Here is a 922746-nt window from a genome sequence, read left to right on the forward strand (position 1 = left end):
ATCGATGATCAAAGAGGGAGGCATCTTGAAAATAGATAGATTATTAGGGCTATTGACTATTCTTGCAAATACAGACAAAATAACGGTTCAAGAACTTGCAGCTCGATTTGAAGTATCAAGAAGAACTATATTCCGTGATTTAGATACATTAAACCGGGCAGGTATACCGATTATTTCTTATCCGGGAATAGGTGGCGGTGTAGCGGTTATAGAGGGTTACAAGTTAAAAAACCAAATCCTTTCAACCGACGACATCAAAGAAATATTTACTGCTCTTAACGGGCTGAAAAGCATTGATAACAGTAGCTCTATTTCAAACTTAATTGCAAAACTGGTACCAGAAAATGAAACTGTTATTTTTTCTCAGAGTGATTATGTAATAGATTTACGGTTCTTAATCTTTCCCTGCACTAAATCAAAGGTTTCCTGCCTATGATAGGCTCGTAGTAGTTCTCCACGGTTATCCAAACAAAATTATTACATACTTATAGTTTAGTTTAAAGCATAGGATTTTCTGGTAAAAAGCAGCCTAAAACGATATACGCTACCATTCCAATTCCAGAAAAAAGGAAAAGTAGCCTAACAATTAGAGGGCTAATATCTAAATATTCAGCAATTCCCCCGCAAATTCCTAACAAGATTCGGTTATGCTTCGACCTATATAATTTTTTAGCCATTAGAATTTCACCTCATCAATTAATTTTTTATTGGTTTAAAAAGTGTGCCAAATTAAAAACATGGCACACTTTTGCTAAAACGGATTGACGCATTTTAGTAAATAGTATTGGTTACTACCAGATTTGAACCACTAATTTGGGCAATTAAAGATCCTGAAGCTCCCAGAATTTCCGGTAGAGGATCGGGAATTTTATATGTCAATTTATATGTGGCTTGCGACGACGTATAACTAAGGGAATCGCCAGTTACGCTAACACCAATGGCGGTATAGCTCTCATCATAAGCATTAGTAATTTTGCCAGTAGAGCTAATGTCAATTTTGTAAAACGCACTTAATGGCCCGTATACATAAATATCCCACGCACCGGCTGACCAAGGTTCTGATGAACGTGTAGACGTATTTGACGGTTTAATTCCAATGGTGATCTCATTGCCTTCTGTGTCATAATATGTATAAACCTGTTCCGACTTATCATTTAAGTCAAACACAACTGTTTTCTCTTCTGGTGACGCCTCCCTGTCGGCAGCCAAAGCCGAAAATGAAAAACAAAACATTAAGATTGTTGATATAACTAACGTTGATATTCTTTTCATAATAATCTTCCTCCTAGTATTGTTGTATTATTTATTCTAATCCATTTTAGCCTTAATAAAATTTATCAGACGAACCAATAGAAAAATCGCTAATAGGATAAAATTAAAATCCAATACCCAAAAAAGCATATGTGTACTCATGCAAACCAACACAAAACAAATTAAAAAATCAATTATTACAAATAATAACCATATCCTTGGACAGATATTTCCACTCTGCTTCTTTCTAACATCAGATATTTTTTCATTTTGCAAGTTATAGTTATTATCCATTAATTCATCTATAGATACTTTATATATTTCACTTATTTTTTTAATAAATATGGCGTCTGGACAACTTTTACCGGTTTCCCATTTTGATAAAGTTTGCCTGCTAATACCTAATTCCCTTGATACCTCAACTTGTGAGAGCGAAGCCTTTTTTCGCAGGCACAATAATTTCTCACTAATTTCTTTTTCTTCCATAAACTTAACCATCCTCCTTGAATTGAACTTGAATATATCATCACTTTACTATAAGTGACAAGAGTATTATCGTTGCATTAGGTTCATATTCGTTGCTAGTTGTTCTCCCTTGCCCATGTTTGCGATAATGATGGCCATAAGACTGCCTAACTCCCGTAAATCCTGCTTTTTCATGTCCCTTTCAAATAAAGTTCTCTATAGTGGTTTATAGCTGATTGTCACTCATTATATCATTATTATTGCCGTACAGGCATGGTACAAGGAAAATAAGGAAGGTCTATTTCCACTATAAACATAGAAAAAGGCGAAAACAGATTAAAATGTGGGTAGACTGACATACCCTCCAGCCTGCCCACTGCCATAATGATTACGCATCTAATATAATTTCATAAACACAGGATAATCCGTCCCTCAAGAAAGAGCGCTGTACGTTTGCCTGTACGTCTCTCCCCAAAACTTTTGAAAACATTTTTCTGGCATAATGTGCTGAGCAGTCGCAAAGCGCTGGTGATACATTCCCCTGGAGAGCCGCTGTTATAGGGCAAACGCAATAGTCTTTATTTTCGTCCACCAACAACTGGCTATTCTCTTTATCAATACTAACAATCCACCCATACTCGTTATGTAAAAACTCAATGAAGCCTTCCAGATCTCCGACGTATTTTTCAAGCTGCTGCTCCATATTATTCACTCTGTAATGCAAGCCGGCGCAATGTTCCAGGCACGCGCGTTTTACTTCCGGCGAGCAATTATCTTCTATCCCTTCTAGCAGGCAAGCCGCCCATTGCGCATGAAAATTTTCCATGTCATCTCCTCCATTCGTTATATTTCTTTTAACAGATGAATTTACTATATCACAACAGGCTATTATTTTTAATGCATATATTGGAACACCGCATGGATATATTGTTATTCTTCATTCATCCTGTTATTTTTTCAAACAATTTATTTAGTACCTCATTTTCTTTATTAAGTGCATCTGCAATGGCAAAAATACCTTTGACAACATCAAAGTTACCTAACTGGGCTTTCGCACCATCCCCAAATGTTTCTATCAGGCCGTGCAGGTTCTGATATCCAGCCAAGGATTCTTCCAATTCGGTTGCCAGATCAGCCAGGCTAACCCGGTTATCCATAATATTCATCATTGACACCGCATCGGAGACTCCCCGCACGTAACTGATATGCTCCTGGCGCTCCATGGCCTGGCTGTTGATTTGCCTATAAAGTGTTAGTTCATCCTTTAAGGGACCCTCCTCGGCCATTTCCTGCAGTGTGTCCAATGCTTCTTCTGATTTACGCAAAAGTTCCTGCAAAATACTGTCACTTTCCAGCTGTTTTCCTCGACGTTCTTCCATATTATTTCTTGCCATCATCGCCCACTCTCCAAATTTTAAATCCGGTTTATCCGCCCAAATATGGCTATATCCATTTGCGATTATATAAATCTGGTAAAAGGCTGCATTTTCCAATGGCGCCCACTCCGGAATATTATCGATGTCATCTGAATAAAATATCAGCATTCCTTCCTTACCCTGTAATTCAAAGTTTACATTAATACAGTTCGAGTCCTTTAACCGTTCTATATTTTTTACCCGGCTTTCCGGAAGCAAGGCTTTCATTAAAGCTTCTACCTCTTCCTGCGTCATATACTCTGAGTGCTTACGGTACATCATAGATTTTTCCTCCTTATGATTGATTTTTTGTTACTACATTATATCGTTAAAATTATACGATATACAAAATTATAATACAACGAATAAATGAAGTAAAATAAACGAAGAACGAAAGTATGGAGGTTGCCCATGTTTAATATCAATGAAAGAATTATCGAATTGAGGACGCAGCGGAACTGGTCAGAATATCATCTGGCTGAAAAATCGGGTATCGTCCAGTCTACCATATCCTCCTGGTCCCGTACAAATGCCATGCCAACCATTCAAAACCTGGAGAAAATCTGTAATGCTTTTGGCATTACCCTATCACAGTTCTTTTCAGAAAAAGAAGATATGTCGGTCTCTCTTACACCGCTCCAGATGGAAATGCTTTGCGGTTTTGACCGCCTTGCGCCAGAGCAGCAAGCAAACCTAATCCGCTTTTTGATGTCCCTATGATACGCAATTTCACAGTTATTCTTTCCCGCCAGATATTTTCCATTCTTATTTATCAGTTGAATTTATATACGAATCGGCATTTTATCTGCCAACAAAAAGGCACGGATATGGCGCAAAAACCAGAAAAAGTGGCACGCTTTTGCAATTTACACCGTAAATTCCACATGTTATGATTAGTACCGTGATACTATATATTTCAGTAAGACGAGCAGAGAAAGTTCTCCTTTCCCTGCTTTTTTACTGCCTGGAGGGAGGTGAGTGTTTGGAGAAAAAATTCCGTGATTTTCGGATGCATTGCAGAAGGCTGCTGCAGAGCGAGAAAGGGGAAATATCTTATATCAGCACCTTTATTTACATTCTGGTCGCTGTGATTATGATAGCGTTCATTATTAATGTTTTCCAAATCATCAGTGCGAAACAGCAGATGGATCATGCTGTGGATCAGATTGTAAAGCAGATACAGCTAAATGGCGGGGTAAATTCTGAAACAGATTCTCTGTTTCTTTTTTTATCTGGGGAAATATCAGGTGCTGAAGGCCTGGAGTATACTGTAGAATGCTCTGATTCGGAAGACCGGATTCAGATTGGAAGCCCTTTCTATGTTACGGTAACGGGCCGGTGCAGTCTGGGCGGTTTTTGGAATTTCCGGCTGGTGAATCTCACAATCAGATCTGTTGGCGCCGGCGTCAGTGAACATTATTGGAAATAGGAGGTAGGCTATGCTTGAGAAGATATGGAAGGAGGAACGCGGCGATCTTTCCTTCTATACTGTTTTTGTAATCCTTGCCGTAAACATGCTGATGGCCTTCCTGCTGTTATTTGCCAGTATCCGGATTGAATGCATCAATATCCGCAATGCAGCCAAAATGGAACTTAACAATGTCAGCGCGCGGATTTATGCGGATACTTTCCATTCCCAACGTGAGGCGAACCTGGGTTCCTATATGGAGGATCTGTATTTCAGCTCCGACTATCAGGAAGCACTCCGCTATGATTTTATTCAGGGACTGACAGATCGGATTCCGATGGAAAGTGAGGACTATTCTTTGTCCAATATTAGCCTGGACTTCAGGCAGCATGGGGATAATGATGGAAAAATCGAATACATTTTTTCCTGCAATGCTGAATTCCGGATCCAAATGTTCGGGGAAATATTTCCCCCGCTCTCGTTTCCCATCACCCTGACAGGATCGCATAATACAAAATATTGAAAAAATTGTTGGCTTTTGCGCGAAAAAAACGTATATTTAAGTAAAAGACAGAAGGGAGACTTATGATGAAGAACAAAAAAGTAATTGCTTCGCTGCTTGGAATCGCCTGTGTGGCCATACTGATCGGTGTAGTAGCCATGACACCTAAAACCAAACACACCTTCACACCGGAAGTGACAGAAACCGCCTCCAATGACTCCTGGGAGGAAAAATATACATCGGCCTCCTCCGAGCAGGCCACACCGCTGGAGACAGAAACCGCTCCTGTTACCACAGACGGTTCTGCAGATGATAAAACACAGACGATTGTGACAGAGGATGATAAAACGGTGGTGACGGAACTGACGCCGGCTGCCGAGAAAGAAAAAGTCCAGACAGATACAAAACCGACATCCCCTCCAGAGGATTCAGAGAAACATGGGCGTCTTCCCTCCTGTGACATTCCTGACAGCGAACCGGCGCCAACCTCCGCTCCGCAACCCCCTGCACCGGATCCGGAACCTGTAACTGAAGCTCCCCAGAGCGACGGCCACGAAGGCCAGGTATATGATCCTGTATTCGGCTGGATGACTCCTGGAGCTGCTGAAGGCCAGGTAATTGATAATGACGGCGATGTTAATAAGCAGGTCGGTACAATGAATTAAATAAACAGTTTACCAATTGTCGGAGACATGGATTATGCCATGTCTCTTTTTCTATCCCCAAAAGAAAGGAAATCCTCATGAAAGCAATTTTTCGCAGGACAATCTGCCTGCTTTTGCTCATGCTGTCTGTCTTCCCGCTCAATGTCCTTGCTGCGGGCAGCGGCAACATGGACGGAGGCGGATCAGGGATGGGGCAGGGAAGCTCAACAAATTACTGGTCGCCGGGGAACGATGGTGTACGCATTACTGTCGTAAATGCTTCCTCTGGTTCAGCAGCCAGCTCGCCTGTAGATTTTTCCAATAAAACTTTTTCGCAGACGATTATCCATTTTGCAAAAAAAAGCAAGATGGAGTACCTGGCCGGCGCTGCCCTGGAACCGGAGGGCGGTACCTATATTTACCAGATTCCAGCCACCACCATGCCCTATATTATGACGAGCAATTCCAAACCGGCCAATATGGAAGCCACCAAACGCTATTTCTGTTCTGAGTATGCCGCCCAGATGGTTGCCGATGCAACCGGCATATCTTACGACAGCTTAATAAGCGGTGAATACAAACTGGTAATCGAGCCGATTGGCTATTTTACCTTCAATGGCACTTTTTATGCTATGACTGCAACGGAAGCCGCCCTATATAACCAGGCTTCTGGAGGTGCCTTGGCTGCAAGACTTCCCAGCACGGTGCATCGCAATCTTCCCCTGGCACTCTTTTTAGAGACAGCAGACCTCGGGTTTCCTGCCTGGACAGGCAGCTCCACCGCTTCCGTCAATGACAACCAGATTATTTCTTCTCTCGGTATTGGAATTGTCAGTTATGAGGCTGCACCGGAGATTGATATCGAAGCGCCGGATGTCACCTACCGCGTGGATACGGATGTCATTACCAGTATCACACTGACCACCAGTTCGGAGATTAATCCGGACCATCCGGCCAGTGTCACGTTCCACATTGACGGACGCTCTTATACCGTCAACAATATCGTGATACCGGAAGGCGGCTCCCAGGTGGTGTGGGCCAAATGGCACACCCCGTCTTCACCAACCAGGCTGACGATAACCGCTTCCGTTCGCAAAGCGGCTGCAGCAAAGACCAGTTTTGTTGCAGACATCGTGGATCTGAGTGAAAATCCACCGCCTGATCCACAGGCAACAGACACAAATCCCCGTTTCACTGTACCCGGTATCCCATCCAACCCGCAAAACAAATCCGCTTCCTGGAGTGTATGGTATGCTTACTGGGTTCCGGACTGGGATTGGTGCGATCATGGCGATGAAGGGGGACACTGGGTAGATAATGGATGGTGGGAATTTGATACAGATGATTATACAGCCTCCCTGACCGGTACCATGGAAATCCTGCCGGATGATAAGGTTCCCACTGCCGATGGCAGAAGCATGAAAAGCGGCTATGGAATCAAGGAAACAGCCCATGCAAAACTGACTGTCAATGCTCCCTCCAGTCATTATGCCCCAGCCCAGACTGCTGTTTCCTATTTTCCGGAATTCAAATATAAGGAATACTGGCGCCTTTTAAGCTGTAGCGGAGGCTTAAACGCCACATTTCAGTTCCAGCCAAACGAATACTCTACCTATGACAGGAAAGTCCATTTTACTCCCCTGTGGTTCCCGGATCAAACCAGTTATACCGTTTATACCTACGTGCTAGATGCCTGGACGCCTTCCGGAATGTTGTCCGTCAACCTGAATGATTCTGTAGAAATAGATGGGAGTTTATATGATGATTGGTTTAGCAAGAGGGAATAGCCTGGTCTTATATTACCAGGTGTCCACATTTTGCATACTTGCATTGTTTGCTCTTTACGATATCCGGTACCACAAGATACGGGATGTAGCCCTATTATGTTTCCTGCCATGGTGCTTATTATCCCTGACGGTACAGGGTCTTTCCACCGGTCTGCCCGCTTTGTTCCTGCTCATGAAAGCCTGTTTTGGCTTTTTGAATGGAGGATTGATTCTTTTCCTTATTACACTGGCAACCCACGGCGGCATCGGTGGAGGGGATATCAAGTTGACGGCTCTGCTTGGATTAATCTGTGGTACCATCGGGATCTGCATCCTGTTAACTGCAGCCGCCCTCACTGCCCTCATCTTTCTCTTTCTACAATCCGCCAGATCCGGAAAACAAAAAATGAGGCTTCCCTTTGCTCCATTTCTGCTTATCGGGTTCTTGATTGTTTGGCTTATATAGGAGGACTTGATATATGTTAATTTGCATCACCGTCGCCGGCTTTTTATTGCTGGCGTTTCTTTTTATCCTGTTCCTGGGATATGCCCTGATGTACCACGCATTTGCATTTTTAGACCAAAACCGCTAAAGGAGAGACGCAGAAATGAAAATGAATAACCGATTTATCTATGGCATCCTCAGCATCGTGCTGGCTGCCATCATTGCCTTTGTTGCCATCCCGGCTGTCACCAGAAGGACAAGCAGCACCACGCAGATTGTACGGGTGGTGAAGGAATTAGAGCGTGGACAGCAAATCAAGGCAGAAGACCTGGAGCTTACTGAGGTAGGCGGCTTTAACCTGCCGGAAAATGTGGCAGTACATATTGAAGATGTGGCAGGCGCCTATGCGGCGGCAGCCTTTATGCCCGGCGATTATATCCTTTCAAGTAAAGTAAGCGCTGCCCCCTTATCCTCTGACCCGGCCTTATATTCCATCCCTGACGGCATGGTTGCCATATCGGTCACCACACAGACACTTGCAACGGGATTATCCGATAAGCTCCAGTCCGGGGATATCATCCGGTTCTACCACTATGACAATCAGAGTGAACTGATGAATCCTGTAGCGGATATCCCGGAACTGAACTATGTAAAAGTTCTTTCTGTTACAGATTCCAAGGGATTGGATATTGATTATTCCCGGCCGCCGGACGAGGAGGAGGAAAAACTGCAGACTGCAACGATTACCGTCCTTGCCACACCGGAGCAGGCCATGCTGCTGACCCGATATGAGAATGAAGGAGTCCTGCATGTGGCTTTAATCAGCCGGGGAAATGACGCATTGGCTAAAGAATTGCTGGAGCGCCAAAGCCAGGCCCTGGATGAATTATATGGCGCCCTGGGTGATGAGACGCCGCCGGAGGCTTCCTTGGAAGAGGGTGAAAAGCCAGAGGTTGACCCCGATTCCACCGAAAACCAGGAAACAGAAAGCAGCACCGAACCGGCCACGGAAAAACAGCCAGTCGAAGAACAGGAGGAATAATGCCATGTCGAAGATTATTACTGTCTGGGGGAACCCCGGGTGCGGAAAGTCCATGTTCTGCTGTATTCTTGCTAAGGTCTTAACCGCTGGGAAACAGAAAGCCATCATCATCAATGCCGATTCTGCCACACCTATGCTGCCTGTATGGATGCCGGACCGGCTGTTAGAAAAATCAGCCTCCATCGGCGGCGTTCTTTCTTCTTTAGAAATAAATTCCGCATTGGTGGCGGAGCGGGTTGCTATCTTGAAAGATTATCCTTTCATCGGTGTTATGGGATACGCGGCCGGGGAAACTCCGTTTTCTTACCCGGAGCTTAAATACGACCGAATAAAACTGTTGATTTCTGAAACGGCCAGATTAGTTGACTATGTGATTTTAGACTGCAGCTCCAATGTCGTGAATTTCTTTACCCCTACGGCCATTGAATCCGCTGATTTATGTATCCGGATCCTGACTCCTGACCTGCGGGGAATCAACTATTTAAAAGCACATAGGCCCCTGCTTACGGATGCCAAATTCCGTTATGAGGAACATTTAACCTTTGCCGGCCTGGCCCGCCCCTTCCATGCAATTGACGAGATGGGCCATCTGATTGGAGGTTTTGACGGCATTCTCCCCTACGCAAAAGAGATTGAGCGCTGTGGAACCTCCGGGGAGATGTTCCGCGCCCTGGCTTACTGCAACCAACGCTACATCAATACCACAAAAACAGTTCTGCAGCGTTTAAAGGCACTGGATCCGGCCGAGTTGGACGAAGAGGCTGCAGACGGTACTGCCGATGAAGATGCAGATACAAATGCTGATGAGGAAACAAAAGCCAGTTTTGACAGTAACTTCAGAGAGGAGGATTTCCCAAATGGACAGTCTGAATGAGATGTTTTTTAACCATAAAGCGGCAGAAGGCCTGACATATGAAGACATCCTGGAGGATGTCCAGAAATACTGCACTGCCAACCATGCAGACACCCTGTCCGGGGAATCTGATCCGGACAATGCGAAACGGCTTTTAAAGGAATTTATCCTCCAGTACCTCATGAAGTGCAGCTATTCCATGGAAGGGATGTCCATGGAGGGGCTTTGCGAAAACCTTTATGAGGATATGGCCGGATTTTCCTTTTTGAAAAAGTGGATCTATAAAAAGGGGATTGAGGAGGTGAACATTAACGCCTACAACGATATTGAAGTGATTATGAGCGGCGGCCGTTCCATGAAGATTCCGGACAAATTCAAGTCCCCACAGCACGCCATTGATGTCATCCGTCGGCTTTTGAGTACCTGTGGCATGGTAATTGATGATACCATGCCCTCTGTCATTGGCTATCTGGATAAAAACATCCGGATTTCTGTGGATAAAACGCCCATCGTAGATGCAGACGTGGGCATTAATGCCTCCATCCGTATCGTAAACCAGCAGTCCATCTCGCGGGAAAAGTTGATTACTGCCGGTTCCGCCACAGAAGAAATGCTGGATTTCCTGGTCTGCTGTATCCGCTACGGTGTATCGGTCTGTATTGCCGGTTCCACTGGTTCCGGAAAAACGACTGTTATGAGCTGGCTTTTATCCATGGTGCCAAATAACCGGCGCCTTATCACCATCGAGGAAGGCAGCCGGGAATTTGACCTGGTAAAACGGGATGAGCAGGGACATATCACGAACTCTGTTGTACATCTTCTGACCCGTCCCCATGAGACTCCGGCATTGAATATCGACCAGGACATACTCCTGGAGAGGGTTTTGAGGAAACATCCGGATGTAATTGGAGTCGGGGAGATGCGTTCCGCCAAGGAGGCATTATCCGTAGCAGAAAGCTCCCGGACCGGCCATACCGTAGTCACTACCATCCATTCTAACTCCGCCGAGGCAACTTACCGCCGGATGATGACCCTTGCAAAACGTAAATATGATATGGCGGATGATATCCTGATGCAGATCATGGTGGAAGCCTATCCGGTGGTGGTTTTTACAAAACAACTGGAGGATGGCTCCCGAAAGATTATGCAGATTATTGAAGGGGAGGATTATTTAAACAACACGCTTGCCTACCGGACTTTATACCAATACAACGTCGTCGATAACCGCACGGTGGATGGGAAAACCAAGGTGATTGGCAAGCACCAGAAGCTGGGGAATATTTCTGACAACCTGAAAAAGCGGCTTCTGGACAACGGTATCTCTATGATAGAGCTGAACGGAATCCTCACAAAAGAAAGGAAAGGTGAGAGCTAATGCACTGGATTCAGCTTGTTATTTTTGTGCTGCTGATAAGTGGATTTTTTACTTTATTTGATATCCGCTTCACGGATTTGTTCCGCCTCCTTGCCACCGGGCAGAAAAGCACGTTGCGCGATGACATGGATGTGATACTGGGAAAGCCGGCTAAAGGCTTTTTTAACCGTGAAAATGTGGAAATTGAGCAGCTTTTAAAATCAACCGGACGGGAAGGACGTTTTACTATGGTGAAACGTATTTCTGTCCTTTTATTTGCTTTGGGCGCGGTCTTATCCCTGTTTTTAAATAACCCGTTCCTGATACCGGTACTCGGTGCAGGCTTTGCCTTTGCGCCGGTATGGTACCTGCGCTCCACTGCTGCAGTTTATAGAAAGCATCTGAATGAGGAACTGGAGACAGCTATTTCCGTTATAACCACATCTTATCTGCGGAGCGGGGATCTCCTAAAGGCTGTAAAGGAGAATATCCCGTATTTGAACCCGCCGATAAAAGTTAGTTTTGAAACCTTTATCATAGAGGCGGAAATGCTGAATGCAAACATGATCTCCACCATCAACTCCCTGAAGATGAAAATACCAAACCGGATATTCCACGAATGGTGTAATACTCTGATTCAATGCCAGTCTGACCGGAACATGAAGAATACCCTGACTTTTACCGTCCAGAAGTTCTCGGATATGCGTATTGTCCAGTCCGAACTGGAGGCAATCATAAACGAGCCAAAACGGGAAGCTTTTGCCATGATGTTTCTTGTGTTATGCAATATTCCCCTTTTGTATGTGCTAAATAAAAGCTGGTTTGAAACACTGATTTTTACCTTTCCCGGCAAAATCACCCTGGCAATCTGTGCTGCAGTCATCCTGTATTCCTTTACCCGGATCATGCAGCTGAGTAAACCCATCGAATACAAAGGTTAGGAGGCCCTATGATTGGATTACTTATTTTATCCGCAGCCATACTCACCGGTTTTGGCTGTTACCATCTTTCCTGTGCATTTGTGGATGTTCCTACTTCACGGACTTCCAGGACCATGATGATTGCAAAAAAACAGACCGGTTCCAAAAGTGAGAAACTTTATGATGTTTATCTTACCAGAATGGCACAATTTTTCTCCCCGCTTATAAGGCTGGATCCAGTAAAGCGCGGAAGGCTTCTGACCACACTGGAAATCGCGGGCATCCCTCTGACACCGGAGGCTTATACTGCGAAAGCCTTCTTAACAGCTCTGGCGGTTGCCGCCGTGTCAGTACCACTGTTTTTAATCATGCCGTTATTCGGATTTTTAGTGCTGGGCTTGTCCGTATTGATGTGGTTTTCCACATACTATGCTGCCTTTGACTATGTGAAAAAGCGGAAGAAGCTGATTGAAGCGGAATTACCCCGTTTTGCAGTCAGCATACAGCAAAGTCTGGCGAATGACAGGGATGTATTGAAGCTATTGGTGTCTTACCGCAGGATCGCCGGATCCGACCTCGGTAAGGAACTGGATACCACAATTGCAGATATGAAAACTGCCAATTATGAGAATGCCCTTCTCCACTTCCAAAACCGGATTGGCAGCACTCAGCTGTCCGACATTGTGCGAGGACTTATTGGAACGCTGCGGGGTGATGACCAGCAGATGTACTTCAAGATGCTGGTCTTTGATATGCGCCAGATTGAGCAGAGTAACTTAAAGAAAGAAGCCGCCAAACGCCCAAAGCAGATGCAGAAGTATTCCATGATGATGCTGTTTTGCATCCTGCTGATTTATGTAGTCGTCTTGTCGGTGGAGGTTATCAGTTCCCTGGGGGCTTTCTTCTGAGGAATGCCTGGGAATCGCTGCCTGCAAACACACAAGGAGGAATGAAAGATGCACCGCCGTTATCCCTGCTGCTTCCCATAGCGGCAGAAAAAGAAAAAGGAGGAAAACCCTATGAAGAAATGTATCCTGGTTCCGGCAGTTTTAGTCCTGGCCGGTATCATCACTACCATTATTTTGAAAAGGAGACAGACCATATGAAAAAGAAAATCCGCAGTTTACCCATCCAAATCAAATCCGCCTGCTTTCGGGCAATGAACTTCCTCACCAATGAAAGGGGCGATTTTTACATCTCTGATGGCGTCAAGATCATCATTGCTGTTGTGCTTGGCGCCTTGCTCCTGGCAGCACTCACGTCCATCTTTAACGATACCGTGATTCCGAGAATCACGAGTGAGATTGAGGGGCTGTTTAACTAAACGTCTGTTCCGGATAGGCTCTTTTCCACAAATCAAACCTATCCGGGATGGCTTTTCCACAATCCTGGGAGAAAGGAGGTGAATTCCTTGGATCAGACAAAATCGCTGAGCGTCAGCTACGAAACCCTGGTCCGCTTTTTCGAGGCCACAGAGGGGAATTATCGGAATGCTTTTTATATCTGCTGCTCTGTCTGCAGGTATTGTCGGGAGGAGGGCTGCGGCGACTTTCTGTTCATACCAGGGCATGACTGCCTGCCAATCCTGATTCCCCTGGCCGACGCAAAAAGTTTCCTCGGTTCCGTAGACCGTTCAGACTGTGCCGGAACCCTATCTAATTCTGCATTCCTCCAGATGTACCATCAATGGCTTATGCTCCAGACCGCATCGGAAGAATCCTGCCCATTTCATCAAATTCTTCATCTGACCAACCCATAATTTACATATATTGGTATTTTGTTCCTAATAGGAACGGCATTACGGCCCTGGTTACTATAAAAACCGGGGCCGGTTTTCTAAAATAAGATTAGGAAATACGCAAACATGAGTAAACATACTCAGAAAGGAGGGGTCATCAAAATGAAAAAGAAAATAAAGCCGATCCGTTGTCCATATTGCGGACGCACCGCCGTGCTGAGAAAAGCGTCAGCTGTATATAAAAACCATGCCATTGAGGAATATCTGTATGTCTGCAGCAACTATCCTGCCTGTGATTCCTATGTGGGCGTCCATAAAGGGACCATGATTCCCAAAGGCAGCCTGGCAAACGGCGGCCTGCGGCATAGACGGATTGTGGCACACCGATACTTTGATTCTATCTGGAAAAACGGAATTATGACAAAAAAGAATGCCTATTGCTGGCTCCAGGACATCTTTTCCCTGAGTAGCGAGCAGGCCCATATTGGCCAGTTCTCTGATTATATGTGTGAACAGGTGATTAAAGAAAGCAAACGGGTACTAGGAAATCACAAAATAGCCTGCTAAGGCAGAAAGGAGCGTGGATGGATATGACGCAGCGCGCAAATGAACAAATTCGTGTGGAAGATTACCTCTATCTGGTAGCCACCGTGATTTCTGTTTATATAACACCCCATACTGACATTACTGGCATGGAATATGATGATCTCTACCAAACCGGGTGCCTGGCTCTTTGTAAAGCTGCCTCGTCCTACTGTGCAAAAAAGGAGGCCAGCTTTGCTACTTATGCGGCCGTTGTCATCCGCAATCAGCTCTATGATTACTGCCGGCGCATGAATCATATCCATTCCAGACTTTTATATCTGGACGCCAGCTTGTCTGAGGACGGAGAGGACACCTTCCTTCAGAGCCAGGTTCTTAATCAGGCTGGTGCCTCCTCCGAGCTGTTTCCTCTGCTGATGGAAATTCATGAAGAGTACAGTGGGATTGCCGCCAAGGGTGTAGAGGCTCTGCTCCTTCAGGCAGACGGCTACACAGGCAAAGAAATTGCCAAAATGTACCGCGTAGAACCCAACCATATATACGCCTGGATATCCAGGGCATGCAGCCGGCTAAGAAAAGATCCGCGCATTCTGGCTGCCGCAAAATAAAAGGAGAGTGAAAACCATGTTGACATTATATACCGCTGTTGGAAGCTATCAGATAAAGCAGAAACCAAATGGAGATTCTTATCCGGTTGTTATCCTTGGGGACAGAGAACTGCATCTGGACCCGCATGAGATGCTGCTGTGGTCCTCCCTGTCCTGGAGCATTCTTACTCACCAGGAAGCCGGAGCACTATTTTACGAAAAGGAGGCCGAACTCCATATCCTGAGTGATCTGGACTTTGAACATTACTTAAAGCGGCTGGTGTTCAGGGGACTGATTGCCTCCGGAACCGATTATACTGGTATCAATGCATTATACAACCTGCTGGATCCTTTATATATCCGTTCTGCAGCTACAACTCCGATAGCAAAGCTGGGGGCGCTGGCAGATTTGGTTTTCCTAAAGCGATTTCCATTCAAAGCGGCTCTGTCTATCTTTCGGAAAGACAGATTGACTCCCGACGAAAAGCGGCTGCTGCGTCGGCGCAACTTAGAAACCCTGCCAATCGGAAGACTTCTGGATTCAGATGGGCTTGGAACTGCCGATCCGCCTACAATCACAACACTGGCAAATCTGTATTTTAAGAAACAGATTGTATTTGACACTTTATAGGAGATTCCTGATGAACATTCCCTCAATTATTTTAAAACGGCTGGCCCTGACCTTTCTGGTTGGGGCCTCCTGCTTTTTGGTCAGTCTGGCCGCCTTTTTCTTTGCCAGCGACATACCCCTTCTCTGGCTTGGCATCTTTCTTTTCCTCATGTGCCTTATGAAGTGCTTCTTACTATTTTTCAAAGGCCTGACCGGCGCCTACTTTCTCCTGGAAGGAGAGTGCTGTTATGCCCGCCGTCCACCCTTTTCAAAATACCAACAGGTTACCATTCTGGATCCAGACGGGGAATCCCACTTCCTGCTGCTGGAAAGCGGCATAAAAATCACACCTGGATGCCATTACCGGCTATATTTTGCAGTAAATCCTCAAGGCGCCTTCTCCGGAAAATACAGATTGCTTCATAAAGCGGAAGCTTCCGGAAACTTCTGGGGAATAGAACTGCTGCCGGATGAAAACGCTCTCGATATATAAGAACAGGAGGCTTGTGATGGATTCCCCACTTGCCTCCTTCTGGATGGTGTTTTATTCTGCTTGAGCTTCCGTCTGTGTTATCATTTGTGTATCACTATGCTCATCAAAACTCCGATATGCGGAAGCACTCAAAATCATCAGCGCTATAGTGACTACTGCAAAGAAAACCGCTATTCCTGCAACTATTTTCCAGAGAAGCCTGCTTCGCCGGTTTCTTTCAGCAAGGCTAAAATTTATCTGCTCCAGTTTTTGGGCAATCACATCAACATTCTCCGGGGTTTCTATTGGGCTGCCTAACAGCTCCCCTACAGAAACTTCCAAAATTTCAGCGACCCGTATCAGTATGCCTGCGTCCGGAACAGACAGACCTTTCTCCCATTTTGAAATCGTTTGTCGCACGACATGCAGCTGCTCCGCCATGGCCTCTTGAGAAATGCCCTTTGCTTTACGAAGATTTCTTAAATTCTCGCTAAACATCAAAATTCCTCCCTTCTGATGCTTACAGAATAACGGATATCTGCTGTTGCATCAAGCAATGCAAAGTAACATGAAGGGTTATAGAATGGAATTCTCAGAATGCGGTCCCCGCCTTTACAGTTTTTTGCTATAGATTTCCAACTCATACTTATTCCCGTTTCGCAAGTCAATTTTATGTTCTGAATACTGGTAAGAAAATCCGCAGGAGATTGCAAGGGCTTTAGATGCAGTATTCCCAGCCCGTGTCGAGTAAAAAAATTCTTTCCCGCCTAAATTGCTGCAATACCCTAACAATAATTGCAAAATCTGTTTTCCATAACCCTTGCCTGTATACTCTGGGCCAAGAGCAATACTTGCATCCTGATAAATATTAGGCGTAATTTGCTCAACTCCGGCAAAACCAATAGCCTGGCCCGTTCTTTTTTCATAGACTATATAAGTATCGTGATTTTTCTGATACTCAATGGTCTTGCGAATCCGTTCCCTGGCCGCCGCTTCACTCTCTGTCACTTGCCATTGCATATACCGTGCTGCTTCCGTCCGCGACCATACATTTTTGTACATTGTTTCCCAGTCTTCAAATTTAGCTTTCCCAAGTATGAGATCTTTTGTTTCCATAAACATATCCACTTCCACTAATTTTATTTATTCTACAGATTCCGTAGAAAATATCACCGTTACCGCTAAACCGGAATCACAATCCGACTCTCTAAAGTCTCCAGCTGTTCCGGTGCTTACTGCCTTCGCCGTGTCGAATCCTAATTTCACCCATAACGATATCTCTTTCCCAAGCTCTATTTCTGTTGGCTGGGAAAGGCTGCTCGATGTTTTCGTCTTGGATTTATTAAAATCTATGATACTTTCAAAGCTTGACTTCACATATCCAGTCTCATCAATGTCAAAGATATCATAGGACGCATCATTTATCCTGACTGCAATACGGCCATCACTCTCTTTTAGATTTCCAAAGGTGTTTCCTACCCCTATCCATTTCCCATCTTTATATGCCCATATATCAATACGCATAGATTTTATTGTCTCGTCAACGGAATAGTCAAAAAAGGAAATTTCGTCATCCAGAATTTTTAACACCTCTTTTGTTTCTTCTGAAAATTCACTTGGCTTTATAACCATTGTTTCGCTCTGTGCCGCTTCTTTCTGCTTGCTACCGCAGGCAGTCAGCAGCATCGCCAATAACATAATTATGAGAAAAGCACTTTTTATTACTCGTCTTTCCGTTTGAATGCCAGCCCTTCGATCAGGACTTTCATATCCCTGTTTCATGACTATACCTCCATCAAAAGCTGGTTTAATAAATATGATATTCATTCATTACATTTCAGGCCAGAGATTCCCAGTCCTATTCCGATAGCAAAGCATACTAGCTCTCCCCAACCGCCCAGACTGCTGTCTGGCGATATAATAAAAAAGCCGCCAATCAAAATTATCGCAATACCAAATAAAATCCGTTTAAGTCCCTGCATTATGTATCCTCCCAGCCACCTTTTTAGTTTCAACTATCTGTTTATTTCGTTCAATCATCTGTATATCTTCTGCAGTAGGAATATGTTTAAAATCAGCTTCTGCTTCTATATATACAGGAAAAAAATACGAACCAGGATTTCTGGCTGGATATCTAAAGCAGGCTGCGTGCAACGCCGTTCAGAAGATAGCTATAGGTTTCTTCCCAGTGTCGGTATTCGCTGATAATGTAAGTATCTGAATCAATTTCATCAATTGAAAAGCATGGTCTCATCTGGCCCTCCTACAAAGATAGATGTCTATTTTATAAAATTTTTTCCATGCAAACAGATTCCGACATATCTTTATATTGTCCATAGTTGGCTATAGTCTTAAAACCAATGGAACGATATAAGTGCATTGCCGCAGCTAAAGGTTCTCCCGATTCCAAAACAAAGCGTGTGTATCCCTGCAGCCTTGCCAGTTTCTCAAGCTGTTCCATAAGCTTATAAGATATCCCTTTTCCCCGATATTCGGCACGGATAAAAACACGCTTTACTTCCGCACATGCCGTATCATACGATTTGAAACTTGCACAGCCAATGGGGATATCCTGATCATATACCACAATTACATCATGTATATCATCCAGCGCATTATAGGGAATATACTGCGCACGTTTTTCTTCACCACCGACCAGTTCATTCAAAAACTCATCCAGCGAATGGCATAACTGGATAAAATCTTTATCACCGCCATTTGTATATTCATAACGCAGCCCATTATTATCTAATGTCAAAATTTATCTCCTCCATTTATGATTTTACTTATCCCTAATCCGCAATTAGTAAGCCTTTGTTTTGCATAAATAGCAGCGCCAAGCATACCAGCGGCATCCCCCAGCTGTGCTGTTGTAATGGAACAATTGCTGCGTGATATCCTCAAAGCATGGTTGTCCACAACTTTCCGGGCTGGCTGTAAAAGCCGTTCTCCAGCGGCAGACATTCCACCACCAAGGATGATAATTTCCGGATTAAACAGATTAATTATATTAACCAGGCCAAACCCCAATATTTCACCTGTTTCTGTCATAGTTTCCACAGCAATCCGATCATCTGAATCATAGGCATCCGATATCATTTTTGCAGTCACCCTTTCAAGGTCGCCGTTAACCCATTCTCGAATGATGCATGGTGTTCCATCTTCCAATTTTTCTTTTAATGTGCGCACTAACCCCAGAGCAGAAACATATCGGCCAAGACAGCCGGAACTGCCGCATTTGCATGGCCGGCCCTGTCGAAACATATTCATGTGACCGACTTCACCGGCACTTGCAGTTGCCCCATAAAGGACATGGCCATCCACGACTATACCGGAGCCAAGCCCTGTACCGAGCGTAAGTAAAACCACATTCTTTTTTCCACGGCCTGCGCCACAATACCATTCACCATAAAGATTGACGCGCACATCGTTATCTATGTATACAGGCAGTTTCAGCCGCTCCTGCAGCCAGGCCACAACGGGAACATTCTCCCACGATGGGAAGTTAGGTGAAAACTGAGATATCCCCTTTTCTATATCTAACAGTCCCGGAATGCCAAGGCCCACACAAGAAAATTGATTTTGGGGAAATACCTGAAACAGATCTGTAAGCCCATTATAAATCCGATTCATTACATGTTCCCAGCCGTTGTGCGTCTCTGTGGGAATTCGTCTTTCATAAACAGATGCAAGATTTTCAATTGAATAGGCTGTTATTTTTATATTTGTTCCGCCTAAATCAACACCAATTACATATTGATCCATCATTACCACCACTTTCTTATAGTAAATATCCACTATTCATAACGAATAGTGGGATAATACAGAATGCTGTTACTCTATTATTTTTCGCGCTTGGAATTAAACGCCTAATCCTTCCGTTTTTGTTTTAAGTCTTCAATATTTTCTATATAGATAGACACCTCACCACAGTGGGGGCATATTGCAACCTTGGGCTTTCCAATTCGATTTGCAAACAGGCGTCTGCTGTCTGTTGACATTCCAATTCCATATCCGACACCCTGCACCTTTATAGCACAATTTTCAATCATTTCACTTTGACACCGTAAACATGTTCTCATGAGCAATCTCCCTTATTCTGTACTAATAATTTACTAATCCCCTTCTACATCATAAGTCCTGATCCATAACATTCATCCTCATAAATCGCGATTTCTCGCTCTTTTTAACCGTCCGATAAACAGAAATTTGCAATCATTACATATCTCTCCGCATTTCAGAAAAGAATTCCGCTTTTTTCTCAGAATACTCCAACAATGTATCAATTCCATTGATTATAATTTGTTCTTTTAAAGAAGAATACGCTTGTGCCTTTTCTGGATGTTTTATCATATAGTCACGAAACAATATATCTTTCTCCCATACATCTCCTTTATATGCGATGAGGTGTAAATTAAAATTCTTCAAACCTCTTTTTATAAAATATAATCTATCGGATACACTCATTTCTTTCATATATGTATAGCCGCATTCTTCAATTTCCTTTATAATCATTCTCTCTGGCGGAAAGCTATCTGCACCAATTATAATATCTATAATCGGTTTTGCCTTTATGTTTGGAATTGAAGTGCTGCCAATATGTTCAAAAGCCAATGTTGTTAAATGAGGCTTATTCTTTAACATTTTTATTTCATCAACAAAATCACGCTGCCAATTTGGATTATGATTTTCTATATGTACTTTTTCATTTAATATCAACTATGTCTACCTCCGCAATTCCGATTCCTCTCTCTGTTTAACCGTCCGAAAACAGGAATTTAAGATTTTTCACGCCGATATATGTATATCACCCTAAAAACTGGCCTCAAATACGAACCAATTTCCCTCTATGTGACTTGTTGTACCTTGGTTATCTCCCTGCGCCCTCCAAGACCAGCCATTTTTTGTTTCCTTCAGGGATATGTCTAGGTTCTGAAATGCCTCCGGTGTTCCGTTTACCGAATAATAAAAGCCTTTATAAGTAGATGCCGGCGCAATCCCAATCGATGAAATTGTAAATTCAATAATTGGATTTTCTCCTGGACAATAAGCAATATTCTGTACTCCACGGATTTGAATTTCCCCAGTATTACCTGATTTTAAAATTTTTTTAACTGCTACCTCTAATTCAGCCTTATTTAAAAGATAAATTTGCTTAGGAGAATTTTTCCAATTAACAAAAGCTGATATTGAAATAATTATCGTCATAACCATTAATGCTGACAAAATGAAAAGATTCCTTTTTTTATATTTCCCTACTTTGATTTCCATAAGACTATACCTCTTTCATCGTAAATTCAGATCTGGTACTACATATACTCTTGTTCTTATAAAATACAAAGATCAAAATGCTTTTAAGCCAATAAATATATATCTGTATAGAAAGTTATGCCCATGATTACCGCCAGGATTACTATCAATAGACATTTGTACAATCTGCTCCTATGAGATTATAATATGGCTGTAAATATTTAATGTAAAGTAGGAACATGTCTGTTATATAGTTTCTAAAAGAAACTATAGGAAAGGAAAATTGGACACTCATAGATGATCGCTCAATGGAGAATAATGGATTACTAACCCGGTAATCCAGCCATCTTAGTTAAAACAGTTCTGATACACTTCTGCTCCCAAATCATTCCAATCAGCGGGTATTGATATAGCATTTTCCGACAATTCCGTATATGGAACCTCATTATCCTTCAATGCTGTTTCAAATAACTGCATATCCTCACTATCGGTAAATAAGTAATTATCATTTTTCATCTTCTTAGAGATATAAGGTGACATTACTAATCCTATCATACAAATAACGATAAACGTACTAGATAGCCAAAACATAATATTGGTAATATTGAGGTGAAACTTTTCTTTCAATCTATTCATATAATCCCCTTAATCAGTCGGCCAGTTTTCTATCGCAGTAATGCTATAATCCGGAAATAACATACCTGCTTCCTGCTGAAAATCATATGCCGGCAATCTTTTAATATTCGCTTGAAATCCTGCCTTTTGAATACATGCTTGTTGAGGAAACACCTCCGTCTACCGGAAATGCCCCTCCTGTTATGTAACTGGCCTCATCGCTTACCAGAAATGCTACCATATGGGCAATGTCCTCCGGCCGGCCGATGCGCTTCATCGGAATCCGCGCTGCACAGAGCTTCTCAGATTCTTTATCCGGAAAGCTTCTTTGCAACAGTGGTGTGTCGATTGGTCCCGGCAGCACACAGTTCACTCTTACCCCGACATCCGCGTACTGCTGTGCAAGACACTTCGTCAGCATAATCAGCCCAGCTTTCGTGGTACAGTATAAAGGAGAAGTCAGTTCCGGCACCAGGCCAAGGCAAGATGCAATTATGACAATATTTCCTTTTGCCTCCATGATTTTGGGAAGTGCATTCCTTGTCATCCGATAAGTTCCTTTGATATTGACATCTACCATCTGATCCAGCTCATCATTTGAGGTATCCTCCAGATATTTTTCAAAATATATGCCCGCATTATTTATCAGAATGTCTACCTGGGGAATCTGGGATAATGCATTTAAAATCTGATCATCTTTTCGGATATCCACTTGATAATATTGAAAGCCCTCCGGTGGCGCCTGGATGTCAAAAACAATAACATCCATGTCCATCTGAGATAATCGCTTTGCAATGGCAAGCCCCATGCCTGAGCTGCCTCCTGTCACAATTGCAACCTTTTTCCTGCCCATTCTATCGCTCCTTCTATAAAGTATAACAGTATTTGCTTATCAACTTGCTAAAAAGCTTCTCGCTTTCACTCTACCCATTTGTTCTTTGCACAGCTGCCCTTTTCCAGGTATATAGAAACAAAAGTAAGATTCCACCCGATAGTGCATATACAATAGACCACATTCTTTCCGCAGCAAAAAGGCTGTATCCGAATAGCATAAGAAAACAGGTTATTATAATAAAGCCTACTCTGGATATCTTTACCCTCTTAGAAAGTCCAGATAGGTGAAATACATCCAAAAGGTGAATTATTTGTTCCTTTTTTATATTAATTCCTCGAATAAGCGTATATATGTTGAGCACGACGAGGACAAATACCGCTATAATCCAAAGGAAGGGAATAAATAATAATGCCGCTTGATTGTCAACCCCGTTTAAGCCGCGATTCAATGCACTTATAGAAGCTCCAAAAAAGGCAGCTCCATTTAAAATTGAAACAAGACACATTGTAAACCAAAAAAACCATTTTTTCATTTCACTTCTCCTTCCAAATGTCGAATCAGCTCAATCAAAACCACTATTTTACTCATAAAATAACCTCCAAATTCTAAATGGTGTCTATCGTTTCCTTAATTAAATCCAACTTTGCAGTTCTACAATATTTCCCCCACAGTCCGTAGCGTAGACAAAGATTGCTTTTTTGCCGTCCTTATATTCAACTCTGACAATCTCACCTATCTGACCGCCGCCTTCCTGAAGCAGCAGTTCCAATGTTTTCTCAACATCATCTACCTCAAAAGCCAGATGGGCGATGCCGCAGCGGTTTATCTGAGGACTATCCGCCATAGCCATATCATCATAAGAGAATATCTCCAGAGTAGGATGATCCTCTCCATATCCCGGCAGACAGAGGTGTTCTCCGGTAATGTGTGCGTTCGGAATTCCTGTCATTTTATCAAGCCAGGCTCCACGCAGATCTCTGACTTCCCCTATACTTTTACAATGGAACACTTTTTTATAGAAGTCTATTAGCCTTTTGCTGTCTTTCGCAATAATATTGGTGTGAGCATATCGAAACATCTATTAATTCCTCCTGCTTTCATATTGAAAGGTCTGCATTTTATTTATCATTATAATGATATTGTCTGAAAATGGCACAAACACCTTCTAAATATTATCTTACAATTTCATGAAGAAACAGCAATGCATACTGTTTCTCTATCTCCTCCATAAATTTTTATTTTAATACCCGATTAAATACAAATCCACATAAAAGCGAAAATCGTAAGTTAGAAGCACCAATTTTTTGACAGGTCTGCCGGCGCCATAAAACCGTCAAATAATGATTGAAATTTTCAAGTGATAATGGTATTGTTATAAACAATTATTTTACCTGCCGGTGTTTGGCATGGAGAAATCAGGTTTCATTGAGGCACAGGACTGGAAATTACCGGAAGCAACTGACAATCATTTTATATAAAGGCAGATGATAAACATGTTCCCAATAGCAATTTGTGACGATGAAGCTACAGTATGCGCTGAGTTAAGAAGGCTTCTTGGACTTCACGAAAAAACTGCAGAATTTCTGATATATGAATTTCATTCCGGCGAGGAATTATATGGGAGTATCTGCGCCGGCCTGACATTTAACCTTATTATCTTGGATATTGGATTAAAAGCGATGGATGGGGTCACAGTAGGAACCTTATTACGCAATCAACTAAAAGACCGGGCAACAGAAATTTTATATATATCCGGTAAGCAGGAATATGCAATGCAGCTCTTTGATCTGCGTCCATTAAACTTCCTAACCAAGCCGCTTAACGAAGAAAAGTTTTTACGTTGCATTGATACCGCTATAGAACTAACGGAAAGAAACCTTCCCTGTCTTGCTTTCACCGTACAGAAGGCTATTTACCGGGTTCCGTACCGTGATATCCGCTATATTGAAAGCAAAAATAAGAACGTCATCGTCCATGCCATAAATGGTGAATATATCTTCGCTGCAAAGCTGACAGATATTGAAAAAGAACTCCCTGTCCAGGAATTTATCCGGATTCATCATTCTTTTTTAATTCACAAGCTATACATACGGCAAATGAAGTATGAACAATTAATCCTGGATGATGAAACAGCCTTGTCCATCAGCCAGCCATACCGACAGATTGTCAGGGAACAACTGTTTCAGATGTTTTTGCGAAAGGAGTGAGTTCCGTAAATGTTGTATGTCTGTTTTTATCTACTGGCAAATGCTTTTATGGTCTATGGTTACTTTTGTTTTTTTCATGTATATTTCGACTGTTCAAGAATAGACAGGAAACAGGAGCTTCTTTTTTATTCCATCTTCTTTTTATTGACCAGTACCGCCTATTTACTGTTTCAGAGGCCACAGTTTGTAATCCCCTCAAACCTGCTCTCCCTTTTTCTTATTGTGAGTATATATCCAGGGCGAGTCCGCAGCAAGTTACTGGCATGTATCAGTTCCTATGCATTTGCCATGATGCTCGATTCACTTAGTTACGCACTGTTTATCCGGCTTCATTTGGAAGAGAATCTGGAAGCGGCCATGGGTACCTTATTTCCCGCTATGGGGCTTTTCACCTTATCTATCATCCTAAAAAGAGTCCAGATTCCCAGACCGTCGGATCAGCTCAACCTGCTTAACTGGCTGGCCATATTTCTGCTGTCTGCCGGCAGCATTCTTATTATGACATTTACCTTATTCATCAATGACCGTATTTGGTCGATTTTTGTCACGGCCGCCGTTTTAGTCGTCACCAATATCATTGTTTTTCACCTGCTGGACGTGTTTGAACGGTATTATCAATCCCTGAGCGCTAAGCAGCTACTGGAGCAGCAAAGCCAGGCCTATGCCAATGAGCTGATGCTGATACGGCAAAGCAATCAGAAAATTTCCATTATACGGCATGATTTAGCACATCACCTGATGGCTATCCGGCATTTCACGGAAACGGGAGAAACTGAAAAATTGGTACAATATCTGGATACCTTTTCCGGAAAACTCAAGGAATCAAATGAATATATCCATTCCGGCAATCTGGAATTAGATGCCATCCTGAACTATAAATTAGGGATAGCTGCCGATGCAGGCGCAGACATTAATGCCTCCGTACAGCTGCCGGAGCAGTTGGGGATAGATTTCTTTGATATAAACATTATGCTTGGGAATTTACTGGATAATGCCATTAGCGGACTTGGCACCAGTGAAGAAAAGAACCTGCTGGTTGAAATCGGCGTTCAAATGGGTGTCCTATATATAAAGGTTGAAAATTCTTATGACGGGACTGTCAGAAGGGGAGAGGCGCATTACCTTACCCGCAAAAAGGATGAGAATTCCCATGGCCTTGGGCTTTCCTCTGTCGAACATATTGTAGAAAAGTATCAGGGACAGATGCATGTGGATCCTTCCAATCACATTTTTAAGGTGGGCATTATTCTGTATCTGCCCTCATAGCTGTTATGGCATCCTGTGTTATTGATTTTATAGAATTCCGTCATCTATCTTATGGTTTTCGCATTTCTATAGACAGCTGCCTGTTCCTTCATTAAAATTGCTTCATGAAAAAACAGGATGTGGGGGCATGGAAAAACATGAGCTATAAAAAAATTATTTACTACAAAATATGGCTGCTTTTATTACTTTTCATTTTAATTATTTACTATTTTGCCATGCAGTATACGGCAGGACTCATTCGCCTGATTTTTCATCTGATATGTTTTAATACTGGCATGATTTGTATTATCCTGATTGGGTTGTCCGTATTCATCACCGTAAAAAATAAAAAGTAGTATAATTTTCCTGATGACATTTGAGTGAAAGGATGGTTAATCTATGGCAAAAGTTATGATTATCGAATTCAGTACAATGGAAGAAACGATACTTCAGGAACTATCAGCTTTTTTCTCTAAGCATAAGCATTGTCAGCTTACGGAGCTTCCATTGCAATGTGCTGATGATGATTCGATGAGCATGTCTTTCCCCGGTTTGTCAATCCACCTGAAAGAACAAAATGTCTATCAAAGTGGAATCCCTGTCTCTCTAAGCCGTTTTGAATTTTTAACGCTCTGCTACCTGGCAAAGCATCCAGGGTGGGTATTTTCAAAAGAACAGATTTATGAAGCTGTGTGGAATGAGGCCGGTGAGCACTGTGGAACGGCAGTAACCAATGTCATCAGCCAGATCAGGCGGAAGTTAAAGCAGGAAAATCCTAACGGCGGTTATATCCAAACGGTTATTGGAAGGGGATACAAGTTTGATCCACAATAGAGGAATTCACTCCCTTCTTCAGGACAAGGGGCCGGCTAAATTACGATTCATAACAGACTGATATAGGAGGCTGTAAATGAAGACTGCGTTAATAACAGGAACAACCAGTGGAATTGGAGAGGCGTTTTGTAATTTACTGGCAAGTAAAAATTACAATTTAGTTTTGGTCGCCCGGAACAAAGTGAAGCTGGAACAACAGGTTCTATACTTTGAGAAGAAAAACATTAAGGTAATCTCTCTCCCATGTGATTTAACAGAGCAGAATGCGGCCAGATACATCTATGATACATTAGCTGCCGACAACGTGGTTATTGATATTCTCATCAATAATGCTGGTTTTAATGAAGCTGGATATTTTACTGATACAAACCTCTCCAGAGAACTTGATATGATACAGGTACATATTAGGACACTGACCGAACTGACGAAGCTGTTCCTTCCCGGAATGATAGTACGGGGACATGGCCGTATCCTAAATTTAGGTTCCACTGGTTCTTATATGCCCTGTCCATGTGATGCAGTATATGCGGCAACAAAAGCCTATGTGCTTTCATTTTCCAATGGCCTTTATCAGGAGCTGAAGGGAACCGGAGTCACCGTAACCTGCCTTTGCCCAGGTGCAACCCAAACAGGCTTTGCTACCAAAGCGAATATCGATCATACATTACTTTTTAAAATCGGAGTAATGACCTCTTCGAATGTAGCAAAAATAGGTTATAGAAGTATGATAAAAGGAAAACGTACTGTTACAGCCGGTTTATATAATAAGCTCCTTGTCCTTTTTGCAAAATTATTCCCGGTATCACTTATTAATCCAATCGCCCAGTGGATGATTAAACGATAAAGTTTCATGTTTTTATTACCCTTATTCACCAAAGGAGTCATTTTAATGAATAATTACGATAGTATTGAAAAAATGTTGGAAATGCCTTGCTATTTAATCGACATTCTCCCAGAAAAAGTTGCAGTTGATTATGGCAGCCGGTATTTTCCTATCGACAAGTATTGGAGAAAGCATAAAAACCTTAAAATATTTGCCGCAAAAATCACGAATATATTGTTGAAACTGAATTGTTATTATGATTTTGATATTGGCCGTAAAGATAAGTGGAAAAAGAATCCTATCCCGGCAAAATTGGCAAAGTCCATTAATAAATATATATTGGATTATAAAGGTTGTATTTATATATTTGTTGGAACCCAAAAGACTATGATACTGATTAATGGTGGTGACTCGTATATCAGTGTCTACAATCCAGACGAGAAAATGAAGGATATCATTATACAGCTCGCAAAATCAGAGGGACTTTTTTTCCATATCGCTAACACATGCGATTAACAAAATTAAAGATTATCCGTCTCTCTCTGTACTTACTATATGAATCTTCCATCTTTCTGTTTCCGTTCACTTATATAGTTGTTTTATATTTGACAACCACTATATATTGTGGTAATATGCTAATGTAATTGATTTTTGTGACTGGCATATTGCCACACACGTTGTTTAAGTTGGAATGAAGTGTCAAGAAATACCATCTTTAAGGATGGCATTTTTTTGGCACTTTTTTTATTCCCAAAAAAGAAAGGAGAAATGAACTATGAACACACCAGTAATCGTCACCACTCTTGGAAGGGTCACTGCAGACCTGGAGCTGAAAACCAGCCAGAACGGAAAAAACACAAAATTCGTTCAGTTTGGTTTTGCCGTCAGCAGGGGATTCGGAGAAAACTCCCATCCAAACTTCTACAACTGCCTTCTCTTTGGAGATGCGGCACAGCGTATGATTGATGCCGGAGTCAAAAAAGGAAGCCTGTTGTTCATTACCGGAGAACAGGAGCTTGAAGAATTTGCAAGGCGTGACGGCACCCCCGGCTGGAATGCAAAGATTACACTGCTTTCCTGGTCCTATGTGCCTATCAACCGGCCAAAGGATGAAGAATCATCTGAAAGCGGAGATCACGGCGAATCCGGCGATGGTTTCGTACCAACCCAGAACTGTGGTGAGAATGGACTGCCGTTTAACTAAATGTTAGCGGCCAAAAGAGGAATTGCAACGGGAGTAAAGTCCCAGGCAATTCCTCTTTTTTATTTTATTAGGAAAGGAAGGAAACGCAAATGAAATCATCCATATTTAACAAAAGTCTGAAAGTATTAATCATTGTCCTGTTGCTGCTCACCGTGGTTTTCAACCGAAAGCTTTCCCAGCAGCTTATGCTGGCAGCTATCCTGATCTGGATAATCCTGGCCGTCGGCGTATTTTTCGGCCCCAGGATATACTCCCTTATCAAAAAGGCAGCTACACAGTGGCAGGAAGCGAAGCAGGAAGTATCTACTGCCGCCCCCGGTCCGACAGTGACAGCGGAGGAGACACTTTCCCCATTGCCCAAGGCCGTACCGGAACCTGACAGCAAACGAATGCTTCAGCATATAAGCCTGAGAATTACCGAAAAAATAAAATCCGCATACCCGGATGCCACCTGGCGTTGGGACGGAAGCCCTAACCTGACAGATATCCTGGATGGTAAAACCTTCCGCATCATGACGGACGATATGGCTCAATTTACTCATGCTGATGTCCATTTTGACCGGTATGCCCGGATCCGGATCGTTCCTCTTATTATTGGGGAATTTGCGGAAGCAGCAAATACGGAGACAGAACCGGATGCAGAAGTGGCGCCGGAACCGCCTGTGGTGGATGTTATCTCCTGGTACGACTTAATCGGCCGTAAAATCCTTGAGGACATCATCACGGACTTAAATGCCAACGGCCACAGCAGGCTTTCCATTAAGGAAAACGGTGACATCGTTATCACCCGTAACAAAAAAGAAGTGTTGAAAGGTACTTTAGATCAGTTCCCGCCAAAGAATTACTGGAATGAATTCTTGCAGCTTCTAACGGAATATGAACTGAACGGTAAAGTAGAAAAGGACCGTATTATCGTGTCCTGGACATAAAGAAAGGATGATGAAAAACCATGGCAAAGACACCATTATACCAGACTTGGAGCTGGAAGCGTTCCCTGCCGGAACCCTTTGATACTGAAGAACCGGTCAGCACGACTATTTACAGCAGATACTGTATGACACCCACAAAGAAATCCACCCTACATTCCGCTTCTCTGAGTGCAATCCTGGCTTATATGGAGATGGATACGTCCGTCACTCCAGGAAGTACCTCTGAAAGCGCCTTTGGAACCCAGGGCGAAAAACTGATTTCTGAATATCAGAGCCGCACCGGTGAAATCCATGCCGTTGTCTTCAATAAGACAAACCGTAAATTCACTGCCGGGCGCTTCGATATTGCAGATCCGTCTTCTAATGCAAAGGTATACAGTATAAAAGACAGCGGGAATACCGGGACGGCACTTTTCTTTACCCTGATTCCCCTGGCAATGGAGGATGATGAGTTTAAAGAGCAGTATGATGCGTTAGCCACCTGCAAAGATGCAGGTTATCCGGATATGGAAAAGGCGGATGAAGCGGCCTATGTTCTCTGCGACAATTTGTATCGCCGCATAGAAAATGCAGACAGCCTCGGAAACGATGGTATCAAGATTTCCATTCCCAATACTGGGAACGTACAGCAGCTGACGCCTTTGAACTTAAACAAAGGGACTTATTCCCCCACCAGCGTCCTGTTCGGAAACTTCCGCATCTTTAAGCCTGGTGCAAAGGCAGCCGCGTCTGTTTCCATCGACAAAAACCATTTCTGCGGGCAATATTCTTTTTCCAACCGCGTTTTTTCCCAGAAAGAACAATTATTGATTCCAAAACTGGAGGACTGGTATATTATCCCTCCGGAAGCGGACAGCATTTGTAAACATGCAAAAATGACTACCAGCGGCACACAGCCCATGCGGAATTTTCTGCTGCGCGGGCCTGCCGGAACCGGAAAGACCGAGGCAGCCAAGGCCATAGCAGCCGGCTTGGGGCTTCCTTACCTGTTCTACACCTGTTCCGCCAATACGGAAATCTTTGACTTGCTCGGCCAGATGCTTCCGGATACGGAAGGCACGGCTTTAGCTGAGTCCGGTGAGTTACCTTCCCTTATGGATATTCAGATGGATCCCCCCAGCGCTTACTATAAGCTGACAGGACAATATGAGGATTCCATCACAGAGGAAGAGGTCTATGACAAGCTCATTGAGATTATCGGACTGCAGGCGAAGCAGAGTGAGGACGGGAAGCCGCAGGGAGGGCAGCATTTCCGGTATGTGGAAACGCCGCTCATCCAGGCAATCCGCAATGGATACGTCCTGGAGATACAGGAGCCGACCGTCATTGCTAACCCAGGCGTTTTAGTTGGCTTAAATGGCTTGTTGGATCGTTGTGCCAGCGTGGTTCTTCCGACAGGAGAAACTGTAAAGCGTCACCCGGATACGGTGATCATTGTCACCACGAACATCAATTATGCTGGATGCCGTGACTTAAACCAGTCCATTATTTCCAGAATGAATCTGGTAATTGATATGGATGCGCCGGACACGGACACTCTGGTCAGCCGCGTCGTAAACATTACCGGCTGTACAGACACCAGCACCGTTGTGGAGATGGCAAAGACCGTCCAGGAGATTAACGAACACTGCAGGGAAACTATGATTAATGATGGCAGCTGCGGCGTCCGGGAACTGATTTCCTGGGTACAGTCCTACATGGTCTGCGGCAGCGTCTTAGAATCAGCAGACTATACAGTCCTGTCTTCAGCCTCTAGTGATCCGGAAAACAGAGCGGAGATTTACTCCACATGCCTGGAAGGAAAATTTGCAGCATAGGAGGTGAAAATAAATGAATCTTATTACAGAAGTAGAAATGACACAACACTTTTCCCAGAATCTGAAGCTGCTGCGGAACGGACGGACACCGCCGATTTCCCAGCAGCAGCTTGCCAACAGGCTCCATGTGGACAGGGGACTAATCGCAAAGTATGAAAGCGGGCTGCTACTGCCGTCCGCCTGCCTTGCGTTTAATATAGCCCGTTATTTTAAAATTCCCATGGAGAGTCTTCTGGCAGAAAGTATCAGGGGAGCCAAAAAGGAGGGATCATATTGAGAACATCACACCGTGCAATCAGAAAACTGATTCAGGAAGAAAAATCAAAGATAACGGATGAGCAGCTCTTTAGCTCTAATCAGTTTGCAGCCTACATGACCGATATTGTGGAAGCGGCAACGAAACGCTATCGGAGAAAAAGCAAAGTAAGGCTGCACTGGGATAGTTCAGAACAGGCCGATGTGGCCTGGACCGATAACCGCATCATCCAGATTAACGCCGGGAACTCTCTTACCCGCAGTTTTCCTACCAGAACGCTGCGGGCAGACAGTATCCTCGGCTTAGCGGGCCATGAGGCAGGCCATATCCTGTTTACGGACTTTACCATGCTTCAGGTTTATACGCAGGCACTTTCTGCAGGTAAATTTTATCCCAAGGAACCGGAAGGATTACCCCCGCTTCAGGATGCAAGTCTGCAGAAAATGAAAGAGTGCTTTGAGGACAAGGACGCCGGCGCAATTAAGGCAGTAAGCCTGGTCGCACACAGCCTGGTAAATATCATGGAAGATTTATATATAGAAGCGTGCATGATGGAAGCATTCCCCGGTTCCTTTAAGACAGGAATTCTGTTAAACAATCTGCGGTTTGCGGAGGACATTCCCCCCGTAACAGAACAGATAGCCAAGGGGAACCATGATGTCTTTATCATCGTAAACCTGCTGATCCAATATGCCAAAACCGGGGACGTGAATAATACTGACGGATACAAAGGAAAATATCTGGATGCGCTGTATGAATGTGTCCCGCTTTTAGATGAGGCGGCTTATGAAGATGACGCCAAGGCCCGTTATGGGGCTGCCAACCGGATGCTGATTCTGCTTTGGCCTTATATGCAGTCCTTGATTGAGCAGGCCAGAGAGGATGAGGAAAACGGAACGGACAACATGGGGACCGCCGCACAGGAACAGCTTGCTGATTCTGATGGTCTTCCGAATGGAAGCGGCACTCCGGCTCCGTCAAAAAAGAAATTCAAGCACACATCCGCCCCAGATGATGAAGACCGGGAAGCGGTTCAAAAAGTGCTGGACTATGAAACCGGACGTATGGAGCTTGAAAAAACAGAGGAGATTAATGAAGGCGACAGCGGCGGTATTTCCTATGACCGTGATTTTGCCGGTTCCGGATATGTCTCTCAGGCTGCCGAAGACATCCAGCGGATGCTGACACAGCTTGCTGAGGATTCCGCTTATGTCCGGTATGAAGAGGAGCTGTCAGAAGAACTGCAGAATGAGGCGTCCAGGATTATCTACGGAAATATACACAGGGGATTTCATGTCCATGTGAACCGTATGAGCTATGTCCCGGATAGTTATCGTATAGAATATCAAAAGGTTTTTCCTGCCCTGCAGCCCATTTCCAAGCGGCTTCAAAAGCAAGTGGCACAGATTTTAAAAGATGCCAAAGCCGGTGGAAAGCTGGACGGTTTGCCTTTTGGCAGACGAATCAATGCCCGGAACGTTGTCCGGAATGACGGAAAGATCTTTTACAAGATGAAACTGCCCAATGACCAGGGTGATATAGCGGTTTGCCTTCTCATTGACGAGAGCGGCTCTATGGGCTGCGACGACCGCATTACAAAGGCCAGGGCAGCCGCAATCATCATTCATGATTTCTGTAAAAACTTAGAAATTCCTATTGCCATATATGGTCATACGGAAGATGAGGATGTCGAGGTCTATTCCTATGCTGAATATGATTCCATTGATGGCAAGGATGCATACCGCATAATGGATATGAGTTCCAGATGCTGTAACCGTGACGGCGCCGCCCTGCGCTTTTCAGCAGAGCGCCTCATGGAACGGCCGGAGGAGATTAAACTGTTAATCCTGATTTCAGATGGGCAGCCCTCCGGGGATGGATATCATGGTACCGCGGCGGAAGCGGATCTTCGCGGTATCAAACAGGAATATTCCCGGAAAGGAATCCGGCTGTTTTCTGCCGCTATTGGAGAAGACAAGCCAAATATTAGACGGATTTATGGGGACGGATTCCTGGATATCTCAAACATCAACAAACTGCCTGTGAATCTTGGGAACCTGATTATCCAGTACATTAAGCAGAAGCATGCCGCTTGAGAAGGCGCAGAATGGAGGAATACATGAGTGAATACATATCAAACCAGATTGCAGTCTATAAAAACAATAAAGTCTTAGTGGAATTCCGGGACAAGCTGAAAGTGGCGTCCATTGCGAATTATGCTCATCTCCATGCAGACGGGGAGCCAACCGACGGTGACTATAAACGGACCTCCTTAATCGGGATTTTATTAAAGGATTACTCAAAAGGTACCGGTGACAAAGCTGTAACGGTCACGGTTAACATTTCGCCAGATGAAGCGCGTTTCCTGTTCAGCCGGCTCAAGGCAGGATTTTCTGTAATTGAATTTAAGCAGGATAAAATTTTCGGTCAGCCGGGTGCTGATGGTTACTCCCAGGCCACAAAATTGACTATTTCACGGGCCTTGAAGGAGCCGAATGGCACAGACAGAAAAATCCCCTGGCGAATTGAGGCCAATAATGGTAAAGGGATTGCTGTAAAAAACGCAAATGGCGGAACATACATGAAACCCAATTCCTATGTAAGCGCTGCAAAAGCAAGCGCTTCTTTAGGGGATCTGGACATGTTCAAACTTTTAGGAAGAACCGATGCCTATATTGATGCGTGGGAAAAAGCCGTTGGCCCATCCCTCATTACGCAGGCGAAAAAGGCCATTCAGAAAAATCAGGAAGAACAGCAGAATGCTGCATAGTAACTTTAGAAGGGAATACCAGCGGGTGTTCCCTTTTTATGCTCAAAAACGGTGTCTTGAATACAGACACAGAAATGGAGGCGTTATGAGTTCAGGAATCATCCGCCGGATTGACCCTCTCGGACGGATTGTCCTCCCAAAGGAAATCCGCCGGACTCTCCACATTGAAGATGGAGATCCGCTAGAGATTAGCTTGTCCGGCAAGAGAATTATATTGGACCGTTATTTTCCCCTTACTGGGTTAAAAGAACAGTCAGAAGCATTTTTAAAGGTTTTCTCAAAGGAACTGAGTGTAGCAGCTGCTGTCTGCAGCCTGGATACCGTCATCTTCTATCGTGGCTTCAGTCTCTCCGGGGACAATGAACTGTCAGTGGAGATGCGTTCCTTAATCAGGAGCCAGTCGGTTTATCAGTATAATGCTCAAAACCCAGTTTATCTGACCGTTTCAACGGCCTGTCCTGTAAATGCATCATTCTCTATTGGAACTCCGGCGAAACCGGTCGGTGCCTTGGTCCTGATTCGGGATAAGAACAATGATGCTACGGATAACCAGTTGGATACTGCTAAATTTATAGCAAAAGCATTGACAGAATTAACAAGAGAATGACTGGAAAGAAAGGAGCACATCAATGAAAAAACTACACGAACTTACCCCCTGTCAGAAGGAATTTGCTGCAGAGCATATCAACCTTGTATATAGCTTTCTGCACAAAAAGGAGCTTTCTATGGATGAGTATTATGACGTCGTGATCTTCGGCTACCTGACCGCTGTGCAGGAATACGATGAAAATCCACAGCTCTCCAGATACAAATTTTCTACCATCGCCTGGAGGCAGATGACATACAGCCTTTATAATCACTACACGTATTTGAATCGTCCGAAGCGTAAAGCCATTACGGTAAGCTTTCATTCACAGGAGGAGCTTTCTCTGGATGAATTATTACCAAACCGGAAGAAAAATCTGCAGGATACAGTTTCTGACCGGTATCGTGCGTTGGAACTGATGTCCTATCTGACCAGCAAAGAACAGGAAGTGGTGCTGCTGAAAGCAAGCGGCTATACCTACACGGAAATTGCGGAAAAATGCGGTCTGACACCCGATGCGGTGGGAAGCCGTTTTACCCGTTTAAGACACCGGTTAAACCAGCTTTTATCAGCATAACAATACAAGAAAAAAGGAGCGTACTATCATGACATATGAAGATTTCAAAAACAAATTGGCCGAAACTCTGAGCAAAAAAATGGGCGATCAGTGTATTATTCTGATTGCTCCGGAAGGGAATGATCCCCAGGGTGAGGACATCCTGCACATTATTCACAAAGCGAGCGGAGTTTCCCAGTGTTGCAGGATTTCTTTTGCTTACAAGCAGGCCAATGTTATTCCAATGGATATCCTTACAGAAGCAATGAGACACAGCTTTTTAATCATACTGCAGACAGAACTTCCTCTTGATGAGAGTCAGATTATCTACCGTCCGGTAAACAGAAATACGTTTGGCGGGCCATTGGAGACCCTGCCTCATCTGCCATTTTATGATATGGAAATTCTTTTTTACACGGCTATAGAGCTGAGCGATCATGTTTCCTGTCATTTGATTATTGATAATGACCTAATGAAAAAAAATCATCTCACACTGGAAAAACTTACTGACTTGGCGAAACAAAATACCTTTCGGTTATACCCATCCGAACTCAGGGAACTGGGAGATTATTACCTGCAATCACTGTTGAAGGATCCAAATACAGACAAGCAGGAATTGCTTTCCGTCCTTTTTACAAAGATTATGATGGATGAGACAGCGCCCAGGGACTATCAGAAACAGTATGTTCTTACCTGTGATACCGCAGACTATGGTGGTGCCGCAATATTAAATTCTACTTTGCTCCAGGAGTTCGCGGACAAGCTTAATCGGGATCTCTTAATCCTTCCCGTTTCGTCCAGCGGATTTGTCATCTGGCCAAAGGATGAACATATCAGCATTCCTGCTTTAAAGGTATTTGTACGCAATTTTCTGAAAGATAGTGAATCAGATTTCTTGACGGAACAAATTTTCTACTATGATCGCAAATTGCAGGAATTAGAAGCATTGTAATAAAAAGGAGGTTCCATGAAAGAGACATTAATTCAATTTTCTAATCGTATCTACGGATACCATATTTCAGAGGAACTCGACAGGCTTCGGAACGATTTCTGCCCATCCTCCGGACACTTTTACTGTGCAGTTTCCTGCCCTATTTATCAAAATTATGTATTGAAGGGGGAATCCTGCAACAGTGCATTAGACAAATACCCGGAAGAATGCAAAGTCATAATAAACAACGCAAGGAGGGGTAAACATGTTACAGAAAATGAAAAAGAAATGGCATTCTGCCCCTAAAAATCCGCTTCCTACTAAAGGTCATTATTACCTGACAGGATATTTATCTGCCCCTGTTTTGGTGGGAAGGCCGGCGCAGTATTACTATAACGGAAAAACAATCCGGACATCTTTAGTACAGCAGATTCTGGAAGCTTCAGAGGATTTTGTCACTTTTGAAACCCTGAACTCCATCTACACAATCAGCTATGTCCGGGTACCAGCAGAAGGCTATGCCCTTTCTGCATAACATCCTCTACATATACAACAGATGCAGGGCCGTGTGTAAAAAACGCGGCCCTTTAGGGAGGACTGTCAATGAATAAAACTACTGTAGGTGAAAATACCAGTACGGAAAAATTGCTCACAGATAAACTGCTTACTTTAAAAAGGAACCGGGATCAGGTTCCTCTTAAAGTATTAAAGACCAAATACAAAAAAGGGTACCTGCAGCTTTGCTCGGAGCTGAAGACATTGACTGAGGATTATTTAAACTCTGTTGTCTGCAAAAATCTCCGTTTTCGTAAAGATCTGTTTCCGGAGGCAGAAAAACTTATCCGGATTGCCATTACAGATTCCGGATTATTAAAGGAGTGCTCCAGAGCCGTCTTTCAAAAACAGGATTTTAAGGAACTCCATCGTTTAGCGGAACAATTGAGGGAAACTGCGTTAAATGCGCTGCAGCCCTTCTATGAGCAGCACACCTGCCTTTATATACGGCCGGACTGCCTAAAGGAGCCTTATCCGCCACCAGATATCTATAATGAAGCAACCGGATATTTTTATATTGACGGCAAATGGACGGAAATGCCTGAAACGCCCGGGGATATTTTATTATCTATACACGATAAAGAAAAGCCACAGCAAACTGGCAATGCAAAGGAACGGAAGGAGATAACCTATGGCGAATGTCTGCTTTGATTCAGTAGTTTTCTACACGGGCAAAAATAATAATCTTGATTCTATAAGACAGATGGCAGAAGCTCTGAGACACTGTTACCCTGTCATTAATTCACACACCAAAACCGGGATGGAAATACTCCTAAACTACCTTGGACTTTCTGTTCAGAATTATAACCTGCGTGGAAGTATAATCAGAATTGATATCATGGAGGATCATATCCGCTTGGATATAGAAGCAGCATGGTCTCCCTTGTATGGCGCCTATCAGGCACTTTCTCATCATTATAATCTGCCATTTGTACTTTTGGCAGAAGAACCATCATTCGACATCTTTATTAACACCGATGTATGCGGAATCTATTTTGATACCCGCTACCGGGTTCTGCTTGATCTGGAGGAAGACGCCGCCGGCACACCTTATGAAACTTTATTCAAAGGACAGGAGGATTCAGACATATACTTTTCTTCTGAAAAAGAACTGCTATCCTGGTTTGCCGAATACGGCTTTCAAGCAGCCAATCTGGAGGCCCTGGAATGTCTGCTGGATGATAATTATGTGCGAATTAGTACCTTTGATATCTCTTACGACTGAGAGATTTCAACCAAATATGAAAGGAGATTTTTAATGAAAGCAATCTACCAGAATAAAATTTTTGACATTTCTTCCGTTTCTGAACCTGATGAACATAATAATTTCATCCTGCTTCTGTCATCGGAGACTGAGGAGGTGAAAGTAACAGCCATTGCGTATCAATATTATGAATATGAATTTCAACCATTGCTGTTCAGCCCCCAGCCGATGTCAGAATATACCAAACTGTCATTAATACAGAAATTTGACGAATGGTATGGAGACACCGATCAGGATACCACAGACTGGGCTTTAGAGTTCCAGATTGTTGTCCGCATGATTCTGCGCGGCTATCTGGTTATCAATCCCGCTTATCTGGAAATTGAAGAGGTATACTCCGATCTGGTGAATACCCTTAGTACACAGCACTGTTTTAAAGTGCTATCAGCATAGGAGGAGATACAGATGGATTGGATTATTCATTATATTATTGATCAGCCGGGACCATTCCCTTATCTTTGTAATGCCCATACTCACGGAATGGAAAATTATGAGCATCTGGATTTCCAGATGGTTCTCAATCTTCCGCCGGAACATATTGCATATCTTCTGAATACCTTGGGAAAACGTGTACAGAATGGCGAAGTGTTCCATGATGGCGATATGGTCTCCGGTATATATGAGGACTGTGAAATCTGCCTAAAGAAATTTCGTGAGACAGGACGGGATGTACTTCGATTAATCATCCCGGATAAATACAACCGTTTCCCAGAGGATGAGAGATGTATGGCTCCATATAAATATCAGGAATTATCAATGTTCGAGTAATGAATGAAAAAGCTGTCTGTCACAGGCAGCTTTTTTTAAGTATTTCAGTTCTCCCCGGTACTTTTTATAGGGAAGTGAAAAACCGAAACTACGGTTTTAAAGCTGACTAACCGAAAACACCATGTTATAATAGAGAGGAGACCTGTATCAACTTATGCAGAACACACAGAAGACAATCAAAGAACTGAATCTGGAGGATGATTTTTTATTCGCCAAGGTGATGAGCGACAGGGAAATTTGTCGTCAGGTACTGGAAAAGATACTGAATGTTCCAATTACAGAAATCGTATTACCCACTACCCAGCGAACAATCGACATTCTATTTGAGGGTAAAGGGATAAAACTCGATGTATATGTAAATGATGGTAACGGAACGGTTTATAATGTGGAAATGCAGCGTGGTAAAAAAAGAGAGCTTCCCAAACGTTCAAGATATTACCAGGGCAGCCTTGATTTAGACTTGATTTCTGCAGGTGAACCTTATCACTCATTGCGGAAAACCTTTATCATCTTTATCTGTACCTTTGATCCATTTAAAGATAAACGGCATCTATATACCTTTGAAAATATTTGCAGGGAAAATACCGCCATTCTTTTAGGTGATGAAACCTCTAAAATTTTCTTAAATACCAAAGGTGCCAGGGACGACATTGATAATGACATGAAGGAATTTCTTACTTATATAGAAAATACTACCGATGCATATGCTGCGCAGGCCAGCAGCTCGTTAGTGAAGAAAATCCACCACAAGGTAACTGAAGTAAAGCAGAGCAAAGAAATGGAGGTCGAGTATATGACGCTGTTACAAAGGGATAGAGAAAATATCGAAATGGGCCGCGAGGAGGGGGCTATGCAGGCTGCAAAGATTATCAGACTCCACAGCAAGGGATATAACCTTGAGGATATTGCTGCCTCTCTTAATTTAGATTTTTCTTATGTGAAAGACATTATTGACAATTATGAAAAGGACGAATAAATACAGACTATTAAGGAAGGGACACAATGGATAAAATTCTGACATTCGATTGTTATGGAACGTTATTCGATACAAAGCCATTATATGATTACATAGGAAGCATCGCTTCAGCAAATAACATTTCCCCGGAAAAAGCCAAAGCGGTATTCATTAATTATGAAGACCGGCTCATGTACGGGGAAAATTATATCCCATATGACATGCTGCTGGAAGGAATATTGGAATATTGTGACATGCAGTTTTCGACGGATTCATTTTGTAGAGAGTTGGAAAATGTAATACAAATACACGCGGATTTCTCCCCATTTTTTGATGTTTTAGAAACTTTTAGTTTTCTAAAGGCAAAAGGTTATTCTATCTATATTATGTCAAACACAAATCATATGATTATGGATAATCATATAAAAAAACTGGAGGGCCTGCCAGACGGAGTAATCCTGTCGGAAGAAACACACTGTTACAAACCTCAACTTGATTTCTTCAAAAAAACTTATGATATATTGGATCTGGGGAATAAGGCTCACTGCCACATTGCAAAAGGCTTTTGGTGGGATATTGTTCCATGTTCAAAGCTAAAGTGGAATAAAATATGGGTAAATAGAGACGGGATCAGGGGAAACGAACGCTATATGCCGTACCAAGAGATATTGTCTTTAAATGAACTGACTAAGATATTATAAATTATTTCAAAAACGCCGGCAGAATACTTCCACATAAGTGAATGTATCCTGTCGGCGTATTGTATCATTTTCATTCAACCAGATATCCTGCCGGATATCATATAGCCTGGTTTAAGCAGCGTTATTCTCTTTCCATTTTTATTTCCACGATTTTTACATTTCGATCAAACCTTCCCATCAGCTTATGCGTCTCTATGACTTGATAGGCATATTCAATACAATTAAACACCGCCTCACAATTTCTTTCCTGCATAAGATAATTGGCATCAAGATTTTCGATCAGTTCTATATATAGTTTCTGATTCCCATAGTCTATTTGTGCAGATATTCCATATAAGGGAGGTTTGACAAATAAATAATAGCCTGCTAATTCAAAACGTTTTCCATTATCAATTTCATATTGTACCCACTCGGCATCCACTTGATTACTTGACAGCATCTGTAAGAATGACTGCTCCTCCAGAACCGTTGCCTTACACAATTCATCACCTATTTTAAGTTTCATATATTCGACCATTATCCATCCTCCATTACAGAATTATAAAATATCTATAGCTGTCAGGCAACCTGTTTTTCCAGTTCAAATCTCAAGATGCCGATTCTCCACTACTTCTGCCTTACTTCCAACCCATCCAGCTTCAGTCCAGGCAAGCCCACCAGATACCATTCATCGCTCATCTCTACCCTTGCCGGGATCCAGCCTCCGTTCAGATGAAATTCAAACACCTCGCCGCAGTGGATTCCATCATAATCTTTTCTAATTCCGTCTTCTTCATAAAAAAAGTTATACCGGCCGCTCTCGGGATCGTAAAATAGTGTTCCCTGTTTCATAGATAAGTACCTCCATTTTTATTTTTTAAGTACCTCCAAACAGCTATTTACTTGAATTATTTTCAGCCTTTTTTACCAACCGATAAAAAGAGTCTTTTTTTAATCCCAGATGCTTCATTGCTTTTACCGCAGTCACTTCGCCGGATTTCCATTTAGGGTACCATTCATCCCAGTTCTTAGGGAACTGAACTTTCGGCCGCCCCATATGAACCCCTCGTCCATGTGCCGCTACAATCCCATCCCTCTGAAGCCTTTTTTTCTCCACTCGTTCATTATGGGCAACATAAGCCAAAACAGCCAGAACAATGTCCGCAATCAATGTCCCCAGTAAATCCTTGGCCTGGGATGTATCAAGGATTGGCATGTCCATTACTTTGATATCCATTTTCCGCTCTTTTGTGATGTACCTCCATTCTTCATGGATTTCCTCATAATTCCTTCCAAATCGATGCAGCTCATCAACAAGCAGCTTATCTCCCGGCCGCATGATAATATCAACCAGATTGCGATACACCTTACGCTGGAAACTGCCTCCGCTTTCCTTTTCTACATAAATATTGCGCTCATCAATTCCTTCCCTTTTAAAATCCTCCAACTGCCGGTCCAAATGCTGATCCTTGGAGGATACCCTGGCATATCCGAAAAGCATGAACCCACTTCCTTTCATTTTGTCGCTAAAGGTAGGCCTCTTTTTTGCGATATCGCAAAACTTAAATCCCCACCTTTAGCGACGTATATTTACATCAAATTCATCTGGTTTTTCTATATCGCTAAAGGTATACCTTTAGCGATATATATCTATACGGTTAGCTCGGGTAAATGCCAACAACTTTACAGCCGAAACTTATTAATGCAGATAATCAGAGTCTGGCACAGCTCCTGATACAGGTCTTCATCGAACACACCAAAATCCAGTGCGTTCTTAACTAACAGCGGCCGGAACATCTGATAAATCTCCTCTATCGCTTCCTTATCCCCCATCTTGGCCCGGCTCAAAACAATTTCAAATTCATTCATATTTTCTTCCCTCCAGTTCCTTTCGTATTTTGCGGATAATATAGTAGTAGGCCATTTCTGCCTGCTTTTCCGTAATCCCCAACTCCCGGCCAATGGCTGCGAATTCCTTCTCCTGGAAAACACGGGCAATCAGGATATCCTGATCCCGCTTTTTCAGTCCCAGAATTGATTTGATTAACTTTGTTTCATCCAGCGCCTTCACCAGTTCATCCACATCCGATACAGCATCGTAACTCCATGGGGAACGTTCAATCAGATACCGGTGATATTCCTCCTGAAAATCCGTGCAGCTTTTCAGCAGCATATCGGGACTTCCATTTTCATATTCTTTAATCCTCCTCTTCTTATCCATATAATTTATCCGTTTGTGCTTTACTGCAGACATCAGGTAAGCCGTAAAACGGTTCTGTACACTGCTTTCATTTCCTGTATTTTCTCTCATGTCATCCTCCTGATCTGGTTTTTTGTTTTCAAGTGTCCAAATCAAGAGGGGAGGTCCCCGGCACCAGTGTTCACCAGGCAGCACAGGGAGTACAAAAAAAGCACCAACAGCCAGAAACAAGCTATTGATGCTTTCATATTTATATATGGAATATTTTTTCTTGTTATACGGGAACGATAGTTCCTTACGGAATACGGGGATTACTTTTACTTTTGCATGAATTTTTTTGACCGCTTTTTGATTTTATGTATACTCAAAAACTGTTCTTTAATCAGAAAAAGTATAATATCCTCGGCTTCCTTACGGACAGCCTGGGAATCAGCATGGAAAAAGACCTGAATCGGCTGCCGTTTTTTTTGAGCCGCTCAGGTTCTATTTGTATAAGAATAATCGTTCTAGTTTTATACGAACAACTATGACATATCTATATTTTGACTAGAACGATAGAATGATATTGAGGTGAATGATTATGCAGGCAATCGATTTATGCACTATACTGGGTCAACGGTTACGGGCGGCACGCACAGCATGCCATTTAACACAGGAGCAGCTGGCAACAAAATCTCACGTATCTTCCCGTGAAATCAGTAAAATAGAAAACGGAAAGATGAACCCATCGTTTGAAATACTGTATGCTTTAATTAGTGCTATGAATATTTCTTCCGAGGCTCTGTTTTCTCCAAAACCATCAGAGAGTGATCCTTTGTTTCAGCAGCTGACTGTTTACTATCAGAACTGTCCCGAGGAAAAACGGGAGCTTTTGATAAAAACCTTGCAATTCGTAGTAGAAAATCTGCTATATGACTGAAAATCTTGGATACATAAAAATCCATCTGGAATCATACAAATCTTGTGGTAAACCAGCAGATTAATCATATCTGCTGGTCTTTATCCAATATATAGCTGATAATTTTATATTCACTCTATATATAGTATAGATTGAACAATAAAGGAATTATAACGAATAATCCTATGAAATACTTATGATATGTCTATGAGTCTTCTATGAAAAACATTATATTCCTGGTGATTTTCACACTTTAACCTACATCTTCATACTTGTATGTCTGGAATATATGCCCCGTATAGTTGGCCCCTCATACAGTGAAATCATGGTCTCTGTTTTAAATTCATACTGTTTTTCCTCCCTCTTCTCCCTTGTCGCTCAGGTTGTTTCCTTAGGCGTTCAGAATTTCCTATATTCTATCCAATTCATCCTGTTTTTCCTATGTGATTTTCCGAGAATATAGTTGGAAAATTCCGACCTTATTAAATTTCATATTCAAAACCACATAAAAACTATTATAGGCAAGCAGAAAATTACAGATAATCTTTAGCAAAAATAAAAGAACAGCATTGAATATTTCTGTGATATTCAATACTGTTCCATATCATTAACTATGGCCTATCTTGGCAAGTTGACAGAAGACATCTGTTATTACAATGTCAAAAACTATTTTAACTTATAGAATACATCATGTCCGAAGCATATCCCGACATATTGGTTGGCGCTGGGCCAGTCGGGAAATTGGATACCGATTTTCCCGGAGCGCAGAACGGTCGTAACTGCAAACTTCAGTTACGGCTATTCTTGTACCCTCTTTTGTATAGACTAAAATGCCAATTTCATCATGGATATTCACCTGTTCGAAACAAGCGGGCTATCTATATTTGTCACTTACAATTATTTTTGATTGATTGCATCCAGAGCTGCCTGCGCGGTTTCTGCGGCCTCCTTGAGGGCATCGGCTGCCGGAACATTTTCAATTTCCACTTTATCTGCTGCAATGGCCAGAGCATCAAATATTTTTCCGCCGGTAGGATCAATGGGATCCGGGGACGCATGCATGGCCTGAGATAAAGGAACAAGAGCATGGGGATTTTCAGCGGTATAGGACTGATATTCCGGGATATCCAATGTGGTTTCACGGACTGGTATATAACCGGTTGCCATGGACCATCTTGCCTGCTGGGATGCATCTGCAAAATATTTCATAAACTGGTATGCGCCGTCCTTTGTTTTATCTTTTTCTGTTTCCACCATCACCATCTGTAACACTCTGGCAACCGGCGCTGAGGGATTATCCCCGAACCCAGGCTGTTCCATCGCACCCACCTTAGTAAAATTCAAATCGGCCTGATCGCCGGAGGAACCGGTATACCCTCCCGCTTTGTCCTGAAGTACGTCATCCATGGTATCATACCAATATTCCCAGCCCTGGCCCCCATAGTGTATTGCCATGGTCTTATCCTCATGAATCCATCTGCGGGCTGCTTCCCATGTTTCAACCCATGGTTCCGTATTGATGAGCACAGTGCGGCCGTCATCACTGATCATGGCACCGCCGTTGCTGAGGGCCATATCAATCAGATTGTCTTCTCCCCACATAGGTTCCCATCCATTAGCGCCCGTATTTTGTTGGATAAGGGCTGAGACTTTTGCTAAATCTTCCCAGGTCTTAATCGTATCAGGCTGGATACCTGCCTTTTCAAACAAATCCCTGTTATAGTACATAACCTGAGTGGTTCCATAAGCCGGCATGGCATACAGGATGCCATCGTCACCAAGGCATTGGCGATAGAATACAGGAATCAAATCTTCTTTATTAAAGGAGGAGTCCTGTTCTATATATTGGTCCAAAGGCGCTAACAGCTCCTTCTTTGCAAGGTTTCTGGTTTTATCAGAATCCAGAAGTGCAATATCAGCAGCATTTTTCCCTGCGATTCCAGCCTGCAGCTTGGTGTATGTCTCATCATAATCAGCTTGCTGAACCCCGACTACCGTATACTCGGATTGGGACTGATTGAAATCCGCTATGATGTCCTCCATGACTCCTGCTGCGGTCTTACCGCCGGAATACCAGAATGTAACCTGGACTTTGCCATCGGCTGTAACGGTATCATCAGGCGCTTTCCCTCCACAGCCTGTCAAAAGAGAAAGGCTGACTGCCAGTAAAACGGCAACGCTTGTTCCTGTCCGGAAAGCTTTTTTGAATATTGATGTCTGGCAATGATTGATTAAAGGGCGTTTTAGCTTCATTTTATGTTCCTCCTGTTTTGTGATTTATGATTGAATTGTTTTCATTAACCTTTACAGCCAAAGTCAGTAATGCCCTGAACAATCAGGCGCCAAGTACCGGCAAATAAAATCAGTAACGGCACGACAGTTACCGTGCCTGCTGCCATTACCAGGGACCACTGGGTCCCATAGGCACCTCCCTCATAGAGAAAACGCCGTAGTCCCTGTGATACCAGGCTCAGCTCCGGAGAATCGGTTATCAGAGACGGCCACATATAACTATTATAGGTATTAATAAAAGAAAGAAGAATAAATGTGACAAAGGAGGGCCGGGTCATAGGAACAATGATTCTTGTAAGAATCATGAGATGGCCGGCTCCGTCCATCCGGGCCGCCTCCATGGTCTCCGAAGGAACTCCTGCGAATGCCTGGTGAAGCAGGAAGATACCGAACACACTGACACCATTGGAAAGAATAAGCCCCCCATAGCTGTCTAAAAGTCCTAACCTGGACAGTATCATATAGCATGGAATATAAGTTACAGCGGTAGGCACCATATAAGTGAACAGTACCAGCCGAAATAGAATATTCTTTCCTTTCGCCTTCATAAAAGTCACGGCATATGTAAAAAGAGCGCAGCATATGACCTGGATTATCACAACACTGACTGCTACCAGCAGGCTGTTAGCCAGATAGCGCGGAATTGGAGAGTGAAATAAAATCTCGCTGTAATTTTGGTATTGTGGATCTGATGGAAGGAAGGTATCCACCGCCATAACCTCTTCTTTTGTTTTAAGGGAGCTGACAGCCATCCATAAGAAGGGAAAAGCAGTAAAGCAGCATGCACCTCCTAATATAAGATGGACAACACTGGACCGGACGATATGAAGGGTACGAGGGGTATGCTTCATAATAGTACCTCCTTGCTTTTTAATTTAATCTGGAGCAAAGCCAGGCTTAAACCAATGACCATAAGGATGACTACCGCTGCTGCCGCCCGTCCCATGTCAAATTGTTCAAATCCCATCTGATAATATAGATATAGCAGTGTCCGGGTGCTTCCTGCGGGACCGCCCTGAGTCAGGATTTGTATCTGGTCATAGGCGCGCAGGGAATCTGCTGTCATAATAATTCCTGTCACTAAAATAGCCGGCCGTAAAAGAGGCAAAGTAATATGTAGGAAGCGCTGCATACTTCCTGCACCATCAGCAGACGCAGCTTCATGAAGTTCTGATGGTATCCGGGACAACGCTCCTGTAAAAAGAAGCATGACATATCCCAGATTCTTCCAGACAGTCACCAAAGCTACGCTGGCTAACGCTGTATTAGAACTGTGGAGCCAGGCAGATCCCGGAAGTCCAAGCAGTTGCAAAAGCTGATTTGCCAATCCAGAGTCCGGTTCAAATATCCAGGTCCACACAATCGATACAGCCACGGCTGGTGTTATCCATGGAGAAAAAATAATAAGAGAGTAAATCGTGTGCTTTCCCGCAGACCATATAAGGACTGCCAGAAGAAGCCCCAGAACTAAGACAGGAATCACAGTCTCCAGTGCAAACAAAAGTGTGTGTGTAAGTGCATCCCAAAAAGCCTTATCTTTTATAAGGGAAGTATAATTAGCCAATCCTGTTACATGAAATCCTGCAGTCATGTAATCCCAGTCCGTAAAGCTAATCCCAATGGATTCCACGATAGGAAGCAGCCAGAACAGAATTAAAAACATAAAAGCAGGTGTTACAAATGCTATGAATGTGAATTCAGACTTCCACTTCTTACTGCAATGAGAATCCTTCATAATCTACCACTCCCATATCTGCACATTTTTGTTCAATAATATTCTTTTTATCGTATATTTGAACACGAAAAATAGTAGCACAGATACCAGGATATGTCAATAGGATTGTTCAAAATAATTATAATATTTACAAAAGTGAACATTGGATTGCTTAGATCTTGTGAAAGGAAAAAGAAAATAGAAATGGAATGAAAAATGATAACTGGGGTCTTGCCGGAATTTGTACAGTTACACTTTTATTTTACAAATTCCGGACGATATTAAAACATATACATTCCTTGCCCACGGAGATACACAGAGTCTTATATGCACAAAACAGTATCATAAGGCATGGAAGTCTCGCTAAAAATTAGCTACTCGCTGTTTACCGAAAAGCTGATTTAACAATCTTATTAAATTCAGCCGTACACTATTTTTATAGTAAATCAGCCAGCATTTTTCCATAAAAATAGTCATGCACCATTTTATCAAACTCTGCCCATAAGGGAAGGGTCTTACATATGGAGGCCCTGCTGCAAGGCTCGGCATCCTTAGAAAGACATGCAACGGTAGCAAGCGAGCCTTCCATTAAATCCAATATCTCGCCTACTGGATATTCTTCCGGCTTACGGCAAAGCTTATACCCGCCGCCGCGACCTCCAAGACCGAGCAGCATCTTTCCTTTGACAAGTTCTTTCACAATGATCTCCAGGTATTTTTTAGAGATTCCCTGCCGGTCCGCCACTTCTTTCAAAGGAATATATCCTTCGCCACCATGTTCCGCCAGATCTATCATGACACGAAGAGCATAGCGTCCTTTTGTTGAAATCATACCATGCACCGTCCTTTCTGTGATTTATGCCTATTATACCGCAGGGTGAATAGGTAAATCAATGATATTCAAAAAATTTCCAAATTGCCTATTGACATAGTAGGTGATTGGTGATACTATAAGCGCATCAGTTTTGAGCTGATCATCAGGAAAGGAGGCGAAAGCAATGACCGGATTATATACCCTCAAAGTTAATACTGTCATGTGTTGTCGAATGCAAAACTCCCGGGCATTTTATATGGCTGGGGTGCGGTTATGCGCAGATTGCAGCATAGCTGGCTGCCTCGATACAATGCTTGATTGATCTGTCAGCATATCGTATGCCATTTGCCCGGGAGCTTGTGATGAGCTTCCGGTTTTTTATTTGCCGAAACCGGAACAGGAACAGTAGCCGATTGAACCAAGAAATATGAATTCAGAGGAGATTACAAAAATGAGTGAATATAAAAACGAATATAAATTTGAAACCCTGCAGCTTCACGTTGGACAGGAGCAGGCCGATCCAGCCACCGGTTCCAGAGCAGTTCCCATTTACCAGACTACCTCTTATGTGTTCCGTGATTCTGCACATGCCGCAGCGCGCTTTGGGCTTACAGATGCCGGCAATATTTATGGACGCCTGACAAACTCGACGCAGGACGTACTGGAAAAGCGGCTTGCCGCGCTTGAAGGCGGCGCTGCTGCACTGGCAACCGCATCTGGTGCTGCCGCAATCACCTATACCATTCAGGCTCTGGCACAAGCCGGGGATCATATTGTAGCACAGAAAACAATCTATGGCGGCAGCTATAACCTGCTGGCACACACGCTCCCCCAGTTCGGAGTTACCGCAACTTTTGTGGATGCCCATAACCTTGAAGAACTGGCCGCCGCCATACAGTCAAATACCAAAGCTGTCTACCTGGAAACGCTGGGCAACCCAAACAGCGATATTCCGGACATTGATGCAATTGCAGAGATTGCCCATGCACACGGTCTGCCGCTTGTGATTGATAACACCTTTGGCACTCCATACCTCATCCGCCCGATTGAACACGGCGCGGATATCGTAGTCCACTCCGCCACCAAGTTCATCGGCGGCCATGGCACTACCCTGGGCGGTATCATCGTGGATTCCGGCAAATTTGACTGGAAAGCCAGCGGTAAATATGCTCCTATCGCAGAACCCAATCCCAGCTATCACGGTGTCTCTTTTGTGGACGCGGCAGGCCCGGCGGCCTTCGTCACCTATATCCGTGCCATTCTTCTCCGCGATACAGGTGCAACTCTTTCCCCCTTTAACGCATTTCTGCTTCTCCAGGGCGTGGAAACCCTTTCCCTGCGCCTGGAACGTCATGCAGAAAACACGAAGAAAGTGGTGGGATATCTGTCTGATCATCCACAGGTGGAAAAGGTGAATCATCCCAGCCTGCCGGATCATCCCGACCACGCATTGTATGAGAAGTATTTTCCGAACGGAGGAGCCAGCATCTTCACCTTTGAGATTAAGGGCGGACAGGAAGAAGCCTGGAGGTTTATCGACAATCTGAAAATCTTCTCCCTGCTTGCCAATGTAGCCGACGTAAAGAGCCTCGTAATCCACCCGGCCAGTACCACCCATTCCCAACTATCCGGGGAAGAATTGCTGGATCAGGGCATTAAGCCGAATACCATCCGCCTGTCCATCGGCACAGAGCATATTGATGACATTATCGCTGACCTGGAGAATGGTTTTGCTTCATTATAATAGGTAATAGGAATGAAATTGAGATAGAAGGAGGCGGCTGGCTTGAACTGGGAAATTATCGGGAACTATTTGCCGTTGTACCAAAAAGCAGCGGTACTGACAGTAAAAATCGGGTTTATGGGGATAGCGGCCGCCATCATGATTGGGTTACTATGTACCATCATTCAGTATTATAAGATTCCGGTCATCCGCAGGATCGTATCTGTGTACATTGAAATCAGCCGGAACACACCTCTTATGGTGCAGCTGTTCTTCATCTATTATGGCCTGCCCAAAATAGGTATTCAGACAGATGCCGCTGCGTGCGGTGTTGCAGGGCTGGCTTTCCTCGGCGGGAGTTATATGTCAGAAGCATTTCGCAGTGGGATTGAGGCGGTTGCGCCAGTTCAGGAGGAAAGCGCATATAGTCTCGGGCTCAGTAAACTGCAGACTTTCTCTTATGTAATTTTGCCGCAGGCATTTTCCATCAGCGTTCCGGCATTTATGGCGAATGTGATTTTTCTGCTGAAAGAAACCAGCGTATTCTCTGCCATAAGCCTTATGGATTTAATGTTTACCGCAAAGGATCTGATTGGACTGTATTACAAAACTGCGGAAAGCCTTTTCCTGCTGGTGGTATTCTATCTTATTATTTTGCTTCCGGTTTCCGTTTTGGGAAGCTTCCTGGAAAGGAGGTCACGCTATGCCGGATTTGGGTCTTGAGGTGTTGCTGAAAGGGAAAAATCTTGCCCGTATCCTTGGCGGATTAGAGGCAGCACTCAAAATCAGCATGATTTCTGTCGCCATCAGTATCCCGTTGGGAATTATTCTGGGCATCCTCATGACATGGAAAAATCCAATCTGCCGGGCGATCCTGCGATGTTATCTGGAATTTGTCCGGATTATGCCGCAGATGGTGTTACTGTTCCTCGTCTATTTCGGCACCACGAGAGCCTTTGGCTGGGATTTATCCGGGGAGCTTTCATCTGTGATTGTATTCACAGTCTGGGGAACAGCGGAAATGAGTGATCTGGTCCGGGGTTCCCTGATCAGCATTCCCATGCACCAATACGAAAGTGCTGAAGCGCTGGGACTGTCGAGAATACAGAGCTATCAGTACATTGTTCTGCCGCAGGCCGTGCGGAGGTTAATTCCGCTGTCAATCAACCTCATCACAAGAATGATTAAAACCACAAGCCTGATCCTGATGATCGGCGTTGTCGAGGTACTGAAGGTTGCCCAGCAGATTATAGAGGCAAACCGGATGGGCAGTCCCAATGCTGCATTCGGAATTTACTTAACGGTATTCTTCCTGTATTTCATTGCCTGCTGGCCAATCAGCCTTCTGGCGAAATATCTTGAGAAACGATGGAGGTGAGGAGATGTCAGAATCGGTATTAACCATAGAGCATCTGACAAAGCAGTTTGACAATTCTACTGTTCTGAATGATATAAGCCTGCAGATTCGCGAGGGCGAAGTTGTTGTGATTGTCGGCTCCAGCGGCTGCGGAAAGAGTACACTGCTGCGGTGTATCAACGCCCTGGAGGATACCCAGAGCGGTGAGATCCGGCTCCATGGGGAACTTGTCACGAAACGAAGCAGAAACTTAGCCGGGATTCGCCAGAAGATCGGTATGGTGTTCCAGAGCTATGAGCTGTTCCCCCACCTGACCGTGCTGGATAATATCCTGCTGGCACCGACCAAAGTGCAGAAAAGGACAAAGGACGAGGTAAAAAAAGAAGCCCTTGCTCTTCTGTCCCGTGTTGGCCTTGCAGAAAAAGCGAAAAGTTTTCCACGGCAGTTATCTGGCGGACAGAAACAACGGGTTGCGATTGTCCGGGCATTATGTATGCACCCTGAAATTCTGCTGTTTGATGAGGTGACTGCGGCGCTTGACCCGGAGATGGTCAGGGAGGTATTGGAGGTTATCCTAAATCTTGCAGACCAGGGACGGACGATGATAATCGTCACTCATGAAATGCAGTTTGCAAAGGCCGTGGCTGACAGGATCATCTTTCTGGATGATGGAGATATCAAAGAGGAAGGGACACCGGAGCAGTTTTTCGACGCACCGAAAACTGACCGGGCGAAAAAATTTTTACAGACATTTACCTTTGAGCGGAAAGGTTCAAAATAAAATTGATATAGGGCTATGCCCGGAATGGAGATTATTATGAAAAAAATTCGTAAGCTTGTAACCGTTGTACTTACTCTGTCGCTGACGCTTTCTCTGGCTGCCTGCGGTTCAGGAAATTCTTCAAAAAGCAGCGTGACAGCCAACAGTGAGAAAACCCAGAATGTTGTTTACCGTACTTTGGATGAGATTAAGGAGAGCGGCACCATTAACATCGGCGTTTTCTCTGACAAGAACCCATTTGGCTATGTAGATGAAAATGGAGAGTATCAGGGCTATGATGTGTACTTCGCCAACCGCATCGGTGAAGATCTCGGTGTGAAAATCAACTATGTATCCACCGAGGCGGCAAACCGCATCGAATATCTGAAGACTGGTAAGGTAGATATCATTTTGGCAAACTTCACAGTAACACCTCAGCGTGCAGAAGAAGTTGATTTCGCGCTTCCATATATGAATGTTGCACTGGGAGTCGTTTCTCCAGACAGCCATGTAATTGAAAGCCTGGATAACTGGAATGCGGAGGATCCGATCATTGTCATTTCCGGCACAACTGCAGAAATCTATCTGATTGAAAACTACCCTGACATCCCGCTTCAGAAGTATGATTCTTACGCAACCGCAAAGAATGCCCTGGAAAATGGGAACGGTGTCGCATGGGCCAATGACAACACCGAGGTTATTGCCTTTTCATTACAGAACGCCGGATACACTGTGGGAATTCCATCTCTGGGCAGTCAGGACAGTATTGCACCTGCGGTTTCCAAAGGGAACAGCACGCTTCTGGACTGGCTGAATGAGGAAATCAAAGCCCTTGGCGAGGAACAGTTCTTCCACAAAGATTACGAAGCAACACTGGTTGATACCTATGGTTTAGACTACGAAGGCAGCCTGGTTGTTGAAAGCGGAAAGACAAAATAAAAGATGAAAAATATACTGGCTTTTGGCGATTCCAATACCTGGGGTCTGATTCCCGGCACTCATGAACGGTATCCATGGGGAGTACGCTGGACAAGTATCCTGCAGGAAAAAGAACGATGTAATAACACCCGCATAATAGAAGAAGGTCTATGCGGAAGAACAACAATATTCGAGGACGAACTGCGCCCCGGAAGAAAAGGGATTGATATGCTTCCTGTCCTGCTGGAATCCCATAATCCCCTGGATGCTGCAATCATCATGCTCGGAACAAATGACTGCAAAATATTGTATCGCGCTCCTGCCCATGTGATTGGAAAAGGGATTGCGCTTTGCCTGGACGAATTGCTAAAAGTAATTCCAGCAGACAGGATTTTATTAGTGTCCCCTCTTCTCCTTGGAGAGAATGTCTGGAAGCCGGAGAAAGATCCGGAGTTTGATCAGACTTCCGTGCTGGTTTGCAAACGACTGAAAGAAGAATACAGAAAAATCGCCTCTGCAAAAGGAACGGCCTTCATTGCAGTATCAGACTATGCAGCTGCAAGCAGCATTGATGATGAACATTTGACGGAGGAAGGACACTCGGCACTTGCGGATATTTTGTACAGCAAGCTGATAGAAATGAAAGTAATTTAGGAGGCATTCAAAATGGCAAAGAAGGAAAATAAATTCAGGGAATATGATATCTCAACCCAGGCCGTCCATACCGGCACGGACTACGATGAGGGAACCGGCGCGGTCCGCCGCCCGCTCCATATGGCAAACAGCTATAAGCTGCCGGATGATCTCTCACAGGTAAACTACTCTTCCACCGACTTATTGATGTATGCCAGAAACGGCAATCCGAATCAGCATTGGCTGGAGGAAAAGATTGCGGCCTTGTATGGCGCAGATGACGCCATTGTTCTGGCAAGCGGCGTAGGCGCGCTTCATGCCCTGTTCTGGACACTGCTAAAATCCGGGGACCACGTAGTCTACCCGAATGTGAGCTATATGGCCGTCTATCGAATGTTTCATGAACTGTTCAACAAAAAGTTCAATGTGGATACGGTTATGGCAGATATGACTGATCTTGAAGCAGTAAAAAAGGCAATCACTCCCGAAACAAGGCTTGTCCATATTGAAACACCGGATAATCCTACTGTCGGCATAACAGATATAGAAGCCATTGCAAAAATCGCGCATGAAAATGGTGCGCTGCTGTCAGTTGATAACACCTTTGCTTCCCCGCTGAACCAACACCCCCTGGAACTGGGAGCCGATTTTGTGGTGGACGCTCTCACAAAATTTATCAACGGTCATGGTGATGCCCAGGGGGGAGCAATCCTTTCCAACAATCTGGAGACGATGGACCGCATCCGCTATGAAGCGCAGGTTAATGTAGGCTCCGTCATCAGCCCATTTAATGCATGGCAGATTTTCCGTGGCTCCGTCACTTTCCCGCTGCGTATGCAAAGAATCAACGATTCTTCTCAGAAAATTGCAGAGTGGCTTGAACAGAGAGAAAATATCACATTTGTATCGTATCCGGGTCTGCCCAGTAATCCTGGTCACGAATTGGCAAAAAGACAGATGAAAAACGGTTACGGCGGTGTGATTTCATTCGGTATCAATACGGATGATAAGACAGTGGAACGGTTCTGTGCAAAACTGAAAGTTGTCACTTTTGCAGTATCCCTCGGTCACGATGAAAGTCTGATTTTTCCGCAGCCAAGCTATGATGAGCGTATTGATCTATACCCGGAAAAATTCCGAAATGGATTTATCCGCTTCAGCGTTGGGCTTGAAGAACCGGGTGACATTATAAGCGACTTAGACCAGGCTCTTCGGGCTGTCGGATTGTAAATATTTTTTCTTGAAGCAAAGTTTTTTACTCTTTTGACTGGGGAGACAGTATTGAATATGAAGCACTGTTAACTTTAATGTCTCCCCGTATAATACATGCTCTTTAAGTTTTATCAACCTGTCATGTAGCTTAGGAAGCAGTCTGAATATGGTTGCTGCTTTTTATAATTACTCTCCCCGACACATACCAAGGATAATCCGGCAGATTTATTCGTTTTCATCATACGAATTTAATGCGGCTTCTAAAGCATCCGCCAAAGTTATTCCAGCGACAGGCAAGCCAACTAATACAGCACTTTTCACTTCATCCCGCGTAGCACCAAAATCTTTTGCAGATTTGACATGAAAATTCAAACCGCTTCTCATTCTAATAGCAGAGAGCACTGAAATATATGCAAGTTCGTGGGTTTTCCTATCCAATGCACTGGCCTGCGATTGCTTCATAACCATATCCATGTATGCCTTTCCTGTTTCCTCTGTTTCAGTCATAAATAATTTAAAACTGCTTGTTACGTTCTTCATGTCACATATCTCCTTTTGGGGTTATTCTTTGGGGTAAGTCCAAACCTAACTTTAAAAAATTTTCATACCCCTTTTGTGTTAAAGCATATGTGGTTGATGTTCCTGATTTCAGCTCAATCCACTGCTGCTGAACCAGGAACTCAAGAAGTGTATTTCCTAATTTTCCACCTAAATGGTCATAACACTTCCTGCCAACAATTTCACAGTATCGCATCAAAATTCACCTCCTCATAAGATAAGATGACAATACTGTACTCAAAGTCCCGCAAAAGAAGGAAATTTTTAATTATTTTTCAAGCAGTTCCATTACTCGTTGATACCACTCTAAGCACGGTGTCTGATCAGGGATTTGCTGATAATAGTAAGCCACTTTATTCTGAACATCAATATCAAACGAATATCCTTTTTCTTTATAATCAAGGCTCTTGTTATGTATTGAGTTCCGCAGTTCATCCCTCTGTTGGAAAAACTCTATCCAGGCAGCACAGTTGCAAGGATTCTTCGTATCTAAAAACATACAGTGTTCCTGGAAAAAGGAATCCAAATTCATTCTAGCCCGATATAGTAATCCTTTTGCAGCTTTTGGAGTAATGTCGATTATGTCAGCAATTTCATTGATAGATAATCCAAACATATCGCTCAAAGAAAAAACAATCCTTTGATTTACCGAAAGCTTTCTTGCCATCGCCAAAAAGCAGCCGTTTCTCAAAGAAATAACTTCCTCTGTTGCCTGTATTTCATCTGTTACACTTTCAGAAGTGCTGATAAGAAGCTCTCCATCATTTATCAATTCTTCGATATTTTCTACATAAATGGCTTTTTCACGTCCCTCTTTTTTCATTAGCATCTTAAATTCGTTAACACAAATTGTATGCAGCCATTTCTTGATTGCATTTTGATCTTTCAGTTGATCGATATGCTTCCAAACTTTTATAAATGTTTCCTGCGCAATATCCTCGGCCATCTCAGGCTTTCCTGATAATTTCAACGCAATATTATAGATATATGTTCCATATAAAGAAACAACTTCTTCTGCTGATATTGTTTGAGAAGCATTCTTAACTCTTTTATCTGCAACTTCTGGCGCAGGTATATATTCCATTTGGCATTCAACCTTTCTTTCATTTTACACTTCGCATTATATACAGCTAAGCAAGTAACGTCAACAAAAAGTATAATCTGCACGATGGATGTTAATATGCTTCCTAGACAAAATCATTACCAAGAATCACTTTTTACAAATGCCGCAGATTCGTCCGATACCTCCTACCGTTCCCTCTCTTTCATAACTGGTTGGAACCTAACTTCAATTTCCCGTCCATCCTCCTTGGCAGAAATCGTTCCCTCATGGGCCATGATAATCTGCCGCACAATCCGCAGTCCCATCAGGTGTACATCTCCATCAGGCATCTGTCCCTCATTTAAAAAACGGTAGATAGCTGGTGGAATGCCCCGGCCGTTGTCATAAAATACCACATGAGGACAGCCATCTTCCAGCCAGGCACGCACTCCAAGGCTGCATCCATCTTCATTATGGCGGACTGAATTACCAAGGATGTTTTGGAATGCCCGGAACAGGAGCTGTTCATCCGCTTCAAACGAGAATGCCTCAAATTCAGGCTCAATACAGATGGACAGCGGATAATGCTCTGCATCTTTCAGGGAATTCAGTACATCCGCAGCGACCCTGCGCAGGATTGCTGCCAGGAAGACCTTTCTCTTTCGCAGCGGCTGCACATTATATTCCAGCTTGGAGGCAAGGTTCAAATCCTCAATCAGATTCCGGATGCGGACGCTCTGCGCACGGATTAAGCCGGCCTTTTCCCGGATTTTGGGATCTGTATCTGATTGGTGCTCTATCATATCCGCATATCCCATAACCAGGGACAGGGGGGTCCGTATATCATGGGATACCCCGCTGATCCATTCCGTGCGCACTTCATCCCGTTTTTCAAGCTGTTCCCGCTGCGCGGTCAGACGGTCGGAGGTCCGGTTGATGGTATAGGCAATCTCCTTCATGTTCCCGGTTTCCGCCAGATGGACGCTCCCTCCTGACGCCAGCTTTCCAATCGAATCCGCAATCATCCGCATCCGTCTATAATACCGGAATCCGGATACCAATAGGATCAGGACAGCCGCTGCCAACGTACTGATAAAGCTCAACGACAGGAATGTAAATATCCCCTTTAACTTATCCATATCTTGATGGACCGCATAATTCCATATGCTTCCTTTCGGATAGCCGACCACCAAAAGCCCCTTCTCCCCGCCCCATACATAAACCGGATAATCCTCCAGATACCAGCGTGTGAAAGAGGCAACCTGGGAGGTCGTGTATGCATGGTTTAACTGCTCCGGCAGCTGATAGCTCCAGACCGGAGTCCCTGCATCATCCAAAAGCATAGCAAAGGAAGCCCCCATCTCCTGAAGACAGGCGGCCGCCTCCTGTCCGTCTTCATCTACCACCTCATATACCCGGGCGATGGAATACCTCTTTCCGCCGCTGTCATTATCATATACCTTTGAGGTAATGACGGCCAGCAATACAAACTGCAGTAAAACAAACATAAAAATGATTACCAGTGCCGTAACAATATAATTAAAATAGATCCTCATCAGGCTTTTCATCTGTTCAACCGATACCCTAATCCTTTCACCGTAATTAAAAATGCCGGTTCCGATGGCTTCTCCTCTATCTTTTCCCGCAACTTGCGGATATGTACCATCAATGTATTCTCATAATCAATATAATTCTCTCCCCAGACCGACTCCGACAGGACATCAAATGTCAGTATCCTTCCCCGGTTTTCCATAAACAGTTTCAGAAGCTGGTATTCTTTATTCGTCAGGGAAATGGTCCTCCCCGATCCGTCCAGAACCCTCACCACCCCTGCAGACAAATCCACCTCCCGGTTACCCAGCCGGTAACACTCTGGCTGCTCCTCCAGCCGATAGGTCCGTTTTAAGATTGCTGAGATACGCAGTACAAGCTCCCTTGGAAGAAATGGTTTCGTCATATAGTCATCCGCCCCCAGATCGAGTCCCTGGAGCCGGTCCTCATCCTGATCCCGTGCGGACAGGAACAGAACCGGAATACGCTGATTTTCCAGCACGGCCTTGAGCCGCTGGAAGAAAGAAAACCCGTCCTCAAACGGCAGGTTGACATCCAGAATCAGGAAGTCCACATCGCCGTTTTTTATCCTATCCTCTGCTTCCCTGCAGGAAAATGCTGTCCCCACATAGGAAAAGCCTTCCTGCCTACAAATATTTTCCACCAGGCTGCACAGCTCCTGGTTATCATCCACCACTAAAACGCGCGCTTCCGTAAGCTTCATTCCAATCACCTGCCTTTTGGTTTATTATAGCCGATTTACCGTGACAGGGAATCACTTTTTAAATCATTTAAGGTAAATTTAAGGTTGTGGAAAGGAAGGCATAAGGATATTACGCTATTCTGAATTCGATAGAAAGCGGCAGCGGAAAAAACAGAAGATGTTCTGCATTTTATGCCGCCTGACTGACAAGGAGGATATCAAAATGGCACAATATATCATTGAAACCAACCAGCTTACAAAAACCTACCGGGGTACTCCGGCCGTGGACCATCTGGATCTTCGCATTCCGGAGGGCGCCATCTATGGATTTCTAGGCCCCAACGGCGCAGGCAAAAGCACCACCATGAAAATGCTCCTGGGATTAATCAGCCGGGACGGCGGGAGTATCCGCATTGGCGGGACAGAGCTGAATGACCACAGCCGCATCTCCATCCTGAAACAGATAGGTTCCCTGATTGAGAACCCTTCTTATTATGGCAATCTCACCGCATATGAGAACCTTCAGATCAGCTGCATGCTGAGGGGACTTCCCTACACGGAGATCGACCGGGTCCTGTCCATCGTGCGCCTGGATGGGCAGAAAAAGAAGCGTACCGCCCATTACTCTCTGGGTATGAAGCAGCGCCTTGGCCTGGCAAATGCCCTCTTAGGTACTCCCAAACTGGTGCTTTTAGATGAGCCCACCAATGGACTGGACCCGGCCGGTATCCATGAAATGCGGGAACTGATTAAAAACCTCCCGAAACAGTTCGGAATGACGGTGATGGTGTCCAGCCACCTTTTGTCGGAAATGGAACAGACCGCCAATCACATCGGCATCATATCCGGCGGACAGCTGATATTCCAGGATGCCATTTCCATGCTCCAGGCACGCAGCACCAGCCAGATTTACCTGCGCACCTCGGATGACACAGGCGCCGCCTCCCTGCTGCGGGAAAATGAAGATCTCTCCAACCTGTTTTGTGAAAGAAAGGATACCATTCCCTCCGACAGCTTCTGTTATTTCTCCGCCGACGGCATCCGCCTTCCCTTCCTTCCGGACCGGATACTGGCACAGGTGATCCGCAGCCTGCTGGACCACGGAATTGAACTGTACCGGGCGGAGGAAAAGCGGCAGAACCTGGAGGATATTTATCTTGGCATGGTAAAGGAGGCGGGACTATGAGTAAAAAGACAGAATTTGCCCTGGAAATGCGCAAACTGCGCCGCCGCCACATCCCGCTTCTGTTCCTGATGGTATTTGTCCTCATCACGGCCTGGACATACTGGTGCATCGATGACCTGGACGTCTCCAGTCTGAATGATGTGAGCGCCATGGTATTCACCAACCTACTTCTGATGAACACGATCCTGTGTCCCATCGTCATGGCGGCCCTGGCCAGCCGGATGTGCGATATGGAACAGATGGGGAATACCTACAAATGGCTCTGTACCATGCAGAAACCGGAACATATCTACCGTGGAAAAGTAATGGCAGGCAGTTTTTATATCCTCCTGTTCACCCTGATGCAGACGGTTCTCTTCTGGATCATTTCACAGCCATATGGCGCGGGCGTCGTGTCCCGTCTGCCGGGATATTTTACAACGATATTACTGACCTCTCTCTGCATATTTATCCTTCAGCTGAACCTTTCCCTCAAGTTTACCAACCAGCTGACGCCTATCTTTATAAGCATAGGAGGCACGTTTACCGGACTGTTTTCCTGGTTCTTGAATCGGTGGCCGCTGCGCTATCTGATTCCATGGGGCTACTATGCATCACTGTGTAATGCAGGGTATAACTATGATGAAACTACACGGTACACCACCTATTACTGGGATATGTATCCGTTTCTTTGGATGGCCGTCCTGACTGCCGCAATTATCATCCTGTACCGCCATGGACAGAAACATTTTTTAGAAACGGTACGCGAAACCATATAAGGAGGAAAATCTGATGATCGTAAAAGCAATAATCTGCGAACGCATGAAATGCAAGGGGACCCTGATATGGCCGGCCTTTCTATTGATTCCCGTCATACCAATCTTACTCGGAGCGGGGAATTACCTGTCCAACCTGGAGATTTTGAAATCCGGCTGGTATTCCTACTGGACCCAGGTGACCTTATTCTATGCCACCTTCTTCTTTGCTCCTTTAATCGGAGCATACTGCGCATTTTTGTGGAGATATGAGAATTTCAACAGCTGCCGGAATACCCTGTTCGCCCGCCCGATTCCGTATCACACCATCTACTTATCCAAGTTCATCCTGGTATGCGCCATCTCTGCTATGACCCAGATATGGTTCGCCCTGCTCTTTATTGCCTCCGGGAAGCTCATCGGCCTGCCGGGCCTGCCACCCGCCGACCTCTGTTTCTGGATGATCCGCGGACTGGCCGGCGCCTTTGTGATCGCAGCTCTGCAGTTTCTGGCTGCCACTGAAATACGGAATTTTGCCACTCCCATTGCCATCGGATTGGTAGGCGGCGTTACGGGCATGATTGCTGCCAATAGTAAGGCAGGCCTCCTCTGGCCCTATTCCCAGATGCTTTTAGGTATGAATTCCAACAAATCGGAGGACGTGCTGGGACAGAATGCCGCAATCTTCTTTGTGATATGCGTGGTTTATCTGCTGGGGGTATCTTTGATAGGGATTAAAAGAATAAAGCGGAATAATTGAGTGCAATAAAGTGAATATATATTAAAAAGGCAGGCTGAAAGTGAAAATCAGCCTGCTTTTTCATTTAACGCCTATTACTCTCTTTAATCCACCTTCTAGGGCCTGCCTGCGCATTTTCTTCACTGACAACGTTATATTCTCTGATTCAAACTCTCAGTGGGTGGAATTGCCCTGTTTAGTGTCATATTCTTTTTACCGCTGTCAGTTCTCTATATCCATCATGGTACCGATAAATATGGGGGTATTTGTATTGCAGTCGATTAGCATATAAAGGAAGGGGCGGTCGAGATATACGGTTTTATAATCCTTCGGCTCGATGGCGCTGCCTTCTGATTTCATTTCCACAGCCGTCGAAGCCCCGGCTTTCGTTCCTTGTTCATCCACAGCAATATAAGTCTTGTGAAGCACGCGGGAAATATAAATATTCCCATCCACTGAATCACCGATACCGGAAAAATCTGCTGCGGTGGGGTCAAATGCATCCGTCATTCCCATCCCCACAAGGATACCGCTCATTTCCGCGTCATATTCGCTCTCAAATTTAGGAATAGCCGCATTAACCTGAACATCTTCCGGAATACTGAGGAGAGCCGATAGACCATCTCCCGTAAGGGTGGAAATATAGTCCGCTACTGAAACTCCCTCATTGGGCAGCAATGCAGCAAAAGCATACTTCCGATCCATGTAGTATTTAATGAACCCAGTGGCATTTTCATCTTCCAGATAATTGGATTCTTTTGAATACATCAGCTCTACATTTCTTGTAGTTCCGTCTTCCAGCGTAAACACACCGTCCCGAACCTGATCTTTTTCATAAATGTTCTGCCACTCCGCATCAAAGGCAATCGCATTAACAAGGTACATGACCGAATCAGCAGAAATCTTATCCACCATTTTCTCAATCATGCCATCTGTATGATTATTAACCCAGCCGTTCATATCTTTTAATGTACCTTCATCAAAAGCTGCCTTAAAGATACCTGCTCCATAATAATCAGCATTGGTCTGTAAAAATTGTGGCTCCACAGTAAAACCTTCGCTGTCTTTAAACCAAATGGAATTGGCCATATGCAGTTTATATTTTTCGCTGGACGGCAGAGTGTTTTTATACGCAAAAAGGGTTGTATTGACATTTTTAGTGGGCATGCCAAATGTATTTTCCATCTGCATAAGCGTATTACCACCAGCTCCATTTGCAGTCATACCAAGAGCATTAAGGACAGACAGCGGGGAAAGCAAAATACTTTCTCCTTCTACAGCACTTTGTTTGAAAAGCCTCACCGTAAAATCAGTAATAGCCCTAGAATCTTCCACGGTGCTGTCTGTTTGCGTGCTGACAGAATCGGTCGATATATTCTCCATCAAGTCTTTCGTCCCGGCTTGTGTACTACAACCGGAGAGGACTGGCAGTAAAGATAACGCTACCACAAGGTATAGAATTGTTACCGCTGTTTTTCGCTTCATTGTGTTGTCTCCCTTCCTCATTTCTAACATTTTCACTATATCTTAGCTGCTTTACTCAGTCCTCTTGGACATAGAGTTTTATGTTCTATTACTATTTGAAAATTCCTGTAACTCCATATTTATAAAGCCTGATATCATTTCCCGATATAATGCTTCTACCATGCCTGCATCTGCGCCATACTCCTCTGCTTTTTTCCGGACTTTGGCAATTACTGCTTCTACACGATCCGGGGCTTTGACGCCGGCCTCATTCTTCTTAAATTTAGACGCCTGAATAACGAAATCTCTTCTTTCTGCTATCAATTTTATGATCTTGTTATCGATTCGGTCAATATTAGAACGTACCTCTTCTAAACTACTACACTGCATGATTGATTCTCCTTCCAAATTATATGGATGCTACTCTTGCTTTTCTCATAAACCTCCAACAATTTCTAATGCAAGGTTTACAATGTTCTCACGTATACTGTATTGTTGCTTCCAATTGCGGCAATCCCATTTCTCACAGTCTAAATTATCACCTGCATAGAGGATCTGGACCAGCGGAAGATTGTAGAATTTTGCTACCGCATAAAAAGCAGCACATTCCATCTCTACGGTGATGCAACCCTCGCTCACACGCCTTTTAATTTTTTCTGCAGTCTCCCGATAGAATGCATCGGTTGTCCAGGTCTTACCTTCTACATATGGTACTGACATATCCTTCAGAAGCTGCTTTACCGTTTGCAAAGCAAATGGATCGCAGGTGACTTCCCTGGACGGTTCAAGATAATGATATGAAGTTCCTTCGTCCCTTACTGCTGAAACCGGCAGGATAAGGTTCCCTACTTCAAGTTCGGAACACAAGCAGCCAGCCGCCCCACAGACGATAAACTTTTCAACGCCCATTGCATGCAGTTCTTCAATCGTTCCGGCTGCTCCAGGCGCTGTAGCAAATGGCATAGTGATGCATATCCTTTTTCCATGAATGTCCAACTCATAAATCGGTATATCAACTATTTCAGAATGTAAATACCCGATAATTCTGCTATTTTTCCGCTTCACAATCTTATTTATTGCCTCTTTAAAAAAAGAGATCACACAATATTCTGGTAAAATCTTATTTAGAAATGAAGCAGCGGTTATTTTTGCTTCTCTATCTGAATCAAATTCCAAAATAGGGATTTTATTATATCTTATCATAGCAGTAATCTACCCATTCCTTTACTCTTTCTCCAACCTCATTTGGGTTCATGTTCTCTACATTAAGAATATCCACATCTGGTCTGTTAAAAAACCAGTCTCTTTTCAATGGAAACAGATGTGTTAAATAATACTCAAAAAATTCTCTGGAGCGTGTCATATCCATTTCTTTATGTCTCCGCAGTGCATCTTCCGATGCATTCAAAAACAGAATACGATCCGGCATACATCTGCGCACTGCTTTTAACTCTGGCTCAAGCGCCTTTTCTATCTCCCATTCCAATCCCAATGATTTCGGATAGTTAAATGTATAGAATTCAATTTCTTCTGCTCCGAAATCCATAACAGTACATGGATACTTTTGAGCCTGTTCCCAACGCCAGACTTCATTCATCAGCCATAGCTTCTGAATTTCCACATAGTCTTCATATCTGTTTTTATTTAGCTTCCTCCGTTTGATTTCTTCTATTACATCAGAATTTGATTCATAACTTATGTTTATATAGGGTGCATACTGCTGCAGATATTTTATTGCAGTTGTTTTTCCTACGGCCATACATCCTTGTAGCGATAATATTAAAGCCATTTTTACCTCCAGATTTTTTGTTATCTAAAAATTTAACTGATTGAGACAGGACAATCCATAATTCCTTATTTCCGTATCACCAACATCGTGTCCGCACCTTTTTGAAATTCATAACCGACCGGCTCTACCTGCACCTCATACTGATTCTGATTCTGATTCTGGAAATAGCAGGCTACCTGCTGCGCAAGCTGTGTCTTCTCCGCATCCAGATTCACCAATGGGAATATCCGTATCTCTTTGCATATCCGCAGCATTTCCTCTATTGAACGGATATGGAATTTAAACCCCAATGACGGATACAACAACAGGAAGTGGGAACTAAGCCCCAAATCGAAACGATTGTCTTCAAATCCGGTCCTCCCCGGCAGTTCGTGATACTGATACCGCCACTCCGCAAAACCCTTTTCAAAGTCGGCCAGAAACATCTGGATTGCGGAAAGCCTGACCTGCTCCAGCGCCTCCAGGCTCTTTATCTTATCCCATCTATAATGCTCCTGGTTCTGCCGCATCTGCTCCATGACAATTCCCCGTGTTTTCTCCAGTCTGCCTGCAAGCTCCTGCTTGGAAAACTGGTAGATGGGGTCAAGCGAAAGGATATGCCCTCCCTTCAATGTTCCTTCTGCATTAAAACTGGCCGGCCCATCTCCAAAGCTTACAATTGATTTTGTACTGATTTCCTCATCTGTTAAATGAAACATATCCTGATATTCACTAAGCCTTCTTCCCCATGGGACTACATTCTTCAATAAAATTGCCATAATTTTTCCTCCTGAATTCTACCCGTTATCTGCACCACCACCAATCCACATCCATAGAACCAGCTCCTTTCAAAAAAACAAAAAGCTCCCGTCCCCAAAGGAACAGAAGCCGTAAACTCTGCAATGCCACCTACTCGGTTTTTCACATACAAACATATGCTCTCATCATAACGGTTAGAGTTTCCGTCAGCGCCTACTTGAAATTCGGGCTGCCCTCATAAGCCCATTCACCACCGCTTGAAATGCCTTCTTCCACCAATAAAGGCTCTCTGTGATTTCTCCGCCATGGTTACTCCGCTTACTCAACGGTTTTTCATGTAAAATTGAACTTATTGTACTCCAATGCAGAAACGCTGTCAATAAGGCATTTGTAAAAACTAAAATTCATAACTATGCCTGAGATTTCACCGCTTTCTGATTATGCCTGGAATTTCCCGCATAGTCAAATCTTGGACCGCACAGTCTAAACGCAAAGGTTTCCCGGTCAACTGCGCCAACCACCTGGTCACTGTCATACAGTTCCAGCAGGAACTCTGCCATCTGCCGGCTGGTGTGATAGGTTCCAAAGAGCCTGTCATAATCATACTCATCAACATCGTTTGCCACTTTTCCAAATTCTGTTTTTGTGGCTGCCGGCGCCAGAACCTTCGCCCGCATCTTTGCCCCAGCTTCCTCTAATTCCCTTGCCAGACCTTCCGTGAATGTACTGACATAGAATTTTGCTGCACAATAAGTAACAGCAGTAGGTACGATTGTGTACCCGCCAGCAGAGGATATATTAATAAGCTGCGTCCCTTCTGTTTCCTTATAATCCCGTACAAACAAGGAAGATAAAATCGTGAGCGCCTCCACGTTTAAGTGGAGCATGGTTTCAATCTTTCTCAAATCCTGATGCGCCACGCTGTCATAATTCCCAAAGCCTGCATTATTAATCCATGTATCCAGCGGATAATCCTTCAGACTTTCATAGAACTGATACACGTTTTCCATAACGGATAGATCCGTGGCTCTGACCACCACATCCAACGCAGGATCGTTTGCTAAAATGTCTTTCTTCAGGGCTTCAAGGTTATCCTGGCGGCGGGCTGCCACAATCAGGTTCCTTCCACGGGCGGCAAATGCCTTAGCAGTCTCATACCCGATACCGGAACTGGCGCCGGTGATTACCGTATATGCTTCTTTTTTCTGTACCATTTGAAAATCCTCCTTTATCTTGATATAATCAACTATACAATGTAGAGTAAACTCTATGTCAAGAATTTGGAGGTGATTTTACCTTGAAATATTCAATCGGTGAATTTTCCAGGCTCACGGGCCTGGGAATCCATACCCTGCGCTACTATGAACAGGAAGGCCTTCTTGCCCCGGAACGTAATACCGGCAAACGCCGCCGGTATTCAGAACGGGACATTGCATGGATCAGCTTTATTAAACGCCTCAAGGATACCGGAATGCCCATTAAAGAGATTAAAAGATACGCACAGCTGCGGGCCGAGGGGAATCCGACGCTTCAGGCACGGCTGGAAATGCTGGTCCGGCACCGGCAGGCATTAAATGAACAGATTATGCAGCTCCAGGAGCACCGGGATCGGCTGGATGAAAAAATTGATTTTTACAGGAACGAAATGGGGAAGTAAACGCACCCTTCAACCATCAAAAAAGCAGGCCAAACGAGACGCTTCCTCTCAGGATTTTCGATAAATATCCCGTTATCACAATATTTTTATAAACCTATAAACCTTGCGTCCTTTTGAATTTATTTCCTCCCTGTCGATAAAATATCCCAACTTTTTGTGAAGTTCAATACTAGCCGTATTATCCTGTCTTACCTGATTAACAATTTTTCTATAACCTTTCAGTTGGGCATAATTTAATATTAATTCCATACTTTCCAGAGCATAACCACATTTTCGATAAGGCATAAATATTTCAATACCAGTGCTAATTACATCAATACCCTGTTGATAAAGCGATATCGAACCAATCGCTGTTCCGTTTAATTCAATGGCAAACCTTTCAAAATATTGATTATGGTAACAGAATGTGTTCCAGTCGCTAATCATTTTTAATATATCTGCTTTATCCAGTTCAGGATATTGATATTTTTGGATAACGGAATAGTCTTCTGGTATAAAATGTCTTAGAAGTATCAATACAAAGCCTCCTAACAATTTTAATAACCTAATTATAGCATAAGCATATAAAAAACACAGAACTGTTCAGAAGAAAGACTTCGCAACGAGTAAATTAAGAAAACGAAAGACCTATAACACTATCCGTTTTCCTGATTGATCATTTTAACTGGAAAGAACGCACTTTTTTGATAGTCCATTCCATTTTTAACAGTACATATATAAGAAAATAAGTGTGGCAGCCATGGAGCCAGGATATTCAGAATACATTACTAGAATCATCAAGAGCTGGCATAAATTTATAGCCACTACCGACCACTGTTCTTATATATCCGCCATTGGGATTTTCCTGCTTTAACTTTCGCCGGATCTGGCTGATGACGTTGGTTACTGCTGTTCCACAATTTTCACCGTCTTCTTTCCAGACCGACTCATATATCTGTTCTTTTGAGAATACCCAACCTGGATGTCCGGCCAGGAAGCAAAGAGTAAAAAATTCATATCTGCTTAGTGAAATCTGTACACCGTCCAGATACACGGTCTGTTCTCTCATCCGGATTTGCAGGCCAGGAAAAGATAATTCATTCTGGTTCTTCCAGGAGACAGGTACATCTGTTTGTTCCAGGTATCTTCCGGCTTTTTGTGTAATAAAAGCAATCAACTCCTGAACCGACATTTCATCCATATTTTCCGAATCAAAAATTAGTATCTTTGCCATTTTAATCAGACCACCTTTCTCAGCAGATTCTTCTAAAAGAAGCGGAGAATACCACGATACGATATTCTTCCGCTTCCTCGCAGACACTCTTATAATCCAGTTTTCCTTATATAAGCATAGGTCATGATCAGAAAACGTAATCCAGGAACTGCCTGGTTTCATCCTCATGAAGCCATTCCCTCATCGGAGCTTTCGTAAACGGCGGCCTTCCACCAAAAGACTTTATGCATACTGCATGCTCAATCAGTTCGCAATACAGCAGAAACACCTTTTTGTCAATCCGTTTTAGAAAGCCTAACATAATTTTTTAATTAACCACGCCATATTCTGGCCTAGATTTTTCATATTCTCAATTCCTTCCATATCGCTTTGCACATCACCAACGTCTTTTCCATAGACCATATTCCAATAGGTAGAGCCGGCTAAGACTACTTCTTTATTCAAAAAAAAGTGATTCATTGTGTCAACAGCAGCTAAACCACCGCCCCTGCGGACAGCTGAAACCGCCGCGCCGACTTTATATTTTAGAAGGCCAGGATTTGTGGCAACAATCACACCCGCCCTTTCTAAATATGCCTTCATATTGGCACTTACATCAGCAGAATAGACTGGAGATCCCAATAGAATCCCATCCGCTTCTACCATTTTCTCAAAGTATCCACAGAACTTATCCTTCTGAAAAATGCAATTCTTTTTCCCTTTACAGGAGAAGCAGCCACGGCAAGGGGCAATGATGTCATTTCCTAACTGGATCAATTCCGTTTCAATCCCTGCCTGTTTCACCTCTGATAAAACAATGTTCATGATTATCGCGGTATTACCATTCTTCCTTGCACTTCCGCTGATACCTAATACCTTCATCGTCATATCCTCCTACACTCTGCATGATTCATGGTTTGTATATTGTGCTTTAACCAGGTAAACTCCGGCCATAACAACTATAATTCCCAGCACCTCTTTTGTCGAGAGCGTTTCGGCAAAAATGAAGTAGGAATAGAGTGAAGCAATTACTGGCTGGCACAGACATACAATTGCGGATAGATTCACGCTGATCTTCCCCTGGCAATGCGCCAGAAGATTGTGTCCTATCACCTGCAGACAAAGGGTCAACCCTATCAATGGCCAGAGTTCCCCTGCTCCATGGGGAATCTGGATACCTTCTGCCAGCAGAGCTGTAACGCCCAATACCAATACACTTCCGAACCCACTTACAAACATAATTACACTGCTTTCATATCTATCTCTTAACCGGTATGAAATCAGGATAAAACTGGCATAGAAGAAAGAAGCGCAAAACGCCAGGAAATCTCCTAAATAATTTGATTTACCAGGATTGATTTTGCCTCCTAATAAAATAAACACTCCTATAACTGTAATTACCGCTCCCATCAAAAAAAACTTAGGCATTTTCTCCCGGAATAAGAAATAGGAAACAGGAATCACAGTAAATGGCGTCAGGTTTGTCAGCAAATTCGCATTAGCCACCGACGTATAACTGAAGGAAAGATTCCATAGGGCAACATCGCCAGCCAAAAAGCAACCGGCCAGAATCAGAATCAACACATCCCTTTTTGTCAGATCCTTTAAACCCCTAAATGCCAATGGGAACAATAGAGGTAAGGAAAACAGCACTCTGTAAAATCCGGTGCTTATGGGGGGCAGTGTGCTAAGCTTGACGAATATCCCGCCCGTTGCAAGAAAGGCAACCGCCACAAGTTCTAACAACACATCCTTCGTTTCATTATCTCGTTCATTTACTCTCAATATCATATCCTCCTCGTCTCTGGGTTCTCTTTGTTTTCAAAATATGATATACTCTTATTGGAACCATTAAAAGAGCCACTAAGCGACAAAATCATGGTGCCACCAAGGAGATTTTTTTATGATTAACCTTAACAGGCAGAGCAATGAACCTCTATATATGCAGATTTACATACAGATAAAAAATGAGATATTAAATGGCACGATAAAAGAAGGACAGGTATTAGCCGGCAGCCGGGGACTGGCCGGTATCCTTGGTGTCAGCCGGAACACCGTGGACGGCGCATACAGCCAGCTAACCGCCGAGGGGTATGTAACACCCAAAAAGGGGGTCGGATATATTGTCATGAAAGTGCCGGAACTTCCGACACATCAGGAAAGGCCAATACAAAATAGGATACTGACGCCTGCCGTTCATGAAAAGACCGTTCCCTCGATTTTATATGACTTGACCAACACCAGCCAGACAAACGATCTCTTTCCTAAACGGCTCTGGAAACGCTGCACCTTAGAATGTCTGGATATGCTGGAGAATGAAGCTAAAATCTCAGCCTATCAGGATAAACAGGGAGAGTCCTATCTTAGAAAAAATCTGCTTTCCTATCTGGAGCGGATCCGGGGCGTCCATTGTGATAAAAGTCAAATCATCATTACGAGTGGAATCCAGCAGTCGCTGGACTATATCTGTAAACTGCTTTCTTCCAACCGGCAAACAGTTTTGATGGAAGACCCCGGATATAATAAGGCAGCAGCGGTATTTCACAATAATGATATGGACATTCAGACCGTTTCTGTTGATGATAATGGAATCATTGTTTCCAGGCTCCCGCCCAGAACCAATGCCTGTGCAGTTTACACCACTCCCTCGCACCAGTTTCCAACAGGGGCAACCTTATCCGTCAGCCGCCGCTATGAACTGCTCGAATGGGCGCATCAAAATAATACCTTTATCATTGAAGACGATTTTGACAGCGAACTGCGGTACTATTCAAAACCCATCCCGTCGCTGCAATCCATCGACAGAAATGACTGCGTCATTTATATCGGTACATTTTCAAAGGCGCTTTCCCCCTCAATCCGTATGGGATATATGATACTGCCACCGCTTTTGCTGCAGGCTTATCTTGAAAAATTTGAACTGTATAACAGCACGGTGCCGCTTCTCAACCAATATGTGGTTGCCCGTCTCATTGAAACAGGTCAATATGACCGCCATGTCAGGCGCCTGAATCATATATTCCGCAAACGGCTTGAGCGGTTCTTGGCGGAACTGGATGATACAAAGAGCCAGATTGAAATAGCAAGCAACGGTACCGGGCAATATTTCCTGCTCAAATTTTCTCAAAGGGTGGATCAGCATACGCTGATTGAAAAAGCCCTTGAACACGGAGTAAAAGTATATCCAACCATGGAATTCTGGCGGGACAAAGCCGCATGTCCACCGAATACTTTATTCCTCGGCTTCAGTAAAATACGGATGGAGGATATCCCTGATTGTGTAAAACGGTTAAAGGCCGCCTGGACGGAATGGATATAGATACAACTACCAGTATGAACTGTCACGCTGCTTTAAATATGCAGAAGCTCCTTAATGTTCCCACCCAAAGCCATATCAGCAATTTCCTTTGATGGGCTGACAAATTCGACCAGTTCCCGGTAAAGATATGGTTCTCCATATGGCGCATCGGAACTAAACAGACATCTTTGAGACAGCTCAATCAATGCCATTCTGAACCAGCGTACTGTTTATCCGGAAACGCCTCCAAAGGTTGAATATTCGTTGACAGCAGTAGGAAAAACGATCCAGCCAATCTTAAAGGAGCTATGCGAATGGGGAACCAATTATCAAAAAGCGATTTCATCTATATCATGATCATCTCATAATTTAATGCTTGCAAAATGAAGCTGGAAGCTCCTGCTTTAAATTTTCAGAGCCTACAATATTTAAAAGAGAACTTTTCATAAACACAGGGATTCCCTTTCTTTTAGCCTGTTCTGCAATATTGAGAATCCATGTTTTATCAGAAGTAATTTTCCCTTTTCGATTTCCCGTTTCTGTTCCAATCACTACCCAGCCGATTCCGTTAAGATCAACCGGCCCCATATCCTCGAACAAAGGTTCAAAGGTTATAAAGTAATTGGGAGCTTTTATATGTTTCCTCATACATAAAATTCTGTCCTTATCGGCCTGGTTTGTTACGGTCACTCCAATCCACACCTGCTCCATCATTGTTTCAAAATTGATTAGCTGCGGGCGTTTAGTTAAAAACAGATATACATGCTGCGGGTTCTCACCCATTATCTGAAATACTTTTTCACGCCACCCTGGTTTCCAGCAGGAAAAGTCACTCATGCTTGTCATTAAATACGTGTGGGGGGATTTTACTGCAATTCTTTTCAGGCGTGTTTCCATAAATACCGGCATCGAAAAATCCGGCGTAATTTTAAATCGGTTATTGATTCTCCGTGCATAGCAATAATCACAGCCAATCGGACAGCCGTTTACCGGATTCAGATTTTTGATTAACGTTCCAATATCTTGTGCTTCCATAAAATCACCTCACAGTTTGATAGCGCAATTATAACTTTTCGATTGCGGCATAAGGACATGTCTTGTAACAGGTGCCACAATGAATGCAATTCTCTTCCCTAATCTGGAATGGGATTCCCTGTTCTATACAGCTTGATGGACAGACAGAAAGGCATTTTCCACACTGATTACATACATCCAGTATTTTATATCCCACAGGAGTAAGTTTCCGGCCGCCAAAAGCAAAACTCTGATGAAACGGCGGTTGCTGCCGCAGGTCAAAAAATTCTCCCTCCCCTTCATAAAGCTGGAACACAGTAAGCATTTCCCGTGACGCTGATGTTGGATAAATTTTTTTCATATAGGGGTTCCGATTGAATACTTCTTCCACAAGGCGGCTCCCCAGTTCCCGGACTTTCCCACGGACTGATACCACCACGGTTGAGAGCGTATCGTTTCCTTTCATACCACTAATTGAAACAAAATGCTGATTGTTCAGCCGGTTATAAAAATCTTTTCCCTTAGAGGTTAAGAAGAAAATACTTCTGTCGTCACACAGCATAATATCTATCACACAGGTATGCGGGAATCCATCCCTGTCATTTGTTGCAAATACAGTTGAATGGATGTCATTCGTAAGGAAAGAGAAAATATCTTTTATATTCATTTTGATGCCCCCTGCATTAAGATAACCGCTCTGCAAATCGAGTCATCTGCAGAGCGATATTCAAACTATAAGCTCAAAGGTCAAACTGCTTTGGCGGATTACCGGAAAAATCTGCAATCGTGGCTTTTCCGTCCGTGAGATAGAAAACCTCAAAGATTGGATTGTCTGCGGTCTGGTACTGCTGTTTTACAATCGGAATATTAAGGCAGGCCTGTTTCACCGCCATATTGTTCTCGAAAACGGCTTTCCCGTTCAGACGAATCCATGCGAAATCTGCATTGGAAACACAAACTTCTATGTACGGATTATTCTGCATATCTGCATAGACCTCTTTCTGGTTGTTGGTGCAGAACCACAGCTTGCCGCCCTGTTCAAAGCAGAACATAAAAGGACGGCATTTTGCTTTTCCGTCACGCCCTACAGTGGCAAGATACTGAATAGGATTCTCAGACAAAAATTTTATGACTTCGTTCATTTTGACTACCTCCTGAATAATATTTTTGATAGGCTTGCTAATTTCCAACCATGAGCTTATAATATGGCTGTAAGCGCTTAATGTAAAGTAGAAACATATTTGTAATATAGTTTCTAAAAGAAACTATAGAAAGGAATTTTAGTTTGGGGAATCGGGTTACATAAAACCTTTTTTTAAAGTAGAGTGAATGCATCAAAGACGTGCAAGAAGGATTATATTTTAGAATATTATGCTTGAATTTTTAAACATGATGTCAGGTAAGGAGAAACATGAATAAAATAGCTATATTAGGTAATAGGGGAACGTTCTGCGAGGTTGCGGCAGAGATATACGCAAAAAAAGGTGGAAGTGAAAGTGAAATAATATACTGTAAAACATTGAATAGTGTGTTTGACCGGTTAGACAGTGAGTGCCAGCTTGGTGTGTTGCCTATTGAAAATACTTTAGATGGATTTGTCCAACGAACGATCGACCTGTTAATAAAGAATAATGCATCTATTATTGGAGAAGTAATTCTGCCTGTGCATTTTTCATTTGTGGCCAATAGTATGGATACAACAAAGGTTAATAAAGTATACTGTCAGTTCAAAGCCCAGGGGCAGTGTCTGAAATTTTTAGACGGTTTGGATTCTGTTAAGATTATTACAACTGAAAGTAATAGCGATTCATTTGAACAAGTTAAAATGGGTGCGGAGACAGAAGCGGCCATTATACCGCAGCATTTATTAGTGAAGAAGGATTTTCCTTTTTCTGTTAAGGAAATTACAGATTCACCGAATAATGAAACAAGATTTATTATTATATCTAAGGGGAAACAAGAATTTGATACTGAAAAAAAATATAAAACATCTCTTGTGATTTTAGATAGTGTAACAAAACAACCGGGGATGTTACTGAACATATTAATGCCTTTTAAGAAAAATGGAATTAATTTACTCGCTATCATATCAAGACCTACGAAGCAGGAGCTGGGGGAATATTACTTTTATATAGAATTAGAAGGACATTATCTTGAACACAGAATAAAAAAATCTCTTGAGGAAATTTCAATAGACAATAATGTTAAAGTATTTGGAGCGTATGAAGCTGATTTAGGAGGGAATTATGGAACTATTATTTGAAAATGAAGCGATAGCCAGAGCTGCTATTGATGCTGGAGCAGAATTTTGTTCCGCATATCCAATTACACCTGTAACTACGATCGTTGGATCAAGGGAAAAAGTCTTTCACAGCTACATTAGGGCCAGGTTTTTCTCTGATGCAGAAAGGAGAATTCAGTTTTGACAACTAAAAAAGTTTTACCACGTTGTCCGGTGGACGTGACATTGACTCTCATAAATGACCGTTGGAAAGTGCAGATACTGCGAGAACTTCTTTATGGGACAAGACGGTTTGGGGAGATTCGGAAAGCATTGGGGAATGTGTCAACCAAAGTATTAACGGCCAACCTGCGGTCAATGGAAGATAACGGATTGCTTACCCGGCGTGTCTATCCTGAAGTGCCGCCAAAGGTCGAATATACTCTGACCGATCTTGGGTATAGTCTGAAACCAATCCTGTTTGCAATGGTAGAATGGGGGTGCAATTATAAATGTATGGTTGATGGGCAAATGCCAATGAGAACAACGGCTGGAAAAATTATGATGATTATGAAAGCTGAACCATCGGACTTTCAGGAAATTTCTGAGTTACTGAATTTAACTTCCGTCTATGTTGATTCAGAATTAATTACGCCCCAAAGGATAAATCAATTTTTCTTAAAGGCAATAAATGAGTCAGATGAAATAGTGGGGGTGATTGGCGGATGCTCTGAAAATGATACGCTGCACATAACATTGATAGCCGTCCACCCCGATTACAAGAAACAGGGGATTGGAACGAAGCTGCTTGAAGAGGCAGAAAGAGAATACCCACATCAGCATTTTAAATTGACCGTGAATCATTCAGATCAGAATATCAACGGCTTTTTAGAACGCTCCGGATATGAAAAATCCAGTCATCAAGAGAATTGTACTGTCTATCAAAAAAATATGTAAGATGGAGGAATCATACATGCAGGGATTTATTACACCACCTAATCACAAGGGATTTTCAGCCAAAAGATTATTTGACGAAAACGGTAAAATCAAATGGGGAGCAATCGCCTATATTGATGTAAACGGCGGCGGGCCAGAGGGAAACCACACACACAAGGAAGATCATATATTCATTGTCGTAGATGGGGAAGCCAGGATCATGCTTGATGATAAAGCAGTTATTGTCAAGAAAAATGAATCAGTCTTTGTAAATGGAATGACGCCACATTCCATATGGAACAATGCGAATCAAACCACTGTAGTGATAAAGATTTCTACGGAAAGTGAAGCGGAGTGAACACGATTTGGAGAACATGTGAATTGTAAAAGGAGGAGTCATGGAGCTTGACGCTATCAGAAAACAGTTAGACCGATTAGACCAGTCTTTAGATTATATAATCCTGCTTAGATTGTCCCTGGCTATCCTTGTGGGAAAAGTCAAGGAGGAGCAGCACCTGCCAATTTATCAATCGGCGCGGGAAGAAAAGATTTATTCTTCCCAAAAATTATTTTCCGAACAGACCGGTGCCGATCCGGAGGCATTAACCCGTGTGTTTAAGGAGTTAATAGCGGCGGCAATCCGGATAGAAACAAACTTAGGAGAATATCAGTTTGAAATAAAAGAAGCTGATTTGAGCGCAGTTGGACAGGCATTGGGTATGTCAAATCAAGTATTGGACAATTTTATTTCACATATGGATTCGGTAAAAGAAACCTTACATAAAAGCGGTATAGAGGGGAATAAGCTTCTTGCCTCTTTATCAAAGTACTATGAAAATGTTTTATCGGACTCAAACGGGATTGAATTATAAATTCCGAACCGCGTTGACCAGCTATCGACGGAATCCTTGACGGGTTACTCAGACTAATCTGCATAATTTTCCAGTCCCTTATAAGGAGAAAATCAAATGAAAAAATCATCGAAGTATATTGGTTTCAGCGTTATTATAGTATTTCTTGTAATTCTAACTTTGTATTTTATTGCAATACAGGTATATCCAAAATGAATATTGAAAAGGATGCCCGAAAGTCTCAGTATATTGATGTTAACTGGCAAGTATCAAAAGATACTACAAATACCATTTCTGCCATGATTTTTTATGACGGTGATTTTATCAACCATACGATATCCATATACGTTAAACGTCACGGTTTATCATCTGGCTACTTTTTCAGAGCTGGCGGTAACATCGGCAGTGATATCAATCAGGGGGTAGGAGAAATTATTATCGAGGGCTATGAAGAACGAATATTTATGTCAATGAACAGGCTGCAAATCAGTAAGATAGAGATTGACAACGGTAATGATATCAGCAGCATAGACATAGACAGCACAAAACCATTTGTTGTCATTCTCCCAGCAAACAGCGGCGCCATTACAATATATGATACGAATGGCAATTTGGTTAAAAGCACACAGTATAATTTGTAGACCATCACTAAAGAGGTGCCACTATGTTCTATTCATATAAAAATATGAAACTGCATTATGAAATGATTGGTGATGGAAAGCCCATTATTATATTGCATGGTTTAGGTTGCAACTGGACTTTAATGAAAAGCTGTTTGGAGCCTATATTTGATACTCAATCCAATTACAGACGCATATATGTAGACTTGCCCGGGATGGGCCAATCAACGGCTTCCTTAGAGTTTGCAGCCTCCGATTATATATTGGAATTATTGATTTCATTCATCAGAAATTTAGATATACTAAATTTTCTGTTAATAGGTGAATCCTATGGCGGATATTTGGCACGCGGAATTCTGGCAAGACAGTTTAAAAATGTGGATGGGATGATGCTATTATGCCCTGTTATAGAACCAGATCATAGCAAGCGCACTCTGCCATTAAATGATATATTTTTTTCAGATGAAAAATACTTAAATACACTGACCGATACAGAAAGAACGGATTTTTGTGAGTATTCTGTTCTCGCTAATCAATATACACATCAGAGATATAAAAATGAAGTTCTGGCCGGCTTGGTACTGGCTGATAATAATTTTATAAATACCCTGGAAAATAACTATGAATTCAGCTTCAATGTAGACGAGATCATTCGGGGTATTACTTATCAAAAGCCAGTTCTATTTATATGCGGTAAACAGGATAAGTGTGTCGGCTATCAAGACGCATGGCGGCTTGCAGAGAGCTATTCAAGAGCAACATTTTCTGTATTGGATATGGCTGGACATAATTTGCAGATTGAACAGCCCCATTTATTTAATGAACTGGTTATTGACTGGCTTTTAAGAATTGAACAGGCGTAAAATGCTTTTCGCAAATTCAGTGTCGGTCATGACCTCCAATTTGGTAGTCGTACTGTGAATCTGTTCCCATATTAGATAATGCAATCCGTCTGGCTACCTGTTTCCCCAAACGATGGCAGAACTGGAAAGCGGACTACAGATCATTCAAACACTTATAAAGGAAAACCAGACGGTTATTCAACGGGAGGAATTTATCATTTAACCAGTAAACCGTATTTATCTTATAAAAAATAAAGACAGGGAGTATACAATGAAACAAGCAGAAAATTCATGGTTTTCTATTACTGAACATATAGATAACAATTGTCTCGATTTCTCAGTAAATACAAATGCCTTGGGCATACCAGACACCATCCGCCAAAATATATCAAGTGTAATTAATGCTGTTGGTTTCTACCCGGATTCCGATTGCAGTACCCTGTCTGCCGCTTTAGCAGAAAAATATAAAATATCCTCAAACTGCATTCTTTGTGGAAATGGAGCGGATGACTTACTTTATCGCCTGGTCTTTGCCTTGAACCCCCATAAGGCACTTATTATAGAACCGACTTTTGAGGAATACAGCCACGCACTGGAGTTAATCGGCTGCAGCGTATACCATTACCAATTAAGTCCTACCAATCAATTTAAACTTGACCAAAATGTATTGTCAGTAATAACAAACGATTTGGATATCCTGTTCCTTTGCAATCCGAATAATCCTACTGGTAATCTTGTCTGTGAACCGCTTATGGGGGAAATTATCAAAAAATGCCGGAAAGAAAATATACTTCTGGTTATAGATGAATGCTTTTTAGAATTCGTGCAGGAATGGGAGCAATATACCCTAAAACAAAAGGCAGCACTGTCCTCAAATATTATTGTGATTGATGCTTTTACTAAAACTTATTCTTTAGCAGGATTCCGGCTTGGATTTTGTATTTCCGGTAATCATGTATTACTTAAAAAAATGAAAACACAGGGACAGAGTTACAGTGTTTCCGTTCCGGCTCAATTCGCAGGGTTATGTGCGCTTATGGATAAATGCTATATGCAAAAGACTTATAACTTTTTGTCCGATGAACGAAATTGGCTGTTTTCGCAATTGCTAGCACTGAACATTACTGTATGGCCATCCTATGGAAATTACCTGCTCTTTCGGTCAACCTGTAAAAACCTACGAAAAAGACTTTTAGAGAAAGGAATTAAAACGCGGGACTGCTCATACTTCTATGGCTTAGGGTCAGAATATTGCCGTATAGCCATTAGGATACATGAGGAAAATGAAAAATTTGTTGAAACATTGCATGCAGTCCTAAATCAATAAAACTACTTTTACCAGTAAAATCCTGTCCCCTATATGCCAAAAGCCAGGGCATGAGACCAGTCTATTGGCTCCCATGCCCCTGCTTATATTTAGATTTTGTCGTATATGCCCTTCCATCTTGTGATGCAGCTCATTTAAGTAAAATACCATTTGCAAAACCTATAATTATAAGTCTATATTTTCATTTCCGGTCTTATACATTTTATATAACTTTCCAGTTATCTCAAGCATTTTCGCCCTCATAGATAATGGTTCAACGCACTCTACTTTGTCGCCATAACTCAATAAATAATTGACTGAAAGATTGTTAACAGGCATGTAAACCTGTGCAATATAATAATCTGTATTTTCTTGTGACAGGCATTCTTCTCCAAAACGGGAAATAATTTTGTCCACGACATTTTCATGCACACGAAGTTTCACTTTTGTTAATGTCTCATCATTAAATTTTGTCGGTTTACTATACTCAGCGGGGAAAGGACGCGGCTCAAACACTTGTTCATCCACACGCAAATTCTTCATTCGCAAAATTTTGAATGTACGAAAATCCTGCCGCATGAGACAGAAGCCTTGAATATACCAATCTTCCTCTCGTAACAACAGACAGTATGGCTCAATTTTCCGTACACTGTCCCGGCTTTTATTATCTTTGTATTCAAATTCTAAAAGGAATTTTTGCTCAATCGCTCTTTGAACAAATTTTATTCTTTTAAGAACACTATCCGAATATAACCAGGGTGAAAAATCCAGGCGGATTTGATTCGTCCTAAAATTTAGTTCTTCCTGTTTCTCTGGTGGTATCATTCCTTTCACCTTTGCCAGCGCAGTTGTTATATCCTGACTTGGCAAATTACTCTGTATACTGCCTAATGCCATAAGCAGGGCCGTAATCTCATTAGTCGAAAACAAGTGCTTTTCAACTTTATATGATTTTAATATACTGATGCCATTGCCGGGGCCAGATACAGCCACAACAGGAATACCGGCCTGATTTATGGAGTCTAAATCCCTATATATTGTGCGGGTTGAAACTTCAAACATATTTGCCAATTCTTCTGCATTCACTTTATCCCGCTCTAACAATATCATAATGATTGCAATCAGCCTATCTATTTTCACATAATCAACCCCATCTATTTTTTGATACGATTATAAATTCCTGACATATAGATGTCAAGAATATTGTGGTACTATACAATAAAAATCAAAGGAGAAATCATATGAAAAAATTTGAAGCACAGGTTAGCTTAATGACAGCAAAAAGTGATACGGCTATTTGGACGATTTGGACAGATGTTCCAAGCTGGCCAAAATGGGACGATTCTTCTAAAGCTGAAATAAACGGCGCTTTCGAGGCGGGCAATATAATTCGTTGCTTTGCGGAGGGTGAACCGGAACCCCGGAGCATGATGATTATTTCGGTAAAGAAAAATGAGGAATTTATCGATCAGACGGACCTGCCCTTTGGAAAAATCGTGACATATCACTTAATCAGGCCACTTGATGGAAACATTCAGGTAACACATAGAATGGTTGCTGAAATAGATGACAATATGGCGGATATGTTTGGAAATGAAATCTGGCCCCATATTCAATCTGGTATTTTCGAGGCACTAAACGGTTTAATCAATTTATAGAAAAGAGTGCCGGGAAGGGTTACAGCCCCCGGCGTTCTTCCATTCAGGAGGATAGCGGAGATGGATATATTTGATACAATTATAAAAAGAGGATCAAATCGCCGGTTTTGTCCAGAACAAATAAAGACTGATGAGTTGAATAAAATATTGGAAGCAGGTGAAATGGCTCCGATTGCTTCAAAAAATTATGACAGCATGATGATTACAGTAATTCAGGATACAATGCTGCTTAGAAAAATTGGTAAGACAGTAGGCATTTATCTGGGAAAATCTTTCATAGATCCTTTATATAAAGCCCCTGCCTGCGTAATAATCTCAGGAAAAGAGTATCAACCTTTTCAATTAGGTGAAGGCAATAAAATACCGCAGCCAAATTTAGAGTACATTAATGCTGGCTGTATAATCGAGAATATGACTTTGGCTGCTACTGATATGGGGATTGGCAGTGTTTGTATCACGGGGGCTTTATACGCATTCACGTTAGATAACAATTTATTAGAGCAGCTAAACTTGCCAGATAACTTTCGGCCATTAGCCGGCATGGTACTTGGTTATCCACAGAAGCCTCTGCCTAACAGGAGAAAGCGGAAATGGAAAATACCTGTTCAATATCATTAGATAGTGCAACTTATGAAATATTGCTCATGTGCTAAACTGCAGCGCCTCCGAAAAAGTACCTGCTGTCTATGCATTTAGGACATTAACAGTATCCGAAAATTAAGGACTTTTAGAGACAGTCAGCGGACGGAAGAATGATGAACTATCCCAGGAAAACGGAAGTCTAAATGCGTGGAAAAAAAATAAAACAATCGGGGCAGGGAAGCTTTGTTTATCGGCTTCCATGTCCCGATTATTGTTTACATCCTGTCGTATATACCCTTTAATGTATACTGGGTTAAAATATGCCCTTCCATCATGTGATACAGCTCATTTAAGTAAAATCCCGTCTGCAGATCCAACAGGCCATCCAGTGCAAAAACATGCAGCTCATAAGTATGTGCCTGATCGGGTGGTGTCATGCCTCCATAGAAGCTGGACAGATTCCTGCTTTGCTGGCCGCCTTGGATACTCGTCCAGCTATTGCAGCCCTGGATAAAGTCACAGGCCGTCTGGCTCTCATTATCCTTCAGCTCATTGCGCGTGATGTTCGCGGCCAGCCAGTGAACCCATACAAATCCACCTGTAACCGGATAGGAGTCTTTGTCTTCCAGGATGACCGCAAAAGAAACGGTCCCCTCCGGAGCCTCCTCAATTTTAAATGGCAGGGAATACGTTGGAATCCCGTTTTCATTAAACTGGGTCCCGCGCCCTCCATATTGGTCCTGGATCTTTCCGCCGATGATTCCTGTACTCGTCACAATCATAATTCCACCTCCATGCGATTTATTCAATACCATCATACCCACATGGATTCCCGACGTAAATTACCCACTTTTTCGTAGGTATTATTCCGGGACAACTCCCTTTTCAATCAGCAGGGCCTCTTTTCCCTGTGCTTTCAGGTATTCAATCCCGATATGCTGCATGATTTTCAGCGCCTGCAAAAGCTCCCTGCCCTGTCCTTCCGTTAAGGAATACTCTACATGCAACGGATAGCCCTCGAAGGATTTCTTCTCTACAAAACCATAGTCTATCAACTCCTTTAGCTGCTCCAGCAGCATCTTCTGTGTAATCCCATCAATATCCTTTTCCAGCTTGGCAAGAGAGGTCGGTCCCAGGCGCAGCCGCCATATAATGATTGGCTTCCATTTGCCTTTTATCATATCATGTACCAGTTCGAGGGGGCATGTAAATTCTTCCCGCATTTTCATATTGCCATCACATCCTTTGCCCCCTATCTTACCTCAAATTCTATTTTTTCTCAATGCCATTAACAGCTTTGTAAATCAGATCAGCATCCCATTATTAGGGCTTATGATCTGCCCTGTCATGGAATCCTGGGCCAAAACCGCACAGATTAATTCCGCAATGTCTTCCGCTGTTGAAATTCGCTGTAGCGGGAGATTGCCGCTGAGCCGGTACATTTTTTCTTCCTCACCGGACCACCATCTTGTAGAAATAGCTGCCGGCGCTATGCAGTTTACCCGGATATCAGGTGCCAGGGCGCGGGCCAACGATTTCGTCAGGCAATGGACAGCAGCTTTGGAAGCGGCATATGGCAGCGAGGATCCGGATCCTGTTATGCCGGCAATACTCCCCATATTAAGAATCGAACACCCTGTCTTTGTTTTCATGAATGGTACCACAGCACGGGTGCAATAAAATGCGCCCTTTACATTGACAGAAAATAGCTTCTCCCACATCGCATCCATAACACCCTCCAAATCATCCAAATCCAGCTGCTCTGTTATACCTGCATTGTTAACCAGGTAGTGAATTCCTCCAAATTGATTCTGCACCTCCAAAACCATTTTATGAACCTCTGAATCTTTAGAAATATCCGCTCTGATTGCAGCCGCATTACCTCCGTTCTTTACTATCATCTGAACCGTTTCCTGCGCCTCCTCATGGGAGTGAGCGTAACTAACAATGACAGAAGCCCCATATTCCGCCAACTTTATGCATGCGGCCCGTCCAACTCCCGTTCCGCCTCCGGTGACAAGGGCCACTTTATTTTTGAATGTTATCATAGAATGCCTCCTTTTCTTTTGGATTTATTATACTTTCTGATTCAGATATTGTATAATAACCGGTAATGATACATGCAATCACACAGAATGATAGGTGGGTAAATTGGAAAGTCTTGAATTAAGGATTTTTAAAGAAGTCGCATATACAGGCTCTATAACCGGGGCAGCCGCAAATTTAAACTATGTGCAATCGAACGTGACTGCCCATATAAAAAGGCTGGAAGAGGAACTGGGAACCACGCTATTTGCGCGTCATGGAAAAGGGGTAACTCTGACAGAAGATGGGGAAAAATTATTGTACTATGCAGATGCAGTCCTGGAACTGCTGGAGCGCGCAGTTTCCGAGTTAAGGAAGGCTTCCACAAAACTGAAAATTGGGACCACCCAGACGCTGGCCGCCACTCGATTACCCCGGTGGCTTGCTGATTATCAAAAACAACACCCTGATGTGGCCTGTTCATGCGTTACGGATCGGCAGGACCGCCTTATTTCTTTACTAGAAAAGGGGGAAGCTGATTGTGTCTTTGTGGAACCTCAGTATTTAAAACCACACTTAAAATCCATCTTTTCTTTTAAAGAAATGTTAAGCATCCTTGCACCGGCCGGCAGCACGTTGGAGGACATATGCAGGTATCCTCTCATCGTAAACACGATAGAAACCTGCCCCTATCGAAGAATGCTCCAAAACTGGGTGCTTTCCCAAATACATTCCATTCCTGCTTTGATAGAACTCGATACCGTAGAGGCAATATCCCATGCAGTCGCTCTGGGAACCGGTATCTCCCTCCTTCCCACAGCTGTAACTGCCGGGAATCGTAAATTAAGCACATTTCAGGTGTCTGGGATTGATGAACTGACAATCTATATGGTGACATCCTGCAATTCACAGAAAAAAGAAGTCTATCAGTTCAGGGATGTGATTATACCTTCCCAAATGAGGAATGATGGGATGAAGACTGGAATATATGAGGTGCTATAAATGAAAATGCGTCAGGAATATACCTGCCCCCTGGAAATTATACATGACATTGTAAAAGGGAAATGGAAAACCATCATCATTTTTCAATTAAGAAAAGGGAATCGGACATTTTCAGAATTACAACATACGATAGAAGGTATATCGGAAAAAATGTTATTACAGCAACTGAAAGAACTGCGCGAATTTGATTTGATTGATAAGATAAGCACAGAAGGCTATCCACTACATGTGGAATACTTTCTGACGGGACGAGGACGAAAGTTGCTGCAGGCCGTAGAAATCATGCAGGAACTCGGCATCGAATACATGCTAGAACATGGAGGCGCCGATATTCTTGAGCAAAAAGGAATTCCGTATAGCCAGAGCTTACCTACCAAAAAGTAAGTAATTTACTATATCCTCATTTCAATTATAATAGATCTAAAAACATATGGAGGTAATTGAAATGAGTATAGGACTGCTTTTGATTGATATACAGAATGACTATTTCCCAAATGGGAAATATGAATTGTATCGGCCGGAATCAGCAGCAAATCAGGCAAAGAACGTATTACAGATATTCCGGGAACATGGGCTTCCTGTTTTCCATGTCCAGCATATTAATCCATCTCCAGACGCAGCATTTTTTGTACCAAATACAGAGGGAGTGCGCATCCATAAAAGTGTTTACCCTCAAACTGGGGAATTAGTAATTGAGAAGCATACACCGGACAGCTTTTATCAGACCATTTTAAAATCGGAACTTGATAAAAAAGATATCCGTCATTTAGTGGTCTGCGGCATGATGACACATATGTGCGTCGATACTACGGTAAGGGCTGCTAAGAACCTGGGCTATGAGATCACTCTTTTGGAAGACGCATGTGCAACGAAGGAACTGGAATGGAATCATATATCCGTACCCGCACCTGTTGTCCAAGCCGTATTTATGGCTTCCCTAAGCAATAAATTTGCGGAAATTGTAACTGTAGATCAATGGAATATATTCAGGTAATAAACAAGCTGGGTAACTCCTTTTAGAAGGTATCTGGCAAAATTAATAAAAGTAAACTGTGTAAACATACCCAAGGATTACGCAAACGGCACAATTTTTTGTTTCCATCTCCTTCCAGATTGAGACATACAGGCAGTCTACAAAGACGAACGTATAGAATTTTTAATGGCCGGTTCTGCAATTCATCGGCTGTTTCAACCACCCTGTCCGTGACGGTTGGGATTGTTTCATGGGATACCTTAAAGCCATAGATATCTTCGGTAGTAACCGGGATATCCCGTTGGCTCATGCCCCGTGCATACATGGCCAGTACTTTATCCTCAACGCCGCTGACACCATGGGTGTGTTTGGGGATTGCTTGGGGCTTAAAGGTGGGCTCACAGTCCCTTGGCACCTCTTTGGGATACCTGTTGGTGGAGGGATATGTCCTGGCCTTTTTCGGTGCTTTTATATGGCTTTTTATTTTCTTCAAATCATCTGCATCCCCCCGTTTACCTGCAGCACCTCGCCTGTGATATAATCAGCCATATCCGAGGCGAGGAACAGGGCTGCATCTGCAATATCCTTATCTGTCCCAATCCGCTTAAGCAGCGTCCTTGCAATATAATTATCCCTGTCTGCCTTAATCCGCGCCTGTGTCATTGGTGTCTTTGTGATTCCTGGCGCAATGGCATTGACCCTGACCCCATACACCCCCAAATCCACTGCCAGGCCCCGGGTAAGACTGACCACCGCCCCTTTTGCAGCAGAATAGCCTGCATATCCTTTACAGCCACTGAACGCGTCTATGGAAGACAGATTGATAACCGAACTCTTTTCATGCCGGATAAGGTAAGGTATGGCTTCATGGATGACCCGGATTATACCCATGACATTTACATCCAGCATCTTCATCCATGAATCCTCCAGATGCGGCTTCAATATATCGGTTTCCAGGAACAGGGCCGCATTATTCACCACTGTATCAATGGTACCAAATATATGTACCGCCTCTGCCACAGCCGCCTTTACATCTTCCTCCCTGGATATGTCACAGGGCATATATGCAGCCTCTCCCTTGCCGCTCCCGCATAAGCGGACCGTTTCTTCCAGCGCTTCTTTCCTCCTCCCCACCAGGAATACCCTGGCATTCTGTCCCGCCATACAGATGGCAATCCGTCTTCCTATGCCGCTCCCGGCCCCTGTAATCAGCGCAGTCTTTCCTGTGAGCATGTTTCCTCATCCCCTTTTCCTTGTGTTTTTCATAATCCAGGACCCAGATCAGGGCCTCTTCTAACTCCCCTACGCCCCCAGATAAGCCCTCTGTACCTCCCTGTCCGACAGCAGGTCCCTGCCTGATCCGGTTAAAGTGACTGTACCGTTTTCCAGCACATATCCCCGGTTGGCGATACTCAGCGCCATGGATGCATTCTGCTCAATCAGAAGGATGGTTTTCCCGTAATCCCTGATTTTCTGGATTAACTCAAATATCTCTTCCACAACTATGGGCGCCAGGCCAAGGGACGGCTCATCCAGCATGATGATTTTGGGATCCATCATCAGCCCCCTGGCAATGGCAAGCATCTGCTGTTCCCCTCCGGACAGGGTGCCTCCTGCCTGATTCCTTCTCTCCCTTAGCCTTGGGAACATCGTAAACTGTTCCTCCACCAGTTCATCCATCCGTTCCCGGCCCAGATTGGGATTGCCAAAGGAACCGGATATCATATTCTCATACACGGTCAGTTCCGGGAAGATCTTCCTGCCCTCCGGCACGTGGCATATACCCATCTTCACAATCTTATGGGGAGGCATCGCAGTAATATCCCGGTCCATGAAAGAAATCCGGCCCGACTCCTTCCCCGCAAGGTTTGAAACCGCCATCAGGGCCGTGGTCTTGCCTGCACCGTTGGCCCCGATAAGGGAAATGATTTCCCCCTGGTTTACTTCAAAGCTTATACCCCGCAGGGCATTGATATGTCCGTAGCTGACTACCAGATTTTCAACCTTAAGCATACGCAACCCCTCTTTCCGCAATGAGTCCCTTGCCAAAATAAGCTTCCTGTACCCCCTTGTCATCCTTCACATGCTCCGGGGTACCCTCACAGATTTTACGTCCGAAATTCAGGACCAGGATATGGTTACACGAATTCATCACGAATTTCATATCATGTTCAATGACCGCTATGGTGTATCCCTTTTCCTTCAGCATGACCATGAATTCCATAAGGGAATCCGTTTCCCGGGGATTCATGCCCGCCGCAGGTTCATCCAGAAGCACGATTCTAGGTTCCAGGGCCAGGGCACGGGCTATTTCCACCTTCCGCTGTACACCGTAGGGAAGATTTCCCGCCATGGTATATGCATATCCGCTAAGTCCTACCTCCTTCAGTATCTGCGCCCCTTTCTCCTCTATCATCGCCTCATCCTCCCTATACCTCCTGGAGTGAAGGATGGCATCAAACAGGTTTGTCCTTGTATTGATGTGGAAACCTATTTTAATGTTTTCCAGGACCGTCATATACCGGAACAGCTGTATGTTCTGAAAGGTCCGGGCAATGCCCATCCGGGCAATCCTGTCACAGGGAAGCCCGGATATCCTGGATTCCTCCAGGTAAATGGAGCCGGAAGTCGGGGTGTAAAAACCGGAACAGATATTAAAAAATGTTGTCTTTCCGGCGCCGTTCGGTCCGATGATCCCATAAATATCCCCCTTCTCAATGGTCATATCCACATCGTCCACCGCCACCAGGCCGCCGAATATCTTTGAAACATGTTTTGCCTCAAGCAAAGCTCCCATCACTACGCCTCCTTTGGTATTTTTACTGCAGCATGCTGTGTATGTTTCTTTTTCTTTGTCCTGGTTCCCGCGAGCATGCTGCCTGATGCGCCTGCAAGCCCCTGGGGACGTACCCACATCATCAGTATGATAAGGGAGGCGTATACCACATAACGCCATTCCTCAATGCCGCGAAGCGCCTCTGTCAGTCCCTGGGCCACAACCGAACCAACCACAGGACCTGCCAGGGTTCCCTGTCCTCCGATAATCAGCATGGCCAGGATGTTGAACCCCTCGTCCAGGGTAAAATAGGTGGAATCCACATAGGAGGCATAGGCGGAATACACAGCCCCTCCGATTCCTGCCCAGAAAGCGCCGTACATGAAGTTAAGCACCTTGTACCGTCTGGCGTCCACGCCCAGGGACCTGGCTGCCAGTTCATCCTCCCGGATGGACATCCACGCCCTCCCTACCCTCGATTTGATGACACGGCTGGTACAGAACATATAAAGCAGCACGGCGGCCAGGAAAATATAATAGTATTTAGAAGCGCCGCCCATCTTGATGCCAAGGAAACGCGGCGCCATGATCCCCTTGAATCCCATGGCGCCGCCCGTTACAGGCGTCCAGTTAAGCGCAATAAGACGCATGAGTTCTGAAAACCCAATGGTAATCATGGCCAGGAAGATTCCCTTCATGCGCAGGGCCGGAAGTGCCACCACCGCCCCGATTAAAGCTGCCATGATGCCGGCCGGAAGAAGGGCCGCCCAGAAACTGACTCCAAAGGTCTTCATAAGAATGGCCTGCACATAAGCCCCCACACAGTAAAATCCCGCTATCCCGAAACACAGCTGCCCGCAGTATCCATTGATTATATTCAGGCCGCCTGCCAGGATGATATAAAGCATGATCCTGCACACAATCCTCATATTGCCCGTTTTCACAAACAGGGGCAGAGCCAGCATCACAGCCAGGCAGGCAATCCATACAGCTGTCCTGTACCTATTGTATAAGTGGCTTATTTTCTCTGTCATGGCCTTACTCCTTTCCTTTTAACAAAACCAGTCGGTCTGAATACCAGCATGATGATAAGAAAGCCAAAGGAAAACACATCCCTGAAGCTTGCCGAGGATATGGCTATTCCCATGTTTTCAATCATTCCCAGGATTACACCGCCAAAGGAAGACAGCGGTACGCTGGTAAGTCCGCCAAGGGTGGCTGCCGCAAATGCTTTCATGCTCAGCGTAGTGCCCATGGTAGGGCTGATGGACTGGTAGTAAATCCCAATCAGCGTACCTGCAACACCTGCCATGGCGCATCCGATACAGTTTCCTATCATGGCCGTCCGCCTTACATTGATTCCCACCAGGGCTGCCGCTTCCCGGTTCTGGCTCACGCATCTGAGGGCAATCCCCCACCTGCTCCTGTTAAAAATCATCATCATGGCCGTGCTGAGTATGATGACCGTGGCAATGATGATGAGCTGCACGCTGCTGATGTCCACTGGTCCCAGATGGAAAATCCGGTTCTGCACAATGTTCAGCATAGGTTTCCTCTCTGTGCCGAACAGAATCTGGGCCAGGTTCTTTAATAACATACTGAATCCGATGGTACATATCAGTGAGATATGTTCCGGGGCATTGACAAAATGCTCATAACAGAGCTTGTAGATGATGATACCCACTACCCAGGCAGCGGCAAAGCTGGCGAAAAGTCCCAGTATTATATTATTTCCGCAGAACAGGAACAGGTAGAAGGACGCATATGCGCCAATCATAAGGACCTCTCCATGGGTAAATGTAGCCAGCCCCACCACTCCGACAATAACAGCAAAGCCCAGGGCAATCAAGGCATAGATAAATCCCTGGCACAGTCCGTTTACCAACTGACTGATAATGTATTGTGATACCATATGCGTTCCTCCCTGATGATTATTTTTAAAATCAGTTTACTCAAACCCATAATCCTCTTCAATCACATACTTGCCGCCCTCTACCCCCAGGAGCAGGAACTGACGGACACCTCCACCATTTTCATCAAAGGTAAGCCTGCCTGCCATCCCGTCATAGGCTGCGTCCTTCAGGTTATCCTTGATGGCCTCCCTTGTAATCTCACCATCGCCGGTTTTCTCTATGGCGATTGCCAGCATCTGCACAGCATTGTAGGCACAAAGCGCATGGTCTGTCGGGGCGGTCTTATTCATGGCAAAAAACTTCTCATAAAAATCCTTCGTAACCGGGTTGTCCGGGGTAATATAGGAAGAATCGGAAACAATCAGCCCCTCTGCATTAGCGCCGCACAGGTCCAACAGCTGTTGGGAAGCGCCTGGTCCCTCCGTTACCATCTTAGGATTCCAGCCTGATGCCTTAATCTGGTTGATGATGGAGGGCACATTGCCCTGGTCCAGGATGCATACCGCCTCTGCACCGGAGGCCTTCAGCTTGGCAATCACAGAACTGAAGTCAGTCTCCATTTCCTCGTAGGACTCATCTGCCATGACCTCAATCCCTGCTTCCTTCAACGCATCCACCAGATGCTGGTTCGTACTGATGCCCCAGTCCGTATTCAGGTACATGACAGCTATCTTATCCAGTCCCATGAACTTTCCAATCACTGATTTGGCAACCCACGGCGCCTTGTCAGCCTGGTTGTACATGGTCGAGAAGCAATATTCACTCATGGGGGCATAATCAGGATTGGAGGCGGTTGGGGATATCAGGACACAGCCATACTCATCCACGATTGGGGCATCCGCCATACAGGCGCCGCTGGTGAAATCCCCAATCACAGCCTTGATATCATCATCCTCACAGAACTGTGTCACCATATCCGCGCTGGTCTTGGGGTCCGCAGCAGAATCCTTTACCTCGATTACCAGCTGGTAACCGTTCACACCCCCGGCGCCGTTCAGTTCATCAACCGCGATTTGGGTGGCAGCCTGAAAACCTTGTCCGTATTCCGCGTGAACCCCTGTAACAGGGGCAACCAGGCCCAGCTTTATGGTACCCTTGGATTTCCCGCTTCCTTCTGGCGCCGCGCTTCCTGCCTGTGTGTTTCCTGAACCTTCGGATGTACCTGCCGCTGCCGCGCCACATCCGGCAAGGCCAAATGCCACGGCTGCGGCCAGCAGGACTGCCGTTGCCTTTTTCTTCATATGTTTTCTCATGATCATTTCCTCCTCATACGACTGGAATAATAAAAAAGCGCAGACACTGTTTTTCGTTCAGCATCTTCGCTTTCCTTGTATAACCGGCTCTATGTGATTATCCTTACTTCCTTTTACAAAAACAGACCTCACAGATATCATCACCGCCTGCAATGGTTTTTCCCAGATGGAACTCATATCCCATGACCGCCGCGATATTCCTGTCCCCGTCCATTGCCATATCGCATAACGCGGGGATATCCTTTGCAGGTACTCCTGCCTTCAGCCATCCGGCCACCAGCGGGCAGTAATGGAAGTCAATCTCCAGACAATCCTCATCTGCTGTTTTAACCTCCATCTCAAATGTCTTTTCCACCACATCTGAGAGGAATGCAGCCCTGAAAGTTGCAACATCATCCGGATTGCAGCCCGCCTTAATGGATGCCCCCTGAAGCTGCCCTGTTTTTGCAATGGCTTTCCTGGCAAATGCCTCACCGTCCGCGCCTTCCTCTTTCGCCGCCTCGTAGGTAAGGGCCATCCAGGTTGCCCTGTGGCTGATGGCTGCACGGTTTATATCCACCTTTTCATCTGATATTACCGGTATGTTCTTTATCTCGCCCATATATGTTCCTCCTGTGTCATCATTTTAATCAAACCTGCGCGCCGTGATTTTGATGTATTGAGTTATAGCATCTTCATTCTATATTTGTCAAATCATTTCTTCATTTTAATGAATTATTTTTATTATATTAACTTTAATAACAAAAAAATTATGGAAATATCTTGACAAACTTGTTTTTCAGAATGTATAGTGACACATATTTATGTTGCTTAACAGGACCGGCCATGGAATGTAGCGGGCAGGTCAAAGATACAATAAACAGGCCAGAGGTGGGATAATGATAGAAAACATAGGCAGAAAAATCAAGACATTCCGAAACCGGTATGGCATGACCATCCAGGAAATGGCAGAACAATCCGGTGTCAGCAGTTCCCTGCTCAGCCAGATGGAGCGGGGCATCGGCAACCCCACCATAAGTGTGCTGGAGGCAGTCTCACATGTCATGGACTGCAGCGTTGCCGACCTTTTAGCCGAGGATGTAAAGAACAGCGACCTTGTGGTACGTCATAGGGAACGCAAGAGAATATATGAAGGGCAGAAAGAGACCGCCATGTATGGTCTCTTATCAGACAAGGTTGTACGGGGTAATTTTGATATGATCCTAATTGTCCTGCCTCCCCACAGCGAGGTTGACAGCCGTCTAAGCCGCCATCCCGAGGAGGAAGCTTCCTTCATCTTAAAAGGGAACGCAGTTTTTGAATTTGATGGCGAGGTAATCCCGCTGGAGGAAGGGGATACCATCCGGGTGCTCTCTAACCGGAACCACAGGGTACTTAATATCCAGGATGAGGAATGTGTAATCATATGTACACGAAACCGGATATTGAGCTGAAGCGGGGAACGAATAAAAACGTCCTCTTCTTTCTTCAAAATCTATATTTTCATGCTTATACATTTTATTTTGCGTAGAAAAAGAATAAAACAATCAGGGCAGGGTAACTTTGTTTAGCGGCTTTATTAGGGCTTAGGATCTGCCCTATTATGGAATTCTGGGCCGGAACTGCATTACCCAATTTTATATTATGATCTGGTTATACAATTTGCGGACCATATCGGCAATCAGTCCGGCCGTTCCTTCCACCCCCAAAAGGGAAGAATCAATCATCAAGTGTTTATGCCTGGGGTCATTAGGCATATAGCCGGCATATTTTTTGTGATACGCATTTCGCGCCTTGTCCACGGATACAATCATATGCTCCGCCTCATCCCTGTCCATATCCAGAATGTGTATACAGTTTTCCAGACGCCTGGCATAGGGTGCGTAGATGAAAATGTTAATGTTGTTCTTCCTGTTTTCCAATAGGTAATCAGAACACCTGCCCACCATGATGCAGTTCGATCTGGCCGCCAGGTCCAGTATGATATCCTTCTGCACATCAAATATTATATCCTGTATATATTCCTCATCTGTCCCCAGCGGGAACATCCGGGGCAGAAAACTGTGCTTTGCCTGTTCCTCCTGATTGCTTATATCGGATACAGGCATATCCAGCCTTTTGGCAACCTCCTCCACAATATCCCTGTCGTAAAATTCCACGCCCAGCTCCCGGGACAATTCCTTTGCTATGGATCGGCCCAGGCTTCCAAATTGCCTCGTAATCGTCACTGTGAATGTTTCCATAAATCCTCCCTCCTATGCCGCAGCGATGGTCTTCTGATATGTCCTCACAACACAGCTCAGCGCAAAACAGATGGAAAAATAACATGCAGCTTCAAAGCAAAAAAGCATCAGCATCCCGCGTACATCGTATATGCTCCCCAGGACCACGCCACAGTTTCTCATGAATTCAGCTACATCCACCATTTTGAGGAAAGATGTATCCTTAATCACGGTAATAACCTGGCTCAGCAGGGCCGGGATTACCTTCCTGAACATCTGAGGAAGCACAATATACCACAAGGTACCGCAGAAACTGAATCCCTGGGACCGTGCTGCCTCAAACTGACCCTTGGGAACCGCGTTCAGGCCGCCCCTGAATATTTCCGCCATTACGGCCGAGGTAAAGAGGCTGATGGCAAATACACACACGCCGATTTTGTTTCCCCTTACCGTAAAATATATCCATAATATCCACAGCAGGTTTGGGGTACACCGGAAGAATTCGGTGTACACGGCCACCAGGGTTCCGGCCCATTTCCATCCACCACGGCCATAGGTCCTTATCAGTGCCAGAAGGATACCAAATACAATGCTGATGGCTGTTGACAATACAGCAATGATAACCGTCATTTTCAGGCCGTTCATCATAAACACCACATTAGCCGGAGTAAAAATCTGGTTGAATAATCCTAACATACGCCCTCCTCTATGTTATTATGCTTTGCAGTGGGAAGCCTGAGAGCACGTATTTCCAGATACCGCGCCAGACGGGCCAGCGGAAAGCAGATGATAAAGTATAACAGAGCGCTTGTAAGATACGCCTGGGCAAAATATCCTCTCTCCGCTCCCCAGGAATCCGTAAAATACATCAGGTCCATACCCGCCACCATGGCCAGGATGGAAGTATTCTTCACCAGGTTAAGGGCCTGGTTGGCAAGAGGCGGCATGATGATCTTAATGGTCTGCGGAAGTATGATATGATACATGGTCTGGATATAGGAGAATCCCTGGGAAGCCGCTGCCTCCGATTGTCCCCTGGGGATTGCCTCTATTCCTGTCCTTATTACCTCCGATATGTACGCACCATGATAGATACCCACCCCGATAACCCCAAGTGCGAACTTAGGAATCCTGAACCCTGAGCCTGAGAACACCATGGGCAGCACTGAATAATAAAACATGACCTGCAGCGCCAGAGGCGTATTCTGGATGAACTCCACATATATCCTGGAAATAAACCGGAATGGTTTAAACCTGGATGTTGAAAGGGTCCCGAATATTACGCCAAGGGCCAGCGCTACGGCCAGCCCTACAAGTGCTATTTTTAAGGTCATCAAAAATCCTGGTACATAATATTCAGGAAATGCCTTTAACAGCGCACTCCACCTTTTCCCATCTAAAAGACCTTTTATCATACAAATCTACCCCTACTCTGTTTCATAACTACTGCAGTCCCCACTGGTCCTGAAGTGCCTTCATGGAACCGTCTGACAACATGGATGTAACCTTGGACTCCACCAGTTCCGCCAATCCTGTATTCTCCTTTGCGGAAGCAACTCCATAATCCTGCTCTGCAAAACGGTCATCCAGAATCATATTGGTGTCATTGACATATCCGGCCAGGATAGCACGATCCACGCTGAAGCAGTCAATCTGCTTGGTAGCCAGAGCCTGGGCCAGGGCGGGATAACCGTCAAACTCCTGGAATTCAGGCTTCACGGACAGGCCCTTTTCCTCCACATATGCCATGAATCCGTCCTTACTGGTGGAAGCCTGAGCCACTCCGATAACCTTACCATCCAAATCCTCAATGGATGTAATACCGGAATCCTTATTTACCAGAAGTCCCACTGCGTCCGTATAATATGGGGTGGAGAAATTATAGGTTTCCTTTCTATCATCTGTAATGGTAAATGTGGCAATGACCAGGTCAATCTCACCATTTTCCAGAAGCGGACCCCTGGTCTTGGCTGTAACACCCTGGAATTCCACCAGCTTCTTCTCCTTTGCCTCATCCATGGTGCATCCGAAGATTTCACCGGCAATTTCAAAGGCCAGGTCATCCTCAAATCCTTCATATTCACCTGTAGCCGTGTTCTGAAGGCTGAACTTGGGGATATCAGACTTACAGCCCACCTTTAGAACTCCCCTGTCGATAATCTTCTGTACATCCGCCGTCATCTTGTCTGCTGTTAAACTTCCGGTATCCACAGTGCTGCCGTCATCTGCCGCGCTTCCGGCGTCTGTCGTACTGCCTGCATCTGCCGTTGCCGTATCCATGCTGACCGTAGTATCTGTCTTCGCCTGTGTATCCGCTGCCTCAGTAGTACCGGCTGAGGATGACCCACAGGCCGTCAGGGAAGCTGCCATTACCATTGCCATTACAGTTGCAAATAATTTCTTTTTCATAAATTGTTTCCTCCTCTTTATCATTATTCCAAACAAGCATCATCCTAATGAAGTATCTTGCTTAAAAACGCTTTGGTTCTCTCTTGTTCCGGGTTGTCAAAGAAATGTTCCGGCGTCCCCTCTTCCAGGATATAGCCGCCATCCATGAATATGACCCTGTCGGCCACCTGGCGTGCAAATCCCATCTCATGTGTCACACAAATCATGGTGATATTCTCATGGGCCAGTTCCACCATGACATTCAATACCTCCTGCACCATTTCCGGATCCAGGGCTGATGTAGGCTCGTCAAATAGAATTAATGGCTGTTTGGTGCACAATGCCCTGGCGATAGCCACCCTCTGCTGCTGGCCTCCTGAGAGCTGGGATGGATAGTTACCCGCCTTTTCCTTTAGCCCCACCCGTTCGAGACACTTCATGGCACTTTCCCGAGCCTCTGCCTTTGGAACATGCTGAAGCTTAACTGGGGCCAGAGTCAGGTTATCCAGCACAGTCAGGTGCGGATACAGGTTAAACTGCTGGAATACCATGGAGGAATACTTTTTCGCCATGTCCAGATGATTCTTCCTGGTCACCTCTGTCCCTTCAATGATTACCTTTCCGCTGGTAGGCTCCTCCAGGAAATTGATACAGCGAATAAATGTCGATTTGCCGGAGCCCGAAGGACCGATAATAACCAGCTTCTCCCCTTCTTTTACGGTCAGGCTGATATCTTTAAGTACCTCCAGGTCCCCGAAATTTTTTTTAAGTTTTTCTACTTTCAACATATCCGGCATCTGTCCTACCACCTCTCTGATTAAAGCATAAAAGGCGCTTAAGAATTAAAATTCTTAAGCGCCTTCGCTTTTCTGTTTACCAACTATTTGTTAATGGTGCATATTATAAAAGCATTCTTTTAAAATGTCAAGTCTTTTCTGGCTTTTCGTATTGTGTCTCTTGGCCTTACCTCCTGTGTATCCATATTGGTTCTCATCCTGTTCCCAATAGCATAGCATCGGCTTTCTCCGCCATACATGGAAAATCCCACGGAAAAACTGTAAAATATTATGGACGGTGCAGCTTGGCTTCCAAGAATCCCTCCATCTCATCCCCGGGAAGCGGCTTTGAATAGTGATACCCCTGAATCTGTTCTACACCAGGTCAATGACCATCTGCTTCTGCGCTTCTGTCTCTGCGCCCTCTGCCACCACGTACATGCCCAGATTATTAAAGGCATGGATTAGAATAACTTGGTATTTGTATGGAATCCACTGATAAATTCTAGATTATACATCATTCTATATTCTTATATTTCTGTAACCAATCTCTGTGTAGTGCTACTTTTAATGAATACGCTTTGATGGGTATTTCCGCTAACTGCGATTATTCCCCAAAGGGACGCACGTCAATTTCACCGCTTTCCAATCCCTTGCGCAGTTCTCTTACAAATTCCAAAGCCTGCTCCCCATCTCCATGGACACATACAGAGTCCGCCCGGATGGGGATATCCACCCCCTCCGCACTCTCCACCATGCCTTCCCTGACCATGCGGATAACCCGCCTAACCGCCAGCTTCTTGTCCTCTATCATTGCTCCCGGTCGGTTCCTGGGCACCAGGGTACCGTCTGCCTGATATGCCCTGTCGGCAAACACCTCGCCTGCGTATCTGATTCCGGCCTCCTCTGCGGCCCGTATCATCTGACTGCCGCAAAGGGCAAGAAGTATTACGGAAGGCTCTGCGTCAGCCAAGGCACGGCATACCGCGCTGGCTAGTCCATAGTCCCTTGCCGCCATGTTATAGAGGGCGCCATGGAGTTTTACATGATGAAGGGGAATACCCTGGGCTTTACAGAATTCCTTCAGGGCCCCGACCTGATAGAGTACATACGCCTTTGCCTCCTCTGGTGTGATACTCATATCCCGTCTGCCAAATCCCATCCTGTCCGTAAATCCCGGATGGGCTCCTGCGCGGACCCCATACATCCTGCACAAAGACACGGTTTTCTCCATTACAAGAGGATCCCCTGCATGATAACCGCAGGCGATATTAGCGGAGGTTATATAGGGTATGACCTCCTGGTCCATCCCGATTTTATATATACCGAAGCTTTCTCCCAAATCACAGTTTAAATCAATTGCTGCCATATATCCTCCACCTTTCTCTCAAAGGCCCGGGCACCTCCCCACAGATCCAGACATCCGTTCAAATCCTCAGTCACCTGCCCGCAGTCCCATCCCCCGTTCACAGCTTTAAGCAGACATTCTTCACATCTGTAATGAACATATGTCCCGGCGCATGTGTAATCGCAAATTCAGGCTTGGAGTTCATCACCACTGCCTGTGGGGTCACACCGCAGGGCCAGAACACCGGAACCTCACCCTCCATAATGGTTACTGCATCCCCGTAGTCCGGCCTGCTTATATCCTTAATCCCTATTGCCTCAGGATATCCAATCTGCACAGGGGCGCCGTGCACCCTTGGCATGGATGCTGTGATGGCCGCTGCCGCCGGAACCAGCTCATGGGGTATCGGTCTCATGCTGACTACCATATTGCCTGTAAATCTGCCGGCAGGAATACAGGGTATGCCTGTGTCATACATAGGTACGTTCCTCCCTTCCTCAATATGACGCACCGGTATTCCGGCACCCATAAGCTCTGCTTCAAAAGAGAAACTGCATCCTATAAGAAAGCTGACAAGCTCCCTGCCTTGGGATTCAAACATGGATACAACCTCTGCGTATTCCCCTGTACATATTCCATTTTCGTATACACGGTACTTTGGGATATCCGTGGCTATGTCGCTGTCCGGGGCAAATATGGGAAAAGTCCGGCTTCCGGCATCAGCCACCTCTAAAAGCGGACATGATTTTGGATTCCTCTGGCAAAACAGCAAAAAATCCCAGGCCAGTTCCCTCTCAAGAACTACCAGGTTACCCTGGGCATAGCCGGCGCACATACCGGCAGTAGGGGAGGCGATTGCCCCCGACCGGATCTGTTCCCGTACACGCCGCGGCTCCCAGTCCTCGTATCTGCTTCTCATTCCATGCACATCCTTTCCTTCAGCCATTGTATTTTTCTGTATTCCTTCCTGCATGCCTCTATCCCTTCCTCCACTGAAATAAAGCGGAATACCACTCCGTCTCCCGGCCTCAGTTGGGCCAGGGCCGGAATATCCGTGGAAACAACCGTTCCTATCTTTGCATATCCGCCGGTCGTCTGGTGATCCGCCATCATGATCATGGGCATGCCATCCGAAGATATCTGGACAGAACCCTCCACAATCCCATCTGAAATCATATCAGAACCGCCCTTTGTTTCAACAGCTGGTCCTGTCAGTCTGCATGCCATCCTGTCGCATTGATGGGACAGGCAATAGTTGCTATGGGTAAATGTTTCAATGCCATACGGCGTGAACGCTTCCTCCTGAGGTCCCGGCACGGTGCGCAGCACCAGGCGCCGCTCCATTCCCCTGTAGCTATAATGGCTGGAAGGTATCCTGAACCATGGCTCATCCTCTCCGGCCAGGAATCTTAACCCATTTTCACCGGATAAAAAATCCCATCCCACCGCATCGCCCTGTTCCGGGCCTGCCTCCAGTACATCTCCCTTCTTCAAGGCACGGCCGCCATATCCACCCAGATGACATTTTAAATCGGTAGAGCGGCTTCCCATAATCAAAGGTACACCGATGCCTCCCCGGACAGCCAGATAGCAGCGCATTCCCGACAAGGCCATTCCCAGGATGAGTATGTCCCCGGCCTTTACAGGAACCGGCGCATACATAGGAACCGGGTTCCCATTCATAACCGGCGCCATATCAGCTCCTGCCAGCGCCAGGACATAAGATGAAGTAAATCGTATGACTCCTCCCTTCATGGTAAACTCCAGTACGGCAGCCTGTTCCATCCTGTCTGTATTTCCTGCCAGAAGGTTGGCCAGCTTCATGGAATATTTATCGCAGGCGCCATTTGTGGAATATCCCAATGCGCCGCAGCCAGTCCTTCCCATATCCTGCACCGTGGTCAGCAGACCCGGCTCAATGATTTCCATAGCCATATGGTGTCACCTCGTTTCCTGCTGCAGCTGCACAGCTTTGAATTCCTCCTCCCCAATGGGAATAAAATGGATGGAATCCCCGGCCGCATATGGAAGTTCTCCGCCCTTTCGTGGGTCAAAAAGCCTGAGTGGGGTTCTCCCGATGAGCCTCCACCCCCCAGGGGAATCCAAGGGATAAATCCCTGTCTGTTCTCCTCCGATTCCCACGGAACCGGCCGGGATACATACCCTGGGGGTTGGAAGCCGGGGTGTAAAGAGCCGTTCATCCAGTCCCCCCAGATATGGGAATCCTGGAAGGAATCCCAGCATATATATCCGGTAATCCCTGCCACAGTGGATGTCCACCACTTCCTGCTCCAAAAGTCCGGCATGATTGGCTACAAAAGCCAGGTCCCCACCATATTCCCCGCCATAACAGACCGGAATCTCCACCAGTCTGCCATCGGTCCCCGTATCCTGTCCTTCCTGCTTCATAAATGACCGGATCAGGTGACACAGGCTGCTGTATCCTATGACAAGGGGGTTATAGCGGATTAGAAGTGAATTAAATGCAGGCACGGTTTCCAGGATTCCGTTTTCTTCCCACACGGTCATGCGGACCTTGGCATTCAGGGACATGACCCGTCTGCTTGTGTCCTCACTGATGGAATCCCCCAACCCTACCAGGATTGCCTGGTCCCCCACCGCTTTCAGCACAAAGCCCTCTGCCATGCCCTCACCCCGCCTTCTGCCCGTCACATCCTTCTGAAAAGAATCCTTTTTCAAGCACGGGTCCGAACCAATGGTCGGAGTTATGGGAATAGCGCACCGCATAGGCCGTACACTGCCTCATGAGACTGACAATGCCCGTGTTCATCCTTGTATTGAATCCATCAATGCCAGGCATCAGGGAACCGGTCATATCAATCATTCCATTGCGGGACGCCACCCGCATCAGCTCTGCTTCCAGATCCTCCCTGTGTAATATTTCCATATCTCTCTTCAGGTAGGACAAGGCCGCTATCATCCCATAACAGCCCCAGTCAGAGCAGGTGGCTGTAATAATATGGTCAGCGCTGCTGGCTGCCAGGGTTCCTCCCTTGCACCCGCACCTGCATTCACCCGGCCCGGTAAAAGGGACAAAACGCCTTATATGGTCTGCAATCGTACCCATCCCTATTTCATTTCCCAGGTCTCCGATTGCAATATTCAGGATTCCCCTTTCCCTCAGCAGGTCCCACAGCACATCCGTCTTAGCCTCCAGTTCCGATACATCGTCCCCTACAGCATTGTGATATACACCATTTAAGTTGGCTCCCGGCGCTTCCACTGATATCACTGCTGACGGGGTTACCTTTTTAAGGATTCCCTCTGCCTGTGCCCTGGCCGAAGCGGTATCTTTGGTAAAGGTGATGATTCCCATACTGAGCGGCAGGCCCAATACGGATTCCATATCTTCATAAATATGCAGGCCAACCACACTGGCACACCGCCTGACTGCTTTTTTACTGTCCTCCGGGCATATGATGATGGGTTTTGCCCCAAACGCCAGGACCATGGCCCGGGCCAGCAGCATGGAACTTACCATGCCGTCCATCTCCGGTACCTTGTGGGGCAGAAGTACAAAACCGGTTATGATAAACACCGGGGCATTTGCCCGGACCGTCCCGCACAGGGCCTGGGCCGCATTCATGGTCAGGGGCCCGCCAGTCTTTTTCCTGCTTCCCTCATAGAGGATACGGCACACGCCGTATCCCCTGGGATCCAGGTTCATCAATGCATCCAGGTTTTCGCCCACATTCCTCTGTTCCAGTTCTTCCCTATCCATCTTCCCACCTCCCTGATCATTCAGTCCATGATACCGGCCTTACCCGTATAATCCAGATATTCCTCAATCACCGCATCCTGAATCATCTGCAGGGTATCCCGGTCCTTTCCTCCCACCCTGACACCATCCACACATTCTGCATGCAGACAGAAATTAGATGAGGATGTAACAATCACTTCATCTGCTTCCATCAGTTCGCCCAGGGTAAACGCACGTTCCATTACCTGGATTCCCAGACGGTAACAGGCCTTTATCATATGGGTCTTGGAGATTCCCCTCAGTATGAGATTATCATTGGGGTGTGATATGAATACCCCGTCCTTCAGGATGGACACATTGCTGTGGGCACATTCCGTTACTGTCCCGTCCCGGTGGAATACGGTCTCGTCTGCTCCCTTTTCGCTGGCCTCCTGTGAAGCCACCACGGAGGGCAGAAGGTTCAGTGTCTTGATATTACAGTGATAAAACCTGGTATCTTCTTTCGTAATCAGCTGTATAGGGGAATCCGGGTCCCGGAGTGTGTTCGGCCGGATCATGACCCACAGTTTCCCTTTCATATCCGGGTCATACACATGATTCCTGGAAGCAGCTCCCCTTGTAACCTGCCAGTATACAAAATGTGTATCCCCCTCCACCCTGGAAAGCAATTCCGTCAGCAGGGTACCCAGCTCCTTTTTATCCATGGGTATCCTGATACCCAGCGCCTTTGCGCTGGAGTAGAAACGGTCCAGATGGTCGTCCAAAAGGTAAACCTTGTGGTTTCCCCCCACTGTTGCATCATAAACACCGTCCCCGAAAAAGTGGACCCTGTCATTAAACGGCACCATCACCTCTTCCGGCGTCCCTACTGTTCCATCATAGTATGCAAGTTCTTTCATGGCATGACCTCCGCACTGAATTTCAGTCTGATATACTCCTTGATAAGTTCCACACAGTTGTCCAGACCCAGACTGGACGTATCCAGGCAAAGATCGTAGTTAGCAGGGTTTTTCCACTGCCGGCCCGTGTGATATACATAATACGCATTTCTATATTTATCCAGATGATTGATATATTGGACCGCGGCCGTCCTTCTGATACCCTGACGTTCCATTTCCCTGGCCACACGGCATTCATAGGGCGCATCCAGATATACGGAAACCACATTGGGCTTATCCCTTAGGACAAAATCAGCCGCCCTGCCGATGCAGATATAGGATTCCCGTTCCAGCAGCTCCCTGAGCACCTTGGCCTGATAGTTGAACAGATTCTGATCCGACACAAAATTCCCACTTTCCGGAGGAATTACCTCACCGTTGTAGATATGCTGGGATACACGATACAAAAGGGTTTTTTTCGTAGTTTCATCCGCGCCTGCAAACACGGATTCGTTAATACCGCTGTCCTCTGAAGCCAGGCGCAGGAGCTTGCGGTCATATACATCAATCCCATAATCCTGCGCCAGCTTTTTTCCAATATAGCTGCCGCCTCCGCTACCACAGGTCCGGGTAATCGCAATTGCAAAATGTATTACTTGATTTGCCATGATATTCTCCTCCTATTGTCCCAGATAAGCCTTTTTCACCCTGGCATCATTTAACAGTTCCCTGGCATCCCCCTGGATGATTACCTTCCCTGTCTCCAGCACATACGCCCGGTCGGCTATGGAAAGGGCCATTTTGGCGTTCTGCTCTACTAAGAGTATGGTAATTCCCTGCCTATTTACCTCTTTAATAATGGAAAATATCTCTTTTACCAGGAGAGGCGACAGGCCCATGGACGGCTCATCCATCAGGATCATCTTTGGTTTTGCCATCAGCGCCCGGCCCACTGCCAGCATCTGCTGTTCCCCTCCTGACAGGGTACCTGCCAGCTGCCTGCGGCGTTCCTTAAGACGTGGAAAGCGCCCATACACATCGGCCATATTTTCCTCTTTTCCTTTTCCGTCCGCGTAAGCCCCCATTTCCAGGTTCTCCTCCACAGTCATCTGGGGGAAAATATGCCTGCCCTCCGGTACATGGGCCAGCTTCAGGTTAATGATCCTGCTGGGTTCCGTTTTCCTTAAGTCACAATCATCAAACCGTATCTCGCCGGAGTCCGCCCTCTTAAGCCCTGATATGGTTCTCAGGACAGTGGTCTTGCCAGCTCCATTGGCCCCGATCAGGGACACTATCTCCCCATCATGGATCTCCAGGGAAATGCCGTGTATGGCGTGGACCGCCCCATAGGAAACATTCAAATCCTTTATCTCAAGCATCTTTCCCCACCTCCCTGTATTCCTGGTTCCCGTCTCTGCCGTGCTCCTGTCCTTCCCCGCCATCATCCTCATCCCTGCCCAGATATGCCTCTATTACCTTAGGATGATTGGCAATTTCCTCCGGGGTGCCCGAAGCAATGGTGGTGCCGAAATCCAGCACCTGTATCCGTCCGCATATCCTCATGACCAGGCTCATATCATGCTCGATTAACAGGACCGAAATCTTAAACCGGTTTCTGATGAAATGGATGATATCCAGCAGCTCCTCTGTTTCCGTAGGATTCATGCCTGCCGCCGGTTCATCTAACAGCAGGAGTTTCATATCCGTGGCCAGGGCCCTGGCAATCTCCAGGCGGCGCTGTTCCCCGTAAGGGAGATTATCCGCCTCATACTCCTCTTTACCCTCCAGATGCACAATCCTTAACAGCTCCCTGGCCCGTTCCGTAATCCGTGCTTCCTCACGCCAGTAGGATGGGGTGCGCAGTATCGCCTGGGGAAGCTGATACATCAGTTCCCGGTTCATGGCCGCCTTGACATTGTCAATGACCGTCATCTTCTTAAACAGCCGGATATTTTGGAAGGTACGGGCAATGCCTGCCTCCACGATCTGGTGGGTACGCCTGCCGTTCATCCTCTGCCCGTTCAGATAGAAGGAGCCCTCCGTAGGTTTATATACGCCTGTAAGCAGATTAAAGACCGTTGTCTTGCCTGCTCCATTGGGGCCAATGAGACCCACCAGCTCAGATTCCCCTATCTCCAGGTTAAAATTATCCACCGCCTTAAGGCCGCCAAACTGGATGCCCAGATTCTTAGCCCTTAAAACCGGATATTGTTCCATTCCCGCCATGTCATGCACCTCCTTTCACTGTCCTGCGAAGAAACCTTCTGCAGCCTGCCAGTTTATCCAAGACCCGGCACAACGAAAATTCCCACTGCCCGAAAATCCCTCCCGGTTTAAATACCATCACCAAGACCAGGATGACAGAATATGCCAGCATACGGTATTGGGAAAACTGGCGCATCATTTCCGGAAGGGAGGACAGGAAGGCTGCGCCGATGATGGATCCGGTAAAGGAGCCTGTGCCCCCAATGATGACTTCTGAGAGCAATTCCGCAGAGTACATGAAATTAAAATTTGTCGGTATCATGGCTGTCATATAGTGAGCATAGATACCCCCTCCAATTCCCGCGAAAAAAGCTGCTACCGTAAATGTAAGCACCTTGTAATAAGTTACATTAATACCGGAAGCCGCTGCAGCTATGTAGTCCTCCCGGATGGCCTTTACAGTCCGGCCGTACCGGCTGCGTACATACATATACATAATGGCAACGCAGACCACCATGATCCAGAAACACCAGTAAAACCCCGAAAGCTTCAAGATACCGCTCATGGTCTTTCCACCGCCTGTAATAGGAAAATTACAGAAACAGACCCGGATGATTTCCGCAAATGCAACCGTCACAATAGCCAGATAATCCCCCCGCAGCCTCAAGGCCGGAATACCCACCAGCACTCCGGTAAACCCAGCCGCCATTCCGCCTGCCAAAAGGGCTACAATAAACAGCACAATATCCGGCAGTCCCCTGCCAGCAAGTGCATGGGAGACAATTGCCGACGCATAAGCCCCCACCGATACAAATCCGGCATGGCCCAGGGAAAACTCCCCCATGCAGCCCACTACCAGGTTCAATGAAGCTACCATAATGATGGTATAGCAGGCCGTGGTACAGATTCCCTTAATATATTGGGTAGATGTACCAAATGCCTTCCCCTCAAAAAGCAGTGCAAATATTCCAAATACCGCCAGGATCCCAAGAAAATTGATAAAGTATGATACCTTGTGATTTTTCTGCATTTCCCTACCTCCATCAAACTTTCTCGCCCACATTCTTACCCAGAATGCCGGCAGGCTTCACCAACAGGATCACAATCAAAATCGCGTATGTAATGGCCTCATACCATCCAGGCGCAAAGAGCTTCACAAAAATTTCCACCAGCCCCACCAGCACACCGCCCAACATGGCGCCAGGAATCACCCCGATTCCTCCCAGCACAGCCGCAATAAACGCCTTAAGCCCCATCATAGACCCCATGTCATTGGTGACTCGTGGATATTTGGCACAATACATAAGGGCGGCAACTGCCGCCAGGGCGGAACCGATGGCAAACGTAACCGTGATGACCCTGTCCACGTTAATGCCAGCCAGGATGGAAGCATCCCTGTCCTGTGGGACTGCACGCATGGCCTTTCCCATCCTGGTTTTCTTAATGAATATCTGAAGCCCGGTCATCATGACAATGCCGATGAGTATGGTCAATATCACATTGAGGGGCAGCGGTACTCCCATAAAATTCACGGACGGAAGTGAAAATATCTTCTGCACATTATGGGGTTTGGCGCCAAAAAGCAGCATCGCCAGATTCTCCAGCAGCAGGCTCATGGCCATGGCCGTAATCAGCGCCGACATGGCGCCGGCTCTGCGGACTGGTTTGTAGGCAGCCACCTCCACAATCACCCCAACCGCCGCACAGACCACAACCGCCAGGAACACGGACATCCATGCTGGCATGCCGGTGTGAATCATCAGTGGGATGGTATAAAACAATGTATAGGAACCAATCATGATAAAATCACCATGTGCGAAATTAATCATGCGTATGATTCCATAAACCATGGTATAGCCCAGAGCTATCAGCGCATAGATGGCTCCCTGGTTCAGACCATTTATGAGACTTTGAATAAACAGCGAAAATGTCATAAGCGTTTTCCTCTTTCTCCATTCTTTTCCCATATCAGATATTTCAGCTTCTAATGGAAAATGTGCAATCCGGCAAGTTTCATCATGCCTTCATGCACATTTATCTATATTTATTCCTTAGAACCCTCTGGTGAAAGCGTCATCAGCCACTTCACCTTGCCGCCTTCATATGTATTGATTGCAACTGATTTTTGCGGGTCACCATTCCCGTCCAATGTAAAGGTCCCGCCCACGCCTGTAAATGTCATGCCTGTCATTCCCTTGACAAGGGAAGCTGTGTCACATCCTCCGCCGTTCTTTGCAGCCTCTGCAAGCATGTAAATGGCATCATAATAGAGGGCGGCACATGCATTCAGGCTTTCTGTACCATATTTTTCCGTGTATTTGGTGACAAAGTTGGCAACTGCAGGCGCCGTGTCCTCAGAAGAATAGTGATTGGTGAAGTAGCAGTTTTCAAATTTGTCTTCAATTCCCGTTGTGTCAGAACCATCCCAGCCATCGCCGCCCATGATTGCGCCCTCAAATCCGGCATCCCTTGCAGCCCCCACTAATAGGGGAACCGTGTCCAGGAAGCAGGGATAGAACAGGAAATCAGCACCATTAGCAACTACCTGGGAAGCCTGGGAGGAAAAATCCGCGTCCTTGGTCGTGCACTCTCCTGTATAAACCACCTCAATACCATTTGCTTTTGCATTTTCAATAAAAGCATCCTTTAGACCATTGGAATAGTCATCATCCTTGGCATAGATGACTGCGGCCTTGGCCCATCCTTTTTCTTTTGCAAACTGGGCAGCCATCTTGCCCTGGTATGGATCGATAAAGCAGTCCCGGAAGATACTGGGGCCTTTTAAGGTTACATCCTTATTGGTAGCCCCTGTGGCAAGGAGAAGCATGTTGTCCTTGGATGCCTGCTCTGCAATAGGTAATGTGACTGAGGAGAAAAAGCACCCCACAACAGCGTCGGGGCTTTCCTTCATCAGGCTGTTGTACGCATTGATAGCCTGTTTTGCATCGCTGGCATCATCCACGCCCTTTCCTCCGTTTATAATTTCCACCTTATATTCTGAATCACTGGAATTAATTTCTTCCACAGCCATGTCAACCGCATTCTGTGCGCCTTCCCCATATATGGCGGAACCGCCTGTCAGGGAGCAGATGACGCCAATCCTTACGGTCTTTCCATCATTGTCGCCTACTTCACCGCTGCTGCCCGTCATCTCACCGCTGCTTCCATCCGCCGCCGTATCCTGATCAGCCGCCTGCGCCCCGTCATCGGCGGCAGCCGTGTCGCCGGAAGAAGCTGCTTCTGTCCCGGCAGTGTTGCCGGCCGCCGCTCCCTGCTGGGCGGATGACCCACATCCTGCAAGCAGACTGGCAGCCATGGCCGTGGTCAGTACAAAGGATAACAATCTCTTTTTCATAATTTGGTTCCTCCTCTTTCTTTGTTTCCATACAGGATGCAATAAAGGAGGCTTCCCGTCCATTGACAGGGAAAACCTCCTCGTTTTCCTCAATAACAGAAAAGAGGCCGCAACTGCTATCCAGCAATTGAGACCTCTTTGTTCTCTCAGGATTATTCTGTTCTGATGCCCTGCATCACTTTTTGTATGTTGGGCAAAGTATAACACCGGGTTTTTAGAAAAGCAAGTTTTTTCTTACAAATACTTTATTTTTGTGAAATTTTCCAAAAATTTTTCACATACTTTCATTAAAGAGTCAGCAGATTTTATAGCTTCATTTCTATATTGGACAATGGAATATGTTCAGGTAATAAACAAGCCGGGTATCTCCTTTTTAGAAGGTATCCGGCAAAAATAATATTATCGAAAGAGCGCCAGTAAATATATTTTAATGGAACAAATTGGCCCTATCTGTCAGGGATATTTATCTATTTTGCAGCTTTACTCCATTCTCCTCTGGATAACATACCAGACGAATCAGTTCAGCACTTCCCGTTTCTTCTTCATGCAGTTGTATCGATAGTTCTGTACATAACCGGTTTTCCTGGTTATAAACACAGTAATTCAAAATAGGTGATGATAACACATTTGTTATCATAAGCTCATTGCCATCTGTATCGTAGAGTTTCCCGCTGCTATCCTTCCAGTAATCAGGAATCCAATATACATCATTATCTCTGATGAAAATTGTTTCAAGACCAGTTCCCATATCCTCAATATTCAGTTCATAATGGTAGCCTTCTTTCGCAACCATCTGCAAAGTATAGCCTTCCCCCAATGGTGTCTCCGTTCTGGTCAACGAGAATACTCTCCCTGAACCTATGTCCAATACCTCTTTTCCAGAAACATCTTTCGCATACACCGTCAAAGGAAGCAGCCCCCTCTCATTGGATATGTAGGAATCGTTGCTTAATGGGAAGACAATACTGGCGATGACAACAGCACCCACAAGAATTCCTTTCCTCAGTCGCGCCTGTTTTCTTCTCTTTTGTGCAATCGTCTTGCCGTTTCTAAGAATTCTTTGTTTCACTTGGTCATTTAAAACCATTTCCTCTGGTAAATCAGATAGTTTCCTCATTGTCTCACCCCTAACTGCCTGCTTAATTCCTCGCGGCCTCTCTGAAGTCTCTTTTTGATTGCTGACTCCGATATTTTTAGCATTGCTGATATCTCTTTTATGTAATATCCCTCGACAGCAGATAATATCAAAGCTTCCTTTGATTTGTCTCGCAGCCGGGAAATCTCATGTAACAGTTCCCATTCTTTGAATGAATCAATCTTAATAGGAATCTCCACAAGCTCATACTGCGGATGTCGCTTCCAAAAACGTATCTGATTCTTACAAATATTGATACATACCCTCTACAGCCATGCCTTTCCATGTTCTTTATCAGCAAACTTTGGCTTTTTTACAAGCATACGCACATAAGTTTCCTGTACCGCATCCTCGGCATCATGAGTATTCAACAGCATAAAAAAGGCCATCCGGTATATCTGATCCATATATTTCAAAAATAATTCTTCTCTGTCCATCAGCACCTGCACCTCTATAATAGTACACACCTCTTAGGCCTCTTTCGTGACATTATATTTTTATTTTCGCATACTGCTGGACCTGTTCCGTTTACTCCTCCACATAATTCACCAAAATATAATACTCATCATTTTTATAATTAATCTCCAATTTGTAATCTCCAATTTGCAGTGCTCCTTCTTCTATCGGGTAAAATGTCTTATTTTTTCCATCCATGATCACAAATTCCGGCATAAGCCCATAATCTACAACATCTAAAATACTCTCAATGCAATCATTGCAAAACAGCCCCTTCATTCGCTGTATGCTGATAATTCCCCGTTTCCGTTCTAAACGGGCCTCTCCGCTTTTATCGGCAAATGATTTTGTAATGATAAGACTGCCTTCACTCACCTCATCATAACCAAAGCTTACAGAAGTCCCTCTGTTTTCATTACAGTCCTGTCTATTTCCGTCTTCAAAGATATCCAGGGAATACAACATACCTGTATTATTACAAAGCAGATACACCTGGGAAGGAAATGTATTCAGATAAAGCCTGCAGGGATCAGCGGTGTTGGGAATGCATTGAATATACTCTTTTTTATTTTTGCTGAAATCACCAAATACTAAATCCCGCCGCAAGGTACGCGCCACTTCTTCATATTCGTCTTCCGTAGCAGAAGCAATGTAAGCGGCTATCATTTTCTCGACTGCTTCCACATTTTCCTCATTCTCTTTTGCAGCCTTTGCATAGGTCAGGTTTAAAACCAGAGCAGAAGCAGCTATAGTAAGGGTCGTTATAATAAAAATCCCATACCAGATTGAGCGTTTATCGGCTTTACTAAGGTGTTTCTTTGATACATCGTATTCATCCTCCTCCCAAAAAAGCAACCATACGTTTTTTAGTCTCTTCCAAATCGTATTCATATATATATTTCCCTCCTTTATTAGCTACTAGCTAATATTATATATTCTGTAGGCGGCTATTTCAAGTACACAAACTATTGTAGTCTTAAAGTGAATAAAACTAAAGCTACAAGCTAATACTAGGAAGGTGCATATGGAAAAGAAAACTTTAGGAAAACGTATCAATATAACCAGAAAAGACCATGGTATTACTGCAGAACAGCTAGCTGAGCGGTGCAGTATCAATGCAACATACCTTCGGCAGATAGAAGGCGGCTCAAAGATACCAAGCCTTCCGTTGTTTATTCAACTTTGCAATACACTGGAGGCTTCTCCGGATTATCTTTTACAAGATGAGGTAGACACAAAGCAGAGCCGTAAAATTAGGGAACTGGAACTATTGTGGGAGAAAGCAACTCCAAGTACACAACAACTTGTAATTGCCATGCTGGAAGCAGCGTTGCAAAATATTGAAGATTAAAAGCGGCTAACCAGACAGGAATTTTTCTGGTTAGCCGTTTATATTGAACATATATGTTTTTTTAATTTGTGAGCCTCATTATCGCTTCCGCTGGTAGCCTGTTGCCGGCTAATCCATACTATTTTCTAAAACCGTTCAGAGCCTGCAGAATGCCTGCCATATCATCATCTCCAATTTCCGGTACCGGTGACTCTTTTTCTTTCACTCTTTTATCGTTATCTGGCTGCGACTGCGGCATGCTGTTTCTCTTGCCTTCGTTCCGCTGCTCTGCCAATATCTGCCTTACCATCTGCTTCAACTGTTCATAATCAATGGTGGCCGCACCACCAAATGCAGCTTCTCCATGCTCCTCATAAAATAGCACCGCCTTTGCGAGATAGCTCGCTTTCGTATGCCCAAGCCTGTTTAATATGCCAGCCACTTTGACATGCTCCGGTAAATCCGGATTAAAACCAATGTTGAACACAAACTCATTTTTCTTTCCCATATAGGCTACCTGCCTTTCTGCAGCTGGTAGAGTATCCGGTATCCTTTCGCATTGGCCTGCAGATCCGGAATGAAAATGCAGTTTCCTACTTTTCCGGATTCCCGGATATGTTTCTCTAAAAGAATCGCCCCACCACCTACAAAGACTACGCCGCCGGATCTCAAATCGATTCCACGCTCTCTGAGGCTTCCCAGGAAATCTTCTGTGAACAGTCTGGCCATTTCCTGAACGGTCAGGATAACCTCTTGCGGGTAATCCGTCGGCTTGTCCTGAATCAGCTGGTCCATATCTGTTTCGTCCAGGAGGATATCATATTCCGAACTGATTCTGGAGGAAATGCTGTTATATAACTTAATGACGCCATTATCCAGGGAATCACATACGCCCAAATCAGGCTGTCCGCTTCGCATCAGCAGATAATCCAGCGTGAACCCGCCTAAATCAATCACAACGACCTTTACGAACTCCTTCAGCTTTCCGTAAATTGTCATGGCGGCAGCATAGTCCTGGGGAAATGCCATGACATCGCTTATGCAGATGGAGTAGCTCTGTCCATGGTAAATGACCTCCTGAATCTCGTCCCGGAACAAATACTGCTCAAACTTCTGGTACAGGCTGCCGTAATGCTTGGGAGGAAGTCCCACCGGCAGATTGACACGCACAATCTGGTTCTGCAGAATCCCTTTCTCCCGATCCAACTCCTTAACAATGGAAAACAGGGTAAGATGAAAGAAGCGTTCATCCAACGTCTTATCCTTCTGATAAGGAATCCGCTGTTCCGTTAGCGCATAGTAATGATCCCGGTATATCATGTAATCACCAAATGGCGGCTGCTTCTCACTGACCTGCAGGCCAGAAGTAAAAATAAGGTTCTCTGTCTTCATATTTCGGTTCCCATGATCAATTCCAATGGTTCTTTCCTCATACATAATCATACATCTCCTTTGCTTTTCTTATCTATACGTTTGCAATGCGCAAAAGACAACAATTTTGAGTAATTACCTGTTTTCATATGAAAAAAGCATCCGCCATATTGACAGATGCCTGTATTCCCTCAAAGCAATATATCTGGATGTTGTCCTCAACCTCGATTGAGACTTACCAGATAATCATCTACACCTTTAATATTTCCCCTCCATTCTCCTTCTTCATCCTGATCCCAGGTAAGCGACTTGCAATCGGCTTTTATTTCCCGGCAGATGCGGTAAAGATTCTTGCAGCCATTCTGAATGTTCCTCCTCTTGATGCTCTTTTTCGGGCATAATGCGGTCTTGTATCCACTTTCCTTTAGTTCACACACCTCACATTTCTCCTGGCAGTCCCTGAGACAGGTTAATTTTATGAGTTTGTCCATATCATAAGCCTCATAAAACAAGTTAGTTTCGCTTTTTTTCAGCCGTCCGATAACAGGCGGCAGATTATTATACAGATTCACACCGGCCACAGCGACAAATGTTCTCCCAGACAAAGCATGGGAAAGATCTGCTTTTAATGGTCCTTCCGTTACAAAGACTGTCTCCTCGCCCTCGTTTCCAACAAAATGGACCGGACTTCCTGAAGTCACCCCCATGTAATAATTGGAACTGGAAAGCCAGATATACTTTCTGTCCTTATATGGCCGGTCGGCGCGAATCTGCATACCGGTAATCAACCCATCAATATTGCGGACCGGTACCAGAAATCCAGAATTTTTTGTATGGAAGTTTATCGTCCACTTTCCATCTTCATCCAGGTAGAAACCTGGTACTCCCTGCACGGTGCATCCGGCTTTTATTAATTTTTCCGCCATTTTTTTCAGGCCAAAAGCAGGTGTACTTTTATAACCGTTCTTTATAATCTGCTCTTTCGTAAAACCTCTTTCCAGCAGCTTCTGCTCATGTGTTGCCGTTAATGGCAGCATTTGAAGCAGCATAGTGAATGTTTGATCGATATTCTCTGTGGAAGTCCTTTCCGATTGCTCCACCGGAGGCGGTGTTGGCAGTTCAGGCTCTTTTTTAGGAGGCGCATATTTCTTATCCGTCTTACCCTTTCCAAGCGCGGCCTTGATTTCTTTGCAGGCTGTTCCACGGTCCACATGGAATAAATGTCCATAAAAGTCAAGTATGCCTCCGCCTTCCCCACAGACAAAACATCCAAATACGTTTTTATCAAAATTGATGTTCATCTTCTCTTTTGCGCCGCAAAAGAGGCAGTCACAATCCCATGTTCCATCCTTTTTTTTACAGGCTGGTTTTACGTGAAGCAGTTCAACCACATCTCGCATTGTAAAGGGCAGGTCGTCATACATCTCTGCTGCCTCCTCTCCTTAATACTGGCTATCCGGATAAGACCGGACAGCCATCAAAAATATGATATCAACTTACCTCTTCAAAGAAAAAATCGCCAAGGCACTGCAGATTTCCGTTGTCATCTATAAATGTGACATCCTCCCCATCACCAAAACCTTCGACAGAGACTACCTCATAAATCTTGCCTCTGGTTACTCCCGTTATCGGGATCACGTTGGGGTTTCCACCAAAGAATACATCCAGTGATGGCTTCTCTGAGAGCCTGAGCCGGCCTTTTACCGTTCTCTTCCCTGTATATGGCTGGCTATCAATATTTTCTGTTAATACACTCATCTGTTTCCCTCCATAATGGCATTGTTATGCTGCACGTTTTGCCGCATCCAGCAGGAAGCGCGCAGCCGCTCTAAGCAGGTTATCCGGACCTTTATAGTCATTGACATACCAGTTTAAAGACTGCGGCTTTTCAATCGCAAGCTGTCCCAACGTCAGCTTATCTTTATAATAGCCAGCGCTGATTACCAGGGCTGCCGCCATATCCCGGTTTAACATCTTATAAATCTGCTCCACCGGAAGATTTCTCTGAATTCGGGATAAAGTATCCTGGATAGAAGGCTGATTACCCTGGGTAGGCGCCTGAGTCGGCGGCATTGTCTGCCGGTTCTGCACCGGCCTGGATTCTGTTCCTGTCTGCGACGGCTGCATGGCCGGCGGCATATTGTTCTGCGTAGTCGGTGGCACACTGTTCTGCATCGCCTGCGGTACATTGTTCTGTATCGCCTGTGGTACATTGTTCTGCATCGCCTGTGGCATTTGATTCATTTCAGCACCTGCCATATTTCCAGCAGGCGCCTGCTGGGGTGCCTGACTGTCGATGTAGGTATTTATGTCGTACTGACCGGGAATCTGCTCCTCGGTTGCAGTATACGTCTCTCCGGCCACTTCCATATAGGTACCATCCGGAAGGCTTTCCCCTGTTGCCGCTCCTGACATGTGTTCCAGGCCAGCGTCTACAATATTCGGATCTGCCTCCCCTTCCAGGTCGGCAAACTGCAGGCCAAAGCCGGCATCTGCCAAAGCCCGTCCAACAGCGGCCGTTTCCGCCAGCTCCACATATTTATTGCCAAACTGGTCGTCCGCAGTCATATACTTCTGAGCCAGCGCATTAGAAATAAAGCTTTCTTCCGGATCATTCCGGTCAAGGTATACTTTTGCTTCCACAATGGCTACCTGGTCGGTTAATTTCTTTAAGGTCTTAACAATCTTTCCATTGGGATACTTCAGCCGGAACCAGAGTTTGCGGTAAACCACATCCAGGTAATACTTTGCAGCCTGGCCGTCTCCGGTCAGCTGGCGCATATATTTTCTGGGGTCAAATCCTTCCACCCGGTTCAGTTCCTGGATTTCCTTCACATTCTGATACATACAGTCCTGGTTCATTGTCATTTCACTCATTTTTCATTTCTCCTTTCTTTTTACGGAAAGCAGTCCTAATCATTAAGTACCGCTGTGATTCCGTTTGCTTGAAAATTTTTATGCAGTCTTGGGCAGCACTTCCGGGAAATCCGCAAAAGTCATCTGCCCCTGTGCTTCCCAGGTTGTCCAGGGGATACCCACATAATCCAGCACTTGAGCCATTCCAAGGCCGCGTATCACCTGATATTCCTGGTAAAACTCTACAGCTCCACACTCTTTTATCTTTTTTTGGATATCCCGTTCAATCTCCCAGTTCCAGATCTTCGACACGGCAGGCTGGTATAATTCCTCCCCGTCCGCCCTCCGAATTACCTTTGTGTTACGCATACAGAAATCATAACACCTGGGATGCGTCCAGGACATCCTCTGGAACCGGTTAGGCTCCTCCTCCAAATGCGCCCCCATGGCACAGTACATACAGCCGGTACGCTGCTCGCCTGTAGTATAATAAGTCCCATCGGAACATTGAAGGATATCGCCATATACCGAACATATCTCCAGGTCATTCTCAACCACATACCGGAGAATATCCTGTCTTGTCCAGAAACCAATTGGCTGGCTCTTAATCGTCCTGCCGTCATACACATTGCAGCCGGTATGGGCATATTGATTTGCCCTCCGGAATCCTTCATCCTGTGTTGTGGCAATATACGGGACCCTTCCCGTCTCCTTAACAAAACGGTGGAAAGGCCGCTTTTTCATAATCTCACAGCATTTACTTGAAGTTTCAAAAGGTGCTGACACCAGGAACTTCCATTTGTCTGCAAGCTTTCCGAACTTACCCCTTTCATCACCGTTCAAGAGGTACCTCTTGTAACGTTCTGACAGATTCCCATGACGCAGTTTATAAACTTTTTCCCCTGTTTCCTTGCTAATCAGCGGATAACCATAGGTCGAGATAACCTGTTGATAGGTAACTCTGTTGCCGCTCCGGTCCCGGGGGGCAATCTCTACGAACTCTCCCCTGGCGCCTCTGGCAAACCTTACAATCTCTGGGAATTCTAAGCCTGTATTGCAAAACACGGCCGGCACTGAGTCGCCTAATTCTTTGCGTATAAAATCCAATAGGACCGTGCTGTCTAAGCCACCGGAGTAGCTTAAATAAACCTGTCCTCCCCAGTTGTCATACCATTCCCGGATTCTGACTGCCGTAAGCCTCATTTTCATGTCCCAAGGCAGATATTTTCTCTGGCTGAACTGCCAGCTATTGAGCTTTAAATCATCCTCCTGAATAAACATATTGATTCCTTTCCACACCACACAGACTTTTCAAGGCAACAGGCCCAGAGAATATCTGTAGCCTGCGCCCTGACTGTTGTGGCAGTTTAGAAGTTAATTGCCAGCTGCTCGTAATCTTCATTTTGATTTGCTTTTATCGGATTGTTTTCATTCCTATCCTCCAAAAGCATGTTGTATTCCTGGATAATCCGTTCACCCAGCATGGTATTACGCTTATCACTTTCCGTGTTATGGATTGCCCTGTAAATGGCCCGTTTATCCCCAACAAGGAAAACCTGAGCTTTTGCCCGGGTGATTGCCGTGTATAGAATGTTCCTCCGCAGCATCTTATAGAACATTGGGATCCACGGAAGGATGATAACCGGATATTCACTTCCCTGGCTTTTATGTACGGTTATGGCATAAGCGTGTTCAACCATATCCAGTTCATCACTGGTATACTCCACTGAGCGCCCATCCGAAAAATCAAGTCTGGCAAGCTCTACACCATCTTCATCCAGATAGATGTCCGAGATGAACCCGGTATCTCCATTGCTGATTCCATTTTTATTCTTGTTATGGATGATCTTGTCACCAACCCGAAATACTTGGCTGCCTGACTTTATTTCCCGTTTATCAACAGCTGGTGGATTAACAAGGTTCCACAGCCGTTCATTCAGGGCATTTACACTGGCATCGCCCTTTTTACGGTATGGAGTCAGTACCTGTACCTGGTCTGTATCCAGCCGTGTTACAGCATCAAGATAAAGTTTTTCAATCGTATCTGCTGCTTCCGCTGCGCTTTTTACCGGAATAAACACAAAATCTGCACCATATTCCAGCGCCACATCATTTTTCAGCATCCGGTATGCATTTAACGCAATCCGACTGTTTTCTTTCTGCCTGAATACCATGTCGAGAACCGTGACGGGAATGACACCGCACTGGATAAGTTCCCGGAATACATTTCCAGGACCGACACTCGGAAGCTGGTTTATATCGCCAATTAGAATCAGACGGGTTCCTTTTTTGATATGGTTGAAAAATTCATAGCCCAGCCGCATATCCACCATCGAGAACTCATCTGATAGAATCAGCTGTGCCTCCAGCATTTCTTCCCGTTCTTCATCCAATTCCTCATTAGTCAGGCCCAAGGCACTGTGCATCGTGCTGGCACCCGTAAATCCGGTACATTCAGCCATGCGTCTGCTTGCCCGCCCCGTAGGGGCTACTAACAGCACCATATCCACGCCCAGTTTCTCCCGGATGTACAGAATGATCTGCTCTACCGTAGTCTTGCCTGTTCCCGGGCCTCCGGTGATGATGCTGACCATAGAGGCAAAGGCTTTCTTTACCCCTTCCATCTGTTTCCCAGAGAGCTTGATTCCTAATTCTCTTTGGGCTTCTGCTATCAGGAAATCAATATTTACCAGGGTTGTTTCCTCCTGAACCAGTAAACCGGCCAGAGCTTTTGCAGCGCCACACTCATATTCATAAAAACGGGCCGAATAAAATGCGCCCTTTTCATAATAGAATTCCGCTTCCTGCACCAAACGGTACAGCTCCTGATAAATCATGGCTGGTGTCACCACTTCCCTGGTATAACCTTGGTTCAGCTGATCATACACTTTTTTCTGGAATACCTCTTTCTCACAGTACAGATTGCCTTCCTGATTTTCCTGTTCCATACAGTAGCGGATACAGCCTTCAATCCTCATGGAATCATCGGGCCTGCACTTGATTGCTTTTGCAATCGTATCTACGGTCAGGAATCCAAAACCATGAATCTGACAAAGAGTAAACGGCTGACTTTTTACAGTCTCCAGCGCTTCATTTCCAAATTCTTCATATATTTTCTGTATTTTTTTGGGGGTAACATTGAATGGGGATAGAAAGGCTGCCAGATCCCGCATGGCATGGCTGCCGTGATAGGAGACAAGAATCGTATCCAGCTTTTTTTGACTGATGCCTTTGATTTCCAACAGGCTGTCAGGGTAGTTCTCAAACACCTCAAAGGTTCTGGTTCCGAAGCGTCCCACAATTCGTTCCGCCATCTGTGGGCCAATTCCTTTTATCATGCCGGAAGCGAGATATCCTTTGATTCCCTCTTCAGTCTGCGGGAGAAGCTCCGTATAAGCCTCCACGGAAAGCTGAAAGCCATATTTGGGGTTCTTTACCCATTTTCCAGTGAGGTCCACTTCTATATTCTCATCCGAAGGCAGGTTAGTGCCTACAGCCGAGAATTCAATCCCATCCCCTTTAAAATATCTGTTCCTGGCTGCCTGCGGTACTCCTTCATCATCTGTCAGATAGGTGTATACGCAATAGCCTGAACTCTCTTTTTCATATATTCTCCTGTTATATCTGCATTTCATAGAATGAATCCTGCTCCTTTCCATATGCGGTAAGGTAAACTGCTCCCGGTGTTTCTTTCAAATGATAGAGGGGAAGGTTTAGTTTTTCAGCTTCCTTAATTTCTGCCGCCATACCGCTGCTGATAATATCTCCACATATAATCACCCCATCGCACCAGCCTAAAAGCACCATACCGAAAGCGATTCCAAGCTCACGTTCCCGCTGAATTGTATCATCCAGGAGTTCCGGGAGATAGGCATGTGGCGCCACAGCCCTGCAGCCGTATTCGCCACTGATACGCTTCATATAGTACCTTGCCATAAGCATATTTTTCCGGATGCCATCATGGGTAGGCGCATACAGCGGAGAACAAATGTAATATGTCTTGTTTTTCAGCATTTACGCTGCTCCTTTCTTTACAGAAAACCGTCTGCTTTCCGTAACCGAAACATAATCTTCATAGATATCCGAATGCTGCAGTTTCAGCCGCTCCAGGTTTTTCTTATCGATTCCGGTCCGGTAAACAGGATTATAGGTCACAATATAATTTTCTGTCCCTGTTTTTAATGTAGCCTTGCAGCTGATTCCCATTTCTTCCACAATCCCGGCATACACTGTTTTCATTTCTGACTCCAGTCTTTTCGACTCCGCATCCACAGAGCTTTTCTTTTCCTTCAATTCCAGATATTTTTCTATGGATTTCGCATGGGTACTTCCAAGTTTCACCTCGTCCGCATCTACTTCGGCAGGGCCGCAGAACCGCCGGATACTTTCCAGTACCAGGTCAGGTTTTTCTGTATAAGGAGGCTCCACTTTTTTCTGTACATTTTCTAACCAGAAGTTTTCCTCCTCCTCAATCAGGATTAGCTCTGTCTCCAGATCCCGATCCATCTTTCGGATAATGAACTCATTCTCGTTATTTCCATACAGGCAGGCAAAATAGACCACATTCAGGTTCATGACAGCCATATAATGCCGTCCCTGGTACTCATAGTTTATCGGTACCGTATCGTTGGCCCATTTATCCTGGCAATTATAGTTTGTGGTTTTGCATTCCAAGATTCCGGTGCTCCCATCTGGTAACTCTATAAAGAAGTCCACATCTGCCAACATGAATGGGTAGAGTGGATGTTTAAACATCTTACGGATGGGATATACCTTCAGTCCTGTTTTACGGGAAAATATCTCCGCCACCAAATCTTCCAAGCGGTGTCCTACTTCCTTTGCCACCCAGTTAGACTCTTCTTCATCTAAGACCGGTTTCATGCCACATTTGTCATAATAAAGGTCCCTCTTGGTACAGAACGGGGACTGGCCCATGATTGCGGCCGCATCTGAACCGCCAATTCCAAGTCTGCGGTAACTTAACCATTCTTCCTCTGTAAGCCCTTCTGTATCTGTCAGCACAGAGGGGGAGTAATCTAAATTTGTTCCTAAACTCATATTCATACCTCTCTTTCTGATAAGAAAAAGACGGATATGAAACCCGTCTTTTTCGTTTTATATGCTTATTTAGCTTAATGCCTTTCCCTGAAAAACAATCCTGATTTCCTTTTTTCTCCGGTCATAAAGATAAACACTGTTTGATAACCGGTCCTCGGGAAAGACTTCTTGTAAGTTAATCAATCGGACCAACTGGCTCAACTGGGCATATTCTAACCCTTCTTCCTCACCTACCAGAATCATCTCATGGATGCTGGACGGGAAAATGATGATATTACAGTTAAACGCATCGGCTAATTTTTCCAATGCAGAGGAATACAGGATAGTTGCTGCACCCGATATACCACGCTCACTGGTTAAAACATACATGTCCATTTTGGCTTCCGGAAAATCCGCCACTACATCATCGAGTGCGTCTATCCGGGAATCCTTCACAAGTTTCTTCATGATGTTTTCTAAAGGCTCCAAACGGGGCCGCTGTTTCTCCCTCATATTGCTGAGGGCAATTTTATACAGTTCTTCCACATTGGTTTCCCAGGCTTCCACATGCCCGTTATGTACTAAGGCCGTCAATTGGCCTTCGTCATTCTCCTCAATAAGCAAATAAAATACAATTGCCAGGTCGAGGTATTTTACATGTGGAATCTCCTCAAGAAGTGGCTGATTGGCTTCGTAGTTAATCAGTTTTAAACGAAGCCGTTCTTTTATAGCATTAAAATCCAGCAGTATGTTTGCACTGATTGGTGGGACACAGTGATGGTGGACTAAGCTCACTATCTCATCAACCGCCTGGTTTAAATCATAATCCGGACGGCTGAGAAGGCTGTCCACATAAATCACCGGCGCAACCTGTTCTTCTCCTTTCCGTATCACAAAACCAGTAAGTTCCTTATTGTTATTTTTTACAACTGACTGAACCTGGACATCATATTCCTGGCCCAGTTCTTTTTTGACATTATAATAAAGCTCCATTAGCATCAACTCATCCATCTTGATTCCTCCTCATATTCTGCTTTTTACCACTTTACATCTCCTGGAAAATCATAATCGCTCCATTCTACACCTAATGCACGTCCGATTTTCTCTTCCATCGCAGAGATCCGGCTTCCCTCCTCGCCATTGACCTCCAGCATGAAAAGGACCTCTGATATCCCATAGTACAGATTATGGGCGCTGCATGGATCTTCTCCATATTGGGCTTTAAAAAGCTCAACCGCCTCCATCCCGTATTTCTGAGGGATATTGATCTTTTTCATAACCCCGATCATGCAGTTGACAGGATTCTTAATCTCTACCGACAGAAGTTTTGTCAGATTGCCAATGGCAAACTGATATTTCCCATAGATCATTCCCAGCTGTTCTTCAAATTTCTGGATGGTTGCTCCGCCCTTATGCTTTAACCGCAACGGATTCCCCAGCGGTATTGTTTTACTACCTGCTCCTGTAAACAGCATAGGATAGATATTGGCACCGCTGTCTCCTGTGTTTGAAGTCGCAACGCGGATCACCGGCTTTAAATCCATGTCCTGCGGGTTTACCCCATTCATAAGGAGTTCGTCTTTATAAGCCTTTAAAAATCCGTCCTCTCCGTCCAGTTCCCAGACAGCAGATGCCATAGAATGTTCATAAAAACCGCCAATGTATCTGCAACCCTTAAACGTCTTCTGCAGATACTCAACAGAACACATAAAAATCTGCTCCATATCCAATATCGCATAGTCATGGCTATCACCGCCCAACACGGCCGAAACTTTCCCCTGGGAAAAACGCAGTAAGGCGTCTCCCCGCGCCACTCTTAGGCAGTCGTTCAAAATCCTGGCATACACTGTTCTGTCCAGTTTCCTAAGCGTCGGGCCTGAGATTCCCGCGCGGTCAAGGATTGTCTTAACTGCACAGTCCCTTACCGGGTAATACTGCTTTTTAACTTTTAAAAGCAACCCGGTATTTTCCAGGGTATCATCCAGGATTCCCGGATCCAGCCCGTCCTCAGCATATTGCTGCCGCAGGTTGTCTGCTACCTGGCTGTCTTTATCAAATGCCACCAGGCGCAGTTCCTTTGACTTTTTCCTGTCCCAGAAAGAATTCCTTCCCATCCTTTTCAGGAAGTCCAGAAATTCTTCCTGCTTCGCAAACATCATCTGAAAACTGTCTGCATACACTCTTGTTTCATCCATTATTCATTCCACCTTTCTTTTTATCCGGAATAACCGGTGCTTCTATCCAGCCGCACTCTGCGGGAACCCTAACGGGTTTTCTGGCAACAAAAAAGGAAAGATGTCCATTTCGACTCATCTTTCCTAACAACGTGTGGGTGAATCCACAAAATTTTTTCAGAGGAAGCAGTTTATCCACTTCCAGCAACTAAAAAAAGTGCCAAAAAAATGCCATCTGAACTGATGGTATTTCCTGACACTTCATTCCAACTTAAACAACGTGTGCCGTGTGGAATTCCATTTCACACATCATATGCCCCTGCATATTTCCCTATAGGGAATGCACAAAAATCAATTACGGTTTTATCCTATCACAATATATTGTGGATTGTCAACGCAAATATCTAAATATAGTTTTTACAAATTTTTTTCAAGTTTATCGCAGCTTCCCTTTACTTGATTTTCAGATTGCTTCTTCAGCAGGGTCTGAAACGGCAATGTAATTGTTCCTTGGCAATTTAATAGCATACACCCACATGAATATGGGTTCTCTGGATACCTGTGGATATCCTGGCCTTTTAGGATAGGATACGAACTTGGTACCCTGGGATTGAATGTACACTGTACAGCCTTTACGCGGCCGGAAAGGGCGTAGGAAGCGGTGTGGGAAGGTATGCGAATATTCTATCAATATGTTTTTAGGAATGAGGTGATTCCCATAGCAAAAAACAAGACTGTCCCCTTTGAATATGATGATTTTAAGAAATACAGTATAGCAGAAATCTCCGAAATGCTCGGAATCGGAAAAACAAAAACCAGAGAAATGTTACAGAGCAAACTGCTTCCTGTTACTAAAGTAGGAAGGGACTATTTTACCTCTCCCAAAGCCATACAGGAATTTTTGAAGAAAAATGTTGGAAAGGAACTTTATTTTTGAAGTTGTCAACCATATACCTCTATACTATAATGGAGTCACAATGGTTGGCAGCTTTCCTATAAGGTGATTTCTTATTCCGAAAGGAGAGCAGGAAATGCCAAATGAACAAAAGACCAAAACAAGGCGCAGCAAAGGCGATGGAACTATCTTTAAAAATAGCAAAGGGAAATGGGTTGCCAGATATCAAGGCAAAGAATTTACTGGTGATGTCAAAAGTGAGGTCAAAGCCAGAATGGATAAATATAAGCTTCTTGTCCAAACTGGTGAAGCCTGTACCAGAAAGCTTACTGTTAAACAGTATGGCGAAAAATTCCTTTACTATAAAGAACAGCAAAACAAACGTGGTAAATTTAAAAATACAAGCCTAGATCGTCTTGAAAGAACATTTCAAAATCAGATAGAAGGGAGTGAACTTGCCAAAATTTTAATGTGTAATCTGGATGGTCTGCAGATTCAGGCTTTTATTGACAGCCTTGCATGCAAATACAGTTTATCTACGATACGGAAAGCATATCTTTTTTTACAGGCAATGATTGGTTTTGGTCTGGAGATGAAGGACTTGCCGAAAAATTTTGATCCGTTATCAATTGTTGAACTGCCGGATGAATCTGTTTTGGAAGTGAAGACAAAAGAAATTGAGATTATTCCAGATGAGTATCTGCCTATTTTCACCAAAACTGCGTTGGAGAGAAAGCCTGATGGTTCCTTGGCTTATCGTTACGGCCCATTATTAGTTTTTGGACTCAATACAGGTTTTCGGGAAGGAGAATTGCTTGCAATATCTACCGCCGGTATAAGAGATTTGGGAGACAGGCACGCTTATCACATTTCAGAAACAGTCAGCACCGTGAAAAATCGTGATAAAAATGCCTCAACAAAAACAAAGCGTATTCTGACTGCCCCAAAGTATCCACGGAGCATAAGAACGGTTCCCTTAAATAAAGAAGCTGATGACTGCCTTCAGTTAATGCTTAGCCATTATGCTTCCAATAAGGTTCGTAAGGATCTAATAATCACAACAAAAAACGGGCTTCTGCCTACTGCCCGTAATATTCAGACCACCCTTGACCGAATCCTTACAAAAGCGGGGCTACCGCATTATGGGACACATGCGCTTCGGCATACATTTGCCACCCGTCTACTTCGCCAGACAAAGAGCCATCAGGAAATAAAAGCTGTAGCAGAATTGTTGGGTGATGATTATAATGTTGTGGTGAAAACTTATCTTCATACAGATGAGGATGGAAAACTTAATCTGGTAGACTTATTGGCAAGCTAAATAGTGTCCACCTTATCTCCACCTTATGAAACACTTTTATCCGTTTTTAAACGGTTTTAAACGATACATCAAAAAATCATATTATCAGCAAAATGAATAAGAAAAAGGACAGGAGGCAAGGGTCTAAATGTTTCAACGCCGACTCAATGCAAATTTAAAAACCTCGAAAAATTAATGTTTCTCGAGGTTTTCAGAGAGGCGACGACCGGATTCGGACCGGTGATGGAGGTGTTGCAGACCTGTGCCTTACCACTTGGCTACGTCGCCGTATTTAGTTTTTATATTGGCTAGAAGCCAGTGAGCAGGGTGTTGCAGACCCGTGCCTTACCACTTGGCTACGTCGCCATATTATATTAAATGACCCCAAGGGGATTCGGACCCCTGTTACCGCCGTGAAAGGGCGATGTCTTAACCGCTTGACCATGGGGCCTTGCAAATAAATATATATAGAAAAACTCCCCGAGTAGGACTTGAACCTACGACAGCGCGGTTAACAGCCGCGTGCTCTACCGACTGAGCTATCGAGGAATATTAAAAGTGCTCTCCGAGTCTTTATTATACTTTATAATCAAAGATTCATCAAGTACCTTCTGAAGATATTGTATGAAACTTTTGCTGATTTTATGCAAAAATACATACCTTCAAAACCACATATTGAAAACCGAACTGACAAACTTCCTGCTTCTCCCTGAACCTTCTGGTTAAGCCCTCGACCGATTAGTATTAGTCAGCTCCGTACATTGCTGCACTTCCACCTCTAACCTATCCACCTCGTCGTCTTCAAGGGGTCTTACTGCTTACGCATGGGAGATCTCATCTTGAGGGGGGCTTCACGCTTAGATGCCTTCAGCGTTTATCCCGTCCAGACTTGGCTACCCTGCCATGGCCCTGGTAGGCCAACAGGTACACCAGCGGTCTGTCCATCCCGGTCCTCTCGTACTAAGGACAGCTCCTCTCAGATCTCCTACGCCCGCGCCGGATAGGGACCGAACTGTCTCACGACGTTCTGAACCCAGCTCGCGTACCGCTTTAATGGGCGAACAGCCCAACCCTTGGGACCTGCTACAGCCCCAGGATGCGATGAGCCGACATCGAGGTGCCAAACCACTCCGTCGATGTGAACTCTTGGGAGTGATAAGCCTGTTATCCCCAGGGTAGCTTTTATCCGTTGAGCGATGGCAATCCCACTTTCATACCACCGGATCACTAAGTCCTACTTTCGTACCTGCTCGACCCGTCAGTCTCGCAGTCAAGCCCCCTTATGCCTTTGCACTCTTTGGATGGTTTCCAACCATCCTGAGGGAACCTTTGAGCGCCTCCGATACCCTTTCGGAGGCGACCGCCCCAGTCAAACTCCCCACCTGACATTGTCCCCCGCCCAGGTCATGGGCGCAGGTTAGAAACCCAGTACCGCAAGGGTGGTATCCCAACAATGGCTCCATACAGACTGGCGTCCATATCTCTTAGCCTCCCACCTATCCTGTACATGCAGCACCGGATCCCAGTATCAAGCTGGAGTAAAGCTCCATGGGGTCTTTCCGTCCTGGCGCAGGTAACCAGCATCTTCACTGGTATTTCAATTTCACCGGGTGCATTGTTGAGACAGCGCTCAAATCATTACGCCTTTCGTGCGGGTCGGAACTTACCCGACAAGGAATTTCGCTACCTTAGGACCGTTATAGTTACGGCCGCCGTTTACTGGGGCTTAAATTCAAAGCTTCGGTTTCCCTAACCTCTCCTCTTAACCTTCCAGCACCGGGCAGGCGTCAGCCCATATACCTCACCTTACGGTTTTGCATAGACCTGTGTTTTTGCTAAACAGTTGCTTGAGCCTATTCTCTGCGGCCACATCTCTGTGGCACCCCTTCTCCCGAAGTTACGGGGTCATTTTGCCGAGTTCCTTAACAATGCTTCTCCCGCCGGCCTTAGGATTCTCTCCTCATCCACCTGTGTCGGTTTACGGTACGGGCATGCATCACACGATAGCGGCTTTTCTTGACAGCCGGAATCACACACTTCGCTACTTCAGTTCGCTCCGCGTCACGTCTTCGGGTTGCACGGCGGATTTGCCAGCCGTACCCCTACCCCGCTTGCCCCGGTATTCCCATTCCCGGGATGTGTTGTCCTTCTGTGTCCCCACAGTTCTGATGATGCATGGTACAGGAATCTCAACCTGTTGTCCATCGGCTACGCCTCCCAGCCTCGCCTTAGGCCCCGACTTACCCAGAGCAGATCAGCTTTACTCTGGAAACCTTGGATATTCGGCCTGGAGGATTCCCACCTCCATCTCGCTACTCATTCCGGCATTCTCTCTTCTTAAAGGTCCACAGCTCCTCATCGGTACTGCTTCACCCCTTTAAGAATGCTCCTCTACCAATGTACTCACGTACATTCCTAAGCTTCGGTGTTGTGTTTCAGCCCCGGACATTTTCGGCGCAGGACCTCTCGACTAGTGAGCTATTACGCACTCTTTGAATGTGTGGCTGCTTCTGAGCCAACATCCTAGTTGTCTTTGAAATCCCACATCCTTTTCCACTTAACACACACTTTGGGACCTTAGCTGTAGGTCTGGGCTCTTTCCCTTTTGACTACCCAACTTATCTCGTGCAGTCTGACTCCCGTACATCATTTATGCGGCATTCGGAGTTTGATATCCCTTGGTAAGCTTTGACGCCCCCTTAGGAATTCAGTGCTCTACCTCCGCTAAACTTGATACGAGGCTAGCCCTAAAGCTATTTCGAGGAGAACCAGCTATCTCCGGGTTCGATTGGAATTTCTCCCCTATCCACACCTCATTCCCACCCTTTTCAACGGATGTGGATCCGGTCCTCCACGGAATTTTACTTCCGCTTCAACCTGGACATGGATAGGTCACCCGGTTTCGGGTCTGCCTGTACTGACTTGACGCCCATTTAAGACTCGGTCTCCCTTCGGCTCCGCACCTTAAGTGCTTAACCTTGCCAGTACCGGCAACTCGCCGGACCGTTCTACAAAAAGTACGCGGTCGCACCTTAACGTGCTCCCACAGCTTGTAAACACAGGGTTTCAGGTTCTCTTTCACTCCCCTCCCGGGGTCCTTTTCACCTTTCCTTCACAGTACTATGCGCTATCGGTCACTAAGTAGTATTTAGCCTTGGAGGGTGGTCCCTCCGACTTCCCACAAGGTTTCTCGTGTCTCGTGGTACTCTGGATACCGCCGCTGCCTACTGTTTTCATGTACGGGGCTCTCACCCTCTGTGGCCTGCCTTCCCAGGCAGTTCCATTAACAGATCGGCTCACTTATGCGGTCCATAACCCCAGCATGCACGCACGCTGGTTTGGGCTCTTCCCATTTCGCTCGCCGCTACTCTGGGAATCGATATTTCTTTCTCTTCCTCCGGTTACTTAGATGTTTCAGTTCACCGGGTTCCCGACGTATGGCTATGTATTCACCATACGACGACTGAGGGTTGCTCAGCCAGGTTTCCCCATTCAGATACCTCCGGATCAAAGGATATTTGCTCCTCCCCGAAGCTTTTCGCAGCTTATCACGTCTTTCATCGGCTCTTAGTGCCAAGGCATCCACCCTGCGCTCTTATTAGCTTAACCAAAACGACTTCCACCTGCGGGTGCGGGTTTCCGTCAAGGCCCATAGCGTTGGGCCCTTTGGTTCTAGGTTCTTCTTAAACGCTTTCGCGTTTACAAGTTTGTTTCTTTCCATACAATCGCTTGTATGGCCTCGGATGTCTTGTTTATCCTAATTTCTTAGGATACTCAATTCATTTTTTCAATATGCGGTTTTCAAGGTACGTATGGGGACCGTCCTGTTAGGACAATCCCGAATGGAGATGGAGAGATTCGAACTCTTGACCCCCTGCTTGCAAGGCAGGTGCTCTCCCAACTGAGCTACACCCCCATATCATGGATGCTGGTCTTCCCTCTTACGAGGCAATTCCTATCTTCTTAAACGTTATTTTATTATGTCTGAAGGAACTTCAGAACCAGCGGGCTAAAGCGATGCTTCCTCTTGCGAGTTCCGGTCGCAGTTACCCTAGTGGGCTTAAGTGGACTCGAACCACCGACCTCACGCTTATCAGGCGTGCGCTCTAACCGGCTGAGCTATAAGCCCGGTTTGAAAATCCGGCAGCCACCTGCTCTCCCATGCCGTCTCCAGCATAGTACCATCGGCCGCTTAGGTCTTAACCATCGTGTTCGGGATGGGAACGGGTGTGTCCCCTAAGCGCATCGCCACCGGAAATCTTTTTGTTTCCTTGACTTTTGATAATCAGAAAACTGGACAGTATATAAAACCCCTACTTCTTCTTCCTTAGAAAGGAGGTGATCCAGCCGCACCTTCCGATACGGCTACCTTGTTACGACTTCACCCCAGTTACCTGCCCCGCCTTCGGCAGCTCCCTCCTTTCGGTTGGGTCACTGACTTCGGGCGTTGCTGACTCCCATGGTGTGACGGGCGGTGTGTACAAGACCCGGGAACGTATTCACCGCGGCATTCTGATCCGCGATTACTAGCGATTCCAGCTTCGTGTAGTCGGGTTGCAGACTACAGTCCGAACTGGGACGTTATTTTTGGGATTTGCTCACCTTCGCAGGGCTGCCTCCCTTTGTTTACGCCATTGTAGCACGTGTGTAGCCCAAATCATAAGGGGCATGATGATTTGACGTCATCCCCACCTTCCTCCAGGTTATCCCTGGCAGTCTCCCTAGAGTGCCCACCCGAAATGCTGGCTACTAAGGATAAGGGTTGCGCTCGTTGCGGGACTTAACCCAACATCTCACGACACGAGCTGACGACAACCATGCACCACCTGTCTCCCCTGTCCCGAAGGAAGGGACACGTTACTGTCCGGTCAGGGGGATGTCAAGACTTGGTAAGGTTCTTCGCGTTGCTTCGAATTAAACCACATGCTCCACCGCTTGTGCGGGTCCCCGTCAATTCCTTTGAGTTTCATTCTTGCGAACGTACTCCCCAGGTGGAATGCTTATTGCGTTAGCGGCGGCACCGAGGGGCTTTGCCCCCCGACACCTAGCATTCATCGTTTACGGCGTGGACTACCAGGGTATCTAATCCTGTTTGCTCCCCACGCTTTCGAGCCTCAACGTCAGTTACAGTCCAGTAAGCCGCCTTCGCCACTGGTGTTCCTCCTAATATCTACGCATTTCACCGCTACACTAGGAATTCCACTTACCTCTCCTGCACTCCAGCCACACAGTTTCCAAAGCAGTCCCGGGGTTGAGCCCCGGGCTTTCACTTCAGACTTGCATCGCCGTCTACGCTCCCTTTACACCCAGTAAATCCGGATAACGCTTGCCCCCTACGTATTACCGCGGCTGCTGGCACGTAGTTAGCCGGGGCTTCTTAGTCAGGTACCGTCATTTTCTTCCCTGCTGATAGAGCTTTACATACCGAGATACTTCTTCACTCACGCGGCGTCGCTGCATCAGGCTTTCGCCCATTGTGCAATATTCCCCACTGCTGCCTCCCGTAGGAGTTTGGGCCGTGTCTCAGTCCCAATGTGGCCGGTCACCCTCTCAGGTCGGCTACTGATCGTCGCTTTGGTGGGCCGTTACCCCGCCAACTGGCTAATCAGACGCGGATCCATCTCACACCACCTGGGTTTTTCACACCGTACCATGCGGTACTGTGCGCTTATGGGGTATTAGCAGCCATTTCTAACTGTTATCCCCCAGTGTGAGGCAGGTTATCCACGCGTTACTCACCCGTCCGCCACTCAGTCATCCCATATTCCATCCGAAAACTTCCTATAAGATGCTTCGTTCGACTTGCATGTGTTAGGCACGCCGCCAGCGTTCATCCTGAGCCAGGATCAAACTCTCAAATTAAAAGCTGATTCCAGGTTTCAGACTACTTAGCTTGGCTAGTTATCTTTAACCTTCATTACTTGGTTTTGTTCTGAATTTTCTCAAATCCAAAGGCCCAAACCAGGCCTTCTGTTTTTAGAATTTTCAGGGTTTTACATACTGTTCAATCTTCAATTATCAAGGTTCTTGGTCTGTTGTCTGTCTCAGCAGCAACTTTGATAGTATATCATAAGCATTTGCTTTTGTCAACAACTTTTTCAACTTTTTTGTTTTGCTGTTGTCATGTTTCTCGACTGCAACTTTTATATCATATCACAGTTTCCATATTCTGTCAACAACTTTTTTGCTTTCTTTTGAAAACTCCCCCGCCGTTTTTTCGCGGTGGAACTATAATATAACACTACTTAATCAATATGTCAAGGGAATTTGTACCATTTTTTTAAACAATTTTACATGATATTTCACAACTACTAAATATGCCTATTTTCTTTGATTTTTTCTATATTTTGTGGTTATTAAAAAAATAGCCGGAATCTGTTGTCCCCAACTTTTTCCAGCTATTTGTCTTAATTAAACATAATATATGGACAACTTAGTCATTTCTCATCAGAAGATTCCTTTCACAATGCCTCCTAATATAAGGTTTATCAGATTGTATCGGTATAGGAATGTCAGCCATGTACTGGCATACACCTGTTCCTCCAGCATTTTTCCCATAGGGGTTGCTGAAAACAGGTTCAGGATAAATCCGGCCACCCACAGAAAGAGCAGTCCCTGGGCCAGTCCCAGGAGGGCCCCCGCTATATGGTTCAGCCCATACAAAATAGGAAGGCGGGCAATCAGGTCCAGCCATCTGACAACCAGATGTATCAATATATAGACCGCCAGGAACAGTACAATGGACGCAATGGCATTGATGAGCATGTCGGCCAGATACATACTGATGTATTCTGCAAACTGGTCCACGCCCAGCATTTTGTAAATCTCACTGTTGTTGTTCTCCAGTAATGCGTCTTTTACTGACTGGGGCAGGTTCAGTCCCTCAATCAAAAGCCGTTGGGATGAGGGAAGCTGGGTTTCCTCCTGAGATGGTTCCTCCCATCCTGATATGTTCAATATGACATTGGCCGCGCTTTGACGTATGGATGGATTATCTTTTATGAATCCAGTCATATAGGGCGTTGCCATTTTTACTATAACTATAGTAAGGATCAGGGCTCCCAGGGATACGCACTGCTTCAGGAACCCCCGGTAATGTCCGTAGAGCACCATGCCCACCAGAAATACACCTGCCCCAACGGACAGCCAATTATCTATCATCATGTGTTAAGCTTCTTTCAGTCTCATTTTCAGTTTAATATCAGGCGCTCAATTGCTGCTGCAACACCATCCTCATCATTGGTCAGGGTTACCTGGTCAGCTGCATTTTTGGCTATCTCCAAGCCATTCCCCATAGCGATTCCGATTCCGGCGGCTTTGAGCATGGTTACATCGTTCTCCCCATCGCCAAATGCCATGGTGTCCTCCCTGCTGATTCCAAGGTGTTTGGCCAGCCACATAAGTGCATTGCCCTTCGTGGCGCCTTCGGCATTGATTTCCAGGTTATTATAGAGGGAAGAGCTGATGATTATCCCTTCCACTGAGGATAATTCTTCCCTGAGTATCTCCCTGTCCTTTAAATCAGCCAGGTATATATTTACCTTCTCAACATCCCTTTTGCATTGCTCCACATGGCGTATTACATCCGGCACCAGATCCCTGGTTGCCCGCACCATGTCCTGCATGACACCGGAAAGGCCAAAATCAGCCATATGGTCAATGAACTCCGGCTGTGAGATACCTCTTCCATCGATATAGGGATCGTACATGGCATTGTACTTTTTTACGATATTCAGTATTTCCAATGCTTTTTCATTGGAGAGCGTGCATCTGGTCAGGCACTTGGCTCCTGCAAGGTCGGCAACCGTCCCTCCGTTGGTCGTGATGGCATAATGGACACCGGGCAGGTTGCGGATTTCAGGCATGATGCCGTCTACCGCCCTTCCAGTGGTAGGGACGATTTCGATTCCCAGGCCGGAACATCTGAGCAGGGCTTCCTTATTACGCTCTGACAGGCGCTTCTGGCTGTCCAGCAAAGTACCGTCCAGATCAAGTGCGATTATTCCTACGGATTTCATATAAAATGCTCCTCTTTCAATATAAGAAGTCCATCCTTATCATACTTGGATGAGAATATCCCTGTTAAGCGTTTGAAGAAGGAGGGGTTTTCTGCTTTGTCAGCCGCTTCCTCGATAAGGTCTTCTGCATTGACCCTTGTAAGAGGGATTCCGTCCTCTTCCATGATTTCAATCCGCTCATAAAGGGCAAGCATGCTCTTTCCGGAAATGCTGCAGTCAATGTCGCCAGCATATTCGCATGCATACTTGGCGAATTCATCGATATCCATCTCCTCATCATCAGGAATTTCCTCTTCCTCAGGAATAACAGGGTCCGGTACTTTCTTGACCGGGACAGGAATTGCCGCATCCCTCTTAACAGATGCAGGGACTGTCTGATTCATCTTCTTACCTGTTTCAGCTGCCTTTTCCTTCTGTACCAAATCAGCCTGGGGCTGCGGCATTCTGGTAACCGGTTTCTGCTGTTCAGGTCTTCTTTCAGGCTTAATCATTTCCTGGACCGGCTGCTGGCGGGGCTGCTGTTCCTGTTCAGCAGGTTTCATCTCCTCCTGCGCCGGATGCGGCCGCTCCGTGGTACGTACGGCCGGCTGCGGCTTGTCCTGCCGCTTCACCTGCACCTGCCTTACCGGGCGCGTGTCCTCTTTCGGTGCCTCATATTCATTTTCCTTAGGCGGCATGGATGTCCCGATATACTCAAACCGTTTTGCCAGCCCGGGATATATCCTGTGCAGGCCTGCCAGACGCTCTGCCGTGTCAATCAGGACCACATTCATTCCGGTTTCATCCCTTGCCATAAGCTGGTTAAGTTCCTGAAGGATGGATTCCGTCATATCGCCTGCGCCCTCAATTATCAGGTCCTTGCCTGTGAGCTTATCGGAGATATTGAAGACGCCCTTGCTGTTGATTTTCTCTCCTGTGATTTTAGCAGCCTGGTTTTTTGCCCCTGTTTCCTTGTGTATCTTCTTCAAGGATTCTATAGCCTGGTCAAGTCCCTGCTGCGGCGTGTCCGCCTCTATCATAAGATGATGGGCCTGCCTGACCGGACTTTTGTTGATGTCGCGGATGTCAGAGAGGACACGGGTCTGGGCCATTTCCACTTCCCTTTTAAATCCCTGTCCGGAAATCCTGGACATCTCCATGGCAAGGTTGGCCTGTACTTCAGCTTCATGTATACGCGCTTTCAGAGCCTTGTCCGTCATTGCGTCCGGGTTCTCCTGCGGCATCCACTCCTGGTGCCCTGTCACGGCTTCCTCCGGCTCAATGGTTACCTGGGCATGGACAGGGGGCTCCTCATTGTATTCCTGCACATTATCATCATATGCGCCGTCTTCTTCAGGCAGATATGACTCTTCCCCGCCATCATCTCCGGCATACCCGGCGCCTTCGCCATCCCCTTCATGTGGGGCATATCCGGCCTCTGCTCCATGGCCTTCATGTACTCCATATCCTGCCTTTGCGCCGTAACCTTCATGTGCTCCGTATCCTGCCTCTGCGCCGTAATCTCCATGTGCTTCATATCCGGCCTCTGCATCGTAACCTTCATGTGCTTCATATCCGGCCTCTGCACCGTAACCTTCATGTGCTTCATATCCGGCCTCTGCATCGTAACCTTCATGTGCTTCATATCCGGACTCGGCGTCGTAACCTCCATGTGCTCCATATCCGGCCTCTGAGGTATCCCCCTCGTGAGGGGCATATCCGGTTCCTCCGGTATATTCCTGGTCCTCAGCGTACACTGCTTCCCCGGCGTACCCTTCATATTCCGGATCTTCCGCGTAACCGGCTTCTCCAGCGTACCCTTGGTTACCGGCATGCCCTTCTACTGCGCCATAACTGTTTTCCCCGGCATATCCGTCTTCCTCGTCATAGCCTGCCTCCGGGTCATACTCCGGCTCCTCCCCGTATCCAGGTTCCCTGGTATATACGACTTCCCTGCTATAGGAAGGTTCCTCTTCATATCCTTCTTCATATCCAGGCTCTCTGGTAAACGCGGCTTCCCTGCGGCCTGTGTCATTGGATGGATAGCCATCCTCCGCTTCATGCCTATGCCGGCCGTCCTGAGGAATATCGTCATGGCTTCCAACCGGCTTACCCATGCGGTATTCTTTTTCAACTGCCCGGAGTTTTGCTTCATATTTATCCCGGTTTTCCACTAAATCCATCTGGTATGTGGTAAGCGGGGCAAACTGTATCTTCAGCTCCATGGCCTTTTCCACATATTTACCCAGACCGAACATGAGCATGATTTTATCACAGGCCATGATACACAAATCGCCCATGCCGGCTTCCGCGTACAGCTCTGCCAGCTCATAAAGCCACTTCTCATCCAGCTCAATGCCGCAGTACTGTTCCAGGGTATGGATTAACTGCTCCACCGGCGCACCTTTGGCCCCCAGGATCATATACCGGAGTATATACTGCCTGGGATCATCCGGGGCCAGGTCGCAGAACTCCCTGTAATAATCTTCTGCCTCCCTGGTGCTGCCCTCCTTTATGGCCAGCTCCGCCAGTTTAAACAGCAGGCGTTTGCCGATAGGGGCACGTTCAAATGCAAGCAGCAGGATATCCTTGGCCTCCTGGTACTCTCCATTTTTCTCGTATATGGTGGCTACCATGGACAGGATATTGACATTGCGCACCCTGCGCCAGTCAATGGTGTCCGCAATCTTCATGGCTGTCTCATAGTCGCCTTTGTTTACCATCTTCTTTATCTGCTCAACTTTAATGTTAAACTCGTATTTATCCATCTTTTGCATCTCCCTATAGCTAGTTCCCGGTATGGAAATCCCTGTCTCAAGTACTGGCGCCATCTTGGCCTGTCTGCGCCGTCCAGCACTAGATTTCGGTCCTGCCTTCCAATGCCCGAAGAAGCGTTACTTCATCTATGTATTCCAAATCCCCCCCAACGGGAACCCCGCTGGCAATCCTGGTAACCTTGATCCCGGTGGGCTTAATCAGCTTGCTGATATACATTGCTGTTGTCTCACCTTCCAGGCTGGAATTGGTTGCAATGATGACTTCTTCAACATCGGACTGAAGCCGCTGCATCAATTCCTTGAGTTTAATATCATTTGGGCCAATTCCCAGCATTGGGGAGATGGCTCCGTGAAGTACATGGTAGACACCATCATACTTGCCGGTCTTCTCATAAGCAGCCAGATCCCTGGTATTCTCAACCACCATGATGGTCTTGTGGTTTCTCCTGTCGCTGCTGCAGATTGGGCACAGTTCCTTATCCGTAAGGGTAAAGCACTCCTTGCAGTAGCGCACATTATTCCTGGCCCCGGTCATGGCTCCGGCCAGTTCCTCCACCTGCTCCTTGGGCATGTTGATGATATGAAATGCCAGGCGCTGGGCCGATTTGGCGCCAACTCCCGGAAGCTTGGACAGCTCTTCTATTAATTTGGTAATCTGACTGCTGTAATAATCCATTAGAAAGGAAGACCTCCGCCTAATGCCCCGCCCAGTCCGCCTGTCAGCTTGGACATGGCCTCGCTGCTCTCTGCTTCCATCTGGCGGAATGCCTCGTTGGTAGCTGCCATGATCAGATCCTCCAGCATCTCAATATCATCCGGGTCCACTACTTCCTCGGATAACTTCACAGATACAACTTCTTTCTTGCCGGAAACGGTCACGCTTACAGCGCCTCCGCCGGATGTGGCTGTGTATTCCTTTGCCTCCAGTTCCTTGGTCGCCTCTTCCATCTGGCGCTGCATGCGCTGCGCCTGCTTCATAAGGTTATTCATATTGCCAGGCATTCCGCCTGGAAATCCGCCACGTTTTGCCATGGTGTATTCCTCCTATACAATCTGTTATTTATTATTATTAATCTTCATATGTAATATCCATATGAATCTTATCTTCCAGCTCTTCTTCTGTTATATATATGGTGTTCAGCCTCTCACCCTTGCCGGCCAGCCTTGTCTTAAAGTAAATGGACCTGCCATAATTGGCTTCCACATACCGCTCCAGTTCCCCAATCACAGTGGGCCGCTTGCCCATATCGTAATTCATGGAATCCATGAACACGATGGTAAGGCATCCCTCGCCTCCGGGTTCCACCACCGTATCCCTGAGATAGGATTTGGCTCCCCCTCCTATGCTGCGGACAATCTTGGCCCACTCGTTGCGGACCAGTTTTAAATCCTCCAGCTGGGCCTTGGGCAGGCTTACTTTTTCCGCCGGAATCTCAGGCTCTGCCAGAGCCTGCGCGGACTGGGCCTGGGGAACCGGCCCCGGAGGGCTTCCCGCTGCCGTGGTTCCTGTGCCGGCAGCCATATAAGCCGGCGCTGTCATGGGGATTGCCATGCGCCCGGCTTCCAGGTCTTCCATCTGTTCTTCCAGTTCAGCCAGGCGCTGAAGGATGGAATCCAGATTGGGTTCCATGGACGGGCGGGTCAGTTTAATCAGGGCCACCTCCACCAGCACCCGCTTCTGGGATGCGTAGCGCAGCTGGTTGGACAGTTCGGAAAACACCCGGATGTAACGCATCAGCGTGGGGCCGTCTGCCTTTTTCCCATCTTCCCTCAGCTGCTTTAAGTTCTCCTCTGACATATCCAGAAGTCCTTCCGCGTCATCCGCGCTCTGAATCAGGAGAAGGTTCCTCATGTACCAGATGAAATCATTTACAAACTGTCCCAGTTCCCGTCCCTGGATTACGATTTCCTCCAGGGTACAGATACAGTCCTTGGTCCTGCCTTCCACAACCGCGCCGAACATCTGGCTGAACACGCTGGAATCCACTGCGCCCAGCACCTCCAGGGCATTGTCATAGGTCAGGACCTTCCCAAAATGAAAGGCCACGCACTGGTCCAGAAGGCTGAGTCCGTCACGCAGGGAGCCGTCGGCTGCCTTTGCAATATACATCAGCGCCCGGTCCTCCACCTCAATGTGCTCTGCCTGGGTCAGTTCCCGTAACCGGTCCCCTATGGTTTCCAGGGAAATCCGTTTAAAGTCATAGCGCTGGCAGCGGGACAGGATGGTTATGGGTATCTTATGCACCTCTGTTGTGGCAAGTATGAAAATCACATAGGAAGGCGGTTCTTCCAGTGTCTTAAGCAGTGCGTTAAATGCTCCGATTGAAAGCATATGCACCTCATCGATAATATAGACCCTGTACCTTCCTTCCGTGGGCGGATACTGGACCTGGTCACGGATATCGCGGATATTCTCCACGCCGTTATTGGATGCAGCATCAATCTCCACCACGTTCATGGATGAACCTGACTGGATTGCCTTACATGTAGGACATTCATTGCATGGGCTTGCGTCCACCGGATGCTCACAGTTGACCGCCCTGGCAAATATCTTCGCAATACTGGTCTTACCTGTGCCCCTTGTTCCGCAGAACAGGTAAGCATGGCCGATTCGTTCCGACGTTATCTGGTTTTTAAGGGTCTGCACGATTGGATCCTGTCCCTTTACATCCTCAAATGAGACAGGACGCCATTTGCGGTATAACGCCGTGTATGACATTCTGATTACTCCTTGTTACATGGTTTATTCGTCACCAAAGCTGATTCCCACCATCTTGGCTTCCCGGATCATGGAGCTGTCCGGATCAACTGTCTTTAACTTCCCTGCCACTTCTGCAAGCGGCACTTTTGTAATATCATTATTTTTAACAGCTACCATATAGCCGTATTCCTTGTCCGCTATGAGCCTGGCTGCTGCCGCCCCAAGCCTTGTGGCAAGGACCCGGTCATATGCGCAGGGCTCCCCGCCCCTCTGCATGTGTCCCGGCACCGTTACACGCACTTCGCTGCCAGTGACCTCCTGGATCCTGGCCCCGATTTCATAGGCAACAGAGGGATATACCATGCTGTTTTTCTTTTTTTCCTTCAATTCCTTCTTGCTCATGCCGGCTTCTTCCCTGGATATGGCCCCCTCTGCCACTGCCAGGATGGAGAAACGTTTTCCAGCCTTGGAACGTTTGGTCAGCGCGTCACATACGATGTTGATGTCATATGGAATCTCCGGCAGAAGTATGATATCAGCGCCTCCGGCCAGTCCTGCATACAGGGTAAGCCAGCCCACCTTGTGTCCCATGACTTCCACGATGAAGACCCGTCCATGGGATGCTGCCGTGGTGTGGATGCAGTCAATGGCATTGGTAGCCACATCCACCGCGCTCTGAAAACCGAACGTCATATCGGTTCCCCAAAGGTCATTATCAATTGTCTTTGGAAGGGAAACCACGTTGAGTCCCTCTTCGCTGAGCATATTGGCTGTCTTCTGGCTTCCGTTGCCGCCTAATACCACCAGACAGTCCAGCTTCAGCTTTTTATAGGTATGTTTCATGGATTCTACTTTATCCAAACCATTTTCATCGGGAATGCGCATTTGCTTGAATGGCTGACGTGATGTGCCGAGGATTGTACCGCCCTGGGTCAAAATGCCTGAAAAGTCAGATGATTTCATAATCTGGTAATCCGCATACATAAGTCCCTTGTAACCGTCTTCAAAACCAATGATTTCCACATCGTCGAACATGTTGTATAAGGATTTGGCCACACCTCTCATGGTTGCATTCAGAGCCTGGCAGTCCCCGCCGCTGGTCAGCATTCCGATTCTTCTCATATTGCACTTCCTCCATATCAAACTATTGCTTACTTGTCAATGGTTCTATTATACCCATTTTGTAATTATAACGCAAAGGATGTCCATGGGCAAGCATAAATTAAGGGACGAATCTGTCAGAAATATTAAGAAATGGGACATAAATCTGCCGGCAACAATTGTCATCTCCAGATTTATATCCCATTTTAAATTCCACGCACCTTGCTTTGTGCAATCGCCACGGACGTTACTCATGCAGTTAACTCGGTCCAGGCTGCCTCACGGCACACGGAAGGTTCCGCTTAGTGCTGCTGCATTCCTGCCCTGACACGGTTCACAGATTCCCGTTGCGTAAGACCCAAACGTCAACGCCACTTACATAAGGCAGCTCCGCAACGTGTTGCCCGAGGCAAGGTATCACCCCTGCTGGAGCGGATTGCAGGTTCAGGGCACCGCTATCTCCCCGGCTGCGTGGAAACTTTATGACTTGGTTGGGTGTTCCACACAAAACATGCGTATGATATGCATTGTGTGTAACCGCCTGTTAAGTATAACTTGTGGGCGGGGTTTTGTCAAGGGGCGGGAATTGCCCGGCTTCCTATCACACAGGATTCCCTGGCCCCCTATCACATTTCACAGGGATACCGGTATCCCCACTGGCCTCTGATTGTGTCCATCATCTCCATGACACGGACGGTAGAGGCATGAGGCATCTGGGGACACTCCGTGCTTCCGCTCCCAATCGCCCTGCGGCATGCATCCACCTCATACTCAAATCCGGTAATCTGTTCCGGGGTCTTATGGCTTTCCACCAGTTTCCGGTCCATATCGTATATGTCAATCTGCGCACAGTTATTCACATCATGTATTACCAGAAAACCCTTGTCCCCGAAGACCGTGCCCTGGCGGTCCGTATTAGCCAGGACCGTGGCATGCAGTACTGCAAGCCTGCCGTCGCTCCATGTAATGGTGATTCCCTCCGACACATCTGCGCCCTGGCTGTTAAATACTGCCCCGGAGGTGATGGAATCATAATCCTCCCCAAAAACCATCAGGGCAAAATTAATTGCATAAACACCCACATCCAAAAGGGCGCCGCCTCCCAGGGACGGATTCATCAGCCGTTCCACCCCGGTCAGCTCATACCCCAGATTGGCTGTCAGCGAAACGGGCGTTCCAATGGCCCCGCTGCTTATGATATCAGAAATCATCTTCCTGGACGGCAGGTATCTGGTCCAGATTCCCTCCGTACACAGCACGCCCGCCTGCCGGGCCATGGCCAGCGCTTCCCGGGCCTGAGGGGCGTTGAGGGTAAATGCCTTTTCGCACAGGACATTTTTCCTGTGTCCAATGCACAGCTTCATGTCTTCATAATGGCGGGAATGGGGTGTTGCCACATATATCAGGTCAACCTCGCTGTCCGCGGCCAGTTCCTCGTATGAGCCGTATGCCCTGCCGATTCCATGCTCTCCGGCAAACCTCCCTGCCCGCTCCAGGGAGCGCGAACCAACGGCATGTATGCATACATCTTCCATCCCCTGTGCGGTACGCACCATCTTACCTGCAATCTTACCAAGACCCATGATTCCTATCTTCAGCATCTGATTCCCTCCCGGCCTTTATCTGCCTTCCCTGATTTTCCTGAAAAACTCCTTCATCATCCCGGAACATTCCTCCCCCAGGACACCTGCGCGCGTGTCCACCTGATGGTTAAACCCAGGTTCATGCAGGAGGTCCAGCACCGACCCAGCGCATCCTGCCTTGGCATTCATGCAGCCTATCACCACCCGCGGGATCCTGGCCTGGACAATGGCGCCGGAGCACATGGGACATGGTTCCAGGGTAACATACATGGTGCAGTCTTCCAGCCGCCAGTCACCCAGCTTTTTACATGCCCTTTTTATGGAAATGATTTCTGCGTGGGACAATACGCTCTTATCTGCATTCCTGCGGTTATATCCCCTGGCGATGATCTGTCCCTGGCGGACAATCACGCATCCTATGGGCACATCCCCAAGCGCTGCGGCCTTATGGGCCTGACGGATTGCCTCACCCATGAACCCTTCGTCCGCCCTCTGCTGTTCCCGCTCCTCCTCCTCTGCCTTAATGGCTGCAAGACGCTTCTGCTCCATCCTCTTTTCCCAGTTCCTGCGTCTGGTCAGCTCCCCTTTCTGCTGCTGTGTGCATGCCTGGTCCTGTTGGGCCTGATTTATTTTATCTGTTTCCATAGACAGTGCTTCCTCTTTTTTTTCAACTCTGATTGTGTTATACTTTTTCATTATATAAGACAAGTCTTAAAATGAAAAGGGATGGGTTTATTATATCATGAAAATATGTGGACTGCAAAAGACCACACTGCTGGATTTCCCGGAGCGTGTGGCCTGTACAATATTTACAGGGGGATGCAATTTCCGATGTCCGTTCTGTCATAACAGCGAACTGCTGGACAGCGGGGCCGGGGAAGATTATACAGAGGAAGAGATATTTGATTTCTTACATAAGCGCAGGGGAATACTGGAGGGAGTCTGTATTACGGGCGGGGAGCCGACCCTGCAGCCTGATTTGGAGGATTTCATCCGGCGCATCCGGTCCATGGGGCTGGCAGTAAAGCTGGATACCAATGGATACAGACCCGGACTGCTGAAGGATCTGTGCCAGAAAGGACTGCTGGATTTTGTGGCCATGGACATTAAGGCTTCCAGGGATAATTATGGGAAGGTCTGCGGCGTCCAGGGGCTGCATATGGAATACATAGATGAGAGCATTGATTTCCTTTTGTCCGGCAGCGTACCTTATGAATTCCGGACAACCGTTGTCCGCGGCCTTCATACTGCTGATGATTTCAGCAATATCGGGCCGTGGATCAAAGGCTGCCGCAGGTATTACCTGCAGTGTTTCACGGAATCCGGACAGGTACTGGTTCCGGGTGTGTATTCTGATTTTACCAAAGATGAAATGCTGGTTTTCGCGGACCTGGTCCGTCCTTATGTGGGTCAGGTGTCCCTGCGCGGGATTGATTATTAGGACGTGTTTTAATCCTGATTATCCATCCTTACATCTGCATACCAATATCCGAAGCGGCCGTCCTGTGACGGCTGTTTTTTCGACAGTACAAAATGAGGGAAACCGAACATGGACGCCATGTATTTTTCATTGCTGTAATAATGGCCCGGAACTCCTAAAATATAGCGGACCCTGCCCTGTTCTTCCTTCCCGATACGTGCAAGTATCAGATAACGGTAATTATAATAACCGTGAAGCAGGAAGCTGTTATTTCCATAATTCCAGTTTTCCCTTGGCAAAAGGCCGATATCCTGGGGTTTGATGGTAAGTATCTCACATCCGCTGGTGCTGTCGAATGCCTGTATCTTGGGATAACGCTTACGGAATCCTTCCCAAAGCTTATGTGGACCTATGTCTTCCTGCTCCTCCTGTTCCAGCCGCTGAAGATCCTGGGGATTTCCCAGAAGTATGTCTTCCTGGAGGGCATTGTCCTGGGGAGCATTGCCCTGGGGGGAGTTATATCCTGAAGCATTACCTTCTGAGGCATTGCCTTCTGAAACATTGCTTTCTGAGACATTGTTCTCTGAGACATTACTTTCTGGAACATTGCTCCCAGTGGTATTAGTCAACGGGGCGTTAACCGCCGGGGCATTCTGTGTCTCCGGCTGGCCATCCATTGCATTTGGGGCAGATTCTCTATACTGCCGGGGAGCGGATTCCGCTTCCGGCTGTGCAATACCTCTTTGCGGCATTCCCCGATGGAATCTCATATTCTGTCTGGGCTGCATTCCCCTTCGGTTCTGCATGTTGGGGCAGTTTGGAACGGCAGGGCGGACCGGGACATCGGTATCTGCCGCAACAGGACTCCCTGCTGATATATTGGTATCGGGGCGCATGGCGGACTGGTTTGGAATATTTGAATCAGACGGCATCCCGGTCTGGCTTGGAGCATTCATATCTGACGGCATCGCTGCCCGGTCTGGAACATTCCTGTCTGACGGCACCGATGCCCGGTTTGGAACATTCCTGTCTGACGGCACCGCTGCCCGGTCTGGAACATTCCTGTCTGACGGCACCGCTGCCTGATTGGGAGCATTCATATCAGAGGGCGCCGGAGTCCATGTTGGTGTCTGCGCAGCTCCCTGTCCATTCTGCCTTACAGTGATATTGGCCCGTGGATAACGGCCTGCTCTCCGAAGCGCCTCACGCTGTCCCGGAGTACCGGAATCCGGCCAATCATCCATATTCATCCGCTCTCCTGCCCTAGGCCATGTCCGTGTCTGTCCATTAGACATCTGAGTCCTATCCACATCTGGCTGCATTCCCATTTCAGGCTGTGCAGCATCATATTTTCCCATATTGTTTTCTGATTGTGTATCCCCATCCGGGTACCATTGATTATCCGGGTTCTCCGTGCATCCGGCTCCCGCTTCTGTCCCCATGGCAGACTCACCCCATACAGGCAGTCCATCATCCTGAACCGTATTTTCCCCAGACCAATCCGGCTGTGGATTACCTTCCTGGATATATGGATTACCATATTGCCGTCCGGGTCCTTGACTATCCATACGGCTATTCTGCTGACCCGGAATAGGGCTATATGCGCGGTCATCCTGCCGACCCGGAATACGGCTATATACGCAGCCATTCTGCTGACCCCGAGTCCCACCATATGGCTGATTATTCTGCCACCTCGCCGTCTGGCCATATGTACGGCTGTTTTGCTGGCCCGTGGTCTGACCGTACAGCTGGTTATCCTGCTGGTCATACTGCTGTCCGTCTGACTGACTATCACAATCCCCGGTACCAGACATTGGCACTGCCTCTCCCAATATGGCCCCGGTCCCTGCGGATAATGCGGTACCGCTCGGAATTTCACCCGACAGTTCCTGGCTAACCTGCTTGTTATCTCCAAAGTTTATGTCTGCACGTCCGCCGCTTATCTGCGTTCCATCTGCCTCTGCGCCGCAAAATCCTGTATCAGTTCCTTCCATATCTGCAATGTCCGTTCCAGTCAGTTCCACATCCGCGGATTCCGTATCTGTGGATTCCCCAGTCATCATCACATCTTCAGGTTTTGTACCCGACATCGCCACGTCCGCAGACCCCACACCAGCCGTCGCCACGTCTGCAGGCTCCTCACCTGCCGATTCTGTATCACGCAGTTCCTGCCCCGCAAATCCCTCATCCGCCAGTCCTACGCCTGAGGATTCCGCACCAGGCCTCTTCCCATACAGAGATTCCGCATCCGCCAGCCCTGCTCCCATAGCTTTTACACCAGGCCTCTCCCCATACAAAGGTACCTCTCCTGCGGTTCCGGCACCAGCCAACTCCTCTCCTGCGAATCCGGCACCAGACACCGCTCCATCCAGGGATTCCATCCCGTCCGTCCCCTCAGCCAGTTCCATGTCCACAGATTCAGCGCCAGCCATCTGCGCATCATCAGCCCCAGCCATCTGCAATTCATCCGTCCCAGTCCCAGCCTTCTCCTTACCGCCTGGGCCCGGAACATCCGTTTTTCCGCTGACAACCGTTTCCATGTTTCTGGATGACTCCAGAAGGGGAATCTTCTTATCGCCAATCTCCCTGGCCAGTTCCTCCACCTTTTTATGTATCTGCTGCTCGGCATCCCCCAGCCTGCCTGAGGTCACGTCCGCCAATTCCACCTCTGCCGCATGGGCAACGGCGTCCTCCCAGATAGTTGTATATGCGCGCCATGAATCGTCTGCTTCATGGATGGTCAGGCCGTAGCAGTGGTCCATGCTGTATCCGGAGTCGGCAGCATTTTCCACGGAAACCACTGCCCTGAATTCCCCGGAACCACCCCTGATGAATATATTGCCCAGCAGTATCTCCTTGCCCGGAGCCAGCAGATAAACCCCAAGGTCGCTGCTTCCCACGTAGACTTTCTTCACATTTACGCTGAGCTTGCACTGCCCGTTCCTGGACTCCAGCTTGGCAAACCCGATATTTTTGCCCTTGACTTCCCCTTCGTAGGCATAGATATAAGATATCAATCTCCGATAATTGGTCATATTTTCACTCCTCGCACCCATAGTCTGCAGCTGCCCCGAAAACGGCCTATCTGCTTTTATAAATATTTTATGCAATTACCCCTTGAAAGTATGTTAGGAAAATGTTATCCTATATTTAAACAGAAATAAAAATTTTTTCCAAGTTGATGTCCGGACGTTTTCTTAGGCATGTTTTGTCCTGAGACGTGTTTGAAAACTGCTTTCCGTCAGCTGTCAGCTGTACGTCCCACTTTTGTCCTATGGGGATACCTTTAGCAGATCCTTAGGGCAGATGGAGGGAATGGATTTTCAGACACGGATTTTCAGACACATCCTGCGGCAGGCGGACATCCGCAACTATTATTAATGTATGGAAAGGTGGCAATTATTATGAGAATCATCAAAGCAAAAGATTATGACGACTTGAGCCGCAAGGCAGCCAACATCATCTCCGCACAGGTCCTTTTAAAACCTGACTGCGTACTTGGACTGGCAACCGGCTCCACCCCGATCGGCACCTACAAGCAGCTGATTGAATGGTACAACAAGGGCGACCTGGATTTTTCTGAGACAAGGAGCGTGAACCTGGATGAATACAGGGGCCTGACAAGGGATAATGACCAGAGTTACTACTATTTCATGTATAACAACCTTTTCAAGCACATTAATATTAACATGGAGAATACCAATGTCCCGGACGGAACAGAGCCTGACAGCGATAAAGAGTGCTCCCGGTATGAGAAAGTGATTGAAGCTTACGGCGGCGTTGACCTTCAGCTGCTGGGCCTTGGACACAACGGCCACATTGGTTTTAATGAACCGGATAAGGATTTCGCCCAGACCACACACTGCGTAGACCTGACCCAGAGCACCATCGAAGCCAACAAGCGCTTCTTTGCTTCCATTGACGACGTGCCGAAGCAGGCTTATACCATGGGTATCGGAACCATCATGAAGGCCCGTAAGATCCTTCTTGTGGTAAGCGGTGCAGACAAGGCACAGATCCTTCATGACGTACTCTGCGGACCTGTTACACCAGAGGTTCCTGCTTCCATCCTGCAGTTACATAGCGATGTGATTGTGGTTGCGGACGAAGCTGCTATGGCTAAATTATAATTGCTGAAAGGGGATTGCCGCCAGGCAGTCCCCTTTTATATACAGTATCCCCTTTTTATATGCAGTATGGTTAACTTTCCTTTAATCCTAACAGCCTTTCTGCATTTTCATGCAGAAGCAGTTCAAGTACCTCCGGTTCAAAGGGCAGCGCCCTGAACTGTTCCAGACTCTGCTTTAAGGGCCTGACCGGGTAACTGGTGGCAAACATCATCCGGTAGCGCATGAATGAATTGGCCGCCCGCACGAACTGGTCCGCAAAGGGCATGTTGGGCAGGTTACAGAAAAAATCCGGATAGCAGTATACGTTCATGCACTGCAGGGCGGTTCCGAGGAATTCCTCCACAAAGGGCCAGCAGCCATGGGATACCGTGAACGAAACCCTGGGAAAACGAAGGGCCGCGTGCTGCACCGCAATGGGATTGCAGTATGACAGATCCTCCCCTGCCAGGACACTTAATGTAAATGCGCATATCAGGCCGTGTTCCTCACAGGCAGCGTAAACCGGATCCAGTTTCCGGTCATCCACGTAGACCGGGGGCATGGACCATCCCGGCTCCATGGCAATCCCCTTAATCCCATATGTCTTAACATAATATTCAATCTCAGCCACAGCCCCCTCCACATCCGCGGGGTCCACTGCGGGAAATGATATGAACTGTTTTGGATACTGCATCTGAAGGCGGCACACATCCTCATTGTCCACGGTCGCCATGCCCGGGCGCACCTTCCTCCCCTGCACCACCTGCATGTCAATCCCGGATCCTGACAGTTCCTCCATGTATAACTGGAAATCCCCATGCCGGGCTGATTCGATTCCTATGCTATCCCTGTAAATCCCCGGCACATCTTCCGGCCTTTCAAAATCATCTTCCATGGGCCTGGGAAAGAAGTTTCCCTTTGTGACAAAACTCTTATACGGAGGCCTTGTCCTAAAATCAATTACCATCCTAAACTCCCCCTTGTTTTAGCATTGATATAATTAATAAAAAAGATTATTATATTGATATAGATAATATGCCATTACTTATCAATTACCGGAAAGGAGCAGACCATGACCCTCCGCCATCTCCGTATCTTTGTTGCCGTGGCCGAATCCCTTAACATGCACGCCGCGGCAAAGCAGCTTTATATTGCGCAGCCAGCCATAAGCCAGGCCATCTCTGAACTTGAGAATCATTATAATGTGCGGCTTTTTGAGCGGCTGTCCAAAAAAATCTATATCACACCGGCCGGAAGCCAGTTTCTTTTTTATGCAAAGCATATCCTCTCACTGTTCAGCGAACTGGAACAGCAGATGAATGATACGACCGCGTATACGGAAGTCAAGATTGGGGCCACCATTACCATCGGCACCTGTCTGATGAACCATATACTTCATGAATTCCAATCCTATTACCCTCAGGCCGAGGTGCGGGTATCCATCAACACGCCGGACTATCTGGGGCCTTCCCTGGCCAGGAATGAACTTGATATCGCGCTGGTCGAAAGTCTCCCCACCAGCCCGGACCTGATATTTGAACCGTTTCTTGACGATGAGATGGTCCTCGTGGTAAGCCCTGACCATAAATTCGCAAAAACCGGATATGCCACCCTGGATGAAATCAGCGCGGAAAATTACATTGCCCGTGAGCCCAGCAGCACGCCGGAACTGTTTACTAATTTCATGGAAATCCATAACCATATTTTAAAAAGCACATGGTTCTGCAATAATTCAGAGACAACCAAACTGGCTGTGATTAATAATTACGGCATAACCGTCATCTCCAGAAGGATTGTGGAACAGGAACTAAAGGATGGCTCCCTGGTGGAGGTAGCCCTTGAAGGCGGTCCGCTGTCAAGGAAGTTTTATATGGTGTACCACAAGAATAAGTTCTTCACCAATGCCCTTTTAGACCTGAAGGAAATATGCCGGGACCTGGAAGTGACACTTCCCGGCTGAATCCGGGAATGTCTTTACCTGCACAGGGAAATCATTCCTGCAGATAGGATCAGTATATTAATTATATATGCAAATGACCGCTGGCTCAGGCGCCTGCAAAGCCTTCCTCCCACAAAAATCCCGGACAGCACAGGAATCACGCCCGCTGCGAACAGCCGGAGGGATTCCCGGTTCAGGGTTCCCATCAGCATATACTGGAATACCGTAATCAGGCTGACAACCGTCCATAGGAGGGCCATGGTGGCCCGGAATCCATTTTTCTCCTCCAATTCCTGCTGCGCATATAAAAGTACCAGGCTTCCTCCTGAGGATATGGCCCCCTGGACGATTCCCCCTGCAATCAGGCATCCCCTTAAGGCCCAGGCCGGAAGATGTTTCCCGGCAGCCCGGGGTATCCTCAGCTTCAGGATCCCATATCCGCCTATGACCAGCATGAAGCCGCCTAAAAGGCGTTTTAACGCATCCACATCTATCATCTTCAGGCCGTATACGCCTATGGGAAGTCCTATGCACATGTACAACAGGATCCGGGTAAGCCGCTTAAGGTCCACGTATCTCCAATTTTTCACTGCAATGAAGAGGTTTAAGATACAGGTCATGGTGGAGGCCATGATGACTGCCTTTGCGTCAAACAGCTGGGTCAGGAAGGGAATGCTTATCATTCCGGCCCCAAATCCCCCCACTGCCCCCAGCACATTGGATGCAAATAATATGGACACATAACAGAGGAAAAGAAACGGGTCACTCATGCCAGCGCCCCTGCCGAGTCCAGTATCATCCGGAAGAATTTTTCATTGTCCATTTCAAATACCACTTCCACATTCTCCGGTTTTCCGGAACGGTGGGCGTAGTCGCAGATGGTTGCGCCGGATAAGGGACCTGGTTCCGTGGGAATCTCCACATACATCCTCTCGCTTTTGGTTACGACGGAAGGGTCGATGATACCCGCCACCGCGCATGCATCGTGGACAGGGCACCCTCCCAGGTCAATCCACACCCGGTTGTGCATGTTCCAGAACTCCTGAAGCAGGCTGGACATCATGAGGCCGGTCCTGTTGCCAAGGGCCTTCAGGGAATCCAGGAAATCCTGCCCGAACAGCGTCCTGTATGTAACGTCATAGCCGTACATGGTAATGGGCAGGCCGCTCTCAAATACTATCTTCGTTGCCTCGGCGTCCAGATATGTATTGAATTCCATGAAGGGCCTGGTCAGGATGAAATGGCAGGTGCCGCCCATAAGGGAGATTCCCCGCACCTTTTCCTCGCACAACTCAGGGAATGTGCGGATCAACAGCCCCAGGTTGGTAAGGGGTCCGGTGCCGATCAACACCACCTTTTCCTTGCTGCTCCTGAGTATTTCCGCCATCACCTCCACCGCCTTACGGTCCGATGGCTTTAACGGGTTATCCCGGGGAAAGTCAAAACCGTCCAGGCCGCTGACCCCATGGCAGCCTTCTGAGTCCGTTCTTGTATAAGCCCGAACAATAGGGCGGCTGGCCCCCGGGGCCACGATACATTCTGCCCCGCAGTAATTAAGGATATTAAGGGTGTTTTTCACCACCTTTTCCATCACCTTATTGCCCGCCACATTGGTGATTGCTTTTACGTCCAGCCGCTGGCTTCCAAGCGCCAGGACCAATGCCACCATATCATCGTGGCCCGGATCACAGTCTATGATTACCGGAACTTTTTCCATAGGTCTTTTCCTCTCTTTCCGCTTCCATGATTTCCTTCCTGATCCGTTTCTCTTTTACCTGCTGTTCATGGGCTGAGTAGATGATGATACCGGCAATGGATACAACATACGGTATGGCCATCACAACATCTGAAGAAAATGAATTAATCTGCAGCACATTGGCGACTGCGTTGGCGCTTCCGAATAACAGGGAAGCAATCATGGCCCCTATGGGGTTGCCGCGCCCCATTGCATCCGCGGCCACACCGATGAAGCCACGTCCGGCCGTCATATTTACGATAAAAACCTGCATGTTGCCCATGGACAGGTACATTCCTCCAAGGGATGCAAAGAGGCCGCTGAGTCCCAGGGCAATCAGCTTTACTTTTGTAGGGTTCTCCCCCACGGACCTGGCGGCGCTGCTGTTTTCCCCCACCGCCCGGATCCTGAGTCCCAAGGGCATCCGGTACATCAGGAACCAGACCACGATGACCAGGACGAATGCAACATATGTAAATACATTATGCCCCGACAGGATATCCCCCAGTACGGGTATGCTGCGGATGATGGGTATGTCTATACTGGGAATCCCCATGCTCTTGACCATGGACGAGGAACCCTTATCCCCGGTAAAGGCATACAGGATCATCACGGCGGCGCCTGAGGTAAAGGTGTTGATGGCCACGCCTGTCAGTATCATGTTGGTATTCATCATGATATGGAAATATCCCATGAAGATTCCCATGACCACGCCTACCGCCATCCCGCAGATAAGGGCCAGCCATATGTTTTTTGTATACGCGCTGACCAGCACTCCTGTTAAGGCGGACATGATCATGGTGCTGTCTATGGTAATGTTGGTCACGCCGCCCTTTCTGGCAATCAGGGAGGACAGGCTGGCAAAGATAAGGGGCGTGGAAACACGGATAATGGTATAGAAAAAACCGGTTGTCAGGAAATTCTGCAATATACCCATTGATTATGCCTCCTTTGCCTTTTGCGTATTGTATTTAACCCTGAGTTTCTGCTGGGTCCTGGCCAGAAATGCATTGGCGCCGATAAACAGGATCATGACTGCCTGTATGATCATTACGATCTCACTTGCCACATCCGAAGAGCGGTTCATGATGTCCGCACCCGTCCTTACATATCCGAGGAACAGGGCGGAAAACAGGATGTACTGTGGCTTATACCTGGCAAGGGTGGCCACCATGATTCCGTCCCATCCCAGGTTGGTCAGGGAAAACCAGGCAAACCTGGGATTGCGCCCGAACATTTCCATGCCCCCGCCAAATCCGCTGAGCGCTCCCCCGATGAACTGGGCCAGCACGCACATGGCGAATACATTGATTCCAATGTACCTGGCATAGTTGGGGTTGGCCCCAATAAGACGGATGCTGCAGCCCCACTTGGTCTTGTACAGGAAGAACCAGGTCAGCACAATGGCGATGAGTGCGACAATCAGATTGGCATTGACCTTTGTCCCGTCAATCAGGGTGGGGAGGAAGCTGTCCTTGGGCAATGGATAGGACCCTGAGGAGGTGGAGGTGATATCCATGAGATAATTGCTGAATATGTAATTTCCGATATAAAAGATTACATAGTTAAAAAGCAGGGAAACCACAAAGGCATCCGTACCGTACTTCAGGTTCACGATCATGGGCAGCAACGCCATCAGCCCGCAGACAACCAGCACAACCAGCATGGAAACCAAGGTAAGGCTGTGGCCATGTACCACGGTAAGCTTCAGGGATACGGCTGCCGCCGTAAGGCCGCCGAAGTAATAGCATCCTTCGCCGGACAGGGTGCGCTTTCCCGTGGCCCAAAGCACGCATACCCCCAGGCCCACATAGATTAACGGCACGGTGTTCTCTATCAGGTTCCCCATCCTTCTTGTGGAAGTAAATGGCCCCAGCAAAAAGGCGTGGAGCGCCTTCATCGGCTCGTCACTGACAATCAGGATGATTACGAACGCGGTCAGCATTGCAATGAGGATTGCAAGCAGGACCTTTACAAAGGAAAATGTCTGGTTCAGTTTGTTATTGTTCATAAAATGCCTCCTTTATTTCCTCCGGAGTCTGCTTTTTTATCCCCAGCATGTATTCTCCCAGGGTTTCCTCGGTAATTCCCTGTAAGCTTTTAAAATACGCTGCAATCTCGCCTTCATACATCACAATCAGGGAATCGCTGAGTTCCATGATTTCTGCCAGGTCCGCGGAGCTTATGAGGATGGCCGCATCCCTGTCCCTTAGCTCGAATATCTTTTCATGTATGAATTTGGTGGCACCTATGTCAATGCCCCTGGAAGGCTGGTCAATGACAATCAGGTCCCTGGGCATGGAAAGTTCCCTTGCAACCACCACCTTCTGGATGTTGCCGCCGGACAGCATGTCCACGGTCTGCTTCTCGCTGTCACATTTCACGGTAAATTCCTGAATCAGCTCCCTGGATTTCTGGGCCAGCTTCTTATCTTTAACAATGCCTGCTTTGGAGATTTCCGGATCCGAGAGACGGTTGGCCAGGAGGTTTTCCTTGATTGTGGCTTCGCTGGCAACGCCGAAGAGCAGTCTGTCCTGGGGTATATATGCGGTCTTGGCAATATCCCGGATTTTCCGGATGGACATCCTGGACACATCATTGTGTTTTATCCGGATCTTCCCTCTCTGGATAGGCTGCAGGCCTGTGATACATTCCAGCAGTTCCCTCTGCCCGTTTCCCTCCACCCCTGCTATGCCAAGGATTTCCCCGCTCCTTACGGTGAAGCTCACATCATTCACCTTAAGCCTGCCTTCTCCATAGCCATGGTACAGGTGTTCCACGCTTAACACCACGTCCCGGGGCCGGGCCTGCTTCTTTTCCAGGTTCATCTTGATTTCACGGCCCACCATCAGCCGCGAGATATCGGATTCCGTGATATCCTTTACATCATATACCCCCATGGACCGCCCGTTCTTCATGATGGTAATCCTGTCGCATATCTGTTTGACCTCACGGATTTTATGGGAAATGAATATGACCGTATGTCCATGCTCTTTTAAGAGGATAAGCTGCCGGAACAGTTCCTCTGTTTCCTGGGGCGTCAAAACGGCCGTTGGTTCGTCCAGTATGAGTATGCGGGCGCCGCGGTACAGGGCCTTCAGGATTTCCACCCTCTGCTTCATTCCAACAGGCAGGTCCTCCACCCGTGTATCCGGGTCAATGGGAAGCTGGTACATCTGGGAGATCCGCCTGGTTTCTTCCACTGCCTTTGCCCGGTTGATGAAAATACCTTTTTTCGGTTCTTCCCTCAGCATCATATTCTCGGACACGGTAAGGGAAGGCACCAGCATGAATTCCTGATGCACCATACCGATTTTCAGTTTAATCGCTTCCGCAGGGCTGTTGATACGGATCGGTTTCCCTTCAAACAGCACCTCACCCTTATCTATTTTTTCTAATCCGAACAGCATTTTCATGAGTGTGGATTTGCCCGCTCCGTTTTCCCCCATAACGGCATGGATTTCACCGTAATCCACACTGAAATCCACATCCTTGTTGGCAACCACCCCATTGGGATAAATCTTAGTGATTCCTTTCATTTCGATTGCAGGCGTCTGCATACCATGTCCACCTCTCTGATTTTTCAGGTAAAAATGGGAAGGCAGGCTTTTTTCAAAACTTGCCCTCCCATGTCAGCATGTGCATTGTTATTGCGCGGAGCTGATAATCCCATCAATCTCTTCTGCATCCATACCGATGGCAGTTGGTACCGTCACTTCCCCGCTTCCAATCTTACCCTCATACTCTGTCACAACCGCCTTCACCTCATCCGGCAGCTGTGCCTCATAATATTCGTTCTTAACCACGCCGGCTCCGTCTTCCTTCACACCCACTGTCTCCTGGGTCCCAAACGGAAGCTCTCCCTTTGTGTATCTTTCATAGGCAGTGCTTACGGCGTTGTCCACCTTTTTCATGACGGATGCAAGGATTACCTTTTCCAGGCTTTCGTCACTGTTGGCGTATTTGGCAGCCACATCCTGGTCGTTACCGATGGCTGATACGGATTTATCCCTGGCAGCTTCATATACGCCCACCGCCGCATTGCCGCAGGCCGGGAAAAGTACGTCTGCCCCATCCGTGATCTGGGCCAGGGCCAGTTCCTTTGCAAGGGTTGCGTCATTAAAATCATTGGTGAAGGCAACCGCTACCTTTATATCGGGGTTGACTGCCTGGGCGCCGGATATGAAGCCTACCATGAAGTCATAGATGACAGGTATTTTCGTGGCGCCCACAAAGCCCACATAATCTGACTTTGTCATGCTTGCCGCAATGACCCCTGCCATATAGGCAGCTTCATTCTGGTGGAAGTCCATGGCATATACATTGGGCATGTCCACTGAATCAAAATCCAGGTTCACATCGTAACAGATGAACGGGATTTCCGGATACATGGGCGCAACGGTCTGGATGGTATCCTTCATCAGGGAACCGCCGGTGATGATAAGGTCATAATCCTCTTCACAGAGGTCGCTCATGGCCGCTTCCCATTTGGCGGAATCCGTCACTGCAGTGCCCAGCTCTATGATATCCAGCTCGGCCCCGATATTGCCTGCAATTGCTTCCGACGCCCGGCATGCCAGGTCGTGGGTTCCCCCGTCCCCACGGACATTGGGCAGGACGGTAACAATCTTCTTTACCTCTTTTGCCATTTCTTCTGATGGTGCTTCTGATGCATCCGCACTGCCTCCGGCGTTATCTGCTGCCGCAGCCGTTGTATCCGCCGCCTTTTTCTCCTCTGCCGGCTTGGCGCCCCCGCACCCTGCCATGGACAGTACAAGCGTCACCGCCGTAAACATTGCAACCAACCTTCTCTTCATTGTGCTACCTCCCTGAATCATTTTTAAAAAATACGTTTATACTGCTATGTTGTATAATCAGTATAGCATTGTATATTGATATCGTAAAATATATATTCTTTATTAGCTTGATAAGTATTTACTTATTATAGTTATATTCTTTTGTTGCTTTTTACCAATATATCCGTATATGGTCACTTTATGGTATTCCAACAAAACAAAAGAACCGCTTCACGGCTGATTGTGCCGTCAAACGGTTCCTTCTATATCAAACGTTTCCTTCTATATTAGAATGTTCTGTTATATTTATTCAACCATATCGTAATCCGTACGGTATGTCAGATAATCGCTGTCGCCCTGCTGAATGTCATTGCCCGCATAATTAGCTCCATTGACTTTCAGTTTAAGCTTACCTAACTCGAAGTTCTCGGTAAAGGTATTGCCAATCTCCGTCAGGAACATCTCGTCGGAAGCCCCCTCAGCGCTTTCCGCCTGGTTAAGGTCCAGTGTTCCAACGGAATCATCTTCCTTGCCCTCAATATCAAAGCTTAGGACCTTGGTACCATCTGTCAGCACGCCGTATTCAATCAGTTTATCTACCAGAAGCTGGGCATCCAGACCTTCGGTGTCCAGGGAATCCATATCCTGCACCAGACTGTCAGAATCACCGCCATGATAGATGGAAACAACCGCCACCGGCATCACATTGGGATCCGGAACCTTATCAGCCGCCCCGCCTGTGCTCTGGGGAATCATATTCTCAGCTGACTTTGCCGTTGCTGCCGTGGTTTCTTTTTTCTGTTTCTCAGTAGTAGGCGTACATGCCGCCAGTGATACGGCCACCATGACTGCCATTGCGCCTATTAACCATCTTTTCATAATTGTATATGCCTCCTTTAGTCCTCTTCAAAGCTTCTGAACCAGGAGTTTAGTTTTGTCAGCGCCTTTACAAGGGCTTCCAGTTCTTCTTCCGTCAGTTCTTTCACAACACTCTCTATCATCTGTTCATGGAACTTCTTATGATGATGATAAGCCTTAACTCCTTTTTCTGACAGGGAGATATAAACAACCCTTCGGTCCTCACTGCTGCGCTGCCGGTCTACATAGCCCTTTTTCACAAGGCTGTTCATGGAAATGGTCAAGGTTCCCACTGTAACGGATAATGCCCTGGCAATGGTTGACATGTTCTTAGGCTCATCTATGCCAATGGCCTCTATCACATGCATATCGTTATTGGTAAGGTCCCCAAATTCCGAGGTGATGATTGCCTTCTGCTCTATATCATTGACATCGCGGAACAGGCTCACCAAAACTTCATTCAGCGTCTCGTAAGTTCCCACGGTTCTCCCTTTCACTTTCTACTTCAAAAGCTTCTTACTGATTGTACAGTATTTTACTTGTTAACACAAGCCCCTAAATCCTTATAAAATTCTTAAAAGCCTGTGACTTTTTTGTGTTTTTTACAGTTTTACCCAAAATCAGGAATGAAATACAAGCCTGGCAAATACTTCGCCCCGTTCCTCAAAGTTTTTAAAGATACCATAGCTTGCAGCTGCCGGAGAAAGCACGCAGCTGTGTCCCGGCCTTGTAATCTGCATGGCCCGCCTCACACCGTCCTCCAGATGTTCGGCCAGGATCAGCCTGGGCCTGTCTTTAAATTCAGGATAAAACTTATATATCTCCTGGTAAATCCGCTTGCCCGTGGCCTCCATGAGGATGATATGGCTTACCTGGCATTCTGACAGATACTCAATCAGCTCCCTGTAATCAATCCCCCGGTCCATGCCCCCGATCAGCACGGTATCCGTGTCCTTCAGCGTCTTAAGGGCCTGTATGGTGGTGTCGCAGATGGTTGATATGGAATCATCATAGTATCTGACCCCATCCCGTTCTCCCAGATACTGAAGCCGGTGGGGCAGCGGCTCATAGGTCTTAAGTCCTGCCGTGAACGCCCCGTCATCCATGCCAAGGATGGCGCACACCCCATAGACCACCCCGATATCAAAGTAATTGTGCTGTCCCAGCAGCCGGATTTCATCCACCGGGATCCGGTATGCCCTGCCGCGGAAGCGGATCCATGTGCCGTCCGGTTCCTCTGCCACGCTCAGATCCGTGCCCGGCTCATTTACCCCGGCCTTTATAAGCATGGATGGGCAGGCCCCGGATTCAGGCAGGCACTGTACGTTGCATATCAGTATGTCGTCCGTCTTCTGGTTCTTGAAGATATTCTGTTTGGCCGCCACATATTTTTCCATGGTTCCGTAATGGTCCAGATGTTCCTCATGTATATTGACCAGGATTCCGATATGGGGGGATACGGTCATGTATTCCAGTTGGTGGCAGGACAGCTCAAACACGATTTTGGTGTCCGGCCTTACCTCCTCCATGTGGTCCAGGGCCGGTATGCCGATATTGCCCAGGATCATGGTGTCCATGCCCGCGTTCTTCAGGATATGGTATAAAAGGGACGTAACCGTACTTTTTCCCTTTGTGCCCGTGATACCGATGATCTGGTCGCGGAAACACTGGAAAAATACTTCTGTCTGTGACAGGATCTGGCACCTGTACTCTTCTATGGGTTTTTCCAGCACGATTCCCGGACTTTTAAAGACCACATCATAGTCATCCATGCAGTTCTGATAGCCCGGCCCTGTTATCCACCGCGCCTCCTCATCCGGCCGCTGCGCCGGGGAAGCCAGGTCCGCTATATCGAGGCTGGCATATCCGCCTGCCTGCTTTATGACATGATAGGTTGACTGGCCTTCCCTTCCAAAACCCAGGAGCAGGACCCGCTTTCCTTTAATCCAGGGAATTATTTTCTCAATCACGTTCATTCTCCTTTTTTAGGGTGTGTCTGAAAATTGCTTTCCGTCATCTGTGGGTATCTGTGTGCACACAGTTCTCCCTGACCACCCTGGCCCAGGCCGGGGGCACCAGGTTCTCACTGTCATAATAGGACGAATACCGGTCCCCGGCAGCCTGGTACTGCTTATAAAGGCCGGTTCCCTTATAATAGGAAAGAAGGGCTGGAAGCTCTTCCCCTTCCTCTTCCATACGATTAATGGTAAGTACCATTGCCGTGTTGATTTCAGCCCTACTGCCAACGCATTCAAAAGGCTTCTCTTCCCGTATGCCGATCAGCTGTTCCAGGGTTTCCTTCATGGTCCAGTCCTGAAGCATATCCCGTCCGAATATGTCCCGCACTTCCTGTGAGGAAAGGAATGGGGAGAGTATCAGGTATACAAACAGGCACTTGGGGCAGTGTCCGCACCAGCTGTCCGTCCTGCTGCCCGCATTGCAGCTGCGGAAAATGGGATGATACTGTTTCTGCCTTGCAAAGTATCCAGCTATCTGGAACTCGCTTAATGGGCGCAGAAGGCTAAAATAGCCGGCGCTTCCCGGAAGGTAACGGTTCTCATATTCATGGAAATCCTTCTCGAATTTAAAGCTCTTGGAATACTGGTGGTTGACCGTACTTCCCTGGACCGTGCTCTCATTGGCGCTGGATTCATTGGAAAGGGCCACCCAGGATAATCCATGCATTCTGGCTGCGATGATGCTGGAAAATGCCACCAGGGCCGAGAACGGCGTGTGCCCGTTCAGGTATCCCTGCCTGTTCAGTTCCAGCATGTTGGGGTCCAGGGTCCGCCTGGCATTTATGACCTGGCTTTCCTTCAGTCCGGCGGCTTCTGTGGTATGGATGGTCGCGCCTCTGGGGTTGATGATGTAGGCATGGATTGTCTCCCCCGCGCTGCGCAGCAGCTCCAGGGTGACTGCGGAATCCTTGCCGCCGCCAATGGGGACCAGGACTCCTTTTTCCTGGGGGGCCGGGGAATCAGGAGTTTGCAAGGGCTGGGAGGGAGGCATCTTCTGCGACCCCTGCATCTCCCGCGGATCATACCCGGATGACTGTCCCTGAACATTGCATACAATATCCATAAAATCATCCTGCCTGGCTTCCCAAATCTGATTCACATAAAAGAACTCGCCCAGACCGTTATAATACAGGTCCTTCCACCATTCCATCTGCTCCTGGCCAAGGAAGCCCGCCTCCACGATTACCCGGGGAGGACATGCAATCTTCCAGTAGCTGACCAGTTCCACCATGCCCAGGGAAAATACCATGTCCTGCATCAGCCGTTCCTCAGCCCACAGGCGTGTATCGCCTGCCGCCTTCGGGAACCGCCAGACAGGGGCAAAGGAAGATAGCCCGGGAATCTCAAACCTGTATGTGATCCTGCACTCACGGCCGTCTTCTTCCATCTCATAGCTTTTATATATGAACTGAGGATACTGCCTTCGCAGGGTCTGATATTGTTCCATAATATGTCCCTTTCCTTACAACACAAACCCGCTGTACACTTTGCCCATCTGCGATACAGGGCGCATATACAACGGATTCCCTTTTTATCTATGGCTATTATAGTCAATAACCCTTTATTTTGCAATGTTTTTTTGTCTGTCAGGGCCTTACCTCAGGGCGCCTGCCAGGATTACGCTGGCAGCCACTCCCACGGCTGTTGCGAACAGTCCGCCTGCCAGGGTATATCTGCCTTTTCTTATTCCCACGGAACTGAAGTAGATACTCATACAATAAAGCACGGTCTCGGTACTGCTCATGAGCACGGAGGCAATGAGTCCTATGCTGGAATCGGTTCCGTATTCCTTGAAAATGTCCAGCACCAGCCCGGTAGCCGCTGAATTGGAAACCAGCCGTACCAGCACCACGGGCACGATCTGAGGCGGCAGGTGGATCAGGGCAGCCGGGGCCTTGAGCATTTCCCCAAAAAATTCCAGGAAGCCTGACGCCCTGAGCACCCCCACGGAAACCATCAGCCCCACCAGGGTGGGAAGGATTCCCGCCACTGTCTTCATGCCATCCTTGGCCCCGTCTATAAAATCATCCAGCACAGGACGCCCTGACAGAAGCCCGAAGCCCACAATATAAAAAATCATCAGAGGAACCATGGCCTCTGACAGAAAAAGTATGAACCGCATATGGATATCCCCTGGTTAAGCCGCTTTATATATGGTATTCCGGTGAGGATGGTTTCATTCCCCCTGGATTATATTAGCTGGATCCACACCGGCTCCCAGTCTTTAGCGGGCCTTCCCGCACTGCATACCGCCATCCTGCTGTTTTCAAGGGAAAACTCCTTAAAATAGTACTTCATGTCATCCACGTCCTGGGCCACCTCTATCTCCTGCCCCTGAAAACGGATTTCAAATGCATTTAACGCCAGTCCCATCCCCAGCCCGGTTACCTTCATGAAGCTTTCCTTAAGGACCCACAGCCGGAAAAATGCTTCCTGCTTCTGCTGTCCGTCCTCTATCTGTTCCAGATACCTGTATTCTCCCTCATGGAAAAAACGGCGGGCCACCTTCTCCTTCATGACGCCGATTCCTTCTATATCGATTCCCACCGGGCTGACGCCGCAGACCCCGGCCGCATAATCCCCGGAATGCGTCAGGTTAAAATGGATATCCGGCCGCCCCGCCACGGATGCCTTTCCGTTGGTCCCATATTCCAGACGGGTTTCCCGGGGATTAAGGCCGTATTGTTTTAAGATGGCATTGAGCGCAATTCCGGCGCCCAGGGAACGGCGGCGGTCAGACTCCATTTTGTGCTGTGTTATCTTGTCCTGACGTTCCCGGGACATTTCATTGAAGTAATATCTGAATGTACCCTCATCTTTCAGCTGATTGATATTAAGGATAAATATATGTTCCATTGGCAGCTCCTTACCTTTATGAATCCCTGCTGATTTATATCTGCATTTATTTTTGCATTTATATTGGCATGTGATTGATAACCTGCCGCCCCACCGGTTACCCATCAGGCGTAAAAATAACGGCGGCAGAATAAATTATAGCATACCGCAGCCTGTGGCTGCAAATAAACTACAGATAAAAATCAGTTGAAACCAGTCCCGGGAGTCATCCTGAACCCAGTACAGCCTTGCGCGGCAATAAAACCGGGAAATCCCTGCCCGGCCCAAAACAGAAGGCCCTGCAGGGATTCCACATCCTAGAGCGTGTTTACAGATTATGATTCCTTTAATTCCAAAACCAGTTCAATCTCAACCGGTATATTCCAGGGAAGTGCCGCCACTCCGATTGCCGACCTGGCGGGCAGACCGATTTCATCGCCGAATACGTCTTTTAAAAGCTGTGACGCCCCGTTAATGACCTGCGGATGTTCATAGAAATCAGGCGCCGATGCCACAAATCCCAGAAGCTTCACAAACTGCTTGATCCTGTTTAAATCCCCCAGTTCATGATGCAGGTTTGATATAATATTAATCATGCAGCGGCGGGCCGCTTCCTGTCCTTCCTCTATTGTATATTCACTGCCCAGCTTTCCTGCCATGTTCTCATCCACCGCATTATGGGGCGCTGTGCCCGATACATAGAGAAGATGGTCCCCATAGGGCCTTACAAGACTGTAAATCCCGCCCTTTGGGGTAGGGTCCGACAACTTGATTCCCAATTCCTCTAGTCTGTCATATACGTTCATTTTATTTTCCTCTTTCCATTATTATTTTTACAACCTGCTCCCTGTCATACCCGCATCCTTCCAGTTCCCTTATCCAGGCAATGTCCCCGCAGGAAAGGCTGTCGCTGGAACACTCTATATGGAATACGGTTCCTTCCCTTACCTGGAACCTCAGCTTCAATATCCCTCCGTTCCATTGCAGTTCCTGGCTGACCGTGTATTCCGGGCAGTTATCCACAATCCAGTCCCGGGACTCATATATATCCTGCCCCAGGGGCCTTCCCTGGCTTTCATCCCTGTAAACCACTGGAAGGGACGGCCCAAAGACCTGTCTGAACTGCCCGGCCAGAAGTCCGGCTGCCTGTTTTACCGTAATGTCCGGTATGTATTCTGACAGGTTGGCCACACGTCCCACAATGGAACGCACGCCTTTGGACTCCAGCTTCATGGGGGAGGGGCGCAGGCTTTTTTCAAGATGGTCCTTACGGACCCGGACCATCAATGTGCCATGGAGGTATTCATTTCCCCCTTCGCAGTATCCGGCCTGACCGGAAATCTTCCTGCCTGCCGCCAGGATATCGTTCCTCCCGGAAAATACAGCATCCGTCCCCAGCGAACGCAGCATGCCAAGGAGTACTTCCTGCTGCATTGCCTGACTGCCTTCCCCTTCCCGGTTAATAAAGGTGTAGTTCAGGTTACCCAGGTCCTGGTATACTGCCCCGCCCCCGGATTTACGCCTTACAAGGCGTATGTCTTCTGATTTGAGGTAATCCATATCGCATTCCAGATATGGGTTCTGGTTCCTTCCCAGCACCACGCAGGGACGGTTCACCCAGAGATACAGCAGGGTACTTCCGCTTTCTGCCTGCTTCAGCAGTTCTTCCTCCAATGCCAGGTTATGGCACGGATTGGTTTCTTTTGATACGACAATCCTATTCATGATAATGTATGCAGCCTGTGGAAAGGCCCATTGCAGCCTCCCATACCGCCTCCGATGTGGTGGGATGGGCGAAAACAGTTCCCGATAAACCGTCATCCGTAAGGTTATTGGTTATGGCAACCGCAATGCAGCCAATCAGAGCCGATGCGTCCGGCCCTACAACCACGCCTCCTATGATCCTGCGGCTTTGTTCTTCCATAATCAGCTTGACAAAGCCTTCTGATTCACCCTGGATCTTTGCCTTGCCGTTTGCAGTAAAAGGAAATACGCTGACCTTCACCTTAATGTCTTCTTCCCTGCACTGCTCCTCACTCTTTCCGGCACTCCCAATCTCCGGGGAGGTGAAGATGACGGATGGTATCACGGATTCCCTGCCTTTGGGCCTTTTTAATATCCTGTCAATTACCTGTATTCCCTGGGCGGATGCAGCATGGGCAAGCTGTATCCTGCCATTCACATCCCCAATGGCATAAACTTCTTCCATGTTTGTCTCAAGGTTCTCATCTGTCTTGATTCCCTTTTTATCAAACCGGATTCCTGCCAGTTCCATGGCTTCCCTGTCAATCTCCGGCGCCCGGCCTACTGCAACCAGTACCTTTTCCGCGTTAGCCGCATGTTCCATCCCGTCTTTTTCATAGAATACAACCGCTTCCTTGCTGTCAGTCTCCAGCACCCTGGTGACCCTGGATGACAGGTCTATACGGATTCCCTTTTCTTTGGCTGTCCTTGCGATTACAGCCGCTGCCTGGGCATCCGTAGTCCCCAGCATATGGTCCATATATTCAATCACATGGACCTGGCATCCAAACGCGGCGTATAAAAAGGCAAATTCCATGCCAATCACGCCTGCGCCTATGATGATTAAGGAATGCGGGATGGACCGGCTGTCCAGGGCTTCCCGGCTGTCCATACAGACCGGTGTCCTGGCCCAGTCCGGCATCACCGGCCTGGAGCCGGCAGCCAGCACCACATGTCCGGCCTTTATTTCATAAGCGGAGTCCCCGCCTTTTACCATGACAGCCCTGTCCGGCATCACCTGCGCCGTACCAGTTATCACGGTCACACGGCTGCTGTCTAACAGGAAACCTATGCCGCGGCGGTTTTCCCCGCAGATCCTGTCCTTCCGGTCAAATACCTTGTCCATATCAACCGTGACATTGCCGGAACTGATACCGAATTCCCCTGCCCGCCTGAATGTATCATACAGGTGCGCGCTCTGTAATAATGTCTTGGTAGGGATGCAGCCCCTGTTGAGACAGGTTCCCCCAAGCTGGTCCTTTTCAATCAGGACCACCCTGAGTCCCTGGCCCGCGGCGTATAATGCAGTTACGTATCCCCCTGGACCTGCGCCGATGACAGCCACATCTGTCTCCATGCGCTTTATGTCCTGGCAGGGTGCTGCATTTTTATCCATGGCGGGTTCTCTGCCATCCGCTCCGCTGCCGTCAGCCGCTTCTTCATATTCAAACAGCACATCCCCGGTCCGTACCTGGCTTCCCTCCTCCACGCAGATCCTTGTAATCCTTCCGGCCACCATGGACTTGAATGGCCGGTTTCCTTTTCCGGTCTCTGTATTTAACAGCGTCTGCCCCGGTTCCACCCGGTCGCCCACCCTGACCTCTATGGTTCCGGCAACCGCTGACTTTCCGCCCATGATCAGGCCCATCCTTATTTCCACGCTGCTGACCTCCCTTCATATCCGTCCCCAGGGCATGATTGAAAATTCATTCCCGTGGTCTGCATGTCCCTGGCTGTTTCCGGTCCATCATTCAGACAGTATAAGCTCCGGCGCTTCCAGTTCCACGCCGTGCCTGAAGGAATCCCCTACCGGGCACATCCTCTCCACTGCCTTTACCAGCTCCTCAACCTGCACCTTGGGCGCCTTGCTCTTAATGATGAACCTGAAATGGATTTTCTGAAGGCCCGGCCTTACGTCCGGATCCATTCCGCTGAAACCATCCGAATCCATCCTGCCTTCTGCTTCCACCTTAATGTCATCCACGGGAATCCCATAGAAATCCGCAAATATGGCTGCTGTTATTGTCTGGCAGGCGCACACGCTGCACAGGGCCAGCTCAATTGGGTTCATACCCGCGTTGGTCCCTCCCTGTTCCTGGGGTTCATCCAGGATAATGGAAAAATCCCTGGCTGATGCCCTTACCTTTAATCCCTCAATTAATTCTGATTTTGCCGTGTATGTCTTTAATGCCATGACTGCCTCCTCTTTTTCAGCATCCCCTGGTTAAGGCCAAGGGATCCGTATCCCCTTCTTTTGTCACGGTACAGAGGGAAATCAGGTCCTCTGTCTCCGATGTGTTCCAGAACGAATGGGGAACCTCCTCAGGCACGTAAACCCAGTATCCGGCCCCGATATCATAAATTTCATCCCCAATCTGGAATTTTCCTTCCCCGGCAATGCACACAAACCAGTGCACCCACGGATGGTGGTTTGACGCTGCCTTGCCGCCTGGTTTCAGGGTAAAACACCTCATGACGTGGGTGGGCCAGAACCGCTCCGGCCCAAATACAATCCTCTTTTCACCGCCAAGCATGTGCATCCCTGCGTCCACCATCGGCAAATCAATGATCTTTCCACATAATTGTTCTTTTCCTGTATCGCCCATTTCCCTGTCCTCCTCTTTACTTTTTAATGCATGATTTCAGATATTCCATAAGACGGTCTATGTCCCGGGTATTATTGTAGTAGTGCAGGGCTACCCTCATCCTGTCCTGCCCCTGAAGCTTTGCCCTTATACCGGCTTCCCTGATCAGTCCTTCGGTCAGCCCCAGCCCGGCGGGCAGTTTAAGGGATACCAGACCCGACCTGTATGCCCTTTGGTGGGGACAGAAAATAGAAAAACCATCCAATTTCTGAACCTCACTGTATAGATAATCGGTCAGGTCCAGGATATAATCCTCAATATCCCTGCCCCCCAGCCTCATATAGGTCTTAACCGTTTCATGAAGCCCATACAGTCCAATGGCTGGCAGGCCCCCATTCTCAAAGCGGCTGGCCTTCTCACTGATTACCAGGTCAAATGGCCCGCCGTTAATACGGTCCTGGACATTGGCCCATCCCATCTCGGACTGTTTCAGTTTCTTCATGAAGTCTTTATCAATGTAGGCGAAGCCTATGCCCTGGATCCCCTGCAGCCATTTATAGGCCGATGTGGTAAGGAAATCAATCTTCATATCCTTCACATCCAGCTGCATTGCACCGCAGGCCTGGGTGGCGTCCACCCCAAAGGGAATATGGTGTTCCCTGCACCATGTTCCAATGGTCTTTAAATCGTGCCTGTAACCATTCCCGCTGTCCACATGGCACACAGTGACTGCCTTCGTATGCTCATCGGCCAGTGAGAACAGGCTTTCCGGTGCAGTCTCCCCGTTGACCGCCCCGGCCACCCGCACCTCCAGTCCAAGCTGTTCCCTGAGGTTCAGCCATACATAGGTCATGGCAGGGAATGCATTTTCATATATGACAACATTATCCCCCTTCTCAAAGACCAGCCCATTACAGAAGATGTTGAACAGCGAGGACGAGTTCTGTCCAAATGCAATTTCATCCCCGCTTTCTGCACCAATCATTTCCGCAATCCCGTCCCTGACATCATCCGCATACTCCCACTGCCAATGATAGTCGTCAATATCCATCGCGAGATCTGTCCTGTTCTGCAGATAAGTGTTCATTGCGTCGCAGGCATACTGCGGAATCAGTCCGGTGGTTGCCGTATCCAGGTACGTATACCGGTCCAGTACCGGATAGTGCCATCTTTCACGATTAAATTTGTTATCCATGTTATCTCCTTTTAATTAAGGTTACTCCTCATCCTTTGTAAGATTCATCTTAAGCCAGTCCTTACCTTCAACCAGTTTGGATACCATCATGGCTGCAATCGTATCCCCGGTTGCATTGATGCATGTCCCCGGAGGGTCAACCAGGAAACCGATTGTTGCGATGATTGGAAATGCCTCTGCTGGAAATCCATACAGGCTTACAATCAGCATCTCCCCAATCAGCCCGCCTCCCGGCACGCCTGACATGACAACGCCCGACATGATGGCAATGAGCATGGCCGATGCAAATGTCCCGAATCCTGTGAAGGGCTTTCCGAAAATACCAAATAAAAACGCTATTTTCAGCAACGTGGAAAAAATGGTCCCGTCCATGTGCATGGTGGCTCCCAGAGGAAGTACGATTTCCCTTATATCCTTGGGCACGCCTATGTTCCTGGCAGCATCCAGGTTTACAGGCAGTGTTGCAACCGAACTCTGGGTGGCGATGGAGGTTGCCGCAGGAGGAAGGATGAATTTCCACATCCTCCTAAAGCCGTCCTTTCCGGCTGCCCAGTATGAATACAGTGAAAAGAATACGACAAAGTAAGCAGCACATACCGGATAATATACCAGCATTGCCCTTCCGTAAGCCCCCAGCAGGTTAGGGCCGAATTCCCCAACCAGGTTTGCAAAGTAGGCGCCAAGTCCAATGGGGGCATACATCATGATGATGTTGACAATCTTCATCATGATATCAGCCAGGTTATTCACGACCTGCCCGACCGCGCTTTCCTTACCGCCGCAGGCGCTGATACAAAAACCGAACATAATGGAAAATATAATCAGCGGCAGCATGTTCTGGCGTGAAAGCAGGGCTGAGAAATCGCTGACCGTCAGCGCTTTGACAATGGCGTCCGACAGCTTTACCGCCTCCATCTCACCAGCCGCTTCCATGGTAATATGTACGCCTGCCGCGGGCGGGTATATTGTGACGATGAAAATGATGATGACACCTGCTATCAGGCCGGTGACCACAAATACTGCCAGTAAGCTGCCCAGGATTTTTCCCAGGCGCTTCATGTTCAGCATATTGCCAATGGCGCTGGCAATGGTTGCAAACACAAGCGGTACAATGGCCGTGAACATCAGATTCAGGAAGATATCACCAAATGGCTTTAAAACCGTGGCCTTTTCCCCCATAACCAGACCGATAATTGAACCAATGATAATCGAAGAAATCAGCAAAATAGGAAATCTGTAACTCTTCCAGACGCTTTGCGTCTTTTTCTGTTCAGTCATGTAGAACCTCCTTTGTATATACCTCTCATTTTCGCTGCTTATACATTCTCCGGATAACGTATGAAACGCTTTGTACCATATTATCACGCAATTATCGTGCCAATTATCTGATATTTTATTGGGATTTTGTGAATCTGTTGATTTTATCAGGCTATATCAATAAAAAACTTTTTTTACAGGCTGGCTGAATACTCCCCCTTCCCTCTATCTCTGAAAAAGGGGGAAATAAAACGGCAGTAAAACGGTTTCTTTTAAGCCGTTTTACTGCCGTTAATTATGCCGTTTTTATGCCGTTAATTATGCTGCTAATACTGCCGTTAATACTGCTATTAATACTGCCGCTTATACTACTAATACTGCCATTAACCCTGCCGTCCATCCATCATTTCCCCTGAGGATCCAAAGCGCTATAGTGCAGGACATACTTCCCCTTATCCGTAATCCTGCTCCCGCCCCGTCCTTTACGGACCATGATATATCCCATGGAATCAAGTTCACATAAAATCTCCCTCACCTCATAGACGGATAGATTGAGCCCTTCCTCGCGGCTGCATCCGGAAAGTCTTTCCCGGCTGATGGAAACCCTGCCCTGATTGCTTTCCAGAATCTTATTCAGGACAAAGAGATACGCCTCCTGCCTCATGGACGCCATCTGCCTGAATTCCAGGATTGTATTGTCCTGGCATTCCAGGGACGGCTCCTTCTCCGGCTTCGCCCTGCCATGAAAGAACCCGGGAGGCAGGTCCTCATACTCAATGACCTTCTTGTCCAGAAAAGAAAAATAATCCGCACAATTCTTCAGTTCCCTGACATTTCCCCTCCAGCAGTGGCTCTTAAGCGCCTCGCAAACCGGCCCGGAAAGCTGGAACCTGGAACCATTTTCCTCTGCAAACATCTGGATTAACGGTATGATGTCCTCCGTGCGCTCCCTGAGGGGCGGAAGGTTGATGGGAAGCGTGTTAAGCCTGTAATACAGGTCTTCCCTGAATTCCCCCTTTTGTACCAGCTGTTCCAGGTTACGGTTGGTGGCTGCTATAATCCTTACATCTATGGATATCAGCCTGGTATCCCCCAGGCGCATCACCTCATGTTCCTGAATCACCCTCAGAAGCTTCACCTGGAGCATGGGACTCATGCCCTCCACCTCGTCCAAAAACAGGGTGCCATTATGTGCAAACTCAAACAATCCCAGCCTGCCGCCCTTCTTTGCTCCTGTAAACGCGCCGTCCACATAGCCGAACAGTTCACTTTCCAGAAGGTTCTCAGGCAGCGCCGCACAGTTTAGGGCGATGAACGGCTCAACCCTGCGGTCCGATGCATTGTGGATGGCCTGGGCGAACAGTTCCTTTCCCGTACCGCTTTCCCCTGTAATCAGGATGGAGGCCCTGGTACCCGCCATCTTTTTTGCGATTTCCCTGACCCGGTCAATGGACGGGCTGATCCCAATGATATTATCAAATGTGTATTTTGCCGTATGGCCCTTATTCAACAGCTGATTACGTATCTTATGCTGCTTCTCCTCCTCCTCGCCAAAATGCTGGAGCATGACAAGAAACCCCATATTCTTCTGGTTATGGCTGATGGGATATATGCCCACTGTCACCGGGTTCTGGTTGATTTTAACCAGTTTTGCATCTATTTTCCTGTGTGTCCTCCTGCACTCCTCAAAGGGAAGGTAGGGAAACAGCTCTTCTGCCTGCTGTCCGATGGCATCTGCAAGATTCCTTCCCACAATTGTCTCAGCCTTTTTATTACAGATGAATACGGCGCCCTGCTCATTGATGCCGAGGATACCGATCTCCATGATGTCAATCAGGCTCTGGAAACTGGATTCCAAACGCAAGGCCCTCCCGAACAGCTCATCGAAATTATAATTATTGGATGCAATGGAAGCAAGATGGGCCTTCCACTTACGGTTCTCCCATAAGTCATACATCTTAAGCTTCAATGCGATTTCCACCAGGGTCCCGCTGTCCATCTGCCGCTGCCCCACGTCTATGATATGGGGAATCCCTTCCGGCACGTACCTCGCCTCATCCGGTGTGATTGCATACTGTATACCTTCTGCCAGCTTAAGGGACGCCCCCGGATAAAAAGGTATGTAATTAATGTGGCTGGCCCCCAGCTGGATCAGCTTTGTAACCGCCTCCTGGGCCATAGGCTCATTCAGGTTGACCAGAAGCGCCTCTGTCCCTGAGGGAATCAGGCTGAGGCGCTGCAGTATATCATGGGAAAATGTGACACATAGCATGACAATGGGAATGCCGCCCTCCACCTGGGTATGGAAATCAGGGAGATTTTCAAGGGCATCCGTGGTAATACAGTACAGGTCTGCTTTTTCCAATCCATTTTTCCTGATGGACGGCACATCCATTGAAAATGCCTCTATCCGGTTGTCAAACAGGAACTCCATCTGTTCCGCATGGAATGCCCCGGCCCTTTCATCATAAGAAATCACTGCTACACGTTTCAAAAATTACCTTCCCCCCTACTCCACAAACAAAGGCGTGGAATAATACCGGTCCCCGCTGTCCGGCAGCAGGGCCACGATGGTCTTCCCCTCATTTTCAGGACGTTTTGCCACCTGGATGGCCGCATACAGGGCTGCGCCTGAAGATATTCCCACCAGTATGCCTTCTTTCCTTGCCAGCAGTTTCGCAGTGGTAAAGGGCACATCATTGTCCACCGCAATGATTTCATCATATATGCCCGTGTCCAGCACTTCAGGGATAAAACCAGCGCCGATTCCCTGGATCTTGTGGGGGCCGGCGGCCTTTCCCGACAGCACGGCCGAGGTGGCGGGTTCCACTGCGATTACCTGGATGTCCGGGTTCTGCTGTTTTAAGTAGGTACCGGTTCCGGTAATGGTTCCCCCGGTTCCCACGCTTGCCACGAAAATGTCCACTTTCCCATCTGTGTCGTTCCAGATTTCCGGCCCGGTTGTGCCTATATGGGCCTTGGGGTTCACTGGATTCACAAACTGTCCCGGAATAAAGCTGTCCGGAATCTCCTTTGACAGTTCCTCTGCCTTCTCAATGGCACCTGTCATGCCCAGCTCCCCGGGAGTCAGCACGATCTCCGCCCCGTAAGCCTTCAGTATGTTGCGCCGCTCTATGCTCATGGTGTCGGGCATGGTCAGTATCATCCTGTATCCTTTTGCGGCCGCAATGGACGCCAGGCCGATACCGGTATTGCCTGAGGTGGGTTCAATGATGACGGAACCTGGTTTCAGCCTGCCTGTCTGCTCCGCATCCTCAATCATGGCCTTCCCCACCCGGTCCTTCACGCTGCCCGCGGGATTCAGATATTCCAGCTTAACCAATATCCGTGCTTTCAGATTCTCCTGCCGCTCAATGTTGGCCACCTCTACCAGAGGGGTGTTTCCTACCAGCTCCATCACGCCTTTGTAAATCTTTTCCATAGACTCCACCTTTCCCTTTCCATAATTCATAGTTAAATACTAGGTTTAGTAGGATTATAGGGCGGGGACACACATTTGTCAAGTATGTATTATGTGCGTCCCCTGTATTTACAGAGATTTTTAATTGATTTTACCTGATCTAGCGCAAACTGTCCGCTACTGGACCATGGCCCCGTTGCTTCCAAAGGTATAGGATACACCGTCTATATCCATGGTGGTATTGCTTATCATACAGCCATTGGGATCCAGATAATACCATGATCCGTCCACCTGGACCCAGCCTGTCTGTTTCCTGTAATCCTTCATGTAATACCAGCTGCCGTCCACATGCTTCCAGCCGTCCGCCGGTATCAGGGATGCGTAATCCGCAAATGCAAGCTCAATGGTCACATTTCCATTGATGCCGTCCACGGTTCCGGTGTCCGTGCCCTGCCATATGGTACGGTTGGGGTAGCTGTTTATGGTTCCATACCTGGCATACCAGATGTCATAGGGGATCTGGCTGGTGTCCATATTCTTAGTCAGCCACTCATTATTGGCATAGACCACGGGGCGGTAGCCTGCATCTGCTATGGTCTTGCAGAACGCATTTACATTATCCGTAATCTGCTGTCTGGTCAGGCCGTTGTCCAGAAGGTGCTGGGACTCCACATCATAGGCAATGGGGTAGGAGATGGGGAAATCCTTTATCACCTTGAGCACATACCCCGCTTCGTCAATGGCTGTCTGTACATCCAGGGCCTGGGTATAGAAAAATACCCCTGCCTTGATTCCATTGGCATCGGCTTCCATTACATTCCGGTCAAAATAGGGGTCCTTATCCCTGTAATAGCCAACACGTATCATTGCAAAAGATACCCCGTCTGCAGCCGCCTTTGCCCAGTCAATGCCATTTTCCGCATTGGCCCTGTTCTGGTACTTGGTTACCGTGATTCCTTTTGCCAGGGCGCCTGCTATGGGGGCGCCTGACGCATCCACATACTGTCCGTTTTCCATGGTCCATGGCTGGGCTCCCATGGATGTGAATGTCATTGCCGCCCCCAGGATGCCTGCCAGCACGGCTGTCCTGAATACCGGACGGATGGGGGTTTTGGCGGAGGACCGGAGGGCTGCTCTGCCTGACATTTTCTTATCTCTCATTTTCATATTTTTGTCACCTCATATAATTATTATTGCCGTTTCCCCAATCTTACCATGTATCCGGCTTCCAGACTTTATCATTCTATTAATAATTCCTTTCAAGTTGGGATATGGCAAAATGCGGATTATCTTGGAACGGCTCCATCTTGTTATATAAAAGTGCTTTTTAAGTTAAGTCCCACGTTTTAGGTCTGTGCAGGTATGGGGGAAGGATGGTCTTATTATTCCCTTTTGCGCTATTGATCTGTATTTGCGTCAAAAATAAGCATTGGCTTAAATCGGTATTGCATATATTCGTGTCACGTGTATCAGCGCCTAAAAAATTGGCCCCGTATAGGTTGGATTGTGCTAAATTAGCCGCAATCAGTAAGGACATGCTGAAATCCTTGCCTTTAAGGTTTTTTTGTTTCAAATTTTTTCCAATATAATTCTTAGAAGATACTTTACCTGAATCAGGAAAATAGGACTGGAATATTGTGCAGATATGCCTGAGGTAGTTATTCGACTTCCCACAAAATGGCTGGACATCTAAAACAGCCAGCCTTTCCAACGGTATATCTATTAATTTATTTCCCTCGTCAATTAACAATCCGGCCTGTTTCTTTTCGGACTGCGGCAACTGTAATATGAAACATTGTGATAAATACCAAAGCGTCTGATATACCCTCATGACAGCTAAAAACGAGTTGAATATCTGTTCCGCTTCTTTTTGGGGAATCGTACGCCAATTCGGCAAGTCCTTAATATAACGGGTAACATACTGCCCCGCACCAAAACAATCATAAGCCATACAGCCTTTCAGCCCCTGTTCCGATAATTGTGGATATACCTTGCATTGATAATCAGACTGAAGATTCTTACAGGCTATCCCGGCTTTTTTATCTTTAGGAAACCCATCCGATTTTGAAAAATATAAGGCAACACAGCATAATCCGCTGCAGCTTCTGCAGTTGATCTTATATGGTTCGAATATGGATAAATCAATGTCTTTTTCATATATCATATGGATACCTCCTTCAAAAGGCGTAACATCTGTGACACCACTACGATATAGTATAAATAGTTAGGAGAATGAAGTCAACAAAGGCCAAGGAAGCGCTGCATAAATCAAAAAAGACAGACCGTCCTTTCCCGTGCTCCCACAGGTCCCATCGGTCTGTCTTCACTGTTAATAGAACACCTTAAAGTATTCCTGATACGTATCACGTATAAATACCAGGTGTTCCTTCATGTAAAAATAAGCAAACTCCCCGTTCCTTGCCATCAATGCATCGCTGATGTTCTGATGCTGCTGGGCAATCTTGGCAGCCACGCTTTTCTGGCGCACCGGAGGCACAAGGCTGCGGATGGCAGGGGATGTCTCCATACTGTTCATCTGGTCAAACCATTGGAGCAGCACAGGGTTGTGGGTGGCCGCTATGATGGAACGGTGGAATTCCCCGTCCTCATAGCCCTTTGAGCCGATGCATCCTGCAATGGCCTTAAGCTCCTCATCCGTGGCAGTAACAGCGATTTCCCTTACCACAGACGGCTCCAGAAGGATACGTGCATTGGTGGAGTTAATGAACTGCTCATTATATGCCTCCGTCTCCTCTTCCCCGCTTTCAAGTTCGCTGCCGTCAACCACCACGAAGCTCCCCTTGCCCTTGTGGGTTTCGATGACTCCGGCTTCATTGAGAAGGCGCAGGGCTTCACGCACCGTAATCCTGCTGACCCCGGTCATCTCAATCAGTTCCTTTTCACTTGGCAGCAGGTCGCCTTTTTTATATATCCCCTGCACAATCATGTTCTTTATCTGCTCAACTACCTGCTCGTACAGTTTGGGCCTGTCCACTACCTGAAACATGCTGTTACCTCCACCCCTATAAAATAATGTGAAAGTATTATAACACAGGGGGTTCCCAAGGTGCAAGCCCTGGAGGGATCCAGATAAAAGCCCCATTGCAGGATTCAGATACAAACCGCAGCTAAAATGCCCAGCCCCTGTCTCACGGGTGTCCTGCCGCCTGCGCCCTGCTCTTTAAGAACCCGTCAAACGTAATGAACAGTATGCTGGTAACCACAAGACAGCCGCCCGCCACAATCCCCAGTGTCACCGGGTCATCAAACCAGATGGTGCCGAATACCACGCTGACAATCGGTTCCAGCATGGACACAAAGGCTGCCGTGGATGCACCCAGCCTGCTGATTCCATACATCATGAGGAAGTAACCGCTCACCGTGAACAGTCCGGACCCGCCAATCAGAAGGGCCCAGCCGCTTAATCCCCCGGCCGGGGCCTGAAGGGTTCCTGTGGCTGCTGACAGCACTGCAAATATCACGGTTCCTGGAAGGGATACATAAAACAGCTTTGCCTCGATTGGCAGGTCATTGGCAGGCCCCTTTTCATTGGCAATCAGATATCCCCCATAGGTAAGGGAGGATGCAATGGCTGTCACGATCCCGATAACCGGCATCTTCCCGCCCGCCCCGGTTAAGAAGGCCATGCCTGTTATGGACACGATGATTGCAGCTACCTGAAGTTTGGAAAATCCCTCCCTGAACACGGTCCCCATGATAATGCACACCACGGTGGGATACAGGAAATTCAGCATGATGGCCGTCCCCACCGGAAGATACAGGTAACTGGTGTTTAACAGCAGCGCCGTGAACATCATCCCGCTGGCTCCCATGATAAGCGCCTGGATAAGCTGTATCCTGGACGCCTTTAAGCTGCGTCCCTTTATGCGGGCCATTAACAGGCACACAAGGCTGATTGTAAGGTTCGTAAAAAACATCAGGCTGTTCATGGGTAGTCCGTCCACCAGCAGCGTCTTCTGCATACTTGGCATGATTCCTAATAAAGTGGCTGCTCCTGCCACAGCAATTATTCCGATTAACATACGTTTGTTTCTCACCTCTTAAGCTGTTTCTTCATCATTTCCACAGCCTTTTTCTTCTGCTCCGCCAGCTGTCTGGCTTTAAATCCATCCTCCGTCAGAAGGGTCAGGGCGCCTGTGGGGCAGACCTTGACACAGGCCGGGACCATCCCGGCTTTCTGGCGCTCGATACACGCGTCACACTTGCGCATTTTCCCGTCAGGGCCAAAGGCCGGAACACCGTAAGGGCATGCCATTGCACAGGAATGGCAGCCAATGCAGTTGGTGGTATCGTAAAGTGTGAACCCTGATTCTGCATCCTTGGTAAGGCAGCCGCAGGGACAGCCCATGACGCAGGGCGCATCCGCGCAATGCATGCAGCTTACCGAATAAAAATGCAGGTCCCCGGTCCTGCCTTCCAGGGTGAAGGTATGGCGGAAGGGCTGCTCCCCTGCCGGGATATCAATGTCATTCTGGTCCATGCAGGCCAGTGCACAGGCGCCGCAGGCAGAACATTTTTCTGAATCAAAATATAAATACCGTTTCATTTTCTTAATTACCTCCTGCTTTCCTGACCGCACACCTGGTGGAGCGGTAAGCCGGGAATCCTGAATACGGGTCCAGATGGTCCCCATCCATGATACTCTCGGCATCGGCCTCCGAATACCCATGGAACAGGTTGACCAGTTTTTCAGGTACGGACAAGGTGGGATGGACCTTTACCCTGATGGCGCCCCGGGCCGTGGATATCTCAATCCAATCCCCTTCTTTGACTCCCAGGCGGTCACAGTCCGCCTGATTCATATCTGCGGTCGGCTCGGGCTGCAGGGAGCGGTTTCTGGGAACCTTGTGCAGACGGCTGTGGATGGCTCCTGGTATACGTGAACCGGATGTGAATACAAATGGGTATGCTTCCGGATCCGCATCGTCTAATGGCTCCTTATAGGTAGGCAGCGGCTCCAGCCCCCACTCAGGATGCTGTTCAATAATAGCGCTCTTAAGCTCAAACTTCCCGGTTGGCGTGTTAAGTCCCTTTTCCAGCAGTTCCAGATCACCATGCGTGCTTACCTCTGCAATCCTGACGGGGAGGTCTGCCTTCTTAAGTTCCTCCACTGTCACACCGAAATCATCCAGTATATAGTGCTGGATAAAATATTCATATCCGTTCTTAAGCACCTCGTCCGGCAGGTCCATGACCCTTGCAAGTTCGGTACAGATCTCCACATCGCTCCTTGCTTCCCCGATGCGCTCAATTACCGGGCTGGTATACCAGGCAACGCCGCCCGGATACGGCTTGAACTCCCCTCTCTCAAAGGAAGAACAGGCCGGAAGCACGATATCCGCCCACATGGCTGTGTCTGTCATGAAAAGGTCTGTGTCAACAAAGAAATCCAGGCTTTCCAGCGCCTTAAACATGCGGCCTGAATCCGGGAACATACGCCCATTCAGCCCCAGTGCGAACACGGCCCTTAAGGGGTATGGTTTACCTTCCAGGATCTGACGCGGCATATCCATGGCCTGCATCTCCCCCTCCAGGTAGTTCCACAGCGGGAAGCGCTCAGCCCCCACCGGCTCCTTCACATCCCCGGGCCTTGTCTCATACAGGTATTGGTTCTCCCTTGTCTCAAATCCGCAGGGCACATGCATGTAGCTGTGCACGGACAGTTTCTGTCCTCCCGTCCTGTCAAAGTTGCCCGTGATGGCCAACAGGGCCATGACCGAGCGGTAATTCTGAAGCCCGTTGCGGTGATGGCATAAGGGGGCGGAGGACTCATTGCAGCTCATCCGGGGATTTTCGTGAATCAGCCGGGCCGCCGCCACTACCTGGGGGTAAGGCACGCCTGTGATGGACTCGATGTTTCCTTCATTAAACTGCCTTACATACTCCGCGTACTCTTCAAACCCGTACACATAGCGGTCTATATAGGGTCTGTCAATCCAGTCATTTTCTATGAGCACATTGGCGATTGCATGGGCCAGGGCGCCGTCGGTCCCGGTTTTCGGCTGGAGGAATAAATCCGCCAGTTTTTCAGTGGCCGGCGTGCGCCGGGTGTCCACGATCAGGAACTTAAGTCCTTTTTCCTTCAGTTCCATGGCGTTGTGGGCGCCCATATAGCTGGAATAGAACGGGTTAAATGCCCAGCCCAGGAACAGGTCTGAATTACCCATGTCAGGATTCCCCTGCTCTCCTGCGGCCACCTTCCATGCCATGAATGCCGCCGTGTAACAGGCGCTGGACTCACAGCCGTAGTTGGGGCTTCCAAAGGCGTAGGCCAGACGCCTTAACATCTGGCGGTACCACTTGGAATAACCGGAATAAAAGGCAACGCTCTCAGCCCCGTATGTCTCCTTACAGCGGTTTAAGCCCTTTGCGATTTCCGCATACGCCTCATCCCATGAGATTGGTTCAAACCTGCCCTCACCGCGTTTCCCAACCCGTTTTAAAGGCGTCTTGATCCTGTCTTCCCTGTAAATGTATTCACGGTTGGCCATCCCCTTGGTACAAAGGCGCCCGTCATTGGATGGATGGCCGTCAATGCCTTCGATTTTAATTACTTTACCGTCCTTTATGTAGGCATTGATACCGCAGTGCATACCCGGCGAACAGATGTCGCACATGGTGTGGCGGACCTCAATCCCTGTGTCAGGTCCGGGTATCTTTGCTTTTATCCTACGTTCCAATTCTGTCATATCGCTGCCTCCAAATAATCCATAAAACTTTCTTCCAGCCCATAACGCACCAGCTGCCCCCTCTGCTCCGGGGTAAAACGGCATGGCTCGCCCCTGAGGAGTTTAATCAGATGTGCTTTCAGGATACCGGATATACCGTGGTTATCCAGTATGTTGAATCCCACCGGCTTCCCGTCCTGAATGACGGCCTGAAGGTAAAAACCTTTATTATTGTTGGTGTATGTATAGGTGTCCCCGGTCAGGCGGTTATCTCCCAGGCCGATGAAATCCATATCCAGGAAATGGGTGATATTGTGCAGTATATTGCCGTCCGTCCCATCCGCCACACCGGCCATGTTGCGTCCGGCCACGCGGCCCTGGACCCCTGCGTTGGCCCACAGCCCGATGATCTGGGTCTGGCCGGACTGCATGTTGTTGCCCTGACAGCAGTCGCCTGCGGCGAAAATGTCCCTGGCGCTGGTATGCATGCGTTCATCCACCACGATTCCCCTGTCAATGGCAATCTCATCCGGGTCCAGTATTCCGGTGCATGCCCTGGTTCCTATGTTTAATATGAGCATTTCCGTCTCAAGGCAGCTGCCGTCCCCCAGATGGACCGTGTAGCCTGTGACATTTCCCTGTCCGTCCACATGTTCCTCTGCTGATGTGATGGCCTGCCCGAAGGCCATATCCATGCCCATGGCCCGGATGCGTTCCTCTATGATTTCCGATACCTGGGGATATGCCGCCAGCGCAAATATGTGGGGCGCCATGTCGGCCAGGGTCACGTGGATGCCCTTCTTATGCAGGAGTTCCGCCACCTTGATTCCCACCATGGAAGCGCCTACCACCACTGCGTCTTTATAATCCCTGGCCGCAAGGGCATCATGGAGACGGACCGCATCCTCTACCGTCCTCATGCAGAATGCCCCTTTAAGGCCTGCAAATGAGCCGGGCACAAACGCCGAGGCCCCGGTTGCAACCAGTATCCTGTCGTAATGCCTTGTTTGTCCGTCCTCAGTTATAACAGCCTTTTCCCGTGCATTCACAGCCTTAACCTTTGTATGGGTGATGAAGCTGGCCTTATAGCGGCCCGCGATTTCTTCCAGGGTGCCAAAGGGGAACATCCCCTCAAAGGGCAGGCGCCCGGCTGTATAATAAGTGGTAAGCATGGGGTTGTAGGGCGGCAGAGCCGTATCACTGTATATATCAATGGCGGCATCACAGCCAGCTTCCCGGATGGCGGCCAGCCCATGATAGCCCGCGCACCCGAATCCTATAATTGCAAAACGTTCCATGACTGCGTATCAGCCCCTTTCCGTATTGTCTTTCTTCTATGACTTTCTTCTGTTATATTTCTTCTGTTATCTTTCTTCCCTAATCCATAAAGCGGCAAAAAAGGATGCGTACGGCATCCCTTTTTTGCCCAGAGCGTGTCTGGAAATTACATCCTGCCATGCGTGCGTCCCGCTTTGCAGGGCGTACGCATGGCGGGATTGAAATCCCAAACACGCTCCAGGGTCCTGTGCCACAGCAACCCTTTTATATGCATATCAGTTAAATCAGTTTCATTATTTCTCTTTTGATGCGGCTGCTTCCATGCGGACCGCGCCCCGGGCGCCCTCTGCCTTCTTGGATGCCACGTATTTGTAACGTACCTGTGTATATACAAACAGGATCACGATATAGATGACACAGCAGATGGCTGCCGGTACCGTCAGGTCTGACAGGTTCACGTAAGAGGTTCCCAGCATCAGGAATCCGATGAAAAGAAGGATTGTATGTAAGGTGCTGTCCTTCATATAAAATGCGGACTTCTTATATTCCTCAGGCAGATGCTTCGGCAGGTTCCAGCATGCCAGCAGGACCATGAATTCTGTAATCATATCGGTTCCCACGCCCATGTTGGAAATCAGTGTCAGGTCCATTCCCGTTACGAGCGGAAGAGCACCCATGATAAAGAACACACCCAGGATGATGACCGGAACGCCGTTTTTATTTTCCTCCGCGCATTTCTCAGGAAGCCAGCCCTCTTTGGCCGCTGCCTGGAGTCCGCGGGTCACCCAGCTCAGTGTTCCGTTCAGGGTGGTCAGCAGTGCGAACATGGCGCCGCCGAACACAAAGAAAAGATACAGCCAGGTTGGGAAAATCTCCTGCGCAACCAGGGTAAGGTTCTGGAACGCCACATCCTCAATGGGCAGCACCCCGGCTGCCACGATGCCGATCAGCGCATAGAATACGGCTACGATGGAAGTGGACAGGATGATTACCTTGGGTATGGTCTTCGACGGTTCGATGATATCGTCGCCGTTCTCAGCAACGAACTTCGCGCCGCCGCAGGCAAAGCTTAAAAGCGCAACACCTGTAAAGAAGTTCTTAGGTCCGTTGGGCATGATGTTCTTAGTTGCCAGGTTCAAGGTTCCCCAGTTAACCTTTGGAAGACCGAATATGATGAATGTAAACAGGCTGACCATCAGGAAGGCAACCATGCATTTCTGGACCTTGGCACTGGACTGGAGTCCGATCATATTAACGCCGGTACAGACAACCAGTGCAAACATGGCTATGAGTGATTCGTTAAAGCCAGTGAAAATGGAGCAGAAGTAACTTGCAAAACCTTTTGCAAATGTTGCAATCAGCACCTGGCTCAGCACGAACATGCCGATGTACATGAAACCTGCCTTGTCTCCCATCAGACGCTTCACATATGTATAGCCTGCGCCGGATGCCGGTATGGTGGATGTCAGGATGATGAACGGGACACATGTCACGATTGCTAAAAGCGCGCCCAGGATGAATGCCAGCGGTGTGCCGTGGCCCGTAAGGCCGATTACAACGCCGGTCAGCACCATGATCCCTGAACCGATAATCTGTCCGACAGCCAGTCCCATACAGTCGCTGAAGCCTATCTTTTTATGGGTGTTTTCTTTGGTATTACTCATTCTAAAATTTCCCCCTTATTAGTAGAGTTTTACATTGATAGCATTTCTTACTTTACATACTTGTCATACATCATTGCCATCTGTTCCAGTCCCTTTATAAGCGTGTCCCTGGTACATCCGATATTGAGCCTCATGAATCCCTCTGCCTGGGTTCCGTAATGACTTCCATCCCCCAGGGCCAGTCCGTACTCTTTTGCAAGGATTGATGTCAGCTCCCCGCTGCTTTTTCCAAAGCAGGTCATATCCAGCCACATAAGGAAGGTGCCCTCATGTTTTGTGACCTGTACCTTGGGCATGTGTTCCGCCGCAAACGAATTGACGGTTTCAACATTGCCTTTAAGGTAGGCCAGCTGTTCGTCCACCCACGCATCCCCGTGTGTGTAGGCTGCCTCCATGGCTGTGAACGCAAGGTCGCATGGACCGAACATCCAGCACGCATCATAGCTGTCTGATATCCTCTGCTTTAATTCCGGGTTAGGAATGATCATGCAGGAGGAACCCAGGCCAGCCATGTTAAAGGTCTTGCTGATGGCAGTGTAAACCACCAGCCTGTCATAAATCGTTTCGAACTTTCCTGCTGTGGTGTAGGGACGTGCCATTCCGAAATCAGCATGGATCTCATCGCTTAACAGGTATACGCCGTACTGCACGCACAGCTCCACAATGCGCTCCATCTCTTCCCTTGTCCATACGCGGCCGATGGGGTTGTGGGGGTTACAGATGACGGCTGCCTGAACGCCATTCTTCAGTTCTTCCTCAAATGCCTGAAAGTTAATGCTGTAATAATTATCCTTATGGTCCAGAGGACAGTCCACCAATGTGTGGCCGCTGTTCTTAACAGCTGCAAAGAACGGGTCGTATACCGGTGTAAACACCAGGACCTTCCCTCCCTTTGGCACTACTGCGTTCAGGGTGAAATAAATACCTGTCACCACGCCGTAGCTCAGCAGCATCCAGTCCGTATCCGGCCTCCACTGATGGCGGCGCTCCCACCATCCCTGGATTGCCGTATACACGCTGTCCAACGGCTCGCTGTATCCGATGACCGGATGGTCACAGCGTTCCTTGATGGCATCCAGGATTTCCGGCACGGACGCAAAATCCGTATCTGCTATCCAGAACGGCAGCAGCCCGTCCTTCTGCCCAAATGCATACTGCTTGTTCCACTTAATGCTGGTTGTTCCTCTGCGGTCAATCGCTTTGTCAAAATCGTACATAACCACATATCCTTTCTTTACTGGTATTGGCGGCAGCCATTCCTGTTATGTTTATGACAAGTTTACATGGCGCTATCGTCTACTCATGTCATGTATTATAACAAGTTACATGTGGCTTTGCAACTGTTTACCGTTATTCTTTTGTAAGATATCGCCTAATTTTCGCTTTTGCACAAATATTATATGGCTATTTTGTGCACTATTACGGATTTATCTTGTTATTATACATTACATGTGTAGTTGTTAAGTTCTTGACAATATAAAAGCACCTATCTTGATACATGACAAGATTAGGTGCTTTTATGGCTGATTTCTATTATTTTCCAATAACTGCTGCTGTTTTCCTTATTTCAATCCACGCTCGGTATATTGTCTAAGTGCGACTGCACCCTACGTAGATGCGTGGTTGACCTCATGGAAGTGGGGGATATCGATTACTCTCCGCCACCACTGCCGTTAAGTTTGTTTTTGGCAATTCATCCCACCACCTTAGAGAATGGGAGAATCCTTGCTAATATTTGTTAAATCCTTTTACATCGCTTCCATAATACTGGCGGCGCTCCTGGCATCCGGCATCGATATCCAGCATCCGATATCCGCATCCGATATCCGACAATATCCGCGTCCAGCATCGGCATCCGGCATCCGTCAGCCGATTCCAAGAGCCGTCAGGATTGTAACTGCCACGGGCGGCACCAGAAGGGCCGGAAGCAGGTTCAAGGTCTTAATCTGCTTGATATTCAGGATACCCAGTCCGCTGCTGAGGATCAGTATCCCGCCCACCAGGCTGATTTCCGTCATGAGCGGGTCCGTGATGAATGGCTCGATTACCCTGGCAAGCATATAGATGCTTCCCTGCCAGCAGAACAGGACGCCCGCAGAGATGGCAACCCCAAACCCAAAGGTTGAACTAAGCACAATGGAGGTAATCCCGTCCAGGATGGCATTGGTAAACAGGAAGGTATTATCTCCCTGCAAAGCGCTCTGCATAGGCCCAAGGATGGAAAGTGTGCCCGCGCAGAACAAAAGGATGGCGGTTGACAGCCCCTGCGCAAGGTTGGAGCCCTTTGATATCTTAGAAACCACCCGGTCAAATGCAGACGCCAGGTCCAGCCTTGTCCCAATCAGGCCGCCCAGCGCCAGGCTCACAATAAATAATACATGATACCTGGATTCCGGCATGGCCTGGACAATGGAGTTGATTCCCAGTCCGGTTGCCGCCAGCCCCATGGCATCCATCATGACTGTTTTATACTTTTCCCCGATTCCTTTTTTTAATGTGCTTCCCACTATGCTTCCTATGAGTATGGTACTTGTATTGGCAATTGTTCCAATCATGGTCCTGTTATCCCCTTTATCCGTATTTTAATCCATTTTAATTCTTAGCTGTAATTCTTAGCTGTAATTCATACGATTTTGACTTATTATGTATTATATCATGTTTGGCGGCGAAGTAAAGAGGAATTGTAAATAATTTTTCCGGCCGCCGGAAGGCGGAGGACTTCATGTTCCCCGCCTTCCGTCCATAATCCTGCAGAATATCACCGCAGCCACCGTGGATATGAAGGTGGCCACCAGCGACGGTCCCACAATGGCCGTGGGGTTCACGCTGCCGTACTGGCTGCGGTATGCAATCATGTTCATGGGAATCAGCTGCAGGGATGAGATATTGATAATCAGGAAGGTGCACATTTCATTGCTGGCCGTTCCCTCGGGAACAGGTCCATGCCTTTTTCCCGGCGCGCGCCCTGTATCCCGTGCGCCTCCTGTATCCTGCGCAGTCCCTGTATCCTGCGCACACCTGCGCTCCTCCTCCACTGCCTTAAGCTCTTCCATGGCCCTGATGCCTGCCGGGGTCGCGGCCCAGCCAAGTCCCAGTATGTTGGCAATCATGTTTACCGCAATCTGTTTCCTGGCCTCGCCTTCCGGCGCAAGACGCGGAAAGAGGAAGGTCAGGAGAGGGGACATCCTTCTGGCCAGCTGATCCACCAGACCTGACCGGTGGCCGATTTCCAACACCCCGGTCCACAAGGACATGACGCCCAGCATGGTGATACACAGGGTTACCGCCTCCTTTGACGACTGAAGGGCGCCCTCAGTCACAGCTGACAGCTGGCCGTGCAAAGCCCCCCACAAAATACCTGTTATCATCATTCCGGCCCAAAGGTAATTAAGCATATGTAAACCATCCTGTCTGCATTATTTCATTCTATCCTATATGTATTCCGTGACGCCAGGCCGTATACCATATGGTCCCGGGCTTCTGCCATCCTGTGTATCCCGGATTTATATCCCGGATTTTTCAAAAACAGGATTATTTGCAAAAACATTACTAAAAAGCAAATGATACATGACAAAATCATTACCGCTGCCCCCGGAATCCATTTTCCCCTTCTGTCCCCTTAAACCATTTTCCGTAATATATCCCCGCTCCGCATAATGGATCCAGACGCCTTGTTACAGTGCGTCCGCGAAATCAATGAATCCGTAAGAAAGCTTACGCTGAACGCACCAAATATTACGGTTCTTTACGGTTCCCTGACTTCGGTTGACCTTGGAGCGGCTCCATAGTATATTCTCAACCATGTCAGATATGACGCCGGTGCAGCAGGGCCGTACGCCCCATGAGGCAGGCCCTGTGCACCACCCCCCGATAATTGAAAGGAGAGAATGGATCATGAAAAAACAGACAAAATGGTTTATAATACCCTGCGCGGCATTAGGACTTACCCTTGGAAGCGCCCTTGTATCATTTGCAGCAACCGGATGGGCAGAGGAAAATGGGGAATGGGTATATTATCAGAAGGACGGCAGCAAGGCAACGGATGTGTTCGCCAAATCCGGCAACAACTGGTTCTACCTTGATTCAGACGGGACCATGGCAAAAAGCCAGCTGATTGAGAAGGACGACAATTACTATTATGTAAACTCAGCCGGAGCCATGGTAACCAGCGAATGGAGGGAGGTTGAGAATGAGGATGCGGGCGGCGATGAGCCGGACACCTACTGGTATTACCTCCAGTCCAACGGCAAGGCCGTGAAGAAATCCGGCAGCAGCGACAATGTCAAGTTCGTAACCCTTCCCAACGCCTCAGGACAGGGCAGATATACCTTTGACGAGGAAGGCCGCATGCTCTTTGGCTGGATTGACGAGAGCGGGGAAATGCTCACGGATGACGACGCCTGGAAAAGCGGGATGTACTACTGCGGCGAGAACGGCGATGGCCGTGTAGCCACCGGCTGGAAATACATTACCGCTGAAAACGATGAGGACACGGAGCGTGAGGGCGACGGCTACTGGTTCTACTTTGCCACCAACGGCAAAAAGACCAAGGACAATGACAATAAGAAAATCAACGGGCGCAAATACCGTTTTGACGAAAACGGCGCCGCACATTTTGAATGGTACAATAATCCAGGCACTGCTTCCGGTTCCAATGCAGTAAACAAATTCTACAGCTCAGAGGAACAGTGCTGGATGTCCACGGGCTGGTTCAAGGCCATCCCCAACGAGGACATTGACCCCGAGGGCCATGATGACGGCGACGAGCAGTGGTACTATGCTGATTCCAGCGGCGACCTGGCAATGGCTGAAATCAAGAAAATCAACGGCCAGTCCTATGGTTTCGACCAGTACGGCAAAATGCTCCACGGCCTTTACAAAATTGAATTTGAGGAAAACGGCAAGACCATCCGCACGGCTGAGGAAATCGAATCCTTTGACGACCTGCCGGATGAGGACGAAGACGGCGTATTCGTATACTACTTCGCAGATTCACCAAAGGAAGGCGCCATGAAGACAGGTACGGTTACCATCGAACTGGACGGCGACAAATACGCCTACAGCTTCCAGAAATCCGGTAGCAAAAAGGGCGCGGGCATCGACGGTATCGACAGCGACTCCATCTACATCAAGGGCAGAAGGATTGAGGCCGAGGAAGGCACCAAATACCAGCCATTCACCTACAAGGATGAGACCTATCTGATCAGCACCGCAGGCAAGCTGATGAAGAACAAGAAAAACATCAAGGATTCCGACGATACCTACTATAAGACAGACAGCAAGGGAATTATTGTCGATTCTGGAAGTGAAAAACTGGACTGACAGGAATGATATACACCGATTTAACTTGACTTTCCCCCGGGTACATGGGGTATAATGTAGCAGACAGGGCGGCAGCGGAACCAATACGGTTTCCATTGCCGCCCATACCTGTTTTTATCAATATTTTTTTCAGAAAGGAAGTTTTATTATGAAGCAGCTGAAGAAGCTGGCTTGCCGGGCTGTCCTGGATTTAAGGATGACATTTCCCCCAAAGACCGTGTTATCCATCATCCTTGGCACAGCCATCACCACCTTCGGGATCTACAATGTACACCGACAGGCAGATATCACGGAGGGAGGTATCCTGGGATTGATCCTTTTGTTCAATTTCTGGATAGGCATGTCATCTTCCATACTGTCACCCGTACTGGATACCTTAAGCTATGCCCTGGGGTTCAAATACCTGGGCAGGGAGTTCCTTAAGACATCCATCTTTGCAACCATATGTATGGCCGGATTCTTCCGTTTATGGGAAATGTTCCCGCCGCTCCTCCCCAGCCTGGCAGACGCGCCGTTTACAGCCTCCCTGGTGGGCGGGTGCTTTATCGGAACAGGCTGCGGGCTTGTGGTGCGTCAGGGCGCCTCCTGCGCGGGCGATGATGCCCTGGCCCTGGTCATCTCCAAGATCACGGGCTGCCGTATCTCCAGGGCCTACCTGCTCACGGATGTCACGGTACTGGTCTTATCCCTGTCCTACATCCCTGCAAGGCGCATCGTATATTCGCTCATCACGGTCACGGTTTCATCATTCCTCATTGATTTCATACAGAACTATGGACTTGATAAGGACGGACTTGATAAGGATGACGATGAAGATGGAGGGGAATGCAGTACGGTAACCTGATGATAAATCATATGTCATGAAAGCGCCCCCTGGCCTGCCTCATTGATGAGGGAAGCCAGGGGGCGCTTTTTCCTGCTGATCCTGTTTCCATATTTTTAACTTATATCAAACTCTCCCAACCAGTCATGTTGTATCACATTTCGATTCAGGAACACCCATACTATTTGGATATTTATTCTGCTTTTAATTATAGAATCATGACATCGGAATTAACTTTTAAAAAGTACATGTCATATATTGAATTTTTAAAAAGCAATATATATTAACTTTTTTTGAATAAATAAGAAGTAAAATGAATATAATTATATATAAAACGATAAATTATATTGCTTTTAAATTTTTCAAGTGATATCATTGTGGTAAATAAAAGTAAAGGACGGGTAATTATGAAAATACAAAGGATTCACCTGGATGGATTTAAAAACTTAAATAGGGTAGATATCTCTTTCAACAAAATCACAGCATTAGTAGCAGTAAATAACTTTGGTAAATCCAATGTATTAGCAGGCATTCAATTCGGCCTTGATTTTATAAGGGCAAAAGAAGATGAACGTAATGGCTTTATGCAGGGAGACGACCTTATTCCAATAAATAAGTCATCTGTAGATAAAGATTTTCGATTCGAGGTGGAAACGGTAACATCAATTAATGAAATAAAATATCGGATTATTTATGGATTTTCCTTTAGATGGGTAAAATCGGATGGTGAAAAGGCTGAAATTTCCGATGAATATCTAAAAATAAAAGTTGATGTGAAAGGGACAAAATATACTCAATTAATTAACAGGCAGGGAAAACAGGCATTTTATAAAAGTTCCGAAACAGGAAGATGTACAACAGTAACTGCCATTGAAGATTTGGAATTAGTTGCAAATAAATTAAAAGCATTTGATCAGTTGTATTATATAGAAATCATTAAGAAATTAAACGATTTAAGATTATATATGGAAAATAATTTTGATGTCAAGAAATTTTATGTGCCGAGTCCCATTATCAGAAAGGGAATGCTGGATGATTTCATAAATGCAGAAAATCTGCCCAGGGTCATTGCAAAACTGAGACAAATAAATCCTGGAAAGTTTGACCTGCTTCTTGACGCTTATAAACGTCTTTTTCCTGATATAGAGGATATTATTGTTAAAGAACTTCAAATCAATAAAAATGGTGAGGTTGTTGTACCAGATGATATACCTTTTATTGTATCCAACAGCATTTACCTGCTTTTCGTAAGAGATAGGAATTTAAGTAAGCTGATAGATTTCGGGGCTATGTCAGATGGTGCCAAAAGGGTTTTTATGATTTTGACCAAGATAATCATGGCGGGGTTGGAGGAAAAAAATATTTCCCTGATTGCAATTGAGGAGCCTGAAAATTCCATACATCCATCCCTATTTAAAACTTATCTTCAAATTATTGCAGATTTACTGGATGACTGTAAAGTCATTATTACAAGTCATTCTCCATATATTATCAGTTTCATGGATATAGACAGCATTTACGTCGGTATTCATAAAAGCGGAGGCTTAGCGGAGTTTTATGGCATTAAAAAGAGCAAGGAAAAGGCTCTTTTAGATGATGCCGACTCTGTGGATATGAAGCTAGGCGATTATATTTTTTCACTGTTAACAGATGATGAAAGTGAAATTGAAACATACTTGGAGAGTGGATCAGTTGAATAAATGTTTAGTATTATTTGTAGAAGGAAAAACAGAGGTTGAATTTTATAAAGAGTTAATAAGGTATATAAGAGAATGTACTGCATCCGGTAAGCTTAACCACAAAATAATTTGCAGAAGTGTGAATGGCATTGGTGGTTTTAAGAAAGAAGTCAATCGAATATTTTTGAAGGAAATACTTCCAAAGCTGGACGGATATTCCGTAGTAGTCGCGCTATGTTACGATACCGATGTCTTTGGATATGTCCAGAAACCAAAGATTAACTGGGATAATATCGAAAAAATGCTTTTGCAGGATGGTGCAGAAAGGGTTATTCATATCAAGGCAGAAAAATCCATCGAAGATTGGTTTTTGCTCGATATGGAAGGAGTGAAGAAGTTTCTGAAACTAAAACCAGATGTGCAGCCCAGCGGAGTAAATGGCTATGAAAAGCTGAAATCCCTGTTTAAAAAGGCAAATAAAATTTATACAAAAGGTCAGGAAGTCAGTGGATTTGTCCAGGTACTTGACATAGGGTTAATCAGCAAAAAAGTATCAAAGGGCTTGGGATTACTTTATAGGGAATTAGAAGCACAGGAGACGATGGAAAAGAAAGGGAAATAAAGACTTTCCTAATCCCCCACAATCCACTCAAAGTATGACTTCGGATGGAGTACCGGATATGAGACTGATTTACATAATTATCCATAATATTAAAAGACGCCGCATATCATCATGATATACGGCGCATCCTTCACATCTGTCCCAGTCTTTTAGAATAAATCCTTATATATAACAGTCTATTATTATATCTGCGACACAATCCTCCTGACCGGCATATATAATTCCAGACAGAACGTGGCCCCCTCTTCCTCAAAAAAAGAGGTCATGTCATTGGCATACACCCGTCCCTCAGTCTCAATCCCGTGGCTCCGGCCCCACTGGACCATACGGTTGATCATATCCGGGCTGGGAAGGGTCTCCCTGGATGTAAGGACCGTATAGATACACATCTTTTCCTCTGTCAGCGCATAACAGGACGGATCAAAGGCTTCCCCCAGCTGGTCTTCCAGTTCTTTATAAAACAGGAGCAGGGTGCCATGCTGGGTCAGTTCCCTTCCATTGTACGTAAGCTCATTATAAAAATACGTCATATCCAGACCTGATATGGTGGAGGCCAGACGGAACCACTCCCTCAGGCCATGGTGAAGGTCCCGGCACTGTCCCATGATATAAGCTTTGGGGAACTTCCTGAGGGAATACCGGTTCAGGCACTCCTCAATGTGGTCCATATCCCTCTGGACCAGCTTCAGCCTGGCAATGGCCTGCTGGTGCATGCGTATGGTCTCTTCCTCCTCAGCCATCCGCTGCCTGATCCGTTTCCTCCTGGATTCCATGGACCGCCCGCCGCTCATAAGGCCTTCTATCTCCTCCAGGCTGGTATTCATCTTTCTCTGGTACAGGATATACATCAGCTTATATATATCGTCTTCCGAATAATATCTGTATCCGTTATCTTTTTTCCTGGCATTGATAATGCCCTTTTTCTCATAAAAACGCAGGGCGTCCCTGCTAAGCCCCACCATCCGGGCCACATCCCCTATGAGATACTCAGCTTTTTCCTGGACATCTGTTTTCTGCATATTCTTCACCCTCTGCTTTTTTCATATTCCCTCCCAATAGATTAAAATATTCCGGCTGATTGGTCAATGGGTTCCGGGAAAGTGCAAGAGAACCGTAATAAAAATGACAGATTCTTAATATCCGCTCCATTATCCACACTGCGGGACAGTCCGATAGTGGATAATGTGGATAACTTGTGGATATCTCTGTTAAAATGTTGGGGATAAGGGGCTTTCATATGTGGATTTTCCTTTGGACATATGATAATATTTACCATATAGCCTTGTAAACCGGGGCTTTAAGCGTATACTGCATCCAATGCAGGGAAAGGGCATGTATGTTGTGGAAAAGTGAGGCGGCAAAGTATAAATCCTGGAAAGAGGGCGTGATACACACCACCCTGAACCCCAAAGGCCCCGGGGCCGTGCGCATCCATCTGATACCGCCCAGATGGCGTCCTTTTAGCAAAAGTCCCTATGTGATGATACTGAACGGGTACTATATCCTTCCCCTTGGCTACTCCTGGTCCATTCTTCTGGGGAATTTCATACGGGAGGTAAACCGGTATGAGGGCCGTCCTGTGGATGATACGGATATGGGACACATTGTTGATGCGGCGGTAAAAAAGACCAGGGACGCCTGGCATGTACCTGAAAAACAGCTGCGCCTTGACCTCCAGGACATGCTTTCCATGCTGTACGGGGTTGCCCGCGGCGGGGAACCCGACGGTGACATCGGGCCATTATCCCTGCGCCGGTACGCCGCCCACATGACGGCCCCCCACCGGATGGACCTGATGGTCAGCTCCATGACAAAGCAGGACGGGGCCTGGAACTGTAATCTTAAATGCCTTCACTGCTATGCCGCCGGACAGCCCCAGGCAGTGGTCAGGGAACTGGATACCGCCCAATGGAAAAAAATCATTGACCGCCTGCGCAGCGCCGGGGTTCCCCAGCTTACATTTACAGGCGGGGAGCCGACCATGAGGCCGGATCTGGTGGAGCTGGTAGATTACTCCAAGTGGTTTGTGACGCGCCTGAACACCAACGGCATCCGCCTGACGCCCCAGCTGTGCCGGGAACTGTACGAAGCCAGCCTGGACAGCGTACAGATTACCCTCTATTCCTGGAATGGGTCAATACACAACCGCCTGGTGGGGAACATGACCGCAGATAGCCATGATACCGTGGATAACGATGGAGATAACGAAGGTAATGGGGATAACGGAGGTAATGACGGATTCAGTAAAACCACAAAAGGCATCCGGCATGCCCTGGCCGCCGGGTTGAATGTCAGTATCAATACGCCGCTATGCCGCGAAAACCAGGATTATATAAAAACCCTGGAGTATTTACACAGTCTGGGGATATGTTATGTCACCTGTTCCGGGCTGATAGAGACAGGTAATGCCGCCCTGGGCGCTTCTGTATCCAGCCAGCTCTCCATTCAGGAGATGGGGGCAATCCTGGAGGATGCGGCTGCATTCTGTCAAAATCACGGGATGGAGTTGAGTTTCACCTCCCCTGGACGGGCAGATCCGGAATTGTTAAGGCGGCTGGGGCTGTCTGTGCCCATGTGCGGGGCATGCCTGTCCAACATGGCCATTGCGCCGGACGGTTCCGTGGTGCCCTGCCAGAGCTGGCTGGGCAATGGGGCTGTACTGGGCAACCTCACCAGGGACGCCTGGAAGACCATCTGGAACAGCAGGACCTGTGCCGGGATCCGGTCCATGGGGGAAGAAGAGGGTTTGCGCTGTCCGCTTAGGAAAAGTGACATGCCGGGGTGTCCTCCCACAAACCAAAACAACCAGGAGGACCAGGATCCATGCTTGAAATAGAAGAAAAGAAACACCATCTGCGCAACTTTTCCATCATCTGCGCCATTGGCCTTCTAATCCTTATCATTTACGTACTCTATACCAGCAGGCCGCTGGATGAGATAACGGATTACCAGGTCTACGTGGAAACGCAAAATGACGGAAGTATGGATATTACATACCGGTATGAATGGAAGGTATTAAACGATACCAGGGAAGGCCCTCTTACCTGGGTGCGCCTGGGGCTTCCCAACAACCACTGTGAGGTCACTGATTTCGGAGGCGCCATCGACCACGTGTCCAACTCCTATCTTTTCTCCGAACCCGTGTTGAAAGCATATCTGGACCGCAGCTATTATAAGGACCAGACAGCCGTATTCTGGTTTACCATCCATCAGGAGGACATGCTCTGTATGAACCGGGATGACAGCCAGAAACCATTTTATGATTTTACCCCGGGATGGTTTAATGATATCCCCATCAGACATTACACATTCACCTGGAAACAGGGGAATTACATTGTGAGCCATAATGCGGACCGCGAGGAGGATGGTTATCTGGTCTGGGAAGGTTCCCTGAAGAAAGGGGGCACCAGGCAGATGAAGGTTTACTGCCGCCTATACGGATTTATCAATCCTGATTTAGTACAGCATCAGGACTACAGCACCGGCATATCCGGGGACAGCGGCCCTGACATATCCAATGTCCTGATAATCATACTGCTAACCGGATACCTGGGCTATAAATTCACCTGGGGCTCCGATGAAGAAAACTACAGCCGTGGGCGGGGATATTATGGCCATGGCTCCCACCGCGGAGGCGGCGGCAGCTGTGCATGCGCCTGCGCGGGGTGTGCATGTGCATGCGCATGTGCGGGCGGCGGACGGGCCGGATGCAGTCAAAAGGATTTTTACCACCGGGAATTGCATAAAGAATAAAGGTTCTATACTGAATGTTGGGGTGTGCTGAAAAGCACACTTCCAACATTCTTTTGATTGTAATAAAATACATCTATAAGAAGCCTCCCAAACCCATTATTCCGACCAAAGTTTAATGTTATGGAGGTGACCCCTTATAGATGTACCCTAATTATACCAAGGCTTTCCTTAACTTGGAAGGTGTTTTTATTAAAAAAGTGGTTCAGGCAGACTCTTTCATTAAAATTTTCATCCAGTCCCAACCGGTAGAACAGATTTGCCCCTGCTGTGGGGCTAATACAAAACGGATTCATGATTACCGTTTACAAGAGGTCCAGGACATTCCCTTACTGGGAAAACAAGTTATCCTGCTCCTTCGCAAACGCCGCTACCTCTGCCCATACTGCCGCAAACGGTTCACGGAACCCTATTCGTTCCTCCCCAGATACCACCGCAGGACCCGCAGGCTGGCATTTTACATTGTCTCCCTGCTCCGGCAGACCTTTTCCTTAAAACAGATTGCAGAGCTTACCGGTGTTTCCGTCCAGACGGTCTGCCGCCTTCTGGACACGATTTGCTATTCTCCGCCTGACCAGCTTCCGCAAGCGCTTTCCATTGACGAATTCAAAGGCAATGCTTCTACCGGTAAATATCAGTGCATTCTGGTTGATCCGAAAAAGCGCAGGATCCTCGACATTCTCCCGGATCGGACCCAGAGCCATCTGGCTGATTATTGGCGGAACATTCCCAGGAAAGAACGCCTGAAGGTAAAGTTCTTCGTCTGCGATATGTGGCGCCCCTACACCGAACTTGCACAGACCTTCTTTCCAAACGCTACAATCATCGTGGATAAATATCATTTCATCCGGCAGGTGACATGGGCGATTGAAAATGTACGCAAACGACTGCAGCGGTCCATGCCGGTTTCTCTGCGTAAGTATTATAAACGCAGCCGGAAACTCATTCTGACCCGCTATAAAAAGCTGAAGGATGAGAACAAACAGGCCTGTGATTTAATGCTTCACTATAGCGAGGATCTACGTCTGGCACACCGGATGAAAGAGTGGTTCTATGATATCTGCCAGATGGAAGCGTATCGTCAGCAGCAGAAGGAATTTGATGACTGGATTACGAATGCACAGAGCTGTGGGATCAAGGAATTTGAAGCCTGTGCTAAGACCTACAGGGCCTGGCGAAAAGAAATCCTGAATGCCTTTAAATACGGGTTGACAAATGGTCCCACAGAAGGATTTAACAACAAGATAAAGGTATTAAAACGGAGTAGCTACGGAATCCGGAATTTCAAACGGTTCCGAACCCGGATACTTCACTGTACATCATAGGATAAAAAGGTCGGTAATGCGGAGGCTTATTTGGCATGCCCAAAATCAGTAAAACCTGGAACTAAACATAAAAAGGGCCCTTTTCATAGAATTGGGGCGGGATTTTACAAATCCCACCCCAACTATTGACAAAGAGCCAGAATAAAAAACGGGCAGACAGGCGCACATCGTTCTATAAAAACAATGCCGTTCCTGTCTGCCCGATCATTCTATTCCGTTTCAAAACCAATAATAGCAAAAGTCCGATGATACCTGAAAGATATTACTCCTGTGCCTCGCCCATCAGATCATCCATCACATGCTTTACCGTGTCAATCTTCCCGGCCCGGTAAGCATTGCTTCCGCAGAACAGAAGCGCATGCTCCGTATCCCCCTCAGCCGCCTTTACAAGGGCCATGGTGATACAGTATGGAATGGTCCTTATATCGCAGTGCTCCAGACACTGGAAGCAGGATTTGATGACAGGGCGGTCCCCTGACTTAATCTGCCTGAGGAAGGGGTTCATGATGGCCCTGCCCGGCATTCCCACCGGACTCTTGGTAATCACGATGTCCTCTTTCCCTGCCTTGATATATTCCTGCTTATAAGCCTCGGAGGCATCACACTCCTCGGTGGTGACGAACCTGGTGCCCACCTGGACACCGTCCGCCCCCAGCTCCAGCTGGTGCAGCACGTCCTCGTGGGTGTAAATCCCTCCGGCCGTGACCACCGGGATATGGCGGCCATACTTGGCGCCGTATTCCCCTACTACCTTTATGATTGCCTTCACCTCTTCGTCATAAGCAGCCTGGTCATAGGTTGCCGGAACATCCTCTGTGTCGGCGCCGTAGGAGGTGAGCTGGTCCAGTGAGAACCCAAGGTGTCCGCCGGCCAGCGGTCCTTCTATCACCACCAGGTCCGGCGCCACATGACATTTCCTGTCCCACATCTTGCAGATGACCATGGCGGACTTGGCGGAAGATACAATGGGGGCCAGCTTAATCCGGCGGGCGGGCAGCTCCTGTCCGCTCTCTTTCATTTCCGCGTAAGCGGCTTCCACATGTTCCGGAAGGGCAACCGGAAGCCCTGCGCCGGAGATGATGATGTCAGCCCCTGCCTTGACCGCTTCCTTAACCCACATATCATAGTGCTTGGTGGCAACCATGATATTAAAACCAATGGCGCCGTCCGGGGAAATCTCCCTGGCGGCCTGCATCTCCCGGCGGATAGCCCTTAGGTTGGCCTCCACAAAATTCGTAGTAAAATCAGGTTCCCTGAAACCAATCTGGGCCGACGATATAATCCCCACCCCGCCGGCAGCCGCAACCGCGCCCGCAAGCTTATGAAGGCTTATTCCAACACCCATGCCTCCCTGAATAATAGGTTTTTTAACTACTAAATCCCCAATTACCAATGGTTTTAATTCGTTCATTACATTCTCCTAAATCTAAGATACCTTTGTTCTGCCAGTTCTTCCTTTGTCATGGAAAGGCAGCGTTCAAAAAACCCTGCCATGGCGCTGTCCATGTATTCAGCAACACGGTAAAGGTTATCCGTACATACGGGTTCTTCTTCCGGTACAATCCGTTCCACCAGTCCCAGCTTCTTAAGATCCTGGGCCGTTACTTTCATGACCTTGGCTGCATCCGGCGCTTTCTTGCTGTCCTTATACAGGATGGATGCAAATCCTTCCGGCGACAGGATGGAGTAGATTGCATTTTCCAGCATCCACACCTCATCGGCCACGGCCATGGCAAGGGCGCCGCCGCTTCCGCCTTCTCCTATCACCACGGAAAGCACAGGAACCTTCAGGTCTGACATCTCAAACAGGTTCCGCGCAATGGCTTCCCCCTGTCCCCGTTCTTCTGCCTCCAGTCCGCAGAATGCTCCTGGCGTATCCACAAAACACACCACGGGACGTCCAAAGCTTTCCGCCTGCTTCATGAGACGCAGGGCCTTGCGGTATCCGTCCGGCGAGGGCATGCCGAAGTTGCGCTTCAGGTTATCCTTGGTGTTCTTGCCCTTCTGCTGTCCGATTACAGTCACGGGCATGCCGTGGAACATGGCAATCCCGCCTACAATGGCGCCGTCGTCGCCAAAATACCGGTCCCCGTGGAACTCGATGAACTCATCAAATATGGCGTTGATATAATCCGTTGCAACGGGACGGTCTGATTTCCTTGAGAGAAGGACCGTGTCCCAGGCTGTCTTTGCCGCGCCGCCCAATGTTTTCCCATCGGATGTCTTTCCACCAGATGTCTTTCCGCCGGATGTTTTCCCACCGGACCGCGCCATTTTCCCAAGTTCATCCACAGCGGCCGCTGCCTTACCCACCGGCAGGTCCACATTCATCCTGTGGCTGCGGTGCATGTAAAGAATCTGCCCGATAACCTTTTTCTGGTCCTTACGCTCCACAATCTTATCAACAAAACCGTGTTCCAACAGGAACTCGGCACGCTGGAAGCCTTCCGGCAGCTTCTGTCCGATGGTCTGTTCAATGACCCTGGGTCCTGCAAACCCGATAAGGGCATGGGGCTCGGCAATGATGATATCCCCCAGCATGGCAAAGCTTGCGGTCACGCCGCCCGTGGTTGGATCCGTGAGCACGCTGATAAACAGCTGCCCGGCCTCATGGTGACGCTTTAAGGCAGCGGAGGTCTTGGCCATCTGCATCAGGGATACGATTCCCTCCTGCATCCTGGCGCCGCCGGAGCAGGCGAAGATGATCACAGGAAGCTTTTCCTTTGTGGCCCGCTCCACTGCGTCTGTTATCTTCTCACCTACCACATGGCCCATGCTGCTCATGATAAAACGCGCGTCACAGACACCTACCACCGCGGGATTTCCGTCAATCATGCCTTTTCCCGTGACAATGGCTTCATTCAGGCGGCTCTTTTCCCTGGCAGCCAGGACCTTCTTCTCATAGCCCGGGAAATCCAGGGGATTGGAGAAAGGCATTTCCTTATTCCACTCCTCAAAGGTTCCCTCATCTACAAGCATCTCAATCCTGCGGTATGCGTGGACACGGAAATAGCCGCTGCATTTTGGACATACGTAGTAATTGTTCTTCACGTCCTCCACGTAGATGGGCTGGCCGCATTTGTTACATTTGCGCCACAGCCCTTCCGGGATGCCCGGCTCCTCTGCATCACCTTTTGGCGGTTTGTATTTCGTATCTATCTTTGTATACGTTTTTTTAAACATATTCCGCAACATAGGCATTTCCTTTCACTATTTCACATAATCCGGGAAGTACTTCTCAATAAAGCTTGTATCCGTATCACCTTCCTGGAATGCATCATTTTCCAGAATCTCGTACTGGAAGTTAATATTGGTTTCAATTCCCTCAATAACAACCTCGCCCAGGGCGCTGCGCATCTTGGCAATGGCCGACTCCCTGTCTTTATCATACACAATCAGCTTCATCAGCATGGAATCGTAATTGGCCGGAACCTTGTAATCGCTGTAGATATGGGTGTCCACCCTGACCCCGTTGCCCCCGGGTATGTGGACATTGGTGATAAGGCCCGGACACGGCATGAAGTTCTTTGAGGGGTTCTCGGCGTTGATACGGCACTCAATGGCATGGCCCTTAATGGTCACGTCTTCCTGGGTCACGCTTAAGGGTTCCCCTGCAGCCACACGGATCTGCTCCTTAATCAGGTCCATACCGGTAACCATCTCGGTCACGGGATGCTCCACCTGGATCCTGGTGTTCATTTCCATGAAATAGAAGTTCTTATCCTTGTCTAAAAGGAATTCAATGGTGCCCGCATTCTCGTATCCAACGGCCTTGGCCGCCCGCACCGCGGTATCGCCCATCCTGCGCCTGAGTTCAGGGGAAATGACGTCGCAGGGAGCTTCCTCCAGCACCTTCTGGTGGCGTCTCTGGATGGAACAGTCACGTTCCCCCAGGTGGACCACGTTGCCGTGCTTATCCGCCATGATCTGGAACTCCACGTGCCTTGGCTTTTCAATGTATTTCTCAATATACATGGTGTCATCGGAGAAGCCCTTCACGGACTCCATCTGGGCCGCATTGAAAAGCTCCGTAAAATCCTTGGCGCTCCTGGATATACGCATGCCTTTTCCGCCGCCGCCCGAAGACGCCTTAATCATCACCGGGAAGCCGATTGTCTTTGCCATCTCAAGGCCGTCCTGCGGGGTGTGCACCGGTTCCTTGCTGCCCGGCACCACGGGCACTTCTGCCTCCATCATGGTTTTGCGGGCTTCTGACTTGTTGCCCATCTTGCTTATGATTTCAGCGGACGGTCCGATAAAGGTAATGTTACATTCCGCACACAGCTTGGCAAACTTGGCGTTCTCTGAAAGGAAGCCAAATCCCGGATGGATGGCGTCGGCCTTCATGGCAACGGTTGCAGCCAGGATGCGCTCCATATTCAGATAGCTCTGGCCAGAGACAGCAGGCCCGATACAGATGGCTTCATCAGCCAGCAATGTATGAAGGCAGTCCTTATCCGCCTCAGAATACACGGCCACGGTCTGTATGCCCATCTCACGGCATGCACGGATGATGCGGACCGCAATCTCACCTCTATTGGCAATCAAAATCTTGTTAAACATCGGTATTCTCCCTCGATTCCCAAACTATTTAGTCTGTACTATCCAACCATGAAGGTCAGCTCTGCGCTTACCGCCAGCTTGCCGTCCACCGTGGCAGTGGCCTTGCCAACGCCCACAGGGCCTTTCTGCTTGATGATCTCGCACTCCAGCTTCACTTTATCCCCCGGCACGACCTTGCGCTTGAATTTGGCCTTGTCGATTCCGCCAAAGTAGGCAACCTTTCCCTTAAAACCTTCCTGGGACAGGATGGCTACCGCGCCTGTCTGGGCCAGTGCTTCCACCAGAAGGACGCCCGGCATGACCGGTTCCTGAGGGAAATGTCCCTTGAAAAATGACTCGTCATAAGTCACGCATTTATATCCAACCGCCCGCAGGCCCGGTTCCAGCTCTTCGATACAGTCAATCAAGAGGAAGGGATGTCTGTGAGGTATGATTTCCTGGATTTCTTTTACTCCCATTAACATGGTGTTTTCCTCCTGTTTATTTAATCCTGAACAGCGGCTGTCCGTATTCCACCACTTCCTCGTTGTTCACAAGGATGGCTTCCACCACGCCGTCATATTCGCTTTCTATCTCGTTCATCAGCTTCATGGCCTCGATGATGCCCAGTACCTGGCCCTTTTTCACGGTGTCACCCACCTTTACGAATGCATCCGCATCCGGTGAGGAGGACTCATAGAAGGTCCCTACCAGGGGGGAGGTCACTACTTTATCCGAACCGATATCCACGCCCGCTGTCTGGACCGCCGTCTCCTGTACCTGGGACACGGTGATGCCTGCGCCGGCTGCCGTGTTAAGCATCTGGACAGCCGCCTGGTCCATGGACGGAGCTGCAACCGTGACAATCTGCGGCTGCTCCTTCTTGCACTTTAAGGAGAGCTTCATGTTGCCTTCTTCCAATTCAAAGCTGGTCAGCTTGTTCTCAGATACCGCCTGGATCAACTGAATGATTTCATCTATATTCATCACATTCTCCTCCTGTTATTCGCTGAATTTCCTGACAATCAGGCTGGCATTGTGCCCGCCGAAGCCAAGGGAGTTACTGATGGCAACATTGACATCCATGGCAACGCCGTCCCCCTGGGTGTAGTCCAGGTCACAGCCCTCGCCCGGTTTCTCAAGGCCGACGGTTGCATGTACGTACCCGTCTTCAATGGACTTGACGCAGGTTATGAATTCCACACCGCCTGCAGCGCCTAAAAGATGGCCGATCATGGACTTGGTGGAGTTAATCTTCACCTTCTTTGCATGTTCCCCCAGGGCCAGCTTAATGGCCTTTGTCTCAAACAGGTCATTGTGATGGGTGCTGGTTCCGTGTGCATTTACATAGTCAATGTCCTCCGGCTTTAGGCCTGCATCCTTAATGGCATTCTCCATGGCGCGGGCAGCACCGCTTCCGTCCTCTGCCGGGGATGTGATGTGGAAAGCGTCGCAGGTTGCGCCGTAGCCCACTATCTCAGCCAGGATATTGGCACCGCGGGCCTTTGCATGCTCTAAGGATTCAAGGACAACCACGCCTGCGCCCTCGCCCATGACAAAGCCGTTGCGGTCCTCGTCAAATGGGATGGATGCACGTGCAGGGTCATCCGTGGTGTTCAGGGCGGTCAGTGAGGTGAATCCTGCAATACCGATGGGGGTAATGCTGGCCTCTGCCCCGCCTGCCACCATCACATCCGCTTCTCCGTACTGGATGGAACGGAATGCCTCGCCGATGGAGTGGGTGCCTGTGGCACAGGCCGTGACCACGTTAAAGCATTTGCCCTTCAGCCCGAACTGGATGGCAACATTGCCTGCCGCCATGTTGCTGATCATAAGAGGCACCAGCAGCGGGTTCACACGGCTGGGTCCCTTTTCCAGAAGCTTCTGGATATCTTTTTCCATGGCCTGGAGGGAACCGATTCCAGATCCCACGCACACGCCTACGCGGTAGGGGTCTTCCTTCTCCATGTCAATACCTGAATGCTCCAGGGCTTCCTTGGACGCAGCGACCGCGAACTGGGAAAATGCCTCCATGCGGCGCGCTGCCTTGGGGTCCATGTAATCCTTGGCATTAAAGCCCTTTACCTCGGCTGCCAGCTTACACTTATAATCGGTTGTATCAAAATATGTGATGGGGGCGATTCCCACCTTCTTGTCCTTCAGTCCCTGCCAGAAACTTTCCACGTCATTGCCAATGGGGGTAATGGCGCCCATACCGGTAATCACAACTCTTGTTTTCATACGCTCACACTCCTGTCCTTCTCTACATTGCCATGCCGCCGTCTACACAGAGAACCTGGCCTGTTATATACTTTGCATCTTCGGAAGCCAGGAATGCCACTGCATTGGCAATATCCTGGGTTTCCCCGAACTTCTTCATGGGAATCTGCTCCGTGACAGAGGATTTGATGCTGTCACTGAGCACATCTGTCATTTCCGTTGTAATGAAACCAGGGGCCACTGCATTGACCGTGATTCCCCTGCTTGCAAGCTCCCTTGCAGCGGATTTGGTGATTCCGATCACGCCTGCCTTGGCCGCGCAGTAGTTGGCCTGGCCCGCATTGCCCAGCACGCCGGACACGGAAGAGATATTGATGATCCTTCCCGCCTTCTGCTTTAGCATCTGGCGTGAGATATGTTTGATACAGTTAAATACACCCTTTAAATTGGTGTTTATGACCGCGTCAAAATCCTCCTCGGACATCTTCATCAGCAGGTTATCCCTGGTGATTCCTGCGTTGTTAACCAGGATATCCAGGCGTCCATATCTGGAAACGATATCTGCCAGCATCTGTCCGCAGGCCTCGAAGTCGGAAACATTGCACTGCAGCGCCTCTGCCCTGCCTCCTGCGGCCTCTATCTCTTTTACCACTTCCTCCGCCTTTTGGGCAGAGCCATTATAGTTTACAATCACCGCAGCCCCCTTTGCTCCCAGGGTCAGGGCTATCTGACGGCCAATCCCACGGCTGGCGCCTGTTACCAGTGCAATCTTTCCTTCCAGCATACTAAAATCTCCTTTCGCTGCATTGAACGCGTGACGTCATTCCCGGACGCCTACTTCAATGCCTCCACTACCTTGTCTATATCTTCCAGTTTTTCCACGTTCATGGTCCTTACTTCTTTGTTGATTTTCTTCATGAATCCTGCCAGTGTCCTGCCAGGCCCAATCTCGATGAAGGTGTCCACCCCTTCATTTATCATGGTTTCCACGCTCTGCTGCCAGCGCACGGATGAGGATACCTGCCTGGTCAGCAGGTCCTTTACAGGCTCTGCCGTTGTGACAGGCTGCGCATTGACATTTGCCACATAAGGAATCCGGGGGGTGTGGATATCCACATCCGCCAGCACCTGGGCCAGCTTCTCCCCTGCTCCGGTAAGCATGCCTGAATGGAAGGGACCGCTTACGTTCAGCATCAGGGCACGCTTTGCCCCTGCAGCCTTTAGCTTTTCACAGGCCTCTTCCACTGCCGCCTTTTTGCCGGAAATCACAATCTGTCCCGGGCAGTTGTAATTGGCAATCCACACGCCTTCCATGGATCCGGTGACAGCTTCGATGGCAGCTGCGTCCAGTGCCAGGATGGCTGCCATGGCGCCTTCCCCCACAGGAACCGCTTCCTGCATCAGGATTCCTCTCTGGCGCACCGTGCGGATGGCGTCCTCGTCACTCATGACGCCGGCTGCCGCCAGCGCACAGTATTCTCCCAGGCTCAGTCCGGCCGCCATATCCGGCTTAATCCCCTGTTCCTCCAGCACCCTCATCATGGCGATGCCTGCAGTGACCATGGCTGCCTGGGTGTATTCCGTTATATCCAGTCTGTCGTTTTTCTCAAAACACAGCTCCGGCATGGAAAATCCCAGAAGCTCACTGGCCTTGTCAAAGATTTTTTTCCCTGTCTCCGTCTGCTCATAGAAATCCTGGCCCATGCCGCAGACCTGTGCTCCCTGTCCCGGGAAAATAAATGCAATCCTGCTCATCCTCTTACCCCTCTTAATTCCAGTGCATAAGGCTGGATGCCTCTGCCATCATCTCTTCAATCATTTCCTTACAGGACTGCTTCTTGGATATCATGCCTGCAATCTGGCCCGCCATGACGGTTCCGTTCATCACATCGCCATCCTGGACAGCCTCACGCAGCTTGCCCAGTGTCAGGTATTCCAGCTCCTCAAAGGACTTGCCTTCCTGCTCCAGCTTAATGTACTCCCTTGTCATCTGGTTCCTGAGGCCTCTGACAGGATGTCCGTGGCTGCGGCCTGTAACCGTTGAATCAATATCCTTTGCCTTGATGATGCGCTGTTTGTAGTTCTCATGTACCGTACATTCATCCGCCACCACAAACCTGGTCCCCATCTGCACGGCCTCTGCGCCCAGCATGAAGGCTGCTGCGATTCCCCTTCCATCGCCGATACCGCCTGCCGCGATGACCGGGATGGACACAGCGTCCACGACCTGTGGCACCAGGGTCATGGTTGTCTCCTCGCCGATATGGCCGCCGGATTCCATTCCCTCTGCCACAACCGCGTCAGCGCCGTACTTTTCCATGCGGCGCGCCTGTGCCACGGATGCAACCACCGGAATCACCTTGATACCGGCTGACTTCCACATTTCCATATATTTTTCAGGATTGCCGGCTCCGGTAATCACAACCTTGATGCCTTCCTCCACCACTACCTTTGCAACATCATCCGCATGGGGGCTTAAAAGCATGACATTGATACCGAATGGTTTCTTTGTCAGTTCCCTTGCCTTGCGGATTTCATCGCGTACCACCTCTCCAGGTGCATTGGCTCCGCCAATCACGCCGAAACCGCCTGCTTCGGACACGGCCGCCGCCAGATTATGTTCTGCTACCCAGGCCATGCCGCCCTGAATAATAGGATATTCAATTCCTAACATTTCTGTAATTCTTGTTTTCATTGTTCTACCTCCAAGTTGTACATTCCTGAGCGAAATTTCCTTAATCAAACAGCGTGTTTCAGTAGTATCCACACGCCGTCGTTGTTTGTATCTCTCTAGTTTTTACGCTTCCACGCCTTTGTTCTTTAAGTAGTTCATAACATCGCCTACAGTGGTTAACTGCTCCAGGTCTTCAGCAGGAATCTCTACAGAGTACTCATCCTCCAGGGCCATGACCAGTTCAAACAGGTCCAGGGAATCAGCTCCCAGGTCTTCCTTGAAGGAAGATGCCTCTGTTACAGTGTCAGCCTCCACACTTAACTGCTCTGCAATGATTTCTTTCATTTTCTCTAACATGATTGTTGTTCTCCTTTTACATTTTCATAGTTTTTATATTTTAATTTTATTTTTACCATTCTAACAGGGTTGCGCCCCATGTAAGGCCTGCGCCAAAACCTGAGAACACGATTTTGTCCCCGGATTTAAGCATTCCCTTCCTGTTTATCTCATCCAGGAGAAGGGGAACGGACGCACCGCTGGTGTTGCCATAGTGCTCCATGTTGACCGGGAAGCAATCCACACTTACCTTTAAACGCTTTGCAATGGACTCTATGATCCTGTAATTGGCCTGGTGGATGACAAAGTATCTGACTTCTTCCGCCGCAACGCCTGCATCGTCCAACACCTGCTTGATACATTCAGGTACCTTCCTCACTGCAAACTTAAATACTTCCTGTCCATCCATGGTCATATATCCCAGCTCCGGCTTCTTGCCCAGAAGGAAATTCCCGTTGGTCCTGGAACCGCAGGTCAGCACATTGCCCTTGGTGCCGTCGGAATGCATGTTGATCCCAAGGATTCCTGTCTCATCCGCCTTTACCACCACGGCGCCTGCACCGTCCCCAAAGAGCACGCAGGTCCCTCTGTCCGTCCAGTCAATCAGTTTACTTAATACATCGGAGCCAATTACCAAAGCCGTCTTATATATGCCGCTGCTTATGAATGCATGGGCTGTATTCAGCGCATATACAAATCCTGTACATGCCGCGCTGATGTCATAGCAGGCCGCATTGACCGCACCGATCATGCCCTGCACCTCGCACGCCCCATTGGGGAAACAATAGTCCGGTGAGGAAGTCCCAAGAAGGATAAGGTCAATCTCCTCCGGCTTTACGCCTGACTGTTCCAGTGCCCGCATTGCAGCATTGGCCGCCATGTAGGAGGTGCTTTCAGTTGTGGCAATCCTTCTTTCACCTATTCCCGTCCGGCTGCGGATCCATTCGTCGTTGGTCTCCACAATCTGAGCAAGGTCATTGTTGGTCACTATCTGCTCCGGCACATATGAACCGGTTCCTATGATTCTTGTTGTCATTCTTCTTACCCGTCCCGAATCCGTTCTGCAAGAGGACTCATGCCTTCCATTTTTGTATCCTTTAGGGAAATACTTTGAACATCAAAGTAATACTACAGGAAAGATAAGTATTTGTCAAGAAATATTTTTAGCGTGTTTTTGTGCTTTTTTGTCAAGTTTACTGCTTTTTGACATTTCTTACCATTTCTATCATTTACATATATTGACTTAGCACCCTAAATTTGGTAAGTTTAATTTGTAAAAGGGGATAAAATTATAATAAGGGGGTTGAAAACCATGAAGACAACAGGTGTTATTCGTAAACTGGATGAGCTTGGAAGGATCACGCTTCCTATTGAACTGAGAAGGAGTCTTGACCTGGACGTTAAGGACGGTCTGGAGATTACGGTTCAGGACGACTGCATCATCCTCAAGAAAGCAGAGTGTGCGGATATCTTCACCGGCAGCACGGATGAACTGCTGGAATTTGAAGGTAAGAAAGTTTCTAAACAGTCTGTCATTGCCCTGGCCAAACTGGCCGGATTGAATGTAACTGAGTAAAAGCACATGTACATAGAAAGAACCCGGGTTGCTGCCTTTGATATGGCGGCTGGATGCCTGGGTTCTTTCTATGATTGGGTTAGTCTGCCTATGATGAGGTTACGTGGTCTGCAATTCCCTTACTTACCCTCACTGCCATGTATGGTTGTACACGGCTGTGTATGGTTTGGATCTGTACCTTCATTTTCCTTGTATCATATTTGCTTGTTGTTTTCGCGGCATTGTCATACATAGACAATAAACACAATAAAAAATAGCATCCTCCCCGCCTAAAGTGGATGCTATCTGGATAAAAAACCACTGAGGGCATCAGATTTTGTGTCTGATATCCTTCCTGATTTGATTATACACCAGGCGCTTGTTTTTTTCAAGCGCCTTTTCAAACCTACACTTTCAAAACCAACCTATCCCTTCCTATATTTATAGAAGCTGCTGGTACACATCCCTCTTGCTGATGCCCCGGTCCTTTGCAACGGACTTCATGGCTTCCTTCTTGTCCTGTCCCATGGACATATAGTGTTCCAGGTGCTCCTCAAGGCCCATCTCCTCCCATGTGCGGATCTGTTCTTCCCGAAGCTCCCGGGGGGACCTGCCTTCAATCACGATCACACATTCTCCCTTTGGCTCCTCCTGTCCATAGGCGGCCAGCGCGTCTTCAAAGGTGGTCCTGAAGGCTGTCTCAAACTTCTTGGTCAGCTCCCTTAATATGGTAATCCTGCGGTTCCCCAGCACCTCATATAAATCCTCCAGGGTCCTTACCAGGTGATGGGGCGCTTCATATATTATGATGGTCCTTGTCTCATCCTTAAGCTCCCCCAGTATCCTGGCCCGCTCCTTCTTATCGCCTTTCTCAGAAGGCAGGAACGCCTCAAAGCAAAACCTCCGCGTGGACAGCCCGGACATGGTAAGGGCTGTGACACAGGCCGCGGGACCGGGAAGGGATGTCACCTCAAGTCCGGCTTCATAGCACTGGCGCACCAGCTCCTCACCCGGGTCTGAGATGCCCGGGGTTCCTGCATCCGTTATGAGGGCGATGTTAACCCCGTCCTTTAACTGCTCCACCAGGTATCTGGCCTTATCCACCTTATTATATTCATGATAGCTGGTCATGGGCGTCTTAATCTCAAAATGGTTCAGGAGCTTGATACTGTGGCGGGTATCCTCTGCCGCTATCAGATCCACTTCCTTTAATGTCCTGAGGACCCTGAAGGTGATATCCTCCAGGTTGCCGATTGGCGTTGCACAAAGATATAATCTGCCTGCCATGGGTCCCTCCCTTCCGGTACTGCGTTTCGCAGCCCTAATATCCATACGTAACCCTTATCTGCCGGGTATACTCACCCTGTTCATTAAACACGATTACAGGCGCCTCCATCTTAAGCAGGGCCCCGCCGCCGCGCACAGCCTCAATCAGTACCATGTTGGCTTCCCTGTCCACATAGGGGTGGACCATCTTCATACGCTTTGGCTCCAGTCCATGCTTTTTCATGGTCTGGATGATCTCGATGAGCCGCCTTGGCCTGTGGACCATATAGAAACGTCCTCCCGGCCTTAAGACCCTGGTTCCTTCCCGCACAACGTCCTCCAGTGTGCACTTGACCTCATGGCGGGCAATGGCCTTTGCATCCCCCGGGTTCTTAAGTCCGTGGGCATCATTCATATAGGGCGGGTTGGACGTGACCACATCAAAAGAGGCCAGGGCAAACAGCTGGCTGGCCTCCACGATATCACCTGTGACAATATCCACCTTTTCTTCCAGATGGTTATATCGGACGCTGCGTCTTGCCATATCCGCGGACTCTTCCTGAATCTCAAGTCCGGTAAAATGCTCCCCCTCTGTCTTTGCCGTGAGAAGGATTGGGATGATGCCTGTGCCTGTGCCCAGGTCCAGCATCCTCTCCCCCTTTTTCACCACTGCAAATCCCGAAAGAAGGACCGCGTCCATACCAAAGCAGAAAGCACCCTTTCTCTGGATGATACCATATTGATTCCGCTGCAGGTCGTCAATGCGCTCGTCGTCCCGCAGCATCACAGGGCCTGCCTGGCTCCAGGTATGTTCCATAGGATAACCTCCGTTTTAATTATCATCCAGCTTTGACTTGCCTTCTCTTTTCTCCAGGGCCTCCAGATGCTTTAACTCTGCATCCGGCACATCCTGGGCCTGCTTGTCCCCGCCCTTTCCCTTCTTCTTCCTGGGCTTGAACTTGAGGTTCTCCACCTTGTATTCCCGGATTTCCTTTTCATCCTTATCCACGGTCACAATCACCTTCACCAGCTGGCGCAGGACATTGACGCTCTGGACCTCTCCCTTTAACCCGTCATTGGTGGTCACATAATCCCCTGTATTAGGAAGCCTGCTGTTAAGGACCTCGTATGTCTCTTCCTCATTCTTAAGGCAGCACATCAGCCTTCCGCAGACACCGGATATCTTGGTGGGATTCAGGGACAGGTTCTGTTCCTTTGCCATCTTAATGGAAACAGGTATGAACTCGGACAGATAGGAGTGGCAGCACAGGGCCCTGCCGCATATGCCGATTCCCCCCATTATCTTTGTCTCATCCCTGACGCCTACCTGGCGCAGTTCAATCCTGGTCTTAAACACGCTTGCCAGGTCCTTTACCAGCTCACGGAAATCAATCCGTCCGTCCGCGGTAAAGTAGAACAGTACTTTATTATTGTCAAATGTATATTCAGCATCAATCAGCTTCATCTCCAGGTTATGCTTCTTAATCTTATCCTGGCAGATTTTGAATGCCTCTTTTTCCTTATTCTTATTCTTTGTCTCCACTGCCTCATCCTCAGCAGTGGCCATACGGATGACCGGCTTTAACGGCGGCACCACTTTGGACTCATCCACTTCACGGTTGCCAAGCACCACATATCCGTATTCGATTCCCCTGGCCGTCTCCACAATCACGTGGTCCCCGGTCTTTACCTTACGGCCCGCCGGGTCAAAATAGTAAATCTTGCCTGCTGTGCGGAAACGCACTCCAATCACTGTAATCATTCTGTTCTCCTTTAACTGCCGGCCCGCGCATGGCATTGCCGTATGCCCTGGCCATCTATCCATCTCAATTTACAACTTAACCCCTTAAGCCTCCGGCTTTCCGGGTCATTCAGTTCTCCTTCATGGTCAGGAACATCAGCTCCATGACCAGTTCCATATTCACATTGGCATCCAGGCGCACCCTTGCCTTTTCAATGGCCTGCAGTATCCGCTCAAGTCCGTCATAACCGCTGACCGTGCTCATGGCCTTGATGGTGGAAAACTCATCTTTGAAAATCAGCAGGTTGATATCCTTGGTGGTCTTATACATCAGCACATCCCTGTACCACATCTGCATGAAATCCAGGCATCCGCGGATATCCAGGTTCTCATCCTTCAGCTTACGGATGTACTCCAGAAGTTCAGATATATCCGCATCCTTCAAATGCTTCAGCATGAGGATAAGGGCATCATACATGACCCTGAACTCCTCAGACTCAGCCAGGTGGATGGCCTTGCCCAGGTTTCCCCTTGCAAATGCCGCATAGATATCAGCCTGGCTTTCCTCAACTCCCAGGGACTGCACCAGGTATTCCCTTACCACCTCGTCCCTTAACGGCTTAAGCTTAAGCTGCACACAGCGCGACAGGATGGTCGGAAGGAATGCGTCCTGGTTGGTTGTCAGCAGAAGGATGACCGCATAGGACGGCGGTTCCTCAATGGTCTTTAAGAGGGCATTCTGTGCCTGGACCGTCATCTTCTCAGCCTCGTCCACAATATATATCTTGTAATAGCTGCTGTAAGGCCGCACCATGATGGTATCGTTAATCTGTTCCCTTATATCGTCCACGCCTATGCTGGCCGGTTTTTCATGGGTCACATAAATCAGGTCCGGATGGTTGCCCGAGAGCACCTGCTTGCATGCATGGCAGGCCATGCACGGATCCGGCAGCCCCTTTTCACAGAGCAGTTCCAGAGCAAATGCATTGGCAAGGGACTTGCGTCCCATTCCAGCTTCCCCGCTTAAAATATAAGCGTGGGATATCTTCCCTGTCTGTACCGCGTTGCGGAAATGCTCCTTTATCTGTTCATGACCTAATATATCGTTAAAACCCAGCATTGTGATGGTCCCCCTTGGCGCAAATGTACTAAAATAGTATATCATAAGAAATTTTCAATGTATACCCTTAAGTTTTTCCAGCGCCATGGCTCTTGCCGGAGGATGTGAAGGTCGCATCCCCCGCATTTTCCTACTCCTGTTTCCTCTTCATATTGCGGAATTCATAGGGGGTCATCTGGAACTTCTGTTTAAAGAGCCTTGAAAAATAGGCCTGATTCGAGTATCCCACCTGCTCCGCAATTTCGTATGATTTCAGCTGGGTATTATTCAGAAGCCATATAGCCCGGTTCATGCGCGTACTGTTCAAAAATTCGCTGAACGTCACCCCTGTCTCATTCTTAAACAGATGGAACAGATAATCCTGGTTCAGTCCCACCTCACCGGCAACCTCAGACACCGAGCCTATCTGCCTGTAATTTTTCTCAATATAGCGTACTGCCTTGGCAACATAAGAGGTATAATGGGCCTGGTTTCCCGACCGGCTGTCCTCCGCCTCCCCAAGCGCCGCATATACGCATTCCTTCATCCTGTCAAAATCCGTGCACTGTTCTATCCCCCTGTATATCTCCCCCATCTTTTCCGCAAACCCAAACCTGTCACTGGTATACACCTGGTATATATTCGCCAGTATACGGAAAATGAACCGTTTCACCGCATTCACATCCCCGGGCGCCTGCTCCTCCAGATAGCCGAATATTTCCTCAAAGATTCCCGGAACCGACTCAATATTCCCATTCTTCACTTCCCCTGCAATTCTTTGTTCCCACAAATCCAGCTGTTCCCTCACACCCTCAAACCCACAGATATCCTGCGCAAAATATATCCGTTTTGCATTCCGGCGGTAAAAGGACTGCTCCAATGCCATGATGCTCTTCATGATCATAGTGACCAGATGCCCGTACTTATAATATGGCCCGCTGACCCCCACCGCCGAATCAAAGCACATGCTGATTTTATCCGCAAACTGGTAAATCACCTGGTTCTGGTATGCAAGCTGGTCAATACACGCCGTGTTGCCTATGGCAATCAGGACATTTTTCCTGTAGGGATAGTACAGTACGTTCTCTATGCCGGAATTCACGAATATCTCCATCATTTTTTCAGGCACAAAACTGTTGGTGCAGAAAGCCGCCGCAAACATCCCATGCTCGCTGAGATAAATTCCATGGCTTGCCATCTGCTCCCCTGTACAATCCGGGTTCTCCTCCTTCAACAGGCCATTCAAATAGATTTCCTGTTCAAACCTAAGCGCCAGCTGGTCTTTATGAATGGTATTCTTCCTGTCCGCCTGGATTTTCTGCAACAGGTCGCTTAACATCCTGGGATTGGCTTCGGTCTTTAAGATATAGTCATATGCGTCCTGGGCGATTGCCTCCTTGGCATATGCGAATTCATCATAACTGGTAATGATGATGACATCCGTTTCCGGGCGTTCCTTTTTAATCTGTCTCAGAAGGGACAGTCCGTCCATAATCGGCATCTTGATGTCGGTAAAGACCACATCCGGCTTTTTCTCGCGGAAAAGCCGCAGGGCCTCCTCTCCGTTTGATGCAGCCCCGGAAAAATCCACCTTCATGTCAGGAAGGTTCTTCATGGCACGGCTGAACCATTTACGTATAGGAAATTCATCATCCACAATCATCACTTTTAAAGTGTTAATATGCTCCATCCCCCTTTGCTGCCGGACCTTCCGTCTTTATACTTGGCAGAATCAGTACCACTTTCGTTCCCACATCTTTTTCGCTGCTGATTTCCACCCCATACTGTACCCCGAAATGCAGTTTAATGCGCTTTACCGTGTTATTGATACCCACCATCTTACTGTTGTCCGACCCAATGGTTCCCTGTACCTCCTTAAGCCTGTCACAGTCCATTCCCGCCCCGTCATCTTCCACCGATAAGTAAAGGCAGCCGTCCCGCTCCCAGGCCTTCACCACAACATGTCCCTTGCTGCCAGCCGGTTCCAGTCCATGGAAAATGCTGTTCTCCACAATCGGCTGCAGGACAAACTTCAGGACGCGCTGTTTCAGCAGTTCCTCAGGGATATCCACATCCAACAGTATCTCATCCCCATACTTGCACTGGAGGACGACAAAATATTGGTGAAGGATTACTAATTCCTCCTGCAGGGAAATCATCTCATCCTTCTGTCCAAGGATTGTGCGCAGCATGGCGGTGAAATTCTCCAGCATGCGCTCCGCCGTATCATTCTCCCCAAGATTCACCAGACATTTTACGGAAAATAAAGTATTGTATATAAAATGCGGATTAATCTGGGCCTGGAGAAATTCCAGTTCCGCCAGCCGCTTCTGTTTTTCTTCTTCCTTTAAGTCCTCAAACAGGCTGGATATCTTCCTGACCATTTCCCCGGATACATCGTTGATAAGGGATATCTCCGACCAGCTTTGGATATCAAACTTTGTATTAAAATCCCCGTCGCTCACCCGTTTGAGTTTCTGGCATAACCGGAGTATAGGCAGAGTGAAGGTACGGACCACCATCAGTATGGCGATACTGGATAAGAAAATGATGAAAAGCGTCGCCAGTATGGTATCCCGCTGCATTTTCCTGAGCGGCACCAGAAGGTTCTCTAACGGTATTTCCTCCAGATACACCAAATCATATTTGGGGTTATCATATCTGGAAAGCAGATATTTCACCCCTGATTTTTCCACAATCGAATAACCACCTGAAACTACCAGCTGGTCCAGGCGGTGCATGTTAAAATAATTCAGGCTTACCATGCGCTCCGTGTTGGAGGAAATAATCCTTCCGCTTCTGTCCACTATATAAATCGTGTTGTCGCTCATGATATTCTGATAGGTCTGATATAGTACGCGTTCTGACACATTGATCAGGATTGTTATCTCCTTCCCCTCATGGTTCTTAGTCCTTCTCACAGCGGAAAAGAAAAAGCCATCCCCGATGGACGGGTCCCTATGGGATTGGGTCCAGTATACCTCCCCTTTATCCAGGCTATGCGGAATATAGATATACCACAGTTCATTCTGGAATCCGGTAAGGTCATGGTCCTGCTCCGCTTTTGTGGAGGTATAGGATAATCCCTCATTATCCAGCATGGTCACCGAATACTCCACATCCATGGAGTTCATCACATCCTGGTATGCGTCCATCAGCTGTCCCGCGGTAATGCTGCCTTCCGGATTATCCCCATGAAACAGGGCCTGTATGTCATTCTGGGCAAAATCGCTTACCAGATTAAAATACAGCTTCGACAAAGATGTCATATTCGCCTGAAGCAAATCCACCTTTGCCGAAACCTGCATCAGCACATCATTCCTGGAAGCCGCGACCCGGTCAATAAGTCCTTGTTTATAGGTGCGGTAAGAAAAAAATGCCGTCGTGGAAACAGATATTACCACCACAAGGGTAATCAATAAAAACAGGATGGTCTGCAGTCTGATATGGATTTTCTTGTTATCTTTATTATCTTTCAATCTCTTACCACCACTTAATCAGCTCCGTCACTTCATTGCGCAGTTCAATGAACTCCCTGTCAGTTACCTTTCTTGGCCTGGGCAGGCGATTCTCAATCACGGTTTTAATCTTTGTGGGCTTGTTGCTCAACACCATGATCTTATCACTCAGATAAACGGCCTCTTCAATATTATGGGTGATAAATATTACCGTTGTATGAATTTTCTTCCACAATTTAAGCAATTCATCTTCCAGTTTATATTTTAACATCAAATCCAGCTGTCCATAAGGCTCATCCATTAAAAGCAGCTCCGGTTTCGTGGCAAAGGCCCTGGCAATCACCACACGCTGAAGCATACTGGCCGACAACTGCCTTGGATAATAATGCCGGAATTCCTCCAGCCCTACCATGCGGATTACCTCATCCACCCTGGACCGCATCTCTTCCTGGGGTAACCCCTTAATCTTAAGACCATATGCAATATTTTCCTCTATATCCAGCCAGGGCATGGTGGAATACTCCTGGAAAATATATGCCACGTTATGCTTCTGAAGATTGATGGGTTCATTATCAATCAGCATCTCCCCATCCGTCACATCATATAATTTAGTCAGGCTGTTTAAAAATGTTGTTTTCCCGCATCCCGTGGGGCCTACAATACAAAGAAATTCCCCATCGTCCACCTGGAAGGATATATCATCCAGGACCAGAAGGCTGCCAAACTTTTTTGTCAGATGGCTTACCCGGACTTTTGGTGCTTTTTGTTCCATCCCAGTTTCCTCCTTACAAGGTTTCTTCCATTTCCTGCATGATTTTCTCTCTCAAGGCAAGGAATTCTTCCGACACATAATCCCGGGGCCTTGGCAGATCCACGCTGTATTCCTTCACCACATGGGTGGGACAGTTGCTAAGAAGCAGGATCCGGTCCGCCAGGTAGACGGCTTCCTCTATGTTATTGGTGACAAATACCACCGTACGCTTCTCCGCCGATACAATCTTCTCCAGCTCCTCCTCCATCATATAACGGGTCTGGGCATCCAGATGCCCAAAGGGCTCATCCATCAGGATTACCACCGGATCATTACTGTAGGCCCTTGCAATGCCCACCCGCTGCTGCATACCTCCGGACAGTTTCACGGGATAGCTTTTTTCAAATCCCTCAAGGCCCACCATTTCAATGTATTTCCGGGCAATCTTCCTGCGCTCCTCCTTCCTGACTCCCCGTGCCTTGGGACCGAATTCCACATTTTCCATCACGGTGAGCCATGGGAACAGCGCGGTGGTCTGATATACCATCCCCCTGGAAGGATCTGGTCCCGTCACCTTTTTGCCGTCCACCACCACCTCTCCATCGGAAGCAGCCACCAAACCCGCAATCAAGTTGAGCACCGTGGTCTTTCCGCACTGCCCTGGTCCGAACAACACCACGAATTCATTTTCCCTGATACTCAGATTCAGGTTTTTCACCACCTCATATATACCGTTTCCACTGATGAATGTCTTATTCACATTCTCACACCGGATGATTTCATCTATCTTCCCCGAACCGACCATGCACATAATTTTGTTTCCACCCCTCTCATTGTATTGGCCAGCACCAAACCGATAATCGAAATAATGATAACCCCTACAAGGACCTGTTCAATGTCCCCGTTATCCTGTCCGGAGACTATCATCCAGCCGATTCCCTCGGTGGCGCTCATCATTTCCGCCGCCAGCACAGCCATCCAGCAGGAGGACAGCGCAACCTGAAGCCCTGAGAAAATATAGGGTACGGAGGATGGCAGGATTACCTTATAAAACACCTGGGTATTGTTCGCTCCCAGCATCCGCGCCGCGCCCACCAGTTTTGGGTCCACCCGTGTCGCCCCTGCGTAAGTGTTTAAAACCATGTGTGAAAAACCTGCCACAAAGATAATCCCAATCTGTGTGACCCAGCCAGTGCCGAACCAGAGAATGAACAACGGCATCCATGTGATACCCGGAATGGGCCGTATCATGGCGAACAGAGGCCGGATGATGGCATTTCCCATCCTGGACCCCGCCATGATCAGTCCTACCAGGATTCCCATTGCAGCCGCAATCAGATATCCTATGGTTACCCGCAGGAGGCTATATCCCAGATGGGAATAAAGCATGCACTTCCCTATCTTCCGGCCGGAGGCATCCACAAACCGCCTTAACACAGCAAACGGGGAGGGGAATATCTGTCCAACTCCGGTAAAGGATACCAGCAGCTGCCAGCACAGGATGAACACGGCCAGACCCGCGGCACTGTAGAGAAAAACCGAAGCTTTCTGATCCTTCATGTTTTAGATTCCCCCCTTCACGAATGCTTTTTCCAAAAGACTCAGCACCAGGTTGAAAAGCATGCTCAGGACACCGATTGCAAACATTCCGGCTATAATGATATCCGGACGGCCAAATGTCCTGGAAATCTGTATCATATATCCCAGTCCCTGGGTGGACGCCAGAAGTTCAGCAGCCACAAGCGCCATCCAGGCCGCATTAAGGGCCACCCTTACCCCTGTAAATATCATGGGCATGGCCGTAGGTATACCGATGGTGCGCAGCATCTGCAGATTCGTTGCCCCAAAGATCTGGGCTACCCAGATATGGACCGGATTGACCTGCTTAATACCGGCATACGTGTTAATCACACATGGCACCACTGAAGCCAGAAAAATAACAGCGGCCTTTGCCTTCACGCCGATTCCCAGAAGCACTACCATGATGGGAATCCAGGCAATGGGCGGGATTGGACGGATGACATCAAAAATCCCCTTGAAAAACAAATCAAACCTGGTATACCAGCCCATCAGGATTCCCAGGGGTATTCCAACTGCCACCCCCAGTCCTCCTCCAATGAGTACCACCTTCAGGCTGGCCAGGGCATGCTGCCAGATATAGGCCCTGTCCGGTGAACGGTCATAAAATTTCCTGAAAAATGCCTCTGCCGATGCCACCGGGCTGGGAAGCGAGTATACAGGAAGCAGCCGCAGCCCATCTGAACACACTTCCCATATGATGAGGAAAAGCAGCATGGAGGTAACACTGACAGCCAGATACTTTCTCTGCTGTTCCTTTTCCCTCTTCTTAAATTGTTCAGTTAACGAACGATTTTCCATATGGACACTCCTTAAAAGAATCACTGCTTCAGGGCTTCCTGCATCAGCTCCGCCGTGATATTGGTATCAAGCTTTGAAATGGAATCCGCACTGATATTCCCGGATTCAATATTCATCTCCCATACCATCCTCTCGTAAGCCCCGAAATCCGTCTGGATCAGGCTGCCAATCTGTTCTTTTGTCATGACCGGCTTCTGGATGCACTCCATGCTGGCTTCTTCCTTGTCAACCTCTTTTCCATTTTCAATCATCCAGTTCATATAAGTATCCACCAGAAGGCCTTCATCTTTTGCCAGGATATCATTGGCATCAGCTACCATACGGATGAAGGATACCAGTAAATCACGTTTTTCCTTCATTGCATTCTCTGAACAGACAATGTTCTCATACTGCAGTAAATCCAGTGATATGAATCCTCCGGCAATGGCCCAGTCGCCCTCGTGGGCAATACGTGCACGGGTGCTGTAAGGCCCTATGGTTGCCAGGATGTCGCCTTCTCCTGATTCAAATGCCTGATACCCGGAGGCATAATCCATCTGTACGATTTCAATATCGTCCTCGGTCAGTCCCAGGGCTTCCAGCCATTTCTGCACCTGTACATGGCCTGTGGTCCCAAGGTTTGTAATCAATGTCTTACCCTTTACCGTTTCAGCACTTCCCAGAATGTCAGGGTAGGTCGGGTTGGATCCGGTTGCTTTCGCAATGTCGGAATCCATTCTCACAAAAATTGCATTTCCATCACGTCCATCAATGAAATCCCCGATTACATATGCGCCGTATGTATTTACGCTGTTCACGAATGCGCCCCCGATGACTCCCACATCCCACAGCCCGGAACCCAATGCTTCATTCTGGGGTGCCCCGCTGGCATATACCTGCACTTCCATCTGGAATCCATAATCCTTTGCCATATCATTGGCAATCGCATATGCAACCGGTGTTGAGATGTAAGCAGGATGGAGGGATACCCGGAGGACCGGAAGTTCCTCATTTCCCTTTGCCTGTGTTGATTGCGCCGGCGCCTTTTCCTCTGTCTTCTGAGTTTCCGTGGATGCTGCCTTCTGCTCCTGTCTTCCTGAACAGGCGGTAAGGGAACCCGCAAGGGCTGCTGCCATCAGTAAAGAAACTGCTTTCTTCCAATTCATGTTTTTCATAAATAATCTCCTTATCCCCAAATAATCATGTTTCCTGTTTTTGATACCGTATCCCATCCCCATTTTTACAAAGCTGCTTTGATAGATAAATTATACTATCACATTTATGGCACTTTCTATGTAAAAAAGCTAGACTTTTTGTTATATTCCTATATTTTATCCCACAATAATCCATTATTTTATCTGTTTTGTTCAAATGTTTTTCCATTTTTATCTATTTTGTATATATTTTCTCTGTTTTCTTCATTTTGCTTAGATATGTTTTTCCATATAATGAATATAAATACCGAAACCACCCTGTTTTACACATTTACACACATTTTGGCTTTATAACAAAAAAACTATCATTAGAATACGGAGGGTTACCATGAATGAAAAAATCAATATAGGTATCGTAGGCCTTGGATTTGGAAAGGAATTCATCCAAATATATCAGAACCATCCCAATGTGGGTAAAGTGGCAATCTGTACGCGGACCCCCGAAACCCTGGCCCGGATAGGAAACGAGTTCCATATTGAAGAAGCGCTGCGCTTCACCAGCATTGACGCCATGATTGCCTGCGATGAACTGGATGCAATCCACATAGTCACTCCCATCCATGACCATGCGCCCCAGACCCTGAAGGCGTTAAATGCAGGAAAACACGTTGCCTGTACCGTACCTATGGCAACCACCATTGAAGAGTGCCAGGCAATTGTCGAGGCCTCCCGGAACAATAAAACCTTTTATATGATGATGGAAACCGCCATCTATACACGGGAATACCTCTACGTACAGGAACTGGTCAAAAGCGGAAAACTGGGCCGTATCCAGTTCGTCCGCGGTTCACATATGCAGAACATGGGTCTGGAAGGCTGGCCCCAGTACTGGCTTGGACTGCCTCCCTTCCACTATGGGACCCACGCCATCGCCCCCTTAAGCTACATACTTGACAAAGATATTGACACGGTTGTCTGCCACGGCTCCGGAAGGGTGCAGGAATCCCTTGCCGGCAGATATGGTTCTCCCTTTGCCGTTGAGACATGTACCATGACCTTCACGGACAGCGATGTGCGGGCCGAGACAACCCGTTCCCTCTACGACACGGTCCGCCAGTACCGGGAAAGCTTTGATATCTACGGTGATAAGCTGGCCTGCGAATGGGCCCAGATAGAGGACGAAGGCAGCTGCCTGTTTGAGGGCGGCGAACTGGCGCGCAGGATTCAGGCTCCGGACGTACTGGCAGGTCTTCCGGAATCAATCCAGTGCTTTACAAAGAGGGAACAGATCATAGACGCCAATCACGTCTCCTTCATCCAGGGCGCTGGGCACGGCGGTTCCCACCCCCATCTGGTCCACGAATTCGTCAGCGCCATAACCGAAGGAAGAGAGCCGGCAGTCGGTGCGGTCAGGGCTGCCAATATCACCTGCGCCGGTATCTGCGCCCATGAATCTGCCATGAAGGACGGACAGAGGATATCCCTTCCTGATTTTACAAGAAGGAAATAACCACAAGGAGGATTGACTATGCCCTTATTAACCGACCCCCTGCATTCAGGCTGCCTGAACCTGAAAAACCGCCTGGTGTTCCCTTCCGTCTCCACTTCAACAGCGGATGAGAACGGAAAAGTAACTGAGGACACCCTGAACTTCTTCCGGGAACGGACCAAGGGATTTGGCCTGGCCATTCTGGAACACTCCTATGTAAGCAGTCTGGGCAAGGCCGGACCGCACATGTTATCCATCAGCAGTGATTCTGACATAGAGGGACTGGCAAAGCTGGTAAGGCTGGTCCATGACAATGACTGCCAGATGCACATACAACTGGACCATGGAGGCGGATGGACGATACCGGACCTTCAAAACTGCCTGAATCCCGAAAAAAATCCTCAGGGAAAACAGATAACCGATTATCTGACTGACGAAGAACTGGATTATATTGTACAGGCCTTTGCTTCGGCCGCCGCGCGCGCAAGGGAAGCAGGCTTTGACGGGGTACAGATCAAGGCATGCCATGTGTATCTGCTGAGTCAGTTCTACTCCCCCTTGACCAACCACCGGACACGGGGTAAATATACCGGCAACTCCTTCGAAGGCCGCATCCGGCTTACCCTGGACGTACTCCGTTCTGTCCGGGATGCCGTCGGCAGGGATTACCCTGTCTCTGTCCGTTTTCCTGTGCAGGATTATGACCCGGCGGGAAGCTCCCTGGAGGAAGGAGTCCGCGCCGCCCGTCTGATACAGGAATGGGGCGCTTCCTTCCTGGACCTGTCCGGTGGACCAAAATACCGGTATTTCCATCCGTTCATCCAATCCCCTGGCTGGTTCGGGGATGACGCCGCAGTCATACGGCAGGCTGTCCGGATTCCAGTCATGGTTACCGGCGGCATAACAGAATATTCCCACGCTGAGCAGCTTTTGAACAATCATAAAGCCGATCTGACAGGCGTATGCCGCGCCGTGCTGAAAAACCCGCAGTGGGCCCATGGGTTATATAACAAATAGCGAAAGGACGCAATTATGATTAAATTTTCTGTACTGTATCCATACAAAAAAGGAGCATGGTTTGATTCCAAATACTACAGTGAACACCATATTGCCCCATACCGCAATGACCCGCTTGTAAAGGGAATCATTGTAGAATCCGGGGACTATTCCCGGGATTTCCAGAATCCGCCCCAATACCTGTGCATCGCCCATTTCTTCTACGATTCCATGGAGGACCTGAACCTGAGCAGATCACCGGAACGGGTGGCCAGCCAGATAAAAGACAATGTTAATTTCACCAATATAGCCGCCGTTAATCTGGTCAGCCAGATTCCCTACTATAATATAGCAAAATTAACATCCGTGAGACAGGAGTAAAAAAATGGTAAAATTAACCGTAATGTATCCATACCAAGAGGATTTCACCTTTGATTTCGACTACTATGTCAATCATCATATTGCCATCCATAAAGCCGACCCCAACGTCCTTGGCATTATCATTGAAAAGGGGTGTAACGCATTCCGTGGAGGCGATATCCCCGGACTGGTCTGTGCCGCCCATTTTTTCTATGAGTCAATCGGAACATTGAACGAAAGCAGGACCCCTGAAAAGGGAGCGCGTCAACTGGCCGATATCCCTAATTTTACTAATATCACGCCAATCGACCAGATCAGCGAAATAGAGTTCCTGGATATGCAGGAATCATGACGGATTATAGAAATACGGCAGCGCCGCGGCTGTGTAAAGTCTTACACACCGGGCGCTGCCGTTTCCATTTCATGTCTTAAAATTACCCTTTAACCGCTAGACCAGCCAACACATCCCCTCAATCCCCGCACCTCTCCTGATATTCCGACGGCGACACCCCCAGAAGCGTCTTAAACTGCACACTGAAATACGCGGTATCCGAATACCCCACCTGGTCCGGTATCTCTGTCTCGCACAGGAACCGCCCGGTAAACCGGATTTTCTGAATCTGGATATAGCTATCAATGGTTTCCAGTTCTTCCCTCAGCGTTATGAACGGACGGCTGGAAATGCTTTTCCTCAGGATGACCGCCAGGTTCTCAGCCAGGATTGCAATCTCCGGTATCTGGTTAATCCTGGCATTCCACTTGATGGTATCCTATACATTTCCTTACTTCACAATATCAACTAAGCAGCTGACCGATTCCATCACGGCAGCCCACAATACATCGGCGGCATAATCAAATTTGCGCTGATAATTTTTCCAACGGTCAATCAGTACGGTGCTTTCAGCTACTTCCTTCAAAATCAAATGTACGTCAGACAACAACCCAATTGAGCCGCGCTTCGCACTGGTGTTGACAAACGCCTCCTTGAGTGTGGCGTTATCAATGTTGTGCTCCTGAGTGTTGGTAAGTACATAAATATCGTAATAATCTCTCATTCTGGTATTGGCTGTGCCGCGGGCAAGAAGGGTTTCTAACTTTTCCGCCAGAACCGTTTCCAGATTATACGCAAGAATGGAGATAGTACGTTCCTCAAACAGCAGCCGGAATGAATAAGACACTTCACGCGGTGTTATTACGTCACCTGTAGAAAAGTCGATTTTTAGCGGGGTATGCATCGTTTCAATAGCTGTATCAAGCATAATACGAATGCCGGGATAATCGGCCTCGTCCATAATCGGCGTCACGCTTTTGATTTCAAAAATCATCCCGTCCTCAATGTGTATTGCGGTAATTTCCTCGACAATCTTTCTTGCGTTATCTTCGTTCAGCGGCAGATTTTTTAGCGTGGCGTCTACATCCATAGTTGAACGATTGTCCAACCCAACCATAGCGGCTACCAGAGTACCGCCCTTTAAAATCATAATGTTTCTGTATTGTGAAAGGGAAAGTCGTTCCAGAAAACGCTCCATTACATAATTGCGGATGATAACCTGTGCCTTTCCACTGTCTCCTTTAGAGATGTTGCGAACAAGAGCTTTCAATTGGCGCGATGTGTGTATCATTATAAAAGCACCTCCAAATACTGACGAACGGTTTTCTCCACTGAAAAGGCTTTAGCGTACCGCAGAAGCAATGGGATATTCTTCTCCTTCAAACGGATATATGTTTTAACTCCCTCTTGCAGATCTTGAATTTCAATATGCCGGCGGCTGCGAAACAAATCGCAGATTGTGCGTTCGGCATTATAAGCCCTTACTGTGTGACCCGATGGTGAGCGCACTTCCACAATACCTTCCCCGAAAAGCTCCTCTTTTACTTTATAAACCTTGATACCCTGCTTCGATAATCCTGCCGAGTTTTTGCCTGTTTTAAAAGTAACAGAAAATGGCGAGGGTTCACGGTTGGCAAGATTCAGAAGGTAAAGAGCTGTTTCGTGAGAGAATACCGCTTCTGGATAACGCACCTGAATTACATATAGTCCATCTTCCCAAACGTCTTGGGACATATATAAACCGTGGGCAACACGTTCAAGCCCATATTTACATACAAAATCTCCGAGAACAGTTCTCGAGACTCCGGCGGCCACCGCATCCGACGTTTTTAAATATCCATTATTTTCTTGTAGCAGCTTATTTAATGTTTCTGCGCTGGTCATAGTATCACCTTACTTTCGTGCCCTTATTATAATTCGTTTGGGCGTAAAAGTAAAGAAGGTTTTTGCAGCGGAGGCGGTATAGCACGTTTTGTCGGGCATCCTTCCCAGTGCCCTGGGTGACGCAATCGGTGATTACGCAGCAGTATCCGTTGGCTATATGGGCCTTATGGATGAACTATAAAAAGCAGATTGTGGCCTCTATCCCAAACAATCAATGGCCACAATCTGCTTTCCCTGTTTAATTACTTCCACGTTTAATTACTTCCACTAACAGCCTTTGATTACCCTCATGATTTCCTCCAGGCAATCCTCCAGCACCACATTCCCATACCACTTCACAATCCCGCACCGGTCCAGGTTCTCCTGCTTAAAGTCCTCTTCATCCGCCAGGAATCTCCTGCACATTTCCTTATACTTGGGAACCTTCTGCTGTTCTTCCCGCTCCAGGGCGCGTCTTAACCGCAGTCCGTCCTCCACATGGATATAGAGGGGAACCAGGGCATCCGTACCGTAAAACAGGCGCATTTTCTCATAGGACTCAAGGGTGCCCATGACCAGGTAGCATCCATGTCCCAAATCAATCTGCCCATCATCCACTGTAAAATAATTCCATGGACCGTATACGGTATCATAGGTCCGGCACTCTATCAGGGTGCCGTTTTCCCTGCACTTGTGCAGATATGCCTCATCCACAAAAAAATACTCCACCCCGTCCGTCTCCCCGTCCCGGATTGGACGGGTTGTATACATGCGCACGGTCTTAAGTTCCGGCATCCTGCTGTGCAGCTGTTTATAAATCGTGTCCTTCCCAGACGCACTTTTACCCATTACATAAAATATCTTTCCCATCACGCACTCCGCTATCCCTTTCATCCTGTCAGTCTTTCTGCACTATCTCTATATAAGCCAGGGACTGGTCAGCCGGCCCCTGGACCGGAAGTCCCTTTTTCATGTATTCCATTATCACATCAAGGGAACGCCTGCTGATCCACTCCCCCGGGGCCACAATGGGAATCCCCGGCGGATAGATATATACGAATTCCCCGGAAATGCTCCCGGCACAGTCTTCAAGCCTTACTTTCCTGTGTTTTCCGTCCATGGCATCTGCAATGGTCATGGCCGTATCGCTCCGCATACTGTATACACTGCTTATCCCGGACTTTGCTGGACCCGTCCTGTTGTCTATCTCCATCAGAGCATCCCCCAGACGCCTTAACCCCTCCGAACGGTCCATAGGGGTTGTTATGGCGGTTACATAGTCCGCCCCGCACATCTCCATCTCCAGGTGGTATTCCCGTCTGAGGATGCTGTCCAGGTCCGCCCCGGTAAGGCTGCTATCTCTGGTTGAAATCACAATCTTGGATACATCCAGATCATGGATTCCATACTGCCCTATGATATCCGTATCCACAAGGCGCAGGCACCCCATCCCCCGCAGCCGTTCCCTCAGCTTCATGATTTCCCTGCGGTACGGCTCCATATCCATATGTTCCATCTGGTATATGCTGTTCTCAATGCTGGCCATGAACACATAGGAGGGACTGCTGCTCTGCACCATGTGTACATACCGGTCAATCCGCTCCCTGTCCCCATAGCATCCCTGGTCCGGGCGGTTGTTCCTGATGTGCAGAAGGGCTGTCTGGGTCAGGCTTGGCATGGTCTTATGCACACTTTGAATGACCACATCCGCGCCCAGGTCCAGGGCGGACACAGGGAACATTTCCCCAAAACGGAAATGCGCGCCATGGGCCTCGTCCACAATCAGCGGAAGCCCCGCCCCGTGGACCACCTCTGCAATCCCCTTAATGTCCGACACCACGCCGTCATACGTGGGAGACACGATAAGCACTGCCTGGGTATCCATGTACCGTTTCAGCATCATATCCACATCCGACGGCAGGACTCCGCCCTGTATCCCCAATCCGTCTATCTCCTGTGGATAAACATAGGAAGCCTTAAGCTGGTTCAGGCAGATTCCATGATACACGGATTTGTGGCAGTTCCTGCTGACCAGGATACGCCCTCCCCGGGGCACGGCCCCGCACACGGCGGAGAGGATCCCGCTGCTGCTTCCATTGACAAGGTAGTATGTCTGGTCGGCTCCGTATACCTGTGCTGCCCAGTCCATGGAGGATTGAAGGATGCCTTCCGGGTGATGGAGATTGTCAAAGCCGTCTATCTCCGTTATGTCCACCGTGAACGGGTCCGGGAATCCCATGTCCCCTGTCCGCTTATGTCCGGGCATGTGGAATGGATACATATCCGACCTTGCATATTCTTTAAGCTTGTGAATCAGTAAATCCTGCTGTCTCATTTTTATATGGCTCCTGTTCCATGGCAGGTAAATGGCGGATTTTATGCATTTCCCTGAAGAATCGTTGTTGTTTTGTTTTTCATAGTACTACAGAAACCTTGCCGAATCAAGCATCATACACGGTTAAGGGCCTGTTTGGACATTCCTCCCTGTCCTTCGGACCTATGGGAACTCCAACAGGATCTTGGGATACCGGTTCTCTTGTGCCAGACGGAACGCATCTTCCGCCTCATCTAACCTGCATACATGGACCAGCGGCTCCAATATCAGATTGTCCATGATATTCTTAATCCTGGGCAGCATGTAGGCGGAACGGTAAAACGGGATGATGGCGGCCTCCTTCAGGTAAAGTTCAGCAATCGTCACCGGAAGCAGCTTGGTCAGTCCATAGGTACCTGAGAAAAGCAGCGTTCCCTGGCGGGCCAGCATCTTTGGGGCCAATGCCAGAAGACGGTAGTCAGAAGATACCTCTATGACAATATCATAACCAAGCATATCCGGTATGATGGAAACAGCCGACGGAATGATGTCATTTAATGGATCCACCGCCAGCTCCGCTCCCAGTTTCAATGCCAGCTCCCGGTTCTTTTCACTGTAGTCAAATAAGGTAATATGGGTTGCCCCCCGCATTTTTGCCAGCTGCAATATGATCAGGCCCAGGGCGGACGCTCCCTGTATCAAGGTTTTATTACCCACCCTGAGGTTAGAGCGGTCTATTGCGTGCAGCGCATTGCCGATTGTATCAGAAAGACAGCCGCACTGCAAGGAAATCCGGTCAGGCAGCTTGATAAGCTGGCTTGCGCTCCAGACAATGTACTCCGACATGGTTCCCGACGCCATTTTTATATTATAGCAGTGGTTTTCCTTTGCATCCATACAGTAAAAACATGTGCCGCAGAATTTGTAGATGGTCCCGGTCACCCTGGTGCCTTGGGAAAAACCGTTTTCCACGGCAGCCGGGCCGGCATCCACCACCACACCCGAGAACTCATGTCCAATCGTGCCAACAGGGGACGACCACAAAAGCCGGTTTAAATCCTGCTTAAAAAAGGAGATGTCCTCCATGTTGATGGCGCTGTAGGCCACTTTGATTTTAACATCGTCGGGTTTTGATATCTGCGGTTCCTTTACATCTGCAATTATAAGTTTCCCTGGTTCGGTTAATTTAATCTGCTTCAATCTTTTATCCCCCACTGCCTGATTTCCGTGGCTTTATATTCGGATACGGTCTTTCCTGTACTCTTCTTAAACAGCTGGCTGAAGTAGTGGTAATCCGTAAAGCCCGAGTCCAAGGCAATGGATGATATCTTACCCGCAGGTTTCAGGTTTAATAGCAGCACAGCTGTTTTGATACGGATATGGTTAATATAATCCGAAAACTGATATATGAATTTGTTCTTAAACAGGTAACTGATATATGTCTCCGATGTGCTGCAGTACTCAGCTGCCTTTTTAAGCGATATGTTTTCATGATAGTGGGCAGCAATATATATCAGTGATTTTAATAAGATGGGGTTGGCATCCTTAAGGGCCGGACCGCATTTCTTTCTCAGGTATACAAACTGCATGGAAATACAGCGGGCCTCCTCCTCCAGGGATTCATATACCGTAAAAAGGCTGTCATCCGGTATACCGGATATGGCAGAAAGGGACAGGTACAAGGATGCCAGGGATGCGTGTACTTTCCCGCAGGAAATAGTATCGAAACTGGCTTTTAAAGTTAATTTATAATAATTCCCTATGGTGCTATACAGGATGTCCGGATGATTCACAAAAAGAGAATACGTATTTTCCACCAGATGGGGTAAATCCGGCCGGGCCGGCTGGACCTTAGGTGTAAACGTGCGGATATCAATCTTCTTCTGCTCAGCACAAAAGTAGCTGAGTTCATAAGCGCCCGTAATCAGGGCAGCCTGCCTTGTGGCATCGGATGCCTGGCCGCAGACGGCATCTAAGATTAAAAAGGTTACATGGGCATTGGCATTCTGTATGTACAAATTCTGGATTTCCTGAAGCATATTGTCAAATGATGCGTCCGGGGCATATCCGCTTAGTGATTTTATAAGCACGTGATTCCCCTTGGGATATATTTCATTTGTACAGTATTGGTTCAAAATCGTCTTCAATTCATCCATGAACTGCCGGCTGTCAATGAATTGGACCGTTATATCCGGCTTTGGTATGATGATCCGGTATTGCCCGGAGGTATCGACGGACGCGTGGACGGCAGCCGGCTTTTCTATCACAAACCGCGCTTTCCTTAAAAGAGCTGGGAATGTATCCGTGTACAGCTGGTGGAAGGTCATGTAATCCAGTATGGCAGGGGAATATGTTTTATTATGTATCTCATTTTCAGGGAGGATGATAAGAAATTTTGCGCCGGCATAATAAGAATAACAAAGGTCGATATATTCAGGAAAGGGGATGCTGGTCAGGGCGGCGTTTAAGATAACCAGATCCGGCTTAAAGGTCCTGTAAAGCTCTAACCCCAGGGCAGGATTATATTCGGTCCCAACGCTGTCAAAGACAAACCCCATATCGCATATCCGTTTCCATATCTTATCATGATGGTCATAAGTTGTTGTGAGAATTAACAATTTCATCTCTTCATACCCTCCATTTCTATTCATTATATAATAGATAATTAAATATAGTCAACATAGTTTAATATTTTATGTCATAAAAAAGAAACATGACAAGAAATTAAATATGGCAGGAAGCAAACCTTTATGCACCGTCATGTTTCCCCCTGATTTTCAATGCTATAATCAGTACACAAACAAAGCAAAGGAGTGGAATCATGAAACTACAATTAGCATTGGATGCAATTACGTTAGAGGATGCTGTCCGCATCGTAAAGCAGGTAAGCAGTGAATTGGATATCGTAGAATTAGGAACCCCGTTTACATGGACACATCCCATTGAGACAATCGGAATGTTTAAAAGGGAGTTTCCCCATAATCTGATTTTGGCGGATTACAAGATCATGGATGGCGGGGAATATTGCGCGGGCCTGGCATATGATGCGGGAGCCGATATCACCACCGTATCAGCGCGTACCCTTGACATCACAATCCAGGGCGCAGTAAAGGCAGCCCGTGACAGGGGCAGATTAATCCTTGCTGACATGATGGGCGTGCCCTCAGAAGAGATGGCTTCAAGGGCCAGGGAGGTTGAGGCCCTGGGGGTTGATTACATCTGTATCCACAGGGGCCTGGGGGTTAAGGACAGTCCGCTGGAAAATTTAAAGATATTAAAGGAAACCGTCACACAGTCCCAGATAGCCATAGCCGGCGGAATCGACCTGGATACCTTGAGGGAGATTGTCCCCCTTAAACCGGACCTTGTGATTGTGGGCAGTGCAATCATCCGCGCTGAAAATCCTCTTTTGATGGCAAGGACCATGCGGAACATAATGAAGGAGGCAGAATAACATGGATGCTGTTTTATATGCACAGTCGGCCTGTGATGAAATCAAGTCATTGATAGCCACTGTCAACCAGGAAGATACCGGGAATCTTGAGAAAATGATTAACAGGGCCGGCAGGATTTTCATAGCGGGCGCGGGAAGAAGCCTGCTGTCCATGAAATTCTTTGCCATGAGGCTGATGCACACCAACCACCAGACCTATCTGGTGGGGGAGGTCTGTACGCCAAGTATCCATGAAGGCGACCTGCTGATCATCGGTTCCGGATCCGGTTCTACCAAAGGCATGATGGCAATTGCCCAAAAGGCAAAAAGCATGGGAGCCAATGTTGCCCTTATCACCATGAACCGCAGCGGAAGCATAGCCGGATTGTCTGACTGCATTGTTGAATTCAAAGGCAGCCTGCCTGAAGGGGCTGAAACTGCGGAAGAACGCCCGGATGACGCATATATCCATGTCCGTCCGTCCGGCAATGTCTTTGAACCGGCAATGTTGATTTTATTGGACAGCATTGTATGCAGCCTGATGGTCAAGGGACATATGGGAATGAAGATTGTGCGGTATAACCACGCGAATTTAGAATAGAGGAGGAAATCACAGATATGTTAAAACACGGTATTATCAATGCAGATATTAAGTACCTTCTGGCAAGCCTTGGGCACAGGGACCGGATTGCCATAACGGATGCCGGCTATAACGTCCCTTCCGGCATCCCCAAAATAGATATTGCGTTCCTCCCCGGCATGCCTGAACTGCTGCCCATACTGGACGGGGTCCTGGATGAGATTGCGGTTGAACAGGTTGTTCTGGCCGAGGAGATAAAGTCAATGTCCCCAAAGCTTCATGAGGAATACAGGAAGCGTTTCCCTGAGAAAAAAATATGCTACATACCTCATTCTGAGTTTGACGAAGTAATCAAGGACGTGAAAGGAGTCATACGGACCGGACAATATGGACTCCACGCACCAAATATCATCCTTCAGGCAGGATGCACATACGACAGTGAGGAGTGATCATATGCTGGATGTTCTGACAATCGGTGACCTGATGATTGATTTTACGTCTTTAGGGACCAATGAAGCCGGGAAGCTGGTTTTTGAACGGAATCCAGGGGGTGCTCCGGCCAATGTGGCTTCCCAGGTGGCAAGACTGGGCGGAAGCAGCGGTTTTATCGGTTCCGTGGGACAGGACGAGCATGGCCTTTATCTGATTGAAACCATGAAGAAGCTGGGCATTGATGTTTCCTGCCTCAGGATAAGCGATAAGGAAGCCACAAGGATTACGTTCGTCTATCTGAACCAGGGAAATGACCGTTACTTTTCAAATTATCAGTCCCCGCGTGCGGACCGTGACCTTCCGGAGGACGAACGGTATTACAGGCAGGCGGACAACTGCCGGATCCTGCACTTTGCATCAACCTCCCAATTCGGGGAACCCATTGCGGCAACGTCATCCAAACTCATGGCATATGCCAGGAAACAGAATAAGCTGATATCCTATGATCCCAACTGGAATGAAGTCTGCGGATATGATGAGGGGCAGAAAAAAATCATGACGGACACCTTTAAAAAGGTTGATATCCTGAAGATATCCAGGGAAGAGTATTCCTACTTCATCGGAGACATGGATATAAGGGAAGGCGCCGCACAGATCATCAGCCAGGGGGTCAGGCTTCTGGCCATCACCATGGGGGCCGGGGGATGTTATTACCGGACAAGGGAGTTTGAAGGTTATCAGCCGTCCTACCAGGTAGCCGTAAGGGATACCACTGGATCCGGTGATTCCTTCATGGGGGCATTGCTTTATCAGATTGCAGGAAAAGAAAAGGCAATTGAGGATTTAAAACAGCAGGAACTGGATGATATCATACGTTTTTCCAATGCATGCGGCTCCACCTGCGCAACAAAGACCGGTTCCCTGACAGTCATGCCCGGGCTGCCGGAGGTAACATGGACCATGGGACATACAGGGCTGTATCAGATGGATATACAATGTATTTAATTACAGGAGAGGGTGAATCTATGAAAAGACTGGCAGTATTAATATTATCAGGAATCATGGCGGCGGGGGCTTTGACAGGGTGTACCATGAATTCTTCATTGGTAAAGACTGAAACAACGCAGGTTAAGGATGACAGTGAAAAAAAGATTGCATTTATCATTCCAACAAACAATTTCGACTATTTTGTATATATTGGGGCAATGGCCAGGAAGACCGCGGAAGAAAACAAGGTACAGATAGACTGTTGGGATGCTGCCTTTGATTTTACAAAGGTTGCTGATTTTGTGGACCTGGCGGCCGTACAGGGTTACGATGCCATCGTTGTGGCCAATGGCGATAATTCTGCCGAACCAGCCATCAAGGAAGCGGCCGCCAAGGGAATCCCGCTCATCAACTATGACTCGGCGCTGGCCGGGGATTTTTATGCACAGATCATGAGCAGCAATAAGCAGATGGGAAAAATGATTGGGGATTATGCCGTCCAGCTGATTACAGAGGCTGATAAGGCGGAAACCGTCCGGGTAATCATATCCGGAATGCCGTCTTCCCCGTCGGATGTGGACCGGGAGGCGGGAATCCGGGAGGCACTATCTGTTTTAGGGGATAAGGTTGAAATTGAGACGGTATTCCCATCCGGCACAAACAACTCTGAAAATGTACAGTCCCTGTGGGACGACCTGTTGATTTCAAAAACAGCCGGAACCGTGGATTATATTTTCTGCACCAACTCCGGCTCTTCCCTGGGCGTCCTGTCCTCTGTACTGTCAGCAGGAAGGAATGAAATCGGGATTTTCGGTATTGATGACGAGGACGGGCAGATAAGCGCGCTGCAGGATCCATCGAATCCATACCTGGCAACCGTGGGCCAGGACCCGTTCAGCATTGGCAAAAAAAGTGTTGAATGTGCAATCAAAGCCATGAATGGCGAAAGGTCAGGATTGATTACCGTTGATGCGTCCCTTTATACAAAGGAGAATGTATCAGAGGTCCTGAAGGAAAAACAGGCGCTGAAAGAAGAACTCAATGCTTATAAATAATGAATCGGTTGAACGGGATGGTGATGATATGAACGAACCGATCATACAGGTGGAAGGCATCTGCAAGTCATTTTCCACTGTAAAAGTACTGGAAAACATAAGTTTTTCCATCAGGCCCGGGCAGGTGCTGGCGCTGATTGGGGAAAATGGCGCCGGCAAGAGCACATTATGTAAAATCATTGCCGGAAGCTATACCCCGGACCAGGGCAGGATTCGGATTGGGGATAAATGGTATCCTAACCTTACGATTGAAGAGGCAAAAAAACTGGGGATAAAAATGGTCCACCAGGAGCTGCTGATCCTTCCCAAACTAAGCATTATGGAAAATATCTTTGTGGGCAACGAACTGGTTAAAAATGGTCTGATAGACAAAAAGCAGATGTATATACGGGCAAAAGAACTTTTGGGGCAGGTGGGCCTGGATGCGGATCCGCATACCCTGGTTAAGGATATTGACATTGCCGCCAGGCAGCTGGTTGAAATCGCCAGGGCAATCAGTACAAAGGCCAGCCTGATCATATTGGATGAGCCTACCTCCTCCCTGTCAGAAACAGAGATTGCCAAATTATTTACCATTGTGGACAAGATAAAGAAAACAGGAGTATCCTTTATCTTCATCTCCCACCGTCTGCAGGAAATCCTGGAACTATCCGACGTCATACAGGTCATGAAAGACGGCGGACTGGTAGCAGAGTTGGATCCGCAAAAAACCACGGAAGAAGAAATCGTCCGCAACATGGTCGGGAGAAGCTATAACAATTACTATAACAGGAACAGACAATGCTTCGGAGAAGAGATATTGCGGCTTGAAAATGTCACCGGATATCACAGGGAAGGCCAGATCATCAGCGCGTATACGCCCCAAAATATAAGTTTCTCCCTGAATAAAGGCGAGGTCCTGGGCCTGTCCGGCCTGGTAGGGGCCGGAAGGACAGAAGTCATCAAGCTTCTGTTCGGCGTAGACAGGCTTAAAACAGGCAAAGTATATTTTGAACATAAAGAAGTAAAAATCCACGAACCGGGAACCGCCATAAAGATGGGCATGGCCTGGCTTACGGAGGACAGGAAGGGTTCCGGGCTGATACTGAAGTTTTCAGTGAAAAGCAACACGGCAATCACTTTACTGGACCGTTTAAAAAAGGGAATGTTCATCGACACAAAAAAAGAAAACAGTATAACAGATGACTACATCAGCAGGCTGAACATCAAGACCACGGGCAGGAATCAGAAGGTTGTATATCTTTCAGGTGGAAACCAGCAAAAGGTGGTGCTGGCCAAATGGCTGGCCAGGGAACCCAAGGTCCTTATTTTAGATGAACCTACCAGAGGCATTGACGTGGGGGCTAAAGTAGAGATATATAAGATGATAAACGACCTGACTGCCCAGGGTATGGCAATCATACTTATATCATCTGAACTTCCTGAACTGATGGGAATGAGCGACCGGGTCCTTGTGATGTATGAAGGACATATAACCGGGGAATTTTCCAGGGACGAATTATCAGAAGAGGCCATTATGAGATGTGGAACAGGAGGCAGGAAACAGATATGAAGAATCAATTGAACAAAATGGATCCCAAGGCTTTTTTTAGCAAATTCGGCATTATCCTTGTAATGATTGTCCTCACCGTCATCTTTACATCCATGGAACCTGGTTTTATCTCCACTGCAAATATCATCAATATCATAAGACAGGCCTCCATCATGATCATTGTGGCATGCGGTGCAACCTTCGTGATGGTGGCAGGCGGGATTGACGTGTCTGTGGGCGGCGTTGCCTGTCTGACCGGAATCATTGTTGCCAAGCTGCTGAGCATCGGCATGCCCGTAGCCCTGGCCCTTTTACTGGGCGCCGGTGTTGGAGGGGTTCTGGGATTATGCAGCGGTATGATGGTATCCCATTTCCATATAGCGCCGATGATAGCCACCCTGGCCATCATGAACCTGGCCAACGGTGCAGCCAACCTGACGACAGGCGGTACGGCTGTCTATAACCTTCCGGAAAGCTTCATCATGCTGGGACGGGGATATATTGCCGGAATCATTCCCCTTCAGGTAATCATCATGCTGGGAATAGCGGCAGTCAGTTACATCGTATTGTCTAAAACCGCATTCGGAAGGCGGGTTTATGCAATCGGCGGCAATGAAATGGTGGCAGAACTCTCAGGCATCAATGTCCGTAAAAACAAAATCATCTACTATATCCTTTCGGGAATCTGTGCCAGTATCGCAGGCATGATTATGACCAGCCGCATGGGAAGCGGACAGCCTTCCATGGGAGCCACATGGAATATGGACAGTATTACTGCAATTGTGATTGGCGGTACTTCCCTCAATGGCGGTTCCGGCTCCATCACGGGCAGTGTGCTGGGTACGATCATGATGGTCATGATTACCAACGGCCTTAATATCGTTGGGGTGAACTCCTTCTGGCAGATGGTCATATCAGCCATGATATTGATCATTACAATCATTGTATACAGGAACGATTGATGGATCCTGAAGTTAAAAAGCAATATTGAATCCTTTATATGCCCATGATATACTGAAACAAAGTATGCGGTGACACACGACACATCAGTCAGCAAGGAGGTATACGTGCGCTTAGAGGAACTTTGGAAGAAATACAGCCCCTATAATCAGTTCAACCTCTCCATACTTCCGGAGGAAATAAAGTCCCAGGGTGTCAGGCTGACCTATGAGCCTCATTCAGTCATCATCAGCCGGGGTGAATTTCCCAAATACATCTACTTCATTGAATCCGGAACAGCGCTTGGCACCAGGGATTATAAGGACGGCAATAACTATTATTATTTCCGGATTACCAGCAAGACAGGTTCCGTGGGGCTTTTGGAAGTGCTGGCCCACGAACCTCAGACCATCGCAACCGTGGTTGCCAGCACCCGGGTCACTGTCCTTCGGATCAGCTCCGCCATTATCTACGAATACCTGATGACCCATCTGGACATGCTCTACAACTGCACCTATATCGTTGCCCATGACCTGTACCAGCGCTCGGGGAATGATGGTATCCTCTACTATCAAAGGGGCATTGACCGGGTACGCTTCTATCTGGTCCAATACTACATGCTTCACGCCCCCGAAGGACAGAAAATCCTTGTGGAGCCTGATTACCAGACCATTGCAAGCAATATCGGGGTCAGCGTGCGCACGGTTGTGAGGAGTATCCAGAAATTAAAGGAATTAGGGGAGATAACCTCTGTCAGGAAGAAGATTTATATATCTGAAAAACAGCAGTTGGTCATGTTAGAGGAAATAGAACAGTTGGTTCAGAGGTAAGGGCATATCTGTATAACGGGACAGAAACGGCTTCTTAGATTCCCGCCTTTGAATAAACCAAAAGCAGCTCTTGTGATTACCGCCTTTCAATGAAACAGAATCAGCTCTTGCGATACCCGCCTTTCAAAAAACCAAAAGCAGCTTGCCAGTCCCCCGCCTCCAATATCGGCAGGACCTGGCAAGCTGCTTCTTGTTTACGTAACCACGATTTCTTTTATTCCCAGCTCCTTCACCCTCTCCTTCAACTTTTCCATCATCTCGTCAGACGGTTCCTTTGTGCTGGAGAAAGAAGGCCTTACCCCATAATGGCGGAATTTAATCAGTTTATACCTGACCTCGGGATATGGGGCTATCAGGCTGCTTCCCAATTCTATGGTCCGCAGGTTATCCATAACATCCGGGACCACTACGGTACGGATTTCATAAAGCTTACCCATGGCAGCCATCCGGCGGATGTTTTCCACCGGTATCCCCAGCTCCCTGCCGGTAAGTTTCATATGGTCTTCCTCACTTCCGGCCTTCAGGTCAATCATGGTTTTATCTGTAACTTCCAGTAAATCCGTCCTGTCCCAAAGAGGTACCTGCCCATTGGTATCCATATAGGTAGTCTTTCCTGCCGCTTTGACCAGGGTATAGAATCCTTTCAGGAAATCCAGGTACAGGGAACATTCCCCGCCGGAAGTGGTGATACCGCTGATGAAAGGGAAATATGCCTTCACTTCATCATAAAGCTGCCCTGGCGTCATGTTCCTGATTTTAGGGGAAGCGTCAAAAGCACAGGTTTTAAGACAGGTATCGCAATTGCAGCATGCCCTATAATCATAAGACACCAAGCCGTCCTCCATGGAAAGCGCGCCCGCAGGACATGTTTTTACACATGCCCCACAGTTCCTGCAAAGGTTGATTGTCTCCGGATTATGGCAGTACAGGCAATTCTGGTTGCAGCCCTGCAGGAACACGGCTGTGCGGTTGCCCGGCCCATCCACGCAGCTGAAGGGGATGATTTTATTAACCGGGGCAGTCATGGACGTACTGGTTATGGATGCATTAGTTTTAGATGCACGAATCACTGCCAGCCCATTATCCGCTGAATCCTTTTCCGTCATTTATCCCCACGCACCTTTCTATCCAGCAGATGGAGGTTCTTATCCACGCCGGAACCATTGATTGTCGCCTCGTTCAGTGTCATTTCATCCCGGTCGAACTTCTCAATATCAGACTTCTTGACCAGGTATCCTGTTACCCTTACAAGGTCGGAATCGCCGGAGTAAAAGGACAGGTATCTTGCGCCTGAATGAAAGGCGCCTTTTAAGATGTCCAGGAGATACTGAGGATTGTTCTTAACCGTGTCATCAAAGGGGAACAGCTCCCCGCAGCCGGCATCACAGCCCTTGTGCATACGGATAAAGTTCATGATCTGGTCCGGCAGTTCAGGCTCTTCGCCAATGGGAATCCTTCCGCCTGGTGTGGAAACCGTATCCTCCATCACGCCTACCTGTGCGTGAAGACCGTACTTCCCATACTTTGCAGGCCTCCTGTCTATCTCCTGGCGGATCCGTTCCATGATTGCCTCGCCTAAGGCATCGGCTTTTTCACCATGTCCAAACCGCTCTTTTTCATCTGTCAGGCCCAGTATCCCGTTGACACACTCGGCCAGCCCTACAAAACCGAACATCCCTACCATGTGGTCCCGGTCCTTTTTAATCAGGCCCTCCCTGTACAGGAATGTATTTTCATAATAATGGCAGTAATCCACAATGAATTCACAACGGCTGTCAATGGCGTCACATACGGCAGTGACTGCTTCCGGTATCACACGGTTTAATAAGTCTTCCGGGTCCGTGGCAAGCCTGGGCAGCTGATCCATGTTCAGGCGCACCAGGGTCAGCCCGCATCCGCCGATTGGCAGTGTGTTGTAGCAGCTGACAACTGCATAATCCCCCATGTCCCTTCTGTAAAGCGCGTCATTGGCAAAGCTTGGCTTGGATGATACCATGGCTGTCTCAAGAGCCGCCTTCATATAATCATCCGGCGTATCTTCCCGGTACATCAGGGTCATATTGGGGCAGGGGCGCTGCATTTCCTTTGTAAGCTCAAGGATGATACGGCCCGCCCTGGTATCCTCCGGCCCCAGGTCGGCATGGCAGAATGCGTTGGATATGGTGCGGTCCACATGGGTCAGGAGGAACCGGATGGCCTTCCTGGCTTCGTCCTCATCCTTCACGAAGGGTTCCAGCAGGCGGTCCAGGCACCCGATGTAAACCGCCAGCCCGCCGTCCGCCGGAATATTGTGATACAGGCAGAGCAGGTTGCCCACCGCGTCCCAGATATCCTTTGGCGGTTCCAGCATCAGGAACCCGCTTCCCTGCTTCAGGAACCGTTCATAATCCGGCAGGCAATACCTTGTGCGGTAAGGGGTCTTACCCTCAAACATATCCATCATGGCGCCGTTTTCGAAATACTTCCTGGATAATTCCGTATAGTTGACCAGCTCAATGGAATTCTCTGCAATCTTCGCCATATCCTTGAGACGCTGGTTAAATGTTACTTTTGGGTTTGTGATTGTATGGATAATATCCTGTGTCATGTCATTTGTTGGCATACGCGTACCTCCCTGTACTTACTATATCATATTTCTAGTCTGAATTTCCATCTATCATACATCTCCAACCGCCGCACATTTCCCCCAATCATGCGTTCCTCGCCCTTCTATAGGCCCTGATGGAGAAAATGGCGAGTCCGGCCAGGGTCGCGCAGTAGGGAATTGTCTTTACAAGGTCCGAGGGCCAGCCCAGGGTTGCAACTGCGTTGGACAGGGCGTCTGTCACACCGAACAGCAGGGATGTGGCGGCGGTCCCGATGGCGCCCCTCTGCCCCATTGCCTCTGCCGCAAGTGCAATCCAGCCGCGGCCGCTTACCATGTCCCTGGAGAACCAGGACACATATCCCATGGACATGAAGGCCCCGCCCAGTCCGCTCATGACGCCGCTGATAATCAGGGCAATGGCCTGGGTCCTGGCCACACTGATTCCCACGGAATCAGCCGCTTCCTTTTTCTCACCAACCGCCCTGATGTGATATCCCAGGGCTGTCCTCTTTAACAGATAGAAGGTAAATACAACTGCCAGGATGGACAGGTAGGTCAGGATGTTATGCCCGGAGACGGCAGGCCCCAGCACCGGGATATCCTCGATGAACGGGATATTGATGTTTGGAAGCACCTTGCTGTCCAGGGAAACGCTGGTCCCCTTGTCATGGGCCGCCAGATACAAAAAGAAAATGGTCCCTCCGCTGGCAAGGCTGTTGATGGCAATTCCGCCCAGGATGATGTTGGTCTTATAATACAGGGTGAAGAAGGCCAGCACGCTGGCTGCCAGCACTGCTGTCAGGATGGCAAATGCCAGCCCGGCCCATGCGCTCCCAAAGAGGTAACTGAAAAACATGCCTGCAAAGGCCGCCATCAGCATCATTCCTTCCAGGGCAATATTGGGCACCCCGGCCACATCGGAGACAACCGCCCCCATGGATGCAAACAGAAGAGGCGTGGTCACCCGGAGGATGGAGTAGAAAAAGTCACTGGTAAATATCAAATCTGTCAATGCCTTCATGCCTTGGCCTCCTTCTCTATCCAGTTCTGCCTGTACTTATGCAGGAAACGCTCCGCAGAAATCAGCAGGATGATGATACTCTGTAATATGGCAATCATTTCCGTGGGAATGTCCGATGAACGGTTCACCAGGTCTGCGCCAATCCTCAGGTAGCTTACAAAAAAGGCTGCCCCGATTACGCCTATGGGATGGTTACCCGCCAGCATGGCTATCATGGCGCCGTCAAAACCGTATCCGGGCAGCGCGGTCCACTCAAATCTCTTATGCATGCCGATACACTCAATCAGGCCTCCGGCGCCTGCCACAGCCCCCGCCACCACATGCACGATGATGATGACCCTTGTCACGTTGATGCCGGAATAGCTGGCAAACCTGGCATTGTTGCCCGTCATCCTGATTTCATATCCCCATTTGCTTTTGAACATGAATATGTATACAAGCACCGCACATGCCAGCGCAATCAGGAATCCCACATGGATCCTGGTGCCGGGTACCAGGTTGGCAAGGAGTGCATTTTTCCTGTATTTATATGATACCAGGGACGCGACCTTGGGGTCCCGCATCATATTGTTCAGCAGATAAAGGCCGACCCCCAGCAGGATGTTGTTCATCATCAGGGACGTTACCATCTCATTGGCCCCGTACTTTGCCTTCAGGACGCCGGGTACCAGCATGATGACCATTCCGGTCACGGCTCCCACCGCGATACAGACAGCCGGGAATATGACGGGAGGCATCTTAAGCCATATGGCCAGGATGGAACCGGTGATGCCTGAGATGAAGAAAATGCCTTCGCCGCCAAGGTTGAACAAGCTGGCCCTGAACATCAGGGCCATGGAAAGCCCGGAAAAAATCAGGGGCACTGCGGTTTCCACAATATTGCCCAGATAACGTTTGGAGGACAGCGGGGCCAGAAGGAATATGCGGATGGACTCCACTGGCTGGTCGCTGACCAGAAGGATGATGATAAATGCCACAGCTATGGCAACCCCCATGGAAACCACGGTTCTTATGATGTTAAATGACTGCTCCCTGCTCATCCCCTGGCCCTCCTTATCTGTTCCTCACTGTGCCGTTCAAGCCCCAGCATATAAAGCCCCAGCTTTTCCTCATTCAGTCCCTCGGTATCATCAAAATAAGCCACGATTTCCCCTTCATACATGACCGCAATCACGTCAGACAGTTTCAGGGCCTCACTTAAATCAGCGGATATGAGAAGGACCGCACACCCATTGTCCCTTAATTCCATGATTTTCTTGTGGATGATATGGGCTGCCCCGATGTCCACGCCTCTGGTGGGCTGTTCCGCAATCAGGACTTCAGGCTCATGGCTGCATTCCCTGGCAACCACCACCTTCTGCATGTTTCCGCCGGAAAGCATCCCTACATTCTGGCTGTTGCCAAAACAGCGTATCTCATAGGAACGGATATTATCATCTGCAAATGTATCTATTTTCTTGTAATCCAGCAGTCCGCCCCTGCAGAATTCCCTGCTGGCGTACCGGTTGGACACCATGTTCTCAGCAATGGATTCCTGGCCTGCGATTCCCTGGTCCATGCGGTCCTCGGGCACATAGCCGAACTGCATACGGCGGATTTCCTGAAGGCTCAGTCCGGCAACGGATTTCCCGTTTAACCGGATATCCCCCTGTTTCAGCGCCCTCTTTTTTGTCATCAGGTCCACCAGCTCCACCTGTCCGTTGCCCTGGACACCGGCTATGCCGAAAATCATGCCGCCCCTGACCCCGAAGTTTAAATCTTTAAGGATCTGTATCTTATTCCTGTCCGTGTAGGAGACATGTTCCGCTTCAATCTTAATATCCCCTGCCTTCGGCCGGCTCTTGGCAATGGATGTGTCCATCTCGCATCCCATGATCATGCTGGAGATTTCCTTTTCCGTCACATCCTTTGTCTCACAGCAGCCCACGAAGCAGCCCGCCCTCATGACGGTGATACGGTCCGATATCCTCTTGATTTCCGGGATTTTGTGGGAAATGAACACAATGGTATGGCCCTGCTCCTTCAGATGGATCAGCTCCTCAAAAAGCTGGTCTGTCTCCTGGGGCGCCAGCACGGCCGTGGGTTCGTCCAGAATCAGGATTTCCGCCCCTCTTGCCAGCGCCTTTAATATCTCAATCTTCTGTTTCACACCTACCGGAAGGGTCCTGGTTACTGCCTCCGCCTCCACTTCCAGGTTATATCTGCTGCTGAGTTCCTTTGTAAAACGGACCGCCTCTTCCTCGCTTACAAACAGCCCTTTCTTTGGCTCCATGCCAAGAATGATGTTCTGTGCCGCTGTAAAAGATTCCACCAGCATGAAATGCTGGTGGACCATCCCGATTCCATGGGCAATGGCATCTTTGGAGGATGAGAATCTGACACTCTCCCCCCGCAGGATGATTTCTCCTGAGGACGGCGGTTCCATACCGAACAGAACTTTCATTAAGGTGGATTTTCCTGCGCCGTTTTCTCCAACCAGCGCATGGATTTCCCCCTTTTTCAGATTGAAGTTTACATCTTTATTGGCAGCAATACCGTTGCCATAGATTTTTGAAATATCCTTCATCTCCAAAATATAGTCTTGCATCCGTATACCTCCGGCCTGTTATGGGCGTACTGCCTCTCGGATTTCATTTACCTTGTCTGTGGTGATGCCTGTGGTGGGGGTCATCTCCACTTCCCCTGCCACTACCTTCATCTTCAGCTCCTCAACCTGTTTCCTGTCCTTTTCGTCAAGAAGCTTTTCATAGAATTCATTTTCCGCAATCCCCACTGCGTCCTCTGCAATACCAAATACTTCCCTGGTGCCGTAAGGTATCTCACCCTTCATGGCCCGGTCCACTGCCTTGACGGCATTTTCAGGAATGTTCTTGATGGCTGAGGTGATTACCACATTCGCCATCTCCGGTTTGGAATCCTTTAAGGCTTCTGCCTGGTCAGAGTCAACTCCGATAACAAACTTGCCCTGGGACACTGCCGCATCAATCACGCCAAGACCGGACTGGCCGGCTGCCGCAAAGATAACGGATAAACCGGAGTTATAGAGGAGGAGGGCATTTTCCTTCCCCTTGGCAGTGTCGGTAAAGCTGCCCACATAGGAGGTTGCCACCTTGATATCAGGATTCACTGCCTGGGCGCCTTCAATATATCCAACCAGGAACTCATTGATTCCCGGAATATCCATTCCGCCCACGAATCCAATCTTGTCCTCGCCCAGTTCAGCGGCCTTCAGTGCTCCGGCTGCCCCGGCCAGGAAACTCATCTCATTGTTCTTTGTTCCCATGATATAAACATTGGCAGGCGGCTCCGCCATCTCGTCATCCAGGTTGATGAACTTCTGGTCCGGATATTCCTCCGCCACCTGTACCAGCGCATCGTCGTTATTGCTGGAGATGGTAAGGATCAGGTCGTATCCTTTTTCACACATATCCACAAGAGCCGGATAATATTTGGAAGTATCCACACCCGCCTCAACGTAATCCACATCCACACCCAGCTGCTCCTTGATTGGTTCGATGGAACGGAAGGACGCATCAAAGAAGGATTTATCGCCCAGGTTGCCAGGAATCATCAACCCCACTTTAAAGTCCTGGGGGGATACGGTTTCATCCATGCTGCTGTTATCCGTTTCCTGGTCCGCGGCTTTCCCGTCCCCAGCCTTAGCGGTGTCCCCGGATCCCGCCTCCATGCTCTCTGTCTTTACGGTTGTCTCTTCATCCTCAGGTTCCGGCGCCCCACACCCGGTTAACAGACTGGCCGCCATACACACTGCAAGGAATCCTGATGTCAGTTTCTTCATAAATAAAATCCTCCATTCGTTCATTCATTTTTTATCACAAGCCATATCGGCTGTAAATATCCCATAAAACCATACTAAAAATATGTATCCACAATCCGGTAGAACCGTTCCAGGTCCACGGACTGTGCAAATTGGAAACCTGTGTCCACCTGCGGATTGATTTCGTAGTAATTCGTCATATCCACCATGGTTCCCCTGGTCAGCTTCCCTGACAGCTCCACTGCAAAATGCCCCTTTTTCAGGGATACCACCTGTTTGTCAATCAGGTATGCCACCAACAGTACATCGTGAAATGTGACCGGGTATCCGGTGGCTTCCTGAAACAACCTGACCCCTTCCAGGAAATAATCCATCCTCCTGTCGTTCCTGCCCTTCCAGTCACTCAGGCGCTTATCATCGATTCTCAGGAATTTGGTCACATCCAGCCCCATCATGATTAACCGGCCTGACCGTTCCATAACAATGGACGCTGCCTCCGGGTCACAGAGGATGTTCCACTCCGGGCTGGAATTCATAAAGGTGCCGCCCATTCCGATAATCTGCACCCCCTTCATCAATTCCGGCTCCTTTAAGAATGCCATGGCCAGATTCGTCATGGCTCCCATGGCCAGGATAATCAGGTTTTTGTCCTCTTTTACTTTTTGGATGATGAAATCATCCGCGTGTGCGGCTGCCGGACTATCCTCTGCAGTCTTACCATCCGTCCTGTAATCCTTTACCAATCCATATTGTATCGGCGCTTCAAAATCACCTCCTCCATTTCCCAGAATCGGTCCCCCATATCCTGGGCAAACCGGAATACTGCCTCTTCCATACAGCGCCAGCAGGTCCCTTACCATCAAAGCCCGCTTTTCCGTATCCTTAAATACGGTTGTCACCCCAGCTATTTCTATGGAGTCACAGGAGAGCGCCAGCATAAATGCCGCTGCGTCATCCACATCATCCCCCAGGTCCGTGTCAATCAGAACCCTGACCTTATCCATCTGCTTCTCTCCCTCTTAGTAAGTTTCACAAGTTTTTTATCACCATTTACAAATAAATAAGCAATTTGTATATACACTTATAAGTAATTCTTATACTTATCTTCTTACTTGTAATTTGAATTATAAACGTACCTGGGTGCAGAGTAAAGGACACATGTCCTTTACTTAGAAAAAAAGAAAGAAAAGATTGCTAAAAGTCCATGAAATCCGTATCCGCATGTCCGGCACCACAAAAAAAAATCCCCTGAACAAACAAGGGGATTTTCAACCAATCCATCAGCTATGCAGAAATAAAGCGTAAGATGCCCGTCCGCACAAACAGTATATCATTCCACAGGGCGCCCTTACGGTTACACCTCATACAATTGCCGCATCCAGAAATGCTGCCTCTGCCGCATATCCTTCCATTCTTTTTATATCTTCATCCGTAAAACCAAAGGCATTTTTCACCAAGTCTATTTCCTTTAACAGTGTTGTGCCTGACACTGTCCTGTTATCCGTGTTCAGGGTCACATGGACGCCCGCATCATAAAGCTTCTTAATTGGATGCTCTTTCAGCGACCGCACGCCTTTGGTCTGCACATTGCTGGTCACGCAGACCTCCAGGGCCGTCCTGCGTGTCACCAGTTCCTTAATAAGGGATTGGTCCTGAATTGCCGCAATCCCATGGCCAATCCTGAGCGCCCCCGTTTCCAGGGCCTTCCACATACTGTCCGGGCCGGCGGCCTCGCCTGCATGGATGGTCCGCTTTAACCCATAACGGTCTGCTTCTTCAAAAAGACTCCTGAAAAGTCCGGTATCATATACTTCCTCAGCGCCTGCCAGATCCACTCCGCAGACAATCCTGCCCTTTTCCCCGTCCTTTATGCAGTCAGCCGCTGTTTTCAGGGTTTCCATATTGTTCCTTGCCGTGCCTTCATCACTGCCTCTCATACAGCAGAGCAGAAGCCCGGCCTTTATTCCCGGATATGCAGCCATCCCGCGCTTCACGCCTGCGGCTACTGCCTCTGTCACCTCCATCTGACTTAATCCCAATTCAGTGGAAAGCTGCGGCGCAAAGCGGATTTCCGCATATTCCACGCCCTCACGCGCCAAATCCTCCGTCAGTTCAAACGCCACCCGTTCCAATGCCACGTCCGTCTGAAGATAGTTCAGAGGAAGTGCAAAACGCGACAGATACTCCGACAGGCTGCTGCATGGCACAGGCGCCTGCATCAAGGTCACCAGCCCTTCCAAATCAGCTGCCGGAGCCTTCCCATCCCGTATCATCGCCAATTCCCATATTGTTTCCGGCCTTAACGAGCCGTCCAGATGCACATGCAGTTCAATCATATCCGCCTTCTCCTTTTCTGTCATTCATCATTCAATAGGCTCCTGGCCTTCAGCGCCGAAAAATTACAGGTGCGGATGCTCATGGAACCACCGTCCACCCTATTATACTGCCTGGCATAAAGCTTGAGAAGATAGTTTCTCGCTTCTGCATCCTCTATCCCCAAAACCGCCGGAGCCGCGTCCGCTGAAAGCCCGGAAAAATCATCCAATGCAAACATATCAATATTGGCGATGTGTTCCACATTATATTTTGCAATCACATAATCCGGCCTCATCCAGGCAAATCCCAGATAGAAGACAGATACCGTCACCAGACAATACCGGAACAGAGGAAACCCATGATTAAATATGAGGACTATCACACCAGCCATCAGTATTACCAGCATAGCCAGGAACCAGAGCACCAGCACCCTTAAAAATGTAAGATGATACTGCCCCACATACAGAAGCATCCTGTATATGGCTGATGCAATCATCACATAGGTGCACATGCTGATGACCAGCAGGACTCCATTTAACAGGACATTTTCCTGACAATACTTCAGGCACAGAAGCACCATGACAAGGTTAAGAAACGCCACGGACAGCAGCTGGAAGAACCCCTGTCTTGCATAATCCGAATACGTCATCCCCCATGGCAGGCTTCCCTTCCCCATAAACAGATACACAACCTGAATGGCGCAGAATACCACATAGATGATGGCAATCATGGACATGAAACTGATTGCGGCAAACGGGGAACATACCCGCCGGTCAGCTGTTTCATCGCTGATATTCCCTGCGCAGGCGCTGCAGATAAGGCAATACATAATCAGTGTCCAGGCCGCGGTCTGAAGCAATACCAGGAAAATGGTAACAGGATTCAGTATCTCCCTTAACACCACATCCAGCATGTTCTGAAATACCATATCCGCGCTGCCCAATAAAAGACAGAGTATGACCATGGCCGGAACCGCCGCACACATACCTGCAATAAGCCTTAAAACATTCCTGTACTTCCTGCTCTTAATGGACTTTATATATTCCTTTCCATGGACAAACGGACAGTATATCATTCCAATGGCCTGGGCCAGGTATATGGCTATGGATGCCACGTATTTCCCGATATTCCATCTGCTGTCCTGGTGGAACTGGTGCAGGATGAAAATACAGAACAGAAGCACCAGCGCAAGCCTGTTCATATTATAACCAACCGTCATATTGGCTGTAAAACAGGTGGAAAGCCCTATGAAAAATGACAGTACCGCCAGGTATATGGATCCCTTCTTAACCTCCACCCCCACACGTCTGAACAAAAGGAACATGGCACCATATGTCACGGCCACCAAAAGGGGAACCGTTATTCCCAGCGGGTTATGATACAGGCAGAAGCAGGCAGCCGCTCCGTACGCTATGCTTAATGTTCCCAGGAAACCGAAATCCTGGCTTATGGCTTCCAGTTTCTGGTTCCTTTTGGAAATGCTTCCGGAAACATTATCTGCACTGTTTTTTTCAATATCTGCATCCATCCGTATCCCCTCCTTCCTCATCCGGTTCATAAATCAATATATCGCCTGGCTGGCAGTCCAGGGCTTCACAGATTGCCTCCAGGGTAGAGAACCTGATTGCCTTTGCCTTATTATTCTTAAGGATGGACAGATTCGCCATGGTGATATCCACCTCTGCGGCAAGTTCCTTCAGGCCCTTTTTCCGTCTGGCCATCATCACATCCAGATTAACCACAATTCCCATGCTATACCTTCCTTCCTAAATGGTCAGGTCATTTTCCTCTTTGTACCGTACGGCCTGTTCAAACACCTGGCACAATACAAAGCAGAACAGACCTGCAATGGAAAACACAATAATGACAACCACGGTTGCCGGCGTGGGTGCAAGCGGGAGACGGATAAGGGAGATAAACGCCAGGAAAAAGCTGCATTTCCCTATACGTTTTAAGGAATCTGCATTTTCCATCACAAACGCATCATCTGCCAGAACGGTTCCAAACATCCGTCTAAGTTCCCGCACAATCATAAGGGCCAGGATTCCGGAACCGATATAAAGCACGCACTGGGGTATATAATGCACCCTGAAAGATTGTATATATCTTCCCACATAACGGAATATCACGGGAATCCCCAGCGTAATCACCATTCCCCCATAAAACATGGCATCCAGCAGCCATTTCGTAAACCGTACAAGCCGTTTATTCATTCCACATCCACCTTTCTCTTATCACATTCCTTAAAATCCCTTTATCCGGAGCATACCACATTGTTTTCCATTTTTCAATATATTTTTATTGATATTCGATAATTTAATATTGATAATAGATAAATATTAAGATTTTTGTAATGATATGGGGTAATGATATGGGGTTGTAGTGATACGGGACCCAAATTGAAGATAAGATCAGAAGCAGCAACTAATTACAATTACGTTGTCATAACAACATACAATACCATCCGCCTGCGGTATACTTATCACAGAAACATCAATACAGCATCAATAAGACCCACCCTCAGGAGGATATATAAATGATAAGAAGGATTATTAAAATAAATGAAGGGCTCTGCAATGGATGCGGCGCATGTGCAGCTGCCTGCCACGAAGGCGCCATCGGCATGGTGGACGGTAAGGCAGTGCTGTTAAAGGATGACTATTGCGATGGGCTGGGGGACTGCCTTCCAACCTGTCCCACTGGCGCCATTACCTTTGAAGAAAGAGAAGCAGCGGCCTATGACGAAGCCGCTGTCAAGGCCCGCATGGCCGGGACAACAAAAAAAGAGGGCAGCAAGCCCTCTCCCTGCGGATGTCCGGGTTCCCAGTCCAGGTCCATCACCAGGCCCCAGCCCAGCCCCCAATCCACGCCTTATCACCCGGCAGCCCCCATCCCATCCATGGAAAGCCAGCTGTCCCAATGGCCGGTCCAGATCAAGCTGGTTCCCGTACAGGCGCCTTACTTTCAGGATGCCCGGCTGCTCATAGCAGCCGACTGTACTGCATTTGCTTATGGCAATTTCCACAACGACTTCATCGCGGGCCGGATCACCCTAATCGGATGCCCCAAGCTGGATATGGTGGACTATTCCGAAAAGCTGACAGAAATCATCCGTCTCAACGATATTAAAGATGTCACCGTTGTCCGCATGGAAGTGCCATGCTGCGGCGGCATTGAAAATGCCGTAAAAAACGCGCTTAAGGCCAGCGGCAGATCCATCCCGTGGCAGGTTGTGACTGTCAGGACGGATGGCAGCCTGATTTAAGGCAGGCGGGAAGGGGTATCCGCCCCTTCCTTAATCCACGAACACCGTATTATACCTGTCAATACAATCACTCAGCGTATTGGAAAAATGCGCAATGGAACCCAGCGGCTCCAGCCCCGGGTCCTCAATGGGCTTTCCGCTTTCCACCTGTCCCATCATCCACTCCAGGGCCTGGAGCATCCTCTCATACAGCTGGTCAAATGGTTTTGAATTGCTCATGGATTCCATCATCATCTGGTTATTGTCAGCGGTGGCGGCATTTAAATCTTCCACGACCGAAGTCAGTTCATCGTATAATGGCCTAATCTTAGTCAGGTCCAGGTCCGTGATATTATCATCCGTCACACCCTGGAGCGTGCATTCGTCCATTATCTGCCCTGCAATGCTGATGCCGCGGCTGGCATTATACGCAATCAGCCTGCCTTCCGCCTTCATCTCCTCTTCTTCCGCTGCAATCCTCTCATCAGCCACCTCGCTCACGGCATGTATGAATTCGTATCCCAAAGGCTCAAATTCATCGGCAGCAGGATAGATGACAGCATGAAGGTCCTTTGCCTTCTGATACTGGTTTGCCGCATAATCATTGCTTCGGCTTACCTCTGAAAATGCTTCCATAAGCTCCTTTAAGGGTTCAGCCATCTCCTTCACCAGCGGATCCAATGTCTCATATGCAGGCTCCATGTCTGCAAGCTGTATGCAGTCATCTGCAAGATCCTTGCCAAATCCCCTGATACGGTAACCGTATGTATATCCACTGTCAGGAATCAGTGCAAACTCCTCACCATATTCCACCACCTCATAATAATAATCAATGTCGTCTAACAGCTTCACTATCTCATTATTCAGTTCAACATAATAATTATACTTTATCAGATCCATCTGCTCCGGGGAAATGCTTTCCTCCGCCCCTGTTTCCTCTTCGTCTGTTTCTTCCTCCACAGTCTTTGCAGGCTCACTCAGTGCCTTTGCCTTGGCATTCTCCTTCAGTTCATTAATGTTTTCACCGCATCCCGATACTGCCAGCACCGCAATACATACCGCTGCCAGTGCAGCGCCCATGAATCTCTTTCTCATACCGTACCTCCAGATATTGTTATCCCTTTATCTTACCAGATATAACCATTTTCGTACAGGGATTAAACAAAAAAGACAGGATAACTGCTTCCCTCAAAGCAGGACATCCAAAAACAGCTTTGTTATCTCTCTGGGCCTGGCAATGGCTGTCCCGGCCACCGCTGCCAGGACGCCCGTATCAAGGGCTGCCTTAAGCTGCTCCGGCGTCCACATCCCGCCCTCGGCAATGACCGGACGGCCGCATGCATCCACCTTTTCCATGGTTGGGGTGATATAAATCCCGCAATCCTCAGAATCCATCTTGACGATTCCAATCACAGGAAGACCCACCGGAATGCGCAGGGAAAGCGGACCCCGAAGAGCCCGCTTTCCAAAATCCTTTTATTCAGCCAATGCCTCAAATATCAGCCTTCCCACAACAGAACCCCCGTCCAGAAGCCCGATGGATTGCTCGCCATAGTAGGCCGCCCGCCCATGGACCGACTTCATGGCTTTGGTTGACTCTGAACCTTCTGCAGCTATCCTGGCCGCATTCTTCAATGCTTCCTTAAAGTCCCCGTCCTTGTCTGCCAGCAGGCTTTCTGCCGCCGGATAGATGGAGTCCAGGATTGTCTTTTCACCAGGCTTTGAACCGGCCTTATCCATGATTTTCTGCACTCCGGCCATCACTGCCTCCGCAAATTCAGGAAGGCCTGCCTCGGTCCTGCCTTTTAAGGACTTTGCCATTCCCATAAATGCGAATGAGATAATGGTTCCGAGGCTTGAAGGGGCTGCCTCGTTGAACACGCCGCCTGTCTGCATCAGTATCTTGCCCAGGTCCGTCTCCTGCGTTCCCTCAACGAACACGGCCGCGGCCTCAAAGCCCTCGCTCATGGAAACACCCAGGTCACCGTCCCCGTTCTGCTGGTCCAGTTTAATCAGATAATCTTTATTCTCAGCCATGATCCGGCTTATCTTCCTAATACCCGTTTTAACAGATGCTGCATTCATTGTCGTATCCTCCTATTCGTCAAAGGGTCTTATTTGTTCAGGTTGGTATAGAATGGTGTCTTTGCCGGGGAAAGCAGCAGTTCCTTTAACTGCCCATCCAGCTTGAAGATGGTAACGGAAAGTCCTGCCATCTCCATGGAGGTTGCATATTCACCCACATGAGGCATCACAACCTTGACGCCCATGTCACTTAACAGCTCGTGGACACGGCGGTACACAATCAGCTGCTCTTCCATGGGGGTTGCACCCAGACCGTTGACCATGACAGACACTTCGTCACCCTCTGCCAGAGGCATATCCTCTGTAATCCTGCCAACCAGGGTTTCCGCAACCTCATCGGCCGTCATCATTTTCCTGACCTCGATTCCCTTCTCCCCATGGATGCCCATTCCGATTTCAATCTCATCGTCTTCTATCTGGAAGGTGGGTTCCCCTACCTGTGGAACAATACATGGTGACAGGGCCACGCCCATGGTGCGGATATTGTCAAGGGCCTTCTGCGCCACTCCGGCCACTTCCTCCAGGGACATCATGCGCTCCGCGGCAGCGCCTGCGGCCTTAAAGGCATATACCATTCCGGCAACACCGCGGCGTTTTTCCATTGCCTCCTTTGGACTGCTGGCAACATCGTCCTTTACACGCACTGTTTTGGTTTCCACATCATCCATTTCCACCATTTCACAGGCCATGTCAAAGTTCATATTATCGCCGCCGTAGTTCCCGTACAGGCAGAGCACGCCGCTGCCGTAATCACAGGCCTTAATCATATCGGCCATCTTCTTGGCGGACGGGGACGCGAATACATTGCCCACCGCGCATCCGTCCAGCATGCCCTGGCCCACATAGCCAAGGAATACGGGAAGATGTCCGCTTCCTCCGGCTGTCACGATTCCAACCTTGCCCTTTTCAACCGGGTAATTGGTGAGAAGTATCCTCTCATCCCCGTCTAACAATTTAACCTTATCCCCATAGGCATAGATAATGCCTTCCATTGTCTCTTTTACAAAATTCTCCGGTTTGTTGATTAATTTCTTCATGCCTGTTCCCCTTCCTTTTTTACATATGAATATTCCGGATTCAATACAATACTGCGTCCCCCTGAAACCTCCAGGCTGGTGCCTGTTATGTAGGAAGCCCGGCTGCTGCAGAGAAATACCACCGGGGCAGCTATCTCCTCCGGCACGGCCACACGCCGTAAAAGGGTGTCGTCCGTATTCCGTTTCAGATAATCCGGTTTGATATTAGCCGCCACTGCCGGGGTTGCCGTAAATCCCGGTAGCACGGAATTAACCCGGACCCCATAAGCCGCATATTCCCCTGCAAAGGAAACCGCCAGCTTAATCACTGCCGACTTTAAAGGCCCATACAGGGTGCTGGCGCCCACGGTGCCGCATCTGGCCGCCAGGGAGCTGATATTGAGAATGCTTCCGCCGGTTTTTTTCATGTAGCGGAAAGCTGCCTGGGTGCCGTATATGGTGCTGAAGAAGCATACCTTTGTAATCTTCTCAATATCATGCTCCCTGTACTCTTCCCCCTCTTTTGGGAAACTGGCCCCTACATTGTTAATCCAGCAGTCCAGGGAACCGAACCGCCCATAAGCTTCCTTCGCAACCCTGTAGACATCTTCCTCCACCGTCATGTCTGCGGCGGTTCCATATACTGTTCCATATACCGCTCCATGTACCGTATGGCCTGAGGCGCCAGAGGGCTCCGCCATTCCATCCGATGCCGCTGCGCCATCCGATGCCCCTGTTCCGCCCAAGGCCCTCACCGCGGCATCCACTTCATCCGCATTCCTGGCACAGATAAAAACATTGGCCCCCTCTTCCAGGAAGGTCTTTGCAACCGCGTATCCGATGCCCTTGCTGCCGCCTGTGACAACGGCGGTCTTTCCTTTCAGTCCTAAGTCCATATCCTGCCTGCTTTCCCCGATTTTTCCTACGCACCCAGATAAGCTGCCTTCACCCTTGGGTCCACAAGGAGTTCCTTGCCCTTGCCTTCCATGATGATCTTACCTGTCTCCAGCACATAACCCCTGTCCGCAATGGACAATGCCATGGATGCATTCTGCTCAATCAGAAGGATGGTCTTGCCCATGTCCCTGATTTTTAATATCAGTTCAAATATGTCTTCAACAATAATCGGCGCCAGTCCCAGGGACGGCTCATCCAACATCACGATATCCGGGTCCATCATAAGGCCCCTTGATATGGCAAGCATCTGCTGCTCGCCGCCTGACAGGCTTCCTCCTGCCTGGCCGATACGTTCCTTCAGACGCGGGAACAGGGTGTACTGTTCCTCCACCAGTTCATTAATCCTGGCCTTGGTAAGCTTGGGGTTGCCCAGGGAACCTGCAATCAGGTTCTCGTACACGGTCAGGGCAGGGAATATCTTCCTTCCCTCAGGCACATGGCACATACCCATTTTTACCACTTTATCCGGCGGCATCTTTGTGATGTCATGCCCCTTAAATGTAATCTTGCCGCTTACCTTGGGAACCAGCCCCGATATGGCGCCCAGGGTAGTTGTCTTACCCGCGCCGTTGGAACCGATCAGTGTGATGATCTCGCCTTCCTCCACGTGGAAGCTGATGTCCGTAAGCGCTGTGATATATCCGTAATTGACTGAAAGATGTTCCACATTAAGCATGAACCTTCACCGCCTCTCCTGCAATGATACCCTTGCCGAAATATGCCTCCTGCACTTCCTTGTTGGCCTTCACCTCATCCGGCGTGCCCTCGCATATCTTCTGTCCGAAGTTCAGGACCAGGATGCGGTTACAGGAATTCATTACAAACTTCATGTCATGCTCAATAACCGCAATGGTATATCCGCCTTCGTTGAGCATTTTGATAAACTCCATAAGCTCCTGTGTCTCCAGGGGGTTCATGCCCGCCGCAGGCTCATCCAGCAAAAGGATGTACGGCTCCAGGGCCAGGGCCCTGGCAATCTCAACCTTACGCTGCATGCCGTATGCCAGGTTGCCCGCCATGGTATCCCTGTATTCGAACAGGCCGATGGCCTTTAATATCTCCTCGCTCTTGCTGATTGCGTACTCCTCATCCTGCCTGTAGGTCTTGGTGTGGACGATTGCATCCAGCATATTGCTCTTTGTCCTGATATGGCATCCGATCTTAACATTGTCCAGGACGCTCATGAACTTAAACAGCTGCAGGTTCTGGAAGGTCCTTGCCATACGTTTCCTTGCTACCCTTTCAGATGAGAATCCGGTCACATCCTCTCCCATCAGGTATACCTTGCCCTTGGTGGGGGTGTACATTCCGGTACACATATTAAAGAAGGTGGTCTTCCCGGCCCCGTTAGGCCCGATGATGCCGAAAATGTCGCCTGCCATTACCTTCATATCCACGTTTTCAACTGCCTTCAGACCGCCAAAGTATTTACATAAGCCTTTTGATTCAAGAATCGGTACGCTTCTGTCAATCTTATCGAACTCAATCATGCCTTCTTCACCTCCGGAGTCTTTTTCTTATCCCCATCCTTTTTCTGGATTTCGCCGCCGGCAAGGATGGAATCAGATGCACCCATAAGTCCCTGAGGACGCACCCACATCATCAGGATGATGATGATTGCATAGATTACATATCTCCAGTTCTCCAGGAAACGCAGGGCCTCAGTCAGGATTGTAACAATTGTGGAACCAAGGATCGGTCCAAGCAGGGTTCCCTGGCCTCCGATGACGACCATAGCCAGCACGTTAAAACCTGTATCCGTGGTAAACTGTGAAGACTCAATATAGTTGACAAAGGGAGCATAGGCAGCCCCGATGATTCCTGCCCAGAATGCCCCGTACATGAAGTTCATGCACTTGCACTTACTGGTCTCAACGCCCAGTGACTTGGCAGCCACCTGGTCCTCACGGATTGCCATCCATGCGCGGCCCACCCTGGATTTTAAGACCCTGTCCGTAATGAACAGGAACACCACGCCGATGATAAGGAATATGAAGTAATAATATTTAGGCTTGAACATTTCCAGGCCAAAGAAATTAGGATAAGGAATCTGCTTGATACCCAGGGCGCCGCCGGTCACAGGCGTCCAGGTCTGGGCAATGATCCTTATGATCTCAGATGCGCCCAGCGTGACAATGGACAGATAGATTCCCGACAGCTTAAGCGTTGGAAGGCTTACAATCAGCCCCACAAGGGCTGCAAGGATACCTGCAACCGGAAGGGCAATCCAGAAGTCAACGCCCACATTCTTGGACAGGGCCGCGCAGGTATAAGCGCCGATTGCAAAGAATCCGGCCTGGCCCAGACAGGTCTGGCCGCTGTAGCCGTTGATTACGTTCAGGGAGCCGGCCAATGTGGCATACATCATGATGGTACAGATATATCTCAGTATCAGGGCCTGTTTAATCACAAACGGAAGCACGATGGATATAACAAGAAGAGCTAACAGTACAGGCAGCTTATGTTTTTCATAAAATGCTTTTGCCTTATTCATCATACCCTCACTCCTTTCTTGCTGACAAATCCCTGAGGCCTGATTAACAGTACAAGAATCAGGAAGCCGAATGCAAATACGTCGCGGAAGGTTGCCGCCGATACCGCAATGCCCAGGTTCTCAATGACACCGATACACAGGCCGCCCAGGGCAGAGAACCGGATATCCACCAGACCGCCCAGCACGCTGGCCGCAAATGCCTTCATACTGTAGATACCGCCCATGGTAGCTGATACGGAATAATAATAGATACAGAGCAGGATGCCCGCAATGCCGCCAAAGCCGGAACCAATACAGTTACCGATCATGGCTGTACGTTTTACGTTAATGCCCACCAGATAAGCAGCATCCTTGTTCTGGCTTACGGCCCTGAGGGCAATGCCCCACTTGGTCTTGTTAAAGAACAGGGTCAGCGCGGAGGCCAGCACCACCACAAGAACAATCACCACAATCTGGAGAAGCTTAATATCCAGTCGAACACTACCTAACATTAAGGTAAATGTTTTATTTTCAACAATATCAAGAACCGGTTTTGTCTCAGGTCCGAATACGATCTGAGCCAGGTTTTTAATCAGCATACTGATGCCGATGGTACACAGCAGTGAAATATGCCTTGGTGCATTAAAGAATTTCTCATAACAAAGCTTATAAACAACAATACCGATCAGGAATGAACCTGTAAATGCCGCAAGGATTGCCAGGGGCAGGTTATTTCCAAATAAAAGGAAAATATAATAAGACGAGAACGCCCCGATCATCATGATCTCGCCATATGTGAATGTAACCATTCCTACTACACCGACTATAACAGAATAGCCGATTGCCATCAGTGCGTAAATCGCGCCCTGGCACAAGCCGTTAACCAGCTGATTTAATACATATTCCATCTCCATACCTCCGCGAAGTTTTTTTAAGGGGCGGCAGTGCCCGGGCGGAATAAATCATCAAACACGCCCTGACATGCCGCCCCCTTGCTGCCTTTCTATACGCTATGGCGAATTAAAGGCCTTCTGCGCCGTATTCAAATCCTTCAAGAACAACCCACTTGGCATCCTTAACACCGCAGATCATGTACTGACGCTCGATATCGCCGTCCGGTGTAAAGTTAAGTGCGCCTGTAACGCCTGTATTCTGGCTTTCAGCCAGCGCCTGCTGGATTGCATCACGTGTGATCTCCCCATCGCCAATCTTCTCTACCGCATTGGCAATCAGATATACACAGTCATAAGCACATGCAGGGTGGATGGTTGGTGCAAATCCTGCCTCGCCCTCAAACCACTTTGCCCAGCTGGAAAGTTCCTCATTGTTCTCATCAAAGAAGAAAGGAGAGGTAACAATCAGGTTATCCGGTGTGGTCAGCTGCTTAATCAGCTGCTCGGAGGTGCCAGGCCCTAAAGCAACGTGCTGGATATCCCATCCCGCCGCATCTGCCTGGTTGAAGATAGCTGCCACGGAATCGCCCTGGTCCATGACTACCAGGCAGTCCGGGTCAATGGATCTCATCTTTGTAATCAGGGAGCTGAAATCCTTCTCGCCTGTGGCGTATTTCTCAACCGTCACATCCAGGCCTTCCTTCTCAGCCTGAATCATGAAGTTGTCATAACAGGAAAGACCCCAGTCACTGTCCACACGGATAACGGCAATCTTCTGTGCGCCCAGGTATTTTTTAAGTATGTACTTTGCAAGGTAAGGAGCTTCCACGTCCTGGCGGCCCATGATACTGAAGCAGTATTTGCTCATGTTGGCATAGTCAGGTGCGGATGCGGTGGGGCTTAACTGTACGATTCCATAGCGGTCCACAATCTCGGCATTGGCCTTGCATGCGCCGGAGGTAAAGTCGCCCAGGATAGCCATGACACTTTCATCTTCAGCGAAGTTGGTTGCCATGTTGGAGGACACCACTGCGTCGCCCTGCGTATCCTTAATCTCGATTTCAAACTTATGTCCGTTAATGCCGCCCTTTTCATTAATCTCATCAATTGCCTTCTGGAATCCAATCTGGAATCCCTTTCCATACTCAGCATAGTTGCCGGTAAGAGGCGCCAGACCTCCCAGCTTGATGACTGATTTATCCCCCGGGGCTGCTTCTGTCTTGGTTCCGCCTGAACATCCTGTCAGTAATCCTGCCGCCATTGCAGCTGAAAGTGCCAGAGCTGCCATTGTCTTAAACCTTTTCATAAGAAAACTCCTCCTTGTATCTCTCCTGATTATTTGTGGAAGCAAAGCTTACATGTAGCGCATCCCTTAGCCAGTGTATCGGTCAGATCCAGTGTCAGTCCCATAGCCTCTGCAATACCGCGGTCCCCGTCCATGGCGATGTCACAGAGCTTAGCGCAGGTCTCATCATCAAAGCCCAGCTTCTTCCATGCATTCAACAGTGCGCAGTAGTGGAAATCAACAGGAACCTCTGTCTCTGTCACTTCATGTACTTCCTGCTCAAATGTCTTTCTTCCCAGTTCATTTAAGAATACCTCAGCGAAATCCCTGCAGTCATCCGGATTGGAACAGGCAGCCTTGAAGTTGGCGCCGTGGATGTTACCGCATCTCTTGATGGCCCTTCTGAATGCAGGCTCCGGATCAATGCCGTCCTTTTTCAGTTCATCATAGATAAGGCCCATCCAGGTTGCCCTGTGCTCAATTGCCGCCCTGTTAATATTTGCCTGCTCGTCGTTTGTAAGTGTTGCTACATTCTTGATTTCTCCCATGATATCTCTTATCTCCTTTCATTATATACAGCTTTATCTTCTGTGATTTGCTGTATCTCACAAAACTAATCATATCAGTTTTTATCTAAATGTCAAGCATTTTTAGTTAATATTTATATTATTTTTCCATCATTCCTTATAAAAACATATATATTGCCCACCATTACGCAAAACAGCCCAAAAATCTAATATGACTATTTACATTTTTTACGAGGGGGATTATAATGGTTTTTAATGCTTTTTTATTTATTTTGTTTGGTATTGATTTTGCTTCCAATATATTCTATACTGATTGCATAAACATGATAGCATGACATTCCCCAAGAAAGGATACATCTAATATGATTAGCCAGGAAATGAACCTGAAAGAGCAGATACATCACCATCTGTTTTCGGATATAGTCAACGGCGTTTACACGCCAGGAAGCATTCTTCACGAAAAGAACCTGATGGAAAAATACGGAGTCAGCCGCGCCCCCATCCGCGAAGCCCTGATACAGCTATGCAGCGAGGGCGTACTTCGCAACCTTCCCAAACGCGGTTACGAGGTAACGGAAATCAGCGCCGAAGAGATACAGAACATCATACGCTACCGCATCTCCCTGGAGTGCGGCTTCATGCAGCAATACGGCTCCTATATAGACGATGCCCTCATAGAAAAGCTGGAACAGCACAACCTGAACCACCAGCAGCGCCAGGGCGAGGGCCTGACCGCCCTGGAACATTGGCAGGACAACATTTACTTCCACCTGCTTTTATTCTCCAATTACCGGAATGACTACGCTTACAAAAGACTCCAGGAATCCATGGCCACCCAGACACGTTTCTACGCCCAAAAACGCTCCCGCCAATGGCACTCCCCCATCTTCTACGATGCGGACGGACTCCATGTGGCAATCGTGGATTACCTGAAGCAGAAAAACTATAGTATGGCGTCTAATATCCTGAAGGCGGATATTGAAGATAGTACGACGATGTGAGGTTTTAAAAGGAAATTTAAAAAAGAACAACCGATATGCCTCCCTCCCAGGTAAAAATAAAAACTTATTACTTGGGAGGGATTATACTTTATGTCTAAAAAGAATATACCAAAAATCAGAACGGGTATCAAATAAAGCTTCCATTTATCATAGTTACCGGCATATCTCAGGATTATTATTCCGGAAGCCGCGCAACAGATAATTTTCATTCAGTATCTTTTCTTAAAATGTCAAGATATGCAGAGTAGGTATAAATTCTTGTTTTTCCTTTCTTGTCCGTCTGTTCCAGGATGTTTTTTTCCATTAGGACGGTCACAGCTCTTGCTACCGCATTATAAGACAGGGAGAGGGCACCAGCTGTTTTTCGGATTTCAATGATGGGATTGGCCTCCAAATAACGGAATAGTTTTTTCAATGTGGCCTCCTGCCTGCCGGGAACATCCAGTAGGGCAATATTCTCCTCATGCAGCTTTGACAGTTTGTCAATCGTCTGCACAGCATCCTCTGCGGACTCAGCCACGGCCTGTAAAAAGAATCGGATCCACTGCTCATAATTTCCTTTGCTACGGACTTCTGTCATCCGGTCATAGTATTCCACCCGGTTCCGCTTTAGAAAATAGGAAATATACAGGGTAGGTGTTGTCAGTATTCCCTTTTCCATGAGAAAAAGTGTAATTAAAAGCCGCCCCACACGACCGTTTCCATCGAGGAAAGGGTGTATGGTTTCAAATTGGTAATGAATCAATCCGGCACGAATCAGTGGATCAAGGTCATCTTCTGCATTCATATATTTTTCCAGGTCAATCATAGCTTGGTTCATGTCTTCCGGGTTGGGCGGAATATACCGGGCATTCTTCAAGGTACTGCCCTGCCCGCCAATCCAGTTTTGCGAATAGCGGAACTCTCCTGGGCTTTTTTCCTGGCCCCGAACCCCTGCCATAAGCACTGCATGGGTTTCCTTTATCAGACGACAGCAAAGAGGAAGGCTCCTCAGACGGTTAATGGCGAATTCCGTCGCCCGGATATAGTTGATGACATCCGCTACATTTTGATTAACATTTACGTCCAGCATAGGGTCCAGTACGTCATCAAGAGTCGCCTGGGTTCCTTCGATTTGAGAAGACAGCAACGCTTCCTTTCGGACATACATAGATATAAACAGGTTTACACTGGGTATCCTGGAGGCCAGCCCTTCCAAAAGGGCAATCTGGCGATTTGCCTGTACCAGCAGATTCACGCTGTCCCTGTCCATCAAAATAGGTGGGGCAGGAGGCAGCGGAGACGGTGCAAACGATTGATATGCCATTTTTCCTGACAGGTTGTTTTTGAATTCCCCAGCTCTATTTTTCACTTAGTTCAATCCTTCCTTTTCCGGCCTTCGGCCAAGTGGAAATTTCATAATTAATTATAGCCCATAAATTTCCGTTTATCAACATAAACAGAAATTAATAGGCTATAATCAATAAACATATTTCCTTAAAAATCAACTTGCGGAGTTTTTTAGTGATAAAAACCAAAGAAATTTTCTTTTGAGAATATACCCCCATCCGTCACGCCGGCATTTACATAATCTCAGTCCTGTAACGTATATTCCCTCCCAAGAAACAGGTTTTTATTTTTTACTTGTCTAACTAGAAGGGAGCATGTCAGTCAGGAAAAACTAACGCTCAGAATATTAATATGAATAATAATATTTTCTCTCCTGTCATGCCCGGAATCCCCAGTCCGCGGAGCGGGCCAGGGCGGGCATTTCCTTGAGGGGGGAGTGCGCAGCCGGGGAATCCATTTGGGCGACGGGCGGTAGGACGCATTGTGGAGGAGGGCGCAGCTTCTTAGGTTCTGGCAATATAAAAGACGGAGGTGGATTCTGGCCTCAAAGCCAGAATCCAAGGTGCTCTGAACGTAGAAAGTCCTTCAGGATTTCTACGTGAATAGCACCGATCCTCCGTCTTTTATATTGTCAGGGCCTTAGAAGCTGCCCCTCCGGAACTTAGCGTCCTACCGCCCGTCGTCCAAATGGATTCCCCGGCTGCGCACTCCTCACCTCAAGGAAATGCCCGCCCTGGCCCGCTCCGCGGACGTACCCACCTCACAACCCCAGCCTCACATACTGCTCCGCCGGCGCATCATTCTCCTCCATAAGGCGCACCATATTCATCTTCATCCGCGCCTCCACTGCGTCATCCCGGATGGGATGCTCCTGTTTGGGATCCTGTTCCAAATCAAAGAGCATTGTGCCATACTCCATCAGCTTCCTGGGCGGGAAGCCAAGGGTGCTGATTCCGTATCCGCCTTTAATCTGCAGGACAGGCATGCCTTTTGTAAATGCAAATCCCTCACATAACTTGGCTGTGCGCATTTCCTCCACGCCGATGGCGCCGGGATAGCTGGAGGGTTCCAGGATATAGTTAAACAGTTCATTTTCCTTATCCGGCACCGGGCATCTCATGTACACATACCGGCCGTCCGTGATGTTTACATGGACACCGTGCTGGCCGAACAGGGCATACTCCCTGATCCGGGTATCATCCACCATGGTCTGATACAGTGATTTTCCCTGCATGTCCTCCGGGATATCCTGATGGAAGAAGTCCAGCAGCGTAGGCGCAAGGTCTATGGTCTGCACCAGTGCCTGGCGCCGTTCCCCTCTGACCCCTGCCCTTGGGTCCCAGATAAACAGCGGCGTATGGGCAATCTCGTTGAAATACGGCATCATGACCTTTCCCCACCAGTTATGTTCACTGAGGATGAACCCATGGTCCGTATTCACAATCAGCATGGTATCCTTCCACATGTCATACTTATCCATCATATCCAGCACCTTGCCAAGGTACGTATCACACATGGTCACAAGGGCCTTGTACTCATTGATGCAGTGCTGCACCTGCTCCGGCGTCTCAGCCACCTCATGGTAGCCCGGCCAGTCAAACATGATGCCGTCATACCCATCCTTATAAAAATCCTTATATTTCTGCGGGGTGAAAAATGGTTCGTGGGGATCGAAGTTCTCCAGCTGGAGATACCAGTCATCCTCCTCATGATTATCCTCTATGAAATCCAGGCCATTGGAAAAATTCACTGCAATGGACTGGTTTTCCTCCTCCCTCATATAATGGCGGTTAATATATTCCTGTCTCCCGCATGCATCCTTGCGGCCGTCAATATGAGGCGGAACCTCCCATTTAATCCTTCCCTTCCAGCAGTCCCCCTCCTGTCCCCGCACAAACTCAAAGGTATTATATTTTGTCTGGTAATTACATCCCCCTTCTTCCCAGTAATGCCAGTGGTCCGTGGTCAGATGGGTGTAAATGCCGTTGTTCTTAAGGATTTCCGGCATGGAATCATCGTATGGTTCCAGGGGGCCCCAGCTCCGGTGAAGGAAGTTATACCTCCCCGTATGTATTTCCCTTCTGGCAGGCATACAGGGAAGGCTTCCCGCATAACAGTTGTCAAAGGTCACTGTACGGGACGCCAGACGCTCAAAATTCGGTGCCACGATATCCTTATAGCCATAGGGCGGAAGCATGTGCCTGTTCAGGGAATCAAACATTACCATAATTGCTCTCATCTGCTTATTTTCTCCTTATCATTCTATTTGTTACATCTGTTTCACCTTCATGTGATACATTCTTAGATTCCGGACTACATCTGTATATTACATCTTCACATTACATCTTTACATTATATCTTTACATTATATCTTTACATTATATCTTCACCCTGCAGTCTTACGCCGCATCCCTACTCGTCATCATGTGCCCCAACCCCTGCAGGCGGTGTAATCTGCCTTACGCCAAATGCCAGCACCAGAAGGGTCACGATATATGGGATCATTGCCATGATCTGGGACGGCACCCCATATCCCTGAAGACTTATCTGCACTGCGTCAGAGAAGCCGAATATCAGGGCGCAGAGTACAACCATGATTGGATTGTATCTTGCCAGTATCATGATTGCCACGGCAATGTATCCCCTGCCAGCCGACATATCCCTTACATACATATCCAGATGGTCGATGGACAGGTAGGCGCCGCCCAGACCGGCCAGCATGCCGCAGCATACCACTGCAATGTATTTAATCCTGTGTACCGGAAGTCCCACCGTGGCCGCGGCCTTGGGATTCTCCCCCACCATTCTCAGGCGCAGGCCAAACCGCGTCCTAAACAATACAAAATACTCCGCCGCAACCGCTGCCAGCATGATAAATGTAATGGGCGATGTAAGCACTCCCTGCTTAATGGAAGCAACCTGGGGGGACGATCCTTTGTTGTTCCAGATCAGCTGCATGAGAAGGGTGGTGGCAGCCACTGCCAGAAGATTCAGCCCGATTCCGCTGATGACCTGGTTTACTTTATAGCGTACGCTTAAAATCCCATGGCACAGGCCGAACAGCGCGCCCCCGGCAACGCCGCAGAGAATGGCCGCAGCCACATTTCCCGTATAATAGGAGCCAAGAACGCCGCAGAAGGCCCCCATGGTCATCATGCTCTCAAGTCCCAGGGCCATGATGCCGCTTCTTACCGATATGACGCCTCCCAGGGCCGCCAGGATCAGCGGCACCGACATGCTGAAGGTGGATGTGAATATGGATAGTATCTGGTTCATGCCGTCCTGCCTCCTTTCACGGATATGGCTGTATGTTTCCGGTTCATCCTCAGGATTTCCTTTACAAGAAGGGGCGCCGCGACCAGAAGGATGATCAGTGCCTGAATCACATCAATGAATTCCGTGGGCACTCCCGTGGTCCTGTTAAGCACCATGCACCCTGCCCTCAGGGCACCAAAAATAATGCCGGAGAGTATGACGGCCACCGGCCTGTCAGCCGCCAGTGCTGCTACCGCAATGCCGTCAAAACCATAACCGGAGGAAAATCCTGCAATCAGCCGCCTGTCCACGCCCATTACATGGGTGCCTCCCAGGAGTCCCGCAATGGCACCGCTGATCAGCATGGCGATAATCATTACTTTTCCAATGCGGATTCCGGCTGTTTCCGATGCCTTCAGGTTCTGCCCCACACATTTAATCTCGTAACCGATCACGGTCCGGTCAAAGAGCAGCTTAATGACGATACAGGCCGCTGCCGCAATGATGATGGCAATTGTGAGCTGTGTCTTATCCACGATTTTAGGAAGCCATATGGCTTCAGCAAACTTGGCTGTCTGGGCAATGCTCTTCCCCTCCTCTTTCAGGGGATAGTTCACCGCGTACTCCACAAAGTTCACCGCAATGGTGTTAAGCATCATGGTTGCGATTACCTCATTGGAGCCGAAACGTACCTTCATGAATCCCACCAGTCCCGCATACAGCCCGCCAAAAACCATTCCGCATAACAGGGCAAGTATGATCCAGGGAACCGGAGGAAGGTTAAGGGGGAGCAGGGCAAACATGGATGTCCCCAATGCCCCGATATAAAGCTGCCCTTCGATTCCAAGGTTAATCAGGTTCGCCCTTTTAGCCACCGTATAGGCCAGCCCTGCAAATATCAGCGGCGTTGCCTGCACCAGTGTCTGGCATATGGCCTTCTTGCCCCCGAAAGCGCCCTTCATGATTGCCCCATATGCCTCAAATGGGTTGTACCCGCAGATGAACATGATTACCCCGCCCAGGATCAGGGCCAGGATTAGGGCTGTAAAAGACATATTCTTAGCCAGGACGGCCTTTACACCGTATGATTGCTTTGCAGCGCCTGTGGCGGGCGCCTTACTTCCTGTGCCGCTCATATGGAAGCCCTCCTTTCTCCTTTGGCCCCGGTCATCAGAAGTCCCAGTTCCATATCGTCAAACTCTTCCGGCCGCCCTTCTGCCACCAGCTCCCCATCATAAATCACGGTGAGACGGTCACTGAGGCTCTTCACCTCATCCAGGTCAGCCGAGATAAGCAGCACTGCCTTTCCTTCGTCCCGCAGGTCCAGGAGGCGTTCATGTATATACTCCATGGCTCCGATGTCCACACCCCTTGTGGGCTGGGCCACAATGATGATGTCCGGGTCCTCGCTGAAAACCCTTGCGATTACGATTTTCTGCTGGTTTCCACCGGAAAGGGAACTTGCCTTCACCAGCGGGTTAGGCGCCTTAATCCTGAATTCCTGTAAAAGACTGTCGGCAAAATGTTTCATTTTCTTCCTGTCCAGGATTCCGTTTTTCTGGAAACGGCCCTGGTAGCCCAGAATCATATTATCCAGAATGGACAGATCAAGCACCAGTCCCCTGGTCATGCGGTCCTCCGGGATATGGCCGATGCCTTTCCTTATGAACTCATCCGGCCCGCCCTTTATGGACTGCCCATCCTTCTCCATATCCAGTCTGTCAGGATGGCAGATTCCTGTAAGGCATTCAATCAGTTCTGTCTGTCCATTTCCCTCAATGCCCGCGATTCCCAGGATTTCCCCCTTCTTAAGCTCCAGGGAAATGTGGTTGAGTATGTATCTGTCCTTTTTCTTAAGGGTGATATCCCTGACCCGCAGCGCTGGCCCGCCCACAGACCTGGCCTTTCTTGAAACGCCCAGGGTCACTTCACGGCCCACCATCATCTGGGCCAGGCTGTCCGCGGTGGCCCCTTTGATGGATACGTGGCCGGTAATCATTTTCCCATCGCGCAGCACGCTGATGCTGTCCGCAATGGCCAGCGTCTCCTTCAGCTTGTGGGTGATGATTACAATGCTCTTATTCTGGGCCTTTAGCTCCCTTAAAATATGAAACAGCTCTTCAACCTCCTGAGGTGTAAGAACTGCTGTCGGCTCATCCAATATTAAGATATCAGCATTGCGGTAAATCGCTTTCAGGATTTCCACCTTCTGCTGTTCCCCCACAGACAGACCGCTTACCTTCTGGGAAGCCCGGATTCCAAACCCGTACCTGTCAATCATCTCCTGCACCTTGCGTTCCGCTGTTTCCCGGTCAAACACAATCCCCTTTACAGGTTCACACCCCACAACGATATTTTCCGTCACTGTCAGTACCGGCGTCAGCATGAAATGCTGATGCACCATCCCAATCCCCAGGTCTATGGCCTGTTTCGGGGATTTGATGGCCGTAGGCGTACCTTTCACGAAAATCTCCCCTTCATCCGGCTTACAGATGCCGTAGAGGATTTTCATCAATGTGGATTTGCCTGCCCCATTCTCCCCCAGGAGGGAGAGGATTTCCCCCTCCTCAAGAAGGAAATCCACATTGTCAAGGGCGCGGACCAAGGGGTACTGCTTTGTAATGTTCCTCATTTCAACTGCATACATTGCCTTTCCTCCTGTAACCCTTTAAACCCCTTTTATTTTGTGTACTGGTTTGCCTGTACCCATGCATCTAATTCATCCGCATTCTTACAGGGCACCAGTTCTCCTGACGCAATCCTGCCTCTGATATCCTCGACCGCTGCCTTGATATCATCGGGAACCGCCACATTGGAGCCTTCCATATCACAGCCCACTGCATTTTCCTTCATGCCGCTCATGTGAAGCCCCGGCTCCCATGTGCCTTCCACTATACTCTTGACCTCATTGTAGACCATCTCATCCACGCTTCTCACAGAGGATGCCACAATGTGGTCAGGATCCTCCCCATTCTGGTTCGGTCCCACGCCAAAGGCGTAGCGGTCAGCTTCCTTTGCAGCGCCGAACACACCAAGGCCGGACGCGCCTGCTATACACTGGATGAAATCAGCGCCCTTGCTGTACATGGAAAGTCCCATTTCCTTGCCCTTACCCGGGTCGTTAAACGCGCCGACCACGCCTTCCAGCACTTCCACATCCGGATTCACATACTTGGCCCCGGCCGTGAATCCCACAACGCCTTCCCTCAGGTTTGGCAGGTCCATTCCCATAATCACGCCAATCACATTATCCTCATTGGCCAGTTCCATGTCGCTTAATGTCCCCATGCCCGCAATCACGCCTGCCAGGAAGGTCTGTTCACTCCACTCGGTCTGCACCGTGCTCACGCCATCGATTTCAGCCGCGCTGTCCAGAAGGGAAATCTTCTGGTCCGGGAACTCCTCGCTTATCTCGGTAATGGGTTCCTCCTGGTCACTTGCAATGGCAATGATCAGGTCATATTCCTCAGTCTCAGCAAACTGCCTGTCAAGCGGAAGCAGGTCACTGACCGAACTGGGCTCCACATAGTCAAATTCAATCCCAAAATCCTCCTGGGCCTTTGTAATCCCGGCATAGGCCATATCGTTGAAATTCTTATCCCCCAGACCGCCTGTGCTCAGCACAAGCCCTACCTTCATTTTGGAACCGTCCTTTGCCCCCTCTGCCGTATTGCCTGAACCGGACCCACCGTCTGTATTGCCCCCGGCATTTTCCTTCTTATCCGTCCCAGCCTCAGCCGTGGTGCCTCCTGCGCCGCTTCCTCCGTTGCCAGATCCCTGGCTTCCTCCGCAGCCAACAAGTGAAACTCCCATAACCATTGCCAAACATAATGCTGTCAATCTGACCTTCCTCATAGTGCCCTCCTTTTATCACGCTGTGAATATGTCTTTATCTATTAGGAATTTTAATACAAAATAGTTTATATATAAAGAAAGGCTGCCAACCATTTTAAAAAGTATTTTAACTTTTTCTGGTCAGCAGCCGCTGGTCTATGCAACTTTTTTAACTTTATGCAACTATTTTGACATATGTCCTGCCACGTCCCTCATCTGTCCGCCTTCGTTCCCCGGGCGCCGCCGGTATTCCTCTGGCTCCGGGTGACCTCCGGTCCCACTCCCATGAAATCCCTGTACATTTTAGAAAAATAACTGGGCGTGGTATAACCAACCGCATAGGCAATCTCATATATCTTCATATCCGTGTTAATCAGCATGTCCCTTGCCTTGTTAAGCCGGTAGGACATCAGGTAACTGCTGAACTTCTCCCCTGTTTCCGACTTAAAAAGCCGGCTCAGGTATTCCGGGGAACGGTATATATACTGCGCCACCTCATTCAGGGAAATGTCCCTGTTGTAATTATTATGGATATACCGTATGGCATCCCGCACGCTCTGGGAGTATCTGAAATTATCCTCAGAGTAAATCCTGTTTACCAGATTCCTGCACAACCCGCCGCATACCTTCAGCGTCCAGTCCATATCCTGATGATGCTCCTCTGAGAAATCCGGTATGTGGGCCGCACATATCTCCTCAATACGTATCACCAGCTGGATGCACATCTCCTTCACCCACTGGATATCCGCAAACGGCGCGCCGTGAAGGCTTTGGAACCACTGCACCAACGCTTCCTGGATGACCTCCTCCCCTTCATACAGGATACCCGCCAGGATTTTCTGGCAATTCTTCTTAATGGACGCCCGGTCCAGAGGCAAAAGCTCCATTGCATCCTCTATCCTCAGATATCCAGTATCCAGAAGGAATGTGTAGCGCAGCATCTTCTCCGCCTCCTCAATGGCTTCCATGATGGATGCAAGTCCCTTCCCCATATGACCGGACACCATAAGTCCCAGGTCCTCCCTCCGGCAGCCTTCTGAAAACCACTCTGCTGCTTCCGTCAGTTCTTCCCCGCTCCCAGCCTGGAATATCAGGTAAATGCTCCTGTTTTTCAGGGCCGGGCCAATGGCATGGATTTTCCTCTCCCCCACAAGCCGGTCCATTACCTCCTTCTGCCTCACGCCGTCCCTCTGTTCAAACGCCGTAACCAGGAACAGCTCCCCGGGCCTGAAGCCATGCCTTTTCCAGAAATCCTCCAGGAACTCCTTATTATCCAGATTATAATAACAGTCAAAAATATCCAGATAACCGTTGGAATAACAGTCCTTTTCCTTATTCCCGGCCTTCTCCTGTATTTCCCCGTATATTTCCTCCAATGTGCTGAGGATGTCCCGTCCACGCAACTCCGACTTAAGCAGATACTTCTTGGCGCCATAGGTCACAGCCTCCCTGGCATAGGAAAACTCGGCGTAATTGGTCAGGATGACAAAATTCGTATAAGGGCTGACCTCCAGGACCTTCTTCATCAATTCAATCCCGTCCATGCCCGGCATTTTAATATCCGTAATCACCACATCCGGCTGATGCTTAAGAGCCATATCAAATGCCTCATTCCCGCTTTCAGCCACCGCCGCAATCTCAAACTCAGGGTTCCCGCCCCGCTCAATACTGAACTGAATCCACTCCCGGATAGGGGTTTCATCATCCACAATCAATATCTTCATCTCAGCCGCTTCCTTTCAGTGGTGGAAGGCATCACCAGGATAACCTCCGTTCCCCGGCCTTCCTCGCTTATGATTTTCAGCCCATAAACATCCCCAAAATTCAGTTTCAGACGCTCATTCACATTCTTAATCCCTACCTTGTTGATGTTCATATCCTTATTCAGGACCGTGCTGATTTTCTCAGCATCCATCCCAACCCCGTCATCCTTCACGCTGACACAAAGGTTTCCTTGGTCCATATAACTTTTTATCCTTATATGGCATACCTTATCCTCCTTCAGGCTGTAGAAAATTGCATTCTCCACAATGGGCTGGAGGATGAAATCCGGTACAAGGGCTGGAAGCGTGCTTTCCTCAACATCAAACACCACCTCGACCCGTTCCCTGTACCTCGCCTTCTGAAGGTTAACATAATGTCTCAGCGTCTCCATTTCCTCCCGCAGTGTAATGAACTGTTCGGTCCGGGACAGCGTCTTCCTGAGGATTTTGGAGAAATCAATCAGCATGTCCTCTGCCTCTTCATTTTTCCCCATCTCCACATAAAACCGGATGGAGCTTAAGGTATTATATATAAAATGCGGGTTAATCTGGGCCTGAAGGAAATCCAGTTCCAGCAGGTGCTTCTTGCGGTCCATGGCCCGTATCTCCTCCACCTGCTTCTCCAGCCGGTCCACCATGTAATTAAAAGAATCCGCAATCTCCGCAAACTCACCCTTCCCCCGTTCCTGGCTGCTGATCCGCACATCAAACCGTCCCTCTGCCACCTGGCTCATCTTATCCTTAATCTTATCCACCGGTTTGATGATCCGCTTCCTGGAAAATATAGTCAGGGGATACAGGCACAGCACAAAGGCTGCAATCAAAAGGAGGCTGAAATACCCGGTCCTATCAAGTGTCGCCCATATCTCATGTACATTAATCCGCTCCATCAGATACCAGTCCGTTCCCAGGATATTTTCATAAAAATACATATAATCCTGTCCCTGGTCCGCCACGGTCCGGTATCCGGCCACGGGGATGAAGCCGGATGTGCCCGAATCCAGAGCCAGGCCTCCTGCCGGCAGCTTTCCCGGTTCCAGATCTGGCCCCTGTCCTGTTGTCTGGTACAGCCCATGATCCATCTGGTACAGCCCATGGTCCAGCGCCTGCTTTGATTCCTGTCCAGGACCCATCATCGGTTCCCCAACAGCCGGCCATCCGCCAATCTCGCTCTTATTCTCCCCTGAAACAAGGGTTCCGCTGTTGCTGACAATACAGAACTTCCTGTCCTTCCCCCTCATATCCGAGTATGAATCATACAGGACCTTCTCGCTGAAATGCATCAGCACATACCCCTCCACCTGTTCACTGAGCAGGTCCTTGACTGGTTCTATCAGATAAAAACCATGCCTGTACAGACCTCCCTCATCGCTGCGGACAGGTCCGTCTAACAGCACATAATCCGGCATATCCTCCCCCACCGGCGCTGCCTTTTTAATATAATCCACGGCAGTTTCCCAGGTAACCACCGGCCGGTCACTGCTGTATCGCAGTCCCTGCAGGTCATAGATATAAATCCTGAAAATATTCCCCCGCTTATAATTCTTATAAATCTCATCCTGCACAAGCCCGTCCACATATCCGTCCATGGAATCACCGGTATCCTGTGTCCAGCCAGCTTCTGCATACGCTGTTTTTTCCTCCTGTGCCAGCCACTGTGTCACCCTGGCATTCTGGGCAATATTAGAAAGGCTCTCCTTCAGGGAGCCCAGCGTATCCGCCGTACCGTTAGCAGACTGTTTCAATATAGCCTGGTGTAATTTAATAATCTCATTCCCCACCACACCTTTAGAAAAACGTATGATTGCGGTCCCCATGATTCCCACCAATATAACCACCAACAGGAACAATATGAGGAAATGTCTTTTAATATAACTTACCTTATTCTTCGAAGTCATGACAGTCTCCTTATATGAGACAGGATTACCGGCCTATGCTATCGATTATACCATACTTGCAGACGATTCCCCATTAATTTATAACCGGGATTACAAGTTCCAGAACCACTCATCCATTAACCAATAGAAATCCTTTCATATCATTCCCGGAATCCCCCAGTCCGCGAAGGGGGCCAGGGCGGGTCTTATCTTGAGGAGGGCGGGCGCAGCCGGGGGATTCATTCGGGCGGCGGGCCATAGGACGCATAGTGGAGGAGGCCGCAGCTTCTTAGGTTCTGGCAACAAAAAAGGCGGAGGTGGATTCTGGCATCAAAGCCAGAATCCAAGGTGCTCTGAACGTAGAAAGTCCTTCAGGATTTCTACGTGAATAGCACCGATCCTCCGTCTTTTTTGTTGTCAGGGCCTTAGAGCGTGTTTGAAAATTCATTCCCGCCGTCTGCCCTAAGGAATCCACCAGAGGTACCCCCTTAGGACAAAGCACGCCCTGGCCCCCTTCGCGGACGTCTCCCCGCCAAACCTCCATCCATCAAACCAACTTCCCCAATATACTCTCCCCAATGGTCCCCTCCGGCATTTCCACGCCAAAGTTCTCCGCAATGGTAGCTCCAACGGCTGCGAATGTATCTGTTTCCTCCAGCCTTCCTGCTCCCTCAAACTTCTTCGAATACATCAGAAGGGGCACCTGCTCCCTGGTGTGGTCCGTGCCTGAGTAGGTTGGGTCGTTGCCGTGGTCGGCCGTAATCATCAGAAGGTCGTCCTCCCTAAGACCAGCCAGCGCCTCCCCCAGCTTCACATCGAACATCTCCACTTCTTTTGCATACCCTTCCGGATTCCTGCGGTGTCCCCACAACGCGTCAAAATCCACCAGGTTCACGAAGCAAAGTCCCTCAAACTCCTCATCCCTTATGATATCCACGGTCTGCTCCATGCCATGGACAGAGCTTTTGGACTTATATGCCTTGGTGATGCCTTCCCCGTCAAAGATATCCCTTATCTTACCAACGGAAATAACCTCATATCCATTGTCCTTCAGCGCATCCAATGCAGTCCTTCCGGTTGGCTTAAGCGCATAGTCATGGCGGTTGCTGGTCCGTTTAAATTCACCCTTTTTCTTCCCCACATAGGGCCTGGCGATGATACGTCCCACCCTCCACTCATCCCTCATGGTCAGTTCCCTTGCAATCTCACAGCAGCGGTACAGCTCATCCAGGCCAAAGGTCTCCTCATTGCCGCATATCTGCAGTACGGAGTCCGCGGATGTATAAACAATCATATGCCCGGTGGCAATCTCTTCCTCTGCCAGCTCATCCAGTATCTCGGTTCCGCTGGAACTCTTATTGCCGATTACCTTATGTCCGGTGCGTTTCTCTAACTCCTCAATCAGCTCCTGCGGGAATCCTGTCTCCGTAAATGTCACGAATGGCTTCACGGTCTTAATCCCCATCAGCTCCCAATGCCCTGTCATGGTATCCTTGCCGCAGCTTTCCTCATTCATGACAGTATAATATCCGGCGGGCTTTGAAACAGGCTCCACCCCTTTTAACGGGTGCAGGTTGGCAAGCCCCAGGCGCTGTAAGTTAGGAATCTCCCAATGGTCCACGCTGTCAGCGATATGCCCCATGGTATCCGCGCCCTGATCCCCGTAATCCTTTGCATCCTTTCCATTGCCGGCTCCGAAAGAATCAACTACAATCACAAATACACGTTTGAATTTTCCCATCCCGTCTTAATCCTCCATCATGGCAGCTGCCTTAAGCGCAACTTCCATCATATTGCCAAATGCCTCCTGACGCTCCTTTGCGCTTGTCTTCTCCCCGGTCACCATGGAATCAGAGATGGTAAGCAGGCAGGCCGCCTTCTTTCCCAGTACCCTGGCATTGTGGAACAGTGCAAAGCTCTCCATCTCCACACATTCACAGCCATGCTTTTCATGGATTTCCTTAAAACCATCCATTCCAGGCTCACTGTAGAAAACATCGCTGGAGTGTATCTTTGCAGGCTTCACCTCAATCCCGCATTCCTTCCCGGCTTCCATTATCACCTTGTTAAGGTCTGCATCCGGATATTTAACATCTGCCTCATCACCGTTCTGGGTCCTTCCGAAGCTGGACTCGCTCCAGCATTCCTCTGCCAGGACAACATCATACAGTTTAAGCCTTTCCGTATATGAGCCTGCGGAACCGATACGGATAATCCGCTCCACCCCATACTGAGTGAACAGCTCATAAGAATAGATACCGATACTCGGCATCCCCATGCCGCTGGCCATGACAGTAACCTCTTTGCCCTGGTATCTGCCTGTAAATGCATAGATGTTGCGGACCTGATTCACTAACTTCACATCGGTCAGCCAGTTCTTGGCAATGAATTCCGCCCTCAGCGGATCTCCCGGCATCAATACTGTTTTTGCGATTTCCCCTGGTGCAGCGCTATTGTGTGGTGTTCCCATAATATAAACCTCCTCTTTCTCTTGCATTTCATCTGGTTTTATTTTAAACTCAATGTAAGTAATTAAAAATGCCAAATGTCACCTTTTTTCCAATTATATCACTTTTTTACCGAGGAATCCATCATGACCTGGGAACGCATACTAAAAAACTGCAGGAAGTATGACTGCTATCCGACCATCGAGTCATTCTTTTCAACCTGCCCGCCCCTAATCCGCAACTATCTGACCCTCCAGACCTTCCCGGCGGGCCAGCTTCTCATCCAGGCCGGAGCGCCCTGCAACACGGTCTATATCCTTGTGTCCGGCAGGCTTCAGGCCATTGAGGAAAAGGCTGGGGACATTCCCTACAGTTTCTTTGATCTGTCCCCCTTTGATATTGTAGGCGACTATGAGCTTTTTTCAGAAGACACGGAAAGCTATGTGACGGTGAGGGCCTGGGAACCATCCGTCTGCCTTACCATTCCCCCCAGGTTCTATCTTAAGTGGCTCAGCGCGGACAGCACCGCCCTCTTCTTCCGCACCAGGCTTCTGATGAAAAAGCTGTCCCTGCAGCTCAATTCCAGCCGCCGTTACCTGTTAATGTCCTACGGACAGCGGTGCATGTACATCATCTGCCAGGAAGCCGGCAAGGTTTCCCCTGTAAACGGAATCTTTTGCCTGAAACTCAACCGCGAGTTCCTGGCAACAAAAACCGGCTGTTCCCTTCGTACAATCCACCGTATCCTGAAGGAAATGGCACAAAAGGACATGCTGGCCCTGTCCGGCGGAAAACTCCTTCTGACCCCAGGGCAGCTGGAGGATATGATGCATGGAGTGGAGCCTTATTCATAATCCAATGCCTATCTGGATATTCACTCCCTCCATCCACACCCCCGGAAACCTATTTAAACATATATAGTTTCATCCTAAAGCCTATCTCCTATTCCCCCACCGCAGCCCCAATGAAATCCAGCACCGTATTAATATTCTCCTCCGTCTCAAAAAGCACGGAAGAGTGGATGGCCCCGGGAAGGATCTGAAGCCTCACCCGCTCCTCCCCGCAGACCTTATTTGCCTTCATGGCAAAGCGGACAGACTGCTGCATGGGCAGTATCTGGTCCCCGCTTCCATGCTGGATGAAGAGCGGCGGCATATTCCTATGGATATGATGGATAGGGCTGGCCGTCCTTACCACCTCCTCCCCGCTTCCCGGATTCGCCCCCAGGAACAGGGTGCACACCCCATCCTCCTGATTATGGAATGGGAAAATGCTTTCCTCCGTCAGCGGAAACGCAGGTTCATACTCACTCTCATCCCGGTCCGTGCGATCAGATACAAGGAAACGTCCTATGATACAATTGGTTTCCAGCTCCTCGTCAGCCGTCAAAAAGTCGGTCTGGGGATACCAGGCCACCCCGGCTGCCAGGCCCGCGTCCATTTCCCTGTACGGGTCTGTTTCACTGTCAAAATACCTGTCCTGTGCGCACAGGCATCCCATCAGGGTCATATATCCTCCTGCGCTCCCGCCCCATGCAGCCAGCCGGTCCGGACAGATGTCCCATTCCTCTGCATTGGTCTTTATGAAGCGTATGGCCCGTTTAATATCCCTGACCGGTTCCGGAAACCCAACCTCCCCTGCAAGCCTGTAATTCAGCCCAATCACTGCAAACCCCCGCTCAAGTCCTGCAAGCATCGGTTCTATCATCTCCTTCTGGCGCTTGTCGCAGGCCACATACCCGCCGCCATGGATGCTGATGATGGCCGGGAAAGGCCCCTGTCCCTCAGGCAGGAACACATCCAGCTTCTGGGACGGTGAATCCTGCCCGTACGCCACATCAAAATACCCCCTTCTTCCTTCCACTGAAATCATCGGTCCATTCTTTCTCCACATCCTTACGCTCATTTCTGATCCTCCCTTAAATAATCATTCTTTTTCACTCTCAAAATAATAAATACAACCAACAGCACAGCCATGAACACCAGAAGGATATTGCTGTAAAGCCCCGCATTTCCTTTTGCCAGTGAAGGACCCTCCGCCAGCCCCCTGGCAGACATCATCCTGCCCGTAAGCGTAATCAGAAGCGAGGGACCAATACTGGTCATCAGGTTAAAGAACCCGATTCCCACCCCCACCTGCTCCGGCGCCAGCGTGCAAATCACGATTTCCATAAATGGCGCATACACCAATGCAAAGCCGCCTGCAAACAGACAAGCGCAGATTCCTAACGCCAACACGCCCCTGTCCGTGCCCAACGCCCCAAAGGCAAGGGCCGCTGCCACCAGGATCAATGCCCCGCATAAGGTACGGAAGCTTTTAAACCGGGTAACAATCCTGCCGCTGTTCATTGCTATGACTGCCGCAAAAACGTAGCTTGGCAGCAGTATCAGGGAAACCTTATCCAGGGTAACCTGATATATCCCCTGGGCCATGAAGGGGAACAGGAATGAAAATGAATTCTGGATTCCAAATGTCAGCGCCACCAGCAGTATGGCTGTCACATAATTCCTGTTCCTGAAAAAATCCATATTGATGAATGCCCGCCCGCTCTTGGATATATAGATAAAAAATACCGCCAGCACCACCATTGACAGCAGCAGATACCCCATGCTCCCCATATTAAAATACATGGATATGAGGAATGTGAACCCCACCAACAGCACCAGCCCCGCAATATCCAGCCTGCCCTCCTGATTCAGCCTTTCGTCCGGCACATACCTGCATATGGACGGAAGGGCTGCCAGCGAGACCAGTGGAATCAGGAACGCATACTTCCATCCGATATAAGTTGCAAAAAAACCTCCCAGCAGGATACCGGACGCCTGTGAGATGGACACGCAGGCCGTATTAAATCCATAATATCTGGCATGCTCCCGTTCCCCTATGTACCTGCTCACCAGGATGATCATCAGCCCGGAACCGCAGGTCCCTCCCGTAATCATCAGGGCAGACGCCCCCAGCAGCATGTAAAAACTCCTTCCCGCTGCCAGAAATCCCATAACCGCCCCCACATCCAGCAGACAAACCCCAAATATCATCAATCTGCGGATACTCAGATAATCCGACAGCGTGGAATAGGCAACCGACGCGACCCCCATTATCAGCATGACCGTCATGCTAAGAAGACTTACCGTGGTAGGGCTGATTCCAAAATCCACTGTAAGCTGCGGGGAAATAATGTTGATGACGCTGATCATGGTAGCGCTTGAAATAAACACCAGCATAATCATGGGAATCACCCGTTTGACATTGTTTTCATCATTCATTTTCTATACCTCCTACTATATTTTTACCTATATAGTATATTTAGTTGTATAGAATATACTTCTATCGTCAATGTTTGTCAACCATATATCTGTTCCCCATGTCTTTTTCGTCAGAACAAACAAAAAAAGCCCATGTCTTTTGGGCTTTTTTCCTATAATCCTAATGATACCAATTCAGAAGTATATCCACTTCCTCATATGGGATGAAATGCTTTGTGAATACCAGCATTTCACCCTTCTGGTTATATATTTCCTCAAAAATCATCAGAAACAGGCGTTCCGGGCGGTAAAACTCCTCTTCCTCAATGCTCTGGCCTTCTGCCGTCACCTTCATCTCCATCCTCACCCGGTGGAAATGCTCATAGATATCACATTCCAGAAATCTCTGAACCTGTTCCTCCTTGTTTAAATCCAGTTCATAGCCATCCAGCACATCCGCCAGGATTGCGGAATAGGAATAGCCGATCATCACTCCCTGGAACCTGAACCTGCGCCTGGCCTCCAGTGAAACCGACCCTTTCCGCTTAAAGATATGCTGTATATATTCATTGGCCGGCCTTAATTCCATGGAGAACTCCATCTGATCCGGCTGTCGTCTTAATACCTTCCTGACCGGACTGCCCGGCTTCTCCATCCCCACCTCAGCCTTCACGGTCTGCTTCCTGACGTAATTGCCCATACCATGCCTGGCTTCAATGATACCATCCTCCTTTAACAGGTTCAGGGATTTCCGAAGGGTCATCCTGCTCACATTCATCTGCAGCGCCAGTTCTTCCTCCGGCGGCAGTTTGCTTTCCTCAGGATAAAGCCCCTGCTGTATCAGTCCTAATATCTCATTATATATGATTACAAATTTGGGAAATGCTTTCTTATCACCTGGCACCTGTCCGCCTCCTTTTATCTCCAGCCGCTGCTATCGTTGCTGCTATCATCATAATCAGGATTCAAAAGGGTACTTGAAAAAACCAAGCACCCTGTGTATAATTAACCTAGAGGGAATCAAAAGACAGTCGTATGTCTGATGATTGCGCTTCGGATAACTGCATAATTTTTAGTTATGGGCTATCCTCTAGTTGCGGTAGAGGATAGCTATTTTCTATTCTGATGATTATCTATGTAAGTCAATGCTGCTAATATAACCAGCACCAATGTCAATACCTCATGTGTATCCATATTACATTCCCTCCCGGATTTATTTCCGAAGGAAACCACCAGACTATCCTCTGTCCCCTATTTAATTATACAATCCTATCATAACACTCATAGAAACAATTTAATAGGGCTGAATTTGAACAGGGTACTTGAAAAATCCAAGCACCCTGTGTATAATTAACCTAGGAGTAATCAAGAGACGGTTGCATGTCTGATGATTGCGCTTCGGATATGGTGTAATTTTAAGTTACAGGCTATCCTCTACTGCGAATAGAGGATAGCTATTTTCTATTCTGATGATTATCTATGTAAGTCAATGCTGCTAATATAACCAGCACCAATGTCAACACCTCATGTGTATCCATACTACATTCCCTCCCGGATTTATTTCCGAAGGAAACCACCAGACTATCCTCTGTCCCCTATTTAATTATACACCCCTATTTTAACACTTATATCATAGTATTAATAGGGCTGGGCTAAAAACATAAGCCCAGCCTTTTTAACATGAAACTTTACCGCTGCCTGTCAGCCGTCTGCTGTAAAACCTTATTTTTCCTTTGCCTCGACCATCTTCTTGATATCAGCAATGAAATCCTCCAATACAGCAGCGCCTAAATCACCTTTATCCCTGCTTCTTACCGTGATAGCGCCCTCTGCCGCTTCCTTCTCACCCAGCACCAGCATATAAGGAACCTTTTCAAGCTGGGCCTGACGGATCTTATATCCAACCTTTTCATCCTTATGGTCTAACTCCGTGCGGATACCGGCTGCCTTCAGCTTCTCATAAACGCCCGTTGCATATTCCATGGACTTCTCAGAAACAGGAATGACCTTAACCTGTACAGGAGCCAGCCATACCGGGAACTTACCAGCAAAATGCTCAATCAGGATACCGATAAAACGCTCAATGGAGCCAAAGCATACGCGGTGGATCATAATCGGACGCTTCTTGGAACCGTCCTCCGCCGTGTACTCCAGGTCAAACCTCTGAGGCATCTGGAAATCCAGCTGGATGGTGCCGCACTGCCATGTCCTGCCCAGGGAATCCCTCAGGTGGAAGTCAATCTTAGGCCCGTAGAATGCGCCGTCGCCCTCATTGACAATGTATTCCAGCCCCATATCATCCAGCGCCTTTTTAAGGCCGTTTGTAGCCATCTCCCAATCCTCGTCAGATCCCATGGAATCCTCCGGCCTTGTGGACAGTTCCACAAAATACTCAAATCCAAACTGGGTATATACTTCATTGATCAGCCTGGTAACACCCTTGATTTCATCCTCTATCTGGTCATCCCTCATAAAGATATGGGCATCGTCCTGTGTAAAGCAGCGCACACGCATCAGACCATGAAGCTGGCCGCTCTTCTCATGGCGGTGGACCAGACCCAGCTCGCCCACACGAAGGGGCAGGTCGCGGTAGGAATGAGGCTGGTTCTTATACACCAGCATGCCGCCCGGACAGTTCATGGGCTTAACCGCATAATCCTCCTCATCAATGACGGTTGTGTACATATTATCCTTATAGTGATCCCAGTGACCGGAATTCTCCCACAGCTTACGGCTCAGTATAATGGGGGTGGAAACCTCCTGGTATCCTTCCCTCTGATGGATTTCACGCCAGTAGTCAATCAGCGTATTCTTAAGGGTCATACCCTTTGGCAGGAAGAACGGGAAACCAGGACCTTCCTCAGCAAACATGAACAGGCCCAGTTCCTTGCCCAGCTTCCTGTGGTCGCGCTTCTTAGCCTCCTCCATCATGGTAAGGTAATTCTCTAAATCCGTCTTATTGGCAAATGCAGTACCGTAAATCCTGGTAAGCATCTTATTCTTCTCGCTTCCTCTCCAGTAAGCGCCTGCAATACTGGTAAGTTTAAACGCCTTCACACCCTTTGTATACATGATATGGGGTCCTGCGCACAGGTCCACGAACTCGCCCTGCTGATAGAAGCTGATGGTTTCCTCGTCAGGCAGGTCCTGGATCAGCTCCACCTTGTACGGCTCTGCCTTTTCCTCCATGAACCTGACTGCCTCATCCCTGGGAAGCACAAATGGCTTAACCGGAAGATTTTCCTTTACAATCTTTGTCATCTCAGCTTCCAGTTTCTCCAGGTCCTCAGGTGTGAATCCGCCCTCCCTGTCAAAATCATAGTAAAACCCGTCATCAATGGCCGGTCCGATTGCCAGCTTTGTCTCCGGGTACAGCCTCTTCACTGCCTGTGCCAGCACGTGGGATGCTGTGTGGCGGATGGCCCTTAACTCATCCTCTGCTTCCTGTACGCTTCCGTCCGGTAAAATAATCTTCATGCTATTACTCCTTTCATTCTCTCTAGGGCGTGTTTGAAAATTCATTCCCCAGGAAATAATTCCGGCATCCTTTGTGGTTATCATGTTTTCTCTCAGTATATGTCCATCCGCCGGAATGGGTAAAGAAAAACCCCTGGACATATCCCTATGTCCAAGGGTGCATATACACGGTTCCACCTTGATTTTCACTCATTGGTCCCTTAACGCGGGATACGGTGTCATTTCCTCCCGGGAATCCGATTAATGCTTTGGGTTCCTGTTACCGTCATCCAACAGATGACCGGCATGGTATCCTTGACACGGCTCAGGACCGGTCTTCATCAATCTTCGGTATACAGCCCTTCCACCAAAGGGGCCGCTCTCTGGATACTTCCCATTGACTACTGATTCCTTCAACGCCATTAACTGCATTTCTGCTAGTTTTGATTATAGCATTTGGCCATGATTTGTCAAGGCTTAAATGATGATGCTCCGTCCTAAAATAAAACTCCCCCATCATTGCAACCATTGTATCCGCCGGATATGGTAAGATTGCCGGCGTATTGACCAGAGGAAAAGGGATTATCCCCCAATGCTGACAAAAAACTTCCACGATGTCCATAAAAGTTATCCACCCATGCCGCATAATCAGCCTTCAAATTGTGGATAACATTTACTTTCCGCCTTATTTCTGTTAAAATATATCCTCAGGACCATATACAGATAGTGCCGGGCGGCACTAGATAAGACAAAAGAAGGTGAATACATGAAAATCGTTATTATTGACGGCCAGGGCGGCAAGATGGGAAGATCTGTAATTGAACAGCTGAAGAAACGTTTTCCTGAACTGGAGACATATGCAATCGGAACCAACAGTATTGCCACCTCCGCCATGTTGAAGGCAGGGGCAACCTATGGGGCAACCGGCGAGAATCCCGCCATTGTCAATGCCCAGGATGCGGATATCATCATAGGTCCCATCGGTATCGTCATGGCCAATTCCCTGCTGGGAGAAATCACTCCAGCCATGGCAGCCTCCATCGGTTCCAGCAAGGCATATAAGATACTTATCCCGGTGAACCGCTGTAACCATTACATCGTGGGATGCCAGAACAATACCTTATCCGATTATATAAGCATGGTATGCGATGAAGTAGGGAAGGAAGTGAAATCCATTTGAGGACCATAGAATTTAAAATGGAACGCCAGGGCCTTGTACAGGAAGGCGACAAGGTCAAAATCATTGAACGGGAGGGAACCAGCAGCTACAGTTATATCATTGACCCCGCTGTAGCCATGTCCGGCTGCTTTCCTTCCAGGTACCGCATCAGATCCGAATATGGCATCATAAAGGAAATCCGTGAAAATTCCAGAGGATTTTATGTGATTGTGGATTTTGATGAGGATGAACCAACCTGATAGGATCTGCCAGCCAAAAGACAGTAAGGAGTAAGGAGGCATGTCAAATGAAGTCATATCTGATAGGAATCCCAGCTGCTGTAAGTGCCGCGTGTCTTTTAACCGGCGGATATCTGTATCACATTGCCCTGGATGCCAAAACAGACAAATCATCCCTGCTGAAACCTACACCAGACACCATACAGCCTGACAATCAGGTGCCCCAGCAGCACAGACAGATTCCCCTGCGGCACAATCAGATTCCCCAACGGCACAATCAGGTTCCTCAGCGGCACAGACAGATTCCCCAGCAGCACAATCAGGTTCCTCAGCGGCACAGACAGATTCCCCTGCGGCACAATCAGATTCCTCAGCGGCACAGGCAAGCCCCTGAAGCAGGCAGCCATCTAATCCGACAATACCAGGACAGATATCTGTATTCCTTTGATAATCTAAAACTCCATGCTTATTTGTGCATGAACACTAAAACAGGCAATCAAAGTCAGGCATCCCTCCAGGCCCGTACAGGCAGCCATTGGGTAATCCTGGTTCACGGATATGCAGATTCCGGCCTGTGGTTCCATGAAGAGGCCCTGGCCTTTTACCGTCAGGGCTTCCATCTGCTGCTGCCTGATGCCAGGGGCCATGGTCAAAGCCAAGGCGCCTACGTTGGCATGGGCTGGCATGACCGTCTGGATATCATAAGCTGGATCCACTGGATTATGGAAAAAGATTCCCAGGCAGAAATTATCCTATACGGTGTATCCATGGGTGCTGCCACCGTCATGATGGCTGCAGGAGAAAACCTGCCCTCCAATGTAAAAGCAGTCGTGGAAGACTGTGGATACACATCTGCATGGGATGTACTGAAATACCAGCTGAACGTACAGTTCCGCCTGCCGGCATTTCCGGCCCTTACCAGTGCAGGTCTGGTCAACTTCATAAAAAACAGATATAGGTTAAAAGACGCTGATGCCGTCAAATGTGTCTCCAGGGCAAAAGTCCCGATTCTCTTCATCCATGGCACAGAAGACAGGTTCGTCCCCTTTGAGATGTCCAGGACACTCTATGATGCCTGTAACAGCAAAAAGGAATACCTTGCAGTAGAAGGCGCCGCCCACGTAAAATCTGCCATGGTGGGCGGCCCAGCCTACTGGGATAAGGTATTCCAGTTCATCAATCAATATATCTCCTAACCAATCGGTACAATCCTGACCTCATCAGTGGATTCTGTTGCCGGCGGAATCGTAGGCACCGGAACCGTGACCTCCTGACCCGGTTTAACGGTTCCTGCCACAGTGCCACCCGGCATGGCCGGATTTCCAGCCTGGCTACCTGAATTTGTCCCCTGACTGCCCGGATTCCCCGCCTGGCTGCCTGGATTCGTCCCCTGGCTGCCTGGATTCGCACCCTGACTGCCCGGATTCCCAACCTGATTACCTGGATTCGCAGCTTGGCTGCCTGGCGCCATGGTCTGTGCAGGTATCTCTCCTGGCAATGTCTCTATGGGTACGATTACCTCATCCCCTCCCTGGCTGCTCTCTTCTTCCTTTGACACATCTATAGCAGCCATATCAATCAGACTTCTGTCAGCCCCATTTAATTCAACCGCCTTACTCCAAAGCACACTTGTTATTCCGCTGCTTTTACTCCAATCACAATCATGCCACAGGCAGATGACCTTGCCGTCTTTAGCCATTACAATCTCCAGCATATCATTCCCATCCACATGCTTACCGGTCCTGGCCGATGCATCATTTATCTTATAAATAGTCCCGTCCCGTGATATAACCGCCGCAACTCCATAAGATCCGCTCCAGATAGAGGGATGGTATTCCCCAAATATCTCGCCCTCATCTTCATAATAATACATATTCTGGATAACACCGGGAAAGGGTTCTGACAAAGCCTGTTTATTCTGTCCATCTAAATCCGTCCTAAATATCCTACTGTACCATTCGCCTCCACTCCCCTTATCCACATAACTGCTGTAATAAATCTGATTATCCACAATACAGTAACTTTGTACACCATAAGTTTCCCTGATAAGGACGGTATCATTGCTATCCTGTTTTGAATTAACAGTTGCCTTTGACCCGCTGCCGCTGAGATAATATGTCCTTCCATCAATGGTAAGCTGTCCATGCTTCACATATTTAATCTCACCGTCTTCCTCTATCCTATAAATCCGGTCACCCACAGCAACACTATTTCCACTGTCGGCCACAGCCGGATTCCCCAGTTCATCCACCAGATAGCAGCTGTCATCCTTAATTACAACTGAATACTTCCCTTCCCCGGCAGCTATCTCCACCCCGGATACAGCAGAATGGATCTGTCCTGCCTGAGCATAATAAATGGTATCATTGAACACCATATAACCGTCTACCTGCTCAGCAATCAATTCCTTTACATTACTTCCCGGCCTCATGCGGAACAGCTTATCACAAAGCCCTTTCTCGGCCTCTGAAAGGCGCGTCAGCTGACTTTCCTTCACCTTAGGCAGATAATATACATAATCACCATAAGCCCGCATGGAATACCTTGTAGTCTTCTCAGGGGATGTTTCCCCTCCAAGGACCATGATTTTATTCTCCACGGTCTTCCTGTATAGGATTGTCCTAAACAGGCCTGTCCCTTCCTCATCTTTAAGAAAACACCAAAACGCATTGGTCCTTACCAGGCTGTCCAGGTTCTCCCCCGTACTCTCAGGAACATAATCCAAATCAGTCTCAATATTTTTCAGATACCCCTTGGTATCGTGGAGTGTATATATCTGCCCATCCTGTTTTAACTGCCCGGTAACCATGAACCCGTCCTCATTAAAATAATACAGGAATCCATCTATATCCTTCCACTGATCCTTAACAAAACTTTTTGCATCCAGATAATACATCCATCCCTGGTCTGTCTCATTCCATCCCACAGAAGGTTCCTCATCTGTATCGATGGTTATATCCATGGTTTCTTCCTCCCTGGAAAAATCCAGCTGCTTATAATCCGAACTGATTTTCCCAAACACGGAAATAACCACATAAATAGCTGCAACCATCACAAGTACAGCAATCAGGATAAGAAATACCATCTTTACGGGCGATTCTTTCTTTTTACGACGTCTGTTCATTTGCTTTTCCTTTGAACCTCTTTTTCTATAATAACTTATAGTATCAGACTTCCCTGGTTTTTACAATGGCGGAAATCTTACAATAAATAAAAAAAGCACCTATCCATAACAGATAATTAAAAATTAAAAGGCAGTATATTTAAGTCATTTAACGCCACTTGACATATTTGTAGGATTGGTATAATATAATAATACCAGGAAGTTTAGTACATATGTTGCACTAAACAAAGCCCCAAAGAGTACCAGTCTTTGGGGCTTCTTTTTGGCTAGCTGTCTTTACGGTTCCGGTCTAACCATTTGTATATGTAGTAACCAGCTACACTTGCCATGACCGAAACCAGGAAGTTTAATACATTAGACATGTTGCACACACCCTTTCCGCTGCACGGTATAGGGTAGACAGCAAATCTATTATACTATATTTGATCATATACTTACAGCATTAATTATGACATGATTAAAAGTAAATATTAATTACTCTTACCATATGATTTTACATCAGAAAGCACCAGCAGACCCGGAGACTTTAGGTTCCTGTCTCTGGTGCTTATTTATCAAAATAATATTTGTACTATTGACATTTAGAACAAATTATCCTAAATCTTTCCAAGGCAACTATTTTTACATCTGTCAGAAATACCCGAATATTCCTTAGATGGGTACATGCTGATATGGTCTTAGCTTTGACCCGGTAAAGATAAAGGTTCCTAAAACTCCCAAAAGAATGTCCATGTGCTTTCTTCTGCTGAGATACAATATTTATTGGATTCCGCAAAATTCTCCGTCCTGTGGCTGACTACCAGAAATAAGGCTATAATCGCTTTAATGCTGGACTCTGGTATTAGGCAGAACGAGGTATGCACATTAGTAAAAAAGGAGCTGGATTTTGACCGTGGTGCGTTACAAGTCACCGGGAAGGTTTCCAAAGACCGTTTAGTCCCCTTGGGGTATATTTCCAAAATGTTGCTGGAAGATTATCTATCCCAATTTCTGCATTGATAACTACAGGTTTCTGCATTGATAACTACAGGAGAACGGGAAATACTGGTGTCTACGATTTGAGCACTTTAATGGGTCATGAAAGCATTGAAACCACGAAAAGATATGAGCACTTTGCACATGAAATAATCGCCGTTCAAAACTGCAATTCCCACCTTGATAACATCTACCTGAAATAAATTTTTTGTGGATAAATCCCCCTAAAACAACGTATTTACGTACTTTTTGGCAATAAAAAAGCACCTATCCATAACAGATAAGTGCCTTAGTGCCCAGAGCCGGAATCGAACCAGCGACACGAGGATTTTCAGTCCTCTGCTCTACCAACTGAGCTATCTGGGCATCTGATGAGCGTGCCGGGGTTCGAACCCGGGACAACTTGATTAAAAGTCAAGTGCTCTACCAACTGAGCTACACACCCAAGATTTAAGTTTTTACATTAAAAATTGCGGGGGCAGGATTTGAACCTACGACCTTCGGGTTATGAGCCCGACGAGCTTCCAGACTGCTCCACCCCGCGCTAATATATAATTATAAATGTTTTAAAATGCTTTGTCAATAAACATTTTAATGGGCGAAGGTGGATTCGAACCACCGAAGGCATTGCCAGCAGATTTACAGTCTGTCCCCTTTGGCCACTCGGGAATTCGCCCTTATTAAATTAGTATATACACTTTTTTAAGAAAAATACTTGAGTGGGGCCTACAGGGCTCGAACCTGTGACCCTCTGCTTGTAAGGCAGATGCTCTCCCAGCTGAGCTAAGACCCCAATAGGTATTTTCTTCAGCGTGTATATGAAAGAAAAACGACCCGGAACGGGTTCGAACCGTCGACCTCCGCCGTGACAGGGCGGCGCTCTAACCAGCTGAGCCACCGGGCCATTAAAGGCATATACATACCTTCAAAACCACATATTGAAAACCGAACTGACAAACTTCCTGCTTCTCCCTGAACCTTCTGGTTAAGCCCTCGACCGATTAGTATTAGTCAGCTCCGTACATTGCTGCACTTCCACCTCTAACCTATCCACCTCGTCGTCTTCAAGGGGTCTTACTGCTTACGCATGGGAGATCTCATCTTGAGGGGGGCTTCACGCTTAGATGCCTTCAGCGTTTATCCCGTCCAGACTTGGCTACCCTGCCATGGCCCTGGTAGGCCAACAGGTACACCAGCGGTCTGTCCATCCCGGTCCTCTCGTACTAAGGACAGCTCCTCTCAGATCTCCTACGCCCGCGCCGGATAGGGACCGAACTGTCTCACGACGTTCTGAACCCAGCTCGCGTACCGCTTTAATGGGCGAACAGCCCAACCCTTGGGACCTGCTACAGCCCCAGGATGCGATGAGCCGACATCGAGGTGCCAAACCACTCCGTCGATGTGAACTCTTGGGAGTGATAAGCCTGTTATCCCCAGGGTAGCTTTTATCCGTTGAGCGATGGCAATCCCACTTTCATACCACCGGATCACTAAGTCCTACTTTCGTACCTGCTCGACCCGTCAGTCTCGCAGTCAAGCCCCCTTATGCCTTTGCACTCTTTGGATGGTTTCCAACCATCCTGAGGGAACCTTTGAGCGCCTCCGATACCCTTTCGGAGGCGACCGCCCCAGTCAAACTCCCCACCTGACATTGTCCCCCGCCCAGGTCATGGGCGCAGGTTAGAAACCCAGTACCGCAAGGGTGGTATCCCAACAATGGCTCCATACAGACTGGCGTCCATATCTCTTAGCCTCCCACCTATCCTGTACATGCAGCACCGGATCCCAGTATCAAGCTGGAGTAAAGCTCCATGGGGTCTTTCCGTCCTGGCGCAGGTAACCAGCATCTTCACTGGTATTTCAATTTCACCGGGTGCATTGTTGAGACAGCGCTCAAATCATTACGCCTTTCGTGCGGGTCGGAACTTACCCGACAAGGAATTTCGCTACCTTAGGACCGTTATAGTTACGGCCGCCGTTTACTGGGGCTTAAATTCAAAGCTTCGGTTTCCCTAACCTCTCCTCTTAACCTTCCAGCACCGGGCAGGCGTCAGCCCATATACCTCACCTTACGGTTTTGCATAGACCTGTGTTTTTGCTAAACAGTTGCTTGAGCCTATTCTCTGCGGCCACATCTCTGTGGCACCCCTTCTCCCGAAGTTACGGGGTCATTTTGCCGAGTTCCTTAACAATGCTTCTCCCGCCGGCCTTAGGATTCTCTCCTCATCCACCTGTGTCGGTTTACGGTACGGGCATGCATCACACGATAGCGGCTTTTCTTGACAGCCGGAATCACACACTTCGCTACTTCAGTTCGCTCCGCGTCACGTCTTCGGGTTGCACGGCGGATTTGCCAGCCGTACCCCTACCCCGCTTGCCCCGGTATTCCCATTCCCGGGATGTGTTGTCCTTCTGTGTCCCCACAGTTCTGATGATGCATGGTACAGGAATCTCAACCTGTTGTCCATCGGCTACGCCTCCCAGCCTCGCCTTAGGCCCCGACTTACCCAGAGCAGATCAGCTTTACTCTGGAAACCTTGGATATTCGGCCTGGAGGATTCCCACCTCCATCTCGCTACTCATTCCGGCATTCTCTCTTCTTAGCACTCCACGGCTCCTCATCGGTACCGCTTCGCCGTCCTAAGAATGCTCCTCTACCAATGTACTCACATACATTCCTAAGCTTCGGTGTTGTGTTTCAGCCCCGGACATTTTCGGCGCAGGACCTCTCGACTAGTGAGCTATTACGCACTCTTTGAATGTGTGGCTGCTTCTGAGCCAACATCCTAGTTGTCTTTGAAATCCCACATCCTTTTCCACTTAACACACACTTTGGGACCTTAGCTGTAGGTCTGGGCTCTTTCCCTTTTGACTACCCAACTTATCTCGTGCAGTCTGACTCCCGTACATCATTTATGCGGCATTCGGAGTTTGATATCCCTTGGTAAGCTTTGACGCCCCCTTAGGAATTCAGTGCTCTACCTCCGCTAAACTTGATACGAGGCTAGCCCTAAAGCTATTTCGAGGAGAACCAGCTATCTCCGGGTTCGATTGGAATTTCTCCCCTATCCACACCTCATTCCCACCCTTTTCAACGGATGTGGATCCGGTCCTCCACGGAATTTTACTTCCGCTTCAACCTGGACATGGATAGGTCACCCGGTTTCGGGTCTGCCTGTACTGACTTGACGCCCATTTAAGACTCGGTCTCCCTTCGGCTCCGCACCTTAAGTGCTTAACCTTGCCAGTACCGGCAACTCGCCGGACCGTTCTACAAAAAGTACGCGGTCGCACCTTAACGTGCTCCCACAGCTTGTAAACACAGGGTTTCAGGTTCTCTTTCACTCCCCTCCCGGGGTCCTTTTCACCTTTCCTTCACAGTACTATGCGCTATCGGTCACTAAGTAGTATTTAGCCTTGGAGGGTGGTCCCTCCGACTTCCCACAAGGTTTCTCGTGTCTCGTGGTACTCTGGATACCGCCGCTGCCTATTGTTTTCATGTACGGGGCTCTCACCCTCTATGGCCTGCCTTCCCAGGCAGTTCCATTAACAAGTCGGCTCACTTACGCGGTCCATAACCCCAGCATGCACGCACGCTGGTTTGGGCTCATCCCATTTCGCTCGCCGCTACTCTGGGAATCGATGTTTCTTTCTCTTCCTCCGGTTACTTAGATGTTTCAGTTCACCGGGTTCCCGACGTATGGCTATGTATTCACCATACGACACTTGAGGGTTGCTCAAGTAGGTTTCCCCATTCAGATACCTCCGGATCAAAGGATATTTGCTCCTCCCCGAAGCTTTTCGCAGCTTATCACGTCTTTCATCGGCTCTTAGTGCCAAGGCATCCACCCTGCGCTCTTATTAGCTTAACCAAAACGACCTCCACCTGCGGGTGCGGGTGTCAGTCAAAGTCCATAGCGTTGGACTCTTTGGTTCTAGGTTCTTCTTAAACGCTTTCGCGTTTACAAGTTTGTTTCTTTCCATACAATCTCTTGTATGGCCTCGGATGTCTTGTTTATCCTAATTTCTTAGGATACTCAATTCATTTTTTTCAATATGCGGTTTTCAAGGTACGTATGTGACTGATGTTTTATCAGTCATTAGTGAACTCGATTCTTCGAATCCACTAATCACTGGTAAAAACCAGTTATATGGAACAGCACTTCCCTGCTGACGTAGGTTAACACATTCTTTATAACACAGGTTTCGCTTTTACCTCCACCCATTGGAATATGTCTGTTCTATATAAAACACTCTTTCGAGTGGTTTTTTTAAGGGAATCCGGCAGCCACCTGCTCTCCCATGCCGTCTCCAGCATAGTACCATCGGCCGCTTAGGTCTTAACCATCGTGTTCGGGATGGGAACGGGTGTGTCCCCTAAGCGCATCGCCACCGGAAATCTTTTTGTTTCCTTGACTTTTGATAATCAGAAAACTGAACAGTATATAAAACCCTTACTTCTTCTTCCTTAGAAAGGAGGTGATCCAGCCGCACCTTCCGATACGGCTACCTTGTTACGACTTCACCCCAGTTACCTGCCCCGCCTTCGGCAGCTCCCTCCTTTCGGTTGGGTCACTGACTTCGGGCGTTGCTGACTCCCATGGTGTGACGGGCGGTGTGTACAAGACCCGGGAACGTATTCACCGCGGCATTCTGATCCGCGATTACTAGCGATTCCAGCTTCGTGTAGTCGGGTTGCAGACTACAGTCCGAACTGGGACGTTATTTTTGGGATTTGCTCACCTTCGCAGGGCCGCTTCCCTTTGTTTACGCCATTGTAGCACGTGTGTAGCCCAAATCATAAGGGGCATGATGATTTGACGTCATCCCCACCTTCCTCCAGGTTATCCCTGGCAGTCTCCCTAGAGTGCCCACCCGAGGTGCTGGCTACTAAGGATAAGGGTTGCGCTCGTTGCGGGACTTAACCCAACATCTCACGACACGAGCTGACGACAACCATGCACCACCTGTCTCCCCTGTCCCGAAGGAAGGGACACGTTACTGTCCGGTCAGGGGGATGTCAAGACTTGGTAAGGTTCTTCGCGTTGCTTCGAATTAAACCACATGCTCCACCGCTTGTGCGGGTCCCCGTCAATTCCTTTGAGTTTCATTCTTGCGAACGTACTCCCCAGGTGGAATGCTTATTGCGTTAGCGGCGGCACCGAGGGGCTTTGCCCCCCGACACCTAGCATTCATCGTTTACGGCGTGGACTACCAGGGTATCTAATCCTGTTTGCTCCCCACGCTTTCGAGCCTCAACGTCAGTTACAGTCCAGTAAGCCGCCTTCGCCACTGGTGTTCCTCCTAATATCTACGCATTTCACCGCTACACTAGGAATTCCACTTACCTCTCCTGCACTCCAGCCACACAGTTTCCAAAGCAGTCCCGGGGTTGAGCCCCGGGCTTTCACTTCAGACTTGCATCGCCGTCTACGCTCCCTTTACACCCAGTAAATCCGGATAACGCTTGCCCCCTACGTATTACCGCGGCTGCTGGCACGTAGTTAGCCGGGGCTTCTTAGTCAGGTACCGTCATTTTCTTCCCTGCTGATAGAGCTTTACATACCGAGATACTTCTTCACTCACGCGGCGTCGCTGCATCAGGCTTTCGCCCATTGTGCAATATTCCCCACTGCTGCCTCCCGTAGGAGTTTGGGCCGTGTCTCAGTCCCAATGTGGCCGGTCACCCTCTCAGGTCGGCTACTGATCGTCGCTTTGGTGGGCCGTTACCCCGCCAACTGGCTAATCAGACGCGGATCCATCTCACACCACCTGGGTTTTTCACACCGTACCATGCGGTACTGTGCGCTTATGCGGTATTAGCAGCCATTTCTAACTGTTATCCCCCAGTGTGAGGCAGGTTATCCACGCGTTACTCACCCGTCCGCCACTCAGTCATCCCATATTCCATCCGAAAACTTCCTATAAGATGCTTCGTTCGACTTGCATGTGTTAGGCACGCCGCCAGCGTTCATCCTGAGCCAGGATCAAACTCTCAAATTAAAAGCTGATTCCAGGTTTCAGACTACTTAGCTTGGCTAGTTATCTTTAACCTTCATTACTTGGTTTTGTTCTGAATTTTCTCAAATCCAAAGGTCCAAACCAGACCTTTTGTTTTTAGAATTTTCAGGGTTTTACATACTGTTCAATCTTCAATTATCAAGGTTCTCTGTGTTGTCGGCTTGTTCAGCAGCAACTTTTATATCTTATCACAGCTGCTTGTGTTTGTCAACAACTTTTTTAACTTTTTTTGATTTTTGTTTTTGACTTGATTTTGTCTTTTCAAAAATCATCCGCTGCATTTTCTCCAGCGGGTATTAATCATATCACAGTTGTCATTTTTTGTCAACAACTTTTTTTGATTAATTTTGTGCCCCCGGGGCAAAACAGTAAAAAAATAATCATTTGGAAAATGGAGCGGAGAAAGAGGGATTTGAACCCTCGCGCCGGTTTCCCAGCCTACACCCTTAGCAGGGGCGCCTCTTCGGCCTCTTGAGTATTTCTCCGAATTGATATTTTCCATATGATTGCTTCTTATGACATGTTTGTCCTCAGACGCATTGACCATTATACTAGATAGGATTTACATTGTCAAGGGCTTTTCAGCGACATTTTTATTTATTTCTTCCTGAATCCTGTCGTGTACAAGATGTGCTATTTCTGAGGTCTTCATTCCCATATATTGATCCGGCATAATGGGTTCCATATAGTGGACTTCCACATATTCCTGATTCAGTGAGCTCATATCAAAGGGCCTGAAGGAATTAATCAGGGCAACCGGCACAATAGGGCAGCCGGCTTTTACCGCACTTTTGAATGTACCGCTTTTGAAATCCAATATCTCGTTTCCTTTTCGGCTTCGGTGCCCTTCTGCAAATATCACAAAGTTCCGGCCTTCCTTTACCAGCCTTGTCACTTCTCCTATAATACGCACCTGGTCCTTCATGTCCTTCCTGTCCATGGCCAGGCTTCCCGTGGCCCCCAGTACCTGTTTCACCAATATCCAGCCAGATGCTTCTTTTTTTATGACAACCGAAAGGGCCTTGGGACATGTTGAAAAAAGCGCCAGCACGTCAAACAGCCCCTGATGGTTCGGAAACAGCATGAATCCATCCTTCTCAGGAATATGTTCCACCCCGGTTACTTTTATGGTAACCCTCCCCCTTTTTATGATCCTTCTGGTCATCTCTGCAATATAGTCATACCGCTGCTGCATGGTATGATTATCCCCGGGTCTGGCCATACAGGCGATTTTAAGCAGCCATACCGGCGCATGGAACAGATTCATGAATACCATATATATAATCCGTTTCATATGCTCCCCTCTTCTTCCCCCTGATTTTAATGATGGTTTCCTGCATTATGGTCTGCAGTACTCTTTTACCGCTGTCTCATACAGGTTGTTTCCCTGGGAATCCACTACCACGATTACAGGGAAATCCTTAATCTTAAGTTTCCTTATTGCCTCCGGACCCAAATCCTCGTATGCAACGATTTCCGAAGATAGGATGCATTTTGATAAAATGGCTCCTGCTCCTCCCACAGCCGCAAAATACACGGACTGGTTGCGTATGATGCCATCCATGACTGCCTGGGACCTTTTACCTTTTCCTATCATGGCCCCCATACCCATGTCTAAGAGCCTGGGCGTGTATTTGTCCATACGGCTGGCAGTGGTGGGACCTGCCGATCCAATGGGACGCCCTTCCCTGGCAGGTGACGGACCCATATAGTATATTATATTGTTTTTTATATCAAACGGCAGCATCTCCCCTTTATCCAGGGCTTCATCCATACGCTTGTGGGCTGCATCCCTGGCAGTATAGATGGTTCCGGTTAGATATACGTAATCTCCTGCCTTTAATGAAACCGCATCTTCCTTTGTCATCGGTACATTCATATGTCTGTCCATAACCATTACTCCCTCTCACGGTAATCCCTTATTCTGTTTATGAATCCTGTTTATAATATCCTGTTTGCATGGCGGTTTACATGACAGCATATATTGACGGCCACAGGAAGTCCTGCTATATGGGTTGCGAACGTCTCAATATTGACTGCAAGGGCTGTTATCCTTCCCCCCAGCCCTCCCGGCCCAATGCCAAGCTGGTTGACTCTTGTGAGCATTTCCTGCTCCAGTTCCTTTACCCACGGTACCGTTGGCTTTTCCTCTATATTCCTTGTGAGGGCATGTTTTGCCATCTGGGCACATTTTTCAAAGGTTCCGCCGATGCCCACACCGATTACCATGGGAGGACAGGCATTTGGGCCGGCATCCCTGACAGCTGTGATGATGGCGTTCTTCACGCCTTCCAGTCCGTCGGCTGGTTTTAACATGAATACGCGGCTCATGTTCTCACTGCCAAATCCCTTGGGTGCTACCGTGATATAGAGGGTATCACCTTCCACGATTTCATAATGGATTACGGCAGGCGTGTTATCCTTTGTGTTGACCCGCTCAATTGGGTCTCCAACCACGGACTTACGGAGATATCCTTCTTCATACCCCTTTCTCACACCTTCATTGACAGCATGGGCCAGACTGCCTCCTGTTATATGCACGTCCTGTCCCACCTTAAGGAATACTACTGCCATCCCTGTATCCTGACAGATGGGTATCATATCCTCAGCAGCGATTTTCAGGTTTTCTTTCAGCTGTCCAAGGACCTGGCGTCCCAAAGGAGACTCCTCCTCCTTAACTGCCAGGTTGAATACCTGCTTCATATCCGGCGCAAGCATATGGTTTGCCTCAATGCACATTTCCTTAACTGCTTCTGTAATCAGCCCTGTGTGTATCTCCCTCATGGCCTATACTCCTCCTTTAATTGGTAATATGTATTCCAGGAATTCCTCCTCGGGCATCGGCTTCCCATAGTAATAACCCTGTATGCTGCTGACCCCGAATTCCTTAAGCATTTCCGCCTGTTCCTTTTCTTCCACCCCTTCAGCTACAATCTTAAGTCCCATGGAGCGGAAGGTCTTAACCATGCTCTTTACTAAAAGTTCTGCCTTTCTATCCCCCGGAATGCCTTTTAACAGGCTTTTATCCAGCTTAATATACTCAAAAGGCAGCGAGAGTACACATGAAATATTAGAATAACCTGTCCCGAAATCATCCAGATAAAAACAGATTCCGCTTTTAGTCAGTTCTTCCATCATCATTTTCATATAGTCCATGTCCTGGAGAAGTACCCTTTCCGTAATCTCAATCTTCAGCCGCTCCGGCGTCAGGTGGTACTTATCCAGGCACTGCTTCATCCGTTCCAGAAGTGTCCTGTCTTCAAACTGCTGCATGGAAAGATTGATGGATATGGATTTGATCTGGCCAGGCGTCCGTTGCAATAATAAGCACACCTCCTCCAGCACAATCCAGAACAGATCGTCAATCATTCCCTTTTCTTCTGCTATGGGAATAAATTCCCCGGGTGAAACAGGATTACCGTCATAATCCTTCAGGCGCAGCAGGGCCTCGGCTGACGAAAAACAGTTATCCTCCAGACTGTATACAGGCTGGTACCATACCTTAAAACGCTTGTGCTCAATGGAATACTGCATGATTTCAATCAGTTGTTTCCGCCTCATCAGATGATGGAGCATGGACGAATCAAATCTTTTAAGGCCTTCCGGTGACTCCCCGGCTGACTCTATACCATATTCCAGGAATTCAATGACCTGGGCCGGGTTCCACTCCTGTCCCGTGTATACAAAATCAGTAAAAAGCGCATTGATGTTGCATGAAACCTTTCCCTGATTCCACGGATGATTGAACCGGTCCCTGATTTTCCCTATATTATCATATGCATTTTCCTCTGAATCATAGGGAAGGAGGATGGCAAATTCAACATTGGCAAACCGGAATGCCCTTGACTGGGGAAGGATATGGTCCAGTCTGTCCGCAATGACATAGAGGAATTCATCCCCCTGCTTATAGCTGAACTTCTGGTTGATGGAGGAAAAATTCTTCAGGGCCACAAGTATTACCTGGAACTGCTGGTGCCCTGCTATGCGCAGCGCGATTTCCTGGAAAAAGCTGTTCCTGTTGCCGATTCCGGTAAGGCTGTCCCTTTCATTCCAGCTGCTTTGGAAGCTTATATATATGATCATGTCGGTTATGGCTGCGAACATGCCGTTTATCAGAAGATACGGATATTCATGCTGAAAGTAAATCAGGGCCGCGGCAAGGATCGGCATGGTGCGTATCAGCCTTACCACGGATTTCCCCACACTGGGACGGTTGCGCAGATAACACGTGGACAGCATCAGTACTTCTATGCCCATCACCACATAGCCCGCGCTGTTAAGAGGACCTCTCTGGTATGACATGTGCCCGTCAAAGTAAAAGAGAACACCGCTTTTTAAATTCCACAGCACAAGGAGAAGGTACAGCACATTAAGGGCTGCTGCCATCATGAGGAAACGCCTGATACATATCCGGCTGTATACATGTTCCAGTATCAGGGTTGCCAGATACACGGACACCACCGTGCATAGGAATACGGCCAGCATGAAGTAGGCGCTGTTGAGGGCCATATTAATCCACAGGGGTATCCTGGACGCAATCGAAATGGTATGTACACATAAAATATTAAGGAGGATGGTCAGTACGGACATCCATAGACAGAGCCTGTACATCTTTCTCCTGTAATTAGCTGCCAATTTCCTTTCATAGTAGTGCAGCATTAAAAATATGATGATAATTAATGCCAGCAACTCAGCTGCCAATGACCATCTGATCATCTATTTCTCCTTTGTAAGTGAAATTATACATGAAAAGGCTGTCTTTCAGGACAGCCTTTTCAGTATATTCAACCTTATTTGCCTACACATCAGCTGTGCTGCTCTTTATTCTTTCTCTTCCGCTTCCACGTCTTCTGAATCGGCATTCCCTGCTTCCACATCTTCTGCCTCAGCAGTTTCCTCATCATAGAATTCTTCATCAAAAACATTGCTTTCCTTCGTAACGCTCTCGCGCACCTTGGCAATGCTTGCAACCTTTATGTCAGATTCCTGGTCAATGTTCATCAGCTTGACTCCGGATGTGTTGCGCCCGATGATGGATATATCGTCCACGCTCATACGGATAACGATGCCTTCTGTTGTGATCAGCATGATTTCGCGGCCGTCATTTACCAGCTTTGCCCCTACGATATTGCCGGTCTTTTCCGTGCACTTGTAACAGATGACACCCTTTCCGCCTCTGTTCTGGGCGCTGAATTCTGATATGACGGTACGTTTGCCCATACCATTTTCAGAAACAATGAGAAGGCTTTCTCCCTGGCTTTCCATCTGCATGCCAATGACTTCGTCATCTTCTTCAAACCGCATACCGATGACACCCATGGATACACGTCCGGTCACCCTTACATCTGTCTCATTGAACCGGATACACATTCCCTTGCGCGTTACAAGGAAAATATCCTGGTTATTATCCGTTGCCTTTACCTCTATGAGTTCATCATCCTCACGCAGTACAATGGCCTGAAGCCCGTTCTTGCGCACATGTTCATATTCCACCATAGGCGTCTTCTTGACCATACCGTTCCTGGTTGCCATGAACAGATATTTGTCCTCGTTATATTCGCGCATTGGGATGATGGCTGTAATCTTCTCATCTGGCTGCAGCTGAAGGAGGTTGATGATGGCCGTGCCTCTTGCAGTACGTCCTGCCTCGGGAATCTCATATGCCTTAAGCCTGTATACGCGTCCCTTATTGGTAAAGAACATCATGAAGTGATGGTTGGTGGTCATGAGCAGATCCTCGATATAGTCTTCCTCAATGGTCTGCATTCCCTTGATGCCCTTGCCGCCGCGGTTCTGGCTTCTGAAATTGTCCACATCCATCCTCTTGATGTATCCAAGATGGGTCATGGCAATCACCGTATCCTCATCCGGAATCAGATCTTCCATGGATACATCGTCATCGTATCCAATGGCAGTACGCCTGTCATCCCCGTATTTATCCGCGATGATCTGGATTTCCTCCTTGATTACGGTCAGGAGCTTTTTCACATCTGCCAGGATTGCCTGTAATTCCTCAATCTTGGCCAGAAGTTCCTTGTATTCGTTCTCAAGCTTCTCGCGCTCCAAACCGGTCAGCGCGCGCAGTCTCATGTCCACAATGGCCTGGGACTGTGCATCGGATAAACCGAAGCGCTCCATCAACTGGTTCTTGGCATCCGCCACATTGGATGAACCGCGGATGATACGAATGACCTCGTCAATATGATCCAGGGCAATGAGCAGGCCTTTTAAGATGTGGGCGCGCTCCTCAGCCTTATTCAGGTCATACTGTGTCCTTCTTCTTACGACTTCTTCCTGATGCTTCAGATATTCATCCAACATCTGGTGAAGGTTTAAGACCTTTGGCTGGTTATCAATCAGGGCCAGCATGATGACGCCGAAGGTGTCCTGGAGCTGTGTGTGCTTTAACAGCTGGTTCAGGATGACGTTGGCATTCACATCCCTGCGCAGCTCTATGTTGATGCGCATGCCCTCACGGTTGGATTCATCCCCGATGTATGTGATTCCGTCAATCTTCTTTTCCTTAACCAGGTCCGCGATTTTCTCAATCAGACGGGCCTTGTTGACCATGTACGGAAGTTCGGTCACTATGATTCTTGACTTTCCGTTGGCCATGGTCTCTATGTTGGTGACCGCGCGCACCTTTATCTTGGCGCGTCCGGTGCGGTATGCCTCTTCTATGCTTCTTCTTCCCAGTATGGTTGCCCCTGTGGGGAAATCAGGACCTTTGACAATCTCCATGATTTCTTCCAGGGAAGTCTCCCTGTCCTCTTCCACCTGGTTGTCAATCATCTTTACCACGGCACTGATGATTTCCCGCAGGTTGTGGGGAGGTATGTTGGTGGCCATGCCGACGGCGATACCGGATGTGCCGTTGACCAGAAGGTTGGGATACCTGGAGGGGAGCACCACCGGCTCCTTCTCTGTTTCATCAAAGTTGGGTACGAAGTCAACCGTATCCTTGCCGATATCAGCCAGCATTTCCATGGAAATCTTACTTAAACGGGCTTCCGTATAACGCATGGCCGCAGCGCCGTCACCGTCCACGGAACCGAAGTTGCCATGACCGTCTACCAGCGGATATCTGGTGGACCACTCCTGGGCCATGTTAACCAGGGCGCCGTAGATGGAGCTGTCTCCGTGGGGATGGTATTTACCCATGGTATCACCTACGATACGGGCGCACTTACGATGTGGTTTATCAGGACCATTGTTCAGCTCTATCATGGAGTAAAGCACACGTCTTTGGACCGGCTTTAAACCATCCCTTACATCGGGGAGCGCCCTGGCGCTGATTACACTCATGGCATAGTCAATATAGGACTGTTCCATGGTCTTTTTCAGGTCTACATCATGAACCTTGTCAAATACATTTGGTTCCATATTCAATCTCCTTTATGTTTGAAATCCTCTTAGTTCAGCCATAAGCGCAATCAGATATCAAGGTTCTGTACACGCTTTGCATTGGCCTCAATGAATTCCCTTCTTGGTTCTACCTGGTCGCCCATCAGTGTGGTAAAGGTCAGGTCAATCTCGGATGTGGTCTCCTCGTCCAGGGTTACGCGCAGCAGCACCCTGCGCTCAGGATCCATGGTTGTCTCCCACAGCTGTTCCGCATCCATCTCACCCAGTCCTTTATAACGCTGGATTTTATTGTTGGTGTCACGGCCAATGTCCGTGAGGATGGAATTAAGCTCGTCGTCGCTGTATGCGTACCATACCTTTTTGCTCTTTTCCACCTTGTATAAAGGCGGCTGGGCCAGATATACGTAGCCCTGTTTGATTAGCTCCGGCATGAACCTGTAAAGGAAGGTCAGAAGCAGGGTGCTGATATGGGCGCCGTCCACATCAGCATCCGTCATGATGATGATCTTGTGGTAACGCAGCTTGGATATGTCAAAGTCTTCGTGGATTCCTGTTCCAAATGCCGTAATCATGGCCTTGATTTCCGCATTGCCGTAAATCCGGTCCATCCTGGCTTTTTCCACGTTCAGTATCTTGCCTCTGAGGGGCAGGATGGCCTGGGTTGCACGGGAACGGGCTGTCTTGGCCGAACCGCCTGCGGAATCTCCCTCAACAATATAGATTTCACAGTTTTCAGGATTCTTATCTGAACAGTCAGCCAGCTTGCCGGGAAGCGCCATTCCGTCCAGTGCGGACTTACGGCGTGTCAGGTCCCTGGCCTTCCTGGCCGCGGCCCTGGCCCTCTGTGCCATGATGGACTTCTCACACATGGCCTTGGCGATTGCAGGGTTCTGCTCAAGGAAATAGGTCAGCTGTTCGCTGACAATATTATCCACTGCGCTGCGGGCCTCACTGTTGCCCAGCTTCTGCTTGGTCTGGCCCTCGAACTGTGGTTCTTCCACCTTGATGCTGATGATGGCGGTCAGGCCCTCCCGGATATCCTCGCCGGATAGGCTGTCCTCGTTATCCTTAAGCAGCTTATTCTTCCTGGCATAGTCATTAAACGTCTTGGTGAGCGCGTTCTTAAAGCCGGTCAGGTGGGTTCCGCCTTCCGGGGTATTGATATTGTTGACAAATGTATATATATTCTCGGTATAGGAATCATTGTGCTGCATGGATACTTCCACGTACACGCCTTCCTTGGATCCTTCACAGTAAATGACCTGGTCGTATAAAGGCGTCTTGCCCTTGTTCAGATAGGTGACAAATTCCTTGATACCGCCCTCATAGTGGAAGGTCTTTTCCTTCTTCTCATCCCTGTCATCCTTCAGGGTAATCCTAAGGTTCTTTGTAAGGAACGCAGTCTCGCGAAGCCTTATCTTCAAGGTATCATAATCGTAGATTGTTTCTTCAAATATCTCTTTGTCGGGCAGGAAGGTAACCTTGGTCCCATGCTGGTCAGGACTGCATTTGCCTACGATTTTCAAAGGATACGTTACTTTTCCGCGTTCATAGCGCTGCTGGTAAATGTCGCCATCCTTATATACCTGTACCTCCAGCCACTCGGAAAGTGCGTTAACAACCGATGCGCCAACGCCGTGAAGGCCGCCGGATACCTTGTATCCCCCGTTGCCGAATTTACCGCCTGCATGGAGGATGGTGAATACGACTTCCACGGCCGGAAGGCCTGCCTTCTTCTGGATGCCAACCGGAATGCCGCGGCCATCGTCCACAACGGTTATGGAATTGTCCTCATTGATCGTAACCTCAATGGAATCACAATATCCTGCCAATGCCTCATCAACCGCATTATCTACAATCTCATAAACCAGATGGTGGAGACCTCTGGCCGATGTGCTGCCAATATACATGCCAGGCCTTTTCCTGACTGCCTCAAGTCCTTCCAAAATCTGAATCTGATCTGCTCCGTATTGCTCTCCCATGTTCTATATCTTCCTTTCTTTTCGGGTAACCAGCGCCTGGCGGTACTAGTTCTCATTTTCAACGGTTCCGTCGATAACTTTGAATATCTTGTCTATATGGAACCTATTATTGACAAAATCATCCAGCCCGGTACAGGTAATCATGGTCTGGATGTCCTGTATGGCTGATAAAAGATGGTTCTGCCTGCTGCTGTCCAGCTCTGATAAGACATCATCCAGCAGAAGGATGGGATTATCCCTGCTGACTGCCTTGACCAGTTCCAGTTCTGACAGCTTCAGGGACAGGGCGGCGGTTCGCTGCTGGCCCTGTGAGCCAAACCTGCGGATATCAATGCCGTTCACAATAAAGCTGATATCATCCCGGTGGGGACCTGACAGCGTGGTCTTCTGTTTCATATCCTGAGGGCGGTTCTTCTTCAGTGTCTGTTCAAACTGGTCCTCAAGGGTATATGGTTCATAGGAAATCCTTATTGCCTCCTTGTTACCTGAAAGGCTCAGATGAATGTCCTGTATGATTTCATTTAACCGGTCAATGAACTCCCTGCGGAACCGGATTACTTCTTTTCCATAATTTACCAGCTGCATATCCCATACATCCAGGGTTTCCTCATATTCAGGCTTGAAAAACAGCTCCTTTAGCAGTTTGTTACGCTGAAGCAGCACTTTGTTGTACTGTACGAGTGAATGGACATACAGCTTATTTAACTGGCACAGTTCCATATCTATGAATCTTCTTCTCTCGGAAGGCCCATTCTTGATGATGTTCAGGTCCTCGGGGGAAAAGAAAACCACGTTGGCGATTCCAAACAGCTCGCTGGCCTTTCTTATGGGCACACCGTTTATGGCAATTCCCTTGGGTTTGTTTTTTTTCAGGTGCATGTCAATGCGGTAAGGCACATTGTTCTTCCTGATCTGTAATTTAATATGGGATTCATCCTGGTCAAAACGGATGATATCCCTGTCCTTAGCGCTTTTATGTGATTTAGATGTGCAGCAGACGTAGACGGCTTCCAGAATATTCGTCTTTCCCTGGGCATTATCACCGTAGAGTATATTGGTTCCCTGATTAAATTCCATATGTAATTCTTGGTAGTTCCGGTAATTTTTCAGTTCTATGGATTCTATAATCATGGATATTCTCTTTCTGCGGCCCCTTTATTTGGTGATTTTGATGGTCTGTCCGTCATAGGATACCACATCTCCATCCACCAGTTTCTTTCCGCGCTGGAACGCAGTTTCCCCGTTCACAGTCACCAGGCCGTCCTCTATGGCATATTTAGCGTCTACACCGGACTGGACCAGGCCGGCGGCTTTTAACGCCTGGCCCAGTTTGATGTAATCTTCCCTTAATTTGATTATTTCCATTGTTTTCCTTTCTTAGTACAGTAATTTACGAAAGATGTACTAAACAGTGGCTGCATTGAAATTAACCGGAAGGATCAGGTATATATAATTCTCCTCATCGTCCTTGATGAAGCATGGGGACTTGGGATTCATCATATAGATATTGATTTCCTCATCGTCAATCACCCTCAGCGCGTCAATCAGGAACTTGGGATTAAAGCCAATCATGATATCCTTACCTGTCTTGTGGATCATCAGGTCCGCGTTCATGGAGCCAAAACTGGAATTCAGCTTCATTTCCATGGAATTATCGCCAATATTGATGATCAGGGGCTTTTTGTCATTTTCCCTGATAAGGATGGTTGCACGTTCAATACAGTTTAAGAATTCCTTTTTATTCACGGATACCTTTGTCTCGTAATCACTGGAAAGCATCTGGTTGATCCTGAAGTATTCGCCTTCAATCAGCCGTGAGACAACAACCGTACTGTCAAATTCGAACAGGATATGGTTGGCGCTGAAGTATATAAGGACTTCCTTCTCATTGTCACCTCCCAGGATCTTGCTGATTTCACTGAGTGTCTTACCTGGAACGATTACCTTGGTGTCATCATAATGGTCTTTCAGACGTACCTTGCGGATGGAGATACGGTGTCCGTCAAGGGACACTACCTTTAACTGGTTCTCATTTACCTCGAACAGTTCACCGGCCATCATCTTGTTGCTGTCATTAGGTGAGATGGAAAATATGGTCTGCTGGATTACTTCCTTCAGGGTGAACTGGGAAAGACAGATATATTTATCCTTCTCAATATAGGGAAGGTATGCAAATTCCTCCCCGTCACGTCCCTGGATATTGAATACAGAATTCTCACAGCTGATGGTGGTGTTGAATTTATCATCAGATTCAATGGTAACAGAGGCATTTTCACTGGAAAGACGGCGGGTGATTTCGGAGAATAACTTGGCATCCAGGGCTATCTTTCCATGTTCCAGTATCTCCCCTTCTACTTTTGTCTCAATTCCCAGTTCCATGTCATTGCCGGTCAGTTTAATCTCACCTGTACTGGCGTCAATCAGGATACATTCAAGGATGGACATGGTGGTTTTGGAGGGGACTGCTTTCATTACAATATTAATGCCGTTTACAATGGCGTCTTTTTGAAATATCAGCTTCATAATGTTGATAACTTCCTTTCAGTTTATTTAGGTCGGAAAAAACCATCTGTAGTTGAAGATATAAATACTTTTCGTAGAAACCGTAGTAGGGGCTGTGGGTTTGTGTAAAACCCTTAAAAGTCCTTGAGAATAAAGGCCAGGTCCATGTGGAATGATCTGTGGAAATCATCCACCGATCCATGGTAAAACTTAATGTTTATCCACAGGTACTTAAAAACCGTTCACAAGTCCTTCAGGATGGATCGGTTATCAACAGCCTGTCCACAAGGATCCCACTGCCTATTGTGGATTGATCTTCTTCTTCAGTATCTCAATGGTATTCTTAAGCGTATCGTCCTTCTTAATGTCTCCTGCAATCTTCTCGGAACCGTGTATGATGGTAGTATGGTCCCTTCCTCCAAGGTAGCGTCCGATGGTCTGGAGAGGGGTATCCGTCATATTCCTGCAAAGGTACATGACAATCTGCCTCGGATATACAATCTCCTTGTTCCTCTTCTGGGAAGAGATATCAAGGGGGGTCAGGCCATAATGGTCTGATACGATCTGGATGATCAGGTCCGGGGTGACCTCCCGCTGGGCATTGGGCGATATGATGTCCTTAAGGGCTTCCTCCGCCAGTTCCAGGGTTATGTCACACTTGTTAAGGCGGGAGAGGGCAACGATTTTGGTCAGCGCGCCTTCCAGTTCACGGATATTGGATTTGATGTTGGTGGCAATGTACTTGATTACCTCGTTATCAATATTATATCCTTCCATCTCTTCTTTTTTGCGCAGGATTGCCATTCTTGTCTCATAATCAGGAGACTGGATGTCCACGGTAAGTCCCCACTCAAAACGGGAGCGCAGGCGTTCCTCCAGTGTTTCAATTTCTTTTGGAGGTTTATCGGAGGAGATTATAATCTGCTTCTTGGATTCATATAATGTGTTGAAGGTGTGGAAAAATTCTTCCTGGGTGCTTTCCTTGCCGATGATGAACTGGATATCATCAATGAGGAGTACGTCGTTGTTGCGGTACTTTTCACGGAATTCCGTTGTTGTTATGTTGTTTTTGTTACGGATGGCGTCAATCAGCTCGTTGGTAAAGGTTTCTGATGTGACGTAAAGTATCTTGGAGCTTGGATTGTTCTTTAATATGAAGTGAGCAATCGCATGCATCAGGTGGGTTTTGCCAAGTCCCACGCCTCCGTAGATGAAAAGAGGGTTGTAAATCTCACCCGGCGATTCCGCCACGGCCAGGGCGGCTGCATGGGCCAGGTTATTGTTGGAGCCTACCACAAAGGTATCAAAGGTGTACTTTGAGTTTAAGTTGGCGCTCTGAATAACGTCCGGGCTTATGGTTACAGTGTTCTTCTGAATCAGCTGCGGCCCCGACGGTTCCTCTTTTTCTATGATTTGTTCCTTGACTTTGAAATCCACCTCGCATTCCTTTTCAAGGAATTCCGAGATGGTCACCTTTAATAAAAATCCGTATTTTTTATTTACATATTGTAAAAAGGTCTGTTCGGGAACAATGATTATTACTGTGTTATCCTTAAAAGAATATGGCTTAAGCGGTTCCAGCCAGGTACTGTAGGAGATATTGGATATTTCATGTTCTTCTTTTAGGGTAAGCAGGATCTGCTCCCAATTTTCTTTGATTTTATCGATCATTTCTTGTCTCCTGAAACTGTATTGCAGAATTGCCCAATCTAAATACATTGTATACTAAAGTAAATTTTTTTTCAATGACAAGTGTGAATAAATGTGGATAACTTTGTTTACAGGCTGTGGAAGCAGTGTGAAAGCAGTGTGGATAGACGGCTTTTCCACAAAACCGCCGGAAAAGCCATCTTGAGTTGTGCACAACCCGAAAATAATTGGAAATTATGGAATTCTCGGATCGCATTGGGGAAAAAATTGACAATTACACATACTTATCCACAACTTATCAACACTTTGTGGATAAGTTTATGTAAATCCACAAAGGAGAGTAATCCATACTCAATTGAATATGTTATAATAACGTTAGAAATGCATGAGTTTGATTGCTCAATATCAGATAATTGTTTATAATAGGTTAAGATACATAACAAATTTTTAATATTTTAATGCAACTAATAAAAGTTATCAACAAAAAGGGGGATTTATATGGAATTTGTAATTGGTATTCTGCTGATCCTGACGTTTTTCGCACTGGCCTATTATTGTGTCAAGGGCTATAACCTGATGATCGGCTTTTTGGTCATCTCTGTTTTATGGACCATCCTTTCCCTTTTTGGGGCGGGGATTTCCTCCCCGCAGTTCATTGCGGATAATCCTGTGCTTCAGTTTGGCGGGGATGGAGGCAAGGGACTGGTGGCCATCCTGAATAAGATTTATCAGGCTGCCCCGGAAGGATGGGGAACCACCCTGGTGAATGTCTGCTGGGGCGCATGGTTCGGAAGGGTCCTTATGGAAACAGGCATTGCCTCCACGCTGATCCGCAAGACAGTGGAGCTGGGCGGTGACCGCCCGATCATTACCATTGTCCTTCTTAATGTTGTGACTGCTTTTATTTTTACGGCCATGATGGGAGCGGGCCCTGTCATTGCCATCGGCGTCATCGTGCTGCCGATCCTGATGAGCCTTGGTATCCCTAAAGCAATCGCCATGTTCACGTTCATGGGATCTGTTTCCGCGGGCATGTATCTGAATCCCGTGCTTCAGTTCTCCCAGATCCGCGCATTCATCCTGCCGGCAGACCAGATGCCGGAGTTCTCATTTTCATGGTATGCAGGCCATTGGGGATATTATGCGCTTGCTATTTCAGTGGTTACGGTTTCGCTCCTGACAGCGGTATACCTGAAATTTGGGAAGAAAAGACATGCCTGGGCGTCCCGTACGCCCGGATCCCAGCCCGTAAAGGATGCCCCCATGATAGCGCTTTTACTTCCGGTTGTCCCGGTGGTGCTTAAAATCGCCCTTGACTTTTCGGTCATTGGCGGGTTCATCATTGCGGGATTCGCGGCCCTGTTCCTGTGCGGCAGGATGAAGGGGTCCTTTAAGGAGAACTGCCAGCTGGTTAATAAGCTTTATTATGACGGTGTGGTGGACACGGCTCCCCTGATCGGTTTCCTGCTCACACTTCCCATGTTCAACACGTGTGCTACATATGCTTCCCCGTTTTTCAAGGAAGTAATCGGCGGCATCATGCCGACCAGCGAGTATGTTGTGTGTATCCTGTTCGCGGCGCTGGCAATCCTGGGCTTTTTCAGGGGACCGTTCACACTGTTTGGCTGCGGCGCGGCTACCCTGGGGGTTTTATCCAATGTGGGACATTTCTCTGTTCCCTTCCTGTACTGTGTTTTCACCATACCGGCAACAACGGTTAACGTGGGTTCCTGTATCACACAGTCCTGGATTGCATGGGGCCTTGCCTATACAAAGGTGGAATCAAGGGAGTATTTAAAACTTTCCATCCCATTTGCATACCTGACGTCCATCTGCCTGTATATCCTTACGGCCCTTACCATTACAGGACTGGGCGCCCAGTGGTTCTTAAATTAATACAATTATTTTCGTTGACTCCTCCTGCCTGTGCGGATTATAATGAGACAGTAGCATTGCATTGTATCTTTTAATAAGAACAGTAGCAGGAGGATGAAAAATTGAATAACAAGAAGAGAGACACCCGTTGGCTTGCAAGTGTTGCACTTATGATGGCGGTGGTCATCCTGTTGGCGAATACGCCGTTTGGGATGATACAGCTTCCGGTCATCAAGGCGACAACTGTGCATATTCCCGTCATATTGGGAGCAATTTTACTGGGGCCCCTGGCAGGGGCGGTTCTGGGAGCCACCTTTGGTATCTGTTCCATGATAAGCAATACCATGGTGCCCACACTGCTGTCCTTTGCATTTTCGCCGTTCATGAGCATGACCGGGATTCCCGGTATGTTTAAGGCTTTATGGGTTTCCGTCGGCTGCAGGATACTGATTGGCGTGGCTGCAGGATGGCTCTGGATCCTGTTTAAGAAGGTGAAGCTTAATGTCCTGGCAGCGCTTCCCATGGTTGGTTTTATCGGATCCATGGTGAATACGGTCTTTGTCATGGGGAGTATTTACCTGCTGTTTGCATCCCAGTACGCAGAGGCTAAGAACGTTGCAATTGATGCGGTTTGGGGACTGATCATGGTGACAGTTACCGCTTCCGGCATACCTGAGGCAATCGTCGCGGCGGTTTTAGTGGCAGTTATTGGAAAAGTAATGCTCCGTTTCACAAGCCACAGCTGATTACGGCACTAAATATAGTAATATAAAATGGCAATGCATACATTTTATTGGGACGGCTTTCAAGCTGTCCTTTTTTGTGGTTTTTTTGCGAAAATCCGCTTGACGAAGGCCGATTTCTTCTATATAATTGAGAAGATGTTTAATTATACTAGTCTAAATGTGTGTTTTCACATTACCAGATAATTTTGATAGGAGGTGCCCGATTATGAAGATGACATTTCAGCCGAAGAAGAAGCATAGAGCGAGAGTTCATGGCTTCAGAGCCAGAATGAAAACTGTAGGCGGTAGAAAAGTTATTGCTGCCAGAAGAGCAAAAGGTAGAGCTAGATTATCTGCTTAATTGTTTGAAGCAAAAGAACTGCGGGCCACAGGAACATGTGGCCTTTTCTTAATTATTCAGACAATGATTGTCAGTATGAAGATTGAAATGGAGAATCGTATGAAACGATTTCCTTCCGTAAGGAAAAACAGGGAGTTCCAGGATATATATAAGCATGGGACTTCGTATGCAAACAGACTGCTTGTGATGTATGTGATGGAAAGCGGGGAAGATGGGAACCGGATTGGCATTTCTGTCAGCAGGAAAGTGGGCAACAGCATTGTCCGCCATCATATCACAAGACTTTTGAGAGAAATATTCCGTTTAAATAATAGTAGGATCAGGACTGGATTAAACATCATTGTTGTGGCCAGGGTGGCTGCAAAAAAATCAGACTACAAAGATTTGGAAGGTGCGTATCTGCACCTATGCGGACTGCATCACATTTTAAAAGAATCGAAGTGAAGTGATTATGACAAGGTTTTTGATTTTGTTGGTAAGAGGATACCAGAGGTTCCTGTCTCCTCTTAAATTAAGAACTCACTGTATTTACACACCTACGTGTTCTCAATACGCCATTGAAGCACTTAAAAAGTATGGTGCGTTAAAGGGTACATGGTTGGCCTGCAAAAGGATACTCAGGTGTCACCCCTTTGCAGAAGGCGGTTATGATCCAGTTCCGTAGAGATTAGGAGGTATAATGTATTGAATGGTTTAGCTGGCGCAGTACTATTGACAAAAACAGGCGGTATTCTGGGGCCGATTGCTGATATCCTTGGTTGGATCATGGATTGGCTGTTTAAGTTTACAAGTTTCTTCGGTATTGAGAATATTGGTCTGTGTATTATCCTGTTTACCCTGGTAACAAAGGTTCTCATGATACCTCTTACCATTAAGCAGCAGCAGTCCTCCAAGCTGATGGCAGTAATGCAGCCGGAGATTTCTGCTATCCAGAAAAAGTATAAGGGCAAGGAAAATGACCAGAAGTATGCAATGATGATGCAGACAGAGATTAAGGCTGTTTATGAGAAGTACGGGACTTCCATGACAGGCGGCTGCCTCCCGTTGTTGATACAGATGCCTATCATCTTTGCTTTGTACCGTGTCATCTATAATATTCCTGCTTATGTACAGTCGGTAAGGGGATATTATGAGACAATCATAAGCAAGCTTCCAAGCGGCTACCAGACAGCACAGGCTTTTACAGATCTGGCGGCGGCGCAGAAAATGCCTATTGATAAGTTTGATTATACCAATGTTAATACTGTAATTGATTTATTATATAAGTTCACCGGACAGCAGTGGGATACCCTGGTGACTTCCTTTGCTTCCGTGGGACAGGCCGTGACAGATACAGGTGTCAGGGTGGTGGATGCCATTGAGAACATGCAGACCTTTTTCGGCCTGAACATTGCATATACACCATTCCAGGTCATCATGAACTATTTTAACAAGGTGGAAGGGACAACCCTGCTGACTGCAATTGCAGCTCTTTGTATCCCTCTGTTCGCTGGTCTGAGCCAGTGGTACAGCACCAAGCTTATGACTGCAAACCAGCCCCAGACCAACAGCGATGAGAATCCGGCAGCCGGAATGATGAAGAGCATGAACGTGACCATGCCCCTCATGTCTGTCTTCTTCTGTTTCTCATTTGCATCCGGTATCGGACTTTACTGGGTTGCGCAGAGTGTGTTTACAATCATCCAGCAGGTTGGTATTAACTCTTATCTGAATAAGGTTAATATTGACGACCTGGTTCAGAAGAATATTGACAAGACCAATAAGAAACGTGCTAAAAAGGGACTTCCTCCAACGAAGGTTGGCAATGTGGACGAGATGCTTAAGAAGATTGAGGAAAAGGAAGTAAAGGCTGAGACTGCGCAGATGGCCAAGATTGCAAAGACCAAGGCAATCGTGGAGGAGTCTAACAAGTATTATAATGACAATGCCAAACCGGGCAGCCTGGCATCCAAAGCAAACATGGTTGCTAAGTACAATGAAAAGCACGATAAGGGAAGTAAAAAATAGGAGGGGTTTTGTATGGATATGATTACAGTTACTGCCAAGACAGTGGACGAAGCAGTTACAAAAGCGTTAATCGAACTTCAGACAACCAGCGATAAGCTGGAATATGAAGTGGTTGACAAGGGAAGCACCGGATTCCTGGGAATCGGTTCAAAACCTGCTATTATTCGTGCAAAGAAAAAGGAATCCATTGAGGATAAGGCCATGGATTTCTTATCCCAGATTTTTGGGGCCATGAATATGGAGGTATCCATCATAGCTGCATACAATGAGGAAGAGCAGGAGCTTTCCCTGAACCTGGAAGGCGATGACATGGGTATCCTGATTGGGAAGAGGGGGCAGACCCTGGATTCCCTCCAGTACCTTGTTAGCCTGATCGTGAATAAGGGTACCGAAGGGTATCTGAGGGTTAAGCTGGATACTGAGAATTACCGTGAGAGAAGGAAGGAAACCCTTGAGACCCTGGCAAAGAACATTGCCTATAAGGTTAAGCGGACCAAGAGGCCTGTCTCATTGGAACCCATGAATCCTTATGAGAGAAGGATCATCCACGCGGCCCTTCAGAATGACAAGTATGTTACCACCAGAAGTGAGGGCGAGGAGCCTTTCCGCCATGTGGTGATTGCACTTAAGAAGGAAGCGTCCGGCGGTGAACGCAAAGGACGTTACGACAGGAGTAAGGGCGGGCGCTATGACAGGTCTTCCGGCGGATATAAGGGTAATAACCGCCGCAGCCATTATTCTTCAACAGCTTCATCAGGCGCGTCCGAAGAGACAGCTGCTGGAGATGAGGAATAACTGACAGATTTTAAGCTTAAGAGGCTGTTGCAGAGTGCGACGGCCTTTTGCGCTATTTGGCTGGCATGGGATGGTCCGTGTCAGGCGGGAATTGAAAGGATATAAGATGAGGACAGATACAATTGCAGCCATTGCCACGGGAATGGGAAATTCAGGAATCGGGATTGTAAGGATCAGTGGCGATGAGGCATTTACTGTGATTGATAAGTTATACAGGAATAAGGACGGCAGGCAGGTTCCTATAAGCCAGGCCAGATCCCACACGGTCCACTATGGGTTTATCTATGATGGGGATGAGAAGGTGGATGAGGCCCTTGTACTGATCATGAAGGGGCCGCACAGTTATACGGCTGAGGATACGGTGGAGATTGACTGCCATGGCGGGATTCTTATGGTGAGGAAGATACTGGAGGCAGTCATCCACGCAGGGGCCAGGACAGCGGAGCCGGGGGAGTTTACTAAGAGGGCATTCCTCAATGGCAGGATTGACCTGTCACAGGCCGAGGCCGTGGCGGATGTGATTAATGCCACCAATGAGTATGCGCTTAAAAGCTCGGTGAGCCAGTTAAGCGGTTCTGTGTCAAAGCGCATAAAGGAACTGAGAAGCCAGATCCTTTATCAGATTGCATTTATAGAATCCGCACTGGACGACCCGGAACATATTTCCCTGGATGGGTATGATGAAGAACTTTTGGCGCGCCTTGATCCCATGGTGGAGGAGGTGAAGAGGCTGCTGGCTTCAGCGGATGACGGGAGGGTCATGACGGAAGGGGTCAAGACAGTCATACTTGGTAAGCCCAATGCAGGTAAATCTTCCTTAATGAATGTGCTTCTGGGGGAGGAGAGGGCCATTGTAACCGAAATAGCCGGAACCACCAGGGACACGCTGGAGGAACATATCTATCTTCAGGGAATCAGCCTTAACGTGGTGGACACGGCCGGAATCAGGGACACTGAGGATGTGGTGGAGAAGATTGGAGTGGACAGGGCCAGGCGCGCCGCCGGGGACGCGGACCTTATCATATTCGTGGTGGACGGTTCGAGGCCACTGGATGAAAGCGACAGGGAAATCATGGAGTTCATCCGGGGCAGGAAGTCCATCATCCTTCTCAATAAGTCGGATCTTGAGCTTGTGGTCGGCAAGGAGGAGCTGGAAGGGATGTCAGGACAGAAGGTGATTCCAGTGTCCGCCAAGGAGGAACAGGGGATTGAAGAGCTGGAGCAGGAGATTAAACGGCTCTTTTATCACGGGGAGCTAAAGTTTAACGACCAGGTTTATATAACAAATGTAAGGCATAAAGAGGCATTGGAACAGGCCCTCAGGAGTCTTTTGATGGTAAAGGGCAGTATTGAGGACCGCATGCCGGAGGATTTTTATTCCATTGACCTTATGAACGCATATGAGCAGCTGGGGCTGATTACAGGGGAAGCAGTGGACGATGATTTGGTGAATGAGATATTTGCCAGGTTCTGTATGGGAAAATGATTGAAATGAAAGAGGAATGAAAACGTATGCCGTATTTGGAAGAAACATATGATATGATTGTTGTTGGCGCCGGACATGCAGGATGCGAGGCAGCCCTTGCCGGCGCAAGGCTGGGTCTTGAAACCATCATGTTTACGGTCAGTGTGGACAGCATTGCCCTGATGCCCTGTAATCCCAATGTGGGCGGCAGCTCAAAAGGCCACCTTGTAAGGGAGCTGGATGCCCTTGGCGGGGAAATGGGGAAGAATATTGATAAGACATTTATCCAGTCCAAGATGCTCAATGAATCCAAGGGACCTGCCGTGCACTCCCTGAGGGCCCAGGCAGATAAGCAGGATTACAGCAGGCAGATGAGAAGGACGCTGGAGAACACGGATCATCTTACCATACGACAGGCCGAGGTGTCGGAGCTTGTTGTCCAGGAAGGGGAAATCAGGGGCGTTAAGACATTTTCAGGGGCCGTTTATAGGGGGAAATGTGTCATACTCTGCACAGGTACTTATCTGAAGGCAAGGTGTATCTACGGGGATGTCAGCAATCCCACAGGGCCGAACGGACTGCAGGCAGCCAACCATCTGACGGATTCCCTTAAGGCGAACGGGATTGAGATGTTCCGGTTTAAGACAGGCACCCCGGCCAGGGTAGATAAGAGAAGCATTGATTTTACTAAGATGGAAGAGCAGCTGGGTGATGAGCGCGTGGTTCCCTTTTCTTTTTCAACGGACCCGGAAAGCGTTCAGAAGGACCAGGTGTCCTGCTGGCTGACTTATACCAATGAGGGTACCCATGACATCATACGACGTAACCTGGACCGTTCCCCGCTGTTCTCAGGGGCCATCGAGGGTACGGGTCCAAGGTACTGCCCATCCATTGAGGATAAGGTGGTGAAGTTCCCGGACAAGGAGCGCCACCAGGTATTCGTGGAACCCGAGGGACTTTATACCAATGAAATGTATCTGGGCGGTATGAGCAGTTCCCTTCCTGAAGATGTACAGTATGCAATGTACCGTACCGTGCCGGGACTTGAGAAGGTTAAGATTGTGAGGAATGCATATGCAATTGAATATGACTGCATCAATTCACTGCAGTTAAAGCCGACCCTGGAATTTAAGAAGATATCAGGTCTGTTTGCAGGAGGACAGTTTAACGGCAGTTCCGGATATGAGGAAGCGGCGGTGCAGGGCTTTATGGCTGGTGTGAATGCTGCAATGAAAATCATGGGAAGGGACCAGGTGGTCCTGGACCGGTCCCAGGCGTACATCGGCGTGCTGATTGACGATCTGGTGACCAAAGAGAATCATGAGCCGTACAGGATGATGACTTCCAGGGCAGAGTACAGGCTGCTTTTAAGGCAGGATAATGCGGATATCCGCCTGAGGAAGATTGGGCATGAGATTGGACTTGTCAGCGATGGGGAGTATGAGAAGCTTCTTATTAAAATGGATGAGATTGAACATGAGATAAAACGGCTTCAGGGAACGGCAATTGGGGTGAATTCCATGGTGCAGAAGTTTTTGGAAAAATATGGAAGTACCCCGCTGAAATCAGGCGTAACCCTGGCGGAACTGGTTAAACGGCCGGAGCTGGATTATGAGAAGTTATGGGAGTTGGATGAGAGGCGGCCGGAACTGTCACCTGAGGTTAGGGAACAGGTTAATATTGAAATTAAGTATGAAGGGTACATCAAGCGCCAATACCAGCAGGTTGAGCAGTATAAGAAGCTGGAAGGGAAGCTGCTTCCTGAGGATTTTGATTATACCCAGGTAAAAAGCCTGCGCAGGGAGGCTGTACAGAAGCTGAATAAGGTTCAGCCCGCAACCATTGGACAGGCTTCCCGCATATCAGGCGTTTCCCCGGCAGATATATCCGTGCTGCTGGTACACTTTGCGAGAAAACAGCAGTGAGAGGATTATATGATATGACAGAGACATTTCGCATCCAGATGAATCAGGAATCGGCGCAATTGGGTATCACGCTCAGCGATGTCCAGATGGAACAGTTTTATTCTTATTATGAAATGCTGGTGGAAAAAAATAAGGTGATGAATCTTACAGCCATCACGGAAGAAAATGAGGTTGTGACAAAACACTTTAGTGACAGCTTGTCACTATTTGGGCTGTTGAAGGAAATGCAGGTTGGCGGTGACGCATGGTATAAGACATGTAATGTGATTGATGTCGGCACAGGAGCTGGATTTCCCGGGATTCCTTTGAAAATTGTGTTTCCTGAGCTGAAGGTAACATTGTTGGATTCTTTAAATAAAAGGGTTAAGTGGCTGGAGGAAGTGTGTACGGAACTGCACCTGGAAGGTGTGTGTTGTGTCCATGGACGGGCGGAGGATATAGGACGCCAGGCAGGACACAGGGAAGTGTATGATCTGTGTGTATCCAGGGCAGTGGCTAACCTGGCCAGTCTGTCAGAATATTGTATGCCTTTTGTTAAGGTGGGAGGATATTTTATTCCTTATAAATCAGGGGAGATTGATGAGGAATTGAATCAGGCAAAGAAGGCGATTGGGCTTTTGGGCGGTAAGTTAAAGTCAGTGGAGAAGTTTGTGCTGCCTGGCACGGATGCAGCCAGATCCCTTGTGATGATTGAGAAGGTTAAGCCTGTATCGAAGAAGTTTCCTAGAAAGGCGGGACTGCCTACTAAGGAGCCGTTGAAGTAGTGGGGGAGGTTGGTTGGTAGGGTTTGATTTTAGTAGAAGATTTTAGTAGAAGATGGGCCGGAATGTTTCACGTGAAACATTCCGGCCCATCTTCTTACTTTTTTAAGGTTATACATATTTTGATAAGTATATGCGTTATCTTTTTTTACTATATTTTTGTAATAGCTATAAATATATTTGTTATAGATAGATATCTGTTATAAATAGATATTTGTTATAGATATCTGTTATAAAAATCTGTTATAAATATCTCTTCTCAAATGTATCTATCTTTTCTTAACATATATTTGTATTCTTTAATACATTTAACTTGAAAAATAATCATTTCTATTATCAGATAATATCAGCCAGCAGCCTCCCTCATCATGTGGATTTCTCTCGCATATCCGTCTAAATCATTAGGGGTTTCCATATAGAAGGGGAGTTTGCCTAATATTGGGTGTGTGACGATTCTTTTAAATGTATCAAGACCTATATATCCTTCTCCGAGTTTTGCATGTCTATCTTTATGAGCACCCAGAGGATTCTGACTGTCATTAAGATGAATTGCTTTTAAACGGTTTAATCCGATAATCTGGTCAAATTCATTCAGCACCTCGTCTAAATGATTGACAATATCATACCCTCCATCCCACACATGACATGTATCAAGGCACACACCCATATGGTCGGATAAATCAACTAAATCCAATATCTGTTTTAACTCCTCGAAACGTCCTCCGATTTCGCTGCCTTTTCCTGCCATGGTTTCCAAAAGGACAGTAGTGGTCTGGTCTGGAGAAAGTATTTCGTTAAGCATTTGGGCGATGTATGTAATACCTGTTTCCACGCCCTGTTTTACATGGCATCCAGGGTGAAAGTTATACATATTACCTGGGGTATATTCCATTCGGACCAAATCATCAGCCATGGTTCTTTTTGCAAAATCCCGGAGTTTTGGGTCTGCGGAACATGCATTTAATGTGTAAGGGGCATGGGCCAGGAGAGGAGTGATATCCTTATCTTTTGCTGTTGCTAAGAAGCGTTCTACATCTTTCTCGTTAATTGCTTTTGCATTGCCGCCTCTTGGATTGCGTGTGAAAAATTGAAATGTATTAGCGTCAATTGAAATGGCGTCCTTTGCCATGGATTCATATCCTTTTGATGAGGATAAATGGCATCCTATTCGTATCATAAGTTATTCCTTTCATATTAAATAATGGTTAGTAAATAGATTGTTATATATAATAAAAAAGGTTCGGACAGTAATTATCCGAACCGGAATGTTTCACGTGAAACATTAACTGCTTTTAAGATAAGAAAGTTTGAATCAGTTCGTAAATCTCAGCAGGCTTTTCCATATGAGGAAGATGCTTTGTATTTGGAACAGTTGCTGTCTCCACTGCTGGATTATACTCTTTATATTCATTCATACGTTCATCAATATCTTCCAGAGCACCTCCGCCAATCAGATAAATACTGTTATCTATTTTCTTTAATGCGTTAACAATATTACACTTTATATAGTTACACTCAATGCTTGCATAGACAGACTTAGGCGATTCACCCAGATGGGCCGCTTCGTGATATGCATCAATCAATCCTGATTTAACTGAATATGGATTATAGTAGTAGTTAGTCATAAAATCCTTAGTAATGGCCTGTTTACTGCATGATATATGGTAAATCAGGGTTCCTACAATTGGAAGGTCTAACATGAACTTATATAACTTGGCATTCTTGCCCGGAACCTGACAGCAGGAAAGAATACTCTCAGGATTAACAAACATAAGTTGATTAAATAGTTCAGGTGAGTTGCAGCAGGCCATAATCCCTAAAGCAGAAGATGAACCGGTTGCAACCATATCTGTCCTATGACCGATTTCTGATTTGATAAAATCACATAATAACTGTACATATAGGTAATTTGTATAGGTGAGGTTTGGTTTCTCCGAACGTCCAAATCCTAATAAATCAATTGTGTATACAGTATATGACTCAGACAGCTTTCCTGCCAGGTTCTTCCATTCATAGCCGCTGGAAGCAGGAGTTAAATCATGTATAAGTAAAATTGGTTTGCCGGAACCTGATTTTGTGTAATGGATATTGCCAAGGCGCCACTTATAGCACAAGGCTTCTGGTTCTCCTAAAACATTCTTTGAGGTTGTGGACAATTTAATTGCTTTATTAATAAGAGCAGTAGTAGTAGCTGCTCCTGCTGATAGTATAAGTAAGGTGAGTAATTTATTCCTTGTTTTCATTCAATTATAATCTCCTGAACTTGGTCATCTCATACCATTTGAATAAAAGTAGTTTTGCTTTATCTATTATAATACAAGCTGGGGGCTATTACAACGTTTAGAGAATTAAATTATTCTTAAGAGTTTTCAGACAGAAAAATGTTTCACGTGAAACATTTTTTGTATAAAATGAGAAAAATACGGGTTTATTCTATTTTGTCATAGGAAAAGAATTGGAGTTGTGATATAATCGTAAAAGTAATCGAAGAAAGATTTGTTTTTTCGAGAAAGGAATCAATACAAATGGGACGAATTATAACAATAACCAACCAGAAAGGCGGGGTTGGTAAAACTACAACAGCCATCAATCTTTCTGCCTGTTTGGCTGAAGCAGGTCAAAAGGTTTTGTTGGTGGACTTTGATCCCCAGGGTAATGCCAGCAGCGGATTGGGACTGGAACGGGAAGATTTTGATAAGACAGTGTATGATATGCTGATTGAGGAAGCGCCTGCTGATGAATGTATTGTAAAGGAAATACAGCCTAACCTGGATGTCCTTCCTTCTGATATGAACCTGGCTGGAGCTGAAATCGAGTTTCAGGAAGTGGAAGAAAAGGAAAAACTGCTCAGCATCTATCTAAATCAAGTTCGTGATACATACGATTTTATTCTGATTGACTGTCCCCCATCTTTGAATATATTGACAATCAATGCATTAACAGCAGCAGATACAGTGTTGGTCCCAATACAGTGTGAATATTATGCCCTGGAAGGATTAAGCCAGGTTTTAAAGACAGTAGATCTTGTAAAGAGAAAGTTAAATCCGGATTTAGAGTTGGAAGGTGTTGTATTTACCATGTATGATGCCAGGACAAACCTTTCCCTGGAAGTGGTGGAAAGTGTTAAAAGCAGCCTGAACCGTACCATATACAAAACCATTATTCCAAGAAATGTCCGTCTGGCAGAGGCACCAAGCCATGGAATGTCCATTAACCTTTATGATTCCAGATCAACAGGTGCTGAAAGCTACCGGTTGCTTGCAGCAGAAGTAATGAGCAGAGGAGAAGAGTTGTAATGGCTAAAAAGGGATTGGGAAAAGGCCTTGGCGCTATATTTGGCGAAGATGTGATTAAGGAAAGCGAAGAGGATATTGCGAAGGCAAAAGCAGCGGCAGCTGATAAAGGGGAAGAGAATACCAGTGAACGAATGGTTAAGCTGGCATTGATTGAGCCTAACAAGGAACAGCCAAGAAAGGACTTTAATGAGGAACAGCTTGGGGAATTGGCTGAGTCCATTAAACGGTATGGTGTTCTTCAGCCGCTTCTGGTTCAGAAAAAGGGAACTTTCTATGAGATTATAGCCGGTGAGCGCAGATGGCGTGCGGCAAAGATGGCTGGTTTAAAGGAAATTCCTGTTGTACTGAGGGAATATACGAAACAGGAAAGCATGGAAATTGCCCTGATTGAGAATGTACAGAGAGAGGATTTAAACCCTATTGAGGAAGCTTTGGCATACCAGCAGCTTGTAAAAGAGTTTCATCTGACCCAGGAAGAGATAGCTGAAAGGGTTGCTAAGAACAGGGCAACCATAACAAACTCCATGCGGCTTTTAAAGCTGGATGAACAGATTCAGGAAATGCTGATTCAGAATATGATTTCCAGCGGACATGCAAGGGCGTTACTTTCCCTGGATGATAAAGGGCTTCAGCTTAAGGCAGCTAAAATGATTCTGGACGGAGGTATGAGTGTAAGGGAGACAGAACGTCTGGTAAAGAAGCTGGCCAGGGAAGCCAATGATGATGGCAGTGAGAAGAAAGATAAGAAGAAAGACGAAGCGTTAGCTATCATATACCAAAATTTGGAAGATAGAATGAAGAGCATTATGGGTACCAAGGTCAGTATCCATAACAAGGATAAAAACAAAGGCCGGATAGAAATTGAATATTATTCAGAAGCAGAACTAGAGCGGATTGTGGAGATGATTGAATCTATTCGTTAGACACAAAGGAGTGAAGATATACAATGGAGAACAGCATTTTAAATCTATGTCCATTTGACCCCGCATACATTATTATGGGACTTGTGATATTAGTGGTTTTGCTGCTGATATTGGTAATTGTAACAATGACTAAGCTTAGAAGGCTGGACCGCAAATATGATTATTTCATGCGGGGAAAAGATGCGGAAACCCTGGAAGATATAATCATGGATGAGATTGATGAGCTTCGGGACCTGAGGGCTGAAGACAGGAGTAATAAGGATTCAATCCGTACCCTGAACCGTAATTTCAGGGCGTCCTTTCAGAAATATGGTGTTGTGAAATATAATGCGTTCAAAGGCATGGGAGGAAACCTGAGTTTTGCCCTGGCGGTCCTGGATTATACCAACAGCGGATTTGTCATGAACTGCGTACACAGCAGGGAGGGATGCTATCTGTATATCAAAGAAGTGGATATGGGACAGACGGATATTGTCCTTGGCAACGAGGAACAGGAGGCGTTGGAACAGGCCTTGGGATATGTGAAGAAAAGTTAGTACTGATGAATGAATATAAAGGACACATGGAATGCGATGGATCTGTTCTGCATTCCGTGATGTCCTTTTTTTGTGGGATAGAAGCAGGGATGGACTTGGCGGTGGTACATGTTGTCCAATGGGCGCATAAAATAATATATCAATAAAAAAGCAGGTGAAAACATATGGCACAGGTATCAAGTCAGGCGCAGCTGGCAGCAGCATTGCGTAATCAGGAACCTTTCATACAGATAACTGACGATTTCCCGCTTACTTCCCAGATTAATATTCTGTATGATGTTACAATAGAAAGCCTTATGGATGAAACCCATACGATTTACAAGGCCCCGGAATACAACAGCTATTTATTCAGGATTCAGAACGGAGGCATTCTGAGGCTGGCTCATACTATCATTGATGGGCAGTCCCAATACCATGATCAAACCAGCGCTGCGGCACGTTCCCTTATCTATGTAACGGGCGGCGCCCTTTATCTGGATGAGGGAGTGGTCCTTAAAAATAACATTTCATATGGGGCAGGGGGAGGGGTCTTGCTATATAATGGCGGGAGCTACACGAACCAGTTCCATATGACGGGCAATGCACGGATCACAGGCTGTTCCTCCCGGACCAATGGCGGAGGCGTGTCCATTTCCTTAAGCAGTCAGGATGATATAGTTTCCATTTCTGATAAGGCCATGATTGACCATAATTCGGCCAATCATGGGGGCGGTGTCTACTTTTATCCTGCAATCGTGGGACTTGGAGGTACGCTTTCTGTTTCGGGAAATGTACAGGTTACGGATAATACCGCATCTTCCACTGGCGGCGGTATCTACTTTTCCGGTTACCAGGACGGCAATAGCGCCCCTTCCTTTCTCTCATTGGATGGGACACTTATCATTTCAGGCAATACGGCGGTCCATGGGGCGGCAGTTTATTTCTATGGGGTAAATGATGGGGACCGCATGAGTGTGAAGGGGGGAGTCTCCATTACTGAAAATACTGCGGTTAACAATGGTGGCGGAATCTGTTACAGGGCGCCCTCCGGCAGTGCGGATCTTGTGATTGATAATTCATCCATAACACATAATACAGGTGGAACGGGCGGAGGCATCTATCTGCTCAGTGATTCCGGGGGAAGCATGGCTTTACTTGAGACCGTCATATCAGATAATACGGCGCAGAATGGGGCCTCCGGGTCTGGTGGCGGTATATGGTTCCAGAACGATAGTATGGACCGTCCTGTCATCATTTCCCTAAATGAGACCAGGATCATACGGAATACTGCCACGGAAGAGGGAGGAGGAATCCGTTTGTTCGGCGGTCCCGGCTCTTTTTCTTTCCGCATGAGTAAATGTTCGGTCTCAGACAACAGCGCAGTGAAAAACGGGGGCGGTCTGCTGATGAGCAGCGCTGGCGGTATTACCGATATACTGGAAACTACGATTACAGGAAATACTGCAGGGGGATCCGGCGGAGGTTTTTATTATGCTAACAGCCTTAAGGGGACTTCTTCGCAGATCTTTATAACAAATGATACAATTACTGGAAATATGGCCGGCAGGGAAGGCGGAGGACTCCGGTTTTCTTCGTCTTTGGGAGCGGTCATTACGGATATTACGGACAGCGTGGTGTCCGGCAATATCGCAGACAGCAACAGCGGAGGAGGCATCTGGCATGGCGGAACCAGTGATAAGCTGACACTTCATGGTACTACGTCTGTTAGTGGAAATTCATCCTATGAAGGCAATGGAGGAGGGATTTATTTTAACAGTGATGTGGGAACGCTTATTCTTATGGATCAGGTAAAGATTACCGGTAATCATGCAGATGGGCGCGCTAGCAGCTTTGGTAACCATGGCGGCGGCATCTGTGTGGTCCCGGGCAATGTGACTATCTCCGGTCAGGCAGAGATTGCTGATAACAGCGCTCTTTTATATGGAGGGGGAATCAGTGCGGCTGAACAGTCGCGGATTGACTTTATAAGCGGTTCCATTCATGATAACCGCTCTTTACGTTATGGTGGTGCGGTCTATAATCATGGCGGCAGCATTTTTACCATGGGCGGCGGCAGTATCCTTGAGAATCAGGCTGTTTACGGCGGCGGTTTTTATAACAATACGGACGGGCAATTGCTGATTAACGGGGGTACGGTCAGCCGGAACAGCGCCGATGTGGGAGGCGGTATCTATAACGCAGTCCAATCTTCGGCAACGCTTTCCGCTTCGGTGTCTTTTGGCGGTGAAGGAGCAAATACCGCTGCTTTGTATGCACCTGGGATTTACAACCAGGGAGACTTTTACACGGAAGGATTGCGGGATGTCACAAACGGGGTTTATATATCTTCGCGAAGCGCTGTAGTCCGGATTGAGGGACCTCTTATATCCGGATTCAAAATTCAAATTGATAATTCAGGATACGTGAGTCCAAATGAAGCAGGAACTGCTATTGTAATCGGGGAGGCGTCACCGCCTTATGCAGAACTGACTGATGATGACCGGGACGCTTTTTTAAAGCCGCCTTCTGACTTTGAGGGCTGGGAAATACGTCTCAGCGATGATTCTTCCCAGATACTGCTTGCTCCAATACAGTATACAATCCGGTATGGGAATCTTATGGGCGCTTCTAACTCAAACCCGGATACCTACCAGGTGACGGATCCGGATATCATATTGTCGACTCCTGGCCCTGTTAGCGGATACCGTTTCACTGGCTGGTTTGATGCTATGGAAGGTGGGAACCAGGTTACACGCATTGTACAGGGAACCATGGGGGATATAACCCTGTATGCCAGATGGGAAAAGGTTTATCTTATCATCACGTATGATGCCAATGATGATAACGGTCCTGCTGCCTGTGGGATTCCCCTTCCTGAATCATTCCAGGAAGGACAGGAAATCATCATCAATGATTCCCTGCCTGTACGTCCATGCTATGTATTTGCCGGTTGGAATACCCGTCCGGATGGGAGCGGAATTGGCTATAGTCCAGGAGAAATCATTGATTCATTATCTGGCGATATCATACTTTATGCGGTTTGGGAAATTTCATGTTGTCCGGGATTGCCACCCTGTTGTCCGCTATTGCCGCCGTGTTATCCGGGATTGCCGCCCTGTTGTCCGCCATTGCCTCCGTGTTGTCCGGGATTGACATCGTGCTGTACGCCTGCCATGCCATGCCGTTAGTCTTTATACGGTTATGGAGTGATTGTAATCTGTAAGAAGGTTATGATTTGACAACTGCCATACAGTATGGAAGACGGAAAATTTTTACTATTTTTTCCATTTTTATCAGGCTGGTATTCTGGGGAGCCAGATATCATCTTTCTTTCCGGTATTGGCTGAATGATTGAGGTTTTTGTTTTTTTAAAAAAGAAAGGGGCAGTCTGGGAAATTCCTGCATATGATATTGGTAAGAGTAAATTGGAAAAGGGAGATCAGATGCAGGATATTGAATATCTGAAGAGTATGTATCCGTCTGGGATAAAGATACTTCAGGGATATGTATCAGAGGCGTGCGACAGGCTGGACTATAAGAACAGCCCCATGTATGACGAATATCCGGACCAACTGATGGTTAACAGACTGTGTGATACTATCTGTGATACAGTCATGTCATCAGAAGGCGCGGAGCGGGTCAGCGGTATGTGGAACATAACAGAGGCTGACAGAAGTTCTCTGGAGATGGAGGAACTGCATAATGATATGAAACGTCTGGATATAGATTCCTCGGATGATGATCCGGATGTGGTTCAAGATGAAACGCTGCCTGAAGAATGTTATAGGATAGAGACAGAGTCAGTCAGGGAGAATCAGGGATTGCGGAATGTGAATCAAGAGGAACCTGATGCAGATGCTTCGAATCATGTACATGGATGTGGCAAATCCGATATCCGTTCTATGGAAGAGCGGATGGAGACTCAGGAAATGAGAGGAAGAAATCCGATGGGACCGGGACCAGGCAGGCCACCGATGGGACCGGGGCCGGAGAGACCGCCGATGGGGCCAGGACCAGGCAGGCCGCCGATGGGACCGGGGCCGGAGAGACCGCCGATGGGACCAGGGCCAGGCAGACCGCCGATGGGACCAGGGCCGGAGAGACCGCCGATGGGGCCAGGACCGGAGAGACCACCGATCGGACCAGGACCAGGCAGGCCACCGATGGGACCGGGGGCAGGCAGGCCGCCGATGGGACCAGGACCAGAGAGACCGCCGATGGGACCAGGACCAGGCAGGCCACCGATGGGACCGGGGGCAGGCAGGCCGCCGATGGGGCCAGGACCAGAGAGACCGCCGATGGGACCAGGACCAGGCAGACCGCCGATGGGACCAGGACCAGGCAGGCCACCGATGGGACCGGGGGCAGGCAGGCCGCCGATGGGGCCAGGACCAGAGAGACCGCCGATGGGACCAGGACCAGGCAGACCGCCGATGGGGCCGGGACCGGAGAGACCGCCGATGGGGCCAGGGCCAGGCAGACCGCCGATGGGGCCGGGGCCAGGCAGGCCACCCCAGGGACCAGGGCCGGTAAGGCCGCCTAGACCAGTACCACCGCCACCCAGGCCACCCCAGGGGCCAGGGCCGGTAAGGCCGCCCAGACCAGTGCCGCCACCACCCAGGCCACCCCAGGGGCCGGGACCGGTAAGACCGCCCAGACCGGTGCCGCCACCACCCAGGCCAGTGCCACCGCCACCCAGACCGCCCAGGCCAGTGCCGCCACCACCCAGACCACCGAGACCGGTGCCACCGCCACCCAGGCCAGTGCCGCCGCCCAGACCACCGAGACCAGTGCCGCCGCCAAAACCGGTTTATAGGCCTTCATGGCTTAGGGATCTGATTAAAGTCCTGTTGCTGAATGAGATGCATAACAGACGGTGTGCCAGGGGGATTTGTTTTATATAGGAACCGATAAACCATTGTTTTGATGTTCCGTTTTCAATCTGGCAAAGGGTTTACACAAAATTTCGAAAAGATTAAGTTGTAGTTTTACTGGTTATTATATAAAATAAGAGATAACCAAAATAACCTGTCTATGAGGAACAGATACACATATGAAAAGAACATTACAGAAAGCAGGAATCTTATTCCTGATATTTATAGCGGCCCTTGTAATATATTTTGTCAGTGCCAGGAACACAATGGAAAAGGAAAACACGGTCTACACTTCCATGGAGGAACCTTCCCTTCCTGTTGTGTATACCAAGTTAAATGGAAAAGAAATCAACTGCCTGCACGGTTATATGCAGGACATGGGCAATCAGGCGGCCAGGGACAGTATCTCTGTGCTGCCTGAAAACCGTGAACTGGGGATTAAGATAACGGAATATGGCAATACCATAACAGGAATCAGCTATGAGGTGAGAAACCTGTCATTGGACAGGCTGATTGAGCGCACGGATATAACGGAGTGGGACAGTTCCGAAGGGATTACTACGGCGGTCCTCCCCATCCAGAACCTTTTGATGAGGAATGAGCCGTATTATCTTACTCTTAATGTAAGCACCAGCGAAAGCCAGATTCGCTATTATACCAGGATTGTGTGGCCGGATAACAACTATGCTTACGACATGGTTAGCCTGGCAGAGGAATTTTCCAGAAAGAGCCTGGATTATGAGCAGGCAAGGGAGCTGGTGTCTTATCTGGAGACAAATGATACAGAAGACAACAGCAGTCTTGGACATGTGACAATCAGGGCCAGCTTCAGCCATCTGACCTGGGACGGACTTGACGTGGAAATGGCGGGGGAGCCGCAGGTGACACTGCAGGAATTTGACGGTATCATGGGCCAGGTAAAGGTCAGGTATACGGTGGCAATCACTGAGAGTGATAATACCAGGACATTGGTTGATACGGAAGATAATTTCACCATGAAGTGGAATGAGAAGCGGATTTACCTGATGAATTATGAGCGCAATGCCAATGAGATGTTTACAGGGGAAAGGGAGGCATTTTCCGGTAAACGGATTCTTCTGGGCATTACCAATGACAATATGATTAAGTCTGTTAAAAGCCCCAAATCCCGCTATCTTGCATTTAAGACGGGAGGGGACCTGTGGTGCTATGACCAGACTGATAATGAGCTGGTGCGCATCTTTACATTTGACAGCAGCAAGGATGACGGGGTACGGAGCAGGTATGACAGACATGATGTGAAAATACTGTCCGTCCAGGAGGATGGCACCGTGGATTTCCTTGTATACGGCTATATGAACCGTGGGAAATACGAGGGCCGCATGGGCGTCATATATTACAGCTACGACGCGGAGAAGGACACGGTCAATGAAAAGTTCTATCTGGCTTCATCGGAATCTTTTGAGAAGGTCAGGGAGGATGTCAACAACCTGTCCTATCTCAGCCAGAACAGCATGATGTACCTGATGCTGGAGGGCAGCGTATACGGTATTGATTTAAAGAGTAATGAATCCCTTGTGGTTGCGCAGGGGCTTACCAAAGGCAGTTTTGCGGTAAGCGGGGACGGAAGCAGGATTGCATGGCAGGACGGAGCCAGCCTCTACGAGTCGGAGAAGGTCCATGTCATGGATTTTAATACGGCCCAGAAACAGGAGATAGCGGGAGCTGAGGGGGATTTTGTCAGGGTATTGGGATTTGTGGGCAATGACCTGATTTATGGTTTCAGCAGTTCTGGTGATAAATGGATTGTTAATGGACGGACGAAGGGCATGCCCATGTACGCCATGTATATTGTGGACAATGAGATGCAGGTGGAAAGTGAGTACAGGAAGGACGGCATCTATATCTCGGACGTGGTGGCGGAGGATGGGCGTATCCATCTGAAACGCCTGGTGCGTCTCAGTGAAAACCAGTATATGTATCAGGACCAGGACACCATTGTCTGTAACCAGAAGGTGGATGACGGGGAATTAAAGGGCATTGGGTACTTTGCCTCCCAGGACCGGGGCCGGGTCTATTATGTACAGGCTGACTCGGATTTAAACGGGGACAAGGTAGATATATCAGCGCCAAAGGCATTTTCCTATGAATTCTCAAGTACCCTTGATATCAGTTATGCATCAACGGCCCAGGCAGATACAGGCATGGTGTTCCATGCTTACGGCGGGGGTCATTATCTGGGGTCCTCCAGAAGCTTCAGTACGGCCGTGGACATGGCTTATGGGCAGATGGGATTCGTGACGGACGGGAACCAGCATATTGTATGGGACAGGATTAACAGAGGCCCCATCCGCAATATCAAGTCGCCGGTGGAAGAGGCGAGGAAGATGACCAAGTACCTGGAATCCTTTGATGGAAGCAGGATGTACGAGGAGGGGCTGATCCTCATTGATGCGGGCGGATGCAGCCTGAACCAGATCCTGTATTATATTGATAAGGGAATCCCGGTCATTGCCTATGTGGATGCAGGGAGATATGTGCTGTTGTCCGGATATGACCAGTATAATGTAACCCTTTATGATCCACAGACCCAGGAAACCACCAAGATGGGACTGAATGATGCCACGGAATATTTTAAGGTACTTCAGAATGATTTTCTGTGTGCGCTTACTGTAAATTAATAATAAGTCAATTCCTTCCGGATTTTGTGTGATGGTCTGGAAGGAGTTGACTTTTTTATTAAATTTTGATATGCTGTCTGCGATGGTTAGAATAACCTAACTTGCAAATAAGGAGAAAGAGGATTGAAATATATTTGGATAAATCCAGTGACGGAAAGCATGTATGGGAAGCCGGTCCTGGATGGGTTCTTACAGAAACATGGGTTTACCCGTGTCTGGTGCAGGACGGACTGGGGACGGGAAGTGAAGGAGAAGTACAGGAAAATGCTGGACGGATGCAGGGATACGGTGGCGGATGCACGGTGCCCCATGGCCTGTGAATTAGTGAAATCCATGGCAGAGGACGGCGTGAGGGAGGCTGGGATTGAACCAATCCTGATTCACTGTGCAAGGGAAATCAGCAGCAGGGAAGATTTAAGGAATGGGGAGAAGATCATAACCACGCCATGTGTTTCCCTGGCAGATATGGGAAATTCCCTAAGGCTTCCCAATACACGGTTCATCACGTGGAACGCCCTGTTAAAGGAGCTGGGGCAGAGACCGGAGGGAAAGCAGCTTCATGCAAGCCCCATCCCGCCCGGGTTCTTTGCAGGGATGGAGGAGCGGGTACAGAGCCTGACCGGGAAAGAGGAGATTGAAGCGTATATGAAAAGCGGCAGATGGAAGGAAGTGCGGCTTATGGAAATGCTGTACTGCCATAAGGGCTGCCATAACGGGGACGGGGTGGTAATGGATGAAACATAGATGGAAGGATGCGGCGGCGCCGGTCATCGGCATAGGCGCTGTCCTTCTCGTGTGGTACATGGTGTGCAGATGGGGGATATTCAGCGCCTATGTGCTTCCTCCTCCGTCCAAGGTACTGCAGGGCTTTTTAAGGATGCTGGTATCCGGCGAGCTCTGGAAGGATATCTATATCAGCTTCATCCGGGTCATGAAGGGATTTGCCATTGCATTCGTGCTGGCGTTCTGTCTGGGGATGCTGCGGGCGCTGCTGCCTGCTTCGGGCAGGTACTATGAATATGTGGTCCAGTTCTTCCGCAACGTGCCGCCATTGAGCATGATTCCTTTATTGATCCTGTGGTGCGGGATTGGGGAGACGACGAAGACAGTCATTATCGTGCTGGCGTCCTTTTTCCCGATGTATCTGAATATTGTGAAGGGATTTACCGGGTGTGACAAAAAGCTTCTGGAGGTGGGGGACATGTTCGGATACTCCAGAGGAAGGAAATTCCTGCGGATCGTGCTGCCGTATGCATCGGCGGACATCCTGGTGGGCATGCGCATCGGCCTGGGATACAGCTGGAGGGCAATCATCGGTGCGGAAATGGTTGCGGCGTCCACCGGACTGGGGCATATGATATTATTTGCCCAGCAGATGTCCAGGACGGATAAGGTTATCGTGGGTATCCTGGTCATCGGGGCAGTGGGATATGCAACGGACCGCATCTTTGGACTGGTAATCAGCAAATTATTGAAAGGATCCTGTGACAATGGCTGGAATTGAGCTTATTAACGTACACAAACAATATGTGGTGGATGAACGGCCTGTCAAGGTCCTGAATGGAATCAGCCTTCAGATACCGGAGAAGCACATCACGGTAATCCTGGGACGCAGCGGATGCGGCAAGACCACGCTCCTGCGCCTGACAGGCGGTCTGGAACAGGTGGATGAAGGGGAAATACGGTATGGACTGTCCCATAAGACCGCATTCGTGTTCCAGGAGCCGCGGCTTATGCCATGGCTGAATGTGTGGAACAATGTCACCTTCGGTCTGGAAAAAAAGGACCAGGATCAGGAGAAGATTGAATCTATCATCGCTGCCGTGGGGCTTTGCGGTTTTGAGAAGGCATATCCGTCCCAGCTTTCCGGTGGAATGCAGCAAAGGGCCGCCATTGCCAGGGCGCTGGCCTATGAGCCGTCCTTCATCATGATGGACGAGCCATTTGCTGCCCTGGATTATTTTACAAGGGAACAGATGCAGAAGGAGCTTTTGCGGGTTCAGGGGGGACAGGGCAGCAGTATCCTGTTCGTGACCCACAGCATTGACGAGGCCCTGCTTCTGGGACACCGTATCGTGGTGATTGAGAACGGGCTGGTCAAGGCCCAGTATCAGGTCCCTGAGACAGCGGGGGAACGGAACCTGCTGGATGATCTGTTTATTTCCCTGAAAAGGGATATTATAAATAACTTAAATACAACTGAATGAGGAGGATATGTATTATGAAACGATTCATGGCATTTGGACTGGCACTGTGCATGGGGGTTACGGCCCTTACGGGATGCGCGGACGGCACCGCGGCAACCACCGCGGCAGTAACTGAGGCACAGACAGGACAGGCAGGGAATAAGGCAGAGGATAAGGCGCAGGAAGAGGGCACCGGGGCAGATATGCCTGAAACCGCCGGGGAAGCCGGGAAAGAGGGTCAGAAGGTCGCAAGCGGCATTGACAAGCTGGTGCTGACCTATGTGGTATCGCCGTTAAATGTCCCCAGTATCATTGAGAAGAACCAGAAGATTTTTGAGAAGGACTTTGAGGCTATGGGCATTTCCGTGGAATATGCGGAAATCAATTCCGGCGCGGACCAGACCCAGGCCCTGGCATCCGGCGATGTGCAGATCCTTTACGCGGTTGGGGCAACCTCGGTCATCCTGTCGGCCGCCAATGGGGCGGACATCAAGGTTCTGAACATGTACAGCAGGTCGCCTAAGGCATTCTGTATGTATTCAAAGGATGACAGCCTGACCACGCCTGAGAGCCTGAAGGGCAAGACCATTGCCGGGCCTGCGGGAACCAATCTCCATGAGCTTCTGGTGGCCTATCTGGCCACGGGAGGGCTGACCATTGAGGATGTGAATTATGTGAATATGGGGATTCCTGATGCAAAGGCGGGCCTGGACGGAGGCAGCGTGGATGTGGCCCTGATTGCAGGAGCAACTGCTTACCAGGCCAGGCAGCAGGGGTATCATATGGTTGCCGACGGTGAGGGACTTATCAAGGCCATCATTGCGGTAGCTGTAAGGGAGGACTTCTATGAGAAGAACCAGGATGTGATAGGGCGGTTCATGGAAGCCCAGGATGAGATTGCTGCCTTCATGAAGGATAACCAGGAGGAAACCCTGAAAATCGTGGCAGAGGAACTGGACCTGGATGAGGAAGCGGTACAGGAAATGTATGGATATTATGACTTCTCCATGGATATCAGTGAGGAGGATAAGGAAGGGTTCCAGAAGACAGCTGATTTCATGCTGGAGTCAGATATGATTGAGGCGCCATTGGACGTAAATACGTTGTTTATCCAGTAATATACGGCAAAGGAACCAGTGCCCGGGATTCCCATCCGAGGATTTTGAAATCGGATGGGAATCCCGGGTTTTCTTTTGGAACGGCAGATGGAAAAAAGGGATTTACAGACCATGGTCTGTACGCCGGATTTGCGTTTTACTTTACAAATCTGATTCTTATGGTATAATCTAAGAAAGATGTAAATAAAATATGAACAAATTTTTACGTAATTGTTTAGGAATGTTGTCCTTGGATATGGGATTTGTTTAAATAAATATCAGAGGTGTGGAATGGAACAATATATAATCAAAGGCGGCAACCCGCTGGTGGGCGATGTGACCATAAGCGGTGCCAAGAATGCCGCACTGGGTATTCTGGCCGCTTCTATCATGACAGATGATGACGTTTTGATTGATAATCTGCCGGATGTACGGGATATTAATGTACTGTTAGAGGCCATAGAGGAAATCGGTGCAAGGGTTGAACGCATTGACCGACACACTGTAAAGATTAACGGAAGCAACATAAAGGAAGTATCTGTGGATGATGAATACATCCGCAAAATCCGTGCATCCTATTATTTCATCGGTGCACTGTTAGGCAAGTATAAGAGCGCCCAGGTGCCCCTTCCGGGCGGCTGTAATATCGGCAGCAGGCCCATTGACCAGCATATCAAGGGATTCAGGGCTTTGGGAGCCGAGGTTATCATCGAGAGGGGCGCTGTGATTGCACATGCCATTGATTTGGTGGCAAGCCACATTTATCTGGATGTGGTTTCTGTTGGCGCAACCATTAATATCATGATGGCGGCAGCCCTTGCAGAGGGGCAGACCATATTGGAGAACGCTGCCAAGGAACCGCATATTGTTGACGTTGCCAACTTCCTCAACAGTATGGGCGCCAATATCAAGGGAGCCGGAACCGATACCATCCGCATCAAGGGTGTGGACAGGCTTCACGGGACAGAGTATTCCATCATTCCTGACCAGATTGAGGCAGGTACGTTCATGTGTGCGGCTGCGGCAACCAGAGGGGATATCATGATTAAGAATGTGATACCAAAGCATCTGGAAGCCATTTCCGCAAAGCTTATGGAGATTGGCTGCGAGGTGGCTGAGTTTGACGACGCGGTGCGCGTTGTGGGCAAGCCTTCCCAGAGGCATACGGACATCAAGACCCTTCCGTATCCCGGTTTTCCAACAGACATGCAGCCCCAGATGGCAGTTGCCCTTGTGCTTGCCAACGGAACAAGCATGGTGACGGAGAGCATTTTCGAGAACCGCTTTAAGTATGTGGATGAACTGGCCCGTATGGGCAGCAACATCAAGGTTGAGGGCAATGTGGCTGTCATAGACGGCGTGAAACGCCTGACAGGAGCACAGGTCAATGCGCCTGACCTGAGGGCGGGAGCAGCGCTGGTGATTGCAGGACTGGCAGCGGACGGATATACGGTTGTGGATGAGATCGGTTATATCCAGAGGGGCTATGAATGTTTTGAGGAAAAGCTCCAGGGACTGGGCGCCATGATTGAAAAGGTGGATTCGGACAGGGACCTTCAGAAGTTTAAACTGAGGGTTGGCTGAGACGGTTGGATAGAAGGATAGGTGAAGGACGCAGGCTTTGCACATAGGGATTTCTATGTGTGGAGCCTGCGTTTTTGTGTTGGATGGATGCGTTGGATTGGGATTACCGGAGCGGCTGGCGGGAGTGGATGTTCCAACATTAATCTTCTGGTTCGGCCTCCCATTCGGTCAGGGCGCCGCTGTATGCGTCCAGTTTGAATTTATATTCCATGCCGTCATATTTAATCCTGCCCTTATATTCCATCCTGCCGTCGTCTTCCTCCAGCTTGATTGAGATATCGCTGTTACTGGCGCCGGGCACCCTGGCTAGGACAGCAGCCATTGCCTGGGACTGGTCTATCCTGGCCGCGCCTTCCGGCGGGGCCTGGAGGTTGTGGTCATCCAGGTCGTGGTCAAAGCTGATGATCCGGCCGCTGGAACGGTCGATTTTGTACTCATATTCGTTGTTGCTGTTGGTTTTAAATTTTACCTTGTACAGTGTAACCCCGTCATCGTCATCTTGCTTTACCTCAATTTTTGAGATGTCCTGGCTGGAAATGCCGGAGTGGGTTATGGCAATATCGCGGGCCTGCTGTTCGTCTATTGTGCCGGTGCCGGTATTGGCGGGGGGCTGCGCAAAACCGGGATTGGGGGCGGGGGATTGGGGCTGGCTGGAACCGGAATTGCTGCCGGGAGTTTGCGTCTGGGCGGAGCCGGACGGACTGCCAGGTACTTGTGCGTGATTGGATTCGGACGGATTCCCAGTTGTCTGTGACTGGTTGGAGCCGGGCGGACTGCCAGGAACCTGTGACTGGTTGGAGCCATATGCCTGGGAGGTGCCATATGCCTCATCGGGATCGGAGCCGGGACTGGAACCGGAACCTGATTCAAGATTGAGGTTGTCCAAATTGGCCCCTGAAATCATGGATGAATCAGATGGATTCCCTCCCCCATCAGCCAAAACAGGAATCCCGGAATCCAAAGGCCCCTGTATCACAACTCCGGTAAGGGCGTCAATGGCGTATTCGTACTCGTTGCCATCGGAGGAAAAGCAAATCTGGTAATAAAAGATATCATCCTTTTTATCCAATCCGGCAGTGGTGAATTCAGCCTGGTCCGATGACAGGCCCGCGGACCTGAGGGCAATCCCTTTTGCGGATTCAATTCCTATATAATCAGCCGACTCCCGGTCATCTGAGCCGCAGGCGGATATGGCCAAAGTAATGGAGAGAATCAGGCAGGCCAGTAAATGTTCATGCTTCATATGATCTCCTTTCGGTTATACAACAGGTTTTTCGCCTTTTGGAAGGACTACGGTAAAACAGCTTCCCACCCCGGGCCTGCTGTTTACGCTGATATCCCCGTCATGGAGCCGTACAATCTGCCTGACCATGGACAGGCCCAGGCCAAGACCGGAACCAGCCTGTCTGGAGCTGTTTACCTGGTAAAAACGCTGCCAGATTTTCTCCTGGTGTTCCGGGGCAATCCCGATGCCGTCGTCCTCCACTTCCAGTATGAGATTATCCCCGCTGTCATGGAGTTTTACTCGGATGCGGCCATTATCCTTACCGTATTTGCGGGCATTCTCCAGCAGGTTCATGATGGCCCTGGAGAGGAGATGGGCATCTGCCTGGGCGTGAAGATGTTCCTTTATGTCCCGTTCCAGGGAAATGCCTCTGGCGCCGGTATCCAGCTCCTCACACAGGGTTTCCACCATCAGGCTGACGTCCGTATCTTCCTTTGCCAGCTTTCTGGTGCCGAATTCCAGCCGTGTCATGTCCAGGAGCCGGTTTATGAGCAGGGACATTTTCTGCGCCTGCCGTTCAATGACAGCAACACCTTCCAGGTACTCTTCCTCGCTTCCTGCGTATTTCCTGATATAACTGCACTGGGCCAGGATGACGGCGGTTGGGGTCCTCAGCTCATGGGATGCATCAGAGGCAAATTGTTTTTCTGTTTCAAAGGAGTGTTCCAGGCGTTCAAACATATGGTCAAAGCTGTTGGCCAGGCGCAGGGCCTCGTCTGAGCCTCTGGTAAGACCGATACGGCGCGTCAGGTCCCGCCCCTCGGTAATACTGCCTGCTGCCTTTGTAATCTGTTCTATTGGCTCTAAGGCCCTTCTGACGATAAGATATCCCCCAAGGGAGGCTGAGAGGATGATAAAGGGAAGTATGAGGAAAAACATGGACAGTATGCTTCCGGCTTCCTGGCTGCTGTTATGGCGCTGGATCGTGCCGCGGATCCACACCCCGTCCTCCCAACCGGAGGGAACCCACAGGTCAAACACATAGAAGCCGTCCTCTGAGCCGGAAACCGCCTTAGTGACGCCATTTTCCAGTTCTGCGTCCACGGGGAAATAGGGCGGGGTCTGGCCGGACAGAAGGGCCTTGTTCTTATTGTACAGTAAAATGTAGACGCCATTTTTATAAAAACTGAAATCTTGATCCAGGTCAAGCTGGCGGTTGCCGGTCAGACGCACCTTGCCAACATTTTCCCTGACCGTGTCAGAGAGGAGGCTGTATGCCTGGTTCCTGGCAACCTGGCTGTCAATGGTCAGTATAAGAATCAGGCAGATACCGGAGATGATGGTCATGAAGGCGGTAAACCATAGGGTTATCTTAAGCTTGACCGACATGCCTGGCCTGACCTTCCTCCGCCTTCCGGATATCCTGTTCATGCGTCCTCCTTCAGCATCCAGCCTGTGCCCCATACCGTGCGGATCAGCTTCTTTCCTTCCCCGCTGTCAATCTTTTTGCGCAGGTAGCTGATATAGACATCCACCACGTTGGTGCCGCCGCTGTAGTCAAAGTTCCACACATGGTTCTCAATCTGTTCCCTGGACAGCACCTTGCCCTGGTTCAGGGCCAGATATTCAAGGATTGCATATTCCCTGGAGGACAGTTCGATGGCGCGCGCGCCCCTGACAACGGAGTGGCTGCCCGTGTCGATTCTCAGGTCACCGATTGCAATGACACTGGTCCTGTGTGTGCTGCGCTTTCTTGTCAGCACCCGGATCCGCGCAAGCAGTTCATCAAAATCAAAGGGCTTGATAAGATAATCATCCGCCCCCAGATCCAGTCCGGCGACCCGGTCCGCAATGCTGTCGCGGGCAGTGAGGAACAGGACCGGGGTTTCTTTGCCCAGGCTGCGCAGGCGTTTTAAAACCTCGTATCCGTTCCGCCGGGGCATCATGATATCAAGGATTGCGGCGTCGTAATCCGCGCTTTCAAGATAAGTAAGGGCCTCGTCCCCATCATGGCAGGAATCCACCCCGTAACCTTCTTTTTCCAGGGTCCTGGTTATCAGACGGTTCATATCGCGTTCGTCCTCAGCAACTAATATCCTCATACGTCCCTCCTTTAGTCCATTGCCTTTAGCCGTATCATGTCTGTTGCTGACATTATACATAAAAAAATGTATGATTCATATCTTCTAATGATATTTTAATATTTAAATTTTAAAATATCATTAACAGAACAAAATCCATATCAAAATATGAACAGGAGGATATGATATGAAGAAGATAGCAGCAGTAATGGGAACCGCGTTTGCAATCGGGGTATTATTCATACCCACAACCATGGATGTACTGGCAGCGGATATCACGGAGGCCAGGGCCAGGGAGATTGCCATGGAACATGCAGGGGTATCTGAAAAGAAAATCCCATTTATCAAGGCAGAGCTGGATGATGAGGATGGGAAAACGATTTATGAGGTGAAATTCCACACCAGGGACAGGGAAGAGTATGAATATGAGATTGATGTGTCATCCGGAAGGATCATAAAGGCGGAGTATGATGCAAACGTCAGTTCCAATGGCAGGGATGGACAGAAGGATTCTTACATTAAGCCGGAGCGGGCGAAGAAAATTGCAGCGGAACACGCCGGATTCTCTGTATCAGAGGTAACATTTGTCAAAACCAAACTGGATTATGAGGATGGGCGTCAGGTTTACGAGGTGGAGTTTGTCACGGATGATAACAGGGAATTCGATTATGAAATTAATCCTGTTTCAGGAAAAATATTAAGTTATGAACAAGATGCCAGGCACTATGACAAGGATGCCGGGTCAGGCGGGGATACTAAGAAAATAACGTTGGGGAAGGCAAAGGAAATAGCATTGAAGCGGGCCGGGGTCAAGGCTTCCCAGGCAACCTTCACCAAAGCAAAACAGGACTGGGATGACGGCAGGCTGATATATAAGGGCGAGTTCGTATCAGGCGGCCTGGAGTATGAGTTTAAGATTGATGCCGGGACAGGGGAGATTGTGGACTGGGATGTGGAGGATGATTAACAGGACGGTTAAAAGACAGGCAAGTCAGGTACTGGATGGGGAATCGGTTTTGGGTATAATTACGGAAACAGGGCGCAGGTCATGTGGATTGCCTCCATTGCCCACAATGAAACCGTGGGAATCGGCAGGATTCAGGACTGGGCCACCCATGAAATCGGCAATGAGTTAAGCGCGCTTTATGATACGCCCCATGGCGTGACTCTGAGCGCGGTCATGGGTTCCTGGATGAGGTATGTATACAAAAACCATATGAATCGGTTTGCCAGATATGCATATGAAGTATTTGGAGTATCAAGGGAAATGGAACCGGAGCAGGCAGCCCTTACGGGGATTGCCGCCACCGAGGATTTCTTCCGCTCCTTGGGGCTTCCTGTCAGCATAAAGGAAGCAGGTATCAATGACTGTGATTTTGAGACAATGCTGGACCACATTAACTTCCGCAATGGGAACCAGACCATTGGAGGAATCACTGCGCTGGACCGTGAAGATGTGAGGAATATATTAATTATGTCAGCAGGCTGAACACATAGCCGGCCCGGGAAGATTTCCCGGGCCGTTTTTTAAATGAAAGATAAAAAAAGAGGGAGTGTGCCCGTTAACATCTGTAAGTACATGAAAATATGGCAGGAAAATATTTCCTGTAACCAGTGGCATGTACCAAAGGTTTATGTTATAGTAAAATTAACTGTTAAAGGTTCAAGTATGAGAGGAGGAAACCCATGAAAGAAAGAATGAAACAAAGGCTGCTGTCACTTCTGCTTGCCATGGCAATGATATGTTCGCTGACCGCAGGTATGCCGGTCACTGCCTTTGGCGCGGACCAGGACATTGTGGTGCTTTATACCAATGATGTCCACTGCGGGGTGGATGACAACATCGGCTATGCCGGACTTGCCCTGTACAAGAAGCAGATGCAGCAGCAGACACCGTATGTCACCCTTGTGGATGCCGGGGATGCCATACAGGGCGCGCCCATCGGTACGCTGTCAGAGGGTGGGTATCTGATTGATATCATGAACTACGTGGGATACGATGTGGCTGTTCCGGGCAACCATGAATTTGACTATGGAATGGCCCGGTTCTTAGACCTGGCAGGCAGGCTTAACTGCGGCTACTATGCATGTAACTTCATGGACAAGGTAACAGGCACAACCGTATTTGCACCTTATAAGATGATGACATACGGCGATACGAAGATTGCCTATGTAGGCGTTTCCACTCCGGAGAGCTTTACCAAGTCCACACCTGCGTATTTCCAGGACAGTGCGGGTAATTATATCTATTCCTTCTGCGAAGATGAAAGCGGACAGGGGCTTTACAACCAGATTCAGGCAAGCGTGGATGCGGCCAGGAATGAGGGGGCCGGGTATGTGATACTGGTGGGCCATCTGGGGGAGACAGGCGTTACGGACAGATGGAGTTCCGTCAATATCATTAAGAACACAACCGGGATTGATGTGTGCATTGACGGCCACTCCCATGAGACAACCCCATCCATGACAGTTAAGAGCAGGGACGGAAGGGATGTAATCATTACCCAGACAGGTACAAAGCTAAATAATATCGGCAAGCTGACCATCAGGACCGATGGGACCATCGTATCAGAGCTGGTATCAGAGGTTCCGGCCATGGGCACCGCAAGGGAATATGTGGTACAGAAAAATGACAGCCTCAGCCGGATTGCCAAGCGGGAGCTGGGCTCTTATGACAGATGGATTGATATCTACAACAATAATCTGGATAAGATAAGGGATGCCAATGTGCTTAAGCCAGGCATGCGTCTTCTGATTCCGGGAAGCAGTCTGATAAATGAGGACGGCAGGGCAATGGATTACAATACGGACCGGTTCATCAAGGGAATCCAGGACCAGTACAACGAGACACTTAAGGTGGTTCTTGGCACTACCCCGTATCTCTTGACAGTGAATGATCCGGCTGACGGAAAGCGCAGGATTAGAAGCGGGGAGACAAACCTGGGGGATTTGACGGCGGATGCTTACCGGGTACAGCTTGGGGCTGACATCGGCCTGAGTAACGGAGGCGGTATCAGGACCGACATAAAGCCTGGCAATATCACCTATAACGATACCCTGGCAGTATTCCCGTTCGGCAACATGGGCTGTGTCATTGAGGCAACAGGCCAGAAGATAAAGGATGCGCTGGAGATGGCCTCCAGGGATTATCCGGAGGAGTGCGGCGGATTCCTTCAGGTGTCCGGGCTTACCTACACCATTGATACTTCGGTTAAGTCCAGTGTAAGGCTGGATGACAAGGGGAATTTCATAAGTGTGGACGGACCTTACAGGGTAAAGGATATCATGGTAAACGGCGGACCCATTGATTTGAACCGGACCTATACGGTTGCTTCCCACAACTATATGTTAAAGTCTGGCGGCGACGGCATGACCATGTTCAGCGGATGCAATGTGATTAAGGATGATGTAATGGTGGACGTGGATGTCCTTTCCTCCTACATAAGGAGCCTGGGCGGTGCAGTGACCGCGGATTATGCGGATCCGCTGGGGCAGGGGAGGATTCAGATTCAGTAGTATGGGGACTATTGACGGGTCAGGCGTTTGTCAACGGCAATTCCCATACATACGACAGCAATTCCGGCAAGCTTGCCCGGGGGCAGGCTGCCTATCAGGAACAGGTCGGTAAGGATTCCTGTTCCTATCTGTCCGATGATGATAAGGATGGTTGCCTTAAATATCTTCAGCTTATCATATACAACCGTGTTGAGTACACAGGCAAGCGCGCCCAGGGGTCCGGTCAGGTATCCGGCCGGATTGGACATGGTAAATGCAGCCAAATCCAGACGGAAGCCGGATATGGCAAGGTAAAGGATGAAGGAAGCGGCTCCGCCCACAGCAACATTGGCAAGAGAGCCATTCAGAAGGCCTGCATACTGGCAGGCCAGAAAACTGAGCATGCGTGTGATTACGGTAAAACATCCCAGGATAACGGCCAGCAGAAGTAATACGGTCAGGGCCAGATAGCTGCCTGTCAGCCGTATATCTGCCAGCCCCGCGCTGTTGATGATGAATATGCCTGCAATGATAAGTGCAAACCCCAAAAGCCGAAGACGGTTAAATGGCACCTTTTTTGCGCCAAGCCATCCGTAATGGTCAGTGACCGCAGACATGATAAGCTGGCCTGCGACTGAAAGGCAGACAGTGACCGCAGTACCCAGTATGTTGACGCATAATCCGGTAAATCCGATGACAAAGACACCGGTGATGCCGCCTAAGGTGGCATAGGGCGGGATTCCCTTAAAGGAGGGGAATCTGCCTTTTGCCATAAGCTGATACAGAAAGATGGTAAGGGCATTAAGTGACTGGCTTATGAAGCCCACGCCGATGATTCCCAAGGCAGGGAATAACAGGCCGTTGCAGCTGCTTTGGGAAGCGATGAAGGCACCTGACAGGATAGCGGTTAAAGTATATAGCACGTTTATTCCTCAATTCGTTAGATTATAATTTTACCATAGGAATGGAGCATAAACTCATCTGAGTCATGCTCCATTTGTCTTATATGTCTTTGGAGGGTTACTGGGCTTCGTAACTTACTTCCATATCTACTTTTCCGCTCTTCTCACGGAAATATCCAAACAGGAGGGCAGCCACGCATACACAGAGATTCACAGCCATCTTGGGCCATGTCATGGTACGAAGGCTCATGTATGCCCCGAAGATACTTGCCAGGGTACCCGCAATGGTCCAGAACCAAAGCACACTGGTGGAAGTGTGCCAGCGTGAACGGTTCCACTCCGTGGGAATGACCTGAGGAAGGCGGAACACGAAAATTGCCAGCAGTACGTCCATGATATTGGATGCAAAGACAGCGGTACCTGAGATGGTGTTCATGTTAAAACCGAAAATCAATGGCAGCAGTCCAACCAGGTAGAAGAACAGGATAAGGTTGTGGGGGGTCTTGAAACGGGAGTTGATTGCGCCGAATTTTTTCGGCAGCCATCCGTCCACACAGCCCTGAAGCAATGGCTTTGTGCACCAGCCCATCTGGGCGTTTAAGGTGGTCATAAGGGCAAACATGGCGCCGCCAATCAGGAAGAACACATAGAGAGGCCCTGGAAGTATCTCGGCAGCTACCAATGAAAGGGGCTGTCCCTGTACTACATCAATGGGAAGCACACCGGTGGCAACCACTGCCATGAATGCATAGAAGATAGCCACAACAACAGTTGAGAGTATGATTACAAATGGCATGTCCTTAGTGGGATCCTTTGCCTCGGCAGAGAAATTGATGATATTCTGTGCGCCGCCGCAGGCAAAGGTCAGGATGGCTGCCGCGCTGCAGAAGCCTAAGGGGCCGTCCGTGAGAAATCCCTGTGGCTGTACATAGGCCGTAAAGTCAACGCGGAATATACCAAATGCAGTAAATACGGCCAGGGCAATCATGAGGCATACAACAAGTACCTGCTGGACAATGGATGCGTTTTTAACACCGATTATGTTGACCATCATCACAAGGGTAAGGATGATGACTGCTACCACGCGGACATTGATTCCCTGCACGGCCTGGCCAAAATATTCACCGATGGACAGTGCATACATGGAGAGGGATATATTACTTAAGATGTGTATGATGAGGTAAGCCCCGGCCAGCATCTTGGTGGAGAGAAGGGCAATGTATGTGTAGCTGCCGCCTCTCATGCGGACGGTTCCCAGGACAAATAATCTGGGGGCCAGTTTCAGCAGTGTGATGATGGCGGCAATTGCAAATGCAATACTTGCAGAACGTCCTGTCAGTCCGATGGCCTGCGGAAGAAGAGAGAAGATACCTGCGCCTATGATCTGTCCGACAGCAATGGCAAAGAAATCCTTCTTTCCCAGAACGCGGTCAAGATCTTTGGTACTTGTTAATGTTTTTGATTCACTCATAATGACCCTCCTATGTATTATTGTTATGACTGGGAAGCTTTTACCAGCCCATCAATTGCTTTTTCCACCCACTCAGGCGAGGTGGCCAGGTTCAGGCGGATGAAACCGTTCCCTCCGGCTCCGAACCACTGGCCATAATCCACTGCCAGACGTGCCTTTTCCTGGACAAAGTCTTTCATACCGCTTTCTTCTGCTTTTCCCAGATACCCGCTTAAATCAAGCCATGCAAGATAGGTGCCTTCCAAAGGGGAGAGGATGGCTTTTGGCAGTTCCGCCTGAATGCGGTTTAATGCGTATTCATAGTTGTCCCGGATGATGGATATTACAGTATCCAGCCATTCACGTCCATATGTATAGGCTGCTTCAATTGCATAGTACCCCAGCATATTGCCGGTATCCTCATGCAGGCTTACAGCCAGTCTGTCGAATTGGTTCCTAAGGTCCTCCCCTGGTATGATGACAAATGAATTCTTCATTCCGGCCAGGTTAAATGTTTTGGATGCAGCGGTCAGTGTAATGATGATATCTGAATACTTACCTCCATCAATGGAAGCAGTGGGGATATGAGGATGTTTTCCAATGATTAAATCGTGGTGTATCTCATCGCTGATAACAGTCACATGATGTTTTTTGCATATCTCAAGAAGTCTTCGCAGTTCATCCTCAGTCCAGACACGGCCCACCGGGTTGTGGGGGCTGCACAGGATAAAGACTTTCACATCGTTGTCAACAACCTTCTTCTCAAAGTCCTCAAAATCTATTGTATAGATTCCACCTGTGTTAACCAGTTCACTGTAAATAAGCCTGCGGTCAATATCCTCAATTGCATGATGGAAGGGATAGTATACGGGCATATTGATGATGGCCGCGTCGCCTGGCTTTGTAAGCATATGCATGCACCAGAAGATACCTGTGACAACCCCAGGTGCAAAACGGATCCAGTCGCGCTGAATCTCCCATCCATGCTGCTCTTTTTCCCACTGAATGAAAGACTGGTAGTAACTGTCTGGTGTAAGGGAGTATCCATAGATGCCGAAATCAACTTTTTTGCGTAAGGCTTCAGTTACTTCCCTGGGTGCTTTGAAATCCATGTCGGCGACCCACATGGATATCAGGTCGGGATCCCCATACTTGGTTGGAAGGATATCCCATTTGGAACAGTTCGTGCCGTGCCTGTCCGGGCAGTTTTCCCTAATAAATTCTTCTTTGTTCATGTTTATTCCTCCTATATAGTTTAAACATTAAACTATTTATCTTATGGGTGGATTATATAACTATTTAGATAAAAGTTCAATATATAATATTAAAAAATAATAAATTTGTGTATTTAGTATAAAATATTAATAATATTTTGTATAGAATTATAGTTTAAACAATTAATTATATAGGAAAAATAATGTCATAGACAAAAGACTTATCTTTTAGTTATAATAATACTAATGACAGAAAGGTTTAGGTAATGTAATGAAGAATGACAATCAATCCGGCAATATTAATCCAGCATTGTCGGAAGAACTTTTTCATAAAATGACAGAGCATACCAATCAGGTATACAAGTTTGTCAAGATATATAATGACTATGCCAATGCGCCCAGGGATTACGGTACAGGTGAAAAGGTCAATATGCTGAGCGTACATATCATGTCGGACATAGAGGAGCATCCTGGAATCACGGTTACGGAACTGGCAGAAGAGTGGGTCAGGACCAAGGGATCCATATCCCAGGTGATTAAGAACCTGGATGAGAATGGTTATATCATTAAGAAAAAAGAAGGCAATAATAATAAGAATGTCCATCTGTATCCTACCAGCAAGGGGGTAGAACTCAGCCTGGCCCATAAGATGTATGATGCCAGGAACTTAAAGAATACACTGGACTTCTTCACGCAGTATTGCACGGAGGAGGAACTGACAGCCTTTTATAAAGTCCTGGGCTATTATACCATGCTGTTGAAAGGGTGAATATGAATAGCCTGATTGGGTTATGCTTCCAATCAGGCTTAATATATAGCACAGTCTTTGTTGGGGGTCCAAGTCCCGGACAGTATCGTAAACCCTTCACGTTCCTCCGTATTCCCGGTAAAAATCCATGGTAAAATGCTTCCTTTGTATCCATATAATGGATGCTCATCTGAAGCAGTTGGATAATTCATGCTGAAACACAATCAAATCCCCGGTCTGCATGGCCTGATACATAGCCGTTAAATTTATTTCTTTGATTTTCTTCCGGAACCATGATATTTATATCTTTTTCCAGTTTAAATTACAAGGAAAGTATATGGAAGACGTGAATTTTTCAATCATAGGAAAACGGCCTTGACAAAAACTGGCGGCAGAAATATCATAAGAGTAGCAGAAAAAGGAAATTATGTGCAATGCGCCACATAAGAGGAATCCCCGGAGAGCCGCTATTCACCGGGGATTCCCTTTACCTGTTTTGGTGGATTGACCTTGACAAAACCTGATGGTTGATTTATCATGAAAGTGAAAAGAAGATAGTATGTGCATTATGTCACATAAGGAACCCCCGGAGAGCGGCAACTCTCCGGGGGTTCTTTTTCTTTTTGGGGTAGAATACCCAGGCTGACTGTTGATGTTTATTTTCTGTCCAGCCATTTACTGATGTAATAGCATATCACACCAGCCGCGACAGAGATGATGAAAGCTAGTCCGCCTATAGTCTACAACTTCCCCGCACAATACTCCCGTATGATTTCCATATAATCCCGTGCATGCTGCGGCAGATACCGCCCCTTCGGATAGGCCGCAATGGTGGTTGTGACAATGGGGCTTTTTCCGATGGACAGGCAGAGGGAGGGATGGCGGCCATGGGACGCGGCCATGTGATAATAGCTTTCCGGTGCAAATGCAATCCCAAGCCCTTCCATGGCCAGTTTGATGGACATCTCGCTGTTGCGTGTGTGCAGGAGCACGGGCGGGTTCATATTGTAATCCTCAAACAGTTTAAGGGCAATGCCTCCCGTGTTCTGGTCCGGATAAAGGAGGATGAAGTTCTCCCTGGAAAACAGGCTTAAGTCAATCCAGGGATGCCTGAAGCCCGGTTTATCCACTGCCCTGGACGCAAGCGGATGTCCTGCAGATAAGATTAATACAATTTCTTCCCGTTGCATGACCTCATAGTCCAATAATTTGGGGAATACATGGACATTATAAAAGGTGAGGTCAATGGAATGGTCTTTTAAGCTTGTCTCGGCTATGAAGTTAACGGCTTCCATCACATTGATGGTCACATGGGGGTACCGGCTGTGGAATTCCATCAGGGTGGGCTGGATGATGGTGCTTCCCATCATGATGGGTATGGCGATATTCAGGCGGCCGTATTTCCTGTGGCTGATATCCTCGTACTCCCGGTCCCACTGCTCCCCGTAAGCAGCAATCTGCTCCGCGTAGTGGAGATAGCGTTCCCCCATATAGGTCGGGGTGTAGCAGTTGTCCCTGCGGTAAAAGAGCGGCCCTCCCAGCTGGTTTTCCAGGTTCTTAAGATATTTGCTTAAGGATGGCTGGGAAATGAACAGGGATTCGGCTGCCTTGCCGATGCTCCCATATCTGGCAATGGCCAGGATGTAGCGTGCTTCTTTTAATTCCATAAAATTCCTCCTGACAGGTCATTTCTGTAAATATACGGAAATGATTTGTAAAAAAACAGGTGAATATAGCTTTACTGCATAAAGAATATAGAATTTATATATTTGACGTATATTATATTACTTTTTATAATAAACGTAAAGCCTAAAATAAGCAACCTTAATAAATCTTTTGATTCAGCATGGAGCGTGAAAATCATGAAAAAGAGCAGTGCATTAATCATGCTGGTACCCGGCCTTGTCATCCTGCTGGTGTGCCTTGCCATCCCATTACTGCGGGTACTGGCGCCAAGTATTTTCTCGGGAGATTATCCGTTCAGTTTCTACGCGGAGTTTTTCCGGGACGGGTATTATCTGAAAATATTCCTGCGCACGGTTAAGATTGCCGTGATTACCACTGCTTTCTGCATGGCGGGCGGAATCCCCACAGCGTACTTCATCAGCCGCTGTCCTAAGAAGTACAGGGGACTGCTGCTGGCGTTGTCCATCTTTCCCATGATGACCAACTCTGTAATCAGGAGTTTTGCGTGGATAAACATACTGGGAAGCAATGGAATTGTGAATAAGTTTCTTCTGGCAGCTGGTTTTGTGGATAAACCTGCCAAGCTTCTGTACACGGATTTCGCAATCATCATTGGCTCCATCTATCTGTTCCTGCCGCTGATGATCGTGACGGTTACAGGCGTCATGGAAAATATTGACGATGATATGATGGAAGCCGCGCAGAGCCTGGGCGCGGCCCGGATGGAAGCGTTCATGAAGGTGGTTTTCCCCATGAGCCTTCCGGGAATCATTGTGGGCGGCATCCTGGTATTCACAGGGACGCTGACAGCCTACACCACGCCCCAGCTTCTGGGAGGCAACAGCAACATGGTAATGGCTACCCTGATATACCAGAGGGCCATGTCCGTGGGAGACTGGACCGGGGCATCCGTGATTGCATTCATAATGATCATACTGACACTGGGCGTCATCAAGGGCTTTAATGCCCTGGCGTCACGGCTAGACCGGAGGGGAGAGAACTATGCGTAAGAATAAACTGCTCACTGCATATGCAGTCCTGGTATTTGCATTCCTGGTGATTCCGCTTGTAATCATTACCATTACGGCTTTTGGCGGCGGCAGCGCCATTACCTTTCCCATTGAATCATTTTCCTTTAAATGGTTTGCCAATGTGTTCGCGCTGAAATCCTTCCGCCGTTCCTTCCTGACAAGCCTGGAGGTGGCGCTTTTGGCAACCCTCATTGCACTGCTGGTGGGAATCCCGGCAGCCTATGCGCTGGCCCGTTCCAATGTAAGGGGGAAACAGATGCTTAAGTCCATTTTCCTGTCCCCGACCATTGTGCCGGGAATCGTCATTGGTTTCATCCTGTACCAGTTTTTGATCCTTACACTGAGGATTCCGGTGTTTGTAAGCCTTCTGGCTGGACATTTCATGGTGACGCTTCCCTATGTCATCCGCGTGGTGGGGTCTTCCATGGAACAGTTTGATTTCTCCATTGAGGAGGCGGCCTGGAGCCTGGGATGCCCCAAGAAGGCGGCATTTTTCAAGGTAGTGCTTCCCAATGTGACTTCGGGAATCTCATCCGCCTTCATGCTTGCATTCATCAATTCCTTCAATAACATACCTGTATCCATGTTCCTGTCAGGGCCGGGGGTCAGCACCTTCCCTTCCACCCTCATGAACTATATCGAATATAATTATGACCCTACTGTTTCTGCCGTATCCGTGCTTCTCATGGCAGCAACCGTAATCATCATGGTAATTATTGACAGGACACTGGGCATTGCAGCCCTGGCTAAATAGGAGGATGACGAAAATGGCATTTATGACCCTTAATCAGATTGATGTCAGCTACGATAAAAAGAAGCAGATTTTAAAAGGCCTTGACCTTAAAGTGGAAAAGGGGGAGCTGGTATCCCTCCTGGGGCCAAGCGGCTGCGGCAAGTCCACGACCCTCAGGGTGGTGGCCGGATTCATTGACCCTCAGGGCGGGACCTTTACCCTGGACGGGGAAGATATGACCAGGGTGGCTGTGCACAAGAGGAATTTTGGCCTGGTATTCCAGAGCTATGCCCTGTTTCCCCATCTGAGCGTGTACGATAATGTGGCCTTCGGGCTGCGCACCAGGAAAATGGACAGGGAGACCATTGATAAAAAGGTAAAGGACATTCTGGAGGTCTGCGGGCTGACTGAGTTTGCACAGAGATTTCCAAAGCAGATGTCAGGCGGACAGAGGCAGAGGGTGGCCCTGGCCAGGGCGCTTGTGATTGAGCCGAAGCTCCTGCTGCTGGATGAGCCTTTAAGCAACCTGGATGCTAAGCTGAGGCTCAGCATGAGGGTGGAGATTAAACGCCTTCAGAAAAAGCTTGGTATCACAACCCTGTTCGTCACCCATGACCAGGAGGAATGTTTCTCCATATCCGATAAGGTGGCGGTCATGAACAACGGCGTCATAGAGCAGTTTGACACGCCTGAGAATATTTACAGAAGGCCTGCAACCGAGTTCGTGGCAAGGTTCATCGGGTTTGAGAATTTCCTTGAGATGGAACGGGACGGCGTACACATCTACCGGGTGCCGGACGGCAGCCAGTTCGAGGTGGACATGGACTGCGGGGAGGAAGCATTTGCAGGCACCATCCGGCCCGACGATATACGTCTGGCAGGGCAGGGACAGCAGGAAAATGTCCTCACAGGGACAGTGGGCGTGCGCACCTTCCTGGGGAAGAGTTACCAGTATGAGGTGAACACGGCAGCCGGGGTGCTGAAGGTCAATATGGATACTTCCAACCTGTTTAAGGAAGGTCAGGAAATCAGGCTGTATCTGCCAAAGGATAAGCTGGTGCTGGTACGCAGATAGGGAATGCCGTGGCGAACGGAATAAGGAAGAAAAGGAGATTATTATGAAAAAGACAATTGCAATGGTACTTTGTGCAGCAATGACACTGACTGCCTGCGGAGGCGGCGCAGCCACAGGGGATACGAAGGCGGCTTCGGACGGAAAGCAGAAGCTGGTACTTTCCACCTATGGACTGAGCGAGGATATTTCCGCGGAAGAGGTCTATGCTCCCTTTGAGCAGGAATTTAACTGTGAAATCGTGACAGAGACAGGCGGCACCAATGACCGTTATACCAAGCTGGCTGCTGACAGTGAATCCAGCATTGATGTGATTGAACTGTCACAGGCCATGACCGCAAAGGGAATTGAGGAAGGGCTGTTCGAGGATATTGATTTAAGTAAGATTGAGAACGCATCTGACATGATTGCAGCTGCGAAAACCATGGCGGATGCAGGCCAGGGCGTGGCATACACCATTAACAGCATCGGCATCATGTACAATCCTGAGGCGGTTGATTTTGAGATAAAGGGTTTTGATGACCTGTGGGATTCCAGATTGGAAGGTATGGTATCCATCCCGGAAATCACCACCACCTTTGGGCCGGCCATGGTATATATGGCAAGCGACCATGCAGGTGTGGATATTAAGAGCGACAACGCAGAGGCTGCGTTTAAGGCGTTGGAAGAGTTAAAGCCGAATCTGGTTAAGACATACGCCAAGTCCGCAGACCTGATTAACATGTTTACTTCCGGTGAAGTGGCGGTTGCCATTGTGGGCGATTTTGGTGTTCCTACCATCCAGGCAGCCAACCCTGACCTTGTTTATGTGACACCGGACATTACGTATGCCAACTTTAATACCATCAGCATTACCAAGAACTGTAAGAATAAGGATCTGGCTTACGAATATCTCAACTACCGTTTAAGTCCTGAGCTTCAGACCAAGACAGGCAAGGCCCTGAACGAGGCGCCCACCAACAGCAAGGTTGAATTCACGGATGAAGAGTCTAAGAACATGACATACGGCGACAAGGCTGCCAATGCAAAGGTGCTGGATTACTCCTTTGTGAACCCGCAGTTAAACAGCTGGATTGACCAGTGGAACCGTATCATTAATAATTAATTTTGCTAAAAGAATAAAAATCCCTGGAGAGTGGCTATGAAGGTTGATTTCGTGGTAAAGGGCGCCTGGGTCTTCATGACATACAGGCAGTGCTTTGAGAAAAGGGATGTTGCGGTTGCAGGGGAAAAGATTTACGCGGTTTCCCCTGCAATCTGCTATCCGGACGTGACAACGATTGACGGTAGCGGAATGTATATGATTCCGGGGCTGGTTGATATCCATATGCATATTGAGAGTTCCATGACTTACCCGGCAGAATTTTCCCGTATCACCCTGCCTTACGGCGTTACAACCGTGGTGGCGGATGCCCATGAGATTGCCAATGTGTTCGGGATGGACGGCATCCGGTGGTTCATGGGGCAGGAGACAAAGCTGGATATATTCTATGCCATCCCTTCCAGCGTGCCGGCCACCAATGACAGCCTGGAGACATCGGGCGCAGGGATTGGGGAGGCGCAGGTCAGGGAACTGGCGCGTGACAGCAGGGTGCTGTGCCTTGGGGAAGTCATGAATTTTAAGGACCTGACATCGGATGGGGATGCGTTAATCAAAAGGCTGGTGGGTATCTGCAAGGGGAAAGACATCCGGGGCAGCATGCGGATTGAGGGCCATTGTCCCAAAATCAGCGGGGAGGATCTTTGCCGTTTCATCTATGAAGGGGTGGACGCGGATCATACCCAGCAGACGCCGGGGTCCGTGCTGGAAAAAACAGATATGGGCATGTTCCTGGAACTGCAGCACAAGTCCCTGACGCCGGAGGTGGTGGATACGGTATGCCGCTATGGCCTTTATGAAAATGTGGCCCTCATCACGGATGATACCATGCCGGACCAGCTTTTAAAGGGACAGTTAAACCGGATAGTGGCTCATGCGGTCAAGAATGGAATGCCTGTGGAAAAGGCAATCTACTGCGCAACATTTACACCGGCAAGGCGGATGCACCTGGATGACCGGGGGATGATCGGGCCTGGAAAGCTGGCGGACTTTGTGCTGCTTCGGGATTTGGAACACTTTCAGCCGGCGGCGGTGTTTAAGCGGGGGGAATTGGTGTATGGGGAGCGTTTGGGAACGGACTATGCATCCATACCTGAAGCATTTTACCATTCCGTAAACTGTAACAGGGCCATGGAAGAAGACTTCCGCTTGAAAACGGATAAGCCATGTTCCAGGGTCAAAGTAAATGTGATGAAAATCCAGGCCCACGGCACCTTCACCTCCAGGGTTATCAGGGAGCTGGATGTGAAGGGTGGCGCCATATGCTGGAAGGAGGCAGGCCTTTCCCTGGCAGTGATGTTTGAGCGGTATGGGAAGAACGGGAATATTTCCTTTGGACTGGTGGAGGGCGCGTTAAGGAAGCCGGGAGCCATTGCAACCACCTGGTCCCATGACAGCCACAACCTGCTGGTACTGGGAACCTGTGAGCAGGATATGGCGGCGGCCCAGAACCGGGTCATAGAACTGCAGGGCGGTTATGTGGCGGCTGAACATGGGCGCGTGATGGCTGAGGCCCGGCTTCCGGTGGGCGGCATCCTGTATGACGGCCCGGTGGAAGAGCTGGCGTCCGATCTGGGCAGGGTCAGGCAGGCCATGAGGGAACTGGGATATGAAAACAATAATGAAATCATGTCCATGTCCACCCTTGGGCTTCCGGTATCACCGGAACTGAAGCTGACTGATTATGGGCTTCTGGATGTAAGGAGCCAGGAACCGCGTCCTCTTATTGAGGAGTATATTGAATAAGGGAGTTGTTATCAGATGAAGACAGTCATCACGAATGGCATCATAGTTACCATGAACCGGGATATGGATATGTATCCGGAGGGATATGTAATCGTGGAGGATAACAGGATATCGGAGGTCGGCCCCATGGAGGCGCTGGCGCACCGGATCACAGAGTGGGAAAGCAGCAGGCAGGAGGGCATTTCCATCATGGACGCAGGACATGGCATTGTCATGCCTGGCATGGTGAATACACACTGTCACATGGGCATGGTTCCCTTCCGGGGATTGGGGGATGACTGTAAGGACAGGCTTCGGGTTTTCCTTCTGCCCATGGAGTCCAGGGCAATGGACAGGGAACTGGCCGGCCTTTCCAGCAGATATGCCATATGCGAACTGCTTTTAAGCGGCGTCACCACGGTCATGGATATGTATTACTTTGAGGATGTGGTGGCAGAGGTCATGGATCAGATGGGAATCAGAGGGATTGCCGGAGAGACCGTGATGGAGGAAGCCTCCTGTGACGCGGGGACGCCCCGGGAGGCCATTGCGCTGGGGGAGGAACTGATTAAGCGTTACAGGAACCACCCGCGGATTCAGGGCTGTATTGCGCCTCACGGAACAACAACGTGCAGCAGCAGTACGCTTCAGGCAATCCATCAGGTGAATGACAGATATGGCGTGCCGTTTACCCTTCATGTGGCTGAGATGGATTATGAAATGTCGTACCTGAAGGAACAGTATGGATGTACACCCATAGAATATCTGGACAGGCTGGGGATTCTTGACAGTCATACCTTGTCCGCCCACAGCATACGCCTTACGGAACAGGATATAAGCCTGATGGCAAAGTCCGGCGTCAGCGTGGCCCACTGCATCGGCTCCAATACCAAGGCGGCCAAGGGAGTGGCGCCTGTAAGCTCCATGCTGGAACAGGGGCTGGCAGTGGGGCTTGGCACGGATGGGCCGGCCAGCGGCAACACGCTGGACATATTTACACAGATGAGGTTCTGCGCTAATTTCCACAAAAATGAGACTGGGAACAGGAGTGTATTTCCTGCTAAGGACATAGTCTCAATGGCAACCATATGGGGAGCCGGGGCTTTGGGCCTGGATCATGTAACCGGATCCCTGGAACCGGGAAAAGAGGCCGACCTGGTGGTGGTGGAAACGGATTCACCCAACATGTTTCCCGTGTACGACCCCTATTCGGCCCTTGTGTACAGTGCGCGCGCAGATAATGTAAGGGATGTGTTCGTGGCAGGCCGGTGTCTGGTAAAGGACAGGCAATTGGTGTCCCAGGATTTCCGGCAGATCAGGGAAGACCTGCGGCAGAAAATGAATCAGACTGCTTTTGGCAAAATGGGCAATCTGGCATGACCCACAGCAAATAGCCATATGGTTTAGGTATCCTTAATTTCATACCGGGACAGCACCCAGTCCAGGCCGTTGATATGATTGAATATCTGGTCCAGTGCTTCCTGGCTGGTCAGTCCGGGATGGAATCCTTCATTGGTTCCATCCTTTTCCATGTGCATCCGCACCACCCAGCGCGCGGAACTGTCATAAAGGGAAAGGTCATGGGAAATGCTGCCGTCCCCTGTCATGGGAACCGGACCCGCCCCGCACCGGGTAAGCTGTTCTTCTTCTGTGATTGTTACAGAGGTAAGCCCTTCCTCTAAAGGCGCTGTGACTGCCTGCAGCTGTCCTACGGCTGTGTCCGCGTCTGGTCCGATGATGATGGTAAGGTCCATGTCCGGGGAATGTCCGCCTACGTATCCATAGAAACTGTCACATGTCTTCAGAAGGCGTTCCGCAAGTTCGGGAAGGGTATCTATAGAGTCCCATTTGAGGACCAGGTGGGACGCGTAGTCCTGGTCGTACCAGGTGCGCCCTGAAATTCCCTGCCCTGATGCGGCGTATAAAAGGGCTTCCGCCCAATATCCGCACCCTCCGACGGTATAGCGGGTGGCATCATCAGAGGATGATTGGACGGGAACTACCCATACCGGAAATGGTATCTCAGCCTCTCCTAAGGACTTCATATTGTAGAAATATACCCCGTCAGTCTCATCCTCCTGATCGAAGTAAGAGCTGTCCACATGAATGTCCACCATCCCGGTCATGACTGCAGTCAGTGGGGATGCGGGTGGGAAGATATGGATACTGGCCGAGGTTCCCTTATAAAGCGTCGTGAGGGTGTTCTTACCGTAAAATTCGTATTCCTCAGGACTTACAGGGAGATTTTCCGGGCGCGTAATGGGACCGAAGCCATCGTATATCCATTTTTGGGGAGATGAGGACTGGGACATGCTTTGGGAAGTTTCACCGCTGTCCGAAAGGATATTAATGGAAGGGCGCATGTCGGAGGCTTTTGTTTCCATCAGCATCTTGTCAATCTCCCTGACCAGTTCTGATGAATCATGGGCTGGCAGGGTCTGGGGTGGATTTTTCTTCATTTCATTTATGATTTTCTGCACATCAGAAGGATTGCTGGTGCGGCTGGGGGCCATGGAAATACCCCTTATCATGACGGCCACGAACAGAAGTATCAGGCTGGACAGTATCCGCTGGGAACGGGTCCAGGGCTTCCTGCGGGACCTGGTTCCCTTCTCCCCGGATTTGGGAAGAGGAGGCATGTCTGCCATGGCAACCATATCCTTCTCATAGCGGTATGCATGCTGCATGATTTCCCAATGGATATTATCCATATAGGGGATGACTGGATAGGAGGGGGATTTGTATTGCCTGAACCGGTAAGCCCTGTACAGGGCAACCGCCTCCGCCCGGTTAATCCCTCCCCTGTTGGCACTCAGCCACTGGTCCAGCTGTTTTAGGAAATCAGGTTCCCATCCAGCCAGTTTGAACCGTGGGGATTCATACCATTCTTCCAGACGCTGGAGCGCCCTTGTGAAATCCTCCCCATTGGTGTCAACAGATTTGGGAAAGGAGTCATGGAGTTTCTTAAGGCTCTCTAAAAGCTTGCTGCACGAGGCGTTTAACTCCTGCTCCATGCCCTGTTCCACCAGATGGGAGATATCTGGGATGGCAGGAGCCGCAGGGTGATTGCTGGGGAGGATTGTTGCCTGCTTGCTGGCGGGAGCCGCCCCCTGTTCATCCGCAGGAACCGCCGCTTCCGCGCCCGCAGTAATCCGTGCCGCTATCTTAACCGCCGCCGTATAAGCCTTGTGAAGCTGGTCAAATTCTTCCGGATGTTCCTCTGGGTGGCAGGCGGAGCATTTGGCAGCGTACGCTTTTTTAATTGCCCGTTTATCGGATGTGGGGGGAATACCGAGTATGTCCCATATGGTTTCTGCCATCATACGCCTCCGTATAGTTTGCTTTCCAGGTAGTTGAATGTGTCGTCTGTCTTTTTGCGGGCGGCGGCTATGGCTGCGGGACTGCCTGCCTCCAGGACGCCTGAGAACCAGTTCAACAGGTTCAGGATTACCTGGCGGTCATCACCCAGCAGCTCCATGTAGAGCCGTTCTCCCCTGGAGAATACAAGCTGGTTGGCGGCCTGTTCCCTGGCGGGGCGTTTCAGCTGTTCCAGCTCCTGCATTTTCTGTTCCAGTTCCTGGCTGTCCATCCGGATATGTTCATTCATGATCAGTTTTTTCACCACATCCCCGTGCCTGTTTTCAGCCTCCACATCCAGGATACCGTTGATGTCATACGTGAAACGGACAACCACGCCTTCCTGCCCATTGGGGGCAGGCGGGACCGTCAGGTTCAATTCGCCTAAAAACAGGTTTTCACTGCAATGCATGGATTCGCCCTGGAACACAAGGATGCCGATGTCTGTCTGCAGGTCCCTTGTGGTGACATAAAAACCGCTTTTACTGGTGGGCAGGGGTGAGTTCCGCTCAATGATGGGTGACATGATATGGTCCCTGGTGTTATTCCTGTCAATGATTCCGATTCCCAGGGTAAAGGGGCAGATATCCGTGAGGATGATATCTTTTATATCGGACTGGCGCTCCTTAATGCCACCATAGATTCCGGCGCCCAGGGCAATGATTTCATCCGGCTGTCCGGCAAGGAATGGTTCCCTGTGAAGGAAATGTCCGATATACTGCTGGACCGCGGGCATTTTACAGGTCCCGCCCACAAGGACAATCTGGTCAATATCCTCCATGGTCTTCCCCGCATCGGACAGGGCGTGGAAGACCACCTGTTCCAGACGTTTAAAGAGGGGCGCGCAGATCCGCACCAGGTCCGCTGTTGTCAGGAACAGCCCAAGCTCATCCTCCCTGTAGAGGTAATTCATCATGGCTGCCTGGCTGGCCGTAAGTTCCCGTTTGCATTGCTCCGCCTTTTTAAGCAGCAGGTTCTGTTCAGACATGGTCATGGATTCAAAATCCAGCGCGTGCTGTCCGCAGAAATATTCTGCAATCAACCTATCAAAATCATTGCCGCCCAGATGGTTGTCGCCAGCCACGGCCTGTATCTCGATAATCTGCTCAAAGCACTCCACCACGGATACATCCAGGGTGCCGCCGCCAAAATCAATCACCAGAAACTGGGAGTCATCTTCCCCGGTCTGGTTCCGGCAGGCCAAGGCTGCTGCGGATGGTTCATTGACCAGCCGTTCCACCTTAAGTCCGGCCAGCTGCCCGGCCTGTTTGGTTGCAAAGCGCTGCTCATCATTAAAATAAGCAGGCACACTGATGACAGCTTCCTCCACCGGTTCACCCAGATACGCTTCTGCATCCAGTTTAAGCTGTTTCAATATGAGGGAAGAGAGTTCTGCCGCCTTAAATATATGGTTCCCAAGCCGGAAATCATGGGCAGTGCCCATCTGCCTCTTGAAGGAGGCAGCGCTGCGTTCCGGCTGGGTATGCATTTTTTCCCTGGCAACCGTGCCTGTCCACAGGGTGCCGTCCTTGTCCATGCTGACCACGCTGGGGGTCAGGAATGTTCCCAGGGAATTGGGAATCAGCTCCGCCCGTCCGTGTCTCCAGATTGATACCAGGCTGTTGGTGGTTCCAAGGTCAATACCGATAATTGCCATATGATTTCTCCTGCTTGGATTATTTTTGATATATGTATATTTTAGTGCAGTTTCCTATATTTTTCCACCTTATTTAAATTGATTTATTTTATCACAAATAGGTGTTGACATGCATGTATAAATGGATTAATATATGGAAGGTAACATTATTTACAATTATATAGTTCGTATATATCCCTTATTCAGAGTGATGGAGGTACAAAGGACCTGTGAAGTCACGGCAACCCCGGTTGAGTATGTCAGAATTGACGTGCAAAAGGGCCGGAAGGTGCCAGCCTGAGCGAGGAGTGTGCACTGTTTCATGCATGCTTGATCGAGCAATAAGAGGATTTGAAGATCTTTCGTTATTTTCAAGTCCGCAATTGCTGCGGACTTTATTTTTTGTAAAGGATATATGTTGCAGGAACCAGGTAACAGAATGATTTATTTCAGAGAAAAGGAGAACGTGAACTAAATGGAGAGAAGACTTTTTACATCTGAATCCGTAACCGAGGGACATCCGGATAAAATGTGCGATGCCATTTCCGATGCCATCCTGGACGCGCTTATGGCCCAGGACCCCATGAGCCGCGTGGCTTGTGAGACAGCTGCCACAACAGGCTTGGTACTTGTAATGGGTGAGATTACAACCAATGCATATGTGGATATCCAGAAGATTGTGCGGGAGACAATACGCGAGATTGGATATGACCGTGCAAAATACGGATTTGACTGCGACACCTGCGGCGTGATAACCGCCATTGACGAGCAGTCCCAGGATATTGCCTTGGGCGTGAACAAGGCCCTGGAAGCAAAAGAAAACAGGATGTCCGACCAGGAACTGGACGCCATCGGCGCCGGCGACCAGGGAATGATGTTCGGTTTTGCCACCAATGAGACAGAAGAGTACATGCCATACGCTATTTCCCTGGCCCACAAGCTGGTCAGGCGCCTGACAGAGGTGCGCAAGGACGGCACATTAAAATATCTCCGCCCGGACGGCAAGTCCCAGGTTACGGTGGAGTACGATGAGGATGACAGGCCGGTGCGCCTGGATGCAGTGGTGCTTTCCACCCAGCATGATGAGAGCGTGTCCCAGGAGCAGATCCATGCGGACGTTAAGAAATACATCTTTGACGAAATCCTTCCTCAGGATATGGTGGATGGGAACACCAAGTTCTTCATTAATCCCACCGGACGTTTTGTAATCGGCGGACCGCAAGGAGACAGCGGCCTGACCGGACGTAAGATCATCGTAGATACCTACGGCGGCTATGCACGTCACGGCGGCGGCGCATTTTCCGGCAAGGACTGCACCAAGGTGGACCGTTCCGCTGCCTATGCAGCCCGTTATGTGGCTAAGAATATCGTGGCAGCCGGACTGGCCGACAAGTGTGAAATCCAGCTGTCCTATGCAATCGGCGTGGCCCACCCGACCTCTATCATGGTAGATACCTATGGTACAGGAAAGCTGAGCAATGAAAAGCTGGTGGAAATCATCCGCTCCAATTTTGACCTCCGCCCGGCCGGCATCATCAAGATGCTGGGACTCCGCCGTCCGATTTATAAGCAGACAGCTGCTTATGGACATTTTGGCCGCAATGATCTGGACCTTCCATGGGAGAAGCTGGATAAGGTGGAGCTGCTGAAGTCATTGGCAGGGATATAGGAAGACGCTGGGGAGGCATTTTTATTACACAGCAGATACAATTTCAGATATGATTCCAGATGAAAGCCCAGTGCCCACGCACTGGGCTTTTAACATTATCCATGGTCTGCCAATGACCCCAATTTTCATAAATCCTCCCCACACTCTTTTATCTTATGCGTATAAATGTTATTCTGGGGATATATCAGGACGTGAATCATTCAGCAAGGCACACGTCATATACAGTTGGGAAAAGGTGGGGGACATATGAAAGGAATACGGAAATACTGGAGCAGACAATCCTTTACAAAACAGATATCCGTTGTGTTTATATTGCTGTTTACGGCCCAGATCGTGCTTCTGGCAGGTATAAGCAATACATATTTAACGGACATCATTGAAAAGAAGATCATCGGGTTTTTCCGGATAGCGGTGGAACAGGCAGCATCCAATATTGCAGCAACCCTGAATGGGTATGAGGAAGCCGTTAATCAGATGACCATAGATGAAAAATTCCTTGACTACATGCAGCAATTTGAAGAAGCCCGGGGACAGGAGGAACTGGGTGTGAAGCAGGAGCTGAGGAAGCAGATGCGGACCTTCATGTCCTACCGTCCCCAGGTGTGGTGTATGGCCGTGGAGACTGAAAACGGGAAGGTATTTAGCTCGGACAGGCTTCAGATTGATTCTTTATACCAGAAAAGCCCGGAGTTATATGACCTGTATTTTTCACAGGTGGAAAAACAGGAAATCCTTAAGGGGGAATGGATACCGGCTGAGTATTACGACAGGCAGGGAACCTCGGATTATTATCTTTTCACGTACCGGAAGCGGCTGATGGATTTCTATACAGCCAGGTATGTGGGGACCTTCCTCATGGGCGTGAATGAGCTGGTACTTTCCGATATCTGTCAGGAGGCACAGATTACACCGGACAGGAACACGAATTATAACTTCATTGTGGACCAGGACAACCGGATTGTTTCGCATTATGACAAATCCAGGATAGGCATGGACATTTCTGACATGGACGGATGGGAACAGCTGACTATGGGCGGCAGCCAGGATGTGCATCTGGTGAAGGAGAACCATGAGGACAAGACAGTTGTGCTGGTGGATATCCCAAAGACATCCTGGCGTCTGGCCGGTGTTCTGGATAATGATTATATACTGAAGGAGATACGGAATTTCCAAAGGATAATATGGATGATAACCATCTGCCTGATGGTGCTGGGCGGTTTCTTCATATGGATCCTGTCCCGCAGGCTGTCCGCGTCCGTTAAGCAGGTGGTAAACACCATGAAGGAAGTAAGGGCCGGGGAAATGTCCGCCCACATGGAGATGGAAGGCAAGAATGAGATATCCATCATAGCCAGCCAGTTTAATAAGATGATGAAACAGATCAACAACCAGATGGATGAGATCAAGCAGGTCAGCGAAATGAAGAAGGATGCGGAAATCAGGGCGCTTGAAGCCCAGATCAACCCTCATTTCATCTACAACACCCTGGATTCCATCCATTGGCTTGCCATCGAAAACGGGGAAGATGAAATCAGTGAAATGCTCAGTGAATTTGCCCAGATCCTCAGGTATCAGATCAGCGGAAGCAATGACGTCGTTAAGATAAAGGAGGAGATGGAGTACCTGAAAAAGTATCTGTTTCTTCAGAAAATCCGTTTCATGGATAACTTTGAATATGCCATTGACTGTGAGGAGGGAATCCTGGACTGCCATATCCATAAGATGATATTCCAGCCGTTGATTGAAAATGCAATCATCCATGGATATGCGAATATCCGCCACGGAGGATTCCTGCGAATCAAGATTTATCATATAAATGAAAGCGGAATCTGTTTTTCCATAACGGATAACGGACGGGGGATGTCACCGGAGAAAGTGGGGGAAGTTTTTGGTGAAGGCGGGAGTACGCCGTCTATCGGCGTGTCGAATGTATTAGCCAGGCTGAAGCTTTATTATGGGGACAGCTACAGGATGGAGGTACATTCGGAGGAAAACAGGGGAACCTCCATTAAGATTACCATACCGAAGATGTGATGTAAAAGAGGGCGAGAAGATGAAAATCATAATTGTGGAGGATGAAAGAAAGTCATTAATGGGACTGACTGCCCTGATTGGCCAGCTGGAAGAGAGATGGGACATCGTGGGGACGGCTGGGAATGGAGAAGAGGGTGTGCGGCTCATTGCCAGGGAACAGCCGGATGTGGTCATAACAGATGTGATGATGGAGCAGATGGACGGCCTGGAAATGATGGAGGCAGTACTAAACCAAGGGAACGAGTGCAAATTCATTGTTTTAAGCGGGTTTGCCGACTTTAAATTTGCCCAGAAAGCAATTCAGCTGGGGAGCGTGGATTATCTTTTGAAACCCGTGACAAAAAAGACATTAAGGGAAGTCCTGGAACGGGTGGAACAGAAAATCAGGGAAGAAAAGCATCAGATAAGGCCATCCACCTTTTCGGAACAGGAATTATGGGAACGGCTGTATTCGGTGCCTGAGGATGCGGCTGAAAGCTACCTGAAGGAGCTGGAATCCAGGATGGCGGGCAGAGGGGTATATCTGCTGATGCTTAAAGGGGATGCGGGTTTTACGGTTTCAGAAGAAACGAAGTGGAAGGAAATCATGAAATACTATCTGTCAGGCATGACATTCCACTTTTTTTCCGGCGGCAGGCATAAACTGTTTTTTGCAGTTGAATCAGAGGAGCTGACACGCCTGGAAGGACAGATAAGGGAAGGGCTGAAACGTGGGAAAAGCCTGTTCCACAAACCTGTTGTGGCGGTATCCTATTTCCTTGAAGGGTTAAAAGAATTTTACAGGGCGCTTAAGGTGATGGAGGATAACAGCAATTGGGGGCTGTCTGTCATACAGATGGATATAATAAACGAGGAAAAACTTAAGGCAGTAGAATGTAATAAATTCATCTATCCCATGGAGACTGAAAGAAATATGATCCGCCATATCGGGGAACTGGATATGGCGGCGGTCCGGGAGGATCTGCGGGAATTTGAGGCATATCTGAAAAAACAGGTTTACCATTATGCGGATATCCGTGAGGCAATGCTGTGTATGACGGTTGCCATCCTGTATGAAATCCGTAAGACAAGTTATGGGATATATGAGGAAATCAGCCATCTGAACGTCCTGGAGTGGGTAAAGACAAGAATTTCCACGGATGCCTATGCAACCATGATGCTGAATATCCTGGGTGAATTCAAACGTTATAAAGATAATGTACACCACTGTAATAATCCGGTCATTAATGAGATATTGAATATCATTGAGAAGGAATATAAAGAAAATATCCTTGTGGAGGAAATGGCGCGCCGATTTAACATTACCCCTGAGTATTTAAGTACGCTGTTTGTGCGGGAGTTAGGGATTAAGTACACTGCATACTGTACCCAGGTCAAAATCGAGCATGCAAAAAAGCTTCTCAGAAACAGTAACATGAAGATTTATGAAGTAGCTGAACAGAGCGGGTACATGGATGTAAAATATTTTTGTAAGGTGTTTAAGAAGTATACGGGAAAAAGCCCTAAGGAATATATCCAGATGTAACGTTTGTTTTGGACACCTTTCTTAGAAATGTGGAATGGGAAAAGAGATAAGGAGGTGGTATCCTTTAAGCAGAAAACAAACAGGGAGGGATTTCAATGAGAAAGGAACACAAGTGGTTATGGTCAGCAGCAGCAATCGCAATGGCGGCGGGAATCTGCATGGGGTGCGGCGCAGGGTCTGGCGGGGGGACAGCACAGACCACTGCAGAGCAGGCGGATGCCAAGGAGGAAAGCACAGGACAGACAGCTGCATCCCAGGCCGAAGGAGACCAGAAGATTACGTTACTTTTAACTTATCCCAAGGAAAAAGCAGTGCTCTATCAATGCATTGAGGATTTTACGGCTGAAACCGGAATACAGGTGGAGATTCAGTACATGCCCCTGGCGGATTCCAGAAAACAGATTAATATCATGGTGGCTAGCGACAGCCTTCCGGATGTGATGGATGTGGACAATACGGACACAGCCACTTATGCAAAGATGGGAATCCTGGCGGATATCACGGACCGCGTTAATTCAGAGCTGGAACTGGACCGGTATTATGGCAGTATCCTTGGACAGAACCAGTATGAGGGAAAATATTATGGACTCCCGTTCACATCGAATAACCTGTGCCTTTACTACAATAAGGAGTTACTTGATAAAGCAGGTGTGACAGAGGTTCCGGCAACCTGGGACGGGCTTCTTGAGGCATGTGGCAAACTGAAGTCAATCGGGGTCAATGGCTTCGGGGTGGCGGGAAGCCAGACAACCGATACCACGTTTCAGATGTGGCCATTTATATGGGGAGCAGGTTCTGATGTAGACCGTATTGATTCGCCTGAGACAGTGGAGATGCTTAAATTCTATCAGGAAATGGTGGAAAACCAGTATATGAGTACGGAGGTGGTAAACTACAATTCCGGCGACAATGCCAACCAGTTTATTGCCGGCAAGACAGCAATGATCATAGACGGTCCATGGCGTCTTAGTTCCATCCAGGCTGATGCGGGCTTTGAATTCGGCGTGGCCAAGGTTCCTGAGGGAAGCGCTGGATTTAAGACAGTGCTGGGAGGCCATAATTTTGCGATTTCCAATACGGGCAATGTGGATTTAAGCTGGGAATTTGTAAAATATATGAACAGGCCTGAAGTCATGGTCAGGTACAGCGAGGCAGAAAACTATATTCCATCCAGAAAAGACGTGGCTGCAGGATCTGAGTATTTCGGCCAGGAGCCCATAAGCACATTTGTGGAAATGCAGGAGTATGCAGTGGCGATGCCGGTGGAGAATTATAATAAAATCAGTGATATCCTGATTGAAATGTGGCAGTCGGTTATTCTTGGAGCCAAGGATCCGGAACAGGCGGCCAGGGATACAGGAGCATCCATAGCAGGATTATAACCAGACAGGATATAGGACAAAGCGCTGCAAACACATGGCAATTGTGCTTTGCAGCACTTTTTATGCCCAAAATCAGGTGAAATGAGTTGGAAAGCGGTGATTGTTGATGAAAATTAAGAAGAAAAGTCCCATGCACAACCGGTATACAAAGCGGGAAATCATAGCCGGATATTGTTTTATCCTTCCTGCGGCAGTGTTTCTGGCGCTGATTGTAATATATCCGTTGATATACAACCTGAGTATGAGTTTCCATGAAGTGACGCTGGAAACCTTCCGGGGGGAGCAGCCCTTTATCGGGCTGGGTAATTACAGGGAGGTCCTGGCCATGCCCATGGTCAGGAAAGCCATATGGAATACGGTTTATTTTACGGTAATGTCCATCCTGTTCCAGTTCATCATAGGGTTTGCCCTGGCCCTCCTGTTTTCCAAGGCATTCAGGCTCAGCAAGATATCCAGGGGACTGCTGATGGTGTGCTGGCTGGTCCCTGTTATTGTATTTGCCTCTGTATGGAAATGGATTTTTGCAGGGGATGGTTCCGGCATACTGAATTATTTCCTGACCCAGCTGCATCTTGTCAAGGCTCCGGTTTCCTGGCTGACCACGGAGCGGGGGGCCATGACCGCCCTTATCATTACGAATATCTGGAGAGGCGTTCCCTTTAACATGCTGTTACTGGCCACGGGGCTGACCACGCTGCCTGAGGAGCTGTTTGAGGCGGCCGCCATTGACGGGGCCAGCCGTATTCAGCGGTTCCGCCACATTACGCTCCCGCTGCTTAAACCAACCATCCTCAGTGTGGTGACACTTGGGTTCATCTATACGTTTAAGGCATTTGACCTGATATATATAATGACAAACGGAGGTCCCTTGGATTCCACGCAGATACTGGCAACCACCTCATATAAACTGACGTTCTCCAATTTTGAATTTGGACAGGGGGCTGCGGTGGCTAATATCATGCTGGTGCTTTTGCTGGTAGTTGCCATATTTAATCTTAAATTAATGGAGAAAGAGGAGGTGATGTGAGATGGATAAACGGAAAAAAAGGGAACAGATACTGTTTAACCTGATTGCTGTTGCTGTTCTCATACTGTTCTTATTTCCCATCTACTGGATGGTGATTACCTCCCTTAAATCCTCAAAAGAAATATTTGCTGAGGTCCCCACCTTTTTTCCTGAGAAGATTGAACTGGAGGGGTATATATCACAGCTGTTTGTCAGGGGAAGCGTGCCCATCTGGGTCAGCTTCAGGAACAGTTTCATCATAGCGGCAGCCACCACAATCATATCCACCCTGCTGGCCACCCTGTCCGCATATGGACTGGCCCGGTTTAAATTGAGCATCAACCGGGCAGTACTATTGGCAATCCTGATAACACAGATGCTGCCCACCGTACTGTTCCTCTCACCGCTGTTCATGACATTTAAGAAAATTGCGATTTTAGATACCCTGGCAGCTCCTGTTATTTTCACCTGCCTGCACAGCATTCCTTTTTGTATCATTACACTCCGGCCATATTTCCTGGATATCCCCAAAGAGCTGGAGGATGCTGCCATTATTGACGGGTGCGGGCGGTTCCAGGTGTTCTGGCGGGTAATGGTACCCATCACCTACCCCGGCATCGTGGTTTCTGCTGCATTTACCTTTCTCTGGGGATGGGGGGACCTGATGGGAGCCCTGACCTTCATTAAGACGGACCGTCTGTATCCCCTGACGGTTAATATGTATAAGGCAATCGGGGAATATGGGATTGAATGGAACAGCCTGATGGCATTTGCCGTTATCCTGACCATACCCGTGCTTTTGATATTCATATGTCTTCAGAAGTATCTGATTACCGGTATCACGGCCGGCGCAGTAAAAGGCTGATGTCAGGAATGGCGTTTGAAAGGATGGAACTATGGATGAGAGATGGCAGAAATCCCTTCCTGTAAGCTGGAAAAATGTAAGGTTTACAGGCGGGTTCTGGAAGAAGAGACAGGAAATCAACGAACAGGTAACCCTTCCCGCCGAGTATGAGCAGTGCAGAAGCTCCGGCAGGGTGGATTCAGTAAAATGTATTTATAAGCCGCGGGAAAACAGCGGACCCGAAAAGGGTGTGTTTACCATAGACGGTGTGCTGGAGGAGAATATGGCGGATGGGGAGACCATCCCCAGACCCCATCATTACTGGGATTCCGACCTGGCAAAGTGGATTGAAGGGGCATCCTACGCCCTCTGGTATGAAAGGAATCCGGAAACAGAAGCAGTGATTGACGGGATCATAGATGATTTCGGGAAACTGCAGATGCCGGATGGGTATGTGAATACCTACTATACGGTGGTTGAACCCGGAAAACGATGGACCAATGTCCACCGTATGCATGAACTGTACTGCGCAGGACACCTGATTGAGGCCGCGGCAGCATATTATGAAGCCACGGGAAAGGCAAAATTACTGGATATCGTGGAGCGCTATGCCGACCATATTGACCGTGTATTCGGTCCGGCGGATCATCAGATCCATGGATATCCGGGCCATCAGGAGATAGAGCTGGCCCTGGTGAAGCTGTACCGTCTCACAGGTAAAAAGAAGTATCTGGAGCTGGCAGCTTATTTCCTCAATGAGAGGGGGAAACAGCCGTATTTCTTTGAAGAAGAAGCGAGACAGCAGGGAAGGGACCCGGAAGACGGCGGCCCGAAGGGGATTTTAGGAAAAAGCTTTTTAGCCCAGGGCCCATATGCCCTGTTCCAGGCCCATCTGCCTGTCAGGGAACAGATGACGGCAGAAGGCCATGCGGTCCGGCTGGCCTACATGGGGGCAGGCATGGCTGATGTGGCCTCAGAGACCGGGGATAAGAGCCTTTGGCAGGCATGTGTCCGGCTTTGGGACAATGTTACATCAAAGAGGATGTATATCACTGGAGGTATCGGCTCCCAGGATGGGTGTGAGAGGTTCAACTTTGATTATCAGCTTCCCAACGAGGAGTCCTATCATGAGACCTGCGCATCGGTTGCCATGGTAATGTGGGGATTCAGGATGCTTCAGGTGGCGCCGGACCGAAGATACGGGGATGTGATGGAGCGGGCGCTGTACAACGGGGTGCTCAGCGGGGTATCCCTTAGCGGGGACCGTTTCTTTTATGCGAATCATCTGGCTGCCCATCCGGAAATGTTCCGGGACAGGATCATACGCAATCCACGCATGTTCCCGGAGCGCCAGCGCTGGTTTGCAGTGTCCTGCTGCCCCATGAATCTGGCCAGGCTGCTGGAATCCCTTGGCGGGTATCAATACACCCAGGGAAAACTGGAGGATGGGGGCCAGGCGGTATACGTGCATCTCTATCAGGAGGGTACGGCGGATATCAGGGTCAGGGATAAAAAGGTTGTCATCCGGCAGGAGACAGACTATCCATGGCAGGGGGATATCCTGGTTACGGTAGGCACGGACCTGGACGGGGCGTGGACCCTGGCCCTGCGGATACCGGAATGGAGCGGACAGCCCGTACTGGAGACAGAGGATGCAGAAGTCTGGGAAGACCGGGGATACCTCTATGTGAGGAAGGACTGGAGTAAGAATGGGCATCTGCATTTAAGCCTGCCCATGCAGCCAGTGTTAATGGAGGCACACCCCGGGGTCAGGATGGATTGCGGAAAAGCAGCCATTCAATATGGCCCATTGGTTTACTGTGTGGAGGAAGCAGACAATGATGCGGATTTATTTGACTGTATCCTGACTGGAGACAGCCGGTTGGAGGCAGGGTTTGAAGAAAGTCTCCTGGGAGGAATCTGTACCATCCAGGCACAGGGCATAAGAAGGAACCGCGAACAGTGGAAGGGCAGATTATACCAGCCCGCGTCCAGGAGTTATTTTGAACCGGTAAAGCTGAAGGCTGTCCCATACTATACCTGGGCCAACCGGGGAACCGGGGCGATGACCGTATGGATGAACCATATTCCCGGTATGGACCACGGGAAAGTGGATGGTAAGTATGAGGACAAGGCGGACAGGGGGAATGTAAATTGAAGGGAATTGTTTATGAGGGACCGGGTACCCTTATTTACCGGGAGGTCCCGGATGTGCGGCCCCAGAGGGGAGAAGTGAAGATCAGGGTAAGGGCCTGCGGGATATGCGGCAGCGATGTCCACGGCTATCTGGGAATAACTGGAAGAAGGACGGCACCCATGGTAATGGGCCATGAATTTGCAGGGGAAATCGCAGAGCTGGGGGAGGATGTAGAAGGATGGAAGCCTGGGGACAGGGTTTCTGTTTACCCGGTGGACTTCTGTGGGGACTGTGAGATGTGTAAAAAGGGACAGGTCCACCTGTGCCTGAATAAGCGTGCATTCGGTGTGCTGGATGTGGATGGGGCATTTGCAGAATATATCTGTGTTCCGGCAAAGTGCTGTTTTTCCATATCAGATACGGTTTCCTTTTCCGTGGGTTCCCTGTTTGAACCGTTGGCGGTTGCGTACAGGAGCGTGCAGCATGCAGGGGAACTGGAAGGAAAAACCGTATTGATCGTGGGTGCTGGGACCATCGGGCTGCTGGCGCTGGCATGTGTGAAAAGGAAGAAGGCCGGCAGGATCATTCTCTCTGATTTAAGCAGCCACCGCCTAACGGTTGCCGGGGAAATGGGCGCGGATGCAGTCATAAATCCGGGCTGCGAAGATTTTAAAGCTAGAATCCTGGAAGAGACAGGCGGAAAGGGTGTGGATGCTGCCATTGAGGCAGTGGGGGCAGGTCCAACGGTACAGCAGGCCATGACCGCACTGCGATTTGGAGGCAGGGCTGTGTGGATAGGCAATAACAGACCGACGATAGAGGTTAACATGCAGGAAATCGTCACAAGGGAGCTGTCCGTGCAGGGGTCATTCCTATATGGTTATGATGAGTTTAAGGTTGTGTCAGGAATGGTCAACAGGGGAGAAATCCACCCAGAGCCATTAATCAGTAAAACAATCAGCCTTAAAGAGGCGCCCGCCTATTTTGAAAAACTGGCAAAGGCGCCCGGCGATATGATAAAGGTCGTTGTTGTCAATTGAGCAGAAGGAGGGGATAGGAAGATGGAATATGATGATAAATTAATAGAAGGGTTAAAATGCCAGGCCCAAAGGCTGAGAAGGGATGTGGTCATCAGCATGGGCGTTGGGGTGGCCGGGCATATAGGGGGATCCAATTCATCGGCAGATATTGTGGCGGCCCTCTATTTTTACAAAATGAAGCATAAGCCGGAAAATCCCGGATGGAGGGAAAGGGACAGGTTCCTATTGAGCAAGGGGCATGTGGGAATCCTCCAGTATGCGGCGTTGGCGGAATGCGGATATTTCCCGGTAGGGGATCTGAAGCACACAAAGGAAATCGGCTCATATCTCCAGGGACATCCGGATGTGCTGAAGACACCGGGGATTGAGGCCGGGACAGGTTCACTGGGGCAGGGGCTTTCCATCGGATTGGGTATGGCCCTGGGGCAGAGGCTGGATAAAATCAACAGTAAGACATATGTGCTGGTAGGTGACGGGGAGATTGCGGAAGGGCAGATATGGGAGGCAGCAATGGCGGCCCGGGCGTTCCGGGCAGATAATCTGGTGGCTATCGTGGACAGGAACGGACTCCAGGCCAATGGAAGGACAAAGGACCGTTTTGATACAGGGGATATCATCGCAAAGTTTTTAAGCTTTGGCTGGCATGTGATAGAAATAGACGGACATGATATGAAACAGATCCTTGACGCCCTTAACCAGGCCGACCATGTCAAAGGCGTGCCCACGGTGATTGTTGCCAATACGGTTAAGGGAAAAGGGGTCAGCTTTGCAGAGAATGTGGTGGGCTACCACAATGGTATGCTGACAGAAGAAACCTACAGACAGGCCCTGGAGGAGTTGACGGTGCAGGATGAGGCCGCGGCACAGGACGGGGCAGGGGAAGAGAGGCAGGAGGCGCACAGATGAGCGATACGAATCAGAGGATGGTTTACGGCAAAACATTGGTGGAACTGGGAAGACAGGATGAGCGGATTGTGGTTCTGGACGCAGACCTGGGCGGATCTACCATGGGCAAACTGTTTGAGGCAGAGTTTCCGGAGCGCCACTTTGAAATGGGAATTGCAGAAGCCAATATGACAAGCGTTGCCGCGGGACTGGCCCAGACCGGTAAGATCCCGTTTACGAATTCATTTGCCGTATTTGCAGGCGGCCGTGCCTATGACCAGATACGCCAGACCATTGCAATTGGAAAACTGAATGTGAAGATATGCGGCTCATCGTCAGGACTGTCTGATTTTGGGGACGGAGCCACTCACCAGTGCGTGGAGGACATGGCTATTTTCCGGGCCGTGCCCAACATGACGGTCATCTGCCCGGCTGATGCGAATGAAACAAGGGAAGCAGTGAAAGCAATCGCGGGAATGGATGGCCCCTGCTATCTGCGCCTGAACCGGAATGATTATCCCAATGTGACTGAAGAAGGAGCGCCGTTTGAGATTGGGGTGCCGAAGCTGCTGAAGGATGGAACCGACATTGCACTGTTTGCAGTGGGATATATGACGGGGGTGGCCCTTGAGGCAGCCAGGGAGCTGGAAGGCAGTATCTCTGTAAGGGTGATTAATGTATCCACAATCAAGCCCATGGATAAAGAGATGATAAGGAAAATGGCAGAGGGGTGCAGGGCCGTTGTCACGGCAGAGGAACACAATGTGGCAGGAGGGCTGGGAAGCGCTGTGGCAGAGGCCTTATGTGAAAACCCAATACCCATGAAGATGGTGGGGATTAAAGATACATTTGGCTGCAGCGGCCATAATTACCAGGAAGTCCTGGCTTACCACGGACTGACAAGGGAAGCTGTTGCAGAAGCCGTCAGGGAGATGGCTGGTTAGGATGTGCTTAAAACTTCAGACTATCCTTATGGAATACGGATCAGTGACTGGTATAGGATAACAGCAATATACGCGTATAACCGCAGAAGGCCGCTTGCATTGGCAGGCGGTCTTTTGTATAATTGTGTCAATATACAATTTGAAAATATGTTTGCCAGTGGTAATGACGGAATGTTTCATCCACTGATTAAATTCTATTTACAGGAGGCGCCATGAACTCATACATCGACATATTCAACCTGGAGGGGAAGGTTGCTGTCATCACAGGCGGGGCAACCGGCCTTGGTTTTTCCATGGCCCAGTGCCTGGCCGGGGCCAATGCCACGGTGGTCCTGATTGGGAGGCGGGAGGAGGAGCTGGAACATGCGTGCCGGGAAATCGGGGAGCGCGCCCATTATATCCGCTGTGATATTACTGATTTTGAGGGGATTCCCGCACTGGTGGAGTCCATTATGCACAGGTTTGGACGGATGGATGTCCTTATTAACAATGCAGGAATACAGATAAAAAAGCCTGCGCTTTCCTTTGAGGCTCAAGACCTTGACAGGCTGTTCGACGTGCACTTAAAGGCAGGCTACCTTCTGACAAAGGAATCCGTACCCCACATGAAGGGGGGCAGCGTCATATTCCTTTCCTCAGAGACAGGATTCATCGGCGTAACCGGCGTACTGGGATACTCCATGGCCAAGTCCGGTACGCTGGGCATGATGCGTTCCTTTGCCTCAGAACTGTCAGGCACAGGCATCAGGTTCAATGCGATTGTCCCGGGATGGACCGATACGCCCATGCTCAGGTATTCCAATGCAGACGACCCCGGACGGGCGGAACGGATCATCAGCAGGACCCCCATGGGAACGTTCGGGCAGCCCGAGGATATTGGATGGGCCGCCTTATACCTTGCTTCAGATGCATCCAGGTTTGTTACGGGGACAAGCCTGGTGGTGGATGGCGGGGCCATGATTGGGTTTTAGGGAGGATATAAAGGTGATAGTATGAGGATACGTGTATATGATAAACATCTGGGAAGCTACTTCCAGTCAGAAGTGTATGCCATAATCAACACAGGATACTATGAAAAATATCTGGTATCGGTCCCCTCTGAAAATGGCGGGTATATGAAGCTATACGACTATCTGGACAAATCGGATAAGAAGCTTCCGGTCCTTGTGAACATGGTTACTCCCCAAGGGCCGGAAGGATGGATTTATAAGAAGACAGAAGATGCAGGACGGCAGTTTAAGGAATACAGGCATGTGCTGGAACATGGTATCCTGTTCTTTGAATACAGAGGATTCCCCTGGCTGTGGGAGGATACAGATACCCTGGGCGCGCTTCTGCGCGGGGAATCTGTCTTGATAAAGGACAGCATGTTCGAAGATCGATTGTATTCGGATACAGCCCTTAAAGGGTGGAACTATGTTAAGACCCAGGAGGACGCAGATGCATTTCAAAGAAGTGTGTGCGGTTTCCATGATGCGGTCATCCGTGGACTGGGTTATGTCAGCGGGGCTTATGTAACTGCGGATAAATGCATGAAACCCCTTGCTGACGTAAGGTGTGTATCCATCCAGATCCAGAGCCAGCAGTGTCAGGATTTTGAGATGATATTTGAGGGGGTGACTGCCCTTAACCTGCGTCCGCCTGGCGACAATTACATGGCGGATATATACGATGCATCGCTTTTTGTACGTGACGCATCCGTGTTCTTCAGTGACAGTTATCTGGAAAAACCGGATATGTCCTATGCAGGAACATGGATTACAGCATACGGATTACGATGGAGATTTACATAAAAGGAAAAAAACACGGATTCAGGCAGATATCACAGGCCGGAACGATTGTTAATAGATTCACGTATAACTGGTTTTTATGAATTTTATGATATTTTTATTGACGGTATCACAAAATAACAAAAGGGTTTTTTTGAAATCAAGCGATAGGATTTTGTATTATTGTTAAATAATATACAAAATCCTGCCGCTCTTTCAATGCTTCATGAGTGAATAATGAATAAGTTATCACAAAAATTGTTAAAAATATATCATTTATTAAATTGAATTTTATTGTCAGTTATGCAATTTTTCTAATGTCTGTTTGTATATTTATTTAGGTATTTATTTAGGTATCTGTTTAGATATCCAACGTGTTATCTTCAAAACCAATCTGGTGTTAGCCATATTTTGCTATATTCTTATAATTTCTCCAGTTCTTTAACTATCACCCTCTATTTCCCCATATTATACCAAATAATACACAAGTAAATTTCATCCATCTAATGTAGCTGCTATTTTTCAGGCTCCATAATCACAGAAAAATAGCCAAAAAAACTTAACAAGCAGAACTATAAAGATAATGTTAATAAAAAATCGATACTAATCAAAATATTATCAAATAAATGTTAAAATATTATTTTAATTGACAGATTAAAATGCCCGGATATAATCAGGTTTAGGCACCGGTCCTGGCCTGGACGGCTGGGGCGGGATGCAAGAATATAAGGGGGTAGCAGTATGTCTACATATTATTTTTTACCTACACGCAATGTTTTTGGTGAAGGCGCGGTTCAGGAGGCCGGGGACCTGGTTAAGAGTTTAGGCGCAAAGAGATGCCTGATTGTAACGGACCGGTATCTGGGACAGATTGGCATGGCGGACAGGGTACGGGAAATCCTGGAAAAGGCAGGGATTGAGGCATGTATTTTTGCGGGGGCAGAGCCGAACCCAACGGATAGGAACGTGGAAGCCGGAGCCAGGTTTTATCAGGAAAATGAATGCAATTCCATCATTTCACTGGGCGGCGGTTCCTCCCATGACTGTGCAAAGGGGATTGGGCTGGTTGCTGCCAACGGCGGAAGGATTGCTGATTTTGAGGGGGTCGATAAGTCTTCAAAACCAATGGTTCCGCTTATGGCCATCAACACCACTGCCGGAACCGCGTCAGAGATAACCAGGTTCTGTATCATCACGGACACTTCCCGCAAGGTAAAGATGGCCATCGTGGACTGGCGGGTCACGCCCCAGATTGCCATCAATGATCCGGAGCTTATGAAGGGTATGCCGCCGTCACTGACCGCATCCACGGGGATGGATGCGCTGACCCATGCCATCGAGGCTTACGTATCCACGGATGCCAATCCGCTGACAGACGCAGCGGCCATCATGGCAATCAAGATGATTGCCCATTACCTACCAAAGGCAGTTGCCAACGGCAATTACATGAAGGCCAGGGATAAGATGGCCTATGCCCAGTACCTGGCGGGAATTGCATTTAACAACGCGTCCCTGGGGTATGTCCATGCCATGGCGCACCAGCTGGGCGGTTTTTATAATCTGCCCCACGGTGTGTGCAATGCAATCCTTCTGCCCTATGTTGAGAGTTATAACCTGATCGGCAATATGAACCGGTTCAGGGATGTGGCCCAGGCAATGGGTGTCCAGGTGGAAGGCATTTCCGTAACCTGTGCGGCTGAAAAGGCAATCGAGGCCATTAAGAAGCTGAGCAGGCAGCTGGAAATCCCATCGGATTTAAAGCAGCTGGGAGTAAAGGAGGAGGACTTCGCAGTCATGGCTGATAATGCCAAGAAGGATGTCTGCCAGCTGACAAACCCAAGGACCGCAACCAGGGAACAGGTCATTGAGATTTACCGCCAGGCGTATGTTGGGGAGTAGAGGGGACAAATGTTAATGCAATATTAACAAAAAGAGTTTGTTAAATAAAAGATTTTTGTTGACTATTGCCTGTCTTATGATATATCATAGTGGCCAGAGGGGTAACACAACCGTATTAATCTTCCGCCAAGGAGGGTTTTTCTGGAAACATGGTGTTTTAGGACAGTGATGGGCTGGCTTTAAAATACATGTTTTTTTTGTGCCCTAAAGTGTGTTTTATAAGCCTGTCCCGATGCTGTACCAAGTGTTGAGAGGAGAGTTTACAATGCATAATGTAGAGCTTAAGGCCAGATACCAGTTGTTCATCGGAGGACAGTGGAAGGATGCTTCTGACGGCAGGACCTTTAAGACATACTGCCCGGCAGACGGGAGCGTGCTGGCAGAGTGTGCGGAGGCAGCAAAGGAGGATGTGGATGAGGCTGTGAAGGCGGCCTGGAAGGCATTTGAGTCCTGGAAGCACGTGACGGTCAATGAAAGAGCTGTTATTTTAAACAGGATTGCAGATATCATTGACGCCAACCGGGAACACCTGGCAATGGTGGAATCCCTGGATAACGGCAAACCGATCAGGGAGACCATGGCCGTGGATATACCTATGTCCGCACAGCATTTCCGTTATTTCGCAGGCTGCATCATGGCGGATGAGGGAAGCGCCAATATGCTTGGGGAAAGCACTTTAAGCCTGATTCTCAGGGAACCAATCGGCGTGGTTGGGCAGATCGTGCCCTGGAACTTCCCGTTCCTCATGGCTGCCTGGAAGCTGGCCCCGGTGCTGGCAAGCGGCTGCTGTACTGTATTTAAGTCCTCCAGCGCCACCCCGTTAAGCGTGCTGGAACTTGCAAGGCTGATCCAGGATGTGCTTCCGGCGGGCGTGTTTAACGTACTGACCGGTTCCGGCTCCAGGTCCGGACAATATATGCTGGAGCATAAGGGCTTCAGGAAACTGGCATTTACCGGATCCACGGAAGTGGGCAGGAATGTTGCCCTGGCGGCTGCGCAGAAGCTGATACCGTCCACCCTGGAACTGGGGGGAAAATCAGCCAATATCTTCTTTGAGGACTGTGACTGGGAGATGGCCATGGACGGCCTGCAGATGGGCATCCTCTTTAACCAGGGCCAGGTGTGCTGCGCAGGCTCCAGGGTATTTGTCCAGGAAAGCATCTATGACAGATTCGTCAAAGAGGCAGTGGAGCGGTTTAACCAGGTCAAGGTGGGCCTTCCGTGGGAAGCAGACACCCAGATGGGAAGCCAGATCAACAAGGCCCAGATGGAAAAAATCCTTCAGTACATAGAAGTCGGAAAGGCGGAAGGCGCAACGGTTCTCTGCGGAGGTGAACAGCTCAAATCCGAGGGACTGGAAAATGGCTGCTTCCTTAAGCCCACCCTCCTTGGAAATGTCACAAACCACATGAGGGTTGCCCAGGAGGAAATCTTCGGGCCGGTTGCCTGCATCCTCAAGTTCAGGACCGAGGATGAGGTGGTTGACATGGCCAATGACAGCGAATACGGCCTGGGAGGAGCCGTATGGACCAGGGACATCAACAGGGCCCTGCGGGTGTCGCGGGCCATTGAGACAGGACGCATGTGGGTGAATACCTATAATGCCATCCCGGAGGGAGCGCCCTTCGGCGGATACAAGGCATCCGGTATTGGACGTGAAACCCATAAGGTCATGCTGGACCATTATACACAGATGAAGAATATCATGATTAATCTTAGTGAAGCCCCAACAGGATTTTATCCTGTGAAATAAAGCAGGGTATTATTATATAGAAGGAAGCGGTTTTGGAACGGGAAGTTCCGGGGCCGTTTCTTTTTGCTTGCAGACCTGTCTCTGTCTTATCTTTAACAATCAAATATTAAAAAAGAAAAAAATTTAAAATATATATTGACATATTTTTAACGAAGGGTTATAATGCAAACAGTGAGATTGTTAATTAATTATCAATAAGAAAAAATACCCCAACCCAAACAGGCTGATGCAGCCCCAATGCATCACAAACACAAGGAAAAATGAAGGAAAAATGGAGGAAAAGGAAATGGCAAAGAAAATCGAGCAGGTTGTTCCGGAAATCATCGACAGCGTGGACGGACTGAATGCAAAAATGAATGCAATGCGCGAAGCACAGAAAATTTTTGCTACTTACACACAGGAGCAGGTAGACAAAATATTCTTCGCAGCTGCCAGCGCGGCTGATAAGATGCGTCTTCCTCTTGCAAAGATGGCAGTGGAAGAGACCGGCATGGGTATTGTGGAAGACAAGGTCATCAAGAACAACTACGCGGCTGAGTACATTTACAATGCATATAAAGATACAAAGACTGTTGGCGTGATTGAGGAAGATAAGGAATACGGAATCAAGAAGATTGCAGAGCCAATCGGCCTGATTGCAGCTGTCATCCCCACCACCAACCCGACTTCAACCGCTATCTTCAAGACACTGATTGCATTGAAGACACGTAACGCAATCATCATTTCCCCACATCCGCGTGCAAAGGGATGCACCATTGCGGCTGCTAAGATTGTCCTGGACGCAGCAGTAAAGGCCGGGGCGCCGGAAGGAATCATCGGCTGGATTGACGTACCTTCACTGGAACTGACCAACGAGGTCATGAGGGATGCCGACTTAATCCTGGCAACAGGCGGACCTGGAATGGTTAAGGCTGCTTACTCTTCAGGAAAACCGGCACTGGGCGTTGGCGCCGGCAACACACCGGTCATCATTGACGAGACAGCCGAAATCAAGATGGCAGTTAACTCCATCATCCATTCCAAGACATTTGACAATGGTATGATCTGTGCTTCCGAGCAGTCCGTGACTGTCCTGGAATCCATTTACAATGAAGTCAGGAAAGAATTTGAATACAGAGGCTGCTATTTCTTAAAGCCAGGCGAGATTGAGAAGGTCCGCAAGACCATCCTGGTGAACGGCGCGCTGAATGCCAAGATTGTTGGACAGAAGGCTGTTACCATTGCCAAGCTTGCCGGTGTGGAAGTTCCGGAAGACACCAAGATCCTGATTGGCGAGGTTGAGTCCGTGGATATCAGCGAAGAGTTCGCACATGAGAAGCTGTCTCCCGTACTGGCCATGTACAAGGCCAAGACATTCGACGAGGCCCTGGATAAGGCAGAGCGTCTGGTGGCAGACGGCGGCTACGGCCACACTGCTTCCCTGTATGTGAATGTCAACGAAGAAGAGAAAATCATGAAGCATGCTTTAAGGATGAAGACCTGCCGTATTGTCATCAATACACCTTCCTCCCACGGCGGCATCGGCGACCTGTACAACTTCAAGCTGGCTCCATCCTTAACACTGGGCTGCGGTTCCTGGGGCGGAAACTCCGTATCTGAGAACGTTGGAGTGAAGCATTTACTGAATATCAAGACCGTTGCTGAAAGGAGAGAGAACATGCTGTGGTTCCGTGCACCTGAGAAAGTATACTTTAAGAAGGGCTGTCTGCCTGTAGCATTAAATGAGTTAAAGGATGTAATGGGCAAGAAGAGGGCATTCATCGTAACCGACTCCTTCCTGTATAAGAATGGATACACCCATGTTATCACAGACCGTCTCAATGATATGGGACTTACCTATACCGTATTCTCCGATGTACAGCCAGACCCAACCCTGGCCAATGCACAGGCTGGTGCAAAGCTTATGAGGGACTTTGAGCCGGACGTAATCATTGCAATGGGCGGCGGTTCCGCAATGGATGCTGCTAAGATCATGTGGGTTCTGTATGAGCATCCGGAAGTGGACTTCATGGACATGGCAATGCGTTTCATCGATATCAGGAAACGTGTATACACATTCCCGAAGATGGGCGAGAAGGCATACTTCATCGCTGTTCCGACTTCCTCCGGTACTGGCTCCGAGGTTACACCTTTCGCAGTTATCACAGACCAGGAGACCGGCATCAAATATCCGCTGGCTGACTATGCCCTCCTGCCCAACATGGCAATTGTGGACACAGACAATATGATGAGCCAGCCAAGAGGACTGACAAGCGCATCCGGCGTTGACGTCCTGACCCATGCACTTGAGGCATACGCTTCCGTCATGGCTACCGATTACACGGACGGCCTTGCACTTAAGGCCATGAAGAATGTATTTGACTACCTGCCGACTGCTTACAATGAGCCGACTAACGTAGAGGCACGTCAGAAGATGGCTGATGCTTCCTGCATGGCTGGTATGGCATTTGCCAACGCATTCCTGGGAGTGTGCCACTCCATGGCACATAAGCTGGGCGCTTTCCACCACCTGCCACACGGTGTTGCAAACGCACTGTTAATCTCCCTGGTCATCGACTTCAACGCTGCTGAGAACCCACGCAAGATGGGCACCTTCTCACAGTACCAGTATCCACATACACAGGCAAGGTATGCAGAGTGCGCAAGATTCTGCGGAATCCAGGCCAAGGATGATGCTGAGGCAGTTAAGAAGCTGATTGAGAAGACTGAGGAACTTAAGAAAGCCGTTGGAATCAAGTCCTGCATTAAGGATTACGGCATTGATGAGAAAGACTTCTTAGACAGGCTGGATGACATGGTTGAGCAGGCATTCGATGACCAGTGTACTGGTGCCAACCCAAGATATCCTCTTATGAGCGAGATTAAAGAAATGTACTTAAAAGCTTACTACGGTAAATAATTCGTACCCATCATGGGTAAATACCTTTATCCTTTGTGTTTGGAACAGGCCGTCTGTCATATGACAGGCGGCCTGTTCATGCTTTTATTCAAGTCTCTATAATTCCTTTGTATTCACGGAAATTCCTTCGAAAAAAGATTCATAATTGATGTTAAATATTTCCTTCATGGCGGCCAGCTCGGAAACTCGGATATTATAAGTACCGCCCTCAATCTGCGAGTATATGCTGCGTGAAATATTGATGCCCATGAGCTGCATCTTGGCTGTTACCTGCTCCTGGGTCATGTGGGACTGCAGGCGGTATTTGCGGATGTTTGGTCCGATCCTGAAATCCTGCTTTATTTTTTGTTCCATGGCACCCTCCATAATATGCAAGAAATAGGTTGCACTTCCTTGATTTTACGATAAATGTCGTATATAATTGCAATGTATAGGTTGCACAGGAGAAATTGAAAATATAGATGCTGAAATGCGGAATAGGAGTTATGAATGAAGCCGGAGAAAAACCAGGGGGGTTTGTTAATCAGACTGCAGGAATTAGCGGGCTGCCAGTATTTATCGGACCTCCATAATAGTTTTTACATAGAAGATGTGCTGTATGCACTCCGTAGGATTAATATAGCTTCTTATTCCCTGGATGAGTGGAGGGAAGCCATCCGGTATATCCTGGGGGAGGATTTGGAATGCAGGTCTGGGGGGGAGGCAGTGGAGGTGTTGATTAAGAAGTTGAGGGATGTTTAGATTGTTTTTTGGTGAGGGGGACGTCCGGGGAGCGGGGCAGGACGGGCGGCGGCGGATAGGACGCTGAGTTCCGGAGGATGCAGCTTCTAAGGGGCTGACAGGCAAAAAGACGGGGGATCGGTGCTATTCGCTGAGAAACTCTGAAGAGCTTTCTCAGCTCAGACCACCTTGAGTTCTGGCTTTGATGCTAGTGCTGCCTGGCTCAAAAGGTCCTACAGCCAGTACCTGCTATCTACACCAGGAGCACGTCTGTAAAGCTAGCCGTAGAACCACTACGCCGTCACATTACAGACGCACTCCTGATGCAGATATCAGACACTGGCTGCAGGACCTTTTGAGCCAGACAACACTAACTCACCCCCGCCTTTTTGCCTGCCACCCCCTAAGAAGCTACATCCTCCGGAACTCAGCGTCCTATCCGCCGCCGCCCGCCCTGCCCCGCTCCCCGCCCTGCGTATCCCAACCGCTAGATGAGCGGAATAACCCTGTGGATAAATAAAATGTCTGTTTCAATGGCTCCGATTACAGGAAAAAGTCCGGCGGATTTCTGAGTGAGAATTCCGCTGGCTTCTGGAAGGGCTATCCATCGACCAGCCAAAAGCAGTAAAGAAACTAAGACCATAAAGTGTCCTGTAAGTGTCAGAATCTCCCATATTCACTGGAGGCTCTGGCACTTGTGTATTATACTGGGAACAGGAAAAAGCAAAGGTTATGACAGGTCATGTATACAGAAAAGCAGACATCCCCAATGCCTTATCCTGTCATCCAGCATTCCTATGCATCCCCATCTATAATAGCCTGGGACTGGCTGTTTTCATAACCACTATCTTATTTGACGGTTACAAAATATCTCATAACATGGTATTTATTCTTTAGAGGAAGCAGTTGCTATTGTTAGCTTCTTTAAGCTATACGGTGGCTATATCTAGGAGATGGACTAAATATATGTAAGAATATATAGGAACTGGAGGGGAATTGAAGAAGATATACATTGTTTTATTGCTGGCTTTTTTCCATGACCTGCTGTAACTGCGCCCGGCAGAGTAATAAGATTAAACCGGAAATAGGAAATTTTGATTTACCTGAACCGGATTTACTTGGAGGATGGCTTGGTTCTTATGAGCAAAATGGGATTCTGCGGGATAAGATAAGTGGCAGTTTGATATTGATAGCTGGCAACCGGGGGTATGGGAAGATAATAATCAGGGGCAGATAACTAGTGTACTGACACGATGACTTCTGGTAAAACTCCGCAGGATATTTTTCTGAGAGTGCAGGTCAAAAAACGGAGGCGTAGCGGGCTACGCTGAGTATTTTTGACCTGTGCTATCAGGAAAATAGACAAGGAGGTTTGCCTGAATGTCATCGTGTCAGTACACTAGCTTCTATTCAGAAGGAATAATAACCGGATGGGGCAATCCGCAGAAGGAGAAGTTGGTACAGATAGAATCTTCCTATCTGGATGATGGGATTCCTGAACTGCTAATCAGAGGATCTTCTATTGATTCAGGTAAATATGCCAATTATGATAGTGATGGAATTGTACAGAAGGGTTCAGGGGAGCTGATGGAAGCAAGGTGATTGTTAACGAGGCGGCCAAGTCCGAATATGAAGAAATATGGAACAGTAAGACTGAACCTGAACGATACACAATCACCGAGGATGAGGTTTCGACGGTGATTTATGGTAAATCATGAAGGAACCAAAAAAACAACTATTTTATCATGATTATTATTTTCTAAGCTATTTCCAGTCCATAGCTGCACACGCGTATACCGCAGTATCGATTGGTAAAACTTGTTCATTGAAACATACTTTAGGATTATGATGTGCATAGATATTGTCCGAATCGACTTTAGCTCCTATCATAAAATAAGAAGATGGTACTTTATTTGCAAACACTGCAAAATCATCAGAACCAGTTGTGTGTAACCCAGATACCATGTTAAATTCGGTATTCATAGAACTTAACGCCGTAGCAATTTTCATATTTCTTTTTTCATCACAGCAGAGTACGGGTATATCTGTTAAGACATCTACCTTACTTTCTGCATGAAAAGCATTGGAAATATTATTTACAATTTCCTCAATTCTCGTAATTAAATGTTGTTTTATTTCACTGTCAAATGTGCGGAGTGTTCCTTGTAAAACCGCTGTTTCCGGAATAATATTATTTACTGTTCCAGAGCTAAATTGTCCTATTGTCAAAGTTACTTCTTTACTAGGGGGACATTCGCGTGCAATGAGCTCCTGCAAGGCCTGATAAATATGAACCCCAACATTGATAGGGTCTATTCCATTCTGGGGCATAGCACCATGTGTACCTTTTCCTGTTATTGTTATCTTGAAGCCAAAGACAGATGTTCCTGTCATAGTTCCATAAGCGATTGTTCCTACGGGAATAACGGACGCTACATGAGTTGCAAAAGCTGCGTCTACTTTAGGATTTTCCAATGCCCCTTCAGCAATAACCGCATTGGCTCCCTCGAACGTTTCTTCTCCAGGCTGAAATAATAGTTTTATTCTTCCTTTTAAATCTTTTTCGTGCTTTTTTAATATTTTGGCAGCTCCTAACAATGCGGTCGTATGTATATCATGTCCGCAAGCGTGCATATTACCATTTTGCGAAGCAAAAGACAGTTGGCTTTCTTCACGCATAGGAAGTCCGTCCATATCTGCTCTAAGAAGTAAACATTTATCCCCAGTACCTAGATGACCAATAACACAATTTCCGTTGACTTTTGTTTCAAATGGAATATCCCATTCTGTCAATTTTTTTTTCACAAGAGAAACTGTTTTAGGAAGTTCAAGTCCCAATTCAGGTACTTTGTGAAGTTCTCTGCGCCATTCTATAAGTTCATCACACATTTCTTTGCTTTCAGCATAAATTGAAGAATACATATTTTCACTCTCTTTCTTGAAATTCTTACGATAATTATTTTATCCCATTTTCATATGTTTGTCTTGTAGTATAGTTTTATATCTGTTATAACATATACATTATAACTGAAAGGGAATCAAAATATGGAAATACATCATTTTAAACAACTTATTACTATTTCTCAATGCGGTTCAATTAACAGTGCTTCACAAAGACTGTACATTTCTCAACCCTCACTAAACAATATCGTAAAACGATGTGAGCAAGAATTAGGATTTATCGTTTTCATTAGGACACCAAAAGGAGTTAAATTAACAGAAAAGGGGGAGAAGTTTATTGAAATAGCTCAAAATATTATTGAAGAATATAAAAAAATAGAAGCATTGTCCTCCACTAATAAAGCGGTTTCTATTTCATTTATTTTTTTATCATATATTCTTGAAGCACTTCTTAAATTTCAAGACCAGGGATTTTTACTTTCTGATATGCTTCGCAGGACAGTGCCATTTGAAACAATAAATGATGTCATATATCAAAAAGTCCGTATAGGGATGATGCCAGTATATCAAGCAGATTTAAACGGATTTGCAGAGGAAATAAAGCAGTATAATTTGCAGTATCTTATGCTTTTTGAAGCCATACAAATATACGCTATTGTTAGTAAGACTCATCCCCTTGCTGACAAAAAAAGTATTTCTATCAGTGAAACCCTTGAATATCCTTTAACTTATTATACAGCAGTACCTGAAAAATCCGTACTTAGAACTATATATGACTCTAAGCGTTCTCTAAAAGTACAGAATAGAGATGAATTATTTTTAGTACTGAAAAATAACAAACATTTTTCTCTTTTAACCCTTACACCTAATTCAAAAAATCCAGAATTTTATTATATTCCGATAATAGATAATGAGTTCAAAATGAATATATGTGCGATTTTTCTTTCTGATACTACACTTACTAAACAAGAAATTGAGCTGATTGAATTTTTAAAAAATACAGTACATTTCATATAATTTCGGTTTTATTATAAGTCCTTGGTTTATGTGCAAAAAGGAAGATTCTTTATTAAAAGCGCATGCAGATAAGTCTAAAAAACAATTCCAAAAAATCAAGTACACCAGTAAAAGATCCAGACACACCCAAGCCCGCGACCCATCCCCATTCCACTCACGGACGGATGCACCTCACTCTCCGCAACCTTCAATCCCAATCACCCCATAAAACAACTCATGCTGTCTCCCCACCCTCTCCCGCACCTGTCTCACAAAGGATTCCGGTCCCATCACCTGTACCACCGGGCCGAAGGAGAGGATATCGATAAGAAGCTCTGTTTCATCCGCCAGGTCATAGTAAATGGAGCAGAGCCAGCATTTGCAGTCCTCATCGTATTCTGTGTGCTTTTCATAGTTGGCAAAGTGGAGCATGCACCGCTCCAGGGAGTTGCGCTCGCCGCTGATTTTAAGAAGGACTGGTTCCGGGGCTTTCTGCACGGGCTTAAAACGGAATGATTCAAGCGCATGTACGCCGTCAGGGACAGTGACAGGCGGTTCGGGGGACAGGCGGCACTGTTTGATGCGGCTCAGATTCAACAGGGTGTTGCGGCAGAAACGGCCGTGGCTGTGCTGGAGACAGCATAGGCGGAACTTGTCATCCTTGGAAGAATACTGAAGCTGGTAAGGGAGTACCTCGAAGGTGTGGGTGCGCCCTTTTTTGCCCTCATAGGCAGTTAACAGGATCCGGTGTTCCCTCAGTGCGGTCAGGATTATGCGGAAATGTTCCCTGTATTCCGGTGAACCGTAAGGGTCCCCGTCCTTATACCTGTCAAAGTAATAGAAATCCCCTTCATTATATAGGGGCTGGGTGTCTGCGAGGAGCTGTTCCAGGACGGCTGATTCCGCGTCGCTTAAAAACAGATGGATCCTGGGGTCTGACAGAAGGGAACGCAGCCAGGCTTTCTGGAGACTGGTCAGGGGCAGGGGGCAGGGCGGGGTGTGGAGCCGGGACGTGTAGGTGCGGAGGTCATTTTCCTGGAATAAGGGCCATGTGCCGTCCTTTATCTTGGGGAGGATGGCAAGGGCGCTTTCCTGAAATCCCAGGGTCCTGCATATGTCCTCCATATCCTGCCTGGTAAGGGGATGGTCCGCGGCCTGGCTCAGCATTTGGCGGATGATATGGTAATAACAGCCGTATATTTTATCAAATAGTTCCAAGTCTTTCACCTTCCTTCTGATGGAGTGGGGCCTGCTAGGATATCGTTACTGCTGGACATCCTCATTCCTGGACATTTTCACTGCTGGACATCCTCATTCCTGGACATTTTTACTTTTGGACATCCTCACTCCCGGACATCCTCACTCCCGGACATCTTCCCCACAGTACATCTGGTACATCTTTTCCCAGTCATGGGTTATCTTAGCGATGGAGAACTCATCCGTTCCCTGTATGTCCAGGATCCTTCCTGTAAATGTCTTGATCCAGGACAGCATTTCATTGGTATCAAAGAACATACCGCTGTACATGTATTCATTCTCCCGTATTTTCATGACCTGGCCGCCCCGGCCCTCGCGGTAGAGGCGGTTCAGGATATAAGGTTCCTTTTCCTCGTCAATGGAGAGTTTGATGCAGACTTCCTGCAGGCGGCTGCGGCCGCTGCCAAAGGATACGCCCCAGCATTTTTCCTGATTCTGCTCCAGGTCCCTCAGTACCTTGCTGTAAGCTTCATATGGTTCCCCTGGGACCACCTTCTGTATGGAATCCAGGCGGGCGTTGCTGAACCTGCGCAGTTCAGGGTGGTAGAGGCACAGGTACCTGCGGCCGGTCTGGGTGCTGACAAGGATTTTAAGGGGGACGCAGGTGTGGATGCTTACTGCGTTGCTGCGGCTGCTTTTATTTTCATATGTAATCATGCGCTGGCTGTGGATGGCGGCAAGGATATCGGCCAGGACGCCGTCTTCCAGGGTGTGGACGATGAAGTGGTGCTTGAACTGGAACAGGCTGTTGCGGCGGTCTTCCCGGTCCAGGATGGTGCTCCCGATAAAGCCAAAGGGCGCGGCTTCCTGGAAGAATTCCATGGCGTCCATGAGATGGGACCATGCCGTATCATCCATGGGAAGCTGGGGGAACAGGGTGTAAACCAGGTTCCTGCCTGATTTCACGGAGCGCAGGATTCCCAGGTTTTCATATTCCTTTAATTTAAGACGGACGGTCTGGCTGTCAAACACCACGCCGTAGGATCTGGATATCTCATCACAGAGCGCGGCTGCCGTCATGCCCTCAGGGACATCGTGCAGCAGGTCCAGGATGAAGGAATGCAGCATCAGGTCATTGTCCGTAAAGCTTTTGGACTTCCACGCAGCGTAAAGGGGATTCTGGGAAATGGTCTTGCTGTCCACATTGATATACACATGCTTGCCTTTTGAGGTGTAGTCCGACCGGGTGTAATCTGCCAGCCAGCTTTCAATCCTGCGCCGTTCATTGTCATATGTCCTGGGGCTTTTGTCCTGGAAATCATTCCTGACCTTAAAGCCATATACATAGAACTGGCGCATATAATCACGTATCCTGTCAAAATTCTTGATTAATTCCTGAAATTCAGCCATAGCGCCCCTTCTGCCCGGTATGCGCGGGGAAATGCCCCCTGCGCCGAGGGCCTGAAACATTTTACCAGGGCGTGTTTGAAAATTCATTACCGCCATCTGCACGCCCCACTTCGCGGTATATTTGGTCCCAATTCGGTCAACGTAGCCCGCTACGCCTCCCTCATCGGGACCAAATCTCCCACAAAGTGGGACGCACAGCTGACGGAAAGCAATTTTCAAACACACCCTAATATGATTATAAATGGTAAAACTGGAAGTTCGCAACTTTTTTTAAATGATTTCCGGGCCTGGATTGGATATCATATGGGTGTAAGCAGAATACATACGCAAATATATGAGGATTACAAATATAAATTGGAAGGAAGTGAGATATATGTTTGTGATGTATGAGAAAGAAAATATGAGGTTTCCGGTAAGGGTGTGGTTAAAGGAACGCGATTCGCTGGAAAAGAGCTGCATGGAACAGGCATATCATCTGTCAAGGCTTCCGTTCCTTCATAAGTGGGTCAGCCTGATGCCGGACACCCACGCGGGCATGGGAATGCCCATAGGAGGCGTCATTGCCACCGAGGGCGTGGTGATACCCAATGCGGTGGGCGTGGATATCGGCTGCGGCATGGCCTATACGCAGACCAACATAAGGGTGGCTGATATAAAGGAGATCATGACCGGAAACGGTTCCTTAATCCAGGCCATGATAGGGGATATCATGAGAAATGTTCCGGTGGGATTTGCCCACCATAAGACGGAGATGCCCTGTTATACCATGGAAAATGCATACAATGAGCTGGAACGCTATGAGGAGGACGAGGAGTTACTTGGACAGCTGGAAGCAGGATTTTACCAGATTGGGACGTTAGGAGGCGGAAACCACTTCATTGAGCTTCAGGAGGACAACGAGGGATACCTCTGTGTGATGATCCATTCGGGAAGCCGCCATATAGGAAAGTCCGTATGCGATTATTTCCATAATAAGGCAAGGGAACTGAACCGGAGATGGTACAGCGATGTGCCGGATGAATACCGCCTGGCCTTCCTGCCCACGGACAGCCATGAGGGAAAGCAGTACCTGAACTGGATGCAGCTGTCCATGGATTTTGCAAGGGAGAACCGGGAAAAGATGATGCTGGCCGTAAAGGCGGTGCTGGAGAAATACATTGGCAAGTATACGGATTTCAATCTGGAGTTTTCCGGGGATATCAACTGCCATCACAACTATGCCGCCCTTGAACACCATTACGATAAGGACGTATGGGTGCACAGGAAAGGGGCTGTCCGGGCAGGGAACGGGGAAATGGCTGTGATTCCGGGCGCCATGGGTTCCTACAGCTATGTGGTCATGGGAAAAGGGAATCCTGAGAGCTTCTGCTCTTCCTCCCATGGAGCCGGACGCCGCTATTCCAGAAAGGGCGCCATGGCGGCATTTTCCTGTGAGGAGGTCATACTGGATCTGCAGAAACAGGGCGTCATCCTGGGGAAGAAAGGTAAGGCGGACGTGGCGGAAGAGAGCCGCTTTGCCTACAAGGATATAGAAGAGGTCATGGACTGCCAGCAGGATCTGGTGGTTCCGGTCAAACGGCTTAAGACCATTGGAGTTGTTAAAGGGTAGGCAGGCTGATATCAGGCAGGGCATTCCGTTGGGCAGCGAACCTGCCCTGGCGTCCGCCGGTGCCCGCGCCCCTGGCGCAGGGTATGCCGTCAATCTGCTTTTGTTCATTATAAAATGATGTGACGCGGGTTCAAATCCCGCTGCACCGGGGCAGGACTGTTCCGCTGCATAGCTAAGTGGTATAGCAATCATTAGGAAAACACAAAAAACGTGTTTCTCACCCAAAGGGAAAAGGAATGCCTGGGCCTTGCCGCACCCGGGGGCTGCATGTGGATGCACATGTAAGCGCCGGGCAAGGCAGTCCATGTCCGGCCAGTGTCTGTCCGGATACCGGAGGCAGCCCCTTAAGGACCAGGACAGGGAGGTAAGTCCCATCCCTGCCTGCCCTTATCCGGCTGCCTGCTCAAGGACGGACCCGCTGCACATGGATATGGGACCAGGCACGGCCTTTTCTTTTACTAATTCAATAACTGTCATGTTAAATCACATGTCATCCGTGATAATCAGCGTCTGAAGGGAGGATAAAGTAAGATGGGTATTATCAGACAATATATAATTAAGGACCAGGAATGCGGTTACCTTACAAAAAACGGTAAGTTCATAAAGCTTCTGACCGCAGGTAAATATTCCTTTGTAAAAGCCCTGGGGTATGAGGTGGATATCGTCCCCATGACCGGAGAGGTCAGGACCTGTGGTATTCCCGAGGAAATACTGATGGGCGATAGGGAGTTTGCGGACCGGGTGGTGAAGAACGTGCTGCCGGATGAGTGCATTGCCCTGCGGTTCGTGAATAAGGCGTACAGGGAGGTCCTGACAAAGCCTGAATCCTTGTTCTGGAATGTATTTGAGGAAAATGAATTCCGGAACATAGACATCACCAGGCCGTGCATGGAGGAAAGCCTGCCCAGGTTCTATATGGACCTGATGCCTGCCAGATACTATAAGAAAATCACCATCAAGGATGGTGAGACCGGACTGCTCTATTATGATAACAGGTATGAGAAACGTCTGGAGACGGGAACTTATTATTTCTGGAATTATGGGAAAGAGGTGACCTGTAAGATATTCAATATGAAGATCCAGCAGCTGGATATATCCGGCCAGGAAATCCTTACGGCGGATAAGGTGGCGGTGCGCCTGAATGTCATCTGCAATTACAGGATTGTGAACCCGGAAAAGCTGGTGCGCCAGGTGGAGGGAGCGGCGTCCCAGATTTATACCTGCGTACAGCTGAAGCTGCGGGAGTATGTGGGAAGATACCGTCTGGATGAGCTTCTGGCCCAGAAAGAGGAAATCGGCGCCTATGTGCTGGAGCGTCTGAAGGAGTATCAGGAGGAGTACTGTGTGGAGATTACAGGCGCAGGTATCAAGGATATCATCCTTCCCGGGGAAATACGGGAAATCATGAACACGGTGCTGATTGCTGAGAAAAAGGCCCAGGCCAATGTCATCATGAGAAGGGAGGAGGTGGCTTCCACCAGAAGCCTTTTGAACACGGCAAAACTCATGGATGAGAACAGGACATTGTTCAAACTCAAGGAGATGGAATATCTGGAGCGCATCTGCGATAAGGTTGGGAATATTTCCCTGAATGGAGGGAAAGGGGTGCTGGAACAGCTTGCAGAGCTGGCTGGAACAGAAAAACATTGACTTTAACAAGTTAACTTGTTATACTTTTTGTTAAAGTGTTTGTCTGGAAAATAAAGGCATCCCCAACACTTCATACATAAACCTAGGAGGGCGAATTAATGTCATATGTTGATGAGATTTACGAGAGAGTAGTATCGCAGAACCCGGGCGAGCCCGAGTTCCATCAGGCAGTCAAAGAAGTTCTGGATTCCCTGAGGCTGGTTATTGACGCCAACGAGGAAAAGTACCGCAAGGCCGGTATCCTGGAGCGCTTCGTTGAACCGGAGAGAATCATTTCCTTCAGGGTACCGTGGGTGGACGATAACGGCAAGGTACAGGTGAACAAGGGCTACAGGGTACAGTTCAACAGCGCCATCGGTTCCTACAAGGGCGGATTACGTTTCCATCCATCTGTAAACCAGAGCATCCTTAAGTTCCTGGGATTTGAGCAGACCCTTAAGAACTCCCTGACCGGCCTTCCCATGGGCGGCGGCAAGGGCGGTTCCAATTTTGACCCCAAGGGTAAATCTGAACGTGAGGTAATGGCATTCTGCCAGAGCTTCATGACAGAGCTGTACCGCCATATCGGCAAGGATACCGACATCCCTGCAGGCGATATCGGCGTAGGCGGAAGAGAAGTGGGATACCTGTTCGGACAGTATAAGAGGATTACCGGATTATACGAAGGCGTGCTGACCGGAAAGGGCCTGACCTTTGGCGGTTCCCTGGCCAGGACACAGGCAACGGGTTACGGCCTGGTATATATCCTGGATGAGATGTTAAAGCACAACGGCAAGGAACTGGCAGGCAAGACCGTGCTTGTATCCGGTTCCGGCAACGTGGCAATCTACGCAACGGAGAAGGCACAGCAGTTAGGCGCCAAGGTAGTTGCTTTAAGTGATTCCAACGGTTATATCTATGATAAGGACGGCATTCAGCTGGATGTTGTTAAGGAGATTAAGGAAGTGCGCAGAGGACGTATCAAGGATTATGTGGATGCTGTCCCGACTGCTGTCTATACAGAGGGCAAGGGTATCTGGACCATTCCATGTGACATCGCCCTTCCATGTGCAACCCAGAACGAGCTGAACCTGGAGGATGCCAAGACACTTCTGGCTAACGGATGTTTTGCAGTGGCAGAGGGCGCCAACATGCCTTCCACCCTGGAAGCAACCGAACTGTTCGTGGAGAAGAAAATCCTGTTCATGCCAGGCAAGGCGGCCAACGCAGGCGGCGTAGCCACCTCAGGCCTTGAGCAGAGCCAGAACGCCCTCAGGATGTCCTGGTCCTTTGAGGAAGTGGATGAAAAGCTTCACACCATCATGGTCAACATCTTTGCAAAGGCAGCGGATGCCGCTGAAAGATACGGGGTTGCAGGCAATTATGTTGCAGGCGCCAACATCGCCGGATTTGAGAAGGTGGTTGAGGCCATGCTTGGACAGGGGATTGTGTAAACAAAGTGCAGTATCAGCTTTTTGATGGACAGATGATATAGAAAAAGGACGTGTGCAGTCCCATGGCCGGGAATGGCCTGGTGGGGGCTGCACACGTCCTTTCTTTTTTATGCTGCTGGTTATCCTGGTGATGACCGGCACATTTAATTACAGGTAAATGTCATCCTTCCTTCTGCTGCAGCAGCTTCATCTGGGACAGTTCCCTGACCACGAATAGGAGAGCCAGGGCAGCGGCCATCAGGTCAGCCACCGGCGCAGAGTACATGACGCCCTCAATACCGAAAATCAGGGGCAGGATTATGATCAGGGGCAGAAGGAAGATGATCTGCCGGGTAAGGGAGATGAAGATACCCTTGGCTGCCTTACCGATGGAGGTAAAGAAATTGGCTGTAATGGGCTGAAGCCCGTTTAAAAATGTGAAGAACAGGAAAATACGGAAGTACTGCTCCGCAAAGTGGAAGTATTCCTCGCTTCCTGAACCGAAAATACCGATGATCTGGCGCGGTATCAGCTGGAAACATAAAAATGAAAAAGTTGATATGACCGTGGCAATGCACACCGCCTTCAGGTAAGCCTCGCGCACACGCCCATAGTTCCTGGCCCCGTAGTTATAGCTGACAATGGGCTGAAGTCCCTGGGAAAGGCCGATGACCAGGGAAAAGAATATCATGTTTACCTTGGTAATGATACCTGCACAGGCCAGGGGGATCTCGCTGCCATAATGGGACTGTGCCCCGTAATAGCGAAGGGTATTGTTCATCACGATCTGTATCACCATCATGGCCATCTGGTTAAAGAAGGGAGCCATGCCCAGTGCGGCAATGGCCTTTATATGGGACGGCAGGGGCCTGAGGGAGCCAAGGGACAGGTGCACGGTCTTAAAACGGGTCAGATACCCGATGACCATAAGGCCGGATACAATCTGCCCGATGATGGTTGCCAGCGCGGCCCCGGCCATTCCCATATGGAAACCGAATATGAACAGGGGGTCCAGAACCGTATTGATGACAGCGCCTGCAAGGGTGCATATCATGGAGTACCTGGGGCTTCCGTCCGCGCGCACCAGGTTGGAGCCTCCGGTGGCAAGGATCAGGAAGGGGAATCCAAGGCTTGTGATACCCGTATAGGTAAGGGAGTAGTCAAGCACCTCCGGGGTGGCGCCGAAGAGGACCATCATGGGTTTTAAGAAGAGCCGTACCACCAGGCAGAGGATCAGGCCGATGGCAAACAGCATGAAGATGGAATTGCCCGCGTACCGCCGGGCCTCCTCCTTTTCACCGCGTCCCATGGCGAGGTTGAAGTTGGCGGAACCGCCGATTCCGCACATAAGGGAAACCGCGGTGCAGGTGATGGTCAGGGGAAATGCCACATTGGTGGCCGCATTGCCCAGCATGCCCACGCTTCTTCCGATAAAGAACTGGTCCACGATGTTGTACAGCGCGCTGACCAGCATGGCGATGATGCTGGGAATGGCGAAGCGGGCCAGAAGGGTGTTGATGGGCACGGAACCCAGGGGATTATTGTTTGTTTTTTCTGTTGGTGCAGATGTCATTCTTGTTACCTCATCTTTCGTCGGGGATATTGGCAGGAAAATGAATCGGCATCATGCCGGTATCCCCATAGGAATAAAAGACCCCCTGTCAGAAAGCAGGTGACAGGGAGTCACATGTATAATAAGAAGTATACTACTTTTTTTGAGATAGAGTCAAGATGTTATGGAAGGAAAAGATACGGATTGGAGGAGGCTCTAAAAACCTCATCCAATCCCGCCAAATACAATACCAAGAATGAATACAAGTACGGTTAATCCGCAGAACACATATCTGGCCATGAAGGAAAACCATTTCCCCGGCTCCTTTTTCCGCCCTTTTTTCACCTCATCCCGGACATGATCCCATCCGCATACCCAGAAAAACATGATGCCGGCCAGACCCGCGCCAAGGGGACAGATATAGATGGACACAAAATCCATCCATCCAGCCACCATGCCCTGGATGCAGATCCCTATGACGAACGCAGTTGCTGTCATGACTGTTACGGCGGTCCTCCGGCTCATGCCAAACTGCTGTTCCATGGTTGCGATAGGCGCTTCAAACAGGTTAATCAGGGATGAAATCCCTGCAAAAAGCACAGCCACGAAAAATACGGTAATCAGGATATTGCTTCCTGGCATGGACTGGAACAGGTTGGGCAGGAAGATGAATATCAGACCGGGACCGCCCTGGTCCAGCTGGGAGCCTGCGGTTGCCATGGCCGGGATGATGACAAAGGCCGCCAGGAGCGCCGCCAGGGTATCAAATAATGCCACTTTCCAGGCAGCGCCCATAACATCCTCGGTATCTTCCAGATAAGAGCCGTATATCAGCGTGCCGTTGCCTGCAAGGGAAAGGGAAAAGAAAGCCTGTCCAAGGGCAAACACCCAGGTCATGGGGTCCAAAAGCCCGTTCATGTCAATCCGGAAGATATACCGGTACCCCTCCGCTGCATGGGGCTGGAAGGCCATGTACACGGCCAGCCCGAAAAACATGAAGAAGAACAGCGGCATGATGATTTTATTAATCCGTTCAATTCCATTAGAGATGCCCAGGACCATGATGATGAACGTTATGGCAAGCCCTGCTGTCTGCCACATATTATTGCTGAAGGCAGAGGCCATTGTCCCGAATGCAAGACTGAAGCCATCTACGCTGCCGGGCGCCAGGGTGGCCCCGGTAAATGCGCCGGCGCAGTATCTGAGTATCCAGCCCACAATCACAGAATAGCCGATGGCCAGCGCCAGGGAGCCGATCACAGGGATGTAACCAATGGCTTCCCCTAACCGCCTGTTATTCCAGCGTCTGGCCGTTGCATCCCCAAACGCGCCTATAGGCCCGGAACGGGCCGCCCTTCCAAAGGCCATTTCCCCGATTACCCCTGATAGTCCGATGATGATGACAAAAAAGAAATAGGGGAGAAGGAACGTCCCGCCTCCATATCTGGAAACCCTGGTGGGAAACATCCATATATTGCCCATGCCCACGGCTGAGCCGATACAGGCCAGGATGAAGCCCCATCTGGATTTCCAGGAATCCCGTCCAGGGTCTGAGTTTCTTTGTATGCTGTTCACCTGTTACCTCCCTTAAATATAGTCGGATATTTATTGTAGAACAAAATAGATGCCTTGTCCATGTTATAATAACCCATTTTCATGTAAATGTACGTTGGATGCATGGAAGAGAAAAAAGACATGGGCTTCAGACTATGAATTTTGGTAATTATAACGATAAAATAATTGAATTGTTATATTCATTTATCTATATTGACAATACTATTCTATATAGCTATAATTTTAATTAAATAATAACTAAACCATAGAAAAAAGTTATTAATTGTAAAAAAGGAGGGGGATATGAAACTAACAATCATACAACTTCTGGCAGATGATATCAACCGTTTTCATAACACATCTGACAGGATTCAGCAGAAAATCAGGGAGGCATGCCAGAGCGGCACGGATTTGATCCTCTTGCCGGAATGTGCATATCCGGCTTACATGATAGGCATGGAGGAAGAGCCGGAGTCCCTGAGGAATATACCCGGGTTTTTAACAAGGATGTCGGAACTTGCAGCAAAGAACCGGGTGTACCTTGCGGTTGGGACGGCCATGTCTGAAGGCGGTTCTCTTTATAACGGGGTTGCCGTATTTAACAGAAGCGGGGAAATGATTGCAAAAGCTTATAAATCCAACCTCTGGCATTTTGATGGAAAGTGGTTTTCCCAAGGGGAACCAGGCTGTGTATTTGAGACGGAGTTTGGGAAAATCGGAGTCATGGTCTGCGCGGACGGACGCATCCCGGAGATTGCCCGGATACTGAGGTTAAAAGGCGCCGGGCTGATCCTTGACGCGGTGAACCTGGTTGCATCTGCCAGTACCCCGGACCAGCTCACGAACCAGCAGTACCAGTTCATGCTGCAGGCCAGGGCAAAGGAAAACGGGGTATACATAGCGGTCTGTGATAAAGCAGGAATCGAAAGCAGCACCGTCACCTGCCTGGGCCGCAGCATGATTGTCACCCCAGACGGTGATATCGCGGCTGAGTGTTCACCGGATAAGGAAGAAATGCTGACGTATGAACTGGAGCTGGAGGAAGTGCCGCCCCTTAGAGGACGCAGGCCGGAGCTTTACCCTATATTGGCGGAACCGGTCCGCACACTGCCGGTCACGGCTGTGATTGAGCGTCCTTACAGGCTTTCGGACCTGGAGTGTTTTACGGCCGTCATCCGGTTTGACTGTACGGATGAAGCCGATTACGCGGAGAGGGCCGTGGATGGGATCAGGCGCGCCGCCATCCTGGATTCCAGACTGGCGGTATTGCCGGAACTGAAGGAAGGCATGAGGTTTAACGCCGGGTTGCTGAAGTATCTTTGCAGCCACATGCCGGATGATATCTGCGCCGTAACAGCGTATGGCACGGATGAAGGGGGACGGAAGGCAGTGGTGTTTGGCGCGGATGGCATCAAGGGGGAGCTTCCTGCTTCCCATATAAATGGAAGTGAGGATGTGGATGAAATCCGTGTGCTGGAATTATTCCCGGGCTGCTGTGTGGCCGCCGTATTCGGGGAGGAAATGGAAATCCCGGAGATTGCCCGCGTTGCCATGTTAAAAGGAGCAGATATACTGATTTGGTTTGACAGGAAGAACACTGCGGATACCATGAAGATGATGCAGACAAGGGCAGCTGAGAATAAGGTCTTTGTCCTGCGGACCACCCCGGCTGGAAGCATGGACGTAAGCCTTGGTGTGAACCCGGACGGAGGTAAGCTGTTTACCACCTTCTGCACCGTGGAACAGACTGCTTCCGGCATGCTCCATACGTCCCTCAGTAAATCCAAGGAAGTGGTACCCGGCACCAATATTGTTTATGGAAGAAATCCAAACTATTATAAGGAGTTAACAATATGAACAGAGAATTATTAATTGCAAATGCACTGGTGGTTTCATCAAAAAGCTGCACTCCGGCAGACATCCTGGTTTCAGATGGGAAAATAGCGGCCCTGCTGGCGCCTGGCAGCGGCTGTGAGGCGGAAAAGGTAATTGATGTAAAAGGGCACCATGTGATGCCTGGCTGTGTGGACGGACATACGCACATGATGGATCCCGGCTATACGGACCGTGAAGAATTTGAGACAGGCACCATGGCTGCCGCGGTAGGGGGCATCACGACCATCGTGGACCATCACCGGACGCTTCCAGCCGTGTATTCCGTGGGTCCCCTGCTTGAGAAGATTGATTATCTGAACGAAAGGGCATGTGTGGATTTTGGCCTGAAGGGCGGCATTTCCCCGGACAATGTGGAAGAGCTGCAGGCCATGTGGGATGCGGGAATCACAGGATTTAAGACATTTACCTGCAATCTCCATGGGGTAAAGGCCATGCACACGGCGTTCCTCATGCGCAGCTTTACCGAGGTTGCACGCATGGGCGGCACGGTATTGATCCACTGTGAGGATGACGGCATTTGCCAGTATAATGAGGAGGTCTTAAAGGCGGCAGGCCGGACAGACTATCATTCCCAATGGGAATGGCGTTCCAAACTGGCGGAATATGTAGCGGTCCAGACCGTTATTTCCATTGCAAAGGAGACCCGCTGCAGGGTCATCATCGCCCATGTAAGCCAGCCGGACCTTCTGACCCAGCTTCGGGAGGCCCGTGAGCAGGGATATGAGATTTATGCGGAAAGCTGCCCCCATTATTTCAACCTTACGGTTGAGGATCTGGAGAAAAAGGGGCCGTGGGCAAAGTTTACCCCGCCTATGAATACGGCAGAGAATCAGGCGCTTCTATGGAAGAAGTTTGACCAGGGCTTTGTGACCACCATCGGTTCTGACCACTGTCCTTATCCCAAGGAACAGAAGGTGCCGGGAGAAACGGATATATGGGATGCGCCCAATGGGATTCCCGGGATTGAGACATCCCTGCGCCTGATGCTTAACGGAGTCAGTGAGGGCAGGACGAGCATTAACCGGGTCGTGGAATGCATGTGTGAGAACCCTGCAAAAGTCTATGGACTCTTTCCGCAGAAAGGACAGATTGCAGTGGGGGCTGATGCCGATATGGTGGTCCTCGACATGGACAGGGCGGAAATGGTCAGCAATGATAAGATTGTCTCAAAGTGCGGATGGTCACCATTTGACGGGAAGGTACTTAAGGGGTTCCCGGAGCTGGTATTTGTGCGCGGCAGACTGGTTGGGGATAACGGGACCTTTGTAGGACAGAAGGGTTATGGAAGGTTTGTAAGGCGCATTCAATCCTGTATGAAGTAGTCACATATAAATATTAATATAACATGAGGAGGGTTACAATGAAAAAAAGGGTTTTGGCAGTTTTATCAGTTTCTTTAGCAATGACATTCTTCCTGGGCGCATGCGGCGGCAGCGCCAAACCGCAGACAGAAGCACCGGCATCCCAGGGAACGGCTGCTGAGGGCGGCGCTGAGACAAAGGCTCCGTCCGGAGATAAGATTGTCATGAAAATCAGCCACGTATCCTCACCAGGCAGCGCCCGCGACCTGGGATGCCAGAAGCTGGCAGAGGTGGTGGAAGAGAAGACAGGCGGCAGGGTGGAGGCGCAGATTTACCCATCCTCCCAGCTGGGAGGACAGAGGGACCAGGTAGAGGGCGCGCAGTTCGGCACAATTGAGTGTGTGGTTGTTCCCACCGCTTATCTGGGCGGTACCTGCCCCATGATGACCTTATTGGATACGCCGTATCTTCTGCCGGATGACCCGGAACAGCTCTATGAGCTTTATCAGTCCGATGCAATCAAATCCCTTAGGGACACCACCACGGAAAAGGGCATCCTGACCATGGCAATCTGGCAGACCGGTTATAAGGTGTGGTCCGCCAACAAGCCATTGCTCGACCCGGCTGAGATGAAGGGGCTTAAGGTCCGCGTGATGAACTCGCCGATTCTTTTTAAACAGGCGGAAGTGCTGGGCGCTACCGGCATCACAATGGATTTCGGGGAGACTTACGGTGCCCTTCAGAATAAGGCGCTGGATGGACAGGAGAATCCTATCGATACCATTTATGATATGAAGTTCCATGAAGTGCAGACGGATATTACAAAGACCAACCATTCAGGTCTGGACCAGGTTGTGCTGATTAATAAGGCATGGTTTGATGGACTGGATGCGGATATACAGGAAGCAATCACGGAAGGCGTCAGGGAGGGCGGACGCGTCTGTCTTGAGGAAACCCTTGCACTGGCTGAAAAGGATGAAAAGCTGATTGCGGATACCGGGAAAACAGCAATCCATGAGCTGAACGATGAGCAGAAAGCAGCATGGCGCACAGCCATGGTTCCGGTACAGGAATATGCCCGCACCAGCCAGGGCGCGGAAGGCGAGAAGATTTATGACGCCATAGTGGCTGCCAGAAAAGAAATTACCGGGGAACAGTAAACATGATATGACCGGGCATCTGAAAATGCTGCCCGGTTTTTTAAAATAAGGGAGAATTAGGAATGGACACTCTGGAGAAAAAAAGTGTTCTGGAGCGTATTGACTGTGCTACAGAACAAATAGAAAATGTAGTTATGAGTCTGGGTCTGCTTACTATTTCCGGGATTGTGTTTGCTAATGTGATTGCGCGTTATTTTTTTCAGACCGCATTCGCATGGTCTGAGGAGCTGGCCCGGTATGTGGTGGTCTGGGTAACCTTCTTTGGAATCAGTTCCTGCGCCAGGTATCATACACATGTGGGCGTGGACCTGTTGTCTAATTTTTTGAAGGGCAGGGCAAAGCTGGCTTATCAGGCCCTTATCTGCCTGATCAGTGTGGGCCTGTCTGTTTATATGACGTATATCAGCATTGGGTTTACCATCATGCAGTATAAAGGCGGCAATACCAGTATTGCCATTGCGATTCCAATCTGGCTGATCTATCTGTCCACGAATATTGGATTTGGCCTGATGTCGTATGTATACCTGCGTAATTTCATGAAATTATGCAGCGGCTTCAGGGCAGGAAAGGAGGAAACGGAATGTTAGCGGTCTGCGGTGTGCTTTTTTTGGGGCTTCTGATTCTTGGGGTACCTATATTCATGTCCATGATAATCCCATGTCTGGCGGCCCTGCATATGAATTTCCCGGGTATGGACATGGGCCTTACCATACAGCGTATGGTGGGCGGGATTGATACATTTTCCCTGCTGTCCATCCCGTTCTTCATGTATGCGGCTGATATCATGTCCAAGGGGGATATCGGACATAAGCTGGTCAACTTTGCAAATAAGCTGGTTGGACATCTGCCAGGTGGGCTTGCGATTACCACGGTTGTCACATGTACGATTTTCGGCGCTATTTCAGGCGCAGGACCGGCAGCTATCGTGGCAATCGGCTTAATCCTTTATCCGGCGCTCTGCAAGGACGGATATGACCCTGATTCCGCCATTGGATGCATTACTGCAAGCAGTACGCTGGCAATGCTGGTCCCTCCCGGGATTGCAATGATCCTTTATGGTGTCTCGGCAGGCGCTTCGGTAGGAAAGCTGTTCATGTCAGGGCTTTCGGTGGGCGTCTTGATTGCCATTGTTTTCAGCGTCTATGTCTGTATCGATGCAATCCGTAACAAAATACCACGTCAAAAGCCGGCTACCTTCAAGGAAGTCTTACAGGCAACCGGGAAAGCGTTCTGGGCATTGGGGCTTCCGGTCATCATCCTGGTAGGAATCTATGCAGGGGTCATGACGCCTACGGAAGCGGCCGCGGTGGCGGTTGCATATGTGCTGGTAGTGGAACTATTCATTTACCGCTCCATCACACTTAAGGATGTATTTGAAATCGGCATCACATCCGGGCGGATGGTTGCCATGATATTCATCCTGATTGGAGCAGGTTCCCTCTTATCCTGGATCTTGACCGCGGCCCAGGTGCCTCAGAAGATTGTGGCATTGACCTCAGGGACATCCAGTTACGTTATCCTCCTTATCATCAACCTGCTGTTCCTGGTAGCCGGCATGTTCATGGATCCCAATTCCATTGTCATCGTGCTGACGCCCCTGGTGCTTCCCATGGCACAGGTCATTGGGCTTGATACGCTTCACCTGGGCATGATCATTGTATTAAACTGCGCAATCGGCATGCTGACGCCGCCGTTCGGACTGAATATTTTCGTGTCGGTGGGAACCTTTAACCGTCCATTTGAACGTGTGGTAAGACCTCTGTGGCCGTATATATTCATGATGCTTTTCATATTGGTACTGGTTAATCTGGTTCCGGCAATCAGCTTATGGCTGCCCAGCCGGATGGCCTGACTGGCGGGAGGGGGATTTTCTGAAGCCATTCATTGACAAATGAAAGGTCAGATGTTAGGATGGATGCAAGATAAGGATGGTGGGCCATTTGGATATCAAACAACTCCGGTATTTTGTTGGTATTGTAGAGGCGAACGGGTTTTCCGAAGCAGCGAAAAAACTGTATGTTTCCCAGCCTACTCTCAGTAAGGCCATGAAGCACTTAGAAGAAAACCTGGGAGTGCAGTTGATTTACATGTCAGGAAAAAAAGTGCAGATTACTGACTGCGGCAGACAGCTTTATGCCATGGCGAAGGGCGTGATAGAACAGCATGATTCTATTTTCCGTGCCATGCATGACCTGACAAGCCTGCAGAAGGGCGTGATCCGTGTGGGTATCCCGCCTATTATAGGAACCTGCGTATTCCCAAGCCTGATTGCAGGATTCATAGGACTGTATCCGGGCATTGATTTCCAGATTGACCAGCACGGTGCAAAGCATATCCAGTTACTGGTGGATAAGGGCGAACTGGATGTGGGTTTTACCATCTGTCCGGTCATCACCGGCGCATTTGACGTGGTGCCGGTTGTGGAGGATAAGAATGTCCTGGTGGTGAGCACACAGCACCAGCTGGCCGGATGTGACAGTGTCAGATACGAGCAGCTGCGCAACGAAAAATTTGTGCTGCTGGGTGAGGAGTATATGCTGAACAGTAACATCATCAACGGATGCAGGGAGGCGGGATTCGAGCCACGCGTCCTGGTAGAGGCATCCCAGTGGGACTTTATCGTCCAGCTGGTTAAGATTAACATGGGCATCTCCATCATCCCGCGGCGTATTTTAGATATGTACCCGGAGCCAAGTATAGCGCAGGTGGATATCGAACACTCCTCCTCCCTTTGGAGGGTCGTGATGATTACCAAGAAGAACCAGTACCTGTCCTTTGCGGTGCAGACCTTCGTCACTTATATGAAGGAGCAGGCCACCTCCATATTCCATCCGGAATTTGACTGTGAAATCATCCTGAACCCCTGATAAACCGGGAAGTCCGGCAGGTAATTATATTATCTGCCGGCCAGCCTGGTTTTCTTTTATCTGAAACGGTATCTTTTATTCTTTTACAAACTGCTTGTCAAACTCAGCGTTAAAATAATAGAAGTTCTTTTCGTCCAGTTTGGACTTGATTTTTTCCAGCGCCTCCCCGAAACGCTGGAAATGAACCACTTCCCTGGCGCGCAGGAATTTAAGGGGTTCGCGTACTTCCGGGTTTTCGATGACACGGATCAGGTTATCATAGGTGGTCCTTGCCTTCTGTTCCGCGGCCAGGTCCTCGTGGAGGTCCGTGATAGCGTCGCCCTTGGACTGGAATTCGCAGGCATTGAACGGCACGCCGGCTGCGGCGGTTGGCCACAGGGCCGTGGTATGGTCAATATAGTAGGCGTCAAAACCAGCGGTTTTTGCCTGTTCAGCGGTCAGGTTCTTGGTCAGCTGATAGATAATGGCGCAGATCATTTCCAGATGGGCAAGCTCCTCTGTACCAATATCTGTCAGCAGTCCGCCTACCTCCTTGCATGGCATGGTGTAGCGCTGGGAAAGATAACGCATGGATGCGGCAAGCTCTCCGTCAGGGCCGCCGAACTGGCTGATGATTAAAGACGCTGTCTTAGGGCAGGTCTGGGTGATTTTTACGGGAAACTGTAACCGTTTTTCATAAGTCCACATGGCATGGCACCTCCTTAATTGTTTTGGATGTCCCAGGGCAGAGGTCCGTCAGACCAGGTGAAATGTTTCTGTCCGGGGTATTTTGTGTGGGATTCGGATTTGTTGTTGGTATCAGGGCAGACACAGTTTAAGGTCAGGGGTTCATATTCCTTTGCAAATGTGTCCAAAAGCTGCCTTCTCTTTGCCATTGCCTGGCTGAATTCCTCCAGGGCGCTGGCGTCTGTCGGATGGGTATCCAGATAAAGGTTTAAGTCATTGACAACAAAACTGATTTCATTAATCTGCTGAAGCAGGGTACAGCGGTCAGACATGTTTTTCACCTCCTACTAAGAAGAATGGCAGGTCCAGACATGGGAAGATGGTTCCCTGTTTCAAGGCTTTTGCCGGCTCATACGGTGTTTCCCAGGGCTGCATGGGAACGGTGGCGATTGCTAACTGGACACCAGGGCCGGGAGCAGGAAGTTCCTTGCCGCATCCGCATTCGGATGCAGGTACGTTTGATCCACAGCTGCATAAATTCATGAATAACACTCCTTTCTGTTAAAAAAAATGAGGACATGGTTCAGCCACTTTCTGGCTTCATGATTAGTATGGGCATGAAACGGATTTTTAGAGCCATTAAAATATGACAGTATAACCATAAATAAGCGGTATGGAAATTTGAATACCTTATTAAATTAAGGAAACGAGACAAATATATTATTAAAATTAATTTTTAACTTAATATAGTTAACAAAACAAATAGTTTCCCAAAGTATTTTCTTTTGAACCGGAACGTGCTATGATCCAGGTATACAGATGGGCGTCAAGGGGAGGCATGGGCCGGGCGCCTGTCAATACAAGATTGCGGAAGGAAGGTATCAAATGGTTACCAGGAAGGAATCTGATTCCATCGGCACGATGGAGGTGCCGGTAAAGGCGTATTACGGGGTGCAGACGCTGCGGGCAAAGAATAATTTCCATATTACGGGAAGACCGCTCCACGGGGAGTTTATCAGGAACCTGGCCAGGATCAAGAAGGCGGCTGCATTTACCAATATGACAGCCCATGTGCTGGATGAGCGTGTGGGGAATGCCATCGTGGCGGCATGTGATGAAATCATAGGCGGGAAGCTTCACGGGCAGTTCATCGTGGACGCCATCCAGGGCGGGGCCGGGACCTCTGCCAATATGAATGCCAACGAGGTGATTGCCAACCGGGCAATTGAGATCCTGGGCGGGACAAAGGGGGACTATTCCATTGTCCATCCCAATGACCATGTGAACATGGCCCAGTCCACCAATGACGTGATACCCTGCGCCGGCAAGCTGACCATCCTGGGCCTGCTGCCCGGCCTTCTGGATGAACTGGAACGGCTGCAGAAAGCCCTTCACCAGAAATCCATTGAATTTGATGATGTGGTGAAGATGGGGAGGACACAGCTTCAGGATGCGGTCCCCATCCGCCTGGGGCAGTCCTTTGAGGCATATGCGGCAGTGATTGGAAGGGACATCAGAAGGATCAGGGAACAGATGGATGAGCTTAAATACCTGAACATCGGCGCCACCGCAGTGGGCACGGCCATTAATGTGAACCCTGTCTACCTGTTCCATATCATCCGCAACATCAATCTGGTGTGCCAGACCGAGTGTGTCCAGGCAGACGACCTGTTTGACGCCACCCAGAACCTGGACTGCTTCGTACATACTTCGTCCACCCTGCGCATCTGCGCCGTGAACCTTAGCAAGATATGCAACGACCTGCGCCTTCTGTCCAGCGGGCCAAAGGCAGGGCTGGGGGAGATTAACCTTCCGCCCAGGCAGAATGGCTCGTCCATCATGCCGGGAAAGATTAATCCTGTGATTCCCGAAGTTGTATCCCAGGTGGCATTTAACATCATTGGCAATGATGTTACCGTGACCATGGCGGCCGAGGCAGGACAGATGGAATTAAATGCATTTGAGCCTGTGATATTCTATAAGATATTTGAGTCCATCGACACCCTCAAGGGGGCGGTGGAGACACTGATTGACAACTGTATCCTGGGGATTACCGCCAACAGGGAGCACTGCCGCAGGTTGGTGGAGTCCAGCGCCGCCCTTGCAACCGCCCTGTGCCCGGCCCTGGGATACAGAAAGTCGGCGGATATCGCCAAGCGCTCCATGGAAACGGGAGTCCCTGTAAGGCGGATTGTGCTGGATGAGAAGCTGATGACCGAAGCCCAGCTGGACCAGTGCCTTAATCTTAAGGATATGACACAGCCGGGACATCTGGTGGAGTATCATAAGATGGGGGGAAATGCCGGCGGCGGGAAGGACCGTGCGGAGGAATTGGATTAGATGGGCAAAAGAGCTAAAGATTGCTGGAACTGATAAAGAAAAGGCCCATACAGCACAAAAATGCCAGACACTGGGGATGTCTGGCATTTTTGTAATTGTATTGTATTGTGTATAAAGGGGGATAAAATGTGTGAAAGGGGGAGGGCCCTTTCGGTTTTCGCAACAATTCATTTGCTGTATGTCCTCTTGCTTACAGGACATATTATAGGATATTTATATTGCAAAAACCATTGTCATACGCCAAAAAAATATTGCAATCCGCACATTATCTGGTACAATGGACCTAACAGTGAAGGAGCCGTGTGTAAACGGCGGAAAGGACGCGCATTGTACCAGGAGGAAAGCTTTAGGACCAGCGGGGTGATGTATGCCCATACACGCAGTGATGAGGCGGATATGGAGTATAAGATGCACTGCCATGACAGCTATGAGATCTACTATATGATAACGGGTAATGTGGAGTATCTTCTGGAAGGGAGGTCCTATATTCCAAGGCCCGGAAGCCTTATCGTCATCCCTCCCGGATGTTTCCACGGCTTAAAGGTGCTGGACGGGGAAGAGTACCACCGCATACGCGTGCATTTTGTAAGGGAGCTTCTGGGGGAACGGGAGCAGGAGATGCTGCTGAAGCCGTTTGCCCCGGGCTGGTGCTGCTATGAGGAACAGTTCCAGATGGAGTGGTATTTCCATGCCCTTGAGGAGTGCGGTTCCTATGGGAAAGATTTACAGGATATTGCAATTAGCGCACGGTTGCTGTCCATTTTGACTAAGATTTTTGCAATCTGCCAGGACGCATCCGGGACATTAAGGGGAAAGGAAGGCCAGGCCAGGGAGATAATCCGCTATATCAATGAACACCTGAAGGAGCCGCTGACCCTGGAAGGGCTTGCCGGGACATTTTACATGAGTAAGAACCATCTGACCTCCATCTTCAAGCGGGCAACCGGAACAACGGTGGCGCGTTATATACTATACAAGCGCATGGCGGTGGTGCGGGGGGAACTTTCGGCAGGGATACCGGCGGCGGAAGCGGCCTCCAATGCGGGTTTCGGGGATTACTCCAGCTTTTTCCGCGCATATAAGAAGATGTTCGGATGCGCGCCCACGGACAAAGGAGGAGCCGGACTGCCTGAGATGGATAAAAGCAGGGATTTCTGATTACAGACGGAAAAAACATAAAAAACGGATGGTAAGCTTTTAAAGTGATGGTATAATAAAAGACAGTAAACAGTTGCCGGAATATTGCAGACAGACGAGGAAAAAAGAATGGAACATAGGGATTTCACCAAATGCTTTGTATTTCACGATATGGATTGGGTACAGGATATCCTGCATATGTCGGATCTGGGGCTGTGGAACATGGTGACAGACAGGGATATGCGGAATATAAAATTTTATATTGATGGAACCATGGCCAGGCTTCTGGGACTGAAGGAGGACCTGTCCCCTGAGGCGTGCTTTGAGTTTTGGTACAAGCGGATCAACAGGGGGAATCATGCCTATGTAAATGATGTCATGAACCGGATTGTCCATACGGGCAAGCTGTGTGAGGTCCAGTATACATGGAACCACCCTGAGTGGGGGGATATTCCCGTGCGGTGCGCAGGCAGGTCCCGCCAGCTTCGGGACGGGAGAATCCTGATAACCGGATATCACCAGAATATGGCTAACCTGGAGCAGATGAAGCGATGGTCCATGAATGTAAGCTGGGAAGAAGTTTTTGAGTATAATATGACCAGCGGGACGGCCCTTATCTATACGGACCGCAAGGTCACATACGGTACGGAGAAGCAGATACAAGGATTTCCCGAGGTATGGGCGGACTCCGATATGGTCCATCCCGGGTTCAAGGAGACATTCCTGCAGGCATTCCGCGTCCTGCGCACAGGAGGGGACCACGCGCGTTGTGAGGTAAAGCTTAAGAACCGGAATGGGGAATACAGCTGGTTTGCCATGGAGCTGGAGGTCCTGTCATATGAGGAGGGCTGCCCGGAGATTGTACTGGGGCGGTTTGAGGACATCACCAGGCTCAAGGAACTGGAGAACGCCTATATCAGACAGGCCCGGGTCAACCAGCTGCTTTTAGAAGATTCCCTGGCCCATGCCGAGGTGGACCTGACTGGGGACCGGGTGATGCGGCTTTACGGGACCTGGAAGCGCTACCTGGGGCATCTGGAGGAGCACAGTTACAGCAAGCTGCTGAACCTGCTGGAGAATAAAAGCGTCAAGCCTGAGGACAGGAAGGACTTTAAACTGTACTTTGACAGGGAAAGCCTTCTGGCAAGGTTTGAGGCAGGCAGACACAGGGTCTCCATGAATTACAGGCGGCTCTTTGAAGGAGACAGGCTGCGCCGTGTCCAGCTGGCTGTATATATGTATCAGGAACCTGCAAGTAATCACATATTCGGCGTATTCTGCCTGTTGGATAAAGAGGGAAGGAAAGACAGTGATAAAGCGCGGGACAGGGAGGGACAGGAACCCCAGGAGGATGAATTTGCCCAGCTTTTATCAGCAGTAGGCGATGCAGCCTGTCTTATTGACCCTGATACATATGAACTGATAGAAGCCAACCAGGCATATTACAGGATGATCGGCAGGGCAGAGGAAGACTGCCGCGGCCATAAATGTTATGAACTGTTTTATGGAAACAACAGGCCATGTATGTTCTGCAATGGCTTTAACTGGGAATGGGACCGTTTCTCGCTGTGGGAAAACACAGATGCCAGGCAGGGCATAAAGCGTCTGATGAAGACACGCATGGTGGAGTGGAAAGGAATGCCTGCTGTCCTCACCATTGGGGTTGAGGCTGCCTATGATGGCGGGGAGGCAGAACCCTTAAAGAGCGGGCCGGATGCCAGGGCAGAGGTGGCTAATAAGGTGATAAGCTGTATCTATGCCATGATAGAGGCCAGGACCCTGGAGGAGTCCATGAGGCGCCTGATGGATGTGCTGGCGGACCATTATAAGGCCGGACATATCCTTATATACCTTCAGAAGGAAAATGAATTCGGTTATGAGTGCGCCTGCTGCAGGGACGAAAGTAACTGTCCTCCTGTCAGCGGGGACATGGAAAGCCATATACAGGCGTGGCTGGACCAGAACCATCAGGGCGGTGTCAGGGATATTGAGGAACCACAGGATATCCTGCCCGAGTCCTTTGAGCTTTATCAGGATATGGAGCGGGAACAGGTTTCCAATATGGCTGTATTCCCCATAGTCTGTAAAAAGGGGGAACTGGGCTATATAGTGATGCTGGAGCGCAAGGTTCAGGATTCCCTGGATCTGGTTGATATGCTTCTGTATTTTATAGCACAGGAAATCAGTAAACGGCAGGATGCAAAGAAGCTGGAATACAGCATTTATAATGATTCCCTGACCGGGCTTCTCAACAGGAGCAGCTATGACCGGTTCCGCAGGTCCTTTAAGGCGGACAATGTTGTTTCCATCGGCGTCATCATAATTGATATCAATGACCTGAAGTCGGTTAACGATACAAGGGGGACCGAGGCAGGGGATGCGCTGATCCGCCAGGCAGCCGGCATCATAGAGAAGCAGTTTGGCGACTGTGCGGTGTTCCGCCTGAACAGCAATGAGTTTGATATCATAATGGAAAATATATCCTACTCTGAGTTCGAGCACAGGTTTGGCGCCCTTATCCGGGAAATGAACAGCAGGCAGAATCTGTCTGTTTCCGCGGGAAGGGTGTGGGATGACAGGCAGAAGAATCTGGACTGGGCCATGAAGCAGGCAGGGGAACTGATGCGGATTGACAAGCAGCGGTATTATGAGACAAAACCCAGCCTTACCGGTTCCGGGCGCCTGGATTTAATCAAACGCCTGCTTCACAGCATTGAAAGCAGGGAGTTCAGGGTGGTGCTGCAGCCAAAGCTGTATCTGAAGACCGGCACCTGTGCGGGGGCGGAGGCGTTGATACGGTATTACCATCCAGAGAAGGGAATCATCATGCCCTCCAGGTTCATCGGCTTACTGGAGAGGGAGAACCTGATAAGCTATGTGGACCTGTTCGTGTTTGAGGAGTGCTGCCGTCTGTTGGAGCAGTGGGACCAGATAGGGTACAGGGAGCAGGTCCTGTCATTTAATTTCTCCAGGATGACCCTGCTCAATGCAGATATTGTATCCAGCGTGGCATCCATTGCGAAAAAATATGACGTGCATCCCAATAAATTGGAGATAGAGGTGACAGAGAGCATAGGGGAGCTGGGACGGGACATGGTATATAAGGCCCTGGCGGAGTTTAAGAAGCTTGGCTACCGGATATCCCTGGATGATTTCGGCACCAAATACAGCAACATGGATATCCTCTCCGATGTGGAATTTGACGTGCTGAAGCTGGATAAGAGCCTGGTGGATAAGATTGACCGGGATAAGGTCAGCGGCCAGATTGTCAAGCATATCATATCCATGTGCCATGATATGAAGATACAGACCATTGCTGAGGGCATAGAAGAGGAACTGCAGGAAGCGTATCTGAAGAAATGCAGATGCATGATCGGACAGGGATACCTGTATGGGAAACCCATGGAGGTAGAGGAGTATGAGAGGAATTTCCTGATGGGAAAGAATGAGGATTCCCGGCAGTGACCGATACCTGTCCCGCTGATGCGGTCATATCCCATTATCCAAGAGCAGGCATGTCCCGTCATTCAGGCAGCTTGACAGCGCTCCGGGGAGTGGCTATAATATGATGTAATATGTAAGGAAAGGGTGAGTGCAATGTTATTCGGAAAGTTCTGCATTGATTATAGCTCCGCACAATTTAACAGTATGAAACATTGTACGGAGCCTGAAAATACGAAAATGATGTTTGGCAGGGATATTGTTCCAAAACAATAGTTTTGGGATTTCATTTTCGTGTTTTCCAATAGAGATTCATCACTATCTATTTGGTTATTTGGGCGGCAGACAATGTTTGGTCTGCCGCCTTCTGTTATGGATAAGATTATTTAGCCGGAAAGCAGAGGGCGCACTGGATTGGTGCAGTCCCTCTGTTTTTTTGTTTTGAGAGGAAGGATTAATAATGAAAGATAAACAGGATTTAACAACAGGAAGCGTGCCCCGCAAGCTGATTGCCTTTGCGCTTCCCTTACTGCTGGCTAACTTACTGCAATCATTTTACAGCATTGTTGATATGCTGGTGGTGGGCAGGGTAGTGGGCAAAAACGGACTTGCCGCGGTAAGCAATGCATCCATGATTGGCTTTATCATCAACTCTGTGTGTATCGGTATTACCATGGGAGGCACGGTGGTGGCTGCCCAATATAAAGGTGCGGGTGATGAAAAGGGACAGAGGGAGACCGTGGGGACATTGTTCTCAATTGCTTTTATTGCCTCGATTCTTGTTACTGTCATGGGGCTTCATGTATATGAACCGCTATTCCGGGTGCTGAATGTTCCTTTGGAGGCAATGGAGGACGCCTGCGGATATATGAGGATCATCTGCTGGGGAACTGTATTTGTGTTTGGTTATAATGCTGTGTGTTCCATCATGAAAGGGTTAGGGGATTCTAAAAGCCCTCTTTATTTTGTTGCGGCTGCCGCCGTGGTTAATATTGTGCTGGACATCATCCTGGTGGGGCCGCTGGGGTTAGGGACAAAAGGCGCTGCCTATGCCACTGTTTTTTCGCAAGGCATTTCCCTTGTGATATCTGTCGTACATTTAAAGGGAAAAGACTTTATTTTTGATTTCAGGCCCAATCATTTTACCATTAAGGGAGATAAGGCGGCTGCTATCTTGAAGGTTGGACTGCCCGCCGCCATTCAGATGGCTGTTGTCAATATTTCCTATCTGTTGATTACGGGCATGCTTAACAATTTTGGTGTCTCGGTTGCCGCGGCCTCCGGCGTTGGGTTAAAGGTCAATACACTGGCCGGCATGCCCTGCTGGGCAGTCGGGCAGGCTGTGACAGCCATGGCGGGCCAGAATATGGGAGCCAAAAAGATAGGAAGGGTAAAGGAAACAACGAGGGCAGGACTGGGGCTGAACCTGTCAATTACCCTCATTGCAGCCATCCTGGTACAGATTTTTGCAAAGCCAATCATCATGTTATTTGACCCGGTCAGTACGGATGTGATTGAAGACGGAATCCTTTATTTGAGGATATGCTGTGGGGTAAACAGCTTGATATACGCAGTCATGTATACATTTGATTCCTTTGCCATCGGCATCGGTTCAGCCAATATTGCCATGATCAATGCCCTGTTGGACGCGGTCATTGTCAGGCTTCCTGTAAGCTGGCTGCTGGCATTTACTGCCGGGATTGGATTTCCCGGTGTGTATATCGGACAGGCGCTTTCGCCTTTGATACCTGCTGTGGTTGGATGGGTTTATTTTAAGAGCAGGGGATGGGAGGGCAGAGGACTGATTTATGGACAGGTGGAGCTGGAGATGGAGCAGGAAAATGGGCAGGGAATAGGGCAGGAAATAGGGCAGGATATAGAACGGGAAATAGGGCAAAAAATGGGGCAGAAAATGGAACAGGTAATGGGGCAGGAAGTGGAACAGGCAATAGGGCGGAAAATGAGGAAGAAAATGGAACAGGCAATAGGGCGGGTAATGGAAGAGGAAATAGGGCAGAAGAAGGATGCGGCGTATGGCGCAGAGGACGGGCCGGATATAGATTGAGGAGGTTAAAGGATAGAATGATGAAAGGCAGTAAAATGATGAAAGGCAGTAAAATGAACCTGGCCTTTGGAAATAAAATAATATACGATGATGCGGATTTTAGCATTAATCAATACGATAAAGCAGGCATCGTTGGCATCAACGGAGCAGGAAAGACAACCCTGTTCCGTATCCTGCTGGGTGAGCAGGAATTAGACAGCGGCAGTATCATGGCAGGAAATTTACGGATGGGCTACCTGCCCCAGGAAATCGTAATTGAGGAGGAAACACGTACGGTCCTGGATTATCTGCAGGAAGGGCGTCCGGTAGGCAGGCTGGAAGATGAATTGAACTTGGTTTACCAGAAACTGGAGACCGCGGAGGCTTCAGAGCAGACCAGCCTGTTAAAACGGATGGAACGGCTGCAGTCGCGCTTAGAGTATTATGATTGTTATGAGGCGGAAAGTATCCTGCTTACGATTATTGAACGTATGGAGATTGATATTGATTTACTGGATATGCCGCTTAACCGGCTGTCCGGGGGCCAGAAATCCAAGATAGCCTTTGCCCGCCTCCTGTACTCGAAGCCGGAAATCCTGCTTCTGGACGAACCCACCAATCATTTGGACGCTGGGACAAGGGGATTTGTGACCGATTTTTTAAGGAATTACAAAGGCATGGTCCTGGTTATCAGCCATGACATAGCTTTTCTGAACCAAATTATAAATAAAGTCCTGTTCATTAATAAATCCACGCACAAGATATCCGTATATGATGGAAATTATGATACTTACAAAAAGAAATACGAACAGGAAAAGCGTCTGAGGGAACTTGTGATTGCCAGGGAGGAAAAGGAGATAAAGGAACTGGCAGGGTTTGTACAGCGGGCAAGACAGGCAAGCCGCACCAATCATGCCATAAAGCGCATGGGCCAGGAGCGGGCGCTGCGCCTGGAGAAGAAACAGGATGCGCTGCACAGACGCGAAGGGGCCTGCAGGCGTGTGAAAATGGATATCCACCCCCTGCGGGAGGGCGCCGGTATCCCTCTGGAGGTGGACAGCCTGTGGTTTCATTATCCAAACCAGCCCTATCTGTATAAAGACCTGAGTTTTCATATCAATGGAAAGGAACGTTTCCTGGTGGTTGGCGAAAACGGGGTTGGAAAGTCCACGCTGCTTAAGCTGATGATGGGTATCCATACCCCGGACAGAGGAAAAATCCGGTTCCATCCCAAAACAGATGTGGCCTATTATGCCCAGGAACTTGAACAGCTGGATCTGCAAAAAACGGTCCTGGAAAATGTCAGCACCCAGGGATGTCCGGTGAAACAGCTGCGTTCCGTATTGAGCAATTTTCTGTTTTTTGAGGACGATATCTATAAAAAAGCTGAGGTCCTGTCACCAGGCGAAAAGGCCCGTATTGCACTATGTAAGATTTTGCTGCAAAAGGCGAATTTCCTTATTCTCGATGAACCCACCAATCATCTTGACCCTGAAACACAGGAGGTTATCGGAAGGAACTTCAGGCTGTTTGAAGGGACTATCCTGGTAGTCAGCCACAATATGAGGTTTGTTGAGCAGATTGGGATTAACCGGGTGCTGATGCTGCCGTCGGGGCGGGTTGAGGATTATGAGGGTGGGGAGGAGGGGATGCGTTAAGGGATTGATAGCTGGTTGGCGGTTTTCCTTTCTTTTGCTGTCAGGCATACTTCTTTATAGAAAACATCTTGTAATTTGTTGCGGAATAGGTTATTCTATATATGACAAATGCAAACAGAGTTTGCAATTTTTTGTAATAATTTGCAAGTATTAAACTGTGAGGGGTGCATAATATGATTGCAACAGAACGCGCCAGCTATATTTTAAATAAGCTGCGGGATAAAAATACTGTTTCACTTAAGGAAATAGCATCCGAACTGGATGTTTCAGAAGCAACGGTCCGCCGTGATTTCGAACGGCTTGATAAAGAGGGATTTGTTGTACGTGTCCGCTCTGGTGCCAAGCGCGTGGAACCGATTGTGCCAGATCATGTTACGCCGCTTGTGACCAGTGAAAAGCTTGCTGAATACACAGAGGAAAAGAACGCCATTGCAAAATTTGCAGCCAGTTTTGTCCATGATGGGGACTGCGTGTTTCTTGACGGAGGTACTACAATTGCTCCCATGATTGATTTTATCCAGGATAAGAAGATTAAGATTGTCACGCATAATCTTCTTATACCGCGAAGGCTAAAGAAGATGAATGTAGATATTTTCCTCCTTGGCGGTCATTATACACAATTTCATGAGAGTACAATGGGGGTATACACTGAGAAGATGGTGTCGCAATTTCATTTCGACCATGCCTTTTTTGGGTGTTCGGGAATTGAACTTGTACACCAGATGGTTTACAATGATGATATTGACACTGTCCCTGTTAAGGAAGTTGCAATGAAGTATTCGAATAAGAACTACCTTCTGGCTGATTCGAGCAAACTTGGGAAAACAAGCTTCTGCCGTTTTTCGAACCTGAGTGCATTTGACAGCATAATAGTCAGTCCTCCTCAGGAGCAGGATATACTGCTTCCACCCAATTTTATCGTGGTTCAGAATGATTAGTATGGAATTTTTATGAGGCTTAAAACAGGAAACCGTCAGGACCAAGAATCTCAATACCTTGTCCTGACGGTTTTTACTGTAGTACAATCATGTATCTTTAGTTGGATAGCGCGGTTAAGATGGCGTTTACCGCATCATTGCTTGTGAGTTTGAATTCTATTTTCAGTAAATCCACTATGCCGACCTGTCCGAATACATCATTTATGCCAAGCTTTAACAGTGGTACGCCTGCACCATGCTTTGCCAGCACGTCAGCCACAGCGCTGCCGATTCCGTTTATTATACTGTGGTTTTCATAAGTTACTACCAGCTTTTTGCCCTGGGCTTCCCTAAGGATAAGATCTTCATCAAAGGGCTTTACGGTAACCGGGTCCACGACTTCCACGCTGATGCCTTTTTCCTTCAGGGATTCGGCTGCATCCAGGGCATCGCTCATCAGATATCCGCTGCCTATTAACAATACATCAGAACCAGGTACCAGTATCTGGCCTTTTCCTACCTCGAATCTTGTATCAGGCCCGTATACCTCGCGCACGTTTTTGCGGTATGCGCGGATGTAGTGTATGGCGCCGTCCCGGCGGGATGCGCATTCACGGACCATCCAGTCCAGCTGTACCTGGTCGCAGGGGTCGCATACAATGGCATTGGGGATGGTACGCATGACGGCAAGATCTTCGAAGCAGGAGTGGCTTCCCCCGTCAAATCCGGAACAGAAACCGGGATCAGACCCGAAGATATTTATGGTGTTCTTCTGATAGGCGCATGAGATATAAAGCTGGTCAAGGGCGCGCCGCGTTACAAATGCGGCCATTGTATGTACAAACGGTGTGAATCCCCGCAATGAAAGTCCGGCAGCCACACCAAACATATTCGCCTCACAGATGCCTGTATCTACAAAGCGGTCGGGATGGCTTTCCTTAAATCTGAGGAAAAATGATGCGCCGCCAAGGTCTGCATCCAGTATCATGATCCGGTCATCCTTTTCGACCAGTTCTTTCAGGGTGGCCCCAAACTGGTTGCGCAGTTCGCCGCCCAGTTCTTTTGTTCTATTTTGTTTCAGCATAGCCCTTACTCCTCCTCTGTGATTTTTTTTAGTTCTGCAATGGCTGCGTCAATCATGGCGCGTCCTTCTTCAAATACCTTAGGGGAATGGTTGTCCGGCATGTCTTCATAGTATTTTACGCCCTGGCCTTTGATTGTATCCAGAACGATGCAGATAGCTTTGCCGTTTATCTGTTTAGCTTCTTCGATTGCATTGTCTATGGCTTCCTCACTGGCTCCGTCTACTGTTTTGCACCAAAATCCGAATGCCTTCATTTTTTCTTCATAGCTGAAAGGCTTAAGTACATCGTTACAGTATCCGTCATGCTGGCGTTTGTTATTGTCAATAAATACGATACAGTTATTTAAACCATTGTGGGCCATGAACTGGAAGGCCTCCCAGTTCTGCCCTTCATTAAGCTCGCCGTCACCAATGCATACATACACATACTGGTCATTAATACCATCATGTTTCAGTCCGTAGGCAATTCCTGCGGCAATACTGGCGCCCTGCCCCAGGGAACCTCCGGTAACATCAATGCCGGGTGTTAACAGACGGTCGACATGGCTTGGGATATGGGTGCCGATATTATCCATTGTGAGTAAAAGCTGTTTATCAAAAAATCCTTTTTCAGCCAATGTAGCCTCCACCGCGGGAGCTGCGTGGGCTTTGCTCATGACCAGGTAATCGCGGCCCTCCCAATCAGGATTGTCTGGATCATATTTCATTTGCTTCCCATATAGTACACTGATAAGTTCCGTAACGGACAGGCATCCGCCAATATGTCCCATACCCCGCTGTTTAAACATTTCCAATTGATCAATCCTGAGCTGTGCCGAGAATTTTTTTAGTATCTTACGCTCTGTTGCTTCCATGAATCATACCTCCTTAAAGTGGATTTTTTGAATGCAGTGCGGCCAAGGCCGTGGGATAAGGATTATTAAGTGCAGTCATAGGCCTTATATGTGTCGGACTTGCCTGACAGCATCGTTTTAAAATCCTGCATTAACGGATGCTGATGCCAGGTGTAGTTTGTCTCGGCAACATAATAGGCGGTCAGCTGTACGAATGCAAGGCTGTACAGCGGGCTGAACAACTCGTCTTCCACTGCAGGTACACGCATTACTCCTGCCCCTTTGAGGGCGGGATTGTTGGAAAGGGCAAATACGCGGTCTGTTATTTTTTGCGCGGCCTGCCATTCCTGCCGGATGCGTGCGCTTGTTTCGTCGCCCGGGTCTAAAAAGAAAAGATTATAATTGGGCGTCAACTGGATCTGGGGGCCGTGGATGGATTCATCTATCTCGTATCCCACAGCCAGGATATGTACGGTTTCACCAATTTTTACTGCACCTTCCAAAGCGGTGCCATAATTTGCTCCGGCGCCGATGAGATATACACGTTCCATGGAAAGGAGCTTTTGTTTGTTTGCCTCAAAATAGGCGGGATATGCTGCAATCAGAGCATCGTAGCTGTCCATGCAGGCCATCATTTGATTTTTGTCCGCCATTACGTCCTCATCGCTGAGTATGTTTTGTGCGTGGGCCGCATGAAGGGCAAACAGCATTAAAAAGGCTGTCAGGGTTACGACTCCTTTTGTGACAAAATCCAGTTTTTCACCGCCCAGGCCGAAATCAATGACTTCATCCGCCTCATTCTTGAAATCAGAGTGGATATTGCCTGTAAGCCCTATGGCCGGAACGCCCAGTTTCCGGCACAGGCGCAGTGATTCGATTGTGTTTGTGCTGCATCCGCTTTGGGAAATGCATACCACGAAATCCTCTGGTGTCATGTCATGTTCATAGTGGTTGAATGTGAAGGGAGTGACAATTTTTACTTCTGCGCCAAGCCGGCTCTTCATATAGTAGCGTGCACAATGACAGGCATTACAGCTTGAACCGCAGGCGACTAACCATATGGTCCGGTACGGGCGGCTTAGGTAGAGGTCCACCATGCGTCCGGTCAGATGCCTGCTGTCCTCAATATTGGCACGTACCTGGGCGGGGGTTTCCTGGATATAGCGCAGCATGGAAATCTCTGTTGTGCTCATGATTTTCAATCCTTTCTGTTTTCTGCGGAGGGAAACTAAATGGTAACGGTCTTCTTGCTTACTCCCTTGGGAGCGTCCGGGTCAAAGCCGCGGCTTAGGCTGCACAGGCAGGAGAACATCTGTGCGAATACGGCGGCCGTAAATACAGCCTTTATGCCATCGTATTCCGGCGGAAGCAGCACGCTTGTATCGCCAAGGACGGTAAGTTCTGGCTTATTTGTTATCACCGTACACCAGATACCTGTTTCTTCCTTCAGGCGTTTAAGTAATGCCTCGCCGCAGTAATTTGTTTTTTCGTCTGCCAGGAAAAACATATATGGGGTGAACCGCTGGGCAGTGGCAATGGGGCCGTGCCGGTAATCGGCCGAACCATAACAGCGTGCATCCAGGTAACTTGTTTCCTGTATCTTTAATTCGGCTTCATTGGCCACGGCATCCATTAACCCGCGTCCCACCAGCAGGAGATGTTCGGTTTCCCTGTAAAAACGTACAACATCGCGTACCTGTGCTTCCAATCCCGTAAGGGCGGCGGTTACGATTTCCGGGGCTTTGTCCAAGGTGTCCAGCAATTCTTCATCGCCGGATATGTATGCGGCAATCATGGTGAGTATGGTCACCTGCGTCATATATGACTTTCCCGCAGTGATGCTTTGTTCCGGGCCGCAATGGTTATTGAGTCTGTAGCTGCCGGCCTGTGTCATCAGGGAATCCTCCACATTTGTAATGCTCACACAGACACCGCCCTGGCTGTCGCATGCTTTCATTACTTCAAAGATATCCTGAGCCGCGCCGGATTGGGATACGGCTATCATCAAGACGTTGGAGTAATCCGGGGATGCCTTATAAGCTGTGACAACGCTGGGGGCACTGATGCTTGCTATCATGCCGCATTTTGTTTCCAGCAGATAGCGCCCGACCAGGTTTGCATGGTCGCTGGAACCGCGTCCTACCAATACCGCTGTTTTAATACCGCGGGTTTTCACCTCCTCGCCAATCTGCCGGCAAAAATCACGGTTTGCCGCAATACAGTCAGCGACAGCCTCTGGCTGCTGGAAGATTTCCCTCCAGAAAATGGAACCGCTTGTGTCAATCATAAATAATCCTCCTTTTAAATTAATTTTTGCGTTATTATACGAACGGCATCTGGCTAAGGGCTTTATCTAATTCCAGCAGGTCGTCTTCGCTTTTTACATGTGATAGCTGTTCCAGTATCTGATCGTTTGAAAGGATGGTAAACAACTGACGCATATTTTCCAGATGTTTTTCATCATCCACAGCTGCGAGCGTGAAGAAAAGCGTGGCATCTTTTTCCCTGTCTGCCGGGTCGAAGGATACCGGCTGTTCAAATTTTGTAAAAGCAATGGCAGTCCGGGTGACACCCGGAGAGCCTTTTGTTGAGTGCGGAATAGCCAATCCGGGTACGATTACAATATAGGGACCAAATTCCTCTACGCATTGGATGATGCGCTCTTCATAATCCGTTGTTGCACAGCCTGTCTTTACAAGAGGGCGGCAGCTTTTGTGAATGGCATCACGCCAGTCATCGGCACTGTTAAAAAAAGCGTAGCGTTTAGCATCTACAATATCTTTAAAAAGCATGGTACTTTTCTCCTTTCACTCAAGTTTTAACATTTGATGAGGCCATTATAAACTTTTTTGTGAATAATTGCAAGATATTGCAAGAAATATTTTTTGTAATTTGCTTTTTTGCTGGCAGCCAGGGGGATTTTTGTGAAGTTTTGTTCATAGTGTTGAAAAAAATGCTCTTTTGTTCTAAAAATATATTGACATTTTCGAATAAAGGTTTATGATAAAAGAAAGGAAATGATTGGTTTTGAAATAAAAAATCGTATATTTGTTAAAAGAAACAAATATTTTGCAATTTCAAGCAAGATATGCAATTTGATTTTATATGGAAAGGGGGTGTGAAGATACAATGATTAATATACTGATGGTTTGTGGCAATGGCTGCGGCAGCAGCTTAGTGTGCCAGATGGCGGTAGAGGCAGTTTTAAAAGAGTTGGGGGTGCAGGCACATGTGGATCATAGTGACATGCTGTCCGCTGCTTCTAAGCAGGCGGATATCCTGATAGCTGGAATCAACTTTAAAACCCAATTCGATACATTTAAATTGTTCCCCAATAAAATCTATCTAAAAAGTCTGGTTAACAGACAGGAGATTCGGGAAAAGCTGCAGATGGTTTTGCAAGAGAATGACTGGTTATAAATATGCAGTAGTTTAGAAGGTATCCTGTATGGACAAAAGGAGGTAAGTATGGGTATATTAACATTTATCATTGATAACATCCTGATAAATGCAGCAATGGTATTGGGGCTTGTTGCCCTGCTGGGGCTGATTTTACAAAAAAAATCCGCTGGCGCCTGCTTTAGCGGCACATTTAAGACAATGATGGGATTTATGATCCTGTCTGCTGGTTCAGGCGTTATCGTGGGGGCGCTGGAACCTTTTGGCACATGGTTTGCGGCGGGACTTGGAATCCAGGGTTCGGTGGCATCCATTGAAGCGGTGCTGGCCGTTGCAATGCAGAATGATATGATAGGCCGTGATATTGCCTTGGCATATGCAGGCATATTTGTTGTTAATCTGGTTATTGCGCGCGTGACCAGATGGAAGTATGTATTCCTTAATGGAGAGGCCCCAATCTATATGGCTATGGCCAGTATATTGTTTGGTGTTGGTCTGTGTGGATTTAGCCATATGAGTGCCGTTCTTATTGGCGCTGTACTTGGCGGGATATGCTGTATTCTATTTCCGGCGCTTGCACAGCCCATTGTCCGTAAGATTACAGGCAGCGATGATATTGCCCTTGGGCATTTTTGTACATTAGGCTATCTGCTAAGTGCAGGTGTTTCAAAGCTGACAGGTGATGTTTCAAAATCGACTGAGGATATAAAATTCCCAGCCAGACTTTCTTTTTTACAGGATACATATCTTGCAGTGGGATCCGTGATGATTCCATTATATGTCATCATGGCGGCTTTGGCCGGACCAGAAGTGGTTGCTGAAGCAGCTGGAGATAAAAATTACATTGTATTTGCCATCATACAAGGTATTACGTTCTGTGCAGGTCTCTTTGTCCTCCTTACTGGAGTCCGCCTGCTTATTGCGGAGCTGGTTCCCGCATTCGCAGGAATTGCTGAGAAGGTGGTACCTGGTGCACGTCCCGCATTGGATTGCCCGGTACTTTTTACCTTTGCACCTAATGCCATTGTGTACGGCTTTGTATTCACGACAATAGGCACCGTAGTGGGGATGTTCCTATGGCCTGTATTTGGATTACCCATGGTTATTCCGGGAATTATGTCCAATTTCTTTGCCGGAGGCACGGCCGGTATTTTTGCCAATGCAACAGGCGGCCGGCGCGGCACGATTATTGCGTGTATTGTACACGGTTTATTTATATCTTTATTGCCTGCACTGGTTGCACCGTATCTGGGCCAGATTTTTATTGAGGGATTGCCGTCCCTGGCGGCCTATACAATGACGGATGTGGACTGCGTTTCCATGAGCCTGTTCTATTCCTGGGTGCTGAAATTCATAGCTGGCCTGTTTGGGATTGGCTGAATCCGTTCTGCAGTGATTTGGATGACTGATTGGCAAGAAGGGTTCTGGATAACACAGTAAAGCCGGGGACACTGATATTTCAAGGTTCCCGGCTTTTTATGTGCTGTTTTATTTTGCATACACCTGTGATAAGACCGTCATAATATCCTAGAGCGTGTTTGAAAATTCATTCCCGCCAGATGCCCTAAGGAATCCACCCAAAGTCCCCCCTTAGGGCAAAGCACACCCTAGAATCTGATGCCGGGGATTTTCAAGGTTTTATGCATGCAGACAACATAAGAATTGCAGAAAGTCCATGATACCGATTTGTAAACCGCTTTCTCTTTGCTCATGAATTGGGAAACTATCTTTGTATAAAGCAATCGCCTTATGATACATATCATGCTTACTGGTGGTTAATCTTCTAAACTCCATATTATTTTTACCTCACATCAATCCATAGGATAAATGAATGACTGTATCATTCCCCGCCATAAGTTTTAATTGGGACAATGTTGTCCGAAGATTGCGGGAAATTCGTAGATTGCGAAAAAACTACAAAACAAAAATACCGGAAACCTGATAAAAACAAGGTTTCCGGCTTTTTTCCTGTTCCTGAGCGGATTCGAACCGCTGGCCTTCCGCTTAGGAGGCGGACGCTCTATCCTGCTGAGCTACAGAAACATATGCATCACATGCATTTTACTGCGGGCCGTAATTCATACGGTCCGCAATATATAATAACCTATATTTGAAAAAAAATCAAGCCTCAAATTTCACAGTTCCCTGCATCCACACCTGTCCTTTGAAACGGCGGCCTGTTTTAGGCTCTCCTAAAAGGTCCTGTTTGTTGATTATCACGTGGAAAACCATGTCGTTGCAGTCCAGGGTCAGGTTGTAAATCTCCTCACCTGTAATCCTGTTTTTGTTCAGGGCAACCGCTGTAATCTCCCCAATGACCGAATACTGGTCGCACTCAACGCCGCAGGGCATGAAGCAGGTTTCTATGATGGAATACACATCCTCGTGCGCAATGCGCCTGGACACCATGGAATAAAGGTCAATGTCTTCAATGGTCAGCGTCTCGATGGCGTCCTCGTCCCCGCGCTTGGCTGCTTCCAGGAGATTGCTGCGCTTGCGGGCAGCCTGTCTGGAATCCTCGGCCTGCTGTTCGGTTTTCTGGATGGGAAGCAGGACCCTGCCCTGGACACACAGACCTGTGAGGGCTGCGCCGTGGGGAAGGACTGCCTGGCGCCCAGCATGCCGCATACGGTACTCCATGGAATTTTCTATATAGAAAATCAGGGAAATCCCCACCCTGTATTCATCCAGCAGCCCGGCGTATGTCTCCCGTTCCGTATGGCGCTGGATGGAACATTCCGCATCAGAGCTTATATCTGTTCCGGTAACGTAAGGATAGTAGTATTCCCGGCTGAAGGTTCCCTTGGGGCTCATCTCACCGGCCATGGCAACACCCATGCCAGGGGCTGTCTCTGCCCGCAGTTCGCAGAACGTACTGCCTTCCCGTTCGGATAACTGTCCTATGCGCTCAGCCTCTTTTGCCAGGCGCCGCAGCAGCTTTTCCATATCCTGTTTCTTCTGGTACATACTGAATCCAATGGTCCGCATAAACTTATGCATGTTGTCACCTTCTTTCCTGAATCTATTATCATAAGCAAAATTGTTTATCAGACAACAAAGAGGCAAAAGGAACACCTTCGCCTCATCATCTTTGCCCATTATATACTACTTTATAGCAGATTACCAGTATTTTTTCTTTGGACAGGCCAAATTATCCGCGGAATTAAAAGAATGGAGGATTTTTTGATGGATTGCACCGTTGCATAAAAAGCAGAATCTTTTATGCTGGAAATAAACCGGGGGATTACGGGCCAAAACAGAGGTCCCCATATGCCCTGGCGGCAAAATAATCAATGTAAGAGGAAGGGGAAGCAGAAAATGTCAAATTCATATGAGCCATTGAAACTCAGGGGCGAGCGGGTGTGGAGGACCTATACCGGGGGCAGGGAAATCGGGCGCCTTCACGGCGGGGAAGGCGCGGAGGATGACCATTTCCCGGAGGAATGGATGTTTTCCACAACAAGGGCGCTGAATGTGGGGAGGGAGGACATTGAGGAAGGAATCTGCTGTCTGGATGAAGACAGGGAAATTTCCTTGAAACAGCTCATCCTGTCCAATCCGGAGGAAATGCTGGGAAAGGACCACGTGGACAGATGGGGCGCGTCAACGGGAGTCCTGATTAAGATGATAGACAGTGAGGAGCGGCTGACCATACAGGTCCATCCGGACAACGTGACGGCCGGACGTCTTTTCAACAGCCGGTTTGGCAAGACGGAATGCTGGTACATACTGGGGGCCAGAAGTGACGGGCGGGAACCGGCCTGTATCTATCTGGGGTTTAAGGAAGGAATCACCAGGGAGGAATGGGTCAGGTGCTTTGAGCGGCAGGACTATGATAAAATGTTAAGCCTGCTGAACAGAATCCAGGTAAAGCCCGGGGAAACGTATCTTGTAAAGGGAGGGGTTCCCCATGCAATCGGAAGCGGCTGTATGATAATTGAAATCCAGGAACCCACGGATTACACCATAAGGGTTGAGAAGGTAACGCCGTCCGGGTTCCGGATAGATGACAGGATGTGCCATCAGGGTCTGGGCTTTGAGACGATGTTTGACTGCTTTTCCTATTGCGGCATGAGTGAGGAGGAGGTAAGGGAACAGTTCTGCATCCGTGCGGAGGACGTGGAATGGAGCCAGGGGATTAAACGCAGCATCATCGGATATAAGGATACGCCATGTTTCCGGATAGAGAGGATGGAGGCGGATGGCACATGCAGCTTTAAAGGGGACGGGGTATATGGGTGCCTTTATGTACTTTCGGGTAAAGGCATATTAAAGAGCAGCACCCATGAATATACAGTTGGGAGGAACGACCAGTTCTTCATACCGGCTGCCTCCGGGGAATACACCATAACCAGTATTGGCAATGAGCCGGTTTCCCTGTTGATGATGCGAGGCCCAGAATAGGTAGATATCCACGATGCGAGGCCCGGAATAGGAGGATATCCACGATGCGTGGCCCCAAATGGAGGATAATCACGATGATGACCTGCAATTGTATAAATTGCACAATAATTAAACAAAATAAAAACAAATATATAAACTTTGTAGAAATAGAAGAGAAAGTGAGGTTTTGTACCGTTGTGATACTGCCATAAAAAAACTAAAATAACAGCAAGAGAATTGACAAGGGGGTAAAGCGACTGATGAGTCAGAAAAAAATTCAGACCAGGGCCAACCTGATAGGTTATATCCTGATTTTACCATGGATCATAGGGATTATCTGTTTCCAGCTCTGGCCCATTGTACATAGTTTCCTAATGTCATTTACGAATTATAACCTGCTGAACGAGCCGTCCTTCATAGCCCTGGACAATTATGGGAAAATGTTTAAGGATGACGTGTTTTACCAGTCGGTCAAGGTTACCTTCAAGTATGTGTTCATAGCGGTGCCGGCCAAGATAATCTTTGCCCTCTGTATTGCCCTGATACTGAACATGAAGATTAAGGGGATTGGAATCTTCCGGACGGTTTACTATATCCCGTCCATCCTTGGATCCAGTATTGCGGTTGCAATCCTGTGGAAGGCCCTGTTTGTAAAGGACGGCGTAATCAATGCATTGCTGGCACAGATTGGGATTGAGGGGGTATCGTGGCTGGGGAATCCCAAATACACGCTGTTTACCATTTCCCTGTTAACGGTATGGCAGTTCGGTTCGTCCATGGTGGTTTTCCTGGCCGGACTGAAACAGATTCCATCTTCGCTGTATGAGGCGGCAAGTGTGGACGGCGCGGGCAGGATGGCCAAATTCATTCATATAACGCTGCCGGGCATCATGCCGATGATGTCATTTAACATCCTGATGCAGACCATCAACGCGTTCCAGATGTTCGCGGCACCGTATACCATCTTCAACGGAAGAGGCGGTCCTTTAAATTCCACCATGCTTTACGTGATTTACCTGTATCAGCATGCATTCAAATATTTCAATGTGGGCTATGCATCTGCCTTATCCTGGGCATTGCTGGTCATGATTGCAGGCACCGCGCTTATCCTGCACCTGCTGGAGAAGAAGTTCCTGAATTATGATGATTAGGGGAGGAGGGGGAATCGCAATGAAACGGAGTACGTTTACAAAAATTATTATATATGTCCTGATCAGCCTTCTGGGCCTGATCATGCTGTATCCACTGATATGGATGATATTTGCGGCGCTCAAGCCCTCCCCGGAGGTGCTGTCAAGCCCGGACCTGCTTCCAAGCCAGTTCCGGTTTGACAACTTTGCAGCAGGATGGAAATTAGTCAGGCCATATACCTTTGGGAAATTTTTTATGAATACGTTCTTTGTGGTCATCAGCTGTGTGGTGTGCAGCCTTGTGATCAGCCTGTTTGTGGGCTATGCCTTTGCAAGGGTGAACTTTAGGTTTAAGTCATTCTGGTTCAGCGTCTTATTCCTGACAATCATGCTTCCGGCCACCACCACCCTTGTGTCCCGGTACGTGGTGTTCAGTAAGATAGGCTGGCTTAATACATATCTTCCCTTTATCATACCGGCGGCCCTGGGGGTTGGGAACGGAGGCGGTTTCTTCATCTATCTGGTGGCCCAGTTCATCAAAGGGATACCAAAGGAACTGGATGAGGCTGCCAAGATAGACGGATGCTCCACCTTCAGTATCATTGTAAGAATCATATTCCCGCTGTGCAAACCATCGCTGTTCTCAGTTGCCATCTTTGCATTCATGTGGAATTGGGATGATTTCCAGAACCAGCTGATATACCTGACAAAGGTTGACCTGTATACGGTTGCCCTGGCAATGCGCACCACCATTGACGCAACCGGGGCCGATAACTGGGGGGCGGTCATGGCCATGGCACTGTGTTCCGTGCTTCCGGCAATCGTGATGTTCTTCTGCCTTCAGAAGTACTTTGTGGACGGGGTCAGTACATCAGGACTAAAAGGATAAAAGAGGAGGCATATATGTTAAAGGTTGAAAAGAAAATCCAGTCAGAGCTTAACCGTCTGGAACAGATGCTGTACAGGCACAAAACGCCTGTGAAAGGATGGATGGCAAAGGAAGGTTATTACCGCCATCCCGAAGAATATGAGATGATGGATGGGGAATGGGAGGAACTGCCGGAGGGAATCCATGTGGGTAAGCCGGACCTGACCGTATTCCTCAGGAACCGGATCGTACTGGATGACGGCTATAAAGGCGAAACAGCTGTCCTGCTGCTTAAGGTCGGGGGCGAGGGCTGTGTTTCCGTCAACGGGAACCATTATAACGGACTGGATTTTAACCGGAATATGATCCTGCTGTCCGATTGCGCCCAGGGCGGGGAGGAATATGAGGTTGAGATTGAGACATACTGTAAGGACCTGATCTTAGACAGCGATAATGCGTTTAAGACAGATGTTGTGATAACCCAGTCAGAGGTTGCCGCCATTAACAGGCCGGCATGGGATTTTTACTTTGAGGTTAAGACTGGATTTGACTTTATCGTGGGCTGCGGCGAGGAGTATACAAAACAGCGTGTCCTGCATGTGATTTACCAATCCCTGCTGAAACTGGATTATTCAGAACAGGATACCTTTGATGAGAGCGTGAAACAGGCCCTTAGTGAATATGTGGAGTCCATTGCCAGGTATGGGCAGATTAAGATACCGGTAAGGATGTATTTTGCAGGGCATTCCCACATTGACGTGGCATGGCACTGGCCCTTAAAGGAGACAGTCCGAAAGGTGAGCAGGACATTTTCCAGCATGCTGCGCCTGATGGAGCAATATGAAAGCTTCAAGTTCTGCCAGAGCATGCCGGTCCTCTATGAGATGGCCCAGAAATACTACCCGGAGCTGTTTGAACAGATAAAGGAGCGGGTAAAGGAGGGGCGCTGGGAAACGCTGGGAAGCATGTATCTGGAGCCGGACTGCAATCTTATAAGCGGCGAATCATTTGTCCGGCAGATCATGTATGGAAAGCGGTTCTACCAGAAGGAACTGGGGAGCGATTCCAATATCTGCTTCCTGCCCGATGTATTCGGATATTCATCTGCAATGCCCCAGATCCTCAAGAAGGCTGGCACGGATTATTTCTTTACCACGAAGCTGACCTGGAACGAGACCAATGAATTCCCATACAGCGTCTTCAAATGGAGGGGGCTGGACGGCACGGAGGTCTTATCCGGGATGATGTCCATGTGCACGCAGAGGGGACTGGGACTGTACAACGGTGACTTATCCGCGGACGGCGTAAGGCAGTCCATGGATTATTTTAAGAACAAGGAAAATGGAGACCCCCTTCTCTACCTTTATGGACATGGGGACGGAGGCGGAGGCGTCACAAAGGAAATGCTGGAGTCCGTGACAAGGCTTAACAGGGTTCCCATGATGCCTGAAGTTACGGTTGGGACCGTAAAACAGTATTTTGACGGGCTGGACAAGGAAAAGGATTATCCTGTATGGGCAGGGGAACTATACTTTGAAAAACACAGGGGTACCTATACCACTGCCGCCAACAATAAAAAGAACAACCGTAAGAGCGAGCTTTTATTCCGCGATGCGGAAATCGTGTCTGTATTCCAGTATCTGGAAAATGGTGCCTATCAGGGCGCGGACCTGGAGGCAGGATGGAAAAAGATACTGTTGAATCAGTTCCATGATATCCTGCCGGGAACCTGTATACGCGAAGTCTATGAGGAGTGCGACCGGGAGTATGGGGAGATTGCAGGAATCGGGCAGGAGAGCATCCGGCAGAACCTCAGATGTATGGCCCAGCCGGATGAAGCGGCGGTAACCGTATATAATACCCTGTCCTGGAACCGCAGGCAGGTGGTATCCATTGACGGCAGGGGATATGAGGCTGTGGTGGATGGAAAGGGCGCATACCCGGTACAGACCCTGAAAGAGGACGGTACCATTGACTTCCTGGCGGAGGATGTGCCGGCCCTGGGGTACAAGGTATATTACCTCACCCACAGGACAGACGGCCTGGCCGCACAGTCAAAGGCCGCGTTAACACAGGAAAATGGAATCACGCAGATAAGCAATGACTGGCTTCAGGTAGGGATTGACGGGGACGGTGAACTTGTCTCTGTATTTGATAAGACAACGGGACGCCAGATACTAAAGGATGGAAGGAAGGGCAACCGTCTTAAACTTCAGGAAGACATCCCGGTGGAGTGGGGATCTGCATGGGAGGTAACCACAAAGAGGGAGGACAAGGCCCCGTTCCCATTTACCGGAACCAGCCAGTGCATAAAAGAACACAATGACTTATATACGGTCCTTTCCGTCAGGAAGTCGGTCCATCATTCTTCGGTGGAGCAGGATATCATCATGTACCATCATGCCCCGCTTATGGAATTCAGGACCAGGGTGGACTGGGATGAAAGGCAGAAGATGCTCAGGGTGGAATTCCCTGCGGATATACATACGCTGACAGCCAGATATGATATTGCCTTCGGCAATGTGGAACATCCAAACCATTCCACCACCAGCTATGATGAGGCGCGGTTCGAGGTGTGCGGACATAAATGGGGCGATATCTCGGATGGAAGCCACGGCGCGGCCCTGATGAATGACTGTAAATACGGTTATACCATCCAGGATTCCGATATGGTGCTGAGCCTTTTAAGGAGTGCGGATTTCCCATCGGATTCATGTGATAAGGGAGTCCATACATTCTCCTACTGGTTCTATCCCCATGACGGCGGGATAAAAGAAGGCAGGGTGGCCCAGGCCGGATATGAGGCCAATGTCCCTCTTCTAGTCCAGGCCGGAAAAGCCGCCAGGGATGAATATTCCTATATCCGCACCAACTGTGATAATATTGTCATTGATACCGTTAAGAAATCAGAGGACGGGGAGGAAATCGTGCTCAGGATATTCGAGACATACAATACGGTCAATGACGTGGTTCTCACGATGGGATTCCCTGTGGCGTCATGTGAGGAGACGGACCTGCTGGAGCGGCATCTGGAGGATGTTCCCGTAACGGACGGGCAGATACGGTTTACCATTCATCCGTATGAAATAAAAACCTATAAAGTAACATGCAAACATAAATAAAATGGAGGTTGGGGTTATGAAGAAATGGTCGAAACTGCAGGCAGCAGCAATGGCAGCCGGAGCGGCAATGGTATTATCAGCGTGTGGTCCATCCACACAGGCCACCACCGCGGACACGGCGGCAACAGAAGGAAAAGCAGCCGCGGACACGAAGGAAGCTTCAGGGGAACAGGTGGAACTGAGGATATCCTGGTGGGGTAGCGATGCAAGACATGAGGCCACGTTAAAGGCGCTGGACCTGTTCATGGAAAAATATCCGAACATCAAGGTGACTGCGGAATACCAGGGATTTGACGGTTATCACGACAAACTGATGACCCAGATTTCTTCCAGCACGGAGCCGGATGTGTACCAGCTGGACAACAACGTATATTTTGCGAGCCTGGCAGCCAATGATAAGCTGGGTGACCTGACGCCCTATATCGGGAACCAGCTGAAGCTGGACGACTACCCGGAAAGCGCATTGACATGGGCCCAGTACAACGGCGTGCAGTACGGTGTGCCAAGCGGGTTGAACGGACCGCTCTTTATCTGGAATAAGCAGATATTTGATGAGGCAGGGGTAGAATATCCCACCAATGACTGGTCATGGGAAGACTTTGAGAAGGCATGCCAGGAGATTTACGATAAGACAGGCAAGTATGGCATGAAAGAGCCGTCCTACTTCCTTACGATGACAATGGTGCGCCAGGCCGGGCAGTGGTTTGCAACCGAGGAAGGTGACCTGGAGGATTTCTCAGCCGCACTTGGGGGCGTGTATGAGCAGTACAACAAGTGGAGGGAAACAGGCGTATTCCCGCCCCTGGACATGACGGTGGGGCAGGAGTCCCAGCAGGATAACCTGTTCTTAAGCTGTGACGCTGCATGCGAGGTAAACCATATTGCAACAATGCCACAGGACCATGCGGCAATGGCTGAACAGTCGGAACTGGGAATATCACTGGTTCCCGGAACTAAACAGAATGGAGGGGCCTATATGCTGGCATCCATGCCATGGACCCTTGGCAAAAGCTCCAAGCATCCCGAAGAAGCAGCCACATTAATTAATTTCCTTATCAACGACAAGGATGCGGCCAAGATACTTATGACGGTACGCGGCGTTCCGGCACCGGATTCTGTCCGTGAGACAATCGCGCCATTACTGGAAGGGGATGCGCTCCTTGTGGTGGATGGTGTGAACCTCCTGATTGAAAATACGCAGAGGATTGATTATGAATGGCTTGTCCCGGGAAGCGCGGTGATTGAGAATACCATAATGGACGAACAGTATGCAACCGGATATGGGCAGAAAACGCCTCAGGAAGCAGGGGCTGCCGCCTATAAGACAATACTGGAATCCGTCAATAACGCGAAATAAAATCCGGCAGGTAGTTGGGAATTCTATAATATGATATACTTTTGGAAGGTGTTGCAGGTCCGTGCTGCAGCACCTTCTAATACAAAGAGACAGCGCGCCGCGGGCAGATACGCCGCGCTGCCTAAAGGGGAGTATGCCATGAAGGGACACGCCGTGAAGGGACAGCCATTTAAAATTTCTATCAACAGGTTATGGGTGATAAGCAACTGTCTGATCATGGCTGCTTTTTTTTCTTTGAATTCCTTTTTCAGCCAGAGCAGTTATAAAAAGGTGCTGGAACAGCAGTTTGAGGTAAAACAGTACCAGATGCTGGTCTATATCAGCGATACGCTGGAGCAGTCCATGCAGTCCATTGAACTTTTGTCCAGGTCAACGGTGAACAATTACAGCATCATCAATAATATCCTTAACTACAAAAAGAATAGGAATTCCTACGAGCAGATGGTGTTCCAGAATAATATGAACCAGAACCTGTCTTCCGTTGCGTATTCCCTGGGTGACATCATATCCGTTAACATCCTGCTGGAGGATGAGGGGCTTAAGACAACCAAGATAAACGGGGTCTACGATTATGGGCACTATGTGACCGGAAGCGGGCTGGAAGGCATACGCAATCTGTCCGAGGGATGGATCCCCACCAGGAAGAACGATCTGCCAATCCAGCCGTATATCCCATACATCACGTCCTATGTACAGCGCATTTATTCCGGCATGTATTATGGGGACGCAATCGGACATCTGGTCATTAACCTGAACGAGGATATGTTTTACAAACAGATGGAGAAGTATCGCCAGGAGGAAGGTTCCGATATCCTTCTTGTGGATGGGAACGGCACGGTACTCAGCGGGACCGTGAGGGATATCCTTGGGATGGACCTAAGTGGGACAGAATACGGTGCTTATGGGGAACTGTCATCCGGCCATACAGAGCTTACGGTTAAAGACGGACACAAGATTGTAAGTAAACGTAAACTGCAGGGAAGGGACCTTTACGTGCTTGCAATTACGGATTATGACAGGGTTGTGGCCCCCATCAGGCAGACCCAGAACGTGGTCCTTATCTGCTCCCTTCTGTTCATGGCGTTGTTTAGCGTCATCAGCGGACTGCTGGCTTATAAGATATCAAAGCCCATACTGAGCCTGTCCCGTGAGGTGATGAATTGTAAAGGAGGGCAATTCCGCAGGATTCATATTACCAGCCGGATATATGAGATTGATGTGCTCTGTACCCAGTTCAACCATATGACTGAGGAGATAGACAAGCTCATCGGAAGCGTCCTGAAGCAGGAGAAGCTGAAACAGAAAAAGGAACTGGAAATCCTTCAGGCTCAGATCAACCCGCATTTCCTGTATAACACGCTGGAAGCAATCAACTGGATGGCACTGAGCATGAAACAGAAGGAAATCAGCAACATGGTGGTCCTTCTTGGAAGCTTCCTCAGGCTCAGCCTGAACAAAGGAAAGAACGTATACATGGTCAGGGATGAACTGAACCACCTGAAATGCTATCTGGATATCCAGAACATACGCTGCAAAGGAAAAATCCTGTTCTCGTCCGATATCGACGAGGCGGCGTTGGATTACCGCATGATAAAACTCCTGCTCCAGCCATTGGTGGAAAATTCCATTCTGCATGGCTTTGATTTCAGGGGCGGGGCGGGACAGATATGGCTCAAGGTCTATATGGAGGAGGAATACATTTATTTTACGGTCACGGATGACGGGTGTGGTATGCCGGAGGAATTAGTGGGCCGCATATGTGACATGCAGTCCGATGTGGGGCATGGCATAAAAAATGTGATGAAACGGATTTCCCTGTATTACGGCGACGGGTGTGGGCTTACCATACAGTCGAAGGAGAAGGTGGGCACCACCATAGAGGTGAAGATACTGAACAATGTACCTGGACAGCAGATATAGAAAAAAAGAAGGAGGATGGACATGCTTTATAAGCTTGCATTGGTGGATGATGAAGATTGGATTCTGGATGGCCTGCAGAATGCCATTGAATGGGATAAAATCGGTTTTCAGGTAACCGGAGCGTTTATGAATGGACGAGATGCGCAAAAAGCATTGCTTGAAAATCCTCCGGATGCCATCCTTACCGATATTAAGATGCCGATACAGGATGGGATATCCCTTGTAAGGGAGCTGAGGGAAGCGGGACTTAAGGAACTGGAGGTTGTATTTTTAAGCGGATACGATGATTTTGAACTGGCCCAGTCGTCCCTGAGGCTGGGGGCAGTGGATTATGTGCTAAAGCCTTCTGCGCCGGAACAGATCATAGAGGTATTTACCAGGATAAAGAACCGGCTGGACGAGCGCCGGGAGAGGGAAAAGGAAAAACAGGCGGCTACCGGGCTGGTACAGGCCGGGGTGCAGGTGTTTAAGGACGCGGTATATAACCATATAATGAGCGGGAATGAAGCCGGGTATGAAAGGCTGATGACCCTGTATTCTGAATTTGTGGAGCGGGAAAATGGGAATCCGTTCATGGTTGTCTCGGTTGCCCTGGAATCCACCATATCCGAGCAGATGCCCACAGAGGAGGACGTACGGACCATTGAATATCTGAGGCAGATGGCGGTGGAATTCCGGGAACACCATAATAAGGGGATATATCTGATTAAGAACCTTTTCTCCTACTCCTTTGTATTTTCCGGGTACGACGAGGAGGTGGCGGACAACCTGACGGAAAGTATGAAGCGCAAACTGAGGCGGGACACAGGGGAGCATCTGATCAGCGCGAAAAGTAATGTTTACAGGGATTTCCAGATGATTAAAAAGGCGTATGATTCCTCCCTTGACCGGCTGTTCCGGCTGGATATGCCGGATTCCGTGCAGATGCTTTACTTTAAGCTGGGCAATGACGCCGTGCTGAAGGCGGCCATAGAGGACAGGGACCAGCAGATTGTGCTGTGGAGCCTGAAAAACTGGATGGTAAAGGTGGATGACACGGAGCCGGAACACAGGTGGCGTATGATGAAGCGTCTTCTCTATAACCTCAGCCTTGTTTTCCTGCAAAACAGCATCCCTTCCCAGGAAATCCGCAACCTGTACCAGTCTGTCAGGGAAGGGGACTGTGAATCCGTAAAGGAAGCAGTCATCTCCTTTGTCAAGTCTGAACTTCTGGCATCGAACAACGCAAACAGCAGGAATGCCCATCTATGTAAGGCGGCGGCCAAATATATCAGCCGGAATTATACGGAAGAAATCACGCTCAATGAACTAGCGGAGCAGTTCTATATATCGCCGAACTACCTGGGCACGTTATTCAAGAAAAATATGGGCATGGGGATTAAGGAATATCAGACAGCCATACGCCTGGAACAGGCGGAGGCGCTGATTGCCAGCGGCAAATTCAAATTATACCAGGTGGCGCAGATGGTGGGATATTCAAACTATGAGTATTTCCGTAAAATATACTTTAAGCATAAAAGCAGGAATCCATCAGAATAAGGAGAAGCGTATGATTTTTATTAAGGAGAGGATTGGCAGGCTCATAAAGGATGTGGAAGCACTGGTCTATCCGGACGAAATCAAAATAGATTCCTATAAAATAAAAAAGACCCGGGAGCGGTTTCGTGATATCAGCAGGATAGATACATCGGACTGGGAGGAACTGCACAGGGAAGAAATATGGGGAGGGAACCAGGAATATTTCTGGTTTGAGACCTTTATCACGGTGCCGGATGGGTGGGACGGCAGATGTGTTGTCTATGAGGTGATGACAGGCAGGGAAGGCCAATGGGACGCGGTGAATCCCCAGTTTTCCGTCTTTGTGGATGGACGCTTAAAACAGGGGTTTGATGTGAACCACAGGGAGACCGTCCTTTCAGAGCATGCAAGGGGCGGGGCGCGGTACCACATTGTGCTGTCTGCATTTACCGGGGACCGGAACTTTTACCTGAAGCTGGATTCAAGGCTGAAGGTCCTGGACCGGGAAGTGGAAGCATATTATTATGACCTGAAGGTGCCCTATGACACGGCCCTGATGCTGGATGGGTCAGACCCTGAATACATGGCGGTGATAAAGAGCCTGAATGACTCCCTTAACCTGCTGGATCTGAGGAAGGAAGGCTCGGATGCATTTTATGCCAGCCTTGCCAAAGCCCACGACTTCCTGAGGAAGGATTTATATGAAAAACAGTGTGGTGAAACAGAGGTGCATACGTACTGCGTGGGGCATACGCATATTGACTGCGCCTGGCAGTGGACCCTTAAGGTGACCAGGGATAAGGCGGTGCGCAGTTTTTCCACGGCACTGGAACTGATGCGCAGGTACCCGGAATTCATATTCATGTCCAGCCAGCCCCAGTTATATCAGTATGTAAAAGAGGAAGCCCCGGTCATCTATGAGGAGATAAAAGAACGGGTGCGGGAAGGACGGTGGGAGACAGAAGGCGGGATGTTTGTGGAAGCGGACTGCAACCTGGCGTCCGGCGAGTCCCTGATCCGCCAGTTCCTGTACGGAACCCGTTTCTTTAAGAGGGAATTCGGAACAGATAATGTGATTTTGTGGCTGCCCGATGTGTTCGGATACTCCGCCGCCCTTCCCCAGATCATGAAGAAATGCGGGATCCGCTACTTCATGACAACGAAGCTTAGCTGGAATGAATTTAACAAGATGCCCTATGACACGTTCATGTGGGAGGGAATTGACGGTACGGCCATACTCACCCATTTTTCCCCAACCAGGGATTATCATACAGGGGGGAAGGAAGACGGGAATGAGAACAGCCACTATACCACCTATAACGGGTTCCTGTCCCCTTCCCAGGTAAAAGGGGGATGGGAGCGGTATAATCCCAAATACCTGAACAAGGAAGTACTGATGTGTTTTGGGTACGGGGATGGCGGCGGCGGGGCAACCAGCCAGATGCTGGAGAACCAGAGGCGGCTTTCAGAGGGAATACCAGGCTGTCACGCCACGGTCATGAGCACGGCCAGGAACTTCTTTGAGACATTGGAGGAACGTGTGTCAGGCAGTCCCTATCTTCCCAAATGGACAGGGGAACTGTATTTGGAATACCATAGGGGTACCTATACTTCCATGGCAAGGAATAAGCGGTATAACAGGAAAGCTGAATTTGCCACCCAGAACACGGAATTCCTGGCTGTGTGTGATGGACTTACGTCCGGAGCCGCCTATCCCGGGGCAGAACTTGATTCTGTCTGGGAAGCTGTGTTAAGGAACCAGTTCCATGACATCCTTCCAGGCTCCTCCATCAAGGAAGTATATGATGACTCAAAGGAGGAATACGATAAACTCCTTGCAGTGGACAGACAGCTTACGGACGCCTCCCTAAAGCGTCTGACATCGGTCATAGACGCGCCGGAGGGCGCGCTGGCCGTATTTAACTTTGGGCCGGAAATCAAGGCTGAGACAGTGGAATTTTACTATGACGGGGGCTGTCCCCAGGTCCGTGACGGGGAAAGGCAGGTCCGTGTCCAGAAGACAGGGGAACATACCTATATATTCACGGCATCCGGCCTCCCGGAGCGCGGGTATAAGACGTATGGCGTCAGGGAAGCAGAGGAAGGGGCCGGGAACGGAGGGGAGCCTGTGTCCTCCGTATCGGAACACCATATGGAAAACAGATATTTTTCCATCAGGCTTAACGCCAAGGGGCAGTTTGCAGGCATCTATGATAAGACGGCCGGGCGGGAACTTCTTATGCCGGGAAAAGCAGGCAATGTAATCATGAGCTATGAAGACCGGCCCCATAAGTATGATGCGTGGGATATTAACAATTACTATGAAGAGAAATCCTGGGAAGTGGATCAGGTCGAATGCATTGAGGTAACTGAAAATGGGCCTGTGCGGGCCTGTGTCACCGTAGAACGCAGGTATCTCGATTCCACAATCAGGCAGTCCATATACCTGTATCATGATATACCCAGGATAGACATCAGGAACCAGATAGAGTGGAGGGAACACCAGATTTTCCTTAAGACCTTATTCCCCCTGGATATCCATACCAGTGAAGCCGTATTCGACATCCAGTACGGAAATGTCAAAAGGCCCACCCATGCCAACACTTCCTGGGATTTTGCCAGGTTTGAGGTATGTGTCCACAAGTGGCTGGACCTGGGAGAAGATGATTACGGGGTCAGTTTCATCAATGACTGCAAGTACGGGTGCGGCGTCAGGGATTCGGTGGTGGGGCTGTCCATGTTGAAGTCAGGGACCTTCCCCAATCCTCAGGCTGACCAGGAATACCATGAATTTACGTATTCCATCTACCCGCATAAGGGGAGCTGGAAGGAAGCGGGCAGCGTTGATATGGCGTATCAGGTTAACAACCCTCCGGCTGTTGTGGTGAAGGAGCGGGGCGGCGGGTTCCTGGACCCGGTCTTTTCCTTCTTTTCAACCGACTGCCCCAATGTCGTGATTGAGGCGGTTAAGAAGCAGGAGGAGGGGGAGGGAGTCATCCTCAGGCTGTATGAATGCTTTAACCGGAGGTCTGAGGTAACCCTGAGGTCCGGCATGGAGATTGCAAACGCGTATGAGTGCAGCATGCTGGAGCAGACAGAACATCCGCTGGCGGTAGGAAAGGGACAGGTGAGGTTCACGATTAAACCTTATGAGATAAAGACCATTCTCCTGACACGTGTCCGATGATTGTTCTTTCGCCGGATGTGCGTCCTATGGAAGGGGCGTGCACATGGCGTAGATGGCGGGTGCTCTATTCACAGGAATTTATGTAATGCAGTAATAGGTGCCGCAGCGGTGGTCATTGTGTATAAATGCCGGACCGGGACCGGAAAAGCATGGGTATGGCCAGGAATTATCGTTAAATTTTAAACATCTTTTATCTATTGACTGACAATGCCACCTGTGTTAGTATGAACTTAGCAAGGGCGCCGCGGCAGCGCAGCATCAGCTTTTGCAGACAACTGCATACCATCGGTTGATGGATTCGGGAGAGACTGTCCGGGGCTGGGAATGAATTTCCTATAGTTTTTGGACAGCGCCGAAGGGGAAGCGGAGAACTCTCAGGCAAAAGGACCGGATACCGGACGATACTCTGGAAAGCGATGAAGCACCGACGAAGCCCAATCTTTCAGGTCCAAAGACAGAGCGCATGAACAAGGTTTTTGTTTGTGCGCTTTTTTTGTTAAGCCAAGGGCCTGTTTTTATTTAATGGGAGAAGGGCAATGAGGGAGTGGATTAAAATCGATTTTCGGCAAAGGATGGGGGAGTCCGGGGAATGATGCTGGGAAATGTTGCAGGAGAAATTATTTCGGAAAAATGTGCCGGGGAATGTTGTTGGGAAGTTATTCCGAAAAATTGTGCCGGGGAATGTTGTTAGGAAGTTATTCCGAAAAAATGTGCCGGGAAATGATGCTGGGAAGTTATTTCAGAAAATTGTGCCGGGGAATGATGCTGGGAAGTTATACCAGAACAATGTACCGGGTAATGATACCGGGAAGTCATTCTGGAAAATGTGCCAGGAAATTACGCCAGGGAATCAGAAAAAGGAGGGGAATCATTTATGGACACAGAAGTGACGGAGGTTGTTGAACGCAAGACGCCGCTCTATGACACACATGTGAAATACAAGGGAAAGATAGTTCCGTTTGCAGGTTATCTGCTGCCGGTGCAGTATGATACCGGGGTAATCGGGGAACATATGGCAGTACGTACCAGGTGCGGCCTGTTCGATGTCTCACACATGGGGGAAATCATCTGTAAGGGCAAGGATGCGCTCAAGAACCTGAATATGCTGCTGACCAATGATTATACGGTCATGGCAGAGGGGCAGGCGCGCTACAGTCCCATGTGCAACGAAGAAGGGGGCGTGGTGGACGACCTGATTGTCTATAAGGTAAGGGATGACTGCTACTTCATTGTTGTGAACGCTTCCAATAAGGATAAGGACTATGCCTGGATGAAGGCCCACCAGTCCGGGGATGTGGTATTCGAGGACATCTCCGACAGAGTGGCCCAGCTGGCGCTCCAGGGGCCGAAGGCCATGGATGTCCTTAAAAAGGTGGCGAAAGAGGAAGAAATCCCGGATAAGTATTATACCTGCCGGTTCGACTGCATGATTGGGGATGTGCGGTGTATTATCTCCAAGACGGGATATACAGGAGAAGACGGGGTGGAGATTTACATGGCTCCTGAGGACGCCCCGGGGATGTGGGAGCTGCTCATGGACAACGGACGTGAGGAAGGACTGATTCCATGCGGACTGGGTGCCAGGGATACCCTGAGGCTGGAGGCATCCATGCCGCTGTACGGACACGAGATGGACGACAGCATTTCGCCAAAGGAAGCAGGACTGGGAATATTTGTAAAGATGGATAAAGAAGATTTCATCGGGAAAAAGGCCCTGGAGGAAAAGGGGCCCCTGACCAGGAAGCGTGTGGGCCTTAAGGTGACTGGCAGAGGCATTATCAGGGAGCACCAGCCGGTTTATATCGGGGACCGGCAGATTGGGATGACCACCTCCGGCACACACTGTCCTTATCTTGGGTATCCGGCGGCCATGGCCCTTGTGGATATCGGGTATAAGGAGCCGGGGACTGCCGTGGAGGTGGAAGTGCGCGGACGGCGGGTGGCCGCGGAGGTAGTGAAGCTGCCATTTTATAAGCGCTGACAGGAACTATAATTTGAATCATGCAAATCAGGTAATTGAGGATGTCATACCAGGCATTTGAGAATGTCAAACCAGAAAATAAAAAGTAGGACCATATAAGATGAGGAGGTATTAAAGATGAATATTCCGGAAGATTTAAAGTATGCAAAGTCACATGAGTGGGTAAAGATGCTGGATGAGGAGACTGCCCTGATCGGCCTGACCGATTATGCCCAGGACGCCCTGGGGGACCTGGTGTTTGTGAACCTGCCGGAGGCAGGGGACGAGGTGGCTGCCGGGGAAACATTTGCGGATGTGGAATCCGTCAAGGCTGTGTCGGATGTATTTTCACCTGTAACAGGCACCGTGGCAGAGGTCAATGAAGGACTGCTGGATGCGCCTGAGTCCATCAATGAGGCGCCTTATGAGGCATGGTTCGTCAAGGTGGAGCATATTACGGACACGGAAGAGCTGATGGATGCCCAGGGCTATGAGGCATATGTTAAGACGCTTGAATAAAACAATCCATTCCGCCAGAAATGAGGTGTAGCTTATGGGGACTTATGTGCCTGATACGAAGCAGGAGCAGCAGGAAATGCTTCGTGAGATAGGATTCAACAGTTTTGATGAAATGTTTTCCCATATCCCGGAGGAGGTAAAGCTGAAGGACGGCCTGAACCTCATGCCGGGGCTCAGTGAGCAGGCTGTAATCGGGAAGATGGAGGACATAGCCGGGAAGAATGTGGTGTTCCGCCACATTTTCCGGGGAGCAGGGGCTTATAACCATTATATACCCGCTATTGTGTCCAGTGTGATATCCAAGGAGGAATTTGTCACGGCCTATACGCCTTACCAGGCGGAAATCAGCCAGGGCATCCTCCAGTCCATATTTGAGTACCAGACCATGATATGCGAGCTGACGGGCATGGACGCATCCAATGCATCCATCTATGACGGCGCAACGGCAGCGGCCGAGGCAGCCGCCATGTGCAGGGACAGGAAGCGGAGCACGGTCTATGTTTCCGGGGCAGCCAATCCCGGAGTCATTGAGGTGATTAAGACATACTGCTTCGGCAGCAATGCCAAGATGGTCATTGTGCCGGAGAAATGCGGGGTCACGGATACAGAGGCCCTGGCCGGTATGATGAAGGCGGATGCCCATGCAGCCTGCTTCTATGTGCAGCAGCCCAACTACTTCGGCAATATGGAGGATGGGGATGGACTGGGCCGTATCGTACATGATGCAGGGGCCAAATATATCATGGGATGCAATCCCATGGCATTGGCGGTCATGAAAACACCTGCTGGGTACGGCGCCGACATCGCGGTGGGCGACGGACAGCCGCTGGGGATGCCCCTGGCATTTGGCGGTCCCTACCTGGGATTCATGGCAGCTACCGCGGCCATGGCAAGAAAGCTGCCGGGACGTATTGTGGGAGAGACAAAGGATGACAAGGGAGAGAGGGCATTTGTACTGACCCTTCAGGCCCGTGAACAGCATATACGCAGGGAGAAGGCCAGTTCCAATGTCTGCTCCAACCAGGCATGGTGCGCCCTGACTGCTTCGGTGTATATGACAGCCATGGGCGCGGACGGCATGGCGGAGGCAGCCGCACAGTGTATGTCCAAGGCACATTATCTCAGGGACGTGTTAAAGGAAGCCGGACTTGAACCGAAGTATGCCGGGGAATTTTTCCATGAGTTCGTGACAGTCAGCCCCGAGGGTAAATGCACGGACAGCGGGCATATCCTCCGTGCGCTTGAAAAACACGGAATCCTTGGGGGCCTTAAGCTGTCTGACAGGGAGATACTCTGGTGCGCAACGGAAGTCAATACCAGGGAAGAAATGGATGAAACCGCATCCATTGTCCGAAATGTGCTCCACGGTGAATGCAGGCATAAGGAGGTGTGCGGCGCATGAAACTTGTATTTGAAAAAGGCTCGGCCGGAAGAGGCTTAAACCTCATCCGTGAATGTGACGTCCCCAGGGTATCCCTGGATGGGTCACATAAAAGGGCGGCGGCTCCCCGTCTGCCCCAAATGTCGGAAAATGAAATCAGCCGCCATTACACACAGCTGGCAAAGCGTTCCCACGGCGTCAACGACGGGTTCTATCCCCTGGGTTCCTGTACCATGAAGTACAACCCCAAGGTCAATGAGGAAGCGGCTGCCCTGAAAGGATTCAGAAGCGTCCATCCCCTGCAGCCGGAGCATACACTTCAGGGTTCCATGGAAGTCCTTTACCTGGCGGAGAAGTATCTCTGCGAAATCACGGGCATGGACGCCATGACCTTCCAGCCCGCGGCAGGCGCCCATGGGGAGTTTACCGGGCTGCTGTTAATCAAGGCATACCATGTACATAGGAAAGATGATAAACGGACCAAGATCATTGTCCCGGATTCAGCCCACGGCACCAATCCGGCCAGCGCTTCCATGTGCGGCTATGAAGTAATCAGCATACCGTCCAGGGAGGACGGATGTGTGGACCTGGAACAGCTGAGGGCAGCGGTGGGGGAGGACACGGCGGGACTTATGCTGACCAACCCCAATACAGTGGGATTGTTTGATAAGAATATCCTGGAGATAACAAGGATTGTCCATGAGGCAGGCGGATTGTGCTACTATGACGGCGCAAACCTGAATGCGGTCATGGGAATCGTGCGCCCGGGAGATATGGGCTTTGACGTGGTGCACCTGAACCTGCACAAGACATTTTCCACGCCTCATGGCGGCGGCGGACCGGGCAGCGGGCCGGTTGGATGTAAGGGATTCCTGATGCCGTATCTGCCGGGGGTCAGGGTAGTAATGAATCCGGCAGGGGATACGGATATAGATGTGGCAGGAGAAGGTTCAGGAGATATGACAGGGGATATGGCCCCGGCCCGTTATGTTTTTGAGCGGGCGCCTGAATCCATCGGGGATGTGAAGCAGTTCTACGGCAATTTCCTGGTGGTGGTAAAGGCCCTGACCTATATCATGAGCCTTGGCAGGGAGGGGATACCGGAGGCGTCCTCCAATGCGGTATTAAATGCAAATTACATGAAGGTAAAGCTTTCTGATGTATATGACATGGCCTACAATGAGACCTGTATGCATGAGTTTGTCATGAGCCTGGAGGATATGAAGCATAAAAATGGTGTCACGGCCATGGATATAGCCAAGGCTTTGCTGGATTACGGCATCCATCCGCCTACCATGTACTTCCCGCTGATTGTCCACGAGGCCCTGATGGTGGAACCCACGGAGACAGAGTCTAAGGAAACACTGGACGAGGCAATCGAAGTGTTCCACAAGATATATGAGACAGCCATGGCATCGCCGGAAGAGCTTCACAGCGCCCCCCACACCACGCCCATCGGAAGACCAGATGAGGTAACGGCTGCACGTAAGCCGGTATTGCGGTATACATGGGAAAGCTAAAGGCATGATATAGAGAACCTGCCTGGATAGCCGGAAAAGCTAAAGGCACGATATAGAGGATCTGCCTGGATAGCCGGGAAGGCTAAAGGCACGATATAAAGGATCTGCCTGGATAGCCGGGAAAGCTAAAGGCACGATATAGAGAACCTGCCTGGGCAGCCGGGAAAGCTGTCCGGGCAGGTTTTCTGGAATCTGGGGTAACGCTTGTCACCGGAAGAAGCATCACCGGAAGAAGCATCACTGGAAGAAGCGTCATCGGAAGAAGCATCACCGGAAGAAGCGTCACCGGCAGAAGAAGGTCATGGGGGAATACGGCGTACGAAGTATTTCCGCAGAAGGAGGCAGAATGATTAACAGGCTGATCTGGCTGGAAACAGATAATACATACCCTTACAGGAACCTGGCCATGGAGGAATACATGACAGCCCATGTGCCCGATGGGACCTGTATCCTTTTCCTGTGGCAGAACCGTCATACGGTGGTGATTGGCAAGAACCAGAACTGCTGGAAGGAATGCAGGGTGAATTTCCTGGAGGAAGAAGGAGGATACCTGGTGCGCAGGCTTTCTGGCGGCGGGGCAGTGTTCCATGATCTGGGCAACCTGAATTTTACATTTATTATAAGAAAGCCGGATTATGACGTGGACCGGCAGCTGCAGGTCATACTGGAGGCAGTCAGGATGCTGGGAATCCAGGCTGAGAAAACAGGGCGCAATGATATTACGGTTGAAGGAAGAAAATTTTCCGGCAATGCATTTTACCAGTCAGGAGACTGCTGTTACCATCACGGGACCCTGCTGATACATGCCGACAAGGATAATATGTCAAGATATCTGAATGTGCCGCGGGAAAAGCTGGCGTCCAAAGGCGTTTCCTCTGTGAAATCACGGGTGGCAAACCTGGATGAGTTCTGTCCGGGACTGACGGTGGGCAGGATGAAGGCCGCCCTGGTGGAGGCATTTTCCCAAGTATATGGTCAGAGGGCTGGGAAGATGGAGGAGAAGGAGCTTCCAGAGGAAGCCATAGGCCCGCTGACGGAAAAGTTTGAATCCTGGCAGTGGAAATACGGCAGGAAGATCCCCTTTGAACATGAGATGGAGCATCGGTATGCCTGGGGCGGGATCCAGATGCAGTTTCATGTGGATGAGGGCAGGATAAAGGATGTTAATGTGTTTTCCGATGCCATGGACCAGGAGCTGATTGGGAATCTGGCGGAGAAATTAAGGGACTGCCTGTATGAAGAAAATGCCATGTGCGCGGCGGTTGAAAAGGTGGGAACCAAAGAGAGCATGAGGCAGGACATCCTGTCCCTTATAAAGGAATCCATGTAACAGGAAGTAACAGGAAGTAAATAGTTGGAAGCGGGGGTAATTATATGGCAGACAGATGGAATCTGGTGGTTATAGGCGCAGGGCCGGGCGGATATGAGGCCGCGGTTGAAGGGGCCAAAAAGGGGATGAAGGTGGCGCTGGTGGAGAACCGTGAACTTGGCGGGACCTGCCTGAACCGGGGATGCATCCCCACGAAGACCATCCTTCATACGGCGGAACTGTATCATGAACTTCAGGCAGGCCCGTCCATCGGCCTCAGGACAGAACAGGCGGCCGTTGATATGGACCTGGTGCAGAAGCGCAAGGAGGAGGTCCTTAAGCAGCTGCGTGCCGGAATCGCCGCCCTGATGAAGACGAATAAAATTACGGTGTATGATGGAACAGGAACCATAGTGGACCGCTGTCACGTATCAGTCCGGCCGGAAAGCGGCGGACCGGTCCTTTTGGAGACAGACCACATACTGATTGCCACCGGCTCGGTGCCGGCCTGCCCTCCGATTCCCGGGGCAGACCTGCCGGGGGTGGTGACCAGCGACGGACTGCTGGATAAGAAAGACATGTTCGGGCATTTAATCATCATAGGGGGCGGTGTGATTGGAATGGAATTTGCCTCGATTTACAGTTCCCTTGGGCATCCGGTTACCATAATCGAGGCCCTGGACCGCATCCTGCCCGGCATGGATAAGGAAATAGCCCAGAACCTTAAGATGATTCTGAAAAAGCGGGACACGGACATCCACACAGGCGCCAGGGTGGAGGAAATCTTAAGGGATGAGGACGGCAAAGGCCTGATCTGCCGGTTCGTGGAAAAGGACAAGGTATGTGAAGCCAGGGCCGACGGCATCCTGATTGCCACGGGCCGCAGGGCCTATACGGGCGGGCTTATATCAGAGGAGAGCAGCCAGGAGATAAGGGATATGGCAATGGAACGCGGCCGTATCGTGACGGATGGAAATCAGGAAACCAGCGTTCCCGGCATATATGCCATAGGGGATGTTACCGGAGGCGTCCAGCTGGCCCACGCGGCCACGGCCCAGGGGCGCAGCGCTGTGGCCCATATGGCGGGGGAGGAGGTGTCCATCCGTCTGGATATCGTCCCTTCCTGCGTGTACACCAGCCCGGAAATCGGCTGTGTGGGGATTACCGCGGATGAGGCAAAGGAAAAGGGCATATCTGTCATCACCAGGAAATACCTGATGTCAGCCAATGGAAAGTCCCTTCTCTCCCAACAGGAGCGCGGCTTCATTAAGGTGGTTGCGGACAGTGAAACCCAGTGCATCCTGGGCGCCCAGATGATGTGCGCCAGGGCCACGGATATGATCAGCCAGTTTGCGGCCGCCATTGTCAATGGACTGACGCTGGAGGATATGGCAAAGGTCATATTCCCGCATCCCACATTTAGTGAAGGGATACTGGAGGCTGTGAGATTGTAATAAGCAGGATGGAAGATGGTTTTTGCAGCCATTCTTTTGAATGTAAACATAAATGTCCCGGTATAAGATGAGATGTTTCATCCTGTGCCGGGACATTTTCATATGCAATTCAATTGGCCTGGAACGTTTCCATGTTCCGGACAGAACACTGTGTGCACGATTGGGTCAATGGTAAGGCAAGAACATCATTCTCCTTTGTTCTCATCAATCAGATGCACACCATACCGGTAATGCTCTTCCGTCAGCTTCTCCGCCAGCTTATAATCCCCATCCTCATATGCTTCCGTAATCAGCCTGTGCTGCTGGATAGCGGAAGTCCTGTGCTCCAGGGTGCGGACTGCGTGCCGCATCAGCAGGAACCGTATCAGGTTGTACCTCTTGTAGGTTTCTTTTAAGAAACGGTTGCCGCAGTAATCGAAGAACGCCTTGTGGAAGCGGTAGTCCGCGTCAAAATATGCCTCGTCATCCTGGGCCTTAGTCATGGCCTCTAAGTTGCGGTAAAGCTCTTCCGTTACCTGGCGGGTGTGGTTGCTGCGCGATGAAAGGGCCACGGCCTCGCAGGACAGGGCGAGGATGAATTCATTCAGTTCACCGGAGTATTCAAAATCAAAACTAATCAGCTGGGCGCCGGTTTTGGTCACTTCGCCAATGAGGCCATCCTGGTTCAGCTTATTGATGGCATCCCTTATGGGGGTGGAGGAAACCTGAAAACGTTCCTGCAGCTCCCGGTTCGTGAGTTTGGCGCCAAGCGGTATGGTCCCTGCAAGGATATCCTCTTTTAAGATGTTGTAAATCTGTTCACTTAATGTGAGTTTTATAATGTTCTCAGCCATAGATTTTCAGTATCCACCAACTTCCCTTCATAATTATGCTTATTCTACTACACATTTGGGTCAAATGCAATAAAACTATGGGAATGTGCATAATTTCAAAATTATTTTAAAATCCCCCTTGACTATTGTTTAAAATGCTGTATAATAAGAATCACAAGTGATGCATCACACATCGCATCATACATCAAAGAAGGACCGGGGACCAGATGCAGGATGCAGCAGCAAAAACTAATATAAAAGAGGGTAGGGGGGATGGTTATAGTTGACCGGATCACACAGGTGTTTGTAAAGGTAGTGACATCGTTAAATGAACTGTTGTGGGGTGACTTATTCATATTACAGTTTTCAAACGGTGAAACCCAGTTTGGTATTTCACTTCTGGTACTTCTGCTGATACCGGCAGGCCTTTACTTCACATTTAAAACAAGATTTTTACCATTCCGGCTGTTTCCCGAGATGATACGGGCCACGCTGGAGAAGGACAGCAGTAAGGATAAGGACACTATTTCCGGAGTACAGGCGCTGATTATAGCCACTGCCACACGGGTAGGTATGGGGAACCTGGCAGGCGTGGTGGCAGCGATTTCCTTCGGGGGCTCGGGAGCCGTGTTCTGGATGTGGATTACAGCTTTGATTGGTTCATCCAGCGCTTTCATTGAATCGACGCTGGCGCAGATTTACAAGGAAAAGGATCCCCTCTATGGTGGATACCGGGGCGGCCCCGCATACTTCATGGACCGTATCCGGATCATCACAAAAATAAAACGGGAAGACGCCTTTGTACAGGATGTGCACAGGGAAGCGGAATACATTGCCAGTGATGAACAGACCTATTATACAAAAGGATGCAGGCTGTCTTTTCTGGGTATTGCATTTGCCCTGTCAGGCCTTTTGTGCTGGGCCGGGATCAGCCAGGTGGTTGCTAATTCCGTAACCTCTGCGTTTAAGAACGCATTTAACATCCCACAGGTTACCACCACTGTGGTACTGGTGGCCATATCAGCCCTGATTGTCCTTAGGAGAAATGCAACGGTGAAGGTTTTAGACAGGATTGTCCCCGTTGTGGCATGCAGTTATTTTATCATTGCAATGTTCATCATCCTTAAGAACATTACATATATGCCGACCGTGTTTGGCGGCATTTTCTCACAGGCTTTTGGTCTTAAGCCCATTATGGGCGGCGGACTTGGGGCAGTGGTCATGAACGGGGTGAAGCGGGGATTGTTTTCCAATGAAGCTGGAAGCGGATCAGCGCCATGTGCGGCCGCGGCGGCAGAGGTAAACCATCCGGCGAAACAGGGATTGATTCAGTCATTGGGCGTATTTATTGACACGCTGGTCATCTGCAGCTGCTCTGCATTCATCATGCTGCTGGCGCCAGGTGAGGTGACACAGGGACTGGTGGGCATGGATCTGCTTCAGGCGGCCATGAACTACCACCTGGGGAAAGTCGGGGTTATCTTCATAGCGGTCATCCTGTTTATGTTCAGCCTTTCCAACTTCGTGGGTATCCTGTTCTATGCCAGGTCCAATGTGGCATATCTGTTTGGGGATACCTGGGCGGTCCAGACCTGCTATAAGATATTTGCACTGCTTATGCTTTTTGCAGGCGGGGTTGCAGCCTATTCCTTTGTATGGGACCTGGGAGACCTGGGGGTAGGCCTGATGACCATATTCAACATGATTGCCATTATCCCGCTGTCAGGGCAGGCAATCGCGGCTTTAAAGGATTATGAAGAAAATTACATTAAAAAACGTGCTGGGGAAGCCTCTGGCTGTCCGGCAGTTAAATAAACCAATATTATAATATTATTAGGAGGATTTAAATATGGATATGATGAATTTTGCACCGGAGCCTTTTAAAATCAAAATGGTAGAGCACATGGGCAACCTGAACAAGGAAGAGAGGAAGGCAGCCATAAAGGAAGCAGGATATAACACCTTTTTACTCAGGTCAGAGGAATGCTTCATCGACCTTCTGACTGATTCCGGAACCAATGCAATGAGCGACAGACAGTGGGCAGGGCTGATGTTAGGTGATGAAGCCTACGGCGGATCCAAGAACTTCTATCACCTTGAGGCAACGGTACAGGAGCTGTTCGGATTTAAGTATGTGGTGCCTACCCACCAAGGACGCGGCGCAGAGAATATCCTTTCCACGCTTACCATCAAGCCGGGGGATTATGTACCAGGCAACATGTATTTCACCACCACACGTTTCCATCAGGAGCGTAACGGCGCAACCTTCCGCGATGTGATTATCGACGAGGCCCATGACCCCAGCGCAATCCTTGATTTCAAGGGCAATATTGACCTGAATAAGTTCCAGGCCCTGATTGACGAAGTGGGCGCTGATAAGATTCCATATATCTGTCTCGCAGTGACCGTTAACCTGGCGGGCGGACAGCCGGTTGCCATGGCTAATATCAAAGCTGTTTCCGAGCTGGCCCACAAGTATGGCATCAAGGTGATGTTCGATGCCACAAGGTGTGTTGAGAACGCGTATTTCATCAAGACAAGGGAAAAGGGCTACGAGAACAAGACCATTAAGGAAATCGTCCATGAGATGTTCTCCTACGGCGACGGCTGCACCATGTCCGGTAAGAAGGACTGCTTAACCAACATCGGCGGCTTCCTGTGCATGAATGACAAGGATTTATATGTCAAAGCCTGCGGCACAGTTGTACAGTTTGAAGGTATGCCTACCTACGGCGGAATGGCCGGAAGGGATATGGAGGCCATGGCAATCGGCCTCAGGGAATCCATGGAATTCAATTATATCAGCCACCGTGTCAACCAGATCCGCTATCTGGGAGAGAAACTGGATGCAGCGGGCGTGCCAATGGTTAAGCCTTACGGCGGTCATGCAATCTTCGTGGATGCACGCGCATTCCTTGACCATCTGAACCAGGAAGAGGACTTCCCGGCCCAGGCCCTGGCAGCAGCTGTTTATGAGTATTCCGGCGTAAGGACCATGGAACGCGGAATCATTTCCGCAGGCCGTGACCCAAAGACCGGGGAGAACCATGTCCCGAAGCTGGAAACCATCCGCCTGACCATTCCGAGAAGGGTTTATACATATGCACATTTGGACTATGTGGCTGACGCAATCATCCAGCTGTATCAGAACAGACATGATATCAGCGGACTTAAATGGGTGTATGAGCCGGAAGTACTCCGCTTCTTTACCGGAAGGTTTGAGCCGAAGAATAGCGAATTGATTAAAGGGTTCTGATTTAAGGATTTTGGTTAAGGGAATTGTATTAAGAAAGCCGCACTAAGGGAATTGTATTTAGGAAATTGTATTAAGGAAATCGTATCAGGGAATTTGTAGTAGAAAAGAGAAGGCTGCCACGGATATGCGTGACGGCCTTCCTTTTTTGTACTGCTTATGTTTCGTTGTATTGGGTATGGTATGTTCCGGTGTGTAACCGCAGGGGACCGTAACAGTTGGGGCAGGGTTGGGGCAGGGGGTTTATGGAAGTGCATTGATTTTGACGGATTTGGATATATAATACTACAGAGAAGCATCATATATCGGTATCCGATTCAGGACAGGAGGCGGCAGGATGTGCGGAAGATATTATTTCAGCGTTGATTTACTCGATGAAATCAGGGAATTGGTAGAACCTGGGGATTGGAAGCTGGAACTGGGGCTTTTGGAGAAGGACATGCATCCGGGGGATGTGGCGCCTGTCATCACAATACGGGATCATACGGCGCAGGGATATGCGGAACGGGGAAGTGTGGAATGGGGAAGTGCGGAACGGGGAAATGTTGAACGGGGAAATGTCTCCCCGGCCCCGGTATTTCTTGGAATCCAAAAAATGCGCTGGGGTTTTAAGGCGCCGGGCGGCAAGGGGCTGGTGTTCAATGCCAGGTCGGAGTCCGTGCTTGAAAAGCGTATGTTCCGGGACAGCGTGAGCCACAGGCGTGTGGCTGTGCCTGTTTCCTGGTTCTATGAGTGGAATCAGAGTAAGGAAAAGTACACCTTTACCAGGGAAGACGGACAGGTGCTGTTTTTAGCCGGGTTTTACAGTAAATACGAGGATGGGGACCATTTTGTGATTCTGACCACACAGGCTAACCAGTCCATGGCCCCGGTCCATAGCCGTATGCCTCTGGTGTTGGAGCGGGACCAGGTGCGGGACTGGATAATGGATGAGGACGGTTTCCAGGGAATGCTGGAGCAGGTGCCAGCCAGGCTTTCAAAGTCCTGTGAGTATGAGCAGCAGACGTTGTTTTGAAGGGGGCGGCGTGAGGGGCGGTTTAGGGATGATTCTTTATGCGGATACCAAAGCCGTCCTCCACGGTCCGTAGCCACCATTCACCGCCCCTCAGTTATACCGCCCCAGTATACGGATTAACTTAGGTATCCCGGCCCGTATTTCATCTTCATTGGCCTTGCTGACGCTGACCCGGTAATAGTGGTTGTTGCGGAATTCCTTCAGGAAGAATTTGCTGGTGTCCATGAGGCGTATATTATTTTTGAACAGCATGGGCTGTATTTTGTCAAAGGGCGTGTCCTTTTTTAGTTTGACACATGCAAAGAAGCCGGAATCCGGTATGTTCCATTCCAGGCCAGGTGCCGGGTTCTCACGGACGGTTTCCTTCAGTATGCCCATGCGGTTCATGTAAAGGCGGCGGATGCTGTCCTGATACTTATCAAACATGCCGCTTCCCAGATACACGGCCAGGGAGCCTTGGGACAGGATGGAGGTATAGGTGTCGGTCCACTCCTTATATTCCAGGAACGTGTTCTTAATCAGGTCAGGAAGGATGAGGGCGCATACGCGCAGGCCCGGCATCAGGACCTTGGAAAAGCTTTTGATGTAGATTACCTTGTCTGAGGAATCATAGTAAAACAGGGGGTCATTCCTGGAATTGGTGTCAAAATCAGCAGCGATGTCATCCTCCACGATGTAGACATTATATTTGCCGGCCAGGCGCAGCAGCTCCTGCTTTTCCCCTTTGGTGTAGGAATGGCCCGTGGGATTATGGTATCTTGGTATGGTGTAGAAAAACTTGATGTCACCATAATAGAACAGGCGCTCCAGTTCCTCAAAATCCACCCCGTTAAAACCACGGCTGATTCCAATGGCAGGCGTATTGCACAGGTAAATGCTCTTAATCATGCCATAGTAAATAGGCTGTTCAATCAGGACCGTCTTTTTGCCGTTAGGGAAAGGCATACGGCACAGGATATCAAGCGCCTGCTGTGAACCTGAGGTGACCACGATATTGGAAGCCCTGGTGTAAATCTGGTATTGCTTGAACTGTTTTTCCAGGGTGTCAAGGAGCAGGGGGAGGCCCTGCACATCGGCATAGGTAAAGATGACTTCCCTGCACAGGTCCAGGGACTTATCAATACAGTGCTGGAAGTCATGGAATGGGATATACCGGCTGTCCGGCGCGCCGGAATAAAAGTCAATCATGGAGTTTTTCTTGTAACCGCGGCTGTCCGTGATTCCCACGATATAGTAGCCGCTTTTGGGTATGGAATAGATTTTGTGCCGCTGCTCCAGGTACTTGTAGGCTGACAGGACGGTGCCCACGCTGGTGGAGAAATGTTCCGCCATTTCCCGGAGGGAAGGAAGCTTCATGTTAGGTTTGAATGTCTGGTCTTCAATATGTTCTTCAATGTAGGAGACAATCTCTTCGTATTTCAGCATGGACACGGTCCTCTTATTCATTTCTTCTGTCTGTACTATAACAGATTGGCAAATTATCAATTGTATTGGTGTCTGTTATAGTATAACATTGAACCATAAGAAACTCAATCAGGTGGTTATTGCAAAGGTGCATAATTCAGTTTTGGCGGCTGGAATATGCCCTTTTTTGGAATAAGGACCTGGATGGGAAAATAGAAAAGGAGCCAAGAGTATGAAGAAGAGAGAACAAAGGAAACCTACATTTGCAGAAGCCCTGCTTCCGTTGATTGCCATGCTGCTCATCCTTACCGTGGGATACGGGATCTTCGGCTTTCCCAAGGAGGCCATGCTTGTCATGTCGGCGGCTTTCACGGCAATGGTCGCATTCCATCTGGGTGTGACCTGGGACGATATGATTGAAGGTGTCTCTGAAAAGATTGCCAAGGCCATGCCCACCATACTGATTCTGCTGGCAGTGGGTATCATCGTATCATCATGGATGCTTTCGGGAACCATTCCCATGATGATTTATTATGGGATCCAGATTGTGAATCCCAAGTTTTTCTATGTCACATCCTTTATTATCTGCGCAGTCATATCAACCTGTACAGGAACATCCTGGGGATCCATGGGAACCATTGGCGTGGTCCTTGTCATCATTGCCCAGGGGCTGGGGCTTTCCCTTCCCATCACAGCAGGCGCAGTGGTTGGCGGTTCGTACTTTGGCGACAAGATGTCCCCTCTGTCAGACACCACCAACCTGGCGCCCCTGGCAGCTGGTTCCACCCTGTATGAGCATATCCAGCACATGTTCTACACAACGGTCCCGGCCGCCATCGGAGCCATCATACTGTATACGGTGCTGGGGCTTAACACCAGCGCGGCCGGGCTTGCCAACTCTGAAAAGGTGGATATGATGATGGCTAATTTAAGCTCCATCTATCACTGGAATATCCTGCTGTTGGTTCCCATCATCATCATTCTTTACGGGTCCATTACCAAGAAACCGACCATCCCGGTCATGCTCATATCCAGCGCGGTTGCCTGTCTTATAGGCGTGTTCTATCAGGGATTTACATTTACGGATGTATTTGCCTCGTCCGTAAGCGGGTTCAGCATGGAAATGGTGAAAAGCACGGATACATCCCTTATCCTGCCGGAGATTGAGAAGCTTCTGTGCCGAGGAGGCATGAACTCCATGCAGGAGACCATCCTTTTAATCCTGTGCGCATTTTCCTTTGCAGGGATCATTGCCAGGGCGGGCTGTCTGGATGTGATACTGGAACACCTGATGCATGTTGTAAAGACACGGTTCACGCTGATTGCGGCCACGGTCGTGTCCACCATCACCATGGCCCTTGCAACGGGAAGTGATTTCCTTACCATACTGATCCCGGGCGAGCTGTACGCGCCGGTTTATAAGAAAATGGGCCTGGCCGCCAGGAACCTGTCCCGTACCCTGGAGGATTCAGGCACATGTGTGGTGGCACTGATTCCATGGTCAGCGGCAGGCGCATATGCGTCCGGCGCACTGGGGATTGCCACCATTGATTACCTGCCATATGCATTTTTCTGCTTCTTCAGCGTAATCATGGCCCTGGTATGCGCGGGCACTGGGTTTGGAATCATGACGCTGGAGCAGGAAGAAAAGAAAAAGAAAGGGGCAGACTAGGTCATGCTGAGTAAGGATATTAAATCATATCTGGATACAAACTATGATGAAATGCTTAAACTGCTGGAACGCCTGGTGAACATAGACAGCGGTTCCGCCTGTAAGGAAGGGATTGACAGGGTTGCATCCATCATGGCCCAGGAATACATAAAAGAAGGATTCCAGGTGGAAATCCTGGAACACGAAAACTGCGGAAACGCCGTAATCGCCAGGAAATCCGGCACAGGCCTGAAAAATGGCGGTAGCCAAAGCCCCCAGACCGGAGACAGCAGGAATCACGGCAAAGTACTTATGATCTGCCATCTGGATACCGCGTTTCCGGAAGGGTCCGCCAAGGCCAATCCATTTACAATAAAAGGAAACATAGCCACAGGCCCGGGAGTCGTGGACATGAAGGCCTGTCTGGTTGGCTGTCTGTATGCGTTTAAGGCGCTCTATGCCCTGGGCGTGGACCATGTGCCGGAGGTGACAGTGCTCATGAGCGGGGACGAGGAAGCAGGAAGCCATGCGGTTCAGGAGCGGATCATCGAAGAGGGCAGGAAGGCGGACTGGTGCATTGTAACAGAGGGAGCCCGGGAAAATGGAGCCATTGTGATTGAGCGCAAAGGCAACTGTTATTTCCACGTCCATGCATCGGGCCGCGCGGCCCATGCAGGCATCGAACCGGAGAAGGGCCGCAATGCCATAGAGGAACTGGCCCTGAAAATAGTAAAGCTGAGGGCGCTCAATGATTTTGACAAAGGAAGCACCGTGACCATCGGTACCATAAAAGGCGGGGAGAACCGCATCGTGGTGGCTGAATCAGCAGAGATGGACATCGACCTGCGCTACAGGACCAAGGAGGACGGGGAAATGCTTATCCGCCGTGTCAGGGATATCCTGGAACAGGTGGAAATCGATGGGGTACATACAGAGTACACATTTACCAGGAACCGTCCGCCCCTTGTGCAGGTGGAGGGAAGCGCGATGCTTCAGGGACTGGTGAAGGAAGCCAGCCAGGAGCTTGGAATCCCATATCTCACCGCTGTCACCGGAGGGGTCAGCGACGGAAACTTCGTGGCCGACATCGGCACGCCCACCATCGACGGCCTTGGCCCGGTGGGCGGCATGATGTGTTCCCCGGAGGAATATCTGTGCCTGGACAGCATGACGGAGCGGATTGCACGGATGGGGACGGTTGTGGGATGGTTGGGGTGTTTGGCGGATGTGGGTAGGTCGTGAGGGCTACGTCCGCGAAGGGGGACAGACCGGGCTTTGCCTTTAGGAGGACCAGACGGTGACGGGGGGATTCCTTAGGGCGGCAGGGGCGCGGACGCTGAGTTCCGGAGGGGCAGCTTCTAAGGCCCTGACAATATAGAAGACGGGGGACCGGTGCTATTCGCTGAGAAATCCTGAAGGACTTTCTCAGCTCAGAGCACCTTGGACTTATGCTTTGATGCATTCGTCCACCCCCGTCTTCTATATTGCCAGAACCTAAGAAGCTGCACCCTCCTCCACTAAGCGTCCGCACCCCTGCCGCCCTAAGGAATCCCCCCGCCACCGTCCGCTCCCCCTAAAGCCCAACCCCGCCCTGTCCCCCTCCCCGGACTGCATACTCCAACCATTACATGCGCCAAATACCCGGCACTTGAGGATTGGGCGCTGGCGTAAGGGGAGATGCAGGAGGGGGGAGAGGCGTGGCTATTTGATTTAACCAGTCAAGAGCTAGGTGCGGCTATTATACGGAACCTACAAGTACGGAAACCATAAGTACGGAAGCCATAAGTACGGAAACCGTAAGTACGGAAGCCAATAAGTACGGAAACCATAAATACGGAAACCATAAGCATGGAATCTATAAGTACGGACTCATAAGTATGGAATAGACTGTGCAGGAGATTATTTTTTTACTTTTGGTTTAGGTGGAGTGGAGGCGATAAAAACGTAGCGGGTGAGTAGAATGGGGCTGGGGGGAGGGAGGCATCTACAGGGGCGTGCAGGTCTTGAGCTGTGGGAACCGGCGTTAAGAGGCTGGCGCCCTTTGTCTGAACCCGATAACTGACGGCAGGAAGTATCTAAGCGTGAGTTTGGGCAGAAGCCTCTTGTATTTAGCCGGTTCCCAGAGCTCTAGAGCTGCTAGCCCCGCAGCCGCCTCCCTCCCCCCAGCCCCATTCTACTCACGAACGGATGCACCCCTCCCATCCCCGCCCCTAAATCCCGCCCTTAAATCCCACCCATTTGCACCATCCCTAGTGAAAAAATATCAATTCAAACACTGTACAAACTGCTGTATAATTTCTTGTGTAAACAGGATTTGTTATGCAATTTATCGAAAGGAAGGTAGGTTTATGGACAATGTAAAGCTGTTCCGCATTGACTATCGTCTGCTCCACTGGCAGACAGGGGTGTTGTGGGTACAGAAGCTGAAGGCGAACATGATTCTGGTGGCCGGGGATAAGGTGGCGGCGGATGATATGCGCAAGAACCTGATTAAGCTGGCGGCGCCTAAGTCTGTGAAGACACGGATTGTGCCGATTGCTGAGGCGGCTGCATTTTTAAACAGTGAGAATGTTAAAAAGTACAGCATTGAACTGCTGGTGGAGACAACGGACGATGCCCTTGCGCTGGCGGAACAGGTCCCGTATCTGCGCAGCCTCAACGCAGCGCTTATGAAGACTGAGCCGGGTAAGAAGCTTCTGACCAAATATCTGGCTGTCAGCGACCAGGATATTGAGAACTTTAAGAAAATGCTGGACATGGGGGTTGAGATTGGCTGTTATACGGTGCCGACTGAGAAATCTGTTAATATTACAAAGTATCTGTAGGGGATGGTTCAGATAGATGAAGGAGGGGGAAATATATGGTATTTCAAGCTTTTTTGGTAGCATTGGTAGCATTTTTTGCATACTCCAGCAATAAGTTCCTGGGTGATGCAATGGTAAACAGGCCTTTGGTTACTGCCACACTGACGGGCCTTGTGCTTGGGGATTTGCAGACAGGCCTTATTATGGCGGGTACGCTGGAACTGACATGGATGGGGATCATGTATCTGGGGCTTAGCATGCCGTCGGATGTTGCGGCAGGCGCAATCATAGGCACCGCCTATGCCGTGCTCAGCAGCGCGGATGTGTCGGTGGCCCTGACCGTGTCCATTCCTACCGGTATCCTCTGTGCATATGTGGCTACGGCCTGCGAGGTTGCCATCAGTTTTGCAATGCATAAGGTGGACGAGTTTGCGGCAGAGGGTAATATTGAGGGCATTAATGCAATCCATATAGGGGCAGGTATTATTAAGGCGGTCATCACCAGCGGGATCGTGTTCCTGGCAGTGGCCCTTGGGACAGATACAATCGGGGCAGTGGTCGATGCATTGCCTCAGGCTGTGCTCAGCGGCCTGGATGTAGTGGCGGCAGCGCTTCCCGCACTTGGTTTTGCAATGCTGCTTAATATCATGTGGGACAGGAGGTTCCTTCCGTTTTATTTCATAGGTTTTGCGCTGGCAGTGTATTTCGGTGTCGATATCATGGCAGTTACCGTGCTGGCAGTGGCATTTGCGGCATTCCGTTTCATGACAACCAAAGATGAAGTAAGTGAGGAGGATGATTTTTGATGGCAGAGCAGAAGATGAACCAGGCAGTAGAAGAGATATCTGTAACGAAAAGTGACCTTAGAACCATATTCTGGCGTTCCTTCTGCCATGAGGCATCCTATAACGCGGAGCGCCAACAGGCCCTTGGATTTGCATTTACCTTGACCAAATTGCTAAAGAAACTGTATAAGGACGATAAAGAGGCGTATGTGGAAGCCTGTAAACGGCACACCGAGTTTTTTAACCTGACCGTGCAGATTACCAACTTTGTGGTAGGCATCGTGACCGCCCTTGAGGAGAAGAATGCCAGAAGCCAGGATAAGAACATGGGACCGACCATCAGCGCGGTTAAGTCGGCCCTGATGGGACCGCTGGCGCCAATCGGGGATACCTTTTTCTGGGGCTGTTTCCGTATCGTGGCAGCGTCCGTGGGCGCCACCCTGGCCCTGAAAGGGAATCTGCTGGGTCCTGTGCTGTTTGTGCTGATGTTTAATATCCCGCATCTTCTGGTGCGCTGGTATGGCCTGACACTGGGGTATAAGCTGGGCGAGAATTTCATCAGCTTCATGCAGGAAGGAGGGCTGCTGCAGAAACTGACAGAGGCGGCCTATATTGTGGGACTGACGGTAATCGGAGCCATGACCGCTTCCTATGTGGGGGTTACCTGCGGTGTGGAATTCAGTATCGGTGAATCGGTCATCAATATACAGGAAATCCTGGATGGCATCTTCCCAAGGCTGCTTCCCCTGGGCGTTACCCTGTTCATGGCCTGGCTCATGAGAAGCAGGAACGTAAAACCCGCCATTGTCATCCTGGTGACGGTTGTTGTGGGGCTGGTCCTTGGCGCGGCAGGATTCCTGATTGTGTGATAAGAAAGGTAATATGGATATGAATGAAAACGCGATGATGGATTGTATTAAGGCAGAGCCGGATGTGATAAAGGAAATCCTGGACAACAGGGAGTATTACTGCGGGGATTTTGTGAAGCATTTCATGACCCACCCGGTGAAGCGGGTGTATTTAAGCGGCCACGGTTCCCCATATAATGCAGGTGTTGTTGTGGGCTTCATGATGGAAAAGCTTCTTAAGGTGGAGGCAGCCACAAGCTACCCCACCCTGTTCATGAACCACAGCGGATTTAATGTTAACGGCATGTATAAGCCGGAAGAAATGCTGGTCATATGCCCGGCCCAGTCAGGCCGCACCAGAGGTCCGGTGTATGTTGCAAGGAAGGCCAGGGAAATGGGAATACCGGTTATATGTACAACGCTTTTAAGGGATGGCGTACTGGCCAGGGAGTGTGATATAGTAATAGAGAAACGGAGCGGGGATGAGGAGAGCTTTCCGGAGACAAAGGGACATGTGGCTTCCATGGCTATCCTGATGCTCTGTGTGGTGGAAGCGGCATATGCCCTTGGACGGATCGTGAAGAGTGAGTACGACGGGTATTTGGAAGCATTTGCAGCCCTGCCCCAAAGTGTGGCGCTGGCAGCAGAGCGCACGCTTTCATGGTATGAAGCCCATAAACAGGTCTTACTGGAAGCTGACAGCTTCACCTTCCTGGGATATGGGGCCAACTATGCCACTGCGGTGGAAGGCGGGCTTAAACTTTTGGAAACCACATTAAAGCCTTGTATGAGTTATGAGTGCGAGGAGTTCATGCATGGTCAGAACCAGCCTGTAAAAGAAGGGACCGTGCTGTTCTTCCTGTGTCCCAGGGAACCGGAGAGGAATCGGATGGATGAGCTTGTCCTGTGGTGCAGGAGGCATACCCGTAACTGCTTCATGGTGGCGTCCCCGGATGACCCGGTGACGGACGGGCATTCCATTGTCAGTGATTTTGTGGAATGTGAATTCCTGACAGCCATTGAGTATCTGATCCCGTTCCAGGTCTTAAGCCATGTTGCTGCCAGGGATATGGGGTTAAGTTCCGTGGTAGCCAATCATGACGATGCGGGCAAAGAGCTGAATGTGCGGTTTGAATCTTAACATGGGGGACGGAATATGCAGTATATAATAGCAACCCATGGCAGGCTGGCGCTGGGATATGTGGACACCATACGCCTGGTAACCCAGGTGGAGGGACTTCATGCAGTGTGCGCCTACATGGAAGATTCAGAATTTCCAGAGGACATGGAGCGGCTTTTAAACTCCTTTGCGCCTGGGGAACCGGTCATCGTATTTACGGATCTTCTGGGAGGGAGCGTGACCCAGAAGATTATGGAGCTATGGGCCGGAAGGGAACAGTTCCAGGTATTTGCAGGAGTTAACCTTCCTTTTGTGATAGAGACAATCCTAAGCGGTTCCATGCCATCCAGGGAGGGCATGGAGGATATGCTGGAACGTTCAAGGGAACAGATGGTGTGGGTGAACGGGTTACTTGGATGCGGATGAAGGTTCAAACAGACCCTGAGGTATGTATGACGGATGATAAGACTTCTTCGTGTGGATGACAGCTTCCTTTATGGAAAAAAAGCGTTACTGTGGATAAATGCAACACGTGCTAAGGTCATTGTCTTAATTGACAATGGCCTTAGATTCGATTATTTTGCCCAGAGCCTACTTAACATGGCCTGCCCTTCCCAGGCAGAGCTGGTGTTCCTGGATGTGGAGGAGGCCAGGGCTGCGGCTGTGCAGTACAGGAACTCCCGGGAACCGGTCATCATGGTGGCTGGGACATTTTCCCAGCTTCTTAAGCTGGCGCCCAGTCTGGAGGGGCTGGTCCGTGTGAACGTGGGGAGCGTGAGGGAGAGTTCCTCGGATGAACTGCAGGCGTTAAAAAAACTGAGGGAACAGGACATGGAATTTGAGATACGCGATCTGCCGGAGGATGTCCCGGTCCGGCTGGAATAGCGGAAAGGTAACAGGCTATGTATTTGATGAAGCGTCAGAAGCAGTATCTGCACCTGCTGATGGACAGGGAAGGACCTGTTACCAGCAGGGAAATGGCCCTGGAGACAGGTGTCAGCCTGAGGACCGTTAAAACGGATATGGCCAAGCTGAATGAACTTTTAAAAGATTATGATATGCGCATTATGTCAAAGCCGGGCGCGGGCTACCGCCTTGCCTTCAATGACGGGGAAGGGTTAAAGCCCCTCAGCCTGCTGATGGAACAGATGCAGTATGAGCGGTCTGACCGTATACCGGACACCGGGCCGGAACGGGTGGAGTATATTGCGGGGAAGCTGCTGGCGCTGGATTATTATATCACCATGGAAGAACTGAGGCAGATACTCTATGTAAGCCGTTCCACCTTAAACCAGGACATGAGGCAGGTCCGCAGGCTGCTGGAGCTTTATGGGCTGAAGGTGGTCCACGCATCCCATAAGGGGATACGCCTGCAGGGGACTGAGACAGCGCTCAGGCGCTGTATGGCAGAGCTGTTTTTCCGGAATGAGGGGAAATGGGAGAAGACCCCGGGTACAGGCCCCGGTGAAGAGCGGATCAGCCAGATACAGCACATCCTTAAGTCCAGGGCGGACGCATTGTGCGTCAGTTATCCCGAAGCCGTGGTAAGGGAGCTGGCCCTCCAGATTTACATAGCGGCCCAGAGGTGCCGGTTCAGGAAGGAGGTGGAATTTGACAGCTCCCTTCAGGTATCCCGCCAGTTCATGGACATGGCGGTCAGTATAGGCGACGGTCTGCGGGAGACAATGGGCATTTCCATGCCTGATATAGAAATCCATAACATGGCCTGCATGCTCCAGTTCCGAAGCCTTAAGGAAGAGACAGGGCCGGAGGATGACCGGTTTGACGGCGTGATCCGCAGGATGTTTCAGAGGATAGAGGAGAAGTTCGGACTGCGTTTCTCAGGGCAGGAGCAGCTGGCCCATTACTTAAAGCTTCACCTGCCGCGTATGGCGCAGCGATGCAGGAACCGTATCCTGATTGAGAATCCGGTGCTCAATGATACCTTCTGCAACTACCCGCTGGCAGTGGATGTGGCAAATGTGGCTGTCCAGGTGCTGGAACAGGAACTTGACATTAAGGTGAATTCCAATGAGTTCGGATATCTGGCTGTTTATTTTAACATGTGTATCGTCACGTACGGGGAACGGCAGAACAAGACGCTGATACTGGTATGTCCCGGCAGCAGGGCGGAGTCGGTGATGTATTTTACAGAACTGCAGGCATTGTTTGGAAACTATGTGAACACGCTCCTGACATGCAGGGTGGATGAACTGAAGTCCATGAAGTTTACCGGCAATGAGGTGATTGTCTCAACCGTACCCCTGCATTTCCTTCCCGGCTATGTCAGATGGATCCATACGGGCTGCAACATCGTGGAAAGCTTTTCCGATATCATGGAGGCCCTTACATCCCTGCCCCTGGAGTCCTTTAATATTGACGAGTTCATGGACCGCAGCCTGTGGGTGACAGGGGCAGAGGCGGACACGCCGGATACGTACTTTGAATATCTGTTTGACACCCTTTGCGAGATGCAGATGATGGACTTTGGGGAGGCAAGGATATTATATGAAAATGTGGAGCGGTTCGGTCAGGAACTGGGGAACCAGGTTGCGCTTATAAGGGCGGAGAACCCCTTCCTCACCCCGTTCGTGCACGTGACCTTCACAAAGGAACCGTTTTTGTGGGAACGGCAGTATGTGAAGGTCATCATATTCATGAATGTGTCGGACGGCAGCTATGAGTTCAGGAATGGGATATACAGTTTTCTGGGGAAATGGTACCGCCATAAGGAGAAGATTGAGGAGAGTATACGGTGCCCGGATTTCGGGCGGTTCATGGAGGGGATAAAGGGGAGAGGATGAGTTACGGTGATTACGAGGTGGGCCACGGTTACCATGACAGGTTGCATTCACGTAATATATGAATTATACTATCCTACAAAGAATGATATGGAACCGTAATACCAGTGGAGGAACCTATGCCGGACATGAAAAATACAGCTCCCGCTTCCGGGAAACAGATAAAAGGGAATACCATCAACATGCAGTTTGCCGTCCTGTCCGCCCTGGGCATGTTTTTCGTGGTGGACGGGCATTTAAATAACAGCTACCTGGATATCGGAGGCCTGTTCCCCTACTATTCCTTCCACATGCCGTTGTTCGCCTTCATATCAGGCTACTTTTTCCGGCCGGGCAGTGAGGCCGGTCTTAGGGCGTATGCGAAGAGGAAGGCGGTCCGCCTTCTGGGGCCTTACATGGTCTATAACCTGGTATATGGAATCATCACCCAGTTCCTTCACGGGGCCGGGTTTGCTTTTGGGGGAAGCCTGAACCTGCATAACCTGTTCATAGAACCGTTCATGACAGGACACCAGTTTGAATATAACCTGGCTGCCTGGTTTGTTCCGGCCCTGTTCCTGGTGGAGATGGCCAATGTGTTCCTGCGGCGTATCCTTGGGAAGGCGGCGGGGAATGAATATGCGGTTACGGCTGTGTATATGGGGATTGGAATAGGAGGCATCAGCCTGGCCTTAAGCGGCAGGTATGGGCAGGGCTGGCTGACCCTGGTACGGATGATGTTCCTGCTTCCCTGTTACCAGTGGGGCACACTGTACAGGCAGAAGCTGGAGGAAAAGGACCGGGTGCCCGGCATATGGTACTTCGGGGTCCTCATGATCATCCAGCTGGGGCTGGCCGTATGGGGGCGTCCCCTGATTTACTCCGTTGCTTTCTGTAACGGTTTTACAGGATATATCCTCCCTTACATAACAGCTGCCACCGGAACCGCATTCTGGCTCAGGGTATCCCGCACAGCGGCTGCTGCACTGAAGGACAGCCCGGCAGTCCGCTATTTCGGAAGCCATACATACGCGGTGATGATGCACCACATCATGGCGCTGATGGCCCTGAAGACCGTGTTTGCGGCATTTGCCAAATATACGCCGCTGTTTTCCGGGTTCAGCTTCGAACAATATAAGGCAGACCTTTGGTATTGTTATTTCCCAAAAGACCTGCCTCAGTTCAGGGTATTTTATTTGCTGTGGGCAATCACCCTGCCCCTTGTGTTCCAGTATATACTGGACTGGATAAGGCAGCGTCTTAACCCTCGTCCAAGGGTATGATAAGGGCCGCGATGAAATAGGCCAGGATACCGGGGCCGGAGCAGATGAAGATGGCCCATATCAGGCGCACGATGGTGGGGTCAATGTTAAAATACTCCCCGATTCCGCCGCATACCCCGCACAGCATTTTGTTCGTATTGGAACGGTATAATTTTTTCTCCATGGTAATTCTCCTTTATCTATACGCTATCGCTAAAGTTAACGGTTATTGAGCCAACGCCGCACTCCAGTTCCATGTTGTAGGGTGCGTTGTTGTTGATATGGGTTTCGTGGGACAGCATGGTATAGCTGGAACCGCCCACCCGAATGGTGCCAACGCCGCATTCAATCCTGTAATTATAATCCTGTTCAGGATTGGCCAGGTTCAGGGTCACATCCCCGACCCCGGTTTCCAGTTCCACATCCCCGGCCACTGTTCCGGTAAAGGTAACAGCGCCCACACCTGTGTCAATATCCAGCTTGTTGGTGTGTATCTGGCTGAACTGGCATTCGGCAGCGCCTATGTCCACGGAAATCTTATCAAACTCATAGTCCGTGGGAACCAGGACCTCTATGCGGATATCCTCGCCCCGGCGGTGTTTCTGTTCCCGCTTGATTTTCAGGGTGTCCTTATCCATGTAGCACTGGGTGGCGTTGTACTTATCATTTACATTGACTTCTATCTGGGAAATGTCTTCCTTTTCATATACGCGCAGGATGCATTTATCCACGTCTATATCCAGTTTCCTTGTGGAGGAAAATGCACCGGGATCCTGGTCATGATTCCCGTCCGGCCGCAGGGTGTCCTCGGTCCAGCTGACCCAGCCTTTACCGGAATTCCAGGTATCGGAAAAATCATCATTCCATCCATGATCCATATAATCGTCATCATCCCATACCATGGACCAGATGCGCCGGGGCAGATAGCTTGAGTACCTGCCTCCCAGGGCCGCGGATACAGAGGTGATGCCGATTCCTGCCAGCAGGAGTATAAGTCCGGTCAGCGCGCAGATCTTGATAAATCTTTTCATGGTTTCCTCCTTCCGTGAAGCAGACGGTTCAGGCTATTGACAATGCTGCGTATGAGGAAAGGGATGAACCTTCCGTAAAACAACACCGCAAGGGCCAGTAAAAGCACTCCCACGCCCAGGAACATAAGGCCGGTTCCTGATATGAGGAATCCGTTTAACGGGTGCATGAATATATGCACGATTCCATAGGGCACCATGGCAACACCGCTTATGAGCATGGCGATGGTCAGGACCCCGATGAGTACCAGCGCACCCACCAGGATGCCAATCAGTCCGGCCACAATCCCCAGTGCGCCTCCGCCGATGCCCAGCAGTGCGGGTACGGCTACGATGATAAGGATGATCCACAGGATTACCTTAAGGGGACCGCTGGTCCTGGGACGGGAGCTGCCGTGGCTTCCCTGTGCGCCGTGGGGATTATCCTGCCAGCTGCCGTGGCTGTCCTGTGTGCCGTGGGGATTATCCTGCCAGCTGCTGCCCTGTGAGCCGTGGACGTTATCCCGCCAGCTGTTGCCCTGTGCGCCGTGGACACTATCCTGCCAGCCATCCTGGCGTTCCCTGCCATCCCGGCGTGATTCCTGCCACTCCGGTTCCCTGCCCTCAGGCAGGTCATACCGCTTGACAACCTGATAATTGGGATCCCTGAAGCGCTCATCCTTATAGCCGCTTTCCGTAAATTCACCTCCGTCCTCCAGATTTCCTGCGATATCGGAGCGGATGATGGAGGCAATCCGTTCAGGACTTCCAAGCTCCCGTACCACATCGGCTTCACGGTCCGTCCCGGCTTCATCAAAGTAATCCATGTAATACTGAAGCGCGTCTTCCTTGTCTTCGTCCTGAATATCCTGTAAGAGATACGCAAGCTCCTTCATAAACTCATCCCTGGTCATAGGTTAGCCTCCTTAAATATCTGGGATATCTTCTGTGAATAAGTTACCCATTCACCCCGGTACAAATTCAGCTGTACCCTCCCTTTTTCCGTAATCTTATAATATCTGCGGTTCCTGCCGTCAATGGCCATGTCGTAAACCTCCAGGCAGTCCTCCTTCTGAAGGCGCCGGAGCACGGGATATAGGGTGGATTCGGATATGTCAATGGCGCACCTCACATCCTGGGTAATCTTGTATCCGTATGTTCCATCCGCATCCTTTGAGACCACAGCAAGTACGATTGCGTCCAAAAGTGCAGATCCTGTGTTGAATATCATAAGCACCCCTCTGTTCTGTTGGTTGAATATTATTTGTCTCGTCATATTATATGTCGTATAATATATTTATACTATACAGCATATAATATTATATGTCAATAAAAGAAAATAAAAGATATTCAAAAGATAATGTCATATTTTCTTAAGTCTCTTTATAAACTATTTAGTAACTGGTCAAACTTAGGTCACAAATCCCAGGTATACTTTAACCATAAACAAGCAGTCAGAGCTTTTCATATAGATGCACATATATATAAGCCGGTGGGATTGGCAGGAGGCCTTTTCTACCGGCTCAACCTATTTTCAGGGGGTTTTTGGGCGAACCGTTGAAAATGCATTGAAAATACGTAAGGAATCAGATACAATGGATGAATCAATGTAAATGAAGAAGGTATAAGAATGAATGCAGGAATTATTGCAAAGCAGATGCTGATCCTGTTCCTTATGATGCTGACCGGCTATGCCGCATATAAGAGAGGGATTGTATCCAGGGAAGGCGCCAAGAGCCTTTCATCTGCAATTATCAACATTTTTAATCCATGCCTGATCATCTCAGGGGTCCTGAACAAGACAATTACATACAGTACGGCCATGGTTACGGAGAATCTGGTTCTGGTGGCTGTCTTTTTTGTTGTGCTGATACTGCTCAGCAAAGTATTTGCCAGGATTATGGGGCTTTCCGCAGCTGAGGTCAACTGCTACCGCCTGATGATGATATTCCCCAACCTGGGATTCATGGGGATTCCGCTGGTACGCAGCCTTTACGGTGAGGAGGCAGTCATCTTTGTGGCATTCTATATTGTGGGATATAACCTGCTGGTCTATTCCTACGGCATCCTCCTGGCCATGGGGAATGCCCCGGCAGCTGACGGTCAGAAGCGGGAGCTGCCATGGAAAAAGGTGTTTAACATAGGGACAGGTGCCTGTGCCATCGCCATCCTTATCTTTGCATTCCATATCCGTGTGCCGGAGGTGATGGGAACATTCGTGGACAGCGTGGGCAATGCCGCAGTACCGCTGTCCATGATGACCGTGGGAATCATGGTGGCCCAGTCCGATCTTCGGGAACTGGTGACGGATAAAAAGCAGCTGGTGCTTTCCGCCATCCGCCTGCTGGTCATTCCTGCCCTCTGTATCCCCCTGATGAAGATGATTCCCGTGGACCCGGTGTCCTACGGCATATTCATCCTTCTCATGGCCATGCCCGTGGGCAGCGTGGTGATGATGGTGGAAAAGGAGTATGGGACAACGGACGGGAGCATTTCCGCGAAGAGCATTGCGCTTACCTCGGTGCTGTCGGTGGTGACGATTCCGTTGGTGACGTATCTGGCGTAGGCGGGACCTTGTTCAGGTTCCTGTATTCCAGGGGCGACATCCCCGTGTTCTTCCTGAACAGCTGGCAGAAGTAGGTGGAATTCAGGTATCCGGACTGTTCTGCTATCTGGGCGATCTTCAGGTTCGTACCAACCAGGTTCACCTTGGCAAGTTCCATCCGTTTCCGGATGATATGGTTGATGACGGTTGTCTTGCAGTTATTGGAAAAAAGGGTAGAGAAATAAGCTGCGTTTAAGTGTACATGCTTTGCAATATCCGCCACGGACAGGTTGGGGTTGGACAGGTTGGCTTCTATATATTCCATGGCAGCGTGCAGGATGACGGAGGTGTTGGACTGGGATTCCTTATTCAGATGCTTAATACAGTTTTCAAGGAAGCCGCACAGCAAGTCCTTAATCTCGGGAATCTCATGGCTCATATAAATCTTCACCGCATAGGAGGCGGCCTGGACCTTGAATTCATCGGTGTGTATGTGGTTTGACAGTTTGTAAATCAGATGATTGGCAAAATCCTTGATACTGTACATATTCATCTGTCCTTTTGCCAGGAAGGCGTCCAAAAGCGCGGTGGAGCCATGGATGTCTTTGTAAAGGACTGCGGAAGTCATTTCCTTAATCTGGTCGTCAAACAGCGCATAATTGGCATTATATTCCTGACCGGCATAATATATCCTGTTGTCAGAAACAATATAGCGCAGGTTCATGGTGTCAGATGCCTCGTTCAGGCCTTCCAGGATTCCCATCAGTCCATGGTGTGGTGTGCTTACCGCCACGCAGTATCCGGTGTACCCGGACAGGTAGTGTTCAAGGTCTTTATGCAGGCGTTCCGTATAATTGGATAGTTTTTCAATGTCCTCATGACATAAAAGGAAGACATGCTGGAAGTTCACATTAGGGAAAAAGAACTCTCCGGGATGTTTTTTGATTGCCTGGAAATAAATTTCCGCATCCAGCATGTATTGGGAACCGTTCAGGGACATAAGCGCGGCGGTATAGTATTGATTCTCCAAACTGTCAATCAGGTCCGTATGACCGAGAAAACGGTCCGACGGATATTCACCCCTGAGGACACTGTTGAGGATGGATTTTTCCGTGATGATCAGTTCCTTCAGCTTCCGTTTATCCGTAATGCTGGCAGCCGCCTTTTTTACCACGGTCAGAAGTTCATCCGGGTTCAGGGGTTTCAGCACATAGCCATAGGCTCCATAATCCATGGCTGTCTTCACATAGTCAAATTCTTCGAATCCGCTAATGACAATCACGCATATATGGGGATAGGATTCCTGGATTTTCTTTAATAAATCCAGGCCGTCCATAATGGGCATCCGCACATCCGTGATGACAATATCCGGCAGGTATTGTTCCAGGGCCTCGAATGCCTCCTTTCCGTTTTTGCAGCTGGCTACCACGGAAAAGCCGTTTTCTTCCCATGGAAGTGCATTTATGATACAGCGCCGTGTAAATGGCTCGTCGTCAGCAATGAGTATTTTAAACAATGACAGTTCCCTCCTTGTCAAGCAGTGGTATTTTTATTGTAACCAGGGTGTATTGGCGGCAGCAGCTTTCTATGGTGATTCCGTATTCATTTCCGTTGGAGAGCTTTATCCTTCTGTTTATGTTGAAGATGCCGTATCCCAGGCCCTGGTCCTTTTCCGGATGCTTATTAATATCACACAGGAAAGCATTCAGTTCATCTACTTTTTCTTTTGGGATCCCAATCCCGTCATCCTTTATGCGTATAGTGACATGATTCCCGTCCCTGACCGCAGTTACAAAGATATTCCCGCTCTGTGAAGGCGTCTGCAGGATACCGTGCTGGATGGAATTCTCCACAACCGGCTGAAGTATCAGTTTAGAGCAGTAATAAGACAATATCCCGGGGTCATCGATTTCTATGGAATAGTTAATACCCTGGTCATAGCGCACCCTCATGATTTCCAGATAAATCCTCATATGTTCAAATTCATCCTTAAGGCTGATAAGCGTCTTACCTCGGTTTAGGGACAGACGGAAAAATGTGGAGAAATCCATTAAAGTATTAAGGGCGGATTCAGAATCCTTCATCCGTATCTGCCATGCAATGATATCCAGGGTATTGTATAAAAAATGGGGATTGATCTGGGCCTGGAGGGCGGCGTACTGCGCCTTGCGTATCTCCTTTTCCTCCTGCTTGGAATTCTCTATGAGCATATTGATACGCTGGAGCATGGTGTTATAACCGGAGTAAAGGGTAAGGATATCGGATATCTCGGTGTTGGTCTCCATGGGTTTATCAAGGGTATTCATTTTAATGTGGGCCATATTGGTGGCAAGTATTGATATGGGGTAGGAAATTTTGTTATAGATTCCCCGGGAAGTCAATACGAATGTGACAATGATGATGAGAAGCATCGCAATGAATATACATACCAGCTCAGGCGGGAATGACAGGTTCAGGTTGGATGGCCGTGTGTAAACCTCCAGCTGCCATCCGTTGCTTAAGGGCTGGCTGTAACTGCCTGTCCCTGCCAGTGCCTCGTCTCCCAGGCGCCAGATGGGGGTTCCGTCCTGGGTGATCCTGAAATAGGCGGGCTGTGAGGATACGTAATTCAGGGCATTGTTAAGGGCGGTCTGGTTCAGTTCAATTGCAATGATCCCGTTTACCTGGTTGGTGCTGATGTTGACCAGGGGCATGGTTACCACATAGAGGTCTGTTTCCAGCCGCCGGAATATGTTTGATTTAGGAAGGTGCCACCATGTGACGGGGCCTTTGCGTGCTGTCTGGTAAAATGGATTATCTACGATATCATGTTCCAATAATGTAAAATTACCGGACTTAAACTTCCTGCCGTCATCTAACAGGATGGCCAGGGGAAGCTCCTCCTCGGCATAAGACTGTACTAAAAAAGATGTTTTACAGTTGATATCCACTTTCTCTTTGTAGAATTCCGTAGTCTCCCGTTCAATATCAGTCCTCAGCATGGTCTGGATGTCATAATTTTTCGCAATGGAAGTGCAAAGGGATTCACAGGACAGCAGCAGGTTATCCAGTGATTCGCGGTAGTACAGGGACATCCGGGTTACTTCCATGTCATTGAGGTAGTCTATCTGGGTCTTGTATATGTAGCTTAAAAATGTTGTGATGAACAGGACATACACCATGAATATGATTATCAGATAGCGGAACAGGGTTTGGTTGATGGAATGCGCATTTTTTATTTTCATGTAGATATTTCCTCTTTTAAATGTAGAAATATATAATACGAGTTCAGGGCTATTATACCAAATGTCAATAAAATTTCCATATAATCTAAAAAATAATACATAATTGCCAAAAAAACTTTATTTATTATAATCAAAAACTCCTGTAATATATGGTTATCAAGCAAAACAAGCAACACAGTAAAAAACAACAGGAGGTAAGGTAAGTTATGTTAAAAAAGTTATGGGGTACAATGCTTGCAGTGACACTGGTGTCCACATCCCTGATGGGATGCTCCACTGAAACCGCAAAACCTGCGGCAACAGAAGCAGCAGCCCAGGCGTCTGAGGAGAAGACGGCTGCACCGGCAGCTGAAACACCGGCTGGGGAGACCGGGGCAAAGGCATCGGAGGACGGAGGGGAAAAGAAGCTGAAAATCGGTTTTTCTGAATCCACCTACTCGGGGGCATGGAGGGTTGCAGAGGTTGAGGATGTTACAAAATATGCGGAAATGAACGGATATGAGTTAATCATGACCAATGCGGATTCCAACATTGAGAAGCAGATTGGGGACGTGGAGGACCTGATTGCACAAAAATGTGACCTGATTGTAATCGTTCCCGTGGATGCCAATGCGGTGGCGCCTGCCTTTGAGGCATGTAAGAGCGCCGGCATCCCGGTAATTGATATGGATACCCAGTATCTGGACGGAAAGTGGAAAGAGGACTTCATCACAACCATCCGTTCCGACCAGTACCAGCAGGGACAGGGCTGCGCCGAGTGGACGGTGGACCATGTGGGGGACAAGGACACCACGGTATTGGAAATCACAGGTAATCCGGGACAGTCCGATGCACAGAACCGTTCCAGGGGCTTTAATGAATATGTGGCTGACCACAGCAACATTAAGGTAATCCAGCAGAACGGGGAGTGGTCCAGGGCAACAGCCCAGGAGGTTGTACAGAATGTTGCCCAGTCAGGACAGAAATTCGATGTGATTTATTGTCATTCAGATGAGATGGCGCTGGGAGCGCTTCTGGGATTAAAGCAGGCAGGACTTAAACCCAACGAGGATGTATGGATTGTGGCGGTTGACGGACAGAAAGAGGCTCTGGACGCCATTAAGGCAGATGAAATCGGCGCCATCATCACATGTACCCCTAAGGGCGGGGACGTCCTCTTTGACTGTATCAACAAGTACTTTGCAGGCGATGAGCTGGAGGAAGAATACTTTGTCCATCAGTCTACAATCACCACCGAAAATGTGGACGAGTTGTATGAAGTAGAAGGATTCTAAAAACAGTATGGTCTGATTCATATGGGAACTGCCGGAAACAGTTTTGACAACAGGGATTGTGAAGGTAGTTCCCTTATTCTGTCTAAAAGGAAGAGGTGGATTTGTGGAAAAGGAATTTCTTTTGGAAATGAAGAATATAAAAAAGTCCTTTGCAGGCGTGAATGCGCTGAAGGGGGTTAACTTTAACGTAAGGAAGGGCGAAATCCATGCGCTGATGGGAGAAAACGGGGCAGGGAAGTCCACGCTGATTAAGATACTGACCGGTGTCTATCAGGCGGACGAAGGCGAAATCCGTATGGATGGACAGCAGGTACATATAACGGATGTGCAGAAGGCGCAGAAGGCCGGTATCAGCCCGGTCTATCAGGAGCTAAACATGATTCCGTACCTGAGCGTGGCTGAGAATATTTTCTTAGGGCAGTATCCGAGGAATAAATCCGGAAATATTGAATGGGATAAGATGTATGCCGCGGCTGAAAAGATACTGGGGGATCTGGACCTGGATATTGATGTAAGGGAACAGTTAAATGGATTCGGCACAGCGACCCAGCAGATGATTTCCATTGCCAGGGCGGCAAGCAGGGAATGCAGGCTTCTGGTGCTGGACGAGCCGACTTCTTCCCTGGATGGCAATGAGGTGTCCCAGCTGTTTAAGATTGTGAACAAGCTGAAGGAGAAGGGGGTATCCGTTATTTTCATTACCCACCGGCTGGACGAGGTCTTTGAACTGACTGAGAGCATTACCATCTTAAAGGACGGGGAATATGTGGGCACATTTCCTACCGCAGACATGACAAAGGAAGAGCTTGTCACCAGGATGGTGGGCAGGAAGGTTGTGGAAGGAAGCAGGACCAGGGCGGTCCGGGAGATGAAAGGGGACTATTTTATTGAGGCTTCACATCTTGCCAAATTCCCCAAGGTCAGGGACGTATCCTTTGGCATCAAACCTGGGGAAATCCTGGGGATAGCAGGTTTATTAGGTTCGGGAAGGACCGAGACAGCCCAGCTTCTGTTCGGCTTTAGCCGGATGGATGCAGGAACCATCAAGATAAATGGAAAAGACACAGTAATCGCATCGCCCAAGGATGCCATAAGTAAGGGGATGGCATTCTGTACGGAAAACAGAAGGGAAGAGGGAATCATTCCCTACATGTCTGTGAAGAACAATATCGTAGTATCATCCATGAAAAAAATATCCCGAGGGATTGTGATAAATAGGAAGCTGCAGAACAAGGTGGTGGGCAGTTATATCAGTGCATTGAAGATTAAGACGCCCAATGACAGGCAGAGGATACGCTTCCTGTCAGGAGGGAACCAGCAGAAGGTAATACTTGCCAGGTGGATGGCCACGGATCCGAAACTGATCATACTGGACGAACCGACAAGGGGAATTGATGTGGGGGCCAAGCAGGAGGTTGAGAAGCTGGTGCTGGACTTTGCGGCACAGGGAATCAGCGTGATTTATATTTCCTCCGAACTGTCCGAGCTGGTGCGCAACTGCGACCGGATCATCGTCCTCAGGGACGGACGGAATGTGGGTGAGCTTTCGGGGGATGAGATTAAGGAGCAGAGCATCATGGCAATGATAGCGGCTGAAAGTGAGGAGGGTTAAACATGGCGGTAAAAAACAACAAGCTTTCCCTGGGGGAGGTACTCCAGAAGTATGGGGCGGTCATATTCTTCTTCCTGCTGTTTGGCTTCAACTGCTTTTATACCAATAACTTTTTTAGTATACAGACAGTCTGGAACCTGTTTATCCAGTCCATGCCGGTCATACTGATTGCCATGGGACTTACCCTTGTCATTGCCACGGGTAATATTGATATTTCCGTTGGTTCCGGCATGGCCCTTGGTTCTGTTATCTTTTCCTTTATCGTGAAGTCAGGAGGAAATCCGGTGGCTGCCCTGGCCGGGGCTGCTGTGGTGGGAATGGCTGCAGGGGCCTTCTGCGGCGTCATGGTTGCCAGGTTTGGGGTGGAGTCCATGATAACAACCATGGCCATGATGTATATTTTAAGGGGGATTGCCAAGGTGGCATCCGGCGGCACTCCTATCAGCTATAACAATTCATCGGTCTCAGCCCTATCTTATTACCGGGTAGGCGGTGTGGTGCCAATCCATGTGGTTTGCGTGGCCGTGCTCCTAGCTGTCATCCTGTTCGTCATAGAGAAGACTTCCTTTGGCGTGTATCTGGAGGCCACGGGGGATAACCGGACAGCTGCCAGGATATCGGGAATCAATGTGGTTGCGGTTATTTTGATTACATATGTGGTCAGCGGCATGCTGGCGACCCTTGCGGGTATTGAACAGTGCATCATGGTTTCCAGCGCGGACGGTTCCAGCCTGGGGCTGAGCTATGAGTTTGACGCAATCGCATCCACGGTCGTGGGGGGAACGCCCATGAGGGGAGGAAAGCCCAATATCATAGGAACCCTGTGCGGCGCCTTGCTGCTGCAGCTGATAGTGATCATGGTCAACATGAATAACATATATTATGCAATTTCCCTTGTTATCAAAGCGCTGCTGATTTTCGGGGCGGTTTATCTGCAGCGTGTTGCAACAAAGAAATAGAGGTGGCGGCTATGAACGGTATTCTAAAAAAGATAAGACAGAGATTCAATGGTTATGGAGTCATCGTGGGCGTTGTCATTGTCATGATGGTAGGAACACTGCTGAACGGGGAATCCTTTCTGACCATCAACAATATCAGCAACGTGGGGAGGCAGGCAACCATACGGGGCCTTCTGGCATGCGGCATGGCGCTGGTCATCATGTCAGGCTCCATTGACTTAAGCGTCAGCACTTTGTTTGCATTCAGCGGATTCCTGTCCCTGTATTTCAGCAATTATTCGGCAGCGCTGGCATTCGTGATACCCATGGCAGCGGCGGCAGGCGTTGGGTTCATCAATGCCACCCTGATTGTAAAGGCCGGCTTTCATCCTTGGATTGTGACCATTGCCTCCCAGCTTGGCATACAGGGAATCCTTCTGATGATGACGCGGGGGGATACCTACAAGGCAGTCCATATAAGTCCAGGGTTTGCCACATTCGGCAAAATTATTTTTTTCCGCTATATCAGCATCTATCTGGTGATTTTCATCCTGACCTTTGTTGTTTTTGCGGTCCTGTTAAAGAAAAGGTCTGCCTTCAGGAATATCTATGCAGTTGGGGGGAACGAGGAGGCTGCGACCATGATGGGTATTAATGTATATAAGACAAGGCTTCTGGCACATATGCTGTGCAGCATGCTGGCCTGTCTGGCCGGAATCCTTCTGGTATCCAGGACAGAGGCGGCGTACCCCCTGGCGGGCACCAGTTATGAGATGTATGCCATAGCGGCCTGCGCCCTGGGAGGTATCTACCTTACGGGAGGCAGGGGGAAGATCATGGGAGCATTTGCCGGGGCATGGATCCTGGGCTTCCTGAACAACATTTTCAACATGCAGTCCTATGTGAATCCGTTGTGGGAACAGGTTGTAACAGGGCTGCTGCTGATTATCGTGGTTTTCTCCCAGTCAGCGAATGCAAAACAGATTTTCAAAAATATAAAGAAAAGCACATCCCGTGTATCTGTGTGAGATAGGGAGGGACAAGGATGGGAAGATATGTAATCGGAGTGGATAACGGAGGAACCTTTATAAAGGCTGCCATGTATGATGAACATGGCAGCATGGTATCCCTGGCAAGGGAAGCCAGCCGGACCATGATTCCGGAGCCTGGGCGTGTGGAGATTGACCTCAATGAACTATGGGCCATTAACTGCAGATGTATTGCCCGGGTGCTGGCAGAAAGCGGGGTTCCTGCCGGGGAAGTGGAATGTGTGGGTTTTGCAGGACAGGGTAAAGGCGTATATGCAGTGGATTCCAGCGGTAATGCATTCAGGAATGCCATTACATCCTCAGACAACCGGAGCTGGGAGTATACAAAACAGTGGGCGGAGGATGGGACAGTGGATAAGGTACGGCCCATGACCTGCCAGGGGCTTTATACGTCCCATCCTGTTTCCATCCTGGCCTGGATGAAGGACCATGAGCCTTGGAATTACCAAAAAATCCGGTGGGTATTCTCCATGAAGGATTTCCTGGTATACCGCATGACCGGGCAGGCTGTGTCGGACTGCTGCAACCAGTCCGGAGGCAGTTTCATGAACCTGTTTACCGGACAGTATGAAAAAAGCATCCTGGAGTATCTGGGAATATCCGAGGTTTATGAAAAACTGCCGCCCCTGTACCAGCCGGCCGATGTCTGCGGCACTGTCACAAAGGAGGCGGCCGTACAGACAGGCCTTAAAGCAGGAACACGGGTGGTGGCAGGCATGTTTGACGTTGACGCGTGTTCTGCGGCCATGGGCATGGTGTCCGGTGACCAGCTGTGTATGATGGCAGGGACATGCAGTGTTAACGCATATCTTGGCAGGAAGCCGGTTACAGACAAAAACATAGGCCTTAATTCCTTATACTGTATACCGGGATATTACTTTATTGAGGAGGGATCCAACACTTCCGCAGGGAATCTGGAGTGGGTCATAAAGGCGCTGTACCAGGATGAAGCAGAGGAATGCAGCCGGAATGGGAAACGTGTATATGATCTGTTAAACCAGGCCGTGGAGGGCATAGGGCCGGAGGATGGTAAAGTGGTGTTCCTGCCATTCTTAAACGGTTCCATGGACAGCAGCAGAAGCCGCGGGGTATGGCTTGGTATGTCGCCTCTGGATACCAGGGAGCACATGGTGAGGGCAGCTTATGAGGGAGTTGTATTCTCTCACCGGTATCATGTGGAACGGCTTTTAAGGACACGGGAAACACCAAGGGCCATCCGGCTGTCAGGCGGTGTCACCAAATCCGATGTATGGCTCCAGATGTTCGCGGACATCCTGCAGCTGCCCATAGAGATTGTGGACGGGGCTGAACTGGGGGCAAAGGGAGCGGCCATTGCGGCTGCCATCGGAGCTGGTTTTTACCGCGATTTCATGGAGGCATCCGGGGGGACCGTGAAGATAAAGAAGGCGGTCATGCCCAACCAGGGCAGGAAGGCTGTATATGATGGGAAATATGGCAATTTTATAAAGACCATGAACGCGCTTCATGGTCTGTGGGAAGACATATTCTAAAATGAAAAGGAGAAAAGGGACATGGAATTACAGGTTGCACTTGATTGCAGGGATTTATCAGAGGCACTGGCGGTAATGGAGGAAATCTATCCATACGTGGATATCGCCGAATTGGGAACGCCGCTTATGTATAACGAGGGAACCAGGGCTGTCAGGGAGATGAAGAAAGCATTTCCGGACGTGAAAGTGCTGGCTGATATGAAACTTCTGGACGGAGGATATGACATTGCCAAGATTGCATATGAGGAGGGAGCGGATATTGTCACGGTAGCCGGGGTCACCAATGATTCTGTGATTGCCAGGGCAGTGGAGGCCGCCAGGGAATTTGGAAAAGAGTGTTTTGTGGACCTGATTTCCGTGGACGATATTGTGCAGCGTGCAGCAGAGGTGGACGCCCTGGGGGCAGACTGTATCGGCGTACATACCTCACATGATACCATTGCTGGCGGGAACCAGGCGCCCACCAAGGATTTAAGCCGGATTAAGGCAGTGATAAAGCGGGCCAGGACGTCCATATCAGGAGGGATTAAGGCGGAGTTCATTGACGATATCGTATCCTTTGGACCGGATGTGGTGATTGTGGGAAGCGGTATCATGCTGGCTGAGGATAAACGGGGGACGGCTAAGATGATATATGAGGCAATCCATGGATAGATGGCGGGATACTGTGCAAAAATCCGGGGCAGGATGTGATGTTGCAGGGAACAGTGGCGTGACAGAGGTGTAAGGCAGATGTGCAGATTAGGACATTATTCATTGGGGCTTTATGAAAAGGCCATACCTATGGGGCTTCCCTTCCGGGATAAGCTGAAAGCCGCCAGGATGGCAGGATATGATTTTGTGGAATTGAGTATCGATGAGACGCCCCAGAAGCTGGCCAGGCTGGAACTGGGAAACAGTGAGCGTATGGGTGTGATACGGGATATGCATGACACGGGAATTGCATTTCGCAGCATGTGTCTCAGCGGGCACAGGAAGTATCCGTTGGGAAGCAGCAACAAGGAGACAGAGGCCAGGGGAATGCAGATCATGAAAGAGGCAATCGGGCTGGCCGATGATTTGGGAATAAGGATTATCCAGCTTGCGGGATATGATGTGTATTATGAAGCCGGGAATGAAGATACCAGACAGAGGTTTGCAGAAAATATATGTAAATCCGTGGAGATGGCTGCTGCGTATGGAATCGTCCTGGGATTTGAGACAATGGAAACCGAATTCATGAACACAGTGGAGAAGGCCATGAAATATGTCAGGATGGCTGACAGCAGTTTCCTTACGGTTTACCCTGATTTGGGTAACATCACCAATGCCGCGAAAACACATGGAACGGGCGTGGAGGAAGATATACGCAGCGGCAAAGGCCATCTGTGCGCCATGCATTTAAAGGAGACAAAACCTGGGGTATTCAGGGAAGTTCCTTTTGGAAGGGGCCATGTGGATTTTGAAAATGGAATCAGGACCGCTTGGGAATGCGGGATACGCAGGTATGTGACTGAATTCTGGGATGTGGGCAGAGGAGAGTGGGAGGAGGACTTAAAGCAGGCAGCGGGTATGATGAGGGGGATACTTGACAGGCAGGTTGTGATGGAAAGGTGAAAGGGGAGTGGTAAGGCTGCAGATGGAGAGGGGGATATAAGCGGGTTATTTGAATTGGAAGCTTGAATACCTGGATACCGTTGACCGTTTTTTGGTTAACGGTATTTTGGACTTTTTTACTTTAAAACTTTGACTAATTGGTGTAAATGGGGTAGTATAATAAAGTGTCTGTCATCCCTGGGACCAAAGCGGATATGGACCATGAAAATTTACATCTAAAGGAGAAGTTATGAGTAAGCAGAGGAGTAAGGAACCTGCAACGGGAAACGTGCACCAGAACGGCGGCTTTGGCAGCAGTTTTGGATTTGTGCTGGCCTGCGTGGGTTCTGCTGTTGGAATGGGTAACATCTGGATGTTTCCGTACCGCGTGGGACAGTACGGCGGCGGGGCATTCCTGGTACCCTATATTTTATTTATTGTGTTGTTCGGACTGGTGGGACTGTCTGCGGAATTTGCTATTGGAAGGCGGGCTAAGACCGGGACACTGGGCGCCTATGAATATTGCTGGAACAGGATAGGAAAAGGCAGGCTCGGTTATATCCTGGGCTGGATACCGCTGCTGGGATCCTTGGGAATCGCCATTGGATATGCAATCATCGTTGGCTGGGTAGTCCGTGCACTGGCTGGTTCGGTTACCGGGGCAATCCTGACCGAGGATGCGGCCGCCTATTTCAGCCAGGCCACGGGGAATTTCGGAAGCGTGCCCTGGCATGTGCTGGTTATTATCATTGCCGCATCCATCCTGATGTTTGGCGCCACAAAGGGGATTGAGAAGATTAATAAGGTTCTTATGCCTTCCTTTTTTGTCCTGTTTGCCGTTCTGGCTATCCGCGTGGCATTCCTTCCGGGCGCGGTGGAGGGATATAAGTTCCTGTTCACACCGGACTGGAGTGATTTACTTAAGGTGGATACCTGGGTCATGGCCATGGGACAGGCATTTTTCTCACTGTCCATTACCGGGTCAGGCATGATTGTCTATGGAACATATCTGTCTAAGTCGGAGGACATACCGAAGGCGTCCATCCGCACAGCCTTTTTTGATACGGTTGCGGCCATGATGGCGGCGCTGGCCATCATGCCGGCTGTATTTGCCTTTGGGATCAAGCCCAATGCAGGTCCGCCCCTTATGTTCATCACCCTGCCCAATGTGTTCCGGCAGATGCCCATGGGCCGTCTGTTTGCAGGCCTGTTCTTCCTGTCCGTGGCCTTTGCTGGTATCACAAGCCTGATTAACATGTTTGAGGCGGTCAGCGAATCCTGGCAGACCAGGTTCCGCCTGTCCAGGAAGACGGCGGTTGCCCTTTGCAGCGGGATTGCGCTGCTGGTGGGCATTTTCCTGGAAGCTGAGCCTAACGTAGGTTCCTGGATGGATTTCATCACAATCATAGTGGTGCCATTTGGCGCCGTGCTGGGCGCGGTATCCATCTATTATGTGCTGGGATTTGGGGAAATAGCCAAGGAACTGAAGGAAGGCCGGGAAAAGCCGCTTGGAAGCTACTTTGGCCCGCTGTCTAAATATGTGTACGTGCCGCTGGCCGTGATTGTGTTTATTCTTGGGATTGTGTATGGCGGAATTGGGTGATTGATGTTACTGTATGGATATTGCGGGAATGCCGTGGCCTGGGTGGGAAGTATCCGGGCCGCGGTATTTTTGTATCTATTACGCTGCCTTCATTCAGTGGCAGCTTATCTGCATGAATAAGTATTCATTCATTAAAATGCCGTACAACCAGCATGCGAATCAAAAAGTAAACCGTTAATGCTACCAGAAATCCACACAGAACCCACCGCAATTTGCATATCCGCGTCATTGACAGATATTGGGGATAAGCCGTATAATTTTCATAGAAAATGTATAAACGAAAAGAGGAAATGGAATGGCAAGACCAAGAAGGAATACAGCTGCGGCTGCAGCAAAAGTGGATACAGCGGAGACGGTGCAGGCAGTTAAGGAAGAAAGCGGCGTGTGTGCTGCTGGGGAAAAGGGCACTGTCAGCGCAGCTGGACAGAAAAATACCGCTTGTGTGGCTGAGGAGAAGAACGATGCCAGCGTGGCTGAAGAGAAGAACACCACCCATGAGGCAGGCAGAACCGTGGTTGTAGAGTTTGCAGGAAAGCAGATAATGGCTAAGGATGTCCTTCAGAAAGCCGAGGAGGCCTATCTGGCGGCCCACAAGGATGTTGAAATCAAGACTCTGGAGCTTTATATTTCACCAGAGCAGAATGCGGCCTACTATGTGGTGAACGGCGAGGCATCTGAGGATTTTGTGGTTCAGTTATAATAAAAAAGAATGATATGTATAACGCCGCCTGTCCGGGAAAAATTCCTGGCAGGCGGCGTTTGTGGATTGTAGCTCATGGCCTGTATACAATGATTTCATCAAAACACCCAGCACTCCTTTGGATTGCCCGTTCATTGCCCACTGTCACGATTGGCCCCTGTTCCAGTAAGTCATGGATGATCCGCGATGCCTCGGCCTGGTGCTCCAGCCGGGCATTTTTAATGTCCGCAATCATAAGGTTAATCTGATCCGTGTCAATTCCGGCCATGGCCCGGCGCATGTACCGCATGCGGTTATTCAGGGTTCCGGCAGGCGGCAGGGCCTGGGCGTAGGCGCTCAGGATATAGCCGTCCAGGTCCTGCTGTGTCAGGGAAATGTCCATGAGTGCCTTCCCGGTATTGGAGAACAGCTCCAGGGTGGACCTGACTTCGGGGTCAGCGGTGCTCCACAAGGTAAAATATCCAGCCGGAATGTAGAAATCGATTCCGCTGTCATATGCCCCGCCCTGATAGCGTATGGCAGGCTTCAGGTATTTGTCCGCACATGCCATGAGGAAGGGGAGATACCTGCCTTTAAAGCCTGTATTTCCACGGAAATCTCCCATCATGCGGGTTTCCTGGGCAGGGGCGTCCACACATATGGCCAGCTTCTGCTTCTGGGGCGGTAGGATGAAGGGCGTGTATCGGGACTGGGCGGCAAGACAGGAATCCTTGTTTGCCGTGGGCCTGGCGGTATCTGACTGTTTGGTATCATGTTCTCTTTCAAGTCTGGTATCATAATCTCTTCCAAGCATACCCAGCTGTCTTATGGCTTCCTGTTCCACTTCCCCTAAGGCATCCGGGTTTGCGGAGGCCATGAATGTGAAACGGCTTCCGGATAATATGGCAGTGGAAATATGCCGCAGTGTGTCTGTTACCTTTCCGGCGTATTCCGGTTCCTCCCTCAGTTTGCTGGCCACATCTTTCAGGAAATAATAAACGTGCTGACTGTTGAGCAGGTTCCTGAACCTGCACTCCTGCCTGATATAGCCTTCCGCCAGGCTGAAGGACAGGGAGGATGCCATATCAGCCCGGGACAGGTCGTAATCAGGGAGATATTTTTCAAGGATACGCAGTATGGTGGGAATGTCATCGTATTCCCCTCCGCCTATAATATCCAGGAGGAAATCCAGGCTTTCGGCAAAGTCCGCGGTGAGTCCGTACCAGAACACGGTCATCATGGGACGGCTGTCGGCTCCGGCCGCAGAATCCAGATAGAGTTCGTCAAAGGTGCAGTCGTGGAGGTATTCCTGTTCCAGGGTCTTTTGCTGCTCCACTGTATACCGGCTTGTATCCAGCTCCGTCAGCAGCATCTGATACAGGGACAGGAATTTAAGCTCATCCCGGGGGATAAGGCTTAAATCAAAGTATATCTGGTAGCTTCCGACCGCATCCACGCTGGAGGGAGCAGTGTAGCTGGTTATGGTCCCAAATTCCCTTTTTTGAAAAGGAGCACCCGGCCCAGGGGCCGGAAGGTCTTTTGGATGTATGAGGAAATCCATATTGCCCCAGTCCAGGGAATTCCACTGACGGAAGGACTCCGTGTCCTTACACAGGCGGCGCCGTTCATCCATGGACATGGAATCCAGTGTTTCCTTCAGGTATTGTTCTTTTTCTTCCTCCAGTGCTTCTGCCATTCCGGGGCAGGGAACCGTTACGACAACGGCGCTGGTTTCAGGGGTAAGCGCCCGGGAAGCCAGCATTTTAAGGATGTCCTGGCTGTTGTCACCGGCGAATCTGCGGGAGGCCGTTTCGTAGAGCTGGAAATAGTCTGTTTTGCCTGTCTGGCTCCAATACCTTCCGATTTCCTCGGAAATGTTAAAGCCCAGATGTGAACCTTCCCTGGTTAATGCATCACTTAGCCTGTTTTCCTTCATGGCTGCCTGGTACAGTTCATGGGCAACGCCATGGGCGCTGATTTCCTGCAGTGCGGACTGGATGGTACGGCAGAACGCCTCCTTCTGTTCCTCATCCCCATTCCTCAGACGGAACCGCAGGGACGGGCCGGGCAGGAGAAGGTCCAGATATACCTCCATCACGTTGTTGATTCCGGCTTCCCTTGCGCACCGGTGCCAAGGAGAGGTGTCGCTGTCCAGAATGTCTGTAAATAAATCCCAATATATCAATTCCTCCTGGCTGCTGCCTGTAAGGTCGATGGCATAGTCAATGATGGAGGCCTGTTCCCTGGGACTGTCCGAGTAGGCAGGACTTTCAGCGGTAAGGGAACGTTTGCCTGGGACGGGCATCTGGTCCATGGCAGATAACAGGGAGCGGTGCGTACCTGTATAATGGGACAGGTGTTCCCGGTCAAGGAATTCAAGCACTGCCCGGTAATCCATCTTCCCGTAAAGCACCATCAGGCAGTTAGAGTAGTCATAGCATCGGTTAAATGCCTCTTTCACAAGTTCAAATGTAAGTTCCCTGTAATGGAGATGAAGTCTTCCAAGGAGATTGGAAGAGGGAAGTCCCGGATAGAGGGCTTTTGCCGTGAAGCTGTCGGCATTTTCCTGGATATCCGTGAGATGGCCCCAGTCCTCGCTGAGCACAGTGCCCTGTATGGACAGGGGGCCCTCCGGGTCCTCCAGCTCCAGACGCAGCGCCTCCCGCAGATAGAAATTCCTCTCCTTCAGCGCATCCGGTTCCTCCATGCAGCACAGATACACATCCATCAGTTTTATGAGCTGTTCCTGGCTCAGCGTACATATGGGGTAACAGGTATATGTATTATCCGTAAGCCCGTTCATGAAGGTGGAATAGCTCTTGCTGTCCATGTCAAAGAAAATATCCCGGCTGGGATACTTGCGGCAGGAGGATAAAAGGAGGTGTTCCAGTATGTGGTTGGTGTCGGTCTCGTCAAACTGGGGCGTCCTATAAATCAGGTTAAACCCCAGTTCCGGGTCATCGTTCTGTATAAATAAAAGCCGGGCGCCGCTGCGGGCGTGGTAAAACTCCACGGTCCGGGCACCCAGCATGTGTATGAATCCAAGTTCAGTCACGGTGAATCCTGATACGGTTTCCCCGGTTCCTGGCAAAGATACCATGATATGTCTCCTTTCACATGCAAACCTCACTATACTATAGCATTTTGCCCGGGGGTTTTGCAAGGAGTACCTATCCACAAAAACAAGAACCGAAGTGAAGGACGCTATTTTATGCATGTAAACAAGAGTTATTACTGCACATAGCATGATTACAAAGGTAAATAAATCGCCATATGTAACATACATGAGCACCAGCCCCTTTATTTGTATGAGTAGGCGGCTGGACATATCGCCCCATCGGTTCCCCTGGTAAATATATTATATTGTCATGATGCTGACCGAATTAAGTTCCGGGGCCTGTCTCATTCAATCTTTGTGGAATCATTTCCTCTATATACTCCAATAAATCCCAATGCCGATAATTGTTCCAGTAATAAAAGCAGTTTAATATAAGAAATATCCATATATAAAAGTATGGATTGGTGTAATCAGTTTGCCAATGAAAAAGTACCAAAAATATCGTAAGGCTGATTCAACAAAGGACCTTTTCAGGAACAGGTTTGAATCTGATAAAGGTTTATGTGACATGTGTCATAGCAAACCAGCCACGGGAAGCAGGCACGTAAAGTGCAATATGCACAAAGAATACCAGATAAATTCAATAATTTGCATAAAAATCATTTACTATGACACGTGTCATAGCAAAATGGCATAAAGTCCGCTATGCTTAAGACAACGTAATGATTTGAACTTAAGAACTTGAATATATGGCCATATGGAAGTCTAAGGAGAGAATACGATGCGTGAAAAGACAGATAGTACTTTATTAAACGTGATACAGCTGGTAAACCAGGAGAGCAGCAGGGGAACCCTGGACCTGGAAATGATAAAGCCGTATCTGAATGAGTTCATCCGCGCAAGGTTTGTGCCAAAGGGAGGATATATAACCACGGAGGATGTCATCATTAAGCGGGTTTATTACATCATCACAGGTTCCTTTTATGAACTTCGTTCCTCTGAACAGGGCAAGACAAATCTCCTGTCCAGGAAGAAGGCGCCGGAGTTCCTGGGCGTTGACCGGGCAGTGAATCCAAGGAAGGCAAGCCTTTCCACCAACCTGGCCCTTGAACCCTGTATCGTATTGGAGATAGACACCAATTATTTTGTTAAAAGCCTGAAGGAAAACGGAGAGCTGGGGCTGGAAATCATTAAAAATATCTGTGCAAAGCTGTCCAGGGCCTCCTACCGCTCAGACCATATCCTGTTCCACACCACCGGGGAAAAGCTGATGCTGTATATCATCCGGTACTGGGAGGAATATCACACTGGGGGAAATGAGTGCACGGTGGACGTAAAGAACATGTATATTGCAGATGACATTGGCGTCAGCACCAGGACATTGTACCGGGCGCTGAATGAGATGAAGGACCAGGGGCTTTTAAATGTGGTCAGGGGAAATATTGTGGTGACTTCTGCACAGATCCAGATGATACGCAGAAGATGCGAAAGTTTTATGGAAGGTGGTGACCTGGAGTGAAGATAATGGAAATATCGCTGGCCGTGGCCGAAGAAAAACAGGATAAATGGTATGATGAGGGGCATTTTAAATCCCTGCTCACCTCACTACTGGAAGAAGGCAGGTATCTTCAGTGCAGGTATGAGGGCAACATCCTGATTCTTTCCGGGGATGCCAAGGCAGTGTTTGACGAAAGCGGGAACATGCTGGAGCTTTACGACCTGAAACAGGATGCTCAGGAGAACCTGGCGGGCAGGAAGGAAGCGGCGGAACTGGAGTTTGAAATGATTTTATTGCTGTCGAAGTTTAATATGGAGTAATCCTGGCGCGGGGAATTGGAAACCGGATAAACAGAGAATATGTAATTTGCAGATGATGGGATTGAAGAAGATACAGCTAAAGAAAAATTCAGTATGAAGAAGTAGCTATAGCACACAGAGAAGGAGAAGCCATATGATGAAGGGACATTTACATAGAAACGTAATAGGTTTACTTACAATGGGGTTACTTACAGCCGCCGCCATGGTCATGATGACCGCCTGTTCCGGCAGCGGGAACGGCGAGGTAAAGGCGCAGGAAACATCCGGCGCAGGCGGAACGGACATCCAGGCCGCGTTCATCGTGGACCGGCTGGGGGACAATGCCGCCAATGATGAGAGCTACCGGGGTATCCAGGAGTTCGAGGCAAAGACCGGCATAAAGGTTACCACCGTGGAAGCGCCGGAGCTGCAGGACCACGAGATCAACGCCCGTACCTTTGCACAGGAGGGGTATGACCTGATCATAGATGCGACCTCCTTTACGTCGGAGATTTACGAGGCACTGGCGCCTGAGTTCCCGGACAGCCACTTTGTAATCGTGGACGGCACTGTGGACGGCCAGGACAATGTCACCAGCCTCCGCTGCCGTCCTGAGGAAGCCGCATTCCTGACAGGCGCATTTAATGTCCTGATGAACCAGGAGCTGGGCGGCGGTAACAAGGCGGCCTTCATCGGGGGCATGAGGAACCCGGACCTGGAGCGTTCCCAATACGGTTTTACGGCAGGGGCTGAATATGTTGGGGGAGAAGCAACCGTTGTATATGTGGGCAATTTTACCGATGTTGCAAAGGGCAAGGAAATCGCGCTCCAGCTTTACAACAATGGGATGAAGCTGGTGCAGGCATTTGCTGGCGGGGCCGGGATGGGCGTTTACCAGGCAGCGGAGTCGGTTGGGGAAGGCGTCTACGCAATCGGGGGTGCGGCAGGCCAGTTTAACCTGTCAGATTCCATCATTGCATCCCAGGTAAAGCTTACCGGCAACCCAATCTACGATGTATGCATGGAATTTTACGAGGGCGGCCTTGAGGGCGGTATCCGGCAGTTTGGGCTGAAGGAAGGCGCTGTGGGTATCAAGTATAACCCGCTCCATGAAGAGGAAGTGCCAGGGGACATCAAAACACAGCTGGAAGAGATACAGGGAAAGATTGTAAGCGGGGAAATCGTTCCTCCATCCAACGAGGACAGCTTTCATGCATTTGGGAAGTAAGGACATTTAACGCTCATAGCAAGGGGGAACATACATGGATCCTGCAGTTGATATGAAGGGAATCACCATGCGCTTTGGCAAGGTGGTTGCCAATGACAAGGTGGATTTTTCAGTGGAAAAAGGAGAAATCCTTGCCCTGGTAGGGGAAAATGGGGCAGGAAAATCCACATTAATGAATATTCTTTACGGTCTTTACATCCCCACGGAGGGTACCATCCACATCAATGGGGAGAAGAAGGTATTCCACTCAGCCATCGACGCAATGGCGGCCGGGGTGGGGATGGTACACCAGCATTTTATGCTGATCCCAAGGCTTACGGTTACGGACAATATTGTACTGGGCCAGGAGCCTCACAAAGGAATCCGTTACAGCCATGGAAAGGCCAGGGAGGAGGTCCTGGAACTGTGCAGGCAGTACGACATGAAGCTGGATGTGGACAGCCGGGTGGCGGACATTTCCCTGGGAATGCAGCAGCGGGTGGAAATCATAAAGGCCCTGTACCGAAGGGCGGACATATTGATCCTGGATGAGCCGACGGCAGTCCTCACGCCCCAGGAGATTGACGAGCTGGGACGGATGCTTCAGAAGCTGAAGGCCATGGGGAAGACAATCATCATCATTACCCACAAGCTTCAGGAAGTCATTGATTTCAGCGACCGGGTAACCGTGTTAAGACAGGGAAAATGGATTGGCACCGTGAAAACACAGGAGACCACCGCGGAAGAGATTACGGAAATGATGGTGGGCAGAAGCGTCAGTCTGGGCGGCGGTAAGAAAGAGGTTGTGTCCAGGGAGGATATCCTGGAACTGAGAGGCGTTTCTTACCACAATGGACAGAAGGAAAAGCTGAAGGATATTAACCTGAATGTCTGTAAAGGGGAAATCCTTGGAATCGCAGGCATTGACAACAGCGGCCAGAAGGAACTGACCGAGGTCATAACAGGCGTCCTGAAACCGTCGGCGGGACAGGTCCTGCTGAAAGGGCAGGAGATTACGGGACATGCTGTCTCCGATATCAGGAAACAGGGCGTGGGCTTCATTCCCCAGGACCGCCACAGGCATGGGCTTGCCCTAAGCCAGAACATAAGGGATAACCTGATCCTGGGCTATCAGAGGGAGAAGGAATATAACCAGAAGGGATGTTTCTTCAATGAAAAGGCGGTCAGCCGCGATGTGGAAGAGAAGATAAAGGAATTTGATATCCGGCCCGCGGACATGCAGCTTCTGGCCCAGGGACTGTCCGGGGGCAACCAGCAGAAGATCATCGTGGCAAGGGAGGTCAGCCATGCAGGCAGCCTGATTATTGCGGACCAGCCCACCAGAGGCGTGGACATCGGCGCCATTGAACTGATCCACAAAACCCTGGTGGATGCCAGGAATGCAGGCAAGGCCGTGCTGCTGGTTTCCCTGGAACTGGACGAGGTCATGATGCTTTCTGACCGGATTGCAGTCATGCATGATGGGGAAATCATGAAAATCCTTCCGGGAAACCAGGCCACCAGGGAGGAAATCGGCCTCTTAATGGCAGGAGGAAGGATGGCAGAAGATGAATAAAGGAAAAAAGGAAATGATGGCAAATGTACTGACGCCATTGGTCATTATATGCATGGCCTTTCTGTTTGCCTCGGTGCTGATATTGTCGGCGGGCTTTAACCCCGTGGCGGCGTTCTACCACCTTTTTGCAGGCGCCTTTGGGACGAAAGCCAGCTTAATCAACACAATTAATAAAGCGGTTCCCATTGCATTTGCAGGATTTGCAGTGGCCCTTTCCAAGAAAGCAGGCATTTTCAATATCGGTATCGAGGGGCAGCTGATATTCGGGGCATTTGGCAGCGTGCTGCCGGGCATTTTCTTAAAGGGACTTCCGGCGGTCATCCATATACCGGTCTGTCTTTTATCGGGGATGCTGTTCGGGGCCGCCTACGCCCTGCTCCCCACCCTGCTTTTCGTAAAGCGCGGCACCAACCTGATGGTGATGGGAATCATGATGAACAACATAGCCAGCCTTGTGATTACATATCTGATCGTGGGACCATTTGCAGGAAAGAATGCAACGGTCAGTTCCACCGAGATGGTGGAAGAAAGCGCATTCCTGCCCTATATCATCACAAAACCCAACAAGCTTTCCATTGGAATCCTGATTGTGTTCGCAGTGGCGTTCCTTATGTGGCTGTTCATCAACAAGACCAGCATTGGCTACGAGCTTAAGATGTGCGGCGCCAACCGTCAGGCCGCGCGTTATTCCGGGATTAAGGTGACATTCTATATGACGGCGGCCCTTTTACTGAGCGGCGCCCTGGGCGGCCTGGCAGGGGGAGTGGAAATCCTGGGGAATTATCACAGGATGTATGACAGCTTTTCGCCCGGCTATGGCTTTGACGGCATCCCCATCGCCCTTTTGACGGGCGGAAACCCCATTGGGGTGATTGCGGGAGCGCTGCTCTTTGGCGCACTGCGTGTGGGGGCCATGAAAATGCAGACCCAGGTAGGCGTTTCCACTGAAATCATAACCGTTATCCAGGGAACCTTGGTGGTCCTGATTGCATGTGAGTCCCTGATCCGTTTCCGACTGTCCAGGGCCGGCAGGAGAAAGGAGGAAAAAGCATGAACTCCATAGTAACCGTAATGCTGATATCCCTTCTGCGCCTGGCAATCCCCATTGTCATCTGCGGAATCGGAAACATGTACTGTGAAAAATCCGGCGTCATGAACCTGGGCGCGGAAGGAATGATGATATCCGGCGCCTTTGGCGCGGTAGCAGGGACCTATCTCACCGGAAGTCCCTGGCTGGGGGTCCTGTGCGGCCTGCTTGGCGGCCTGGCGGTGGGATTTGCCCATGGGCTTATCTGCGTGGAGTTTGGCGGATACCAGAACATCAGCGGCCTGGGGCTTAACATGCTGGCGGCAGGGCTTACCTCCTTTTGCTGCAGGAGCCTTTTTGGGACCGGCCTGTCCCCCGCCGTGGCATCCATCCAGACAACGCCTGTTTTAAAGGGAATACCGGGAATCGGCGGTTTCTTACAGCAGTTTTCCCCAATCGCATATATCACCATTGCCCTGGTGGCTGTTTCCTGGTATGTGGTGAAATATACAACGGCCGGACTCCGCATGACCGCCATTGGGGATGACCCCCAGACAGCGGTGACGGCCGGCATCGATATATGGAAGATACGCATGGGCTGCGTGATGCTCTGCGGCGCCCTGGCAGGACTGGCAGGAGCCTATATGTCAATCGGACAGCTGAACATTTTCATGGAGGATATGACTAATGGAAAAGGTATGCTGGCTGTCATTGCCGTGAAGATGGGAAGGTGGGAGCCAAAGCGCATCGTGCTCATCGCCCTGCTGTTCGGGTTCTTTGACGCGCTGCAGCTCCAGCTTCAGATGAACAATGCCTTCCATTTCCCGCCGGAGTTAATCCAGACCATCCCCTTTGTGGTGGGCATCCTGATACTGGCCATGGACTCTGTAACGGCTACCAATCCCCAGGCGCTGGCCAAACCATTTTTAAAGAATAAATATAAATTCTAAGGAGCAGATAATTGTGAGCAGAAGACCTAATATTGTATATATTTTAAATGACCATCAGGCTTTTTACGGCCATGGCCAAAATGGAAGCCAAGGACCAAAACGTCCCTGTTTTGAGAAGTTTGCGGCCGAAGGCGCTGAGTTCACCAACACCTACTGTGTATCGCCCATGTGCGGACCGGCCAGGCGCAGCATGCTGACCGGGCTATATCCCCATACCCATGGCCAGGTGCATAATGAAAATGACCCGGAGTACAAACATGAGGTATACCTGGATAACCTGGCGGCCGGGGGCTATAAGAACTACTATTTTGGAAAATGGCACGCAGGCCCGGGCTGTGCTTATGACCATCACTGCGAGGGCTTATCCGAAACCGGATACGGCAACCCCTACAACACCCAGGAATATGATGATTACCTGAAACGCCGCGGACTTCCAAGGGCCCAGCACAGGATAGAGCGGGTGTTTACCCAGGACGACTATGATAAGAAGCATTATTTCCCCAAGCTCGAGGAGGGAAAGCTTTATCAGTGCGAGGATTTCTGGTGCGGCGAACATGCCGTGGGCGTGACGGTGACGCCTAAGGAGACACATGAGGCGTTTTTCCTGGCCAATCTGGCCTGTGAACAGCTAGAGAAGCTGGCAGGGCAGAAGGGCGGGGAGGATGACCGGCCATTTACCCTGAGGGTGGATTTCTGGGGGCCGCACCAGCCCTTCTTCCCCACCCAGGAATTTTTAGACTGGTATAAGCCGGAGGATATAAAGGAATATCCCAGCTTCAGGAACGACCTTCACGACAAGCCATATACGCTGAAAATGGAAGCCAACCGTCCCCTGGGCGATGGTGAGAACATCATTTATCCCAACCCCCTGCCATGGGAGGACTGGCAGCAGATCCTTGCACACTGCTATGCCCACGGATCCCTTCTGGACGCGGCAGGCGGCCTGGTGGTGGATAAGATTAAGGAGCTGGGGCTGGATGAGGACACCCTGATAATCTGGAGCACGGACCACGGCGACGCCATTGCCTGCCAGGGCGGGCATTTTGATAAGGACTCCCATATGGCGCAGGAGGTGATGCGGATTCCGCTGGCCATGCAGTGGAAGGATGTGATAGAACCGGGAATCCGGTGCAGCGAGCTGGTATTTACCTGTGACATCCCGGCCACCATGGCGGACGTGTCCATGTGCGCCTTCACAAATCCCATTGACGGAAAAAGTCTGATTCCCCTGACCCGCACGGGACAGGAGGGAGAGGATGCAAGGAAGTCCTGGCGCAAGGAACTGATGTGTGAAACCTACGGTCACGGCTACGGTGTGACCATCATGGCGCGTATGGTAACGGATGGAAGGTGGAAATACGTGTGCACGGACCATGGGCTGGATGAGCTGTATGACCTTGAAAATGACCCTTATGAACTTAAGAATCTTGCGCTTTTAAAAGAATATGGGGCTAAGAGGGAAGAGATGCGGGATATGCTCCGCAGACAGCAGGAGCTGACAGGCGACCCGGTGGCCATGGATCAGCTGATTGTGTGTGCGTAGGGTGTGACGGCTGGAATGGATATACGGACATGCATTGACCGGGGAGGTTTCTATATAAAAGGAGAGATATTATGGCCGATACAAAAAAGATGAACATTATCATGATCCTCAGCGATGACCAGGGCAGCTGGAGCCTGGGAAGCTACGGGAATCCGGAAATACATACGCCTGTGCTGGACCGGATGGCCGGGGAGGGCCTGCGGTTTGAGAACTTTTTCTGCACCAGTCCGGTGTGTTCTCCGGCCCGGGCATCCATCCTCACCGGGAAAATGCCCTCCCAGCACGGTGTCCTGGACTGGCTGGGCGGCGGAGCCATCAACAAAGAAGACTACCGTGGATTTAAGATTGACTACAGCCATGCGGTTCCATACCTGGCAGATCCCGAGGCCAGCAAAGGCAGGCAGGTGGATGGAAAAGTGGGATTTGAGGAAACCCTGTCCTACCAAAAGTACATGAATTTTGAACGGGGGCCAGTATCCTACATGAGGGACCATCTGTGTTACACGGAAATCCTGGAACAGGGCGGGTATACCTGCGGCCTTGCAGGCAAATGGCATCTGGGCAATTCCTATGAATCCCAAAAAGGCTTTTCCTTCTGGGAGGTCATTGCCAGGGGCGGCACCAATTACATGCTTCCGGAATACATGAGGAACGGAAAGCCGGTCATAGAAGAGCGGTACGTGACGGACATCATTACGGACGATGCCCTGCGGTTTTTGGAGGACAACAAGGAAAAGCCCTTCTATCTCAGCGTCCATTACACGGCGCCCCATGACCCCTGGCTCAAGGAGGACCAGCCAAGGGAGATATGGGACCTTTACAATGACTGTGGGTTTTCTTATATCCCCAACCCGCCCCGCCATCCGTGGCAGGAAGCCAGGAGGACCCAGCCTGACGATGAGAAGCAGCGCAGGGAGTACATCCAGGGTTATTATACCTGCGTGACGGCCATGGACAGGAATATCGGCCGGATCATGGATTATCTGAAAGCCAGCCATCTGGATGAGAATACCATGGTGATTTTCCTGGCTGACAATGGCTTTAATATAGGCCACCACGGCGTGTGGGGAAAGGGAAATGCAACCTTCCCGCTGAATATGTATGAGAGTTCCGTAAAAGTCCCCTGCATTATCTGGGGCGCCGGGGTCAGGGGAGGTAAGGTGAATGAGGCCCTGGTAAGCCAGTACGATTTATTCCCCACCATTCTTGACGTGACGGATACCGTGAACCCGCAGGTGGAACAGTATATGGATTCCCTTCCCGGGACCAGCATGAAACCAATCCTAAGGGGAGAAAAGGAACAGATACGGGATGAAGTGGTGGTATATGAGGAATACGGCCCCGTGCGGATGATCCGCGACGACCGCTATAAACTGGTATACAGGACACCCTATGGACCGCATGAGCTGTTTGACTTAGAAAAAGACCCGGATGAGGAGCACAACTGCTTCGATGCCCCGGAGTACAGAGGCATTAAGGCGGACCTGTTCCAACGGCTTGAGAAATGGTTTGAGGCTTACACACTGGAAAAGTATGACGGCCGCAAATTCCCCGTGAAAGGGGACGGACAGATGGAGCGGCTGGAGAAGTATGGTACTGAGACAACGGTGTTTAAATCGTTTTGAGTTTCATATGCGCCGACTGGGCTCAGCCGGCGCATTTACGCTTGGTGGCACTGAGTCTAGCCGACGCATTTACGCCGGGCGTCACTGAGCCCAGTCAACGCATTTACGCCGGGCGTCACTGAACCCGGTCGGCGCATTTACGCCAGGCGCCACTGAGTCCAGTCGGCGCATTTACGCCGGGCATCACTGAGTCCAGTCGGCGCATTTACGCCGGGCGTCACTGAGCCCAGTCAACGCATTTACGCCCGGTGTCACTGAGTCCGGTCGGCGCATTTACGCCAGGCGCCACTGAGTCCGGTCGGCGCATTTACGCTGGGCGTCACTGAGTCCGGTCGGCGCATTCACGCCGGGCGTCACTGAGCCCAGTCAACGCATTCACATCTGCCGTCACTGATACCTGTCGGCAAAACACAGCCGCGGCAGCCCAAGGAGGGCGGCGGCTCCGGCCAGGGTCGTCCCATAGAATAATATCTTATCCTTCAGGTAAAGGAAGTCCACGATGCTTCCGTTACAGACCGTACTTCCCGTGCAAAGCACCAAATCCGCCCAGCTGCAGATGGACCGGCTTACACAGGGAATCCCTCCGTCCTCTACCAGGACGCCGTAGCGCGTCTGACCGATGTTCACAGGACTTAAATCAGCCGCCCGCACAGGAAATTGTCCGGACAGGCGCTCCAACAGGGACGGTTGGTAGCCAATCAGTCCAATCCTGGGTTGTCCGTATACGCTGGAAATATACTCCGCCGCATCCGCCGCGCACTGCTCCGGGCCGTCGCACCGGCAGTGGACCGTACATTCCACCTTCCCCAGGTGTTTCATCACGGCGTTGAGGGCGGCAATGAACAATCCGCGGTCATGGGAATCCTTCTCTATATCCAGGGCGCATATATCCTGAAGCGTCCCCTTAAAAACAGAAGGCGCATCTGTAAATGCCTGCCCAAGGGCGCCCATGCATTCGGCCTGGACCATCACGTCCTTGCCTGTTATGATTGGAAAATCCCTTCGCTCAGTAATCCCGATGGCTTCCTCCGGGGTCAGGGAACGTGTATTGATTTCCACCCTTTCCTTAAGGATTCCCTCCTTTTCCAACAGTCCTGAGAATCTGGATTTTAATTCCCTGTAAAATGTATCCGCTGTAATTGCATCTTCTATCATATCCTTTGATTCCTCCCAAGAAATTGTTCAACTTCATCGCTATAATGTCCATCCATGAGCCTGTCTGCCAAGACCACGGCCTTCAGCTGTCCGTCCAGCAGGATACCTACCCTGTGGGCCAGCATCCGGGCCTCGGTGAAATCATGGGTGACAAAGATAATGGTACACTGGAAACGTTCATGTATCTTCTTAAGTTCCAGGTAAAGCTGCTGTCTGGTAGCAGGGTCCAGGGCTGAGAACGGTTCGTCCAGAAGAAGGATTTCCGGTTTAAGGGCCAGCGCCCTGGCCAGCGCGGTGCGCTGGCTTTCCCCTCCGCTTAAGGTACCGGGATACTGGTTCCTGATATGGGTTATGGACAGCATTTCCATAAGGGTGCCTGCCCTCCTGCCCTGCTCGTCCTTGGAGAAGCCGTGCATTTTCAGGCCGTATACGATGTTGTCATAAACCTTCATATGCGGAAATAGTCCGTGGTCCTGGTACACAAAGCCGAGCCTGCGGTTAAAGGGCGGGATATCCATGACGTCAACGCCGTCATAAAGGACAGAACCGCCGTTTCCCGGGAACATGCCCCCTATGGCCTCCAGCAGAACGGTCTTACCGGACCCTGTACGTCCCAGTATAGCAAAGATTTCCCCTTTTTCAATGGTAAGGGACAGGGGATTTAGTGTAAAACTTCCCCTCTTCACGGTAAAATTGTGGATAAGGATTTCTTTCACTTAATGTCCCACCTGCCTTTCACGTCCATAGGGGGATTTCCCAAGAACCTGGGCCAGCGCCAGGGTACAGCCGGAAATCATCAGCATGAGCATGGCTGTTGCCATGGCCGTTGAATTATTCCCGGTTGAGATGCTCAGATAGATGCTGCCTGGCAATGTCTCGGTTTTAAAACGGGTCACGCCCACCAGCATAAGGGTTGCCCCAAATTCCCCTAAAGCCCTGGACCAGGTCAGGATGAAGGCGCTGGTCAGGCTGCCCCGGCACAGGGGAAGGAGGATGGTAAGAAAGCATTTCCAAGGGGAAGCGCCCAGGGTCTGTGCGATGAATTCAAGCCTTTGGTCCGACGCCTCAAAGGCAGTCCGTATTAAACGGACCGCATAAGGAAGGTTTACCAGGATATGGGCCATCACGATTCCCGCAGGGGAGAAAACCACTTTGAATCCCTGCTCCTTCAGCCATTTACCGGCAGGTGAAGAAAAGATGATGAGAAGGCTGAGTCCCAGAAGGATATAGGGAAGGGAGAGGGTAAGCTCAATCATCAGGCCGGACAGACGTTTAAATGGCATGTCTGTCCGTGTAAGGGCGTAGGCAGTGGGGAGCGCCAGGGCCATTACGATGACAGTGGATATACTGGCAGTGACAACGCTGAGACGGAAAGCGGATAAGATTTCCTCTGAACGTATGGTTTCGGCAAAGCAGGGAAGCCCGCTGACCATGACAGCGCTGATTGCGCTGCCGATGAAGAGTATCACCAGCAGCGCGGTCCCGATGGTTATGGCTGAGAATAAATCAAACCGTTTACGGCGTTTCCTATTCCACGATCTCATATCCGTATTTCATCCATATTTCTTTGGCGGCGTCAGTGTTTAAGTACTGGTTGAATGCATTAAGGGCGTCCTTATCCGAAGCGCAGCTTAAGGAAGCGGCAGGGATGGTCTTGATGTATGGTTCCAGGTCTTTTGTGTCCACGATTTCCACGCCCTGCGCGTCGCAGTTCTCCTTCCAGACAATGGCTGCATCGGCCTCGCCCGCTGCCAGGGCAGTGGACATCTGGGGCGCGGTGGCCGTGGTTGCCTCAATCTGCACCTGGTCAAAGATGCCGGCATCGGTCATGGCCTTTTTGGCAATCTTGCCGATGGGAGTGGAGTCCACATCCCCCATGATAAGACTTACGCCATCCCCGGCCAGGTCTGATAATCCCATGATATTCTTGGGATTGCCGCTCTGCACTGCCAGGACGGGGATATGTTTAACCAAATCTTTTTTGTTCTCCACATAGGATTCCACCGGCTTCAGTTCATCCCCGGAGCCGGCAACAAACATGTCTCCTTCCTCGGAAGTGGTTATCTGTGACTGAATCTGGCCCGCGTTGGCATAGGTGGCATTTACCTCGCACCCCGTGGCGTTTTTGAATGCATCGGCGATTTCCTGGAACGGCTTTGTCATCCCGGCGCCGCAGTATATCATCAGGGTGTGGCCTGTGAGGTCGGGCAGGTTGGGGAGTTTTGCGGGCTTGGAAGTGTCTTTGGATATATCCGCCCCAGACTGGCTGGTGCCGGATGCGCTGCTTTCTCCGGGAGCAGTGGTTTGTGCCGGTTCAGAAGTCTCCTGATCCTGGACCTGGGGCGTGGCGGCTGCCGGGGAACCGGCCTCATTGCCTTTTGCGCATCCACCTAATACGGATGCAATCAGTGATGCAGCTAAAAAAAATGCGACTGTTCTTTTTTTCATTGTAATACCCTCCAATTAGCAAATATAGTAATATTTACCATATTATAATGGAAAAGCGTTATTGTCAAGAAAGAATAACGGAATGTGGGACCAATATGGCATTACCCTTAGTTAATGCAGGATTCCATTTTACTAAATATCCCCGGACTTGTAAAAATCCAGGAAATACCGTATAGTAAGATTTAATATCGGGGTCTGCACATACAGCATTTAAGGCGGGGGAAAGCGTATGAAGGGATTGATTAAACAGCTAAAGTACAGGTTTTACCGTCAAAGCATTACGAAGAGGATCATCATTGTGATTACCATGCTCAGCATCCTGTCCAATGCGGTGTTTGTTGGAAGCGTATTCGTAATCATGAAGAACCAGCTGTTCAACAAGACAAAGCTGGATCATGAAAAGGACATTACCATGCTTGAAAAGGAACTGGAGATGTTCTTTAATGGAATCCGCAATGATGCGGTGTCCGTTCTGGTCAGTGACAGCTGCCAGACCCTCCTGTCCGATTCCGAAGAATTCCTGTCATCAGACACCGCGGTCCAATACCGCAAATACAAACTGATGCAGGGCACCATCATGAGCACCATAGGGCAGAGGCCGGAATACAATACCATTGCATTTTACGACCTGAATGGAAACTGCTATGCGGATGACCGTCTGATAGAATCCCAGGGATACCTTCTGCAGCAGCAGGAACGGGTCAGGGATTTCCTGGATTCAGATAAGAATGAATCTGTTGCGTTTATCCATAAAAGCCCATGGAGGAAGAAAAAGGAAAACGATTTTAAAGACTGTATCAGCTACCTGCGCAAGGTTTACAATAAGAACAAGGGACAGCTGATTGGCGTGGCGGAACTGGAGATACCCAACGAAGCCATTAAGGAGCTTTACAGGCCCATCATGGAAAACGGAAGCAGTATTTATCTTGTAAGCGGGGACTGCGTCCTGTCCGCAGGGGAGCCTCACATGCTTTACAGGAACCTGGCCACAGAGAACTGGTATGCACGTCTGAATCAGGAACAGCCGGAGGATGGGATGCAGATATTAAAGACCAGGAAGAATATTTTCTTTCAGAAACAGTATGCTGAATTTGGCTGGAGGATAGTGGACGAGGTGCCGACATACACATACATGCGCGATGTACAGCTGTACGCATTCATCGATATAATGATAGGCATACTGCTGCTGTTTGGCAATCTGTACATATCCAGGATATTGATTGCATCCATCACAAAGCCCCTTAGTAAAATCACCAACACAATCGTCGATATCGGAAAAGGCGATTATAACCAGCGTGTCCATGTTAAGGATGGCGGGGAGATTGGCACGCTGGCCAACGAGTTCAACCGGATGGTTGACAAAACCGAATTGCTCATGGAAAAAATCATTGAAAAGGAGGAGGAAAAGAGGGAATCAGAGCTATCATTGATCCAGATGCAGATGACCCCCCACTTTTTCTATAATATCCTGGAAAGTATCTGCGGCCTTATCGTGATGGATGATAAACGGACTGCAATCCATACCATCAGCCTTCTGTCCGGTTTTTACAGAGGGGTGCTGAATAAAGGCAAGGAGATTATTTCCATCGAAAAGGAATTGGATATTGCGGTCAATTACCTGGAAATCATGAAAATCTGCCATCCGGATAAATTTAAGTATGTGATTGACTGTCCTAAACCAGTTAAAAAGCAGAGCATCAATAAGCTGACGCTGCAGCCGATTTTGGAAAATGCCATCCATCATGGCTTTGACCAGATGCCGTCAGGAGGAATGATCTGTATTGCAGGAAGGCTGGAGGATCATAAGGTGATACTGGAAATCAGCGATAACGGAAAAGGGATTGGGATGGATTGTTTAAATGACAGGGACAGGGAGAAGGGGTTCCATATGGAGAGCTTCGGACTGGCCAATACGGATGAACGGATTAAACTTTATTTTGGCAGGGAATATGGGATATCCATCGTGGGGCAGCAGCGGGGAACCAGAATCAGGATTGAACTTCCCGCAATGGAATGAATTTACAAACACGCTTTTAGGTAAATAGTAAAATCAGGGGGAATGGGAATGCTCAAGGTAATGGTTGTGGATGATGAAATGCTGATCCGGAAGCGAATTATTCTGGGATTTGACTGGGAAGCCATGGGGTATGAAATTGAAGACGAGGCAGGGGACGGGGCAGGTGCCCTGGAGCTTTTTGCACAGAAGCAATATGACCTGGCCATTGTGGATATTGCCATGCCTGGCATGAATGGGATTGACCTGGTTAAAAAAATCCGGGAACTGCAGTATCAGACCCATATTATCTTTCTTACAGGACACAGCGATTTTAAATACGCGCAGCAGGCAATCCAATACGGGGTTTATGATTATATCCTGAAGCCCATCCATGAAGAAGAGTTCATAGCGGTCCTGAAGAAACTTCACATAAAAATCGAAAAGGAAAACAGCCGGGCAGTCCTGTTTAACGAACTGGAGAAAAAGAAGGATTATATGGATGCGGTACTGCAGGCCAAGATCTTCAGCGATTATCTCCATGACGCCTCCAGACAGGATTTGGAGGAACTTATAAGGGAGTCCTTGGGGGAGGCGGGCATATGTGATGAAGATGCATACAGGATCATACTGCTGCGCATGGATCTGTTCCTGAAGGAACATGTGGAACCTTCAAAACAGGTAGAAATCGTGCAGGAAGGCTGCAGGGGTGTGATTGGGAATCAGCCCTGCCTGGCTGTCTGCGATATATATGAGGATTATATGATTTTAATCCTTTCCTCAAACCATGACGGGAGGACACCCATATGGAAACAGGAAATCGAAAAGCTGACAGATGTTTTATGTAAAAATACCGGAGGCAATGTACAGTGCGGCATCAGCCTCCTGCATAGTGGCACCGCACAGATGGGGAATGCGTATGCAGAAGCTTTTTCAGCTTTAAACAACGCGAAGATCCTGAAGGAAAACACCCTTTCCTACCAGGCGGTAAAGGATAGGAAGAATATATATTATAAAATCCCCAATCAGGAGCTGAAGGACCTTCAGTATCACATAACGAAAAACAATTTTAAGGGCTGTCAGGAAATCATACGGAGAATCTTTAAGGAAATGACGGACCGCTGTGTGAACTTTGAATGTGTGGTCATGAACGTGAACCGGCTTTTCATGGAGATGGTGGATGCGGGTGTGGTTTCTGAACTGGATATCAGGCGCCTTCTCAATGGACGTCATGGGGCGGAACAGGTGCTTGATAATATGGCGGATATGGAAGAGATGGAGGAATGGTGCGGGAATGTGATCTATACTCTTCTGGAAGGGGAGATAAGGCTTTCCCTGGAAAGCAGGAGCCTGCCGGTTGTGGAGAAAACCTGCGGATATATCAGGGACAATTACAGGGACCCCGGGATGACCCAGACCCAGATTGCGGAGTCCATGTGTGTTTCGCCTTCCTACCTGAGCGGAATATTTAAAAAGACCATGGGCGTGACCATGGTCCAGTATCTTACCATGGTCAGGATGGAGGGCGCCAGGGAACTGCTGCTGGAATCTGAATATGATGTAAAGGATATTGCCGAGATGGTTGGGTATCATGACGAATATTATTTCAGCCGGTGCTTTAAACGCCAGTATGGGCTGTCCCCTATGCAGATCAGGAAGTTTTCGGATTCCAGGAGGATACGGACTTAGGGAATCAGCCATTATCCGCCGGATTGGAAAGCTTGTTATATATCTGTTCTGCACTGATTCCAGGATTATGGAGTATCAGATTATATATCCCCTCAATCACGGGCAGCGGTTCCATAAGGTCCTCTGCGATTTTGACTGCTGCCTGTCCTTTTTCTACTTTCCGCATTACCTGCGTTATCAGCTTTGTATACTCCCCCTTCATGACACCTTGGCGCAGCCCGTTCTGGATGCCTTTTTCAATTCCAAGTATTTCCCGTTCCTCCAGTTTATCTGCAAACAATTCCATTAAAGCGTCACACATTTCCCGCACCTCCTGATATGTTTCCCAATTTGCCCGGATGATTAAATCCATGGCTGTTTCATATAACGGATTACGTTCCATTCCTTTGTATTCACTTGCCAGTATCTCGATATCCTCATGCAGCGAAAGTCCGCTTCTCAGCCGGCTCAGCCACATATTATCTTCCTTTGACAGTTCCCTTATGACCAGGACCTGCACTGGGAACAAAAGGCCACGGATATAGTAGATTCCCGGATACTCCATCTCCATATCCACACCATAGGCATTCCTCAGATACATTGATAGCTTTCGGGGAAAATGCTCACCAGCCAGCGTTACCGTCACGTCTGACGGCAGGATTTCCATAACCCGTTCCGTGTTGGATTGGAAGATACATGCATACCCCATTACTTTGTAGAAGTCATTAACATTGACGTAATCCTTCATGGCTTTATATTCAACCACGTTATACCGGCGGAATATACGGCCGATGTTCTTTTGTATTTCCCTGCAGGATTCTTCCTTAACCACCAGGACATCAATCTGCAGCGGTTTGCGGGTCAGATTATACTCCGCATAGAACCTCAGGTAGTTCCTGTCCTTTCCAAGTTCAATCTGCAGCACGGCAAAGAACGCCGGATGCCATTGAAGCTTCCTTTTATCCATTCTCTTCTCCTTCCATTATAATAAAAACGCCCCTCATCTTCAATAGGTATTCTGAGGCATTCCCTGACACGCTGGATTTGTAACACACTGATATTCTGGCCGAAGAGGCCCAAACAGTACCGGATGCGGTACCAAAGACTGTCCTGTTAAAACCTCCGGGACAGCTGGAAGATTATGAACATCGGCAGAAGCCGTAAAGAATTCATGGATATAGTATAACCAATCAGATAACTGTACGCAAGGGCTGCTATAAAAAATTTACCAAAATGTACAAAAATACTCCATGGAAGTTTGATGTATAATTGTATATCATTAATTTATCACAAAAAGCCATGGCGATTTAGAAGGGTTAAATACAATGTATACAATGATGAAGGAGAAGGGGATATGAAAAGAAAAATTACAGGAATGCTCATTGCATCAGCGCTTGCATGCTCACTTTTAGCAGGATGCCAAAAGGCGGATCCATCAGGCAATACCGGCACACAGGCGGGCGGGACCACTGCTGCGGGGACAGAGGCCCAGACGTCAGCCACGGATAAGGACGCGGTTAAGGTAAGGATCCTGACACGGTTCAGCAATCCTGACAGTGTACGTGAAAAATATTTTATGGATATGGTCGCAAAATTCCAGGAAGAGAATCCTGACATTCTTTTAGAGGATGTTTCTATTTCAGATGAGGAATCCCATGATACATTATTTAAGACATCTGTTGCAGCGGGCGACCCCATCGAGGTATTTAACTTCCTTGGATACGCGGCAAACCTGGACTATGTGAAGAACGGGGTGCTGGCGGACCTTTCCGGATTAATGGATGAGGATCCGGCATGGACTGAGGACTATATCGATGCCCTGTTTGCACCGGTGGACTACAGTGATTATGGTGTGGAAGGTATTTATGGAATCCCCAATGCACCTTATGGGGTCTGCTGTTTCTACAACAAGGCGGTGTTTGACAAGCTGAATATGGAGCTTCCGGAAAACTGGGAGGCAATTGAGAAGGCTGCGCCAATCCTGATTGATAATGGATATATCCCGATGGCGTTTGGCGCAAAGGATAACTACAGGGCAGGACATTTCCTGACAGCGCTTTCCATGAAGTATTATGGGGACCAGCTGAAGACAGATTTAATCAACGGGGATACGGCATGGAACAGCCCGGAAACGGTTGTATTAATTGATATGATGAAAAAATGGTACGATGAAGGGATTTTTGGAAGCAACAACCTAGCATATGATGCCAATGGGGAACTGGCGAAACTGGAGAGCGGGGAGGCTGCCATCATTTTCTCAGGTTCATGGAACATTGCCACTGTAAATGAGTTTGAGAATGCATCTGACATCGTATGCAAAGGATTCCCGTACTTTGAGTCCAAGCCGGAATTTAAGGATGAGTGGATGGGCGGACCGGATGATTTCATGTCCATGACAGCCAAACCAGGGGATGACAATTATGAGGCTTCCGTGAGGGTGCTTAAGTTCTTTACTTCCCAGGAGTACTGGCAGGGACTGTACGAGGTACAGCAGGGCGGCGGAACATTCCCTGTGAAATTTGACGAGACAATAGAAGCAGATCCATTGACAACGGAATTTAATGAGTATTATTCCAGGGCGGCCAATATGATAGGTGAAATTGAGCAGTTCTCGCCCATGACCTCCCTTTTGGATACGGTCAGGACGGAGGTCACGACCATATTTGCAGGTGATTCCGCAGGCGATATTGCGGACCGTATCCAGGCCGAGGTTGAGGCCTACGATGCAATGCAGTAGCCGGAGTACTAAAATCTGCGCAAAGCTATATCAGGCATACAGTATGACGGGAGGTTTTCCTCCCGTCAAAATTACAAAAGGGGGTGTCCGCATTTGAATGGCGTGACAAACAGGCGGCGCAGGATGGAGTGTGTGCTTCTCAGCCTGCCGGCGTTCCTGCTTTATTCTTGTGTATTCATATATCCGATGATTTCCGTGTTCCGCCTGTCGTTTTTTAAATGGAACGGAATACCGAATTCACCGCTTCAGTATATCGGGCTGCGGAATTATACGGCTTTGTTTAAGGACCCGAAGTTCTTTACGGCCCTGACCAATGTTGGGATTTTTGTACTGTCCGGTTTTATCCTGATCCTTCCTGTTTCACTGTTCCTGGCATCGGTAATCCAGTCAGAAGGCAGGGGAAAGCGTTTTTTAAAGACAAGTTATTTCATGCCCCAGGTCATCAGCCGTACAGCCATAGCGCTTATGTGGTATTTCCTGCTGTATCCTGAGGGCGGCCCCGTGGCAACCCTTATGGAATCCCTGGGATTTCATGACATCAATGTAAACCTGCTGGGCAGTAAGACATACGCCATCTACGCCATTACATTTATTAACGCATGGACCTATGCCGGTTTTAATATGCTGATATTTTCAGCGGGCCTGACCGGTATCCCGAAGGATATTTATGAAGTAGCCGTGGTGGACGGGGTTACGCCCTGGCAGAAGTTCCGGTATATAACATTCCCCATGCTGAAGAACAGTTTCCAGATATTTACCTTAAACTGCATCATCGGTTCCATCACCACTTTTGAAATGGTCTATGTCACCACGGGAGGCGGCCCTGGAAATGCTTCTGAGGTATTCGGGACCCTGCTGTACAAGAATGCTTTTACATACAATAACTACGGTTATTCCAATGCCATGGGTTCATTCCTGATTGTGGCGTCATTCCTTGCCAGCGTGCTGCTGACCGGATTGTTTGCAAAAGCCAATCAGGATGATTAGGAGGTAAGGCCATGAAGAAATGTTCCATTGGTAAGGTTATCTACTGGATATTGGCGGTATTGTTCAGCGCTGTTTTTATTTATCCTGTTTATTTTACGGTGATATCTTCATTTAAGAATAATAATGAGATATGGAACACCATGTTTGCCATGCCGTCTGCCGTGGAATGGGGGAACTATATCTCGGCTGTCTTTGATGTGCAGATCATCAGGGCGGTAGCCAACTCATTTTTGTTTTCCATCGGCGCCTGTGTGGTAGTCATACTGTTGGTGACCATGGCGGCTTATGTGGTGGCAAGGAAGCTTTTAAAATGTACAGGGTTCCTGCGGCTGTATTATCTGCTGGGCCTGATGATCCCGCCCTATGCCATGCTGATCCCCATTGTGACCATGTTTACCACGTTTCACTTAAGGGACAGATACCTGCCCATGATTTTCCTGTATGCGGCAATTAATTTCCCCATGAGTTTTTATCTGATAACTGGTTTTATCACCAGTATCAGCAGGGAGCTGGATGAGGCGGCCATCATGGATGGATGCAGCACGTTCGGCATTGTGTTCAGGATCATATTCCCCATAGCCAAGCCGGGTATATTCACAGGCGCGATCATGGCGTTTCTGGCAGTATACAATGAGCTGGTGTTTGCCAACACGCTGCTGACCAGCAAGGCCATGAAGACAATCTCCGTCCGCCTTCTGGGCCTTCAGGGGGAGCGCTTTACCAGCTACGGTCCCATGTTCGCAGCTATCGTCATGTCCATCGTGCCCATACTCATCATTTACCTGCTGTTCCAGGAAAAGATTGAGGGCGGCGCCGTGGCCGGAGCAGTCAAAGGATAAGAAGGTTAAACAAGGAGGATTTTATGGTTAAGATAAAGGGTTTGCAGCATATAGGAATCCTGGTGCCGGATGTAGATGCGGCAGCCGGATGGTACACAGGGAAATCCGGTTTCCGTAAAAAGGCTGAGTTCATGGCGTCGGGAAGCCGTGTGATTTTTGTATATTCCCCGGAAAGCGGGGTACTCTGTGAGCTGATAGAGCGTCCCAAGGGAAGCGGTGAAGCAGAAGAGATAGAACAAAACGGAGGCAGGATTGACCACATTGCCTATGAGGTGGAGGACCTGGAAACGGAATTTGAAGAGGCAAAGGCATGCGGTATGGAAATCATAGAAGGAATCGAACAGGTGCCGGAATTTTGGGAAAATGGATTTGCATATTTCATGGTGTACTCCCCTGGCGGGGAAAAAGTTGAGTATTGCAAGGTTCTATAAGTAATCATCATAGCAAGGAGGAAACCGTAATGAGGAAGATGAAGGCGAATATCGTGCCGCTGCGTTTCCAGGATGCGGACGAAAAGGAATTTTACAGGATATTGGATGCTTTAAAAGAAATATATCAGGAGGAAGTGAGCTTTCTGGAGCCGCGGACGGCTGGCGATGAACTGCCTGAGGATGCGGATGCTGTGCTGTTCCCGGTTATGTGGACCAATGTATATACGGAAATGGACAAGCTGTTAAGGACCATCCATGTGCCGTCCATCGTGCTTACCACCACGGTGGGGGTATCGCTGATGTTTGACTGGGAAGCAGTGGCGTATATGAAGCAGAAGGGCCTTCAGGTATTCAACCCCCACAGTGTGGAGCTGGCGAAAACCGTATTTAAGGCCCTGGCCCTTAAGCGTGATATGAAACACCAGAAGTTCCTGGTATTCCACGATTCAAAGGGAGAGGGACTGATCCCGGAACAGTTTAAGATATTTTATTGGTGGAACGATGAGTGTATCCGCGACATGAAAGAGAAATTCGGTATCACCATTGTACATAAATCATATAAGGCCCTTGGGGAAAAGGCCAGGCTTATTCCTGACGATGCGGCCAGGGAGGAGATGGAACGCTGGGATTTCCATGAGGAGGTCCCCTATGAGCGCCCGGTCCTGTCCGCAATCAAGCTGTTCATGGCAATCCGCGACGAGGTGGATGCGGAGGGGGACGTGGTGGGCTGCGGCGCCAACTGCCTGAATGAGGGATTCTTCAGCGAGACAACACCCTGCCTTGCCTGGAGCCTCCTGTATCAGGACCGGGGGATTTTCTGGGTATGCGAAAGCGATACATCCTCCCTTATGACGGAATATCTCATAGGAAGCACCATTGACTGTTCCCTGTTCACCACAAACATCTATCCCTTCCTGTCAGGCATGCCCGCCCTTTCCCATGAAAAAATCCAGGAGTTCCCTGATGTGGCGGATCCGGATGACCATGCCCTTCTGGTACACTGCGGTTATCTTGGCTGTGTGGCCCAGGCAATGGCAAAGAAATGGACCCTGCGCCCGCCGGTTTTGGGGTGGCATTCCTGGAACATAGTGGGGGAAAACTCCATTGTGGTTGATGCTGAGGTGGAAACAGGGGACATTACCCTGTGCAAACTCCGTTCTGATTTTAACGGCCTGTTTGTGGAAAAAGCAGTGCTGGAGGAGTATGTTCAGTATCCTGGCTCTGATTGCCGCAACGGCGGCCTGATACGCGTACCGGACGGATATAAACTGATGGAGGATATCTGTTCCCATCACATGGTTGTGACAACGGGTAAGAGAACCTGCCAGATGAAGGCGGTTGCTGAGATATTTGGTCTGGAAGTTTTTTGATATTTGATGTTTATGGAATATGATTAATGACCACATGGAGGAGTGTATACATGATTGGGAGTGGAGAAGTCAAGGTATGGGAGGAATCCGTGGTGATTCCCACTTACAAGGTGGGGAAACCCAATAAGAATCCCATGTTTCTGGAAAAAAGGGTTTACCAGGGAAGCTGCGGCAAGGTATACCCTTATCCTGTAATAGAAAAAATATATGATGAGAAAGAAGACGTGACATACAGGGCAGTCTATTTGGAAAATAAATACCTGAAGGTCATGATACTGCCGGAACTTGGGGGCCGTATCCAGCGGGCCTATGATAAAACCAATGGGTATGATTTTGTTTACTACAATCACGTGATTAAGCCCGCTTTGGTGGGACTTTTGGGACCGTGGATCAGCGGAGGCATTGAATTCAACTGGCCCCAGCATCACAGGCCCACCACCTTCATGGAGGTGGACCGTATGCTTTCAGACAACCCGGACGGTTCCAAATCCGTGCTCTGCAATGACGTGGACCAGATGTATGGGACAAAAGGGATTGTCAGGTTCACCCTGTACCCGGATAAGGCGTATATAGAGATAACGGGCCAGTTATACAACCGCACCAATATGCCCCAGACATTTCTCTGGTGGGCCAATCCCGCTGTTCCGGTAAATGACAACACCCAGTCCATTTTTCCGCCGGATGTCCATGCGGTCATGGACCATGGAAAAAGGGATGTGTCCAGGTTCCCCATAGCTACCGGGGTCTATTACAAGCATGACTACAGTGAGGGCGTTGACATTTCCAGGTATAAGAACATCCCTGTTCCCACCTCCTATATGGCTGAGAAGTCAGGATTTGACTTTGTGGGAGGGTATGACTACGGCGTGGGGGCTGGCGTCCTTCATGTGGCGGACCATCATGTATCGCCGGGAAAGAAGCAGTGGACCTGGGGATGCGGGGATTTCGGAAAGGCATGGGACCGGAACCTGACAGATGAGGACGGACCGTACATTGAACTGATGACAGGCGTGTTCACGGACAACCAGCCGGATTTCACATGGCTGAAGCCTTTTGAGGAAAAGGTATTCAGACAGTATTTCATGCCCTATAAGGGAGTCGGGGCGGTTAAGAACGCTACCATACATGGGGCGGTTAATTTTGAGGTTTCGGATGGCCGGGGCAGGATCACGGTTTATACAACCTCAGAACATCCGGCGGCCGGACTGGAGGTGCTTTTTAAGGGGGAGAGGATATTTAAGGAGACTATTGCGGTCAGCCCGGAAAAGGCATATACAACCTCAGCAGCCTTAAAGGGCGGGAAGGATACGGATTACACGGTACGGCTGCTGGATGAACAGGGAAACATACTTGTGGCATACACGCCTCTTGAAGAAAAAATACCGGAACTTCCATCGCCCGCAGAAGCAGCCAAGGACCCAGAGGAAATCATGACCAATGAGGAACTCTACCTCACAGGCCTGCATATTGAACAGTACCGCCATGCCACGTATCTGCCGGATGATTATTATCTGGAAGGGTTAAAACGCGACCCGGGCGACATAAGGATTAACACGGCGTACGGCAGCCTGCTGTTATCCAGGGGCCTTTTTGCAGAAAGCTGCGGATACTTCAGGAAGGCGGTCAAACGGCTCACATGGAAAAATCCCAATCCTTATGACAGTGAAGCCTATTATAAGCTGGGGCTGGGACTTTTCTGCCAGAAGCAGTATGACCAGGCATATGATGCCTTTTATAAGGCTGCCTGGTCCAATGAACAGCAGGAGATGAGCTATTATTATCTTGGGGTTATCGGGTGTATCAGAAAGCAGTATGCGCAGGCGCTGGAGCTGGTTGATAAGGGTCTGGTGAAGAACTGGCACAATATAAAGGCAAGGGGGCTTAAGGCGGTCATCCTCAGGAAGCTTGGCAGGACCCGGGAGGCAGGGGAGTGGATCAGGGATAACCTGGCCATTGACCCGTTTGACTATGTCTCATTGTCAGAGATGGTTTACGGTTTGAGGGAAGAGGGACGGGAAGAGGCGGCAGCTGTCCTGAATGGCCGGATGCGCGGATTTCCCGGCAATTACCTCCAGCTTGCCAGGGATTACGCTGAGGCAGGATTTTATGAGGAAGCAGCCCATGTGCTGAGGAACTGCGATGCCTGCAGGGAGGATGCTCTGTCCGGCTATTATCTTGCCTGTTATGAGAAAAAGGGCGGTATGCCCATAGAGGATGTCAGGGCGCTGTATCAAAAGGCGGAAGCGCGCGATTCCTATTGCTGTTTTCCGAACAAACTGGAGGATATCGAAGTCCTCAGGGATTGTATGGAGGTCCTGCCGGATGCGTCCTATGCCCCATATTATCTGGGAAACCTGTATTATGATAAAAGGCAGTATGAGGAAGCAGCAGGATTATGGGAACGGAGCGCAGGGAAGAATCCGGATTTCCCCACGGTCTGGCGGAACCTTTCACTGGTTTATTATAATCATATGGATGAGCCTGACAAGGCCCTGGCTGCGATTGAGAAAGCATTTACCCTTGACCCCTCAGACAGCCGTGTGTTCCTGGAAATGGACCAGCTGCATAAAAAGCTTCAATATACGCCTGGACAGCGCCTGGAATATTTCGAAAAATATAAGGAAACAGCCCTGGAGCGGGACGATGCATGTATTGAATACATAACCCTTAAGAATTTTGTGGGACACCATGAGGAAGCATATAAGATTTTAACGGAGCGGAAGTTCCACCCTTGGGAAGGCGGGGAAGGAAAGGCAGCGGCACAGTATGTCAGCGCATTGGTGGAAATGGCAAAACGGGAGATTTCCAGGGATAACTATGCCAAAGCCCATGAACTGCTTAAGAAGGCGCTGGTATATCCGGAAAACCTGGGCGAAGGGAAGCTGGAAGGGAGTAAGGATAATAATATCAATTACTACCTGGGTGTGACGGCAGAGGTCATGGGGGATAAAAAGGCTGCCATTGAGTACTACGAGGCAGCGTCCGTCGGCTCTGACGAGGTGGCTGGTATGATGTACTACTACGACCAGCCGGCCGATATGATACTGTACCAGGGGCTGGCAAAGTACAGGCTTGAAAAAAAGGCAGAGGGAAATGCCAGGTTCTATAAGCTGATTGATTTTGGCGAGCAGCATGTGAGGGACGAGGTAAGGATTGATTATTTTGCAGTGTCCTACCCTGAGCTTATGATTTATAATGAGGACTTCACCAGGAAGAACATGGCCCACTGCCATTATGTAATCGGACTTGGCAATCTTGGCCTTGGCAACATGGAAAAGGCCAGGGAATCCTTTGAAAGGACATTGGCCCTGGATAAGTCCCACAACAACTGCAGGCTGCTTCTGAATGGAATGGACAGACAGGATGACCATGTATAAATACGCCGGATAAAAGGGTGTTGCAGGACCGCGATATGCTGGTTCTGCAACACCCGTCCGCATTTATCCGCTATCTGGCACAGGAACAGGTATTACCGCTGTTTTTCCTCCCGTCCACATACCCGGCCGCCATAATCACCAGACCAACACCCATCCCCAAAAACAGAGGGTCAAAGGGAAGGCGGATGAACACCGACCCGGCCAGCACACACAGGGGACCTGCGATGATGGACAGGACCGCGTATCTGGCGGGAATCCGTCCGGGCAGGAACAGGGCGCCGGACATGGGCAGGAACAGGACCGCGCCCCGCAGTCCCATGGACATGAAGCTCCACTGGAGGATGACAGACTGCAGGTCCCCCATGGTGAAGACCACGGCCGCAAGCAGCACGGCCACAATGGAAATCCGGGTACAGGCCAGTTTTTTCCTCTCGTTCCGGTCAAGGCCCAGAGGGGATTCCAGGTTGCTGGTAATGATGCTGCTGATTCCCAGGGTCAGGCCTGCCCCGCATCCGATGATGGCGATGAGAAGCACTGCCAGGAAAATACCTGCCAGGAAGCCAGGCATGTAGAGCATGATGAACTGGGGAAATGTCCTGGCGGCGTCCATGGCCGGGAAGAGCATTTTCATGTAAATCCCAATATATACCCCGCCCAGCCCGATGGGAGGGATTAACAGTGCGCTGGCCAGGGCACCCTCAACAGCCGCCCGGCTGCTCTTGGCTGACAAAACGCTTTGGGCATAGGTCTGTGTGGACAGGACCCCGATCATCAGGGACAGGGCTGCACCGCCGTCCACCCCGGCGCCGCGTGCAAACAGGCTGAAGTAACGTGCCGCCGGAAGGCTTTCATACAGGTCGTTAAAGCCGCTGGTTTTCCTGAATACAATGGCCACGCACAGGATGGCGCAGGCATAGAGCAGGACGGTCTTGATAAGGCCGATGGTTCCCGCGCCCCGCATCCCGCCGAACACCACATAGCATACCATGAGGCCCGCCACCAGCAGCGCGCACAGGAAGGGAGGCAGGGGCAGAAGCGCTCCTAACAGCGCCATGGCTGACAGAAGCTGTGCGATGATGTTCAAAAATATGCCCAGCGCGCCCAGGACAGAGGTGAGAAGCCCGGCCTTATGGCCGTATTCATGCTGTATCATCTGCTGTAAGGTCAGGTATCCGCTTTTGCGCATGGGCCTGGCAAAAAACAGGGCCAGGAACAGGCAGCCGATACCGCCGCCAAGACAGAACCATAAGGAGGAGAAACCATATTCGAAGGCCAGCTGCGAGGTGGCCACGGTGGAGGAACCTCCTACCAGGGTACCGATAATGGCGCCTGCAACCATGACAGAGGAGGACCTGCCGCCTCCGATTGCAAAATCGCTGGCATTCTTCACCTGGCGGCCGGAGTGGATTCCCACCCCGGCCATGATGAATAAGGTCAGCAGCGCGCCTGATAAATGGGGTAGTCCTAAAGTAATCATTTATATCCGCTCCCTGGTATTATTTTTCTTTCTTATCTTTCTTATTGGCCTGGTCCAGATTGCGCTTTAAGTCTTCTTCTGCTTCCTTTTTGTCCGCTGTCATGGACAGGGCCTGTTCCTTTCCAAAGTACATGCCAATCAGTCCAAGGGCCACGGATATGCTGGTCAGCTTAATGATCATCGGGAAGAAGGTGCCTTTAATCATAACAGCCAGGGCAGCGCCGGTCCCGCCGCCAATGATAAGGGCAATGACGAAACCGAAAAAGCAGGCGGCTCCGGCAAAGATGGATATGTAAGCGCCCCAGCCAAAGAGCTGGTAAAGTATTTGGGAACCTTTTTTCATACCGATACCTCCTATACAACCCACAGCGTGGGGATGATTCCGATGAGGAAAAGAACACTGAGCAGATAATGCAGGACACACCAGATAATGCAGTTCTGGGTGGTTTCCTTCATGGCCGAGCCTGAGATCCCCATGGCGGTATACATACACAGGGCCAGGGGAGGGGTCATGCCTTCCATTGCGCCGCAGATAACGGGAAGCAGGCCTGCAATCAGGAACGGGTTGGCGCCTGCGCCTGCCATGACAGAGACAATGGCAGTACCGAAGATGGCTACCTGGGAGGAGCCCGGAAGTATCATGCCCAGGACTGCGGTAAACAGCGGGATAATCAGGGCCAGGGGCACCAGTCCCAGTCCCCATCCGGATATCATGGCGCCGATGTTGGCCCCCACGTTAAGGGATTCAAACAGGTTGCTGATACAGTAGGCGAAAAAGATGGTGGCTGCAACCGGAACAATGGACTTGGTTCCCTTCTGGAGAAGGGCTGCAATCTGTTTTGGCCCCACCTTCATGTTCCTTCGGATGATGAACAGGGCATACACTGCCGCGATGCCGGGGGTAAAGAGCAGTACGCAGCCGGACAGGGCGGATGCCCCGGCAGAGGTGAGACGGCTGGTAAAGAAATTATCTTTTAACAGGGCATCCAGAAGGAAGGGGAGGAGGATGACCACGGGTATCATCATGGAGCGCCATCCTCTTCGCATGGCGTCACCGAATTTTGGCACCTGGCTGGCAGGCAGGGCCTGGATCTTGTGGTATTTACAGAAGAAAAAGATGGTCAGCGCGCGCTGGATGATGAACCAGAGGGATATGCCCCACATAAGCAGCCAGAACTGGGACATTGCGTACTTCTCATCCCCGTACAGGGTTGTCAGGATGCCAAAGGAAGCCACGATGATGCCGGAAGGCGGAATCATGTTTCCCATGGTGCTGGACGCCATACAGATATTGGAGGCCAGGTAATCGGGAAAGCCGCTTTGTTTCATGGAAGGGATGGTGAAGACCCCGGTGGCAGCTACATTGCCCGCAGCGCTGCCGGACAGGGCGCCCATGAAACTGGACACAAGAAGCGCCACATAACCGGTGCCGCCTTTAATGCGTCCAAAGATGGACAGGACTACTTCCACACAGGCATCGATTACTTTGGTCCCTGTAAATATCTGTGCCACGACCATGAAGGCTACAATGGCGTAAAACAGGGTGTTGGTGGATGTCTTGTATACAAATTCCCATGCATGGCTCCACTGGTTGGTCATGGCCAGCATGACAATGAAGCCGGCCAGCATCCCTTCATAAATCGGACGTTTCAGGACGATAAAGAAGATGCAGATGGTGATTAGCAGCGCGGCCAGGTAGACAAGCTCGATTGGCATTGCTTTCCTCCTCTCTTATTTTAAAAATTGCCGGTTGTCACCAGTTATTTATACAATACAGAACCTGGTACAGCCGGCAACTACTCAGAATTTATGCAGCCTTTACTCCACGGGGATTTCTACGTCCAGCAGAGGCGGATACTGTTGGCAGCCAAATATGTCACCCTCCCCAAAGGAACCGGAGGGACGCAGACGGTTGATGGTGAATTTGATTGCGTAACCCGGGTCAAATTCCACGAAATCAGCAATACGGCTGTCCGGTATACCGAACAGTTCCGCCACGAATGCACGGTTGAGCACACCGCTTTTTTTAACCAGTTCATAGTTTTCCGGGTCGCGGAAAATAATATCAAAGGTGATTCGGTCCGTACCGGCATTCTTGCTGCGGATTGTTTTTGCCAAATCAACAAGTTTCATTGTCTTCATAGTTTCGTCCTCCTTTTATTCACCGATTTCAATCATGGAAACAGGGAACAGCTCCAACGGGTCATCCACTTCCACGGTATGGTCCATGGTCCAGGTATAGGCATCGGAAATCTTGGTAACTTCATCCAGGATAAATGCAGCAGTTCCCGCGGTTCCCTTAACCTCAGGCAGCCTTGCGTAGAAAATCTGGCGCATGCCGATCAGGGTGACTTCCTGTGCCAGGGCATCGTCATCCGCAACGCCTTCCACTACGATTAACAGTTCATGGGACTTGGTTTCCTTAATTGGTTCCATGTCGCCCATGACGCCGTTCTTACCGAAAATCCGGTAGCTGAGCTCATATTTATCATCGGGATGGCGCTCTGCAACCTGGGATTTGGCCCAGTCGATTACCTTGTCAATGTTCTTGATTGTATATGGGTCGCGCACGCCTGCAAGTCCCATGTAGCGCTTTCCTATGTAGCCGGAACCTTCCAGTTTTACCTTAACCCTTCCTTCAATTGGTATGAACTTCGGATTGGTGATACGGCAGGTCTTTTCGTCAAACTGTTCATATGCGCATTCGCTCATATCCAGGCAGCCTCCGGCCACATATTCATAATACGGGTTGGTCCGCTCATACATCGCATGTCCTGCCACGGAAGCAACGGTACAGCGCTGGAACGGTGCCATGGCGGTAACCTTCACATCATCCTTCGTGATGGTTCCGATAACGGATTCCTTGGCGCCGTAAGGCTCGCAGCAGAAGGATGCGCACTCCAGGACCTTGCCTGTGTAATATGCGATGTTCTCCGGGAAGCCTTCATAGATAGCGGCTGATGCAAAGACGCAGGCATCACTGGTACGTCCGCCGATGATGACATCCGCCCCCATCTCCAGGGCTTTGATGAATGGATGCACCCCGGATACGGCCACAATCCTGGTGGTGGCGTCCAGCTCCTCCATGGTCAGGTCGGTACGGCTGTTCAGGCCTTCGATTGTCTCACCGGCCAGCATCTTCCTGCGGAGATATTCCTTATCCACTTCAGAATAAAAATAAGCCAGTTTGAACTTCTTTAAATTATGCTTCTTCGCCATGTCGCGGATCATCTCAACATACATATCCACACGGCTGTTGGTTCCGGTATCGCCTGCGGAGCCGATGATCATGGGCACACCCTGTTCGCGTGAAGCCAGCAGCATTAATTCCAGGTCATGATACTGCCAGTCCGGATGGCTGGCGCATTTGTCCATGCCCAGAGGCACCGGGCCGATATCGTCACTGCCGGAATCACAGCAGTAATAGTCTGGTTTTGTTTCTGCACCGATGTAAAAACTTCCTTCCTTTGTGGGGGCAAAGCCCAAATGTCCATTTGGGGAAATAATTCTCAGAGTGTCCTTTCCCATGGTAATCCTCCTTTAAGATGTGTTGTTGATATAACTTGTTATTACAAGATATACCAAGAATAGCACACAAAAATGGTGATGTCAAGATGGATATTTGTATTTAAATACTTGGGAGTGCCAATTTTTCAAGTATAAAATTGTGATATATGCACAAATGATATGACAAGTCTGGTGTTTTATATCCAACTTGTAATATCGAAAACAGGGCTTGAAGGGTTGCGCAAGGTTATGGGGAAATTAAAAAGGGGCATTATTGCAGGTAGTTGTATATGATTATGCTATATTCATAGAAAAAGGGCCGTATCCACGATTTTGGATACGGCTGATTGTTTCATACAGGATATGTAATTTTCAATTATGACCCCGTCCTATAGCTGCCGCTGCAGATGGAAGGAATATATATCGGACCGGTAATATCCCAGTTTATACTCCATGGCAGAGCCGTCCGCGGCATAATAAACGGATTCCAATACAATCAGTGCCTTATCCTTGGGCAGCTCCAGCACTTGTGCCAGCCCGGAATCAGCATTAACAGCGCCGATGCTCTGTTCCACCCGGAACATATCCACGCCAATCCTGGCATACAGGTCATAGGTTGAAAATGCGTTGCCGGATTGTTCTGCATCCTTGGCGGCCTGCCACATACGCTGCCCTATGTCCGGGGGGAAGAAGGAACGGTAATATACAACCGGCGTGTGGGTGGCGTATCCAATCAGGTTCAGGTTGGATACAGTCCCGCCCAGACGGCTTTGGGCTGCTTCATCCTGGAACTCAGGGGAAAATGACTGGATGCACGTATGGCCCTTCAGTCCTTTCTGCTGCAGTACCCGGCTGAAGCTGATGATTTTGTTCAGTTCGTGGTTAATGGCAGGCGGCTTTACAAAGGTGCCTTTCCCGTGGACGGAAAATGCCATGTCCTGCTGTATCAGCAGGTTCAGGGCCTGGCGTACCGTGATACGGCTTACATCATACTGCTGGCACAAGGTACTCTCGGAAGGCAGCTTGTCTCCAGGATTGTATTCGCCCTGCTGAATGGCCTCTGACAGCTGCCTTGATATCTGGAGGTACATTGGAACACTTGAATTATGGTTAATCATGATTGTGACCTTCTTTTTCAAAAATCTCAGATTATCATAACATGTCATGATCTTTTGTACAAGCTGATTTTTTAAACCACAGCTCCCATGACGCCAGGAGTACGCCGCAGACAATGATGACATACTGAATCCATGCCCGGTCACCCGGCGGGCCGGATGAGGGCGGCCCTATCTGTGGACAGGCGCCACTGTCCCATCCTCCACCCGGAATACCGCATCGGCCAGGTGTTCCACCAGGGTCCTGTCATGGCTGACAGCCAGAAGCGTGCCGTCATAGCTTTCCAGCAGACGCTCCAGTCCCTCCATGGTATACACGTCCATATGGTTGGTGGGTTCATCCAGGATTATGAAATTACAGCCCGACACCAGTACCTTGGCCAGGGCTGTCTTCACCCGCTCCCCGCCCGAAAGCACGCTGACGGCTTTAAACATGTCATCCCTGCTCATGTAAAGGTTGGATAACACGGCCCTGCATATATGCTGGGGATAGACCGCGTCCGCGGTTATATTTTCCAGTACGGTCTTTCGTGGGTCCAGGGTGTCCTGGTCCTGGGAAAAGTAGCTGACCCGGGCTTCTGAGGTGATGAATGTGCCCGGGGCATGTTCAAGGAGGGCCTTGATCAGGGTGGACTTGCCTGCCCCGTTGGTTCCTGTAAGGAAGGTCCGCTTCCCGGATTCCACGTAGAGGGTGGCATGATCCAGGACATAGTTGTCACCGTAGTTCACAGTCAGTTCCCTGACCGTGGCCGCATATCTGGCGCGGATGCGTCCTGCATCCGGCAGCTTCATGGATACATGGGGAAGCTCGGCCGGTTTTTCCTTTTTCTCCAGATGTTCCAGCCTGCTGATGACGGCTGCCTTGTTGCTTTGGACGTGACCCTGCTGTACGGAAGCAATGCCTTTGTAGAGCATCCATTCGCTGCTGCCCATGCGCTTTGGCGGCTTTGCCATTGTCTGGCCTTTCCGCTGTAGGGCATCCGCGGCTTTTTCCAGGTGCCGTTTTTCTTTCTGGTACTGTTCATACTCAAACTGCTGGAAATTCCGTTCCCTGTTTTTCTGCTGGCTCCAGTCTGAATAATTGCCGTCAAATACCCGTATTTTTCCGTCCTCCAGTTCCCAGATCTTGTTGCATACCCGGTCCAGCAGTGTACGGTCATGGGATATCATAAGAATGGCGCCCCGGTAACCGGCCATCATCTTTTCCAGCATTTCCACACCGTCCACGTCCAGGTTCGTAGTGGGTTCATCTGCAAAGAGCAGGGGAGCATGTCTGGAAAATGCAGATGCAATGGCAAGGCGCGTCCGCTCGCCCCCGCTCTTAACCGCGCTTTCCCGAAGCTTCATCTGGCTGATGAAGCGTCCGTCCGGCTCACCGTCCGGATCCCCTGACTGCAGGATTTCCGCAATTTCACAGTTTCGCCTGATAGTCCCTTCATCGCAGGCAATCCTGCCTGTCAATACCCCGAACAGGGTGGATTTGCCTGCGCCGTTGCGGCCGATAAGGCCAATCCTTTCCCCGTCCTCAATTTCCAGTTTTTCAATATCCAGTACGGTCTGGATGCCGTACTCCTTCTTAATGTCCTGTGCATTTAATAACAAAAAAATCCCTCCTAAACGCACTTCGTTCAGAAGGAATCCAGATTCTGGGCAATACCGTGGGTGAAACCCGGGACAACGCCGCGACATACCGGTACCGCAGTATGGAAACGCTGCAAAAAGTAAATGTACCAGGTTAAATATATATAGGGTGTCCGGATTACGGTCCTGTATAAAATATGGCCCTCTGAAACAATGATTCCCAATGACTGAACGAAATGATGAAAATGCATAAGAATAAATGCCTGTCTTACCACGGCCTGTCTTGCCATGGAAGCACAGAATCATATCCATGCTGTCATTTGCTGCTGTTCAATCATTTAATAATCATATTTCAGTTAGCCACCTTTCTGCTGTTGGAATCGCCGCATGCACACAGCACCGCGGCAATTCCGATTATAGGGGAAGTAAGGATGGATGTCAAGAGGGGAATTTTAAATGCTGCGCCGCGGGAAGTTCAAATGCTGCGCCGTGATGCGCAGATATTTTACAGTCCTTTTACAGGGCAGTGGTGACATGGATTCCTGATATCCGTTACAATTGGTCCATAAGACGTCATATCCTGCGGATGCAGGCCCATGTGCCTTATAAATAACGGGAAGGAGTCCTGTCAATGATTAAAACCTATGTAATAGACACCAATGTGCTGATACAGGCCCCCTATGCGGTCAACTGCTTTGAGGATAACCAGATTGTACTGCCTGTGGCAGTGCTGGAGGAACTGGATAATCTGAAAAAAGCCGATGGGGAAAGAGGCGCCAATGCGCGCAAGGCCATAAGGATCCTGGAGGAACTTCGCCGGAACGGGAATCTGCTGGCCGGGGTAGGACTGGAAAGCGGCGGGAGCCTGCGGGTGGAGAAGAACTTTGTGGATGTGACGCTCCCGCCGGATCTGCCGGATGACAAGATGGATAACCGGATACTGAAGGTGTGCAGGGGGCTTGCGGGGCAGCTGGGGGCGGATAATCGGGCTGATGACATACATCAGGCCCGGCAGGTGATTCTTGTGACCAAGGATATCCTGCTTCGGATTAAGGCACAGATAATCGGGATACGGGCAGAAGATTTTATTACGGAACAGGTATCGGACAGGGACGGGCAATACACAGGGCGGACAGAGGTGTATGCGCCCGAGGAAAGTTTTAAGGATTTCAAGAAAAGGGGAATCCCGGTCAGCGCCGTTTATATGGCGGACCAGGACGGCCACTGCAGCACGCCCAGTCTATGGGAAAACCAGTTCATCATGATAAAGGCAGACCAGTCCTCCAGGAAAACGGTTCTGGGACGTGTGCAGGGGGAGCGGATTGTGGCCCTGGATTATAAGAAAAGCAAGCCTTATGGCGTTGCTCCCAGGAATTCCGGCCAGTATTTCCTCCAGGAAGCCCTGATGCAGCCTGCGGAACAGGCGCCGCTTGTCATTGTAAAGGGGATGGCTGGCACGGCCAAGACATTTTATACCTTGGCGGTGGGCCTTGAAAAACTTCTTAACAACCCAACGGGCGAATACCGGAGAATCATCATCAGCCGTCCCAATGCCCAGTTCGATACGGATATCGGTTTCCTGCCGGGGGATGAGCAGGAGAAGATATCACCGCTGATGCGGCCCGTCATTGACAATTTGGAGCAGCTGATTGATTCCTGCGAGGAAAAAAGGTATGAGAATGAAACCGAGCTAAAGGGCAAGGTGGATGAAATCTTTGACAGGGGATTAATCCAGGCAGAGGCCCTTAACTTCATAAGGGGGCGTTCCATTGTCCGGACCTATCTGATCATCGATGAGGCCCAGAACATGACCCCTGCCCAGGTCAAAGGCATCATTACCCGCGCAGGCAAAGGCACTAAGATCATCCTGTTAGGCGACCCCAACCAGATTGACCGGAATTTCCTGGATGAGCGCACCAACGGGCTTAGTTATGCGGCTGAACATATGAAGGGCAGCACGCTGTGCTGGCAGATTACCCTGACCGCAGATGAATGCGAGCGTTCCCTGCTGGCCATGGATGCGGTCAAGCGGATGTAGGGGACAGCTGTCTTAAAAGCCGGTGCCTGTTTTCTAAAATTACCATTAAGAATCACGTCCTTACATTGATTTATGTACTGATTTGGGTTATAGTTACAGTCATGTAGAACTGTCCATGGTATACACAAGAAGGCATGGAACAGGAAGACGTGAAAGGAAATGGATGAGGATGAACCGTTTTAGGGAAAGATTTCAGCGCTTTATGATTGGCAGGTATGGAATGGATCAGTTGGGGCAGTTCATGGTGACAGCGGCGCTGGTGCTGATAGTCATCAATCTATTGATTAGGGCAGCTCTGCCGTCCATGATACTTGATGCTTTGGAATTGGCTCTTCTTATTGGGATGTACTTGCGTATGTTTTCAAAGAACATCGGAAAACGTTATCAGGAAAACCAGGCGTATATGGGGATGCGTTTTTATATTACGGAATATTGGCGCAAACTGAAGTTCCGGTTCAGTAAGGGACGCAGGTACCGTATATTCAAGTGCCCTAAGTGCAGTCAGAAAATCCGTATTCCAAGAGGGCATGGGAAGGTGAGCATACATTGTCCTAAGTGCGGGACGGATTTTGTTAAGAAGACATGAAATGACATCGGAATCTTATGGGCAGGGAAGCGTACCGCCGCAGGTACGCGGTCCCTGCCTTATTTCTTTCCCATACCGCAGCAGGATATAGCCTCCCCGCCCGGATTCCACCCATAATCACCTTATCATCCGCATCCCTTAGATCCCTACAATTTCCCTATAATGGTTTTCTTTCAAAGCAGCCATCAGTATTGCTTCATCGCTGGCAGACAATGCCTCCATCGGGGCACGCATCTTAGAAGTCCGTATGATTCCTTCCTCGCGCAGTACAACTTTATAAGCAGATATATTGTTTTTTGCGCACAGGATGCCGTTCAGTATATTGGTCCTTCGTTGGAGACGGATGCAAAGGTCTTTGTCATTGGCCTGTATTGCCTTCCAAAGGGCGGCGTAATGCTCGGGGATTACCATGGAATTGCCGGAAACGGTTCCGTCACCCCCTACGGCACATACGGCATGGAAGAGGTGGTCGGGACCTACCAGGACGGAGAACGTCCCTTTGTTAACCAGCATGAACTTTTGGATTAAGGTCATATCAGGAAAACTATATTTAATGCCGATTACATTCTTACAGCGGGATGCAATTTCCTGCGCCACATTTTCATTGATGTCATTCACGGAATTCTGAGGTATCCCGTACAGATATACTGGAAAATCATCAGGGACGCTGTGGGCGACTGTAGTGTAGAAATCCACCAATCCCTGGTCTGACAGCTTAAAGTAGGAGGGGGTCACTACACCGATGCCGTCTGCGCCCGCCTTGACGGCGTGTCCGGCCAGATTCAAAGTATCCTTCAACGTCATGGCCCCGGCATGGGCGAATACAGGAATACGCCCTGCTGTTTTGCGGATGACTGTTTCCAGGATGGCCTTACGTTCATCTACGGAAAGAAGAAGCATTTCGCCTGTGGTACCGCAAGGGTAGATACATTGAAGTCCGCCCTGTATTACATGTTCTGTAAGGTTTTCCAGGGATTCCAGGTCCACATGGTCCTGATTATCAAACGGTGTGATGATGGGAACAACAGTACCAAATAATTTATTCATGATTAATTCCCTTTCTTAATGTGTGGACTGTGACGGTTCCGCATCAGGAACCGCAGTCTTTTAAAAATCTAAGGCTTTTTGCTGCCTCTGTCAAATAATCATCATAATCGGTTGCTTCGACGGCCATGATGCCCTGATAGCCCGCTTTATGCAGCGCCCTAAAATATGGCTTATAGTTAAAACCATCGCCATTCAGGGGAAACTTCCTCCGTTTTCCCAAGGGATAGTCAATATGGGCATGCCGTATGGAGGAGGCATATCTTCCGATGGCATCCAAATCATCACCGGAAGCCAGCATATGGCGCAGGTCACACATAACGTGGCAATTTTCCACACCTGTCTTTTGGGCAAATGTCACGGCTTCTTCTATCGTGTTCATGTAGTTGGAATTGGCAGGCCCCAAGGGTTCCACGGCAAGGACGATATCATATTTATCCAGAATCAGACATATCTCCCGCACCAGGCTGATTACCGTCCCGCAGGCACCTTCCCTGTCATTACAATGCTCCGGGATACTTCTGCACCTGCCCGCGCCAAACGGTACCAGCTGGGCCCCTAAAAGAGAGATACGGCTGGCCGCCTTTTCCACATGTTCAAGCCAGTATGACCTGGAAAAATCTTCTGAATGGAAACGTTCTGTCAGAGGTATCAGGCCGGAAAATACTTCAAAGCTTAATGTGGATGCGTCGGCCTTCTCCAGAAGGCGCTTGAATGCGTCATCAGGCAAGGCATTTATTTCACATATATCCAGTTCTGCGGTATCAAAACCAGCCTGTTCAATTAGTGGTATATGGCGTATGAAGCCGAAACACCCGAATCTCATGGTCATCCCCCTTACAGGTAAGCTGGCCACCTTAGTATGATGCCCAGTGAATCCTTATCCCAGCTGAGAAGGCGTTCATACATCTTCTCGGCATCCGTCCAGGGAACCATGTCCGTAATCAGGGGTTCAACCGTTACGGTTCCCCGTTTAATCAGGTTCAGGAAACAGGTGGTATCATCCTCATAGGTCCAGAAGTGGGGATAGGACTGCTTTTCAGGTACAGAGAAAACAGCATGGGCGCCAATCAAGGTAATGGACTTTTTCTGGATATGGGTATAAAAATTAAAATCAGTTATTCCACGGGGACAGCCGATGATGGAAACACGGGCATAATCAGCGGCGGATGCACATGCCTCGCTCATGACTTCCGGAAATCCTGTACTTTCCAGTACCACATCAGGTCCTTTTGAACCGAGTACAGGGGCTAAAAGTCCGTTCAGGGAGGTGCCGGAATTATTAAATGCATAATCTGCGCCGCAGGCTTTGGCGATGTCCAGCCTTTTCTCAATCCGGTCAACGCCAATGGCCGGAAGGGCGCCGGAGGCTTTGGCAAATTGGAGGGCAAGCTGTCCCACAATCCCCAGTCCGATGACCAGTACGCTCTCACCCAATTCAATCCGGGCTTTTCTCACACCCTGCATGGAAGTCTGGCCAAGGCCTGAGAACGCAGCATATTCAAAGGGGACGCCATCGGGAATCCGGGCAACCCTGCTGGCCGTTACATTTCCGATTTCCCTGTGTCCGACATCCACTGCAAAACATGCAACCCGGTCCCCAACTGAGAATCCGGTCACATTACTTCCGGTCTTTTCAATGATACCGGCACAGCAATAGCCGGGCACATAAGGAAATTCCTGGTTTGAGTTAGGAAGCGCAAGAATATGGGCGCGCTCTGTCCCTGGACTGATCATGGTAGCAGCCATGCGGACCTGTACCTCATCACTTTTCGGGTCTGTTATATCTACATCCATCATGCGGACTTCGCCCTTTGATACGGCAACAATACCTTTACATTTCATGGAAAATACCTCCTGGATGATACCGGATGTGCCTGTATGGCAGTACATCGGCACCATATGCATAAGTAAGATTATTTGTGGCGGTTTACGCCGCTGCTTTCACGGATTACCAGCTCATAGTCCAAAATATCCTTAAGGGAATCTAAGGGAGCCCCATTCATGAGCTTAAATAACTTTTCAAAGGCTGTCTGTCCTATAAGGAATTTAGGCTGGCGGATCGTGGTAAGAGCGGGTTCAAATATTGAGGAGAATTCTATATCGTCAAATCCGACCACTGAAAAATCGTCCGGTACCTTTAATCCTGCATTCTTTAAGGCTTTCAGGGCTCCAATGGCCATGGTATCGCCCGCGGCAAATACAGCTGAGATTGGTTTCCCTAATTCCAGGAGATTATTCATCTGCCTGTATCCGCCTTCTATACTTGGCTCATCATAACAGACCAGCTCCAAATCAATGGGCAGGCCATGTTCTGCCAGAGCGGATATATAACCATTAAACCGGTCCCTGTACAGCAGTGCTGTGGGGTGGCTTGTCAAATGGGCGATATGGGTATGGCCCTGTTCAATCAGGTATTCAACAATCTTCTTAGCCGCGCTGATATTGTCAATGGTGACATTGGGCATGTCGGAATTGTCCAGGTATTGGCACGCGACGACAATGGGGTATGCATTGGCAACTTTGTCCATCAGGCTTTTCGCAATATTGGCTGACAGTGAAATGACGCCATCCACCTGCTTCTGTAAAAGGGCATTAAAGTAATAGGTTTCCACGTCGGGCCTGTTATTCATGTTGGCAATCAGTATCTGATAACCGTACTTCGTGGCAGTGTCCTGAATCCCAAAGAGGATTTCGTGGAAAAAGGAGTTGCCGATGTCAGGTACGATAACGATTACAGTCTTTGTGGACTGCTGGCGCATCTGACGTGCAAGGGCGTTTGGCTGATAGTTTAACTCCCTGATTACCTTTAAAACCAAATCCTTCGTGTCTTTTTTTACATTAGCCTCGTCCCTTACCACTCTTGATACGGTGGCAATGGAGACTCCTGCAGCCTTAGCAACATCTTTTACAGTAACCAAAATGTATCCCCCCTTAGTATATTGGAGTATGGTCAGTAATGAACGAATTGAAATGTAAACGTTATCAATATCCATAAACCCTTTAAGGAGAGCATAGCAGACCCAAAGGAAAATGTCAATATGTAAAGAAAAAGAGTGGGGGCATAATAAATACATGGCATTAAATTAAGGTATGTATTTTGAAAAAGAAATGAAAATTGTCAATAATACACAAAAACAAATAACAAAATATAGATAAAAGTGACATAATACTTACTATTGATTTTGCAATAGCGGTATGATATAGTAAAATATGAAATGTAAACGTATTCATAAAAATATCAATACTCTTGTGGGAAAATGAACCGGAAGGGGGTGGATAAAGCATAATAATGAGAAAATAACAATAAATATGTGGAAATCCATCAAAAATAACAGCTTGGATATTTGGTTTTGGATGTAAAATGTAAACGTATTTATGAGCTTGTGAGGAGAAGAACAATGAATGAAAACAAAAGAGGAGTTTTCTCAGCAATAGACAAGGTGATAGGGGGATTTGAAAAGTATGTAAGTGTGTCCTGCCTTGGCATCATAGCCGTCATTGTACCTGTCCAGGTGTTTTTCCGATATGTCCTTCAGAGAGGGATTTTGTGGGCCAATGAACTGGTTACAATACTTTTGGTATTGGTGGTCATGCTGGGTTCGGCCCTGGCGTTCAGGGAGAAGTGCCATACGGATATCCAGGGATTTGTAAACAGGGCGCCAAAACCTCTGAGGATTACGGTAAGGATCATGACGAATCTGATAACCCTTGCATTCCTGGCAGTCATCCTCTTCAGTTCCATCGTACATGTAAAGGGGCTTGGGGCGGCCAAAACGGCAGTTCTCAAAATTCCATGGAGTATCTGCTATCTGGCCATAACCCTGGGAGCCGTATTGATGATTTATGAGTTTTTGAAAGTCATGAAGGAACGCATTTTAGAAGAACCTGCAGAGGAATAGTACGGTCATATGGTTGGGAGGTAAAGGTTACATGATTGGTGTTACTTTAATAGTTATGATATTTGCGCTTATTTTATTGGGGGTTCCTATATTTGCGGCCCTTGGGGCAACCGGGACAATGGGACTCATATTCCTCCAAAGCCGTTCTGCCCTCGGGGGGATATCCTGGATTACCATTCCCCAGTCCATATACAGTGGGATTGCTTCCTTTCCCCTTCTTGCAATCCCGTTTTTCATATTTGCCGGGGAAATCATGAACAGGGGAAAAATTACGGAAAAGCTGATTAAATTCGCGCTGATGCTGATTGGAAGGATGCCCGCCAGCCTGGCCCAGGCCAATATCGTGGCGAGTATGTTTTTTGGAGGGGTAACAGGATCTGCCCAGGCGGATACATCTGCAATAGGCGGAATGCTGATACCTGCCATGATTAAAGAGGGCTATTCAAAAGAGACAGCCGTGGCAGTCACAGCCAGTTCATCAACAGTCGGCCCTATCATTCCGCCGAGTATCATGATGGTCATCTATGGCGTATGCGTGGGAACTTCCGTTGGAGCCATGTTCCTGGGCGGATTCATACCTGGACTTATGGTGGGACTTGGGCTTATGACAGTGGTGGCGCTCCAGGACAGGACCATGCATTTTCCGAGACGCACTGAGAAGATGACATGGGAAGAAAAGAGGCAGACATTTGCAGATGCCATTTGGCCGTTAGGAATGCCAATCATAATTGTGGGCGGTATCCTGGGCGGGGTATGTACACCCACGGAAGCCGGTGCTGTGGCGGTGGTGTACTCCATGCTTGTGAGCATGTTTGTGCTGAAAACAGTTACGGTGAAGGATATTGTACCTATGCTTTACAAAACCATCCTTCAGACTTCTACTACCCTGATGATTATATCTGCGGCAAAAATCGTGAGCTATGTCCTGACTGCGTTGCAGATTCCCGCCATGATGGGGGCATTCATGGCTTCAGTTACATCCTCTCCGTATGTATTCATGCTGATGGTCAACGTGCTGATCCTAATCCTTGGGATGTTCATGGACGGAGGCGCCAGCGTAATCGTGCTTGCCCCGATTCTCGCCCCTATCGCAGCACAGTTCGGTATCAACGATGTGCATTTCGGCGTTGTGATGGTATTGAACCTGATAATAGGCTGCGGGACCCCGCCGCTAGGCGTGTGTCTGTTCCTGGCCTGCAATATTGCAAAGTGTCCGGTAGAGAAAGGCGGGAAGGCAATATTACCCTATGTCCTGGCAGAAGTAATCGTGCTATTCCTCATTACATATTTCCCGTTTTTTGTGACGGCGCTTCCGGGAATGTTCGGCTATATATAAATAATTGAGAAGGAGAAATCAAATGGAAGAAAAGATTAAGGTTGCAGTGATAGGGGTGGGCGCAATCGCGCAGATTGCCCATCTTCCGGTGCTGGCATCCAGGGATGATGTGGAGATTACTGCAGTATTGGCTAAGCATCCCGAACATGCCCTGGATGCGAAACGCCAGTATGGGGCAGTCCATGCAGTGGAAACCATGGAAGCGTTAATGGAATTGAGGCCGGACTGTGCATTTGTGCTTTCGCCTAAAGCAAACCATCCTGAGCAGGTTGTTAAGTTATTGGAAAACGGTATTTCCGTGCTGTGTGAAAAGCCGCTTGCCATGACTTTAAAAGAGGCGGAATGGATGGCTGATACCGCACGCAGGACAGGCAATATGCTGATGGCTGGATTTAACCGGCGGTTTGCCCCGGTATACAGAAAAGCCAAGGAAGCATATGGGGACACCGCGCCGGATGTGGTAATAGCCCAGAAGAACAGGCCTGCCTCCGAGTATAGGGCCACGCTGGAAAATGCCATCCACATGGTGGACCTGATGCGGTATCTCTGCGGGGAGTGTACGGATGTTCAGGCCCTTGCCAAATATACAGACCCTTATTATGAAACGCTTGCCACGGCGCAGCTCAAGTTTGAAAATGGTTCAGTGGGAATACTGGTAGCCGACCGGGCATCCGGGCAATGGGTTGAAACAATGGAGATACATGGTGGTAATAAGAGTGTCTATGTGAACTCACCGGATGATATTACTGTAGTGGACGGGGAACAGGCCCATAAGACAACCATGACACCATTGGCCATGGGCTGGGCAAGGGTAGAGGATAAACTAGGGTTCAGAGGGGAGATTGATCATTTCTTTGAATGCCTGAAGACTGGACAATCACCCCTTACCAATGGAGAAGATGCATACAGGACACATGAACTGATGGACCGCATATTAAAGAGTGCGGGTCTGCCGGATCTGTCATAGGGGGAAGCATATGGAATTAATTGCAGGACATACAATGGGGACTCCGGAATACACGGTGGAGGAGGCTATGGAGCTGTTTGCCGGAATCGGTCTGGATGGAATCGAGATAGTGGTTCAGGATGATTACAGATGCGGAATCCCCAATCACGTTGATGAAGTGTATTTACAGAAAATTAAAGATGCGGCAAAACACAGTAATATAAGGATCATATGCCTTACACCGTATTATTGCAGGTTTAATGACCTGGATGATGCTGTACGCGAATCCGATATTGAGGGTGTGAAGAAGGTTATTGATTATGCCGTTTTTTTGGGAGCTGAGTATGTCAGGATATATGGAGGCAGCTTTGCGCAGGAAGAACAGGATGGGGACGGAGGGAAGGAACGCCGTTTGGTGGAGGCCATGAGGATTTTGGGGGATGTGGCTGCCGCAAAGAATATCACACTTGTATTGGAGGACCATTTCAATACCATGACTGTGACGGCCAGGCGCGCGGCAGAGATTGTTGGCAGGATAAACCACCCGAATGTAGGCATATTGTATGACCAGGTTAACCTTGCCTTCGTGGGTGGGGAGGAATATGAGGAGGCCATTGAGCTTCAGAAGGATTACATACGGTATGTCCATGTGAAGGACCTGATCTTTAAGGGGGATGCAAGGGAATTTAAAGCATCCAGCGTTTCCCATGTCAATGAGGACGAAAGAATTGTAAGCTCCAGGGTTGTGGGTGAAGGAATCATGGATTGGAAGGCAATCGTAGAAAAGCTGAGGAAATCGGGGTATGAGGGATGGTATTCCCTGGAATATGAGCGGAGATGGCATCCTCAGGACCTTCCGATAGCTGATGTAGGAATGAAAAACAGTGCCGAACATTTGAGGAAATGTTTACAATAAAAATGAAAAGGAGAAGGTACTTATGAAAAAAACAGCAGCAATATTAATGGCAGCAGGTATGGCAGCAATATCACTGACGGGATGTCTTGGCTCTTCCGCTAAACCGGAAAAAGCCACGGCTGCCCAGACAACAGCGAAGGCTGAAGAGACGGATGCAAAAGCGGAAACATCCGGGGGAGAATCCGAGGCGGCGTCAAAACCAGCTAAAGATGCGGTAATATTAAAATATTCAGCAACCTGCCCGCCGGTTGGCACACAGGCCGATGGGGCGCTGAAATTGGGGGAACTGATAAAAGAGTATTCCGGCGGTGAACTGGTGGTGGAATTTTATCCAAGTTCCCAGCTGGGAGATAAAGTGGAGACCCTGGCAGGGCTTCAGAACGGCACCATAGAATTTACGGAGCTGGCAGCTACGGATTTATCTTCCTATGATGATATATGGTCTGTGTTCTCACTCCCATATATGTTTGACAGTGGCGAGCAGGCGGTTAAGGTCCTGAGCGACCCGGAGGTAGCAGCCATACTTGAAAAGTCCGCAGAGGATTCAGGGTTTAAGATTATTTCATGGTGGAACTTTGGTGAGAGAAGCATCCTTAACGCAAAAAAACCGGTGACCAATCCGTCTGACCTTAAAGGGCTGAATATCCGGTGCATGGAGAATGCCGTTCTGGCCGGTACCATTAACGCCATGGGAGCAACCGGTGTTCCTATGGCATGGAGTGAGGTATACACGGCTGTACAGCAGAAGACCATTGATGGTCTGGAGAATTCCATTCCGGTCATTACATCCAATAAGCTGTATGAAGTCGCAAAATATTTTTCCAAAACAGAACAGTTTATCATTCCTGACCCCATCCTGATGAGCAAGGCCGTATACGACAGCCTGACGCCGGAACAGCAGCAGGCTATTGATGAAGCCGGTAAACAGATGGATATTGAATGGAACGAAAAAATCTGGCCGGCAGCCATGGAAACAGAGGTTACGGTACTGATGGACGCAGGAGTGGAGATCAATGAGGTTGACAAAGAATCATTTAAGGCTGCGGTACAGCCGGTTGTTGATGAATTCCTTAAAACGGCGGATGAGGCTTCTGTAGCATTATATGAAACCGTTAATACTGTTAAGGCAAAATATTGACAGATGGATGGGCGGTGTATTTCCGCCCTTTCCTCCGGGAGGATATGAATGATAAGCAGTGTTGTGATTGCGGAACGTGGAGAAAAGGACAGTCCATTCCCATTGACAGGAAATATAATGGAAAACATCCAAAAAGCATCAGGATATGGCTTTCAGGGAGTAGAGCTCCAGATAGAAAATCCAGGTGATTACAAGGGTATCCTGAAAGATGCCCTGGACCATGCCCATATGATGGTGACATCCATAGCAACAGGCCTGTCCTGCAGGAAAGGCCTGTCCATGTCTTCTGCCGATATTGCAATCAGGCGGAAAACAATGGACAGACTGAAGGGATATGTGGATCTGGCAGCGGAGCTGGGCATTGGTATCATCATACATATTGGGCTTATAAGAGGAAAAAGGGAAGATGGGCAGAATATAGGGCAGTATATGGGATATTTTGAAGAAGGCCTGTCTGAACTTGCGGAATATGCGCAGAAATACCGGGAAGTGATTGCCGTGGAACCTCTCAGCCATCGTGACGGAAACATGCTCAATACATGGGAGGAAACCGTGAAGGTATTGGAACGGATTCCCTTTTCAAATCTGGGGATGTCCCTGGATTTATATCATATGCGTATGGAAGAGACTGACATGATGGAAACCTTGAGACAGTATGGGAAATGGACCCGGATTGTACAGCTGATGGATGAAAACAGGTGTTTCCCGGGAGCGGGGATGTTCCGGTTTGAACCATTCTTGGATTGGATCCGGGAATACAGGTATGATGGTCCTGTTGTTATGGAATGTATTCCAAGACCGGATTGTAAGACTGCCGTGGGACGATGGCTGGATTTCTACCATCAATATTTGGGAGGATGAAGAAAATGAAGGATATACATGACATAAGGACAGCGTTTCTTGGGGTCAGCCACTGGCATGTGCCCTTATACATGAGGGCTGTGGAACAGGACGGGCTCCAGGTAGTGGCTGTTTCGGATGAGAACCAGGACATGGCAGCCGGTTATGGGGAAAAGCTGGGATGCAGGGTCTATAGGGATTACAGGGAACTGCTGGACAGGGAAAAACCAGACTTTGTCTTTGCCTTTGAGAAACACTGCAATATGCCGGAACTGGCTGGAGAGATAATTTCCAGGGGCATTCCGTTTACCATCGAAAAACCCTTGGGCCTATGTGCCGGGGATGTAGGACGGGTAATGGGACTGGCCAGGGAAAAGGATGTGTTCTGCGCCATTCCGCTTACATGGCGGTACAGTGATATAGCAAAGCAGTTAAAGGCGGAAATACAGCCGGAAGATATACTGCACATATCATTCAGGTTCATAGCAGGTCCGACCGGCAGATATCTGGCAACATCCCCCTGGATGCTTGACCGGAAAGAAACCGGTTCAGGCTGTATGACCAATCTGGGAGTGCATTTTATCGACCTTGCATTAATGCTGACCGAGAGTACATCGGCACAGGTGTTGGGGAGCATTTTCCAATATGGTTCAGAGTACGATATAGAAACGTATGCAGCAGCACTTTTGAAAATGCCTGGCGGCAGCTCGCTGGAGATAGAAACCGGCTATGCATACCCAATGGATGAAAAGAGTAAGCGTGATAACCGGTGGAATATTGTAACCAGGAAAGGCTATTATACCATGGGGGACGGATACTTTGAATTCAGGCGTCATGGGGAAGCCCCGGTGATGGTGCGCATGGATACGGATTCAGATTCATATTACCGGATTTTTGCGGTAGAATCCATACGGGAATGGCTGGAGGGGAAGGAACCTTCAGTCGGCCTGGGACATCTCCTCAATGTGAGAAGGATATTAGATGATATTATAGATAAAGCATGATGTGTGGGCGGCATCCATATTAGCCGCTGGAAAAAATCATGCCATTTTAGGAAGCCGCAGGTATCATACCTACGGCTTTTCCGACAACAGACGGATAGAAGTGGCATACTCCGACGGTGTCATGGCAGTCAGCTTTTTAAACTGTCTGGAAAAATAATGGATGGAGGTATACCCCAGCTTATCCGAAATCTGCGTAAAGTTCAGCTGCTGGTCCCGTATCATCTGCTTGGCGGTGTCAATCTTCATGGTGGAGAAGAACTCAATCACCCCGCAGCCCTGGGCATCCCGGAACAGCTTCTGGAGCTGGGAACGTCCCACCAGGTTATCCTTGCAGATCTTATCAATGGTAAGCTGCTCGTTGATATGCTCTTCCATGTACTGGACAATCCGGTTGTAGGTGTCATTGCCCGTGCCGGGCTTGGCCGGAAGCAGATGGTTTGTGCGCACCGGCAGGGGATAGGAGAAGTACCTCCGGTACAGGTGGATCATCAGCTGTTCCAGATAATGGCTGATGAGCTGGGGCGCTCCAAAGGAGGCCGGCTTTTCCAGGAAAACCAGCTTTTCCTGATACGGGTCATCCAGCCGTCCGTCAAAGGTGTTGCGGGCTTCCACAATGACCTTTGCCAGCAGTTCCTTCTCCGTATCCTGTACGGTCATCAGCTGGTTTTCAAATGCTTTCATGCAGGGCGAATGGCAGTCAAAGCCAATGACCACAAGGCTGGGGGAAATACGCCCATTGGTTAGCACGTTGTGAAACTCGTTGGGCTTGTGGAACAGGATATTCCCCTTTTTAAGCGCCAGCTGCCGGTCCCCGGCAACCGCCATGATCTCGCCCCGGTCCACACACACCAGTTCCCAGAAGTCATGGCTTTCCCCCGGAAAGGAAAAGTCGCTCATATACTGGAAGTAATGGACCGAGATGATATTTTCAATGGTGATGCTGTTCTCCAGATGTACGCTTTCATAGGCCATGGCACACTCCTCTTTTCATTCATGATTTAATCTGAGTATATCACACATTTCTCCTGGATAAAATACGATTATACAAATAAAACAATAGAATGTACAAATATAATTGGCCTGCCCGTCTTGCCTGCAAAGGGCAATTTGTTTATACTGAGGATACAGGAAAATGCAGGGATATGCAGGGATATGCAGGGATATACAGGAAGATGCAGGAAGATGCAGGAGGAAGAGGCCATATGTCTAAGACAAAGGGAAGGGTGACACTGCCCAGTGAATCTGATTTTCTGGATGAGACAAAAGAACTTCTGGAGCGGTGGGGGGCGGATGCCATCCGCGACAGTGACGGGACAAAGCTGGACCGGGATATCAAATCACTGGATGCAAAGATTTATACGACGTATTTTGTGGCAAGAGGCCATAATGAATTTGCCAGGGAACACATGGATGAATGCCAGCAGCTCTATCTTATGTCTAAACGGCATACGGCTGCAGGGACGCGGTTGAGGATTGACTTCATGGACGGATATTTCAACCAGCAGGTGGTGCCGGATCTGGACCATGACCCTAAGAAGTGGTGGGAAGTCATGGACAGGACTGCCGGGCAGGCGCTGCCTCCTGAGGAATGGGACCTGTCCATGGAGGAGGACCTGTCCATGGAGGAGGACCTGTCCATGGAGGAGGACCTGTCCATGGAGGAGGACCTGTCCATGGAGGAGGACCTGTCCATGGAGGAGGACCTGTCCATGGGGGGGAATCTGTCCGTGGAGGGGAACCCGTCTGCGTCCGGCGGACAGCCCGGGGAAGGCGGAAAACTGACAGTGGTGATTCCCCATGCAGAACCGTTCCATGAGTATACGGTGTCGTTTCTCGTATACGCCATCTGGGATCCCACCCAGATGTATAACCATATTACCAATAACTGGGGCGATAAGCCCCATGAGATACCTTTTGATGTGAGACAGGATGCGTCCGGCGCATTTGCCAGGGAATATCTGGTACAGTGGCTGAAGGATAACCCGGACACGGATGTGGTGCGGTTTACCACATTTTTCTATCATTTCACCCTGGTATTCGGAAGTGACGCAAAGGAAAAGTTCGTGGACTGGTTTGGCTATGGGGCGACCGTATCCGTGAAGGCGCTGGAGGAGTTTGAGAAGGAATACGGCTACTCCCTCAGACCGGAGGACATTGTTGACAATGGATATTATAATTCCACATTCCGCGTGCCCACCAGGCAGTACAGGGACTATATGGACTTCATCCAGCGTTTTGTGGCGGGAAAGGCCAGGGAACTGGTGGGACTGGTACATGAGGCCGGGCGTGAGGCAATGATGTTTTTGGGGGACAACTGGATCGGCACCGAGCCGTACGGCAGGTATTTCCCTGAAATCGGTCTGGACGCAGTGGTGGGAAGCGTGGGCGGCGGAGCCACCCTGCGCCTGATATCCGATATCCCGGGGGTGAAGTATACGGAAGGCCGTTTCCTGCCCTACTTTTTCCCTGACACCTTTTACCAGGGAAATGACCCCGTGCCGGAGGCGGTGGAAAACTGGCTCTGCGCCCGCCGCGCGCTGATGCGCAGGCCCGTTGACCGCATTGGATACGGAGGATATTTAAGCCTGGCTTATAAGTTCCCCGGGTTTGTGGATTACATAGAAAAAGTGACCGATGAATTCCGGGAACTGTATGATAACATTGCAGGCAGCAGGCCGTACTGCGGCCTTAAGGTGGCTGTGCTCAACTGCTGGGGACGGCTGCGCTCCTGGCAGCCTTATATGGTGGCGCATGCATTGTGGTACAAGCAGACCTACACGTATTTCGGCATACTGGAGGCCCTCAGCGGTGCAGGAGTGGATGTGTCCTTCATAAGCTTTGAGGATATCAGGCAGGGCGGTATCCCGGAAGATTTGGATGTCATCATCAATGCGGGTGACGCGGGCACGGCCTGGTCCGGCGGGGATGAGTGGCTGGATGGAACACTGGTGACCGCCATCCGCAGATGGGTGTACAACGGCGGGGGCTTTGTGGGCGTAGGCGAACCCTGCGCCGTGCATCACAATGGACGGTTCTTCCAGCTGGCCGATGTGCTGGGGGTGGATAAGGAACTGGGGTATACTTTGTCCACGGACAAGTATTATACAAAACAGGCCCAGGGCCACTTCATAACAGAGGATATGAAAAACAGTAAGGTGGATGGGGATGACGGCGTACCACCCATTGATTTTGGGGAGAGCATGAAAAATGTCTATGCCCTTGACGGGGATACCGAGATTGTGGAATATTCAGACCATGAGGTCCACCTCAGCGCCCATGGATACGGAAAAGGCCGCGGCGTATACATTGCGGGCCTTCCATACAGTTATGGGAATACGCGTATCCTGCTGCGCAGCATGTATTATGCCGCTGGCAGGGAAGGGGATATGAAGAAATGGTATGCGGATAATATCTACTGTGAAGTCCATGCCTATCCGGAAACCGGGAAGTATGCGGTGGTGAATAACTCCAGCAGACCCCAGGTAACCACGGTCTATGACGGCCGGGGAAATGCAGCCGGAATGGAAATGAAGCCCTGTGAGATACACTGGTTTTCCATGTAAATGACAAAAGAAAAAAGGGGACGCGGCTGCTGATAGTGGGCCGCGTCCCTTTAGGTATCCCTCTTCTTTGGATATCCAGGGTTTGTTTTAAAATCCAAACAGGACAGATGCCTACAGATATGATTTTGTCCTGTCCATATCCGTTATCAGATCCGGATTCTCCTCTTTCATACGCTGAAGCAGAAGCCGGATTTTATCCGTGCGTCCATGAATGGCCTGGAACTCCTGTTCCGTTATGCCGACCAGCTGTATGAACCCTGTTTTCCCATAAACCGTATCCTGTGTCAATGCCTCGGTATCAGATACGGTCACCAGCGCGGTAATGGCGGATTCTGTCCCGATATGGAGGGATTCGCCGTTGCCGGCAATGTACTGGTATGGTTCAAAGAATTTCTTTTGTGTATAGGTATACCGTGCCAGGTTTGACAGCATGCTGATGGCCCAGAGGCAGTCTTCCGGCGTCTGCGCCTTCAGCTTGATTGTCATTTCGTAGCCCCATCTGTTCCATTCGCCCCCAAATGCCTTTTCATCCGCATAGAGTTCCGTCATGCCATAGGTGACAATATGTTTATACCCCTTTGGCGAATCATAAATGGAATACCCGTCCAGATACTCCCTGCCGCCAAGCATTGCCCGGGCGGCCATGTTTGTTGCATAATGCCTGGGATCCTGTCCCGGATAAAGCCGTTCAAATTCCTGGTCAATGGCTTCCCAGCCCGGCGCCCATTCAGAATCATCTTTTAATTTTTCCATAAATTCTTCTCTCGTCATATGGCCCTCCGCGTTAGCTTTCCTTACTGTTATTTTACCATACGGTCAGTCTGCCTGCAATCTACAGATGACTGTGAGAAATGATACATGTGATGGCAGGGGGAGTCATATATTTGTATAATATATATAAAAATAGTCTTATCGTACAAATTTAATAATCAATAGTCCAAAGAATATAATGTGCAATTTTACTATACTAAGGGTATCAGAAATGTATTTGAAGGGACAAAAACACAAATATATTCAAGGAGGAAGTATTATATGAAAAGAAGGAAATTATGGGCACTGGCACTGACAGCAGCAATGGTCGGCTCACTGACAGCCTGTGGAGGCGGGTCCAAACCAGCGGAGACAACCGCGGCACCGGCAGCCGCAACCACGGCAGCAGATAATTCTGCAGCAGCCGATACCCAGGCGCCGTCCGGCGACGGAGGAAGCCTTGTATACTGGTCCATGTGGGAAGCCACCGAGCCTCAGGGCAAGGTCATCAAGGAAGCAGTTGACCAGTTCTCAGCAGATACGGGAATCGCGGTTGACCTGCAGTTTAAGGGACGTACCGGTATCCGTGAAGGCCTTCAGCCCGCACTGGACGCAGGAACCAATATTGATCTGTTTGACGAGGACATTGACCGCGTGAACAAGACATGGGGCGCCTACATCATGGACCTGGAAGAACTGGCCAAGGCCAATGATTATGAAGCCACGGCAAGCGCAAGCCTGATGGGGGCCTGCCGGGAAGTAGGAGATGGAACCTTAAAGTCCATTCCTTACCAGCCTAATGTATTTGCATTTTTCTACAACCAGTCCATCTTTGATGAGGCCGGTGTGACCGCAGTACCCACCACATGGGCAGAACTGGACGCCGCATGCCAGAAGATTAAGGATGCAGGCTATACACCGATTACATGTGACGATGCTTATATCCTCTGCATGTTCGGATATCATATGTCCAGGATTAACGGATATGATAAAACCTCCGATATTGTAAAGAACAACAAGTGGGATGATCCATCCGTCCTTGAGATGGCTAAGGCATATGAGGATTTTGCCAACAAGGGATATTTCTCAGAGGGCATTGCCTCCAACGTATGGCCGGCAGGACAGAACCAGGAACTGGCCATGGGTACCGCGGCCATGTACCTGAACGGCTCCTGGCTTCCCAACGAGGTTAAGGATATGGCCGGGGATGATTTCCAGTGGGGTTGCTTCAGCTACCCGGCGGTTGAGGGCGGCACGGACGGCACGGAAGCAGCTAACTTCGGCGCACAGGTACTGGCAATCAACAAGGATTCCAAGAACGCAGAGGCTGCATTCCAGCTGATTACATACTTAACCAAGGGCGAATTTGACAAGAAGCTTTCCGTTGAGTCAGTAGGTATCCCTTCCGATTCAACCAATACCGAGTGGCCTGCACAGATTGCATGCGTGCAGCCGGTCATGGAAAGCCTGAGCACACGTTATCCATGGGCAGCAGGCGCAGAGGACAACGTGGATATGACCCCAATCATCAAAGAGAACATGATGAAGCTCTGCGGCGGTTCCATTACAGCGGATGAGTTCGTAGCCAATCTCCAGGCAGCAGGCAAATAACAGAATATCACGGTAACAGCATCATTGAGGTGGCATCGTCTAACGCTGCCACCTCTTTTACACGTTTCATCAAGTAAAATAAGGAGGCACTGGTGTGAAAAGAAACAAAGGAATGATATTCGCGTTTATGACACCGGCGGTGGTGATGTTTATCCTGGTGTTCCTTTATCCTATCATCAGGACGGTTCTGATGAGCTTTTTCAAGATAGAGGGAATCACGGATTCCATGTCAAAATGGACCTTCACCGGAATTGACAACTACGTTAAATTGGCCAACACCACATTGTTCCGCATGTCCATGTGGAACCTGGTCCGCATATGGTTTATCGGAGGCATTATCGTCATGTCGCTGGCGCTTCTGTTTGCAGTCATCATCACCAGCGGCATCCGGTTCAAGAGCTTTTTCAGGGCCATGATTTACCTGCCCAATATTGTCAGTGCGGTTGCCCTGGCAACCATGTGGCTGCAGTATGTATACAGCCCCAAGTTCGGACTTTTAAAGTCATTTTTCACAGCCATCGGGCTGGATTCCATTGCCAAGATACAATGGCTGGACAACGACCATAAGTTCATGGCGCTGCTGCTTGCGTACTGCTTTGGCATGGTAGGTTACCATATGCTGATATTCTCCAGCGGTATCGAGCGGATCAGCGACGAGTATTTTGAAGCGGCAACCCTGGACGGCGCCAATAAGTTCAACCAGTTCCGCTACATCACACTGCCCTTGCTCAAGGGCGTGTTCAGGACGAATATTACCATGTGGAGCGTTACAAGCGTTGGATTCTTCGTGTGGTCACAGCTGTTTTCAACGGTTACGGCTGATACGCAGACCATCACGCCCATGGTTTATCTCTATATGCAGATTTTCGGCGCGGGAAACAGTGTGACAGAGAGGAACTCGGGTATCGGTGCGGCGGTGGGCGTCATGCTGAGCGTGTGCGTGGTTGCCGTGTTCTGGCTGTGTAATCATCTTCTGAAAGATGATGATCTGGAATTCTAAGGGAGGGGGAAATGTATATGTCAGGAATGTTCGGTAAGAAAGAAAAGAGATACAGTGAACCCATCCGTTGGAAGAAGGAGCTGAAACTGGCGCCTGGTTATCTGCTTCTGACTCTGTGGATTTTCTTTACCCTGGTGCTTTTGGGCTGGGTGCTCTGCGCCAGCTTTTCCACCACCAAGGAGATCTTCTCCAACAAACTGCTGGAGAGCGGGCTTCATTTTGAGAATTATGTGAAGGCATGGGTGAACTCCGATGTGTCCACCATATTCTTTAATTCGCTGTTTTACTCCATTGTGTCCTGCACCATGCTGATTGTCATATGCGCGCCTGCCGCTTATGCACTGTCACGTTTTGACTTTGTGTGCAATAAGCTGATACAGACGGGGCTGGTGGCATCCATGGGTGTTCCTGTGGTAATGATCGTGCTTCCGCTGTTTGCAATGGTGGCAGGTCTTAACATCCTTAATAATGTGGCTGCCAACAGGGGTACGCTGATTTTCCTGTATATCGGCATCAATGTGCCATATACCACCATATTCCTTACCACCTTTTTTGCCAACCTTTCCAGGGCATTTGAGGAGGCGGCTGCCATAGACGGCTGCCCGCCGGTAAAGACCTTCTGGCTGATCATGCTTCCTATGGCCCAGCCGGGTATTGTGACCGTGACCATTTTCAACTTTATCAATATCTGGAATGAATACTTCATTTCCCTGATATTTGGTAACTCGGATAAGGTGCGTCCTGTTGCGGTGGGATTGTACTCCATGATTAACTCCATGAAATACACAGGAGACTGGGCCGGTATGTTCTCGGCCGTGGTCATCGTATTCCTGCCTACCTTCATCCTGTATATTTTCCTGTCTGAGAAAATCATTGCAGGTGTCACGGGCGGCGGTGTTAAGGGTTAACCACAAAATGAATCGAGTGAAAGAAGGACGAAGACATGGGAAAAAAACCGGTACTGGTGATTATGGCGGCTGGTATGGGAAGCCGTTACGGCGGGTTAAAGCAGATTGACCCGGTGGATGAATATGGCAATATCATCATTGATTTCTCCATTTTTGATGCAAAACAGGCTGGATTTGAGAAGGTTATCTTCATTATCAAGAAGGCCATTGAAACGGAATTTAAGATTCATATCGGCAACCGTATCAGCAGGTATATGGACGTGGCCTATGTGTACCAGGAGGTGGATAAGATCCCGGAAGGGTTTGAGGTGCCGGAGGGCCGCGTGAAACCATGGGGCACCGCCCATGCAGTGCTGTGCTGTAAGGATCTGATTGACGGCCCGTTTGCAGTCATCAATGCGGATGACTACTATGGGAAGGAAGCATTTCACATGATTTATGACCAGCTGGCATCGGTGGAGGATGATGACAGGTACCAGTATACCATGGTCGGCTACCAGCTCTACAACACCCTGACAGAAAATGGACATGTGGCAAGGGGCGTGTGCTCGGTGGACGGGGAGAACCACCTGGCGGATATCCATGAGCGCACAAGGATTGAGAAGCATGGCAGCCTGGCGGAATATACGGAGGATGACGGGGCCACATGGGTTGGACTGCCGGAATCCACCATTGTATCCATGAACATGTGGGGATTTACGAAAAGTATCCTGGGCGAACTGGATGGACGGTTTGGGGCGTTCCTGGAACAGAACCTGCCTGTTAATCCGCTGAAATGTGAGTATTTCCTTCCATTTGTGGTGGATGAACTGCTTAAATCAGGCCGGGCAGAGGTCACTGTGTTAAAAAGCGTGGACCGCTGGTACGGCGTTACTTACAAGGAAGACAAGGAAATGGTGGTAAAGGCCATAAAAGGACTGAAGGACAGCGGGCTGTATCCACAAAAACTGTGGGAGGATTAGGTGATGAGTGCAGAACTGGAGACATGTATACTGGAGGAAGCAGCAGGGGCGTTTGCCACGGACGGTGGAATAGTAAGCTGTGAGCGCTATGGAAGCGGGCATATCAATGATACATTTAAACTGGTGTGCGGCCGTCCCTATATCCTTCAGAGGATGAACGATGACATTTTTAAGGACCCGGTGTCCCTGATGAAGAACATCGAAGGGGTTACCACCTTCTTAAGGCAGGAGGTCATTAAACATGGCGGGGACCCTGACCGGGAGACCCTGAACCTGGTAAAGACCAGGGACGGCGGTACATTCTATATCGACAGTGCGGGGAATTACTGGAGGATGTACCTGTTTATCGGAGGCGCAACCTGCTATAACCTGGTGGAGAAACCGGAAGACTTTTATCAGAGCGGCAAGGCATTTGGCCATTTCCAGCGCCTGCTGTCTAAGTATCCGGCCAGGGAACTGACCGAAACCATACCTGGCTTCCATGACACGCCAAAACGGTTTGAACGGTTTAAGGAAGTGGTGGGGCAGGATATCTGCCACAGGGCTGCCGGGGTGCAGGAAGAAATCCGGTTTGTCATGGACAGGGGAGCCGACATGGGGCTGGCCATGGATATGCTGGAGAAGGGGGAGCTGCCCTTAAGGGTAACCCACAATGACACGAAGCTTAACAATATCATGATTGACAATCAGTCAGGCGAGGCAATCTGCATCATTGACCTGGATACGGTGATGCCCGGTCTTTCCATCTTTGATTTTGGCGATTCCATCCGGTTCGGCGCCAATACGGCAGAGGAGGACGAGACGGATTTAAGCAAGGTATCCCTGTCCCTGCCGCTGTTTGAAATTTATACAAAGGGATTCCTTGAGGGATGCGCCGGAAGCCTTACCGGGAAGGAAATCAGGATGCTCCCACAGGGCGCGCGGCTCATGACGCTGGAATGCGGGATGCGTTTCCTGACGGATTACCTGGAAGGCGACACCTACTTTAAGATTGCCAGGGAGCAGCACAACCTGGACCGCTGCCGTACCCAGTTCGGTCTGGTGGAGGATATGGAGAAGAAGTGGATGGAAATGGAGCGGATTGTGGATTCCTTCTGCGGATGAAGCGGATTTTGTGGATAAAGCGGGTTTTGTAGATAAAGTGGAATGTGCGGATGAAGCATGATCCTGCGGTTAAAGTAGACTCTGCGGATTAGCAGGATATGAAGGATAAGGACGGCTGCCTGGGGATGTGTAGTATCATCCCGGCGGGGCCGTCCTTTTTAATGTGGCAGTGTCATAATAAGAAAGTGATGCTTTGTGCAAGGTTTGATATCCGTATTAATATCCCCCCTGTTGTGTGGTTCATGAAATTGTGATATATTTTTTTTACTATGTACAATCAACCGGATACCTGATATGCGGAGGATAATCATGCTACTAAATACAACTACCACCACCAGCATTCTCAAAAAATTAGAACCACTGATTCCATATCCTATCAATATCATGAATTGTGAAGGGATGATTGTCAATTCTTCTGTTGCGGAGCATATAGGAAAAGTGAATACTGCTGCGTGTAAGTATATGGAGCAGACACGTGTCCCTAATCCGTTACAGCCTTTAGGAGATACGGACATGGTGACATCCATGTGCCATATGATTGTTCGGGGCCACATGATAGGTGCAATTGAACTGGAAAAGCTGCCCGCCGCTGATAATACCTATTTAGTCCTGGCCAAAACTGTTGCAGAATTAATGCTGGAACAGGAGTATTTGATGGATGAACAGAAAGGGAACACCTCGTCTCTTAATGATATTCTGGCAATACTGGTTGGGGTCCATCCGTTAGATAGTTCTCAACTCATTGCTGATTTACAGCAGCATGGAGTTGAACTGTCAATTCCCCGTACCAGTTTATTTATCCAGCTTTCTAAATTCGATATACTGGAACAGCCCCTTGAGAGCCGGAAGCTGGTTCTTGACCAAAAGCAGTATCAATATTCTGTAAAACAATTTTTGAATCAGCTGCCAAGTTATTTCTATCTCAAGCAGGATTTGGTGTTATCAGATTTACAGGAACAAAATGCGGTTATCTTATCTGTAAACAGGAAAGAGAATCCAGAAGTTAATGCCCTATATCTTTTTGAATTATGTACCAGGCTGACGGAAATCGCAAAAAGGGAATATTGCCTGGCGCTGCATGCAGTCATTGGAATTCAATGTAACAAGTTTTCTGATTATGAGAGGCAATATGAACAGTTGATATTACGGCTTTCTTCAGGCCGGCTGCTTTTTCCGGAAAGAAGTGTGTTTTTGGGTAATTCTATTGTACTTGGTAATTTTATTGCACACAGCTCTAAGAAGGTGCTTCAGAATATAGTTACCTATGTGTATGGGCGGTTACTTGTCTCTAAAATGAGCAGGATACTGATGGATACTCTTGGAATGTTCTTTGAATGTGAGCTTAACTTAACATTGACAGCACAGAAACTCTATACGCATAGGAATACATTACAGAAACGGTTTGATAAAATTGAGAAACTTACAGGATTCTCGATTCACAATGCGGATGGACTTCTTACCCTCCGTCTGGCATTTCTTTGCCACAACTATCTGGAGGCCGGTGGAATACATTTTCCGTACTCTGAGAACGAATGAACTGAAAATTATATAAAAAGTATATTTTTCTTAAAAAGTCCGCAAAGGTATTGTTCAAATGGATAATGCTTTTGTGGCTTTTTTGCTGTATATGGTATCCTATTGCACAATGATTTTGCAGATATAAACTGATATTATGAATATAATGATTAAGCCGGCGGACAATTTAAAATCATGAGGAGGTATAGTATGACAGAGTACACAAAGGGATTATGTGATTTTATTACAAATCTGAAATTTGAACATTTAGCTCCGGAATTAACGGACAAGGCCAAGAAACTCACTTTGCATGTTGTAGGTGCCGCGCTGTCTGGAAGAACCCTTCCCACGGCAGTCAGTGCAAGGACTGCGGCAAGAGCTGTTGTCGGAACGCAAGCGGATCTGATGTCTACTATGTGGGGGGAATCAGGAAAAGTCCCTATGCACGGAGCAGTCATGGCCAATGCTACTGCCGCCGATACACTGGACTGGGAAGACTGTAGTTTCACGGGCCATCCCAGCGCCCATCTGATTTCTGTCTCAATGGCAATGACGGAGGCAATGCATCTTACGGGGAAGGATTATATCACTGCGGTAATTGGTGGTTTTGAGATTTATCAGCGGGTAGCCTGTTATATTCAGCCTACGTTGGATTATGATACGACTAAGTATGGATGGGGGCTTGGATCCTGGCAGATTTTTGCCAGCGCAGCTCCGGCAGGAAAGCTGTTAAATTGTAATGCGGACCAGTTTAACCTGCTTCTTGGCGCAACTGGATGTTCTACCCCCGTGGTCAATGCAATACTCGCCCTTCAAGGCTCTGACTTTTATCATCTCCAGTATGCGATTACCGGCCTGACTGGAACCATGCTGGCAGGAATGGCAAAGCGGAATGAGTTAGATAATATTTATAATATCATGGATGGGGAATCCGGATATCCCATGATGATGCGTGGATTTGCCAACGAGGGATGGATAGACCGCAATCTTGGGACAGAGTATCTGTTTGGACAGCTCCTGCTTAAGCATTGGCCTGCCAATATGTGGATTCAGACTCCCCTGGACTGTCTTGACCACTTGAAGACAGAACATGGTTTTAATGCAGAGGATATTGAGGAAATTTTCATGACTCCTACCTACGAGGAGCGTGATAAGTTTAGTTGGGATGGTTATGCCAGCTGCCGTGATGCGCAGTTCAGCGTCCCTTACTGCCTGGCGGCTTATCTGCTGCGCGGTGAACCAGGGGCGAATTGGTACAGGGCGGATGGTCTGGCTGACAAGGAACTGCTGGAGATGGCTTCCCGGGTGAAGCTGGACCCGGATCGGCTGCAGACGCTGCCTGAAGCATTTAAAATGTTCACGGAAGGCTTATTCCCCACTACCGGCATGCGTGTTACATTGAAGGACGGACAGCAGTTCGAAGTGACGCTGCCATTCCCTAAAGGACATCCTCAGAATCCATTTGATTGGGAAGATGTTGAACAGACATTCCGGTCAGGAGCGCGGGCAGTTAATCTGCCGGAGGATAAGATTCAACGCTTCATCGATTTATGCAAGAAGATAGACCAGCTGGATGATATGTCCCAATTGGCAGAATGTCTGTCTCTGTAACCGTTAAAAAATAATACATTGGGGGAATATGAAGTGAAGAAAATTGCAGTTATAGGCACAGGCGGCACAGGATATACGGTAGCTGCAGATCTTTCCATGCGAGGCCATAAGGTCTGGCTGTGCAGCACAGGGATGGAGGAAAATCCAATAAAGTCCACGGAATATTCAAAGACAATGGAACTTACCGGTGCAGTGCAGGGGAGTGCTGTAATCCATGCGGTTACCAATGATATACAGACAGCGCTGGCTGATGTTGAATTAGTCATCTGCTGTACGGTTTCCAACTGGGATGAGGACGTGGCGCGTATTATTGCTCCATACATCATGCCGGGCAGTAAGGTGCTTTTAAGCGCCGGAAACCTGGGTTCGCTTATTTATTACAGGGTTTTTAAGGAATGTGCCGCAGAAAATATCATTGTTGGAGAGACATCGGGTAATCTGTTTTCCTGCAGGCGACCGGATGAAAATACAGTTTTAATCGGCAATGCCTATGGCCCTAAAGATGCTGCTGCATTCCCGGCCCGGAATACGCCGTGTCTGATTGAGGCATTTAAGGATGTGTATGAGTTAACTCCATCCAGCTGTATATTAGAGGCTGCATTTAGTGCGCCCAATCTATTAAGCCATATTTCGCTAACCCTGGTAAATGCAGGTGCGATTGAAAATAGCAGGGAACCTTATTACATTTTTAAGCAGGGGATATGCCGGAGTACCATCAATCTGGCAGACGGACTTTGGAAGGAGAAAAAGGCGGTTATGGATGCCCTGGGTTTCCACTGTGCTCCATCTCCATCCAATTCATTCCGGAAGTATGCCAATCAGGATATTCATGAGTTTGACCATTTTAAGGATCTTGAGGGGCCGGATAGCCTGACTGTAAGGCATATTACGGAGGATATCCCTATTTTGGGCTGCCTGTTTTTGTCTGTCGCAAGGGCAGTGGGAGTGGAGACCCCGCTATATGCATCGATGGTGAAGGTGGCAGAAGCCATCAATCAGACAAATTACTATGAACAGGGACGGACAACGGAAAATCTGGGAATTGGACATCTTCGCGGAATCCAGATTCCACAGTATTTCCAGCAGGCGGACTGATTCTGGCAGGACCGTGCCGATGCACGGAAAAATGAAAGGGGAAAAGTGGAGTGGCGGAAAAAATAGCTGTGAAAAAGAACATTTCATATATACAGTATTTTCATATTATAGTCTCTATCTTATTAATGTTTGGTTTTGGTTATCTTCCTACATTCTCAACAGTAACAAGGGTCGGGATGAAGCTTTTAGGAGTGTTTCTGGGGGCGGTCTACGCTTATTCTACATGCGAAATCATCTGGCCCTCCTTGATGGCAATCATTGCGTTCGGACTGACCGGTTATCCTGAGAGCATGGCGGCTGGTATCACATCCATGATGGGCAGCTCCCTTGTGTTTCAAATCATCACACAGTACTTTACAATCGGAGCCATAGTCATATATGGCGTAGGCAGATGGTTTGTCCGAAAAACCCTGTCAAGAAAGGTTTTTATCGGAAGACCTCTTTTTTACACATGGTGCTTCATGTTTGTGTTCATGTGGTCCTGTATTGTTTTGGATACGATTCCAATGTTTCTGCTGCTTTACAGCGTTTGGAATGACATTGCTGATTCCTGCGGTTATGATAAGGACAGCACGTTCCGGTACTATGGGTTTGGCGGGATCCTGGTGTCGCTGCTTTTGGGGGTTTCCATGATGCCATACCAGGGCTGGCAGCTGGGTCTGGCTACAAGCTGGGCTAATATGACAGGTTCAAAAATTAATTTGGGACAGATGTTTCTCTGTACATCAGTCATTGGTACAACTGTAATTTCGGGGTATGTCATCTTGGGCGCAAAACTTTTCAAGGTGGATTTTTCCAGAATGGGAACCTTTGATGTAGATAAGCTGGGGGAGGAAAGCAGGTATCTGCGCCCCAGGGCTAAACGTATTATGGCAGTTTACCTTGTTACGGTTCTTTTGTCACTTTATACAGGTACATTTCCGGGTACTGTTATTACAAACTTTATAGAGAACATACTGACGGTCCCCGGCCTGTTCTGTCTTTGTACGGTGCTGTTGATGATTATACCCGGAGGCGAAAATGATGGAAAGCCTGCTATCATATTCAATGATATAAAGAATAGTGATGCGGCGGTCAGCTGGCCTGTCATATTCATGTGTGCGGTTACAATCCCATTGGCCGGTTCATTGACATCGGAGGCTACCGGGATTGTTCCCTGGCTGACCAGTGTTTTTACACCGGTATTTGCAGGACGCAGCCCTGTATTCATCATGATTTTTACGATTATTTTCATGATATTCCTGACAAATGTTGGCTCAAATATTGCTCTTGGAAATGCCATGATTCCAGTAATCAGTCCATTTATACTTGCTTCAGGAGTAAATCCCATGTTTTTTGGCTGTGCGCTGGTTTACGCTGCCAACATAGGCATATTCCTGCCGGGTTCCTCTGCTCCGGCCTCCATATTCCATGGCCGCAGTGAAATCCCAAATGCAAGGCTTCGCAGTAAAGCTACCATGCTGGGCATTGTACTGCACATGATTGTCTCCTGTATCGTGTTTACTACGGCTTTTCTCATAACTAATTAAGTCTGATTGGAGGAATTGAAAAATATATGGACAAAGTAGCCATTATTGGCTTTGGTTCTGCCGGATACAACGGAGCGAAGGAAGTGAGGAAACGGTCTCCGGAGGCAGTGATTGATATTTATTCCGACACTGGCCTTGGGCCGTATAATCCGATGCTGACCACCTACTATGTAAAAAATGCCATTCCTTATGATGCGCTTTTTCCGTTCGGTACCCTGGAAGGAATCTGCAGGGATCTGAATTTGAATTATCATATGAATCAGCCGGTTACAGGAATGATACCGGAAGAGAAAATCCTGTGTTTTGCTGATGACAGCCATGTGCGGTATGACCGGATTTTAATCAGTACGGGGGCATCTGCCGTCATGCCTCCTATCCCAGGATTAAATCTGTTCGGAGTATTCAAAATGCGTACTGTCCAGGATGCCGTCTGTTTGAAGGAGAAGTTAGAAAGCGGAACAGTCAAACGTGGTATTGTGATAGGTGCCTCCTGGGTCGGTATCAAGATTGTGGAAAATATGGTGGAACGCAATATTCACTGTACATTGGTGGACGGCGCAGACTGGATGTTCTATACGGCGGCGTTTGAGGAAACTGCAAAGCGCACCCAAAGGGATTTGGAGGCTAAAGGGGTAGGGGTGCATTGTGGGCAGATGCTTTCACACATTGAGGAAGGAGAAGACGGACAGCTTACCGCCGTTATGCAGAGTGGCCGGCGTTTCACCGCGGACATCGTGGCTGTATGCATTGGTGTGCGTATGAATGTCGGTTTTCTGCGGGAAAGCGGTCTGGCTTTGAACCGGGGGGTTCTGGTAGACCGGCGGATGGAAACCAACTATGAAGGAATCTATGCAGCGGGTGACTGCTGCGAAGCATATGATATCCAAAGCAACACACAGCGAAGTATTGGCCTTTGGTTTAATGCGGTTGAACAGGGCAAGGTGGCTGGTGCAAATATGGCGGGTGGACATATGGAGTTTGGCGCCAATGTCCTGGTTAATCTGGCCCACTATCTGGATTATGATTTCATCAGTATTGGGGACGTCAGCTCCTGCTGCAGGCAGGATGAGGTTTATGAATATGAGGACTGCCGCTATTATATCCGTGCCATCCGTAATGGGAAGTCCATTAAGTGTATGAATATAATCGGTTCATCAGATAGTAACGGTATTGTAAAGAACGCGTTTATAAAATCCATCGAAAATCCAGAAGCAGGGTTAAGTATACAGACCATCTGTTATCTGAAAGATAAAGGATTTCCCAATGACTTTATTAACTTCTTAGGAGGAAGATGCCTTGACTGAATTGGAAAAGAAACTGAAAGCAAAAATACCCGGTGATGACACTGGCATAGAAATCCGGCATTCCCTCTGCGCAATCTGCAGCCCCAGCCATCACTGTGGCCTGGACTGCTATGTAAAGGACGGAAAGATAATCCGGGTGGAAGGAACGCCGGAACATCCTTACAGCCATGGTAAACTCTGCACCAAGGGTTCTTCCCAGCGTAATTATATTTACCGGGAGGACCGTATCAGAACGCCGCTGCGCCGTGTAGGAGAGCGTGGAGAGGGTAAGTTTGAACCAATCAGCTGGGATGAAGCATACCATCTCATTGCAGAGGGGCTGAATAAGGTGAAGGAAGAATACTCGCCTCATTCCGTGGCCTTTTACAGCGGATACTCTAAGTGGTACCGTCCAATTTTCCATCGGTTCGCCCATGTGTTCGGCAGTGTGAATTTCGGCACGGATGACAGTGTCTGTGCTGTCTCTAAAAAGATTGCTGACAAGGTGACGGCAGGATGCGAGGGTTCGGCAGATTTAGCGCATGCTAATACATTCCTGGGCTGGAATTATGACGGCTACTATTCCCACCATCTGTCGGTGGAAGGGGTGCGCAGGTTTAAAGAACGTGGAGGAAAGGTCATTATCATTGATATCCGTGATACACCTGCAGCAAAAAATCTGGCTGATATATTCTTACATATTAATCCGGGTACGGATGGCGCCTTGGCCTTAGGTATGGCCAGGCTGATTATAGAAAATGGCTGGGCCGATATGGATTATGTAGAAAAATATACATATGGCTTTGAAGCGTACAAGACATTGGTCCAGGAGTACCCATTGGACAAGGTCAGCGGGATTACGGGTATTAAACCAGAGGACATCTACGAAGCGACAAAACTTTTTGCCACCAATGGTCCGGCCAGTACTAATTATTCAGCTTCTGCACTTGTTCACCATATCAATGGCTTTAACGCACACAGGGCAGTCCTGTGTCTGGCTGCCTTGACAGGGAACTTTGACAGAGCTGGCGGCAATTACCCGGAACCGGCCTCTTTCCTTCGCCAATCCGCGGGATTTAAAACCAGGGATGAAGAATTCAGGACCTGCCGCGAACCAGATGGGCCTGCACGTATCGGTGCCGGGCGTTTTCCGCTGTGGGATACTAAGTTTAATGAATTCCAGGCCATGGACCTGATCAGACAGATGGAGGAGGAAACACCTTATCCTGTTAAGGCCATATTTGCCCTGGGCCTGAATGCCAAAATGTTTCCGGAGACAGACAGGCTTTTGGAGGTCATGAAGCGAAAACTGGATTTTATCGTGGATGTGGACCTTTTTATGACTACATCGGCAAATTATGCTGATATCGTACTGCCGGCCTGTACCTCTGTAGAGCGCAGTGAACTGAAATGCTATGCAGGCGGATATCTTTTTTATACTAAACCGGCGATACAGCCATTGTATGAATCCAAGTCTGATGTGGACATTCTCTGTGAACTTGCCAGTGTCATGAAGCTGGACGATGAACTGTTAAAAAAAGGCTATGAGGCCTGTCTGGACTGGATGATTGACGGCTGTGGCCTGACGATTGGGGATTTGAAGAAAAGTGATTTACCTGTTAAAGTGCCGACAGCCGTATGGCCGGTACAGCCAGGTGGATGTTTAAAAAATGGTTTTAATACCCCGACAGGAAAATTCGAATTTTATTCCATGACAATAGCAGCAGTAGATTCCCGATTTGGCCTGGACCCGCTGCCCAGCTACCGGGATCCCCTGGATGATCAGAACAGTCCTGAAATGAAGGAAAAGTATCCCTTCTATCTTTGCACGGGCGCCCGCATGCCTTATGCAATCCACTCACGTGTCCATGAGACCCCATGGCTTCGCAGCCTGCGGCCACATCCTACCTGTGAAATCAACTGTCAGGATGCCGACAGATTGGGGCTTATGGATGGGGATGATGTGACATTGTCCAGTCCATATGGTGAAATACACATGATGGTCAAAGTCACAGGTAAAATTAAACCAGGTGTAATCCTTGCCCTGCATGGCTATACAGAGGCCAATGTAAACAACCTCATCGGACGTAACCATCTGGATCCATATACCGGTTTTCCTGGATATAAAGGAATGCGTTGCAATATCAGTAAAAGTGAGGAGACGGAAGAATGAAACATGTTTTTGTATTTGACGAGAATCGCTGCTGTGCCTGCTCTGCCTGTATGATGGGGTGTATGGATCAGAATGATATTGATTTGGCGGCAGGAGAATCCTGCTTTAGGAAAACATACGATAATGAGGTAGAAATGGCGGATGGCAGCACCTACTGCGCTTATCTTTCTGCTGCCTGCATGCATTGTGTGGATGCACCATGTATTGCTGCCTGTCCGGTTGGATGCCTGATTAAGGATCAGGAAACCGGATTTACAATTTATGACAACACCAACTGCATCGGCTGCAAAAGCTGCGCCCTGGCCTGTCCTTTCGGAGCTCCCCGTTACCGTCCATCAGATGGGAAGATGATTAAATGTGACGGATGCAATACGAGGGTAAAGTATGGCCTACAGCCTGCATGTGTCCGTGCCTGCTCTTTTGGCGCTTTAACCTGTGTGCCTGAGGATGAGTATATGGAAAATAATGAAAAAAAGGCATGTAATATGCTGCTGTCGCAGTTAAATCTGAAAAAAGTAAAACGATAAAACAAAAGCAGTTAATGGGCGGTGGGTTCTCTTTCTGTCCATTGACTGCTTTCTCATTTCATACCCCTTCACCCCGCCCGGTACGTTGCCGGGGTAATCCCCGTAAGCTTCTTAAACAGCACATAAAAGTACTTAATATTCGAGAACCCCACGCTCTGGGCAATCTCCTCCACTGACAGGTCGGTCTGGCGCAGCAGGCGCATGCTTTCCTCCAGCCGGCAGGTATTGATATAGTCGTTGATGGAACGGCCGTAGGAATTCTTGAACAGCCGACCCAGATAGGCATTGTTCATCTGGATCATATCCGCAATGCGCTGGGAATTGAGGCTGCTGTCGTGGTAGTGCTCTTGGACGATGCCCTTGATCTGTTTTGCCAGTTCGGAGTATTTTTCCGCCTTTTTCTCGCTGTAATTCTCACAGATGGCCACAAATGCGCGGTCAAATGCCTGGTCTATCTCGTCCAGGTCCTTAATCTGCTCCAGGGATTCCGGCAGCAGTTTCTGGCTGTCCTTTAGCAGTTCAGATGAAAATTCATTCAATATATTGCAGATGGTATCCTCGGCCCGGTTAAGGATGTACTGGAAGTCATCATACCTGTAGTTGGCAATGGTGTCGCGGATTTCCTGCCATTTGGCCCTGCTCAGGTCCAGACTGCCGGACTTGAGGCGCACAATCAGGTCCGTAAAATCCCGGGTGGTCACGGTGTTAGCGGAAGCCTTTGTGAAAAGCGCTTCCTCCGGAACCAGCCGGTCCTCCTGCTTCAGCACCAGGCTTAACCTGCGCAGCTCATGGAGATTGGAGGAATGCACCAGCAGACTGTCAAAGTCCGTGAACAGGACGCTTTGGAACAGGCGGCAGTCCAGTGTTCCTGACAGGTACAGGGCCAGGCTGTGATAGTCTTCCTCCGATTGGTAGACGCCGATGCAGGCATAAATATGGGAGGATTTGGTGACCACCAGCTCGGGATGCTGCTTCTCCACCAGCCCATAGATGTCCTTTCTGTGAAGGGCATGTATCAGCATAAGCCCAAAGGGACCTTCCATATTCTTAAACAGCCGTGCAGATGAGAGGGAAAGCTTACCTGCCAGCATATCGTAAAAAATCTGTTCCAGGCTGGTGCGCTCGGACCTGGACACCACGGCATCAATCTGCTCCTTCAGCGGAAGGGGCGGGGTATCCTGGACATCTGCCTCATCCCCTTCCAGGAACTTGTTGATGGTGGTGATGGCGTCCTTCATTTTCAGCATGGGCATCAGGGCGTAAATCAGCAGGATAAGCAGGGCGCAGCCAAAGACAGAGATTAATGTGACCATAAAATACACGACAATCTGCCGGAAGTATAAAAGGCGGGGCAGGGCTTTGGACAGGGAGGAAATCTTCATATAGGTGTGCCCGGTGGTCAGGGATTCATAATACATGCAGATCTCCTTTTTCTTTTTGTTGATAAAATACCCGCTGTTTTTTTCAATTGTAATAAGCGGATAGTAGTCCGCATACTTTTCAAGGAGCGAATCGCTGGCCGATACCAGCACGTCTCCTTTTTTATTGATGACAATCAGGTCCGAGGACGGATTGGAAGCCAGCAGGGCCCGCTTGTACCATTCGCTTTTGACGGTGATGATCAGGGTGCTGGGTTTGGGGGAACCATTGGGATTAATCTCATAAAACATGAAGGTATAAAATTCCCGGCCCTCAGGTCCCTCCTCATGGCTGTAAATGGGCTTAAACCGGTTTTCGTTGGTGCGGTTCATCAGCAGTTCCCGGATCTGCGTGTTCCTGTAGGTATCGATGGACTGGTCCGGGAAGGACGGGTCTGTGGAGTATACCCGGTTGGTATATCCGTTATGGATGATGATGGACTCGGCAAATTCCGTGGAACTTAAGGACGTGTTCAAATCCCTGGTCATGTATACGCGGTCCGTATTGGAAAACGAAGCAGCGCCCATCATGGTTTTAACTGCATTGGAATAGAAAAGCTGCATCCCATAGTTCACAATGGATGAATTGATGGTTTCGGTCAGGGTATCAATCTGGATGGCAAAATCCCGGTTCAGGTCTGAGATGGAGTCGTAGGTGATGCGCTCAAATATGCGGAACAAGGTGAAAAAGACAGCGGAAAGCATCACGATAAATCCTGTGCCAAAGGCCAGGATGCGGATTGCCTGTCTGATTTTTTTCGATTCATATACCGGTTTATTCATATTTTTACCTTCCACAGTATCGTTTAATTTTTGTAAGGTTTAAAAATTGTACATCGGTTTACTTCCGCATTTTTCATACTTTACATAGTTTAGCATAAAATTTACAATCAAATCAACTGCAAAACAAACAAATTGCACAAGGGAATGTGAAAATTATCCCAGATGCAAAAATTAAACGTATTGAGGGAGGTATTATCTATGAAGAAAACATTAGCAGTTATCCTGGCATCAGCAATGGCAGTGTCACTGACAGCCTGCGGCGGTTCCAAGGCGCCGGAGACAACGGCGGCAAAGACCGAGGCCCCTGCAGCAGATTCCAAAGCAGAAGACTCCAAAATGGAAGATAAGGCAGAGGACACCCAGGCAGCCGGCGGCGATGCCCAGGCGGCTTCTGACGCATCCGGCAATGTCATGCTCTACTCCTCCATGCAGGAAGACCAGCTTATGGCCATCAAGGAAGGGTTTGAAAAGAAGTATCCTAACATTAAGATGGATTATTACTTTGCAGGAACCGGCAAGGTCATCACAAAAATCGCAACCGAGCACCAGTCCGGGCAGGTGGCGGCAGACGTTATATGGGTAGGAGACCCGTCTGACTACATAGGATTTAAGAAGGAAGGCATTCTTGCAAAATACTCCTCTCCGGAAGCAGGCGCCATTGCGGATAAGTTCATTGATTCAGAAGGATATTACACCGGGGCGCGTATGATGAACATGTCCATCGGATATAACTCATCCCTGGTCACGGAGGAAGAGGCCCCCAAGTCATGGAATGACCTGCTGGATGCCAAGTGGAACAACCAGATTGTCATGACAGACCCGTCTTCCGCCGGAACAACCAAGTACTTTGTAGGGGCGCTGCTTTCCAGCCCTGACTACGGCGAGGAGTATTTCCAGAAATTAAAAGATAACGGATGCGAGCTGGAGTCCGGCACGACCGCAACCCATAACCAGGTAGCGGCCGGGGCTTATAAGGTCGGCATCATGCTGGATTATGTGACACAGAACCTGATGGATGAAGGCTCACCTTTGGGCTTTACGTATATTGATTCCGACCTGGTATCCATCTTCTCCCCAATCGGTCTGGTGGAAGGATGTGCCAACGAGACAAACGGAAAGCTGCTGTATGATTTCATCCTTTCCAAGGAAGGCCAGGAAATCCTGGTTGAGAACAACCTGCTCTCCGTAAGGGATGACGTTGACCAGAAGGGCGCAAGCGTGGAAGATATTGCCAAGGCAGCCATGACAGTTGACCTCCAGTCCCTGTCTGATAATTCAGACCAGATCATCGACACATTTGACAAGATTTTTAAGTAAGGATATGGGTATGGATTCCAGACAGGAATCCGGGTAAGGAACGTAAGTGTATGGATGCGGGGCCGGAAGAAGTTCCGGCCCTGTTAAATGTAATGGATTAGATTAGATGGATTGGATTAAATGGATTGGAATATAAGGGACAGGAGGAACTAGAATGGCCAGTATCAAGTTTGACAACGTATCCTTTGCCTATGGGGACAATCAGATTTTAAAGAACTTTTCCCTGGACGTGGATGACAGCCAGATCATGTGCCTGGTAGGCCCGTCGGGATGCGGAAAAACCACATTAATCCGCTGCCTGCTGGGATTCAACAAGCCAAGTTCAGGGGAGATATGGATTGGGGACCGGTGTGTGTTCTCCCAGGCAAAGCGCATTAACATCCCGCCGGAGCGCCGCGGCGTGGGCGTGGTGTTCCAGGATTACGCCGTGTGGCCCCATATGACGGTCCTGGAAAATGTCTGCTACCCCATGAAGAAACGCAGGATGTCCAAGGCAGAGATTAAGCAGAAGGCGGAAAATGCCTTAAAGCAGGTCCGCATGACGGAATATGCCAATTATCTGCCCAGCCAGCTTTCTGGAGGGCAGCAGCAGCGTGTAGCCATTGCCAGGGCATTGGTCAGCTCGGATGCGGTCATTGTCATGGATGAACCGATTACCAATCTGGACGCCAAGCTCCGTGAGGAAATGCTCATCGAGATACGGCAGATCCAGAAGAACATAGGCACCACGATTTTTTATATTACCCATGACCAGGAGGCGTCCCTGCAGCTGTGTGACAAGATGGCAATCATGAACCAGGATGGGGAGCTGTGCCAGCTTGGAGCGGACGAGGACATCATCCTCAGGCCGGCCAACCGGTTTGTGTTTGAGTTCATCGGCGTGTCCAATTTCTTTACACTGAGCAAACTGGGAAGTGACTGGTGCTTTGCAGGAAACAGGAAGCTGGTATTTGACGGGGAGGTTCCTGCGGGATTTGACAGGCAGGGGGTTGTGGATATGGGGGTCAGGCCCAACAATATCACCTTCGACCCGGCTTCGCCTGTAAAGGCAAAGGTAAAGCGCTCCGTATTCCTGGGGAGTGAATACGATTATTTTGTGGAGTTTGACGGCAGGGAGGTCCGTGTCCAGAAAAATGCTTTTGACGCCATGCATACAGGCGCAGTGGAACAGGAAGGGGATACGGTTGGACTTAGGTTCGTAAGCCCGGAGTTTTATCCCGCTGCCGGAAAGGAGGAAGCCGTATGACATTCAGGAGAAAACGCGCCATGACCAGCGGCTCGGAGCTGGCCGCCATGGAGGGCAGGAGGTTCGGCCTGGACCAGGCCATGACAGGTTTAAGCTTTGTACTGCTGCTCATCATTGTGGCAATTCCTATTTTCATGATTGTGTACAATGCATTTTTCTATGAGAATAAGTTTGATATCAGCCTTTTCATATCAGTCATAGGAAATGTAGATAACCTGAAGGCAATGTGGAATACAATCGTGATTGCCCTGGCAGTTACTTTATTCGGCACCATAATGGGCCTGTTCTATGCATGGCTTCTGGGACGGAGCGATATTCCGGCCAAAGGCTTCATGCGGGCCATGTTCACCATCCCTTATATGTTCCCTCCGTTCTTCGGGGCCATGGCGTGGGATCTGCTCTTTTCCGGCAGGGCCGGTTACGTGAACAAATGGCTGATGGCCACCTTCCATCTGGCCAATGCGCCCATCAACATCAACAGCATCGGCGGCATCATATTCGTGGAGTGTTCTTATTACTTCCCATTTGTATTCATGCAGGTGGTAAGCGCGCTGGAGCGCATGGACCCCACGCTGGAGGAATCGGCCAGGATTGCAGGCGCGAAGCAGGGCCAGGTCATTGCAAAAATCACGATTCCGCTTGTAAAGCCCGCCATATCCGCAGGCGCGCTGCTGATACTGATTTCCTCGCTGGCACATTTCGGCGTGCCTTCCATCCTTGGTTTTTCCAAGAATATTTATACACTGCCAACCATGATATATGCACTGATTTATAAATCCTCGGGAAGCTTTGAGGGAATCCGGCAGGGCGCGGCCCTTTCCATCCTTTTGGTGGCGGTGGTGTCGGTGGCCCTGGTAATCCAGAAGCGGGTGTTAAGTTCAGGCAGCTATGATATCATCAAGGGCAAATCCATGCGGCCCACGCTGATTAAGCTTAGAGGGGCAAAGTACCCCCTGCTGGCATTTGCCTGCCTGACACTGGTTGTCATTGTCGTGGTCCCGCTGGTGATGATATTCCTGGTAGCCCTTGTAAATGCATACGGACTGCCGCTTACGCCGGAGAACTTCTCACTGAAGAATTATCAGAAGGTGCTGACCTCCCCGGCCACCCTGGATTCCATCAAGAACTCGCTGTTCCTGTCCGTCACGGCCGGAATCGTGTGTATGTTCTTAGGCGTCATGGTCGCATACGTTATCAACCGGATTAAGCCAAAGGGGAAAGGCGTCCTGGAAATCCTTTCCGTGCTTCCGTATTCAATACCGGGCACGGTGCTGGCAATCGGCGTCATCCTTTCCTGGTCCGGTTCCATTTTCGGAATTAAGCTTTATAATACCATCTGGATCATCCTGGTGGCATACATGGCAAGGTATCTGTCCTTCTCCATGAAGAGCGCGTCCGCATCCCTGCAGCAGGTGAACTCGTCCCTGGAGGAAGCGTCCAGGGCCTGCGGCGCATCCCATACAGAATCCTTAAAGGATATCACCCTGCCCTTAATCCGGCCGGCCATGGTATCGGGCTTCTTCCTGATATTCCTTCCGGCCATGAGGGAGCTGACCACATCCATCCTTCTGTATGGGCCGTATACAAGGACATTGGGCGTGCAGATCTACTCCCTGCGCGATGCGGGCATGATACCCCAGGCGTCCGCCCTGGCATCACTGGCAATCCTGATCATTATTATATGTAATACAATTGTTACGCAAATCACCAAGGACAGGAAGGGAGCGTAAGATTATGGCACAGGAACAGGTAATATTACAGCATGTTACAAAGCGCTTCACAACCAGAACCATGGGCACGGTTACGGCGGTGGATGATTTTAACCTCAGCATAAAGGAAGGGGAGTGCTTCTCCTTCCTGGGGCCTTCGGGCTGCGGCAAGACCACCACGCTGCGTATGATAGCCGGGTTTGAGGATTTGTCAGAGGGGGAAATCCATCTCTGCGGGAAACCGGTGTCGGTCAAGTCAAAGAATCTGTATGTGCCGCCGGAGGAGAGAGGGCTTGGGATGGTGTTCCAGGCATTTGCGGTATGGCCCCATATGAATATATTTGACAATGTGGCATTTCCCTTAAAAATCCAGAAGGTCAATAAAACGGATATGACAAAGCGGGTAAAGGAAGCCCTGCACCACTGCAGCCTGGATGGGCTGGAGGAAGTTTACCCATCCGACCTTTCCGGCGGCCAGCAGCAGCGGATTGCCCTGGCCAGGGCAATTGTCACCAATCCCAGGGTCATGCTTCTGGATGAACCCCTTTCCAATCTGGATCCTAAGCTTCGGGAATCCATGCGGTTTGAGATTAAGGAGCTTCAGAGGAAGTTTAATTTTACCATTATCTTCGTCACCCATGACCAGTCCGAGGCCATGGCCATATCGGACCGGATGATGGTCTGCGACATGGGCAGGATCATGCAGATTGACACACCGGAGAACCTCTACAGGAAACCTAACTCCAGGTTCGTCCACAGTTTCCTGGGCGAATCCACCTTCATGGATGTGGTCATCAAGGACAATAAGGCATATCCCAAGGGGGATATGGGCCAGTCCTTAAACCTGGCGGTTCCGGCTGATGCGGCCAGCGAGATGGTGGTGGCCACAAGACCTAACGCCATCCGGCTCACATCGGACCGTGGATTCAGGACCCATGTGGAGAAGAGGATATTCCTGACAGACAGGACCGAGTATCTGGTGCCGGTGGGGGAACAGCTGGTGAAGGTGGAGACGCCCCACCGGGTGGTATTCTCCCCGGGCGAGGCCTGCTGCATCGATATCGCCGACCCCATGTGGTATCCGCTGGAAGATAAGAAGGCGGAGGAAGAGAGGATTAAGAGACAGCTGGTATGATTGGATGATTTGATACTGAAGGATTAGCTGCCGCCCGGCCTATTTATGCCGGGCGGTATTCGTGCATGCCGTCATGGGCCGCACCCTGTTCTGTATGGACAGGGTGCGGCTTATTTTGGTAGCCAAATGATTTGTTAGGGGGTATAATGGGGAAAGACAGTATATTTGCAGGAGGGGACAGATGACGGAGGATAATATGGTGGATTCCGTGCCCAGAAGGGTCAGGAAAACCGATTTAAAATCACAGGTGGAAGAAGAACTTGTCCGCTTTATAAAACACATGGACCTGGCTGTCAACAGGAAGCTGCCAAGGGAGGAAGAACTGGCCAGGATGTTAGGCGTCAGCCGCATTACCCTGCGCAGCGTTCTGGATGATCTGTCTGCCAAGGGCATGATATTCCGCAAGCACGGGAAGGGCACGTTTGTCAACAGCAGCTTCTTTGAGATGAAGGCCAGCTTTAACCCGGTCATGCATTTTGCGGATATGATAAGGAACAGCGGCTATGAGCCAAGGGTGGAGATGATTGACCATCAGATTGTGAAGGCGGACCGGGATGTGGCCGGACGTCTGGAGATAGAAGAGGGCAGCGACGCGCTGGTGTGCGATAAGATATTCTATGCGGACAAGCAGATATGCGCTGTTACCAGGGACTATATCCCCCTTTCATACCTGAACGGGGTGGATATGGCGGAGCTGGACCGCTATGTTAATTCTGTATTCTATTTTATGTATAAGGCCAGCGGCAAGAAGCTGGAGTGGGATAAGGTGGAACTGAACGCGGTGTACAGCCGGGACGACGCGCTGCTTGACCGGCTCTTAAAGGCGGCCGGAATCGGGCCTAAGGCGTTCCTGCTGCTTAAAGGGGTAAACTTTGACGAGGAAGGCACCCCGGCTGTGTATACATGGGAGTATGTGGATACGGAGATACTTAAATATAGCCAGATCCGTAAGAGGATTCTGCATTATGAGGATGTGTAGCGGGGGCATTTGAGCTTTGATATGCTTATCCGTTATTGCTGTGGCGTTTTCGCGTGTAGACAATAGGTATAATAGAAAATAGCATCTATCATTGATGCCATTTTACGGAGGTCATCAGATTTTGTATCTGATGACCCTTCTATTTCCTTTTAAATCAGGCACCTGTTTTGTCAAGTGCCTGATGCCGATTTTCCTAATTATCGGCGCCGGATATTTTGGATGAAAAACACAGTATAAATAATTAAGTTAGCCTTTCAAGTCATAATTACCACTCGGATTTTCTTTATATATTCCCCAGGCATTTAATGCGGCTCCCAGCTCTTCGTATTGCTTTCCGGCTTTTTCAAGGCTCTGTCCTGCCAGGACTGCATCGATGCCCTGTCGGAATGCCCGGGCACCTGCGGCTGGTCCCATTGGATGACCGTGGATGGCGCCACCGGCCGCAATTATTACATCATTTCCGAATTTATTCATAATATCTTCTATATGACCCTGGGTGGTTCCGCCGCCAGGCATTGCAAAGATTGGTTTGATATTACCCATAGGAATTGTCATGGCATACCCACAGTCTATGAAGGTATCCATAAGCATTGGGAATTTTCCATATGGGCTTAAGGCAATTATCATATCCAGCCCGGCAAGTCTTGGAAGCTTAGCGTTCATCAGTTTGGTGGATGTACCGCACCATTCACATGCAGTACTGGCCCCTACATAATCAGAGTGCCCCAGAATCGGAACATTGATTTCAGGGTCTTCCGTAATCATTCTGGCAACATCCAGCCCAACTGTAGCATAATTCAGCATAAGGCAGTTAGCACCTGCTTCAAGTGCTTTAAGTGCATTTTCCTTAATACGGTCAGCGCGGTCTGTGATATTAAATGCAAATAAGGTTTTTTCTCCCTTTATCTTGTCTGCATCCTGGATTGCTGGCATGACAGTTTTTACACGTTCTATTAATGGGCAATGGGGAGGATTCGCAACTAATTCGTCATCCTTGATGATATCTACACCACCAACAGCGGCCTGATAGGCAAGTTCGGCTGTTTTTTCCGGACTGAGGCCCGTACATGGTTTAATCATGTTATTAAGGAGTGGTCTGTCATGAACACCAAGAATATCACGGATTCCCTGGATTCCGAATTTAGGTCCGGGGAAGAAGTTCAGGAACTCCTGTGGGAATTCCAGATCCAGCAGTTTAACCTTGCCTGAACTGGAAATATTTCCAATAACAGTGCTCAGCATCATAGAAAACTGAGGCCCGAAATTTTTCCATGGATAAGCAATGCGGATGATGAAGTGACGTTCATGTATATCATCTGGCATGGTTCCCTGATAGGATGGTGCCTCATATACCCCGACTACGCGTCCCATGGTGAGTTCTCTGACTTCCGGAGTTTCTCCAGGAACCTTAATCCAGGTACCGCAGGTCTGCTCCACTGCTAGGGCGGCAGCAAACTTCAACATATTGGTGTTGCGTTTTGCAGCACAATAATAGGTTGCAATAATGAACCTCTCTTTTTCCAGTCCTTCTGGTGCCTGCACTAAAATCGGATCAATATACATACTTTTAAGCTCCTTTCAACGTTTATGAAGATAAATGAGTGAGTGATTTTGACATCATCATATACTTGATGCGGTTAGAGTACAATAAAGAAAGGTTTTTCAATATGGTATTTTACTGGAAAACCATATTGAAAAAAATACCTATAACATATTTAGAACAATTCGGTCAGACGTAATGCAAGGTCTTCGCTGATTACCAGGACATTGACAAGCCCGCCCTTTAAGGCGGCGTTTAGGGTATAGGCTTTGTATTCACCGCTTGCAACAATGATTTTACAGGGGATTTTTTTGTAATCCTCAAAGGATATGGATAGAGTCCTGTTTTTTAAACTAGTATCGCATTCTTCGCCTTTTTCATTAAAGAAACGCAGAAGAAGGTCACCGTAAACATTTTCATCCTTTAGTTCCTGAAGTTCGTAGCCTGAAAGATAAGATGAATTGGCTAATGGGGATGTTGCCTCTGGATAAAAGGAACCTATCCCACTTACGGTTATCGTGGTACGGTCAAGAAGCTGGGATATTTTAACGATATCCGGTTTTTTATGAATGATATTTAATATTTCTTCTGAGGCCTGGAGGCCGTCATAATATAGTCCGGCTGTCTGAGCTCCGCCAAATGCCATTGAAGCGCGGTGGACCAGGTTTTGGGCTTCGAGTTCTTCTAAATAATTTCCAAGGTTTCCATGCAAAGTAACAAAAGACGTACCAGCTTTTTGGCATGGGTTTAAGTAATGGATTAAATAATACATGGTCCGTCCCCATGCCAATCCAAGGATATCATTATCTTTTATGATTCGTTGCAGATAACGGGCTCCTTCCAATGCGGTAAGCTGCTTTATGGACATGCTTTTATTGATTATATTCCTGAAATCAAGAGATACCACAATGACATCACTAAGGGAATATTGGTTCTTGATTTTATTCCCAAGAGATAAAGCGGATTGGTATGCATCTGCAATGGAAAACTGGATGATTCCCAGGTCCTTTGCACGCTGAAGCATACGTGAAACTGTTACGTTTGAGATGTTAAGTATAGATGCGATTTCTTTCTGTGACATGTTCTCCAAATAATATAGTTCGGCTGTTTTTAGTGCCAGCCAGGTGGATGGCATATATGTTTCTCCTATCATAATAACTCCTCCGTAGATATAAGGACAAATTGAAATTGTCTAATGCTATGTTATCCATGTTGATATTTTATATAAGCTGCATATCAGGACCTACTGAAAAGTATAAAAAACCCGCGCCTAAAAAGAATTAGTGAAAATAATTTCTATACATATTATCAATAAAACGACTATTGAAATAAATTTCTTTATGGAAAAATAACAACTAATAATCTATGCTTTTTATAGACACTTGTGCAGATGTACAAAAATATTAGAAGAGGGGGGATTGAAAAACTTAAGGACCTTTGTGAATATTGTAACGTGGCATAACGAATCCAGTAATTTGATTTGAAAGGATGATAGGTGAGGGTATGAAAAAAATGTTATTAGTGTTGGTAAGCGCAGCAATGGCAGCAGCAATGACAGCATGTTCTTCTGGCAGTAAGACAACGGGCCAGCCGCCACAGACAGAAAAACAGGTTCAGACAGATACGGAAAATCAGGAGAAGGATGGGGATGTATCTGTGGATAATACGGGTAATATAAGAGGAAGCGGTACAAAGATAGATATAGCATTCTGTAATGTGGCCCCATCCAGCCATCCGCAGAATATAGCATATAGGGCATTTGCAGATAAAGTTAAAACAGAGACAGATGGTAATATTACCATAACTGTTTATGATAATGCCCAGATGGGAAATATACTGGAACTGTTCCAGCAGACAATTGACGGTACAATCCAGATGTGCATTGTGCCAACATCTACCTTAGGTTCATTTGATGAGGGGCTGCTTGTCAGTGATCTGCCTTTTTTATGGCCATCTGCCCAAATAGCCATTGATGTGCTGCTGGATGAATCAAATGGTATAGCAAAGGACCTGGTAGCAAATCTTTCTGCAAAAGGAACGATATGTCTGGGATGGCAGGATAATGGTTACAACTCATTCGCAAACAGCACCAGGCCGATTACATGTCCGGATGATATGAAAGGGCTGACAATGAGGGTACCGGAGAACCAGTGTGACCTGGCGCTCGTTGAAGCCTGCGGTGCATCACCTACTACAATGGCATCCAATGAGGTTTATACGGCTCTGCAGACCGGCGTGGTGGATGGTCATGATTTTGGTGCAATTATTACAATGACAGGAGGATATGATGAGGTAACTAAATATTATACGGATGATAATCATTTGTTAAAATTAAATGCTGTTTTTGCAAACCAGGCCTGGTGGGATGGCCTTGATACAGCTGATAAGGATTATCTTGCAGAAGAGATATATACTATGTGCCGTGAAGCGGATAAAGGCTGCTGGGATTTGGAAGCCAGTATTTTAGATGAAATGGAAGCATCGGATAGTATGGAACTGCATCGTCTGACAGATGAAGAAAGGCAGCAATTTGTTGATATCGGAGAATCCCTATGGGTAAAATTTAACGATAGGATTGATACGGACCTGCTAAAACGGATTCAGGGTGAAATTGCTAAACGTAAATAGCATTGTAATGAAAGGGGGGATTACATGCAGCTATTACGAATGATGTGCAGGATTTTGGAAAGATTCATGAAATTCTGCATAGGTTGGATGCTGTTACTCATGTCAATTCTGGCTTTTACTGGTGTTCTCACAAGATATTTCCTCTTTTATTCTATCACTTGGCTGGAAGAAGTGACACGTTATCTGATGGTGTGGATGACGTTTATTGTAGGGGCACTGGCTGTCAATGATGAGTCCCATATTAATATTGATTTTGTTCCAAACTATTTAAATAAGAGGTTTAAAAATTTTGATGCAAATATCATCTTGAATGTTTTTATTTTGGCAGGAATGGCATGTTTTGCATATTATAACTTTTTTCAGATAAAGGCATCTATTAAGAGTGGAATGGTATCACCGGTATTGCAGATACCGATGTGGATGATGTATTGTTCTACTATTGTCTGCGCAATCAGTTCAGTACTGTTCTGTTTAAAAAATATAGCGGTTAAGGTTCAGCTTTGCAGGAGAGGGGGAGATGAGTAATGGTACTATTTGGTATATTCCTGGCCTTGGTGTTACTGGGGCTTCCTGTAGCATTTTCCTTTGTTGTGGGAGGATTATTCTATCAGAGTTTTTTTACAGGGGTTAACCCCAACCTGATTGCTTCCACAACTTATGGAGGTATTGATTCGTTTTCGCTTTTAGCAATCCCCTTTTTTATCTTTGCCGGAGATATCATGCTTAAAGGTGGTGTATCCAAACGCCTGGTGGACTTTGCAAAGCTGTTTTTTAAAGATTCAGTCAGCGCATTTGGTACAATCTGTATTGTTGCCTGCGCATTCTTTGGGGCGATATCCGGGTCAGCGGCAGCAGCAGTTGCTGCAATAGGAGGCCTGATGGTTCCTGAGATGATTAGAAACGGATATAAACGGGAATATGCCACAGCATTATCATCTGCAGCAGGATATCTGGGTATTTTGATACCACCCAGTGTACCGATTGTACTGTACTGTGTCACGGCTAATGCATCTATAGGTAAAATGTTTATATCTGGTGTTGTTCCAGGATTGCTGGCAACGGTAGCATTTGTCATATTAAATAAAATGCAGGTGAAGAAATGGTTGAATACAGCAGAAGAAATTGAAAAGGAAGGAATAAAACCTGCCCAGGAAAATACAAAATCTCCGGTCCAGACTGTAATTAGTGTGATTCCTGGTCTCATTATGCCATTTATCATCCTGGGGGGAACCTATTCGGGTGTATTTACTCCTACGGAGGCAGCGGCAGTTGCTATTATCTATGGGGCATTTGTAAGCATATTTATTTACCATGAGATAAAGTTTTCTGATCTTCCAAGGATTGCGGTAGGGTCTGCCATGACGGCAGGAAAAATACTGGTAATTGTCGCTTTTGCAAGTTACTTTGGAAAACTGCTCACATTACTGCAGATACCAGGACAGATATCAGCGGCTATCTTGGGGGTTTCAGATAATAAGTGGATAGTCCTGATGTTAATAGTAGTACTGCTTCTTATAATGGGAATGCTGATGGATATGTCCGTATCTATTATACTGATGGTTCCAATCATGCTTCCTATTGCAACTGCGCTTGGATTCGGGGAAACCCATTTTGGAATGATTGTTATCTTTTGTCTGGCGATTGGTCTTATTACCCCGCCTATGGCATTAAATCTGTTTGTGGGATGTCAGATAGCAAATTGCCCAATGTCAAGGGTCATAAAACCAATAATCCCCTTTGTGATTACAAGCATGGTTGTTTTGTTGATGATTATATTCATCCCGGGTCTGTCTACGTGGCTGCCATCAATGCTGGGGTATAAATAATATTGAGAGAAGGTAGATTATGGGTGAATGGGCAAAAGTAGTATCAGAGAAGAATGTTCCAATGAGGCATACACCATGGGGAGGGGAGATACATTGGCTGACTTTTCCTGCTGTGACAGATAGTCCGTATCTTACCAGTGGTATTTTAAAAATATATCCTGGACAGGGGCATGAACCTCACATCCATCGGGATTCAGAAGAAATCATCTTGATATTGGAGGGGAGTGGGATTCATAGATATATACTGGAAGATGGGACGGAAAAAAGCTTTGAAGTGAAACCAGGGGATGTGTTGTGGATGAACCGGGGACAGTTACATTCCACAGGCAATTATTCCAATGAACTGCTTAAAGTATTTGTTATCTATACGCATCGTGATATTGAACCATTGTAGAAAGTCAGGGGTGGCTTATGCGCATATCAGAAAAGGTAGCCGGATTTATCTGCCGTGACAGGCATTATGGAGAAGATATAAACAATGTTGCAATACGGTGTTTCCTGGATTCTTTTGGCTGTATGCTTCTGGGATGTACGCAGCGTACACCCCTCTCTGCAATAAATTATGTAAGAAAGCTATCAGGCAAAAGCCAGTCTACGGTATATTGCCGGAAACCATTTAAGACAGACATGGAAAATGCTGCATTTGTGAATGCTATATCAGCTCATGACTGTGATTATGATGATATGACGATAGCGGGTTGCGGACATCCCAGTATACCGGTATTCCCGGTTATATTATCAATGGGAGAAGCTATGCACAAATCAGGTGTTGAGATGCTTGACGCATATATTACAGGCATGGAGGTTTCTATGAGGATGGGATACGGACTAGGTGTGGAAAATCTGAATCCTGCCTGGAATCCGACTACTGTGTTTGGTATATTCGGAGCCACGGCTGCCGCTGCAAGACTATTAGACCTGGACATGGAGCATACATGTTCGGCACTTGGTATTGCAAGCTGTGAAGCTGGCGGGACAAAGGGAAATTATGGGACAGGCGCAAAAAACATTACAGTCGGACACTTGTGTATGAAAGGAATAAGATGCGCAGGTCTGGCCAAAGAAGGAATTTTGTCCTCTTATGATGTTTTTGAATCCATTAATGGATTTGTCAGCTGTTTTACGAAGAAATTTGATATGGATATGGTTTTAGGTGCATTTGACTGTAAAGAAAGTTTTCTCTTTACCCCGGGCATTATTCAAAAACCATATCCTACATGCAGAAGCAATCATAATGCGATTGATGGCGCTATATGGATGCATGACACTCCGGGATTTTCCTTTGACAAAGTGGACTATGTGGAATGCTATATGGATTCGGCAGCATTGAGATTAGACACTTACAGGATTCCTGAAAATACCGAACAGGCCAAATTCAGTACAGCTTACTGCATTGCGCTGTCATTGATATATGGAGATATGAAAACGGAGTATTTCCTGGATGAGGCAGGGATAGATGAAACAGCCAAGAATTTTATAAACAGAATTTATATATATGAGAAAAATGATTTTTGTTCCAGTTCAAATTTTGCAAGCTATCTGAAAGTATACTTCAAGGATGGTACATATCTGGATTACATGGGGGAGAATGCAAAAGGTGAGAGGACAAAGACGCTTATGCAATCAGAACAATATGAAAAATTTTCAGACTGTCTGTCCCATCTGTTTAATAAAAAGGAAACACAGGAAATTTATAATTGTCTGAGCCGATTTTGGGATTGTACTGATTTTAATTCTGTTAATGATATGATTTTGGAGTATTTGGCTGATATTAGCCGAAAGGAGAAAAGATGAAACCAGTTGTGGTCGTTTCAGGTATTTTAGACACAAAAGGAAAAGAAATCCAATATATGGCTGAAAAAATCCGTCTATATGGCTGTGATACATTGGTCATGGAATTTAGCTTGGGGAAACAGATAGACGAACCATGGGTGGATATAAGTCTTTCACGGCTTCTTGGGGAAATTGGAAAGAAACCGGAAGATATTTTTTCTTTAAGCAGAGGGGAAGCGGCTCTTGTTGTGACGAATGCAGCTGTAAAACTGGTTAGTAATCTGTATAAAGAGGGAAGAATACAAGGATTCATATCATATTGTGGAGGGATGGGAAGTTCTATTTCATCAAAGGTGATGCAAATACTGCCATTGGGGTTCCCCAAAATACTTTTATCCACAATGCTACATAATTCTGCTGAATACATAGGAGAAAAAGATATTGCCATGATGTATCCGGTGACGGAATCTGGCTTGAACCGTGTATCCCGTCAGATATTAAATACTGCTGCAGGGATTGTTGCAGGCGGTGCAAAAGCATATTTTTCATATACGGATGAACAATCTAAACCATTGGTGGCTGTATCCATGCAGGGGGTTACGACTCCCTGTGCCCAATATATAATGAAACGCCTGGATGAAGATGGGGAAGTGGACGGTATGATTTTTCATGCAAATGGTGAGGGTGGAAAAACCATGGAAGCAATGATAAGTGAGGGATATTTTTCTGCTGTGGCAGATACAACACTGGGTGAATGCAGCGCCCATCTTCTCGGTGGTATTAATAATGCTGGTCCGGGAAGGATGAGTTCAGCTGCCTCTAATGGAATTCCTCAAATCATGTCTCCAGGAAGCGTTGATTTCTCCAGTTTCCGGAACCGGGGTGAGATGGGGGACAGATTGAATGGAGAAATAGATGGCGGAGTAAAAGGGAGAAAGGCCCATTTTCATAATACATATTGCACAATATGTACAGTCACACCAGATGAGGCATATGGACTTGGTATGAGCTTTGCAAAGAAATTAAATTGCGCAACGGCTCCGGTGTCTTTTTTTATCCCTATGAGAGGCTGGAGTGCTTATGATATTGAAAAGCCGGATATCAATAAAGGATGGGCAGGACCAGGCACCGGGCCATCGTGGATTGCATCAGAAAAAAATCCCAGATGGTCATTCAGGGCGGAACGCTTTATTGATGGATTTCTTAATAATTTGAAAAAGGACAATCAGAATATACAGGTATATCAGGCAGACTTTCATATTAATGATCCGGACTTTAATGAACTTATGTACTGTGACTTAAGGGATATGCTTAAGGGAAACTGGCTTAAGGGTAAATATGAAACTGGAAATAAGATTAAAAGAATATTTTAGGGGGAGAAATAATGGCTGAGGTTTATACAAGAGATGAAGTACTTAGCAGGTACTATAAAAAAATCTCCAAAAGACAGTCTCTGTTATTCTGTGGAGTTGGAACCGGGTTAATTGCCAGAATATGTGACAGCAGTGGTGTGGATTTGATTGGCGTATATAATTCCGGACGGTTGAGGATGAATGGTATTGCCGCAATAGCAGGAAACCTTCCGGTGACAGATGCTAATGGAGTTGTTTTAGAAATGGGAGAAAAAGATATCCTTCCTCAGGTGAAGAATACTCCAGTCATAGCAGGAATATTCGGTGTTGACCCTACAAGAGATATGAAACGATTTTTACATAAACTGCAGGAGCTGGGCTTTTCTGGTGTTCAGGGATTTCCCACAATTGGGAAGATTGGCGGTCAGCTTAGGGCGGAGCTGGAACAGGTGGGACTGGGATTTAAAAAAGAACTTTCTACATTACAGATGGCTCACGATATGGGGATGGTTACCATGTCATATTGTTACAATGTTGAAGAAGCAAAAATGATTGCAGATGCAGGAATTGATATTATTGTTTCACATATGGGACTTACAAAAGGCGGGGATGTTGGTACTATAGAACAAAGTCCTTTGGATGTAGCAGCAGAAAGGTCTGACCAGATTCTGCGCGCAGCCAAGGATATCAATCCACGCATTATTACTATGTGTCATGGAGGTTCCATTACAAGTCCGGAAGATGCTGAGTATGTGATGAACCATTCAGCTGCAGTGGGCTTTGTAGGTGCATCATCTATAGAACGCATACCAACAGAGATTGCTGTAAAACAGGTATGTAAGGATTATCTGTCAATTAAATTAAAGTAAACTGGGTTGCTTAGCAGATATGGGTTTCAACATATAAATCTGCTAAGCAAATTTTATAGAATGCAATACTGGGTGAGGAGGGAAGATGAGTGAAGGGAAAAAGAAATGGGATAAGAAACCTCAGAAGCAGATATATTTCGTTTCTGGCTGCAATTGCGGTATATCTTTTTATATCATATATGCCTTTGGGCGATAGTGTTTTAAAAATAGACGGAGCGGTACTGGATATGACCGGGAGAAGGTCATTGGGGATTCTTGCATTTTGTCTGGTTTTATGGATAAGAGAACCGGTTCCTTTCCATGTAACGGGATTCATTGGGATTCTCTTTATGTGTTTTGCTAAGATTGACACCTTTGCCAATCTAATTAAACAGGGGTTTGGAAATGATACTGTTGTGTTTTTTATTGGAGTATTAACACTATCTTCCGTGGTGACAAGAACGGGAATTGGAAAAAGAATTTCTGTTTACATTTTATCAAAAACAGGAAATAGTACTTCCAGAATCCTGTTGGGATTTCTGATTGTGGGCCCATTACTCTCCATGTGGATGACAGCAATGGCAGCAGCAGCTATTTTAATGCCATTGGCAGTTACCGTTCTTCAGGAAGAGAAAATGAAACCAATGGAGAGTAATTTTGGCAAGGCTCTTATGATTGCGTGTGCATGGGGACCTCTCATTGGCGGAATAGGTACACCGGCAGGAGCTGGCCCTAATCCCCTGGCCATAGGATTTATCAGTGACATAGCTGGTATAGATATTTCTTTTACACAATGGATGATTTATGGAATTCCATCAGTTGCCCTTCTTATAATTCCTTCTTGGATTATATTGCTTTTGTTTTTCAGGCCTGAAAAGAAGTATTTAAATAAGTCTAAGGAGGATATGGAGCATGATTTTAAGCAGCTGCCACCAATCAGCAGAGATGAACGGCATGCAATCATCATTTTTCTGATAACGGCATTTCTTTGGATTACTTCTGGGTGGCTGAGCAGAATCCTGGGAATCAAAATAGGTACCTCAGTTCCAGCGGTTCTTTGCCTTTGTCTGTTTAATTTTCCAGGCGTGATTTCTATTTCCTGGAAAGAAATACAAAAGGAGATTTCCTGGGATGGAATACTTTTGATTGCTTGTGGAATATCCTTGGGGCTGGCCGTATATAATGCTGGAGCAGCTGAGTGGCTGGCCCTTCTTTTGTTAAAGGGAATCGTCCATATGCCTGTACTGGTGAGGATATTCATGATAATCTTTATTATCAGTATCTTGAAAGTTGGATTGTCCAGCAATACAGTAACGGCGTCCATCATTATCCCAATCATGATTGTTCTGGCGTTTACTTACAAACTTCCGGTTTTGGGAATTGTGATTCCTGCCTGTCTCACTTTATCCCTTGCTTTTATTCTGGTGACCTCGACTCCGACTAGCGTCATATCGTATTCTGCAGGTTATTTTAGTATAGGGGATATGGCTAGGGCAGGTGTGGTTATGACCATGATTTCCTGTGTGATTTTATCGTTTTCAATATATTTTATTGGACTATTAACAGGAATATATTAATAAATTGATTTTTTCCTAAATTACCTGAGTTTTATAGCAGGAAACAAGTGATTGTGAAAGCTCAACCAACAGACAACGCCGCCCAACATGACATCATGGGCGGCGTTGCTGCATGATAGCTGGCATAGGGGCGGATGGCGGAAGTATTATCAAAGATTTCGAAAGCATTTTCAAAAATTTCGGAAGTATTATCAAAAATCTCAGAATCATTTTCATAAATACCTTGACATCGATTTAAGACAGGCGTAGTATAAAAGAAAGACAATTGTCTTAAAGGAGCTGATTCTATGGAAAAGTTAAAAAAACTGCCGGACGCAGAGTTTGACGTGATGAAGGTAATATGGGACAATGAGCCGCCCGTGACCACCACATCTGTCAGGGAGCAGTTGGGAAAAGAAAAAGAGTGGAAGATACAGACCGTTGTTACCCTTATGCTCCGTCTGGTTGAGCGGGGGTTCCTGCGTTCTGAAAAACATGGAAAAGAGCGTACCTATTTCCCGCTTGTAAGTAAAGAAGATTACCTGAAGTTTGAAACTGGCAACTTCATGAAGCAGTATCACAACAGCTCTCTTTTTAACCTGATTAACACCTTGTATGATGATGAGGCCCTTACGGACAAGGATATTGACGAGCTGTTGACATGGGCCAAAGAACGGAGGAATTAATATGCAGGGCTTTCTGATTACGCTGGCGGTATGCTCCGTTACCATGTCGGCGCTTGCACTTTTTTACATGGCTGTAACACCGCTTCTGGCAAAGCACTATTCTGTAACAGGCCGTTATTATACATGGCTTGTGATTGTGCTTGGGCTGATTATCCCGTTCCGCCCCCAGACTGGCAACGCAGTGGTCAGGGTCCATGTGCCGGTCCATCCGGCGGCGCCTGTTATCCGTACCGGGACAGGGATACCGGAGGCCATGCCTGTTGATTATCTGCCCTCCACCCTGCCGCACATGACTGGGTGGCAGATTACGGCGGTAATATGGATGGTGGGAGTGATTGCATTTCTTATGTATCATATGATTCGGCATTACCGTTTTTTGAAATTAGCGGCCAGGTGGAGTGAAGACGTCACGGACAACCGGACCCTGACGATATTTCAAAACCTGAAAGCGGGGATGGGATTATCAAGGCCCATGGGACTGAAGGTTTGCGGCAGTATTGGGACCCCTATGATGGTAGGCTTTATAAGCCCGCGTATACTGCTGCCCAAAGCGGATTTTTCAGAAGATGAACTCTGTTTCATCCTGAAGCATGAACTGATACACTACAGGCGCGGGGACTTATGGTATAAGTGTCTGGTACTGGCTGCAACCGCCGTCCATTGGTTCAATCCCATTGTTTACATGATGGCAAAGGCCATTGATATCCAATGTGAATTATCCTGCGACAAGGAAGTCATACGCAGTGCGGATCCGGATGTACGGCAGTATTACAGTGAAACAATTATCGGTGTGGTCAGGTACCAATCGGGACAGAGGACCGCGCTGTCAACTAATTTTTATGGATCCAGGCAAAGCCTGAAGGAAAGGATTGTTTCAATTATGGATATGAGTAAAAAGAAATCAGGGATTGCGGTTCTCTGTGCCGCTTTGGTACTCACCCTGGGTACGGGTTCTGCTTTTACGGCAAAGGCGGAGACAAAGGGAACGCCCGGACCTATAAAAGAAGATATCGTGGTTTCCCCAGAGTTTTCTTATGGTTACAAGTTCCACCCCAACCCTGAAACCTATGCCGTATATTCATCCTATGGGATTACTGTTTCAGATGATGGGGAAATGCTGCTGTATAACGGGGAGAGGGTACGGCTTTTTATGGATGGACATTCGGATGCGGAAGCCTTCTTTTTGGACGAAGCAGGTACAGTTAATCTGTCTGTCAGCAGGAATGCATCCGGCAATATTACCGGGATTGAACGTATCTCAAGGGAAAAAGCGCAGGAATACTGTTCTGCTTTCTTTGCCGATGACCGTAATACTCAAGCCCGTAACAACCAAGCCCCCAACTCTCAGGACCATTCTGAAAAAGCAGCGCAGGATATGGAAGGCAGAGCAGCCCAAGATATAAAAGAGAATGAAACAAAAAATTTAGCAAAGGATATAGCAAAGGATACAGCAGCAGAAACAACGGTGGATATGGCAGGCCAAAATAAATTTAATCAATATTCATCCTATGGAATCACTGTTTCATCAGACGGTCAGATACTATATTATAATGACCAGCGTGTAAAACTTCTTGCAGATGAACTGCCTGATGGTTCTTTTGAATCATTCTGGTATGACGAAGCAGGAACCGTCAGTTTATCAGCCATAAGGAATTCAGATGGCCGGCTTACTGATATCAAAGGCATCTCGGAAGAAAAGGCGCAGGAATACCTTAAGAGGGCAGATGGGAATAATCAGGATGTTTTGAAGGGGCTGGATGAAAAAGTAGAAAACAGGATGAAGGAGTTATTTCCGGGGGAATGAATAGTCAGGCGGCTATATCAGGATAGGATTTATCATACAGGTCAGGTTGAAATGTTATATTTTGGGAGGAAGTGATTGCAATGATAATGGTAACAACCGAAAGAATGTCCATATTCCCAATTTCTGACGATGAAATGATAATAAAAATTAATCAGGAAACCAACGGGGAATTGAAAAGGGCATACATGGAAATGCTTGCCGGCTGTAAAAAATCACCTGAACAGCGTATTTGGCACACCATATGGTTCATGCAGCTTAACGATGGCAGCGGACAAATCGTTGGGGACCTGTGCTTTAAGGGATTAAATGATAATGGGAGCGTAGAAATCGGTTACGGAATGAAAGAAGGTTATGAAGGCAGGGGGTTGATGACAGAGGCTGTTACCGCCATGGCTAAATGGGCAATCACTCAAGAGGGCGTATCCTGTATTGAATCAGAAACCGATTCCAACAACATTGCTTCACAAAGGGTCCTTCTGAAGGCAGGGTTCGTACCAACTGAGGTGATGGGGGAGGAAGGGCCAAGATTTGCATGGAAGAAATGCTGAATACAGGTTTATAGGCGGGATGATGCGCCTTCGTTTTAGCTATGTAATATGTGGCTGAAACGGCAGACATCAACCAAAGCATGGTTTTAATATTTATCCTACGAAAACAATAATGCAAAAAAAGATTCGTAATGTTTCAGGGGGCACCCTCCCGGACCAGAAACCGTCCGGGAGGATGCCCCCATAAGTGTCTATCTGTCAAGGCAACCGGATTCCCCATCTGGCTGCCTTCATGTTCCCATTCAGTCCATACTTATGGCTGCCACCTGGAATACCCATATATCATAATCAGGATGCTTACAACCAAAAGAGCATTTCCCGTATGGATGAATACAGGATTCTCAGCCAGGCATCCCATAAAGGAGCCAATGCCCATAATCACGGTGCCGATCAACGCGCTGAATTTATATCTGTCCATCTGATATACCCCTCTTTCTATGCTTCTTCTGCCAGGTTGGTGGTTACCCGCTGCTTGCTTACAGCCATGAGTGCGGTATAGAGGACTGCCCCAAGTATGATTCCGTTTAAGGATGGAAGTCCGAAGGGAATCATGTACACCAGCGCAATGGAGATGGCCCAGGTAATCCATGGAACAGGATTCCATTTGCAGAAGCTGGCTTTATCATAGGCAGCATAGCGGCCTTTATGTACCAGGAAGTAATCGGAAAGGATGATTCCTGATAAGGGCGGGACAACGGTTCCCAGTATGTTCAGGAATGTGAACAGGAAGCCGATTTCGTATGGTCTGGTCAGGGTTGCCAGCGCGGACAGCACCAGCAGGATTGCCAGCATTTTCTTGCGCTCCATCTTGAATGCATTGGAAAGGTTCAGGGATGTGGAGTACAGGTTTGCCGCGTTGGTGGTGAAGATATTGGTTGTCATCAGGATCAGGCTTGGGATGACCAGGCCGAATCCCAGAAGGATGACCGTCAGGTCGCTGTTCTGCATGGCAATGGCTGCAATGGCGCCGCAGACAATCATCAGGATGTTGCCGCCCAGAAGCCCGGTAAGGGTGGCGGAGACAGCTGCCTTTGTGTCCTTGGCATACCGCATGATATCCGCAATACAGGTGGCTGTGGACAGGACCCATGTGCCGATGACAGCCGTGATGCCTGTGAACAGAGGCATGTCAGAGGATGGAACGTAGGCAAACAGGGCATCCATGCCGCCGATGACGCCTAAGGAGCGGATGGCTGTTGCAATGGACAGGAATACAATGGCCGGGATTGCAATATAGCCAAGAATGGTAATTGCGCCTATGCCGCACATGGCAAAGATTCCCATGACAATGGCGCTGACAGCCATACAGATACCTTCTCCTACCTGCCCCATATGGAACACCTGGGCCACGAAATGTCCGTAGGTGGCGGCCTGGATGGTGTACCAGCCCAAGTTCACCACAGGCACGAAGATGGAAGCTGCCTTGGAGCCGGTGGATCCAAAGCTGTACCTGGTCAGCAGTGCAAAGGTAAGCCCTGTCTTACAGGCGATGATACTGATTAATACCGCAATGATGCTTAGGAAAACGTTGCCTCCCAGTGTGGCCAGTATGATATGTTTAAAATCCATGCCGGCTGCAAGACCGCCGCCAGCCATCATGCTGGTTATTACAAATACAAAGCCAGTCCATACAATGGTAAGGCTGAAATAGGTTTTTCTCTGATCCGCAGGTACGGCGCAGCGGGAAAATTCCGTGTCCGCGGCCTGGTTCTGGTTCTGCTGTTCCATCTCATATCCTCCATTCCAATACATGATTCAGTTCCTGAACACGTCTTAGTTATTCCAATATCCCTCATGCACACCGGCAATCTCTTCCACCAGCTCCGGGAACGGACCCACAACCTCAATCTCCTTCTGTCCCCTTGCAAATACCTCACGGCAGGGCAGGTCAAAGGTTGGGTTCTGGGGGTCGGCCCCTGTGTGCGCCAGCAGGTCCTTCTCAGACATGCCGTACACCACCCGGCCGATGCCGGCCCAGTAAATGGCCCCGGCGCACATGGCGCAAGGTTCTGCCGTGGTGTAAAGGGTACAGTCTTTTAAGAATTCCTTGGAATACTGCTGGGACGCCTTTTCTGCCACCTGTGTCTCTGCGTGTCCCGTGCATTTATTCTCCGTAATCTCCACATTGGGCTGTTCCAGCAGGATATTGCCTTCCTTATCAGCAAGAAGCGCGCCAAAAGGAGTGTTTCCTCCTGCCCGTGACTCCCTGGAAATCTCAGCGCAGCGTTTTAAGTTCCTGATATCAATTGATTTGTCCATCGTATCCTCCATATTATTCTTTTAAAGATAAGAGGTATTACCTCATATCTATTTTCTGATATAAATTTATCATAATCTCATAGGGATGTAAATGTCTAATGTGTATAAGGAAAATAAAAAAAATTGTGCACTTTAGCTAAATACACATGGGTATTGCGGCTTTACGCAGATTTTACAAAATCTATACCATACCTTGCTTTCAGCAAATGTAAAACTTTTGTATACTCCAAAATGTAATCGGAAGTACAAAAAGAAAAGACGAAGATGAAAACGTATTTGAATTTCGCAGAAAAATCGGAGGCAGAGTATTATGAAAATGAACAGCAAAAAGATAATGGCACTTATGGGTTCTGCAATGCTTGCAATGGGAATGCTGGCAGGATGCGGGAGTTCTGCAGGAGAGACAACCACGGCGGCTCCGACCACCACGGCAGGGTCAGTAACAACAACCGGGGCACAGGCCGATACCAGTGAAGCGGCAGGGACATCCGAAGCAGCCGGTTCTGAAGCAGCAGCAGACTTAAGCGGTTCCATCAGTATGGTAGGTTCCACCTCCATGGAGAAATTCGCCAATGCGCTGAGCGAGTCCTTTATGGAGAAATATCCCAATGTAACGGTTACAGCAGAGTTTGTTGGTTCCGGCGCAGGTGTTGAGGCGGTTTCCAACGGCACGGCGGATATCGGTAATTCCTCCAGAAACTTAAAGGACGAGGAAAAGGCCAACGGCGTTGCTGAAAATATCGTTGCAATCGACGGAATCGCAGTTGTGATTGACCCGGCCAATACGGTAGAGGACCTGACCAAACAGCAGTTATCCGATATATATGAAGGAAAAGTGACAAACTGGAAGGATGTTGGCGGCAGCGATGCACCAATCGTAGTGGTTGGACGTGAATCAGGTTCCGGCACAAGAAGCGCATTTGAAGAACTGTTAAAGCTGGAAGACATCTGCAGATACAGCAATGAACTGGACAGCACAGGCGCTGTCATGGCAAAGGTTGCCTCCACACCAGGCGCCATTGGATACGTGTCCCTGGATGTCCTGGATGATTCCGTAAAAGCCCTTAAACTGGAAGGCGCAGAACCGACAGAAGAAAACATCAAGGCAGGCAGCTATTTCTTAAGCCGTCCCTTCGTAATGGCAACCAAGGGTGAGATCAGTGAGCAGAGCGACCTTGTAAAGGCATTGTTTGACTACATCTACTCAGACGAAGGAGCGGAAATCGTAAAGTCCGTCGGACTGATTGCAGTTGACAAATAATCCGGATATGAAAGGAGACTTACCTGCATGAGAGCGGACACATTTTCCATACGTTCCCATCATGGCAGCAAGTCCGCAGTCGAGAAAGCTGCACAGGCAATCTTCACCGCCTGCGGCTTTTTCGCTGTGCTGGCTGTTGCTTCCATAACATTATATATGGTCATCAGCGGTACGCCTGCGCTGTTTAAGGTGGGTATACTGGAAATCCTGTTCGGGACATTATGGCAGCCCGCGGCGGCTTCCCCCAGCTTCGGTATCCTGTATGTCATACTGACCTCTATTGCAGGAACATTCCTGGCCATCCTGATTGGCGTTCCCATCGGCGTCATGACAGCCATCTTCCTGGCGGAGGTGGCGCCAAGGAAGGTGGCGGATGTTGTCCGTCCCGCCGTGGAACTGTTAGCAGGCATCCCGTCGGTCATCTACGGACTGCTGGGCATACTGATACTGAATCCACTTATGTATAAACTGGAACTGATTATCTTCAAAGGTTCCGAAAGCCACCAGTTTACCGGGGGCGCCAACCTGATATCCGCGGTGCTGGTGCTGGCCCTGATGATCCTTCCCACTGTAATCAATATAAGCGAATCCTCCCTGCGGGCTGTGCCGGGCCATCTGAGGAGCGCGTCCCTGGCCCTTGGGGCAACGAAGATACAGACCATATTCCAGGTCATTGTCCCGGCGGCAAAATCCGGTATCATCACAGCAATTGTACTGGGGACCGGAAGGGCCATCGGCGAGGCCATGGCCATCAGCCTGGTGTCGGGAAGCTCGGTAAACCTTCCTCTTCCATTTAACTCCGTGCGTTTCCTTACAACCGCCATTGTGTCGGAGATGGGATACGCGGCCGGACTTCACAGGCAGGTGCTGTTCACCATCGGCCTGGTCCTGTTCGGGTTCATCATGTTCATCAATGTAAGCCTGACCAGGATCTTAAAGAAAGGAGACAGGAAAAATGACAGGTGATATGACCGGAAACATGACAGGAAATGCGGCATCTGATATGGCGGTCCGGGCCAACCGCAGATCCACGCTTCACGAAAGCATATACGGCAGGCGTGTGAGAAGCTCGGATGTAATCCTCACCGGCGTCATCTACGGATGCGCGGCCTTTTCCATCCTGCTGCTGGCAGGAATCATGGGATATGTATTTGTGCGCGGGATACCCCATGTGACCTGGTCGTTTTTAAGCACTGCCTCCAGCGCCACCAAAGGGACCTTCGGTATCCTGGGCAATATCATCAATACCCTCTATATCGTGGCCATAACCCTGCTGATTGCAACACCCATCGGAATCGGTTCAGCCGTATACTTAAACGAATACGCCAGACCTGGAAAAGTGGTGCGCCTGATTGAATTTACAACAGAGACATTGTCAGGCATCCCCTCCATTATCTTCGGCCTTTTTGGAATGGTGTTCTTTGGAAATACCTTAGGCCTGGGATATTCCATCCTTACCGGCGCCCTCACCCTTACCCTGATGATCCTTCCGCTGATTACCAGGACCACCCAGGAGGCCCTTAAGACCGTGCCGGACAGCTACCGCCACGGCGCCCTTGGAATCGGGGCCACCAAATGGTACATGATACGCACCATCCTCCTGCCAAGCGCCATGCCCGGGATCCTTACCGGGGTCATCCTGGCAATCGGGCGCATCGTGGGGGAATCCGCAGCCCTTCTGTTTACCGCGGGAAGCGGCTACTACCTTCCAAAGAACCTGCTTGGGAAGATACTGGAATCAGGAGGAACCCTGACCATCCAGCTGTACCTGTTCATGCAGAAGGCGAAATACAATGAAGCATTCGGAGTGGCCGTGGTCCTGCTGGTGATCGTGCTGGGAATCAACGGGCTGGCCAAATACCTGTCCCATAAGTTTAATGCGGAAAACCGTATCTGATATGGAATGTCACAAGAGACATGCAGGGCCGGACGCCTGAAGTCAGACAAGGAGAGAGAAGATGGAAACAAAGACCAAGATATCAACCCAGGACCTGAACCTGTATTATGGCGAGAACCACGCCTTGAAGGATGTCAGCCTGGATTTATATGAAAATAAGATAACTGCCTTTATAGGCCCTTCAGGATGCGGCAAGTCAACCTACCTGAAGACCCTGAACCGCATGAATGACCTGGTGCCCGGTGTGAAGATAGAGGGAAGCGTGCGTCTGGATGACGAGGATATCTATGATCCCCAGGTGGACACCACATTGCTCAGGAAGAAGATCGGCATGGTATTCCAGCAACCCAATCCATTCCCCATGAGCATATACGACAATGTGGCATACGGTCCACGGATCCACGGCATTAAGAACAAGGCCCAGCTGGATGCCATTGTGGAACAGAGCCTTAAGGGCGCCGCGCTGTGGGATGAGGTGTCGGACCGATTGAAGAAGTCGGCCCTGGGCCTGTCCGGCGGGCAGCAGCAGCGTCTGTGCATCGCAAGGGCGCTGGCAGTGGAGCCGGAGGTACTTTTGATGGATGAGCCGACCTCGGCCCTGGATCCCATTTCCACCCTGAAGATAGAAGACCTGATGGATGACCTTAAGAGCAAATATACGGTTGCCATTGTTACCCATAACATGCAGCAGGCCACCAGGATTGCGGATTACACGGCATTCTTCCTGGTTGGGGAAGTGGTGGAATACGCTGCAACCGACGAACTGTTCACCATGCCAAAGGATAAGAGGACAGAGGATTATATCACAGGACGTTTTGGATGATGGGGCAGGACAGCCATTGCATGGATATGTGCAGTGCAGGGTTGTAAGCGTGCATAGAAAGAAAGGAATCACAGATGAGTGTAAGGGTAACTTATGAGCATGAGCTGGGAGAGCTTAAGCAGGATTTAAAGGAAATGGCCCACATGGTGGAAAGCGCCATTGAACAGACATTTACGGCATTTGAGGACCAGGATTATATGATGGCAGAGGATGTGATTAAGGGCGACCGCACGGTGAATGACATGGAGCGGGCCATTGAGTCCAGATGCCTGTCCCTGATCCTCAGGCAGCAGCCGGTTGCCAGCGACCTGCGCCAGGTATCCACCGCCCTTAAGGTGGTAACGGACTTAGAGCGCATCGGCGACCACGCGTCGGATATCGCGGAACTTATCCTGCGCATAAAAAGCGAACACGCATACCACATTGTAAAGCATCTGCCGGTGATGGCGGCCTCGGCCCAGAAAATGGTCCACGACGCAATCGAGGCATTCATCGCCCAGGACCTTACGTCAGCCCTGGAAATCATTGACCGGGATGACGAGGTGGATATGCTTTTCAATCAGGTAAAGACAGATGTCATCGAGCTGCTTAAATCAGCTCCCGGCCAGGCGGACCAGGGAATTGACCTTCTGATGGTTGCAAAATACCTGGAGCGGATTGGCGACCATGCGGTGAATGTGTGCGAATGGACGCAGTTTTCCAAGACCGGGACGCTTAAGAATGTCAGGATCATGTAACAGATAAAAACACCCTCAGCCCTCCTTATACACGATATAAGGAAAGGACTGAGGGTGTCCGTGTATACGCAATCCCCTGTAAGTTCATAAAGACTGCAATCTGTCAAATCCCACGATTCCGGCGCCTATAATCCCATTCTTCGGCGAAGGCGCTGAAAAGTAGATTTCCAGATTGTCTGCGGGGTAAGGTTTCCGTGCATGCTCCAATATATACTGAACCAGCTTTTCCTTGGGGAAATCCTTCATCTGGACAATCCCGCCTCCGATGACAACTGCCTCCGGGTCCAGGATATTTATTTCCGCAACCACCGGCACGGACATGTACCGGACGAATTCGTCTAATTCCCGGGTATCCCCCCACTTTGTAAACAGCTCAGAAATATCCGTATCTGCAAAGCATGTTCCCTGCAGCTGTTCCAGGGCCTTTCCGCAGCAATACATCTCAATACACCCCTTATTGCCGCAGCTGCAGGGACGGCTGCTTAAGCCTGTCTGGATGTGGCCCACCTCTGCGGCAGCCCCGTTTTTACCTGTAAAAGGCATTCCGTTTATGTAGATTGCATTGCCCATCCCTGTGCCGAAATAAAACCCGGTCACGGCCCCGCTGGAAGGAAGGTGGAACTGGCGGATGTCGTAGGCCAGGAGGTAGTAGGCATCGTGGTCAATGATGGCTGGGATGCCCAGGCTGTCTTCCAGCGTGCCTACGATGTCCACGCCGTCCAGACCGGGGAAATTGGTAGATGAATACAGCCGCCTTCTGCTTTTGTCAACAACGGACGGGAAACCGGCAGCTATCATGAGGGGACGTCCGCCGTCCTGATGGCGGTTGATGTAGTCCTTTATCACTGCGCTTAAGGCTTCCGGTGTGTTATCCGACTGGTATACCTGTCTGGCGGGAATCACCTCCAGACAGGACACGGACAGGGTTTCATCCACAAGGCCCATGCGCAGGTTGGTCCCGCCGATGTCCATACCAAGTATCTTCTTATTTACCATAATCGCTCCTAATCCTTAGCGAGAATGTAATTGGCATGCTCTTTTAACAGTTCTGTCTCCTGTTCGGTTATGATCGTGCATTCAGACAGTTCCATGGCCTTGCACATGGTGCGTTTGCCTGATTTGGAGCTGTCAGCCAGTACGTATACTTCAGAGGAGTTTCCCTTGACAATCCTTTTCTTATTGGCTTCCCTGCTGTCAGGGGTGTTGATGCCGGACTGTAAATCATATCCGGTTGCGCCGATAAAAGCCTTGTCAAAGAACATATCCTTTAAACTGTTATCCGTTATGCTGCCAACAATGGATGCTGTGGATTTTAATACATCCCCGCCAATCATTATCACATTAATATCTGTTTCTAAGATGCTGGGGACAACCATGGCATTGGTCGTAACAACGGTGATCCTTTTATTCTTAAGGTAAGAAATCATTTTCAGGCAGGTAGTCCCGGAATCAATGTATATGACCTCGCCGTCATGTACCAGTTGGGCGGCTGTCCTTGCGATTGCTTCCTTTTCCTTAATCTTATATAAGCCTCTGGAATGAATCGGGGTGTCGTAGGAACCGGTTTTGATTTTGGCCGCGCCGCCCCTCAGAAGGACAATCTGGCCTTCGCCCTCCAGAATTTTCAAATCCCTTCTTATTGTAGACTCAGATACACCATGTAGTGCCTTGGCAAAGTCACTAAGGGTTACCATATCCTGTTTTTCTAATTCAGTCAGCAATATCTGCCGTCTTTCGTATGGAATCATCAGACCCCTCCCCTGTATCATTCACATAAATCTTCACTATAAAGTATACATGAAATGCCAAGATTGTCAAATTTACCATTGTTTCACTTTTTGTATCTCATTTTGAGTATCTGCTGCAAAATTCCAGGACGGCGCGGATATCAGGCATGGAGCCCTGGGCGCCTGTATTCTGGACGGTCAGGGCGCTGCAGCAGGTGGCAAAGTCCAGCATACTGCCTAAGTCCATATGATTCAGTATCCCGTATGCAAGCCCGCCCACAAAGGAGTCACCGGCGCCCGTGGTTTCAACTGCTTTTACGGAAAATGATTCCTTATAATGGAATTCATGGTCCCGGCATGCCATGGCGCCCTGCTTTCCCAGGGTGAAAATGCATGTATTTCCCATTTCCCGGGCAAATGCAATCAGTTCGGATTTTGCCACGGGGACAGAGGTTAATTCTTTTCCGGTATAAAACTGTGCTTCCACCTCATTCATGATCAGATAGTGGCACATTTTCATGTATGTTTCATCAAACTCCATGGCCGGAGCCATGTTAAACAGTATGGTGCACCGCGCTTTGGCGGCGGTTTTAATCGCATATTCAAGGACCTGCTTCGGGATTTCCATCTGCAGGACCAGAACCGTCTGTCCATCCAGAAGATGGGCTATTTCATCGACATCTTTCGTTTCGATTGTATGGTTGGCGCCCCTGGTTATGGTGGCAAAGACGCTTCCGTCCTGTAAGGTATGTACGATTCCCATGCCGCTGGCCGCTGATGCGCGTTTGACATAGGTGGTGTCCACCCCGTATGCCTTAAGGCCCTGTATCAAGATATCCCCGTTGCAGTCATTTCCCACATGGCCGGACATATAAGTGGGGATGCCTAATTTGGCGCATTGAACTGCCTGGTTCCCGCCTTTTCCGCCGCAGCAGCAATCCGCGCTTTCAGCGCTGTGTGTCTCCCCTTTAAGGGGCATCCTGTCTGTTTTCAGGATTATATCATAGTTCAGGCTTCCTATAACAACAACCTTTCCATCCATTTATCCCATCTCCATTATTATGCTTGTGCCTTGGAAAATCTTGAGGACAGCTTGCTCTGGATTTCCTCAAAATAAGCAGCGATGACGATGATGATGCCTGTCACGATATACTGCCAGAACGTACTTACACCAGTGATGATTAATCCGATTTTCAGTGCGGCAAGTAACAGCGCCCCTAAAAAGGTTCCCAGGATACTGCCTTTTCCTCCGGCCATCCTGGTTCCTCCGATGGCGGAAGCGGCAATGGCGTCCAGCTCATAGCCCTGCCCGGTTGCCGGTTCGCCGGTTCCCAGGTTTGCCAGCATGATCATTCCTGCAAAGGCAACGCAGAACCCGCACATGGAGTAGGCCAGGATTTTTGTCCGGTCCACGTTGACGCCGGATAATTTCGCAGCCTCCTCATTGCCGCCCACTGCAAATAAGTAGTTTCCAAACCTGGTTTTCTTTAAGAGGATATGGGCGATGACGGCAATTGCAAACAGTACGAATATGGAGATGGGGACATCGCCGATTACCTTTGCGCCAAGTGATTTCCTGTAGGCATCCGGTATGTTAAGGACCGGCCACCCGCCTGTGACCACATAGGCAATCCCACGGAAAACGCTCATGGTGCCAAGTGTTGCTATGAATGGCTGAAGCCTCATCTTGGTTACCAGCAGGCCGTTGATGGAACCCATGAAGGTACCGAGCACGGCGCCTGCGGCAATGGCCGCCAGGGGCGGGACTCCCATGACCGTAAGCTGGCCCACCGCCACGATGACGATTGCAAAGGTGCTGCCCAGGGACAGGTCAATACCGCCGGATATGATTGCGAATGTAATCCCAATGGCCAGGATGCCGTTGATGGTTGCCTGTTTGACTATGTCCACAAAGTTCCCGACCGTCACATAGGAGGAATCAATCAAGGCAAATATGATAACCATGATGATCAATGCAACGAAAACCCCTATTTCGCGGACAGCACCGCCAAGATTTATATGCGGCAGTGTTCTTTGCTGATTATTATTTCCTTTCCCCATTGTCTTTTCCTCCCATCGCATAGTTTAAGATTACCTGTTCTGCAAATTCTTCTTTCAGCAGTTCGCCGGTTTTTCTGCCTTCGCACATTATGACCATGCGGTCACTGATTCCCATGACCTCAGGAAGCTCAGATGAGACAACGATGATGGATTTGCCGCTGTGGACAATGTCTTCCATCAGTCTGTATATCTCTGCCTTTGCAGCCACATCCACGCCTTTGGTGGGTTCGTCGAATATAAGGATATCCACATCGGTGGACATCCAGCGGGCCAGTATGATTTTCTGCTGGTTACCGCCGGACATGTTCTGGGTCAGGTAGTCCGGCTTCTTAGGGTTGATGTTCAGTTCATTTTCATACTTAAGATAATTCCTGCGCTTTTTCCTGTCGTCCACAAACCGGTTGGTAAGGTATTTTTCAATGGAAGACAGGGCAGTGTTGTCGATGTTGGTCATCATGTTCACGAAGCCCTGGGTCTTGCGTTCCTCGGGCAGAAGCCCGATTCCCAGGCGCAGGGCATCCTGGGTGTTGCGTATGTTTACTTCCTTGCCCTTCAGGTAAATGTTCCCGGCATGTTTGGCATCGGCCCCAAAGATGGCCCTCATGACCTCGGTCCTGCCCGCACCTACCAGTCCGGCAAAACCTAATATCTCGCCTTTTTTCAGCTCAAAGCTGATATCTTCAAATACTCCTTTACGGCTCAGGCCTTCTACCTTGAGCACCACCTCATCCTGTACACAGCTTTCCCTCATCCTGGATGCGACTGCATTCACATCACGGCCGACCATGTGCCGGATAAGGGTTTCCCTGTTGATCTTCCCGACTTCCAGCGTGGTGATATAGGCTCCGTCCCTTAGGATGGTGGCCCTGTCACATATCTGGAATATTTCTTCCAGCCGGTGGCTTACATAGATGATTGTGATGCCGGAATCCTTAAGCTCCCGGATGATTTTAAACAGGGATGCGGTTTCACCTGTTGTCAGGGAAGCCGTCGGCTCGTCCAGGGAGATGACCTGGGCGTTGTGGAAGAGCGCCTTGGCGATTGCCAGCATCTGCATTTCCCCTGCCGTAAGGCGGCTGGCCATGTCCTCGGCCCTGAAGCCGCATTTCAGCCTGTCCAGGATTTGATTCACGGACTGATTGAGGGTGCGGTAGTCAACCATGATGCCATGATGGGGTTCATATCCCAGGGTGATATTCTGCCCCACTGTCAGGTCACGCACCACATTCACTTCCTGGTGGACTTTTACGATATGGCCTTTCCGGATGGCCTCGTTGGGATTCTTAAAGGATATCTTATTCCCCTCCAGCCATATTCCGCCTTCATATTCCTGATAGACACCGTGAAGGATATTCAGCAGGGTGGATTTACCGGCCCCGTTTTCCCCCAGGAGCGCATGTACCTCACCTTTTGCCACACAGAAACTGATATCTTTTAAAACCCGCACACCGGAAAATTGTTTGCCTATCTGTTTGAATTCTATGGAATTTTCCATTTGCATTCCTCCTTCGGCCATGGGGCCTTTGCAAAACCGTAGTAAGCGTTTTGCATCGGCCCCATGTTTGAATCCCTTATATTACTGTGCCTTATATTCTGTTGGAACCCAGTTGATGATTTCTTTTGCATCCATATCCACGTTGGTGGAATCAATCAATGCCTGCGGTGTCCAGATGACTCTTGGAAGTTCCTGGCCAGCCAGTTCACGCAGTGCGCATTCCAGCGCTATCTGTGCTTTATAGAATGGGAAGGAATCAATGGTGGCGCTTAATTCACCCTTACGGATGGAGTCATATGCTTCGCCGATTCCGTCCACGCCTACAATCAGGATATCCTTTCCTGATTCCTTTACTGCCTCCACAACGCCCAGCGCCATGCCATCGTTGTTACAGAAGATGGCTTTTAAGTCAGGATAATTCTTAATCCATGTTTCTGTCAGCTCTTTTGCCTTGTTCCTGTCCCAGTCCGCATTCTGTTTGGCAACAATTTCAATATCAGGTGAGTTGGCCGCCATCCAGTTTTCAAAGCCTTCGGTTCTCTGCCTTGCCGCAAATGCCTTTGGCATCCCGATTACGATTGCTACCTGTCCCTTGCCGTCCAGCTGCTTTGAAATCCACTCTGCGGCCAGTTCGCCGTTCTGGTCTGCCTTTGGTCCTACAAAGTTAGGTGCATTGGCAATCAGGCCGTCGTTTACATTAAGCACAGGAATGTTTTTCTCCACCGCGCTCTCCACACCGGGAACCAGGTTGCCGTCGGAGATAGGGGATAAAAGTAAGACGGAATATTTCTTGTTAATCATGTTGTTAAGGATTGCAAGCTGTCCCTGTTCGTCATTTTCATCCAGCGCTGCCTGGACATCGATTTTGATGTTGATTCCGGCTTCTGACGCCAGCCTGGCGCCCTCTTCATAACCTTCCTTTAAGGTACGCCAGTATTCATTCTGGAACTGCTTTGCAACCGCGCCTGCAACGATTTCCTGGCTTCCATAGGGAACCGCGCTGCCGAACTGTTCACGTACATCCTCAATGCTGACCCCGGCTTCCTTGTCCGGGTTAAAGCCTTCGCTGCTGACTGCTTCGGTTTCAGCGGCAGGGGTTTCCTGGGCGCTTTCCTCAGGTTTGGAATCCTGGGCCTTCGTATCATTTTCAACAGCAGCTGCGGGAGCGGCTGTTGTGGTCCCGCCGCTGCCGGAACCGCATCCCATTAACATGGTACCTACAATTGCTGATGTGACCAAAATCCCCAATACCTTTTTTTTCATGTGTAACTCCTCCTTTTTAGTTGATGTTTATTATTTTGAGAACATGTCCAGTACCAGCTTTTGGGCCTTGATACCGTCCTGTCCTTTCATGACATCCTCAATCCTGTCCATGCCGTATTTGTCAATGGCATCGGATAAAGCCATGAATGCTTCAATGTTAGCGCTTACTTCCTGATCCGCTGCCTCGCGGACAGGGAATGAATCAAAGAATACGACCCCATCGTATCTGTACTTTTTAAGGTAATATACGAATTCCAGGGCCTGGGGCAGGCTGACGGACGCGAAGATCAGTCCATTGTCCAGTTCCCCGTAACCATCGTTCATGTGCAGGCCATACAGCTTGTTCTTGCGCGCGGCCAGCGCCAGTGAATAAGCAGGATTCTCACGCTTCATGAGCATATGGCAGAAGTCCAGGGTCACCCCGATATTGGGACGGTCAACCTCATCAATCATCTGGAGCGTAAGTCCGATGCCGTCAATCATGGAAAATGCCCTGGGTTCACATGGTTTATATTCAATGCTTACCTTTAACCCCTTTTCCCCGGCATAATCTGCTATTTCCTGAAAAGACCTGACTATTATATTCCAGTTTTTTTCATAATCAACCTGGAACGGATAGTCGAATCCGTCAAAACCCAGCCATATGGTTATGACCTGTCCCCCCAGTGCCTGGCATGCATCTGCGGCTTCCTTGCACAGCTCTACGGACTGCCGGCTTACCTCACGGTCTGTTCCGGTAAATTCCCCTTCCATGAACTCATTTCCACGGAATCTCAGCGCAACGCCGTTCACCCCCAGGCTGCCCATATGCTGTCTGATTTCTTCAAGGTCATACCCCTGCAGATGCTCAGGATAGTTGAATTCCAGGTGGGTGATGCCCGGCAGGTCACGGTAAGCATCAATGGTCTGGAACAAATCATAGTTCCCTTTAAACATAAAGGAATTCATTCTTCCAGCAAATTTCAATTTCTGTCACCTTCTTTCATATTGTTAGTATAAATATATAATTATTTTTAAAATTTGTCAACTATTTTAAAGTTTTTTCTTATTTTTTCATTTGTTTTCAAATGCAATGGGGAAAACAGGTGTATAGCCGTGTCCATAATAATGTGGACATAATTACAAAAGGCCCCCGCCTTAATTTTTCTCAGGTGCATTGCTATAATTCTAGCTAGGAGGATGATGAATGAATAAAAGGCAGATATCATTTATGAATATGCTTTTAAGCCATGACCAGGAGTTCCAGCCCATTGACTTTTACGCTGGTGAGCTGGATACCTCGTCGAAGACACTGCGAAGGGATCTGGAACAGGTGCAGAAGTTCCTGGATGAGTTCGGGGCAGTGATAGATAAGAAAAGCGGTGTGGGAATCCGTCTCAGGATAGGAGGGGAGCAGAAGGGAAAGCTGAATAACCACCTGTCTTACCTGGCCTATGCAGGACAGAGCGCAGGCGGGCAGACCTGGGAAAAGGATTCCAGAAGGATGGATATTGCCCTGAACCTGCTTCTGTATTCAGATGAATATACATCGCTGGCATCCCTGGCCTATAAGTATTATGTCAGCAAGAGTACAATCCACAGTGATTTCATGCATTTGGAAAAACTGTTCGGACGTTTCTCACTGCATATAAGGAAGACAATGGACGGGACCATCATTGCCGGTGAAGAGCGGGACATACGCCAGGCAGTGGTGTATATCCTTTCCCGGATATTAAATCCCAATGCGGCCCTGGTAAGGAACGGGGAAATGGCAGATGACGCAAGCCTGCCCCACCCGGATACGCTGAGCACGGTCCTGGACATATTCAGGGAGGACGACATCTGTTTTGTGAACCAGCTTCTTGGACGGATGGAGGAGACGCATGATTACAGGTTTGATGACAGTGAGTTTGTGAATGTATCCCTAAATCTTCTGGTGATGGTATACCGCCTGAAAAACAGCTGCGTCATGGAACCGGAGGCAGGGACCTCAGGATTCCAGGGAGGATTGGCTGGGCCGCTGGAGAATGAAGTGGAAGAGGTCTGTAACAGGATATGGGGGCATTATCACATGGAGCTTCCTCTGCCGGAGCGTGTCTGGCTGAAGAATATATTCCTGCTGACACATATGTTTGAGACAACCGGGGAAAACGGAAACGGGGATGAGGTGTTCCGGCTGTTCTGTGAAGATTTCATCGACGCATTTACCACCATCACCAATATAAACTTAAGGGAAAACCCTAGCTTTTGCGAAAATGTGATTTCCCACATCAACCTTATGCTGAAGCGTCTGCTGGGCCGCACGCCTGCCAGCAATCCGCTTATGGAGCTTCTGATTAAGGATTATCAGAGCACGCTTAATGTGTGCAGGATCATCTGCTGCATACTGGCCAGGAAGTTCGGCCTGCCTGAACTGAGCGTGGACGAAATCAGCTTTTTAATGCTCTATATCCTGGGGGAAACCGTGAGGCAGTCCGAGCATGCCAGGGTGCTGTTTGTGACGGATATGACCAAAAGCATTGCCAACCTGACCAAACTGAGGCTGCAGCAGAGGTTCCCGCAGTGGAATTTTGATACCTGCGCCAGCGACGGGTACCGTACGGCCAAAAGGGAGTCCTATGACTTCTGCATATCCACGGCCATGCTGGATACGGATGAGCATTCCATACCGTATGTGTTTGTCTCCCCCATACTGGAAAACAGGGACTTTAAGAACATCCAGGAACTGTTCTGGAAGACCAGCGAGAGTACATCCGTGTATCACCTGGAACTCATAAGGATCATCAATGACCTGCATGATATCGGGTGTGATATCAGGGCTTCGGACAGCCCCGATGACAGGGCGGGCAGTGAGTTAATCCGGATATCCGCTTTAAAAGGAATCCAATATATATATTCAGTTAATGGCCTGAAAAAGAATCATTGCATATTTGTCCTGGACAGCCCGGGGACACGCATAAGGGAGGTACACATAGATATGTGCAATCTGGATTTCATGCTGTTTTCTTCAAAAATCGTATATCTGCTGGACAATTGTCCGGATGATGTCATACCAGGTTTTATCAATTATTTAACGGGAGGAGAGGCAAATGTTTAAAATCATACTTTTCATGCATGGAAGACTTGCAGAAGAATTCATAAGGGCATCTGCGCTGGTATTTGGTGAACAGAAGGAGATGGAGGCTTACAGCCTGGAACTTGGCTGCGATGTGGACGGGTTAAGGTACCGTATTAAAGAGTCCATCCTGCAGTCGGAAAGCCGGGGACAGGAAGTCCTTGTGCTGACCGACCTGATGAACGGAACCCCCTTTAACACTATGATGCAGCTGCAGGGGGAGTGCGGGTTCAGCCACTTTACAGGCGTGAACTTCCCGCTTCTGCTGGAGGTCCTTAACCGGAGGATGTCCCAGGATATGGCAGGCGCGGTAAAGGGACTGGAGGATGTGGCAAAGGGCAGTATCTATGACTGTGATGCATTTTTGCAGCAGATTGCGCTTTGATGACCAAAGGTATATATGTGAAAGGAGAAGGTTTTTATGAAGAATATTTTAGTAACCAGGATTGACGACCGTTTAATCCACGGGCAGGTGGTGACTGCATGGATTAAACAATATCCCATCAATAAAATCCTTATTATTGATGACGAGCTGTCCAGGAACAAACTGATGGAGCGGATTTACAAGGCAGCTGCACCCGTGGGCGTGGAGGTCATGATCATGGATCAGGAGCATGCAAAAGGCTTTCTGAAGGAGGCGCCCCTGGCCAAGGAACATATCATGGTACTTGTAAAGGTGCCGCAGGTACTGGAACGTCTGCTTCAGTCAGGCGTGGGATTTGACAAGATCATCCTTGGAGGGATGGGGGCAAAGCCCGGCAGGAAGACATTTAATAAAAATGTTTCCGCCAATGAGGATGAGACGGAGTGCTTCAGGAGGATCATTGACAGCGGGGTGGAGATTTATTACCAGCTGGTGCCAAGTGAGAAGGAGGTCAACATAAGGAAACTCTTATCCTGAAACAGGGTGTCTGAAACAGGGGGCCTGAAACAGTATGCCTGAAACAGAGTCCGGTAAGAGGAGTCAACCATATAAGAAAGATGGAAGGAGCAGATTATGAATGAATTTCCGGATTATTTAAAATCCTTTCCCAAAGAGGAATATGAAGCCCATGTAAAAAAGCTTCAAAAGGAGATGGAGGCAGAGGGGCTAGATATGCTTCTGCTGTCATCCCCTGAAAATATATTTTATTCCACGGCGTACCGTTCGTGGTATACCTCCAGCCTGTTCCGGCCCGTGTTGGTATTTGTCCCTAAGAAAGGGGAGCCGGCTATTTCCTTACGGGTACTGGAAAAGTCAACGGTCAGGAATGTGGCATGGTGTCCCGCCATTTATGCGGCTGGTACAAAATCCAGGGACCTGGGACCCCTTAATTCCGAAGGACCGGTTGATGCCATGAGACAGTTCATATCCAGCCTGGATTACCCGGTTAAGACGGTTGGGCTGGAAGCCGGGGACGGGCAGCATTATTTCTGGTCCCTCAATATTTTAAAGGAACTGGTGGATGCATTTGACGGCCTGCGCTTTGTGGATGGGACCGGGGCAATCCAGAAAGCCCGCATGGTAAAAACAGGATGGGAGATTGACCGGATACGGACAGCCGGATACGTGACGGAACAGGCAATCCGGGATACCTTCAGCCAGATCCGTCCCGGTATTACAACGGAAAAGGAGATTGCAAGAGGCATAGCCAGCCGCATGACAGCGGGGGGAGTGGATAAGATTTCATATCTCACCGTGAATTCAGGCAGGGATAAGTACCATACCTTCAACAGCTATGCCACGGACCGGATTGTTGACCACGGGGATATCGTGCTTGTGGATATCAGCGGCCATATTGACGGATATGCTTCTGACCTGACCCGGGTAATGTATCTGGGACATACGGCCCCGGAGCAGTATGTGGAGATGGCGGAAACAGCCAGGGAATGTGTGCATGCCGGCTTCCGCATATTAAAGCCGGGAATTCCAGTATCGGATATTAATAAGGAAATAGAGGGGTATCTGAGAAAATCCAGGTATGGAAGCCAGGTGGTACATTCCAGCGGACATTCCACCGGGTTGAACGTGACGGAGTATCCCAATATCAGCGACGACTGCTGCGAGATCGTGCGGCCGGGAATGGTCTTTGCCCTGGAGAACGGGGTTTATCCATATGATTTGGAAAAGGGGGCGGGAACGATATGGATATCCTTCCGTATGGAGGATGAGGCGCTGGTAACGGGGCAGGGAGCAGAGTGGCTGTCCGGACCGGGCAAAGCACTGTATACATTGGGAGATTTTTGTTGACATGACAAAAGAAGGAGGTTACGAGTATGATCATTATCCAAGCTTTATTAATTGCAATTGCGGCCAACCTGGCCAGCGGCAGGGTCTGGAGCCCCATCACCTGGCCTTTCTGTTATCCGCTTATTAACGGTACCGTGGTGGGACTGATACTGGGGGACCCGCTCCTGGGCCTTATGGCAGGGGCAACCATTAACCTGGCTTACATAGGCTGGATTTCCGCAGGCGGCACCATGCCGTCCAACATCGGTATCGCAGGCGTGTACGGGACCGCCATTACCATACTGGCCAAGGCAACGCCGGAGCTGGCCATCACGCTGGCCATCCCCATCGGGCTTTTAGGCGTGCTGCTGTGGAACCTTCAGATGACACTGAATGTGTTCTGGGTACACCGTCTGGATGCAAATGCTGAAAAGGGTGAACTGAACAAGATATTCTTTAATGCATGGCTGTTCCCCCAGCTTACGTCCCTTGTGGTCAATGGAACCCCTGCTTTCATCCTTATGTTTTTAGGCGGGGATTTCTTCAACCGTCTGCTGGGCCAGATTCCCCAGGGATTTGTCAATGCGCTGAGCGTGACCGGCAACCTGCTTCCCGCACTTGGCGTTGCCATGCTGCTTAACTATCTGGGCAAGAAAAAAATGATTCCCTACTTCGTAATCGGATTTTTCCTTACCACCTTCCTGGACCTTGGAATCATGGCTGTGGCCATCCTTGGGGCGTGTGTGGCAGTGATTGTCTACTATGCGTCTACGGAAAAAGCGGCAGAGGAATATGTGGAGGCTGTGGAGGAAGCACCAAAACAGGAATTGAAAATCAGGCTGCGCAAATCAGATTTGGTGAAGCACTGGCTCATCGGCCTTGGCGCAGAAGTTGGATATAACTATGAAAGAATGCAGGCATCCGGCAATGTGCTGGCCATGCTTCCTGTGATTAAACGGCTTTACACGGATCCTGAGGACATCAAGGCCGCATTAAAACGCTATCTGGTATTCTTTAACACGGAGCCGTCCTTTATCGGCAACGTGATTCCCGGCATCTGTGCTTCCCTTGAGGAAGAGCGGGCCAATGGCGCTGATATATCGGATGAGATGATCAACGGGCTGAGGACGGGCCTCATGGGACCGCTGGCCGGGGTCGGGGACAGCCTTGCAGGCGGCATCATCTATCCAATCGCGGTATCCCTTGGATGCGCCCTGGCCCTGAAGGGCAACTTCTCAGGCCCAATCCTGTTTTTCGTAATCTTTACCGGAATCATGCTGGTGCTGGGCTACAACCTGTATCAGATGGGTTATAAGCAGGGAAGCGTGTCCGTCATGAATATTCTGGGAGAAGGCTCTGGCTCCATCACACGCCTTACGGACGCGTTCGGAATCCTTGGCCTGATGGTAATCGGCGCAATGGGCGCCCAGAAGGTACTGGTGTATGTGCCTCTTCAGATTACCGTGGGCCAGACAACGGTTATCTTCCAGGATGTACTTAACGGCCTTCTGCCCAATATGCTTCCCTTCGGCCTGATAATCGGCACCTGGATGCTGCTTAAGAAAAAGGTATCTCCTGTCCTGGTTGTGCTGATACTCATGCTGGTGGGTATTATAGGATACTATGTTGGGGTGCTTGGGATTGCGGTATAGGGCTGCAGTGTAGGAATACGGTATAGGACCGTATGGGATATATGGATTATATTAAAAGAAGGAATGGGGCGCAGGTATCTCCTGCGTCACATTCCTTCGTTGTGTTTCTGCCTGATTTCAATTATTCCCCAAACACAGCCCTGTAATCAGCCTGGAACTTCTCGATTCCCTGGTCGGTTAAAGGATGCTTTGTCATCTGCTCAATTACCTTATAAGGAACAGTGGCAATGTCGGCGCCTGCCTTGGCACAGTCAATTACGTGGATTGGGTTGCGCACGCTGGCTGCGATGATTTCAGTCTCGATGTTGTGCATCTGGAAAATCTCGGTTATGTCGTAGATTAAGTCGATTCCCGGCATGGAGATGTCATCCAGACGGCCCAGGAACGGGGATACGTAGGAAGCGCCTGCACGTGCGGCTAAGAGGGCCTGGGCAGCGGTAAATACCAGTGTCACATTGGTCTTGATGCCTTCTGCTGTCAGCACCTTGCAAGCCTTTAAGCCTTCAACGGTCATAGGAATCTTAACAACCATGTTGGGATGGATGGCGGCAATCTCACGGCCTTCCTTAATCATGCCCTCGGCATCAACGGTGGTTGCCTTAACCTCGCCGCTGATTGGTCCGTCCACGATGGAGGTGATTTCCTTAATCACTTCTGCAAAATCCCTGCCTTCTTTGGCAATCAGGGATGGGTTGGTGGTTACGCCGCAGATGACGCCCATGTCGTTTGCTTTCCTGATGTCTTCTACATTGGCTGTGTCAACAAAAAATTTCATAGTAATTACCCTCCTAAAATATCCCGGACAGTGTCCCTGCCCTTCTCCAATTGTTTTCTAAGTGTATTATAGCGCATATATATATGATGTCAAGCAAAATAATGCAAAAAAATGCGTTAGTATGCGATTTTTATATATTTGCACTGAATGAACACGTAAAAGGAAAAGAAAATACCGCATAAGTAACGCAAACTTCGGCATGATGGCATTTCCCATCCCTTATATGAAATCCAACCCCTTATTCCGATAGTCCACCGCCATCTCCCCGGACACATCGCTGTCCGTGATCAGGGTGGTAAATGCCTCAATCCCGCACACATGGTATCTGGATACAGTATTCAGCTTAAGCGGGTTGACAAGGGCGATGACCCTTCTGGAGGTCTGGATCAGCTGGCGCTTGATGCTTACCTCATCCGGGTAGGGGATGGTCATCCCGTACTCGGGATGGATGGCGTAAACGCCCATGAAGCACAGGTCCGGGTGGTAGAGGGCTGCCTGGCTGGCGGCAATCTCGCCCACATTGGTCATGGATTCCTTTAACAGGGTGCCGCCCAGCACGATTACATCCACCTGCTCTTTCATGGAACAGGCGTGGGCAATGGAGTAGCTGTTGGTCAGCACGGTCAGCTTCAGGTTATTAGGAATGCTTTTTGCAAACTGAAGGTTGGTGCTGCTGCCGTCAATGGCTACCAGCTGGTCCTTTTCAAGGAAGTCCAGCGCCTTGGAGGACAGGCGCTGCTTCAATTCCACATCCGTGGTTTCCCGGTCAAAGAAGTTGATGACCGGCCGTTCCATGGGGATGGCGCCGCCGAAGACCCGCTTTACCTGGCCCTTCTGGTCCAGATCCAACAGGTCGCGCCGGATGGTGTCCTCCGATACATTGAGTTCCACTGCCAGCCGGCTGACCACCACCTTGCCTGAGGTGTGGAGTTTGTTCAGTATCAATGCCTGACGTTCTTCTTTTAACATATCATTCCGTCCTTTCCCCGGTATTTGGACCGTGTGCCACCCATTCCCTGGCCAGGTTTATCCAGCCCTGGCAGTGGGGGACCAGGCAGTCTCCTGTATGGTCGGATACCTCCTCCGTTGCAAGGGACAGCCCGTGGCATCCTTCCGGATAAATGTGCATCTCCAGACTCACCCCGGCTTTCCTCAGGGCGGACGCGAAGAGCAGGGAATTTTCCACCGGCACGGTCTGGTCCGTCCAGGTGTGCCACAGGAACGTCCTGGGCACGTGGGGACCTGCCTGATGCTCCAGGGACACCAGCCTGCGCATGGCCGGATCCTGGTCTGCCCCGGCGCCTAAAAGCTGGGAAAAGGAGCGCTGGTGTCCGTATTCCCCGGATGTAATCACCGGGTAACAGAGTATCATGCCTCCCGGCTGTATCCCTTCAGCGGTAAGGCCAAGGGGCTTATAGAGGAATTCACGGTTCCACATGGTTCCCATGCACCCCGCCAGATGGCCTCCTGCTGAAAATCCGCAGACGATGATTTGGGAACTGTCAATGCACCATTCCCTGCTGTGGGCCTTTATGAGTGCCACGGAACGGGCCAGTTCCATGAGGGCAAGGGGAAATATTTCAGGAGCCACATGGTAGTGGAGCACGAATACCTGGTATCCGGCTGCCAGGAATTCCATGGCTACGGGCTGGTCTTCCCTGGGGGATACGAAGCCATACCCTCCGCCGGGGCAGATGACGATTGCCGGACGGAGACGCCCCGGGGCCTGGGGCATGGGGGAGAGAAGATAGGCGGTCAGGTCCGCGGCGTCCTCTGTGGACCGCCGGTATCCGCATTCCTCTGATGTGACCGTGATTTTATAATGTTTTATATCCATAATGATCTTAACCGTACCTTTCTGGAAAGTCCCGCACAAATACGCAGAAAAAAGCAGCTTCCAGTACCATTATACTGAAAACAGGCGCACCCTTCAATAGACAATCGTATTTGCGTTTCAATTGGGAGATAATATGGCGGGCCGCCCCGCCCCGCGGCACCCAAGTATGGGCTTTACAGCCTGACGGGAACCAAGTATAATGGTTATGGAAGAAACTGAATTCGGAAGAGAGGTAACAAAAATGAAGAAGTTGGAAGAGTATGTAAGAAGCATACCGGATTTCCCGGAGCCGGGAATCATTTTCCGGGATGTGACCAGCATCCTGCAGGACGCAGACGGACTGTGCCTGGCAGTGGACAGCCTGATTGATATGGTAAAGGATCTGGATTATGACCTGGTGGTGGGGCCTGAATCCCGCGGCTTTATTTTTGGTGTACCGGTTGCCTATGCGCAGCATAAGGGCTTTGTACCTGTGCGCAAGAAGGGCAAGCTTCCGTGTGAGACCATTTCCATGGATTATGACCTGGAATACGGCCAGGCCACCATTGAGATGCATAAGGATTCCATCAAGCCCGGCCAGAAGGTGGTGATTGTGGATGACCTGATTGCCACAGGCGGCACAACAGAGGCAATCATCAAGCTGATTGAGGAGCTGGGCGGCAAAGTAGTGAAAATCTGTTTTGTCATGGAACTGGCAGGACTCAAGGGCAGGGAGCACCTTAAGGGGTATGATGTGGAATCTTCCATCATCTATGAGGGCAAATAGAAGATAGACGGATGACCGGATGAATAGACGGATGACTGGATAACCGGTCCGCTAACCGGACGGCCAGCTGGTAACAGAAAAGCCTTATTCCTGTGAAAGGGGAGGCTTTTTTTAATTGTATACAGGAAAAAAGGACGGATAATTCCTTGAACAAAGCCCCCTGTCGTAGTACAATAAGAATAATATTTTTTAAAAAGTAAAGGAGTAGGCCAAATGGGACAAAAGAAAGCAGGAATTGCAGCGGTAGTATGTATGATGTCCATTTCCCTTATGCTGGGGGCATGTAAAAGCGGTGTGCCGGCGGACAATGCTCCGAAAACGGCAGAAACAGGGCAGGGGGAATTAAAGCTGGTATTCTGGCATTATTATAACGATGCGCAGAAGCAGTATCTGGACCAGCTGATTAAGGAATATAATGAGACTGAGGGCGCGAAGAAGCATGTTGTGGTGGAGGCTTCCAGCCAGGGTTCCATCGGGGACCTTACCAACAAGATAGACCTGACCCTTAATGGATCCACCAATGACGTGGAGATGGCCAACATGTCCCTGGCCTACAGGGATATGATTGTGGGCGTGGTAAATAAACACGGGGAGAGACTGGTGGATGCCGGCGGTTACCTGTCAGAGGATGAACTTTCGTGGTACAACCAGGCATATCTGGAGGAAGGATATATCGGCGGCAAGCTTTATATACTGCCCTTGGTCAAGTCCACGGAACTGCTATTGATGAACCAGACCCGCCTGGATAAGTTCCTGGACGAGAATCCGCAGTATTCAATTGATGACATGTCTGACTGGGACGGCCTGGAGCAGATGGCCCAGGGGTATTTTGAATGGACGGACAACGCCACACCTGATGTTGACGGGGACGGAAGCCCTTTTATCGGTCTGGATAACCTGGCTAATTATTTTATAGCCATGAACCATGCCATGGGTTCTGATATCTATCATTACGATCAGGACGGCGCTTTTGTGGCGGATTTAAATGAAGACTATATCAGGCGGTTATTCCTGAATTATTATATTCCCTTTACCAAGGGGTATTATGGGGCCAGCGGCAAGTACAGAAGTGATGATATCAAGCAGTCCGTACTGGCGGGATATGTGGGTTCGTCCTCCAGCGTACTGTATTTTCCGGATGAGGTTGCGGACCGGGACGGGAACATGGTCCCTGTGGAAATCGGGGTTTATAAGTATCCGGTGCTGGCTGGAAGCCGGGAGACAGCCATCCAGCAGGGAGCGGGCGTGGTGGTATTCAACCGCAGCCAGGAAGAGAACCAGGCCAGCATGGACTTTATCCGCTGGCTGACGGTTGACAGGGGATTTGAACTGGCTTCCTCCATGTCCTATATGCCGGTGGACCATGAGCCCATGACACAGGACCAGGAAAAACTCATTGAAAGCCCAAAGGTCTTAAAGGGCATTGAGGTTGGACTGGAGCAGAGCAGTACCTATCAGATGGTATACGGATTTGATTTTGAGAATTCTTATGATGTCAGGAATGACCTGAATGATTGTTTCAGCAGTTCGCTTAAGGAGGGCCGTGCAGAATTCCTTGGATATCTGGATCAGGGAATGTCCATGGAGGAAGCCGCGAAAGCCATGGAATATGACAAGAAGGCTGAGGCGTTTTATGAGCAGGTAGAAGCTATATTTGGACAGTAGTGACTGCCCCGTTTTCCTGCTGGAATGGAGATTCGTCCTATGAAGAAATATTTGTTAAGCAATAGGGTGCGGAATGCAATCTTACTTGCCATCCTGCTGCAGAGTGTCATATTTGGTATTGGCCTGGTGGTAACCGGCACATTTTCCGGGACAGCCAACCGTCCGTATAAAGTAATGGAGTCCCAGGTGTCTGAAAAGAACTCCCTGCTGTCAGGTTATATGAACAATGTGCTTCTGCTGTCCAATACCATGGAGAAAGAACTGGGACGGATGTCAGATGAGGAGGAAATCCAGAACCGGCTGATTGATAACCTGAACCATGCTTCTTCGGCAGATGGGATATTTTATATTAATCTGGACAGCCGGGAGGCGCTGGTATTTCACGATGGCGAACCAGATATCTATTCTTCCACTTATGGCGATATCAGCTGTGTGATTGGACACCCCAAAAGCAGCTATTCCATTGCCCTGGCCAGGAACTGGAGGCCCAAGCTTTCGGACGGGAACTGGGCTGATGCAGAATATTACTGGGATAACAGAAGTAATGGCGGAACCTGGTTCTTTACCGATGAATGCATATATTATGTACTGACCCAGGAAAAGAAAGGGAGCCGCCTGATTATGGGACTGGAAATCAGCAGGAATATGCTGGACACATATCTCAAACTGGACAATCCCCCTTATAAAGGTATGTCTGTCCTGCTGCTTTCAGACGGGAATATCAGATACAGCGTTGACCCGGAGATGGAGGGCACTGGGTATGCATATGATGAAAAGACCGGCCACATCTCCCTGAACTATAAAGGAACGGCCTATGACGGGGTGCGGAGCGTGCTCCAGACCTATGGCTACATGGACGGAGGGGCAGTGTATGTGGCGGCCGTATGCCATCATTCGGAGCTGGCGGCCCTGTCTTATTCCACGGTCATCATGGTGGCGGGGGTATATCTGTTTTCCATTATAATCGCAATGATTTTTTCCTATATCGCCATCTGGATGGTGTTAAAGCCAATCCAGAAGCTTCAGGAGGATATAACGGACCAGAAGCCGGAGGAGGTTCATTTTAAGGAAAGCGGCATTGTGGAGATTGACAGGATACACCAGGCGTTAAATGACATGGCTGCAAAGCTGGAACAGAGTTATTCCAGATATTCCTTTGCCATGGAGTCCGCAGGGGATAATGTGGGAAGCTTTGAATACCAGGACAAAGCCGGAAAGGTCAAACTTAGCCCGTCCATCTGGCACCTTCTGGATATCCGGCCGGACCGGAGGAAACCGGTGGGAGAGATGGATTATAAGCAGTGGCAGGATATCCTTGGGAGCATGGAACGCATTGAAGAACTGGAGGATGGCTATTCCTTCCTGGACCAGGGCGGGAACAGGCGCGCCGTCTCCATCCGTCAGAGGACCGAGGAAAATGGCGTGTTCGGTATGGTGATAGATAAGACGGATGCGTATAAGGAGATTGTGCGTCTCCGGAACATTTCCCAGCATGACCAGCTGACAGGGCTGTATAATGCGGCTTATCTGAAAAAGGAAGGCCAGAAGATACTGGATGATAACAGGAACCTGGTCAATGCCCTGGTGTTCTGTGACTTGGATAACCTTAAGTATATCAATGATAACTTCGGCCATGAGATGGGGGACCGGTACTTAAAGGCCATGGCAGACATGCTTGCTGATATGGCGGCCCCGGAACAGTGCGTTGCGGTGCGCCTGTCAGGGGATGAATTCGTACTTTTCTTCTACGGATACGGCGACCGGGAAACCATCCTTAATAAGGTAAAGGAGGGATATGAACAGCGTCCCTTCATACAGCTGCCTGACGGGACAAGGCATAGGATCAACGCATCGGTGGGACTTGCATTTGCCCAGAGGGAGACAGAGCGCATGGACGATCTGATTAACCGTGCGGACAGGGCCATGTACCGTGTGAAGCATGGCAGTAAAAACGGGATAGCAGTGTATGATAAGTCAGATGAAGCGGGGCCGGTATAGGGTCCCGCTTAGGTTTTTTCCATCCTACCCTTGCTTTTTTACATAAAAAAAATTATAATGTATCTTGACTATCCATAGGAAAAGGTGACCGCAGATATGGCAGAAAAGGGAACAAAAGAAAAACTGGATATTGAACTGGAAGCTCCGGCGGACTTTACAAGCCCTGAAGAACTGTATCAGGACCTGATTAATACCATCCGTAAATACCATCCGTCCGATGATATTACCATGATTGAAAAAGCGTACAGGATTGCCAATGAGGCGCACAAGGAACAGAAGCGCAAGTCAGGCGAACCGTACATCATCCATCCGCTCTGTGTGGCCATTGTACTGGCCGACCTTGAGATGGATAAGGAGACCATTGCCGCTGGGCTGCTCCACGATGTGGTTGAGGACACAATCATGACCCTGGACCAGCTGACCAAGGAGTTCGGCTCCGAGGTCTCATTTTTGGTGGACGGGGTTACGAAGCTGACCCAGCTGAACTGGGACAAGGATAAGGTGGAAATCCAGGCAGATAACCTGCGCAAGATGTTCCTTGCCATGGCAAAGGATATCCGCGTCATCATCATCAAACTGGCTGACCGCCTGCACAACATGCGCACCGGACAGTACTGGAAGCCGGAGAAGCAGAAGGAAAAAGCCAGGGAGACCATGGAGATATATGCGCCCATTGCCGACAGGCTGGGTATTTCCAAGATTAAGATTGAACTGGATGACCTGTCGCTTAAATTCCTCAAACCGGATGTTTATTATGACCTGGTGGAAAAGGTAGACCTGCGCAAGGATGCCAGGGAGGCCTTTGTCCAGGAAATCGTGGATGAAGTTAAGAACCATATGAAGGAAGCTGGCGTGGACGCCACGGTTGGCGGAAGGGTGAAGCATTTCTTCAGTATCTATAAGAAGATGGTGAACCAGAATAAGACACTGGATCAGATATATGATTTATTTGCGGTAAGGATCATGGTGGATAACGTGAAGGACTGTTATGCGGCCCTGGGCGTGATCCATGAGATGTATAAACCTATCCCCGGGCGTTTTAAGGACTATATTGCCATGCCCAAGCAGAATATGTACCAGTCGCTGCACACAACCCTGATCGGCAGCAATGGGCAGCCCTTTGAGATCCAGATCCGCACCTATGAGATGCACCGGACAGCGGAATATGGTATCGCGGCCCACTGGAAGTACAAGGAGAGCGGCAGCGGCCAGGTAGCGGCAGGCAGTGAGGAGGCAAAACTCAGCTGGCTGCGCCAGATACTGGAATGGCAGAGGGATACGGATGATTCCAAGGAATTCCTGAGCATGGTCAAGGGTGACCTGGACCTGTTTTCGGACAGCGTATACTGTTTTACCCCATCCGGCGATGTGAAGACGCTTCCCAGCGGTTCTACTCCTATTGATTTTGCATACTGTATACATAGTGCAGTGGGCAATAAGATGGTGGGGGCCAGGGTCAACGGCAAGCTGGTGCCCATAGAATATGTAATCCAGAACGGCGACCAGCTGGAGATCATCACGTCCCAGAATTCCAAGGGGCCCAGCAGGGACTGGCTGAATATTGTCAAGAGCACCCAGGCTAAGAATAAGATTAACCAGTGGTTCAAGAACCAGATGAAGGATGACAATATCGTCCGGGGCCGTGATTCCATTGAGCGCTACTGCAAGGCCAAGGGGATTAACTGGTCTGAGATAAGCAAGCCCGAGTTCATGGAAAAGGTCATGAACCGTTACGCGTTTAAGGACTGGGATTCCGTCCTGGCGTCCATTGGGCACGGCGGCCTGAAGGAAGGCCAGGTCATTAACAAGATGCTGGAGGAGCGCGAGAAGAAATTAAAGCGCGAGATCACGGATGAGGATGTGCTCAACGGCATTGCGGACACGGCCGGACGTTCAGGCGAGGCAACGGTGCGCAAGTCCAAGAGCGGCATCGTGGTTAAGGGCATCCATGACCTGGCAGTGCGTTTTTCCAAGTGCTGCAACCCTGTCCCGGGAGATGAAATCGTGGGATTCGTAACCAGGGGCAGAGGCGTATCCATCCACCGCACGGACTGCATCAACATGATTAACCTGCCTGAGGATGAGCGGGGCAGGCTCATTGACGCGGAGTGGCAGATGGCCGAGGGAGCCACCAACAACGAGCAGTATTCCACGGAGATTAAGATATTTGCCAATAACAGGATTGGCATGTTTGCCGATATATCCAAGGTGTTCACGGAAAAACAGATTGACATCACCTCCATGAATGTGAGGACCAGCAAACAGGGCAAGGCAACCATCATCATGACGTTTGATATCCACGGCACGGAGGAACTGAACCGTCTTACGGATAAGATACGCCAGATTGAAGGGGTGCTGGATATTGAGCGTACTGCCGGGTGATGGGGATATGTCCGGCGATGCCTGATACAGCCAGGTGATGCCGGATATGTCCGGCGGCAGGCATCTGATGAAACGTACCCGGCAAAGACGGCTGCCATATGGAAAGGGGAATCGATATGAGTGATATGCGTGTTAAGACATGTGTGCTGGGAGCGGTAAGCACCAATTGCTTCCTGGTCTATCATGATACTACAAAGGAGGCCGTAATCATAGACCCGGCCGATAATGCACATTATATCCTGAATAAATGCAGTGAGCTGGGGATTTCACCCAGGGCAGTGCTTCTGACCCACGGTCATTTTGACCATATCATGGCGGCAGAGGATTTACGGCGCGCATTCCACATTAAGATATATGCTTCTGAGACAGAGGACGCCATGCTGGCGGATGGGGGACTTAACATGTCGGGCAGCTGGGGCGGCATGCAGACCAGCTTCCACGCGGATGTGCTGTTAAAGGACGGGGATGAGCTGGATTTAATCGGATTTTGCTGGAAGGTGATAGAAACGCCGGGTCACACATCCGGGTCGGTCTGCTACTATGTTCCCGGGGAAGAGGTGGTCTTTGCAGGGGACACCCTGTTCTGCGAATCCTATGGAAGGACGGACCTTCCAACGGGAAGCAGCAGCCAGATTGTGGATTCCATCGTAAACAAGGTATTCCATCTGCCGGACGATACCATGGTATATCCGGGACATGGGGAGACAACCACCATTGGCCATGAGAAGCAGAGCAACCCCATTGCATTTTACAGATAATGAAAGCAGGACTTATATGATTGGATTATTAATACAGGATAATGCATATGAACAGGACATCAGAGAACTTCTGATGTCCTTTTATCCGGGTGAAACCTATGCCCATGAGGTTAAGGATGAACTGGGATTTTATGTGGAGACAAAGCTGGGGCAGGGGGAAATCTCGGTCCTCATATGGGACAGGGACGGAGGCCGGGACGGGATGGACCAGGGCGGGGCCGCGGCCCTTCCGGCCGGACAAGGCCCTGAGGAAGGGAATCCGGTATCATGGAAGCTGTCAGTGAGCCGTACCGGGACATCCGACCTGTCCGACCACTCAGCCACCAAGAACGTGGTTAAGAAAATGTTCTACCAGATGCTTATGGAGCGCACGGGAACAGGGCTCCCCTGGGGGTCCCTCACAGGAATCCGTCCCACCAAGATTGCCCTTACCAGGCTGGAGGAGGGCTGGGATGAGGATGCTATCCGTTCCTTCATGAAAGAAACCTACATGGCCAGTGACGAGAAGATTAACCTGAGCATCGAGATTGCTGCCAGGGAAAAGAAGCTGCTTGAACCCCTGGATTATGAGCGGGGTTACAGCCTTTATGTGGGGATTCCCTTCTGTCCCACCACCTGCCTGTACTGTTCCTTCACCTCCTATCCCATCAGCAAATGGACGGGGCGCACAGGGCTTTACCTGGAGGCATTGTTTAAGGAACTGGAATACACCGCAGGGAAAATGAAGGGACGGCCTCTGGATACCATTTATTTTGGAGGCGGCACACCTACATCCCTTCCGGCGGAGGATATCCATGCTATCTTATGTAAACTGGAAGACCTTTTTGATACGGGACATGCCCTGGAATTTACCGTGGAGGCCGGGCGGCCGGACAGCATAACGGAGGAAAAGCTGAAGGTGCTGAGGAACCATGGCATCACCCGCATTTCCATTAATCCCCAGACCATGAACCAGAAGACCCTGGACCTGATTGGACGCCGCCATTCCGTGGAAATGGTTAAGGAGCGGTTTTGGATGGCAAGGGAGCTGGGCTTTGACAACATTAATATGGACCTGATCATGGGACTGCCTGAGGAGGACATGGACGATGTGCGCCATACACTTCATGAGGTAAAGGAGCTGGCGCCGGACTCCCTTACCGTCCATTCCCTGGCCATTAAGCGGGCTGCCCGCCTTAACATGTTCAGGGAACAGTACGGGGACCTGAAAATCAGCAATACGCCTGAGATGATTGACCTGAGCGCTGCCTGCGCCAGGGAGATGGGGATGGAGCCATACTATCTCTACCGCCAGAAGAACATGGCCGGTAATTTTGAGAATGTGGGATATTCCCTTCCTGGCAAGGCCTGCATCTATAACATCCTTATCATGGAGGAAATGCAGACCATTGCCGCCTGCGGCGCCGGAACCACCACCAAGGTGGTATTCCCGTCTGAAAACAGGCGGGAGCGGTGCGAGAACGTGAAGGAAGTGGAACAGTATATCAGCCGGATTGACGAGATGATAGGGCGCAAGGAGAAAATCCTCCTGTAATCCCTATATCTTAAAGTAGTCCAATATATAATCGATGAAATATCGGCTGGCTATGGGAAGCACCTTCTTGTTCTTGTACACAAGGGCCAGGGTGCGGGTGACTTCGGGATAGATGGGTTTTGTCACTATGTTCTGGTGATATCCTTCTAACACCAGGTCATAGAGGCTGGAGACGCCCAGGCCCTGTTCCACCATGGACATGATGGTGTAGTCATCCACCACCGTGTACTGTATGTTGGGGTTCAGCCCGTGCCGGTAGAAGGCGGACAGGGGGACGCTTAACTCCACCCCTTCATCCAGCAGGATGTAGGGCAGGGATGCCAGGGTCTTCAGTGAGATGGATTCCTCCCCTGCCAGATAGTGGTCCGGGGGAAGGACGGCCTGCATGCGGTCCGTACACAGGGGGATGATGGTAAGCCTGGAGGTGACGTCCGGGTTGGTGAAGCCAAAGTCAACGCTTCCCTCAGCCACCCACTGGCAGATGCTGGTGTAATCCCCCTGGCGCAGGATGAACTGCACGGAGGGGTACATTTTCTTAAAATCCTTTATGAACCTGGGGAGCCAGGTACGGCTGACGCTGGTAAATGTCCCGACGCGTATCAGGCCACGTTCAAGGCCCTGCATCTCCTGGCATTTCACATCCAATTCACGTCTGGCATTGCTGACGGACTGTATGTAAGGCAGATATTCCCTGCCGTCCGGCGTCAGCTCTGCGCCGGTCTTGGAGCGGAGGAACAGGGTGGTATTCAGCTCGTGTTCCAGCGTGCGTATCATCTGGCTCACGGCAGACTGGGTATAGCCTGACTCGGCCGCTGCCTGTGTAAAGCTGCCTGTTTCCACAATTCTTATAAACACATCGTATCGGTTCATGGGCTTCTCCTTTAATCGTTCCTTAAACATAAGACAACCTAATGTATCCATTATAAACTTTCGTTTTTCTTATTTCAATACCGGAGTTATAATAAAGCCATCACAAAATTTGAGTGGGAAAAACAATGGACACAAAGAATATGTTTTGGCTGAAAAAGGGAATACATGACGGGATACCCATTGCCCTGGGGTATCTGTCCGTGGGCTTTACCCTTGGCATCACGGCCCGGCACGCAGGGCTTACGCCCTTCCAGGCAACCATTACCAGCCTGTTCATGAATGCCTCGGCAGGGGAATTTGCAGGCTTTACCATGATTTCTGAGAAGGCCGGATATGTGGAGGCCGCAATCATGATGCTGATCATCAACGCCCGGTATCTCCTGATGTCATGTGCCCTGAGCCAGAAGCTGGGCAGCGGTGCGTCCGTGCTTCACCGCATGCTTATGGGATATGATGTCACGGATGAGATATTCGGCGCATCCATCATGGTCCCGGGAAAGCTGAATCCGCGCTATTATTATGGGATGATGCTCATATCCATGCCCGGCTGGGCAGCGGGGACATGTCTTGGCGTGGTTGCGGGGAACGCCCTTTCAGAGGGGATTGTAAGCGCCCTGGGTGTGGGGCTTTACGGAATGTTCCTGGCGGTAATCATACCTCCGGCTGCCAAGGAACGGGTTTTGGGCGTGCTGATTGCCATTTCCATGGCTGCCAGCTATGCCATGTCCATACTGTGCAGCGGTATCTCCCCGGGGACGCGTATCATGATGCTGACCATCATCATAGCAGGGGCTGCAGCCATACTGTTCCCCATCAAGGAGGAGAGGGAAAATGGAGCATAACGTATATATCTACATATTGGTCATGGGCGCGGCCACTTACCTGGTGAGGGCGGTTCCGCTGATTTTCATCCGGCATGAGTTAAAGAATACGCTGATCCGGTCATTTTTATATTATGTGCCGTATGTGACGCTGGCGGTGATGACATTTCCATCCATCCTGGGGGCCACCAGAAGCCCTGTGGCGGCCCTGGCGGCCCTGGTTACAGGAATCCTTGCCGCGCTGGGCGGAGGCGGGCTTCTGAAGGTGTCTGCGGCCTGCTGCATCGTGGTTTATATAAGTGAAAGGATTTTGCCTGTATTGTGAAAAACAACAAGGTATAAGTTGGGAAATGTGTCACAAATGGTCGAAATGCATATGAATAATTCCGAATATATTGAAAAATTCACAAATCTGTGATATTATTTAAAAATGAAAAAAATATATTCGGTAAAATAAATATAAAGGAGTAAAGGGACGTGAAGAAGAGAGAACGAGTTTTTGCGGCAATGAAGAATCAGCCCGTGGATAAGATCCCCAGTTATTTTACCATGCATTTTCCAAGGGAAGTTGCGTTCGGCGAAGCAGCTGTGGAGGAACACCTCAAGTTTTTTAAGGAGGTAAATCCGGACATCCAGAAAATCATGAATGAGAACCTGGTTCCCAATATGGGGTCCATTAAGACGCCGGATGACTGGAAGTGCATCAGGAGCATTTCCCTGGATGACAGGTTCATGCAGGATGAGATTGAACTGGTGAAACGTGTGCTGGACCGGTGTGACATGGATGCCTATAACATCGGCACACTCCACGGCATCGTGGCCTCCACCATCCACCCCATTGAACCGGATTACGGTTATATGCCCGTAAGGCAGCTGCTGGTAAGCCACCTGCGCCAGAATAAGGCCCCGGTGCTGGATGCCATGAAGCGGATTGCCGACGGACTGTGCCAGCTGGCAGGGAAGTTCGTGGAGCTGGGACTGGACGGAATCCTGTATGCGGGCCTTGGCGGGGAGCGTTTCCTGTTTACGGACCAGGAGTTTGAAGAGTACATAATGCCGTTTGATAAGCAGATCATGAATGCATGTCTGGAGGCGGGAGGGAACAACATCCTGCATATGTGCAAGACCGATGTGAATTTTGACCGCTATAAGAGCTATAAGGGCCTTTATACCATTGCCAACTGGGGCGTGTATGAGGCGGGCCTGAGCCTGTCGGAGGGACGCCGGATATTCACGGACTGTGCCATCATGGGCGGGCTTTCCAACCATATGGGTCCGCTGATTGAGGGCACTGCGGATGAGATAAGGGAAGAGGTAAGGCGAGTGGTGGCTGAGGCCGGAAGGACCGGGTTTATCCTGGGCACGGACTGCACCATTCCCACAGGGACATCCTATGACCGCCTGAGGACCGCGGTGGATGCCCTGGAAGGGCTCTAAACACTATGTGGCAGCCGGATTCATGTAAGCAATATGATGTTAATATAAAAGCCATGGAAGACCATGGTGGGAGGGAGATTTTAATATGAAGAAACGATTTTTATCAGCAATCCTGATTGGCTCAATGGTGCTGTCGGCAACGGCCTGCGGCGGCGGTTCCGGTTCAGACAAGCCCGCGGATACAGCGGCGCCAAAGGAAACCCAGGCTCCGGCAGCCGAAGGAAGCAGCGAGGCGGCAGGAGAGGACAAGAAGGCTTATCCGGACGGAACCATGACCATTTACGCCTATGGGCAGCCCCAGTACCTGCAGATTTATTTTGACAACTGGCTGGAGCGCAACCGCGACATCGCGCCAGGCGTGAAGATTGAGATTGTCCAGACCAAGGATGTCAATGATGCCCGTGAGAAAATCAGCATGACATACCTGTCCGGAGCCATGGACGACCTGCCTACCGCAACCATGATAGACCCTGTCAGCCTCATTGACCTGGCAAAGGGCGGCATTGTGATGGATGTCACGGACGACATCTCGCCGCAGGTGCCGAATATGGTTGACGGCGCATGCAATGACGCAACCCTTGGCGGGAAGATTTACGGCTATCCTGATTCCGTGCGCCCGCAGCTGCTGTTCTATAACCAGAGGATTTTTGACAAGTACGGTGTTGACCCTGCACAGATGGAAACCATCGAGGGCTGGATTGAAGCCGGACGCCAGTTAAAGGAAAAGAGCAATGGCAGTACATACCTTTCCTACATTGACCCAACAAGCCGTACCTGGCGTTATTACGGACGCCGCGGCCTCATGCCTCAGGCGGACGCCCATATCTGGGATGACCAGGGCAATGTGGTCATTGGAAGCGACCCGGGGGCCAAGCTGGCATTTACCACGCTGGATACCCTTTGCCAGGAAGACCTGCTGTTTAAGTCAGCCATCCTGGAACCGCCGATGTATGATTCCATCCGGGAAGATAAGATTGCAACCTTCTATATCGGCGCATTCTGGGATGAGTTCCTGCGCCTGAACGTACCTGAGACAGCCGGTGACTGGCGTGTGATGAAAGCCCCTGTGTTCAAGGAAATCGGTACAGGCGGAGCGCCTGTTTCCCAGTACTGGGCAGTCATCAACAATCCGGATGATCCGTATACATCCCTGTTCCAGAAGCTGTGGTATGATTTCCAGTTTGACAATGACGCCCGTAAGGAATGGGTCAATGAGGTTGAGTCCCAGAACGGACCGTATGCCAACCCGGTAGCCCTTTCCATGCTGGAAGACCCATTCTGGAAAGAACCATCTGATTTCTACGGCGGACAGTCCTTCAGGGAAATGGAAGGAAAGGGACTTGAGAACAGTTCCAAGAACCTGGTTGTGACGCCACAGGATGCGGAAGCAGACACCGTTATAAGCGCTGAGCTGGAAAAATATGTTGCAGGCGATCAGAGCATGGACGATGCGATTGCAAATATGCAGAAGAATCTGGAAGCGAAGATTGGAAAGGCAACAATCGAATAATGCTTTACCTTAGGGCAGACAGCTGGAATGTATGTTCAGACACGCCCCAGGAGATTTGACCTGAGGAGAGTTGGATGGCGCGGCACGGAGCAAGGCACTGAATCAATCCGTGCCGCGCCTGTTATATTTATATGAGAAGAAGGGGTGGCTAATCATGGCTAAATTTCTAAAACGGTACCGGTATCCTTATCTGTTCATCATGCCCTTTTTTATTCTGTTCCTGGTGTTTCAGCTGGTTCCCAATATCTGGACCGTGTATATCAGCCTGACAGAGTGGAACGGAATCGGGGAGCCGCGGTTCACCGGCGTGCAGAACTACAACATGCTTTTTAAGGATTATATGTTCTGGGATGCGCTTACGAACACGGTGATTTACTGGATTACAGGCGTCATACTGATTCTGGCCCTGGGGCTTCTGATATCGGGGCTGCTTAACTATAACAGGCTCAGGGGCAAGGCGTTTTTCAAAAGCGCTACCTATCTGCCTAATATCTGTGCCGTTATTGCCATGGGTATTATTTTCAGCATGCTGTTTGAGAAGAATACGGGCCTTATTAACGAGGTCATCTTTTCCATGGGCGGAAGCAAGGTGGACTGGCTTACAGGCACCAGATTTTCCAAGCTTCCGGTCATTGCGCTGAACGTGTGGAGGAATACCCCGTGGTTTACCATGATACTGCTCTCCGGACTGCTCAATATATCGCCTGAGTATTATGAGGCGGCAAAAGTGGATGGGGCCAATGCGTTCCAGCGTTTTTTCAAGATTACGCTGCCCTCCCTGTCCAACGTCATGTTTTTCTGTTTCATCACACTGACTGCTGACAGCTGGAAGATATTCAACGAGCCATTCATGCTGCAGGGACCTGGCACGTCCAACGTATCCTTGTTCCAGTACATGTATGAGTCTGGTTTCAATGTGTTTAAGCTGGGATATGCAAGTGCAATCGGCTGTATGCTGACGCTTATCCTGCTGATTGTTTCCATTATCCAGTTCATCATACGCATGAAACAGGGCGAAGTATAAGGAGGTGGGTGTATGGGTTACAGAACAAGAAGGCAGCTGGTGGATATACTGGTACATACGCTGCTTATCATCATAGTCATATTTTCCATGTTCCCAATCATATGGATGTGCTTGATTGCGCTCAAAGGGGCGGGGGAGAGCGTCAGCGGATTCAACTCCCTGATTCTCAGGAATCCTTCCCTTGGGAACCTGAAACGTCTTTTTGAACTGCTTCCTAATTTCTGGAAGAACTTTTATAACAGTGTGTTCACTACATTTTTCGGCACGGTCACGTCCCTGTTTTTCTGCTCCCTGGCTGGTTTTGCATTTGCAAAATATAAGTTCCCGGGCAATAAGACGTTGTTTTATTTCTGCGTGGCAACCATGCTGATCCCGCCTGAGGTTGGTTCAATCCCCATGTTCCTGGTCATGAGGAAGATGGAGCTGATTAACAGCCTGTGGTCCCTGGTCATCCCAAGGATGGCAACTGCAATCGGTATCTTCTACATGAGACAGTACATCATGGATGTGCCGGATGAGATCATCGAATCGGCCCGCATAGACGGCTGCCATGATTTTAAGATTTATACCAGCATCGTCATGCCCATTATCAAGCCCGCGCTGGCTTCCTGGGGCATCCTGACCGTCATAGCCAGATGGAATGACTTCTTCTGGCCCCTGATTTTCCTTCGCAAGAGCGAGAAATACACCCTGATGGTGGCAATCACCATGCTCCCCTTCAGCGAGGGCATGTCCACGCCGTGGCCTGTCACCATGGCCGGAACCGCCCTGGCAACCCTGCCGGTCATTGTTATTTTCATTGTGCTGCAGGCGTTCATGAAGGATGGGCTGACTTTGGGGGCGGTGAAAGGGTAGGTGTGCCTGGTGCGGCCTGGATTTAGTGACCCATATGGTTGAGGATGGGGTTGGATTCGATAGACAGAATACAATGGATATTATAATTTTCAGAGGAAAAGCACTTCCTGCGGGAGGTGCTTTTTAATTTTGGTTAAAAAGTGTTGTGCAATATGCTGCAAGTTGTGCTGCTATATTTGAATAGTTTAGACAAAAATTTAAAATGCCCTTGAAATTCAATACAGAACGTGTATATAATATAACCAAGTTAGATAGGTTATATAAGATGACTCATTAATTATAGTCTTAAGGTCAGGATATCTGACTGGAAAAGGAGGAAATATTGTGATTATTGACGCAGATGTGCATCTTTCGCCGCTTCATGAGTACGAAACCAACATGAATGCTGAGATGCTCATGGAATCCATGGAAGAAGCAGGGGTTGACAAGGCCCTTTGCTGGGTACACAGACCCTACATACGCTCCATGCTGCCGGAAGTACAGCGCTACCTGTATGAATCATCCAAACGTTATCCCGGGAAGATCCTGGGGTTTGGCTGGGTTGATCCAAGGCTGGGAAAAGACAATGCCAGGGATGAGCTTCACCGGTGCCTGTATGAATATGGTTTTTATGGTGTCAAATTTAATGGGGCGCAGAATGAACATATGAATGATGATCCTGAGATGGTACTTCCCTTAGTAGAAGAGATAGCAAGATGCAATGCGGTGCTGGCACTGCATACGGGGGCGGATGCATATGAGGGTACCCATCCGCACCGGGTAAGGAACATAGCAAAGCGGTATCCGGAATTGAAGATCCTTATGGTCCACATGGGAGGCGCCGCGCTGTCGGATCTCAGTGCATCAGCCATTGAAGTGGCCAAAGAGTGCCCCAACGTGACAATCATAGGCAGCGATATAAGGGCCAGGTCCCTTCTGAAAGGAATCCGTGAAGTCGGGCCGGACCGTGTATGTTTTGGAAGCGACACCCCATTTGAGGTAATGAGGGCGGAGGTTGCCAAGTATAAGGCGCTTCTGCAGGGTGTTGTGAGCGAGGAGGAAAAGGAGATGATATTCCACAAAAATATAAGCAGGGTTCTGGGCCTTGGATAATATACATGAGAAACCGGATACGGCGTCTGTCAGCCAAACGGAGCAAAAGGGGATTGGGTAAATGGAAATCGGTTGTTGTATTTCATCAGGGAATATTGGGAAGCTTCCTGAATGTGGTTTTGATTTTGTGGAGCTGCCGGGAAAGGAACTGTTCCGGATGGAGCCGGGCCAAATCACTGCATTACGGCGCAGGCTGGATAAACGGAACTTAAGGTGTAAGAGCCTTAATGCATATTGTCCGGAAAATATCATCATAGCCGGGCCTGGGCAGAACCTGGGGGAGGCGAGGGCCTATGCCAGGAAGATAGCTGCCTATGCCTCGGAACTGTCTGTGGTCCAGGTGGGAGTCGGGGCACCCAGGTCCAGATGCCTTCCGGTGGGATATGACAGAACCATTGCCAATGAGCAGCTGAAGGAATTCCTGCGGTATACTGCGGATGAGTTTGCGGCCTATGATATATATGTTTCACTGGAGGCAGTGGGGGAATGCTACTGCAATTATATCAACCGTCTGGAGGAGGCAAAGGATATCCTGGATTCAGTGCGGCATCCGTTTCTGCGCATGGTTCTGGACTTTTATAATATGGAGCAGAGCGGGGAGGCTGATATGGACCTGAAGCAATATGTACCCTTTGCCGCACATGTACATATATCGGATGATGAGGGAAGCCCGGACAGACGCGGTTTCCTGAGAACTGACAGATATGCCTGCCATGAGGGACGGCTTCACAGTCTGGTGGAGGCTGGATATGACGGGACCGTCAGCCTGGAGGTGGACTGCCCGCCGGATGCCTGTCTGTGTATCCAGTCCTGTTATTTCCTGAAGAAGGTATTGAACTGTTAAAGGAGATGTCTATGAGAGAGAGTATAGTGATTATCGGTGGCGGCCTTATGGGCAGCGGGATTGCGGCGGTCAGTGCCCTGGCTGGAAATCCTACTATTATTGTGGATGTGGACAGGGATAAGGCAGAGGGGGGTGTGATCCATGCCTTAAAATGTGTGAGGGAGCTTTGTTCCAACGGGCTGGCTGCTGACCAGCCGGCAAAACGGGCAGAGGGACTGCTTGAACCAGAGGCGGATCTGGCAGAGGCATTAAAGAAAGCCGGTATGGTAATTGAAGCCGTATCTGAAAATCTTGAATTGAAGCAGATGGTTTTTAAACAGGTGGATGGACTGCTTCCAAGGGAAATCCCCATAACCTCCAATACGTCAGGTCTTAGGATATCTGATATTGCAAGATATACAAGGTTCCCGGAACGCACGGTTTCTACCCACTTCTGGTTTCCCGGACACCTGATTCCCCTGGTTGAGGTGGTGGTGGGGGAACATACTGACATCCAGGTGGCGGTTCAGGTTAAGGAAAGGCTGAAAACCTGGGGAAAGTCCCCTGTCCTTGTGAAGAAGGATCTGCCGGGCCAGCTTGCCAACAGGATTTATCAGGCAATCATAAGGGAAGCCATACAGATTGTTTCCATGGGGCTGGCGGACGCAGAGGATGTTGATACGGCCATCAAGATGGGCATGGGCCTGAGGTTCCCTATCATGGGGCCGCTGGAACATATGGATACCATTGGACTGGAATTGACCGCTTCGGTCCAGGACACGGTGCTGCCTGAGATATCGGCAGCCAGGTCGGCTTCCCCATATCTGACAGGACTGATTGAGTCGGGCAAGCGCGGCTATAAGGACGGACAGGGGTTCTATGACTGGTCAGGCAAGGATATGGAGGAAATTACGCAAAAGAGGAACAGGTACCTGATGCAGGCGATACAATTGTTAAAAGCAAGCAGTGAAACACTATGATTTCAAACAAGTAAAGGAGAGGGATTATGAGGAAAAGCAGAATTGCCATGTTATTAGGGGCAGCAGTCATTGCATCCATGTTTACCGGGTGTACCAGTAAGGCGCCGGCCGGGACAGCTGGTACCCAGGCAGTGTCGGAAAACACCAAGGAGACGGATTCCAAAGCGCAGGAAGAAGGGAAGGCCGGGGAGACAACGGGGACAGAGGCCCCGGCTCCATCCGGTGAGACCATTGTAATCAAGTTTGGACACAACTATTCCGTGGATCATCCGGCAGAAATTGTAGGGCAGTGGATGAGCAGCCAGCTGGCAGGGAAATCAGGAGGCAGGATTGTACTGGAGACCTATCCGTCGGGGCAGCTGGGAACATCCAATGAACTGATGAACAGCGTTACCAACGGAACCATAGAAAGCTGTGTCACCTCTACATTCGGGACCATTGAGAAGAACATTTATACCGTGGAGCTTCCCTATCTGTTTTCCAGCTTTGACCATGTCAAGAAATTCATGCATAGTGAGGAATCCACACAGCTTCTGTCCCTGCTTGATGCAAAGGGGGTCCATGCAAATGGATGGTGGCCCGTAGGATGGAGGAACATAGGGAATAATAAACGTGAGGTCAAAACGCCAGCCGACTTAAAAGGACTTTTAATCCGGGCGTTTGATAATGAAATACTGATTGACACCCTTAAGGCCCTGGGAGCTAATACCACTGTGATGAATGTGAGCGAGGTGTATGTGGCGCTTCAGACCGGTGCATTGGACGGGGAAGAGAATCCGTTCCTGAATACCTATACCATGAGCTTTTTTGAAATTGAGAAATACAAAACAGAGACCCATCATATGATGAACTTTGATGTGGTTGCATTTAACCAGAAGTTTTGGGATTCCCTGTCTGCCGAAGACCAGAAGCTGATTGACGAGGTGGTTGCCGAAGGCTGTGATATGTACGCTGACCTGGTGGCTGAATCAGATGATAAGTACCGTGGTCTGTTAGAAGAGGGCGGTGTGCAGATAACTCCCATTGAAGACTATACACCTTGGATTGAGGCGGTAAAACCTGTCTATGAAAAATGGGAGAAGGAGCTGGATGCTGACCTGATCCAGGGCGTAAAGGACATGGGATGGTAACCTGGCTTTGTAAATAGGAGTACATAAAATGATGAAAGTGTTGCAACGGATTAGCGATTTTTTAAATACCGTGACAAAGGTGCTTGGGATTATCTGCCTTACAGGAATGTTTGCAGTCATAATCGTCAATGCAGTGATGCGGTATGTGTTTAACACGAGTATCATATGGGCATATGATGTCCTGAGGGTCCTGATGATTGCGCTGGTCTTCTTCTGCGCATGCATGGTTTACCACGAGCAGGAGCATGTAAGGTTCGTGGTGCTTTACGACCATTATCCTCCCATGTTTAAGCGGATGTTCCAGATACTGCTCAACGCAGCCGGGATTGTATTCTTCGGGGTATTAGGGGGGGAAGGATTAAAATTAAGTATCAGCCTGTGGGAAACCAGACTGGCCTCCTCCGGTATATCTAATTTCTGGCTGTATATATTCTTTTCGCTGAGCATGTTTGTTCTGATTGTCCATTCTGTCAGATTCATATCTGAGGAGGCTTTGGGAAAGGAGGCAGGGACGTGAATGTAACGCTTGTATTGCTTATCGTGCTGTTTGCTGTCCTGGCAATCATCGGGGTGCCCCTGGCTCTGGCCCTTGGGCTGTCAACCTTTGTTTCACTGGCCCTGACAACGGATATGCTGTTGGTTGTCATTGCACAGAAGGTCCAGCTGGGAGCGGATTCTTACCTGATGATGGCGGTCCCGCTATTTATCCTGGCAGCCAATATCATGAATTATTCAGGTGTGACTGAGCGCATCTTCCGCTTTGCCAGGGCGCTGGTAGGGAGCATGCCGGGAGCATTGGGGCATGCCAACGTAGTCGCCAGCGTGGTTTTTGCCGGTATCTCAGGCTCCGCCATTGCGGATAGCGCATCCTTGGGAAATATCGAAATCAAGTCCATGGAGGACCAGGGATATCCCACGGAATACGCGGCAGCCATTACCGTGGCATCCGCTACCATTGGCCCAATCTTTCCACCCAGCATACCGCTGGTCATTTACGCAGGAATAGCCAGTGTTTCGGTTGGGAAGCTGTTTATGGGAGGGGTGGTTCCAGGGCTGATTATTGCCTTGGCACTTATGGCGCTGAACCATATCCTGTCCGTTAAAAATAAATATCCAAGAGATGAGCGGATGACGCTCAGACAGATATGGGACTGTTTCAGGGAATCATTTCTTCCCATCCTGTCCCCTGCAATCATCCTCTTTGGAATAACCTTCGGATGGTTTACCCCCACGGAGGCAGCCGCAGTCATTGTCCTCTATGCATTCATCCTGGGTTTCTTTGTATACAAGGAGCTGAAACTGTCCTATCTTCCGAGGATATTTAAGGAAACCATGATGACTACCGGAATTGTAATGTTCATTGTAGCGGCGGCAAATGCATTTTCCTATGTGCTTACCATATGCAAGCTGGGGAATGTACTGACAGACATGGCGGCAGCCATGCCCAATGCCATTACATTCATAATCGTTGTAAACATACTGCTTTTAATCCTTGGCATGTTTATGGAGTCCACAGCAATCCTGATTGTCATAACCCCTGTGTTGGTGCCGGTTGCACAGGCCATGGGGATTGACCTTGTGTATTTCGGGGTGATGATGGTGCTGAACCTGATGATTGGACTTGCCACCCCGCCTTTTGGAATGGGATTGTTTACCGTAAGCCAGGTGGCTAAATTGCCGGTAGAGAAGACGGTTAAGGCAATACTTCCATTCATTCCCGTCCTTCTGGTGGTGCTGCTTATGATTATATTCATACCATCTCTTGTTACCTGGCTGCCGTCAGTCATTATGTAAGAATGAAACAATTATAATAAAAAGAAATGGAGAAGAAATTTTATGTCAAAGTATATTGATTGTACCATGCCGTTTTATGATTACATGCCCGTGGGAAATGTGTGGGCATGGGATGTACCCTTCCGCACGGAACCGATTACCACCCACGAAAAGAATTCTTATGAACTATGGATGATTACCATGCATTCCGAGACAGGGACCCGGCTTATGATTAAGGCCATGCAGGATCCCAACGCACCCACCGTGGACAGGCTTCCGCTGAATGAATTCCTGAACCGTGATGCGGTAATCCTGGATGTGCCATGCGGCATGGACGGCGCTGTGACAGCAGGGCAGATCCGCAGCGCGGCGGAGGACGCGGATATCAGAAAAGGTGATATTTTCATCCTTAGGACAGGGTGGGGCGATGATGAACGTTATCTGGAGCTGGGCGATGCATATGCCAGGAGAGGACCCTGTATTTCCAAGGAGGGGGCAGAGGAGCTTTGCAGGATCATGCATGAAAATGAATCCAGCCTGGCAGGTTCCGATGTTGCATACTGGGGCAGGGGAGACAAGTATCAGGGACCGCTTTGGGCCGACAGGCCGGCCTGGGAAAGAAATCCCTTCCCGTCCATCGAGGCAAGACGTTTCCTGGCCCAGTATACGGCTGAGAAAGCCATAGAGGATTGGGAATCCCCCAATGTGATGACAACCAACAATGTAAGCTTCATCGGTGCAATGGTGAATCTGAACCAGATATCCAAGATGAGGGTAAAACTTTCCGTTATCCCCATGAAATTAAAAGGCGCCAGAGGGGCACCGTGCAGCGTGATAGCAGAAGAAATCTAAGGGCTAATCTTGTTTTATCCCCTAAATTGTGGTACTTTATAGGGAAGGGGATAATTAAAATTTGAAGGATTTGAGGTTATAGATGCAGACTTCCAATACATTAGGGTTTGAACCCGCAGTAGTACAGAAAGCTTCAGAGGAAATTGTGAATCAGATTCAGGATTCGATTTTAGCAGGAAAACTGAAACCGGGGGATTCATTGCCGCCGGAACGTGAGTTGATTAAGATGTTTGCCAGGAGCAGGCCAACGGTCAGGGAGGCCCTCAGGGTCCTTGAGATGAAGGGGCTGATTTCCGTGACCGGAGGCGGAGGCACGCTTATATGCAAGCCGGAAACCTCACAGCTGGAGGAGACACTTAAGATTATGCTGGCCATGCATGATATTACCCCGGAGGAGATATATGATGCAAGGAACATGCTGGAGCTGACCACAATCCGTTTTGCAGCCAGTAAACGTACGCAAGAGGATATCGAGGAGCTGAAGGAACTGATTGAACGGGAGAAGGCCTGTGTGGATAATATAGAACTGTTCACATCCCTGGACCGGGATTTTCATGAGCTGATTGCAAAGGCGTCTAAGAACAGTATATTTGAAATCCTGGTCAGGGCATTGAGGAACCCCATGCAGAATACGATTGCACATAGTATCATGCGTATGGGGCCGGATAATTATAAGAAGGAGCAGGATATCCTGATTCAGTGCCATATGGAGATACTCCAGTGCATCGTAGACCAGTCGGAGGCAAGGGCAGTTGAATGCATGAAAGAACATATAGACCAGTTTAAGCGGATTAATAAACAGTGACATGTAGAGGTACATGTAGCAGACAGATTCGTATAACAGATAGTTACATAATTAGATGAATCACCATATAGAGGGCTGCCATGAAAATAGGCGGCCCTTAATCCATAGTTAAAAAGCAGTCACATCAGCACACCGGATACTAAAAATCATCCGGTGTCTTTTATTTTTCACACCTGTCTTTTCCATACCTCCCCCTCCTGGAGTCCGCATCCGGTTTTCCTCCAGCCATTCGTATAATCATTTTATTTTGGGCAATATAAGTATAAAATGGATTATTACGATAATGCAAAAAGGAGGATTTATATGCAGGAAAACAAAATAGTCAAGAATGATATACTTGATTTTAAAAAGTATCTGATTAACATGGAACGCTCTGCACGGACCATTGACAAGTATTGCAGGGATGTTGCGGCTTTTATACAATATCTTTCTCCTGGGGAAATGGTGACCAGGGAAAAAGTCATAGAGTATAAAAGCTATCTGCAGGGGTCTTACAAGGTATCAAGCGCCAACTCCATGCTGGCTGCGCTGAACTGCTTTTTTCATTATAAGAACTGGGACAGGTACAGGGTAAGCCAGTTCAAGGTACAGCGGCATCTGATGGGAGGTGAGGAGCGCAGGCTTACCAAGGAAGAGTATGCCAGGCTGGTGACAACAGCCCTGTATCTGGATAATCAAAGACTGGCCATGATTATGGAAACCATAGGAAATACGGGGATACGCATAAGTGAACTGCCTTTCATCACGGTAGAAGCCCTGGATGCGGGGCGGGTGGAAATATATAATAAAGGAAAATTCAGAACCATCTTCCTGATAGAGAAACTGCGGTGCCGCCTGCGCGGATATTGCCGTGAGAACGGCCTGACTTCCGGCCCCGTGTTTGTCACGTCGGGAGGTATGGCCGTAAACCGCAGCAATATATGGGCGGAGATGAAGCGGCTGTGCATAAAGGCCGGTATCCCGGAACAGAAGGTATTTCCCCACAATCTCAGGCATCTGTTTGCCTATACCTATTATGGGGTTGATAAGGACCTGGTCCATCTGGCAGATATACTGGGGCACTCAAGTGTTGAGACTACCAGGATTTATACTATTTCCACAGGGGAAGAGCAGCAGGAGGCCATGCAGAAAATGGAAATGATTATATGAAAAACAGGAACGACATAATACATATTATGTTTTAAAACAGAGAAAACCAGCTTAAATCCTATGCTGTGAACTAAAATTCATAAATACATTATACCACAAAATGAATGTCAGACAATATTTATTTCGTATCCGTTAACGGATATGCTTCTATATATCTTAATTATCATGCGTATCGTACTTTTGTCCCTAAATCCAGGAACGACATAATATGTATTATGTCGTAAAGCAGGCTGTCCGGCTGATGTAAAGTAATACTCAGCCACGCTCTGAAGGAAAGGAAGGATTATATGGAGGATAGGGAGATAATGAATGGTAATGGAATGAAAAAAGAGACAGGCGGACAGGACAGTCCACAGTGTGGAACTGCCAATCCGCAGTGTGGAACTGCCACTCAGCAGTGTGGAACCGCCAATCCGCAGTGTGGAACTGCCAATCTGCAGTGTGGAACCATCAATACGCAGAGTGGCACCGCCAGTCCGCAGCGTGGCACCACCGGTCTGCTGGAAGAACTGGCTGCGGGTCTTGAGTGCATGTACCTGTCAGACCTCAGGTACGGGTATAGCCAGTCTGTCTTGCGTTTCGTGCTGCCCCACATGGATCCGGGGAAGTACAGTACCGGGGAATGGAACCAGGCGGCCGGATATATCATGGGAACGGCCTGCGCCTATCCGGACGGCGGGGCGGCGAGGGAAGCCCTTGTGGCATTTTCAAGGAAAAAGGCTGACGACGGGATGTACGGGAGCCGGGAGGACTGGTATGGAAACAGGGACTGATAGAATCCAGGTGTGCGTCCGGCTCAAAACAAATGAGGAGGACAGCCTGTGCGGGATTGCCTCTGTCAGGATATGTGACGGGATTACCATCTGCGGCATCAGGATTTATTACTGCAGGGAGAGACTGAGTGTGGTTTATCCATACCTGGTAAATGGAAAGAAAAGGCTTCCGGTCCTGGTGCTTGGCAAAACGGCGAAGGAACGGCTGACAGCCCTGATTCTGGACGCGTATGAATATGAGCGCCTTAAATGATATGGATGCCCCAAATGATATGGGTGCCCCAAATACTATGGATGCCCCAAATACCATGAATACCCCAAATAAGGGATAGACATGCCAAAATTCTTCGATTCCATGGTTAATTTGTGTGAAATACATCTTATTTCCTCAAAACACTTGCAAAATCGTGAAAGTTAATTAAAATATATGTATTGACTAAAATCAGAACGATAGAATGGGAGAATGCATATGGCATTGGCGAAGAAACCGGTTACCGGAATGAAGGATATCACTCCTGCGGAAATGCAGATCCGCGAATATGTGATGAATCAGATTAAGGAGACATACAGGGGATTTGGGTTTTCACAGATAGAGACTCCCTGCGTGGAACATATAGAGAACCTGACCAGCAAGCAGGGCGGGGATAATGAGAAGCTTATCTTCAAGATCCTGAAAAGGGGGGACAAGCTGAACCTGGAAGCCGCCGGGGGCGAGAATGACCTGACGGACAGCGGGCTGCGCTATGACCTGACCCTTCCTCTTTCGCGCTATTATGCGAACAATGCGGCGAACCTGCCAAAGCCCTTTAAGGCATTGCAGATGGGCAGCGTATGGCGCGCCGACAAGCCCCAGAGAGGGCGTTTCCGCCAGTTTGTCCAGTGCGATATCGATATCCTGGGCGATGCCACCAGCCTTGCTGAGATAGAACTGATCCTGGCCACCACCACGGCCCTGGGTAAGATCTGCCCGGACAATGGATTCACGGTGAGGATCAACGACAGGGAAATCCTGCGCGGCATGGCGCTGTTTTGCGGGTTCCCGGAGGAATCCATGGACCAGGTATTCATTATCCTGGACAAGATGGATAAGATTGGCTTTGAGGGCGTGGAAAAGGAACTTCTGGAATCGGGATACCGGAAGGAAAGTGTTGACACATATCTGGACATGCTTAAGAATGTCACAAAGGACGCAGCAGGTGTGCGGGCGCTGGGCGACAGGCTTAAGGAAATCATGCCGTTGGAGGTAAGTGAGAACCTGGCTCACATCATGGACACGGTCACGGAGGTGGCGGAAGCTGAGTTCGGACTGGAATTCGACCCCACCCTGGTACGCGGGATGTCCTACTATACAGGAACCATTTTCGAGGTATCCATGGAAGGCTTTGGCGGCTCTGTTGCCGGAGGGGGACGGTATGATAAGATGATTGGCAAGTTCACGGGCATGGAGACACCGGCCTGCGGGTTTTCCATTGGATTCGAGCGTATTGTAACCATTCTTCTGGATAATGGGTTTGAAGTGCCGGGCGCATCGGATAAGAAAGCATTCCTCTTTGAAAAGGGTGTGGACAGCGCTGCATTGGCCGGTGTGATCCGTGAAGCCATGGCAGAGCGGAGAAAGGGTGTCCAGGTCCTGGTTGCCCAGATGAATAAGAATAAGAAGTTCCAGAAGGAACAGCTTAGTAAAGAGGGATACACTGACTTTAAGGAATTCTACAAGGAAAGCCTGAAGAAATAAAAAGGAGATAATATCATGGCAGAATCAATGATGGGTTTAAAGCGGACCCACAGATGTACAGAAGTAACAACCGCTGATATCGGCCGGGAAGTGACCGTTATGGGATGGATTCAGAAGAGCAGGAATAAGGGCGGGATCATATTCGTGGATTTACGCGACCGTTCCGGTATCCTGCAGATCATATTCGAAGAGAGTGACTGCGGTGCAGAAAACTTTGCAAAGGCAGAGAAGCTGAGAAGCGAGTTCGTGGTTGCCGTTACTGGCCGTGTGGAAGCGCGTTCCGGCGCTGTTAATGAAAACCTGGCCACAGGCGCCATTGAAGTAAGGGCGCACTCCATGAGGGTGCTGGCAGAGTCTGAGACACCACCTTTCCCCATTGAGGAAAATTCTAAGACCAAGGAGGAGCTTCGCCTTAAGTACCGTTTCCTGGATCTTAGAAGACCGGATCTCCAGAGAAACCTGATTACCAGAAGCAGGGTGGCAACCCTTACCAGGGCGTTCCTGGCAGAGGAAGGATTTCTTGAGATTGAGACACCGACCCTGATTAAGAGCACGCCTGAGGGCGCCCGCGACTATCTGGTGCCAAGCCGCGTGCATCCGGGTTCCTTTTATGCGCTCCCCCAGTCACCCCAGCTGTTTAAGCAGCTGTTGATGTGTTCCGGCTATGACCGTTATTTCCAGCTGGCACGGTGCTACAGGGATGAGGATCTGAGGGCGGACCGCCAGCCTGAGTTTACACAGATTGACATGGAGCTTTCCTTTGTGGATGTGGATGATGTGCTGGATGTGAACGAGCGTCTTTTACAGAAGCTGTTCAAGGAAATCTGTAACTTTGACGTACAGCTGCCCATTCAGCGCATGACCTGGAGGGAGGCCATGGACCGCTATGGCTCTGATAAGCCGGACCTGCGTTTTGGCATGGAGCTTAAGAATGTGTCCCAGGTTGTGAAGGACTGTGAATTTGTAGTGTTTAAGGGCGCTCTGGAGAACGGCGGTTCCGTCCGCGGCATTAACGCAGAGGGACAGGGCCATATGCCAAGGAAGAAGATTGACGCCCTGGTGGAGTATGCCAAGGGATTCGGTGCCAGGGGCCTTGCCTATGTGGCGATTGCAGAGGACGGTTCCTTTAAGTCCTCCTTTGCCAAGTTCATGAAGGATGAGGAGATGAAGGCCCTGATTGCCGCCATGGACGGAAAGCCAGGCGACCTGCTGCTGTTTGCGGCTGACAGGGATAAGGTTGTATTTGATGTGCTGGGCAACCTGCGTCTGGAGCTGGCAAGACAGCTGGACCTGTTAAAGAAGGATGACTTTAAGTTCCTTTGGGTAACGGAGTTCCCGTTACTTGAATATTCAGAAGAGGAAGACCGCTATGTAGCCATGCACCATCCATTTACCATGCCCATGGATGAGGATATACAGTATATTGATACGGATCCGGGACGTGTGCGCGCCAAGGCTTATGATATCGTGCTGAACGGTGTTGAGATGGGCGGAGGTTCTGTCCGTATCCATCAGGCGGATATCCAGTCCAAGATGTTTGAGGTGCTGGGCTTTACGCCGGAGCGCGCCAATGAGCAGTTCGGTTTCCTGTTAAGCGCATTTAAGTACGGTGTGCCGCCCCACGCCGGCCTGGCTTACGGCCTGGACCGCGTTGTCATGCTGATGGTGGGCGCTGACAGTATCCGTGACGTTATCGCATTCCCTAAGGTTAAGGACGCATCCTGCCTTATGACGGAAGCGCCGGGCGAGGTGGATGAGAAGCAGCTTCAGGAGCTGGGGATTGAGATTGCGGCTGAGGAAGCTGTCGGGGTGGAACCAAAATGAGATTAGGGGCAATCGTATTAGATAGTGATAATATTGAAGAGTTGTCTGATTTTTACGCAGCAATGTTAGGGTGGACAAAAAGCAGCCAGATTCAAGATGGAGAAAAGTGGATTACTGTAACAAAAGAGGATTACAGTGAAACGCCCTTATTATTTCAAGAAAACCCTGAATATAAAAAACCAAAATGGCCGTCAACCAAAGAAGAGCAGCAGCAGATGATACATTTGGATTTTTATGTCCGCATGGATGAATATGAAAGTAAAATAGAACATGCAGTTAAGTGCGGGGCAAACATGATGGAATGTCAATTTTCAGATAGCTGGAAAGTAATGACGGATATTTCAGGCCATCCCTTTTGCATGATTCCAATACCAGACGATATATATGAACAGAGGTATGGTTAAATCAGCAGCACAGACAATGAAATGAAGATGAGAATGTCCACAGGGACAGGCAACGCGCCTGTGGACATTCTCATTTTACTTTTAAATATCCTGTTGTCCGGATTGCTATATGCTACCTCAGCCTGCCGCCGCCATCCACATAATAGCCGTCCGGCGTCTGCCGGTCTGCATACATGGCGCTGCTACCCACGGCTTATGAGGATTCCCAGTTCCGTGGCCTCACATCCGCCCCTGGTGCGGTGGACCTTGATATATCCTGCATCCGCCAGCTTCCTTAAGACCGTGCGGATCTTTCCCTCCGTCAGGCTGACGCCCTGTTTCTTCAGCTGCTCCATGACCGTGCTGCGGCCGATGCGGGGATGGGAGATGATCAGGGAGAGGATGTGTTTTTCTGTCACGTCAAGGGAGGTCTGGCGGCTCAGTATCTGGTTCAATATGTAGCCGGGCAGGTCGCCCAGGGGGATGGGTTCCCGCTGGTAGATGCATGAGAAGTAATTGCTCAGGTTGTGTATCTCCTGTGCGTTGCCCGGCCAGTCGTACTGCTTCAGGAAGGCTGTCAGGTTGCCGGTCAGCACGTCCTCCATGACAAGGGACGGGTCCTTGAAGGCGTCCCTTAGGAAGTTATTGAGCAGGAGGGGGATATCGTCCCTTCGCTGCCGGATCGGCACCGTGTTCAGGGAAAATGTGTTCAGAAGGAAGAACAGGTCATCTAAGAAACGCCCCTCCAGCACCAGGCTGTATAAATCCGTGGTAGTGGTTGCTATCATCCGCACATCCAATGACAACGGCCCGGAACTGCCGATCGGCATATAATATCCGTTCTGAAGCACGTTCAGCAGCAGCTGCTGCGTCTGCAGGGCTGTGTGCTGGATTCCGTTAATAAGCAGTGTCCCACGGCATGCGGCCTGGAAGGCCCCAATATGCCGCCTGGTCCCAAGGGATGCATTTTCCTCAGTCCCCAGAAGCTCCGCCTCAATTCCGGATGGATTCAGGGATGAGAAGTTCAGGGAAATGAAAGGTCCGTCATGCCGTCTTGAATTGCGGTGGATGGCCTGGGCCAGCATTTCCTTTTCCGTGCCGCTTTCCCCCTGGATGATGACCGGGAAATCATTGAGGGATATCCTGCGGGCCGTGTCAAGAAGATGGGACTGGGTAGGGTTCCTGGTAATCATGTTGTTGAAGTCATACAAAGGCCTGGCGCGGAACGGGAAGGCGGTTCCCGAGGACCCGGACGCCTGCTCCTCACAGACGGAGGCATGCATCAGGTATAACTCGGCCTTGGGATTCAGGCTGAACTTCTGGAACCACAGGCGTATGCGCCCGTGCCCCGGCTGGCTGATGATGGTTTCCCTTGTGTTGGGGAAATCGTAATCAATCCCGTAGGAACGCAAAAGCGCACAGAAATCACAGCCGGACAGGTTCTTCTCCTTAAATCCTGTCAGCTTGCGGAAGGGCTGGTTCACCATCTTGATCATCCCGCTTTCATCCAGAAGGCAGAAACCTTCGGATACATTGTCAAGGATCATCTGGGTAATCTGTTTCATATCCAGGGCGTGGCTCAGCTGCTGGTTGGAGAGCTTTAATACCTGTACGATGTGGCTCATATAATTCCTGGTCACCTCGTCGGCCAGGCTGGTGGGCAGATGGAAGCAGGCAATGATTTCATTGATGGTGGAGATATCCACGACCCGGTTGCCGATGTCGATGACCGTGGTGAGGGTGGAAGGGACCAGGTGCAGTTCCCCGGGGGTAACCCCGTAATGGATACTCTCATCCGGGTTGGTGCAGCCAGGATACCAGGGAAGGAAATGGTATTGGGAGAAACCGAATTCCTGGAGCTGTAATATGACCTCGTCCGCGTTGTTTTCCGTATCATTGATCAGATAGACGGAGGAGCCGGGAGGAATCTGGAGGATCTTGTGAAGATAGGTATGGTTGAACGTGCGCATGCAGACCAGCTGGTATACATGTTCAGGAATCGGATAAGGCAGATTATCCTTTATGTTTTCCGTGGAAAGCAGGATACAGTCCGCATGGTCCAGGATCTCGGGGGTGATATCAGCGCCCCTGGCGGACTGGATGGTCAGGTACTGGTTAAAAATAGAGGACAGATAGGACGAGATTCCTATTTTTGCCACCGGATTGTTGGTTAATATCAGTAATTTCTTTTTCATGCAAATGCCTCCTGTATATTAGGTTGATTATATCCTATAAAAATAATTTAAACAACCTAATACGTTAATAAAATAAGAAATACAGGAAAGTAATAAGGTTTTTATCCCATAGGATTTGACAGCGGTACGTTAATTCATTAAAATTTAAGGAAAGCAAGGCGCTTTTTCGTACGATGCAGGTGCGCCCTTGCTTTTTCTTTATCATCAGGAAGTGATGGGGATAGGAAGAAAGGGCAGTTGATTTTAAGAAAAGGAGGAGTATTAGAATGAAAAAAAGAACATTATCTTTATTGGTTGCTGCAGCAATCACTGCAGGATGTCTTGCAGGCTGCGGCGGGGGAACCACCGGCACCACCACAGCAGCAGGAACAGGGGGGACAAACGGAGCACAGGCAGATGCAGGCGCCTCACAGGACAGCGCCTCAGGAAAGGACAGCCTGGTAATCGCCATGGCCTCGGATATCCTGTCCATGGATCCTTATAAATATGACGAGGGACCCACCAACCAGGTGATGCTTCATATATATGAGGCGATGTTGATGCAGGACGCGGATATGAAGTTCCAGCCATGTCTGGCTGAGAGCTGGGAGACTTCCGACGATGGCCTGACCTGGACCTTCCACCTGAGGGAAGGCGTTAAGTTCCATGACGGCGAGGAGATGGACTCCGCTGACGTGCTGGCCTCCATAAAAACAGCTATGAACCCGGACTCCCCATCAGCCTTCAGCGGCTACACCAGTACCTTTTCAAAGGTTGAGGCGCCGGATGCACATACAGTCACCATTACCACCGACACACCCAACCCCCTGATGCTGTTCCATGTGGCTCAGATTTACGTGCTGAAACAGGAAAATGTAGAAGGAAAAACAGAGGAAGAAATCTCTGATGTGGTAGTGGGCACAGGACGTTATAAATTTGTGGAGCAGGTTAAGGAGGACCATCTGGACTTAACGGCGAACGAGGATTACTGGGGCGAGGTGCCGGAGATTAAGAATGTACGGTTCCGTCCCATCACCAATGAGGCGACCAGGACAGCCACCATGCTGACCGGGGAAGTGGATTTCACCATTGATATCTCCGTGCGTGATATCGACAGGCTGGATGGTACGGACGGCATCAGCGTGTTAAGGCAGCAGGGCCTGAGGGAGATTTACCTGAACCTGGACAGCCGTGAGGATTCACCCCTGTTCCCAGGACAGAAGAACCCCATGTCAGACCCTAAGGTCAGACAGGCCATGTACCTTGCCATTGATGAGGACACCATCATCAAGAATATCATGAACGGGTGCGCATTTGAAATGAATTCCATCATCCCGGAAAACTATGTGGGATATACCCCGGTGGAGCGTGAGAAATATGACCCTGAAAAGGCAAAGCAGCTGCTGGCCGAGGCCGGATACCCGGATGGCTTTGAAGTGACCCTGGATGCGTCCAATGACCGTTATATGAACGATGAGCAGATTGCCCAGGCGGTTGCAGGATTCCTGGAGAAGGTGGGAATTAAAGTCAACCTGAACCTGATGCCGAAATCCAATTTCTTTACCTACATCAAACCTGCGGAGAATAAATCCATGCTGCTTCAGACCGGATGGGCGGATGCTTCCGGCGACGGCCTGTCCCTGCTGCACGACATGCTCCGCACATATGACAGGGAATCCGGGCAGGGCACTGTTAACAGGGGACACTACTCCAATGCGGAGGTGGATGCCCTTATCAGCGAGGCATTTAATGAATTTGACGATGCCAGGAGAGGCGAACTGGTAGCAAAGGCAGAAAAGATTGCAAGGGATGATTATGCGTACATCCCGCTGCACTTTGAGCAGGATACATATGCAATCAAGGATACCCTTAACTATACTCCAAGAATGAACAAGTATGTGCTGGCCTGGGAATTTTCCTACAAATAAGGGACCTGGCACCGGGGCGTGTCTGGATTTCCAAACAGGCCCTGGATTAAGACGGTAAGAGGGACTGCTGCAAAACAGGAAACCTATTTTTTGCAGCGGTTCCCTTTTTGTAATCCGGCCCATGATAAAGACGAGGTGAATCAGAGTGTTAAAATATATTGTTAAGCGGTTTGTGCAGATGATAGTGGTTCTGTTTGTGGTCTCCATACTGGTATTCATGCTGACGAATTTCATCGGGGACCCGGTGGACATGCTGGTGCCGGAAAATGCAACAGTGGAGCAGGTGGAATCAGCGCGGGCAAGGCTGGGCCTTAATAAGCCCCTTCCCGTACAGTATGGCATTTTCTTAAAGGATGTGCTGCACGGTAATTTCGGCAAGTCCTACACCTATGGAAAACCAGCCATGGGCCTGATCATGGAGCGTATGCCCGCAACCCTTGAACTGGTTGCCATAGCAGCCCTTCTGGTGCTGTTCATTGCCATACCCCTGGGTGTTTATGCGGGGGCTTATCCCAAACGCAGGAGCAGCAGGATCATCATGTCGGGTTCCATATTGGGGATTTCCCTTCCCTCCTTCTGGGTGGGCATGATGATGATTTATATCTTTGCGGTCATGCTGAGGGCGCTGCCGGCATCGGGGCGCGGGAACACGGTAAATGTGCTGGGGGTTAATTTAAGCGTGTTTGCACCGGGAGGGCTGCGTTTCCTCATCCTCCCGGCCGTGACGCTGGCCCTTACCAATGTGGCCACGACCCTGCGTCTTACCAGGTCCGGAATCATGGAAAACATGCGCCAGGATTATATTAAGTTTGCAAGAGCCAAGGGGGTGTCCTCCAGAAGCCTGCTTTTCGGGCATGCCTTAAAGAATGCCCTGATTCCGGTCATCACCATCTTTGGCATGGATCTGGGCAATATGATTGCTTTCACCACCATCACTGAGACCATCTTTGCCTGGCCCGGCATGGGTAAACTGCTGATTGACGCCATCAACAAATCAGACCGTCCCATAATCGTGGCGTATCTCATGACGGCTGCCTGTATGTTCGTGGTGCTGAACTTTGTGGTGGATCTTCTCTATACGTTGGTTGATCCGAGAATAGAATTGAGGTGATGACATGGAACATGAAGTACGTGCAGAAAAAACAAGCTGGTGGAAGCATTTCCTGAAATCCGAGTTTTTCTACCATTATAAAAATAATCTTCCTGCCATCATCGGCAGTATCCTGGTCCTGTTTGCCATACTGACAGCGGTTGCAGGCCGTTTCCTGGCGCCTCAGAATCCATATGACCTGACCCAGATAAGCCTGATGGATTCCTATCTCCCTCCGGCCTGGCTGGACGGCGGTAAACTGTCATTCCTGCTGGGCACGGATGAACAGGGAAGGGATATTTTAAGCGCGATCATCTACGGAAGCGCCAGTTCCATCATGATTGGCCTGGTGGGCATGGCAGCCTCCTGCTGCATCGGCACCACCCTGGGGCTGATTGCCGGATATTTTGGCGGGAAGGTGGATGCGGTGATCATGAGGATTGCGGATATCCAGCTGTCCTTCCCGTCCATGCTCATTGCGCTTTTTATCATGTCCGTGTTCGGCAGGGGCGTGGGAAAGCTTTTGATTGCCCTAACCATGGTGGGGTGGGTCACCTATGCCAGGACGGTAAGGGGCGAGACACTGTCTGTTAAGAAGATGGAGTACGTGGAGGCGGCCAGGACCATCGGACTGCCCAACCGGATCATCATACTGAAACATGTGCTGCCCAATGTAGTTAATTCCATCATTGTGCTTGCAACCATACAGATTGGCAACTTTATCCTGACAGAGGCTACCTTAAGCTTCCTGGGAGTCGGGGTGCCCATTACGGAACCGTCCCTGGGACTGCTGGTAAAGACCGGATTTGACGTGCTGTTTTCCGGGCTGTGGTGGGCTTCCGTATTCCCGGGCCTGTATATCATGCTCATTGTGTTCGGCATAAACCTTTTGGGGGATTTCCTCAGGGATGAGCTGAACCCCAATCTGAAATAAGCGAGGTGGCTTTGATGGAAAATAATATTTTACTGGATGTCAAGGGCCTGAAGACCTATTTCCATACATTTAAGGGAGTGGTAAAGGCTGTGGATGACGTAAGCTTTACCCTGAAGGAAGGGGAGATACTGGGGATTGTGGGGGAATCAGGAAGCGGGAAATCCGTGACCAGCTTCTCCATCCTGAAGCTGGTGGAGGATCCCGGCGTGGTGGAAGCGGAGCAGATCCTGTTTGACGGCAGGGATTTGAGCCGGGCCAGCGAAAAGGATATGATAAAGATAAGGGGCAAGGACATTTCCATGGTGTTCCAGGACCCCATGACATCCCTGAACCCGCTGTATACCATACAGAGGCAGATGGAGGAGGTTCTGATCCTCCATGAGCCTCAGATGAACGCGGTCCAGAGAAAGGCCAGGTGCCTGGAGCTTTTATCTGCCGTGGGCATTCCCAATCCCCAGGAGCGGTTAAAGGAATATCCCAACCAGTTTTCCGGCGGCATGAGGCAGAGGGTAATCATTGCCATTGCACTGGCAACCAATCCCAGGCTTCTGATTGCAGATGAGCCTACCACTGCGCTGGATGTGACCATCCAGGAGCAGATACTGGAACTTATGAGGAAACTTGTGAAGGAGCATAATACGGCCCTGATCCTGATCACCCATGACCTGGCCGTGGTGTCGCAGATGGTGGACCGCATCAATGTCATGTACTGCGGCAAGCTGGTGGAGACAGGCAGCACAGAGGACATCGTGTCCTTTAACGCACATCCCTACACGGAAGGGCTGTTAAATTCCATCCCGAAGCTGTATGAGGACAGGGACCGTTTAGATTACATACCGGGCATGGTGCCCAATATGTTCGAACTGCCGGAGGGCTGTTACTTTGCGCCGCGGTGCAGGTACTGCCAGGAAATATGCAGGCATCAGCAGCCCGCGATGCGGGAGGTGGGGCCGGGACACCTGGCTGCCTGTCATTTCCCATTAAAAAAGAAGGATGACGGGAACAGGGATGCAGCTGTCAGCCCGGCTGCGGCCAGAACGGAGGAGGGTAAATGATGGAACCATTGATTGAAGTCAAAGATTTAAGCCAGGAATTTCATCTGACCAAGGGCCTTCTCCAGTCACTGCGTCTGGAAAAGGGCAAGATCGTGAAACAGGACAAGGTGGTCCACGCGGTCAACCAGGTGAGCTTCCGGATTGAAAAAGGCGAGGTGTTCAGCCTGGTGGGGGAATCCGGCTGCGGGAAATCCACCACGGCCAGGACCATCATACGGCTTCTGGAGCCATCGGGCGGACAGGTGCTGTATAAGGGCGCGGACATCAGCCATTTAAGCGCCCATGAGCTTTTGCCTTACCGCAAAAACATGCAGATGATTTTCCAGGACCCCTATGCCTCCTTAAACCCAAGACAGCGTGTGGAGGAAATCATCATGGAGCCCATGCTGTTCCATGGGATTGCAAAGGATAAGAAGGATGCAAGGGAACAGTGCATGGATATATTGAACCGTGTTGGACTGCGGCCGGAACAGGCCGGACGGTATCCCCATCAGTTTTCAGGCGGACAGAGGCAGCGTATCGGCATTGCCAGGGCGCTGGCGGTAAGACCGGAGTTCATTATCGCGGATGAGCCGGTGTCTGCCCTGGATGTATCCATACAGGCCCAGATCCTGAACCTGCTGATGGATTTGAAGGATGAGTTCCATTTCTCATGCCTGTTCATTGCCCACGACCTTTCTGTGGTACGCCATATCAGCGACCGTCTGGGGGTGATGTACCTGGGGGCCATTGTGGAGGTGGGGGATAAGCATACCTTGTTTGGGAACCCCCTGCACCCGTACACCAAGGTGCTGTTTTCAGCCGTGCCCACCGTGGGGGAGAAACCGCTGGTGGAGCACATTGACGCAATGGGGGAGATTCCCAGCCCGGTAAACCTTCCGGAGGGCTGCTTTTTCTGCGACCGCTGTCCGTACGCCGTGGACAGGTGCAGAAGGGAACGCCCGGCACTCAGGGAAATCGAACCCGGACATCAGGCGGCCTGCCATATATTGTAAGCTGGATGGAGTACGGAAACCTGCTTTGAAAAGACATGTAATTAAGAAAAGAGGACAATGAGATGGAACCAGGACAGCTGAGCGGGGACAAAAAGGCCATAGCTGATAAGATAGACAGTATACGGGAGGGGCTGGTCAGCCTGTCCCACGACATCCACGCGCATCCGGAAACAGGATTTCAGGAATATCACGCAGTGGAAGCGGTGGAGGCATTTTTAAAGGGGCAGGGAATGGTGATGGAGAGGGATTACTGTCAGCTTCCCACTGCATTCCGTGTTGTGAAAAAGGGCAGGGGAAATGGCCCGGTGGTGGCATTCCTTGCTGAATACGATGCCCTCAGGGGGATAGGGCATGGCTGCGGCCACAATGTAATTGCCGCCTGCGCCGTGGGGGCGTTTACAGGCTTGGCTTCCCTTATGGAGTCCTGTGACGGGGAGATATGGCTGATTGGGACCCCGGCAGAGGAAGGCGGGGCCGGAAAGGTGCTGATGCTGGAGCGGGGAGGCTTTGACGGCGTGGATTTCGCCCTTATGATGCATCCCACAGGCGGCGGGGAGGCGTATAACTATATCAACCGGGGCGGGAGGGCAAGCGGTTGTGTAACGGTTTCCTTCCATGGAAAAGCAGCCCATTCATCCACTCCTGCTTCCGGCATCAATGCGCTGAGCGCGGCCATCAGTGTCTTTAACCAGATTGACATGATGCGCCCCACATTCCAGATCCAGGATAATATCAACGGGGTCATACTGGATGGGGGGACGGCGGGGAACATCATACCGGAGTTTTCCAGATGTGAGTTCTGTATACGCGCGGAAACCATGAAACGGGCAGAAGAATTGATTAATCTGATTAAAGGGTGCGTGAAGCGGGCAGAGGAGCTGACAGGCGCATGGGCTGAGACAGAGACAGAACCCGTCTACGCTGAACGGTATCCATGTCTTCCCATGTGCGAGGCGTTCAGGGACAATATGGGGCGTTTAGGAATCAGCATGTGCAGCCCAAAGCCAGGGGAGCTTTTTGGTTCCTCGGATATAGGCAATGTGTCCATCCGGATCCCGGCCATCCATGACTACCTGTCCATCACGGATGATGCTTCCATCGAAGCCCATTCATCTGGATACGCCAGGGCGGCAGCCGGGCCTGAGGCGGATAGGATCTGTATCCTGGGGGCCAAGGGGCTGGCCATGACAGGGCTGGACCTGCTGAAGGATAAAGGCCTGAGGGAGAAAAGCATTACATACCATAAAGAGACAGTCCCCTCCTTTTATGGTAAAATAGAGAAAGGGAATTACGATTAAGGAGAGGAATCATGATAATAATAAGACAGGCCGATGTGTACAATCCCGAATACCTGGGGAAGAAGGACGTACTCATATGTGGGGAATCAATAGAAGCGGTGGGTGACCATCTGGAGATTGGATGTGGCTGTCAGGAGATAGATGGCAGGGGGTGTCTGCTTGTCCCGGGATTGATTGACCAGCATGAGCATATTATTGGCGGCGGGGGAGAGGGAAGCTTTCGTACCAGGTCGCCGGAGATACAGCTGTCCTCCCTGATTGAAGCAGGGATTACCACGGTTCTGGGACTGCTTGGAACCGATGACATGACGAGGAGCGTGGAGAACCTGGTGGCCAAGGCCAAGGCCCTGAAGGAAGAAGGAATCAGCGCATATGCCCTGTGCGGGGCCTACGGATACCCCTCCCCCACCATCACAGGAAGCGTGAAGAAAGATATTGTTTTTGTGGATGAGATCATAGGCGTGAAACTGGCGCTTTCAGACCACCGGGCGCCCAACATATCCACGGAGGAATTGATCCGGCTGGCAAGTGACGTGCGCACGGCCGGAATGGTCAGCGGTAAACCTGGAATCATCGTGGCGCATATGGGCAGCGGCTTCCGGCGCCTGGAACAGATCTTTGACGCGCTCAGGCGGTCGGACATACCTGTAAAGACGTTCCATCCCACCCACATGTCACGGACAGAGGAGCTTTTAGAGGATGGGTTCCGGTTTGCCAAAATGGGCGGGTATGTGGATATCACCTGCGAGGATATACAGCGCATCCCCGAAGGAAAGCTGGGCACGGGGGCCATGCTCCGGCTCCTGGATAAGGCCAGGCAGGAAGGCGTGCCCATGGACCGTCTGACATTCAGCTCAGATGGACAGGGAAGCTGGTCCAGCTATGATGAATACGGACATTTAAAGGAAATCGGTGTCACGGATGTGGGGAACCTGTTCCGCCAGTTCAGGCATCTGGTATTGGAGGGCGCAGTGGACCTGACACAGGCCCTTTCCTTCTTTACCTCAAATGTGGCAAAGGCGCTGGAGATTTATCCGAAAAAGGGATGTATTGCCAGGGGCGCGGACGCGGATGTGCTGCTGCTCCGTCCGGACCTGGCCCTGGATACGGTGATTGCCAGGGGCGCCATCATGATGCGTGATGGGAATGTACTGAAGAGGGGGACATATGAACATGATTGATATTGACATGATCAGGGACCTGTCCAACGCCTTTGGCCCCAGTGGATTTGAGGAAGAGGTCGTAAAGGTGATCGGGAGATACTTAAAGGGGATGGAAGTGGACAATGACGCCATGAACAATGTCTATGCATGGTTCAGGAAGCCCGGTTCCACGGACGTCGGGCATGGGACCGGGAGCGGGGTTCCCGGGGATGCATGCTCCGGGGATGGGTATTCCGTGGATGGGTGCGCCAGAGATGCATGTTCCGGGAGAAAGCCGGTCATCATGCTGGATGCCCACACGGATGAGTGCGGTTTCATGGTGCAGGGAATCATGGACAACGGCCTGCTGTCCATGGTCATGCTCGGGGGGATGGACCTGTCCAGCCTTCCGGCCCACACGGTCCTTGTCCGCACAAGGAGCGGAAAAAAGGTAAGGGGAATCATCACGTCCCGCCCCGTACACTTCATGACGGAAAAAGAAAGGAACGCGCCTCTGGACATAAAAGGCATCTATATTGATGTGGGGGCATCCAGCAGGGAGGAGGCAGAGGAAACATACGGCATCCGTATTGGGGATCCGGCTGCCCCTGAGGTGGCCTTTGATTATGACGGGGACCATGGGCTTTGTTTTGGCAAGGCTTTTGATAACCGCATGGGCTGCGCCTGTATCATCCATACCATGCGTGAACTGCAGGGGATGGACCAGGAACTGGCGGTGGACGTGGTGGGGGCCTTTGCTGCCCAGGAAGAAGTGGGGATGAGAGGGGCCTGCGTGACTGCGGCCAGGATCCAGCCGGATTTAGCCATTGTCTTCGAGGGCTCCCCTGCAGATGATTTTTACTATGGAAGGGAGAAGGCCCAGGGCGTCATGAGGGCGGGGGTGCAGATACGGTGCATGGATAAGAGCTATATAACCAATCCCGCATTCCTGGCATATGCCCATGAACTGGGTGAGGAAAAGGGCATCCCCTGCCAGGATACGGTGAGGAGGGGAGGCAGCACCAATGCCGGTAAGATCAGCCTGGCAGGACGCGCGGTCCCCACGCTGGTGCTGGGGATTCCCAGCCGCTATGTGCACAGCCACTATAACTTCTGCGCAGTGGAGGATATCGAAGCCGCGGTCAGGATGGCTGTGGAGGTCATCCGCGGCCTTGACAGCCGCAGGATTGGGCTGCTGATGCACAGGGATATCCTGGAATGATGAAGAAAGTCAATATAAGTGCCCTGTATGGCTGGAAAGGCCATACAGGGCACTTATTCATATTCGCGGTGATGCATGTGGACAATCTGAAGTCCCATCTCAATCTCCAGCCGTATATGGCTGTCATTATAATCGCAGTCCAATATCTGGGCAATGCGGTCCAGCCTGTTCAGCATGGTCTTATAGTGGATGAACAGCGACTTGGCTGCCTTGGCCGCGTTGCAGTTGGCTGAATAGTAGGCGGTAAGGGTGTCCACCAGGTTGGTGTTGTATTTCCGGTCATGGCCCTGCAGGTGTTTCAGGCAGGCCGGTATATAGTTTTCAGCGGCTTCCCTGGCCGGTATGTTGCCCAGCAGGCGGAGTATCCCCAATGTTTCATAGCATATGATGGATTCATCTGTGGTGTGGGCGATTTTCAGCGCTTTTAATGCGTCCTCATAGCTTTGGCTGATATCGGAAATCTGCTGCTGCGTGGTCCCGATTCCTGAATACATTTTCTTGACGATTGATTTTGTCTTCAGCAGATGTTCTATCTGCTGGCAGGTGGCAATGGATTTCTTCTGCGCTGCATCCGGGGATTCAGGAGGAAACTGCCCTATCATATAAAGGCTGTCTGAGGAAGCGCGCAAAAAGTAGTAATCATCAGGATGATAATAATGGATCATGAATTCCAGTATCTCATAGTAAACAGCTGTCCCTATCTTTTTCTGGCTGCCCCATGCAGCAAAATCCAGATAAATCACGATATACAGGCGTTTGTCCTTAAAGCCAAGGAGGCCGGCCCATTCTGTTATGGTTGCGGGATTCAGGCGGCCTGAGTTGGTGATGGCGTCCATCAGCCCGTTGCGGCTCCGGTTCACAACCGTGAAGACAGACTGGCGCATCTCGTATTCAATGGCCAGCGCGGAGATGACTGTTTTAAGCGCGGAATAAAACAGGGGGTCCGGCGGTTCCTTGCAGTTTCCCACAATCAGGAATTCGATTATCTCCCCAAACCGGTACAGGGGTATGATAAGGCAGGTCCCCATGTCCTTTCTCAGGATTTTCCCCATGTACACGGGGCTTTGGTCCAGATGTCCGATTACCTGGGAATGCTCCGGAAGCTGGTCAAAGAAATCCGATGACGACATCATATCGGTGGGATTCATGGTGGGTTCAATCACCATCACCTTTTTCTCCAGGTTGGAGGTGATTGCCTGGAGCAGGTCCCTCATCCTGATATGGTAGCCGTTCTGAAGCGTTTCCAGGAAACGCTGGGTTAAGACAAGCTGGTACTGGGACTCAAGAATCGGATACAGGTCCGGGCAGGACCTTGTAAGCAGGGTAAGAATATGGCATAAGGAGCTTACACCTACATCCACATAGGATAACATATTAAAATCATCTGGAACCGGGCAGGTTTTGCGCATGGAAGGACCTTCCGCATAATCATAGAGAATGAACAGGCAAAGGTCCGGCTCTGCCATATCCTCAGGGAGCTGGACGGGTTTTCTCAATATGCAGATATGATGGAATGTCTTCTCTGATGCGGTTAACGGATATATGGATGAATCTATGGTAAATTCTGCCAATAGCATTTGGGCTGTGTGAGGGATAATGGAAAAATTCAACGAAAGCTCTCCTTTATGTCCGGCCATCCGGCCATGCCGGGCGGCCCTGTATCCTGTGGGTCGTTATCAATGGTAAGTCAATTGGAAGGACCGCGGCTGCGGCCGGTTATTTTACATACTATTATTATGATACTAAATTAATAGTGAGAAAAGAATATCCAACTAGGATAATAATACACACATATTTATAGAACAGTGTTCCATTCTCGCCAAAGTGACTATATGGTATTATAAAAAAAACGAAAACGAAAGGCGGTATGTAACAAAATGGCTAAGAAAACCCTAAGGGAATATATGGATCAGAACGAATTCTTTTATGTCCCGGAAATTTATGATTGTATCTCCACAAGAGCAGCGGAAATGAATGGGTTTCAGATGGTTATGATTTCCAGCAGTGATTTCGCATGTTCCCAGACCGGCATACCGGATTTGAACCTGTTGTCCGTAGATGAGTACTGTCATATGATAGAGCGGATTACCTACATGACGGACATGCCCCTGTTTGTGGATGCGGATGAAGGCTTTGGGCGTCCGCTGCAGACCTATCACGGATGTAAACGCATGGCCAGGGCAGGCGCTGACTGTATCCTGATTACGGACGGCAACGACCTGAGCCGCCCCGGTCTTGCCACCATCCAGGACGCATGCAGGCGGCTGCGGGCTGCAAAGGACGGAATGGAGGGGACCGACTGTCTTCTGATGGCCAGCTGCAAGCATGAGGTGGACGAGGACTTTGACGGTTTTGTGGAGCGGTGTGAGCGGTATATTGAAGCGGGTGCGGATATCATATGCCCCCTGGAGATCAACCGTTCCAAGAAGTACGGAGGCAAGCTGGGCGCTGCCAAAAAGGTGGCGGAGCATGTTAAGATACCGTTCTGGTACCCGGACCTGGATCCGGGCGATAAGGCGGAGGACGCAGAGGACCTTCTGAAATGGGGATATCATTTTACAGGAATCCACTATTCCTTCCGCTCAGCCATGTACGCCATGCTGGATACGGGGCGCCATGTGTTTGAAACCCGTACCAATGATTATGTAATGGAACACTATGACTATACCGGATATCATTTTTACTATTCACCCATGACCTGTTTCCTCAGTGATGGGAAATGGGCGGACCTGGAGACCAGGTATGTGGATAAACCGGAAGACGCATTGGCAGTGCGCAAGCAGAAGGGGTTCTGCGGACCCACTGACAAGCTGGTACCGGATAATGAGTTAACTCAAAGGTAGAGAAAGGGAGGATTAGGATGAGAAAGTGTATTTCGTTGGTAGTAGCGGCAGCATTGGCCGCCGGTTTGCTGGCGGGCTGCGGGGGCAGCGGTTCCGGCTCCAAAGGACAGGAAGGCACGGCAGCGGCCGTAAGCGGTGAATCAGCAGAAAGCGCGGCAGGGCAGATGGAAGCAGCTTCTGATGCAAAGGCAGGAGGAACATTGAAAATCGGTGTCAACACGGAATGCGTACATACCATGCTGAGCTTTGACCTGACCGGCGCCGGGGTGGACTATTATTATTCCTGGCCCGTGTACGAATCCCTGTTTAAGCCCAATGCAGAGGGAACCGTGGACCCGTGGCTGTTAGAGGATTACTCATACGACCCCGAGGCATTGACCTATACGTTCCATGTGAGGAAGGGGGTTACCTTCTCGGACGGCACTGTCCTGGACGCGGAGGCGGTCAAGTGGAACCTGGACCATTACCTGGAGGTGGGCGCTAAGGTAGAGGCGCTTCTGTCATCCATTGAATCCGTTGAGGTGATGGACGAGTATACGGTCCAGTTGAACCTGAACAAGTGGAGTTCCATCCTGCCATATGCATTTTCAAGGGAATGCGGTTATATGTTCTCGCCGGACTTCTTTGAGAAGAACGGGGAAGAGTATTGTAAGGAACATCCCTGCGGCACAGGCCCGTTTGAACTGACAAGTTGGGATTACGATGTTTCCAAGACCTTTACCAAGAGGGACGATTACTGGGGCGGGGACGTGAAGTTGGACAGTGTGGAGTATATCATCTATAAGGATGCCCTTGTATCCAGCGCTGCCCTCCAGTCCGGGGAGATAGACGCAATCCTTGCCCTGAACGCGGAGAGCGCGGACGCGCTGAAGGCTTACGGCTATGATATCAAGACCTGTTCCGTAAAATCACATTCCTATCTCCTGTGCTTTAACTCCCTGAATAAGACCGGGGATGACCCCACAGGGGACCTGAAGGTACGCCAGGCCATCTGCCATGCAATTGATACGGATGCGCTGGTCCAGGCGGTCTGGGGAGATTACGGGGATGTGAGGAACCAGTTCGGCGTTGGGACCCACTATTATAGTGAGGACGTGAAGGGATATGACTATGATCCTGAAAAGGCAAAGGAACTGCTGGCTGAGGCAGGATACCCGGACGGCTTTGAGATTTCCCTGAAAACAGAGGAAACCTCCGCGCTTAAGAATGCAGCAACCATTATCCAGTCCTATCTTGCGGAGGTGGGGATTAAGGTGAACCTCAGCATTTTATCCGGCGCGGACGCCAATACGGCTGAGGCAGGCTGGGGTGAGGGAATGTGGCTCCACGGCTCCAGCGTGTATGTCAGCGTTCCCATGCAGATGGCCTCCATGTTCCGCCAGAACCTGACCGGACATGTCCTTGGCATCAACAACCTGCTCCGTCCGGATGACGTGGAGGCGGCCCTGGCAACCTCTGTCATGGCGGCGGACGAGGACGAGGCAGTGAAAACGGTGGGCGAAGCCAACCGCCTGTTAACAGATGAATACTGTATCGTATATAATCTGGCAGAGGTTGCGACCCTCTTTGCCGTCAACGATTATGTGAAGGATTCAGGAATCGGCGAGGTGTTCTATTCAGTTGCGGACCTGGGAAATGCCTGGCTGGATAAGTAAACAGGATATGATGTAAATACTGCCGGCCGGGAGCAATCCAGACCGGCAGTTGAATAATAAGAAAGGTATTTGATGAGGGCGTAACATGATAAAATATGTTGGGAAGAAAATCGCCACAGCGGCAGTGCTGATCCTGCTGGTTTCATTCCTGGTTTTCATCCTCATGCAGAGACTGCCGGGAGATCCGGCAACCATTGCGTTGGGGGATGCGGCCAGTGCTGAGGCGATTCAGGATTACAGGAACTCCTACGGGCTTAATGACCCGGTTTTAGTCCAGTACTGGAACTGGATAACGAATATATTCTTAAGGTGGAACTTCGGCAAATCCATACTGAATGCAAGGGATGTGACGACTTATATCAATGAACGGCTTCCCAATACAATCTCCATCGGGCTTCCGGGTCTTGTGTTTGGCGTGCTGGCCGGGATTATAGTGGGTATCATCTCCGCTGTAAAGAGGGGGACCTGGATTGACCAGGGGCTGACCCTGATTGTTAACTTTTTCCTGGGCGCGCCGCGGTTTCTGGTTGCCATATTCGGCGTCATCATCCTGGGGCTGCAGATGCACCTGATACCTCTCCAGGGATATACGGCGCCCTGGGTGGATTTTGGGGAATATGTACATAAGGCGTTCTGGCCGGTTGTGGTCAATGCCATCTATACCACCGCCATCCTGGCAAGGCAGACCCGCTCCAACATGCTGGAAGTGATTAACCAGGATTATGTGAGGACGGCGAGGGCCAACGGACTGTCGGAACATAAGATTATTTTCAAGTATACCCTTAAGAATGCGCTGATACCTGTAATCACCATTATAGGACTTCAGATGCGCAATATTGTTGCAGGCGCGGTTATTATCGAAAATGTTTTCAATATACCAGGAATCGGACAGATGCTTGTATCAGGCATCCAGCAAAGGGACTATTTTATTGTCCAGGGCTGTGTGCTGATCATATCTATGGTTACTGTATTCTGCAACCTGTTTGTGGATATCGCATATGGGTTTATTGACCCGCGGGTAAGAAAGTCAATGGGGTGATGAAAATGGATAATGATTTCGCAAAACTGCAGCGGGAGACACGCAAGAGAAACAGGAAGCAGGCCCTGGGCATCTTTTTCGGACGCGGTATCATCGTGAAACTGTGCACGGTGGTTGTGGTGGGCTTTATTTTCATGGCTGTATTCGCTGACTGGATAACGCCCTATGACCCTGCTGCCCAGAACCTGGTGGAAAAACTGCAGACTCCGTCGGCCGCCCACTGGCTGGGGACGGATTTCCTTGGAAGGGACGTGCTGAGCCGCGTCATATACGGCGGCAGGGTGTCCATGTATGTAAGCCTTCTGTCCGGCTCCTTTGCCGCTGTCATCGGCATCGGCCTGGGGCTGGTGGCCGGATATGTAACCGGTATGGTGCGCAGGGTAATCATGGGGATGACGGATATCATACTGAGCATACCCGGAATGGTGTTCACCCTGATCATAGCGGCAATCATGGGAACCGGCGTCATGAGCCTTACGCTGGCAATCGGGATCGGCATGATACCCACCTATATCCGCATGGTGAACGGGCTGGTGCTTTCCCTGAAGGAAAATGATTATATTGTGGCATCCAAGCTGGTGGGAAGGCCGGAAAGCAAGATATTGCTGAAGCATCTGCTTCCCAATGCATTCCCGTCCCTGATTGTACTGTATACAATCAACCTGGGCAATGCCATCATGACGGAATCGTCCCTGAGTTATCTGGGGGTCGGCATCAACCCTCCCACAGCCACCTGGGGCAATATGGTATCCGATGCCTATGCGTACCTTTTACAGGCGCCGTGGCTGGCAATGATTCCGGGAATCTGTATTATCATACTGATTATTTCATTTAATGTTGTAGGAGATGGCCTCCGTGATGCGCTGGATCCTCGGTTAAGGGGGAAGTTGTAAATGCCTGAAAAATTATTGGAAGTAAATCATTTAAGGACCTCTTTTTTTACGGCTGAGGGAGAGGTCAAGTCGGTCAGTGACGTATCCTATTATGTGAACCGTGGGGAAGTCATTGCCATTGTGGGTGAAAGCGGCTGCGGCAAATCAGTGACGCAGATGTCGGTGATGCAGCTGGTACAGACACCGCCGGGAAGGATCATCGGCGGGGAGGTGATGTTTGACGGGAAAAGCCTTCTGGAGTACGATGCAAAATCAAAAGAAATGAGGGCTATCCGGGGCGCCGGGATATCCATGATATTCCAGGAACCCATGACCTCCTTAAATCCTGTGCTGACGGTTGGTGAACAGCTGTCGGATGTCATATGCACCCATTCCCATCTGAGCAAAAAAGAAGCATGGAAAAAGGGGATAGAGGCCCTGGCCGCAGTCGGCATACCGGAGCCTGAGGCCAGGATGAGGTGCTATCCCTTTGAGATGAGCGGCGGCATGCGCCAGAGGGTAATGATTGCCATCAGCGTGGCCTGCGACTCCAAGCTGATCATTGCGGATGAGCCCACCACTGCCCTGGATGTGACCACCCAGGCGCAGGTCATGGACCTTCTGATTGACATGGTCCATAAGTATAATAAATCCCTGATCATCATCACCCATAACCTGGGGCTGGTGACCCGGTACGCCCAGAGGGTTTATGTGATGTATGCCGGGAAGATTGTGGAATCCGGTACAACGGAAAAGATACTGACCCACCCGGAACACCCATACACCCTGGGACTTCTCAAATCCGTCCCAAGGCTTCAGGATGATAAGGATGAGGAACTGGTGCCGATCATGGGAGCGCCGCCCGTGCTATCAAAGCTGCCCCAGGAGTGCGCCTTTCTGCCAAGGTGTGTATATGCCTGTGATACATGCAGGAAGGAAAAATGCCCGGAATTAAGGCAGGTAGGGGATGGACACTTTGTGGCCTGCCATATAAACGTGAGGGAAAATGGAACCGGCGCGGCAGGCACCCCCAAGGCGTCCGGGACTGTCAGGGAGGATGCGGGGGAAAAGGGAGAGATCCTTCTGAAGATAGAAGGGCTTAAGATGCATTTCCCTGTAACAAAAGGTGTGTTCGGGGTACATGCGGGAACCGTGAAGGCTGTGGATGACATATCATTTACAATCAGGAAAGGGGAAACCTTCGGACTGGTAGGGGAGAGCGGATGCGGAAAGACCACCACAGGCAAATGTATCCTGGGAATCAATCAACCCACGGACGGCAGTATCTACTACAAGGGCAGGCGGATAGCGGGCATATCTGCCCGTGAGTTTGCCCCGTACAGAAGGGAGATACAGCTGATTTTCCAGGATCCTTACAGTTCCCTGGATCCCCGTAATTCGGTCTATTCCATTTTAAGGGAGGCCATTATCTGTGACGGAGTCAGCAAGACCCAGAAGGAGATATCGGACCGCATCCATGAACTGCTGCGGATTGTGGACCTGGATCCGGGCATGAGCCAGAGATTTCCCCATGAGATGAGCGGGGGGCAGAGGCAGAGGCTGGGCATTGCAAGGGCGCTGGCCTGCAACCCGGAAGTCATCGTATGCGATGAGCCTGTATCGGCCCTGGATGTGTCCATTCAGGCCCAGATCATTAACCTGTTCAAGAAAATCCAGAGGGAACTGGGAATCACCTACCTCTTCGTGGCCCACGACCTGGCGGTGGTCCGCCACATAAGTGATAATATCGGTGTGATGTACCTGGGGCATCTGGTGGAGGTCACAAAATCCTCCGACCTGTATGCCAATCCCATACATCCGTATACCCAGGCCCTTCTGTCGGCAGTGCCGATTACGGATTACTATGAAGAGCAGAAGAGGGAAAGGATCATCCTCCAGGGAGAGGTCCCAAGCCCCATGAACATGCCAAAAGGCTGTCCCTTCCACCCGAGATGTGCATACGCCACTGAACAGTGCAGGAAGGAAGTGCCAAGGCTTAGGGAGGCCGGAGGGGGCCATCTGGTTGCATGCCACTGTGCAGTGCATTAAAAAGCAGGAAAACAAGGAGAAACAATTATGGCGGAAGCAGTAACATTGCTGGTTTTTGTGCTTATGCTTCTAGGATGTGTCTTGACAGATATTTCCGTGATATATGCATTGATAGGAGGGCTGGCCTGTTTTAGCATCTATACCTTATACAATAAATATCCGGTTTCCCAGCTTGGGAAAATGCTGTGGAAAGGGGTGAAGGATTCCAGGACCATACTCATTGTATTCATACTCATCGGCTTTCTGACCGCTGTCTGGAGGGCGTCCGGCACCATACCGTGTATTGTCTATTATTCAGCGTCCTCCATGGCGCCCAGGTATTATCTGGTGCTGACATTCCTGCTCTGCTGCGGGATGTCGGCGCTGACCGGCACATCCTTTGGGACCGCGTCCACCATGGGGGTAATCTGTGCAAGTATTGGCAGGGCCCTTGATATACCGTCCGTGTACATCGGCGGCGCGGTCATGTCCGGTATTTATTTCGGTGAACAATGTTCCCCCATGTCTTCCAGCGCATTGCTGGTCTGTGAACTGACGGATACGGACATATACGTGATTATCGTAAAGGTCTTACGGCAGGTGCTGGTACCGCTGCTTATTACGGCCGCATTATACCTCTATCTCGGCAGGGGGTGGGGGAACGGGGCCGCAGAGGTGGAAAGCACCAGGATATTTACCTCCGCTTTTTATCTGGCTCCGGTTACGCTGCTGCCGGCAGGAATCATCATCCTGTTCTCCCTGTTCCGGGTCAGGGTGGAGCTGACCATGCTGGTCAGTATTGTGGCGGCGGCCGTAATCTGTGTGGTTTACCAGGATATGGGAATCGTCCAGGTCATGGACATCATGGTGCGGGGGTATCATGCCGGGGATATAAAGCTGGCGGCGCTGATTGACGGGGGAGGGCTTAAATCCATGGTAAGCATCGGGGCCATTGTGGCAATTTCATCCGCCTATTTTGGGATTTTCAGCGCCACCAACCTGCTGTCCAACCTGAAACGGTGGGTGCTTGACCTGGCATGCCGCAGCAATGTTTTCTTCGTGACAGTGGTGGTTTCCTTCATTACCTGTGCCATCAGCTGCAACCAGACCCTGGCAACCATGCTTACCTGCGAGATGACCAAGACACTGACGGAAAAAAAGGAGACACTGGCAGTGAACCTGGAGATGTCGGTCATCGTGATTGCCGGCCTCCTTCCCTGGAGCATTGCATGCGCGTTTCCCCTGTCAGTGGTGGAGGCGCCAAAAGAAAGCTTGATATTTGCAGTGTATCTGTATATGGTACCCTTGTGGATGGTCCTGAAGTCATTTTTCTTAAAACGCAGCAAATAATATGTTTATCAGTAAAGGGCGCATTTCCGTATGGAATGTGCCTTTTTGATGTGTCCTTCTTCATATATCAGCATTCAGACATGGATGCAGCCCTATGCCTATACATATACATAGTTTCTCCTTCCTGATTTCTTTTTGAAAGAAAAGAAGCAGGTCTCCCGAATGGTTGGCTTGATTATGACGGCCCAAAATCGTATATAACAATAGAATGAATGACAAGAATACTAAAAATATCAGGATTCGTTTTTCAATGGATGGAATCAAAAACTGCCCTATTACCATGCACAATATGGTGGCAAAATAAACTATTTTATTTTGACCATACTGGAAAGAAAGACCATTTTGATAATTTTTATATATTACTTTTGCAAAATAAATTATGGAAGATACTAAAAACAACACATAAATTATCATCAATAGCCCCCGTTCATAATCTGCCCCGCACAAAATGGGAACAATGTACTGCTTCCTGTAAGATTAGCTAAATTGTAACAAAGTAAAATATAAAGTGCAATATGTATACATAAATACTCATAAAAGCGTAATAAAATATTTGTTTTTTATACATGTTAACCATATTGATGCTATCTAAAATCGTGAAAATTAATCCATATTAATTTTTTTGCGGTTTCATAAAAAAGGGTTGACATTTTTAAGATTCAGCATATAATGTAGATATAAACATATGAACAATCATTCATATGAACAGACGTTTAAAAAGAAGGGGGTTAACCGCATGGCAATGAATGACGTGGAGTGCTGTGACTTTTACCAGGTCCATGAGGATGTGGTGAAGTCGGTCACGGCTAAGATGCCGGATGAAGATGAACTTTATGACCTGGCTGAGATATTCAAGGTATTCGGCGATTCTACCAGGATTAAGATCCTGTATGTGCTTTTCGAGTCGGAGATGTGTGTATGCGACATTGCACAGCTTCTCAACATGAACCAGTCAGCTATTTCCCATCAGCTGAAGATCCTGAAGCAGAACCGCCTGGTGAAGAGCCGCAGGGAAGGCAAAGCCGTGTTTTATTCCCTGGCGGACGGACATGTAAGGACCATTATCAACCAGGGTCTGGAACACATTGAGGAATAGGTAGTATTTTTATAATAATATGATAAATGGAGGATATGATAATGAAAAAGAAATTCAAATTACAGGACCTGGATTGCGCAAACTGTGCAGCTAAGATGGAGGAAGCCATCAAGAAGATTGAGGGCGTGGCAGACGCCAACGTAAGCTTCATGACCCAGAAGATGACAATCGACGCAGAGGAAAGCAGGTTCGATGAAATCATGAAGGAAGTCGTGGCTGTATGCAGGAAGGTTGAACCGGACTGCATCATTCAGATGTAAGATCTGTCAGGTGGCGCCTAGTGCTTCATCCAGCCAGGAACCGCACTGCCAGCACTGCCTATTTTGCCATCTGCCGCGTTGTCGTCAGTCAGCGGAGGAACCACTCCGCTTCCCTCCTCCGCCTTGCAGACTGACAAAATATTCAGCACTGGCAGTGCGGTTCCTGACTGGATGGAGCACTGGCCTAATAAAATGGAGCAGGCCCTGCCTGTTCAGGAAAGGAAATCATTATGACAAAGAAACAGAAGGCAATGCTATTGCGGATCATAGCCACGTTCATCGTATATATCCCTTTGGCGGTGGCGGACCATATGGAGGCGCTGCCGGAGGGACTGGGTACCTGGGGGAAGCTGGCGGTCTACCTGGTTCCCTATGTGCTCATTGGATGGGATATTGTATACAAAGCATTCCGAAACATTAAGAACGGCCAGGTTTTCGACGAGAACTTTCTTATGTCAGTAGCCACCTTTGGCGCATTTGGGATAGGAGAGTATTCAGAGGCAGTTGCAGTCATGCTGTTTTACCAGGTAGGCGAACTGTTCCAGAGTTATGCAGTAAACCGTTCCAGGCAGTCCATCACGGAGCTTATGGATATCTGTCCTGAATACGCCAACATTGAGGAGGACGGACAGCTTAAGCAGGTGGACCCGGATGACGTACAGGTGGGCGATATCATCGTGGTTAAAGCCGGGGAGAGGATTCCCCTGGACGGCAAGGTGGTATTCGGTGATTCCATGGTGGACACCTCGGCCCTTACCGGTGAATCGGTTCCAAGGAAGGCCGGAGTGGGTGATGATGTCATCAGCGGCTGTGTCAATGGAAGCGGGCTGCTCAGGGTGCAGGTTACAAAGGAATTTGATGATTCCACGGTTGCCAAGATCCTGGAGCTGGTGGAGAATGCCAGCAGCAAGAAAGCGCAGGTGGAGAACTTCATCACGCGTTTTGCCAGGTATTATACGCCCATAGTTGTGATTGCCGCCGTGGTACTGGCGGTCCTCCCGCCCCTGCTTTTGGGGCAGTCATGGTCCGAGGGCGTAAGAAGGGCATGTACCTTTCTTGTAATCTCCTGCCCCTGTGCCCTTGTCATATCAGTGCCCATGAGCTTTTTCTCAGGAATCGGCGCAGCGTCCAGAAGAGGCGTGCTGGTTAAGGGAAGCAATTATCTGGAAGCATTGTCCCAGATGGATACCATTGTATTTGATAAGACAGGAACGCTGACTAAGGGTGAGTTTAAGGTGACGGAGATTCATTTGGCGGATGGGAGTGTTCCTGCTGGGAATGCAATTGGTGTAAATACAGCGGACGCAGACCTGTCCGGGGAAAAGCCTGGCCTTCTGGAACTGGCTGCCCTGGCGGAAAGCTATTCCGACCACCCCATATCCCGCTCAATCAAGGATGCCTGGGGCAGTGCCATTGACATGAACCGTGTATCTGACACGGAGGAGATTTCCGGTCATGGGGTAAAAGCAGTCATAGACGGTCATGTGGTCCTTGCAGGCAACAGCAAGCTGATGAATGAAATGCAGGTGGGCTACAGGGAGTGCCCCAGCATCGGCACCGTGGTTTATGTAGCGGAGGACGGTGTGTTTAAAGGTTCCATCGTGATTTCAGATACAATCAAGGAAGAGGCATATAAAGCCATCCATGACCTTAAGAAGGTAGGCGTCAGAAGGACCGTCATGCTTACCGGTGACAAGAAGGAAGTGGGCGAGGCTGTTGCCTCCCGCCTGGGGCTGGATGAGGTCCATGCAGAACTTCTGCCCGATGGGAAGGTAGCCAAGGTGGAAGAGCTTCTGGCAGGCCTTCACGGCAAAGATAAGCTGGCATTCGTGGGGGACGGCATCAATGATGCGCCGGTGCTCTCCAGGGCCGATATAGGAATCGCCATGGGAAGCATGGGTTCCGATGCGGCTATTGAAGCAGCGGACATCGTCCTTATGGACGATGACCCGTCCAAGATATCGGATGTGGTGCGCATATCCCGCAAGACCATGTCAATCGTCAAACAGAACATTATATTTGCACTGGGAGTCAAGGCCATCGTACTTTTGATGGGAGCCTTTGGAATGGCAAATATGTGGGAAGCCGTGTTTGCGGATGTGGGCGTGTCTGTGATAGCAATCCTGAATGCAATGAGGGCTTTGTCATTAAAATAATGTGTAGGGAAGTGCGTGTATTGTGAAGCGGGAATCAGGGCTTTGCATTGCACGCACTTTTTTTGTGAGATGGTTAAGATGGAAGATGGGATGGGGGATTAACCGCTTTTTAGGGGACAGGGTCTGCCTGCGGGAGTTAAATTTATTGTTGGTTGGATAGGATGGGTGTATAATACTTCTATCTGAGGATGGGTACACAAGGCTGTACGACTACTAAATCAGGATATCATCCAGGCTCCGTTTTGGTACATAGTGGATCTGATTTTCGTCCCTGTAATAGGTCGTGCTTCCATCCTCATTCAGCGGGACCAGCACAACCTCCTCCTTTGGCTTTCCAAGGGCCAGGACCAGGCTGACGGAATACTGTTCCGGGTTCAGGTCCAGAAGCTTTACAAGTTCGGCGCGGCGGCAGTTTCCGATGATACAGCCTCCGTATCCCTTTTCCACGGCGCTGAGCATGATGGTCTGGGCCGTGATGCCTTCATCCCACTGTCTGTTCTTACCGATGGACAGGTCGCAGACCATGATGATGTATGCGCTGGGCCGTTCGTCCGGCGCCGGGCCGTCCCAGTCCTTTAAGGCAGCGGCCCATCCGATGGTTGGGAAAATCCGGGCGCATTCTTCCCTGTCACATATAATCTTATACTTTAATGCCTGGGAATTGGCGGCGCTGCCCGTAATCCTGGCAGTATCCACCATATCCTTAAGTTCCTCATAAGGTATGCGCTCCTCCTCATAAAACCTCCGGTAGGAACGACAGCTGGCAACAAGATCTTTTATCATGGCATTGTCCTCCTTGCATGGCATGCTGTGTTATCCGCTACATATTCTCCGGCAGTTCGTGCCCCTGGGTAATATGGCGTTTGATGGCCTCGAACGTGTCTGCGCTCAGTACATGTTCCATACGGCATGCGTCCTCGGCCGCTGTCCTGGCATCCACACCCAGATAGATAAGCCAGCTGGAAAGCATGGTATGCCGTTCGTACATGGTATCTGCAATGGACTGGCCCGCGGCAGTAAGGGTAATATACCCATGCTCATCAACCAGGATATATCCGTTTTCACGCAGGTTTTTCATGGCCACACTGACGCTTGGCTTGGAGAAATTCAATTCATTGGCAATATCGATGGAACGTACACAGGGCTTTTCCCTGCCAAGCATTAATATGGTTTCTAGATAATTTTCTGCTGACTCCTGTATCTTCAATGCGTAAACACCCCCGTAGTTTTGTCTGATACCGCAAGGCGGTACCGGCTGGTCATCCTTAAGTGTAACATATAAAAAAACGATTGACAAGAGAGTTAGAAAGTGTTAATCTGAGTATGAAGTTAGAAATAACTAACCACGGGCGTTTTAACGGTTGCACGGATGTTTTTCCGGGCGGCTGGGATGGATGACAGATCAGACAGAAAGGAGGATGGATATGAATCTCCCAACCTTTGTAATATTACTTATATTGGCCGTGGCTGTAGGCGCGGTGGTGCGCAAGATGATAAAGGATAAGAAGGCCGGCAAGGGCTGCTCCGGCTGTTCCGGCTGCAGCGGTGGATGCTGTGGCGGGCACCAGGATATGCATATGGAGCGTAAATAGGCAGTTTGGATAAGATGCAGATAGGGAATGGACAGAAGCAGATGGGAAATAAGCCGAATAGGCCCCAATGCAGATAGGGTATGAACAGATGACGGGATTGGATCGGTCAGGCATACGTATGCTTGACCGATCCAATCCCGTTCTTACTACATATTTCTTTATTTACCAGGGCCTTAAAAGTTACAGGTCCAGGAACTTACCATCCTGAACCTGCAGCTTTTATCTGCCGTGGTCTGTTTCACGGACGGAGTCCTTACGGTCCGACCGTCCATCAGACATCATTTATTCAGACTTAATTTCCTTCCACATATCATTATAAATCATATCCACATCATCCCCAAGATACTTGATGATCTCACAATTAGGCAGACTGTTTATATCAGGGAACAGGGCCTTGTTGTTCTTCAGTTCATCATCCAGAAGGTCATAAGCGCCCTTGTTGGGGGTTGCGTAGGTGATGTACTCGAAGTTTTTCTTGGCAATGTCGGGGCGGCACAGGAAGTCAATCCACTTTTCAGCATTTTCCTTGTGCTCGGCGTTGGCGGGGATGACCCAGGAGTCAATCCAGTAGTTGGTGCCTTCCTCGGGAATCACATATTCCAGGTCATAATCCAGACCCTGGTCGGCAACTGCTTCCTGGATATAGAGCATTTCCCCGGAATAGATAACGCCCACAGCGGCCTCGCCGCCAATCATCTTATCCCTTACCTGGTCAATGACATAGGCCTGGACCAGGGGTTTCTGCTCAATCAGAAGGTCACGGGCCTTGGCCAGTTCATCCGGATTGGTGGAGTTTAAGGAATATCCCTCCATCTTAAGGGCAACGGTGAATGCATCCCTTACGCTGTTCTGCATGAGGATCTCGCCGCTCAGGCGCTCATCCCACAGATCGGACCATTTGGTGGGGGCGGGTACGCCTAATTCCTCCAGGCGTTTGGTGTTGTAGAGGATTCCCATGGTGCCCCAGCAGTAAGGCACGGAGTACTTGTTCTCAGGGTCAAAGCCCTTGGAGATGTCCAGGTATTCCTGGCCGATTTCTTTGTAATTGGGTACATTGTCAAAATTAATCTCAGCCAGCAGGTTGTTCTGGGCCATGCGCTGGATCATGTAGTCGGAGGGACATACCACATCGTATTTGACCGCGCCTGCCTCGATGACAGGGTACATTTCCTCGTTGGTCTCAAACACATCATAGACAACCTTGATGCCTGTCTCGTCCTCGAACTGGGAGATGACGTCCTCGTCAATGTATTCGCCCCAGTTGTAAACATTAAGCTTGTTGTCTTCTTTGCCGCCTGACTCAGAGGAGCCGGATTTGCCGCAGCCCGTGATCAGGGCGGCGCTGAGGGCTGCCAGGGATACAGCGGCAAGGGTCATTGTCATTTTCTTTTTCATAATTGTTCTCCTTTTAAATCTGAATGAAGTTATGCTTGTTCCGGCTTCTTGATGGACCGGAAGTTGACAAAAATCAGAAGAATCAGCACTGTCAGGAAAATGATGGAGGACAGTGCATACATGGACGGCCGGATGCCGCGCCGCACCTCGCTGTATATCAGGGTGGACAGGGTGTTGATGCCCGCGCCCTTGGTGAAGTGGGTGATGATGAAGTCATCTAAGGACATGGTAAATGCAAGCAGGAAACCGGAGAGCACGCCCGGCATGATATCCGGGAACACCACCTTGAAGAAAGCGTATATGGGTGAAGCGCCCAGGTCCAGGGCCGCTTCATACGTGTATTTGTCGGTCTGCTTAAGCTTTGGCATGACGCTTAATATGACATATGGTATGTTGAATGTAATGTGGGATATCAGTACGGTCTTAAATCCCAGGGAAATGCCAAAGGCGATGAATGCCAGCATCAGGGAAATGCCCGTTACGATATCAGCGTTCAGCATGGGTATATTGGTAATGCCCATCACAACGGTTTTGGGTACCGCCCTCATGGAGTTAATGGAAATGGCGGCAGCCGTACCGATGACGGTGGCAATGAGCGCGGATACAAAGGCAATGACCAGGGTGGTTGTCAGCGCGCTCATGATGGAGCGGCTGTCGAACATCTGGGTGTACCACTGTAAGGTAAACCCGCCCCACTGTGTCCTTGACTTGGACTTGTTAAAGGAAAGCACCATCATGGTCAGGATGGGGGCGTACAGGAAGATAAGTATCAGCACCATATAAAAATCAGATACGATTTTGCGCAATGCTTTTGAACCTTTTGTCATCAGAATGCAGTCCCCTCTCCGTTTTTATCGTATTTGGCAATCATGGCCATGCTGATAAGGATGAAGACCATGAGGACCAGTGAAAGGCCGCTGCCCAGGTGCCAGTTGCTGCCCCTTGTGAACTCCTGCTCAATGACATTGCCTATCAGCAGTATCTTGCTTCCTCCCAGCAGGTCGGAGATGACGAAGGTGGTTAAGGAAGGGACAAAGACCATGGTAATGCCGCTTATGATCCCGGGAATGCTTAAGGGGAACCATATCCGGAGGAAGCGCTGGAAGCTGTTGGCCCCCAGGTCCATGGCAGCGTTTATGATGTTGTCGTCTATCTTGGACAGCACATTGTAGATGGGCAGTACCATAAAGGGCAGGAAGTTATAAACCATGCCCAGCACAATGGCGGCAGGGGTATTGATAAGGGACTGGGAGGGCAGATGCAGCCAGCCAAGTATCCCGTTGATGACCCCGTTTTTCTCTAATAATGTCTGCCAGGCCAGGGTCCTGAGGAGGAAATTCATCCACATGGGAAGGATGAATATGAACACAATGAAACCTCCCGCCGCAGCCCCGCGTCCCCGGAGTATCATGGCCAGGGGATAGGCCAGTAATAGACAGAGCACCGTGCTGATTAAGGACAGGCCCAGGGACAGCCACAGCGCCTTGGCGTGGTCTGCCGATGCAATGGCAATGACATTGGATATGGTCAGGGAACCGCCCTTGTCCGTAAGGCCGTACCATACAATCATGGCCAGCGGGATCAGGGTGAAACCCGCCATCCAGAGCAGGTATGGTCCGGATAACAGCGCCTTGCCGATGGCGGCGCCTTTTTTCTCACTATTCATTGACTCCCAGCGCCTCCTCATCTTCAGAAGCAGGCTTATTCATGATCTGGATCTCAAATGGCTCCACATGGATGCCAACCTGCTGGCCTACCGGGAACATGTCGGTGGAATGGACCAGCCACTCAAAGCCGTCCGGCGTGGTCACTTCCATCTCATAGTGGACACCCTTGAAGATTAAGTGGGTCACCACGCCCTGAAGCGTGCCGTCCTCGGGCTTTACAAGGTCAATGTCCTCGGGTCGGATGACAACGTCCACAGGTTTATTATTGCCAAAGCCCTTGTCAACGCATACGAACCTGGCGCCAAAAATTTCTACCAGCTCATCCCTGACCATGGTGCCGTGCACGATGTTGCTTTCGCCGATGAAGTCGGCTACAAAGGCATTTTCCGGCTCATTATAAATCTGTTCAGGGGAACCCATCTGCTGGATATAACCCTGGTTCATGACCACGATGGTATCCGACATGGTCAGGGCCTCCTCCTGGTCATGGGTCACGTAAACAAATGTGATGCCCAGTTCGTTCTTAAGACGGATTAACTCGTACTGCATATCCTGGCGCAGCTTTAGGTCCAGGGCGCCCAGGGGTTCATCGAGCAAAAGCACCCTTGGCTCGTTCACGATGGCCCTTGCAATGGCAATCCGCTGCTGCTGGCCGCCGGACAGGGAGTCCACGGTACGCTTTTCGTAGCCGGACAGATTCACCAGCTTCAGGGCGTATTTAATCTTGTCGTCAATATAGGCCTTGGACTTGTTCTTGATCTTCAGGCCGAAGGCAATGTTTTCCGCGATATTCATATGGGGAAACAATGCATATTTCTGGAATACAGTGTTAAGCTGGCGTTTGTTGGGGGGGATTTTTGTGATGTCCTGTCCTTCAAACATGACTTTTCCCGTGTCCTGTGTAGTAAAGCCGCCGAGGATACGCAGGGTAGTGGTCTTGCCGCAGCCGCTGGGGCCAAGCAGGGTGACGAAGCTGTTCTCCCGGATGGAAAGATTTAAGTCGTCCAGTACCAACTCACCGTCAAAACTTTTGGATATATGCTGTAAATCAATCAATGGCTGGCTCATGATGAATTCGTTCTCCTTTTATCGTAATAGTAATCAGAAACTTGGCGGTGAGCTTACCCACAGCAGCAGCGCGCCGTTCTTGCTTGTAAGATAGTGCTTTTTATCCGAGGTGAAATAAAAAGATTCACCTTTTTTGGCCTTATATGTCTTGGTGCCGATGTGGATGGAAATACTTCCCTGGAGCACATAACCGAACTCCTCGCCTTCATGGGGATTGTCCGGGTAGGTGGAGCCGCCTGGCTTCAGCGTCAGCAGGATGGGTTCCATCATGTTTTTCTGTGCATTGGGTATGATCCATTTGATTTCATTATTCAAGTCTGTGTCGATTTTCTCAAAATAATCCTGTTTTCCGAACACAATCTGTTCATCCGGGGTTTCAGTGAAGAAATCGCCGATGGTGGTGCCCAGGCACTGCAGGATATCCATCAGGGTGGCGATGGATGGGGAGGTCAGGTCACGTTCCAGCTGCGAGATGAAGCCCTTGGAAAGCTCTGCCCGGTCCGCCAGTTCCTCCTGGGTCAGGCCCTTGAGCACCCTCAATTCCTTTAATTTATTTCCGATATCCATGGAAAACCTCCCTGTCTTAAAGAAGTATGCCCGTAAATTGCCGCCTGTGGGCATCCTTTAAATATATGAACAAAAAGTTTACAAATACTAACTGACTATAAAAATAAGCAAAAAGTTTAGTAATAATAAACAAGCGCGAATTTCATTATACATTAAATTAATGGTATGTCAATACCTTTTCGCAAAGTTATGGGCAACAAATTCACAAATATCTGGTTAACAAATTCACAAAATTATGTTATGATAATTTTAGTTTGAAAATGGACGCGAAACAGGGAGGTACAGACAGGTATGAACGGCAAATATATGGCATATGTTGGATCCTATTCCTATACCGGAAAAGCAAAGGGAATCACGGTATATGATGTAGATGTGGAAAATGGTGTATTTAAGGAGCGTTGCGAGATGGAAGTGGACAACTCCTCCTATGTGATTGCTTCCAGCGACGGCAAAACCCTGTATTCCATTGCGGATGAGGGCGTGGTATCTTTCCGCATCCTGCAGAACGGAAGCCTGGCCAGGTTAAACAGTTCACCCATACGCGGCATGAGGGGCTGTCATCTGTGTACGGACATGGAGGACAAGTACGTGTTCGTGTCCGGCTACCATGACGGCAAGACCACTGTCCTGAGCCTGAATCCGGACGGCTCCGTGGGCGAGATCGTGGACGAGGTATACCACAAGGGCTATGGCAGTGTGGCAGAGCGTAATTTCCGTTCCCATATAACCTGTACCAGAAGGATGCCTGACGGCAGATATGTGCTTTCCGTTGACAATGGAACGGACCAGGTAAAGGTATACCGGTTCAATGAGAAGGATAAGAACCTGGTCCAGGTGGATGCAATCCACTGCGACCTGGAGTCTGCGCCAAGACATTTCCGCTACAGCTCGGACGGCCGTTTCATCTATCTGATGCACGAACTTCAGAATGTGATTAATGTATATTCCTATGAAACCGGGGACCGGGCGCCGGTCATTGAAAAAATCCAGACCATCTCCACCACCGCAACCAGGAACCCGGGCAACCTGACGGCCGCATGTGCCATGAGGCTGTCGCCGGATGAGAAGTATGTCTATTGCACCAACGCGGGCGAGAACACGGTAAGCATCTACAGCAGGGACGGAGAGTCAGGGCTTCTCACCATGATTTCCTGCCTGCCTGTAAGCGGTGAGTATCCCAAGGATGTGGCCATTTTCCCGGACAACAGGCATATTGCCTCCATCAACCATGACAGCGGAAGCATCAGCTTCTTCAAGGTGGATTATGAGAAAGGGCTTCTTGTGATGTGCGGGCGCAGCCTTCATGTGAACCAGCCCAACTGCTGTGCCATTGCCAGGATTGGAAGGTAGGCGCATATGGCGGGTTCGACATTTGGGACAATATTAAGGGCATCGGCCTGGGGGGAATCCCATGGCAAGGGAATCGGCGTGGTCGTGGACGGATGTCCGGCCGGCCTTCCCCTTGATGAGGCGGATATCCAGGCATATTTAAACAGAAGAAAACCAGGACAGAGCAAATTCACCACGGCCCGGCAGGAAGGGGACGTGGTGGAAATCCTTTCAGGGGTATTTGAGGGCAGGACCACCGGTACGCCCATCGCCCTGGAGGTGCGCAACACGGACCAGCGTTCCCATGACTATGGGAATATCATGGATGTATACCGTCCGGGCCATGCGGATTATACTTTTGATGGGAAGTATGGGTTCCGGGATTACCGGGGAGGCGGCCGTTCATCGGGCCGCGAGACCACGGCGCGGGTGGCCGCGGGCGCCATTGCCTGTAAATTCCTCAGGACTCTGGGAATCACGGTGAGGGCGTATACAAAATCTGTCGGCAGTATTGAGATTGATTACGGTTCCTTCCGGATGGAGGAAATGTGGAATAACCGTCTCTACATGCCGGATGCGGAGGCGGCCCGTAAGGCGGAGGCTTATCTGGAGGAAATGATGGCAAGGAAGGATTCCTGCGGCGGCGTGGTGGAGTGTGTGATCCACGGCATGCCTGTGGGCGTCGGGGAGCCTGTGTTCGATAAGCTGGATGCCTGTCTGGCAAAAGCCATGCTGTCCATCGGCGCGGTGAAGGGCTTTGAGATTGGGGATGGCTTTGAGGCGTCCAGGTCCCTTGGCTCTGTCAACAATGACGGATTCAGGATGAGCGGGGAAACGGAAGACAAGGGCCTGCTTTTTACGGACAGGATAGTCAAATCCAGCAACCATTCAGGCGGGACCCTGGGCGGAATCAGCGATGGAAGCGATATAGTGATGCGGGCGGCATTTAAACCCACCCCGTCCATTGCACAGGGCCAGCACACAGTCACCAGGAATGGCCAGGAGACGGACATAGAGATTAAGGGACGCCATGATCCCATCATCGTGCCGAGGGCAGTGGTGGTGGTGGAGGCCATGGCTGCACTGACGGCGGCGGACCTGCTGCTGCAGTCCATGACATCCAGGCTGGACCGGATCCAGGAGTTCTTTGGAAGATAGACGGCCTGCAAAGGGAATGGATTTATGAACACGCCCTGGGTGTATAAGATATATAAAATGATATTGGATTAAAGATAGGAGAGAATTATGAAAATCGCAATTGGCAACGACCATACAGCAATTGAAATGAAGGAAATCATCAAGGAATTCGTGGAGGGTAAGGGATATGAGGTCATTGACCTGGGAACCAACTCCACCGAGAGCTGTGACTATCCTGTATACGGCGAGAAGGTAGGACGCGCGGTTGCAAGTGGGGAAGCTGACCTGGGAATCGCTATCTGCGGAACCGGTGTGGGGATCTCGCTGGCAGCCAACAAGGTAAAAGGAATCCGCGCATGTGTGTGCAGTGAACCGTATACGGCCAAGCTTTCCAGGATGCACAACAATTCCAATGTGCTGGCCTTTGGCGCCAGGGTGGTGGGAAGCGAACTTGCCAAGATGATTACCGAGGCATGGCTGGACGCTGAATTTGAGGGCGGAAGACATGAGCGCAGGGTGAATATGATTATGGATATTGAGAATTCATAGGATTTGTTTTGGGGAAGTGTGAAGTGGGGGCAGGAAAATGCCTCTATTATGTACCGAATTAAATAAAGTGCTGCCGCACCTGATTTTTAATCTGGTCCGGCAGCACTTTTAGCTGAATGGATATGAATTAATAATTCTCAACTTTCCTCTCAAAATAAGCCTTTGGATGGGCACAGCACGGACATACCTCAGGAGCCTCGTCGCCTTCATGGATGTAACCGCAGTTCCTGCACTTCCAGCCTAAAGGAGCATCGCCCTTGAAGGTCTTGTCATTCTTAAGGCTCTCTAACAGCAGATTGTATCTTCTCTCATGGGCAGCCTCAACCTTTGCAACCAGTTCAAACTTAACAGCAAGCTCTTCAAAGCCTTCCTCCCGTGCCTCCCGTGCCATACGTGCATACATGTCGGTCCACTCATAATTCTCACCGGCAGCAGCATCAGCCAGGTTCTCTTCCGGGGTTCCGATTCCGTGAAGTTCCTTGAACCACATCTTAGCATGCTCTTTCTCCTGGTCAGCGGTTTCCAGATATAAAGCTGACATCTGCTCGTAGCCTGCCTTCTTGGCTGCAGATGCATAATATGTATACTTGTTGCGTGCCTGTGATTCTCCTGAAAATGCGTCCTTTAAGTTCTGTTCGGTTTTAGTTCCTGCATATTTTGATGCCATAAATGTACCTCACCTTTCTCATTAGAATAGTATATTGCCGTTTCTTATTTCTAATTCTTATTGTAACGTTTAATTTCAAATATTTCAATCCATATTTTAACAATACTTTGTTTGTAACCCTTCGGAAGGGGGCAGGCAGCCTTGGGGAGACTGCCTGCGTGTTTAAAGGAGGGTTCTATTGATTATGCTAAATGATTAGCCGAAATATCTTTCTAACAGACCTGCAAATGCCTTGCCGTGACGGGCCTCATCCTTGGCCATCTCATGGACCGTGTCATGGATTGCATCCAGGTTCAGGGCCTTGGCCCTCTTAGCCAGGTCGAACTTACCAGCGGTAGCGCCGTTCTCGGCAGCAACCCTCATCTCCAGGTTCTTCTTGGTGGAGCTTGTGACAACCTCGCCTAACAGCTCTGCGAACTTAGCTGCATGCTCAGCTTCCTCATATGCGGCCTTGGCCCAGTACATGCCAATCTCAGGATAACCTTCCCTGTGGGCAACCCTGGACATGGCCAGGTACATGCCGACCTCAGAGCACTCGCCCTCGAAGTTAGCCCTTAAATCCATCATGATATCTTCAGGAGAACCCTGGGCAACGCCAACCTCGTGCTCACATGCCCATGCCATCTTATCGGATTCCTGCTCTTTGAACTTGGATGCCGGGACACCGCACTGTGGACACTTCTCAGGTGCATTCTCGCCTTCGTAAACATAACCGCATACTGTACATACCCATTTCTTCATAATTTATATTCTCCTTTTTCCTTTTTGATTTATGTGCTTTAATTAATAATAGTAATTGTTACTGATATTAATATAATACATTAGAGGGGAAATGTCAATAGTATTTTAGGATTTTTTTACGCTAAAGAGAATTTAAATTTCTATTTCATTAACCGGGAAACTGTGATAAGATTAAAATTCACATGTTCCGCACAGGATAACGACAACGATGAACCGCATGCCTTTGGGCCGATTCACCGCGTACAATAAAAAGAAAGAAGAAAATACAAGATGAATTTTGATGAATTACAGTTATCTCCGCTACTCTTAAAAGCCCTGGATCAAAAAGGATATATCAAACCATCCCCTATCCAGGAGCAGGCAATCCCATATGTACTGAATGGCCAGGATCTTCTGGGCTGCGCCCAGACAGGAACCGGGAAGACAGCGGCATTTGCCCTGCCAATCATACAAAACCTGATGGAGCGTCCCAAAAACAGGCAGAAGAAGAAGCCCGTCCGCGCCCTGATTCTGACGCCAACAAGGGAGCTGGCGCTGCAGATCCATGAAAATATAGAGGAGTATGGAGCCGGCACCCCCATCAACAGCGCAGTCATCTTCGGAGGTGTTTCCGCCAAACCCCAGATCCAGTCCCTGCGCCGCGGCATTGATATCCTGGTGGCCACCCCCGGAAGGCTGCTGGACTTAATCGGCCAGCATGAGATAGATCTGTCCTTTGTGGAAATCTTTGTGCTGGACGAGGCCGACCGCATGCTGGACATGGGGTTCATCCACGATGTAAAGCGTGTAATCACCCTGTTGCCTAAGAAGCGCCAGACCCTGCTGTTCTCCGCCACCATGCCGGACGAGATTCAGGCCCTGGCCGCGAAGCTGCTGCACAACCCGGTCAAGGTGGAGGTAACCCCGGTCTCCTCCACAGTGGATCTGATTGAAACCTCCCTTTACTATGTGGATAAGGCCAACAAATGGCCCCTGCTTGTGCATCTGCTGAAACACGAGGATGTGTCCTCCACCCTGGTATTCACCCGCACCAAGCACGGCGCGGACCGGGGGGCCAAATATCTGAATAAATCCGGCATAACTGCCGCCGCCATCCACGGGGACAAATCCCAGGGCGCCAGGCAGACCGCCCTCAGCAATTTTAAATCGGGCCGTCTCCGTGTCCTTGTTGCCACGGATATCGCCGCCAGGGGCATTGATATCGAGGAACTGTCCTGCGTCATCAATTTCGACCTGCCCAATGTCCCTGAGACCTATGTCCACAGAATCGGCCGTACAGGGCGCGCCGGGCTGGGAGGACGGGCGATTTCCTTCAGTGACATTGAGGAAAAGGCATATGTGAAGGATATTGAGAAGCTGACCGGCAAGACCATTCAGGTAATCGGGGATCACCCCTATCCCATGGAAGTCTTTGAGATTGCGCCTAAGGAGGAGAGAAATCCCAGGCAGGCGAAGGGGGCGGGGAAGGGCGCGGGTTCCAGGCGGGCCACGGATTCCAGGCGGGACACGGATTCTAAACGGGCCACGGACTCCAGACGGGCCAAGGATTCCAGACGGGCCAAGGACTCCAGGCGGGACACGGATTCTAAACGGGCCAAGGACTCCAGATGGGCCGCGGATTCCAGACAGGCCACGGACTCCAGAACGGCCGCGGATTCCAGACGGGCCAAGGCCTCCAGAACGGCCACGGACTCCAGAACGGCCACGGACTCCAGAACGGCCACGGATTCCAGACGCGCCACCGCCTCCAGAAAACAGACAAGCGCTGGAAAACCGGCCCTCACCCAGAGCCAGTCATCCCCACAGAAGACAAGGCCTTCCGGCAAGCGCTCCCATGCTCCCGCCCCGCTTCCAAGGAGAAGCAGCCAAATGGCAATCCGGACGCTGCATTCCAAATAAATTCAATCCAATCCGTTCACCACATACAACAAAGGGGCTGTGGGTTAATACCGATTTTTAGCCCTTGACATTTAAGGGAGAGATACCTCTGTAGAATTCAGGCTTTTGTTAAGCCTTGAACCTCTACAGAGGTATCTCTTTTTCAGGATTGATTTATTTTAGGATGCAAAAATCCCTTGTTTTGATTTTGCCAGTGCTTCCGTTTCCCTATTTCCCGGCAGCCCCATTCTGCCGTCTTATGGATTATCATGTTGAACACAGGGGATGTCAATTACCGCTTGTCGATTATTTTGTCAATCAGGCCATACTCCACGGCTTCCCCTGCAGACATATAATAATCCCGCTCCGTATCAGCGGCAACCTGCTCAATGCTTTTTCCTGTATTGTCTGCCAGGATGCGGTTCAGGCGCTGTCTGCTTTTAAGCATATGGTCTGACACGATTTTGATATCGCTGGCCTGGCCCTGTATGCCGCTGCCATGGATGGCCGGCTGGTGAATCATGATTTCAGCATTGGGCAGGGCCAGACGTTTTCCTTTTGTACCGCCCGCCAGCAGGAATGCGCCGAAGCTGGCGGCAAGTCCGATGCATATGGTGGACACATCACACCGGATGAACTGCATGGTATCATAGATGGCAAACCCTGCCGTGACCGAGCCGCCGGGGCTGTTGATATAGAGCTGGATGTCCTTTTCCGAATCCTGGGCCTCAAGGAACAGCATCTGGGCCGTAATCAGACTGGCTGAGACATCGCTGACTTCCTCGCCGAGGAATATGATACGGTCTGACAGCAGTCTTGAGAAGATATCATAGCTCCGCTCCCCGCGGCTGGTCTGTTCAATAACATATGGTATTGTACTCATGCCGCCATTTTACCTCCACATATGCCGCCGCGCCGTGAGATGCAATGCATGGAACGCAAGGCGGCAGTAGCAGCCGGACTGCCAAGTCTGATTCTGGGAAGCCTGGGGACAAATACGCCATTCTTTCTATATGTCTGGGGCGTGCACAGATAAAACTGGCTGAATGCAAGGGTAAATGCCTGTTGGGAACCGTAGCGTGCCTCGTAAGCTATTTCTACAATGGGTTTATCAGTTTCTGCCAGCTTCCTGGCCGCCAGCGTCAGTCTCCGGCCCTGTATATATTTGTATATCGTATATCCTGTGTTATCTGCAAATACCCGGGCAATATAGAATTTAGAGTAATTGAGTTCCTTTGCAATCTTATCAAGGGGTATATCTTCTTCCAGATGATTTTCGATGTAGTCTGCTATCTTTTCAACAACGGTCTGATTCGTCATATGGGACATTCCTTTCTGCGCAGATGGCGGGTATGGATTTTCAGACATCCCCATTATTTCTGCATATGTTTTTAGTATAACATGGATTGCAGAAGGCGTCTTAATAGAAATTGCCCTGATTTACAGGTCTGATTTGCAGGTTATCTGCGGGGGGTGGTGGGATGCATAGCTGGCGGAAAGAAATTTTCAGACATATCCTTAGGCCTGATGCGTTTTAACGGTAAAAAACGGAAAAAAGCGGAAAAAAATCCGGTGCCGGGAGCATCATATCATGCCCCGGACACCGGATGATTCCTGTTACAATTTAATTTGAATGCTGAAATTAACCGAAGTATCTCTCTAACAGGCCTGCGAATGCCTTGCCGTGACGGGCCTCGTCCTTGGCCATCTCATGGACCGTGTCATGGATTGCATCCAGGTTCAGGGCCTTGGCTCTCTTAGCCAGGTCGAACTTACCGGCAGTAGCGCCGTTCTCGGCAGCAACCCTCATCTCCAGGTTCTTCTTGGTGGAGTTTGTGACAACCTCGCCTAACAGTTCAGCAAACTTAGCTGCGTGTTCAGCTTCCTCATATGCGGCCTTGGCCCAGTACATGCCGATCTCAGGATAACCTTCCCTGTGTGCAACCCTGGACATGGCCAGGTACATACCGACCTCTGAACACTCGCCCTCGAAGTTAGCCCTTAAATCCATCATGATATCTTCAGGGGAACCCTGTGCAACACCAACCTCATGCTCACATGCCCATGCCATCTTGTCAGCTTCCTGCTCTTTGAACTTGGATGCCGGAACACCGCACTGTGGACATTTCTCAGGTGCATTCTCGCCTTCATAAACATAACCGCATACTGTACATACCCATTTCTTCATAATCAATATTCTCCTTTTCCTTTATCTATATTTTATTTAATTAATAATAGTAATTGTTACTGATATTAATATAATACAAGGGGGCGAAAATGTCAAGAACATTTTTAAAATTTTTTATAAAAAAGCGGGAAGAAAAATCGCTATAAAAAGAGTTATGATTACTAATATGAAGTTATGACACGAAGGGAGTTGTTTGACATATCTGTGCGCTGATATTAGAATGGAACATGTTAAGCCATGTCCCTTTATCTTTGGCGGGGGAAGGCGCGTTTCACAAACCATCATTTAGAGGCAGTCATGAATATGAAAAATTGGTTTACCATTGAAAGGATTGATAGCGATACCTTTGCTATAAGTGAATATAAGCATTGGGAAGAAACACATTGCTATCTGTTATGCGGGAAAGAGAAAGCTGTTTTAATTGATACAGGTTTAGGGATTGGCAATATAAGGGAAGCTGTTGACAGCCTGACTTCGTTACCTGTCATGGTGATGACGACCCATGTCCATTGGGACCATATAGGCGGTCATGGATACTTTGAAAATATTGCAGTCCATGAAACGGAGAAGGACTGGCTGTCAGTCAGATTCCCCATACCTCTGCAAATGGTGAAGAATAATCTGACGTGCAGACCTTGTGAGTTACCGGAGGATTTTTCCATTGATGATTATCAGATTTTCCATGGGACACCTAAGAAAGTTTTTCGTGAGGGGAATTGCATGGATTTAGGAGACAGGACGCTGAAGGTCATCCATACTCCCGGACATTCGCCGGGGCATTGCTGCTTTTATGAACCGGACAGAAAGTATTTATACTCCGGCGATTTGATATATCGCGGATGTCTTGATGCATTCTATCCCACCACTGATCCACAGCAGTTCTTTCAGTCTGTAAGAAAAGTCCGGGCCTTAAGTGTTAGCCGGATTCTGCCGGGACACCATCAGTTATATGTCCCTGTCACGATGATTGAAACGATTGAAAAGGGATTCGAAGGACTATCAAATGAGGGAAAGCTGGCGCAAGGGAATGGCATATTTGATTTTGGGGAATTTCAAATCCATATATAGATGTAAATTGTTTGGCCGCTCCAGCTGTGGAGCGGCCGCGCGCCTTTGCGGTCCCTGGATGCGGGGAACATTTACTGGTACAAAAAATACGTTCCCTCATCCATGTTCCCTGATTCCAGATCCGTCAGGAACTGTCCCAGCAGTGTGCTGAATTCCCCGGCTTTTATCCCGTCCATATGTCCGTCATAGTCCCAATACCCTTCCATGGAGCGGTCCGTCAGCTCCGGTTTCAAGTAATTGAAATTATAATATGCAAGCCCCCAGCCGTTCATGAGCTTAGTAAAATATTCATGGGACTGAAGATAGGACTGGCTGAACTGGTTTAAGGTGTCCTGGGGAACCGGGGTGGTGATTACAGTGAGCCGGATTCCATTTTCACGGCAGTACCGCGCAATCCTGCCAAAATACCGGGCTGCCTTTTCTTTTACCATGGTTTCATCCCAGGGGATGTTGTTATAGGTGCCTTTGTCCTCCCCGGCCACACGGTCCCGGTAGATAAATCCCCGTCCGCCGTAATGACCCACCGGGATATCCAGGATGGACGGGTCATAATCTTTATAGGCTGCGCTTTGCTTTTTCCTTATATTTTCCGGTATCTGTGCGTACAGGTTCCTGTAATAACTCCAGGGGGCCAGGGCAGACCGGAAATCCAGGCCGGTTATCTTATCCATGAAATAGGAGGATCTTGCCTTTGATACCGGGAAGTCCTGATAGAAGAATATCTGTGTGGAGCCGTTTCGCTGTTCATTCATCCAATAGGATGGGTCCAGTTCGTATACCACCTGGGAAGGGGACTGGGTTTCGCAGGCCAGCTTTAAAAGATGATACATATCATCCGGATAGGCGTCCGCCATGCACAGGCTTACGGAGCTGGTTCCGGCGGCCTGGTCAACTGCGGCAGGGTCAATCCCGTACTGTCCATGGGAGGTGCCGATGAAAATGGTATCATACTGCTGCCCGTTCCTCAGATTGTGAAGGTTAATCCTCACGGAACTGGGAGGGATAAAGGCATAATTAAGCAGCATGGTGATGCACACGCAAAGGGCAAGGAACAAAAATGCCCGGAGTATTGCCCGGAGCGTACCGGAGCGGGGGGCGGGATCTTTAGAACTGTGCATAAATAAAACCTCCTCTCGTCAGATTGATCTGTCCCAGAAGCGGGATTGCAAAAAGCAGCATCAGATATATGCCCCATCTGGCGGCCAGGGGCTTTTTGGCGAGGGAACAGCGGATTTCCACCTGATTTTCCTGAAGGAGGCTGACCGTGAATAATACCCCGCATGCCAGTATCAGGGCCAGATAATCTTTTTTATCCAGACCCAGCCTCATCAGGGTTCCGTCCGTAAGGGCGGAGAAGGAAAAGCCTGTTACCGTGTTCTTCATCATGATAAAGGCCGCCTTAAGGTCCTGGGCCATGTCAAAGTACCAGCTTATATTGACCAGAAGGAAGGTCCTTGCAATCTGGACCAGGCCCCAGGCTTTGGATTCCGTTGGGATGTGGAGCGCCAGGGCCGCCTTCTGGTACAGGGGGGCGGCCAGGTTGCCCGCGGCAATGATGATTCCGTTATACAGGCCGTAAACAATATATTTCCAGGCCGGCCCGTGCCATACGCCGACCAGGAAAAACACCAGCAGGTTAGCGATACACACCGGGAGCACCCGCCCGGCATGCCTGCCGAGATTCTTCTTGCAGTATTTACTAAAACGGTTCATCCCCTTGGACAGGGAAAATGGATAGAATACATAGTCCTTCATCCAGGTGCCCAGGGTAATATGCCAGCGGTGCCAGAAGTCAGAGATGGAACGGGCGAAATAAGGACGTTTGAAGTTCTGGTCCAGGGAAATGCCGAAGCATTCAGCCGCCCCCATCACCACGTCCATGCCGCCGGAAAAGTCGCCGTACAGCTGGATGGAATAGCACAGGACCCCCATAATGACCGCAATTCCTGTATAGGCTTCATAATTGCCAAACACCTCATTCACCACAACCGCGGCCCGGTCCGCTATGACGATTTTCTTAAAATATCCCCAAAGCATTAGCTGCAGGCCCCGTTCAACACGTTCCAGGCTGAATTTCCTCTGGCTGAACAGCTGGGATGCCAGCCGGTCATAACGCCCGATTGGCCCCTGCAGGATCTGCGGAAAAAATGAGACGAACAGGGCAAAACGGAACAGGTTGTGGTCAGGAGCATATTTTCCCCTGTATACATCAATCAGATAACCCATGGACTGGAAGGTATAAAAGGAAATGCCAAGGGGCAGTATCAGTTTCCCCAAGGCAAAATCAGTCCCAAACAGCTGGTTGACGTTCCCCACTGCAAAGTTCCTGTATTTGAGCACGGCCAGAATACCGAAGTTTATGAGGAGGACGGCAGCTGCAATCCGCTTCTTATTTCGTTTGTAACGTGCCTTCACTGCTTTTTTCTGTTCCGGCGTTAACGGGGGTGTCTGCCCGTTAAGTTCCCTGTCCATCTTCCCGTCCAGATATTCCAAAATCAGGCCGCCCAGGAATGTGGTGACTGTGGTGGCCAGGATGAATACAACGGCCGTTGTCCCCGAAGCCAGATAAAAAATGTAGCTGAAAAGAAGGAGCCATACCCATTGCAGCCGTTTAGGGATTACATAATATCCCAGGATGGCAACGGCCAGGAACAACAGGAAGTTCATTGAAAGAAAAGACATCATGCCCTCCCTTGTTAATTATCCCTGAGACGTTCAACCATGTTCCAGAGGGCCTGGGCGGAATTAAAATTATCCGGCACAATATCCACAGGTGATATTTCAATCTCAAATGCATCATTTAGTTCGCTGACAATAGAGAGGATGTCGAAGGAATCCAGATATCCCTCATCAATCAGCCCGGTGCAGGTCTTAAAGTCAATGTTTGGTTTGATGTCCTCTAAAATTTCTAATAATTCGTCCATTATGAATTCTCCTTTTTTATACAATCTTCAAAATATTGGATGCTGCCGTCGTTTATCGGGCTGGTGGGAAGCGCACCCCGGACCAGCTTCAGTCCTGCCTCCCTTTCATAGGTCAGGACGGCCGGAAGTCCGCGGCTTAAGAACAGATAAATCCCCTCCGTCACTGCATAGGCCCCGATTCGGTCAAATACCAGCATATCCCCGGTCCTTAAGCCGGACAGGGGCAGGTTCTTGACCAGCATGTCCCCTGAGGTGCAGAGGGAACCGCATACCGTCCACTGTGTGTTTTCACCGGGGATATGGTCCGCAGGCATACCCTGGGAAATGCTTTGGGGAAGGTGGCGGATGGCCGGGATTTTCATGGCCATGGCCTGTCCGTAATAATTCACATGATTAATACCGCCATCCACGATACAGTAATCCTGCCCCTGGTTCTGCTTGGTATCCACTACCCGGGTCACATAACTGCCGCAGGGCGCGGCCAGGAAACGGCCTGCTTCCAGGGAAATGCTTCCCTTAAACGCCATGGCGTCAAGTGCCGCCCTGAAATCTGCCAGCATGGCGTCCTCGTCCACCGGGGACTCCCCCTCAAAGTAAGGTATATGGAAACCCGGTCCATATTCCAGTTCACGGATTTCGTACTGCAGTTCGTCCTGTATCCGTGCCAGAAGGGCGTCCAGCCGTTCCAGTTCCTTATGGATCTTGCCGGATTGCTTTTTCTGGGTTCCTGAGTAGTACTGGAGTCCGGTAAAATGCAGATGGGGATATGCGTTCCGCCTTTGGATTACGGAAAGGATTGTCTCCTCATCCATGCCAAACTGGTTCCCGCTGGTCAGGCGCAGCAGCACACGCAAAGGACTCCCCTGCGCCTGGGCGGCGCAGGACTCTAACAGCGCCAGCTGGCTTAGGGATTCGGCAGTATAGGTGTCAGGGCCGGGGCTTCCGGCGGCAGGGCCGGGGTTTCCGACAGCCGCGCCACAACTTCCGACACCGCCCACAACCTCCCTGATATGAGCCGCCTCCTTATTAACGCCGGAGAGTACAATCTTCTCCGGGGGCACACCGGCCCTCTGGCATATGGCATATTCGCCGGGAGAGCACACCTCCAGGCCGTCCGCTTCCTGAGCGGCTGTCCGGGTAAAGAAGGGATTGGCCTTCATGGCATATATGATTTTAATATCCTGTCCAAGAATCTCCTTCATATGGCGGATGCGCAGGGCGAATGCATCCAGGTCAAACACATAGGCAGGCGTTCCCCAGCCGGCGGCCTGCCGTAGGATCTGTATATCCAGATGCTTCCTATCATTCATCCCACTCATCTCATCCATCTCACCCATAAAGCCTCCTTAATGCCTGCCGGTCCACCTTGCCGTTTTTTGTAAGGGGAAGGGCGGGCAGGTTCACATAACGGTTAGGGAACATGTACCGTGGAAGGAGATGTTCCAGCCCGGCGGCAATCATTTTCTTATCCGCCTCCCCTTCGTAGAAGGCCGCAATTTTATTTTTCTCTTCCAGGAAAATGCAGACAGCCCGTCCAACCCCGCTGACAGTCTCGAGCGCGGCTTCAATCTCACCCAGTTCAATCCTGTGGCCCATGTGCTTAATCTGGAAATCCCTGCGCGCATGATAATATAGTAATCCGTCCTCACCGTAGTACGCCATGTCCCCGGTGCGGTAGATGGTTTCAGGATAATCCTGGTTCAGGGGATTCTGGACAAATGCAGCCGCTGTCTTCTCCCTGTCTCTGTAATATCCAAGGGCCAGCGCGGTTCCTGACACGCACAGTTCCCCGCAGATGCCCGGCTCTGTGATCAGGCGGTCATCCCCGTCCAGGAGGAACACCTTTTCATTGGGAAATGGAAGCCCGATGGGGATATGGCTTCCCGGTTCAAAGTCCCGGTCCACCACATGGTATGTGCAGTTACATGTGATTTCCGTGGGGCCGTACAGGTTTACAAACATGGCATCCGGAAGGTAACTGCGCCAGGTGTTCAGATGTTTCACGGGCATGACCTCGCCGCTGAACAGGACCTTGTCCAGGTGTTCAGGCACGCGGTAGGTGAAGCCGTTCAGGGTGGTGATGATGCACAGGGCAGAGACGGCCCATATGGCTGTGGTTATCTTCTTATCGCAGAGGTAGTCCAGAAGTCCTGTGGGAATGGAAAACAGACGCTTTGGGATGATTTCCATGGAAGCCCCTGTCTTCAGGGTTGAATAAATATCCTTCACGGAAACATCAAAATCAAATGGCGCCTGGTTGCCAATCACATCCCCAGAGGTTATATGGAACATTTCCGTAAAATGCTCCATAAAGTCGATGACAGAACGGTGTCCCACCACCACGCCCTTGGGGGTTCCGGTGGAGCCGGAGGTAAAGATTCCGTACAGCGGGTCCGTATCCATGGCCTGTCCGCGTATGGAGGCAAGGAGCAGGGGGTCCTCCGCATCGCTTCCAAGGGACAGAAGCATTCCCATATCAAGGATTTCCCCTGCAAAGGAGATTGCGCCTGCCGCCTTCAGGCTTGGGCTGTCGGCAATCATGATATCGGCCTGTAAGGTGTTAAGGATGCGGTTCAGCCGTTCGGACGGCTGCCCGGCATCCAGATAAATATAAAAACAGCCCGCATGGACAATCCCCATAAAGGCTCCCAATGTATAGGCATTCTTTTCTGTCATGACGGGAATGGGCCGTCTGGGGCCGGTCTTCCTGCCGAGAAAGCTTCCAATCCGTCTGGACAGGGACAGAAGCCCTTTGTAAGTCAGTCCTGTATGTTCATCGGAAAAAGCCGGTTTATCAGGATATGCTTTTTCTGATTCCTCAAGATAGCACAGAATATTTTGTATCAATGATAAGACCTCCGGTCCGTATGGATTTTTGTGCTTAGTCTAGCACAGAAGGAGAGCAGATTCAAGGGAATTATTTCTGAAGATTCTATGACGGTTGGTTTGGGATGGGTCTGTGGTGACCCGGCGGTAATGAGGAAGCCGCATTGCTTAAGGACATAAAAAGGGATGCCGCAGACCAACCTGCATTGGTCCTGCCGCATCCCTAAAAATGACTGACAATTCTTATGATTGATGATTAGCCGAAGTATCTCTCCAGCAGGCCTGCAAATGCCTTTCCGTGGCGTGCCTCATCCTTAGCCATCTCATGAACGGTGTCATGGATTGCATCCAGGTTCAGGGCCTTGGCTCTCTTAGCCAGGTCGAACTTACCGGCAGTTGCGCCGTTCTCAGCAGCAACCCTCATCTCCAGGTTCTTCTTGGTGGAACTTGTGACAACCTCGCCTAACAGCTCTGCAAACTTAGCTGCGTGCTCAGCTTCCTCAAATGCTGCCTTCTCCCAGTACAGACCAATCTCAGGATAGCCTTCCCTGTGGGCAACCCTGGACATAGCCAGGTACATACCGACTTCTGAACATTCGCCTTCGAAGTTAGCCCTTAAATCCATCATGATATCTTCAGGGGAACCCTGTGCAACGCCAACCTCATGCTCACATGCCCATGCCATCTTGTCAGCTTCCTGCTCTTTGAACTTGGATGCCGGAACACCGCACTGTGGACATTTCTCAGGTGCATTTTCGCCTTCATAAACATAACCGCATACTGTACATACCCATTTCTTCATAATCAATATTCTCCTTTTCCTTTTATGGTTTTCATTTTATGTTCCGGACATCAGATGCCCGGAACGAAGTGTTTGCTTGTTATCAATAATAGTAATTATTACTGATATTGATAATATAAATCATTTAAGCCGGTTTGTCAATACTTTTATCAACTTTTTTTCCCAAACAATTCTTGCAGCGGCCGTAGAACAGTACATAGTGGCTGTCAATGATACCTGGGGCGCAGCTTTGGGCATCCTGGTTCAGTTCCTCAAGGGCTCCCAGGTCCATGTCGTAAACCTGGTTGCATTCAGTGCACACAAAATGATAATGCTGCCGGGTATCACCATCAAAATGATCGGCGCCGTCCCCACAGGTCAGCTTCCTTATCTCTCCGGTTTCAACCAATAGGTTCAGGTTACGATAGACTGTTCCCAGGCTGATGTTGGGAAATTCTTCACGGATGCTGGCGTATAGGGCGTCTGCCGTAGGATGGTCATGTCGGTTCATCAGACTGGCTTTGATGGATTCCCTCTGACGGCTATACTTTAAAGTTTTCATAGCATCTCCTTCTATAGAATATAATAATGATAACAGTTACTATTTGTATTCTATCAGATATCATACCCTATGTCAAGGCGCTTTGCGGATTATCTGTTCAGGGCCATATGTTTGGGGGCATCTGTTCAGGCCTCCCTCTGTGAGTCCTCCGCCGCCGGATAAGCGATATGCTCCCGTGCAATCCGTATGAACTCCCGGGTGGCCCTGGACATATAACGTCCTTTGTGGTAGCCGATACCGAGGACACCGTGTGCCCTGGAGTAGTTGAGGGAGTAAAGGTTCAGGCGGGAGTGGTCTAACAGGGCGTGGCGCGGGGAACTGGCGGACTGGTCCGTGGCCATGAACATCTTGGGGTAGAATGTGACGCCCATGCCCTTGCGGCATAAGGCGAGGACGGTTTCGATGTTCTCTGTCTCCAGCACCACCCTGGGGCTCATCTGGGCATCCTCGAATATTTCGTCCGCAATGGTGCGGACCCGGTTGCCCTTTTTTAACAGGACAAAGGGACACTGCTCCAGGAGGCGGATGTCCGTGGAGGCGGAAAGGGAATGCTTGATTTCCTCCAACCGGCCTGGGTAAGCCTTTTCTATTACCTCATCCGGCACGACCATGAGGATTTCCTCGCCGCAGATGGGGACGGTTTCCACATTCTCCACTGTAAACGGAAGCAGGTCTATCATAAGGTCGATGTTGCCGTGAAGCAGGCTTGAGGCCAGCTGGCTTGAATTGCCCTCCACCAGGTTAAGCTCAATACCGGGAAACCGGGCCTGATAGGTTGGGAGGATTTCCGGCAGGATCACACGTCCGCGGGTATGGGACACACCGATGGAGAGCTGGCCCGTGGAGAAATCCTTGATATCGGCAATCTCCTTATATGTCTCGTCCCTCAGGTTCAATAGCTCCCTGGCCCTGGCCTTTAAGGACTGGCCCGCATAGGTCAGGGTGAGGGGGGAAGTCCGGTTGAACAGCACCACGTCAAATTCCTTTTCCAGGTTGGAGATATGGTTGCTTAAGGACTGCTGAGAGATGAACAGTTTTTTGGCTGCCCTGGTAAAATTCAGTTCCTCCGCCGCCACCAGGAAATACTCCAGATTCAGGAAGTTAATCATCACTTGGTTCCTCCTGTGACAGATGCGGGCGCTGTATCGGCCGTATCCCTGGGAAGCTGGCCGCATCTTGCATCCTCAGGCTGGGCCAGGATGGCGGACAGGCGGGGGATGTAGCCGCACAGAAGTTCAAGGGATGTATTGACCACCAGTTCCTGGGGGAAGTCCAGTTCCTCAAGAAGGGCGCAGGCGGCTGCATGGTTTCCGGAATCAGCCTCACAGTGGGCGTCGCTGTTGACAATCACAGGCGTATGGTAATGCCTGCACAGTTCCAGCATTTTCACATAATTTTCCCGTGCGCCCTGGCGGTAGCTTAAGGGGGTCAGGGAACTGTTGTTGACTTCTAACAGCTTGTGGTGTTCCCTGGCAGCGGCTGTGAGCGTATCGTAATCAATGGGGAAACGGCTGTCATCCGGGTGGCCGATGATGTGGATGGCCGGATTCTTCATGGCTCCCAGGCAGGCGTTGGTGTTCTGGGAAACCGTGCCGCTTTTTATGCAGGGCTGGTGGAGGCTGGCAATGGAATAATCCAGCTTCTCCAGAAGGTCCTGGTCCAAGTCCACGTTGCCCTCAAAATCCATGATGTTCAGCTCCACCCCCATCATAAGCTTCATGCCGTACAGGGTGCGGGGGAGGACTTTAAAATTAATGAAATGGTAATAGTGGGAGCTTCCGGGCATGGCAGGGGCATGGTCGGAACTGCCGAAAAGCCGGATGCCCCGTCCGGAGGCGGATGCGGCCATCTCATAAAGGGAGTTATAGGCATGCCCACTGGCCGTGGTGTGGGTGTGCAGGTCCAATAAATCTATCATAGAACAAAGGTCCTTTCTTGCTGAAATTGCGTATATCAGCTGCTGTCTGAATCATATCACATTTTCCTATCAGTGAAAAGTTATAAAAAAAGAATAAAAAACTAAATTTTGGTATATTTTTATAAGAAAACTATAGAAATATTAGGTGGGTTGTTGTTATAATGGAGAGGAAAATATTTTGCTACATATACAGAAGGCGAGGAGACTATTATGAGTGAAGAAATGAACAAGGAATTAGAAACAGAGGTAACTGCCCCAGTGACCGCAGAAGAGCCTGTGGAAACCATGGAGGATTTTGCGGCAGAGCTGGAGGCATCCTACCAGACACTGAACAAGAGGCATATTGAGCTGGCTGAGGAAGAAAGCGGCGAAGGCGCCAAGTGGGCCCAGTTTGCACAGATGATGGAAGACAAGACCGTGGTGAAGGTGAAAATCAACGAGGCTGTCAAGGGCGGCGTGGTCACATCACTGGAGGAAGTGCGCGCATTCATCCCGGCATCCCAGCTGTCCACTGAGTATGTGGAGAAACTGGAAGACTGGCAGGGCAAGTATGTGGAGTGTGTGATCATCACCGTTGACCCTGAGAAGAAGAGGCTGGTGCTCTCCGGACGCGAGGTTGAGCGCGGCAAGAAGGAAGCTGAGAAGCAGGCACGCATGGCACAGTTCAAGGCCGGTGATGTTGTGGAAGGAACCGTGGACAGCATCAAGCCTTACGGCGCATTCATCAAGCTGGACGAGGGTGTGGACGGACTGCTGCACATCTCCCAGATCAGCACACAGAGGATTAAGCATCCGGGAGCAGTGCTTACGGAAGGACAGACCGTTAAGGTTAAGATCCTGAGCACGGATAACGGCAAGCTGAGCCTGAGCATGAGGGCGCTGGCTGAGCAGACCGCTGACCAGGAAGCACATGAGACATTTGACTACAAGGAGACCGGATCGGTGTCCACCGGGCTGGGTGACCTGTTAAAGGGGCTGAAGCTCTGATCCGGTATTAACTAGATAAGGAGGGATAGGAATGTCTAATATCCCCAAAACGGATGATCAGGTTGACCAATGGCGTTCAGTCATGTTTTTATATGATTCAGCACTGAAGAAAGTTAATACTAAAATCGAGATATTGAATAACGAGTTTGTAAGCCGTTATGACTACAACCCGATTGAACATATCAAATCCCGGCTTAAGACGGCTGAGAGCATTGTGAAGAAACTGAAGAAGGACGGATATGAGGTATCCATCGAGAATATGATGGAACGGCTCAGCGATATTGCCGGAATACGGATCATCTGTTCCTTTACATCGGATATTTACCAGATTGCGGATATGATATCATCCCAGGGGGACGTGACGGTCCTTCATGTAAAGGATTATATCAAGAATCCCAAGCCCAACGGATATAAGAGCTATCACATGGTTGTGACGGTCCCTGTGTATCTGACGGACGGCCCTGTGGAGACCAAGGTGGAGATACAGATACGTTCGGTTGCCATGGACTTCTGGGCCAGCCTGGAACACAAGATTGCTTACAAGTTCGAGGGCAATGCGCCTGAGAACCTGCTAAAAGAGCTGAAGGCCTGTGCGGATATGGTGGATATGCTGGATGCCAAGATGTTCTCCCTCAATGAGGCCATCACGGCATTTGCAAAAGAACAGCGCCAGGATGAACTTAAAGGACAGACGGAAGAAGAATATAAGTGAACAGATTGATCAGGGAAACAGATCAGGTGATTAAACTGAACCTGCGCCAGCTGGCAGTATTTGAAGTACTGTTCCGGCTGGTTGCAGGTACATTCTATATCAGGCTGGCAAACCAGCTGCTCAGGTTCTCTTTGCGCATGGCAGGGTACAGTTACCTTACCATGAGTAATATGGGGGCCTTTCTTTGGCGTCCGTTTACCATTGCCTGCGTGGCCGCCGCCATAGCCGTGGGCATGGTCCTCATGGTGGTTGAAATCGCGGGCCTTATAACGGCTTACCAGGCATCCGCCTATTCAAGACGGATTGATTCCCTGTCCATATTAAAGGGCGCGGTGGATAAGGCAGTGGATGAGTGTAAGAAAAGGAACTGGAAGCTGCTGCCCCTGGCCTTTGCTGATTTCCTGATGATGAACAGTTTTCTGCTGCTCCGTCTGCTTACCAGGATAAAACCCGTCAATTTTGTCATGGCGGAGATTGTTCACGGCCCTGTTACCAGGATGGGCCTGGTGCTGGTGGTGGTGTTCCTGATCCTCATCGGCATTCCCACCATGCTGGTGTTTTTTACCTGTATGATAGAACAGAAGAATTTTCAGGATGGTTTCAGGCGCAGTATGGAGATCCTTGGACGGAAATGGCCCAGGGCCGTGGGCCTTCTGCTGGCGCTGAACCTGGTACTTATCCTGTTCCTGGTCCTGCTTCACTCCGTGATCGTGGTGGTGTCCGCGGTGGTGGTGACGCTGTTTGTGGAAAGCTATGCTGCAATGGCCGTACTGGCGGCTGTGTGCGCAAGGCTTGAACTGGTGGTGCTGTTTATCGGGACCATCCTGGTATCGGTAGTGGATTTTGGAGCGCTTACCGTGGTCTATTACCAGTTTGAACGAGGGCATGTCCATGGACAGCCGTGGGATTTTGGGATATCGGAGGATATGCACCTGGGCGGGATGCATATCAAACGGAAATGGATGCTTACCATCACAGGCGCCCTGGCCGGAGCCAGCCTGTTCATGATTTTTGACATGGTGTACAACGGCGTATCCCCGGACTGGTCGGTCCTTGGCCAGACCGAGATAACTGCCCACAGGGGAAGTTCTAAAATGGCGCCTGAGAATACCATGGCAGCCCTGGAGGCGGCCATGGAGGAAATGGCTGATTACAGTGAGATTGACGTGCAGACAACGGCGGACGGAATCGTGGTTGTGTGCCATGACCTGAACCTGAAGCGGGTGGCAGGGGTGGACCGGACCCTGGGCAGCATGACCTATTCCCAGCTGGAGCAGCTGGATGTGGGCAGCCATTTCTCGCCAACGTTTAAAGGGGAGCGGATTCCCACACTGAGGGAAGTGTTAGAAGCCTGCAAGGGGCGGATGAAGCTTAACATTGAGCTTAAGAATATCGGCAATGACACCAGCCTGCCGGAGCAGGTGGCTGCCCTGGTCAGGGAGTATGATATGGAGGACCAGTGCGTCATTACCTCGGTCAAGCTTAAGTACCTGGAGCGGATTAAGGCCATGGACCCGGACCTGAGGACCGGATATATACTGGCCGCGGCCTATGGGAATTATTATGAGAGCGGGGATTTTGACTTTATCAGCATCCGTTCCAGCTTTGTAAGCCGCCGTCTGGTGGAGGCGGTCCATGAGGATGGTAAGGCAATCCATGTGTGGACCGTGAACAGCAAGACCGAGATGGACCAGATGAAGCTTCTGGGCGTGGACAATATCATTACGGATTATCCGGCCCGGGCGCGGGAGATACTCTACAGGGAGGAAACCACGGAAACCCTGATGGAATACCTGAAAATGATGATACGATGAAAAGGAGACAATGCATATGAGAGCAGTGGTGCAGAGGGTGACCCGGGCCAGCGTGACAGTGGACGGTGAGCTGTTAGGAAGGATTGGAAAGGGTTTCATGATACTTCTGGGAGTGGCTGACGGGGATACGGTGCAGATGGCTGAAAAAATGGCGGACAAAATCTGCCGTTTAAGGATATTTGAGGATGAAAATGGAAAAACTAACCTATCACTGGCAGATGTGGAGGGGGAACTGCTGATTATCAGCCAGTTTACCCTGTATGCGGACTGCCGTAAGGGCAACCGCCCCAGTTTCATCAAAGCAGGCGCGCCCCAGATGGCGGAATCCCTGTATAAACGGTTCATGGAACGGTGCAGCGAATACGTGGATGTGGTGGAAAAGGGACGGTTTGGCGCGGACATGAAGGTGGAGCTATTGAACGACGGGCCATTTACCCTGATGCTGGACAGCGATGAACTGTTTAAATAAGCGGCAGGGCGCCGCTATGGGAGAGGAGTGATAAAATGGCAAAATTAACAGAGACAGTACTGTATTATAATCCGGGCAGGCCAGAGACCATGAAGCATGTGCCGATGATGAAGGGCGTGCTGGTGCGCATGGGCATACGGATCCGGAACATCGGCCCGGAACAGGTGATGGAGACCGTTGGATACCTGGCCGGAATGGATGGGTTCCAGGCATCTGATAAAAAAACTGAAGGGCAGACTGAGGGGCAGGAGGAAGCAGGACTTCCGGTAATCCCGGTGGAAATGATGGTGCTTAAGCAGTTTTCCAACAGGCGCCTGGATGAGCTTTTAATGAACCTGAGGAAGGCCGGGGTGCCGAAGATTGGACTGAAGGCAGTGCTGACAGAGCACAACAGCACCTGGACCTTCTACCATCTGTATGAGGAACTGAAGGAAGAGCATGAGACAATGACTGCGGGAAAAGGACAATGACAGATCCGACCAGGAAAAGGCAGCTGGAGGAACTGGACCAGGTGGAACTGTGTACCAGGATCCTTTATCAGGCCAGGAATGAACTATATCTGAACATGAGGTTCCTGGACGTGTCCCTGAGCAGTCTTGGATTCGAGGCTGACTGGGGCCGCGGCGGGATTGCCACGGACGGCTGGCTCATCTACTATGGGCCGGAGTACCTTACCGGCCTGTTCAGCCAGGGCCGAAGTCTGGTAAACAGGGCGTATCTGCACATGCTGTTCCACTGCCTTTTCTGCCATATGTATACGCGTAAGGACAGGGATAAGGATTACTGGGACCTGGCATGTGATATTGCCATGGAATCCGTGATTGACGGACTCTATCAGAAGTGTGTCCATGTGCCGAAGAGTCCCCTTCGCAGGGAAACGTATTTAAGGCTTGAAAAGCAGCTGGCCCGGGAACAGGATGCGGATGCGTCCGGACAGGGGCGCAAAGAAGGGCAGGTGCCAGGACGGGAACATGTGAAGGCGTCAGGGCGGGAACGCGTGCAGGTGCCAGGGCGGGAACCGGGAAGGATTCCCCTGACCGCGGAGCGTGTTTACCATGCCCTTAAGGAGATGGGGCTTCCTGAGCGCAGGCTGGAGCAGCTGCGTTCCGAGTTCCATGTGGACAGCCACGATCTGTGGGAACAGGAGGACGACCGCAAACAGGCCAGACCCCGGCAGAATCAATGGAACGACAACCGTGAGAAGATACAGACCCAGATGGAGACAATGGGTTCCAAAGACGAATCCGAGGATAACAGGAGCCTTTTAGACCAGGTCCAGGTGGAAAACAGGGAACGCTATGATTACAGTCGGTTCCTGCGCAAGTTCTCTGTGATGAGGGAGGAAATGCAGGTGGACCCGGATTCCTTTGACTATGCCTTTTATACCTACGGGCTTTCCCTCTACGGGAACATGCCCTTGATTGAGCCTCTGGAGTCAAAGGAGGTTTACCGCATAGAGGACTTTGCCATTGTGATTGACACTTCCATGTCCTGTTCCGGCGAACTGGTAAGGCGGTTCCTGGAAGAGACATACGATGTGCTGTCTGAGTCGGAAAGCTATTTTAAGAAGGTCCATGTGCACATCATACAGTGTGATGATGCGGTGCAGTCCGACGTGGTCGTGACCTGTCCGGAGGAATTAAGGGAGTACATGGAACATTTTGAGATAAAAGGGCATGGGGGAACGGATTTCCGACCGGCCTTTGAGTATGTCAACGGGCTCAGGGCCAGACGGGAGGTGGCAAACCTTCGGGGCCTGATTTATTTTACAGACGGCAAGGGCATCTATCCGGTGCAGGCGCCGCCCTATGACACGGCATTTGTTTTTATTGAAAACATGTTCTCCGATGAATCGGTTCCCGCCTGGGCCATGAAGGTGGTGCTGGAGGAGGAACAGATCATGGAGTATAACGGAAAACCAAAGGATGCAGGAGAGCAGGACTCATGAATATTAAGCGGGCAAAGGAAGAGATTAAGGACACCATAGAGGCATATCTTCTGAAGGATGATAATGGGGAGTATGTGATTCCCTCCATCCGTCAGCGGCCGGTTCTTCTGATTGGGCCTCCCGGCGTGGGGAAGACCCAGATCATGGAACAGATATCCAGGGAGTGCCGGATCGGGCTGGTGGCATATACCATCACCCACCACACAAGACAGAGCGCGGTGGGACTTCCCTTTATAGACAGGAAAATGTTTGGGGGCCGGGAATACGCGGTGACAGAGTATACCATGAGCGAGATCGTGGCGTCCATTTATAATAAAATTGAGGACAGCGGACTTAAGGAAGGCATACTGTTCATCGATGAGATCAACTGCGTTTCCGAGACACTGGCGCCTACCATGCTTCAGTTCCTACAGTGCAAGACATTTGGAAGCCACAAGATCCCGGAGGGCTGGATCATCACGGCCGCCGGCAATCCGCCGGAGTATAACAAATCCGTCCGGGAGTTTGACGTGGTGACCCTGGACCGTATCAAGCGCATTGACGTGGAGCCGGACCTTGGGGTGTGGAAGGAGTATGCCTATAAGGAGAATATACATCCTGCCATCATTTCCTATCTGGGAATCAAGGGCCAGTACTTCTGCCATATTGAGACAACGGTGGATGGGAAAATGTTTGCGACGCCCAGGGGATGGGAGGACCTGTCACAGTTAATCCTGGTCTATGAGAAGCTGGGCAAGCGGGCGGACAGGAATGTAATCGGACAGTATATCCAGCACCCCAGGATTGCAAAGGACTTTGCCAATTACCTTGAGCTTTACTATAAATACCAGGATGAGTACCAGGTGGAAGGAATCCTGGACGGGATGATGAACGAGGCCCTGTGTGACAAGGTGGCAAAGGCTTCCTTTGATGAGCGGCTCAGCGTCACGGGCCTTCTGCTCTCCAAACTGGCGGATGGGTTTAAGGGACTGTTGGCGGAAAACCAGGTCATGGAGCTTTTGATGGAACAGCTTAAGGCGTACCGCCAGGAGCTGGAGCAGGCGGAAGATGGCGGACAGGGGGCCGTGAGTCAGGAATCCGGTGGGCAGGAACCCATGAGGCGGGAGCCCGGCGGCCAGGGACCCGCGGCGCAGGAAGGACGGCCCCAGCCTTCAGAAATCCTGCAGCAGCTGGCAGAGGACATGGAGAAGGAGCGGCTGGGCGGCAGGAGGAACGGCCTGCTTGGAAGGCAGGAGGACAGGATAAGACGCAGCTGCATCGCCATCCTGGAAGGATATGCACAGCAGATGCGGGAAGAGGCTGTGAAAGGCGCCGCTGCCGGGAAGGACGGGGCGTGGCAGTGGGTGCGGGGCCGTTTCATGGGACGGAGCGATGACTATGAAGCGTGGAAAGAAAGCCTGGGCCGGCAACTGGAGCATGCATTCAACTTCATGGAGGCATCCTTTGGAAACGGACAGGAGATGGTCATATTTGTCACGGAACTGAATACCAGCGCTGCCAGTGTGTGGTTTTTGGAACAGTATGAATGTGAGAGGTATTACAGATATAATAAGGAACTCTTATTTGATGAGCAGGAACAGGCCATCAGGGAGAGGATACGGTAGGGAGCACGGATGGTTACAAAGTACAATGTTTGTGGAGAACGCAAAAAATCAAGTGTGCAGAGGCTTCCGTCAGCTGACAATTGACGGTTATGCCGTATCATCCCAAACGCAGTTGAGCAACAGGAAGGTCAGGCAGATTAGATTATTGACTATGTAGAAGCAGGATCATAACATCAAAGCACCGAGCTACATAAACGGTTCGGTGCTTTGTCTTATACGTTAATTGCATCTTTCCGGTACGGATAAGATTGACATATTCTGATTTTCTTTGAGCACTCCAAAATACAGATACTATGGTTCTTTATAATACTCCTCTATAACGCACTCATGCGCTTTGGTCTTAGTACTATAATTTATTCCCACCAACAATAGCTTTCCGCTATAGTTTTCCAGAGATTTGGCATAACGTCGTTCCTTAATCTGTGAGATTGCACTTTCTGACGAATGATTCCATTTCAACTCCACAATCATACCCGGTTTATCCAGGTGATTCTGACGAGGAAGAAACACAATATCCGCATACCCTTTCCCCGAAGGGAATTCACGGATACACTGATAATATTCCCGTGCGCTGTAATAGGCAAGGGAAATGACACAGGACAACGCATTTTCATCATTATAGGCCAGGATGGATGTTTCCATATGGGACTCTGAAAGCCCCATCGCAACCGTTTCACTGTCCATATTCCATGTGGCCGCCAGAATCTTTTTTGATTGCTCTATGGATTTCACCACCATATCCCATCCGGCTGACTCTACCGCATTGCAAAATTCCGAAGATATTTCCGAGTTAGGAATAAACACCTCTCTGGATATGAAATCATATCCCAGATATCCCAAATGCACCAATAGGGTCAGTACATCATCCGCTGACTGAAAGGTTGTCATATCATTGGAAAAGGTGTTTGTATTAACGGTTCTTCTCCCGCCGGCCAGAAGATCCACCACAGTGTCTTTCAGGCCCTTATAATTCATGACAATATAATTACGCAGTGCTTCAAATGTCTCTGTTTTATTCCAGAAATTATCATAATTTCCGGTCAGCATTGCGCTGACAACTGAACGCGGACTATAGATATGGGTATCGCCTCCGAAGCAATAGCCATCATACCAGCGCTGTATCTCGAAAAAATCCATTTTATACTGTTCGCACAATACCCTTACTTCCCATTCCGTAAATCCTGTAAAAGCAGCCAAGGGGCCGGGATTTGTCATGGAAAATTCATCAAACATATTCAGGGCGGAATGAGAACCATACTTCTTAATTGGCAGTATACCCGTCATATAGGCAAGGGCGACATAACTCTGATCCTTCAGGAGATTGCGTATAAAGTCAAGATAAATTTTCTGTCCCTTTGTATCCTCCCTATTTTCACGGAAAATACAGTCCCATTCATCTATAATAAAAATAAACGGGTCCGATGTTTCTCCATAAATATCCATCAGGCTGCTGATTAAGTCCGACTGATCCAGGTAATCAATATCCGGATACACTTTCATAAGATCCCGGAGCAACGACTTTTCAATCATGCTTCTCAGCTTCATGATATCATGCGTCCGGCTTAAAAACGTCTGAATATTCAAAAAAATCACATTGTACTTGTTCAGATGCTTTTTGAACATATCGTCTTGTGAAATAGAGAGCCCCTGAAACATCTCTGACGAATCAATATCTTTCTCATAATATGCAGTCAGCATATTTGCAGCCATGGATTTTCCAAAACGTCTCGGACGGCTCACACAGACAAAACGCTGTTCCGTCTTCAATACAGAATTTGTATAAGAAATCAATCCGCTTTTATCTACATATATTTTAGAATTTAATGCCATTTTAAATCCATCATTTCCCGGATTTAAGTATACTCCCATAGCTTATCACGCTCCCATTCCTAATTTAGTAGATATTCTTCTATTGTAAAGTATTTTTCCTTAACAATCCAGCATTAATCATATTTCCCACAATTTTCTCAAACAAATACTAAAATAAGGACTGCCCCATCAGGCTGAAATTCCAGCCTGGTGTGGCAGCCCCCTTTGCATTCCCGCCTAACTGCTCAGGGAACGCAGGTATTCCTGGGCATCTGCCAGCGCCTGTTCAGGCGTTTTCCGCCCGTTCAGGGCATCTAATAACCTTTGCCCCAATTGACATTCGAATTCTTTCTGGTCATAGCTGAAGGAACGGAAGGACAGGAGCGGCCTGCTTATGCCGTCCTTTATGTGTTCAGCCAGGTATTTAAGCCATGGATATAAATCGATGATATCCTGTTGTTCATAGACAATGGCCGAGGAGGATATCCCGCCAAGCATCACAAGGGCCGGGGCAATATCCGGGCCGGTGGCCCATTGTATGAACCGGCATGCCTCCGCGGCATGCCCGGAGAATCTGCCCACGCCCAGGGAACCGCCTGCCAGCAGTGAATTGTTGCCGGGCAATGGGGCAAACCCGATATCCCCATTAAATGCAGCGCCCTCGGCCCTGACAAACCGGGAGGCATAGTGGAGGTACAGGATGGTGGTTGCATAGGAACCGTTCACAAAGCCGGTGGCCACCTCGCTCCAGTCCTGTGTGTGCGCGGTATCGGCATATCTGGAAAAACGTATATAATCCTTCAGGGCAGTGATGGCGGCATCGGTCTGGAGGTTAATCATTCCCTTGGGGGTATAGGCCAGTCCCCCGGCAGAAATAAGCCTGGGGAGATACTCGCTGGTTACGGATGTCTGGCTGGTGTAGGCGGCTATACTGGAACCGTAAGGCGTAGGGGAATCGCTCCTGCACGCCCTGGTAAAGAACCTGGCCACGGTTTCCAGTTCCCCGTAGGTAGTGGGGACCTTAAGGGTATTGCCGGATCCTTCATAAAAGGCACGCTGCTGTGCCACGCTTTCAAACAGTGATTTCCTGTAAAAGAGAAGCTGCATGCTCACGTCAAAGGGATAGGCATATAAGGTCCCATTGAACCGGGAGTAGTCCCCTGGGATGGAATCCAGGAGATGCCTGAAATGACTGCCCGCATCCCTGTCAGCCTCTTCTAACGGGAGAAGGATCCCGGGCGCCATGTGTGACAGGCTGGAAGGGTCCACCCTTATGATGTCCCAGCAATCATCCGCGGATCCTGCCTTGTTCAGCAACTCACTTAAAGGTGTAGCGATGATCTCCACCTCGATTCCCGTGCTCCTGGTGAACTGGGGAATCAGGGTTTTAAGGGCTGATATGGTGGGGGTGTTGTGGGCAAGCATGCGCAGGGTACACCCGCCCTTTACACATATGCCGCATACTGCTTTGGCGTCCTTATCCTTTGGCATGACTGCCCTGGAACCATAGCAGACCCCGGAGGGCATGAATATCCTGGATGTCAGTGGATTATCAAAGTTCAGCGTATTCATCAGCGCTTCGGCGGCCGACATGCCGAGATACCTGTAATTCAGCTGGATGTTAATATAGTGGTTGTCCGGCAGCGCGGTAAGCGGCGAAAGACAGATGATGCAGGGACTGCTGCCGGTGAACCGGGTATAGGCATTTTCCGCCAGACGCGCCAGAAGCCCGCTTCCGGCAATACAGTAATCCGCGTGAGGATGGTCCGCAGCCAGCTGGTAAGAGGATGGGGAGAGCTCACCGTGGTTATTTTCATAGATTGAACCGTCTTCCAGGTGAAGCAGACGCTGCAGGCCTGTTTTTAAAGCCAGCTGGTCCCGGAAGGATAAGGAATCCGATAGAAAACATACCTCCAGCGGCTGGCTGATGACAGATGAAACCAGCCTGGCCGCTTCCTCCATATCAAAGGTGTAGGAGCAGAGCGCCTGGTGGGTTCCCTGCCGTTCAAGGAAGACCACGGGGATATCCGCGGTGAGGAAGGGGGCGTATTCAGCCCGTCCGTCCTCAAGGCAGGATACGGTAAGGACACCCATGACTTTCTCCCTCATGGCCTCAAGGATGACCTCCCGTTCCCTGTAGGGCTGGTCCCCGGATATATAAAGGCAGACCTTGCAGTCAAATCCCTTTGCCGCCCCCAGGACACCCATGTAGATATCGCTGTATTTTTTTTCGGAAATGTCAGGGATAATGAGGGCAATGGAACCGGATACCCCTTTGCGCAGGGTGCTGGCGCGCTTGTCAAGGCTATAGCCAAGCCTGGCGGCCGCGTCTTCTACCATCCGGATTTTTTCGTAGCTGACGCAGCCGCGTCCGTTCAGGACGTTTGACACTGTGCCGCGTGATACCCCGGCGGCTTTGGCTATGTCGTTCATGGTTGCCATAAATAGTCCTCCCTTTTTACCAGAAAGTATATCATAATCACATACCCATTTCAAGAATTGAAAGCAATGGGGACAAAGAAATTGGAACGAGATAATTTTGCGTACATTTTACACACCTAAATTATTGACACGTGATAATCAGAGTGATAATATAAAGTTAAGAAGAAATAAAAATGAAAGATGCAGGAGGATTACTATGGATATAAAGGCAATACTTCTTGACTTTGACGGGACGACCCTTCAGCGGGACCAGGTGTTCATTTCAGTCAGAAATATGTATGCAATCAGAAAAGCGCTGGACAAAGGCATATACATAGTTCCTTCGACCGGAAGGGCTGAGAACATGCAGCCACCCCAGATAGAAGCTGAAAAAAGGATCCGCTATTATATCACATCAGGCGGGGCCAGGGTAGTGGACCACAGCACCGGGGAAATCATCCATGAGGAAATCCTTACGCCGGAGGACAGCGCAAGGATGTGCAGGGTATTCGAGGGCAGGAATATATATACGGAAATAGCCGCAGGAGGAAGGATATACCTGGAAAAGGCTGTGGCTGACCATCTTGAGCGGTATCCGGTCCCCTCCCACCATGTGTGGTTCATTGAGGCGGGAAGGCAGATTGTGATAGATGAACCGTCCCGGTATTTTTCAGAGAACGGAATTGGCATAGAAAAAGTAAACATGTACGGCATTCCGGCAGGACTGCAGCAGCAGATATATGACGAAGTGGAGCACTCAGGCGTGGCCCATATAACCGATCCGGTGGGAGAGAACATGCAGTTCTTCCCCCAGGGCCTTGACCGGACCAGAGGTATCAGGAAGCTTCTGGATAAGCTGGGTATTTCCATGGAACAGGTCATGAGCATCGGGGATTCAGTGCTGGACGCAGAGGCTGTAAGGGCATCCGGTATCGGGGTTGTAGTGGGAAATGCGCCTCAATGGCTGAAGGATGAGGCTGACTTTGTGACAGCCCCATTTGACGAAGACGGGGTTGCCATTGCCATTGAGAAGTTCATTTTGAATGAAGGCTAGTGTACTGACCGCTGTGGGCAGCTGGCTGCAATGGAGGTAAAGGAGAGGTAAAGGATGGGAAGGGAAGTATTTGAAAGTTTCAGGCCCAGGCATGAAAGGCTGGTGTGCATTGACTCGGATGGCTGTGCATTTGACACCATGGAGATAAAGCATAAAGAGTGCTTCTGCCCGGCCATGATAAAGCATTGGGGGTTACAGCCCATATCCAAGTATGCAAGGATGGCCTGGGAGTTTGAGAACCTGTACTCAAAGGACAGGGGACTGTCACGTTTTATCACGCTGTACAGGTCCATTGAGTTATTAAAGGACTGGGATGAGGTCAGGGAGTATGACTTTGTGTTCCCGGACACAGAGGCTTTGGGCCGATGGCTCCGGGAGGCGCCTGCCGCCAACAATGCCGCGCTGGCAGGATCCGATGACCCTGTGCTTAAAAGGACCCTTGACTGGTCCCTGGAATCCAATGAGCGTATATCGGATATGGTTTACGGCATACCGCCGTTTCCCTATGTGAAGGAGTCCATAGTAAGGCTCAGCCGGGATGCGGACATCATAGTGGTTTCAGCCACTGACCGGGAAGCCCTTCAAAGGGAATGGGAGGAAAACGGCCTGCTGCCCTATGTGTCCATGATCTGTTCCCAGGACGAAGGCAGCAAGAAGGAATGCATCGGCCTGGTCAAGGACCACTACGGCCCGGACTGTGTGCTGATGATAGGGGATGCGCCCGGGGATATGAGGGCGGCCCATGACAACGGCGTGCTGTTTTACCCCATAAGGCCAGGGGATGAGATAAGCTCCTGGAAGGAGTTCAAGGAAAAATATATGGAAATGTTCCTGAACCGGACGTACAGGTCCGGGAGCGAGGCAGGGCTGATAGAACGGTTTGATGAATGCCTGCCTGTTTTACCGCCATGGAAAGTTACACATTAGCAGATACAAGTGATGCACCATAAAACAAAATACCAAGGAGGGTTCATACTATGAAAAGAAAAGCAATTGTAGCGGCTGCGCTTGTGGCAGCGATGTCGGCAACACTCATTACAGGCTGCGGCAAATCCAAGGAGGCTGCATTTCCCGACCCGGAAAAGACCATCACCCTGATTGTTCCCCAAGGAGCGGGCGGCGGCACGGATACCCAGGCCCGCCAGCTTGTGGAAGCCATGAAGGAGGTTTCCGGCAACAACAATATCATAGTTGAAAATGTAACAGGCGGTTCCACCGGAACCGGGACCAACCAGGTCATTGATTCCGAGGCGGACGGATACACGCTGCTTATGTACGGGACCTATGTGATCTGCGGCACCATGACAGGCTATACGGATGGATTTAAGGAACTGGACTTCATAACAGGCCTTTCCATGGAGCCGTTCGTGCTGGCGGTTAACGCGGATTCACCTTACCAGACCCTGGAGGACCTGGTTCAGGCCGCCAAGGCTGACAGCGGCAAGGTCACCCTGGGCAATGCAGGCGCCACCGCCACCACAGGCGTGGTTGCCTATGGACTGAACAATGCACTGGAATCCCCATTTAACGTTGTCTCATTTAACGGCGGTGCGGAGCTTATCCCCGCGGTACTGGGCGGACACTGCGACGCAGGTATATTCTCACAGTCAGAGGTACTTGCAAACATTGACGGGTTAAGGCCCCTGGTATTCTTTGGGGAAGGCCATTCCGTGCTGGCTGAGCTTGCGGATGTCCCCAATCTGGCAGATGCGGGTTATGGGGACCTTACCGTGCCGGGCGGCTGTTTCAGGGGTATCTGCGCGCCGAAGGGGACTCCGGACGAGGTAAAGACATATCTTGCCGACGTGCTTGAGAAAGCATACAATTCCGATTCCTTCCAGAACTGGCTGAAAGAACAGGGACTGCTGGGCGATTATTCAAAGCTTGGGGAGTTTGAGAAGTATAACGGGGAAATGGTTGAGTCCATGAAGCCCATCATCAAGGCAACCGGTCTGGCAAAAGGGGAATACGCTGAATAAGACGGACCGTGTCCGAGTCTGATAGAATTGCGAAGGTGGATATATGAAACTGAACGTAAAATTAATGCCGGCTTTCATGACAGTGTTATCAGCCCTTTATTTTATATATGTACTGTCAGGCGGGGACACGACCCTGTCGGCAGATGCTGTCGGCGGGGATCCGGGAGGCAAGGTGCTTCCCCTGGCAATGGCGGTATTCATGTTTGCCGGATTCCTTTACATCACACTCAAGGAACGCCCGGATGGGCAGGGCATGGATCCGGGAACAAAAAAGCTTTTCATCACGACCCTTCTGCTGTCGGTCCTGTATGTGCTGTTAATCAGGCATATAGGCTTCATCCTCCTCTCGTCCGTGCTGCTGTACTGCCTGGAATATATCTATACGACCATTGACCAGGACAGGGATATGAAGCAGGCCGTCCTGGGAGGACTGGGAACCATGGGAATCACGGTGCTTGCATACCTTATCATGAGGACAATCACTAAAAGCCTTATGCACCTTGGAAGGATAGGCACGCTTCCCGGGATATTTACCGCATCAACCTTCCAGGCAATGATTTCCCTGGTGTATGTGGCGCTGTTCACCTTCGCTGCCGGCAGGACCCTGTGCAGGAGGCTGAAGGCAGGGGGTATGAAGCAGATTGCGGACCCGGGTCTTCTTACTTTGGCAACGGTACTCTTTTTATATGTTGTATTCAAACAGTTTTTCAGCGTGAATCTGGCTCCGGGCATATTGGACTTTTAGGAGGTAACTATGAGTGAATTTATTGCTGGGGTAGGGCTGGTTGCCCACCTTTCAACGTTCCTGTGGTGTGCGTTCGGAGCCGCCCTTGGCATTGTTCTCGGCGCCCTGCCGGGACTTACCGCAACCATGGGGATAGCCCTTGTCATCCCCATTTCCTACCAGTTAGATACCGCGACCGGCATCGGGCTGCTTCTGGCCGTGTACTGCGGCGCTGTGTGCGGAGCATCCATCCCCGCCATACTGTTAGGCATCCCGGGCAACCCCAATGCCATAGCCACCACGGAAGACGGACAGCTTATGACTAAGAAGGGGATGGCCGGACAGGCGCTGGGGGCCGCGGTCATTGCCTCCATGATCGGCGGTCTGGGTTCGGAGATATTCCTGATTTTCTTCAGCCCCCTTGTGGCGAAGATGACCCTGGCCTTCGGACCTGCTGAGAAATGCACCCTGGCCCTGGTGGGCATCGTGATCATTGCCGCGGTGTCCGGCGATGACATATTAAAGGGCCTGCTCATGGGCGCCCTGGGCTTTGTGTTCGCCTTCCTTGGGCCGGATCCCATGTCGGGGGCGCTGCGGATACCCTTTGTTTCCGTCCTTGGAAAGACGCCCTTTGCAAACGGCCTGGACATGACCTCCACGCTGATTGGACTTTATGGCGTCAGCCAGGTGTTCTCAGAGCTGGACAATTTCAGGAAACCGCAGAACAAGGAGATATGTACCAATATAGGGAAGATATTCCCGCCAATGAAAAAAATCCTGTCCATGTGGAAGATTATTTTCTCATCCCTTGGAATCGGCACCCTGATCGGCGCCATACCGGGAACCGGGGCCAGCATCGCGGTGTTCATGAGCCGCAATGCGGCATCCAATATATGTGAACACAGCAAGGGAAAGCTGGACATGCCCGGAACCGGGTGCCTGGAAGGCGTGTTTGCCCCGGAGGTGGCCAATAACGCGGTTACCGGAGGCGCGCTGATTCCTGCATTAAGCCTTGGCATCCCCGGGGACTCTGCCACGGCAGTGCTTATCGGCGCCCTTATGATAAACGGGATTACGCCGGGATTTGCCCTGTTCTCCCAGAACATGCCCCTGGTTTATTCCATTTTCCTGACGCTTTTAATCTCAAACATATTCATGGGGGTGTTCCAGCTGGCAGGGGTCAGGTTTTATCCAAAAATCCTCCTTATCTCACAGCGTGTGCTGATGCCGGTGGTCCTGATACTTTCATTTTTAGGGCCGTATGCCCTGGCGGGTTCTTCTGTCTCAAAAGGCGTTTATTTCCTTGGAACCGCCCTGGTCATGGGACTGGCGGGATATGTCATGAAAAAGAATAAGTATCCGATTGCCCCGGTGGTGCTTGGGCTTATTCTCGGGAAAATGTTTGAAGAGCAGTTCAGGAGGGCCGTAAAGCTGGGCGGAGGGACATTTTCCAGATTTTATACGTCGCCTATCTGCTGGTTCTTCATCATACTGGTTGTGTGTATTGTAACGTCTGTGGTGCTTAAGAACAGAAAGAGCAGGGTGAACAATGCTTAAACTGATATTTTTAGGTGTAAATGGTTCCCTCCAGGATACGGACAGCGGCAATACCTCCCTTCTCGTCACGGGAAAGGAGGGAAGCCTGGCCGTGGACCTGTCATGTAACCTCGCGGCTGTGGTCAATGCCGGTGTGGACGCGGTAATCCTCACCCATGAGCATATTGACCATGTGTACGGACTTCCGTCCCTGCTGCATCAGATGTGGATTGCCGGGAGGGGGAAGGCCCTTGACATCCATGTGCCCCAGGGGCTGGAGCAGCTGGCGGACGGGCTGATTCATCTGTTCGGCTTAAGGGAAAAAAAGAACATGTTTGAAATCAGGCTGCGCACGGAACCTGTGTTTTGTGTGGGGACCATGAAGGTTACTACGTTTCCGACGGACCATACGGAGATGTCCATTGGGGTTGTCATAGAGGATGGCATGGAAAGCGGTATGGAAGATGGCATGGAAGGCAGTATGGGAGATGACATGGAGGATACTATAGAAGATGTCATGAAAGATGTCAGGGGTAAGCTGGTCTATACCTGCGATACAAGGCCGCTTAGGGATATCCCCTCATTTATGGAAGGCGCCCAGGTGCTTATCCATGAAGCCTCCGGGCTTTCTAAGGACGAGGGGACATTGGTGAGGAAGGGACATTCCAGCGGTGCGGACGCAGGGAAGATGGCCCGGGAGCTGGGTGTGGATAAGCTGTACCTCTGTCATCTTCCCAGGGGAGAGGAAGCCAAGTCCCAGATCCTTCGTGAAGCGAAGCTTGTGTTTGGGGAAAGTTTTATACCCGAGGTTCTCGGGGAGATTGTGGTCGGCGGGTGAGAAGGAAGGGTAAGAACAAATTTGCAAAGATTTGTCACAAATACAGATAATGATGCTATAGTCAAAAGTTAATGTCCGGTTTTATTATTAATCAGCAGACGCTGAATAGACAACCGGAGTATCATCTAAATAAAACAGATGGTACTCCGGGTTCAGACATCCCATATGATTGATTTTATGGGAGGGAATCTGTAGACTTCATTTCATATTAATAAATCAACCTTAAAAGGTAATGTAGTCTGTTGTAAAGCATAGTCATGCAGCAATTAAAATATACCATAATTATCATTGTATTTGCTTCTTCACCATGATGGAATATTTGTGTATAGTCGAACACAAGTCAGAGGATAGTCTGGTGGTTTCCTTCGGAAATAATCGAAGGAGGAAATGTAGCATGAATACACTTGAAGTGTTGACATTAGAGCGTGTTTGAAAATTCATTCCCGCCGTCTGCCCTAAGGAATCCACCATAGGTACCCCCTTAGGACAAAGCACGCCCCACTTCGCGGTATATTTGGCCCCGATTCAGTCAGCGTAGCCCGCTACGCCTCCATCATCGGGACCAAATCTCCCACAAAGTGGGACGCACAGCCGACGGAAAGCAATTTTCAAACACGCTCTAGTGCTGGTAATTTTTACGGCGCTTGCTTACATAGATAATCATCAGAATAGAAAATAGCTATCCTCTACGACCAATAGAGGATAGCTTGTAACTATAAATTACTCAGTTATCCGAAGCGCAATCATCAGACGGCTCAATGTCTTTTGATTACTTCTAAGTAAATTATACACGGAGGACTTGAATTTTTCAAGTCCTCTTTTTCAATTTTGTCAGCTGCTCCTTTTATGTCTGTTTCGTGATCGGCGTGTAGTTCCCTGTAAACTGACCTAAGCCTCACAAGTAATTATCCCATTCCCGGATATTCTGAGTTTGCTATTTTCTTGAACCAGTTTCCCCTATATTTCTTTATATTTCCCAAGTTCTTTTTGGTCTAAAACTTTGTAGTGTGGTAAGCGCTCAATGAACATTTGAATACCAAATGCGTACTATATCATTTCCGCTTCATTATCGCCCCCTCCCTTCCTCCCTCCCTCTTTGCCGGATGCAGATTACCAATAAAACCAAATTGCACATTCAGCCGCATTTTGTTAATATGGTTTTAATGATGGTCAAAGATAATGGTTTAATTGGTTATAGAAAGTGAATATGGAGGGGAATGCTGACATATGAAGAAGACGATATCAGTCATAACATTAATTCCGAGATCCAGCCGGTTTTATGCGGAGCAGGTCCAGGCCCTGTTTGGGGAATGGGCGCAGGTCCATTCATACAGTACAGGGGACAGGTCCGTGGAGGGAATCGTGGAATCGGATCTGTATCTCCTGTCCACGGATGCCTTTGAGGATGCTGACGAGGCCAGGCGGTATGTCCCGCCGGACGGGCAGGTGGTGGAAATCCAGCTTACGTATCCCAAGGAAGTAATACAGGATCTGAAACGGATTCCAAGGGGGACCAGGGTCCTGTTTGTGAATGCCACCCGGCAGATGGCCAGGGAGGCAATCACCCAGCTGGAGCAGCTGGGGGTGAACCAGATCGGATTCGAGCCATATGGCCCTGATTCTCCTGTTCCGGAAGGCCTGGACATTGCCGTGACGCCGGATGAGGTTGGATTTGTGCCGCAGGGCATGAAGGAGATAATCAATATCGGGCACAGGCCGTGCACACCCGGCACCATGATAGAGGCAGCCATCCGCCTGGGCCTGGAAGGCCTGCTGGAGGAAAAACAGTTCCAGAATTATATGAAGACCATGGCGTCCGGCAACTACAGCTTTGATGAAATGTTTGCCAGGTCCAGGAAAATGGAGAGCCGTTTTGATATCCTCCTTGAGATACTGGATGAGGGGATGGTCGGGGTCAATGAAAAAGGTGAGGTATATGCCTGCAATCAGAAGGCCAAGGAGATTACAGGGGTTAACCGCAGCCTGATCATGGGCAGGATGGGAAGGGAGGTATTTCCTTATATTCCCTTTGATAAATGCATGAAGGCCAGGGCGCCTCTGGAACCAAGGCTTATCCGCATCGGTTCCGTGAATATCAACATGTCCCTGGTTCCTGTGCTGCGGCACGGGGAATGTATCGGGGCTTTTGCCACCCTGCAGCCATTTAATGAGCTGGAAAAACGGCAGAATGAACTGCGCAGCCAGCTGCTCCACAAGGGATACAGGGCCAAGTACCGGTTTGACGATGTGATTGGGGCATCCCCGTCCATCGGCAAGACAAAACAGATACTGCAGAAGATGGCGGTAACAGAATCCCCGGTGCTTCTGATTGGGGAGACTGGGACAGGAAAGGAACTGTTTGCCCATGCGGTCCATCTGGCATCCAGGCGCTGCGACGGCCCCTTTGTGGCAATCAATGTGGCTGCCATGCCTGAGAACCTGCTGGAAAGCGAACTGTTCGGATATGAGGAGGGCGCATTCACCGGCGCGCGCAAGGGCGGCCGGCCGGGATTGTTCGAATTTGCCCACAAGGGAACCTTGTTCCTGGATGAGGTGGAGGGAATGAGCCAGGCCATGCAGGTCAAGCTGCTCCGCGTCCTCCAGGAAAGGGAAATCATGCGCGTGGGCGGCAACCAGATCATCAATGTGGATGTGCGCATCGTGGCGGCGACCAATGAATCCCTGGAGGAGAAGGTGGAGGACGGAAGCTTCCGCCGGGATCTGTATTACAGGCTGAATGCGTTGCCGGCCCTGATTCCACCCCTGCGGGAGCGGGGAAATGATATCCTCCTGCTGATTGAAACCTTCCGGCAAAGGAGCGGGGGCCGCTTCATACTGTCGGACGAAGTGAGGGACCTGCTGCTCCATTACAGTTGGCCCGGAAATATAAGGGAACTTCAGAACGTGGTGGAATATCTGAGCTTTACGGGACAGGATGAGATTGGGGTGGAGGACCTGCCGCCCACTTTCATAAAGATTAAGGAAACGGACGGACGCCATGGCGTAGGAGGACTGCTGGGGGGACGGCTGGCGGAGAATGGGACTAAGTGGGGAAGGAATGTGGCTGGCGCAGGAAGTCCGGCTGGTGGGAATCCAGTTCAGCAATACCCGGCCAGCGATTCCCCGGATACCCAATACGCAGGCACCCGGCACCCAGACGCACAACACCCAGACGCGCAATACCCAGATGCACAACACCCAGATACACAACACCCAGACGCGCAATACCCAGATGCACAACACCCAGATACACAACACCCAGATACACAACACCCGGATACCCATATCCCGGACGGCTTCTGGTTCGTGTTGGAACAGCTTTACCTTGCATCGGAACAGGATGAACTGATTGGAAGGGAGCGCATCCTGAAAACCGCAAAATCCAGCCACATCCCCTTATCCCAAAAAGAAATACGGGACATACTGAATTACATGGCGCGCAATGGGATAGCCAAGGTAAGCAGGGGACGGGGAGGCAGCAGGATTACATTAATTGGTCGAAATAAGTGGGAGGAATATAAAAGATTGACCAATTAATACAAATAGACCATTTGTTAGCGGACAGTGGAACGGAAATAAAGGAAAAATCCCGTCATAAAAGTTGGCATGAATTTTGCTCATATATAATAATATAAATTTACTGCGATATAGCAGGGATTGGAAGGGTGAAAATGAAATACAATTTTGACGAAATCATTGACCGCAGCCACAACAGGTCCGCCAAGTATGACGAAGCAGGTAAGAAATTCGGCTCCCAGGATGTGATTCCGCTGTGGATTGCGGACATGGACTTCAGGACGGCCCAGCCCGTGATTGACGCCTTAAAGGCCAGGGCAGAGGAAGGAATCTGGGGTTATACATCCCGTCCGGATTCTTACTATGAGGCTGTATGCGGATGGCAGAAGCGCCATAACGGATGGGATATTGACAAGAGCATGATCAGTTTTAACCTGGGAGTGGTTCCTGCGCTGTCCTCCATGGTTCATGTGTTCACGGAGCCAGGGGACAAGGTGCTGATTCAGACGCCTGTGTACTCGGAATTCTACGATGTGACTGAGAGCTGGGGACGTGAAGTGGTGGAAAGCCCGCTGACAGAGCAGGACGGACGCTGGACCATTGATTTTAAGGACTTTGAGGAAAAGGCAAAGCAGGCAAGGATTTTCTTCCTGTGCAGCCCACACAACCCCCTGGGCATTGTGTGGACAAGGGAAGAGCTTGAGAGGATGTGCAATATCTGTATTGCCAATGATGTGCTGATTGTTTCGGATGAGATCCATTCAGACCTGATTTTCCATGGTAAGAAGCATATTCCCACCGCCACCTTATCGCCTGGGATAGTAGCCCATGTAATCAGCTGCATTTCCGGCACCAAGACCTTTAACCTGGCAGGGCTTCAGGCATCGGCCACCATTTTCCCCAATCAGGAGTTAAAGGCACGGTTCGATAAGTTCTGGTTTAATCTGGATATACACCGTAACAATGCATTCAGCACCATTGCCATGGAAGTGGCGTTCAATGAAGGGGAAGAGTGGCTGGAGCAGCTGTTGGAGTATATCGGAGGGAATTTTGAATTCATAAAGGATTACTGCGCTGCCAATATCCCAGAGGTTAAGCCCAATGTGCCGGATGCAACCTATCTGGTATGGCTGGACTGCCGGGGCCTTGGCATGGGCAATGAGGAGTTAAGGAGTTTCATGATCCACAAAGCCGGCCTCGGACTGAATGAGGGGTGGTCCTTTGGCCGCAGTTTATCAGGCTTCATGCGTCTCAACGCGGCCTGCCCGCGTCCTGTGCTTGAAAAAGCCATGGAACAGCTGAAGCAGGCAGTAGACGCAAGAAATGCATAAAAGTAATGCATAAAACAATGGAGGTATAGTTATGACAAAAGAAAAGTCTAAAAAAGGGTTCATCGTCCGGGCATTGGACACAGTGGAACGTGTGGGAAACGGTCTGCCTAATCCAGCCACCATCTTCCTGATACTGACCGGCATCGTGATTGTGCTGTCAGCCATCTGCGCCGCTCTCGGCGTATCCGTAACATATGATTTCCTGGACAGCGCCAGCGGTGAGATCTCACAGAAGACAGTACAGGCAGTAAACCTTCTGGCTCCTGACAGCATCCGCCACATGGTAACCACGGTTGTGTCCAATTTCACCGGTTTCTTTGCTCTGGGTACCGTGTTCACCATCATGATTGGTGTGGGCGTTGCTGACGGGACCGGATTTATGTCCGCATTGCTGCGCAAGGTGGCTGCTTCCACGCCAAAGGCATTTGTGACAGCCGTGGTTGTATTCCTGGGCATCATGTCCAATATCGCTTCCTCCACCGGCTATGTCGTACTGGTTCCCCTTGGGGCCATCCTGTTCATGGCATTTGGACGCCACCCCATTGCCGGTCTTGCGGCTGCGTTTGCAGGCGTTTCCGGCGGCTGGAGCGCAAACCTGTTAATCGGTACCAACGACCCCATGTTTGCAGGCATGTCCACCCAGGCCGCACAGATGATTGATCCGGGGTACACGGTCCTTCCTGTCTGTAACTGGTATTTCATGATGGCTTCCACATTACTGATTACCGTTATCGGAACCATTGTCACGGATAAGCTGGTTGAACCGCGCCTTGCGCCTTATGTGCCGGATGCGTCTGAGGTTGTACAGGATATTGCTGAGAATGAGAAGCGCGGCATGCGCTGGGCCGGGATTACCGCCCTGGCATATGTGATTTTCATGGCTGTGCTGGTAGTTCCTTCCAACGGACTTTTAAGAAATCCTGAAACCCACGCATTCCTTACATCCCCATTCATGAGCGGAATCATTTTCTTCATGATGCTTCTGTTCCTGCTTCCCGGTCTTGCCTACGGTATCGGCGCCGGGACGGTTAAGAATGACAAGGACGTAGTTGCGCTGATGAACAAGACCATTGCAGGGCTTGCAAGCTTCATGGTACTGATTTTCTTCGCGGCACAGTTTACGGCATGCTTTAACTATTCAAACCTGGGAACCATTATCTCCGTATCAGGTGCCAACTTCCTGCAGTCAGTTGGATTTGTAGGGCTTCCGCTAATCATCTGCTTCATTGTACTGACGGCGTTCATCAATATTTTCATTGCGGTTGACTCTGCAAAATGGGCTATCATGGCTCCGATTTTCGTTCCCATGTTCATGCGTCTGGGCCTGTCCCCGGAGCTGACACAGGTTGCTTACCGTATCGGCGATTCCAGCACCAATATCATCGCGCCGCTGATGCCTTTCTTCGTACTGACCGTTGCATTCTTCCAGAAGTATGATAAGAAGGCCGGGATCGGAAGCGTTATCTCCACCATGCTGCCATATTCCCTGGCGTTCCTGATTGGATGGATCATCATGTTCTCCGTATGGTATCTGCTGGGCCTGCCCTTAGGACCTGGTTCACCTATGTTCTATTAATTGAATCGTATGAATTGATGCGCCGCCCGTCATGCGGCAATTCCATAAACACGGAATGCTTCCGGAGGCCGCCTGTTGGCCCACGGAAGCATTCCACATATAATAAACAGCCGATACAGGCGGTTTAAGATAAAGAGAGGGATATGCGTTATGAAACCAAAGGAAGGTAGAATAAAAGAACTGCTTCGGGAAAGGGGACTGGACGGGGCAATCGTCTCCTCGCCGGAGAATTTCCATTATGTCACAGGATTTGGGGGGCACCAGCACACGGTCTCAAGGCAGCCGGGTTTTACGCTGGCAGTCATGCGCTCGGACGATAAGGCGCCCACCCATATAACAACCATGGATTTTGAGGCTGCCACGTTCCGCATTAAGTCCGCGGGTCTTGGCTTTGTGGTCGACCCTTACGACACCTGGGTCGGATTAAAGACCTGGCCGGAAATCGCCCAGGGAGCAGTGCTTCCCGACAAGGCCAGGATGGAAAGTTCGGCAGACAGACTGGAGCAGTTTGTAAAGGAATGCGACCTGGCGGATAAACGGATCGGCGTTGAGATGGACTATCTCACGGTTCCGTACTATAATATGATTTGTGAGAAGTTCCCCGAAGCGCAGCTGGTGGATATCTCAGACCTGTTCGTGTATGCCAGGAGCATCAAGACAGAAGAAGAAATACAGATGTTCCGGAAGCTCTGCCGCATTGCAGACCATGGATTTACCCAGGTCAGCAGGATGGCGGGAATCGGGGTATCGGAAAAGGAGATGTCCGACTGCTTCCGGGAGGATGTCATTAAGTCCGGATCCTGCGTGCCAAGCGCCTGGTCCATGTTTTCCACAGGCCCTTCGGGCGCACGTCTGACCCTTCCGGGCGATGGGATTGTCAAGGACGGGGATGTGGTCAAGTTTGACGCAGGGGTAAACGCGGAGTTTGATTTTTATACCACGGATACCTCCAGGGCATGGATCATCGGCAACGGGGACCCGGCCCTGATGAGGCTGAAGGACAGGCTGTATGAGGGACAGCGCAGGATGATTGCGGCTGCCAGGCCAGGCCTTCCGATGAATGAGCTGTACCACGCGGCTTATGACTATGTGAAGGAAATGTTCCCCTGCTACAGAAGGGGACACCAGGGCCATTCCATCAGTATGGGTCCGGCAACGGCAGAGGCGCCCTACATCAATGCCTCAGAGACAAGGCCCCTTGAAGCGGGCATGGTGCTTGCAATGGAGGTGCCCTGCTATATTGACGGCGTGAACGGATTCAACATCGAGGACATGGTACTGATTACTGAAAACGGATGCGAGGTACTGACACCCTGCACCCCACATTATTTGTAAGGGAGATGGATCATTGATGAAGGTTGTGATTGTAGGAGGTGTGGCCGGAGGCGCAGGAACCGCCGCAAGGCTTCGCAGGAACGATGAGACGGCGGAAATCATCATGCTGGAAAGAGGGGCATATATTTCCTATGCCAACTGCGGGCTGCCCTATTATATCGGCGGCGTGATTACGGACAAGGATGCCCTGCAGCTTCAGACCCCGGGGCGTTTCCATGCACGCTTTAACGTGGATGTGCGTGTGGACAGCCAGGTGGTATCCGTGGACACGGAGAAAAAGTGCGTGGTTGTAAGGCATGGGGAAGAAACCTATGAGGAAAGCTACGACAAGCTGGTGCTTTCGCCGGGAGCCGGACCTGTCCGTCCGGGTATTCCGGGGATGGGGGAGAACCATGTATTCACCCTGAGGAACATACCTGACACCTATGCGGTATATGACTTTGTGAAGGAACATAAGCCTGCCTCCTGCGCTGTCATCGGAGCCGGCTTCATCGGACTTGAGATGGCTGAGAACCTGGCTGAACAGGGCATCAGGGTATCGGTGGTGGAGGGGGCTGGTCATGTAATGCCTCCTATGGACATGGATATGGCCCATGCAGTACATAATTATATCCGGGCGCAGGGGATTGGACTCTATCTGGGACATACCTGCGCGTCCATGGATAAGGACGGGGTCATCCTGGATAACGGCGCCAGGGTGCCGGCAGACATGGTAATCATGAGCATCGGGGTGCGCCCGGATACCGGATTCTTAAAGGACAGCGGCATTGAACTGGGAGCCAGAGGGGAAATCCTCGTGAACCAGTACATGGAAACCTCGGCGGAAGATGTTTACGCCCTTGGGGACGCAGTGTCCGTGGAGCATGTGGTCAGCGGACAGAAGGTGCTGATTCCCCTGGCATCCCCGGCCAATAAGCAGGGGCGCATCGTGGGCGACAACCTCTGCGGCAGAAAGACCGCCTATAAGGGAAGCCAGGGCACTTCGGTGATGAAGTTTTTTGATATGACCGTTGCAGTGACCGGGGAAAAGGAAGAATCCCTCATTGCCCAGGGAAGGCCCTACCGCAAGGTAATCACCACCTCCGCGTCCCAGGCAGGCTATTATCCGGGCGGGGACATGATGACCATCAAGACCCTGTTTGACCCTGGGACAGCCGTTATCCTGGGCGCGCAGATTGTGGGCGGGAAAGGCGTGGACAAGAGGATTGACGACCTGGCCAACGCGGTGCGCTTTCAGCTGACCGGATATGATTTACAGGAAATGGAACTGGCCTATGCGCCTCCATTTTCATCGGCCAAGGACCCTGTGAACATGGCGGGGTATGTTATCGGCAATGTGATGGAAGGCCTTATGAAGCCTTTCTATCTGGAAGACCTGGACAGCATTCCTGAAGATGCGGTCCGGCTGGATGTGCGCACCGAGGAGGAATATGCCGGGGGGACCATCCCGGGCTTTATCAATATTCCTCTGGACAGCTTAAGGGAGCGCATGGGTGAACTGGATCTGACTAAGGACATATATATTACATGCCAGATTGGGCTGAGGGGTTATCTTGCCCAGAGGATCCTTGACCAGGCAGGGGCCAGGACATGGAACTTAAGCGGCGGATACCGGTTCTATGAGATGATGGCAAAGGATGAACAGTCCATGGCAGCCGCCATGACCATGTGCACGGAATGCGGTATGGAAGTAAATGCAAAATAAGATGTGAATTAACAGGGAATTTTGGATAAATTGAAGATTGACGCAGAATGTTGGTTGGGGTAGGCTTTTATAGATAACATTCTGCGTCATTTTTTTGTGGTAATATGGGTGCGCAGTGGGAAGAGGACGGTAAAAGGTACATGGAAAAGAGGAATCCGGGGGGATACATGTTTTCCAATGCAGACTTGAGGAGATTGATATTTCCGCTGATTGTGGAGCAGATCCTGGCTGTGTCAGTGGGGATGGTGGATACCATGATGGTATCAAGCGTGGGGGAAGCGGCTACCTCGGGCGTGTCCCTGGTGGATATGGTCAATACCCTGTTCATCAATATATTTGCAGCGGTGGCCACCGGAGGCGCCGTGGTGTCCTCCCAGTACCTGGGACAGAAGCGGCAGGACAGGGCCTGCCAGTCCGCGGACCAGCTGTTAATCATAACCGGGATACTTTCACTGGTCATCATGACGGTTTGCATCGTGTTCCGCAGAGGCTTCCTGTCACTGCTCTACAGCGGCGTGGCAGAGGATGTGATGAGGAATGCCAGGACTTATCTGGTAATATCAGCCATATCCTATCCGTTCCTGTCGGTTTATAATTCCTGCGCGGCCCTGTTCCGCTCCATGGGCAATTCAAAGATTTCCATGCAGGCGTCCATTGTCATGAATATGATAAATGTCATAGGGGATTCTGTTTTCATATTCATCTTCCACTGGGGAGTGGCGGGAGCCGCCCTTGCATCCCTGATATCCCGGATGACCGCCTGCTTTATCCTGCTGCTGCGCCTGAGGAACAGAAACCTGGATATCTATATCGGGACCGGCCTTAAGATGAACCGGCGCATGGTCAGGCAGATCCTTCATATCGGGATCCCCAATGGGATTGAAAACAGCATCTTCCAACTGGGCCGCGTCCTGGTGGTGGGGATCATCGCCATGTTCGGCACCACCCAGATTGCCGCCAATGCCATTGCCAACAATCTGGACGGCATGGGCGTCCTTCCGGGGCAGGCCATGAGCCTGGCAATCATAACCGTGGTCGGACGCTGTGTGGGAGCGGGGGATTTTAAACAGGCGGATTATTATGCAAGGAAAATGATGAAGGCAACCTACCTTATCAGCGGCCTTTGCTGTATTGCCGTCATCCTGACCATGCCGTTCACACTGAAACTGTATGGGCTGTCCCAGGAGGCGCGGCGGCTGGGAGGCATCCTGGTGCTGATCCACAATGGATGCGCCATCCTGATCTGGCCGGCCTCCTTCTGCCTGGCGAATGTCCTGAGGGCTGCCAATGACGTGAAATTCCCCATGTGTGTGTCCATTGTATCCATGGTGGTGTTCCGCATCGGATTCAGCTTCCTGCTGGCGGCCGGACTGGGCATGGGCGCGGTGGGCGTGTGGTGGGCCATGATTGCCGACTGGGTTGTGCGGTCTTCTTTCTTTGCCTGGAGGTTTTTTGGCGGGAAGTGGAAGACGTTTTATGTCCGGGGCTAGTGCTCCATCATGATAAATATCGGAGGTCCGGCATAAACTTTGGGTGAAAGGGGATAAAATAACTATACGTATTTTCCGGATTATGTTACTATAAGACATATATAAATGGATGGGAGATGACAAATCATGAAGGTAACATATATCCATCACAGCAGTTTTATGGCGGAACTGGAACATGCAGCGCTTCTGTTTGATTATTTTGAGGGGGAGGTTCCTGCGGTGGAGGGGGACAAGCCGCTTTTCGTGTTCGCCAGCCACAGGCATGGGGACCATTTCTCCCGCTCTATCTTTGAATTGGCTGACAAAAGAAGGAATGTAACCTATGTCCTGTCGGATGATATCTGGACAAGGCAGGTGCCGGAAGAGCTTTTGGGAAGGACCACCTTCCTGGGGCCGGGCGAGGACACAAGGCTGTTGGACGGGGCTGGGGAGCCTCTGGACATCGAGGCATTTAAGTCCACGGACGAAGGGGTGGCATTCCTGGTTAAGGCGGAGGGGAAAGTCATTTACCATGCAGGGGATTTGAATAACTGGGTGTGGGAAGGCGAACCGGAGAAGGATAACCAGAGGATGAGCGAGCGGTATCATACGGAGCTTGCCAAGCTGGCCGGACGCCATATCGATGTGGCGTTCATGCTGATTGACCCCAGACAGGAAAAGGATTTTTATCTGGGCATGGATGATTTCATGCGCACGGTGGGTGCGGATGTGGTATTCCCCATGCATTTCTGGGGAGACTTTGAAGCGGCGTCCAGGTTCAAGGCCCTGCCATGTGCCAGGGACTATCAGGACAGGATACGGGAAATACACAAAAAGGGCGAGAGCTTTATCGTATAAGAAAGGAATTGGACTATGATATTGATTCGGAACGGGCGCGTCATAGGGCCTGCAGAAGGACTGGACATAAAGGCGGATGTGGTGCTGGATGGAGGAAAGATTGCTTGTATCGTCCCGGCGGCAGGTCTTGGGAAGGACGGGAATGTGATTACTGGCAGTGCAGCCGCAGATAACACAGCCGCGGACCATGCAGCCGTAGCCATTGCAACTGCAGACAGCGCAACCGTGGACCATGCAGCCGCAGACAGCCGCCGCTACACGCAGGTCATAGACGCCGAAGGTATGATTGTAGCGCCTGGCCTGGTGGATGTGCATGTACATTTCCGGGACCCCGGGCTTACCTATAAGGAGGACATACACACAGGGGCAAAGGCGGCTGCAAAAGGCGGTTTTACCACAGTGGTCTGCATGGCCAACACAAAGCCCATTGTTGACAATAAGGAGACACTGGGTTATGTGCTGGAGGAGGGGAAGAAAACCGGAATCCATGTACTCAGCTGCGCCGCCGTGTCCATGGGCTTTAAGGGGCAGGAACTGACGGATATGGAAGGGCTGCTGGCGGCCGGCGCGGCCGGGTTCACGGATGACGGGATACCGCTGATGGACGGGGCATTTGTGCGCGCCGCCATGGAAGAAGCAGCGCGGTTAGATACCGTACTCAGCTTCCATGAGGAGGACAAGGCATTTATCAGGGAAAATGGAATCAACCATGGCAGGGTATCGGACAGGCTGGGCATCTATGGTTCCCCGGCGCTGGCAGAGGACTCCCTGGTTGCCAGGGACTGCATGATTGCCCTGGATACCGGGGCAACCGTGGATATCCAGCATATCAGTTCCGGCCATTCCGTGGAAATGGTCCGTCTGGCCAAGAAGCTGGGGGCTAAGGTATGGGCGGAGGTAACGCCCCATCATTTCACACTGACAGAGGATGCGGTGGAGGTACATGGGACATTGGCAAAAATGAATCCGCCCCTGAGGACGGAACAGGACAGGCAGATGCTCATAGAGGGCCTGAAGGACGGGACCATTGACATGATTGCAACCGACCATGCCCCTCACAGCAAAGAGGAGAAGGAACGTCCGCTGACAGAGGCGCCCAGCGGAATCCTGGGACTGGAGACAGCCCTTGCCCTTGGCATTACCAACCTGGTAAAGCCCGGCCACCTGACGATGTCACAGCTGATGGAAAAGATGAGCCTTAACCCCGCCAGGCTGTACAAGCTGGACTGCGGCCGCATGGAGCCGGGCGCACCAGCGGACCTTGTGATATTTGATGCCGGAAGGCAGTGGAAGGTGGAAGGATTTGAGTCTAAATCCTCCAACAGCCCGTTCCTTGGGGAAACGCTTACAGGTAAGGTCATGTATACAATATGCGGAGGAAAGGTTGTTTATGGAGATGGCGGAGATGGGGAGTAAAGCGCAGGACAGCCGTGGGAAAGCCGGAATGGGCAATGCTGAAAGGAAATATGACATCATACTCCTGGATGTGGACGGAACCCTTCTGGACTTTGGGCTTGCGGAGAAACTTGGTATGGCGGCGGTCCTGAGGGCATACGGGCTTGAACCTACCGGGGAGCGCCTTGCGCTGTATCATGATATCAATGAGGGCTTATGGTCTGCCTTTGAACGCGGCGAGGTGACAAAGGACAGGCTGGTGTGGGAGAGGTTCCAGATTTTCTTTGGCAGGCTTGGAAAAGAAGTGGATGGCCATGAGGTGGAGGAATTATACCGCGGTCATCTGGACCGGTCAGCCTATCTTATCCCCGGGGCCATGGACATATGCAGATACCTGAAGGAGCGCTATGAGCTGTATGTGGTGACAAACGGCACCTCATCCACCCAGTATAAACGTCTGGCGGCTTCGGGCCTGGATGGTTTCATGAAGGACATCTTCGTATCCGAGGACGCGGGAAGCCAGAAGCCCCAGAAGGAATATTTTGATTACTGCTTTTCCAGGATACCGGGGGCAAGGCCGGAGCGCATGCTTCTGGTGGGGGATTCCCTGCACTCTGATATCATGGGCGGCAATGCAGCCGGAACAGCCACCTGCTGGTATAATCCGCAAGGCAAGGCGGGCAGTCCGGACATCAAGGCAGATTATGAAATCAGGAACCTGGAAGAACTGAAGGATTTTTTATAGTGGATTGATGATGGGCTCCCCGGCATATCTTACGGAAATGGGATATGTCTGGGAGTCCATAAAAATCTCCTTTACATATTCACTTTAGTGTGCTAATATGATAGCGTGTAAAAAACACGGTATTAAGGAGGAGATTATTATGAAAAAGAAATTTATGAGCATAGCACTTGCATCCGTAATGGCATTATCCCTTGCAGGCTGCGGCGGTTCCGCTGGCGGGACAACCACGGCGGCTGACACAACTGCGGCAGCGCCTGCTGATACAACAGCCGAGGCGTCTTCAGAAGATACCACGGCGGCAGACAATACATCCGCAGAGGCTGCAGAAGCCACAGAGAGTGCCGGAGGAACACTGATTGTTGGATTTGACCAGGATTTCCCGCCCATGGGCTTTATTGGGGATGACGGTGAATTTACCGGATTTGACCTGGAACTGGCACAGGAAGTTGCAAAGCGTCTGGGACTTGAATACAAGCCGCAGCCGATTGCATGGGATGCCAAGGACATGGAATTAGAGGCAGGCAACATTGACTGTATCTGGAATGGTTTCACCATGACCGGACGTGAGGATGATTACGCATGGACCGATGCATATATGGCTAATACGCAGGTATTCGTAGTTGCCAAGGATTCCGGCATTGCAAGCCAGGCAGACCTGGCAGGCAAGGTAGTGGAGTGCCAGGTGGATTCCTCCGCCGAGGCGGCGCTGAAGGAAGTACCTGACCTGACGGCTACATTTAAGGACCTTCTGACAACCGCGGATTACAATACGGCTTTCATGGATCTGGAGCAGGGCGCGGTGGATGCCATTGCCATGGATGTGATTGTGGCCGGATACCAGATCCAGCAGAGGAATGCTGATTTCGTCATCCTGGATGATTCACTCTCAGCAGAGGAATACGGCGTGGGCTTTAAGAAAGACAATACGGAGTTAAGGGATAAAGTCCAGAAGACGCTGGAGGAAATGGCTGCTGACGGAACGCTTAAGAGCATTTCCGAGAAATGGTTTGGCGAGGACGTTACCACCATCGGCAAGTAAACAGCCGGTACATGGATGGCAGACAGAAAGAATGGATATGACATAAAGCCGCTGCGCAGGCGCACTGTCCGGGCTTCATAAGGCCCGGGCAGCAGCCTATTTGCCACAGCGGCTTTGCATGGTTTAAGAACAGATGTAAGATGATAAATGTTGAAGGCGGGTAACGGTTATGGGTAAAATGACAATCCAGCAGATGATTATACAGTTAGCAGGCGGCATGGGGACCAGCATACAGATATTCATGGTCACCCTTGTATTTTCCCTGCCTCTCGGGCTTGTGGTGGCCTTTGGACGTATGTCAAAGAATAAGTACCTCCAGGCCATTGTGAAGGTTTACATATCAATCATGAGAGGCACGCCCCTGATGCTGCAGCTGATGGTGGTGTATTTTGGCCCGTATTATCTGTTCGGACTCAAGATGGGCAGCGGATACCGCCTGTGGGCGGCATTTATCGGATTTGTCATCAATTATGCAGCGTACTTTGCGGAAATCTACAGAAGCGGGATCCAGTCCATGCCCGTGGGCCAGTACGAGGCGGCCCAGATCCTCGGCTACAGCAGGTTCCAGACCTTTTTCAAAATCATCCTGCCCCAGGTCATCAAACGGATCCTCCCATCGGTCACCAATGAGGTGATTACGCTGGTGAAGGACACCTCCCTGGCATTTACCCTCAGTGTGGCGGAAATGTTCTCCATTGCCAAGGGACTGGCTGCTTCCCAGACCAATATGATTCCATTTGTGGCAGCAGGACTGTTCTACTACATTTTCAACCTGGTGGTTGCCGTGGGAATGGAATGGGTGGAGAAGAAGCTGAATTATTACCAGTAAGGCAGGAGGAATGTGGATTATGAAGCTGTTAGAGTTAAATCATGTGGAAAAGTCATTCGGTGACTTATCTGTTATCAAGGATATTTCAATGAGCGTGGAGGAAGGGGAAATCGTATCAATCATCGGTCCCTCCGGATCCGGTAAATCCACCCTGCTGCGCTGTGCCACCATGTTGGAAACCATGGACAGCGGCGAGGTGGTATATCTTGGGAAGAAAGCGGCCTTTACCGGCCCTGACGGGAAAGCGGTTTATGCGCCTAAGAAGGAACTGAAGGAGATCCAGGGACAGTACGGCCTGGTATTCCAGAATTTTAACCTGTTTCCCCATTACAGCGTGCTGAAGAATATCATAGATGCGCCCATCCATGTACAGAAGCGCGACAAGGACCAGGTTATCCGGGAAGCCAGGGAACTCCTTAAGAAGATGGGGCTGGAGGACAAGGAAAATGCCTACCCCTGCCAGCTTTCAGGCGGCCAGTGCCAGCGCGTGGCCATCGCAAGGGCATTGGCCCTCAACCCCCAGATCCTGTTCTTTGACGAGCCTACTTCGGCGCTGGATCCGGAACTGACAGGCGAGGTCCTGAAGGTCATTAAGTCGCTGGCCGACCTGCACATTGCCATGGTAATCGTCACCCATGAGATGGCGTTTGCAAAGGACATATCGGACCGGGTCATCTTCATGGCCGGAGGCGTGATTGTGGAACAGGGAACGCCGGAGCAGGTGTTTGCGTCGGATAATGAGAGGACGCAGAACTTTTTGGGGAGGTATGGGGCTATGTTGCAGTAGAGTAGGTACGTCCGTGAAGCGGGCCAGGGCAGACGGCGGCGGATGGAACGCTGGGTTTTGGAGTGGCAGCTTCTAGGGCCCCGTCTTTCCTGCCGCCGGAACCCAAGAAGCTGCACCCTCCTCCACTATGCGTTCCATCCGCCGCCGTCTGCCCTGGCCCGCTTCACGGACTGGGGATTTCCGGCCGTAAGGGATATGAACTACCGATGGGAGGGTGGACTGGATGGCTTTGTGGATGGATTAACTTTCTAATAGCCCCATGCCTTCTAATATTTCGGCGGCGGCTTCGGCATCCGTATCCGCAACATAAATATCTGCTCCGGCCTTGGAGTTTCCGCCATAGATGTTCATGATCCCGCCGTTTCCAAGGTCTTTTTTGTAGGATGTCGCTGCTTTTTAGACCTATAAAATATTAACTCTAAAAACACTTTTAGAGAATAAAAATAGACATTGTCATATTATTGGCTTCAGCACAGGCGGTATTGAGCCAAGGGTAGACGACCGTTTGTTTGATAAAAACATGCTTGAAATTGTTGATTGTATATGATATTATATTTATAGGCAAAAGAGATTATATCTATTTGTAGCACAAGACGAAACCCCTAGGACCGCAATTCCTAGGGGTTTCATTTGGGCTAGTTGTCGTCATTCTTTCTGTCTAACCACCTGCATATGTAATAGGCAATTACATTTACCATGACAGAAATGATAAAAGAGATTATACCTTGCATTCGTAGCACCCCCTTTCTGCTACCAGAATGGGTGCGACAACAAGTATAGTATATCATATATGATAGGTTTCTGCTATGAGTTGAAAATAAGGGATATGAAATATTAGACCCGCATGAAAAACACTTCCTCAAACAATTCTATCGCTAGTATAGCATTGGGTAAATACCTGCGCATAAAATCCACAACTGATTCACCTTTCCCGCCTAAGGCATTTAGCCATAGTCTAAAGCCAAATTGTATAAAAATCAATTTTTTGATAGCATAGCTGAGACCCAATACACATTCTTATGAGTTCTTATATTCCTTTAGAAAATCTGGGTGGCAAATCAACCTATTCATATAGGTGCATTTGTTTGGTCAATACCTGGTAAAATAACTATATTTTATTACTCCAATCATTTTTCTACAATATCACTTCCTTACAACCCATCCCCTTGCCAAGCCGCCTCATATACCTGACAAAATAAATATGTGTAATGATTGTTGTCAGCACGTTGGATATGGCTTCTGCCATGTAGATTCCCCAGACTCCTATGAGGTGGGGGAGGATGAGGGCCAGGGGGAGCAGGAGGAGGAGCTTGCGCATGATTCCGAATATGAAGGAATACCAGGTGTTCCCAAGGGCTACGAAGGCATTTTGGTTCACCATCTGCAGTCCAAGTACGATGACCGTGCAGAACATGATGCGCATGGTGATGGTGGTGAGGCGGATCAGCTCTGCGTCGCTGGTGAACATGCGGCAGATCTGGGCCGGGAAGGCTACCAGGCAGAACCACATAAGTGCGGCACAGCCAATGCTCAGGATTCTGGCGTAGTGTATGGTTTCCTTGATCCTGCCATAGTTCCCGGCTCCCAGGTTGTAGCTGAGGATTGGCTGGGCGCCTGTGATGATGCCGATCAGGGGCATGAAGAATACCTGGCTGATGCTGGTCAGGAGGGCCATGGAGGCAATGTGCAGGTTGCTTTTGTCCCCGCCGTAACGGATTAACAGCCAGTTCAGGACAATGACCACAATGCTTTCATTTACACGGAAGGTAAATGGGGACAGGCCCAGTGCGCACATGGGGCGGACGATATGGCCTTTAAGCTTCATGCCGCTGAATGTAAGGCGCAGGGTAGCCCTTTTGGAGCAGAGGAAACACAGGACCCACAGGGCGGATACCAGCTGTGACAGTACGGTGGCAATGGCTGCTCCTCCAATCCCCATGTCCAGTACATAGATGAATATGGGGTCCAGGATTATGTTTAAAAATGCTCCTATGACAATGGTAAAGGTGCCTATGCCTGTGAATCCCTGGGCATTGATGAATGGATTCATTCCCATGGATAGTTCCACGAATACGGTGCCCATCATGTAAATCCTGAGGTAATCCCTTGCATAGGGCAGGGTGGCGCTGTCAGCTCCGAATGCCTTTAACATGGGAGTCAAAAATGCGGTACACACTGCCATGAGAAGGATTCCGATACCGACCAGCAGTACAAAGGCATTGGAGAGGTAGCGGCGGCCCTTTTCCATATCGCCGCTGCCCATGGCGATGGATGCAAGAGGGGCACCGCCCATGCCTGGGATGCAGCTGAATGCCGCTGTTATCATGATGATGGGAAATGTGATGCCAATGCCCCCAAGGGCCATGGTCCCTACCCCGGGCATATGGCCGATATACATCCGGTCCACAATGCTGTAAAGGGCGTTGACCAGCTGGGCAATGGTGATGGGGATGGTAAGCCTGATTAAAAGGGGCAGGATTTTGGCACCGGCCAGCTGGCTGTTCATATCTTGTCTGGATGATTTCATGCGGTTACTCCCTGTCTGAGTCTGGTTTTGTAATCCATGGGCTGACGCACAGGATACTCTCTATGTCGGCTTTCAGCAATTGGCTGGCAGTGGAAATCTGCCCCTTTTCCAGATAGTCCATCATGGCCCGGTGAAGGTCTACCGTGAAAATGTGGGATTTCATTTTCAGGGCATAGAAGATGGTCTGGATGTTCATGGCATTTTCCAGGACGGTCCTGGCGTATTCATTTCCATACAGGGTGAACAGCTTGAGATGGAATTCACAGTTGGTGGACCAGCGCGTGATGGACTCACTGGGGGGGATGGCGTCATAACGGTCGCATAGTTCCCATAAGGAGTCTATATCTGCTTTCTTGATATAGCAGTGGTTGTTCTCAAGAAAGGAACACTCCAGGGCGGAACGGAACTTTACGATTTCAAAAAGCTTTCCCTCGCTGGGCTGCATGAACTTATAGCCCTGGCGTGGTATGCTTACAAGGATTTTGTTCTCCGTCATCATGGTAAGGGCTTCCCGCACCGGGGCCCGGCTGACTTTATATTTGTCGATTAAAAATTTTTCTGTGAAGATATAGTCGAAAGGGTACATACCCTTGATGATATCAGAGAAGAGCGCGTGGTATACCTGAAGCTTCAGGGAATTTTCCTGATTGGAAGACATTTTGGGAACCTCCTGTTTGGTCTTTTGGTTTAATCATAACCTTATGAATAGTAGAAGTCAATAGAAAGAAGCCAACAGAAATGAGTACTAAAGGACAAGGATGGGAACTGTGATAATATCAGAAAAAACGATGAAAATAAAGGGTGACCTTAGAAAAATAAGAATAGGTGTACAAATTGCATAATTATTTTAAATATTATCGTGCATTATAACGGTTATACACAAAAATGCTTGCCAATAACAGGATATCGTGATATTATCAGAGCATACTCGAGTTGAACGCAAATGAGAAAGGAAATCATACTATGAAAGAGCAAGCAAAGTCCGGCAACAAAGTAATAGGTTACGTGCTTCTGGCCGTCATGGCTGTTTCGTTCCTGTATTTTGGGGTGTACAAGGTTGCCACGGGGCAGGCGCAGATGGATGTGCAGACGGCGTTTCTTACCATGCTGGTACTGCTGATCATCGGTGAGGTGATATCGACAGCAACCAAGGCCTTCGTGCCGTCCATGTTTATCAGCGCGGTATTGTTCGTGCTGGGGTTCTGGGCATATTTTCCCAAGGACATCCTGCAGGTGGGCGGTATAGCCGCCAATCTTCCCACGTTCCTGGTCATGATGATGGTTGTACATCTTGGCACCATGCTTGATATTAAGGAACTGATTGAGCAGTGGAAGACAGTTGTGATTACCCTGGCTGGAATGCTGGGTATCCTGGTGGTCATCCTGACATTGGGGACCGTGGTTCTGGATAAGACCACGGCGGCTATTGCGGCGCCTCCGCTTACAGGCGGCTTTGTGGCAGCCATGATGATGCAGTCCGTGGCGCCTACGGAGCAGCTGGCCATACTGGCCATGGCAGTGTATGTGCTTCAGGGATTTATCGGATATCCGCTTACAAGCATCTGTCTTAAGGCAGAGGGACGTAAGCTCTTAAAGGATTACCGCAGCGGCAAATATACGGTTGCCAAGGCTGCCGCCCAGGCCAATGCAGCAGCAGCTGATGATACCAGCGCATTTATCTTTCCGCAGATACCTGCAAAATATAAGAGCGATTTCACTTACCTGTTTACCATGGTAATCCTTACGGTCATGTCAGGATATCTGGATACTTTAAGCCATGGGTATATTTCGAAGTTCGTATGGGCGCTGATTCTGGGCGTGTTCGGCACTGCCTTCGGCTTTATTGAGAAGAACACACTGGTGCGCTCCAGAAGCATGGGCTTTATCTATACGGTTATCATGATGTTTGTTTTCTCACAGCTGAATACGGTCACACCGGATACCCTGGTGCAGCTGTTAAAGGATTTCGCGGTCCTGATCGTGCTGGCAACGGTTGGTATTGCTGTGTTCTCAATCCCGGTTGGAAAGCTGCTTGGCATGAGCCTTCCGATGTCCTTTGCACTGGGACTTGGTTCCCTGGCAGGCGGATTCCCGGCCAGCTATACACTGAGCGTGGAGGCTGCCAAGGTCCTTTCCTCCAGCGAGGAGGAATACCGGATCCTGGAGGAGCATATGCTTCCCAAGACATTGGTGGCAGGATTCGTCAGCGCCACCTCAGGTTCTGTGTTTGTGGCAGGCATTGTCATGGCCATGTTCTTTAAATAGTGTTTGGACAGGGAAAAGGAGCGGTTAATATGGATTTAGGCTTAAGAGGAAAGGTTGCGGTTGTGACCGGAGGCAGCAAGGGCATTGGATATGCCGCGGCCAAGGTGTTCCTGGAGGAAGGGGCTAAAGTGGCAATCTGTGCCCGCCATGAGGAGGAACTGCGGCAGGCGGCAGGGGAACTGGAACAGCTGGGACCTGTTTACTGGGAGGCCATGGATGTGACGGATGCCCAGGCCAATTATGATTTTGCGGAACGTGTGTACCGGCATTTCGGCAGCCTTGATGTGTGGGTGAATAATGTAGGGGCCACCGGCAGCAAAAAAGGTGAGGAATATGATGACGGGGAAATTGATTTCATGACAGGTGTCTGTTTCAAGTCAGTGATATTTGGATGCCAGGCAGCGTTCCGGTATATGAAAGAAAAGGGCGGCGCAATCGTGAATGTCAGCTCCCTGGCGGCAAGGTGCCCTTCCGCGGGCAGGAGTACGCTGTACGGGCCTCTTAAATCAGCAATCAATAACCTGACCAATACATTTGCGGGCGAGTACTGCGCCCATAATGTCAGGGTTACCTGCGTGATGCCGGGATTTACAGCTACCCCGTTGGCAAAAGCTAATATCAGTCAGGAGGAATTGGACCGCAATGCGGGGGCAACCCTGCTCAGGCGCATGGCTGACCCGGAGGAGATAGCAAGGCCCATTGTATTTCTGGCCAGTGACTGGGCCAGCTATATGACGGCCACCACCATAGAAGTGTCCGGCGGGCGCAGCATGACGCTGAACCCCACCTATGCCTATGATAAGCTGGGGAATGGGAAATAAAAGGGACATACGGGAGATATCAATCAACAGCGCAACTATATAATATAAAAAATCCAAGGAGGAAAAACAATGATTGACAACAAGATTACAATTAAAGACGATGAAATGGTGAACGTACAGAGAGGAGCCATCGGACACCGCGCAACCTGGACCGGCCTTACATACACAAAGGCAAGGGAGGCAGGCATGGAAGAGGCCGCAGAAAAAATCATCCGCCAGGCAATCACTGAGACAGGACAGATCCAGGGCAAGGAAATCAAGGCAAAATGCCCCAACCCGGATAGTATTTCCAGCTTTGCCGATACCTTCCTCACACCTACCCTGCGTAAGACCTTCGAGGTAGAGTTCAAGGAACAGACCGACGACCGTCTGGATATTGAATTCCATCATTGCCCGTTATTGAAGGCATGGCAGGACCTGGGATTTGACGACGCAACCTGTGCAAAGCTGTGCGACATGGCAATGGACGGCGACAGGAATATTGCCAAGGCAATGGGCTATGGCTTCCATCTGGGCGATACCATTGCAGAGGGATGTCCAACCTGCAAGATTACGTTTTTTAAGGAGGAAAAAGAGGATTGATAAAGGGCTGCCGGTATCTGCCTGACCGTTGATTGAGGTCCGTATATCCATATCATATGAAGCCTGCGGGATGTCTGGGTTTATGACAGTCCGTGGGCTTTGTGTTTGTGGCAGGTCATAGGCTTTATGTTTGTGGCAGGTCGTGGGCTTTGTGTTTGTGGTAGGTCGTGGGTTTTGTGTTTGCAGCAGGTTGTAGGGTTTACGCCTGTGGCAGGTCATGGGTTTTATGTTTGTGTCAGCCTGAAGGCTTTATATTTATAGTGGCCTGTAAACGGTTTATTTCTTTTCAGAATATTTTACCCCCTAAAAATCCGGAATATCTGGCAGGAATTGTTTAATATATGGGCATACTTTATCAGGATGTATTTGGAATATACACGAAAATACACAGGAAGGAACAGGATGTGCCCATATGGATTTATCGCCTGAATTTAAGCGTCTTTTGACGCTTTTGTATATAAGATATCTGCCTGGAATTTTATGGCACCAGTTTTTGTCATTAGTATTCGCAAAGAATCGTAATGTTTAGCGTCTGTCGGTGTTTTGAATTTGAAGGAATATGTATATGGATATAGTTGTATATGAAAATGAAAAATAATAAAGGCTTAAGGGAATTTTCATTGATATTTCTTTCTCCAGGTGTTAAGCTTCAGTAGGGTATATCCAGGCGGAGGCGGATTCACAGGCCCGCCCGGATGATTCCGGATTACACCATGTATCATACAGCACAGGAGGAAACGTATCATGAAGAAACATTCATTCATCATAGCGGCCGCTGCCATAGCGGCAACCATTGCCCTTGGGACCGCGTGTGCCAAGAAGCCGGCGGTGGAGACCATGGAGACAGTTACCAGCGCGGCCCCCACGGAGGAAACCACAAAGCCGCAGCCCACAGGGACACAGCCGGAGGAGACCACGGCCGAAGCGCCGGAGTCCAAGGAGATGTACCATATGCTTCAGGGCACCGTCACCAAGGTCACGGGCGACGGGGATGTGTTCACGCTCCGGGCGGATGACGGCAGGGATTATGATATCAGGCCGGCTGACATAAGGGACGTGGAGGTTGAGATTGCAGAGGATGTACAGATTGCCATTGCCTATATCGGAGGGCCGCTGGGGGAGCTTAAGGACGTGACCCTGGTGGTGGCGCTGCCGGAGCAGGAGGAGTGGAGCATCCTTACGGAGAAGGGGACCACCACGGCCAATGCCATGAGCAGCTTTACCATGAAGACGGACGACGGACAGGAACTCAGCTTTTTAAAGGATAACTGCCCCATAGAGGACGGGTCCCTGGCCGGGGACAGCGGGGATGAGGTGAGCGTGACTTATGTAAATTCCCAGGGGGTGAACTACCCGGTGGAGATTAAGTCTGCAAAGTAATGGCAAATCTCCGGGATTTTATGAAAAACCCTTGCAAAATAAGCATTTTCCTTGTACAATCTGATAATGGGTAAACAGCGTGGAAGAGGGGCCGTATATGACCCCTCTTTTAATGGATAGCATTATAAAAGCAGATAAAAGAAAGGGTACGAACATGATTAGTGCAAGCAACATATCCCTTCGTGTGGGCAAAAAGGCATTGTTTGAGGATGTGAACATTAAATTTACGGAGGGCAACTGTTATGGGCTTATCGGCGCCAATGGAGCGGGAAAGTCCACGTTCCTCAGAATCCTGTCCGGGCAGCTGGAGCCGACCAGCGGGGATGTCATCATCACACCGGGACAGAGGCTTTCCTTCCTGCAGCAGGACCATTTTAAATATGATGAATATACGGTTCTCGATACGGTCATCATGGGCAACAAAAGACTGTATGAGATAATGAAGGAAAAAGAAGCCATCTATATGAAGGAGGACTTCACGGACGAGGACGGCATCAAGGCGGCTGAACTGGAGGGCGAATTTGCCACCATGAACGGCTGGGAGGCTGAATCTGACGCAGAGAGCCTGTTAAACGGCCTTGGTATTGAGACTGACCTCCACTACGCCCAGATGGGCAGCCTGCTGGGCGCCCAGAAGGTAAAGGTGCTGCTGGCCCAGGCCTTGTTCGGCAATCCGGATATATTGCTTTTGGATGAGCCTACCAACCATCTGGACCTGGATGCCATTGCATGGCTGGAGGAATTCCTGATTAATTTTGAGAATACGGTAATCGTGGTGTCCCATGACCGTTATTTCCTGAACAAGGTCTGCACACAGATTGCGGATATTGATTATGGCAAGATCCAGCTGTTCGCAGGAAACTATGATTTCTGGGTGGAGTCCAGCCAGCTGATTGTCAAGCAGATGAAGGAGGCCAACCGCAAGAAGGAAGAGAAGATTAAGGAACTGCAGGAATTCATCCAGCGTTTCTCAGCCAACGCTTCCAAGTCCAAGCAGGCAACCTCCCGTAAGCGCGCCCTGGAGAAGATTGAACTGGACGACATCCGTCCCTCCAGCCGTAAGTATCCATACATCGATTTCCGTCCTTTCCGCGAAATCGGCAACGAGGTCCTGACCGTGGAACACCTTTCCAAGACCATTGACGGCGAGAAGGTACTGGACGATATCTCCTTTATCCTGGGACGTGAGGACAAGGTGGCACTGGTAGGACCTAACGAGAGGGCCAAGACCATCCTGTTCAAAATCCTGTCAGGTGAGATGGAGCCGGATGAGGGGAGCTATAAGTGGGGACTGACCACGTCACAGGCGTATTTCCCCAAGGACAACAGCGCCGAGTTTTCCAATGACGACACCATTGCGGAATGGCTGACCCAGTATTCTCCTGAAAAGGATGCCACCTATGTCCGCGGATTCCTGGGACGCATGCTGTTTGCAGGCGAGGACGGGGTCAAGAAGGTGAAGGTGCTTTCCGGCGGCGAGAAGGTGCGCTGCATGTTGTCCAAACTGATGATTTCCGGGGCCAATGTGCTGATGCTGGATGAGCCTACGGACCATCTGGACATGGAATCCATTGACGCCCTCAACAGAGGTATGATTAAGTTCTCCGGCGTATTGATTTTCTCCTCACGTGACCACCAGATCGTGCAGACCACGGCCAACCGTATCATGGAGATCATCAACGGAAAGCTCATTGATAAGATTACCACATATGATGAATACCTTGACAGCGATGAAATGGCCCGTAAGAGATTTACATTTACCATTACAGAGAGCGAAGAGGAAGACGATTAATAGAGATGAAAGGGAGGCAGGATGGTTATCCTGCCCCTTTTGCATTGATTGGCTGGCGCTGGTTTTCCGGGCGCCGGAAAGGGATGTGTATGAAAAAACGGTATGCTGTGACATTGGCTGCGGCGCTTGTGCTGTCCCTGGCAGGCTGTCACACACAGGAATCCAGGATCCACCCGGATGAAACCACTGTGCAGGGAACGGGGACGGACCAGGGAAGTCCGGCACAGCCGGATCAGGGCGCGGAGGATGGACCGGACCTGGGGGATGGGAGCAAAAAGGATGACGGGACCCAAACGGATGATAAGACGGTTCATAAGGTGGGAAAGCAGGGGGATGATTATATCCTGCCGGATGCATTGACCCATGTCTATACCCAAAGTGAGCTTGCAGGCCTGACCCGGGAGGAGCTGCGTCTGGCCAGGAATGAGATATATGCAAGGCATGGACGGCAGTTTAACAGCGATGACCTGAACCAGTACTTTTCACAACGGCCCTGGTATCAGGGAACCATTTCTCCGGACCGGTTTGATGACAGCGTGCTGGGGCAGAATGAAAGGGATAACCTGAAGGCCATACAGGATATGGAGACAGGGAAGACTGTATGCGAAATCCCCAAAATCGGGACAGAGGAGTTCCCAAGGATAGACGGTTCCACCGCAACCCTGCCCATTTCCCAGGCCATGTACCGGATGGCCACGGGGGCTTCCGGGATGGAGGCAGAGTCGGCCATTACCCATGGAAAGACAACCCAGGCATGGATGTCCATGGTTGCGGAATATGTATCGCCGGAGAGACGTCCTGAACTGGTGATTGCCTATGAGCCGGGTGAACAGGTGCTTGAGGCCTTTAAAGAACCGGGAAATGAAGTCATCATGAAGCCCATCGGCAGGGACGCCCTTGTGTTCCTTGCCAACCAGTCCAATCCGGTCCATTCACTGACCGGCAGCCAGATTGCGGACATTTATTCAGGAAAAATCACCAACTGGAAGGTGGTTGGCGGGAAGGACCGGAAAATCCAGGCCTTCCAGCGGCCTGCGGAATCGGGAAGCCAGAACCTGATGGATAAGCTGGTGATGAAGGGAAAGAAGATGGCAGAGGCCCCTGTGGACCTGATCATAAGCGACATGGAGGGGCTGCTGGAGGAGGTTTCCGCCTATGACGGCACAGGCGATGCCCTTGGATATTCTGTCTATTATTATGCCAGGAACATGTACCGGAAGCCGGAGCTGGCCTTCATGGCCGTGGATGGCGTCATGCCTTCCAGTGAGACAATCCGCAGCAAAAGCTACCCCTTTGTCAATGATTTTTATGCAGGCATCAGGGCGGATACGCCAAAGGATTCCAAGGCATATGAGCTGTTTGAGTGGCTTACGGGGGAGGACGGACAGTCCTTAATCAATGGACTTGGATATGTGGGAATCGGGGATGGGGCCAAGGAGCTGCCCGGTAACCTGCTGGCGCCGGATGAGGATTTTACCGCAGCCATTCCCCTGCCGGAGGGTCATGTGATCCTGGCAGACGGAAGATATCTGTTTGGTGAGCAGGGGGTTGGGGTATTTGATTCCCATATGAACCTCCTTCAGTTCATCGGCCATGTGGACTGTGATGATGTGAACCGGTTTTTGGAGTGCAGCCGGGACGCCGTGCTTCCCATGATGGATACAATAACAGGCGGATACGGACATTACTCCATTGGGAAAAACCAGTGGGCGGACCGGGAACCGGAGGAAGATGATACCTACTCCTATTGGGATGAGGAGGCTTTTGCAGAATCCCATCCTGAGCTGCTTCAAAAGTACGGGGTCACGGCAGAGGATGTGAAGGTCCGCTTTTACGGGGAATATGCGGGAGTTTTTGTCATTACGGACCGGCATGCGGAACATTATTACGGCCTTGACGGGACGTTCCTTCTGGATTATGAGACAGGAGGGAAGGGTGAGGAGGAACTGCCCTCCAGATATGTGTATGGCATAGATGACCATATGGCCTACGTGGAAATTGTAGATTACGGGGACGGCAACAATCCGGGAAGCGTGCAGTACCATATCTACAAGGACGGCCGCCTGATGAGGACGTTGACGGATGAAGGCGGGGACGTATCAGATATAGAAACACATTTTTATACCAGGAGCAATGGCAATTACCTGTATTTTTATAATTATCAGGATGAGCTGTGCGCAAAGTTCCTGTATGGATATTATGGTAACGATTAACAATATGGACAGTGACAGTATCATGAATGGATCAGGAGGAAATGATGATGGAGAAAATAGCAAGCTTCAGTATTGACCACGTGAAATTACAGCCGGGAATCTATGTATCCCGCAAGGATAAGGTAGGGGAGCAGGTGATAACCACCTTTGACCTCCGCATGACAAGCCCCAATGAGGAGCCGGTCATGAACACCGCGGAGCTTCACACCCTGGAGCACCTGGCGGCAACCTATCTCAGGATATACAGCGGACAGGGGGACAAGGTGATTTATTTCGGGCCGATGGGCTGCAGGACGGGATGCTATTTCCTGATGGCAGGGGATTATGAATCCAGGGACATCCTTGACATGATCATCCACACATTCGAATATGTGCGTGATTTTGAGGGCGTGATTCCGGGAACGGAGCCAAAGGACTGCGGAAACTATCTGGACCACAACCTGGACATGGCAAAGTACGTGTCAAGGCGGTATCTGGAAGTGCTGTACCATATTGACGGGTTCCCGGAATCCAGACTTGTGTATCCCCAACAGTAGGAGGTAGGACAGATGGCAAAATTTATTTCATGGAATGTAAACGGACTCAGGGCCTGCGTCGGAAAGGGATTCCTGGATTTCTTCAAGGAAATTGACGCGGATGTATTCTGTATACAGGAAAGCAAGCTGCAGGAGGGACAGATTGACCTGGACCTTCCCGGATATCACCAGTACTGGAACTATGCCCTGAAAAAGGGATATTCCGGTACAGCCATGTTTACAAGGGAAGAGCCTTTATCCGTGTCCTATGGGATTGGGATGGAGGAACATGACACGGAAGGCCGGGTGATTACCGCTGAGTTCCCGGATTATTATGTGGTTACCTGCTATACCCCCAATTCCCAGGACGGCCTTGCAAGGCTGGACTACAGGATGAAGTGGGAGGATGATTTCCTGGCTTACCTAAAGGGGCTTGAGAAGAAGAAACCAGTGGTTTTCTGCGGGGACCTGAATGTGGCCCACAAGGAGATTGACCTTAAGAATCCCAAGACCAACCGGAAGAATGCCGGATTTACGGATGAAGAGCGCGGGAAATTCACGGATTTGCTGGCAGCTGGGTTTATCGATACCTTCCGGTATTTTTATCCGGATGCGGAGGGGATTTATTCCTGGTGGTCCTACCGTTTCAGCGCCAGGGCCAAGAACGCAGGGTGGCGCATCGACTATTTCTGCGTGTCTGAAAGCCTGAAGGACAGGCTGGTCAGCGCTTCCATCCATACGGAAGTCATGGGCTCTGACCATTGTCCGGTGGAGCTGGTGATGGAGTAGGGGATGTTTTGTGCAAAGGAGCCTGTAAAAAGGCAGAGGGATGATAGATAGATGAATCTAGTAACAATTGAACATTTGACAAAATCATACACGGAAAGGCGGCTGTTTGACGACACTGCATTTTCCATCAATGAGGGTGAGAAGGTGGGCCTGATCGGCATCAACGGCACAGGCAAGTCCACCCTCCTGAAAATCGTGGCAGGACTGGAGGAGCCGGATGACGGCACCGTGGTCCGCACAAGGAACCTCTATATCCGCTATCTGCCCCAGATACCGGAGTTTACCCAGGGGGACACGGTGCTGGAGAGCATCATGCGGGACAATGAAAATGAAACCCACTACAGCTCCAGGGAAGAGATGTCCGCCACTGCGAAAAGCATGCTCAATGAGCTGGGAATCAGGGACCATGACGCCAAGGTGGAGACCCTCTCAGGGGGCCAGCGCAAGCGTGTGGCCCTGGCAGGCGTGCTCATGAGCCGGGCGGAGCTACTGATCCTGGACGAGCCTACCAACCATTTGGACAGCGCCATGGCCGACTGGCTGGAGGATTACTTAAAGAACTTCCGGGGCGCCCTTCTCATGATTACCCATGACAGGTATTTCCTGGACAGCGTGGTGAACCGGATTGTGGAGCTGGACCAGGGGAAGCTCTACGGTTATCAGGGAGGGTATGAGGCGTTCCTCAGGCTTAAGGCGGAACGGCTGGAGATGGCGGAGGCCACGGAGCGCAAGCGCCAGTCCATCCTTCGCAGGGAGATTGCGTGGATCCAGAGGGGCGCCAGGGCTCGTTCCACCAAGCAGAAGGCCCACATACAGCGCTATGAGGAACTGCGGGACCAGACAGGGCCTGAGTATGACCGGAATGTGGAGCTGGAATCCATTGCCAGCCGACTGGGACGCACCACGGTGGAGGTAAAGGACCTTTGCAAATCCTATGGGGACAAGGTGCTGATGAAGGACTTTACCTACATTTTCCTAAAGAGCGACCGGGTGGGCATCATAGGCCCCAACGGAAGCGGCAAATCCACCCTGATGAAAATCATAGTGGGCTGGGTACAGCCGGACTCCGGCACGGTGGAGATAGGGCAGACCGTGAAAATAGGTTATTTTTCACAGGAAAATGAAGCCATGGACGAAAGCCTGAAGGTCATTGATTATATAAAAAATGCAGCGGAGTATGTGAAGACAAAGGACGGGAGCATCAGCGCAAGCCAGATGCTGGAGCGGTTCTTATTCCCGTCCAGTATCCAGTATACGGCCATAAGCAGGCTGTCCGGCGGTGAGAAGCGCAGGCTTTACCTGCTGCGCATCCTTATGGAAGCGCCCAATGTAATCCTTCTGGACGAGCCTACCAATGACCTGGATATCCAGACGCTGACAATCCTGGAGGATTATCTGGATACATTTCCCGGGATTGTGATAACGGTTTCCCATGACAGGTATTTCCTGGACCGTGTGGTAAACCGCATCTTTGCCTTTGAGGGACAGGGCCGGGTGACCCAGTATGAGGGCGGCTTCACGGACTACCAGAGGTCGGTCAGGGCCGAGGCGGATCAGGCCGGAAACCGTACGGCTTCCGGGGAAGCCCCGGGAACCGGAGCCGGAAACGCCGGGAATGCGCAGGAGGCCCAGGATGGTAACCAGGCCGCTAAGCGCAATAACTGGAAAGATGGCCAGAACGTCACCAGGAAGCTGAAGCTTTCGTTTAAGGAGCAAAGGGACTGGGAGACCATTGAGGAGGATATCGCAGCCCTGGAGGCAGCGGTGGAAGAACTGGAAAAGGAAATCGTCCGGTCCTCCAGCAATTACACCAGGCTCAATGAACTGATGGCTGAAAAGGATGCAAAGGAAAAAGAACTGGAAGAGAAAATGGAGCGCTGGATGTATCTGAATGAGCTGATGGAGCAGATTGAAGCGCAGAAATAATTGGGAATGGGATTATTATATATTAATACTACGGCCGCAGTGGATTGGGATTCACTGCGGTTGTTTTTTCCGCATAAATGGGGAATATTATCTGAAACTGAAATACATAAATGGAAAATGGATGACGATATTATAGGGAAGGGGCTATTTTGTTGACAAAGGGACAAAGTGATTATATACTTTTTGTATCGTGTCTGATTGGACACAGGCGGTTTGAGGAAAGGCGGTAACTAGAGATGAAAAAGGGTTTTCAGATAGGCAGGACCGATGGAAGGATATATGCAATGGGTGTAACCGCTGTTGCCGGAGGAATGCATTTTTCATATGCGTCAAAAGGAAAAAGCTGCGCCCTGCTTCTATATAAGAAGGGAGGCACGGCGCCCCTGGACCGGATCTGGTTCCCGGATGCCCTAAGGACCGGGGATGTGTGGAATGTTACTGTGCTGGGGGACTTTGAAGGGCTTTTCTATACCTATGAGGTGGATGGGAAGGAGACGCCGGATCCTTATGGCAGGCAGTTTACCGGCATGGAGCATTGGGGAAGCCTGGAACGGGTTGGCAGACCGGTGCGGTGCCCGGTAATCAGCGCAGGGGAGGTATATGACTGGGAAGGGGACATGCTGCCCCGGATACCATATGAACAATGCGTGATTTACCATATACATCCAAGGGGATTTACAAAGCACGCCTCATCGGGGGTAAAGCAGGCGGACCGGGGTACGTTTAAAGGCATTGCTGAAAAGATACCCTATCTCAAGGAGCTGGGGGTCACGACCGTGGAAATGATGCCTCCGGTTGAATTTGACGAAATCATCATGCCTGTCCACAATGACAGTCCGTTTGAACCGGAAAAACCGGATGGGAAGCTGAATTACTGGGGATACACCCGGGGACATTCCTTTGCGCCCAAAAGCGCTTACTCCAGCGGCGGCGGGAAGGAGCCGGTGAGGGAATTTAAGGACATGGTAAAGGCGTTTCACCGGGAAGGGCTTGAGATTGTGATTGAGCTGTTCTTTGACGGAAAGGAAGCCCCGGCCTATGTGCTGGATGCGGTGCGCTTCTGGGCCCATGAGTACCATGTGGACGGAATCCATCTGATTGGTTATGCGCCGGTCAAGCTGCTGGGGGAGGATCCGTATCTCAGCAGGCTGAAACTGTTTGCCCCTGACTGGGAAGGCGTTGAGCCTGGGACGTGCAGGCACCTGGCCAGGTATAATGACGGTTTCATGATGGATATGCGGGGGCTGCTAAAAGGGGATGAGGGGCACATGGACCATCTGGCCTTCCATACCCGCCATAACCCGGAGAAGGTGGGGGCCATTAATTACATGGCCAACACCAATGGATTTACCATGATGGACCTGGTGTCCTATGACCGGAAGCACAACGAGGCCAACGGGGAGGACAACCGGGACGGTACGGACTATAACCTGTCCTGGAACTGCGGGGAAGAGGGGCCGAGCAGGAAGAAACGGATTGTCCGGATGAGGAAGCAGCAGCTGCGCAACGCCATGGTGCTTCTGTTCCTGAGCCAGGGAACGCCGTTAATCATGGCCGGGGATGAGTTCGGCAGGACCCGGAAAGGCAATAACAATGCCTACTGCCAGGACAATGAAATCTCCTGGATTAACTGGCGGCTTCTGGATACGAACCGGGACTTATTCGGATTTGTGAAACAACTCATAGCCCTGCGCAGGGAACATCCTGTTTTCCATATGTCCAAGGAACCAGCGCTTCTGGATTATAAGTCCGTGGGCATGCCGGACGTGTCCTATCACGGCCTTAAGACCTGGTGCCCCATGTTTGAGAATTACTGCCGCCAGCTGGGAATCCTGTACTGCGGGAAGTATGGGGAAAAGGATGGCGGGGACGATGACTATTTCTATGTTGCCTATAATATGTACTGGGAGCCGTGCGTGTTTGCACTGCCAAACCTTCCAAAGAAGCTTAGCTGGCATGTTGCCGTGAACACGGAAGAGGAGGACGCCATATATGCGCCCGGCGCGGAATGCCTGGTGATGGACCAGAAGAAGATAATGGTGAAGGCCAGAAGCATTGTGGTGCTGATTGGGAAGGAGGCGGCAGGCGGGACGGCGGATGAGCCTGCTGTGAAAAAAGCAGCATCCCCCTATAAAACCAAGGCGACAAAAAATAACCGGAAGGAATCAGATACCCATGTTGAATGAAGAAATACTCCAATATATACAAAACCACAGGGAAGAAGCCTACGAACTGCTCCTGACCCTGGCCAGGATTCCGGCACCGTCCAACCATGAGGAGAAGCGGGCCAGGTTCTGCAGTGAGTGGCTGAAGGCCCAGGGCGCGGAGGGGGTCTATGTGGATGAGGCCCTGAACGTGGTCTATCCCGTGGATGCAGGGAATGATGTTCCGGTAGAGGTGTATATGGCCCACACGGATGTGGTGTTCCCGGATGAGGAGGAACTTCCTCTCCGGGTGGAAGATGGACGGATTTACTGTCCCGGCGTGGGGGATGACACGGCATGCCTGGTCAGTCTCCTGCTGGCTGCAAAGTACATTGCAGGGCATGTGGGAACCCCTGGCTGGAAGGAGCTGAGGGGGCAGAAGGACACCGGACTGGTTCTGGTATGTAATTCAGGCGAGGAGGGGTTGGGCAATCTGAAGGGGGTAAGGAAAATCTGTCAGGTCTACGGCAGCAGGATGGTGTCCTTCTGCACCTTTGACAGCGGCCTGGACAGCATTGTGGACAGCGCCGTCGGCTCCAAACGGTTCCGGGTATGTGTAAAGACCCAGGGCGGCCATTCCTATAATGACTTTGGCCGCGACAATGCCATTGCCAGGCTGGCGGACATAATCAGCAGGCTGTATGCGCTCCGTGTGCCGGAAAAAGGCGGCAGGACCACCTACAACGTAGGCATGATAACCGGAGGTACATCGGTCAACACCATTGCCCAGCAGGCTCAGATGCTCTATGAGTTCCGTTCCGAATCAAGGGAAAACATGGACTATATGGAGAAAATGTTCCTGGATGTCATTGAACAGGTAAAATCAGAGGGCGCGGACGTGGACCTGGAGGTAATCGGCCTGCGGCCCTGCGGCGGTGATGTGGATCCGGAAAAGGAACGTGCGCTGGTGGAACGTGCTATCCGGGCGGTAAGCGGCGTCACGGGTGCTGAACCTAAACGCCATTCCGGCTCCACCGACTGCAATATCCCCCTTTCCCTTGGAATCCCCAGTGTGTGCGTGGGAAGCTTCACGGGCAACGGCGCCCATACAAGGGATGAATACGTGGAAACCGCGTCCCTGGAACAGGGATACCGGGTGGCGTTTGAGATGATATTGGGACATGACTGAAAATTGCTCCCGGGTCATAATGATAATTTCCCCTACATAGATTTAGAGTGGGTACTCTTAAGGAATGTCCACGATAGCAGGAAGCGTGGGAAGATATGGAGTGCTCCCAAAGGCGTGTATGTCTTTGGGGGCATTTTTGTACCCTGAAAAAGATGATGTGTTTGGGAAGAGGGGAGAGACAGATGGCAGAATGGCATGAACTGTCAGGAACGGATGTATTGAGCAGCCTTGAAACCGGACGGCAGGGAATCGATGATAGGGACGCCGAGGCAAGGCTTGAAAAATATGGGGAAAATGTACTGGAGGACAACGGCAGGCTTCAGTGGTGGCAGGTGTTCCTGTCCCAGTTTAAGGATTTGCTGGTCATCATCCTGATTGCGGCGGCAGCTGTCTCCATGCTGACAGGTGACCCGGAGAGCGCCATGGTCATTTTCGCAGTCCTTCTGCTTAACGCGGTGCTTGGCACGGTCCAGCACCAGAAGGCAGAGAAATCCCTGGACAGCTTAAAGCAGCTGTCCTCCCCGGAAGCCAGGGTCATCCGGGCGGGAGCGCTGGAAGTGATTCCCTCCTCAATGGTGGTCCCCGGGGATATCCTGATGATGGAAACAGGGGACCTGGTGGCTGCGGACGGGCGGCTTTTAGAGGTTCACGGGTTTACTGTCAATGAAAGCTCCCTGACCGGGGAATCACTCAGTGTGGAAAAACATATAAAGGCCATAAAAGGCAGGGAATCCGCAGTGGCGCTGGCGGACAGGACCAATATGGTGTTTTCCGGTTCCCTGGTGACCTCGGGCCGGGCCATGGCCGTTGTCACTGCCACGGGCATGGACACGGAGATTGGCAGGATCGCGTCCCTGATGAATGAGACAAAGGAGAAGAAAACGCCGCTCCAGGTCAGCCTGGACCGTTTTTCCGGCCGCCTGGCCATGGCCATCATAGCCATATGCGGCCTGGTATTCCTTCTGAGCCTGTACCGCAGGGAGCCGGTACTGGACGCCCTGATGTTTGCAGTGGCCCTGGCGGTGGCGGCGATTCCCGAGGCCCTCAGTTCCATTGTCACCATCGTCCAGGCCATGGGAACCCAGAAGATGGCAAAGGAACAGGCCATCATCAAGGATTTAAAGGCAGTGGAAAGCCTGGGCTGTGTGTCTGTAATCTGTTCCGATAAAACAGGCACCCTGACACAGAACCGGATGGACGTGGAACGGGTCTATATCAACCACACGGAACAGGATGTGATGTGGCTGGGCCGCAGCAGGAACAGGATGGATGTAAAACTGTTCCTGTACGGCGCCGTGCTCAACAACAATGCCTCCTCGGGCGGGGGACAGGATGAGGGGGACCCCATGGAGATTGCCCTGCTCCACATGGCGCGGGAGGCGGGGATGATTCCGGAGCAGGTGCGGATGATGAACCACAGGAAACGGGAAATCCCCTTTGACTCAGCCAGGAAGCTGATGACCACGGTTAACGAGGTGGAGGGACAGGAGCTGATTTTTGTCAAAGGCGCCGTGGATGTGCTTCTGAAAAAATGCAGCCGCCTTGCAAACCCGGCCGCCAGCCAGGCAGAGGGGAAAACCAGCGTCAAGCTGTCTGCCGCCGAAGCAGGAGACAGATTCCCGGATGGACCTGAAGGCGGAACCGGATACGGGAGCAAAACCGGATACAGGAGTGGAACCGGATACGGGGGCGGAGCCGGATACAGGAGCGGAACCGGAACCGGGACCGGGGACGTTCCCTCCCGCAGCCTGTCCTCCTCGGACAGACAGAGAATCCTGAACCAGAACACCCTCTGGTCGTCCAGGGGACTGCGCGTGCTGGCATTGGCCTGCCGTCCTTATGCGGAGGCAGGCAAGAACGGCGAGGAGGAGGACCTTATCTTCCTTGGCCTTATGGCGATGATGGATCCCCCCAGGCCGGAATCACGTTCAGCGGTTGCCAGCGCCAGGCAGGCCGGAATCCGCCCGGTGATGATAACCGGAGACCACAAGGTAACGGCCATGGCAATCGCGGAGAGGATCGGCATATTGACGCCGGGGGACATGGCAGCCACCGGGGCGGAGCTGGACCTGATGGAGGAAGAAGAGTTAGACCGGAGGCTGGAGCACATATCCGTGTACGCCCGCGTTTCGCCGGAGCATAAGATACGGATTGTCAGCGCATGGCAGAGAAGGGGCCATATCGTAGCCATGACAGGGGACGGCGTCAACGATGCCCCGGCCCTTAAAAAGGCGGATATCGGCGTGGCCATGGGCATTACCGGGACCGAGGTGTCCAAGGACGCCGCATCCATGATCCTGGCGGATGATAATTTTGCCACCATCATAAAGGCGGTGGCCAATGGCAGGAACGTTTACCGGAACATAAAGAATGCCATCCAGTTCCTGCTGTCCGGTAACATGGCGGGAATCCTATGTGTACTGTATACCTCCCTGCTGGCGCTGCCGCTGCCCTTTGCACCGGTGCACCTGCTGTTCATCAACCTGATTACGGATTCCCTTCCCGCCATTGCAATCGGCATGGAGCCGCCGGAGGACGGACTGTTAAAGGAACCGCCCAGGAATCCCAGGGAGGGGATACTGACCGCCTCCTTCATACGCGACATCCTGGTCCAGGGCGGCCTCATAGCGGCAGCCACCATGTGGGCCTATACCACGGGGCTTCATGAGGGAGGGCCGGGAAGGGCGTGTACCATGGCATTCTCCACCCTGACCCTGGCCCGTCTGTTCCATGGATTTAACTGCCGCAGCAGCCATTCCATCATCCGGCTGGGACTGGGAAGCAACCTGTACAGCGTCATGGCATTCCAGCTGGGCGCCCTGCTTCTGGCAGCCGTATTATTCGTTCCGGGGCTGCAGATCATGTTTGCGGCGGCGGATCTGAGCCTGAGCCAGCTGTCCACCATTGTTTCAGCTGCATTCCTGCCCACCCTGGTGATCCAGATACATAAAATAATAAAGGAATCCATTGTCTAAATAGTGTCTGATTTCTGAAATAATGGCAAAATCGTAGAAAAGTTCGGAAAAATGTGGTAGAGTAAACCTTAGAAATGATTTCGGCGCAGCCGCCGTAACTGATATGGCGCGGGCCGGAAGAATCAGGAGGGTATCATGAGACTTGTAACATATGAAATCGAACACAAATCCGGACTTGGGGTAATCAGCAAAGACGGCAGATGGATATATCCCCTGACATCGCTGGATATGGATTACAAAACCATGCAGGAACTGATTGAGAACATCAGTGATTCGGAAAAACAGCTGCTGGACTATGCGTCCGGCCAGGACCCATATAAGATAAAAGGGGCGGCCCCCATGGAAGAGGTATGCCTTAAAGCCCCGATTCCCAATCCAAGGCAGGATGTGATCTGTCTGGGGGTCAATTACATGGCCCATGCAGAGGAATCCGCCCGCTATAAGAAGGAAGAATTCAGCGGGGAAAGGCCCTTTGCCATCTACTTTTCAAAGAGGGTGAACCAGGCCACTGCGCCGGGGGAAGGCATTCCCAGCCATCAGGATATTGTAAAAGACCTGGATTATGAGGCCGAACTGGCAGTCATCATCGGCAGGGAGGCCTCCCATGTGCCTGCGTCCCAGGTAAAGGATTACATTTTCGGGTACACCATCATCAACGATGTGAGCGCCCGTACCCTGCAGACACAGCATAAGCAGTGGTATTTCGGCAAGGGCCTGGACGGTTTCCTTCCCATGGGCCCATGTATTGCCACGGTGGATGAACTGCAGTATCCGCCCCATGTGCAGATACAGTCCAGGGTAAACGGGGAACTGCGCCAGGACAGCAACACCCGTCTGCTTATATTTGATATTGACCATATTGTCAGTGAACTGTCCCAAGGCATGACACTGAAGGCAGGAACCATTATTGCCACCGGGACACCGGCCGGGGTGGGCATGGGATTTGACCCGCCCAGATTCCTGAAGCCAGGCGATGTGGTGGAGTGTACCATTGAAGGAATTGGAACCATTGCCAATAAGGTAATGGACTGAGAGGAGGATAAAAATGGACTATTTACCTATGACCATACGTAAACAAAAGAACATTGCCCTGATTGCCCACGACCAGAAAAAGCGTGAGCTGATCCAGTGGTGTGATGAACACAAGGATATACTGTCCAAGCACTTCCTGTGCGGGACAGGGACCACGGCCCGCATGATTACGGACGCAACCGACCTTCCTGTGAAGGGGTATAACAGCGGCCCGCTGGGAGGCGACCAGCAGATAGGCGCAAAGATTGTGGAAGGGAAGATTGACTTTGTGATCTTTTTCTCCGACCCGCTGACGGCGCAGCCCCATGATCCGGATGTGAAGGCGCTTTTAAGGATTGCCCAGGTTTATGATATTCCCATTGCCAACAACAAGGCCAGTGCGGATTTCATGATTACATCTCCTCTTATGGATGAAGAATATGAGCATGATGTGGTGAATTTTAAGCAGAATATAACTGAGAGGGCGAATACGCTCTGATGTATTTGCCGCATCACTGAATGTTAGGATGAAGAATGAAGCAGATAAGGGGGCACATAATATGGAACAGAATTTATATGATTTGATGGATTGGGCGGGAATTGAGGAACTGGTGTATTCAGAGGCATCCAATCCCCACGCCATGCTGGGACCTCATCTGACGGAATCCGGCCTTTTGATTCAGGCCCTGATTCCCACGGCAGCGGAGGTTGTTGTGAAGATTGCATCCACTGGCAGGAAGTATCCCATGGAGCTGGCTGACGAGGCTGGATTCTTTGCAGTCCTCATTCCCAGGAAGAGCATGGCGGCATATACCCTGCTTGTGACCTATGACAATGGTGTGACGGATGAAATCCATGACCCATACGCCTATGCGCCGCAGTTCGCTTCAGAGGACCTTAAGAAATTTGCAGCAGGCATACATTATTCCATCTATGATAAGATGGGCGCGCATCCAATGACCATAAACGGTGTTTCAGGCGTGTATTTTTCCGTATGGGCGCCCTGCGCCATGCGCGTCAGCGTGGTGGGGGACTTTAACCTCTGGGATGGAAGACGCCATCAGATGCGCCGGATTGGGGAAGGCGACGGCAGTGTGTTCGAACTGTTTATCCCCGGTCTGACAACAGGCGTGATTTATAAGTATGAGGTCAAGACAAAGGCAGGACTGCCCATGTTAAAGGCCGACCCCTACGGCAATTATGCGGAGCTGCGTCCCAACAACGCTTCGGTTGTGTGGGATATCAACCAGTACCAGTGGAACGACAGGGCCTGGATGGACAAGCGGGCCAAGACCGGTACAAAGGACAGGCCGTTCAATATCTATGAGGTCCATCTTGGTTCCTGGATGAGAAAAGAAGCCGCAAAGGATGAGTCCGGAGAGGATATAGTGGGCTCGGAATTCTATAATTACAGGGAAATAGCAGTCAGGCTGGCTGATTATGTGCAGGACATGGGATATACCCATGTGGAGCTGATGCCGGTAATGGAGCACCCGCTGGACGAGTCCTGGGGATACCAGGTCACAGGCTATTATGCGCCAACCAGCAGATATGGCACGCCCGATGACTTCATGTACTTTATGGACTACATGCATGGCAGGGGAATCGGGGTTATCCTGGACTGGGTGCCCGCCCATTTCCCGCGTGATGCTTACGGCATGGCTAATTTTGACGGCACATGCGTTTATGAACACATGGACCCCCGCAAGGGTTCGCACCCACATTGGGGAACGCTGATTTACAATTACGGCCGCCCCGGGGTTTCCAATTTCCTGATTGCCAATGCGCTTTTCTGGGCTGAGAAGTACCATGCGGATGCTATCCGTATGGATGCGGTGGCCTCCATGCTGTACCTGGATTATGGAAAGAATGACGGGGAATGGGTGCCTAACATATATGGCGGCAACGAGAACCTGGAAGCAGTGGAATTCCTGAAGCATCTGAACTCTGTGTTCAAAGGGCGCGGGGATGGAGCGGTCATCATTGCAGAGGAGTCCACGGCATGGCCCATGGTAACAGGGAACGCAAAAGAAGGCGGTCTGGGCTTTGACTATAAGTGGAACATGGGCTGGATGAATGATTTCACCAACTATATGCGCTGCGACCCGTATTTCAGGAAGAATAATTACGGCGAACTGGTATTTTCCATGCTGTATGCGTACAGCGAGGACTTTGTGCTGGTATTTTCACATGACGAGGTGGTCCATGGCAAGGGTTCCATGATTGGAAAGATGCCCGGCGCCACATTAGAGACAAAGGCAGAGAACCTGAGGACGGCCTATGCATTCATGATGGGACATCCGGGCAAGAAGCTGCTGTTCATGGGCCAGGAGTATGCCCAGGTCAGCGAGTGGAATGAGGGCGCGTCCCTGGAATGGGGGCTGTTGGAACTGCCTGTCCATAAGAATATGCAGGACTACGTGAGGACGCTGAATAAGCTGTACCTGGAACATCCTGCCCTGTATGAGATGGATTATGACCCGGAGGGCTTTGAATGGATTAACTGCAGCTATCAGAATGAAAGCATGGTCATGTTTGTCCGCAAGAGCAAAAAGGCCGGGGAAACACTGTTGTTCATCTGTAATTTTGATAACATGGAACATGAGAAGTTCCGGGTAGGGGTTCCCTTCGAGGGCAGATACAAGGAAATCTTCAACACCGATGCAAAGGAATTTGGCGGCAGCGGCAAAGTCAATGGCCGTGTGAAGTCATCTAAGAAGATTGAATGGGATGAGAAGGAAGATTCCATTGAAGTCAATATCCCTCCCATGAGTGTCAGCATATATACCTGCACGCCTGAACCAAAGGCAAAAAAGGCTGGGACTGGCAAGGCAGCGGCCGGGAAAGGGCAGGCTGCTAAGACGGTTAAGAAGGCTGGGAGTAAGGCGGAATCGAAGGCTGGGCCGGGGAAGAAGGCGGAAGTAAAAGCAGAGCCTGAGAAGAAGGTGGAAGTGAAAGCGGAGCCTGAGAAGAAGGCAGAAGTGAAAGCGGAACCTGAGAAGAAGGTAGAAGTGAAAGCGGAGCCTGAGAAGAAGGTGGAAGTAAAAGCAGAGCCTGAGAAGAAGGCGGAAGTTAAAGCGGAACCTGAGAAGAAGGCGGAAGTTAAAGCGGAGCCTGAGAAGAAGGTGGAAGTGAAAGCGGAGCCTGAGAAGAAGGCAGAAGTGAAATCTGAACCGGAAAAGAAGGCAGAGAAGAAACCAGCGCCTAAGAGGCTATCCACTAAAAAAGAGGATCAAAAAAAGCTGACAACTGCCAAGACCGACCAGAAGCAGATATCCACCGCCAAGACCGATCAGAAGCAGATATCCACTGCCAAGACCGATCAGAAGCAGATATCCACTTCCAAGACCGACCAGAAGCAGATATCCACCGCCAAAACCGACCAGAAGCAGATATCCACCACCAAGACCGACCAGAAGCAGATATCCACCACCAAGACCGACCAGAAGCAGATATCCACCACCAAGACCGATCAGAAGCAGATATCCACCGCCAAGACCGACCAAAAGCAGATATCCACCGCCAAAACAGACCAGAAGAAGCTGTCCACAGCTAAGAAAGAAACCGGCAGGATATCCACGAAAAAAGAAAGAACAAAACAGATATCCACAAAAAAGACTGATCCCAAACAGATATCCACATCAAAGACAGGACAGAAGCGGCTGGGGACATCCAAAGCAGAGGCCGGGAAAACAGAAGATAACAGATAAAGAGCAGAAAAACCATATAATACGCAGAAAAACCATATAATACAAGGAGAGCGCAGGCCCCAGGCTTTGCGCTCTTTCCCTGTTTATGGTATAATGACCAGGCAGGCAATAAGCAGGGCAGGGAAGCGGCCCCGGGGATGCTTGGTTTCCAAACACGCCCCGAAGGCACAACGGATATACGTATCACACTGCCGGGAGTCAATGGATGGGGAGGGGAAAGGATGTTCAAATACATAAAAAACCTATGGCTGACAATTTCCCTCAAGAAGAAGCTGGGAACATTTTCCATCATTGTCATTCTGGTTATGGGGCTTTCCATTGCCTTTAACATATTAATCATGAATTTTTCCCTGGACAGCTTCAATGTGATATTAAATGATAATTCCCTCTGTTACGATGTGCAGGAAGCGCTGGAACAGGAAGCAGCTGCCTTTGAGGAGTATGTAAGGGACCGTTCCTGGGAAAGGGCCAAGGAGTACAGGCTGGCCTGCTTTAAGACGGAGGAGAGCATAAAGGCCCTGCCTTTTCAATATACGGACATCAACCAGGAGCGCTATGCCAGGACCTGGAATATTAAAAACGGATATGAGGGCTACCGTGTGTTCCGGGATGAAGTGCTTCACATGAACCCGGAGGACAGGGGATTTGTGGACAAGCTTTATAAGGTGTACGGGATGCAGGGATATCTTCAGACCTATGCCAGAAGGCTGATGCAGGCCACCATCAAAGAGGGGAAGAGCAGCTATCAGCAGAAAGTCCCGGTCCTGTATTATATTCCCTATATGATCATGGCATACTCCATTGTGATGATCATAACCGTCATCTGTCTGACCAAGCTTCTGTCCAATACCCTGATTAACCCCATGGTCCGGCTGGCCCACTGTTCCAGGAAGATAGCCAGGAATGATTTCAGCGGCAATGATGTGACGGTTGAGAATAAGGATGAGATGGGCGAGCTGGTCCAGGCCTTTAATAAGATGAAACATGCCACTGAAGGGCATATTAATACGCTGAAGGAGAAAAATGAGATAGCCGAACGTCTCCATAAAGAGGAACTTGGCCGCATTGAAATGGAGAAACGTCTGGATGCAGCCAGGCTGGAGCTGCTGAAAAGCCAGATAAACCCTCATTTCCTGTTTAACACCCTGAACATGATTGCATGTATGGCCAAGCTGGAGGAGGCGGACACCACGGAGAGGATGATATCCAGTATGAGCAGCCTGTTCCGGTACAACCTTAAGACATCGGAGCAGATTGTGCCATTGGCCCAGGAACTTAAGGTGGTGAAAGACTACATGTACATCCAGCAGATGCGGTTTGGCAGCCGCATTGCATATGACTGCCAGCTGGAAGTGGATGAGGAGGAAACCATCATACCGGCCTTCACCCTTCAGCCGATTGTGGAAAATGCAATCATCCATGGCCTGTCAAAGAAGGAGCAGGGCGGAAAAATCCTTCTAAGGGTATGGAAAAAAGAGGATAAGGTCATCATATCGGTTGCGGATACCGGAGTGGGGATGAGCCAGGAACGGCTTATGGAACTGCGCACTGCCCTCAATGCAGGCGGGACCGCACGGGTCGGGATTGGGCTTGGGAACATCTGCCACCGGATCCACGCCATGTACAGGAACGGTGACTTCAGGATATACAGCAGCGAGGGAAATGGCACGGTGGTACAGGTCATCGTACCGCAGGATGAGCATGCGGAAATGGGAAGCGGGAATCAGGAAACAACATAGGGGGGATTACATGCTGCGTTTATTGATAGCTGACGATGAGGTGATTGAGAGAAAGGTCCTTTATAAAACCCTACAGAAGAATATAGGGGATCAATGCGTGATCTTCCAGGCTGAAAATGGCCGTCAGGCGCTGAGGGTCTATGAGGAAGAGAAAATCCAGATTGCAATCCTGGATATTGAAATGCCTGGTATTAACGGGATTGAGGCCGCACAGAAAATCCGGGAAAAGGATAAGGAATGCTGTATCATTTTCCTGACTGCCTTTGATGAGTTTTCCTATGCAAAAAAGGCAATTACGGTGCGGGCCCTGGATTATCTTCTTAAGCCCTATGATGAGCAGGAGCTGATGCTGGTGGTGGAGGAAGCCATGCGGCTGGCTGCTGAGTACCAGGCCAACCGGCAGGCGGCTGAGTCCCAGGCCGGACGGGGCCAGAAGTATGAACTGCCGGAGACAGCCCTTTCTGCGGGGGATGATATGGAGGACGGCGGCCAGGTCCGTCTGTCCAAGGTGACGGAAATCATCAGCCATTATATAGAAACCAATTACATGTACGACATATCCATGCAGGACCTGGCACGGCATATGAATTACTCGGAAGCCTATTTCTGCAAGCTGTTTAAGCAGTGCTTTAATAAGAATTTCACGTCCTACCTGACGGAATACCGGGTGGAGGAAGCCAAGAGGATGCTGGCGGAGCCTACGGTGAATGTCAAGGACATCGGTAGGGCGGTGGGGTATTCGGATTCCAATTATTTCGCAAAGGTATTTAAGCGGATCACAGGACAAAGCCCAACAGAGTACCGGTTGTGCATATTCCAGAGAGGATAAAGGCAGCGTTAAGACGTATTGTGTGATATATGCATAAAGATAATGTTAAGACAGGTTAAAATCGTACTATGATTCACAAAAATTTACTATGTTCAGATTAAGATTTTCCTCTTATAATTTAATTAGCGTAAAGAAAACGTAAACAAAATATGCGAAAGCATAAAAAATGTATAAAGAGGAGGATATGTTACATGAAAAAAAGATGGATGAGTGCAGCACTGTGCGCAGTAATGGTAGCTGGTTCCCTGGCAGGCTGCGGCCTGAAGACACCGGATGCACCGACAACAACAGCTGCTCCGGCAGCAACCGAGGCACCTGCAAGTGAGGCAGCCGGGGAGAGCAAGGAAGAGGCTCAGACCGAGGCAGCTGCCGACACAAGCGACATGCCGGAGATTACCCTGGTCATGGCTGAAGTTAACCCCTTAGACACGATTGTTGGACAGACCGATTCCAAGTTCAAAGAGACGGTTGAGGAAATGTCCGGCGGCAAGATTAAGATTGACCTGCAGGCCAGCGGTGTCCTGGGTTCTGAGAACGATGTCCTGGATACCATGCTGGGCGGCGGCGGAACCATTGATATTTCCCGTATTTCCGCATTTGCACTGACAAGCTATGGCGCTGAGAAGTCCGTACTTCTCTCCATTCCTTACACATTTGCAAACCGTGACCATTTCTGGAAGTTTGCTGACAGCGAACTGGCTCCTGAATTCCTCATGGAACCGCACGACAACGGACTTGGTGTAAGAGGCCTGTTCTACGGCGAGGAAGGTTTCCGTCATTTCTTTACTGTTAAGGAAGTAAAAGGCTTAGAGGACCTGAAGGGCATGAAATTACGTGTGTCCAACGACCCGATCATGAACGGTATGGTTAACGGACTTGGCGCAAGCCCAACGGTTGTTTCCTTCAACGAACTGTACTCCGCACTTCAGACCGGTGTTGTTGACGGTGCTGAGCAGCCAATTGCCAACTACAAATCCAATGCATTCCCGGAGGTTGCTCCAAACCTGATTCTGGACGGCCACACACTGGGCGCCATCCAGGTCATCATCACGGACGAGGCTTGGGATAAGCTGACCGAAGAGCAGCAGAACATCCTGATGGAAGCTGGTAAGGTTGCTTCTGAATTCAACAGGACCATCTCTGAGGAAGCTGAGAACAAGGTGCTGGATGAGCTGAAGGCTGATGGAATTAATGTAGTTGAAGTTCCTGATATCAAACCATGGCAGGATGCTTGTAAGGATATCATCGAGTCTTCCACAAAGGATCAGGCTGAGCTGTATCAGCAGATTCTTGATATGAACAATTAATAAACGGCAATCAGAACAGGCACAGGGAAATGAAATTTACTCTGTGCCTGTATTAATGAAAGGGGAATTGATATGCCAGCAATGTTTGAAAAGATTGATAAAATCAAACCCGCATATGATATGACATATAAGTTTGTCCTGTTTCTCTGCAAGGTACTTCTGGTAGTGGATATCCTTATCACAAGCATGGCAGTGGCAGGCAGATACATACCGTTCATTCCTGACCCGGCATGGAGTGAGGAAGTGGTACTGACCTGTATGTCCTATATGGCGGTGCTTTCTGCTGCCCTTGCAATCAGAAGGGGCGCCCATATCCGCATGACGGCATTTGACCGCTATCTGCCATCTAAACTGGTGAAGAGCCTGGATATCATTGCCGATCTGGCAGTGTTTGCCCTTGCAATCATCATGATTACGGTTGGCTGGAAATATGCCACCGGAATCGGTTCCAAGGGTACCTATGTAAGCATGCCGAAGGTTTCCAGGTTCTGGATGTACTTCCCGGTTCCTCTGGCAGGCGCGGCTATGTTTGTTTTCGAAATAGAAGCTTTGTATAATCATGTAAAAGGCTTCTTTGTAAAGGAGGAGATGGAGTAATGGATGCAAATAGCATGGCAATTCTGGTTTTACTGGGAAGTTTCTTCCTGATGGTATTCCTGCGTTTCCCCATCGCCTATGCGGTAGCGCTTTCTTCTGTGTTCTGCCTTCTGTATCAGGGGCATAACCTGACCACCATCTGCCAGCAGATGGTAAAAGGCATCAGTTCCTTCAGCCTGATGGCCGTTCCTTTCTTCATCACCATGGGATGCCTGATGGGGTCCGGCGGTATCTCCGAAAAGCTGATAGCCCTGGCCAATGCATGTGTCGGCTGGATGCGCGGCGGCATGGCAATGGTTAATATCGTTGCTTCCTATTTCTTCGGTGGTATTTCCGGTTCCGCTTCCGCGGACACGGCTTCCCTTGGTTCCATCCTTATACCGATGATGGTGGACCAGGGATATGATGACGATTTTTCAACCGCTGTAACCATCACATCTTCCTGTGAGGGGCTTCTGGTTCCTCCCAGCCATAACATGGTTATCTATGCAACCACGGCAGGAGGCATTTCCGTGGGAAGCCTTTTCCTGGCAGGATATATACCGGGTGCGCTTCTGGCTGTCACGCTGATGATCGGTTCCTATATCATCTCTGTTAAGCGCAATTATCCCAAGGGTGAGAAGTTCAGCATCATCAACCTGATTAAACAGCTGAGTATTTCCTTCTGGGCCCTGGCGGCTGTGCTGATTGTTGTATTCGGCGTGGTTGGCGGCGTGTTCACTGCGACTGAGTCCGCGGCCGTAGCGGTTATCTACAGTCTGATTGTCAGCGTATTCATCTACAGGGGACTTGACTGGAAGGGCGTATGGAGGGTGCTTGGGGACTGTGTGGACACCCTGTCCATTGTCATGATATTGATTGCAACATCCAGTATCTTCGGATTCTGCCTGACCCAGCTCCATGTGCCGGACCTGGCAGCCAGTACCATTACAGGCATGACCAATAACCCGATCCTGCTGGCCCTGCTGCTGAACCTGATCCTGCTGATTCTTGGATGTATCATGGACATGGCGCCCATTATCCTGATTGCAACGCCAATCCTGCTTCCAATCGCAACCTCCATCGGCCTGGATCCAATCCAGTTCGGTATCATGGTTGTCCTTAACTGCGGTATCGGCCTCCTGACACCTCCGGTCGGCGCAGTGCTTTTCATTGGCTCTGCCGTTGCCAAGGTGCCCATGGAGCGTGTGGTCAAGGCTACGCTTCCATTCTATCTGTGCATGATTGTTACACTGCTGCTGATTACCTTTATCCCGGCTGTCAGCATGTGGCTGCCGACCGTACTGGGTGGTATGGCGAAATAAACAGCGGTGTTTCCATATGATTCAAACGACAAATCTCCGTCCATGTGAATATGGGCGGAGATTTTTTGTGCGCCCGGAATGGGCGTAATCCTAGAGACAGGAGTCCTGTTGTGATTGGAACATGTTCATGGTTCCAATTGGCTGGCGGAGTCAGGATCCAGGTACAGCCTGGCTGACTTTTGAAGCCTGAGGATGCTGGCAGGGCAGCTTTCCGATATCTGGCCGTTTATAAGGCGGGATATGGCCTGGGCCTTGGTGGGCGCCGGAACCACGCAGAACAAAGCCTTAGCCGACATCAGCCCGGGAACCGTGACCGTCATGGCATATTCCGGAACCTGGTCCATGGATGCGAAACAGCCGTCATTGACCTGCTGCTGGCGGCAGACCGGATCCAGCTTTACCGGTTTTACCAGACGCGTGTCGTTAAAATCAGCCACGGGTGGGTCGTTGAATGCCACATGGCCATTTTCACCCACGCCCAGGACGCAGATATCGATGGGATGTTCTTTTAACAGGGCTTCGTAGCGCGCCGCTTCCTTCTCAGGCTCTGTTGTTTCGGGGGAAATATAATTCACCTGGGCAAAGGGCTTGCGGCCGAAGAGATGTTCCCGCAGGAAGTTCCCGAAGCCCTGGGGCGCGTCCGGTGATAACCCGATGTATTCGTCCATGTGGAAGCAGTTAATCCGTGTCCAGTCCACATCCTCCGCTTCCAGCAGTCCGGCCAGGACTTCATTCTGGGACGGCGCCGCCCCGAACATCATGTTGATTACAGGCTTCTGGGAAAGCATCACATGAATCATGGCAATGATATCCCTGGCAGCTGCCTTTCCCATCTTCCCGCGGTCTTCGTAGATAAAGCATTGCAAAGCGTCTTTTGTAAAATATTGTATGGTTTCCATAAGTCCTCCTTCTTGTTAGTGGTGCATGCCCCCGGCTCTGCTTATCACAGGGAAAGCAGGCGTGCTGCTGACTGGCTGTCCAGGAACAGTCTCCAATCCGGATGTGTTTTTAGGATGGTGGCCGGTACTTCAGGGCTTACCGGTTCCGTCACGGTGTGCAGGATGGCTTCGGCCTTCACATCGTGGGGGACGGCTGAGATGATATGGCGGCATGACATGATCTGTTTCACGCACATGGTTATGGCCTGCCTGGGTACGGAATCGACATCTGGGAACCATCCTTCGCCTACCTGCTGTTTCTTGCATCTCTCATCCAGATCGACTATCTTGTAGGCTTCGTCCGTATCAAAATCAGCGGGCGGGTCATTGAATGCAATGTGCCCGTTTTCGCCGATCCCGATGACGCCCACGTCCACCGGCTCCTTCATAAGCTCACGGGACAGGGCGGCAATATTCCCGGCTACATCTCCTTCGCCGTCAACAAAATAGGCTGCTTTCAGGGGAACCCTGCTGACAAAGCGCTCCTTTAAGTATTTGCGGAAGCTGGCAGGATGGCTTTCGGGAAGGGCCACGTACTCGTCCAGATGGAACATCTCTACCTGCTCCCAGGGAACGTCAAGGCCGATAAGTGCCTCCAGGGTCTCAAATTGGGAGGCCCCGGTGGACAGCACCAGCCGGGCATGGCCCTGGCGTCTGACGGCCTCATTTAAAAGATCGGCAATTGCATTGGCTGCCTGTGCCCCCAGTTCTTTGGGGGTAGAAGATACATGGATCATCATGCTCATAATATAGTTCTCCTTTATAAAAAATGTTTTGTGTTTTATTGTCTGATACCGGATACATAGACGGAAGATATACGGATATCGTCATCAAAAATAAGCAGGTCCGCTGACTTGCCCGGTTCAATGCTTCCGTATGTTTCCTGGATTCCCAGGAAGGAGGCCGGGTTCAGGGAAGCCATCTTAACCGCCTCCCAGACGGGAAGGCCGGCCTCCTGCACCATCACGCGGACCAGGCGGTCCGTGGTCGCCACGCTGCCTGCAAAGCTTGTAAAGTCAGGCATATTGGCAATCCCGCCTTCAATGATGACGGGCACTCCGTTCTTCCTGGAACCCAGTAAGGATGGGCCGTCCGGCATGCCTGCTCCCCGCATGCTGTCCGTTACAAGGCAGATATCCCCATGGTTCTTGCACTTAAGGATTAACCGTAACAGCTCAGGCGGAAGATGGATTCCATCGGAGATGATCTCCACTTTCAGCTGGTCAAACAGGTATCCGCATTCAATCAGGCCCAGTATGCGGCGCCCCCGCTTCCTGGTAATGGTGGACATGGCTGAGTAGAAATGCGTAATCTGGCCATAGCCGTGTTCCACTGCTTTGACAATATCGTCAAATCCCGCATCGCTGTGCCCCATGGAGGCCTTGATTCCCCTTTTGGCAAGCTCGTCCCCAAGTTCCAGTGCGCCGGGAAGTTCCGGTGCAACAGACCACCTTACGATGTTGCCCTGGCCGCGTCTTAGGATCTCATGATAGTGCTCCGGATTGGGATGCACCAGATACTTTGGAGGCTGTGCTCCAGCCTGGGCCGGGGAAAAATAAGGTCCTTCCAGATGGATGCCCAAAAGATGGGGCATCTGCTCCGTTACGGCCCTGGCCTGTCCATAGGATTCAAAAAAGGCAAACAGTTCTTCATCGGAACAGGTCAGCGTGGTGGGACAGATCCCGGTGGTACCATGGTTAAGATGCGCCCTGGCTGCGGTCAGTATATCTTCCATGTGCCCGTCCATGAAATCGGCGCCGCCCCCGCCATGACAGTGGATATCGATAAATCCCGGTGACAGATACTGGCCGCCGCAGTCCACCATGGTACAGGAGTTAAGCTGCTCCCGGTCAGGTGTTCCCTTGCCGATGGATTCAATCACCCCGTCTTTCACGGATACATAGTGGTTGTCAAGTACGGTATCAGGAAGGACAATCCGGGCGTTTGTAAATATAAAATGCTCCATATGTGTTTCGCTCCTTTAGTCGAATTGATTCCAGAATAGAAGAAAAGCAATTAAAAGTCAATAGGTTTTGGGTAAAATATACAATAAAGTTAAAGATTCATGAGATAAAAATAGCGAAAATTTTTTCCGTATTGACATTGCATATTGCAGTGGACTATAATATGGACAACGGAAACGTTTTCGAAAACAATTTAACTTAGTTAATTTCACAACATGTGACCAATTGCTGGGGAGAAAGTGGGAAGGAATGTGGAATTATGCTGATGGAAGTAAAAAAGATAACCTTAAAGGACATAGCCCAGGCCAGCGGATATTCCCTGGTATCTGTCCACAGGGCCCTGAATAACAAGGAAGGGGTCAGCAAGGCAGTTAAGCAGGAGATCCTGAATGTTGCCAATGAGATGGGATATACTGCCAATTACGTGGCTTCAGCGCTGAAGCGGCGTCAGGTGAACCTGGCAGTGGTGCTCCCGGAGCCGGAGGAAGGCGGAAAATACTATTTCCGTTACATATGGAAGGGCTGCAGGGTATACGAGGCAGAAGAGGAAGGATACAACATGAATGTGATGAACTACACATTCAGTGTTGACGGAGACTCCGGGGACAGGGAACAGGTGGAAATCTTAAGGAACCTGTATGAGGAGTGGGGAGGCCAGCTGGACGGTCTTCTGACAGCGCCTAATATCAACAGCTCCAGGATGGAATGCCTGTTAAGCCAGTTCACGGCAAAGGGAGTGGCCGTGGTCCTTATTGACAATGATTTTAAAGACTGCGGAAGGCTCTGCTGTGTGGCGCCCAACGACACCTATACCGGACAGCTGGCAGCAGAACTTATGAACATGGTACTCAAAGGACAGAAGGGCACCATCCTTGTTGCGGCGGGAGACGAAGGTTCCCTGTCCCATAAGATGAATGCGGCTGGTTTTGAGGATTATTTCAGGAAGAATAACGCGGACATCACGGTGAGATGCATACAGGATTTATACCGGGCAGAAGCCAACAAGCAGCAGATGCTGGCATGCTTCAGGGAAGATGAAAGCATTATCGGCGCATACTCCGTAAGGGCCAGGAACACCATCCCGCTGTGTGAGGCGGCGATTGCGTCAGGAAGGATCCAGGAGCTGTTCCTGGTGGGAAGCGACTTATTCCCGGAAAGCGCGCAGATGCTCAGTGACGGGATCCTGAAAGCCATTGTCTATAAGGGACCGTATCAGAAGGGGTATCAGGGATATAAAACCTTGTTTGAATACCTGATTAAAGGAATACCTCCCAAGGGCGAAGCCATCAGCGTACCCATATCCATCATTTTACAGAACAATATAAAATTTTATGAAGAATTTATCTAATGAGGAGGAAAAGGTAGATGAAGAAAGCGATATCCGTAATACTATCATGTGCAATGGTGATGTCCATGACAGCGTGTGGAGGAGGCGCGGCCAAACCGGCAGAGACAGCTGCCACCACGGCCCAGGCCGCTGCACCTGAAACATCCGGTGAAAAAGAGGAAGCTGCCAGTGAAAAGGAAGAGGGTTCAGAGGCAGCCGGACAGGACATGGGGAAAGAGCTGCATTTTAAACTGGCAGAGAACCAGCCCGATGGCAACCCGGTCACGGAGGGCATGAAAATGTTTGCCGAGCTGGCCAAGGAATATACAGGCGGTACCGTTAATATTGACGTGTATCCCAACGCCGCCCTGTGCGATGAGGCTTCCTCCATTGACCAGGTACAGATGGGGACACTGGATTTCTCCCGCGTGAATACAAATACAATGGCTCCTGTCATTGATATATTCGGCGTATTTGCAATGCCTTATCTGTTCTCCAGCACGGAACAGAAGTATAAGGCCCTGGACGGTGAAGCCGGTGAGGCGGTACTGTCAACATTGAGCGATTATAACATGGTTGGCCTTGACTATTACGAGGCTGGTTCCAGATGCTTTTACACGGTTAGTAAGCCCGTACGGTCCGTGGCTGACTTAAAGGGCATGAAGTTCCGCGTACAGCCCACGGAAGTGGCGATTTCCATGGTGCAGGCCCTGGGCGCAGAGGCGACCCCGATGGAATACGGCGAGGTGTTCCAGGGACTTCAGACCGGTATTGTGGACGGAGCTGAGAATGACTTTGTAAGCTACTTTACCTCCGGACATTACGAAGTGGCAAAGTATTACAGCCTGGACGGACATATGGCTCCGCCGGCCCTGTTAATCTGCAGCCAGGCTGCATGGGATAAGATGTCAGAACCGCAGAGGGAAGGCGTCATCAAGGCTTCGAAGGAAGCAGCCAAGTGGCAGCGCCAGGCCATGCAGGATTTCCAGGAGGAATCCAGGGCCAAGTGTGAGGAGGCCGGATGTGAGATCATCGAGGTTGACGTAAAAGAGTTCCAGGATGCAGTGGCTTCCGTTTACGATGAGTATCCACAGTATAAAGAGGTTGTGGATATGGTCCGTGCTGCACAGTAACCACAGCAATAACAGAGGAAGAATAACATGGGGCAGCCTTATGTCTGCCCCGTATTTTATCAATCATTGAGGAGGAAACGACCCTATGGGTAAGATAAAGAAGGGCCTGGGCTATGTTGTGGCCGTGGAACAGTATGTCTGCTGCGCGCTGCTGGTTGTGATGCTGGCCATCTGTTTTGTGGCGGTTGTCATGCGTTATGCATTCAACAGCCCCATTGTATGGTCGGAGGAAGTGATTCTGACCTGTCTGATATGGTTTGGATTCATGTGCATTTCCATCGGCATTTACAGGGATGACCATATCGCCATAGAAGGCGTCTTTAACAAGCTTCCGCCTTCGGTCAGGAAGGCATTGACTGTTTTCAGGCATGTTCTATTGATGGTATTCTGCATGTTCATGACCTACTATGGATGGAAGATTTTCAAGATTAATCTGCAAAAACGCCTTCCTGCAACACACTGGTCCCAGGGGCTGCAGTATTTTCCCATGGTGTTCAGCGGCGTCCTCATGACTGTCTACAGCATTGTGAACCTGATAGAAACCCTGATTCCATATAAGAAGGAGGAAACGGTAGAATGAGTGAAGTTGCAATCGGCACAATCATGTTATTTGCGGCATTGGCCATCCTTATGATCATCCGTATTCCCATTGCCTTTTCCCTGGCTATTTCAGCCATGATTACGGCAACTTATCTGGGAATCCCCTACTTTAACCTGTTCCAGAAAATGTCGGTGAGCCTAATCAGCTTTACCTTCATCGCCGTGCCCTTCTTCATCATGATGGCCCAGGTAATGACCGACGGGGAGATTACCAAAAAGCTGATGGCTTTCTGTAATATCATTGTGGGAAGGGTCAGGGGCGGCACGGCAATCGTGAACATCCTGGTGAGCATGCTGTTTGGAGGCATATCCGGCTCCTCGGCAGCAGACGTATCCTCCATCGGGGCCATGCTGATCCCGGCCATGATAGATGAGGGGTATGATGTGGATTACAGCGTTGCTGTTACCGTCACATCCTCTGTCGAGGGAGTCATCATCCCTCCCAGCCAGAACATGCTGTTCTATGCCCTTGCATCGGCCAGCGGCATTTCCATCAGCACGCTGCTGATCTGCGGTTATGTCCCGGGCATCCTTCTGACACTGGGATTGATGATTCCGGCCTATGCCATTGCCATGCAGAAGAAGTATCCTCTGGGCGAGAAGCATTCCCTGAAAGAGAATGTGAAGATAGTCACGGAGGCAGTCCTGGGTCTTGGGGCAATCGTAATCGTAATCGCAGGAACGTCCTTTGGCGTGTGTTCAGCCACGGAGGCAGCGGCAGTGGCGGCGGTCTATGCCCTGGTCATCACCGTGGTGGCATACAGGAACATGACCGTGAAAAAGTACATTGAGGGTCTTAAGAAATGTCTTCCTACCATGACCATGGCAATGGCAATCATATCGGCCTCAGGCGCATTCAGTTATGTGATGTCTTATCTGAAGGTTCCGCAGAACCTTACCACATGGCTGCTTTCCCTGACTTCCGACAAGATACTGCTGACCCTGCTTCTGCTGGTCATGATGCTGATACTGGGCTGTTTCATGGACATGGGAATCCTGATCCTTCTTACGACGCCGATCCTTTATCCCATTGCAACCGGGGTTTTAGGGTTTAATCCGTATCACTTCGGGGTTGTACTGGTGCTTGCCTATGGAATCGGGCTGTGTACGCCTCCGGTGGGGACATCGCTGTTCATCGGCTGTTCCATTGCCAAGACCCCGGTGGAAAAGGTGGTAAAGGGATTCATGCCCTTCTACCTGTCCATGGTGATCATGCTGCTCCTGCTCACGTTCATTCCCGCGCTTTCACTGGGGCTGCCGCGGCTGTTGGGGTTATTATGATGAAGAATATATTATGTTATGGCGACAGCAATACATTCGGCACGGATCCCGTGCACGGCGGCCGTCATCCCTGGGATGTACGGTGGACGGGAGTGCTTGGGCAGCTGCTGGGGCCGGGATACAATATCATAGAAGAGGGATGCGGAGGAAGGACCACTGTCTTTGACGATGAACTTTCCTATGGAAGAAACGGGCTTAAGATGCTGGTTCCCTGTATCGCCAGCCATAATCCCCTGGATTTAATCATCCTTTCCCTTGGAACTAATGATTTGAAACACCGGTTCCAGGCCACGGCCTGGGATTTGGGAAGGGCAATGGGGCAGGTTATCGATGGAATCAGGACATTTCCCTTTGAACCTGTCTACCCAAGACCGCAGATCCTGGTAGTCTCGCCTGTATTCATTAAGGAGGGGATTGAGGACAGTATGTATGGCTGCTTTACCAAAGAAGCAGCGGAAATGTCCCACGTATTTGCCAGGGAATACAGACAGGTGTGCAGTGAAAAGGGCTGTCACTTCTTTGATGCCGCCTCCGTGGCCCAGGCCAGCGATGAGGACAGGCTTCATATGACGGCGGCGGAGCATGGAAAACTGGCGGAGGCACTGGCGCCGGTGGTGAAAGGGTGTCTGGCGGATGGGAACGGTTTGTGAGGGCTGGACGGCTGAAGCGGGCGGAAAGCCCGGAAATAAATAGGATGTTAAGGCGCGTTTGAAAATTGTTTTCCTGAATCCTGTCCCCTGTACTGGCAGGATTCAGGAAATGGGGATATCTTACGGGGAATCTGAATGGATTTTCCCGGCGGATATCCCCTTGTTTTTTTGCTTTACGGTAAGAATCCATTTCCACACATGAATCCCTTCTTTTTTGCACCCTTGCAATCCTGAAATCCTGCACATGGGTCTGCACACTTGCAATCCTTCCCCTGGAATTATGATTTTAAATATGGTATGATAAGAGACGGGCAGAAAGACAAGATTGCTGTTAATAAGATTGCCTTTAATAAGATTGCTGTTAATAAGATTTCGGTCAGTAAAAAAATACGATGCGGGGAGAACATAAGATGCGCTACGAATATACCTACAGGAATAATGGCCCGGAGCTGTGGCAGCTTTCCATGTATTACACATATGGCTCCATGGTGGGGGTATGTAATATTATATTTACAGTGGCAGTAATGGCGCTGGCTGTTTCCAGATGGAACGATGCAGGCATCATGATGCGGTGTATGATGGTGCTGGGATGTCTTTTATTTACCGTAATCCAGCCGGTCATGGTCTATGGAAGGGCAGTGAGGCGGGCTAATGCAGTCACAAGGGATACCAAGGTCTGCTTTGATGACAGCGGCATCCATGTGACATATGGGGACGAGAGTTCTGATATGAAATGGGAGACAATAAAGAGGGTGTCTAAGAAGCCTACCATGATTATTGTTTTTTCGGATACGACCCATGGCTTCGTGCTGACAAACAGGGTTCTTGGAAGCGGACGGGAAGCATTTTATGAATATGTTGCCTCAAAGGTAAATAAGGGCTGAGGATTTTGCTGCGGCCCGGGGTGCATTTGTAAATTGCTTTCCGTCAGATGTGCGGACGGCGGGAATGGATTTTCAGACACGGCCCTGGGAAAACAGATTGGGAAAAGGAGAAGTGTGCAGCGTGAAAAAGAAAACAAGGGCAGTGGTAGTATGCGGGCTGGCGTTTTTGATGTGTATTGCCACTGCCTGCCACAGCAGGACAGAGCGGGAGAAGGCCCAGGCCAATGTGCCGGAATTTGTCCTGACCTATGCGGAAAACCAGGCTGAGGATTACCCTACCACCCAGGGCGCGTACAAGTTTGCGGAACTGGTGTATGAGCGGACCGGGGGCAAGATTGAGATTCAGGTCAATGCAGGCGGTGTCCTTGGGGATGAAAAGACGGTAATTGAACAGCTGCAGTTTGGTGGCGTTGATTTTGCCAGGGTATCCCTTTCACCGCTGGCTGAATTCGTGCCTAAGCTGAATGTGCTTCAGATGCCGTATCTGTATACAAGCAGGGAACATATGTGGAAGGTCCTGGAGGGAAGTATCGGGGATGATTTCATGAATTCCTTTGGCGGCTCCCATCTGGTGGCCCTGTCCTGGTATGATGCGGGCGCCAGGAACTTTTACAGCGCGGCAAAGCCCATTGAATCCCTGGAGGATATGAAGGGGCTGAACATCCGTGTCCAGGAATCTGAACTGATGATGGATACCATTGAGGCGCTGGGGGCCACCCCTGTGCCCACTGCATTTGGGGAAGTATATTCCGGGCTTCAGACCGGTAAGATAGACGGGGCTGAGAATAACTGGCCTTCCTATGAATCCACCAGGCACTACGAGGTGGCTAAATATTATACCCTGGATGAGCATACGCGCGTACCCGAACTGCAGCTGGCGGCCCAGCCCACATGGGATAAGCTTTCCCCGGAGTACAGAAGCATCATCAAAGAGTGCGCGCTGGAGTCGGCGAAGTATGAGAGACAGCTGTGGGCTGCCAGGGAGAAGATTTCAGAGAACTTCGTGAGGAATGCCGGCTGTGTGGTGACAGAGCTGACACCCGGGGAAAAGGCGAGGTTCCAGGAAGCGGTTGCCCCCATGTATGAAAAGTACTGTTCGGATTATGTAGATATCATAAACGCTATCATGGAAGCAGGAAAAGCCATGTCTGCCCATTGAATGATTTCAGATGGGAGACATGGTTTTTTTTTGTAATGTATTGGAATTATTCCATGCGCTGCAGCATTTCACTGCCCAGTGTCCTGAACACCTGACAGTATCGCCGGAAGCCGTCCTGTCCGATGATATAGATATTAGGCATGTAGGACATCCTTTTCCTGGCATATGCAATCCGTTCCAGTCCGTTGTCAATGGAAGTGTGGTTACTTAATGCCACATCTGCCTTCACTGTCCTTGCTGTTTCCATAAAATAATCCAGGGATTTAAGGTATTGTCCTACCCCCTCCCTTGTCCATGGCGGTGTGGCGCCTCCCCATAAGGCCGCCATATGGGGCTGGCTGTCTTCCGTTACGGGAAAAAGATAGCTCAGGCATCCCGGGGTATGCCCTGGTGTGCCGCAGACATATATGGTCTTGTTTCCCAGGGTGACGGTATCCTTGTCCTGAATGTAGTAATCAATCCTGTAATCTTTCCAGGTTTCCGGGCGGTCTGGTTTGGCCGGGTGCTCCTGCCAGAAGATATCATCTGTTTCTGACAGATATGTTTTGAGATGGTACCTGTCCGCCAGCCACCGGCCGCAGCCCGTGTGGTCCACGTGTCCGTGGGTCAGCAGTAGTTTCCTTACCGGGCATCCGCCCCATCCCGCATCCCTGATGGCATTGACAATTGCATCAAATGCCTGTTTTGACGGCCAGATTGCATCTATTATAATCAGTCCGTCCGTGGTCCATAGTACAAAACAGCTGGTTTCCCTCTGGGAAACAATCAGAAGGTCATCAAAAATCATGGCGTGGGTGAAAAAGGACATGTCTTCCATGGCCCTTATTGTTTCCTGTGTAACCAGTGGTGTGTTTAATCGGTTCATTTTATATTCTCCTCTGCGCAAATACTTGGTTTTAGGGCTGCACAGAGGATTATCGGTTTTTGGCAGGCATTTTTATAATGGTATCCATTATGTCTCCTTTCCTTGCGGTATGGCAGTCTATAGGGGATATGACAGCTTCAGGCCACGGCATTCCTTATACGGAAGCCATGGCCTGATGATTCGTCCATATGATACTTTAGCTGACAGGCACCACAAGGACATCGCTGGACTCGCTGGTTGGTGATGCCGGCTGTGTACCTTGGGTGGGCGACGGGCTTGGGGATTGTGTCGGTGCGGTATCCCCTCCTGGTCCGGCGGGCGCATTGGTGGCCTGGGTGGGTGACGGCGACAATGTGTTGGCCGCAGTGGTTTCCGGAGCTTTTGTGGTTTCCGGGGCTTTGGTGGTTTCCGGGGCCTTAGTGGTTTCCTTGGCGGCTTTTGTGGTTTCCTTGGCAGCCTTAGTGGTTTCCTTGGCGGCCTTGGTGGTTTCCTTGGCAGCCTTAGTGGTTTCCTTGGCGGCTTTTGTAGTTTCCTTGGCGGCCTTAGTGGTTTCTTTGGCAGCCTTGGTGGTTTCCTTGGCGGAACTGCCTGCCTTGGAGGTGCTGCCGGAAGAACCGCTGCCGGAACCGCCTGTTTCGGATGAAAAATCATTGTCGCGGCTGCTGGTATCAATGCCCTCGGTGTGGCTGGTGAAGGAGGCTTTGAATGTATTGCCGGCGTAATCTTCTATGTAGACGGTCAGTGAGGAGGTATCCATGGGGAACGTGATGGTCCCGCTTGTACCTGTGGCCCCGGTGCTGCCAGTGTCCTTGGTGACGTTCACTGGCTTTACCGTCTGGTCATTTTCATCTGTTGCATAGGCTGTATCAAAGTTGACGCCGGACTGGCTGTCACTTACATTGATGGTCAGCCGGCCGCCTTCCATTACATAATCTTCTTCATTGATGGTGGGCGGTGCATCGTCCAGGGTTGCAACATGGTCGTATATACGGTTAGACATCCCGTTCCAGCCGGTCACATATATTTCCAGGGTGCCGTTGTCTTCCAGGGTGGCCTTATATACTCCTTTTTCCTTGACCATTTCCAGGGGTTTTGTCTCCAGGCTTACGGTCATCTCCTTTATGGGAAGCAGGGAACGGACCTTGACGGTCAGGTCGACTGTCTTATAATCCTGGGTATCGGATACCGTATATTCAATCTTTGGCGTTGAGACAGCCAGGAAAAGGATGATCAGGTTCAGGACAATGAAGGGAAGAACGAAGCAAACCAGGTTGAACAGGGTCCGGTTGTCCTTCCAGGAACGTTTATTGTAAGTGTTGCGTTTGTTGCTGCGGTTTCTTTGTCCGCCGTAGGAGCCGGATGAACGCTCGCTGCGGGGAGCCGAATATGATGAATGACGATTCATGGAAAATCCTCCTTAAAGTATAAGCACCGAAAAATACTTTTATAGCATATCAGAAAATGTCTTTTCTTACAAGGTGAAGTTGGAAAATGCCAAAGATTGCACAACGCTCTTCAAAATAACGGCTGATTATGGTATGATAGGTGTAGTCCTGCCGGTTCAGGACACAGTATCCACAAAATAAAATATGCCGTCACAAAAGGAGCAGAACCCATGATAGGAGAAGCAGCTGTATTTGCCGAAAGGGCACACAGGGGGGTATTCAGGAAGGGGACGGACATTCCCTACATAACACATCCCATGGAAGCAGCAGTGATTGTATCCGCATTTACGGATGATGAAGAGATGATTGCAGCTGCATTGCTGCATGATGTGATGGAGGATGCCGGGGTTACGCGGGGAGAGCTGGAGCAGGCTTTTGGTCCCAGGGTTGCCTGGCTGGTGATGGATGAAAGCGAAGATAAGAGAAAGACCTGGCAGGAGAGGAAGAGCTATACGGTCCGCCATCTCATGACTGCCTCCAGGGAGATTAAGATACTGGCTTTGGGGGACAAGCTCAGCAATATGCGCAGCACTGCCAGGGATTACCTGGTTTTGGGCGATGACATATGGCAGCGTTTTAACGAGAAGGATAAGAGAAAGCATGCGTGGTATTACTGGGGAATTGCCCATGCATTGAAGGAACTGGAGAGTCACGTATATTATCAGGAATATATCATGCTGTGCAGGAATGTATTCGGTGAAGATGTATACGTGCAGGAATAAAAGATTCCCGGTAATTTGAATTGGTAAGGAGATTATCCATGAAAAGAATTGGAAGGTTTTGTAGATTAACGGCTGCCATACTGACAGCCGGAATTATTTTCAGCACGCAGGGGCTGACCGCAATCGCAGGCACCACGGGCATCGGGTCCGCCAGGTCGGAACAGACAGGTCCCGGCGTGGCAGGACAGACAGGAGGCCAGAACCAGGCAGGGCAGACAGGAGGCCAGAACCAGGCAGGGCAGGCGGAAGGCCAGGCCACGGCAGGGCAGACGGAGGGCCAGGCCACGGCAGGGCAGACGGAGGGCCAGGCCACGGCAGGGCAGACGGAGGGCCAGGCCACGGCAGGGCAGACAGAAGGCCAGGGCCAGGCAGGGCAAGTGGAAGGCCAGGCCCAGGCAGGCCAGGAACAGGCGCCGCCCGCGCAGCCGGAAAACCCGCTGCAGGTCAATTACAGTGCCTTTATAGTACAGCAGGGCTGGAGCGCGGCTACGGCGGACAACCATCCCTGTGCGGCCGGGGCAGGCTCCTGGGTAACTGCCATGAGAGCCAATCTGATTAATATACCCCAGGGTGCGCAGGTAGGAATCCGGTATCAGGTTAACCTGAGCGGTTCCGGCTGGCTGTCCTGGTCCGAAGACGGGGCAGAGGCAGGGGGAGCAGAAAGCGTCATGCCCCTTGAATCCATCCGCATGGAACTGACCGGGAGCGCGGCATCTGATTATGACTTATATTACCGGGTGCTTCAGAACGGGTCATGGACGGACTGGGCTGCCAACGGCAGTGCCTCGGGTGTGGAAGGGGCGGGACTCAGGGTAGATGGTATCCGCGCCTCCATCACAGCCAAAGGGGCAGGTCTTCCGGCAGAACCTGTACTGACGCCCGGAATATCGTCTTCCATTGACCCCTCAAGGCCCATGATAGCGCTTACCTTTGACGATGGGCCTAAGACATCGGTTACCAGCAGGATTTTGGACAGCCTGGAGGCCAATGGGGGAAGGGCCACCTTCTTCATGGTGGGTTCCAATGTGAATGCCAATGCAGGCGTAATCAAACGTATGGTGGCACAGGGCAGTGAGGTGGCAAACCATACACATGACCACAAATACATTTCTAAGCTGAATGCAGAGGGTATCATCAGCCAGATAGGTTCCACCAACCAGAAGATTGAAGCCATATGCGGTGTCTCGCCGGTGCTGATGCGTCCTCCGGGCGGTTATATCGATGCCAGGTCCCTGTCCGTGGTGGGCAATATGGGGATGTCGGCCATTATGTGGTCCATTGATACAAGGGACTGGCAGCACAGGAATGCGCAGAGGACCATTGATACGGTACTGAGTCAGGTAAGGGACGGGGATATTATCCTGATGCATGATATTTACAGCACCACGGCAGACGCGGCAGTGGTACTGATTCCTGAACTGACCGCAAGGGGCTACCAGCTTGTGACGGTCAGTGAACTGGCTGCCTACAGGGGCGGGGCTGCTCCGGGACACAAGTACAGCCAGTTCAGGTAGAAGCATATTGAATGGGATATGAACATTTGACAGAGCATATACGGACACAATCAGGGACCGCTGCCCTACAGTCAGGAATGGATTCACAGACTGTAGGGCAGCGGCCCTTTTATGCCTTCATATTAATATGGACTATCAACCTAAGAAGCGCATCCACCGCACCCGCTGCATCCGCTTCCAGGCTCCCTGGCAGTTCCAAAGACCTGTTCATGGAGGCGTCTTCCGGTGGGAGTGGCGGCAAGTCCGCCTTCCGCTGTTTCCTTAAGTGAGGAGGACATGGCGTCCCCAACCTTCTTCATGGTCCAGATGACCTCGTCCGCCGGGATGGCGCTTTCAATGCCTGCCAGCGCCAGTTCAGCTGCCACAAAGGCCCCGGCCACGCCGGAGGCATTGCGCTTGATGCATGGTATTTCCACTAATCCGGCCACCGGGTCGCATACCAGTCCAAGAATATTCTTGATGGCAATGGCGATGGCATGTTCCACCATGTGTGGAGTGCCTCCGGCCAGTTCCACAATGGCAGCGGCAGCCATGGCGGCGGCAGAACCGCACTCGGCCTGACATCCGCCCTGGGCGCCTGCCAGGGATGCGTTGTTGGCAATGACCATGCCCACGGCAGAGGCTGTAAACAGGGACATGACGCAGTCCCTTTCAGGAATATTCTTTTCCGCCTGCATGGTGAGGAGGGCTGCCGGAAGGATGCCGCAGCTGCCTGCAGTGGGAGCCGCCACAATACGGCCCATGGAGGCATTCAGCTCTGAAACAGCCAGTGCGCGGTACAGTGCGCCTGAAAGAAAGGAGCCGGTAAGGCTTGTGCCGCTTTCTGCAACCTGGCGCATCTTATAGGCGCTGCCGCCTGTAAGCCCGCTGGTACTGCGCAGGTCTTTATTAGATCCTGGTTCAATGCATTCAGCCATGACCCGGTAATTGCTTCTCATGTGTTCATATATGGATTCCTCACTCTGTTCCATCTGCAGGGCCTGTTGGTTCAACACAAGCCGGGAGATGGGAATCCCGCCCAGTTCTGCGGCAGCCACGACCCCGGCCACGGAAGAGTAATTAAAATCTAGTTCCATCGTAAGATTCCTCCTTATTGTTAGATGGGCTGCAGCATGGTACTGGAGAAGACATTGGGCAGTACCTTGATTTTCTGGTTCAGTTCCGGGCCAAAGCTGCCGTCGATTTCAATGGTCATCACTGCATCCCCGCCTTTTTGCTGCCTGGACAGACGGAAATTACAGATGTTGACCCCTGCTTCCGCCATGACCTCGGTTACGGCTGCAATGGTGCCCGGCGCATCGCGGTGGAGCACAATCAGGGTGGTATGCTGGCCCGTGATGGATACCTCCATGCCGTTGACCTCTGTCACCAGGATGTTGCCGCCGCCTATGCTGCTGCCTAAAAGGGATACCCTGTTGCCATTGGCATCCGTCAGGGCCACCCTGGCCGTGTTGGGATGGGCGCCGTCAATGTCGCCCGTGGTTATGGTTACCTCAAGCCCCTGTTCCCTTGCAAGCTCAGGCGCCCTGCGTATGCGGCTGTCATCCGTGGACATGCCCATGATGCCTGCAATCAGCGCCTTATCGGTTCCATGCCCTTTATATGTCTTGGCAAATGATCCGTGGAGGAAAATGTCTGCCTTCACGGCGGGCGCTCCCAAAAGCGCCAGCGTGATACGGCCAATCCTGGCGGCCCCTGCGGTGTGGGAGCTGGACGGGCCTATCATCACAGGCCCGAGGATATCAAAAACGTTCATGGTTTTTCGCCTTTCTTTATGACTTTTTTCATGAAATTATAAGCCTTGTACCTGTCTTACGGATTTTCTCCTCCATCAGCGGGGTGATGCCCCCATCGGTGATGATGGTGTCAATCTCCTCAAATGGGCATATTTTAATCAGGCTGGCTTTGCCGAACTTGGAGGAATCCGCCAGGACAATGGTCCGGCTGGCAGACTGATGCAGCTGGTTTTGGATCCGTATCTCACTGAGCCGCTGGTCCGTACAGCCCACCACCGGGTCAATGCCCGTGACCGTCATAAACATGATATCTATGTGTATGCTTTCCAGCGTGGCGGAAAAGTCATTGACCAGTGTATATTCATCCCGGTTTAAGACCCCGCCCGTAAGGATGATGGTAATTCCTGGATTCTCAGCCAGAATCAGGGCGTTCTGGATGGAATTGGTAACCACGGTCAGTCTGTGGAAACGTTCCTTGAGGGTCAGCGCCATCATCTGGCTGGTGCTTCCATAATCCAATGCAATGATCTGTCCCTCCTCCACCATGGACGCCGCCTTTGCCGTGATGGCTGATTTCTGCTCCAGGTGCTGGGAATTACGGATCTGCAGGGAAATGTATCCTCCGGGCATATCCGGCGTTGTTCCTATATCAACGGGCACGGCGCCCCCGTGCACCCTGGACAGACGTCCCTGGTTGTCCAGGTATTCAAGGTCTTTGCGTACTGTCTCAGATGATACCCCCATTAGTTTTACCAGTTCGGCTGTATGTACAATCCCATCTTTATCTAAAAGTTCCAGAATCTTGTTATAGCGCTGCTTCGCCAGCATGAATGATTGCCCTCCCTTCCGGTGTCATCCTTCTGATGCCATGTTTTGCGTTGATGCACAGTTCTTATATTATACCCCAATTTCCCAATTTAGAAAAGAGAATATACAATGATTCCCAATAAAAACCCAGCCGGGACCTTGCGGACGCCCATAAAAGATGTTGTGAAAACTTGTGAATTATTGAGAATATATTCATTATAACGGAGGAAAACCCAATTTTATAGATGCTAAATGCACAAAAAACCAACAAAAATTTTGTTATAATTGCGAAAAAATTTGATATTATTGCGAAAATACTTGAAAACCCAATAAAAAGCAGATATACTAAGTCTGTAGCAAAATTACATGACCTCGCTGGGAACGAGTGTACCGTTGGCGCTTATGGCAGGAATGTCCATGCTGCGCAGAATCAGGTATATATGACGAAAGGAGATTTAATGATATGAGTAATGAGACAAGGGCAAAGATTGTGAAGGCAGCCCCAAACCGCTGGCTGGTGTTCTGTATCCTCACACTTTCAGGAGGAATTGCATTTAAGCTTTCATCCATGAAGGATATGTTCTATGTACCTATGCAGCAGTTCATGGGTCTTTCCAATACCCAGATAGGCGGCGCCCTGAGCGCGTACGGAATTGTACAGACCATCGGCCTGATAGCCGGTATCTACATCTGCGATATGTTCAGTAAGAAATACATGATAGGCGGATCACTAATCGGACTTGGCGCCGTGGGTGTATACCTGTCTACTTTCCCCGGATACTGGGGCTTCCTGGTGGCATTCGGCGTCATGGCCATCTTGGGAGAGGTTACATACTGGCCCGTATTATTAAAAGCAATCCGTCTGCTGGGCGATGAGAAGACCCAGGGCCGTATGTTCGGTTTTCTTGAAATGGGGCGCGGTATCGTAGATGTAATCATAGCATCCACGGCCCTTGCCATCTTTAAGGCAATGGGAGAGGGCGCAGGCGCATTAAGGGGCGGCCTCCTGTTCTTATCCGCCGTCACCGCTGCAGCAGGCGTGCTCTGCCTGATATTTGTTCCCAACGATGAAAAGCGTGTGGATGAGACAGGCAAGGAAGTCAACAAGGCACAGGCTGCATTCGGCGGCATGATGCAGGCTGTTAAGAGTGTGGATATTTGGGCTGTTTCATTGAACGGATTTACGGTATACTGTATATACTGTGGACTTACTTATTTCATACCATTCCTGAACCAGATATATTTCCTGCCTGCAACCGCGGTCGGTATGTATGGAATCGTCAACCAGTATGGCCTTAAGATGGTAGGCGGCCCAATCGGCGGCTTCATGTCCGATAAAGTCCACAAATCATCTGCCAAGCATATCAGGGCCGGATTTGTGGTATGTATTATTGCGATGGCGGCATTCCTCATGGTACCTCATGAGACACTGGGACAGAACGGAAACTGGATTCTGGGAGCAGCATGTACACTTGGCTTTGGCGCCATTGTATTTACCATGCGCGCCGTGTTCTTTGCACCTATGGATGAGGTCAGGGTCCCAAAGGAAATCACCGGAGCTGCCATGAGCCTTGCCTCCCTGGTCATCTATCTGCCGAATGCATTTGCCTATGTAATGTACGGCAGCTTCCTTGACAGGTATCCGGGTATGGCTGGTTTCAGGATTGTATTTGGTGTCATGATTGCCTGGGCTGTTGTGGGCGTGGGCGTATCCACATTCTTAATCCACCGCATCAAGAAGTGCCAGGCAGCGGACAATGCAAAGTAAGAATTAGAAGGACGGTATGATAGTATGAAAGAATATAATGGTTTTAAGAACTGCGGCAGCTGGTATAAGGGAAATATCCACAGCCATACCACGGTATCGGACGGCATGCTTACCCCGGAGCAGTCTGTAAAGCTGTATAAGGAAAACGGATATCATTTCCTTTGTTTTTCAGAACATGACATATTCACGGATTACAGGGAGCAGTTTAACACGGAAAACTTCATCATAGTGCCTGCCGTGGAAAGCAGCGTTGTGCTGTATCGGGCCAAAGGAACCAATGAGCGTTATAAGATACACCATCTCCACGGCATCCTTGGGACCCAGGCCATGCAGGACGCGGCGCCTCTTGGGACCTATAAGCATATGCAGTATATCCCGCCCATGAAGTTCTTTGGGGAGTGGACCGGGCCAAAGGCTGCCCAGGAGGTGGCGGATATGCTCAGGGACCATGGATGCGTGACAACATATAACCATCCTATCTGGAGCAGGGTGACAGAGGAAGAGTTCATATATACGGAGGGCGTCAGCTCCCTGGAAATCTATAACTTTAATACGGTCCAGGAATCCAACACAGGATATGATGTGACCTACTGGGACAGGATGCTGCGCATGGGCAGGCGGATTAATGGCTTTGCCAGCGACGACAATCATAACGAGGGCCTTTTCGAAGATTCATGCGGCGGCTGGATCTGTGTCCAGGCACCGGACCTGAGCCATGACAGCATTGTACAGAACTTTATTGACGGCAATTACTATTCCTCTTCCGGACCGGAAATCCATGACTGGGGTGTAAGGGATGGGAAGGTGTGGATTGACACATCCGCTGTGAACCATGTAAACTTTGTATGTGGGAATATCATCAATGACGGGACCACAGTCCTGGGGGAGCGGTTTAAGGATACGCTCAGCCACGCGGAATATCCACTGAAAGGTCATGAAACCTATGTGCGTGTGGAGGCAGTGGACCGGTACGGACGTACTGCGTGGACAAATCCCATTTATCTGGAATGGTAGATGGTACGTAATGGTAGACAGTACGTAATGGTAGATGGTACGTAAAGGAGGAAAGGAAGAATGAAAGAATTTCAGGCGATTCTTACGGCCTTTGATGACTGGCTTTGGGGCAACTGGCTGCTGTTCGTGCTTCTGGGTGTCGGTATTTTGTATACAGTCATTACAGGGGGAATCCAGGTACGGCGTTTTGGATACATAATCAGGAAGACCGTGTGGGAGCCAATCCGTTCCAAGAATAAGGAATCCAAAGAGTCTGGAACCATTTCTTCCTTTCAGGCCCTGTGTACCGCGGTGGCGTCCTGTGTGGGAAGCGGCAATATCGTGGGTGTATCCACTGCCGTGCTGGCCGGAGGCATGGGTGCCATATTCTGGATGTGGGTTGCTGCCTTCGTGGGCATGGCAACCAAGTACGGGGAGATTATCCTGGGCATGCTGTACCGGGAAAAGAACGAAGAGGGCAACTATGTGGGCGGCCCCATGTATTATATAAAGAAGGGGCTGCACACTCCCTGGCTGGCCACGCTCTGCGCCTTTTTCATGGTGACCCAGATTATAGGAGGTAACTTCATCCAGTCCAATACCATAAGCGGAGTGATGAAGGAAAACTTCGGCGTTCCTTATCTGACGACCGGTATTGTGCTTGTCCTTCTTATCTTCGTCATAACCCTGGGCGGACTTAAGCGGCTGGCCCATGTGGCCCAGACCCTGGTTCCGTCCATGGCCCTGATATATGTGGTGGGCGGTCTTGTGATCATCCTTGCCAACATTACCAAGGTGCCGGGGGTATTTGCAGACATTTTTGCAGGAGCATTCGGCCTGAGGGCCATGGCGGGGGGCGCCATGGGCTCCATGCTGATTGCAATGCAGAAAGGGGTGGCCCGCGGCCTCTATTCCAATGAAGCAGGTGAAGGCTCGGCTCCTGTCATCCACTCAGCCGCACAGGTGAACCACCCAGTTGAGCAGGGAATCACAGGCGTGGCCGAAGTATTTCTGGATACATTTGTCATCTGCACCATTACAGGATTGATTTTAGGGGTGACCGGGGTGCTGGATTCCGGGGCGCCGGGGAATGTGCTGGCAATCAATGCATTTGCAAGCGTGTGGGAACCGCTGCGGTATGTGGTGGCCCTCTGCCTGCTGCTTTTCTCTTCCACAACCCTGATGAGCCAGTGGTACTTTGGCTTTGTGGGCCTGAATTATATATTCGGGAGCAAGGTGGCGGGAAAGTTTAAATACGTTTTCCCGTGCTTCTGTATTGTTGGGGCATTGGCGGAAATCGAGCTGGTATGGGTAATCCAGGATATTGCCCTGGGACTGCTTACGATTCCAAACCTGATTGCCATGGTGGTGCTTGCGCCGCAGGTGAGGAAGGCTACGAAGGAGTATTTTACAAAAATAAATGTTTAGCGGATGCGTTCCGTTCGGGAGGACGTATCCACGAAGGGGCCGGGGCAGGCGGTAAATCAGATGCCCCGGTCTTTTCCGTCTGATTGAATTGTAATTTATCACCTGGGTTTTAGGACTTGATATCAGGGCTTATTTTACCCTTGATTATTCCGCGGATATTATGTATAATATGACCACAGATGATTTCATTCCGACATCTGCCTGTGCAGTGGCACAGAGACGGGGATTCTTTCTGAAACCCGTGATTTCCCATTAACAGCATCAGAATAAGGACGCCGTACATTGACAATTTCATAGGATTTGCAGTCTGTTATCCTTACAGGTTGATATAGTACCGGGAGGGATGGTCATGACAGGGAAAAGAAGAGCTAAAAGAAGGGTTAAAAGGCAGGACTGGAAAGCGGTACGGCTGCTGACAGCGCTGCTGGTTATTTTGACATGGATGATACAGTTGGACAGCAGGATGGACTTTGTATACGCCCAGACACAGATGCCGGACAAAGATCCGGTTCTGGAAGGAGACATGCTTTATATCACAAGGAAAATGGAAGCCGGGCCGGAAGCAGCAGGCGCCGGGATGAAGGCGGGACAGGCAGCAGGTGCTAAAGCCGGGACAGCGGCGGGCCAGACAGCAGATGCCCAGACAGCGGCGGGCCAGATAGCAGATGCCCAGGCAGCAGATACCCAGACAGCAGATGCCCAGGCAGTCCCGGATATTCCACCTGAGTCTTATTGGGACAGGAATGGACGCGAATATGTGCTGGATCACTATGAGGTGAAGGAGATTCCTGGCCATATGGTGGGCAGGGAGTTGGAAAAGCAGGTGGTTTATTCAGATGTAGAAGGCGCGGAGGGACTTCCGGAATCCATTTCCGTCACGGAGGAAGTGTCGGGGATACCGGCAGAAGGGGAATTGTATATACGGGACAGCCGGATTGTAAGGGAGGAATGGCGGGACGGTTTCCAGGCGCCGGTACTGTTTCATTCCTATGGCGCGGATGAATACCAGACAGGCTCCCTGGTCATAAGCGGTGAGGATGTGCTGGCTTCGGCAGTGGAGTCGCAGGAAGGCATTCTGGAGGTCATGGGCCTTTCGCCGCAGCAATACCGCATCCATTCCATGGCATGGGACGGTGAGGCGTTTGAGGATGAAGATGGGCAGCTGTGCCGCAGGGCAATGGCTGAGGGGCAGAAGCTGGTACGTGATTATGAGATTACATATGAGGGGGAGGTGGCGTATATGGAGCCGGTATCTTATGAGATGGAGATGGCCTACCGTCCGGTGCTGCCCTCCCGGGTATGGCTGGATGAGGAAGGGACGGATACCGTGGCGGGGGAGGTGGCGCAGGAACCTTCAACCACAGGGGAGGGAGGTCCGTTGTGGTACTGGGTCCGCAGCGGTTTTGTGATTACGGTGGGCGCAGGGCTTATTGGTATCTGTGCAGGAGTCCTGGCCCTGGCAGTATCCTGGCTCAGGCAGAGAAAGAAGGAGCAGGACCGGAAATATCTTCCGGACAACATAAGCGGTTGAGGCCCAGGGCAGACATGTGTTATACTTTAGGGAGTGAATAAATGAAAAGGAGAACAGATATGACAAATCCGGTATATGAAAAATTAATGAACTGCTATGCCAGTGTAAAGGACAGGCTTCCTTTCAGGCCCAAGGCAGCCCTTATTCTGGGTTCCGGCCTGGGTGATTATGCGGACCAGGCCGAGGTGGAAGGCGTGATTGATTATCATGATATAGAAGGTTTTCCGGTATCAACGGTAGCCGGACACAAGGGGAGGTTTGTATTTGCACATATTAATGGCGTGCCGGTGGTCATGATGCAGGGCCGTGTCCATTATTATGAGGGGTATCCCATGACGGATGTGGTGCTTCCGGTCAGGCTCATGAAGCTGATGGGAGCGGAAATCCTGTTCCTGACCAATGCCGCGGGCGGGGTCAATCATGACTATGCAGCAGGGGACTTCATGCTGATCAGGGACCAGATCGCCTGCTTTGTACCGTCTCCGCTGATTGGGCAGAACCTGGATGAGCTGGGGCCGAGATTTGCTGATATGAGCCAGATATATGATAACAAGCTGTGCGATGTAATCAGGACAGCCGCCAGGGAGCTGGATATCCGGATTCAGGAGGGAGTCTATGTACAGCTGACAGGACCTGCCTATGAAACGCCCCAGGAGGTAAGGATGTGCAGGATCCTGGGCGGTGATGCAGTGGGCATGAGCACTGCCTGCGAAGCCGTGGCGGCCAACCATATGGGGATGAGGGTATGCGGGATATCCTGTATTACCAACCTGGCATGCGGCATGACGGACACGCCCCTTTCCCACGAAGAGGTTCAGGAAACCTCAGACAGGGTGGCTCCCCTGTTTAAGAAATTAGTGTCAGAATCCATTGGAAGAATGGGAATTCTCTAATATTTTAGGAAAAATTAAAGAAAAAGACATAGTAAAATAGTGTTTTTCGTAGTAATATGTATCGTGAGCGCGGCGGGGGCATTAAGCGGCTGCGCCTCAAAGAAAACGCATCATGTGTCAGCAACAGAAAAGAGGAGATTCATTATGAAAAAACACTATTTAGCAATCGCTGTCCTGGCTATGGCCCTTGGTATGACAGCGTGTTCATCAAAGACAAGTGAGACAACAGCAGATACCACCGCAGCTACCACGGCGGTTGAGACAACAGCAGAAACCGATGCATCCGCTGAGGATGAGGAGGAAGACTACTACTATGGTTTTGTCGGGGAAGTGAATGACAAGGTCATAACCGTTGCGGATGACGAAGGCAAGGAAGTCAGGTTTGACGTGTCAGCGGCCAAGGTAGAGGGAGCAGATGCCATTGGAACAGGTGACGAGGTAGAGGTGGCTTACAGCGGCCAGCTGTCAGAAGACGTTACAAAGGCAAAATCAGTGGATATCATTACCTCCGCTGCTGCAGAAGCAGCTGCAGAGGCTGCCGCGGAGATTGACGAGACTATAAGCGGCACCATTGAGAAGGCAGATGACAAGACCCTGACATTGAAGACAGAAGATGGTACATATACCTTCAACACCATCATTGCCCAGAAGGTGACCAAAGATGGTATCAAGGCCGGTGCAGAGGCTGATGTGACATTCTACGGAGATTTAGAGGATGAGGAAGATAAGCCGGTTGCGACTAAGATTGTGACAGAGGATGCCATGGATACGCCGGAGGCAAAGGTGAACGCCCTTACAGGCAAGGTGGTTGAGGTTAAGACAAATTATGTGGTATTAGAGACTGCAGACCCCGATAATACCCTGTTTACCTTTGTTGGCACGGATGGTATGTTTGATAAGCTGAAGGTTGGCGATACGGCCACGGTTGCCTACGAAGGAACCTTGACTGACAAGTCCATTATGGCTACTGGCCTGAAGTAGGTTAAAAAGGCTTTATGATGATTGAAAATGCTGCCCTGGGAATTTTTTCCGGGACAGCATTTTTTAATCAAAAAAATTAGCACTCACCCCTTGACAGTGCTAACAACATGTGTTATAGTACGACTAGAACAAAGAAAACCGCAGCACAATTCCGATATCCATCCGCGCAGAGGACAGCAGAAAGTGATTTCTGATTACCTGTTGGTTCTGGGGACGGGGATACGAAGAAAGGGGAATGGGCGATGAATATTAATAAATTCACACAAAAATCAATGGAAGCAGTCCAGAACTGTGAGAAGCTGGCATATGAATATGGAAACCAGCAGATAGACCAGCAGCATCTGCTCTACAGCCTCCTGACCCTGGATGACAGCCTGATTCTGAAGCTGATTACCAAGATGGGGATTCAGGGCGACATGTTTACCAATGAGGCCAAGCAGGCAGTGGAACGTCTTACCAAGGTAAGCGGAGGCGGCCAGCTGTATATCAGCAATGACCTGAATAAGGTACTGATTAACGGCGAGGATGAGGCAAAGGCCATGGGCGATGAATATGTGTCCGTGGAGCATCTGTTCCTGGCCCTGCTGAAACATCCGAATAAGGAAATCAAGGAGCTGATGAAGCTCTATAATATAACCAGGGAGACATTTTTACAGGCCCTTTCAACAGTAAGGGGCAACCAGAGGGTGGTTTCGGATAACCCGGAAGCAACGTATGATACCCTTCAGAAGTATGGGTATGACCTGGTGGAACGGGCCAGGGACCAGAAGCTGGATCCTGTCATCGGCCGCGACAGCGAGATAAGGAACGTGGTACGTATCCTGTCCCGTAAGACTAAGAACAACCCGGTATTAATCGGTGAACCCGGCGTGGGCAAGACCGCTGTGGTGGAGGGCCTGGCCCAGCGTATTGTGGGCGGCGACGTGCCGGACGGCCTTAAGGATAAGAAACTGTTTGCCCTTGATATGGGCGCCCTGGTGGCCGGTGCCAAGTACAGGGGCGAGTTTGAGGAACGTCTGAAGGCAGTGCTGGAGGAAGTGAAGAAGAGCGACGGACAGATCATCCTGTTCATTGATGAACTCCATACCATTGTAGGAGCCGGCAAGACAGAAGGCTCCATGGATGCAGGCAATATGCTAAAGCCCATGCTGGCCAGGGGCGAGCTGCACTGCATCGGAGCCACCACCCTCAATGAATACAGGCAGTATATTGAAAAGGATGCTGCCCTGGAACGCCGGTTCCAGCCGGTGCTGGTGGATGAACCTACGGTGGAGGATACCATTTCCATCCTTAGGGGGCTTAAGGAGCGCTATGAAGTATTCCATGGCGTTAAGATAACAGACTCAGCGCTGGTCAGCGCGGCAACCTTGTCGGACCGTTATATATCCGACCGCTTCCTGCCGGATAAGGCCATTGACCTTGTGGATGAGGCCTGTGCCATGATTAAGACAGAGCTGGACACCATGCCCGCTGAACTGGATGAGATGTCCAGGAAGATCATGCAGATGGAGATTGAGGAAGCTGCCCTTAAGAAAGAGACGGACCGTTTGAGCCAGGACCGTCTGGCTGATCTGCAGAAGGAGCTGGCTGAACTGCACGATGATTTTGCAGCAAGGAAGGCGCAGTGGGAGAATGAGAAGGCCAGCGTGGACCGTCTCAGCAGCCTGAGGGAAGAGATTGAGGCGGTTAACCGGGACATCCAGGACGCCAAGCAGCGCTATGACCTTAACAAGGCCGCGGAACTGCAGTACGGCAGGCTGCCCCAGCTTCAGAAGGAACTGGAAGCAGAGGAGGAGCGGGTTAAGAACGAGGACCTGAGCCTTGTGCATGAAAGCGTGACCGAGGACGAGATTGCCAAGATTGTCTCCAGATGGACCGGGGTCCCGGTGTCCAAACTGACGGAAAGCGAGAGAAGCAAGACCCTGCACATGGATGAGGTCCTTCATGAGCGTGTGGTCGGCCAGGATGAAGGCGTGGAAAAGGTGACGGAATCCATCATCCGTTCCAAGGCCGGAATCAAAGACCCATCAAAGCCAATCGGCTCCTTCCTGTTCTTAGGACCCACCGGTGTTGGTAAGACGGAACTGGCAAAGGCGCTGGCAGAGGCATTGTTTGATGATGAATCCAACATGGTGCGTATCGATATGAGTGAGTACATGGAGAAGCACTCCGTGGCACGTCTGATTGGTGCGCCTCCTGGATATGTGGGATATGATGAGGGCGGACAGCTGACAGAGGCAGTGCGGCGCAAGCCATACAGCGTGGTACTGTTTGACGAGGTGGAGAAAGCCCACCCGGATGTATTCAACGTACTGCTCCAGGTCCTGGATGACGGACGTATCACGGATTCCCAGGGCAGGACCGTGGACTTTAAGAACACAATCATCATCCTGACCTCCAATATAGGGTCCCAGTACCTGCTGGAAGGGATTGACGGCAGCGGGCAGATCCGTCCGGAGGCAGAGACAGCGGTGATGAATGACCTGCGGGTACATTTCCGTCCTGAGTTCCTTAACAGGCTGGATGAGGTCATCCTCTTTAAACCGCTGACCAAAGACAATATCAGCCGGATTGTGGACCTTTGTGTGGCTGATCTGAATAAGCGTCTTTCCGACAGGGAGCTTTCCATCGAACTGACTGACAGCGCCAAGTCATTTATCACGGAGAGGGGATATGACCCGGTGTACGGCGCCCGTCCTCTCAAACGGTATCTTCAGAAACATGTGGAGACCCTTGCGGCCAAGCTTATACTTGGCGACGGCGTGAGGGAAGGCAATACCATCGTGATTGATGTGGCTGAGGATGGAAGCAGGTTGATTGCATATGTGGAATGATCCTTACCCCCGCCGCCTTTTGGGCAGCGGGGGTATATTTTTGGTATAAAGTCAGAATATTTCTAATAATGAAATTTAATTCGGAAAATATTGAAACGCAGGTGAAAAAAACGAGAAAATACCCTAAATTAATGTTGAAAACGTTACTTGCAGGTGATATAATCGTTTCGGCTGAGAAAAATTACAGTTTAGTTACAGGGAATTTAATAGATTAAAAAGGCAGGTAAGAAATGTGAATACCCTTCCCAAAGATCCTAATATTTTATTAAGTTATGTAAATACACAGCTCCGTGACAACTATAATTCTCTGGAAGAGATGTGCCAGGCGCTGGATACGGATCAATCGAATATCATATCTGTGTTGTCAGGCATTGGTTACCGCTATGAGCCGGCTCAGAATTGTTTCCGTTAATCAATTATATATCGGGTAAGAAGCCGGCTTTGTCTGATGGGTTCAGATGAAGCCGGTTTTGCTTCATTGGCATATGGATAAGGGAGGGTTTCTCATGCCGCGTTACAGATATAAGGCAAAGGACATGGAAGGAAATGTTTATAAAGGTGTCATGGAGACAGCGGATGAACGTATTCTTCTTAGGGACCTGCGCGATAAGAATCTTTATTGCTATGAATGCCGCAGCCTGGATTCAGGCATGGCCCTGCGTCCGGCCAAGATAAAACATAAGCTTCTTCCTCCGCTCTGCAGACAGCTGTCAGCCATGCTGGCGGCGGGCGTACCGCTGTCCCATGCCCTGGCGGTCAGCTATGAATCCGCACAGGATGGTCCGCTCAGGGATAACCTGATGAGGCTGAGGGAAAGCATACATAAAGGGAGTACTTTGTTTGAGGCCATGGAGGAGATGCCGGGTGTATTTCCCAACCTTCTGGTCTATATGATACAGACTGGCGAGTCCAGCGGGAAACTGGACGTAATGCTGGGAACAATGGCTGAGTATTATGACCGTGAAGAGGAAATGAATGGTAAGGTACGCGCGGCCATGACATATCCGGTCATTCTGTTGGGCGTTACAATCATGTCATCGGTTTTCATGCTGACCACGGTCCTGCCCCAGTTTGCGTCCATGATGAAGGAACAGGAACTCCCTCTGCTGACACGTGTACTGATGAGCGCAAGCCTTGGCCTGAGAAATCACGGGATGCTGTGTCTGTTACTGCTATTGGTTTTAATTGCCCTGTCCATGGGAGTTCTTATGATTCCTCGGGTCCGGTTAAAAGCTGACCGGGCTGTCCTCTGTATCCCAATAATCGGAACATTATTAAAAACAGTTGAGACATCGCGTTTCGCATCTACCTTTGCAGTGCTTTATGGAAGTGGCGTAGGGATACTGGAAGCCATTCATGCCACGGGACGGGTCATGGGCAATACCTATGTGGAGCAATGCCTGGAACAGGCGGCAGATGGCTTAAAACGAGGGGAAATGCTCTCACAGGTCTTGGCGGGACTGGATATATTCCATCCGGTGCTCATCTCCATGGTGGTGGCTGGTGAGGAATCAGGCGCCCTTGACAAGGTGCTTGGCGATGCAGGCGGTTATTACCAAAGGGAAGCAGGCAGGGCGCTGGGCCAGATGGTCGCACTTCTGGAGCCTGCCATGATCCTTTTGATGGCATTGATAGTGGGCTCCATTGTCATGGCAGTCATGATACCTGTTTTTCGTATGTACTCGTCCATGCTGTAAGAGGAAACAAATGCCGTTGGGGACGGCGGAACGGAGAACCAGGATGAAACATTACATATGTGTGGAAGAACACGGGATTACATATATATGCGGGACATATAAGGCACCCGGACGTGCAGGCGGCCGGGGAACGATTGTCGTACAGGAGGCGCAAAGCGATTCTTCCGGCAGGAGTCCTGAAGGGGTATTGGCAGAATGGGCAGCCCAGTACGGACTGGAGGGAAAGAGGATCGTACTGGTTATGGGGCGCAGGCTCTCCTTCCTGTACACAAAGCTCCCAAAGGCTGGAAAGCGGGCGCTCAGACGCATGGCTTATAATGAACTGATGGCCAGCAAAAGATGCGGTGCGGACTGTCTGTCAGCAGTGGATATCCAGAAGATTTCCGGAGAACCGCATATTGGCGCCACGGTATATTATATGGAAAGGGGACAACTGGAACCATATGTCAAAGCCATGGAGCGGGCAGGTATGATATATGGCGGAACCCTTCTGATGCCGGACTGCACGGCTGTGGCCAGCCGGATGATGTGCAGGCGCCGTTCCAGCCTTATCATCGATGTGGAAAAGGAGGGAATTGGGCTGTATGCGGTTGCCGGAGGACATTGCCTGTCATGGGTAAGCAGTCCGCTGAAAGCCGGATATTTCTGCGGGAAGGGCGCTAAGGAGGTTCTGTATGATGAAATCGCGGAACAGGCGGCCCGTATACGCCAACAGCTGGAAGATGACAAAAGAATGTTCAGTCCGGAGTACGCAGTACTGGTGGGAAACTGCTTTTCCGACATGGAAGATGCGGCGGCATGTCTGAAGGAGCGTCTGGACATGCCCTGTGAAGGTGCGGCGGTGAGCGTATCCGGGAAGGATGTGGCGGTGACGCCCGGCGCATTGGCTGCGGTTGCTGCCGGAAGCCTGTCTGGTAAAAGCCTGTTTGGTAAAAGCCTGTCTGGTAAAAGCCTGTTTGGCGGAAGCCTGTCAGGCGTAAGCTTGTCAGGGGTAAGTCTGTCGGGCAAGGGCCCCGTAAGGCTTTCCTCTGGGCCGGACGGTGAGGACAGCGGGATGCTTTCCGGGATATATGGGATTGTATCAGGAAGAAACATGTTGTTTTTGCTTGCCAACCTTATATTGGCAGCAGGAATATCCGGGTATGTGGGATTTCAGCGCGCCCAGGTTACAGGGGAGTTGAAACGGCTCCGGTCAGTCATGTCAGATGCTGGTTTCAGGGAACAATATCGGGCGTCCTGTAAACTGGAAAATGAGGTTTCGGCAATGGCTGCACGGATGGCTGCGGAGGAATCCTTAAGGAGCGCTTCGTCCGGCTTCCTGGACAGGACTGACTTTGAGGCATTTGCGTCAGCCATGGAAGCTGATATGGATGTGGAGGCCGTTGTCTATGAAAAGGAGCCGGGAACCATGGAAATGACCATATCCCAAAATAGTCCTGAACAGGTTCCGGGCCTTGTGGAGCGGATCAGGGATTCAGGGGTATTCCATTCTGTCAGCCACAGTAACTGGGAGCAGGAAGAGGACAATGGCACGGTGCGCATCCATACATCAGTCCGCGCAGTCCTCAAAGAGGGAGAACAGGATGAAAATAAGTAAAAGGGAACGCTTCCTCATCAGGCTTCTGATGTTCGTGTGCATATGGGCCCTGGCGTTCAGGTTTTTTATCATCCCCGAAAAGGGACGCCTGGCTGAAGCCAGGGAACGACTGAGGGAAGTTAAGGAAGAACAGGCAAAGGCCGAACTGTACCTGAAATATTACCCGGATTTAAGGGAGCGGCTTGAGGGGCTGAAGAAAGAAGATGACGGGGAGTTTTTCTACCGGGATATTGACGATGTGTTCATGGACCGGAACCTTCAGGAATTGGCAGGACGTGCCGGTGTGGGGATTGTGCGCCTGAGTATCGGAACACCTGAGCCGGTGGGGACGATGGAGGGGCACGGGGAAATGAAGACCAAAAGCCATGTATCAGGCGTGGGCACCCCGGTTTCCGGTGTTGTGGACAATATGGCAGGTGCGCGGGAAACGGACGGCGGGAAGGATACAGCTGGGAAGGATACAGCTGGGAAGGATACAGCTGGGAAGGATACAGCTGGGAAGGATACAGCTGGTATGGATACAACTGGTACGGGTACAACTGGTACGGATACAGGCGGAACGGATACAGGCGGGACGGAGGATACAGCCGAATCAGGGAAACAATATATGGCATCCACTGTTACGCTGGAAGTAAAATGCATGGATGTGGGGAATATCATGGAATTTGCGGACGGGATATACCGGAATGATAAAAGCCTTGTGATAACCTATATTGATTTGGCGGCATCGGAAGAAAGGGAAGAAAGCGGCATGGCCGGGAACGGCGGTTTAAGAGGGATTGTGGAGGTCAGGTATTATTATGAAAAGACAAAATAGGGGCAGGACATATATGGAAATCCATTCCCGCCAGGAGGGTTTTACCATGATTGAGGTAATCACGGCCACAGCCCTTCTGGCAGTAACTGTTTCCGGCTTCCTGATGATGTCCGGCGCCAATGCGGGACTTCTGGCAAAGGAACACAGGATGGGGAGAATGAATTACGAGCTTAGTTCCATGTCTGGGGCAGGGGCGGGAGAGGCAACCGGCAATACCCTGGTGGTGGAGTTTTACATGGAAAATGAATCAGCCTTCGGGGATTATGCAGCGGAAGAATCCTTTGATGAATTCAGGGTAAGCGCGGCACCGGAGGATTTTGATAGCTCCATGACATTTTACAGGCACAGATAAAGGGCGGTAAGAAAATTGACTGAAAGAAATATAAGGGATGGCTGTCAGGGATTTACGCTTTTAGAATTGGTGGCAGCCCTCTCGATCGCAGCCGTGATCGGGGTATTTGCAGCGGGCTTCCTGCATCCCCAGGCTAAGCTTTATTATGGCTTTGACAGACTGGCCAAGGCAGAGGGAATGTGCAGCCAGGCATATACCAAACTGGAGGAATTGCTGAGATACGGCTATGTGTATTACGTGGAACCCGGCCATCCGGAAACGCTGTCGTATTATGTGCGGGAACCGGGGATTTCCAGGCCTTCCTGCGAAGTAAACGGGATTACCTATGAGAAGCTGCCTCCAGTTTCTGATTGGCCCCATATATCCGCGGATGACCTGGAGGTGGATGCGTTTGACGGGATGACATTGGAACTTGATTTTGACGGAACGGAAACCGGGCAGGCCAGGGTGCTGATCCGTATCATGAAGGATGAGGAAACGGTTTATGAGCAGGAGGCGGTCATACACTCCATGTATGATTACCAGGTTGAGGAGGGGGAGACGGCATGGTCGGCAATAGGAGAGGATGGTCGGGAAGACGCGGTGAACAGGGCAGCAGCCTTATATATGTGATTCTTTCCATTACCCTGCTGTCCGTGTTTTCCTGCGGTTATATGGCGGTTTCCAGATACCAGATGAAGTCTGCCCTGACAGGAAAATCGTATATGGAGGCGCAGATAACGGCCAAGACCATACACAGCACCTTCTGCGGGGCGGTTGCCAGCGGGAAATCGGAAGCAGCCAACAGTATCTGGCGGTGTTTTGAGGAGGATTGCCAGATGGTCCGCGAAGAATATGATGAAATGATGGACGATGAAGAGGCAGGGGAAGACGGGGAAGAAGGGGAAGAAGAAATCCCTGTGGAGGCCATGGAAGGGGACGGGACAGGATACGGCTTCAATGGTTATGTCAGGGATACAGAGCCGAAAAGCCGGTGGGAACGGTATCTTCATCATGCCCTGGGAGACAAGGAATATGTGATGAAGGGTTGCCAGTCCCTGCCGGATGACAGCCTTGCAGTGGATATTACATTAACGGTAAAGCCGCTGGACGGAAAGGCCAATGTACATACGGAAGTGGTCTGTAATGGATATACATTTTCCCTGGGCGCGGATATTGTGTTTGATAATAGCGACGGCGCCGTCATGACCATTGGGCAGGACATATCCGGGAACTCCGGAGAGGATGTGAAACTCTATCTCAACGGGAATGGGGTCTGCCGGTATTACGAGGATTAGGCCATGTCCTTACGGGAATCAGGCCATGTCCTATGAAAGGAACAGGCCCATGTACCAGACCATGATTTCCCTGTACCACAGTCCGAAGGCAATAAGGGACAGGGCAAAGAACGGAGCCATTGGAATCCTGGTCCTGCCGTTTACCCGTCCCCTTATTAAGGGGATAAGACACCAGAGTCCGGCCAGGATGTAGGCTGCAAGGAGGGCCGCCATTCCTGCTCCCACGCCCAGAAGCAGGCCGCTGGAGGCCATGAGCTTTGCATCGCCCAGACCGATGCCGCCCTTTGTGAGCACACGCAGGAGCGCCAGGAAACCGCCGCATATGACTGCGCCGGCAATCCGGCCTGCCAGGCCGGGACGGGGAGCAATCATCAGGGAACCTGCCGCCAGAACCAGGATGGAAAGGCTGATGCCATCCGGGATGTACATATGCCGGGCATCAATTAAGGCGCCCACAGTAAGCAGTGAGCCAAAGAGACACATGATGACGGCTTCTGCTCCCGGACCCTTGGCCTGACAGCACAGGAAGAACAGCAGGGCGGTGCCTGCTTCCACCAAAGGATACTGGATGGATATGCGTTCCCCGCAGGACCGGCATTTCCCTCCCAGGAACAGGAAGGACAGGATGGGTACCATGTCCAGCGGATTGAGCTGCCGTTTGCAGGCCGGGCAGTGTGAACGCCCTGTGACAAAGTTTTCGCCCTCAGGTATCCGCAGGATGCAGACATTCAGGAAGCTTCCGGTTACAGCGCCAAACATTCCATATAATATTGGGTAGAAAAAATCCATGACAGTCCCCCGATAATGTAGATTATCCCGGATACAATATGATCCCGGATTGCGGTTCATTTCAGTCAGTATACCATTTCAGAGAGAAGGAGACAACCAGTGCCATATAAAATGAACATAGAAGAATTGCTGGTAGAGCACAGATACCTGACAAGGAGCCAGTTGGAACGGGCCATGTACTTTAAGGAACAGGAACCGGGGAAAACTGCTGAGCAGATCCTTATGGACCTGGGCTATGTGACCGAGGACGCTGTTATGGAATGCGCTGCAACCCGGGACAATCTGCAGGTGACGGACCTGGATTCCTATAAAATCGATTTGAAGGCAGCGGACATGGTTTCCCCTGCATTTGCAGGGCATAACCGGATCATACCCATTGATTTTGAGGAAGGCAGGCTGGTGGTGGCTGCTTCCTATCCCATTGATATGGATGTCATTGATGAGACTGCAACCCTTACCGGCATGGAGGTCAAAGTGGTCCTTGGGACATCCGCGGCAGTGGGACGCGCCATTGACAGGACCTATGAAAATACCGCAGGCGGGAATACCGGGCTCATGAACCCTGCTTCCGGCACGCCCGGGGCAGGTATCATGGATACCCGTAACCGTCAGATGGAACTGGTCCTTAAGGAACGGGTGGAAGGCGCTCCCGTGGTGCGCATGGTCAATGCCATTATTGAGAATGCCTATAACAGAAATGCCAGCGACATCCATGTGGAGCCGGGAAATCATGAACTTGTGATACGGATGAGAATCAACGGGGATTTGATTGTCCATACTACTTTGGAGATGGAGTACCACCGCCCCATGATAACCAGGCTGAAGCTGATGGCTGGCATGGATATTGCGGAAAAGAGGCTGCCTCAGGACGGCAAGTACCATTATGAACGGGCAGATGTGTCCACGGACCTGAGGATTTCCACCCTGCCCTCTGTTTTCGGGGAGAAGGTTGTTTTGAGGCTGTTGGGCAATGACCGGGATAATTCACTGATGGATGTGAGCCGCCTTGGGATGACGGAGATACAGCGCGGGATATTTGAGCGGATCCTCAAGGTCCCTCATGGAATCGTGCTGGTGACCGGGCCAACGGGAAGCGGCAAGACAACAACCCTGTACGCTGTGCTCAGCCGCATCATTAAAAAGAAAATCAACGTGGTTACCGTGGAGGACCCGGTGGAGAAGGTGATTGAGGGGATGACCCAGGTACAGGTCAATCCAAAGTCAGGCCTGACCTTTGCCACTGCCCTCCGCTCCATACTGAGACAGGACCCGGATGTAATCATGGTCGGCGAGATGAGGGACGAGGAAACCGTATCCATCGGTGTAAGGGCCGCCATAACCGGGCATCTGGTGTTTTCCACCCTTCACACCAATGACTGCGCTTCCACCATAAACAGGCTGCGCAACATGGGCGTGGCGCCCTATATGGTGGCAGCGGCATTATCCGGGATTGTGGCACAGCGGCTGGTGAAGGTGCTGTGTCCATTGTGCCGCAGGGAATATGAACCGGATGAGAGGGAGCGCGGCCTGCTGGAGGGACTGGGCGCCGGAAAAGTGGATAAGCTGTGGAAGGCTTCGGGCTGCCCCTGCTGTAATGGGACCGGATACAGCCGGAGGAAAGCAGTTTATGAGCTGATGGAGGTGGACGAGGAGGTGAAGTTCATGATAATGGATAATGTGCTGCCAAAGGAAATCAGGACGTACCAGAAGAAAAGAGGATTCAGGTCCCTGAAGGAGAATGTGGTACAGATGGCAATCCAGGGTGAAACCAGCATGGAAGAGGCTGAAAAAATAATTTATTCCGCGGAATAATACTGATATACTACAAAAGAAAAGAGGAAACATAAGAATGAAAAAAGCAGACAAGAAGGGAAAAGGCAGCAGGGGAGGATTTACCCTCATAGAGCTGATCTGTGTCATTGCCATACTCGGTATCCTGGTGGCGCTTGCAGTGCCGTCCTACCGCGGGCTTCAGGACAAATCAGCCAGCCAGGTAGCCATATCCAATGCCAGGTCCAACTATACCCTGGGAAAGGCCCAGCAGGACATGATTGATGCCGGCGCCATGAAGCAGAATGAGAAACAGGAATATAACTATACCAGGGATGCGGATGGAAAGGACTCCGCGTTCTGGGAAGGCGAGATAAACGGCAGGACGTACAAGGCTGTTTATCCAGGCAGCACCGGGGACGGCGAGATTGTGTCGGGAACTGGAAAATAGTCCGTATTTGTGGTACAATTGGCCATTATCGGCTGGATGAAGGACGGGAAGGAAGTAGGAGGATGAAACATATGAAAAAACGCCGGGGATGCCGTGGGTTCACGATGGTGGAACTGATTGTGGTGGTTGCAATCCTGGCCATACTGCTGGCATTTGCTGTTCCCCACATGGCGGGGTATATCCAGGCCGCCCACAATATGACGGCCTATACAGAAGCACAAATGGCTGCGGATGCGGTACAGCGTTATATTACCGACGAGTATGAAAAAGGAACACTGAACGGCAAAATCGTACATAACCTTATGGGAGTGGAGCTGGACAGTCCCTACAGCCTGATTAAGGATTATATCTCTGGAGGACAGAAAGGCGCAAGAATTGCACATGTTAATGCAGATGTCACCGAAGGGCGCCTGATTTCCATAATATATGATTCAGAGAACAGTGAGACGGCAATCCTGGTAACATATGATAAAGACGGAAACGTCACATATGAGAATGTCGGCAAGGATTTTGGCTGGTAGAAGTAGTAAGGACAGAAGCGGTGACACAGAAACAGTAAGGCAGAAGCGGTAAGAGAGGATATCCTATGGAATTAATCTTGGACACGGCGCTGATGATATGGGGATGGCTGCTGGAGCATCTTTTGTACATCAACCTTGTATTTTCAATCATTATCATATTTTTTCAGCGGCGGGACCCGAGAAGCGTGTGGACCTGGCTTCTGGCCCTGTATTTTATTCCTGTGTTCGGAATCATCTTCTATCTTCTGTTCGGGCAGGATTTAAAGAAAAGCAGGATGTTCAAAGTAAAGGAAATCAGCGACAGGCTCAATGTCCCGATTAAGAGCCAGGAGGAAATCATACGCTCGGATGACATGCCCGAGGAGATGATGGATCCCATGACCAGGGATTTCAAAAGCCTGATCCTCTATAACCTGGAGACCTCCGGTTCCGTGCTGACGGTAAACAATAAGGTGCAGATATTCACGGACGGGCAGGAGAAGTTCGAGTCCCTGAGGAATGAGCTCCGCCAGGCCAGGCGGTTCATCCACATCCAGTACTATATCATTAAAAATGACGAGCTGTTTGATTCCATTGTGCCAATCCTGCTGGAAAAGGTAAAGGAGGGCGTGGAGGTCCGTATCCTCTGCGACGGAATGGGCGGCAGGTTCATGCCGAAAAAGCTTTGGGAGAAAATGGAAAAAGCAGGGATTAAGGTGGGCGTGTTCTTCCCGCCCTTCCTGGGATGGCTCAACCTGCGCGTGAATTACCGGAACCATAGGAAAATCGTTGTGATTGACGGTCATACAGGCTTTGTGGGAGGCTTTAATATTGGGCGGGAGTACATTTCCAAGGATCCCAAATTCGGTTACTGGCGGGACACCCATCTGCGTATTGACGGGGAGGCTGCCATCAGCCTGCAGATCCGGTTTGCCCTGGACTGGAACTATGCCACCGGCGAGAACCTTTTTAAGGAGGCAAGGTATTTTGGGGATGAGGCAGAGTACATCACCCGGCGTCTTAAGGGCGAGTGGACCCCTGTGTGGCCTGATCCGGAGCGGGTCAATGAACTGGTGTCCATGCAGATCATTACCAGCGGCCCTGATACCAATGAGCCGCACATAAGGAATAATTACCTGGAACTGTTCCACAAGGCCAAGCACCATATCTATATCCACACCCCGTACTTCATCCCGGACGACGCAATCCTTTCAGCGCTGAAGATTGCAGCGCTCTCAGGCGTGGATGTCCGGCTCATGATTCCGTGTAAGCCGGACCACCCCTTTGTGTACTGGGCCACCTGTTCCTATGCCGGGGAGCTTCTGGACTATGGGGCCAGGGTATATATATATGAAAATGGCTTCCTTCATTCCAAGGGAATCATGGTGGACGGCAGGGTCAGCTGTTATGGGACCGCCAACATGGATATACGCAGCTTTGAACTGAACTTTGAGGTCAATGCCACGATTTATGATGAGGAAGTCACGGGTGAACTGGAGGAGGCGTTCATGGGCGACCTTCCCCACTGCCGGGAGATTACAAGGGAGGATTACAAGGAGAGAAGCATGTGGATGCGCATAAAGGAACAATCCAGCCGCCTGCTCTCCCCGCTTTTGTGACAGACCCTGCCGGCAAAGGGAAAACAGATAAGACGGGCATTGGGAAAGTTCTGGAAAAATGGTTCCGGGCGAATAAAAGCACGGACCGGCTTTCATACTAATGGCTATGAGAGTGCAGACAGAAGGAATCAATCACACAAATAGCCGTAAGGAAAAACGGTACAATAAAATGACGGGACTGCTGATGAATTTCTGCCGGTGCGGCATTGCAGGGTGGTGCCTGGAGGTAATGTTCACATCCGTGGACTCCATCATGGCAGGGGACTGGACCCTGATGGGCCAGACTTCCTTACTTATGTTTCCCATCTATGGGATGGGCGCCCTGCTGTTACCCATCAGCCATTTCATAGACAGCTGGCTTACGGGCCTGCCGGGCTTTGCAGACGGGGATGGGGACAGGATGTCCCGCGCGGGGCGGATCATACGGCACGGGCTTATCTACATGGTGCTGATATTCATTGCGGAATATGTGGCGGGGACCTGGCTTACAGGCCTTGGAATCTGCCCATGGGACTACTCGGCATGGCCGGACAATGTGGGCGGTGTCATCCGGCTTAAGTTCGCCCCCCTGTGGTTTGGGACCGGGCTGTTATTTGAATATTTGACCAGTGCAGATGGCGGGAGTGGATTTTCAGACACACCCTGAAGCGCCGGACAGATGAGCGGTTATTAAATATCAAACCTGGATGGAAGGTATTGTATTTAATCCGCTCTTTTTATATAATAAAATGAAACAGTCCGGGTTTGGCGCCCGGACGCCAAAATATATACAGGAATTAAAGGAGACAGGGAATGATACGGATAATTATGGTGGCACTGACCGTGGTGCTGTTCCTGATTTTCAGTGTGCCGCTGCTTGGCATCCTGGGAATGCGGGACAAGAAAGACCCGGAGGGCGCGCAGTTTAAGAGCCTGCATATCGTACAGGGAGTATTCCGGTTCATACTTAAACTGGCAGGGGTTACATATGAGGTGCAGGGCCTGGAGAACATACCCATGGACCGGGCGGTCCTGTATGTGGGAAACCACAGGAGCTATTTTGACATTCTTGTGGGATATGTGACCGTGCCAGGGCTGACCGGGTTTGTTGCCAAAAAGGAGATGCTTAAGATACCCCTTCTCAGGGACTGGATGCACAGGGTTAACTGCCTGTTCCTTGACAGGGTGAATATCAAAGAAGGGTTAAAGGCCATCCTGGAAGGCATTGAGAAGGTAAAATCCGGTATATCCATCTGGATATTCCCGGAGGGCACACGCAATGAGAATGAGGATATGACGGAACTTCTCCCATTCCATGAGGGCAGCCTTAAGATTGCCCAGAAAAGCGGATGCCCTGTGATACCGGTGGCCATCACAGGGACTTCCCGGATATTCGAGGACCATCTTCCGTTCATAAAGCCCAGCCATGTGGTCATCCGGTACGGTGAACCCATTGATTTAAAGGAACTGCCCCAGGAGGCAAAGAAGTTCCCGGGGGCATATACAAGGGATGTGATATCAGGCATGCTTAAGGATATGGCTGAAGGACAGGAATAAGGAACAATAAGGCGCGCCGGACGCGCGCCCTGGAACAGGAGCGTATTAGATACCATGGAGAATCTGGATTTACAGGAAATCAGGGGACAGCTGGATGGCATTGATTCACAGCTGGTTGAGTTATTTGAGAGAAGGATGAAGCTGTGCGGGGACGTAGCGGAGTATAAGATTGGAACAGGCAAGCCTGTGTATGACGGGGCAAGGGAAAAGGAAAAATTAGAAACCGTGACCGGTATGGCCCATGGGGATTTTAACAGGCAGGGAGTTTACGAACTGTTTTCGCAGATCATGACCATCAGCCGCAGGCTCCAGTATGGCCTCCTGGCAGGGCATGGGCAGCGCCTGGATACCGGGTTTACCATGGTGGAGGAGCTGAAGCGGGACAATGCCCGGATTGTGTACCAGGGCGTGGAAGGGGCTTACAGCCATGCAGCGGCCCTTCAGTACTTTGGGGATGACGCAGATGTATATCATGTGCCCAGCTTTGAGGATGCCATGGTGGAAGTGGAGGAAGGCCGGGCGGATTACGCGGTCCTTCCCATTGAGAATTCCTCCGCAGGGGCTGTCAGCGGCAACTATGACAATCTGGTCATGCACAACCTCTATATCGTGGCCGAGACCCAGGTTTCCGTAAACCATGCCCTTCTGGGGCTTAAGGGGGCGTCCATTTCGGATATCAGGAGGGTTTATTCCCATCCCCAGGCCCTAATGCAGTGTTCCCGGTACCTGAATGCCAACAGGCAGTGGACCCAGTTCAGCGTGGAGAACACGGCGGGCGCTGCCAAGAAGATACTGGAGGACCAGGACATTGCCCAGGCAGCAGTGGCCAGCGAGACAGCGGGAAAGCTATACGGGCTTCAGGTCCTTGAGCATGGCATCAACCATGACAAGGACAACACCACCCGGTTCATCATTCTGTCTAAATCGCCTGTTTACAGGCAGGGTGCAGGCAAGGTGAGCATCTGCTTTGAAGGTTTACATAAAAGCGGTTCCCTGTATAACATGCTGGGGAACCTGATTTATAACAATGTCAACATGCTGATGATTGAATCCCGTCCCATTGTGGGACGCAGCTGGGAATACAGGTTCTTTGTGGATGTGGAAGGTTCCCTGGGGGATGCGGCCATACAGAATGCGTTAAAGGGAATTTCAGAGGAAGCCGTAAGCATGCGGATCCTGGGCAATTATTAGGGAGGTATGACGGGTATGAATATTAATGAACTGATTATATACAGGAATCTGGAATACCAGGAGCTGTTTAAGGACATGGCCTGCCTTATGGGATATGCGGACTGCGATGGCCGGCCGGATGCATTCCACTGCGCAGGACAGTTGGTTGAACTGGCTGTGAATTATGGATTCGAGGGGAATCTCTGGCACTGTTTCCTGGCCTTCTGTCTGGCCAACAACGAAAATGCCTATACAACCACCTGTGAAATCACAGGGGCGGCAGGCGGCTCCCTGGACCGGCTGGCCAGGGAGGACTTTAAGATCTTTAAGGCATTATTTGATTACGACATCCATGACCTTGCGCCTGCCGGGATGTGGAACCAGCTGGCCAGTTATGAGTCCAGCGGAAAAGGCAGCCGCGTGTTCAATAAGAGGATCAGGGACCGCATCGTGAGCCTGGCTGTCAAGCTGAAGGAATCCGCGGATGTGGAGGAATTCCAGGATCACGTGGAGGAATTTTACCGGGAATTCGGAGTTGGCAAATTCGGCCTTAATAAGGCATTCCGGATTGTGGAAAAGGATGAGGGACAGACCGTTGTCATTGACCCGATTATCAATGTGGAGCACGTATATTTTGATAATATCGTGGGGTATCAGCTGCAGAAACAGAAGCTGATTGAGAACACCGAAGCATTCGTGGAAGGCCGGGAGGCCAACAATGTGCTGCTGTTCGGCGATGCGGGAACCGGTAAGTCCTCCAGTGTCAAGGCTGTGCTCAATGAATATTACAGCAGGGGACTGCGTATCATTGAGGTATATAAGCACCAGTTCCGCGCGCTCTCCGATGTGCTGGAGCAGATTAAGGACAGGAATTACAAATTCATCATTTACATGGACGACCTTTCCTTTGAGGATTACGAACTGGAGTACAAGTATCTGAAGGCAATCCTGGAGGGCGGGCTTGGCAAGCGCCCGGACAATGTGCTGATTTACGCCACATCCAACAGACGCCATCTGATACGTGAGAAGTTCAGTGACAAGAGGGAACTGGACGACGAGCTTCATAACAATGATACGGTACAGGAGAAGCTGTCCCTGGCTTCCCGTTTTGGCGTGACCATATACTTTGGCTCCCCGGACAAGAGGGAATTTGAGACAATCGTGAAGGCATTGGCGGACCGTTACCACCTGGATATGCCGGAACAGGAGCTTTACGCGGAGGCCAATAAGTGGGAACTGAGCCACGGCGGCCTGTCAGGCCGTACGGCGGCCCAGTTCATCACCCATCTTCTTGGCCGGAAATAGCAGATGTGCTCCCTGGGAACAGGCGGGGATTTCATGCATGCCTAGGAAACAGGCGGGGCTTTTACGTATGCCTGGGAAACGGGCAGGGCTTTCATGCATGCCAGGGTGGGGTTTACATGAATTTTACAGGGGTTTTACATGGTTTACATGTAAAAGTTTAATGACCCGTTTATAATAGCGGTCAAAAGGAGTGATAAAGGTGGCTATTCGGACATTTGCGGCAATTGACGTTGGCTCATTCGAGCTGGAAATGGGCATCTATGAGATGTCATATAAGACGGGAATCCGGCGTGTGGACCATGTCCGCCATGTGATTGCCCTTGGCAAGGATACGTACAGCCAGGGCAAAATCAGCTATGGCCTGGTGGAGGAGATGTGCCAGGTCCTGGGGGAGTTCGCCCAGATAATGAAGGCATACAGGGTCAAGGACTACAGGGCCTATGCGACCAGCGCCATGAGGGAAGCCCACAACAATCAGATCATACTGGACCAGATCCGGGTGAGGACAGGGCTTAACGTGCGCATCATCAGCAACTCAGAGCAGCGTTTTATCAGCTATAAGGCCATTGCTGCCAAGGCCAGTGAATTTAATAAGATCATACAAAAAGGGACGGCCATTGTGGATGTTGGATTCGGCAGCGCCCAGCTGTCCCTCTTTGACAAGGATTCCCTGGTGACCACCCAGAACCTCCCTCTCGGTACCCTGCGTGTGCGCGGCCTTCTGGCCAACATCCCGGCAACCGTGGCGGAACACCGGGAGCACATTGAGGAGATTGTGGACAATGAGCTGTTCACCTTCCGCAAGATGTACCTGAAGGACCGGGAAATCAACAACCTTATCGGAATCGGGGAGAATATCCTCTATATCATTAACCGCATGGACCTGAAGGCATACGGGGACCGGATTGATGCAGCCACCATGAACCGTTTTTATGAGCGTCTGTGCCAGCTGACCACGGACCAGATTGAGGAGAAGTTTGGAGTGAACAGTGAATACGCCTCCCTGCTCCTTCCAAGCGTGGTGGTGTATAAACGCATTCTGGAACTGACCGGGGCAGACATGTTCTGGGTTCCGGGAATCCGTCTGTGCGACGGCATTGCCGCTGAATATGCCCAGGATAACAAGCTGGTCCGGTTCAGCCATAACTTTGAGAACGATATCCTGGCAGCGTCCAGGAACATGGCCAAGCGCTATAAGTGCCACACCAGCCACAACCAGGTGCTGGAACAATATGCCCTGGGAATCTTTGACAGCATGAAAAAGTACCATGGGCTTGGGGCCAGGGAAAGACTGCTTCTGCAGATATCCGTACTGCTCCATGCCTGCGGCAAGTTCATCAGCATCAAGAACTCCAACGAATGCTCCTATAACATCATCATGTCCACGGAAATCATTGGCCTCAGCCATCTGGAGAGGGAAATCATTGCCAACGTGGTCCGCTACAACATAAGGGATTTCGACTATGACAAAGTCCAGCTGGAGACACAGATCCACCAGGAGGATATGCCGGGTTACAGCCGCAACGCAATCACCATCCTTATCGCAAAACTGACAGCCATCCTGCGCCTGGCCAATTCCATGGACAGAAGCCACCGCGGAAAACTGGCGGACTGCCGCATGGCGGTCAGGGACAATGAACTGATTATCACAACAGGATATCAGGGCAACATGGCATTGGAGACAGCCTCCTTTGAACAGAAGGCGGATTTCTTTGAGGAGATATTTGGCGTAAGACCTGTGTTAAAGCAGAAGAGGAGGGTGTAATCATGGCAGATTCAGTAGGAAAGCAGCAGTCTGCAAAACAGACTGTAAAAGAGACAGCCAAAGAGGCGTCTAAGCAGGCTGAGAAGGCCAGGGCCGAAACCTCTAAGGCTGAGAAGGTTAAGGCGGAAGCTTCGAAGGTTGAGAAGGCCAGGGCGGAAGCTTCGAAGGCTGAGAAGGCCAAGGCGGAAGTCTCAAAGACCGATAAAGCCAAGGCAGAAAGCACGAAGGACGTAAAGTTAAAAATGGAAAAGCCTGCAGAAACCACTGTGGATTTTGCGGCTGACCCGAACAATTATGTTAACCGAGAACTGAGCTGGCTTGAGTTCAACTACCGGGTGCTGAGCGAGGCAAGGGACAAAAGCCTTCCGCTTTTTGAGCGCCTCAAATTCCTAAGTATCACGGCTTCTAACCTGGATGAATTCTACATGGTGCGCGTTGCCTCCTTAAAGGATATGGTGCATGCAAAATACACCAAGCCCGACATAGCAGGCCTGACACCTCAGGAGCAGCTGGATAAAATAAGTGAGAAGACACACCAGCTGGTTGAAATGCAGTATTCCACCTATAACAGGTCCCTCCTGCCTGCCCTTAAGGCCAACGGGCTTAGGGTCATTACGGAGCATGAGGACCTGACAGAAAAGGAAGCTGCATTTGCAGATGAATATTTTAAGAAAAATGTATATCCCGTACTGACGCCCATGGCGTTTGATTCCTCCAGGCCATTTCCTTTAATCCGCAACAAGACGCTGAACATAGCTGCGCTTCTGAGGAAGAAAAAAGCGGACGAGACAGACGATGAGCTGGAGTTTGCCATGGTGCAGGTGCCGTCCGTCATCCCCAGGATTGTGGAACTTCCAAGGGAAGTGGTGGAGGATGGAAAGGAACAGCGCGTGGTCATACTTCTGGAAGAGATAATTGAGCGGAACATGCCGTCCCTGTTCCTGAACTATGATATTGTGGCATCCCATCCATTCCGTATCATGAGGAACGCGGACCTCACCATTGATGAGGAAGAGGCAGTGGACCTGCTGGAAGAAATCCAGAAGCAGCTGAAGAAACGCCAGTGGGGCGAGGCCATCCGTCTGGAGATTGAGGATAACGTAGATAAGCGGCTGCTGAAAATCCTCAGAAAAGAGCTATCCATCAACAGCCAGGATATATTTGGAATCAACGGTCCCCTGGATCTGACCTTCCTTATGAAGATGTATGGACTGGAAGGTTTCGATCTGTTTAAGACATCCAGATACGTGCCCCAGCCGGTACCGGCCCTGATGAACGAGGATGACATCTTCACCAATATCCGGAAAGGGGATATCCTGCTCCATCACCCATACCAGAGTTTTGACCCGGTGGTAAACTTTGTGCGCAGCGCGGCCAGGGACCCGGAGGTGCTGGCAATCAAGCAGACCCTTTACCGTGTCAGCGGCAACTCTCCAATCATTGCAGCGCTGGCTGAAGCAGCTGACAACGGCAAGCAGGTATCCGTGCTGGTGGAACTGAAGGCAAGGTTTGACGAGGAAAACAACATCAACTGGGCCAAGATGCTTGAGAAAGCCGGCTGCCATGTCATCTACGGCCTGGTGGGCCTTAAGACCCACAGCAAGATTACCCTGGTGGTGCGCATGGAAGAGGACGGAATCAGGCGTTACGTCCATCTTGGGACCGGCAATTACAATGATTCAACCGCAAAGCTCTATACGGACTGCGGAATCCTGACCTGCGACCCTCAGATAGGAGAGGACGCGACCGCTGTATTCAACATGCTGTCCGGATATTCAGAGCCCCTTGCATGGAATAAGCTTTCCGTGGCCCCCCTATGGCTTAGGGGAAGGTTCCTGCGGATGATACGCAGGGAAGCAGAGCATGCCAGGAACGGCAAGCCTGCCCACATCATGGCCAAGATGAACTCCCTGTGTGACAAGGAAATCATAACCGCCCTGTATGAAGCATCCTGTGCAGGAGTCAAGATAGAAATGATAATCCGGGGCATCTGCTGTCTGAAGGCAGGCGTTCCCGGTTTAAGTGAGAATATATCGGTGCGTTCCATTGTAGGCAACTTCCTGGAGCACAGCCGGATTTTCTACTTCCTTAATGACGCAAGCCCTGAGGTCTACATGGGCAGTGCGGACTGGATGCCGCGTAACCTGGACCGCCGTGTGGAAATCATGTTCCCGGTAGAGAACGAAACGCTGAAGGAGCAGGTCATCCGCATCCTTGAGATTGAATTGGAAGACAATGTGAAAGCCCACATCCTCCAGCCGGACGGAACCTACGAAAAAGAAGATAAACGGGGTAAAGTCCTGGTAAACTCCCAGGAACAGTTCTGCCGGGAGGCCATTATGATGGCAAAGGAATTCAGGGTGGATGACCCGGCCAGGGTGAGGGTGTTTACGCCGATTGAGAGTAGTGGGGTTTGATGGATGGTTGGTGTAAGAGGGGGATTTTGGGAGGCTACGCCCGTGAAGGGGGACAGGACGGACGGCAGCGGACTGGACGCCCAGTTCCGGAGGGCGCAGCTTCTAAGGCCCTGACAACATAAAAGACGGGGGATCGGTGCTATTCACGTAGAAATCCTGAAGGACTTTCTACGTTCAGAGCACCTTGGACTCATGCTTTGATGCATTCGTCCACCCCCGTCTTTTATGCTGCCAGGACCTAAGAAGCTGCGCCCTCCTACACTATGCGTCCACCCCGCCGCCATCCGTCCTGTCCCCCTCCCCGTGCTGTGTCCTCCAACCCCCACATACCTCAATCATCCATCCGGAAATAAAATAAATTCCCTGGCCTGGGTTAATATTGATGGGTGAAAAAACCCCTGGCTGGGTTTTTTATTTTTTTCCTGATTTATGTGGTGTGGAGAAAACGATACGTAGTGGGTGAGTGGAATGGGGATGGGGGCGGGGGATGCATCTGCAGGTGCGTGCTGGTCTTAGGCTGTGGCAAGCGGCGCTAAGAGGCTGGCGCCTTTGTCTGAGCTCAGTAACAAGATTGACGGATAAGAACAGGCGCGAGTTAGGCGGCCAGACTCTTGTCCAGCGCCGATTGCCACAGCCTTAGAGCAGCTAGCACCGAAGCCGTATCCCCCGCCCCCATCCCCATTCCACTCACGGACGGATGCACCTAAATTCCCCACCCACCCCACCTAAATCACCCATGCGTAAACAGCTTCATGGCTTCTGCAAGTATCTCATCGCTGATCCCGGAATCGATTTCCACCCCTTTTATCTGGGGGATGCGGGTGACCAGTTCTTTTTGGACCAGGTTTTTGACGGTTTCATCGGCGGAGGGGCAGCCGGCGCATCCGCCCTGCATTTCAATCCAGAGGATACCGTTTTCATCTAAGTCCACTACCTCCAGCCCGCCCCCGTGGCTGGATAACTGGGGGCGGACGAAGAGGTTCAGGACTGCTTCTATGTCTTTTCTTAATTCTTCGTTCATGGATTACCTCTTATTTGGCTTCCTTTTTTGCGGCGGCCATTGCGTCGAATTTGGCGAGCATGGCCCTTGGGGTTGCTGTGTGGGCGCTGCGCTCGTATCTTGGGCACTCGTCGTAGCCTTTCAGGCCGGCCAGGTATTTTGCGATTTTCTTAAGTTCTTCCAGGTCGTAGCGGCCCATCATGGTGATGGTCTCCATGAGCGGGGAACCGCCGCCGTGTACGCCTGCCACTGCCTGGGCTGCTTCGTAGGAGTCGCAGAGTTTGTTTTCCATCATGCGCATGACACGGTGGGTGTCTTCTGCGCTGTAGGCCGGGTTGCGGAGTATATACTTATTGCACAGTTCTGCTGTTTCAGGTGCGTAGAAGCTTTCCTCGGTGGGAAGGGATGCGCATACGCCTCCGGTCAGGTCGGCCAGTGTCTCATATTCATGGTAAATGTTGTGTCCTGCCAGGCGGCGTCCCGCATTGGTCAGCACTTCGTCCGGAACCTGCTGCCCGGAGGGGAACTTGGTTGAGTGATAGGCGGATGCCTCCCCGGCTGCAAAGACAAGCTCTGCGGTCTGGATGATATCACAGATTTTTTCACGTACATGGGATTCACGTGCAATGTCGTTTACATCGGCTACAAGGGCTGCCTGGGATGCGATTACCTCGGAGACCGCTGTTTTACATCCGGTGTAGGAATGACGGTGATAGTGTGCGAACATCAGGGCAAGGTAGCCTGCGTAGCGCGCAACGCCTTCATGGTCGCGGCCGCACATGAATACGCGGTCATATGGCACGAAGCAGTCGTCGAAGATGGTAAGGCTCTCTACATCGCCGATGTTTGCAAAGGGGGCCTCGATATGGGTGCGTTTGTGGTGCAGTCCGGGAAGGGCCATCAGCTTTACGCCGTCCCAGTCCCCGGGAAGGGCAAATGCAACCGCGTAATCAGCATCATCCGGTCCCATGAATTTGGTCGGGTTTACAATGATCTCATCTACATAAGGTGCATTGGAGTTGCATATCTTGGCGCCTCGGACAATGATGCCTTTACATGGTTTTCCGTCAATGCCGATGCCGTCCACGTCTGTTTCTACTACATGGACAAAGGAGTCGGGGTCGGGCTGCATGTGGGCGCGTTTGTATTTTGGATTACGGGAGCCTTTTACGTCTGTCTGGGCACAGTTGCAGACCAGGTCGTATTTCTGGCAGTACTCAATGTACTTTAACAGGCGCTGGTGGTATTCTGTGCCGCAGGCCTCGTCACAGTCATAGGTAACGGAGAACAGGGCGTTCATGGCATCCGTACCCATGCAGCGCTGCATGCATCCGCCCACGCGGTGGCAGATCAAACGGGTCATCAGCTGTTTCTTCAGCAGGTCCTCCTGGCTGTGGTGGATATGGGTGCAGCGGTTGATGGTTTCTCCTGTAATGTGGGACGTGGTCACGCAGACGTCTGCATAGTCCGGGTCGTTGGCAACGTCGTAGCACTGCTTCATTACATAGGTGCCGCCCTTAATCCAGTCGGCCAGGTCCCTTTCCGGGCCTTCCTTGCCGTTGGAACGGTCCACGCATTTTCCGTTCATGTATACGTTGGGTTTCATTTTTAAAAGACGCTCTTTATACTGTTCGTATGTACCGATTGCCATAGTTAATACCTTCCTTTATGTTTTATTTTATTGTTTTTTAGTTGCTGAAACCGCATCGAATTTGGCCAGCATGGCCCTTGGGGTTGCTGTGTGGGCGCTGCGCTCGTAGCGCGGGCATTTCTCGTATCCGGGAAGCCCTGCCAGGTATTTTGCGATTTTTTTCAATTCTTCCAGGTCATAACGGCTCATGAGGGTGATGGTTTCCATGAGAGGGGAACCGCCGCCGTGTACGCCTGCCACTGCCTGGGCTGCTTCGTAGGAGTCGCACAGCTTGTTTTCCATCATGCGCATGACACGGTGGGTGTCCTCTGCGCTGTAGGCCGGGTTGCGGAGTATATACTTATTGCACAGTTCTGCTGTTTCCGGCGCAAAGAAGCTCTCTTCCGTTGGAAGGGAAGCACAGACACCGCCGGTCAGGTCGGCCAGGGTTTCGTACTCATGGTACATGTTGTGTCCTGCCAGACGGCGTCCAGCGTTGGTCAGCACCTCATCCGGAACCCATTGGCCGGATGGAAATTCCATTGCATGGTGGGCGGCCGCCTCGCCTGCTGCGAATACCAGTTCCGCTGTCTGGATGATGTCACAGATTTTTTCCCGGACATGGGACTCCCTGGCAATGTCATTGACATCGGCTACCAGGGCTGCCTGGGATGCGATGACCTCGGAGACAGCGGTCTTACATCCGGTGTAGGAATGGCGGTGGTAATGTGCAAACATCAGGGCCAGATAACCGGCGTAACGCGCAACGCCTTCGTGGTCGCGGCCGCACATGAATACGCGGTCATAGGGCACGAAGCAGTCGTCGAAGATGGTAAGGCTTTCCACGTCCCCAATCTGCGCATAAGGCGCGTCCAGATGGGTACGTTTGTGATGCAGTCCCGGAAGGGCCATCAGCTTGACTCCGTCCCAGTCAGCGGGAAGGGCGAAGGCCACCGCGTAATCGCTGTCATCCTGGCTCATGAACTTGGTTGGGTTTACAATGATTTCATCCACATACGGAGCGCAGGAGTTACAGATCTTGGCACCGCGCACGATGATGCCCTTACATGGTTTTCCGTCCACGCCGATGCCGTCCACATCTGTCTCTACCACGTGTACAAAGGAATCCGGGTCCGGCTGCATATGGGCGCGTTTGTACTTGGGGTTGCGGGATCCCTTTACGTCGGTCTGTGCGCAGTTGCAGATTAAATCGTCCTTCTGACAGTATTCAATGTATTTGACCAGACGCTTGTGGTACTCTGTGCCGCAGGCCTCGTCACAGTCATAAGTAACGGAGAACAGGGCGTTCATGGCATCCGTGCCCATGCATCGCTGCATACATCCGCCCACGTGCTGGCAGATCAGGCGCGTCATCAGCTGTTTCTTCAGCAGGTCATCCATGCTGTGGTGGATATGGGTACAGCGGTTAATCTTTTCTCCGGTAATATGGGAAGTGGTCACACATACATCCTCATATCTGGGGTCATTGGCAACGTCATAGCACTGTTTCATTACATAGGTCCCGCCTTTGATCCAGTCAGCCAGGTCCCTTTCAGCGCCTTCTTTTCCGTTGGAGCGGTCAACACATCTGCCGTTTAAATAAACATTGGGTTTCATTTTGAGAAGCCGTTCCTTGTATTGTTCATAAGTTCCAATTCCCATTCCTATATTCCTCCTTCATATTTTATACTTGTTAAATTTTTGCCATTTATGGGGCGCCATGGTCTTGCGCCCTTACACCATGATTTAAAGAGCAAGAATTGTGCCAGATAGCAAGAGGCGGAAATCAGTGGATTTGGGGCGTTGGACTGTATAAAAAGGGCATGGTCATCTGAAAACATGTATAAAAAGTATACAAAAAATGATGGTGCAGTGTGATATAAGGTTGGCATGTGATTTGCGTGTATAAAAAATATAATGATTAATTGAACGGCAATGGGAAAGGAGACAGGTAAATGATACATATTAACAGGGATTTGTGCACCGGGTGCGGGGTATGCGTTAAGGTATGTTCCATGGCATGTATTGTCCTGGAGGAGGAAAAGGCGGTATTTAAAGGAGAAAAGAGGTGTATGACCTGCGCCCACTGCATGGCTGTGTGCCCGCAGAAAGCTGTGTGCACGGACCGATATGACAACAGCGAGTCCGTGGAAATGACACCGGATATCCCTCTGGCATCGCCGGAGGAAATGAAAAACAGGATGGTGCTTCGCAGGAGTATCCGCGCTTACAGGCAGAAGGTACCCTCCAGGCAGGAGATTGAAGCCATTCTGGATGGGGCCAGATATGCGGGCACGGGAGGTAACAGGCAGGCCCTGCGCTACATCGCGGTGTGCGGACATATGGATGAGGTGACCGGGGAGGCGGCCCGCGTCCTGGGCGGCCTGGCAGAGAAACCGGGATTCTATGCGCCTGCCTATGGGAGGATTTATAAGGAGAGCCTGAAGGGAAATGACATACTGTTCTATGGGGCGCCCCTCCTTATATTAGTAATCGGGAATAAGAAAAAAGGATTCAATGTGAAAAAGGACGGAGGGCTGGCGTCTGCATACATCCAGCTGATGGCTGAAACCATGGGGATTGGCTCCTGTATCAACGGCTTTTTTGGAGACGCTGTGGATAACAGCAGTAAGTTAAAGGAAATGTTGGGGATAACAGAGGATGAATCCATGGTAATGGCCATTGCCATGGGCTATCCGCTTATTTCGTATATGCGCAGTGCGCCCAGGAAAAAGCTGGATTTAACCTGGATGTGAGGACGGCGCTCTTAGGAAAAGCTGGATTTAACCTGGATGTGAGGGTAGCGCTCTTAGGAAGAAGCTGGATTTAACCTGGATGTGAGGACAGCGATTTCAGGAAAAAGCTGGTTTTACCTGGATGTAGGGACAGCGCTCCATCCGGTCGGATATACACAGGTTGGCATCAAAATTGCTGTTTAAAATTGGCATGAGGCGCAGGCTCCAATAAAAGCGCTTGGCCTCTACGTGCGAATCGAATGAAACGAGGGGGTGTCAGATGGATAAATATCTGATTAGGAAATTGGCGGTATGTCTTGTAGGCTCATTTATATATGCGGCCGGGATAACCGTGGTGAAAGTATGCAATCTGGGGATATCGCCCATTACAAGCGCGCCTTATGCATTTTCCTTTGTAGTGGGCCAGACCCTGGGGACCTGCACCATGTATCTGAATGCAATCCTTTATATCATCCAGAAGCTGGTGCTGAAAAAAGAGTACACGCTGCGCAAGTTTTTGACCCAGTTCATACTCAGCGCGGTATTTGCAGTGCTGATTGACCTTACGGGAATCATGTTTGGCGGATTCGTGCCCCAGTCTTATGGGTTCAGGCTCATATATCTGGTGTTTGGCTGTTTTGTGCTGGCAGTGGGGGTCTGCGGCGTGGTCATGTCTAATTTTGGCATGCTTCCCGGAGAAGGCGTGGCTGTTTGTATACAGCGGGTTACAAAACTGGATTTTGGGATATGCAAGATTATTTTTGACTGTTCCATGGTGGCCCTGGCCCTGGTCATTTCCCTTGTCTTTTTAGGACGGATAGAGGGAGTCAGGGAAGGAACCCTGATATCAGCGGTCATGATAGGCTGGTTTGCCAGGTATGTCGGACGCTTCCTGGGGCCAAGGCTGGCCCTGGTGCTCAACCCGAAGGTGGATGAGAAAACAGTGATGGAAGCGGAAATGGAAATGTGATGGAAGTGTGAAGGAAGCGGAAATGGAAGCGTGATGGAAGTGTGAAGGAAGCGGAAATGAAAGCGCAATAAAGCGGAAATGAAAGCGCAATAAAGCGGAAATGAAAGCGGAAACAAAACCATGATAAAGCCGACGGAGTAAAAAAAGTAATACAAAAAAAGGAGAAAAGGAGAATAAGATATGATTGAAATGAAAAATACGCCATTTGAAATCCCCACATTTGATTTGACCGGGAAGGTTGCCATAATCACGGGAAGCACCACCGGGCTGGGATATGGCATGGCGGTTGCCTTCTGCGCATATGGCGCCAAGGTGGTGATTAACGGTCTGGAGGAAGAGGACTGCAAACGTGTTTCAGATGAGATTAATGAGATGGGGGGAACCACCATCCCATTTAAAGCAGACGTAAGGAACCGCGCAGAGGTCCAGGCCATGGTCGGTAAGACGGTGGAAACCTTTGGCAGGCTGGATATCATGGTCTGCAACGCCGGAATCGGAATCACGAAGCGGATTGTGGAAATGAGTGATGAAGAGTGGGATGAGGTAGTGGACACGGACTTAAAGGGCGTGTTCATCTGCGGCGCGGAAGCTGCCAAGGTCATGATTGAAAAGGAAATCAGGGGAAGGGTCATCAACATTTCTTCCGCAGGCGGCCTGGTTGGAACCAAGAATATCGCGGCATACTGTGCTTCCAAGTCCGGCGTCATAAGCCTTTCCAAGACAGAGGCCATGGAGTGGGGACGCTACGGCATAACGGCCAATGCTATCTGCCCGGGATATGTCCCCACAGCCATTAACGCGGCGCCTCTGGCAATACCAAGGGTACGGGAGCAGATCCTGGCCAAGACAGCGTTAAAACGTCTGGGTGAAATCTGGGAAGTGGCGGCAGTGGCCCTTTTCCTTGCGTCGGATGCCTCCAGCATTGTCACGGGCGCTTATATTGCCGCTGATATGGGAACCACATGTAATTAATGTTGGAAATAGTCTCAAGTTAAAGTTCAGGCTGCCGTCAAACAGGTTACGGCAGCCTTTTTGTCAGGAGGGATTATGGCAAAATTATTCGAACCCTTTGTATTGGGGAACCTTACATTAAAAAACAGGATCATCATGGCCGGCATGCACACGGAATTTGGCAGGGACGGATACCTGACGGAGCGGGAGCTGGCCTATTATGAGGAACGGGCCAAGGGCGGCGCAGCGGCCATCGGCGTGGTTGCCAGGGTAAGCCCGGAAGGAGGACCGGAGTCCATGGCAGGGGTATATGACAATACCTTTGAGGCTGGCGTGCGCTGTCTGGCAGAACGGCTCCACCAGCATGACTGCAGGCTTTTCATACACCTGTTCCACATTGGCAGGAACCATGGAAATGATATTCTGGGCAGGCCCCTCCTGGCGCCGTCCGCGGTCCCGTCCCCCATTTACCGCCACATGCCAAAGGAGATGACGGCAGAAGATATAAAAAGGGTAAAGGAGGATTTTGCAGATGCAGCCGCCAGGTGCAGGGCCTGGGGCGCGGATGGGGTAACCGTGAACTGCAGCGCAGGCTATCTGCTGTCCCTGTTCCTGTCCGGAGAAACAAACCAGCGCACCGATGAGTATGGAGGAAGCCAGGAAAACAGGTTCCGTTTCCCCCTGGAAGTGCTTGCCCGGGTCAGGGAAGCGGTTGGAAGGGACTTTCCCGTGCTGGTAAAGATATCCGGCAGCAGCATGCGGGCCAGGGGATACGGACTGAAGGACATGGAGGCATTTTCCTTCAAATTATCAGGACTGGCGGATGCCATTGGCGTCACGGGCGGCTGGCACGAAGCTCCGGTGCCTCAGATTACCTATCAGGTGCCCAGGGGATTCTATTCCTGCCTCAGTTCCTGTATAAAGGAGCATAGCGGTCTGCCTGTCATCTGCTACAACCGCATCAATGACAGGGAAACGGCGGAGCGGATACTTGAGGAGGAAAAGGCGGACCTGGTGGCCTGCGGGCGGCCCTTCCTGGCGGATGCAGGCTTTGCAGCGAAAATCCGGGACGGACGTCCCTATCATCCCTGTGTGGGATGCAACCGCGGATGCATGGACCGCATCATCCGGAACCAGGAAGTGCGCTGTATCCAGAACCCGGAACTGGGAAGTGAGTATCAAAAGCTGTCCTCCCTCCCGGCCAGGGAAGGCCGGGTGCTGGTAATCGGCGGGGGAGTGGCAGGCATGGCGGCTGCCAGGTTCCTGGGAGAACGGGGTTATCAGGTTACGCTTAAGGAGAAAAAGGGCCGTCTGGGCGGAGTCCTGGATCAGGTGGCTGCCAGCCCGGGAAAGGAAGGTTTCCTGGGTATTGCAGCTGCCTTGGAATGGGATTTAAAGGCGCTGGGCACACATATTGTCACTGATGCAATGGTGACGGCTGAAGGACTTAAAGCGGAGGCGGACCAGTACAGCTTCGTAGTGCTGGCCGCAGGAGGAAAGCCGCGGCGCATGAAGGGTGGAACGGATGCCAAAATCTATCTTGCCCAGGAAGTAATCCAGGGGAATTACAGGCTGTGGAACCGGATGAACTGCGGTCAGACGGTCATCATAGGAGGGGATGCGACCGCCATGGAGACAGCGCTGTTTCTGGCAGGCAAAAGGTGGCTTGAGGACAGCCATCAGGGATTCATGGAACGGTATGTGCCGGACGAGGTGAAGGAACGGTTCCTGCCCTCCGGGACCATCACGCTGATTGAAAAGGAAGAACGGGCCGGGCGCAGCCTGGGCGGAACCCGCTTCATCATCATGAATGAACTGAAACAGAACCATATAAAGGTCATGACAGGGACCCGGGTGGTGGAGGCGGGAAATGGATATGTCATTGTGCAGAAAGGAGACAGCCGGGAACGGCTCTGTGCAGATTTTATCATAGAAGCCATGGGGGAGGAACCGGAACAGGCCCTGGCCAGCATCCTGGAGGAAATGCAGAAAGAATTTTATGTGGTTGGGGATGCTGCCGTGACCGCGGATATTGAGACAGCCATACGGGGGGCCTATGAGCTGGCATGCAGTGTATAAAAAAGGTAACAGTTATCCGGCCCGGTGTTTATAAAGTATACACGCCCTGGCCTGAGGGAAGGGAAAAACAGGGTAAAACCCAGCGGTTTTAGGGGATTTTTAAAATAATTGGAATTTGGCAGTATTCTTGCTCTTAATATTGTTGAATAATTAACGATGGTATGAAAGAATAGAATCATGCAGTGTTTCTATCGCACGGGAAACACACAGGAAGATATTTGCATACCTTCAAAAGACAAGGGGGTTATTAGATGGTAAGTATTTTAGGTATTCTTCTGGCAGTGGCATTATTGATTTACACCTGCTACAAAGGCATTCCCGCTGTCATTGTGGCGCCCATGGTATCCATCCTGGTCCTGATTACAAGCGGCCTGGATATTGCTTCGGGCATGAGCGGCGCGTACATGGAAGGGATGGCGGGATTCATCCAGAAGTATTTCCTGACCATGTTTACAGGCGCCATATTCGGGGCCATGATGGGGGACAGCGGCGCAGCCAAATCCATCGGCCTTAAGTTCGGCCGGATTGCCAGGAAGTTCCCGGGGAAAGAAAAGCTTATGGCCTTATGGTCCCTGGCAGCGTTATCCTTTATCCTTGGTTATGGCGGCGTCAGCGTATTCGTGGCATTCTTTACCGTAATTGCAGTTGCCAAGGAAATGTTCGAGGAACTGGACGTGCCGTGGAGGCTTTACGGAGTCAACATCTTAGGCGCCGGAGTACTTGCCCTTACCATGGCGCCCGGCTCGCCTTCGGTTAACAATGTAATTGCAGGGGAAGCCCTTGGCACCAATGCAATGGCAGCTCCCATGCTTGGCATCATAGGCTGCCTGATTGCGATTTTCCTGGCCAGCATCTACTTTAAGTGGGAAATCAGGCAGGTTGAGAAAAACCATGAAGGATTCCTGCCCACAGGAGCAGAGATTGCCAAGGTGCAGTTAAAAGTGGCGGATGATGATTTCCAGGAGATGAACATCATCACCTGTCTGATTCCTTCCATTGTACTGATTGTTACGCTGAACGTGTTTAAACAGCCGGTTTATATTGCGGCAACCTTTGGAATCATTGTGGGATACGTTGTTTACTGGAAACGGATGTCCGCTAGGATTGAGACTTTTAAGCGTGGGGCCATGCAGTCCATCAACTCTGTCTGTACCGCATCCATGGTAATTGCTTTTGGTTCCGTTGTAGGCGTTACCAGCGGGTTCGCCCTCATATGCAGCGCCCTGGGCAGGATTCCCGGACCGGGAGAGTTCCAGGTAGTGGTTGCCGTTAACATTGCAGCCGGTGTGGCCGGGTCTTCTGCAGGCGGACTGACCATCGCGCTCAATGCACTGGCAGACCGGTTCATAGGACCGCTTTCAGAAGGCGGGCTTGCCATGAACCCACAGGTAGTGCACAGGATTGCAACCATCTGCTCCGGCGGCCTGGATTCCCTTCCAAGTAATGGAACCATTATTAACGAGCTGACCCAGGCAAGGCTGCCCCACCGTGTGGGATACCGCCCAATGGGGGTTTGTTCGGTTGTCATTCCGTTGATTGTGGCTATCTGTCTTTCGATTATTGCACAATTTGGGATTGTGTAGTTTGGGGTGTATTGGTTTTTGATACAATTATTGAAAAAGGTTTCGATGAACATCTGTAAAGGCAATAGGGGCGGAAGTCTGGTAAGACAGGTTTCCGTCCCTCCTGTTGTATGAGGGCCATCCCACAGGAGGGGGACGATATCGGCGAAAATCCACTTTTAGTTTTTAAAATGTGTTGAAAATGCATAAAAAAGTAGGTATACTATACTTTAGTTGGTAAAAAATTAACAATAAGATGGAATGAAATCACATTGGGGAGAAAAGACTATGTCACTGGAATCTAGGCTGATCACCACGGAGTATTTTAAGGAATGGGATGCGCAGATACTGCTGGAAATCCTGGAGAATGCGGATAATGCAGTGATTGTCATTGACTGCAAGGGCACCGTGGTCTATATCAACCGGTTTTATGCGGAACATATGAACATAAAGCTGGAAAAACTGATGGGAAGGAACCTCTATGACATTGAACCCCAGGCCAAGCTTTTAAGGGTCATGGAAGATGGGGGAGGCCGGGACAACGATGAGGTGGAATATATAAAGTCGTTGAACATAGATTCAGTGGGACTTGCATTTCCCCTGTATGACAGCCGCAAGGAGAAGGTGGGGGCCTGCGCCATCTTTAAGGATGTGACCCAGGTGGTGGAGCTGACCAGGAAGCTCCAGAAGTCCAAGGAGATGGTCCAGTATCTTGCCTCCCAGCTGGAAGCATCGGAGCTGCCCATATCCTTCCAGTCCTATATCAGCCAGAATAAGGACCTGCAGAAAACCCTGAGCCTGGCCGCCAAGGTGGCCAATACCAACTGTACCATTTTGATACAGGGGGAAAGCGGGGTGGGCAAGGAGGTCATGGCCAAGTGCATCCACAATGCCAGCAACCGGAAGGAGCGGCCCATGATCAAGGTCAACTGCGCCTCCATCCCGGAAAACCTGCTGGAAAGCGAACTGTTCGGCTACGAGGAAGGCGCCTTTACCGGGGCCAGGAAAGGCGGGAAGCTGGGCAAGTTCGAGCTTGCCAACAAGGGCACCATCCTTCTGGATGAAATCGGCGATATGAGCCTGACCATGCAGTCCAAGCTTCTGCGCGTGCTCCAGGAAAAGGAACTGGAACGGGTGGGCGGGACCAAGACAATCAAGCTGGATGTGCGGGTCATCGCTGCAACCAACCAAAACCTGGAGGAGATGGTTGAGAAAAATGAATTCCGCAGCGACCTTTATTACAGGCTCCATGTGGTTCCAATCCACATCCCTGCCCTGCGCTGCCGCAGGGAGGATATCATGCCCCTGGTGCGCTATTTCATAGAAAGGAACGGCGGGGACGAGGGCACGGACCTGACGCCGGGCGCTGCCAGGATGCTGGAAGAATACGGCTGGCCGGGCAATGTAAGGGAACTTCAGAATGTGATAGAATATGCGATGATCGTCAAAACAGGCGATATCCTGGAGATAAAGGATTTCCCCCAGTATCTGAGAGGGGACGGGGCAGAGGACAGCCCGGCGGAGGATGGCCCCTGCAGGCTGAAGGACGCAGTGGAACAGCTGGAAAAAAGCATGATAAAGCGCGCGCTGAAAAGGAACAATGGGAACAAAAGCATGGCCATCAATGAACTTGGCCTTTCCCGAAGGTCATTTTATGAAAAGCTGGAGAAATACGGCTTGAAATAATTGTATAAAAAATATACATATTTAAAAGCGGAATGTATAGTTTTTGCGGAAAATCAAAGAGGCAGGAATGAGGCATGGTGATTTTGGCCTGATTTCTGTCTCTTTTTTATATATTGATCCGTGGACCGCGGTTGGCACAGAATTTGCTCATTAAAAGGGGTAAAAGAATGATAAATATTAGACTATTAATATTCACTTATTCAAGAAAGGATGCAGAGCTATGAAGGTTATTCGTGCAGAAGAAGTAAGCAGGCTGATAAAAGACGGGGACACCATCATGTATACGGGTATTACCCTGGGCGGGTTTGCAGAGGAAGCCCTGGTGGAACTGGAAAAGAGCTTTTTGGAAACAGGACATCCAAGGGACCTGACCATGTACTGGCAGTCAGCGACCGGAAACAGGGGGGACAGGGGGCTTGCCCATGCAGCCCACGAAGGGTTCTTAAAACGCGGGGTGGGCGGACACCTGAACGGATGCGGTCCGGCCATGACGGAATTCAGCCGCGATAATAAAGGCGAGATTTACAATTTCCCACAGGGCGTGATGTCGGTCATGTGCCGTCACATAGCCGCCCACACACCGGGCGTGATTACCAAGATCGGTTTAAAGAGCATGATGGACCCAAGGGTGGACGGCGGTTGCATGAATGAGAAGGCAAAGAACGCCGAACCGCTGGTAGAGCTGATTGAACTTCAGGGAGAGGAGTGGCTCTGGTACAAGCTTCCCAAACTGGACGTGACCTTGATCAGGGGCACGGTTGCGGATACAAAGGGAAATATCTCCTGCTACAAGGAAGGATATAAGCTGGGGCAGTTATCCGCGGCAGAGGCTGCCAGGGCATGCGGCGGCATCGTCATCTGCCAGGTGGAGAATATTGTTGAGGCGGGAAGCATTAAACCAAGGGATGTGATTGTCCCCGGGATTCTGATTGACTATGTGTTCGTATCCAAGCCCGAATATCACTGGCAGACCTCCAAGACCTATTATAATCCTGTATTTTCAGGTGAGATAAGGGTTCCACTGGATGCCATCCCATTTGAAAAGCTCAGCGCCAGGAAGGTAATTGCCAGAAGGGCTGCCATGGAACTGACCAAGGGCGCCATCGTGAACCTGGGTGTGGGCATACCGGAGGCAGTTTCCTCGGTTGCGGCGGAAGAGGGCTGCGGGGATTACATCACCCTTACCACCGAGGCGGGCGGCATTGGCGGGGTTCCTGCCAGCAGCCATGACTTCGGGTGCTGCTGGAATGCGGAGGCCACCATTGAGATGGCGGACGAATTCGACATGTATGACGGCGGCGCCCTGGACCTGGGCGTGCTGGGAGTGCTCCAGGTAGGGCCAAACGGCAATGTGAATGTAAGCAAGCGCAACGGGGAAGGCCTGGGTGTGGGCGGTTTCCTGAATGTGGCGGGAGGCGCCAGCAAGGTGGTGTTCGCGGCAACCTTTACCGGCGGCCTTCATAAAGGGGAAGGCCCTGCCTATGAAATCGGCAACGGCCACATCAAGGTGACGAAAGAAGGGAATTCCAGGAAGTTCGTCAACGAGATAGAGCAGATCTCCTTTAACGGGGAAGCGTCCCTTGAACAGGGCAAGAAAATCATCTATGTGACGGAGCGGTGCGTGTTCGAGCTGGTGAAGGACGGACTCCTTCTTACCGAAATCGCGCCCGGCGTGGACCTTCAGAAGGATATACTGGACCAGATGGATTTTGCACCCATGATAAGCGAGAACCTGGAACAGATGCCTGCAAAGATATTCAATGAAACCTGGGGCGGCCTTAAGGATCTGATGGACAAAGAGTAAGAAAGCATAAAATGAAAGGATACAGGAGGAAAGGGAATGTTCAGCAAAAAACATGAAATGATTCGGAAACTGGCAAGAGAGTTTGCAGAAAATGAAATCGCACCCCTGGCAGCACAGATTGACGAGACAGGGGAGTATCCGGAGGAACTGCGCAGGAAGATCATTGACTGCGGATTCCATGCAATCGTGATTCCCAGGGAATATGGAGGCTGCGGAGGGGATACCGTGGCAGCTACCATCGTGACGGAGGAATTTACAAGGGTGGACGCCAGCGCCTCCACCCAGCTCATGCCCAACTCCCTGTCAGGGGGCGCCCTGATGATGTTCGGCAATGAGGCCCAGAAGCAGAAATACCTCAGAGGAATGGCAGAGGGAAAACTAATCGGCGCATTTGCCATCACGGAGCCTGGCGCGGGTTCTGACACAGCGGCCATCACCACGACCGCGGAAAAGGATGGGGATTACTACATCTTAAACGGCCGCAAGTGCTTCATCACCAACGGCCCCTGCTGTGACTTTGTCACCGTATTTGCCAAGACGGACGTGAACGCCAGGGGCGTGAAGGGAATCAGCGCATTTATCGTGGAGTCGGCCTGGGAAGGCTTTTCCACGGGAGCGGTTGAGAACAAGATGGGCATGCACGGTTCGCCCACCTGTGACCTGATATTTGAAAATGTACGTGTGCCGAAGGAAAACCTGTTAGGCGGGGAAGGGCAGGGCTTTAAAATCTGTATGGCCACCCTGGACTCAGGCCGTATCACCGTGGCTACCCAGGGACTGGGAATTGCCCAGGGCGCACTGGACGAGGCAGTTAAATACGTAAAGGAAAGGTTACAGTTCGGAAAGCCCATTGCCAAGCTTCAGAACACCCAGTTTGAGATTGCAGACATGGCAACCAGGGTGGAATGCGGAAGACAGCTGGTTTACAATGCGGCCCGTCTTAAGGACGCAGGGCAGCCCTATTCCAAGAATGCGGCCATGGCCAAGTACTACTGCGGCGACCTGTGCAACAACATTGCATACCGTTCCTTACAGCTTCACGGCGGCTATGGCTACATGAAAGATTATCCTATTGAGCGGATGTTCAGGGATGCCAGGCTCGTGGCAATCTACGAGGGCACATCGGAGATTCAGAGGGTGGTAATTGCCAACCATATACTGGGAAAGTAAGAGAAGCATAAGAAGGAGGACACATAATGAAGGTAGTAGTTTGCGCAAAGCAGGTTCCCAATACAAACGAAGTAAAGATTGACCCTGTAAAAGGAACATTAATCAGGGACGGCGTGGAAAGCATCCTGAATCCGGATGATGCCAATGCGCTGGAGGAAGCCCTGAAACTGAAGGATGAATATGAGGATGTGACCGTTACCGTCATTTCCATGGGCCCGCCCCAGGCGGAGGTCATGTTAAGGGAATGCCTGGCCATGGGAGCGGATGAAGCCATCCTTTTAAGCGGAAGGGAATTCGGTGGTTCCGATACATGGGCCACCTCCAATGCCATCTCCGCGGCCATAGAAAAAATAGGGGATTACGATATCATATTCGGAGGACGCCAGGCCATTGACGGGGATACGGCCCAGGTCGGCCCCCAGATTTCAGAAAAGCTTGGGATACCCCAGGTCACATATGTGCAGGACTTTAAACTGGAAGACGGGGCAGTGGTGGTCCAGAGGCAGCTGGAAGACGGATACGAGGTCATCCGGGTGCAGACCCCATGTTTCCTTACCGCTGTAAAGGAACTGAACAAGCCCAGATACATGACCATGAAGGGCATCTATGAGGCATACGACAAGGAAATCACGGTATGGGGATTCGGGGATGTGGATGTCCCACAGGAGAAAGTAGGGCTTAAGTCCTCGCCTACCAGGGTGTTCCGTTCATTTACCCCGGCACCCAAGGGCGCAGGGACCGTGCTTGGCGGGACCCCTAAGGAACAGGTCGCTGCATTGATGGGCTGCCTGAAAGAAAAACACATTATCTAAGTAGGAGGTAAGACATGGACTTAAGTCAATACAGGAATGTTTGGGTATTCGCAGAGCAGAGACAGGGAGTGATTACCCCTGTGGTAAAGGAACTTTTAGGAGAAGGCCGGAAGCTGGCCGGGGAGATAGGAACAGACGTATGCGCCGTCCTTCTGGGTAAGGACATCGGATATCTGGCAAAGGAGCTGATCCGCTTTGGCGCGGATAAGGTATATGTGGCTGACCATCCCCTGCTGGAAAATTATACAACGGACGCATACACCAAGGTAATCACGGATGCCATCCATGAATATAAACCGGAAATCGTGCTTTACGGCGCAACCCATATCGGCCGTGACCTGGCGCCAAGGATTGCGGCCAGGGTGAATACGGGGCTGACCGCGGATTGTACCAGGCTGGACATTGACCCTGAGGACAAAAAAATCATGCAGACCCGTCCCGCCTTTGGCGGCAACCTGATGGCCACCATCGTCTGCCCGGAACACCGTCCCCAGATGTCAACGGTGCGCCCCGGCGTCATGCAGAAGCTGGAGCCGGACGACAGCCGCCAGGGCCAGGTGGTGGATGTGGATGTGGAGCTGTCAGAAGCCGATATCAGGACAAAGGTACTTGAAATCGTGAAGAGCGCCAAGGAAATCGTATCCCTTACGGACGCGGACGTCATTGTATCCGGGGGACGCGGCCTGGGAAGTCCCGAGGGTTTTGCGGTCATTAAGAAGCTGGCCGACGTGATGGGCGGCGTTGTAGGGGCTTCCAGGGCGGCTGTGGATGCTGGCTGGATTGACCATTCCCATCAGGTGGGACAGACCGGCACCACGGTAAAACCGAAGATTTATGTTGCGTGCGGCATATCCGGCGCAATCCAGCACTTGGCAGGAATGCAGTCATCTGATATCATTATAGCAATAAACAAGAACCCAAGGGCTCCTATCTTTGAGGTGGCTGATTACGGCCTGGTAGGGGACCTGTATGAAATTGTCCCTATGATGGCGGAAGCGTTTGCAAATGAAAAAAACATATGATGATGGAAGCAGAGCTGAATATTTAAAAAAACACTGGGATGACATCATGGAACATCAGACGTTCTGTGATGTGTTCGCAGAGACAGCAGCACAATACCCTGACAGGACCGCCGTCCATGCGGACGGCAGGTCCGTGACCTACGGGGAACTCTTAAGGTGGTCTAATGCGGCTGCCGGCCGTCTTCTGGAAGACGGCGCTGTTAAGGAAGAAATCATTGCCGTGAACACAGGAAGGACCGCGGAAACCATTGCCGGTATCCTGGGTATTTGGAAGGCAGGCTGTGCATATGTGTATCTGGACAGGGCCTATCCAAAGGAAAGGAGTGAGAACATCATAAAGGAGTGCCGGTGCCGCTTCATCCTGGACAGCCGGTGGTGGGAGGAGATGGACAGGGAAATGATCCTGCCGGATATTAACTTATCTGAGAGGAACTGCCTGGCCCTGCTTATCTATACTTCAGGTTCCACCGCAAAGCCCAAGGGTGTCATGCTGGAACACCGGAACGTGATGGCCTCCGCCTATAACTTCACTGTGTTTGAAACAAGGCCCCATGAACGGTTCGGGGTATTCCCCGGATTCGGGTTCGTGGCCGCGGTAAGCGATATATTTTCAACCTTAGCGGTCGGGGCAGCTAATTATATCATTCCGGGAACCATACGGAAGAATATAGTTGAATTAGAAAAATTTTACAGAATGCATGGGATATGTATCACATTCCTTCCACCGCACATGGCCAGGAAGCTTCTGGCCATGGATCTGGAGGGAATCCCGCTCAGGCTGCTGCTGGTGGGCAGCGAGCCTGTGCGCAATCTGGATATAAGCAAGGCTCCATTTTGCATCTTTAACGTGTATGGGGCTTCTGAGATGTGTTCCATGATATCCCACTATGAGATAAGGGATGCAGGAGGGAAGTCCGTGTATCCGGTGGGGATGCTGAATCATGGACTAAGGGGATATATTACGGATGAAGAGGGGAATCCGGTCCGTCCCGGTGAACCCGGTGAACTGTGGCTGTCCGGCCATCAGGTGAGCCGGGGCTATTACGGCCTGCCTGAAATGACGCATGCCCATTATGTTCCGAATCCATTTTCACAGGAAACGGGCCATGAGCGGGTATTCAAGACCAACGATATCCTGAGGGAGCTTCCGGACGGGAACCTCCAGTATGTGTGCCGCAAGGATAATATGTTTAAGATCCGTGGGTTCCGGGTGGAGTCCGGGGCTGTGGAGACAGCCATCCTGGAATGCGGGGATGTGAAGGAAGCAGTGGTCAGGGCGTTTATGGACGACGGCGGCTGCAATATCCTCTGCGGATATTTTACGGCGGACCATAAGGTGGATGTAAAGGAACTGAAGGGAAAGCTGGCGGATAAGATACCGTATTACATGATTCCCACCTGTCTGATACAGCTTGAGGCATTTCCAAGGAACATGAATTCAAAGATTGACAGGAAGGCCATCCTGCCGCCTGCGGAACTGAACGACCATAAGCTTCTGGAAGAGTTGTATTAAAAACCGCCCGCGCAGGGCGGGGAGGCGGATTACGGACCGTAAGCCGTCTGTCCTACAGGAACAGACAGTCCCCCACCCCCATGTAAACCGTTTCCAGCTCCCCGTCCTCTTCCATGGCCCTGCAGAACCCCTCTCCTGAGCAATGGTTGAACCCCAGCAGCCGGATACCCATCCCTTTTATCTCAGCAATGGTCTTAGCAATCCGCTCCGGGCCGGCCTTTACCAGGTGGGTGCCGCCGATTACGGCCCGGATGGGCTGGCTGAACCGTTCCCTGACCGTGTCCAGTATATTAAGGATTCCGGGATGGCTGCATCCCACAATCACAATCAATTCCCCATTTTCTTCCAGAATAAGGCATATCTCATCCTGAAAATAATCCTGTACCCATGTGCCCTGCTCCCGCAGGACAAACCGTTTTGGGATTGTCTCAAAGGCGCGCCGCCTGCCGATCCCGCCCATGACCCAGCAGCCCTGGGCCAGGGGAACCAGACCGTCACATTCCATGTGGCGGATTTTGTTTTCTTTTAAAAATGCCGCGTCAAAACCGGTTCCCAGGCAGGCGGCCTTGGTTTTGCCGAGGGAATATTTTTCGGAAAAGAATCCTTTTCCTGTTGCCAGCGGGCATGACAGGCCGTTCTTTACAAATTCCCGGTATCCGCCTCCATGGTCATAGTGTCCGTGGCTGCACACCCCGTAGTCAATCCGCTCCGGACGGATGTTCAGACGGACTGCATTTTCATAGGTGTGTTTCCCCTGCCCAAAGTCAAAGAGTATGCTGGTGTATCCTGTTTCTATGTACAGGGAAAGCCCGTGCTCGGCTGTCAGGTCTTTCCTCTCACCATTCTGGTTATCCATCAGTGCCACAATCCGGATGTTCCCCATCTTTTTATCCTCCTAAAGCTAATGTGCTTATAATGATCCTGATATGATTATATCATGGCATCCGCGTCTGGCAAGCATATATGCCCCATCCTTCTTTTGGCATATGAGGAAGGAGACTGGCATTGTAACAGAAATTCCCACAATATTTCAAGAAAAAAGTAAGGAAAACCTTGATATATTATGTTAGAATAGGTATTAAGCCACGGTGCGGCATAAAACAGGTGCCGTCCGGCATACATATAAGTTAACGTAAGAGGAGGGGACGTCATGCCCGATATTAATATTCTGGTTGTAGATGATGAAAAAGAGATTGCGGATCTGATTGAAATATATCTTGTCAGCGATGGTTATAAAGTGTTTAAGGCGGAGAACGCTGCAAGGGGGCTGGAGATCCTTGCCAAGGAGGATATCCATCTGGTGCTCCTGGATATCATGATGCCTGGAATGAACGGACTGGAGATGTGCAAGAAGATCAGGGAGAACAATAACATCCCCATCATCATGCTCAGCGCCAAGTCCACGGACCTGGACAAGATACTGGGGCTGGGAACCGGGGCAGATGACTATGTGGTGAAGCCGTTCAACCCGCTGGAACTGACGGCCAGGGTCAAGTCCCACCTGCGCCGCTATACCCAGCTCAACCCCAACAGCGCCTCCCAGGACAAGGCCAACAATGAAATCACCATCAAGGGAATGATCATCAATAAGGATAACCACAAGGTGATTGTGGACGATGAGGAGATTAAGCTTACCCCCATTGAATTTGATATCCTGTATCTTCTGGCATCCAATCCGGGCAAGGTATTCAGCACGGATGAGATTTTTGAACGTGTATGGAATGAGAAGGTTTATGAGGCCAACAACACGGTCATGGTACATATCAGACGCCTGAGGGGCAAGATGAAGGAAGACACCAGACAGAATAAAATCATCACCACGGTGTGGGGAGTAGGATACAAAATTGAAAAGTGATATGAACAGGCGTTACCATACGCGGGTCATAACCAATATCATATACAGCGCCATTATTTCCTGTCTGGTGGAGATATTCCTGGTGACCAATGTTTCCATGATTGCCAGGTACATGGAGGAGTCGGGAAGGATGAACGGCCTGATCCAGGCGGTGCTCGGCTACCATGTGGCGGTGGTGCTGGTCTATGTCATATCCGGCCTGGTGCTGTTTGCGGTGACGTTCATGATCCTTCAGGAACCGTATATCCGCTATATCAGTAAGATTTCCGATGCGGTCCAGAGCATTTCCGAAGGGAACCTGAACACCACCATTGATGTGATTGGCGATGATGAGTTTTCCAGCATGGCAGCTAACCTGAATAAGATGGTGGAGGATATCCAGGTGCTGATGGACAAGGAGCGGGAATCCGAGCGCACCAAGAATGAGCTGATAACCAATGTGGCCCATGACCTGAGGACGCCGCTGACCTCCATCATCGGATATCTGGAGCTGCTGGCAGGCAATACCAAGATACCTGCGGACATGCAGCACAAGTACATAGAGATTGCCTACGGCAAGGCAAGGCGCCTGGAAAAACTGATAGAAGACCTGTTTGGGTTTACAAAGCTTAATTACGGCAAGATTTCCATGCATGTGGCGCAGGTGGACGTGGTGAAGCTCCTGGGCCAGCTTCTGGAAGAGGCCTATCCGAATTTTGTGGAAAAGAACCTGTCCTACGACCTTCAGAGCAATATCCCGGCCAAGATCATCACGGCGGACGGCAACCTCCTGGCCCGGCTGTTCGATAACCTGATCGGCAATGCCATCAAGTACGGGGCGGACGGAAAGCGGGTGCTGGTGAAGATCCATGGGGATGATGATGTGGTGACGGTTTCCGTGACCAACTATGGATATGTGATCCCGCCGGACGAGCTTCCGCTGATTTTTAATAAGTTTTACCGTGTGGAGCAGTCGCGCTCCAGCAGCACGGGAGGCACCGGACTGGGACTGGCGATTGCAAAAGAGATTGTGGATATGCATGGAGGCACCATCCAGGTGGCCAGTGATTTAAACGGAACCGTGTTCACCGTGAAGCTGCAGGTGCATTTTGATATCAACAAAGAGAATTTCGGAACAATCAGCTGACATTAATGGAGAATACAATGAGGACTTGTAATATGAGGATATTTCCCAGGAATATGAAAAGGGCGCTGAAAGGCTCCCTTTTTGGCTTACTGCTGGCTGCCGCCATGACGGTCCAGGCCTTTGGGGCGGACATCCAGGCAATGGATGGGATGACGGATATGACGGCAGACGGCACAGGGGCAGGGCAGTACGGGGAGCCGGGGCAGGGTACAGATGGAACCGGGGAACTGACGGACGCCCCTGTCACCCTTGATGTGGTTTACGGGTATAAGAATATTGCCAAGAGCGGACGTTTCCTTCCGCTGCACATGGAACTGGGCAATCGGACGGACCAGGTATTTAAGGGGACGCTGTGCGTGCTGGCCATGGAGAGCGACATGCAGGGCTATTCCATGGACATGGACTACGATGTTTACCGTTACGAGTATCCGGTGGAAATCCCGGCCATGGGCAGCCTCACGCAGATGCGCAGCGTGTCCTTGGGCAACCGGGTGGACCAGATGTATATCCGTCTTCTGGATGAATCCGGAAAAGAAGTGACGCGCAAGCGCCTGAAGCTGAACCTGAATAAGGACACTGCCGAGCTTTTTATCGGCGTGCTCAGTGACAACCCGGAGAAGCTTCTGTACATGGGAGGCGCAGGCATTAATTACAGCACACTGCGCACCAGGTCCATAGAGATGACCGCGGCATCCCTTCCCTCCAGTGAACTGGGGCTGGACCAGCTGGACGTGCTCCTGATTACGGACTTTGATACGGGAAGCCTGTCAGGGCAGCAGGTTACGGCTGTGTGGGAATGGGTCCAGAAGGGCGGCGTCCTGCTCATTGGGACGGGTGGACGCGGGGAGGAGACACTCCGCGCATTTGCCGGCGAGATCCTGGAACAGCCGGTGCCGCAGCCGGACCAGTATGTGATTAACATGGGAGTGGAATATGCGGTAGACGGGCCGGAGGGCGCGTCCATTCCCCTGACCTGTACCGAGGTGTGGCTCAAAGGCGGGAGCGAGGTGCTGGCCAGCGACGAACTGTCCGTGATTTCATCCGTGTCCGTGGGTAAGGGAATGGTGGCCGTGTCCATGTATGATTTTGTGGACATAGAGGGGTTCTGCCAGGACAACATTTCCTATATTGACCATCTTTTTACCAGCCTGCTGGGGGAGAACCGGATCAATTCCCTGAGCAGCGGCATGGACGGAAGCACATCCAGCCTGTATTGGTCCGTCCAGTCCCTGATTAACACGGGGAATCTGAGCAAGATCCCAAAGGTGGGGCTGTATGTGACCCTGGCCATTGCCTATGTGGTGCTGGCAGGGCCGGGACTGTATTTCTTCATGAAGCACCGGGGGATGCTCCGGTACTACCAGCCCTCCGTGGCAGTCCTTTCCCTGTGCTGTACCGGAATGGTGCTTCTCATGGGAATGACCACCAGGTTCACAGGGCCATTCTTTACCTACGCATCCATTAAAGATACGGACACGGACAATGTGTCTGAGACCACCTTCATCAACATGAGGGCGCCCTATAACAAGTCCTATTCCGTGAAGCTGAACCCGGAGTATACGCTTTACCCCCTGACAGGCAATACATACTACAGTATGTCACCCATACCGAAGTTCACGGGCGAGGAGGAGCCTTCCATTACCATCCATTACGGCGATGAGGATACCGGGATCCGGTCTGATAACGTGGGGGCGTTCAACTCCAAGTTCTTCATGCTGGAACGCCATATGGAGAATGATAAGAAGGAAGGCTTCACCGGCAATATAAATTCCTTTGACGGTAAGGTGACAGGGACCCTGACCAACCACTACGGCCAGGCGGTTGAGGATGTGGCGGTGCTCCTTTACAACCAGATGATATTCGTGGGGCACATGGACCCGGGCGAGACCGTGGAACTGGATGACCTCAAGACTCTCTACGGGGCCACCAACTTCGGGTATGCCATGGCGGAACAGATTACAGGGGCTTCACGGTATAAGGAAGATAAGGATATCGAGGATACAGCCTACGTGGAGGCGCTGGAGAGGACCAACCTGCTGTCCTTTTATATGGGCAACTACCTGACCGGCTACCATTCGGAGGCCAGGATCGTGGCGTTCAGCAAGGACAAGGAAGAGACAGGGTTCCTGCGGTCCTCCGGCTATGAGACTTACGGGACCACCCTCCTGACGTCTTCCGTTGATGTGAATTATGAAAAGGACGGCATGGTATACCAGTCAGCCATGCAGAAGCAGCCCAACGTGCTGTCCGGCGAATACTATGCGCAGAACAATACCATGTACGGCCTGACGCCTGTGATGCTGGAATATTACCTGGGCAACAATATAGAGGTGGATAAGCTGGATTTCTACCACTTAAGCGACGAGGTGGCGGAGAGCATGCGCTACTATTACACGGTTCCGTTCAGCGGCAAGATGTATTTCTATAACTATAATACGGGAAATTACGATTCCATGGACACGGGCGTTACGGAATTTGACAGGGACATGCTGGAGCCGTACCTGTCGCCCGGCAATACGCTGACGGTCAAGTATGTGTATGATTCCTCAGGCGACTATACCTGGAATATCATGCTGCCTGTCCTGGCTGTCACAGGGAGGAGTAAATAATGCTGGAGATTAAAGGATTACACAAGATATACGGCAAATACCACGCATTGAGCGGCCTGGACATGAACGTGGCAACAGGGGCGCTGTACGGGTTCGTGGGACCTAACGGCGCGGGAAAGACAACCACCATCAAGATAATGACAGGCCTTCTTCCGGCGGAAGAGGGAAAGATTACCATAGACGGCATAGACGCCCTCTCAAACCTGAAGGCCCTGAAGGCCAGGATTGGATATGTGCCTGACTTTTTCGGCGTATATGATAACCTGACCGTGTCGGAGTACATGGAATTTTTCGCATCCTGCCATCATATGGACGGACTGGTGGCAAGGAAACGCTACACCGCCCTGTTGGAGCAGGTGGGCCTGGAAGACAAGCTGGACTTTTATGTGGACGGCCTTTCCAGGGGGATGAAACAAAGGCTCTGCCTTGCCAGGGCATTGATCCATGACCCGTCCATACTGATACTGGATGAACCCACCTCGGGCCTGGACCCAAGGACCAGGTTTGAGTTTAAGGAAATACTGTCCGAACTGCAGGAAAGCGGCAAGACCATTGTAATCAGTTCCCACGTGCTGTCCGAACTGTCCGAGCTGTGTACGGATATCGGCATCATCGACCAGGGCAGGATGGTGCTGGAGGGGAATATCGACGATATCCTGTCCAGGGTCAATACCTCCAATCCCCTTGTCATATCCGTGTTCAGCAATGTGGAGAAGGCCCTGGCTATCTTGAAGAGCCACCCCTGCGTGCAGACCATCTCCCTGAGGGAACAGGACATCTGCGTGCGTTTTTCAGGGGATGCCCAGGATGAGGCGCTGCTGCTGCAGCAATTGATTGACAGCGACGTGCTGGTCAACGGGTTTACCAGGGAAAAGGGAAGCCTGGAATCCGTGTTCATGCAGCTGACGGAACATGAAGAAGAAAGGGTGGTGTTGTCCTATGATGCGGAATCCGGTTTTTAGCCGTGAGATGAAGGTTGGCTCAAGAAGCGTGAGGCTGCCTTTGATCATTCTCCTTTTTAACGGTATCCTGTCACTGGTAACGCTTCTCAACATGTATTCCGCCGTGGCCCAGGTCAGGACCACGGCCGCCATACAGTACAGCAGTTTCATGAATATGTATGAGTTTGTCACCACCATTGAATTCATCCTGCTGATGTTCATCGTGCCGGCCGTGACAGCGGCCAGTATCAGCGGGGAGAGGGAAAGGCAGACCCTGGAGCTGATGCTTACCACCCAGATGACGGCTTCCCAGGTGGTGTTCGGCAAACTGATGAGCGCCCTCAGCACACTGCTTCTGCTGATTGTGTCCAGCTTTCCGTCCGTTGCCATGGTATTTGTCTATGGCGGGATTACCTGGACAGATGCAGTATCGCTGCTTCTCTGCTATATAACGGTGGCGTTTTTTGCGGGCAGCCTGGGAATCTGCTTTTCAGCCCTGTTCAAGCGCTCCACCATTTCCACGGTGGTGACTTATGGCGTGCTGGTGGCCGTGGTGGCCGGGACGTATTTCATCAATAAGTTCACCCTGTCCCTGTCAGCCATGAATATAAACAATACGGCGGCAGCCTATGGGTTCGGGGAAAATGCGGTTAAGCCCACGTCCGGCGGTTTCTTCTATCTGCTGCTTTTGAACCCGGCGTCCACGTTCCTTGCCATCCTCAACGGACAGGCAGGAGGGAATACGCCCTTAAGCAAGCTTAAGAGTTCCTTTGGCATGACGGCCACTAATTTTGTTACGGAGAACTGGGTTATTGTGAGTATCCTGATCCAGCTGGCGCTGGCAGCGCTTCTGATCTATATCGCGGTCAGATGCGTGGAGCCTGTGAAGCGCAGGCGCAGGGGCAATAAGCATAAATAATAAGATTGAATGATTGGATTTCAGGAAAGGGGTAAATCATGGGAATTATTAAGGCGGTTACATCGGCAGTGGGAGGCGCGCTGGCAGACCAGTGGCTGGAGGCCATTGAGCCGGATGACATGGGGGACAGGACTGTCTTTGCCCGGGGCGTACAGGTGCGCAGGGGAAAGGGGTCCAATACAAAAGGCTCATCGGATATCGTGTCCAACGGTTCGGTAATCCACGTGTATCCCAACCAGTTCATGATGCTGGTTGACGGGGGAAAGGTAGTGGATTATACGGCGGAGGAAGGTTATTACACCATTGACCATTCATCCATGCCGTCCATGTTTAACGGCCAGTTCGGGGACGCGCTAAAGGAATCCTTTAACCGTATCCGTTTTGGCGGGATTACGCCCACGGCGCAGAAGGTCTATTATGTGAACCTGCAGGAAATCAAGGGAATCAAATTCGGCACCAGGAACCCTGTGAATTATTTTGACAACTTCTATAATGCGGAGCTGTTCCTGCGGGCGCATGGAACCTACTCCATCAAGGTAACCGACCCCCTGAAGTTCTATGGGGAAGTCATCCCGAAGAATGCGGACAGGGTGGATATCGACTCTGTGAACGAGCAGTATCTCTCTGAATTCCTGGAAGCGTTCCAGACATCGGTGAACCAGATGTCTGCCGACGGTATGAGGATATCCTTTGTCACCTCCAAGAGCAGGGAGTTAGGCCGGTATATGGCGGACACCCTGGATGAAGAGTGGAACAAGCTGCGCGGAATGGAAATCCAGTCCGTGGGCATTGCCAGCATTACCTATGATGAGGAATCCCAGAACCTGATTAACCTGAGGAACAAGGGGGCCATGATGGGTGACCCCAATATCCGCGAAGGATATGTGCAGAGCACCATCGCCGAGGGGTTAAAGAACGCAGGCTCCAATTCCGCGGGATCCATGGCAGGCTTCATGGGCATGGGCTTTGGCATGCAGACAGGAGGAGGCTTCATGGGCGCTGCCTCCAATACGAACATGCAGCAGATGCAGAACCAGGGGAACTGGGCAGCGCCGGGAGGTGCACAGCAGGCTGGGATGAATCCTGGGGCTGGAGCAGCTGGAGGAGCGGCGCAGGCCGGGATGAACCTGGGCGCTGGAGCAGCTGGAGGAGCGGCGCAGGCCGGGATGAACCCTGGCGTGGGAGCAGCTGGCGGTGCGCAGCAGGCCGGGATGAATCTGGGGGCTGGAGCAGCTGGAGGAGCGGCGCAGGCCGGGATGAACCTGGGCGCTGGAGCAGCTGGAGGAGCGGCGCAGGCCGGAATGTATCCGGGTGCAGGAACCGCAGGATGGAACTGCCCGAACTGCGGCACGCCCAATTCCGGTAAATTCTGCGGCGAGTGCGGAACCCCAAGGCCGGCGGCCGACTGGACCTGCAGCTGCGGTACGGTCAACTCAGGAAAGTTCTGCAGCGAGTGCGGCAAACCAAGGTTCTAAAGCCTGTTTGAATATTCATTCCCGCCATCTGCCGGAACGCGATTTTCAAACACGCCCAAGCAGTACCCAGCACATGATACAGGAGATGACAAATGGCAGCAATAACATATAAATGCCCCAACTGTGACGGAGGCCTGATGTTTGACCCGTCGTCACAGAAATACCATTGTGAATTCTGCCTGTCTGATTTTACACAGGAAGAATTAGACGCACTGAAGCCGGATGACAGCCAGGCCGTGCTGTACACCTGTCCCAGCTGCGGCGCACAGATCGTCACGGATGAGACAACCGCAGCAACCTTCTGCTACTACTGCCACAACCCGGTGGTGCTGTCGGGCAGGCTGACAGGACAGTTTGCCCCGGACTATGTGATTCCCTTCCAGATTGACCGGGACAAGGCAAAGGAGATATTTGCCCAGTGGATTGCAAAGAAGAAGTATGTGCCGGATGCATTTTACTCCGGCAAACAGATAGAGACCATGACAGGCGTGTATTTCCCCTACTGGCTTTACGGATGCCGGGTGGACGGGATGCTGGACGCCCAGGGAAAAAAGCTGAGGACATGGACCACTGGTAATATGCGTTATACGGAAACACAGGTTTATGATGTCAGGCGCCAGGGGACCATGGACGTGGACCATGTGGCCAGAAACGGACTCAGGAAGGCAAACCGCCAGCTGGTGGACGGCGTCCTGCCCTTTAAGATGGATGAGAAGAAGAAATTCTCCATGGGATTCCTGTCAGGGTTCCTGGCGGAGAACCGGGACATGGAAAAGGAGCAGTTCGTGGTGGACGTGCAGACCGAGGTAAGGGAGTTTGCCCTCCAAAGCCTTCAGTCCCAGGCCGGGAGCTATGACTCCATGAATATCAGGCAGAGGGAAGCAAAGCTTTTGGACGAGGAGTGGAGCTATGCCCTTCTTCCTGTGTGGACCCTGACCTATAATGACAAAGCCAGGGGGAAGATATATTATTTTGCCCTGAACGGACAGACCGGGAAGGTGTGCGGACAGCTTCCGGTGGACAATAAGAAGCTGGCGCTGCTGTTCCTGTCCATCTTCCTGCCGCTATGCATACTGTTTCTGATAGGAGGGTATCTGCTGTGATGACAGGGTTTGATATGGGAAAATGCTTTCCCAACAGGAGACATCCGGTTACTGCCCCATGGATCCGCATGGCGGCGCTGACCGTTGCATTGGTGGTTCTCTGGGGGAATCTGGGGATGGTTACCAGCATGGGCGCCCAGGCCGGGGCCAGCATCCAGGTTGATGCCCAGGCCGATACCAAAGACAATGCCAAAAACAATACCCAGGCCAATCAAAGGCTCTTTGACGAGGCCGGGCTTTTATCCGGGGCGGAGCAGGAACGGCTGGAGGATGCCCTTGCAGACTGCCGGAAGAAGACCGGAATGGATGTGTCGGCAGTGACTGCCTATAATGACGGCGCCCGTTCTGCCATGGAATATGCGGATGACTATTATGATTACAATGATTTTGGCACCGGCAAGGATAAGAGCGGGGTCCTGGTCCTGATTTATATGGATGCTCCGGGACGCCGGGGCGGTGAATGCTGGATATCCACTTCCGGCAACATGATACGTATCCTTACGGACAAGCGCATTGACCTGATACTGGATGACATGTACGATTATCTGGGAATCCAGGATTACTATGGGGCCGTCCTGGCATTTACCAGGGACATCGAGTACTATGTGGACAAAGGAATCCAGGCCGGACAGTATAATTATGATACGGAGACAGGGGAAATCAGCATCTACAGAAGCATACGCTGGTATGAGGCTGCATTTGCCGTCATCGCGCCTGCCATGATAGCGGGAAGCGTGTGCCTGGGGATTAAGAGCCGGTATTCCATGAAGCAGTCTGACCGGGAGCGTGCCAACAGCCTTCTGGCCTACCGGGCAGACGCAAAGTACCGGTTTGGGGATGTAAATGACATACTGCTGAATAAATTCGTGACTTCAGCCCCAATTCCAAGGGGCGGCAGCGGTTCCGGCGGTTCCGGTTCTTCTGGCCGCAGCTCCACCCACCGTTCCAGCAGCGGGCGCAGCCATGGCGGCGGGGGCAGAAGATTCTGAATATAAATCAGGTTTTATGCACACTTTAAAGGTATGCGCGATATAATAGGGTATAGATATGATTCAATCCTATCTATCCTAGCTGATACTGACTGGCGTAAATGAGCGGATATCCGGTACCATATATCCGCTCATTCACGCCAGGAAGTACCAATGTGCCGCGCATCCAGCTGGTGCTTTATAATAGATCACAGGGCGACCTGGGCGGTGATGACGCACTGTAAGCGTTGTTGCCGTTTACATAGCCGGCGATTCTGGAATGCAGAGGAAATCACCAAGATGAACTATACCTATATCCTTACCTGTGCGGATGGTACGCTGTACTGCGGCTGGACCAACGACCTGGACAAGCGTCTGAAGGCCCATAACGCTGGCCGCGGAGCCAAGTACACCAGGCCCAGACGTCCGGTGGTGCTGTCCTATTATGAGGCGTTTGAGACAAAGAGTGAAGCCATGAAACGGGAATATGCAATCAAGCATATGACCAGGAAACAGAAAGAGATGTTGATTGGTGGATTTGATAATAATCTGAATTTAAGATGTCAGTCATCCGGATGGTGAATTAAGATTGGCCGGATTGGAAATACAGACAGAACAACAAGGGATGAATCCTGTGCAATATAGGATTCATCCCTTGTAAATTATTTCTCCAATATATTTTACGTTGCTTCCGGAAACAGATTAAAAATCCCGGTTATGCCACAAAACGGTACATCATAACATAATGGCAGATGCTTCCGCCCATGACGAACAGATGGAAAATCTCATGGGAGCCGAAGTACTTGTGGCGGGAATTGAAGAAGGGGAGTTTCAGGGCGTATATGATGCCTCCCACCGTGTATATGATGCCGCCGGTCAGCAGCCACATGAATCCGGCTTTTGGCATGGAGTCCAGTATCTTTGTGATGGCCAGGACGCATACCCAGCCCATGGCGATATAAATCAATGAAGAGAACCACTTGGGGCAGGTAATCCACAGGGCATTGATAAGGATTCCCACAATGGCGATTCCCCAGACCAGTGTCAGAAGGGACCAGCCTGTCTTATCCCCCAGGACAACCATGCACACCGGGGTATAGGTTCCGGCTATCAGGATAAAAATCATCATGTGGTCAATCTTCCTGAGCATCTGGTTTATCTTTGGGGAAATGTCCAGCGTGTGATAGATGGTACTGGCAGCGTAAAGGCCAATCATACTCAGTATGAAGATGGTAAGGGCGCTTACATGAAATTGTCCGGAATCACGTACTGCTTTCATAAGCAGGGGCATAGCTGCTATAATAGCCAGTATCATGGCGATGAAGTGTGTAAGGGCACTGCCCGGATCTTTTACTTTTGTAAGGTTTTGTTTCAGTTTTGCTGTCATATATACCAGCCTCCTCTTAATTAAAACTGATTGGTTTTTAATGGTTACCCTGATATGTAGTTTTAAATACTACATCTGTTTGTATTATATACTATACACCGCATGAATAAATTATGCAATACTTTTTAATAAATACTTTAAATCGAAAGTATTTATCTGGAAAACTATGTTATAATCATGCTGAGTCTGAAGGATTGAAATATCAGGAGAGGTAAATGTCATGGTTCCCATTCTATATGAAGATAAAGATATAATTGTAGTGCACAAACCTGCGGGGCTGGAATCCCAGTCATCCCGCGGTTTTGCGCCGGATATGGTCAGTGAGATACGGCGTTATCTACACAATCCACAGGATATCCACAAGCCTGCCGCGGGCATTTCCGGGTCCCAGCCTCCATATGTGGGAGTTATCCACAGGCTGGATAAGCCGGTGGAAGGAGTCATGGTATACGCGAAAAACCAGAAGTCGGCAGCAGCCTTAAGCGCCGCGCTCCAGGCTGGAAAAATGGAAAAATTTTATATGGCGGTGATATGTGGACAACTTGTGGATAAACAAGGTGTATATGTGGATTATCTACGGCAGGACAGGAAAAACAACACATCCGAAATTGTGGATAAGTCTGTGAAAGATGCAAAAAAAGCAGCCCTCAAATACAGGGAAATGGAAGTTATCCACAGCCTTGAGGATAAGGAAAAAATGCTTTCTTTAATAGATATTGAGCTGCTCACAGGAAGGCACCACCAGATAAGGGTGCAGTTTGCCGGACATGGCACCCCCCTCTATGGGGATGGACGGTATGGAGGGGACATATCCACAATTGTTGACATAAAAAAAGAGCCTGCAGCCGTCCGCCGTCCGCTGGCCCTGTGTGCCTACCATCTGGCATTTTTGCATCCAGTGACAGGGGAAAAGCTTGTATTTGAAATCAGGCCTTCCGGCGGGGCCTTTAACTGGTTTTCAGTCATTGGATGAATGCAGCCGGATACCTCCAAGGAAGCTGACCCGCACGGAGAATACGTGGTCCTTATATTCATATTCCAGGTGTCCGCCGTATCTGGCGGCAGACATGGAGGCGCTGTTAAGGCCGATGCCGTGAAGGGCGCTGTCACGTTTCACGGAGATTAACCTGCCGTCCTTTTTACAGGGGGCATGGGCAGCTGAATTGGATATGTCGATGAAAAGCATTTCCTTCATCTTCCTGATCTTGACATGGATCCATGGCGGCTGTCCGCTTCCTGCATATGCCGCCGCCCCCACATGGGAGGCGGCCTCATATGCATTATCGAGCAGGTTGGCGAACAGGCTGCAGATGTCCTGGTCCTCCATGGGATGGAGGTCCATGGCATCTGCCTGTACGGTGAAGCGGATATCTGCCTGGGCGCATCGGTTCCTGGCATGGTTCAGCAGTACATCCAGGGTGGGGGTTCCTGTCCAGACAGAAGGAGTAAGATGTTCCAGAGGGGCGCTCAGCTGGCCGATATAGGCCCGGGCGCCTTTTGCATTGTCTTCCGCCAGCATGCCGTCCAGGACCAGGAGATGGTTCTTCATGTTGTGGGAAAGGGTCTCCTGTTCCTTCTGCATCTGCTTTACCATCTCATACTCCTGGCGTACCAGCTGGTCTTTGAATTCCAGGATACCCCGGAGTTCCCGTTCCTTCACATAGTTGGCGTAGATGAGCATGAGCAGGCAGAGGCACAGCAGGATGACCAGGCACAGACCCCAGCTGAACAAGGTAAGCACCGAGATTTCCTGAAGGGTGAACAGGGAGAGGAAGCCGACACCCAGTATGCCGAACAGGGAAACGGTAAATATCATTTTCGGATTGTAAAACGTGGTCTTGCGAAAGGCCCTTCCCGCCAGGAAGCTGAAGCAGAACAGCATTGCCTTATCCACCGCGATATAAGCGCACCGCCACAGGGACAGCTGGTTTAATATGAAGCCTGCAAACTGCCGGTTCCCTGCTATCACGCCCATGACGGACATGCAGAAGAAGTTGATGATATAAAGACAGAGAAAGTAAAAGCTTACCAGCGAGACTGCGTAAAACAGGTCCACCTGGAACAGGACCACCGTGGTCATACAGATAAAGAAAACAAACCACAGGGTGGATATCAAGGGGTCAATCCCGTATGCATCCATGGCTTTTACGGAACAGACCAGGGTCAGGGACAGCAAAAAGAAGGGCAGCCGTCCCCTGACCCTGTCCGGTAGGAATATTCCTATAAAATGGTAACACAGCCATGCCTCTATAAAGTCAGAGAAGATTTCCAGCGCCTCATACCAGTTGTTCATAATCTGGCCCTCCAATAGGATGTGATGGATTCCCGCACTTCCCTCTGATGCCTGCGGCTGACCGGAATCGTGGTCCCGTCATCCAGGAACAGTTCATTTCCCTCCATCTTATCCACATGGAACAGGTTGACGATATAGCCCCGCTCCACCATCAGGAAACCGCCGTCGCGTTCCTCCCCGCACAGCTCTGCCAGCACCTGCTCCAGGGGCCTGCGCACGGGCAATTCTTCATTTTCCAGTACAAAGACAGCGTACTTCTGGTCCTTATAGATGTAGAGGATATCATCCACGGCAATCTTACGGACCCTGCGGGGGGACTCAATGACATAGGTGTCATTGGAATTGCGCTCCAGAAGCCGGCATGCGTCCTTAAGGGCCAGGGGCAGGCAGGCTGCCAGTTCCGGCTTGGGGATGTATCGGAACACGGAAAGCTCAAATGCCTTAACCGCGTATTTTGTATGGGATGTAATAAAGACAATCAAGGCCAGGGGCAGGAAGCGCCGGATGGCTCCGGCCAGGCTCATGCCGTCTGTCCCTGGCATCTCTATGTCCAGGAACAGCAGGTCAAAATGGGCGCCTTCCTCCACATCATAGAGCAGCTGGCCGCTGTCCGTATAGGTGGAAATGTGCAGGGCAGAGGATATTTCCTTTGCCTGCTCTGAAAGAATGGTGTGGATCTGTTCCACAAAACATTGTTCATCATCACAAACCGCAATCCGTATCATGGTATGCCGCTCCTTAATTCTTAACTGCCTGCTTGATAATCTCCCTGCTGATGGACCGGATCCTGTCAGGGCAGGTATAATCCCTGTCATCATAGAGGAACTGATGAAGCTGTTCCACGTTGGATTCAAGGGTGTTGGGGATCACACAGTTCCCGTTCTTACCAAGGGGCGCGTCCTCATGGGTAAATGGGAATCCGGCCGTGCTGCTTAAATTGTATTTCTTTATATTGCGTAACACATCAACCAGGTCCTTGGCGGTTAAGGATGAGAGGGACTGGGAAAATGCTGTGTCAGCCGCCTGAAGCAGCGTGCCGGGATCCGCGTCCTTTGCCTTCTCAAATACCTGGCTGATTACCTTCCTCTGGCGCTCCGTACGGGCAAAGTCGGTATCCATCTGCCTTAACCTCATATAAGCAACTGCCTGTACCCCGTCCAGATGCTGCATCCCGTAATCCGCCAGATGGGCGGAGGGAATTCCGGTGCTGTCCGCGGTTTCCGTGATAAAGGCATTGATATAATGAAATTCAGCCTTGGTCAGTTCGATGTCCACTCCTCCCAGAAGATTGATTACATCCGCCACGGATTTCCAGTTAAAGGATATATAATCATCGATGGCGATATCCAGGTTGGCGGTCAGGGCCTGCACATTGCCGTTAGGCCCTGAAATCATATAGGATTGGCCTAATTTGCCGTAGGCGTCCGTGGACGGGCTGTTCATAAGGAATGTATCCCTGTATACGGACACAAGGCGGATATCACCTGTATGATTGTTGATGGAGCACAGAAGCTGCACATCCGCATTATTGCCCTTTCCCACATCCCCATTACGGCTGTCCATGCCAAATACCGCAATGGTCCAGTAGCTGCTTTCTAATTTCACAGGTCCTGCGGGAATGTAGGGATTGTCCTCCATGACCGGGATTTCCGGACTGCCGTCCAGGCGGTGCATGTTCCCGGTTATCTTTGTAATATAGATAAGTACGGAGCACATGGCAAACAGTATGGTGGAAAGACAGATGATGCCTGCTTTTTTCAATATGGATTTTATGGATGGATTCATGGTAAAACTCCCCTTTCGATTGTCCTGAGGCGTGATTGGAAATCCGCCCCTGCCTGTGATTCCCCTGCTGCAGCCGGGAGTTAATCTTTATGGGCCTATTATAGCAGGTGGGAAGCCAGGAGGAAAGAACTGTCCTTAAATGGAAGGAATTGGTCCGTGAATGAGATGATCCGGAATCACCCGGACCATGTCCGCGCCCTGGCCGGTGATGTCCGGTACGGTTTCCGGCGGGATGATAAGACATGGAAAAACGGGAATAAAAACAGCGCCCGCACGGCATGATGCTGTGCGGGCGCAGGAATATGGTATCAGGAATATGGTGTCAGGAGAATGGTATCGGGAGAATAGTATTAGGAATATGCCTTCTTTGACATGGGATTATCTCCGTTCCTATGACAGCCTCAAAGCCCATTCCTTACAATCCCACACATCCGTAGCCAGCCCCTCGTAGAACTCCGGCTCATGGCAGATGAGAAGGATGCTTCCTTTATACGCCTTCAGGGCGCGTTTCAGTTCGTCCTTTGCATCCACGTCCAGGTGGTTGGTAGGCTCATCCAGAAGGAGTACATTGGATTCACGGTTAATCAGCTTACATAACCGTACCTTTGCCTGTTCACCGCCGCTTAAGACACGGACCTGGCTTTCGATGTGCTTGGTGGTAAGGCCGCATTTGGCAAGGGCAGACCGCACCTGATACTGGGTATAGGAAGGGAATTCCTTCCATATCTCCTCCAGGCACGTGGTGGTGTTGCCGGGAGCCATTTCCTGCTCAAAGTATCCGATAGACAGGTAATCACCCAGTTCCACGGTGCCGCTCATGGCAGGGGTCAGGCCCAGTATGCTTTTTAACAGGGTGGTCTTGCCGATACCGTTGGCGCCCACCAGCACGATTTTCTGACCGCGCTCCATCAGAAGGTTCAGGGGACGGGACAGGGGCTCGTCATAGCCGATGACCATGTCCTTTGTCTCAAAGATACATTTGCCGGCAGTGCGGGCTTCCAGAAAATGGAACTCAGGCTTTGGTTTTTCCCTGGCAAGTTCAATCACATCCATCTTATCCAGCTTTTTCTGCCGTGACATGGCCATGTTCCTGGTGGCAACCCTGGCCTTGTTGCGGGCTACGAAGTCTTCCAGCTCGGCGATTTCCTGCTGCTGGCGCTTATAGGCTGCCTCCAGCTGGGATTTCTTGGCAGCATATACTTCCTGGAATTTGTCGTAATCCCCCACATAGCGGTCCAGGCGCTGGTTTTCCATATGGTAAATCAGGTTGATGACGCTGTTCAGGAAGGGTATGTCATGGGAAATCAGGATAAATGCGTTCTCATATTCCTGGAGATACCGTTTCAGCCATTCAATGTGCTGTGTATCCAGGTAGTTGGTAGGCTCATCCAGAAGAAGGATATCAGGCTTCTGCAAAAGCAGCTTGCCAAGAAGCACCTTGGTCCTCTGGCCGCCGGAAAGCTCGGTCACGTCCTTATCCATCCCAATCTCGTTCAGTCCAAGGGCGCGTCCCACCTCATCCACCTTGGCATCAATGATATAGAAATCATGGGCCATGAGCAGGTCCTGGATGGTACCAAGTTCCTCCATCATGGCATTCATCCCGTCCTCGTCTGCCTCGCCCATCTTCTCACATATCTGATTCATCTGTTCTTCCATCTCAAAAAGGAAGCTGAAGGCGCTCTTCAACACGTCCCGGATGGTCATACCCTTTTCAAGCACCGTGTGCTGGTCCAGATACCCCACCCGGACATTCCTGGCCCACTCCACCTTGCCTTCGTCGGGCATCAGTTTGTCGGTAATGATATTCATGAAGGTGGACTTACCCTCGCCGTTCGCCCCAATGAGGCCGATGTGTTCGCCTTTCAGCAGACGGAAGGACACGTCCTGGAAAATTGCACGGTCGCCGAAACCGTGGCTTAAATGTTCTACGTTTAAGATACTCATCTGTCTCAAAAACTCCTTATTCTTTGCCGTTTTGCGGCGTCACTCCCCATTCTACATGAGAAAATGCACTGTGGCAATAGGTTTGTGAGAGAAATATGTTTACCTGCTTATCATTTCCATCTCCCTGTGTTATACTTTTAAACGTAATCGTGGCTTTGGGCCATGAATCATAAAATCATGAGTAATCAGGAGCATACGCCATGGATAAACAGAGAATCCGCATAATCAAAAAGAATGATGAATTTTCAATGGAATATCAGGCCGGAGACATCTTTACAGTGGACAGTACCTGGTACGGAGGGGTGAATGTGACCAGCGCGTCGGGAATCCCTCTGTCCTTGGACCGGGATGAGTATGAGGAAGTAAAGGATGATGGGAAGGATACCCGTCCCATTGACCCATATTCATACCAGGCCGGTGTAATGGACTGCTTTTGCGAGATGGTCTCTTCTGGCCTTAAGAAGCTGGCCATGAGCCATCCGTGTGACACCAGGGAGGAGCGGGACAGCTATCTGGGCGAAGTAAAGAGACTTTGCGGCCAGTATGGGATATCCTATTACCCGGAAGACCAGGCATTTATCACGGACCTGTTCCCTGCAAAGGCGAATCAGGATAAATTTAACTACCTCTTTTACCGTACGGAGGATGTGCTGGAACAATACCTGGGGTTAAAGGAGAGGCAGAAGCGCCTGATACAGGATGATGCCTACACACAGCAGGCGCGCCATGACCTTGCAGTGGAATTTGGACGGCTGCTGTCTTATCCCGAAGAGGGGATTGGGCGTCTGATGAAGCAGGCGGCAGAGGAACAGTGATAAATACGTGTAATAAAAGAAATGATAATTCATCGGGAGGAAAACGTGGAAAATAGAGGACAGGAGAACCAGACCCAGGAAAGCCAGGGCCATCAGGCCCAGGAGCACAGGAGGCGTGTCCGCTACAAGGGCACACACCCCAGGAAATACAATGAAAAATATAAAGAATTACAGCCGGAGAAATATCCGGAAACCGTTGCAAAGGTAATCAGCAAGGGAAGCACCCCGGTGGGCATGCACATTTCCATCATGGTAAAGGAAATCCTGGATTTCCTGCAGATCCAGCCGGGCCATACCCAGGAAATGCTCAAATGCCTGCAAGGCCAGGGGCATCTTCATGCCCTGGACGTGGACACCATAGAGATGGCCAAGACCAGGGAGCGTCTTGGGAAACTGGGATACGGCCCGGAGATACTGACCATCAGGCAGCTGAACTTTGCGGATATTGACCAGCTGGCGGCTGAAACAGGTCCCTTTGACTTTGTGCTGGCCGACCTGGGGGTATCCTCCATGCAGATAGATAACCCGGAGCGGGGATTTTCTTTTAAGAAGGATGGTCCCTTGGATCTGCGTCTGGATTCCAGCCGTGGCATACCTGCATCGGAGCGGCTGAGACATATTTCCAGGGAAGAACTGACGGGAATGCTAATCGAGAATTCAGACGAGCCATATGCAGAGGAGATTTCCAGGGCGGTTGTGAACCGGATTAAGCGGGGGGACGGGATTGACACCACGACCCAGCTCAGGGAAACAATCGAACAGACGCTTTCATTTATTCCGGAATCAGACCGGAAGGAGGCGGTTAAGAAATCCTGCCAGAGGACATTCCAGGCCCTGCGCATTGATATTAACAGTGAATTTGAGGTTCTGTACCAGTTCCTGGAAAAGCTTCCGGGCGTGCTTGCAAAGGGCGGACGTGTGGCTGTCCTGACCTTCCACTCCGGGGAAGACAGGATTGTCAAAAAATCATTTAAGGATCTGTACCGGCAGGGTATTTACAGTGAGATTGCCGGGGATGTGATCCGCCCGTCCGCAGAAGAGTGCAGCATGAACAGCCGCGCCAGGTCCACCAAGATGCGCTGGGCCATTAAGTCGTGATAACATTGCATGAAAATCCTATTTCCAGGGCATTCTGAATAACAGATTGAGAATGAAAGGCAGAAATGGAGAAATGGCGATGATTCATACAATATCTAAAATCACACTTTATGTTAACAATCAGGAAGAAGCCAAGGCTTTCTGGACTGAAAAGGCCGGATTTGAGGTACGGGCTGAGGAGCAGATGGGGCCGGATATGAAGTGGATTGAAGTGGGGCCTGCCCAGGGGGACGGAACCGTATTTGTACTGTACGATAAGAAGCTGATGGAGGCCCAGAACCCAAAGGTCAATGTAGGCCACCCCTCTGTCATGATGAGTACGGATAATATTGAGGAGGCCTATAAAGAACTGTTGGAAAAGGGCGTCAGCGTGGGTGAGATTAAGAGGATGCCTTATGGAAATATGTTCCAGTTCGAGGATATGGATGGGAACCAGTTCCTTCTCAGGGAGGATACCATGTCCGGGTGGCGGACCGGGATAATCTCTTAGTAAGAGGATTGGATGATTGGGGGCCTTCCATGCTTCTGGCATATGAGGCCCCGTTTTCTTTTTTATAGCCTGACCTGGATTTAGCCTTGATCCGGTCAATGAAACCTGCAACGCTTCCCGCGTCAGAATCGGATTTCCCACAAAGTGGGATGAACAGCTGACGGAGAGAATTTTTCAAACACATTTCCTTCAAATTCATTCTGGCTCAAGAATTTTGTGCATGATGCACAACAAAAGCATATAAAATTTATCATGATATACAAAAATAATAAAACCACTTGTCAGCTCTAATTGTTTATGCTATAGTATGACCATAGTTGAAAGCGGGTTTTCAACTTGTTAATTTAAACAATCAGTTAAACGTTTAACTGAATAGGAAAGAAAGGGGCGAAAGTCATAGCAACTCTGAAAGATATAGCGAAGCTGGCAGATGTCAGTGTATGCACTGTGTCCAGATATCTTAACAGCGATATCGTTATCAAGAAGGAGACAGAAGAACGTATCCGCCAGGCCATTAAGGAACTGGGATATGTCCCAAACGTGGTTGCCAAGTCCCTGAAGCGCAATGAGACCACCAACGTGGCCGTCATCCTGCCAAAGATTGATAATCTATATTATGCAGCCATGACAGCGGGTATTGGCGAGATATTAGGAAACCACCATTACAATCTGTTCATCTATGAGGTGAACCACCTGAACCTGGATGAGCGGGAGGTGCTGCAGCTGATGCGGGAGAACATGGTGGCAGGCGTCATATTCATCGGCCTTTCTTATGACATGTCCTTTAAGGACAGCATACAGATATTGCTGGACTGGAACATCCCTGTGGTGTACATGAACCGCCAGATTCCGTATAACGGGTATCCCCTCATCTACCCGGACTTCATGAAGGCAGGAGGCCTGGCAGCGGAGCATCTTCGCGGGAAGGGAAGGAAGAGGACGGCATTTGTCTATAAGAATAAAAGCAGCGAGTTCATACAATCCAATATTAATGCGTACAAAGATGCATACCCGGAATCAGATGAACTGATCATGATTGATCTGGACGGGTATATGGATATGGACCGGTGTGTTGACCGGCTCCTGGAGGAAAAGGCGGACAGTGTGTTTGTCCTCAGTGAGCTTCTGACAGCGAACCTGACAAAGCGCCTGATACAAAGAGGCGTCCGTGTACCAGAGGATATTGCAGCCATTGGCTTTGGTTATTCCCTTATATCTGAGATTTCCACACCGGAACTGACCTGTCTGGATTTTGGGGATAAGGAGATGGGGCGTAAAGGCGCAGAGCTGATCCTAAGCCAGATACATAAGAAAAAAGTTGAACCGGTAACCGTGCTGCCTGTGAGATTGGTGGAGCGGGAATCAACGTGACCGGGTGGCACAGCCGCAATTATAATGCAATCCTTAAAATTACCATGTAACCTGATTTTAAGGATTGAATATTTTCTCATTTAGTTAAACGTTTCACTTTACATAAAATATGAAAACAAAATCAGGATAAGACCAGGGTGGGGGCCCTGCTTATATAGAATAAAATGATAAAAGGAGACAGGAATTATGATGAAAGCAACAATGAACCATTTGGAGGAAGTACACGCAATCTTTGATGTGCTGCACGGCAGGAAAGAAGCAGATTTACTGATGAAGAACCTGAACATACTGGATGTCCACGGTGAGACGGTTTACAGCGGTTCCCTTTTAATTTACCACAAAAGGATTGTGGCGTTAAATCCGGATGAGAGCATTGTCAAGGCAAAAGAGGTGTTTGACGGACAAGGGCTGTATGCAATCCCGGGACTGATTGACTGCCATTTCCACTTTGAATCACAGCTGGCAAATCCGGTGGCCCTTGCAGAGGCCATGGTGCCCTGCGGCACAACCACGATTTTCGCGGAATGTCTTGATATCCTCAGTTCAGCGGGCAAAGACGGCATCCAGGCAGCAAAGGATCTGTTCCATGATTATGACAAGCTTCCATACCGCCTCTTTGCATTTGCACCGGGAAAGAAAACGGATGCGGCTGTGACAAAAGCGGTCCTTGATATGGAACCAGTCATCGGGCTGGGTGAATTTGAACATTTTACATACAGCGCAGGGGATGAGGATGATTTCCAGAAGGCTGCATGGGTAAGGGAAAAAGGCGGATTCATCAATGGACACTGGGGCCTGACCGCGCTCCCGCAGATGACCCTTAATTATCTTCCTGCAATCGGCGTTACCAACAACCATGATGTGTGGAACGGGGATGATATTGCAAAGAGCATCCGCTACGGCTTCTGCACCCAGATTAAATTCGGCGTGGGCAGCAATGAGGTAATAAAGACATTAATCCGCGCCATTGTGGACCGCAAGTTCCCCACTGAGAACTTCACGCTGTGCTGCGATAACATTTCCATTGAGCGTCTGCTGAAAATGGGCCATATGGACTGGATTGTGTCCCTGTGCGCCGAGATGGGCCTGAATCCAATCAAGGCCATCAAGATGGCATCCCTTAACGCAGCCAGATATTACCACATGGATGACCAGATTGGTTCCCTTACTCCCGGCCGTTTTGCAGATATCGTGCTGACAGACAGCTTATCCAAAATCAATCCCCTGTTCGTATTCAAGGATGGCGAGCTGATTGCCAAGGATAAGAAGCTTCTGAAAAATGCTGACAATGATTACTCCTGCATGGTGACCAAGGGCGTTGCCGGGCTGGATGACCTGACCCCACAGCAGCTTGACCTTGTGCCCATGGAGGTATCCGAAGATAAGACCCAGGCAAAGGTATACCTGTTTGATGTGTACGGCAGGGGCCATGCCAAATTCTATCAGGAAATCTGGGTACCCATGAAGGATGGTAAAATCATTCCCGAGTATGAGGGACAAAGGCTGAGCCGCCTGTCCGTGGTACGCCGTTACGCGGACGGCAGCCGCCATATTGTCAATGGCCTGTTCAAGGGCGTGACCGTTGACAGCGGGGCTGTGTGCACCTCCTTCCCGGCTCCTGTCCCCTATCTTGTCATTGTTGGAAATGACAGTGAGGAAATGTGCTTCTGCGCAAAGGAAGTAGATAAATACTCCGGCGCATGCATTGTGACCGATAATCAGGAAATCAAATCCGTAATGCCCATTGAGATTTACGGGATGATGGCCAATATGACCATTGACGAGCTGACCTCACATGCAGATGAGATTGATGCTGAACTTGAGAAGCTGGGCAATCACAACGAGGGAGAGCCGGTTGTCAATAAGCTGTTAAGCCTGTTCATTTCCCTGCACCGTTTCCGTTTCATGGAATAATCAGGAGGAGAGGAATCTTTATGGAAAAGAAAAATATCCCTTTGAGCCGCTGGCTCAGCTATCTGGCAGGCATTTTCATCATGAACACCGGTATCGCCCTTACCATACGGGCGGGAGTGGGCCTCTCTCCCATCAGCAGCCTTACAAGGGTCATGACCGTGGTGTATCCTCCGCTTACCCAGGGCACATATTCCTTCCTCCTGAACTTTGTCATGTTCTTTGGGGAATTTGTGGTACTGCCAAAAGATTTCCGGCTGAAGAACTTCACACAGCTGATTCCGGCCATGATTTCCGGCATATTCCTGGACGCCAACCTGTATCTGTTCAGCTTCCTGACAGTGGAGAATTATGTATTAAGGCTCTGCCTCCTGGTACTGGGATGCGCAGTCCTGGCCCTTGGCCTGTACCTTATGATTGAGGCTGATTTAATCCTGATGCCCGCCGATGCATTCAACAGTGTGGTGGTGAAGAGGACCCGCATGAAGTGGGGAAATGTAAAATCCATGGTGGACTGCGGCCTGCTTGTCATATCCGCTGTCATCGGCCTGGTATTCTTAGGAAAGATAATGTTCATACGTGAAGGCACCTTGATTAATGCCATTATCTGCGGTCAGTTCATAAAAATGCATACCTGGATTTTCAACCATTTAAAAAAAAGCGTTCCTGAAGCTGTAGTTAATTAGGGCGTGTTTGAAACGTGCGTTCTGTCAGATGTGCGCCCTGTTTTGTAGGAAATCCGTTCCGATGAGGGAGGCGCGGGCTGCGTTGACCGAATTGAGACCAGATATGCCGCGAAGTGGGATATACAGATGGCGGGAATGAATGTTTAAACAGGCCATAATGTCCTGACGAAGGAAAGCTCCTGCCCCGGTGCCGTTTGATGGCCGGGACAGGATTTTTGCGGTTTCAGGGATTCTATTGGGTATGGGATATTAGGCAAGGGCTATTAGGTAAGGGCTACCAGGAGTGGGTTACTAGGCAAGGGCTGTTAGGAGTGGGTTACTAGGCAAGGGCTGCTAGGTGTGGGCTACTGGGCAAGGACTGTTAGGAGTGGGTTACTAGGCAAGGGCTGCCAGAAGTGGGTTACTAGGCAAGGGCTGTCAGGTGTGGGTTACTAGGCAAGGACTGCTAGGAGTGGGTTACTAGGCAAGGGATGCTAGATATGGGCTGTCAGGCAAGGATTATCAGGCATGATGGCATTATCAATGAAATCAATTGATGGATACCGTCCCGTCTGTTATAATGTGGTATAAAATACAGGCATTGCGCCATTTACATGGTAAAATGGTGAAATGCCCAAACAGGATATGACCACAGGAGAGCGGATATGAACATACAGATATTTGGAAAGTCCAAGTGCTTTGATACAAAGAAAGCAGAGCGGTATTTTAAGGAACGGGGAATCCGGTTCCAGTCCATCAACCTAAATGAAAAGGGCATGAGCAAGGGTGAATTCAACCGGGTAAAACAGGCGGTTGGGGGTCTGGACGCTATGATTGACAAGGAGTGTAAGGATAAGGACCTTCTGGCATTAATTCAGTATATCGCGGCGGAGGACAGGGACGGGAAGGTTTTGGAGAATCAGAAAGTGCTAAAGACACCGATTGTGAGGAATGGAGCCAAGGCAACGGTGGGGTATCAGCCGGATGTGTGGAAGACGTGGGAGTGAGTGCTGGGAATGGATGGGAATAGGGAAAAGGAAGAGGATAGGAAAAAAGAACTGACTAGTAAAAAAGGACTGGGCAGGAAACAGGAAGATAGTAGGAAAAGTCAGGAAAACAGGAAGCAGGAATTGAGGAAACTCATACGGCTCCAGGTTTCCGGCCTGAGCCAAGAATACTGTATACAGGCAGACCGGGCCATCTGCCAGACAGTGACTGGGCTGGATGAATATCATGAGGCGCGGACGGTGTTCATCTTTGTGGGAACCAAGGAGGAAATTAATACCAGGCCCATAATTACCGATGCATTAAAGCAGGGAAAGCGGGTTGCTGTTCCGAAATGTATATCAAAGGGCGTGATGGAAGCGTGCCTGATTGATTCATTGGACAATCTGGAGGCGGGCAGTTACGGCATTCAAGAGCCGGGGAATGATGCGGTGAGGGTGCAGCCGGAGGAGATTGACCTGGCGGTCATCCCATGCTGTACATGCAGCCATACGGGCAAACGCCTGGGGTACGGAGGCGGGTATTATGACCGTTATCTGGGACGTGTGGCAGGAATGAAGGCGGTCATATGCAGGGAAAGGATCATGCGGGATGACATACCGGTGGAAGAACATGACCAGGCGGTGGATATGGTCATATCGGAGGGTGGGACCTGGAGGATGACATGATGACATAGGGATGATTGAGGACCACGGCTTTGCGGGATGCAGGGAAGCGGTCCTTTTTCAAATTCGTTTGCATCATGTTCTTTTGCATTTGGGTATTGCGAAATAAACAACTGTATGCTATACTCAAGATAATTAGTAAGGTCACTGAACAAATTAATGGAGGGGGAGATTTGGTGAAAAAATATAACCAGCTTCTAATCAAAGATAACAATAAAAAACAGATATACCAGCTCATAGAGGATTTTCCCGGAATCAGCAGGACACAGATTGCGGAACAGCTCAAACTCAGCAAGACAACGGTTTCGGCCCTGGTGGATGAGATGATGCAGGAAATGTTTGTAATAGATGAAGGCGCATCAGAAAGCAACCGTCAGGGAAGAAAGCCGAACAGCCTTACTGTCAATAACAGTACCAATTATGTGATTGTTTTAAACTGGCATAAAGATAACCTTGAGATTGCCCTGGTGGATTCGGCCATGAATATTGTGCTGTGCAGGGAATACGACATGAAGAACACAGGAGATGCCCTGGCAGAATTAAAAGGATATTTTGAGGAATTCAGGGAAGCGCAATGTGTAGATATCCATGTAATGGGCGTCTGCGTGATTGTACCCGGGATGATTGATGAAAAACATGATGAGATCATATCCGTGGTACTGCCCACGGAAAGCCAGGGAAATTATAAGATCAGCCGGTTGAGGAGTATGCTGGACGGGTATCCCCTGGCCATTTTAAACGACACGGCATGTTTTGCCTACGCGGAAACGGCCTTTGGGAAGCTGGATGGGGAGAACTACATTTATATTAACATCAATGACGGGGTTGGTGCGGCCATTATCCACGACGGCCATCTCCTTAGCGGGGCCAGCGGGATGGCAACACAGTTTGGGCATTTTTCAGTGGACCGGAATGGATACCCCTGCGCCTGCGGCAATCGGGGATGTCTTGAGAACCAGATTGGAGAACTGGCGCTTCCAAGGCTGTTTGAGGAATTTGGTCTTGATGTGCCAAAATCATCCGGGGAGAAGCTGCTGTTCAAAGACCTGGCGGCCCTGGTGCGGGCAGAGGATGAGGACGCGTTAAAACTCATGTCTTATATGGCAGAGGATTTTGCATATGCCCTTTGCAATGCTATTACCTTGTTCCATCCGGAGCTGGTCATTATTGGAGGAATAGGACGCAAGCTGGGAGACCGTTTTTTGGAATTGCTGAAGGGAAAGATGCAGCAGTTTGGTTTCCGCCAGTTCGTATCGGATGTGGATGTGGTTTACACAAAGCTGGGGGAGGCATCGGTTGTCAGGGGAGCTGCCAAATACTATATTAACCGTTATTTTAAATTCAATGACATGGAACCTTCGCAGCTGTTTTGCGGATAATGATGTGGATTGACAGGTAAAGGAGGAAGCCTATGAAACCATTGGGAATTGCAGTCATTATGGGGGAAGACCTTAAGGAGACCCTCCGCTGGGCAAAGGACAGCGGCTTTCATAACTGCCAGCTGCAGCTTTGGGATATGTCCCATCTGTGCAGGGAACATGCAGGGGATGTTAAGGAACTTCTGGAACAATTAGATATGGAGGCAACCGGACTGTGGTGCGGCTGGCACGGTCCGGTTAAATGGGACTTTGCCGAAGGCCCTTCCATTCTGGGAATTGTTCCGCCGGAATACAGGTCATCCCGTGTGAAGAACCTATTGGATGGGGCAGAATATGCCAGGATACTCGGAATCAGGGATATCATTACCCACCTTGGTTTTGTTCCTACTAACTGCAGGGACGTGAATTACACAGGTGTGGTAAGTGCGCTGAGATATATTACATCGGAACTGAAAAAGCATGGGCAGAATTTCTTAATGGAAACAGGACAGGAACCGCCAATCGTGCTCCGGCGCCTGATTGAGGATGTGGGAAGCGACAATCTGTTTGTTAATTATGACCCCGCCAACCTCATGATGTATGGCAATGCCAATCCGGTGGATGGCCTGGACGTATTGGGACAATATGTGCGCAGTGTACATGCAAAGGATGGAAGCTATCCTGAAAATGGATATGAGTTAGGATGTGAATATCCCATTGGAAAAGGTAAGGTGGATTTCCCCAGGTTCATAAGGAAGCTGAAGGAGATTGGATATAACGGTCCTATTTCCGTGGAATATGAGATAGAAGCCGGCAATGAGAGACAAAAGCAGGAGATTATCGATGGGAAGGAATATTTAGAGAGCATATTGTAAGGATTTTGACAGCATATTCCAACGGACATGATTGTGGAGGTTATTTATGAAGGTGGCTATATGGGGTGCCGGGAAGATGGGACAGGTTCATGGCCAGGCCTATAAAGGGATGGGAAACGATGTTGAGATAGCATATATAGTTGAACGGGATGTGGGAAAGGCGGCTGAATTTTCTGAGAGGTTCCGATGCAGGGCCGTAGACAGCCTGAGCGGGCTGGAGGGAAAACAGGTAGATGTGATTGACATATGCCTTCCAACGTATCTGCACAGGGAAGCCATTGAGCAGGCCATGGACATATGTGACTATATATTCTGCGAAAAGCCGGTATGCCTTACAATGGATGATTATTATGAACTCTGCCGCATTGCAGATACAAAGACATGCCATCTGATGGTGGGCCAGGTCCTTAGGTTCTGGAATGGGTATGTGAAGGCCAGGGAAATGGTACTTGACGGCGAGATTGGCAAACCAAGGCTGATTACATGTTTCAGGAGACAGAAGATGCCTTCCTGGTCAAAGGGAAACTGGCTTATGGACAACAGACAGAGCGGCGGGCTGCTGATGGATCTGTGCATACATGATATAGACTATCTATACTGGCTGCTGGGAACACCGGAACAGGTGTCCTGTAAAATCGTGGAGAGGGAGGAGACAACCCTTCATGGAATCCTCAACATAGTATATGGCTGCTGCTGCGCCAATGTGGTGGGTTCCTGGGGAATGCCCGAAGGATTCCATGACGGGGGCCTGGAGTCCCTGCTGGAGATTGTGGGGGACACCGGGATGATTACATATTCCGGAGGCGATTGTCTGGAATTGATCCGCGGAAATGAAAAGCAGTGCATCAATCTGGAACATGAGGATGGGTATGAAGAAGAGCTTAAATATTTCGTGGAATGTGTAAAATGCCATAAGGAGCCAGAACAGTCAAACCTGGTCTCTGTTGAAGGTACCATGAAAATATTATGGGCTGCGAAAGAGGCTGCGGATTCGAGGCAGTTTATTTCAATCGATGCCAGTCAGCTGTGTAAGCAATAGAAAGAGGGATTGGGCAATATGATGAAACGTTATATTAAGAAAAAGCCATATATACCGTATATTGCACCAGCCATGGCCATCATGACGGTACTGACGGTATTTCCGACGGTTTTCCTGTACCTTATCAGTATTACGGATTATCAGCTGGGGTGGGATCTGGGGCGTGTCCGTCTGGTCTGGTTTGATAATTACATCCGCCTGTTCTCCGGCAGGGACCCTGACTTCTGGAATGCTGTCTATATCAGCCTTAAATTCATGGTCATTACAACAGGAATTGAGATGGTGCTTGGGTTTATGATTGGTAAACTGCTGTGCGATTCGGAGTTCAAGCTGAAGCCGGTCATATTTGCCATATTAATCATACCAATTGTGATGACGCCCAGCATTGCTGGAAATATATGGAAACTAATGCTGAATTCAGAATATGGAATTGTAAATTATTTCCTGAATCTGGTGGGCATATCAAATGTAACGTGGCTGGACGCCAATCTGTCATTTACATCTGTCGTCCTGGCGGATGTCTGGCAATGGACACCGTTTGTATCTTTAATCAGCTATGCAGGACTGTGCTCATTGCCTGCGGATCAGTATGAGGCGGCCAGGATTGACGGCGGCAACGCATTCCAGCTGTTCCGCTATATAACGCTTCCGTCACTCCGGCCATTGATTTTCCTGACCTTGATATTCAGGACCATAGACTCGCTGAAGATATATGACATGCCGTTTGTCCTGACCCAGGGCGGTCCGGGAAATTCTACGGAATTCCTCAGCCTGCATATTTACAGGCTGGCAAATGCACAGAACGGATTGATTGGAAGGGCGGCTGCCAATGCCATCATACTGATGGTTATCTCCACCATGGTCAGCAAGCTCCTGATCCATTACCAGAGAAAGGGGGACTAAGCCGTGAAGATGAGCAGAAAAAACAAAAGGGCTTTTCTTGGAATCGGAAAAGGAATCATCTTTTTCATTGTATGCCTGTTTTTTATAGCTCCCTATCTGTGGATGGTATTAATCAGCCTGAAACCGCGTGTGGATATTTTTGACCCGGGAAAGTTTATATTCCAGCCAACCCTGGAGAACTATGCCAGTATCATAAAGAATGCCCATATACTGGATTATTTTGCCAACAGCGCTGTGGTATCTGTGGTTTCTACCATTGTATCCCTGGTAATCGGTTCCTTTGCAGCATATGGATTCGCAAGATTTAACTGGAAGAAAAGGGAGAACACTGCTTTTCTGGTCTTAAGCCAGAGGATGCTGCCGGCCATGGCCATTGTGATCCCATACTTCCTGATGGCAATGGCGGCCAGGCTTCTTGATACCCGGGTGATACTGATAATCTGTTACCTGCTGTTTAACATACCGTTCACAATCCTTATGATGCGTGGTTTCTTTGAAGACATACCAATGGAGATTGAGGAGGCCGGTAAGATTGACGGGTGCAATGGACTTCAGGTTTTCAAAGAGCTGATACTGCCGCTGTCCCTTCCCGGACTGACAGCAACGGCAATATTCTGCCTTATTAATTCCTGGAACGAATTTGTCTTTGCAAACTTCCTTACCAGTGTAAATGCCAAGACAGTTCCTACCTCTGTCATGCTTTTCTTGTCCGTGTCAGGGACAAAATGGGGAGAGATGGCAGCAACCGGAGTGCTTTCCAGTCTTCCGGTAATCCTTTTTGGGATAATTGTCCAGAAATATATGATACGCGGCTTAACATTCGGAGCAGTGAAGGGTTAACAAATGTAATTTTTAAAATAAGGAGGAAATGCTATGAAAAGAAAGTTGTATTCGACGGCAACAGCATTGATGCTTGTATTGTCAATGACAGCCTGCTCTGCCGGCAAGGGGGCGCCTGCTTCATCCGCGCCTGCAGATACCTCGAAATCAGGGACCGAGGCCCAGGATACTGCCGCTCAAGAGAGCACGGAAGCCGCCGCGGATGCTTCAACCATGGAGGGCTGGGGCAAGCTGATGAAGGAACAGTATGATGGTACCAGGATTGTTGTATCCATGGCATCCCATCCATCAACCGAAGCCTTCCAGACAATGGCTGGGGAATTTACTGATTTAACAGGTATTCAGGTGGAGTGGGATGTGGTGGAGCAGACCTATCTTAAGAACAAACAGCTTCTGGACTTCCAGGGTGCGCACAGCTATGATGTCTTCATGGTTGACAGTTTCTGGAATGCGGAATATGGAGCTAAGAACGTGGTCCAGCCCCTTGATGATTATATGAATGACCCTCAGAAAACACCGGAATGGTATGACAAAGCCGACCTGATTCCCGCCTACTGCGACCTGGGCCAATACAAAGGGGAGACCATCGGTATTCCCATAGCAGGCGAAACCAGGTTCCTCGCCTACCGGACGGACCTGTTTGAGAAATACGGCAAGGAGCCGCCTAAAACCATGGATGAATTCCTGGAACTGGCAAGATTCTTTAATGGCAAAGAGGATGGTCTGTATGGGGTTGCCCTGAGGGCACAGAGAGGAATCCACTTTGCGTCCGGATGGCTGACCACCATGTATGCATTCTGTGACGGCATGATGGACCAGAAAACACTGGAGCCTAAAATTAACGACCCGGGAGTGGTGGAATCCCTGCAATGGTATCTTGACATGCTGGAGTGCGCACCGCCAGATGTTTCGACTTATACACATGAGGAAGCCCTTGGGGCATTTATGTCAGGCAAGACAGCCATGTGGCTGGATGCAACCGCAATAGCTTCTGCGATTACGGATCCGCAGAAGTCAAAGGTTTACGACAAGGTAGCATTTGCAGCACCGCCCGATGGACCGGCAGGAGAGTCGGCAGCCCTGGCAGACTGGAACATTTCCATACCCAACGGCGCCAAGAACCCGGATGCGGCATGGGCGTTCATGATGTATATGACAAGCCGTGAGAAGAGTCTGGAATACGTAAAGAACGGCGGCGCTGCAACCAGGTATTCCGTATATGAGAACGAAGAGCTGATAAAGGAGAATCCGTCCTATCCGGCACAGCTGGCAGCACTGGAGAAGGCCAACGGCCTTGTTAAGAGGGGCCTTCAGTGGACACCGCCCCACGAGCAGATTAACCAGATGCTGGATATAATGGGAAGCTATGCATCACGTGCACAGGCAGGCGAGATGACGGCGCAGGAAGCCTGCGACAAAGCCCAGGCCGACGTACTGGATTTACTGAAATAGCAAAAATTTTCCGCTTTCCCCTTGACATTTATTCAAAAAAGGGATAAACTCATTAAAACTTCATAAGCAAGGCAACACAGCTAAAGAGGGAGTAGTTTAAATATATTGTCAACAACCTCGGTTCTGCACGGAACCTGGCAATATATGCCGATACGGTTACAAGACTTTTATGCGTGGCTTGCAGATATGTTACATATTCTGGCAAGCCATCCATGGAAGTCTTTTTTTATGCAGAAGACCAAAGGGTATTTGGGAACCACTCATCCTGAAGCACCCGTGGATGGCGCCGGAGATGTACTGAATAAGGAGGAAAGCATATGAAAGAATGGTATCAACAGACAAAGGAAGAGCTACTGGAGCATTTTCATGTAACGGAACATGGGCTGTCCGGTGAGGAGGCCGGGAAGCGGCTGGCTGAGAAAGGGGAAAATGTCCTTAAGGAGGGTAAGCGCAAAAGCACCCTTCAGGTGTTTTTTGAGCAGTTCTGCGACCTTTTGGTGGTAATCCTGATCATTGCCGCACTTATATCCATGGTAAGCGGCAATGTGGAAAGCACCATCGTGATCATCGCCGTTATCGTACTTAATGCAATCCTGGGAACCGTGCAGCATGCAAAAGCGGAGAAATCCCTGGACAGCCTTAAATCCCTGTCTTCGCCCAGCGCCAAGGTGATGAGGGACGGACATAAGATTGAGGTTCCATCGGCGCAGGTGGTTCCGGGCGACATCCTGTACCTGGAGGCCGGGGACCTGGTGGTTGCTGACGGAAGGATACTGGAAAATTATTCCCTGCAGGTCAACGAAAGCTCCCTTACAGGGGAATCCACCAATGTGGATAAAAGCGACGGCCTGATTCATGATGACTGCGCCCTGGCAGACCGGGCCAATATGGTATATTCCAGCGGCCTTGTGACCTACGGAAGGGCTGTGGTGCTGGTGACATCCACTGGAATGGAAACGGAAATCGGTAAGATAGCAGCCCTCATGAACGCCACGAAGGAGAAAAAGACCCCGCTGCAGATTAGCCTGGACCAGTTCGGCAGCCGTCTGGCCATGGCCATCATGGTAATCTGTGCGCTTGTGTTCCTGCTGAGCCTGTACCGCGACATGCCAATCCTGGATTCACTGATGTTTGCGGTTGCGCTGGCAGTTGCGGCAATCCCTGAGGCGCTCAGCTCCATCGTAACCATTGTCCAGGCAATGGGAACGCAGAAAATGGCAAGGGAACATGCCATCATCAAAGAGCTGAAGGCAGTGGAAAGCCTGGGCTGTGTATCAGTCATCTGTTCCGACAAGACAGGGACCTTAACCCAGAATAAGATGACGGTACAGAATATCTATGTTAATAATGAAACCATTTCCATCGACCGTCTGGACCTATGCAACCAGCTTCACCGTTACCTGCTCTATGACGCCATCCTGACCAATGATTCGTCCATTGTGGACGGAAAGGGAATCGGCGACCCGACAGAGTTTGCATTGGTGGAAATGGGGCGCAAGGCCACTGTGGATGAAAACCTCCTCAGGGAACTGATGCCCCGCCTGGAAGAAATTCCCTTTGATTCAGACCGTAAACTGATGAGTACAAAATACGAACTTCACGATGTGCCCACCGTACTGACAAAGGGCGCCCTGGACGTGCTTTTGGACCGCACGGTGAATATCAGGCTGGAAGATGGAATCAGGGAAATCACCCAGGCGGATAAGGATGCAATCCTTCAGAAGAACCTGGAATTTTCCCAGGAAGGGCTTCGCGTCCTGGCATTTGGATACAAGGAAGTGGCGGAGGATTACACGCTGTCACTGGACAATGAAAATGGATTCACGTTCCTGGGCCTTATCTCCATGATGGACCCGCCAAGGGAGGAATCCAAGGCAGCGGTAGCCGATGCAAAGAGGGCCGGAATCAAACCGGTGATGATTACAGGCGACCATAAGATTACTGCAACTGCCATTGCAAAGCAGATCGGTATTTTTGAAGAAGGCGATATTGCCATGACGGGCCGTGAGCTGGATGCCATGACAGAAGAGGAGCTGGATAAGGATATCACCAGCATATCCGTATACGCCAGGGTGTCGCCTGAGAATAAGATCCGTATCGTGGACGCATGGCAGAGAAGAGGTTCCATCACAGCCATGACAGGTGACGGCGTCAATGACGCGCCTGCACTTAAGAAGGCGGACATCGGTGTTGCCATGGGTATCACGGGAACCGAGGTTTCCAAGGACGCGGCGGCCATGATCCTCACGGATGACAACTTTGCAACCATCATCAAGGCAGTCGCCAATGGCCGGAATGTATACCGTAACATCAAGAACGCGATTAAGTTCCTGCTTTCCGGCAACATGGCGGGAATCCTGTCCGTGCTGTACACTTCCGTGGCGGCCCTGCCGGTGCCGTTTGCCCCGGTCCATCTGCTGTTCATCAACCTGCTGACCGATTCCCTGCCAGCCATTGCCATAGGAATGGAGCCGGCTGAAAAGGATTTACTGTCAGAAAAGCCAAGGGATCCAAAGACAGGAATCCTTACAAAAGACTTCATGCTGACCATCCTCACCCAGGGCGGCATCATTGCAGTCTGTACCATGATTGCCTTCCATATGGGGCTGGGGAGTGGAAATGCAGGCATAGCCAGCACCATGGCCTTCTCCACCCTGACCCTTGCAAGGCTGTTCCACGGTTTCAACTGCAGAAGCAGGCACAACATCTTCAAGTTAGGCTTTTCCAGCAACTGGTACAGCCTGGGCGCCTTTGCCGCCGGAGTCTGTCTGCTGGGCCTTGTAATGTTCGTACCATTTTTACAGAAACTATTTTCCGTCACCCCCCTGACCCCATCCCAGATCGGAAGCGTCTGCCTGCTTGCAGTAATCCCGACCATCCTGATCCAAGCCTCCAAAATCTTAAGAGATTTTAGGCATAGGAATTAACTGGGAAGTGTGGTATAATGTCCACGTAGGCAATGAGCAGTGCACAAAAAGAGAAACAGGAAATCCCGTTGTGCTTGCACATAAGGAATTTTCTGATTCGCTTTTTGTATAGGGCGAAGCCCGTGAGCGAAATGGAGCGCAGCGGAATTGAGCGCGCACTGCGGACCCGGGATGCCGCGCCCCACCCAGCGGCCGCGGCATCCCGGGCCAGTGCGCATCCCAGCCCCACCGGATGTCCAGGCCCCCGCGCATCCCAGCTCCACCGGATGTCCCGGCCAGCGTGCATCCCAGCTCCACCGGATGTCCAGGCCCCCGTGCATCCCAGTTCCACCGGATGTCCCAGGATAGCGCGCATCCAAGCTCCACCGTGCATCCCGGCCCCTGTGCCCCAGCTTCACCGCACACCCCGGCCCCATCCCCTCACCCCATCGCCATTACCTACAAGCCACACAACAACCAACCATCCAACAGAAAGGGGCGGTGCTATATGGATAAGGTCATTACAATAAGCCGTGAATTCGGAAGCGGAGGCCGTGAACTGGGAGTAAAGCTGGCTGATAAGCTGGGGATTCCCTTTTATGACAAGGAACTGATTTCCATGGCAGCAGACGATATCAATATTGCAGAGGATGCATTCCAGCATTATGACGAGCATATCGTTGTGCACGATCCCCTGGACAGGCAGTTCTACCACGCATTTTCAGAAGTGTACCAGATACCCATGTCCGATCAGATATTTGTAGCCCAGTCCAATGTAATCCGCAGGCTGGCATCCCACGGACCCTGCATCATAGTGGGGCGCTGCGCGGATATGATACTGACCGACAGCCTGAACCTGTTCATCTATGCCAAAATGAAAGACAGGATCAAGCGCATGCTGGAGCTGGAATCAGAAGCTGAGTCAGACGGGAAAGAGATGGAGCGCCGTATACGTGAAGTAGACCGCAAGCGGAAAGAATACTACCAGTACTACACCGGCAACACATGGGGAAGGGCCCAGAACTACCACCTGTGCCTGGACAGCGGCCCGGTTGGCGTAGAAGGCTGCCTGAGGGCGGTACTGGCTTATCTCGGAGAAGAGACACAATAGCAGGTATAGCAATATACCAGCCATATAAATCATGCACAACCCACAGAATAATTATGGACAGAACCCAAGGCCATGGAAACAGGCCGTCATGCAGGAATGCAGGGTCCTGTCCATTTTAACATCACAGCCAAAGGATACGCCCACGCAGGACATTCCTGCTTGTAACCAGGCCCGGGGCATAGTATAATGAAGAAAATAAAAAAATAATACAAATGAACTAGGAGGCAAACGATGAAACAGGATATGATAGTGATTCTGGACCTGGGAAGTTCTGAGAACACCAAGCTGGCCAGGGACATCAGGGAAATGGGTGTTTACAGCGAGATTTATCCCCATGATATTACTGCGGAGGAACTTAAGGCGCTGCCCAATGTAAAGGGTGTCATCATCAACGGCGGCCCCAATCATGTGGTGGATGGCGTTGCCATTGACGTGCTGCCTGAGATTTATGAGGCTGGTTTTCCTGTGATGGCGGCAGACCATGCACCTGCGGCATGTGAGTGTTCCATCAGCGGCTGGGATGGGGATGGGGCCCAGGTACTCCGTTCCTTTGTCTTTGATACATGCGGCGCCCAGGCCAACTGGAATATGAAGAACTTCATATCTGACCAGGTAGAACTGATTCGTGAACAGGTAGGGGACAGGAAGGTGCTTCTGGCCCTGTCAGGAGGCGTGGACAGTTCCGTTGTTGCGGCCCTTCTGATTAAGGCAATCGGCAGGCAGCTGACCTGTGTCCATGTGAATCACGGCCTTATGAGAAAAGGTGAATCTGAGAGCGTAATCGAAGTATTCAAAAACCAGATGGATGCCAACCTGGTATATGTGGATGCCGTGGAGCGTTTCCTTGGCAAACTGGAGGGCGTGGCTGACCCGGAGCAGAAGCGCAAGATCATCGGCGCCGAGTTCATCCGCGTGTTTGAAGAAGAAGCACGGAAGCTGGAGGGAATCGACTTCCTGGCACAGGGAACCATTTACCCGGACATTGTTGAGAGCGGAACCAAGACAGCCAAGGTAGTCAAATCCCACCACAATGTAGGCGGGCTTCCCGAGGACCTGGACTTCACACTGGTTGAGCCGCTGAGACAGCTGTTTAAGGATGAGGTGCGGGCCTGCGGCCTGGAACTGGGGCTTCCTTATGACATGGTATACCGTCAGCCATTCCCCGGCCCTGGCCTGGGAGTACGCTGCCTTGGCGCTATCACAAGGGAACGTCTGGAAGCAGTCCGGGAATCCGATGCCATCCTGCGCGAGGAATTCGCCAATGCCGGATTGGACAAGAAGGTCTGGCAGTATTTTACCATTGTGCCGGACTTTAAGTCAGTGGGCGTAAGGGACAATGCGCGCTGCTTTGACTACCCTGTGATTATCAGGGCCGTGAATACGGTGGATGCCATGACAGCCACCATTGAGCGCATTGACTATGACGTGCTGCAGAAGATTACGGACAGGATTTTGAAGGAAGTTAAGAATGTGAACCGGGTATGCTATGATATAAGCCCGAAGCCAACGGCTACGATTGAGTGGGAATAATGAAAATAACGTGGGAACCCAGCATGATTGCTGGGTTCCCACACCTATCCTGCTTTTTGAGTACAATATTAGATTAAAATAATGGTTCTATACTGAATGTTGGGGTGTGCTGAAAAGCACACTTCCAACATTCTTTTGATTGTAATAAAATACATCTATAAGAAGCCTCCCAAACCCATTATTCCGACCAAAGTTTAATGTTATGGAGGTGACCCCTTATAGATGTACCCTAATTATACCAAGGCTTTCCTTAACTTGGAAGGTGTTTTTATTAAAAAAGTGGTTCAGGCAGACTCTTTCATTAAAATTTTCATCCAGTCCCAACCGGTAGAACAGATTTGCCCCTGCTGTGGGGCTAATACAAAACGGATTCATGATTACCGTTTACAAGAGGTCCAGGACATTCCCTTACTGGGAAAACAAGTTATCCTGCTCCTTCGCAAACGCCGCTACCTCTGCCCATACTGCCGCAAACGGTTCACGGAACCCTATTCGTTCCTCCCCAGATACCACCGCAGGACCCGCAGGCTGGCATTTTACATTGTCTCCCTGCTCCGGCAGACCTTTTCCTTAAAACAGATTGCAGAGCTTACCGGTGTTTCCGTCCAGACGGTCTGCCGCCTTCTGGACACGATTTGCTATTCTCCGCCTGACCAGCTTCCGCAAGCGCTTTCCATTGACGAATTCAAAGGCAATGCTTCTACCGGTAAATATCAGTGCATTCTGGTTGATCCGAAAAAGCGCAGGATCCTCGACATTCTCCCGGATCGGACCCAGAGCCATCTGGCTGATTATTGGCGGAACATTCCCAGGAAAGAACGCCTGAAGGTAAAGTTCTTCGTCTGCGATATGTGGCGCCCCTACACCGAACTTGCACAGACCTTCTTTCCAAACGCTACAATCATCGTGGATAAATATCATTTCATCCGGCAGGTGACATGGGCGATTGAAAATGTACGCAAACGACTGCAGCGGTCCATGCCGGTTTCTCTGCGTAAGTATTATAAACGCAGCCGGAAACTCATTCTGACCCGCTATAAAAAGCTGAAGGATGAGAACAAACAGGCCTGTGATTTAATGCTTCACTATAGCGAGGATCTACGTCTGGCACACCGGATGAAAGAGTGGTTCTATGATATCTGCCAGATGGAAGCGTATCGTCAGCAGCAGAAGGAATTTGATGACTGGATTACGAATGCACAGAGCTGTGGGATCAAGGAATTTGAAGCCTGTGCTAAGACCTACAGGGCCTGGCGAAAAGAAATCCTGAATGCCTTTAAATACGGGTTGACAAATGGTCCCACAGAAGGATTTAACAACAAGATAAAGGTATTAAAACGGAGTAGCTACGGAATCCGGAATTTCAAACGGTTCCGAACCCGGATACTTCACTGTACATCATAGGATAAAAAGGTCGGTAATGCGGAGGCTTATTTGGCATGCCCAAAATCAGTAAAACCTGGAACTAAACATAAAAAGGGCCCTTTTCATAGAATTGGGGCGGGATTTTACAAATCCCACCCCAACTATTGACAAAGAGCCAGAATAATAGAGGAACCGGTACTAAACCAGTTCCCCTAAAAGTCATGCCCTTGAGCCACGTAGGTCATCAAGGTACGTTCAATCATATTATATGTGATTAAAATAGTTTTAACCACTTGGATTAAGAATAAGGAATTAAGGTCACATTGTCAAGGGATTTTTGAAATCATCGAAGTGTTTTTTAGCGTTTCCAGTTATTTGGAAATCCCAGTATACTCCGAATTTTGCTAATAGGAATAGTAGTTAGCTTAGAAGACAATTCATTGAACCATCCTTCTATTTAATTCTGAAAAGCAGTGTATTGCTTTTCAGAAAGAACCATTTTAAAGGCAATCATACCAACCATTGCCAACCCCGCTCCATCCCCCGCATCAATCCTCCTGGCGTCCATCCCCCGCAGCCTCCTTGCGCTGGTTCTTCTCCTTCCAGAGAAGGCAGCTGGAAAGCGCATTCTTAAGCTGGTCCATGGAAACCGGCTTGGCAAGATGTCCGTCCATTCCGGAAAGCCGGGCGCGCTTGGCATCCTCGGCAAAGGCGTCAGCCGTCATGGCAATGATGGGCAGCTCCTGGATGTACTCCATCTGGCTGCTGCGGATTGCCTGGGCTGCATCGTACCCGTTCATTACCGGCATCTGTATGTCCATGAAAATAATATCATAGTATAAAGGCGGATGGGAGAGGACCATATCAACCGCCACCCGGCCGTTTTCAGCGGTATCCACCGTGGCGCCCAAAAGACTCAGCATTTCCACGGCTATCTGCTGGTTGATTTCGTTGTCCTCTGCCAGCAGGACGCGCAGTCCGGGAAATGTTTCAGGCAGATTGGGCTTGTTACCAGGAATGACAGGCGGGGCGCCGCATTTGGTCAATGTGAGTGTAATGAGGAAACGGGTGCCATTTCCATATTCGCTTTCTATCTGGATATCACCGCCCATCATGGAAACCAGGTTTTTCACAATGGTCATGCCAAGCCCGGTCCCCACGGTCTTGCTGGTCCGGCTGTCGTCCGCCCGGCTGAAGGGTTCAAATATGTGTTCAATATACTCCGGCTTCATGCCGATTCCGGTATCTTCAATAATAAAGCAGTAGGTCCCCATGGTCTGGGTCATTTTGTTAAGTTCATTCAGCCGTATGGAAATCCTGCCATCCTCCGGTGTGTACTTGGAGGCATTGTCCAGGATATTGACCAGTATCTGTTTCAGCCGCCGCTCATCGCCCAGTACCTGGGGATGAAGCCCCTCTTCTATATGGACGGACAGGGATTGGCATTTCTGGTCAAGGGAAATACGCACCATCTCCACCACATCCTCCAGCAGATGGTTCAGGTTAAATTCGTTCTCTTCCAGTTTCACGGTGCCGCTCTCAATCTTGCTCACATCCAGGACTTCATTAATCAGGCTTAGGAGATGGGTGCTGGCATTGGCTATCTTCTCAAGGTAATCCTTCAGCCGCTCCTCCTCCCCTGTATGCAGCCGGGCCAGCTGGGTCATTCCGATGATTGCGTTCATGGGAGTCCGGATGTCATGGCTCATTTTGGAAAGGAAATCGTTCTTGGCATGGTTGGCATTTTCCGCCTTCTGCAGCGCTTCCTCAAGAAGCTGTTTGGCCTGGCGTTCCTTCTCAATGGCAGCCTCCTGTATCCTGCGGTCCTCGTCGATGCTGCGGGACAGGGTAATCTCAATCAGGTCATCCGTGTCAGGGCTTTCCACGTGGACTACCTCGGTATGGCTCCAGTGGTAGAGGCCGTCCGTGCCTCTGTGGGGTATTTTCATGGATACGATATGCTGGCCGCCCCTGTATGCGTCCATCAATGACTGGCGGGAGAATTTGTCCATGAATTCCTTCTGATAATCAGGGTGCACTGTTTCATATTCGGCAGCTATCAGGTCGGTAAAATAACCGGATTCAGCCGGTTTACTGACAGGATAACGGTTATATTCCAGCATATCATAGGTGTTGCGGGTCAGATTGACCGCAATCAGCATCTGGTAGGCTGTGCGGGCCGCTGTTGCCAGCTGGCTGATTTCGACATTGCGCCGCTGCTCCAGCATGTATTCGTCCTGGATATCCCGGTAAACCAGGACACACCAGCAGCCTGTTTCAGCCGGAGGCTCCACCTTGGCGGCGGTAAACTCCACGATATGATAGGTGCCGTCCTTGGTCAGACGGCGCAGGCGCCTGGTAATCTGTTTTTTTCCGGTCCCGAATATACGCAGCATGGATGCCCGCGTAAAATACTGCTCAAACTGCTCCAGGTCATCCGGGTGCAGGACCTGACTGGAATATCTGCGGTTTTCTGAATCAAAATTACCGTGTTCCGGAATATCGGTCCACATTGCATCCTTCTGACAGTTGACATAATAGTCCGCGGTTAGATTGACAATAATACATTCCCCAAAAACAGTTACAAGGCTCTGGGCATATATCCGGCTGAACCTCCAAAGCCCCTGTTCCTCTTTTAAGCTCATCCGGTGGGGGGTGGCTGTTATGACAACTGCGTTGATATGGCCATCCCAGATAATCCGGTTGGCAGTGACATCAACCGTTGTTTTAAGAAGGGGATCATAGGATAATATATGGCTGGACAGTCCATCGCCCAACGCGCTTAATGGGCAATTGTCACAGTGCTCAGGCCACACCTGGTGGCATGGGCTGCCAAGTCCTGCCTTCTGCCGCCCGGTTTCCTGACAGCGCTTATTAAAGTAAAGGAGACGGTGGGAATCTTCTTCTATCACATAAATGCTGGTTTCGGTCAGCGCATCCAGCAGGTTGATTAAATTATCAGCAGTCATGGCTGTTTCTCCTCGTTCCTACATTCAATGGCTTTCAAAGTATTAACGGTTAAAGAGATATTTCACGTTTATTATACATCGGCATGGGGTAAATAGGAAGAATTTCTTGAAATGGATGCCGCACTTGTATACAGCTGTGATTTTTGATACAATTATCACAGAAAAATGCAGGAAGCAGCAGCTGCCGATCCTGCACCGCGGGGGTAAGGACATGGATGATTCAGTTAATTTAAAGGGAAAACTGCTTGCAGAGCAGGTTCAGGAACAGATATTCCAGTATATATTAAACACACCGGTTGCCTTAGGGGACCGGCTGCCCAATGAATTTGAACTGGGAGAAAAGTTCGGGGTAGGCAGAAGCACGGTCAGGGAGGCTGTGAAGCTTCTTGTTTCCAGGGGAATCCTGGAGGTGCGCAGGGGGTCCGGCACCTATGTGGTAAGCACCACGCCTGTGGACATGGATCCTCTGGGGCTGGGGGCGATGGAGGACAAGATGGCCCTGGCCCTGGACCTGGTGAATGTCCGTATGATACTGGAACCGGGAATTGCCGAGATGGCTGCCCTCAATGCCAGCCAGGAGGATGTGGAACGGCTTCGTGAGCTTTGCCGTATCATTGAATATAAGATTGAGAATGACGAAAATTATATTGAAGAGGATATTGCATTCCATACCGGGGTTGCCAGATGTTCGGGCAACAAGGTGGTGGAACAGCTGATACCCCTGATTGATACGGCGGTCATGATGTTCGTGAATGTGACCCACAGAAGGCTGACAGCGGAAACCATCATGACCCACAGGGCCGTGACGGACGCCATAGAGGAAAAGGATCCCATGGGAGCAAAGTCAGCCATGATGATGCATATGACATTTAACAGGAACATGATAAAGGAAATGATTAAAAATAATGAGAATTAATGCAGGATATCCATCCAGATTTTGAGAAAAATCAGCTGGTATATTTTCCAACCATCGGCTCATACTAAGAGGGTACAAAGGAAGTACGAATCAGAAACAGGTGAGTCCATGGAAAAGCCGGGTAAGAAACTGAAGAAATTATTAATCATAACAGGAACCACGGGAGCGGTGTATGCTGGGTTTAGATACCTGCTGCCCCTCGTGGCTCCTTTTTTAGCGGGTTATATATTCGCCCTTCTCCTGCGTCCCTCCGCCCGTTTCCTGGCATACAGGATGCGGATCCATGTAAAGGGAAAGACCTTCCATATGCCCATCGGGGTCATTGGGGGTGCAGAGTTTCTGGTACTTATATCTATTCTGGGGACAGGACTGTATATGGGGGCTGTTAAGCTGTGTGCGGAAGGGAAAATGCTGATGATGCACCTTCCTGCGTGGATAGACCGTTTTGATATATGGCTGACCGGGAGCTGCCACCGTGTGGAAACTGCCTTTGGCCTGAGATATGACTGTGTGGCGGACCTGGCCGGGGAAATGCTTTATCAGCTGGTGGACACGGGAAAGACAGCTGCCATGCCGTTCCTGATGACCAACTCGCTGTCCATCATTGCCTGTCTGGCGAAATGGGCCATCATCAGCCTGGTGGTGTTCCTGGCAGCCATACTGAGCCTGCAGGAAATGGAGGACCTGAGGACGAGACGGGACCAGTCAACCTTCAGGAAGGAATTCAACCTCATTGGGGGACGGCTGGTACAGACGGGAAAAGCCTGGTTTAAAAGCCAGGGCATCATCCTGTTCATCACCACCGGGCTGTGCATTGCAGGTATGTTCATAATAGGCAATCCATACTATATCATGGCAGGTATCGGCATCGGGATCCTGGACGCCCTTCCCATATTCGGCACAGGCACCGTGCTCATCCCGTGGGCCTTCCTGGAACTGCTGACAGGGGACTGGAAACAGGCGGTCATACTGACCGGCCTTTACCTGGTCTGCTATTTCGTGCGCCAGATACTGGAGGTGCGCATGATGGGAGGCCAGGTGGGCCTGTCCCCCCTGGAAACCCTGGCAAGCGTGTATGTGGGGCTGGAGCTGTTTGGATTTTTCGGGTTTATCCTTGGGCCGCTGGGGCTGCTGCTGGTTGAGGACCTGGTGGAGGTGTGGACCAGGGAGACGGACGGGTGATGCAGGACAATCACGGATGTTTACTGCGGATCCAGATTCAATACGGATGTGCGCTCCACCAGACTGGGGGTAAAATAGTAATCCCTGTGTGGCTTATCCGGGTCATCAATCCGTCCCAGCAGCACCTCGAATGCCTTCTTGCCCATGGCTGCATGGGGCTGGTTGACGGTCGTTAAGGGAATGTTCATGGTTTCCAGCAGGGGAATGTTGTCAAATCCCACAATGGAAATATCCTCCGGTATACGCACGCCTTTCCGTTCCAGGGCGTTATAAGCCCCGATGGCCATCATGTCATTGCTTACAAACATAGCCGTTATATCAGTAGCCAGCAGCTCCTGGGCAAGCTGGTAACCGGAATCATACTGGAAGGTGCCGTATTTAACATAGTCCGGGTTGTAGGCAATGCGGCTTTCCTCCAGCACCTGCTTATAACCGTTGAGACGGCGCCTGGCCCCGTATTCTGACATGGGACCGGTGATACATCCGATCCTGGTATGGCCCATGTCGCGCAGATGCTTTGTGGCCATGTATCCCCCCATCTCATTGTCCAGGGTAATGAAGTCATGGAAAATATCATGGATGGCGTATTCCAGAAGTACATAGGGAATCTGGCACCGGTTCAGGATATCGGAGCAGCGTTTGGGATAATCCCCCTCGTTGATGGTTGCAGGCGGTATGATGATGATGCCGTCCACGCAGCGCTTCTGCAGTACGTCAATATAGTACAGGGTCTTATCCACATCATTGTCCGCATCGCACAGGAATACGCCATAATGGTGGTTATAGGCGGTGCGCTCCACACTGTGTGTTATGGTGGACAGGAACATGTTGGTAATGTCGGGCAGTATAAGCCCAATGGTGTTGGTCTTCCTGGTGGCCAGCGATACGGCAATCTGGTTGGGCGTATAACCCAGGTCCTGCGCAATCCGCAGGATACGGTCACAGGTCTCCTGTGAGATGCGGTGCTTCTTGTTGTTGAGCACCAGGGAAACCGTGGTGGGGGATACCCCCGCAAGTTCGGCAATGTCCTTTGTTGTTATCATGCAAATCCCTCATTTATCTTAAATTCTGGTTTCTCAGCAATGTGTAATACGCTTGGTAAAGCGGATAACCTATAGATATTATGGGAGATTTAATGGAAAATGTCAATATTTATTTTGATAAAAGTGAAAAGTAAAAAATAATGCTGAATAATTTTAAAAAATATCTTGACAAACATGTACAAATCGTATAATAATTTAAGCATAACCAGCTCGAACAAGCAAAAACAGGGAATTATTAATGTGATAAAGCGCTTTATCACATGATAATCCACAAATTACCAATTTTTCATATAGGGATTTTATCAAGTAAAGAATCAATGGTTCAAGAAGGAGGAAGTTCGATGATGAAGAAGCAGATATTGAGTATATTGGCTGCTACTGCCATGGCGGCAGGGCTGCTGGCTGGATGCGGTGGTTCAGGAAACGCATCATCCACTGCGGCTGATGGGGGTGCTGTCCAGACCGGAAAAGCTGCAGATGGAAAGGATACCCAGGGGACGGGGGGAAAGATTCCGCTTACCATGTGGTTTTGGAGTTCCAATGAAGAACAGCAGGCGACTCTTCAGCGGGTGCTGATTGACAAGTTTAATGCGGCCCATCCTGAATATGAACTGACGGTGGAATACAGGGGCTCTGTGAATAAGGATATGGCGGTGGCCCTGGCAGCCAATGAGGGTCCGGATATTGTATACGAATCTTCCCCGTCCCTGGCCATGTCTTACATATAGGCGGGAAAGTATGCGGATTTAAGCGGATATTCGGAACAATACGGATGGAAGGACCGTATCATAGGACCCATGTACGACAGTTCCACGGTTGAGGGCAGGCTTTACAGTATACCTATGGGTCTGAATGTGATTGGAATGGTCTATAACAGGCGTGTCCTGGAGGATAACGGATGGAGTGTGCCCTCCACACTGGAGGAGTTAACCTCTGTCATGGACCAGGCCATGGAAAAGGGACTTTATGGTTCCGTCACAGGTGCGGCAGGATGGCGGGAGACCAACGAGGATTACGCCTCCCTTTTCATTAACAGCTTTGCCGGCCCGTCCGAGGTCTATAAGTGCCTTACAGGAGAGCAGAAGTGGAATACACCCGCCATGCTGTCCGCCATAGAAACATCTTCCCAGTGGTATAAGAAGGGATATCTGTGTTCGGATTATACCAATTTTGGCTGGGGGGAGGCAGCTTCCATACTGGGGGAGGGAGGCGCGCCGTTTTTCTTCGGGCCGCTTAAATTTGTCCAGAACCTGTCGGCCTATGCTGTGGATGAACATAAAGATGATTTTGGATTTACGGTATTCCCGGCAGGACGGGAGGGAGTGGATCCTACCTATACCATCGGTGCCACCGGTCTGCTGGCCATCAACGCCAGTTCTGAACACAAAGATGTGTGCGCCGAGTTCCTGGATATGATGCTGACCAATGATTTTGTAAGCGGGATATCCGTGGACTGGCCCGGATACTGGGGCGTACCCCTGACCACCCTGAATGAGATTGATGCTTCCCAATATGAAGGGCTGACAAAATCCTTCCTCAGCGGAATCAGCGAGGCCTGCAAGGCCATTGATGAAGGGAATTTCGGTTACTACTGCTCTTCCTACATCCCGCCTCAGACGTTTGAGGAATTCGTGGCCATTGATGGAGTATGGTTCGGGGAGTACAGTGCATCCGACATGCTTGATAAGGCGGATGCGGTCTTTGAAGGAGAGCTTTCGTCCGGACTGGTTCCCCCTGTTCCGGCGCAGGGCAAATAGGAGGGGATATCTTGAATAAGAGCCTGAAAAAAACATGGCAGTATTATATACTTCTGCTTCCCGCGCTCCTGCTCAGCTTCAGCGTAATCCTGGTTCCTGCCGTAAGGACGGTCATTACCTCCTTTACGGACTGGAACGGACTGGCAGAGGATATGAATTTTATCGGGTTTGCAAACTATAAAGCGCTGTTTACGGATCCGGGTTTCTGGAAGGTTATTTTCAACAATGTAAAATGGATGTGTATGTATCTTGTGGTACCGGTGGCCATGGGAATGGCGGCAGCCTTTTTCCTGGTAGGAAGAAGCAGAAGCAGGAATGCTTACCAGATCATATACCTGCTTCCCTACGTGATTGCACCGATTGCCAACGCGCTTATATGGCAGAGCATGATTTACAGCCCCCTTACCGGGATTGTAAGCGTGTTGAAGAAGCTGGGCCTGGCAGTATCCTCGCCCCTGTCCTCCACACGTACGGCCCTTGCAGGTGTGGCGGCAGTGGATATCTGGCATTACTGGGGGTTCCTGGCAGTTATTTATTTTTCAGCCCTTCGCCAGACACCCGGAGACCAGATTGAGGCGGCAAAGGTGGAGGGCTGCAGCGGATGGCAGCTGTTTAAGTTTGTGTATTTTCCGTGCATCAAGCCAACCTTTGTGCTGATGGCCATCCTCATTGTCATACAGTCCTTTATGAATTTTGATTATGTGTATCTTCTGACCAATGGCGGTCCGGCCAAGGCTACTGAGATGCTGGGGGTTGTCTCCTATAAGTATGCATTTAATATGATGGAACTGGGGAAGGCTTCCACTGTGGCATTGATCATGTCCCTGTTCGGTATGATTGCTTCCATTTTCTATGTGCGCCTGAATAAAAATGAAGAACAGTCTTAGGGGAGGTATGAAGGTGAAGAAACGAATACGCGGTAAATTAACAGCCCATCTTATCCTGCTGTGCCTGGCACTTATCTGTCTGCTTCCATTTGTCATGGTGCTGATAAACAGCTTCAAGAAACATAAGGATATTGTCCGGAGTCCCCTGATGGTTCAGTTCACGGCGGGCGTGGGTAATTACATGGATGCCTGGAGGGCGGCCAATTTTTCACATACCATCCTGAACAGCCTGGTGTATACGGCGTCAGCGGTGCTGATTGTCCTGTTCTGCTCCATACTGGCGGCATATGTGCTGGCAGGCAGGAAGGTAAAGGGGACCGGACTTGTAATGATGTATTTCATGTTTGCAATGACGGTTCCGGTACAGCTGTTCCTGGTGCCCCTTTACAAAACCTATGCAAAACTTGGGCTTCTGGGGAATCTGGTTGCGGTCAGCGTCATACAGGCAGCTACCAACCTGCCCCTTGCCATAACCCTCCTCAGGACATTTTTCCTGAGTATCCCTACGGAACTTGAGGAGGCGGCCAGGATGGACGGCGCGGGAACCCTGTCCGTGATACGCTACATTATTTTACCTGTAATATCGCCAGGGATTATCACGGTATCCATCATTGTGGCCCTTAACACGTGGAATGAATTCCTGGTGTCATCCACCTTCCTTATAGGAGAGAAGAATTTCACAGCCATGCTGGCCCTTTTGGCCATCAATGGGCAGAATACACAGAATTACGGCCTGAACCTGGCAGCCACGGTGACATTGGTGGGTCCCATTATCATATTCTTCCTATTAATACAGAGGAAGTTTATAGACGGCATTGTGTCCGGGTCGGTAAAAGGCTAGTTGAGTATAATTTGGAAAAGGAGCAATATATGGTCTGGAAAAAAGAATATGCGGAAAAGATATATGCCGGGGTGACCGGAAAACTGCTGGGAGTTTACCTTGGAAGGCCTGTGGAAGGCTGGTCCTATGAGAAAATCAGGGAGACCTTTGGGGAGATTTCCTATTACATACATGACAGGCTGAACCTGCCTCTGATTGTGGCTGATGATGATTTATCAGGTACCTTTGGATTTTTCAGGGCTGTGGAGGACTGCGCCGGAAGGAAGGTGACGGCAGAGGATATTGGCAACAGCTGGCTGAACTATATTATTGAGAACCGGTCCATCCTGTGGTGGGGCGGGCTGGGCAATTCCACGGAACACAGTGCCTACCTTATGCTGAAAAAGGGTATCAAGGCTCCTTTCAGCGGGGCTGCCTCCAATATCGGCAGGGTGATGTCCGAACAGATCGGGGCCCAGATATTCATGGATGCCTATGCCATGATGTGTCCGGGGGACCCTGAGGCAGCAGCCTATTATGTAGAACAGTGTGCAAGGGTATCCCATGACGGACTGGCCGTTGATGCCGCCCGCTTTTTGGGAACCATGGAGAGCATGGCGTTTGACGAGCAGGATGTGGATAAAATCATGGATGACTGCCAGCGGTTCATACAGACAGAGGACATCCGCCGCCTGCTGCACGATGTGAGGAACCTGTGTGCCGGCACAGGGGATTATCTGCAGGCGCACCAATGGTTGGAAGAGCATTATGGGTATCAGAATTTCTATGGTCCATGTCCCATGATGTCCAATCACGCCATGGTTCTTGCCTCCATCCTTCTGGGCGGGGATGATTTCCAGAAATCACTTAAGATAGCCACCACGTCTGCCTGGGATACGGACTGTAATGCAGGTAATGTGGGCTGCTTTAATGGAATCAGGCTTGGGCTGGACGCAATGGACAAGGGTGCCGACCTTCGCACTCCTGTGGCTGACAGGCTCTATATCATCACCTCTGACGGCGGTGCGGGAGTGACGGACGCAGTGACGGAATCCAGAAAAATCATTAAGGCAGCCATGGCCCGGTGTCGGGAGGAGGCTGAGCTGCCTGCGCAGAGGTACGCATTTGAACAGAGGGGAAGCCTTCAGGGATTTATGGCCTGCCCGCTATTTGCGGACAGGGCAGGACGGATCCAGGTGTCCAATGACAGCAGGTTTGGAAACCGGCCGGGGCTGAGGGTGGATTTTAATGCCCTGGCAGAGGGGGCGCCGGCCAATGTAAGCGTGGCTACCTTCCTGAACCACCATGAGGTTTATTCCAATTATGAGACATACGTGTCCCCAACCCTGTATTCAGGACAGACCGTGAAAACAGTTATATTTGCGCCTGATGGGACTGCGCCGTATGTGCGCCTGTGCGTGCACTATGTGGATGCAGTGGATAAGATGCAGGTGATGTACAGTCCTGCGTTCCGTCTGAAGAAGGGGGACAATGTACTGGAGTGGGAAGTGCCTGACACAGGCGGTATGCCGGTATGCCGGTTCGGCTATGAGTTTGGGAGTGTATACAGATACAGCTCCTATGTGGTGATACGCAGTGCGGATTGGAGTAATACCCCGAGGCGCTTCTGCCAGGAGGGAATCCTTATGAAGGATATGTGGGACTTAAATCCGTTCTGGTCACAGGCGTTTGTCGCCAGTGCAAGGAATTTCTCCCCCAACCTTAATTGTACGTACTGTATCAGCCATGATGAGGGGGAAGGTCTGGCAACCATAGGGACCAGCGATTTTACGGATTATCAGGTCACCTCCACCCTTAAGATGAGCCTTCATGACAAGGCAGGGCTGGTTGCAAGGAGTAAGGGGCATAGAAGGTTCTATGCGGCCGTGATGACGGGGATGGATAAGGTCCGTATTGTCAAACGGTGTGATGATAAACTGACAATCCTTGGAGAAGCGGGATTTGATTATGAAGAGTTCCGGGAATATGAAATGACATTCAGGGTTAAGGGCCAGGAGCTGGAACTGCTGGTAGACAAAAAGCGTCTTTTGGCCTGTCATGACAGCGACGGACCGTATACCGCCGGAGGCGCGGGTTTCCTGGTGGATACCGGCTCCATGTTCATAAAGGGCTTCTGTCTGGAACGTATATAAGGAAGCGGAGGTCTGGGGAAATGGAATATGTGATTGCATCCAGCGTTGGCACGGATAATATCTGTCTGGCTGACGGCACCAGGATGGACGGCCTGCCCGGGGGCGCCGGGATTTATGCGCTGGCCGGAATCCGCCTGTGGACACCCCATGTGGCCGTGGCTGGCGGTGTGAGCCGGGAATATGTGGAACGCCACGGAGGCTGGTATAGGGAAAATGGATTATCCATGGAGGGCCTGGTGGTGAGAAGCAGCGTGGACGCAGTGTCATGTGTGGATTACAGACAGGAGGATGACCGTACGGACCAGCCGGATATGGGATTGTGGGAATTCAGGAAGCTGGACCCTGACCTGGAGGAAGTAGGGCGGCTGTGCGGGGATGATACCAAAGGGATTTATTTTTTCAAGCATCTGGACAGGAAGTTCCTGTCCGGCATGGCCCAAATCAGGGAGCGCTATGGCTGCAGGACATTATGGGAAATATCAGAAGATGCAGCGATACCGGAACATCTGGAGGAGATTGAACATTACCTGGAGAAGACGGACCTGTTCTCCATCAACCGGCATGAGGCGTCTGTTCTATACGGTACCCATGACATGGAAGAAATCTGCCGGAGGATGGAAGGATACCGGTGTGCTGTATTTTTCCGGCAGGGAAGCCGGGGAGCTTACATGATTGCCAATAAAAGGACGGTATTCTGCCCAAGTGTGGCTGATCTCCAGGTAGTGGACCCCACAGGAGGAGGCAACAGCTCTTCTGCAGCAGTTCTGTATGCATGGAGCCAGGGATTGAGTCCTGCCTGGTGCGGGGCCATGGGAGCCGCGTCCGCGTCGGTAATCCTGGAACAGTTCGGGCCGCCCAGGCGGTTTGAACCCGAAGCGGCCCAAAGGGCGCGCAGGCGCTGGGAAGGACTGACAGCCGGATACACAGCACAGGACACCTCATCTGAGGCAGGGGGAGATGTTATTTTAGAAGGAAATGAGGGAGTGATTTGAATAATCTGAACAATGAAAATGCCATGTGCCGTCAGGTGGAAAGCCTTGCCCGGCTTATCCGTGACATATATCCGGATTTGGAGGAACAGACGCGCTCAGTGCTGACCACACCGGAAATATACATGCTGAAGAAGATTGTCCTGACAGGAAGCGGTGACTGCCATGCGGCGGCCGTGGCAGCGCAGAACATGTTTGAGAAGATGCTGGGGCTGCCTGTACAGGTAGTAAGCCCCCTGGAACTTTCCAGGTACTATCAGATGAAGTGGGTGGGGGAGACCCCCGGCGACCCGCTGGTCATTGCACTGAGTAATTCCGGAAAGGCCGCCAGGCTTTTGGAGGCTGTGAAACGGACCAGGGGCTGCGGCTCCATGGTCCTGGCAGTCACCGCGGATAAGGAATCTCCTTTGGCCGGGAATGCGGATAAAATCATTGGGATGTCTGTTCCCGGATTTGAGCGGGCGCCTGGAACCAGGACCTATATGGCTATGCTCCTGGCCCTGTACCTGATTGCAATACGGATGGGAGAGGTGCGGCTTAAGATAACCCAGGAACAGTCCGGGACATACAGGCAGAGCCTCCTTACCATGGCGGACCGGCTTGAGGAGTGCATGGATAAGTGGAAAGACGCTGTATTTTCCTATATTGAGAGGAAGAAGGATGCATGGGGGGCCGAGTTTTATGGTTCCGGTTATGACATGGGAAGCGCTGTGTACGGAAGTGAAAAAATGTATGAGGCCGCGGGGCTTCTGGCCCTGTACTCGGATACGGAAAACTGGTTCCATGTGAATTATTTCCTGCGTGCCACACAACGCACCATGACCATGGTGTTTGCTGACAAGGATAACCCTGCCCACAGCAGGACCAGGGAAATGATACAGAGGATGAATGAGATGGGACGGGATTTCCTTCTGGTGACAAATGACGGCAGCCTTAAAGGGACAGTGACAATCACACTCCCGGCTCCGGCATGTGGACTTTTATCGCCATTCCTCTCCTTTGTGCCGGCTGCGCTGGCGGCAGCGTACACGGCTGCGCTTTTGGGTGAGGAATACAGCAGGGGGTTTAAGGGGATATGGGAGGAGACACCCTCTTCCTTTACCACGGTCAACAGCCGTGAAATCATAATGGAATAATCAGGAGGCAATGGGTTTGGCAGAACACATTAGGTTCAGGACAAAAAGCAACGGAGTGACGGAGCTGACCGGACAGATTAAGGAAATAGTGGAAAACAGCGGAGTCAGGGACGGGATATGCGTGGTCTATACCACACATACCACGGGGGCGGTCACGCTTACCTCTTTTTGGGATCCGCTGGGTCATGAAGACATACAGGATGAAATCAGGCGGCTGATTCCCACAAGGGTGGATTTTAAGCATCAGCACGATACGCCTGAGGACGCGGCAGGTCATGTGAAGTCCAGCCTTATAGGCGTTTCCATGACTCTGATTGTGGAGGAGGGAAAGCTTCTTCTGGGGCATTCCCAGGGTATTTATTTCCTGGAATTTGACGGACCCAGGAACAGGGAATGCATTATAAAAGTATATGGAGATAAGGAGTAGTAGATATGATGGAGAATAAAAGAAAGCTTATTTTAGACTGTGATCCGGGTACCGATGATTCGGTGTGCATCATGATGGCGCTTACCCACCCGGACGTGGAACTGCTGGCCATTACAACGGAGAGCGGCAACCTGCCCTCTGATAAGACGGCCGCCAACGCACTGCGTATCCTGGAGCATCTGGGAAGGACCGATATACCGGTGGCCCAGGGCATGCTTCACCCTCTTGTGAGGGAGTATCCGAAAGACCCTTACTGCCATGGGGAGGATGGGCTGGGGAATCATTTCTTTCCGGAACCCGTCACAAAGGTCATTGACCGGTTTCCGGCTAATGTAATCATTGATGAAGTCATGAAATACCCGGGGGAGGTGAGCCTGGTATGTACGGCGCCCCTTACCAATGTAGCCATGGCCATCATGATGAAACCGGAGATTGTCCCTCTTATTAAAGAGATTTACCATATCGGTGGATCTTATGGATTTACGGACTATGCGTTTACCAATGCCACGGGTGACAATCCCATGAGTGAATGGAATGTGTATGTGGATCCGGAGGCGGCAAAAATTGTCTATGAGTCAGGGGTGAATATCACTACCATCGGCCTGGATGTGGCGTTTAACCCAGAGGCAGTGAACCTGAGTGACGAGACACTGGAACAGATCAGGAGGATTGGGAATCCACAGGCAAAATACGCCCTGGAAATCATTGATTACATAGATAAGAATAACTCCATAGAAGAACAGGGGATCTACATCAACGGTCCGATTGATACAACAGCCATGTGTTCGTTCCTATGCCCGGACATGCTTACCACAAAGGAAATCAAGGTGGCTGTGGATACCGGCAGCCAGCTGACAAGAGGAATGACCATCTGGGACAGAAGGGACCATTTCCGCTGGGAGGATCTGCATACCATCCGGTCGGCGGTATCCATTGACAGCGATATGTATCAGAAAGTATTCGTGGAGGCGCTGGGCAATGCCGCAGGAGAATCATAAGACAGATGAAAAGGGCAGAAGGACTCCCACCATCCATAACCAGGCCTGTAACGGGGATATTGCCCCGGTTGTGCTGATGCCGGGGGATCCGGTGAGGGCAGAGTATATTGCATGCAGGTATCTGGACGGAGCGCGTCTGGTCAGCAATGTAAGACGTATCTGCGCATATACGGGCAGTTACCGGGGAAAGCCGGTTTCTGTTATGGCCAGTGGCATGGGCGCAGGCTCCATGGGCATTTATTCCCATGAATTATATGACTGTTACGGAGTGGAGCAGATTATCCGGGTGGGGTCGGCAGGCGGCCTCAGCCCTCAGCTCTCGCTGGGGGACGTGGTCATAGGACTGGCGTCCTCCACGGACAGCGGTTACGCAGACCATCTGAAGCTTCCCGGCACATTGGCGCCGTGTGCGGACTTTGGCCTGATTAACCGCACGGTGGCTGCTGCCAGGGAACTGTCGGTGCCTGTGAAGGTGGGGATGCTTTTCTCGGGTGCTGCCTTCCATTATGGACAGGATGTATTTGAGGCATGGCGGGACATTGGCGCCCTGGCCGTGGAAATGGAATCCGCGGCCCTGTACACCAATGCGGCCAGGCTTGGGAAAAAGGCAGTGGCATTGTGTACAATATCCGATATGATATTTACAGAGGAACATTTAAGCCCTGAGGAGAGGGAAGTGAGTTTCGGGAACATGATACGCATGGCCCTGGAGGCAGCGGTGTCCCAGGAGATTGACGGGAGGGTGTAGGTTACAATGGAACATGAGAAGAGGGCATCCGTGGAATTGATGCATGAAAGATATGAATATTGGGAAAACGTGCCAAAGCCAGGCCTGTTCATTGACGGAAAGCCAGCCATTACCCAGATTGACAAAGGAATGATTGGGGACTATATGCTGATTACGGTAAGGGACCCGCTGGCCGCGTACGGGAAAGACCCGGCTGAACTGATTGCAGAACGTCTTGATCAGCCTGTGCTGGCCGGTAAATCGGGCATGTTCACCACTTATACCGGTTTTTATAAAGGCGCCCGGATATCGGTGTGCAGCGGGGGAAGCGGTTCTCCGGAAGTAGAGCTGGCGCTGAATGATTTTATGGAGTACACGGACTGCAGCACATTCATCCGCGTGGGTTCTGCAGGCGGCGTGTCTGAAAAGGCTGAAATAGGGGACTGCATCATATCAAGCGGCGTATTCCGGGAGGATGGTACGTCCAAGGCGTACATCGGTCATGGATTCCCTGCATACTGCCACTATGAGGTGGTAACTGCCATGATTCAGGCGGCCCGCCGCCTGGGAAAGGCACATAAACTGGGGGTGACTGCCTGTATGGACAGTGATTTTGTAGGGAATGGAAGACCTAGCGTAGGCGGTTATATGCAGCCGTGGAACATTGAGAAGCTGGGGACCTACAACCGTGCCGGAATCCTGTGTACGGACAGGGAATCCTCCATTGTCATGACCATGTGCAACCTGTTTGGCAGACGGGGCGGGGCTGTATTCCATATTACGGATAATATCATCACAGGCGGGAAATTTAAGGAAGGTTCAGGCACGGATGATGCCACCGAACTGGTGCTGGAAGGGATTGCGCTGCTTCATGAGATGGATATGCAGAAGGCTGCGGCAGGAGAAACGCTCTGGAACCCGGATTTGGTTCAAGGCCGGTGAGGAGGATTATGGATAGACGGCTTCATTTCCCAAAAGGGATGGTGGACGTGGTGCTGGACACGGACACCTATAACGAGGTGGATGACCAGTTTGCCCTGGCATATATGCTGTGTTCCGGGGATAAGCTGAATGTGAAGGGGATATCAGCGGCCCCGTTCCACAACAGCCGTTCCTGCGGACCGGGGGATGGGATGGAGAAAAGCTTTCAGGAGATTCACCGGATATTGGAACTGATGGGACGGGAGGATATGAAGGAGGTAGTGTACCGGGGGGCAGACCGTTTCCTGGATGCGGGAGACGGCGGCAGGGATTCAAATGCCTCATCCGTGCATCCGGCAGAAAGTGCTGCTGCCAGACATCTGATAGGGCTTTCCTGTTCTTACTCAGCGGACAATCCGTTATATGTCATCTCCATTGCGGCTGCCACCAATGTGGCATCGGCACTTCTTATGGACCCGTCCATAAGGGAACGGATTGTTGTGGTGTGGCTGGGAGGGAATGGGCTTCACTGGCCCCATAACCGGGAGTTTAACCTGGAACAGGATGTGACCGCTGCACGGGTCGTGCTGGGAAGCGGGGTTCCTGTCATTCTTCTTCCCTGCCAGGGCGTGGTGTCAGGTTTTTCCCTTACAAGGCCTGAACTGGAATACTGGCTTAAGGGAAGGAATCCGCTGTGCGATTATCTGGTGGAAACGGTGTGTTCCTATATGGAAGGAAAGGACTGCCTTCCCACCTGGAGCAAGACCATATGGGATGTGACGGCAGTGGCATGGCTGGTGGACGGGCGGTTCATGGACAGCCGCATGGAACATTGCCCGCTTCCGGGGAATGACGGAAGATGGATGGAAAAACGCTGCGCACATGAAATAAGATATGTATACCATATCAACAGGGATGTATTATTTTACGATTTATTTAAAAAGCTGTCTGCCGGGCAGGGTACCTCGGATGTTGTTCACGATTAAGCATTGACAAAGTCATGATTCTGGCGTAAAATCAACAATACGTAAAAGAATCATCCCAGGGCGTGTTTGGATTCCATGACAGGCCCGGACCATGATGTTATATGAATAGATGACAGACAGCGATGAAGGGGAATAGTAAGCCTGGTGCACGTCACAGAGAGAGGACTCACGGTGGAAGGTCCTTACGCCCGCATATGCCCAACCAGCCCTGGAGCTTTGTATGATGAATGCAACGTATATCCGGCGTTAACGGATAATGAGAGAGCAGGATGGATCAGTACAGGCATATGTGTTCTGCATGGATGATGCAGCGCAATGGAATTGCAGTTCCGCGTAAGCGCAGATTTATGGAATTACAGATTTGTGGAATTGCAGATTTGTGTAATTGCAGCGCCGCGTAATGCAGGAGTGCCATACGGATTCCGGAAGCTAACTTGGGTGGTACCGCCGAGTCATTCGGTCCCTTGCGTAGATATAACGCATGGGATTTGGATGGCTCTTTTTGCGTGATGAGGAGGCGGATCAGCCGGAGCAGGGCGTGTTGGAACATACATTCCCGCCATTCCTGGCGGCTGCCTCGGTAAAACTAAAGGATACAGAGAGAATCAGAAAAGGAGAATGAGTCATGGCAGACAACAAGAAGATGGTTGAAGCCATCACATCCATGGACGTGGATTTTGCCCAGTGGTATACGGATGTGGTGAAGAAAGCTGAGCTGTGCGATTATGCCAGCGTAAAAGGGTGTATGGTAATCAAGCCCGCAGGATATGCGATTTGGGAAAACATCCAGAATGAGCTGGACAGAAGGTTTAAGGAGACAGGGGTACAGAACGTGTATATGCCTATCTTCATACCGGAGAGCCTGTTGGAAAAGGAAAAGGACCACGTGGAAGGATTTGCGCCCGAGGTTGCATGGGTGACACATGGAGGCCTGGAGCCATTACAGGAGCGCATGTGTGTCAGACCTACCTCAGAGACACTGTTCTGTGATTTCTATGCAAAGGATATCCATTCCTACCGCGATCTGCCAAGGGTATACAACCAGTGGTGTTCGGTTGTGCGCTGGGAGAAGACAACCCGTCCCTTCCTGCGTTCCAGGGAGTTCCTGTGGCAGGAAGGCCACACGGCCCACGCGACAGCCGAGGAAGCCGAGGCAAGGACCATCCAGATGCTGAATGTGTACGCAGCCTTCTGTGAGGAAGTGCTGGCAATCCCTGTCATCAAGGGCCAGAAGACAGATAAGGAGAAATTCGCGGGCGCAGAGGCAACCTATACCATTGAGTCCCTGATGCATGACGGCAAGGCGCTTCAGTCCGGAACCAGCCATAACTTCGGGGATGGCTTTGCAAAGGCATTCGATATCCAGTTCACTGACAAGGATAATACCCTTAAGTATGTGCACCAGACCTCTTGGGGCATGACCACGCGTATGATTGGCGCCCTGATCATGGTGCATGGCGATGACAACGGTCTGGTCCTTCCGCCAAGGATTGCGCCGGTACAGGTTATGATCGTACCTGTACAGCAGCAGAAGGAAGGCGTGCTTGACAAGGCATTCCAGCTGGAGGACCGTCTTAAGAAGGCCGGATTCTCTGTTAAGACAGATGATTCTGAGAAGAGCCCGGGCTGGAAGTTCGCTGACTGTGAGATGCGCGGTATCCCCCTGCGTGTGGAAATCGGACCAAAGGACATGGAGAAGAACCAGGCTGTCCTGGTACGCCGCGATACCCATGAGAAATCCTTCATTTCCCTGGATGAACTGGAGACAAAGGTTTCTGAGATGCTTGATACCATCCAGAAGGCTATGTACGACAAGGCCAAGGCCCACAGGGATTCCCACACCTACGAAGCGGTTGAGTGGGATGGATTCGTGGACACCATTAACAATAAGCCCGGGTTTGTAAAGGCAATGTGGTGTGGATGCCAGGAGTGCGAGGATAAGATTAAAGAGGAAACAGGAGCCACCTCCAGGTGCATGCCTTTTGAACAGGAGAACCTGTCTGATACATGTATCTGCTGTAAAAAACCGGCTAAGAAGATGGTTTACTGGGGACGTGCGTATTAAAAGGCGGCAGATGGACTGTTTTTTGCAGATGATATAGATAATGGATATTGGATAATTGAATCATAAATAATAGAGATACTCACTGAAGGTATGAAAAGGGAACCCTATAAGGCATTATGGGGTTCTCTTTTTATACCATAAGAAATTATTTTATGGTAAAAGAAGAAAAATACATCTGATGTATTGATAATATTTTGGATAAATGATATAGTAATATCAAAAGTAGTCAGATGTTTAAGGGCAATAGATGATAAGACGATTAGGAGGTATTTTATTATGGAACTGAACAGTCAGAGAGTAAGGGGCCTGGCGCCGGAGAATGACCCGTTAAAGATTGGCATGGGATGGAGCGTGGAGGATCTTGACAAGCCGCAGATCATGGTGGAAAGCACCTTTGGCGACAGCCATCCGGGAAGCGCCCATCTGGACCGGTTTGTCAATGAGGCATTGAGGGGGATTGCGGACGCGGGAGGAAAGGGCGCGAGGTATTTTACGACAGATATCTGCGATGGCATAGCCCAGGGCCACGATGGAATCAATTACTCCCTTGTCCACCGGGACATGATTGCCAATATGATAGAGATCCACGGCAATTCAACGGGATTTGACGGCGGCATCTTCATTGCCAGCTGCGATAAGTCCGTGCCCGCCTGTCTCATGGGTCTGGCAAGGCTTGACATGCCCTCCATCGTGGTGACCGGAGGCGTGATGGATGCAGGCCCGGACCTTCTGACACTGGAGCAGATCGGGGCTTATTCCGCCATGTGCCAGAGAGGGGAAATCACAGAAGAAAAGCTTACTTATTATAAACACAACGCATGTCCGTCCTGCGGCGCCTGCTCCTTCATGGGGACAGCCTCCACCATGCAGGTCATGGCTGAATCCCTGGGACTTATGCTTCCCGGTTCCGCGCTGATGCCGGCCACCTGTGAGGATTTAAAAGAAGTGGCCTATAAGGCAGGGCTTCAGGTCATGGAACTGGCAAGGAAGGGCATTAAGGTCAGCGACATCGTTACCATGAAGTCATTTGAGAATGCCATCATGGTCCATGCCGCGATTTCCGGCTCCACGAATTCGCTGCTGCACATACCCGCCATTGCCCATGAGATGGGCCTTGAGCTTGACGGGGATACCTTTGACCGTATGCACAGGGGCGCCCACTATCTTCTGGATATCCGCCCCGCAGGCAAGTGGCCTGCACAGTTCTTCTATTATGCGGGCGGTGTCCCTGCTGTCATGGAGGAAATCAAATCCATGCTCCATCTGGATGTGATGACCGTGACAGGCAGGACTCTGGGCGAGAACCTGGAAGAACTGAAGTCCAACGGTTTCTATGACAAGTGCGAAGGGTATCTGAAAAAGTGGGGGCTTAAAAGGACCGATGTAATCCGTACATTTGAAGAGCCGATTGGAACAGACGGGACCGTGGGTATCTTAAGGGGCAACCTGGCGCCGGAAGGCTCTGTGGTAAAACACTCCGCTGTTCCCAAGGAGATGTTCCAGGCGGTCCTGAAGGCAAAGCCGTTTGACTGTGAGGAGGATGCCATCGAAGCTGTCATATCCAGGAAAATACAGCCAGGGGATGCGGTATTCATCCGCTATGAGGGACCAAAAGGCTCCGGCATGCCGGAAATGTTCTACACCACGGAAGCCATTTCATCTGACCCTGAACTGGGTAAGAGCATTGCATTGATTACGGACGGCCGTTTTTCCGGCGCCTCCAAGGGACCGGCAATCGGACACGTTTCACCGGAGGCGGCAGAGGGAGGTCCCATTGCCCTGGTGGAGGAAGACGACCTGATTCGGATTGACATACCGGGACGGGTCCTGGAAATCATTGGCGTAAAGGGAAGGGAACTTCCGGCAGAGGAAGTGGAGCGGATTCTTGCAGAGCGCAGAAAAGCATGGAAACCAAAAGAGGCAAAGTATAAAAAGGGAGTGCTTAAGATTTTCTCAGAACATGCGGTGTCACCTATGAAGGGCGGGTATATGGTGTAAAACTGGAAGCGGTGGGGGAATGAACTGAAAATAAGTGGAAATAATTGGGAGAAAACCGCCGGTGCCGGTGCTGGGGGTGGGAGCGTCAGTATCAGGGAAATGGAACCGCCAGGGGCGGGGGCGGAACCGTCAGGCCCTGTGTCAGGCAGGCGCCTGCCCGTCCCCCTGGAAATGCCTGTTTCTAGGAAAAAACATGGCAGCCTGTTCAGATATATGATATGATTATCCCATACCTACGGTTGAGAAGAAAATATCAGGGAGTTGTTTGCTATATGGAGGACATAAATTTAGGGAAAAAAGTCCAGGATTTCCGGAACAAAAGCGGGATGAGCCTGCGGGAACTGGCAAAAAGGTCCGGACTTACGGCATCCATGTTAAGCCAGATTGAACGGGATCTGGTAAATCCGTCCATCGGAACGCTGAAGGCCATTGCACAGGCCCTGGATGTGCCCATGTTCAAGTTTTTTAAGGATGATGAACCCCAGGTGCAGATGATTGTGAGAAGAGGGGAGAATAAGACCATCGGCCATCCGGATGCGGACCTGGCTTATACGCTTCTGACCCCGGATGTGCGCGGCAGTATTGAATTCTGCATGATGTCCATACCGCCGGGTCTGACTTCGGGCAGGAATCCACAGGAGCATGTGGGGGAGGAAGTGGCCTACGTAGTCCGCGGAAGCGTGGAAATCAATGTTGCAGGTGTATCCTACCAGCTGGAAGAAGGGGACAGCATCCGTATCCCTCCCCAGACAGCACACCAGTGGATGAACCAGGGAGGAACCGTTGTGCAGGTTATATTCGCAATCACTCCCCCAAGCTTTTAACCATATAGGACTATACAGCATGATGTAAAGCTGCGGTTAACAAAGACCGTAGCTTTTTTGTTGCTAATACACACAATGTGGTTAAAAACATGCTAAAATAATAAAAATATAGCTAAACAGTATTTACTTTTTGTAAAGTGTGTATTAATATATAGTTAAGCTGTAATTAACAAATGTTGAACAAAAGCGAAAGGAGCAAACAGGTATGGAAAAGGAAAAGAAGTTGGAGTTTTATGGAGGCAATGGCATGTCGCTGGTACCCTTTGTTGTATTCATTGTGATTACAATCGGGCTGTCATTCATCAATGCGGCAGATCTTAATATGATGATAGCCTCCGGCGTAATCGGATTGATTGTGGGGATGCTTATTGTAAAGGATAAGCCCAGGTACTGGGATATCGTACTGGAGGGGCTGGGGGATAAGATGGCGATGACAGCCGTCCTTATCTGGCTGGTGGTCGGTATCTATGGTTCCATCTTAAAGTCAGGCCATCTGGTAGAAGGACTTGTATGGCTCAGTGTTAAGCTGCATTTATCAGGCGCAGGCTTCTGTGTGGCAACCTTCCTGTTTTCAGCCACCTTTGCCCTGGCAACGGGCGCTGCCTTCGGCACCGTGGCAGCCATGAGCTACATCCTGTATCCGGTCGGTATCCTGATGGGCTGTAACCCGGCTGTCCTTGGCGGGGCCATTATCTCAGGGGCTATTTTCGGAGACAACATAGCGCCTGTGTCCGACACCACCATCGTATCCACCACGGGCCAGACCTATAGGAAGAAGTCAGGCAGCGCTGAAATCGGCGGGGCTGTAAAGGACCGTTCCAAGTATGTGATTGTTACATTTATCATATCCATCGTACTGTATGCCATCTTCGGCGGCGCTAAGAGCGGACAGGGGCTGGATACCAGTGTGGCGGCGTCACTTCTTGCAGAGAACCAGAATCCCGCAGGTCTTCTCATGCTGATTCCCACGGTGATTGTCATCGGGATGGCAGTTATGGGAAACAACCTGTTCGTGACCCTTCCAGTGGGCATCATCATTGCTGTCATTGTGGGCATTGGAGGCGGCCTGTTTGGATTTGCCGACCTGTTCCGCATTGAGAACGGAACCGCCATGGGCGCGCTGCCGGACGGCGTGGCCGGAATGTTAAGCGTGTGTATCCTGCTGATGGTTGTGGTATCCATGGGTTCCCTTCTGATTACCAGCGGTTACATGGAAGAGCTGGTTGAACGTCTCAGCAGGAACATTAAGACCACCAGGGGTGCGGAACTGCTTATCTTCCTGTTCAGCAGCGTGTTCTCCGTGCTGATCAGCGCCATCAACACCATTCCCAACATCTGTGCATCACCGCTGGTTAACGCGGTTGGACAGAAGGCCAAGCTTCATCCGTACCGCAGGGCCAATTTCCTGGCAGTGGCATGTGACTCTTTTAATGCGTGTATGCCCTTTGGCGGAAGCGTATTGCTTTTGTTAGGTATCATGAAGACATTGTCAACCACCTATGATTTTGTGGAGGTGCTGTCACCTAACGCGTTCCTGTTTACCTGCTTCTATCCATGTATCCTGTGGTTTGTGATGCTGTTTGCCGTCCTGGTGGGCTGGGGCCGTATCTACGAAGGGGAGAACGGAGAGCCTGTAAAGGAAGAGCCGGAGGACTGACGGACAGATAAAGGAAGAGCCGGAGGACTGACGGACGGATAAAGGAAGAGCCAAGGGACTGGCAGAAGAATAAAGGAGGAAGCTGAACGTGATTGAGGCATTTACATTAAAGAGCAGGGGAAAGGACATGGTCTGCCTGCTGGAGTACGCTGACCCGTCTGTGCGCGGGAAAAAGGTAATACTCTACAAGCATGGCTTTTTTGGAAACAAAATAACCCCCCACCGCATCATGGTGGCCGCAAGCCACAGACTCCAGCAGGAGGGATATACCATCTGCCGTTTTGACTGCGTGGGAGCAGGGGACAGCGAGGGCGACAGCCATTATACAACCATTTATGGGGAGATTGAAGACACAAAGGTGGTGCTGCACTGGATTGAGGAACAGCTGAAACCGGAGAAGTTCATGATTCTGGGTTACAGTATGGGCGCCATTGTCACATCGGTGCTGTGCGGCGAGGTGCCTCTTGAAGGCATCCTGCTGTGGAGCCCGTGCAGTGAGCCGTACAGCAACTTCCGCCATCTGCTGGGCCAGGAGATATTTGAAGAGGGGCTTCGGGGAAATGACGTGGATTTCATGGGCGACCTGGTTCCTCATGAGTTCTTCGTGGGACTGGATGCGCCGGAGATTGACCCCTTAGCAGCCATCAGGGACTTTAGGAAACCGCTGAGGCTGATACAGGGCGATGGGGATAAGGATGTGCCGGTATATAATTCAGGAAGATATGAAGAAACCGTTCCCGGCGCAATACGCCATGTAGTCCCTGGGGCCACCCATGGGTACGACAAGGTTTCATGGCAGGAGGAACTGCTTGAGTATACGATGAGATATGTAAAAGACATAATGGAAGATTAAAAAGAATGAAAAGGCCCGGCCCTGCGGTATATCCTTCCGCGGGGCGGTCCTGTATGCGGAAAGGACGGAGTATTGACATGATAGAGAATGTGCAGGAGTTAAAGGAAGCATATCCTTTGATGAAAGAGATGGAAGCCGGCAAAGAGGTTATATGGATGAATCCCGGCCTCTCGGACTTGAAAACAGCCATGGAGGGCGTAACACTTTCCATGGATGATATAGATGACGCTGAAAACAGATGGGCGCGTTTTGCGCCGTTTATCAGGAAAATGTTTCCGGAAACAGAAGCAGCGGGCGGCCTGATTGAGTCGCCCCTGCGCCGGATTGACAGGATGAAGGACTGCCTTAACCGCAAGTGGGGGGCAGGGCTTGAAGGGAGTCTCATGCTTAAGATGGACAGCAATCTGGCGGTGGCGGGTTCCGTCAAGGCGCGGGGCGGCATCTATGAGATACTGAAGCATTCAGAGGACCTGGCGCTGGAACATGGCATGATAACGGTGGATGATGACTATGAAAAGTTTGCCCTTCCCCAATTCAGGGAGTTCTTTGGGAAACACTCCATCCATGTAGGCTCCACCGGGAACCTGGGATTATCCATCGGCATCATCAGCGCTGCCCTTGGCTATGATGTGACGGTACATATGTCCATGGATGCAAAGCAGTGGAAAAAGGACCTGCTGCGCCAGAAAGGTGTCCGTGTGATGGAATATGCCTCTGACTACAGTGAGGCGGTGAAAAATGGAAGGAAGCTGGCAGAGGAAGACCCCATGAGCTACTTTGTGGACGATGAAAATTCGGTTAACCTGTTCCTGGGATATTCCGTTGCAGCCAAACGCCTGAAGGTACAGCTTGCCGGCGCAGGGGTGGCCGTGGATGAGGAACATCCCCTGTTTGTCCATATCCCCTGCGGTGTGGGGGGCGCGCCCGGAGGCGTGGCATTTGGCTTAAAACAGGTGTTTGGCGATTCTGTGTACTGCTTTTTCCAGGAACCGGTACAGGCGCCCTGCATGCTGCTGGGAGTGATGACCGGGCTTCATAATGACATCTGCGTGCAGGATATCGGCCTTTCCGGCCTGACCGCCGCAGACGGCCTGGCTGTGGGACGCCCGTCCAAGTTTGTGGGAAAGACAGTGGCGCGGATGCTGGCAGGGGAATTTACCATTGAAGATGACAACCTTTACCGCTTTATGGGGGATTTGATGGACGAGGAAGGGATTTTCATAGAGCCAAGCTCCTGCGCATCCTTTGCAGGGCCTGCAAGGCTGTGTTCCTCGCCGGAGGGCAGGGCGTTCCTGGAGCATTTTGACCTGGACCGGAACATGGGGAACGCCACCCATATTGCCTGGGCCACCGGAGGGAACCTGGTGCCGGAAGAGGTGCGCAGGCAGTATTATGGGAAGAGCAGGGAACTGGGGCTGGAAAATGCAGCAAAAAGCTGTTAAAATAGAGCACATGGAAAGTTTAGCGCTTTGTCCATAGTACTATAAACCGGAAAAGGATGCTGTCACACAATGGAAATCAAGATTCCCGCTCCCGCAGAGGAGATTCTGACAAAACTGAATGATAATGGATACGAGGCATATGTGGTTGGAGGCTGTGTCAGGGATATGATCCTTGGCCGGGAGCCGGGGGACTGGGATATCACCACCAGCGCCCTGCCGGAGCAGGTGAAGCAGGTATTCCGCCGTACCGTTGATACGGGAATCCAGCATGGCACGGTGACGGTCATGATGGGGGATGAAGGATATGAAGTGACCACCTACCGGATTGACGGGGAATATGCAGATGGACGCCACCCCGACAGCGTGACCTTCACTCCCAGCCTGACGGAAGACCTGAAACGCCGGGATTTTACCATTAACGCCATGGCTTATAATGGGAATACTGGTTTGGTGGATGAGTTTGGAGGTATGGATGACCTGGACAGGGGAATCATACGCTGTGTGGGGGAACCCATGGACCGGTTCAGCGAGGATGCCCTGAGGATCCTGAGGGCAATCCGTTTCTCGGCCCAGCTGGGATTTACCATTGAAGGGCGCACATATGAGGCCATCCGCGCCATTGCCCCGAATATGGTACATGTGAGCAAGGAGCGCATCCAGGTGGAGCTGACCAAGCTTCTGTTAAGCCCCAACCCCGGGCATATTAACATGGTGTATGAGACAGGCATCAGCCCTTACGTATCGGAAACCTTCCATAAGGTGTACTGCCGGGAGGACGACGGGGGTTTGGATGAGGGGGAGCAGGTGGAACGTGAAGATGGGAAAATGTTTTTTGTCATACCGGCCATACCGGCCCAGGTTCCGCCTGTCAGGCATATGCGCTGGGCTGCATTCTTAAGGAAGTGTCCGCCGGATGAGGCGGTGAGGATCCTTAAGGATTTAAAACTGGATAATGATACAATTAACCGGGTGAGGACGCTGGTATCATGGCAGGACTATAGGCTGGGGCCGGATAAGTATTCCATCCGCACCGCCATGAGCCGGATGGAACCGGATCTGTTCGATGATCTGCTGGATTTCAGGATGTGCCTGGCGCAGATGGAATCGGAAGGAAATAAGACGTGCCAGGAGCATTTAGCGCATACGGCAATGCTTGTGGATGAAATCCGGCGGGACGGGGACTGCATCAGCCTGAAAACCCTGGCAGTAGGCGGCAATGACATCATAAAAGCAGGCGTAAAACCTGGCAAAGAGGTGGGGCTGGCCCTGGCGCGGCTTTTGGAGATGGTGCTTGAGGAGCCGGGGCGCAATACAAAGGAATACCTGCTCCAACATCTTGTATAAAATTCCATACCCGGTCCAGATATGGGGATTATCTATTGCAACATTTTCAATAATTAGATATAATGATTCTGGGGTTCGCGTAATCGCGGAGAATGAAAAATAATATTATGGGGAATATATGAAAGTACGGGCATTTCCCCTAAACTGAAGGAGGATTTAAAATGAACGTAATCAGTACAGAAAAAGCACCAGGCGCAATCGGACCATATTCCCAGGGATTTGAAGTAAACGGAGTTGTATACACATCCGGACAGATTCCTGTAAACCCAGCAGACGGCAATGTTCCGGAAGGAATCGCAGCACAGGCTGAGCAGAGCTGCAAGAATGTGGGCGCTATCCTGGAAGCAGCAGGCAGCGGCTATGACAAGGTATTTAAGACCACCTGCTTCCTGGCAGACATGGGTGACTTTGCCACATTTAACGAAGTGTATGCCAAGTATTTCACTTCCAAGCCAGCCAGAAGCTGTGTTGCAGTCAAGACCCTTCCAAAGGGCGTGCTGTGTGAAATCGAAGCAATCGCTGTTAAATAAGGGATGAACTGACAGATCCATAAAGCCGCATTTTCCTGTAGTCATGCACGGGAAGTGCGGCTTTGTTCATATTAAGAAGAGGAACTGGTAAACTGACATGACGGCTGATAAGGAGGCTTGCGGTATGAAGAAAAAGAAGATTGTGGGAAAAGCAGTCAGGGTTTTTCTGGTTTTGGCGCTGGCAGGATGCCTGGTCCTGTTCCTGGTGAACCTTTATATCATCAGGAAAGAGGAAAAATACATTGTATCCGCGGAGGAAGCCCGGGCCTTTGAGGACGTGGACTGCATCATGGTGCTGGGCTGCGGCGTCAGGCCGGACGGCAGTCCCTCAGGGATGCTGAATGACCGTCTGGTCCAGGGAATCAGTCTTTATAAGGAGGATGTCTCTGACCGGCTCCTTATGAGCGGTGACCATGGCAAGGTGAATTATGATGAAGTGAACCTGATGAAGCAGTTTGCCATTGACAGGGGAGTGCCCTCCGAGAACATTTTCATGGACCATGCAGGCTTTTCCACCTATGAGAGCATGTACCGGGCCAGGGACATTTTCCAGGTGAAGAAAATTGTAATCGTGACCCAGCGCTACCATATGTACCGCGCCCTTTATGTGGCCCAGGCCATGGGCATGGAGGCTTACGGCGTGGCCTCGGACCCCAGGACCTACGGCGGTCAGAAGATGCGGGACCTGCGGGAGCTGCTGGCCCGCCCCAAGGACATGCTCTATACCGTCGTGATGCCTAAGCCCACTTATCTTGGGGATGCGATTCCTGTAAGCGGCGATGGCAATGTGACCAATGACAGGGAGGAGAACCGGGGGAAGAATGCTTCGGAATCCGGGAAGTAAGGACATTAAAAAGGTGCCCGGCCATGATGAAGGCCGGACACGGGATGGAAGGGGCATGGATTAAAGCTTTACGAAGTAGCTGGCATCCTTGCCGCACACGGGACAGATGAAATCATCGGGCAGGGTATCGGATTCCAGGATGTAGCCGCATACACTGCACCGGTAACCCACGGTCCTGCCTGCATTTTCCTGGTAGGAAGGCGCGTTTGGCGGTGTGGATCCGTTTTTCTTTACATGGTAATCGGAATAGGTGAGGCCGGGAGTCTTCTCATCCATGACTTCTGCTTCCTCTACCTCGCCGATTATGATCACATGGGTTCCCACATCCAGGGTGGAGATGACCCGGCAGGCAAAACGGGCGCAGACGCCCTGGGTGGGATATGGGTTATGAAGGCCGTCACGTCCCTGGGGCAGGCCGTCGTACTTGTTCACATCCCTGCCGCTCTGGAAACCGAACCGCTTAATCAGGTCCATTTCCACATCATCTGATAAGACCACCCCGGAAAATGTGCCGGATGTCTCAATCAGTTTTAATGTATGATTGTTCTTGTTCAGTGCAATGGAAAGCCTTGCAGGCGAGGAAGTGACCTGGGCCATGGTGTTGATGACACAGCCGCCGTTCTTTCCGTCCGCGCTGCTGGATACGATGTAGACACCATAGTTTAGTTTGAAAAATGCTTTTGAATCCATAAAATATAACCCTCCTGTTCTCAATGGGATGCGTATTCCTTATTCCATCCGCTATAGTTTGATTTTACCACGTTCCTTTGATAATATGTATTATGAATGTATTGTAGCATATAAATTATATAAAATCAATAATAATTACTATTATTATAAAAAAGATTTACATAGGACGGGATTAGAGATGAAGGACAGCAGGATTCTGGTTATCATGAATTTTTCCGGCGTGTACGAAGCGGAAGGGTTCTATAAAGATTATGGACATGTGTGGGTGGACTGTAAGGAGATTGAGGGCACCAACTGCTACTGCGATGAGGAAGGGGAAAATGCAATCAGGGAAGCAATCAGGGAATTGGGGCCGGAGGGAATCCATTTCCTGGATTCCGGGAACTACCATTATGTAAGCAAGATATGGATGGAGAAGATAGAGGAGGAGTTTGAACTGCTGGTGCTGGACCATCATACGGACATGCAGCCCCCCATGTTCGGGGATATCCTGTCCTGCGGCAGTTGGATTAAGGACGCCCTGGACAGTAATCCCGCAATCCGGCATGTGTGGCTGGCAGGGCCTCCGGCAGACGCCGCGGATGAGATCCGGGCGGGGGAGTATGGGGGACGGGTTACGTGTGTGCCGGAAGAACTGACAGGGGACAGGGATGGCTGGCGGGAACGGCTGGGGGATTCCGGCCTTCCCCTGTACATTTCCGTGGACAAGGACATGCTGGGACCGGATCATGCCAGGACCAACTGGGACCAGGGCAGCGGGGACCTTCAGGCCGTGCTGGCCTGTATGGATGCGGCTGCTTCCTGCAGGCGCGTGATTGGAGTGGATGTGTGCGGGGAAAATCCTGAGGGCATGGAACGGGAAGAGGATGGCGCCGGGGATTGTTCCATCAATGACAGGACCAACGGGGAACTGGTGCATCGCTTATTCAACAAATATTAGCAAGGATTCTCCCATCCTCTAAGGTGGCGAGATGAATTGCCAAAAACAAACTTAACGGCAGTGGTGGGCGGAGAGTAATCGGTATCCCCCACTGCCATGAGGTCAACCACGCATCTACGTAGGATGCAGTCGCACTTCGACAATATACCGAGCGTGGATTGAAACAATCTACCATTTTATGGGAAATTGTGATATAGTGTCATAAAACAGTGTGGGGACACACCGGATATGAAAGCGAGGGCATATGTATGAAACCAGTAATCGGGGTCATGCCTCTGTTTGATGAGGAAAAAGACAGCATCTGGATGGTGCCGGGATATATGGAAGGAATACGCAGGGCGGGAGGAATCCCTCTCATGGTCCCGCTCTGGTGCGAAGGGGAGGATTTGGGGCAGATAAATGATATCTGCGCCGGGTACCTGTTTACAGGGGGCCACGATGTGGACCCGCACCTGTATGGGGAGGAACCGGACGCGCTTTGCGGCCGGATAAACAAAGCCAGGGATGAACTGGAAAAACGGGTATTTGACATGGCATGGGAGACGGATAAGGCCGTATTCGGCATCTGCCGGGGACTGCAGATCATGAATGTGTTCCTGGGCGGTACCCTGTACCAGGACCTGCCCACCCAATACGTGTGTGCCCGTGCCGGGAATGCAGGCATGGTTGACCATCATATGTGCGCGCCCTATGACAGGGCATGCCACCAGGTGGACATCCTCCCGGACACACCCCTGCGCCGGGTCCTTGGCAGGACGGAGATGGGGGTCAACAGCTATCACCATCAGGGAATCAAGGCGCTGGCCCCGGGGCTTAGGGCAATGGCAGCGGCAGAGGACGGGCTGGTTGAAGGCGTCTATGCGCCGGATAAAAGATTCATACAGGCGGTCCAGTGGCATCCGGAGTTCATGGGGGCCGGGGACGCGGACGCCGCTAAAATATTCGAAGGGTTCATAAAAGGGTGCAGTTAAGATGCAGAGGGATTTGACACAGGGAAGTATAACAGGAACCATGCTGAGGTTCGCATTGCCCATGATCCTGGGCAATCTGCTGCAGCAGTTTTACAATATAGCGGATACCCTGATTGTTGGGAGGTATCTGGGGGCCAATGCCCTGGCCGCGGTGGGCGCCGCCTATGCGCTGATGTCATTTCTCACATCCATCCTTCTGGGGCTGTGCATGGGGAGCGGAGCCGTGTTCTCGCTCCGGTATGGTGAGAAGAATGAAAAGGTGCTGAAGAAAAGCATATTCGTATCTTTTGTGATGATTGCGGCAGTGGCGCTGGCGGTCAATGGCGTGGTATTCCTGTTCATCGACCCCATCATGGGCCTGCTGTGCGTGCCGGCTGAGATATACTCCATGATGAGGGAATATCTGTGGATGATATTCTGGGGAATCATCGCCGTTTTCCTCTACAACTTTTTTGCCTCGCTGCTGCGCTCCGTGGGCAATTCCTTTGTGCCCTTGCTGTTCCTGGGGATTGCCGCTGTCTTAAACGTGGTGCTGGACCTGGTCTTTGTGCTGGTGCTCCACTGGGGCGTTGCCGGGGCGGCTGGGGCAACCGTCATTGCCCAGTATGTATCGGGAATCGGAATTGCCGTCTATACATATGTGAAAATGCCGGAGTTCCGGGTGGCAGGAAGCGATATGGGAATGGACAGGGACGTGCTTCGGGAAATATCCCAGTTCTCAGTCCTGACCTGTGCCCAGCAGTCGGTCATGAACTTCGGCATCCTGATGGTCCAGGGCCTGGTGAACAGCTTTGGCACCGTGGTCATGGCTGCATTTGCGGCCGCGGTGAAGATTGATTCCTTTGCATATATGCCGGTGCAGGATTTTGGCAATGCGTTTTCCACCTTCATTGCACAGAATTACGGCGCAGGGAAAAAGGACAGGATCAGGGCAGGGATTAAAAGCGCGGTCATGGTTTCCGTTGCATTCTGTATCGTGATATCCCTGGTGGTATGGATATTTGCAGAAAAACTGATGCTCATATTTGTACAGCCCCAGGAGACCGGCATACTGGCAGTGGGCGTACAGTATCTGCGGATAGAGGGCGCCTTTTACTGCGGAATCGGGTGCCTGTTCCTGCTGTACGGACTGTACAGGGCTGTGAGGAAGCCTGGGATGTCGGTGGTGCTCACCGTGATTTCACTGGGAACCAGGGTGGCGCTGGCCTATGTGCTTTCTGCCATTCCGGCCATCGGCGTGGCCGGGATTTGGGCCGCGGTGCCCATTGGATGGGTGCTGGCGGACCTGGTTGGATTTCTGTATTATGGAAAGGTCCGGCGGGAGATGTAGGATAAGCATGGGCCGGCGGGACATGGTTCAGACAAATAAAACATGGCGGGATATAAGACAAAGAGGCGGAATCTATGGTTCCGCCTCTATGATTTTGTTTAACACGGTACCCATCCGTTCAATCATGGGAACCACCAGGGCATTGCCCATACAGAAATACCGGAACTTTTCCGGCATGCCGGTATTGGTCCATTCATCATCAAACCCCTGCAGCCGTTCGGCTTCAACCGGGGTAAGCAGCCGCAGCCTTCCGGTCACCGGATCGGCTATGACATGTGTGCTGCGGTTTAAGGATGACTCAGAGGTCAGCATGGTGCGTGAAGGCCGGTCAAGGGGGTCCGGGAATGCAATGGGGCCTTCAGAGAATACATAGGCATGCCCGGATTTGGAGACCCGGTCGATTCTCTTGGCGCCTTTTAAGTACACCCATTTCCCCATGGACTCATCACTGATATAGTAACGCTGGTCCGCATCCTGTACCGCAATCTGCCTTAGCGGGGTGGGAGGCTCATGAACCGGGACCGTGCTGCAGGTATGGATGATTCCGTTCATCATGAAACCTGAGTTTTCAAAGGGAAATGCAAACTGCCGGGATATGTCCAGCAGGTCATTGTTGCCGTCCTCATCGCCCGTGGTCAGAAGGGTCTGGGGATCCACATTGCTTAAATCATGGAAGGGAATACGTTCCGTCCTAAGGCTTCCGTCTATGGTGCAGGGAAATGCATGTGCGAAGAATCCGTCTTGCAGCAACAGGTCCTCAGCCGTGCAAAGCCCCATGGCTGCCCCATGGCGCGTCCTGTTATTGCATGCAAATATGAAGATCCGTCTGCGCCTTTGGGCAGCGCCGTAATCCGCCGCATTGACAACCCTCCACTCAACGCTGTATCCTAACTGTGCAAAGCAGGTCAGCATGACGCCGAAATCCCGGCCCCGCTGGGAGGCAGGACTCTTTAAAAGACGGTCAACATTCTCAAGCAGTACAAAGGGAGGACGCTTTGCAATCAGCGTATCCCTGATGGACCACCATAACGCCCCCTTTTCCCCCTCGATGCCCTTGGATGATTTGGATGCGGCCACGCTGTAATTCTGGCAGGGGAAACCGCCCACTAAAAGCGTATGGTCCGGTATGGCTGTCTTATCAACGGATGCGATATCCTGTCCGGTCCTTTCATCTATATCGCCCCAGTGTTTCACATAACAGTCATGTGCCCATTGTTTTTTCCTGCCAGGTTCCCATTGGGAAAACCATACGGTTTCCCACTGAGGGGAGGAGTGCTGCAGCCCCAACCGGAATCCGCCTACTCCGGCAAATAATTCACAGACCGTTTTTTGCATTGTAATTGCTCCTTATCTCGTAATGTTATGATTATAACACATTGCGGGAATTAGATCAAGACAAACTTTTGAAACTCCCTTTTATCTTTCAACCGGTATATGGTACAATGGAACCAAATAGTAAAATGGGTGATGTTATGGATGAAGGTGTGAAGCGGAAACAGCGTCATGATAATATGAGCCACATAAGGGGAAAGGATACAAGCATTGAGATAAAGCTCCGGAAGGCATTGTGGGAAAAGGGATACCGTTACAGGAAGAATTATAAGAAACTGCCCGGCTCCCCGGATATTGCCATCACAAAATACAAGCTGGCCATATTCTGCGACAGCGAGTTTTTCCATGGGAAGGACTGGGATATCCTTAAGCCAAGGCTGTCAAGGGGAAGCAACCCGGATTTCTGGATTAAGAAAATCGAGCGGAATAAGCAGCGGGATGACGAGAACGACAAGAAGCTGCTGTTCTTAGGGTGGACGGTCATACACTTCTGGGGCAAGGACATCCTCAAACGGACCGATGAATGTGTGAGGGTGATTGAAGAGACTATTTTTGACATGAAGATATCTGAATGAGAGGTGAAGGGATACTATGGTTTCCAGAGGATTTTACAATCACCCCGTCCTCTGTCCCAATAATGATTTTTTCACAGATATTACCAAATACCCCAGTCTCCACCACTCCGGTCAAAGCTTTAAGCCTTCCAGCCATCAGACGGTAGTCCACGCCTTCCTTCCCCTGTAAATCCAGGATATGATTCCCGTTATCGGTAAGAAATACGCTGGCTCCTGAATCATCCCTGTCCGGGTTATTCCCGTCCAGGCCATCCCCGTTCCGGCGCAGCCTGGATATAAAACCCATGGCCCGTACCTGTTCCTCCACAAATCCCGTTGCAAAGGGCACCACCTCCACTGGCAGCGTAAGTCCGTTCAGCGTTGGAACCAGCTTGCTTTGGTCCATGATCCAGATAACCCGCATGGCTTTTGAGGCAATCACCTTTTCCCTGAACAGCGCGCCGCCACCGCCCTTGATGGAATAGAAGTCCGGGTCAATGGCGTCCACTCCGTCAATGGCAAGGTGGATCTGTTCCGCCTGATGGAGCGGGATAAGGGGGATGCCGTAATGGGCAGCCAGTCCCTCTGTCCTGGCAGAGGTGGCGGCGGCATGGATATGAAGGCCGCCGCGGATGCGTTCGGCCAGTTTAAGAATGAGGTAATACACGGTGGAGCCGGTGCCCAATCCCAATACCATATTGTCCTGTATCTCACTGGCTGCTTTTAATGCTGCCAGCTTTTTTTGTTCCTCGGTTCCATGATATCCATTTTCGTTGTTCATCCTGCTTCCTCCATCATCCCGTTAACATCCCGCAATACCCGGTTCCTCACCCCTGATTAAGCCACTGATGTCCGTGCTTTTCCAGCAGCCGGTCAGACGCATCCGGTCCCGGTGTCCCCGGGGTATAGGGGTAAACGGGCAGGGCCTTATGGGAATAAAGCTCCTTCAGGCGGCTGATGTAATTCCAGCAGCGTTCAATCTGGTCCCACTGGGAGAACCAGGAGCGCTCCCCTTCCATGCACGCGGTGATAAGGCGTTCATATGCCTCGGGCGTGTTAAGCTGGTGGACCAGGTTGCAGTTCTGGCAGAAATCCATTTTCGTGGGGATGATATCGTCCGTATCACCGGGGCGCTTAATGTTAAACTGAAGGTATACGCCTTCGGTGGGCTGTATCTTGATAATCAGTACATTGGGTTCTACTCCGGAATAGGGCCTCCGGAAGATGACCGACAGTTCGATTTCCCTTGTCCCGGTCTTTTTTCCTGTACGGATGTAAAATGGCGTTCCCTTCCAGCGTTTATTGTCAATGAAGAGCTGGAGCGCTGCAAATGTCTCGGTCTGGGACCTGGGGTTGACAAGGGGTTCCTTCTGATAGCCCTCATACTGTCCCAACACAAGCATATCCTGAATGGATGCCTCATCTGCCTGGCGCAGGGAGTCAAATACATCCAACTGGGCATCATGGAGGCCCTTTGGGGTCATTTCCTTTGGCTCCTCCATGGCCATGATGGACAGTATCTGAAGCAGGTGGTTCTGGACCATATCCTTAAGGGCGCCGCTGGCATCGTAGTATCCGCCCCTTGTCTCCACGCCCATATCCTCCAGCGCTGAAATCTGCACGGATTCAATATACCGGGAGTTCCAGACATCGGTAAAGATGGGGTTGGCAAACCGGATGGCCTGTATGTTGCGGACCATTTCCTTGCCCAGATAATGGTCGATGCGGTATATCCGTTCCGCACCGAAGTGGGCTTCCAGTTCTTTGTTAAGTACGGTGGCGGAAGCCAGGTTTTCGCCAAAGGGCTTTTCCAGGATGACCTTGCCTTCCTCAGACCCGCCCACCATTTTAAGGCCCTTTGTGATGACGCTGAAAAACCGGGGGGCCACTGCAAAGTAAAACAGGTGGGAGCGTATCTCATTCTGCCTGTAGTACCTGTCCAGGGCTTCGTACTCGCCCAGCTCTGAGAAATTCATCCGGTAGTAATATATTTTTTCTGAAAAATGTCCATAGCTTTCTGCCTGGAAGGGAAGCCGGGAGTTTTTCTCCACCCATTCCCTGGCAGCCTGGCGGTAGCTGTCATTATCAAAATCCCTGCGTCCGATAATCACGATCCGGCTGTTTCCGGGCAGCTTCCCGGTGAGGTCCATGGTATACAGGGCGGGGAGGAGCTTACGGAATGTAAGGTCCCCGGTGCCGCCGAATATGGTAAGATTGGTGTCAATTATCATTTGATTTCCTCCATTCATGATGGAATGTGCCTTCCCGGTCCGTTCTTTCATAGGTGTGGGCGCCGAAGCAGTCGCGCTGTGCCTGAATCAGGTTGGCTCCCACGGCCTTTCCGCGGAATTCATCCAGATAGGAGATGGCATTGCAGAGCGCCGGGATGGGCAGCCCGTTCATGACTCCGGTGGATACGGCCTTTCTGAGGCTGTCCTGGTGTTCGTTGATCCTGGACAGGAAGAAACGGTCAAATATAAGGTTTTCAGGTTTCCCGCCATCCCCGGACCCGCTTTCAAACGCCTTGGTGATGTCATTGAGGAACACGGCCTGGATGATGCAGCCGGCCCGGAATATGGATGCAATCCTGCCAAGGTCCAGGTTCCATCCGTACTGTTCAGACGCATCCTGCATCAGTGAGAATCCCTGGGCATAGGCAATGATTTTCCCTGTATACAGGGCCTCCCTGACCATGGCGGCAAATTGTTCCTTATCCGTGACCGGGTTGAACGCAGGGGCGTTAACCAGCCCGGAAGCCTTTTTCCTGGCCTCCAGATGATTGGACATAATCCGGGCGCTGCATGCGGAAGTAATCATGGAAATGTCCACGCCCTGCTTCAGTGCTTCTATGCTGGCCCATCTTCCGGTGCCTTTCTGTTTGGCGCTGTCCAGTATATAGTCAATCAGTTCCCCGTCCGTCAGGTCATCTGCTTCACGGAATATATCAGCCGTAATGCCGATCAGGTAGCTGTGCAGTTCCCCCTGGTTCCAGGAATGGAAGATGTCGGCCAGCTCCCTGTTGGAAAATCCTCCCACGTATTTTAAGAGAAGATAGGACTCGGCAATCAGCTGCATGTCGGCGTATTCAATGCCGTTGTGGACCATTTTCACATAATGTCCAGCGCCCTCGGGGCCGATATAGGTGCAGCACGGCTCATCCATTGCTTTGGCGGCAATGGCCTTAAGGATAGGGCGTACCGACTCATAGGCGTCCCTGTTGCCCCCCGGCATGATGGACGGGCCGAAACGGGCGCCTTCCTCCCCGCCGGAAATACCTACGCCCAGGTAGTGTATACCCTGTTCTTCCAGCATTTTCGCGCGCCTTCTTGTGTCCTCGTAGAAGGAATTGCCGCCGTCCAGGATGATATCCCCCTGCCCTAAAAGGGGAATCAGCTGTTCAATCACCGCGTCCACGGGTTTTCCGGCCTGTATCATCAGCATGACCTTCCTGGGCCGGGAGAGGGATGCAATCAGTCCGCCCAGGTCATGGAATGGAATCAGGTTCTGGTGGGGATGTTCCTTCATCACCTGGTCGGTGACCGACGCGCTGCGGTTGTAACCTCCTACTTTAAATCCATGGTCCGCCATATTAAGGGCAAGGCTGCGTCCCATGACGGACAGGCCCACAATTCCTATATCAAGTTTTGTCATAGTATTAAATCCTCCTTGTTCAATGTCTGGTTAGTTACAATATGACGGCTACTGCTTCAGCCGCAGGAACCTGGGAACACGGTCCGTCCAGGCATCCGGTTTCCGGGTTGATCCTGAAGCTTACAAGGCCGCCTTCTGTCCGGTTGACGGCCAGCAGGTACTGTCCGTCCGGTGTAAGGGTGAAATCACGGGGATGGACCCCGCCGCTGCCGGTCTGCTGAACCAGCTTCAACTGACAGCCGTCTATATAAAACACGCTTATGATATCGGCAAAGCGCGTGGAGACATAGAGGAAACGTCCATCCGGGGACAGCCGTATGGCTGCCGAGGCCGGCGGTTCCTTATATTTTGCATCCCCGGGCAGAAGCGGATAAACATGCTCCAGGGTGATTGCGGGGCCGGACGGCGTATCCGCGGCCAGGGAATATACAAACAGCTGGTTGCTCAGTTCGCTGACCAGGAACAGCCTTTTGTGGTCCTTATCAAATATTCCGTGGCGGGGACCGGTGCCTTCCTCAAACCTTAACTCCCCAGCCGGTGCGAAATCCCTGCTGCAGTCATATATCTTGACCGTGTCAAGGAGCAGGCAGGGAACCAGCATATAGTGATTGTGGAATAAAATCTGATGGCAGCCCGCCTTTGGGGCTATATCAATCCTCTTTGCCAGAGTCAGGCTGTCAGAGGATTTCCTATAAACCAGGATGCAGCCTTCGTGGTAATTGGCGGTGTATATACAGGCGTCGTCCTGGGTTACATAGCAGGCCGGGGCTGTTTCGTAAAATGCTTCTCCTGCAAGGCTGGCACCGCCGCCGGCCGTATCAAGGAGACAGATTCCTGCCTGGCCGTCCCGCTTCCTGGGAGCTGCTAAAAGCGTACCGTGCAGGGACAGGTATTTGCAGTCCAAAGCGCCATAGTATAGTTCCGGCTTAGACAGGTTTCCATTATCCAGGTCCATGGTAAAACGGTAAATGCCAAGACTTTCAGGCGAGGCATATGTCCCGATATATCCGGTAAGTGTGTTCATGGTTAATTCCTTTCTATGATAAAAATGTAACAAGATATGATACAGTTTCCTTATCTGTAATTATATGAGTTACAGTATTCCATGTCAAGCGTTATTTAAATATCATTTTTAATTTTCGATATCATATTGGAGTGTGCATTAAAAATGAATTTGATTCTTGCTTTCAATGCCGCTCTGAATGTCGCTCTGAATGTCGCTTTGAATATTGCTTTCAATGCCGCTTTCAATGCCGCTTTGAATATTGCTTTTAGAATCACTTTTAATATTATTTTCAATATTGCTTACTTTGGTACTTTTTATTAGGATATACATTATTTTTTAAATAATGCGGTGTGGGATTTATCATTGAGGCGGCGGGATTTATCATTGGAGTGGAAGGGATGTTGGAAGTGGTGTGATGGAGAGGAAAGAGGTGGAAGAAGAGGTAAGTGGTGGAAGATGGGGAAAGTGGTGGAAGAAAAGGGAAGAGAAGGAAGAAGAGGCAAGTGATGGAAGGAGAGGGGATGGGTAGAAGGAAAGGGAAGAGGTGAAAGGAGAGGGAACCGCTGGAAGGAGAAGGAGCGGTGGAAGGAGAGATTGATGATACAGGGATTTAAACAGACACAATAAAAAACCAGGGAATCCCCCGTGATTTATAGAGACCGTTTCAAATTTTGTGTAAACTCAAAAAACTGATACAAGATATGTCATTGGTTACCAAAGGGCAAAGCCGTTTTTTCGGGCCTTGCCCTTTCTCTGTATTATAATGCTGTTTTTGGGCATGTCAAGAAAAACTGATTTGGCAGCCCGCTTCTGCTTATAATCAGGATAAACGCTCCTCGAAATATATCTCCAGCTGGGAGTGGATCTGGCCCCAGTCCTGGCGGTGCCCGGTCCATTTCTTCGTGATGTCCATCATCGCCAGATATAGCATTTTTAACAGGCTGTCATCAGAAGGAAATACCGTCTTTGACTTTGTCACTTTCCGTAGCTGGCGATTGAACCCCTCTATCGTATTTGTCGTGTATATCAGGCGTCTCACCGCTTCTGGATATTTGAAGTATGTTGACAGATTTGCCCAATTCTCTCTCCAGGATTTCGATATCTTGGGGTACTTACCATCCCATTTCTCACTGAAATCTTCTAGGGCACCCAAGGCTGCATCCTCTGTCGGTGCAGTATATACCCGCTTTAAATCAGCCATTAGCGGCTTGATTTCTTTGTAGGATACGAATTTCGTTGTATTCCGGATCTGATGGATAATGCACTGCTGAATCTCTGTCTGGGGGTATACCGCTTCGATTGCCTGGGGGAATCCCGTCAGGCCGTCCACACATGCAATCAAGATATCATTTACTCCGCGGTTTTTCAATCCGTTTAGGATGGACAGCCAGAACTTTGCACTTTCATTTTGCCCCACATACATCCCCAGAACATCCTTCCTTCCATCCATGCCAATCCCTATGGCGATGTATACCGCCTGCTTTGCAATGCGTCCTTCGTTGCGTACATGGTAATGGATTGCATCCAGAAATACAACAGCGTATATCTCATCCAGAGGGCGTTCCTGCCACTCTTTTACGATGGGGAGTATCTTGTCTGTGATACGGCTTATGGTGCTGTCGGAAATGTCAATCCCGTAGAGTTCCCTCATGTGGCTCTCGATGTCATTCGTAGTCATCCCTTTTGCGTACATGGAGATGATCTTTTCCTCCATGTCCTGAGTGACCGTGTTTTGATATTTCTTGATGACCTGCGGTTCAAACTCCCCGGCTCTGTCTCTGGGGATATCAAGCCCCATATCGCCGTAGCTGGTATGCAGGGTCTTTTGGGAATGTCCGTTGCGGCTGTTGGCCGTATCCTTGTTGTGGTAATCGTATTTGGAATAGCCCAGTTCCTCGTCCAGCTCCTCGTCCAGAGCACCCTCCAGAATGACCGACATCATGTCCCTCATGATTGCATTCACATCGGTACCGTCTTTGATTTTCACATCATTCTGTTTTAAGTAGCCCTTCATGAGTTCCCGCATAGCAGCTTTCTGTGGTGTGTCGTTTTTTCTTGCCATAATAAAACCTCCAAACTGTGTGATTTTATCTTACATCAGTTTGGAGGTTTACACAATCTTTGGGATGGTCCCGATTTATACTATGGGGATTCCCTGGCTGCATCCAATCCTACTTGGCAGGATAGAACCCGCTTGGGGATTCAGAAAGGTTAATCATGATATTCTTCATCTGCGTATAGTGTTCCAGGATTACCTTATGGGTTTCACGTCCAATGCCGGACTCCTTGTAGCCGCCAAAGGGTGAGCCTTCCGGTATCTGGTTGTATGTATTAACCCACATACGCCCTGTCTCAATGCCGCGGGATACGCGGATTGCCCGGTTGATGTCCCGGGTCCATACGGCGCCGCCAAGGCCGTAAGCATTATCATTGGCCATGCGGATGACTTCGTCCTCATCCTTAAACCTGATGATGCAGGCAACCGGGCCAAAGATTTCCTCCTGCGCCACGCGCATGTCATTGGTCACATCAGCCAGCAGGGTTGGGCGCATGAAGCAGCCCTTGGCCAATTCGCCTTCCGTCACACGTTCGCCGCCGCAGATTACCCGGGCGCCTTCCTGTTTGCCGATTTCCACATAACTCAGTATCTTTTCCAGCTGGCGTTCATTAATCTGGCTGCCCATCTGGGTTTCAGGATCCCATGACACGCCGACTTTGACATTGTTAAATGCCTTTACCGCGTCTTCCAGGAATTTATCATAAATATCCTCATGTACAAATACACGGGAACCGGCGCAGCACACCTGGCCCTGGTTGAACAGGATGCCTAACTGCAGGCCGTCAATGGCCTGTTCCCAGTTGCAGTCCGGGAAGAAGATGTTGGCAGACTTGCCGCCGAGTTCCAGTGTGGCGGGAATCAACCGGTCCGCTGCTGCCAGCGCCACCTGCCGGCCAACCTCGGTAGAGCCGGTAAATGCCAGTTTGCGGAATCCTTTGTGTTCCAGCATATACTGCCCCGACTTGGAGCCGGAACCTGTGATTACATTGAATACTCCTTTTGGAACCACATCCTGAATAAGACGCGCAAATTCAAGCACGGAAAGGGATGTGTCGCTGGACGGTTTAAATACGGTACAGCATCCCGCTGCCAGCACCGGCGCCAGCTTCCAGGCAGCCATCAGGAACGGGAAGTTCCACGGTACGATTTGTCCCACAACGCCGATCGGTTCACGCAGGATAAGGGACAGGAACTGCTCATCCAGCACATTGGCGCTGCCTTCCTCCGCCAGGATGCAGCCTGCAAAATAGCGGAAATGCTTTGCGCTTAAAGGAATGTCGATTGCCATGGTCTCCCGGATTGGTTTGCCGTTGTCCAGGGACTCTACCATGGCCAGGTGCTCTGTATTATCATCTATGATGTCAGCGATTTTGTTGAGGATTCCTGCCCGCTCACTGGCAGGAACCTTTTTCCAGGTTTCAAAAGCCTTCCATGCGGCCTTCACTGCGTCATCCACATCTTCCTTGGTTGCCTGTGCACATTCAGCTAATTGTTCTCCGCTGGCAGGGCATCTGGTTGTGAAGAAAGCCTTGTCAGAGGCATCGCGCCACTGGCCGTCAATATAAAGCTGATACCGTTCCTGAAGTTCTGGTTTGTTCATTTAATCCCTCCTGTTTGTGATTGGTTGTTTATACGTGCCCGCGTATGAGTCTCCCTGAGACCCTGATTACTCATTTATTTAACCATAACATTTTGTGAGATAAAAAGCAATATTTGTTAAAATAATCTCATAATAGTTTATAATTTAACGTAATATTCAGTGATTTATGATTGAAGTGTCAATAAATTCAGGTTATAATTAGATAAGGTAAAATAATGATAAAGGAGGATTGCAGGAATGGCTCAGGAGGACTCTGAAAAAATATGTTTCCAATATATCTGCCCCAGATACCCACGATGCGCCCGCGCCCGGGGCAAGGGGTGCTGTATTGAAGGCCCGGAGGATGGGACGCTTCTGGTTGGGAAGGAGGAGTGCGGGGCGGAGAATGGGTTTTTGTTGTTTGTGGAGGAGGGAGGATGATAGGTATTTGAACCGGGTATAAGTATCTGACGAGGGACATTGGGAGACGGATGTCCCTTTTTGAATGCCTATGTTTAAAGCAACACCGCAAGATATAAATTGAATCTGGCGGGGCGCCATGGTAGAATATCATAAAAGGGTTGGTGCAGGTGGATTTTCAACATTCTATTCCACAAAAAGCGGATTTATATTTGAAATGTGCAACATTTTATTAACTAAAATCATTAAAAAGTGCAATAAATCGGGAATCAAACTTAATAAAATTAGTTTTTAAAAAACTTTTGTGGAAAACTAAGTTGTAAAAAATGTGGAATTTGGTGAAAAACCAAATGGCAGGGGGAAGATTGACCTATGTATAATAAACGTCAGAAAGAAATTATCCGTTTTTTGTCCGAAGCCAAGTTTGCTAAGATGGAACAGCTGGCAGAACAGTTCCAGGTCAGTTTAGAAACCATACGCAGGGATTTGCTGGAATTGGAAAAAGATTCTTCTATTAAAAGAGTCAGGGGCGGGGCCGTATACAATAACCTGCGTGCCAAAGAAATGGAATATGAAAAAAAGATGGAGAATAACCAGGTTGAAAAGCATGCCATTGCCAAACTGGCGGCTGAGTATATCAATGACGGGGATGCCATTGCCATGAATAATGGGACTGCTAACCTGGAATTGGCCAGATGTCTGCTGGAGACAAAGGAACGTCTGACGGTTGTCACTAATTCCCCGGACATTGCCATGGTACTGATTGGCAATGAAAGTAACAGCGTTTACCTGACGGCAGGCCGTCTCCGCAGGCATAATAAAAGTCTGATTGGAAGCATGTGCAGCCAGAGCCTGGAGGATTTCAGGGTTGATAAGACCATATTGTGCATTGACGGCATTTCCATTGAGGATGGGATTACGGAATACAATACAGAAGAAGCCGCCATATTAAGGAAAATGCTTCAGATTGGCCGTACCAGGATGATTTTATGCGAGTTCAGCAAATTCAGCGAGGTTGCGTTTAACAAGGTGTGTTCCGCGGCGCAGATTGATTATGTGTTTACAGACTGGAATATATCTTATAAAGAAGTAAAAGCCTGGAGTGATATCAATGTGCGGGTGTTGACTGCGGACAGGAAATATATGGAAAATAATAAGTTGGAGTAAATGTGGAAAAACCGTGGAAATGCTTGTAAAACCACAATTTCCAGTTGTAAAAATTGAACATTAACCAAAAAAAGCTGTCAATTGCCATGATTGACAGCTTTTGTTTGTTTTTGATAAGATTATACCACATAAGACAGTAAAAAATGAGAGGGTGTGGGGATGATTCAGAACAAACAGTTAATTTGTAATGGCAAGGTTGTACTCCCGAACAGTGTGGAGAATGTATCATTATTGGTTGAAGACGGCAGGATAACTGCCTTGTTGGAAAAAGGTAGTGACTATTCAGGTGACTGTGAAATCATAGACGCGTCTGGGAAGATAGTGATGCCGGGTATGATTGACACACATAACCACATGGGTGACCCGGGACCTGCTAATTTCCGGGAGGATTGGTACTGTGGCTCATGCAGCGCGGCATCAGGCGGAATCACCACTATATGCGATATGCCGCTGCCGTCAGAGCCGTCAACCATTGACAGGGAAAGCCTGATGCTGAAAAAGCAGACAGCAGAGAGCCGTTCCGTGGTGGATTTTGCGCTGTGGGGAGGACTGATTCCCGCCAGTATTAAGGATATGAGGGAAATGCACGAACTTGGCTGTGTTGGCTTTAAGGGATTCATGTGTTTTTCCACCAAAGTATACCCCCGCATCACGGATGGTTACCTGGTTGAAGGAATGCGGGAATCGGCATCCTTCCATGGGCTGGTTGCCCTCCATGCCGAGAATGCGGAAGTGGCTGATTTTGGCTGTCAGCATTATTCGGAAATCCATTGCCAGGACGAGGCATGTTTTGACGATGCAAGGCCGTGGTGGACTGAGTTTGACGCAATACAGCGCGCTGTGCTGTTTGCCAGGATGACCGGATCCAGGCTTTTAGTCTGTCATACCACCATCATGCAGGGAGCGGAATTCCTAAAGAACCAGAAAAGGGAAGGGGCGCCGGTATTTGTTGAGACATGTCCCCATTATCTGATATTTGACAGGAATATACTGAGGGATAAAAAATCCTTTGCAAAATGCACACCGCCATTCCGCAGCCGCGGGAACGTGGAAAAGATGTGGGATTATGTAAAGGATGGGACCATAGATGTATTAGGTTCTGACCACGGGCCATACACGGATGAAGAGAAGGTAATGCAGCACGATTTTTGGAAGGAATACTGCGGATTTGGCTGCAATGACGTGATGCTGGCCGCAATGATTTCAGAGGGAGTGAATAAGCGGGGCCTGTCATGGACAAGGCTGGCGGAACTTACGTCCCAAAACGCGGCCAGGCTTCTGGGGCTATACCCGAGGAAAGGAAACCTGATGCCGGGGGCGGATGCGGATTTTATATTCATTGACCCGGATGAGAAGTGGGTTTATGACGGAACCAGATCATTCTCCAAAACAAAGAGCGACAAAGGTCCGTATCATGGAATGGAGTTAACGGGCCGCGTGACAGATACATTTGTCAGGGGAAAAAGGGTATATGGAGACGGAAGGATCCTGTGTGATGCAGGATATGGCAGATATATCAGAAGCGAGGGATGATTATGGGGAGGCAGATTGAATTAAAAAAAATCACCAAGGTATTTGGGAAACTGACAGCTAACTCCGAGGTGGATTTTACGGTTGAATCTGGAAAGATATATGGATTAATCGGGGAAAACGGGGCGGGCAAGACAACACTAATGCGTGTACTTTACGGAATGTATGAGCCGGATGGAGGCGAAATACTGATTGATGGAAAGGCAGTACGGTTTAAAAGCCCCAAAGATGCCATTGATATGGGGATAGGTATGGTACACCAGCATTTTGCATTGGTCCCAACCCTTACGGTAACACAGAACATGATACTTGGTAAGCCTATACAGAAAAAGAACGGGCTTCTGGACATGAAGCAGGCGGAACAGATGGTTTTGGATATCGGTAAACAGTATAAGCTGGAGGTCCCGCCCAAAGCGTTGGTTAAGGATATACCGGTCAGCCTGCAGCAGCGTGTGGAAATCCTGAAAGCCCTTTACCTTGGGGCTGACCTTCTGATTATGGATGAACCCACGGCCGTGCTTACTCCCCAGGAGATTGTAAAGCTGTTTGAAACCCTGGTGGAACTGCGGAACGCAGGAAAGAGTATCATACTGATTACCCATAAGCTCAATGAAATCATGCAGATTACAGATGAAATCATGGTACTCAGGCTGGGAAAGGTTACCGGACATGTGAAGACATCTGAGACGGATGAGCGCAGCATTGCTGAGATGATGGTAGGACGCCAGCTCAGTGAACAGAAGGAGAAGAAAGTGGTTGACCAGTCCCAGGTTGCCCTGGAAGCAGAGCGGCTTGAATATGTGGATAAATGGGGAGTCAGGGCGGTTGACAATATTTCATTCACCTTACACAAAGGAGAGATACTTGGAATTGCAGGGGTCCAGGGGAATGGGCAGTCTGAATTAATCGACATATTAACCGGTATGGTCAATGACTATAAAGGGATGATACGGATTGAGGGCAGGGAGGTATCGCCATCCATGGGAACCAGGATCAGGCGGGAATATGGGATGGGATGCATTCCTGAGGACCGGCAGCTTACAGGGGCAGCGGTAGGCGCCACCATTCTATCCAATTTTATCATGGAAGGATACCGGTCCAGGGATTTTGCCGGGAGGTGTTTCATCAACTATAAAAAAGCGAAACAGATTACCTGGGACAATGTGAAGAAATTTACAGTGAAAACAGATAATATCATGAATGATGCCCTGTCTTTATCCGGAGGCAATCTTCAGAAGCTGATAGTAGCCAGGGAATTATACCTGAAACCATCTGTCCTCATAGCTGCACAGCCAAGCCGCGGTGTGGATATCGGCGCAACGGAGTATATCCATGATACGCTTGTGGAACACCGTAACCAGGGCAATGCTGTCCTGCTGGTTTCCAATGAACTTTCTGAAATCATGGCAATCAGCGACCGCATACTGGTCATATATAATGGACGTTTTGTGGGGGAAGTGGATCCGGGTACGGCAACCGAGGAGGAAATCGGCCTGCTGATGGCTGGAATTGTAAGGGAGGGTACAGCTGTATGAATTTTACGTATAGGCCGACGCCAATCAGTGTTAAGACTGCTCTTATGGCAGTGGCATTTGGTCTGCTGGTCGGCGCAGTCCTGATTTTTGCAACAGGCAATAATCCTGTTGTTATCTATGCCGCCCTTTTGCGCGGCGCATGCGGTTCCATGTTTGCCCTTGCATCCAGCATCCGGTGGACAGTACCCCTGATATTTGCAGGGGTGGCGGCATCCATTGCCTTTAAGGGCGGGGTCTTCAACATGGGTGTGGAAGGCCAGATGTACATGGGTGGACTGGCAGCAGCCATCGTGGGTATCACATTCAGGGATTTGCCGGGATATATCCTGGTACCGTTCATGCTTCTTGCCAGCATGCTGGTGGGGATGATATGGGCGCTGCCTCCGATTCTTGCCAAGCTTTATTACGGCAGCAGCGAGGTGGTGCCGTGCATGATGCTGAACTATGTTGCGATGTATCTCACGGATTATCTGGTACATAATGTGTTCCTTGCAAGCGGCAACCGGGGCGCGACCATTAAGACGGACATGATTGCGGAGCAGGGGCAGCTGACCAAGCTGATACCTGGAACCAATGTGACTACGGCGCTGTTAATCAGTCTTGCGGTCGTGGTTTTCTACTGGATTATGATTAAACGGTCAAAATTCGGCTATGAGTTTGAGGTATGCGGGATTAACCCCAGGTTTGCCAAGTATGGGGGAGTAAATGTAAATACAGCGAGGATTGGTGTCATCCTTATGAGCGGGGCCATTGCAGGGCTGGGAGGCGCCACTGAAATCATGGGAGTCAGGCTTTGCTTTGAAAGCCGCTTTGTCGGGGATTTTGCAACAAATGGAATCCTGTCAGCATTGCTGGGCAGCTGCTCGCCACTTGGAACTCTGTTCGGAGCGGTATTTATGGGATTTTTAAAGGCAGGTTCCCTGACCGTGGAGCGGACCACCAGCGTATCAAGGGCCGTGGCCGTGGTCATACAGTGTACCATCATATGTTTTGTTTCCGCGAAGGCATTCGCAGGTATGCTGGATTGGAAACAGTTACCCTTTATCAGGCATAATGCAAAGGAAGGAGAGGCATCATGAATATTTCGCTTTTAATCAGCGCTACCATGCGGTATTCCGCCCCCATCCTGCTGGCTGCAGTGGGAGCCCTGTTCTGTGATTGCGCCGGGGTAACCTTCATCATACTGGAAGCCCAGATGCTGCTGGCCTGCTTTTTTGCGGTCATTGCAGGCTACTATTTCCACAGCTGGGTGATAGGGGTGCTGTGCGCGGTTATTGCAACCCTTGTCCTGGGGTGCTTCTTTACCTGGATTACCATGAAAATGAAAGCCATTGAACTGGTGGTGGGCTTTGCCATTAACTTTCTGATTGACGGCTTAACCATTTACCTGCTCAGGATGGTGTTCCACCAGACCGGTTCCTTTATATCGCCGGACATCCCATCCATATCCAGGATTACAGTCCCTGTGCTTTGTGATATCCCGGTGATTGGAAGCATATTTACCCAGCAGACATGGATTGTGTACGCAGCCTTTCTCAGCGTGGCAGCCGCGGCCGTCATTATTTACCATACGCCCTATGGATTGCGGATCCTGTCCAGCGGCGCCAATCCGGAAGCAGCCGAGGCAGTGGGCATTAATATAAATAAAACACGGATTTCCTGTATCCTGATTGCCAGCGTGCTGTGCGCATTGGCCGGAAGCCAGCTGTCCATCGGATTCCTGTCCATGTTTTCTGAGGGTATGACAGTGGGGAAGGGGTATATTGCACTGGGTGCGTTGATGTTCTCAAGGCGCAGGCCTGTGCTGGTCCTGTTCATCACGCTGCTGTTTGGATTTGCGGAAGCATTTGGAAACCAGGTACAGCTCAGCGGGACCATTGCTTCTGAGCTTGTGCTGATGATTCCATATCTGGCAGTGCTTGCATGTGTGTTTATCAGAAAACCGGTAAAGGAACAATTTTAACATATAAAGCAAATGAAACGAACAAGAAAAACAAACAAGAAAACGGAGGAAAAGAAATGAAAAAAGCAACAGCAGTAATTCTCGGAGCAGTGGCAGCAATGACAATTCTCAGTGCCTGTGGTTCAGGCGGAGGGACAGCGGCGAAAGACACGACAGCGGCTCCCCAGACAGAGGCCGTGAAGACGGAAGCCCCGGCAGAAAAGAAGGAGACAGAAGCATCAGAGGCCCCCAAGACAGCGCTGAAGGCCGCATTCATAACACCCCAGGCTTTAGGCGACGGCTCTGTAACTGACTTAAGCTATTCCGGCTTTACAAAGGCAGCGGAAGAATATGGCATGGATACCCAGGTAGTGGAGGTCCAGGTAGGCGAGTATGAGGAAACACTGCGTTCCATGGCCCAGGAAGGATATGGGCTGCTGGTATGTCTCCAGCCTGAGATGGTAGATGCCATCTGTACCGTGGCCCCGGAGTACCCGGATACAAAATTCTTCAGCATGAACGGTGAAATCAACGATATCCCCAATGTGCTGGGTTCTGCCAACAAAGAGCAGGAAGGTTCCTACCTGGCAGGCGTGACGGCTGCCCTTATGTCGGAAACAGGTAAGATTGGGGCTGTCATCGGTCAGGATATGGCACAGAACAACAGATATGCGGCAGGATATGAGGATGGGGCCAAAGCAGCCAATCCGGATATTGAAGTATCCATCATGTATGCAGGTACCTTTGAGGACCCGGCCAAGGGTAAGGAACTGGCGCTTACCTTATATAATTCAGGCTATGATGTGGTATATCAGGTAGCGGCAAAGACTGGCCTTGGGGTGTTTGAGGCAGCTAAGGAACTTGGAGAAGGGCATTATGTGGTTGGATGTGACATTGACCAAAGCCCTCTGCTTCCCGGACAGGTAGTGGGAAGCCAGATCACACCGTATGATACATGGGTATATGCAGCGATGAAGGATTATGCAGAGGGTAAGTTCGAAGGCGGACGCACAGAAGCATTTTCCATGAACCGTACAGATGGAGCTGGTTTTGATTTCGATTCCACAGGTAAGATTACATATAAGGATGGCGTGAAGGAAATGGTGGAGGAGAGCAAGGAAAAAATCATGTCCGGAGAAATCGTGCCTGAAAGCGTACGTGAAAAAGATAAATAAAGATATGAATGTTAAAGAGGGGAAGGGCTGCAAAGATGGCAGAGATGATTAAGGGGATTGCGGACCGCGACAAGGCCGGCAGATCTTATTATACAAGCAATGGATATACCTATGAACTCCACCCGGATTATGGCAGATTCCCGGACTGCTTTGAGTTCACCATGTATTCCGGGGGGTGCTGTGACAAGGAGGACAACCTGTTCTTATCCACAAGGGATGTGGACCATCCCATCATGATGCTGGACCCGGAAGGAAATTATGTAAAGGATTTTGGAAAGGGGCTGTTTAAAGAAACCCATACCCTCTGCGTGACTCCGGAAGATACGCTGCTGTGTGTGGACGTGGCCATGCATGTGCTCCGGGAAATCAGCAAGGACGGGGAGCTGATCCGCGATATCGGTACGCCGGGAGTTCCAAGTGACAGCGGGTTTGACCCTGATATCTGGAGGAAACGCCAGAGAATGGGAAAATACGTGCCGACGGATGTCTCTTTTGACAAGGGGTGGTCCTTTTTCATGGGAGTGGGGACCATAAGGCGGGCCGCGCCTCCCTTTAATAAACCTACAGGTGTGGCCTTTGCGCCATCCGGTGACCTGTTTGTCAGTGACGGCTATGGCAATGCAGCCATCCACCATTTTACCAGGGATGGGAAGTTAATACAGACCTGGGGAGGTCCCGGGGATGAACCGGGACGGTTTGTGGTACCTCACTGTCTCTGCGTGGATGTTCTGGGCCGCGTATGGGTTGGGGACAGGGATGGAAACCGGCTCCATGTATTCTCAGAAGACGGAGAACTGCTGGCATACTTTGATGAGAACCTGTATCAGCCTACCGGACTCTGGGCGGACAGGAACTATGTGTATGTTGCGGAGCGGGGCGGCGGCCTTACGATGATTGATATGGAACTGAATGTGAAGGCGCAGCTGGGATTTTATAATTCATCCATCCGGGCGCATGGGATGTGCGGGAACAGCAGGGGAGAGCTGTTCCTGATGCCCCTCACCACATACGACAGACATTTTCTGATGAAGCTGTCCCCGGTGGCCTATGTATAGCGAACGCCAGAGGGAGATGCTCCGGTATCTGTCCGAGGTAAAATTTGCAAAGGTAGAGCATCTGGCAGACCTGTTTCACGTGTCCATCGAAACCATACGCCGGGATTTGCTGGAACTGGAAAAAGACTCGTCCGTAAAACGTATACGGGGCGGCGCTACCTACAGCAGTTTCAGGGCGAAGGAACTGGAGTTTTCAAAAAAAATGGAAAGCAACCAGCAGGAAAAACAGGCCATTGCCCAAGCAGCGGCAGAGTATATCAATGACGGGGATGCCATTGCCATGAATAATGGAAGCACGACCCTTTCCCTGGCAAGGTATCTCTTAAAAAGCAGGAAAATGTTGACCGTGGTAACCAATTCACCAGACATAGCCTTGATTTTAAGTGATAACGAGAGCAACCAGATTTATCTTACTTCCGGGTATCTGAGAAAACATAATAAGAGTCTGGTGGGAAGCACGTGCAGGGAATGCCTTGAGGATTTCCGTGTAGATAAGACCATACTGAGCATAGATGGAATTTCCATTGAGGATGGTGTGACGGAATATAATACGGAGGAGGCAGCAGTCCTGCGGAAAATGCTTGAGATAGGACATTCTAAAATCATACTGTGTGAGTTTAACAAGTTCAGCGAAGTGGCTTTTAACAAGGTGTGTGACGCCGAACAGATAGATTACGTGTTTACGGACTGGAATATGCCGTCAAAGGAGATTAAGGCATGGAATGATATCGGGGTCAAGGTGCTGGCACAGCCTTGTGTTAATACCGGTGGAGCCAGTGCCTGATATCTCCGTCAGGAAAAATGTACATAGAAGCGAATAACAGGGCCGGGGCCTGCCGTTTACACGGTGGGTTCCGGTCCTTTCTTTTTATTTGTATTTGCATTTTCCCCAAAATTGTTGATAATAGAGTATAGAAAAGAAAAAGGAGACAACCACATGAACTGGACAACCCTGCTTTGTGATGATCGTATCCGAAGCTATAAGAAATCATCCTCCACCGACCTGCGCACTGAGTTTGAGAAGGATTACCACCGCATTATCGGAAGCGCCTCCTTCCGCCGCCTTCAGGATAAGACCCAGGTCTTTCCGTTGGACCGTAGCGACTTTGTCAGGACCAGGCTTACCCATTCCCTTGAGGTCTCCTCCCTGGCCAAGTCCCTAGGGCAGAATATATCCGAGAGCATACGGGTGAATGTGAAGGACGATACCTTCCTGCCGGAGCATAAGGCGGCTGTGTGTGACATACTCCAGTGTGCCGGGCTGATCCACGATATCGGGAACCCGCCCTTCGGACATTTCGGGGAAACCTCCATACAGGACTGGTTTAAACAGAACCTGGGGCGGCTTATGTTTAAGGGACAGCCCATAAGTGATATACTTAAGCCCCAGATGCTGCAGGACTTTTATCATTTTGAGGGCAATACCCAGGCCTTCCGCGTGGTGACCAGGCTGCATTTCCTGGTGGATGAGCATGGTATGAACCTGACCAAGGCGCTGCTTGGGACCATCATCAAGTATCCTGTGTCCTCCCTTGGGATAGATAAGAAAAGCGGCAATATCAGGACAAAGAAGATGGGATATTTCTATGCGGATAAAGACAATTTTGAAGATGTGCAGCGCTCCACAGGGACCTTTGGCATGAGGCATCCCCTGACCTTCCTTCTGGAGGCGGCAGATGATATTGCGTATAAGACCGCGGATATAGAGGATGCGGTGAAAAAGGGCTGCATTTCCTATGAAAGGCTGTTGCAGGAGCTGAAAGGTTTCCGGCCGGGGCAGCAGACGGAGCAGTACCAGCGGATTGTTTCCTGGCTGGAGGAGCGCTTTGGCAAGGGCGTGCAGAGGGATTACAGCCGCCCGGACCTATATGCGGTGCAGAACTGGGTAATCAGCGCCCAGGGGCAGATGATTGCCGGGGTGACGGACTGCTTTACTGAGAATTATGACGCTGTCATGGATGGGAGTTATGGGAAGGATATGTTTGCCGGAACCGGCGTGGAGCTTCTGATGGACGCCCTGGGGGATATCGCCTTCCGTTATGCCTTCGACACCAGGCCCATACTAAAACTGGAGATAGCCGCCCAGACCATTTTCAGCTTCCTGCTGGAGCGGTTTGTGGACGCGGTCATACCCTGGGATACGGATCTGCCCATGACACAGGTGCAGGATAAGATGGTTTCCCTTATTTCCGATAATTATAAGAAGATTTATTCCATCTGTTCAAAGGATAAGGATGAGGCGGAAAAGCTGTACCTGCGCCTGCTGCTGGTGACGGATTATATCTGCGGCATGACGGACAGTTATGCCAAGGATCTGTACCAGGAACTGAATGGGATTGTATGAGGCTGTGAAGGATTATATGGGATTGTATGGTACTGCTGGGATTATATGGTAATATTGGAATTGCACAATACTACTGGGATTGTATGGTGCTATAGGGATTGCATGGTACTACTGGGATTGTATGGTGCTATAGGGATTACATGGTACTACTGGGATTGAATGGCACTATTGGAATTACATGGTACTATATGGTATAAATGAAATAGGGAGGACAGTGACCGTGAAGATAAGTAAAAACAGGCAGAGGATAGGATATCTGACAGCATTCATAATCCTCTTCCTCATTGAGGCAGCCATTGCGCTGTGGGTACATGACCGGTTTGTCCGCCCTTATATCGGGGATGTGCTGGTGGTGGTGCTGGTATATGTTTTTGTCCGGATTTTCTTTCCGTCCGGTATCCGGCATCTGGTATTATATGTGTTCCTGTTTGCAGCCTGCGTGGAAGTGCTGCAGTATTTCCATCTGGTGGAGATACTGGGACTTCAGGAGTTCAGGGCAGCCAGGATCATACTGGGGTCGGTATTTGACTTAAAGGACATTGCGTGCTATGGCGTGGGCTGCCTGGGGCTGTGGATGTTTGAGCGGCTTGGGCGGAGCCATGGGAAGATGACGGAAGAAGACAGGAGCTGATTTGCATGGGCATTGCTGATAGTGATAAGAAGGTGGGCCGCCTGGTGGAGGTGGCCAGGATGTATTATGAACAGGACCGGACACAGGGCGAGATTGCCGCGCATTACGGTATCTCCAGGCCCATGGTCAGCAAGCTTTTAAAGGAGGCCAGGGATACGGGGATTGTGACCATCCGTATCCAGGCCCCGCAGATACGGGAAACCAGGCAGATATCCCTAATGGAACAGGTGGGAAGGAAGTTTGGGATTTACGGAGGCATGGTGATACCGGACGGTTCCGGCGACCATGCAACCAATGCGGCGGTGGCAGAGGCGGCCATCAGTTTCCTGGAAGGCCTGGGAGAGGATAACCTGGGGATTGGCTGGGGCCATATCATCGGTGATGTGGTCAAATGCATGGAGCAGAAGGAGCGGCTGGTTCCGGTATGCACATCTGTATGTCCCCTGATTGGCAATGGCGGTGTGGGTCTTAAGAATTACCATTCCAATGAACTGGTGCGGGCCATTGCGGAGCACAGCGGCGCCCGGCCCGATTTTATCTATTCCCCGGCATCCGTATTGTCGGAGCAGGAGCTGCGTCTCATGAAATCCCTGGACAATTACCGGGAGGTCTGCCGGTCCTGGGAAAAGCTGGATGTGGCGCTTGTGAACATCGGCAACTTTCCCTCCACCCCTGATTTTGCATCGGAGGCCAGATATGGGGACAGGCTGTCCAGGCAGAAGGCAGTGGGGAGGATCCTTAACTATTATATTGACGTGGAAGGCCAGGTCATCCGTTCGGACACGGACTATGCAATCCAGATTCCCCTGGAGCTTCTGGCAAAAACCAGGTATGCGGTTGGAATCTGTTCTGCCAATACCAGCCCAAAGGCGCTCAGGGGAGCGCTGAAGTCGGGATACATTAACCATATCCTTGCGCCGGAGCATGTTATCAGGGAAATGCTGGAACAGTAAATCACGGGGAGATGCCCTGACGGGAAATAACAGACCATAGATGAAGTTACATATGTAACTAAAAATGTGCAGTTTGTCATAGGGACTGCGCATTTTTTGTGCATTTTATAAAAAATATGAATTTTAAACCAGATTAAATTGACAAGTATGTCAGCGGATGATAATCTAAAACTATGGAATAATTAGGGAAAATGCGTGAAAGGAGGTTACATATGTTACTTACGAAACCGGAAATCATACAAATGTTCAAGAAGATAGCCCAGCTGTGGAATGAGAACAAGGACTATCTCAGCCAGATTGATTCCAGATTCGGGGACGGGGACCATGGCATCACAATCGGTAAGATAGCCAGCCTGATGGAGAAGAGCATAGAGGGCTGGGAAGACGACGACATGGAAACGTTCATCGAGGATTTGGGGGACAACACCATGGAGATTGGAGGCGGCAGCGCAGGACCGTTATACGGAACCATGATAGGGGGCCTGTCAGGACCGTTGGAGGGAAACAAACCGATTGATGCAAAGATACTGAAGGAAATGTTTACCGAATGCCTGTCAGCCATGGAGGATATCACGACAGCGGGCATAGGGGATAAAACCATGATGGATGCCCTGATTCCCGCAGTGGATGCGGCCCAGAAGGCGCAGGACGATATCATGGCAATCCTGGAAGCGGCAAAGGAAGCGGCTGTCAGGGGAGCAAAGGAAAGCGAACAGTACGTATCCAAGTACGGAAGGGCCAGAAGCTATAAGGAGCAGACCATAGGAACACCAGATGCGGGGGCAGTGAGCACATCCCTGTTCTTTGCAGGTTTATGCGACGGACTGAAGTAGGATGTATCCAGTGTCTGTGCCTGGCGGCGCAGGCGCATGTCTAACAGGAATGATTAAACAGGCCTTGGTCAAAGACCTGTAAAAATGATAAATGGGAGAGGTAAAACAATATGAAAATGAAGAAATTTATTAATAACCCTGAGAACCTGACACCCGAACTTCTGGAGGGCTTCACGCTGGCCCATAAGGACCTGGTTACGCTGGGGGAGAACCGGATGGTCATCAACAATAAGCTGGCAGACGCTGACCGCGTTACGATTGTAACCCAGGGCGGATCAGGCCATGAGCCTGCCATCAGCGGATTTGTGGGAGAGGGCATGGTGGACATATCGGTTGTAGGAGATGTGTTTGCGGCTCCCGGACCGCAGGCGTGTCTGGATGCCATCAAGATGGCGGACAAGGGTAAGGGCGTGCTTTATATTGTGCTGAACCATGCAGGCGATATGCTTACAGGCAACCTGACCATGAAGAAGTGTGCCAAGGAAGGCTTAAATGTTGTTAAGGTAGTGACCCAGGAGGATATCGCCAATGCCCCAAGGTCCAATGCGGATGACAGGCGGGGCCTGGTTGGTTGTATCCCTACCTATAAGATAGCGGGAGCAGCTGCTGCAGAAGGCAAAAGCCTGGAAGAAGTGGCCGCCATTGCGCAGCGGTTTGCGGATAACATGGCAACCCTGGCCGTGGCTGTTTCCGGCGCAACCCATCCTGCAACAGGAAGCCTTCTGGCTGACCTGGGCGAGGATGAGATGGAGATTGGAATGGGACAGCACGGGGAGGGAGGCGGCGGACGCCAGCCCATGAAGTCAGCGGATGAGACAGCCAAGATCATGCTGGACGGACTTCTTGCAGACCTGGATATAAAGGAAGGCGAGAAAATCATGCTCATCCTCAATGGCACAGGCGCCACCACGCTGATGGAGCTGTTCATCATTTACCGCAGGTGCGTGGAGTATCTGAAGGAGAAGAACATTGAGATTGTAGCCAATTACGTGGGCGAGCTGCTGACAGTGCAGGAACAGGCAGGATTCCAGATGTTCATGGCAAGGATGGATGACGAACTGCTTCATTATTGGAATGCGCCCTGCAATACGCCGTACATGAAGAAATAAAAGGATGAAAGCCGCTGGTTTTCTCAACTTATAATAACAGGAGGGTATGATATGGCAGCTGAATATATGCACATCGGTATCCCGGTCCTCAACAAAAAAGAGGGAATGACCTATAATGAAGCTATGAAGTTCTGGGTCAGCAGGGTGGATGATTATGATTTTAAGATTGAGTACCTGAAATTTGAGGAGGGGACCCCGTTCCCTGAGATACTTTCCAAACAGCCCCATGTGGCATATAAGGTAGATGACCTGGACCACTATGCGGCCCAGGCCCAGCAGATCATCTTCGGGCCTGCTGACTGCGGACCTGGGGTACGTCTTGCATTTGTGATATGGGATGACGCAATCATCGAGCTGTACGAAGAAAAGTGAGGGGAATGACAGATGCTGGTTAGTATGAATCAGGTCTTAAAAAGCGCGGAGGACCGGCAGTGCTGCATCGGAGCTTTTGATACGCCCAGCCTGGAAATCCTTATGGCGGTCCTCAGAGCGGCTGAGAAACGCAATGAGCCGGTGATTGTCCAGCATGCCCAGCTCCATGAATGTGAAATACCCATTGACGTCATCGGTCCCATCATGGTTCGGATGGCAGAGGATGCCCTGATTCCCGTATGCGTGATGCTGGACCACGGGGAGGACGTTGCCTATGTGAAAAAGGCCCTGTCCCTTGGATTCAGCGCGGTGATGATTGACGGTTCCTCCCTTCCCTATGAGGAAAATGTACGTTTGACCAGGGCTGTCACTGACCTTGCAAAGGAATACAATGCGGATGTGGAAGCTGAAATCGGTATTGTGACGGGCCATGAGGGACGGGTTTATGATATCAGGGATGTGAGCGAGGCGTATACGGAGCCGGAACTGGCTGCAAGGTTTGTAAAAGACACCGGAATTGACGCCCTGGCTGCTTCAGTCGGCACGGTCCACGGCTTTTATGCCACAAAGCCCAGGCTGGACTTTGAGCGGATTAAACGGATCCGGGAACTGACAGGGGTGCCCCTGGTCATGCACGGCGGTTCAGGCGTCAGCGTGGAGGACACCCAGATGGCCATCCGCTGCGGTATCCGCAAGATAAATTATTTTTCCTACATGTCCAACGCAGGTGTCAAGGCGGTTAAGAAGCTGCTGGAGGAACAGGATGTGAAGTATTTCCATGAACTGGCCAACGCGGCAATCCTTGCGATGGAAGAGGATGTGCTGCATGCCATGGCTATGTTTGCGCTGGATTGATATGAGGATGGATTGCCGATGATGATTGCCGGATGATAATCTGCCAATGAAAGGTTTGCGGTTGAGGATGGCACCTGGTAATTGTCATCCGGCCGTCAGACTTTCAGCATGTCCATTAAGATGGCGCAGGCTTTTTCAGTCTCCTTCTGCCTGACTGCCATATAAAGCTCCCAGTGGGCGTCCGGGAAAGGACTGCTTCCGTTCTGGTCCCGGACATACTGTTCCACGAACAGGTCGATATGGTTCCGGACCAGGCCGCCGATAAGTTCATACATCATCAACAGATACCGGTTATGGGCGCAGCGGCACAGCTGGAGATGGAACTGGTAATCCTCCTCCATGGTATGGCCGGGTTTTTCTTTTATGGCCTTAAGCAGGGTCAGGGCAGTTTCCTCCAGGTGTGTAAGGTCATTGTCATCTGCCTTGACTACTGCCAGGCGGACGCTTTCCATCTCGATGGCCCGGCGCAGTTCGCTGATTTCCTGGATATCCTTTGCATGGAGCATTGCCTTGGAGGCGTGTTCCAGGAAGTCATATGCAGTGCATTCCTTTACATAGGTGCCGTCACCTACCCGGGCCTCCAGAAGCCCCATGTCCTGCAATCTGCTCAGGGCGGTCTTGATGGAGGGGCGGCTGACACCCAGCTGTTTGCACAGCTCATTTTCAGAAGGAATCTTATCGCCTGCCTGGAACCTGCCTGAATCAATATAGCCTTTTATCAAATCAAATACCTGGTCTGGTATACTCTGCTTTTTCAGATTCTCCAGTTTTTTCATGAATCTCACCTCATTGTTTTCTTACTTGCCTCAAATATACCATATAATCAGCCTGTATTCCAGCAAAACAGGGCGGCAGAGGCTGGCAGGGCATGCGGTGGTATATAGATGGGATTTTTGTCTAGCAAGGCAAAAATACATCTAGCAAGGCAAAATTACATCTAGCAAGGCAAAATTACATCTAGCAAGACAAAATTCCGTCTGACAAGGCAAAACTCCGTCTGACAAGGCAAAACTCCGTCTGACAAGGTAAAATTCCGTCTAACAAGGCAAAATTCCGTTTGACAAGGCAAAATCCCGTTTGACAAGGCAAAATCCCGGCGTGCAGAGTCGAACCCCATTCCAAAAAGCAATTTGTGATTATGCACAATAAATCTGCAGAAAGTTGGGATACTTGTACAAAAATGTTTTTATCATTGACAACAGATGCCCTTTTTGCTACTATTTAATTGTAAGACAATTGATAAGTAGATGATTGGTTGTCAAGTAAGAAGAAAAGTGAGGTAAAGGTATGAAGATTGCCAGTTTGGATGTGATTGCACTAGAAAAGGAAAAGGGATGCGGTTCCCGCCCAGTCATTGTGCGTATTAACACGGATGAGGGTATCTATGGATATGGGGAAGCGGCCATTGCTATTGGATGCGGTTCCACGGCAGCGTATGAACTTTTGAAGGATATGGGGCCCATGATCATAGGCATGGATGCCATGGCCCATGAAGTCATATGGGAGAAGCTTTATAAACAGTCCTTCTGGGCCCAGGGGAATGGTGCGGTTTTCTTTTCAGCCATCAGCGCCATTGACATAGCGCTGTGGGATATCAAAGGCAAGGCGCTGGGCGTCCCGGTGTACCAGCTTTTAGGCGGTAAGCAGAGAGACAGGCTGCGCGCTTACGCAAGCCAGCTGCAGTTCGGCTGGGGGACGGATGAATTTAATCCGGGAGCTTCACGGGGGGATGTGGATTTTTACCGGGAGGCCTGCCAGAAGGCCATGGACCAGGGATATGATGCCGTGAAGATTAATTTCCTCCGGTTTGACAGGGACGGTAAGATGCTGTCCTACCTGGATACCACCGGCCATCTGTCACGCCAGGCCATGCATACCGCAGAAGAGAGGATAGCCGCCGTGCGTGAGACGGTTGGCCCGGATGTGGACATCATCATTGAGAACCACGCCATGACAGACGCCAACACAGCGGTTCAGTTTGCCAGGATGGCCTCCCGCTATGATATCATGTTCCTGGAAGAGGGGTGCACCCCGTTAAATCCTCAGGTAATGCGCCGGATTGCAGATAATACGGATATCCCGCTGGCCACTGGCGAGCGTACCTATACCAGGTGGGGATTCCTGCCGTTCCTGGAGAACGGAAGCTTAAGCGTCATCCAGCCGGATATCGGCAACTGCGGCGGAATCACGGAATGCAAGAAAATCTGCGACATGGCCCATGTGTATGATGTAGGGGTACAGACACATGTGTGTTCCAGCCCGATCAGTGTGGCGGTCAGCCTGCAGCTGGAAGCAGCCATCCCCAACTTTGTGATCCATGAGCACCACATCGCCAATACCACCGCGGTGACCATCAATGAATGCGTACATAATTACCAGCCGGTGAACGGATACTTTGAGATTCCGGACCTTCCGGGAATCGGACAGGAACTGTCGGATTACGCGTTAAAGCATGCGCGCATTGAAACCGTCAGATAAGCAGGATGATGTTAACAGAATCCAGGAACAGAGTTCATTATATAAGGAGAAAAGATTATTATGGGTGAGAATAAAAGTCAGGGACTAGGTATTAAAGAACTGACCAGCCTGGCGGCCGGACAGGTCATAGGGGCAGGCGTGGTGACACTGGTAGGCCAGGCCATAGGAGTGACCGGAAGAAGCGTGTGGCTGGCATATGCCACAGCCATATTGCTGGGCTTCTGTATTATTTTTCCGTATATCATGCTCTCCAGCATGATCCGCGTAAAGGGTGGCAATTACACCTTCGTATCCACCATCCTGGGCGACCGCTGGGGCGGTATGTACGGTATGGCATTTACGCTTAATATGTTTGCATGCGGCATGTTCGGTCTGTCCATGGGAACGTATATGAATGCAATTTTCCCATTCTTAAATGTGAAGGTGGTGGCAGTTGTCATGGTCACACTGTTCTGGATCATCAATATGATGGGGGTATCCTTCATGGCCAAGTTCCAGAACATCATGTCCCTTTTCCTTTTCCTGGGACTGGGGCTGTTCATTGTCATAGGACTGTTCCACATGCGGCCGGGTACCTTTGACCTGTCTTCGCCGGAATTTTTCACCAATGGGGCGGACGGATTCTTTAATGCGGTCCTGCTGCTGGTATTCTCCTGTACAGGCCAGTCCTTTGTGGTGGCTTTCAGCAAGGAGGCCAGGAACCCCAAGCGCGATGTGCCATTTGCCATCATCGCAGCCACCGGAATCATTCTTTTCCTGTACACCATGATTGCAATCGTGGCCAGCGGCGTGCTGCCCATTGACCAGGTGGCAGGAAAGCCCCTGACGGAAGTTGCAAAGACGCTTATGTCCAGGCCGCTGTATTATGCGTTTGTTATTGGCGGACCCATCATGGCCCTGGCAACCACGCTGAACTCTTCTTACAGCGTGTTCTCAAGGCCCTTCCACCAGATGACACGGGATGGCTGGTTCCCGGGGAAATTAGGACAGACCAATAAGGCGGAGGCGCCCTACCGGATTCTCGTCCTGATGTATATCATTGCCGTGCTTCCAATCCTCCTGAACCTCAGCATCAGCACCATTACCAGCAATGTGGTACTGGTGGGACGTATTGCCGACGTGGTGGCAATCATTGCAGTGATCCGTCTGCCAAAGGTACTGCCTGATGCCTGGGAGAACCGGTATTTCCGCATGTCCAAGCCGGTATTTTACGTGGTGATGGCCCTGTGCCTGTGCGCAACCCTTTTTGCCATCGTGCTGTCCCTGCGCAATATAACCACCACGTTGGCAGTGGTTACCATTGTACTGATCATCCTTTTCTTCGTATACGCAACCCTGCGCCAGAAGTCAGGAAAGGTACACATGGAAAAGAGCTACGAGCTTCAGTAACAATCGGCAAGGCCGCCTGCTTAACACCCCCTGCACATTCCGTTGACAATCTGTCCGGCTGGTTTTATAATTAAAAATGTAAGACAATTGTTAAATCAATCATTGGGAGTGTTCACATGTCATTTGAGAAAATAAAAAAAGATAATATACCTGACCGGGTATTCCAGGCCCTTAAGCAGGAGATAGTAAACGGCGCTTTCCGGCCCGGGGATAAACTGCCGCCGGAAAGCACCCTGAGCACGGAACTGGGTGTAAGCAAATCCTCTGTGAAGATAGCAATCCAGCGTCTTGTGACCCTGGGCCTGGTGGAGACCAAGGCCGGGGACGGAAGCTATGTGCGGGCGTTCAGCCCGGATGAGTATATCAGTCAGATGGGTGAATTCCTTCTTTCGGACAGTGATATTTCCCATATTACAGAATACCGTCTGGTCACGGAGCTGGCTACGGTGGGGGTGGCGATGGAACGCGCCACCCCTGAAAACTTTGCCAGCATGGAGCGGATCGTGGACCAGATGGACAAGGCCATGGCAAGCGGTGATTTCCATCTTCACGCCAAGCTGGATTATGAATTCCACCGGGAAATCTGCCGGGCCACCCAGAATGAGATATTCCTGCTGTCAGACGGGATTATTGGGAAAATGCTCCGGCAGCACACCTCCATACTGAACAGGGCGTATCTGGAAAAGGCAAGGTTAAAGCCGGTTCCGGAGGAGGATGTGCACCGCCGTCTCTTAAAAGCCATACAGCGTAAGGACATGGAAGCCTGCAGGCAGTGTTACGTGGAAATGTTTGCAGTGTTTGAATAGGCGGCCTCCTTTACAGGAGGTTACATGATGAATGCGATTGAGAAAATCTTAAACCCAATCCAGCTTCCCACCATGGCGGGTATCCACCAGGAGTTTCCGGGCCGCGCCGTCGGTTCACCGGAAGAGGAGCTTATGAAGCAGCTGCGCGTCCAGTGGATGGAAGGACAGCTGCATGAAGGAATGTCCGTGGCCGTGACGGTGGGAAGCCGCGGGATTGCCAATCTGGTCCCTCTCCTAAGGACCCTGTCGGCATTCCTGCAAAGCCATGGGGCGGAGCCGTATATCGTCCCCAGCATGGGCAGCCACGGCGGGGCTTCGCCTGAGGGACAGATGGCAGTGCTTAGGGGACTGGGTGTTACCCCGGATACGGTAAATATGCCGATCCATGCATGTGTGGAGGGATGCCGGGTGGATACGCTGCCGGACGGGACCCCTGTCATGGCTGACCAGGAGGCGGTGGCAGCGGATGCGGTCATATTGTTTAACCGGATAAAGGCCCACACTGCCTTCCACGGTCCGTATGAAAGCGGACTTATGAAAATGGCTGCCGTGGGCCTTGGGAATTGTTACGGAGCTGACTATGTACACGGTAATGGAGATGGCAGCATAGGGCAACGTATGGAACAGCTGGCCAGGACCGTGCTGGGAAAGCTGCCCATTCTGTGCGGCATCGGTGTTATGGAGAATGCCAGGGAGGAGACGGCGGCAATCCACGTGCTTCCCAAAGCTGAGATACCAATCAGGGAACCCCATCTCCTGCGGCAGGCCAGGGAAATGATGCCTGCCCTATATCTGAAGGATATAGATGTGCTGGTCATTGACCGCATTGGAAAGGATATAAGCGGCGGGGGAATGGACCCCAATGTTGTAGGCGGATTTAAGGATGGGGACGGCAGGCTGACGCCGCGGCCGCGCCTTATTACGGTCCTGGACCTGACGGAGGCCACGGAGGGCGCTGCCTTTGGACTTGGGATGGCGGATACCACAACCGTCAGTGTAATGAAGAAATACAACCCCCTGGCCACCTATCCCAACTGCCTGATGACAGGAACCCCGCACCTGATTAAGATACCCATGGCGCTTGCGGACCACAGACAGGCAATCCAGGCAGCTGTCCAGATGCTGCCTTCCGGCAGACGGCAGTCGCCGCGTATTGTGCGTATACAGGACACACTCCATCTGCAGGAAATCCACATATCCTCCAATATGCTGGATGAGGCCCTTTCGGATGGACGGATTACCGTATCAGAACCATTGGCCGGATGGCCGTTTAATACAGATGGAAATCTATTTTAATAAAGGAGGAATGTGTATGACTGAACTGGAACGTCTGATTCAGGCCAAGATTCCGGGGCCTGAGACTGGGATTGAGGTAAGGCACGGTATCTGCGATATCTGTGCGCCCGGCGCCCATTGCGGCCTGGATGCCTATGTGAAGGACGGCAGGATCATCAAGATTGAAGGAACAGAAGGCTTTCCTGGTTCCAATGGAAAACTGTGCACAAAGGGAGCAGCCAACCGGGAGTACATTTACCGTGAGGACAGGCTGAAGACTCCCATGAAGCGCGTTGGGGAACGGGGAGAGGGAAGGTTTGAGGCAATCAGCTGGGATGAGGCGTACGAAACCGTGGCTGACAGGCTGAACCGGATTAAGGCTGAAAGCGGCCCGGATGCGGTCATGTTTTACACAGGATATTCCAAATGGCTGCGCCCCTGGCTCCACCGCCTGGCCTATTCATTCGGCACCCTGAACTATGCAACGGAAAGCTCCTCCTGTTTCCGGGCGACCCAGATGGCCTGGTCAACCGTGACCGGGGACAACTATGGTCCCGACACCCCCCACTGCAATACCTTCCTGGGCTGGGGGTGTAACGGATATATGAGCGCATACCAGCTGGCCCGGGGGATTGAGGCGGCAAAGGCAAGGGGAGCCAAGATCATCATTGTGGATCCCCGGCTGACCCATACCGCACGGAAAGTGGCCGATATCCATCTGCAGCTGCATCCGGGGACGGACGGCGCCCTGGCTTTGGGCATGTGCAGGCTGATAATCGAGAATGGATGGTACGACAAGGAGTTTGTGGGACAGCATGTACACGGTTTTGATGGGTTCAAGGAACTTGCATCCCATTATACCCTGGAGAAGACAGAGGAAATCACAGGTGTTCCGGCTGAAAAGATATACGAGGCAGCCAGGATTTACGCCACCAATGGGCCTGCGGCCACGTACTCCCCTTCGGCTACCATCACCCATCATATTAATGGATACAATAACATGCGGGCAGTCATCGCACTGCAGGCCATCTGCGGGAACCTGGACAGGCCGGGCGGTATGCGTCCGCTGCATCCCACCTACATATACACGGACTGCGGTTTCGATATGCCTGAGCATGAATTCATCCACAGCCGCCGTCCAAAGGATGGGCACAACTGTGTGGGCGGGGAGCGTTTCCCTGTGTGGAATGCCCTGGTGGATGAGGCCCAGGCCATGGACCTGCCGCGTCAGATTGAGGAGGGTAAGCCATATCCCATCCGGGCGCTTCTGGCATTTGGTATGAACCACCGCATGTTCCCGGAACCGGAGAAAATGCTCAGGGCCATTGACAAGCTGGACTTTGTCATGGCCACGGATTTATTTGACACCGAGGTTGTGCGCCATGCGGATATTGTACTTCCGGTCTGCTCATCCCTGGAGCGCAGCGAGTTAAAAGCATATCCGGGCGGTTTCCTTACCTGCACGGAACCGGTAATTGACCCGCTGTATGAAAGCCGCAATGACTGTGAGGTGATATGCGGCCTTGCAAAGGCGCTGGGCCTTGACGATGAGCTTCTGTGCGCAGGCTATGAGGAAACCATGAACTGGTTTGTCAAGGACCTGGGTGTCACGCTAAAACAGCTGCGTAAGGCCCCTCTTCCAATCAAGGTGCAGTCTGCCCATCCTCCTGTATTCGGACAGCGCAGACAGGAAGGATTTCCTACCAGGACCGGGAAGGTGGAGCTGTACAGCGAGCTGATTGCCGGTATTGCGGCGGAGAAAGGGCGCAGCGACTTAAACCCGCTGCCGGATTACAGAAGCAGCCAGGACGTGTCGCCGGTTGACGGCGCCAATGCAACGCTGGTAATAGGCTCGCGCCTGCCTAATGCCATCCACTCACGTTTCCATGGCGTGTCCTGGGCCAGAAGCCTGCGTCCGGAGCCTGCTGTGGATATGAGTCCATCCGATGCCAGGAACCTGGGGGTGGAGGAAGGCAGCAAAGTCCGTCTGACCACGGCCAGCGGCAGCAGTGTGGTGGTCAGCGCCCATATAACCGGGACCAGTAATCCTGGTGAAATGTATCTGTATCACGGATATGCGGAAGCGGACGGCAACAGCCTGATTCCCGCATCCCACCTGGATCCCTATTCAGGGTTCCCCGGATACCGCCAGATTGCATGCAGAGTAGAAAGGATAGGTGATTGAGCATGAAATATATCCTGGATTTCGACCGCGATAAATGTGTTGGCTGCGGCGCCTGTGCAGTGGCCTGCATGGATCAGAACGATATTGAACTGAAGGCCGGGGACGAGGCGCTGCGCGTCATTGCCCATCTGGAAGAAGCAGGAAAAGAGCATACCTGTTTCATGGACTTTTCCATGGCCTGCATGCATTGCGAGGATGCGCCCTGTATTAAGGGATGTCCCACGGGCTGTCTGCGCAAGGATGGGGAAACCAGATTTACAGTATATGACGCAAGCGTCTGCATCGGCTGCCACAGCTGTGCCATGGCCTGCCCATTCGGCGCGCCGCGTTTTGGCAGGGACGGCAGGCTGAAAAAATGTGATGGCTGCGCCGAACGGGTGAAGCATGGGATGCAGCCGGCCTGCGTACGGGTATGTCCATTTGACGCCCTGAAACTTTACACGGAGGATGAATACGCCAAGGCAGACCTGAGCGCATCCACCCATCGGATTGTAAACATGATTCTTGCCGGACAGTGAGGTGATATATATGGAACGGATAGCAATTATCGGCTTTGGCTGTGCTGGTTATAACGGGGCCAGGGCATTGCGGGCATCCGGGTTCACGGGTGGGATCCATGTATATGAATCCACCCAGGAGCCGCCTGCCAACCCAATGCTTACAACCTACTACGTATCAGGCAGGCTGGAAGAAAAGGATGCGTATCCCTTTGGCGGCCTGGAATCCATCACCCGGGAGCTTAACATCTGTCTTCACAGCGGGGAGACGGTACGCAGGGTATTGCCCGACAGGAGCATCCTGCTGGCCGATGGAAGAAGGGAAGCGTTTGATAAGATCCTGATTTCCACCGGGGCCAGGGCGGTGGTGCCTGCGCTGAAGGGGCTGGCAGGATCCAGGGTATTCCTCATGCGCACCATGGATGACGCCCGCCGTATGAAGCATGCGCTGGAACAGGGCAGTGTCCAAAAGGCAGTGGTGGTGGGAGCCTCCATGGTCGGGATTAAAGTAGCTGAATTGCTGCTCAACCGCGGCGTGGATGTGACCCTGGCTGACTTTGCGCCCTATCTGTTCCCGCTGGCAGCCTTTGAGACGGTTGCAAGGGAACTGGAACAGCGTGTGGCGGAAAAAGGGATACATTTTAAATGGAATGCAGGGATTGAAGGGATAACAGGGAATGGGGCCAGGTTCAGTGACGGGGAGGAGCTTGCCGCGGACCTGATATGCCTGTGCATCGGGACCAGGGCCAATGTGGAACTGGCAGCCAACACCGAGGCGGCCCAGGGGACCGTCGAAATCCGCAGGGGGATTGTGGTCAACAGCCATATGGAAACCAACGTGCCCGGAATCTATGCCGCCGGAGACTGCTGCGAGGGGCTGAACCTGCAGACAGGGGAGACCATGATTATCGGCCTGTGGGCCAACGCAGGGGCACAGGGCGAGACTGCCGGGAAAAACATGGCGGGTATGACCGCCGCATATCCGGGGAACGTGGTCCACAATATCACCCATTTCATGGACATGGATTTCATCGGCCTTGGGGATCCCCGCCTGCCGGGAGACAGGATCACGTTCGGGGAACTGTCCGGGCCGCGCTATGTGGAGGCCGTTGTGAAGGATAAAAGGCTTCAGTGCGTCAATATGATTGGCGGACAGGAGGAAAGCGGCCTGTTTAAAAGTCTCCTGATGCGTTTGTTCACAGGGGAGCCTGCAAGGCTGACGCCGTATCAGCGGGCATTCCTGCTCAAACGCGGCTACACAGAAGCGTTCCTGGAACAATTGGAGGGCCTGGGAATGGGAGCGGGACAGGAATCCTGTCCATTGGAATAAGATTGCCAGGACATGAGGGAGTAAGCATAGAAGGAATCAAATAAAAGGTACGGTTCCCGGACAGATGGAGTATCTCAAAACTCCTGTCCGGGAACCGTACCTTTTAAATATCAGTTCCTGTTTTGGCCTTAACCTCCCAATACAAGGTTGGCAACGCCGGTGGTTAAGAATGGCACATAGGTCACAAGGCCCAGCACGATGAAGTTGGCAATGAGGAAAGGCATCAGGGCCTTAACATTGTCGGACAGCTTATTGCCGGCTATGTTGGTAGCTGCAAACAGGCAGACGCCCACAGGCGGCGTGCACAGGCCGAGCACCAGGTTCATGACCACAAGGACGCCGAACTGGACGGAGTCCACGCCCACTGAGGTGGCCAGCTGCAAAAGCACCGGGAACAGGATCAGGATGGCTGCAATGGTTTCCATGAACATCCCGACGAAAATCAGGAACAGGTTAATGAGCAGCAGTAGGATATATTTGTTGCTGGTCAGGTTAAGCATGGCTTCCGCAATCATATTCGGGATACGTTCCTTGGTCAGGATATATGCGAATACATTGGCAAATGCAACCAGGGCCATGATGGATGCCGCGCTGGAAAGTGTCTGCTGCAGGCACTGGTAAAAGCTTTTAAGTGTCAGTTTACGGTAGATGACGAAGCCTACGAAGGTGCCGTACACGATACAGATGATGGAAGCTTCCGTAGGAGTCACCATACCGCCGATGATTCCGAACAGGATGATCAGGGTCATGATGATGGCCCAGATGGCTTCCCGGCCTGACTTAAGGATTTCCCTGAAGGAACTCATATGTTCCCGTTTGGGATACTTCCTCTTCTTGGAAATCACATAAGAAACCAGTGCCATGCCGCCGCCCATCAGGATACCGGGAACAATACCGGCCATGAACATTTTAGATACGGATAAACCGGTCATGGTGGCGGCCATGATCATGGGCAGTGAAGGCGGGATGATGGGTCCCATGCAGCTGGAGGCAGCAGTGACGGCCACGGAGAAGTTCTTGTCATATCCCAGGTCAACCATCATGGGAATCTCAATGCCGCCAAGGGCAACCGTGTCGGACAGGGCTGTTCCGGAGATGCCTGCAAAAATCATGGAAGCCATGATATTGGCATAGGCCATGCCGCCCGTAAGGTGTCCCACTAACTTGTCACAGAAATCCATCAGCTTATCCGAGATGCCGCCCTGGTTCATCAGGTTGCCCGCCAGGGTAAAGCCGGGGATACATAAAAGTGTGAAGCTGTCAATACCAGCAAAGAACCTCTGGGAAAATGTTGCAATGGGCATGTTGGCACCCAGGAAATAGGCCAGGGATGCAAGTCCAAGGCTGAAGGCCACAGGCACTCCGATGAACAGGCAGACAACGAATGTAATGAATAATACGGATACCATACTTATTTGCCCTCCTTTTCATTCCAGGTAAGGATTATGTTGAGAACCTCACACAGGTAAGCGATGACCATGAAGCCGAACATCAGTACCAGGGAGAAATATACATACTGCATAGGCAGCGTCATTGCCGTGGAAAACATGGGGAACTTGATAAATGCAAATGGAATCACGGATTTAACCAGCACGTATGCTGTGAAAACCAATAATACCACCTTGATGAGCAGGTCAATGATCTTGTTGATGATGGGGAACTTTGGCTCCAGGGCGTCATGGAGGAATTCCACGTTTACAAATTCACTGCGGTGGACTGCTACGGCGCAGCCAAATCCCACCATGTAGATGAAGGAATAGCGTGCGGCCTCTTCTGTCCAGGATGGCGCGCTTGGCAGGAAGTTCCGGCTTATTACCTGAATCAGTACACAGGCCACGAAAGTCAGATAAAAAATAACGCCGAAAAAGCAGAGTGCATGGTCAAAGTAATGGACGAACTTATCCAACCCTTTTTTAAAATTGCTCATGGATGAGCACCTCACTTTCTGTTAAGGAATTTTAACACTGTATCTACAAAAAGGGGCACAGCGCAAAACCGGTCGGTCATGCACTGCGCCCATAGGCTGGACGGTCGGTCCGCCGCCAAAAGCCAATGCTGAAATAGTGTTAAATTTAAGCGTCCGGGTTAGCAGCAGAAATCTTTTCGTAAAGAGCCTTCTGGCTGTCGGTCAGTACTGCCAGGACTCCGTTTGTCATGGCATCTGAGAATGCCTTCTGGTCCACATCCACGAATTCCATGCCTTCCTCAACCAGCTTGGACTCCAGCTCTTCCTCGTTCTTCAGGAAAATCTCATGCTCATACTTCTGCATTTCCTTGCCGCCGTCCAGTACAACCTGCTGCAGGTCAGCCGGCAGGGCATTGAACTGCTCCAGGCCCATTGCGATGTAAACCCATGCGCGCAGGTGCTCGGTGCGGATTACGTAATCCTGGACTTCATAGAAGGAGCTGTTCTGGATCATGGCCAATGGATTCTCCTGGCCTTCAATGGTGCCCTGCTGAAGGCTGGTGAACACCTCTGCTAAAGCCATAGGGGTGGGCTTTGCCCCGACTGCCTCAAATGCGGCCACGGTCATGGCGGACTGAGGGGTGCGGATGACAAAATTGTTCATATCGGCAGGGGATGTGATCTTCTTGTTGGCGGTAACATTACGCGGGCCGCGGGTAAAATAACCCAGGACCTTCATGCCGGACTTCTCCATCAGTCCTTCCAGTTCAGCGCCTACCTCTCCGGTAAGGACAGCTTCCATATGTTCGTCGCTCTTAATCAGGTAAGGCATACCGATGATGCCCAGGTCAGGCTGGTAGGTCTGCATGGACTCGCCTGTAAATGTGATGTCACAGCCGCCCTGTGTCAGGATGGACTGGATCATATCCACCTCAGTGCCTAACTGGCTGCTGGGATAGATGTTTACCTGGATGCGTCCGCCGGAATTCTCTTCCACGTACTCTTTAAACTTCTCAGAACCCAGGTGCCAGGAATCGCGCTCATCATTGATGTGGCCGATGTTAATGACATAGGTCTGTCCATCGTCAGCAGCAGGAGCGGCTGTGTCGGCAGCGGCATCCCCCGCAGGAGCGGCAGCAGGCGCAGCAGTAGTAGAAGCGGTGGAACCGCCGCCGCAACCTGCAAGAGACAGGGCCATTGCTGCGGTCAGCAGCAGTGCAAAAGGTTTTTTGTTAAGTTTCATAAATTCTTCTCCCTTCCTTTTGTAGGATTGATATACCTTGGCAGAGCCTGCCGGCACTGGCCAAACTATACGCTGGTCTGTATTTTACAACCATACTAATATATTGCCATATATGAGGATATATTACTAGCTACAAAATGACAGTTTTAGCTAAAGGGATTTGTGCATATTTAACAAAAACTAAAAAAACATGGTCTGAAATGTAAAAATGAGTAAAAAATTGACAAAATAAAAGGATAAAAACGTAAAAAAGTGTGCATATTTCGATGGCGGAAAAATCGGATATTAATATAATATAAAGACGGTATAAAGATGGTATAAAGAAACCGCCTGAAAAGTGCACATGGATTCAGTGCATCTTCAGGCGGATACGCGGGAGGGGGATAAAATGACCCAACTAATATATTTGTTAAAAACATATCTATCATCAATCCACAAAATAATCCGGATAGGTTGTGATTGTATTCTGGAAATCTAACAGGAACCGGCCCAGATGGTCACTGCAGAACTTTGCGATATCCACATCCCCTGGAATTCCCATCAGGAGATAGCAGTAAAGCGTATTGTGATTCTCCAGCAGGACGGACTGGTTCACGCCGTTGACCGCGGTGTCCAGGTAACGCACCCGGTCATAGTGGGAATTGACCCCGTGGAGCGCGGACCATATATGATGGCGGTTGCTGAACTCATAAAGCATGCGGTGCATGTCGTCATCCAGGTCAAAAAAATCATCGCTTAATTCATTGACATTCCGCGCAAGCTCCTGGCGCTGCAGTTCCAGGTTGTTCTTCATGGCCTTTGTCTGCCCGGAGGAAAGTGTGCCGGCAATCTCCTGGATGATGGCTGTCTCCAGGATACGGCGCATGAAATATCCTTCACGCACAAGGCTGAGGCTGATATGGCTTACCCTGCTGCCGCGCTGGGGCATGATGTCCACAAGGCCCTCATTTTTCAAGAGAATCAGGGCTTCCCGTATGGGCGTGCGGCTCATTCCCAGCTGTTCGCTGAGTTCCGCCTCATTTAACACTGCTCCCGGCTTCAGGTACAGGTTCATGATATTCCTCCGTATCAGCCTGTATGCATAGTCGCTGTTGGTTTCCTCCGGACAGCGTTTATTGACGATTGTGAGAGACATTGGACATGCTCCTCCTTTACTTATTCTAATAGTTTTATACCAGAAAAAACGTGGTTTGCCAAGACGGGAATGCGTTTGCGGGCGGACCTGGCTAATGTTACTGTCCAAGAATCAAAGAAATCTTTTTACGGTGAACCGCATCCTTGTACATCAGGGCAAAAGCCCTATGAAGGAGAATCCATACTGATATATTGGTATATCGGGGAGAGCGTTTTCTGTTTACTTTCTATGTGCAAGAGTAATGGAAATGAGGGGAGTATGCAATGCTGCATTGATGTTTTAACTGGAACATGGTATAATGGACAAACATTTACTGATATATAAGTGTCAGGCCCTGTTTGAGAATTCATTCCTGCCATCTGCCCTGGCCAAGGCCAAAGGAAAGCCGAATAGGGAATGGATGCCTGATGATATACGGATAAAAGTCCTTAAGCCAGGGACCAGGAGAGGAGCAGCACTTTATGGAGAAAATATCCACGGAGCAGATTGCATTTGTGATTGTGATGGCAGTCCTTCTGATGATTGTCATGCCCATTGTACAGTCGCGCACGGGGAAAAGCCTGTCAGAACTGTTATTTGGTGCCAGCAGGAAGAAGAAACCGGATGGAGCGGAAAACCCGTCAAAGAAGGGCGGGGGACGTGAGCCAAGGATGAACAATGGCACCAAGAACGATTTAACGGTGTTTGTTGCCCAGTTGTTAAAGTTTGCGAATAAAAACGGCATGGGAGTGGTTGCTCCCGGCTCAGTTGAATATCAAGGGAAGACCGCCCAGCTGATTGCATTCCTGGTGGCGCCCAGCGGTGTGACCGGTATCTACTGTCTGGGATTTGGCGGCGTTGTTAGCCCGGGGGAAAAGGACGGGCCATGGAAACAGCACATGAACGGCCAGGACCTGACATTCCGCAACCCTTTGACGGTCTGTAAAGAGCAGTATGAGCTGGTAAAGGCTGCCATGGACGAGGCCGGTGTGAAGGGGAACCTGGATATTGTGACCGTATTCACCAATCCACGTGTGACACTTAAGGCCACACCTTCCGCCCTCATATACACCCAGAAGCAGTTTATGGAGCATCTGAAAAACACGGATTCCCTGAAACGGGGTGACATTGACGTGAAAGAGATGACCGGGGTACTTGCCCGGCTGGCTAAGATTAAGGAGAAGAAGGCGGGCAGGAATAAGAAGTAAGGGGAATGGAAAATGAAATAGGACGTATGGTTTTTCCGGATGTGTATTCGGAGAGGCCATACGTTCTTTTGTTTTGCGGCTGTTTTACCGCTGCCCTGCCGCTATGCGGTATGCGCAGGGGGATGCGGGTTGATTAATTCCTGCATACATATTGTTCCAGTTCGGGACGAAGCGTGTTAAACATGATGTTTACATTGTTCAGGTGACCGTAAATGGCTTTTTGAAGTCCTGGTTCATCGTGGCTTTTAATGGATTCCACGATGGCGCGGTGCTGGTGGGGCATCATGATGGGATTTTCCAGGCGGAGGGCTAAGAGACGGGCCCTCATGTAGTGGATGTCCTTTTCGCCGGTATGCTCCAGAACGAATTCCTTGTGGGTCATATTGTAAAATATCTTATGGAACTCCATATCCAGCTGGAAAGCCAGTTCATATGCGGATGCGTTCAGCAGTTCCTCCTGGCGTGTTACCAGGGATTCCAAATATGGGACAATGGATTCAAAACACCCGGAATGATAACCATCCATCATGATTTTGTACTCTAATGCTTCGCGCAGATAACGGATCCGCTCAAGCTGTTTCACATTGATCAGCGTGACAAAGCTGCCTCGCTGGGGCCGGGCCTCAAGGGCGTCTTCGGCGGCCAGGAGATGGACTGCCTCGCGGACCGGTATGCGGCTGCAGTTGAATTCTTTGGCTAATTTAACCTCACTGAGCTTCTCGCCCGGCATCAGGTGCAGCGAAGCAATCTCATGCCACAGGTGCTGGTAGACGACTTGGGTCAGGTTTGCTGGTGTCTGAAGGGTTTCAATCATAATTACTCCTGTCTGTCATGGGTATAAGTACTTTTGTGCCAGGTATTTGCCGGGCAACAATATCTAGTATACATTCTATAACACGATAAAAAATAATTCAATATCAATACAGTTAAAATTAAAAATGACATGGAAAGGTTTATGATACTCTGAGAAATAGGCGCAAAAAATAGAATAAAGTGTATACCAGATTTTGATAAATAAATAAGGCGGAAATTAAATAATTTACTGAAAATGTAAAATAATGGGGAGGGGGACAAAAAGAATCAGCGCTTATTTGATAAAAAATAAACAATTAAATTGTAGATATAGCACAAAAGATACAATAAAATTTTGTAAATAAAGACAAAATTGATAATTGCCGTTGATTTTGTCCTGACATGGTGCTATACTCACCTCAGATGTTATACTAGTATACATTTTTGAGAATGCGAACAAGGAATAATTAAGAAGGAGCTGATAATGATGGAGAAGAGGCCCAAATTACTGTGTCCATCCATATTAAACCTGGCAATTGACAATATCAGGGAAGAGGTTGAGAAGCTGGATGCCACGGATATGGATATTTATCATGTGGATTTGATGGATGGGACATTTGTTCCGAATTTTGGAATGTCTGTAAGGGAACTGGAGATGATACGGCGGGTTACGGATCAGGGCGCCCACAAATTAATCGATTGCCATATGATGGTCATGAATCCGCACAACTACATAGAAAAAGTAGCCCAGGCAGGAGCCGACATCATCTACATCCACCCGGAGTCAGAACTGATTCCGTCTGCTACCCTTGAGCTGATTCAGATGCAGGGCAAAAAAACAGGTCTTATACTGAATCCCTGCACCACGCTTGAAAGTGTTAAGGACATGCTTCCGATTACGGACTATGTCATGATCATGGCAGTGAATCCCGGATTTGCCGGAAGGGAATTCATGCCGTATACGCGGCAGAAGTTCATTGAACTTAACAGCTACAGGGAGGAACATGGGCTTGGTTATCACCTTCTTCTGGACGGCGGGGCCACGAGGGAAGTTATCAGCGACCTGTATCACAACTGCGGAGTGGAGGGCTTCGTCCTTGGAAAACAGGAACTGTTTTTCCAGGAAGAGGATTACGCTGCGTGCATAGACAGGATACGGGCCTATTAAAGCAGTAACAATAAACCATTCATACGAGGAGGACAACGAAATGAAAAAAAGATTGGCAGTCATTACATCCGTGGTACTAAGTGCAGGCATGCTTTTCGGATGCAGTTCCGTCAGCACACCCGCAACCCAGGCAGCAGGGAGCGGTAACAAGGACACCCAGGCAGCAGGTGCAGAAAGCAAGGAAGTTTCCGCGGCAGGGGAAACCGTTACACTGAAGTATGACCTGACGGTATCCCTGGACCATCCATGGGGGCAGGCAGCAACCGAATTTAAGAAGCGCCTGGAAGAAAAGTCCGGCGGGCGTTTTGTGGTTGAGATTTATCCTTCCAGTTCATCTGGCTCGGAAGCGGATTCCCTGGCAGGCATGCTGGTAGGGACAACGGATATGACCATGTCCGGCGGCTCCTTTAACGGATATGCGCCCAGCGCAACCCTTTTGGAAGCGCCATGGGCCTACAACTCTGAGGAAGATGTGCAGAACATGGTTGAGAGTGAGATTGGAACTTCCATTAAGAATGATTTTGAGACAGCGGGATTCCATGTTTTGTGGTACCAGCTGCGCGGCGCCCGCCAGCTGACATCCAATGTGCCCATTAACACACCGGCTGATTTAAGCGGACGAAAGATGCGTATGTCAGGCAACACGCTGCATACGAATATGTGGAACAGCGCAGGGGCAGTGTGTTCCTCCATCGCATTGGGCGAGACCTTTAACGCCTTAAGCCAGGGAGTCGTGGAGATGCAGGAAAATCCATATGACATGATTTACGACAACAGCTTCTATGAAGTGCAGAAGTATGTAAATGAGACAAGCCATGTATATTCAACTATCCTTAACCTGGTTTCAGCCGACCTTTACAATGGCCTGGACGATGAGATGAGAGGCTGGCTGGATGAGACTTCTGCAGAAATGCAGCAGTGGACCAATGATTACTACTATGAACACAAGGATGATTACCGCCAGAAATGTATGGATGCGGGCATGACCATTAACACGGAAGTGGACCGTGACGCCATTAAGGACGCCATGATGCCGGTCATCCAGTCCTACCTGGAGGACCAGGGCGCAGGCCTTTGGGATATGTACCAGAAAATCTGCGAAATGTCCGATGCCAATGTAAAATAACAGCATGGCGCCAGACGCCGCCTGCGGGCATCAGGCGGCGTTTATAAAAGCAGCGGCTAATAATTGATAGAGTTGGGGGATAGCGATGAAGAAAATTACTGACTTATTGGATAAGATATTCCATTACCTTACAGCCCTCTCCTTTGGCCTGGTGAGTATCTGCGTCCTGGTTCAGGTCATCACAAGATATACGCCGGGGATTTCAGCTCCCTGGACAGATGAAATGACAAGATTGTTTTTCATGTATACAATCATGTTCGGTGCGCCCATGGCAATTAAATACAATGAGTATGCTGTCATCGACATAGTGACAAACAACATGCGCGGAAAGCTTAAGCATATCATAAGCATTCTGGAC

830 protein-coding genes, 13 tRNA genes, 6 rRNA genes, 1 other RNA gene, 9 pseudogenes and 2 riboswitches (1 of these 861 cut by a window edge) are annotated in these 922746 nt (G+C 49.5%); of the genes and pseudogenes, 493 read left to right on the top strand and 366 right to left on the bottom strand.

Going from position 1 to position 922746, the window contains the following annotated elements:
* Positions 1-25 precede the first annotated feature (25 nt).
* Entirely contained in the window at positions 26-436 is a 411-nt protein-coding gene (locus tag MCJ35_RS23755; RefSeq protein ID WP_025484951.1) for a helix-turn-helix transcriptional regulator, read from the top strand.
* A gap of 61 nt (positions 437-497) precedes the next feature.
* Here MCJ35_RS23755 and MCJ35_RS23760 read toward each other — a convergent pair whose 3' ends face one another.
* The 5 genes from MCJ35_RS23760 to MCJ35_RS23780 all read right to left on the bottom strand — a co-directional run bounded on the left by MCJ35_RS23760 (position 498) and on the right by MCJ35_RS23780 (position 3413).
* Positions 498-677 carry a PspC domain-containing protein gene (locus tag MCJ35_RS23760; protein WP_081739159.1) on the bottom strand — a complete coding sequence of 60 codons (180 nt, stop codon included), beginning with the start codon at positions 675-677 and terminating at the stop codon, positions 498-500.
* Between the two features lie 94 nt (positions 678-771).
* Positions 772-1272 carry a DUF5626 family protein gene (locus tag MCJ35_RS23765; RefSeq protein ID WP_025484949.1) on the bottom strand — a complete coding sequence of 167 codons (501 nt, stop codon included), beginning with the start codon at positions 1270-1272 and terminating at the stop codon, positions 772-774.
* A gap of 36 nt (positions 1273-1308) precedes the next feature.
* Complete coding sequence (locus tag MCJ35_RS23770; RefSeq protein ID WP_162158537.1) at positions 1309-1737, bottom strand: helix-turn-helix domain-containing protein; 429 nt, start codon at positions 1735-1737, stop codon at positions 1309-1311.
* A 367-nt stretch (positions 1738-2104) separates the two neighbouring features.
* Positions 2105-2542: a helix-turn-helix domain-containing protein gene (locus MCJ35_RS23775; RefSeq protein ID WP_025484947.1), complete on the bottom strand. Its 438-nt coding sequence runs from the start codon at positions 2540-2542 to the stop codon at positions 2105-2107.
* Positions 2543-2657: 115 nt separating this feature from the next.
* Complete coding sequence (locus MCJ35_RS23780; protein WP_025484945.1) at positions 2658-3413, bottom strand: hypothetical protein; 756 nt, start codon at positions 3411-3413, stop codon at positions 2658-2660.
* A gap of 129 nt (positions 3414-3542) precedes the next feature.
* On the opposite strand from MCJ35_RS23780, the gene MCJ35_RS23785 reads away from it, so the two are divergent.
* The 17 genes from MCJ35_RS23785 to MCJ35_RS23860 all read left to right on the top strand — a co-directional run bounded on the left by MCJ35_RS23785 (position 3543) and on the right by MCJ35_RS23860 (position 16036).
* Entirely contained in the window at positions 3543-3851 is a 309-nt protein-coding gene (locus MCJ35_RS23785) for a helix-turn-helix domain-containing protein (protein ID WP_025484944.1), read from the top strand.
* A 262-nt stretch (positions 3852-4113) separates the two neighbouring features.
* Positions 4114-4560, top strand: coding sequence for a DUF4320 family protein (locus MCJ35_RS23790; RefSeq protein WP_025484943.1), 447 nt, complete (start codon positions 4114-4116; stop codon positions 4558-4560).
* 10 nt (positions 4561-4570) lie between these two features.
* Entirely contained in the window at positions 4571-5062 is a 492-nt protein-coding gene (locus MCJ35_RS23795) for a hypothetical protein (RefSeq protein WP_025484942.1), read from the top strand.
* Positions 5063-5124: 62 nt separating this feature from the next.
* Positions 5125-5706, top strand: a complete 582-nt coding sequence (locus MCJ35_RS23800; protein WP_155858450.1) for a DUF6550 family protein — start codon at positions 5125-5127, stop codon at positions 5704-5706.
* A gap of 77 nt (positions 5707-5783) precedes the next feature.
* On the top strand, positions 5784-7472 hold the full coding sequence (locus MCJ35_RS23805) for a DUF8193 domain-containing protein (RefSeq protein ID WP_155858449.1): 1689 nt from the start codon (positions 5784-5786) through the stop codon (positions 7470-7472).
* Positions 7447-7917, top strand: a complete 471-nt coding sequence (locus MCJ35_RS32330; protein WP_051400633.1) for a prepilin peptidase — start codon at positions 7447-7449, stop codon at positions 7915-7917. Before MCJ35_RS23805 ends, MCJ35_RS32330 begins: the two co-directional genes overlap by 26 nt.
* 142 nt (positions 7918-8059) lie before the next feature.
* Positions 8060-8938: a Flp pilus assembly protein CpaB gene (cpaB, locus tag MCJ35_RS23810; protein WP_025484938.1), complete on the top strand. Its 879-nt coding sequence runs from the start codon at positions 8060-8062 to the stop codon at positions 8936-8938.
* A 4-nt stretch (positions 8939-8942) separates the two neighbouring features.
* Positions 8943-9812 carry a CpaE/TadZ family protein gene (locus MCJ35_RS23815; RefSeq protein WP_025484937.1) on the top strand — a complete coding sequence of 290 codons (870 nt, stop codon included), beginning with the start codon at positions 8943-8945 and terminating at the stop codon, positions 9810-9812.
* On the top strand, positions 9796-11166 hold the full coding sequence (locus tag MCJ35_RS23820) for an ATPase, T2SS/T4P/T4SS family (RefSeq protein ID WP_025484935.1): 1371 nt from the start codon (positions 9796-9798) through the stop codon (positions 11164-11166). The genes MCJ35_RS23815 and MCJ35_RS23820 overlap by 17 nt, the downstream gene beginning before the upstream one ends.
* Positions 11166-12086 carry a type II secretion system F family protein gene (locus MCJ35_RS23825; RefSeq protein WP_025484933.1) on the top strand — a complete coding sequence of 307 codons (921 nt, stop codon included), beginning with the start codon at positions 11166-11168 and terminating at the stop codon, positions 12084-12086. The genes MCJ35_RS23820 and MCJ35_RS23825 overlap by 1 nt, the downstream gene beginning before the upstream one ends.
* Positions 12087-12094: 8 nt before the next feature.
* Positions 12095-12973: a hypothetical protein gene (locus MCJ35_RS23830; protein WP_155858448.1), complete on the top strand. Its 879-nt coding sequence runs from the start codon at positions 12095-12097 to the stop codon at positions 12971-12973.
* 41 nt (positions 12974-13014) lie between these two features.
* Positions 13015-13389: a DUF6133 family protein gene (locus tag MCJ35_RS32610; protein WP_051400632.1), complete on the top strand. Its 375-nt coding sequence runs from the start codon at positions 13015-13017 to the stop codon at positions 13387-13389.
* Between the two features lie 87 nt (positions 13390-13476).
* Positions 13477-13824, top strand: a complete 348-nt coding sequence (locus MCJ35_RS23840; RefSeq protein ID WP_025484928.1) for a hypothetical protein — start codon at positions 13477-13479, stop codon at positions 13822-13824.
* Between the two features lie 141 nt (positions 13825-13965).
* Positions 13966-14370, top strand: coding sequence for a zinc-finger-containing protein (locus MCJ35_RS23845; RefSeq protein WP_025484927.1), 405 nt, complete (start codon positions 13966-13968; stop codon positions 14368-14370).
* A 23-nt stretch (positions 14371-14393) separates the two neighbouring features.
* Positions 14394-14954 carry a sigma-70 family RNA polymerase sigma factor gene (locus tag MCJ35_RS23850; protein WP_240299671.1) on the top strand — a complete coding sequence of 187 codons (561 nt, stop codon included), beginning with the start codon at positions 14394-14396 and terminating at the stop codon, positions 14952-14954.
* 16 nt (positions 14955-14970) lie between these two features.
* On the top strand, positions 14971-15564 hold the full coding sequence (locus tag MCJ35_RS23855; RefSeq protein ID WP_025484925.1) for a hypothetical protein: 594 nt from the start codon (positions 14971-14973) through the stop codon (positions 15562-15564).
* On the top strand, positions 15479-16036 hold the full coding sequence (locus tag MCJ35_RS23860) for a hypothetical protein (RefSeq protein WP_155858447.1): 558 nt from the start codon (positions 15479-15481) through the stop codon (positions 16034-16036). The genes MCJ35_RS23855 and MCJ35_RS23860 overlap by 86 nt, the downstream gene beginning before the upstream one ends.
* Before the next feature lie 51 nt (positions 16037-16087).
* Here MCJ35_RS23860 and MCJ35_RS23865 read toward each other — a convergent pair whose 3' ends face one another.
* The 14 genes and pseudogenes from MCJ35_RS23865 to MCJ35_RS23930 form a co-directional block, all read right to left on the bottom strand.
* On the bottom strand, positions 16088-16513 hold the full coding sequence (locus MCJ35_RS23865; protein WP_025484922.1) for a helix-turn-helix domain-containing protein: 426 nt from the start codon (positions 16511-16513) through the stop codon (positions 16088-16090).
* Between the two features lie 114 nt (positions 16514-16627).
* Complete coding sequence (locus MCJ35_RS23870) at positions 16628-17131, bottom strand: GNAT family N-acetyltransferase (RefSeq protein WP_034577305.1); 504 nt, start codon at positions 17129-17131, stop codon at positions 16628-16630.
* 27 nt (positions 17132-17158) lie between these two features.
* Positions 17159-17797 (bottom strand): hypothetical protein, encoded by a 639-nt coding sequence (locus MCJ35_RS23875; protein ID WP_025484920.1) that lies wholly within the window; start codon positions 17795-17797, stop codon positions 17159-17161.
* Between the two features lie 41 nt (positions 17798-17838).
* Positions 17839-17997, bottom strand: coding sequence for a hypothetical protein (locus MCJ35_RS23880; RefSeq protein WP_240299672.1), 159 nt, complete (start codon positions 17995-17997; stop codon positions 17839-17841).
* Positions 17998-18152: 155 nt separating this feature from the next.
* Positions 18153-18269: pseudogene (locus MCJ35_RS23885) on the bottom strand (MBL fold metallo-hydrolase); the annotation flags it as partial.
* 30 nt (positions 18270-18299) lie between these two features.
* A complete protein-coding gene (locus MCJ35_RS23890; RefSeq protein WP_240299673.1) occupies positions 18300-18773 on the bottom strand; it encodes a GNAT family N-acetyltransferase in 474 nt (157 codons plus the stop codon).
* The gene (locus MCJ35_RS23895; RefSeq protein ID WP_240299674.1) at positions 18770-19783 is read right to left on the bottom strand and encodes an ROK family protein; all 1014 of its coding nucleotides are present in this window, start codon (positions 19781-19783) and stop codon (positions 18770-18772) included. Before MCJ35_RS23895 ends, MCJ35_RS23890 begins: the two co-directional genes overlap by 4 nt.
* Before the next feature lie 101 nt (positions 19784-19884).
* Positions 19885-20097, bottom strand: a complete 213-nt coding sequence (locus tag MCJ35_RS23900) for a nucleic acid-binding protein (protein ID WP_081739157.1) — start codon at positions 20095-20097, stop codon at positions 19885-19887.
* 136 nt (positions 20098-20233) lie between these two features.
* Entirely contained in the window at positions 20234-20734 is a 501-nt protein-coding gene (locus MCJ35_RS23905; RefSeq protein ID WP_025484916.1) for a GrpB family protein, read from the bottom strand.
* Positions 20735-20827: 93 nt separating this feature from the next.
* Positions 20828-21286, bottom strand: a complete 459-nt coding sequence (locus MCJ35_RS23910; protein WP_025484915.1) for a hypothetical protein — start codon at positions 21284-21286, stop codon at positions 20828-20830.
* A gap of 327 nt (positions 21287-21613) precedes the next feature.
* Complete coding sequence (locus MCJ35_RS23915) at positions 21614-21901, bottom strand: hypothetical protein (RefSeq protein WP_025484913.1); 288 nt, start codon at positions 21899-21901, stop codon at positions 21614-21616.
* A gap of 100 nt (positions 21902-22001) precedes the next feature.
* A complete protein-coding gene (locus MCJ35_RS23920) occupies positions 22002-22733 on the bottom strand; it encodes an SDR family NAD(P)-dependent oxidoreductase (protein WP_025484911.1) in 732 nt (243 codons plus the stop codon).
* Positions 22734-22803: 70 nt separating this feature from the next.
* On the bottom strand, positions 22804-23247 hold the full coding sequence (locus MCJ35_RS23925; RefSeq protein WP_240299675.1) for a hypothetical protein: 444 nt from the start codon (positions 23245-23247) through the stop codon (positions 22804-22806).
* Between the two features lie 99 nt (positions 23248-23346).
* A complete protein-coding gene (locus MCJ35_RS23930) occupies positions 23347-23793 on the bottom strand; it encodes a VOC family protein (RefSeq protein ID WP_025484909.1) in 447 nt (148 codons plus the stop codon).
* A gap of 415 nt (positions 23794-24208) precedes the next feature.
* Here MCJ35_RS23930 and MCJ35_RS23935 point away from each other — a divergent pair, with 415 nt between their 5' ends.
* From MCJ35_RS23935 to MCJ35_RS24035, 21 genes are all read left to right on the top strand, one after another.
* Positions 24209-24922, top strand: a complete 714-nt coding sequence (locus tag MCJ35_RS23935; RefSeq protein WP_025484907.1) for a LytR/AlgR family response regulator transcription factor — start codon at positions 24209-24211, stop codon at positions 24920-24922.
* Between the two features lie 9 nt (positions 24923-24931).
* A complete protein-coding gene (locus MCJ35_RS23940) occupies positions 24932-26188 on the top strand; it encodes a sensor histidine kinase (protein ID WP_025484906.1) in 1257 nt (418 codons plus the stop codon).
* 378 nt (positions 26189-26566) lie between these two features.
* On the top strand, positions 26567-27001 hold the full coding sequence (locus MCJ35_RS23945; RefSeq protein ID WP_025484904.1) for a winged helix-turn-helix domain-containing protein: 435 nt from the start codon (positions 26567-26569) through the stop codon (positions 26999-27001).
* Between the two features lie 76 nt (positions 27002-27077).
* Positions 27078-27845 (top strand): SDR family NAD(P)-dependent oxidoreductase, encoded by a 768-nt coding sequence (locus tag MCJ35_RS23950; protein WP_025484903.1) that lies wholly within the window; start codon positions 27078-27080, stop codon positions 27843-27845.
* Between the two features lie 45 nt (positions 27846-27890).
* Positions 27891-28340 (top strand): hypothetical protein, encoded by a 450-nt coding sequence (locus tag MCJ35_RS23955; RefSeq protein WP_025484901.1) that lies wholly within the window; start codon positions 27891-27893, stop codon positions 28338-28340.
* A 259-nt stretch (positions 28341-28599) separates the two neighbouring features.
* The gene (locus MCJ35_RS23960; RefSeq protein ID WP_025484900.1) at positions 28600-29028 is read left to right on the top strand and encodes a single-stranded DNA-binding protein; all 429 of its coding nucleotides are present in this window, start codon (positions 28600-28602) and stop codon (positions 29026-29028) included.
* An 89-nt stretch (positions 29029-29117) separates the two neighbouring features.
* A complete protein-coding gene (locus MCJ35_RS23965; protein WP_025484899.1) occupies positions 29118-29957 on the top strand; it encodes a hypothetical protein in 840 nt (279 codons plus the stop codon).
* A 20-nt stretch (positions 29958-29977) separates the two neighbouring features.
* The gene (locus MCJ35_RS23970) at positions 29978-31774 is read left to right on the top strand and encodes an AAA family ATPase (protein ID WP_025484898.1); all 1797 of its coding nucleotides are present in this window, start codon (positions 29978-29980) and stop codon (positions 31772-31774) included.
* A 13-nt stretch (positions 31775-31787) separates the two neighbouring features.
* Positions 31788-32051 carry a helix-turn-helix transcriptional regulator gene (locus tag MCJ35_RS23975; RefSeq protein ID WP_025484896.1) on the top strand — a complete coding sequence of 88 codons (264 nt, stop codon included), beginning with the start codon at positions 31788-31790 and terminating at the stop codon, positions 32049-32051.
* Positions 32048-34126 carry a nitric oxide reductase activation protein NorD gene (locus tag MCJ35_RS23980; RefSeq protein WP_240299676.1) on the top strand — a complete coding sequence of 693 codons (2079 nt, stop codon included), beginning with the start codon at positions 32048-32050 and terminating at the stop codon, positions 34124-34126. Before MCJ35_RS23975 ends, MCJ35_RS23980 begins: the two co-directional genes overlap by 4 nt.
* 23 nt (positions 34127-34149) lie before the next feature.
* Entirely contained in the window at positions 34150-34800 is a 651-nt protein-coding gene (locus tag MCJ35_RS23985; protein ID WP_155858446.1) for a hypothetical protein, read from the top strand.
* Positions 34801-34885: 85 nt separating this feature from the next.
* Positions 34886-35407: an AbrB/MazE/SpoVT family DNA-binding domain-containing protein gene (locus MCJ35_RS23990; protein WP_162158535.1), complete on the top strand. Its 522-nt coding sequence runs from the start codon at positions 34886-34888 to the stop codon at positions 35405-35407.
* A 22-nt stretch (positions 35408-35429) separates the two neighbouring features.
* Entirely contained in the window at positions 35430-35963 is a 534-nt protein-coding gene (locus tag MCJ35_RS23995; RefSeq protein ID WP_025484893.1) for a sigma-70 family RNA polymerase sigma factor, read from the top strand.
* A gap of 28 nt (positions 35964-35991) precedes the next feature.
* The gene (locus MCJ35_RS24000) at positions 35992-36894 is read left to right on the top strand and encodes a DUF5688 family protein (protein WP_025484892.1); all 903 of its coding nucleotides are present in this window, start codon (positions 35992-35994) and stop codon (positions 36892-36894) included.
* Positions 36895-36909: 15 nt separating this feature from the next.
* Complete coding sequence (locus tag MCJ35_RS24005; protein WP_155858445.1) at positions 36910-37179, top strand: hypothetical protein; 270 nt, start codon at positions 36910-36912, stop codon at positions 37177-37179.
* 297 nt (positions 37180-37476) lie between these two features.
* On the top strand, positions 37477-38079 hold the full coding sequence (locus tag MCJ35_RS24010) for a hypothetical protein (RefSeq protein WP_025484890.1): 603 nt from the start codon (positions 37477-37479) through the stop codon (positions 38077-38079).
* A complete protein-coding gene (locus MCJ35_RS24015; RefSeq protein WP_025484889.1) occupies positions 38060-38653 on the top strand; it encodes a hypothetical protein in 594 nt (197 codons plus the stop codon). The genes MCJ35_RS24010 and MCJ35_RS24015 overlap by 20 nt, the downstream gene beginning before the upstream one ends.
* A 33-nt stretch (positions 38654-38686) precedes the next feature.
* Entirely contained in the window at positions 38687-39085 is a 399-nt protein-coding gene (locus MCJ35_RS24020; protein ID WP_025484887.1) for a hypothetical protein, read from the top strand.
* Positions 39086-39097: 12 nt separating this feature from the next.
* Positions 39098-39460, top strand: a complete 363-nt coding sequence (locus MCJ35_RS24025; protein WP_025484886.1) for a DUF4262 domain-containing protein — start codon at positions 39098-39100, stop codon at positions 39458-39460.
* Between the two features lie 154 nt (positions 39461-39614).
* Positions 39615-40436 (top strand): Rpn family recombination-promoting nuclease/putative transposase, encoded by an 822-nt coding sequence (locus tag MCJ35_RS24030; protein WP_034577261.1) that lies wholly within the window; start codon positions 39615-39617, stop codon positions 40434-40436.
* 26 nt (positions 40437-40462) lie between these two features.
* The gene (locus MCJ35_RS24035) at positions 40463-41116 is read left to right on the top strand and encodes an HAD family hydrolase (protein ID WP_025484884.1); all 654 of its coding nucleotides are present in this window, start codon (positions 40463-40465) and stop codon (positions 41114-41116) included.
* Positions 41117-41237: 121 nt separating this feature from the next.
* Here MCJ35_RS24035 and MCJ35_RS24040 read toward each other — a convergent pair whose 3' ends face one another.
* The 5 genes from MCJ35_RS24040 to MCJ35_RS24060 form a co-directional block, all read right to left on the bottom strand.
* Positions 41238-41633, bottom strand: coding sequence for a hypothetical protein (locus MCJ35_RS24040; protein ID WP_025484883.1), 396 nt, complete (start codon positions 41631-41633; stop codon positions 41238-41240).
* Between the two features lie 89 nt (positions 41634-41722).
* Positions 41723-41947: a DUF5348 domain-containing protein gene (locus MCJ35_RS24045; protein WP_025484882.1), complete on the bottom strand. Its 225-nt coding sequence runs from the start codon at positions 41945-41947 to the stop codon at positions 41723-41725.
* Between the two features lie 43 nt (positions 41948-41990).
* Positions 41991-42596, bottom strand: coding sequence for a recombinase family protein (locus tag MCJ35_RS24050; RefSeq protein WP_051400630.1), 606 nt, complete (start codon positions 42594-42596; stop codon positions 41991-41993).
* 182 nt (positions 42597-42778) lie between these two features.
* Positions 42779-42964, bottom strand: a complete 186-nt coding sequence (locus MCJ35_RS24055; RefSeq protein WP_025484880.1) for a helix-turn-helix domain-containing protein — start codon at positions 42962-42964, stop codon at positions 42779-42781.
* Positions 42957-43406 carry an RNA polymerase sigma factor gene (locus tag MCJ35_RS24060; protein WP_025484879.1) on the bottom strand — a complete coding sequence of 150 codons (450 nt, stop codon included), beginning with the start codon at positions 43404-43406 and terminating at the stop codon, positions 42957-42959. Before MCJ35_RS24060 ends, MCJ35_RS24055 begins: the two co-directional genes overlap by 8 nt.
* A gap of 469 nt (positions 43407-43875) precedes the next feature.
* Here MCJ35_RS24060 and MCJ35_RS24065 point away from each other — a divergent pair, with 469 nt between their 5' ends.
* The gene (locus tag MCJ35_RS24065; protein ID WP_025484878.1) at positions 43876-44214 is read left to right on the top strand and encodes a helix-turn-helix domain-containing protein; all 339 of its coding nucleotides are present in this window, start codon (positions 43876-43878) and stop codon (positions 44212-44214) included.
* Positions 44215-45090: 876 nt separating this feature from the next.
* Here MCJ35_RS24065 and MCJ35_RS24070 read toward each other — a convergent pair.
* From MCJ35_RS24070 to MCJ35_RS24085, 4 genes are all read right to left on the bottom strand, one after another.
* The gene (locus tag MCJ35_RS24070) at positions 45091-46446 is read right to left on the bottom strand and encodes an ABC transporter substrate-binding protein (protein WP_025484877.1); all 1356 of its coding nucleotides are present in this window, start codon (positions 46444-46446) and stop codon (positions 45091-45093) included.
* 44 nt (positions 46447-46490) lie between these two features.
* Complete coding sequence (locus tag MCJ35_RS24075; RefSeq protein WP_025484876.1) at positions 46491-47336, bottom strand: carbohydrate ABC transporter permease; 846 nt, start codon at positions 47334-47336, stop codon at positions 46491-46493.
* Positions 47333-48076, bottom strand: coding sequence for a carbohydrate ABC transporter permease (locus tag MCJ35_RS24080; RefSeq protein WP_353656087.1), 744 nt, complete (start codon positions 48074-48076; stop codon positions 47333-47335). Before MCJ35_RS24080 ends, MCJ35_RS24075 begins: the two co-directional genes overlap by 4 nt.
* A gap of 559 nt (positions 48077-48635) precedes the next feature.
* Positions 48636-49031 carry an RrF2 family transcriptional regulator gene (locus tag MCJ35_RS24085; protein WP_025484873.1) on the bottom strand — a complete coding sequence of 132 codons (396 nt, stop codon included), beginning with the start codon at positions 49029-49031 and terminating at the stop codon, positions 48636-48638.
* A gap of 433 nt (positions 49032-49464) precedes the next feature.
* Here MCJ35_RS24085 and MCJ35_RS24090 point away from each other — a divergent pair, with 433 nt between their 5' ends.
* From MCJ35_RS24090 to MCJ35_RS24120, 7 genes are read left to right on the top strand one after another with little or no spacing between them, the layout of a single operon-like run.
* Positions 49465-50757, top strand: a complete 1293-nt coding sequence (locus MCJ35_RS24090; protein WP_025484872.1) for an O-acetylhomoserine aminocarboxypropyltransferase/cysteine synthase family protein — start codon at positions 49465-49467, stop codon at positions 50755-50757.
* 42 nt (positions 50758-50799) lie between these two features.
* Positions 50800-51459, top strand: coding sequence for an amino acid ABC transporter permease (locus tag MCJ35_RS24095; protein ID WP_025484870.1), 660 nt, complete (start codon positions 50800-50802; stop codon positions 51457-51459).
* A complete protein-coding gene (locus tag MCJ35_RS24100; RefSeq protein ID WP_025484869.1) occupies positions 51440-52114 on the top strand; it encodes an amino acid ABC transporter permease in 675 nt (224 codons plus the stop codon). The genes MCJ35_RS24095 and MCJ35_RS24100 overlap by 20 nt, the downstream gene beginning before the upstream one ends.
* A gap of 4 nt (positions 52115-52118) precedes the next feature.
* A complete protein-coding gene (locus tag MCJ35_RS24105) occupies positions 52119-52874 on the top strand; it encodes an amino acid ABC transporter ATP-binding protein (protein WP_025484867.1) in 756 nt (251 codons plus the stop codon).
* Between the two features lie 36 nt (positions 52875-52910).
* Positions 52911-53792, top strand: a complete 882-nt coding sequence (locus MCJ35_RS24110) for a transporter substrate-binding domain-containing protein (RefSeq protein WP_025484866.1) — start codon at positions 52911-52913, stop codon at positions 53790-53792.
* Positions 53793-53795: 3 nt separating this feature from the next.
* Entirely contained in the window at positions 53796-54425 is a 630-nt protein-coding gene (locus MCJ35_RS24115) for a GDSL-type esterase/lipase family protein (protein ID WP_025484865.1), read from the top strand.
* Positions 54426-54437: 12 nt separating this feature from the next.
* Positions 54438-55634: a trans-sulfuration enzyme family protein gene (locus MCJ35_RS24120; RefSeq protein ID WP_025484863.1), complete on the top strand. Its 1197-nt coding sequence runs from the start codon at positions 54438-54440 to the stop codon at positions 55632-55634.
* Positions 55635-55841: 207 nt separating this feature from the next.
* On the opposite strand, the gene MCJ35_RS24125 is transcribed toward MCJ35_RS24120, so the two are convergent.
* The 5 genes from MCJ35_RS24125 to MCJ35_RS24145 all read right to left on the bottom strand — a co-directional run bounded on the left by MCJ35_RS24125 (position 55842) and on the right by MCJ35_RS24145 (position 59491).
* The gene (locus MCJ35_RS24125) at positions 55842-56156 is read right to left on the bottom strand and encodes a carboxymuconolactone decarboxylase family protein (protein WP_025484861.1); all 315 of its coding nucleotides are present in this window, start codon (positions 56154-56156) and stop codon (positions 55842-55844) included.
* A gap of 1 nt (position 56157) precedes the next feature.
* Positions 56158-56370: a hypothetical protein gene (locus MCJ35_RS24130; protein ID WP_051400629.1), complete on the bottom strand. Its 213-nt coding sequence runs from the start codon at positions 56368-56370 to the stop codon at positions 56158-56160.
* A gap of 72 nt (positions 56371-56442) precedes the next feature.
* Complete coding sequence (locus MCJ35_RS24135; RefSeq protein ID WP_240299677.1) at positions 56443-57258, bottom strand: RNA polymerase sigma factor; 816 nt, start codon at positions 57256-57258, stop codon at positions 56443-56445.
* Between the two features lie 164 nt (positions 57259-57422).
* Entirely contained in the window at positions 57423-58724 is a 1302-nt protein-coding gene (locus tag MCJ35_RS24140) for a histidine kinase dimerization/phospho-acceptor domain-containing protein (RefSeq protein ID WP_240299678.1), read from the bottom strand.
* 56 nt (positions 58725-58780) lie between these two features.
* Positions 58781-59491 carry a response regulator transcription factor gene (locus MCJ35_RS24145; protein WP_025484856.1) on the bottom strand — a complete coding sequence of 237 codons (711 nt, stop codon included), beginning with the start codon at positions 59489-59491 and terminating at the stop codon, positions 58781-58783.
* Between the two features lie 202 nt (positions 59492-59693).
* On the opposite strand from MCJ35_RS24145, the gene MCJ35_RS24150 reads away from it, so the two are divergent.
* From MCJ35_RS24150 to MCJ35_RS24160, 3 genes are read left to right on the top strand one after another with little or no spacing between them, the layout of a single operon-like run.
* On the top strand, positions 59694-60656 hold the full coding sequence (locus tag MCJ35_RS24150; RefSeq protein WP_025484855.1) for an ABC transporter ATP-binding protein: 963 nt from the start codon (positions 59694-59696) through the stop codon (positions 60654-60656).
* Entirely contained in the window at positions 60653-61414 is a 762-nt protein-coding gene (locus tag MCJ35_RS24155) for an ABC transporter permease (protein ID WP_025484853.1), read from the top strand. The genes MCJ35_RS24150 and MCJ35_RS24155 overlap by 4 nt, the downstream gene beginning before the upstream one ends.
* Before the next feature lie 13 nt (positions 61415-61427).
* Complete coding sequence (locus MCJ35_RS24160; protein ID WP_025484852.1) at positions 61428-62150, top strand: ABC transporter permease; 723 nt, start codon at positions 61428-61430, stop codon at positions 62148-62150.
* Between the two features lie 201 nt (positions 62151-62351).
* On the opposite strand, the gene MCJ35_RS24165 is transcribed toward MCJ35_RS24160, so the two are convergent.
* From MCJ35_RS24165 to MCJ35_RS24190, 6 genes are all read right to left on the bottom strand, one after another.
* Positions 62352-63614 carry a serpin family protein gene (locus MCJ35_RS24165; RefSeq protein WP_034577257.1) on the bottom strand — a complete coding sequence of 421 codons (1263 nt, stop codon included), beginning with the start codon at positions 63612-63614 and terminating at the stop codon, positions 62352-62354.
* 78 nt (positions 63615-63692) lie between these two features.
* On the bottom strand, positions 63693-63983 hold the full coding sequence (locus MCJ35_RS24170) for a chorismate mutase (protein ID WP_025484850.1): 291 nt from the start codon (positions 63981-63983) through the stop codon (positions 63693-63695).
* Between the two features lie 45 nt (positions 63984-64028).
* Entirely contained in the window at positions 64029-64796 is a 768-nt protein-coding gene (locus MCJ35_RS24175; RefSeq protein WP_025484849.1) for a nucleoside phosphorylase, read from the bottom strand.
* Entirely contained in the window at positions 64783-65382 is a 600-nt protein-coding gene (locus tag MCJ35_RS24180; protein WP_025484848.1) for an AAA family ATPase, read from the bottom strand. The genes MCJ35_RS24175 and MCJ35_RS24180 overlap by 14 nt, the downstream gene beginning before the upstream one ends.
* A 65-nt stretch (positions 65383-65447) precedes the next feature.
* A complete protein-coding gene (locus tag MCJ35_RS24185; protein ID WP_025484846.1) occupies positions 65448-66140 on the bottom strand; it encodes a hypothetical protein in 693 nt (230 codons plus the stop codon).
* Positions 66141-66530: 390 nt separating this feature from the next.
* Positions 66531-67334 (bottom strand): SDR family NAD(P)-dependent oxidoreductase, encoded by an 804-nt coding sequence (locus tag MCJ35_RS24190; protein ID WP_025484844.1) that lies wholly within the window; start codon positions 67332-67334, stop codon positions 66531-66533.
* An 83-nt stretch (positions 67335-67417) separates the two neighbouring features.
* Here MCJ35_RS24190 and MCJ35_RS24195 point away from each other — a divergent pair, with 83 nt between their 5' ends.
* A complete protein-coding gene (locus MCJ35_RS24195) occupies positions 67418-67777 on the top strand; it encodes a MerR family transcriptional regulator (RefSeq protein ID WP_025484842.1) in 360 nt (119 codons plus the stop codon).
* Between the two features lie 75 nt (positions 67778-67852).
* Here the strand turns inward: MCJ35_RS24195 and MCJ35_RS24200 are convergent, their stop codons facing one another.
* From MCJ35_RS24200 to MCJ35_RS24215, 4 genes are all read right to left on the bottom strand, one after another.
* Complete coding sequence (locus MCJ35_RS24200) at positions 67853-68293, bottom strand: GNAT family N-acetyltransferase (RefSeq protein WP_025484841.1); 441 nt, start codon at positions 68291-68293, stop codon at positions 67853-67855.
* Between the two features lie 238 nt (positions 68294-68531).
* Complete coding sequence (locus tag MCJ35_RS24205; RefSeq protein WP_025484840.1) at positions 68532-68990, bottom strand: winged helix-turn-helix domain-containing protein; 459 nt, start codon at positions 68988-68990, stop codon at positions 68532-68534.
* Positions 68991-69284: 294 nt separating this feature from the next.
* Entirely contained in the window at positions 69285-69851 is a 567-nt protein-coding gene (locus tag MCJ35_RS24210; RefSeq protein ID WP_025484839.1) for a flavodoxin family protein, read from the bottom strand.
* Between the two features lie 12 nt (positions 69852-69863).
* Positions 69864-70754, bottom strand: coding sequence for a DMT family transporter (locus MCJ35_RS24215; RefSeq protein WP_025484837.1), 891 nt, complete (start codon positions 70752-70754; stop codon positions 69864-69866).
* A gap of 157 nt (positions 70755-70911) precedes the next feature.
* Here MCJ35_RS24215 and pdxR point away from each other — a divergent pair, with 157 nt between their 5' ends.
* Positions 70912-72288, top strand: a complete 1377-nt coding sequence (gene pdxR, locus MCJ35_RS24225; RefSeq protein WP_488473322.1) for a MocR-like pyridoxine biosynthesis transcription factor PdxR — start codon at positions 70912-70914, stop codon at positions 72286-72288.
* Positions 72289-72320: 32 nt separating this feature from the next.
* Here pdxR and MCJ35_RS24230 read toward each other — a convergent pair.
* Positions 72321-72482, bottom strand: a pseudogene (locus tag MCJ35_RS24230) (amidohydrolase family protein); the annotation flags it as partial.
* Between the two features lie 7 nt (positions 72483-72489).
* Here MCJ35_RS24230 and MCJ35_RS31700 point away from each other — a divergent pair.
* Positions 72490-72624: pseudogene (locus MCJ35_RS31700) on the top strand (winged helix-turn-helix transcriptional regulator); the annotation flags it as partial.
* Positions 72625-72636: 12 nt separating this feature from the next.
* On the opposite strand, the gene MCJ35_RS24240 reads toward MCJ35_RS31700, so the two are convergent.
* The 3 genes from MCJ35_RS24240 to MCJ35_RS24250 all read right to left on the bottom strand — a co-directional run bounded on the left by MCJ35_RS24240 (position 72637) and on the right by MCJ35_RS24250 (position 74423).
* On the bottom strand, positions 72637-73302 hold the full coding sequence (locus MCJ35_RS24240) for a DUF5131 family protein (RefSeq protein ID WP_034577251.1): 666 nt from the start codon (positions 73300-73302) through the stop codon (positions 72637-72639).
* A gap of 28 nt (positions 73303-73330) precedes the next feature.
* Complete coding sequence (locus MCJ35_RS24245) at positions 73331-73948, bottom strand: 4Fe-4S binding protein (protein WP_025484834.1); 618 nt, start codon at positions 73946-73948, stop codon at positions 73331-73333.
* A gap of 73 nt (positions 73949-74021) precedes the next feature.
* Positions 74022-74423, bottom strand: a complete 402-nt coding sequence (locus tag MCJ35_RS24250; protein WP_025484833.1) for a pyridoxamine 5'-phosphate oxidase family protein — start codon at positions 74421-74423, stop codon at positions 74022-74024.
* Positions 74424-74692: 269 nt separating this feature from the next.
* On the opposite strand from MCJ35_RS24250, the gene MCJ35_RS24255 reads away from it, so the two are divergent.
* The 9 genes and pseudogenes from MCJ35_RS24255 to MCJ35_RS24295 all read left to right on the top strand — a co-directional run bounded on the left by MCJ35_RS24255 (position 74693) and on the right by MCJ35_RS24295 (position 80078).
* Complete coding sequence (locus tag MCJ35_RS24255; RefSeq protein WP_025484832.1) at positions 74693-75544, top strand: prephenate dehydratase; 852 nt, start codon at positions 74693-74695, stop codon at positions 75542-75544.
* Positions 75528-75707: a hypothetical protein gene (locus tag MCJ35_RS24260; RefSeq protein WP_025484830.1), complete on the top strand. Its 180-nt coding sequence runs from the start codon at positions 75528-75530 to the stop codon at positions 75705-75707. The genes MCJ35_RS24255 and MCJ35_RS24260 overlap by 17 nt, the downstream gene beginning before the upstream one ends.
* A pseudogene (locus MCJ35_RS24265) lies at positions 75704-76027 on the top strand (winged helix-turn-helix transcriptional regulator); the annotation flags it as partial. The gene MCJ35_RS24260 and the pseudogene MCJ35_RS24265, both read left to right, overlap by 4 nt.
* 45 nt (positions 76028-76072) lie before the next feature.
* Entirely contained in the window at positions 76073-76459 is a 387-nt protein-coding gene (locus tag MCJ35_RS24270) for a GNAT family N-acetyltransferase (protein ID WP_240299808.1), read from the top strand.
* 16 nt (positions 76460-76475) lie between these two features.
* Positions 76476-76796: a cupin domain-containing protein gene (locus MCJ35_RS24275; RefSeq protein ID WP_025484827.1), complete on the top strand. Its 321-nt coding sequence runs from the start codon at positions 76476-76478 to the stop codon at positions 76794-76796.
* A gap of 40 nt (positions 76797-76836) precedes the next feature.
* Positions 76837-77310 (top strand): chorismate mutase, encoded by a 474-nt coding sequence (locus MCJ35_RS24280; protein WP_025484826.1) that lies wholly within the window; start codon positions 76837-76839, stop codon positions 77308-77310.
* A 191-nt stretch (positions 77311-77501) separates the two neighbouring features.
* On the top strand, positions 77502-77930 hold the full coding sequence (locus tag MCJ35_RS24285) for a hypothetical protein (RefSeq protein ID WP_240299680.1): 429 nt from the start codon (positions 77502-77504) through the stop codon (positions 77928-77930).
* A 23-nt stretch (positions 77931-77953) separates the two neighbouring features.
* Positions 77954-78772: an alpha/beta fold hydrolase gene (locus MCJ35_RS24290; protein ID WP_240299681.1), complete on the top strand. Its 819-nt coding sequence runs from the start codon at positions 77954-77956 to the stop codon at positions 78770-78772.
* A 250-nt stretch (positions 78773-79022) separates the two neighbouring features.
* Complete coding sequence (locus tag MCJ35_RS24295; RefSeq protein ID WP_025484825.1) at positions 79023-80078, top strand: pyridoxal phosphate-dependent aminotransferase; 1056 nt, start codon at positions 79023-79025, stop codon at positions 80076-80078.
* 165 nt (positions 80079-80243) lie between these two features.
* Here MCJ35_RS24295 and MCJ35_RS24300 read toward each other — a convergent pair whose 3' ends face one another.
* Entirely contained in the window at positions 80244-81197 is a 954-nt protein-coding gene (locus MCJ35_RS24300; protein ID WP_025484824.1) for a helix-turn-helix transcriptional regulator, read from the bottom strand.
* Between the two features lie 101 nt (positions 81198-81298).
* Here MCJ35_RS24300 and MCJ35_RS24305 point away from each other — a divergent pair, with 101 nt between their 5' ends.
* Positions 81299-81715 (top strand): SRPBCC family protein, encoded by a 417-nt coding sequence (locus MCJ35_RS24305; RefSeq protein WP_025484823.1) that lies wholly within the window; start codon positions 81299-81301, stop codon positions 81713-81715.
* Between the two features lie 60 nt (positions 81716-81775).
* Entirely contained in the window at positions 81776-82333 is a 558-nt protein-coding gene (locus MCJ35_RS24310; protein WP_025484822.1) for a nitroreductase family protein, read from the top strand.
* Positions 82334-82572: 239 nt separating this feature from the next.
* Here the strand turns inward: MCJ35_RS24310 and MCJ35_RS24315 are convergent, their stop codons facing one another.
* From MCJ35_RS24315 to MCJ35_RS24325, 3 genes are all read right to left on the bottom strand, one after another.
* Positions 82573-83079 (bottom strand): YbhB/YbcL family Raf kinase inhibitor-like protein, encoded by a 507-nt coding sequence (locus MCJ35_RS24315; RefSeq protein ID WP_025484821.1) that lies wholly within the window; start codon positions 83077-83079, stop codon positions 82573-82575.
* 81 nt (positions 83080-83160) lie between these two features.
* On the bottom strand, positions 83161-83526 hold the full coding sequence (locus MCJ35_RS24320; RefSeq protein ID WP_025484820.1) for a winged helix-turn-helix transcriptional regulator: 366 nt from the start codon (positions 83524-83526) through the stop codon (positions 83161-83163).
* A 75-nt stretch (positions 83527-83601) separates the two neighbouring features.
* A complete protein-coding gene (locus MCJ35_RS24325; RefSeq protein WP_034577248.1) occupies positions 83602-84345 on the bottom strand; it encodes an SDR family NAD(P)-dependent oxidoreductase in 744 nt (247 codons plus the stop codon).
* A 103-nt stretch (positions 84346-84448) separates the two neighbouring features.
* Between MCJ35_RS24325 and MCJ35_RS24330 the strand changes: the two genes are divergently transcribed.
* The 3 genes from MCJ35_RS24330 to MCJ35_RS24340 all read left to right on the top strand — a co-directional run bounded on the left by MCJ35_RS24330 (position 84449) and on the right by MCJ35_RS24340 (position 86318).
* The gene (locus MCJ35_RS24330; protein ID WP_025484817.1) at positions 84449-85324 is read left to right on the top strand and encodes a LysR family transcriptional regulator; all 876 of its coding nucleotides are present in this window, start codon (positions 84449-84451) and stop codon (positions 85322-85324) included.
* Positions 85325-85708 (top strand): winged helix-turn-helix transcriptional regulator, encoded by a 384-nt coding sequence (locus tag MCJ35_RS24335; RefSeq protein WP_025484816.1) that lies wholly within the window; start codon positions 85325-85327, stop codon positions 85706-85708.
* A 61-nt stretch (positions 85709-85769) separates the two neighbouring features.
* Positions 85770-86318: a cysteine hydrolase family protein gene (locus MCJ35_RS24340; protein WP_025484815.1), complete on the top strand. Its 549-nt coding sequence runs from the start codon at positions 85770-85772 to the stop codon at positions 86316-86318.
* A 66-nt stretch (positions 86319-86384) separates the two neighbouring features.
* On the opposite strand, the pseudogene MCJ35_RS24345 reads toward MCJ35_RS24340, so the two are convergent.
* The 8 genes and pseudogenes from MCJ35_RS24345 to MCJ35_RS24380 form a co-directional block, all read right to left on the bottom strand.
* Positions 86385-86712, bottom strand: a pseudogene (locus tag MCJ35_RS24345) (transposase); the annotation flags it as partial.
* Positions 86713-86786: 74 nt separating this feature from the next.
* Positions 86787-87530: an SDR family NAD(P)-dependent oxidoreductase gene (locus tag MCJ35_RS24350; RefSeq protein WP_025484811.1), complete on the bottom strand. Its 744-nt coding sequence runs from the start codon at positions 87528-87530 to the stop codon at positions 86787-86789.
* A gap of 69 nt (positions 87531-87599) precedes the next feature.
* Entirely contained in the window at positions 87600-88316 is a 717-nt protein-coding gene (locus MCJ35_RS24355; protein WP_488473306.1) for an ABC transporter ATP-binding protein, read from the bottom strand.
* Entirely contained in the window at positions 88303-89094 is a 792-nt protein-coding gene (locus tag MCJ35_RS24360) for an ABC transporter ATP-binding protein (RefSeq protein ID WP_025484809.1), read from the bottom strand. The genes MCJ35_RS24355 and MCJ35_RS24360 overlap by 14 nt, the downstream gene beginning before the upstream one ends.
* Positions 89095-89096: 2 nt before the next feature.
* Complete coding sequence (locus MCJ35_RS24365; protein ID WP_025484808.1) at positions 89097-90107, bottom strand: branched-chain amino acid ABC transporter permease; 1011 nt, start codon at positions 90105-90107, stop codon at positions 89097-89099.
* The gene (locus MCJ35_RS24370) at positions 90104-90985 is read right to left on the bottom strand and encodes a branched-chain amino acid ABC transporter permease (RefSeq protein ID WP_025484807.1); all 882 of its coding nucleotides are present in this window, start codon (positions 90983-90985) and stop codon (positions 90104-90106) included. Before MCJ35_RS24370 ends, MCJ35_RS24365 begins: the two co-directional genes overlap by 4 nt.
* A gap of 36 nt (positions 90986-91021) precedes the next feature.
* A complete protein-coding gene (locus MCJ35_RS24375) occupies positions 91022-92239 on the bottom strand; it encodes an ABC transporter substrate-binding protein (protein WP_025484806.1) in 1218 nt (405 codons plus the stop codon).
* A gap of 103 nt (positions 92240-92342) precedes the next feature.
* Entirely contained in the window at positions 92343-92840 is a 498-nt protein-coding gene (locus MCJ35_RS24380; RefSeq protein WP_025484805.1) for an L-2-amino-thiazoline-4-carboxylic acid hydrolase, read from the bottom strand.
* A gap of 277 nt (positions 92841-93117) precedes the next feature.
* On the opposite strand from MCJ35_RS24380, the gene MCJ35_RS24385 reads away from it, so the two are divergent.
* The gene (locus MCJ35_RS24385; protein WP_025484804.1) at positions 93118-93672 is read left to right on the top strand and encodes a helix-turn-helix domain-containing protein; all 555 of its coding nucleotides are present in this window, start codon (positions 93118-93120) and stop codon (positions 93670-93672) included.
* A gap of 183 nt (positions 93673-93855) precedes the next feature.
* Here the strand turns inward: MCJ35_RS24385 and MCJ35_RS24390 are convergent, their stop codons facing one another.
* From MCJ35_RS24390 to MCJ35_RS24490, 21 genes are all read right to left on the bottom strand, one after another.
* Complete coding sequence (locus MCJ35_RS24390) at positions 93856-94461, bottom strand: cytidylate kinase-like family protein (protein ID WP_025484803.1); 606 nt, start codon at positions 94459-94461, stop codon at positions 93856-93858.
* Positions 94462-94473: 12 nt separating this feature from the next.
* On the bottom strand, positions 94474-95136 hold the full coding sequence (locus MCJ35_RS24395; RefSeq protein ID WP_025484802.1) for an amino acid ABC transporter permease: 663 nt from the start codon (positions 95134-95136) through the stop codon (positions 94474-94476).
* Positions 95130-95855, bottom strand: coding sequence for an amino acid ABC transporter permease (locus tag MCJ35_RS24400; RefSeq protein WP_025484800.1), 726 nt, complete (start codon positions 95853-95855; stop codon positions 95130-95132). Before MCJ35_RS24400 ends, MCJ35_RS24395 begins: the two co-directional genes overlap by 7 nt.
* A 28-nt stretch (positions 95856-95883) precedes the next feature.
* The gene (locus tag MCJ35_RS24405) at positions 95884-96849 is read right to left on the bottom strand and encodes a transporter substrate-binding domain-containing protein (RefSeq protein WP_025484799.1); all 966 of its coding nucleotides are present in this window, start codon (positions 96847-96849) and stop codon (positions 95884-95886) included.
* 44 nt (positions 96850-96893) lie between these two features.
* Positions 96894-97625, bottom strand: coding sequence for an amino acid ABC transporter ATP-binding protein (locus MCJ35_RS24410; protein WP_331472273.1), 732 nt, complete (start codon positions 97623-97625; stop codon positions 96894-96896).
* Positions 97626-98211: 586 nt separating this feature from the next.
* Entirely contained in the window at positions 98212-98973 is a 762-nt protein-coding gene (locus MCJ35_RS24415; RefSeq protein ID WP_025484795.1) for a LamB/YcsF family protein, read from the bottom strand.
* A 97-nt stretch (positions 98974-99070) separates the two neighbouring features.
* The gene (locus MCJ35_RS24420) at positions 99071-99871 is read right to left on the bottom strand and encodes a putative hydro-lyase (protein ID WP_034577283.1); all 801 of its coding nucleotides are present in this window, start codon (positions 99869-99871) and stop codon (positions 99071-99073) included.
* The gene (locus MCJ35_RS24425) at positions 99868-100887 is read right to left on the bottom strand and encodes a 5-oxoprolinase subunit C family protein (protein ID WP_025484792.1); all 1020 of its coding nucleotides are present in this window, start codon (positions 100885-100887) and stop codon (positions 99868-99870) included. The genes MCJ35_RS24420 and MCJ35_RS24425 overlap by 4 nt, the downstream gene beginning before the upstream one ends.
* A gap of 6 nt (positions 100888-100893) precedes the next feature.
* Positions 100894-101598: a 5-oxoprolinase subunit PxpB gene (pxpB, locus tag MCJ35_RS24430; protein ID WP_025484791.1), complete on the bottom strand. Its 705-nt coding sequence runs from the start codon at positions 101596-101598 to the stop codon at positions 100894-100896.
* 4 nt (positions 101599-101602) lie between these two features.
* Positions 101603-102694 (bottom strand): DUF4392 domain-containing protein, encoded by a 1092-nt coding sequence (locus MCJ35_RS24435; protein ID WP_025484790.1) that lies wholly within the window; start codon positions 102692-102694, stop codon positions 101603-101605.
* A 20-nt stretch (positions 102695-102714) separates the two neighbouring features.
* The gene (locus MCJ35_RS24440; RefSeq protein WP_025484789.1) at positions 102715-103572 is read right to left on the bottom strand and encodes an aminotransferase class IV; all 858 of its coding nucleotides are present in this window, start codon (positions 103570-103572) and stop codon (positions 102715-102717) included.
* Positions 103569-104219, bottom strand: a complete 651-nt coding sequence (locus MCJ35_RS24445) for a cytidylate kinase-like family protein (protein ID WP_025484788.1) — start codon at positions 104217-104219, stop codon at positions 103569-103571. The genes MCJ35_RS24440 and MCJ35_RS24445 overlap by 4 nt, the downstream gene beginning before the upstream one ends.
* Before the next feature lie 12 nt (positions 104220-104231).
* The gene (locus tag MCJ35_RS24450) at positions 104232-104930 is read right to left on the bottom strand and encodes an ABC transporter ATP-binding protein (protein ID WP_025484787.1); all 699 of its coding nucleotides are present in this window, start codon (positions 104928-104930) and stop codon (positions 104232-104234) included.
* Entirely contained in the window at positions 104923-105777 is an 855-nt protein-coding gene (locus tag MCJ35_RS24455; protein ID WP_025484786.1) for an ABC transporter ATP-binding protein, read from the bottom strand. The genes MCJ35_RS24450 and MCJ35_RS24455 overlap by 8 nt, the downstream gene beginning before the upstream one ends.
* A gap of 1 nt (position 105778) precedes the next feature.
* Positions 105779-106786: a branched-chain amino acid ABC transporter permease gene (locus MCJ35_RS24460; protein WP_240299682.1), complete on the bottom strand. Its 1008-nt coding sequence runs from the start codon at positions 106784-106786 to the stop codon at positions 105779-105781.
* 13 nt (positions 106787-106799) lie between these two features.
* Positions 106800-107690, bottom strand: a complete 891-nt coding sequence (locus MCJ35_RS24465; protein WP_240299683.1) for a branched-chain amino acid ABC transporter permease — start codon at positions 107688-107690, stop codon at positions 106800-106802.
* 110 nt (positions 107691-107800) lie between these two features.
* Entirely contained in the window at positions 107801-109111 is a 1311-nt protein-coding gene (locus MCJ35_RS24470) for an ABC transporter substrate-binding protein (protein ID WP_025484785.1), read from the bottom strand.
* A 463-nt stretch (positions 109112-109574) separates the two neighbouring features.
* Positions 109575-110228: a hypothetical protein gene (locus MCJ35_RS24475; protein ID WP_025484784.1), complete on the bottom strand. Its 654-nt coding sequence runs from the start codon at positions 110226-110228 to the stop codon at positions 109575-109577.
* The gene (locus tag MCJ35_RS24480) at positions 110225-110446 is read right to left on the bottom strand and encodes an RNA polymerase sigma factor (RefSeq protein ID WP_240299684.1); all 222 of its coding nucleotides are present in this window, start codon (positions 110444-110446) and stop codon (positions 110225-110227) included. Before MCJ35_RS24480 ends, MCJ35_RS24475 begins: the two co-directional genes overlap by 4 nt.
* A 66-nt stretch (positions 110447-110512) precedes the next feature.
* Positions 110513-110683 carry an RNA polymerase sigma factor gene (locus MCJ35_RS24485; protein ID WP_240299685.1) on the bottom strand — a complete coding sequence of 57 codons (171 nt, stop codon included), beginning with the start codon at positions 110681-110683 and terminating at the stop codon, positions 110513-110515.
* Between the two features lie 91 nt (positions 110684-110774).
* Positions 110775-111593 carry a hypothetical protein gene (locus MCJ35_RS24490; protein ID WP_025484783.1) on the bottom strand — a complete coding sequence of 273 codons (819 nt, stop codon included), beginning with the start codon at positions 111591-111593 and terminating at the stop codon, positions 110775-110777.
* Between the two features lie 133 nt (positions 111594-111726).
* On the opposite strand from MCJ35_RS24490, the gene MCJ35_RS24495 reads away from it, so the two are divergent.
* Positions 111727-112053 carry a helix-turn-helix domain-containing protein gene (locus tag MCJ35_RS24495; RefSeq protein ID WP_025484782.1) on the top strand — a complete coding sequence of 109 codons (327 nt, stop codon included), beginning with the start codon at positions 111727-111729 and terminating at the stop codon, positions 112051-112053.
* A gap of 118 nt (positions 112054-112171) precedes the next feature.
* On the opposite strand, the gene MCJ35_RS24500 is transcribed toward MCJ35_RS24495, so the two are convergent.
* The 11 genes from MCJ35_RS24500 to MCJ35_RS24550 all read right to left on the bottom strand — a co-directional run bounded on the left by MCJ35_RS24500 (position 112172) and on the right by MCJ35_RS24550 (position 123491).
* On the bottom strand, positions 112172-112540 hold the full coding sequence (locus tag MCJ35_RS24500) for a hypothetical protein (protein ID WP_025484781.1): 369 nt from the start codon (positions 112538-112540) through the stop codon (positions 112172-112174).
* Between the two features lie 5 nt (positions 112541-112545).
* Positions 112546-113469 (bottom strand): ParM/StbA family protein, encoded by a 924-nt coding sequence (locus MCJ35_RS24505; protein ID WP_025484780.1) that lies wholly within the window; start codon positions 113467-113469, stop codon positions 112546-112548.
* 152 nt (positions 113470-113621) lie between these two features.
* Positions 113622-114827, bottom strand: coding sequence for a hypothetical protein (locus MCJ35_RS24510; protein ID WP_025484779.1), 1206 nt, complete (start codon positions 114825-114827; stop codon positions 113622-113624).
* 67 nt (positions 114828-114894) lie between these two features.
* Positions 114895-115161 (bottom strand): hypothetical protein, encoded by a 267-nt coding sequence (locus MCJ35_RS24515; protein ID WP_025484778.1) that lies wholly within the window; start codon positions 115159-115161, stop codon positions 114895-114897.
* Positions 115162-115185: 24 nt separating this feature from the next.
* Positions 115186-116280 (bottom strand): hypothetical protein, encoded by a 1095-nt coding sequence (locus tag MCJ35_RS24520; protein WP_025484776.1) that lies wholly within the window; start codon positions 116278-116280, stop codon positions 115186-115188.
* A gap of 78 nt (positions 116281-116358) precedes the next feature.
* Positions 116359-117540, bottom strand: coding sequence for a phosphoadenosine phosphosulfate reductase domain-containing protein (locus tag MCJ35_RS24525; RefSeq protein WP_240299686.1), 1182 nt, complete (start codon positions 117538-117540; stop codon positions 116359-116361).
* 86 nt (positions 117541-117626) lie between these two features.
* Positions 117627-119894 (bottom strand): SF1B family DNA helicase RecD2, encoded by a 2268-nt coding sequence (recD2, locus tag MCJ35_RS24530; RefSeq protein WP_025484774.1) that lies wholly within the window; start codon positions 119892-119894, stop codon positions 117627-117629.
* Positions 119878-120273, bottom strand: a complete 396-nt coding sequence (locus MCJ35_RS24535) for a DUF7768 domain-containing protein (RefSeq protein ID WP_025484773.1) — start codon at positions 120271-120273, stop codon at positions 119878-119880. The genes recD2 and MCJ35_RS24535 overlap by 17 nt, the downstream gene beginning before the upstream one ends.
* A complete protein-coding gene (locus tag MCJ35_RS24540; protein WP_034577241.1) occupies positions 120274-121317 on the bottom strand; it encodes a YqaJ viral recombinase family nuclease in 1044 nt (347 codons plus the stop codon).
* Positions 121318-121386: 69 nt separating this feature from the next.
* The gene (locus MCJ35_RS24545; RefSeq protein ID WP_025484770.1) at positions 121387-122307 is read right to left on the bottom strand and encodes a DUF5688 family protein; all 921 of its coding nucleotides are present in this window, start codon (positions 122305-122307) and stop codon (positions 121387-121389) included.
* A 26-nt stretch (positions 122308-122333) separates the two neighbouring features.
* On the bottom strand, positions 122334-123491 hold the full coding sequence (locus MCJ35_RS24550; RefSeq protein ID WP_025484769.1) for a hypothetical protein: 1158 nt from the start codon (positions 123489-123491) through the stop codon (positions 122334-122336).
* Positions 123492-124131: 640 nt separating this feature from the next.
* Here MCJ35_RS24550 and MCJ35_RS24555 point away from each other — a divergent pair.
* Positions 124132-124407 (top strand): helix-turn-helix domain-containing protein, encoded by a 276-nt coding sequence (locus tag MCJ35_RS24555; RefSeq protein WP_240299687.1) that lies wholly within the window; start codon positions 124132-124134, stop codon positions 124405-124407.
* A gap of 94 nt (positions 124408-124501) precedes the next feature.
* Positions 124502-125686 (top strand): tyrosine-type recombinase/integrase, encoded by a 1185-nt coding sequence (locus MCJ35_RS24560; protein WP_025484766.1) that lies wholly within the window; start codon positions 124502-124504, stop codon positions 125684-125686.
* A gap of 196 nt (positions 125687-125882) precedes the next feature.
* Here MCJ35_RS24560 and MCJ35_RS24565 read toward each other — a convergent pair.
* The 18 genes from MCJ35_RS24565 to tadA form a co-directional block, all read right to left on the bottom strand.
* Positions 125883-125953, bottom strand: a tRNA-Cys gene (locus tag MCJ35_RS24565).
* A 91-nt stretch (positions 125954-126044) separates the two neighbouring features.
* A tRNA-Glu gene (locus tag MCJ35_RS24570) sits at positions 126045-126116 on the bottom strand.
* A gap of 25 nt (positions 126117-126141) precedes the next feature.
* Positions 126142-126214 (bottom strand) — tRNA-Asn (locus MCJ35_RS24575).
* A gap of 169 nt (positions 126215-126383) precedes the next feature.
* A 23S ribosomal RNA gene (locus MCJ35_RS24580) occupies positions 126384-129274 on the bottom strand.
* A 234-nt stretch (positions 129275-129508) separates the two neighbouring features.
* Positions 129509-129581, bottom strand: a tRNA-Ala gene (locus tag MCJ35_RS24585).
* A gap of 139 nt (positions 129582-129720) precedes the next feature.
* Positions 129721-129794: transfer RNA gene (locus MCJ35_RS24590), tRNA-Ile, on the bottom strand.
* Positions 129795-129803: 9 nt separating this feature from the next.
* Positions 129804-129921: ribosomal RNA gene (gene rrf / locus MCJ35_RS24595) — 5S ribosomal RNA — on the bottom strand.
* 75 nt (positions 129922-129996) lie between these two features.
* A 16S ribosomal RNA gene (locus MCJ35_RS24600) occupies positions 129997-131527 on the bottom strand.
* The 16S, 23S and 5S rRNA genes sit together here with 5 tRNA genes alongside, the layout of an rRNA operon.
* Before the next feature lie 585 nt (positions 131528-132112).
* Positions 132113-132829 (bottom strand): CvpA family protein, encoded by a 717-nt coding sequence (locus tag MCJ35_RS24605; protein ID WP_008726529.1) that lies wholly within the window; start codon positions 132827-132829, stop codon positions 132113-132115.
* Positions 132830-132855: 26 nt separating this feature from the next.
* Positions 132856-133683, bottom strand: a complete 828-nt coding sequence (locus MCJ35_RS24610; protein WP_008726530.1) for a Cof-type HAD-IIB family hydrolase — start codon at positions 133681-133683, stop codon at positions 132856-132858.
* The gene (locus MCJ35_RS24615; protein ID WP_240299688.1) at positions 133680-136430 is read right to left on the bottom strand and encodes a hypothetical protein; all 2751 of its coding nucleotides are present in this window, start codon (positions 136428-136430) and stop codon (positions 133680-133682) included. Before MCJ35_RS24615 ends, MCJ35_RS24610 begins: the two co-directional genes overlap by 4 nt.
* A gap of 88 nt (positions 136431-136518) precedes the next feature.
* Complete coding sequence (gene recR / locus MCJ35_RS24620) at positions 136519-137115, bottom strand: recombination mediator RecR (RefSeq protein ID WP_008726534.1); 597 nt, start codon at positions 137113-137115, stop codon at positions 136519-136521.
* Positions 137115-137471 (bottom strand): YbaB/EbfC family nucleoid-associated protein, encoded by a 357-nt coding sequence (locus tag MCJ35_RS24625; protein WP_008726535.1) that lies wholly within the window; start codon positions 137469-137471, stop codon positions 137115-137117. The genes recR and MCJ35_RS24625 overlap by 1 nt, the downstream gene beginning before the upstream one ends.
* Positions 137472-137508: 37 nt before the next feature.
* A complete protein-coding gene (gene dnaX, locus MCJ35_RS24630; RefSeq protein ID WP_025484763.1) occupies positions 137509-139158 on the bottom strand; it encodes a DNA polymerase III subunit gamma/tau in 1650 nt (549 codons plus the stop codon).
* Positions 139159-139182: 24 nt separating this feature from the next.
* Positions 139183-140262, bottom strand: a complete 1080-nt coding sequence (locus MCJ35_RS24635; protein ID WP_025484762.1) for a 6-phosphofructokinase — start codon at positions 140260-140262, stop codon at positions 139183-139185.
* Between the two features lie 192 nt (positions 140263-140454).
* Positions 140455-140716, bottom strand: an RNA gene (gene ffs / locus MCJ35_RS24640) — signal recognition particle sRNA large type.
* 151 nt (positions 140717-140867) lie between these two features.
* Entirely contained in the window at positions 140868-141839 is a 972-nt protein-coding gene (locus tag MCJ35_RS24645) for a Gfo/Idh/MocA family protein (RefSeq protein WP_025484761.1), read from the bottom strand.
* 21 nt (positions 141840-141860) lie between these two features.
* A complete protein-coding gene (tadA, locus tag MCJ35_RS24650) occupies positions 141861-142520 on the bottom strand; it encodes a tRNA adenosine(34) deaminase TadA (RefSeq protein WP_034577227.1) in 660 nt (219 codons plus the stop codon).
* A 46-nt stretch (positions 142521-142566) separates the two neighbouring features.
* On the opposite strand from tadA, the gene MCJ35_RS24655 reads away from it, so the two are divergent.
* Entirely contained in the window at positions 142567-143265 is a 699-nt protein-coding gene (locus MCJ35_RS24655; RefSeq protein WP_008726542.1) for an anaerobic ribonucleoside-triphosphate reductase activating protein, read from the top strand.
* Positions 143266-143273: 8 nt separating this feature from the next.
* Here the strand turns inward: MCJ35_RS24655 and MCJ35_RS24660 are convergent, their stop codons facing one another.
* Positions 143274-146279 (bottom strand): DUF6128 domain-containing protein, encoded by a 3006-nt coding sequence (locus MCJ35_RS24660; RefSeq protein WP_025484759.1) that lies wholly within the window; start codon positions 146277-146279, stop codon positions 143274-143276.
* A gap of 369 nt (positions 146280-146648) precedes the next feature.
* On the opposite strand from MCJ35_RS24660, the gene nagB reads away from it, so the two are divergent.
* The gene (gene nagB / locus MCJ35_RS24665; protein ID WP_008726547.1) at positions 146649-147374 is read left to right on the top strand and encodes a glucosamine-6-phosphate deaminase; all 726 of its coding nucleotides are present in this window, start codon (positions 146649-146651) and stop codon (positions 147372-147374) included.
* Positions 147375-147444: 70 nt separating this feature from the next.
* Here the strand turns inward: nagB and MCJ35_RS24670 are convergent, their stop codons facing one another.
* The gene (locus MCJ35_RS24670; RefSeq protein WP_025484758.1) at positions 147445-148320 is read right to left on the bottom strand and encodes an amidohydrolase family protein; all 876 of its coding nucleotides are present in this window, start codon (positions 148318-148320) and stop codon (positions 147445-147447) included.
* Positions 148321-148425: 105 nt separating this feature from the next.
* On the opposite strand from MCJ35_RS24670, the gene MCJ35_RS24675 reads away from it, so the two are divergent.
* Positions 148426-149313, top strand: coding sequence for a LysR family transcriptional regulator (locus MCJ35_RS24675; protein ID WP_025484757.1), 888 nt, complete (start codon positions 148426-148428; stop codon positions 149311-149313).
* A gap of 14 nt (positions 149314-149327) precedes the next feature.
* Here MCJ35_RS24675 and MCJ35_RS24680 read toward each other — a convergent pair whose 3' ends face one another.
* The 32 genes from MCJ35_RS24680 to MCJ35_RS24835 all read right to left on the bottom strand — a co-directional run bounded on the left by MCJ35_RS24680 (position 149328) and on the right by MCJ35_RS24835 (position 184761).
* Positions 149328-150062 carry a sulfite exporter TauE/SafE family protein gene (locus MCJ35_RS24680; protein ID WP_025484756.1) on the bottom strand — a complete coding sequence of 245 codons (735 nt, stop codon included), beginning with the start codon at positions 150060-150062 and terminating at the stop codon, positions 149328-149330.
* Positions 150059-151009, bottom strand: a complete 951-nt coding sequence (locus tag MCJ35_RS24685) for a nucleoside hydrolase (RefSeq protein ID WP_008726554.1) — start codon at positions 151007-151009, stop codon at positions 150059-150061. The genes MCJ35_RS24680 and MCJ35_RS24685 overlap by 4 nt, the downstream gene beginning before the upstream one ends.
* Positions 150978-151964 (bottom strand): ABC transporter permease, encoded by a 987-nt coding sequence (locus MCJ35_RS24690; protein ID WP_025484755.1) that lies wholly within the window; start codon positions 151962-151964, stop codon positions 150978-150980. The genes MCJ35_RS24685 and MCJ35_RS24690 overlap by 32 nt, the downstream gene beginning before the upstream one ends.
* A 3-nt stretch (positions 151965-151967) precedes the next feature.
* Positions 151968-153038, bottom strand: a complete 1071-nt coding sequence (locus MCJ35_RS24695) for an ABC transporter permease (RefSeq protein ID WP_008726559.1) — start codon at positions 153036-153038, stop codon at positions 151968-151970.
* A complete protein-coding gene (locus tag MCJ35_RS24700) occupies positions 153028-154587 on the bottom strand; it encodes an ABC transporter ATP-binding protein (protein ID WP_025484754.1) in 1560 nt (519 codons plus the stop codon). Before MCJ35_RS24700 ends, MCJ35_RS24695 begins: the two co-directional genes overlap by 11 nt.
* Positions 154588-154674: 87 nt before the next feature.
* Positions 154675-155844 carry a BMP family lipoprotein gene (locus MCJ35_RS24705; protein WP_025484752.1) on the bottom strand — a complete coding sequence of 390 codons (1170 nt, stop codon included), beginning with the start codon at positions 155842-155844 and terminating at the stop codon, positions 154675-154677.
* Positions 155845-156129: 285 nt separating this feature from the next.
* The gene (locus MCJ35_RS24710; protein WP_008726562.1) at positions 156130-156702 is read right to left on the bottom strand and encodes a GerMN domain-containing protein; all 573 of its coding nucleotides are present in this window, start codon (positions 156700-156702) and stop codon (positions 156130-156132) included.
* 17 nt (positions 156703-156719) lie between these two features.
* Positions 156720-157163 carry a MarR family winged helix-turn-helix transcriptional regulator gene (locus tag MCJ35_RS24715; RefSeq protein ID WP_227809740.1) on the bottom strand — a complete coding sequence of 148 codons (444 nt, stop codon included), beginning with the start codon at positions 157161-157163 and terminating at the stop codon, positions 156720-156722.
* 138 nt (positions 157164-157301) lie between these two features.
* Positions 157302-158651 carry a UDP-N-acetylmuramoyl-L-alanine--D-glutamate ligase gene (gene murD, locus MCJ35_RS24720; protein WP_025484750.1) on the bottom strand — a complete coding sequence of 450 codons (1350 nt, stop codon included), beginning with the start codon at positions 158649-158651 and terminating at the stop codon, positions 157302-157304.
* Between the two features lie 43 nt (positions 158652-158694).
* Entirely contained in the window at positions 158695-160146 is a 1452-nt protein-coding gene (locus tag MCJ35_RS24725; protein ID WP_025484748.1) for a MurL-like N-terminal domain-containing, read from the bottom strand.
* Between the two features lie 147 nt (positions 160147-160293).
* Positions 160294-160821 carry a spore maturation protein gene (locus MCJ35_RS24730; protein ID WP_008726566.1) on the bottom strand — a complete coding sequence of 176 codons (528 nt, stop codon included), beginning with the start codon at positions 160819-160821 and terminating at the stop codon, positions 160294-160296.
* 68 nt (positions 160822-160889) lie between these two features.
* Positions 160890-161555, bottom strand: a complete 666-nt coding sequence (locus tag MCJ35_RS24735; protein WP_008726567.1) for a 4'-phosphopantetheinyl transferase family protein — start codon at positions 161553-161555, stop codon at positions 160890-160892.
* A 314-nt stretch (positions 161556-161869) separates the two neighbouring features.
* Positions 161870-162340, bottom strand: coding sequence for a RidA family protein (locus MCJ35_RS24740; RefSeq protein ID WP_008726568.1), 471 nt, complete (start codon positions 162338-162340; stop codon positions 161870-161872).
* Position 162341: 1 nt separating this feature from the next.
* Positions 162342-163259, bottom strand: coding sequence for a lipoyl protein ligase domain-containing protein (locus MCJ35_RS24745; RefSeq protein ID WP_025484747.1), 918 nt, complete (start codon positions 163257-163259; stop codon positions 162342-162344).
* Positions 163252-164937 (bottom strand): dihydrolipoyl dehydrogenase, encoded by a 1686-nt coding sequence (gene lpdA / locus MCJ35_RS24750; protein ID WP_025484746.1) that lies wholly within the window; start codon positions 164935-164937, stop codon positions 163252-163254. The genes MCJ35_RS24745 and lpdA (MCJ35_RS24750) overlap by 8 nt, the downstream gene beginning before the upstream one ends.
* Positions 164938-165024: 87 nt before the next feature.
* Positions 165025-165471, bottom strand: coding sequence for an OsmC family protein (locus MCJ35_RS24755; RefSeq protein WP_008726571.1), 447 nt, complete (start codon positions 165469-165471; stop codon positions 165025-165027).
* A 16-nt stretch (positions 165472-165487) separates the two neighbouring features.
* Positions 165488-165883 (bottom strand): cupin domain-containing protein, encoded by a 396-nt coding sequence (locus MCJ35_RS24760; RefSeq protein WP_008726573.1) that lies wholly within the window; start codon positions 165881-165883, stop codon positions 165488-165490.
* A gap of 16 nt (positions 165884-165899) precedes the next feature.
* A complete protein-coding gene (locus tag MCJ35_RS24765) occupies positions 165900-167057 on the bottom strand; it encodes an aminotransferase class V-fold PLP-dependent enzyme (protein WP_025484745.1) in 1158 nt (385 codons plus the stop codon).
* A gap of 21 nt (positions 167058-167078) precedes the next feature.
* A complete protein-coding gene (locus tag MCJ35_RS24770) occupies positions 167079-168335 on the bottom strand; it encodes a dicarboxylate/amino acid:cation symporter (protein WP_008726576.1) in 1257 nt (418 codons plus the stop codon).
* A gap of 382 nt (positions 168336-168717) precedes the next feature.
* The gene (locus tag MCJ35_RS31705; protein ID WP_008726578.1) at positions 168718-170808 is read right to left on the bottom strand and encodes a sigma-54 interaction domain-containing protein; all 2091 of its coding nucleotides are present in this window, start codon (positions 170806-170808) and stop codon (positions 168718-168720) included.
* A gap of 15 nt (positions 170809-170823) precedes the next feature.
* Positions 170824-171756 (bottom strand): cysteine synthase A, encoded by a 933-nt coding sequence (gene cysK, locus MCJ35_RS24780; RefSeq protein WP_130790192.1) that lies wholly within the window; start codon positions 171754-171756, stop codon positions 170824-170826.
* A gap of 156 nt (positions 171757-171912) precedes the next feature.
* The gene (locus tag MCJ35_RS24785; RefSeq protein WP_240299809.1) at positions 171913-172788 is read right to left on the bottom strand and encodes a glycoside hydrolase family 25 protein; all 876 of its coding nucleotides are present in this window, start codon (positions 172786-172788) and stop codon (positions 171913-171915) included.
* A 274-nt stretch (positions 172789-173062) separates the two neighbouring features.
* Entirely contained in the window at positions 173063-173899 is an 837-nt protein-coding gene (locus MCJ35_RS24790) for a pentapeptide repeat-containing protein (RefSeq protein WP_025484742.1), read from the bottom strand.
* A 165-nt stretch (positions 173900-174064) separates the two neighbouring features.
* Entirely contained in the window at positions 174065-174742 is a 678-nt protein-coding gene (locus MCJ35_RS24795; RefSeq protein WP_162158534.1) for a FadR/GntR family transcriptional regulator, read from the bottom strand.
* A gap of 142 nt (positions 174743-174884) precedes the next feature.
* Positions 174885-175778: a DMT family transporter gene (locus tag MCJ35_RS24800; protein WP_008726583.1), complete on the bottom strand. Its 894-nt coding sequence runs from the start codon at positions 175776-175778 to the stop codon at positions 174885-174887.
* An 11-nt stretch (positions 175779-175789) separates the two neighbouring features.
* Complete coding sequence (locus MCJ35_RS24805; RefSeq protein ID WP_025484741.1) at positions 175790-176302, bottom strand: 4Fe-4S dicluster domain-containing protein; 513 nt, start codon at positions 176300-176302, stop codon at positions 175790-175792.
* Positions 176303-176306: 4 nt separating this feature from the next.
* The gene (locus MCJ35_RS24810) at positions 176307-178445 is read right to left on the bottom strand and encodes a molybdopterin-containing oxidoreductase family protein (RefSeq protein ID WP_240299689.1); all 2139 of its coding nucleotides are present in this window, start codon (positions 178443-178445) and stop codon (positions 176307-176309) included.
* Positions 178442-179722, bottom strand: coding sequence for an NAD(P)/FAD-dependent oxidoreductase (locus tag MCJ35_RS24815; protein WP_227796578.1), 1281 nt, complete (start codon positions 179720-179722; stop codon positions 178442-178444). The genes MCJ35_RS24810 and MCJ35_RS24815 overlap by 4 nt, the downstream gene beginning before the upstream one ends.
* A 273-nt stretch (positions 179723-179995) precedes the next feature.
* Positions 179996-181366 (bottom strand): APC family permease, encoded by a 1371-nt coding sequence (locus MCJ35_RS24820; protein WP_025484740.1) that lies wholly within the window; start codon positions 181364-181366, stop codon positions 179996-179998.
* Between the two features lie 47 nt (positions 181367-181413).
* Positions 181414-182583: a MalY/PatB family protein gene (locus MCJ35_RS24825; RefSeq protein WP_025484739.1), complete on the bottom strand. Its 1170-nt coding sequence runs from the start codon at positions 182581-182583 to the stop codon at positions 181414-181416.
* A 648-nt stretch (positions 182584-183231) separates the two neighbouring features.
* Positions 183232-183921, bottom strand: a complete 690-nt coding sequence (locus tag MCJ35_RS24830; protein WP_008726591.1) for a DUF554 domain-containing protein — start codon at positions 183919-183921, stop codon at positions 183232-183234.
* Between the two features lie 165 nt (positions 183922-184086).
* Entirely contained in the window at positions 184087-184761 is a 675-nt protein-coding gene (locus tag MCJ35_RS24835) for a nucleoside recognition protein (protein ID WP_025484738.1), read from the bottom strand.
* A gap of 499 nt (positions 184762-185260) precedes the next feature.
* Here MCJ35_RS24835 and MCJ35_RS24840 point away from each other — a divergent pair, with 499 nt between their 5' ends.
* The 4 genes from MCJ35_RS24840 to MCJ35_RS24855 all read left to right on the top strand — a co-directional run bounded on the left by MCJ35_RS24840 (position 185261) and on the right by MCJ35_RS24855 (position 189812).
* Complete coding sequence (locus MCJ35_RS24840; RefSeq protein ID WP_025484736.1) at positions 185261-186688, top strand: PspC-like choline-binding domain-containing protein; 1428 nt, start codon at positions 185261-185263, stop codon at positions 186686-186688.
* Between the two features lie 148 nt (positions 186689-186836).
* Positions 186837-187532, top strand: a complete 696-nt coding sequence (locus MCJ35_RS24845; protein ID WP_025484735.1) for a YitT family protein — start codon at positions 186837-186839, stop codon at positions 187530-187532.
* 386 nt (positions 187533-187918) lie between these two features.
* Complete coding sequence (locus MCJ35_RS24850; protein WP_025484734.1) at positions 187919-189211, top strand: AAA family ATPase; 1293 nt, start codon at positions 187919-187921, stop codon at positions 189209-189211.
* On the top strand, positions 189204-189812 hold the full coding sequence (locus MCJ35_RS24855) for a hypothetical protein (RefSeq protein WP_025484733.1): 609 nt from the start codon (positions 189204-189206) through the stop codon (positions 189810-189812). The genes MCJ35_RS24850 and MCJ35_RS24855 overlap by 8 nt, the downstream gene beginning before the upstream one ends.
* Before the next feature lie 182 nt (positions 189813-189994).
* Here MCJ35_RS24855 and MCJ35_RS24860 read toward each other — a convergent pair whose 3' ends face one another.
* The gene (locus MCJ35_RS24860; protein WP_025484732.1) at positions 189995-190831 is read right to left on the bottom strand and encodes a MerR family transcriptional regulator; all 837 of its coding nucleotides are present in this window, start codon (positions 190829-190831) and stop codon (positions 189995-189997) included.
* A gap of 317 nt (positions 190832-191148) precedes the next feature.
* Between MCJ35_RS24860 and MCJ35_RS24865 the strand changes: the two genes are divergently transcribed.
* The 3 genes from MCJ35_RS24865 (at position 191149) to MCJ35_RS24875 (ending at position 194887) form a co-directional block, all read left to right on the top strand.
* Positions 191149-192648: a radical SAM/SPASM domain-containing protein gene (locus MCJ35_RS24865; protein ID WP_025484729.1), complete on the top strand. Its 1500-nt coding sequence runs from the start codon at positions 191149-191151 to the stop codon at positions 192646-192648.
* Positions 192636-193565, top strand: coding sequence for a hypothetical protein (locus tag MCJ35_RS24870; protein WP_025484727.1), 930 nt, complete (start codon positions 192636-192638; stop codon positions 193563-193565). The genes MCJ35_RS24865 and MCJ35_RS24870 overlap by 13 nt, the downstream gene beginning before the upstream one ends.
* Before the next feature lie 140 nt (positions 193566-193705).
* Positions 193706-194887 (top strand): ISL3 family transposase, encoded by a 1182-nt coding sequence (locus MCJ35_RS24875; RefSeq protein WP_240299690.1) that lies wholly within the window; start codon positions 193706-193708, stop codon positions 194885-194887.
* 262 nt (positions 194888-195149) lie between these two features.
* On the opposite strand, the gene MCJ35_RS24880 is transcribed toward MCJ35_RS24875, so the two are convergent.
* The 11 genes from MCJ35_RS24880 to MCJ35_RS24930 form a co-directional block, all read right to left on the bottom strand.
* A complete protein-coding gene (locus tag MCJ35_RS24880; RefSeq protein ID WP_008726605.1) occupies positions 195150-196298 on the bottom strand; it encodes an NAD(P)H-dependent flavin oxidoreductase in 1149 nt (382 codons plus the stop codon).
* On the bottom strand, positions 196298-198082 hold the full coding sequence (locus MCJ35_RS24885) for an acetyl-CoA carboxylase carboxyl transferase subunit (RefSeq protein ID WP_025484724.1): 1785 nt from the start codon (positions 198080-198082) through the stop codon (positions 196298-196300). The genes MCJ35_RS24880 and MCJ35_RS24885 overlap by 1 nt, the downstream gene beginning before the upstream one ends.
* Before the next feature lie 15 nt (positions 198083-198097).
* Positions 198098-199450, bottom strand: a complete 1353-nt coding sequence (locus MCJ35_RS24890) for an acetyl-CoA carboxylase biotin carboxylase subunit (protein WP_025484722.1) — start codon at positions 199448-199450, stop codon at positions 198098-198100.
* Between the two features lie 38 nt (positions 199451-199488).
* Entirely contained in the window at positions 199489-199914 is a 426-nt protein-coding gene (fabZ, locus tag MCJ35_RS24895; RefSeq protein WP_008726610.1) for a 3-hydroxyacyl-ACP dehydratase FabZ, read from the bottom strand.
* A gap of 16 nt (positions 199915-199930) precedes the next feature.
* Positions 199931-200416: an acetyl-CoA carboxylase biotin carboxyl carrier protein gene (accB, locus tag MCJ35_RS24900; protein WP_025484720.1), complete on the bottom strand. Its 486-nt coding sequence runs from the start codon at positions 200414-200416 to the stop codon at positions 199931-199933.
* Positions 200417-200431: 15 nt separating this feature from the next.
* Complete coding sequence (fabF, locus tag MCJ35_RS24905) at positions 200432-201670, bottom strand: beta-ketoacyl-ACP synthase II (RefSeq protein WP_008726614.1); 1239 nt, start codon at positions 201668-201670, stop codon at positions 200432-200434.
* A 22-nt stretch (positions 201671-201692) separates the two neighbouring features.
* Entirely contained in the window at positions 201693-202433 is a 741-nt protein-coding gene (gene fabG, locus MCJ35_RS24910) for a 3-oxoacyl-[acyl-carrier-protein] reductase (protein WP_008726615.1), read from the bottom strand.
* Positions 202434-202483: 50 nt separating this feature from the next.
* Positions 202484-203404 carry an ACP S-malonyltransferase gene (gene fabD, locus MCJ35_RS24915; protein ID WP_008726617.1) on the bottom strand — a complete coding sequence of 307 codons (921 nt, stop codon included), beginning with the start codon at positions 203402-203404 and terminating at the stop codon, positions 202484-202486.
* A 13-nt stretch (positions 203405-203417) separates the two neighbouring features.
* Positions 203418-204344 (bottom strand): enoyl-[acyl-carrier-protein] reductase FabK, encoded by a 927-nt coding sequence (gene fabK / locus MCJ35_RS24920; protein ID WP_008726619.1) that lies wholly within the window; start codon positions 204342-204344, stop codon positions 203418-203420.
* A gap of 102 nt (positions 204345-204446) precedes the next feature.
* Positions 204447-204680, bottom strand: a complete 234-nt coding sequence (gene acpP / locus MCJ35_RS24925) for an acyl carrier protein (RefSeq protein ID WP_008726620.1) — start codon at positions 204678-204680, stop codon at positions 204447-204449.
* Between the two features lie 52 nt (positions 204681-204732).
* Positions 204733-205695, bottom strand: coding sequence for a beta-ketoacyl-ACP synthase III (locus MCJ35_RS24930; RefSeq protein WP_025484717.1), 963 nt, complete (start codon positions 205693-205695; stop codon positions 204733-204735).
* 276 nt (positions 205696-205971) lie between these two features.
* On the opposite strand from MCJ35_RS24930, the gene MCJ35_RS24935 reads away from it, so the two are divergent.
* Complete coding sequence (locus MCJ35_RS24935; RefSeq protein ID WP_008726624.1) at positions 205972-206235, top strand: AbrB/MazE/SpoVT family DNA-binding domain-containing protein; 264 nt, start codon at positions 205972-205974, stop codon at positions 206233-206235.
* A 420-nt stretch (positions 206236-206655) separates the two neighbouring features.
* Here MCJ35_RS24935 and rsmI read toward each other — a convergent pair whose 3' ends face one another.
* The 11 genes from rsmI to MCJ35_RS24990 all read right to left on the bottom strand — a co-directional run bounded on the left by rsmI (position 206656) and on the right by MCJ35_RS24990 (position 218062).
* Complete coding sequence (rsmI, locus tag MCJ35_RS24940) at positions 206656-207501, bottom strand: 16S rRNA (cytidine(1402)-2'-O)-methyltransferase (RefSeq protein WP_025484716.1); 846 nt, start codon at positions 207499-207501, stop codon at positions 206656-206658.
* Positions 207502-207535: 34 nt separating this feature from the next.
* Entirely contained in the window at positions 207536-208264 is a 729-nt protein-coding gene (locus MCJ35_RS24945; protein WP_025484715.1) for a tRNA1(Val) (adenine(37)-N6)-methyltransferase, read from the bottom strand.
* Positions 208265-208312: 48 nt separating this feature from the next.
* Positions 208313-209242, bottom strand: coding sequence for a PSP1 domain-containing protein (locus MCJ35_RS24950; protein WP_008726630.1), 930 nt, complete (start codon positions 209240-209242; stop codon positions 208313-208315).
* A gap of 109 nt (positions 209243-209351) precedes the next feature.
* Complete coding sequence (gene holB, locus MCJ35_RS24955; RefSeq protein ID WP_025484714.1) at positions 209352-210341, bottom strand: DNA polymerase III subunit delta'; 990 nt, start codon at positions 210339-210341, stop codon at positions 209352-209354.
* 130 nt (positions 210342-210471) lie between these two features.
* Positions 210472-212010, bottom strand: coding sequence for a response regulator transcription factor (locus MCJ35_RS24960; protein WP_025484713.1), 1539 nt, complete (start codon positions 212008-212010; stop codon positions 210472-210474).
* Complete coding sequence (locus MCJ35_RS24965; RefSeq protein WP_025484712.1) at positions 211997-213799, bottom strand: sensor histidine kinase; 1803 nt, start codon at positions 213797-213799, stop codon at positions 211997-211999. Before MCJ35_RS24965 ends, MCJ35_RS24960 begins: the two co-directional genes overlap by 14 nt.
* A 4-nt stretch (positions 213800-213803) precedes the next feature.
* Positions 213804-214550, bottom strand: a complete 747-nt coding sequence (locus tag MCJ35_RS24970; protein ID WP_008726634.1) for an ABC transporter ATP-binding protein — start codon at positions 214548-214550, stop codon at positions 213804-213806.
* A gap of 13 nt (positions 214551-214563) precedes the next feature.
* The gene (locus tag MCJ35_RS24975; RefSeq protein WP_025484710.1) at positions 214564-215334 is read right to left on the bottom strand and encodes an ABC transporter ATP-binding protein; all 771 of its coding nucleotides are present in this window, start codon (positions 215332-215334) and stop codon (positions 214564-214566) included.
* Positions 215313-216089: an ABC transporter permease gene (locus MCJ35_RS24980; RefSeq protein WP_008726636.1), complete on the bottom strand. Its 777-nt coding sequence runs from the start codon at positions 216087-216089 to the stop codon at positions 215313-215315. Before MCJ35_RS24980 ends, MCJ35_RS24975 begins: the two co-directional genes overlap by 22 nt.
* A gap of 3 nt (positions 216090-216092) precedes the next feature.
* Positions 216093-216908, bottom strand: a complete 816-nt coding sequence (locus tag MCJ35_RS24985; protein WP_034577190.1) for an ABC transporter permease — start codon at positions 216906-216908, stop codon at positions 216093-216095.
* A gap of 20 nt (positions 216909-216928) precedes the next feature.
* A complete protein-coding gene (locus MCJ35_RS24990) occupies positions 216929-218062 on the bottom strand; it encodes an ABC transporter substrate-binding protein (RefSeq protein ID WP_025484708.1) in 1134 nt (377 codons plus the stop codon).
* A 367-nt stretch (positions 218063-218429) separates the two neighbouring features.
* On the opposite strand from MCJ35_RS24990, the gene MCJ35_RS24995 reads away from it, so the two are divergent.
* From MCJ35_RS24995 to MCJ35_RS25010, 4 genes are read left to right on the top strand one after another with little or no spacing between them, the layout of a single operon-like run.
* The gene (locus MCJ35_RS24995; RefSeq protein WP_025484707.1) at positions 218430-219551 is read left to right on the top strand and encodes a Gfo/Idh/MocA family protein; all 1122 of its coding nucleotides are present in this window, start codon (positions 218430-218432) and stop codon (positions 219549-219551) included.
* A gap of 18 nt (positions 219552-219569) precedes the next feature.
* Positions 219570-220547 carry an NADH:flavin oxidoreductase gene (locus MCJ35_RS25000; RefSeq protein WP_025484705.1) on the top strand — a complete coding sequence of 326 codons (978 nt, stop codon included), beginning with the start codon at positions 219570-219572 and terminating at the stop codon, positions 220545-220547.
* A gap of 15 nt (positions 220548-220562) precedes the next feature.
* A complete protein-coding gene (locus MCJ35_RS25005; protein ID WP_025484704.1) occupies positions 220563-220907 on the top strand; it encodes an EthD family reductase in 345 nt (114 codons plus the stop codon).
* Between the two features lie 4 nt (positions 220908-220911).
* The gene (locus MCJ35_RS25010; protein ID WP_008726649.1) at positions 220912-221238 is read left to right on the top strand and encodes an EthD family reductase; all 327 of its coding nucleotides are present in this window, start codon (positions 220912-220914) and stop codon (positions 221236-221238) included.
* Between the two features lie 208 nt (positions 221239-221446).
* Here the strand turns inward: MCJ35_RS25010 and MCJ35_RS32345 are convergent.
* The 7 genes and pseudogenes from MCJ35_RS32345 to MCJ35_RS25045 all read right to left on the bottom strand — a co-directional run.
* Positions 221447-221656 (bottom strand): annotated as a pseudogene (locus MCJ35_RS32345) (sensor histidine kinase); the annotation flags it as partial.
* 12 nt (positions 221657-221668) lie between these two features.
* On the bottom strand, positions 221669-222508 hold the full coding sequence (locus MCJ35_RS25020) for a nucleotidyl transferase AbiEii/AbiGii toxin family protein (RefSeq protein ID WP_008726654.1): 840 nt from the start codon (positions 222506-222508) through the stop codon (positions 221669-221671).
* Positions 222508-223101, bottom strand: coding sequence for a type IV toxin-antitoxin system AbiEi family antitoxin domain-containing protein (locus tag MCJ35_RS25025; RefSeq protein WP_008726655.1), 594 nt, complete (start codon positions 223099-223101; stop codon positions 222508-222510). The genes MCJ35_RS25020 and MCJ35_RS25025 overlap by 1 nt, the downstream gene beginning before the upstream one ends.
* 267 nt (positions 223102-223368) lie before the next feature.
* Positions 223369-223950, bottom strand: a complete 582-nt coding sequence (locus MCJ35_RS25030; protein ID WP_025484703.1) for a guanylate kinase — start codon at positions 223948-223950, stop codon at positions 223369-223371.
* Between the two features lie 28 nt (positions 223951-223978).
* Positions 223979-225415, bottom strand: a complete 1437-nt coding sequence (locus MCJ35_RS25035; RefSeq protein WP_025484702.1) for an aminotransferase class I/II-fold pyridoxal phosphate-dependent enzyme — start codon at positions 225413-225415, stop codon at positions 223979-223981.
* A 162-nt stretch (positions 225416-225577) separates the two neighbouring features.
* Complete coding sequence (locus MCJ35_RS25040; RefSeq protein ID WP_025484701.1) at positions 225578-226594, bottom strand: zinc-dependent alcohol dehydrogenase; 1017 nt, start codon at positions 226592-226594, stop codon at positions 225578-225580.
* Complete coding sequence (locus tag MCJ35_RS25045; RefSeq protein ID WP_025484700.1) at positions 226591-228018, bottom strand: helix-turn-helix domain-containing protein; 1428 nt, start codon at positions 228016-228018, stop codon at positions 226591-226593. Before MCJ35_RS25045 ends, MCJ35_RS25040 begins: the two co-directional genes overlap by 4 nt.
* A 197-nt stretch (positions 228019-228215) precedes the next feature.
* Here MCJ35_RS25045 and hxlA (MCJ35_RS25050) point away from each other — a divergent pair, with 197 nt between their 5' ends.
* The 8 genes from hxlA (MCJ35_RS25050) (at position 228216) to MCJ35_RS25085 (ending at position 235181) form a co-directional block, all read left to right on the top strand.
* Complete coding sequence (hxlA, locus tag MCJ35_RS25050) at positions 228216-228848, top strand: 3-hexulose-6-phosphate synthase (RefSeq protein WP_008726660.1); 633 nt, start codon at positions 228216-228218, stop codon at positions 228846-228848.
* Position 228849: 1 nt separating this feature from the next.
* Positions 228850-229428 carry a 6-phospho-3-hexuloisomerase gene (hxlB, locus tag MCJ35_RS25055; RefSeq protein WP_008726661.1) on the top strand — a complete coding sequence of 193 codons (579 nt, stop codon included), beginning with the start codon at positions 228850-228852 and terminating at the stop codon, positions 229426-229428.
* 17 nt (positions 229429-229445) lie between these two features.
* Entirely contained in the window at positions 229446-229856 is a 411-nt protein-coding gene (gene rbsD, locus MCJ35_RS25060; protein WP_025484699.1) for a D-ribose pyranase, read from the top strand.
* A 4-nt stretch (positions 229857-229860) separates the two neighbouring features.
* Positions 229861-230844 (top strand): carbohydrate kinase family protein, encoded by a 984-nt coding sequence (locus tag MCJ35_RS25065; protein WP_025484697.1) that lies wholly within the window; start codon positions 229861-229863, stop codon positions 230842-230844.
* A 20-nt stretch (positions 230845-230864) separates the two neighbouring features.
* Positions 230865-231881, top strand: a complete 1017-nt coding sequence (locus tag MCJ35_RS25070) for a sugar ABC transporter substrate-binding protein (RefSeq protein WP_025484696.1) — start codon at positions 230865-230867, stop codon at positions 231879-231881.
* Between the two features lie 28 nt (positions 231882-231909).
* Positions 231910-233433 carry a sugar ABC transporter ATP-binding protein gene (locus tag MCJ35_RS25075; RefSeq protein ID WP_025484695.1) on the top strand — a complete coding sequence of 508 codons (1524 nt, stop codon included), beginning with the start codon at positions 231910-231912 and terminating at the stop codon, positions 233431-233433.
* Positions 233430-234374 carry an ABC transporter permease gene (locus MCJ35_RS25080; RefSeq protein WP_025484693.1) on the top strand — a complete coding sequence of 315 codons (945 nt, stop codon included), beginning with the start codon at positions 233430-233432 and terminating at the stop codon, positions 234372-234374. The genes MCJ35_RS25075 and MCJ35_RS25080 overlap by 4 nt, the downstream gene beginning before the upstream one ends.
* 105 nt (positions 234375-234479) lie before the next feature.
* On the top strand, positions 234480-235181 hold the full coding sequence (locus MCJ35_RS25085; RefSeq protein ID WP_008726669.1) for a Crp/Fnr family transcriptional regulator: 702 nt from the start codon (positions 234480-234482) through the stop codon (positions 235179-235181).
* Between the two features lie 194 nt (positions 235182-235375).
* Here MCJ35_RS25085 and MCJ35_RS25090 read toward each other — a convergent pair whose 3' ends face one another.
* The 11 genes from MCJ35_RS25090 to MCJ35_RS25140 all read right to left on the bottom strand — a co-directional run bounded on the left by MCJ35_RS25090 (position 235376) and on the right by MCJ35_RS25140 (position 247096).
* The gene (locus MCJ35_RS25090) at positions 235376-236287 is read right to left on the bottom strand and encodes a YjjW family glycine radical enzyme activase (protein ID WP_240299691.1); all 912 of its coding nucleotides are present in this window, start codon (positions 236285-236287) and stop codon (positions 235376-235378) included.
* Complete coding sequence (locus MCJ35_RS25095; RefSeq protein ID WP_051400621.1) at positions 236284-237783, bottom strand: YjjI family glycine radical enzyme; 1500 nt, start codon at positions 237781-237783, stop codon at positions 236284-236286. Before MCJ35_RS25095 ends, MCJ35_RS25090 begins: the two co-directional genes overlap by 4 nt.
* An 88-nt stretch (positions 237784-237871) precedes the next feature.
* Entirely contained in the window at positions 237872-238789 is a 918-nt protein-coding gene (locus MCJ35_RS25100; RefSeq protein WP_025484690.1) for an ABC transporter permease, read from the bottom strand.
* Positions 238786-239829 (bottom strand): ABC transporter permease, encoded by a 1044-nt coding sequence (locus MCJ35_RS25105; protein WP_008726673.1) that lies wholly within the window; start codon positions 239827-239829, stop codon positions 238786-238788. The genes MCJ35_RS25100 and MCJ35_RS25105 overlap by 4 nt, the downstream gene beginning before the upstream one ends.
* Positions 239826-241376 (bottom strand): ABC transporter ATP-binding protein, encoded by a 1551-nt coding sequence (locus tag MCJ35_RS25110; protein ID WP_025484689.1) that lies wholly within the window; start codon positions 241374-241376, stop codon positions 239826-239828. The genes MCJ35_RS25105 and MCJ35_RS25110 overlap by 4 nt, the downstream gene beginning before the upstream one ends.
* An 18-nt stretch (positions 241377-241394) precedes the next feature.
* Positions 241395-242588 (bottom strand): BMP family ABC transporter substrate-binding protein, encoded by a 1194-nt coding sequence (locus tag MCJ35_RS25115; protein ID WP_240299692.1) that lies wholly within the window; start codon positions 242586-242588, stop codon positions 241395-241397.
* Between the two features lie 74 nt (positions 242589-242662).
* Positions 242663-243571: a nucleoside hydrolase gene (locus tag MCJ35_RS25120; RefSeq protein WP_025484686.1), complete on the bottom strand. Its 909-nt coding sequence runs from the start codon at positions 243569-243571 to the stop codon at positions 242663-242665.
* 357 nt (positions 243572-243928) lie between these two features.
* The gene (gene add, locus MCJ35_RS25125; RefSeq protein WP_240299693.1) at positions 243929-244903 is read right to left on the bottom strand and encodes an adenosine deaminase; all 975 of its coding nucleotides are present in this window, start codon (positions 244901-244903) and stop codon (positions 243929-243931) included.
* A 20-nt stretch (positions 244904-244923) separates the two neighbouring features.
* Positions 244924-246411, bottom strand: a complete 1488-nt coding sequence (locus tag MCJ35_RS25130; protein ID WP_025484683.1) for a DUF4153 domain-containing protein — start codon at positions 246409-246411, stop codon at positions 244924-244926.
* Complete coding sequence (locus MCJ35_RS25135; RefSeq protein ID WP_008726684.1) at positions 246395-246634, bottom strand: helix-turn-helix domain-containing protein; 240 nt, start codon at positions 246632-246634, stop codon at positions 246395-246397. Before MCJ35_RS25135 ends, MCJ35_RS25130 begins: the two co-directional genes overlap by 17 nt.
* A gap of 15 nt (positions 246635-246649) precedes the next feature.
* Positions 246650-247096: a DUF2975 domain-containing protein gene (locus MCJ35_RS25140; RefSeq protein ID WP_008726685.1), complete on the bottom strand. Its 447-nt coding sequence runs from the start codon at positions 247094-247096 to the stop codon at positions 246650-246652.
* A 323-nt stretch (positions 247097-247419) separates the two neighbouring features.
* On the opposite strand from MCJ35_RS25140, the gene MCJ35_RS25145 reads away from it, so the two are divergent.
* Positions 247420-248148 carry a 4Fe-4S dicluster domain-containing protein gene (locus MCJ35_RS25145; protein ID WP_025484680.1) on the top strand — a complete coding sequence of 243 codons (729 nt, stop codon included), beginning with the start codon at positions 247420-247422 and terminating at the stop codon, positions 248146-248148.
* Between the two features lie 30 nt (positions 248149-248178).
* Here MCJ35_RS25145 and MCJ35_RS25150 read toward each other — a convergent pair whose 3' ends face one another.
* The 11 genes from MCJ35_RS25150 to MCJ35_RS25205 form a co-directional block, all read right to left on the bottom strand.
* Positions 248179-249222 (bottom strand): DUF3829 domain-containing protein, encoded by a 1044-nt coding sequence (locus MCJ35_RS25150; RefSeq protein WP_025484679.1) that lies wholly within the window; start codon positions 249220-249222, stop codon positions 248179-248181.
* A gap of 93 nt (positions 249223-249315) precedes the next feature.
* Positions 249316-249552 carry a hypothetical protein gene (locus MCJ35_RS32350; protein WP_353656088.1) on the bottom strand — a complete coding sequence of 79 codons (237 nt, stop codon included), beginning with the start codon at positions 249550-249552 and terminating at the stop codon, positions 249316-249318.
* Positions 249553-249603: 51 nt separating this feature from the next.
* Positions 249604-250212 (bottom strand): dihydroxyacetone kinase subunit L, encoded by a 609-nt coding sequence (locus MCJ35_RS25165; RefSeq protein ID WP_025484677.1) that lies wholly within the window; start codon positions 250210-250212, stop codon positions 249604-249606.
* Between the two features lie 29 nt (positions 250213-250241).
* On the bottom strand, positions 250242-251249 hold the full coding sequence (locus MCJ35_RS25170) for a dihydroxyacetone kinase subunit DhaK (protein WP_025484676.1): 1008 nt from the start codon (positions 251247-251249) through the stop codon (positions 250242-250244).
* The gene (locus MCJ35_RS25175; protein ID WP_025484674.1) at positions 251246-252124 is read right to left on the bottom strand and encodes an SDR family NAD(P)-dependent oxidoreductase; all 879 of its coding nucleotides are present in this window, start codon (positions 252122-252124) and stop codon (positions 251246-251248) included. The genes MCJ35_RS25170 and MCJ35_RS25175 overlap by 4 nt, the downstream gene beginning before the upstream one ends.
* 26 nt (positions 252125-252150) lie before the next feature.
* The gene (locus tag MCJ35_RS25180; protein ID WP_008726694.1) at positions 252151-252861 is read right to left on the bottom strand and encodes an ABC transporter ATP-binding protein; all 711 of its coding nucleotides are present in this window, start codon (positions 252859-252861) and stop codon (positions 252151-252153) included.
* Positions 252854-253675, bottom strand: coding sequence for an ABC transporter ATP-binding protein (locus MCJ35_RS25185; protein ID WP_051400619.1), 822 nt, complete (start codon positions 253673-253675; stop codon positions 252854-252856). The genes MCJ35_RS25180 and MCJ35_RS25185 overlap by 8 nt, the downstream gene beginning before the upstream one ends.
* Positions 253672-254682 (bottom strand): branched-chain amino acid ABC transporter permease, encoded by a 1011-nt coding sequence (locus MCJ35_RS25190; protein ID WP_008726696.1) that lies wholly within the window; start codon positions 254680-254682, stop codon positions 253672-253674. Before MCJ35_RS25190 ends, MCJ35_RS25185 begins: the two co-directional genes overlap by 4 nt.
* The gene (locus tag MCJ35_RS25195; protein WP_025484671.1) at positions 254679-255566 is read right to left on the bottom strand and encodes a branched-chain amino acid ABC transporter permease; all 888 of its coding nucleotides are present in this window, start codon (positions 255564-255566) and stop codon (positions 254679-254681) included. Before MCJ35_RS25195 ends, MCJ35_RS25190 begins: the two co-directional genes overlap by 4 nt.
* 112 nt (positions 255567-255678) lie before the next feature.
* Positions 255679-256857, bottom strand: a complete 1179-nt coding sequence (locus tag MCJ35_RS25200) for an ABC transporter substrate-binding protein (RefSeq protein ID WP_008726700.1) — start codon at positions 256855-256857, stop codon at positions 255679-255681.
* A 29-nt stretch (positions 256858-256886) separates the two neighbouring features.
* Positions 256887-257384 carry an L-2-amino-thiazoline-4-carboxylic acid hydrolase gene (locus MCJ35_RS25205; protein WP_008726701.1) on the bottom strand — a complete coding sequence of 166 codons (498 nt, stop codon included), beginning with the start codon at positions 257382-257384 and terminating at the stop codon, positions 256887-256889.
* Between the two features lie 341 nt (positions 257385-257725).
* Between MCJ35_RS25205 and MCJ35_RS25210 the strand changes: the two genes are divergently transcribed.
* The gene (locus MCJ35_RS25210) at positions 257726-258364 is read left to right on the top strand and encodes a GntR family transcriptional regulator (protein WP_008726702.1); all 639 of its coding nucleotides are present in this window, start codon (positions 257726-257728) and stop codon (positions 258362-258364) included.
* Between the two features lie 205 nt (positions 258365-258569).
* On the opposite strand, the gene MCJ35_RS25215 is transcribed toward MCJ35_RS25210, so the two are convergent.
* The 10 genes from MCJ35_RS25215 to deoD (MCJ35_RS25260) all read right to left on the bottom strand — a co-directional run bounded on the left by MCJ35_RS25215 (position 258570) and on the right by deoD (MCJ35_RS25260) (position 272892).
* The gene (locus MCJ35_RS25215; protein WP_051400623.1) at positions 258570-259670 is read right to left on the bottom strand and encodes a Fic family protein; all 1101 of its coding nucleotides are present in this window, start codon (positions 259668-259670) and stop codon (positions 258570-258572) included.
* Positions 259671-260453: 783 nt separating this feature from the next.
* Positions 260454-261932 (bottom strand): sulfatase, encoded by a 1479-nt coding sequence (locus MCJ35_RS25220; protein ID WP_240299694.1) that lies wholly within the window; start codon positions 261930-261932, stop codon positions 260454-260456.
* Positions 261933-262105: 173 nt separating this feature from the next.
* Entirely contained in the window at positions 262106-262969 is an 864-nt protein-coding gene (locus tag MCJ35_RS25225; RefSeq protein WP_025484666.1) for an ABC transporter permease, read from the bottom strand.
* A complete protein-coding gene (locus tag MCJ35_RS25230; RefSeq protein ID WP_025484664.1) occupies positions 262966-264084 on the bottom strand; it encodes an ABC transporter permease in 1119 nt (372 codons plus the stop codon). The genes MCJ35_RS25225 and MCJ35_RS25230 overlap by 4 nt, the downstream gene beginning before the upstream one ends.
* Positions 264081-265595: an ABC transporter ATP-binding protein gene (locus MCJ35_RS25235; RefSeq protein WP_025484663.1), complete on the bottom strand. Its 1515-nt coding sequence runs from the start codon at positions 265593-265595 to the stop codon at positions 264081-264083. Before MCJ35_RS25235 ends, MCJ35_RS25230 begins: the two co-directional genes overlap by 4 nt.
* A gap of 32 nt (positions 265596-265627) precedes the next feature.
* The gene (locus MCJ35_RS25240; protein ID WP_025484662.1) at positions 265628-266803 is read right to left on the bottom strand and encodes a BMP family lipoprotein; all 1176 of its coding nucleotides are present in this window, start codon (positions 266801-266803) and stop codon (positions 265628-265630) included.
* A 191-nt stretch (positions 266804-266994) separates the two neighbouring features.
* The gene (locus tag MCJ35_RS25245; protein WP_025484661.1) at positions 266995-268506 is read right to left on the bottom strand and encodes a response regulator transcription factor; all 1512 of its coding nucleotides are present in this window, start codon (positions 268504-268506) and stop codon (positions 266995-266997) included.
* A complete protein-coding gene (locus MCJ35_RS25250) occupies positions 268503-270443 on the bottom strand; it encodes a sensor histidine kinase (protein ID WP_240299695.1) in 1941 nt (646 codons plus the stop codon). The genes MCJ35_RS25245 and MCJ35_RS25250 overlap by 4 nt, the downstream gene beginning before the upstream one ends.
* 526 nt (positions 270444-270969) lie before the next feature.
* Positions 270970-272163 carry a phosphopentomutase gene (locus MCJ35_RS25255; protein ID WP_025484658.1) on the bottom strand — a complete coding sequence of 398 codons (1194 nt, stop codon included), beginning with the start codon at positions 272161-272163 and terminating at the stop codon, positions 270970-270972.
* Between the two features lie 6 nt (positions 272164-272169).
* The gene (deoD, locus tag MCJ35_RS25260) at positions 272170-272892 is read right to left on the bottom strand and encodes a purine-nucleoside phosphorylase (RefSeq protein WP_025484657.1); all 723 of its coding nucleotides are present in this window, start codon (positions 272890-272892) and stop codon (positions 272170-272172) included.
* A gap of 123 nt (positions 272893-273015) precedes the next feature.
* On the opposite strand from deoD (MCJ35_RS25260), the gene MCJ35_RS25265 reads away from it, so the two are divergent.
* Positions 273016-273723, top strand: coding sequence for a Crp/Fnr family transcriptional regulator (locus tag MCJ35_RS25265; protein WP_025484656.1), 708 nt, complete (start codon positions 273016-273018; stop codon positions 273721-273723).
* 88 nt (positions 273724-273811) lie between these two features.
* Here MCJ35_RS25265 and MCJ35_RS25270 read toward each other — a convergent pair whose 3' ends face one another.
* From MCJ35_RS25270 to thrS, 4 genes are all read right to left on the bottom strand, one after another.
* The gene (locus MCJ35_RS25270; RefSeq protein ID WP_025484653.1) at positions 273812-274774 is read right to left on the bottom strand and encodes an alpha/beta hydrolase fold domain-containing protein; all 963 of its coding nucleotides are present in this window, start codon (positions 274772-274774) and stop codon (positions 273812-273814) included.
* Positions 274771-276135, bottom strand: a complete 1365-nt coding sequence (locus MCJ35_RS25275; protein ID WP_240299696.1) for an MFS transporter — start codon at positions 276133-276135, stop codon at positions 274771-274773. Before MCJ35_RS25275 ends, MCJ35_RS25270 begins: the two co-directional genes overlap by 4 nt.
* A gap of 160 nt (positions 276136-276295) precedes the next feature.
* The gene (locus tag MCJ35_RS25280) at positions 276296-277018 is read right to left on the bottom strand and encodes a GntR family transcriptional regulator (protein ID WP_025484652.1); all 723 of its coding nucleotides are present in this window, start codon (positions 277016-277018) and stop codon (positions 276296-276298) included.
* Positions 277019-277836: 818 nt separating this feature from the next.
* Positions 277837-279591, bottom strand: a complete 1755-nt coding sequence (thrS, locus tag MCJ35_RS25285; RefSeq protein WP_025484651.1) for a threonine--tRNA ligase — start codon at positions 279589-279591, stop codon at positions 277837-277839.
* Positions 279592-280336: 745 nt separating this feature from the next.
* On the opposite strand from thrS, the gene MCJ35_RS25290 reads away from it, so the two are divergent.
* Complete coding sequence (locus tag MCJ35_RS25290) at positions 280337-280750, top strand: DUF3842 family protein (protein WP_008726729.1); 414 nt, start codon at positions 280337-280339, stop codon at positions 280748-280750.
* Positions 280747-280989 (top strand): hypothetical protein, encoded by a 243-nt coding sequence (locus MCJ35_RS25295; protein ID WP_008726730.1) that lies wholly within the window; start codon positions 280747-280749, stop codon positions 280987-280989. Before MCJ35_RS25290 ends, MCJ35_RS25295 begins: the two co-directional genes overlap by 4 nt.
* Before the next feature lie 149 nt (positions 280990-281138).
* Here MCJ35_RS25295 and MCJ35_RS25300 read toward each other — a convergent pair whose 3' ends face one another.
* A complete protein-coding gene (locus MCJ35_RS25300; RefSeq protein WP_234852368.1) occupies positions 281139-281348 on the bottom strand; it encodes a hypothetical protein in 210 nt (69 codons plus the stop codon).
* Positions 281349-281444: 96 nt separating this feature from the next.
* On the opposite strand from MCJ35_RS25300, the gene MCJ35_RS25305 reads away from it, so the two are divergent.
* Positions 281445-282164, top strand: a complete 720-nt coding sequence (locus MCJ35_RS25305) for an alpha/beta hydrolase (RefSeq protein WP_227796536.1) — start codon at positions 281445-281447, stop codon at positions 282162-282164.
* Here the strand turns inward: MCJ35_RS25305 and MCJ35_RS25310 are convergent.
* Positions 282161-284092: a hypothetical protein gene (locus MCJ35_RS25310; RefSeq protein ID WP_025484648.1), complete on the bottom strand. Its 1932-nt coding sequence runs from the start codon at positions 284090-284092 to the stop codon at positions 282161-282163. The genes MCJ35_RS25305 and MCJ35_RS25310 overlap by 4 nt on opposite strands.
* Before the next feature lie 732 nt (positions 284093-284824).
* Here MCJ35_RS25310 and MCJ35_RS32355 point away from each other — a divergent pair.
* Positions 284825-285091, top strand: coding sequence for a tyrosine-type recombinase/integrase (locus MCJ35_RS32355; RefSeq protein WP_025484647.1), 267 nt, complete (start codon positions 284825-284827; stop codon positions 285089-285091).
* Between the two features lie 269 nt (positions 285092-285360).
* Here the strand turns inward: MCJ35_RS32355 and MCJ35_RS25315 are convergent.
* The 20 genes from MCJ35_RS25315 to dnaA form a co-directional block, all read right to left on the bottom strand.
* Positions 285361-285433, bottom strand: a tRNA-Phe gene (locus tag MCJ35_RS25315).
* A 6-nt stretch (positions 285434-285439) separates the two neighbouring features.
* A tRNA-Lys gene (locus MCJ35_RS25320) sits at positions 285440-285512 on the bottom strand.
* A 25-nt stretch (positions 285513-285537) separates the two neighbouring features.
* A tRNA-Met gene (locus tag MCJ35_RS25325) sits at positions 285538-285611 on the bottom strand.
* Between the two features lie 51 nt (positions 285612-285662).
* A tRNA-Tyr gene (locus tag MCJ35_RS25330) sits at positions 285663-285744 on the bottom strand.
* 43 nt (positions 285745-285787) lie between these two features.
* Positions 285788-285860 (bottom strand) — tRNA-Val (locus MCJ35_RS25335).
* A gap of 37 nt (positions 285861-285897) precedes the next feature.
* Positions 285898-285971, bottom strand: a tRNA-Asp gene (locus MCJ35_RS25340).
* A 77-nt stretch (positions 285972-286048) separates the two neighbouring features.
* A 23S ribosomal RNA gene (locus MCJ35_RS25345) occupies positions 286049-288939 on the bottom strand.
* A gap of 407 nt (positions 288940-289346) precedes the next feature.
* Positions 289347-289464: ribosomal RNA gene (gene rrf, locus MCJ35_RS25350) — 5S ribosomal RNA — on the bottom strand.
* A gap of 75 nt (positions 289465-289539) precedes the next feature.
* A 16S ribosomal RNA gene (locus MCJ35_RS25355) occupies positions 289540-291070 on the bottom strand.
* Between the two features lie 415 nt (positions 291071-291485).
* Positions 291486-291573, bottom strand: a tRNA-Ser gene (locus MCJ35_RS25360).
* A 77-nt stretch (positions 291574-291650) separates the two neighbouring features.
* Positions 291651-292382: a lysophospholipid acyltransferase family protein gene (locus MCJ35_RS25365; RefSeq protein WP_025484646.1), complete on the bottom strand. Its 732-nt coding sequence runs from the start codon at positions 292380-292382 to the stop codon at positions 291651-291653.
* 45 nt (positions 292383-292427) lie between these two features.
* On the bottom strand, positions 292428-292979 hold the full coding sequence (locus MCJ35_RS25370) for a Fe-S-containing hydro-lyase (protein WP_025484645.1): 552 nt from the start codon (positions 292977-292979) through the stop codon (positions 292428-292430).
* A gap of 50 nt (positions 292980-293029) precedes the next feature.
* Positions 293030-293872 (bottom strand): fumarate hydratase, encoded by an 843-nt coding sequence (locus tag MCJ35_RS25375; protein ID WP_025484644.1) that lies wholly within the window; start codon positions 293870-293872, stop codon positions 293030-293032.
* Between the two features lie 3 nt (positions 293873-293875).
* Complete coding sequence (locus MCJ35_RS25380; protein WP_025484642.1) at positions 293876-295804, bottom strand: putative bifunctional diguanylate cyclase/phosphodiesterase; 1929 nt, start codon at positions 295802-295804, stop codon at positions 293876-293878.
* Between the two features lie 105 nt (positions 295805-295909).
* Positions 295910-298471 carry a DNA gyrase subunit A gene (gene gyrA, locus MCJ35_RS25385; protein ID WP_025484641.1) on the bottom strand — a complete coding sequence of 854 codons (2562 nt, stop codon included), beginning with the start codon at positions 298469-298471 and terminating at the stop codon, positions 295910-295912.
* A 50-nt stretch (positions 298472-298521) separates the two neighbouring features.
* Entirely contained in the window at positions 298522-300435 is a 1914-nt protein-coding gene (gene gyrB, locus MCJ35_RS25390) for a DNA topoisomerase (ATP-hydrolyzing) subunit B (RefSeq protein WP_008723096.1), read from the bottom strand.
* Positions 300436-300480: 45 nt separating this feature from the next.
* Complete coding sequence (recF, locus tag MCJ35_RS25395) at positions 300481-301566, bottom strand: DNA replication/repair protein RecF (protein ID WP_008723097.1); 1086 nt, start codon at positions 301564-301566, stop codon at positions 300481-300483.
* A 24-nt stretch (positions 301567-301590) separates the two neighbouring features.
* Entirely contained in the window at positions 301591-301800 is a 210-nt protein-coding gene (locus MCJ35_RS25400; protein WP_008723098.1) for an RNA-binding S4 domain-containing protein, read from the bottom strand.
* Positions 301801-301839: 39 nt separating this feature from the next.
* Positions 301840-302958: a DNA polymerase III subunit beta gene (gene dnaN, locus MCJ35_RS25405; protein WP_025484640.1), complete on the bottom strand. Its 1119-nt coding sequence runs from the start codon at positions 302956-302958 to the stop codon at positions 301840-301842.
* 279 nt (positions 302959-303237) lie between these two features.
* Positions 303238-304608, bottom strand: coding sequence for a chromosomal replication initiator protein DnaA (dnaA, locus tag MCJ35_RS25410; RefSeq protein WP_008723100.1), 1371 nt, complete (start codon positions 304606-304608; stop codon positions 303238-303240).
* Positions 304609-305085: 477 nt separating this feature from the next.
* Here dnaA and MCJ35_RS25415 point away from each other — a divergent pair, with 477 nt between their 5' ends.
* From MCJ35_RS25415 to rsmG, 10 genes are all read left to right on the top strand, one after another.
* Positions 305086-306483, top strand: coding sequence for a hypothetical protein (locus MCJ35_RS25415; RefSeq protein ID WP_008723101.1), 1398 nt, complete (start codon positions 305086-305088; stop codon positions 306481-306483).
* 101 nt (positions 306484-306584) lie between these two features.
* Entirely contained in the window at positions 306585-307208 is a 624-nt protein-coding gene (locus MCJ35_RS25420) for an ECF transporter S component (protein ID WP_025484639.1), read from the top strand.
* A 205-nt stretch (positions 307209-307413) separates the two neighbouring features.
* Positions 307414-307548, top strand: a complete 135-nt coding sequence (rpmH, locus tag MCJ35_RS25425; RefSeq protein WP_008723104.1) for a 50S ribosomal protein L34 — start codon at positions 307414-307416, stop codon at positions 307546-307548.
* A 99-nt stretch (positions 307549-307647) separates the two neighbouring features.
* Positions 307648-307992: a ribonuclease P protein component gene (gene rnpA, locus MCJ35_RS25430; protein WP_008723105.1), complete on the top strand. Its 345-nt coding sequence runs from the start codon at positions 307648-307650 to the stop codon at positions 307990-307992.
* A gap of 7 nt (positions 307993-307999) precedes the next feature.
* Positions 308000-308212 (top strand): membrane protein insertion efficiency factor YidD, encoded by a 213-nt coding sequence (gene yidD, locus MCJ35_RS25435; protein WP_008723106.1) that lies wholly within the window; start codon positions 308000-308002, stop codon positions 308210-308212.
* A 20-nt stretch (positions 308213-308232) separates the two neighbouring features.
* Positions 308233-309555: a YidC/Oxa1 family membrane protein insertase gene (locus tag MCJ35_RS25440; RefSeq protein ID WP_008723107.1), complete on the top strand. Its 1323-nt coding sequence runs from the start codon at positions 308233-308235 to the stop codon at positions 309553-309555.
* A 12-nt stretch (positions 309556-309567) separates the two neighbouring features.
* Positions 309568-310350, top strand: coding sequence for an RNA-binding cell elongation regulator Jag/EloR (gene jag, locus MCJ35_RS25445; RefSeq protein WP_008723108.1), 783 nt, complete (start codon positions 309568-309570; stop codon positions 310348-310350).
* A 106-nt stretch (positions 310351-310456) separates the two neighbouring features.
* Entirely contained in the window at positions 310457-311836 is a 1380-nt protein-coding gene (gene mnmE / locus MCJ35_RS25450) for a tRNA uridine-5-carboxymethylaminomethyl(34) synthesis GTPase MnmE (RefSeq protein WP_025484637.1), read from the top strand.
* 26 nt (positions 311837-311862) lie between these two features.
* Positions 311863-313740: a tRNA uridine-5-carboxymethylaminomethyl(34) synthesis enzyme MnmG gene (mnmG, locus tag MCJ35_RS25455; RefSeq protein ID WP_025484636.1), complete on the top strand. Its 1878-nt coding sequence runs from the start codon at positions 311863-311865 to the stop codon at positions 313738-313740.
* Between the two features lie 14 nt (positions 313741-313754).
* The gene (rsmG, locus tag MCJ35_RS25460; RefSeq protein WP_025484635.1) at positions 313755-314504 is read left to right on the top strand and encodes a 16S rRNA (guanine(527)-N(7))-methyltransferase RsmG; all 750 of its coding nucleotides are present in this window, start codon (positions 313755-313757) and stop codon (positions 314502-314504) included.
* A gap of 343 nt (positions 314505-314847) precedes the next feature.
* On the opposite strand, the gene MCJ35_RS25465 is transcribed toward rsmG, so the two are convergent.
* Together MCJ35_RS25465 and MCJ35_RS25470 are read right to left on the bottom strand one after the other, a co-directional pair.
* Positions 314848-315678 (bottom strand): deoxyribonuclease IV, encoded by an 831-nt coding sequence (locus MCJ35_RS25465; protein ID WP_008723112.1) that lies wholly within the window; start codon positions 315676-315678, stop codon positions 314848-314850.
* 115 nt (positions 315679-315793) lie between these two features.
* Positions 315794-316744, bottom strand: a complete 951-nt coding sequence (locus tag MCJ35_RS25470) for an alpha/beta fold hydrolase (protein ID WP_025484634.1) — start codon at positions 316742-316744, stop codon at positions 315794-315796.
* A 282-nt stretch (positions 316745-317026) separates the two neighbouring features.
* Here MCJ35_RS25470 and MCJ35_RS25475 point away from each other — a divergent pair, with 282 nt between their 5' ends.
* From MCJ35_RS25475 to MCJ35_RS25495, 5 genes are all read left to right on the top strand, one after another.
* Positions 317027-317797: a ParA family protein gene (locus MCJ35_RS25475; protein ID WP_025484633.1), complete on the top strand. Its 771-nt coding sequence runs from the start codon at positions 317027-317029 to the stop codon at positions 317795-317797.
* The gene (locus MCJ35_RS25480; protein WP_008723115.1) at positions 317797-318720 is read left to right on the top strand and encodes a ParB/RepB/Spo0J family partition protein; all 924 of its coding nucleotides are present in this window, start codon (positions 317797-317799) and stop codon (positions 318718-318720) included. Before MCJ35_RS25475 ends, MCJ35_RS25480 begins: the two co-directional genes overlap by 1 nt.
* Positions 318721-318743: 23 nt before the next feature.
* Positions 318744-319256 carry a DUF4446 family protein gene (locus MCJ35_RS25485; protein WP_008723116.1) on the top strand — a complete coding sequence of 171 codons (513 nt, stop codon included), beginning with the start codon at positions 318744-318746 and terminating at the stop codon, positions 319254-319256.
* A gap of 164 nt (positions 319257-319420) precedes the next feature.
* Positions 319421-322423 (top strand): InlB B-repeat-containing protein, encoded by a 3003-nt coding sequence (locus MCJ35_RS25490; protein ID WP_025484632.1) that lies wholly within the window; start codon positions 319421-319423, stop codon positions 322421-322423.
* A 689-nt stretch (positions 322424-323112) separates the two neighbouring features.
* Positions 323113-323778, top strand: a complete 666-nt coding sequence (locus MCJ35_RS25495; RefSeq protein ID WP_240299697.1) for a hypothetical protein — start codon at positions 323113-323115, stop codon at positions 323776-323778.
* Here MCJ35_RS25495 and MCJ35_RS25500 read toward each other — a convergent pair.
* Entirely contained in the window at positions 323775-324059 is a 285-nt protein-coding gene (locus MCJ35_RS25500) for a hypothetical protein (protein ID WP_240299698.1), read from the bottom strand. The genes MCJ35_RS25495 and MCJ35_RS25500 overlap by 4 nt on opposite strands.
* Positions 324060-324288: 229 nt before the next feature.
* Between MCJ35_RS25500 and MCJ35_RS25505 the strand changes: the two genes are divergently transcribed.
* The 6 genes from MCJ35_RS25505 (at position 324289) to murA (ending at position 331636) form a co-directional block, all read left to right on the top strand.
* Positions 324289-326769, top strand: a complete 2481-nt coding sequence (locus MCJ35_RS25505; RefSeq protein ID WP_025484631.1) for a cysteine peptidase family C39 domain-containing protein — start codon at positions 324289-324291, stop codon at positions 326767-326769.
* Between the two features lie 123 nt (positions 326770-326892).
* Entirely contained in the window at positions 326893-327513 is a 621-nt protein-coding gene (locus MCJ35_RS25510) for a hypothetical protein (RefSeq protein WP_025484630.1), read from the top strand.
* Positions 327503-328273: an ABC transporter permease gene (locus tag MCJ35_RS25515; RefSeq protein WP_008723122.1), complete on the top strand. Its 771-nt coding sequence runs from the start codon at positions 327503-327505 to the stop codon at positions 328271-328273. The genes MCJ35_RS25510 and MCJ35_RS25515 overlap by 11 nt, the downstream gene beginning before the upstream one ends.
* Positions 328260-328976, top strand: coding sequence for an ABC transporter ATP-binding protein (locus tag MCJ35_RS25520; RefSeq protein ID WP_025484629.1), 717 nt, complete (start codon positions 328260-328262; stop codon positions 328974-328976). The genes MCJ35_RS25515 and MCJ35_RS25520 overlap by 14 nt, the downstream gene beginning before the upstream one ends.
* Positions 328977-328990: 14 nt before the next feature.
* Positions 328991-330073, top strand: coding sequence for an ABC transporter substrate-binding protein (locus MCJ35_RS25525; RefSeq protein ID WP_025484628.1), 1083 nt, complete (start codon positions 328991-328993; stop codon positions 330071-330073).
* 270 nt (positions 330074-330343) lie between these two features.
* Positions 330344-331636, top strand: a complete 1293-nt coding sequence (murA, locus tag MCJ35_RS25530; RefSeq protein ID WP_008723125.1) for a UDP-N-acetylglucosamine 1-carboxyvinyltransferase — start codon at positions 330344-330346, stop codon at positions 331634-331636.
* A 139-nt stretch (positions 331637-331775) separates the two neighbouring features.
* Here murA and MCJ35_RS25535 read toward each other — a convergent pair whose 3' ends face one another.
* The 3 genes from MCJ35_RS25535 to MCJ35_RS25545 are packed head-to-tail and all read right to left on the bottom strand — an operon-like array spanning position 331776 to position 334963.
* Positions 331776-332879, bottom strand: a complete 1104-nt coding sequence (locus MCJ35_RS25535) for a PepSY domain-containing protein (RefSeq protein WP_240299699.1) — start codon at positions 332877-332879, stop codon at positions 331776-331778.
* Between the two features lie 15 nt (positions 332880-332894).
* Positions 332895-334292 (bottom strand): sensor histidine kinase, encoded by a 1398-nt coding sequence (locus MCJ35_RS25540; RefSeq protein WP_025484623.1) that lies wholly within the window; start codon positions 334290-334292, stop codon positions 332895-332897.
* Complete coding sequence (locus tag MCJ35_RS25545) at positions 334289-334963, bottom strand: response regulator transcription factor (RefSeq protein ID WP_008723128.1); 675 nt, start codon at positions 334961-334963, stop codon at positions 334289-334291. The genes MCJ35_RS25540 and MCJ35_RS25545 overlap by 4 nt, the downstream gene beginning before the upstream one ends.
* Before the next feature lie 166 nt (positions 334964-335129).
* Here MCJ35_RS25545 and MCJ35_RS25550 point away from each other — a divergent pair, with 166 nt between their 5' ends.
* The 3 genes from MCJ35_RS25550 (at position 335130) to MCJ35_RS25560 (ending at position 338458) form a co-directional block, all read left to right on the top strand.
* On the top strand, positions 335130-335909 hold the full coding sequence (locus tag MCJ35_RS25550; RefSeq protein WP_025484622.1) for a PepSY domain-containing protein: 780 nt from the start codon (positions 335130-335132) through the stop codon (positions 335907-335909).
* A gap of 42 nt (positions 335910-335951) precedes the next feature.
* A complete protein-coding gene (locus MCJ35_RS25555; RefSeq protein WP_353656131.1) occupies positions 335952-336431 on the top strand; it encodes a dehydroquinate synthase/iron-containing alcohol dehydrogenase family protein in 480 nt (159 codons plus the stop codon).
* 197 nt (positions 336432-336628) lie between these two features.
* A complete protein-coding gene (locus tag MCJ35_RS25560; RefSeq protein WP_025484619.1) occupies positions 336629-338458 on the top strand; it encodes a 5'-nucleotidase C-terminal domain-containing protein in 1830 nt (609 codons plus the stop codon).
* Positions 338459-338466: 8 nt separating this feature from the next.
* Here the strand turns inward: MCJ35_RS25560 and MCJ35_RS32360 are convergent, their stop codons facing one another.
* The 3 genes from MCJ35_RS32360 to MCJ35_RS25575 form a co-directional block, all read right to left on the bottom strand.
* Positions 338467-339360, bottom strand: coding sequence for a DMT family transporter (locus MCJ35_RS32360; RefSeq protein WP_008723133.1), 894 nt, complete (start codon positions 339358-339360; stop codon positions 338467-338469).
* A 97-nt stretch (positions 339361-339457) separates the two neighbouring features.
* Positions 339458-340810, bottom strand: a complete 1353-nt coding sequence (locus MCJ35_RS25570; protein WP_008723134.1) for an APC family permease — start codon at positions 340808-340810, stop codon at positions 339458-339460.
* A gap of 23 nt (positions 340811-340833) precedes the next feature.
* Positions 340834-342024, bottom strand: coding sequence for a MalY/PatB family protein (locus MCJ35_RS25575; RefSeq protein ID WP_034577165.1), 1191 nt, complete (start codon positions 342022-342024; stop codon positions 340834-340836).
* A 250-nt stretch (positions 342025-342274) separates the two neighbouring features.
* Here MCJ35_RS25575 and MCJ35_RS25580 point away from each other — a divergent pair, with 250 nt between their 5' ends.
* Positions 342275-342772, top strand: coding sequence for a MarR family winged helix-turn-helix transcriptional regulator (locus tag MCJ35_RS25580; protein ID WP_025484615.1), 498 nt, complete (start codon positions 342275-342277; stop codon positions 342770-342772).
* A 719-nt stretch (positions 342773-343491) separates the two neighbouring features.
* On the opposite strand, the gene MCJ35_RS25585 is transcribed toward MCJ35_RS25580, so the two are convergent.
* Positions 343492-344418, bottom strand: a complete 927-nt coding sequence (locus MCJ35_RS25585; protein ID WP_025484613.1) for a LysR family transcriptional regulator — start codon at positions 344416-344418, stop codon at positions 343492-343494.
* Positions 344419-344613: 195 nt separating this feature from the next.
* On the opposite strand from MCJ35_RS25585, the gene MCJ35_RS25590 reads away from it, so the two are divergent.
* Genes MCJ35_RS25590 through MCJ35_RS25615 form a run of 6 tightly spaced genes read left to right on the top strand, consistent with a single transcriptional unit; the run spans position 344614 to position 351477 of the window.
* Entirely contained in the window at positions 344614-345447 is an 834-nt protein-coding gene (locus MCJ35_RS25590; RefSeq protein ID WP_025484612.1) for an ABC transporter permease, read from the top strand.
* On the top strand, positions 345440-346222 hold the full coding sequence (locus MCJ35_RS25595; RefSeq protein WP_025484611.1) for an ABC transporter permease: 783 nt from the start codon (positions 345440-345442) through the stop codon (positions 346220-346222). The genes MCJ35_RS25590 and MCJ35_RS25595 overlap by 8 nt, the downstream gene beginning before the upstream one ends.
* 13 nt (positions 346223-346235) lie before the next feature.
* Positions 346236-347276 (top strand): ABC transporter ATP-binding protein, encoded by a 1041-nt coding sequence (locus MCJ35_RS25600; RefSeq protein WP_008723142.1) that lies wholly within the window; start codon positions 346236-346238, stop codon positions 347274-347276.
* Between the two features lie 43 nt (positions 347277-347319).
* Positions 347320-348378, top strand: coding sequence for an ABC transporter substrate-binding protein (locus MCJ35_RS25605; protein ID WP_025484610.1), 1059 nt, complete (start codon positions 347320-347322; stop codon positions 348376-348378).
* Positions 348379-348414: 36 nt separating this feature from the next.
* Positions 348415-350118, top strand: coding sequence for an adenine deaminase C-terminal domain-containing protein (locus tag MCJ35_RS25610; protein WP_025484609.1), 1704 nt, complete (start codon positions 348415-348417; stop codon positions 350116-350118).
* Positions 350119-350133: 15 nt separating this feature from the next.
* Positions 350134-351477 carry an amidohydrolase gene (locus MCJ35_RS25615; RefSeq protein ID WP_025484608.1) on the top strand — a complete coding sequence of 448 codons (1344 nt, stop codon included), beginning with the start codon at positions 350134-350136 and terminating at the stop codon, positions 351475-351477.
* A 23-nt stretch (positions 351478-351500) separates the two neighbouring features.
* On the opposite strand, the gene MCJ35_RS25620 is transcribed toward MCJ35_RS25615, so the two are convergent.
* Positions 351501-353417, bottom strand: a complete 1917-nt coding sequence (locus MCJ35_RS25620; RefSeq protein WP_025484607.1) for a J domain-containing protein — start codon at positions 353415-353417, stop codon at positions 351501-351503.
* Positions 353417-355111 carry a molecular chaperone HscC gene (locus MCJ35_RS25625; protein WP_025484606.1) on the bottom strand — a complete coding sequence of 565 codons (1695 nt, stop codon included), beginning with the start codon at positions 355109-355111 and terminating at the stop codon, positions 353417-353419. The genes MCJ35_RS25620 and MCJ35_RS25625 overlap by 1 nt, the downstream gene beginning before the upstream one ends.
* A 175-nt stretch (positions 355112-355286) precedes the next feature.
* Positions 355287-355438, top strand: a riboswitch (SAM riboswitch).
* Between the two features lie 127 nt (positions 355439-355565).
* Here MCJ35_RS25625 and metK point away from each other — a divergent pair.
* The 15 genes from metK (at position 355566) to adhE (ending at position 376876) form a co-directional block, all read left to right on the top strand.
* Positions 355566-356759 (top strand): methionine adenosyltransferase, encoded by a 1194-nt coding sequence (gene metK / locus MCJ35_RS25630; RefSeq protein WP_008723152.1) that lies wholly within the window; start codon positions 355566-355568, stop codon positions 356757-356759.
* Between the two features lie 246 nt (positions 356760-357005).
* The gene (locus MCJ35_RS25635; protein WP_025484605.1) at positions 357006-358793 is read left to right on the top strand and encodes a cache domain-containing sensor histidine kinase; all 1788 of its coding nucleotides are present in this window, start codon (positions 357006-357008) and stop codon (positions 358791-358793) included.
* 19 nt (positions 358794-358812) lie between these two features.
* Positions 358813-360318 (top strand): response regulator transcription factor, encoded by a 1506-nt coding sequence (locus MCJ35_RS25640; RefSeq protein ID WP_025484604.1) that lies wholly within the window; start codon positions 358813-358815, stop codon positions 360316-360318.
* 95 nt (positions 360319-360413) lie between these two features.
* Positions 360414-361700 carry a sugar ABC transporter substrate-binding protein gene (locus tag MCJ35_RS25645; protein WP_025484602.1) on the top strand — a complete coding sequence of 429 codons (1287 nt, stop codon included), beginning with the start codon at positions 360414-360416 and terminating at the stop codon, positions 361698-361700.
* A gap of 106 nt (positions 361701-361806) precedes the next feature.
* Positions 361807-362727 carry a carbohydrate ABC transporter permease gene (locus MCJ35_RS25650; RefSeq protein ID WP_081739135.1) on the top strand — a complete coding sequence of 307 codons (921 nt, stop codon included), beginning with the start codon at positions 361807-361809 and terminating at the stop codon, positions 362725-362727.
* A gap of 1 nt (position 362728) precedes the next feature.
* Positions 362729-363571, top strand: a complete 843-nt coding sequence (locus tag MCJ35_RS25655; RefSeq protein WP_025484600.1) for a carbohydrate ABC transporter permease — start codon at positions 362729-362731, stop codon at positions 363569-363571.
* Between the two features lie 31 nt (positions 363572-363602).
* Positions 363603-365708 (top strand): glycoside hydrolase family 127 protein, encoded by a 2106-nt coding sequence (locus MCJ35_RS25660; protein ID WP_025484599.1) that lies wholly within the window; start codon positions 363603-363605, stop codon positions 365706-365708.
* A complete protein-coding gene (locus MCJ35_RS25665; RefSeq protein ID WP_025484597.1) occupies positions 365705-366727 on the top strand; it encodes a zinc-dependent alcohol dehydrogenase in 1023 nt (340 codons plus the stop codon). Before MCJ35_RS25660 ends, MCJ35_RS25665 begins: the two co-directional genes overlap by 4 nt.
* Positions 366728-366748: 21 nt before the next feature.
* Complete coding sequence (locus tag MCJ35_RS25670; RefSeq protein ID WP_025484596.1) at positions 366749-367633, top strand: transketolase; 885 nt, start codon at positions 366749-366751, stop codon at positions 367631-367633.
* Positions 367630-368556 (top strand): transketolase family protein, encoded by a 927-nt coding sequence (locus MCJ35_RS25675; protein ID WP_025484595.1) that lies wholly within the window; start codon positions 367630-367632, stop codon positions 368554-368556. Before MCJ35_RS25670 ends, MCJ35_RS25675 begins: the two co-directional genes overlap by 4 nt.
* 212 nt (positions 368557-368768) lie before the next feature.
* On the top strand, positions 368769-369527 hold the full coding sequence (locus MCJ35_RS25680) for an SDR family NAD(P)-dependent oxidoreductase (RefSeq protein ID WP_008723173.1): 759 nt from the start codon (positions 368769-368771) through the stop codon (positions 369525-369527).
* Between the two features lie 21 nt (positions 369528-369548).
* Positions 369549-370349 (top strand): hypothetical protein, encoded by an 801-nt coding sequence (locus MCJ35_RS25685; protein ID WP_025484593.1) that lies wholly within the window; start codon positions 369549-369551, stop codon positions 370347-370349.
* 717 nt (positions 370350-371066) lie between these two features.
* Positions 371067-372224 carry an iron-containing alcohol dehydrogenase gene (locus MCJ35_RS25690; protein ID WP_130790427.1) on the top strand — a complete coding sequence of 386 codons (1158 nt, stop codon included), beginning with the start codon at positions 371067-371069 and terminating at the stop codon, positions 372222-372224.
* A gap of 265 nt (positions 372225-372489) precedes the next feature.
* Positions 372490-373977, top strand: a complete 1488-nt coding sequence (locus MCJ35_RS25695) for an aldehyde dehydrogenase family protein (protein ID WP_025484591.1) — start codon at positions 372490-372492, stop codon at positions 373975-373977.
* A gap of 286 nt (positions 373978-374263) precedes the next feature.
* A complete protein-coding gene (gene adhE / locus MCJ35_RS25700) occupies positions 374264-376876 on the top strand; it encodes a bifunctional acetaldehyde-CoA/alcohol dehydrogenase (RefSeq protein WP_025484590.1) in 2613 nt (870 codons plus the stop codon).
* Between the two features lie 96 nt (positions 376877-376972).
* Here adhE and MCJ35_RS25705 read toward each other — a convergent pair whose 3' ends face one another.
* Positions 376973-377230, bottom strand: a complete 258-nt coding sequence (locus MCJ35_RS25705) for a helix-turn-helix domain-containing protein (protein WP_008723183.1) — start codon at positions 377228-377230, stop codon at positions 376973-376975.
* Positions 377231-377365: 135 nt separating this feature from the next.
* Here MCJ35_RS25705 and MCJ35_RS25710 point away from each other — a divergent pair, with 135 nt between their 5' ends.
* Positions 377366-377617: a hypothetical protein gene (locus MCJ35_RS25710; RefSeq protein ID WP_025484588.1), complete on the top strand. Its 252-nt coding sequence runs from the start codon at positions 377366-377368 to the stop codon at positions 377615-377617.
* 1359 nt (positions 377618-378976) lie between these two features.
* Complete coding sequence (locus tag MCJ35_RS25715; protein ID WP_025484587.1) at positions 378977-379198, top strand: hypothetical protein; 222 nt, start codon at positions 378977-378979, stop codon at positions 379196-379198.
* A gap of 162 nt (positions 379199-379360) precedes the next feature.
* On the opposite strand, the gene MCJ35_RS25720 is transcribed toward MCJ35_RS25715, so the two are convergent.
* Positions 379361-380518 carry a M20 metallopeptidase family protein gene (locus tag MCJ35_RS25720; RefSeq protein WP_034577158.1) on the bottom strand — a complete coding sequence of 386 codons (1158 nt, stop codon included), beginning with the start codon at positions 380516-380518 and terminating at the stop codon, positions 379361-379363.
* 123 nt (positions 380519-380641) lie between these two features.
* Between MCJ35_RS25720 and MCJ35_RS25725 the strand changes: the two genes are divergently transcribed.
* Positions 380642-381514, top strand: coding sequence for a LysR family transcriptional regulator (locus MCJ35_RS25725; protein WP_025484584.1), 873 nt, complete (start codon positions 380642-380644; stop codon positions 381512-381514).
* Positions 381515-381685: 171 nt separating this feature from the next.
* Here MCJ35_RS25725 and MCJ35_RS25730 read toward each other — a convergent pair whose 3' ends face one another.
* Positions 381686-382711 (bottom strand): WYL domain-containing protein, encoded by a 1026-nt coding sequence (locus MCJ35_RS25730; RefSeq protein ID WP_025484583.1) that lies wholly within the window; start codon positions 382709-382711, stop codon positions 381686-381688.
* A 141-nt stretch (positions 382712-382852) separates the two neighbouring features.
* Positions 382853-384325, bottom strand: coding sequence for a DUF6783 domain-containing protein (locus MCJ35_RS25735; protein ID WP_353656089.1), 1473 nt, complete (start codon positions 384323-384325; stop codon positions 382853-382855).
* Between MCJ35_RS25735 and MCJ35_RS32365 the strand changes: the two genes are divergently transcribed.
* The 4 genes from MCJ35_RS32365 to gdhA all read left to right on the top strand — a co-directional run bounded on the left by MCJ35_RS32365 (position 384218) and on the right by gdhA (position 388792).
* Positions 384218-384490, top strand: coding sequence for a DUF6783 domain-containing protein (locus MCJ35_RS32365; protein ID WP_353656132.1), 273 nt, complete (start codon positions 384218-384220; stop codon positions 384488-384490). The two genes, MCJ35_RS25735 and MCJ35_RS32365, sit on opposite strands and share 108 nt — an antisense overlap.
* On the top strand, positions 384474-385709 hold the full coding sequence (locus MCJ35_RS25740) for an RtcB family protein (protein ID WP_025484580.1): 1236 nt from the start codon (positions 384474-384476) through the stop codon (positions 385707-385709). The genes MCJ35_RS32365 and MCJ35_RS25740 overlap by 17 nt, the downstream gene beginning before the upstream one ends.
* A gap of 531 nt (positions 385710-386240) precedes the next feature.
* Positions 386241-387359, top strand: coding sequence for a slipin family protein (locus MCJ35_RS25745; protein ID WP_034577137.1), 1119 nt, complete (start codon positions 386241-386243; stop codon positions 387357-387359).
* A 98-nt stretch (positions 387360-387457) separates the two neighbouring features.
* Positions 387458-388792: an NADP-specific glutamate dehydrogenase gene (gene gdhA / locus MCJ35_RS25750; RefSeq protein ID WP_025484575.1), complete on the top strand. Its 1335-nt coding sequence runs from the start codon at positions 387458-387460 to the stop codon at positions 388790-388792.
* A 160-nt stretch (positions 388793-388952) separates the two neighbouring features.
* Here gdhA and MCJ35_RS25755 read toward each other — a convergent pair whose 3' ends face one another.
* Positions 388953-390344, bottom strand: a complete 1392-nt coding sequence (locus MCJ35_RS25755) for an MATE family efflux transporter (protein WP_008723228.1) — start codon at positions 390342-390344, stop codon at positions 388953-388955.
* Positions 390345-390548: 204 nt separating this feature from the next.
* Entirely contained in the window at positions 390549-391898 is a 1350-nt protein-coding gene (locus tag MCJ35_RS25760; RefSeq protein ID WP_488473307.1) for a sodium-dependent transporter, read from the bottom strand.
* A gap of 282 nt (positions 391899-392180) precedes the next feature.
* On the opposite strand from MCJ35_RS25760, the gene MCJ35_RS25765 reads away from it, so the two are divergent.
* The 6 genes from MCJ35_RS25765 to MCJ35_RS25790 all read left to right on the top strand — a co-directional run bounded on the left by MCJ35_RS25765 (position 392181) and on the right by MCJ35_RS25790 (position 399101).
* Positions 392181-393734 (top strand): nitrilase-related carbon-nitrogen hydrolase, encoded by a 1554-nt coding sequence (locus MCJ35_RS25765; RefSeq protein ID WP_240299700.1) that lies wholly within the window; start codon positions 392181-392183, stop codon positions 393732-393734.
* Positions 393731-395095 (top strand): dihydroorotase, encoded by a 1365-nt coding sequence (locus tag MCJ35_RS25770; RefSeq protein ID WP_025484570.1) that lies wholly within the window; start codon positions 393731-393733, stop codon positions 395093-395095. Before MCJ35_RS25765 ends, MCJ35_RS25770 begins: the two co-directional genes overlap by 4 nt.
* Positions 395096-395133: 38 nt before the next feature.
* Complete coding sequence (locus MCJ35_RS25775) at positions 395134-396234, top strand: TRAP transporter substrate-binding protein (protein WP_025484568.1); 1101 nt, start codon at positions 395134-395136, stop codon at positions 396232-396234.
* 62 nt (positions 396235-396296) lie between these two features.
* Positions 396297-396821, top strand: a complete 525-nt coding sequence (locus tag MCJ35_RS25780) for a TRAP transporter small permease (RefSeq protein WP_025484567.1) — start codon at positions 396297-396299, stop codon at positions 396819-396821.
* A complete protein-coding gene (locus tag MCJ35_RS25785; RefSeq protein WP_008723239.1) occupies positions 396815-398086 on the top strand; it encodes a TRAP transporter large permease in 1272 nt (423 codons plus the stop codon). Before MCJ35_RS25780 ends, MCJ35_RS25785 begins: the two co-directional genes overlap by 7 nt.
* 88 nt (positions 398087-398174) lie before the next feature.
* On the top strand, positions 398175-399101 hold the full coding sequence (locus tag MCJ35_RS25790; protein WP_008723242.1) for a LysR family transcriptional regulator: 927 nt from the start codon (positions 398175-398177) through the stop codon (positions 399099-399101).
* Positions 399102-399176: 75 nt separating this feature from the next.
* Here the strand turns inward: MCJ35_RS25790 and MCJ35_RS25795 are convergent, their stop codons facing one another.
* From MCJ35_RS25795 to MCJ35_RS25805, 3 genes are read right to left on the bottom strand one after another with little or no spacing between them, the layout of a single operon-like run.
* On the bottom strand, positions 399177-399788 hold the full coding sequence (locus MCJ35_RS25795) for a manganese catalase family protein (protein ID WP_008723243.1): 612 nt from the start codon (positions 399786-399788) through the stop codon (positions 399177-399179).
* 14 nt (positions 399789-399802) lie between these two features.
* A complete protein-coding gene (locus MCJ35_RS25800; protein ID WP_008723246.1) occupies positions 399803-400099 on the bottom strand; it encodes a spore coat protein CotJB in 297 nt (98 codons plus the stop codon).
* Complete coding sequence (locus MCJ35_RS25805) at positions 400092-400310, bottom strand: spore coat associated protein CotJA (protein WP_008723247.1); 219 nt, start codon at positions 400308-400310, stop codon at positions 400092-400094. The genes MCJ35_RS25800 and MCJ35_RS25805 overlap by 8 nt, the downstream gene beginning before the upstream one ends.
* 342 nt (positions 400311-400652) lie before the next feature.
* On the opposite strand from MCJ35_RS25805, the gene MCJ35_RS25810 reads away from it, so the two are divergent.
* The 6 genes and pseudogenes from MCJ35_RS25810 (at position 400653) to MCJ35_RS25835 (ending at position 411325) form a co-directional block, all read left to right on the top strand.
* Entirely contained in the window at positions 400653-402107 is a 1455-nt protein-coding gene (locus tag MCJ35_RS25810) for an aspartate ammonia-lyase (protein ID WP_008723249.1), read from the top strand.
* Between the two features lie 327 nt (positions 402108-402434).
* On the top strand, positions 402435-403265 hold the full coding sequence (locus MCJ35_RS25815) for an AraC family transcriptional regulator (RefSeq protein ID WP_008723251.1): 831 nt from the start codon (positions 402435-402437) through the stop codon (positions 403263-403265).
* A 108-nt stretch (positions 403266-403373) separates the two neighbouring features.
* A complete protein-coding gene (locus tag MCJ35_RS25820) occupies positions 403374-406709 on the top strand; it encodes an EAL domain-containing protein (RefSeq protein WP_025484563.1) in 3336 nt (1111 codons plus the stop codon).
* Positions 406710-407145: 436 nt separating this feature from the next.
* A pseudogene (locus MCJ35_RS25825) lies at positions 407146-408492 on the top strand (MATE family efflux transporter); the annotation flags it as partial.
* A 296-nt stretch (positions 408493-408788) separates the two neighbouring features.
* Positions 408789-410387: a ribosomal protection-like ABC-F family protein gene (gene abc-f, locus MCJ35_RS25830; RefSeq protein WP_025484560.1), complete on the top strand. Its 1599-nt coding sequence runs from the start codon at positions 408789-408791 to the stop codon at positions 410385-410387.
* 173 nt (positions 410388-410560) lie between these two features.
* On the top strand, positions 410561-411325 hold the full coding sequence (locus MCJ35_RS25835; RefSeq protein ID WP_025484558.1) for a DeoR/GlpR family DNA-binding transcription regulator: 765 nt from the start codon (positions 410561-410563) through the stop codon (positions 411323-411325).
* A 97-nt stretch (positions 411326-411422) separates the two neighbouring features.
* Here the strand turns inward: MCJ35_RS25835 and MCJ35_RS25840 are convergent, their stop codons facing one another.
* The 5 genes from MCJ35_RS25840 to MCJ35_RS25860 form a co-directional block, all read right to left on the bottom strand.
* Entirely contained in the window at positions 411423-412388 is a 966-nt protein-coding gene (locus MCJ35_RS25840; RefSeq protein WP_025484557.1) for a transketolase family protein, read from the bottom strand.
* Between the two features lie 5 nt (positions 412389-412393).
* Positions 412394-413242, bottom strand: coding sequence for a transketolase (locus MCJ35_RS25845; RefSeq protein WP_025484556.1), 849 nt, complete (start codon positions 413240-413242; stop codon positions 412394-412396).
* 65 nt (positions 413243-413307) lie between these two features.
* Entirely contained in the window at positions 413308-414414 is a 1107-nt protein-coding gene (locus MCJ35_RS25850; RefSeq protein WP_025484555.1) for an SIS domain-containing protein, read from the bottom strand.
* Between the two features lie 35 nt (positions 414415-414449).
* A complete protein-coding gene (locus MCJ35_RS25855) occupies positions 414450-415508 on the bottom strand; it encodes an SIS domain-containing protein (protein WP_025484554.1) in 1059 nt (352 codons plus the stop codon).
* Between the two features lie 34 nt (positions 415509-415542).
* The gene (locus tag MCJ35_RS25860) at positions 415543-416013 is read right to left on the bottom strand and encodes a PTS sugar transporter subunit IIA (protein ID WP_025484553.1); all 471 of its coding nucleotides are present in this window, start codon (positions 416011-416013) and stop codon (positions 415543-415545) included.
* Between the two features lie 337 nt (positions 416014-416350).
* On the opposite strand from MCJ35_RS25860, the gene MCJ35_RS25865 reads away from it, so the two are divergent.
* Positions 416351-416641: a PTS sugar transporter subunit IIB gene (locus MCJ35_RS25865; RefSeq protein WP_025484552.1), complete on the top strand. Its 291-nt coding sequence runs from the start codon at positions 416351-416353 to the stop codon at positions 416639-416641.
* A gap of 48 nt (positions 416642-416689) precedes the next feature.
* A complete protein-coding gene (gene ulaA, locus MCJ35_RS25870; protein WP_025484551.1) occupies positions 416690-418000 on the top strand; it encodes a PTS ascorbate transporter subunit IIC in 1311 nt (436 codons plus the stop codon).
* A 589-nt stretch (positions 418001-418589) separates the two neighbouring features.
* Here the strand turns inward: ulaA and MCJ35_RS25875 are convergent.
* Positions 418590-418663 (bottom strand) — tRNA-Arg (locus MCJ35_RS25875).
* A gap of 78 nt (positions 418664-418741) precedes the next feature.
* Positions 418742-419620 carry a DUF3881 family protein gene (locus MCJ35_RS25880; RefSeq protein ID WP_025484549.1) on the bottom strand — a complete coding sequence of 293 codons (879 nt, stop codon included), beginning with the start codon at positions 419618-419620 and terminating at the stop codon, positions 418742-418744.
* Positions 419621-419938: 318 nt separating this feature from the next.
* On the opposite strand from MCJ35_RS25880, the gene MCJ35_RS25885 reads away from it, so the two are divergent.
* The 15 genes from MCJ35_RS25885 to lpdA (MCJ35_RS25955) all read left to right on the top strand — a co-directional run bounded on the left by MCJ35_RS25885 (position 419939) and on the right by lpdA (MCJ35_RS25955) (position 442248).
* Complete coding sequence (locus MCJ35_RS25885; protein ID WP_025484547.1) at positions 419939-421024, top strand: class I mannose-6-phosphate isomerase; 1086 nt, start codon at positions 419939-419941, stop codon at positions 421022-421024.
* A gap of 239 nt (positions 421025-421263) precedes the next feature.
* Complete coding sequence (locus MCJ35_RS25890) at positions 421264-422154, top strand: carbohydrate ABC transporter permease (protein ID WP_034577133.1); 891 nt, start codon at positions 421264-421266, stop codon at positions 422152-422154.
* 19 nt (positions 422155-422173) lie between these two features.
* A complete protein-coding gene (locus MCJ35_RS25895) occupies positions 422174-423022 on the top strand; it encodes a carbohydrate ABC transporter permease (protein ID WP_025484546.1) in 849 nt (282 codons plus the stop codon).
* 14 nt (positions 423023-423036) lie between these two features.
* Positions 423037-426123, top strand: a complete 3087-nt coding sequence (locus MCJ35_RS25900) for an alpha-mannosidase (RefSeq protein WP_025484544.1) — start codon at positions 423037-423039, stop codon at positions 426121-426123.
* 16 nt (positions 426124-426139) lie between these two features.
* Positions 426140-427480 carry an ABC transporter substrate-binding protein gene (locus MCJ35_RS25905; protein WP_025484543.1) on the top strand — a complete coding sequence of 447 codons (1341 nt, stop codon included), beginning with the start codon at positions 426140-426142 and terminating at the stop codon, positions 427478-427480.
* 30 nt (positions 427481-427510) lie between these two features.
* Complete coding sequence (locus MCJ35_RS25910) at positions 427511-429400, top strand: cache domain-containing sensor histidine kinase (protein WP_081739130.1); 1890 nt, start codon at positions 427511-427513, stop codon at positions 429398-429400.
* Between the two features lie 21 nt (positions 429401-429421).
* Complete coding sequence (locus MCJ35_RS25915) at positions 429422-430939, top strand: response regulator transcription factor (protein ID WP_025484540.1); 1518 nt, start codon at positions 429422-429424, stop codon at positions 430937-430939.
* 10 nt (positions 430940-430949) lie between these two features.
* Positions 430950-434105 (top strand): alpha-mannosidase, encoded by a 3156-nt coding sequence (locus tag MCJ35_RS25920; protein ID WP_025484539.1) that lies wholly within the window; start codon positions 430950-430952, stop codon positions 434103-434105.
* Positions 434106-434394: 289 nt separating this feature from the next.
* Positions 434395-434505, top strand: a riboswitch (glycine riboswitch).
* A gap of 202 nt (positions 434506-434707) precedes the next feature.
* Positions 434708-434995: a hypothetical protein gene (locus tag MCJ35_RS25925; RefSeq protein ID WP_025484538.1), complete on the top strand. Its 288-nt coding sequence runs from the start codon at positions 434708-434710 to the stop codon at positions 434993-434995.
* Complete coding sequence (gcvT, locus tag MCJ35_RS25930) at positions 434980-436086, top strand: glycine cleavage system aminomethyltransferase GcvT (RefSeq protein ID WP_025484537.1); 1107 nt, start codon at positions 434980-434982, stop codon at positions 436084-436086. Before MCJ35_RS25925 ends, gcvT begins: the two co-directional genes overlap by 16 nt.
* A 117-nt stretch (positions 436087-436203) precedes the next feature.
* On the top strand, positions 436204-436584 hold the full coding sequence (gene gcvH, locus MCJ35_RS25935) for a glycine cleavage system protein GcvH (protein WP_008723430.1): 381 nt from the start codon (positions 436204-436206) through the stop codon (positions 436582-436584).
* Between the two features lie 34 nt (positions 436585-436618).
* Positions 436619-437986 carry an aminomethyl-transferring glycine dehydrogenase subunit GcvPA gene (gcvPA, locus tag MCJ35_RS25940; protein ID WP_025484535.1) on the top strand — a complete coding sequence of 456 codons (1368 nt, stop codon included), beginning with the start codon at positions 436619-436621 and terminating at the stop codon, positions 437984-437986.
* A complete protein-coding gene (gene gcvPB / locus MCJ35_RS25945; RefSeq protein WP_025484534.1) occupies positions 437983-439485 on the top strand; it encodes an aminomethyl-transferring glycine dehydrogenase subunit GcvPB in 1503 nt (500 codons plus the stop codon). The genes gcvPA and gcvPB overlap by 4 nt, the downstream gene beginning before the upstream one ends.
* A 346-nt stretch (positions 439486-439831) precedes the next feature.
* Positions 439832-440815, top strand: coding sequence for a lipoate--protein ligase (lplA, locus tag MCJ35_RS25950; RefSeq protein WP_025484533.1), 984 nt, complete (start codon positions 439832-439834; stop codon positions 440813-440815).
* Positions 440816-440859: 44 nt separating this feature from the next.
* The gene (gene lpdA, locus MCJ35_RS25955; RefSeq protein WP_025484531.1) at positions 440860-442248 is read left to right on the top strand and encodes a dihydrolipoyl dehydrogenase; all 1389 of its coding nucleotides are present in this window, start codon (positions 440860-440862) and stop codon (positions 442246-442248) included.
* 185 nt (positions 442249-442433) lie between these two features.
* Here lpdA (MCJ35_RS25955) and MCJ35_RS25960 read toward each other — a convergent pair whose 3' ends face one another.
* Positions 442434-443081 (bottom strand): GntR family transcriptional regulator, encoded by a 648-nt coding sequence (locus MCJ35_RS25960; RefSeq protein WP_025484530.1) that lies wholly within the window; start codon positions 443079-443081, stop codon positions 442434-442436.
* Between the two features lie 252 nt (positions 443082-443333).
* On the opposite strand from MCJ35_RS25960, the gene MCJ35_RS25965 reads away from it, so the two are divergent.
* The 3 genes from MCJ35_RS25965 (at position 443334) to MCJ35_RS25975 (ending at position 447328) form a co-directional block, all read left to right on the top strand.
* Positions 443334-444875 (top strand): alanine/glycine:cation symporter family protein, encoded by a 1542-nt coding sequence (locus MCJ35_RS25965; protein ID WP_050927349.1) that lies wholly within the window; start codon positions 443334-443336, stop codon positions 444873-444875.
* A 34-nt stretch (positions 444876-444909) separates the two neighbouring features.
* Positions 444910-446316: a tyrosine phenol-lyase gene (locus MCJ35_RS25970; RefSeq protein WP_081739128.1), complete on the top strand. Its 1407-nt coding sequence runs from the start codon at positions 444910-444912 to the stop codon at positions 446314-446316.
* A gap of 334 nt (positions 446317-446650) precedes the next feature.
* Complete coding sequence (locus MCJ35_RS25975; RefSeq protein ID WP_025484528.1) at positions 446651-447328, top strand: SOS response-associated peptidase; 678 nt, start codon at positions 446651-446653, stop codon at positions 447326-447328.
* 90 nt (positions 447329-447418) lie between these two features.
* Here MCJ35_RS25975 and MCJ35_RS25980 read toward each other — a convergent pair whose 3' ends face one another.
* On the bottom strand, positions 447419-448753 hold the full coding sequence (locus MCJ35_RS25980) for an aminotransferase-like domain-containing protein (protein WP_025484527.1): 1335 nt from the start codon (positions 448751-448753) through the stop codon (positions 447419-447421).
* 211 nt (positions 448754-448964) lie between these two features.
* On the opposite strand from MCJ35_RS25980, the gene nhaC reads away from it, so the two are divergent.
* The 10 genes from nhaC to MCJ35_RS26030 all read left to right on the top strand — a co-directional run bounded on the left by nhaC (position 448965) and on the right by MCJ35_RS26030 (position 460003).
* Positions 448965-450404 carry a Na+/H+ antiporter NhaC gene (gene nhaC, locus MCJ35_RS25985; protein ID WP_008723452.1) on the top strand — a complete coding sequence of 480 codons (1440 nt, stop codon included), beginning with the start codon at positions 448965-448967 and terminating at the stop codon, positions 450402-450404.
* Between the two features lie 3 nt (positions 450405-450407).
* The gene (locus MCJ35_RS25990) at positions 450408-451625 is read left to right on the top strand and encodes a M20 family metallopeptidase (protein WP_051400614.1); all 1218 of its coding nucleotides are present in this window, start codon (positions 450408-450410) and stop codon (positions 451623-451625) included.
* A gap of 1106 nt (positions 451626-452731) precedes the next feature.
* A complete protein-coding gene (locus MCJ35_RS25995; protein WP_025484524.1) occupies positions 452732-453208 on the top strand; it encodes a PTS sugar transporter subunit IIB in 477 nt (158 codons plus the stop codon).
* A gap of 35 nt (positions 453209-453243) precedes the next feature.
* Positions 453244-453993, top strand: coding sequence for a PTS mannose/fructose/sorbose/N-acetylgalactosamine transporter subunit IIC (locus MCJ35_RS26000; protein WP_008723458.1), 750 nt, complete (start codon positions 453244-453246; stop codon positions 453991-453993).
* A complete protein-coding gene (locus tag MCJ35_RS26005; protein ID WP_025484522.1) occupies positions 453993-454841 on the top strand; it encodes a PTS system mannose/fructose/sorbose family transporter subunit IID in 849 nt (282 codons plus the stop codon). Before MCJ35_RS26000 ends, MCJ35_RS26005 begins: the two co-directional genes overlap by 1 nt.
* A gap of 13 nt (positions 454842-454854) precedes the next feature.
* The gene (locus tag MCJ35_RS26010; protein ID WP_155858441.1) at positions 454855-455961 is read left to right on the top strand and encodes an SIS domain-containing protein; all 1107 of its coding nucleotides are present in this window, start codon (positions 454855-454857) and stop codon (positions 455959-455961) included.
* 15 nt (positions 455962-455976) lie between these two features.
* Complete coding sequence (locus tag MCJ35_RS26015; RefSeq protein ID WP_008723463.1) at positions 455977-456366, top strand: PTS sugar transporter subunit IIA; 390 nt, start codon at positions 455977-455979, stop codon at positions 456364-456366.
* Positions 456367-456399: 33 nt separating this feature from the next.
* Positions 456400-456825, top strand: coding sequence for a PTS sugar transporter subunit IIB (locus MCJ35_RS26020; RefSeq protein ID WP_025484520.1), 426 nt, complete (start codon positions 456400-456402; stop codon positions 456823-456825).
* Between the two features lie 17 nt (positions 456826-456842).
* Complete coding sequence (locus MCJ35_RS26025; protein ID WP_025484518.1) at positions 456843-458744, top strand: BglG family transcription antiterminator; 1902 nt, start codon at positions 456843-456845, stop codon at positions 458742-458744.
* Positions 458745-458860: 116 nt separating this feature from the next.
* Positions 458861-460003, top strand: a complete 1143-nt coding sequence (locus MCJ35_RS26030; protein WP_025484517.1) for an acyltransferase family protein — start codon at positions 458861-458863, stop codon at positions 460001-460003.
* Here MCJ35_RS26030 and MCJ35_RS26035 read toward each other — a convergent pair.
* The 4 genes from MCJ35_RS26035 to MCJ35_RS26050 are packed head-to-tail and all read right to left on the bottom strand — an operon-like array spanning position 459981 to position 462220.
* A complete protein-coding gene (locus MCJ35_RS26035; protein WP_008723471.1) occupies positions 459981-460166 on the bottom strand; it encodes a PspC domain-containing protein in 186 nt (61 codons plus the stop codon). The genes MCJ35_RS26030 and MCJ35_RS26035 overlap by 23 nt on opposite strands.
* Before the next feature lie 16 nt (positions 460167-460182).
* A complete protein-coding gene (locus MCJ35_RS26040) occupies positions 460183-461013 on the bottom strand; it encodes a DUF4097 family beta strand repeat-containing protein (RefSeq protein ID WP_008723473.1) in 831 nt (276 codons plus the stop codon).
* On the bottom strand, positions 461010-461903 hold the full coding sequence (locus MCJ35_RS26045; RefSeq protein ID WP_008723475.1) for a DUF1700 domain-containing protein: 894 nt from the start codon (positions 461901-461903) through the stop codon (positions 461010-461012). Before MCJ35_RS26045 ends, MCJ35_RS26040 begins: the two co-directional genes overlap by 4 nt.
* Positions 461900-462220: a PadR family transcriptional regulator gene (locus MCJ35_RS26050; protein WP_008723478.1), complete on the bottom strand. Its 321-nt coding sequence runs from the start codon at positions 462218-462220 to the stop codon at positions 461900-461902. The genes MCJ35_RS26045 and MCJ35_RS26050 overlap by 4 nt, the downstream gene beginning before the upstream one ends.
* 399 nt (positions 462221-462619) lie before the next feature.
* On the opposite strand from MCJ35_RS26050, the gene MCJ35_RS26055 reads away from it, so the two are divergent.
* A complete protein-coding gene (locus tag MCJ35_RS26055) occupies positions 462620-463555 on the top strand; it encodes an AEC family transporter (RefSeq protein ID WP_008723482.1) in 936 nt (311 codons plus the stop codon).
* Here the strand turns inward: MCJ35_RS26055 and MCJ35_RS26060 are convergent.
* Positions 463503-465050 carry a response regulator gene (locus MCJ35_RS26060; RefSeq protein WP_025484515.1) on the bottom strand — a complete coding sequence of 516 codons (1548 nt, stop codon included), beginning with the start codon at positions 465048-465050 and terminating at the stop codon, positions 463503-463505. The two genes, MCJ35_RS26055 and MCJ35_RS26060, sit on opposite strands and share 53 nt — an antisense overlap.
* Positions 465043-466758, bottom strand: a complete 1716-nt coding sequence (locus MCJ35_RS26065) for a sensor histidine kinase (protein ID WP_008723485.1) — start codon at positions 466756-466758, stop codon at positions 465043-465045. Before MCJ35_RS26065 ends, MCJ35_RS26060 begins: the two co-directional genes overlap by 8 nt.
* A gap of 206 nt (positions 466759-466964) precedes the next feature.
* On the opposite strand from MCJ35_RS26065, the gene MCJ35_RS26070 reads away from it, so the two are divergent.
* The 9 genes from MCJ35_RS26070 (at position 466965) to MCJ35_RS26110 (ending at position 477020) form a co-directional block, all read left to right on the top strand.
* Complete coding sequence (locus tag MCJ35_RS26070) at positions 466965-468032, top strand: ABC transporter substrate-binding protein (protein ID WP_025484513.1); 1068 nt, start codon at positions 466965-466967, stop codon at positions 468030-468032.
* Positions 468033-468135: 103 nt separating this feature from the next.
* Positions 468136-469644, top strand: a complete 1509-nt coding sequence (locus MCJ35_RS26075; RefSeq protein WP_008723491.1) for a sugar ABC transporter ATP-binding protein — start codon at positions 468136-468138, stop codon at positions 469642-469644.
* A 2-nt stretch (positions 469645-469646) separates the two neighbouring features.
* The gene (locus MCJ35_RS26080) at positions 469647-470603 is read left to right on the top strand and encodes an ABC transporter permease (RefSeq protein ID WP_008723493.1); all 957 of its coding nucleotides are present in this window, start codon (positions 469647-469649) and stop codon (positions 470601-470603) included.
* A gap of 11 nt (positions 470604-470614) precedes the next feature.
* Complete coding sequence (locus tag MCJ35_RS26085; protein ID WP_025484512.1) at positions 470615-471610, top strand: ABC transporter permease; 996 nt, start codon at positions 470615-470617, stop codon at positions 471608-471610.
* A 17-nt stretch (positions 471611-471627) separates the two neighbouring features.
* Complete coding sequence (locus MCJ35_RS26090; protein WP_008723498.1) at positions 471628-473142, top strand: FGGY-family carbohydrate kinase; 1515 nt, start codon at positions 471628-471630, stop codon at positions 473140-473142.
* A 21-nt stretch (positions 473143-473163) separates the two neighbouring features.
* Positions 473164-473796: a 3-hexulose-6-phosphate synthase gene (gene hxlA, locus MCJ35_RS26095; protein ID WP_008723500.1), complete on the top strand. Its 633-nt coding sequence runs from the start codon at positions 473164-473166 to the stop codon at positions 473794-473796.
* Between the two features lie 78 nt (positions 473797-473874).
* Positions 473875-474738 carry an L-ribulose-5-phosphate 3-epimerase gene (locus tag MCJ35_RS26100; RefSeq protein WP_008723502.1) on the top strand — a complete coding sequence of 288 codons (864 nt, stop codon included), beginning with the start codon at positions 473875-473877 and terminating at the stop codon, positions 474736-474738.
* 229 nt (positions 474739-474967) lie between these two features.
* A complete protein-coding gene (locus MCJ35_RS26105) occupies positions 474968-476320 on the top strand; it encodes a sodium-dependent transporter (protein ID WP_025484511.1) in 1353 nt (450 codons plus the stop codon).
* Between the two features lie 295 nt (positions 476321-476615).
* The gene (locus tag MCJ35_RS26110; protein WP_025484510.1) at positions 476616-477020 is read left to right on the top strand and encodes a DUF6465 family protein; all 405 of its coding nucleotides are present in this window, start codon (positions 476616-476618) and stop codon (positions 477018-477020) included.
* A 73-nt stretch (positions 477021-477093) separates the two neighbouring features.
* Here MCJ35_RS26110 and MCJ35_RS26115 read toward each other — a convergent pair whose 3' ends face one another.
* Entirely contained in the window at positions 477094-480099 is a 3006-nt protein-coding gene (locus MCJ35_RS26115; protein WP_025484509.1) for an insulinase family protein, read from the bottom strand.
* A 739-nt stretch (positions 480100-480838) separates the two neighbouring features.
* Between MCJ35_RS26115 and MCJ35_RS26120 the strand changes: the two genes are divergently transcribed.
* From MCJ35_RS26120 to MCJ35_RS26155, 8 genes are all read left to right on the top strand, one after another.
* Entirely contained in the window at positions 480839-481576 is a 738-nt protein-coding gene (locus MCJ35_RS26120) for a Crp/Fnr family transcriptional regulator (RefSeq protein ID WP_008723514.1), read from the top strand.
* Positions 481573-481875 (top strand): hypothetical protein, encoded by a 303-nt coding sequence (locus MCJ35_RS26125; RefSeq protein ID WP_025484508.1) that lies wholly within the window; start codon positions 481573-481575, stop codon positions 481873-481875. Before MCJ35_RS26120 ends, MCJ35_RS26125 begins: the two co-directional genes overlap by 4 nt.
* A gap of 178 nt (positions 481876-482053) precedes the next feature.
* Complete coding sequence (locus tag MCJ35_RS26130) at positions 482054-483082, top strand: BMP family lipoprotein (protein WP_162158532.1); 1029 nt, start codon at positions 482054-482056, stop codon at positions 483080-483082.
* A gap of 34 nt (positions 483083-483116) precedes the next feature.
* Complete coding sequence (locus tag MCJ35_RS26135) at positions 483117-484637, top strand: ABC transporter ATP-binding protein (RefSeq protein WP_025484504.1); 1521 nt, start codon at positions 483117-483119, stop codon at positions 484635-484637.
* Complete coding sequence (locus tag MCJ35_RS26140; RefSeq protein WP_025484503.1) at positions 484630-485691, top strand: ABC transporter permease; 1062 nt, start codon at positions 484630-484632, stop codon at positions 485689-485691. Before MCJ35_RS26135 ends, MCJ35_RS26140 begins: the two co-directional genes overlap by 8 nt.
* A complete protein-coding gene (locus tag MCJ35_RS26145; RefSeq protein WP_025484502.1) occupies positions 485688-486614 on the top strand; it encodes an ABC transporter permease in 927 nt (308 codons plus the stop codon). The genes MCJ35_RS26140 and MCJ35_RS26145 overlap by 4 nt, the downstream gene beginning before the upstream one ends.
* A 13-nt stretch (positions 486615-486627) precedes the next feature.
* Positions 486628-488157 (top strand): sulfatase family protein, encoded by a 1530-nt coding sequence (locus MCJ35_RS26150; RefSeq protein WP_025484501.1) that lies wholly within the window; start codon positions 486628-486630, stop codon positions 488155-488157.
* 71 nt (positions 488158-488228) lie between these two features.
* Positions 488229-489782 (top strand): sulfatase family protein, encoded by a 1554-nt coding sequence (locus tag MCJ35_RS26155; protein ID WP_025484500.1) that lies wholly within the window; start codon positions 488229-488231, stop codon positions 489780-489782.
* Between the two features lie 387 nt (positions 489783-490169).
* On the opposite strand, the gene MCJ35_RS26160 is transcribed toward MCJ35_RS26155, so the two are convergent.
* From MCJ35_RS26160 to modA, 4 genes are read right to left on the bottom strand one after another with little or no spacing between them, the layout of a single operon-like run.
* Complete coding sequence (locus MCJ35_RS26160; protein ID WP_025484497.1) at positions 490170-490937, bottom strand: membrane protein; 768 nt, start codon at positions 490935-490937, stop codon at positions 490170-490172.
* Entirely contained in the window at positions 490934-491653 is a 720-nt protein-coding gene (locus tag MCJ35_RS26165) for an ABC transporter ATP-binding protein (protein ID WP_025484496.1), read from the bottom strand. Before MCJ35_RS26165 ends, MCJ35_RS26160 begins: the two co-directional genes overlap by 4 nt.
* The gene (locus tag MCJ35_RS26170) at positions 491654-492481 is read right to left on the bottom strand and encodes an ABC transporter permease (protein ID WP_025484495.1); all 828 of its coding nucleotides are present in this window, start codon (positions 492479-492481) and stop codon (positions 491654-491656) included.
* Positions 492465-493385 (bottom strand): molybdate ABC transporter substrate-binding protein, encoded by a 921-nt coding sequence (modA, locus tag MCJ35_RS26175; protein WP_025484494.1) that lies wholly within the window; start codon positions 493383-493385, stop codon positions 492465-492467. Before modA ends, MCJ35_RS26170 begins: the two co-directional genes overlap by 17 nt.
* Positions 493386-493614: 229 nt before the next feature.
* On the opposite strand from modA, the gene MCJ35_RS26180 reads away from it, so the two are divergent.
* On the top strand, positions 493615-495402 hold the full coding sequence (locus MCJ35_RS26180; RefSeq protein WP_025484493.1) for a sensor histidine kinase: 1788 nt from the start codon (positions 493615-493617) through the stop codon (positions 495400-495402).
* 48 nt (positions 495403-495450) lie between these two features.
* A complete protein-coding gene (locus MCJ35_RS26185; RefSeq protein WP_025484492.1) occupies positions 495451-497067 on the top strand; it encodes a response regulator transcription factor in 1617 nt (538 codons plus the stop codon).
* A 4-nt stretch (positions 497068-497071) separates the two neighbouring features.
* Here the strand turns inward: MCJ35_RS26185 and MCJ35_RS26190 are convergent, their stop codons facing one another.
* Positions 497072-498013, bottom strand: coding sequence for a hypothetical protein (locus MCJ35_RS26190; protein WP_025484491.1), 942 nt, complete (start codon positions 498011-498013; stop codon positions 497072-497074).
* 387 nt (positions 498014-498400) lie between these two features.
* Between MCJ35_RS26190 and MCJ35_RS26195 the strand changes: the two genes are divergently transcribed.
* From MCJ35_RS26195 to MCJ35_RS26220, 6 genes are all read left to right on the top strand, one after another.
* Positions 498401-499783, top strand: coding sequence for an ABC transporter substrate-binding protein (locus tag MCJ35_RS26195; RefSeq protein ID WP_025484490.1), 1383 nt, complete (start codon positions 498401-498403; stop codon positions 499781-499783).
* Between the two features lie 102 nt (positions 499784-499885).
* Positions 499886-500770 (top strand): carbohydrate ABC transporter permease, encoded by an 885-nt coding sequence (locus MCJ35_RS26200; RefSeq protein ID WP_240299812.1) that lies wholly within the window; start codon positions 499886-499888, stop codon positions 500768-500770.
* Between the two features lie 11 nt (positions 500771-500781).
* Positions 500782-501609: a carbohydrate ABC transporter permease gene (locus MCJ35_RS26205; RefSeq protein WP_025484487.1), complete on the top strand. Its 828-nt coding sequence runs from the start codon at positions 500782-500784 to the stop codon at positions 501607-501609.
* Positions 501610-501632: 23 nt separating this feature from the next.
* Positions 501633-502040, top strand: coding sequence for a VOC family protein (locus tag MCJ35_RS26210; protein ID WP_025484486.1), 408 nt, complete (start codon positions 501633-501635; stop codon positions 502038-502040).
* A 29-nt stretch (positions 502041-502069) separates the two neighbouring features.
* Positions 502070-503410 carry a hypothetical protein gene (locus tag MCJ35_RS26215; RefSeq protein ID WP_240299701.1) on the top strand — a complete coding sequence of 447 codons (1341 nt, stop codon included), beginning with the start codon at positions 502070-502072 and terminating at the stop codon, positions 503408-503410.
* A gap of 50 nt (positions 503411-503460) precedes the next feature.
* The gene (locus MCJ35_RS26220; protein WP_025484484.1) at positions 503461-506787 is read left to right on the top strand and encodes a tetratricopeptide repeat protein; all 3327 of its coding nucleotides are present in this window, start codon (positions 503461-503463) and stop codon (positions 506785-506787) included.
* Between the two features lie 70 nt (positions 506788-506857).
* Here MCJ35_RS26220 and MCJ35_RS26225 read toward each other — a convergent pair whose 3' ends face one another.
* The 7 genes from MCJ35_RS26225 to abc-f (MCJ35_RS26255) all read right to left on the bottom strand — a co-directional run bounded on the left by MCJ35_RS26225 (position 506858) and on the right by abc-f (MCJ35_RS26255) (position 514488).
* Entirely contained in the window at positions 506858-508264 is a 1407-nt protein-coding gene (locus tag MCJ35_RS26225) for a sodium:solute symporter family protein (protein ID WP_025484483.1), read from the bottom strand.
* Positions 508265-508283: 19 nt separating this feature from the next.
* Positions 508284-508607, bottom strand: coding sequence for a hypothetical protein (locus MCJ35_RS26230; protein WP_025484482.1), 324 nt, complete (start codon positions 508605-508607; stop codon positions 508284-508286).
* 11 nt (positions 508608-508618) lie between these two features.
* Positions 508619-509980, bottom strand: coding sequence for a TRAP transporter large permease subunit (locus MCJ35_RS26235; protein ID WP_025484481.1), 1362 nt, complete (start codon positions 509978-509980; stop codon positions 508619-508621).
* A gap of 102 nt (positions 509981-510082) precedes the next feature.
* A complete protein-coding gene (locus tag MCJ35_RS26240) occupies positions 510083-510406 on the bottom strand; it encodes a DUF4387 domain-containing protein (protein ID WP_008723558.1) in 324 nt (107 codons plus the stop codon).
* A 15-nt stretch (positions 510407-510421) separates the two neighbouring features.
* Entirely contained in the window at positions 510422-511792 is a 1371-nt protein-coding gene (locus MCJ35_RS26245) for an acyclic terpene utilization AtuA family protein (protein ID WP_025484478.1), read from the bottom strand.
* 368 nt (positions 511793-512160) lie between these two features.
* Positions 512161-512889: a GntR family transcriptional regulator gene (locus tag MCJ35_RS26250; RefSeq protein ID WP_008723562.1), complete on the bottom strand. Its 729-nt coding sequence runs from the start codon at positions 512887-512889 to the stop codon at positions 512161-512163.
* A gap of 168 nt (positions 512890-513057) precedes the next feature.
* Entirely contained in the window at positions 513058-514488 is a 1431-nt protein-coding gene (abc-f, locus tag MCJ35_RS26255) for a ribosomal protection-like ABC-F family protein (RefSeq protein WP_240299702.1), read from the bottom strand.
* Between the two features lie 610 nt (positions 514489-515098).
* On the opposite strand from abc-f (MCJ35_RS26255), the gene MCJ35_RS26260 reads away from it, so the two are divergent.
* Together MCJ35_RS26260 and MCJ35_RS26265 are read left to right on the top strand one after the other, a co-directional pair.
* A complete protein-coding gene (locus MCJ35_RS26260; protein WP_008723566.1) occupies positions 515099-516505 on the top strand; it encodes a PhoH family protein in 1407 nt (468 codons plus the stop codon).
* A gap of 169 nt (positions 516506-516674) precedes the next feature.
* On the top strand, positions 516675-517091 hold the full coding sequence (locus tag MCJ35_RS26265; protein WP_025484473.1) for a hypothetical protein: 417 nt from the start codon (positions 516675-516677) through the stop codon (positions 517089-517091).
* A gap of 138 nt (positions 517092-517229) precedes the next feature.
* Here MCJ35_RS26265 and MCJ35_RS26270 read toward each other — a convergent pair whose 3' ends face one another.
* From MCJ35_RS26270 to MCJ35_RS26285, 4 genes are all read right to left on the bottom strand, one after another.
* Positions 517230-518138, bottom strand: a complete 909-nt coding sequence (locus MCJ35_RS26270) for a dihydrodipicolinate synthase family protein (RefSeq protein WP_025484472.1) — start codon at positions 518136-518138, stop codon at positions 517230-517232.
* Positions 518139-518181: 43 nt separating this feature from the next.
* Positions 518182-518961, bottom strand: coding sequence for a sugar phosphate isomerase/epimerase family protein (locus MCJ35_RS26275; protein ID WP_025484471.1), 780 nt, complete (start codon positions 518959-518961; stop codon positions 518182-518184).
* A gap of 11 nt (positions 518962-518972) precedes the next feature.
* On the bottom strand, positions 518973-519980 hold the full coding sequence (locus MCJ35_RS26280; protein WP_162158531.1) for a zinc-dependent alcohol dehydrogenase: 1008 nt from the start codon (positions 519978-519980) through the stop codon (positions 518973-518975).
* A 71-nt stretch (positions 519981-520051) separates the two neighbouring features.
* Entirely contained in the window at positions 520052-521056 is a 1005-nt protein-coding gene (locus MCJ35_RS26285) for a LacI family DNA-binding transcriptional regulator (protein ID WP_008723574.1), read from the bottom strand.
* A gap of 480 nt (positions 521057-521536) precedes the next feature.
* Between MCJ35_RS26285 and MCJ35_RS26290 the strand changes: the two genes are divergently transcribed.
* From MCJ35_RS26290 to MCJ35_RS26320, 7 genes are read left to right on the top strand one after another with little or no spacing between them, the layout of a single operon-like run.
* Complete coding sequence (locus tag MCJ35_RS26290) at positions 521537-522037, top strand: TRAP transporter small permease (RefSeq protein WP_025484469.1); 501 nt, start codon at positions 521537-521539, stop codon at positions 522035-522037.
* Positions 522038-522068: 31 nt separating this feature from the next.
* Entirely contained in the window at positions 522069-523373 is a 1305-nt protein-coding gene (locus MCJ35_RS26295) for a TRAP transporter large permease (RefSeq protein WP_008723579.1), read from the top strand.
* Between the two features lie 22 nt (positions 523374-523395).
* Complete coding sequence (locus tag MCJ35_RS26300; RefSeq protein WP_008723581.1) at positions 523396-524340, top strand: Gfo/Idh/MocA family protein; 945 nt, start codon at positions 523396-523398, stop codon at positions 524338-524340.
* A 10-nt stretch (positions 524341-524350) separates the two neighbouring features.
* Complete coding sequence (locus MCJ35_RS26305) at positions 524351-525235, top strand: sugar phosphate isomerase/epimerase family protein (RefSeq protein ID WP_025484466.1); 885 nt, start codon at positions 524351-524353, stop codon at positions 525233-525235.
* Between the two features lie 22 nt (positions 525236-525257).
* Complete coding sequence (locus MCJ35_RS26310; protein WP_025484465.1) at positions 525258-526373, top strand: TRAP transporter substrate-binding protein; 1116 nt, start codon at positions 525258-525260, stop codon at positions 526371-526373.
* Between the two features lie 48 nt (positions 526374-526421).
* Positions 526422-527234: a sugar phosphate isomerase/epimerase family protein gene (locus MCJ35_RS26315; RefSeq protein WP_025484464.1), complete on the top strand. Its 813-nt coding sequence runs from the start codon at positions 526422-526424 to the stop codon at positions 527232-527234.
* A gap of 5 nt (positions 527235-527239) precedes the next feature.
* The gene (locus MCJ35_RS26320; protein ID WP_025484463.1) at positions 527240-528217 is read left to right on the top strand and encodes a Gfo/Idh/MocA family protein; all 978 of its coding nucleotides are present in this window, start codon (positions 527240-527242) and stop codon (positions 528215-528217) included.
* A 69-nt stretch (positions 528218-528286) separates the two neighbouring features.
* Here MCJ35_RS26320 and MCJ35_RS26325 read toward each other — a convergent pair whose 3' ends face one another.
* Positions 528287-529189, bottom strand: a complete 903-nt coding sequence (locus MCJ35_RS26325; protein ID WP_008723590.1) for an AraC family transcriptional regulator — start codon at positions 529187-529189, stop codon at positions 528287-528289.
* A gap of 230 nt (positions 529190-529419) precedes the next feature.
* Here MCJ35_RS26325 and gnpA point away from each other — a divergent pair, with 230 nt between their 5' ends.
* Entirely contained in the window at positions 529420-531780 is a 2361-nt protein-coding gene (gnpA, locus tag MCJ35_RS26330; protein ID WP_025484462.1) for a 1,3-beta-galactosyl-N-acetylhexosamine phosphorylase, read from the top strand.
* A 111-nt stretch (positions 531781-531891) separates the two neighbouring features.
* Here the strand turns inward: gnpA and MCJ35_RS26335 are convergent, their stop codons facing one another.
* Entirely contained in the window at positions 531892-532551 is a 660-nt protein-coding gene (locus MCJ35_RS26335; RefSeq protein ID WP_025484461.1) for a suppressor of fused domain protein, read from the bottom strand.
* A gap of 261 nt (positions 532552-532812) precedes the next feature.
* Between MCJ35_RS26335 and MCJ35_RS26340 the strand changes: the two genes are divergently transcribed.
* The 12 genes from MCJ35_RS26340 (at position 532813) to MCJ35_RS26395 (ending at position 547848) form a co-directional block, all read left to right on the top strand.
* The gene (locus tag MCJ35_RS26340) at positions 532813-534141 is read left to right on the top strand and encodes an ABC transporter substrate-binding protein (RefSeq protein ID WP_008723596.1); all 1329 of its coding nucleotides are present in this window, start codon (positions 532813-532815) and stop codon (positions 534139-534141) included.
* A gap of 94 nt (positions 534142-534235) precedes the next feature.
* On the top strand, positions 534236-535141 hold the full coding sequence (locus MCJ35_RS26345) for a carbohydrate ABC transporter permease (RefSeq protein ID WP_008723598.1): 906 nt from the start codon (positions 534236-534238) through the stop codon (positions 535139-535141).
* 17 nt (positions 535142-535158) lie between these two features.
* Positions 535159-536049, top strand: a complete 891-nt coding sequence (locus MCJ35_RS26350) for a carbohydrate ABC transporter permease (protein WP_025484460.1) — start codon at positions 535159-535161, stop codon at positions 536047-536049.
* A 35-nt stretch (positions 536050-536084) separates the two neighbouring features.
* Positions 536085-537011 carry a nucleotidyltransferase family protein gene (locus MCJ35_RS26355; RefSeq protein ID WP_008723602.1) on the top strand — a complete coding sequence of 309 codons (927 nt, stop codon included), beginning with the start codon at positions 536085-536087 and terminating at the stop codon, positions 537009-537011.
* Positions 537012-537014: 3 nt separating this feature from the next.
* Complete coding sequence (locus MCJ35_RS26360; RefSeq protein WP_025484458.1) at positions 537015-538115, top strand: phosphotransferase enzyme family protein; 1101 nt, start codon at positions 537015-537017, stop codon at positions 538113-538115.
* A 309-nt stretch (positions 538116-538424) separates the two neighbouring features.
* The gene (locus tag MCJ35_RS26365) at positions 538425-539651 is read left to right on the top strand and encodes a helix-turn-helix domain-containing protein (RefSeq protein ID WP_025484457.1); all 1227 of its coding nucleotides are present in this window, start codon (positions 538425-538427) and stop codon (positions 539649-539651) included.
* Positions 539652-539840: 189 nt separating this feature from the next.
* Positions 539841-541241, top strand: a complete 1401-nt coding sequence (locus tag MCJ35_RS26370) for an MmgE/PrpD family protein (protein ID WP_240299703.1) — start codon at positions 539841-539843, stop codon at positions 541239-541241.
* 33 nt (positions 541242-541274) lie between these two features.
* On the top strand, positions 541275-542336 hold the full coding sequence (locus MCJ35_RS26375; protein WP_240299704.1) for an NAD/NADP octopine/nopaline dehydrogenase family protein: 1062 nt from the start codon (positions 541275-541277) through the stop codon (positions 542334-542336).
* Between the two features lie 176 nt (positions 542337-542512).
* Positions 542513-543865, top strand: a complete 1353-nt coding sequence (locus tag MCJ35_RS26380; RefSeq protein WP_240299705.1) for an SLC13 family permease — start codon at positions 542513-542515, stop codon at positions 543863-543865.
* Between the two features lie 26 nt (positions 543866-543891).
* Complete coding sequence (locus MCJ35_RS26385) at positions 543892-545169, top strand: NAD(P)/FAD-dependent oxidoreductase (protein ID WP_025484449.1); 1278 nt, start codon at positions 543892-543894, stop codon at positions 545167-545169.
* The gene (locus tag MCJ35_RS26390; RefSeq protein ID WP_025484448.1) at positions 545162-547321 is read left to right on the top strand and encodes a molybdopterin-containing oxidoreductase family protein; all 2160 of its coding nucleotides are present in this window, start codon (positions 545162-545164) and stop codon (positions 547319-547321) included. Before MCJ35_RS26385 ends, MCJ35_RS26390 begins: the two co-directional genes overlap by 8 nt.
* Complete coding sequence (locus MCJ35_RS26395; protein ID WP_008723619.1) at positions 547318-547848, top strand: 4Fe-4S dicluster domain-containing protein; 531 nt, start codon at positions 547318-547320, stop codon at positions 547846-547848. Before MCJ35_RS26390 ends, MCJ35_RS26395 begins: the two co-directional genes overlap by 4 nt.
* 68 nt (positions 547849-547916) lie before the next feature.
* On the opposite strand, the gene MCJ35_RS26400 is transcribed toward MCJ35_RS26395, so the two are convergent.
* Positions 547917-550049: a helix-turn-helix transcriptional regulator gene (locus tag MCJ35_RS26400; RefSeq protein WP_025484447.1), complete on the bottom strand. Its 2133-nt coding sequence runs from the start codon at positions 550047-550049 to the stop codon at positions 547917-547919.
* A gap of 198 nt (positions 550050-550247) precedes the next feature.
* Here MCJ35_RS26400 and MCJ35_RS26405 point away from each other — a divergent pair, with 198 nt between their 5' ends.
* From MCJ35_RS26405 to MCJ35_RS26425, 5 genes are all read left to right on the top strand, one after another.
* On the top strand, positions 550248-551366 hold the full coding sequence (locus MCJ35_RS26405; protein WP_025484446.1) for an ABC transporter substrate-binding protein: 1119 nt from the start codon (positions 550248-550250) through the stop codon (positions 551364-551366).
* Positions 551367-551520: 154 nt separating this feature from the next.
* Positions 551521-552612, top strand: coding sequence for an ABC transporter ATP-binding protein (locus MCJ35_RS26410; RefSeq protein WP_008723625.1), 1092 nt, complete (start codon positions 551521-551523; stop codon positions 552610-552612).
* Complete coding sequence (locus MCJ35_RS26415) at positions 552609-554342, top strand: ABC transporter permease (protein WP_050927351.1); 1734 nt, start codon at positions 552609-552611, stop codon at positions 554340-554342. Before MCJ35_RS26410 ends, MCJ35_RS26415 begins: the two co-directional genes overlap by 4 nt.
* Before the next feature lie 4 nt (positions 554343-554346).
* Positions 554347-555456, top strand: coding sequence for an ABC transporter ATP-binding protein (locus MCJ35_RS26420; RefSeq protein WP_025484445.1), 1110 nt, complete (start codon positions 554347-554349; stop codon positions 555454-555456).
* 181 nt (positions 555457-555637) lie between these two features.
* Complete coding sequence (locus MCJ35_RS26425; protein WP_025484443.1) at positions 555638-556435, top strand: GntR family transcriptional regulator; 798 nt, start codon at positions 555638-555640, stop codon at positions 556433-556435.
* A 246-nt stretch (positions 556436-556681) separates the two neighbouring features.
* Here the strand turns inward: MCJ35_RS26425 and MCJ35_RS26430 are convergent, their stop codons facing one another.
* Complete coding sequence (locus MCJ35_RS26430; RefSeq protein WP_034577078.1) at positions 556682-557998, bottom strand: RuBisCO large subunit C-terminal-like domain-containing protein; 1317 nt, start codon at positions 557996-557998, stop codon at positions 556682-556684.
* Between the two features lie 152 nt (positions 557999-558150).
* Positions 558151-559128 (bottom strand): sugar-binding transcriptional regulator, encoded by a 978-nt coding sequence (locus MCJ35_RS26435; protein WP_081739119.1) that lies wholly within the window; start codon positions 559126-559128, stop codon positions 558151-558153.
* A 398-nt stretch (positions 559129-559526) separates the two neighbouring features.
* On the opposite strand from MCJ35_RS26435, the gene MCJ35_RS26440 reads away from it, so the two are divergent.
* From MCJ35_RS26440 to MCJ35_RS26490, 11 genes are all read left to right on the top strand, one after another.
* A complete protein-coding gene (locus MCJ35_RS26440) occupies positions 559527-560603 on the top strand; it encodes a TRAP transporter substrate-binding protein (protein ID WP_240299813.1) in 1077 nt (358 codons plus the stop codon).
* Positions 560604-560627: 24 nt separating this feature from the next.
* On the top strand, positions 560628-561128 hold the full coding sequence (locus MCJ35_RS26445; RefSeq protein WP_025484438.1) for a TRAP transporter small permease: 501 nt from the start codon (positions 560628-560630) through the stop codon (positions 561126-561128).
* Complete coding sequence (locus MCJ35_RS26450) at positions 561128-562429, top strand: TRAP transporter large permease (RefSeq protein WP_025484436.1); 1302 nt, start codon at positions 561128-561130, stop codon at positions 562427-562429. The genes MCJ35_RS26445 and MCJ35_RS26450 overlap by 1 nt, the downstream gene beginning before the upstream one ends.
* Before the next feature lie 19 nt (positions 562430-562448).
* On the top strand, positions 562449-562823 hold the full coding sequence (locus MCJ35_RS26455; protein WP_025484435.1) for a cupin domain-containing protein: 375 nt from the start codon (positions 562449-562451) through the stop codon (positions 562821-562823).
* A 17-nt stretch (positions 562824-562840) separates the two neighbouring features.
* A complete protein-coding gene (locus MCJ35_RS26460; RefSeq protein WP_025484434.1) occupies positions 562841-564223 on the top strand; it encodes an MmgE/PrpD family protein in 1383 nt (460 codons plus the stop codon).
* On the top strand, positions 564220-565575 hold the full coding sequence (locus MCJ35_RS26465; RefSeq protein ID WP_025484433.1) for a Tm-1-like ATP-binding domain-containing protein: 1356 nt from the start codon (positions 564220-564222) through the stop codon (positions 565573-565575). The genes MCJ35_RS26460 and MCJ35_RS26465 overlap by 4 nt, the downstream gene beginning before the upstream one ends.
* Before the next feature lie 11 nt (positions 565576-565586).
* Entirely contained in the window at positions 565587-566423 is an 837-nt protein-coding gene (locus MCJ35_RS26470) for a phosphoenolpyruvate hydrolase family protein (RefSeq protein WP_025484432.1), read from the top strand.
* Between the two features lie 89 nt (positions 566424-566512).
* Positions 566513-567979: an SLC13 family permease gene (locus tag MCJ35_RS26475; RefSeq protein WP_025484431.1), complete on the top strand. Its 1467-nt coding sequence runs from the start codon at positions 566513-566515 to the stop codon at positions 567977-567979.
* 287 nt (positions 567980-568266) lie between these two features.
* Positions 568267-568644 carry a BlaI/MecI/CopY family transcriptional regulator gene (locus tag MCJ35_RS26480; RefSeq protein WP_008723649.1) on the top strand — a complete coding sequence of 126 codons (378 nt, stop codon included), beginning with the start codon at positions 568267-568269 and terminating at the stop codon, positions 568642-568644.
* A gap of 1 nt (position 568645) precedes the next feature.
* A complete protein-coding gene (locus MCJ35_RS26485) occupies positions 568646-570448 on the top strand; it encodes a M56 family metallopeptidase (protein WP_025484429.1) in 1803 nt (600 codons plus the stop codon).
* Positions 570449-570528: 80 nt separating this feature from the next.
* Positions 570529-570996: a GNAT family N-acetyltransferase gene (locus MCJ35_RS26490; protein ID WP_025484428.1), complete on the top strand. Its 468-nt coding sequence runs from the start codon at positions 570529-570531 to the stop codon at positions 570994-570996.
* Between the two features lie 253 nt (positions 570997-571249).
* Here MCJ35_RS26490 and MCJ35_RS26495 read toward each other — a convergent pair whose 3' ends face one another.
* From MCJ35_RS26495 to MCJ35_RS26505, 3 genes are read right to left on the bottom strand one after another with little or no spacing between them, the layout of a single operon-like run.
* Complete coding sequence (locus MCJ35_RS26495; RefSeq protein WP_168164735.1) at positions 571250-571414, bottom strand: hypothetical protein; 165 nt, start codon at positions 571412-571414, stop codon at positions 571250-571252.
* Between the two features lie 17 nt (positions 571415-571431).
* Positions 571432-572724, bottom strand: coding sequence for a cytosine permease (locus tag MCJ35_RS26500; protein ID WP_120058457.1), 1293 nt, complete (start codon positions 572722-572724; stop codon positions 571432-571434).
* A 45-nt stretch (positions 572725-572769) separates the two neighbouring features.
* Positions 572770-573255, bottom strand: a complete 486-nt coding sequence (locus MCJ35_RS26505) for a nucleoside deaminase (protein WP_025484426.1) — start codon at positions 573253-573255, stop codon at positions 572770-572772.
* A 310-nt stretch (positions 573256-573565) separates the two neighbouring features.
* On the opposite strand from MCJ35_RS26505, the gene MCJ35_RS26510 reads away from it, so the two are divergent.
* The 5 genes from MCJ35_RS26510 (at position 573566) to phoU (ending at position 577973) form a co-directional block, all read left to right on the top strand.
* A complete protein-coding gene (locus MCJ35_RS26510) occupies positions 573566-574516 on the top strand; it encodes a phosphate ABC transporter substrate-binding protein (protein WP_025484424.1) in 951 nt (316 codons plus the stop codon).
* A gap of 27 nt (positions 574517-574543) precedes the next feature.
* A complete protein-coding gene (pstC, locus tag MCJ35_RS26515) occupies positions 574544-575482 on the top strand; it encodes a phosphate ABC transporter permease subunit PstC (protein WP_008723660.1) in 939 nt (312 codons plus the stop codon).
* A gap of 37 nt (positions 575483-575519) precedes the next feature.
* Positions 575520-576413, top strand: coding sequence for a phosphate ABC transporter permease PstA (pstA, locus tag MCJ35_RS26520; protein WP_034577105.1), 894 nt, complete (start codon positions 575520-575522; stop codon positions 576411-576413).
* Positions 576414-576474: 61 nt separating this feature from the next.
* Positions 576475-577236 (top strand): phosphate ABC transporter ATP-binding protein PstB, encoded by a 762-nt coding sequence (gene pstB, locus MCJ35_RS26525; RefSeq protein ID WP_008723664.1) that lies wholly within the window; start codon positions 576475-576477, stop codon positions 577234-577236.
* A 74-nt stretch (positions 577237-577310) separates the two neighbouring features.
* Positions 577311-577973 (top strand): phosphate signaling complex protein PhoU, encoded by a 663-nt coding sequence (gene phoU, locus MCJ35_RS26530; RefSeq protein WP_034577076.1) that lies wholly within the window; start codon positions 577311-577313, stop codon positions 577971-577973.
* Positions 577974-578057: 84 nt separating this feature from the next.
* Here the strand turns inward: phoU and alsK are convergent, their stop codons facing one another.
* The 7 genes from alsK to MCJ35_RS26565 all read right to left on the bottom strand — a co-directional run bounded on the left by alsK (position 578058) and on the right by MCJ35_RS26565 (position 585455).
* A complete protein-coding gene (alsK, locus tag MCJ35_RS26535; RefSeq protein ID WP_008723667.1) occupies positions 578058-578969 on the bottom strand; it encodes an allose kinase in 912 nt (303 codons plus the stop codon).
* Between the two features lie 8 nt (positions 578970-578977).
* The gene (locus MCJ35_RS26540) at positions 578978-579721 is read right to left on the bottom strand and encodes a DeoR/GlpR family DNA-binding transcription regulator (RefSeq protein ID WP_025484418.1); all 744 of its coding nucleotides are present in this window, start codon (positions 579719-579721) and stop codon (positions 578978-578980) included.
* 97 nt (positions 579722-579818) lie between these two features.
* Positions 579819-580742 carry a ribokinase gene (locus MCJ35_RS26545; protein ID WP_025484416.1) on the bottom strand — a complete coding sequence of 308 codons (924 nt, stop codon included), beginning with the start codon at positions 580740-580742 and terminating at the stop codon, positions 579819-579821.
* 17 nt (positions 580743-580759) lie between these two features.
* Entirely contained in the window at positions 580760-581761 is a 1002-nt protein-coding gene (locus tag MCJ35_RS26550) for an ABC transporter permease (protein ID WP_008723671.1), read from the bottom strand.
* Positions 581745-583256, bottom strand: coding sequence for a sugar ABC transporter ATP-binding protein (locus MCJ35_RS26555; RefSeq protein ID WP_025484414.1), 1512 nt, complete (start codon positions 583254-583256; stop codon positions 581745-581747). The genes MCJ35_RS26550 and MCJ35_RS26555 overlap by 17 nt, the downstream gene beginning before the upstream one ends.
* A gap of 81 nt (positions 583257-583337) precedes the next feature.
* Positions 583338-584519, bottom strand: coding sequence for a sugar ABC transporter substrate-binding protein (locus MCJ35_RS26560; RefSeq protein WP_025484413.1), 1182 nt, complete (start codon positions 584517-584519; stop codon positions 583338-583340).
* Between the two features lie 30 nt (positions 584520-584549).
* Positions 584550-585455 carry a sugar phosphate isomerase/epimerase family protein gene (locus MCJ35_RS26565; protein ID WP_240299706.1) on the bottom strand — a complete coding sequence of 302 codons (906 nt, stop codon included), beginning with the start codon at positions 585453-585455 and terminating at the stop codon, positions 584550-584552.
* Positions 585456-585705: 250 nt separating this feature from the next.
* Between MCJ35_RS26565 and MCJ35_RS26570 the strand changes: the two genes are divergently transcribed.
* The 5 genes from MCJ35_RS26570 to MCJ35_RS26590 all read left to right on the top strand — a co-directional run bounded on the left by MCJ35_RS26570 (position 585706) and on the right by MCJ35_RS26590 (position 591474).
* Positions 585706-587595 (top strand): BglG family transcription antiterminator, encoded by a 1890-nt coding sequence (locus MCJ35_RS26570; RefSeq protein ID WP_025484410.1) that lies wholly within the window; start codon positions 585706-585708, stop codon positions 587593-587595.
* A complete protein-coding gene (locus tag MCJ35_RS26575) occupies positions 587588-587998 on the top strand; it encodes a PTS sugar transporter subunit IIA (RefSeq protein WP_025484409.1) in 411 nt (136 codons plus the stop codon). The genes MCJ35_RS26570 and MCJ35_RS26575 overlap by 8 nt, the downstream gene beginning before the upstream one ends.
* A 36-nt stretch (positions 587999-588034) precedes the next feature.
* Positions 588035-588514, top strand: a complete 480-nt coding sequence (locus MCJ35_RS26580) for a PTS sugar transporter subunit IIB (protein WP_025484408.1) — start codon at positions 588035-588037, stop codon at positions 588512-588514.
* Between the two features lie 96 nt (positions 588515-588610).
* Entirely contained in the window at positions 588611-589843 is a 1233-nt protein-coding gene (locus MCJ35_RS26585; RefSeq protein ID WP_025484407.1) for a M24 family metallopeptidase, read from the top strand.
* Between the two features lie 26 nt (positions 589844-589869).
* Positions 589870-591474: a PTS system mannose/fructose/sorbose family transporter subunit IID gene (locus MCJ35_RS26590; protein WP_051400611.1), complete on the top strand. Its 1605-nt coding sequence runs from the start codon at positions 589870-589872 to the stop codon at positions 591472-591474.
* 121 nt (positions 591475-591595) lie between these two features.
* Here MCJ35_RS26590 and fsa read toward each other — a convergent pair whose 3' ends face one another.
* The 3 genes from fsa to MCJ35_RS26605 form a co-directional block, all read right to left on the bottom strand.
* A complete protein-coding gene (gene fsa / locus MCJ35_RS26595; RefSeq protein WP_008723684.1) occupies positions 591596-592249 on the bottom strand; it encodes a fructose-6-phosphate aldolase in 654 nt (217 codons plus the stop codon).
* A gap of 219 nt (positions 592250-592468) precedes the next feature.
* Positions 592469-593218 (bottom strand): DeoR/GlpR family DNA-binding transcription regulator, encoded by a 750-nt coding sequence (locus MCJ35_RS26600; RefSeq protein WP_008723686.1) that lies wholly within the window; start codon positions 593216-593218, stop codon positions 592469-592471.
* Position 593219: 1 nt separating this feature from the next.
* Positions 593220-594086 carry an alpha/beta hydrolase gene (locus tag MCJ35_RS26605; RefSeq protein ID WP_240299707.1) on the bottom strand — a complete coding sequence of 289 codons (867 nt, stop codon included), beginning with the start codon at positions 594084-594086 and terminating at the stop codon, positions 593220-593222.
* 241 nt (positions 594087-594327) lie between these two features.
* Here MCJ35_RS26605 and MCJ35_RS26610 point away from each other — a divergent pair, with 241 nt between their 5' ends.
* The 6 genes from MCJ35_RS26610 to hemZ all read left to right on the top strand — a co-directional run bounded on the left by MCJ35_RS26610 (position 594328) and on the right by hemZ (position 603189).
* Entirely contained in the window at positions 594328-594852 is a 525-nt protein-coding gene (locus tag MCJ35_RS26610) for an adenine phosphoribosyltransferase (protein WP_008723691.1), read from the top strand.
* A 213-nt stretch (positions 594853-595065) separates the two neighbouring features.
* Positions 595066-596517, top strand: a complete 1452-nt coding sequence (locus MCJ35_RS26615) for an extracellular solute-binding protein (protein WP_025484404.1) — start codon at positions 595066-595068, stop codon at positions 596515-596517.
* Positions 596518-596556: 39 nt separating this feature from the next.
* Positions 596557-598515, top strand: coding sequence for a sensor domain-containing diguanylate cyclase (locus MCJ35_RS26620; RefSeq protein ID WP_025484403.1), 1959 nt, complete (start codon positions 596557-596559; stop codon positions 598513-598515).
* A gap of 96 nt (positions 598516-598611) precedes the next feature.
* Positions 598612-600897: a RelA/SpoT family protein gene (locus MCJ35_RS26625; protein WP_025484401.1), complete on the top strand. Its 2286-nt coding sequence runs from the start codon at positions 598612-598614 to the stop codon at positions 600895-600897.
* A gap of 116 nt (positions 600898-601013) precedes the next feature.
* Entirely contained in the window at positions 601014-601655 is a 642-nt protein-coding gene (locus tag MCJ35_RS26630; RefSeq protein WP_025484400.1) for an MBL fold metallo-hydrolase, read from the top strand.
* Between the two features lie 16 nt (positions 601656-601671).
* Positions 601672-603189: a coproporphyrinogen dehydrogenase HemZ gene (gene hemZ / locus MCJ35_RS26635; RefSeq protein ID WP_025484399.1), complete on the top strand. Its 1518-nt coding sequence runs from the start codon at positions 601672-601674 to the stop codon at positions 603187-603189.
* A gap of 3 nt (positions 603190-603192) precedes the next feature.
* Here the strand turns inward: hemZ and MCJ35_RS26640 are convergent, their stop codons facing one another.
* Positions 603193-604110 (bottom strand): LysR family transcriptional regulator, encoded by a 918-nt coding sequence (locus MCJ35_RS26640; protein ID WP_008723704.1) that lies wholly within the window; start codon positions 604108-604110, stop codon positions 603193-603195.
* Positions 604111-604184: 74 nt separating this feature from the next.
* On the opposite strand from MCJ35_RS26640, the gene MCJ35_RS26645 reads away from it, so the two are divergent.
* From MCJ35_RS26645 to MCJ35_RS26740, 20 genes are all read left to right on the top strand, one after another.
* Entirely contained in the window at positions 604185-604901 is a 717-nt protein-coding gene (locus tag MCJ35_RS26645) for an AzlC family ABC transporter permease (protein ID WP_025484397.1), read from the top strand.
* On the top strand, positions 604891-605205 hold the full coding sequence (locus MCJ35_RS26650; protein ID WP_008723708.1) for an AzlD domain-containing protein: 315 nt from the start codon (positions 604891-604893) through the stop codon (positions 605203-605205). The genes MCJ35_RS26645 and MCJ35_RS26650 overlap by 11 nt, the downstream gene beginning before the upstream one ends.
* Before the next feature lie 152 nt (positions 605206-605357).
* Positions 605358-606317, top strand: a complete 960-nt coding sequence (locus MCJ35_RS26655) for a uroporphyrinogen decarboxylase family protein (RefSeq protein WP_008723710.1) — start codon at positions 605358-605360, stop codon at positions 606315-606317.
* 85 nt (positions 606318-606402) lie between these two features.
* Positions 606403-607827, top strand: a complete 1425-nt coding sequence (locus MCJ35_RS26660) for an ABC transporter substrate-binding protein (RefSeq protein WP_008723712.1) — start codon at positions 606403-606405, stop codon at positions 607825-607827.
* Positions 607828-607981: 154 nt separating this feature from the next.
* Positions 607982-608851, top strand: coding sequence for a carbohydrate ABC transporter permease (locus MCJ35_RS26665; protein WP_025484396.1), 870 nt, complete (start codon positions 607982-607984; stop codon positions 608849-608851).
* Between the two features lie 12 nt (positions 608852-608863).
* Positions 608864-609706, top strand: coding sequence for a carbohydrate ABC transporter permease (locus tag MCJ35_RS26670; RefSeq protein WP_008723716.1), 843 nt, complete (start codon positions 608864-608866; stop codon positions 609704-609706).
* Between the two features lie 324 nt (positions 609707-610030).
* Positions 610031-610798: an amidohydrolase family protein gene (locus tag MCJ35_RS26675; RefSeq protein ID WP_025484395.1), complete on the top strand. Its 768-nt coding sequence runs from the start codon at positions 610031-610033 to the stop codon at positions 610796-610798.
* A gap of 61 nt (positions 610799-610859) precedes the next feature.
* Entirely contained in the window at positions 610860-611642 is a 783-nt protein-coding gene (locus tag MCJ35_RS26680) for a sugar phosphate isomerase/epimerase family protein (RefSeq protein ID WP_025484394.1), read from the top strand.
* Between the two features lie 11 nt (positions 611643-611653).
* Positions 611654-612601 carry a 3-hydroxyacyl-CoA dehydrogenase family protein gene (locus MCJ35_RS26685; protein WP_025484393.1) on the top strand — a complete coding sequence of 316 codons (948 nt, stop codon included), beginning with the start codon at positions 611654-611656 and terminating at the stop codon, positions 612599-612601.
* 26 nt (positions 612602-612627) lie between these two features.
* Complete coding sequence (locus tag MCJ35_RS26690; RefSeq protein ID WP_025484391.1) at positions 612628-613731, top strand: TRAP transporter substrate-binding protein; 1104 nt, start codon at positions 612628-612630, stop codon at positions 613729-613731.
* Positions 613732-613759: 28 nt separating this feature from the next.
* Positions 613760-614248 (top strand): TRAP transporter small permease, encoded by a 489-nt coding sequence (locus MCJ35_RS26695; RefSeq protein WP_025484390.1) that lies wholly within the window; start codon positions 613760-613762, stop codon positions 614246-614248.
* On the top strand, positions 614245-615525 hold the full coding sequence (locus tag MCJ35_RS26700; protein WP_025484389.1) for a TRAP transporter large permease: 1281 nt from the start codon (positions 614245-614247) through the stop codon (positions 615523-615525). Before MCJ35_RS26695 ends, MCJ35_RS26700 begins: the two co-directional genes overlap by 4 nt.
* A gap of 42 nt (positions 615526-615567) precedes the next feature.
* Positions 615568-616356 (top strand): cyclase family protein, encoded by a 789-nt coding sequence (locus tag MCJ35_RS26705; protein ID WP_025484388.1) that lies wholly within the window; start codon positions 615568-615570, stop codon positions 616354-616356.
* Positions 616357-616501: 145 nt separating this feature from the next.
* Entirely contained in the window at positions 616502-617161 is a 660-nt protein-coding gene (locus tag MCJ35_RS26710) for a FadR/GntR family transcriptional regulator (protein ID WP_162158530.1), read from the top strand.
* 303 nt (positions 617162-617464) lie between these two features.
* On the top strand, positions 617465-618310 hold the full coding sequence (locus MCJ35_RS26715; protein ID WP_025484385.1) for a tyrosine-type recombinase/integrase: 846 nt from the start codon (positions 617465-617467) through the stop codon (positions 618308-618310).
* A 305-nt stretch (positions 618311-618615) separates the two neighbouring features.
* On the top strand, positions 618616-619083 hold the full coding sequence (locus MCJ35_RS26720) for a hypothetical protein (RefSeq protein ID WP_155858439.1): 468 nt from the start codon (positions 618616-618618) through the stop codon (positions 619081-619083).
* Positions 619067-619336 (top strand): hypothetical protein, encoded by a 270-nt coding sequence (locus MCJ35_RS26725; protein WP_008723735.1) that lies wholly within the window; start codon positions 619067-619069, stop codon positions 619334-619336. The genes MCJ35_RS26720 and MCJ35_RS26725 overlap by 17 nt, the downstream gene beginning before the upstream one ends.
* A 216-nt stretch (positions 619337-619552) precedes the next feature.
* Positions 619553-620818 carry a histidine--tRNA ligase gene (gene hisS / locus MCJ35_RS26730; protein ID WP_025484383.1) on the top strand — a complete coding sequence of 422 codons (1266 nt, stop codon included), beginning with the start codon at positions 619553-619555 and terminating at the stop codon, positions 620816-620818.
* 15 nt (positions 620819-620833) lie between these two features.
* Entirely contained in the window at positions 620834-622642 is a 1809-nt protein-coding gene (gene aspS / locus MCJ35_RS26735; protein ID WP_025484382.1) for an aspartate--tRNA ligase, read from the top strand.
* Positions 622639-623046 carry a VOC family protein gene (locus MCJ35_RS26740; RefSeq protein ID WP_008723739.1) on the top strand — a complete coding sequence of 136 codons (408 nt, stop codon included), beginning with the start codon at positions 622639-622641 and terminating at the stop codon, positions 623044-623046. The genes aspS and MCJ35_RS26740 overlap by 4 nt, the downstream gene beginning before the upstream one ends.
* Positions 623047-623228: 182 nt before the next feature.
* Here MCJ35_RS26740 and MCJ35_RS26745 read toward each other — a convergent pair whose 3' ends face one another.
* The gene (locus tag MCJ35_RS26745) at positions 623229-625220 is read right to left on the bottom strand and encodes a sigma 54-interacting transcriptional regulator (RefSeq protein WP_025484380.1); all 1992 of its coding nucleotides are present in this window, start codon (positions 625218-625220) and stop codon (positions 623229-623231) included.
* A 266-nt stretch (positions 625221-625486) separates the two neighbouring features.
* Here MCJ35_RS26745 and MCJ35_RS26750 point away from each other — a divergent pair, with 266 nt between their 5' ends.
* From MCJ35_RS26750 to MCJ35_RS26785, 8 genes are all read left to right on the top strand, one after another.
* Positions 625487-627127 (top strand): ABC transporter substrate-binding protein, encoded by a 1641-nt coding sequence (locus MCJ35_RS26750; protein ID WP_025484379.1) that lies wholly within the window; start codon positions 625487-625489, stop codon positions 627125-627127.
* A gap of 145 nt (positions 627128-627272) precedes the next feature.
* Entirely contained in the window at positions 627273-628238 is a 966-nt protein-coding gene (locus MCJ35_RS26755; protein WP_008723745.1) for an ABC transporter permease, read from the top strand.
* A 4-nt stretch (positions 628239-628242) separates the two neighbouring features.
* The gene (locus MCJ35_RS26760) at positions 628243-629151 is read left to right on the top strand and encodes an ABC transporter permease (RefSeq protein WP_008723747.1); all 909 of its coding nucleotides are present in this window, start codon (positions 628243-628245) and stop codon (positions 629149-629151) included.
* Between the two features lie 14 nt (positions 629152-629165).
* Complete coding sequence (locus tag MCJ35_RS26765; protein WP_008723749.1) at positions 629166-630206, top strand: ABC transporter ATP-binding protein; 1041 nt, start codon at positions 629166-629168, stop codon at positions 630204-630206.
* Positions 630203-631201 carry an ABC transporter ATP-binding protein gene (locus MCJ35_RS26770; RefSeq protein ID WP_008723751.1) on the top strand — a complete coding sequence of 333 codons (999 nt, stop codon included), beginning with the start codon at positions 630203-630205 and terminating at the stop codon, positions 631199-631201. Before MCJ35_RS26765 ends, MCJ35_RS26770 begins: the two co-directional genes overlap by 4 nt.
* Before the next feature lie 62 nt (positions 631202-631263).
* Positions 631264-632499 (top strand): amidohydrolase, encoded by a 1236-nt coding sequence (locus MCJ35_RS26775; protein ID WP_240299708.1) that lies wholly within the window; start codon positions 631264-631266, stop codon positions 632497-632499.
* Positions 632500-632510: 11 nt separating this feature from the next.
* Positions 632511-633680 carry a beta-aspartyl-peptidase gene (gene iadA, locus MCJ35_RS26780; protein ID WP_008723755.1) on the top strand — a complete coding sequence of 390 codons (1170 nt, stop codon included), beginning with the start codon at positions 632511-632513 and terminating at the stop codon, positions 633678-633680.
* On the top strand, positions 633673-634863 hold the full coding sequence (locus tag MCJ35_RS26785; protein WP_034577097.1) for a M42 family metallopeptidase: 1191 nt from the start codon (positions 633673-633675) through the stop codon (positions 634861-634863). The genes iadA and MCJ35_RS26785 overlap by 8 nt, the downstream gene beginning before the upstream one ends.
* A 53-nt stretch (positions 634864-634916) precedes the next feature.
* Here the strand turns inward: MCJ35_RS26785 and MCJ35_RS26790 are convergent, their stop codons facing one another.
* Positions 634917-636473 (bottom strand): PucR family transcriptional regulator, encoded by a 1557-nt coding sequence (locus MCJ35_RS26790; RefSeq protein ID WP_025484375.1) that lies wholly within the window; start codon positions 636471-636473, stop codon positions 634917-634919.
* A 267-nt stretch (positions 636474-636740) separates the two neighbouring features.
* On the opposite strand from MCJ35_RS26790, the gene MCJ35_RS26795 reads away from it, so the two are divergent.
* The 9 genes from MCJ35_RS26795 to MCJ35_RS26835 all read left to right on the top strand — a co-directional run bounded on the left by MCJ35_RS26795 (position 636741) and on the right by MCJ35_RS26835 (position 648162).
* The gene (locus MCJ35_RS26795) at positions 636741-637706 is read left to right on the top strand and encodes an isocitrate lyase/PEP mutase family protein (protein WP_008723760.1); all 966 of its coding nucleotides are present in this window, start codon (positions 636741-636743) and stop codon (positions 637704-637706) included.
* Between the two features lie 17 nt (positions 637707-637723).
* Positions 637724-639361 carry an ABC transporter substrate-binding protein gene (locus MCJ35_RS26800; protein ID WP_025484372.1) on the top strand — a complete coding sequence of 546 codons (1638 nt, stop codon included), beginning with the start codon at positions 637724-637726 and terminating at the stop codon, positions 639359-639361.
* An 85-nt stretch (positions 639362-639446) separates the two neighbouring features.
* Positions 639447-640400 (top strand): ABC transporter permease, encoded by a 954-nt coding sequence (locus MCJ35_RS26805; protein ID WP_008723764.1) that lies wholly within the window; start codon positions 639447-639449, stop codon positions 640398-640400.
* A gap of 5 nt (positions 640401-640405) precedes the next feature.
* Entirely contained in the window at positions 640406-641293 is an 888-nt protein-coding gene (locus MCJ35_RS26810; protein ID WP_051400612.1) for an ABC transporter permease, read from the top strand.
* Complete coding sequence (locus MCJ35_RS26815) at positions 641294-643321, top strand: dipeptide ABC transporter ATP-binding protein (RefSeq protein ID WP_025484369.1); 2028 nt, start codon at positions 641294-641296, stop codon at positions 643319-643321.
* A 27-nt stretch (positions 643322-643348) separates the two neighbouring features.
* The gene (locus MCJ35_RS26820; protein ID WP_034577073.1) at positions 643349-644650 is read left to right on the top strand and encodes a Na+/H+ antiporter NhaC family protein; all 1302 of its coding nucleotides are present in this window, start codon (positions 643349-643351) and stop codon (positions 644648-644650) included.
* Positions 644651-645386: 736 nt separating this feature from the next.
* Positions 645387-645746: an ArsR/SmtB family transcription factor gene (locus MCJ35_RS26825; RefSeq protein WP_008723775.1), complete on the top strand. Its 360-nt coding sequence runs from the start codon at positions 645387-645389 to the stop codon at positions 645744-645746.
* Positions 645747-645787: 41 nt separating this feature from the next.
* Entirely contained in the window at positions 645788-646006 is a 219-nt protein-coding gene (locus tag MCJ35_RS26830) for a cation transporter (protein WP_008723777.1), read from the top strand.
* A 230-nt stretch (positions 646007-646236) separates the two neighbouring features.
* Positions 646237-648162, top strand: coding sequence for a heavy metal translocating P-type ATPase (locus tag MCJ35_RS26835; protein WP_025484366.1), 1926 nt, complete (start codon positions 646237-646239; stop codon positions 648160-648162).
* Between the two features lie 213 nt (positions 648163-648375).
* Here the strand turns inward: MCJ35_RS26835 and MCJ35_RS26840 are convergent, their stop codons facing one another.
* Positions 648376-648945, bottom strand: coding sequence for a nitroreductase family protein (locus tag MCJ35_RS26840; RefSeq protein ID WP_025484364.1), 570 nt, complete (start codon positions 648943-648945; stop codon positions 648376-648378).
* Between the two features lie 37 nt (positions 648946-648982).
* The gene (locus MCJ35_RS26845) at positions 648983-649369 is read right to left on the bottom strand and encodes a metal-dependent transcriptional regulator (RefSeq protein ID WP_008723782.1); all 387 of its coding nucleotides are present in this window, start codon (positions 649367-649369) and stop codon (positions 648983-648985) included.
* 217 nt (positions 649370-649586) lie between these two features.
* Between MCJ35_RS26845 and MCJ35_RS26850 the strand changes: the two genes are divergently transcribed.
* The gene (locus tag MCJ35_RS26850; protein WP_008723785.1) at positions 649587-649754 is read left to right on the top strand and encodes a FeoB-associated Cys-rich membrane protein; all 168 of its coding nucleotides are present in this window, start codon (positions 649587-649589) and stop codon (positions 649752-649754) included.
* 282 nt (positions 649755-650036) lie between these two features.
* On the opposite strand, the gene MCJ35_RS26855 is transcribed toward MCJ35_RS26850, so the two are convergent.
* The 5 genes from MCJ35_RS26855 to MCJ35_RS26875 are packed head-to-tail and all read right to left on the bottom strand — an operon-like array spanning position 650037 to position 654451.
* The gene (locus tag MCJ35_RS26855) at positions 650037-651149 is read right to left on the bottom strand and encodes an ABC transporter substrate-binding protein (protein WP_008723786.1); all 1113 of its coding nucleotides are present in this window, start codon (positions 651147-651149) and stop codon (positions 650037-650039) included.
* A 29-nt stretch (positions 651150-651178) separates the two neighbouring features.
* Positions 651179-651976 carry an ABC transporter permease gene (locus MCJ35_RS26860; protein ID WP_025484362.1) on the bottom strand — a complete coding sequence of 266 codons (798 nt, stop codon included), beginning with the start codon at positions 651974-651976 and terminating at the stop codon, positions 651179-651181.
* A complete protein-coding gene (locus MCJ35_RS26865; protein WP_040382052.1) occupies positions 651976-652815 on the bottom strand; it encodes an ABC transporter permease in 840 nt (279 codons plus the stop codon). The genes MCJ35_RS26860 and MCJ35_RS26865 overlap by 1 nt, the downstream gene beginning before the upstream one ends.
* Positions 652808-653884 carry a spermidine/putrescine ABC transporter ATP-binding protein gene (gene potA / locus MCJ35_RS26870; RefSeq protein WP_008723792.1) on the bottom strand — a complete coding sequence of 359 codons (1077 nt, stop codon included), beginning with the start codon at positions 653882-653884 and terminating at the stop codon, positions 652808-652810. Before potA ends, MCJ35_RS26865 begins: the two co-directional genes overlap by 8 nt.
* 33 nt (positions 653885-653917) lie before the next feature.
* On the bottom strand, positions 653918-654451 hold the full coding sequence (locus MCJ35_RS26875; RefSeq protein ID WP_008723794.1) for a helix-turn-helix domain-containing protein: 534 nt from the start codon (positions 654449-654451) through the stop codon (positions 653918-653920).
* Between the two features lie 291 nt (positions 654452-654742).
* Here MCJ35_RS26875 and MCJ35_RS26880 point away from each other — a divergent pair, with 291 nt between their 5' ends.
* From MCJ35_RS26880 to rpiB, 3 genes are all read left to right on the top strand, one after another.
* Positions 654743-655801, top strand: coding sequence for a lactonase family protein (locus MCJ35_RS26880; RefSeq protein WP_025484361.1), 1059 nt, complete (start codon positions 654743-654745; stop codon positions 655799-655801).
* A gap of 6 nt (positions 655802-655807) precedes the next feature.
* Positions 655808-656938 carry a chorismate synthase gene (gene aroC / locus MCJ35_RS26885; protein WP_025484360.1) on the top strand — a complete coding sequence of 377 codons (1131 nt, stop codon included), beginning with the start codon at positions 655808-655810 and terminating at the stop codon, positions 656936-656938.
* An 87-nt stretch (positions 656939-657025) separates the two neighbouring features.
* On the top strand, positions 657026-657466 hold the full coding sequence (gene rpiB, locus MCJ35_RS26890) for a ribose 5-phosphate isomerase B (protein WP_025484358.1): 441 nt from the start codon (positions 657026-657028) through the stop codon (positions 657464-657466).
* Between the two features lie 127 nt (positions 657467-657593).
* Here the strand turns inward: rpiB and rbr are convergent, their stop codons facing one another.
* Both rbr and MCJ35_RS26900 read right to left on the bottom strand, forming a co-directional pair.
* The gene (rbr, locus tag MCJ35_RS26895; protein ID WP_008723809.1) at positions 657594-658133 is read right to left on the bottom strand and encodes a rubrerythrin; all 540 of its coding nucleotides are present in this window, start codon (positions 658131-658133) and stop codon (positions 657594-657596) included.
* Between the two features lie 195 nt (positions 658134-658328).
* Positions 658329-658874, bottom strand: coding sequence for an NADH peroxidase (locus MCJ35_RS26900; protein ID WP_008723813.1), 546 nt, complete (start codon positions 658872-658874; stop codon positions 658329-658331).
* Between the two features lie 270 nt (positions 658875-659144).
* Here MCJ35_RS26900 and MCJ35_RS26905 point away from each other — a divergent pair, with 270 nt between their 5' ends.
* Positions 659145-660773: a DEAD/DEAH box helicase gene (locus tag MCJ35_RS26905; protein ID WP_240299709.1), complete on the top strand. Its 1629-nt coding sequence runs from the start codon at positions 659145-659147 to the stop codon at positions 660771-660773.
* Between the two features lie 271 nt (positions 660774-661044).
* Here the strand turns inward: MCJ35_RS26905 and clpP are convergent, their stop codons facing one another.
* The 3 genes from clpP to MCJ35_RS26920 all read right to left on the bottom strand — a co-directional run bounded on the left by clpP (position 661045) and on the right by MCJ35_RS26920 (position 662940).
* Positions 661045-661635, bottom strand: coding sequence for an ATP-dependent Clp endopeptidase proteolytic subunit ClpP (clpP, locus tag MCJ35_RS26910; protein ID WP_025484356.1), 591 nt, complete (start codon positions 661633-661635; stop codon positions 661045-661047).
* Positions 661632-662072, bottom strand: coding sequence for a helix-turn-helix domain-containing protein (locus MCJ35_RS26915; protein ID WP_025484354.1), 441 nt, complete (start codon positions 662070-662072; stop codon positions 661632-661634). Before MCJ35_RS26915 ends, clpP begins: the two co-directional genes overlap by 4 nt.
* Positions 662073-662394: 322 nt before the next feature.
* Positions 662395-662940, bottom strand: coding sequence for an NADH peroxidase (locus MCJ35_RS26920; RefSeq protein ID WP_008723821.1), 546 nt, complete (start codon positions 662938-662940; stop codon positions 662395-662397).
* 297 nt (positions 662941-663237) lie between these two features.
* Between MCJ35_RS26920 and MCJ35_RS26925 the strand changes: the two genes are divergently transcribed.
* Positions 663238-664008 carry an MBL fold metallo-hydrolase gene (locus tag MCJ35_RS26925; protein ID WP_353656090.1) on the top strand — a complete coding sequence of 257 codons (771 nt, stop codon included), beginning with the start codon at positions 663238-663240 and terminating at the stop codon, positions 664006-664008.
* A 71-nt stretch (positions 664009-664079) separates the two neighbouring features.
* Here the strand turns inward: MCJ35_RS26925 and MCJ35_RS26930 are convergent, their stop codons facing one another.
* The 9 genes from MCJ35_RS26930 to MCJ35_RS26970 all read right to left on the bottom strand — a co-directional run bounded on the left by MCJ35_RS26930 (position 664080) and on the right by MCJ35_RS26970 (position 673019).
* Positions 664080-665126 carry a hypothetical protein gene (locus MCJ35_RS26930; RefSeq protein ID WP_025484351.1) on the bottom strand — a complete coding sequence of 349 codons (1047 nt, stop codon included), beginning with the start codon at positions 665124-665126 and terminating at the stop codon, positions 664080-664082.
* Complete coding sequence (locus MCJ35_RS26935; protein ID WP_240299710.1) at positions 665113-666690, bottom strand: MBOAT family O-acyltransferase; 1578 nt, start codon at positions 666688-666690, stop codon at positions 665113-665115. Before MCJ35_RS26935 ends, MCJ35_RS26930 begins: the two co-directional genes overlap by 14 nt.
* Before the next feature lie 14 nt (positions 666691-666704).
* A complete protein-coding gene (locus MCJ35_RS26940) occupies positions 666705-666932 on the bottom strand; it encodes a phosphopantetheine-binding protein (protein ID WP_008723830.1) in 228 nt (75 codons plus the stop codon).
* Positions 666932-668224, bottom strand: a complete 1293-nt coding sequence (locus MCJ35_RS26945; protein WP_240299814.1) for an alanine racemase — start codon at positions 668222-668224, stop codon at positions 666932-666934. The genes MCJ35_RS26940 and MCJ35_RS26945 overlap by 1 nt, the downstream gene beginning before the upstream one ends.
* 37 nt (positions 668225-668261) lie before the next feature.
* The gene (locus MCJ35_RS26950) at positions 668262-669779 is read right to left on the bottom strand and encodes an amino acid adenylation domain-containing protein (protein WP_025484349.1); all 1518 of its coding nucleotides are present in this window, start codon (positions 669777-669779) and stop codon (positions 668262-668264) included.
* A gap of 235 nt (positions 669780-670014) precedes the next feature.
* Entirely contained in the window at positions 670015-670560 is a 546-nt protein-coding gene (locus MCJ35_RS26955; RefSeq protein WP_008723835.1) for an NADH peroxidase, read from the bottom strand.
* A gap of 124 nt (positions 670561-670684) precedes the next feature.
* A complete protein-coding gene (locus tag MCJ35_RS26960) occupies positions 670685-671101 on the bottom strand; it encodes a Fur family transcriptional regulator (protein ID WP_008723837.1) in 417 nt (138 codons plus the stop codon).
* Between the two features lie 125 nt (positions 671102-671226).
* Entirely contained in the window at positions 671227-672210 is a 984-nt protein-coding gene (locus MCJ35_RS26965) for a LysR family transcriptional regulator (protein ID WP_008723839.1), read from the bottom strand.
* Complete coding sequence (locus MCJ35_RS26970) at positions 672210-673019, bottom strand: phosphatase (RefSeq protein ID WP_025484348.1); 810 nt, start codon at positions 673017-673019, stop codon at positions 672210-672212. The genes MCJ35_RS26965 and MCJ35_RS26970 overlap by 1 nt, the downstream gene beginning before the upstream one ends.
* Positions 673020-673229: 210 nt before the next feature.
* Between MCJ35_RS26970 and MCJ35_RS26975 the strand changes: the two genes are divergently transcribed.
* From MCJ35_RS26975 to MCJ35_RS27005, 7 genes are read left to right on the top strand one after another with little or no spacing between them, the layout of a single operon-like run.
* On the top strand, positions 673230-674006 hold the full coding sequence (locus MCJ35_RS26975) for a S1 RNA-binding domain-containing protein (protein WP_025484346.1): 777 nt from the start codon (positions 673230-673232) through the stop codon (positions 674004-674006).
* Positions 674007-674037: 31 nt separating this feature from the next.
* Positions 674038-674718, top strand: a complete 681-nt coding sequence (locus tag MCJ35_RS26980) for a GTP pyrophosphokinase (protein ID WP_008723845.1) — start codon at positions 674038-674040, stop codon at positions 674716-674718.
* Complete coding sequence (locus MCJ35_RS26985; RefSeq protein ID WP_025484344.1) at positions 674715-676532, top strand: glycerophosphodiester phosphodiesterase; 1818 nt, start codon at positions 674715-674717, stop codon at positions 676530-676532. The genes MCJ35_RS26980 and MCJ35_RS26985 overlap by 4 nt, the downstream gene beginning before the upstream one ends.
* 16 nt (positions 676533-676548) lie before the next feature.
* Positions 676549-677001, top strand: a complete 453-nt coding sequence (gene dtd / locus MCJ35_RS26990) for a D-aminoacyl-tRNA deacylase (RefSeq protein ID WP_008723850.1) — start codon at positions 676549-676551, stop codon at positions 676999-677001.
* A gap of 35 nt (positions 677002-677036) precedes the next feature.
* Positions 677037-677471 (top strand): DUF3783 domain-containing protein, encoded by a 435-nt coding sequence (locus MCJ35_RS26995; RefSeq protein WP_120058724.1) that lies wholly within the window; start codon positions 677037-677039, stop codon positions 677469-677471.
* Positions 677468-678949 (top strand): vWA domain-containing protein, encoded by a 1482-nt coding sequence (locus tag MCJ35_RS27000; RefSeq protein ID WP_025484342.1) that lies wholly within the window; start codon positions 677468-677470, stop codon positions 678947-678949. Before MCJ35_RS26995 ends, MCJ35_RS27000 begins: the two co-directional genes overlap by 4 nt.
* The gene (locus tag MCJ35_RS27005) at positions 678946-680553 is read left to right on the top strand and encodes an ATP-binding protein (protein WP_025484341.1); all 1608 of its coding nucleotides are present in this window, start codon (positions 678946-678948) and stop codon (positions 680551-680553) included. Before MCJ35_RS27000 ends, MCJ35_RS27005 begins: the two co-directional genes overlap by 4 nt.
* A gap of 291 nt (positions 680554-680844) precedes the next feature.
* Here the strand turns inward: MCJ35_RS27005 and MCJ35_RS27010 are convergent, their stop codons facing one another.
* On the bottom strand, positions 680845-682422 hold the full coding sequence (locus MCJ35_RS27010; protein WP_025484339.1) for an AAA family ATPase: 1578 nt from the start codon (positions 682420-682422) through the stop codon (positions 680845-680847).
* Positions 682423-682599: 177 nt separating this feature from the next.
* Positions 682600-684804: an extracellular solute-binding protein gene (locus MCJ35_RS27015; RefSeq protein WP_240299711.1), complete on the bottom strand. Its 2205-nt coding sequence runs from the start codon at positions 684802-684804 to the stop codon at positions 682600-682602.
* A gap of 196 nt (positions 684805-685000) precedes the next feature.
* Here MCJ35_RS27015 and MCJ35_RS27020 point away from each other — a divergent pair, with 196 nt between their 5' ends.
* From MCJ35_RS27020 to MCJ35_RS27045, 6 genes are read left to right on the top strand one after another with little or no spacing between them, the layout of a single operon-like run.
* A complete protein-coding gene (locus MCJ35_RS27020; RefSeq protein WP_008723859.1) occupies positions 685001-685837 on the top strand; it encodes an HAD hydrolase family protein in 837 nt (278 codons plus the stop codon).
* Between the two features lie 54 nt (positions 685838-685891).
* Positions 685892-686764: an HAD family hydrolase gene (locus MCJ35_RS27025; protein WP_025484337.1), complete on the top strand. Its 873-nt coding sequence runs from the start codon at positions 685892-685894 to the stop codon at positions 686762-686764.
* 50 nt (positions 686765-686814) lie between these two features.
* Entirely contained in the window at positions 686815-687816 is a 1002-nt protein-coding gene (locus MCJ35_RS27030; RefSeq protein WP_025484336.1) for a Bug family tripartite tricarboxylate transporter substrate binding protein, read from the top strand.
* Between the two features lie 43 nt (positions 687817-687859).
* Positions 687860-688561: a tripartite tricarboxylate transporter TctB family protein gene (locus tag MCJ35_RS27035; protein WP_025484335.1), complete on the top strand. Its 702-nt coding sequence runs from the start codon at positions 687860-687862 to the stop codon at positions 688559-688561.
* Positions 688562-688570: 9 nt separating this feature from the next.
* Positions 688571-690097 (top strand): tripartite tricarboxylate transporter permease, encoded by a 1527-nt coding sequence (locus MCJ35_RS27040; protein ID WP_008723866.1) that lies wholly within the window; start codon positions 688571-688573, stop codon positions 690095-690097.
* Complete coding sequence (locus MCJ35_RS27045) at positions 690090-690914, top strand: MBL fold metallo-hydrolase (protein ID WP_025484334.1); 825 nt, start codon at positions 690090-690092, stop codon at positions 690912-690914. Before MCJ35_RS27040 ends, MCJ35_RS27045 begins: the two co-directional genes overlap by 8 nt.
* 525 nt (positions 690915-691439) lie before the next feature.
* Here MCJ35_RS27045 and MCJ35_RS32615 read toward each other — a convergent pair.
* Positions 691440-691526, bottom strand: coding sequence for a DUF6783 domain-containing protein (locus tag MCJ35_RS32615; protein WP_371829069.1), 87 nt, complete (start codon positions 691524-691526; stop codon positions 691440-691442).
* 615 nt (positions 691527-692141) lie between these two features.
* On the opposite strand from MCJ35_RS32615, the gene MCJ35_RS27050 reads away from it, so the two are divergent.
* The 12 genes from MCJ35_RS27050 to MCJ35_RS27105 all read left to right on the top strand — a co-directional run bounded on the left by MCJ35_RS27050 (position 692142) and on the right by MCJ35_RS27105 (position 707499).
* Positions 692142-694451 carry a sigma-54 interaction domain-containing protein gene (locus MCJ35_RS27050; RefSeq protein ID WP_025484332.1) on the top strand — a complete coding sequence of 770 codons (2310 nt, stop codon included), beginning with the start codon at positions 692142-692144 and terminating at the stop codon, positions 694449-694451.
* Between the two features lie 134 nt (positions 694452-694585).
* Positions 694586-695761, top strand: coding sequence for a MalY/PatB family protein (locus MCJ35_RS27055; protein ID WP_025484331.1), 1176 nt, complete (start codon positions 694586-694588; stop codon positions 695759-695761).
* A 31-nt stretch (positions 695762-695792) separates the two neighbouring features.
* Positions 695793-697337 carry an AbgT family transporter gene (locus MCJ35_RS27060; RefSeq protein ID WP_008723873.1) on the top strand — a complete coding sequence of 515 codons (1545 nt, stop codon included), beginning with the start codon at positions 695793-695795 and terminating at the stop codon, positions 697335-697337.
* 150 nt (positions 697338-697487) lie between these two features.
* Positions 697488-698672, top strand: coding sequence for a M24 family metallopeptidase (locus MCJ35_RS27065; protein WP_025484330.1), 1185 nt, complete (start codon positions 697488-697490; stop codon positions 698670-698672).
* A gap of 16 nt (positions 698673-698688) precedes the next feature.
* Entirely contained in the window at positions 698689-700377 is a 1689-nt protein-coding gene (locus tag MCJ35_RS27070) for an FAD-dependent oxidoreductase (protein WP_240299712.1), read from the top strand.
* Between the two features lie 167 nt (positions 700378-700544).
* Positions 700545-701867, top strand: coding sequence for an MATE family efflux transporter (locus MCJ35_RS27075; RefSeq protein WP_025484328.1), 1323 nt, complete (start codon positions 700545-700547; stop codon positions 701865-701867).
* 126 nt (positions 701868-701993) lie between these two features.
* On the top strand, positions 701994-702704 hold the full coding sequence (locus tag MCJ35_RS27080) for an MBL fold metallo-hydrolase (RefSeq protein ID WP_025484327.1): 711 nt from the start codon (positions 701994-701996) through the stop codon (positions 702702-702704).
* Positions 702705-702719: 15 nt separating this feature from the next.
* The gene (locus MCJ35_RS27085; RefSeq protein ID WP_025484325.1) at positions 702720-704120 is read left to right on the top strand and encodes a dihydroorotase; all 1401 of its coding nucleotides are present in this window, start codon (positions 702720-702722) and stop codon (positions 704118-704120) included.
* A gap of 28 nt (positions 704121-704148) precedes the next feature.
* A complete protein-coding gene (locus tag MCJ35_RS27090; RefSeq protein WP_008723883.1) occupies positions 704149-704844 on the top strand; it encodes a YjjG family noncanonical pyrimidine nucleotidase in 696 nt (231 codons plus the stop codon).
* A gap of 139 nt (positions 704845-704983) precedes the next feature.
* Positions 704984-705883 (top strand): amino acid ABC transporter substrate-binding protein, encoded by a 900-nt coding sequence (locus MCJ35_RS27095; RefSeq protein WP_008723885.1) that lies wholly within the window; start codon positions 704984-704986, stop codon positions 705881-705883.
* Between the two features lie 169 nt (positions 705884-706052).
* Positions 706053-706712, top strand: a complete 660-nt coding sequence (locus tag MCJ35_RS27100) for an amino acid ABC transporter permease (RefSeq protein ID WP_008723886.1) — start codon at positions 706053-706055, stop codon at positions 706710-706712.
* A gap of 19 nt (positions 706713-706731) precedes the next feature.
* Positions 706732-707499 carry an amino acid ABC transporter ATP-binding protein gene (locus MCJ35_RS27105; RefSeq protein ID WP_025484324.1) on the top strand — a complete coding sequence of 256 codons (768 nt, stop codon included), beginning with the start codon at positions 706732-706734 and terminating at the stop codon, positions 707497-707499.
* A 1135-nt stretch (positions 707500-708634) separates the two neighbouring features.
* On the opposite strand, the gene MCJ35_RS27110 is transcribed toward MCJ35_RS27105, so the two are convergent.
* Together MCJ35_RS27110 and MCJ35_RS27115 are read right to left on the bottom strand one after the other, a co-directional pair.
* Positions 708635-710026: an MATE family efflux transporter gene (locus tag MCJ35_RS27110; RefSeq protein ID WP_025484323.1), complete on the bottom strand. Its 1392-nt coding sequence runs from the start codon at positions 710024-710026 to the stop codon at positions 708635-708637.
* Positions 710027-710030: 4 nt separating this feature from the next.
* On the bottom strand, positions 710031-710684 hold the full coding sequence (locus MCJ35_RS27115) for a GntR family transcriptional regulator (RefSeq protein ID WP_008723892.1): 654 nt from the start codon (positions 710682-710684) through the stop codon (positions 710031-710033).
* A gap of 305 nt (positions 710685-710989) precedes the next feature.
* Between MCJ35_RS27115 and MCJ35_RS27120 the strand changes: the two genes are divergently transcribed.
* The 20 genes and pseudogenes from MCJ35_RS27120 to MCJ35_RS27215 all read left to right on the top strand — a co-directional run bounded on the left by MCJ35_RS27120 (position 710990) and on the right by MCJ35_RS27215 (position 739114).
* A complete protein-coding gene (locus tag MCJ35_RS27120; protein ID WP_050927353.1) occupies positions 710990-712291 on the top strand; it encodes a hypothetical protein in 1302 nt (433 codons plus the stop codon).
* A 29-nt stretch (positions 712292-712320) separates the two neighbouring features.
* Positions 712321-713112 carry an SDR family NAD(P)-dependent oxidoreductase gene (locus MCJ35_RS27125; protein WP_025484321.1) on the top strand — a complete coding sequence of 264 codons (792 nt, stop codon included), beginning with the start codon at positions 712321-712323 and terminating at the stop codon, positions 713110-713112.
* 69 nt (positions 713113-713181) lie between these two features.
* Complete coding sequence (locus MCJ35_RS27130; RefSeq protein WP_008723899.1) at positions 713182-713694, top strand: L-2-amino-thiazoline-4-carboxylic acid hydrolase; 513 nt, start codon at positions 713182-713184, stop codon at positions 713692-713694.
* 744 nt (positions 713695-714438) lie between these two features.
* Complete coding sequence (locus MCJ35_RS27135; protein WP_025484319.1) at positions 714439-715074, top strand: hypothetical protein; 636 nt, start codon at positions 714439-714441, stop codon at positions 715072-715074.
* Between the two features lie 154 nt (positions 715075-715228).
* Entirely contained in the window at positions 715229-716866 is a 1638-nt protein-coding gene (locus tag MCJ35_RS27140; RefSeq protein WP_008723920.1) for an ABC-F family ATP-binding cassette domain-containing protein, read from the top strand.
* A gap of 89 nt (positions 716867-716955) precedes the next feature.
* Positions 716956-719079 carry a YARHG domain-containing protein gene (locus MCJ35_RS27145; protein WP_240299713.1) on the top strand — a complete coding sequence of 708 codons (2124 nt, stop codon included), beginning with the start codon at positions 716956-716958 and terminating at the stop codon, positions 719077-719079.
* Between the two features lie 47 nt (positions 719080-719126).
* A complete protein-coding gene (locus MCJ35_RS27150) occupies positions 719127-719615 on the top strand; it encodes an S-ribosylhomocysteine lyase (RefSeq protein WP_025484316.1) in 489 nt (162 codons plus the stop codon).
* Between the two features lie 12 nt (positions 719616-719627).
* Complete coding sequence (gene xth / locus MCJ35_RS27155; RefSeq protein ID WP_025484315.1) at positions 719628-720383, top strand: exodeoxyribonuclease III; 756 nt, start codon at positions 719628-719630, stop codon at positions 720381-720383.
* Between the two features lie 51 nt (positions 720384-720434).
* On the top strand, positions 720435-722309 hold the full coding sequence (locus MCJ35_RS27160) for an ABC-F family ATP-binding cassette domain-containing protein (protein ID WP_025484314.1): 1875 nt from the start codon (positions 720435-720437) through the stop codon (positions 722307-722309).
* 236 nt (positions 722310-722545) lie between these two features.
* Positions 722546-724585 (top strand): annotated as a pseudogene (locus MCJ35_RS27165) (alpha-amylase).
* A 79-nt stretch (positions 724586-724664) separates the two neighbouring features.
* Positions 724665-725642, top strand: a complete 978-nt coding sequence (locus tag MCJ35_RS27170; protein ID WP_025484313.1) for a M20/M25/M40 family metallo-hydrolase — start codon at positions 724665-724667, stop codon at positions 725640-725642.
* A 182-nt stretch (positions 725643-725824) separates the two neighbouring features.
* Positions 725825-728617, top strand: coding sequence for a cation-translocating P-type ATPase (locus tag MCJ35_RS27175; protein ID WP_025484311.1), 2793 nt, complete (start codon positions 725825-725827; stop codon positions 728615-728617).
* Positions 728618-728752: 135 nt separating this feature from the next.
* Positions 728753-729649 (top strand): fumarylacetoacetate hydrolase family protein, encoded by an 897-nt coding sequence (locus tag MCJ35_RS27180; protein WP_025484310.1) that lies wholly within the window; start codon positions 728753-728755, stop codon positions 729647-729649.
* A gap of 13 nt (positions 729650-729662) precedes the next feature.
* Positions 729663-730127 (top strand): methylglyoxal synthase, encoded by a 465-nt coding sequence (locus MCJ35_RS27185; protein WP_008723942.1) that lies wholly within the window; start codon positions 729663-729665, stop codon positions 730125-730127.
* Between the two features lie 61 nt (positions 730128-730188).
* Complete coding sequence (gene glgB, locus MCJ35_RS27190) at positions 730189-733338, top strand: 1,4-alpha-glucan branching protein GlgB (protein WP_240299714.1); 3150 nt, start codon at positions 730189-730191, stop codon at positions 733336-733338.
* A gap of 221 nt (positions 733339-733559) precedes the next feature.
* Positions 733560-735077: a sensor histidine kinase gene (locus MCJ35_RS27195; protein ID WP_025484305.1), complete on the top strand. Its 1518-nt coding sequence runs from the start codon at positions 733560-733562 to the stop codon at positions 735075-735077.
* A 10-nt stretch (positions 735078-735087) separates the two neighbouring features.
* Positions 735088-735906, top strand: coding sequence for a response regulator transcription factor (locus MCJ35_RS27200; RefSeq protein ID WP_240299715.1), 819 nt, complete (start codon positions 735088-735090; stop codon positions 735904-735906).
* Positions 735907-736097: 191 nt separating this feature from the next.
* A complete protein-coding gene (locus MCJ35_RS27205; protein WP_025484304.1) occupies positions 736098-737213 on the top strand; it encodes a TRAP transporter substrate-binding protein in 1116 nt (371 codons plus the stop codon).
* A 72-nt stretch (positions 737214-737285) separates the two neighbouring features.
* Positions 737286-737810: a TRAP transporter small permease gene (locus tag MCJ35_RS27210; RefSeq protein ID WP_008723949.1), complete on the top strand. Its 525-nt coding sequence runs from the start codon at positions 737286-737288 to the stop codon at positions 737808-737810.
* A complete protein-coding gene (locus tag MCJ35_RS27215; protein WP_008723950.1) occupies positions 737810-739114 on the top strand; it encodes a TRAP transporter large permease in 1305 nt (434 codons plus the stop codon). Before MCJ35_RS27210 ends, MCJ35_RS27215 begins: the two co-directional genes overlap by 1 nt.
* A 125-nt stretch (positions 739115-739239) precedes the next feature.
* On the opposite strand, the gene MCJ35_RS27220 is transcribed toward MCJ35_RS27215, so the two are convergent.
* From MCJ35_RS27220 to nagA, 3 genes are read right to left on the bottom strand one after another with little or no spacing between them, the layout of a single operon-like run.
* Positions 739240-740013, bottom strand: a complete 774-nt coding sequence (locus MCJ35_RS27220) for a glucosamine-6-phosphate deaminase (RefSeq protein ID WP_025484303.1) — start codon at positions 740011-740013, stop codon at positions 739240-739242.
* Between the two features lie 44 nt (positions 740014-740057).
* On the bottom strand, positions 740058-740798 hold the full coding sequence (locus MCJ35_RS27225) for a glucosamine-6-phosphate deaminase (protein WP_240299716.1): 741 nt from the start codon (positions 740796-740798) through the stop codon (positions 740058-740060).
* A 35-nt stretch (positions 740799-740833) separates the two neighbouring features.
* A complete protein-coding gene (gene nagA / locus MCJ35_RS27230) occupies positions 740834-742018 on the bottom strand; it encodes an N-acetylglucosamine-6-phosphate deacetylase (protein ID WP_025484301.1) in 1185 nt (394 codons plus the stop codon).
* Positions 742019-742275: 257 nt separating this feature from the next.
* Here nagA and MCJ35_RS27235 point away from each other — a divergent pair, with 257 nt between their 5' ends.
* The 7 genes from MCJ35_RS27235 (at position 742276) to MCJ35_RS27265 (ending at position 749050) form a co-directional block, all read left to right on the top strand.
* Positions 742276-743364 (top strand): substrate-binding domain-containing protein, encoded by a 1089-nt coding sequence (locus tag MCJ35_RS27235; RefSeq protein WP_120056506.1) that lies wholly within the window; start codon positions 742276-742278, stop codon positions 743362-743364.
* 17 nt (positions 743365-743381) lie between these two features.
* On the top strand, positions 743382-744476 hold the full coding sequence (locus tag MCJ35_RS27240) for a TRAP transporter substrate-binding protein (protein ID WP_025484298.1): 1095 nt from the start codon (positions 743382-743384) through the stop codon (positions 744474-744476).
* A gap of 85 nt (positions 744477-744561) precedes the next feature.
* Positions 744562-745056 (top strand): TRAP transporter small permease, encoded by a 495-nt coding sequence (locus MCJ35_RS27245; protein ID WP_025484297.1) that lies wholly within the window; start codon positions 744562-744564, stop codon positions 745054-745056.
* Positions 745053-746357, top strand: coding sequence for a TRAP transporter large permease (locus MCJ35_RS27250; RefSeq protein WP_025484296.1), 1305 nt, complete (start codon positions 745053-745055; stop codon positions 746355-746357). The genes MCJ35_RS27245 and MCJ35_RS27250 overlap by 4 nt, the downstream gene beginning before the upstream one ends.
* Positions 746354-747007 carry an SGNH/GDSL hydrolase family protein gene (locus MCJ35_RS27255; RefSeq protein WP_240299717.1) on the top strand — a complete coding sequence of 218 codons (654 nt, stop codon included), beginning with the start codon at positions 746354-746356 and terminating at the stop codon, positions 747005-747007. The genes MCJ35_RS27250 and MCJ35_RS27255 overlap by 4 nt, the downstream gene beginning before the upstream one ends.
* A 410-nt stretch (positions 747008-747417) precedes the next feature.
* A complete protein-coding gene (locus MCJ35_RS27260; RefSeq protein WP_008723969.1) occupies positions 747418-747891 on the top strand; it encodes a YcxB family protein in 474 nt (157 codons plus the stop codon).
* 169 nt (positions 747892-748060) lie between these two features.
* On the top strand, positions 748061-749050 hold the full coding sequence (locus MCJ35_RS27265) for a TRAP transporter substrate-binding protein (protein WP_120056670.1): 990 nt from the start codon (positions 748061-748063) through the stop codon (positions 749048-749050).
* A 46-nt stretch (positions 749051-749096) separates the two neighbouring features.
* Here MCJ35_RS27265 and MCJ35_RS27270 read toward each other — a convergent pair whose 3' ends face one another.
* Both MCJ35_RS27270 and MCJ35_RS27275 read right to left on the bottom strand, forming a co-directional pair.
* Positions 749097-749915, bottom strand: a complete 819-nt coding sequence (locus MCJ35_RS27270) for an MBL fold metallo-hydrolase (protein ID WP_025484292.1) — start codon at positions 749913-749915, stop codon at positions 749097-749099.
* Positions 749916-750111: 196 nt separating this feature from the next.
* Positions 750112-751320: a hypothetical protein gene (locus MCJ35_RS27275; RefSeq protein ID WP_025484291.1), complete on the bottom strand. Its 1209-nt coding sequence runs from the start codon at positions 751318-751320 to the stop codon at positions 750112-750114.
* Positions 751321-751530: 210 nt separating this feature from the next.
* Between MCJ35_RS27275 and MCJ35_RS27280 the strand changes: the two genes are divergently transcribed.
* Positions 751531-752082 carry an HD domain-containing protein gene (locus MCJ35_RS27280; protein ID WP_008723977.1) on the top strand — a complete coding sequence of 184 codons (552 nt, stop codon included), beginning with the start codon at positions 751531-751533 and terminating at the stop codon, positions 752080-752082.
* Between the two features lie 38 nt (positions 752083-752120).
* Complete coding sequence (locus MCJ35_RS27285) at positions 752121-753596, top strand: polysaccharide deacetylase family protein (protein WP_240299718.1); 1476 nt, start codon at positions 752121-752123, stop codon at positions 753594-753596.
* Between the two features lie 140 nt (positions 753597-753736).
* Here the strand turns inward: MCJ35_RS27285 and sdaAA are convergent, their stop codons facing one another.
* From sdaAA to MCJ35_RS27300, 3 genes are read right to left on the bottom strand one after another with little or no spacing between them, the layout of a single operon-like run.
* The gene (gene sdaAA / locus MCJ35_RS27290) at positions 753737-754672 is read right to left on the bottom strand and encodes an L-serine ammonia-lyase, iron-sulfur-dependent, subunit alpha (protein WP_227794555.1); all 936 of its coding nucleotides are present in this window, start codon (positions 754670-754672) and stop codon (positions 753737-753739) included.
* Between the two features lie 20 nt (positions 754673-754692).
* Positions 754693-755352 carry an L-serine ammonia-lyase, iron-sulfur-dependent subunit beta gene (sdaAB, locus tag MCJ35_RS27295; RefSeq protein ID WP_025484288.1) on the bottom strand — a complete coding sequence of 220 codons (660 nt, stop codon included), beginning with the start codon at positions 755350-755352 and terminating at the stop codon, positions 754693-754695.
* Between the two features lie 28 nt (positions 755353-755380).
* The gene (locus MCJ35_RS27300; RefSeq protein ID WP_008723985.1) at positions 755381-756160 is read right to left on the bottom strand and encodes a DeoR/GlpR family DNA-binding transcription regulator; all 780 of its coding nucleotides are present in this window, start codon (positions 756158-756160) and stop codon (positions 755381-755383) included.
* Between the two features lie 442 nt (positions 756161-756602).
* Here MCJ35_RS27300 and MCJ35_RS27305 point away from each other — a divergent pair, with 442 nt between their 5' ends.
* The 14 genes from MCJ35_RS27305 to MCJ35_RS27370 all read left to right on the top strand — a co-directional run bounded on the left by MCJ35_RS27305 (position 756603) and on the right by MCJ35_RS27370 (position 772307).
* Positions 756603-757907 carry an MFS transporter gene (locus MCJ35_RS27305; protein ID WP_025484286.1) on the top strand — a complete coding sequence of 435 codons (1305 nt, stop codon included), beginning with the start codon at positions 756603-756605 and terminating at the stop codon, positions 757905-757907.
* A gap of 24 nt (positions 757908-757931) precedes the next feature.
* Positions 757932-758921: a PHP domain-containing protein gene (locus tag MCJ35_RS27310; RefSeq protein ID WP_008723995.1), complete on the top strand. Its 990-nt coding sequence runs from the start codon at positions 757932-757934 to the stop codon at positions 758919-758921.
* A 60-nt stretch (positions 758922-758981) separates the two neighbouring features.
* Entirely contained in the window at positions 758982-760328 is a 1347-nt protein-coding gene (locus tag MCJ35_RS27315; protein WP_025484284.1) for an alanine/glycine:cation symporter family protein, read from the top strand.
* 349 nt (positions 760329-760677) lie between these two features.
* On the top strand, positions 760678-761859 hold the full coding sequence (locus MCJ35_RS27320; RefSeq protein ID WP_025484283.1) for a hypothetical protein: 1182 nt from the start codon (positions 760678-760680) through the stop codon (positions 761857-761859).
* Between the two features lie 59 nt (positions 761860-761918).
* Entirely contained in the window at positions 761919-762752 is an 834-nt protein-coding gene (locus MCJ35_RS27325) for a purine-nucleoside phosphorylase (RefSeq protein ID WP_025484281.1), read from the top strand.
* 144 nt (positions 762753-762896) lie between these two features.
* Positions 762897-763733, top strand: a complete 837-nt coding sequence (locus MCJ35_RS27330; protein ID WP_008724006.1) for a hypothetical protein — start codon at positions 762897-762899, stop codon at positions 763731-763733.
* Between the two features lie 242 nt (positions 763734-763975).
* Positions 763976-766567 carry an ATP-dependent chaperone ClpB gene (clpB, locus tag MCJ35_RS27335; RefSeq protein WP_008724039.1) on the top strand — a complete coding sequence of 864 codons (2592 nt, stop codon included), beginning with the start codon at positions 763976-763978 and terminating at the stop codon, positions 766565-766567.
* Positions 766568-766799: 232 nt separating this feature from the next.
* A complete protein-coding gene (locus MCJ35_RS27340; RefSeq protein ID WP_008724044.1) occupies positions 766800-766979 on the top strand; it encodes a DUF4250 domain-containing protein in 180 nt (59 codons plus the stop codon).
* 94 nt (positions 766980-767073) lie between these two features.
* Complete coding sequence (locus tag MCJ35_RS27345) at positions 767074-768264, top strand: type II secretion system F family protein (RefSeq protein WP_025484279.1); 1191 nt, start codon at positions 767074-767076, stop codon at positions 768262-768264.
* Between the two features lie 43 nt (positions 768265-768307).
* The gene (locus tag MCJ35_RS27350) at positions 768308-769861 is read left to right on the top strand and encodes a hypothetical protein (RefSeq protein WP_155858438.1); all 1554 of its coding nucleotides are present in this window, start codon (positions 768308-768310) and stop codon (positions 769859-769861) included.
* Positions 769848-770678, top strand: a complete 831-nt coding sequence (locus MCJ35_RS27355) for a hypothetical protein (RefSeq protein ID WP_240299719.1) — start codon at positions 769848-769850, stop codon at positions 770676-770678. Before MCJ35_RS27350 ends, MCJ35_RS27355 begins: the two co-directional genes overlap by 14 nt.
* Positions 770662-771030: a type IV pilus modification PilV family protein gene (locus MCJ35_RS27360; RefSeq protein ID WP_025484274.1), complete on the top strand. Its 369-nt coding sequence runs from the start codon at positions 770662-770664 to the stop codon at positions 771028-771030. The genes MCJ35_RS27355 and MCJ35_RS27360 overlap by 17 nt, the downstream gene beginning before the upstream one ends.
* Positions 771031-771045: 15 nt before the next feature.
* Complete coding sequence (locus tag MCJ35_RS27365) at positions 771046-771642, top strand: PulJ/GspJ family protein (RefSeq protein ID WP_025484273.1); 597 nt, start codon at positions 771046-771048, stop codon at positions 771640-771642.
* Positions 771576-772307 (top strand): hypothetical protein, encoded by a 732-nt coding sequence (locus MCJ35_RS27370; protein ID WP_025484272.1) that lies wholly within the window; start codon positions 771576-771578, stop codon positions 772305-772307. The genes MCJ35_RS27365 and MCJ35_RS27370 overlap by 67 nt, the downstream gene beginning before the upstream one ends.
* A 30-nt stretch (positions 772308-772337) precedes the next feature.
* Here the strand turns inward: MCJ35_RS27370 and MCJ35_RS27375 are convergent, their stop codons facing one another.
* A complete protein-coding gene (locus MCJ35_RS27375; protein WP_025484271.1) occupies positions 772338-773096 on the bottom strand; it encodes a prepilin peptidase in 759 nt (252 codons plus the stop codon).
* 99 nt (positions 773097-773195) lie between these two features.
* Between MCJ35_RS27375 and MCJ35_RS27380 the strand changes: the two genes are divergently transcribed.
* The 10 genes from MCJ35_RS27380 to MCJ35_RS27425 all read left to right on the top strand — a co-directional run bounded on the left by MCJ35_RS27380 (position 773196) and on the right by MCJ35_RS27425 (position 785629).
* A complete protein-coding gene (locus MCJ35_RS27380) occupies positions 773196-774908 on the top strand; it encodes a GspE/PulE family protein (protein ID WP_025484269.1) in 1713 nt (570 codons plus the stop codon).
* Positions 774909-774945: 37 nt separating this feature from the next.
* Positions 774946-775317 (top strand): prepilin-type N-terminal cleavage/methylation domain-containing protein, encoded by a 372-nt coding sequence (locus MCJ35_RS27385; protein WP_008724063.1) that lies wholly within the window; start codon positions 774946-774948, stop codon positions 775315-775317.
* Between the two features lie 71 nt (positions 775318-775388).
* Positions 775389-775838, top strand: coding sequence for a type II secretion system protein (locus tag MCJ35_RS27390; protein WP_025484268.1), 450 nt, complete (start codon positions 775389-775391; stop codon positions 775836-775838).
* A 65-nt stretch (positions 775839-775903) separates the two neighbouring features.
* The gene (gene cls, locus MCJ35_RS27395) at positions 775904-777436 is read left to right on the top strand and encodes a cardiolipin synthase (protein WP_008724066.1); all 1533 of its coding nucleotides are present in this window, start codon (positions 775904-775906) and stop codon (positions 777434-777436) included.
* 100 nt (positions 777437-777536) lie between these two features.
* Complete coding sequence (locus MCJ35_RS27400) at positions 777537-778082, top strand: putative ABC transporter permease (protein ID WP_025484266.1); 546 nt, start codon at positions 777537-777539, stop codon at positions 778080-778082.
* A gap of 146 nt (positions 778083-778228) precedes the next feature.
* The gene (locus tag MCJ35_RS27405) at positions 778229-778972 is read left to right on the top strand and encodes a lysophospholipid acyltransferase family protein (protein WP_008724072.1); all 744 of its coding nucleotides are present in this window, start codon (positions 778229-778231) and stop codon (positions 778970-778972) included.
* Between the two features lie 54 nt (positions 778973-779026).
* Entirely contained in the window at positions 779027-780163 is a 1137-nt protein-coding gene (locus tag MCJ35_RS27410) for a bifunctional chorismate mutase/prephenate dehydratase (RefSeq protein WP_120056523.1), read from the top strand.
* Positions 780164-780178: 15 nt separating this feature from the next.
* A complete protein-coding gene (locus MCJ35_RS27415) occupies positions 780179-781447 on the top strand; it encodes an ATP-binding protein (protein WP_025484264.1) in 1269 nt (422 codons plus the stop codon).
* 199 nt (positions 781448-781646) lie between these two features.
* Positions 781647-783212, top strand: coding sequence for a Ppx/GppA phosphatase family protein (locus MCJ35_RS27420; protein ID WP_025484263.1), 1566 nt, complete (start codon positions 781647-781649; stop codon positions 783210-783212).
* A gap of 242 nt (positions 783213-783454) precedes the next feature.
* Positions 783455-785629, top strand: a complete 2175-nt coding sequence (locus MCJ35_RS27425; RefSeq protein ID WP_488473323.1) for an RNA degradosome polyphosphate kinase — start codon at positions 783455-783457, stop codon at positions 785627-785629.
* 730 nt (positions 785630-786359) lie between these two features.
* On the opposite strand, the gene MCJ35_RS27430 is transcribed toward MCJ35_RS27425, so the two are convergent.
* From MCJ35_RS27430 to MCJ35_RS27440, 3 genes are read right to left on the bottom strand one after another with little or no spacing between them, the layout of a single operon-like run.
* A complete protein-coding gene (locus tag MCJ35_RS27430; RefSeq protein ID WP_008724081.1) occupies positions 786360-786650 on the bottom strand; it encodes a NifU family protein in 291 nt (96 codons plus the stop codon).
* A 10-nt stretch (positions 786651-786660) separates the two neighbouring features.
* The gene (locus MCJ35_RS27435) at positions 786661-788280 is read right to left on the bottom strand and encodes a 4-hydroxyphenylacetate 3-hydroxylase family protein (RefSeq protein ID WP_008724082.1); all 1620 of its coding nucleotides are present in this window, start codon (positions 788278-788280) and stop codon (positions 786661-786663) included.
* Positions 788281-788307: 27 nt separating this feature from the next.
* The gene (locus MCJ35_RS27440; RefSeq protein ID WP_008724084.1) at positions 788308-789921 is read right to left on the bottom strand and encodes a 4-hydroxyphenylacetate 3-hydroxylase N-terminal domain-containing protein; all 1614 of its coding nucleotides are present in this window, start codon (positions 789919-789921) and stop codon (positions 788308-788310) included.
* 293 nt (positions 789922-790214) lie between these two features.
* On the opposite strand from MCJ35_RS27440, the gene MCJ35_RS27445 reads away from it, so the two are divergent.
* The 11 genes from MCJ35_RS27445 (at position 790215) to MCJ35_RS27495 (ending at position 804563) form a co-directional block, all read left to right on the top strand.
* A complete protein-coding gene (locus tag MCJ35_RS27445; RefSeq protein ID WP_008724088.1) occupies positions 790215-791015 on the top strand; it encodes a nitroreductase family protein in 801 nt (266 codons plus the stop codon).
* A gap of 259 nt (positions 791016-791274) precedes the next feature.
* Positions 791275-791964, top strand: a complete 690-nt coding sequence (locus tag MCJ35_RS27450) for a YczE/YyaS/YitT family protein (RefSeq protein WP_025484262.1) — start codon at positions 791275-791277, stop codon at positions 791962-791964.
* A gap of 180 nt (positions 791965-792144) precedes the next feature.
* Entirely contained in the window at positions 792145-792936 is a 792-nt protein-coding gene (locus MCJ35_RS27455; RefSeq protein WP_227809104.1) for an SDR family NAD(P)-dependent oxidoreductase, read from the top strand.
* Positions 792937-793011: 75 nt separating this feature from the next.
* Positions 793012-794994: an oxidoreductase gene (locus MCJ35_RS27460; protein WP_025484259.1), complete on the top strand. Its 1983-nt coding sequence runs from the start codon at positions 793012-793014 to the stop codon at positions 794992-794994.
* Positions 794995-795245: 251 nt separating this feature from the next.
* Positions 795246-796577: a GntP family permease gene (locus tag MCJ35_RS27465; RefSeq protein ID WP_025484258.1), complete on the top strand. Its 1332-nt coding sequence runs from the start codon at positions 795246-795248 to the stop codon at positions 796575-796577.
* A gap of 267 nt (positions 796578-796844) precedes the next feature.
* Positions 796845-798242, top strand: coding sequence for a sigma-54 interaction domain-containing protein (locus MCJ35_RS27470; RefSeq protein ID WP_025484257.1), 1398 nt, complete (start codon positions 796845-796847; stop codon positions 798240-798242).
* A 220-nt stretch (positions 798243-798462) separates the two neighbouring features.
* Positions 798463-800046 (top strand): acyl CoA:acetate/3-ketoacid CoA transferase, encoded by a 1584-nt coding sequence (locus tag MCJ35_RS27475; RefSeq protein WP_008724100.1) that lies wholly within the window; start codon positions 798463-798465, stop codon positions 800044-800046.
* A 36-nt stretch (positions 800047-800082) separates the two neighbouring features.
* Positions 800083-801216 (top strand): acyl-CoA dehydrogenase family protein, encoded by a 1134-nt coding sequence (locus MCJ35_RS27480; RefSeq protein ID WP_025484256.1) that lies wholly within the window; start codon positions 800083-800085, stop codon positions 801214-801216.
* 26 nt (positions 801217-801242) lie between these two features.
* Positions 801243-802028: an electron transfer flavoprotein subunit beta gene (gene etfB / locus MCJ35_RS27485; RefSeq protein ID WP_008724105.1), complete on the top strand. Its 786-nt coding sequence runs from the start codon at positions 801243-801245 to the stop codon at positions 802026-802028.
* 14 nt (positions 802029-802042) lie between these two features.
* Positions 802043-803050, top strand: coding sequence for an electron transfer flavoprotein subunit alpha/FixB family protein (locus tag MCJ35_RS27490; protein ID WP_120056528.1), 1008 nt, complete (start codon positions 802043-802045; stop codon positions 803048-803050).
* A complete protein-coding gene (locus tag MCJ35_RS27495; protein ID WP_240299721.1) occupies positions 803034-804563 on the top strand; it encodes an amino acid adenylation domain-containing protein in 1530 nt (509 codons plus the stop codon). The genes MCJ35_RS27490 and MCJ35_RS27495 overlap by 17 nt, the downstream gene beginning before the upstream one ends.
* A 52-nt stretch (positions 804564-804615) precedes the next feature.
* On the opposite strand, the gene MCJ35_RS27500 is transcribed toward MCJ35_RS27495, so the two are convergent.
* Entirely contained in the window at positions 804616-805446 is an 831-nt protein-coding gene (locus MCJ35_RS27500) for an MBL fold metallo-hydrolase (protein WP_008724112.1), read from the bottom strand.
* A gap of 267 nt (positions 805447-805713) precedes the next feature.
* Here MCJ35_RS27500 and MCJ35_RS27505 point away from each other — a divergent pair, with 267 nt between their 5' ends.
* The 9 genes from MCJ35_RS27505 to MCJ35_RS27545 all read left to right on the top strand — a co-directional run bounded on the left by MCJ35_RS27505 (position 805714) and on the right by MCJ35_RS27545 (position 816141).
* Positions 805714-806418, top strand: a complete 705-nt coding sequence (locus MCJ35_RS27505; RefSeq protein WP_008724114.1) for a response regulator transcription factor — start codon at positions 805714-805716, stop codon at positions 806416-806418.
* Entirely contained in the window at positions 806408-807544 is a 1137-nt protein-coding gene (locus tag MCJ35_RS27510; RefSeq protein ID WP_008724116.1) for a sensor histidine kinase, read from the top strand. Before MCJ35_RS27505 ends, MCJ35_RS27510 begins: the two co-directional genes overlap by 11 nt.
* Before the next feature lie 32 nt (positions 807545-807576).
* Complete coding sequence (locus MCJ35_RS27515; RefSeq protein ID WP_025484254.1) at positions 807577-810153, top strand: hypothetical protein; 2577 nt, start codon at positions 807577-807579, stop codon at positions 810151-810153.
* Complete coding sequence (locus tag MCJ35_RS27520) at positions 810153-811115, top strand: ABC transporter ATP-binding protein (RefSeq protein ID WP_008724120.1); 963 nt, start codon at positions 810153-810155, stop codon at positions 811113-811115. Before MCJ35_RS27515 ends, MCJ35_RS27520 begins: the two co-directional genes overlap by 1 nt.
* A complete protein-coding gene (locus MCJ35_RS27525; protein ID WP_008724122.1) occupies positions 811093-812013 on the top strand; it encodes an ABC transporter permease in 921 nt (306 codons plus the stop codon). Before MCJ35_RS27520 ends, MCJ35_RS27525 begins: the two co-directional genes overlap by 23 nt.
* 38 nt (positions 812014-812051) lie before the next feature.
* Entirely contained in the window at positions 812052-813488 is a 1437-nt protein-coding gene (locus tag MCJ35_RS27530) for an SPFH domain-containing protein (RefSeq protein ID WP_240299723.1), read from the top strand.
* 92 nt (positions 813489-813580) lie between these two features.
* Entirely contained in the window at positions 813581-814591 is a 1011-nt protein-coding gene (locus MCJ35_RS27535) for a TFIIB-type zinc ribbon-containing protein (protein ID WP_008724126.1), read from the top strand.
* Complete coding sequence (locus MCJ35_RS27540; RefSeq protein WP_240299815.1) at positions 814591-815580, top strand: TPM domain-containing protein; 990 nt, start codon at positions 814591-814593, stop codon at positions 815578-815580. The genes MCJ35_RS27535 and MCJ35_RS27540 overlap by 1 nt, the downstream gene beginning before the upstream one ends.
* 279 nt (positions 815581-815859) lie before the next feature.
* Positions 815860-816141: a GIY-YIG nuclease family protein gene (locus MCJ35_RS27545; protein WP_025484250.1), complete on the top strand. Its 282-nt coding sequence runs from the start codon at positions 815860-815862 to the stop codon at positions 816139-816141.
* Positions 816142-816274: 133 nt separating this feature from the next.
* On the opposite strand, the gene trhA is transcribed toward MCJ35_RS27545, so the two are convergent.
* Positions 816275-816946, bottom strand: a complete 672-nt coding sequence (gene trhA, locus MCJ35_RS27550) for a PAQR family membrane homeostasis protein TrhA (RefSeq protein WP_008724134.1) — start codon at positions 816944-816946, stop codon at positions 816275-816277.
* A 220-nt stretch (positions 816947-817166) separates the two neighbouring features.
* Between trhA and MCJ35_RS27555 the strand changes: the two genes are divergently transcribed.
* Positions 817167-817919, top strand: a complete 753-nt coding sequence (locus tag MCJ35_RS27555; RefSeq protein WP_025484248.1) for an RluA family pseudouridine synthase — start codon at positions 817167-817169, stop codon at positions 817917-817919.
* On the opposite strand, the gene MCJ35_RS27560 is transcribed toward MCJ35_RS27555, so the two are convergent.
* From MCJ35_RS27560 to MCJ35_RS27570, 3 genes are read right to left on the bottom strand one after another with little or no spacing between them, the layout of a single operon-like run.
* Positions 817905-819239: a GHKL domain-containing protein gene (locus MCJ35_RS27560; protein WP_025484246.1), complete on the bottom strand. Its 1335-nt coding sequence runs from the start codon at positions 819237-819239 to the stop codon at positions 817905-817907. The two genes, MCJ35_RS27555 and MCJ35_RS27560, sit on opposite strands and share 15 nt — an antisense overlap.
* Positions 819236-819964 carry a LytR/AlgR family response regulator transcription factor gene (locus tag MCJ35_RS27565; protein ID WP_008724141.1) on the bottom strand — a complete coding sequence of 243 codons (729 nt, stop codon included), beginning with the start codon at positions 819962-819964 and terminating at the stop codon, positions 819236-819238. The genes MCJ35_RS27560 and MCJ35_RS27565 overlap by 4 nt, the downstream gene beginning before the upstream one ends.
* A gap of 13 nt (positions 819965-819977) precedes the next feature.
* Positions 819978-821024, bottom strand: a complete 1047-nt coding sequence (locus tag MCJ35_RS27570) for an LCP family protein (protein WP_025484244.1) — start codon at positions 821022-821024, stop codon at positions 819978-819980.
* 156 nt (positions 821025-821180) lie between these two features.
* Here MCJ35_RS27570 and MCJ35_RS31730 point away from each other — a divergent pair, with 156 nt between their 5' ends.
* Positions 821181-821306 (top strand): hypothetical protein, encoded by a 126-nt coding sequence (locus MCJ35_RS31730; RefSeq protein WP_275891645.1) that lies wholly within the window; start codon positions 821181-821183, stop codon positions 821304-821306.
* A gap of 108 nt (positions 821307-821414) precedes the next feature.
* Here the strand turns inward: MCJ35_RS31730 and MCJ35_RS27575 are convergent, their stop codons facing one another.
* On the bottom strand, positions 821415-822971 hold the full coding sequence (locus MCJ35_RS27575; protein WP_025484242.1) for an ABC-F family ATP-binding cassette domain-containing protein: 1557 nt from the start codon (positions 822969-822971) through the stop codon (positions 821415-821417).
* Between the two features lie 200 nt (positions 822972-823171).
* On the opposite strand from MCJ35_RS27575, the gene MCJ35_RS27580 reads away from it, so the two are divergent.
* The 3 genes from MCJ35_RS27580 (at position 823172) to MCJ35_RS27590 (ending at position 825374) form a co-directional block, all read left to right on the top strand.
* Complete coding sequence (locus MCJ35_RS27580; protein WP_025484241.1) at positions 823172-823786, top strand: hypothetical protein; 615 nt, start codon at positions 823172-823174, stop codon at positions 823784-823786.
* Between the two features lie 21 nt (positions 823787-823807).
* Positions 823808-824884, top strand: a complete 1077-nt coding sequence (rsmH, locus tag MCJ35_RS27585; protein ID WP_081739113.1) for a 16S rRNA (cytosine(1402)-N(4))-methyltransferase RsmH — start codon at positions 823808-823810, stop codon at positions 824882-824884.
* Between the two features lie 79 nt (positions 824885-824963).
* Entirely contained in the window at positions 824964-825374 is a 411-nt protein-coding gene (locus tag MCJ35_RS27590; RefSeq protein WP_025484238.1) for a VOC family protein, read from the top strand.
* Here MCJ35_RS27590 and MCJ35_RS32380 read toward each other — a convergent pair.
* Entirely contained in the window at positions 825328-825552 is a 225-nt protein-coding gene (locus MCJ35_RS32380) for a DUF6783 domain-containing protein (protein WP_353656091.1), read from the bottom strand. The two genes, MCJ35_RS27590 and MCJ35_RS32380, sit on opposite strands and share 47 nt — an antisense overlap.
* On the opposite strand from MCJ35_RS32380, the gene MCJ35_RS32385 reads away from it, so the two are divergent.
* From MCJ35_RS32385 to MCJ35_RS27665, 17 genes are all read left to right on the top strand, one after another.
* Positions 825502-825618: a hypothetical protein gene (locus MCJ35_RS32385; RefSeq protein WP_353656133.1), complete on the top strand. Its 117-nt coding sequence runs from the start codon at positions 825502-825504 to the stop codon at positions 825616-825618. The two genes, MCJ35_RS32380 and MCJ35_RS32385, sit on opposite strands and share 51 nt — an antisense overlap.
* A 170-nt stretch (positions 825619-825788) precedes the next feature.
* Positions 825789-826745, top strand: coding sequence for a LacI family DNA-binding transcriptional regulator (locus MCJ35_RS27595; protein WP_353656134.1), 957 nt, complete (start codon positions 825789-825791; stop codon positions 826743-826745).
* A 186-nt stretch (positions 826746-826931) separates the two neighbouring features.
* Entirely contained in the window at positions 826932-828659 is a 1728-nt protein-coding gene (locus tag MCJ35_RS27600; protein WP_025484235.1) for an adenine deaminase C-terminal domain-containing protein, read from the top strand.
* A gap of 20 nt (positions 828660-828679) precedes the next feature.
* Positions 828680-829342, top strand: coding sequence for a YczE/YyaS/YitT family protein (locus MCJ35_RS27605; RefSeq protein ID WP_008724160.1), 663 nt, complete (start codon positions 828680-828682; stop codon positions 829340-829342).
* A gap of 51 nt (positions 829343-829393) precedes the next feature.
* Positions 829394-829489, top strand: coding sequence for a DUF6783 domain-containing protein (locus MCJ35_RS32620; protein ID WP_488473324.1), 96 nt, complete (start codon positions 829394-829396; stop codon positions 829487-829489).
* Positions 829490-829986: 497 nt separating this feature from the next.
* Positions 829987-830328 (top strand): arsenate reductase family protein, encoded by a 342-nt coding sequence (locus tag MCJ35_RS27610; RefSeq protein ID WP_008724162.1) that lies wholly within the window; start codon positions 829987-829989, stop codon positions 830326-830328.
* A 9-nt stretch (positions 830329-830337) separates the two neighbouring features.
* Positions 830338-830994 carry a 5-formyltetrahydrofolate cyclo-ligase gene (locus MCJ35_RS27615; RefSeq protein ID WP_240299724.1) on the top strand — a complete coding sequence of 219 codons (657 nt, stop codon included), beginning with the start codon at positions 830338-830340 and terminating at the stop codon, positions 830992-830994.
* A gap of 173 nt (positions 830995-831167) precedes the next feature.
* A complete protein-coding gene (locus MCJ35_RS27620) occupies positions 831168-832370 on the top strand; it encodes an ROK family transcriptional regulator (RefSeq protein WP_008724165.1) in 1203 nt (400 codons plus the stop codon).
* A 32-nt stretch (positions 832371-832402) separates the two neighbouring features.
* Positions 832403-833224: a sugar phosphate isomerase/epimerase family protein gene (locus MCJ35_RS27625; RefSeq protein ID WP_025484232.1), complete on the top strand. Its 822-nt coding sequence runs from the start codon at positions 832403-832405 to the stop codon at positions 833222-833224.
* A gap of 46 nt (positions 833225-833270) precedes the next feature.
* Entirely contained in the window at positions 833271-834263 is a 993-nt protein-coding gene (locus tag MCJ35_RS27630) for a Gfo/Idh/MocA family protein (protein ID WP_025484231.1), read from the top strand.
* Between the two features lie 18 nt (positions 834264-834281).
* Positions 834282-835166 carry a carbohydrate ABC transporter permease gene (locus MCJ35_RS27635; RefSeq protein ID WP_008724171.1) on the top strand — a complete coding sequence of 295 codons (885 nt, stop codon included), beginning with the start codon at positions 834282-834284 and terminating at the stop codon, positions 835164-835166.
* Positions 835167-835175: 9 nt separating this feature from the next.
* Entirely contained in the window at positions 835176-836006 is an 831-nt protein-coding gene (locus tag MCJ35_RS27640; RefSeq protein ID WP_025484229.1) for a carbohydrate ABC transporter permease, read from the top strand.
* A 33-nt stretch (positions 836007-836039) separates the two neighbouring features.
* Positions 836040-837458: an ABC transporter substrate-binding protein gene (locus tag MCJ35_RS27645; protein ID WP_025484226.1), complete on the top strand. Its 1419-nt coding sequence runs from the start codon at positions 836040-836042 to the stop codon at positions 837456-837458.
* Positions 837459-837775: 317 nt separating this feature from the next.
* A complete protein-coding gene (locus MCJ35_RS27650) occupies positions 837776-840385 on the top strand; it encodes a cation-translocating P-type ATPase (protein ID WP_025484225.1) in 2610 nt (869 codons plus the stop codon).
* Between the two features lie 487 nt (positions 840386-840872).
* Positions 840873-841475, top strand: a complete 603-nt coding sequence (locus MCJ35_RS27655; RefSeq protein ID WP_008724181.1) for a cytidylate kinase-like family protein — start codon at positions 840873-840875, stop codon at positions 841473-841475.
* A gap of 231 nt (positions 841476-841706) precedes the next feature.
* Positions 841707-843005: a glutamine-hydrolyzing GMP synthase gene (gene guaA / locus MCJ35_RS27660; protein WP_025484223.1), complete on the top strand. Its 1299-nt coding sequence runs from the start codon at positions 841707-841709 to the stop codon at positions 843003-843005.
* Positions 843006-843227: 222 nt separating this feature from the next.
* Positions 843228-844409, top strand: coding sequence for an ISL3 family transposase (locus tag MCJ35_RS27665; protein WP_240299690.1), 1182 nt, complete (start codon positions 843228-843230; stop codon positions 844407-844409).
* A gap of 509 nt (positions 844410-844918) precedes the next feature.
* Here the strand turns inward: MCJ35_RS27665 and MCJ35_RS27670 are convergent.
* On the bottom strand, positions 844919-847339 hold the full coding sequence (locus MCJ35_RS27670; protein WP_025484219.1) for an ATP-binding protein: 2421 nt from the start codon (positions 847337-847339) through the stop codon (positions 844919-844921).
* A 211-nt stretch (positions 847340-847550) separates the two neighbouring features.
* On the opposite strand from MCJ35_RS27670, the gene MCJ35_RS27675 reads away from it, so the two are divergent.
* Complete coding sequence (locus tag MCJ35_RS27675) at positions 847551-848255, top strand: FadR/GntR family transcriptional regulator (RefSeq protein ID WP_034577000.1); 705 nt, start codon at positions 847551-847553, stop codon at positions 848253-848255.
* A 108-nt stretch (positions 848256-848363) separates the two neighbouring features.
* Complete coding sequence (locus MCJ35_RS27680; RefSeq protein ID WP_025484218.1) at positions 848364-849437, top strand: AI-2E family transporter; 1074 nt, start codon at positions 848364-848366, stop codon at positions 849435-849437.
* Between the two features lie 20 nt (positions 849438-849457).
* Here the strand turns inward: MCJ35_RS27680 and MCJ35_RS27685 are convergent, their stop codons facing one another.
* Positions 849458-850480, bottom strand: a complete 1023-nt coding sequence (locus MCJ35_RS27685) for a LacI family DNA-binding transcriptional regulator (protein WP_034576986.1) — start codon at positions 850478-850480, stop codon at positions 849458-849460.
* 341 nt (positions 850481-850821) lie between these two features.
* Between MCJ35_RS27685 and MCJ35_RS27690 the strand changes: the two genes are divergently transcribed.
* The 21 genes and pseudogenes from MCJ35_RS27690 to MCJ35_RS27790 all read left to right on the top strand — a co-directional run bounded on the left by MCJ35_RS27690 (position 850822) and on the right by MCJ35_RS27790 (position 873838).
* Positions 850822-851208 carry a hypothetical protein gene (locus MCJ35_RS27690; protein WP_051400607.1) on the top strand — a complete coding sequence of 129 codons (387 nt, stop codon included), beginning with the start codon at positions 850822-850824 and terminating at the stop codon, positions 851206-851208.
* 15 nt (positions 851209-851223) lie between these two features.
* Positions 851224-852237, top strand: a pseudogene (locus MCJ35_RS27695) (ABC transporter substrate-binding protein); the annotation flags it as partial.
* 11 nt (positions 852238-852248) lie between these two features.
* Complete coding sequence (locus MCJ35_RS27700; protein WP_227794502.1) at positions 852249-853124, top strand: carbohydrate ABC transporter permease; 876 nt, start codon at positions 852249-852251, stop codon at positions 853122-853124.
* A gap of 7 nt (positions 853125-853131) precedes the next feature.
* Positions 853132-853965, top strand: a complete 834-nt coding sequence (locus tag MCJ35_RS27705; protein WP_025484216.1) for a carbohydrate ABC transporter permease — start codon at positions 853132-853134, stop codon at positions 853963-853965.
* A gap of 29 nt (positions 853966-853994) precedes the next feature.
* Positions 853995-856097 carry an ADP-ribosylglycohydrolase family protein gene (locus tag MCJ35_RS27710; protein ID WP_025484215.1) on the top strand — a complete coding sequence of 701 codons (2103 nt, stop codon included), beginning with the start codon at positions 853995-853997 and terminating at the stop codon, positions 856095-856097.
* Between the two features lie 20 nt (positions 856098-856117).
* A complete protein-coding gene (locus MCJ35_RS27715; protein WP_025484214.1) occupies positions 856118-857089 on the top strand; it encodes a carbohydrate kinase family protein in 972 nt (323 codons plus the stop codon).
* Positions 857086-858222, top strand: coding sequence for an SIS domain-containing protein (locus MCJ35_RS27720; protein WP_025484213.1), 1137 nt, complete (start codon positions 857086-857088; stop codon positions 858220-858222). The genes MCJ35_RS27715 and MCJ35_RS27720 overlap by 4 nt, the downstream gene beginning before the upstream one ends.
* A 16-nt stretch (positions 858223-858238) precedes the next feature.
* Positions 858239-858649: a secondary thiamine-phosphate synthase enzyme YjbQ gene (locus MCJ35_RS27725; RefSeq protein WP_025484211.1), complete on the top strand. Its 411-nt coding sequence runs from the start codon at positions 858239-858241 to the stop codon at positions 858647-858649.
* A 5-nt stretch (positions 858650-858654) separates the two neighbouring features.
* On the top strand, positions 858655-859647 hold the full coding sequence (locus tag MCJ35_RS27730) for a nucleoside hydrolase (RefSeq protein ID WP_051400605.1): 993 nt from the start codon (positions 858655-858657) through the stop codon (positions 859645-859647).
* Positions 859628-860395, top strand: coding sequence for a purine-nucleoside phosphorylase (gene deoD, locus MCJ35_RS27735; protein WP_025484208.1), 768 nt, complete (start codon positions 859628-859630; stop codon positions 860393-860395). The genes MCJ35_RS27730 and deoD (MCJ35_RS27735) overlap by 20 nt, the downstream gene beginning before the upstream one ends.
* 6 nt (positions 860396-860401) lie before the next feature.
* Positions 860402-861316 (top strand): nucleoside phosphorylase, encoded by a 915-nt coding sequence (locus tag MCJ35_RS27740; RefSeq protein ID WP_025484207.1) that lies wholly within the window; start codon positions 860402-860404, stop codon positions 861314-861316.
* Positions 861317-861324: 8 nt separating this feature from the next.
* Complete coding sequence (locus MCJ35_RS27745) at positions 861325-862281, top strand: nucleoside hydrolase (RefSeq protein ID WP_025484205.1); 957 nt, start codon at positions 861325-861327, stop codon at positions 862279-862281.
* Between the two features lie 625 nt (positions 862282-862906).
* Positions 862907-864346 carry a proline--tRNA ligase gene (gene proS, locus MCJ35_RS27750; RefSeq protein WP_008724217.1) on the top strand — a complete coding sequence of 480 codons (1440 nt, stop codon included), beginning with the start codon at positions 862907-862909 and terminating at the stop codon, positions 864344-864346.
* A gap of 276 nt (positions 864347-864622) precedes the next feature.
* On the top strand, positions 864623-866344 hold the full coding sequence (gene ilvD / locus MCJ35_RS27755; protein ID WP_008724219.1) for a dihydroxy-acid dehydratase: 1722 nt from the start codon (positions 864623-864625) through the stop codon (positions 866342-866344).
* A 272-nt stretch (positions 866345-866616) separates the two neighbouring features.
* Entirely contained in the window at positions 866617-867168 is a 552-nt protein-coding gene (locus MCJ35_RS27760; RefSeq protein WP_008724221.1) for a helix-turn-helix domain-containing protein, read from the top strand.
* A gap of 205 nt (positions 867169-867373) precedes the next feature.
* Positions 867374-868825, top strand: a complete 1452-nt coding sequence (locus tag MCJ35_RS27765; protein ID WP_008724223.1) for a Na+/H+ antiporter NhaC family protein — start codon at positions 867374-867376, stop codon at positions 868823-868825.
* Between the two features lie 88 nt (positions 868826-868913).
* Positions 868914-869678 (top strand): alpha/beta hydrolase, encoded by a 765-nt coding sequence (locus tag MCJ35_RS27770; protein WP_008724224.1) that lies wholly within the window; start codon positions 868914-868916, stop codon positions 869676-869678.
* A 77-nt stretch (positions 869679-869755) separates the two neighbouring features.
* Entirely contained in the window at positions 869756-871120 is a 1365-nt protein-coding gene (dsdA, locus tag MCJ35_RS27775) for a D-serine ammonia-lyase (protein WP_025484203.1), read from the top strand.
* A 69-nt stretch (positions 871121-871189) separates the two neighbouring features.
* The gene (locus MCJ35_RS27780) at positions 871190-872464 is read left to right on the top strand and encodes a CCA tRNA nucleotidyltransferase (RefSeq protein WP_025484202.1); all 1275 of its coding nucleotides are present in this window, start codon (positions 871190-871192) and stop codon (positions 872462-872464) included.
* 161 nt (positions 872465-872625) lie between these two features.
* The gene (locus tag MCJ35_RS27785) at positions 872626-872994 is read left to right on the top strand and encodes a RidA family protein (RefSeq protein ID WP_008724229.1); all 369 of its coding nucleotides are present in this window, start codon (positions 872626-872628) and stop codon (positions 872992-872994) included.
* Between the two features lie 124 nt (positions 872995-873118).
* The gene (locus MCJ35_RS27790) at positions 873119-873838 is read left to right on the top strand and encodes a SanA/YdcF family protein (protein WP_008724231.1); all 720 of its coding nucleotides are present in this window, start codon (positions 873119-873121) and stop codon (positions 873836-873838) included.
* 60 nt (positions 873839-873898) lie between these two features.
* On the opposite strand, the gene MCJ35_RS27795 is transcribed toward MCJ35_RS27790, so the two are convergent.
* On the bottom strand, positions 873899-874528 hold the full coding sequence (locus MCJ35_RS27795; protein WP_025484200.1) for a flavin reductase family protein: 630 nt from the start codon (positions 874526-874528) through the stop codon (positions 873899-873901).
* Positions 874529-874706: 178 nt separating this feature from the next.
* On the opposite strand from MCJ35_RS27795, the gene MCJ35_RS27800 reads away from it, so the two are divergent.
* The 3 genes from MCJ35_RS27800 (at position 874707) to MCJ35_RS27810 (ending at position 877769) form a co-directional block, all read left to right on the top strand.
* Positions 874707-875468, top strand: coding sequence for an arginase family protein (locus MCJ35_RS27800; protein WP_025484198.1), 762 nt, complete (start codon positions 874707-874709; stop codon positions 875466-875468).
* A gap of 248 nt (positions 875469-875716) precedes the next feature.
* Positions 875717-876439, top strand: a complete 723-nt coding sequence (locus tag MCJ35_RS27805; protein ID WP_240299725.1) for a gamma-glutamyl-gamma-aminobutyrate hydrolase family protein — start codon at positions 875717-875719, stop codon at positions 876437-876439.
* A gap of 1 nt (position 876440) precedes the next feature.
* The gene (locus MCJ35_RS27810) at positions 876441-877769 is read left to right on the top strand and encodes an MATE family efflux transporter (protein ID WP_008724241.1); all 1329 of its coding nucleotides are present in this window, start codon (positions 876441-876443) and stop codon (positions 877767-877769) included.
* A 72-nt stretch (positions 877770-877841) separates the two neighbouring features.
* Here the strand turns inward: MCJ35_RS27810 and dcm are convergent, their stop codons facing one another.
* Positions 877842-879104, bottom strand: a complete 1263-nt coding sequence (dcm, locus tag MCJ35_RS27815; protein ID WP_227809075.1) for a DNA (cytosine-5-)-methyltransferase — start codon at positions 879102-879104, stop codon at positions 877842-877844.
* Between the two features lie 137 nt (positions 879105-879241).
* Here dcm and MCJ35_RS27820 point away from each other — a divergent pair, with 137 nt between their 5' ends.
* Entirely contained in the window at positions 879242-879676 is a 435-nt protein-coding gene (locus MCJ35_RS27820; RefSeq protein WP_034576988.1) for a very short patch repair endonuclease, read from the top strand.
* Here the strand turns inward: MCJ35_RS27820 and rpiA are convergent.
* From rpiA to MCJ35_RS27850, 6 genes are all read right to left on the bottom strand, one after another.
* Complete coding sequence (gene rpiA / locus MCJ35_RS27825) at positions 879648-880436, bottom strand: ribose-5-phosphate isomerase RpiA (RefSeq protein WP_025484197.1); 789 nt, start codon at positions 880434-880436, stop codon at positions 879648-879650. The two genes, MCJ35_RS27820 and rpiA, sit on opposite strands and share 29 nt — an antisense overlap.
* A 46-nt stretch (positions 880437-880482) precedes the next feature.
* On the bottom strand, positions 880483-881886 hold the full coding sequence (gene zwf, locus MCJ35_RS27830) for a glucose-6-phosphate dehydrogenase (protein WP_025484196.1): 1404 nt from the start codon (positions 881884-881886) through the stop codon (positions 880483-880485).
* Positions 881876-883306, bottom strand: coding sequence for an NADP-dependent phosphogluconate dehydrogenase (gndA, locus tag MCJ35_RS27835; protein ID WP_025484195.1), 1431 nt, complete (start codon positions 883304-883306; stop codon positions 881876-881878). The genes zwf and gndA overlap by 11 nt, the downstream gene beginning before the upstream one ends.
* A 34-nt stretch (positions 883307-883340) precedes the next feature.
* On the bottom strand, positions 883341-884330 hold the full coding sequence (locus MCJ35_RS27840; protein ID WP_025484194.1) for a beta-propeller fold lactonase family protein: 990 nt from the start codon (positions 884328-884330) through the stop codon (positions 883341-883343).
* 802 nt (positions 884331-885132) lie between these two features.
* Positions 885133-886338 (bottom strand): IS256 family transposase, encoded by a 1206-nt coding sequence (locus tag MCJ35_RS27845; RefSeq protein WP_240299775.1) that lies wholly within the window; start codon positions 886336-886338, stop codon positions 885133-885135.
* A 145-nt stretch (positions 886339-886483) separates the two neighbouring features.
* The gene (locus tag MCJ35_RS27850) at positions 886484-887971 is read right to left on the bottom strand and encodes an aldehyde dehydrogenase family protein (protein WP_008724258.1); all 1488 of its coding nucleotides are present in this window, start codon (positions 887969-887971) and stop codon (positions 886484-886486) included.
* A gap of 237 nt (positions 887972-888208) precedes the next feature.
* Between MCJ35_RS27850 and MCJ35_RS27855 the strand changes: the two genes are divergently transcribed.
* From MCJ35_RS27855 to MCJ35_RS27930, 16 genes are all read left to right on the top strand, one after another.
* The gene (locus MCJ35_RS27855) at positions 888209-888391 is read left to right on the top strand and encodes a hypothetical protein (protein ID WP_025484192.1); all 183 of its coding nucleotides are present in this window, start codon (positions 888209-888211) and stop codon (positions 888389-888391) included.
* A gap of 351 nt (positions 888392-888742) precedes the next feature.
* Positions 888743-889537, top strand: coding sequence for a DeoR/GlpR family DNA-binding transcription regulator (locus MCJ35_RS27860; protein WP_025484191.1), 795 nt, complete (start codon positions 888743-888745; stop codon positions 889535-889537).
* Positions 889538-889696: 159 nt separating this feature from the next.
* Positions 889697-891070 (top strand): allantoinase AllB, encoded by a 1374-nt coding sequence (allB, locus tag MCJ35_RS27865; RefSeq protein WP_025484190.1) that lies wholly within the window; start codon positions 889697-889699, stop codon positions 891068-891070.
* 2 nt (positions 891071-891072) lie between these two features.
* Positions 891073-892602: an ABC transporter ATP-binding protein gene (locus MCJ35_RS27870; protein ID WP_025484188.1), complete on the top strand. Its 1530-nt coding sequence runs from the start codon at positions 891073-891075 to the stop codon at positions 892600-892602.
* The gene (locus MCJ35_RS27875) at positions 892599-893681 is read left to right on the top strand and encodes an ABC transporter permease (protein WP_025484187.1); all 1083 of its coding nucleotides are present in this window, start codon (positions 892599-892601) and stop codon (positions 893679-893681) included. Before MCJ35_RS27870 ends, MCJ35_RS27875 begins: the two co-directional genes overlap by 4 nt.
* Entirely contained in the window at positions 893678-894565 is an 888-nt protein-coding gene (locus MCJ35_RS27880; RefSeq protein WP_025484186.1) for an ABC transporter permease, read from the top strand. Before MCJ35_RS27875 ends, MCJ35_RS27880 begins: the two co-directional genes overlap by 4 nt.
* 56 nt (positions 894566-894621) lie before the next feature.
* A complete protein-coding gene (locus tag MCJ35_RS27885; protein ID WP_025484184.1) occupies positions 894622-895719 on the top strand; it encodes a BMP family ABC transporter substrate-binding protein in 1098 nt (365 codons plus the stop codon).
* Between the two features lie 35 nt (positions 895720-895754).
* A complete protein-coding gene (locus MCJ35_RS27890) occupies positions 895755-896774 on the top strand; it encodes an NHL repeat-containing protein (RefSeq protein WP_025484183.1) in 1020 nt (339 codons plus the stop codon).
* Positions 896767-897558 carry a DeoR/GlpR family DNA-binding transcription regulator gene (locus MCJ35_RS27895; RefSeq protein ID WP_025484182.1) on the top strand — a complete coding sequence of 264 codons (792 nt, stop codon included), beginning with the start codon at positions 896767-896769 and terminating at the stop codon, positions 897556-897558. Before MCJ35_RS27890 ends, MCJ35_RS27895 begins: the two co-directional genes overlap by 8 nt.
* Before the next feature lie 153 nt (positions 897559-897711).
* Positions 897712-899118: a deoxyguanosinetriphosphate triphosphohydrolase gene (locus MCJ35_RS27900; RefSeq protein WP_008724280.1), complete on the top strand. Its 1407-nt coding sequence runs from the start codon at positions 897712-897714 to the stop codon at positions 899116-899118.
* A gap of 178 nt (positions 899119-899296) precedes the next feature.
* A complete protein-coding gene (locus MCJ35_RS27905) occupies positions 899297-899749 on the top strand; it encodes a ribosomal maturation YjgA family protein (protein WP_488473308.1) in 453 nt (150 codons plus the stop codon).
* 5 nt (positions 899750-899754) lie between these two features.
* Entirely contained in the window at positions 899755-900702 is a 948-nt protein-coding gene (locus MCJ35_RS27910) for a sugar-binding domain-containing protein (RefSeq protein WP_008724284.1), read from the top strand.
* Positions 900703-900914: 212 nt separating this feature from the next.
* Positions 900915-901535 carry a DAK2 domain-containing protein gene (locus MCJ35_RS27915; protein WP_025484179.1) on the top strand — a complete coding sequence of 207 codons (621 nt, stop codon included), beginning with the start codon at positions 900915-900917 and terminating at the stop codon, positions 901533-901535.
* A gap of 110 nt (positions 901536-901645) precedes the next feature.
* Complete coding sequence (locus MCJ35_RS27920) at positions 901646-902644, top strand: dihydroxyacetone kinase subunit DhaK (RefSeq protein ID WP_008724288.1); 999 nt, start codon at positions 901646-901648, stop codon at positions 902642-902644.
* A gap of 51 nt (positions 902645-902695) precedes the next feature.
* Positions 902696-903016 carry a hypothetical protein gene (locus MCJ35_RS27925; protein ID WP_008724290.1) on the top strand — a complete coding sequence of 107 codons (321 nt, stop codon included), beginning with the start codon at positions 902696-902698 and terminating at the stop codon, positions 903014-903016.
* A 12-nt stretch (positions 903017-903028) separates the two neighbouring features.
* Positions 903029-903871 (top strand): class II fructose-bisphosphate aldolase, encoded by an 843-nt coding sequence (locus tag MCJ35_RS27930; protein WP_025484178.1) that lies wholly within the window; start codon positions 903029-903031, stop codon positions 903869-903871.
* 95 nt (positions 903872-903966) lie between these two features.
* On the opposite strand, the gene MCJ35_RS27935 is transcribed toward MCJ35_RS27930, so the two are convergent.
* Positions 903967-904647: a FadR/GntR family transcriptional regulator gene (locus tag MCJ35_RS27935; protein ID WP_025484176.1), complete on the bottom strand. Its 681-nt coding sequence runs from the start codon at positions 904645-904647 to the stop codon at positions 903967-903969.
* A 511-nt stretch (positions 904648-905158) separates the two neighbouring features.
* Between MCJ35_RS27935 and MCJ35_RS27940 the strand changes: the two genes are divergently transcribed.
* The 7 genes from MCJ35_RS27940 to MCJ35_RS27970 all read left to right on the top strand — a co-directional run bounded on the left by MCJ35_RS27940 (position 905159) and on the right by MCJ35_RS27970 (position 913831).
* A complete protein-coding gene (locus tag MCJ35_RS27940; protein WP_227794481.1) occupies positions 905159-906349 on the top strand; it encodes a mandelate racemase/muconate lactonizing enzyme family protein in 1191 nt (396 codons plus the stop codon).
* A 60-nt stretch (positions 906350-906409) separates the two neighbouring features.
* Entirely contained in the window at positions 906410-907738 is a 1329-nt protein-coding gene (locus tag MCJ35_RS27945) for an APC family permease (protein WP_025484174.1), read from the top strand.
* A gap of 116 nt (positions 907739-907854) precedes the next feature.
* Entirely contained in the window at positions 907855-908544 is a 690-nt protein-coding gene (locus MCJ35_RS27950; protein ID WP_008724298.1) for a FadR/GntR family transcriptional regulator, read from the top strand.
* A gap of 24 nt (positions 908545-908568) precedes the next feature.
* Positions 908569-909840 carry a nickel pincer cofactor-dependent isomerase, group 22 gene (locus MCJ35_RS27955; RefSeq protein ID WP_155858432.1) on the top strand — a complete coding sequence of 424 codons (1272 nt, stop codon included), beginning with the start codon at positions 908569-908571 and terminating at the stop codon, positions 909838-909840.
* 16 nt (positions 909841-909856) lie between these two features.
* Positions 909857-912004 carry a molybdopterin-containing oxidoreductase family protein gene (locus MCJ35_RS27960; protein ID WP_025484171.1) on the top strand — a complete coding sequence of 716 codons (2148 nt, stop codon included), beginning with the start codon at positions 909857-909859 and terminating at the stop codon, positions 912002-912004.
* A 2-nt stretch (positions 912005-912006) separates the two neighbouring features.
* Positions 912007-912522, top strand: a complete 516-nt coding sequence (locus tag MCJ35_RS27965) for a 4Fe-4S dicluster domain-containing protein (RefSeq protein WP_025484169.1) — start codon at positions 912007-912009, stop codon at positions 912520-912522.
* Between the two features lie 10 nt (positions 912523-912532).
* Positions 912533-913831 carry an NAD(P)/FAD-dependent oxidoreductase gene (locus MCJ35_RS27970; protein WP_025484168.1) on the top strand — a complete coding sequence of 433 codons (1299 nt, stop codon included), beginning with the start codon at positions 912533-912535 and terminating at the stop codon, positions 913829-913831.
* Between the two features lie 128 nt (positions 913832-913959).
* On the opposite strand, the gene MCJ35_RS27975 is transcribed toward MCJ35_RS27970, so the two are convergent.
* The 4 genes from MCJ35_RS27975 to MCJ35_RS27990 all read right to left on the bottom strand — a co-directional run bounded on the left by MCJ35_RS27975 (position 913960) and on the right by MCJ35_RS27990 (position 918115).
* The gene (locus tag MCJ35_RS27975) at positions 913960-915240 is read right to left on the bottom strand and encodes a TRAP transporter large permease (RefSeq protein WP_008724309.1); all 1281 of its coding nucleotides are present in this window, start codon (positions 915238-915240) and stop codon (positions 913960-913962) included.
* Positions 915241-915242: 2 nt separating this feature from the next.
* Entirely contained in the window at positions 915243-915758 is a 516-nt protein-coding gene (locus MCJ35_RS27980; protein WP_008724311.1) for a TRAP transporter small permease, read from the bottom strand.
* 145 nt (positions 915759-915903) lie between these two features.
* Positions 915904-916980: a TRAP transporter substrate-binding protein gene (locus MCJ35_RS27985; RefSeq protein ID WP_025484166.1), complete on the bottom strand. Its 1077-nt coding sequence runs from the start codon at positions 916978-916980 to the stop codon at positions 915904-915906.
* Between the two features lie 427 nt (positions 916981-917407).
* Positions 917408-918115 carry a GntR family transcriptional regulator gene (locus MCJ35_RS27990; protein WP_008724315.1) on the bottom strand — a complete coding sequence of 236 codons (708 nt, stop codon included), beginning with the start codon at positions 918113-918115 and terminating at the stop codon, positions 917408-917410.
* Positions 918116-918576: 461 nt separating this feature from the next.
* Here MCJ35_RS27990 and MCJ35_RS27995 point away from each other — a divergent pair, with 461 nt between their 5' ends.
* The gene (locus tag MCJ35_RS27995) at positions 918577-919302 is read left to right on the top strand and encodes a hypothetical protein (RefSeq protein ID WP_025484164.1); all 726 of its coding nucleotides are present in this window, start codon (positions 918577-918579) and stop codon (positions 919300-919302) included.
* A gap of 133 nt (positions 919303-919435) precedes the next feature.
* On the opposite strand, the gene MCJ35_RS28000 is transcribed toward MCJ35_RS27995, so the two are convergent.
* Complete coding sequence (locus tag MCJ35_RS28000; RefSeq protein WP_008724319.1) at positions 919436-920116, bottom strand: GntR family transcriptional regulator; 681 nt, start codon at positions 920114-920116, stop codon at positions 919436-919438.
* Between the two features lie 462 nt (positions 920117-920578).
* Here MCJ35_RS28000 and MCJ35_RS28005 point away from each other — a divergent pair, with 462 nt between their 5' ends.
* From MCJ35_RS28005 to MCJ35_RS28015, 3 genes are all read left to right on the top strand, one after another.
* Positions 920579-921262 (top strand): ribulose-phosphate 3-epimerase, encoded by a 684-nt coding sequence (locus MCJ35_RS28005; RefSeq protein ID WP_227794476.1) that lies wholly within the window; start codon positions 920579-920581, stop codon positions 921260-921262.
* 40 nt (positions 921263-921302) lie between these two features.
* Complete coding sequence (locus tag MCJ35_RS28010; RefSeq protein ID WP_051400602.1) at positions 921303-922388, top strand: TRAP transporter substrate-binding protein; 1086 nt, start codon at positions 921303-921305, stop codon at positions 922386-922388.
* Positions 922389-922473: 85 nt separating this feature from the next.
* Positions 922474-922746, top strand: the 5' portion of a protein-coding gene (locus MCJ35_RS28015) for a TRAP transporter small permease (RefSeq protein ID WP_025484160.1). 207 nt of this gene lie beyond the right edge of the window; the window shows 273 of its 480 coding nt (coding positions 1-273); its start codon is at positions 922474-922476; the stop codon falls past the right edge of the window.

Origin of the sequence: Enterocloster sp. OA13 (assembly GCF_022440595.1) — a bacterium.
GTDB classification, from domain to species: Bacteria; Bacillota; Clostridia; order Lachnospirales; family Lachnospiraceae; genus Enterocloster; species Enterocloster hominis.

What these genes read in the sequence shown, in the direction of transcription:
- MCJ35_RS26410 (WP_008723625.1), top strand. Translation starts at nt 551,521, where the DNA reads ATGGCCAGTATCAAGTTTGACAACGTATCCTTTGCCTATGGGGACAAT.
- MCJ35_RS27220 (WP_025484303.1), bottom strand. Translation starts at nt 740,013, where the DNA reads ATGGAAACCATACAATATTTTACAAAAGACGCTTTGCAATGCTTTATC.
- MCJ35_RS25605 (WP_025484610.1), top strand. Translation starts at nt 347,320, where the DNA reads ATGAAAAAGACAATTGCAATGGTACTTTGTGCAGCAATGACACTGACT.
- MCJ35_RS26115 (WP_025484509.1), bottom strand. Translation starts at nt 480,099, where the DNA reads ATGGTATCTTTGCCAGGAACCGGGGAAACCGTATCAGGATTCACCGTG.
- MCJ35_RS27245 (WP_025484297.1), top strand. Translation starts at nt 744,562, where the DNA reads ATGGGTAAGATAAAGAAGGGCCTGGGCTATGTTGTGGCCGTGGAACAG.
- MCJ35_RS25515 (WP_008723122.1), top strand. Translation starts at nt 327,503, where the DNA reads ATGAAACATAGATGGAAGGATGCGGCGGCGCCGGTCATCGGCATAGGC.
- MCJ35_RS24365 (WP_025484808.1), bottom strand. Translation starts at nt 90,107, where the DNA reads ATGACAGAGAAAATAAGCCACTTATACAATAGGTACAGGACAGCTGTA.
- MCJ35_RS26135 (WP_025484504.1), top strand. Translation starts at nt 483,117, where the DNA reads ATGGATCCTGCAGTTGATATGAAGGGAATCACCATGCGCTTTGGCAAG.
- MCJ35_RS27115 (WP_008723892.1), bottom strand. Translation starts at nt 710,684, where the DNA reads ATGTCTTCCAATCAGGAAAATTCCCTGAAGCTTCAGGTATACCACGCG.
- MCJ35_RS27075 (WP_025484328.1), top strand. Translation starts at nt 700,545, where the DNA reads ATGTTTTCCAATGCAGACTTGAGGAGATTGATATTTCCGCTGATTGTG.
- MCJ35_RS27945 (WP_025484174.1), top strand. Translation starts at nt 906,410, where the DNA reads ATGGGTGAGAATAAAAGTCAGGGACTAGGTATTAAAGAACTGACCAGC.
- MCJ35_RS27850 (WP_008724258.1), bottom strand. Translation starts at nt 887,971, where the DNA reads ATGAACAAACCAGAACTTCAGGAACGGTATCAGCTTTATATTGACGGC.
- MCJ35_RS26915 (WP_025484354.1), bottom strand. Translation starts at nt 662,072, where the DNA reads ATGACGAATCAGACCGTTGTTGAAAAGATAGCAGACTACATCGAAAAT.
- MCJ35_RS26140 (WP_025484503.1), top strand. Translation starts at nt 484,630, where the DNA reads ATGAATAAAGGAAAAAAGGAAATGATGGCAAATGTACTGACGCCATTG.
- MCJ35_RS25190 (WP_008726696.1), bottom strand. Translation starts at nt 254,682, where the DNA reads ATGATGAATAAGGCAAAAGCATTTTATGAAAAACATAAGCTGCCTGTA.
- aspS (WP_025484382.1), top strand. Translation starts at nt 620,834, where the DNA reads ATGGCAGAATCAATGATGGGTTTAAAGCGGACCCACAGATGTACAGAA.
- jag (WP_008723108.1), top strand. Translation starts at nt 309,568, where the DNA reads ATGGATATGATTACAGTTACTGCCAAGACAGTGGACGAAGCAGTTACA.
- MCJ35_RS23930 (WP_025484909.1), bottom strand. Translation starts at nt 23,793, where the DNA reads ATGTTTCGATATGCTCACACCAATATTATTGCGAAAGACAGCAAAAGG.
- MCJ35_RS26575 (WP_025484409.1), top strand. Translation starts at nt 587,588, where the DNA reads ATGTTTAAAATCATACTTTTCATGCATGGAAGACTTGCAGAAGAATTC.
- MCJ35_RS27080 (WP_025484327.1), top strand. Translation starts at nt 701,994, where the DNA reads ATGAAGGTAACATATATCCATCACAGCAGTTTTATGGCGGAACTGGAA.
- MCJ35_RS23990 (WP_162158535.1), top strand. Translation starts at nt 34,886, where the DNA reads ATGAGTTCAGGAATCATCCGCCGGATTGACCCTCTCGGACGGATTGTC.
- MCJ35_RS23945 (WP_025484904.1), top strand. Translation starts at nt 26,567, where the DNA reads ATGGCAAAAGTTATGATTATCGAATTCAGTACAATGGAAGAAACGATA.
- MCJ35_RS27955 (WP_155858432.1), top strand. Translation starts at nt 908,569, where the DNA reads ATGATGAATGCGATTGAGAAAATCTTAAACCCAATCCAGCTTCCCACC.
- MCJ35_RS27015 (WP_240299711.1), bottom strand. Translation starts at nt 684,804, where the DNA reads ATGGCAACCATGAACGACATAGCCAAAGCCGCCGGGGTATCACGCGGC.
- MCJ35_RS27535 (WP_008724126.1), top strand. Translation starts at nt 813,581, where the DNA reads ATGGCAGCAATAACATATAAATGCCCCAACTGTGACGGAGGCCTGATG.
- MCJ35_RS27160 (WP_025484314.1), top strand. Translation starts at nt 720,435, where the DNA reads ATGAATCTAGTAACAATTGAACATTTGACAAAATCATACACGGAAAGG.
- MCJ35_RS24960 (WP_025484713.1), bottom strand. Translation starts at nt 212,010, where the DNA reads ATGGAGCATATTAACACTTTAAAAGTGATGATTGTGGATGATGAATTT.
- MCJ35_RS24405 (WP_025484799.1), bottom strand. Translation starts at nt 96,849, where the DNA reads ATGAAAAAGAAATTATTTGCAACTGTAATGGCAATGGTAATGGCAGCT.
- MCJ35_RS26090 (WP_008723498.1), top strand. Translation starts at nt 471,628, where the DNA reads ATGGGAAGATATGTAATCGGAGTGGATAACGGAGGAACCTTTATAAAG.
- MCJ35_RS27370 (WP_025484272.1), top strand. Translation starts at nt 771,576, where the DNA reads ATGGTCGGCAATAGGAGAGGATGGTCGGGAAGACGCGGTGAACAGGGC.
- MCJ35_RS24385 (WP_025484804.1), top strand. Translation starts at nt 93,118, where the DNA reads ATGATAGAAAACATAGGCAGAAAAATCAAGACATTCCGAAACCGGTAT.
- rbsD (WP_025484699.1), top strand. Translation starts at nt 229,446, where the DNA reads ATGTTAAAACACGGTATTATCAATGCAGATATTAAGTACCTTCTGGCA.
- rpiA (WP_025484197.1), bottom strand. Translation starts at nt 880,436, where the DNA reads ATGAACAACGAAAATGGATATCATGGAACCGAGGAACAAAAAAAGCTG.
- MCJ35_RS26145 (WP_025484502.1), top strand. Translation starts at nt 485,688, where the DNA reads ATGAACTCCATAGTAACCGTAATGCTGATATCCCTTCTGCGCCTGGCA.
- MCJ35_RS23955 (WP_025484901.1), top strand. Translation starts at nt 27,891, where the DNA reads ATGAATAATTACGATAGTATTGAAAAAATGTTGGAAATGCCTTGCTAT.
- MCJ35_RS26235 (WP_025484481.1), bottom strand. Translation starts at nt 509,980, where the DNA reads ATGCCAATCGAGCTTGTCTACCTGGCCGCGCTGCTAATCACCATCTGC.
- MCJ35_RS24060 (WP_025484879.1), bottom strand. Translation starts at nt 43,406, where the DNA reads ATGAGAGAAAATACAGGAAATGAAAGCAGTGTACAGAACCGTTTTACG.
- MCJ35_RS25880 (WP_025484549.1), bottom strand. Translation starts at nt 419,620, where the DNA reads ATGCATAAGTTTATGCGGACCATTGGATTCAGTATGTACCAGAAGAAA.
- MCJ35_RS25135 (WP_008726684.1), bottom strand. Translation starts at nt 246,634, where the DNA reads ATGGGAATTGTGGTTAATCTGGATGTGATGATGGCCAGACGGAAAAAG.
- MCJ35_RS24500 (WP_025484781.1), bottom strand. Translation starts at nt 112,540, where the DNA reads ATGGGAAAGAAAAATGAGTTTGTGTTCAACATTGGTTTTAATCCGGAT.
- MCJ35_RS27570 (WP_025484244.1), bottom strand. Translation starts at nt 821,024, where the DNA reads ATGAATCCATCCATAAAATCCATATTGAAAAAAGCAGGCATCATCTGT.
- MCJ35_RS26765 (WP_008723749.1), top strand. Translation starts at nt 629,166, where the DNA reads ATGGAAAATAATATTTTACTGGATGTCAAGGGCCTGAAGACCTATTTC.
- MCJ35_RS27105 (WP_025484324.1), top strand. Translation starts at nt 706,732, where the DNA reads ATGAAGCTGTTAGAGTTAAATCATGTGGAAAAGTCATTCGGTGACTTA.
- MCJ35_RS27665 (WP_240299690.1), top strand. Translation starts at nt 843,228, where the DNA reads ATGTACCCTAATTATACCAAGGCTTTCCTTAACTTGGAAGGTGTTTTT.
- MCJ35_RS25865 (WP_025484552.1), top strand. Translation starts at nt 416,351, where the DNA reads ATGATTAATATACTGATGGTTTGTGGCAATGGCTGCGGCAGCAGCTTA.
- MCJ35_RS26280 (WP_162158531.1), bottom strand. Translation starts at nt 519,980, where the DNA reads ATGAAATGTAAAGGTATTGTTGCCGTATCAAAGGGCGAAGTCCGCATG.
- fabZ (WP_008726610.1), bottom strand. Translation starts at nt 199,914, where the DNA reads ATGTTAATGGGAGTAAAAGAAATCCAGGAAATCATACCTCACAGACAT.
- MCJ35_RS25550 (WP_025484622.1), top strand. Translation starts at nt 335,130, where the DNA reads ATGAAGAAGATAGCAGCAGTAATGGGAACCGCGTTTGCAATCGGGGTA.
- MCJ35_RS25495 (WP_240299697.1), top strand. Translation starts at nt 323,113, where the DNA reads ATGTGGCAAATCCGATATCCGTTCTATGGAAGAGCGGATGGAGACTCA.
- MCJ35_RS25030 (WP_025484703.1), bottom strand. Translation starts at nt 223,950, where the DNA reads ATGGGAAAGATATTTTATGTAATGGGTAAAAGTGCGTCTGGGAAGGAC.
- MCJ35_RS26665 (WP_025484396.1), top strand. Translation starts at nt 607,982, where the DNA reads ATGGCTAAATTTCTAAAACGGTACCGGTATCCTTATCTGTTCATCATG.
- iadA (WP_008723755.1), top strand. Translation starts at nt 632,511, where the DNA reads ATGATAATAATAAGACAGGCCGATGTGTACAATCCCGAATACCTGGGG.
- MCJ35_RS27200 (WP_240299715.1), top strand. Translation starts at nt 735,088, where the DNA reads ATGCTGCGTTTATTGATAGCTGACGATGAGGTGATTGAGAGAAAGGTC.
- MCJ35_RS26335 (WP_025484461.1), bottom strand. Translation starts at nt 532,551, where the DNA reads ATGACGAGAGAAGAATTTATGGAAAAATTAAAAGATGATTCTGAATGG.
- MCJ35_RS23830 (WP_155858448.1), top strand. Translation starts at nt 12,095, where the DNA reads ATGATTGGATTACTTATTTTATCCGCAGCCATACTCACCGGTTTTGGC.
- gndA (WP_025484195.1), bottom strand. Translation starts at nt 883,306, where the DNA reads ATGACAAAACTTGATATAGGAATTGTGGGCCTGTCCGTCATGGGACGC.
- MCJ35_RS26865 (WP_040382052.1), bottom strand. Translation starts at nt 652,815, where the DNA reads ATGAATAGTGAGAAAAAAGGCGCCGCCATCGGCAAGGCGCTGTTATCC.
- MCJ35_RS24465 (WP_240299683.1), bottom strand. Translation starts at nt 107,690, where the DNA reads ATGACATTTTCGCTGTTTATTCAAAGTCTCATAAATGGTCTGAACCAG.
- MCJ35_RS26540 (WP_025484418.1), bottom strand. Translation starts at nt 579,721, where the DNA reads ATGATTCCATACGAAAGACGGCAGATATTGCTGACTGAATTAGAAAAA.
- MCJ35_RS25970 (WP_081739128.1), top strand. Translation starts at nt 444,910, where the DNA reads ATGGATATGATGAATTTTGCACCGGAGCCTTTTAAAATCAAAATGGTA.
- MCJ35_RS24120 (WP_025484863.1), top strand. Translation starts at nt 54,438, where the DNA reads ATGGCAAAGAAGGAAAATAAATTCAGGGAATATGATATCTCAACCCAG.
- MCJ35_RS23900 (WP_081739157.1), bottom strand. Translation starts at nt 20,097, where the DNA reads ATGAGAACATGTTTACGGTGTCAAAGTGAAATGATTGAAAATTGTGCT.
- MCJ35_RS26670 (WP_008723716.1), top strand. Translation starts at nt 608,864, where the DNA reads ATGGGTTACAGAACAAGAAGGCAGCTGGTGGATATACTGGTACATACG.
- MCJ35_RS24025 (WP_025484886.1), top strand. Translation starts at nt 39,098, where the DNA reads ATGGATTGGATTATTCATTATATTATTGATCAGCCGGGACCATTCCCT.
- MCJ35_RS27555 (WP_025484248.1), top strand. Translation starts at nt 817,167, where the DNA reads ATGGTTCCCATTCTATATGAAGATAAAGATATAATTGTAGTGCACAAA.
- nagB (WP_008726547.1), top strand. Translation starts at nt 146,649, where the DNA reads ATGAGAATCATCAAAGCAAAAGATTATGACGACTTGAGCCGCAAGGCA.
- MCJ35_RS26830 (WP_008723777.1), top strand. Translation starts at nt 645,788, where the DNA reads ATGAAAAAGAAATTCAAATTACAGGACCTGGATTGCGCAAACTGTGCA.
- potA (WP_008723792.1), bottom strand. Translation starts at nt 653,884, where the DNA reads ATGAGCCAGCCATTGATTGATTTACAGCATATATCCAAAAGTTTTGAC.
- MCJ35_RS25070 (WP_025484696.1), top strand. Translation starts at nt 230,865, where the DNA reads ATGAAAAGACTGGCAGTATTAATATTATCAGGAATCATGGCGGCGGGG.
- MCJ35_RS24425 (WP_025484792.1), bottom strand. Translation starts at nt 100,887, where the DNA reads ATGGCTATGGAAATCATTGAGCCGGGTCTGCTGACCACGGTGCAGGAT.
- MCJ35_RS23855 (WP_025484925.1), top strand. Translation starts at nt 14,971, where the DNA reads ATGTTGACATTATATACCGCTGTTGGAAGCTATCAGATAAAGCAGAAA.
- dnaX (WP_025484763.1), bottom strand. Translation starts at nt 139,158, where the DNA reads ATGTCATACACGGCGTTATACCGCAAATGGCGTCCTGTCTCATTTGAG.
- MCJ35_RS26810 (WP_051400612.1), top strand. Translation starts at nt 640,406, where the DNA reads ATGGATAATGATTTCGCAAAACTGCAGCGGGAGACACGCAAGAGAAAC.
- MCJ35_RS25625 (WP_025484606.1), bottom strand. Translation starts at nt 355,111, where the DNA reads ATGGCAATTATCGGTATTGACCTTGGAACCACCAACAGCCTGGTATCA.
- gcvT (WP_025484537.1), top strand. Translation starts at nt 434,980, where the DNA reads ATGGACACAGAAGTGACGGAGGTTGTTGAACGCAAGACGCCGCTCTAT.
- MCJ35_RS25695 (WP_025484591.1), top strand. Translation starts at nt 372,490, where the DNA reads ATGCATAATGTAGAGCTTAAGGCCAGATACCAGTTGTTCATCGGAGGA.
- MCJ35_RS27140 (WP_008723920.1), top strand. Translation starts at nt 715,229, where the DNA reads ATGATTAGTGCAAGCAACATATCCCTTCGTGTGGGCAAAAAGGCATTG.
- fabK (WP_008726619.1), bottom strand. Translation starts at nt 204,344, where the DNA reads ATGAAAACAAGAATTACAGAAATGTTAGGAATTGAATATCCTATTATT.
- MCJ35_RS25590 (WP_025484612.1), top strand. Translation starts at nt 344,614, where the DNA reads ATGAAAAAGAGCAGTGCATTAATCATGCTGGTACCCGGCCTTGTCATC.
- MCJ35_RS23935 (WP_025484907.1), top strand. Translation starts at nt 24,209, where the DNA reads ATGTTCCCAATAGCAATTTGTGACGATGAAGCTACAGTATGCGCTGAG.
- MCJ35_RS25855 (WP_025484554.1), bottom strand. Translation starts at nt 415,508, where the DNA reads ATGATTGACACAAGCGGTTCCATTTTCTGGAGGGAAATCTTCCAGCAG.
- MCJ35_RS25505 (WP_025484631.1), top strand. Translation starts at nt 324,289, where the DNA reads ATGAAAAGAACATTACAGAAAGCAGGAATCTTATTCCTGATATTTATA.
- MCJ35_RS24790 (WP_025484742.1), bottom strand. Translation starts at nt 173,899, where the DNA reads ATGATATATGAAAAAGACATTGATTTATCCATATTCGAACCATATAAG.
- MCJ35_RS27195 (WP_025484305.1), top strand. Translation starts at nt 733,560, where the DNA reads ATGTTCAAATACATAAAAAACCTATGGCTGACAATTTCCCTCAAGAAG.
- MCJ35_RS26715 (WP_025484385.1), top strand. Translation starts at nt 617,465, where the DNA reads ATGCAGGAAAACAAAATAGTCAAGAATGATATACTTGATTTTAAAAAG.
- MCJ35_RS27280 (WP_008723977.1), top strand. Translation starts at nt 751,531, where the DNA reads ATGATAGGAGAAGCAGCTGTATTTGCCGAAAGGGCACACAGGGGGGTA.
- MCJ35_RS25475 (WP_025484633.1), top strand. Translation starts at nt 317,027, where the DNA reads ATGGGACGAATTATAACAATAACCAACCAGAAAGGCGGGGTTGGTAAA.
- MCJ35_RS27930 (WP_025484178.1), top strand. Translation starts at nt 903,029, where the DNA reads ATGCTGGTTAGTATGAATCAGGTCTTAAAAAGCGCGGAGGACCGGCAG.
- MCJ35_RS25415 (WP_008723101.1), top strand. Translation starts at nt 305,086, where the DNA reads ATGGAATTTGTAATTGGTATTCTGCTGATCCTGACGTTTTTCGCACTG.
- MCJ35_RS27385 (WP_008724063.1), top strand. Translation starts at nt 774,946, where the DNA reads ATGAAAAAAGCAGACAAGAAGGGAAAAGGCAGCAGGGGAGGATTTACC.
- recF (WP_008723097.1), bottom strand. Translation starts at nt 301,566, where the DNA reads ATGATTATAGAATCCATAGAACTGAAAAATTACCGGAACTACCAAGAA.
- MCJ35_RS24350 (WP_025484811.1), bottom strand. Translation starts at nt 87,530, where the DNA reads ATGCTCACAGGAAAGACTGCGCTGATTACAGGGGCCGGGAGCGGCATA.
- MCJ35_RS25580 (WP_025484615.1), top strand. Translation starts at nt 342,275, where the DNA reads ATGAAGAATGACAATCAATCCGGCAATATTAATCCAGCATTGTCGGAA.
- MCJ35_RS25480 (WP_008723115.1), top strand. Translation starts at nt 317,797, where the DNA reads ATGGCTAAAAAGGGATTGGGAAAAGGCCTTGGCGCTATATTTGGCGAA.
- MCJ35_RS27410 (WP_120056523.1), top strand. Translation starts at nt 779,027, where the DNA reads ATGGAGAATCTGGATTTACAGGAAATCAGGGGACAGCTGGATGGCATT.
- MCJ35_RS26195 (WP_025484490.1), top strand. Translation starts at nt 498,401, where the DNA reads ATGAAAAGAAAAATTACAGGAATGCTCATTGCATCAGCGCTTGCATGC.
- MCJ35_RS26690 (WP_025484391.1), top strand. Translation starts at nt 612,628, where the DNA reads ATGAGGAAAAGCAGAATTGCCATGTTATTAGGGGCAGCAGTCATTGCA.
- MCJ35_RS24520 (WP_025484776.1), bottom strand. Translation starts at nt 116,280, where the DNA reads ATGAGTGAAATGACAATGAACCAGGACTGTATGTATCAGAATGTGAAG.
- MCJ35_RS26510 (WP_025484424.1), top strand. Translation starts at nt 573,566, where the DNA reads ATGAAAATGAACAGCAAAAAGATAATGGCACTTATGGGTTCTGCAATG.
- MCJ35_RS27740 (WP_025484207.1), top strand. Translation starts at nt 860,402, where the DNA reads ATGGAACATGAGAAGAGGGCATCCGTGGAATTGATGCATGAAAGATAT.
- MCJ35_RS25895 (WP_025484546.1), top strand. Translation starts at nt 422,174, where the DNA reads ATGAAACGGAGTACGTTTACAAAAATTATTATATATGTCCTGATCAGC.
- MCJ35_RS24440 (WP_025484789.1), bottom strand. Translation starts at nt 103,572, where the DNA reads ATGAAAGAACTTGCATACTATGATGGAACAGTAGGGACGCCGGAAGAG.
- MCJ35_RS25990 (WP_051400614.1), top strand. Translation starts at nt 450,408, where the DNA reads ATGCTGAGTAAGGATATTAAATCATATCTGGATACAAACTATGATGAA.
- MCJ35_RS26025 (WP_025484518.1), top strand. Translation starts at nt 456,843, where the DNA reads ATGTATTTGATGAAGCGTCAGAAGCAGTATCTGCACCTGCTGATGGAC.
- MCJ35_RS25965 (WP_050927349.1), top strand. Translation starts at nt 443,334, where the DNA reads ATGGTTATAGTTGACCGGATCACACAGGTGTTTGTAAAGGTAGTGACA.
- MCJ35_RS25500 (WP_240299698.1), bottom strand. Translation starts at nt 324,059, where the DNA reads ATGAAGGCCTATAAACCGGTTTTGGCGGCGGCACTGGTCTCGGTGGTC.
- MCJ35_RS26225 (WP_025484483.1), bottom strand. Translation starts at nt 508,264, where the DNA reads ATGATTACTTTAGGACTACCCCATTTATCAGGCGCGCTGCTGACCTTA.
- MCJ35_RS25270 (WP_025484653.1), bottom strand. Translation starts at nt 274,774, where the DNA reads ATGAGCGTAAGGATGTGGAGAAAGAATGGACCGATGATTTCAGTGGAA.
- xth (WP_025484315.1), top strand. Translation starts at nt 719,628, where the DNA reads ATGGCAAAATTTATTTCATGGAATGTAAACGGACTCAGGGCCTGCGTC.
- MCJ35_RS24515 (WP_025484778.1), bottom strand. Translation starts at nt 115,161, where the DNA reads ATGAGTGTATTAACAGAAAATATTGATAGCCAGCCATATACAGGGAAG.
- MCJ35_RS24635 (WP_025484762.1), bottom strand. Translation starts at nt 140,262, where the DNA reads ATGAGAAGAATCGGAATGCTGACCAGCGGCGGGGACTGCCAGGCTCTG.
- glgB (WP_240299714.1), top strand. Translation starts at nt 730,189, where the DNA reads ATGGAACAGAATTTATATGATTTGATGGATTGGGCGGGAATTGAGGAA.
- deoD (WP_025484657.1), bottom strand. Translation starts at nt 272,892, where the DNA reads ATGGGAACACCACACAATAGCGCTGCACCAGGGGAAATCGCAAAAACA.
- MCJ35_RS26265 (WP_025484473.1), top strand. Translation starts at nt 516,675, where the DNA reads ATGAACCGTTTTAGGGAAAGATTTCAGCGCTTTATGATTGGCAGGTAT.
- MCJ35_RS24985 (WP_034577190.1), bottom strand. Translation starts at nt 216,908, where the DNA reads ATGGAAAATCGTTCGTTAACTGAACAATTTAAGAAGAGGGAAAAGGAA.
- rsmH (WP_081739113.1), top strand. Translation starts at nt 823,808, where the DNA reads ATGATAATTCATCGGGAGGAAAACGTGGAAAATAGAGGACAGGAGAAC.
- MCJ35_RS24820 (WP_025484740.1), bottom strand. Translation starts at nt 181,366, where the DNA reads ATGAGTAATACCAAAGAAAACACCCATAAAAAGATAGGCTTCAGCGAC.
- MCJ35_RS26050 (WP_008723478.1), bottom strand. Translation starts at nt 462,220, where the DNA reads ATGATATTCAACACAGGATCTGCACTTTTGGACGCAATCGTACTTGCT.
- MCJ35_RS27255 (WP_240299717.1), top strand. Translation starts at nt 746,354, where the DNA reads ATGATGAAGAATATATTATGTTATGGCGACAGCAATACATTCGGCACG.
- MCJ35_RS24835 (WP_025484738.1), bottom strand. Translation starts at nt 184,761, where the DNA reads ATGCTTAATTACCTTTGGGCCGGAATGATGATAACAGGTATTTTGTGG.
- MCJ35_RS25170 (WP_025484676.1), bottom strand. Translation starts at nt 251,249, where the DNA reads ATGAAGAAATTAATCAACAAACCGGAGAATTTTGTAAAAGAGACAATG.
- MCJ35_RS26430 (WP_034577078.1), bottom strand. Translation starts at nt 557,998, where the DNA reads ATGTATATTGATCCGATTTTAGTGCAGGCACCAGAAGGACTGGAAAAA.
- MCJ35_RS23780 (WP_025484945.1), bottom strand. Translation starts at nt 3,413, where the DNA reads ATGATGTACCGTAAGCACTCAGAGTATATGACGCAGGAAGAGGTAGAA.
- MCJ35_RS24485 (WP_240299685.1), bottom strand. Translation starts at nt 110,683, where the DNA reads ATGGACAGAGAAGAATTATTTTTGAAATATATGGATCAGATATACCGG.
- MCJ35_RS23925 (WP_240299675.1), bottom strand. Translation starts at nt 23,247, where the DNA reads ATGAAAAAATGGTTTTTTTGGTTTACAATGTGTCTTGTTTCAATTTTA.
- MCJ35_RS26405 (WP_025484446.1), top strand. Translation starts at nt 550,248, where the DNA reads ATGAAGAAAACATTAGCAGTTATCCTGGCATCAGCAATGGCAGTGTCA.
- MCJ35_RS26685 (WP_025484393.1), top strand. Translation starts at nt 611,654, where the DNA reads ATGAGAGAGAGTATAGTGATTATCGGTGGCGGCCTTATGGGCAGCGGG.
- MCJ35_RS26030 (WP_025484517.1), top strand. Translation starts at nt 458,861, where the DNA reads ATGCCGGACATGAAAAATACAGCTCCCGCTTCCGGGAAACAGATAAAA.
- MCJ35_RS25485 (WP_008723116.1), top strand. Translation starts at nt 318,744, where the DNA reads ATGGAGAACAGCATTTTAAATCTATGTCCATTTGACCCCGCATACATT.
- MCJ35_RS24165 (WP_034577257.1), bottom strand. Translation starts at nt 63,614, where the DNA reads ATGAAGCGAAAAACAGCGGTAACAATTCTATACCTTGTGGTAGCGTTA.
- MCJ35_RS26680 (WP_025484394.1), top strand. Translation starts at nt 610,860, where the DNA reads ATGGAAATCGGTTGTTGTATTTCATCAGGGAATATTGGGAAGCTTCCT.
- MCJ35_RS26435 (WP_081739119.1), bottom strand. Translation starts at nt 559,128, where the DNA reads ATGATAGGAGAAACATATATGCCATCCACCTGGCTGGCACTAAAAACA.
- MCJ35_RS24420 (WP_034577283.1), bottom strand. Translation starts at nt 99,871, where the DNA reads ATGAGAAGCAGATACGAGGACTGGGAGCCGCGGCGTGTACGGGAACAG.
- MCJ35_RS27645 (WP_025484226.1), top strand. Translation starts at nt 836,040, where the DNA reads ATGAAAAGAAAGTTGTATTCGACGGCAACAGCATTGATGCTTGTATTG.
- MCJ35_RS26180 (WP_025484493.1), top strand. Translation starts at nt 493,615, where the DNA reads ATGAAGGGATTGATTAAACAGCTAAAGTACAGGTTTTACCGTCAAAGC.
- MCJ35_RS26500 (WP_120058457.1), bottom strand. Translation starts at nt 572,724, where the DNA reads ATGGAACAGCAGAACCAGAACCAGGCCGCGGACACGGAATTTTCCCGC.
- MCJ35_RS27030 (WP_025484336.1), top strand. Translation starts at nt 686,815, where the DNA reads ATGAAAAGAAAAGCAATTGTAGCGGCTGCGCTTGTGGCAGCGATGTCG.
- thrS (WP_025484651.1), bottom strand. Translation starts at nt 279,591, where the DNA reads ATGAAGATTATTTTACCGGACGGAAGCGTACAGGAAGCAGAGGATGAG.
- MCJ35_RS24685 (WP_008726554.1), bottom strand. Translation starts at nt 151,009, where the DNA reads ATGGAAAAAGTTCCGGTAATCATAGACTGTGATCCGGGCCACGATGAT.
- MCJ35_RS23765 (WP_025484949.1), bottom strand. Translation starts at nt 1,272, where the DNA reads ATGAAAAGAATATCAACGTTAGTTATATCAACAATCTTAATGTTTTGT.
- rpiB (WP_025484358.1), top strand. Translation starts at nt 657,026, where the DNA reads ATGAAAATCGCAATTGGCAACGACCATACAGCAATTGAAATGAAGGAA.
- MCJ35_RS27590 (WP_025484238.1), top strand. Translation starts at nt 824,964, where the DNA reads ATGATTCATACAATATCTAAAATCACACTTTATGTTAACAATCAGGAA.
- MCJ35_RS27730 (WP_051400605.1), top strand. Translation starts at nt 858,655, where the DNA reads ATGATGGAGAATAAAAGAAAGCTTATTTTAGACTGTGATCCGGGTACC.
- MCJ35_RS27065 (WP_025484330.1), top strand. Translation starts at nt 697,488, where the DNA reads ATGAAACCAAAGGAAGGTAGAATAAAAGAACTGCTTCGGGAAAGGGGA.
- MCJ35_RS25720 (WP_034577158.1), bottom strand. Translation starts at nt 380,518, where the DNA reads ATGTATTCTTCAATTTATGCTGAAAGCAAAGAAATGTGTGATGAACTT.
- MCJ35_RS27980 (WP_008724311.1), bottom strand. Translation starts at nt 915,758, where the DNA reads ATGAGCAATTTTAAAAAAGGGTTGGATAAGTTCGTCCATTACTTTGAC.
- MCJ35_RS26160 (WP_025484497.1), bottom strand. Translation starts at nt 490,937, where the DNA reads ATGATAGAAGATGCAATTACAGCGGATACATTTTACAGGGAATTAAAA.
- MCJ35_RS25655 (WP_025484600.1), top strand. Translation starts at nt 362,729, where the DNA reads ATGGATAAACGGAAAAAAAGGGAACAGATACTGTTTAACCTGATTGCT.
- MCJ35_RS24140 (WP_240299678.1), bottom strand. Translation starts at nt 58,724, where the DNA reads ATGTTTGTTTTACTGCAGTTTGTATTGCTGGCCGTCATTACCTCAAAG.
- MCJ35_RS26630 (WP_025484400.1), top strand. Translation starts at nt 601,014, where the DNA reads ATGAGTGATATGCGTGTTAAGACATGTGTGCTGGGAGCGGTAAGCACC.
- MCJ35_RS25800 (WP_008723246.1), bottom strand. Translation starts at nt 400,099, where the DNA reads ATGTCTGACCGCTGTACCCTGCTTCAGCAGATTAATGAAATCAGTTTT.
- MCJ35_RS27920 (WP_008724288.1), top strand. Translation starts at nt 901,646, where the DNA reads ATGAAAATGAAGAAATTTATTAATAACCCTGAGAACCTGACACCCGAA.
- alsK (WP_008723667.1), bottom strand. Translation starts at nt 578,969, where the DNA reads ATGGTAAATAAGAAGATACTTGGTATGGACATCGGCGGGACCAACCTG.
- MCJ35_RS25540 (WP_025484623.1), bottom strand. Translation starts at nt 334,292, where the DNA reads ATGAACAGGATATCCGGAAGGCGGAGGAAGGTCAGGCCAGGCATGTCG.
- rnpA (WP_008723105.1), top strand. Translation starts at nt 307,648, where the DNA reads ATGAAACGATTTCCTTCCGTAAGGAAAAACAGGGAGTTCCAGGATATA.
- MCJ35_RS25575 (WP_034577165.1), bottom strand. Translation starts at nt 342,024, where the DNA reads ATGAACAAAGAAGAATTTATTAGGGAAAACTGCCCGGACAGGCACGGC.
- MCJ35_RS23820 (WP_025484935.1), top strand. Translation starts at nt 9,796, where the DNA reads ATGGACAGTCTGAATGAGATGTTTTTTAACCATAAAGCGGCAGAAGGC.
- MCJ35_RS27705 (WP_025484216.1), top strand. Translation starts at nt 853,132, where the DNA reads ATGAAGGTGAAGAAACGAATACGCGGTAAATTAACAGCCCATCTTATC.
- MCJ35_RS27005 (WP_025484341.1), top strand. Translation starts at nt 678,946, where the DNA reads ATGAATATTAAGCGGGCAAAGGAAGAGATTAAGGACACCATAGAGGCA.
- MCJ35_RS24945 (WP_025484715.1), bottom strand. Translation starts at nt 208,264, where the DNA reads ATGCTGCGGGACGACGAGCGCATTGACGACCTGCAGCGGAATCAATAT.
- MCJ35_RS26610 (WP_008723691.1), top strand. Translation starts at nt 594,328, where the DNA reads ATGAAGAAGTTGGAAGAGTATGTAAGAAGCATACCGGATTTCCCGGAG.
- MCJ35_RS26190 (WP_025484491.1), bottom strand. Translation starts at nt 498,013, where the DNA reads ATGGATAAAAGGAAGCTTCAATGGCATCCGGCGTTCTTTGCCGTGCTG.
- MCJ35_RS27025 (WP_025484337.1), top strand. Translation starts at nt 685,892, where the DNA reads ATGGGAAGGGAAGTATTTGAAAGTTTCAGGCCCAGGCATGAAAGGCTG.
- MCJ35_RS24805 (WP_025484741.1), bottom strand. Translation starts at nt 176,302, where the DNA reads ATGAAACGGTATTTATATTTTGATTCAGAAAAATGTTCTGCCTGCGGC.
- MCJ35_RS25075 (WP_025484695.1), top strand. Translation starts at nt 231,910, where the DNA reads ATGAACGAACCGATCATACAGGTGGAAGGCATCTGCAAGTCATTTTCC.
- hxlA (WP_008723500.1), top strand. Translation starts at nt 473,164, where the DNA reads ATGGAATTACAGGTTGCACTTGATTGCAGGGATTTATCAGAGGCACTG.
- MCJ35_RS25885 (WP_025484547.1), top strand. Translation starts at nt 419,939, where the DNA reads ATGTCAAATTCATATGAGCCATTGAAACTCAGGGGCGAGCGGGTGTGG.
- MCJ35_RS23995 (WP_025484893.1), top strand. Translation starts at nt 35,430, where the DNA reads ATGAAAAAACTACACGAACTTACCCCCTGTCAGAAGGAATTTGCTGCA.
- MCJ35_RS24545 (WP_025484770.1), bottom strand. Translation starts at nt 122,307, where the DNA reads ATGGATGAGTTGATGCTAATGGAGCTTTATTATAATGTCAAAAAAGAA.
- MCJ35_RS24115 (WP_025484865.1), top strand. Translation starts at nt 53,796, where the DNA reads ATGAAAAATATACTGGCTTTTGGCGATTCCAATACCTGGGGTCTGATT.
- MCJ35_RS27330 (WP_008724006.1), top strand. Translation starts at nt 762,897, where the DNA reads ATGAAAAAACACTATTTAGCAATCGCTGTCCTGGCTATGGCCCTTGGT.
- MCJ35_RS25305 (WP_227796536.1), top strand. Translation starts at nt 281,445, where the DNA reads ATGAACACTAAAACAGGCAATCAAAGTCAGGCATCCCTCCAGGCCCGT.
- cls (WP_008724066.1), top strand. Translation starts at nt 775,904, where the DNA reads ATGGAATTAATCTTGGACACGGCGCTGATGATATGGGGATGGCTGCTG.
- MCJ35_RS25130 (WP_025484683.1), bottom strand. Translation starts at nt 246,411, where the DNA reads ATGGATGCAGATATTGAAAAAAACAGTGCAGATAATGTTTCCGGAAGC.
- MCJ35_RS26220 (WP_025484484.1), top strand. Translation starts at nt 503,461, where the DNA reads ATGATTGGGAGTGGAGAAGTCAAGGTATGGGAGGAATCCGTGGTGATT.
- MCJ35_RS26640 (WP_008723704.1), bottom strand. Translation starts at nt 604,110, where the DNA reads ATGGATACATTAGGTTGTCTTATGTTTAAGGAACGATTAAAGGAGAAG.
- MCJ35_RS26970 (WP_025484348.1), bottom strand. Translation starts at nt 673,019, where the DNA reads ATGATAGATTTATTGGACCTGCACACCCACACCACGGCCAGTGGGCAT.
- MCJ35_RS27345 (WP_025484279.1), top strand. Translation starts at nt 767,074, where the DNA reads ATGCCGCGTTACAGATATAAGGCAAAGGACATGGAAGGAAATGTTTAT.
- MCJ35_RS25490 (WP_025484632.1), top strand. Translation starts at nt 319,421, where the DNA reads ATGGCACAGGTATCAAGTCAGGCGCAGCTGGCAGCAGCATTGCGTAAT.
- MCJ35_RS25975 (WP_025484528.1), top strand. Translation starts at nt 446,651, where the DNA reads ATGTGCGGAAGATATTATTTCAGCGTTGATTTACTCGATGAAATCAGG.
- MCJ35_RS27790 (WP_008724231.1), top strand. Translation starts at nt 873,119, where the DNA reads ATGAAGAAAAAGAAGATTGTGGGAAAAGCAGTCAGGGTTTTTCTGGTT.
- MCJ35_RS24755 (WP_008726571.1), bottom strand. Translation starts at nt 165,471, where the DNA reads ATGGCATTAAAGACATACACGGCAAAATCAGAATTAATTGAGGGATTA.
- MCJ35_RS25725 (WP_025484584.1), top strand. Translation starts at nt 380,642, where the DNA reads ATGGAAATACATCATTTTAAACAACTTATTACTATTTCTCAATGCGGT.
- MCJ35_RS24375 (WP_025484806.1), bottom strand. Translation starts at nt 92,239, where the DNA reads ATGAGAAAACATATGAAGAAAAAGGCAACGGCAGTCCTGCTGGCCGCA.
- MCJ35_RS25710 (WP_025484588.1), top strand. Translation starts at nt 377,366, where the DNA reads ATGAAGCCGGAGAAAAACCAGGGGGGTTTGTTAATCAGACTGCAGGAA.
- MCJ35_RS26395 (WP_008723619.1), top strand. Translation starts at nt 547,318, where the DNA reads ATGAAACATGTTTTTGTATTTGACGAGAATCGCTGCTGTGCCTGCTCT.
- MCJ35_RS24380 (WP_025484805.1), bottom strand. Translation starts at nt 92,840, where the DNA reads ATGGGCGAGATAAAGAACATACCGGTAATATCAGATGAAAAGGTGGAT.
- MCJ35_RS23825 (WP_025484933.1), top strand. Translation starts at nt 11,166, where the DNA reads ATGCACTGGATTCAGCTTGTTATTTTTGTGCTGCTGATAAGTGGATTT.
- MCJ35_RS26825 (WP_008723775.1), top strand. Translation starts at nt 645,387, where the DNA reads ATGGCAATGAATGACGTGGAGTGCTGTGACTTTTACCAGGTCCATGAG.
- MCJ35_RS24400 (WP_025484800.1), bottom strand. Translation starts at nt 95,855, where the DNA reads ATGATAAAAGGTCTTTTAGATGGGAAAAGGTGGAGTGCGCTGTTAAAG.
- MCJ35_RS24145 (WP_025484856.1), bottom strand. Translation starts at nt 59,491, where the DNA reads ATGAAGCTTACGGAAGCGCGCGTTTTAGTGGTGGATGATAACCAGGAG.
- MCJ35_RS27600 (WP_025484235.1), top strand. Translation starts at nt 826,932, where the DNA reads ATGATGAAAGCAACAATGAACCATTTGGAGGAAGTACACGCAATCTTT.
- MCJ35_RS26815 (WP_025484369.1), top strand. Translation starts at nt 641,294, where the DNA reads ATGCCTGAAAAATTATTGGAAGTAAATCATTTAAGGACCTCTTTTTTT.
- MCJ35_RS23910 (WP_025484915.1), bottom strand. Translation starts at nt 21,286, where the DNA reads ATGGAAATCAAAGTAGGGAAATATAAAAAAAGGAATCTTTTCATTTTG.
- MCJ35_RS25140 (WP_008726685.1), bottom strand. Translation starts at nt 247,096, where the DNA reads ATGAATAAACGGCTTGTACGGTTTACGAAATGGCTGCTGGATGCCATG.
- MCJ35_RS25065 (WP_025484697.1), top strand. Translation starts at nt 229,861, where the DNA reads ATGCTGGATGTTCTGACAATCGGTGACCTGATGATTGATTTTACGTCT.
- MCJ35_RS24865 (WP_025484729.1), top strand. Translation starts at nt 191,149, where the DNA reads ATGTTGTGGAAAAGTGAGGCGGCAAAGTATAAATCCTGGAAAGAGGGC.
- MCJ35_RS25570 (WP_008723134.1), bottom strand. Translation starts at nt 340,810, where the DNA reads ATGAGTGAATCAAAAACATTAACAAGTACCAAAGATCTTGACCGCGTT.
- MCJ35_RS27845 (WP_240299775.1), bottom strand. Translation starts at nt 886,338, where the DNA reads ATGCGGGAACTCATGAAGGGCTACTTAAAACAGAATGATGTGAAAATC.
- MCJ35_RS26965 (WP_008723839.1), bottom strand. Translation starts at nt 672,210, where the DNA reads ATGATTAACTTCCTGAATCTGGAGTATTTCCTGGTGGCGGCGGAGGAA.
- gyrA (WP_025484641.1), bottom strand. Translation starts at nt 298,471, where the DNA reads ATGGAACCAAATGTATTTGACAAGGTTCATGATGTAGACCTGAAAAAG.
- MCJ35_RS25220 (WP_240299694.1), bottom strand. Translation starts at nt 261,932, where the DNA reads ATGAGAGCAATTATGGTAATGTTTGATTCCCTGAACAGGCACATGCTT.
- MCJ35_RS25225 (WP_025484666.1), bottom strand. Translation starts at nt 262,969, where the DNA reads ATGAACCAGATACTATCCATATTCACATCCACCTTCAGCATGTCGGTG.
- MCJ35_RS27795 (WP_025484200.1), bottom strand. Translation starts at nt 874,528, where the DNA reads ATGGATTCAAAAGCATTTTTCAAACTAAACTATGGTGTCTACATCGTA.
- MCJ35_RS25105 (WP_008726673.1), bottom strand. Translation starts at nt 239,829, where the DNA reads ATGAGCAGGGAGCAGTCATTTAACATCATAAGAACCGTGGTTTCCATG.
- MCJ35_RS25795 (WP_008723243.1), bottom strand. Translation starts at nt 399,788, where the DNA reads ATGTGGACTTATGAAAAACGGTTACAGTTTCCCGTAAAAATCACCCAG.
- MCJ35_RS24130 (WP_051400629.1), bottom strand. Translation starts at nt 56,370, where the DNA reads ATGCGATACTGTGAAATTGTTGGCAGGAAGTGTTATGACCATTTAGGT.
- hemZ (WP_025484399.1), top strand. Translation starts at nt 601,672, where the DNA reads ATGATTGGATTATTAATACAGGATAATGCATATGAACAGGACATCAGA.
- MCJ35_RS26905 (WP_240299709.1), top strand. Translation starts at nt 659,145, where the DNA reads ATGAATTTTGATGAATTACAGTTATCTCCGCTACTCTTAAAAGCCCTG.
- MCJ35_RS25925 (WP_025484538.1), top strand. Translation starts at nt 434,708, where the DNA reads ATGTTGCAGGAGAAATTATTTCGGAAAAATGTGCCGGGGAATGTTGTT.
- MCJ35_RS27820 (WP_034576988.1), top strand. Translation starts at nt 879,242, where the DNA reads ATGGATGAAGGTGTGAAGCGGAAACAGCGTCATGATAATATGAGCCAC.
- MCJ35_RS27655 (WP_008724181.1), top strand. Translation starts at nt 840,873, where the DNA reads ATGGATAAGGTCATTACAATAAGCCGTGAATTCGGAAGCGGAGGCCGT.
- MCJ35_RS26760 (WP_008723747.1), top strand. Translation starts at nt 628,243, where the DNA reads ATGGAACATGAAGTACGTGCAGAAAAAACAAGCTGGTGGAAGCATTTC.
- MCJ35_RS26980 (WP_008723845.1), top strand. Translation starts at nt 674,038, where the DNA reads ATGTCTAATATCCCCAAAACGGATGATCAGGTTGACCAATGGCGTTCA.
- MCJ35_RS27275 (WP_025484291.1), bottom strand. Translation starts at nt 751,320, where the DNA reads ATGAATCGTCATTCATCATATTCGGCTCCCCGCAGCGAGCGTTCATCC.
- MCJ35_RS24930 (WP_025484717.1), bottom strand. Translation starts at nt 205,695, where the DNA reads ATGACAACAAGAATCATAGGAACCGGTTCATATGTGCCGGAGCAGATA.
- MCJ35_RS24150 (WP_025484855.1), top strand. Translation starts at nt 59,694, where the DNA reads ATGGCACAATATATCATTGAAACCAACCAGCTTACAAAAACCTACCGG.
- MCJ35_RS27135 (WP_025484319.1), top strand. Translation starts at nt 714,439, where the DNA reads ATGAAGAAACATTCATTCATCATAGCGGCCGCTGCCATAGCGGCAACC.
- MCJ35_RS27500 (WP_008724112.1), bottom strand. Translation starts at nt 805,446, where the DNA reads ATGGGGAACATCCGGATTGTGGCACTGATGGATAACCAGAATGGTGAG.
- MCJ35_RS27840 (WP_025484194.1), bottom strand. Translation starts at nt 884,330, where the DNA reads ATGAACACACTTACCGGATATATCGGGACATATGCCTCGCCTGAAAGT.
- MCJ35_RS24075 (WP_025484876.1), bottom strand. Translation starts at nt 47,336, where the DNA reads ATGAAGCATACCCCTCGTACCCTTCATATCGTCCGGTCCAGTGTTGTC.
- MCJ35_RS26720 (WP_155858439.1), top strand. Translation starts at nt 618,616, where the DNA reads ATGAATGGTAATGGAATGAAAAAAGAGACAGGCGGACAGGACAGTCCA.
- MCJ35_RS26230 (WP_025484482.1), bottom strand. Translation starts at nt 508,607, where the DNA reads ATGAAAAAAGGTTCCCAAATACTTTACCAGCTCTTTGGCTGGGGCGCT.
- MCJ35_RS27310 (WP_008723995.1), top strand. Translation starts at nt 757,932, where the DNA reads ATGAAAGAATATAATGGTTTTAAGAACTGCGGCAGCTGGTATAAGGGA.
- rsmG (WP_025484635.1), top strand. Translation starts at nt 313,755, where the DNA reads ATGACAGAGACATTTCGCATCCAGATGAATCAGGAATCGGCGCAATTG.
- MCJ35_RS26290 (WP_025484469.1), top strand. Translation starts at nt 521,537, where the DNA reads ATGAATGAAAACAAAAGAGGAGTTTTCTCAGCAATAGACAAGGTGATA.
- MCJ35_RS27110 (WP_025484323.1), bottom strand. Translation starts at nt 710,026, where the DNA reads ATGAAATCATCCAGACAAGATATGAACAGCCAGCTGGCCGGTGCCAAA.
- MCJ35_RS27905 (WP_488473308.1), top strand. Translation starts at nt 899,297, where the DNA reads ATGGTACTATATGGTATAAATGAAATAGGGAGGACAGTGACCGTGAAG.
- MCJ35_RS27130 (WP_008723899.1), top strand. Translation starts at nt 713,182, where the DNA reads ATGATTGACAACAAGATTACAATTAAAGACGATGAAATGGTGAACGTA.
- dcm (WP_227809075.1), bottom strand. Translation starts at nt 879,104, where the DNA reads ATGCAAAAAACGGTCTGTGAATTATTTGCCGGAGTAGGCGGATTCCGG.
- lpdA (WP_025484531.1), top strand. Translation starts at nt 440,860, where the DNA reads ATGGCAGACAGATGGAATCTGGTGGTTATAGGCGCAGGGCCGGGCGGA.
- MCJ35_RS27210 (WP_008723949.1), top strand. Translation starts at nt 737,286, where the DNA reads ATGCCAGCAATGTTTGAAAAGATTGATAAAATCAAACCCGCATATGAT.
- MCJ35_RS27900 (WP_008724280.1), top strand. Translation starts at nt 897,712, where the DNA reads ATGAACTGGACAACCCTGCTTTGTGATGATCGTATCCGAAGCTATAAG.
- clpB (WP_008724039.1), top strand. Translation starts at nt 763,976, where the DNA reads ATGAATATTAATAAATTCACACAAAAATCAATGGAAGCAGTCCAGAAC.
- MCJ35_RS27300 (WP_008723985.1), bottom strand. Translation starts at nt 756,160, where the DNA reads ATGCTGGCGAAGCAGCGCTATAACAAGATTCTGGAACTTTTAGATAAA.
- allB (WP_025484190.1), top strand. Translation starts at nt 889,697, where the DNA reads ATGATTCAGAACAAACAGTTAATTTGTAATGGCAAGGTTGTACTCCCG.
- tadA (WP_034577227.1), bottom strand. Translation starts at nt 142,520, where the DNA reads ATGAAAAAGTATAACACAATCAGAGTTGAAAAAAAAGAGGAAGCACTG.
- MCJ35_RS24875 (WP_240299690.1), top strand. Translation starts at nt 193,706, where the DNA reads ATGTACCCTAATTATACCAAGGCTTTCCTTAACTTGGAAGGTGTTTTT.
- MCJ35_RS24010 (WP_025484890.1), top strand. Translation starts at nt 37,477, where the DNA reads ATGAATAAAACTACTGTAGGTGAAAATACCAGTACGGAAAAATTGCTC.
- MCJ35_RS26955 (WP_008723835.1), bottom strand. Translation starts at nt 670,560, where the DNA reads ATGAAGAAATGGGTATGTACAGTATGCGGTTATGTTTATGAAGGCGAA.
- MCJ35_RS24170 (WP_025484850.1), bottom strand. Translation starts at nt 63,983, where the DNA reads ATGCAGTGTAGTAGTTTAGAAGAGGTACGTTCTAATATTGACCGAATC.
- MCJ35_RS25705 (WP_008723183.1), bottom strand. Translation starts at nt 377,230, where the DNA reads ATGGAACAAAAAATAAAGCAGGATTTCAGGATCGGACCAAACATCCGC.
- MCJ35_RS27895 (WP_025484182.1), top strand. Translation starts at nt 896,767, where the DNA reads ATGTATAGCGAACGCCAGAGGGAGATGCTCCGGTATCTGTCCGAGGTA.
- MCJ35_RS24470 (WP_025484785.1), bottom strand. Translation starts at nt 109,111, where the DNA reads ATGAAAAAGAGATTGTTATCCTTTGTACTGACCACGGCCATGGCTGCC.
- MCJ35_RS26925 (WP_353656090.1), top strand. Translation starts at nt 663,238, where the DNA reads ATGAATATGAAAAATTGGTTTACCATTGAAAGGATTGATAGCGATACC.
- MCJ35_RS26445 (WP_025484438.1), top strand. Translation starts at nt 560,628, where the DNA reads ATGCAGCTATTACGAATGATGTGCAGGATTTTGGAAAGATTCATGAAA.
- recR (WP_008726534.1), bottom strand. Translation starts at nt 137,115, where the DNA reads ATGGATTATTACAGCAGTCAGATTACCAAATTAATAGAAGAGCTGTCC.
- MCJ35_RS27010 (WP_025484339.1), bottom strand. Translation starts at nt 682,422, where the DNA reads ATGGGAGTATACTTAAATCCGGGAAATGATGGATTTAAAATGGCATTA.
- MCJ35_RS26750 (WP_025484379.1), top strand. Translation starts at nt 625,487, where the DNA reads ATGAAAAAAAGAACATTATCTTTATTGGTTGCTGCAGCAATCACTGCA.
- MCJ35_RS24550 (WP_025484769.1), bottom strand. Translation starts at nt 123,491, where the DNA reads ATGGATGAAACAAGAGTGTATGCAGACAGTTTTCAGATGATGTTTGCG.
- MCJ35_RS23920 (WP_025484911.1), bottom strand. Translation starts at nt 22,733, where the DNA reads ATGGGCAGGAAAAAGGTTGCAATTGTGACAGGAGGCAGCTCAGGCATG.
- MCJ35_RS24260 (WP_025484830.1), top strand. Translation starts at nt 75,528, where the DNA reads ATGGAACTATTATTTGAAAATGAAGCGATAGCCAGAGCTGCTATTGAT.
- MCJ35_RS24625 (WP_008726535.1), bottom strand. Translation starts at nt 137,471, where the DNA reads ATGGCAAAACGTGGCGGATTTCCAGGCGGAATGCCTGGCAATATGAAT.
- MCJ35_RS24110 (WP_025484866.1), top strand. Translation starts at nt 52,911, where the DNA reads ATGAAAAAAATTCGTAAGCTTGTAACCGTTGTACTTACTCTGTCGCTG.
- MCJ35_RS26935 (WP_240299710.1), bottom strand. Translation starts at nt 666,690, where the DNA reads ATGTCTTTTCTTTCAATGAACTTCCTGTTGTTCCTGGCCGTTGCCATC.
- MCJ35_RS23850 (WP_240299671.1), top strand. Translation starts at nt 14,394, where the DNA reads ATGACGCAGCGCGCAAATGAACAAATTCGTGTGGAAGATTACCTCTAT.
- MCJ35_RS25690 (WP_130790427.1), top strand. Translation starts at nt 371,067, where the DNA reads ATGTCTACATATTATTTTTTACCTACACGCAATGTTTTTGGTGAAGGC.
- MCJ35_RS25680 (WP_008723173.1), top strand. Translation starts at nt 368,769, where the DNA reads ATGAACTCATACATCGACATATTCAACCTGGAGGGGAAGGTTGCTGTC.
- MCJ35_RS24270 (WP_240299808.1), top strand. Translation starts at nt 76,073, where the DNA reads ATGAAAGCTGAACCATCGGACTTTCAGGAAATTTCTGAGTTACTGAAT.
- zwf (WP_025484196.1), bottom strand. Translation starts at nt 881,886, where the DNA reads ATGATAATTGACACCAATCTTACCATATTCGGCGGCACCGGGGACCTT.
- MCJ35_RS24740 (WP_008726568.1), bottom strand. Translation starts at nt 162,340, where the DNA reads ATGAACGTATATGACAGACTAGAGGAATTGGGAATCAAGTTGTCGGAC.
- MCJ35_RS26650 (WP_008723708.1), top strand. Translation starts at nt 604,891, where the DNA reads ATGGAGCATAACGTATATATCTACATATTGGTCATGGGCGCGGCCACT.
- MCJ35_RS27305 (WP_025484286.1), top strand. Translation starts at nt 756,603, where the DNA reads ATGAGTAATGAGACAAGGGCAAAGATTGTGAAGGCAGCCCCAAACCGC.
- MCJ35_RS24045 (WP_025484882.1), bottom strand. Translation starts at nt 41,947, where the DNA reads ATGAAACAGGGAACACTATTTTACGATCCCGAGAGCGGCCGGTATAAC.
- MCJ35_RS24290 (WP_240299681.1), top strand. Translation starts at nt 77,954, where the DNA reads ATGTTCTATTCATATAAAAATATGAAACTGCATTATGAAATGATTGGT.
- MCJ35_RS27915 (WP_025484179.1), top strand. Translation starts at nt 900,915, where the DNA reads ATGTTACTTACGAAACCGGAAATCATACAAATGTTCAAGAAGATAGCC.
- MCJ35_RS27910 (WP_008724284.1), top strand. Translation starts at nt 899,755, where the DNA reads ATGGGCATTGCTGATAGTGATAAGAAGGTGGGCCGCCTGGTGGAGGTG.
- MCJ35_RS26420 (WP_025484445.1), top strand. Translation starts at nt 554,347, where the DNA reads ATGGCACAGGAACAGGTAATATTACAGCATGTTACAAAGCGCTTCACA.
- MCJ35_RS27040 (WP_008723866.1), top strand. Translation starts at nt 688,571, where the DNA reads ATGAGTGAATTTATTGCTGGGGTAGGGCTGGTTGCCCACCTTTCAACG.
- MCJ35_RS24890 (WP_025484722.1), bottom strand. Translation starts at nt 199,450, where the DNA reads ATGTTTAACAAGATTTTGATTGCCAATAGAGGTGAGATTGCGGTCCGC.
- MCJ35_RS24360 (WP_025484809.1), bottom strand. Translation starts at nt 89,094, where the DNA reads ATGGGAGCTTTGCTTGAGGCAAAACATGTTTCAAAGATATTCGGCGGC.
- MCJ35_RS27805 (WP_240299725.1), top strand. Translation starts at nt 875,717, where the DNA reads ATGAAACCAGTAATCGGGGTCATGCCTCTGTTTGATGAGGAAAAAGAC.
- MCJ35_RS25010 (WP_008726649.1), top strand. Translation starts at nt 220,912, where the DNA reads ATGGTAAAATTAACCGTAATGTATCCATACCAAGAGGATTTCACCTTT.
- MCJ35_RS25230 (WP_025484664.1), bottom strand. Translation starts at nt 264,084, where the DNA reads ATGAGCGGCACAGGAAGTAAGGCGCCCGCCACAGGCGCTGCAAAGCAA.
- MCJ35_RS27885 (WP_025484184.1), top strand. Translation starts at nt 894,622, where the DNA reads ATGAAAAAAGCAACAGCAGTAATTCTCGGAGCAGTGGCAGCAATGACA.
- MCJ35_RS27800 (WP_025484198.1), top strand. Translation starts at nt 874,707, where the DNA reads ATGAAGGACAGCAGGATTCTGGTTATCATGAATTTTTCCGGCGTGTAC.
- MCJ35_RS24830 (WP_008726591.1), bottom strand. Translation starts at nt 183,921, where the DNA reads ATGATTGGAACAATTGCCAATACAAGTACCATACTCATAGGAAGCATA.
- MCJ35_RS24990 (WP_025484708.1), bottom strand. Translation starts at nt 218,062, where the DNA reads ATGAAAAACATGAATTGGAAGAAAGCAGTTTCTTTACTGATGGCAGCA.
- rsmI (WP_025484716.1), bottom strand. Translation starts at nt 207,501, where the DNA reads ATGGCAGGCAGATTATATCTTTGTGCAACGCCAATCGGCAACCTGGAG.
- MCJ35_RS27375 (WP_025484271.1), bottom strand. Translation starts at nt 773,096, where the DNA reads ATGGATTTTTTCTACCCAATATTATATGGAATGTTTGGCGCTGTAACC.
- MCJ35_RS27425 (WP_488473323.1), top strand. Translation starts at nt 783,455, where the DNA reads ATGGAAAAGCCTGCAGAAACCACTGTGGATTTTGCGGCTGACCCGAAC.
- MCJ35_RS24390 (WP_025484803.1), bottom strand. Translation starts at nt 94,461, where the DNA reads ATGGAAACATTCACAGTGACGATTACGAGGCAATTTGGAAGCCTGGGC.
- MCJ35_RS23845 (WP_025484927.1), top strand. Translation starts at nt 13,966, where the DNA reads ATGAAAAAGAAAATAAAGCCGATCCGTTGTCCATATTGCGGACGCACC.
- MCJ35_RS25890 (WP_034577133.1), top strand. Translation starts at nt 421,264, where the DNA reads ATGAGTCAGAAAAAAATTCAGACCAGGGCCAACCTGATAGGTTATATC.
- MCJ35_RS26505 (WP_025484426.1), bottom strand. Translation starts at nt 573,255, where the DNA reads ATGGACAAATCAATTGATATCAGGAACTTAAAACGCTGCGCTGAGATT.
- MCJ35_RS27715 (WP_025484214.1), top strand. Translation starts at nt 856,118, where the DNA reads ATGGAATATGTGATTGCATCCAGCGTTGGCACGGATAATATCTGTCTG.
- MCJ35_RS24180 (WP_025484848.1), bottom strand. Translation starts at nt 65,382, where the DNA reads ATGGCTTTAATATTATCGCTACAAGGATGTATGGCCGTAGGAAAAACA.
- MCJ35_RS24395 (WP_025484802.1), bottom strand. Translation starts at nt 95,136, where the DNA reads ATGTTAGGATTATTCAACCAGATTTTTACTCCGGCTAATGTGGTGTTT.
- MCJ35_RS27495 (WP_240299721.1), top strand. Translation starts at nt 803,034, where the DNA reads ATGAAAAAAACATATGATGATGGAAGCAGAGCTGAATATTTAAAAAAA.
- MCJ35_RS27545 (WP_025484250.1), top strand. Translation starts at nt 815,860, where the DNA reads ATGAACTATACCTATATCCTTACCTGTGCGGATGGTACGCTGTACTGC.
- MCJ35_RS25100 (WP_025484690.1), bottom strand. Translation starts at nt 238,789, where the DNA reads ATGAAGGCATTGACAGATTTGATATTTACCAGTGACTTTTTCTACTCC.
- MCJ35_RS27635 (WP_008724171.1), top strand. Translation starts at nt 834,282, where the DNA reads ATGATGAAACGTTATATTAAGAAAAAGCCATATATACCGTATATTGCA.
- MCJ35_RS24860 (WP_025484732.1), bottom strand. Translation starts at nt 190,831, where the DNA reads ATGCAGAAAACAGATGTCCAGGAAAAAGCTGAGTATCTCATAGGGGAT.
- pstC (WP_008723660.1), top strand. Translation starts at nt 574,544, where the DNA reads ATGAGAGCGGACACATTTTCCATACGTTCCCATCATGGCAGCAAGTCC.
- MCJ35_RS24610 (WP_008726530.1), bottom strand. Translation starts at nt 133,683, where the DNA reads ATGAAATCCGTAGGAATAATCGCACTTGATCTGGACGGTACTTTGCTG.
- MCJ35_RS24745 (WP_025484747.1), bottom strand. Translation starts at nt 163,259, where the DNA reads ATGAATAGGATTGTCGTATCAAAAGAAACCAATCCGTGCCATAACCTG.
- MCJ35_RS25670 (WP_025484596.1), top strand. Translation starts at nt 366,749, where the DNA reads ATGGAATATGATGATAAATTAATAGAAGGGTTAAAATGCCAGGCCCAA.
- MCJ35_RS24210 (WP_025484839.1), bottom strand. Translation starts at nt 69,851, where the DNA reads ATGAAGGTATTAGGTATCAGCGGAAGTGCAAGGAAGAATGGTAATACC.
- MCJ35_RS25595 (WP_025484611.1), top strand. Translation starts at nt 345,440, where the DNA reads ATGCGTAAGAATAAACTGCTCACTGCATATGCAGTCCTGGTATTTGCA.
- MCJ35_RS23960 (WP_025484900.1), top strand. Translation starts at nt 28,600, where the DNA reads ATGAACACACCAGTAATCGTCACCACTCTTGGAAGGGTCACTGCAGAC.
- MCJ35_RS24160 (WP_025484852.1), top strand. Translation starts at nt 61,428, where the DNA reads ATGATCGTAAAAGCAATAATCTGCGAACGCATGAAATGCAAGGGGACC.
- MCJ35_RS27060 (WP_008723873.1), top strand. Translation starts at nt 695,793, where the DNA reads ATGACAAAAGAAAAGTCTAAAAAAGGGTTCATCGTCCGGGCATTGGAC.
- MCJ35_RS23970 (WP_025484898.1), top strand. Translation starts at nt 29,978, where the DNA reads ATGGCAAAGACACCATTATACCAGACTTGGAGCTGGAAGCGTTCCCTG.
- trhA (WP_008724134.1), bottom strand. Translation starts at nt 816,946, where the DNA reads ATGACAGCAAAACTGAAACAAAACCTTACAAAAGTAAAAGATCCGGGC.
- MCJ35_RS26120 (WP_008723514.1), top strand. Translation starts at nt 480,839, where the DNA reads ATGCGTGAAAAGACAGATAGTACTTTATTAAACGTGATACAGCTGGTA.
- MCJ35_RS24475 (WP_025484784.1), bottom strand. Translation starts at nt 110,228, where the DNA reads ATGAGGAAACTATCTGATTTACCAGAGGAAATGGTTTTAAATGACCAA.
- MCJ35_RS27260 (WP_008723969.1), top strand. Translation starts at nt 747,418, where the DNA reads ATGCGCTACGAATATACCTACAGGAATAATGGCCCGGAGCTGTGGCAG.
- MCJ35_RS23875 (WP_025484920.1), bottom strand. Translation starts at nt 17,797, where the DNA reads ATGAAACAGGGATATGAAAGTCCTGATCGAAGGGCTGGCATTCAAACG.
- MCJ35_RS25210 (WP_008726702.1), top strand. Translation starts at nt 257,726, where the DNA reads ATGATTAGCCAGGAAATGAACCTGAAAGAGCAGATACATCACCATCTG.
- MCJ35_RS26065 (WP_008723485.1), bottom strand. Translation starts at nt 466,758, where the DNA reads ATGAAAATAAAAAATGCGCATTCCATCAACCAAACCCTGTTCCGCTAT.
- MCJ35_RS26260 (WP_008723566.1), top strand. Translation starts at nt 515,099, where the DNA reads ATGATTAAAACCTATGTAATAGACACCAATGTGCTGATACAGGCCCCC.
- MCJ35_RS26485 (WP_025484429.1), top strand. Translation starts at nt 568,646, where the DNA reads ATGCAGGGCTTTCTGATTACGCTGGCGGTATGCTCCGTTACCATGTCG.
- MCJ35_RS26080 (WP_008723493.1), top strand. Translation starts at nt 469,647, where the DNA reads ATGGCGGTAAAAAACAACAAGCTTTCCCTGGGGGAGGTACTCCAGAAG.
- MCJ35_RS27475 (WP_008724100.1), top strand. Translation starts at nt 798,463, where the DNA reads ATGAAGGTTATTCGTGCAGAAGAAGTAAGCAGGCTGATAAAAGACGGG.
- guaA (WP_025484223.1), top strand. Translation starts at nt 841,707, where the DNA reads ATGAAACAGGATATGATAGTGATTCTGGACCTGGGAAGTTCTGAGAAC.
- MCJ35_RS26070 (WP_025484513.1), top strand. Translation starts at nt 466,965, where the DNA reads ATGTTAAAAAAGTTATGGGGTACAATGCTTGCAGTGACACTGGTGTCC.
- MCJ35_RS26975 (WP_025484346.1), top strand. Translation starts at nt 673,230, where the DNA reads ATGAGTGAAGAAATGAACAAGGAATTAGAAACAGAGGTAACTGCCCCA.
- MCJ35_RS26625 (WP_025484401.1), top strand. Translation starts at nt 598,612, where the DNA reads ATGGCAGAAAAGGGAACAAAAGAAAAACTGGATATTGAACTGGAAGCT.
- MCJ35_RS27320 (WP_025484283.1), top strand. Translation starts at nt 760,678, where the DNA reads ATGACAGGGAAAAGAAGAGCTAAAAGAAGGGTTAAAAGGCAGGACTGG.
- MCJ35_RS24505 (WP_025484780.1), bottom strand. Translation starts at nt 113,469, where the DNA reads ATGTATGAGGAAAGAACCATTGGAATTGATCATGGGAACCGAAATATG.
- MCJ35_RS24765 (WP_025484745.1), bottom strand. Translation starts at nt 167,057, where the DNA reads ATGGATAACAAATTTAATCGTGAAAGATGGCACTATCCGGTACTGGAC.
- MCJ35_RS26545 (WP_025484416.1), bottom strand. Translation starts at nt 580,742, where the DNA reads ATGGATGGAAAGGTTGTTGTTATAGGAAGCCTGAACTATGATATAATC.
- MCJ35_RS23940 (WP_025484906.1), top strand. Translation starts at nt 24,932, where the DNA reads ATGTTGTATGTCTGTTTTTATCTACTGGCAAATGCTTTTATGGTCTAT.
- MCJ35_RS26465 (WP_025484433.1), top strand. Translation starts at nt 564,220, where the DNA reads ATGAAACCAGTTGTGGTCGTTTCAGGTATTTTAGACACAAAAGGAAAA.
- MCJ35_RS25600 (WP_008723142.1), top strand. Translation starts at nt 346,236, where the DNA reads ATGGCATTTATGACCCTTAATCAGATTGATGTCAGCTACGATAAAAAG.
- MCJ35_RS24005 (WP_155858445.1), top strand. Translation starts at nt 36,910, where the DNA reads ATGAAAGAGACATTAATTCAATTTTCTAATCGTATCTACGGATACCAT.
- MCJ35_RS23975 (WP_025484896.1), top strand. Translation starts at nt 31,788, where the DNA reads ATGAATCTTATTACAGAAGTAGAAATGACACAACACTTTTCCCAGAAT.
- MCJ35_RS24605 (WP_008726529.1), bottom strand. Translation starts at nt 132,829, where the DNA reads ATGATGATAGATAATTGGCTGTCCGTTGGGGCAGGTGTATTTCTGGTG.
- MCJ35_RS24560 (WP_025484766.1), top strand. Translation starts at nt 124,502, where the DNA reads ATGCCAAATGAACAAAAGACCAAAACAAGGCGCAGCAAAGGCGATGGA.
- MCJ35_RS26615 (WP_025484404.1), top strand. Translation starts at nt 595,066, where the DNA reads ATGGGACAAAAGAAAGCAGGAATTGCAGCGGTAGTATGTATGATGTCC.
- MCJ35_RS24370 (WP_025484807.1), bottom strand. Translation starts at nt 90,985, where the DNA reads ATGGTATCACAATACATTATCAGTCAGTTGGTAAACGGACTGTGCCAG.
- MCJ35_RS27580 (WP_025484241.1), top strand. Translation starts at nt 823,172, where the DNA reads ATGGATAAACAGAGAATCCGCATAATCAAAAAGAATGATGAATTTTCA.
- MCJ35_RS24840 (WP_025484736.1), top strand. Translation starts at nt 185,261, where the DNA reads ATGAAAAAACAGACAAAATGGTTTATAATACCCTGCGCGGCATTAGGA.
- MCJ35_RS25265 (WP_025484656.1), top strand. Translation starts at nt 273,016, where the DNA reads ATGACCTGGGAACGCATACTAAAAAACTGCAGGAAGTATGACTGCTAT.
- MCJ35_RS27530 (WP_240299723.1), top strand. Translation starts at nt 812,052, where the DNA reads ATGGGAATTATTAAGGCGGTTACATCGGCAGTGGGAGGCGCGCTGGCA.
- MCJ35_RS27390 (WP_025484268.1), top strand. Translation starts at nt 775,389, where the DNA reads ATGAAAAAACGCCGGGGATGCCGTGGGTTCACGATGGTGGAACTGATT.
- MCJ35_RS25365 (WP_025484646.1), bottom strand. Translation starts at nt 292,382, where the DNA reads ATGAAACGGATTATATATATGGTATTCATGAATCTGTTCCATGCGCCG.
- MCJ35_RS27745 (WP_025484205.1), top strand. Translation starts at nt 861,325, where the DNA reads ATGGATAGACGGCTTCATTTCCCAAAAGGGATGGTGGACGTGGTGCTG.
- MCJ35_RS24760 (WP_008726573.1), bottom strand. Translation starts at nt 165,883, where the DNA reads ATGGGCGATACAGGAAAAGAACAATTATGTGGAAAGATCATTGATTTG.
- MCJ35_RS26340 (WP_008723596.1), top strand. Translation starts at nt 532,813, where the DNA reads ATGAAAAGAAGGAAATTATGGGCACTGGCACTGACAGCAGCAATGGTC.
- MCJ35_RS26245 (WP_025484478.1), bottom strand. Translation starts at nt 511,792, where the DNA reads ATGGGAAAGGACACTCTGAGAATTATTTCCCCAAATGGACATTTGGGC.
- dnaA (WP_008723100.1), bottom strand. Translation starts at nt 304,608, where the DNA reads ATGATCGATAAAATCAAAGAAAATTGGGAGCAGATCCTGCTTACCCTA.
- MCJ35_RS24205 (WP_025484840.1), bottom strand. Translation starts at nt 68,990, where the DNA reads ATGGCAAAGATACTAATTTTTGATTCGGAAAATATGGATGAAATGTCG.
- MCJ35_RS25400 (WP_008723098.1), bottom strand. Translation starts at nt 301,800, where the DNA reads ATGGAAATAATCAAATTAAGGGAAGATTACATCAAACTGGGCCAGGCG.
- clpP (WP_025484356.1), bottom strand. Translation starts at nt 661,635, where the DNA reads ATGAGTACAATACCATATGTTATTGAACAGACCAGCCGCGGGGAGCGG.
- MCJ35_RS23800 (WP_155858450.1), top strand. Translation starts at nt 5,125, where the DNA reads ATGATGAAGAACAAAAAAGTAATTGCTTCGCTGCTTGGAATCGCCTGT.
- MCJ35_RS24815 (WP_227796578.1), bottom strand. Translation starts at nt 179,722, where the DNA reads ATGGAACGTTTTGCAATTATAGGATTCGGGTGCGCGGGCTATCATGGG.
- MCJ35_RS24275 (WP_025484827.1), top strand. Translation starts at nt 76,476, where the DNA reads ATGCAGGGATTTATTACACCACCTAATCACAAGGGATTTTCAGCCAAA.
- MCJ35_RS25090 (WP_240299691.1), bottom strand. Translation starts at nt 236,287, where the DNA reads ATGACGGAAAAGGATTCAGCGGATAATGGGCTGGCAGTGATTCGTGCA.
- gdhA (WP_025484575.1), top strand. Translation starts at nt 387,458, where the DNA reads ATGTCATATGTTGATGAGATTTACGAGAGAGTAGTATCGCAGAACCCG.
- MCJ35_RS27925 (WP_008724290.1), top strand. Translation starts at nt 902,696, where the DNA reads ATGGCAGCTGAATATATGCACATCGGTATCCCGGTCCTCAACAAAAAA.
- MCJ35_RS27890 (WP_025484183.1), top strand. Translation starts at nt 895,755, where the DNA reads ATGGCAGAGATGATTAAGGGGATTGCGGACCGCGACAAGGCCGGCAGA.
- MCJ35_RS24455 (WP_025484786.1), bottom strand. Translation starts at nt 105,777, where the DNA reads ATGGCGGGAATGGAACAATATCCGGTTTTAAGGGCTAAGAATCTGGGC.
- MCJ35_RS25915 (WP_025484540.1), top strand. Translation starts at nt 429,422, where the DNA reads ATGCTTTATAAGCTTGCATTGGTGGATGATGAAGATTGGATTCTGGAT.
- MCJ35_RS25845 (WP_025484556.1), bottom strand. Translation starts at nt 413,242, where the DNA reads ATGGAAGCAACAGAGCGTAAGATACTAAAAAAATTCTCGGCACAGCTC.
- fabG (WP_008726615.1), bottom strand. Translation starts at nt 202,433, where the DNA reads ATGCTGGAAGGAAAGATTGCACTGGTAACAGGCGCCAGCCGTGGGATT.
- MCJ35_RS24020 (WP_025484887.1), top strand. Translation starts at nt 38,687, where the DNA reads ATGAAAGCAATCTACCAGAATAAAATTTTTGACATTTCTTCCGTTTCT.
- MCJ35_RS27100 (WP_008723886.1), top strand. Translation starts at nt 706,053, where the DNA reads ATGGGTAAAATGACAATCCAGCAGATGATTATACAGTTAGCAGGCGGC.
- nhaC (WP_008723452.1), top strand. Translation starts at nt 448,965, where the DNA reads ATGAAGAAGAGAGAACAAAGGAAACCTACATTTGCAGAAGCCCTGCTT.
- MCJ35_RS25755 (WP_008723228.1), bottom strand. Translation starts at nt 390,344, where the DNA reads ATGACATCTGCACCAACAGAAAAAACAAACAATAATCCCCTGGGTTCC.
- MCJ35_RS27950 (WP_008724298.1), top strand. Translation starts at nt 907,855, where the DNA reads ATGTCATTTGAGAAAATAAAAAAAGATAATATACCTGACCGGGTATTC.
- MCJ35_RS27265 (WP_120056670.1), top strand. Translation starts at nt 748,061, where the DNA reads ATGTGTATTGCCACTGCCTGCCACAGCAGGACAGAGCGGGAGAAGGCC.
- MCJ35_RS23770 (WP_162158537.1), bottom strand. Translation starts at nt 1,737, where the DNA reads ATGGAAGAAAAAGAAATTAGTGAGAAATTATTGTGCCTGCGAAAAAAG.
- MCJ35_RS26315 (WP_025484464.1), top strand. Translation starts at nt 526,422, where the DNA reads ATGATAAGCAGTGTTGTGATTGCGGAACGTGGAGAAAAGGACAGTCCA.
- MCJ35_RS24885 (WP_025484724.1), bottom strand. Translation starts at nt 198,082, where the DNA reads ATGTTGCGGAATATGTTTAAAAAAACGTATACAAAGATAGATACGAAA.
- phoU (WP_034577076.1), top strand. Translation starts at nt 577,311, where the DNA reads ATGAGTGTAAGGGTAACTTATGAGCATGAGCTGGGAGAGCTTAAGCAG.
- MCJ35_RS24015 (WP_025484889.1), top strand. Translation starts at nt 38,060, where the DNA reads ATGGCGAATGTCTGCTTTGATTCAGTAGTTTTCTACACGGGCAAAAAT.
- MCJ35_RS23860 (WP_155858447.1), top strand. Translation starts at nt 15,479, where the DNA reads ATGGGCTTGGAACTGCCGATCCGCCTACAATCACAACACTGGCAAATC.
- MCJ35_RS27285 (WP_240299718.1), top strand. Translation starts at nt 752,121, where the DNA reads ATGAAAAGAATTGGAAGGTTTTGTAGATTAACGGCTGCCATACTGACA.
- MCJ35_RS24770 (WP_008726576.1), bottom strand. Translation starts at nt 168,335, where the DNA reads ATGACTGAACAGAAAAAGACGCAAAGCGTCTGGAAGAGTTACAGATTT.
- MCJ35_RS27225 (WP_240299716.1), bottom strand. Translation starts at nt 740,798, where the DNA reads ATGAGCATGATGATCCATGTATCTTCTACCCCCAAAGAACTGGGGGCA.
- MCJ35_RS26365 (WP_025484457.1), top strand. Translation starts at nt 538,425, where the DNA reads ATGCTACTAAATACAACTACCACCACCAGCATTCTCAAAAAATTAGAA.
- MCJ35_RS25640 (WP_025484604.1), top strand. Translation starts at nt 358,813, where the DNA reads ATGAAAATCATAATTGTGGAGGATGAAAGAAAGTCATTAATGGGACTG.
- abc-f (WP_025484560.1), top strand. Translation starts at nt 408,789, where the DNA reads ATGAAAGGCAGTAAAATGAACCTGGCCTTTGGAAATAAAATAATATAC.
- MCJ35_RS26310 (WP_025484465.1), top strand. Translation starts at nt 525,258, where the DNA reads ATGAAAAAAACAGCAGCAATATTAATGGCAGCAGGTATGGCAGCAATA.
- MCJ35_RS24735 (WP_008726567.1), bottom strand. Translation starts at nt 161,555, where the DNA reads ATGGAACATATATTTATCCTTAATATCAATCAGCTGAAAGATGAGGGT.
- MCJ35_RS27560 (WP_025484246.1), bottom strand. Translation starts at nt 819,239, where the DNA reads ATGAACAACTGGTATGAGGCGCTGGAAATCTTCTCTGACTTTATAGAG.
- MCJ35_RS26785 (WP_034577097.1), top strand. Translation starts at nt 633,673, where the DNA reads ATGATTGATATTGACATGATCAGGGACCTGTCCAACGCCTTTGGCCCC.
- MCJ35_RS25835 (WP_025484558.1), top strand. Translation starts at nt 410,561, where the DNA reads ATGATTGCAACAGAACGCGCCAGCTATATTTTAAATAAGCTGCGGGAT.
- MCJ35_RS25005 (WP_025484704.1), top strand. Translation starts at nt 220,563, where the DNA reads ATGATTAAATTTTCTGTACTGTATCCATACAAAAAAGGAGCATGGTTT.
- MCJ35_RS27975 (WP_008724309.1), bottom strand. Translation starts at nt 915,240, where the DNA reads ATGGTATCCGTATTATTCATTACATTCGTTGTCTGCCTGTTCATCGGA.
- MCJ35_RS24190 (WP_025484844.1), bottom strand. Translation starts at nt 67,334, where the DNA reads ATGGTACAGAAAAAAGAAGCATATACGGTAATCACCGGCGCCAGTTCC.
- adhE (WP_025484590.1), top strand. Translation starts at nt 374,264, where the DNA reads ATGGCAAAGAAAATCGAGCAGGTTGTTCCGGAAATCATCGACAGCGTG.
- MCJ35_RS26325 (WP_008723590.1), bottom strand. Translation starts at nt 529,189, where the DNA reads ATGGCCTATGAAAGCGTACATCTGGAGAACAGCATCACCATTGAAAAT.
- MCJ35_RS26320 (WP_025484463.1), top strand. Translation starts at nt 527,240, where the DNA reads ATGAAGGATATACATGACATAAGGACAGCGTTTCTTGGGGTCAGCCAC.
- sdaAA (WP_227794555.1), bottom strand. Translation starts at nt 754,672, where the DNA reads ATGGAACTAGATTTTAATTACTCTTCCGTGGCCGGGGTCGTGGCTGCC.
- MCJ35_RS27050 (WP_025484332.1), top strand. Translation starts at nt 692,142, where the DNA reads ATGAAGAAGACGATATCAGTCATAACATTAATTCCGAGATCCAGCCGG.
- MCJ35_RS25635 (WP_025484605.1), top strand. Translation starts at nt 357,006, where the DNA reads ATGAAAGGAATACGGAAATACTGGAGCAGACAATCCTTTACAAAACAG.
- MCJ35_RS25205 (WP_008726701.1), bottom strand. Translation starts at nt 257,384, where the DNA reads ATGGGAGAAATCAAGAATGTAGCAACACTTACAAACGACGAGCAGGCA.
- MCJ35_RS27630 (WP_025484231.1), top strand. Translation starts at nt 833,271, where the DNA reads ATGAAGGTGGCTATATGGGGTGCCGGGAAGATGGGACAGGTTCATGGC.
- MCJ35_RS26415 (WP_050927351.1), top strand. Translation starts at nt 552,609, where the DNA reads ATGACATTCAGGAGAAAACGCGCCATGACCAGCGGCTCGGAGCTGGCC.
- MCJ35_RS24090 (WP_025484872.1), top strand. Translation starts at nt 49,465, where the DNA reads ATGAGTGAATATAAAAACGAATATAAATTTGAAACCCTGCAGCTTCAC.
- MCJ35_RS24125 (WP_025484861.1), bottom strand. Translation starts at nt 56,156, where the DNA reads ATGAAGAACGTAACAAGCAGTTTTAAATTATTTATGACTGAAACAGAG.
- MCJ35_RS25080 (WP_025484693.1), top strand. Translation starts at nt 233,430, where the DNA reads ATGAAGAATCAATTGAACAAAATGGATCCCAAGGCTTTTTTTAGCAAA.
- MCJ35_RS24705 (WP_025484752.1), bottom strand. Translation starts at nt 155,844, where the DNA reads ATGAAGAGAAGGTTGGTTGCAATGTTTACGGCGGTGACGCTTGTACTG.
- MCJ35_RS26565 (WP_240299706.1), bottom strand. Translation starts at nt 585,455, where the DNA reads ATGTTTAAAGGGAACTATGATTTGTTCCAGACCATTGATGCTTACCGT.
- MCJ35_RS24035 (WP_025484884.1), top strand. Translation starts at nt 40,463, where the DNA reads ATGGATAAAATTCTGACATTCGATTGTTATGGAACGTTATTCGATACA.
- MCJ35_RS24615 (WP_240299688.1), bottom strand. Translation starts at nt 136,430, where the DNA reads ATGGATAAATACGAGTTTAACATTAAAGTTGAGCAGATAAAGAAGATG.
- MCJ35_RS25185 (WP_051400619.1), bottom strand. Translation starts at nt 253,675, where the DNA reads ATGATTGAGTTCGATAAGATTGACAGAAGCGTACCGATTCTTGAATCA.
- MCJ35_RS25900 (WP_025484544.1), top strand. Translation starts at nt 423,037, where the DNA reads ATGTTAAAGGTTGAAAAGAAAATCCAGTCAGAGCTTAACCGTCTGGAA.
- MCJ35_RS26645 (WP_025484397.1), top strand. Translation starts at nt 604,185, where the DNA reads ATGGACACAAAGAATATGTTTTGGCTGAAAAAGGGAATACATGACGGG.
- MCJ35_RS25180 (WP_008726694.1), bottom strand. Translation starts at nt 252,861, where the DNA reads ATGCTTAATGTGGAACATCTTTCAGTCAATTACGGATATATCACAGCG.
- MCJ35_RS27505 (WP_008724114.1), top strand. Translation starts at nt 805,714, where the DNA reads ATGCCCGATATTAATATTCTGGTTGTAGATGATGAAAAAGAGATTGCG.
- MCJ35_RS25255 (WP_025484658.1), bottom strand. Translation starts at nt 272,163, where the DNA reads ATGGGAAAATTCAAACGTGTATTTGTGATTGTAGTTGATTCTTTCGGA.
- MCJ35_RS25840 (WP_025484557.1), bottom strand. Translation starts at nt 412,388, where the DNA reads ATGCTGAAACAAAATAGAACAAAAGAACTGGGCGGCGAACTGCGCAAC.
- MCJ35_RS23805 (WP_155858449.1), top strand. Translation starts at nt 5,784, where the DNA reads ATGAAAGCAATTTTTCGCAGGACAATCTGCCTGCTTTTGCTCATGCTG.
- MCJ35_RS27640 (WP_025484229.1), top strand. Translation starts at nt 835,176, where the DNA reads ATGAGCAGAAAAAACAAAAGGGCTTTTCTTGGAATCGGAAAAGGAATC.
- MCJ35_RS25675 (WP_025484595.1), top strand. Translation starts at nt 367,630, where the DNA reads ATGAGCGATACGAATCAGAGGATGGTTTACGGCAAAACATTGGTGGAA.
- MCJ35_RS28005 (WP_227794476.1), top strand. Translation starts at nt 920,579, where the DNA reads ATGATGGAGAAGAGGCCCAAATTACTGTGTCCATCCATATTAAACCTG.
- MCJ35_RS26960 (WP_008723837.1), bottom strand. Translation starts at nt 671,101, where the DNA reads ATGAAAACTTTAAAGTATAGCCGTCAGAGGGAATCCATCAAAGCCAGT.
- MCJ35_RS24070 (WP_025484877.1), bottom strand. Translation starts at nt 46,446, where the DNA reads ATGAAGCTAAAACGCCCTTTAATCAATCATTGCCAGACATCAATATTC.
- MCJ35_RS26215 (WP_240299701.1), top strand. Translation starts at nt 502,070, where the DNA reads ATGAGGAAGATGAAGGCGAATATCGTGCCGCTGCGTTTCCAGGATGCG.
- pxpB (WP_025484791.1), bottom strand. Translation starts at nt 101,598, where the DNA reads ATGGCAGAGGGCTTTGTGCTGAAAGCGGTGGGGGACCAGGCAATCCTG.
- MCJ35_RS25765 (WP_240299700.1), top strand. Translation starts at nt 392,181, where the DNA reads ATGAAACTAACAATCATACAACTTCTGGCAGATGATATCAACCGTTTT.
- MCJ35_RS27985 (WP_025484166.1), bottom strand. Translation starts at nt 916,980, where the DNA reads ATGAAACTTAACAAAAAACCTTTTGCACTGCTGCTGACCGCAGCAATG.
- MCJ35_RS25110 (WP_025484689.1), bottom strand. Translation starts at nt 241,376, where the DNA reads ATGCAAGACTATATTTTGGAGATGAAGGATATTTCAAAAATCTATGGC.
- MCJ35_RS27270 (WP_025484292.1), bottom strand. Translation starts at nt 749,915, where the DNA reads ATGAACCGATTAAACACACCACTGGTTACACAGGAAACAATAAGGGCC.
- MCJ35_RS26170 (WP_025484495.1), bottom strand. Translation starts at nt 492,481, where the DNA reads ATGAGATCGTGGAATAGGAAACGCCGTAAACGGTTTGATTTATTCTCA.
- MCJ35_RS24050 (WP_051400630.1), bottom strand. Translation starts at nt 42,596, where the DNA reads ATGCTTTTCGGATATGCCAGGGTATCCTCCAAGGATCAGCATTTGGAC.
- MCJ35_RS24710 (WP_008726562.1), bottom strand. Translation starts at nt 156,702, where the DNA reads ATGAAAAGATGGTTAATAGGCGCAATGGCAGTCATGGTGGCCGTATCA.
- fabF (WP_008726614.1), bottom strand. Translation starts at nt 201,670, where the DNA reads ATGAAAACAAGAGTTGTGATTACCGGTATGGGCGCCATTACCCCCATT.
- MCJ35_RS25775 (WP_025484568.1), top strand. Translation starts at nt 395,134, where the DNA reads ATGAAAAAAAGGGTTTTGGCAGTTTTATCAGTTTCTTTAGCAATGACA.
- MCJ35_RS23815 (WP_025484937.1), top strand. Translation starts at nt 8,943, where the DNA reads ATGTCGAAGATTATTACTGTCTGGGGGAACCCCGGGTGCGGAAAGTCC.
- MCJ35_RS26745 (WP_025484380.1), bottom strand. Translation starts at nt 625,220, where the DNA reads ATGAAAAAGAAATTACTGATATTAACCAACAATCCGGTGGCAAAAATA.
- MCJ35_RS27685 (WP_034576986.1), bottom strand. Translation starts at nt 850,480, where the DNA reads ATGATAACAACAAAGGACATTGCCGAACTTGCGGGGGTATCCCCCACC.
- gnpA (WP_025484462.1), top strand. Translation starts at nt 529,420, where the DNA reads ATGTCTAAGACAAAGGGAAGGGTGACACTGCCCAGTGAATCTGATTTT.
- MCJ35_RS24155 (WP_025484853.1), top strand. Translation starts at nt 60,653, where the DNA reads ATGAGTAAAAAGACAGAATTTGCCCTGGAAATGCGCAAACTGCGCCGC.
- MCJ35_RS25610 (WP_025484609.1), top strand. Translation starts at nt 348,415, where the DNA reads ATGAAGGTTGATTTCGTGGTAAAGGGCGCCTGGGTCTTCATGACATAC.
- ilvD (WP_008724219.1), top strand. Translation starts at nt 864,623, where the DNA reads ATGGAACTGAACAGTCAGAGAGTAAGGGGCCTGGCGCCGGAGAATGAC.
- MCJ35_RS27035 (WP_025484335.1), top strand. Translation starts at nt 687,860, where the DNA reads ATGAAACTGAACGTAAAATTAATGCCGGCTTTCATGACAGTGTTATCA.
- MCJ35_RS25780 (WP_025484567.1), top strand. Translation starts at nt 396,297, where the DNA reads ATGGACACTCTGGAGAAAAAAAGTGTTCTGGAGCGTATTGACTGTGCT.
- MCJ35_RS25115 (WP_240299692.1), bottom strand. Translation starts at nt 242,588, where the DNA reads ATGAAGAAACTGACATCAGGATTCCTTGCAGTGTGTATGGCGGCCAGT.
- MCJ35_RS26860 (WP_025484362.1), bottom strand. Translation starts at nt 651,976, where the DNA reads ATGACAAAAGGTTCAAAAGCATTGCGCAAAATCGTATCTGATTTTTAT.
- MCJ35_RS26155 (WP_025484500.1), top strand. Translation starts at nt 488,229, where the DNA reads ATGGCCGATACAAAAAAGATGAACATTATCATGATCCTCAGCGATGAC.
- MCJ35_RS26270 (WP_025484472.1), bottom strand. Translation starts at nt 518,138, where the DNA reads ATGAATAAATTATTTGGTACTGTTGTTCCCATCATCACACCGTTTGAT.
- MCJ35_RS26850 (WP_008723785.1), top strand. Translation starts at nt 649,587, where the DNA reads ATGAATCTCCCAACCTTTGTAATATTACTTATATTGGCCGTGGCTGTA.
- MCJ35_RS24675 (WP_025484757.1), top strand. Translation starts at nt 148,426, where the DNA reads ATGACCCTCCGCCATCTCCGTATCTTTGTTGCCGTGGCCGAATCCCTT.
- MCJ35_RS24510 (WP_025484779.1), bottom strand. Translation starts at nt 114,827, where the DNA reads ATGTATGACGACCTGCCCTTTACAATGCGAGATGTGGTTGAACTGCTT.
- MCJ35_RS27615 (WP_240299724.1), top strand. Translation starts at nt 830,338, where the DNA reads ATGGATGGGAATAGGGAAAAGGAAGAGGATAGGAAAAAAGAACTGACT.
- MCJ35_RS24065 (WP_025484878.1), top strand. Translation starts at nt 43,876, where the DNA reads ATGCAGGCAATCGATTTATGCACTATACTGGGTCAACGGTTACGGGCG.
- MCJ35_RS24975 (WP_025484710.1), bottom strand. Translation starts at nt 215,334, where the DNA reads ATGGTCGGTTCGGGGAAGATAGATGAAATCATCCGGTGTGAGAATGTG.
- MCJ35_RS26805 (WP_008723764.1), top strand. Translation starts at nt 639,447, where the DNA reads ATGATAAAATATGTTGGGAAGAAAATCGCCACAGCGGCAGTGCTGATC.
- MCJ35_RS24085 (WP_025484873.1), bottom strand. Translation starts at nt 49,031, where the DNA reads ATGATTTCAACAAAAGGACGCTATGCTCTTCGTGTCATGATAGATCTG.
- MCJ35_RS23950 (WP_025484903.1), top strand. Translation starts at nt 27,078, where the DNA reads ATGAAGACTGCGTTAATAACAGGAACAACCAGTGGAATTGGAGAGGCG.
- MCJ35_RS25375 (WP_025484644.1), bottom strand. Translation starts at nt 293,872, where the DNA reads ATGAGGGAGATACACACAGGGCTGATTACAGAAGCAGTTAAGGAAATG.
- MCJ35_RS26620 (WP_025484403.1), top strand. Translation starts at nt 596,557, where the DNA reads ATGAAGAAATATTTGTTAAGCAATAGGGTGCGGAATGCAATCTTACTT.
- MCJ35_RS25290 (WP_008726729.1), top strand. Translation starts at nt 280,337, where the DNA reads ATGAAAATCGTTATTATTGACGGCCAGGGCGGCAAGATGGGAAGATCT.
- yidD (WP_008723106.1), top strand. Translation starts at nt 308,000, where the DNA reads ATGACAAGGTTTTTGATTTTGTTGGTAAGAGGATACCAGAGGTTCCTG.
- MCJ35_RS27175 (WP_025484311.1), top strand. Translation starts at nt 725,825, where the DNA reads ATGGCAGAATGGCATGAACTGTCAGGAACGGATGTATTGAGCAGCCTT.
- MCJ35_RS24725 (WP_025484748.1), bottom strand. Translation starts at nt 160,146, where the DNA reads ATGGAACAATATCAGACCCTGCGAAGGCAGTATCCTCAGTTCATATAT.
- MCJ35_RS24880 (WP_008726605.1), bottom strand. Translation starts at nt 196,298, where the DNA reads ATGAACGAATTAAAACCATTGGTAATTGGGGATTTAGTAGTTAAAAAA.
- MCJ35_RS26250 (WP_008723562.1), bottom strand. Translation starts at nt 512,889, where the DNA reads ATGATTAACCATAATTCAAGTGTTCCAATGTACCTCCAGATATCAAGG.
- MCJ35_RS25000 (WP_025484705.1), top strand. Translation starts at nt 219,570, where the DNA reads ATGCCCTTATTAACCGACCCCCTGCATTCAGGCTGCCTGAACCTGAAA.
- add (WP_240299693.1), bottom strand. Translation starts at nt 244,903, where the DNA reads ATGATTGAACTGCATGTGCATCTGGACGGCTCGTTAAGGCCGGAAACA.
- MCJ35_RS24240 (WP_034577251.1), bottom strand. Translation starts at nt 73,302, where the DNA reads ATGGAAGCACAAGATATTGGAACGTTAATCAAAAATCTGAATCCGGTA.
- MCJ35_RS26480 (WP_008723649.1), top strand. Translation starts at nt 568,267, where the DNA reads ATGGAAAAGTTAAAAAAACTGCCGGACGCAGAGTTTGACGTGATGAAG.
- MCJ35_RS27125 (WP_025484321.1), top strand. Translation starts at nt 712,321, where the DNA reads ATGGATTTAGGCTTAAGAGGAAAGGTTGCGGTTGTGACCGGAGGCAGC.
- MCJ35_RS27455 (WP_227809104.1), top strand. Translation starts at nt 792,145, where the DNA reads ATGATTGAAATGAAAAATACGCCATTTGAAATCCCCACATTTGATTTG.
- MCJ35_RS26490 (WP_025484428.1), top strand. Translation starts at nt 570,529, where the DNA reads ATGATAATGGTAACAACCGAAAGAATGTCCATATTCCCAATTTCTGAC.
- MCJ35_RS24100 (WP_025484869.1), top strand. Translation starts at nt 51,440, where the DNA reads ATGCCGGATTTGGGTCTTGAGGTGTTGCTGAAAGGGAAAAATCTTGCC.
- MCJ35_RS24445 (WP_025484788.1), bottom strand. Translation starts at nt 104,219, where the DNA reads ATGGCAAATCAAGTAATACATTTTGCAATTGCGATTACCCGGACCTGT.
- MCJ35_RS26100 (WP_008723502.1), top strand. Translation starts at nt 473,875, where the DNA reads ATGTGCAGATTAGGACATTATTCATTGGGGCTTTATGAAAAGGCCATA.
- MCJ35_RS24185 (WP_025484846.1), bottom strand. Translation starts at nt 66,140, where the DNA reads ATGGCAATTTTATTGAAGAATGTAGTCCCATGGGGAAGAAGGCTTAGT.
- MCJ35_RS27250 (WP_025484296.1), top strand. Translation starts at nt 745,053, where the DNA reads ATGAGTGAAGTTGCAATCGGCACAATCATGTTATTTGCGGCATTGGCC.
- MCJ35_RS24305 (WP_025484823.1), top strand. Translation starts at nt 81,299, where the DNA reads ATGAAAAAATTTGAAGCACAGGTTAGCTTAATGACAGCAAAAAGTGAT.
- MCJ35_RS26550 (WP_008723671.1), bottom strand. Translation starts at nt 581,761, where the DNA reads ATGGGGAAAGGAAATAATAATCAGCAAAGAACACTGCCGCATATAAAT.
- MCJ35_RS24845 (WP_025484735.1), top strand. Translation starts at nt 186,837, where the DNA reads ATGAAGCAGCTGAAGAAGCTGGCTTGCCGGGCTGTCCTGGATTTAAGG.
- gcvPB (WP_025484534.1), top strand. Translation starts at nt 437,983, where the DNA reads ATGAAACTTGTATTTGAAAAAGGCTCGGCCGGAAGAGGCTTAAACCTC.
- MCJ35_RS24660 (WP_025484759.1), bottom strand. Translation starts at nt 146,279, where the DNA reads ATGACCAATTATCGGAGATTGATATCTTATATCTATGCCTACGAAGGG.
- MCJ35_RS24690 (WP_025484755.1), bottom strand. Translation starts at nt 151,964, where the DNA reads ATGGGTATATTGCAGAATTTCCTGACAACCGGTTTTTTCTATACCATT.
- MCJ35_RS27765 (WP_008724223.1), top strand. Translation starts at nt 867,374, where the DNA reads ATGGAAAAGGAAAAGAAGTTGGAGTTTTATGGAGGCAATGGCATGTCG.
- MCJ35_RS26600 (WP_008723686.1), bottom strand. Translation starts at nt 593,218, where the DNA reads ATGTTAAAAGAAGAACGTCAGGCATTGATACTGAACAAACTCCACACC.
- MCJ35_RS25175 (WP_025484674.1), bottom strand. Translation starts at nt 252,124, where the DNA reads ATGGACTTAGGACTGAAAGGAAAGACCGCCGTTGTCACAGGCGGCAGC.
- MCJ35_RS27675 (WP_034577000.1), top strand. Translation starts at nt 847,551, where the DNA reads ATGGATGATTCAGTTAATTTAAAGGGAAAACTGCTTGCAGAGCAGGTT.
- MCJ35_RS26400 (WP_025484447.1), bottom strand. Translation starts at nt 550,049, where the DNA reads ATGAATAAACCGGTATATGAATCGAAAAAAATCAGACAGGCAATCCGC.
- etfB (WP_008724105.1), top strand. Translation starts at nt 801,243, where the DNA reads ATGAAGGTAGTAGTTTGCGCAAAGCAGGTTCCCAATACAAACGAAGTA.
- MCJ35_RS27680 (WP_025484218.1), top strand. Translation starts at nt 848,364, where the DNA reads ATGGAAAAGCCGGGTAAGAAACTGAAGAAATTATTAATCATAACAGGA.
- MCJ35_RS27430 (WP_008724081.1), bottom strand. Translation starts at nt 786,650, where the DNA reads ATGAACGAAGAATTAAGAAAAGACATAGAAGCAGTCCTGAACCTCTTC.
- MCJ35_RS27605 (WP_008724160.1), top strand. Translation starts at nt 828,680, where the DNA reads ATGGAAAAGAAAAATATCCCTTTGAGCCGCTGGCTCAGCTATCTGGCA.
- MCJ35_RS25585 (WP_025484613.1), bottom strand. Translation starts at nt 344,418, where the DNA reads ATGGAATTAAAAGAAGCACGCTACATCCTGGCCATTGCCAGATATGGG.
- MCJ35_RS25215 (WP_051400623.1), bottom strand. Translation starts at nt 259,670, where the DNA reads ATGGCATATCAATCGTTTGCACCGTCTCCGCTGCCTCCTGCCCCACCT.
- MCJ35_RS27875 (WP_025484187.1), top strand. Translation starts at nt 892,599, where the DNA reads ATGAATTTTACGTATAGGCCGACGCCAATCAGTGTTAAGACTGCTCTT.
- MCJ35_RS24995 (WP_025484707.1), top strand. Translation starts at nt 218,430, where the DNA reads ATGAATGAAAAAATCAATATAGGTATCGTAGGCCTTGGATTTGGAAAG.
- MCJ35_RS26040 (WP_008723473.1), bottom strand. Translation starts at nt 461,013, where the DNA reads ATGAAAAGATTTATCAAGATCTGCGCGCTGACCGGACTTATACTCCTG.
- MCJ35_RS24245 (WP_025484834.1), bottom strand. Translation starts at nt 73,948, where the DNA reads ATGAATATAAAAGATATTTTCTCTTTCCTTACGAATGACATCCATTCA.
- MCJ35_RS27095 (WP_008723885.1), top strand. Translation starts at nt 704,984, where the DNA reads ATGAAAAAGAAATTTATGAGCATAGCACTTGCATCCGTAATGGCATTA.
- MCJ35_RS26380 (WP_240299705.1), top strand. Translation starts at nt 542,513, where the DNA reads ATGAAGCTTTTAGGAGTGTTTCTGGGGGCGGTCTACGCTTATTCTACA.
- MCJ35_RS24655 (WP_008726542.1), top strand. Translation starts at nt 142,567, where the DNA reads ATGAAAATATGTGGACTGCAAAAGACCACACTGCTGGATTTCCCGGAG.
- MCJ35_RS26930 (WP_025484351.1), bottom strand. Translation starts at nt 665,126, where the DNA reads ATGCACAGTTCTAAAGATCCCGCCCCCCGCTCCGGTACGCTCCGGGCA.
- MCJ35_RS25560 (WP_025484619.1), top strand. Translation starts at nt 336,629, where the DNA reads ATGAAAGAAAGAATGAAACAAAGGCTGCTGTCACTTCTGCTTGCCATG.
- MCJ35_RS27240 (WP_025484298.1), top strand. Translation starts at nt 743,382, where the DNA reads ATGAAGAAAGCGATATCCGTAATACTATCATGTGCAATGGTGATGTCC.
- MCJ35_RS27565 (WP_008724141.1), bottom strand. Translation starts at nt 819,964, where the DNA reads ATGATACGGATTGCGGTTTGTGATGATGAACAATGTTTTGTGGAACAG.
- MCJ35_RS26240 (WP_008723558.1), bottom strand. Translation starts at nt 510,406, where the DNA reads ATGAAGACAATGAAACTTGTTGATTTGGCAAAAACAATCCGCAGCAAG.
- MCJ35_RS27445 (WP_008724088.1), top strand. Translation starts at nt 790,215, where the DNA reads ATGATACATATTAACAGGGATTTGTGCACCGGGTGCGGGGTATGCGTT.
- MCJ35_RS27470 (WP_025484257.1), top strand. Translation starts at nt 796,845, where the DNA reads ATGTCACTGGAATCTAGGCTGATCACCACGGAGTATTTTAAGGAATGG.
- MCJ35_RS27965 (WP_025484169.1), top strand. Translation starts at nt 912,007, where the DNA reads ATGAAATATATCCTGGATTTCGACCGCGATAAATGTGTTGGCTGCGGC.
- MCJ35_RS26460 (WP_025484434.1), top strand. Translation starts at nt 562,841, where the DNA reads ATGCGCATATCAGAAAAGGTAGCCGGATTTATCTGCCGTGACAGGCAT.
- MCJ35_RS23965 (WP_025484899.1), top strand. Translation starts at nt 29,118, where the DNA reads ATGAAATCATCCATATTTAACAAAAGTCTGAAAGTATTAATCATTGTC.
- MCJ35_RS26820 (WP_034577073.1), top strand. Translation starts at nt 643,349, where the DNA reads ATGGCGGAAGCAGTAACATTGCTGGTTTTTGTGCTTATGCTTCTAGGA.
- MCJ35_RS26205 (WP_025484487.1), top strand. Translation starts at nt 500,782, where the DNA reads ATGAAGAAATGTTCCATTGGTAAGGTTATCTACTGGATATTGGCGGTA.
- MCJ35_RS26360 (WP_025484458.1), top strand. Translation starts at nt 537,015, where the DNA reads ATGAGTGCAGAACTGGAGACATGTATACTGGAGGAAGCAGCAGGGGCG.
- MCJ35_RS26045 (WP_008723475.1), bottom strand. Translation starts at nt 461,903, where the DNA reads ATGACCAGGGATGAGTTTATGAAGGAGCTTGCGTATCTCTTACAGGAT.
- MCJ35_RS23865 (WP_025484922.1), bottom strand. Translation starts at nt 16,513, where the DNA reads ATGTTTAGCGAGAATTTAAGAAATCTTCGTAAAGCAAAGGGCATTTCT.
- MCJ35_RS26000 (WP_008723458.1), top strand. Translation starts at nt 453,244, where the DNA reads ATGGTATTTCAAGCTTTTTTGGTAGCATTGGTAGCATTTTTTGCATAC.
- MCJ35_RS24410 (WP_331472273.1), bottom strand. Translation starts at nt 97,625, where the DNA reads ATGCCGGATATGTTGAAAGTAGAAAAACTTAAAAAAAATTTCGGGGAC.
- MCJ35_RS25850 (WP_025484555.1), bottom strand. Translation starts at nt 414,414, where the DNA reads ATGAGCACAACAGAGATTTCCATGCTGCGCTATATCCAGGAAACCCCC.
- MCJ35_RS25745 (WP_034577137.1), top strand. Translation starts at nt 386,241, where the DNA reads ATGGGTATTATCAGACAATATATAATTAAGGACCAGGAATGCGGTTAC.
- MCJ35_RS26350 (WP_025484460.1), top strand. Translation starts at nt 535,159, where the DNA reads ATGTCAGGAATGTTCGGTAAGAAAGAAAAGAGATACAGTGAACCCATC.
- MCJ35_RS24285 (WP_240299680.1), top strand. Translation starts at nt 77,502, where the DNA reads ATGAATATTGAAAAGGATGCCCGAAAGTCTCAGTATATTGATGTTAAC.
- MCJ35_RS26210 (WP_025484486.1), top strand. Translation starts at nt 501,633, where the DNA reads ATGGTTAAGATAAAGGGTTTGCAGCATATAGGAATCCTGGTGCCGGAT.
- MCJ35_RS25275 (WP_240299696.1), bottom strand. Translation starts at nt 276,135, where the DNA reads ATGAATGATGAAAACAATGTCAAACGGGTGATTCCCATGATTATGCTG.
- MCJ35_RS26875 (WP_008723794.1), bottom strand. Translation starts at nt 654,451, where the DNA reads ATGGATATCGGAAATAAATTAAAGGAATTGAGGGTGCTCAAGGGCCTG.
- MCJ35_RS24730 (WP_008726566.1), bottom strand. Translation starts at nt 160,821, where the DNA reads ATGCGGTTCATACTTTTTCTGTCAGAGGCCATGGTTCCTCTGATGATT.
- MCJ35_RS27970 (WP_025484168.1), top strand. Translation starts at nt 912,533, where the DNA reads ATGGAACGGATAGCAATTATCGGCTTTGGCTGTGCTGGTTATAACGGG.
- MCJ35_RS27120 (WP_050927353.1), top strand. Translation starts at nt 710,990, where the DNA reads ATGAAAGAGCAAGCAAAGTCCGGCAACAAAGTAATAGGTTACGTGCTT.
- MCJ35_RS24335 (WP_025484816.1), top strand. Translation starts at nt 85,325, where the DNA reads ATGAAAATGCGTCAGGAATATACCTGCCCCCTGGAAATTATACATGAC.
- mnmG (WP_025484636.1), top strand. Translation starts at nt 311,863, where the DNA reads ATGCCGTATTTGGAAGAAACATATGATATGATTGTTGTTGGCGCCGGA.
- mnmE (WP_025484637.1), top strand. Translation starts at nt 310,457, where the DNA reads ATGAGGACAGATACAATTGCAGCCATTGCCACGGGAATGGGAAATTCA.
- MCJ35_RS24695 (WP_008726559.1), bottom strand. Translation starts at nt 153,038, where the DNA reads ATGAACAATAACAAACTGAACCAGACATTTTCCTTTGTAAAGGTCCTG.
- MCJ35_RS26085 (WP_025484512.1), top strand. Translation starts at nt 470,615, where the DNA reads ATGAACGGTATTCTAAAAAAGATAAGACAGAGATTCAATGGTTATGGA.
- dnaN (WP_025484640.1), bottom strand. Translation starts at nt 302,958, where the DNA reads ATGAAGCTGATATTTCAAAAAGACGCCATTGTAAACGGCATTAATATT.
- MCJ35_RS25645 (WP_025484602.1), top strand. Translation starts at nt 360,414, where the DNA reads ATGAGAAAGGAACACAAGTGGTTATGGTCAGCAGCAGCAATCGCAATG.
- rbr (WP_008723809.1), bottom strand. Translation starts at nt 658,133, where the DNA reads ATGGCATCAAAATATGCAGGAACTAAAACCGAACAGAACTTAAAGGAC.
- MCJ35_RS26660 (WP_008723712.1), top strand. Translation starts at nt 606,403, where the DNA reads ATGAAGAAACGATTTTTATCAGCAATCCTGATTGGCTCAATGGTGCTG.
- dtd (WP_008723850.1), top strand. Translation starts at nt 676,549, where the DNA reads ATGAGAGCAGTGGTGCAGAGGGTGACCCGGGCCAGCGTGACAGTGGAC.
- MCJ35_RS25960 (WP_025484530.1), bottom strand. Translation starts at nt 443,081, where the DNA reads ATGGCTGAGAACATTATAAAACTCACATTAAGTGAACAGATTTACAAC.
- metK (WP_008723152.1), top strand. Translation starts at nt 355,566, where the DNA reads ATGGAGAGAAGACTTTTTACATCTGAATCCGTAACCGAGGGACATCCG.
- ulaA (WP_025484551.1), top strand. Translation starts at nt 416,690, where the DNA reads ATGGGTATATTAACATTTATCATTGATAACATCCTGATAAATGCAGCA.
- MCJ35_RS26940 (WP_008723830.1), bottom strand. Translation starts at nt 666,932, where the DNA reads ATGGACGAATTATTAGAAATTTTAGAGGACATCAAACCAAACATTGAC.
- MCJ35_RS25740 (WP_025484580.1), top strand. Translation starts at nt 384,474, where the DNA reads ATGTTTGTGATGTATGAGAAAGAAAATATGAGGTTTCCGGTAAGGGTG.
- MCJ35_RS27760 (WP_008724221.1), top strand. Translation starts at nt 866,617, where the DNA reads ATGGAGGACATAAATTTAGGGAAAAAAGTCCAGGATTTCCGGAACAAA.
- MCJ35_RS27350 (WP_155858438.1), top strand. Translation starts at nt 768,308, where the DNA reads ATGAAACATTACATATGTGTGGAAGAACACGGGATTACATATATATGC.
- MCJ35_RS27185 (WP_008723942.1), top strand. Translation starts at nt 729,663, where the DNA reads ATGGACTATTTACCTATGACCATACGTAAACAAAAGAACATTGCCCTG.
- MCJ35_RS26450 (WP_025484436.1), top strand. Translation starts at nt 561,128, where the DNA reads ATGGTACTATTTGGTATATTCCTGGCCTTGGTGTTACTGGGGCTTCCT.
- MCJ35_RS26795 (WP_008723760.1), top strand. Translation starts at nt 636,741, where the DNA reads ATGGCTAAGAAAACCCTAAGGGAATATATGGATCAGAACGAATTCTTT.
- MCJ35_RS24810 (WP_240299689.1), bottom strand. Translation starts at nt 178,445, where the DNA reads ATGACAGAATTGGAACGTAGGATAAAAGCAAAGATACCCGGACCTGAC.
- MCJ35_RS27000 (WP_025484342.1), top strand. Translation starts at nt 677,468, where the DNA reads ATGACAGATCCGACCAGGAAAAGGCAGCTGGAGGAACTGGACCAGGTG.
- fabD (WP_008726617.1), bottom strand. Translation starts at nt 203,404, where the DNA reads ATGAGCAGGATTGCATTTATTTTCCCGGGACAGGGAGCACAGGTCTGC.
- MCJ35_RS25250 (WP_240299695.1), bottom strand. Translation starts at nt 270,443, where the DNA reads ATGACTTCGAAGAATAAGGTAAGTTATATTAAAAGACATTTCCTCATA.
- nagA (WP_025484301.1), bottom strand. Translation starts at nt 742,018, where the DNA reads ATGGAGCATTTTATATTTACAAACGCCCGGATTGTCCTTCCTGATACC.
- MCJ35_RS26770 (WP_008723751.1), top strand. Translation starts at nt 630,203, where the DNA reads ATGATGGAACCATTGATTGAAGTCAAAGATTTAAGCCAGGAATTTCAT.
- MCJ35_RS24255 (WP_025484832.1), top strand. Translation starts at nt 74,693, where the DNA reads ATGAATAAAATAGCTATATTAGGTAATAGGGGAACGTTCTGCGAGGTT.
- MCJ35_RS26495 (WP_168164735.1), bottom strand. Translation starts at nt 571,414, where the DNA reads ATGGACAGATATAAATTCAGCGCGTTGATCGGCACCGTGATTATGGGC.
- MCJ35_RS27940 (WP_227794481.1), top strand. Translation starts at nt 905,159, where the DNA reads ATGAAGATTGCCAGTTTGGATGTGATTGCACTAGAAAAGGAAAAGGGA.
- lplA (WP_025484533.1), top strand. Translation starts at nt 439,832, where the DNA reads ATGATTAACAGGCTGATCTGGCTGGAAACAGATAATACATACCCTTAC.
- MCJ35_RS26880 (WP_025484361.1), top strand. Translation starts at nt 654,743, where the DNA reads ATGAACGGCAAATATATGGCATATGTTGGATCCTATTCCTATACCGGA.
- MCJ35_RS26605 (WP_240299707.1), bottom strand. Translation starts at nt 594,086, where the DNA reads ATGGATATAAAACATTATAAAATCACGGTCACATCAGAGGAATGCGGA.
- MCJ35_RS26555 (WP_025484414.1), bottom strand. Translation starts at nt 583,256, where the DNA reads ATGGAAAATTCCATAGAATTCAAACAGATAGGCAAACAATTTTCCGGT.
- MCJ35_RS27540 (WP_240299815.1), top strand. Translation starts at nt 814,591, where the DNA reads ATGACAGGGTTTGATATGGGAAAATGCTTTCCCAACAGGAGACATCCG.
- MCJ35_RS27145 (WP_240299713.1), top strand. Translation starts at nt 716,956, where the DNA reads ATGAAAAAACGGTATGCTGTGACATTGGCTGCGGCGCTTGTGCTGTCC.
- MCJ35_RS25370 (WP_025484645.1), bottom strand. Translation starts at nt 292,979, where the DNA reads ATGGACAGACATATGAATGTACCGATGACAAAGGAAGATGCGGTTTCA.
- accB (WP_025484720.1), bottom strand. Translation starts at nt 200,416, where the DNA reads ATGAATATAGATGAAATCATTCAGTTGATCCAGGCGGTATCTGAGAAC.
- MCJ35_RS26055 (WP_008723482.1), top strand. Translation starts at nt 462,620, where the DNA reads ATGAATGCAGGAATTATTGCAAAGCAGATGCTGATCCTGTTCCTTATG.
- MCJ35_RS27935 (WP_025484176.1), bottom strand. Translation starts at nt 904,647, where the DNA reads ATGAAAAAACTGGAGAATCTGAAAAAGCAGAGTATACCAGACCAGGTA.
- MCJ35_RS26275 (WP_025484471.1), bottom strand. Translation starts at nt 518,961, where the DNA reads ATGAGATTCGGGTGTTTCGGCTTCATACGCCATATACCACTAATTGAA.
- MCJ35_RS26855 (WP_008723786.1), bottom strand. Translation starts at nt 651,149, where the DNA reads ATGAAAAAGAAAATGACAATGACCCTTGCCGCTGTATCCCTGGCAGCC.
- holB (WP_025484714.1), bottom strand. Translation starts at nt 210,341, where the DNA reads ATGCTGGGTTTTAACGATATATTAGGTCATGAACAGATAAAGGAGCAT.
- MCJ35_RS24980 (WP_008726636.1), bottom strand. Translation starts at nt 216,089, where the DNA reads ATGAAGGATCAGAAAGCTTCGGTTTTTCTCTACAGTGCCGCGGGTCTG.
- MCJ35_RS27710 (WP_025484215.1), top strand. Translation starts at nt 853,995, where the DNA reads ATGGTCTGGAAAAAAGAATATGCGGAAAAGATATATGCCGGGGTGACC.
- MCJ35_RS27860 (WP_025484191.1), top strand. Translation starts at nt 888,743, where the DNA reads ATGTATAATAAACGTCAGAAAGAAATTATCCGTTTTTTGTCCGAAGCC.
- MCJ35_RS25980 (WP_025484527.1), bottom strand. Translation starts at nt 448,753, where the DNA reads ATGCTGAAATACGAAGAGATTGTCTCCTACATTGAAGAACATATTGAA.
- MCJ35_RS23775 (WP_025484947.1), bottom strand. Translation starts at nt 2,542, where the DNA reads ATGGAAAATTTTCATGCGCAATGGGCGGCTTGCCTGCTAGAAGGGATA.
- MCJ35_RS27325 (WP_025484281.1), top strand. Translation starts at nt 761,919, where the DNA reads ATGACAAATCCGGTATATGAAAAATTAATGAACTGCTATGCCAGTGTA.
- MCJ35_RS24325 (WP_034577248.1), bottom strand. Translation starts at nt 84,345, where the DNA reads ATGATAACATTCAAAAATAAAGTGGCCCTTGTCACCGGAGGCGGAACG.
- MCJ35_RS25520 (WP_025484629.1), top strand. Translation starts at nt 328,260, where the DNA reads ATGGCTGGAATTGAGCTTATTAACGTACACAAACAATATGTGGTGGAT.
- cysK (WP_130790192.1), bottom strand. Translation starts at nt 171,756, where the DNA reads ATGGAAAAGATTTACAAAGGCGTGATGGAGCTGGTAGGAAACACCCCT.
- MCJ35_RS25685 (WP_025484593.1), top strand. Translation starts at nt 369,549, where the DNA reads ATGAGGATACGTGTATATGATAAACATCTGGGAAGCTACTTCCAGTCA.
- MCJ35_RS24540 (WP_034577241.1), bottom strand. Translation starts at nt 121,317, where the DNA reads ATGAGTTTAGGAACAAATTTAGATTACTCCCCCTCTGTGCTGACAGAT.
- MCJ35_RS25660 (WP_025484599.1), top strand. Translation starts at nt 363,603, where the DNA reads ATGGATGAGAGATGGCAGAAATCCCTTCCTGTAAGCTGGAAAAATGTA.
- MCJ35_RS27520 (WP_008724120.1), top strand. Translation starts at nt 810,153, where the DNA reads ATGCTGGAGATTAAAGGATTACACAAGATATACGGCAAATACCACGCA.
- MCJ35_RS24175 (WP_025484849.1), bottom strand. Translation starts at nt 64,796, where the DNA reads ATGATAAGATATAATAAAATCCCTATTTTGGAATTTGATTCAGATAGA.
- MCJ35_RS24315 (WP_025484821.1), bottom strand. Translation starts at nt 83,079, where the DNA reads ATGATTGTGACGAGTACAGGAATCATCGGCGGAAAGATCCAGGACCAA.
- proS (WP_008724217.1), top strand. Translation starts at nt 862,907, where the DNA reads ATGGCAGACAACAAGAAGATGGTTGAAGCCATCACATCCATGGACGTG.
- MCJ35_RS24950 (WP_008726630.1), bottom strand. Translation starts at nt 209,242, where the DNA reads ATGATTACAGTGATTGGAGTGCGTTTCCGCACAGCAGGCAAGATTTAC.
- MCJ35_RS27315 (WP_025484284.1), top strand. Translation starts at nt 758,982, where the DNA reads ATGAAAGAATTTCAGGCGATTCTTACGGCCTTTGATGACTGGCTTTGG.
- MCJ35_RS24040 (WP_025484883.1), bottom strand. Translation starts at nt 41,633, where the DNA reads ATGGTCGAATATATGAAACTTAAAATAGGTGATGAATTGTGTAAGGCA.
- MCJ35_RS25465 (WP_008723112.1), bottom strand. Translation starts at nt 315,678, where the DNA reads ATGATACGAATAGGATGCCATTTATCCTCATCAAAAGGATATGAATCC.
- MCJ35_RS26130 (WP_162158532.1), top strand. Translation starts at nt 482,054, where the DNA reads ATGGGGTTACTTACAGCCGCCGCCATGGTCATGATGACCGCCTGTTCC.
- MCJ35_RS25715 (WP_025484587.1), top strand. Translation starts at nt 378,977, where the DNA reads ATGTCATCGTGTCAGTACACTAGCTTCTATTCAGAAGGAATAATAACC.
- MCJ35_RS27960 (WP_025484171.1), top strand. Translation starts at nt 909,857, where the DNA reads ATGACTGAACTGGAACGTCTGATTCAGGCCAAGATTCCGGGGCCTGAG.
- MCJ35_RS27235 (WP_120056506.1), top strand. Translation starts at nt 742,276, where the DNA reads ATGCTGATGGAAGTAAAAAAGATAACCTTAAAGGACATAGCCCAGGCC.
- gyrB (WP_008723096.1), bottom strand. Translation starts at nt 300,435, where the DNA reads ATGGGAGAGCAATACGGAGCAGATCAGATTCAGATTTTGGAAGGACTT.
- MCJ35_RS27525 (WP_008724122.1), top strand. Translation starts at nt 811,093, where the DNA reads ATGATGCGGAATCCGGTTTTTAGCCGTGAGATGAAGGTTGGCTCAAGA.
- MCJ35_RS26110 (WP_025484510.1), top strand. Translation starts at nt 476,616, where the DNA reads ATGGCAAGACCAAGAAGGAATACAGCTGCGGCTGCAGCAAAAGTGGAT.
- MCJ35_RS26995 (WP_120058724.1), top strand. Translation starts at nt 677,037, where the DNA reads ATGGCAAAATTAACAGAGACAGTACTGTATTATAATCCGGGCAGGCCA.
- MCJ35_RS24105 (WP_025484867.1), top strand. Translation starts at nt 52,119, where the DNA reads ATGTCAGAATCGGTATTAACCATAGAGCATCTGACAAAGCAGTTTGAC.
- MCJ35_RS26035 (WP_008723471.1), bottom strand. Translation starts at nt 460,166, where the DNA reads ATGGAGAAAAAATTATACCGTTCCAATACGAACAAAATGCTGTGCGGG.
- MCJ35_RS27460 (WP_025484259.1), top strand. Translation starts at nt 793,012, where the DNA reads ATGGCAAAATTATTCGAACCCTTTGTATTGGGGAACCTTACATTAAAA.
- MCJ35_RS25045 (WP_025484700.1), bottom strand. Translation starts at nt 228,018, where the DNA reads ATGAAATTGTTAATTCTCACAACAACTTATGACCATCATGATAAGATA.
- MCJ35_RS24310 (WP_025484822.1), top strand. Translation starts at nt 81,776, where the DNA reads ATGGATATATTTGATACAATTATAAAAAGAGGATCAAATCGCCGGTTT.
- MCJ35_RS26355 (WP_008723602.1), top strand. Translation starts at nt 536,085, where the DNA reads ATGGGAAAAAAACCGGTACTGGTGATTATGGCGGCTGGTATGGGAAGC.
- MCJ35_RS25860 (WP_025484553.1), bottom strand. Translation starts at nt 416,013, where the DNA reads ATGCTTTTTAAAGATATTGTAGATGCTAAACGCTACGCTTTTTTTAAC.
- MCJ35_RS27990 (WP_008724315.1), bottom strand. Translation starts at nt 918,115, where the DNA reads ATGTCTCTCACAATCGTCAATAAACGCTGTCCGGAGGAAACCAACAGC.
- MCJ35_RS27465 (WP_025484258.1), top strand. Translation starts at nt 795,246, where the DNA reads ATGGTAAGTATTTTAGGTATTCTTCTGGCAGTGGCATTATTGATTTAC.
- MCJ35_RS26010 (WP_155858441.1), top strand. Translation starts at nt 454,855, where the DNA reads ATGGATATGAATGAAAACGCGATGATGGATTGTATTAAGGCAGAGCCG.
- MCJ35_RS25195 (WP_025484671.1), bottom strand. Translation starts at nt 255,566, where the DNA reads ATGGAATATGTATTAAATCAGCTGGTTAACGGCTTGTGCCAGGGCGCG.
- MCJ35_RS26775 (WP_240299708.1), top strand. Translation starts at nt 631,264, where the DNA reads ATGGAACCAGGACAGCTGAGCGGGGACAAAAAGGCCATAGCTGATAAG.
- modA (WP_025484494.1), bottom strand. Translation starts at nt 493,385, where the DNA reads ATGAAAAAAAGAACAGTCGCATTTTTTTTAGCTGCATCACTGATTGCA.
- MCJ35_RS27150 (WP_025484316.1), top strand. Translation starts at nt 719,127, where the DNA reads ATGGAGAAAATAGCAAGCTTCAGTATTGACCACGTGAAATTACAGCCG.
- MCJ35_RS26185 (WP_025484492.1), top strand. Translation starts at nt 495,451, where the DNA reads ATGCTCAAGGTAATGGTTGTGGATGATGAAATGCTGATCCGGAAGCGA.
- MCJ35_RS26305 (WP_025484466.1), top strand. Translation starts at nt 524,351, where the DNA reads ATGGAATTAATTGCAGGACATACAATGGGGACTCCGGAATACACGGTG.
- MCJ35_RS25525 (WP_025484628.1), top strand. Translation starts at nt 328,991, where the DNA reads ATGAAACGATTCATGGCATTTGGACTGGCACTGTGCATGGGGGTTACG.
- MCJ35_RS24525 (WP_240299686.1), bottom strand. Translation starts at nt 117,540, where the DNA reads ATGTTTATTCAGGAGGATGATTTAAAGCTCAATAGCTGGCAGTTCAGC.
- MCJ35_RS27650 (WP_025484225.1), top strand. Translation starts at nt 837,776, where the DNA reads ATGAAAGAATGGTATCAACAGACAAAGGAAGAGCTACTGGAGCATTTT.
- deoD (WP_025484208.1), top strand. Translation starts at nt 859,628, where the DNA reads ATGCCGCAGGAGAATCATAAGACAGATGAAAAGGGCAGAAGGACTCCC.
- pstA (WP_034577105.1), top strand. Translation starts at nt 575,520, where the DNA reads ATGGCGGTCCGGGCCAACCGCAGATCCACGCTTCACGAAAGCATATAC.
- MCJ35_RS27045 (WP_025484334.1), top strand. Translation starts at nt 690,090, where the DNA reads ATGCTTAAACTGATATTTTTAGGTGTAAATGGTTCCCTCCAGGATACG.
- MCJ35_RS26580 (WP_025484408.1), top strand. Translation starts at nt 588,035, where the DNA reads ATGAAGAATATTTTAGTAACCAGGATTGACGACCGTTTAATCCACGGG.
- MCJ35_RS25805 (WP_008723247.1), bottom strand. Translation starts at nt 400,310, where the DNA reads ATGAATTTATGCAGCTGTGGATCAAACGTACCTGCATCCGAATGCGGA.
- MCJ35_RS25820 (WP_025484563.1), top strand. Translation starts at nt 403,374, where the DNA reads ATGGAACATAGGGATTTCACCAAATGCTTTGTATTTCACGATATGGAT.
- MCJ35_RS25470 (WP_025484634.1), bottom strand. Translation starts at nt 316,744, where the DNA reads ATGAAAACAAGGAATAAATTACTCACCTTACTTATACTATCAGCAGGA.
- MCJ35_RS28010 (WP_051400602.1), top strand. Translation starts at nt 921,303, where the DNA reads ATGAAAAAAAGATTGGCAGTCATTACATCCGTGGTACTAAGTGCAGGC.
- MCJ35_RS25310 (WP_025484648.1), bottom strand. Translation starts at nt 284,092, where the DNA reads ATGAACAGACGTCGTAAAAAGAAAGAATCGCCCGTAAAGATGGTATTT.
- MCJ35_RS24055 (WP_025484880.1), bottom strand. Translation starts at nt 42,964, where the DNA reads ATGAATGAATTTGAAATTGTTTTGAGCCGGGCCAAGATGGGGGATAAG.
- MCJ35_RS23895 (WP_240299674.1), bottom strand. Translation starts at nt 19,783, where the DNA reads ATGATGGATCAATATGTAATTGGTGTTGATTTAGGCGGAACAAATATA.
- MCJ35_RS24935 (WP_008726624.1), top strand. Translation starts at nt 205,972, where the DNA reads ATGAAGACAACAGGTGTTATTCGTAAACTGGATGAGCTTGGAAGGATC.
- MCJ35_RS24670 (WP_025484758.1), bottom strand. Translation starts at nt 148,320, where the DNA reads ATGGTAATTGATTTTAGGACAAGGCCTCCGTATAAGAGTTTTGTCACA.
- MCJ35_RS23985 (WP_155858446.1), top strand. Translation starts at nt 34,150, where the DNA reads ATGAGTGAATACATATCAAACCAGATTGCAGTCTATAAAAACAATAAA.
- MCJ35_RS26560 (WP_025484413.1), bottom strand. Translation starts at nt 584,519, where the DNA reads ATGAAAAAAAAGGTATTGGGGATTTTGGTCACATCAGCAATTGTAGGT.
- sdaAB (WP_025484288.1), bottom strand. Translation starts at nt 755,352, where the DNA reads ATGAACGTTTTTGATATCCTCGGGCCTGTGATGATAGGCCCGTCCAGC.
- MCJ35_RS25785 (WP_008723239.1), top strand. Translation starts at nt 396,815, where the DNA reads ATGTTAGCGGTCTGCGGTGTGCTTTTTTTGGGGCTTCTGATTCTTGGG.
- MCJ35_RS26840 (WP_025484364.1), bottom strand. Translation starts at nt 648,945, where the DNA reads ATGATAAAAGATCTTGTTGCCAGCTGTCGTTCCTACCGGAGGTTTTAT.
- MCJ35_RS25615 (WP_025484608.1), top strand. Translation starts at nt 350,134, where the DNA reads ATGAAGACAGTCATCACGAATGGCATCATAGTTACCATGAACCGGGAT.
- fsa (WP_008723684.1), bottom strand. Translation starts at nt 592,249, where the DNA reads ATGAAATTTTTTGTTGACACAGCCAATGTAGAAGACATCAGGAAAGCA.
- MCJ35_RS27515 (WP_025484254.1), top strand. Translation starts at nt 807,577, where the DNA reads ATGAGGATATTTCCCAGGAATATGAAAAGGGCGCTGAAAGGCTCCCTT.
- MCJ35_RS25245 (WP_025484661.1), bottom strand. Translation starts at nt 268,506, where the DNA reads ATGAAGATATTGATTGTGGATGATGAAACCCCTATCCGGGAGTGGATT.
- MCJ35_RS24295 (WP_025484825.1), top strand. Translation starts at nt 79,023, where the DNA reads ATGAAACAAGCAGAAAATTCATGGTTTTCTATTACTGAACATATAGAT.
- MCJ35_RS27090 (WP_008723883.1), top strand. Translation starts at nt 704,149, where the DNA reads ATGGGCAATGCTGAAAGGAAATATGACATCATACTCCTGGATGTGGAC.
- MCJ35_RS24450 (WP_025484787.1), bottom strand. Translation starts at nt 104,930, where the DNA reads ATGCTTGAGATAAAGGATTTGAATGTTTCCTATGGGGCGGTCCACGCC.
- MCJ35_RS25145 (WP_025484680.1), top strand. Translation starts at nt 247,420, where the DNA reads ATGATAAGAAGGATTATTAAAATAAATGAAGGGCTCTGCAATGGATGC.
- MCJ35_RS25165 (WP_025484677.1), bottom strand. Translation starts at nt 250,212, where the DNA reads ATGAATGCAGCATCTGTTAAAACGGGTATTAGGAAGATAAGCCGGATC.
- acpP (WP_008726620.1), bottom strand. Translation starts at nt 204,680, where the DNA reads ATGTTAGAGAAAATGAAAGAAATCATTGCAGAGCAGTTAAGTGTGGAG.
- MCJ35_RS26705 (WP_025484388.1), top strand. Translation starts at nt 615,568, where the DNA reads ATGTCAAAGTATATTGATTGTACCATGCCGTTTTATGATTACATGCCC.
- MCJ35_RS27440 (WP_008724084.1), bottom strand. Translation starts at nt 789,921, where the DNA reads ATGGGAATTGGAACTTATGAACAATACAAGGAACGGCTTCTCAAAATG.
- MCJ35_RS27690 (WP_051400607.1), top strand. Translation starts at nt 850,822, where the DNA reads ATGATGAAGAAGCAGATATTGAGTATATTGGCTGCTACTGCCATGGCG.
- hxlB (WP_008726661.1), top strand. Translation starts at nt 228,850, where the DNA reads ATGGATGCTGTTTTATATGCACAGTCGGCCTGTGATGAAATCAAGTCA.
- MCJ35_RS25380 (WP_025484642.1), bottom strand. Translation starts at nt 295,804, where the DNA reads ATGATCAGATGGTCATTGGCAGCTGAGTTGCTGGCATTAATTATCATC.
- MCJ35_RS24415 (WP_025484795.1), bottom strand. Translation starts at nt 98,973, where the DNA reads ATGGCAGCAATTGATTTAAACTGTGATTTGGGAGAAAGCTTCGGTATA.
- MCJ35_RS26105 (WP_025484511.1), top strand. Translation starts at nt 474,968, where the DNA reads ATGAGTAAGCAGAGGAGTAAGGAACCTGCAACGGGAAACGTGCACCAG.
- MCJ35_RS25235 (WP_025484663.1), bottom strand. Translation starts at nt 265,595, where the DNA reads ATGTATGCAGTTGAAATGAGGAACATTACAAAGCAGTACCCCTTGGTC.
- MCJ35_RS24490 (WP_025484783.1), bottom strand. Translation starts at nt 111,593, where the DNA reads ATGAATACGATTTGGAAGAGACTAAAAAACGTATGGTTGCTTTTTTGG.
- MCJ35_RS27490 (WP_120056528.1), top strand. Translation starts at nt 802,043, where the DNA reads ATGGACTTAAGTCAATACAGGAATGTTTGGGTATTCGCAGAGCAGAGA.
- MCJ35_RS23870 (WP_034577305.1), bottom strand. Translation starts at nt 17,131, where the DNA reads ATGGAAACAAAAGATCTCATACTTGGGAAAGCTAAATTTGAAGACTGG.
- MCJ35_RS26585 (WP_025484407.1), top strand. Translation starts at nt 588,611, where the DNA reads ATGAATGAATTTCCGGATTATTTAAAATCCTTTCCCAAAGAGGAATAT.
- MCJ35_RS24800 (WP_008726583.1), bottom strand. Translation starts at nt 175,778, where the DNA reads ATGTTAATCGGAATAATTGCTGTGGCAGGAGCAGCCACTTTATTAGGA.
- MCJ35_RS24250 (WP_025484833.1), bottom strand. Translation starts at nt 74,423, where the DNA reads ATGAACGAAGTCATAAAATTTTTGTCTGAGAATCCTATTCAGTATCTT.
- MCJ35_RS23880 (WP_240299672.1), bottom strand. Translation starts at nt 17,997, where the DNA reads ATGCAGGGACTTAAACGGATTTTATTTGGTATTGCGATAATTTTGATT.
- MCJ35_RS27205 (WP_025484304.1), top strand. Translation starts at nt 736,098, where the DNA reads ATGAAAAAAAGATGGATGAGTGCAGCACTGTGCGCAGTAATGGTAGCT.
- MCJ35_RS24825 (WP_025484739.1), bottom strand. Translation starts at nt 182,583, where the DNA reads ATGTACGATTTTGACAAAGCGATTGACCGCAGAGGAACAACCAGCATT.
- MCJ35_RS25240 (WP_025484662.1), bottom strand. Translation starts at nt 266,803, where the DNA reads ATGAGGAAGGTCAGATTGACAGCATTATGTTTGGCAATGGTTATGGGA.
- MCJ35_RS27995 (WP_025484164.1), top strand. Translation starts at nt 918,577, where the DNA reads ATGGAGAAAATATCCACGGAGCAGATTGCATTTGTGATTGTGATGGCA.
- MCJ35_RS23760 (WP_081739159.1), bottom strand. Translation starts at nt 677, where the DNA reads ATGGCTAAAAAATTATATAGGTCGAAGCATAACCGAATCTTGTTAGGA.
- MCJ35_RS24435 (WP_025484790.1), bottom strand. Translation starts at nt 102,694, where the DNA reads ATGGATAGGGAAGAACTGGAACAGAGGAATGTGGGCGAAAACCTGGAT.
- MCJ35_RS26570 (WP_025484410.1), top strand. Translation starts at nt 585,706, where the DNA reads ATGAATAAAAGGCAGATATCATTTATGAATATGCTTTTAAGCCATGAC.
- MCJ35_RS25535 (WP_240299699.1), bottom strand. Translation starts at nt 332,879, where the DNA reads ATGAAGCATGAACATTTACTGGCCTGCCTGATTCTCTCCATTACTTTG.
- MCJ35_RS27405 (WP_008724072.1), top strand. Translation starts at nt 778,229, where the DNA reads ATGATACGGATAATTATGGTGGCACTGACCGTGGTGCTGTTCCTGATT.
- MCJ35_RS26005 (WP_025484522.1), top strand. Translation starts at nt 453,993, where the DNA reads ATGGCAGAGCAGAAGATGAACCAGGCAGTAGAAGAGATATCTGTAACG.
- MCJ35_RS27415 (WP_025484264.1), top strand. Translation starts at nt 780,179, where the DNA reads ATGAATATTAATGAACTGATTATATACAGGAATCTGGAATACCAGGAG.
- MCJ35_RS27625 (WP_025484232.1), top strand. Translation starts at nt 832,403, where the DNA reads ATGAAACCATTGGGAATTGCAGTCATTATGGGGGAAGACCTTAAGGAG.
- MCJ35_RS24680 (WP_025484756.1), bottom strand. Translation starts at nt 150,062, where the DNA reads ATGAGTGACCCGTTTCTTTTCCTCTGTTATGTGTCCATATTATTTGCA.
- MCJ35_RS25120 (WP_025484686.1), bottom strand. Translation starts at nt 243,571, where the DNA reads ATGGATAAGGTCAGGGTTCTGATTGACACGGACCTGGGGGATGATGTG.
- MCJ35_RS25920 (WP_025484539.1), top strand. Translation starts at nt 430,950, where the DNA reads ATGATTTTTATTAAGGAGAGGATTGGCAGGCTCATAAAGGATGTGGAA.
- MCJ35_RS24850 (WP_025484734.1), top strand. Translation starts at nt 187,919, where the DNA reads ATGAAAATACAAAGGATTCACCTGGATGGATTTAAAAACTTAAATAGG.
- MCJ35_RS24495 (WP_025484782.1), top strand. Translation starts at nt 111,727, where the DNA reads ATGGAAAAGAAAACTTTAGGAAAACGTATCAATATAACCAGAAAAGAC.
- MCJ35_RS26015 (WP_008723463.1), top strand. Translation starts at nt 455,977, where the DNA reads ATGCAGTATATAATAGCAACCCATGGCAGGCTGGCGCTGGGATATGTG.
- aroC (WP_025484360.1), top strand. Translation starts at nt 655,808, where the DNA reads ATGGCGGGTTCGACATTTGGGACAATATTAAGGGCATCGGCCTGGGGG.
- MCJ35_RS32610 (WP_051400632.1), top strand. Translation starts at nt 13,015, where the DNA reads ATGAAAGATGCACCGCCGTTATCCCTGCTGCTTCCCATAGCGGCAGAA.
- MCJ35_RS25995 (WP_025484524.1), top strand. Translation starts at nt 452,732, where the DNA reads ATGGACAATGTAAAGCTGTTCCGCATTGACTATCGTCTGCTCCACTGG.
- MCJ35_RS27855 (WP_025484192.1), top strand. Translation starts at nt 888,209, where the DNA reads ATGGCTCAGGAGGACTCTGAAAAAATATGTTTCCAATATATCTGCCCC.
- MCJ35_RS27400 (WP_025484266.1), top strand. Translation starts at nt 777,537, where the DNA reads ATGGCTATGAGAGTGCAGACAGAAGGAATCAATCACACAAATAGCCGT.
- MCJ35_RS24320 (WP_025484820.1), bottom strand. Translation starts at nt 83,526, where the DNA reads ATGAAAATGCGGGAAGAATTTACATGCCCCCTCGAACTGGTACATGAT.
- gcvPA (WP_025484535.1), top strand. Translation starts at nt 436,619, where the DNA reads ATGGGGACTTATGTGCCTGATACGAAGCAGGAGCAGCAGGAAATGCTT.
- MCJ35_RS26370 (WP_240299703.1), top strand. Translation starts at nt 539,841, where the DNA reads ATGACAGAGTACACAAAGGGATTATGTGATTTTATTACAAATCTGAAA.
- MCJ35_RS24280 (WP_025484826.1), top strand. Translation starts at nt 76,837, where the DNA reads ATGGAGCTTGACGCTATCAGAAAACAGTTAGACCGATTAGACCAGTCT.
- hxlA (WP_008726660.1), top strand. Translation starts at nt 228,216, where the DNA reads ATGAAACTACAATTAGCATTGGATGCAATTACGTTAGAGGATGCTGTC.
- MCJ35_RS27480 (WP_025484256.1), top strand. Translation starts at nt 800,083, where the DNA reads ATGTTCAGCAAAAAACATGAAATGATTCGGAAACTGGCAAGAGAGTTT.
- MCJ35_RS26020 (WP_025484520.1), top strand. Translation starts at nt 456,400, where the DNA reads ATGATAAGACTTCTTCGTGTGGATGACAGCTTCCTTTATGGAAAAAAA.
- rpmH (WP_008723104.1), top strand. Translation starts at nt 307,414, where the DNA reads ATGAAGATGACATTTCAGCCGAAGAAGAAGCATAGAGCGAGAGTTCAT.
- MCJ35_RS27070 (WP_240299712.1), top strand. Translation starts at nt 698,689, where the DNA reads ATGAAGGTTGTGATTGTAGGAGGTGTGGCCGGAGGCGCAGGAACCGCC.
- gcvH (WP_008723430.1), top strand. Translation starts at nt 436,204, where the DNA reads ATGAATATTCCGGAAGATTTAAAGTATGCAAAGTCACATGAGTGGGTA.
- MCJ35_RS25200 (WP_008726700.1), bottom strand. Translation starts at nt 256,857, where the DNA reads ATGAAAAGGTTTAAGACAATGGCAGCTCTGGCACTTTCAGCTGCAATG.
- MCJ35_RS24080 (WP_353656087.1), bottom strand. Translation starts at nt 48,076, where the DNA reads ATGACTGCAGGATTTCATGTAACAGGATTGGCTAATTATACTTCCCTT.
- MCJ35_RS28000 (WP_008724319.1), bottom strand. Translation starts at nt 920,116, where the DNA reads ATGATTGAAACCCTTCAGACACCAGCAAACCTGACCCAAGTCGTCTAC.
- MCJ35_RS27085 (WP_025484325.1), top strand. Translation starts at nt 702,720, where the DNA reads ATGATATTGATTCGGAACGGGCGCGTCATAGGGCCTGCAGAAGGACTG.
- MCJ35_RS27610 (WP_008724162.1), top strand. Translation starts at nt 829,987, where the DNA reads ATGAACATACAGATATTTGGAAAGTCCAAGTGCTTTGATACAAAGAAA.
- MCJ35_RS26835 (WP_025484366.1), top strand. Translation starts at nt 646,237, where the DNA reads ATGACAAAGAAACAGAAGGCAATGCTATTGCGGATCATAGCCACGTTC.
- MCJ35_RS24970 (WP_008726634.1), bottom strand. Translation starts at nt 214,550, where the DNA reads ATGGAACAAAAAGCACCAAAAGTCCGGGTAAGCCATCTGACAAAAAAG.
- MCJ35_RS27780 (WP_025484202.1), top strand. Translation starts at nt 871,190, where the DNA reads ATGGAAATCAAGATTCCCGCTCCCGCAGAGGAGATTCTGACAAAACTG.
- MCJ35_RS25620 (WP_025484607.1), bottom strand. Translation starts at nt 353,417, where the DNA reads ATGGCAGAAACCATATGGGACATACTCGGTATTCCCCCCACATCCGAT.
- MCJ35_RS26740 (WP_008723739.1), top strand. Translation starts at nt 622,639, where the DNA reads ATGAGATTAGGGGCAATCGTATTAGATAGTGATAATATTGAAGAGTTG.
- MCJ35_RS24870 (WP_025484727.1), top strand. Translation starts at nt 192,636, where the DNA reads ATGCTTGAAATAGAAGAAAAGAAACACCATCTGCGCAACTTTTCCATC.
- MCJ35_RS27450 (WP_025484262.1), top strand. Translation starts at nt 791,275, where the DNA reads ATGGATAAATATCTGATTAGGAAATTGGCGGTATGTCTTGTAGGCTCA.
- MCJ35_RS27785 (WP_008724229.1), top strand. Translation starts at nt 872,626, where the DNA reads ATGAACGTAATCAGTACAGAAAAAGCACCAGGCGCAATCGGACCATAT.
- MCJ35_RS26695 (WP_025484390.1), top strand. Translation starts at nt 613,760, where the DNA reads ATGATGAAAGTGTTGCAACGGATTAGCGATTTTTTAAATACCGTGACA.
- MCJ35_RS27360 (WP_025484274.1), top strand. Translation starts at nt 770,662, where the DNA reads ATGAAAAGACAAAATAGGGGCAGGACATATATGGAAATCCATTCCCGC.
- MCJ35_RS26440 (WP_240299813.1), top strand. Translation starts at nt 559,527, where the DNA reads ATGACAGCATGTTCTTCTGGCAGTAAGACAACGGGCCAGCCGCCACAG.
- MCJ35_RS24460 (WP_240299682.1), bottom strand. Translation starts at nt 106,786, where the DNA reads ATGCAGAAAAATCACAAGGTATCATACTTTATCAATTTTCTTGGGATC.
- MCJ35_RS24135 (WP_240299677.1), bottom strand. Translation starts at nt 57,258, where the DNA reads ATGGAATATATACCTGCGCCAGAAGTTGCAGATAAAAGAGTTAAGAAT.
- MCJ35_RS23785 (WP_025484944.1), top strand. Translation starts at nt 3,543, where the DNA reads ATGTTTAATATCAATGAAAGAATTATCGAATTGAGGACGCAGCGGAAC.
- MCJ35_RS27575 (WP_025484242.1), bottom strand. Translation starts at nt 822,971, where the DNA reads ATGAGTATCTTAAACGTAGAACATTTAAGCCACGGTTTCGGCGACCGT.
- MCJ35_RS26295 (WP_008723579.1), top strand. Translation starts at nt 522,069, where the DNA reads ATGATTGGTGTTACTTTAATAGTTATGATATTTGCGCTTATTTTATTG.
- MCJ35_RS25770 (WP_025484570.1), top strand. Translation starts at nt 393,731, where the DNA reads ATGAACAGAGAATTATTAATTGCAAATGCACTGGTGGTTTCATCAAAA.
- MCJ35_RS24535 (WP_025484773.1), bottom strand. Translation starts at nt 120,273, where the DNA reads ATGCTGAAAAACAAGACATATTACATTTGTTCTCCGCTGTATGCGCCT.
- MCJ35_RS26470 (WP_025484432.1), top strand. Translation starts at nt 565,587, where the DNA reads ATGGCTGAGGTTTATACAAGAGATGAAGTACTTAGCAGGTACTATAAA.
- MCJ35_RS27180 (WP_025484310.1), top strand. Translation starts at nt 728,753, where the DNA reads ATGAGACTTGTAACATATGAAATCGAACACAAATCCGGACTTGGGGTA.
- dsdA (WP_025484203.1), top strand. Translation starts at nt 869,756, where the DNA reads ATGATAGAGAATGTGCAGGAGTTAAAGGAAGCATATCCTTTGATGAAA.
- MCJ35_RS25095 (WP_051400621.1), bottom strand. Translation starts at nt 237,783, where the DNA reads ATGCCAACAAATGACATGACACAGGATATTATCCATACAATCACAAAC.
- MCJ35_RS24030 (WP_034577261.1), top strand. Translation starts at nt 39,615, where the DNA reads ATGCAGAACACACAGAAGACAATCAAAGAACTGAATCTGGAGGATGAT.
- recD2 (WP_025484774.1), bottom strand. Translation starts at nt 119,894, where the DNA reads ATGAAATGCAGATATAACAGGAGAATATATGAAAAAGAGAGTTCAGGC.
- MCJ35_RS26800 (WP_025484372.1), top strand. Translation starts at nt 637,724, where the DNA reads ATGAGAAAGTGTATTTCGTTGGTAGTAGCGGCAGCATTGGCCGCCGGT.
- MCJ35_RS25905 (WP_025484543.1), top strand. Translation starts at nt 426,140, where the DNA reads ATGAAGAAATGGTCGAAACTGCAGGCAGCAGCAATGGCAGCCGGAGCG.
- MCJ35_RS25020 (WP_008726654.1), bottom strand. Translation starts at nt 222,508, where the DNA reads ATGATACACACATCGCGCCAATTGAAAGCTCTTGTTCGCAACATCTCT.
- MCJ35_RS27055 (WP_025484331.1), top strand. Translation starts at nt 694,586, where the DNA reads ATGAAATACAATTTTGACGAAATCATTGACCGCAGCCACAACAGGTCC.
- MCJ35_RS27435 (WP_008724082.1), bottom strand. Translation starts at nt 788,280, where the DNA reads ATGGCAATCGGTACATACGAACAGTATAAAGAGCGTCTTTTAAAAATG.
- MCJ35_RS24785 (WP_240299809.1), bottom strand. Translation starts at nt 172,788, where the DNA reads ATGACATTCACATCCATGGGAGCCCAGCCATGGACCATGGAAAACGGA.
- MCJ35_RS25810 (WP_008723249.1), top strand. Translation starts at nt 400,653, where the DNA reads ATGGTTACCAGGAAGGAATCTGATTCCATCGGCACGATGGAGGTGCCG.
- MCJ35_RS23915 (WP_025484913.1), bottom strand. Translation starts at nt 21,901, where the DNA reads ATGAATAGATTGAAAGAAAAGTTTCACCTCAATATTACCAATATTATG.
- MCJ35_RS26900 (WP_008723813.1), bottom strand. Translation starts at nt 658,874, where the DNA reads ATGAAGAAATGGGTATGTACAGTATGCGGTTATGTTTACGAAGGCGAG.
- hisS (WP_025484383.1), top strand. Translation starts at nt 619,553, where the DNA reads ATGGCATTGGCGAAGAAACCGGTTACCGGAATGAAGGATATCACTCCT.
- MCJ35_RS26425 (WP_025484443.1), top strand. Translation starts at nt 555,638, where the DNA reads ATGACGGAGGATAATATGGTGGATTCCGTGCCCAGAAGGGTCAGGAAA.
- MCJ35_RS24795 (WP_162158534.1), bottom strand. Translation starts at nt 174,742, where the DNA reads ATGTTTCAGGTAGTGGACAGGCCCAAACTGTACGAGCAGGTAGTTGAG.
- MCJ35_RS27670 (WP_025484219.1), bottom strand. Translation starts at nt 847,339, where the DNA reads ATGACTGCTGATAATTTAATCAACCTGCTGGATGCGCTGACCGAAACC.
- MCJ35_RS26455 (WP_025484435.1), top strand. Translation starts at nt 562,449, where the DNA reads ATGGGTGAATGGGCAAAAGTAGTATCAGAGAAGAATGTTCCAATGAGG.
- MCJ35_RS27880 (WP_025484186.1), top strand. Translation starts at nt 893,678, where the DNA reads ATGAATATTTCGCTTTTAATCAGCGCTACCATGCGGTATTCCGCCCCC.
- MCJ35_RS25910 (WP_081739130.1), top strand. Translation starts at nt 427,511, where the DNA reads ATGATATACTTTTGGAAGGTGTTGCAGGTCCGTGCTGCAGCACCTTCT.
- MCJ35_RS25545 (WP_008723128.1), bottom strand. Translation starts at nt 334,963, where the DNA reads ATGAGGATATTAGTTGCTGAGGACGAACGCGATATGAACCGTCTGATA.
- MCJ35_RS26300 (WP_008723581.1), top strand. Translation starts at nt 523,396, where the DNA reads ATGGAAGAAAAGATTAAGGTTGCAGTGATAGGGGTGGGCGCAATCGCG.
- MCJ35_RS26385 (WP_025484449.1), top strand. Translation starts at nt 543,892, where the DNA reads ATGGACAAAGTAGCCATTATTGGCTTTGGTTCTGCCGGATACAACGGA.
- pstB (WP_008723664.1), top strand. Translation starts at nt 576,475, where the DNA reads ATGGAAACAAAGACCAAGATATCAACCCAGGACCTGAACCTGTATTAT.
- MCJ35_RS26590 (WP_051400611.1), top strand. Translation starts at nt 589,870, where the DNA reads ATGATCATTATCCAAGCTTTATTAATTGCAATTGCGGCCAACCTGGCC.
- MCJ35_RS27020 (WP_008723859.1), top strand. Translation starts at nt 685,001, where the DNA reads ATGGATATAAAGGCAATACTTCTTGACTTTGACGGGACGACCCTTCAG.
- MCJ35_RS27215 (WP_008723950.1), top strand. Translation starts at nt 737,810, where the DNA reads ATGGATGCAAATAGCATGGCAATTCTGGTTTTACTGGGAAGTTTCTTC.
- MCJ35_RS24700 (WP_025484754.1), bottom strand. Translation starts at nt 154,587, where the DNA reads ATGCAGACGCCTGCAATCGAAATGAAAGGAATCACTAAGATTTATCCC.
- MCJ35_RS27355 (WP_240299719.1), top strand. Translation starts at nt 769,848, where the DNA reads ATGAAAATAAGTAAAAGGGAACGCTTCCTCATCAGGCTTCTGATGTTC.
- MCJ35_RS24000 (WP_025484892.1), top strand. Translation starts at nt 35,992, where the DNA reads ATGACATATGAAGATTTCAAAAACAAATTGGCCGAAACTCTGAGCAAA.
- MCJ35_RS25025 (WP_008726655.1), bottom strand. Translation starts at nt 223,101, where the DNA reads ATGACCAGCGCAGAAACATTAAATAAGCTGCTACAAGAAAATAATGGA.
- murA (WP_008723125.1), top strand. Translation starts at nt 330,344, where the DNA reads ATGGAACAATATATAATCAAAGGCGGCAACCCGCTGGTGGGCGATGTG.
- pdxR (WP_488473322.1), top strand. Translation starts at nt 70,912, where the DNA reads ATGCAGATTTACATACAGATAAAAAATGAGATATTAAATGGCACGATA.
- MCJ35_RS27870 (WP_025484188.1), top strand. Translation starts at nt 891,073, where the DNA reads ATGGGGAGGCAGATTGAATTAAAAAAAATCACCAAGGTATTTGGGAAA.
- MCJ35_RS26920 (WP_008723821.1), bottom strand. Translation starts at nt 662,940, where the DNA reads ATGAAGAAATGGGTATGTACAGTATGCGGTTATGTTTATGAAGGCGAG.
- MCJ35_RS23795 (WP_025484942.1), top strand. Translation starts at nt 4,571, where the DNA reads ATGCTTGAGAAGATATGGAAGGAGGAACGCGGCGATCTTTCCTTCTAT.
- cpaB (WP_025484938.1), top strand. Translation starts at nt 8,060, where the DNA reads ATGAAAATGAATAACCGATTTATCTATGGCATCCTCAGCATCGTGCTG.
- MCJ35_RS25150 (WP_025484679.1), bottom strand. Translation starts at nt 249,222, where the DNA reads ATGAGAAAGAGATTCATGGGCGCTGCACTGGCAGCGGTATGTATTGCG.
- MCJ35_RS26725 (WP_008723735.1), top strand. Translation starts at nt 619,067, where the DNA reads ATGGAAACAGGGACTGATAGAATCCAGGTGTGCGTCCGGCTCAAAACA.
- MCJ35_RS27810 (WP_008724241.1), top strand. Translation starts at nt 876,441, where the DNA reads ATGCAGAGGGATTTGACACAGGGAAGTATAACAGGAACCATGCTGAGG.
- MCJ35_RS32330 (WP_051400633.1), top strand. Translation starts at nt 7,447, where the DNA reads ATGATTGGTTTAGCAAGAGGGAATAGCCTGGTCTTATATTACCAGGTG.
- MCJ35_RS25650 (WP_081739135.1), top strand. Translation starts at nt 361,807, where the DNA reads ATGAAAATTAAGAAGAAAAGTCCCATGCACAACCGGTATACAAAGCGG.
- MCJ35_RS25035 (WP_025484702.1), bottom strand. Translation starts at nt 225,415, where the DNA reads ATGAGACAGCAGGATTTACTGATTCACAAGCTTAAAGAATATGCAAGG.
- MCJ35_RS24340 (WP_025484815.1), top strand. Translation starts at nt 85,770, where the DNA reads ATGAGTATAGGACTGCTTTTGATTGATATACAGAATGACTATTTCCCA.